A 915,474-nucleotide genomic window follows, 5' to 3' on the forward strand; every position below is an offset into this window, starting at 1 on the left:
TCCAGACGGCCAGCGGCCAGATCGCTGGCGGCCTCGTCGTTGGTGGGATAGAGCTTCACATTGGCACCCGCCGCAGCGTAATGCTCTTCGGCGTAGATGGCCTGGGTCGAATATGACTGGGCGCCGACCGTCAGACCTTTGAATCTGGTCTGGGCGTCGGTGATGGCCGAGTCCTTGGCCACTGCGACCGAGAGCGGGGTGCGGTAGTAGCGATTGGTGAAGGCGATCTTCTTCTTGCGCTCATCGGTGACATTCATCGAGGCGACTATTGCATCGTATTTTTTCGCCAGCAGTGCCGGAATGATGCCTTCCCAATCCTGGACGACGATCGAGCATTCGACCTTCATGCGCTCGCACAGGGCATTGGCGATGTCGATATCGAAGCCGTGCAGTTTGTTGTCCGAGTCCACATAGTTGAACGGCGGATAAGCGCCTTCACTGGCGATACGCAATGTTTCTGCCTGTACCGTACTGGCGACAGCAAAGAGCAGCCATGTCGTCGTCATGGCAATAACGCTGATAGTGTTCTTCATTTGAATATCTACCTGATTATTATTGTTTATTCAGTAGTGGGTTCGGTAAAAAACAGTCTCGCCGCTGGTTTCCTTGTTATTCAAGTAACGCGTTAATGGATACTGAGCTGTGTTGCATTCCCTGTTGAGCAGAAAGGATCCGCTAGCGGTGGTTGTACTGCGCCAACGTCGGTCCAGCAGGCGGTATGGCCTGGATCAGCTCGACAGCCAGGGTTGCGATGGCAATGTCCTGGGCTGCAAGGCCGGTCAGATCAGCGACAGTCACGTCATCATCGCTGATTCGTCCCGGGGTATTACCGGCCAGCACCTGTCCCAACGAAACGTCGGCCGTGTCCGCTATCAACCCTGCGCCCAAGGCATGGGCCAGTTCACCGCGGTCGGCACATTGTTGATGGTCATCCGTCATGATGACCCGAGCCAAGGCCAGTATCCGTGGATCAAGTTCCTGTTTACCCAGGCTGTCTGCGCCCAACGCGACGATATGAGTTCCAGGCTTGACCGCTGACACTGGCACTATTGCCCGGGTGGACGGCGTGCAGGTAATGACGACATTGCAGTGCTCGAACACCTCCTCCACCGTCACCACGGCGTGAGCGGCTAAACCTTGATGATCGAGTTTCCTTGCCAGTCGGGTAGCCTTGTCTGGATCCCGTCCCCAGATGAATACCCGATCAGTCCCGAGGATTTGCGAGGCCCAGCGCGCCTGATACTCGGCCTGATGCCCAGTGCCGAGAATACCCAGCGCCGTTACCCTTGAAGGTGCGCCCGCCTTCGCCGCCAGAGCCCCGGCCGCCGCGGTCCGCCAACTGGTCAGCCAGCCCTCGTCATTGAGGATGGCAACGATCTTGCCGGTCTGTGAATCGAAGACCAGCACCAGCCCGTTATTGGTCTCCAGCCCCTTGGACGGATTCTCATAGAAACCCATCGCCAGCTTGACCACAAAGATCTGCCCTCCACGAAAATAGCCGAACCTGATATGACAGTCCCCGGGGGGGTCCTGGAACAGCAATTCGCCGGACTTCGCGGTGATGACGTCATCCTGGGAATGTCGAACCAGGGCGTCGCGCACCACACGCAGCATGTCTTTACGCATCAGTGCGGTGCGCAGGTCGCACAGACCGTAGATTGGCAACATCGTCGGAATCATTCGCCGATGCCCCGCAGGTAATAAAAATACGTTTCCAGCCGCAAGTCCGAACGTGTGGCCATGCTGTCTTCGCCTCCAATGATCAGGTAGAGGTCATGCTGTGCGGGTGCCATTGCCGCACATTGTTTGTGACCTTGGGCAGAGACTACCTAAAAATACACATAACGTCTAATTTTTTCATTTCGTCTATTTTTCTGACAGACGATTCAGTGAAACGGGCAGGAATTATCCCCGCCCCACGCAAGGACGGGTATTTTTGCCGGGTGTCTGGAGGGATCAGGGTTCGCCCGCAACCCAACGAAAGAACAGATGTCGTCAGGTATTGGTTTTCAGCTTGGTCCACAGACGAGTGCTCAGCCGTGCGATGGCCGCGGGGAGGTCCTCTACGGTGAACAGCTTATCCATCACGGTTTTCTGTGGGTAAATCGCCAGGTCCTGCTTCACCGACGGAGTCACGTAGGCATCCGCCGCACTGTTGGGATTGGCGTAATGGACGCTGTTGCTGATGTTGGCAATGACCTGAGGCTCGAGCAGGTAGTTCATGTAGGCGTAGCCATTTTTCTCGTGCGGCGCGCTCTTGGGCATGACCACCATGTCGAGCCAAAGGGTAGAACCCTCATCTGGAATCGAATAGGCGATTTCGATCCCGTTGTTGGCTTCCCTGGCGCTGGCGGCAGCTTGCACAATGTCGCCATTGAAGCCAATCACGGCGCAGATATTGCCATTCGCCAGATCGCTGATGTACTTGGATGCATGGAAGTACTGAACGTAGGGCCTGATCCTGAGCAACGCTTGCTCGGCTTTCTTGTAATCCGCCGGCTCGTGGCTATGGGGCGCCAGCCCCAGGTAATTGAGGGTAATCGGCAGGATCTGCGTCGGGTTATCGATAATCGCCACGCCGCACTCACTCAGCTTCTTGATGTTGTTCTCATCAAAAAACAGACTCCAGGAATGGGTGACATCCGTGTTGCCGAAGATCGCCTTGATTTTCTCGACGTTGTAGCCAATACCCGCGGTACCCCACATGTACGGATAACCGTACTGGTTGCCTGGGTCATTGACCTCCAGCTTTTTCATCAATTGCGGGTCAAGGTTTTTCCAGTTGGGCAGCTGGCTTTTATCAAGCTTCTGAATCGCTCCTGCCTTGATCAATCTGGACAGAAAATGGTTCGAAGGACTGACCACGTCATAACCGGTATTGCCCGTCATCAGTTTTGATTCCAGGACTTCGTTACTGTCATGAATGTCGTAAGTCGCCTTGATCCCGGTTTCCTTGGTGAAACGGGTCAAGGTATCGTCGGCGATGTAGCCGTTCCAGTTGGAAATATTGACGACTTCGTCCGCGTAACTGGCTGCCGAAAACGTGGAGAGCAATACCACCAGGGAAATATTGTTGACGTGCATGTTCAATCACCTTTACTGAGGGGCTTTTATTCTTTTGTGGTATCCGGTTTTCTAGACTTCTGTTCTGGCCCTGACCGCCTCCACGCGCATTCTAAGCATGGCACCGATGTCGAGTAATGGTCGGGGCGGGAGCCAGCCGGGCTGCGCCCTGTCCATGACCGACTGCAATATTGGCGAGCTGGCACCCGACGCCAATTCAGCCAGCAGCCGCCCCCAAAGAGTCCCGCGCGCGACGCCCGAACCATTGCATCCGGCCACGGCAAACAGCCCCTCTTCGACCTTGGCAAAATAAGGTTGCCCGGTGCGTGAGGCACTCAGGTGTCCGGTCCAGGTGTAGTGAATATCCTGCTCGGCAAGCCACGGAAAACGGCGCTGCAAGCCCAGCACGTGGTGTTTTCGACGGTGCAGGAGATCACTGTTGGACAAATCCCGAGAGCGGTATTCCGCCGTATTGCGGATCATCACTCGACGATCCGGGGTCAGTCGCACCGTGGCACCAAGTGGCCGGGTGGACAGCACGCCCCAAGGCTCGACACCGCCGATCGCTCGGAACTCCTCGTCGGTGAGCGGCCGCGTGAGGCTGGCGCTGAGCTCCATCGGGAACGTTGCGCTGTGATCTATTCCCGTGCGGGGGATGAAAGCGTTCAGGCAAACCAGAACCTGCTTTGCCTCAATGCTTCCATCGAGGCCATTCGCGCGAATACGTCCTTTGTCCAAGCGCGCAAGATCGGTGATATCGGTGTTTTCGTAGAGGGTCACATTCTCCGGCAGCGCATCCAGCAGGCCCTTCACGTATTTCGCTGGTTGAAGCAGTGCGTTCCCGTTGCCGCACCAGATCGCGGCCTGGTAATGCCGGGTGCCCAACTTTTGAATCAGCTGTTCACCTTGCAGAAATTGCGCAGAGGCACCGACCGCTCGTAGCGTCGCCAGTTTGGCCTCGACGTGGGTCAGCTTGCCTGGATCTCTGACGGCAAAAAAATAGCCGCAATCCCTGAAGTCGCACTCGATGCCATGACGAGCAATGCGCTTGCGTACTTCCTCGCTGGCGACACGTCCAATTGACGTATCCACTTCAAAACCGGCGAACCCCTGATTGCCTATAAGCTCATCATTACCCGGATGTTCGTGGGCCACCACGAACCCGGAGTTGCGCGCCGAGGCACCCTGCGCCGCTCGCTGCCGATCGACGATCACGATACGTGCCTGAGGATGCATTTCGGCGAGCGTATGAGCAGCACAAAGGCCGGTGATACCGGCACCGATGACCAGCCAATCGGCTTTTTGCGTGCCGCTCAGGCGATCACGAACGGATGAATTTCCAGCTTGCGCAATCCAGCCACATACATTTTCCATGCATCACCTCATTTGACTGTCGTTCGCCGAGCCGCCTCTATCCAAAGCAGAACTACATGCAGTAATCGCATGAGTTGTTTGAGATGACGGTCGCTAGAGCTAGAATCTATAAGGCCTGTGGTAATACCACCAACGTTATAAAATCATCGAGACATTCTGAAAACGCATGGATAAAATTCGCCACGTCCCCTCTCTTCAGGCTTTGCAGGCATTGGTAGAGGTCGCTGATTCGGGCAGCTTCACTCAAGCGGCGCAGAAGCTCTGTCTGACCCAAAGTGCAGTGAGCCGAAAAATCCAGCAGTTGGAGAGTCACTTCGGCGTGCCGATGTTCGTGAGGAGCAGCCGTAGTATTCAACTGACCCCAGAAGGCGAACAGGTGCTTGGCAGCGCCCGGAGTATCCTGGAGCAATTGAAGGCCCTCGAGGAGCGGCTTTCTCCGAACAAACGCCCCTTTCGCATACGCATGCATGTGTCCCTGGCGGTTCGCTGGTTGCTGCCGAAGCTGAGCGACTTCTACCGGCGTCACCCGGAAATTTCCCTGTCGATCGAGACCGTCGCGACCGAGATCGTCGATCCGGCCAGCGACAGCGACGCCTACATCCTCTATCTGCCCGAGCCGTCCAGCGACTCAGCCTGCCTGACGCTATTCGAGGAAGCGCTGGTTCCGGTGTGCGCCCCTGGCCTGGCCAGCCCGACCCAGCCACTGGCGTCGGTGGAGGATCTTGTACGCTTCCCCCTGCTCCATCGTTCGGCGGACCAGCAAGCCTGGATCGATTGGCTGGCAGCCAATGGCGGCAAGTCGCTGGAGGACTACCGGCACATTCCCTTCAACCTCGACGAGTTGGCGCTCGATGCCGCGGCGCGAGGTCTGGGGGTGGCCGTGACCGACCTGACCCTGGCAGAGGAATCCATCGAACGCGGGGTGCTCGTCGTCCCCTTCGGCAGCCCGCTGAAGACCAGAGGGATTTACTCGCTGTGCCTGCAACCCTCAGCCGCCTCTCATCCGGCGTGCTCGCTGATCAGGCAATGGTTCGCCCAGCAGGCGGAACAGGACGAAAGCGGACATTCGAGGATGTGGCAAGATTGATTCAACCTGCAAGCCTGCCTGACCTGTCGAGCGCTCAGCGGTTCTGGTTCAGCGTAAACGCGGATAAAATTGGCTGATGGTTTCAGGAAAAAAAGGTATAGCCATGTACGATACCTCTCTGCAAGACATCGCCGCACCGCAAGGCGTCTGTTATGGCTGCGGCAGCAGTAACCCACACGGGCTACACATCAAGAGCTACTGGCATGAGGATGGCGTGCATGTCATGGCCGAGCATCTACCGGATGCCAGGTATTGCGGCTGGCCGGGGCTGGTCTACGGAGGGCTGATCGCGATGCTGGTTGATTGCCATTCGAACTGGACGGCCATGGCGTACCACTACCGTGCGGGAAATCGCGAAGTGGGCAGCCTTCCCCGGATCAACTGCGTCACGGGCAACCTTGGCGTCAAGTTCATCAAGCCGACACCGATGGGCGTCCCTCTGACCTTGCGGGCAAAGGTAGAGGGTGATGTGGGGCGCAAGAGCCGGGTTATTTGCGAGGTGTATGCCGGCGACGTGCTCACCGCTATCGGTGACTCCACTTTCGTTCGCGTCGATACCGAGCAACTGGCAGCCGCCGCTCATGGCCGTGAGAATTGATGCTTCCAGGCTGACGACGAGTTCGCCACGATTCACGGTTCATCGAGTGTTGTGGCGTACTCCCAGGGCAAGCGTTGGTGATGAAAATGACCGCAATGGGTCGAATGCCGCGCTTGGCGACAGATAGCAATTGGGCCAAAAACAGTCAATATCGCTCCGTTTCGTCTACCCTCACACAGCGTCATGCAGCAATCAGCTTGTGCCAGGCGCATCGACATTCTTCCGTTAATGGCCCGGAGAACTTCCATGCTCAAGCGCACCCTGGCATTGGCTGTCGGCTTGACCCTGTCTTTTTGCACCCTGCTGGCGCAGGCCGCCGACACCCTGAAAGTCAGCGCGATTCCCGATGAAGCCCCTACCGAATTGCTCCGCAAATTCAAGCCGCTTGGCGCCTATCTGGAACAACGATTAGGCATGAAAGTCGAGTTCGTGCCCGTGAGTGACTATCCGGCCGTGGTCGAGGCGCTGGCCACCGACCGGATCGACCTAGCCTGGCTGGGCGGCTTCACGTTCGTGCAGGCACGCCTGAAAACCGGCAATGCCATCCCGCTGGTACAGCGCGAACAGGACGCCCAATTCACCAGCAAATTCATCACCGCCGACCCAGCCGTCAAGTCCCTCGCCGATCTCAAGGGCAAGACCTTTGCATTCGGCTCGGTCTCCTCCACTTCAGGCAGCCTCATGCCGCGCTACTTCATGCTCCAGGACGGTATCAAGCCGGAAACCTGGTTCAGTCGCGTAGGCTACTCCGGCGCCCATGACGCCACTGTCGCCTGGGTCCAGGCCGGCAAAGTGGACGCCGGGGTACTTAACGCCAGCGTGTGGGAAAAACTGGTCGCCGCCGGCAAGGTCGACACCACCAAGGTCAGGGTGTTTGCGACCACCCCGACCTACTACGACTACAACTGGACGGTGCGCGGGACCCTCGACCCAGCGCTGGCGGCCAGGATAAAGGCAGCCTTCCTTGCTCTCGATCCGGCGAACCCCAAGGACAAGGAGATTCTGGATCTGCAGGCCGCCAGCCGATTCATCGAAACCAGGCCTGAGAACTATAAGGGCATCGAGGAAGCCGCACGCGCCGCCGAACTGCTCAAATGACGTTGCATCTGAACCAGGTCAGCCTTACCCACGCCAACGGCGTCCAGGCGCTGCGTGGCGTGGACCTGCACATCGGTGCAAGCGAACAGGTCGCCATCATCGGCCCGTCCGGCGCGGGGAAGTCGAGCCTGCTCAACCTGCTGGCCACCGCCCTGCGACCGGACAACGGTGAGCTGCAGGTGCTCGGTGAGCGAGCCTGGCAGCTTTCTGCCCGTCAGCGTCAGCGTCTGCGCGCGCGCATCGGTCTGATCCATCAGTCGCCTCCCCTGCCACCGCGCCAGCGCGTGGTCACTGCGGTTCTGGCCGGAAAGCTGGGTCAGTGGGGTCTGGGCAAGAGCCTGCTGAACCTGTTGCATCCACTGGATATTCCGGGCGCACGCGCGGCATTGGCCAGGCTGGACTTGAGTGACAAGTTGTTCGCGCAATGCCAGCAACTGTCCGGTGGACAGCTACAGCGCGTGGGTATTGCCCGCGTGTTGTATCAAGCGCCCGAGGTGTTGCTGGCCGATGAGCCAGTATCGGCCATGGACCCGGTGTTGGCCCAGCACACGCTGTCGGTCCTCTGTCGCCATGCCCGGCAGCACAACGTCACCCTGGTCGCCAGCCTGCATGCGGTGGAGCTGGCCCTGGCGCACTTTTCGCGGATCATCGGCTTGCGTGATGGACAGATCCTGTTCGACCTTGCGGCCAGCGAAGTCGACCGCGAGCTGCTCGACAAGCTCTACGCCAACGAACAACTGCAATCCCCACCGATTGCTCCGCCGCCCTTGAGTGTGCAGATTCCCCGATGCTGACCCGTGATACCCGAGATCCAGCCACCCGGCCCCGCCTGCTGCTGACCTTGCTGGCCCTTGCCCTGCTGTGGCCGGGCATCCGCTTCAGCGAGTTGGACCTCAGTGTGCTGGTGGCGAGTGACAGCCAGAGCGAGATGGGCCGTTTTGTATCGGCCTTCTGGCCACCGGCCCATGGCGAGGAGTTCATTGAGCTGTTGTTGCAAGCCACCCTGCAGACCCTGGCCATCGCCACGGCCGGAATGGCCCTGGCGTTGCTGTTGGCAGTCCCCGCCAGCCTGCTGGCCAGTCGTGCTCTGTCGCTGTCCGCTGCCTCCCGTGCCGGCCACCCGAGCTATTGGGGCCAACTGCTGCGTTGGCCGGTACGCGGTTTACTGATCTTCCTGCGCAGCGTGCCGGAAATCGTCTGGGCCCTGCTGTTCGTGCGCGCCGTCGGCCTCGGCCCGACTGCCGGGGTACTGGCCATTGCCATTACCTACAGCGGCATGTTGGGCAAGGTCTACGCGGAAATTTTCGAGTCGGTCGACCAGCACCCGGCCCACGCGCTGCTGCAGGCCGGCAGCGATCGACTCCCGGCCTTTTGCTACGGGATCCTGCCCAATGTCGCTGCGGAGCTGCTGTCATACACGGTGTATCGCTGGGAATGCGCCATCCGCGCCTCGGTGGTGATGGGCTTCGTCGGTGCCGGCGGTCTGGGCCAGCAAATGGATCTGTCGTTACGCATGTTCGCCGGCGGTGAAGTGGCCAGTTTGCTGCTGACGTTCCTCGTCCTGGTGCTGCTCGCCGATCAACTCAGCCGCCTGCTGCGCTGGAGGCTGGCATGAATCGCCTGTTCAACCTGGGACTGCTCCTGTGCATCGGCGCAGCGGTCGTCGCCTCGTTCATCTATCTGGGCATCGACCTCGGCGAACTCGGCGGCACCAGCAACCTGAATCATATGGGCGCCTATGCGCAGCGTTTTCTCAGCCCGGACCTGAGCTCCGGCCATCTGCAAGCCATCGGCCACGGCGCCCTGGAAACCATTGCCATGTCCGCCCTTGGCACCCTGCTCGCGGCGGTACTCGGTCTGCTATTGGCATTGCCCGCGGCCGGGCGCTTCGGCTGGCCACTGCAGAGCGCGTCGCGTCTGGTGCTCAATGCCTTGCGCGCGGTTCCGGAACTGGTATGGGCCGCGCTGATGGTCCTTGCCGCCGGGCTCGGCCCCAATGCCGGCACCCTGGCATTAGCCCTGCACACCACCGGCGTACTCGGCCGGCTGTTCGCCGAAGCGCTGGAAAACACCCCACCAGAACCCGCCGACGCAATCCGCCTGCAGGGCGGCAATGCCGTATGGGCTTTCTGTTACGGCACACTGCCCAACCTGTTGCCACAGCTGCTGGCCTACATCCTGTACCGCTGGGAAAACAATATCCGCATGGCCAGTGTGCTCGGCTTCGTCGGCGCCGGTGGTTTGGGGCAGATGCTCTATGTCAGCCTCAGCCTGTTCCAGGAAGCTCAAGCCAGCACGGTTATTCTGGCCATGCTGTTACTGGTATTCGTCGTCGATACATTGAGCAGCTGGAGCCGTCAACGCTGGGTCAAAGCCTGACTGTTTTCGTAGAACGGATGTATCTGCAAGACTGCAGCATCAGGCGTCACTGTTGCCCGGTGTCGTGAACTGAGCAAGCGATGATGCAATCCGTGCAATGGCACTCCGATCACCTTGGTTAAGGCGGCGGTAGTTGTCTATGACTTTGGTTTCTTCATCGGGCAGATCTTCTTTGAACCGGGACTTCTTCCCCGTCAAAAGGTAGAGAACGTCAACTCCCCTGATTGCGATGGCCGTCAAGTAGTCGGCCTTGGGATAGCGGGATCCCTTCTCGTACTTGCTTTGGGCGTTTGCCAAAACACCTCCCAGAGCGCCGAACTCGTGCTGGGAGAGGCCTAGAGCGGTGCGTTCCTCTTTCAATCGGCCACCGAACGTTTTCATTGAATAGTCCTGCTCCATGATCCCCGCCAAAATCATAGCTTAGAGAACATGGCTGCGCCGGCCGAGACACACAGAGGCTTAAGCTCACCTTCCGCGTGCTGATTGACGCCATGATTGAAGAGCTCGATGAGGGTCGGCTTTATCAGAAGGGGTTTGCGGAGGTTTACATTGCCGCGCGGGCAGATTTCAAGGGCCGCAGCCTGATCGACGGGAGAACGTTGAAGGAAGAGGCTACGCAAGCCTGTCTAAAACGCTGATTCAGCCATTGTCATAGCCCAGTTGACGTAATGCCTATACGGCCGAAATGGCAGTGTCCGCTTTGCGTCGCTGGCGGCCGATCACGCGAATTTGATGACACTGCCCTGGATGTCGTCGCGCGCCAATCGCAAGTCATTAGCGTCCTGATTGAGCCGGTGAATCAGGTTGAGCAACCGTTGGCGCAATACCTGGTCTTCGAGCAGCTCAGCTGCGCGCATAACATCCAGCGCCGCGGCCTCGTTGTTGGTGGCGACGCAGTCGAGCAGTTTGCGCATGCTTCTTGATGACCGATTCATCCCTGGCACCCTTGGTTTCCGTTGACGCGAATCATACGGCCCGAATGTTTCGCCAGTGTTTCAGTTGCAAGCGTCGGCTTTGCGCCAGACCAAAGGTATTCAGACCGGCCGGGATTCAGTCATTGCAATGCCTTTTCGCCCCAGTTGTTTGACGCCGTACATGGCCAGATCTGCCGCCTTGAGCAACGTATCGAGACTCTGGCCATGGAGTGGACACAGCGAGACTCCGATACTGCACGAGACCGATAACTCTCCCACAGTGGTAGCGATTGGCTGCCCGATCGCCTCCAGCAACATCCCGGCTTTGATTTCAGCACTGCAAGGATCGGCAAGGTCCTTCAACAGCACAACAAACTCATCGCCACCGTAGCGCGCAATGGTGTCTCTCGTTCGCGTGGTTTGCACCATGCGCGCTGCCAAGGCGCTCAGCACCTGGTCGCCGACCTCATGACCGTACTTGTCGTTGATCGACTTGAAATGATCCAGATCGATCAACAGCACGGCGAACGGAACGCCGTTTATTTGCCAGTCAGAAAATGCCTGATCGAATCGATCGGTAAAAAGACAGCGATTGGGCAGTTGGGTGAGCACATCATGGGAAGCCAGATAAGCTGAGCGCTCGTGCTCGATCTCCGCCATTTCTATCGCCTTGAAATGTCGAATCAGCACCATCGGCATGAGCACCAGAGCCCCTCCCAGCAGAGCAAGAATCATCAGGGTTTCAGCGGTCAGAACATCGCGCAGACGCAACTGACGCTCAAACAACAAGGTCATGGGTTGCGAAGCACTCGCGATCTCGACCCGGTCGTTCAGCAGTGGCAAAAAGAGACGATCCAGAAAGCCGGCATGCTCGGACCCCGTGGAAAACACATGGCTTTCAGATCCGGCGACGCTTTTCAGGACGGCACTTATGCGCACCTGGGAATCGACATTCGCATGATCCACCGCCTCCAGCAACGAGCCCGCCTTGATCAACAGCAAAGCGACCATGGCGCTTCCAAAAAAAATCGGTCGGGAATGCTCTCGCGCCTGTTCTGGCCGACTGACCGACTGCATCAGAATGTAGGCGCTGCCACCTTCATACATCGAGAACACCGGAGAGACGACGGGCTTGGGATTGTTGTGGGTGCGCGCCAGCGCGTAGGAGAGATAAGCGACGGTTTCCAATCTGACACCGTAGATCGCACGGGCTTGCGGGAGCTCCGGGTACATGAACAACACAGGCCAGGTCTCGCTGAGAAAGACCTGGGGCTGGGGAGGTTGCTGAGCAAGGCTTGGGAAATCCTTGAGTTCGAAGTCCGGTCGCCACGTGCGTCGCAACAGCGCTTCGAAGGCCACCTGTTCGGCAATGGGGACTGCCCGCGAGGCTTCGAGCATATAAATATGAGGGTAAGCGCTCAAAACGGCTGCCGCGTAGCGGGCCGCCGCCTGCGTGTCACTTTGATCAACGGCCTGGAGAAACGCCGAGAAGCCTGCCAGCACCGCCTCATTGGTGTCCAGCTGATTGCGCACGATGCCGGAAATGTTCTGCACGTATTCCGCGAAGCGCGTTTCCCGACGGTGGGTTTCCGACTTCAAGAGCAACCAGGCCGAGAAACCCGTCAGGCCCACAGCCAGGATAATGAAACCCGCGAGAGAACGGCGGCGCTTAGTCAACATCATTCTGGTTTTCCTAACGCGCATAGGGTCCATATTGCCCCTGGCCAGTCACTATCAAGTCAACTGGAGCTTAGTCCCGGACAGCCAGGCTGTTGGTGATCGCTTGAAAATGGATGACCGAAAAAGGCAGAAAACTTTTGCTTCTGGCCGAAACCCCATACGAAAGCTAGCAAAATGCCATGTCAGCGTCCATCGCACACTTCCGCACGTTTCGAATTCTCAGCTGGCACGGGAGCCACAAGGGCTCCCGTGTCTGGCCGGGAGATGGGTCATCCCCATGGTCAGCGCCCTTCAAGCTTGCCCACTACCTCGTCGGTGGTCACCAGATCGTTGGCGATGTAGCGGAAGTTGACCAGTGCACTTGCGTATCCGTCGCCGTCAGGAAGCTTCGGGCCGGCGACGGCGTCACGCACGACGACCACCTCGAAACCGCGCTCCAGGAACTCGCGAAGGTGCGACTCGACGCATAGGTTGGAGGCCATGCCGGCAAGGACGATCTTGTTGATCCGCTGCTTATGCAGCTGCAGCATCAAGTCGTTGCTTTGCGGACCATACAACTTGTGTGGCGATGCGACGATGGTCTTGCCGTCTTCGATGAAGGGTTTGAACTCCTGCATGAAATCGGCGCCCGAGTTACGGAATCCATCCAGCGTCAAGGCGCCCTTGCGATCGAAGAGGCCAAGCTTGTGCTGAACAGTCTCCGCCGGCGCCTCGTACTCCCATTTATGATCGTGTGGATAGTAGTAGTGCGGCGAGATGGCTACGGTTCTTGCGGACTGCTTGAACGCCGCGAAAAGCCGGCGCAGGTTCGGGACCAGATTTTGCTCGGTAACGCTCTGACCGAAGACCGACCAACCTGCACCCTCCGGGCTCATGAAGTCGATCTGCGGGTCGATCACGACCAGAGCGGTTCGACTCAGGTCCCATTGAAAGCTGGAGGCCGGGAGCGCGGGTTTGACCGGATCGGCGTAGGGGTTCTCGGCGGCGAAGCCGATGCCAGGCGCCATCAGGAAGGCCCCCAGCAAGGTGGCGCAGAAGATCATTCTCTTGGGATGGGTTCTGTTGAAAGTCATTTGCGTATCCTCAAAGTGGAAGTGACGCGTCTACGGTACGGCGAGAAGAAGCTACGAAAAGGACGTTTATCCCTGGATTTCAGCCGACTGACGCAGCCGCCTCGAGTGAGGCGGGTGCTTTCGTCCGGCAAGGGCCGAGCCCCGTTGTTGCACCCGTTGACGTTCCAGACAGGGGCGGCGTCTAATGACTCTTCAGCCAGACTTTTGGCGATCAGGCCATGCCGCGTCATGTTTGTTTCCTGGTCTACTCGGGCTTCGTATTGCTGGATCTGAGTGGCCCGCTCGAAGCCTTCTCCAACGCAAATCGTGCTCGCCCTTCGGGCTATCGATTCACGTTCGCTTCGCTTGAGGGCGGATTGATCTGCGCCTCGGGCGGACTGCAGGTCACGACCCAAGCATTGCAAGTTGTCGACCGCCTCGACACGCTCATCATCGTCGGCGCGCCAGCCGTTCCGGTCGGCGACTGGACAGTGCCGATGGCGGCTGCGATCCGGCAGATGTCCTTGCGCTCGCGCCGCACTGCCAGCGTCTGTACCGGCGCTTTCGTGTTAGCCGAGAGCGGCCTGCTCGACGGTCGTGTCGCGACCACGCATTGGAACTACGCGCCGCAATTGCAAGCTCGCTATCCGTCGCTGCGCGTGGACGGAGATCGAATCTGGACCGAGGATGGGGATGTCTGGACGTCCGCAGGCATGTCGGCCGGCATCGACATGGCCCTGGCCATGATCGAACAGGACCTGGGCAAGGAGGTAGCGCGCTCCGTCGCACGCATGCTGGTTGTCTACTATCGGCGGCCAGGTGGTCAGAATCAGTTCTCTTCGCTGCTGGATTTCGACCCTGGCTCAGATCGCATCCGCACGGTGCTGAGCTATGCGCGCGATCATCTGCGTGATGATCTGTCAGTTGAACGCTTGGCAGAAGTCGCGCATATGAGCGTACGCCAGTTTGGCCGCGTGTTCGCGGCATCCATGGGGGTGACGCCGGCGAAAGCTATCGAGCGCCTTCGCATCGAGGCAGCAAGGCCGCTGGTTGAGGACGGGCATCAAACTTTCGAGGGGATCGCCAGGGGCTTCGGATTCGGCGATGCCGATCACATGCTGCGCTGCTTCGTGCGAGTCATTGGGCGGACGCCACAAGATCTGCGCCGCAGCGCTCGCCAGGCCCAAGAAGATGGCCGGACTGGGAGAAAGGCAGACAAATAGTCCGCGATTGCGAAGGCTCGGGGGCTTGATGGTGCGGAGGCTAGCCCACAATTTGATGCGCAAGAGGAAGCACCGATACCGCCAAGAGCCGCTGATGGCCTGCCGGTCGTCTCTTCGGCGTACGTTGGCCCAGCTGGATACAAACGATGGTCACTGAAAATGAAACGGGTGGTCACATGTAACGCAATTACGCACCAGCTACTGGAGCTGTTTGCTCTGGACAATGACAACAGATGACGGCGCTTTTCCTCGATGTGAAGCGTCGTCCATTTCTCAGCGCGAACAGGCATCAAAACAACAACAGCTGACGACAAGTCATCTGCCCCACTCTGTCTCATCCGCCGACATGCCGAACGCCATGCCTGTTTCTTGTGCTTCGGCCCACACGGAACCAATAGATATGTTATAAGATAACCATATCTATCTGCATCTGTCGGTTGTAACCTCCAGAGCTGAACATTCCTTGCTTGCGATCCCTCAATGACCAACGCTACCCATGCCTTCGCCTGCGCCACAACGACCTCTCACCAACGCCTACTGTCCATCGATGCCCTCAGGGGCTTGGTGATTGTCTTCATGCTTCTGGATCACGTCCGCGAGACGTTCTTTCTGCACCGGCAAGTGGCCGATCCGATGAGCATCGACACCACCGAACCTGCGCTGTTTATCAGCCGAACCCTCGCCCACCTGTGCGCCCCGGTGTTCGTGCTGCTCACCGGACTGTCCGCTTACCTGTATGGCGAAAAGCACCAGGGCAAGCGCGAGGTCTCGACGTTCCTGTTCAAGCGCGGTCTGTTCCTGGTGGTGCTGGAATTCACCCTGGTCAACTTCGCCTGGACCTTCCAGTTCCCGCCCAGCGTGATTTACCTGCAGGTGATCTGGGCCATTGGCGTGAGCATGATCGCCCTCGCCTTACTGGTTTGGCTGCCACGGTCGATGCTGTTGGTGCTGGGCGTGGTGATCGTTGCCGGGCATAACCTGCTCGACACGCTGCACTTCCCGGCAGGTTCGGCGATGCACGTGCCATGGGCCATTCTGCATGATCGCGGCTGGATCGAGTTCGCCGGCAACCTGCGTCTGCGCACCTCCTATCCAGTGCTGCCGTGGATCGGTGTGATTTCCCTGGGCTATTGCATCGGCCCTTGGTTCGCTCGTTCTGCATCCGCCGCCGTGCGTCAGCGCTATCTGCTACTGGCGGGTGCCGGCGCGTTGATCGGCTTCGTTACGCTGCGCCTGGTCAATGGTTATGGGGAAGCGCATTGGATGACGTATGACAGCACCGCACAAACCCTGATGAGTTTCTTCAATATCACCAAGTACCCGCCTTCGCTGCTCTTCCTCGCATTGACCCTGGGCCTGGGCCTGTTGCTGCTGCTCGGCTTCGAACGCGCCCGGCAACGCAAATGGATCAGCAGGCTGGCGGTATTGGGGGCGGCGCCAATGTTCTTCTACCTCCTGCACCTGTACCTACTGAAAGTGCTGTATCTGGTGGGCGCGGCACTGTTCGGTTTAAACCAGGGCAGCTACTTCGGCTTCGATGGCATAGGGGCGGTGTGGCTGACTGCGGTGCTGCTGGCCTGCGCGCTTTACTCGCCGGTGCGCTGGTTCGCAGCGCTGAAAGCCCGTCGTCGCGATATCGCCTGGCTCAAATACTTCTGAAGCGCCCGCAGGCTCCCCCTGGGCGGCAGGATCGACTACCATGCCGCCGCCGGTTTCCACATGGGATTAATAGGGAATCCGTGATGCTGACACAGCATCAAACGGAACTGCCCCCGCAACTGTAGGTGCTGAGCCTGCTCCTGAACTGCCACTGGGATCACTCCCGGGAAGGCTGGAGCCAGGCGCCGACGCATCAGTCAGGAGACCTGCCGGCCAAGCAAATCACTAACCGGCGGGGTGTCCGGGAAGTACATCCTTGCCGCGTGCGTCACTCAGATGACCGGCCTTGCACTGCTGTTGCGGCAGCGTTCGCTGATGTGTTTCCAGACTGTGCACCTCTGCTCCGTGTACGTTTCAAATGGAGATTGCGTCATGCTGCCCCGCTTTGCCACCCTCATCACCGGCTTGAGTCTTTGCGCCCTCGCCGATGCGGCCCCGACCCACTATCCCCTGGCGGTAGAGAACTGCGGCAGCGTGCTGACCTTCCAGCACGCACCAGGCCGTGCCGTGACCATCGGCCAGGCCGGCACCGAAATGCTCTATGCCCTGGGGCTGGGCGACAAAATGGTCGGCACCTCGTTGTGGTTCAACGATGTCCTGGCAAAGTACCAGGCTCAGAACGACACGATCGAACGCCTGGCCGATAACGATCCGAGTTTCGAGGCGGTGATCGGTAAACGTCCGGAGCTGGTGGCGGTGGAACTGGAATGGATGGTTGGCCCGCAAGGCGTGGTGGGTACTCGCGAGCAGTTTCACGAGCTGAAGATCCCGACTTACCTGATGCCCTCCGACTGCGAAGCCAAGGACAACCTGGTCGGCGCCGATGGCACACGCCTGGAGCCGTTCCGCATCGACAGCCTCTACAAGAGCATCAGCCAATTGGCCGAGATCTTCGATGTCCAGGACAGTGGCCAGCGGCTGAACGCAGAACTCAAGGCAAGCCTGGCGAAGTCCAGTGCCACCCTGCGGGACAAGGATCTGAAGCACACCAGCGCGCTGTTCTGGTTCTCCAGTGCCGAGCTGGATATCGACCCTTATGTCGCCGGTCGCAAGGGCGTCCCCGATTTCATGCTCGACACCCTGGGCGTGCGCAACGTGGTGGAGTCCGATGAGGAATGGCCGACCCTAGGCTGGGAAACCATCGCCAAGGCCAACCCGACCTTCCTGGTCATCGCGCGCATGGATCGCCGTCGCTTCCCGGCTGACGATTACCAGAAGAAGCTGGAGTTTCTGCGAAACGACCCGGTGACGCGGAACATGGACGCAGTCAAAAACAATCGCATCGTCATCCTCGACGCGCTTGCCATGCAGGCCAGCCTGCGGATGTTCGACGGCCTTGAGACGCTGGCGACGGCCATCAATGGCTACGATCTGCCGAAATGACGGGGAGTCTGATTCGCACGCTGCTGGCATTCCTGACGCTGTTGCTTGCCGTGGTCGCAGGCGTGGCCATCGGAGAAACACCGATCGAGCCAGGCGTGGTGCTGCAAGTGCTTGCCAACAAACTATGGGCCGCCGGCCATGTGCTCGACCCGATCGACGAAGGCATCGTATGGAATTATCGCCTGACCCGTGCGCTGGTCGCGGCGGCCTGCGGCGCGGGCCTGGCCACCTGCGGGGTGATCCTGCAGTCGCTGCTGCGCAACCCATTGGCCGATCCTTATCTGCTCGGTATTAGCGCAGGAGCGTCGACGGGCGCGGTACTGGTGGCATTGCTGGGCGTGGGGGCCGGTGCGATTTCGCTGTCGGCCGGAGCCTTTGCCGGGGCCATTGCAGCCTTCGCCCTGGTGATCCTGCTGGCCCGTGCCAGCGGGTCATCCCGCGGCACCGGGCAGATCATCCTGGCGGGGATCGCCGGTTCGCAGCTGTTCAATGCGCTCACGGCCTTTCTGATCACCCGGTCGGCCAGTTCCGAACAGGCTCGCGGGATCATGTTCTGGCTGCTGGGCAACCTCAGCGGTGTGCGCTGGCCATCGGTGTGGCTGGCCGTCCCGATCGCATTGGCCGGTCTTGCGGTTTGCCTGTGGCACCGGCGGGCGCTGGATGCCTTCACCTTTGGCGCCGACTCTGCGGCCTCGCTCGGCATCCCGGTACGCAGGGTGCAGTTTTTGCTGATCAGCTGCGCGGCGCTGGTGACGGCGGTGATGGTCTCGATTGTCGGTTCCATCGGTTTCGTCGGGCTGGTCATTCCCCATGCCGCACGGCTGCTGCTGGGCACCCGGCATGCTCACCTGCTGCCAGCCAGCGCGCTGGGCGGGGCACTGTTTCTGATCGCCGCCGACGTTCTTTCCCGCACGCTGATCAAAGGCCAGGTGATCCCTGTCGGGGTGATCACCGCACTGGTCGGCGCCCCGGTATTCGCGCTGATCCTGATAGGCCGGAGGAACACCCGATGAGCGCCGCCACGCCCTTGACCGGCGACTGCGTATTGAGCTGCTCAGGCCTTGGTTTCAATGTCCGCGACATTGAACTGCTGCACGACATCAACCTGGATATTCGTCGCGGCGAGACCCTTGGCATCGTCGGGCCAAATGGCTCGGGAAAATCCACGCTGCTCAAACTGCTCGCCGGTTTGCGCGTGCCCACTCGAGGTGAAGCCCGCCTGGACGGACAACGCCTCAAGGATCTTCCTCGCCGGACGATCGCGCAAAGGCTCGCGGTCGTCGAACAACAGGCCGACACCGACGATGCGATCAGTGTGTTCGATGCCGTCGCCTTGGGCCGAACGCCTTGGCTGTCGGCGTTGAGCCCGTGGTCGAGCCAGGACGATGAGATCGTCCGGCAGGCCTTGTCTGACGTCGATGCGGCGCACCTGGGCAACCGCACCTGGCGCAGCCTCTCGGGTGGCGAACGTCAGCGCGTGCACATTGCCCGAGCCTTGGCCCAGCGCCCGCAGATCCTGTTGCTGGATGAACCCACCAATCACCTGGATATCCAGCATCAGCTGGCAATTTTACAGGTTGTGCAGGCATTGCCAGTGACGACGCTGATTGCCCTGCACGACCTCAACCAGGCACTCACGTGCGATCGTTTAGCGGTACTGGAACGAGGGCGCCTGGTGGCCCTCGGCACGCCGCTCAAGGTGCTGACCCCACAACGCCTGCAGGACACATTCGGCGTGCAGGCGCACTACCTGATCGACCCTTTCGACGGAGCGCACATTCTGCGATTTCGTTGCTCTTGATTCGTTTTACGGACATCTCGACATGCGTATTTCAGCCCTGGCCTGTATGGCATCCAGTGCATCCCGCTCAGCCATCCTGGTCGCCCTGGCCAGCCCGCTCGCTCTGGCCGATTCGGCCCAGACGCAAGCCAACGGGCTTATCGAAGACAGTCGCTGGAGCGTGCTCAATCGCACGGTCTACGACAATCGCGAGTACCGTAACGGTGCTCGCAACAACGGCGCGCGCAATGCCTACAAGCCGCGTGCCGAGCGCAATGGCTATGCCGAGGAATGGGCCTACGGTCTGATGGGCACCTTGCAGTCGGGCTTCACCCAGGGTCTGATCGGAGTCGGCGTTGATGCGCACGCCTACCTCGGCGTTCAACTGGACAGCGGTGGTGGCCGGGCCGGAAAGGCGCGTTTGCTCGGGCTGGACAACGACGGCCATCCCAAGGACGAATACAGCCGAGGTGGCGCGGCGGTAAAACTACGCATGTCCTCTACCGTGCTGTCCTATGGCGAGCAGCGGGTGAAGACGCCCGTATTCAGTTCGTCCGACAGCCGTCTGCTCCCGGAGACCGCCACCGGCGTGTTCCTCTCCAGCAACGAATTCGACGCACTGAAGCTGGTGGCAGGACATTTCACCGAGAGCACGGATCGCAACGCCAGCAGCCACGACCAAGGCTTTGTGGTGAACTACTCGAACGCCGTGAAAGGTGATGCATTCGACCTCGCTGGCATGGTCTTCACTCCAAGCAAGAACCTCAGCGCCAGCCTCTACAGTTCCCGCTATGAAGATACCTGGAACCAGCATTACCTGGGCGGCACGTTCATCCATCCAATCGATGAAAACCGTTCGCTGACGCTGAACCTCAACCTGTATCGCACCACCGATGAGGGCAAGTCGCTGTCGGGCCGGATCGACAACACCACCTGGAGCCTGCTGTCCACTTACGCTCAAGGCCCCCATAGCGTCAGCCTGGGTTATCAGAAAGTGGACGGTGACACGCCGTTCGACTATGTCACCCGTGGCGCGATCTTCATCAGCAACGCCGTGCAAATGTCAGACTTCAATGCGCCGAATGAGCAGTCCTGGCAAGCCCGCTACGATCTGGACATAACGCCCTGGGGCATGCCTGGCCTGGTATTGAGCGCCGCCTATGTACGCGGGAGCCAGATCGACGGCAGCCACGTTGATCCGCATGGCGGCTATGCCTATCTGGGTTATGGCAAAGGTGGCAAGCATTGGGAGCGCGACCTGGAAGCGCGCTATGTGGTACAGAGCGGCGCAGCCAAGGGCACCACCGTGTCGCTGCGGCACAACGTGCACCGGGGTAACACCGCACAGGCAGAACTGGACACTGACCAGATACGCCTGGCCGTCGAGTACCCGCTGACCGGCAGGTTCTGACCCCTCAGGTTACTGGCAGGCGGTACTCCATGTGGGTCGTTTGCCAGACCGGCTCTGCGTCCACATGGATCACCTGAAAGTTTTTCCTGCGCCAGAAGTCTATTGCTCCGGGCAGGAACGGATGGGTATGCAGATAGATCACTTCGACCCGCGCCTCAATCGCCAACCCCTTCAACGATCCGTACAGCTCGCCCGCCACACCCGAGCGGCGGAACTCGGGTAGAACGAACAGCCGCACGACCTCCACGACCTTGAGCCCGGGGTAATCAATGTTCGGGAAGCGATCGTCATACGGGAGATTGCCAATCGAGGCGATGATCCGTCCTTGATGCCTGGCGACCAGAAACTGCCCTTCGCCCCGAAGATAAACCTCGTCGAAACGGGCAAGATCGGCGGGCACGCCGTCACCCGCCAGTTTGGGAAAGAGCTCGGCGCGTGCCTGCATCACAAAATCCACAACGTCAGGAATTTCTACCCGGGACACCGCCTGGATAGTGGGTTGCTTACTCATGCACTGGGATCGCTATAAAGTTGGAATAGGGTTCACGCTTTCGTCTGGCTAGGGAGAACAGATCAATTTACAGGTTTCCCTGGATCGTGAGCGGTCGCTGACGAATGGCTTGAATCGGCCGATTCTGTTGAAAAAGTAGCCACTTATTCAGGGGCGATTCACAAACAGGATTGGCCTGATAGGGTATGGGGACAGTCGAAACACGCATCGGTCGTCCGCGCCAGCTGTATACCGGTTTGAAGAAACGTGACTATCCGGCCTGTTCAGACCCATAAAAGATCATAGTGCCACTGCCTGACACCAGGTAACACCATGCCCCCGAGCGCCGGGGACCGGCGCTCCACTCCCCGTTGCGCCCCCTATAGCCCAGCTCACAAAGCATTCATTTCAGCAATATCACGCACCACCTGATCTGCAGAGCGGTCGAACATCGCTTGCTCCTGCGCATCCAGAGGCAACTCGATCACCCGCGCAACCCCATCCTCTGCCAGCACACAGGGGACACCCATGGCAATACCTGTTCGCCCGTACTCGCCCTCGAGAATCGCGACCGTTGGCAAAATGCGGTTTCGCCCATTGGCGATAGCATCCACCATCTGTGCAATTGCCACGCCCGGCGCATCGCAGGCGCTCCCCGCCTTCTTCAAACCCAGAATCTCGCCGCCACCCTGACGTGTGCGCTCCACAATCCGCTCTATCTGCTGATTGGACAGGAAGTGAGACAGCGGCACCGAACCGACCGCACAGTATCGCATCAGTGGCACCATGCTATCGCCATGCCCTCCCAGCACCAGCGCCGTGATATCCCGAGCAGAAAACCCTGTCTCCTCGGCAATGAAACACTTCATGCGCGCTGTATCCAGTACCCCCGCCTGCCCGAACACCCTGTTGCGTCCCAGCCCACTGAGACACCAAGCCCGATAGGTCAGCACGTCGACCGGGTTCGACACCACCAACACCGTCGCCGCCGGAGCATGACGATTAATATCCAGCATGATGCCATCGAGAATTGGCAGATTGATACTCAATACATCCTGACGCGACTGACCAGGCTTGCGGGGCACACCTGCCGTAATCACCACCAGGTCAGAATCCTGCAGCAATTCGGCATTGGCCCCGCCGTAAACCCTGGTATCAGAACCTGACTCAACTGCCGCCTGCCAGACGTCCAGCGCCTTGCCCTGTGCCAACTCACCCTGCACATCAATCAACATCAACTCACGACAGAACTCTTCCCGGGCGATGATCTGAGCCGCCGCCTCACCCACCATACCGGCACCCACAATTGATAGCTTGTTCACCTCACACCTCCCCGCGGCTCGCGCCACCAGCAACACGCCCGCCTATACAGAGAAGTATTACCCGTTAACGCTAAAAGGCCACCCGAAGGTGGCCTGTAGTTGTTTTACCTGATTTTCGCCATTCCCATGGCGGCATTACTTTAGCCTCTGATAACCCCCATAGGCCGAGCCGCGCGGCCTTGGCGGACTGCTCCAAGTCTATCGTAGCCCTTTGCCATCGTGCGCAATGGGTCCAGGCTGTGTGAAAACGTTTTAGAGCAAGTTTGACGGTCAGAATCGGAACGAAAGTCGCGTTCCTACGCAAATTCTCGGCGACTGAGCACTAGGCTTTGCAACAACCCGACGAGGTACGAGGCGCGGCCTCAAGGATTGTCTCTCCGGTGCCACAACAAGACGTCTGACTTGCCGAAGCCTTCAAGCGATCATCGACTTCATCGAAATCCGAGTTGCAAATGCCAGTTTCTGGAAGGACCAGCTCAACCCTTTTGGCCGCATCCCAATCACCCGCCAGCGCCGCGACGACAGAGCGAACTTGCTCATACCCAGTCATCAACAAAAAAGTAGGTGCCCGTCCATAGCTCTTCATCCCTACAATGAACAGACCTTCCTCGGGATGGGCCAGCTCTACCGCACCATGGGGCCTGACCGTGCCGCAACTGTGCTCGTTGGGATCAATCATTGGAGCAAGCAGCACTGCGCTTTGGGTCGCTGGATCAAGCGCGATACGTAGCTCGGCGAGCAGGCTCAGGTCAGGTCGAAATCCTGTCGCCACAATGAGTTCGTCCACAGGTGGCAGTATCTGCTCTCCCGCCTTCACGACCAGCCCTTGGCCATCGCCAACAACCTGATCGATAGCGACGTTTTTGAACAACTCGATCACGCCGTCACTCAGCAACTGGCGAATCTTCTGGCCGAGCTTTCCGCGCTCTTCCAACTGATCATTCGCACCACCACCCAGAATGCGCTCAAGGGAATTACCCCGGATCGCCCAGAGCACTTTGGTTTGTGGCGCCTCCTGAGTCAGCCGCACCAGATCCTGGAGGGCGTTGAATGCGGAGTGACCACCACCTGCCACCAGCACTCTTTTGTTGGCATAGCGATTCCGGGCACGACTCAATACCTCCGGAATGCCGTAAGCGATGTGCGCTGCATGCTCGAGCTCACCCAAGGCAGGGATACCATGGCCCCCCATCCAGTTCGGTGTCAGGTAGGTGCCCGAGGCATCAATGACAGCACTGGCCAGCACATCCTGTTCACCCGATAGCCCTGCGACACGCAGCAAAAAAGGAGCTGTCGATCTGCCCTGGGTCTTCATCACATCCTGACCGACGCGAGTGACTGCCAGAACACGGGTATTAAGCTGCAAGTGACGCTTGATCTGTTCGAGGTCCGCGAGAGGTCGAACAAATCGATCCAGCAGTTCACGACCTGTTGGATACTCGTTCTCCGGCGGTGGATTCCAACCATCGGCCAGCAGAAGTTTGGCCGCCTCCTTGTCCACATTGAACTGCCACGGAGAGAACATCTTCACATGCGCCCATTCTTCAATGCTGGACCCAGCTTTCGGACCAACTTCCAGAAGCAGCGGAGTGATACCTCTGGCCAGCAAATGGACAGCTGCGGTGAGGCCCACTGGGCCTGCTCCAATGATGGCGACAGGATGGTTTTCCATGATCGACTCCTTCTTCAGACTGGCTGATTGACCGGAAACAGGCGCTCGACAATCGCGCAGTCGAGCCAGCGTCCTTCCAGGCAGGCGTGTTTTTCATACACCCCCACTTGGCGGAAACCGCAGGCTTCGCACAATGCAAGGCTGGCGTGATTGAAGGTAAAAATGCGTGATAGGACTTTCCAGAACCCGCGAGCTTCGGCTTCTTCCAGCAGTGACTGAAGCAACTGTTTGCCGAGCCCCTGACCGCGAACACTGCGGTCCAGGTAAATGGAAAAATCCGCAATGCCGTCGTAACAGGCACGAGCGCGATAACTACTGAGTCCAGCCCATCCAACAACCTGATCCGTCTCGTCGACCATGACCAACACTGGATATCGCTCCATTGAGTTGATGCGATCAAGCATGTCTGCCGAGCTTCGAGGAGTCGTTTCAAACGTAGAGCTACGCTCCTCGATCCCCTGGTTGTAGATGGCGGCTATTGAAACAGTATCTTTGGTTTCAGCTAAACGAACTCGCATTGTTGGAGCCCCATTACGTTGGTAGTAACAACATTATTGGCAAAAAAAGGGAAATTCTTTCCTTTCAACCCTTGCTCTTCACCGCTGGGCAGCACTCGCTCACGAGCCCGCAGCGAATCTCTGTGGCCCGCGTAATCTGCCTGAGCAAACTCAACGCTCCCTGTCTGGCCTCGGCCGAGAGGTTCTCGATCATCGCTCGTTCTTCAGCAATCAGGTCTGCCCTGATTTTTTCGTATAACTCACGCCCGGCTTCCGTTGCCTGGATTCGCACTGCGCGCCGATCTTCATCATCCTCAACGCGGGACACATACCCTTTGCGTTCCAGGGTATCGATCACTCGACTTGTCGTACTCTTGTCCAAGAACATCTCTTCCGCCAAGACCTGAAGGCGCAATGCGCCCCTTTTGACCAACGTCTCAACGGCATAGCATTGGGTTACAGACACGTCGTAACAGCAGATCCGGTCACGATCACGGAACTGATAGACGCGAACAAGCTGGTTCAAAGCCTCGTACAAGTCCTCGGAATCCTGGGTCAGCTGATCGTTTTTAAGCTTCGTCATAACCGTCACAAATTAGTTGTTAGCTGCAACAATAATCCTCGTATTTTAGAATCGTCAAGACCGATCTTCAGGTTGACGGTCCCCAGAGGAAGGCGCTAGCTTGTTGTTACTGACAACTAAAAATGAGCGCGCCGGTCGTGACACTTCCAGAGCAGATTCATCCCCCAATCAATCGCTCCAGGCTCGTATGGGGGATGGGCTTCACTCAGATTCTTGCCTGGGGCTCGACCTATTACTTGCCCGCAGTGCTTGCGGCTCCGATAGCCAAAGAAACAGGGTGGTCCATCACCAGTGTGGTGGGTGGCTTGTCCTGGGGGCTGCTGGTAGCGGGAGGCTCCTCACCGGCAGTTGGTCGTCAGATTGATCGCCATGGCGGACGCTCAGTCCTGGCCGCCAGCTCACTGCTGCTGGCTCTCGGCATGCTATTGATGGGACTAGCAGGCAACGTTGCCACTTACTACCTCGCATGGACCCTGATCGGCGTCGCCATGGCGGCGGGTTTATACGACGCTGCTTTTTCAACCTTGGGACGACTTTTCGGCGAAGGGGCTCGAACGTCAATTACCGGACTGACCCTGCTAGGCGGGTTCGCCAGCACCATAGGCTGGCCGCTGATAGCGAGCCTTGAGAGTTGGATCGGTTGGAGGAGTGCATGCTTCGCCATTGCAGCAGCTCACCTCCTAATCGGCTTCCCTATCCACGCCCTGTTGATTCCTGGAAGCACAAAACAACCGCCCCATCCCGTAAAAGTAGCATCAGCCAATGCATCCGAGCTTCGCCCTGGGGCCACCAACCAGTTGTTCTTGTTGATTGGCGCCATGCTGACGGTTCTGGCGTTGGTCGTATCAGGTATCTCAGTACACCTGCTCAATGTCCTCAAGCAATTGGGAATCGCGACTGCCGTGGCCTTGGCCATCGGCATGGTGATTGGTCCTTCGCAAGTCCTGGCACGGGTGGCTGAGTTTTCCATTGGCAGGAACCTCCATCCAACCTGGTCCGCACGAGCCGGTGTGTTGCTTTGTTTGATCGGGCTTGGACTGCTGATCTCAGGCCTGCCTTGGCTGGCCTTCGTGGCGATAGCACTTTACGGAGCCGGTAACGGCATACTCACCATCGCTCGCGGTACTCTTCCATTGGCGCTGTTCGGGCCTCAAGGATATGGCGTACGAATGGGACTGCTCGCAAGGCCGGTCCTTGTCGCCCAAGCCTGCGGCCCCATCACCGCCGCTTACGTTCTGGACAGTTTCGGAGCATCGGTACTGCTTAGCGTGATGTGCGGGTTTCTGTTGCTGTGCTTCATCGCCACTTGGCGTCTGCCAATTACGCAAAATGGCAAGTAATGACGATGTTCCAGTAGACGCAGTGTTGAGCAGAAAAAAGTCGATACCCGGCATCAAGCGAACACTGGGTGCGATGCATTGTGAATGAAGCGCATCAAGCTAGGGATGATGTGAGAAGCATCTGGCCCAACGCCTCTGAGGGTGGCCGAAGCAAAGTTGCGCTGCTTCGGTAATCCCACAAAATACAAACCCGGTACGTGCTCCGCCTTCCCGTTGCGTTGGGCCAGGCTTTCATTGCCCGCCACATGCAGACCTGCCAAAAAACCAAGGTTCGGACGAAACCCGGTCGCGAAAACCAAACTGTCCACGTCAGTATGCTGCCCATCAGCCCAGATCACGCCCGTTGACGTTACCTCCGTGAACATCGGTTTGCGCTCAAAAAGTCCCTGCTTTATGGCTCGACGATAGGTGCCATCATCCAGTACAGGGGTACTTTGGTCATTCAGCCAACGAGTCTTCTCCATCCCTGTCCACTTGAGCCAAGCATGAAAATCCACACCGAGGATCTTTTGCGGAAAAAACCGAATCGACTCCCTTGCCGCCAATACGACACTGCTGACCTGAGCCAACTCATGGGCAATTTGTACAGCTGAGTTGGCAGCACCTATGACCACTACTCGTTGATCACTGAAGCCGTCGACATTTCGGTAATCAGCACTGTGTAAACGTTGCCCGCGAAAACTCCCCAGCCCCTGAATGTCAGGAATGAACGGCTGATTGAATCCGCCAGTGCAAACGATCAATGCTTTTGAGCAGAAACGCTGACCATCAGATGCCTGAAGCAAAAAGAGTCCATCCTCCCTACTCACTCTCTGGACTCGTATGTTCTGCCGAATGGGTAGCTGGAAAGCATCCGCGTACTGCTCCAAATAACGTACGACTTCATCGCGTAGCGGATAGTGCCTGGCTTCAGCTGGAAAGGGCATCCCAGGTAACGATGAGTAAGCAGCAGGGGAAAAAAGTCTCAGGTTGTCGTAGTAGTTGCGCCAGTTTCCACCTGGCTGGCTCTCGGCGTCCAGGATGAGAAAACTGAGATTCTGCTGCCGCAGATGCCAACCGGACGCGAGCCCAGCTTGGCCCGCACCAATAACGATGACATCCTTGGGCTCATTAATTATGTTCATGTATGCGCACTCATGCATATATAGAGATAATAAAAAACTACTCTGGCACACCAGGGCAGCAAAACGGGGCCAGACTCTTCATTTGTTGGAGAATGGCTTCGAGCCGTGTCACCACCGCCGGTCCATCCACCTCGTAGAACATCTGCCTGCTGACCTTGGTAGCGCGGACAATGCCGGCCTCTAATAGCACTTGCAGATGACGGGACACCACTGAACGCTCTTGAGGTAGCCCTTCGGCAATCTCACCGATATCTGCTCGCCCCAGTTGCATGACTCGCTTGAGCACAGCTACCCGCGACGGCTCGCACAGAGCCTTGAAGAAGGCTCCATCGAGAGAGTCGATTGCAGCATCAATTGCACGTGAACGTGTAGAGGTTCGGTTTGTCATGCGGATGACTATATGTGCATATCCATGCACGCGTCAATTGTCCGAATGAGCGTCAACAACAGATATCAATAGCACCTGATCAATGCCTGCAAGCTCCAGAATGATTGTGGAGCGCACACGTCAGGGTGGCGGCGAGATTCTGGGTTTGAAGAAGGTGGGGAGCGCCTGCGATGCGCCGGGCGTGGCAATTGCACAGATGGTGGATGCTATCGCCAATGGGCGCCTCGAGCCACCCCGCAGGGTCACTGTGGGAGAAGGCTAACCCTTTCGTCGCGTTTGTTCGTCCTCCGCCAGTGCCTGACGAACGAGCGCCCGAGCCGCCCAGGCGGCGGTCTCGAGTGATTCTTCGATGCTCGCGCGACTGATATCGCGCACGGCGATCAAAGCCTCGGTGCCCATGACTATCGACAGCGCCTGCTTCAGTCGTTTGCGTGCCCGGGGTGAGAGCGCGTCCTTCAGCGAGTCGACAATCGGCTCAATGTAGCTCATGCGTCGGCCCGGCCGCAGGGGCTCGTGGGACTCGCTTTCGAGCCACACCGTCATGAACGAACGTTCCATCACGTGCAGGCCGATCTCGTCGTCGATCAAGAGTTTGTTCAACGCGTTCGCCGCCAGACCAATGCCCTTGACCGGATCGTCTCCCGGCCGCCAGATGCGCTCCAGCGGCTGCATGTCACGATCGGCCGCCGTCTCGCTGATCAACGCCTCAATCGAGGGAAAGTAGCGATACGCCGTGGCGCGCGACACCATCGCGCGCTCGGCCACTTGCGCAACAGTAGGGTTATAGCCCTCGTCGCGCAACGCGACGGCGGCATCCATAAGCGCTTGACGCGTTCGGAGCCGCTGGTTGGCGCGACCCTGATCGCCATCACGGTTCGAGGGGCTTGACTTCGTGTTCGACATGGAATAAATAAGACTCTGTCTTGTAATGAGACTCGAGTCTCATAATAGACCCATGGCAACCAACCAACAAGAGGTCGCCCTTTATGAGCCCCCCAGAGCAACGGCAGGTCGATCGAATGATTGACCGTCGTTTCCATTTCAACTCCAGGGACGCTGTCGACGGTGAATCGAACACCCTGCTCGACGCCATCGAACACGATGTCACGGAATACGCCACTGGCCTGTGCGCGGCACAACCGCCGCGCCGGGCATAACGACTTCACATCGTTTTTTCAGCAACTGAGCGCGCCTCAGGGCGCATGAGGTGAATGCCATGAATCACAACCCCCGTTCGCGGACCTGGTTTCGGCTCGCTGCCCTCTACTTTGCCATTGGCGTGGTGCTGGGTGTGACGATGGGCGCTTCCGGCGACCACTCGCTCTTCGCGGTACATGCCCATGTCAATCTGTTGGGATGGGTGTCGATGGCACTGTTCGGACTCATCGGCACAGTGCACCCGTCAATTACCGAAGGGCGCGCTGCTGCAGCACAGTTCTGGACGTACAACGTCGGCGTCCCGGTGATGCTCGGCGCTCTGACACTACGCCTCAAGGGCATCGTGTCAGTCGAGCCATTGATTGCCGTCGCATCAATCCTCATTGGCTGCAGTGTGCTGCTGTTTGTGTGGCTGACGTTCTCGCGCATCGGCGTAGCGACCGAGCGCTTGAGCAGCGCAGCCGGGGGCAGGTCCGTGCCGCAAACCAAGTAAAGTGTGCGGGTCATTATAAAAATTTGGGATGTGTGGTGTTCTCTGGAGCATGCCCGCTCCCACATAGAGCCACGGGAGTCCTAGGCGGGCGTGATATACGTGACCATCCACCGCAAAAACGCCTTCACCTTGGGCACTTCCCCCGCATGCTCGGCATGGGCGATGAAGTGTGCGCCAGCGCTGGGCATCGCGTAATCCCAGGGAATTACCAGGCTGCCCCGGGCCAGTTCGTCGCTCACCATGTACCGGGGCACCAGCGCCACGCCGTACCCCGACTGGGCGGCGCGAATGCACATGTAAAACGTGTCGAAACGTGGGCCGTGATAGCTGTTTTGCGAATGCAGACCCTGTTCCAGAAACCATGCATGCCAGGCCTCAGGGCGGGAGGTGCATTGCAGCAAAGTGTGTTGGGAAGGGGCGATCTCGGTGCTGGCGACGAACCCCGGGGCGCAGACCGGCACCACATCTTCACTGAACAATTCAATGCAGGTCGCACCCGGCCAGGAGCCCTGGCCGTAGAAAAACGCGATATCGGCCTTGGCCTGCAATACGTCGAAAGGCTCCAGATCGGTGCGAACCTCCAAGTGAATGCGGGGGTGCAGCGCTGCGAAGTCCTTGAGCTTGGGCACCAGCCAGCGGTCGCCGAAGGTCGGCTGGGTGGCGATGCGCAGGACTTCGGTTTCGCCGCCGTAGCTGAGGATGTAGCGGCTGGAGATGTCCACCTGATTGAGGATTTTGTGCACTTCGGCCAGGTACAAGGCGCCGGCCGGCGACAGGTGCAGGCGTTGGCGCACTCGCTCGAAGAGGTTGTGGCAGAGCATTTCCTCCAACTGCGCCACCTGCTTACTGACGGCGCTTTGGGTCAGGTGCAACTCTTGGGCGGCGCGGGTGAAACTGAGGTGGCGAGCGGCCGCTTCGAAGCACTGCAGGGCGGTCATCGACGGCGTTAAACGTTTTGAAAACACGAGGCCACCTAAAGGGGAACGGATGCGGCGCCAGGGGCAGTTCATTCCAAACCGGAAGGAGCGCTTGCCGAAAGGTCGTTTGTTGGACGGCTAAAAAACCACTAAAACAGACCGGCATCAAGGATTTCATCCACTATCGGGTGCGTGCAGGCGCGCGACATGTGCGTCGAATAACAAGAAACACTAGGGAGTCGTTGGCATGAAGAGCATGAAATCCACCCTGGCCTTGCTGGCCGCCACCGCCCTGTTGGGTGTGACCGCTACCGCTCAAGCGGGGGCGACGCTGGATGCCATTACCGCAAAGGGCTTTATCCAGTGCGGTGTCAGCGATGGCCTGCCGGGGTTCGGCGTGCCGAACGCTCAGGGCAAAATGACCGGGATCGACGTCGATGTTTGTCACGCGGTGGCTGCCGCGCTGTTTGGCGACGCGTCGAAAGTGAAGTTCAGCCAGTTGACCGCCAAAGAGCGCTTCACCGCGTTACAGTCGGGGGAGATCGACCTTATTTCCCGCAACACCACCTGGACCAGTTCCCGGGACGCCGGCATGGGCCTGGTGTTCACCGGCGTGACCTATTACGACGGGATTGGCTTTTTGGTGAACAACAAACTGGGGGTGAGCAGCGCCAAGGAACTGGGCGGCGCGACCATCTGCATCCAGGCTGGCACCACCACCGAACTCAACGTGTCGGATTACTTTCGCGCCAATAACCTCAAATACACCCCCATCACCTTCGACACCGCCGATGAAAGCGCCAAGGGCCTGGAAGCCGGTCGTTGCGATGTGTTGACCACTGACCAGTCGGGCCTTTACGCCCAACGGATCAAAATGGCCCACCCCGACGAATTCGTGGTGCTGCCGGAAATCATCTCCAAGGAGCCGCTCGGCCCGCTGGTGCGCAAGGGCGACGAGGAGTGGTTCAGTATTGTCAAGTGGACCCTGTTCGCCATGCTCAACGCCGAGGAAATGGGCATCACCTCGCAGAACGTCGAAGAGCAGGCCAAGAACACCAAGAACCCGGATGTCGCACGGCTGCTGGGTGCCGATGGTGAATACGGCAAGGACTTGAAGCTGCGCAAGGACTGGGTGGTTCAGATAGTCAAACAGGTCGGCAACTACAGCGAAGTGTTTGAGCGCAACATTGGCCAGGGCAGCGTGCTGAAGATCAAGCGAGGCCTCAACGCCTTGTGGAACAACGGCGGGATTCAGTACGCACCGCCTGTGCGCTGAAGTGTTGAAAGTTCTGTAAAACACAAAATGGTTACCCCGTCCCACCCTGTGAACGCCCACTAAGCTTTCACAGGGTGCCTATCGGGGGCCATAGCCATGAACAAAGTAGATATTGCCACCTCTGAGATGGCGAAAACCGTTTCGTGATTTGACTGCCTGCCTCAGGAGCCTAGTCGCCGCTTCCAGCCATTGATGAAAGGCTGCTTCGGGTCAGTCGCGACAGGCAGAAATCGGCCAGAAGCGGCCACTCGAAGCTGCCTGCTGAAACGTGGTCGATTCACCTTGGCCTACTCTGGATCGAATGCAATCGGAAAAAATGCAGGTGCGGTTCTAAAGATACCTATCACTTCCCCCTCTAAGTGAACGCTGCCTGTCCCGCAGGCCACCCGTTCAGCTCGTCGCCCCACGATTTCCTTGTCATGAAATGAAAATTCGCTGTCGTGCGATGCGAGGTGGCCGCAGCCGCTGCTGCCCTAGAGTCGGTGCAAAACAACACAGCGCCCGGAAACACGAGAGCCGCCATGAGCAGATCCACCCGAACGAGCGAGACCGCAACCCCTACCCAGCGCCCCCCGGCGACCGGCCGAAAACGTCGCGCTCGCAAGGATGTCGATCTCCCGGACAACACCCAGCAACAAGAGCTGATCGGCACGGCTGCCAACCAGACCCCGGCAGGCAATCCGCTAGTCAGTGTGCGCGCGGCGGACCTGGCCAGCTCGGCCGGTTACCTGCTCAAGGCCGTGGGCAAGTCGCCGCTCAAGGCTGGCGCTCATCTGGGTGGCTACCTGAAGGAGCTGCGCGGTATCGTCGGCGGCAAGTCCAGCATTGCGCCGGACCAGAAGGACAAGCGCTTCGCCGATCCCGCCTGGCAATCCAACGCCTTCCTACGCGCGCTGCTGCAGAGCTACCTGGCCGGCCAAAGTGAGCTGACCCGCTTCATCGAATCCACCGACCTTGCCCCGCTGGAAAAGAGCCGAGCCCGGTTCATAGCAGCGCTCCTGGCCGATGCAATGGCACCGAGCAACTCGCCGCTGACTAATCCAGCGGCGCTGCGCAAGATGGTGGATACCGGTGGCATGAGCCTGGCCCGGGGCATCCGTCAATTCGGCCAGGATATGCTGAACAACCGTGGACTCCCGAGCCAGGTCGACAGCACGCCGTTCAAGGTTGGGGAAAACATCGCCACGGCCAAGGGCGAAGTGGTGTTTCGCAACGAGATGTTCGAGCTGCTGCAGTTCGCGCCCACCACCGAAAAGGTCTATGCCCGGCCCTTGGTGATGTCGCCGCCGCAAATCAACAAGTACTACGCCATCGACCTGTCGCCGGAGAAAAGCCTGATCAAGTGGATCCAGGACAGCGGCGTAAACCTCTTCGTCATCAGCTGGCGCAATCCCACCAGCGAGCACCGCGACTGGGGCTTGTCCGATTACGCGTTGTGCCTCGACCAGGCTGTGGACGTAGCGCGCAGGATCACCGGAAGCCCGGATGTGAACATGTGGGGCTCCTGCTCGGGCGGCATCACCCTGGCGGCCTACCTGGGCTGGCTGGCGGCCCGTGGCGAAGGCCACAAGGTGGCCAACACCAGCTGGGCCGTGTGCGTGCTCGACATGCCCTCGGCGCTGGACGACACCACCCTGGGGCTGTTCACCAACCCATCCGCCCTACGCGCAGCCAAGGCCAGCTCCCGGCGCAAGGGAGTGCTGAGCGGCCAGGGCATGGCCCGCATGTTCGCCTGGATGCGACCCAACGACCTGATCTGGAACTACTGGGTCAACAACTACCTGCTTGGCAATAAGCCGCCGGCCTTTGATATTTTGGCCTGGAACAACGACACCACGCGGCTACCCGCCCAACTGCACGCGGACTACCTCGACCTGGTCCAGCAGAACCCCTACAGCAACCCTGGCTCCCTGGAGATTGCCGGCGAGTCGATCGACATGACCCAAGTGAAGGTGGGCGCCTATGTGATTGGCGGCACCACCGACCACATCACCCCCTGGCAGGGCTGCTACGGCACCGCCCGGCTGTTTGGCGAGGACACAACCTACGTGCTGTCCAACGCCGGCCACCTGCAGAGCCTGGTGAATCCGCCGGGCAATCCCAAGTCGTTCTACTACGCAGCGCCTGCCGTCGCCGAGTTCCCGGAAACCTGGCTGCAGAACGCCGGGGAGCGCCAGCAAGGCAGCTGGTGGCCGCATTGGCGCGAATGGATCGGGCAGCGCTCGGGCGACAGCCTGCCGGCGCCGAAGAAGCTCGGCTCGCGCAAGTACCCGCCACTCTGCCCCGCACCTGGCACTTATGTCATGGAGCGTTGAGGCTGCCATCTATTCCTTGAGCTGACCCACGCCAACCGTGGGTTTCAGCGCTTTGCGCAGGTGAGGATCGACTGAGCGGCGCGGCCCTCGAGTCTCGGAATGATCGATGGCAGATGGCTAAAGATCAGGCGGTAGCCAACGACTCGCATCCTGTCACTGTCTCGGCTCAGACGTTCGCTGAAGATCGAACGCTGCACGGCATCTGGGTGGCGAGGGCGCAATTGGAGGCGATCGGGGCAGTTGCAGCTTCTTGAGAAATACAACGGAGAAGCATCTTGGCGTTCACGACTGACAGCTTTGGGCCCAGGCTGTGTGAGAAAACGCATGCACCGTTTTGAAGTCTGCGTTGCTACGTAAAATCTGCCAGCGTTTGGTTAGTCAGCAGACCTGAAATTTGCGTAGGAACGCGACTTTCGTTCCGATTCTGACCGTCAAACTTGCTCTAAAACGTTTTCACACAGCCTGGGTTGGTTGCTGCCCTTTGCGACAGGCAGCAATCGGCCAACAACTGCCTGTCGTGAAGGGCTAATTTCGACCCATAGCTACCTATCGCATGAGGTAGAAAACAGCGAGAAGTAGCCGCCTCTGCGCTCTCAAGGGCAGGTTACTGAAGCGTGGCTGTTCAATGCACATCAATAAACGATGGGCTACCGTACAGCCCTCAATGGTGATTCGGACCATTTGCAAACAACCACCGCACACTGGACCAGAAACCAAAGCTCCGCCTGACAGCGCGAACGCCCCTACCGCCGATCTATTCCTCATGACCCCGACCTTCACAGTACAGTCCAGTCCGCCTTCGTGACCTCAGGATAACGAGGGAATCGACCGGCATTTTTTCAGGGGCCGAGTGGGATGCAAGATGATTGACCATGGCTTGAAATACCCGTATAGCTCATGTCAGGCCACAGAGGTTTGTCCTATGATCACGATTGGCTTTGTTTTGCCGCACGGCTTCCAAATCATGGGATTGGCAGCAGTTTCCGCGTTCGAGCTCGCTAACGGCACGGCGAATGAGCCGTTGTATGGCATCCGACTCCTCTCGGAGAGCGGTGGCGCTGTTCCCAACTCGTTTGGTGTCCTTGTTGAAACGAGTCCGCTGTCGAGCAGCAAGGTTGATACGCTGATCGTCACTGGCTCGATGCATCCGGCACCCTCTCCGGCTGACTTGATTATGCAACTGCGTAAGGCATCCGAGTCCACACGGCGCACTGCATCGGTCTGCACCGGGGCCTTTATACTTGGTGAAGCCGGATTGCTCGATGGTCGACGAGTCACCACGCACTGGTTTCATGCGCGCGATCTTCAGAAACAGTTTCCGAAAGCACACGTAGAGGACGATCGAATTTTCATCATCGACGGACCTATCTGGACCTCCGCCGGGATGAGCGCCAGCATAGACTTGGCGCTTGGCATGATTGAGAAGGATTTTGGCCCGGAACTGTCCCGTAAGGTTGCCCAAGACTTGGTCGTCTATCATCGACGTGCCGGCGGACAGTCTCAGCACTCGACGCTGTTGGAGTTAGACGCCAAGTCCGATCGCATCCAACGTGCATTGGCACACGCCCGCCAGAATCTGCGCGCCCCGCTTACAGTAGAAGAACTGGCAAACGCAGCCCATCTGAGCCCAAGGCAGTTCAGTCGAGCGTTTCGAGCCGAAACCGGACAATCGCCCGCCAAAGCAGTCCAACACCTTCGTTTAGAGGCAGCGAGGGTGATGGTAGAGCAAAGCCGTCATTCAATAGACGAAGTCGCCTCCGAAACCGGTTTTATCGATACAGAGCGAATGCGCCGCGCATTCTTGCGTGCATTCGGGCAGCCCCCGCAGGTTCTGCGACGCAATGCGCGATTGGCGGAAGTTTAGGAAGGTTGATCAGTATCTGCGGCTATATCAAGCCCCTGCAGCTCTTGGGTTCGCACTTCGGACGCGCCTGCCAAAAGGCTATATCCCTTGAATTTCGCCCTGAAGTTGTCCGCGACGAATAGCCAATCACCTCGTCGCCTGGAAGCGAGCAAGCGAATTCTCTTGTCACTATGGGATTGAATTATGTTTTGCGGCCCGGACCAGCTAAGACCGGGCCATGACTAGATGTATCTCCGTTAACCACGGTTACACAATTGATACATGCCCTATCGTTCAGACGGAGCGTGCTACCGCACCTACTGCCGCCTCCACGCGACGAGCAAGTTCAAGGAGTTTTCGGTCGTCACCATTCTTGCCGTCTATTTCCAGTCCGATAGGAAGTCCGTTGCTGGACATTCCCATCGGAATACTGATGCCCGGCAACCCTGCGATGCTCCCAGCGACGGTATGCCTCGCGAGAGCTCGGTCGTCGACCTCCTGCCCTGCGATGGTGAACTTCGTCTGTTGCTCAATCGTTGGCGCAGGACAAGGTGTAGTTGGCATGATGAGCGCCTGAGCCCCACTGCTGGAAAATGCCATATTGAATCGGCGCTGGATTTCCGGACGATCATGATCAAGCGCGGTTTGATATGTCTCATGGGAAATAAATCCAGCGCCACTCGGCAATACAAGATGGCCCCATGCATCTTTCAAGCCAGGCTTCAATTCATTGTAGATATCTTCAAATGAGCTCGGTATCCGATTCTTGCGAAGGAAGCCTGCGACCGACTCCATCGTCTCATGGAAGAAAACACTCCACGTCGACCTTTCGGTCATGGCGAAGAAATCTTCACCAAGGTCTACTTCGACAACTTCCGCACCAGCGTCACGCAGCCGACGAATCGTCTCTTTGAAGTGCTCCTCAACTTCATGATTGATACGCTCAAGATGTTGCCGGGGAGCATAGGCTAGCCGGATTCCTCTAAGACCCGTCCAGTCACCATGAACGGTAGATCTAGCTTTCGTGACAACCTGGTCGATCAGTGCGCAATCCTCAACTGTGCGCGCGAATACACCCGCTGTATCGAGCGTATGGGAGATGGGAGCAATCCCATCACCAGACCACCGCCCCGGACTGGGCTTGAACCCCACTACACCACAGAGCGACGCTGGCACGCGGATAGAGCCCACGGTGTCACCGCCGAGAGCCGCGGGCACGATCTGAGCGCCTACCGATGCTCCCGCGCCACTCGAAGAGCCTCCGGTCACGTGTTCAGGATTGTGCGGATTTTTCGCCTGGCCGAAGTGGCTGTTATGTCCGGTCAAACCATATGACATTTCCACAAGATTGTTCTTGCCGAACACTATGCCCCCGGCATCCTTGATCGCTCTAACGACCTCTGCATCTCGAGCTGGCACAAAGTTCTCCAAACTGCGGATGCCGAGTGTTGTCCGTAGACCTTGCGTTAGAAAACTGTCCTTGACCGCAACCGGAACGCCCAACAACGGGGCAGTAGAACCAGTAGCGCGAGCGGTATCAGAGGCTCTCGCCGCGGCAAGCACTGCGGCTTCGTCGATCGTGATAAAGGCGCCCAGGTCAGAGAAAGTGCGAGCTCGCCGAAGTAGCGCCGCAGTATAGGATTCTGACGAAATGTCGCCTCTACGTATGGCGGCCGCCGCAGCAGCAACACCAAGTTCGCTGAACCTGTCAGGTGATATTCCAGTGTCATCGCCCTTAAGCATATAAACCTCACGGTAGGTTGGGTTGAGACGAGGGATGCTCCCTTCGTGACTTGAATCTACCCACACCGCGCCGAGTCCGAAATGTCGAATATACCTCGTTTAGGGACATTGCCCGTCCGCCAATGGATCAGAGCGACCTAACGAAGATCCACATCGCGTTCAGATAAGGTCAACATCGTCGGCAGAAACTTGCGGCGCCTGAATTAAACACAGGCACGGCGGCACCCATAAAAAAACGCCCCCGCGTAAAGCGGAGGCGCATGACGATGAAGTGAATGGTTCACTCCTTGGTAGAGAACAGACCATTGGGCAGTTCCTTGCCGTTCTCGTTATAGGCCGCCTTGACGCTCAGGTACGACTCCATTTCATCAATGTAGCCGTCTGTGTTGGTGTCCTTCTTCGCGAATACGGCTTGCCCCTTCGGCTCAACCACGAGGAACTCGGCGCGCGAGATTCGCGCATCATCATCAGTATCGATCGTGTTGAAGATCGCATCACCGCACTGGCCTTCACCGCACTTCCCTTCGGCGGTCTTTGACAGTGTCTTGGTCTCCGTGCCACCGCACTTTCCTTCACCACACTTCCCTTCAGCGCCAGTGTGCGACGCGGCAAGCATGTAGCCTTGCGGCAATTGTTGTACGGCAAAAGCCGATCCACTCAGAACGATCCCGGCCAGCGCGACGCTCATCAGACCAAGACTCTTGTTACGGATGGTTTTATTGGACATTACATTTTCTCCAGGTGGGGTGCGGCGAAGCCGCTGGGTAGCACTGCGAAATGCAGTAGCAATCAAGATTTGGAAAGCGGCATTTGAACGGAGCCAGGCCTGCGGGGAAAAACCAGCAGGATCGCTGCGATGCCCGCCAACGTGCCTCCCACCCACGGCAACAATAGCGAAACCGTCACCCCCAACGTCAGGAGCACAAGCCCCCAAACGCTCGGACCAGCAGAGCTCTTACTTGCTGAGTCTCGGAGGACGTCGATGAGATGATCGAGGCTTAGTCGACCGGATCCGTTGAGGATGAGCGGCAAAAGCATCACCAGGTAGATCAACGGCAGCTTGTAGTTGCCGTAGCCATCGTTGCTGATTGCGTAGCCTTGCCACAGCTCGCTCAAGCTCGACCAATCCGACGGCCAGTGAATGGTGTAGGTGGCCACTATTGTCAGCGCCCACAGTGACAGTGCGACAAAGCGGGTGCCCAAGCCGAGCAGCAAAGCGAAGCTGCCGACCAGTTCGAACCAGGTTGCCATGGTCCAATTCGTATTCGAGCTCAGCAACGAGAAGGGCATCGGGAACTTGTCGCCAAGGTCGGCGAACCAGTTCGCCCCTTGCAGCTTCTCAAGTCCGGATTCGAAGAATTCCCATGCGAGCAAAATGCGGAGCCCAAAGGGCGCCAACCAAAGCCCGACAACATCAATACGGGATGTCAGCGACTGCTCGACTTGTTGGTTTCGGTTCGACATCTGGTTTTCCTCGGGCAATGCGTGCCCTATTTCGAAGGGCCGGTCGCGCCGATACCGACATTGTTGACGAGCACGGTGATGCTGACATCGGTTTGAAGTACGCGCTCAACACGGGCCAGATCGTCAGCGTCAGTGAGATCAGCTGCGATAGTCTCGACCGAGCGGCCGGTGCGCGTGGTAATCGCCCGCACCAGTTTGCGAAGCTTTTCGACGCGGCGAGCAACCAGGATCAGTTCGTAGCCAGCACGGGCAAGCCGGTCAGCGTAAACAGCGCCAATACCAGAAGATGCACCAGTTACCAGCGCAGTACCTTGGTGGATGTGGGTGTTCATGGCAGTTCCCTTTAACCGGCGGGGATACCGGGTTCAGGAACAAATCTACGCCAACAGGCTTTTGACCTAAATGACGTAGATACCTCCTTTTGCGCCGTCACGTTAGCGAAACTCACGTCTTTGAGTCTGCCCGTTCTGGCTCGGAATGAAGCTCGGAGCCGCAAGCTGAGCTATCCCGCGCCAGACGCTGGCGCGCTGGGTGATTCAGTGCGGTGAACAGCTACTGCCCCTGTTCAACCTCATTCGAGATAAGTTGCTGGATTAGAAGTAGCTTGTTTCTACGGACAAAGAAAAATTGCCGAACAGCAAGCGGCCCGACTGATCTGGCCGGTTTCTGCCGGCTCTCACAGGCAGCTATTGGTCGATTGTGTTGAAAAAGTCGGCTTCGGTTTTCGGGTAAAAAAGAACGCGTCTGAGATTGAAATCCGCACCACACGCAGAAGGATCAGGACTCGGATTTTACGTAGCAGCGTACAAAAATGACGTTTTCACCGCTCAATGCATTGCCCACTTGGCCGGGTCGACTTTTTCAACTCAATCGGTCGAAAGCAGCCATCCACGAACGACCTCTTTTCGGCCAGAAGTGGCCAGCCATGAACAAAGTAGATATTGCCACTCCGGAGAGGATTACCAGGCGTTTCTTTGTCTGCGATTTGGCCACTCCCCTTCACCCACAGAGGGTCTTCTCGCTCGAAGTGCTTATCCCGATCTGGTGATATACAAAATCAAGGCGAATTGCCATGATGCCGAAAGGTACGAGTGCGTATCGTCACAGCCCAGGGGAGTTTCATGCTCGTACACATCTCGAAGCCGGTCCGCTATTTAGCCATCGCCTGCTGTTTTGCAGGCATAAATGGTTGTTCTACCGAAGGAGCAATAGGTGATCTGGCCATGTTAGGCGCGATAGGGGGCTCGATGATGCCAGGCGTGGACTCAGGGACCGTGGCGGCCTTAGGGGCGGTTGCCGCCGGTTCTTTGATCGTTGTGCCACTCCTTTCTAATGACTCGGAAACGGGTACTTCGCCATCCTCGTCGTCCGTTGCCACACCTGCAACGCCGGGTGCCGGCGCTGCAGCACCCACAACCACTGCGGCGCTAATCGCGGCAGAAGTACCTGACGCATACCGCAACGAGTCCTGCGATTACCTTGAAGTTGCCGTCGTATTTGCCCATGAGCGTCTAGATGGCAGAAAAAAGGCCAATGACATCGAGGGTCAGCAGATAGCTCAAGCCCGAATTGCAGCAAGAAGCAAAGCAATGAGCGAGAAAAACTGCCCTCCGTCTACTTGGGTCGGCGGGCGTATTGGTATCAGCATGGACAATATAGATCCACGGTATGTGGCGATGTACAAAATTCCTGCCGAGGGGGCGATGGTACTTTTTGTCGCTCCAAAAGGCGCTGCGGACAAAGCAGGAATCAAAGTGGGCGATGTGATCACAGCGGTCAATGATAAGCCGATAAGGAATGCCATCGATCTACGTACAGTGTTAGGCCATGCACCTATTGGATCAGTGCAGAATTTGAAGTTAAGGCGCGATACGACGTTTAAGGTGGCTAATACCGAAGTGGCCGGCCCGGCGACGCCACTGCCGACTGTAGCAGCCCTGAACGCTTCCGCAGCCGCAACTCTACCTGCAATTCAGCAACCCATCGCTGAACCTGCCAAAATAGCAAGCACCGTAAATTATTGTTATGCCTACCTGACTGTCGGGGAAGAGCGCGGTTCGACTTGTAGCCCGGTGGTTGAAATTAGCGATACCGATCGGACCGGATCTGTATTTCAGACTCGGCTCACTGGCTATGTGGAAAAAGTAAAACAATCCCAGCCTGGCATTTGGGGGGATTTTGAGTATGCCGATACGATTAAAATGCAAAACGCTTTCATCTATCAAATGAAGCCTAAAGCCAGCCTTGATGCGTCGAAGCAAGATGCAGGACTCATTTGCTACGAATCTCGAGCCGATGCAGACGCCCAGTTGAAACGCTCGCAAAAGAATGACTCGTCTCTAAAAATTGTGGGGTGGCCGTAGCTGACTCAGCGCGGGCATTTCGTCCTGATACCGCACTTGCAGCTCATGACGCCCTCCTCCGGATGACGACCGCAAGTTCCACCACCGATTAGCGAAAATGACTGGTAATTCAGCCCTGGTGCGGATCATCACCTCGCCCTTTTCATGCTGATTGCCTGCGCCAGGTGCCGGGTGATGTACCGAACTGGCGTTTGAATGCACGACTGAATGCGGCTTCGGATTCGTAGCCGACTGCGAAGCCGATTTGCGCCACATTACCGCGGCCTTCGCGCAGGTGTTGAGCCGCCACGTGCATACGCCAGAGCGTCAGGTATTGCATCGGTGGCTGTCCGACCAATGCCGTGAATCGCTCCGCGAATACCGAGCGCGACATGCCCACTTCAAGCGCCAGGGCTTCTGCAGTCCAGCCCTCGGTTGGACGAGCATGGAGCAGCGCCAATGCGCGCCCGATATGCGGATCCCGCAAACCCGCCAGCCACCCGCGCCGCTCAGCGGGGAGGCTCGCGACATACTGGCTGACGGCTTCGACGAATAGCAATTCGGATAGCTTGGCGATGACGGTTGTCGAGCCGACGCGCCCCGCCGCGATCTCACTGACAGCGAAACGGAATGAGCTTTCAATCCAGGCTCCCGAAGCCGTCGCGCGCAAGTCCAGTTTCAATAAGGACGGCAGCGCCGAAAGCAACGGGCTGAAGGGTGTTTCGGAGCCGAGGAATCCGCACAATAACTGCGTGGCCTCGCCGCCCCCGCCGTACTTGATTCGTGAAATGCCGCCGACTTCTGGCGGCCGAACAACTTCGCTCGCCGGCATGGGCGCAATGCTCAGGTCGCTGCCAAAAGTATGAGCGTCATTGCGCGGAAGCAGAATGAGTTCGCCTGCCCGCACGTCGATGGTGGCACCACCGTCTATCCGTAATTGCATGTTTCCGGCGGCGACAAAATGCGACGCAATGATATGTCGAGGTGTCGCCAGGAACGGTTTGCAATCGTCCGCAGAGATTCTGCCGTTGATGCACCAGGGCGCAGTGAATTCCGCCTCGAGGAAGATCCCTCCAGAGAGCCGAATCACACGCAAGACATCCGAAAACGCATCCAACAATTGCCAGCCCTCCTTTCCGGAGTCCGGAGCACGTAATCAGGCGCACTGGTCATTCATCGCCTGAACTGCGAGGCCTAGATTAGCACCAACGCGGACTCAGTGATCGAGGCTATCCCCGGATACTTCACCCAAGGTCATTGGCTCCGACGTTAACCGTCATTGCCCCATTCCTACTCGACCAGGGGAAGCAGGAGATCGATATGAACACCGTCGCTATCATACCCGGCTCAGATTCGGGCAATGCCGCCCGTTATGCTCAACTTGTCAGATCATCGAAGAAAGCGGAATGGCAGATCGATCGCGATTTGCTACAGGACCGGAGTTTCGACTTCTCGCACAAATTCTTGCCCGACGGACTATCGCGGATCGACCGCCTGACCTTTCTCACCGCGGACGAGGCGCGCCTGCTCAGTCAGATTCAGGGCCGAACCTATGCGTATATCTTTGGCCTGGTCGAGCGTTTTATCAGTGCCAAAATGCTCGATCAAGGTCGGGCCCATGTATTTGACGATCAGCTCGCACTCGAAGCGCTGGTGCGCTTTTCTAACGAGGAGATCAAGCATCAGGAGCTGTTCCGGCGCATGGAGACGATGATGGGTTCGCAATTGCCAGCGGGATATCGCCAAGTTGCCGATCCAAACGATGTAGCGCGCGCGGTACTTGCGGCCAGCACCTGGTCGGTGCTGGCGCTGACCTGTCATATCGAGCTGTTTGTCCAGGCGCACTACGCGCAAAGCATCGCCCCACACGAGGAGTTGTGCCCACTGTTCAAGGATGTCTTCAAATTTCACTGGAAGGATGAAAGCCGGCACGTCGTACTCGATGAACTGGAGTGGAAGGCGGAGCACGCGAAACTCTCGCCAGCCGAGCGCGACCAGGCAGTGAACGATCTGATTGCGCTGGTGGCGGCCGTCGACGCAATCCTGCAGGCACAATCGGCATCCGATGCCGACTACTTTATTGGAAATGTTTCACGATCGTTCAGTGTCGATGAGACAGCGCAAATCAAAGCCTGCGTGCTGAGCGCCTACCGCTGGCAATACATTATCTCGGGTGTGCAGCATCCCCACTTTGGCCGGCTGCTTACGCGCATGACTACGCCAGCACAGATGTCCATGATTCAGACCGCACTGGCACCCATCATGAGCCATTGATCGACAGGCGCGACCGACCGCGCGTCGGCCGCGCTGCTGCGGGATGACGTGCTGAAAATGATTGATCGAGGATGGCAGCCATGACAATACCGATGTGGATGTTGCTTGGATTTGCGACCTGGACTTTGCTGCTGTTGATGGCAACCGTCGGGGTGTATCGCTGGGTCAGAATCCTGTTCTCGAGTGTTCCGATTGGCTCTTTCCGAAGCGATCAGCTCGAAGGCGAGGATTGGTATCGGCGCGGGACAAGAGCACACGCGAACTGTGTGGAAAATCTGCCGGTGTTTGGCGCCATCGTGTGGGTGATTTCAGCCCTTGGTGTCAACGGTCCGGCAGTGAACTACTTGTCCATCATCGTCCTGATCGCTCGCGTGTGCCAGTCTCTGGTTCACGTATCCCATGTGCAAACCGATACGTTCGTGGCGGTTCGGTTTACCTTCTTTTGCGTTCAGTTGGTCTGTTTTCTCGCGCTCATTGTTATAGCCGCTAGTTACGGCGTATGAATATCTTAAATAGAGGAATGAATCCAGGCCTGGTCCTGCAAATCCTGTTCGAGGAGTCTGATCATGTCCGTAGAGGCAGTCAACGTGATACACGTCCATGCAGAGTCCAACCATGCCGACCAGTTGGGCACTGAGCTGGAATCCATCATCGATAAGCTGGGGCAGATAGAAGAATGCATGGATTACCTCGTCGTGCGGTGCCGGTGGAATACAAACACATGGGTAGTGACTAGTTATTGGCGTACACGGGCCGCGATGGAACGACACTTCCAACATTCGGACTTATCCCTCTTCATTGAATTGCTGAGCAGCGGTCGAGTGCGTCGGATGCAGATCAGCAGCTTCCTCAATCAACACGCTATGGGTACTTGAACGACTGGATGAGAGATGAACATCAATGAGTTGATCCAGACTATGCCAACGGCTGGTGGCTGGTCACACAGTGGAGACCGCCACCCAAACCGGCGACGACCGATACCTGCTTGATGAACTCACGGCGAGTCGACATGTGTTGATTCCTGAATGTTTGTCGTTATTACATGGTTTGCGAAGGCCGGTTGCCTGGACACCGGCCGGAAGTCATTTCGTGGTGGCTGTCTTGAACCTGGTCCAGGTTCGCATGCGCGCCCGCATATCAGGCTGGGGAATGTCCTTGCCGGGAATCAGCCGTTCATAAGTGGCATCGTCGAGATAAATATCCGGGTTATTGCGCATTGTCGCATCGACGCTCGAACGTGCCTTGGCATTGGAGGTTGGGTAGCCGGTGAAGTTACTGATGGCGGCCATGTTCTGCGGGCGCATGACGAAGTTGATGAACGCATAAGCGTACTCCGGATGTTTGGCGTCGACCGGTATTGCCATGGTGTCCATCCACACCGTGGTGCCTTCACGGGGAATGCGGTACTCAAATTGAGTGCTTTTGCCGGCGCTATCTGACGCCCGTTGCGCTTGGGTCATGTCGCCGCTGTAACCGAGCGACACGCACAGGTTGCCGTTCACCAGGTCGGTCACCGGCTGCGACTGGAACTTGCGAATGTGTGGCCGCAGTTTCAGCAGCAATTCACTCGCCGCGGCCAGGTCCTCAGGCTTGGCGCTGCGTGGTTCGCGGCCCAGGTAATTGAGCACGACCGCCAGCACTTCGTCCGGCGAATCGATCATCGAGATGCCGCAATTGGCAAATCTGGCGGCCAGTTCCGGTTTGAACAGCATGTCCAGGCTGTTGACCGGGGCATTCGGCATGCGCTGTTTGATCTGCTCGGCGTTGTAGGTCAGGCCGATGGTGCCCCACGTGTAGGGCACAGTGGCCTGATCCGAATGCACATAATGCGTACGCAGCTTCTGCAAACCGGGTTCGATGTCCTCCAGGGCCGTGAGTTTTGACCGGTCCAGCGCCAGCAGACTGCCGGCGCGCATCAAGCGCTCGGCAACGGTGTCGCCCGGGAAGATCAGGTCATAACCACTACCGCCGGCCAGCATCCTGGCTTCCAGCGTCTCACTGCCATCCATGACGTCGTAGATCACTTTGATCCCGGTTTCGGCGGTGAATCGGCTCAGGGTGTCCTCGGCAAAATAGTCGGCCCAGTTGTACAGCCTGAGGGTTTTTTCCTCCGCGTGCAGCGACGGCAAGACACAGCAAAGGGTCAACCCCAAGGCGCCGAGCAACCGTCTCTTGGAAACGTGCATGTCAAACTCCTTGAGTGTTCCAGCGTGCATTGATATGACGACCGTCCTGGCTCAGCAGCGCCGCGTACATGTCCGGACGGCGGTCGCGGTAGATACCCCAGCTCTGACGTTCTTCGCGCATGGCGGTCAGGTCCAGGCTGTGCACCAGCACGCCGGTGCTGTCACGGTCCGCCTCGGCGAGCAATTTGCCCTTGTGGTTGCAGATAAAGGACGAGCCGTAGAAGCTCATCTGCAGGGTCGAATCAGTGGTCGCCACTTCTCGGCCGACGCGATTGGCCGCCAGTACCGGCAGGATGTTGGCGGCCGCATGACCGCGCATGGTCATCTGCCAGTGATCCCGTGAATCCAGGGCTGCGCAGCCAGGTTCAGAGCCAATGGCGGTGGGAAACAGCAAGACTTCGGCGCCCATCAACGCCAGGCAGCGCGCGGTTTCGGGGAACCACTGATCCCAGCAGATCCCCACGCCGATGCGCCCGAACGCCGTGTCCCAGACACGGAAGCCGGTATCGCCGGGACTGAAATATTCCTTCTCCTGATAACCAATGGCGTTGGGGATATGGGTCTTGCGATACACCCCCAGCAGGCGCCCATCGGTATCGGCCACGCTCAAGGAATTGAAGTAGGCATTGCCGGCCTTCTCGAACCAGCTCAGCGGTAGTACCACCCCCAACTCTTTGGCCAATGCGGCAAAACGCTTGAGTACAGGGCTGTCTCGAAATTCTTCGGCCAGGGCCAAGTGTTTGTGGCTTTGCTCGATGCAGAAATACGGCGTGGCAAACAGCTCCTGCAGCAGGATGACCTGGGCGCCCTTGGCAGCCGCCTCACGCACCAACTGCTCGGCCTGATCGAGGTTGTGTTGCAAGTCCCAGGTGCAGGGCATTTGGGTGGTGGCAATCGTCAACAGGGTCATGGCATCAACCCTCCAATGGCCAGGCGGGCTGTTGCTGGGTGATGCAATGCACACCGCCGCCGCCATGCGCCAGATGATTGATCCGCACCGGTACCACTTCGCGGTCGGGGAAGGCCCGAGCCAACACTGTCGCAGCCGCCTGGTCGGCCTCAATGCCATAGGCCGGCATGATGATCGCGTTGTTGGCGATGTAAAAGTTGGTGTAGGAGGCACAGAACACTTCAGCTTCGGTGTCGACGGCATCGGTGGCTTCATACAGCTCGATCAGCTCGAATTTTCGGCCTTGGGCATCGGTGGCCAGCTCCAGGGCACGACGGTTCTCGCGGGCCACCTCGGCATACACCGAGTGCCTGTCATGGGTGGCGTCCACCAGCAACACGCCAGGGCGTGCGAATGCACACACGCCATCGACATGGCCATCAGTCATGTCGCCAGTCACATAGTCCGGATCGCCCGGTAGCCAGATCGTCTTCTTCACGCCCAGCTGACGCCTGAAGATCGCCTCCATCTCAGCCTTGTTCATGCCTGGGTTGCGATTGGGGTTGAGCAATACCGACTCGGTGGTAATCAGCGTTCCTTCGCCGTCGACATGGATGGCGCCGCCTTCGTTACTCAACGGTGTGCCAAAGCACTGCACGCCCAGGTGATTGAGTACGCGGCGCGCCAGGCTTTCGTCCAGATCGTGCGCCGACTTGCCGCCCCAGGCGTTGAAGCGCCAACTCACACCGGCCAGGCCTTGTTGCGGGTGGCAGACGAAGCTCGGGCCGGAGTCCCGGCACCAACTGTCGTTCACCGCCAACTCGATCAATTCGATGTTGGCCCCGCACAAGGCTTTGGCACTGGCGACAGCAGACGGATCGACGACCATTTTCACCGGTTCGAAACGGGCAATGGCGTTGGCCACGCGAGCGAAGTCTTCCTGCACCAACGGCAACGTGACGCCCCAACCCGACTCCCAGAGGGCCTTGTTGTGCGGCCAAACCATCCAGGTCGCGGCGTGCCGAGCCCACTCTGCCGGCATCATCCAACCGGCGTTTTGAATTTCATTCTGCTGCATGATAAAAAGCCCATTTAGTTAAGCCATTGTGTTCAACAAAACTGCCTTGGCGGTCTTGGCACGTATGCTACGGCTGTAAAAACGGGCAAACAAACGATGGATTTTGCAGAAAAGTGATTAGAGGAACTTATCAATATGCTCAAGCACTGGCCACCGCTCAGCACGCTTCGCGGCTTTGAGGCAGCCGCCCGACTGGGCAGTTTCCACAAGGCCGCCGCCGAGTTGCACCTCACCCAGTCGGCCATCAGTCAGCAGATCCGCAGCCTTGAGGCGTACCTTGAGCAACCCTTGTTCTTTCGCAGTGGACGCAGCGTCAGCCTGACCGATGCGGGTCACGACTTGCTCAGCACCACCCAGGCGCTGCTGCAACAACTGGCCGTCGGCATTCGCCGCCTTGGGCAGTACCAGAAACCCAACCAATTGGTCCTCAACACCACCCCGGCGTTCGCCCGTCATTGGCTGCTGCCACGCTTGGGGGATTTTCGCCGCCAGCATCCGGACGTTGATCTGTGGATTTTCAGTACCGATGAAGTCCCGGACATGACCACTCAGACCATCGACCTGGCGGTACGCGATGACATCAGCTCCCAAGCCGAGTGCAGCTTCAAGGTGCTGCACGCAGACCGCCTCTACCCTGCTTGTCACCCGAACCTGTTGGCGCTGCCACGCGAACAGCGCACCACCCTTCACGGCGAGCGGGAAATGGACTGGAGTCACTGGGCGGTGGAGGCAGGCATCGATGTCGGCCAGAAAGATCAGGGGCTGAACTTCTCCGATCCCGGCCTGCTGCTGGACGCCGCGTGCGCGGGGCTCGGTATCGCCCTGGTCAGCCAGTTACTGAGCCGGCAGGCGCGCGCCAACGGAGTGTTGCAACCCTTGGTGGAGCAAACGATTCGCGGCCCGAACTGGGCCTTGCTGACCCATCGCGACAGTGAGAACAATGCGCGAAGCTTCAGCGAGTGGTTGCTGAGTAATCTGGAGGCAGCAAGTAAAAAATCAGCGTGAGCAGCACATAGATCCGCCGGTCGATTGAGCGGTTTGCGTCACCCATGGCATTGCTTTTTGCGAGTGGGGCCGCGCCACGGGGAAGCACCCACAGATAAAGCGGTGCCACTGCAACGACCAACAACACCCCATAAGCCACGCAAGTTGAGCGCCATCCAAAGTGCTCGATGACCAGCGCAACCGCAGGCCAGGAAAGCGTTGTGGCAAATCCTGAAATAAGCGTGACCCCAGTAATCGCGCTCCCCGCCCGCTCCCCGTATAGAGAGCCTAAAGTGGCGAACAGTGCTTCATACAGCCCCAACGCCATACCGACACCCATCACTGCCCAGGACAACAGGAACATGGGCAGTGAGGCCGAGTTGGCCATCAGAAACAATCCGATGGCGACACCCAGGCCGCTGCTGGCAAGGATCGGGCGACCACCGTAGCGGGCGATAAGCCGACTGATCAATGGCGCCAGCACCGCAGAAACAAGAATGCTCAGAGACAGTGCGCCATAGACCCACTGGCTGGCCCAGCCCGTCTCTTTCATGATCGGGTCAGCCATGACGGCCATCAGGAAAAATGAACCTCCCCAGACCAGAACTTGCAGCATTCCCAAGAGGAAAATGCCGAACATGCCAGGTAATCGAGTTTGATCGTTCAACACAGTGTCATCAGTGGTGGGGGGTTCCGGCCAAGAACTGGCGGCTGTAACGGGGAGACATACCGCCGAATTGGACGCGCCGGTTGCTCAGAGCAGATGTCCGGCCCAGATCTTGCGATTGACCAGATCCGCGGCAATCTCGATAAAAGCATCCCCGACAAATTTCGCGGCGGGGCTGACGCGCCTGTCCGCGGGAAAGACCTGAACCAGTTTGCGCATGGGAACGGGATCGACCAGGGGCGCGGCAGACAACACGCCGGATTCGACTTGTGCGTAGATCGACGCCAAAGGCAGCGCCGTTAAACCAAAGCCATTGCGGACCAGGTCGATCATCGCGCCGAAAGAGTCAGCTTCAACGCTGGTCTTGAGCTTGATCCCGACTTCACGCGCGCAGTTATCCATGATCACGCGAAGGCCGTGTCGAGCGCTTGGCAATACCAGTTGCTGCTCGGCCAAAGACTCGAAGGACACCGGCGTGTCGATGCGCAGGTTGGCACTGGCGGGCCCGACCAGCAGCAGATTCTCCATCATCACCGGCACGATTCGCAGCGTATGCAGGGGTTGAGGGTCATAGGAAATGGCCAGTTCCAATTCACCGCGCTGAACCCAATCCAGCAAGTAGCCGCTGAAGGCCGAGGAAAACCTGACGGCGAGATTCGGATGCGCCTCTCTGATCTTGCGCACCAGGGGGACGGTGACAATTTCCGCCACCGTCGGCGTTGTACCAATGACCACCGTTCCACGAAAAGACGACCTTCCACCTACCACCGAGCTTCGAATGGACTCCATTTCTTCCATGATTCGGGTGGCATGCGCCAGCACCTCGCGGCCGACATCGGTAATTTCCATTCCCCTGCCATGTCGGTCAAACAGGTAGGCGCCGAGTTCTTTTTCCAACAATCGAATTTGACGGCTAAGTGCCGGTTGCGCGATGTGAAGCCGATCGGAGGCCTTGCTGAGGCTGCCTAGCTCGGCCACATGAATCAGGGTTTTGAGTTGAACGACATCCATTACCAGGCCAGTCAAAGTCGGGCTCGGCGCGATATGCGTCGAACGTAGTGTCAGTGTAAACGCATTAGCGCCCCCTGGAATGTCGCAGGCCCCACGTCGCATGGGGCCTGGCGGCTTTCGAGCCGGCGGTATCCCCCAGCCTGCAGGGGCTGCAAGGCAAGCTATAGAATTTCGGTATATCAGTTAGGCCTGGCTGACGGCTTATTCCCCTCGCCACTCTGCGGTAGCGTGCAATCAACGTCAGCGCCAAGCGCGTTCGACTCACTACAAGAATAAGATACGAGGACTTGCGCCATGATTGACAACGTCTCGCCTTACCTGACCCGGCCGATTGACCCAGACAACGAACAGCAGACCTCTCGCCGACATCCCCCCTCCCCGGATTACTTGACCGTCAGCGGGTTAAAGCCGCTGCGTTAAGTACATCAACCCGTCGAGCCAGCAACGTCGGAGACGCTCCTCGTATCGTCTCGCCTTGAAGAAAGGGTGAACAGCATGTCCGCATCAACTACAGACTCAACCGACCACGCCGCCAAGACCGACCCGGTGAAAAATCCGAATCGAGTCAAAGCCATCATGGGCGCTTGCTCAGGCAACCTGGTGGAGTGGTACGACTTTTTCATCTACGCCTATACCGCCATCTACTTCGCGTCTTCGTTTTTTCCTAAAGGCGACACCACCAGCCAACTGCTCGCAACCGCCGGCGTCTTCGCGGTCGGCTTTTTCATGCGCCCCCTCGGCGGCTGGATTTTTGGCTGGATTGCCGACACTCGCGGGCGCAAGGTCTCGATGATCATCTCGGTGTTCATGATGTGCGCCGGCTCCCTGCTGATCGCCATCATGCCGACCTATGAAACCATCGGTGTGGCTGCCCCGGTTTTGCTCGTCGTCGCCAGACTGATTCAGGGCTTATCGGTAGGCGCGGAGTACGGCACCGGCGCCACCTATATCAGTGAAATCGCGACACCGGGCCGGCGCTGCTTCTATGGCTCCTTTCAGTACTTCACCATCATCGCCGGTCAGCTGCTGGCCTTGATGACCGTGGTCATTCTGCAGCAAACCCTCACCGCTGAAGAGTTGCGCGAATGGGGCTGGAGGATTCCGTTCTTCATCGGCGCCCTGAGCTCGATCGTCGTGGTGTATCTGCGGCGGGCAATGCATGAAACCGCCAGCAAAAAAGACATGAACCAAAAAGATGCCGGCTCGCTGCGCGGCATGTTCAAACACAAACGGGCAGTCGCCCTGGTGGTGGCGTTCACCATCGGTGGTTCGCTGTATTTCTACACCTTCACCACCTACATGCAGAAGTTTTTGGTGATCTCTGCAGGTTTCAGTCCGGAAACGGTGAGCTTCATCATGACGGCGGCCCTGGTCGGCTTCATGTTCTGCCAGCCACTGTTTGGCTTGCTCGCCGACCGCATCGGGATCAAGGCGCACATGCTGATGTTTTCCGGGCTGGCCATGCTGATGGTGATCCCCCTGCTCTATTCGCTGCAATCGGTCAGCAGCCCGTTTACGGCGTTCCTGCTGGTATTTGGTGGCCTGGCCATTGCGTCGCTCTACACCCCGATTGCCGGGATCGTCAAAGCTGAACTGTTCCCGCCCGCGGTACGTGCACTGGGCGTAGGCTTTCCTTATGCCATCGGCAATGCCGCATTCGGCGGCACCGCTGAATACGTGGCCTTGTCGCTCCGTTCGCAGGGTATCGAGGAATATTTCTTCTTCTACGTCGCGGCGATCGTGAGCATCACGTTCATCGCCTCGATGCTGATGCCGAACCTGTCGCGCTATGGGTACATCAGCGGTTCCGGTGAGGTCGAAGAACGCACCGGTTTGAAGGGATGTGCCAAGCCGCACGCTGCGAGGGCTTGAGGCACTGACGATTGCAGCCGCGCTAGTTGAAAGGGCCCATGTCATCCATGGGCCCATTTTTGCATCTCTGAGTAGCAGCACAGCGACCCACCCATGCTGATGATTCTGACCCGCCAGACTCTTTGGGACTAAGTGATTTTCGGAACGCTCCTACTTACTTCCGATGACCACTCCAATACGCACATCTACCTCGATGCCAACGGCGACATTGATCACAGCGAAGGCAGTGGCACGGATTCGGATCGCTTGAAACAGTGCCGCACGGATACCGCGAGCCCTTGAAAGATGCAAAGGCCTGGAAAAAACGGCTTAACACCTTATAAAGCGATCCGTATCGGCATGAAATTCGAAAACTTGCACCCCAATGGCGATCAGTATTGGCGTAAAGCTCGCCGAGTAATACCCCCAGAACACTGCGCCTGGACCGCCTATAGTTACCGCTAACACCTACATCTGCGATATTGCCCGCACCTATGCACCCCCGCCAGGCTGAGCATCACTGCCTGAAATGATCTGACAGCACGCAAAACCTGTGGCTATCGCAGTTCCCCATCGCCCCGTCCATCCACCGCCCAGCTATACAAAACGGGCATATCTCAAAGACAAAAACGGTAGTCGTTGTTCTCGTCCATCCCTCCCAGAATGTGTGAAAACACAAAAGCAGCACTGCTTGGGAGACTGGCATGTCAACAGAAGCTGAACAAACCGTGGGGCAGGATTGGCAGGAGGACGTGTTCCGCGTGCTCAAGGCCCACAACGTCAAACACGTGGTCTTCGTACCGGATGCAGGTCACTCGGCGGCCATCCGCATGTCGTATGCAGACCCGGACATCAAGGCGGTCGTCCTCACCACCGAAGAAGAAGGCATCGGCTACCTCGCTGGCGCATGGCTTGGCGGAGAGCGCGGCGCCCTCTTGATGCAATCCAGCGGTGTCGGCAACTGCATCAATACCCTGGCGCTGCAGGTCTGTGCCGGCTTCCCGCTGCTGATGGTGGTCACCATGCGCGGTGACTGGGCCGAATTCAACGCCTGGCAGAACCCCATGGGTCAGGCCACCGAAGCCTCACTGAACCTGATGAAGGTCATGACCTGGCGCGCGGACGTCCCTACAGACGTCGCCCCGCTGCTGCACGGTGCCGCGACCATGGCATTCAACGGTGATTCCGCCACTGCCCTGCTGCTCGGTCAGCGCCTGATTGGAGAAAAGAAATGGGTCAAGTAAGCGCAAACCACACCCTGTGCCGCCGCGAAGTGGTCAAGACCCTGCTGGCCGACCGCAAAGACGTACTGGTCGTGACCGGCCTGGGCTCGGCGTCCTATGACGTCATGGCTGCCGGTGACAATGATCTGAACTACTACCTCTGGGCCGCCATGGGCAGTGCCATCACGGTCGGGCTGGGCCTGGCCAATGCGCAGCCGGACAAGTCGGTCGTGGTGATCACCGGTGACGGCGAGCTGCTCATGGGCTTCGGCGCACTGGCTACCGTCGCGCTGCAAAAGCCCGCCAACCTGACCATTGCTGTGCTGGATAACGGTCACTTCGGCGAAACCGGCATGCAGGTCAGCCACGCCGGTTTTGGTATCTCCCTGGACCAGGTCGCCAAGACCTGCGGCTTCAGCTGGACCAATGAAATCCGTGACATGGAAGGCGTCCATGACCTGCGCGAGCGCTTCGCAACCCGCGATGGCGTCAAGCTCGCGACGATCAAGATCAAAGCGGAAAACCCGCCACGGGTGCTGCCACCGCGTGATGGTCACTACGTCAAGAATCGCTTTCGTGCTGCCTTGGGTTTCGACCCGATCTGATTGCTCTATGCCCGGACCCGGTCACGCAGGGCAGATGCCATGCGTGACGCGTTGAGGAGAATAAAAATGACCGACCGCAACTCTGAAGAACTCAATGCCATCCGCGAGGGCGTACGCGCTCTGTGCGCTGAATTCGATGCGGCTTACTGGCGCAAAATCGACGAAGAAAAAGGCTTCCCGGAAACCTTCGTCAAGGCCCTGACCGACGCCGGCTGGCTGGCGGCGATGATCCCCACCGAGTACGGCGGTTCAGGCCTGGGTCTGGCCGAAGCCTCGGTGATTCTCGAAGAAGTGAACCGTTGCGGTGGTAACTCCGGCACGGTGCATGGCCAGATGTACAACATGTTCACCCTGCTGCGCCACGGCAGCGAGGCGCAGAAAAGCTACTACCTGCCGAAATTGGCCAGCGGTGAATTGCGTCTGCAATCGATGGGTGTGACCGAGCCCACCACCGGCACTGACACCACCAAGATCAAGACCACCGCCGTACGCAAAGGCGACAAGTATGTGATCAATGGGCAGAAGGTCTGGATCTCGCGAATCCAGCATTCCGACTTGATGATCCTGCTGGCGCGCACTACGCCGTTGGCCGACGTGAAGAAGAAGTCGGAAGGCATGTCGATTTTCCTGGTGGACCTGCGCGAAGCCATCGGCAACGGCCTGACCGTGCAACCCATCGCGAACATGGTCAACCACGAGACCAACGAGCTGTTCTTCGACAACCTGGAAATTCCCGCTGACAGCCTGATCGGCGAGGAAGGCAAAGGCTTCAGGTACATCCTCGACGGCCTGAATGCCGAACGCACTTTGATCGCCGCCGAGTGCATCGGTGACGGTCGCTGGTTTATCGAAAAGGCCAGCGCTTATGCCCGCGACCGCGTGGTGTTCGGGCGCCCGATCGGGCAAAACCAGGGCGTACAGTTCCCCATCGCTGAAGCGCACATCGAAATCGAGGCCGCCGACCTGATGCGCTGGCGTGCCTGCGAGGAATACGACAGCGGCATCAACGCCGGGGCCAGCGCCAACATGGCCAAGTACCTGGCGGCGAAGGCCTCCTGGGAAGCCGCCAACGCCTGCTTGCAGACTCACGGTGGTTTTGGCTTTGCCTGCGAATACGACGTCGAGCGCAAGTTCCGTGAAACCCGCCTGTATCAGGTAGCTCCGATCTCCACCAACCTGATCCTGTCGTACGTTGCCGAACACCTGCTCGAACTGCCGCGCTCTTTCTAATAACAAGAGAGTTAACATCATGAGCCAGCCCAAAGGCATCCGTCCGCTCGATGGCCTTACCGTCGTCAGCCTCGAGCATGCGATTGCAGCGCCCTTCTGCACCCGACAACTGGCCGACCTTGGCGCCCGCGTGATCAAGGTCGAACGTCCAGGCACAGGCGATTTCGCCAGAGGCTACGACCAGCGCGTCAACGGCCTGGCCTCGCACTTCGTCTGGACCAATCGCTCGAAAGAAAGCCTGACCCTCGACTTGAAACAAGACTCGGCCACCGAGGTCCTGGACAGCTTGCTGGCCACCGCCGATGTGCTGGTGCAGAACCTGGCGCCCGGTGCAGCCGCGCGAATGGGGCTGTCATTCGAGGCGCTGCATCAGCGCTTTCCGCGGCTGATTGTCTGTGACATTTCAGGCTATGGCGTCGGTGGTCCGTACGAAAACAAGAAGGCCTACGACCTGCTCATCCAGAGCGAGGGAGGGTTCTTGTCGGTGACCGGCGGACCTGGCGAGGACGAGATGGCCAAGGCCGGCAACTCCATCGCCGATATTGCTGCCGGCATGTATGCGTACACCGGGATCCTCAGCGCATTGCTGCTGCGGGGTAAAACCGGTGAGGGTAGCCACATCGACGTCTCGATGCTGGAAAGCCTGGTCGAGTGGATGAACTACCCGATGTACTACGCCTACAACGGCTCTCCTCCGCCACCTCGTGCCGGTGCCGCACACGCGACCATTTACCCCTATGGCCCCTTCCCCATCGGCGACGGCAGCACCGTGATGCTGGGTTTGCAGAACGAGCGTGAATGGCAACTATTTTGCGAGAAGGTACTGCTTGCACCCGAACTGGCCAGAGACGAGCGCTTCTCTGCCAACTTCAAGCGTGTCGAAAACCGTCATGCACTGCGGGAACTCATCATCGAGTCGTTCTCCACGCTCAACTTCGATGCGGTGATTGATCGCCTTGACCATGCGCAGATCGCCAACGCTCGGGTGAACAACATGCAAGGTGTTTGGGACCATCCACAACTTCAGGCACGTGATCGCTGGCGAGAAATCGAGACCTCTGCCGGCACCGTCCCGAGCCTGATACCGCCCGGCAGCAACAGCGCATTCGAGCCACGTATGGATGCCGTACCGAGCCTTGGTCAACACACCGAACAGGTGCTCAGGGAACTGGGACTGGGGACGGACCGCATCGAACAAATGCGCGCAGCCGGGGCGATTTAGCCGCGTCCCGAAACCCGCAGCCTGACTGCAATGATCAAAGATTCTCGAGAGAACACTGCCCAATGAAGATCCTGGTAGCTGTGAAACGCGTGGTCGATTACAACGTGAAAGTTCGCGTCAAAGCGGACAACTCCGGCGTCGACCTCGCCAACGTCAAGATGTCGATGAACCCGTTCTGCGAAATCGCCGTGGAAGAAGCCGTGCGCCTGAAAGAGCGAGGCGTTGCGACTGAAATCGTCGTGGTGTCGATCGGTCCGTCCACTGCTCAAGAGCAGCTGCGTACCGCCCTGGCGCTAGGGGCCGACCGCGCCATCTTCGTCGAATCCGCTGATGAATTGAACTCCCTGGCCGTGGCCAAACTGCTCAAGGCGGTGGTCGACAAGGAACAACCGCAACTGGTGATCCTCGGCAAACAGGCGATCGACAGCGACAACAACCAGACCGGCCAGATGCTGGCGGCACTGACCGGCTACGGTCAGGGTACCTTCGCTTCGAAAGTCGAAGTCAGCGGCGACAGCGTTGCCGTGACCCGCGAAATCGACGGCGGCGCGCAGACAGTTTCCCTGAAACTGCCAGCCATCGTCACCACCGACCTGCGTTTGAACGAGCCGCGCTACGCGTCCCTGCCAAACATCATGAAAGCCAAGAAGAAGCCTCTCGAAGTAGTGACTGCGCACGCGTTGGGCGTTTCCACCGCCTCCACTACCAAGACCCTGAAAGTCGAAGCGCCGGCTGCACGCAGCGCGGGCATCAAGGTCAAGTCGGTGGCTGAACTGGTCGAGAAACTGAAGAACGAAGCGAAGGTGATCTGAATGACTATTTTGGTTATTGCTGACTATTCAAATGACCAGCAGGGCAACAAAGTGCTGGCTTCGGCCACGCTGAACACCGTTGCGGCTGCTGCCAAAATCGGCGGCGACATCCACGTGCTGGTAGCAGGTGTTGGTGTTGGCGCTGTGGCTGAAGCCGCTGCGAAAATCGCTGGCGTGGCCAAAGTGCTGGTAGCCGATAACGCTGCCTACGCGCATCAACTTCCCGAGAATATCGCCCCGTTAGTGGCAAGCTTGGTGATCGAACAACACTCGATTTACAGCCATGTCCTGGCCTCGGCCACCTCCAACGGCAAAAACATCCTGCCGCGCGTCGCCGCGCAACTGGACGTTGACCAGATCTCCGAGATCATCTCGGTGCAAAGCGCTGACACCTTCAAGCGTCCGATCTATGCCGGTAACGCTATCGCTACCGTGCAATCGAACGCTGCGGTCAAAGTGATCACCGTGCGCGCCACCGGTTTCGACCCGGTGGCAGCCGAAGGTGGTTCGGCGGCGGTTGAAGCCGTTGCTGCCGTCCATGACGCGGGCACTTCCAGCTTCGTCGGTGAAGAACTGGCCAAGTCCGATCGTCCGGAACTGACCGCTGCCAAAATCGTCGTTTCCGGCGGCCGTGGCATGCAGAACGGCGACAACTTCAAACACCTGTACGCCCTGGCCGACAAGCTGGGCGCTGCTGTCGGTGCTTCCCGCGCCGCAGTCGACGCAGGCTTCGTACCGAACGACATGCAGGTCGGTCAGACCGGCAAGATCGTCGCGCCTCAGCTGTACATCGCCGTCGGTATCTCCGGCGCGATCCAGCACCTGGCCGGTATGAAAGACTCCAAAGTGATCGTTGCGATCAACAAGGACGAAGAAGCGCCGATCTTCCAGGTGGCCGATTACGGCCTGGTGGCGGACCTGTTTGAAGCCATACCCGAAATGGCCGCCCTGGCCTGATCACCGACCGACAGGAGCGATTTATATGAACAGTGTCGATTTTTCAGCCTGGATTGGACGTCGTCAGGAAAGCCAGGACCGGATCAGCTTCAACCTGGTTAAACGCATTGCCGCGACATTGGGCGAAGTGCCGCCGCAACCCGGCGAGCCGCTCCCGCCCTTGTGGCACTGGGCGTTCTTTCAGGAACCGGTTGCAGCCAGCGAACTGGGCCCGGACGGTCATCCAGCGCTCGGCGGATTCCTGCCGCCAGCCCACAACCGCAATCGCATGTGGGCGGGTAGCCGACTTGAGTTTTACCAGCCGTTGAAGGTGGAGGCCGAAGTGACCTGCGTGTCGACCATTCAAAAGGTCGAAGAAAAGCACGGGCGTACGGGTTCCTTGTTGTTTGTCACGGTACGCCATGAGTATTTCCAGGACGGCCAGCGCGCCCTGCGAGATGAGCAGGACATCGTCTACCGCGAACCCTCCCCACCCAAGCTGAGCGGCACCGAAGCGCTCCCTGAAGGCCAATGGCGGGAACAGGTCGAGCCTTCCCCTACCCTGCTGTTCCGCTACTCCGCCGTCACCTTCAATGGCCACCGAATTCACTATGACTGGCCTTACGTCACAGGGACCGAAGGTTATCCGGGGTTGGTGGTGCATGGTCCATTGATCGCCACACTCAATTTGCGCGCCTTCACCCACGCGCATCCGACCGCGCGCTTGAAGCGTTTCACTTTCCGTGGCGTACGACCGCTGATTTCACCGCAACCTTTCGAGGTCGGCGGACGGTTGATCGACAGCGGCAAAGCGCAGGTCTGGGCGGGCAATCAGGACGGCACTGCGCAGATCGGAGAAATCGAATTCAGCGAGGGTGAAACACCATGAGTCCATCGATCGTTCGTTCCGCCCTGTTTGTCCCGGCCACTCGTCCAGAGCGCATCCCCAAAGCCATCGCCACCGGCGCGGACCGGATCATTGTCGACCTGGAAGATGCCGTGCAGGAAAACCTCAAGGAACAGGCCAGGGATAACCTGGAGCGCTTCTTGAGTGAAAACCCGGATGCGCAGATTCTGGTTCGGGTGAATGCCCCGGATCACTGGGCGCACGCTGCGGATCTGGATCTTTGCCGACGCCATGCCGGCGTGATCGGAATTTTGCTGCCCAAAGCAGAAAGCGCGGCGCAAGTGTCCACCGCGGGTAGCACCGGCAAACCGATCTGGCCGATCATCGAGAGCGCCAAAGGCCTGGCTGCGCTCAGCTCGATTGCCAGCGCCCAAGGCGTTGAACGCTTGTCGTTCGGCAGCCTCGATCTGGGCCTGGACCTGAACCTGACCACCGGCAGCCGTGCCGCCGAAGAGGTGCTCAGCCACGCCCGCTATGCCGTGTTGCTCTGCTCGCGGGTTGCCGGCCTGGCCCCGGCGCTGGACGGCGTCTTCCCCTCAATCCAGGACACCACAGGCCTGCACAATGCCGTTCAATTTGCCCGCGACATGGGCTTTGGTGGCGCGTTGTGCATCCATCCGAGCCAAGTGGCGATCATCCATCAGGCGTTAAAACCCAGCCCTGAAGAATTGCACTGGGCGCGACGCATTATCGACGCCGCCAGCTCAGGTGATGGCGTCTTCGTGCTGGATGGGCAAATGGTCGACGCCCCGGTCATTGGTCGCGCGCACTCCATTCTGGCGCGCGCGACCTGACTCAACGGCGACACTTTTGCTTCGATGCTGCGCATTCATTCCCACCCTGCAGGACGGTGTCATGACTAACGTTTCCAGCCTTACCCATGCCATTTCGATCAACCCCGCCAATGGCGAGCAGATCGGCCACTACGCATTCGAATCCGAGTCGGCACTGGAGGCCGCACTATCACGTGCCGCTGCCGGGTTCTCGGTCTGGCGACGCAAACCCGTAGAAAATCGCTCGCAGTCGTTGATCGCTTTGGCTCAGGCATTACGCGACAACGCTGCCGCAATGGCGAACATGATCACCCTGGAGATGGGCAAACCCACTACGCAGGCGCGCGGTGAAATTGAAAAGTGTGCGCAGCTCTGCGAGTGGTACGCCGAACACGGCCCCACTATGCTGACCGCCGAACCCACGCAGGTGGAGGGTGGCAAGGCACGCATCGAATATCGCCCACTGGGCCCGATTCTCGCCGTGATGCCGTGGAACTTTCCCATCTGGCAGGTGCTTCGCGGCGCTGTTCCAGCGCTGATCGCCGGCAACACCTACGTCCTCAAGCATGCACCCAACGTGATGGGATGCGCCTGGCTGCTGCTGGATGCCTTCAAGCGCGCCGGCTTTCCCGAAGGTGTCTTCGAGGTCATCAATGTCACGCCGGACGGAGTCTCCACGGCGATCGCCGATCCACGCATCGCCGCGGTGACGCTCACTGGCAGTGTGCGAGCCGGCATTGCCATTGGCGCTCAAGCCGGTGCGGCCTTGAAAAAATGTGTGCTGGAACTGGGCGGTTCCGATCCCTTCATCGTGCTCAACGATGCCGACCTCGACGAAGCCGTCAAAGCCGCCGTGATTGGTCGCTATCAAAACACCGGACAAGTCTGCGCGGCCGCCAAACGCCTGATTGTCGAGCAAGGCGTTGCCCCGGAATTCACCCGCAAGTTCGTCGAAGCCACCCGTCAGCTGGTGGTTGGCGATCCACTGGCCACAGACACTTACATCGGCCCCATGGCCCGCTTCGATCTGCGTGATGAACTGGATCGACAGGTGCGGGACACCCTGGAAGAAGGCGCGACCTTGTTGCTGGGCGGCAAGAAGGCCGAAGGCCCTGGCAACTTTTACGAGCCCACGGTGTTCGGTGATGTCACTGACCAGATGACCTCATTCAAACAGGAACTCTTTGGTCCGGTGGCCTCGATCATCACCGCGCGAGATGCAGCCCATGCGCTGGCGCTGGCCAATGACAGCGAATTCGGACTCGCCTCGACCCTCTACACACGCGATGTTCAGCTTGCCGAGCAGATGGCCGGCGAACTGGAAACCGGCGGCGTGTTCATCAACGGCTATTGCGCAACCGACCCACGCGTCACCTTCGGCGGCGTGAAGAAGAGTGGTTTTGGCCGTGAGCTGTCGCACTTTGGGGTGCGCGAATTCTGCAATGCGCAGACGGTGTGGCTGGATCGATGCTGATTGCATCAATATGACTCAGTGAGATGACAAGATGCCATATGAGATTTCTTCTAGCTGCCCATTGTAAAATTGCTCCGGCAATGCCACTGTAATGACATATGTCTTTACAGGAGCGCTCAAAAATGGCCTCAATCAATGTCCGTGTGGACGACGACCTCAAAACCCGCGCTTACCGTGAGCTGGAACGTTTGGGGGTGACACCGTCTGAACTCATGCGACAAACCTTGCAGTACGTTGCTGAGCGCGGTCAGCTCCCCTTCCGGCCTGTACTCATGACAGAGGAGGATGAAACCCTCATAAACACCGTACGTGAGCGATTGGCTTCTCCGCAGCGCGTTAAGGTGACGCTGGATGACCTATAGCCTTGAGTTCGATCAGCGCGCACTGAAGGAATGGCACAAGTTGGGAGACACGATTCGGCAGCAGTTCAAGAAAAAGCTGGCTGAAATCCTGGAGAGTCCCCGCATTGAGGCCAACCGCTTACGCGAGCTGCCAGATTGCTACAAGGTAAAGTTACAGAGCGCAGGCTACAGACTGATCTACCAGGTTATAGACCAAGAAGTTGTGGTGTTCGTGGTCGCTATCGATAAGCGTGAGAATGAAGCCGCGTATCGGAAGGCATCAGAGCGACTCAAATGAATAACTCCCCTACCTCTGCCACATGTCGTCATCCGGGAAGAAGGCGCGACCTTTGTTGGTGGGCGGCAGCTCGAAATGACTGTTAAGCCCTCCGCGCAGAGCAATACTCCACAATGAGCTGAGAGACCGCTGCCACAATCGCCTGATCCGCTTCAGCAGAGGCAAACAATCGAAACTGCGCATCCGGTAAATCCGGCAACCCGTGCGCCGCACCAAGAACCGCCAGTCCCTGCGCCAACTGACTGACCGCCATGGGCGCCACCGCGAAGCCAGCCAGCGCCGCTGCCCGCAACCCGGCAGTGCTGGTGCATGAAAGCGCCGTACGTTGGGCGATCCCCGCCTGCGCCAGCCGCGTCAGTGCTGCCTCGCGATACGGGCATGGCTCGGGGAACAAGGCCAGCGGCAACGGCGTCGGTAACCGGGTGACGGGTTGCGCCGACCAGGCCCACACCAGCGGTTCTTGCCACAGTAGCAGCCCCGGTTCTTTGGTTTCGCACAGCGAACCGATGACCAGCTCCAGATCACCTTGCTTCATCAGGTTCAGCAACGTGCCGGGAATGCCCACCTGCACGTCGATCTCCATGCCCGGGTACTGCGCCGCAAAATCCTGAAATGCCCGAAGTAACCGCGCTTCGACAAAATCCTCGGACACCCCGATCCGCACCCGCCCGTGAAACGGCGTGCGTGTCAGTTGCGCCCAGGCATCACGGTTCAGCGCGAGGATCGTGCGCGCATAAGCGATCAGGCGCTCGCCATCGGCAGTCAGTTGCTGGGACCGGGTCGTACGCTTCAACAGCGGTTTACCGACCTGATCTTCCAGTCGCCGCAAGTGACCACTGACCGCAGACTGGGTCAGGTGCAGCTTATCGGCAGCCCGGCTGAAGCCTTCTTCATCGACGACAGTGACAAATGTTTTGAGCAGCAGAACATCGAACATAGTTATTTACGTGATTAATTGCCTGTTTATTTGCGATTTATATTATAAATAAAACTATGTTGCAATGCCTCGCACTTCCCCATCGCCCGAGGCACTCCATGACCATCCTCCTCCATATCGAATGTTCCCCGCGCAAACAGCGTTCGGCCTCCCTTGAAGTCGCCCGCAGCTTCATTGCGCGCTATCAAGAAAACACCCCGGATATAGAAATCATTACCCTCGACCTTTGGAACATGGCTTTACCGGAATTCGATGAGTTGGCAATGGACGCCAAATACGCCGGGCTCAATGACACGCCCTTGACCCCGGAGCAGCAAGACGCCTGGAACACCCTGGAAGATCTGGCCGCGCACCTGCACCGCGCGGACGTCCTGGTGATGTCCGTACCGCTGTGGAACTTCAGCATCCCGTACAAACTCAAGCACTTCATCGACTTGGTGTCGCAGAAAGACATCCTGTTCAGCTTCGACCCGGAACGCGGTCTGGAAGGCATGCTGCACAACAAAACCGCCGTGGTGATGTACGCCCGCGGCCTGGATTTTTCGGCGCAGTCGATCACACCGGCGCAGCGCTTCGACTTCCAGAAGCCCTATGTGGAAGCCTGGCTGCATTTTATCGGCGTGAGCGATATGCACTCGGTGATTGTGGAGAAAACCATCCTGGGGGAAGACGTTGACCTCAGTGCGCGTGAGGTCGCGACTCAGCAGGCCAGGAGGTTGGCAGACAGCCTTGGTAGCTGACGCTTCAGGTGCTGGTTTGTCGCGTCAAAAAAAGCGACCTGTAGAGATCAATGCCGGTCAGTTAAGGAATTTGTGGCTTCGCACATTCCCCGTAGCAGCTGCCGAAGGCTGCGTCAGGCTTCGCCAACTGCTACGGTTCGCTTAACGTCTTAACTGACTGGCATTGACCTGTAGGGATCGCCCATTTTCATTGCGGCTCATCGAACAAACGGAGAGAACACATGAACCGCTTCCTGGCTATCGCTTTGCTGGACTTCCTGGATAAAAAATAATGGAGCAGTTTGCGCGGCGATTTTCACCACTCGATCCGACCTCCAGAGAGCCTATCTACCGGCAAATATACTGGCGGTTCCGCGGCGCGATTACCGACGGCGTGCTCACACCGGGAGAGCGGATTCCCGCGGCCCGGGCACTGGCGAAAGAACTTGGACTGGCGCGAGGGACCATCGATACCGCGTATTCGCTCCTGACCGCCGAGGGCTACATCCAGTCTCGCGGCCAGGCAGGCACGGTCGTGGCGACGGGTCTCAACGTCAGGGCGCCCTCTTCCCCAGCGGAGCGAACATTCAGTTCGGCCGAAGGCACCTCGATCAGGCATAAGGCGCCGGTCCTGCCCTTTCAGATGGCCCTGCCCGCACTGGACGCCTTTCCAAGGAAAATCTGGTCGCAACTTGGCGCACGCTGCGTTCGCGCCACACAGGTTGCGGACATGGCCAATCCGTCGGTCTATGGGCTGGAATCGTTGCGCACCGCGATTGCCACCTACCTACAGCTCGCGCGTGGAATTAACTGCCAACCCTCCCAAGTGTTCGTGACCTCGGGATACCGAAACACGCTGGCGTTGATCGCTCATGCACTGCTCAAACCTGGAGACCGCGTGCTCGTTGAAGACCCTGGCTACCCTCCCACCCGACAGTTGCTGGAACATCTTCAAATACAGGTCGCCCCGGTTCCGGTCGACCAGGACGGCATGCTGGTCGCGCAAGGTGTGAACGGCTCGAAGGGCGCGCGTGCGGCCGTCGTCACACCGGCCCACCAGAGCCCCCTGTGCGTGTCGCTGTCGCTGCCGCGGCGCCTGGAGCTGCTGGAGTGGGCGACCCGGCAGCAAGCATGGATTGTCGAAGACGACTACGACGGCGAGTACCGCTACATCAGCCGCCCCCTGCCCGCGCTCAAGAGCCTGGATCGCGATGGCCGGGTGCTCTATGCCGGCACCTTCAGCAAGGTGCTGTTTCCGGGAATCCGCCTCGCGTACCTGGTTGTGCCTCAAACGCAGGTCGAACGATTCGAACAGGTCAGCCAGATATTCCTGGGAGGCTGTCCGGAACTCACCCAAGCCATCGTCGCAACCTTTTTGACCGAGGGCCATTTTGCTCGGCATATCCAGCGGATGCGAAAACTCTACGGCGAGCGCCGGGAAGCGACCGCGAGAGGGCTCAAGAAAGCCCTGGGCGACCATATCCGTATTGATGCTCAGCCCGGAGGCATGCACCTGATCCTGCGACTGACGGAACAACAGTCCGATCGTTCGCTGGTCGAGCGCCTGCTGCAAGCGGGTATTTACGCAGAAGCCCTGACCGACTGGAGTATCTGCGGCACGAGCGACTCCGCGCTGTTGCTCGGGTTCGCCAATATCGATTCGGAGAACACCGCCGAACAGCTTGGCAAACGCATCCTCGAGTTGATGTGAAGGTACCGGCGCGGCAAACCATGACCGCTGCCCGATGAACATGGCCCATTCAAACGGCCGATTCTTGGACCTTTTGCGCAAATCCAGCAGAGCCCATGATCTCCGCACTCAACACTATCGACCGGAAATAATCCGATGCCCACCCCTGCCCCACTTCGTAGCATTGCTGTTTTCTCTGGCTCCAATTACGGCTTCAATCCTGAATATATTGAAGGTGCCCAGGCCTTGGGTCGGGAAATCGCCAAACGCGGCCTGCGACTGGTCTATGGCGGCACCAACAAGGGTTTGATGGGCGTCATGGCCGATGCCGTGCTCGCCGAGGGAGGCGAAGTCATCGGCATCATTACTCGCCTGCTGTTCGACCTCGGGCATCTGCATGGCGGCCTGACCCGGCATGAAGTGACGCAAGACATGCGCAGCCGAAAGACCCGCATGAGTGAATGGGCGGATGCATTCATTGCCTTGCCGGGTGGCCTGGGGACATTTGAAGAGCTGTTTGAAGTCGCGACACTGACTCAACTGGGTGAACACCACAAAGGTGTTGCCTGCCTGAACATCGGCGATTTTTTCAATCCGGTTCGCAGCCTTCTCGACCATGCCGTGAAAGAAGGCTTCATGAAAACCGAACACAGCGAGATGCTGATCTTCAACACCGATCCGTCTGCGCTGATCGATGCGCTTGAGCAGTGGCAAGCCCCAACCGTAACGAAATGGATTGGCCCTCAGGGCTCTTGAACTCCGGCCATTCCTCCAGGTAGCTTCTCCAGGTGATCAGGCTATGCATTGTCGAGGCGTTCGCGCAGAAACTCGATAAACCGTTGGGTTTTCGCGGGCAACAGCCGCGTCTCGGTGAGGGCGTAAACCGAGATGGGCGAAGCCTGCCACTGCGGCAAGACTCTGCGCAGCGTGCCATTGGCCAGATCTTGCGCAGCGATACCTTCGGCCAGTAATGCGATACCCAGATCCAGCGTCGCCAGACGTCGAATCATTCCTACGCTGTTGAGTTCGAATCGACCGCCAACCTCCACCTCCACCTCCCCTTCACTGCTGGAGAGCGTCCAGCGGTCGGCACGCGTTCCGCGCAGTCGCAGGCATTCGTGATGGGTCAGGTCCGAGGGATGAACAGGCTCACCGGACAGTTCAAGATAACGGGGTGAGGCGTAAAGATAGCGGCGCAAACTGGCGAGCTTACGGGCAATCAGGTTCGAACTCGCAGGCTCGCCCATGCGAATCACCACATCAACCGGCTCGCTCACCAGATCGACCTGACGCGGGGTCAGATCGAAATCGAAGCTGATACCGGGATACAGCCGGGCAAACTCCGCAATCAGCGGCGCCAGGTAGATGTTGGCGAAATCCACCGGGAGCGAGGCCCGCAACACACCGCTGGGTCTGGCAAGCATTTCCCCAAGCTGTTCATGGGCCAGCCTGGCTTCGTCGACGATGCGTTTGCAGCGATCGAAGTACAACTGCCCCGCCTCGGTCAGCTCGATCTTGCGCGTTGTGCGATGCAGAAGCCTTAGCCCGATTTCCTTCTCGAGGCCACTTATCCGCCGAGACAGTGTCGAGTTCGGCATCCCCATCGCCTCTGCCGCCCGGCGGAAGCTGCGCGCCTTCACGACCTCGACGAACAGCGCCATGTCGTTGAGATACTCCAAAGCTATTGCTCCATCAGTGGAATAGTCATTTCAGTTTAACCCGGTTTATCCCGGATTCGGATTGATCAATGATAGCCACATCGTTTACTGAGGAGCACCGCAATGCATTCGCTTTTTTCTCAAGTCCAGCTCGGTCGCCATACACTGTCCAACCGCATGGTTATGGCGCCGATGACTCGCTCGCGCTCCGATGACTACGGGGTGCCGACCGAGCTGGTACCTACCTATTACGCGCAGCGCGCCGGTGCCGGCTTGATCATCACTGAGGGGGTGTTCCCTGTTGCCCTGGGCAAGGGTTACGTGCGCACCCCCGGCATCGAAACCGCCGAGCAGGTGGCCGCCTGGAAGCAGGTATCCGAGGCCGTACATGCTCGCGGCGGACGGATCTTCATGCAGTTGATGCATTGCGGGCGCATTTCGCACCCTTCGCTGTTGCCTGGCGGCGCCCAGCCACAGGCCCCCTCGGCAATCAAACCCGCGGGCCAGACCTGGACCGCGACGGGCCTTCAGGACTTCGTCACCCCCCATGCGCTGAGCGTGGTCGAGATTGCCGCGGTCATCGAGGGCTACCGTCAGGCGGCACGCCTGGCCATCGAGGCCGGTTTCGACGGTGTCGAGTTGCACGCCGCATCGGGCTATCTGCCTGAACAGTTTCTCTCGACGGGCAGCAATCAGCGCACTGATGAGTACGGTGGATCGGTGGAAAACCGTGTTCGCTTTGTACTGGACGTGCTGGCCGCAATCTCGACGGAGATTGGTGGTGATCGTGTTGGCCTGAAGATCTCACCGGAAATGAACTTCAACGACATCGTCGATGCCAACCCACAGGAAACCTACACCTGGCTGGTCGAGCAGCTCCACGGGCTGAATCTCGCCTATCTGCACGTGGCCCTGTTCGGCGCCAGCATCGACTACCACGCCCTGTTGCGTCCACTGTTCGACGGCAGCTACCTGATCGGTGGCGGACTCGATCAGCACTCCGCCGAATCCCTGACCGCTGAAGGCCGGGCAGACGCGGCAGTGTTTGGCAGCGCCTTCCTCGCCAACCCCGACCTGCCCGAGCGCTTTCGCACAGGCGCTGAGCTTAATGCTCCGGACAAGGACACGTTCTACGCACCGGGCGCGCAAGGGTATATCGATTACCCGGCCATGAGCCCGGCACCAAGCGCCTGAGGAAACTGCCATGACGACCGTCGCACGACTACAGCGAATGAATCACGGCAGCCACTTCCGGGCGTTCACCTTGCGGGGCGGCCAGTGCGCCGAACCCATCGACCCCTTCCTCGCGGTCGACCATGCCTGGCTCAGCGGGCCGACTTTTGCGCCGCACCCACATGCTGGTTTTTCAGCAGTGTCCTATGTGTTTCTTGATTCCGAAACCGGGATTGATAACCGGGACTCGCTGGGCAACCGCAACCTGATTCGGCCGGGTGGGCTGCACTGGACGGCGGCGGCTACCGGCATGGTGCGTTAGTGCCCCTACCTTACTGCCAGGAGAATCATCATGACGTACGAAAAATTCAGTGCCGACAATGCCGCCCTGCTGTTGATTGACCACCAGGTGGGGACGATGGGCTGGGTGAAATCCATTCCGTTCGAAGAGCTGAAACGCAACGCGCTGATGCTCGCCAAGGCGGCCAGCATTCTGAAGCTTCCGGTGGTACTGACCTCCAGCATGGAGGAGCACGCTCAGGGGCCGCTGCTGAGTGAACTGGAGCAGATCCTCCCCGCCGCGTTCGCTTCCCGCATCCAACGCCTGGGCATCGTCAACGCCATGGATGATGAAAACTTCGCCGCCGCGGTCAAAGCCACGGGCCGTAAAAAACTGATCATTGCCGGTGTCACCAATGACGTTTGCACGGTCTACCCGGCGCTGAGTCTGGTGCGTGATGGGTATGAAGTTCAGGTGGTTGCCGATGGTGGCGGCTCACCGAGTGTCATGGCCGATGACATCGCCCTGCGGCGCATGGATAAAGGTGGCGTGACGCTGACCACCACCAACCAGCTGATTGCGGAACTTGCCGGAAGCTGGGCTACGCCGCAAGGTGGGCAGCTGGTGCAAGTGCTGATGACCGCGCTTCAAGACTGAAGACTTCCGTGAGCGATTGGCAGAACTGCTCTGTGCGGTTCTGCCGATCTTCGTAGCGACGGGCATGTAAGCGTGAAATACCGGCCAGCCCAAAAACGCTAATTCGTGGACTGTCCCAAATCCAAACGCCAACCCCATCGGCCACCCACTCGCTACGAACGCAACGCATGGTCCGCAAGAGAATGCACTCCGCAGTGGAGCCGTGCGTGCACCTTACTCACCGGTTGGCGAAGACCTTCTTCGTATGCTCGCTACGACATACCGTTTACTCCCACCGCTGCATCGCGGCAATGTGCATAGAAGTTCTGCGCCAATGAAAGGAACGGTCGCTCAAGCGGACTTAAGGGCAAAACGCGAAACCGGGCGACTCAGGCCGTAGTGCTCGCGCAGAGTGCTACCCGCGTATTCATTACGGAACAGGCCGCGCTTGCGCAAAATCGGCAACACTTCATCGAGGAACACTTCAAAGCCCTCGGGGAATGCTGGCGGCATCACGTTGAAACCATCGGCGGCGCCACTGCGGAACCACTGCTCGATCAGGTCGGCAATCTGCACCGGCGTACCTACCGGCACCCAATGCCCGCGAGCACCGGCCAGGCGATTGATCAGCTGGCGCAGCGTCGGTTTCTCGCGGTCGACGATGTCGATGATCAACTTGAAGCGGCTGGACTGGCTTTCGCTGCTCTCGAAGTTGATCAGGTGGCGCGGGAATGGCGCATCCAGATCATGACCGGACAGGTCGACACCCAGCATGCGGCGTAGCTGGCCCAGCGAGATGTGCGGCAGGACCAGTTCGTTGAGCTCGTCGAACTTGCGCTGGGCTTCTGCTTCAGTGCTGCCGATGTACGGACTGATGCCCGGGAGGATCTTCAGTTGGCGAGGGTCGCGCCCCACCGCCTTCGCCCGAGCACGGATGTCGTTGGCGAATTCGGTCGCGCTTTGCAGGGTCTGGTGCGCGGTGAAAATCGCTTCGGCATGCATGGAGGCAAAATCACGGCCATCCTCGGAAGAACCGGCCTGCACCTGCACCGGTCGCCCCTGTGGCGAGCGCGGCGAGTTGAATGGGCCTTTGACTTTGTAGTGAGCGCCCACGTGGTTGATCGTATGCACCTTGTCATTGTCGGCAAACACCCCGGAAGTCTTGTCCAGCACCAGCGCATCGTCCTCCCAGCTGTCCCACAGGTCACCGACCACCTGCACGAATTCTTCGGCCTGGGCATAGCGGTCGTGGGCCGACGGATGTTTGTCCAGGCCGAAATTGGCAGCGGCTGCAGCCATGGAAGTGGTGACGATGTTCCAACCGGCGCGCCCCTTGCTGAGGTGGTCCAACGCACTGAACGAACGGGCCAGGTTGTAGGGCTCGCTGTAGGTAGTGCTGGCCGTGGCGATCAGGCCTATACGTTGGGTCACCGCGGCAATTGCCGCCAGCCAGGTGATGGGCTCGAAACGAATGCGCAAACCTTCACGCCCGCTTTCGGCCAGTGACGGCGAATCAGCGAAGAAAATCGCATCCAGCTTTTCGTGTTCAGCGCGTAACGCCAGTTGCTGGTAATAGCCGATATCCATGGAAGATTCCGGCACCGAATGCGGGTGACGCCAGGCGGCTTCGTGATGGCCGTTGGGATAGATGAAGAGGTTGAGGTTGAGCTGGCGTTCGGACATTTTCCGTTCCTTGAAAAAGAGTAAGTCTGAAAAATATGAGCCATAGAGGCTCAGTGCAGTTCGGCGAAATCGCTCAGCACATCGTCGCGCAAAGCGATGAAGCGGCTGTCACTGCGGTTGCGCGAGCGCGGCAGATCGATGTCGACAATGCGCCGGATACGGCCGGGGTTGGGCTGCATCACCACCACGCGATCGCCGAGGAATACCGCCTCATCAACATCGTGGGTGACCAGGATCATGGTGATTTTTTCCTTGGCCCAGATGTTTTGCAGCTCGCCCTGCAGGCGCGCACGGGTCAAGGCATCGAGGGCACCGAGCGGTTCATCCAGTAACAGCACGCTCGGGCGATTGACCAGGCCGCGGGCTATCGCCACGCGCTGCGCCATGCCACCGGATAGCTGATGCGGGTAGGCATCGATAAAGTCTTGCAGGCCGACCAGTTCGATGTGCTCACGCACGGTATCGCGTTTCTGCCCAGGGCTCAGGGGTGAATTCTTGAGGCCAACAGCGACGTTTTGTTCGACGTTGAGCCAGGGGAACAAGCGGTGATCCTGAAATACGATGCCGCGTTCCAGGCCAGTGCCTTCGATGGGTTTGCCATCCAGCAGGATGCGCCCATCATATTCTTCGTCCAGGCCAAGAATCAGTCGCAGCAGCGTGGATTTGCCGCAGCCACTGGCGCCGACGATGCTGATGAACTCGCCAGGAGCAATGTCGAGATGGATGTTGTCGAGTACTTGCAATTGAGTCGAACTGCCCGGTCGGGAAGCGAATCGCTTGCTGATGTTTTCCAGGGTCAGGCTGTTGTTGAGCATGTTGCAATCCTTCTGAAAGTACCAATCAACGAGGAACGATTCCATACAGGCGCTGCATCCGCCGCTCAAGTGTCCGGGCCAGTGCATTGAGGCCCCAGCCCACCAGGCCGATAACCACCATCCCGAACAACACCAGGTCCATCATGAAATGTTCGCTGCCATCAATCAGCGTATTGCCGATCCCCTCCCCCGATACCAGCAGGTATTCGGCGCCGATGGTCGCCAGCCAGGAATAGACCAGCGCCAGGTAAAGCCCTGTGAAAATCGACGGCAAGGCGGCGGGCAGCATGACCCCGACGATGGTTTGCCAGCGGGTGAATCCGTACACCCGAGCCACTTCCAACAGGTTGGGCGGGACATTGCGCAAACCGTCGCAGGTATTCACCACCACAGGCACCAGTGCTGCCAGTGACAGGAACACCACCTTGGCCACATCGCCCAGGCCGAACCACACCGAAATCAGCGGGATCCAGGCGAACAGAGAGATTTGCTTGAAGGTATTGAAGCTCGGGCCTACCAGACGCTCGAAATACCGCGACAGGCCCAACAGGCAACCCAGTACCAAGCCCAGCGTGGTGCCGATAAAAAAGCCACTGAGGTTGCGCGCCAGGCTGGCGGAAATTGCCCGCCAGAATTTGCCCGAGGCCATTTGATCCCAGGCCGTCGCGGCGACTTTTTCCGGTGAAACGAGCAAGCCCGATTGGCTCCAGCCCTGATTCGAAGCCAGCCACCACACGGCAATGGCGGCAATTGGCAAGACCCAACCGCGATATCGGCGGCTACCGCTGCCTACGGCAATCATCGCACTCATGACTGGCGCCCCCCGGAAGCTGGGCGACCACGATTCAGACGTCGCTCCACGTAATCGAAACCGCGGTCTATCAACAGACCGAGCGTACCCACCACCACAACGGCCGCCATCACCAAGTCCAGTTGAAATAGCTGGCGCCCATAGACGATCAGGTAACCCAGCCCCTCACTCGATGCCACCAACTCGACCACTACCAGCGATAACCAGGCTTTGGTGAAGCCCAGACGCAAACCGGTGAACAGCGTCGGGATGGCCGCCGGCAAGACGACGGAGGTGACGCTTTGCCGACGACTGAAACCGTAGGCTCGGCCGACTTCCAGCAGCCCCTTGGGTGCCTGGTGGAAAGCCTGCAAGGTACACAGAGTGATCGGCACCATGGCCGCCTTGGCAATCAGCACATACTTGAGCGTCTCGCCGATGCCGAACAGCAGCAAGGCAAACGGTAACCAGCCAAGTACCGGTATCTGCACCAGCGCGTTGAAGCTGGGTAACAGATAGTCCTCTACTGTCCTGGACAGTCCCATGGCCAGACCCAGGGCCATGCCGATGAAGGCGCCCAACGTAAATCCGACGACAACCCGCTGCAGGCTGGCGGACGCGTTCAGCCAGAGATCGCCGGTGGTGACCAGATCCGACAAGGTCTGGTAAACGTAGGCTGGCGGTGGTAGCACCTGCTCTGAAAGCCAGCCGCGTTCCACCCCCAGGTACCATAAGCCAAGCAACACCAGCGGCAATAGCCAGGGCAAGGCTTTGTCACCCAGACTCAAAGACCAGGCAGACGTGCGCGGCACCTCAACCTTGCGAACTGGGCGGGCCGGTGACGGTGGCAAACGTTTGACGTTGTCGCTCGCAAATCCCGGCGCCGTGTATTGCTCTAGTCTGACGGTCTGTGCCCTGGCCATTTGCCTAGCTCCCTTGCTTGCTGGTCGCGGCAGCTACTGCATTGCCAGCCGGCTGTTTGCCATCCGGGCCGTAGGGCGTCCAGTAGTTCTCGAGCCCCTTGGTTTTCAGGGATTTTTGCAAATAGCTGGTTTCGAACCAGCCATCGATACTGACGGGGCGACGGATGAGCTTTTCTTCCTTGGCTTGATCCGCCACGGCCTGATAGCGGCCAAGCAGGAAATTGTCGACCAGAGGCGAGGCTCTGTCCCGGATGCTTACACCGGTAAAGTCAGCGCGTAGTGACTCCGCAGGTTCATTACTCTTGGCCCATTCAGTGAAGACAGCATCGCGATGGCTGTCCTCCGACGTCCATTTCGCCGCGTCCACCAGCGTATCGACGACCTTTTGCACCTTGTCCGGATGTTCTTTTTCATAGGCACTCCGAACCACCAGTGCTGTCTGCCGGGTGTAGCGCACATCCTGAGTGGGATTGTCGTAAACGATGTCGATCAGGCCTTTATCGCGCAGCTTGAACAATTCGCGACCGCCGAATGCGGCATCCACTCCATTGGATACCAATGCTGCCTGAGTGCTTCCGGTATCGAGGTTGATCACCTTGATATCGCGCTCGGTAAGGCCATGCTCCGCCAAAAGGTTGATCGTCACCAGATGGCCGTTGGTTCCACGAAAGATCGCCACCTTTTTGCCTTTCAGATCCTCGATCCTTTTGAGGTCAGACCCTTTGGGAACTGCCAGGTAAAGATTGGCACGTACGCCCAGTGCGGCCAGCAGTTTGGTGTCCAGTCCGTTGGAGCGCCCGACGACTGCGGGCAGATCGCCCTGGTAGGCGAAGTCAAGTTGCTGGTTTGAAAAGGCTTCGTTTACCGCGGGGCCAGCCCCCTTGAAGAAGAACCATTGCACCTCGGTCCCGGTTCCAGCGAAGGCCTTTTCCAGCAGTTGTTGATTGCGCACGATACCCAGGGGCGACCCACTGAAGGTTACCGGGTCTCCGCCGCCGGCCGTCGCTACACCAATACGCAATACATCGGCCTGGGCCAGGGGTATTGCAAGAATCGCAGCCAGTGCTGCAGCGATGCTGCCCTTGCGAAACAGGGGGATATTCTTGAGTTCCATGTGCAGGTCTTCCTTGTGTCAATGAGACTCGGCCTGTCAGGCGGCGAGGTGTTTTTTGTCGGCTTCGGTTTTCGGCGAGCGGGTATCCGGGCTCGGCTTGAGCGCTTGACTCAGGCGACCGTCCACGCCGACCGGCACATCACCGTCGATGGTGGTTCGGCGCACGACGCGCCGGGCATCGCCGTAGTCGTTGATCGCAATGTGCTGCGTGGCGCGGTTGTCCCAGATCACCACGTCACCCTCTTGCCAGCGCCAGCGCACGGTATTGTCGACATGGGTAATACGGTCGTGGAACAGGCGAATCAGTTGTTTCGAATCGCTATTGCTTACACCCTGTATCTGTTTGACAAAGTGACCCAACAACAAACTTCTTTCACCTGACTCCGGGTGCACCCGCACTAAAGGGTGTTCGGTCTCGTAGACTTCGGCGGTAAATTGTTCGCGATAACGTTTTATACCCGACTCATCGGTGTTACGCGGCGCCGCATAGTCATATAAGTTGGTGTGCAATGCGCGCAGACTATCTGCCAGTTGTTTCAATGGCTCGGGCAAGTCGGCGTAAGCCGCCGCCGTATTAGCCCACACCGTGTCGCCGCCATAAGGCGGAATAACCACACCGCGCAAGATGGATATTTTCGGGTAATTGGCCACAAAGGTCACATCAGTGTGCCAGGAATTGGCCCGGGTTTCCTTGGCGTCCAGGTGCAGGATGGCGGCACTTTGCTCGGCAGAACGCACGGTCGGATGCGGTACCTGATCACCGAAGCGCCGGGAAAAGGCTTCGTGCTGAGCGTCATCCAGATGTTGGTCGCGAAAGAACAGCACTTTGTATTTCAGCAGTGCCTGATTAATAAATTCGAAGTTTTCAGCACTGATGTTCCCACTTAATTTCACGCCTTCCAGTTGCGCACCAATTCGACCAGCGACGGGTTTGATTTGAATGGCCATCGAGTTACCTCCTGTCCCACGAGTTGTTGTAGGACAGATCATAAAGGCATAAAACACGCCGTGACTAATCACCATTTAGTATAAAGATATAAGTGCGCCCCGTATAACAAAGCCTTTGCCAAACCTGGCGAAGCGCTATAAACGTCCGGTTATTAGCTCATAACTATTTCAATGGATAAAACGGAAAAAATTATTCAGCAGCGGAAACATTCCGCCGAGGTTGATTAATAGGCGTTATCAGTCGTTTAAATCTTCGCTCCCCAAGGGACCGGACGATCAATCGCACAGATGGCATAATCGCGACCTGTTTATAACAGGGGCATATAAATGACCGTCGAAAGCTACGACCAACTCGCGATCTTCTCGGCCGTGGCCCAAGAGCGCAGTTTCACCCGCGCCGCCGCCAGGCTCGGCATGTCTCAACCGGCCTTGAGCCGGGCGATGCGTCAGTTGGAGGAGCGACTGGGGGTCAGGTTGCTAGCTCGCACCACTCGAAGCGTCTCCCCCACCGAAGCCGGCGAGCATTTGCTGCGGGTGATCGCCCCCCGGTTTGAAGAAATCGACAGTGAGCTGGCGTTGCTCAGCGAGTTCCGTGACAAACCGGCCGGCAAACTGCGCATCACGGCAGGTGAACACTCGGCGATCACGCTGTTGCATCCGGTGCTAGCGAAGCTGCTGCCTGATAATCCCGATCTCAATATCGAAATCATCGTCGACTATGGCTTTACCGACATCGTGGCGGAGGGTTTCGACGCTGGCGTACGGTTGGGTCAACAAGTGGCCAAGGACATGATCGCGATGCGCATCGGCCCTGACATGCGGATGGCGGTGGTTGGCTCCCCGGCGTATTTCACCCGATACCCCAAGCCGGTCATCCCGAGTGACCTCATGGTGCACAACTGCATCACCCTGCGCATGCCGACTTACGGCGGCCTGTTCCTCTGGGAGTTCGAGAAAGACGGGCAAGAACTGAAAGTCCGGGTCGAAGGCCAACTGGTGTTCAACAACATCGCCATGCGCCTGGAGGCCGCCCTCCAAGGGTTGGGGTTAGCCTATATGCCGGAGGACCTGGTGCAGGAACATGTGGCGCAAGGTCGGTTGATTCGCGTACTCGAGGATTGGTGCGAACCGTTCTCTGGCTACCACCTCTACTATCCGAGCCGGCGCCAGAGTTCGCCGGCCTTCACCTTGCTGCGCGAAGCCTTGCGCTACTTGGGTTGATTGGCCTGGACGCTATCCAGCGCTTCGCCGGCGCGCTTGGCCGCAGCAGCATCGCCTTGGTCGGACAGCAGTTGGATCAGTTGACGCAACTGTGAAGCGGTCAAACCGACCCGCAAACTGGCAGCCATGTGCGAGCGCAATTGTGCCTCCACGCCGGGTGTGACCGCCAGCGCTGCAACCGTCGCCAGCTCACGACTTTGCCAGTCCAGGTTGTCACGTTCGAAGATGTCGCCGAACAGATGCGCCTGCAAGTACTGATTGATGACAGGGACGAAGTCGAACAACGGCCCCTGGACGGGAGCACCGGCAATGCGCGCCTGATTGGCCTTGCCCACCGCCAGCAGTTCGTTGCCGGTGGGAACGACCCGAACGGGCTCGCGCCCCGGATTATCCTGAACGCCGCGTTGCTTGCGTGCCTGGACCAGGTTCATCAGCTCGCCGAGTGCATTGAGACTGCGTGGAAAACCGCTGTAGGCGTAGAGTTGCACCAGAATTTCCTTCGCCTCGCTGACCGTCAGGCCCGCATCCAGCCCCTGATTCAACGCGGCATTGAGCCCGGACATGTTGCTCGTGGCCATGGCGGCGGCCATCAACGGGATGGCCTGTTGCTTGGCGGACAGCGTCTCGGACACCGGTTGGGTCGCCGGCTCGGCTTTTGGTGCCTGCGAACCTTGGGCGTTGTATTGCTCGTCGGTCACTTTCTCCAGCCATTGCACACTCTTGCCATCCACCGAGCCAGTCACGGCCAGGTGCGTCATGGCGCTCGTCGGAGCGGCGCCATGCCAGTGCTTGACGCCCGGAGGGCAGACGATCACGTCGCCCGGGTGGATTTCCTGCATCGGCTTGCCCCATTCCTGGACCAGTCCCACGCCGGAAGTCACCACCAATCGCTGTCCTACGGGGTGGGTATGCCAGGCCGAGCGCGCGCCCGGTTCAAAGCTGACATAAGCACCGGAAGCATTGATCTCGCCCGTGGCGGGAAACAAGGGATCGACGCGTACCCGCCCGGTGAAATAGTCCGTATGCCCCACAACCGAAGCCTGACTGCCCGCCCGGCTGATCTGCTGCGCGGTCCGGGACTCACTGGCATTGTCTGCACCGGCGGCGGCAAAAGGGGCCGCGGCGCACACCGCGATGCCTATCAAGGTGTTCTTCATGAGGACGTACCCCTTCAAGTCAGAGCGTTCTGGCGTAAAACGCGGTCAACTGGCCCATTGCGACGTCCACAGACGCAGGCACCCAGTAGGTGTCGATATGGGTTGCGCCATCGATGGTGAAAAGTTTTTTGTCCTGGGTACCGGTGGCCTTGGCAAAGGCTTGTTGCGACATGTACAGGCTGTCGGCCTTGCTGCCCGCGATCATCAGCAACGGCTTGTCGATCAACTCGATCTGATCCGTGGCATCGAAGCTCATCAGGTCCATCAGGCTGCTGTGGGTGTAACGGAAAGTCGAGTTGGGGTGAGCGTGGGTCTTGCCGTAGTATTCGAAGCCCTGTCGATACAGATCAAACGGCAGCTTGGCGATCTGTTCATCAGTCAGCCTGGCATCACCGACGTAGAGAACTTCCCCACCCGCCGCTTCCTGGGCGCGGGCCGCCGACGCCTGCTGCAAGCGTTCCTGAATCGTCGACAGCTGCGAATCCTGGTAGCCATTACGGCGAACCAGCCCGGAGTTGAACATGCTCAAGGTCGCAATCGACTGGAAGCGCTTGTCGGTTTGCGCCGCCGCCAATGAATAACCGCCACCGCCGCAGATACCAAGCAAGCCCAGACGCTTGCTGTCGACGCCGGGATAGATGGCAATGAAGTCAGCCATGCCATGGATGTCTTCGATGCGATGCGCCGGTTTGTCCACATTGCGCGGCTCACCACCACTGGCCCCTTGATACGCCGCATCCGCCGTGATCGTGATGTAGCCCTGATCCGCCAGACGCTGGGCATACAGGCCCGCGACCTGCTCCTTCACCCCACCATTGGGGTGCGCCACGACGACGACCGGGTATTTTTTCACCGCGTCATAGTTCGCCGGGGTGTAAACGTTGGCGGCAATGTCCAGGCCATCAAGTTTGTAGGTGACCGGATGGATATTGACCTTACCCGGTTCGTTCTTGGTCAGCGCGCCACCGTAGGTCAAAGTGAATGGATTCTGCTTGTAGTCAGCAGCCTCGGATTCAGCACCGGACATTCCGATCATGGCGGCCATGAACGTGGCCTTCAGCGTGGTTCGCATCATAGGAGTACTCCTGACATTTCAAGTTTGTGAGAGGGGTGGCCGATATCGCCACGCTCTTGGTCAATCCAGATTTTTTTCAGCGAGAAACTGCGAAACCAGATCAGCGATCTCGACGTTGTTCATGTCCGAAAAAGGAAAGTGGCTATTGCCCTTGATATTGATCTCCGGCAGGTGAACAAGCGTGACGTCACCGCCATGGCGATTCACCGTATCGCGCCACAGGCGCGCCATCTCAAGCCGCGCGCGCCAACTGTCCTGGGCCGGTAGGCGAACCGGTTGGTCGGGGATGTTGTCACCGTAGAAGATAACGATGGGGATTCGGGTCAGCGCGTTGAACTGTTCTGCCGATACGGCCAGGCCCGAGAGCGTGTCGAATACGCTGGGAATCGGTGCGGGCACCTCCCCCTCTGGAAACACGAAGCTGCTACCCGGTTCGAACGCCACGATGGCCCGCACATTCGGGCTTTTGATCGCCGTCAGCCAACCGGGGCCGCCGCCCTGAGAATGTGTGAACAAGATGGCCGGCCCGGTCTTTTCCAACAGAGCGGAAACGCCATTGGATACCACGTCAATGTCGTAAGGCCCGGTGTTGGGCGTCATCGACCGAAAGAACTGCTCCAGCGCCGCCTGCCCACGAGGAAACTGGCTGCCCTCGAAGCTCTCGGGCCACAGGCCGATGCGGAATTGGTTGAACCACAGCTGCTCGTCCGCCACCGGTTTGATCGTCGTTTCAATCAGGCTGCGTCCCGCATCGCCTCGGCGCGGCTGGTCGATCAGGTACGTGGAGAATCCTCGCCGCAGAAAAATGTTCTGGAACCCTTCACGGCCGTCGGCCGTTGTCTCCCAGGACTTCGCGGACTGCCCCGCACCATGCAGCATGAGAATCGGCAGTGGACGAGCGTCGACGGGAACCTGATAGAACGCATACACATGGTCGCCGTGATAGGTCTGGCCATCGGGCATCAACGGTTTGTAGGGGTCGAAGGTTCCCGGCTGGGTGATCAACCCACCGCCGGCAATGAGGCTGCCCTGATCCTTGATGATCAGCGGGGCGTGATCGTCAGCGCTGACAAACGCACTGGCGCCTAGCGCGAAACAAAGACTGCCGGCCTTTGCAGCGGCGGGCATGCATTGGCGGATGAAGCACTGAATCATGGCTTGCTCTCGATTTGATATTGCCGAGAAGCAAATTACCTTTCAGCGATTAATCGATAAAGCGCGCCAATCACATAGCACTAATACCAGATTCACATAAGTTCGATTAGTAAAACGAAAAGTTCGCCACATGCGCAAGTGGCATATTGGGTCGATTGTAGCCCTTCGCGACAAGCAGCCAGAAGCAGCCACTCACCGCCATTGGAACCTGGGCGACTCAATTCAATAAAACAACTGCTTTGTGCCTGTAATGTCAGGCAGCTTCGCTACCCTTCAGTAAGTCCCTTCCCGCACCCACCGTCTGACCTCAGCCTGTATGGCATAAGCCGGCGCCTCCACAGCATTGAAATCTTGTGTATACCGCTGGGCAAATCCATCTACCCCCCATTCCTGAAACTGCTGCACATGCTTTAGTTCGTGAGCCCAGAGCGCGATGTTCTGTTCTGCGGTTTGAGCGTCCCGGAAGAGGATGATGTCGATCAGCGTCACGGCACCGACATCGGGGTTTTGCAGCATGGTAGTGGCGGCGCTGAATTGGCCGTTGTCGCTGACTTTGTAGCGCGCGGTATCGAGGACGCTCGGGGCGTACCAGCGCAGCAGTTGCTCGCGGATGTGCGGTGGAATGGGTTGGATGCCGGCATTGGCTGCTTCATCGCGGGCCTGGGTCAGCCACAGCGCCAGGGCAGGTGCCGCGATCTGGTAGATGCCATCAGGCACGGGGCCGAGCACCTGTCCCAGGTCTGGCAGACAGATGCAGCCGTCCAGGCACACTTGTTTCTCGCCAGCTGGGCAGGCGTTGGTCCGGGCTGGCACGACAAGCGTCAGGCAAAGAACAAACAGCGCCACCAGGCGCGTGGTGATGGGCGGCATTGGGCCCTCCAGGGACGGAAGCAGCGCGAACAGTGGGTCACAATTGATCGACGACCCGCATAGTTTTAGCGTATCCCTATCGGTCTCTTCTCGATGACCGCTTTGGGTGTGAAAAGCTGACCGGGCTCAAGCCAGCAGCTCGGTGATCCACCGGGCCTGCCGGGCAATGTCCTGCACCTTCTCCTCGGGCACTGCCTGCCGCGCCCGGGCGAAGTGGGTCAGGGTCTTCTGCTTCTCGCGCAGCATGCGCTGCCACTTGAGCAGGAACGCCGGGCTGCGTGCCTGCATCTGCAGCGGGCCGAAGAACAGCTCTTCGGCGGTGTACAGCACCGGCCCGGCGCGCTCGGCGACGATGATTTCGTAGTCGAAGCGGTTTTCCCGCAGCACGTCCTCACAGAGGATGCGGTAACCATTTTCCATCAGCCATTGGCGCAGTGGCTGCTCGCCGCCGTTGGGCTGCAGGATCAGGCGCTCCTGGCCGCTCAGTCGCGCCTTGCCGCTGTCGAGGATGTCGCGGATCGTCTCGCCGCCCATGCCGCAGATGCTGATCGCCGTGATCCCGTCTCCCGGCTCGATCGCCGCCAGGCCATTGGCCAGGCGCACGGTGATCCGCCGGTCCAGGCCGTTCTCGCGCACGGTTCGTTCGGCCGAGCGAAACGGCGTCAATGCCACCTCGCCGGCCACCGCCGCCGCGATGGCGCCACGGCGCATCAACGCCACAGGCAGGTAGCCGTGATCCGAGCCGATATCGGCCAGGCGCGCACCTGCTGGCACATGCGCCGCCACGCGCTCCAGGCGCATGGACAATGTCTGTTCGTTCAACTGCAACCCCTTTTCATCACGAACGCTCGGCACCTATGGCCGGATCGGGGCGTGATTCTGTCGAGCAACGCCGTGCATTTCAAATTTATGTGACCAGGGCCATGGCTCGACCCGTACCTACCGCTCGCGTATCGGCCCACAGCGAACCCTGGTTATGAGCCACTTTTGGCCGACCTTTGCGCAGCCTTAGAGGCTGCAATGGGTCGAGTGCAGCCCTTCGCGACAGGCAGCAATCGGCCCAAAAGCGGACACTTTTCAGACTTGATGAAGTCGGTGCCTCACAGTACCCCGGACTTGATGGAGCACCAATATTGTGCAAATAACCTATCCTGAACTCGCACGCCGAACACTTGCGTTGAAGAATATGAAATGCCCCTAGGCCGTAGAAATTAGCTTCCTTTGGTTCAACGTCAGGGCTCGGAGTGTCAGCAATGAACAATCACGAAATGCCAAATCAGACTACTCCAGAGAAACCTACCCACACACCCAATGACGGAAACGCAATTGTTTCTGAATCCGCTTATGCTCCGAACACAGTTCCTTTTAAGGACCGCTTATGGAATATTACATTGTCAGTCACCCTCTTAATCTATGGAACATTTGGAGTGGTCACCGACAACTTTGTGATTCCCACCAAACGCGGGACATTAATACTGTATGGCCATCCAGCATGGATCATGTATGGAGCGCTGTTGTGTCTTGTGGCTAACCTGACTGCTGTGGTCATTGATCATTACGACACCCGAAACAATGAAGGAAGGAACAAGAAGCTTGAAGCGATTGCGCAAAAATCCGGATGGACGTTATTTATACTTGCATTGATTCTAGGTGTCGTTAAGCACGCTCAAGATTACGTTTGTGAGGATAGGGCAGTCCTGAAAATGACCAGCGAAGAAATGGGTCTTACTGCAGTCGCATACAATCGCTACTGCGCCTTGCATAATCCATTCAATGCGATTGAGCCGCTACTACAAATTGCTGTTGTTCCTGCAGCATCTACTCTTCCAGTCAAGTTTAACGTCGCCGCAAACATGAATCGGACAGATATTATTCGCATGTACTGGAATGGAAAAAAGTTAATCCTTGAGTACCGCCCGCGTCAAGATGGAAAAGGAAAGAAAGCTCTTCCAAGAATCTACAGTGACTCACCAGTGCCGGTTGAGCTTATTAACGTGAGCCCTAACCCGGTGGTGCAGGGAACTCGCCGCGATAAAGCCGCACAGAAACCCTGACCTTGACGGTCGTGACCCTCCCCTCTCGCCCCCCTGCTGGGCACCCTTCACCCTCACACCTGATCCATAGCCTCGACCACTCCCATATCCTCACCCAGGAACCCGCCGCTTTGATGCTGCCACAGCCGCGCATAGACGCCGTTCTTCCCAAGCAATTCGGTGTGAGTGCCCTGTTCGATGATGCGTCCGTCATCCATGACGATGAGCCGGTCCATGGCCGCAATCGTGGACAGCCGATGGGCGATGGCGATCACGGTCTTGCCCTGCATCATTTCATCAAGGCTTTCCTGAATGGCGACTTCGACTTCCGAGTCCAGCGCGCTGGTGGCCTCGTCAAGAAGCAAGATCGGGGCGTTCTTGAGCATCACCCGGGCAATCGCGACGCGTTGGCGCTGGCCACCTGACAGCTTGATGCCGCGCTCACCCACAAGGGTGTCGTAGCCGGTATGGCCTTGCCGGTCGCTCAGTTGGCTTATGAACTCATCGGCCTGGGCATTGGCCGCGGCGCCTCGGATTTGCGCGTCGGTCGCATCGGGACGGCCGTAGGCGATGTTGTCGCGAATGGAACGGTGCAGCAGGGAGGTATCCTGCGTGACCATGCCGATGGAGCCGCGCAGGCTTTCTTGCGTCACTTGTGCGATGTTTTGGCCGTCGATGCGAATCACCCCGCTGTCGACGTCATAGAAGCGCAGCAGCAGGTTGATAAGCGTGGATTTGCCGGCACCCGAGCGGCCAACCAGGCCGATCTTTTCGCCCGGGCGGATGCTCAGGCTCAGGCCATCGAGCACCTGGCGTTCGCCACTGTAGTTGAAGCTCACATTATCGAAGGTCACCGCCCCGCCGGAGGTCACCAGCACGCCCGCGTCCGGCGCATCCTGCACCTTGGCGCCCAGGGTAAGGGTGGCCATGCCATCCTGCACGGTGCCGATGCTCTCGAACAGCGAGGTCATTTGCCACATGATCCAGTGCGACATGCCATTGATACGCAACGCCATGGCGGTGATTGCCGCCACGGCACCAGCACCAACCTCACCCTGGTGCCATAGCCACAGGGCATAACCACCTGCGGCCATGATCAACGCCACCACCAATGCCTGGTTGACAATCTCGAATTGGCTTACCAGGCGCATCTGGCGAAAGCCGGTTTGTTTGAAATCCTCCATCGCTGCACGTGCGAAGTGCGCCTCACGATTGGAGTGGGAGAACAGCTTAACCGTAGTGATGTTGGTGTAGGCGTCTGAGATACGCCCGGTCATCATCGACCGCGCATTGGCCTGTTCCTGCCCGACTTTCCCCAGGCGGGGCACGAAGTACAGCATGGCCAGCCCGAACAACACGACCCAGGCAACAAAAGGCAGCATCAGTTTCAGCGCGAAGCCGCCGGCCAGTGCGATGATCGCGATGAAATACACCCCGATCCCGGGTGCGATCTCGATAAGGGTGAATAGCACGTCGCGCACGGCTAGCGCAGTCTGCATCACCTTGGTAGTGACCCGGCCGGAAAACTCATCGGAAAAAAACGAAAGGCTTTGCCGCAGCATCAGGCGATGGAAGTCCCAGCGCAGCCGCAACGGCAGATTGATCGCCAATATCTGGTGCTGCACCATGGTGCGCAACGCCACTAGCCCGACGCTGGTCACCATTACGATGCCCATGCCCCACAACACGCGACTTTCCTGCGAAGCCGCATCACCACCTGCCTGCCAGGTCGAGAGCAGGTCCACGACCTGCCCGAGGAAGGAAAACAACCAAGCTTCGTAAATCGACACACCGGCACTGAGCAGCGCAAACGCCAAGATGTAACCGCGGGCGCCCCGCGTGCAGGCCCACAGGAACTGAACCAGGCCGTCGGGCGGCGGTGGTACCTCGTCAGGAGGAAAAGGGTCGAGCCTTCGTTCAAATGCACGAAGCATGGTGATCTCCAAAACGATAAAGTTAAGGAGATTCTGCCATTGAACGGTTGCTTTGAGGGTTTCGCGAAGTTTGAGGTATGGCGCTGTTGGCAGGTCGCTCTGAGGCTTGGGTTGCCGGGTGGGGCACTCATACGTCGCCAGAGACCCGGTCGGCAGGACTAAAACGGCCGGTATCGGGAAGTGCTGTTGGCCAAGAGCGGATGTTCATTTAAGGACGGCTTTCGGCCAAAAGCAACCCGTCAGAGCGGCCGCAACAAGGTTGAACTTCACTGCAAGGTCTGCCGGTAGCGGCGCTAGTTCACTTGAGTTAATACAGGCTCCCCTGCGAAATGAGTCGCCAAGTTATCGAACGTCAGATCCAGCATTGCCTGAACTGTCGCATGAGTAGAACTGGCCATATGCGGTGTCAGCACCACATTGGGCAACGCCAGCAATGCCTGCGAAACGTGCGGTTCATCGCAAAACACATCGAGCCCCGCCGCGAGAATCTTGCGGTCGCGCAAGGCCTCGACAAGGGCATCTTCGTCGACGATGGAGCCGCGCGCGATATTGATCAATACACCGCTGTGGCCAAGCTCTGCCAGCACGGCCGCGTTGATCATGCCATGAGTGTCGGAGCCACCGCTCGCGCACACCACCAGATAATTGACACTCGCTGCCAGTGCTTGCGCATCGTTGCACCAGCGATAGGGCACATCAGCCTTTGGCGTGCGCCCCGTATACGCAATGCTCATACCGAACGCCTGGGCTCGTAAAGCCACTGCTCTGCCAATACGGCCCAAACCGACGATGCCCATTCGCCCGCCAAACACCCGCGCAGTCATCGGATGGCGGCCGGCTGTCCATTCACCTCGTCGCACAAACCGGTCGGCGGTTAGCACTTGGCGTGCGGCACACAGCAACAGCGCGATGGCGAAATCTGCAATGTCTTCGGTGGACAGTTCAGGGGTATGGGTGACACAGACGTTGTGTTCGCGCGCGGCTTCAAGATCGATTCCGTCGTAACCGACACCCAGCACCGAGATGATTTCGAGCGCTGGCAGTCGAGCGATCAATACACGGGGCACGCAGGATTCGGCAGTTGCAACAATGCCTCGCACAGTGGGGGCCAGCTCCATGAGCCGCTTTTCGTCGAGAAGCGAATACGAGTGACAGTCGAAATGCTCACGCAGGCGGATGATGAAACTATCGGGCAAGCGGGAAAGCAGTAACAAAGTGGGTTTCATCGCGTTGTCATGTCTCGGCAAAGTACGAAGTACCAGCGGCGTGGACGTCTGCCATGCCGCCGCGACTGGTGGGAGAGGCTTACTCAAGAACGGTTGGATCGCGCCGGATTTCCTCGCGAGCCATGGCTTCCCACAGGAATGGGAACCCATTGGCATCGGTGCGCTCTCCGGTTGCGAGCGCGACGCTAGCGGGCAACGGTGAGCCGCCGCCGAGCGTTTCGACATGCCAGGCCAGACGGCTGCGCCACTCCAGTGTGATAGCGCGCAAGTGTGCCTGGCGAATGCCGTTGGCCACCACCAGCACGCCGTGGTTGGCGAGCAACGCCCATTTTTGCGTACCGAGAGCGTCCACGACGGCGCGGCCTCGTTCGGTGTCTTCAACCGTGCCCTGATACTCGTCATAGAGCACCGGGTCAGTGTCAACCAAGGCGGACGTTTGGTCATAGATCGGTGGAGTACGCCCAGCCGCCGACCACACTGATCCCCACTGCGGATGGTTGTGGATCACCACGCCGACATCATGCCGGGCGGTGTGTACATCAATGTGCAGGTTGATGGCCGGGGTGATGTTCCACTCACCCTCGATCACCTTGCCTTGCGGATCGAGGCGCACGATATCCGAGGCGGTCACTTCACCCCAGGTGAGTTCCCACGGGTTGGCCAGGTAAGTGCCATTGTCCTGGCGAACGGTGATGTGGCCGGCGATGTGGTCGTTATAACCCTCGCGATACAATACCCGACACAGCAATGCCACGGTCTGGTGTGGTGTCAATTCGGGCAGCAGCGCATAGCGACCTGGCTTGGGAGCGTAGCGGGCCAGTAAATCCTTGTTCAGCGTGTCCTTCAACATAGCTGTTTCCTCTTGAGCGACTGTCACAAGCTGTGATTGACCAATCAATGAATTACCCGTGGAAAGACCCGCGAGCAAATACCGAGGTGCGCTGCATGCGCCGTTGGTGCGGTTGATAGTCCAGGATGGCGTTGTGGAGCACGCTACGGTTGTCCCAGAGCACCATGTCACCGACGCGCCAGCGATGGCGGAAACCGAATTGAACGTGTTGGCAATGCGCATGCAGGTAGGCAAGGATGGCATCGCCCTCGGGGATGGCCAGGCCGTCGATATGGGTGGTGTAGGTCGGGCTCAGATACAGCGCCTTGCGACCTGTCACCGGGTGTTGAATGACCAGCGGATGCAAGTGCCGTCGGTTCGCTTTGATGACCTCGACATAGCGCTCGTGCGTGACGACGTTTTGGCGCAACGCTGCCGTCATTGGTCCGTTCATGTCGTGCCAGGCGCTGAGGCCTTCGAGGTAGTGCTTCATGCGCTCGGACAGTGCGTCGTAGGCCGTGGTCATGCTGATCCAGCAGGTGTCGCCGCCACACGGCGGCAGGATCTGGGCGTGAGTCATGGTGACAATCGGTGGGCTGGGCAGAAAGCTCTCGTCGTGGTGCCACATATCAGCTCGATCGCCCAGCTTGGAGTCGATCACGGTGATCTGTTCAAAGCCCTCGCCCAGGTTGGGATAGAAGGTGTGTACTTCTGGCTCACCGAAATACCGTGCAATCGCCAAATGTTGCTCGGGCCTTAGCCCTGGGACGTGCAGTACGATGGCTTCATGTTTGAAAAGTGCCGCCTCAAGCGCCGCCAGCGTTTCTGGCAAAACTAATGAAGCCGGATCTAGATCAAGCACTTCGGCACCCAGGCTTGGGCCAAGGGGCCGGACGGTGAAAGATGAAGGCATGGGCAATCTCCCGGTAGGGTTGGAACATCCGATCTTATAGGGCGCATCACTACGCGTTTAGACGTTGTCTGATTAACGAAAACGATCATACTCACGTCGCGATGGCTGAGATATTCGCATTCAACAAGCGATCAAAGTTGTCATTAACTAATTGATTTAATTGATAAATATTAAAATTTTAGTACGACGATAAATGCAGCACTCGGATTCCCATGAACAAGAAAGGCGATGAAACCACGATGGGCCCAAAGTCTTCGCCGGAGCAGCTTCCCGCGTTACGCAAGCGTCCGACCCAGTCACGCTCTCGCGCACTGGTCGATGCCGTGGAGCAGGCGTGCCTGCGGATTCTGGATGAGGCAGGCGAGGAAGCGCTGACCGTCGCCCGCATCGCGGAAATATCAGGGGTCGCAGTCGGCTCGATCTACCAATATTTCCCCAACAAGGACGCGATCGTTGCCTTGCTGTACGAGCGTGTTCTCGACGAGGAATCCGAGGAACTACTGAGGGTGCGCGAAAGGCTGGTTGGCATGCCATTAAAATCGGCACTGCGCGATATTCTGGCCAACATCATTCGTGTCGAAACACGCCTGTTCAAATTGAACAAGGCCTTTCACTTGCGTTACCACTCCGCCCTTCACCTGGGAATGTGGCGCGGCCCTTACCACACGACAGGTGAATTCATCGAAGCGACCTGGCTGCCGCTCCTGCATCTGTACGAGCATGAGATCACCACGGAGCACCCCGCCTTGGCGGCTTATTTGCTCGGGCAGGGGTTGCGCAGTGTAATCCGGTCGGTGTTGGAGGATATTCCGGCGCAGCTGGAACATCCGGCCTTGCTCGACAGCCTGGTCGCCATGGCTATCGGTTGCCTGCGTCCATCCGCATTCGACTGACAGACGGCTCATACAGCAACGGGATTTCGTCAACATTCCTCACGCCGTATTTACCCTATGTTCCGTTATCAGCAGCCTCGTTCGCTTATCTGACTCGGCTTTGCCGTCAGACAGCATCGGCTGCGGGATCGAATCAATGGAAAATAAATCCCTTAACGGTTCGCTGGGTAAATGCCTGGGCCCGTAGCTCCGGTCAGCACTAGCGCCGTGCTCTGTTCGGGGCCAGGTCGTCGGTGCAGTTGGCGCTGGGGGTCAGCTAATGTCCCCCTTCCCCCGTACGCGCCTTTCGTTTATGCGCAGCCTCTACTACGGTAGTTACAAAACCATTTGTCCAACCCGGGAGCGCAGCTCATGTCCAGAACCCTCTTTCTGACGCTCGCCGGCCTGGTCCTGTGCACCAGTCAGGCTATGGCGGACACCCTTAAGATCAGCGTGATCGGCGCCGGTAACGTCGGCGGTACGCTTGGCACGCTATGGGTAAAGGCTGGCCACTCGGTGATGTTTTCGTCACGCCACCCCGAGGAACTGGCGGACCTGGTCAAGACCGCCGGCCCGAACGCTCGGGCGGGCTCGGTCAGCGATGCCGCGGCATGGGGCGATGTGATCGTGCTGAGTGTTCCCTACAAGGCAATGCCGGTGCTGTCCGAACAGCTGAAGGGCAAGCTGGACGGCAAGGTGGTGCTCAGCACCAGCAACCCGTTCAGCGAGCGTGACGCAGACGTCGGGCGCAAGGCGCTGGATCAGGGAGTAGCCTTGGCGGACCAGCAGTACCTGCCGGGTGTGCACCTGGTGCGGGCGTTCAACGCCATAGGCTACGCATCAATGAAAAGCCAGTCTGGCAAAGGCAAGGCGATTCCAACCTTCGCCGACGACGCCCAGGCCCGGGACCTGGGCGCCCGGTTGGTGCGCGACGCCGGATTTGTACCGGTACTTTTACCGCTGGCGCGAGCTGATGAAGGATTGCCGGGCGGCCCGCTCAGCGGCGTTTTGAGCGAGGCCGAACTCAAGCACAGGCTAGGCTTATAGCCGCGCGCTGCCGGAGCCTACCGCTACTCCTGCCTCTTACGCAGCCGGTCGACGCATGGCCAGGATGGCAGCCGCGAAGCAGATGAACGTCGACCCCACCACCCGGCTGACCCACCGGGACAGCTCGGGCGCGACCGACATAACCGCAACTCAGATCTGCCTGAACATGGCCGCCACGATTATCCCTGCCGCAATCGCCGGTAGAGGTTTTCTGAGCAGCAGCATCACGATTGCCGTGGTCAGCAAGGCGAGCCGTGCGCCATTGTCACCCGTGACCGCCAAAGGGGCCAGAACGGCCACCAGCACCGAACCCGACATAGCGCTGATGAACTGCTGGACCCGGTAGTTGATGGGGACGAAAGACATCACGAAAACACCGCCCCAGCGCGTGGCAAGGGTGACCACCGCCATGATCAATATGATCAGGATTGTGCCGAAGCCTGCACTATCAATGCTCAATTTTCTTCTCCATCCACACCGCGCCCAAAAGACCGCCAGCCAATGCACCCACGACGACATGGCTGTTTTCAGGCAGGTACCAGTACGCCAGCAGCGAAGAGCCGGCCGCCACAGTCCAGATGATCAGCATGCGCAGGTTCTTTTGTCCTCCAATCACCATCGCCAGCAGGAAGCAGCCCATCACCATATCCAGCCCCAGGCTCACCGGATCCCGGATCGCGCTGCCAAAATACAGGCCCAGCCAACTGCCCAGTGCCCAGGCCGACCACAGCGCTATGCCGCCGCCCAGTAGCAGACCCAGGCCGGGCTTGCCGCCATTGAATGCCTGCATCGACATCGCCCAGTTGGCGTCCGATACCACCAGCATCACACCGTAGCGTTTAGCCCGCGGAAGATCGCGTAGCCATGGATACAAGGTCGCCCCCATCAATAGATGTCGGGCGTTAATGGCAAACACCGTGACTATTAGCGGAACAATCGGAACGTGCTCGCCCCACAGATTGAGAACAGCAAACTGCGCTGCGCCGGCAAACACCAGGACACTCATGAGCAGCGTCGAAGCGTCCTCCAGCCCTGTCTGCGCGGCAGCAAGACCGAAGGCTATCCCGAAGACGATAACGAACAGCGAAATGGGCAGGAGCTGCTTGAAGCCAAACCAGACCTCGCTCAAGTTCAGCTCGACCAAGCCTTTATCAATACTCAACAAAACGTCGCCTCCTCTGTTACGGCGTGCTGCGGTTTGGGCGGCATTTTGCAGGCTGGGATTGAATCCAGAAAAGCGAATAAGTGTTATAAGGCGCATTCGATTTACGAATGACAGGTAAAACAGGTGCATTCTCGGGATTTGCAGATCGACTGGCTGCGCACCTTCGTCGCGGTTGTCGATACGGGCTCAATGACGGCAGCGGCGCGACAGGTCTCACGCTCCCAGTCAGCAGTCAGCATGCAGCTGAAGAAGCTGGAGGACAGCATTGGCCGTCCCTTGCTCAACCGTGAGCCCAGGCAGCTCTCCCTCACCCCTGCGGGCTATGATCTGCTCGGCCACGCCCGCAAGGTACTGGAGTCCCATTCGTCCCTGGTGTTGGCGATGCATGGCGGAACGCTTTCAGGGCGAGTGACCATCGGAGTTCCGGACGATTATGCGCTGACCTACCTTGTGCCGGTGCTACGTACCTTCGCCGCCCGTTTCAGCGAAGTCGAGGTAACCCTGGTGTGCGAGGAGTCCACCGCCCTGTGGGCAAAAGTCGACCGCGGTGAAATCGATCTGGCATTGGTCACGCGAGATGCGCCCTCCCGGGGCGAACTGCTGTTCAGGGAAGCCCTGGTGTGGGGAGCAGCCGAGCAGCATGAAGTATGGAAACGCAACCCCCTGCCTATCGCCGTACACGAACTGGGTGGACGTCTGCGCACTGAGATTCTTGCAACGCTTTCATCCCGGCAGCGTGAATACCGAGTGGTGTATAACAGCCCAAACGTGGGTGGCCAACTGGCCGTGGCAGAGAGCGGCATGGCAGTGGCTGTACTCACCCGGTGCAGCGTGCCGGCCAGCTTGAAAATTGTGGACACGCGCCAAGGGTTGCCCGAACTCCCGGTGGTGGAAGTCGTTCTGATGCGCAGCAAGGATTCGAAGGGATCCCGAGCAGTGGATGCGATGTACGAGCAGGTCATGCGAACACTCAAGGATCCACTTTGCACCTGAATCGCGATATCAACCTCAGTCCTCTAGGTTGGAAAGCGAGGGAGCTTGCTCCCGCTGGGCTGCGTAGTAGCCCCAAAAATCTTGCAGCAATCGCAGATCTTCATAAGCGCTACGCCCTGGTGCTCGACGAGCCCTACACCAACCGCTCGATCTTCTGATGTTGCCAGACGGTTTTGTAATACCCCATCTGCAACATCAGCATGCCCAGATACGTCACCGGAAACGCCATCCACACCCCTTGCAGCCCAAACCGCGCATCCAGCAGATACGCCACCGGCAACTGCACCCCGACCACGCAAACGATCGAAATCACCACCGGCATCAGCACCGTGCCGCTGGCGCGCATGATGCCGCCGATGATCGCCTGAAAGCCAAACACCAGCAGGCTCCAAAGCATGATGTGCAGCAAGTGTTCGGCCATCGCCCGGGTGGCATCATCCGTGAGGAACAACCCCAGCAACCAGTGCGATAGCAGGTAACCCAATACCACCAAACCACCGGTCAGGCACACGTTGATCAACAAACCCGTGCGTAGAATCGGCGCCATGCGCTCAAGGCGCCCTGCCCCAATCGCCTGAGCACCGAGGATCGACGCCGTGATCGCAATCGACAGCGCCGGAAACTGCACGTAATTGACGATCTGCGTCACCGCTCCATACGCCGCCGTCGCCTGAGAACCGTGCTGATTCACCAGCGCCAGAATCACCAACTCCGACAGCGACAACACCACCATCTGCAACCCCGTGGGCAAACCGATGCGCAGCACCTTGCCGAGGATGGCCATATCCAGCCGCATCGCCGCAAAAAACGCCCGATCCGGCGCCAACGGATGCCCCTTGCGAAAATGCCTTGCGCGCGGTTCCGGAACTGGTATGGGCCGCGCTGATGGTCCTTGCCGCCGGGCTCGGCCCCAATGCCGGCACCCTGGCATTAGCCCTGCACACCACTGGCGTGCTCGGCCGGCTGTTCGCCGAAGCGCTGGAAAACACCCCACCAGAACCCGCCGCAGCCATCCGATTGCAGGGCGCCAATGCCGTATGCGCTTTCTGTTACGGCACACTGCCCAACCTGTTGCCACAGCTACTGGCCTACATGCTGTACCGCTGGGAAAACAATATCCGCATGGCCAGTGTGCTCGGCTTCGTCGGCGCCGGTGGTCTGGGGCAAATGCTCTATGTCAGCCTCAGCCTGTTCCAGGAAGCTCAAGCCAGCACGGTAATTCTGGCCATGCTGGTACTGGTATTGGCCGTCGATACATTGAGCAGCTGGAGCCGTCAACGCTGGGTCAAGGCCTGAGGGGCCGCGTGATGCCTGTATGCCCTTCTTAAAACGCGAGCGCCAGCATCCCGCCACCCCAAACGAGCAGAGCGACGCCGGTCACGTAGCCGAGCCAGTGCCCCGCAGGGACAGTCTTTTCGCATAGTACGAGCAGCGCGAGGCCCGCAATCCAGTAGAGGTTCATCACGCCGCCGAAAAACAACAGCCCCATCAGGATCCAGCAGCAGCCGACGCAGAAAGCGCCGTGCAAAAGACCCACGCGTAGCGCGCCATGGGCGCCCCGCCGCCAATGGGTACTAAGGAATGCAAGCGGCGATCGGCAGTGGCGAAGACAGGCATGCTTGATCGGGGTGAGTTGATAGACGCCGGCGGCGAGCAGCAGGAAATCGCCGAAGATCGCGTTGGTCGCGACGAGCATCGGTGAAAGGAAACCGGTACGCTGGAACCCCCACTGCAGGATTACCGCGGCCAGGCTGAAACCAGCCCAGGCGGCGAGATAGCCAAACGCGAAAATGCTCGTCGCGACATAGGGATGGCCGGTGTCGCGCTGCTTGCGATTGACCGTCGCAAACAAAAGGATCATCGGCGCCGCGCTGGGCAACATCATCGCGACCATCATGACCCACCACATGAAGAACATCAGGACTGCGTAGCCGGGCGTCCAGACTGCGGGCGTCATCATTGCCATCCCGAGCTGCGACATGCGGGTTATCTCGAACGCCGATATGCCCATGCCGGCACCGGCCAGCAGATACGCCCACGACAGAGCGATGACCGCAGTAAGCGCGGTAACGACGACCAGGCGATCGCGCCTGACCACTGCCTCAAGTGTGGCGTCGATGGGTACCGTCATCACTTTTCACCCGATCATGTTCGCCCAATCAGGACATGCCTCTTCTGCGCGACCTCGACACCGGTCCGTTCCGGACGTCACCCACCAAGCCATGCCGTGAGCCTTGATCTTTCGCGGACCATGCCATCCTGGTTGTAGTGGTGAACGCAAAAATGGGCCCATGAATCCTCGAACGCCATCTCCATGTCGCCCGTCACCGAGGTCGTCCCTTGCCCGATCTCTGCGTAGGTAAACTCGAAACTGCCACTAGGGCGAGCCAACGCAATGTGGAACGGTTGACCAGTAAACTCGTTGATTATTGGTCTGCCGCTGCTCCTCAAGATGCCCGGTATATCAACCCTGGCGGTTCTGAGTTCCAGGTTCGCCTCGAGATCTATCGGCAGGAACAATGTCGCGCAAAACTCCGAGCATGTAGACGCGAATACGGAGAAATGATTGCTCAATGGTTCGCATGCGCCGCCCGAAATAATTGTTTCCAGTGCAGCCCGTTGAGCTTCATCCGCACGTTCGTCGATGATGATCTGACATTTACCATTTCCCTCCTTGATTTCACCAGGCCACTTGTACAGCGCCGCCCAATTCAGCCCCGCGAGTGGCGTATCGTTGAAATGGCCTTCAACGATGTTGCCGACGAAGGCCGACTGGCAATAGCCGTGGGTACTCGGCAAGTTGAACTGGCAACCGCAATTCACAGCGCAACTGCAGTTGTCATAGGTTTCGCTCTTGAAAAGCCATTCAACACTCATCTCGTCGATCCTCCTGACTGGATGAACGCCGTGATGCTCAGCGTCCCTTCTCTGGAACAATGTTCTGATTGATGTGGAAGAGGTTGTCCGGGTCATAGGTCGCTTTCACTGCCGCGAGTCGCTCGTAGTTGGCGCCATAGTTTGCGGGCGCACGGTGGTCGTCGTCGCTGGACATGAAGTTGACGTAGCCCCCATCGCCGCCCGAGTGGGGGTGAATAGCGGCGTAGTAGTCCTTCACCCACTTGATGTTGGCCTCGTTGTCGGCAGGGTCCGACCAGATTCCCACGACCACAGGGGCAAAGCTCTTGTCCCGGTGACCGAACGCGGTCTCGTTGGCGCCGACCCGTTGCGCCGCACCGTTGATCGGATGGAGGTGCATGCTCGAGCTGATGTGCGGCGTCTTTTTGCCATGCTCGATGTGAGCAGCGATCGCCGCGTCGGTGAGCTCGGTGATGAAGTCTGCTTTCCAGTAATGCTGCATGCCCTTCGGGACCAAGCTGTCGAAGGCGCTTTGCAGGGCCGGGAACGGCATGACGCCGACCTGCTCCGCCTTCACTTCGGCGGCGTCGCGTAGTGGTTTAAGCACTCGCGCAGCCTCCTCATGTGGACCGTTCCAGCACGTGACCAGTACACAGAACAGATCCCCGACCCGGTCCTCGGGGATAAACGGCAGAGGAGGAGCAATCTGCCAGCCGAAAAAGCATCCGAGCTGTTCGGGCGCATGCGCAATGAATTCGCGGTAGCACTGCAGGACCGCCGCGGCATCGTCGAACTCGTAGAACAGCGGACCGCCCACGATGTCACCGACCTCGTGGAGCTGAAACTCGAAGCTGGTGACGACACCGAAGTTGCCGCCACCGCCGCGCAGGGCCCAGAACAAATCTTCGTTCTGGTAATCGCTCGCGGTGACCTGTCGGCCATCGGCGAGAACGACATCGGCCGCCAGCAGGTTGTCGATGGAGAGACCGACGCCGCGGGTCAGGTAGCCGATGCCGCCGCCCAGCGTCAGGCCACCCACCCCAGTCGTCGAGATGATCCCGCCTGGCGCTGCCAGGCCGAACGGGTAGGTCGCATGGTCGACATCACCCCAGGTCGCGCCGCCCCCAACCCGGGCGATCTTCTTGACCGGGTCGACCCGCACGTTGTTCATCCTCGACAGGTCGATGACCAGGCCGTCGTCCACCGTGCCGAATCCGGGGACGCTGTGGCCCCCACCACGAATTGCCAGGTCGAAGCCGGCGTCGCGGCCAGCCCTGACCGCGGCCATCACGTCGGCCGAGTCCACGCACCGGATGACGGCGCGAGGTTTGCGGTCGTGCATGGCGTTGTAGACAGCGCGAGCGTCGTCGTAGTCAGAATCCGACGGGGTGATGACGCGACCGCGCACCGCTTCGCTCAATGTCTTGATTATGCCGCTCATTGTCTGTTCCTCCGCTCCGGGTGTTCCTCTGCTTCGTCTACGAGATTGCGCCATCAGGTGTTCCCGAAGCGTTCCCGCTCAACCGGATTCGCTCAGAAAGCCGGTCGCTGCCCGGAACGCCGGGAGATCATGGCCCGACGCAATGGTCTCGAGGAGATCGCCAAGTTGCTCACGCAGGGTCTGATCGGGAAATCGACTGGCGAAGGAGTGCAGCGCCCGAAGCTCCAGCCAGCCCGCCCCTTGGGCGCTGGCGATCTCGACGGCACTGCGCAAAGAAGCGGCGGCGGCTTCGGTTTCCCCGCTGCGATAAGCCAGCTCACCGTCGACTCGCCACAGCTCGGCCTCGAGATAGCGCTGGTTACAGCGTTGTGACCATGAGAGCCCCTCGCGTGTGGCGGCTTGTCCCTGGCGGAACTCACCGACCATGCCGCGAGCCCGGGCGAGAAGAAGGAGTGTGTAGGTCAGGTGGAGGGTCTCCCCTTCGGTACGCGAGCGTGCCACCGACTGTACGATCTTCTCGATGCCCCCAGCCGATCCCGTGCACACCTCCAGCCAGCCCCGAAGGGCTTCCAGTACGACCATGAGGTAGCGATCCGAAAAACGCTTCCATAGTAGGTCGGCGTCCGCGAGGAGCTCGGCGAGGCGCGGGAGATCTTCGGATTCGGCCGCGAGAATCGCCGCGTAAGTGATGACGTACCCCAACGTCATCAGATGATCGAGATCCACGGCGATCCCAAGTGCAGATCGGGCTGTCTGGTCGGCCCGGCCGGCATCTCCGGCCCACAGTTCGACGAGGGCCAGCCGTACGAGGCAAACCGCCTTCGGGTCCTGGGCGTACGACGCCAGATGCTCGTCGCGATGGGATAGGTCATAGGCTTCGATAGCGCCATCGAGATAGTGACGGGCTCTGGCCAGATCGCCCCGCCAGAACGCGCTCACGCCGAGGAGATATCGACCCTCTGTCCTGGCTACCGGATCATGCCTCTCATGCTCGAGAAGGGCCCGAGCGAGTTCATCGCAATCGTCGAAGCGGCAGCCCTGCAGCCGGGCGAGGCCGAGACCACGGAGGATCGGCGGCTCCACGGGTCTGTGAAGCTTGCGGCAAAGGGAAAGGGCTCGCTCGTAGAGTTGGTGCGCACCCTTGGAGCCGTAACCGTCGAGGGCCACAAGGGGGGATCCGAGGGCGATCCGGATATCGAGTTCAAGTGCATCGCGGTCAGGTGACGGTGGCAGGTCGGCGAGCAGTGCGAGCGCTCGCTGAAACAGGCTGACCGCTTCTTCGAGGGCCGACACGGCCACCGCTCGCTCCCCCGCCACGCGGTAGGCATCGATGGCCGGTTCGACCATGCCGGCCTGGTCGTAGTGTGCGGCCAGCTGCGGGCTGGCCGCGTCGATGTCGCTGTGGCGCTCGACCGCAATCGCCTCGGCGACAGCCCGGTGGAGTTGGCGTCGACGAGCTGGGCTGACCATCTCCAGCGCCACCGCCCGAAGCTTGTCGTGACTGAAATCGTACGTGAGCCCCTGATCGCGGATGATCCGTCGACGCCAGAGTTCGTCGACGTGATCAATGAGCTCGTGCTCATCGATCCCGGTGGCCGAGACCATCAGACCGACTGAGAAGGGCCGACCGATAACGGCCGCCACTTCGGCTAGTCGCCGAGCGCCGTCAGTGAGTTGGCCCAGTCGGGCGCGCAGCACCGCCCGCATCGTCGGTGTGAGCACTGCTTGACTTCCATCAGAGGATATCCCGGCGCGAAGAGCCTCAATGACAAAGAGTGGATTGCCTTCGGTCTCGTTCCAGAGTCGTGCCGCCAGTTTCGCATCAATCGTGTCCTCAGCGCGTAGCCGAGCAGCGAGCGTCGCAGTTGTGGCTTCGTCGAGTCGGTCGAGTGGCACTGTGGTCACTGCCTGGTCGTGGCCCAAGGCGTCGACGAGTCCAACCAGGGGATGATGCTCTGAAATCTCCTCCGAGCGGACGGTACCGACGATGAGGACAGGTGCGGTCTGTCCGCAACGGACAACGAAACCGATCAACTCGATGGTCTCGGCGTCACACCACTGGAGATCGTCGATGATCAGCAAGCGCGGGCGATCGCCGGCGACAATCGCTCGGCTCACAGCATCGAACAACCGATGGCGCTGAGCCAGATCGCCCGACTGGCTCCGTTCAGATGGCTGCGAAACGTCGCGCAGGTCGGGCAGCAGACGAGCGAGCTCGGCCCTCCAGACCGTGTCGAGCGTGTCGATGTGGCTTCTGATAGCATCCGATCGGAGTAGGTCGATGACGGGACCCCATGGCAGCCTGCCTGCAGCCTCGTATGCACGAGCCGATGCCACCACGTGTCCCTCTGCTCGAACACGGCGGCCGAGTTCCAGTGCGAGACGGGACTTTCCGATCCCCGGCTCCCCGGTCACCAACAAGAGATGTGCCCCCCTCTCCCGCGCGGCGTTCCATGCCTCGATGAGCTGGTTCCATTCGAGGTCGCGGCCGACGAAAGGCGATTCGGCGACGGGTAGGTCCTTGCCCTGCACTTCGTCGCGGTTGAGTGTGCCAGCCCGAAGCTGTTGGTACATGGCCCCGATCGCCTCGCCCGGTGCCACCGCGAGGTCGCGTTCGAGCACCTGCGCGTAGCGGTGGTAGGAGCGCAGTGCCGCGGCTCTATCGCCAAGCGCGAGATGTGCTTCCATCTGAATTCGAACGGCCGCTTCGTCGGTCGGCTCCAGGTCGATGATGCGTTGGGCATGCCTGATCGCGGCTTTGTGGTCGTCGCGCCTCGCAGCCTCTTCTGTCAGCCGCACGAGGCCCCCATACGCCTCAGCTCGAAGTTTCGCTCGCTCATCCAGGACCCAGTCGTCATAACAAGCCGGAAGGAGATCGCCTGAATAGAGGCGCGCGGCGAGCTCGAAATCACCGGCCGCCATGGCATCCTGGAACCTCAGCACGTCGACCTCGCTCGGCCCACTCGCAATCCACCGCACAGTCTCGTTGTCGATCTCGACGAACTCACCGATGTCGGGAAGGGCATGACGGAAGTCGTGGAGCAGCTTTCTGAGGTTGGTGCGCGCCTGCGGTTCGTCGGAATCGGGCCAGAGCTCGAACGCGAGTCGTGAGCGATGCTGCGGGTCTCTCCGTAACGCGATCAACCCCAGAAACCGTTGCAAGCGAAGAGAGTTGAAGGCGCGAAGACGCCGGCCGTCCAGGATGATCTCGACTGCACCAAGAAGTCGGACCTGTAACCGCGTCGGCCGTTCGCCACCGACCCCGCTCGTGTCACTCGGCATATGGCTCCTCTGCTTGCGGTCCAGCTCCGAAAGTCCGCTGTCTCCCCCACCGGTGTCGATAACAAGCCGATCAGCAGCTTGATGAGTGTCGACTCCGGGTTTCCGGGCCGGAACCGCGGGATTCTGTAGTAGTGTTCACATCCCATTGGCTCAGTATCATTGTAGGTCCGTTCCCGCGACCGTTGCCGGGGCGGGCCAAGGATCCAGCCTGTTGCGTTGGCTGCGGCATCCACCGTTCGAAGGCTATCGGTCCAGCAGAGGTGCCAGCAGTGCACACATGCCGCGCCAGTGCGAACCCTCCCAGTAAACCCGTTGGCAGGCGTCGCAGCGCAGGAAGTGCGAATAGAGGGCGCCAATGCGTGGCGGCAGCTGCGGCCGGGCCAGTTCCGGGCTGATCTCGTGCAGCGGCAGGTTGCAATGAAGGCACAGGCTGAATGGCCGCGCGCTACGCGCCAGGTCGAGGCGCTCGTACAATTCGCGCAGCTGCAGCGACGGTTTCAGGGCATGCACGTAACAGCCGTGGCTGATGATCCGCCGCTTGAGCAGTTCGCGGTCGCGGGTCAGCACGATGCGTCCTTGCTGCGCAGCGATCTCGGCGATCTCGGCATCCTCGAAGCCATTGTCGTAGAGGGTGTCGAAGCCGCTCATGCGCAGCAGGCGGGCCAGCCCGCCAAGGTGCGCATCAGCGACGAAGCGCAGCACCCGTAAAGGTTGCGCACGAATCTTGAGCAACGGGCTGATGTCCAGCGCTTCGAACTTGGGATACACCGCCAGCCGGTCACTGTCGAAGATCACCCGCTCCAGGCCCACCGACTCGCCATTGAGCAGCACCAGCTCGACCTCGGTGTGCGGTATCCCGAGCGCCTCGATCATGTGCTTGACCGTCGCCCCTCGCGCGCACTCGCAAGTGAAGGACTGCCGCCGCCGTTCGGCCGGCAGAAAATCGTTGAGCTCCTCGTAGAAGCGGAAGGTTGCACTGGTCATGCTGAACAGTATGGCAGGGCTGCAGGATGAGCGAGTCCAGTCCGGACATCTTCTCCTTGATCCAACGCCTTCGGCACGAATCATGCGTAATCCAATAGCAATGAGTCGGTCCTGACTATGCGGATGACACTTTTGAAGTGAGCCGTTTCAGTGGCTACCCCGATAATCGAAAGCTTACTAATGGAATGTCGAGGGTTCAGCATGACAAGCGCAGCTCAGGTCAGCCCGAAAACGCTGAAAAAAGTGATTGTCGCTGCCGCCATCGGCAATTTCGTCGAGTGGTTCGACTTCGCTGTCTACGGCTTTCTGGCTACGACCATCGCCCAGCAATTTTTCCCCAGCGGCGATGCTAGCGCCGCGCTACTAAAAACCTTCGCGGTGTTCGCCGTGGCCTTTGCCTTCCGGCCTCTGGGCGGGATTTTCTTCGGCATGCTCGGTGACAGGATTGGCCGCAAGAGAACCCTGGCCATGACCATCCTGTTGATGGCGGTTGCGACTACCTTGATCGGGTTGTTGCCCACTTATGCCGCTATCGGGGTCATGGCGCCGATCCTCCTGACTCTGATCCGTTGCGCCCAAGGCTTTTCCGCCGGGGGCGAATACGCAGGTGCGTGTGCCTATCTGATGGAGCATGCACCCAACGATAAAAGGGCCTGGTATGGCAGCTTCATTCCGGTATCGACCTTTTCCGCCTTCGCAGCGGCAGCCGTGGTGGCCTACGCACTCGAGGCCTCATTATCGACCGAAGCCATGGGTAGCTGGGGCTGGCGCCTGCCGTTCCTGATTGCCGCGCCGCTGGGCCTGGTGGGTCTTTACATGCGCTGGAAGCTGGATGAAACCCCGGCTTTCCAGGTGGTGACTCAGGAACATGCGGTTGCACATTCCCCGCTCAAGGAGACCTTGCGCAACCATGGCGCGGCGATCTGCTGCCTGGGTGCCTTCGTGTCGCTGACGGCGCTATCGTTCTATATGTTCACCACCTACTTCGCTACCTACCTGCAAGTCGCGGGCGGTCTGAGTCGCGCAACGGCGTTGCTGGTGTCGCTGATTGCATTGATCTTCGCAGCGGCGATCTGCCCGCTGGCCGGGCTGTATTCGGACCGGGTCGGGCGTAGGGTCACGGTGATGACAGCTTGTACTCTGTTAATTGTGGCGGTGTATCCCTCGTTCCTGATGGCCAGTTCCGGCTCGTTCGCAGCGTCCATCGTCGGCGTCATGCTCCTGGCGATAGGCGCGGTGTTGTGTGGCGTGGTAACCGCGGCCTTGCTCTCGGAAACCTTCCCCACCCGTACGCGCTATACCGCGTCGGCTATCACCTACAACATGGCCTACACCCTATTCGGTGGCACCGCGCCGCTGGTGGCGACGTGGTTGATCAGCACCACCGGCAGCAACCTGTCGCCAGCGTTCTATCTGATTGCGGTGGCGTTGCTCGCGCTGGCCGGTGGTTTGGCGTTGCCGGAGACTTCAAGGATTTCCCTGCATGATGTTCCGACGGGAGAAAATGGCGTAGCAGTGGACGCTGCGGCCTGAGGGTTTCAACGCAAGGCCGGCCAAATTCAGATTGGTAAAACCCTGGCCCGGCATTGAACAGCCAGTAAATCGGTAAGGTCAGGGCAATGCCGAAGGCCAGGTCGTGCAGCGGACGGCGACTACCGATACCTCGTGTCGAACAGGCAAACAACAGCGCGGCCGCCCATACGAATCCGATGAGGTTGATCAGCAAGGCTAACCGCCACAAGGCCTGCGGTCACCCCCGACCGCCAGCTGGGCCGGCACTATGCTGCGAAGCCGGGCCATCTCAAAGCAGCCCGACCTTGACCAGCATCGCCCGCAGCCGCACGTGGTCCTCTTCGACGAATTTGCCGAACTCATCGCCGGTCAGAATGCTGGGTGACCAGGCGTTGAGTTTGACATTGTCTTGCCAGACCTTGCTGTTAGTGGCGGCGAGGACCGCATCAACCACTTCTTTACGCTGCTCGGGCGAAAGATTTGCTGCGCCGTAGATGCCGCGCCAGTTATTAATCGTGACGTCGTAGCCCTTCTCTTTGAGGGTCGGTGCGTCAATGCCCTGAACGCGATCTGGCGCACCGATGGCCAGCAAACGGAACTGCCTGGACTGGACGTACTTGGCCAACTCGGCGTAGCCACCGGTAATCACCGTGATGTGACCTCCCAGCGTGGCCGCGACGACTTCGCCCCCACCGGCGTAGGCGACGTAATTCACCTTGTTGATCGGCACATCCATTTTGCCGGCCAGTTCGGCGATACCAATGTGGTCGATCGAACCCTTGGAGCCACCGCCCCATTTGATGCTGGATGGATTGGCCTTGAAGGCAGCGAGCAAGTCTTCCAGCGTCTTATAGGGCGACTCCTCACGGACGGCAAGCACGTTGTACTCGGTGAAAAGCCGGGCGATCGGTGTCACATCCTTCATGGTAATTTGCGGCTTGTTCTGCTCCTCGGAAGTGACCATGTTGGCACCCACCACCAGCAGTGCATTCGGGTCGCCCTTGGTGCTGTTGGCGAACTGCGCCAGCCCCAAGGTTCCACCTGCTCCGCCCTTGTTCTCGAAGGTGAGGGATTTGACCACCTTGGCCTCGATCAAGGCCTTGCCCAGAATCCGTCCGGTCTGGTCATAACCACCACCCACCGAACCAGGGGCCATGAACTTGACGGTATCCAGGGCCATGACAGGTGTCGTGAGTGTGATCGCGGTAACCGCCACTGCAATGGATATGGAGCGGCTGAATCGACGGACTGAAGTGAACATGAAGTTTCTCCCGATACTATTGTTTTTGTGGGTGCCGGTTGAATGTCGAATTACCTGCGGGCAAGCGTAGTTCATGGGTCTATCTGTTAACGCCCTCTCAATGGCCAAGACGCAACCGTTACATCACCTTGACCGCTCGCGGACAATGCGGCGTGAACGAATCCTTCTGCTTTCTTCCGCTCTACGAAGGCCCTCACATACGCCGCACCCGCTTCGCGATTGCGAGGCACTGCCAGCGCTTGGCGGATTGCAGTGAAGGCGCCTTCAAGCACCCGGTAACGCGGGTCAGCATCGACCACCTTTTGCAGCGGTTGCCGCACGCCCGCGGCGGCATCCAGGGTCTTGTCAAAGAACAGGTCCACCGCTGCAGCGGATGTCTCGGCTCGCTCCAGCTGCGCGTGTTTCAACGTACGAGTCAGGAACAGGTCATAGGCAGCTCCCTTGCCTACAGCGAGTCTCAACCCTGGATGATCGAGATCGTCGACTTCCACATACGGCGAATCGGCAGCTACGAGGTAAGTGCCCTCGATAATCACGTAGGGTTCACTGAAGGCGATCTGTTCTTCTCGCACCGGCTCGATGGCAAGGAAAGCAACGTTCCAGACCCCCTCCTCCAGCGCGGCAAACACCTTGCCCGCAGCATCGAATGTGAGCATTTCCAGCTGCACGCCCAGCTCTTCAGCGAGTGCCTTTGCCAATGCAACGGATACGCCTTGTGGAGATCCATCCGGTCCCTTCTGAGCCAGTACCGGGTTGCCGAAATTGATCGCCGCACGAAGAACCCCCTGAGGGGCCAGATCTTCAAGAACCACCGGTGTGATATCACTCATCATTCACTTCCCTATTCAGGCAGAAAAAACCATACATACCGGGCTACCGGTAGAAACCGAAAAACCTGTCTTGCTCAATCCACCTGTTTGCGGATCTACAGCCATCGAGATGATGGTGTCGCTGTCCTCGTTGAGTGCGAAGAGGAAACGCGCATTGGGTGTCAGGGTGAAGAAGCGCGGGGTTTTGCCATCCGTAGGCATGAACCCGACGGGGCTCAACAACCCCGTCCGCTGATCGATGGAAAAGGCGGCGACGCTGTCGTAACCGCGGTTGGAGGCGTAAACGAAACGCCCACCAGGGTCCACCTCGATCTCGGAGGCTCGGCTGTTACCGGTGAAAGTCGACGGCAGCGATGTCACCACCTGTAGCGGTTTCAAAGCACCATCCTTCGAGTTGAATCGATAGGCCGTCACCGTCGAGTCCAGCTCGTTGACGACATAGGCGAATGGCGCATTGGGGTGCAATGCCAGATGTCGTGGACCCGCCCCTTCCCGTGTCGCTACAAAAGGTTGATCGGCGGGAAAGAGTCTGCCGTTGTAAAAACGGAAACTGAAAATGCGATCCAGGCCCTTGTCGGGCACCAACACAAAGTTGCCGGTGTGATCGAAGGGGTTGAAATGCGGCTTGGAAAACGCCTGCTCGACCCGGTGAGGCCCGATCGGACCTTCCAGTTTGAGCAGCTGATTCAGCGTACCCAGGGAACCGTCATCGCCCACATTCATGACCGCCAGGGAGCCGGTGATATGGTTCGAAACGACCAGGAAGCGTTCGCTCGAATCAAGTGCAAGGTGTACGGGGTTCTTCCCTTCACAGCTTTGCCGATTGATGAAGGTCAGCTTGCCGGTGGCCTTGTCGACGCTGAATGCACTGACGTCGCTCGTGTCACCCTGCACGGTGTAAAGCCGGTCACAGGCTTTGTTGAGCACCAGGAAAGACGGGTTGACGAGGTCCTTGACCACTTCGATGAGGGTCAGCGTACCTTTCTCCTGGTCCACTTCGTAGACACTGATGCCTTCACCGCGGGCGTTTCGCTCGCGAGTGGTCCGCGACCCGACATAGGCGTACATAGGGTTTTCTCTCCGAGTAACAGTTAATCGCAAGTGCTCGGCTCAGGATCGAGCCATGGGGTCGAATCTGTGGCTCGTGCGTTTCACCACCTTGCGGATCACGTAAGGCAGAACACCGCCATGGGTGAGGTAGCGAATCTCTTGCAAGGAGTCGATGCGTACCGTCAGCTCGACCTGTTGTTGATCGCCACCCGGCGGGCTAATGATCAGGGTCACGGAGTTGTCGCCCACCTTCAGGTCGTCCAGCCCGACAAAATTGAAACGCTCGTCGCCCTGCAGGTTCAGGTCCGCCACTGACTGCCCCGACTTGAACAGCAAGGGGATGACGCCCATGCCGATCAGGTTGCTGCGGTGAATCCGTTCGATGCTACGGGCCACTACCGCTTTCACGCCCAGCAGCGCCTGTGCCTTGGCGGCCCAGTCACGGCTTGAGCCGGCTCCGTAGTTGATACCGGCAAACATCACCATCGGTATCTGTTGTTCGGCATAACTCTTGGCCGCCATGAACAGCGGCAAGCACTCGCTGTGGTCCGCGTTCCATGCCCAGGCTCCGGGCCCTGGCTGGTGACCTCCCAACAGCAGATTTTTCACCGAACGGTTGGTGAAAGCGCCGCGCAGCATGACTTCGTGGTTACTGCGCCGCGTGGAATATTGATTGAGGTCCCGTGGATCCTCTCCCCGTTCCAGTAGCCATTGGCCTGCCAGGCTATTGGCTGGAATAGCACCGGCCGGGGAAATATGGTCAGTCGTGATGTTGTCGCCGAGGACCATCAGCACACGGGCACCGCTTATGGCCAGGCTCTCTTTCGGCTCGGCCTGGATATCGGCGAGATACTGAGGACGACGCAAGTAAGTGGATTCAGGGCTCCAGGAAAACTGCACGCTGCCTTCAGCGGACAGGGCCTGCCAGTGATGCGTACCTTCCCAGACCGTCGCCAGACGCTGCTGGAAGAACTCGGGCTTGACCACTTCAAGCACCTGGGCGGCGACTTCGGCATCAGTCGGCATTAGATCGCCCAGATACACATCCTTGCCGGCAAGGTCCTGACCCAGCGGTTGCGAGTCCAGGTCGATATCGATCGTACCGGCGATAGCATAGGCCACGCACAGCGCCGGGGAAGCCAGGTAGCCCGCTGGTACTTTTGGGTTTACCCGGCCTTCGAAATTCCGATTGCCGGACAACACGACGACGCCCTTCAGTCCTTGATCCGCAAACGCCTCGACATGCTTTTCGAGCGTCCCCGAGTTGCCGATGCACGTCATGCAGCCGAACCCGGCGAGGTCAAAGCCCAACGCAGAGAAGTCTTCAAGCAAGTTGGCTTCAGTCAGATAGTCCGCCACCACCTGGGAGCCTGGAGACAGCGAGGTTTTGACCCAGGGCTTGCGCTTGAACCCGAGCGCCCGTGCTTTACGGGCCAACAAGCCGGCTTGAATCATCTGCGACGGGTTGGCGGTATTGGTGCAGCTGGTAATAGCGGCCATGACCACGGCGCCATGGGTGATCGGCTCCTGAAACGAAGGCTCGAAGAAGGACTGTTCGGCCGGCCCCGCGATCAGCTTGGTGCCACCCATCACTTCATTGCGAAAGGATGCCGCCGCATGGGAAAGCTTCTGCCGCTGGTGAGGCTGATGAGGTCCGGCGACGCTAGGTTCGATACTCGCCAGATCCAGATCGATCAGTTCATCGAAGTGCGGCTCAGGAAGATCGTCACGACGCCACAGCGGCTGGGCATTCATATAAGTGACCACCTTCTCGCGCAGTTCGGCTGAGCGACCGGTCAATTCCAGATACGACAGCGTTTCGTTGTCGAATGGAAAGAAAACCACAGTGGCCCCGTACTCGGGTGCCATGTTGGACACCGTCCCACGAGCTGCCCAGCTCAGGGTGGAAAGACCGGGGCCGGTGAACTCGACGAATTTCCCCACCACCGAACGCTTGCGCAGTATTTCGGCAACGTGCAGAGACAGGTCGGTGGCGGTGACACCTGGCCGCATGAGGTTAGTCACACGAATACCGATGACCTTGGGAAAGCTGATCGGAACGGGCTCCCCCAGCATCGCCGCCTGGCCCTCCAGACCGCCTACCCCCCAGCCCAGAATCCCAATGGCATTGATCATCGGTGTATGGCTGTCAGTGGCAACCATGTCATCCGGGTGGAGCAGGCGTTGGCCGTCTTGCGTCTGGCTTTCCCAGACAACCTGCGCCAGCGCCTCCATGTTCATCTGATGGATGATACCGGTACCCGGCGGAATGACCCCGAAGTTGTCGAGACTCTTCTGTGCCCACTTGATAAACCGATAGCGCTCGCTGTTACGGCGAAAGTCGATGTCCAGGTTCTTTTCCACGGCATCGGCTTCGGCATACCGCTCGACAATCACCGAGTGGTCGATCGTCAGCACCGCGGGAATCAGCGGATTCATCACGCTCGGGTCGCCACCCAGCTCCGCCACAACATCACGCATGCCGGCGAAATCGGCGAGCGCGGGCAGGCAGGTGGTGTCATGGAACATCAGGCGATTGGGCTGAAACGGCACTTCGCAGTCAGGGCCCTGACCGATGGCTCGGGCGAGCACCGACGACAACGCCTCTGGCGAACAACGGGCAACGTTCTCCAGCAAAATGCGAATGGCATAGGGCAGCTTCGATACCTGAGAGGGCGAAAGCATCTTGTACAAGTCGACGTAGGCGAATTGCTCGTGGTCGATGACCAGATGATTGAGAAGGTCGCAGGCAGTTTCGGTCATGCTCGTATCGCTCGGCTTCTAAAGTTTTCGCGGGAGCCGGAGTACCCGAACAACACCGCTGATGAGCAAATACTAGGAGCAGTGGGAGCAAAAGAAAATTGATGGTTTACCACGGCAGCGTTCTCCATCGGAGAACGCACGACTGTATTACTCGGCAGGCAGTTTCAGGTGGTCGATGAGGGTCTTCAAGGTGGGGGAAGCGGCATCGTACTTCTTGAACGTCAGCAGCAGTGACCGCTGCGCCCACGGCTCATCCAGCGTCACCGCCTTCAACTTATGGCTGCGCAGGTACTGGTTAATGACGCTGCGTGGGAGCACTGCCAGACCCAGACCGGAAGAAACCATTCGGCACATGCAATCGAAGCTACTGATCCGAATCCTCAGCTTGAGTGCCATGCCGAGCTTTTCCGCTTCACTGGTCAGCAATGTATGCATCGAGCTTTCCAGGTGAGGCCCCACGAACTCATGTTCCAGAACCTCCTTGAAACGCACCGATTTGCGGGAAGCCAGAGCATGCCCAGCAGGGACGACCACGGTCAGTTCGTCATTGCGATAGGGGACCGTCTCCAAACCTTGTGCGGCGGTTTGCACGGCAATGATGCCCAGGTCGGCACGACCGTCCGCCACAGCCCGGATCACGGCAGATCCGACCCGCTCTTCAATATCGAATTTTATTTGCGGGTAGAGCGCAACAAATCCGGCCACATCATCCGGTAGAAACTGCGACAAAGCCGAGGTAATCGCATGGATCCGCACATGGCCCTTGACCCCGGCGGCGTAGTCCCCCAACTCGTTGTCGAGCTGCTCCAGCGTCTGTTTCAACTGTCGTGCGTAGAAAAGCATCGACTGCCCCGCCGGTGTCAGCTCTACGCCCCGAGCATTGCGAACCAGCAGCGGCGCTCCGACCTGGGCTTCCAGCTCGGTAATCCGCTTGCTGATAGCGGATACCGCGAGGTGTTTGATCCGGGCAGCCCTTGTCAGATTGCGCTCCTGCGCAACCGTGATGAAAAGGTCCAGACTCGTGAGGTCGTATCGCAATGGAAGAATCCTTGACTCGAGAGCGATGAGTGAAGCACGTCAGAGCGCAGCTGCGCCATGAGCAACTCATATAGGTTTTCCCATCCAGCGCGCGATAAAAATACTGGCATATTGACACGTAAAAATGCAATGTTATTTTAATCGGCATATATTCCGTAAGTGATCACAGAAATGGCTTCCAGCGCATTGGTACAAAGAATCGCAGCGCAGATCCGGCAGAAAATCCAGACCGGTGGGTTATCACCGGGCGACCACCTCAGCGCGCAAAAAATCGCCGACGAGTTCAATGTTTCCCGCTCTCCGGCGCGAGAGGCGCTTGTCTTGCTTTCCGAGCAAAGCGTTCTTGAGCAGCTGCCGAATCGTGGTTTCTTCGTTTTGGAATCGGCGCTGGACCTTTCGCCGATCCGCGACGAAGTCGTACCCCTGGAGGAACCAGACGAATACTACCGACTCGCCGAAGATTGGCTGAACGATGCCATTCCCGGTGAAGTGACAGAACAGTTTTTGCGCACTCGCTATGACCTGACGAAAGCCCAAGTCATCGACATCCTCAATCGCGCAGCCAAAGTCGGTTGGGCAGAATCGAAGCCGGGTTACGGCTGGCGCTTTCTGGACGTTGCGAAAACCCCGGAAAGCCTTGATCACATCTACAAGGTCCGGTCGCTGATCGAACCTGCGGCACTGTTGGAGCCGACTTTTCTGCACGACCCGAGCAAACTTCAACGTTTGAAAAAAGAGCAACAGGACATGCTCGACGGAGGCATCGATAACCTGCCGGCTGATGTCCTCCTGAAAAATGGTATTCGGTTCCACGAAGAGTTGATTAAGCTCTCCGGTAACCCGCTTTATCACATGATCCTCGTCCAGATGAACAACATGCGGCGGCTCATCGAATACCGCTCGATGATTGACCGCAAGCGACTCTACAAGCAGTGCGCAGAACACATTCGAATGATCGAACTGGTAGAGCAAGGCCACAACCTTGAGGCCGCGCACTTGATGAAACAGCACCTCAGCGGCTCTTTCGCTCAAAAATCGCCGATCCTGAAACTGCGAGCAGAACCCGCTGGAATCAACCTTTCCCTTCCCGGCCTCAGCCCTCACATCACGTCTTGAGGAGAGCAACCGTTGAGTACCGAGGAACAACTACTCACTCGACTTCCCTCGTAGCATTGACGCTGGCCGGGGTCTGGAGCGATGACGATATTCTTCCACCATTGACGCCCAAACCTGCGCCACTGAATGAAGACGCGATCAAGGAGTTGAGGAGTGTGTTTGCGGTCAAGTGGTGATGCGTTTTAACCAGTAGCCATGGACTGGCTCGGCGCAGAGCATCACCACCACCAGCCGCATGATTTGCATAGCCGTGACAATCCCGACGCCAAGGTTCAACGCTTCGGCCGTCAGATACATTTCCGTACTACTGCCCGGCATCGTTCCCAATGCCAGCGTCATCACCGGAAAATCCAGCAATTGCCCCATTACTACAGCCAGCGCCATGGTGCAAAAAATCATGGTCAAGGTGAACAACGAAACCTTGAGCAAGAACGTCGGTGAAGATCTGAAAAAATGACGATCAAAATAGCCGCCGAGCGCACATCCAATCATTAATTGTCCGTAATGGCTGAGCTCCACGGGCAGTGCCGTTTGTAGATTGAAGCTTGCCGTGAAGGTGGCGCATAAGGCCATTGGACCGAACATCCAGGGGTTCGGTAGCTTGTACCGCTTCCAGATCATTGCCGTCAGCGCTCCTCCCGACAGCAGCGCAAATAGCCAGTACCAATCACTGGGCAAACGTGCATGCACCACTGACGGAGAGATTTTTGCGCTGAAAAACATCGCCGCAGGCACGCACAGGACGATCAACACCAAACGTATGCTGTGGGCTGCGGCGATCTGACTGACGTTGGCCTTGTGCCTGATCCCTGACTGGATCATTTCCGAAAAATTTGCCGGCATGAAGGCGAAAAACGCGGTCGTCAGGTCCATACCCCTGCGCCGCATAAACTCTATGCCAAGCAGTGCAAGAAACAGCGTTAGAAACGCCGCGGCCAACATCATCGCGAAATGCCCGAGGATTTGCTCCAGCACGACCGGCGTGAAGTGCAAACCGATAGAGGTCGCGATCATCCACTGACCTGACAGGCGCCCATTGGGTATCTCACCCACTCCCCAACCCAGACAGCGCACCAGGATCACCGCCAACATCGAGCCGATGATCCAGGGCAGTGGCCAGTTGAGCTGACTGGCGAGCAAAGCCCCGGCAATGCCAACGAGAGGTGTCGCCCACCACGACCCCATAGAAGTGAAGAACGCCTTCATCCCGTCAGTCCACTGAAGACAGTACAGACGGGGCTGTGCGCCCGTTCATGCAAATTCATGGCGCACTGGCCAGACGTGCGCATCCCGCCACGCACCAGCGTACTGGCCAAATCAGTACCGCCGGTGAAATCATCAGCGATGCAACCGAGTAGTAATTGACTCACTGTTTTCTCCTTGCACCCTCCCCCTTGCCTACCAAAAGGAAGCGCGTTTCTTCTTGATTGATCCAGCATTCACTCAGAACGGCAGGCGGCATGGCTGGCATGCCACCGTATCGATCAGCCCAGGATGACCTTGGCGACAGCCTCACCAAAAGCCTTGGTGCCAAAAGAGCCACCCAGGTCCGGGGTACGTTGTTCAGGTTCTTTCAAGACCACATCGACAGCCTTGTCCATTGCCAGGCCGGCATTGATCAAAGCCTGGTTGTCATGGTGCTCGCCCATCCATTGCAACAACATGCCAACGGAAAGAATCATCGATACCGGGTTGGCCTTGTCCTGACCTGCGATATCTGGAGCAGAACCGTGTTGAGCCTGGGCGCAGCAATGAACATCGCTGGCCATCATCGAACCGGCGAGCCCCAGGCTGCCGGACAATTCGCTGGCGAGGTCACTGATGATGTCGCCATAGAAGTTCGTTGCGACCAGCACATCAAAACGTTCAGGGTTACGCACCAAATGAGCCGTCGAGGCATCGACCAACAGATCGTCCAGAGTCACTTCAGGGAAATTCCTGGCGACGTTGCGAACGCATTCCAGGAACAACCCATCGGTCATGTGAAAGCTGTTGGCCTTGTGAATGGCGGTGACCTTTTTGCCGCGCTTCATTGCCAGCTCGAATGCACGGCGAGCAATACGCTCACTGCAATGGCGAGTGATCTTGCGAGTGGACAATGCCATATCAGGAGTCGGCATCACTTCGCCCCAACCGCGGCTCATGTTGCGATCCGGATAAAAGCCTTCAGTCGCTTCGCGCATGATGACCAGATCCATCGTCTTGCCTTCCTTCATGTTCGAAGTCAGGAACGGACGGGTGCGGGCAGGACGTACGTTGGCATACAAGTCCAGGCCGATACGAAAGCCGGCGGAGACGTTGCGACCGCCTTTCTCCGGAGCTGGGTAATCGGCATGGGATTGAGTGCCGAGGATGATGCCGTCGTAGCTTTTGGCCTTTTCCAGCACTTCATCACGAAGGGTGGTGCCGTATTTTTCCAGGCTCGTGAAACCGACATCGTCGTAATCGAATTCCAGACCCAGATCGAATTTTTTGTTGGCTGCTTGCAGGACCGACATCGAAGACTCAACGATTTCCGGACCAATACCGTCACCAGGGAGAACCAAAATACGCATCGCATGCCCCTTACTTTTTAGTTGCTGATTGAGCCGGTACGCCAGAAATCGCCCACTTAATGTATATCATAAATACAAAATACAATAATGATGATCCGATAACTCAGCCTGGCGTTGCCCGGAGCTGTGTCGTTTTCGCTTTCGACAGATTGCATTTTATTGCACGAATATTCAATCCATGCAACCTTTGCGCTCGACGATCATCCTTCAACCGATCCAGGCCAACAGGAAATAAGCACGCTGCCTGGCAAAGGCAGAGTCCTGATCGTCAATGAGGGTGGTAGCGATCGCTACGCGAGGGGCAGACAGGAGCGGTGGAATTCGCCGGACACACGATTACCGACGGCAACCTGTTGTACGGCGATGATGAAGGTGTGGTGCTGCTAAACGAGCGGTGCGCTAACTGACGACCGAAACCTCAAGGCTGCGCTGATACTCCAGCTCATCCTTGGCCTCTTTATCGGTTTTTTGCCGCCCGACAACATCGAGGTGGTTGCGCAAGAAATCCGCAGCCGCTTCGCGTTGTCCACTTTCGATGAGATCCAGAAGATGGATGTGTTCCTTACACTGGTTGATCAGCCGCGGCCGATCAACGTTGGCCTTGTAAGCCATGAATCGACGCAGCTGGTTTTGCCTGCGGATGGCTTCAAGAAAAAATGCGTTGCCCGAGCAGCGGACCACCAGTTCATGAAGCTGCGCACCAATCTGAAACAGCTGCGATCGCGACAGTTTGAATATGTCGCCATCAAGCAGCTGCTGTTGAGTCTCTCGAGCCTTTGCAAATGCAATCTTATCCACCACGTACCCTGGCTCGAGCACAGCAGCGGGTTCAATCGCCATCCGAAAACGGTAACTCTGGATATGAGCCTTGGAGTCATGCAGGAAGCTGTTGATCTCCCAACCCTGACCTGGTTTGCGTTCAATCATCGCTTCATTGGCCAGCCGGTTCAGGACTTTCATGAGTTGCCCCCTCGGCACCTCATATTTACGCATCAACTCGGCTTCAAAAAACGTCGTGGCAATGTCACCGCGAAGCACGTCGTCGACAACACGCAGATAAAAATCTTCGAACGGATCGACTTCCAACGGCAACTTGCCGCTGTCGATGCCTCGCGCGTCAGCCGTCAGGAAATAACCTCGATTGGTTTCCTTGGTGGCCAGGCCCAACTCTGCCAACAACGCGAAACCCCGACGAATGGGCGAACGGGAAACCCCCAACTCCTTCGCAAACGACTCCTCGCGCAACGGATCACCAGCGCGCATGGATCTGGCTCTTGCCATGTCGATGATCTTGGGAGCCAGTTGCTCCGCCAGGTCTTTCTTGATCTTGGGCTTCATTTTGGACAGATCGCCCACCAAGGGTTGTTCGAGAGTCGGTTCTGCTGAATTCATGGAAACCAGTAATCAGAGGAGGATGACGTCAATGCAAGGGTATGGGACAGAGCGATGACACCATGATCCGAGACCTTAAAGAAAAATAACACACCTGATGCTCATCAACACGCCACTGCAATGCAGCGCCTAATCACTAAACAGAGGGAAACGTCATGACTGCACCACTCATCTATTTGATCCATGCCACGCCTGTGTCTATCGCACCGATAACTGAGGCCTTCACTCGGCTTTGGCCTGAGGCCAGATTGGCGAATCTGTTGGAAGACTCTCTTTCCAGCGATTTGGCAGCCGCCGGTGAACTCACCCCGGCGTTGAGCCAGCGTTTTTTGAAGCTCGCCACTTATGCCGCGGAGTCGGGCGCAGACGCCATCTTGTTTACCTGCTCGGCATTCGGCAATGCCATTGATCTGTGCAAACGCTCCCTGAGCATCCCGATCCTCAAGCCCAATGAAGCCATGATTGAGGAAGCCGTTCAACGAACCGGGAGAATTTCCATCCTTGCGACCTTTGCGCCAGCAATTACGTCGATGACCGAAGAATTTCAAGGCTTTGCGCGGCAGCAAGGCGTGGAGATCGAACTCACTGCACTGGTCTGCCCTGAGGCATTCGACGAACTGCGCAAGGGCAACGCTGATCGTCATGACCAATTGATTGCGGATCTGGCCCGTACGGTAACGAACAGCGAACTGCTGTGCTTCGCGCAATTCTCCATGACCCGTGCTGCGCACCAGTCAAGCCAGGCGAGCGGCCTCCCCGTTCTGACCACACCCGACAGTGCCATCTGGAAACTTCGTAACCTTGTGCAAGGGTGATTCTGGAGGACCGTTGGTAAGAAAGCCTTCCCTTTTGAATTAATTGTACTGCGTTATCTTGCAAAACAATTTTTAGTAGGGTTTATTAGGCGCCAGTAGCCCTGAAGGTTGCACGCAATGCTCCCCACAAAAAACACAAAAGGAGTTAACGCATGACCAAGAAGATCGCCCGTGTCACTGCTGGTATGGGTAACCGAGGTACAGCAGTTTGCCAGCGGTTGGCCAAGGACGGATTTACCGTCGTCGCAGGGTGCGGCCCCGATTCCCCGCTGAAGAACACCTGGAATGGCGGCCTTCACATGAGTTGATTCCCGGATGGGACTCAGCGATCAACCGCTAAGTCAGACCAGAAAATGCAGCGGGAACCTTGATGCGCTTTGAGCGCAGATCCCATAAAAACAATTGTACTTTACGTCAAGGTGATACAAATGCTCTCACTACTTGGTTACGGCATGATCGTGACCTTCATGGCTCTCATCATGACCAAGCGGTTGTCGCCCTTGGTTGCCCTGACAACAATTCCAATCATATTCGCGCTCTTCGCCGGATTTGGCCCGGACATGGGCGATATGATGATTGAGGGACTTCGCAAGGTAGCTCCGACCGCGATCATGGTGATGTTCGCGATTCTCTACTTTGGCGTGATGTTCGATACCGGTCTGTTCGATCCGATCATTCGTGCTTTCATCAAGCTGATCAATGGTGACCCGGTCAAAGCCGTCATTTTTGCGGCTCTGCTCGCTGGATTGGTATCGCTGGATGGCGATGGCTCCACCACGTACATGATCACCCTTGCGGCAATGCTGCCGTTGTTCAAGAGACTGCGACTCGACCCACTGTCGCTTACGTGCGTAGTCATTCTGGCGGCGAGCGTGACCAATCTGTTGCCATGGGGCGGCCCGTTGGCTCGTGCCGCGGCGTCCTTGCAGGTTGATACTGCCGAGCTTTTCATGCCCTTGATTCCCGCAATGGTAGTCGGCTTCCTGGGTGTTCTGGCACTGGCTTACTTTATCGGTATTCGCGAACGTCAACGCCTGGGTACGATTCGGCTGTCCCTTGGTGCTGCCGCCACGGTCTTTGAAGACGAAGATGATGACGGCCAGCCCTCCCTGTCGGAGGAAAACGCAGAACTGCGTCGGCCGAAGATGTTCTGGTTGAACGCTGGACTGACTGTTGCGCTGATGACCGGTCTGGTTCTCGAGATTCTGCCGCTTTCCATTTTGTTCATGGTGGCGTTCTCCATTGCCTTGGTGATCAACTACCCGCAGATGCATGAGCAGCGTCGTCGTATTTCTGCGCACGCGCCCACCGCTTTGAACCAGATTGCTATCTTCCTCGCAGCCGGCATCCTGGCAGGCATTCTGTCCGGGACCGGTATGGTGGATGCCATGTCGGCAAGCTTCCTGTCGATGCTGCCGCAAAGCTGGGGCCCATATATGGCGCCGATCACCGCTTTGGCGAGCATCCCGGGCACCTTCTTCATGTCCAATGATGCCTTCTACTACGGTGTGCTGCCGGTACTTGCCAAAGCTGCAGCAGTCTATGGCATCTCTGCCGCGGAAATTGGACGAGCATCGCTGGTAGGTCAACCTGTCCACCTTCTCAGCCCCCTCGTGGCTTCCACTTATCTGCTGTGTGGCCTGGCCGGGGTAGAGTTCAGCGACCATCAGAAATACACCATGAAGTGGGCGTTCGCGCTGAGTTTCGTCCTCTTGGGTATGTGCTTGCTCCTGGGCTTGTTCCCTATGCAAGCCGGTGCGTAATCCGGGAACGAAGCCTCCCCACATCGCTACTGAATAACAATGAAAAGATCCCGGACACAGAAATGTCTCCGGGATTTTTTTCGATGGCCCCCCACTGGTAGCAGTGAACACCGCAGATGAGTCGGCACCCGCCACCAAGACCTTGTTTCGTGACTATCCGCCAGGCAATCTGCCAGGCAGATATACGTTCTCATTACGCTCGCTTACCACTATCGAATGCTCGCTCCCTGTCACCGCCCACGCCAAGCCGTACCAGACACTGTCCTGGCCTGACCAGCGACGAATGATCACCTCGTAGGTTTCACCTTCAGCAGGGTAAAACTCTGCAATCTCGTAGCTATTGTCGAAGGAAGATGACGCCGCCACTTGATTCCCATGGCTGTCACGGACAATCAGGTCGAGATCCACGCTGAGCGTTGAATTTAACGATAACGTTCTAAGGGAAACCCCAACTGCTGAGTCCCATGCCAGGGCAACCTTGACTTTGCGGAACCACAACCTTCGAGGCACGAAAATGTAATAGCGGAATGTAGACAATTTACTCTCAGCAAAATCCTCTGACCTAAGTGTCCCCACATCCCAGCCATAGCGAGTGGACGCTGCATTGCGCGATCGACGTTGCCCCGCGATCGTTATGCCGACCAGAGCGTCGAGAGCTCCACTTCCATCAATTCCATCGTAGCCATCGATAATTGTCTGCCACCAACCCTTCCAACTCGGACTACGAGAGGCGGATGCAAGCAGTATCGCTCGGCATCCTTCAGGCCATGTACGTAGCCCAGGGGCCACTTCCTGTAACAAGGCAGTCACACCGGCAACTGCAGGAGCAGCAAAACTGGTGCCTGTCTTCGTCAACCCATTTGACGAAACCGCAGTTCCGTTGGCCGCAAGTTCAGGAAGCTCACGATCGCCATGCAGCGAATCCGGATTACGCCACACCGAACTGCCATCCATCGCTGTAGCCAAGTCATTGTGATTTCCAATAGACAGTGAGTTGTACCCTTTATGATTGACGTACTCATCCTCAATTGAGGCGATGTTGTCTGAATCGCCAGCGACGAAATTTCCCGCCGCCTGGATGATCGTTGGATACGGCCAACGAAGTACGAGCCAGTCTTTCAGTATATCGTCTGACTGCATTCCCGATCTTTGGGCTTCCTCAGTCCGATGAAAGCTCTGACTCACGACCGTGCAATGTTGGTCGCTCACAGCCCACGTGAGCGCGTCGGTACCATAGGAATTGGCCGAATATAGATCGCAGTCCGGGGCATGGCCGTGAGGTTGACCTGGCTCCGTGTTTTTGACCACCGAGCTGGTCAGTCTCGCGTGATCAGTCGTCGTGGGGGAGCTTAGGTATTGACCGGAAAACGCGAGGTTGGTCAATACATCCGGCCCGCCCTCCCAAACTGCAGCGCGGGTACCTGTACCGTCAAACCCCAGTATATGAGCCCTGTTTGAGCGTGCGATCGCGATTGAATTACCCAGATCGACGGTGGCACTGTGGTCATCGAAAAAGATAGCTCCCACATGCTCCTCATTTGCAAGTGCACGAATTTGAGATGCAGTCGCCGTCGCACGCACACATGGAACGGAATTGTTCTTGCTCGACTCCTTCGCAACTCTTATCTCCGTGCGCCGCATGGCGGCCTTGAGGTTGGCTATAGGCTCTCTCAGCGAATTGAGTACCTCGCACTCCGCTTCAGGGGGTTCCGTCATTTCTCCGTCTGTGCATTTCTCATAGGGTGCGGGTGGAACCGTAATTCGTGGCCAAACGACGACAGGAAACACCTTTTTGGCGGGGCACTTATCGATCAGTTCGTACAGCGACTCGTTAATTCGGCCAAATTTTTCAGCCCTTCGTTTAGCCAATTGATCAATTAACTTGTTGAAATCAACTCGCTTGGCTCGATTATCGAAAGCTAATTCGCAGGGCGCCCCGGTCTTACGGTCAACCGCTTTGATTACATCAACAAAATCACCCTCATCGGCATGTCCATGGCTCAAACGGCTCGTGTGCAACTCGCCAATTCGTACACGCGTGACGTGCTCAACACGAAGATTGCTTGCTACCGTTCCAGCGATTGAAATGACCGAAAATGGCAGGTGATACTCATCCACCAGTCTCTCGCCATTTGGACCAAGCAACTCCGACACCACAAGGTCAAAAGTACCAACGTGACAATCACTGAGTTCTAATCTGATTAATCGCCCCCGTTTACGCAGGTTAATGTGGATACTCGTCCAGTCAAACCCATTCTTCAGTCGTATCGCTCCCTGAACAGATTTCGCATCTGCAGGCGTTTGAAGGGTAAGTTCTATGGTTTTTCCAGGCGGGACAATTTCGAATGGACAGATATTCGCTTCAATTGCATTCAGCCGAATATCTTTTGATTTTTTTGCAGATTTTTTGGCCATGGCATCGGCACTCACCTTAAAGAAAAGGGGATGCCGACTTCTGGCCACTTATTGGTGGAACTTCACTAGCATTCCCATTGGATGGGACTTTGCAAATCCAGGATCAACAAATGATCAACCGGTAATACTAGGCTATAGCCATCTGTGGGTAAGTTTAATTCAGAATATTTATTATTATTAAACCTCATGAAGCCTGTACTCGAAATGACGCTGGCCAGATGACTTCGTTTCACACTGATCGGTGCAGTCTCGCCATGCCGAGTAGCGGTTAATGGGTTGTCCCCAAGATATCGGCACCCGAGACGACGGCAAGCGATACGCTACACTTTCTTGGCTCCGCCGCGGCACCTGAGTGGCCAAAACCCTGTCTCCTGATCTGGAGGTATCCAATGAGCGATAGCACCGAACTCAGTTCCTTCACCGGTTGGGCCGCAACGGCGGCCGGCGCTCCACTGGAGCGTTATAGCTACGATCCCGGTCCATTGGGGGACGAGGAGGTGGAAGTCGCCGTGGAGTATTGCGGCGTCTGCCACTCTGACCAGTCGCTGATCGATAACGAATGGGGCATTAGCCAGTATCCCTTTATCCCCGGCCACGAGGTGGTCGGCAGTATCGTACGAGTGGGCGCGCAGGTACGCGGTCTCGAAGTGGGACAACGGGTGGGTATTGGTTGGTACAAGGGCAGTTGCATGCATTGCGCCTCGTGTATCGGAGGCTCCCATCACCTATGCGGTACAGTCCAACCCACCATCATCGGCAGCAACGGCGGCTTCGCCGACCGCCTGCGTTCGCACTGGGCCTGGGCCCTTGCGATACCGAACGGGCTCGACCCGGCCATGGCCGGGCCACTGTTCTGCGCCGGCTCGACGGTGTTCAACCCGCTTGTGGAATTCGACGTCAAGCCTGTTGATCGGGTCGGTGTGGTGGGAATCGGCGGCCTCGGTCATCTGGCACTGCGCTTCCTTAACGCTTGGGGCTGCGAAGTCACGGCCTTTACCTCGTCGTTGAGCAAGCAGGACGAAGCCAGGCGCCTGGGCGCGCACAACGTAGTCGCCTCGACCGACAGTAACGCGCTGAAATCCATTGCCGGAACCCTGGATTTTCTCCTGGTCACGGCCAACGCCGACCTCGACTGGAAGGCCATGCTCGCAACCCTGCGCGGCAAGGGGCGCCTGCATTTTGTTGGCCTGGTGCCCGGTGCTATTCCAGTGCACGTGTTCGACCTGCTTCCCCAACAAAAGAGCTTGTCCTCCTCGCCGGTCGGCTCGCCCGGTACCACGGCGACCATGCTGGAATTCTGCGCACGTCATCAAATCCTGCCGCAGGTCGAGCACTTTCCCATGAGCCGGGTCAACGAAGCCATCGATCACCTGCGCAGTGGCAAGGCGCGCTACCGCGTCGTGCTGGACGCCAGCAAATGACAGACTGGCGCGTCGGGTAACGCCGCTCGCGCCTTCAACTGCCGCCATTACAGCAGCCCACCTTCACCGGCTCAATGGATGGTTTGCAACCATCGAGAATGACTCTTTTGATCAATCGAGAAACCTCGGGGGCGTGAACCCCGACCCGTTGCATCGCCTTTATTCTTTGACACGAACGCGAAGCCAGCCCCGAAAAGTACCCACTCCACCAATCCGGCTGATATTGTGCCGTGCTGTAAAAATCAGCGGTTTGACTGCGAGGAAATGGACGTTGAGTACTGAAGAAAAAATGACCGGAGATATGTTCGAAGTGGATAAGCGCTTGGCGCTCAAGCCCGTCGTGGAATTCAACACTTTCCTGCGCAAGGCTTTCGGCAACGGCCCCTGCACATGTATCCGTTGTAAAGCCAGCGCGGGTGACGAGACCGGTTATGAGCACCAGCACACCTTCAACTTCGAAGGGCAACAGGTCAACCGCTGCTTTGCTTCCACCTCAGGCAGCGATGTCTTGCTAGTGCTGAAAAAGGCCTGGTTGTCCTACACCAAGGCCGAGTTGGAGGTCAGCGGCAACTTGGCACTAGCGACCGTCAAGGAGTTTGTCCAGCCCGAGTTACACAAGCGACTGGTATCGCTGTTTGTGGCAAGTGGACTGGTCAAGGACATCGGTGGGGATTTGCAGTTGCAAGCGCAAGTGGTCGGCTGATCGCGGCATTTCAGATCGCTGCGGTGCTGTTCCCTCAACAAGACTCCAGACAATCCAAGGGAAGCTGAATAGCTCCCCTTTGGAAGTTTCGCACGGGCAACGCCAGGGCGGCGATTAATGAGCTATACCGGCTAATATCCCATTGCAGCTCTTTAACACAGGAGGTTCGCAATGAAGCTCGGAAACTCACTTGCAGTCCTGATGATCACCGCAAGCCTCTTCGGCTGTACCATTTCATCAGACCCTGGAGTGTCCGTTTCTCTGGTTGCCACCCGGCAGAACTCCGGTCAGATCGGCAATGTAACGTTGACAAGCTGGGACAAACAAACTGGATTCAGTTTCTTTATCAGTGGTGTTCCAAGCGGAGCCTCTCTGCCGTTGCGCCTCTACACCTTCATCAATAAAGGCAGCTGCCAGCAACCCGGGCCAGTCGCCTATGCAATGAATGATCAGGTCAACACCGAACGCCAAGCCATACGCGGCTGGACTTTCTCAAGAAACGCACCTGTCGAACTGCCAGTCCTGCTCTCCGGTGAGTACTCCATCGTCGTGCGAACTGCACCGGATAGTGGCAACGTCGATATTTTTTGCGGAGATATCAGACAAGGAGGCACGGTGAAATAGCCACGGCCATTTCGACCCGCCCCGCAGGTTTGCGGTGATCAACCACCCATGCAGATCAAACTGGACGCTGCGCAGGGCTTTGTCGGGCTGGTGCCCGGTGCTATTCCAGTGCACGTGTTCGACCTGCTTCCCCAACAAAAGAGCTTGTCCTCCTCGCCGGTCGGCTCGCCCGGTACCACGGCGACCATGCTGGAATTCTGCGCACGCCATCAAATCCTGCCGCAGGTCGAGCACTTTCCCATGAGCCGGGTCAACGAAGCCATCGATCACCTGCGCAGTGGCAAGGCGCGTTACCGCGTCGTGCTGGACGCCAGTAAATGACGGATGGGCGCGTCGGGTAACGCCGCACGCGCCTTCATCTGCCGCTATTACAGCAGCCCCCCTTCACCAGCTCGAACGGAGCAGGCACCGGCCTCTGCGTTTGCGCTGCGCAGTTCATCATTTGCGCTTAACGCGATTTCCAATCTCGCAACCACTGCAAGCCGGCCGAGGTGTTGCCACGCGGCCGGTATTCGCACCCTACCCAGCCGTCATAACCCAACTGATCGATCAACTCGAACAGATAGGGATAGTTGACTTCTCCCAGGTCCGGTTCATGTCGATCCGGCACGCCGGCAATCTGGATATGGCCAATGCCGTCGAAGTCCCGACGCAGTTTAGTGGCCAGGTCACCTTCAACGATCTGGCAGTGGTAGCAGTCGAACTGAACCTTCAGGTTACTGGCGCCCACTTCCTTGCAGATGGCCTGGGCCTGATCCTGGCGGTTGAGGAAAAAGCCCGGCATGTCCCGCGTATTGATCGGCTCCAGCAGCACCGTGATGCCAGCCTTGGCGGCCTGCGCGGTAGCGTAGGCCAGGTTCTCCAGGTACACGCCGTGATGCCGTGGGCGATCGCTTTCCGACGGCAGCAGCCCGGCCATTACATGGATGCGCGAGTTGCCCAGCACCGCGGCGTATTCCAGCGCGCGATCAAAACCGCTACGAAATTCACTCTCCCGGCCCGGCAACGACACCGTGCCCCGCTCGCCCGCCGCCCAATCGCCTGGCGGTGCGTTGAACAGTGCCTGTACCAGGCCGTTGTCGCTCAAGCGCTGTTTGAGTTCCTGAGCGCTGTAGTCGTAGGGAAACAGGTATTCCACGGCTTCGAAACCATCGGCGGCAGCGGCGGCGAAGCGATCCAGAAACTCATGTTCCGGATAGAGCATGCTGAGGTTGGCAGCAAAACGAGGCATGGTAGCTCCTGAGAAAATAGTTCTTGAGAAAGTAGATCCGTGGATACGGGGTTAGACAAACGGCCAGATCAGCAGGGTAATACCGAAACCCAACGTGCCGAGCAAGGTGGTCAGTACCGTCCAGGTGCGCAAGCCGTCGGCCACGTTCAGCCCGGACAGTTTGGTGAAGATCCAGTAACCGGCATCATTGATATGGGACATGGCCAACCCGCCACCGCCCATGGCCAGGCACAACAACGCCATGTGGTTCGCAGTGAGATCGAGGGTAACAATCAATGGGCTGATGATCCCGGCGGTGGTCACCAGCGCCACCGTGGTCGAGCCCTGCACCGCACGCAACAGCATGGTCAGCAGAAAGCCCAGCGCGAGCACCGGCAGACCGGTGGTGCGCAGCATATCCGAGACCACGGCGCCGATTCCGGTATCCACCAGCACCTTGCCGAACACACCGCCAGCGCCGGCAATCAGAATCACCATCGCCACACCGGGCAAAGCCGAGCCGATCACGTCGGACACCTGAGTACGACTCCAGCCCCGACGCGACCCCAGCAACCAGGCACACAGCAAGGTATCGATCAGCAGCGCCACCAGAGGCGCGCCAAGCACGGTCATGATGCCGCGCAGGATCGATTCGGCAGGCAACAACGAGGTGGACAGCGTCCCCAACAGAATCAGAATGATCGGTAGTACGATCAGGCTGACGATCATCCCGAAACCCGGGGGTGGCGCCGGCGGCAACTTCGAGACGATGCTGCTGGTGGCCTCTTCCAGGCCCATGTGCGACACGGCTATAGCCGCTCGCTCAGCGCTCTTGTCGTTGCCATTGGACCAGGCGGCCAGATCCTCGTTGGTGACATGCGGGCCATAGACCTCGGCACGAATATCGTCGGTCATCGGGTACACCCGACGGGTCATGCGCCCGGCCACGCGGTAGCCGACATAGCAAAGGAACGCGGTGATCGGCAGACCGAACATCAGCACGCGGCCGAGGTCGGCGCCCAACTGGCTGGCAGCGGCTACCGCACCCGGGTGTGGCGGCAGGAAGGCGTGTACGGTCAACAACGCAGCGCACATCGGCAGCGCGAACACCAGCAGCGGCTTACGCGCACTGCGAGCGACGCCATAGGCCAATGGCATCAGGATGATCACGCCGACCTCGAAGAACACCGGCACCCCGACCATGAACCCGGCAATCGTCAGCGCCAGCGGCGTGCGTCGATTGCCGAAACGGCTAATCAGCGTCTTGGCCAGCGCCTCGGCACCGCCGGAGAGTTCGATGATCCGCCCGATCATCGCGCCCAGGGCAATGATGATCGCGATATGGCCCAGGGTCTTGCCCATGCCGCCTTCGATGGTAGCGACCAGATCGGCCGGTTTCACCCCGGCCACCAGCGCCACCAGAATGCTCACCAGCATCAAGGCCACGAACGGCTGGAACTTGTACTTGAGCACCAGGAACAACAACAGAGCGATCCCTAGCCCCGCGGTAACCATCAGGATTAACGGGCTCATTTCAGAAGCCCTCCACGCCGGGCAAACGAAAGGGCTCTTCTGAAAATGTCGCAGTGAAGGTGAGTCATGCCTGGATGTCCTGTTGTTATTGTATTTTCAGGCAAGCCGGGGTCGCTGAGAGTCGCTGCGCGTCTCCCGGACAGGGCCTGCGTTATCGATCTGTCGTGTTCTACCGTTTTAAATCTATTGTTTTAAAAGAAGTCAGCGCACTACCAGTGCGCGCCAAATGTCTCTCGCAGCTCGTCCAGCGCCGCCTGATCGAGCGGCTCGGGCTTGGGATTGCTCATCAGCCACAGTCGCGCGGTTTCCTCGAGTTCTTCCAGGGCGTAGCTGGCCCTGGAGACCGAACTCTCCCAGACCACCGGGCCAAGCCGCTCGAGCATCACGCCACGAACACTGTTGGCCAGCTGGGCGACCTGTTCGGCAACCTTCGGCGAGCCGGGACGCTGGTAGCCAATCAACGGGATATGCCCGACTTTCATCACCTGATAGGGCGTCAGCGGCGGCAGGATGTCGTCCGGCTGCCAGACACCTGCCAGCGTCAACGCCACCAGATGGGTGGAGTGGGTATGCACCACGCCGCCGACACTTGGGTTGCGGTCGTAGACCTGGCGATGCAAGGCCAGGGTCTTTGAGGGCTTGTCACCGGACACCCATTCGCCGGCCAGATTGACCTTGGCGATGGTCGCCGGATCGAGGCGCCCGAGGCAGACGTCGGTCGGTGTGATCAACCAACCGTCGTCCAGACGCGCGCTGATGTTGCCGGCGCTGCCGACGGTGTAACCGCGCTCATAAAGACTGCGGCCAACCTGGCAGATTTCTTCGCGCAGGGCGTTTTCGTTACTCATTGAGCACCTCCGGCCAGCTGCTTCAGCGCTTTGCTGAAAAAATCCCGACCACCGAAGTTGCCCGATTTGAGTGCCAGGGCCAGAGGCTCATCCGTGCTGCTGACCGTCGCCGGCACACCCGGATCGATCTGCGCGCCGATCTGCAGCAGTTGCACACCCAGCGCCTGAACCACGGCGCCCGAGGTTTCACCGCCAGCGATCACGAAGCGACGTACGCCGTTCTGGCGCAGGCCCTGGGCTATTTCACCCAAGGCGTTTTCCACCAGAGCGCCGGCCTGTTCGACGCCCAGCTGCTGTTGCACCGCCTTCACTTCGTCCGGGGTGCTGGTGGCATAGATTAATACGGCGTGCTCATTGTCCTTGGCGAAGGCCAAGGCCTGGGCAACCACCGGTTCGCCAGCCGCCAGGGCCAATGGATCAATCCGCAGCGCCGGCCGTCCGGCTTCGAGCCAGGCCGCCACTTGCCCATTGGTGGCGATCGAAGCGCTACCGGCCAACACCACTTCACCGCCCGATACCGCCGGGAGTTTCGAGGCATCGAGGTCACGCAGCTTGCCGGCGCGACGGAAGTTTTCCGGCAAGCCCAGGGCCAGCCCCGAACCGCCGGTCAGTAGCGGCAGGTCGGCGCAGGCGGCTCCGAGGGTGTACAGATCGTTGTCCGACAAGGCATCGGCAATCGCCATGCCGACACCTTGAGCCCGTAGTTCGGCGATTCGCCCACGCACCTGCTCGGCCCCTTGGGCAATGGTGTCGTAGCGCAACAGGCCGACATTCAGGCCGGTCTGCGATTGCAGGACCCGAACCAGGTTGGCGTCGGTCATCGGCGTCAACGGGTGATGCTGCATGCCCGACTCGCTGAGCAGCTGATCCTGCACGAACAAGTGGCCGCGAAAGATCGTCCGGCCATTCTCCGGGAACGCCGGGCACGCCAGGGTGAAGTCGCTGCCCAGCGCCGCCAGCAGCGCTTCGCTGACCTGACCGATATTGCCGGCCGCGGTGGAGTCGAACGTCGAGCAGTACTTGAAGAAGATCTGCTCGCAGCCTTGCTCACGCAGCCAGGCCAACGCGGCGAGGGACTGTTCGACCGCTTCGGCGACCGGAATGGTGCGCGACTTCAGCGCAATGACGATCGCATCGGCGTCGAGCCCGGCAGCCACCTCGCTGCTCGGAATGCCGATGCTTTGCACGGTACGCATACCGCCGCGCACCAGCATGTTGGCCAGGTCCGTGGCACCGGTGAAATCGTCGGCGATGCAGCCCAGCAGCGGGCGTGCGGTGGATTTAGTCATGGGGTGTTCCTCAAACGGACGCAGGCTTGGCAGTCGGCAATTCGATGCCCGGGAAAATCTTGATCACCGCCGAGTCGTCCTCACGGCCGAAGCCGGCACTGGACGCCTGCATGAACATCTGGTGGGCGGTGGCCGACAGCGGCAGCGGGAATTTGCTGGCCCGTGCGGTATCCAGCACCAGGCCCAGGTCCTTGACGAAAATATCCACCGCGGACAACGGCGTGTAGTCAGCCTTGAGAATGTGCGGCACGCGGTTTTCGAACATCCAGGAATTACCGGCGCTATGGGTGATCACTTCATACAGCGCGTCGGCATCGACCCCTTCACGCAGACCCAGCGCCATGGCTTCGGCAGAGGCGGCGATATGCACCCCGGCGAGCAGCTGGTTGATGATCTTGACCTTCGAACCGAGGCCATGGACGTCACCCAGGCGATAAACTTTGCCGGCCATGCCCGCAAGGATCGTTTCGGCCTTGGCATAAGCGTCGGCCGGGCCCGAAGTCATCATGGTCATCTCACCTGCAGCCGCCTTGGCCGCGCCACCGGAGATCGGTGCGTCCAGATACAGCAAGCCTTGCCCGGCCAGGCGCTGGCCCAGGTCCACGGCGTAGGTCGGGGCCACGGTGGCGCAACCGATCACCAGACTGCCAGGACGCAACGCAGCCACGGCACCCCCTTCGCCAAACAATACGGTCTCGGTCTGCTCGGCATTCACCACCACGGTAATGATCACGTCGCACTCAGCGGCCATGTGCGCAGGCGAAGCGCATGCCACGCCGCCCTCGCTGGCAAATTGTTCGGTCACCGCCGCCCGCACATCGCAGGCATGCACATTGAAACCACTGCGCAACAATGAGCGGGCAATGCCCAGGCCCATTGCGCCCAGACCGACAACACCGACATTCTTGTTATTCATGGGGTACTCCTGAATAGCTGTTTATGAGAAGAACAGCGGCCTATTCAACGCCGGCAAGGCGTAGACGGCGGGCCGCGTTGTAGATATGTGCACGGGCGGCATGCCCGGCGGCGAGCGGATCGCCCAGCCGAATGGCCGTGACGATCGCTTGGTGTTCTTCGTGTACCTGATGCGAGAAGTCCGCCCTGCCCGCCTCGTTGGTACGGGTGATGCGGGTCGCGGCCTCGCAGGCAATCTCCGCTTCGATGGCACGGCGCAGCGCTAACAAGTGAAAGACACTGCCGGGCAGTTGGGCTTCGGTGTAATCGATACGCAGCGGACGGATAGTGGCGTTGGCCGTGACAAAGATGCCGCGCCCTTGTTGGGGCTGCAGCACGCCTTCGTTCTTCAGGCGGGAAATGGCTTCGCGGACCACGGCGCGACTGACACCGAAGGCTTCTGAAAGCATGGCTTCACTGGGCAGCTTGCTGCCGGTGGCGAACACACCGGTCTCAATCTTGTCCAGCAACTGCTGAGCGACGCTGTCACTCAGCACGTGAGTCGGGACCTTATCGAACATCGTAGCCATCCTGTTTTCGTCTTGTTATCAGGTCGTCATACAGGTTGAGCAGATAATCCCCCAATGAACAGATTATGTGAAGTCTTTTTTACAAATAACATTTTTTAACACTACCTTCGCGCCTCCCCCTTGGGAAAGCCAGCAAGGAAACTCGCTCTTTGCCTCGTGAGAACAGTGATTCGCAACAACTCGTCCCTTCACCGTAGATTCGCTACTATGTTTACCCCCGCTTTCCTTGCATGCGGATTTTTCACTCTGGAGCCCGAATGCCTAATCAAAAGGACATCGCCGCCGAAAGCGGCGCACCGATGATTCCTGAACAGCGCCGTGAGTTGATGCTGCGCCAGCTGCGCAAGCATCAGGTGCTGAGCGTTCATCAATTGATCGACATGTTCGACTGCTCGCACATGACCATACGCCGCGATATCGCACTGCTTGAACAGGAAGGCCGTGCTTACTCGGTAACCGGTGGCGTGCGAATCGCCAGCCAGCTCCACAGCGAGCCCAGCCATCAGCTCAAGGCGGTGGTCGAGTTGCCACAGAAGCAGGCGATGGCCAAGCTGGCCGCGCCGCTACTGCATGCCGATATGACGATTTATCTGGATGCGGGGACGAGCACGCTGGAGATCGTCCCGTACATCAAGGCGCTGTCAGGCATGACCGTGGTGACCAACGACTTCGGGATTGTGCAGGCGTTGATCGATGCGCCCCATGTAACAGTGATTCACACCGGCGGGCAGTTGGATCACTCCAATCAATCGTGCGTGGGCGGTCTGGCGGTTGCCACCTTGCGTCAGGTCGTCACTGATATCGCGTTCATATCGACCAGCTCCTGGGATTTGCGTCGCGGCCTCACCACGCCTTCGGCGCTGAAGGTGGAGGTCAAACAAGCCGCGATGCAATCGGCCTCGCAAGTGGTGCTGGTGGCCAGCAGCTCGAAGTACGGCACATTCAGTACGTACAAGATCGCCGGGCTGGAGCAGTTCGACATCATCCTCAGCGACGACGCGCTGACCCCCGCCGCGGCCGATAGCATCCGCAAGCAGGGTGTCGAGCTATTGCTGCCATCTGACAGTACTCCGGCTTGAAACAGCGGGCCCTGTATCCAGCAGAGCCCGTAGTTCCCTTCTCTGGAAGGCTTGTGAAAATGGACTCCATTAAAAATGGAGCCGTGTCGATCAGTACCGATAGGTTGCCTGTACTGAAACTCCATTCGCACTATTGTCGTAGTTGGCACTGTATGCAGGTTGAAGACCGGAGTTGTTCTCCTGCTTTACGGAAACTTTGGAATCCCAGAGATAACCATAAGCGAAGTCTATCGTCAGATCGTCATTCGGCGAATAAGCACCGCCCAAAGTCACGGCCTGGCGATTCCCGACCGGAATGCGCACGCTGCGATCGGCATTCCTGATGGGCGACGGATCATAGGCGTAGCCTGCGCGCAGCAGCCATTGTTGGTTCAATTGATAGGATGCGCCCACTGCGGTGGCCCAAGTGTCGCGCCAGTTCATTTCTTCGATCACACTTCCCAGGCCAGCCGCCTGGCCCAGGGGGGAAAGACCGCTGTTGACTGCCTCGACCTTCTGGATCCGACTCCAACGTTTCCAGGTGGTCCCCAGGTATCCCGTCCAGCGACTATTGAATCGATGGGTGATGGACGTGTCCACGGACTCGGGCATAGTGAGGTCTATCTTGCTGTCATACTTTCCGTCCAGCGGGATAACGCTCGGGGAGCCGGAAACCTCAGTATGCCCTTCGAGTGTATAGTCCACCTTCGAGTGATAGTTGATCCCCCAACTGGTTGCCTCAGTAAAGTCAACCAGGATGCCGACGTTGTAGCCAAGTGCCGTGTCATCGCCTTTGATGGTGACCTGTGTGTCCTCGCCGTTGTTCAGGGCGCCGGTGGCCAGGTAATTCTGTAGCTTTGCATTGAAACGGTTTATGGTCGGTCCGCCACCAATGGACAGGTAATCATTGATCCGGTAGGCAATGGTGGGCTGCAGGGTTACTTCCTTGGTCGTGCTATAGGAACCATGGTAGCGGCCCTGAAAACTGCTCTCGTAATCATTGATCAAACCACTCGGCGCATAGAGGCCCAGCCCCATCGAAAAACGATCGTCAAGCGGCGTCGACATATAGGCGAAGGGCACGACCCCCAAAGGTACCGAGTCCCCTTCATTCGTTCCTGGGGCACTGCTCTGCGCATCACTGATGTCATCGCTCACCGAGACGACCGCGGCGCCGCCGGAAATCTCAGTACGTTTCAACTTGGTCAAACCTGCAGGGTTTCCAAAGATGGTGCTGGCGTCCAGCGCGGATGACGACCTTCCCGCATACGCAGTCCCCGCACTGCTGGCACTTTGTTCGTTAAGGGCAATGCCGTTGGCGCCTGCCATTGTAGAGGCGCCGAGGAGTGCCATGGCACTGGTGAACTGAATCCAGACAGCACACTTTCGCTGAACAGAGAGACACTGGATCGCACGGCTATTGAGTTTCATTTTCCACCTCTTGTTTATTGTTTTTATTGATTTCACGCAGGCAAGGCTTCGCCGTCCTGTGCACTTCTCAGTACCGGTTGGAGTTGATCGAAGTTGTGTAAAAAGCCCTGGCTGAACAGCACCAGGGCATCATTGCTGGACTCGAATCAGGGACTCAATTAAGCCACTCGATCTGGAAGCTATAGCGCCCCAGGAGTGGCGCCAGGATTTCCTGGTCAGTTCCGGCCCGGATGCAGGCGACAAACCCACGGCGATTGTCCTGCACTACCTCAACAGCAATATCCGAAAGCCCCAGGCGCTCCACTTCCTGCTGGACTACTTTGGCAATCTCGCGCTGCTGCAAGGCGGGCTTGAATATCTTGCCCACGGCAGTCAGTGGCAACGCTTCGAGGATTTCAATGCGCTTGGGAACTGCTGCCCGCTCGCTGATGTTGAGATGAGCGAACGCCTCAAGCTCTTCGGTGTTGCAGACTTGCCCGGGGCGCAGTTGAACGTAGGCGACCGGCACCTCGCCCGAGTAGGCATCGGGGCTGCCGATTGCAGCGGCCAAGGCGACGGCGGGATGCGCCTGCAAAGCCTCCTCGATTTGCTTGGGATCGATGTTGTGGCCGCCGCGGATGATCAACTCCTTTTTGCGTCCGGTCAGCCAGAAGTAGCCTTGCGCATCCTGGCGACCCAAATCGCCCGTGTTCAACCAGCGCTGACCGTCGATAGTGATCCAGAGGCCCTGGTTATGACGCTCCTCCAGATAGCCATCGAAAAGGTTCGGACCACTGATCGTGATGAGGCCGATCTCATCCACGTTGGCGTCGCGCAGGTATTCTCCAGAATCATTGAGCAAGACCGCGCGCATATTCTGGTAGGCGATCCGTAGCCCGATGGAGCCGATGCGGCGCTCGCCATGGGGCGGATTGATCGAGGAGACGCAGGCGCCCTCGGTAAGGCCGTAACCTTCAAGAATCTTTACCCCGGTCTGGCGCTCGAACTCTCGGAAAAGCTCAGCCGGCATGGGTGCGGCGCCACACATTGCAAAGCGAAGACTGGATAGGTCGCGGCCCTGCCATTCATTTTGCAGAAGTGCAGCATAGACAGTCGGCACGCCGGAAAAGAGGTTGATGCCGAAGTGCTCGACCATCTCCCAGAATCGTCGGATCACCCCCTCGCCCCGATACCCATGAGGCGTCCCGAGGATCACATGGTCGCCTTGAGTCCAAGGCATCAGCCCAGTCACCAGCTGTCCATTGACATGAAATAGCGGCAGGCCACAAAAGATAACCTGGCCACCACTGCGTGGCTGCAAGTGAGCGGCCACGGCCCATGCATTGAATACTTCAGAGCCATGGGTCCGCGCGGCAATCTTGGGGAGCCCGGTGGTGCCGCCCGTACAGATGTAGGAGGAGCACTCATCCTGGTGGATTTTCCGACCGCTCTTGAGGTGTGTGTGCGGCTGAGTATTCATCAGCGATTGCCAATCGTGGATCGCGATACCGCGGTGTAAGTCTCGTTCCTTCAGTGCCACGGCTTTCAGGGCCCCACGCACAGGTTCGGCGACATAGGGCTCCATACTGACCCAAACGACAGACCTGATACCGGGTAACTGATCCAGCTGCGAAGCCAGTTTGGGCCACAGATCGCTGCCCGCAGTCGGCGCGAGCGTCACCACCACGGATGCCTTCGCGGCATTCAGCAAGCCAGCCATCTGCTTGGCCTCGAGCAGAGGATTGATCGCCATGACGATGCCCGCCGCCTCCCCGCCCCATAGAGTGAAATGGGTTTCCGGCAGGTTGGGCAAGATAAAGGCAAGCACCTCGCCTGGTTTTATACCCAGGTCATGGAAGGCATTCGCCGCACGGGTGATATCCGCCAGGAGGTGGGAGTAGCTCCACTCGTAGGTGCGCCTGAAATCGGCGGCATCGGCGAAGAAGCTTAGGGCCGGTGCCTGGGGGGTGCGCTCGGCCGCCTGTCGCAGCGCTTCATAAGTGCTGCAAGCCAGGCCACGCTCCGACAAGGGGACTTGTTCGAGACTTTCGATGTCATTCAGGCTCTGCACGACCATCAGGCTTCCCCCACGACTCGGTTGCGTTGCACGCCGAGATCGATCACACCATCGGCGCTGCGAATGCGCGCCTCGACCACGTCACCTGACTTGAGATACTGCGTCCGACCCTCCTGCGCCTTGAGGAAAAGCTTCCACTTGGTGGCTTCTGGCATCAGGGCCGCAATGCGCTGTTTGGCAGGCGAAGGTATCGTTAGAGCACAGCCGGCAGGAGTGCCGGTGGCGATCAGGTCTCCAGCGGCGAGATCTTGCAAGGCAGAGAGCTCGCCAAGGGTTTCAGCGGGACCGTAAACCAGGTTGGCCGTGCTGTCGCTCTGTCGCACCTGGCCGTTGACTGTCAGGCGCAGCTGCAGCTCTTTCAGGTAATGCATATCCTTGGCATCCAGAAGGCAGAGGTAGGGGCCGACCGGGCCAAAAGTGCGGAAGCTCTTGCCCTTGTAGAACTGCATCTGGGGAATTTGAATGTCACGAGCCGAGTAGTCATTGACAATAACGACGCCTGCAATGAACTCATGCAGATTGGCGTCGGTGATAGCAATAGGGCCGGTGATCGAGCGCTTCATCACAAGCCCCAGTTCGATCTCGTAGTCAAGGAAGCGCACGGTGCGCGGCTTGATAAGGTCGCTGTCAGCTGCCACCAGGCAACTCGTCGCCTTGGTGAAGATCATGTTGAATTTCTTCGCATCCGGGTCCATGCCCGACTCGATCATGTGCTGACGGTAATTGGCGCCCTGGCAGACGAACTGCTGGTTGCGGGTCACCGGCGACAGCAGTTTCACTTCGCCCTCCACAAGCTCCGTACCTTTTAACTGAGCGAGGTCGTCGATACTGTTCTGGCGAATGAAGTCACCGGTGGTTTCAAAAGTACCGGGGACAACCGTGATACGGCCCTGGCGTAGCACGCCCCAGTGGATACCATTCTGAAATTCAAAGCGGACTACGTGTACAGCAGACATTGAAGGTACTCCTGGAGCAGTGTTGGTCCCGTGCTCGGCGGCGCGAGAACTGTGGTGTTGTTCTGAGGGGGGGTTGGCAACGCTGTAGACCAACGAGCCGCCGACGATCAAAGCACCGGCTTTGAGCACATCCCGCCGGCCATACCTGGTTGAATTGCTCGACATGGCGGCAGCTCTACCCGAACATCCGCATGAGTGTTATCAACTTGCGAATGGTCAGGTCCGGGCTGCGTCGCAGGTTACGGATCAGCGCACGCAGACTGGTCACGCTCATCCTGGGTTTTGTAAAACTCTTGGGCATGAGCTGTCCCCACTGGGCCATTGCCTCGGGGCTCACGGGATGAATGCCAACAGGCTGTACGGCCGTGAAGACATCCCCGTCGCAGTAATGCTCGTGCTTATCGCCCCAAGGGTCTTGCCAGTAATCGAAAATCTGACTGCCCAGAATGTGTCGGCCGATTCCCCATGAGTGCTCCCAACCGCGCTCGCGCAGGACGCGCTGCCCCATGCCCACCGCGTCTGCATCGACCACCTCATAGGCGCTATGGCTATAGGTGGCCATGAACCCTTGCGCTATCGCGAGCGTATGGTGATCCGCGGGAGTGTCACCAAGGTCCAGGCGCATGAAGGCGACGATAGGTGTGCCATCGGGGAGTACTTGCACATCGCTGGGAAGAAACCCGAAATGCTGCGTATACCAGGCACAGGTCGCCTGGTAGTCGGCCACTTCGATGACGATGTGGCCCAGTTTGAGAACTTCAGGCGGAGCAATCGGCGGGCGCTGCGTGGCGTTGATTCGCGGTTGCTCCTGCGCCAGATTCCAGGGAAGAGGCGCTCTGTGCAGCAGCGTTTTACCGGGAGTCTGGTCGCAAACAGCTTCCACTATGAAGCCGGAAGGATCGGTCAGTCTGACGTAATACCCGCCACCAGGATGTTCCGATTTCTCTACCGGTGACGCGCCTGGGATTCGGGTCAGCTTTTCCAGATCCTTGCGAGACTGGACTGCCAGTCCGAACCCGACAAAACATGCATGTTCTGCACGATGGACACGGTAACAGTATGAAGTGGCTTCGGTGCCGCGTAGATAGAGCGTATCGCCGTCCTGCTGACTTACCGTCAGGCCGAAGTCAGTCAGGAAACGCGCCGCCTCATTCAAGTCCGGCCTTTGAAAGATCAGGTGAGTCAGATCCTGGGCCTTCACCGTTGGCTGCGGATGCCGGGCGGGTTGTGGTGTCGCCAACTGGGGCATTTCATTTTTGTTGTTCATTGTTCTTGTTTTCCGGGTTTTTAGGGCAAAGCTGTCCCGCACCCCTGAAAAACCAGGGGTGTTGTCTGGTTGAGTCAGTTACGAGCTCAGTCGAGAGACGGAAGTGCCGGCAACTCTTTGGTCGCCAGCGCACGAGCCTCCTCTGGTGGCACACCCAATGCCCGCAGTATTAGCTCGGCGGTGTCAGAGCCCGATTCGCGCCACGTTCTGTGCCCTTCCAGCACCAGGAAAATGGAGCCGAGGACGCTGCTCGATATCAGCGTAAGGACTGAGAGCAATTGCTCCTGCGCAAACGTGTAGCGCCCACTGGAAAGTCCGCTCAGAAGATCCGTAGTCGCTTGACTGGAAAACATTTCGCGCAACGAAGAATTGCTCATGGCGAATTTATGGATGAATGCGCCCCACTGGGAGTCCTCGTGCGCTCGACGAATGAAGAATCGAATTCCATTGGCAAGGCGCTGAGCCGGATCGGAGAGGGAGTCGAAGCTCTTGTTGACGCGTTCATGCATCTCCCTCGCGAGATGACTGGCGACCGCCTCGAACAGGCTTTCCATGCTTTCGATGTTGCTATAGACCGTTCCGCGCGCCACTCCTGCCTCTTGCGCGAGGTCGAGGATGTTCACCTGCGAGGTGCCTCTTTCAGCGAACAGGCGAAAGGCGGCTTGATGAATGCGGCGCTGTGTTGGATTTAGGGATTCCACGGTTCTCTCTCCAGGATTACCTTATGGCCTAATTGAACACGCGTGTTCATCTGCCGTCAACGACGTTTTTTGATTCAAGTACCTGCTTCACAATAAAAACCGTTATATGCCTACAAATTCGGGGGCACTCTGAGTGATGAAGAGCCATTCAGATGTCCACTTATTGACTTATTTGAACACGCGTGTTCAGCTCCATGTTCTTTGGCTCGTCCTCTCGGCAGGGCCATCAAACCGGCCCATCGATGTAAACCAGGACTTCACCAACCTGAGTGATGGCTGGCCGTTTTTTCATTCCTGAAGGACAGAACATGACCGGCTCAAAGCTCTTCGAACCGCTTCGATTGCCTAACGGCGCGGTGATTCCAAACCGAATCGCCAAGGCTGCCATGGAGGAGAATCTTGCCAATGAGGATCACGCCCCAGGGGAAGCGCTGGCCAGGCTCTATCGGCGTTGGGCGGACGGTGGGGCCGGTCTGATCATCACTGGCAATGTCATGGTTGATCGCCACGCCTTGACCGGACCGGCAGGCGTGGTGCTTGAGGACGATCGCAACCTGGGCAAATTCACGCTCTGGGCCGATGCTTGCCGCAGTCGTGGAGCCCAGGCCTGGATGCAAATCAATCATCCCGGACGGCAGCTATTGGCTTCAATGGGGCAATCGGCACGGGGGCCCTCCGCGGTTGCCGTCGACATTCCCGGACTATCAAAGGCTTTTGTGCCGCCCAGGGCTTTGAATGAGCAGGAGATCGAAGAGCTGATCGAGCGCTATGCCCATGCTGCAGCGCTGGCCGAGCGTGCCGGATTCACTGGCGTGGAGGTTCATGCAGCGCATGGCTACCTGTTCAGCCAATTCCTTTCGCCCTTGACCAACCGGCGTAGCGACCGCTGGGGTGGCAGCCTGGAAAATCGTGCGCACATTCTCCTGCAAACCATCGACGCAATACGTCAGCGAGTGGCACCGACCTTTTGCGTCGCGGTGAAGCTCAATTCCGCGGACTTTCAGCGAGGCGGTTTCGATGCCGAGGATGCCGCTCGCGTGGTGGAAATGCTCAACGCCAAGGCGGTCGACCTGGTCGAGTTGTCAGGTGGCAGCTACGAAAGCCCGGCGATGCAGGGGCAGACCAGCGATGGCAGCCGCTTGGCTCGAGAAGCCTATTTTCTCGAGATCGCGCAGAAAATAGGTGAAATAGCGCGCATGCCGCTGATGGTCACCGGCGGCGTGCGCAGAAAGGAGGTGGCGGAGCGAGTGGTGAGCGGCTCGGTGTCGATGGTGGGGCTTGCCACTGCGCTGGCAATCGAGCCGGCCCTGCCAAGCCAGTGGATGGCCGGTCAGGACACCGAAGTGGAGCCCATCGTCGTCCGCTGGAAGAACAAGGCGCTGGCATCGCTAGCAGTGGCGTCGGTGATCAAGAAGCAGCTCGGCTTGTTGAGCCAAGGGAAACGGACAAAACCCGGGACGTCACCATTCATGGCATTGATCGGCAATCAGCTGAAGGCTCGTCGCCAGGCGAAGAACTATCGGCAATGGATTGCCCGGGCCTAGTGGGCATAGGTATCTACACAACATTGAAATACGGCGTAGGACTGAGTCCGTAGCAGCTGCCGAGCGTGCGAGGCTGCGTTCGAGCCGGGGTCGCGCTCGACCGAAGTCCTCGCAGTCCTGCGTACTCAGTTTGCCTGAAAGAATCCATTGCCTGGTTTTACGACCGCTACGCGGCCGGACGCAGCCTCGCACGCTCGGCAGCTGCTACGAGAGCTAAGATGTGTAGATACCTATGCGACGGGTAGCGGCTTGCCGGCGATTCTCTTGGCTTTGGCAGGTGTTACGCCCAGAGCCTTGAGAATCATTTCGGCGACCAGCCGATCATGCTCCGCCACCGCACGCCCCTCGACCACCGAGCGCATCGCTCCGGTTGTGCAGGATACGACCAAATCCAGGGCGATCCCTTCGTCCTCGTAAGCGAAAGAGCCTGCGCGCAGACCTTCACGCAGGTCGCCAAGCACATGGGCAGCCAATCGCGAGCGCATGGTCTGATCGGAATGGATGATGCGCAGCAGTGCGTTGGCCCACTGATGGTCGTCGGCGGCCCGGCATACGAACATGCGTACGCCAATCGAAAGCCGCTGTGCGCCGCAGTCCACGTCCGAGCTCAGGGCGGAAATGGCATCGGAGAACTCGGTGGCCATGGCGATGCCAACCGCCTCGAGTACTTCGTCGCGCGTTCGAAAATAGTTGTAGATGGTGCCGTTGGATACCGCGGCCTCCGCGGCGACCTCGAGCAGTGCAATCTCCCCCACCTCCTTACGTGCGACAAGACGCAATGCCGCGTCCACCAGGCCGCGACGGGTGCGTTCACGCTTCTTGTGGCCTCGAGTGAGAGGCTCTTGCGCAGGTGCTTCTGAAGGAAAAGTGGGGGAAGGCATCTTCAGGCTCTTAATCGAGGGGGCTCGTTAATGGTAATGGAAACGCTATCGGCTGTGGCGTCGGCGCTAGCCAACAGGCCCATGCAGTCTCGAACGAGACTGCCTGCATCGAAGCCAGGGACGTGGTGCATGATGATGCGGTCGGGGCGTACCGCGACCAGCGTTCCTTTAGCAGCCAGCGGCAGGATGTCATGGTTCAGGTCTTCGATGAAGTCGCAACTGCCACCGGAGCGCGTGCCGCGTGTTCTGATCTCCAGGAAGTGGCCTCCCATTTTTTCCCAGGAAACGACCTGAGCGCTGGTCAGCAGTGACAACGGGTCAACACCGAATCCAACCAGGGTCAGGTTGTCTCCAAGCACATCGTCGCTCAATTTGATCTGCTGTTGCATGGTGCGAACCCAGGCTTGGGGAAACAGACTGCCACGAACCAGCTTATCGCCACGACGATGCTGCACGAACAGGCCGTGTTTGAAGATGTTCTTCGGCTTGATGTCCAGCTGTTCGAAGTACCTTCTGGTCGCGGGAGTCAACGCCAGCATGCGCATCAGGCCGTGGACGAAGAAAGCTGCGATCCTGTTTCTGGGCATCACCAGGCGGCCCATGAGTTTCGCCAGATTGATCATCTCCTGGGCATGGGGGCGACGCTCTACGTCATAGCTATCGAGCACTGAAGGCGCCGCATGGCCGCGAAGGACCCAGGCCAGTTTCCAGGCCAGGTTGGCGCCATCTCGAAGGCCTGCAACGAGACCTTGCCCGACAAAGGGAGGGGTAATGTGGGCTGCATCTCCTGCGAGAAAGATGCGTCCCTTGCTGAATCTGTTGCAGCAGCGCGCGTGGAATCGATACACCGCCTTGCGCTCGATTTCCAGCTCCTGCGGATTGATCCATGGCGCGATCAGTCGGGCTATGCTTTCCGGGCTTTCCAGCTCTTCCCGGGATTCGCCTGGGTGCAGCATGAATTCCCAACGCTCCCTTCCGCCTGGAGCGGGCATGTGCGGCGTTGGGCGCCGTGGATCACAGATAAACTCAATGTGATCAATCGCTGACTTATGCCGGTTCATGACATCGACAATCAGCCAATCCTCTGCATAGGTTTGTCCTTCGAATTCCTGGCCAATCAGTGCTCTGACCCTGGAGCTTGCGCCATCCGCACCGACCAGGTACTGCGCGCGAACGCAATGCAAGTGGCCATTTTGATCACGTACGGAGGCGACGACACCGTCCGATTCCTCGACCAGGTTCTCAAGTTCGAAGCCACCAAGGCTGTTCACTGACTTCAGCCTGGAAACCTGGCTGCGCATCGCTCGTTCGAGGTCGGGTTGATAGAAAGTCACAAGCTTGGGATGGCCGTCGATACACCCTGCGGTATTGGCTCGACTGAATTGCCCGAGAACCGGGGAGTGCATCTTCACTTCAGGGATAGCGATCTTCTCGAAAGCGTCTTCCGACAATCCGGCGAGTTGCAGGATGCGCAGCGCCTCGTTGTCCAGGGCAATGGCGCGGGGCATCAGCAGGACCTCATGGGTCTTGTCCAGTACCAGTGTCGTTACCCCATAGCGGCCGAGCAGCGCCGCGATTGTCGCACCTACCGGACCGTTACCGACGATCAGCACATCGACGGCGGAGGGAGGCAATTCGGAAACTTTCTTGTTGTTGTTCATCTCGAGCCCTTGTTGTGATTGAAGTCGTGAGACGCGCAGGTCTCATCGTCAGGCAAAGTGAAGATATTCAAAAATGAGACATTTATCAATATTGATGTTTTTGTCATTAATTTTTGAGATCATTACCGCACCAAAATGAGGCCACGTGGTCTATGCCGAGGGTGTGACGGGGCTGGTTTGCGTCAGTTTCCGACCGGTGAGGCTTGGCTTCTGAGCCGATCAGCGTTGTCATTGGAGTAATGGCCCAGTACTGGAAACTATGTTTCAGTCTTCAGGAATCAAACGTGGCGCGTCCGCAGCCCCATCCGAACCCGGTCCAGCTCCGCTTCGTCGAGTTCGAGCTCGACGAGGCCAACGCCTGCCTGTTACGTAACGGAGAAACCGTGGCGTTGGCGCCAACGCCCTTCACCCTGCTGTGCGTACTTGCACGCCAGCCGGGATCGCTGGTGACCAAGGATGCTTTGCTTGACGCAGTGTGGGGACATCGGTTCGTCAGCGACTCGGTGCTGAAGACGGCCATCAGCGATCTGCGCAAGGTGCTGGGCGATGACCCCAGGCAGCCCCGCTTCATCGAGACGGTGTCGCGGCGCGGCTATCGCTTCATCGCCGCGCCCTCCCCTGCACCTTCGATGCCGCCTGCGTCCGCGACGGTACCGGCGGCCGGCGCGCATCCATCGCCGCCATTCATTGGTCGCACCGACGAGGTCTCAAGGCTGCAACGGGCGTGGGAACGGGCTTGTGGCGGGCAACGTGCAGTGGCCTGGCTCGCCGGAGAACCGGGGATTGGCAAGACCACGTTGATCGAGCATTTCCTCGCCAGCCTTGGCGGCATCGCCTGCGCACGCGGCCATTGCGTGGAACACTACGGCACCGGCGAGCCGTACCTGCCGGTGCTGGAGGCGTTGGCCGATCTGTGCCGCAGCGACCCCACCCTGCCGGCGCTGCTGCGCGCCGTGGCGCCGACCTGGCTGCTGCAACTGCCGTGGCTGAGCACTGCGCAGGAGCGAGACGCATTGCGGCGCGAGCTTGCCGGCGTCGGTCCGGACCGCATGCTGAGGGAAATGGGCGAACTGCTTGACCGCTACACAGAGCAGCGCCCGCTGTTGCTGGTGACCGAAGACCTGCACTGGAGCGATCGGGCGACGGTCCAGCTCATCGACTATATGGCACGGCGACGTGGCCGCACGCGGCTTATGTGGCTGTCGAGCTTGCGCCTCGCCGAGGTGGTAGCGCTCGATCATCCGCTCAACTCGTTGCGCCACGAACTGCGCCTGCAACGTCTGTGCGAGGAAGTGGTGCTCGATCCGTTCTCGGAAACCGAGGTCGCCGACTATGTCGCGCTGCGTTCGGCCTCTCTGGCGCGCGATGAAACCTTCGTGCGTGCCCTGCACGAGCGCACCGACGGTGTGCCGCTGTTCGTGTCGTCAGTCATCAGTGAAGTAATGGACCCAGCGGACGACGACGCCACCATCGAGGCCCGGCTGGCAGGAATGGCGGTTCCCGAGAATCTCGCGGCCATCATTGATCACTACATCGCCAAGCTCGGGCCGGAGCAGCGTGCGCTGCTCTCGGCGGCAGCGGTATGCGGAGTCGAATTCCGGGTTGAGACGGTTTCGCTGGCCCTCGAGCGCGACCTCGCTTCTGTGGCCCACGCCTGCGAGGAACTGGTGCGCGAGCAGGTGTGGCTCACGCAGTCGCGGGCCGCCGAACGTGAAGAGACGGTGGAGCTACCCTACTCGTTCCGGCATGCCCTCTTCCGCCAGGTACTGTACGACCGCACTCCGCGCTCAGTGCGCACCCACCTCCATCGCCAGGTTGGTGCTGCCCTCGAACGCGAGCGCATGGCCGGCGTGCCGGTTGCTGCCGCGGAGCTGGCGACGCACTTCGACCGGGCTCGGCAGCCGATGATCGCGCTGTGCTATTACGCCGAGGCCGCAGAAGCCGCGCTGCTGCACTTCAGCCCGGCCTTGTGCATCGGTCTCACTGAGCGCGCGTTGGTCCTGCTGACGCAGGCACCCGAAGGGACGGAGCGCGATGCGCTGGAAATTACCTTGGCCACGCTGCAGGGGGTGTCGGCGTTCCACACGTTCGGTGTCGGCAGCGAAGCCAGGAGCGCGTTCGAACGCGCGTACACGCTGCTAGCGGATGTACCCGAGCATCCAATGCGCGGTCGCCTGCTGCACGGATTCGGCTATCTGCTCGGTCTGCGCGGCGACTATGCGCTGGCGCTGGAGGTGGCGGAACGCGCCGAAGCCCTCTCGTGCGAGGCGAGCGATCCAGTGCTCATGCTGGCGGCGTGCATCGTGCAGGGCGAGGTGCATCACCTCCAGGGTCGCACGCAGACGACCCGCAGTTGGCTAGAGCGCGGCCTCGCGATCGCCGAGCCGCTGGACATCGGGGCGAACGAGATCTTTGCGGCCGATCCTCAGGTCATGCTGCACGGGATGCTGGCCATAGAACTCGTGCGCTCTGGCCTGGTTGAGCAAGGCCGAACCCACATGCAGCGGGCGCGAACCCGCGCGCAAGCGCTTCGTCAGCCCATGACCTGGCTGGTCGCCGCCTGGCAGGAGGTGTTGATCGAGGTGCGGATGGGCAACCCTGTGCGTGTGGCAGCGCTGGCTGATGACATGCAGACGCTGGTCGATGAGTATTCGCTCGCACTGGGGCGTACGGCTTGCCGCTGGTGGCGCGGCTGGGCCGACGCGCGCAACGGCGCGCCGCGCGACGGCTACCGTCGCATCCGCGAGGCCTACGACGAACACACCGGGCTCGGCATGCGCTCCGGTTCCAGCGAGGTACTCGGCTATGCCGCCGAGGCGCTGCTGCTGGCAGGTGATTGCAGCGCAGCGCAAGTCGAGCTAAAGGAAGCACTACGGGTCGGGGAGGAATTGGGCGAGCGCGTGTACCTGCCGCAGCTATTGCTGCTGGAGGCAGCGATCGCGCGAGCGCAGGGCCGGTCCGACGCCAGCAGTGCTGTGGTGCGGCGCGCGGTTGAGGAGGCTCGCGCCCAGCAAGCACCGTGGCTGGAACTGCTCGCGCTGGTCGAGCTGTGCGAACACCACGCTGCTGCAACCGAGGACCGCCAGGCCCTGGCGGCGCTGGTTGACCAGTTGCCCGAAACGGATGGAACCGAGCTGGTGAAACGTGCGCGCTCGCTGCTTCAGGCTGCACAGTCGACTTGAAGAGTTAAGGGCGAAAACTTGCGGGCCTCCTCGCGATGACGGCGGTACATTCAGCATCAATGTTGGCTGATCCGCCGCTATCGCGAGCCGGCTCGCACAGTGGATCTGGGTACATCCGCGAGAGGCGGGTCGGCTGTCAGGCCGCCTTCACGCCCTGAGCCTTTCCGTCAACTCGGTTTGGCCTTGTCAGAGCCACCTTCATCGCGAGCAAGCCCCCCAAAATCAAGATCAAAAGATCGCAGCCTGCGGCAGCTCCTACAGGGGAATGCGCATCTCCAGGCCGGCCGGTCGGCCGCCTCGCTTTTGCCGTTGCTTTGGCTTTTGATCTTGATCTTGATCTACCCGCCCCTTCGGCAGGCCGAGTGGAGGTGTTCATCAGGGGGGTGGCGCGAAGCGCCGTCAGCACAGCTGACTACGCCGCATTGCGGCGCCCCCTGATGGACACCGGAGCGAGGGAACACCGAGCCTTGGCGAGGTGCCGGACGCCGGGGTGAAGACCTTTGCTTCCTTTGGGCTGGGCCGGCACTCCGGCGTTTGCCAAAGGGAGTCGCTGTAAAAGCGAAACCCTAAGTGGCCGTTACCGCAGGAATGGATATGTACACCCGCAAGAGATTGGTCGGCTGTCAGGCCGCCATCGCGAGCAAGCTCACTCCCACAGGGACTGCGGTGTTCAAGCCCTTAACTTACCGGCATTAATTTCTGCGGGGAGGACGCTGTCCCGACCGAAGTCTGACCTTTCGCTTACGACTCGACCCAGGGGGCGGCCTACGCTGTCGTCGAACTTCCTTGATCCCCTGGTCTGCCATGAGCCTGAACCCTGAATCCAAGTACCCGAGCCGCCGCTCGTACGTAATGAAGCTGCGTAACGATGCCGCGCCGGGGGCCCTGGTGGGCCGCCTCGAAAACCTGGTCACCGGACGTCAGCGCGAGTTCTCGTCCGCCGAAGAGCTGCTGGAGTCGATTGCCTCGGACCTCGTGTCGACGGCCGGCGAGCACACGGCAGATACCGATGGCGAGTGACATCTGCACCCTGAATGAGCGCTCGATATGACGACCGAACGGCGACGTTTCGCTGACGACTTCGCGCACACCGGGCCCTACGCTGATGCAACCTCGAATCTACACGAGTCCAATCCGATGCCGCGACTTCCAACTCCCCATCCGCTGACCCGCCACACCGGGCAGACGCCCCTGCAACATGCCGAACGCCTGCTCCGCGTCGTCGTTGGTGCGGCGCTCGCCGCGTCTATCGCCCTGGTCTTGACGGGTTGCTCCACGGAGGTCGTCAAGCCGTCGGTAGACCTGCCGGCCAGGTTCACCGCAAGCACGGCCTCCGAGATGGAACCCGAAGCTGCGTGGTGGAAGACGTTCAACGACCCGGTGTTGACGGATCTGGTGCGCCGCGCGATGCGCGAGAACCGTGATATCAAGATTGCCGCCGAGCGCGTGCGCACCGCTCGCGCCGGTGAGACGGTCAGTCGCTCCTGGCTCTTTCCGAGTGTCGGCATGTCCGCCTTCGGCTCCGACCGTAGCAGCGGCTACGACACTGCCAAGAAGCAGGGGCTTCCAGATACCAAGACCATTGGCGCGGGCCTGGACGTCTCATGGGAACTTGACCTGAGCGAACGCCTGCGCGCTGGCGCGGAAGCGGCCGAGGCCGAGGCACTGGCTGCGGAGGACGGCGTACGCGGCGTGCGTCTGCTGGTGATGAGCGACATCGCCAGCAACTACTTCACGCTGGTCGGCGCGCTGCGCCAGGCCGAAACATTGCGCGCGATCTCGACGGCGCAGGACGAGACACTGCGCCTGGTGAATGCGCGTCACCGTGTAGGGCTGGCGACCTCCTTCGACGTCGAGCGGGCCCAGACCGATGCCGCATCGGCACGCGCGCAGATCCCTGCGCTGGAGACCCTGGCAGCGGTGGCGCGGCACCGCATCGCAGTATTGATCGGTGACCAGGCCTTTAACGCCGCGAGCATCCAGCCCTCCCCCGGCAACGTGGTGGCGCCCGAGGCCCGGCAGGGGCAGCCCGCCACCCTGCTCCAGCGCCGGCCTGATGTATTGGCGCTGATGGCGCAGCTCGATGCCGCCAATGCGCGCCGTAAACAAGCCGCGGCCGAGTGGTTCCCGCGGCTGTTCCTCGGTGCATCCTACGGGCGCCAGGGCCTTGAGCTGAACGGTCTGGATCTGGGCGCCGCGCGCTTCACCAACGTGGCCGGGCTGCTCACCCTGCCGATCTTCAACGCCGGGCGCACACGCGCGATCAACGAGGTCGCCGAGAGCGGCCAGCGTGAGGCGCTACTGCGCGCCGAGGACGGCATTGTGCGTGCGCTCGAGGACGTGGAGAACGCCCTCGTCACGCAGGCGCAAGAGCGTCACCGCGCCAAGTGGTTGCAGTCCGCCACCGAGTCTGCGGAGTCTGCTCTGAGCCGCGCACAGTCGCTCTACGATAGAGGGCAGATCGATCTGTTGCCGCTGCTGGACGCGCAACGGGCGCGCCTGACGGTGCGCCTGAGCGCCGACGACAGCAACACCCGGCTGCTGCTTGATAGCGTGCAGCTCTACAAGGCACTGGGCGGGGGCTGGCAGGTGTTCGAACAATCCGCTACCCCCACCACAGCCACCGAAGCCATCAAAGCCGACCGGCCACCACTTTCCTAAGAAACTTCCGTTTTTCAAAGAGGAACCGCCTTGAAAACCTCCCTTACTGCGGCCAGCGCCCTGGCCGTAGCCGTCATGCTGTCTGCGTGTAGCCCGGACCAGCCAGCCGTGCAGGCCCCACGACCGGTACGCACCGTTGAAATCAGCTACGACAATGCCCGCGACATCAGTCGCTATGTGGGCACCGTACAGTCGCGGCATGAAGTCGACCAGGCCTTCCGCGTGGGCGGCAAGGTAGCCCAGCGCAAGGTCGATGTAGGCCAGTTAGTGCGCGAAGGCGACATACTGGCTGTGCTGGATGACAGCGACTACCGCCTTGCTGAGGAAGCATCGCTACAACAGTGGACGATTGCCGTCGAGCAGACGCGCCAGGCCGACTCGGACCGCCAGCGCCTGACCGCGCTGAAGGTTGACGGCTCGGTCAGTGCGGCCGAGGACGAGCGCGCGCATACCAATGCCCAGACCGCGCAGGCGACCGCCAAGGCCGAGGCGCGAAAGCTCGAGCTCGCGCGCAACCGGCTCAAGTACACCGTGCTGCGCGCCTCGCGTAGCGGCGTCGTCACGGCTGTGCGCTTTGAGGCCGGGCAGGTCGTGGCGCAGGGCCAGTCGGTCGTCTCTATCGCAAATCCGGACGAGCCCGAGATCGTGGTCGATGTGCCCGAGGATCAGCTGTCCGCCTTCAAAGAGGCGCGTTTCAAGGCCTCGCTGGCCAGTGCGCCAAACGAAACCTTCGATGTCACGCTGCGCGAGCTGTCGCCGCAGGCCGCGGCGCAGACGCGCACCTATCGCGCGCGGCTGAAGCCGGGAAACGCGCGGCTTCTGCCGCTGGGCGCCACCGCTACGGTAATGGCCGAGCGCGTGATGACAAACATCTCGGTGGCGGCGGTGCCGGCTACGGCCCTGACGCAAAACGGCGGCCAGCCGGCGCTGTGGGTGGTCACGCCCGCGGGCAAGGATCCGGTAGGCATCGTCGAACTGGTGCGTGTGGCGGTGTGGGGCTACCGCAATGACGAGGTGCTCGTCTCCGGGCCGCAGGCCGGTGTATTGGTCGTCACCGCCGGGGTGCAGAAGATGGCGTCCGGACTGAAGGTCGCGCTTCCCGGCGCGGCGATCGTTGACGCGAACACCCCGCAGCAGGCCGCCCGATGAACAACTTCAACCTCACCGACTGGGCGCTGCGCCATCGCGCCATCGTCCTGTTCATGCTCATCCTCGTCGCGGTGGCCGGCACCTTCAGCTTCACCAGGCTCGGTCAACTCGAGGACCCGAATTTCTCCGTGCCCTCCATGACCGCCATTGTCATCTGGCCGGGCGCCACCGCCCAGCAGTTGCAGGACCAGGTCCTCAACCGCATGGAGAAGAAATTCGAGCAGATCGACCACTTCGAGAAAGTGGTCACCTACGCGCGGCAAGGCTACGCGGGCATGACGCTCACCGTGCGCGGAGGCACCTCCAAGGCCGACCAGCGCGAGGCCTGGTACCAGGCGCGCAAGAAACTCAACGACCTGAGCCTCGAGCTGCCTGATGGCGTGATCGGCCCGATCGTAAACGACGAATACGGCGACGTGTATGGCCTGATGTACGCGGTCAAGGGCGACGGCATCGGCCACGCCGACCTGTCGGACGCGGCCGAGGACATCAAGCGCCGCATGCTGAAGGTGCCGATGGTCAAAAAGATCGATGTCGTCGGCAAGCAGGCCAAGCGTGTCTACGTCGAGTTCTCGCACGAGCGTCTTGCAGCGCTGGGCATTACACCGCTAACCATCGCCGAAAGCCTCAAGAGCCAGAACGCCATGTTGCCCGCAGGCCAGATCGATACACGCGGCGACCGCGTCATGGTACGCGTGAGTGGCCCGTTCGCCAGCGAAGACGCCATCCGCAACGTGCCCATCGCCGCAGGCGGCCGGCAGATCAAACTCGGCGACATTGCGATCGTTAAACGTGGCTTTGAGGATCCGCCGACCTACACGGTGCGCCACAACGGCCAGCCAGTGCTGATGCTCGGCATCACGATGACCAGCGACGGCAACATCGTGGACCTTGGCAAGGAAATGGACACGGCAGTCGCCAGGATCCAGTCGGAACTTCCCCATGGCGTAGAGCTGGAGCTCGTGGCCGACCAGCCAACCACGGTGAAGGACGCCATCCTGGACTTCGGGCGCGCGCTAGCCGAGGCGCTGATCATCGTGATCGCGGTGAGCCTGGCCAGCCTGGGCTGGCGCGCCGGTCTCGTGGTCGCGACCACGGTGCCGCTGGTGCTGGGCGGCGTGGCGCTGGTGATGCTGGCGATGGGCTGGAACCTCGAGCGCATTTCGCTCGGCTCGCTGATTATCGCGTTGGGACTGCTGGTGGATGACGCCATCATCGCCATCGAGATGATGGTGGCGAAGATGGAAACCGGCATGGACCGCGTGAAGGCGGCCGCCTTCTCCTATCAGTCCACCGCCATGCCGCGCCTGACCGGCGCACTTATCACCGTCGTGGGCTTCCTGCCGATCGGCCTCTCGCAGTCCACCACCGGCGAGTACGCGGGCGGCATCTTCTGGATCGTCGGCGCCGCGGTGCTGTTCTCGTGGATCTGCTCCGGCATCTTCACGCCGTACCTGGCGGTCAAGATGCTGCCCAACGACTTGGGCAAGCACCAGCATGGCGCTGATCTGTACGACACGAAGTTCTACCGCAGCCTACGCCGCCTGATCGACGCCGCCATCGAGCGCCGCTGGGTGGTCATCGGTGCGACGTTTGGCGCTCTGGCGCTTGCTCTGGCCTGTATCAAGCTCGTGCCGCAGCAATTCTTTCCCAACAGTTCGCGCCCTGAACTGGTCATTGACCTGCGCGTAAAGGAAGGCTCCTCGTTCGCCGCGACGACCGAGCAGGTCAAGCACATGGAGGAGATCCTGGCGAAGGACGAGGACGTGCGTTTCTTTACCGCCTACACCGGCGCCGGCGCACCGCGCTTCTATCTCTCGCTCAACCCCGAGCTGCCGAATCCGGGATTTGCCCAGTTCGTTGTGATGACCAAGGACCTGGAGGCACGCGAGCGGGTACGTGCGCGGCTGGTGACCTCGGCCGACCAACAATTCCCCCAGGCGTGGGTGCGCGTGACCCGGCTCGAGTTGGGGCCGCCTGTCGGCTACCCGGTGCAGTTGCGCGTCGTAGGCCCCGATACCCAAATGGTGCGCCAGATCGCCCGCGACGTAGAGAAGGTGGTTGCGTCCAACCCGAAGGTGCGCGACCTCCAGCTCGACTGGAACGACCCGGTGCGCACGCTGAAGGTGGAGCTTGATCAGGACAAGGCGAGCGCGCTTGGCCTGACGCCGGCCGACGTGTCGCTGGCGACCCAGACCGTGATGAATGGCGCAACCCTGTCGCAGCTGCGTGAGCACGAGGACCTGATCGACATCGTGGCCCGTGCCGTGCCTGAGGAGCGCTTGAGCCTCGACACACTGAAAGACATCAACCTCTACACGCGCCAGGGCACGGTTGTGCCACTGTCGCAAGTCGCACAGGTGCGCTCTGAGCTGGAAGAGCCGGTGCTGTGGCGTCGCAACCGCGATATGGCGATCACGGTGCGTGCCGACGTGAAGGATGGCGAGCAAGGTGTATCGGTGACGCAGGAGATCCAGCCGTTGCTTAAGGATATCGAAGCGAAGCTGCCGTCGGGCTACCGCATCGACGTGGGCGGCGCGGTGGAGGAAAGTGACACGGCCAACAAGGCGCTGCTCGCGATAGCCCCGCTGATGCTGGTCAGCATCCTGCTGCTGCTTATGCTGCAACTCCAGAGCTTCTCTCGCATGTGGATGGTGGTGCTGACCGCTCCGCTGGGCCTGATCGGCGTGGTGCCGGCGCTGCTGGTGTTCCAGTCGCCGCTGGGCTTCGTCGCGATCCTGGGCATCATCGCACTGGGTGGCATGATCATGCGCAACTCGGTGATCCTGATCGACCAGGTGCAAACCGAAATCGCTGAAGGGCGCGACCCGTGGAATGCTGTGCTGGATGCCGCCATTCACCGGGCCCGTCCGGTGATGCTGACGGCGCTGGCCACCGTGCTTGCAATGATCCCGCTAACGCGCAGTGTGTTCTGGGGGCCGATGGCAATTGCGATCATGGGCGGCCTTACCGTGGCGACGCTACTGACGATCTTCTTCGTCCCGGCGTTGTACGCCGCATGGTTCAAGGTGGGTCGCCAGACGGCCGCTGACACCCGACAGGTACGGGGGGACGCCGCGCTCGCGTCCGAGTGATGAGTGCCGTGGCACCGCCCCTCGCAGCTCAACCTTTCACAAAACCTTCATCAAATAGTGATTCCAGTGACTTGGGCGAGTCATAGCGATGACATCACTGCGGCCTAAAGTCGGTTGAACTCCTATATGGCCACGGACGGCTGTTCAACCAGACAGAGAAGCCCATGAACGCAGCTATCCATGTCGATCATCTGAACAAGACCTTTGCGGGTAAAACCGCACTGGTCAACCTCGATCTCACCATTGCGGCCGGTGAGATGGTCGCGCTGATCGGCGCTTCCGGCTCCGGCAAATCCACCCTGCTCCGTCACTTGGCGGGCCTGGCATGTTGCGATCGCAATAACGGCGGCAGCGTCAAGGTGTTGGGGCGCGAAGTGCAGGCGAGCGGGCGGCTCAACGGCAAAGTGCGGCGCTTGCGCGCTGACATCGGCTACATCTTCCAGCAGTTCAATCTGGTCAACCGTCTCAGCGTGCTCGATAACGTACTGCTCGGTTGCCTGGGGCGCATACCGCGCTGGCGTGGCAATTTCCGCCTGTTCAATGCCGAGGAAAAACAGTTCGCCATGGCCTCCCTGGACCGCGTCGGCCTGGCTGACCTGGCGGCGCAGCGCGCATCGACCCTGTCCGGCGGCCAACAGCAACGGGTGGCGATTGCCCGGGCGCTGACCCAGCGTGCCGAGGTGATTCTGGCGGATGAACCGATCGCCTCGCTGGACCCGGAGTCGGCGCGCAAGGTTATGGAAATCCTCGCTGACATCAACCGCCGCGACGGCAAGACCGTGGTGGTCACCTTGCATCAGGTCGATTACGCCACGCATTATTGCCCGCGTGCCGTAGCGCTCAAAAGCGGACGGATTCATTTCGACGGTCCCGGCACGGAGCTGAGCAGCCGTTTCCTCAATGACTTGTACGGCGCCGACACCGATACCCGCCTGATGATTTCCGATCAGGCCCGACAGCCTGATCCTGCGTCCCGGCTGGTGCTGGCGCGCGCTTGAACACACCTCACTTTCCCAACTGTGCACCCTCAGGAAAACATTCCATGCTGAACCGTATCGGTCGCGTTTTTGCCGGCGCTGCTTTGCTCGCCGGTTGTGTGCTGGGCACCGCCCAGGCGGAAGAAAAAGCCATCAACTTCGGGATCATGTCCACCGAATCCTCGCAGAATCTCAAGAGCATCTGGCAGCCGTTTCTCGACGACATGCACAAGCAGACCGGCCTGAAGATCAACGCCACATTCGCCTCCGACTATGCCGGCCTGATCCAGGGCATGCGCTTCAACAAGGTCGACGTCGCCTGGCTGGGCAACAAGGCCGCGATTGAAGCGGTGGACCGTTCCAATGGCGAAATTTTCGCCCAGACCGCTGCCGCCAGCGGCGCCGCCGGCTATTGGAGTGTGCTGATCGCGCGCAAGGACAGCCCGATCAACTCCGTCGATGACATGCTGAAAAACGCCAAGACCCTGACCTTCGGCAATGGCGACCCGAACTCCACCTCGGGTTATCTGGTGCCGGGCTACTACGTGTTCGCCAAGAACAACGTCGATGCCGCCACCGCGTTCAAGCGCACCCTCAACTCCAGCCACGAGGTCAACGCCTTGAGCGTGGCCAAGGGACAACTGGATGTGGCGACCTTCAACACTGAAAGCTGGGATCGTCTGGAAGTGACCCAGCCGGACAAGGCGGCGCTGCTCAAGGTGATCTGGAAGTCGCCACTGATTCCCGCCGACCCGCTGGTGTGGAGCAAGGCCCTGAGCGACAGCCAGAAGCAAAAGATCCGCGATTTCATTTTCAGCTATGGCGACACCGAGTCCGAGAAGGCCGTGCTCAACAACATGCAACTGAGCAAATTCCTGGCCTCCAACGACGACCAATTGTTGCCGATCCGTCAGCTTGAGCTGTTCAAACAGCGCACCACCCTCAGTGCCGACACCAAGCTTGAGGCGGTGGACAAAGCCAAGCGCCTGGCCGGGATTGACGCCGAGCTGGCCAAGCTGCAAGAGCGCCTCACCGCCCTCGAGAAAGCCAGCGACAAAAAAAGCGCGGCCAACGCCGGTTGATTCACGGCGGGGCACTGCGGTGCCCCGCCTCTTCTGAGAACACCTCATGACTACTCTGCACGCTGAAGCGGTAGGCAAACGTTCCTGGCCGACATACACCGGTTGGGGCCTGTTCCTGGTCCTGCTGGCCTGGGCCTGGCACGGCGCCGAAATGAATCCGATGGCGCTGTATCGCGACTCGGGAAACATGGCGACCTTCGCCGCTGATTTCTTCCCGCCGGACTTCCATGAATGGCGCTCCTACCTTAAGGAAATGATCGTCACCGTACAGATCGCCCTCTGGGGCACGGTGCTGGCGATTGTCTGCTCGGTGCCGCTGGGCATTCTCTGCGCCGAAAACATCACGCCCTGGTGGATTCATCAACCCCTGCGCCGGGTGATGGATGCCTTCCGCTCGATCAACGAAATGGTGTTCGCCATGTTGTTTGTGGTGGCGGTCGGTCTGGGACCGTTTGCCGGGGTCCTGGCGCTGTGGATCAGTACCACCGGCGTGCTGGCCAAGCTGTTTGCCGAAGCGGTCGAGGCGATCGATCCGGGGCCGGTCGAAGGGGTCCGCGCCACCGGCGCCAGCGCCTTGCAAGAAGTGATCTACGGCGTGATCCCGCAAGTGATGCCGCTGTGGGTGTCCTACGCGCTGTACCGATTCGAGGCCAACGTGCGCTCGGCGACGGTGGTGGGGATGGTCGGGGCCGGCGGGATCGGGGTGATTCTGTGGGAGAACATCCGCGCCTTCCAGTTCGTCCAGACCTGCGCGGTACTGCTGGTGATCATCGTTGTGGTGAGCTTGATCGACATCCTGTCGCAACGCCTGCGCAAGCGATTCATTTGAATTTCGGAGGGGTGCCCGTGGGCGCTTTTTTTTAACGATGCAGTTGTCTAGACAAGATGAACCGGTGTATCGCGAGTTGGCCGACATCCTGCGTCGGGAACTGTCCGACTACCAGGCGGGCGACTTCCTGCCGGCGGAAGTGCAGCTGGCCGAGCGTTTCGGGGTCAATCGCCACACCCTGCGCCGTGCCATTGATGAGTTGGTGTTCGAAGGCAGCCTGTTGCGCCGCCAGGGCAAAGGCACCCAAGTGCTGGAACGGCCACTGATTTATCCGATGGCCGCCGACAGTGCCTACAGCCAGTCGTTGTCGGCCCAAGGCCTGGGCGTCGAGGCGCTGCTGCTCAAGCGCCGTTATTGCTTCGCCAGTCGTGAAGAAGCGCAACACCTTGGCATCGCCGAGATGGCGCCGATGATCGAATTGCAGACCTTGCGCAAGCTCGATCACCAACCGGTCAGCCTGATCCGCCATCGCTACTGCGCCAGCCACGCGCCGCTGCTGGCGGATTACACCGGCGGTTCACTGCGTCAGTACCTGAGCGAACGGGACCTGCCGCTGACCCGCACCCTGAGCCTGATCGGTGCCCGTTTGCCCAACCGCGAAGAAGCCGCGCTGTTAATGATGCCCCGGCATTTGCCGGCACTGAGTGTGTTCACCCTTTCCCGTGATCGCGACGGCCGTGCGGTGGAGCTGGCCCAGTCCACCAGCCGTTCGGATCGCTTCCAGTACCAGGTCGTCACCTGATGGAGAACCCCATGCACAACTCTGTTCCTCACACCGAACGGCAACACTGGATCGGCGTGCTTGCCAACGCCCGTCGCGATGAATTGCAGCCCCATGAAGCCGCCCTGCGCGACATCGAATACCAGCTGATCCGCGCCCCGGAAATTGGCATGACCCTGGTCCGGGGCCGTATGGGCGGCACCGGCGCGCCGTTCAACCTCGGCGAAATGAGCGTGACCCGCTGCGTGGTGCGCCTGGCCGATGGCCGTACCGGCTACAGCTACCTGGGAGGGCGCGACAAGGCCCACGCTGAATTGGCCGCCTTGGCCGACGCGCATTTGCAGGGCACGCAACAGCGGCATTGGCTCGATGCGTTGATCACGCCGCTGGCCCAGGCCCAGGCCGAACGCCGGATGCAGAAAGAGGCGGACACCGCCGCCACCAAAGTCGAATTCTTCACCCTCGTGCGAGGAGAAAACTGATGAGCACAGCGCTATTGCAACCGGCATTCGCCGACCCGGTGCTGGATGCCCAGCGCGGTTTTCGCGCGGCACTCAAGGCACTGGCCGGTCCCGGTTTGATCCAGACCCTGTCTACCACGCCGCGCCTTGAAGGACTGGAGCCCGCGTCCTATGCACTGTGCCTGGCGCTCCTGGATGTCGACACGCCCCTGTGGCTGGCGCCCTCCTTCGACACGCCGGTGATCCGCGCCAATCTGGCGTTCCATTGTGGCTGCCCGTTAACCCCGAACCGGGAAACGGCGCGTTTTGCCTTGCTCGCCGCCCAGGACCTGCTCGAGCTCGGCGGCTTCGACATGGGCAATGACCGCTATCCCGATCAGTCCTGCACCTTGCTGGTTCAGCTGCCAAACCTCGGCGACGGAGCCGCGCGGGTGTGGCGCGGCCCGGGGATCGAGAGCGAACACCGGGTCAGCCTGCCGGTGGCCGATGGCTTCTGGGACGAACGTGAGCGCTGCAACGAATTTCCCCGTGGCCTGGACCTGTTTTTCGCCGCGGGCCATGACGTCATCGGCCTGCCGCGCAGCACCCGGGTCAGCCGCACAGCACAGGAGCGTGTCTGATGTACGTAGCCGTCAAGGGTGGCGAACAGGCCATCGACAATGCCCATCGTTTGCTGGCGAAACTACGCCGGGGCGATACTTCGGTCACCGAATTGAGCGTCGAGCAGATCCGGCAACAACTGCCGCTGGCGGTGGCGCGGGTGATGAGCGAAGGCTCGCTGTACGACCAAGAACTCGCCGCGCTGGCCATCAAGCAAGCGGCCGGAGATCTGGTGGAAGCGATCTTCCTGTTGCGAGCCTACCGCACGACGTTGCCGCGCTTCAGTCCGAGCCTGCCGATCGACACCGCCAATATGCAGCTCAGCCGACGTTTGTCCGCGACGTTCAAGGACGTGCCAGGCGGGCAACTGCTAGGGCCAACCTTCGATTACACCCATCGTCTGCTTGACTTCGCGCTGCTCGCTGAAGGCGAGTATCCGGGGCCGCAGGTTACGCCCGATGCCAGCCTTGAACCGTGCCCGCGAGTCCTCGGCTTACTGGCCAAAGAAGGCTTGATCAAGAACGAATCCGACGACAGCGAGACGGTGCCTGACATCACCCGCGACCCACTGGAACTGCCCGCCAGCCGCGCCCAGCGCTTGCAGGCCCTGGCCCGTGGCGACGAAGGTTTTCTGCTGGCGTTGGGCTATTCGACCCAGCGCGGCTATGGCCGCAATCACCCGTTCGCCGGGGAAATCCGCATCGGCGAAGTGGAAGTCTGGATCGACCCTGAAGAGCTGGGTTTTCCGATCAATCTGGGCAGCATCGAAGTCACCGAGTGCGAGATGGTCAACCAGTTCGTCGGCTCAGCCACCGAGTTGGCACAGTTCACGCGTGGCTACGGTCTGGCCTTCGGGCATGCCGAGCGCAAGGTCATGGGCATGGCGTTGGTCGACCGCGCATTGCGCGCCGGCGAGTACAACGAAGAGATCGTGTCCCCGGCGCAGCAGGAGGAATTCGTCCTGATGCACTGCGACAACGTCGAGGCCGCCGGTTTTGTCTCCCACCTCAAACTACCTCACTACGTGGATTTCCAGGCCGAACTGGAGTTGGTCCGCAAACTGCGCAAGCCTGCCGAGGGGCAAAGCCATGAATGACCTGAACCAGGCGCCGGTACGCGACGCGGCGTACAACTTCGCTTACCTCGATGAACAGACCAAACGCATGATCCGCCGCGCCTTGCTCAAAGCCGTGGCGATCCCCGGTTACCAGGTGCCGTTCGGTGGCCGCGAGATGCCGCTGCCTTACGGCTGGGGTACTGGCGGCATGCAGTTGACCGCGGCGATTCTCGGTGCCGAAGACGTGCTGAAGGTCATCGATCAGGGTGCTGACGATACCACCAACGCCGTGTCGATCCGGCGCTTTTTTGCCCGCACTGCTGGCGTCGTCACCACTGAAAGCACACCGGATGCCACGCTGATCCAGACCCGTCATCGTATCCCGGAAACCCCGCTGCACGCCGATCAGATCATGGTGTATCAGGTGCCGATTCCCGAGCCGCTGCGCTTTATCGAACCTTCGGAAACCGAGACCCGGACCCTGCACGCCCTCAACGATTACGGGGTGATGCACGTCAAGCTCTACGAGGACATCGCCACGTTCGGCCACATCGCCACCGCCTACGCCTACCCGGTGATGGTCGACGAACGCTACGTGATGGACCCGTCGCCGATTCCCAAATTCGACAACCCGAAACTCGACATGAGCCCGGCGTTGATGCTGTTTGGCGCTGGCCGGGAAAAGCGCCTGTACGCAGTGCCACCGTATACCAAAGTCACCAGCCTCGACTTCGAGGATCACCCCTTCGAAGCGCAGAAGTGGGACGAGTGCTGCGCCATTTGCGGCAGCCGCGATTCGTTCCTCGACGAGTTGATCCTCGACGACGCCGGCACCCAGAGCTTCGTCTGTTCCGACACCTATTACTGCGCCCAGCGCGTCAGCCAGCAGGAGCAGGGTCAATGAACCAGGCGCTGAAAAACCATCTGTCCGTGTCCACTGTTGAACCGCTGTTGCAGGTGCGTGACCTGTCGCTGTTGTACGGGCCGGAGAAAGGCTGCCAGGGCGTGAGCTTTGACCTGTACCCCGGTGAAGTGCTGGGGATCGTTGGCGAGTCCGGTTCCGGCAAGTCGACCTTACTCTCGTTGCTCAGCGGGCGCTTGCCTCCCCAGCGCGGCAGCATCGGTTACCGCGACAAGCGAGGCCAATGGCTCGACCTGTACAGCGCCAGCGAGGCCGAGCGTCGGACCTTGCTGCGCACCGAATGGGGCTTCGTCGAACAGAACCCGCGCGACGGTTTGCGCATGGGCGTGTCGGCCGGCGCCAACATCGGCGAGCGCCTGATGGCCCAGGGCGTGCGCAATTACCAGCAATTGCGTGGGGCCGGAATCGACTGGCTGAGCCAGGTGGAGATCGACCCGCAGCGGATCGACGACTTGCCCCGGACCTTCTCCGGCGGCATGCAGCAGCGCCTGCAAATCGCCCGCAATCTGGTGTCGAGCCCGCGCCTGGTGTTCATGGACGAGCCAACCGGCGGCCTCGACGTGTCGGTGCAGGCGCGTTTGCTCGACCTGCTGCGCGGCCTGGTGCGCGAACTGGATCTGGCGGTGGTGATCGTCACCCACGACCTGGCGGTGGCGCGGCTGCTGGCGGATCGGCTGATGGTGATGCGCCGTTCGCGGGTGGTGGAAACCGGCCTGACCGATCAGATCCTCGATGATCCGCAGCATCCTTATTCGCAACTGCTGGTGTCTTCGGTGTTGCAGCCATGAAGCCCCGTCCAACTGTGGAAATCCCAGCGATGAATACCCTGATCGAGGTCCGCGACCTCTCGAAAACCTTCACCCTGCATCAACAGAACGGGGTGGTCCTCAACGTGTTGCGCGGCGTTGATTTCAGCGTGGCAGCTGGCGAGTGCCTGGTGCTGCACGGCCAGTCCGGCGCCGGCAAAAGTACCTTGCTGCGCACCTTGTATGGCAACTACCTGCCCGCGGGCGGCAGCATCCGCGTGCAGCACGACGAGCAATGGCTTGAGCTGGTGGGGGCGCAACCGCGGGACATTCTGCAAGTGCGTCAGCGCACAGTGGGCTATGTCAGCCAGTTCCTGCGGGTGATCCCCCGGGTGGCGTGCCTGGATGTGGTGATGGAGCCGGCCCTGGCCCGTGGGTGGTCGAAAGCCTCGGCCAAGTCCCGCGCCGAGCTGCTGTTGAGCCGACTGAACATCCCTGAACGCTTGTGGTCATTGGCGCCCGGCACCTTCTCCGGCGGAGAGCAGCAGCGTGTCAACATCGCCCGGGGTTTCATGGTGACCTGGCCGGTGATGTTGCTGGACGAACCCACCGCGTCCCTGGATGACAGCAATCGCCAGGTGGTGCTGGAACTGATGAATGAGGCGAAAGCCGCAGGCGCCGCGCTGATCGGCATCTTCCACGACCGCGCCGCCCGCGAGGCGGTTGCCGATCGCCATTTCGACATGACCCCGGCTGCTGTGACCCACGAGGAATACGCCGATGCCCGCTGAACAGATCCTCAGTAATGCGCAACTGGTCACCGCTGACCGCACGTTCTACGGCACAGTGGTGCTGCGCGACGGCCTGATCGCCGACATTGGCGAAGGCCCCAGCCGGCTGCCCGGCGCCCAGGACCTCCAGGGTGATTACCTGTTGCCGGGGCTGGTGGAGTTGCACACCGACAATCTGGAAAAGCACATGACCCCGCGCCCCGGCGTGGATTGGCCATCGCGCTCGGCAGTGCTCAGCCATGATGCGCAGATCATCGCGGCGGGCATCACCACGGTGTTCGACGCTGTATCCATCGGCGATGTGAACCCCAAGGGCAATCGCATGCAGAAATTGCCGGCGATGCTTGAGGCCATTGCCAGCGCATCCGACGCCGGCCTGACCCGCTCCGAGCATCGGTTGCACCTGCGTTGCGAGCTGTGCCACCCGGACACCCTGAGCGTGTTTCGCGATCTGGTGGAGCATCCCCTGGTGCAATTGGTGTCGGTGATGGACCATTCGCCGGGCCAGCGCCAGTTCGTGCTGGAATCCAAGTACCGCGAGTACTACATGGGCAAGTACCACCTGACGACGACGCAGATGGATGAGTTCATCACCTTGCAGATGGCCAACTCGCGCAAGTACAGCGACGGCTATCGTGCGGCGATTGTCGAGCATTGCCTGGCCCGAGGCCTGTCGGTAGCCAGTCACGACGACGCGACCCTGGCCCATGTCGAAGAGTCGGCGCGCTATGGCATGACCATCGCCGAGTTTCCGACCTCGCTGGAAGCGGCCCGCGGTTGTCGGCAACAGGACATGAAAGTGCTGATGGGCGCGCCGAACATCGTGCGCGGCGGTTCTCACTCGGGAAATGTGGCCGCCGCAGACTTGGCGAGCGAAGGCTTGCTGGACATTCTTTCCAGCGACTACTACCCGGCCAGTCTGTTGCAAGCGGCATTTGTGCTGGCGACCCAGGACAATCACTGCGATCTGGCCCAGGCCGTGCGCATGATAACGCTGGCCCCGGCCAGAGCGGCCGGGTTGCATGATCGCGGCGAAATAGCCCCGGGGCTTCGGGCGGATCTGGTGCAAGCCAGGAACCTGGACGGGCTGCCGGTACTCCAACAAGTCTGGCAAAAAGCCAAGAGGGTATTTTGATGGCGGGCAGATTGATCTATCTCATCGGACCTTCCGGTTCGGGCAAGGACAGCCTGCTGGATGCCGTACGAACGCGGTTGGCCGAGCGCGGCTGCCACATCGTGCGGCGGGTCATCACCCGCTCGGCGGAAGCGGTGGGCGAGGCGGCTCAGGGCGTGAGCAGGGAACAGTTCGCCGCGCTTGAGGCTCAGGGTGCGTTTGCCCTGAGCTGGCACGCCAATGGGCTGTCCTACGGCATTCCACGGGAAATCGACGATTGGCTGGCGGCCGGAGAGGATGTGCTGATCAATGGCTCACGCGGGCATCTGGCACAAACCCGCGAGCGCTATCCAGACCTGCGGGTAGTGTTGCTGACGGTGGATCAGGCCGTGTTGCGCCAGCGCCTGCTGGCGCGCGGGCGTGAATCCGTGGCCGAGATCGATCAGCGTCTGGCGCGCAATGCGCGTTTCAGTGAGCGCGTACTGGCCGATAACGACCCGGCGTTGTACCGGGTCGACAACTCCGGGCCGCTGGAACGCGCGGTCGAACGCTTGTTGGCGTGCGTTGACGGTCAAGCCATATGCGCCTGACCTTGCTGGGCACCGGCGATGCCCGACAGGTGCCGGTCTACGGTTGCGAGTGCGTAGCCTGTCGCCACGCCAGCCATGACGAACGCCTGCGCCGTCGACCGTGCAGCGCGCTGATCGAATGCGTTGACCAGCGCTGGTTGATCGACAGCGGCTTGCCTGATCTGAGCGAACGCTTCCCGCCTCGCAGCTTTGACGGGATCTTTCAGACTCACTACCACGCCGACCACGCCCAAGGTCTGCTGCATTTGCGCTGGGGCCATGGCCTGGTGATTCCGGTGCATGGCCCGGTGGACCCGGAAGGCCTCGCCGATCTCTACAAACACCCCGGCATCCTCGATTTCCGTCATCCGTTCGAGGCCTTCGAAACTCGCGCGTTCGGCCCGCTCAGCGTCACCGCCCTGCCGTTGCAACACTCCAGGCCGACCCTCGGCTACCTGCTCGAAGGCGACGGCCGGCGTATTGCCTACCTCACCGACACCGTCGGCCTGCCACCGGCCACCACGGCCTGGCTGCAACGCGAACCGCTGGACGGGCTGGTCCTCGACTGCTCGATGCCACCGCAACCCCAGACACCGCGAAATCACAATGACCTGAACCTGGCGTTGCAGTGCATTGATGAACTGCAGCCGGCGTTGGCGGTGTTGACCCATATCGGCCACACCTTCGATGCTTGGCTGATGCAGCATCGCGGCGAATTACCGGGCAATGTTGAGGTGGGGTTTGATGGTTATGTGCTTTAGCGGCAGTACCGAAGCCTGAGACTTATCGTACAGGCTCACGCCGTTTCCTGGCGCTCGTAACGGCGCCTTCGCACCGTTCGTGCCATCTACTCTTCAAGGCGGCTCGTGGCGTCACGATCGCGTTCGTATCGTCTCGTGAGTGGAAACGGCGGCAACCAGGACTCGCGACGGACGATCCAGCTTTCGTAGGTGGGCATCAGTTGGTCAGGGGCATCCAGGGATCCCAGGTTCACTTCGATTTCGTCGGCGGTGCGGGCGAAAACGGACGAGCCACAGCGGGGACAGAAAAACCGCCCGGCGTAGTCGCGGGTTTCGCCCTCGATCTTCACCGCATCCTGAGGGAACACCGCGCAAGCGTTGAAAAGCGCCCCATGATGCTTGCGGCAGTCGAGACAGTGACAAAGGCCGACCCGGTATGGGAGTCCCGAGGCCTCAATTCTAACGTTGCCGCACAGGCAACCGCCGGTGAATCGGTCCATGCTGCGTCTCCTCTAAGATCAAGCGGTCGAAATTTTTACAACGAACCCCGTTTTCGCACAGCTTGCAAAGGGTGTGCGGATGGGGCTAGATCCTTTAAACGTCAATTCACCCTATGTCTCGTCGCCAGGGTCTATCAATGCCTCTGAGTTTTCATAAAATGCACGCCAATGGCGATGACTTCGTTATCGTGGACTCGCGAAACTCGTCCAATCCAATGACAAGTAACATAGCTCGGCGAATGGGTGAGCGGAGACGAGGAGTCGGATTCAATCAACTCGCAGTGCTGCTCGATTGCGATGATGCAGATGCGCGCTTGATGTTTTGGAATGCAGATGGCTCCACGCTGGACGCTTGTGGCAGCGCAACGCGGGGTGCGGCCGATAGGCTGATGCGCGAATCCGGTACTACTTCGATAGCGCTGCGAACCAACCGTGGTCTGCTCACTTGCGAACGAACCTCAACCGGCGCCATTTCTGTCAACATGGGACAGCCGCTTTTCGGCTGGTCGGATATTCCTCTGGCTCTGGAAATGGATACTGCTGTTTTGCCACTTGCTGGCGGCCCAACAGCTTGCAGCATGGGAAATCCGCACTGCACTTATTTTGTGGATGATCTGACAGCCGTTGATATAGCGACAATGGGACCGATAATTGAAACCGACCCCCTGTTTCCCCTCAGGACGAACGTGCATTTCGTCCAGATCATTGACCGAAAGCACATTCGATTGCGCATTTGGGAGCGCTGGGGAAGTATTCCGCTGGGTTCAGGTTCCTGCTCTTGTGGCGCCGCCGTTAACGGAATTCGTCGTGGCTTGCTAGACAATTCCGTTGAGGTTGAATGTGATGGCGGAACTGTAACGGTTCATTGGGATGGCGTGGGACCTGTCTTTCTCATCGGACCGGTAGAGACGACCTTTTCGGGAATAATCACCGATAGCCTGTTACAGGATTTGTAGTTTCCCTGCATCTTTCTATACGACCGCTATGAATCGGCCGAAAGCTATCGGTTACGGTTTTCCAGTCCAGCGCCTGGCTTCAGCACCGGCCAGTATCCAATCTGTCTGAATGCCCAGCCCCAAGCAGCGCTGGTTAACGCTCCAGAGCCGCTTCGATCGCAGCGATGTCGATCTTTCTCATCCCCATCATGGCGTCGAAGGCGCGCTTGGCCGCCGCTCGATCAGGATGGGTTACCGCGGCCGTCAGAACGCGTGGTGTGATCTGCCACGACAGTCCCCACTTGTCCTTGCACCAGCCGCATGCACTTTCCTGGCCGCCGTTTCCGACAATCGCATTCCACAAACGGTCCGTTTCGGCTTGGTCGTCGGTGGCAATCTGGAACGAGAAAGCCTCGTTGTGCTTGAACGCCGGGCCCCCGTTCAGCCCGAGACAAGGAATGCCCATCACCGTGAACTCGACCGTCAAGACATCGCCCTCCTTGCCCGCCGGATAGTCGCCTGGCGCGCGATGGACAGCGCCCACAGTGCTGTCCGGGAACGTCTCGGCGTAGAACTTCGCAGCGTCCAGCGCGGTGCCGTCGTACCAGAGGCAAATCGTATTTTTGCTGATCATCCTGGTTCTCCAGAATCGGGACTGATAGGTGAATTCTAGCAATTCATTCAGCCGGCTTGGTGCGAGGCGCCGCTCGCGCCGACATGTTGAGAACCACGGCAGCGCGAATGAGCGCCTTCAACGCTGTTTCATCAAGACTGTCGCCCTCATGGAGATCAATGGCACGTCTGGTGTTGCCTTCGAGGCTGGAGTTGAAGAGACCTGAAGGGTCGTCCAGCGAGGCGCCCTTGGCGAAGGTCATCTTCACTACATTTTTGTACGTCTCACCAGTGCAGATGATTCCGCCGTGCGACCACACCGGAACCCCCCTCCACTTCCATTCCTCGAGCACTTCGGGGTCGGCCTGCTTGATGAGCGTCCGGACCCGAGCGAGCGTCTCGCCCCGCCAATCACTCAGCGCCTTGATTCTCGCGTCTATCAGCCGAGAGGCAGAGGCTTCTGCATCGCCTTCCGTTGAGCCGATCGTCGCCTTCTTCATGATGTTCTCGCCCTCTTCATGATGGTTGTCGCTCGCCCGGATCAGCTATGCCCTGACCGGAAATTTGTAACGGACTGTATTTTCTCCGGCGATCTTACACAACGTTACACAAGCGCCGTTTCACGACACATCTGAAGTACATGGGAGTGAAAAAATCACCTGCATTCGGCCCAAAACCTTAGCAGGAACCCCCCCATGATCAACCACATCGACAATGTGCTTTATACCGGCAAGACTCACACTACCGGAGGCCGCGACGGCGAGTCTCGAAGCCCGGATGGGCGTTTGGACATCAAGCTTTCCCCTCAGGGCTCTACAGGTACTGGCACCAATCCCGAACAGCTGCTGGCTGCGGGTTGGTCGGCTTGCTTCATCGGCGCAATTGGTAAAGCGGCCGCCAGGCTGGAGGTGGCTCTGCCAGCCAACCTGGCCGTCGATGCCGAGGTGGACCTGGGCAAGACCGGGAATGGCTTTTTCCTCCGGGCGCGCCTCAATGTCAGTCTGCCGGGAGTGGATCCTGCTCTTGCACGGGCACTGATAGAGGCGGCACACGAAACCTGCCCGTACTCCAAAGCGACCCATGGCAACATCGACGTCGAGATCAACCTGGTTTAACTGACGTACCCAATGCGGCCTGCCTGTTTTTCCGGCAGGCCGCATTGGGCCTGAATGAACCCTGCGATGCTCACCGCCAGAACACTTACCCCTGAGAGACGCTTTTGAAGTTTGGCAACAGGCTACTGGCTGTCGTCGATGACGGCACAGCGATAATGTCTGTTTGAACCGTCTCGGGTTTCTCCTCTTCTACCTCCCCGTTAAGCGCTTTGTGCATCTTTACGCTGTCCAGCGCGCCGACCCATTTGGCAATGGCCATGGTCCCGACGCCGTTGCCGATGGTGTTGGTAATCGCGCGCGCTTCCGACATGAACCGGTCGACACCCAACAACAGCACCATGCCCGCCACCGGAATGGTGCCGAGGGAAGATAACGTCGCCGCTAGAATGATGAATCCTGAACCGGTAACCCCCGCAGAGCCCTTGGAGGTGAACATCAGCACCGCCAGCACGATCAACTGATCGGTCAGGGTCAGCGGGGTGTTTGTTGCCTGCGCAATGAAGATGGCGGCGATGGTGTAGTAGATCGCCTGACCATCCGGATTGAAGGTCAAACCCGAGGGAATGATCATCCCGGCAACGGGTTTGGAAACGCCGGCCTTTTCCATCTTGGAAATCATCTGCGGCAGCACCGATTCCGAGGAACTTGTGCCCAGTACCGTGAACAGTTCTTCCTTGATGAATTTCAGAAACTTCCACAGGCTGAAACCGCTGTAGCGGCAGATTGGCCCGAGTACGAAGATCACGAACACCGCGCAGGTCAGGTAGACGCAGGCCATCAGCTTGCCCAGGGAGAACAGCGAACCGAAGCCGTATTTGCCGATGGTGAAGGCAATCGCCCCGAAGGCGCCGATGGGTGCCAGGCGCATGACCATGTTGACGATGCGAAACATCCCCTGCATCAGGCTGTCCAGCGTGTCGACGAACACTTTTCCACGCGGCCCCGCATGCGCCAGAGCAACGCCGAGCAGAATGGAGAAGAGCAATATTTGCAGTACGTTACCCTTGGCGAAGGCGTCCACTATGGTGTCGGGGATGATGTTCATCACAAAGTCCATGAACGACGCATGCTTCACCGCGGTGGTGTAGGTGGCCAGGCTGGACGTATCCAGCGAGGCGACATCGATGTTCATGCCTGCACCGGGTTTGAACACATCGACAACGACTAATCCGACCACCAGCGCCAGCGTGGAGACCACTTCGAAATACAGCAGAGCCCGGAAGCCGACACGCCCCAGCTCTTTCATGTTCTCCATGCGTGCAATACCCGTGACCACCGTCAGGAAAATCACCGGGGCGAGGAGCATTTTGATCAGTTTGATGAAAGCGTCGCCCAGGGGTTTGAGCGCTGTGCCGGTTTCGGGAATCATCACGCCGACGATGGCGCCGAGGATGACGGCCATGAGGACTTGTACGTAGAGTTTGCCAATTATTCTTTTCATGACAGGGCCCTGATTTTTTATTGTTGTCAGGAAATGCCAAGGGCCTGATCGATGATCAGCCCCTTGGTGGTGTGCCGCAGCTTGAATCAGCGAAATATCAGCGATTGATCAACCCGATCACCGCATCGGTGATCTGCCGGGTGGTGGCCGTGCCACCCAGGTCCGGGGTGTGCAGACCGCTCTCGGTCACCGCCTCGATGGCCGACATCAGGTGTTTCGCCGCTGGCGCTTCGCCCAGATGCTCGAGCATCATCGCCGCCGTCCAGAACGTCGCGATCGGGTTGGCGACACCTTTGCCGGTGATGTCGAAGGCCGAGCCATGGATCGGTTCGAACATCGAAGGGAATTTGCGCGAGGGATTCAGGTTGGCGGTCGGCGCGATGCCCAGGCTGCCGGACAACGCGGCGGCCAGATCGGACAGGATGTCGGCGTGCAGGTTAGTGGCGACGATAACGTCCAGCGTCGACGGTTTGAGCACCATGCGCGTGGTCACGGCGTCGACCAGTTCCTTGTCGATCCTGACGTCCGGAAAATCCTTGGCGACTTCGTAGAAGATCTCGTCCCACAACACCATGCCGTGACGCTGGGCGTTGGATTTGGTGACCATGGTCAGGTGCTTGCGTGGACGGCTCCGCGCCAATTCGAAAGCGAAGCGGTGAATGCGCTCGACCCCGGCACGGGTGAACACCGACACTTCGGTGGCGACTTCTTCAGGCAGCCCTCGGTGAACGCGACCGCCGTTGCCGGAGTACTCGCCCTCGGAGTTTTCCCGCACCACCACCCAGTCGATCTGATCACCATTGAGCAGAGGGCTTTTTACCCCTGGCAGTACACGCGCCGGACGCACGTTGGCGTACTGGTCGAAGCCCTGGCAGATCGGCAGGCGAAGGCCCCACAGCGAAATGTGATCCGGCACGTTGAGCGCACCGACAGCGCCGAAGAAAATCGCGTCGAAGGTTTTCAGCTCTTCCAGCCCGCCTTCAGGGATGTAGTAACCGTTTTTCAGGTAGTTATCCGAGTTCCAGTCGAAGTGTTTGAAATCCAGTTCGAAGCCGGACTTTTTCGACAGGGCTTGCAGCACCTCGACGCCTGCGGCGATCACTTCAACACCAATGCCATCACCCGGTACTGCAGCAATTTTGTATGCGCTCATCATTAACTCCACTCTCGTTGCTTTCTTGTTGTGCCTGTCGAACGGGGGTGTTCAATCAGGGTGTGAGCGGAGTATATGTAGTGAGCAAATGAGCGTGAGTTACTCCAAATCACTACATACATGAATTTGAGTTACGAATGAGCCAGACCCTGGATTTGTCTTTTTTCTACCTGCTGGCCAACAAAGGCAGCCTGGCGGCGACTGCTCGAGAGCTGGGCGTGACGCCGCCGGCGGTGAGCAAACGCCTGACCGCGCTCGAAGCACGGCTAGGCATCCGCCTGGTCAACCGCACCACGCGTTCGATGAGCCTGACCTCGGAAGGTGAACTGTATTTCTCCCATGCGGCCCGCATCCTGACGCAGATCGACGAGGTCGAGCAGCTGATCAGCAGCAGTCGGGCGACCCCAAAAGGCCTGATTCGCGTCAACGCCTCGTTGGGTTTCGGTCGTCGCTACATCGGCCCCGCATTGGGCGCGTTCTTCGCGCAGTACCCGGAGGTGGAAATCCAGCTGGAAATCAGCGATCACCCGCTCGACCTGACGACTCACGGGTTTGACCTGGGCATTCGTTTCGGCACGCTGCCGGACGCCGCCTTCCATGCACGCAAGATCGCCTCCAATCGCCGTCTGCTATGCGCCTCGCCGTTGTACCTGGAAAAGCATGGCGTGCCGCAACGCCTGGCGGACTTACAACAACACAACTGCATCTTCCTGCGACAAAACGAAACGCCCTACGGCGTGTGGAGCTTCACCAACGGTGGACGCACGCAAAACATCAAGGTGCGCGGAGCCTTAGGCTGCAACGACGGTGAAGTGGCCTTGAACTGGGCGCTGGAAGGTTATGGAATTCTGCTTCGGGCCGAATGGGACATCGCCCGTTACGTGCGCAGTGGCCGCTTGCGCCTGGTGCTGGAAGATCAGACACCGACCCGCGCCGATGTCTATGCCGTTTACCCGCAACAGCTGCACCTGTCGGCGCGAGTGCGCAGCCTGATCGATTTCCTGGTGGAGCGCTTCAAGCACATCGATCACTTGGATGAAGCGGAATCTACGCTCGACTGAATAGTGCTGGCCGGCGGTAGCGGTCGGCCCAGGCTGTGTGAAAACACATGCACCGTTTTGAAGTCTGCGTTGCTACGTAAAATCTGCCAGCGTTTGGTTGGTCAGCAGACCTGAAACTTGCGTAGGAACGCGATTTTCGTTGCGGTTCTGACTGTCAAACCTGCTCTAAAACGTTTTCACATAGCTTGGACCGTATCTGATCAAACAGTAAGTGCGGCCACACAGTGCTGGTGGCAGCTGTCAGTGCCAAACGAATGCAGATGCGCTACAACAATACATAGAACTCTGGGATCCTGACAGGAAGCGAGCAAATGTGGATGAAACACAAACTCTGCGTCGTCAGGCTGGTTCGGTTCGCATCCGTTTCGCTCGTCATAGTAGCCCCCGGTGCAGTTGCAGAGGATCTCGAACCCAGGTCCTATGCCAATACGCCGGTCGGTATCAATTTCCTGCTCATGGGCTACAGCGATCTCCATGGCAACGTGACGGCCAACCCCTCAATCCCGCTCCAGGATGCCAAGCTCAACATCAAGACTGCCGTGTTTGCCTTTGCCAGATCCCTGGACGTCCGGGGCCGCTCCGGGAAGTTCGATATCGTCGTGCCTGAGGCAAGGTTGACGGGCTCTGCTCTGTTCGCCGGTGAACCCAAGGAGCGTAATGTCACTGGGTTGATCGATCCAAGATTCCGGTTCTCGGTCAACTTATATGGCGCCCCGGCGATGTCTCTGGCTGAATTCCCCAGCTATCAACAGGATGTGATTATCGGCGCCAGCCTGGCGATCACGGCGCCACTCGGCCAATACGACGCTAGTAAGCTGGTAAATCTCGGTAACAACCGCTGGTCATTCAAGCCCGAACTTGGGATTTCCAAGCGCTTGGGGCCAGTGACCTTGGAATTATCCGGCGCGGGAACCTTTTACACCGACAATGACGAGTTCCTCGGCGACCACACACTTTCCCAGAACCCGATTTACCAGGTACAGGGGCATCTTATCTATGCCTTTACCAACGGTGTTTGGGTTGCGCTGGATACGACCTACTTCGCTGGCGGTAGTAGCTCAGTCGATGGGGTCGGTAACCACGACTTTCAGGAAAACACACGCTACGGATGCACCCTCACGCTGCCGTTGAACCGGAACCATTCGCTAAAGCTGAATGCGAGTAAGGGCGGGCATACCCGCACGGGCAGCGAATACGATGCCATTGGCATAGTCTGGCAGTATCGCTTTGGCGCAGGGCTTTGAAACTCAGGGCTTACGCTACATTCCATTCATGCGTTCGTGAGACATTTGTCTGATGCTGGTTGAGGTGACTCAGGCAAATCGAGAGTCATTTAGTCTGATTCGACGGATAAAGACCGGCAAGCCGCGCTATCACAACACCAACGTAAAAGACGCCTGAAAATTCTTCGACCATCACAAGTGAGCGGGCGTGGTTGGTCAATGGGAGAACATCACCGTAACCGGTGGTCGTGAGCGTCGTGAGGCTAAAATAGATCAGTTTGAAGAAAGTGCCGGGCTGTCCGAAGTCGAGGTGGCCAGGCCCGAATGAGCCAGCGGCGGATATCTCGACCAGGGCATAGACGAAGGACCAAACGAAGGCCAGCATGATGTAACCCGCAAGCGCGCCATGCAGCTTGTCGGCTGTAATTGGCCCGCGCTTGAGAATATAGCGAAGCAATCCGCTAAACGAGACTGCAAGAGACGCCGCATAAGATATCCCGGCAAGGACAAGAATCGCGATACTCTCAGCCCACAACGCCGCCCATTGAAGGCCAACCCCAAGCAACGCCAGGCCCAGTTTGAGGATGAACCCCCACCGAGTCTGCCTGGTGGCAAAAGCGCCCACGAGCAGCACGATTGAAAACAGAATGCCAAGCAACGTGCGAGCAAATATACCTTCCTCAAGAAAGGGAAACAGGAGAATCAATCCTAGTAAGAGCAGCATTAGATAGGTGCAGGGCCCTCGCCCTATTACCATCTGAGCTAAATCCTCGTCGGATTCGGCTTTATTTTGCGGATTTGTCATACCGGTTTCCCAGAGAGCAAAAGCATCCCGAAGAGAGTAACGCCGAAGACCCAAGTGAGCCCTAGCCGCCCTGCGGTACCACTCGGGCATCATTACCTGAGCCTTGGATATAAACGTTCATACCTTTACTCAAGGACGGATTGATCGGCTGGGTGACCGAGACCAGTACGCCACTCCTTACCCGCACGATGATCTGTTGCGCCTCTATCGGTTGGTCATATTTTTTCTTCTCCGCATAATTACCCCCGACAGCGCCGGCCAGGGCACCCGCAACCATAGCGACATCTCGCCCGGTACCATGACCGATCAGGCTGCCAACACCAACCCCGGCAAGACCACCGAATATGGCGCCGACGCCACTGTCGTGATTAGTCTGCATCTGCGTCAGCGAAATCTGCTCGATCTTTCCTGAGCGAATTTCGATTTCACCCGCACCGCCATCGGTCGAACCCACGGCGGAGCAGGCACTGATCAGCACAATCGCCAACGTGACCGTCAGCCAGGACAAGATAGCTTTCATTGCTGTGCACCTCGTTATTGGTATTTGATGGCAATGCCTTTGAGCTTGCGTCCCTGGATCGTTTCAATGTCACGGCTCCACAGAGGGCCAGTCACGTAGGCGGCGACGGGCTGGATTTGGTCGTAAACGACGACTACCGCGTCTGCGCCAAGCTTGGCACCTTCTTCACGCAGTTTTTGTTCGACCTGAGTGATGGGCGGCGCCGGGTCGACACTGGCATCGATCAGGATTTCACCTAGTTGCATATTGGATCGCGTGGGTTCTACGCGCAAAACCTGGACTTCGCTGGGCAGGGTCGGCGCGGGATGCTCAACCCCGACGTAGGCGGTCGTCTGGGCATCGACCGTCGCGCAGGCACTCAGCATCAGCACACTGGCGATGAGCGTTGCGGTGAGTAACGGCATTTGCAATCTTGAGAGTCGAAGCGATGAATAGGTCCGCATGTCAGTTGTCCTCTTTTTGAGGTTCATTCAACCGCCAACGTGTGTTGGCGGTTGAAACAGGGCTTAGCTGCGAATGAACGCCCAGAGATCGGCATTCAATTTGTCGATCGCGGCCTTGAAGTCCTTCGTGGTGATTTTCTCGCTCTCGTTCGACAGCTGGGTGCCAAATACCTTGCGTACGACTTTGGCCACGGTCTGATTGGTTTTAGCGTCGATAAACTCGGCTTCGATGAACAGGTTAGTGTCCTGATCCCGGTGACCGGTGGCTGCCTGCGTAGCCCCGACCACGGCCGCGATCGGCACCACTTCATACCACTTCATGCCTACGTTGGAGGCGCTCACCCCGGTGATCGCTGCGCGCAGGATCAGGGGTTTTGTCCCGGCCGGTGCAGCGGACGTACTAGACACTACCCGGTATTTCTGGCCCAGCACGCCTTTGGCCTTGCTGGTCATGTAGTTTTGCAATTCGCCCAGTGTCTGCTGGTTGACCCGCTCGTTGGGTTTGGGCGCCGGATAGAGCTCCAGCTTGTTGAACACCACCGTGTCGTACGCATTCGGATTCCAGGACGGACTCACCCAGCGCATGGCCTTCTCGCCACTGGTGGTCGTCACTTCTTCCAGGTTGTTGTAGTTGGGCAGGAAGCCGGAGTATTGCTCCTGTTCGGTGACTTTCGAGGTACAACCACCGAGGAGGAGCCCGAACAATGCGGCGCCGATAAGTAATTTTCGGGACAGGTTCATAGTGATATGTGCTCCTTGGGTAAGATCGTTTTTTTGTTAGCGGTACTTCAGAATCGCCAGGTCATGTTTCCGGTCAAAGCTTGTATCCAGGCATTGTCGAACTGACCGGAGATTCGATTGCCGTTCGAGCAGTCGTCCGTCGCCTTTCACATCCAGCCGGTCTTCGAAATCCAGATCAACACTGACTAGTGTAGGTCAGACCGATGCGCGTCCCCGGTTGCGGGGCGTAGATCACCCCGCTCCGGAGGAACGCCATACATTTCCTCTGTCATTGCAAAATGGCGACCTCTGGCGAGACCGCCATTTTTCGGCTGAATTGATCAGTTGCCGGCTGGTATCGGCAGGTTAATGCCTTCTTTTTTCAGGACCTCTCGCACGTATTGGAATTTCTGGTATTGCGACAATTCGATAGGCCCGTCATAACCCATGCTTTGCAATTTGCGTGGTGGGTAATCGACGTAGGTTTTCATCAGCTTCATGATCGCGCCCGTGATCGGCACCATCGTCCAGGTACGCTCGGTAAAGTTGTTCATGAAGAGGTCATAGCGTTCTTGCGGGTCTTGCCACAAGTCAAAGACTTGCGGCACGGTGGCCACATATTTTTCTGCGCCTTTCCATCCCAGGTTAGTGTCCACGGCCAGACCACCGGTCTGAGCGCCATCATCGCCCCGCAGGTTAAACACGGCCTTATAGTTTCCAACACGGGCCGCGCCAGGGGACAATTCGTTCTCGGTAAAGTAGAACCACTCCTTGCGCGGAGAAGAGCCACTGCCGGTGAGTACAGGGGTCATGTCGTAACTGTCAAAGATGATCGGCTGACCCTCGCGATCTTTCTCGGGTAGCTTCACTCCCGCAACAGAGGCGAACGTCGCCATCAAATCCAGGCCACCGAGAATCTCGTGATTTTTCGTGTCGGGCTTGATCTTGTCTGGCCAGACGGCAATTGCCGGTACCCGGTTACCGCCCTCACGCACCGTGCCCTTGGTCCCGCGGAATGGGGTGTAGCCGGCATCCGGATAAACATCCTGCCAGGCCCCGTTGTCAGTGGTGTAAACCACCAGGGTGTTCTTATCCAGGCCGAGCGCCTTGAGCTTGTCCATGATGCGGCCAATGTGGGTATCGAGTTCGACTATAGAGTCGGCGTACTTGGACTTGGACATGGACTTATGAATGAACTCCGGTGCCGGCATGTTCGGCTGGTGAACTTTCATGAAGTTGACGTTGATGAAAAACGGCTTGTTCGATTTGGCCGCCGTGTCGAGAAACTCCAGTGCAGCTTTTTCGACGTAGTTGTCAAAGAACGGAATGCCGACCACGCCGGGTTTACCGTCCACGACAGGCGTGTCCACGTACTGGCCATTGACCTTGAATTCTTCGATCGGTTTTTCACCAGCCTTGCCGGACAACGCCCCCTGGGTCACTCTTTGAAACATCGCGCGGGTTTCCGGATCCATGTCCGGGAACCACGTGGGGTCGGCGTAGGTGTAGGCGTTGAGGTGATACAGGCCGACGTATTTCATGACGTCATAACCTTGAGCATTGGGCAGCGCATAGTCGGCTTCGCCTAAATGCCATTTGCCGGTGAAATAGGTGTCGTAGCCACCGGTTTTCAGCACCGATGCCAGCGTCCACTCGGCTGCCGGCAAGCCACCGCCCTGGCCCTGGAAGGCCACGGTAGTCATGCCGCTGCGATTGGGGATCCGCCCGGTTTGCATGGCCGCCCGGCCAGGCGTGCAGCTTGGCTGGGCATAGAAAGAGTAAAAAGTGACCCCTTCTGCCGCCAGTTCATCGATGCTGGGCGTGGGCATGCCTCGACCGACTCCACCGCCGTAGGGGCCAAGATCGCCATAGCCGGTGTCGTCGGAGACGATAAACAAGATGTTGGTCTTTTCCGTTTGTGCCGCGTGGGCAAGTCCGTTCAGTGACAACAGTGCCGCAAACACGATAGACAGCCTGAGACGATCCGATAGCTGTTCCATACCAGGATTCCTCGTTGTTTCATGGTGTTGGCAACCGGGTGATGAGTGCATCATCAACAAACCCTTGGTGCATTGACCACCGAGTAGTTAGCCTAGGTACTGCGTACAGAATCAACTCCCCCTTCCTGACCATGCACGGGTAAGGCGCACGAAAGAGTCTAGTGCGTTTTTATCCGCTGACGTGGCGATTGCGATGTTTTGGGGGACATGTCACAGCAGGTTTACAACCCGGATAGACTACGACCTGAATACAGTAAAAACAGCAAGGCAATCGCCAGATATGGTCGTTCGTCGACTCATAAATGACCAGGGCAAATCATCGAGTCGCTTGCGCGATATCGCCGCAGAAAATATCGGCGTTGCCGTCCTCGGGTGAGGTACGAACGACAACGGAGTACTTGCCGGAGAGCAATTCCGGCATTGTTATCGGCGCGCTTCTATAAAAGCTCCAGCCACGGGTACCGGCACTGCTTTGAGTGTTGACCTTATCGTTCATTGCGTACGCGGCTGGCCCGGGTTGCTGGCAGCTGCCCTTGTTGATGAACGTGTATATTCGAGGGGGCAAGATGGTTCCGGTTGGAACTCCGCTGATATAGAAGTCAAAGTTGGTTTGATTGCCCACGCCGGTCAACGTGGTAGTGGCGATCTGACCGGGGTTTTTGTGGGTCGCCGCCAAAGGAAGGTTCATCGATTGGTTTGGTGAATGGGTGCAGCCGAAGAGACTTGCCATGATCAATAGCGTTGCTAATGGGGTGCAGGGTTTCATTGCCAACCTCCAGTAATGGAAGAAGTATGTTGGGGGACTATTGGGTATAGCGCATTCATGCGGCGTTGCGTTCTTTAAAACCCACTATCAGAAAAGTCCAGACCCATAACTCACCGAGTGATGTCTCAAGGAAGCGCACCGGTCACTGGACACCCCTATTGGAACATTTACCACTAATGAGTTCCTAAAGGCCGGTCGTGATCATGAATAGACCGTGCGAGCGTAATTTCCCACCCGACCCAGGTTTGAGGTTGTTACCGTCAGACGCAGGCAATCTACCCCAATTGAGCCTGGATCTTTTCCACCACGCCGCGCATCGCCGGCAGGTAGCGGCGAGCCGCTTCCTCAACGGACATTGCCTTGGCGATGTACACCAGATTCAGGCAGCCCATCACCCGTGCCTCGTGGGTAACCGGAATCGCAATGGCGGCGATTTTACGTTCTTGACCCCAATGGGCATTGTTTTCGCCATACCCCTTGCGCAGCGTGTGCTCCACCAACCGCTCGACAAATCGGCGATCCGCGGCCAGCGTCGATTGTTCATCTTCCCGGCTGATCATCAACTCAATCAGCTCTTCTCGCTCCGCAGGTGGGCAGAACGCAAAGTACGCGCGCCCGGTGGCGGTCATTAGCAAGGGCAGGCGCCGACCGACCATGGAACGGTGAAACGACAGGCGGCTGAAACGATGGGTGGTCTCGCGAACAACCATGGCATCGCCGTCCAGGGTGCACAGGTCGGTGGGCCAGACGACTTCCTGCAGCAACTCGCCGAGCAAGGGGGCGGCGATTGAGGAGATCCATTGTTCATCGCGAAACCCTTCACTGAGTTCGCGCACTTTCAACGTCAGTCGATAGCTGTCATCCGACTCGCTACGCCGCACATAACCTTCGGCCTGCAAGGTCTCCAACAGTCTGCGCACGGTGGTGCGGTGCAGCCCGCTCTGTTCAGCCAGTTGCGCAGTGCTGGCCCCGCCATCGAAGCGGTTCAAGCCATTGATCAGTGCCAGACCGCGCATCAGACCCCGCACGGCTTTGTATTCGGTCTCGCTCATAGATCAGCCCTTTATTCTTGTAAATCAATCATGTGCACTCAGTGCACACTAACAAGGGTTGTCGTTGTCGACCAGCCTGGTGATTTCCATACTGCGCCCAACAAGAAATCCAAAAGCGCTGTACGGAGATGACCATGAGTTCTGCACCCACTCCTTCCACATTGGACCTGACCACCGACGTCGCCATCGTTGGCGCCGGCCCCGTCGGCTTGATGATCGCCAATTATCTGGGCCAATGTGGTGTGAACGTCACCGTGGTGGAAAAGCTCGACAGCCTGATCGACTACCCCCGCGCCATCGGCCTGGACGACGAAAGCCTGCGTGCCTTCCAGGCCGTCGGCCTGGCCGACAACGTGCTGCCGCACACCACGCCCTGGCACGCCATGCGTTTCCTGACTCCCAAGGGTCGCTGCTTTGCCGATATACAGCCCAGGACCGACGAGTTCGGCTGGTCTCGGCGCAACGCCTTCATCCAGCCCCTGGCCGACCGCGTACTGTTCGAAGGCCTGCAGCGCTTTGACAACGTCAAAGTGCTGTTCGGCCGTGAGCTCGAAGGTTTCGAGCAAAGTGACAGCGGTGTAGTGCTCGACCTCAAGGATCAGAACGGTCGCGGCGAACGCCTGCAGGCCCGTTATCTGATCGGTTGCGACGGTGGCAACAGCCTGGTGCGGCGCACCTTGAACATCAGCTTCGAAGGCAAGACCGCGCCTAATCAGTGGATCGTCGTCGACATCGCCAACGACCCGCTGAGTACGCCCCATGTTTATCTGTGCTGCGACCCGGTGCGCCCGTACGTTTCCGCCGCCCTGCCCCACAGCGTACGCCGTTTCGAATTCATGGTAATGCCCGGCGAGACCGAAGCCGAGCTGAGCAAGCCAGAGAACATGCGCAAGCTGCTGGCCAAGGTGCTGCCGAATCCCGACCGCATCGAGTTGATCCGCAGCCGCGTCTATACCCACAACGCCCGCCTGGCCGGTCGGTTCCGTGAGGGCCGGGTGCTGCTGGCCGGCGATGCCGCGCACATCATGCCAGTATGGCAGGGCCAGGGTTACAACAGCGGCATGCGCGACGCCTGCAACCTGGCCTGGAAGCTGTCGCTGGTGATCAAAGGCCTGGCCGCCGACAGTCTGCTCGACAGCTATGAACAGGAACGCCGTGACCACGCCAAGGCGATGATCGACCTTTCGGTGCTGGCCGGCCATGTGTTGGCACCGCCCAAACGCTGGCAAGGCGCCTTGCGTGATGGCGTGTCGTGGTTGCTCAACTATGTGCCGCCAGTCAAACGCTACTTCGTGGAAATGCGCTTCAAGCCGATGCCGCAATACGCCCAGGGCGCCTTGATCGTTCCGAACGAAAAATGCTCACCGGTGGGCAAGATGTTCATTCAGCCTCGGGTACTGACCGAAGCCGGCGAAACCGTGCTGCTGGATGAGGTGATCGGCGAGAACTTCGCGATTATCGCCTGGGGCTGCGACCCGACCTGGGGCCTGACGGCCGCACAGATCGATCAATGGCAAGCACTGGGCACGCGCTTTATCCAGGTACTGCCGGACGTCCAGCTCAAAGCTGCCAGTGAGGTCAGCCAAGGGGTGATCCGCATCGGTGACAGCACCGGCCGCCTCAAGGAATGGTTCGCTCGCGGCTCGGCATCTATCGCCCTGGTGCGCCCGGACCGCTTCCTCGCCGGCCTGGCCATTCCGCAAACCGTCGGCCGGGCCTGCGATGAATTGGCCCTGGCGCTCAAGGCGCTGCCGCAACCCGAAGTGGCGATCCTCGCCAGCAAGGTGGCCTGACATGAGCGCCTATCTGCACTGTTTATCCCACACGCCGTTGGTGGGCTACGTCGATCCGACGCCTGAGGTGCTGGCCGAGGTCGATGGGATGATCGCAGATGCCCGTGAGCGCATCGCCCGCTTCGACCCGGAGCTGATCGTGCTCTTCGGCCCCGACCACTACAACGGCTTTTTCTACGACGTGATGCCGGCCTTCTGCATCGGCATGGCGGCCCACGCCATCGGCGATTTCGACACGGCCGCCGGCCCCCTGGACGTACCCAAGGCGCTGGCCGAATCCTGCGCCCAGGCGGTCCTGGATGCCGGTGTCGACGCCGCCGTTTCCTATCGCATGCAGGTCGACCATGGGTTCGCCCAACCGCTGGAGCTGTTGCTGGGCGGTTTACAAGGCTGCCCGGTGATTCCGGTGTTCATCAACTCGGTCGCCGTGCCCCTGCCTGGCTTCAAGCGTACCCGTTTGCTCGGTGAAGCGATTGGCCAGTGGGCGCAGTCGCTGAACAAACGCGTGCTGTTCCTGGCGTCCGGGGGGCTGTCCCATCAACCTCCGGTGCCGGAACTGGCCAAGGTCGATGCGCGTATGGCCGATCGTCTGATGGGCAGCGGTCGCCAGCTACCCGCCGATGAGCGCCAGGCGCGCCAGCAACGGGTCATCCAGGCCGCCCGGGATTTCGTTGAGGACCAACGCAGTCTGCACCCGCTTAATCCCGCGTGGGATCAGCAGTTTCTCGACACCCTCGAACAGGGCCGGCTGAGTGACCTCGATGCCCTGGGCAATGACGAGCTGTCGGCACTGGCCGGCAAATCCACTCACGAAGTGAAAACCTGGGTCGCTGCCTTCGCCGCCCTTGGCGCCTTCGGCCCTTATCAGACCGAAGGGCGCTACTACCGTCCGATTCCCGAATGGATCGCAGGCTTCGCCGCCCTTGGCGCCCAGCCGCTGAACAACAACCATTGAATCCAAGGAACACTGCCATGATTGCCACTGCCCCCGCATTCACCGAAGCCTCCACTAGCCGTTTTGCCCACATCAAGGAAGGTGACCTTGACCTGCAACTGCATTACAACGACGTCGGCCAAGGTGAAGAAACCGTGGTCATGCTCCACGGCTCCGGCCCCGGCGCCAGCGGCTGGGCCAATTTCAACCGCAACATCGAACCCTTGGTGGCCGCCGGTTACCGAGTGATTTTGATGGACTGCCCAGGCTGGAGCAAAAGCGACCCGATCGTTTGCGACGGCTCGCGCTCGGACCTCAACGCACGAGCGCTCAAGGGGCTGCTCGATGTCCTGGATCTGGACCGCGTACACATCCTCGGCAACTCCATGGGCGGCCACAGCACCGTCGCCTTCGCCCTGGAAAACCCCGAGCGGGTCGGCAAACTGGTGCTGATGGGCGGCGGCACCGGCGGCCCAAGCGCCTTCGTGCCGCAACCCACCGAAGGCATCAAGCTGATCGGCGCGCTATACCGCGAACCGACCATTGAAAATCTGAAGAAGATGATGAACGTCTTCGTCTTCGACGCCAGCAGCATGACCGACGAATTGTTCCAGACCCGCCTGGACAACATTCTTGCGCGCCGCGATCACCTGGAAAACTTCGTCAAGAGCAGTGCCCTCAATCCAAAGCAATTCCCGGATTTCAGCCACCGCCTGCACGAAATCACCGCCCAGACCCTGATCGTCTGGGGCCGCGAAGATCGCTTCGTGCCCATGGACACCGGCCTGCGCCTGCTGGCCGGCCTGCCCCATGCACAACTGCACGTGTTCAATCGCTGCGGCCACTGGGCTCAGTGGGAACATGCCGAGACTTTCAACCGCATGGTTCTGGACTTCCTGACCCACTGATCACAGAGGCCGACATGACCCTTACTCAAGACACTCTGGAACAGCTAGCCGCTGACCTGCGCCATGCCGAAGCCCACAGCGAGGCCATCGCGCCTCTGCGCGAGCAGATTGGCGAAGACAACGCCGAGGCCGCTTACGCCATCCAGCGGATCAACGTCGACCACGGCGTGGCCAACGGCCGGCGCGTGGTCGGGCGCAAGATCGGCCTGACCAACCCCAAGGTCCAGGCCCAGCTGGGTGTGGATCAGCCGGACTTTGGCACGCTGTTCGCCGACATGTGCTACGGCGACAACGAAAGCGTGCCCGTAGCTCGCGTGCTGCAACCGAAGATCGAAGCCGAAATCGCCTTGATCCTCGAACGCGACCTGCCCCGCGCCGACAGCACTTTTGCCGAGGTGATGGCGGCCACCGGTTGGGTCGTCCCGGCACTGGAAATCGTTGGCAGCCGGGTGCAGAACTGGAACATCCGCTTTGTCGATACCGTGGCGGACAACGCCTCCAGTGGCTGCTTTGTATTGGGTGGCCCGGCTCGACGTATCGATGGGCTCGACCTGCGCCAGGCCAGCATGCGCATGACCCGCAATGGCGAAGAGGTCTCCAGCGGCAGTGGCGCCGAATGCCTGGGGCACCCACTCAATGCCGCCGTCTGGCTGGCGCGGACCATGGCCCGCCTGGGCGACCCGCTACGAGCGGGCGACATCATTCTGACCGGGGCACTCGGGCCGATGGTGGCGGTAGCCGCCGGTGATCGTTTCGAGGCCGAGATCGAAGGTATCGGTCGTGTCGGTGTGGACTTCAAGGTAGAGAGTAGCGCCGAGTGATCGGCGACTTGCGTGCAAATGAGGCAATAATAATGAACAAACTCAAAGTCGCCATCGTCGGTTCCGGCAACATCGGCACCGACCTGATGATCAAGATCCTGCGTAACGCCAAACACCTGGAAATGGCGGTCATGGTCGGTATCGACCCGGCCTCCGACGGCCTTGCCCGCGCCCAGCGCATGGGTGTCGCCGTGACCCATGAAGGCGTTGAAGGCCTGACTCGCATGGACGTATTCAAGGACATCGATTTTGTCTTCGATGCCACCTCGGCCGGCGCCCATGTGAAGAACGACGCCTTCCTGCGTTCGATCAAACCCGGTATCCGCCTGATCGACCTGACACCTGCGGCCATCGGCCCGTACTGCGTGCCGGTGGTCAACCTGGAACAGAACCTCGACCAGCTCAACGTCAACATGGTCACCTGCGGCGGCCAGGCAACGATTCCGATGGTCGCGGCCGTGTCGCGGGTGGCCAAGGTGCATTACGCCGAGATCGTCGCCTCGATCGCCAGCAAGTCCGCCGGTCCCGGTACCCGCGCCAACATCGACGAGTTTACCGAGACTACCTCCAAAGCCATCGAAGTGATCGGCGGCGCGGCCAAGGGCAAGGCAATCATCGTGATGAATCCGGCCGAGCCGCCACTGATGATGCGCGACACGGTGTTTGTGCTGTCCGAAGCGGCTGACCAGGCGCTGGTCGAGGCGTCCATCGTCGAGATGGCTGCCGCCGTGCAGGCCTATGTGCCGGGCTACCGTCTGAAGCAGAAGGTCCAGTTCGACGTCATCCCTGAAGACGCGCCGCTCAACATTCCCGGCCTCGGAAAGTTCTCCGGCCTGAAGACCTCGGTGTTCCTCGAAGTCGAAGGCGCCGCCCATTACCTGCCAGCCTACGCCGGCAACCTCGACATCATGACCTCCGCAGCCTTGGCCACCGCCGAGCGTATGGCGCAGTCGATGCAACAGGCCTGAGGAGAGCAACATGAACGGTAAGAAAATCTACATCTCCGACGTGACCCTGCGCGACGGCAGCCATGCGGTGCGTCATCAGTATTCGCTGCAAAACGTGCAGGACATTGCCCGTGCGCTGGACAAGGCCAAGGTCGACTCGATCGAAGTGGCCCACGGTGACGGCCTGCAAGGTTCCAGCTTCAACTATGGCTTTGCCGCGCACACCGATCTGGAATGGATTGAAGCGGCAGCGGATGTCATCAGCCACGCCAGGATCACCACCCTGTTATTGCCTGGCATCGGCACGGTCCACGACCTGAAAGCGGCCTACAACGCCGGCGCCCGGGTAGTGCGCATCGCCACCCATTGCACTGAAGCGGATGTCTCGAAACAGCACATCGAGTACGCCCGCGAGCTGGGCATGGACACCGTTGGCTTTTTGATGATGAGCCATATGATCCCGGCCGAGCAGCTGGCCGCTCAGGCCAAATTGATGGAAAGCTACGGCGCGACGTGCGTGTACATGGCCGACTCTGGCGGGGCGATGAACATGCAGGACGTGCGCGAGCGTTTCCGCGCATTCAAAGCCGTACTCAAGCCGGAAACCGAGACCGGCATGCACGCGCACCACAACCTGAGCCTGGGCGTGGCCAACTCCATCACCGCCGTCGAGGAAGGTTGCGACCGCATCGACGCCAGCCTGGCGGGCATGGGCGCGGGGGCCGGTAACGCGCCGCTCGAAGTATTCATCGCGGCTGCCGAACGCCTGGGCTGGAACCACGGTACTGACCTCTACACCCTGATGGACGCCGCCGACGACATCGTCCGCCCCCTTCAGGACCGTCCGGTTCGAGTCGACCGCGAGACCTTGGCGCTGGGCTATGCCGGGGTCTATTCGAGCTTCCTGCGCCACGCGGAAATTGCTGCCGCCAAGTACGGCCTCAAGACCCTCGACATCCTCGTCGAACTGGGCAAGCGGCGCATGGTCGGCGGTCAGGAAGACATGATCGTCGACGTCGCACTGGATCTGCTCAAGCACTGACACCGTGCACCACTCCGGCTGGCCGCCCACGCAGCGGTCGGTCGGCCCTGTTTTGTCCATTACAACAATAAAACGGGTACTACCCATGACTACGCTCACCCTGACAACACCGCTGCACCTGACGCGGACCATCGGTCTGTGTTTCCTTGTGGCCCTGATGGAAGGCCTTGACCTGCAAGCCTCCGGGATCGCCGCCCAAGGCATGGCGGCGGCGTTCGAACTGGATAAATTACACATGAGCTGGGTGTTCAGCGCCGGGATTTTCGGCCTGCTGCCTGGTGCGTTCGTGGGCGGCTGGCTAGCCGACCGCATAGGTCGCAAGCGCGTGCTGATGGCGTCGGTGGCGCTGTTCGGGCTGTTCTCCCTTGTCACCGCCCTGGCCTGGGACTTCAACAGCCTGCTCGTCGCCCGCTGCCTGACCGGTGTAGGGTTAGGGGCCGCCCTGCCCAACCTGATTGCCCTGACCAGTGAAGTGGCCGGCCCGCGCCTGCGTGGTACGGCAGTGAGTCTGATGTATTGCGGCGTGCCGCTGGGCGCTGCACTGGCAGCAGGCATCGGCATCGCCGAGTTGGCCGGCGGCTGGCAGGTGGTGTTCTACGTCGGCGGCGTGGTGCCGCTGTTGATCGTGCCTTTGCTGGGGTTCTACCTGCCGGAGTCGCTGCAGTTTCGCAGCGCCCAGGGCGTGGCGCCCACCGGCGTGGTCCAGGGCCTGTTCCGCGAGGGCGCGGCCCTGCCGACCGCACTGATCTGGGTCAGCTATTTCTTTACCCTCATGGTGGTCTACATCCTGATCAACTGGCTGCCCAGTTTGCTGATCGGCCAGGGTTTCAGTGGCCGCCAGGCCAGCTGGGTAATGCTCGCCCTGCAGATTGGCGCCGCGGTCGGTACCTTGATGCTGGGCTGGGTGATGGACCGCCTGCCCGCCTGGGCACTGTCGGCATTGATCTATCTGGGCATCCTCGCCTCGCTGACTGCCCTGGGGCTGGCCAGCCAACTGGAGAGCATGTTGGTGGCCGGCTTCGTCGCCGGCTTTTTCGCCACCGGTGGGCAGTGTGTGCTGTATGCCCTGGCGCCGCATTTCTATCGCCCGTCGGTGCGCGCCACAGGCGTGGGCAGCGCGGTGGCCATCGGCAGACTCGGCGCAATGAGCGGCCCGCTGGTGGCCGGCAAGATGCTCGCCCTGGGCACCGGCACGGCCGGGGTGATGCTGGCTTCGGCGCCAGGGATCGTCATCGCCGCGGTGGCCATGTTTTACCTGTCGGTTCGGCGCAACGGTTCTCAGTCTGACTGACAACCCACTCCTGATACCCCGCGCCGGAACGGTGCGGGTTCACCCCAATAACAATAAAAGTGAACACTGGCATGCTCAAGATTTCTCTTCGGGCGCTCAGCGCCTGCACCTGCGTTTTATCCCTTGGCCAGGCTTGCGCCAGCGGTTTTGTCGATGACAGCCACGCCGATCTGACGCTGCGCAACTTTTACTTCGATCGTAACTACGTGAACGCCACGCCCCAGGCCGCCGCCCGCGAGTGGGCCCAGGGTTTCATCCTCAACCTGCGCTCAGGCTATACCGGAGGGCCGGTGGGGTTCGGCCTGGACGCCCAAGGCCTGCTGGGTGTGCGCCTGGATTCCTCCCCGGCTCACACGGGTACCGGCCTGTTGCCGTACAACCCCACCACCCGGGAGCCAGCCGATGAGTATTCGGAGCTGGGCTTGACGGCCAAAGTCAGGGCGTCGAAAAGCGAGCTGCAACTGGGCACCATCAGCACGCTCCTGCCGATCGCCTTCGCCAGCCCTACCCGCCTGCTGCCACAGACCTTCCGCGGCGCGTACCTCAAGTCCCAGGAACTCGATCGCCTGACCCTGCACGTCGGCTGGCTGGATCGCATCAACCTGCGCGACTCTACCAACTACCAGAAAATGTCGGTGGGCTCGCCCAACGGGCGCTTCAATGGTGCCGCCGAGTCGGATCGCTTCCTCTTCATCGGCGGTGACTACGCCTGGTCACCGCAACTGACCCTCAAGTACTACCACGCAGAACTCGCTGACCTGTACCGCAAGGATTACTTTGGTTTTGTCGACAATCGCCCCCTGGGCCCCGGAAGCCTGAAAAGCGATTTCCGCCTGTTCATCACAGGCGAGGACGGCGCGGCCAAGGCCGGTCCGGTGGACAACCGCAACGCGGCGCTGATGCTGACGTATGCCTTGGGGCCCCACAAGTTCGGTGCCGGCTACATGCAGCTGAGCGGCAAGACAGCCATGCCGTACCTGTTCGGCACCGAACCATTGGTGATCACCGAAGGCACCCTGAGTTCCGAGTTTCTGAACCCCAGGGAGCGCAGTTGGCAGGTGCGCTATGACTACAATTTCGCAGCCTTGGGCGCGCCGGGACTCAATGGCATGCTGCGCTACGTAAGGGGTGACAATATCGAGCTGGCCACGCTGGGAGGCTCCAACCTGACCGAGAGCGAAAAGGACATCGAGGTGTCCTACGTGCTGCAGGGCGGCCCCCTGAAAGGCCTGGCCTTGCGGGCGCGTAACGCCTGGTACCGCAACGACTTCAGCGCCCGGGCCAGCCATCGGGATGACAATGAGCTGCGGGTGAATGTTGATTACACGTGGAAGTTGTGGTGAAAACTTCGCGTCGAGCCCCGCCAGAAGCTGATATGACCGGGCAGATCGCCGAACCCGAATAGCCAAGGCCAAAAAAAAAATGGACCTCTTTTCAGAGATCCATTTTTTAATGCCTGGAGCGGGAAACGAGACTCACCTGTATTTTGGGAACCTCAGGCGTCGCAGCTCCAGGGACGATCCCCACTCTCGTCCTTGATGCGGGTCGGCAGGCCCATCACATCCAGCGCCTTGAGGAACGGCTCGGCAGGCAGTTCCTCGACGTTGGCCATGCGCTGCACATCCCACTCGCCACGGGCGACCAGCAAGGCTGCGGCCACGGGCGGCACGCCAGCGGTATAGGAAATGCCCTGGCTGTCGGTTTCTGCGTAGGCTTCCTCATGATCGGCCACGTTGTAGATGAACACCTCACGCGGCTGACCATCCTTGGTGCCCTTGACCAGGTCGCCAATGCAGGTCTTGCCGGTGTAGCCAGGCGCCAGCGAGCCCGGATCAGGGAGCACGGCCTTGACCACTTTCAGCGGCACGACCTCCAGGCCTTCGGCGGTCTTGACCGGTTGCTCGGAGAGCAGGCCGAGGTTCTTGAGTACGGTGAACACATTGATGTAGTGCTCGCCGAAGCTCATCCAGAAACGCACGTTGGGCACGTCGAGGTTCTTCGACAGCGAGTGCACTTCATCATGGCCGGTCAGGTACAGGTTCTGCGCCCCGACGACCGGCAGGTCGTCGGTGCGTTTGACTTCGAACATCGTGTTACTGGTCCACTGACTGTTCTGCCAGCTCCACACTTGTCCGGTGAACTCGCGGAAATTGATTTCCGGGTCGAAATTGGTGGCGAAATACTTGCCATGGGAACCGGCATTGACGTCGAGAATGTCGATCGAATCAATACGGTCGAAGTACTGTTGTTGCGCCAGTGCTGCATAGGCGTTGACCACGCCCGGGTCGAAGCCCACACCGAGAATGGCGGTGATGTTCTTCTCTTTGCATTCCTCGAGGTGCTTCCACTCGTAGTTGCCATACCAGGGCGGCGTCTCGCAGATTTTGCCCGGCTCTTCGTGAATGGCGGTGTCCAGATAGGCCACGCCGGTATCGATGCAGGCGCGCAGCACCGACATGTTGAGGAAAGCGGAACCGACGTTGATGACGATCTGCGATCCGGTTTCGCGGATCAGCGCCTTGGTCGCCTCGACGTCCAGAGCATTCAGCGAGAAGGCCTTGATGTCGGCGGGCTGCTTGAGGCTGCCCTTGGCCTTGACGCTGTCGATGATGGCCTGGCATTTGGAGATGTTGCGCGACGCGATAGCAATACGACCGAGTTCATCGTTGTGCTGCGCGCACTTGTGGGCCACCACCTTGGCGACACCTCCTGCACCAATGATAAGTACATTCTTCTTCAATTTATCTAACTCTCCTTCTGTGCCAGCTTACGAAAGGCTGGACATGTAGTCGTTGAAACCAAACTCGCGAACCACCTCGACACTTCCGTCAAGTTGTTTCACTACGATGGACGGCATTTTCAGGCCGTTGAACCAGTTCTTCTTGACCATGGTGTAACCCGCGGCATCGACGAACGACAGCCGATCGCCGATCGCCAGCGGACGATCAAATTGATACTCACCGAAAATGTCTCCGGCCAGGCAGGATTTACCGCACACCATGTAGGTGTGCTCGCCCTCGCTGGGCGCCAGCTTGGCATTCAGACGATAGATCAGCAGATCGAGCATGTGTGCTTCGATAGAGCTGTCCACTACCGCCAGGTGCTTGCCGTTGTAGAGGGTGTCGAGCACGGTGACTTCCAGCGACGCGCTCTGAGTGATGGCGGCTTCGCCCGGCTCCAGGTAGACCTGCACAGCGTATTTTTGCGAGAAGGCCTTGAGGCGCGCGCAGAAAGCGTCGAGTTCGTAGTCTTCACCGGTGAAATGGATGCCGCCTCCGAGGCTGACCCACTCAACCTTGTGCAACAGATGACCGAAGCGCTCTTCGATGGTGCACAGCATCTGGTCGAACAGGTCGAAATCAGCGTTCTCGCAGTTGTTATGGAACATGAAACCGGATATCTGCTCGATGACTTGCTCGATCTTCACCGGGTCCCACTCGCCCAGACGGCTGAATGGCCGCGCCGGGTCGGCCAGCAGGTAATCCGAGCTGCTCACCTGCGGATTGACCCGCAGGCCGCGCACCTTGCCTGCTGAAGCCTCGGCGTAGCGCTGCAACTGGCCGATGGAGTTGAAGATGATCTTGTCGCTGTTCTCGAGCATCTCCTCGATCTCGTCATCGGCCCAGGCCACGCTGTAGGCGTGGGTCTCGCCGGCAAACTTCTGTCGGCCAAGCTTGAGCTCGTAGAGCGACGACGACGTGGTGCCGTCCATGTATTGCTGCATCAGGTCGAACACCGACCAGGTGGCGAAGCACTTGAGTGCCAGCAGGGCCTTGGCCCCGGACTGTTCGCGCACATAGGCGATCTTCTGCATGTTCGCCAGCAGCTTTTGTTTGTCGATGAGGTAGTACGGCGTTTTGATCATTTCGAGGCCTCCGGCAAGGCCAGCCAAAAAAAGGATGCGCATTGTGCCTTCACTGACGACATATCGAAAGAGCCGAACGCCCGGTTCGCTGAGTCATCCTGATCCGGACCGGGGAGGAAAGTACTAATATCGCGCATAAGAACGCCGGTTTGTCAGATGTATTTACTCGCACGAACATCATCAATCAAATCGGCGTTCTTGTTTCTGTGTTTCCCGGGATTGCGTGAATAACCCGAAAAAAGAGGCCGGAGCCCAATAAGGCGGTACACGAACCGTAGCAGCCGGCGAAGCCTGCTGCTACGGGGGACAGTTCCGAACCTCAAGCGGGCTAATTCATGCCAGCGGGTGCAGATCGGCAACACGGGTGTTCAGGCACCCCGCTACGTTCCAGCTATAAAGCCAGCTCAGCGCATCATAAAACTCCGGTTGCGTGCGGTCGGTCCAGAGCGAGTTGCGCACGGTTCTTTCGACGCCTTGGGCATGGTAGATGCGGCCCATTTCACGGGTAGACCAGACCACCCTGGCAGTTCGCGGAATGCGGACTGACTCATAGAGACGGAAAGCGGCTTGCAAATCTCTACCGCACGCCTTGACGGCCTCGCCCAGCGTTACCGCGTCTTCGAGCGCCATGCAGGCACCCTGGGCCATGTATTGGGTCATTGGATGGGCCGCATCGCCCAGCAGGGTCGCGCAACCCTGGCCCCAGCTATCAACCGGTTCACGGTCCGCTGTCGCCCAACGACGCCACGAAGTCGGGGTATCCAGCAATTTACGCGGGGTTGAGTGGATGCCCTGGAAATAGGAGAGCACTTCTTCTTTGCTGCCATCCCTGACACCCCACTCCTCCTCCTCGCGACTGTGAAAGGTCACTACCAGGTTGTATTGTTCACCCGCCCGCAACGGGTAGTGCACCAAGTGACAACGCGGACCGGCCCAGAGCATCGGCGCGTTGACACGCAATTCTTCAGGCATGTTCTCGGCGTCGACTACGGCCCGATAAACCACATGTCCGGTCACCCGCGGCGCGTCGCCCAACAGGTGATCGCGAACCACTGACTTGACTCCGTCACAACCGATAACCGCATCGGCTTCATGGCGATTGCCATTGCTGTCGATCAACGTGACCCGACTGCCGCTGACATCCATGCTGACAATGCGAGTCGAGGTCTGGAAACTGATCAGAGGATTTTTCTCGACCACCTCCAGAATGGAGCGGTGAATGTCGGCACGATGAATGACGCCATAGGGATTACCAAAGCGTTGTTGAAAGGCTTCGCCGACATCGATGCGCACCACTTCGCTGGCATCGACGGCATCCATCATGATGATGTGGTCGGTAAACACCGAACGACTGCGCGCGGAATCGCCCACCCCCAGCGCATCAAGCGCGGCATAAGCATTGGGGCCCAACTGGATGCCGGCGCCGATCTCGGCGATCTTTTCAGCCTGCTCCAGCAACAGCACTTCGATGCCCTGGCGAGTCAAGGCGAGGGCCGCTGCAAGACCACCGATACCGCCGCCGACGACTATCACTTTTTGTTGTTGTGAGTTGTTCATCATGTTATCTCCGCTAACCGGCCGGATCAGCCGATGTAATCAGGTTGGTTGCTCGGTTCAGCCTGCCGGAACGCCGGGTTGCGCAGGCAATGGCGATAGATCGCCATGGTCAGTTCGAAGCGTTCCAGGTCACACCCCATCCGCAGCGCATTCGCCACCTGGGGCACCAGGCAGCAGTCGGCCAGGGTCGGGCTATCGCCGAAACAGTAGGAGCCCTGTCCGTGGCGGTTCAACAAGGACTCCAGTGCAGCCATCCCTTGCTCGACCCAGTGTTTGTACCAGGTGGTTTTTTGCTCGTCGGTCACATGCAGGTTCTTCTGCAAGTAACCCAACACCCGCAGGTTGTTGAGCGGGTGAATATCGCAGCCGATCAGATTGGCCACTTCCAGCACCCGCGCACGCGCCAGTGGCTCGAGCGGAATCAGCCGCGATTGAGGATGAACGCTGTCCAGGTAATCGATAATCGCCAGCGACTGGCTGATTTCGACGCCTTTATCGGTGATCAGTAGCGGTACGCTGGCCGAAGGATTGAGTTCGAGATACGGCGTTGATCGCTGTTCACCGGCGCGCAGGTTAACGGCGTGGTACTCATACTCAATGCCTTTCAAGGCCAGAGCGATGCGCACCCGGTACGACGTTGAACTGAAGAAGAAGCTGTAGAGTTGCATGCTGAATTCCTGATTAAGTGGACGCCATCAAAGTGGCGCCGAGGACTGCTCCAGAGGCTGAGCGCAAGGCGCTTGCCGGTAACGCAAGCCCATGTAGAAAACGGCTCCAGCGGCCAACAGGGCGGGCAGCATCAGAAGCGTGAAAATGTCGTTGAAACCCAGGCCAAAACTCAGCATCACGCCACCCCCCAGGGTGCCGACGATCGAGCCAATACGCCCAACTCCGTGGGCCCACGCCACGCCCGTTGCGCGACTCACGGTGGGGTAGAAGTTCGACGCCAGGGCGTTGGCACCCACTTGCGAACCGCTGATGCAGAAGCCCATCGCCGCCACACAAAACATCAGCGGATAGAGTTGCTGATAGAACTGCCCGATGGCCCAGAGAAAGCCGGCGCCGCAGACGTATGCTCCGGCCAGCACTCGCCAGGCATCGAATCGGTCCATCGCCCCACCGAGCACTACCGCGCCCAGGGTGCCGCCAATCTGGAACATGGCGCCGACCAACGCCGCCTGGCTGAGCGTCAGGCCGGTATCCTTGATCAGCATCGGCAACCAATTGGTCATCAGGTAGATGATCAGCAGGCTCATGAAAAACGATGCCCACAACAGCAACGTCCCAAGACTGAGCTCTCCGCGCAGAATCAAACGCACCGGCGATACCGGCTTGCAGTCGGCACCGCCCGGCTCCCCAAGCTCGAAACGGCCGTTCCAGTTGAGCGGCAGTGGTGCAATACGTCGAAGGATCCGGCCAATGCGCTGGCTGTCAGCCCGGCGCAAGACCAGAAAGCGCGCCGACTCCGGTAACAGCCACAGTAGAAACGGCAGAAATATCAGCGGGAGCAGACCACCGAGTATCAGTACGCTGCGCCACCCGTAGAGCGGCACCATATGTGCGGCCACCACGCCCCCCAACGCCGAGCCCAGGGTGAAGCCACAGAACATGCTGGTGACCATCAGGGAGCGGCGGCGCTGCGGGCAGTATTCGGACGTCAAGGTGATCGCATTGGGCATTGCCCCACCCAGTCCCAGGCCCGTCAGAAAGCGCAACAAGGTGAGGCTTTCCAGGTCACCGGCGAAAGCCGAGGCCAGGCTCCAGACGCCGAAGAACAGCACCGACCACAGCAATACCGTCTTTCGTCCGAAACGATCGGCCAAGGGTCCCGCCGTGAAGGCGCCAAGCATCAAGCCGAGTAACGCTGCGCCCAGCACCGGATTGAGCTGCGCCGGCGATAGCCCCCACTCTTCACGCAATGCCGGAGCAATAAACCCGACGGCGGCGGTATCAAGCCCGTCCAACGCGGTGACGAAAAAACACAAAAACAAAATCAGCCACTGGTAAGCCGCCACCGGCTGGCTATCAATGAAATCCTGCACATCCACACTGTTGTTTTTGTCCGTGGAAGACATGATCGACTCCAGCGCGCCACGGCAACTGCTGTGGTCGCGCGAATGCACACGCAAAGGAAAAGCCGGCAGGAGGCGCCGGCCGCATTCAAACGATACGAACGTTCAGCTCACCCAACTGATCAACTCCGCCGCTGATCAGCTCACCAGCCACCACGGCACCCACACCTTCAGGCGTGCCGGTCATGATCAGGTCACCGGGTTGCAGGTCGAAAAAGCGCGACAGATAGCTGATGGTTTCCGGTACCGACCAGATCAACTTGTCGATATCGCTACGCTGCTTGTCCTGGCCATCAACCTGTAACCAGATGCCTGCGTGTTGCGGATGACCCAATTTCGACGCTGGGGTCAGCGGACCGATAGGCGCCGACTGGTCGAAGGCTTTGCCGATTTCCCAGGGACGACCCATTTCACGCATCTTCATTTGCAGGTCGCGGCGGGTCATGTCCAGGCCGACCGCATAGCCCCATACGTGCTCGTTGGCCTGCTCTTTGGCAATATTGCTGCCTGCCTTGCCGATGGCCACCACCAGTTCGATCTCATAGTGGTAATTGCTGGTTTCGCTCGGGTATTCCAGCTCCAGGGTTTGCCCGGTCTGCACCGGCACCACGGAGTCGGCCGGTTTACAGAAAAAGAACGGCGGCTCGCGGTCGGGATCAAAGCCCATTTCCCGCGCATGAGCGGCGTAGTTACGGCCGACGCAATACACCCGGCGCACCGGAAAAGTGTCAGTGCTGCCGTTGATTGACAGTGCAGTCACCGCTTGTGGCTCGACAACGTAAGTCATGCTCGACTCCTGATAGAAACGAATGAGGGGTTAACGGGTTTCACGGGATTCGCGAAGAATGCCCAGCGCTTCCTGGACCGGCCGGTCAGAGAAGCTGAACAGCACGCAGTCTTCATCGGTCTGAAAACTCACCGCCGCCCAGCTCGGTACGACGAAGATGTCGCGGGCTTCGAACTCATGGCGCTGGCCGGCGATGTTGACGCTGCCCCGGCCTTCTACAACCGAAAAAACCGTGGCATCGGTGTTGCGGTAAGTCTGACCACGGAAACCTCGTGGCAGAATTTGCATGAAGGTCGCGATGGTCGGCATCGGCCAGCCGCCGGTAAGCGGATTCACGTAGCGCAGCTTCACTCCATCCCACGGATCGACCTGATCCTGGCGCAGCAGGGTGTCGAGCGCCTCGCGTGTACGGGCATAGGGGTAGTTGAAAACAGGCGAGGTTCGCGAGCTGGATTCATGACGCATCGGCAGTAAATTCATGCCATAGCGCGCATAGCTGTTGCCTTCGGGACGAGTCAGTGGCTGAACCGGCTCCTCGTAGTTTTCGGCGAATCCAGCACCGAAAAAACGCACCATGGGAATATCCAGACCGTCGAGCCAGATCACCGGCTCGCCGCCTTCGGCTTCAGTCGGGTTGCCATGGTCATGCCAGGTCCAGGAGGGGGTGATGATGAAGTCTCCGGGTTCCATGGTCGTGCGCTCGCCATCGACCGCGGTAAACGCCCCACGACCTTCGACGACAAAGCGCAGCGCCGATTGACTGTGACGATGGCTTGGGGCGATCTCACCCGGCAGGATCATTTGCAGTCCGGCGTACAGGCTCGAGGTAATCGACGCCGAGCCACGGATGGCCGGATTCTCCAGGACCAGAACGCGACGAACCGCTTCTTCTGCCGTGATCAAACGACCCGCTTCAGTCAGATAAGGGCGCAATTCTCGATAACGCCATAACGCACCGACACAGGCATCGGCGGGCTCTTTGGGAACCAGATTGTGCAGTTGCTCCCACAGCGGGAAGAGATGATGCTGGTCGATGCGTTGGTAAAAATCAGCACGCACATCGTTGATTTTGTTATTCATCAGGACACCCTGGCGAGTTAGCCGAAGGTCAAACCCTTTAGCCGGGTAAACGCTTCGAAGAGCGGTTTCCATGCGTGGTGGAAACCGTAGCCCGATGAATTATCCCGCAGCACCCTATACCCGAATAATGCTATTTTAAGATGCGCCCATGCTTTTAAAGGTATACCAATACGATGGACTGGACCCGCCGACTACGCCTCAGTCACCTGCAATTGCTGATCAGCCTGGCTGAGACCGGAAGTATCAGTGAGGCTGCACGGGTGACGTTCACGACTCAGCCGGCCCTTTCGAAATGGCTGAAGGAACTGGAGGACAGTGTTGGTGCGCCATTATTCGAACGCCATGCCCGCGGCCTCAAACCGACATCCCAAGGGCAAATGTTGCTGGCTCATGCACGCCGGGTCTTGAGTGAAATGGACCGGGCCCAGCAGAATCTGGCGGCCATGCAGGAAGGCAGTTCGTATCGCGTGGCCATCGGCACATCACCCGCCTCTGCGCCGAATCTGGTGCCGGCAGCGATCATCCAGTTTCTGCGTTTACATCCCAATGCACAGGTGGAACTTCAGGAAAACACCATGAATGTGCTGCTCGAGCGGCTGGAGCAAGGGCAGCTGGACCTGGTGGTTGGCCGCTTCGATAACTTCGCCCCACGTCACAGTCTATGCAGTGAACTGCTGTACGAAGAGACCATGCGGGTGATCAGCAGGCCGGGACACCCGTTGACCCAACAACCGTCACTGGACTGGGAGGCGTTGCATACCTTTGACTGGATTATGTGGCCGGTGGGTACGCCGATTCGCAGCAAGCTGGACATCGCCCTGGCGAACGCCGGTCAACGACCTTTGCCCTATCGGGTGGAGTCTTCTTCGCTGATCGCAAACCTGTGGCTGCTGCAATTGAGCGACATGCTCTCGATCGCCTCCGACCGCGTGGCCGACCACTTCACCCAGCGCGGCCTGATCGTCCCGCTGGAGTTTGAACTCGACGCCCTCGGCACTCTGGGAATGTGCTGGCGCAAAGGTACAGAGAACGACCAGGGGATCGCCGACCTGCTCGATAGCCTGCGCTACGCGTCAGCCAATCAGATCGAGTTTCCGGATGCTCGCTGAGCGACACTGGAACTGCTGCGCAACAGCACGGCGGTACTGAACGTCGGCTAACCTGCCAACAGCACGGATTTGTACTATTTTTATAGCTTCTGCGGATTGACCTATTCCTGATCAGAACGGGCTGACGTTCATCAACGATCCGTAACAGGAGATCGCGTCATGAAACGCTTGCTCAGGTCCCTTGGATTCTCATCGTTACTGTTGGCATCGGCGGTGTTCGCTCATCACGGCTGGAGTGAATACGACTCGAGCATAACCTTGCAGCTGGAGGGGACGATCGAGGAATCCGGCTATTCCCATCCGCATGGGTTCGTGCGCCTCAAGACCGACGACAAGACCTGGAACGTCGTACTGGCGCCGCCATCGCGCATGCAGAACCGGGGTCTTTCCAGGGAAATGCTGAGCGTCGGTAATCGGGCCACGGTGGTCGGCTATCAGAATCGCAACAAACCCGATGAGATGCGGGCAGAGCGCATCACGGTCGACAACAAAACCACCGAGTTACGCTGATGCAGGCATCCAGTACCAGCGGTGGATCGGGTCCGGAAGGCTGGCTGGACTATGTGGATGCCTCGCAGCTCGGTTCGGCCATGCGCAGCGAGCTGTGGCTGTATCCGATAGTCGAGGTGGTTCACATCATTGGATTCGTGGTGCTCGTCGGTTCTGTCGTCATGTTCGATCTGCGGGTTCTCGGGCTGTCGAGGGATATTCCGGTGAAGGCACTGGCTCACCATCTCTTGAAGTGGGGAGTCGCTGGCCTGCTATTGATCGTCCCGGCCGGGCTGATGATGTTTTCAGCGCACCCACATGACTTCGCATCCAACAGCATTTTTATTCTGAAGCTTTGTTTGATCGGTACTGCGGGTCTCAATGCGGCCCTTTTCCACATGGGTGTCTTCCGCTCGGTAGCCCAGTGGAACACCGACGTCGCGGCGCCTGGAATAGCAAAAATCCAGGCAATGCTTTCGATTATGTTATGGATCACCGTGGTGCTTTGCGGCCGACTGCTGGCCTACACCTGACAGGGGGGTTCTCCAACGTTCGTACACCCTCCCCGGGGCACAGGGAGGGTGGAACGAGGCAGGCATATCAGCCCTTTGCCTGGCTCATACGAGTGAACAGCTCAGTGGGCACTTTCTTGCCGTTGGAGGTGTACTGGTTGCTCCGGAACGTGTAGACCTCGGACTCGGACAGGTAGCCGTCCTTGTTGGTGTCCATGGCTTTGAATTCCTCACCGCCCTTCGGGGCCACGGTCAGGAGTTCCTTGAGCGAAACGCGGCCGTCGTCGTCGGCGTCGGTACGGGCGAAGGAGGCGTCTCCGCACTTGCCTTCGCCACACTTGCCTTCGGCCTGAGTCGCCTTATTGCCAGTTTCGCTGGCACCGCACTTGCCTTCGCCACACTTGCCTTCGGCCTGAGTCGCCTTACTGCCAGTTTCGCTGGCACCGCACTTGCCTTCGCCACACTTGCCTTCCCCAGCCTTTTCTGCGGAGGCGAGTTGGTAGCCCTGGGGCAGCGCCTCCATGGCAAAGGTGGACGAGGCGAGGTTCATGCCGCCGGCGAGGGCAACAGCAATCAGGCCAATGCGGGTCTTGTTCGGGAACTGAATACGGGACATGGTGTTTTCTCCGGATACTGTGCGCGGCCAGGCCGCATAGGTTATGCCACAAGGGCAAATAAGCCCTGGAGCGAGGTGCGTACGCGAATCTCGCTCGGGCCAGGCTATTTAGCCGCCGCCATGTATCCTGGATGTATCCGAAACGAGGAACATTTGTAAGCCAGTTCCCTGAGCGCCGGGTTCGGATACACAGGCATACAAATGGGCCGGCGCAAGGGACACTCCTTGTCCCTCGGCCTGAGTCGTTGGGGGGCCGCTGCTACGGATTGATGATGGTTTCGCCTTGCGACAAGCCGAGCTATGGCTAACCTCGGCGTACGCCGAATACGTCCGCTTGCTCTTGGGCCATGTCAAGTAACGCATCGGCGACGACTCTTACCTTTGGCTGAATGTAAAGCGTGCGTGGCCAGATGACGTGGATAGGCATCGTTGCGCCAGCATCGCTGTCCAGAACGGTGACCAATGCACCACTGCGCAAGTGATCCGAAACCAGCCAGGTGGGCAACTGACAAAGACCGCAGCCATCCAGGGTCGCACGTAGCATCATCTCACCGTCGCCAGACTCATGGCGCACTCGCACTTGCTGCTCCTCCACTGCGCCTTTGGCGTTCCTTAACAGCCACGCGATGCGCAGTCCTTTGCGCCAGGCAATGATGCAGTCGTGTTCCAGTAAATCGGACTTGTGCAGAATCGGGGGGTGTTTACTCAGGTAGTCGGCAGCGTTTGGGGGTGACTTGCCTGAACCTCGGTTATCTGAATACCGAGGATGCTCTGGACACGTCGCGAGCGCTTGCCGAGCAGAGAGGCGAAGGTCATCTGATCCCCGTGCATGACGTCGTACACGTCGTGCGCATGGCCTTGAGTCTGTCTTCGGCAAGCTTCGTCAAGGAACTCACCTTGCCGGCGATATTCGATGAGAGCTTCTGATCGGGCCTTTCTCCAGAGAAAACCACGCTGATCGTCGCGATGTCCTGATGTTGAACCGAGCCAAACGATTCCGGGTGCTACGCTTTAATTTCTTCAAATAGAGTCGAAGCGATGCCCACCGAAAACTCACTCCCCAGACGGTCGAGGGTGCAGCCATGAAGCGCATCCTGATGGGTGGCATCACCGTGGCGATTGTCGGCGCGATGACCTATGTATTAATCCAGTGGGGAGCCGCCGAGAACCAGAAACGGGACGCTCTGTGCAGAGAAGCTCAGCAGTCCCTGAAAGGCGTGGAAATCCGCGCGCGGGCGTTGGCTGCCGGGTTGTCTTTAGAGGCGTACGCCAAGGACGAGGAAGCCAAAGTGGCTGCGCTGATCAATGCGCTCGACGCCGCTACCAATGAAGCTGAGGTCAAGGCTGTAATAGAGGCTCACGCTGCCTCCATAGAGGCACAGGCGGGTGCGATCGACGCTGAGGTTGACACTCGAGGCGATCAGATATTCCTCGAACAGCGGCTAATGAAACAGCGAATACCTGTCGATGTTAAGCAGGAACTCCAACGCGCGGCGAAGGCAGTCAGCGTTGCTTGTGGTTAGCGTTCAGTTGTCCGCTACCGTAAATCGGCGATTGTTCAAACGCTCGCTGATTTGAGAAAGGGGGATTTCCATGAATGTCGCGTCCTTTAGTCGAGATTTTCCATTCCAGCCTTCGATGATCCTAGGCCATTTTGTCGCGACTGATCAAGGCACTGCTTTGGCTATCAACGTGAGTCCGCGACCCCAGCATCAGACTGATCCCGCTCCTGGAGCCGACTCAAGCAACCGAGTCGTGAGCGGGATGCTGTCCTCACCTGTGATCAGGCAAACATTCTGAGCAACAAGGTGGCCAGGATGACCGTGGAAGCGCCCCCGATACGCGTGGAGATCTGCGCGAAGGGCATCAGTGACATGCGGTTGGATGCTGAAAGGATTGCCACATCGCCGGTACCGCCCAAGCCGCTGTGGCAGCAGGTCACGATGGCCGATTCGATCGGGTACATTTTCAACAGGTTACCAATGAAGAACCCTGCCAATGTCATCGCCAGCACGACTGAGGCGCACACCACGACATAACCGACCGAAAACACCTTGACCACGCTGTCGAGAGGGACGTACAGCATTCCCAGACCGATCATCACCGGCCAGATAAAGGCCGTCGACACCAGCCTGTAGAAGGACTTGCTGCCTTCTTCCAGGTTGGCCGGCAAGACCTGCAGGTACTTGAACAGCACGGCAACCAGAATCATCATCACCGGCCCCGGGATGCCCACCACTTTTTCAAGCAGACCGCCGAGTATGAAGAAGGCGCAGATCAGCAATACGCCAGCCCCCATGTAGCGATAGTCGATGCCTTTGGAGACTTCTTCCTGAGCCTTGAACAAATCGTTTTCGGCCTTCGCCCGAATCAACATCCCGTCGCCGTTCAAATCCGCACGCTTGACCGCGATTCGAGCCAGTACCCCGGCACAGATGATTGCGACGATATTGCCTACCACTGCCGCGGGTACCAATTGGGCAACGTATTGGTCTGGCGTGCCGCCGAGAATGCTCGAATAGGCGAGTGACAAAGGCAAGATTCCTTCGCCAATGCCACCACCGATGATGGGGACGATGATGAAGAAAAAGGTGTGGTGAACGCTGTAGCCGAAGAGCGAGCCGACCGCTATACCTGCCGCCACGGCTGCGAGCGTGCCGATGACGAGAGGCACAAACATCCGGATCATCCCTTGCACCAGAATGAACCGACTCATACCCAGAATGCTGCCCACGACCAGGCTGGCGATGACGAAATAAAGGAAGTTGGCCTCTTTCATCAACATCTTGGTCGCGTCAATCGTGGTACTGCCGAAGAAGCCGTAGAACACCAACACCGAAGGCAGCATCAGGCAGAGGATCGCTCCCCCACCAATCTCCTTGAGAATCGGCAAACGCTGGCCGAGCTGCCCGAAAAACACCCCCATGGTCATGATCACGGCCAGGCCGCCGATCATGTTCTTCGGCAAAAAGCCGAAGTGGGCGGACAGAAATACGATAACGGCAATGCCCACGAAGTACGGCAAAGGAATCACGCCGATTTCATAGGTACGGATACTGCGCATGATTCGGCCAAGGTTGCTGGCATTGTCACGCGGTACAGCGGTGTCGAAGGAGTCGTTCATGAGTCACCTGATACGCGAAAAACAGGAGGTGTTGGCTGGCTCAGCAGCAAGCCCGGTTTTGGGCGAAGGAAGGTGATCGTCGATGGCCAATCGAGTGGGTGGCAAAAAATCGGGATAACAGGCTCATTGCGATTTCCTCTAGTTGTTTTTGTCTGAGGATTAACGGTGCGCTCAAGGTTCATCAGAGCGTTGGAGGGATGCTATGCTCGACTTTTAGTTAAATAAACATGCCAACCATGAGTGCTATGAACACACATCGTGTCCAATCGCCGCTTCCTGAAGATCTGCGTGTGTTCCTCGCAGTGATTCGAAAATCCAGTTTTGCCAGTGCGGCGGACGAGCTGGGGCTATCGCCGGCGTATGTCAGCAAACGCATTCAGATTCTCGAGACGACCTTAGGCACACGGCTGTTGCATCGCACGACCCGGCGCATCGCGCTGACCGAAGCCGGGGAGCGAACCCAGCGGTGGGCCATGCGGATCCTCGACGATCTGGATGAGTTTATCGGCGAACTCTCGGAGGCCCGTTTGGCCCCGCGTGGACTGTTGCACATTTGCAGCAGCTTCGGTTTCGGGCGAAACCATGTGGCGCCAGCGGTCGCGGAGCTGGCAATGGCCTATCCAGACCTGGAAATCCGTCTTGATGTCTTTGACCGGGTGGTGGACATCATTGCCGAAGGCTTCGATCTTGAAATTCGCGTGGGAGACGATATTTCAGGCCATCACATCGGCCGCCAACTGGCAGCCAACCATCGAGTGCTTTGCGCCACCCCTGAGTACCTTGCTCGACGTGGCACGCCTGAAACCTTGCAGGATCTCGGCAATCACGACTGCCTGGTGCTCAAGGAGCGTAACAACCCGTTTGGCGTGTGGCATTTGCGCAAGGGCAATCGCGAAGAGGTGGTCCGGGTGAGCGGCCCACTGTCGTCGAACAACGGCGAAATTGTCCTGCAGTGGGCGCTGAAAGGCAGGGGGATTTTGTTGCGCTCTATGTGGGACGTCAAACCACTGCTGGACGAAGGGAAGTTGGTCCAGGTGCTGCACGAGTATTCGCAGAGCGCCAACGTCTGGGCGGTTTACCCAACGCGGTTGGCCGACTCCGCGAAGTTGCGCGTGTGCGTCGAATTCCTCGAAGCGCGCTTCAAGCACGTGTCCCCTTGAGCATCGTTGCAGTACACCCGAACTTGTGGCGAGGGAGCAAGCTCCCTCGCCACAGTATTCGGTCAGCCCTTAAAAGATGTGTAGATAGTGCGGCTTGAACCGGGCAACCGCCTTTGGACAGAAGTGCTCGGATCAGGCCAGCCAGGGGTTTGCCTGCAGGTGCGCAGCTTCGAAGGCGCGGATCGCCGCCGTGCGTTGCAAGGTACTGCCGATGGCATCCAGCCCCAGTAGCAGGGCTTCCTTGCGCAGCGGGTCAATGTCGAACGCAATGCATCCACCATCGTCCAGCAGAATGTGCTGTGCGGCGAGGTCGACACTGATGTGATTTCGCTCAGGCTGGCTGATCCGTTCTGCGAGTTCCTGGATATCGGCCTCCTTGAGTTGAATCAACAACACGCCATTGCGCTGGCAATTGTCGAAGAAGATCCCCGCGAAGCTGGTGCCGATCAATGCGCGTATGCCCAACTGCTTGAGTCCCCAGACCGCGTGTTCCCGACTTGATCCGCAACCGAAATTTGGCCCGACCACGAGAAATTCGGCACCTGACCACGGCGTCTGGTTGAGGATGAAGTCCGGGTCTGGATTGCCATCGGGAAGGAATCGCAAGTCGAAGAACAATCCCCGATCCAGACCGGCTCGATCGATACCCTTGAGAAATTGCTTGGGTATGATCACGTCGGTGTCGACATTGGCGGCCAGCATGGGCGCGGCGATACCGCTGACAATAGTGAAAGGGTTCATCTCAAGCCTCCCGGGATAAGCAACGAACATCGGCCAAGCGGCCACTGATTGCGGCAGCCGCAACCATGGCGGGGCTCATCAAATGAGTACGAGCCCCCGCGCCCTGGCGACCTTCGAAGTTTCGATTGGTGCTTGAGGCGCAGCGATCTCCTGGTGCGAGTACGTCATCATTCATCGCCAGGCACATCGAGCACCCGGACTGGCGCCATTCGAAACCTGCCTCGATGAAAATATCCGCCAGGCCTTCTGCTTGTGCCTGCTCACGAACCAGAGTGGAGCCAGGAACAATCATGGCCCGGACATAGGCCGCCACCTTGCGCCCTTGAACCACGCGCGCGGCATCGCGCAGATCTTCAATTCGGGCGTTGGTGCAGGATCCGATGAAGGCATGGCTGATCGGTACATCGGTCAACGGGGTGCCAGCTTCCAGCCCCATGTAGCGCAGGGCACGTTGCAGATCCTGGCGACGTATCAGGTCACTTTCATCAAGGGGATCAGGTACGCGCTCGCCGATAGGCAGCGTCTGGTCGGGGCTGGTGCCCCAGGTCACCATCGGCTGCAGGGTGGTGGCATCCAGTTCGACTTCCGCGTCGAAGGTCGCGCCCGGATCGCTGTACAGTTCCCGCCAGCGTTCCATGGCCTGCTCCCGGAGCGCACCTTTCGGGGCGCGGGGTTTATCCGCCAGATAGGCATAGACCTTGTCATCCGGCGCGATGAATGCTCCGCGTGCCCCGGCTTCAACGGCCATGTTGCAGATGGTCATGCGTGCCTCGACGCTCAACGCGTCGATGGTCGAGCCGGCAAATTCGATGGCATAACCGGTAGCGCCTGAGGCGCCGATGCGACCGATCACCGCCATGATGATGTCCTTGGACGTCACATCGGCACCCAACTGACCGTGAACCGTCACCCGCATGCTCTTCAAGCGCTTGTAGACGAGGGTTTGGGTCGCCAGCAGATGCTCGATTTCGGAAGTGCCGATCCCGAAACCGAAGGCCCCCAGTGCACCATAAGTCGTGGTGTGGCTGTCGCCGGCAGCGATCACCATGCCAGGGAGGATATAACCCTGCTCGGGAGCGACCACGTGTTCGATGCCTTGGCGCTTGTCCAGCACATCAAACAGCTCGATACCAAAATCCCGGCAGTTCTCTTCGAAGTAAGAAACCTGCCGGGCACCCCCTGGATCGGGCATGGCGGCGATGCGGACGGGCGTTGTAGGGTTCACGTGATCAACGACTGCCAGGGTCGAACCGGGTCGCCACACTGTGCGCTGTGCTTCGCGCAAGCCACTGAACGCCTGGGGGCTGGTGTACTCGTTGGCGACTTGTCGGTCAATGTACAGAAGCACGTGCCCATGGTCGTCCAGCGTGCAGACGGTATGGGAGTCGATGTGCTTCTGGTAAAGGGTTCTGGGTTGGCTCATGGCAGGCTCGCTGTTGAATTGTTTTGCGAGAGTCCGAAGACATCACGGGACAGCCTTTGCGGCGTGTTCGTGTCCAGCATATTCACTTCATATAGCTCATCAAGATCGATAAAGTGTTTTTATGATTCACACATCGTGTTTTATCAGCGCGGCGCGGGAGCAATGAACGCCCTCCTCCGCGGCCTCACTACTGAGCGTTGCTTGATGCCACTCGAGCATTGCGGTCACGTCTGACGGGGAACACACAGTATCGAGCCAGGCTATACCTGATCCGCATCATGGTAGATCTGCGGGAAGCTCACCAGGCCGATCAGGTCTTCGACTGCTCGCAGTGATTTCTGCCGGGCTTTCCATTCCGGCGTCAGGATGAATTCCTTGGGCAAGCTGGAAAGGTCCTGCTCCAGAACAAAGGCAAAGACCTGGAGCTTGGCATTTTTTACCGCGCAGATGACCTTCCAGAAACGCGAGGGAATCTGCACTCGCTCGGTGCCTGGAAAAATCACATCGTCGTCAGACAATACCGGTCCGGAAAAAATGCAAAAACGCTCCAGGTCCGCCTGGGCGCCAATGAAGTTTTCCAGCTGTCCCCAAATGCCCTTTTTGCCGGAGCGGTTGAAGTTTCCGAGCTGAGGCGAGCAGTTGGTCACATGGAAGGTATCGCCATTGGCCCGTTGGATCTGGGCGAAGGAAGTTCCCCAACAGACGTCTTCCCGACGAACAATGTGGCCTTTGTCGAAGGCACCGTTGTCTTTGCTGTAGAACCGATCGGGTATCTGAAAGCGCTCTTCCACGCGGGGGTCCAGGAACCACTTCTCCGAGTCACCCTCGCGCAGGCCGGTCAGTTCATCTCGGGTGTACTTGTACCCCGGCTCGGGCCGCCTGGCGCTGTTTTGGCCATCGACATTGCAGGCGGTGAACAGTGCAAGCCGGCGGTGTCGATGGAGAACAAGGCTGAAGTGCTCATACGGGATGACTGTTTCGCCGGTTTTGCTCGGCGCGATTTGCTCAGGGTCCTTGACGGTAGGGAGTGGGGTTTCGAGGCCCAGGAACTGCGTATCGAAACCGGTCCGCGTCGAATAGTCCCTGTCGACAATCGGTTCCCTCATTGCCTCCTGAGAAACCGCCCCGAGAATCCGGGTGGGTATTTGGGTTGGCGGCTGGAGGGGAACCGCGGGAGGTGTCTGGGGCGCAGACGTTCCCAAGCCCAGATTCGCTGCAAGCCTGGCAAAGGGGCCACCCAGCTCGAGTACCAGGGTGCCGATCTCGATGCGTGAACCCTGGCTGCCAGCGGTGGCTGTCGGGGTGATTTTCGGCGTTGACTCCTTGCCGGCGCGCGCAGCCTGGTAAGCAGTGGACAGGACATCGCCACCCTCCCGAGCCGCTCTGAACTCGGCCAGATAGCCAAGGTTCTCGGTCGCGGCCTGATCGATGTGAGTACAGATACTGCTGACGCGAATACCTTCGTTGGCCTCCCACTCCACCAGTGAATCGTCGATGCCATCAAGGCTGGCGACAGCCCGACCGTCTCGCAGGAGATAGCGTCCAGCGCCATCCTTTCGCGGCACACCCGAGTGATGCAGCGCCACCACTTGAAAACTGTCATTGAGCACCGCCGCCCCACTGGAGCCTGGTGCCGTATCGCTTCGATACCAGAGCACATCGGGCAGGCTGTCATTGGTGCAGCGGTTTTCTCGAATGGCCCATTGTCGCGGTGCCCCGCCAGGATGCTGAACAATGGTCAGCCATTCGCCCTGGATTGCTTTGCCGCTGGTCGGCATCAAGCGGTGGTAACCAAAATTCGATAATGCGGCGCCCCCCTCGACGGGCTCGGCTTCCACTGCCACCAAGGCATAATCCAGTTCGACGTTACAGAAGAAGTACTGATCGGGCCGCAAGCGAAATCGGTGCGCGGGTTCGGGGTCACCGGCAACGCCCAGGCGATAGTTGAACTCGGCCAACGAGGGCGCTGCTTCTTCGGCACTGCCAAACACGTGTTCATTAGTCAGCAGCAGTCGCGGCGATACCATGAAGCCTGTTCCGTAGCCCAGGGTTCGGCCATCGTCCGAACGCACCAGAATTCGACAGATCGGCATGCCGGCAAGCAGCGCCCGGTCGAAGTAGAACTCATCGACCAGATCATTGGCCCCCAGGATCCGCTCTTGTTCTACCTGGGTCGGCCGGGCGCCACCGGCAGACAAAAAGGCCCTCCTGACCCCCAGCCTGTAAGGCGACGCCTGGCGCGCAAGCCCCGCAACCGGGGGATTGAGTGGTTGCGCGCTACCATCAGCTATGCCGGCCAGCGCAGCTCGTTGCGCGCTCAGATCCAGTTGATGCTGTCGGACCAGGCTCATCTCGATTCTCCCTTGCTCAAGGCAGTCATGCTGAAGAGTGCGTTTCCAGACTCAGGGTTTCCAGGCTCAGGTTTCCAGACTGAGGGTAGACCAAGAAAGGTTGCTCAGCCGCCAGCGTCCCTTGGCGTGGGCGAACGATCGGTCGAGCGTTGCTCCAACGCTGGCGCGCCTTGACATCGGGAGAACTTCCAACCGCCTGTCGGCTGGCGTGAATGAGCACTTGATACCTCCGCCACCGGGGAGATTCTGTGTAATAAACAGCAGGCCCTACCGTGGGGCCGGAACACATCCAACGCTGGCTCTGCCACCCCGTACCGGGCGCCCCGGGCCAGAACGCACGCACTGGGACACGCATCTGGAGACAGGACATGAAAATCGTCGTTATCGGTGGCACCGGCCTGATCGGCAGCCAAGTCTGCAAGAACTTGCGGGATCTGGGGCATGACGCCGTAGCCGCGGCGCCGAGTACCGGCATCAACACGCTCACCGGCGAAGGGCTGCCGGAAGCGTTACAAGTCGCCGACGTGGTCGTCGACGTGGCGAACTCGCCATCATTCGACGACGTCGAAGTTCTGCACTTCTTCGAAACGTCCGGGCGCACCCTCCTCGCAGCCGAAGCGGCCGCCGGAGTCAGGCACCATGTCGCCCTGTCAGTGGTGGGCACCGAGCGGATGCTCGAAAGCGGTTACTTCCGGGCGAAAATGGCTCAGGAAAAGATTATCAAGGACTCCGGCATTCCCTACTCGATCCTGCGCGCCACACAGTTCTTCGAGTTCATGGGTGCGATTGCTCAATCAGGCATCCAGCAAGGCAATTCGATCCTTTTGACCTCCGCCACTTTGCAACCGATTGCCGCCTTCGACGTCGCGGAGGCATTGACAAAGATTGCAGTGCAAGCACCGATCAATAAAACCGTGGAAGTTGCCGGGCCCGAGCGCAAACCACTGGTGGAGTTCGTGAAAATATTCTTGAAACACAGCAAAGATCCGCGCCAAGCCGTCCCGGACGACAAGGCAACTTACTTCGGCGCGCCCATCAATGATCAATCGCTGACACCGGGGAGCAACCCCATCATCGGAAGGACCCGCTTCGAAACCTGGCTCAAGAGCAACCCGCCCAAAGCCTGACCATTGCGACCACCGCCGGGACCGCGTGGGCCTGGCGGGTGCGGACAGTCGCCGGGGTTCAGGTGCGCGCTGATCATTAAGAAGCGCATAAAAAAACCGCCCAGGATGACGTGGGCGGTTTTCTTGCAACAGGCAGCATCATCCAGATAACGCTGCGAGCACTGTCGTCTCAAGCGACAGGGATCAGCGGGTCGGCTGCTGCCAATGCCGCTTCGCGGTTGGCCGCCGGCGGGTAGATCCACTGGGTGTTGATCTGGGTCTTGAGCGACTTGCCTTCTTGCCCGGTCAACTTCACCTGACGATCCCAACCCTCGGTGTAAACCGCGCCCCAGCTGCCCAGGTCCAGGCAGGTGACGTACTTGGGCTGGCTGTAGGGTGTCGGATCCACACCCAGGAGATGCGCGGCAACGTTGTTGCCGGCATGGCGGCCCAACGCGATGGCGTGCTGGCAAGTCATCAGTGCGTAGTTGCCGATGTCATCGGTAGCAGCGTAGGCCACATCGCCGGTGGCATAAATATCTGCCTGGCCGATGACTTTCAGGTGGGCGTCGACGTGCAGACGGCCTAGGGAATCACGTTCACCGGGAATCTGTTCGGTCAGCGAACTGGCCCGCACACCGGTGGTCCAGACCACGGTGCTGGCTTCAATGCGTTGGCCGTCAGCCAGGGTTACACCCTTTTCATCGACGCCAGCCACCGTCGACTTCAAGCGCCATGTCACGCCCACCTCAGTGCTGGCCTCGACGATCGACTTGCTGATTTCGGCCCCCATGGACGCACCGATTTTTTCACCACGATCAACAATGATCACTTCGAAGTCTGCATCTCCACCGAGGATGGCCCGCAGACGCGCTGGCATTTCGGTTGCGGTTTCAATCCCGGTGAAGCCGCCACCGGCGACCACTACCGTGTTGCGGGCCTTGCTCTGCGGCTGGTTGGCCAGGGCCTTGAGGTGGTTCTCCAGGCGTACGGCTTGTTCGATCTGGTCCACATCGAAGGCGTATTCGGTCACGCCGGGGGTGCTGGACTGTGCGAGGCGACTGCCGGTGGCCAGCACCAGTTTGTCGTAGCTGCGCACTTGCCGGGTGCCGGACGCATCGACATAGGCGACACGCTTTTGCTGCACGTCGATGGTCTCTGCGGCGCCCTTGATGAACCTGACGCCTACCGCATCGAACAATTCGCCGATCGGCGCGGCCAGTTGGTGAGCATTCGGTTCGTAAAAACGCGGACGGACCCGCAGCTCGGCCTGAGGCGCCAGTACGGTCACTTCAACGTCGGAATGACCGTGGATGTCGAACAGACGCGTGGCGCTCAACGCCGTCCACATACCACCGAAACCTGCGCCGATTACCAGGATTTGCTGTTTCATTCTTAACTCCACCAAGTGATGAGTTCGTTAAAGGGATCACGCATTTTCGGTAGCGGGCATGAATGTGGCGCGCCGTGTTCTTGAAAAGCGCGTGCCGTCGCCGACCGGATAACTACGACTATATTGATCGTAGTTATCCGGAGCAAGATTTTTTTATCGATCATTTTCATCGAATATTTGGATGGGTACCCAGGCATCGCTCTACACCGGGCATGTTCCGCTATAGATAGCTTTTGTAGAACCGGAAAGGTCCAGAAGCGCAAGGCCAAAAGGGCGCGATTCGTTGCCCTCCCTCACCTTTCGCTGCTAAAATATGCGACTAATTTAGTCGGAGATTCTGATGTCTCTTTACAGCGCAGGCGTTGAGTACGGCATTCATTGCCTGCTGTTTTTGGTGGGCGACGGTGGCGAGAGCCGTGAGGCGAGCGTGCGCGACCTCGCGGAACTGCAAGGCGTGCCCCAGGACTACCTGGCGAAAATCTTTACCAAGCTGGCCAAGTCAAAACTGGTGGTGGCAACCGAAGGGGTTCGAGGCGGGTTCAAGCTGGCACGGCCTTCTGATGAAATCAGTCTTCTCGATATCGTCAACGCCATCGACGGCCGCAAGCTGATCTTCGACTGCCGGGAAATCCGCGGCCGTTGCGCCGTGTTCGAAGGCTCTCCACCCGCCTGGGCACTGGATGGTTATTGCGCGGTTCATGGGGCCATGTTGACGGCGCAGAAACGCATGGAAGAAGCCCTCGCCCAACAGACCATTCTGGACATCGCCAGAAAGTTCGGACGAAAAGCCCCCGCGGAGTTCGCCACCCAGGTCGACACCTGGATCAACGATCGGCGCGAAAAGAAAGGCAATGCCAGTGTGCAAGCGGGTGACGGACAGACCATTGCGGTGATCGATATTTCCAGCTAGGCAGTGCACACCGGACTACAGTAATTGGCAGCCTTTAAAAGGTGCCTTGATACAGCGCCGAAGAGCAACAGAACCCGCGAGAAACCCACGGCTCCATCACATGCCTTGTTCTCTGCTCATCTCTGAGTGAAGGGCGTCCCACACTTCCTTTGAAGGAGCTGAAAGATGTCGCTGACTCTTTACTACCATCCGCTGGCGTCGTACTGCCACAAAGTGCTCATCGCGCTCTACGAAAACAACATCAAGTTCGAAAGAAGGATCATCGATCTCACGGACGATGCAGACAGAGCAGAGCTTCAAGCATTATGGCCGATCGGCAAATTCCCGGTGATCCGCGACCCTGCTCACCAGCGCAACCTGGCGGAAGCCACCCTTATCATCGAGTACCTGGATCGACTTTATCCAGGTGAACATCCGCTGATTCCAGGCGATTGGGATACCGCGCTGGATGTACGTTTATGGGACCGTTTTTTTGACAATTACATCCATGCGCCGATGCAACAGATTGTCGGTGATCGCCTGCGCGGAGCCAATGGCGATTTGACCAGAGAACGATCCATGCTGGAGACGGCGTACGCCATGCTCGACCGCCAGATGGCGGGCAGAACCTGGGTTGCCAGTCCAGACTTCAGCCTGGCCGATTGCGCCGCTGCGCCGGCGCTTTTCTATGCCAGCACGCTGCAGCCGTTTCCCGACGACCAGCGCCACTTGAGCGCCTATTTCGACCGGTTGACGCAGAGACCATCATTCCAGCGGGTACTGGACGAAGCCAGGCCGTACTTTCCACTCTATCCATTTGCGCAGGCCATCCCGGAGCGGTTTCGGCAGTAGTCGGACATGACCTGAGGGGCTATCCAGAGTGGCCTTGCGAAACTTACCCATGGTTCTCGTCGTCAGTTGCCTGGATCATGACGAGGGGTTTTCCATGTATCGCCGCATACGTCCCTAGCTGGTTGAGGCGACGATCAAGCTCCAGCAGCAGTCGGTTGCGAGTGGTCAGAACTTCGTTCTTGTTGAAGAACCCGGGCTCAACCGTATAGAGGTTGAACAGGCTGTTGATCTGCGCCGGGGATCTGATGACGTGGTTCTTGTCGGAGCTGTGGTTGTAGAGCGCGACCATGTCCCCGCTAGTGCTGTCAGCCGGCTTCATGAAGAACATCGAAATGGTCTGGCCTTCGCGTATCCGGACATCCTTGTTGGCGAGCTGGAAGCAAGCCTCTTTACCGTCACCAACCCTCACCCAGAACTCATGCTCCTGGACGTTATGGCTACTGACGTAGGACGAAGATGAACCGCCACCTACATAGCCGCTGCCATTGCTGATGTAGCCGCCGCCAGAACGATGAGAATGACCCGCCTCCAGATGCACCTGGTTGCGCTTCTGAGAGTCCAGTACCTCGCCGGTGATGATGAAGAAGTTGAATTGGCGACCGTAGTGGTTGAACGGCTCGTCGATGAATAGTTCGTCTTGCGGCGACAGGCTGATGTCATACATCGTGCGGATCATTTCATCGCGTGCAGCCTTGTCGTTCTTCGCTCGCTCCTGAAGTTCAACCCGGCGGATTCTGGCATCCTCAATGGCCTTCAGGGCTTGCGCCTTGACGATCGGAGTCTTTTCCTGAGCGTAGGCGGCAGCCTTCTCGCCCGCCTCCTTCAGCACTGGCGCGGCCTTCTGGCCTGCCTCAACGGCCAGGTCTTTGGCCTTGTTCAAAGCCTGAACAGCCTTTGCGGCCAGTTCCGGGTTGGCATCGACGGCTTTCTGTTTCAGGTCGTCCCAGAGACTCATCTTCCATTCCTCATCAATCATCAATGAAAAGGCCGTCCGCGGACGGCCGATCAATCACTCGACGGCGATCGTCAACTCAGGGTTGCCGAAGCCTTTCAGCTCTGCATTCGATTTCTCGAAGTAGTTGCTCCAGAAACCTTCAAGGTTCTGGATCATCTTGCCGCTGCGGTAGCCGTTCTTGACCTGGGTAGGCACGAATGCCGCGCCGTGAACGTAGACCCGGGCACCGGCAAAGTCCGCCAGCAGGTTCTGCTTCTCGACCTTTGCCAGCTCCACGCCCGGGTTGATCTCGCGGATGCCGTTGTTGGTGTAGAAGCTGCCAAAGTCGCTGTATTCCAGCATGTCGGACATGAGCAGGATGACCTGCTCATTGACACCTTCGGCAGTGTTGATGTCTTCGCCGATGGACTTCAGGCTAAACAGGATCTCGCTGCGCGGAATGTCCGCGCTGGATTTACCCATCGCGTTAGAGAAGGCCTTGCCGAAGCGCTGATACAGTGCAGCCGACTGGCCCTTCATGCAGCCATCAAACTTACGGCTGGCCATCATCGGTACGTCGCCCAGGACCGCTGGATCGATTGGCTTCTCAAGTGCGCCGGCGAATTGCAGGCGAGTGTAGTGACCTTCGAGGTAAGCACTGAACGAGTACAGGCGCAGCTTGTCGCCTGGCTGCAGGAAGCGCTTGATGTGGCCCCAGGCGGTCTTTTGCAGGTCCTCGGTCAGCGGTGTTGTCTGGTCGACGACTACCGTCAGCATGCGGCCAGAAGGCGCGCTGCGGAACGTTTCGATCTTCGCTTGGGCGTAGCAGCTCGGGACATCATTACGCTCCGCTGCCACGAGGGCAGCGGGCGCAAATGCCAGAGCCAGGATCAGGCTCTTGAACTTCATCAGGCCTCCGACTTGTCGAGCAGCTGGAGTTTGCGGGCACGTCGGATGGTCGCCGCGTCCACGCCTTTCTTGTTGGCCACGTAGTCGATGTCGTCTTCGTCGTAACCGGTCAGATCGCCAAAGGCATTGTGATCAAAGGCTGCCAGCGCAGGGGCAGCGGCCGGAGCCGGGGCAGCTTCAACGACGGGCGCCAGGACCGGGGCAACGACAGGAGCCGGAGTCGGGGCCGGCGCAACTGTCGGTTTGGCGTTGAAGATACTCAGGCCGGCAAACTGCTTCTTGAAATCGGCCAGCGTCGGATCGTTTTCGTCGATCTGATCGAAACGCGGACCGGCAACAGAGATCAACTCGTTGATCCTGGCATTGTCGCCCGCTTCAATTGCAGCGGACAGATCGGCAACGATCTTCTTGAAGTAGTTCTCGATGACCTTGCGGCTCTCTTTGCCGAGGATGTCGGTAATATCCTTGCGCGCTTTGGTTGCAGCTTTTTCGTCTTCCTGGGCGATATAGGATTCGAAGGTGCGGCTCAGCAGATCCGAACGCAACTCTTCCAGTTCCTTGCCACCCACGCGGAACACTTTCATTTGCAGACCCTGGAGCATCCCCAGAGAAGCCTGGGCATCGTTTGCAACGCCGCGGGCCTTGTTTGCGTGGAAGCGCATGAAGTCATCGGCAGTGGAGAATTTATGGGTGAGTTCCCAAGCCTTGCGCGAGTGGGTACCGGCAAAACCGAAGATGAACGCAAGGTAGGTCGAGCTCGCCTGGATGAAGATGAACAGGCCACTCAGTACAGCGAAGGTCACCAGAGACGCGCGGTGCAGCGCATCGATCTGATCTTGAGCCGACTTGCCGGCAACGCTGTCAGACAGGGCTTGCATGTCGTCCGGAATCGGCACGCCGTTTGATGCCACCGGGAAGTCATCAGCGGACTGGACCACTGCCGGCGGGTTAGCGATCAGGTCGGACTCTTGAGCATTGAGGGTTTCGGTACGGACCCAGAACGCAGCAACCGCCAAGCCGATGATGAACACGCCATAGCCGATGAGCATGGTGTAGCGCTTGGCAGGCATGTCGCCGTCTTTGTCCACCTTCACGCGGTTCAGCATCTGCTGATACCGAGCGCACGCATCATCGTCATAGGTATTGTCGATGGTGATGATGTGGGTACTGATCATATCGCCGCCAGCACCCGTGCGGCGCAGGTTCTCGTAGGACATGATGTTGTCGACGACACGGTTCTTGTAGAGCGCGCGGCCGGCGAACTCAGAAAGGAACAGGCCGATGATCGAGATCACCAGGCCGATTGCGAAGGCACCCGCCAGCGCCGTGTTCGGTGTTGCCAATGTCAGGGCAAACGGCGCCAGGGCGAAACCGAAAGCCGTGGCCTCGATCAGCATCAGGACAATGATCAGCGTCCAAAGGCCAATGCCCTTCTCTCTTCGACCATCTTCGTTGATCTTGCCGAGGTAGTCCTGGTTGCGACGAAAGTTGGCTTCCGAAGGCTGGTGTACCCGATAGTATTTATCGTAGAACGAGCACAGTTCGCGCTCGGACGACAGAAAACCGAGTGGCTTGGGGTTGGTTTCGCTGGGCTTTTCCTTATCGCCCGGGTGCTTGACCCAATGGCTGATCCGGCCAAACCCGGGCAGGCGAATACGGACCTTCATCAGCCAGTATTTATAGGAAGACCAGTAGACAATCACCGGGATTGCCAGGAGTACCGTGAAGACGACCGGGATGATCACATACCAGTACGCCATGAAAAACGTGCGGAAAATTTCGAGCATTGTTAGTCCCTCTATGCTTAGCGGCGCGCTGGAATGAACTGAGCGACGTAAGCGTCACCCTGTTTCGGGTAATAAATTTCGCCTGCGACTGCGCTGCCAGCACGCTTGTCAAAAACGATGTCCATGCAAGTGATCGGAGATTTCTGCTGATCGACGGCAAATACCCGATACAGAATCTGGCTCTCACCCTCGTAGGTGTTGGCGATAGATGCGTAGCTCGGGCTCTGCTTCTTCTGCGGTGTTGCGAAGTCAGTGATGAACTGCATTTTTGGCGCTTGAGCAATTTTGGCGTCATCACGCAGAACAGCGATCGGGCCCACAGTGACGGAGTGGCCGTTGACCGCATTCGCCCAGGGTTTGCCAGTCAGGCCAGGGAAGAATTCATTAGTCGCGAACTCATTCAGTGGCTTGTCATCAGCCAGGCTCTTGACCTGACCCTCGATGCGCGGCTGGTCGGCTACGCACGAGCTGAGGGGAGCATTCGCGTTAGCGGTGCCGATGAAGGAGAAAGACGAGCTTTTCGGCGTGATACCCATGGCCAGGGCCGATCGCGTGTCCGTCACGGCATTGCCGCCGAAGTCGACGCCACCCTTGCCGTCCAGCGCAACACTCGGCGAGCGGCTGGGGTTGGCGGACGCTGGCTCTTTAACCGCAGCCGGCAGCGTCACCGCGGGTGCCTGAGCGACCGGCGCCACAGGCTGGGTGCTGGCGACCACGACAGGTTTGGTTGTCGGCGATCTGGTGCTGGCAGGCTTGGAGCTGGCAGGCTTGACCTGGGCCGCAGGCGCTGTGCCGTGAGCAAGGTACTTGGCGTTGCTGCGTTCACTGCGCACGCGCTCGACCAGCAGCTTCTCGCTGTCGACTTCGACAAACTCGACACGACGGTTCTCGGCACGACCTTGCTCGGTGGTGTTGTTAGCCAGAGGGCGGGAAGCACCAGCGCCCTGGTAGTAAATATCCTGACGCGCGATACCCACATCAGCCAGGATCTGGCCTACAGCGCGAGCGCGCTGCTCGGACAGCTTCTGGTTGAATTCAGCCGCGCCGGTGGCATCGGTGTGGCCGACCACAAGAACCTTCTTGGGCTTCTGAGGGGCTGGTTGCTGACCCTGAGCCGGTTGCTTGTCCGCCAATGCCGCCGCCAGGCGAGTCAGCTGGCGACGGCCGTCGGCTGTCAGCTCTGCCGATCCGACAGTAAACATCTCGGAGGACTGCACTTGCGCTTCAACACCAACGGCCTGCACGCTCGGCTTTGCCGTTGGCGTAGTGGCGACGTTAGCGTTCAGCTCATTGACCTGCATGACCAGGCCTTCTTCTTTTGCGATTGCTTGCAGCTTCTGCACCCGCTCACGGTACAGCAGTGCTACACCACAACCCGCGCCGCCACCGATGGCTGCGCCCTTCACGTAGTCGCCACCGTTGCCTTTACTCAAGGCAACTACGGCGATCCCGAGGGCTGCGCCAACAGCGCCGCCAGCAAGACATGCGCTGGTACCCGAGGACGCGCCCATGTAGTCATCAACTGTGGCGCAGCCACTAAGGCCTGATGCAATCGCAAGTGCGACTGCCGTAGGTCTCAATACTCGATTTGCAAGCATGTGAATGCCCCTCTCCCCATTACAAAGTCCGTCAATCCGACGGGAGTTTTTTTCAGCTCAACGGCTGAATTCATAGCGACCCGGAGGTCGTCAAATAGTCCTGCGGTGTGTTTTTTTATCGATAGAAGTCAGCCATTTTGAATGGCGTGATCAAGGTCGATGCCTGCAACGCATCTACACTTCGAGATACCGGGCGGCTGTTCGTGAGCGTCGGCCTAGTGACGCGGTTGAAAGTCCCGGTATCAGTCAGAGAGCCAGCGCCAGAGAGCCTGGCACGGCGGGGCCGGCCGCAAACCGGACTGCCTGCGGTGCCATGCACCCCATCGCGCGCGCAGGGTGAAGCCGCAGACAGGCAGAGGCCCGAACCGCTTGCATTGAGGTGAATTGCAGGCAAAAGGATGATGCGTTTGCCGAAGCGAAAGCCCATGGGAGGGAATGTCCGTATAAATAAAAGGCCCTGAAGGCCTGCTCGTCCGTGTGAGTAGTTTACGCTCAGAATGTGACGAATCTAACACAATAAGGAAGCAGACCAATCGGGCAAAAGCGTCCGACTACAGGATAAATGCTGTTTTCTTGGCTAGATCCGGTCGGCGCGTAGGAGCTGCCGCAGGCTGCGATCTTTTCGGCGGCGCCGCAAAGGCAGGATCAAAAGATCGCAGCCTGCGGCAGCTCCTACCGGGGTTTGTGTGCACCCGCCCCATTGCAGGTGTACCCGGTCGGCGCGTAGGAGCTGCCGCAGGCTGCGATCTTTTTGGGGGCGCCGAAAAGGCAGGATCAAAAGATCGCAGCCTGCGACAGCTCCTACCGGGGTTTGTGTGCACCCAGCCCATTGCGGGGTGTACCCGGTCGGCGCGTAGGAGCTGCCGCAGGCTGCGATCTTTTTGGGGGCGCCGAAAAGGCAGGATCAAAAGATCGCAGCCTGCGGCAGCTCCTACCGGGGGGTTTGTGTGCACCCAACCCATTGCAGGTGTACCCGGTCGGCGCGTAGGAGCTGCCGCAGGCTGCGATCTTTTCGGCGGCGCCGCAAAGGCAGGATCAAAAGATCGCAGCCTGCGGCAGCTCCTACCGGGGGGTTTGTGTGCACCCAACCCATTGCAGGTGTACCCGGTCGGCGCGTAGGAGCTGCCGCAGGCTGCGATCTTTTCGGCGGCGCCGCAAAGGCAGGATCAAAAGATCGCAGCCTGTGTATCCACAACAAACAGGCCGGCTGTCAGCCCGCCTTCGCTTCCTCCAGCAGTTGCTGAATAACCTTCTCCTGCTCGGCATAACTGCCTTCACCAAAGTGGCTATAGCGAACCTGACCCTTGGCATCGATAAAGTAATGGGCAGGCCAGTACTGATTGTCGAATGCGCGCCAGATCGCATAATTGTTGTCGATAGCCACCGGGTAGCCGATGCCGAGCTGTTTAACCTGCTTACGGACGTTGTCGATGATTTTCTCGTAAGGGTACTCGGGCGTATGAACGCCAATGACCACCAGGCCGTCCTTCTCGTACTTCTTCGCCCAGTCATTCACATAAGGCAAGGTGTGCTGGCAGTTGATGCAGTCGTAAGTCCAGAAGTCCACCAGCACTACTTTGCCGCGCAGTGACTCACTGCTCAGCGGTGCAGAATTGAGCCACTCGACCGCCCCCGACAGCGGCGGCAAGGTGCCTTTCACTCCCAACTCCATCGATGACGCCGCGCTGACTTTGCTGACGAAGTAGTCGACCACCTTGGGGATCTTTTCCAGGATGCTTTTCTCCACAGCGGCAGAGCCCTGGGAAGAAGTGCCAGCGAGCAGTTTGTTATCGACGCCGGTGGAAATCACCACCGCTGCCAGCAGTACCGCGAAACCCGCCCCACGGCGCAACCAGCCAGTGACCGGTATCGAAGGTTTCAAGCGGCTGACCAGCCCGCGCCCGGCGAAGATCAGCGTCCCCAGGGACAGCGCACTGCCCAGGCCATAGGCCAACAGCAACAGGCTGGTGCCTGCGTTAGCGCCTTGCAACATCGCGCCGCTGAGGATCACCCCGAGGATCGGCCCGGCGCACGGCGCCCAGAGCAGCCCCGTGGCAACGCCCACCAGCACCGAGGCCAATGGCCCGGACATTTTGCGACTGGCAGGATCAATGCGGTTGCCGAGCAGGACGAAGGGCCGTGCCAGCCAGTCACCGACTCTGGCGGAGATCAGCGACAGGGCGAACAGCACCATGACGATCAGGGCCAGATGGCGACCGGTGTTGTTGGCCTGGATCACCCATTCGCTGCTCACCACCGCAAGGCTCGATACCAGCGCGAAGGTCAACACCATGCCACTCAAGGTAAGAAAGACCGAGGAACGTGAACGGCCCGCCCGAGCGAACAGGAACGGCACGACCGGCAGAATGCAGGGGCTGAGGACAGTCAATATCCCGCCCAGGAATGCAATGAGTAACATGGGATTACCTTTTGAGTTTTATCGCGAGACTGGCGGCGCTGCTGCGCAATCTCGCTCGGGAGGGTTATTGCTGCAGCTGATCAGCTGCCCAGGTTGCAGGCTTCAGCGAATTTGCTGTAGTCGAGGGCGCGTTTCTGGCCCTGTGAATTCAGGTACGTCAGGCGGGCATTCACCACCTCGCAGAACGCTCCACCCTCATCCACAGTGGAGAGCACCTTTTGGATATCCAGATGAGTGCCATAGGAGTAGGTTTCAGCTTTAAGGTCGGCTTCGGCGTGGGCAGAAATCGCCACAGCGTTCAGCGCGACGAACAGGCAGGCGGCGTAGAGGGGATTCCAGTTCATGGGTGTTTCCTCAGGTCTTCAATGGGCGATGGGTTGAGGCGTTTCGCATTGCCTCGATGGAGCTTATTGAATGCCCTTGAGGTATCTCGAATGTGTCGTAAACAACCGTCCATCAAGTCGATAAGTATCAAAATGGCGACTGGATACAGTTAGATACATCCAGCCGAAAAAGCGTCGACTTTGTATCCCTGTGTATCCAGCGCTACCCAGATACAGCGCAATACAAAGGACGGCGGCATGGGCCTTGCGACTCACTAGAATGCGCAAAGTCCGAATATCAGAGGGTTGTACGATGGAACATGTGGATCACATTCTGATCGTCGACGATGACCGCGAAATCCGCGAGTTAGTGGGCAACTACCTGAAGAAGAACGGCCTGCGCAGCACGGTGGTCGCCGATGGACGGCAGATGCGCTCCTTCCTCGAATCCAACACGGTCGACCTGATCGTTCTGGACATCATGATGCCGGGCGATGATGGCCTGCTGCTGTGTCGTGAGTTGCGTTCCGGCAAACACAAGACCACGCCAATCCTCATGCTGACCGCGCGCAACGACGAAACCGACCGCATCATCGGCCTCGAAATGGGCGCCGACGACTACCTGACCAAGCCGTTTTCCGCCCGCGAATTGCTCGCCAGGATCAACGCCGTGTTGCGGCGCACCCGGATGCTGCCGCCCAATCTGGTGATCACCGAAAGCGGCCGGCTGCTGGGTTTCGGCCGCTGGCGCCTGGACACCACTGCCCGCCACTTGCTGGACGAAGACGGCACCCTGGTAGCCCTGAGTGGCGCCGAATACCGTCTGTTGCGGGTGTTCCTCGATCACCCGCAGCGGGTGCTCAGTCGTGATCAACTGCTCAACCTGACCCAGGGCCGCGACGCCGATCTGTTCGATCGCTCCATCGACCTGCTGGTGAGCCGTCTGCGCCAACGGCTGATGGATGACTCCCGCGACTCGACCTACATCAAGACAGTGCGCAGCGAGGGTTACGTGTTCTCCTTCCCGGTGGAAATCCTCGGTGCCCAGCCATGAGTCTCGCGCTGCGCTGGCCGCGCACGCTGGCCTCTCAACTGTCGCTGATTTTCCTGGTCGGCCTGATCGTCGCCCACGGCCTGTCCTTTGGCGTGCAATTCTACGAACGTTATCAAAGCGCAGAAGCGATGTTGATGGGCAACCTGGAGAACGATGTCTCGATCGCCGTCGCGGTCCTCGACCGTTTACCGGCCGCGGAGCGTGCCGACTGGGTGCCGCGATTCGAGCGCCGGACGTATCGCTACCTGCTGGGCGAAGGCGAGCCTGGTACCCCTATCGACCTTAAAGATGCCCATGATGCCGTGCAGTCGATCGAAGACGCCGTGGGCAAACAGTATCCCCTGAGCTATACCCGCATCCCCGGGCCGATGGCGCATTTCCAGGCTCACTTGAAGCTCAGCGACGGCACCCCGCTCACTATAGACGCCAGACCTTCGGTCATGCCCTTGTCCTCGTGGCTGCCGCTGGTCTTGCTGGTGCAACTGACACTGTTGCTCTTGTGCACCTGGCTGGCCGTCAGGGTCGCCATTCGGCCGCTGACACGCCTGGCCCGGGCCGTGGAAACCCTCGATCCGAATGTCCACAGCGTGCATCTGGATGAAAACGGCCCGACTGAAGTCGCCCACGCCGCCGCCGCCTTCAATTCGATGCAGGACCGCATCGCGGCCTATCTCAAGGAACGGATGCAACTGCTGGCGGCGATTTCCCATGACCTGCAGACACCGATCACGCGCATGAAGCTGCGAGCCGAATTCATGGATGACTCCAACGAGAAAGACAAACTCTGGCAGGACCTTGGCGAGATCGAACATCTGGTCCGCGAAGGCGTCGCCTATGCGCGCAGCGTCCATGGTGCCACCGAAGCCAGTTGCCGGATCGACCTGGATTCTTTCCTCGACAGCCTGGTCTACGACTACCAGGACATGGGCAAAAAGGTGGAACTCGGCGAGAAGAATGCCGCGGTGATCCAGACCCGCCCCCATGCGTTGCGCCGGGTGCTGGTCAACCTGGTGGACAACGCCCTGAAATTCGCCGGAGCGGCGCACATCGAGGTCCAGACCAAGTCCAGTTCAAGCCTCGCGATACGGGTACTGGACCGCGGACCGGGGATCGCCGAGGAAGAACTTGGGCAGGTATTGCAGCCCTTCTATCGGGTAGAAAACTCGCGCAACCGCGATACTGGCGGCACCGGGCTGGGCCTGGCCATCGCCCAGCAACTGGCGCTGGCCATCGGCGGATCGCTGACCTTGAGCAACCGCGAAGGCGGCGGCCTGTGCGCAGAGCTTGAGCTCAAGCGGCAGCCGGATTGAGGTTGGCTGCCTGATTCCAGGAGCCGCTGAGATCTAATGTGGGAAGTCTTCAGCAGCAGCGCGTGGTACAGCTGCGATTGCCGTAGCGCGCCTCCTGACGTTCGCGAAAAAACGCCGAGTAGCTCATCACTGGCTGGTCTGGATGATTGAGCGCCATTTGCGCGAGGTAGTTGTCGTAATCCGGGACACCCACCATCAGGCGCGCGCTCTGGCTGAGGAACTTGGCGGCATGCTGCAGTTTGCGGTACATGGCGGATCTCTCTTCAGGGGGTGGGGACCGCTCCATGAAATCGCATTCATGTATCTGCAATGTGTCGGCACCCCGGTCATTTGTATGTTCAAGTATCCGAAGCAGCGACTTCGGCCTGCTCCAGGAAGCCCCGCAAGCCTTCGCCGATGCGGTCACCGATGTGTTGGCCCTTTGAGCAAGAGACCGGATGGGTAGAGAACGAAATTCCTGGCTCCGCACATCCCCGTAGCAGCGCCAGCTGCTACATTTGGCCAGGGCATGGTTTACAACTATCTCTTCAAATCAGCGCCAGCGCCTGGGCCAGGTCGGCGCGCAGGTCTTCGACATCCTCGACACCCACTGACAAACGCACCAGCGCATCGCCGATGCCGAGCTGCGCACGGGTTTGGGCGGGGATGCTGGCGTGGGTCATGATCGCCGGGTGCTCGATCAGGCTTTCCACCCCGCCCAGGCTCTCGGCCAAGGCGAAGATCCGCACACTCTCGAGGAAGCGCTTGGCACCAGCCAGGTCGCTGTTCAGGTCGAGGGAAATCATCCCGCCGAATCCGCGCATCTGCTGCCGCGCCAGTTCGTGCTGCGGGTGCGACGCCAGCCCTGGATAATAGACGCGCGCCACCTGCGGCTGGCGTTCCAGCCATTGCGCCAGCTCCAGCGCGTTGCTGCAGTGACGCTCCATGCGCAGCGCCAGGGTCTTCACTCCACGCAGGGTGAGGAAAGCGTCGAACGGCCCGGCGATAGCACCCACCGCGTTCTGCAGGAAGCCAAGGCGCTCGGCCAGATCGACGTTCTGCCCGACCACCGCGATGCCGCCGATCACGTCGGAGTGGCCGTTCAGATACTTGGTCGTCGAGTGCAGCACGATATCGAAGCCCAGCTCCAGCGGGCGCTGTATCCACGGGCTGGCAAAGGTGTTGTCGGCCACACAGATAATGCCTCGGTCACGACAGATGCGCGCGACGGCGGCGAGGTCAGTGAGGCTCAGCAAGGGATTGCTCGGCGTCTCGACCCAGACCATCCGCGTGTCGTCTTGCAGCGCCGCTTCGAATACCGCCAGGTCAGTCAGGTCGACGAAGCTGAAGCGATGCCCGGCGCTGCGCCGGCGCACTTTATCGAACAGTCGGAAAGTACCACCGTACAAGTCATTGCCGGAGACGATGTGCGCGCCAGCGTCGAGCAGTTCCAGCACGTTGGAGATCGCCGCCAGCCCGGACGCGAAAGCGAAGGCCTGGGTACCGCCTTCGAGGTCCGCGACGCAACGCTCCAGCGCCCAGCGCGTGGGGTTGTGCGAGCGCCCGTAGTCGAGGCCTTTGTGCACGCCGGGGCTCTGTTGCAAGTAGGTGGAGTTGGCGTAAATCGGCGGCATCAGTGCCCCGGTGGAAGGGTCCGGCGCCTGCCCGGCATGGATTACACGGGTGCCGAAGGCGCGTGGCGCGGCGGTTTCATCGTGCTGACTCATGTGAGGGATCTCCGCAAGTGATTGAGCATGTCGACGCGGGTAATCAGGCCGTGGAAGCCCGAGGCGTCGGCGATAATCGCCACCAGCCCCCGGTCCAGCACCCCCTCCAGTTCAGCCAGACTGGCGCCGGGCGGCAGGGTTTCCAGCTTGTCGGTCATCGCGCTGGCCACGGTCATTCGGAAGTGCGAAGCGTCTTCATGCACGCCAAGCAGAATATCGGACTCGTCGATCACGCCGACCAGCTGCTGGCCGTCCACCAGCACCGGCAGTTGCGACACATCAGCCAGGCGCATGCGCTGGAAGGCGGTGAGCAGCGTGTCGTCCGGGCTCACGCTGATCACCCGGCCGTCCTCGAAGCGCCGCGCGATCAGGTCGCGCAAATCGTCGTAGCGCTTGCGCGCAAGCAAGCCCTGATCGGTCATCCACTGGTCGTTGTAGATCTTCGACAGGTAGCGGGTGCCGGTGTCGCAGACGAAGCTGACCACCCGCTTCGGCTCGGTTTGCTCGCGGCAGTAGCGCAGCGCCGCCGCCAGCAACGTGCCTGTCGAAGAACCGCCGAGAATGCCTTCGGCGCGCAGCAGCTGGCGGGCATGATCGAAGCTTTCCTCGTCGCTGATCGAATAGGCCTGACGCACGCTGGAAAGGTCGGCAATCGACGGGATGAAATCTTCGCCGATGCCCTCCACCGCCCAGGAACCGGGCGTACCTAGGGTGCCGCTGCGGCTGTATTCGGCCACCACTGAACCGACCGGGTCAGCCAGCACCATGACCAGGTTCGGCTGCACCCGGCGAAAGAAGCGGGTCAGCCCGGTCAGCGTACCGGCCGAACCGACGCCGACGACGATGGCATCCAGATCATGCTGAGTCTGCGCCCAGATCTCCGGAGCGGTGCTGCACTCGTGGGCCAGCGGGTTGGCCGGATTGTTGAACTGATCGGCGAAGAAGGCATCGGGAATATCCTGCGCCAGCCGCGCGGCAACGTCCTGGTAGTAATCGGGATGGCCCTTGCCGACGTCGGAGCGGGTGATGTGCACCTCGGCGCCCATCGCCTTGAGGTGCAGGACCTTCTCGGTGGACATCTTGTCCGGCACCACCAGTACCACCCGGTAACCCTTGGCGCGGCCGACCAGGGCCAGGCCGAGGCCGGTGTTGCCGGCGGTGGCTTCGACTATGGTGCCGCCGGGTCGCAGGCGGCCATCGCGCTCGGCCGCGTCGATCATCGCCAGGCCGATGCGATCCTTGATCGAACCGCCGGGGTTCTGCGATTCGAGCTTGAGAAACAGCGTGCATGGGCCGGTATCGAAGCGGCTGACGCGCACCAGCGGCGTATTACCGATCAGTTCGAGCACGGCGGGACGGGAGTCGTTCGGCATATCGTCACCTCGCTGCGGGAATCCCCACTGGATGGACAGCAACTTGCGGCCAGTCAGCGCGCCAGTCGCAACCAATGCATCGCTTGGAACATAGGCCGGGATTGCGCCACTCGCAACCTTGCGCAGCCAGCCGGTAGCGTCGCCGCTTGCAACGGAATCGCGCCACTGTGTAAAGCCGGGCACCTCGAAAACTGCGGCAACACCCGATCGCCTACACATTTATCTGTATATCCATACAGATAAAGGTTGCCCAAATGCGCGGCACTGCGCATCCTGTGCAGCTTCAAGACCCGTAAGAGATGATGGTGGTTATGCGGCTGTTCCTGTGCGAGAAACCTTCCCAGGCCAAAGATATCGCTGCGATACTCGGTGCCAAACGCCGTGGCGACGGCTGTTGGGTGGGGGCGGATGTCACCGTGACCTGGTGCATCGGCCACCTGCTGGAAACCGCGCCGCCGGATGCTTATGACGCCCGCTACAAGCGCTGGGTGCTGGCCGATCTGCCGATCGTCCCCGAGAAGTGGAAGATGCTGGTCAAGCCCAGGACCGCCACCCAGTTCAAGGCGGTCAAACGATTGCTTGGCGAGGCCGACGAACTGGTTATCGCCACCGATGCCGACCGTGAGGGTGAGATGATTGCCCGCGAGTTGGTGGAACACTGCCGTTATCGGGGGCCTATTCAACGTCTGTGGCTGTCAGCCCTGGACGACGCATCGATCCGCAAGGCATTGACGCTGCTCAAGCCCGGAGCCGAGACCTTCAGCCTTTACCATTCGGCCCTGGGACGCTCGCGCGCCGACTGGTTGATCGGGATGAACATGAGCCGGCTGTTTACCCTGCTTGGACGGCAATCCGGCTACCAGGGTGTGCTGCCCGTGGGTCGCGTACAAACCCCGACCCTGCGACTGGTGGTGGATCGTGATCGCAGCATTGCCGATTTCGTACCGGTGGCGTACTGGGCTATCGACGTACAGCTGGTGCAGGATGACACGACCTTCACCGCCCATTGGCGCGCGGCGCCAGATGTCTGCGACGAGCAGGACCGCTGCCTGAACCAGGCACTGGCGCAAGCCGCTGCGACGGCCATGCGCAACGCCAGCAGCGCCCGGGTGGTCAGGCTGCGTACCGAACGAGTGCGCGAAGCCGCGCCCCTGCCCTTCGATCTGGGCACGCTGCAGGAAGTCTGTTCGAAGAAGCTCGGGCTGGGCGCACAGGAAACCCTGGACATTGCCCAGGCGCTGTATGAAACCCATAAGGTCATCACCTACCCGCGCAGCGATTGCGGCTACCTGCCGCTGAGCCAGCACAGCGAGGCGCCGAAGATTCTGGCGGCCCTGGGACGAGCCGATCCGGCACTGACCGAGCTGCTCAAGTACATCGAGCCACAGCGCCGATCGCGGGCCTGGAACGACGCGAAGGTCAGTGCTCACCACGGCATTATCCCGACGGGCGCCAGCAAGGACCTCGAGCGCCTGGTGGGCAAACAACGCGCCGTCTACACCTTGATTCGAGCACGTTACCTGGCGCAGTTCCTGCCGAACCACGAGTACGACCGGACCCAGGCCGACTTCGACTGCGCCGGCCAAGCCTTGCGCGCGGTGGGCAAGCTGATCGTCGAACCGGGCTGGAAGCGTGCGTTGCCCGAAGCCCTGGCGCCGGCCAAAGGCCGCGAAGCACCTGCCCCGCAAACGCTGCCGGCGCTGGCCGAGGGCCGCGATTGCGCAGTTGCCGAGGTGATCTTGAAAGACCTCTGGACCCAGCCGCCGAAACCTTTTACCGAAGGCGACCTGATCAAGGCGATGAAGAACGTCGCCAAACTGGTAGTGGATCCCCTGCTCAAACAGAAACTCAAGGACACCACCGGTATCGGCACCGAGGCGACTCGCGCCGGGATCATCCAGGGTTTGCTCGATCGAGGCTATCTGGTCAAGAACGGCAAGGCCCTGGCAGCCACTCCGGCCGCTTTCAGCCTGATCGACGCCGTTCCCCGAGCCATTGCCGATCCCGGTACCACGGCAATTTGGGAGCAGGCGCTGGATATGGTGCAAAGCGGCGAGATGAGCCTGGAGGAGTTCGTCACCCGGCAGGCCGCCTGGATGAGCAAACACGTGAGCCGTTGTGTCGGCCTGCGCCTGACCATCAGCGGCCCGGCGAGCCCGGCAGGTAGCGGCGCAGCGCCCTGGAAGAAAAAGCGCAAGCCAACAAAGCGCAAGGCTACAACCTCGACCAAACGCACAACCAAAGTCGGGCAGCCATAGTTTTTCAGTATGATCTGAAAATTTTTCAGGAATTTTGACCTTTTTATCGCGCACGCCTAAAGATTCGATCTTTGTATGACGTCGCGCCCTCAACACCTGGCAAGCCTTCCGGGGGGCGGTCGCTGCGGTGGGGGGCACGATGTCGATGGCAGCTCGGGGAGCGCGCACCCCACAACAGGCCGGTAACCCCGGTGTCAGGGTAGTTGTCGCGAAGATCAAAAGATCGCAGCCTGCGGCAGCTCCTACACGGGATTGCGGACACCCGCGATATTGCAGGGGCACACGGACGGCGTAGGAGCTGGCGCAGCCTGCGATCTGTTGGCGATTCTGAAGATTACCCAAGAGCAAGAGCAAAAGATCGCAGCCTGCGGCACGTGCCCCTCACCAGACAAGCCAGCCGTACACCAGCCTGGAAAGGCTTTTACGAAGAGCAAAGAGTTCGAGGCTTCAGCACCACTCAGGCGCTGGTGATACTGGCTCGCAAGCTTGCCCGGATCGTATTTGCCCCGCTGAAAGAGCAGAGCGAATACCAACTAAAAGCCGGTTGAGGGCTTCCCCTCAACCATAGAATCTCCCACGTTGTGGCCGTTTCAAACATAGCGCAATGGACTGTATGCCGTCAGAACAAACCGAGCTGCCCGCCGATCAATGTGCTGAAATCGTCGTTGACGAATGGCAGGATGGCATCTGCCACCGGCTGCAACTGGCGCGTGACGTAGTGGTCGTAGTCGATCGGCGCACGCAGGGTTTCCAGCGGTTCCGGCCCCGCGAGGGTAATGACATAGCTGATCCAGCCACCATTCTGGTACTGCCGTGGCCGCCCCTGCTGGTCGTTGTATTCGTCGGCGATGCGCGCCGCGCGCGCATGCGGCGGCACATTGCGTTGATAGTCTCCCAGTTGGCGACGCAGGCGCTTGCGATAAATCAGCAACTCATCGAGTTCGCCGGCCAGGGTGCGCCGCACATAGTCGCGCACATACTCCTGGTACGGTTGCCGGTTGAAGATCCGCAGGTAGAGTTCCTGCTGGAACCGGCGGGCCAGCGGCGACCAGTCGCTGCGCACCGTCTCCAGGCCTTTGTAGACCATTTCATGACTACCGTCAGGACGCGTGACCAGGCCGGCGTAGCGCTTCTTGCTGCCCTCCTCGGCGCCGCGAATGGTCGGCATCAGGAAGCGCCGGAAGTGGGTTTCGAACTGCAGTTCAAGCACGCTTTGCAGACCGAACTCTCGGTGCAGATAGTCCTTCCACCACTGGTTGACGTGCTGCACCAGCGCCTTGCCGATACGCGCTGCATCCTCCTCCGAATGGGCGCGTCCCAGCCAGACGAAGGTCGAGTCGGTGTCACCGTAAATCACCGCATGCCCCTGGGCCTCGATCAGCTCGCGGGTCCTGCGCATGATTTCGTGGCCACGCAAGGTGATCGACGACGCCAGGCGCGGGTCGAAGAAGCGACAGCCACTGGAACCCAGGACCCCGTAGAAAGCGTTCATGATGATCTTCAGCGCCTGTGACAGCGGCCCGTTCTGTTCGCGCTTGGCCACTTCCCGGCCCTCGGAAACCCGGGCGACGATCGCCGGCAGGCAGTGTCGGGTCCGCGAGAAACGCGCTCCGCGAAAACCCGCCACCGACTCGCTGTCATCGGGATGACGCAGGCCCTCCACCAGCCCCACCGGATCGATCAGGAAGGTGCGAATGATCGACGGGTACAGACTCTTGTAGTCGAGCACCAGCACCGACTCGTACAAACCCGGTCGCGAATCCATGACAAAGCCGCCAGGACTGGCCTCAGGCATGCGTTCACCAAGGTTCGGCGCGACAAACCCCTGGCGATGCATCAGCGGGATGTAGAGGTGCGTGAAGGCCGCGACCGAACCGCCGCTGCGGTCGACCGGCTGACCGGTCACCGTGGCGCGTTCCAGCAAGAACGTCAGCAACTGCGTCTTGGCGAAGATCCGCGTCACCAGCTCGCAGTCCTTGAGGTTGTAACGGGCCAGCGCCGGCTTGTCCTCGGCGAACATGCGGTTGATTTCGTCCATGCGTTGGTACGGGTTGTCGATGGATTTACCTTCGCCAAGCAATGTCTGCGAAACATGTTCGAGGCTGAACGAAGCAAAGCTCCAGGTCGCCGAGCGCAGCGCTTCGATGCCGTCGATGATCAACCGCCCCGCTGCGGCCGCGAAGAAGTGATTGTTGCGCGAACCGTGCTCGCGCCACTGCATCTCCTCGCCACCGCGCCCCAAGCGCAACGGCACCGCCAGGCGTCGGGCATGCTCGTGCAACACTCGCAGGTCGAACTGCACCAGGTTCCAGCCAATGATCGCGTCGGGATCATGACGGGCGAACCACTCGTTCAACTTCTTCAGCAACAGCGTGCGGGAGTCACAGTACTCAAGCTGGAAATCGAGCCCGGCATCGTCGCCATTTGGAGACCCGAGCATGTACACCTGACGCTCGCCACAGCCCTCGAGCGCGATGGAGTACAGCTCGCCCTGGGCGGTGGTTTCGATGTCGAGGGAGACCAGTTTCAGTGGGGGGCGGTAGCCCGGCGCCGGTTTCATCTGCGCGTCCAGCAGCGTGCCGCTGCTGTCCGGCGTACCACTGAAGGCCACCGGCGCGGTAATGAAACGTTCCATCATGTAGCGTTCCGGCGGGCGGATATCGGCTTCGTAGACATCTACGCCGACATTGCGCAGTTGCTTGTCGAGATGCATCAACTGGCGGTGTTGCTGGCAGTACAGACCCAGCACCGGGCGATGGTGGAAGTCGCACAGGTCCAATGGACGAAGTTCGACGTCGCGCTCGCCGCGCAATTGCACCTCGGCCTGCTCGCGTTGCTCGGCGGCAATAAAGGCCACCGAAGGCTGATAAGGCAGGCGGATAAACCGCGGGCCCTCGTCGGTCGCCAGCCAGAACTCGACCAGCGTACCCTCCGGCGTATCGCGCCAGTGTCGGGTCAGGACGAAACCCTGCTGTAAATCCACCACTGCAACCTCAAGAACCTGCCTTTCAGCGGACGATTCTACGCGTCATCGTCGGCGATAGCGCGCGCCAGCAACAGTGGGAAGGTTTGATCGCATGGCCGGTTGTTCCAGATTGTCGACAGATCCGTCGACCCACTGGCCACACCTGGGCAACGGCCTGTCAATCGTCCAACGGTTTTGGGGGCTTCATCGGCTTGGCTTTGGCTGGCTTGCCGGCGGCACCCGGCTTGACCTCGGGCTCTGGTGGAGGAGGTATCACGTACTCTTTTTCCGACGCGGGCAGCTGGTCGATCGTGCTGAAGATCTCCTTGGCATCGACGAGGTCGGGGCGTTCGATCTTCTTCTCGCCGTCCTTGCCCACCAGGATTATCTTGGTTCTGGCACTACTGGCACCCAGCTTGAGCTCACGGATCAGGGCCATGGTGGTCTGCGGCTCCAGATCCTTGCCATCGCGCTGGCCGATGGTATTGATCACGGTGTAGAGCACCATATTGCGTTCGGTAAAGGCCTTGCGGTTGGCGGGCTCATCCAGGGATTTTTTCAGGCTGACCAGCGTCGGGTCCACGGTACTGGGAGCGATGATGACCAGCGGACGAAACTTCCCGCGGTCCCGGGCCAGCGGACCATCGCTGTCGGCAGCCAGCAACGGGCCGGCAGCGGCGAGCAGGCTGACGAGGATCAGTGAGCGGATGAGCATGCGCATCTCCTTTTCATATCCCTGCAGTAGTGATTGAGCGTTCGGCCCGCGTAACTTCAAGCTCAAGACTGCAGGGTAGTGCCCTGAAGCTTAGGCCAGCGCACAGGTACTCGCAAAGCAGCGATGGGTTGCGCATGACATTGCTCGATGTGCCGCGAAGATCAAAAGATCGCAGCCTGCGGCAGCTCCTACGGGGGGAGATGTGTACCCACAATATTGCAGGTGTACAGGGTCGGCGAGCTGGCGAAGCCTGCGATCTTTTTGGCGGCCGCCACAATCGTCAAGATAAAAAGATCGCAGCCTGCAGACACCCACCACATTGCAGGCACACACGGTCGGCGTAGGAGCTGGCGAAGCCTGCGATCTGTTGGCGGTTTCGAAGAGTGCCCGAAGCAAGATCAAAAGATCGCAGCCTGCGGCAGCTCCTACGCGGAATTGCGGATGCCCTGCCGACCGGACAATTTTCTGGTGCCTCCTGGCATGCACGTTATAGTTGAGTGGATTCGAATTAACGGGAGGCTGGTATGCGCCAAATCGTTAACAAAGAGCCATGGTGGGCTGCGCCGCCAAAACCGGGTCAGGATGAGTCTGAACTGGAGTGGGGTTGGCTACTGACATACAACGAAGGAGAGCCGCGGTTTGAGTTCGTCAAAGAGCGGCCCTCGGACCATGAAATCCGTAACCGCAAAAGCTGCCGGATCGCGCCTGCGTCGGAGTAATCTGCGCCAGCTTTCGTTCAGGAACCGAGATCAGTGGGGTGGATTGGAGTCCTGCCCTCCCCCCCCACTGACTGCGCCTCACGCCCATTTTTTCCCGAGTGCATCCAGGCCGGCCTCTTGCAGATCCTCGAGGCTCATCGCCAGACGGAACTTGCAGCTGGCCTCGAAGGTTAGAAAAAACGGTTCCGCAAAAGCAGGGATCTCGGATGAGTGTTGCACGTTGATCAGGAAGATCCCGCTGCGCAAACCCTCCTGCTCGGTAAAATACGCAGCCTCCGGATTGACGCTTTCCAGGATACGCCCAATGAGTTCACCGACCTTGCCCTCTCTGGCGTAAGAGTTGAAGGGCTCTTGAGGGAACTCGACCATCAGTAGCATCTTCATCATTCAATTCTCTTTTCAACTTGCTGCCCTGGAGCCAGAGCTTGCCCCTGGCTCTCTCGCCGCCTGACAGGCATTCAATAGTCCCGACGGCCCCTTAAATTAAGAGTAGCGAAGCGTGGGCTGGTACTGATGCGGGGTTACCGGCGGTCATCAACCATGGCGACTTCAGTGGATTCACGGCAGCCGTTCGGCAAGTGAATATACTGGTGGGTGCGGATTCATCCACCGGAGAGCAATCATGCGAACGGTTCATATTATCGAAGCGGATAAAACACCCGCGCCTGTCAATGTAGTGGGAGAGGCGATCACTATTCTCGCCGGCGGAGATATCACTAAACCCTTCGAAGTGCATATCCAGGAAGGTGTGCAAGGTGGCGGGCCTCTACCGCACTTTCATCCTTGGGACGAGGCGTTCTATGTGATGGATGGACAGGTCGAGGTCACCGTAGAAGGCAAGTCCACCACCGTGGCAGCCGGTGGTTATGTGCATATCCCGGCTGGCACCGTCCATGCCTACAAGAACATAAGCGCCAGCGCAAAAATTCTCGGCGTGGTCTCTGATCCCAGAGGAGGCAAGTTTTTTGCGGCCGTGGATCAACTCAAAGTGCCGGAAGATCTACCTCGCATACTTGAGATAGCCAAGCAGTTCGATCTGGTGTTCTTGCCGCCGGCGACTCCCGAATAGGTTATCGCCATTCATCAATACCTGCCCAATGCTATTGCTTTGAGGATAAAGAAGTAGAGCAAGTAGCGCACTTGTTCGCCTAACAGGAACGCCAGTACCAAAAACCGCTCATCGCCAGTGGTAGGCAAAATGGTTCAACTTAGTACAAACTGATCTGACGCCATAGGCCGTTACCATCAGGATCAATAACCATACGCCGAACCAGAACTTCGTTCGGCGTCATGACTTGAAGAATGCCAGGAGAGTATTTCCACCTTCAAGTCCTGCCAGAAAGGAATGTCGCTATGACCACAACAAAAACAGAAAAAGTGCACTACTCTGCATGGCCGGAATCCGTCAATCCCAGCAGTCAGCTATTCTTTGAAGCCGATCAGCTCAGTGAAGCAGCCTATGCGCTCTTGAGTCATCAACCTGTTTCGACTCAGTCCCTTCATGAGTTCTCGGAACTCAAAAGGCGCGCGGACAACAAGTACATCGAAGCCCGCCGCAATTGGCTCGACAGCAAAGACCAGCTCAAACGGTAAGCGTATTCAGCTGGCAAGCCGGTGACGGAGCCTTGCTGTAGAGCATGCTCATGAAATCGGTGGTGGTGAACTCAATCGCTGTCCGCCCAGGTTGTCCGACAAGCACAGCCAAGAGCGGATCAGGCGCAATAATAAGAACAGGTCAATAACAAGGGTGCAGCAATGAATGGAACGAGCATTTCCAATCAAACCACAGCATGTCTAAACCTGGCACTAGAACGCAACAAACAGCTTTTCAGCGAAGCCCATAACTTGAGCTGCGCCGCCCTTGATCTTCTCGATCGGCCCTACATGGATGCGGAAGTGTTCATGCAGTACCAGGAGCGCAGACAGCATGCCGATCTTAAATACCATGAAGCCATCGAACACCTGCGATCGATCATGACCGAGTATGACGCGCCGCCATCCTCGAAAGAGATAGGTTGACCACGCAGCAACCGTTGATTTCGTCTGAGTGCTAACGGAAAAATTCAGTACCAGGCCTTTGAGTCGGGCAACCCACCAAAGGCCTTCACTCCCAATGCTCAACCTTCATCTACGCTCTGATAATTTATCGGAGAGCGAACATGGCACTGCTCGAGATTCATGAAAGGTTCGCCCTGTTAACGGGCACCTCCTGGATCATGGCGTGCGTGAATAGCTGTCGCTTGCAACAGAATGCCATCGAGGCGCAGATAAGGTATCTGGAATCCTTGGGGGAGGCCTCGCTGGAAAGACAGCAAATCCTCGAGAAGGAAATGATATTCAGATTCGAGAAATCCCACGCTTATTGGGAGCGCATGTGGAGCGATCTTGAAGCGTGTCAGCAGTAATTTGACCTATACGGCTTCTGAAAAATTCTGCAACGAATGAAATCCGCGCCTGTCGATGTGTCCGCTAAAATTAATCCGCTGCACTCTGCCAACCCCGAAAGGGGTCCAGGCTCGTCTATCCAGACTCCATGTTCCTGGAGAGAGGATACGTCCATGCGTGACTATTACGATCTGGGCACCTACAGCCGTCCAGTGACCACGAGTTCGTCGCAGGCCCAGCTCTGGTTCGACCGTGGTTTACTCTGGTGCTACGGCTACAACCACGAAGAGTCCATACGTTGTTTCCGCAAGGCTGTCGAACATGACAGTGGTTGCGCGATGGCCTATTGGGGAATCGCCCATGCGTGCGGTTCGAATTACAACAAGCGCTGGGACGCCTTTGCCGAGCAGGAATTGAGAGAGGCTGTGGCCGAGGCACGCCGGGCCACGCAAGCGGCACTGGAGCGTATCGACGGCGCAACGCCGGTGGAGCAGGCGCTGATCCAGGCGCTGGAGCAACGTTACCAGGCAGACCAGGCGCAGAACATTGATCAGCTTTGCACCTGGAACGATGCCTACTCGGCTTCCATGCGCAGTGTCTACGCCGCCTTCCCCGACGATCTTGATGTCAGTGCGCTGTTTGCCGAAGCGCTGATCAACCGCACGCCCTGGCTGTTATGGGACCTCAAGAGCGGCGCTCCGGCGCAGGGCGCGGATACCCTTGAAGCGGTGGCGGTGCTGGAACAGGCGCTGCGGATGATCGACCAGCGCGGGGATGCGCCGCACCCCGGCGTTCTGCACATGTATATCCATACCATGGAAATGTCACCCTGGCCGGAACGCGCGTTGCGGGCCTGCGATGCACTGCGCGACCTGGTGCCGGACGCAGGACACTTGCGCCATATGCCGTCGCATATCGATGTGCTCTGCGGCGATTACCATGCCGGAATGGTCAGCAATAGCCAGGCGATCCTCGCCGACCGCAAATACCTGGAACGCGAAGGCCCGATCAATTTCTACACGCTCTATAGAAGCCACAGCTATCACTTCAAGCTCTATTCGGCGACGTTTCTCGGCCAGTACCGCCCTGCCCTGGAAGCCGCCAATGAACTGATTGCGACTATTCCCGAAGAACTGCTGCGCGTGACTCAGCCGCCGATGGCTGACTGGGTGGAAGGTTTCGTGCCGATGAAGATGCACGTGCTGGTACGGTTTGGCAGATGGCAGGAAATTCTTGCCGAGCCACTGCCCGACGACCCGCAGTTGTACTGTGTGACCACGGCAATGCTGCACTACGCCAAAGGCGTGGCGTACGCCGCTCAAGCGCAGATAGCCGCCGCAGAAGCCGAGCAACAACGCCTGCGTGAAGCAATGGCCTGCGTGCCGCAGACGCGGTACATCTTCAACAACACCTGCACGGATATCCTGGCGATTGCCGCGGCCATGCTGCAGGGGGAAATCGAGTACCGCAAGGGCAACCACGACAGCGCCTTTGCCCACCTGCGCCACGCGCTGGAACTGGACGACAACCTGCCCTATGACGAACCGTGGGGATGGATGCAACCGGTCCGGCATGCATTGGGTGCGCTGCTCCTGGAGCAAGGCCGGGTAGAAGAAGCCGAACAGGTTTATCGGGCCGATCTGGGACTCGACAACACACTCAGTCGGGCGTCCCGGCACCCGGACAATGTGTGGAGTCTGCACGGCTACGTGGAGTGTCTGCACCGGTTGGGCAAGCATGCCGAAGCAGCGGCCGCACAAGCCCGTCTCGACCTGGCCATGGCTCGGGCCGATGTGCAGATCAATGCGTCGTGTTTTTGCCGGGTTGGGGATGACTGCTGCAGGTGATGCCAGTCAGCGGTGGAACAACTTCATAAGATCAAATGAGGTTCACCCAAGGTTTGCTTAGTTATAAATCTACTAACTAAGCCGACAAACTGCCTGAACTTCCAGCCGAATAACCCTCATACTAATCCGATGAGTTGAGCGAGCAACAACGCTCGCCGGAGAGCAACTCGAATCCTGTCCCAGGATGGGGGTATTGACTTGGGCGTGGCATTTACCCAAGCGGATAAGTGCAGGCAACCGAGGCATTGAAGGCGGCAGATACTCATGCACTTCTTTTGCCAGCAGCGTAACCCATAAGAAGCAAGAAACAAGAAACAAGAAGTAACGCAAATACTCCGGCACCCAGTGTACCGCCCGCGTTACAACGCTACGTTTTCAATGTAGTTGTTTTCAATGTAGATGCAAGCAACAAAAGCGCCAGCGCCGGGGAGTCAACTTGCGCCGTTGCAGGAGCGATCAGCAGCAGTTTCGTGGTTATCAATACCCGCTCGATTCAAGTGTCAACAATCGGACTGAGCGGGCAGGATTCGATTTTAGCTGTCGCGTGCATGATGTCGGCAAGTGAACTTGCGGCTAACAGGCGGGCGAGGGTTGACCCTAACGCGTCCAACCCGCTCGAAGGGTATAGGCAAGAATGCCCGTATCGCCCGCATGAAAACTGTACTTATGCACAGGAAGACACTCATGCACACCATTCGCAACACGTTGGTGGTGGTGGATGCTCAGCAGTCAAAGGATCTGATCCTGAACAGAGCCAAGATGATTGCCAACGCCACCCAGTCGCACCTGCATCTACTGGCCTGCGACAAGGGGAAACACCACGGCGCCTACCTGAACGACATTCAAGGCAGCCTGGAACAGGAGGGTTATAGCGTCAGTGCCCAACAGGCCTGGCATGGGAGTTCACACAAGACCATCATCGCCACCCAACAGACGGAGGGCTGCGGCCTGGTGATCAAGCAGCACCTGCCCGACAATCCCCTGCTGAAGGGTTTTCTCACCCCCGAGGACTGGAAGCTGCTGCGCTACTGCCCCAGCCCGGTGCTGATAGTAAAAACCGCCAGGCCCTGGACCGGAGGCAACATTCTCGCCGCCGTCGATGCCGGCAACAGTGACGTGGAGCACCGCGTCCTGCATTCCGGCATCGTCAGCCATGGCTACGACATTGCCAAACTGGCCGGCGGCACTCTACACATGATGAGCGCCCACCCCTATCCCCTGCTCTCGGCAGCCAACCCCTTACTCCAACTCAAGGAGAGTATTCAGGCTCACTATCGCGACCTGTGCAGGACCTTCCAGGCCGAATTCAATATCAGCGACGATCGCCTGCATATCGAGGAAGGCTCGGCCGATATGCTGATCCCGTACATCGCGCACAAGCTCGAGGCTGCACTCACGGTGATCGGCAGCGTGGCTCGCACCGGACTGTCAGGCGCATTGATCGGCAACACCGCCGAGATGATTCTGGACACCCTGGAAAGCGACGTACTGGTGCTCAAACCGGATGACATCATCACCCACCTGGAGGAGCTGGCCGCCCCGGCGCCGAGCTCATCGGGCGACGCCGCACATGCCTCCTGGCCGTATCACCATCACAACCATCGACCCCATACATAGGAATAAATCACCACTACAAACCCAATGGGCAAAGGCGATCCTGATTGACTATGATTGGAGCCCATGACGCCCACTTTGCAGATCCGACAACCCTGTCCACCCGGCGCCTGCATTTGCGGGCGCGAACTGCTGCTGGAAACTCCCGCCGCCGATCTGCGCATCCTGAGCCTGACCCGCCAGGAGGAAAAACGCCTGCTCGACCGACTGGAAAATCTTCAGAGCCTGACCGACCTCGAGCATCTGCAACGGCGGATGTACGAGCAGTTGGGCATCCGCCTGGAAATCGCCCCAAGCTTCAACGAAGTACGAACCATGCGCGGCATCCGTATTCACATCGACGAACTGAGCGGACTCTGTCGCAAAACCCGCCAGTCGATCCCGGCAGCGATTCGCCGCGGCCTGGAGAAGCGTCCGGACATTGTCTACAGCCTGCTCAACGCCCATGACCTGTTGCGCGATGCCTGAGGCGCCGCGCCCCCCCGTCTATGAAACCAGCGGCCATTCAGCCAATGGCCGATAGCGGCCTTTATGCGACTCGAACAGGGTGAAGTGTCTGGCCCTCAGGTGAAAGTCTGGTGGCGTCGTGGATTCAGGGACAGGAGCTCGATAGTCGCGCATCAAGGTCAAGTGCGGGCGAAACTCCCTCGGGGCGTCGACAAATCCAAGGGGTAGCAACGCCTGTTGCAAGGCATAGACCAGCTGGCGCAATTCCAGTGGCTCCTGCGCTGGAACGAGTAGCAAAACGCCGGCTCGGCGCCATACATCCAGACGGTCGAGCGTTACAGTCAACTGCTCGCCTGAGGTTCGAACGCCTGCCGCGGCAGCGCAAATGCCCGGAAGCTGCGTCACGGTGACCGATCCCAGAAACATCAGGGTCAAATGAAAATTGTCCGCTGGCACCGGGCGTCCGCTACTGAGTCCAAGAGCGCTGCGCCATTGGGCGATGGCCCGGCGTTGCGCAGAGGCGCAGGGCAAGGCGAAAAACAAACGCTTGAACGGTTCGCCCTGCTCACGAGGCTCATAACCCATTTCTGCACCTCCCGTTGGCGTCAGTGCGGCGAGCGCATTGCCATGCGGTAGTGGTCGCTCAATCGCACTGTATTGCGACGACCGTTTTTTTCAACCCTCGGCTTTGTACCGCCGACAGGGAACTACTGGCTCCCCCCAGGCATCCTAAATATAGGGTACATCCTTTAGGCTTCACGCTTTCTGAGGACACCGTCATGCGCCGCACACTTCTCGTCTCTTCACTATTGCTCTGCCTGCCTTTTGGTTCGGTCATGGCCGACGTGGATGCGAAAGATGTTGCCACCTCGGCAGGGATTTCTGCATCGCTGTACTCAACCTTCAAGGACGACAAACTCGCGATTCCTGCTCGCGATGACGCGTCCAGCTTCATTGCCAGTGGAGGCACGATTCGCGGCGTCTACCTGGAGTCCGTGTTGAACCGGATTCGGCAGGAAAATCCAGGCCTCAACGCCAGCGACGAAGAGCTGGCCAAGGCGATCCTCATTCAATCCGGGCTACCTGCTGGTCGCTAGAAGTTGAAGTCCTCCAGGCTGGCCGGTGAAATTCGGCTGACAGGTGCCTTGTAACCAGGGGCTGAGTGGCGTCGGTTGAAAGTGTAGCAATCCACCAGGCTACTTTCCGACCCCACCAGTCCCCTGCTGACAAACATCAATCCAGATGACTGAGAATCTGATGCGCCAGACGAACCCGAGCCTCGTTGGGATAATTCTTGTTCGCCAGTATCACAATCCCGAGCTGCTTCGCCGGAATGAAGGCGACGTAGGCTCCAAAGCCGTTGGTTGAGCCGGTTTTGTTGATCCAGACCGCCTGTTGCGCAGGCAGCGGCGGGATCAGCTCGGTGGCGGGCTGAGTCTCGTAAGCCATTTTGTTGGAGTTGCCTTCCAGTAACGACTCCAACTTCACCGGGTAGCTGTACTGCTCCCAGATCAGGTCCTGGGTCATCGGCCCGACGTTGAAGTAACCGATATGGGTATCGGCAATCGCGCGCTTGAGCCTGGCGTCTGTCTCGACGAGATTCAGATTGGCCTCGACGAAGCGAATCAGGTCTTCGGTGCTGGTTTTCACCCCATAAGCTTCGGCTCCGAGTATTCCGGGGTTCAGCCTGACCGGCGCGTCCTGTTTGTTATAGCCCTGCGCATAGAGCGCCATCTTGCTCGCGGGGACATTCAGGTAGCTGCCGCGCATGCCGAGTTCCGGAAAGAGCCGGGTCTCCATCGCTGCCTCGAAGGGCAAGTTCATGCTCCTGGCCGCAATCATCCCAAGCAAGCCGATACTCGGGTTGGCGTAGGTCCGATGAGTGCCCGGGGCGTATTGCGGCTGCCAGGCGTTGAAGTAGTCCATCAACTGCTGGTTGTTTTGCACCGCATCAGGGACCTGCAACGGAAAACCTCCCGCCGTATGAGTGCCCAGGTTGATCAGCGTCACCTTATCCAGTTGGCTGCCCTGCAGTTGCGGCAAGTACTTGCCGGGATGGTCAGTGAGCGAGAGTTGGTCGTTAGCCTGAGCGTAAGTGGCCAGGGTGGCGGTGAACGTCTTGCTGATCGAGCCGATCTCGAACAAGGTTTCGCGGCTGACGTTCTGACCGGTTTCTTTGGAGGCCACCCCGTAGTTGTAGAATTTCTGTTGGCCATTGACGGTCACCGCGATGGCCAGGCCGGGAATGCCCTGCTGCTGCATCACCGACCGGGCGGCGCCCTGCACCAGCTTGTCGGTATCCGATTGTTGCGTACTCGCAGCGGCGAAGGTGCCGGAGAAGACCGTGCAGGCAAGGAAGATAAACGGAGCGCAGAGCTGTCCATTCGGGCGCATTTCGGCCGTCCTTTGGAGATTTTTGTCGGGAGCGGAAGTTACCACGTAATGGCGTTTCTTCAGAACCAGGCCACTTCACCGGCGACTCCCCTTCAAGATGACATCCCCAGCCACTACCCGCGCAGCTGAACGCTTGCCAGTCGCCACCATGACGCATATGATAACCATTATCATTACCAGCCGTTCACCCTTTCATTTCGTGCGAACTCCATGCCTTCGACCTCTCCAGCAAGCCCTTCCGGTCTCGCGGCCTTGTACCGCGAGCAACATTCCTGGCTGCAGCGTTGGTTAAGAGGTCGGCTGGACTGCTCGCAGAGTGCCGCGGACCTCGCGCAGGATGTTTTCGTCCGCCTGCTGATCAAAGCGGAACACATCGAGGTTCGGGCGCCGCGAAGCTTTCTGGTGACGATCGCGCAAAGTGTGCTCGCTATTGCAGCGGCTTCGATGTGTCGGGTCCATTGACCGAAAGCGGCAACGTGCGCGGCCGGCTGGTCGCCGACTACAAAACCGAAAGCGCCTGGCTCGACCGTTACAAATCCCGGTCGCAGCTGCTCTATGGCATCAGCGAATTCTACCTGAGCGAAATAACGATCACGAGCAGACCAGCTACTTCACCTCCATCGAGCAACAGCTGGGCAACGGCTGGAGCGGCAAGATCGAGTACACCCACTCTGAAAACAAATTCGATGAGGTTTTCACTTACCTCAACGGCACCCTGCAAGCCGATGGCAGCGGCACCAGCCTGCTGCCGGTGCGTTTCTCCGGCGTCCCGCGCCAGGACAACCTGGACCTGTACCTGACCGGGCCCTTCAGCCTGTTCGGTCGCGAGCATGAGCTGATCGGTGGCCTGACCCTGTCCAAATACAAGGAGAGCGTCCCCAGCTATGGCAGCTGGCTGTATGACTATTTCGCCTCGCCAGACGGCGCGATCGACAATCTGTTCGACTATGACGGCAACAATCCAAAACCTGATTTCCCGGTCTCCGGCAAATCCTCGATCGATGAAACCCAATACGCCGCCTACCTCACCGGGCGCTTTCACCTGAGCGACGACTTGAGCCTGATCCTCGGTGGCCGGCTGGTCGACTGGAAACGCGACACCGAGGACCGCCCCGACGTCGGCGACTCCATCCAGACCCAATCGAAAGAGAGCGGCGTGTTCATCCCCTACACCGGTGTGGTCTATGACCTGACCGACGTCTGGTCGGTCTATGCCAGCTACACCAGCATCTTCAATCCCCAGGCGTCCTGGGTGCGCGACGAAAACAACAAGCCGCTGGACCCGATGGAAGGCAAGGGTTACGAGGTGGGTATCAAAGGCAGCCACCTGCAGGGCCAGCTGAACTCCAGCCTGGCGCTGTTCAAACTCGAACAGGACAACCTCGCCATCTGGCAGGCCGACTTCCCCGGCAGCAACGTCTACAAGGCCGAGCAGGACACCACCTCCAAGGGCGTCGAATTCGAGCTCAACGGGGAACTGGCCGAAGGCTGGCAGGCCAGCGCCGGCTACGCCTACACCTTCACCACTGATGCCCACGACGAGCGGATCAATACTGTCCTGCCCCGGCACAGCCTCAAGACCTTCACCACCTACCGCTTGCCAGGGCCGCTGGAGAAACTGAGCATTGGCGGCGGAGTGAACTGGCAAAGCAAAGTCGGCAGCGACCTACACACCTTCACCCAAGGCAGCTATGCGATTACTAACCTGATGGCACGCTACGAGATCAGCAGAAACCTCAGCGCCTCGGTGAACCTGAACAACGCCTTCGACCGCGAGTACTACAGCTATGCTGGCTATTACGGCAACTACGGCGCTCCGCGGAACGTCATGACCAGCTTCAAATACAACTTCTGACGGTCGGCGGGAAACACGCGGAACTTCGGATCGACAGCGCAGATCACTTCGACCCGGGTGCACCCGGTCGGCGTAGGAGCTGGCGCAGCCTGCGATCTTTTGGCGGTTCTGGAGAGTGCCCGAAGCAAGATCAAAAGATCGCAGCCTGCGGCAGCTCCTACCCGGGGGTTGGGTGAATCCGTGAAATTCGGGCTGTCGAGGAATGGCGTTAACCGGAGAGTGCGGGTCTACCCGGTCGGCGTAGGAGCTGGCGCAGCCTGCGATCTTTTGGCGGTTCTGGAGAGTGCCCGAAGCAAGATCAACAGATCGCAGCCTGCGGCAGCTCCTACCCGGGGGTTGGGTGAATCCGTGAAATTCGGGCTGTCGAGGAATGGCGTTAACCGGAGAGTGCAGGTGTACCCGGTCGGCGTAGGAGCTGGCGCAGCCTGCGATCTTTTGGCGGTTCTGGAGAGTGCCGAAAATCAAGATCAACAGATCGCAGCCTGCGGCAGCTCCTACCGGGGGTTGGGTGAATCCGTGAAATTCGGGCTGTCGAGGAATGGCGTTAACCGGAGAGTGCGGGTGTACCCGGTCGGCGTAGGCGCTGGCGCAGCCTGCGATCTTTTGGCGGTTCTGGAGAGTGCCGAAAATCAAGATCAACAGATCGCAGCCTGCGGCAGCTCCTACCCGGGGGTTGGGTGAATCCGTGAAATTCGGGCTGTCGAGGAATGGCGTTAACCGGAGAGTGCGGGTCTACCCGGTCGGCGTAGGAGCTGGCGCAGCCTGCGATCTTTTGGCGGTTCTGGAGAGTGCCGAAAATCAAGATCAACAGATCGCAGCCTGCGGCAGCTCCTACCCGGGGGATTGGGTGAATCCGTGAAAATCGGGCTGTCGAGGAATGGCGTTAACCGGAGAGCGCGGGTCTACCCGGTCGGCGTAGGAGCTGGCGCAGCCTGCGATCTTTTGGCGGTTCTGGAGAGTGCCGAAAATCAAGATCAACAGATCGCAGCCTGCGGCAGCTCCTACCCGGGGGTTGGGTGAATCCGTGAAATTCGGGCTGTCGAGGAATGGCGTTAACCGGAGAGTGCGGGTCTATCCGGTCGGCGTAGGAGCTGGCGCAGCCTGCGATCTTTTGGCGGTTCTGGAGAGTGCCCGAAGCAAGATCAACAGATCGCAGCCTGCGGCAGCTCCTACCGGGGGTTGGGTGAATCCGTGAAATTCGGGGTGCGTGCAGTGGTAAACGCCTATTGCTGTATCGATTTCCCGTGCGGCACTGACCAGTCAATTGAACATTCGGGTCTAAAATTGAATAGACGCTGGTGTTACAGCGTCCAACAGTCCACATCAGAGGTTTCGCCATGAGTGCCCTGACGATCGAAGGCTGGTGCAAACCCAGCGGTGCGCAAAAGTCCACCCCAGTGGGCGAGATCCATTTTTTCGTCGATGGCGACGTCCATCTGCGTCTTGAGCAGGCCGAAGAATACCTGGAAAAAACCCACGACTCTGAAGTCATGGTCGATGTCAATATGGATACGCTGGAGTTGATCCTGCCAGAGGGATACGGCCCCCTGTCCGACTGCCAGTTTCGCGTCTATTTGCACGAAGACCGCGGCCATTTCCATCTGGTTGGCCACCAAGAGAGTGATGGCAGCCTGATCTATACCAACGCGGTTCTGGTTGCTCAATTGCTCGATTAAGTTCGCCGTTACTCGGTCGTTTGGCCGATTTCAGGGCCTGCTTCCGGCCTCGTTGGGCGAATTTCCTGATGGCGCTGCGATGCAGAATGGGTCGAGGCGCGCCAGGCCTGATGCTGTTTTTCAGAACTTGACATTGACTGCCCTGCATGCCATGGAATGCTATACTTCTCTCGGATAGCATGAAGCGTGCAACGTTCCCCACGGGTACAGATACCGACGGTAAATCTCGGTTATGGCTGCAGGACAGAGGAGGTCTACAGCAAACACGAGATGGGAGGTGGTGGCATGAATCGACACTATTACATCAGTGACAATCTCGACGATCTTGAAACCGTTGAAAATGAACTGGAAGCCAACGGCATCAACTCCGAACAAATTCATGTGCTCAGTGAAGAAGTTGCTGATGTTGAAGAACATCACCTCCACGAGGTCAACTCGTTAATGAAGCAAGATGCTGTTCACTCTGGCGAGATTGGTGCGGTGGTCGGTGTGCCACTCGCGGCGCTGGTCCTTGGCGGCGCCTGGTGGCTGGGTTGGACCGAATCCGCCGCAGGCTGGATGCCTTTTATCTTCCTGGCCATTGTTATATTTGGCTTCTGCATCTGGGAAGGCGGCTTTTTTGGGTTCCAGGTGCCGAACGCTCATTTTCGAAGTTTTAAACAGGTGGTAGATGAGGGCAAACATATCTTCTTCGTCGATGTTGAGCCGGATCAGGAATCGGTATTGGACCGGGTAATCGAACATCATCCAATGCTCAAGATCGCCGGCACGGGAACGGCAGCCCCCCACTGGACAGTAGCCTGGCAGCACAAATGGCATCAGTTCAAGCGAGTGATATCGGGTTAGCCCCTGGAGGCCAAGGCCTTCCGGAAGTTGCTTATTGGCCGAAGAAAATGACCCGGCTGAGGAAAACATAGTCCGCCTCGGAGGCCATCAGTCCGACGAGCACCAGTAAACACAAAGGTGGCATCAATATGGCGTAGACCAGGGCCAACCGTTCCCAGGCCATATGCATGAAGATGGAGACAATCAAACCTGCCTTCAACAACATGAACGTGATAATCAGGGACCACCTGAGGTAGCCCTGGAAGTGAAAATAGTCGACAAGATATGACATCGTGCTAAGGACGAATAACAGTCCCCAGATTTTAAGGTACAAACTAATTGGATGTTGCTGACCCTGGGCATGCGCCATCATCAGTGCTCCTCTTCAGAACCTGTTCACGATTTACTGTGCTCGGCCATGCTGCGTTACCTACCATAAATAGAAGAAAGCAAAAATAAACACCCATACCAAGTCCACGAAGTGCCAGTAAAGCCCGGCTATCTCGACGATCTGATAGTTTCCGGAGCGCTCATAATCTCCCCGCAATACTTTCAGCGCGACAATGCTGAGGTAGATGACGCCGATTGACACATGCAGTCCGTGAAAACCGGTAATCATGAAAAAGCTGGCACCAAATTGCGCCGCCCCCATGGGGTTCCCCCAGGGACGCACCCCTTCTGCAATGAGCTTGCTCCATTCAAAGGCCTGCATGCCGACGAAGGTCGCACCCAGGGCTGCGGTCGCCAGCATCAGGGCAGTGGTTTTTGCGCGATCACGGCGATAGGCGAAATTGACTGCCATGGCCATGGTGCCGCTGCTACTGATCAGCACAAAGGTCATGATGGCGATCAGAATAAGTGGGATTTCTCTGCCGCCGATCGTCAATGCGAACACTTCACTGGGGTTCGGCCAAGGGACGGTGATGGTCATGCGTACCGACATGTAGCCGATTAAAAAACAGGTGAATATAAACGTATCGCTGAGCAGGAATATCCACATCATCGCCTTGCCCCAAGGGACCTGCTTGAAGGCCTCTCTATCCGAGGCCCAGTCGCTGGCGATGCCCTGCCATCCCGGTGCAGGCGGCAAGCTGGGTGGATTGGATGAACCGGAGTCGCCTGGGGCTGGTGGGTGCGATTCCATGGTTTTTCACCTCAGGCCGCAGAATCTGGCGATGGCTTCATAGGTTTGCGGCGTGCTGGTCAGCAGAGCGAACAGCACGAACCAAAGACCCAACAAGTAATGCCAATAGATGGCACACAGCTCTACGCTGGCGCTGAGTTGCGGCAACGGCACGCGATGCAGGAATTTAGCGACGGTTCTGCTCCAGGCTATCAGCCCGCCCAGCAGATGGAGCCCGTGCAGGCCGGTCAAGAGGTAGAAGAAACTGTTGGCCGGATTGCTGGCGACAAAGTAGCCCCAGGCGACAAACTGCTGCCAGACCCAGAATTGTCCCGCCAGAAAGGCAATTGCAAATACGCCCCCCAATGCAAAGCCAATGACAGTTGCGTCCAGTCGAGCCTGTCGGGCGGCCATACGCGACCATTGCAGTGCGATGCAACTGAATACCAGAAAAGCCGAATTCAGCCATAGCTGCCATGGATTGGCTAACGGCGCCAAAGGCTCTGTCAGGGGTAGCCAGTCGGCCATTTGTGAGCGGGCGATAAAGGCGATCAGGAAGAGAAAGAATAACGAGCTCACCACGGCCAGAAACAAGCGCAGGCCGATTTTTGCCGTTTGGCGTCTATCGGCACCCTCGGCGGCCTGAATACCTTCAGGATCGCGATTCCAACTGCCGCCGGGGTCAGCGCCGTCAGCGTTTCTCAATAGCAGCCTGTTCATGTTTTAACGTCCGCTATCTTGGTACCCGCACTGAGTTGCCGCAGATGCTCCAGCTCCTCGGCGGAGACCGTTTGCGGAACGAAATCCTGTTCTATCCCCGGCACACTGTAGTCATAGGCCCAGCGATGCACGACCGGCAACTCCGCTCCCCAGTTACCGTGTATCGGCGGGGTGTTCGGCGTTTGCCATTCCAGACTGGCCGCGCCCCAGGGATTACTGCCTGCGGGCTTTCCTTTAAATACACTCCACGCCAGGTTGAACAGGAACAGCAGTTGGGAAACGCCGACTATCAATGCGACCACCGTAATGAAGGCGTTCAAATCTTGCGCCGACTGCGGGATGAACGCGTAGTTTTCAAAATCGTAATAGCGGCGTGGCATGCCCTGGAAACCCAGGTAATGCATGGGGAAGAAGATGGCGTAGGTGCCCAGAAAGGTAATCCAGAAATGCAGCTTGCCCAGGGTGTCGTTCGTCATGCGCCCGGTTACTTTCGGGAACCAGTGATAAATGCCGCCGAACACCACCAGTACCGGTGCGACACCCATGACCATATGAAAATGGGCGACGACGAAATAGGTGTCCGAGAGCGGAATATCCACGATCACATTGCCGAGAAACAACCCGGTCAGACCGCCGACCAGGAAGGTGACGATAAAGGCCAGGGCAAACAGCATCGGCACGGTCAGATGGATGTCGCCCCGCCACAGGGTCAGCACCCAGTTGTAGACTTTCAGTGCGGTCGGCACCGCGATGATCAAGGTAGTGATGGCGAAGAAAAAGCCAAAGTACGGGTTCATTCCGCTGACATACATATGGTGCGCCCAGACCACAAAACTGAGTACGCCAATCGCAATAATGGCCCACACCATCATTCGGTAGCCGAAGATATTTTTACGCGCATGCGTGCTGATCAAATCAGAGACCAGACCAAACGCAGGGAGAGCAACGATGTAGACTTCCGGGTGGCCGAAGAACCAGAACAGATGCTGGAACAATATCGGGCTGCCACCTTGGTGATCGATCTGCTGCCCCAGCGAGATCATCGCCGGCATAAAGAAGCTGGTGCCCAACAGTTTGTCAAACAGCATCATGATCGCACTGACAAACAACGCCGGGAAGGCCAGCAAGGCCATGATCGAAGCCATGAAGATTCCCCATACGGAGAGCGGCATGCGAAACAATGTCATGCCGTGCGTGCGCGCCTGCAACACCGTGGTTACGTAGTTCAACCCGCCCATGGTGGTGGCGACAATAAAAATCGCCAGTGAGACGAGCATCAGTACGATGCCCCACTCGGTCCCCGGTGTCCCCTGAGTAATGGCCTGTGGCGGATAGAGCGTCCAACCCGCACCGGTGGTGCCGCCAGGGACAAAAAAACTGGAGAGCAACACCAGTACCGCCAGCAGGTAGAACCAGTAACTCAGCATGTTGACATAGGGGAAGACCATGTCGCGGGCGCCCACCATCAGCGGGATCAGATAGTTGCCGAAGCCACCCAGAAACAAGGCCGTCAGCAAATAAATGACCATGATCATGCCGTGCATGGTCATCGCCTGATAGTAAGTACTGGCGTCCATGAACTCCAAACTACCGGGGAAGCCTATCTGCATGCGCATCAAGCCGGACAACACCACGGCTATAAGACCCACGAATAGAGCCGTCAAGGAATATTGAACGGCTATGACCTTGTGGTCCTGACTCCAGATATATTTGGTCAGGAAACTTTTGGGCTCGTGCAGTACTTCTGTTTCGGCATGCTCCGCATAGGCCATCACGTCATCCTCCTGCTGAAGTTTCGGTGTATTTCAGGCTCCTTTACGGCGACTTCCCTGGCTCCGCCTTGCTCGCGTCAGCGTCGGCATTCGCTTTGGATTTGATAAATGCGATCAGTGCGTTCAACTCCTTATCGCTCGGAGCAAAGGCCGGCATGACGGCTGCATAACCCTTGACGATTTTGGCACCGGGATTAAGAACCGAATCTTTTAAATAACCCTCATCGACCTTTATCGTCGTACCGTCGGCAAGGGTTTGTGTCTCGCCATACAGGCCCTGCCAGCTGGGGCCGACACCCTTGCTGCCATCGACACTGTGGCAGGCCAGACAACCGAGCGACTCGGCCAGCCGCTGTCCCTGCGCCGCCAAGTCGTCACTTGGGCCCGACGCTTCGTCTTGCGGCGCTGCACTCAGTGATTTGATCAGGGCGACCAGAGCACCCAGTTCATCTTCAGAGAGAGTATAGGCCACCATCACCGGCGGGTAACCCTGTACCAGTCGGGCCTTCGGATCGAGGATCGACTCTTTCAGGTAGGCCTCATCGACCAGCACACTGGTGCCATCGGCAAGCTGTTCAGTGCGGCCGTACAACCCCTTCCATCCCGGGCCGAGACTGGCGCTGCCATCCTGGCTATGGCAGGCACTGCAGCCAAGGTTTTCAGCCAACAGGCGGCCTTTTTCCAGCACGCTGTCCCGACTGGGCTTGGCAGCTGTCGTTAATGTCTGCGCAAAAGTCGGTTGGCTGTTCAGCCATTGAGCGAAAGCGCCCTGCTCTTCCACGATCATATGGCCGCGCATGTTGTAATGACCTACGCCACAATATTCAGCGCAAAGGATTTCATATTTCCCGGTTTTAGTCGGGGTAAACCAAAAGTGCGACACCATCCCTGGCACCATGTCCATCTTGCTGCGAATTTGCGGTACATAGAAATTGTGCAGCACATCTTTAGAACGCAGTAAAACTTTCACCGGCTGATCGAGCGGAAGGCGAATTTCATTGTTTTTTATCAGCACATCGTCCTGCCCGGCAGGATCCTTGGGATCAAGGCCGAGGGGATTGGCGAAATCAACAAACTTGATATCCGATTTGCCCAGCTTCCCGTCCTGGCCGGCAAAACGAAAGGCCCACTGCCACTGCTGGGCGACCACTTCAAGTTCATAAGCATTTTTCGGCACCCGGACGAAATCATTGTAAACAACCAGTCCTGGCGCCAACATCGCGGCAATACCTACCGAGGTAACGATAATTAACCACAATTCCAGTTTTTTACTTTCTGGCTGGTAGTGCGCCCTGGCACCCTCCTTGTGACGATAACGAATCACGGCGACCGCCATGAATACCGTGATGGCGATGAAAAATATCCCGCTAATGATCAGGGTGATGAACAGGGTGGTGTCTATTGAGCCCCAGTTGGAAGCTGCCGGTGTCGCATGCCAAGGCGCCAGGATGTGGAACAGCACTGATGCAACAACGATTAGAATCAAGATAATTGCTATTGCCATTTTCTCTTCATCCTATTCCTGTTGCTCATTGGCTATCCAAAAGCATCGCCACTAAACAGCATCGTCAAATCAATATCAATCTGACGCCCAAACAGGGAGACCAATACCACCCACCCTGGCGACAAAGTCAGCAAGAAGTATAGTGCATGGACGGAACAAGCGCTTTTTCTGAAAAACCTGATGCCCGGATATTCCAATTCCAACATTAAGTTACTCGTTTAAAAGCTATTCGCTACATATAACGGTAGATATTCAGCATCACGTCTCCCGGGACTAAATGGGTGTAGCGACTTGTTTCCGATCAGTCAAAACAATTAGCGAAACTCTGAAAAACACTGTCCAACTCTGATGAAAGACGTCCCCTCACACGAGCTTTTCCGATTAAGCAGATGACTGTCGCCGACGCCAAGTATGCCGGTAAGCCTAAGCAGACCCGCAGAGAACTGTTGCTGATCGAGATGGATCGGGTAGTGCCGTGGAAAGGCTTGATCGCCCTGCGACCGGCGCACTCGTTGCTTGCTGCTGAGGGGATGCCCCCCTGCTCAGAGGTCAGGGTTCAGCCGCAGCGGGATTCTGCGCTGGCCGAACGCGCCGGCATAGTGGTCGAAGCGCCCGGCAATGGAGGCGTTGCACTGCGGACAGCGACCGCCTGCCGTCACCTGGTAGTGCAGGATTCGGTGCCAGTCACGCACGATCAATGGTTCGCCGCAACCCGGACAAGAAGTCGTGCCGCCCTCGGCATCATGCACATTGCCCGTGTAGGCATAGCGTAGCCCGTGTGCACAGGCTATCTGTCGGGCGCGGGTGAGCGTCGCCGCCGGAGTCGGCGGTGTGTCGAGCATCTTGAAATCGGGATGGAAGGCAGTGAAGTGGATGGGCACGTCCGGGCCCAGCTCCTTGAACACCCAGGCGCACAGTGCCTCGATTTCACCCATCGAATCGTTGTAGCCCGGAATCAGCAAGGTGGTAATTTCCGTCCAGACGTCGGTTTCATGATGCAGATAGACCAGGGTATCCAGCACTGGCTGCAGATGCGCGCCGGTGAGCTTGAAATAGAAGTCGTCGGTAAAAGCCTTCAGGTCGACATTCGCCGCGTCCATCACCGCGAAGAATTCGCGGCGGGGCTCGTCGTGCACATAGCCCGAGGTCACTGCCACCGTCTTGATGCCGAGTGTATGGCAAGCGTTTGCCGTATCGATGGCGTATTCGGCAAAGATCACCGGATCGTTGTAGGTGAAGGCCACGCTGCTACAGCCCGACCTTTGCGCAGCCAGGGCTATCTGCTGCGGGCTGGCCTGATCCATCAGACGATCCATGTCCCGCGATTTGCTGATATCCCAGTTCTGGCAAAACTTGCAGGCGAGATTGCAGCCCGCCGTGCCGAAGGAAAACACCGCCGAGCCGGGGAGGAAGTGGTTGAGCGGTTTCTTCTCGATAGGGTCGATGCAAAAGCCGGAGGAGCGGCCGTAGGTGGTCAGCACCATCTGCCCGCCTTCGCGCATGCGCACGAAGCAGGCGCCGCGCTGTCCGTCCCGCAGCTTGCAGTCACGAGGGCACAGGTCGCACTGAATTCGGCCATCGGGCAGGTTGTGCCACCAGCGGCCCGGGTAATGTCCAGGCAGGTCATTCATAGCCAGGCTCCTACCGCTTGCTGACTGTGTCGCACGCCGGAGGGATATCCGCATGCCAGAAATCGCCGGGCGCGGTTCAGCAGTGTGCACTCCCCACGGGTGGTAGGAAGTTGCTGCTGGAATGGTATTTCACAACTATGTCATCGATACCGGGCCGGAACAATAATCGCAAAGGGCTACCGAAAGGTGGCTCAGGGTTTGCGCTTCTACATTGCCCTGATCGTCGCTTTCGCTGAACACAGCACAGCTTGCAGTGTTGTCACCGTGAACGCAGCGGTAGATCGCTACTGTACTGCCCGGCCCACTTCCGGTGTGTCCGCACAGCGTCAAGCCGCCGTTCACTGCGCCCATCATCAAGCCAAGGCCATAGCCGGGTGCAGTCCAGGGCCGACCGGGAATCGGCCCCCCGAGGACCCGTGTGCTTTGCATTTCCTGAAGCAACGCATGCGGGAATAGTTGTCCGCTCAATAGCCGATCCAGCAACAAGGCCGCTTCCGAGAGCGGACCGACCAACAAGCCGTGATAGACCCACCCGGGGTCATAACCGGGCGCCACTCCCAGGCATGCATCCTGCAGATCATGGCGTGACGTTACCAGGCGAACATGCGACAAGCCGAGAGGCGCCAGGACACGTTGATTTAACGCCTCCCGAAGCGAAAGGCCGGTCAAACGTTCAATAAGTCGCGCAACGAACAGGTAGCCGACGTTGGAATATCGCCATTGGGTTCCGGGCGGATAACGCAACCTGGAGGCATCGAGGCGCTGCAACATTTCATCAACCGACCAGGGCGTTTCACCACAGGTAACGGCTGCATGGTATTCCGCCAACTCGCCGTAGTCCGCCAGCCCAGACTGATGTCGCAGTAATTGACGCAAAGTGAACGGCCCTTCCGGGACTTCGTCGTCAAGTTCCACCAAACCGTCACGCACCAATGACAAGGATGCAGCAGCCAACACAGTCTTGGTAAAGCTCCACCAAGGAACCACTACTTCAGGCTGCTTGGGCTTTAGCAGATCAGCGTTTGTTACAAGGGAAAAAAGCATTGGCTGTCCTTAATAGGGGTAAACCGAGTGCCGAGGCCTGCCTTCGATCAATCTGAATCGGTAGATTCTCTACTGTGCCTTCGGCAAAGTCTCTTCAGGCTCATTCGAGGCTCCCATTCTGCGCATAGGGCTCGGCTACCAAACCACCCTCGCCGAGGAAAATCTGCGACGGCAGCTTGAAGCCCCGCAACTTGAGCAGGGCCATCGGCCCCGCGCCCAGTTCGGTGCGCAGGTGCCAGGTCAGGCCCAGGCCATCGGCGGCCTTGAGCACCAGGCGGTAGCGGCTGTCGCCGTCGTCCAACGGAGTGATCCGCGCTTGCTCCAGCAGCCGGATCAGCCCCCAGGTGCCCTGGTAGTCGCCGAACAGGCGCTCGCCGGTGTGCACGCTGGTCCAGCTCAGGCTCGCGCCCGGATGGTCGCTGCGGCCCGGCCAGTTGAAGCGCTGCCAGCTTTCCTTCTGGTTGAAGTAATGATGTTTTTCGCCGTTGAGGATGAAGCTGGTTTGCACCACGTCGCGCACCGCTTTGCCCCGCAGTTCGAAACCCAGGCCCAGGCCGCCGTCGGTGTAGAGCACGTCGGCCAGGTGGCTGAGCTGGTTGATCGCCGTCAAAAATTGCGGGTTGAAACGCAAGCCCTGGCTGTGCCGAGGATCGGCCACCCAGCGGCTGCCTTCCTTGCGCAATACCCCACCCAGTTGGCGTTGCAGAAACTGCTCGATGCGCCCGGAGTCGGCGCGGATCATCTGCCCCAGCATCGGCAGCGAGGCGTCGCTGGCGGTGGCGGCAAACGGGTAGCGGCCGGCGAAGGCGCTGTGCCAGTCGCCAACGATCGCGCGCTGCCACTGGCGGTTGAGGCCCGCCGCCGAGGGTTGCAAAACCCGTTGCCAGGCCTGCTCCAGCGGCTGCACGAACAGCGTCTGACCGACCCCGCTCCACTCCGCGCCGAGGCTGGCGGCGAGCAGGCTGCCATAGGACTGGGTGTCGGTCAGGTCGATGCTGTTACCCTGGAACACCGTCTGCGCCAGGGCCTGGGTCATGGCCTGCGGATCAGGCGCGTGGCTGACTTGCTGGAGTTTCAGGCGCACCCGCGTCACCCGGGTGAGAAACGCCTGCAGGCTCAGGCTGTCGTTGCCGCCCAGGCCCTCGGGGTCCTGCTTGCCCAGCAGGGCCAGCAACGGGCCGAAGGTGGCGTCCAACGGGCTGCCCGGTCGCTGCAGCTGCTGGTCGATCACCGGCACCTGGTCCCGGGCGATCAGCTGTTGCGCGGACTGAATCAACGAGTCAGCCAGGGCCTGGCTGCGAGTGCCGGCCTGGCCCTGGTAGGCCAGGGTGTTCATCAGCGCGATCAGCGGCGACTGGCGCACATCGCTCATCAGGGTCAGCTGATCGATCACCTCGCTCAGGCTACCGACCTGCTGCCAGCGCAGGCGGTTGAGGAAATCCAGCCAGGCGCTGCCGTAGTCCTGGAAGTAGCGCTCGGTGAGGCGTTGCCGGAGCACCTCCGGGCTCAGCTCGGCGGCAAGGTCGGCGGGCTGGTCGCTGAGCACCCAGTCGATCTCCTCGCGGCGCGCCTGGGCGATGGCGTCGATGGCCTGGCGCACCTGGCCCTCCCAGGCTTGGCGGGTGAACACCCCCGGGACACTGGCGCCGCTGGCGAACAGCGCCTGGCCCTCGGTGTCGCCGACCATCTGCGCCAGGCTCAACGTCGGGGAGTGATTGGCCGCCGCGTCGAGGACCTGCTGGTACAGGCTGGCTTCGGCGTTGCGCTGGCCCAACTGGCCGAGCAGGACCTGCCGAGCCTGGGCCACCAATGTCGGGTCGGCCTCGATGCGCCAGGCCGGGTGCGCCGGCAGCTGCTCGGCATAGAACTGCCAGAGGGTCGGCGCCAGGCTTTGCCAGAGCCCCGGCGACACTCCGGCGCGCGTCGGCTCGGCATCGTTCAGGACCTTGACCAGGAAGCTCGCGTCGGCTTTTTCCGGGCGCGCCAGCATCAGGTAGGCCTTGAGCTGGTCGTAGGCCAGCCGGGCCCGTTGGGCGCGCTCGGGACTGTCCGCCGGCAGCTTGACCAGGGCGCCGAGCTGCTGCTGCAGGTTGGCCGCGGCCGGGTCCCGCAGCAGCCGCTGGTTGGCCTCGACATACCGCGGCCACAGGGCCTCGAGCAGGACGGGGTTCTGGTTCAGGCCGAAGCGCTGGTACCAGGGCACGCCGTGTTCGGCACGGTAATCCAGGCGCCCCAGTTCGCGCACCAGCTCGTTCAGCGCCAGCAGGTGTTCGTCGCCGGTTCCCGACTGCTCCAGGGCGACCAGCGAACTCTGCACCTGGGCGATCTGCGCGCGGTGAGTGGCGAACGACAACAGCAGCCCGGCGCCCCAGACCAGCGCCAGGCCCAGCAACAGGGCATAGCCGATGCGCGGGGCGCTCCAGCCCAGGCGGCGAGCGCTGGCAGTCGGGTCGTCGAGCACGCCATGCCAGACCGGGTCCGCCAGCCAATCGTGTTTCAGCAGGGCTTGCGCTCGCGTCAGCGGCAGGCTGAACCACAACCCGCGCAACGGCACGCCATGGGCGCCCAACAACGGTCCGAGCGCCTGGCGCCAACGGGTGATGCCCTCGGCCTGCAGATCGCGGGACAGCCGCAGCAGGAAGTCATGGCCCATCGCGTCGTTCATCTGCGCCAGGCCCTGCCGGCGCAAGGGCTCCAGCAAGCGCTCCAGACAGCTGTCCAGCTGCGCCGCGGTGAAGCGTGAGGGCAACCGACACCCCACTGGCTGAGTCGTGCGTTTGGGCTGCGACCATCCACTGTCGCAGACCTGCCACAGGTGCAAGGGCAATTGCCAGCCCAGCTCACGGGCCCGGTCTCGCAGGCGGCGCACGCCGGTGCCCATCGCCGCGACGTCGGCGCTCTGCTCCTTGTTCAACGCCCAGACCACCCCGTCCAGCCCGCGCCAACGGCACAGCCGGCGCCATTGGCCGAGGTCCGCCTGATCGGCTTCGCCCTGCAGGCTGCCGCCCCATAGCAGCAGCGTGTCCTGCCCTTCCAGCCACGGCTGCTGCTCGGTCAGGCCCGGGGCGATGGCTTTGATCTGCGCAGGTTCACCGACCACCAGCAGCAGGCGGACTTTGCGGCGCCAGAACAGGCCGTAGCGATCGTGGAGGTGGTCGTGCAGCTCCGAGAGCCGGAAAACCGGCCGCTGAGGCAGTGCTAAACGTGCGTCCGCCTCGGGATAGACCCTATCCGCCTGCCCCTGCTCGCGGTGGTTTTGGCGTTTGAGATGCATCAACAGGCGTGGTGCCAGAACCCCCACCACAGCGATGATAACGGCCAGTAAAAAGGCAAACAGCTTGTGGTGGTTCTCCACCAACCCAACCCATTCACCATACCCCCAAATCGCCCATGCCAATGCCACCACCAGCGCGATGATCCACACCGCCGCGCCGACGCGGCGCCATACATTGTTCCAGGTCTTCATGCCCACTCTCCTGTGGTGACGGTACTGATCCAATGCCGCGACTCTTCTCGGGTCAGCACCACCAGGGGCCGCCGCTGATGTCGAGCCATTTCCACCCCAAGTGCCGCCACCAGCCAGCTACTGAACGGTCCCGGTCGTCCGCACAGGAACTCCTGAACCCACTGCTGCTCCACCCTCAGCGAAGCACCATGAGTAGCGCCGACGCCTATGATCTTGCTGGTCAGCGGCTGCCAGTCAGCGCCGTCGGCCAACAGACCCGTCGCCTGGCGAGCGCTCGTTTGGGTTTGCAGGAACAGCGGCAGTTCGCTCTTCAGTTGGTTGATGTCCAACGGCATCGGGCGTAACACCCCCCCCTGCACCGGTAACTCCCACGCGAGCGCCAGGCTGTCCGGACACAGCAGCAATGCTGCCAGCCCGTCGGAATACGCCGCCTCGCCGTGTACCTGCAGCACCAGGATCAACTCAAAGGCTGCACTGGCCGTCTTCAGTTTTTCGTCGATCCACTGGTACGACAATTCGGCGGCCAGGGTCACCGTCGCTGGCGGCGGTCGGCGTGTTGCGGTGGCCCAGTTCTGCTGCCAGGCATCGCGCAATGCTTCGTATTGACTGGGCTCGACATCGCTCAATAGGGTGACCCGCAGTTCCTGCCCCGCAGGCAAGGCCTGCAGGGCCGGCCCCAATGCCGGGAACAACAACTGCAGCCCGGCCTGCGCACGCGCTTCCTTCTGCGCTGGCAAAGCCGCAATGCGCCGTGCCAGCCCGGTACGGGGTGGCAGGTTGCGTGGGCCTTGAGTCAGCAGGCTGGCGCACACCTGATCCGGCAGCAGCACGCAACTGGCATGCACCGCCAGATAGCGCTGCGCCCAGTCCTGCCAGGACTGCTGTGCACCTTGCGCCTCCTCCTCGAGGAACTGGTGATGGCTCAGAGCGCCACCGTAGCCATAGGCGCGGGCACCGAACGCCAGTACCCAGATCAGCAACGGCGAACCGGACAATGCCCAGACATTCAGCGCCTGCAATTGCGGCACACGCTCGGAGGCATACAGCAAGAACAGCAGCACGCAGGCCAGCACCGCTCCGCTGGCCGCCAATAGCCAACGCCCCAGCACGAGGGGCGCTGGAGCTTCCACCACATCCGGTGGCTGACGATCCCAGCCCATGGTTCAACCCACCACGCAATCGGGAGCTCTGGAAATCACCTGGCAACCGCATTCGCAGTGGCAGCCATTGACTACCAGTGCCCGGCCTTCCTCGGACCAGTCCGCGCAGCCCTCGACAATCGGGTTAACCCCGTGCCCCGGAATCGGGCAACTGACCTCATCACCCACCAACGCCACCGGCTTGCCATGAACGATCATCGTGGACGAGGCCGATATCACTTCTCCATCGTGGGTGGTCTTATCACCCAACAAAACAAATCCCTGGGACATTCGAGGTAATTCCAATAGTTAAAGGCTGGGCCAATGACTGGCCGTAAGTGTCTGCTAGAAAAAATCAGCGACGATGTGCGAGAACAGGGTGACGTGGCGAGTTAGCGCGTTGCATTACTTGTTCTCCGCAGCCAGGCGAATGGCCTGCAATTTGCGGAAATCCGGCTTGGCGCGGCCATCGGCCACGACGCTGCCATCGGGATAAGTGAAATTTATATAACTGCCTATTTTATGTACCTTTGTTCCCTTCGAACTAACCACGAAGTCGGAATGCAGAACAGGTTCGAAATACACCTGGCGTGCCTGCAATGCCTGATAACTTAGATAGATGTCACCCTCCCCCGCGAGGCTAATACGTTTACTGTATCCACCTAAAAAGTTCTCTTTTAGCCAGGGGTAGTAATCCTTCTTGATCGTCAAATCCCCATCAACTTTTATCGGCAGCCCAGAACTTCTCATAGGGCGATTGTTGTCAAACTTCACCACTACGCCGCCTCCCGCACCAGAAATCACGTTCTCGCCAAAGTGAGCCGGATCACCATAGGTGACACCAAACATCACATTGCTCAAACGCCACTGGCACGCACCGCCGCCATCCATCGGTAGCTTGACCTCGTAGAGGTCGCTCTGCGCCTGACGCACTGGCTGTATATCGGTACGCTGGTACCCATCGCGCTTATAGGCTTTGCCACTGGCGGTATGATCGGTGAAGGTGCAAAGGGTCGAGCGATACATCACTTGCATGGTTTCCGCTTCGAGCTCCTGGGGCACTTTCACCGTCACGGTGATCTGTTCGCTGTCCGCAGGTGGTGCCAAGCTGTAATCCTGGCCGCAACCGCTGAGACTAAAGCTCAGGGCGAAAAGAGCGACGGGAATCCTGTGGGGCATGGTCTTGTCCTTTGCCGTGTTAACGGGCTTAACCGTAGGTTTTTTCGTAATAGGCCTGCGGGTCGGCTATAGCATCGAAGCGCTGTAAGGCCTCGACACCGCCCTCGGTCTCCTGCGTTACATGCAAGGCCTGGTCGATCAGCTTCTGCAGCTCGAGGAAGACGGTATTACGGGTGAATTCATCCGCCGGAATACTTCCGTAATGGTCCTTCATCTGCTGTTCGAACTTGCGCCGCAGCACCTGCCGTTCCAGCAATGGATCGCGCGCAGGATCGATCGACTCCAGCAACTGATTGTGGATATAGGGTTGGTACTCCGACATGAAGTGATCGCCAATACTCAGCATCCTGCCCACCTCGGGGTTGCCGTTATGCGGAAAGAATCTGGCCCGGCTCTCCGCGTTCAGCGAGGCGTTCAATCGCTTCTGGGCTTGCTCGGTCTGCTCGTTATCTTCCTTGCCCAGGCTGGGTATTAGGTACAATTTGGCCTGTTCCGGCAGGCGGCGGACGATGGTGCTGCGGTAGGGCACGCCATTTGGATTGCGATAGGCAGAATACGGCGTGATTTGTTGCTCCGTGTGCTGCTCGGCCTTGAAGAACATGGCAATTTCGCCGTGATGGCTGAAGGGATCGCCGTGTTTGAACATCGCGTTGGCCAATGCTTGGCGTGCCGACCAGCTAAAACCCATCAGCGTGCCCATCGGGCCATACAGGTCGTACAGGTAGTTGTCCAAGGCGGCCTCGGGCGGGACACGGGGGATGACATCGGTGTCGTTGACATGACGGAAGTGCCACAACTCGCTTAAGGACTGCACGGCCTTGAGGGTGAAAGTGCGTGGCATGCCATAGGTGTACAGCAATGGGTTCCGGTCTTTCAGCAATGCCGCATGAACCAGCCCCAATGCACCACCCAGGCTGTGGCCGCAGATGAACAACCTCTTACCTTCAATGGCTTCAGGAATCGTCTCGCCCAGCTCCCTGGCATAGATCCTTCTGGCCACCTCGAACGCATCGCGAAAGCCCAGGTGCACACTGCCTTCCGGGGTCAGGTCGGCGCAGGGCACCTTGGGTTCGCAACTGGCCTGCACTTCAGGTTTGATTGGGCGAAAGGTCAGGTCCGTCACCAAGTCGGTGAAAGGGAAAGTCATCTCGGTGCCCCGCCAGGAGACCAACACCTGGGATGCATTGATGGCGTAGAACAGTTGGGTATTGCCTTCCGGCGGCTGAGCTTGAGTTGTGTCCAATGATTTGACAGCTGTGTAGCGTTCGCTGAAAGGAACGTCGCTGACCAGGCAAGGCCAAGCTTGGCCTCCGTCCCATACCCGTGGTGTACGCGACAGATCCAGACATTGCTGCAGAAAAAACTCCTCAGCCGAACCAAGCTCCGTTTCGGGCAGCGTGCTGTAAGCCAGGATGCTCATCAGCCCCAGGTTGTAAGCGTTTGCCAGGCTGTACTCGGGCTGGTGGTGCAAAACCATTGACCAGCCGCGAAACGGGCAGACCTCCAGCACATGACGGCGATCCAACTGGTCGTCGCCGACGGTAAAACCGCTGAATGTCCGATCAGGAAAATGAAAAACCGGGAGCTGACTCGGGTCTGCCAAGGGCGGATCGAAGTTCGGTTGTTGATTGCACAATTGACCGATGCGGAGGTAGTGGTAGACATGACCCGCCGCGAGGGCCTGCTGCTCGATCGGCGAGCAGCCCGAGCGCTGCGGACCGTGCAATGGGGTGCGGTCGCCCACGCCCGGCCGGAGCGGTTCGGGCCGTTCGGCACGCAGGCGACGGGTTTGCAATTGCTCGGCCAAAGGATCGGCCTCCATCAGCAACGTGATGGGCAGCGAGTGCAGGCCGTCAATGCGGATTACGCCTTGGGCATCGCTCTGGCCAGAACATTCAGGAGCGCAGGCGGCGCGGGTGGCGTCGTTCATAGCCCGGTAAGGCAGGTTCGCCAAGGGATCGCCCTGCTCGTCCAGCAACTGAAACTCGATCCAGTGCTGTTTCTGTTTACCCGCGCAGACTGTCTGGCGTGGGTTGAGGGTATCCGTACGATGCAGGGTGTCGTTCATATCTGTCCTTAAATATCAGCAATTACTGTGCAATTTAAACGCCGCAAATGATACTTATCGATTACGATCCAATTAGCGTTACTCCATCTCACAAAACCCACTACTTGAAAACCGCAAACACAACTAAAACCACCCACAGCCCTACAAACCCACCTGTCGTAAGCCCGGAAGACCACTTCATGCGCCTTCTTATTGATTTTGGTAAACAAGCAAATTCTTCAGGATCAAGCATCCCATTTCGAATATACCTACTCGACCAAGCAATAGTTCCCGACAATCTGCAAGCGAGAGAAAGACGCGTAGCGAACGTCCATTTACCCGGCGGCATCCTTCCATAGTACGTGATGGCGTAACTGTCCTTGACAATATTCAGCACCACATCTAGATCACGATAAGCAATATAACAATTTATACCCACACCAATAAGACTGACCAACAGCAGTGCAAACACCAAAAACAGCTTAATTATCAAGAAACTCATTACCCCCCCTAATATATCCTTGCAAACCACCGCATCACCTTTGAAACTTGCTCCCATCCATCTCCGCCCCAACTAAAACCCCAAACATTCTTTCGACCCTCTACCCAACCTGCCATTTAGTAAACTCTTCTATTTCATCGTCCATTGACTCCATAAATCCCAATGCAATCCATCCACCCGTAAATCCACCAGCGAGCATAAGTGCAATCGTGCACACCGGCGCTCCCGGCCCACACACTGTTGACACAGCAGCACTAGCTGCAACAGTCCCTGCAAAGCCGCCTCCTATCGTGACTCCCTGCTTGATCGCCTCTTTTGCTTTATTCTCAGCACTAACGATGTCGTATGCGGCATAAGCGATAGTGACGACTATGAGTACCTTGCCAGCCACCTTTAATGTTTTATTGAGTACATTGTATTTAGCATGCGGCCTCGCCGATGACTCAATAATCTCATAATGAATGGCATTTTTTTGCTGAGCGTTCAGCTCGCCAAACTTCTTACCAAACTTTTCAACCGACTTTTCATTTATCAATTTTTCCAGGCCGGGAGAAACCATCTTCTTTTTTTCCGCAACAGCCAGTCCATGCACTGATGTCTTCGCCCTGACCTCAGCCATAATCTTGTTTCGCGTTTCGTAGCAGAACTCCGCTGCTTCTTTTACCGAAATATTGCCAGACTTCACCTGTGCCAGGATTTCAGCCTTAACCCTCTTGACATTGCGATTGTAGTTATCACGCTGTTTAGCATCGATTATAAAATCCGAAGAAAACTTAAGCGCAGCCCCCTCAAAACTTTCAAGGGCTTTCTCCAAAACGTCATCGTCAATGGGATGGATTTTTTCAGCCAAGTAGTACCGATAGAAAGAATCCATAATATTTACTCCGCAAGTTTCCTTAGCAATTGTTCAACACCACTGAGTCCATCCTCCTGCTTATCCAGGTTTTCCACCTCGAATTTGACGCAAGATCTCCCTGCAAAAGAATAAAAATTCGCCTTGTTTTCACTATCGAATTCGCCTTTTAGAACTGTTCCATCATCCATGGTGGCAGTGCACCGTATGCCTTGGTAGTTCAGTTCAGGCGGAGCAGAAAAACTGATCCACTTTTCGGACTCTGGAAACTCGATCTTCAAATCCCCCGGCACCAGGGTATGCACACTCATGGTTTGGCCATCCTTGTCGGTCACCCCGTTGAACACCTCACCCTGTTGAGTGGTGATCCGGTAGCGGGTGAACGGCATCGGCGCCTGGGCCTCATCCTTCAGGGTGTAGCCGGCGGAGTATCCTGCCGGTAGTGCTGTTGCCGGAGTATTCAAGCTGGCACTGTCGAGTTTTTGCACATGGGCGGCCTTGAGGTAGATGTTGCCGGAGGCCCCCAGCTCGATCTCGCCATCCTTCAAGCGGATGTAGGCGCCGCCGCACTTGAGCACGAGTTCTTCCGGGGCGCTGATCTCCACGCGCCCTTCCACGCTTTCAATCTTGATGTCGGTCTTCGCCAAGGCATGAAGGATGCCGTTTTGGGCATGCAACTCGACCTTGCCTTGGGCGGCCTTGAGTTGCAGGCCGGCGCTTTGGGCGAACAGGCTGACGGCGCCCTCGGCAGTGGCGGTGATATTGCGTCCGGCGCTGATATCAGTGTTGTGCGCGGCCATGATGGCCACGCTTTCGCCGCCGGAGGCCAGGCAGACGGCTTCCGGGCTGACCACGCCGATGCCCGCTGGGGCATGCAGCAGTACGCCTGGTTGCGCCAAACCCTTGAGTGCCTGGTTCAGACGGAGCTGGCTCTCGGTATCGCTGGGCGTCGCTTGCGCGCTACGGGCCGCCTGGGCCAGGGAGCGGGCCAGCGACAGCGCGCCTTCCAGTTGCTCAATGGCCGCGCTCATGTCGAGTTGCTCGCCCTGGGCTTTGCTCTGTTCCTCGGCACTGATGAACAGACCCTTGCCGCCGCGAATCGCCCCCCAGCCATCGGTGCGCAGTTCGAAGCCTTCGCCACGTTTCTTTTTCTCGGCATCCACCACGTGCCCCAAATTCAACTGGCTCTTGCCGCCGTACTCGGTGCTGAGCTTGACGTGCTCCTGGCCCCGAGTGTCCTCCATCCGCAGTTTGTTGTTGGCCGGAGTGCGCAGCACGTTGCGCTTGTAGTTTTGCAGGGTGACGTGATCCGGGTGGCGGTTGTCGTGCAGGGCGTGGGCGATGTAGGGGCGGTCCGGATCACCTTGTTCGAAGGCCACTGCCACTTCGGTGCCGGCGATCAGCGGCAGGTGCAGGCCGTGTGTGTCGCCGGCGTAGGGCCGGGCCAGGCGCAGCCAGGCGCTTTCGCGGCCGATCGGCCACTGGTCGCGGTCGAACAGGAAGTTCACTTTGTAGCGGCCGTGCAGGTCGATATGGCCGTAGGGGTCGTTTTTCCGCGAGCTGGTGACGCGGGCCGGCACGGTGCCGGCGATTTGCGGTTTGGCCGGCAGTGGCGGGCGGAAGCAGACGTTTTCCGCGTAGGGCAGCGCCTCGAAGCTGGCTTCGAAGCTGGCATCGCGGGCGGCGTGGGTGCTCAGCCGGGTGATCACCGCCCCGGGGGCAAAGGCCTGTGGCGCGCCGCCTGAGATTTTCAGCACCTGGCCGGGGGCCAGGCTGGCGCTGCTGCTGGTGCCGCTGAGTCGGGTCTGGGCATTGAGGTAGCGCTCATGGCGCAGGCGCGCGTAGAAGTAGCCGCTTTCGCTTTGCAGGTCTTCGTCGAGGGCCAGGGGATCGCCGAGCACGGTGTAGGGTTCGGCGTAGTGGTAGGCCTCGCCGTAGGTGGTTTTCGCGCGCCGGCTCTGGTCGATGTCGCCGTCGAGCCAGGCAGTGGCGTCAAGGGCGTGGTAGGCGCGGATGTTGACGTGCTGCTCCACCACCTGGTGCTCGGTCTGCAGCTGCCACACGCCGTCCTGTCCGCTGCTGCTCAGCCCCGCTGGCGGGCGGTACGGCAGCTGGACGTCGAACTGATAGGCGCGCTGGTCGTCGTGGAACTCGACGACGTCGATGCGCAGGCGCTCGTCGCTGGTGAAGCGGTACCAGATGCCGACCTCGGCCAGCAGCCGGTCGATGAAGGCCAGGTCGCTTTCGCCGTACTGCATCACCTGTTCGCGCTTGGGGTATTCGCGGTGCAGGTCGAAGAAGAAATCCTGCCCGCGAAAGTCGTGGCGGCTGCGCAGGATGTGGTCGACGATCTCCGGCACCGACTGGTGCTGGTAAAGGCGGAACTGTTGGCCGCGGTCGAGCAGCGCCAGACGCGGCTGCAGGGTGACTTCGTAGCGGGCTTCGTCGTTGGAACCGGACAGGCGCTTGAAGCCGCTGATCACCCCGTGCAGCGTGCGCAGCGGCTTGACCTCGGGTACAGGCAGGCCGAGGTAAGGCAGCTTTTGCGGCGCGGCCTGCAGGCTGAAACTGGCGTCCTGGTTGAGCAGCTGGTCGGCGGCCAGGTCGTGCTGAGTGCAGGTGAACTCCACGCGGTAGCTGAACGGCTGGCTCAGGCACTCTTCGCCGTGGAAGGCCAGGACCTCGAGCCGTGCCTCGACATTGCGGACCCGGAGGGTGTGCCGGCTGTGGTCGAAGAAGGTGCGTAGTTCGTTGAGCATGTTCAGGCCCGTGGGTGGGTGAATTAGTCACTGTGTCGCACCTTCAGCGACCACTCCACCCCCTGAGGCATCATCAGGAAAGCGCCTATGACTTTTGCCGAATTAACCTACAATCGGTTGCTCGCCAAAGGGGACGCCTCACTATTTTCGCGGGATCGCAGAACGCCAGGACACCGACGAACACGCCTGCGCCAATCCGGCAATAGCTCTGTCGAATGAACTCTCGACCCGACCGAAAGTCGCTGACTCATTCGACAGGCCACCTTCATCGCGAGTAAGGAAGCTCCACAAAATCAAGCTCAAAAGATCGCAGCCTGCGGCAGCTCCTACCGGACAGGCAGTCACTTGAGACTGCCCGCCAAAAACTGCTTCAAGCGCTCACTCCTGGGGGTATCAAGCACATTGCTCGGTGATCCCTGCTCTTCAACCCGCCCCTGATGCAAAAAGATCACGTGGTTGGAGACATGCCTGGCGAAGGCCATTTCGTGGGTCACCACCACCATGGTCCGGCCCTCCTCGGCCAGTTGCTGCATCACTTTGAGCACCTCGCCGACCAGCTCGGGGTCCAGCGCAGAGGTCGGTTCATCGAACAGCATCACCTGGGGCTCCATGGCCAGCGCTCGTGCAATCGCCACGCGTTGCTGTTGTCCGCCGGACAGATGCACGGGGTATTGGCCGGCAACCTTGTCAGTCAAGCCGACCTTGGACAGATAGTGACGAGCGCGCTCCAGTGCTTCGCTGCGGCTGATGCCCAACACGTTCATCGGGCACTCGATGATGTTTTCCAGCACCGTCATGTGGCTCCACAGATTGAAGTGCTGAAATACCATCGCCAGTTTGCTGCGCATTGCCTGCAGCTGTTTCGGATCGGCGACACACAACTCACCCCTGGAATTCTTGCGGGTGCGCAGCTCTTCGGCATTGACCACAATGCGCCCGGCAGACGGCTGTTCGAGGTGGTTGATACAGCGCAAAAAGGTACTTTTACCGGAACCGGATGAACCAATGATGCTGATCACATCGCCGGCCCTGGCTTTGAGCGACACACCCTTGAGCACTTCGTGGCTGCCATAATTCTTGTAAATATCTTCGACGATCAATGGGTACATCCGGGCAACTCCAGTCAGGGATCAATGCGTACGGGGCTTGAGGTAAGCCAGCCAATGCTGTTCGCCGCGACGGAACAGCCAGATGAAAAAGAACGCGCTGCACGCGTAGAGCACCCCGGCAATCCCGAAGGCGCTGAACGAGGCATAGGTCGCCGAGTTGACGTCGCGAGCGATTTTCAGCAGGTCGGGAACCGTGGCGGTAAAGGCCACTGAAGTGGAATGCAGCATCAGAATCACTTCATTGCTGAAAAACGGCAGCGCCCGGCGTAACGCAGAGGGCAGCAGAATCCGCCGATAAAGGGTGAACCGGCTCATGCCATAGGCTTTCGCGGCCTCGACTTCGCCGTGGGGAGTGGCTCTCAGGCTACCGGCGAAGATTTCTGTCATGTAGGCACAGGTGTTGAGCCCGAACGCGAGCACGGTGCAGTTGAAGCCATCGCGAAAAAACGCGTTGAGGAAGTCCTGTGTGCGGATCACGTGCAAGCTGTACACGCCCGTGTAGAAGAACAGCAGTTGAATGTACAAAGGCGTGCCGCGGAACACGTAGGTGTAGAACCACACGGGCGTACGGATCAGCGGGTTGCGGCTGACCCGGGCCACGGACAAGGGGACCGCCAGTAAAAAGCCGATCAGCACCGACAGGATCAGCAGCCACAAGGTCATGGCCAGCCCGGACAGATGCGGCCCGTCGCTCCAGAGATAAGCCTGCCAGTAAGTTTCAAGGATGCCGGTCATAGCGCAGCCTTCCTGACACCGATCGAATAGCGGCGCTCCAGCCACATCAGGACCAGGTTGGAGACGCTGGTAATGGCGAGATAGATCAGGCCGCCAACCAGGGTGAAATAGAAGAACTGCATCGAGCCTTTGCCGGCATCCTGGGTCGCTTTCACCACATCGGTCAGGCCGATAATCGAGACCAGGGCGGTCGACTTGATCAGCACTTGCCAATTGTTGCCAATGCCCGGCAGCGCATGCCTGAGCATTTGCGCAAACATGACCTTGCGGAAGGTTTGCCCACGGGTCATGCCGTAGGCCAGCGCCGCTTCGATCTGCCCCGCCGGGACTGCCTGGAAGGCGCCGCGAAAGGTCTCGGTAAAGTACGCGCCGTAGATGAAGGCCAGGGTCACTACACCGGCCAGGAACGGATCAATATCGACCTGGGCAATGTTCAGCCCATCGGTAATCCGGTTCAGCAGCATCTGCAGGCTGAAGAACAACAGCAGCATGATCACCAGGTCCGGCACGCTGCGAATCAATGTGGTGTAGCCGGTGGCCAGTGTGCGCAGCAAACGGCTGGAGGATAACTTGGAACTGGCGCCGAGCAGCCCTATGAGTAGCGCGATCGACAATGACCACAAGGCCAGTTTGATCGTCGCCAGAGTGCCGAGCAGAATCTGCGGGCCAAAGCCTTCCAGGAGCATTTCACTCTCCTTGTTCTTATTAGGTTGAGGTGAAGGGCAATACGCGAGCAGCGCCGTTCAAGCCGCTGCTCTGCATGAGTGGTCGCGCAGGGTTACTGAGCGCCGTAGATGTCGAAGTCGAAGTACTTCTTGTTGATCCGCGCGTAGGTGCCGTTGGCGAGAATGGTTGCCAGGGCCTTGTTCAGGTCTTCGCGAAGCTCGACATCGCTCTTGCGCAAACCGATGCCGTCTCCGACACCGAAGAACTTCGGATCATCCAGGGTCGCTCCGGCAAACTCGAAGTCCTTGCCCACCGGCTTGTTCAAGAAGCCATAGCTGGCCTGGATTGAACCTTGCAGGGAAGCGTCGAGCCGCCCCACCACCAGGTCGGCGTACACCTGATCCTGGTTCTGATAAGACAGAATCTCGACCCCTTGGGAGCCCCAGACAGCTTTGGCATAAGCCTCTTGTGTCGAGCCCTGCTCGACGCCGACGCGTTTGCCCTTGAGCGATTCGACGGTCGGCAACAGTGTCGAGCCGCGCTTGACCACCAGACGTGCCGGGGCGTTGGAAATCTTGTCGGTAAACGCAATCTGCTCCAGGCGTTTGGGGGTAATGGTCATCGACGATGCAACGGCGTCGAACTTGCGCGCCAGCAGCGCCGGGATCATTGCGTCCCAGCTGCTTTCTACCCAAACGCAGCGGGCCTTGAGTTCTTCGCAGAGCGCTTCGGCGATGTCGATACCGAAGCCGGTCAACTGACCGTCCTGGTTTTTGTACTCCAGCGGTGGATAGGACGGATCGACGCCCAGCCGCACAACTTTGCCAGTCCAATCGGCCGCCCCGGCCATGCCGGAGACCGTGAAAAACACCAGTGAAACCGCAGCGATCATCTTATTCATTATTTATTCCTCGTCAGGCTCGCCGAGCCAATTGCCAAGCGCTTGCGGACTGATACCGATGGTTGAAAACAGCGTGCTTCAACTCAGAAAACTTTCCGCCAGTTTGACCCAATAGCTGGCCCCGATCGGCAGGCAGGCATCATTGAAGTCGTACCCGGGGTTGTGCAGCAGACAACTGCCGTCCCCCTGGCCATTGCCGATCACCAGATAGCTGCCGGGGCAGCTTTCCAGAATGAAGGCAAAGTCCTCACTCGCGGTGAACGGCCGCAGATCCTCGATCAGCTGTCCTTCGCCCAACCACTCGCGAGCGACCTCACGGGCGAATGCGGTTTGCTCCGGATGATTGATCAACACCGGATGGCAATGCTGATAATCGACACGGGCCTGCGCACCGAAACCGGCCGCCTGGCCCTGCACCAGTTGGTTGATTCTGAGTTCGAGCAACTGGCGAACCTCCGGGCTCAGCGCTCGCACGCTCAGGGTCATTTCGGCCGTCGAAGGAATGACATTCGAGGCGGTCCCGGCATGAATCGAACCCACCGTGATGATCGCCATCTCCTGAGGGTCGACGTTGCGCGAGACAATGCTTTGCAGGGCCGTCACGATCGAGGCGCAGACCACCACCGGATCGATCGCTTTGTGCGGTACCGCGCCATGGCCGCCGTTGCCGATGATGGTGATCGTCACGGTGTCGGCAGAGGCCATGAACGGACCGCTGTAGAAGCCCAGGTGGCCGGCTGGATGGCCCGGCACATTGTGCATCGCGAACATCGCGTCGCAGGGAAATCGTTCGAGCAGGCCATCCTCCAGCATCTTCCGGGCACCACCCAGGCCTTCCTCGGCCGGCTGGAAAACCAGATGCAGGGTGCCGTTGAAGTCACGGGTTTGCGCCAGGTGTTTGCCCGCCGCCAGCAAGGTGGCGGTATGCCCATCGTGGCCACAGGCATGCATCACCCCGTCGATCCGGCTGGCGTAAGGCAAACCGGTGGTTTCCTGGATCGGCAGCGCATCCATGTCCGCGCGTAATCCCAGGGAGCGTCCCGGGCCATTTTTCAAGGTGGCGACCACACCGGTCTTGCCCACCCCTGTGCTGACCTGAAAACCCCAGGTCGTCAGGCACTGCGCGACCAGCTCACTGGTGGTGAACTCTGCAAAGCCCAACTCGGGATGCGCATGAATCCGTTGGCGCAGCGCGATCATTTCATCCTGTATTGCTGCAATCCCAGGCAGGACATGGCCGGTGTTCATGGTGCCGCTCCTCGATAAGATCATTCAGCCGACCCGCTGCCAAATGGCGAGTAGCGGGTGCTGTTGGATCGATCTTAGGCAGCGGGCGTTGTGCTGGGGAGTCTCAGTTTGGTTATGATGACAACCCATAGTTGTCACCAGGGTTCTCAGATGAAGTTGCATCAACTAGAGGCGCTGATCGCCAGCGCCGAGACCGGCAGCATCCGCGCCGCTGCTCGTTCACTGGGCATTTCTCAGGCGGCCGTGACCAAAGCGCTGCGCGAGATGGAAACCGCTCAACAGTTGCCGCTGTTCATGAGAACCCCCAGCGGCCTGAACTTCACTGAATATGGCAAGGTGTTGCTGACCCACGCCCGACTGGTGCTCAAGCAACTCGAGCATGCGCAGACCGAGCTCGATCACATGCGTGGCAAGGCCCAGGGCCGGCTCTGTGTCGGGATAACGCCCTGGGTCGCGTTGACCTTCTTGCCCGAAGTGGTACTGGCCTTTCGAGAGCGCATGCCGCAAGTCCGCCTTGAGCTGTTCGAGAGCCTGATGGCGGTTGCCCAGCCGCTGCTGCGCGATGGCAGCATGGATTTTGCGATTGGCCAATTGCATCCCTCACAGGCAACCCAGGAGTTTGCCTGCGAAACATTGCTCGATTACCAGACCTCGGTCCTGGTCCGCCAGGGCCATCCACGGCAGGGCTGTCGCTCGATCCATGAGCTGCTCGAGCAGAACTGGACCTTGAACTATGCGCCGGATGGCCACGATGCGCTGATGCAGGAGCTGTTCTGGAAGCATGGCGCGCAAATCAATGAGCAGCGCATCGTTCGGGCCCATTCATTGGCGATCTTGCAGATGATGGTCGAGCGGGCCGACATGTGCACCTGGGGGCCATCGATAGTGAGTATTGCCCCGCCGTTTCTGGGACGGGTGGTGTCCTTGCCACTGGCCGAACAATTCGAGCCCAGACAACTGAGCATCGTCACTCGCCGCAACGGCGCACTGAGTAATCCGGCGATCTGTTTCACCGAATGCCTGTTGCAGGTCATTCGGCGCCACGCCCGTTCCGCCAAAAAGGAAGATCGACAACTCTTTGAAACGCTGCGGCTGCTGGTTTGAGCCCTGCCGGGATCAGTGCCAGCAGACGCTGTATCGCGCTGTCTACCGGGTTGCAGGGATCTTCTTCACCGCCTCAAGCCAGGCCGGATCCAGTCGAGACTGCTCGGTATCGATGGCCAGGGCCTCCATGCGCGCCTGGTGCTGGTCGATCTCTCGCACCATCTGGCTGAGGGAGCTGGAGTTGCCATCCAGTTGGTGCATTTGTGTGATGCCCAGATGATAAAAACGCAGCAGTTTCATGGCCGTCGGATCATCGACCAACACGCCGGCAGTCACGTGATGCATGACGTTGGTGATGCGCATCAGGCTACGCTTGAGCTGCCAACCATAGACCGCCGCCGCCATCCACGGCTGCGACCAGAATCTGCCCCGCATCAGCAACACGCCCAGCAGCAGCGCGGCAATCACGCCCCCCAGGTTCAAACGAAAATTATCGCCGCCGGGTTCGCCGAACAGCATCACCGCCAGGCTCGACAGCAGCATCGCCAGTAGCACAAAGCCCACGGCTATGTACAAACTGCTGCGTCGTGTCTGCCGTCGATAGGCTTCAGGATTCCACTGTTTGATCTCGAACATCACGCCTGCTGGACCCCTTTGTCGAGTTGATATTACGATTGTCGGGCATTATCCCCCGTAGGGGCGCACATAGACACGCTTAATGATTTGGCATAGTTTTCAAAGACCTTGCCCTGGGTGCTGAAGTGCTCAGTCAATGTTTTTTTGCCATGACACAGGCTTGCCAACGCCAAAACCTGGAGCGTTACCGTAGGATGATCTGCGCAGAGCGAAGTAGCAGGCGCCATCAGGATCAGCTATAGAATGAGGGACCATCTGCGAATTGGGGAACGTCCATATGCAATCAGCCGATCGAACCGCCCCCTCCGGATAACAGTGACCACCGGAACTCACCACGTTTTTGGCTTTCCCATCCTGTCGTCGAAAAGAATATCTCGCTACGCGCGACCGCGGTTGCTGCCCACTATCTTCATGTCACTGAGCTGCACTGGCTCAGAGGCATTGTTCACAGGGAATCTAGAATGCCCCAAAGACAAGTAATCAATGCATCGGTAAGCCCTAAAGGCAGCCTGGAAACGCTGTCCCAACGTGAAGTCCAACAACTGAGCGAAGCCGGCTCAGGCAGTATCTACAAGCTGTTTCGCCAGTGCGCCCTGGCCATCCTCAACACTGGCGCGCACATCGACAACGCCAAGACCATTCTCGAGGCCTATGAGGACTTCGAGGTTCGCATCCACCAGCAGGATCGTGGAGTCCGCCTGGAACTGCTCAACGCGCCAGCGGATGCCTTCGTCGATGGCGAGATGATCGCCAGCACTCGGGAAATGCTGTTCAGCGCCCTGCGCGACATCGTCTATACCGAGAACGAACTGGACAGCGCGCGCATCGACCTGAGCAGCTCCCAGGGCATCACCGACTACGTCTTCCATCTGCTGCGCAACGCCCGGACTCTGCGTCCCGGTGTCGAGCCGAAAATGGTCGTGTGCTGGGGCGGCCACTCGATCAACACCGACGAGTACAAGTACACCAAGAAGGTCGGTCACGAACTCGGCCTGCGCCGCCTGGATGTCTGCACCGGTTGCGGGCCTGGCGTGATGAAGGGGCCGATGAAAGGCGCCACCATCGCCCACGCCAAGCAGCGCATGACTGGCAGCCGTTACCTGGGCCTGACTGAACCTGGCATCATCGCCGCCGAGGCGCCGAATCCGATCGTCAACGAACTGGTCATCCTTCCGGATATCGAGAAGCGCCTTGAGGCATTCGTACGAGTGGGTCACGGCATCATCATTTTTCCCGGTGGCGCCGGCACTGCCGAAGAATTTCTCTACCTGCTCGGCATCCTGATGCATCCGGACAACCGCGACCTGCCCTTCCCCGTGATCCTGACCGGACCGAAGAGCGCGGCCCCCTATCTCGAGCAATTGCACGCTTTCGTCGGCGCTACCCTGGGGGAAGAAGCACAGAGTCACTATCAGGTCATCATCGACGATCCCGCTGAAGTAGCCCGGCAAATGACCGAGGGGCTGAAGGCGGTCAAGCAGTTCCGCCGGGAGCGCAACGACGCGTTCCATTTCAACTGGCTGCTGAGGATCGAGGAAGGCTTCCAGCGCCCCTTCGACCCGACCCACGCCAACATGGCAAACCTTGCGCTCAAACGCGACCTGCCGCCTCACGAACTGGCAGCCAATCTGCGACGGGCCTTTTCCGGGATCGTTGCCGGCAATGTGAAAGACAAGGGCATCCGCCTCATCGAGCAGCATGGCCCCTACAAGATCCACGGCGACGCGGTCGTCCTGCAGCCTCTGGAGCACTTGCTGCAAGCCTTCGTGCGACAGCACCGAATGAAGCTGCCAGGCGGCGCGGCGTATGTGCCTTGTTATCGAGTGGTGACCTGAAGAACGGGGGGATAATTGGCTTGGCCCCGTAGCAGCTGCCGAGCCTGCGAGGCTGCGTTCGAGGCGGGGTCGCGCTCGACCGAAGTCCTCGCAAAATCCTGCGCCCCCCGGTTTCCTTAGAGAGACCTCATCGCTCGATTTAGCGCCTGCTTCGCAGTCGAACGCAGCCTCGCAGGCTCGGCAGCTGCTACACGCGCCTGATATCCGGCACGGCGCAGGGAAGCTCCCGCTACTACACTCAATAATTGCCCTACACAGGGAAAGTGCTCAGGAGCTTATGGCCGTTCGTAATGGACCTGTGAGGGTTTGCATTCACAGTGATACCGGACAGGACGACGCTATGGCGTCCCACTTGTCCCGGACCCAGATCGGTTCCGGGAGCTCGCGCAGCAGACGGCCTCACGGCACATTTGCGTCTGCACGGTCGCCCTGATCATCTATCCAGCCACCGCCGGGCAGGTTGTCAGCTGATCAAACAACTCCAGTGGACAGTGGCCCCTCTGCAGGAGGACAGGCAAATGGACGAGGCCAAACTCAATGATTTCATGGGCAAGCTGGTTTCCGACATGGGCGGAGCGGCGATGCTCGCCAGCATGATCCTCGGCGAAGAACTCGGTCTGTACCGGGCCATGGCCGACAGCCAGCCGGTCACCCCCGAAGTGCTCGCCGACAGGACCGGTTGCAACCCGCGGCTGCTCCGTGAGTGGCTCAGCGCTCATGCGGCTTCCGGCTACATGGAGCACAAAGACGGGCAGTTCCGCCTGCCCGAGGAGCAAGCCCAGGCATTGGCGATCGAGGACTCCCCGGTCTATGTAGCGGGTGGTGCCTCGGTAGTCGCGGCGTTGTTCCACGACAAGGACAAACTGGTCAACGCCATGCGCGGCGATGGCGCCCTGTCCTGGGGTGATCACCATCCGTGCATGTTCAACGGCACGGAGCGTTTCTTCCGGCCGGGCTATCGGGCGCACCTGATAGCCGAGTGGCTGCCGGCCCTGGAGGGAGTGGTCGCCAAGCTCCAGGCCGGGGCCAAGGTGGCAGACATCGGCTGCGGGCACGGCGCATCGACCGTGATCATGGCCCAGGCCTTCCCGGCATCACGTTTCGTTGGTGTCGATTTCCACGCACCGTCCATCAAGACCGCGAAGCAACGCGCGCAAGAAGGTGGCGTGACGGATCGTACGAGCTTCATTCAGGGCACCGCCAAGGACTACCCTGACAACGATTACGACCTGATCTGCTACTTCGATTGCCTGCACGACATGGGTGACCCGGTCGGCGCCGCCCGGCATGCGTTTAGAGCGCTCAAGCCGGACGGAACGGTGCTGCTGGTGGAACCTTACGCCAACGATACCCTCGACGAAAACATGACCCCGGTGGGGCGCTTGTTCTACGCCGCGTCGACTTTCATCTGCACGCCGAACTCGCTGTCCCAGGAGGTTGGTCTTGGGTTGGGTGCGCAAGCTGGAGAGGCGCGCTTGCGTGAAGTGTTCACCGAGGCCGGGTTCAAGCAATTCCGCCGGGCCACGCAAACCCCGTTCAACCTGATCCTCGAGGCGCGCAAGTAACCGGTAGTTGCACATCGTTGACATGGCGCTGATGGCGGGCGGCGCCATGCCAGGATATCGAGTGTTCCGGGCGCAACCCTGGATAACGCCCTTACCGGGCCCGGTTCAAAAGGGTATGGTCAATTTCATCCAGTAGGCATCGCCTTCGGCACGATTTCGCACCGCGGTTTCCTGTTCCCATTTCGCCGTCAGGAACCAGCCTTTGTCGCTGGTGTACTTCACCGATGGACCCATGGCAAACGCGCGCCCCTTGTTGTCTTCGATGCGTTCGCCGTGCTGTCGGTCATCGGTGGTCTGGCGATAAGCGTAGCCTCCCACGCCGACCACCCAACCGTTACCCAGGCCCCAACCAAGCGCATAGTCCACGTGCAGTTCCTGGCCGGAACGGTAATCGGTGGCGGGGTTTTCCAGGTTGAAGTCGTACATGATTTTCGCGTCGATATTCAAACCCGCAGGGTCGATGTACGACAATGCGAAGACCGGTTGGATGCCCCAGTAGTTGCGGCCGATGTTGGCCAGGTCATGGCGATCGTAGTCACCGCTGGGGGCCAGAAAATCAAGGGCGACGATGGTGTGCAGTTTTTCGCTCAAGTGATAACCCAGCGCTGGCCCGAAAATGATATCGCCCAAGCCCTGCTTGCTTTGCGACTGGTCATTGACCTCGACCTTGAGGTCGACCAGCGGCACGATGGCATGGAAGGCCAGGCTGGCGCCCAACACCTGCTGTTCGGTCACCCAGATCAACCGGGGGGCGATCGAGTTGGCCCGGACCCGGAAGTCCACCGGCAGTTTTTCCCCGTCATTGCCACGCAGTGAATCCGCTTCGTAGTGGCCGATATAAAATTGCGCATAGAACCCTGGCGGTGGCATCGCTCCAGACAGGTAGTTTTCCGCGCCCATCGGGTAGGTCGAACCGCCGCCTTCGGTGGCCTGGGCGTTGCCCGCAAACCCCGCCAAAAGACTCAGACCGGCACAGCGCAGCAGCCTGCGGGCATTGATCGCTGATTCTTGCTTCATCGTTGATGACCTTTATTGTTTTTATGATCGGACAAGGCGTTGCCGCCCGAGCGGTAAGACGGGCAACGCCAAAGCAGTAAGCTCAAATACGTTTGAAGAGTGCCGAACGGGTGTTCTGTGTAGCGCCATCCGCTGCGCTGTAGAAGCGCTCCATGAAAATGTCGCGTTCGAACAGACGCCCTTGCATCAAGCAACTGATCGCCGCATCGATCATCGGTGGCGGGCCGCACAGGTAGGCTTTGTTGGAACTGAAGCGACCGTCGAAGTGCGCCTTTGCCGCTTCGTGCACGTAGCCGTTGAAACCGCCCCACTCGGCATCGTCGGCCTGGCTGAGCGCCGGGACATAGATGAAGTTCGGGTAGCGTCGCGCCAGTTCCTCGAACAGCTCGCGGTTGTAAAGTTCGGCGAGATTGCGTGCGCCCTGAAACAGCACGATGCGCCGCGTGTCATTGGCTTCGAGCAAGTCGAGAATCATTGACTGCGGACTGGACAGGCCCGAACCACCGGCAATGAAAATCAGATCGCCAGCCTGTGAGGTGCGAACAAAAAACTGCCCATAGGGCCCCGATAACTCGACAGCATCACCGACTTTCAATTGGTTATGGATGTTCCCGGTGGCTTTGCCGCCGTCCACCAGCCGCACATGCAGCTCGACTTCATCGGCACGGCTCGGCGGATTGGCCAGGGAGAATGCCCGCGTGCCTTCGATGCCCGGCAGTTGCAGGTTGATGTATTGCCCGGACTGGAATGCCATCGACCGATCCAGTTTCAGGTGCAGGCCCTTGATGGTCGGCGACAGGTCGACCAGTGCCGTCACCACCCCACGGTAATCCTCGACCGGGTGACCGGCGAAATCCGGATCGACGTCGATGTCGGCCTCGATGACCATGTCGCTTTGCGGTATGGCGCAACAGGCGAGGATCTTGCCCTCGTCACGTTCCATGTCCATCAGGGCGAAGGATGAAGCGGCGCCAAGGTCTGCATCGCCTTCCAGGACCTGGACCTTGCAGGTGGCGCATGTGCCATGGCCACAGGCGAAGGGCAGCCAGACACCCTGGCGCAGGGCAGCCTGCAGAATGGTCTGGCCCTCCTCCACCTCTATCTGCTCGCCCGTGGGTTCGATGGTGACTTGATAACTCATGATCGTTTCCTCAGTTGAACGTGCCGGCGATGCCGTTCAAGCCCGGGGTCGCCAGATGCAACAGGCTCTTATGGCCGATACCGTTTTCAATCAGGCTGGCCGCGCCGTTCGGGATAAAGGCCTGATCGTCCAGGCGCCACAGGGCTTTACCGAAGTCCACCTGAGGCGCATCCGGATGCTGGGAAATCGACGGCTTGACCACCTGTTCGATGAAGTCTGTAAAACTCATCTCAGGTGGTAGCGGGAAGGTGAATGGCGCGCAGAACATCAGGTGTTTTTCCCAGCACAGGTACACCAGTTGCAGGCCGTGGAAATTTTCCTGGCGATCCAGGGCGTGGGCCTCATAGGGGCCGATGGCAGTCACGGGCATGATCTTGTCCTTTCTTGTTATGACGCAGTGTTCTTGTAGGGCTGGCGTACGCCAGGGCGCACGCCAGGATCCGGGCGGCTCGATTCAACCGGTCTTGAGCAGATCGGGGTCGGTCGGGGTGGCCGGCGTGCTGTGTTTGTCGTTCGGATGCCAGTCCTGCCAGCGGCGATGTTCTGCCGAGCCCAGGTATTCGAAGTTGTCTTCGCCGGGATTGATGTTGTAGTAGTCGCGAACCACCGATTCGACGTCGGCACCGCCGCAGTTACCCTGCAGAATCTGATGCACCGGCAGCCAGGCCTGGATGTACTTTTCAGGCTCGTGCTGGAAGATGTCGCAGCAACCATCGGAGCAGAAGTGGTAGCGATCGCCGGCGTGTTCAGCGCTGCGGTGGCTGAGGGTGGTCGGGTCATCCGGTTCGCTGAAGCCCAGCGGGATCTGGCAGATCTGGCACAGCATCGGCAGGGTCGGGTTGTAGAAACGCTCGCCCTTCTCCTGCAAGGCACGCCAGTGTTCAAAGCGTGGGCGATAGATCTCGTCGAAGGTGTCCGGGTATTTTTCCGAAAGCCAGTCCAGCTCTTCGTCGGTGGGCATCCACGTATGGAAGTTGGTCGCCTGGCTGTACTGGTAGAAAATCGACCAGGCCTGATGGGTGATGTGTTCCTTGCCGATGTTCGCCTCTTCGACGTATTTCGGCGGACGGATGCCGTAGCGCTCCAGGTCCTTGAACAGCGCACCGCCGGCCTCTTCGAAATACACGCCCCAGGCTTCGGACCAGGACATGACTTTGTTCGGCAGCATGTAGTCCATCATCATCCCGACCAGGGTCAGCAGCCGGTAGCCGCGCCAGAACCACTTGTCGATCCAGCGCTGGATGATCGGCACGTTGTCTTCGTGCTGCTCGAGGAGGAACTTGATCACCTCAAGGCCGAGGGTCATGTGTCGCGCTTCGTCCGATTGCGCGGAGAAGCCAAAGGTCACCGTGGCCATGTCGCCATTGAACGCTGCGCCGGACATGAACGGCACGAACAACAGGTTGGTCAGCACGTATTCGAACGAGAAGGAAATCGCCGTGAGGAATTCGAACGGACCGGCGGTGCGCGCGTCTTCGAAGAACGATTTCGGCACCGAGAGAAACCACACCCGGTCATGCATGTGAGCGAAATCATGCAGGCCGTTGAAGTGCTTGTTGTAATGACTCATGGCGTGAATCTGGGTCTGCACGTGGCGCAGTTCGTCGATGGCCTGCATCTGACAAGCGACCCGCGCGCCGGCTCCGCTGAACTGTCGGCCGACCCGGGCGAATCCCTGGTAGGCCTGGTACTCCAGCGGCGTGACGCCGGACAGGAACAGCTTCAACGCGTTGACATATCGCGCGTCGGACAAGGTGGTGTGACCGTTGTTCTGCGAGAACGCGTCGAAGATCGCATAGAGCTTCTTCTCTTTCTCGGCCTGGTACTTCCAGTAGGTGTCCATGGTCAGGCGGAAGGGGTCTTCCCACTTGTCCCAATCGGTAATCTTGATCCCCTCGAAACGCTCGTGAGGAAAAATGTCTTCGTGACTCTGGTAGCTCGGCTCCCAGTCCAGGTCACGGGTCATGCAACGGTATTTTTCTTTGGCATTCAGGCGTTTTTTCGCGGCCATGATGAGTCTCCCGGCTCTTGTATTTGTCTAAAGGAAAAGCTGATCAGTTGTTCCAGTGCAGGGAAAAGCTGTCGTCCTCTTCCTCGACGTTGCCGCCCAGGGTGATGACGTACATCAGCATTTCCTGGATGTCCCAGGGATTGCCGGTGATGCCCTCCACCGTTTCACGGCGGATATCCAGGCGCCCTTCGGCTTCGATGCGGATCATCGACGGCTGGTGCCGGACCTCGGCACCCGGGTTGTCCTGAACGATGGCGTCGACGATGTAACGCGAGTAGTCGGTGTCCTGCAGGTTCATATAAACGCGCGATTTCATGGGGCTACTCCGGTCAGGCCGATCTTCTTCAAGCGGGCTGCGAACTCGCTGCAGACCTCATCCAGCGCGGCATCGCCCGGGACCATGGCCGCCAGCGGTCGCAAGGCCTGCACCGCGCGCTGGCTCCAGTAATCGATCCAGCCCTCGACGCGGGCCCTGTTTTCCGGGCTTTCATTGATTACGGTCTTGACCAGGGCATCGACCCAGCGCTGGCTTTCGGCGAACCACAGGCGCATGAACTCGGTGAGCATGCCCACCTGCCCCGCCCCGTTGGCACTCAGTTGCTCGTCGAATTTGTGGAACAACAGCGGATACACCAGGCCATCGCTGATCAGGTTCTGGGCCAGGCTGAGCTCGAACCAGTCGCGCACCACCAAGGTGTCTTCCACGTAACGGCGCAGCCCTTGCCAGGCCGGGTCGTTCAGCCACTGCTGCTTGGCCTTGGCCAGCAGCAGGACGTCGCCATCATCGAGCATCAGGCCGATGCGCGAGAGGTATTGGGCGATGCCCAGACGGTCCATGGCGTGGAACATGTGCATCTGGGTCAGGCTGGTGCCGAAGCCATCGGCGGCGATGTTGCTGTTGTTCATGTTCGCGCCCAGTTCCGCATGGCGCAGCGGCAGCAACAGCGAACTTATTTGTTCGAGGTTCTGGGCGTCGAGGCCGGCGAGCATGTTGCGCTTCTCGCAGAAGGCGTAATCGTGTTCGGCGTTTTCCTGCATTTTTGCCCGGGCCTGGACATAGGCGCCGTAGTAATACTGGCGAGGGTCGGTGACCGCGCCCCAGTCGGCCATGACCACGCTGGTGCGGGTCTGGTCGTTGAGCAATTTGTCCGGCTGCCACAAAGGGCGGTAGTGGAAGTTGGCCGCCGACTCGAGGTCGAAACTGGCCTCTTGATAACGCGTGGCGACTTTGTCACCGAAGCGCCGACGGGTATGACCGAAGGTATTGCGCAAGGTCTCTACCGTCGTCGTCTTGATTTCTACACTCATGGCTTTTGGGTCCTGTCATTGTTGTTGTAGTCAGGCAATACACAGCGGCTCAGTGGCTCGAATCCTGGTTGCCGGGATCGGCGGCAGACTCGCCGTAGCGCCACTTCTGCATGTCCGCATCGATCGCTTCGGACATCTGCGCATCCATGTGCTGCACCCGGTTGGTCACGCAGAACTGCTCGAAGGCCGGACGCGGCATGACCAACTCGACGTACAGGTCCGGCGTGCCGATGGCGAAGTCGAATTCGACGAAGGTGTCCTCCAGCGAACTGCGCACCCGGACGTAACGGGGCAAACGGTCAAAGGGGTTGGATTGGCACTTCATGTTCTGCTCCTCAGTCGGGCTGAACAGTGCAGAGCAATGCCTGTGCCAAGGCTTTGAAAATGAATTTTTTAGCTATTAACTAATTGATTTAAAACAGATAAATAGGGAGGAAGCGGGATAATCGAGTGGCGGAAGAGAGGTAGATTCAGACTTGAATCCCCAAGGGATTTGATCATTTGATCAATTGAATAAAGTCTTTTAAGCAAATGGATCAAAGCCGCTCACAATTGACTTTCTCGGCAAATTCAGGCCGTTTAATAAATAGCTTGATGAGATCGTCTTGAGCCTGAGCAACGATCAAGGCCTGCCCTGCCCAGGTGCTTCCGACACCACAGCGCCAGGCCTCTGCAAGAAAAGTCCCTACTACAAAAAAAAACCGGGGTTAGCGTGCATGAGCATGAAATACAGAGCTTCGGAGCATTCTCCGTTACTCAAGGACTTGGCCGATCGCATTCGCTTTCTCGGCAGCGAAGGCAAGATCTGGCTCGACGAACAGCGCATGTTGCTGATGCAGGTGTCAGCCATGGCGTCCTGCCGTCGCGAGCTGATCGAAATGGTCGGCGAGGAGCGCGCCAAGGGTTTCTTCCTGCGCCTGGGTTATCAGTCAGGACTGAAAGACGCCGAACTTGCGCGCAAACTTCGGCCTAATGGCAGCGAGATCGAGATGTTCCTCACCGGCCCGCAATTGCATTCGCTCAAGGGCATGGTCAACGTTCGGCCGCTGAAGATGGACATCGATCTGGAGACCGGCCACTTCTACGCCGACATCGAATGGCTCGATTCCTTTGAGGTCGAAAACCACCAGAGCGAGCACCTGGAGTCAAAACAACCGGTGTGCTGGATGCTGTTGGGTTATGCGATCAGTTACACCTCGTTTTTCGTCGGCCGGCAGATCATCTACAAGGAAGTCAGTTGCCGCGGCTGTGGCGATGCCCAGTGCCGGATCATCGGCAAGCCGGCCGAAGAATGGGACGATGCAGAAGCGTTCATGCGCTACTTCCAGAGCGATCCGATCATCGAGGAACTGCGCAGCTTGCAGATCCAGGTCGAGAGTCTGGGCGAGCGCCTCGACCTGCGCGCCGGACAGTTCTATGGCATCGGCCAGTCCGCTGTGTATCGCAAGACCTGTGCGCTGATCGACAAGGCCGCTCCCGGCAAGACCTCGATGTTGCTGACCGGCGAGACCGGCGTCGGCAAAGAAATCATCGCCCGCAGCGTGCACCTGCGCAGCGAACGGGCGGACGGACCATTCATTGCGCTGAACTGCGCGGCCATCCCCCCGGACCTGATCGAGTCCGAGTTGTTCGGCGTCGAAAAAGGCGCCTACACCGGCGCCAATCAATCACGTATGGGCCGTTTTGAACGGGCCCATGGCGGGACGCTGTTTCTCGACGAAATCGTCGAACTGACGCCCCGGGCCCAGGCCAGTCTGTTACGCGTTTTACAGGAGGGTGAACTGGAACGCGTGGGTGACAGCCAGGTCCGCCGAGTCGATGTACGCGTCATCGCCGCGACCCATGAGGACCTTGCCCAGGCCGTCAAGTCCGGGCGGTTTCGCGCCGATCTTTACTATCGGCTGAATGTCTATCCGGTGAGAATCCCGGCTTTGCGTGAGCGCCGCGAGGATATTGCGCTGCTCATCGAGCACTTCCTCGACAAACTGCGCGCGAGCTACCCGCAGAAAATCCTCGGACTCTCCGATCGTGCGCTCGAAGCCTGCATGCGTTATGACTGGCCGGGGAATATCCGCGAGCTGGAAAACCTCATCGAGCGCGGCGTGATCATTACCGATAACAACCAGAGCATTTCTGTCGATGCGCTCTTCCCCCACCTTTCGGACGAAGCACAGAGCATCGGGCTGACCAGCGAGGGCAACCTGGTCAGCCAGGAAATAGACGCCGGCAGCGACTGGGCCGAACAATTGATCGATCTCGGCCTGAGCCTGGAAACGGTGGAACAGGCCCTGATACAAGGTGCGTTGAAACGTACCGGGCAAAACGTTTCGCAAGCCGCGCGGTTACTCGGCATGACCCGCCCTGCCCTGGCCTATCGGCTGAAGAAAGACCCGGATGAAAGCGAACTGGAATCCGGCCCGGTGACAAAGTGACCGGGAGATTGGGACGCCCGTCCAGACCGCGCTTTGCGTTCGGCGAAATAACCGCTCGATGACGTTTTTCTAGCCTGTGTGTGCCGCTTTGGTCCTTGCCCTGCCGGCTCATCTCTAGGATTCTGTACAGACCCATCAGGGCGGTTCGTGGCCGCCCCAAGTACCGCACTGGAGAGGCCCGCATGAAGACCGTAGCCGAATTGCTGAAGTTGAAGGTCAAGCACAACCAGCAAGTCCATACCATCCCCAAGGATCACACGGTGCTGGAAGCGCTGATGGTCATGGCCGAGAAAAACGTCGGTGCTTTACCGGTGGTGGAACATGGCCTGGTGGTCGGCATGATCAGCGAGCGCGACTATGCCCGCAAACTGGTCCTGCATGGACTGTCTTCGGTCCGCACGCCGGTCAGCGCCATCATGAGCGCACCCGTCATAACGGTGGACTCCCACCAGACCGTCGAGAGCTGCATGGGCATCATGACCGACAGCCACCTGCGCCACTTGCCGGTGGTGGAGAACGGCCAACTGCTGGGCTTGCTGTCCATCGGCGACCTGGTCAAGGAAGCCATCGCCGAACAGGCCGACCTGATCCGGCAGCTGGAGCAGTACATTCGCGGGGAATAGGCTGAGCCAAAGTGCTTCAACTCCGGTATTGGCAGCGGAGCTCGATATGAGCGATGGACTTGACTGCGAGCCCCTCGAAAAACTGTGCCGCTGGATGGCCGGGCAACCCTTCGTGATCCTCACCGGCGCGGGCATCAGCACGCCTTCCGGAATTCCCGACTACCGCGACACCGAGGGCGTTCGTCGCGGGAAGGCACCGATGATGTATCAGGAATTCCTCAGCGCACCCTCGGCGCGTCGGCGTTATTGGGCGCGGGCGATGCTCGGCTGGCCGCGGATCCGCCAGGCTCGGCCGAATGCCGCCCATCAGGCGCTGGCCGGCTTGCAGTCCCGGCAACGGATCGCCGGGCTGATCACGCAAAACGTCGACACTTTGCATGACCAGGCCGGCAGCCAGGATGTGATCGAACTGCATGGCAGCCTGCACAGGGTGCTGTGCCTGGATTGCGCGCAACGTACTGAGCGCCATGCCATCCAGATGCTCATGGAAGCACAGAATCCTTATCTGGCCGGAGTCGACGCCGTTCAGGCGCCTGATGGCGACACCTTGCTCGACCCGGCTTTCGAAGCCCGCTTCCAGGTCCCCCGCTGCCCCCACTGCGACGGCGAACGGCTGAAGCCGGACGTGGTGTTCTTTGGCGAAAACGTCGCCCAGGCGACTGCCGCCAAGGCCATACGCTGTGTCGAACAGGCTGCCGGGTTATTGGTGATCGGGTCATCACTGATGGCCTATTCGGCGTTTCGCCTGTGCCGGGCGATCGCCGAGCAACACAAGCCACTGATCGCCATCAACCTGGGCAAGACCCGCGCCGACGATCTGCTGGACCTGAAAATCGAAGCATCCTGCGAGCAACTGCTGCCGCTGATCGCCGAACGCCTGGGGTGATCCGCCTCAGACCAGACCGCAATAGCGTTCCCCCAGCCGTTCATCCTGCAAGATATCAAACAGCGCCTGGGCCGCGGCCGACAACTCGTGGCCCGACTCGGTCAGCACGCCGATGGCTCTCGTCAGCGGGTCGCGCAGGGTGATGCAGCGCGCGCCCAGCTCGTGCATCTGCCCGGCACACAAGGCCGGCACCACGCTCACACCCAATCCGCTGGCAACCATCCGCCCGACCGTTGCCAACTGGTGACTCTCCAGCTCCACCGGCAGTTTCATATTGCGCGCCTGCAGATGCTCCTCGAGCATGACGCGTACGGTCGAGGGCCTTTGCAAGGTAATGAACGGCAGCTTCAACAAGGATTGCCAGTCGGTTTCACCCCGGTCGGCCAAAGGCGAATCACTCGGTACCACGGCGACGAAGCGGTCGATGTACAAGGGCGTGAACTGCAGCGAAGAACTTTGCTGCGGCTCGAAGGCCACGCCCAATTCCACCTGGCGGTCGCGGACCATTTCCAGCACCTGCTCGTTGATCACGTCGTTGACCGTAACGTTGACGTGGGGGTAGCGCGAGCGAAAGGTCTTCAGAATCGATGGCAACAGATTGCCGGCAAAGGAAGGCATCGCTGCGAGGGTCACGCGGCCGCGATGCAGGGTGAAGCGTTGACGCAGTTCGTCCTCGGCATTGTCCCAGTCGGCAATCAGCCGCCGCGCCAGCGGCAGCAGCGCGTCACCTTCCGGGGTCAAGGCGACATTGCGCGTGGTGCGGCTGAACAGTCGCCCCCCCAGACCTTCTTCCAGCGCCTTGATTGTCAGGCTCAGGGCCGACTGGGACAGGTGCAGGCGCTCGCAGGCCACGGCAAAGCTGAGGCTGTGGGCCACTGCAAGAAATGCACGGATCTGTTTGACAGTCATCAGTGAGGCCTTTGCGTGTCGATTATCCTGTTTTATCTATTAATCATACTTAAAAATCAACTTAACAAATGAATTATCCCACGCAACACTCTTGTCCATACGGCTAGCCAGCCGCCCCCAAAGAATAAAAGAGGATGGTGCATATGGCAGGTTTCGATAAGCGCGTGGCTTCCTATGAGGAAGCATTGGCTGGTCTGGAAGACGGCATGACCGTTATTTCCGGTGGCTTCGGTCTGTGTGGCATCCCGGAAAACCTGATCGCCGAGATCAAGCGCAAAGGCACTCGCGATCTCACCGTGGTTTCCAACAACTGTGGCGTCGACGGTTTCGGCCTCGGCGTGCTGCTCGAAGACCGGCAGATCAGCAAAGTGGTCGCCTCCTATGTCGGTGAAAACGCCCTGTTCGAGAAGCAACTGCTCAGCGGTGAAATCGAAGTCGTATTGACCCCGCAAGGTACCCTGGCGGAAAAAATGCGCGCTGGCGGCGCTGGCATCCCGGCATTCTTTACTGCCACCGGCTACGGCACCCCGGTTGCCGACGGCAAGGAAACCCGCGAATTCAAAGGTCGCCCGTACCTGATGGAAGAGTCGATTACCGGCGACTTCGCCATCGTCAAAGGCTGGAAGGCCGACCACTTCGGTAACGTGGTCTATCGCCATACTGCACAGAATTTCAATCCGCTGGCTGCCACCGCCGGCAAGATCACCGTGGTCGAAGTCGAAGAAATCGTCGAACCGGGCGAGCTGGACCCAACGCAGATCCACACTCCAGGCATCTACGTGGACCGGATCATTTGCGGCACCTTCGAGAAGCGCATCGAACAGCGCACCGTGCGCTCCTGATCCCCTTCCCTTCCAGCCCGAAGCTCTTGATAACAGAGCGTGGAGAAAAAAAACAATGGCTCTTACCCGCGAACAAATGGCTCAGCGCGTCGCCCGCGAAATGCAGGACGGCTTCTACGTGAACCTCGGCATCGGCATTCCGACCCTGGTCGCCAACTACATTCCCGAAGGCATGGAAGTCATGCTGCAATCGGAGAACGGCTTGCTCGGCATGGGCTCCTTCCCGCGCGAAAATGAAGTCGACGCCGACATGATCAACGCCGGCAAGCAGACCGTCACCGCGCGCATCGGGGCATCGATTTTCTCCTCCGCCGAGTCCTTCGCGATGATTCGCGGCGGCCATATCGACCTCACCGTGCTTGGCGCGTTTGAAGTCGATGTGCAAGGCAACATCGCCTCCTGGATGATCCCCGGCAAGCTGGTCAAGGGCATGGGCGGCGCGATGGACCTGGTGGCCGGTGCCGAGAACATCATCGTCACCATGACCCACGCCTCCAAGGACGGTGAGTCGAAACTGCTGTCGCGCTGCAGCCTGCCGCTGACTGGCGCCAACTGCATCAAACGCGTGCTGACCGACCTGGCGTATCTGGAAATCCGTGATGGCGCGTTCATCCTCAAGGAACGCGCGCCCGGCGTCAGCGTCGAGGAAATCGTCAGCAAGACCGCTGGTAAGCTGATCGTGCCTGAGCACGTTCCAGAAATGCAGTTCAGCGCTTGATGAGGAGTGATTCGATGCAAGAAGTCGTGATTGTCGCCGCCACCCGGACCGCCATCGGCAGCTTCCAGGGTTCGCTGGCCAGCATCCCGGCGCCGGAACTCGGCGCTGCGGTGATCCGCCGTCTACTGGAGCAGACCGGCTTGAACCCCACCGAAGTGGATGAAGTCATCCTCGGCCAGGTACTCACCGCCGGCAGCGGCCAGAATCCGGCACGCCAGGCCTCGATCCTCGCCGGCCTGCCCCACGCGGTACCGGCGCTGACCCTGAACAAAGTCTGCGGCTCGGGCCTCAAGGCCCTGCACCTGGGCGCCCAGGCGATTCGTTGCGGCGATGCGCAAGTGATCATCGCCGGCGGCATGGAAAACATGAGCCTGGCGCCGTACGTCTTGCCGGCTGCCCGCACCGGCCTGCGCATGGGCCACGCCAAAATGATCGACAGCATGATCACTGATGGCCTGTGGGACGCGTTCAACGACTTCCACATGGGCATCACCGCCGAGAACCTTGTCGACAAGTACAAGCTTACCCGCGAGGAACAGGATGCCTTCGCCGCCGCCTCGCAGCAAAAGGCTACGGCAGCCATCGAGGCCGGTCGCTTCGCTGACGAAATCACCCCGATCCTGATCCCGCAGCGCAAAGGCGATCCACTGTCCTTCGCGGTCGACGAACAACCCCGCGCCGAGACCAGTGCAGCCTCACTGGCCAAGCTCAAACCGGCCTTCAAGAAAGACGGCAGCGTCACCGCCGGCAACGCCTCCAGCCTCAACGACGGTGCCGCTGCCGTACTGCTGATGAACGCCGACAAAGCCAAGGAACTCGGCCTGCCGGTACTGGCGCGCATCGCCAGTTACGCCAACGCTGGCGTCGACCCGGCGATCATGGGCATCGGCCCGGTATCGGCGACCCGTCTGTGCCTGAAAAAGGCCGGCTGGAACTTCGGCGAGCTGGACTTGATCGAAGCCAACGAAGCCTTCGCCGCCCAGTCACTGGCCGTCGGCAAAGAGCTGGAATGGGACGCGAGCAAGGTCAACGTCAACGGCGGCGCGATTGCTTTGGGTCACCCGATCGGCGCATCGGGATGCCGGGTGCTGGTGTCCCTGCTCCACGAAATGATCAAGCGTGACGCCAAGAAAGGCCTCGCCACGTTGTGCATCGGTGGCGGCCAGGGCGTAGCGCTGGCGATCGAACGGACGTAAGTCCGCAAGCGTTCAACAGGTAAAGCCAGGATCCACGAAAATCCAGTTTTACCTGGCAAGAAACCAGGCGCGATTCCGGTCGCACCTGGCCTTGATTCCCTTCGAGCCTATTGGCTCAATGACAGCCCTCCGGGATCCCGGCCCACAGGGTTTTGCTCAGCCTTTTCCCGATCGCCTTCGAGTTCAAATTCCGCCTGCAGCATCGCAACGAACGCATCGCGAGCAGGATGGTGCGTGGAATGCTCGTGCCAATAAAACAGGTTATCGATGGCTGTGAGCTCTGGAAATTCATAACCGGCCCAGCCGGAACTCGGTCCGTATTGCTCAAAGATTCCCCGGGGAACCAAGGCAACACCCGCGCCCGCACTGACGCATCCGGCGATAGCCCCATAGCTGGCGATGCTGACGATGGGCTGATGATGACCCTGCCGGGCCAACCAGCGCTCCAGCGCCGCTCGATAGGGACATCCTGCTGGCCACATGAAGATGGCCTTGCCTTGCAAATCCGCCGCATCGCGCAACGGTCCCAGGGAAGGCGAAGCAATCAGCACCAGATCTTCTCGATAGATGAAGGTTCGCTTGAGCAGCGGGCGTTCGACATCGACCGCAACGATCACCCCATCGAGCGTGTGGTTCAAGGTGTCGTCCAGCAACTGTGACCAGGTGCCGGTGCTCAGCTCCAGTGAAACAGTCGGGAAACGTTCATGGAATTTCGCCAATAGCCGAGGCAATCGGCCTGTGGCAGAAGACTCGATCGCGCCGATTCTCAACGGGCCAGTCGGTGCTGCCGTGGGATCCACTGCGCGTTTGGCCTCGTCGGCCAGGGCCAGAATTTTAGCGGCATAGGTCAGGAACACTTCGCCTGCCGGGCTAATGCGCAGCCCCCTGCCTTGGCGATAGAACAACGCGACGCCCAGTTCGGCTTCCAGTGATTTGATGCGCGCGGTGATGTTCGACGGCACGCAGTGCAACACCTCGGCCGCGCGAGCGATGCTCCCGGTATCCGCGACTGTTTTGAACATCCGAATCTGTGCCAGCTCCATAAGTCACCCAAAGTGAATGGTTAGCTCAGTATAAGTCGGTTGTAGTGAACGAACAGACTTCTGATACTCAGCCCGCGAGGTCAGAAAGCGCGCACTGAAGCGATAGCTGCTTTGACCTTTTCGCTTAATGGTTGAGTCGCTGGAGCAGCAAAATGTCAGGTGGGCCGTCTGTGAAAGTCGTGATTGCGGCGATGTTCGTCATCCTCTGCTGGGCCTATTCGCCGATCGGGATCCGTATCGGCTTACAGGCCTACGAACCCGGTCACTTGGCCTTGCTGCGGTTTCTGATCGCCTCGGCCTTCATGGCGATCGTCGCCCTGTTCATGGGTATTTCGTTGCCCAGGCTCAGGGACCTTCCGCTGCTGGTGATCCTTGGCTTCTTTGCTGTCAGCCTGCATCACCTTGCCTTGAACTTCGGCCAGCGCGGGGTCAGCGCCGGGGCGGCCAGTGTACTGGCGCAGTCCACGCCTTTATTCAGTACGCTTCTGGCTCATTTCATTTTCAAGGACCGGGTCAGTTCCTGGCGATGGGCTTGTGTACTGCTCGGCATGCTGGGCGCAATCGTCGTGGTCACCGGTGACCGTGGCTTTGGCAGCGTTGATGCCCATGGTTTGTTGATCCTGCTCGCGGCGTTGTCCTGGAGCATTTACTTCTCCCTGCAAAAGCGCTACTCCCACCGCTACAACGGTTTGACGCTGGTCTGCTACACGGTCTGGTCGGGAACCTCGCTGCTGCTGATTTATTTGCCGGGGCTGGCCAGCGAGATCGCACGAGCACCGATGAACGTCGATCTTGCAGTGGTGATCCTGGGCATCTTTCCGAGCGCACTGGCCTATCTCGCATGGGCCTATGTCCTGACACATCTCGACCTGACTCGCGCCGCGATGACGCTTTACCTGATACCGCCCACTGCGATGCTGATGGCCTCCTTTGTTCTCGGAGAGCGACCTTCTCTGGTGGTGGTAGTGGGCGCAACCATCATTCTGCTCAGCGTCCTGGCGTTGAACCTGGAGCGCGAACGGCTCGCCGTTTCTGTTGGTAGAACCTAGTCAGGGTTGGGCTCCTGCGGCACCGCAAACACCCCATTGGCCCGCGCCACTACGCGCTCTCCCACTTGCAGACTGACAGTAGCAAAGGCCATCTGGCGGCCGCGCCTGGAAGGTTCGAGACGCACTTCCAGCCACTCGCCAACATGCGCCGCGCCGAGGTAATCCAGGGTCATGCTGGCGGTAATCAGCGGCAGTCCAACTGGCATTAAAATCGGCGGAACGGTACAGCGGTCTGGAGCTGCTCACTGGATAACCCCCTGCAGATGCGCTTTACCGATGTACATGCGACGGCGCGACTGAACACTTCACGGTTTAACAGGTCCTTCCCCCCTGCCCACTCCCATCACTCCCATCGATGTTCACCATCGACCCAATGAAGTTCTCATAAAAATCCTGTCGCGTAACATCAGCTCCATACCCACTTATGCACCCCGGAGCACACCACCATGAAACGCCAAATCTTCCTCAGCATCGCTTTCTCGGTACTTGCAGCCAACGCTTTTGCCGCTTCCTCCGTTCAGCCAGTCATCGCTGAAGGCGGCTCTGACCGCTTGATCGAAAGCCGCGTTGCCGAAGGTGGTTCCGATCGCCTGATCGAAAACCGCGTTGCTGAAGGTGGTTCCGATCGCCTGATCGAAAACCGCGTTGCTGAAGGTGGCTCCGATCGCCTGATCGAAAACCGCGTTGCCGAAGGTGGTTCCGATCGCCTGATCGAAAACCGCGTTGCCGAAGGTGGTTCCGATCGCCTGATCGAAAACCGCGTTGCTGAAGGTGGTTCCGATCGCCTGATCGAAAACCGCGTCGCTGAAGGTGGCTCCGATCGCCTGATCGAAAACCGCGTTGCCGAAGGTGGTTCCGATCGCCTGATCGAAAACCGCGTTGCTGAAGGTGGTTCGGATCGTCTGACTCAGAATCAGAACCATGCATGAATAGCCTTACTGCGGTACTCAACCCAAAAGCCCGGCTTGATCAGCCGGGCTTTTTTATGGGTGATCAGTTCGCCCGATCAACGACCCGAAGCTCTTTTCATGCAGCGCTGATGGCGTTCGTCGACCCGTTTGGCGAACCAGGCGGTGGTGAGTTTGCGGGTGATTTTCGGGCTTTTCAGCACGATACCCGGCAGCACCGCACGCGGCAGTGGTTTGCCTTCGGCCTGCTCGGCCAGGGCGAAGACTCGCCGGTAGAGGGTGCTGTCTTCGAATTCCAGGCTGTCACCCTGCTCCAGCTGGCGTCTGATCGTCGGGTTGCGCAGGCCGAGCTGCTTGCCCAGGGTGCGCACCGCCAGTTCCGTGGTCCCGGGCATGATTGAGCCGTGGAGAATCAGGTCGCCATCGAGGGCCAGGGGAATGCCCGAAGCGCTGCTGACGGCGTTCTGGAAAGCGGCGTTGCGGCTGGCGTACCACCCGGCATTGAAATCGGCGAAGCGGTACAGCGGTTTGGAGTAACTCACCGGATAACCCAGCAGATGCGCGATACCGAAGTACAAGCCACCGCGCCGGCTGAACACTTCCCGGCGAATCGAGCCTTCCATGGGATAGGGATAGCCCTGCGCCTGGCTTTCGGCAAAGTCGATGCTGACTTGCATCGGCCCGCCGGTATGCACCGGATTGAAACTCCCGAAAAGGGTGCGGCCCATTGGCACGATGCCAATGAAGTCATCGAAAATGCCGCTGAGTTCCTTTTCGGTGCGGGCGGCATTCAGGCGTTCGCTGTAGCTTTTACCGTTCGACGAGCGAGCCATCAGGGCACCGTTCACCAAAAGACCGGGGACATGCACCGCTGCCGCGCGGCGATCGATCTCCTCACGGGCGATTTTCCCCAGCCCCGGCACTGCGGGATCGACCTGGAAAGTCGACTCCTGCTCGGTCACTGCCAGCACCGAACAGAGGTTTTCCGTGGTCGGCGCAAGGCCTTGCGCAGCGAAAGCTGCATAGATGTCGGTGGCCCAGCCCTCACGGTCAACGGTCTTGGGTGGCAATAGCCGAACAATCTTCGCCTTCACCTCGGCCGGCCGTGCCGGCGCCTCCTGGGTGCGCTGGCTGCCGCAGCCGGCCAGCACCAGCAAGGTGGTGATACCCATGATTAATCGATGTGCTCGCATGTTTCCCCGAATAAAGCTGTTAGGCCAATGGAGCGACTATGAACAAAGCCGCCGCGGATATCGACCCTTGAGTCGGACGGCTGTTCAATGTCAGGTGTCTGCTCATGCCCTTGGCAGTGGAAAAGAAGATGCCGTTGTACTTCAATTGAATTTCTGAGACGCGCGGCTATTACAGACCAGGCGCAAGACCTTGTGGCGAGGGAGCTTGCTCCCGTTGGGTCGCGAAGCGGCCCTAAAATTTGCAACTGCAGTTTTTCAGGAAGAATGCATCCACTGAATTTACGACTGCTACGCAGCCAAGCGGGGGCAAGCCCCCTCGCCACAGCAAGCTCCCTCGCCACAGGTCTGCATTCGACTCGCCTTCTCTTAACCATCCTTCACATGCTGAGCTGCCAGACGGACAACATAGGCGCACAATCCACCCCATGGAATTGATCTCTACCCGAGGGCAACGACATGAATCGCTGTGACGTTCTGATCATCGGCGCCGGGCCGACCGGTCTGGTTCTGGCACTCTGGCTCAGCAAGCTGGGAATCAAGGTGCGAATCCTCGACAAGACCTCGGCGCCCGGTACCACATCGCGAGCCCTGGCGGTCCAGGCGCGAACCCTCGAACTCTACCGCCAGCTCGACCTCACAGATGCCGTCCAGCAGGCTGGCCACAAAGTGCGGGCGGCCAATTTCTGGGTCAAGGGCAAACAGACTGCGCGCCTGCCCCTCGAAACCATCGGCAAGGGCCTGACGCCTTATGCGTTTCTCGAAATCTATCCTCAGGATCAACACGAACAGCTGCTGATCGAACGCCTGGAAAGGTTCGGCGTTGCGGTCGAGCGCGAAACCGGGCTCCAGGGTTTCACCGAAGCCGACGGCTGCGTCATGGCGCATTTACTCGACGCCCAGGGTCAGGAAGAGACCTGCGAGGCGCGTTACCTAGCGGGTTGTGACGGCGCCCGTTCGACCGTGCGCAAGACCCTCGAAACAGGTTTCCCCGGCGGCACCTATCAGCAGGTTTTCTACGTGGCCGACGTGGACGCACAAGGTCCGGCAATCAATGGCGAGCTGCATGTGGATCTCGACGAAGCGGACTTCCTGGCCGTTTTCCCCCTGGCCGGCACTGGACGTGCGCGGTTGATCGGCACAGTCCGCGACGAGCGCGCCGAACACGCCGAGACGCTCAAATTCGAGGACGTCAGTCGCCGGGCGATCGAGCATCTGCAGGTCCAGGTGTTGAAGGTGAACTGGTTCTCGACCTATCGCGTGCATCATCGGGTGGCCGAGCAGTTTCGCACTGGCCGAGCGTTCCTGCTCGGCGATGCCGCGCATGTCCACAGCCCGGCTGGCGGCCAGGGCATGAACACCGGGATTGGCGACGCGATCAATCTGGCCTGGAAACTCGCCGCGGTGCTGACCGGCAAAGCTTCGGACAGCCTGCTCGATACCTACGAAACCGAGCGCATCGGCTTTGCCCGGCGGCTGGTGGCAACCACCGACCGGGTGTTCAGCTTCGTCACCGCCGATGGGCCGATTGCCGGCCTGGTGCGGACCCGCCTCGCGCCGCTGCTGATCCCCAAAGTCACTTCGCTGGAAGCGGTCCGCGAGTATCTGTTCCGGACGATTTCGCAGATCACCCTGAACTATCGAGAGATGCCCCTGAGCAGCGGCAGCGCTGGCGAGGTGCATGGCGGTGATCGGTTACCCTGGGCGCAGGATAGCGACCCCGATAACTTCCACTCGCTGACGAGCCTGTCCTGGCAGGTCCATGTGTATGGACTTGCCAGTGATCCACTGGTTGCCTGGTGCCTGGATCACGGTGTAGCGCTGCACATTTTTCAATGGAAAGCGGCCCATGAAGCGGCCGGTCTTGCGCGCAATGCCATCTATCTGTTGCGGCCCGACACCTACGTCGCACTCGCGGAACTGTCCAGCGATCCAAAGATTCTCGATCGTTACTTCAGCGAACGCGGGATTGCGCCATGAGCGCTTGCCGATAGCCGAGCCCGCTCGGCATTTACAATTCAAGGAGGATGAATGATGAGGGAATATGAAGTTCGTTTGGCCCGTGAGAGCGATGCAGCACCCATTAGCGCCGTCATTCTGGCGGCGCTGCGAACAACCAATGCCCAGGACTACCCGCCGAGTGTCATCGAGCGAGTGGAACTGAGCTTCAGCCCAGGCGCCGTGTTGGGGTTATTGGCACAGCGCAAGGTCTTTGTCGCCCTGGCCGCCGATCACATCGTCGGCACCGCCAGCCTCGATGGCAATGTCGTTCGCACGGTGTTCGTAGCCCCTGCGGCGCAAGGGCGAGGCGTCGGCAGGCAGCTTATGAACGAGCTCCTGCGATGTGCCAGCGAGAATGGCGCGGCCTCACTGAGCGTACCGTCCACCGTCACCGCAGAACGCTTCTATTCGAAACTCGGTTTCAGGGCAGTACGCGACAGTTTCCATGGTGATGAACGCACCATCATCATGGAGCGGCACCTGGGGACGGTCGACTGATCAAACCGTCCCTCAAATCCCGCTCCGCCCTGAGCACTGCTCTACAGACTCAAGCTGCCCTCGATACAGGTCACTGTCGAACCGCCGATCCAGATCTCATCGCCGATCTGCTCGACCTGGATTCTCCCGGCGCGGCCCATGGTCAGCCCCTGACTGACTACATAAGACGCAGGCGCCAGGCCTTTGCTCAACAGCCACTGGGCGACGCCGGCATTCAGGCTGCCGGTGGCCGGGTCTTCGGGCGCCCCGTCGCCGGCGATGAAGGCGCGCACTTCAAATTGCGCATCCGTGTCGTCGCGCTCCGGGCAGCAAGGCGCGATAACGCCCACCGCCAGCCCACTCAGTTGCGCGTAGTCGGGCTGCAACGACAGCACCTGCGCACGCTCGGCGAGCATCAGCACCAGCCAGCCGGCACCATTGTCGACCCACTGCGCATCAATGACCGCGCTCTGCTCCAGGCCCAATCCGAGGCGTACCCGCTCGCGCAACTCGGCGTCCACCGGACCGGATCTGAGCAAAGGTGGTGCGAGGAACGCAAGGTCGGCCCCTTGTCGACGGATCCGCACCAGGCCGACGCCGCATTCCTGAATAATCTCCTCGCCCTTGGCAATGCCACCGGCCTCAAGCCAGGCGTGGCAGGTGCCAAGGGTTGGATGGCCGGCGAACGGCAGCTCCTGGAGGGTGGTGAAGATCCGCACGCGGTAGTCGGCCCGTGGATCGCGGGGTTGCAACACGAACGTGGTTTCGCTGAGGTTGGTCCAGCTCGCGAAGGCCGCCATGCGTTCATCGCTCAGCTCGTCGGCAGCGAATACCACGGCCAGGGGATTGCCTTTGAGCGGCACGCGACTGAAGACGTCTACTTGCTTGAAATTGAATTTACTCATTGTCCATCCTGGTCATGATTAAAGTTGTTTGGGGATTTCCAGACCGCGTATAACCGCCGGCCGCGCCACGAAGCGTTCCAGCACGCGTAGTACGTTGGGGTAGTTGTTGATCTCCACCAGATCACCCGCTTCATAAAACCCGATCAGATTGCGTACCCAGGGAAAGGTCGCGATATCGGCGATGGTGTAGCGATCGCCCATGATCCAGTTGCGCCCGGTGAGTTGCTGCTCAAGCACATTCAGCAAGCGCTGGGTCTCTGCGACAAAGCGGTCGCGCGGACGTTTATCCTGATAATCCTTACCGGCGAATTTATGGAAAAAGCCGACTTGGCCGAACATCGGGCCGATACCCGACATCTGGAACATCAGCCACTGGATCGTCTCGTAGCGCGCCGCCGACTCTTGCGCCAGCAATTGCCCGCTCTTGTCGGCGAGGTAGATCAGGATCGCCCCGGACTCGAACAATGCCAGCGGTCGATTGCCCGGCCCATGGGGATCGATGATCGCCGGGATCTTGTTGTTGGGGTTGAGCAAGAGAAACTCGGCAGACAGTTGGTCATTGCTGTCGAAAGCCACACGGTGCGGCTCGTAGGGCAGACCGATTTCCTCGAGCATGATCGACACCTTGACGCCATTGGGAGTCGGCAAGGAATACAGCTGGATCCACTCTGGATGCTGCGCCGGCCATTTTTGGGTGATGGGAAAAGCAGAGAGATCGGTCATGGAGCACTTCCAGTAACGATAAGGATTGCTGGGGGCTGGTCGCTGACCTGGCTCCCTCGGCGGTTTGACGCTAGGTCGACCTTTATTGCAATAGCCCACTGACGCTGTCAACCATGGGCCTTTGCGCCTGCCCCTTCTTAAATCCGAAACATATTGTCGATAACCTCGCTATCAACCACGCTCCAGCCCGGATAAAGTGCTGCGAATTGGCAGGGATCGAACCAAACGGCTTCAACGGACTCTGAAAAGCATCCTTTTGGTAATCGACCCCAAGCTTCACCCTCAATGACATGGAAAACCACACAAAGCCGGGAGCTTGTAGTGGACAGGTTTGTCAGCCTCAATCGAATGCGCTGAAGATCAACTATTCAATGAAGAACCCGCTGAATTTCGTCAAATGCCTGAAACACCGGCCCTATATTGCCTTGTCCGCGCTGCTGGTGACCGGTGCGTTGTTCCTGGCACTGGAGGCCCGCGAAAGCCGTGCCCAACCGGCAGACGGAGTTCAGACCCTGGTATTCCTGCGCCATGCGGAAAAACCCGCCGGTGGCCTCGGGCAGCTCAACTGCCAGGGGCTGAACCGTGCCATCGACTTGGCCACCCTGCTGCCGGAAAGATTCGGCAAGGCCAATTATGTGTTCGCCGCCAACCCGACCCGCAACGTCGAGGAAGGCGAACAAGACAACTCCTACAGCTATATCAGACCGCTGATGACCATCAGTCCCAGCGCGATAAAGCTCGGGCTGCCGGTTAACATCAACTTCTCGGCCAATGACACCAGCGATCTGGCGAACGAGTTGCTGGAAGACAAGTACCACAACTCGACCATCTACACCGCCTGGTCCCACGGCTACCTGCCGGAACTGATCAACAAAGTGGCGGAAGAAGCCGTCGGCGAAAAACGCACCATCACCGATGACTGGAAATCCAGCGATTTCGACTCGTTGTTTGTGCTGACGCTGACCTGGCACAACGGCAAGGCGACCTTGCTCAGTCACAGCTACAAGCAAGGCCTGGACAATGGACAAGAGGATTGCCCGACCTGATCGGTCGACTGCAAGCCACGCGCAGTTTGATCGGTGCGGTGCTGCTTTAAAGCATTGAGCGTGATGATTGCGGTGCGTCCAAGGGCCAATCGCCGGTTCTGCAGCCAGCTCATATCACTTGCCCCACTCACGCAGATACTCGAGTACGGCGGCCCGCTCGCCAACGAACTCGATGCGATCGCCTTTATTCTCACGCTGGAAGGCATACATCGGGTCGTAGTACTCACTCAGCAAACCTTCGATCCAGCCACGGTGCTGATCCACCGCCCCGCTACTTGCCTGCTGCGCCAATGCTGCTTCCATGAGCGCCAGCATCCGCTGGTGACGCTCGCCGCCCAGGCGCTTGTGAATGTTGTTCAAGCTCGCCAGCAAGCGTTTGCAAAACAGTGCAAAACCCTGTTCGCCATGCACCGCAATGAACTCCGCACACAGGTCGATCACGTAATCGCGCAGGATCCGCTCGACCCGTCCCTGGAGGCTGTCTTCGAGCCAGACCATGGGGAAGTGCTGCATGCCCTGATACAGCGGCAGCGGCAAGGCGCAACTGCCGACCATGCGACTCTCATCCTCGAGCACGAATTGCTCGATGCCCCTGGCGCGCTTCTTCAGTACATCCACGGCCAGGCGGTTCTCAAAATCGATATTGGAGGGTTGGCCCGTTGCGTGCTTGCCGAAACTGGAGCCGCGATGATTGGCGTGGCCTTCCAGGTCCAGGCCGTTGCTCAACTGCGTAATCAGCTCGGTCTTGCCGGTGCCGGTCATGCCGCCGAGCAAAATGAAATCGCACTGCGCGACCGCTTGATCCATCGTCTCCAGCAGGAAGGTGCGCATTGCCTTGTAGCCACCGACAACTCTCGGGTAGTCGATGCCGGCCTCGTCCTTGAGCCATTGCTGGACGATCTGCGAACGCAAGCCGCCGCGAAAGCAATACAAACAACCGTCGGGATTGGCCCGGGCAAAATCGGCCCAGGCCTGGATGCGTTCGGCTTTGATGGCGCCGTTCACCAACTGATGCCCGAGGGTGATGGCCGCCTGCTGACCTTGCTCTTTATAGCGGGTACCCACCCGTTGCCGCTCGTCGTCGGTCATCAATGGCAGGTTGATCACCCCGGGAAAGGAGCCCTTGCTGAATTCGACCGGCGCACGGGTATCCATCATCGGCCGGTCGTTGAGAAAGATATCGCGGTAGTCGGTGATGTCGATGGGCATCAAAACACCTCTACCGCGTTAGTCTGTCGGGCAACCAGTTCACCGATCGGCTCAAGGCACAGACCCAGCTCGGCGGCAACCGCGAGGAACTGCGGGTTGCCTTCGGGAGTCACCGCCACCAGTAAACCACCGCTGGTTTGCGGATCGCAGAGTACCCGCTTGTGCAGCTCCTGGACACGACCGAGCCGGTTGGCATAGCTGTCGAAGTTGCGCAGGGTTCCGCCTGGTACGCAGCCTTGATCGAGGTAATACTCGACCCCAGGCAGGCGCGGCACGCGATCATATTCGATGCGCGCGGTCACGCCACTGCCATCGGCCATTTCCACCAGATGCCCGAGCAGACCGAAACCGGTGACATCGGTCATCGCCGTCACGCCCGCCAGCTTGCCAAAGCGGCTGCCGGGTTTGTTCAGGGTGCACATCCAGTCGCGGGCCAGCCCCACATCGGCGTCACGCAGCTTGCCCTTCTTCTCTGCCGTGGTGAGGATGCCGATGCCCAGGGGTTTGGTCAGGTACAGCAGGCAACCGGCGGTGGCGGTGTCGTTGCGCTTCATATGGCGCTTTTCCACCAGCCCGGTGACGGCCAGGCCGAAGATCGGCTCCGGTGCGTCAATCGAGTGCCCGCCGGCCAGCGGGATCCCCGCCTCGTCGCAGATCGAACGCCCACCACGAATCACTTCCCGGGCAATCTCCGGCGCCAGCACATTGACCGGCCAGCCAAGAATCGCAATCGCCATCAACGGATCACCACCCATGGCGTAGATGTCGCTGATGGCGTTGGTCGCGGCAATGCGTCCGAAATCGAACGGATCGTCGACGATCGGCATGAAGAAGTCAGTGGTCGACACCACGCCGCGCTCTTCGTCGATGGCATACACCGCCGCGTCATCGCGGGAGGCATTGCCGACCCAGAGTTTCGGATCGAGGTTCTGCGCACCACTGCCGGCCAGAACCACCTCCAGCACCTGGGGCGAAATCTTGCAGCCGCAGCCTGCGCCATGGCTGTACTGGGTCAGGCGTATCGGCTCGCTCATGGGGTGCACCTCGTCGTTTCAAGGTTAGCAATTCTACAGCAACGTCGCCCCGTTGTAGGAGCTGCCGCAGGCTGCGATCTTTTGATCTTGCTCTTTGGCAGCCTTCAAAATCGCCAACAGATCGCAGGCTGCGCCAGCTCCTACGCCAACCTTGTACACCCGTGATTGACCGGGGGTACGCACATCCCCGCGTAGGAGCTGCCGCAGGCTGCGATCTTTTGATCTTGCTTCGGACACTCTTCGAACCGCCAACAGATCGCAGGCTGCGCCAGCTCCTACGCCAACCTCGTACACCCGTGATTGACCGGGGGGTACGCACATCCCCGTGTAGGAGCTGCCGCAGGCTGCGATCTTTTGATCTTGCTTTTGGGCAATATTCAGAATCGCCAACAGATCGCAGGCTGCGCCAGCTCCTACGCCAACCTTGTACACCCGTGATTGACCGGGGGGTACGCACATCCCCGCGTAGGAGCTGCCGCAGGCTGCGATCTTTTGATCTTGCTTTTGGGCAATATTCAGAATCGCCAACAGATCGCAGGCTGCGCCAGCTCCTACGCCAACCTTGTACACCCGTGATTGACCGGGGTACGCACCCCCCCGCGTAGGAGCTGCCGCAGGCTGCGATCTTTTGATCTGCTCTTCGACAGCCATGGCGAAGGTCGTGATCGCTGGGGGTGTCCTCATCCTGGCGAGGCCTCGGGATCCTTGCCAGCCGAAAGACCCCACTCAAACGGATGCCAAACCTCACAAAACGAATCCACCCGGGCCACGAAAAACCAGGACATCTAACAAGATGTTTCCGTCCGCCAATTCGAGTGAATTTTCCGTGACACCCACGATCACTTTATTTAACCAACAGGGAGGATTAGCGGATCTATGAACAACGCAAAACTTTTTGTCATTGAATACACACTGCACGGCACGCCAAGGTCTTTCATCATCCGCCTGGACAAAATGGACAATGCAGAGGCTTGGCACTGGGCGAGTTGTGATGCGGGGGTCGGCCGGATTGGTCGGTTCGGCCTGGAGAAAGTGAAAAAAACCAGCAGACCGGTGGCCGAGAAATTCGGCATCGAGAATGTCACCTGGCGACCGACCAATTGATCGTCGATTTGCTACGCCGGACGGCAGGCCAATCAGCGCCTGCCGTACCAGGCCCCCTCTTCAATCAGCAAGCAGCAATCAGCGTCAGCCGTGAGCACCCTTGGCGCACTTGCAGCCGGTTGAAGCGCACGCTTCTCCATTGGGGTGATGATCGGCACACGCCTGGCAGCAATAGTGCTTGCCGTGACGGACGATAGAATGCTCGCCGATTTTGCAGTTGCAGTCTTTGCAGGCACAGATGTCATTTGCCATGAGTTCGACTCCATTGTTGTGGTCGTCAAAGCACAGCTTAGCAGCCACACCTTGATCCGTGACCGCGCTTTACCGATCCGGGTTCCTGACGCTCCTGGTCCTGCCCGATCGACTTAAAAATTGTAGGCGTAGCTCAGAATCACTCGGTGCTCATCGGCGCTGTCGGCGTAATTGGAGCGGTTAGTTGCATAACGCCAACGCAGTCCCAGGTTTTTCAAAGGCCCGCCCTGAGCCACATACCCAAGGTCAGTCGCCCGTTCCCACTCATGACCCGTTTCTCCGCTGGCGCGCAGGCCGGCCGCCTTGGCGGTACGGATATGACTGGCGTCGACCTCGTCACCCTTGACGTAACGCAGGCCGAAGCTCAGACCCGGAACCCCGAGGGCGGCGAAGTCATAGTCGTAACGCGCGTGCCAGACACGTTCGTTGGCCATGGCGAAAGTGCTGACCTGCATTTCGCTGAACAGGTAGGTATCGCTGCCACCCACATAGGCATACGCGGTATCGCCGGAGACTTTCTGATAACCGCCGCTGAGGGTGTGGCCGGCCAAGGAATAGCCAAGGTTGCTGCTGATGGTCCGGTTATCCACCTCGCCAACCAGCTGCCGGCCGGTTTCCCTGGCATCGAAATAGCGCAGTTCGACAAATGCCTTGCCCGGGCCGAGCGCCTGGCTGAACTTCAAGCCATAGAAGTCCCGGCGAAAGAAATCTTCCAGAACGCTGGCGTGATAACTGAGGCTCAGGTTCGGCAGCACTTGATAATCAGCCCCAGCGTAAACAAGCCGATCGCTGTTGACGCTGGTCGAATAAGCCCCTTGCTGGCTCATGATGGTCAGCTCTTCGGAGTTGGAGGAGTCTCGTTGTTTGACCGAATCGACCTCGCCCAGGGTCAAGGTCAGCGAATCAATATCCTTCGATGCCCACTGCGCGCCATTGAATACCTGAGGAAACAGACGGCTGGTATTGGAGGCCAACAGCGGCAACTGCGGGCTCAAACCGCCGACTTGCAGCAGGCTGTCGGCAAACCTGGCCTTGGCCGTCACCGCCGCTTTTGAATAATCATCTTCGGCGCGCTTGTTCGAGTTTCTCGGCAACAAGCCCGAACCGCTGCGGTCAGGGCTGGAGTCGAGTTTCACACCGAGCATACCGATGGCATCCACACCAAAGCCCAGTCGCCCCTCGGTGAAACCGGATTGCACCCGCAGGACAAAACCTTGAGCCCACTCCTCCCGTTTCGATTGCGTGGCGCTACTGTCACGAAAATCCCGGCTGAAATAGAAATTGCGAAGCTCCAGGCTGCCTTTGCCGTCTTCGATGAAACCGGCAACAGCCCCGCTGGCAAAACCACACAGCGCTAAAGCAACGGACACGCTGGACACATGAGATGTTCTTATCATTATCAACTCATTGTTTGACTATTTAGTGTTATCGCGGGCAGCCAAAGGTCGATCGGAAGGAACTGCTCCCAATGACTTTTCTGCCCTTTCTCGCAGGTGTCAGTTATTTCAATGGCGGGTCTGAACGGGGTTATCCGGGACAAACAGCCGGGTTACGGACAAAGCGCGCAATCATGTAAACGCTTAACAACAGCACCGGAGTAATCGCCAACATGCCCATATACGTCTGGCCGGTCAGATCGTTGATATAGCCGACCATGTAAGGCGCGACCATGCCGCTCAATTGCCCGATGGAGTTGATTGCCGCGGTACCGCTGGCAATCGCAATACCGGAGAACGTCGATTGCGGAATGGTCCAGAACACCGGGATGGCAATGAACGAGCCCGCGGTTGCGAGAATCAGCGCCAGCATCAATACCAGCGAATTGTCGAAGAACAGACAGGCCAGCAGATAGCCCAGGGTCGAGGCGATCATGCAGATCAGCAGATAGCTCTTGCGATCACCGCAGCGGTCCGAACGACGGGTCACCAGGATCATACCGATACAGGCGATGACATAAGGCAGCGAGGTCAGCAGACCGACAAAGGTCGGGTTCTGTACACCGGACTGTTCGATCAGGTGCGGCATCCAGAAGTTGATACCGTAACTGGCGAGTTTGATGGCGAAGTAGATCATTGCAAAGAGTGCCACTTCTCGGGTCAACAGGACTTTCCACAACGAGGCATGTTGCGGTTTGCGGTTGGCGCTGTCGTGGTCGAGATTCTTTTGCAGAATCGCCTTCTCTTCAGCGGACAGCCATTTCGCCGATTGAATGTTCCTGTCCAGCTTCCACAACACGATCAGGCCCAACAGGACGCACGGCAGCCCCGACAGCAGGAACAGCCAGTGCCAACCGGCAAGGCCCATGAAACCATTCATCTTCGCCAGGATCAGCCCCGCCGCCGGCGCACCAATGGCCCCTGCCAGCGGCACGGCGAGAAACCACAGGCCGTTGATTCGCGCCAGGTACTTCTTGGGAAACCAGCATGCCAGGTAGAACAGGATCGCCGGACCGAATCCCGCCTCCATCACGCCAATCAGAAAGCGCAGGAAATACAGGGTGTACTGGGTGTAGGCGAACATCAGGCAAGCGGTGGCCAATCCCCAGGAAATCATGATCCGACAGATCCAGTTCGGCGCGCCGTATTTCTTCAAGCCGATACTGCTCGGCACTTCAAACAGCACGTATCCGATGAAGAACATGCTCGCCGCCAGACCATAGGCCGCGTCATTGAGGCCCAGTTCCGCCTGCATCTGGCTCTTGGCGAAACTGATGTTGATCCGATCGAAGTACGAAAACAAAAAGCAGATGATCGCCAGCGGCACGATACGCCAGGCCACCCGTCGGTAGAGCAGTAGTTCCTGTAGATGTTCATCACTGCGCACGCCAGCAATGGTTTCAGTCGTAGCGACCATGTCGTTCTCCGGGTTCTTGTAATTATATTGAGATTTGCTGCTTGTCAGTTGCTCCTCACCCCTCGTGCGCAGGCCTGCAGCATAGGGGATAAGGCTTAGCCAATTCGTTTGAGTGTCTGTTTGTGTTTTTGCGCGCGCTCGATGTAGTCCCGGGCGTTTTCACGGAATTTACCGATATCCGCCACGCTCAGCGCTCGGACCACCTTGGCCGGCGTCCCGAGAATCAGCGAGTTGTCCGGGAACACCTTGCCTTCGGTCACCAGGGCTCCGGCGCCGACCAGGCAGTTTTTGCCAATCACCGCACCGTTGAGCACCACCGCCTGAATACCAATCAGGCTGCCATCGCCCACGCTACAACCATGGAGCATGGCTTGATGACCGATGGTCACTTCCACGCCAATGGAGAGCGGGAATCCCGGATCGGTGTGCAGCACTGCGCCTTCCTGGACATTGCTGCCGGCACCGATGGCAATGATTTCGTTGTCACCACGCAGCACCGCTTGCGACCAGACACTGGAGCCTTCTGCGAGTACCACCTTGCCAATCACTGTCGCCGCCTCGGCGACGTAGGCGCTGGGGTGGATGTCCGGTTGCTGGTCGTCATACTGATAAATAGCCATGTGCACTCCTGCGCTGGGACCAGCGTTCAGTCATCGGTCTTGAATACGCCAGCGGCGCGCAGCTCTTCGATCTGGCTCGCGCTGTAGCCCAGTTCCAGCATCACCTGACGGGTGTGTTCGCCGATCCGCGGAATCGAGCAACGGGGTTGCAGGCGCTGCCCATCCAGTGACAGCGGCAGCAATGGCATGTCGGTATGGGAACCGTCTTCCAGCTCCAGGCTGGCCAGGCCGCCGCTCTGTTTCAGGTGCTCATCGGCGAACAGTTCTTCGGGGCGGCGTATGGGCGCGAAGGGAATGCCATTGGCTTCCAGCAGCCGCGCGAAAGGTTGCGCCTCCATGGTCGCGAACACCTCGCCCAGGTGGGCCAGCAGCCGTGGCCGCTGCAGGACCCGATCGTTGTTGGTGGCCAGGCTCGGATCATCGAGCAAGGCCTGCTGGCCGAGCAAATTGCACAGCATGGTCCATTGCCCTTCGCCGGTCGCTGCAACGAACATCTGTTCCTGACCGGCAAATTCGAATACGTCGTAAATAGCCCAGGCGCTGATGCGGTTGGGCATCGGCGCGGCGGCTTCGCCGGTGACCACGAACTGCTGCATATGCTGGGCCGAGAGCAGCACGCAGTTTTCGTAAAGCGCGCTCTGTACCTCCTTGCCGACCCCGGTCTTGTGGCGTTCGATGATCGCCGCCAGAACCCCGATAGCCCCAAACATGCCGCCCATGATGTCATTCACCGAACTGCCGGCACGCAACGGCCGACCTACCGGTCCGGTCATGTAAGCCAGGCCAGCCATCATTTGCACGACTTCATCCAGCGCCAGACGCTTATCGTAGGGGCCGTTGAGAAAGCCTTTGTGGGAGGCATAGATGAGTTTCGGATTGCGCGCGCGCAACGACTCGTAATCCAGGCCCAGATCCTTCATCCGCCCAGGCTTGAAGTTCTCGATGAACACATCGGCGGTGTCGATCAGGCCCAGCGCCGCTTCCCGGCCGTTGGGCTCATTGACGTCGATGGAGATGCTTTTCTTGTTGCGGTTGAAGGTGCGGAAGAACCCGGCACCGGCGCCCAGCAAACGCCGGGTACCGTCGCCCCGCACAGGCTCGATCTTGATCACTTCGGCACCGAGGTCGCCGAGGATCATGCCGCAGGTCGGCCCCATGACCATGTGGGAAATTTCAACGACGCGGATGCCGTCGAGAGGAAGTGTCGACATGATGTTTGTCTCCATGAAAGAGGCTTGAATGACGGGCGTCAGGCGTTGGCGCGGGTCGCGGCGAAGTTCTTTGGCAAACCGGCACGGGCGATATAACCGTAGAGCGGTTCACCCGGCAGGGATTGTTCGAGCAAGGCCCGCGTGGCGATCAGCTGTTCGAGATCGATGCCGGTGTCGTAATCCATGCTGGCGAGCATGAAGATCAGGTCCTCGGTAACCGTATTGCCCGAAGCGCCTGGAGCAAACGGGCAACCGCCAAGCCCGGCCAGTGAGGAGTCCAGCTCGCGGATTCCGTTTTGCACCGCCACCAGGCTATTGGCCAGGGCCAGCCCGCGGGTGTCATGGAAGTGCGCGGCCAGCAACTTGTCGCCGGCTATTTCACGGATTGCGATCAGCGTCTCGGCCACCTGACCCGGCGTGGCGTATCCGGTGGTGTCACCGAGGGACACCGCATCGCAACCGGTCTGCAGCACATGCCGGGTCAGCCCGCACAGATCGGCAAGCGGCACGGCACCCTGCCGCGTGCAGCCGAATGCCACGGACATGCCGGCGATCATTTGTACCGGGTGCTGGCCTGACTGGCTGCGCAGTTCACACATGCGTGCAAACTCCTCGACCATTTCCATTGGCGTGCGACGCACGTTTGCCAGGCTGTGGGCAGCACTCACCGAAATCGGCGCGACGATCCGGTGGGCACCGGACTCCAGGGCGTTTTCAGCACCCCGCAGGTTGGGCGCGAGAACGCTGACGATCAGACCCGGAAAGCTCAGGGCATGGCGAACCACTTCACTGGCATCGGCCATTTGCGGGAGCAATCTGGCCGGTACGAATGAAGCGACTTCCATGTACCGCACACCAGCGGCATAAGCGGCGTCGATCCACTTGCACTTGTCGATGGTCGGCATGACCTGTTGCAGGCTTTGCAGACCATCACGCATGCCGACTTCGTTGATTATTATTTTTGTCATCAGGTGTCTCTCAAGGCTGTATTGCGTTGAGGGGCAGACTAGGCAGACACCGGCATTGGGAAAAGACGTTATTCACGGGCTGATCCATCGTGAAGCGCGATGGATCGGAGGGAAAGCATGGGCCAAATGCCAAATGTTCGGCGCGGGCGAAACCGCCAGGATCGCAGCCTGCGCCCGCCCATCATCCGGTTCACGCAAAACCCGTAGGAGCTGCCGCAGGCTGCGATCTTTTAGACCTCACGGCACTTCAAGAGACAGGCACCCGCGCCAACAAATGATTCAACAACCGCCGCGCCGACAAGGACAAGGCTTCGACATCGCGAACGCAGATGACAAACTCACCCTGGGCCCAGTCATCTTCCAGAGGAATCACCTGCAAGTTGAACAGCCCGGCGTAGCGCTCGACCGCCTCCAGGGGAAACACCCCCAGCGCAAGCCCGAACTGGACCAGCCGATACGCGGCATCGAAGGTTGAAACGTGGGTGCGCAATCGCAACTCGCGCCCCTCCTGGGCCGCGGTCCGTTGCATGTAGGTATTCAGGGTGGCGAAGGACGACAACCCCAAGTGGTCGTAATCGAGGGTTTCGCGAAAGGCGATGCTGCTGCGTCCGGCCAGCGGATGGCTGGCGTTGACCACCACTGCCAGATGGTCGGTTCGGTAGGGAATGAACTGCAGATCGCCGACAGCCATCGACTTGCGACAGATCCCCAGGTCCGCATTACCCTCCAGCACGCCGCGCACCACATCCGGGCTGAAGCGCTCTTCAATATCCACCTGAATGTGTTCGTTGGCCGCCAGAAACTCGGAGAGCTCTTCCGGCAGGAACTCCATGATCGCCGAGATATTGGCCAGGATGCGCACATGGCCACGCCCGCCTTCGGCATATTCGCTCAGTTCGCCCTGGAGTTTTTCCAGGCTGCGCATCAATTGCCGGGCATGGCGCAACAGCGCCTGCCCGGCTGGCGTCGGCAGTACACCGCGCTTGCTGCGCACCAGCATCGGCGTACCGACGGTCGCCTCGATATCGGCGATGCGCTTGCTCACGGCCGAAGGCGCGATGAACTCGCGCTCGCTGGCCTTGGCGATGGTCCCTTCTTCACAGACCGCAATGAACAGTCGCAGGGACACCGGATCGATATGCCACATGCTCACGCCCACCCCTCAAGCCGCAGCGTGGCACGGACCAGGCGCTGTTCTTCGTTTTCGATTTCCTTGAGGTTCTCGCAAATACTCTGAATGTGCGCGATGGCCGCCTTGCGGGCCTGCTCGGGCAGGCGTCCGGTGACGGCGTTGTAGAGTCGCGCATGCTGGCGGTCGATCTGGCGCTTTTGCGGTTCGCGGTGATAGAGGTTGTTGACCGAAGCGAACACCGAGTTGATCAGCAGGTCGGTCAATGAGCGCAGGGTCTGCACCAGCACCGGATTGTGCGAGGCCTCGCAGATGGCCAGGTGGAACGCGTGATCGAGCCGTGCATGAGCCGAGGCATCGAGAGCTTGGGTGTGGGCGTCGACCAGGGCCTGGTAACTGCGGGTGATCAGCACAAAGTCCGCCTCGGTGCCGCGCAACGCGGCCAGTCGAGCGGACTCGCCTTCCAGCAGGCTGCGCACCTCGAACAGATCGTAGAGGGTGCGTGGCTGTGAGCTGAACAAGTGCATCAAGGGTGACGTTGGGGTATGCCCCGACAGCTGCGCGACAAACGAGCCCTTGCCCTGCTCGGTCTCGATGATCCCTCTGGCACGCAGCAGCTTGAGCCCCTCGCGCAACGCAGTACGCGACACACCGAGCTTTTCCGTCAACCGGCGTTCGGAAGGCAGCAGCTGACCGGTCTTGAGGACCCCATCGACAATCAAGCGCTCGATACGTTCGCACACCACATCCGCAACTTGCGGGGAACGGCCGGATTCACTGCTGCTCATGCCACCTCCAACTGGTATGACCAGTTATATAGATAAAACCATCCATTCCAATCAATGCCATTAAGTATTTGAAATCATTGATTTTTAATTAAAGCATTTAAATTACCCTGAAGAAAAACTGGTTCGACCAGCCAAACAACACATGGACAGTAATTCCCCCGAGGCCAATGATGCAAGTCAGCCGTTCCCATGAACGGGTCTAAAATAGACCTTATAAAAACAACTCAGGGTCATTAGCCACCCATGAATATTCTCTACGACGAACGCGTCGACGGCGCACTGCCCGACGTTGACAAGGATGCACTGATCCGGGCGCTGCAAGAGCAACTGCCCGATCTGGATATCCTGCACCGTGAGGAGGAACTCAAGCCTTACGAGTGCGACGGTCTGTCCGCCTACCGCACCACGCCGATGCTGGTGGTGTTGCCGCGCACTATCGAACAGGTAGAAGGCCTGCTCAAGCTGTGTCATGAGCGCCGGGTACCGGTGGTCGCGCGTGGCGCCGGCACCGGGCTTTCCGGTGGTGCGCTGCCGCTGGAGAAAGGTGTCCTGCTGGTGATGGCGCGCTTCAACAGCATTGTGCAGATTGACCCCGCCGCCCGCAGTGCCCGCGTGCAACCCGGCGTACGCAACCTGGCGATCTCCCAGGCCGCCGCGCCTTTCGGTTTGTATTACGCGCCGGACCCCTCCTCGCAGATCGCCTGCTCCATCGGCGGCAATGTGGCAGAGAACGCCGGTGGCGTGCATTGCCTGAAATATGGGCTGACCGTGCATAACCTGCTCAAGGTCGAGATCCTCACCGTCGAAGGCGAACGGCTGACCCTGGGCAGCGACGCACTGGACTCACCGGGTTTTGATTTGCTCGCGCTGTTCACCGGATCCGAAGGCATGCTCGGGATCATCACCGAAGTCACGGTCAAACTGCTGCCCAAACCGCAAATCGCCAAAGTGCTGCTGGCCGCCTTCGACTCCGTGGAAAAAGCCGGTCGCGCGGTGGGCGACATCATTGCCGCCGGCATCATTCCCGGCGGCCTGGAGATGATGGACAACCTGGCCATTCGCGCGGCCGAAGACTTTATCCATGCCGGCTACCCGGTCGATGCCGAGGCCATCCTGCTCTGTGAGCTCGATGGGGTCGAAGCGGACGTCCACGACGATTGCGACCGGGTGCGCGCGGTGCTTGAACACGCCGGCGCCACTGAAGTCCGCCAGGCCCGCGACGAAGCCGAACGGGTGCGATTCTGGGCTGGACGCAAAAACGCCTTTCCGGCAGTGGGACGGCTGTCGCCGGATTACTACTGCATGGACGGCACCATCCCGCGCCGCGAACTGCCGGGGGTGCTCAAAGGCATCGCCGCATTGGCCGCCGAATACGACCTGCGGGTCGCCAACGTGTTTCATGCCGGTGACGGCAACATGCACCCGCTGATTCTGTTCGATGCCAATCAGCCGGGCGAACTGGATCGCGCCGAAGCCCTCGGCGGCAAGATCCTCGAATTATGCGTCAAGGTCGGCGGCAGCATCACCGGCGAGCACGGTGTCGGTCGGGAAAAAATCAACCAGATGTGCGCCCAGTTCAACAGCGATGAGCTGACCCTGTTCCACGCGATCAAAGCCGCGTTCGACCCCAACGGTCTGCTCAATCCTGGCAAGAATATTCCTACCCTGCATCGCTGCGCCGAATTCGGCGCCATGCATGTGCACATGGGCAAACTGCCCTTCCCTGAGCTGGAGCGTTTCTGATGGGTGCCGAACAGAATATCGATGGCAGTGCGGCACTGCTGGAACAGGTCAATCAGGCGCTCGACAGTGCCACGCCGTTGCTGATCCAGGGCTCCAACAGCAAGGCCTTCCTCGGTCGCCCGGTCGCCGGTGAAATACTCGACACCCGCGGGCATTGCGGCATTGTCAGCTACGACCCGACCGAACTGGTGATCACCGCCCGCGCGGGTACCTCGCTCAGTGAATTATCCGCCGCGCTGGAAGCCGCCGGGCAGATGCTGCCCTGCGAACCGCCGTCTTTCGGCGAGGGTGCGACGCTCGGCGGGATGATCGCCGCCGGTTTGTCCGGGCCGCGCCGTCCGTGGTCTGGCTCGGTGCGTGATTTCGTCCTCGGCACCCGGGTGATCACCGGTTTGGGCAAGCACCTGCGCTTCGGCGGCGAGGTGATGAAAAACGTCGCCGGCTACGATCTGTCGCGCTTGCTGGTGGGCAGCTATGGCTGCCTGGGACTGCTGACCGAAGTATCGCTGAAGGTCCTGCCCAAGCCGCGCCTGTGCGCCAGCTTCTCTCTGGAAATGGACAGCGCCCGGGCCTTGGCCAAGCTTGCTGAGTGGGGTCAGCAGCCGCTGCCCATCAGCGCCGCCAGCCATGACGGCGAGCGCCTGCATCTGCGCCTGGAAGGTGGCGAAGGCTCGGTGGCGGCTGCCCATGATCGCCTCGGCGGCGAACCCCTCGACCCCGGTTACTGGAACGAACTGAATGAACAGCGCCTGGCCTTTTTCGACGAAGGCCAGCCGCTGTGGCGGCTATCAGTGCCCAACAACACCGGTCTGCTCGACCTGCCCGGCGATCAGCTGATCGATTGGGGCGGCGCCCAGCGCTGGCTGAAATCCGATGCCGACGTCGGCGTCATTCGCTCGATTGCCCGGCAAGCCGGCGGTCACGCGACCTGCTACAGCCATGGGCTGATCGACAGTCCGTTCCAGCCGTTGCCCCCGGCGTTGCTGCGCTACCACCGACAACTCAAGGCGCAACTCGACCCGCAAGGGATCTTCAATCCGGGCCGAATGTACGCGGAGCTCTGAACCATGCAGACCACCTTGAGCGAACAGGCCAAGCGCCTGCCCCGCGCCGAAGAAGCCGAAAGCATTTTGCGCACCTGCGTGCATTGCGGCTTCTGCAATGCCACCTGCCCGACCTATCAACTGCTTGGCGATGAGCTGGATGGCCCACGGGGGCGTATCTACCTGATCAAGCAGGTGCTGGAAGGCCACGAGCCGACCGTGAAAACTCAACTGCACCTGGATCGCTGCCTGTCGTGCCGCAACTGTGAAACCACCTGCCCCTCCGGCGTGGACTACCACAACCTGCTGGACATCGGCCGCGCGGTGGTCGACGCCGCCGTGCCGCGTCCCCTCGGCCAGACTCTGCTGCGCGAGAGCCTGCGGGCAGTGGTGCCGAACCCGGGCCTGTTCAAGTCGTTGATCAAAACCGCAGAGGCCTTTCACCCGCTGTTGCCTGAAGTACTCCAGATCAAGTTGCCGCGCACCGTGCGCCCGGCCAAGCCGCGGCCGACCACCCACCATGCGCGGCAGGTGCTGATGCTTGAAGGTTGCGTGCAACCGAGCCTGTCACCCAACACCAATGCCGCCACGGCGCGAGTCCTCGACCGCCTGGGAATCAGCGTCACGCCCATCAGCCAGGCCGGATGCTGCGGCGCCGTGGACTATCACCTGAACGCGCAAAAGGCCGGACTCGATCGCGCCCGGCGCAACATCGACGCTTGGTGGCCGAGCATCGAAAACGGTGCCGAAGCCATAGTGCAGACGGCCAGCGGTTGTGGGGCCTTCGTCAAGGATTACGGCCATCTGCTGGAGCAGGATCCAGCCTATGCGGCCAAGGCCAAGCGGGTCAGAGCCCTGGCCAAGGATCTGGTGGAGGTGCTGCGTGACGAACCGTTGCAGCAACTCCAGGTCAAGGCGGCAACGCGCATCGCCTTTCATTGCCCTTGTACCCTGCAGCACGCGCAAAAACTCGGCGGCGCAGTGGAAGAACTGCTGACCCGGCTAGGCTTCAACCTAACGCCGGTGCCCGACAGCCATTTGTGCTGCGGCTCGGCGGGCACCTATTCGCTGACCCAGCCGGAGCTATCCCGACAGCTGCGCGACAACAAGCTCAACGCCCTGGAAAGCGGCAAACCCGAGGTGATCGTCACCGCCAACATCGGTTGCCAGACCCACCTCGACGGCGCCGGCCGAACCCCTGTCAGGCACTGGATCGAACTGGTCGAAGATGCCCTGTCTTAATTGAACCCCTGGAGCCCCCCCATGAAAACCAAAGCCGTATTGAGCCAGACCGAAGTCAGTCAGATCCTCGCCGCCGCCCGCAGCGAAGCCCAGAGCAATCAGTGGGCGGTGACCATCGTCATCGTCGACGACGGCGGCCATCCCCTGGCGCTTGAACGTCTTGATGGCTGCGCGGCGATCGGCGCCTACATCGCCACGGAAAAAGCCCGCACTTCGGCCCTCGGCCGGCGTGAATCCAAGGGCTATGAAGACATGGTCAACGGTGGCCGCAGCGCCTTTCTTTCGGCGCCCCTGCTGACCTCGCTGGAAGGCGGCGTGCCGATCATCGTCGATGGCCAGGTGATCGGCGCAGTCGGGGTGTCCGGGGTCAAGGCCGAGCAGGACGCCCAGGTGGCCAAGGCCGGCGCCCAATGCCTGAAATGACCGCCCCTTCGCCAAGCCAACAGCGCCTGTTGCGCTGAATCGACAACCTCTGATGGAGACCCTGTGATGACCGATTTCGTCAACTGCCAGCGCCTTAAGGTAGCGGCTATCCTGCAACGCTTCATTGATGAAGAAGTTCTGCCAGGTACCGGCCTCGACCAGCCAACCTTCTGGAGCGGCTTCGATGCGCTGGTGCATGAACTGGCCCCGCAAAACCGCGCCTTGCTCGCCGAACGCGATCGCCTGCAGAGCGAACTCGACACCTGGCACCGGGCTCATCCGGGACCGATAAGCGACATGCCGGCCTATCGCGGCTTTCTCGGTTCCATTGGCTACTTGCAGCCACAACCGGCGCAGGTGCAGGTCAACACGGCTAATGTCGATAGCGAAATCAGCAGCCAGGCCGGCCCGCAACTGGTGGTCCCGGCAGTGAATGCCCGCTATGCGCTGAACGCAGCCAATGCCCGCTGGGGCTCGCTGTATGACGCGCTGTACGGCACCGATGTACTGTCCAATGAAGGCGGCGCAGCGCCAGGCACGGCTTATAACCCGGTACGCGGGGCGAAAGTCATCGCCTTTGGGCGGGCTTTTCTCGATGAAATCGCGCCCTTGATCACTGGCTCCCACGCCCAGGTGAGCAGCTACCGGATTGAGTCCGGCCAAGTGCAAGCGACCCTGAAAGACGCCAGTAAAACCACGCTGCTACAGCCTGAAAAATATGTCGGCTATCAGGGCCAGGCAGCGCAACCCACAGCCATCCTGCTGAAGAACCATGGCCTGCACGTGGAAATCCAGATCGACCCGGCCAGCACCATCGGCCGTGCCGATAACGCCGGGGTAAAAGACCTGCTGATCGAGGCGGCGCTGTCGACCATCATTGATTGCGAGGACTCGGTCGCCGCGGTCGATGCCGACGACAAAGTTCAGGTATATCGCAACTGGCTGGGCCTGATGAAGGGTGACTTGAAGGAAGACCTGGAAAAGAACGGCAAAACCATCACTCGCCGGCTCAATCCGGATCGACAGTACAGCGCTGCCGATGGCAGCCCGTTGACGCTGCACGGTCGCTCGCTGCTGTTCATTCGTAACGTCGGCCACCTGATGACCAGCCCGGCGATTCTCGACAGCGAAGGCCTGGAGATCCCGGAGGGCATCCTCGACGGTGTGGTCACCAGCCTGATTGCCGTGCATGACCTCAAGCGCCGTGGCAACTCACGCAGCGGCAGTGTCTATATCGTCAAACCGAAGATGCATGGCCCCGCCGAAGTGGCGTTTGCCGAGCAGTTGTTCAGTCGCATAGAAGACCTGCTCAAGCTTGAACGGCACACCCTGAAGATGGGGATCATGGACGAAGAGCGACGCACCAGCATCAACCTCAAGGCCTGTATCGCCGCCGCCTCGTCGCGGGTGGCCTTTATCAATACCGGTTTTCTCGACCGCACCGGTGACGAGCTGCATAGCGCCATGGAAGCCGGCGCCATGTTGCGCAAGGGCGACATGAAGAACAGCGCCTGGATCCAGGCCTATGAACGCAACAATGTGCTGGTGGGTTTGAACTGCGGCCTGCGCGGCCGTGCGCAGATCGGCAAAGGCATGTGGGCGATGCCCGACCGGATGGCCGACATGCTCGAACAGAAAATCGCCCACCCCAAGGCCGGGGCCAACACCGCCTGGGTGCCGTCGCCCACGGCGGCCACCCTGCACGCGTTGCACTATCACAAGGTCGATGTCCGCGCGGTTCAGGAAGAGCTGGAACAGGTTGATCTGGCCGACGTCAGCGAAGAGATTCTCGACGGCTTGCTAAGCGTTCCGGTGGCCACTTCGCGCCAATGGTCAGCCGAGGAAATTCGCCAGGAAGTCGAGAACAATGCCCAGGGCCTGCTCGGCTACGTGGTGCGCTGGGTCGAGCAAGGTATCGGCTGCTCGAAAGTGCCGGACATTCATGATGTCGGGCTGATGGAAGATCGCGCGACCCTGCGCATTTCCAGCCAGCACATCGCCAACTGGCTGCGGCATGGGGTGATCGACCAGACACAGACCCTGGAGATCCTGCAACGCATGGCCCGGGTGGTCGATCAGCAGAATGCCGGGGATCCGCTCTACCGACCCATGGCCGCCGATTTCGATGGATCACTGGCGTTTCAAGCCGCCTGTGCGCTGGTGTTCCAGGGGAGAGAGCAACCCAATGGCTACACCGAGCCGTTGCTGCACAAGTTCCGGGCGGCGTTCAAGGGCGCTCGGCTCTGAGACAGTTGAGCATCAAGCACCGCTAAAAGATCGCAGCCTGCGGCAGCTCCTACAGGTATTGCTTACACGCGGGTGTACTCGGTCGGCGTAGGAGCTGCCGCAGGCTGCGATCTTTTGCCGATCTGACATGCACCAAAAATCGAGTCATCGTTCATCGCGAGCCTGCTCGCGATGAGGGCCTCACAGGCAACACAACGCCAGACTCGAGTATGCTGTGGCGATGCCACTACCCTGGATGTGCAAGACCGGCCATGAAGTCTGACGCTCAATCTCCATCAAGGCACCGGATGATCAGCACCCCGCCCCATCTGCAACCTGGCGACCGCGTCGTGTTGTTCGATGGTGTCTGCAAGTTGTGCAACGGCTCGGCGCGATTCCTGATCCGGCATGACCGCCACAGGAAGATCAAGCTGGCGTCCATGCAATCCGTCGAAGGACAAGCGCTGCTGGCCTGGTTCTGCTTGCCAAGCGAGCGCTTCGAGAGCATGGCCTTCATCGAAAACAATCAACTGTATGTGCGCTCGGAGGCGTTTGTGCGGGTCATGAAGTATCTGCCCCAGCCCTGGCCGTTGCTGACGGTGATCAGCGTCATTCCCGAAGCAATCAGGGATTGGTGCTACGACCGCATCGCGCAGAATCGCTACCGGCTGTTCGGTCGCTACCCGGTCTGCCAGTTGCCCAGCCCGGATCATAAAGGACGGTTCCTGGATGATCAGAACTGAACCGGTCTCCAACGGACCGAGCGTAATCCACATACTCCCTCCGCCGAGCAGGCTTTGCGGCCTATCAACCTCAGGTGTTGTTCAGTGCTGATTCTCAAATTGTTGGTGGTTCCCGGGTTTTTATTGCTGGTCTCCCTGGCCGGTAGACGCTGGGGGCCTGGCGTTGGCGGATGGCTGGCGGGGTTCCCGGTGGTCGTCGGGCCGATTCTGTTTTTCCTCGCCGTCGAACAAGGTCAAGTGTTCGCCGCCCAGGCCTCGATTGCGGCACTTTTGGCGGTGTTTGCGATGATCGCGTTCAGCATCGTCTACGCCCAGGTCGCGCAAAGGCTGGCGTGGCCCTGGGCATTGATGATCGCCGTGGCGGTCTGGGCCGTGGCCGCGGCGGCGCTTTCGTGGCTCCCCAGCTCCATCGTGCTTTCGATCCTCTTTGCAGCCATCGCGCTGCTCGCTGCGCCACACTTGTTTCCTGCTGTACAACCGCTGGCGGCTGCGCCCGCGCCCAAGTCGGACAAACTCCTCTATCGCATGCTCGCCGGCGCGCTGCTGACACTGGCGGTGACCACGCTGGCGAGCACCGTGGGTGAGCGCTGGAGCGGGTTTCTCGCGGTGTTCCCGGTACTCGGCAGCGTACTGGCGGTGTTCTCCCATCAAAGCCGTGGCCCGGCGTTTACCGCCGCGTTGCTCAGAGCCACGGCCACCGGTTTGTATTCGTTCGCGGTGTTTTGCCTGGTGCTGGCACTGGCTTTGCCGACGTTCGGATTGTGGGCCTTTGTATTGGCCGTCGCGGTTTCGTTGCTGGTGCTGGCTGGCAGCAAGCGCCGGGTAACCCGCCATTCGAAGAGCGCCTACACCGCAGCGACTGGCCGACAGCCAAGACCTTGACGCATGATGCCTGCAACACTCGCCAATGGAGAGGCGCGCATGACTGAATTGAGCCAGGTTTCCACCCCCGGCAAAACCGCAAACTCCGCCACTGCCATTGGCGTGATCGCGGTATTTCTCTGGTCCTGTCTGGCACTGCTGACGACCCTCACGGCGGGCATTCCGCCTTTCGAACTACTGGCCTTGAGCTTTGCCGTGGCGTTCGTCGCCAGCCTGGTGATTCTCGGTCGTCGCGGCGTCAGCGGTTTTCGCAGCTGGCGTCAGCCGTGGGCGGTATGGATCACCGGGTTCGTCGGTATCTTCGCTTATCACGCGCTGTATTTTTTTGCCTTGAAAGCCGCGCCTGCCGCTGAAGCCAGCCTGATCGCCTACCTGTGGCCGCTGCTGATCGTACTGTTCTCGACCTTTTCCAGCGGTGAGCGCTTGAGGAAACGGCAACTGCTGGGAGCCTTGCTGGGGCTGGCCGGCACCGCCTTCATCATGCAACTGCGCACCGCGGGCGAGGTGGCCGCCACGCCTATTGCCGGCTATCTGGCCGCCTTCGCCTGCGCTCTGGTGTGGGCGACCTATTCGGTGCTCAATCGACGCTTCAGCGAAGTGCCGAGCAGTATCATCGGCGGGATCTGCGGGCTGGTGGCGGTGGCCGGACTGGTCTGTCACCTGGCGTTCGAAACTACAGTGCGCCCCGACTTCAACCAGTGGGCGGCGATCATCGGCCTGGGTCTGGGGCCGGTTGGCCTGGCCTTTTTTGCCTGGGATCATGCGACCAAACACGGCAGCCTGGCGATGCTCGGCGCCCTCTCCTACCTGGCCCCGCTGATCTCGACCCTGCTGCTGATCGCAATCGGGCAAACCCATGCCAGCCCGATCCTGATCCTCCCCGCGCTGCTGATTATTCTCGGCGCGGTGATCGCAACTGTGCAGCGGCGAACCCACACTTAGAAGAAACCTTGGAATAACGTTCGAAGTTTTCGCATGACCAGACCGAAAACCTTGCACGAAATCGGCGTCGACACCTTCAAGGGCGATCAATCCGGGTGCATGAACTGCAGGACGACCCCAATACCCTGGTGCTGTACGAAACCTCGAACTGCGGAGTTTCTCGACGTCATCAAAAGCTATCCGGTGCGGCGCGAGGTGTAGCCAGCGCAAAACCTGCCTTTCGGAAGGTCAGACTGGAGTGATTCACCACGACCATGGGATGATCGCGTCCCTCGCGCGATCACCCTGGAGAATTTGAATGTCATTGTTTGGGAAAAAAGCCGTTGCCTTGGTCTTGGCAGCGATTACCAGCTTCGGCGCCATGAGCGTTCATGCAGCCACCCAACCAGCGGCAACTACCTCGACCGCGCAAGAAATCTTCGCCCTGGGCGGCAAGTTCGTCTTCAACCTGCCTCAGGGCTTTGAGGCCGAACCGTTGCCCCCTGGCGACTCGGCGAGCGGCACGGCGGGTGCGATGGGCACCTGGTACATCAACCCAACCAGTAAGACCGTGGTCATGGTCGCCGAAAACCTGCGCACCGACGGTGTGCAGATCAAAAACAACGACAGCCAGTTCCTCGACAGCGCGGTTGAAAGTTTCCTGCAGAAACAAGACACGACCTTGCCCGACTTCAAGAAAACCGCCGAAAAGAAACTGACCATCAAAGGCCTGGGCTTGCGTCAGGTCGACAGCACCGCGACCATGGGCGGCGGCAAGACCCTGGGTACAACATTATTGGCCGGCTCAGGCATTCGCATCCTGGTGATCCAGATTATCTCCCGTGCCGATAACCCCGCCGGGCATGCGTCATTGGTTCGGCAGATTACCGGCGGGAAATAATCCGACGCGCTTTCTGCGTGAATCAGGGTTGGTCTGCTCCAGGTACTGCAGCGGCAGATCGTTTTGCAGCGCGGTTTGCGCCTGCGTGGCGGTAGACGTCAACAGCAGCGCCATGGCCGCAGGAGCTGCCGCAGGCTGCGATTTTTTTGGGGGCGCCGCAAAAGACAGGATCAAAAGATCGCAGCCTGCGGCAGCTCCTACAAAGGGATTGTGTGCACCCAGCCCATTGCGGGTGTACCCGGTCGGCGCGTAGGAGCTGCCGCAGGCTGCGATCTTTTCGGGGGCGCCGCAAAGACAGGATCAAAAGATCGCAGCCTGCGGCAGCTCCTACAGAGGGATTGTGTGCATCCACCCCGTTGCGGGTGTACCCGGTCGGAAAAAAGGTGGCAGCCGCGCTAACGGTTGCCACCTTTTTTGAACGGGGAGATTACTCGCCGTACACGTCGAACTTGAAGTACTTGTCTTGCACTTGCTTGTATTTGCCGTTGGCGCGGATTTCGGTGATGGCGGTGTTGAATTTCTCCGCCAGCTCTTTATCGCCTTTGCGCACGGCGATGCCGGCACCGCCGCCGAAGTATTTCGGATCGTTGGATTCCGGGCCAACGAAAGCGAAGCCTTTACCAGCGTCGGTTTTCAGGAAACCGTCGTCGAGGTTGACCGCGTCGGCCAGCAGCGCATCGAGACGGCCGGAGACCATGTCCAGGTTGGCTTCCTGCTGAGAGCCATAGCGCACCAGGGTAACACCCGCCGGCTGCAGCACTTCAGTGGCAAAACGGTCATGGGTACTGGCGCGCAGCACGCCGACTTTCTTGCCCTTGAGCTCGGTCAGCGGGTCCTTGATATCGGTGCCGACCTTCATCACGAAGCGTGCCGGGGTGTGGTAGTACTTGATGGTGAAATCGACGTTCTTCTTGCGGTCGTCGGTGATGGTCATGGACGACAGGATCGCGTCGATTTTCTTGACCTTGAGCGCCGGGATCAGGCCATCGAACTCTTGCTCGACCCAGGTGCACTTGGCTTTCATCTGTTCGCACAGCGCATCGCCGATGTCCACGTCGAAACCGGTGAGTTTACCGTCGGGAGTTTTCATCGAAAATGGCGGGTAGCCGGCTTCTATACCGATGCGGATCGGTTTGGCATCGTCGGCCACGGCGGACAGGGACAATACGGACAGTGCCAGGGCACCGAACATTGCTAACTTCTTCATCTGTAGCTCCTGATGCGGAGATTCTTGTTTGGCAGATAATTCGATTGGCAGAAATCGAAGTGACCGGCAGTCTAGAGAGGCGCAACAGTAGCCAATTGTGTCGATGCGACATTTAATTGTAAAAAAAATCACGATCATGTCACAGACTGAAACAGAGGAATCGCAGTGTCGAACCATCCGACTTCGCTGAACCTGATCCAGCACCATCCTGCCGAAGGACCGGGCGCCATCGCCCACTGGGCCAGGACACGGGGGGTGAGCCTGACGGTCTTTCGCGCCGACCTTGGCGAACTGCCGCCCATCGGCAGCCTGCCGGTGATCATTCTGGGCGGGCCGTACGAAGCCAATGCCGGGCCGGATTGGCTGGCAGAGGAACGTCGCTGGTTGGCCGCCTGCCTGGCCCAGGGCGCGCCGGTGTTTGCGATCTGCCTGGGTGCGCAATTACTGGCGCGGGCGCTTGGCGGGGATGTGCGGCGTATGGCCGAGACCGAGACCGGCTGGACCGAGGTGACCTTTGCCGATGGCCGTTTGTTGAAGGTGCTGGAATGGCATGAGGATGCGATCGACCTGCCACCAGACGCGCGGCTGCTGGCCAGTAGTGCCCGGTGTGAGCAGCAGATGTACTCGGTCGGCCCGACACGGGTGGGTTTGCAGTTTCATCCGGAGTGGAACGCTGAGTCAGTGGCGCAACTCAATGCCCACTTTGCCGAGGAATCCCCCCTGCCCCGGGATCAGGATGACAGCGTCGCCCATGGGCAAGTCTTTGACTGGCTGCAAGGAACGCTGGATGGGTGGTGGGCGACGGTTCAAAGGGTTGCCGGTTAATTAGCTGCTATGCGGCGCGACCGCACCCACCCACGAGGTCGCGGATGTACGAAAATCCTGTAGGAGCTGCCGCAGGCTGCGATCTATTGATCTTCGGCGGTCCTGAAAATCGCTTTTCCGGCTATCAACATTCACAGCCGATAACAGCACTCACCGGGTGCGAGCCTGCTCGCGATGAGGCCAGGACAGACAACATGGCTTTCTGCTCGGCGCTCACTCCCCAGGCTTTCTCAACAAATAGGTATCCATTATCCAGCCATTGGCCAGCCTCGCCGCTTTGCGCACCCGTTCGATCTCGTCGGCCACGTCCTTGAGCTTGCCGGCGATCAGGATTTCATCCGGCGTGCCCAGGTAAGCCCCCCAGTAGATATCCAGGTCCTGGTCGGCCACCTGCTGGTAGGCATCCTCGGCATCGAGCATCACCACCAGGCTGTCGGCATCGCTGACCAGCCCCGCCGCGAGCCTGCGCCCGGTGGTGATTTCGACCGATCGACCGATGTTGTTCAATGGCACTTTATGTTGCGCCGCCAGCGCCTGGACGCTGGTGATGCCGGGAATGACCTCGAACTCGAAGCTGCAGCGACCGCCTGCAAGGATCGCCTGCAGAATGCGGATGGTGCTGTCGTACAACGCCGGGTCGCCCCACACCAGAAACGCCGCGCATTCGTCGTCGGCCATTTCATCGTTGATCAGCCGCTCGAAGGTCTGCTGCTTGTCGCGGTTCAGATCATGCACGCTCGCGGTGTAGTCCACCTCGCCACGCACACGCTCGGGGCTGAGGGCCTCGACGAAACGGTAGTCGCGCCCGGTGATATAGCGTTCGCAGATCTCATGCCGCAGGTCGGTGAGTTTGTCCTTGCTGCGGCCTTTGTCCATGATAAAAAACACGTCGACCCGATTCAGCGCGTTGACCGCCTGCAGGGTGATGTATTCAGGGTTACCGGCACCGATGCCGATGATCAGGATTTTCTTCATGAGGTCATCATCTCCGTGTCTGAGCGGTGTTCCTGCAGGCGCAGGCGCCAGCGTCCGTTGAAGCGCAATTCGGTGCTCGACAACGGCTCGACATCGATCACATTGAAGGCCGCGGGCGGGCACTGCATGACGTGCATGATCGCTGCACGAATAACGAATGGATGAGTGATCGCCAGGAAATGCCCCGCAGTACTGCGCAACGTCTCCAGCCATTCGGCCACCCGCGCGCGGAGTTGTTCGACCGACTCGCCGCCGTGGGGTGCGCAGCTGCTGTCGCTCAACCAGTCCTGAAGTGCCTCGGGCTCATGTTTTTGCAGATCGTCGATGCGCAGGCCCTGCCAACGGCCCATGGCGCAATCCGCCAGCGCGGGGACAATCTGCATCTGCGCACCGAACAGTTCGGCGGTTTGCCTGGCCCTGGCCTCCGGAGCACAGAGCAGTTGCGGCGGACGCTTGAAGGCGCCGGCGCGCGAGCCCCGCGCCGCTTGCCAATCCATTTCGAGCGACTCATCGAGGGCAAAACGCGCCAGCTTCTGGGCGTCGGTGCGGGCGTGACAGATCAGGGTCAAGCGGGTGGCTTGCACGGTGAATCACTCAGGTTATGGCAATCGCTGGGTTTGTATCATGTTTGGAGGAAAGCTTCAGAGGGTTCGCCAAACTCTGTGAGCTGATTCAGTGCCCCATCAGCCCGACAAATGACCCGATTGCGGCCGGTGGTTTTAGCTTCGTATAACGCCTGGTCGGCGTCATTGAGCCACTGGGTTGCTTCAGTGTATCGGGGGTCATAGGCGGCCAGGCCGATGCTCAGGCTGACCTTGAGCGCCGGGTTTTGCTCATAGCCCAGGCAGGCGAAGCGATCCCGCAGAGCGTCCATGACCTGAGCCGCGCTGGCCAGTGGCACGTCCGGCAGGATCACGCAGAATTCGTCGCCGCCGTAGCGCCCGGCCATATCACTGGAGCGCAGGTTTTGCTTGAGGGTTTTGCTCAACTGACGCAGCACGCTATCGCCGGCGACGTGGCCGTAGGTGTCGTTGATGGTTTTGAAGTGATCGATGTCAATCAGCGCGATGGCCCCGCCCTGCTGCTGGCGCTGGCAACGCTGGAACTCGATTTCCAGTTGATCCTTCCAGGTGCCATGGTTCAGCAGACCGGTCAGGCTGTCGGTGCGACTGAGGGCCAACAGCTCACGTTTGTGCCGACCCAGGGTGTGGGCCTGGCGGAAACAGATCCAGCCCAATGCCAGCGGATACAGCGTCAATAGTGGCAGGCAGGCATACAGCTGCAGAGGGCTGGTTTGCGGGATGAAGGCCGGTGCGAAAATCAGCAGACCGGCACCGATCCCCAACAGTTGAGCGACGGATCCTGCGAGCAGAAAGCGCATGCCGCCGATCGCCACATTATTCATTGCCATCATCGACAGCGTGATTGCCGAGGGCAAGGGATTGAAGTGCATGGCGGCAACCCAGAAACCGCCAAGAAACGAGTCGATCAGCAGATTGCGCTGTTCGGCGTGGTAAGGCACTTTCGAGCGGCGCGCCCATAGATACACCAGATGCGGCCAGAGCAGGCCGTTGAAGGCCATGAACCCCCAGACCCAGGGCGCAGGATCAAGCGGGTACATCGCCACCCCCACGCAAAGGAGCCCCAGGGTCAGGCCCAACGTCCGTGAGGTGTACAGCCTCCTGGCCAGTGAAAGTCCCTTTCCTCCTGTGTATTGCATAGGGGCCACAGCTCCTCTGGTACTGCTGAACGAGACGCCGGTTCTTGCTTGCGGGTTTGCTGGGAGTCTATCAGGGCAGCGGCAAATAGCCATCACCGGTCAGCGCCTGGAAAGCGCCTCCCTCGCGGGTCCTCTGGCGAATGCTTGACTATAAATGACAGTGGGCGAAACGCGACGTCAGTGGTCGTCCGGGTAAGAAAACACGAGAGGGCGCGCATGCACACCTATCAGGTACTGATCATCGGCAGCGGTTTTGGTGGCCAATGCGCGGCGGTCAATTTGCTCAAGGAAGGCATCAGCGACTTCCGTCTGTTGGAGCGGCGCGACTTTTTCGGCGGCACCTGGTGCCAGAACACCTACCCGGGCGCGGCGGTCGATGTGCCGTCACCCTTGTATTCGCTGTCGTTCGCCTCCTATCCATGGACCCGGATGTTCGCCGAGCAGGACGAGCTGCACCGCTACACCCAGCAGGTGGTGGAGCAGTACGCGCTGCGCGACAAAGTCGAGCTGGAAGCAAACGTCGAACGGGTGCAATGGGACGATGCACTCCAGCGTTGGGCCGTACAGACCTCGAGGGGGAGCTTCTACTCACAGTTCATCATCAATGCCTCGGGCCCGCTGAGCCAGCCGGTGATTCCGCACTTCGAAGGCCAGGAGCGCTTCAAGGGCAAGAGCTTTCACAGTAACCAGTGGGATCATCAATTCGACTACCGCAACAAACGAGTTGCCGTGATCGGCAGCGGTGCCAGCGCGGCGCAGATCATCCCGGCCATCGCCCCGCAGGTCGGGCACCTGCATGTGTTCCAGCGCACTGCGCACTGGGTATTGCCACGGCCGGACCACACCTTCAGCCGCTTCGAGCGCTGGTTGCTGGGGATCAAACCGGTCTACAAGCTGTTGCGCTGGCTGATCTACTGGCTGCTCGAGACGCGGGTGATTGCCTTCAAGTACTCGAGACCGGCGATCCACCTGGTGCAGTTGCAAGCCTTGCGGTTGCTCAAGCGTCAGGTGAGCGACGTCGAACTGCGCCGCAAGTTGACGCCCGACTACACCCTCGGCTGCAAGCGGGTGCTGCTATCGAGCACGCTGTATCCGGCGCTGTGCCGCGCCAACGTGACGCTGCACAGCCGCGAGCAAGGCATCGCGTCGATCGACGAAAGCGGGATCCTCACCCATGACCATCAGCATATCGAGCTCGACCTGATTATCTGGTCGACCGGCTATGACGCCACCGACGGAGTGATTTCCTATCCGGTCCAGGGCAAGGGCGGCACGCTGCTCAAGGATGTCTGGCAGCAGTACCCGCGCGCTTACCTGGGCACCAGCATTCCGCAGTTTCCCAACCTGTTCATCGTCACCGGCCCCAACACCGGTATTGGCCACACCTCGGCGCTGTTCATTATCGAATCGCAGATGAACTACATCCTCAGCTGCATCCGCACCCTGAAGCAACAAGGTCTGCGGACCATTGAAGTGCGCAAGGACGCTGAAGACGCCTACACCCAAATGATTCATCGCGAGATGGAAAGAACCGTGTGGAAATCCGGTGGCTGCCACAGCTGGTATCAGAGCAGGAGTGGTCACGTCATTGCGATATTTCCGGGGTTCAGCTTCACCTACCATCGGCTGACGCGCACGCTCAAGCCTGCCGATCACATCCTGTCCTGAACACGCTTGGGGAAAGCTCCCAATGTTAATGATCCTGGTACTTGCCGCGGCCTTCATCCTCTTGGGCTGGTGGACCTGGCCGCGTCTCGGCCAGCTGCTGTATGACCTGAGCATGGCCCTGGAGGCGCGGCTCTATCACCTGCGAAAAGTGCCGGTGCCGATCGCGGAAATGACCCTGAGTACCTATCAGGGAGGCCGGCCCAAGGCGCCAACGCTGCTGATGCTCCACGGCTACAGCGCCGACAAAAGCGTCTGGCTGCGTTTTTCCCGGCACCTCGTCGATGATTACCGGGTCATCATCCCCGACCTGGCGGGCCACGGTGAAACCGGCTTTCGGCACCGTGGCAGTTACGACATACCCTCCCAGGCCCAACGGCTGATCCAGTTGCTGGATGCCTGCGCGGTCGAGAAAGTCCATGTGATCGGTAATTCCATGGGCGGCTACATCGCCGCCTGGCTCGCAGCGACTTACCCCGAGCGCGTTGCATCGCTGGCACTGATCGACCCGGCGGGTGTCGCCTCGCCGCTGCCCAGTGACATGGAAAGGTTGCTTGCCCAGGGTAATAACCCGTTTCTGATCCATTCACGCGCCGACTTCGATCAGTTCTACGCCATGACCATGGCTTCGCCACCCTGGGTTCCCGACATAGTGCTGGCGGCACTGGCCGGGCGTTATCAGCGCAGGCGCGATGAACTGGCGGAGATCTTCCAGGACTTCCATGGCAGTGAACCGCTCGAGGCCCGGCTGGCAGATATCCAGGCACCCACCCTGCTGTTGTGGGGGCGCCTGGATCGGCTGATTCACGTCAGCAGCGCGCAAGTCTGGGCCGAGGGCATTGCCCGGATTCACGTGGAGCTGTGGGATGGCATCGGGCATATGCCAATGCTCGAACGCCCGGCCAGGACTGCGCAGCTGTATCGAGAGTTTCTGGAGGGGCAGGCCTGATGCGATCTTGTGGCGAGGGGGCTTGCCCCCGCTGGGCAGCGAAGCGGCCCTGACATCGGTAACCGCATTGTGTCAGGTAGAACTCATCAGCCGGTTCTACGACTGCTGCGCAGCCGAACGGGGGCAAGCCCCCTCGCCACAGGGAGTCTCCACATACCAGGAGAGCAGTCATTTGCAGAATGAAGTTCGGAAGAAACTTCGTTTGTCAGTATCCCCTGCCCCGAACAGAATCGGGCAACGAAAAACCACCGTTGAACCCACGATTTCATTGCCCGGGAATTTTCTCTATGAACATTCAGCGCTTTGTCAGCCCTGACCTGATCCGCCAACGCTTTTCGCGGGCGATGTCGGACATGTACCGCGAAGAGGTGCCGCTGTATGGCGCGCTGATGGAGCTGGTGGCGCAAACCAACGCCCAAGTGCTGCGCGATGACCGCCGCGTTGCGCAACAGCTGCGCAGCACCGGGGAAATCGAACGCCTGGACCTTGAGCGCCATGGCGCGATCCGCATCGGCACCGCCGAGGAACTGGCAACCATCAGCCGCTTGTTCGCGGTAATGGGCATGCAGCCGGTCGGCTATTACGACCTGACACCCGCCGGGGTGCCGGTACACTCCACCGCCTTTCGCGCAGTGCATGAAGCTTCGCTGCAGGTCAGTCCGTTCCGGGTGTTCACTTCGTTGCTGCGCCTGGAACTGATCGAAAACCCCGAGCTGCGCGAGTTTGCCCAGTCGGTCCTGGCCAAACGCTCGATCTTCACTCCGGCCGCGCTGGCTTTGATCGACAAAGCCGAAAGCCAGGGCGGGCTTGACGAACAAGACGCCAAGGCATTCGTCGAGCAGGCGCTGGAGACCTTTCGCTGGCACCACAGCGCAACCGTCACGGCCGAGCAGTATCGACAGTTGAGCGCGCAGCACCGGCTGGTTGCCGATGTAGTGGCCTTCAAAGGGCCGCACATCAATCACCTGACCCCGCGCACCCTAGACATCGATCGGGTCCAGGCGCAAATGCCCGGGCATGGCATTACCCCCAAAGCCGTGATCGAAGGCCCGCCGCGCCGTGAGTGCCCGATCCTGCTGCGCCAGACCAGCTTCAAGGCCCTTGAAGAACCCATCGCCTTTCCCGGCCAGGGCAGCGACAGCCACAGTGCCCGCTTCGGCGAAATAGAACAACGCGGCGCCGCCCTGACTCCGACGGGTCGGGCGCTGTACGACCGCTTGCTGAATGCCGCTCGCGATGAGTTGAAGGATTTCCCCAACGAAGAAAATGCCCAGCGCTACGACGCACTGCTGCGAGCCCACTTCGTTGAATTCCCGGACTCCTGGGCCGGCCTGCGTGAACAGGAGCTGGCCTACTTCCGCTACTTCGTCACCGAACAGGGTCTCGCCGCGAGTGGCGATCTGTCGGCTTCAGAGACGCTGGAGGGATTGCTCAGCCGAAACTGCATTCGCTTCGAGCCGCTGGTCTACGAGGACTTCTTGCCGGTCAGTGCGGCGGGCATCTTCCAGTCCAACCTGGGTGACGATGGGCAAAGCCACTACGCCAGCCAATCGAACCGGCAGGAATTCGAAAAGGCCCTGGGCCGTTCGACCATCAACGAACTGGCGCTGTATGCCGAGACTCAACGGCGCTCGATTCTGGAATGCTGCGCGGCACTCGATCTGCCGCCACTGGTGTGAGGAGAGTTCGCCCAGCGCGCTGGCCTGGCAATCCATGCACCGGTAAAGAGCCACTACACTGGGCGAACAGGGTTATTTTAATTGAACGTACACAATAAGTCCGCTCAGAAATTTTGAATAAATCCGAATAAATCCGGACACAATATTTCCGGTCTGAACTCTCCAGTGTGAACATTCAGAGCAGCCCGCAGCGATTCAATACCCGGTCATTTCCAGATAACCGCTGCCGGCGTGACTGCCACTCAACTGCACCGGGCCTTCCCAATAAGCAATCCGCAGCGCCATCCAGGCCTGGGGATTGAGCGCCTGCGCGGTGATGTCCAGGCCTTTGCCGGGAATCCTGATCGACCAGCGGGTCGGCATCTGGCGCCCCGCCACCGCAGTGGAGTCCAGCGGTGTGAGGCTGATGTCGCCCCTGGACAGGGGCTCGGTGCGGCCATCGGCAGCGATCCAGGTCCCGGTCAGGTACGCGCTGCCATCCTTTTCGCGCACCCGAAACAGCATCACCTGTTCAGCGTTATCCAGGTGCAGGGAAAACCAGTCCCAGCCGGTTTGATCGGCGGTCAATGGCTGGCTGCTCCACTCGCGGTCGAGCCAGGCCGGACCGCTGACCTGCCAGGTCCGGCCATCGATCTCAAGGCTGCCCTGCGCCTGGAAAAACGGCTGGCTGTAGTAATACGACGCCTGGCCGCGTTCGGATTTCTGGCTGTAACCCTGCTCGCCTTGCAGCACCAAAGGCTTATTAGAGGTCAGCCGTAGTTGATAGCTGAAGCCTTGCCCGCGGGCGTGCAGCTGCATATCGGCCAAAGGGTTTGCAGGATCTGACTGGCTGCTGAAACTCCAGTCATCGATCCAGGCGCTGAACGGTGCGCCAGTGACTCCGGCCTGCCCCACTCCGCCGCGGGCGTAACGTTCAGCTGCGGAGTGCCGAGTGGCCGAGGTCACTGCGGCGTGGCCGAGCCAGACGGTCTGGCTGCCCCAGCCGGGTTGCTCGGGCCCGGCATTCAGTGCGTTGCGAAACAAGGTCCATTGCACCCCAAACTCGCGGCCCTGAGCATCCTTGAGGTTGGCGGTGATGTACCACCACTCGATGCGAAAACCGTCGTGAGGCCCGTGATCGGCGGGAAAGCTGAAGGTTCTGCCGGGAATCACCGGGGTGAACTCAGCGGCCTCGCTGCCCAGCCCGGCAAAACTTTCGGGATTTTTCGGCGCATCATCGCAACCACTCAGTTGCCCCAGCAACACCAGCAGCACGCCCAGCCGCAGCCACTTAATCGTCATGGGCAAAGGTCCTGAGCAGATCGGCTGGCCGGCTGCGGTAGAGTTTGAACAATGGCCAGGCCGACGCCAGCAAGGTCGCCAGCAACGCCAGAGCGGTCAACTGCAACAGCTGCAGCGGGAAGATCCGCAACGGCAGCCGCCAGCCAAAGGCCTGGACATTGATCACCGAGTTCAGGCACCACGCCAGCAGGATTCCCAACGGCAATGCCAGCAGCAAGGTCAGCACCGCCAACAGCCAGGTCTGGCCCAGATTGAGCACCATCAGTTGGCGCCGGGTCACCCCCAATGCCCATAACGGCGCCAGTTGCCCGAGACGACTCTGGCTCTGGGTCAGCAGGCTGATGAACAGCGCGACACCAGCCACCCCCAGGGTCAGGCTGTTGAGCGCCGCGGTGGCGGTAAAAGTGCGTTCGAACACTTGAATGGACCAGCCCTTGAGTTGCGCCTGATCGACGATGCGGTTGTCGTCCAGGGCAAAGCGCGCTTGCAGGGCTTGCACCAGGGGCGTCACGGACGCGGGGTCGATGCGCAGGTTGAAACGACTCGGCGCCAGCTGCGGCCAATAACGTTGCAGGTGCCCGACATTGACCAGCAAATGCCCTTTCGGGTTGCCATAGTCAGCATAGATCCCGACGATGCGCGGCGACCACTGACCTTGCGGCGTGGGAATCGCCAGTTGATCGCCCAATCGCATCTTCAGACGACGGGCCAGTTGTTCGCTGAGCATCAGCGTGTCTTCGTCGACCAAGCGCTCCCAGGGAGCGTCCCCCTGCGCCTGCAGCAACGGCCAGTGCTGGCGATAGTTGGGGTGATCGATAATGCCATACACCTCGGCTGGCCAGCCTTGCAACTGGATCGACACCTGCCAGCTGGGCAATAGCGCAGAGACCAGCGGTTGTTCGCTTAACCAGACTTGAAGCTCACGAGACTGAGTCGGATTGACTGGATTGATATACAACTCGGCAGTCAGGCGTTGTTCGAGCCAGTCGCCGAAGGTCTGGCGAAAGCCGGCGGTCATGCTGCCGGCACCGATATTGGCGGCCAGTGCCAGCAACAGCGCCATCAACGCCAGACTCAAGGCCGGCAATTGCTGACGGCAGTCGGCGATAAACCACTGCCCCAACACCGAGCGACTGCGCCTGAGCACCAGGTTCAGCAGACCATCGAGCAGCACCGGCAAGCTCAGTGCCGCTGCCAGCAACAGGCCGGCCATCAGCACAAAACCACTGCTCAAACTGTCGCCCAACAACCAGGCCAACAGCCCCACCGCAGCAGCAATGGCCGCCACCCAACCCTGGCGCCGCAACCAGCGGGCATGAGCCTGGTGCCAGGCTTGCGGGTTGGCCAGCGCGAGCAACGGCAGGCGTGCCGCACGCACCAGGCTGTTGGCGCCAGCCAGCAACGCGCCCAGCAGACTCAAGCCCACACCACTGAGCCACCAGAGCGGGCCGAGGCTCAACTGCCCTGCCACTTCGGCGCCGTACAGCCCTCGCAGGCTGGCGGCTACGTCGGGCAACAACACCGCGGCCAGCCAATACCCACTGACCACCCCGGCAATCCCGCCCAGCAATGCCAAGCCACCCAGCTCAACGCTCAGGCTGAAGATCAACATGCGCGCACTGACTCCGCAGGCTCGCAGGGTTCTCAGCAGACCACGGCGTTGCTCCAGGGCCAGGCCGATGGCGGCATGCACGATAAACAGGCCGACCACGAACGCCAGAAAGCCCAAGGCATCGAGGTTCAGGTGAAAGCTTTCGGTCAGGCGCGCCAGGTTGTTTTCTTCACCGCTGCGTTTGAGCACTAACTGCCCGGCAAACGCTTCAGGCAACCGCGGCTGGGTCGCCGCGAAATCCTTGGGCAGCAGCAGCCGCGAGAGCTGGTGTGGCATCCCCAGCAGCTGTTGCGCGAAGCCGATATCCACCAGCAACACACCCGGCGCCATGTCGACCTGGCTGTGCAGCGGCGGCAGACGTTGGCCATTCACCGTAAAGGGTTGGTCGCCCTCGCGATACCCCAGGGCCTGCAAGGTTTGCGGGGCGATCCAGGTACTGCCGGGCGGGCTGATGAAGTCGACCATCCGCGCCAGCTCCAGCGCCTGTCCGGCCACTGCCGACCCGGCCGGAAGCGACAGCGGTTCGATGCCGATCAATTGCAGACGCTGATCTTCCCGGCCCTTGAGGTACAGCCGGGCTTGCAGCAGCGGCGACACCGGCCAACCGGCACGCCGCAGGCTGATGAACAAGGATTGCGCGAAGGTCGCGCCATTCGGTGCCGCGAGGCTGGCCTGGGGTTCGCCGCCAATCAACTGGCTGGCCCGCGCGTAACTTTCGCGTGCCTGACTGTTCAGCGCTTGCACTCCGGTCAACAGGCTGGTGGCCAGCCAGAGTCCGGTCAGCACACTGAAAAACTGCACCGGATGCTGCCGCCAATGGCTGAGCAAGGCTCGCAACGTGCCCTGAATAACCCGCACCTCAGCCCCCGCCTGCGCCGACCAGACGCCCGTTATGCAACACCACTCTTTGTGCCAGGCGGGCCGCGACCCGCGGGCTGTGGGTGACCACCAGCAAGCTGGTGGGGCTGTCGACCAGCAACTCCAGGAGCAACTGCAGCACTTGATCGCTGGTGCTTTCATCAAGGCTGCCGGTGGGTTCATCGGCCAGCAGCAAACCGGGACGCGACGCCAGCGCACGTCCCAGCGCCACCCGTTGCTGCTGGCCGCCCGAGAGTTGTTCGGGATAACGCTTGAGCACATCGCCGAGCCCCAGCCGCTCCACCAGTTGCGCCTGCCAGACCGGCTCAAGGCGCCCGGCCAGGCGTGCCTGAAAGGCCAGGTTGTCTTCGACCCGCAGGCTGCTGATCAGGTTGTACTGCTGGAACACCAGGCCTACTTCGATACGCCGCCAGTTGGCCAGCTGCGCTTCACTCATCCGCTCCAGCGAGTGCCCGCCCATGCGGATGCTGCCGCCATCCACCTTGTCCAGCCCGGCGATCAGGTGCAGCAAGGTGCTCTTGCCACTGCCCGACTCCCCCATCAGTGCCAGGCTGCTGCCCTGTTGCAACTGCAAGTCGACTCCCTGCAATACCGCCAGCGGGCCTTGCGGAGTCGAATAGCTCTTGAACACGCCTTGCACCTGGAGCATGGGAACACTCGATTGAACGAAGCTGAAGCCAAGAATAGCGGTTGTGGCCGAGCGAAGTGTCGCTATGGCCTCCCGGGTCCCACAGGTTGTGCGTCGATCTCACATTAGATTTTCTTGACCTCTACATTAAGCCTGTGCGGCCTATACACAGTTTTATTTTTGCCCTTTGATTGCTTAAGGACATTTTCCAGCTACAAATGACAAAGTGGTGAGGCGAGATGTGGGGGTCCAGTGTCGTGACGTTGATTGTCATGATCCGGACGTCGAGGAATGACGCGAATTCCAGGGATGATCAGGCACATGGCTCAAAACAAGTACCGTTCCGATATCGACGGGCTACGAGCGGTGGCGGTGATTGCAGTCTTCGTCAATCACCTGAACAACAGCCTGTTGCCGGGTGGCTTCATTGGCGTCGATATCTTCTTCGTCATTTCCGGGTTCCTGATCACCTCACAGGTTTTTTCCGAGGTGAAGCGCAACGCCTTCTCGCTGAAGGGCTTTTATCAGCGGCGCATCAACCGCATTGTTCCCGCCCTGGTGGCGGTGCTCCTGGCCAGTGTGATCGCCGGAGCCTTCATCCTTTCCCCGGCCGACCTGATGCGACTCAACGCCAGCGCACTGTTCTCATTGCTCGGCGTCTCGAACATCTACATCTGGATGAAGTACGGCAACTACTTCGCCGGGGATGCCAGTGAAGCACCCTTGTTGCATACCTGGTCGCTGGGCATTGAAGAGCAGTTCTACGTGATCTGGCCGTTGTTCATCTTGCTGCTGTATCGCTGGGCACCACGCTATATGTTGCCTTTACTGGTCGTGGGCGTTGTGGCCGCCATCGGCGTATCGGAATACGCGACAGGGGTGTTTGCCACCGCGTCCTACTACCTGCTGCCCATGCGATTTTTCGAACTGATGCTGGGCGGGGTGCTGGGCATTTACCTGCAACAGCCACGCGTCATCGGCAAGTTGGCAGCCTATGGTTATGCCTTGCTGGGCTCGCTGCTGATCGGGATAGCGCTCTTTGCCTTGAGCGAAGGCGCGCCCTTTCCCGGAATCAATGCCCTGGTACCGTGCCTGGGCGCCGCCTTGCTGATCCTGGCCGGCAGTGGCGACGTCCGTTTACCTTTACTGACCAGCCGGCCGATGGTGTTTATCGGCTTGATCTCCTACTCGCTCTACCTGGTGCACTGGCCGCTGATTGCCTACCTGAACTATCTGGATATCCGCATCAATCTGCCGATGGCGCTGTTGGTGGTGCTGGCATCGATACTCATGGCCTGGTTGTCGTGGCGTTTTGTCGAAGTGCCCTTTCGCCGCTCCGGGGCGCCATTGCGCTTTTCGCAGGTGTTTACCCGGCGCTTTGCCCTGCCGGCCCTGGCATTGGCCTTGCTGGCAGGATTGAGCCAGCAGTGGGATGGATTCCCGAAACGCTTCAGCCCGGAAGTTTCGACACTTGAGGCGATGACCCTGAACAAACCCAGTGAGGCGCGCAGCGGTTGCCATGTAGCCAATGCGCTGTACCGTACCGACCCGAATGTCGAATGCCGTCTGGGGGCGACAAAAGAGAGGCTCGACGGCATCATGATCGGCGATTCGTTTGCCAATCACTTTACCGGCATGGTGGACATCCTGGCCCGGCCCGACGGCATCACGCTCATGGATTACACCCTGGACTCCTGCCCACCGATTCTCGGCTATAGCTGGGGGATGCCAGCGGTGTATGCCGCCCATTGTGCGATACGCAACGAACGGGTGTTCAACCTGATCGAGCAGAATAAATACCCTTATGTGGTGTTGGCGGGGAGTTGGCCCAAGGATGAAGCGGCAGAAAGCATCGTCGAAGCGAGCCTCAAGCGCGTGGTGGAAAACAGCGGTCAGGTCATCGTCATCCTCAGCAATCAGTACATTAAAGACGCAGCCACCTGCCCTATCCGCCGGTTAATGTTCGGTCGCGAGCGCGAGTGCTCGACCACCCGGATTGCCAATCCACTTTACTGGGCGCAATTGCGCGAGAAATTCCCGCAGGTGCGCTTCATCGATCCCAACGAGGTGATTTGCCCGGAACAACTCTGCAGCCCGATCATCCAGGGCAATCTGCTGTACCTGGATAACGGGCACTTGAATGAAACCGGATCGCGCTTCATCGGCCGCACATTATTGGATAAAGGCTACTCGTTGTTGCGCGATCCTGCGGCGAGATCCTGACTGGGGGAGCAGATTTGCGTCCCAACCATCGCAGGTGTACCCGGTCGGCGCGCGTAGGAGCTGCCGCAGGCTGCGATCTTTTTGGGGGCGCCGCAAAGGCAAGATCAAAAGATCGCAGCCTGCGGCAGCTCCTACGGGGGATTGTGTGCACCCGGCCCATGGCGGGTGTACCCGGTCGGCGCGTAGGAGCTGCCGCCAGGCTGCGATCTTTTCAGGGGGCGCCGCCAATGCAGGATCAAAAGATCGCAGCCTGCGGCAGCTCCTACCCGGGGGATTGTGTGCACCCGGCCCATGGCGGGTGTACCCGGTCGGCGCGTAGGAGCTGCCGCAGGCTGCGATCTTTTTAGGGGCGCCGTCAATGCAAGATCAAAAGATCGCAGCCTGCGGCAGCTCCTACAGGGGTTTGTGTGCATCCAGCCCATGGCGGGTGTACCCGGTCGGCGCGTAGGAGCTGCCGCAGGCTGCGATCTTTTCGGGGGCGCCGAAAAGGCAGGATCAAAAGATTGAAACGGCATCTACGCCCGACGGATTGATCCAGCCTGTCGGATTCGGCGTGTACTGGTAGCCGTTCAACCTGTCCGCCAGCAGACTCGGATCCGGCGTCAGGTAACGGCCGATGTGCGGATCGTAGTAGCGATGGTGGTTGTAGTGCAGACCGGTTTCGGCATCGTAGTACTGGCCCTGAAAGCGCAGTGGGTTGTCGATTTGAAGTTCGCTGTCGAGGCTGGCGAGTTGGCCGTAGGCTTTGTATTTCGCCGACCAGACGATCTCGCCGTTGTAGTCGGTGAGTTCCAGCGGCGTGCCGATATGGTCGACCTGGTAGTAGAACAGGCCGGTCTTGAACGGGTCTTCGCCGTCGAGCAGAGCCAAGGGCCGCGAGCTGCCGGGTTCGTAGAGGTAGCGACGATAATAATGGCTGCTGCGTTCGGCAATCAGTTGCTGGCCTTGCCAGAGAAATTCGGTGCTGTAGCCGTCGACGGTTTTGCCAGTACGGCGGCCAACGGCGTCGTAGCGGTAGGTCACGCGACGGCCGTCCGGCAGACTCACGCCGATCAGTCGGTGCCGGCAGTCGTAGCGGTATTCGGTGACGAGTGCCTGGACGGTGCCGCGCCGTTCGCGAATCAGATTGCCATAGGCGTCGTAGTCGTAATGGCGATCGCCTTGCCTCAACAGGCGGTTGTCTTTGATCGTCGTCGGGCCTTGCATCTGCAGGTTGCCGGCGGGGTCGTGGGCGAAGTGTTCCGGAAGTTCGCCACGGGAATGGCGGACGCGGGTCAGACGGTTCAGCGCATCGTAGTAGTAACCGCGCTGGCCGTGACGGCTGTCCGCGATGGAGGCCAGGTTGCCGTTGACCGCGTAACCGTAATGGCGCAGGTACAGCGGCCGGGCTTGCCGGGTGACCGAGTGGAGTTGCAGGCGCCCTTGCTCGTCGTAGTGGTACTGACTGAGCAGCAGGCCTTGCTGGCGTTGCCGCTCGCGACCGGCGCTGAATTGGTGGCTACTCAGCCGCTCGCCATTGAGGTCGATGGCGCTCAGTGCGCCACCCTGGGCGTAGTGGTAGTCGAGGGTGCTGTCGTCCGGCAACCGCAGCTGGTCAAGCCGGCCGCATGGGTCGTAACGGTAATGCAGGGTGCCCTGGCTTTGCTGCTCGGTAATCAGCCGGTCCTGCAGATCGTATTGGTACTCCTGCGGCCACTGACCATCATCGACACTGACCAGCCGGCCAAGACTGTCATAGCGGTATTCAATCTTGCTGCCGTCGGCCAGGCTCTTGAGCAGCACACGCCCTTGAGCGTCGCGTTCATAAGCGGTGAGCAACTGACTGCCGTCATCGCCAAACTCGGTTTTCTCCAGCAGATGGCCCTTTCGGTCGTAGGCATATGCCGTGCGCCGGCCATCGAATCCGCGCTCTTGCCGGATCTGGCCGTTGGCATCGTACTGGCGCTGATAACGTTCGCCGGAGCGGGTTTCGATCTCACTGAGCAGCAACCGTGAGTTGTCGTAGCGGTAGCGCAAGTGTGTGCCATCCGGGTCGATCCGGCGGCTGACCAGGGGCAGATCGTCGACGTATTCATAACGGGTGACGTGCCCCAGCTCGTCGCGTTCGCGGGTGACTTTACCGTAGGCGTTGTAGCTGAAGGCGCGAGTGGCGCCGTTGGGCAGAATAGTTTGCGTCAGCCGCCCTACCGCGTCCCATTGGTACTGGGTGAGGGCTCCGCTTTGGTCCTGGCAACTGATCCGCCGGCCCAGGGCATCGTAGCGATAACGCCAGTGACTGGCGTCCGGCAGCTGTTCTTCGACCAGCTGCCCAAGGAGGTTCCAGCCCAGAACATGGAGGCTGTCATCCGGATGACGGATCGACAGCAGGCAACCCTTTTCATCGTACTGGTAACGGGTGATGTGGCCGTGGGGATCGGTCCGTTGAGTGATCTCGCCCTGAGCGTTGTGCAGGAATGTCCACTGCGCCTTGCCACGCTGACGCAGGTGGACATAACCGTTGCGATACTCGAACAGCGTGGGCTCTGCTGCGGCCGGCAGTATCGCGCTGAGGCGTCCGGCCTCGTCATAGCGGTATTGAGTGACGGCACCCAGCGGATCCTGCCCGGCCGTCAGCCGAGCGTTTTCGTCGTAGCTCTTCAGCCATTCGGCACCGTCCGCTGCGACCTTGCGCAGCAGTCGCGGCGGCTGGTCGTGAAGGTAGACTTCTTCGCTGCCGTCGGCGTGGCTGACAGTGACGCGACCCTGGTCGTCCCAGACGTGACGCGCATCCATCTGTGAAGGGTTGGTCCAGTGTCGAATGCAGCGCACGACGTTGCCCTGTTGCTGCCACGCCCAGAAAAAACGTGCGCCGCCGGCCAGTTGCCGCTGCAGGATGAGCTGCTGATCGTCGTAGTTGTAGTACTCGCTTTCACCGACGGCATTGGTCGCCTCCACCAGCCGCCAGCGCTCGTCATAGCGGTAGCTGACCAGGGTCTGCTCGGTGTGCCAGGCGTCTTCGAGACTATCCGTCGGGTGATAGCTCTGGTAGTCGACGGCGATCAGATGGTCGCGCTGGTAACGCAGCTGCAAGGCGCGGCCGGCACCGTTGTCGAGACGCTGGATGCGTCCTTGAGAGTCGCGGGTGATCCGCAGACGGTTGGCGTAAGCATCACTGATAGCGCTCAGACGACCCTCGTGAAAGTGATAAAACCGCGCACTGTCACCGACCTCGGCAAGAATCAGCTCCTGCGGATCGTCACCCAGGTAAATCGCCGCCCGTGGCAGGCTGGTGTGGATCTGCGGCCATTCACGGTCTGGCAGCGGAAATCGGGTTTGACGGTTTTCAGGGTCGGTCCAGATCAACGAATCGCCGCCGACCTCCAGCCGCTGCGCCAGCGAATGGCTCCAGCCAAACCCCAGCCCGCAATCGATTTCCTGCGCACTGCTGCGGTATAGCCGGGTCCAGGCAAACGGCAATAGCCCGTCCAGTTCACCCTCGCAGAAGGTCAGCGACTCTTCGCCGGTGATCATTGACAGGTCGTTCATCCGCAATCCCTCGCGTCGCTGGTATAGGACGCGAGACTTTGCAGGGGATGACCGGGAAATGGAGTCGGGAAGATTCGAGAGGCAGAGTAGGAAATTTCTTTAAATCAAATGGAAAAGATCAACAACCAAAGAGCTGTCGAACGCAAAACTGTGGCGAGGGGGCTTGCCGCCCATCGGCCGGTCCGCGCTCTGGCCAAGCAGTCGTAAAGCACTGGTGCGATTTAACTGATAAAACGCGGTTGCCGGTTTTGGGGTCGCTGCGCGACCCAGCGGGAGCAAGCTCCCTCGCCACAAGGGGCCTGGCACCTACGGCAATCGCCCGAAATCAATCCCCTCCCCCCCACCGCCAGCCCGGTCTGCGGCTGATCCGGTGTGACGATCTCCTTGAGGTCGATATGTTTCCAGGCCGGTTTCGCCCCCAGACGCGCGTTGAAGCGGATGTTGAAGGTAAAGTCGTCCTTGGTCGGCTCGCTCAGTGGCTTGCCGTAGACCGGTTCGATCGCCGCCAGGTCGTAGCCCATCAGCTGCAGCAAGGTGGGGAAGATGTTGTAGTGGCTGGAGCGATCCTTATTAACCGCCAGCGCGCTCTTCCAGTCGAGGGTGTGCAGGTTGCTGCCCTGGATCACTATCAGCGGCACCAGGCCCTCCTCGTCCACCGGCTCACCGCCGCAATGGGTATTGAGGCCCGGGTTGCCGCGTTCATGCAGGTCCTGGCCATGGTCGGAGGTGTAGATCAGCACTGCATTGCTCAGGTCCGCCCTGGCGAAGATTCGCGAGAAGAACTCGCCGACGGTCCACAGCAAGGTGTTCTTGTAGGCATTGCGGTACAGCATCCAGTCATCGGTCTGGCCGCCGAAACCGTCGCGCGAACCGGTGTCGGCGACTTCGACATACTGCCCGCGTGACAACACCGGGCGGTAGGTCATGAAGTCGTCCGGGTATTTGTCATGGACCGGGAAGTGCGCGCCGACCTTGTTGATGACCACCAATTGCGGCTGGCCGTCGTTGAGCAGTTCGATCAGTTTCTGCGCCGCCGCCATATCGCGGTCGCGCACGCTGGTCTGGTCGAACTGGACGAACTCATCGATGTCCTTGCGCTCAAGCTCGGTCATCCGGTTCTGCAGGAAGCCGCCGGTACGCTGGGCATCGATGTACACCGTGCGCAGCCCTGCCTGCCTGGCGTACTGCCAGATCGACGGCAGGGTCGAGTTGATGCGCATGTAGTCATCGCGCGTACCGCCATAACGCAACGTAACGTTAGTATCGGCACTGCAGTTGGTAATGGACGCAGCATAGCCATAGTTGTAGATGTCCACGCCCGGACGGGGCTCCTTCAGGTTGCTGTGCACGCCGAAGGGGGCGTTGATATCCAGGTAATTGCCGGAAATGCTTTCATCGATGATCAGCACGATATCGTGGCCGACGGCCTGCGGCCGGCGCGCCAGGCTGACCGTCTCGCGGGGGCCGACGGTGTCCCGCGCAGCCTCATAGGCGAACAGGTTCAGGTATGCCAGCGGCGTGTACATGATCGGCAAGCCTCTGGCACCCTCGCCCGCTCGCACGAACAACACCGCCGAAAGCAGCAGCAACCCGAGCAGCGGTGCCGCCGTCGGCACGTAACCCGGCAGCGCCAGGCGCCGCCGCGGCTTGAGCCCGATGCCCAGCAGCAGCAACAGCCCGCTGGCCAGCGAACCGAGAATGACCCAACGGTATTGATACGCCGCTTCCAGAATGAAACCGCCCGAATAGACCAGCGAGATGAAACTGTTATACGTCAGGTAATCGGCAGTGACCTTGGTGAAGATGTCGAAAAATACCGCCGAGATGAAGAACGCCAGCGCGAACACGTGACGCACCAGCGTGTGGCGGATGTTGGCGGTCAACAGCAGGGCGAAGACCAAAGCGATGAACATCCCGGCAAACAACAGCACCGGCAAACCGAAGCCCATCGCGCCTATGCGTTCAAGGTAATAATCGTAGTTTTTCAGCAAGTACAGAACGATCAGCAGTTCCTTGAGATAACTCGCCATAAATCCCTCTTTTTGAATGGCATTACTTCCCCGCCGACCAGTGCAAACATCCGTTAACACACAGAAAGGGACGTAAAAGAGTAGTTCCGATCGCCGTTATCACCCAAAAATATCAAGTCAATTAATTGACGACTACGATTCGCATCACTCATCGGCATCAGTAACCTCACTGAGACATTAGCAGCGCACCATCAAAGCGCAACCCGGTGTTTCAACCTTGATCGCGTCAAAAAAAAGGTGACTCAAATCTGACACACCTGCATCGCTAAGAGCCAAGCAGATCAAGCTTTAAGACCGTTCGTCGCTTAGTTTTGCAGGCTTTTTTAAGTACAAATTCGTCCAAAGCCTTGGCCACAAAGCGTCTGATGGCAAAACGCCTAAAAAGCCATGAATTGCTGAGTACGAAGAACCTGTCATTTCGTTGACACGTTTTTTCAAGGCTGGTCTATACCCTCTTCATCAGTCTCATCCCAGTTACATCCACCGCACTTTGCGAGGCGCGCCAATATGGACGTGAGCGTATTCGGTACGGGCTACGTTGGCCTGATTCAAGCAGCCGCACTGGCGGACGTCGGTCACCGGGTTTTGTGTGTCGATGTCGACTTAAAGAAAATCAAGCAGTTGCAACAGGCCGTTCCACCGATTAGTGAACCCGGGCTTTCCGGGTTGCTGGAAGACAACATCAAGGAAGGCCGATTGCTGTTCAGCACCCAGGCCAGTGATGCGGTTGCCCACGCCGAGTTGATCTTTATCGCAGTGGGGACTCCGGCCGATGAAGACGGTTCGGCCGATCTCAGCCATGTGCTGACGGTCACCCGGGAAATCGCCCGCTGCATGGAAGCCGATCGCACCCTGATCATCAAATCCACGGTTCCGGTTGGAACCGCTGACAAAGTCGCCGCCTGCGCCCACGAAGAATTACAGCTCAGGGGCAAGGGCCAGCTGAATGTGCGCGTGGTCTCCAACCCCGAATTTCTCAAGGAAGGCAGCGCGCTCAACGATTGCATGCGCCCTGACCGGATCATCGTCGGCACCAGTGACGAGCTCGCCCGCAGCCAGCTGGCCGAGCTCTACGCGCCGTTCGGCCGCAACCATGAAAAATTGATGTTCATGGATAACCGCAGCGCCGAGCTGACCAAGTACGCCGCCAACGCCATGTTGGCGACCCGCATCAGTTTCATGAACGAACTGGCCAACCTGACTGAACATCTGGGTGCCGACATCGAGGCGGTCCGTAGAGGCATTGGTTCGGACCCACGCATCGGTTATCACTTCATTTACCCCGGCTGCGGTTTTGGCGGTTCGTGCTTTCCCAAGGACCTGCGTGCCTTGCTGCACACCGCCGAGCAGAACGACATGCCGTTGCGCCTGCTGCGCAGCGTGTGCGATGTGAATGATGCCCAGCGGCATATTCTCTTCGGCAAACTTCAGCCGTATTTCCCCCAGGGCCTGGCCGGCAAGTCGATCGCCATCTGGGGGCTGGCCTTCAAACCGAACACCGACGACATGCGTGAAGCCCCGAGCCGCTACCTGATGGAAGCGATATGGCAAGCAGGCGCAACCGTTCGCGCGTTCGATCCGGAAGCCATGGCCGAATGCCGGCGGATCTACGGTTACCGCAACGATTTGCAACTGTGCGCCACCCGTGACGACACCCTGGAAGATGCCGATGCCCTGGTGATCTGCACCGAGTGGAAAAACTTTCGGGTGGTCGACCTCGAACTGCTGGCCAGTAAATTGCGCTCGCGGGTGATCATCGACGGCCGCAACCTCTACAACCCGGAAACGCTTGCCGCCGCGGGGCTGCACTATCGTGGCATCGGCCTGCGCAACATTGCTCCAGAAGGAGCGAACGAATGAAAATCCTGGTGACCGGCGCCGCTGGTTTTATTGGAGCCCACTGCGTCCTGCGCTTGCTGCGTGACGGACACCAGGTGTGTGGGCTGGACAACTTCAACGACTACTACGACCCGGCTTTGAAGGAAGCCCGGGTGCGTTGGGTACAGGAACAAGCGGGCGATTTCCCGCTGTTTCGCCTGGACCTGGCCGACAACCAGGCCATCGCCGAACTCTTTGCCCGCGAACAACCGCAGGTGGTTATCCACCTCGCCGCTCAGGCCGGAGTGCGTTATTCGCTGGACAATCCGCGGGCCTATGTCGACAGCAACCTGAGCGGGTTCCTGAACATCCTCGAAGGCTGCCGCCATCACCCGGTGCAGCACCTGATTTACGCCTCGTCCAGTTCGGTCTACGGGGCCAATCAGCACACCCCCTACTCGGTGCAGGACGGCGTCAACCATCCGCTTTCGCTGTATGCCGCGACCAAGAAGGCCAATGAGCTGATGGCGCACAGCTACAGCCACCTGTTCGGCATCCCGTGCACCGGCCTGCGCTTCTTCACCGTGTACGGCCCTTGGGGTCGCCCGGACATGTCGCCGATTCAGTTTGCCCAGGCGATCGTCTCGCGGCGCCCGCTGAAGCTGTTCAACCATGGCCAGCACCAGCGCGACTTCACCTACATCGACGACATCATCGAGAGCCTGACCCGGCTGATCGAGCGTGCGCCGCAGGCCGCGTCGAACTGGGACCGTGAGCACCCGGATCCAGCCACCAGCATGGCCCCGTGGCAGCTCTACAACATCGGCGGCCAGCGCCCGGTCGAACTCAAGGATTACCTCGCCCTCCTGGAGAAACATCTGGGCATCAAGGCTGAGGTCGAGCTGCTGCCCCTGCAACCGGGCGACGTGCTCAACACCTGTGCCGATGTATCGCAACTGGAGCGAGACACCGGTTTCCACCCCCGGATCGAACTGGACGAAGGGCTCGCGCGCTTCGCTTCCTGGTTCCGTGATTACTACCAAATGCCTGTAGTTGAAGCGCCGCTCGACAGTGGGACTTCGTCACTGGCAGTTCCTGTGAAGCAGTGGAGAAGTCTATGACTGGTCAGCAAAAAGATGTGACGCTCGCGGAGTTAAGGCGAGACAAACGCATGGACCCCAATCATCGCATGCGCCTCGACGCCGCGATTCATATGCAGGGTCGGTGCTGGATCACTGGTCGTGACGGCGGTCGGCCGTGGACCCTGTCGCGGACCAATCGGCTGCTGGCCGGCCTGGGTGCCCTGGTGCTGCTGGTACTGCTCTCGCCCCTGCTGCTGACACTGGCCTTGATCGTCAAGCTGACCAGCCGCGGCCCGGTGATGTTCGTGCAGAAACGCACTGGCTATCGCGGACGTGTATTCGGTATGTACAAGTTCCGCACCATGGTGGCTAACGCCGAAGAACTCAAAGAGTCGGTGCGCCACCTGAACAAACATGGTGCCGATGCCATCGACTTCAAAATCGACCATGACCCACGGGTCACCAGCATCGGTCGCTGGTTGCGGCGCAGCAGCCTGGACGAACTGCCCAATCTGCTCAATGTGGTCACCGGCGATATGCGCCTGGTGGGTCCGCGTCCTACTTCATTCAATGCCTACCGCTACAAGGATAACCACCTGGCGCGGCTGAGCATCTACCCCGGCATGACGGGTCTCTGGCAGATCTCCGGGCGTAGCAACATCGACTTCGACCAACGTGTGGAACTGGACCTGAGCTACATCGCAGAGCAGAGCCTCATGCTTGATTTGAAGATCCTGTTGAAAACCCCCTTCAAAGTATTCAGCGGCCACGGAGCAAGTTGAGATGGACGGTTCAACCAAGAAAAGCTTGACCATCGCGAACCCGAGCGAGACTAACCTCACCTCGACCGTGCTCGATCAGGATCTGCGGATCCTCCTCATGACCGCGGCCAATAGCGGTAGCGGCACCAGCACCAGCGCCCTGGCGCTGGCCAGTCAACTGGCGCAGATGAGTAGCGGCCAGGTGCTGTTGGTGGACGCGAGTCAGACCGCATCCAATCTCAGCCAGCAGCTGGGTTTACAGAAGGAGCGCGGCTTTCGCGACCTGCTGTTCAACCAGGACAACCCGCCGCTGCTGCAGGATTGCATCGTGCACATCTCGAGCCTGCCGTTCCATATCCTGCCCAACGGCCGGCATATCCGCGGCGCCGATCACCTGAATGCGGAGCAATTGCGCCCCCTGCTCAAGCAGCTCGGTGCGCGATATCGCTTCGTGGTGCTCGATGGCGACGCGGTGTATTCGGCCGCCGACACCCTGGCCATCAGCACGCTGGTGGACGGTGTGGTGCTGGTGGTGCGCTCCGAGGACACCCGCTGGGAAGTGGCGCAAGCCGCCAGCCAGCGCCTGACCCAGGCCGGCGCGAAACTGGTTGGCGCGGTCTTCAACCGACGCAAGTACTACATGCCCAAGTGGCTCTACAACAACCTCTGAACAGCAGCTAAAGGACGACGACATGAAAGCTAAATGGCTTCCCCTGCTGTTGCTGCCTCTTGCAGGTTGCTCCAGCAACGAAACCCAGAACACGCCGGTGCAGATACTCACTGCCGCACCGGCCGATGCCCAGGCCACCGAGGTGCTCCAGGTCGAGCAGACGTTACGGCCACAGGACGTGCTCGATGTGATCTTCCACATCAGCACCAGTGGTTCTGCCGCTTATCGGGTGCAGCCCGGTGACCAGGTCGGGCTGAACTTCACCGCCGCCACCCAACTCAACGGCACCCAGAAGGTGCTGCCTGACGGCACCATCGAGCTGCCTGGCGCCAACACCTCGGTGAAAATCGCCGGCCTGACCACCGAACAGGCACGCCAGGAGATCCAGCGGGTCTACCAGCAAAAAGCCCTGTTCCAGCCCAATCGCAATCAGCTCAGCGTGCAGGTCCTCAGCCCTCTGAGCTACGAACAGAATCTGCGGAGCGACCTCAGCCACCCGGGCACCGGGATGAGCCGGGAGATCATTGTGGGCAACGACGGCCATGCGAGCTTCCCGGAAATCGGCTCGGTGCCATTGCAAGGGATGACCATCAACCAGCTGGAAACCTTCCTCAACTCGCGTTACGCGCAGTTGCCGGGGCGGATGACGGTCGATGTGATGCTCAAGTCGACCAAGGGCAACGAGATTTATGTGCTTGGTGAAGTCGGGCAACCCGGTGCCTACCCTATCCGCCGGCCGGTCTCGATCCTCGAGGCATTGACCCTGGCACGGGGGACGAACGTCAAGGCGGAACTGGGTTCGGTGGTCGTCATGCGCCGCACCGGCAACCTGGTCCACGCACACCGCTACGACGTCGACAAAGCGCTGGCGGGCGATGCTTCGCAGTTCGCCTACCTGCAGGCCGACGACATGCTCTACGTACCCAAGACCAAACTGGCCAGCGCTGGCGAACTCGCCCGGCAACTGGCAGACGTGGTGCTGTTCCAGGGTATCGGCTTCAGCTTCGCCTATCGCGTCGATAACAAAGACAGCAGCAGCAACGGTAACTAACCCCAGGCAGGTGACTAGTCATGAATCCAAAGGAAAACTACCTGCATGAGTTCTTCAGGATCTTCTTCGCCAACCGCCAGACGGTGAAGCGAGTGTTCCTGGTCTTTGCAGTGATCGCACTGGCGTTGCCATTGGTGCTCAAACAGAGCTTCGATATCACCGCCGAAGTCATTGTCCAGTCCAAGAAGTTATCCCAAAGCGATGCCGCCACGGCGCTGACGCAAGAAACCGACAAGTTCATTCCGCCGTCGCTGGCAGACATGGAAACCGAGAGCAATATCCTGCGTTCACCGACGCTGATCCGGCAGACCATCAGCCAGTTGCATGAACAGGGTGAGTTTAATACCAGCCCGGGCATGCTCGACAAGCTGCTGTTCGCCCCGCTGAACCAGTACCTGGTCAATCCCTTGCGCGAGCATGTGATCGACCCGGTACGCAAGGTCATCGGCGTGGAGTCCGATCCGGTACGTGACACGACCCTGGATGCCCTCGCCCAACAAGCGATCACCGACCTCAAGGTCGAAACACTCCCCGGTTCCAACGTGATTTCGATCGTCTACAGCCACGATGACCCGGCACTGGGCACCAAGTTCGTCGACCAGTTGCTGAAAAACTATCTGCAGAACCGCCAGGACCTGCAGTCCAACGAGTTGCCACTGGCCTTCTACGAACAGAAGAAACATCAGTACCAGGTGCGTCTCGACGGCCTGGAAGGTAATCGCCTGGCGCTGCTGCAAAGCATCAGTACTTCCGATCCCAAGGAAGAAATCACCTTCCGCCTGAACGCCATCAACACCGAAGAGCAGGCGCTCAACCTGTACCGCGATCGCCTGCTGCAAAGCCAGCGCTGGCTCGACTACCTGAAGACCAGTCTGGCCGCTGCCAACAATGCCAGACTCAACGACTACACCTTCCCCTACACCTTCACCACCACGGTGGACAACGTTGCGTTCGAAGACCGCGAGATCAAGCAACTCAGCGAACAGCTGACGAGTCAGGTCACTCGCTACAACAACGATCTGGCGATTTTCCAGCCGGGAAGCGAACCGATGCTGTTGACTCGCGAGCAGATTACCCGTTCGCGCCAGCAGTTCCTCAAGGTGGTCAACAATCGCATCCTGGAACGGGCCAACGATCTGGCGATCGTCACTTCGGTGATCAACCAGAAGACCGCGCGCATCGCCGAGTACAAAAACCGCGTCCATCAGCTGCAACAGACCCAGAGCAAGCTGCGGCAAATGGACACCGAAATCGAGGCGCTGCATGCGGCGTTCTTCACCTATACCCAGCGTTATGAAGAAAGCAGCAGCGAGCGCTCACTGGGCAGCGACCTGTCGAACGCGCGCGTCCTCAGCCCGCCGTATGAACCAACGGAAGCGGCCTTTCCGAAACCGCTGCTGATCATTCCGTTCGGCCTGATCACCGGTCTGTTGCTGGCTATCGCGATCGTCTATGTGCGTGAGTTCTTCGACCATCGTTTCAAACATCCGGCGCAAATCACCCATCAACTCGGCCTGCCCGTGTTGCTGGTGATCAACGATCAGCACGCCGATCAGCCCAATCCACACCGCAACTGGTCGGTGCCGAGCTTCCTGCATTGGGTGCGCAATTGAACGCGCAGGTCAAACCTGCGCTGGCGATCATCCATCTGCTCAGCAGCGGCGGGTTCTACGGGGCTGAGCGGATGTTGCTGGATCATTGCCTGGCGACACCGGGGCGGCACCAGGTGCTGTTCCTCGACGCGCCGCAGGAGCTGATCGCGCGCTTTCGTGAAGCCGGTGTCGACTGCCGCGGTTGCTCGGGGTTCGCCGGGTTGTTGCGCCACCTGGGTCAGCGGCGCAAGGAGCGGCCGCTGATCAACACCCATAACTTCAAGGGCCTGTTGTTTGGCTGGGTGGGTGCCACGCTGTGGCGCCTGCCGCTGGTCATTACCCAGCACGGCTTCACTCCACGCAGCACCAAGCAGCGCTTCTATACCTGGCTGAGCCTGCAACTGTGCCGCACGCCTTCGGTCAAGCGGGTGGTCTGCGTGGCAGAGAGCATCGCCCTGCTGCATCGCAAGGCCAGCGTGCGGGCAGACAAACTGCAAGTGATTCCCAACGGTCTGCCGACGGCCCCCGCCCTGCCGCCGCGCTCCGCCGGTAATCGCCGCTGGCTGGCCGGCTACGTCGGTCGGCTGAGCAGCGAAAAAGGTCCCGACCTGTTCCTCGATGCACTGATCCCGCTGTGCCAGGAACACCCGCAACTGCATGCGGTAATGCTCGGCGACGGCCCCGAACGCCTGGCATTGCTGGCGCGTATCGAGGCCGCCGGGTTGCTTGAACGTATCACGCTGCCGGGCTACCAGACCGATATGCGCCGCTGGTGGGCGGAACTGAATGTGCTGGTGATCAGTTCGCGCACGGAAGGCACTCCAATGATTCTGCTCGAGTCCATGCAAGCCGGAGTACCGGTGGTGGCTTTTGGTGTCGGCGGGATTCCCGACGTCATCCAGCACCGGCACAACGGCCTGTTGGCCCTAGCCTGCGACAGCGGCGACCTGGCCAGCCAGATCGACGCCCTGCTGCGCGACCCGGAACTGGTGCGGACCCTGGCCGACCGCGCGCGCCATACCCAGCTCGACCGTTACGACCTTGCGGCCCTGGCACAGCGTTGGTCGCAGCTCTATATCCATACTGCACGGGGGGCATACGCGTGATCATTCCGCTCTCGATGATCGGCCTGCTGGCCGCACTCTGCCTGGCGCTGCTGGCCAGCCCCTACCCGTACCTGGCACCCGGTGCGGTCGTGGGGCTGGTCGGGGTGGCCATACTCTACCGACGGCCCAGTTGGGGCTTGCTCGGGATTGTCGCGCTGGTGCCTTTCGAGGGCCTGATGAAGGACAGCAGTTTCTCCGGGGCAAAATTCCTCGGCATCTCGCTGGCCTTGATACTTTCCCTGCAACTGCTGCTGCGCCAACTTCCGGGGAGTCGCCTGCGGAGCAATATATGGCCGCTGTTGCTGGGGTTCATGGCGCTTTACCTGCTGAGTCTGTGGACGTCCGACCACGTCGGACTGTCCCTCACCCATCTGCGGGAACTGATCGTCGGCTTGCTGCTCTTCGTCATCACCCTGATGGTCGGGCGCGAGATGAACATGATCAACTTCTGCCGCCTGGCCACGCTCAGCGTCACCACCACCTGTGCCGTCGCGATGTTTTCCACCCAGTACCAGGAACAGGGGCGAGCGTCAGCCATGCTCGACCCCAATGGCCTGGCCATGCTGATCGCCTTCGCCATTCCCCAGGCACTGCTGCTCGCGCAGAAAAGCCCGAACCTGTTGCAGCGCCTGGGTTGGCTGGCGTGCTTCCTGTTGCTGCTGGGGGGCATGACCAAGACCGAATCGCGCTCGGGGCTGGTGGTGCTGTTTATCAGCCTGGCTATCGGCATCTATCACTACCGGGCACAGTTGCCGCGAATCCGTCCGCGTCACCTGGGCTTTGCCATGCTCGGCATAGCGATCGTCATACCCTTGGCGATCTACGCCATGCCGGAGGGTTACATCAAGCGCATTCAATCCCTCAGTGTGCTGTCATCTGGCGCTCGGGGCCACACCGACGAGTCCCTGGGACGACGCGCCTCCTACATCCTGGTCGGCAGCAAGATGATCCGTGAGCATCCGCTGCTGGGTACCGGTCCCGGCACCTTTCCGCTGCATTACGCAGTCACCGGTTATGCCAAGGCCTTCTCGGCCAACCGCAAGGACACCGACCTTTACCGGCGGGCGCACAACACCTACCTGGAACTGTTCAGCGAGGTCGGCATTCCCGCCGCGTTGCTGTTCGTGTCGATGCTTGCCCTCGCTTTGCGCAATATCCTGCGGGCGCGTTCGGTCTGGCTGCAGCGCGGCAACTGGGACCAGGCGGACCTGGTCACGCACTTGGGCATGAGTCTGCTGTCGCTGTCGCTGTTCCTGATGTTCCTCAGCGCGCCCAACCTGAAATACCTGTGGATCATGTTGGCGCTCTCTTGCGTGCTGCGCTTCAAGGCTGAAGAAAGCCCGCTGCCGGAGCTGCGCTCATGAGCCTGATCAGCATCGTCATCCCGATGTACAACGAGGCCCGGCATATCGCCCGGACCCTGCAGGCGGCACGTCAGGCCGCCGATGCCGCGGGCCTTGAGTGCGAGCTGCTGGTGGTCGACAACGGCTCCCAGGACCAGGGCCCGCAGATCGCCCGCGAACTGGGTGCCCAGGTGCTGACTCTGCCCGGCCTGCACATCGGCGCCTTGCGCAACCACGGCGCCGCCATCGCCAGCGGGGAATGGCTGGCCTTCCTCGATGCCGACATCGAGATGCCGCGCAACTGGCTCTCTTTATTGCTCGAACTCGAGTCTGGCGGTCAGGCCGATGTGCTCGGCCTGGACTGTGACACCCCGACGCAAGCGCCATGGTTCGCCCATGCCTGGCAGCGCCGCACATTGCGCCCCAATACCCAAAGCCTGCACCCGGCGCAATGGCTGCCGACCGCCAATCTGCTGATGCGCCGCGAGTGGTTCGTCCGGGTCGGCGGTTTTGACGAGAGTCTGCGCACCGGCGAGGACAAGGACTTGACGATGCGCCTGGCCCAGGCCGGAGCGCGCTTGCTGGCGGTCAATGAGAGCGTTGCCCTGCATTGGGGTTATGAGGGCAGTTGGCGCGAATGGATGGGCAAAGAGCTGTGGCGTCAGGGCAGTCATCTGCAGTTGCTGCGCAGCCACGGTATCAGCTTGCGCCTGTTGCGCTTCCCGCTGCTGTCACTGGGTGCCTGGGCGCTGGATACCATGGCGCTTTCGGCACTCTTCGACGGCTTGCCCCATCTGGCGCTGCTGCTGTTGCTGGTGACCAGCCTGCCGGCCCTGGTGTTGAGCCTGCGCCAGAGTCTGAAACATCGTGACCCGCGCCTGACCCTGCAACTCTGGGGCCTGCACTGGTTACGTTTGCACCTGGCCGGAGCTGCGTTCGTGCTCAGCCTTTGTCATTGGAAAGCCAGGAGACCTGCCCGTGGCTGAATTCATTTTCTGGTTGTGCCTGCTGTTGCCGCTGTATGCCTATCTGGGTTACCCGCTGATGCTGACGATCCTCGCACCGTGGTTTCCCAAACGTCGTTACCCGGCAACCGCCCCCCTGAAGGTGAGCATTGTCATCGCCGCGCACAATGAAGCCCGGCATGTCGAAGAGAAACTGCGGACCTTGCTGGACCAGGATTATTCGGCGCTGGCCCTGCAAGTCATTCTTGCCAGCGACGGCTCCAGCGATGACACCGTGGCCTGTGCGCAACGGGTGATCGATCCGCGCATCCAGGTGCTCGACCTGCCCCGCCAGGGCAAGGCCGCCACCCTGAATGCCGCCGTCGCACTGAGCACCGGCGATATTCTGGTGTTCACCGACGCCGACAACCAGTGGTCAACCACTACCCTCGGGCACCTGCTGGCGCCACTCAATGACCCACAAGTCGGTGGCTGCGCCGGGCACATGGTGATCCCGATCCCGGGCAAAGGCCTGAGCCTGGGCGATAGCCTGTACCGCCATTACGAGGGCTGGCTGCGGCGGGTGGAAAACCGTACCGGCTGCATGGTCTCCGCCGACGGCGCGTTGCTCGCCCTGCGCCGCGAGCTGTTCCAGACCATTCCGGCGCAGGTCAATGATGACTTCTTCCTCAGCACCTGCGCGCCGGTGGCCGGCAAACGCATCGTCTACGTCGAATCGGCGCAGGTGATCGATCAGGGCGTCGATGAAGCCGACAAACAGTTTCGCCGCCGTCAACGGGTGACCGTTGGCGGCCTGCAAAGCCTGGCGCAACGTCGTGAACTGCTCAACCCGTTTCGTCACGGCCTGTACGCACTGGCGCTGATCAGCCACAAACTGATTCGCCGGCTGGCACCGGTCCTGCTGGTACCGCTGCTGCTGAGCAACCTCTGGCTGTGGGGCGAGCACCGCTTCTACAACCTGGCGCTGATTGCCCAACTGTTGGGCTATAGCGTCGCCGTTGCCGGTCTGCTCGATGTGCAGCACCGTTTGCCCAAACCCTTTCGCCTCGCCGCCTTTTTACTAGTGACCCTTGCCGGGATGAGTGTCGGTCTGTGGCAGTTCCTGCGCGGCCAGCGTTATAGCCAATGGAATCCCGATCAGAATCGATGAGAGTGCCGTCCCATGCCGATCAAGCAAATGTTCAAGCGCACCAGTGGCTGGCTGTACCTCAACTCGCCGCTGGGACGCAGCCAGCTGCGTGGCGCCGGAGTGATCCTGATGCTGCATCGGGTGCTCGCCGACGACCGCAGCGCCGAGTTGCCCCATCGCAATGAGCTGTGCGTCGGCCCGCACGCCTTTGAACAACTGCTGAAGTGGCTCAAGCGCCATTTCGATTGCGTGACGCTGATGGACCTGCTGCACGCCAAGACCCCTGCGAACGCCTCGGCGCGGCCGAAAGTCGCCCTGACCTTCGACGACGGCTGGCGTGACAACGCACTGAATGCCTTTCCGCTGCTGGTGCAGCATCGGGTGCCGGCGAGTATTTTCCTCTCCACCGACTTCATTGGCAGCCGCCAGCGCTTCTGGTGGGAAAGCCTGGGTGAAACACTCTGGGGCAGCCATGGCAGCGACGCTCGTCAGCGACTGATCCAACACCTGCAACGCATCGGCAGGCCATTACCCGCGGCGTTCCTCGGTGGAGCCAACGAACGGCAACGCAGTCTGGCCCTGGCCAACTATCTGCAAAGCCTGAAAAGCCTGGCGCCGCAGGACCTCAACAACCTCACCGACACTTGCCCGACCGAGTCACTGCCGCAAGCACTGGACTGGCAGCAAGTGCGCACCCTGGAACGCTCCGGACTGATCAGCTTCGGTCCCCACGGCGCCAGCCACTCGATCCTCACCGGGCTCGACGACACCCGTCTTGACGAAGAACTGAGCCGCAGCCACGACGCGCTACAGCGAGGCTGCCAACTACCGCTGCCGGTCTATTGCTACCCCAATGGCGATCATGATCAGCGCGTCCGCCAACGCCTTGCCGCGCACCGCTACGCCTTTGCCCTGGGCACCAGCGCCGGGATCTATCGTGGCAATGGCGACCCGCTGGCACTGCCACGCATCGGCGTCAGCCAGCGCAATGCCAGCCGCCCTTCGCTGCTCGCCTGGCGCATCAGCCAGGGTGGTCGTCCATGAGCAGCAATCATTATCTGCGTCACCTGGTGCTGAGCATGGGCACGCGCCTGGCGATGATCGCCCTGCGCCTGCTGCGCAACGTGTTGCTGGCACGGATTCTCGGCCCCAGCGAACGCGGCCTGTTCGCCCTGCTCAGCACCTTGCCGGACCTGATCAGCGCCGCCACCAGCGGCGGGCTGAATTCGGCGGTCGGCTACCAGGCAGCGCAACAGCGCTCGATGGGCCTGCTGCTCAGCCAGGTGCTGGTGTTCGGCTGCTTGCTCGCCGGTCTGCTGACCTTCATCAGCGTCATCCTGCTACGTGAGTTCGGCACCATGCTGGACGTCACCACCCAGCTTGGATTGCTCGCCTGGTTGCTGCTGTTGGCGGTGCCGCTGACGGTGCTCAAGAGCGGTCTGCTGACCCTGCACAATGCTTCCGGTGGAGTGGTGGCCTTCAATACCCTGCGGCTGATCGAGTCGCTGGCGCCACTGCTGCTGTTTCTCGCACTGTTCTGGATGTGGCAAAACGCAGCGCTGGAAGCGGCGCTGATCAGCTGGCTCGCGGGCATCAGCCTGGTGGTCCTGGCTGGCTGGTTCTGGCTCAGCCGCAGCCAGGAAGTAAAACTCTGCTGGGACCGCAGCAGCCAGCAGGAACTGCTGCGCTACAGCGCCAAGAGCCATCCTGATCTGCTGTTCCAGCAGGTGATCCTGCGCTCGGACTACCTGTTCATCAGCGCCATCCTCGGCAGCACCGCCCTGGGCCATTACGCCATGGCCAGCGCCGCCGCCGAGTTGCTGCTGATCGTCCCCGAGGCCGTCACCACGCCTTTGATGAAGCGCCTGCTGCAACAGGAAGAAGGCATCGAACGCCTGACGCCACTGGCACTGCGATTGACGGCCACGGTGATGCTCGGCGCCTGCCTGAGCATGGCGCTGATCGGTGAATGGCTGATCATCACCCTGTTCGGTGTCGCCTATCAGCCGGCCTACCCGGCGCTGCTGGCACTGCTGCCGGGGTTGCTGGGCCTGTGCTACGCCAGCATCCTGCGCCTTGACCTGCTGGGGAAAAATCGCCCGGGCAGCATCTCGATGTTGATGGGCCTGGGCGCGGTGCTCAACCTGGCATTGAACCTGGTGTTGATTCCAGCCTACGGCATCGTCGGTGCGGCGATGGCCTCCTCCATTGCCTACCTGGCAGTGACCGTGGCCTTGCTGGTGTTGTATTGCCGGCTCAGTGGCGTGTCCGTGTGGCAAACCCTGATTATCTTGCCCAGCGACCTGCTGCCGATGCGCGAAATGCTGCGCAGGAGGTCCGCGTGAAACGCCTGGCGCTGCTGTTGAATCTGGGCCTGGCTCTGGGTCTGAACCTGAGTGCGCACGCCGCGACCATGCGCTGGGCCGACATTCGAGACGGCAGCCTCTATGTGCAACCGGATCAGACCGACACCCTGAGCGTCAGCTGGGTACCGGCCTGGCAGGCCGACACCAACGAAGAACGCCTGTACCTGCTGGACGGTCAGGGACAGTTGCGCGGCGAACGTCTGATCGGCGCCAGTGAAATCAGCGGTCACCAGAGTTGGCCATTGCCGCCGAGCGCCGCCAGCTATCGGCTGGAGATTCCGGGCTACAGTTTCCGTCGTTATCGCATTGAACACGATGCGCGCACGGTGGCCCTGTTCGCCCCGGCCAAGGTCCACTTCAGCGCCGAAACCCGTGACGGTGACGAGCTGTTTTTCAAGGTCGCTGCCGGTGAAAAGGCAATTCTGGCCGGCAAATTCCACGGTGGCATCAGCGTCCTGCAAGCGCAGCGTCTGTCCGATGGCAAGCAGATCCGTCTGACGCTCAACCCCTATCGTGCTTACTGGCAATTCGATCAGGTCGAACTGCCGAGCGCCAACGTCGAACAAGTCTGGCGCCTGCGCCTGCAAGGCAGCGGCAAAGCAGCGTTCTGGCTCGACGGCACGGCCAACCTGTTCGCCCAGCAGGCGCAGCAACTCAAACCGTTGCGACAGGACGATGGCCAGACCCGACTCACTCTGCACCCTGAGGTGCTGGGCCCGACCCCGAATCTGGGAAGCGCCCTGCCTTACGCATTGCCGCCGGAGTCGAGCTACCCGTTTCTCGATGCACTCAAGCCTCAGGCGGCCACCTATTACAGTGCCGTCGACCTGCTGAACCGGGACCCGCACTACGAAGATCGCTTTCGGCGGCTGTACCAGGATCGCTTTGCGATCACCCAGGACATCACCTTGCTCGCCGGGTCCGGGCGAAAAGCTGACCTGCGCGCCGACGCCGTCAGCAATGCCGGCCTTGACGCCTGGCTCGCCGCAACCCGCGCCCTGGGTGGCAAAGGGGTGCACTACATCGCCTTCGCAGATGAACCGAACCTCAACTACGCCGACTTTGCCAGCTATCTGAGCATCTTCAACAGCATGACACGCCAGGTGCTGAGTAACCCCGACAACCACAAAGCCGGCGTGCGCATCGCCATGCCCGCCAGTTCACGACTGATCAATGGCCCCTTTGCCGAAGATGCAGCCGATCGACGCGGCATCGACTGGGCGCGGCGTCTGCTGGCCGAGTCCGGCGACACGATCGACGCCCTGGCCTGGCACGAATGGATGATCCGCGATTTGCTGGCCACCCGAGTCTACCGCGACAGCGTGCGCCGGGCCGCCGAGCTGGTCGGCCTCGACTCACAGGGCCGACCACGCAAGGCGCTGCTACTGGACCAGACCAATATGTCCAGCGGTTCAAGCCTCAGCCCATACGATCAGGAAACCCATTTCGCCTCGTTGTGGTGGACGTCGGTGGCGATCAACTCGGCTCAGGACGGTCTGCTCGACATGCTCAACTGGTTCCAGATCGACGACGAGATGCCCTACCCCAAAGGCATGGTGCGGGTACTGGGCCCCGATCACTTCGAACTCAAACCCGTGGGCCTGGCCCAGCAATTCATCGCCGGGCACTGGCTGAAAAAGGTCCTGCGCCTGGAGAACGACGCTTTCGAGGTAGACGTCCTCGCCATGGCCACCGATCAACAACGCAGCCTGCTGGGTGTCAACAAGGGCACGCGGCGGCAACAGGTCAACCTGCAGGGCGCTGAAGCGGCGTGCCCGACGTCAACGGGCGCGCTGGTGTATTTCGGCGCCGACAGCAAGAGCCGGACCGCCACGTATCGCTGCCTGGAAGGTCGCATCAGCTTCGAAGTGCCCGGCGAAACCTTGTTCGCCCTGACCTGGAGCACCTCATGAATCGCCCGAACATGCCCCCTGGGACCAGGGTGCCCGATTATCTCCGACAACGCCTTGCCCGGCATGCGCTCACGGACGTGCTGCACGTTGTGCATCCAGGCGATCACGCCATCTCACATAGCCAGTCCTATCTGGAGGCAACATGAGTGCAATGCAGAAGCTCAATGACCGAATCAAAAAAAAAGGCCTTCGTAGCACCCTTCATGCCCTGTGGAAGCACCTTGTGTTTTTCCATTGGGAACTGTTGTGGATGGAACGCGATCTGGTCACTCCGGTGCCGCCGCACAAACTCAGGCCCTATCCGCCACTGCGCCTGGTAACCATCACCACGGAAAATGTCGGCGCCTTCGCCAAACACTTCGGCGATCGCGTGGAAACCATGCGCGAACTGGCCGTCGAAGGCCACACCGGGCACATGTACCTGGACGACAAGGGCGATGCCGTGTCCTTTATCTGGGGCAGCAGCCGTAACTACCATGACCGCCATTATTACGGCTGCCAGTTCCTGGTCGAGGAAGGCGAGTTCTTCGAATTCGGCGGCGAGCTGATTCGCGCCTACTGGGGTACGACCTTGTCGGTGGATCTGCAACTCGATCTGTGGAAAACCATGCAAGCGAAGGGCTGCAACAAGGTAGTGGATGTCTGTGAGACGCATAACATCCCGGCCCTCAAATTGCATATGCGCATGGGGTATCAGGAGCAAGGCCGGATCATGCATGTCTATGGTTTGTTCGGGCGCTGGCGCTTCTATCGCGAGACACGCTACAGCGGCTCGCGACTGGACGCCTTGCGCAAACCCGAACGGCCCGCCATCACTACACCTGCGGCTTGACTACTATGACTATAACTTTCGAATGGCGCACTTCGCTGCGCGCTACAGACTTTCCGACCGCGGCCTACGAAACCTTGCGCAAACGGGTCGCGGGCCATACACCGTTCAACACCCTGGCCTGGATGTGCGCGGCCGAGGGGGCGCTGAATGCCGACGAACAGTTGCATGTGTTGCTCGGCTGGCAGGCCGAGGAGCTGTGTCTGTGCTTGCCCCTGGTAGCGTACCGCGCATACTTCGGCGGAATGCAGATGCGGGTACTGCGCCACCTCGGCTTTCCCCTCAGCGACCGCATCGCCCTGCTCGCCACTCTGGAAGGTGCCAGCGCGCGGCAAACGCTTCGGCAGATCCGCCGCCACCTGCCCCACGCCCTGTTGCAGCTCAATGAGTTGACTGACCCTGACGCTCGGGGCAGCCTCCTCAAACAATGGAAACGCCAGAGTTCCACCGGCGAGCAGCGCCTCAGTTGCCGGGCACCGGTGCACCAGATCACTGAAGCCGACCGCCAGGAAGTTTCCGGCGACCCGCGCTACAAGCTGCGGCGAGCGCGAAAACGCATCACCACCTGTGGTGCGGTGGTGCGACGGCTGGTGCCGGATGCCACGACCATGGGGCCATTGCTGCAAGTCATCAGCGAAGTCGAGGCCGTCAGCTGGAAAGGCGACGAAGGCGTCGGGATCTTTTCCGATGCCCAGCGTCGGGAATGGATGGACCGGGCCTTCACCGCCCTCGCCGCCCGGGGGCTGGTGCGTGTGGTGGTGCTGGAACTGGACGGGCGTTGCATCAGCTACCGGCTCGGGCTGCTGGAGCAAGGTCGGCTGTACGACTACAACCTGGCATTTCTACCGAAATTCGCCGATCTGGGCAGCGGTCGGGTGCTGCTCGATGAGTGGGTTCGCTGGGGCCTGGACGAAGGCTGGGAATGGATCGACGCGTCACGGGTCAGCCTGGAGAACTCCAGCCACCAACTGCACGAACGCATGACCGGACAACTTGAACACTGGCGCTGGAGTTTCTACTCCTGGCGCCCCAGCGGGCTTTACCTGGGCATCGCCCTGCGCCTTTGGATACTGCTCAAACCGCACATGCAAAAGCTGCGGGCCAGACGCGCGGCGTCCGCCAAGCCTGTCGTTACCAGTCCACTTCCTCTGGAGGGTCACAATGCCTCAGCACGTCATAGTCAACGCTGACGACTTCGGCCTCAGCGAGAACGAGAACGCGGTGATCCTGCGGGCGTTCCAGACCGGTTTGATCAGCTCCGCAACGGCGATGGCCAACATGCCGGCGTTTGTCGCCGCCTGCACCATGGCCCGGCATCCCCTGCTGCAGGGGCGAATCGGCCTGCACTTCAACCTTACCTATGGACGTCCGCTCAGCGAAGCGATTCTCGAACAACCGGCATTCTGTAGCCCCAGCGGCGAATTTGATCTGGACCTGTCTCGCCACAGCCTGTGGCTTGGCCGCAAGGCCCGGCAGGCGGTGCTGGAGGAGCTGGAAGCGCAATGGCAACGCTGTCTGGAGTTCGGCCTGCAGCCCAGTCACCTGGATTCGCACCAGCACGTACATAATATCTGGCCCATCGGCGAAATCGTCGCGCGCTTCGCCGCCAGGCAGGGCGTGGCGCTGCGCCTGGCGCGCAACCTGGGGGGCAATATCGGCACCGGCAAGCGCCTGTTCAAGACCCTGCTCAACCGGCGTCTGCGCAGCCTCGCCGGCGCCACCGCCGACCACGTCTGTACCCCGGCCGACCTGCGCAACGCCGCCCCGCCGGCGGACGGCCTGCTGGAGGTGGTCACTCACCCCAACCTGCTGGGGGCGGATTTCGGCGATGCCTACCTGAAGCCGGGGGAATCCTTGAGTCAGGTGCTGGAGAGTCGTCTGTCGGGTGTTCCGCGAGTCCCCTATAGCGTGGCAGGCAAAACCCAGGCAGCGGTGGCTGGCGCGTAGGGAGCTGGCGTGTAGGAGCTGGCGTGTAGGAGCTGGCGCAGCCTGCGATCTTTTGGCGGGCAGCACCATCGCAAAGATCAACAGATCGCAGCCTGCGGCAGCTCCTACACGAGATTGCAGGCACCCACGGCATTGCGGGTGTACCCGGTCGGCGTAGGAGCTGGCGCAGCCTGCGCTCTTTTGGCGGGCAGCACCATCGCAAAGATCAACAGATCGCAGCCTGCGGCAGCTCCTACACGAGATTGCAGGCACCCACGGCATTGCGGGTGTACCCGGTCGGCGTAGGAGCTGGCGCAGCCTGCGATCTTTTGGCGGGCAGCACCATCGCAAAGATCAACAGATCGCAGCCTGCGGCAGCTCCTACACGAGATTGCAGGCACCCACGGCATTGCGGGTGTACCCGGTCGGCGCAGGAGCTGGCGCAGCCTGCGATCTTTTGGCGGGCAATCCGCAAAAAACAGGTCAATACGGTATTACAGAGTCATCAGCAGAACGCTGAACGGTGTGAAAATTAAGTGAAAATTATGTTAAATTTCTTGTCCTGATGGGTTTCCGAGATAAAGGACTATCAATGCGACACGAAAAACATCAGTTTCTCAAAAGTTTCCCCTTCACCAGCAGCCATCTGCGGTCGACGATTCATTTCACGAATCCGCCCACTCCAGGCATGACCAAGGCGCTCCAGGGGCTGATCAATCAAGGCCGCCAGACCAGACGCGTCAGCGCTGCCCTGCCGGCATCCGATGCGGCATTGTTCGTCAAGACCCAACCCCTCAACGACTTCAAGGCCAGATGCCGGGTGACCTGGGGCTACCCCAAGAGCGACGGCATGTTCGACTGGCCGGTCGAAGAGCTGATCAATAGTTTTGAAGCCTGGCGACGCGGTGCGCCGGTGCCTTCGCTGCTAGGGTTCGGCTATCGCAAGACGCGGCTCGGGATAACCGAAGAGTTTTTCATCATTTCCCAGTTGCTTGAGGACCACATTGACGCGATGGAATGGCTGCAAGAGCAGCCCGATCGTATTGAAAGCCTCATCCGCAGTGCATTCGCGCTGATGCTCTCGCTACACCACAAGCGCATCACCCACATGGATTTGTGGGCCGCCAATATCATGCTGTCAAAAGCGGACACCAGCCAGGCCAAGGCCATTGACCTGGAAAACTGCTTCTTTGAGCGCTCCCGATACCCGAGTGAGACCCTGGGGTTCCAGTTCGGCTTTTTCTATTATCGGCAGATCTATCGATTCATCACCGAATCGTGCTACGACGCACTGGTCTACCAGGCCCTGCAGTCGTTCCCGGCGCTCGATCAGGAAAAATTCGAGGAGTTCTATACGGCCTGCAAACACGAAAAAATCGGCCGCAAGGAACGCCGGGAAATCTTCCTCAACGGCAAACTGATCATTGGCTGACGTCGTCCCTTCATCCAACTGGCATTCACTGAACAACCTCAGCCTCAGAGCTGCCGGGCGGTTACCGCCACCTGCAACAATCCACGACGGTTCAGGCTGTCGAGCAATGCCCGCACGCCGAAGTCCCAGACCGGCGCCTGGTCACTGGTGGTGACCCGGTTGCACAGTGTGCCGAGGTAGTCGTTGCTGATCGCGACAATGTCGCCCTGCTTATGGGTGAAACCGGCGCCGGGTTGGTCGCGATCCTGTTTGGGGGCGAACAGCGTACCAAGGAACAGCACCAGGCCGTCGGGGTACTGGTGATTGTCGTTGAGGGTCTGTTGCACCAGGTCGACCGGATCGCGACTGATCTGGCGCATGGAGCTGCGACCTTCGAGCACGAAGCCATCCTCGCCCGTCACCCGTAAGTCCACTTGCGCCTGACGCACATCATCCAGGCTGAAGCTGTCATCGAACAAGCGCAGGAATGGCCCCAGCGCCGTCGAGGCATTGTTGTCCTTGGCCTTGGACAGCAGCAGCGCACTGCGACCTTCGAAGTCCCGCAGGTTGACGTCGTTGCCGAGCATCGCGCCGTGGATCCTGCCGGTGCTCGACACCGCCAGCACCACTTCCGGTTCCGGGTTGTTCCAGCTGGATTTGGGGTGGATGCCGATTGCCGCACCATGGCCCACCGCCGACAACGGTTGGGCCTTGGTGAAGATCTCCGCATCCGGACCAATCCCGACTTCCAGGTACTGCGACCACAACCCCTGCTCCACCAGCACCGCACGCAGGGCCTGGGCTTGTGCCGAGCCGGGAACGATCTGCGACAGATCGGCGCCAATCTGCGCGACCAGGGTGTCGCGGATCGCCTCGGCCCTGGCCGGATCGCCCTTGGCCTGCTCTTCGACCACCCGTTCGAGCATGCTCGCGGCAAAGGTCACGCCCGCGGCCTTGATCGCCTGCAGGTCAATCGGCGCCAATAGCCACGGCAGTTGCGCATTGCGCTGCGCCGGGTCGCTGTTGTGCAGCAGCGCTTGCAGCTCGATCAGTGGCTCGGCCAGCGGCAGGCTGCGCAACCAGCTCACCGGATCCTCGAGTTCCAGCAGCGCCGACACTGTCGCCACCTGGGCGCTGATGTCGTACACCGCAGCATTGTTCAACAGGACCACCGACGGCCCGAGCTCAGGCAGCCAGACGCGCCCGACCCAGGTCCCCGTGTCAAATACATGAGCATTCACGCCAAGGTCCAGCGAGCCCGTTAGAGCAGTTTTACTATTCATCTCAGCACTCTTTTGTGGGTGTCAGTGTGGTGATGTCAGTCGGGACGTCGCGGTTCAGTGAGCGAGCGGCGCGAGCTGCAGGGATGCGGCTTCGTTTCCACTGCTCAATCCAGGGCCCGGGTGCTGCTCTGACCATCCACCAACCGGGCGATGCCCAGCGGGTTGGCGTTTTTCAGCGGGTCTGGCAAGTGCGCATCGGGAACATTCTGGTAACACACCGGGCGCAGGAAACGCTCGATCGCCAGGGTCCCCACCGAGGTGCCCCGGGAGTCGGAGGTTGCCGGGTACGGTCCGCCGTGGACCATCGCATCGCAGACTTCGACGCCCGTCGGATAGCCGTTGAGCAGCACCCGGCCGACCCGCTGTTCCAGCAGCCCGAACAGTTCGGCAAATGCCGTCAGGTCCGTTTCTTCAGCCAGCAGCGTGGCGGTGAGCTGGCCCTGCAGCGCGCCTACCGCCTGCAGCAGTTCATCCTTGTCGGCGGCCAGGACCACGATGGAGCACGGACCGAAGACTTCTTCCTGGAGCAGGTGATCGTGCTCCAGCAACAGCCTGACATCCGCCTCGAACAAGTGCGGCTGGGCCTGATTGCCCTGTTGTGGCTGGCCGCTCAAATGCTTGATACCCGGATGGGCGAGCAGCGCCTTCAGGCCATTGCCGTAACTGCGCAAGGTCCCGGCGTTGAGCATGGTTTGCGCGGGTTGCTCGGCCATGTGGCCGCGCAACTGTTCGACAAACCCCTCCATCTGCGGCGAGCGAATACCCAGGATCAGTCCCGGGTTGGTGCAGAACTGGCCGCAGCCCTGGACCACCGAAGCGCTCAACTCTTTACCGATCGCCGCACTGCGCGCTTGCAACGCCTCGGGCAAGACAATCACCGGATTGATACTCGACATCTCGGCGAACACCGGAATCGGTCGTGGGCGGGCGGCAGCCATGTCACACAGCGCTCGTCCTCCCTTGAGCGAGCCGGTGAAACCCACCGCCTGGATCCCCGGATGTTTGACCAGTGCCTCACCGACACCGGAGCCGAAGATCATATTGAACACCCCGGCCGGCATCGCGGTTTTTTCCGCGGCACGGATCAGCGCAGCGGCCACACGCTCGGCGGTCGCCATATGCCCGCTGTGGGCCTTGAACACCACCGGGCAACCGGCCGCCAGCGCGGAGGCGGTATCGCCGCCGGCCGTGGAGAATGCCAGCGGAAAATTACTCGCGCCGAACACCGCCACCGGGCCGACCGCGATCTTGTACTGGCGCAGGTCCGGACGTGGCAGAGGTGTGCGTTCAGGCAGTGCCTGATCGATCCGCGCGCCGTAGAAATCACCGCGACGCAGCACTTGGGCAAACAGCCGCATCTGGCCGCTGGTGCGACCGCGCTCACCCTGAATCCGCGCTGCCGGCAATGCGGTTTCGCGACAGGTCAACGCCACCAGTTCATCGCCCAGTCCATCGAGCTCGTCGGCGATCGCTTCGAGAAACTCCGCGCGCCGGCTGGCCGGCAGGTTGCGAAACAGCGGATAAGCTTGCTCGGCCGCCAGTACCGCGGCGTCCACCTCGGCCAGGGTTGCCTGGTAAAAAGCTCCGGGCAATTGCTCGCCGGTGCTGGCATCGACGCTGTGCAGCAGGGTGTCGCCTTTGGCGCTGCGTTGACCGCCGATAAAGTTGTGTCCGGATACGCTCATATGAATCTCTCGCCTCATCAGATAGCAGCGCCACCGGGCCTGGGGCCGGCGGTGGTTCAAGGGGGTGCGCTGCTGTTTCGGGAATGGGTGTCAACGTCGAAAAGGGATGTTCAGGTCACTGCGCCGATCTGCCAGGGCACGAATTCGTTCTGCCCATAACCGTGCCGCTCGCTCTTGCTGCGCTCGCCGGAAGCGATGCTCAGCATCAGTTCGAAGATGTGCGCGCCGCGCTCCTCGATGCTGGTACTGCCATCAGCGATACCGCCGCAGTTCACATCCATGTCTTCTTCCTGGTGCTCGAACACCCGGTTGTTGGTCGCCAGCTTGATCGACGGCGCAGGTGCGCAGCCGTAGGCCGAACCGCGCCCGGTGGTGAAGGCGATCAGGTTGGCGCCACCCGCGACCTGGCCAGTCGCCGATACCGGGTCGTAGCCAGGGGTGTCCATGAACACCAGGCCTTTGGCCCGCACTGCCTCGGCGTATTCGTAGACTTCGACCAGGTTGCTGGAGCCGGCCTTGGCCACTGCCCCCAGAGACTTCTCGAGGATGGTGGTCAGGCCGCCGGCCTTGTTGCCAGCGGATGGATTGTTGTTGAGCTCGGCGTTCATTCGCTGGCAGTACGCTTCCCACCAGTGAATGCGGGCGATGAGTTTTTCACCCACCGCGCGGCTGACTGCGCGGCGGGTCAACAGATGTTCGGCACCGTAGATTTCCGGGGTTTCGGAAAGGATCGCGCTGCCACCGGCGGCGACCAGGCGGTCCACCGCATTGCCCAGCGCCGGGTTGGCGGTGATGCCCGAGTAACCATCGGAGCCACCGCATTGCAGGCCGACAATCAGGTGCCGGGCACTGACTCGCTCGCGCTGCACCTGGTTAGCCTGGGCCAGCAGGCCTTTGACTTGCTCGATGCCGCTGGCGATGGTTTTCGAAGTACCACCGATACCCTGAATAGTGAATGCCCGCAGCTGATCGCTTTTGACCAGGCCCTGAGTCGAGAGCAAATCCTCGATCTGATTGGTTTCGCAGCCCAGGCCGATAATCAGCACCGCGGCAAAATTAGGGTGCACCGCATAACCACCGAGGGTCCGGCGCAACAGTCCCAGGGCTTCACCGCTGGGGTCCACGGCGCAGCCGGCGCTGTGGGTCAACGCCACCACCCCATCGACATTCGGGTAGGCCGCCAGCGCTTCGGGATGGATGTCGCGCCGAAAGTAATCGGCCACCGCCCGGGCCACGGTGGCCGAACAGTTCACCGAGGTCAGGATCCCGACATAATTACGGGTCGCGACCCGCCCGTCAGCCCGCACGATGCCCTGGAAGAATGCCTCGGTCGCCGGCAGCTGATGGGCATCGACGCCGAAGGCATAGTCACGGGAGAAATCGCCCATTTCGACGTTCTGCACGTGCACATGCTCGCCGACCTCGATGGTCTGCGAAGCGAAGCCGATGATCTGCCCGTAGCGGCGCAACGACTGGCCCTTCTCGACTCGCACAGTGGCGACTTTGTGCCCGGAAGGAATCGTTTGCCGAACGGTGATCCGCTCCTGCTCAAGATGCAGACCTTCGGGCAGCATCTGGCGGGCGATCAGCACATTGTCCAGGGGGTTGAGGCGGATAACGGCAGCACTGCTGTCGTAGGCCGGGGTTTTGGCAATCAGTTCCATGGAACCTCTCAGGGACGGTGATGCCCGGTGCTGACGTCAGGTCGCTGAGCTGACAGACGTCCGGTACCGGCGGGTAAGTTCTTGTTATTACAGGTTCGATCTGCACCGAACGGGTCTGTAATCACTGTAAGGAGCTACCCGCGCATTTCCCAATGAAAGGTTCCGATTGACCGATAACCCTGGGTTATCGAATCAGCCGGAAGCTGTGCTCAGACGATTTCCCCGTCGCGGCGCTGCCGGGCAAATTCCAGCAGGATATCGGCGAACTCCCGGGTCGCTCCGGTGAGCCGTTCGTGTTTGCGGGTGAGGATTCCGTAATCCAGAGGCGCCAGCTGTAGTGGCGTGTCGAGCACCTTGAGCAGGCCGTTCTGGATATGCCCCTGGACCATCGACTCGGGCAGCATGGCGATCATCGGCCCCGACTGCAGCAAGTGCAGGAAGATTGGCATGGAGGTGGTATCCACAGTATTGGCGGGCGTCGGGATTCCGGCAGCACTGAAGGCGGCCTCCATCCGCGCGCGAATCGGCGTGCCGACCGGATAGAGAATCCACGGCCAGTCACCTAAGGCCTCGAGTCGTGTCGGGCCCTGGGTGTTGAGGGGATGGCGGTGATTGACCACCAGGCAAAAGGGTTCCGGCCCCAATGGCTGGAAATCGAAGAGCAGGGTGAAGCGTTCGTCGATGAAGCGGCCGATGATAAGGTCGAGTTTGTTCTGCTCGAGCATTTCCAGTAGATGATCGCTGGACTGCTCGACCACTTCGATCGACAACAATGGGCTGCGGCTCTTGATCAGCGCGATGGCTTCGGGCAGCACCACCGAGGTCGCGGCAAAAATCCCGCCGACTTTCAGAAAACCATGGCCGCCCTTGCGCAACCGATTGACCTGATCGACGAAGCGCTGCGAATCGTTCAACGAGACCTGGGCATAGCGCACCACGTGCTCGCCCAGTTCGGTGGGCGGCATGCTGCGCGGTAGGCGCTCGAACAGCGCGAAACCGAACTGTTCCTCGAGGTCGCGCAACATTTTGCTCAACGCCGGCTGGCTGAGGTTCATCAGTTGCGCGGTGGTGTGCATATTGCGCGTGCGCGCCAGGGTATCGATCAGCACCAGATGCTTGAACCGCAACCAGCTGCAGAACGCGGAAGAGGAAATGTCCGTGGGCATCGGGGAAAAAACCTTGGGGAGATGGCAGCGATTCTAGCCGCTGGGGCAGGACTGAGTCCTGCCAATATCAGCGGCTCCTTTCAACCCTTGCCGTGCTCCTTGAGGTAACCCAGCAGTTTGCTCACGGCTGCCGACAAGGGCCGCGACTGGCGCGTCAGCAAGCCGATGTTGACCATGGAAATGGGCAGCTCGACGGGCAGGATGGTGACCATGCCATAGCGCAGGTAATGCTCTGCCACGTCATTGGGGACCACGGCAATCATGTCCGAGGCCTCGATCATCGAGGTGGTCGCCAGGATCGAGGCGGTTTCGACGATGTCCAGGGTTTGCACCATGCCCCCGGCCTTCAGCGCGCTTTCCACCCGCCGGCGCATCGGGCTGCCGATCGGATGGAGGATCCAGGTCATCGGCACCAGGTCGGCCAGACTGAGTTTCCCGGCCGCCGCCAACGCGTGGCCCGGGCGCGCAATGACGCGCATCTGCTCGCCCTTTTCGAACAGTTGAATATCCAGGTCCTGGCTGTCGATCTGGTCCGGCAGGCGTCCCAGCACCACGTCGAAATCGCCGCGAATCAATGCCGGCAGCAGCGTGTCGCTAGTGCCGACTTCAATGCAGATCCGCACTTTCGGGTTATCCGCCTTGAACGCCAGCACGCCACGGGTCAACAAAGTCGGCACCGGGCCCATCACCGTGCCGATGCGCACCAGCCCCGAAGCACCGCGTGCCAGCTCCGCCAGCTGGGCTTCGGCGTGCTCGAATTCATGAATCGCACCCTGGGCGTAGCGAATCATTACCTCGCCGTACAGCGTCGGTTCCATGCCGCGCGGCAGGCGCTCGAACAGCTTGGCGTCGAGGCGCTCTTCCAGTTGCTGCAGCAACAGGCTCGCCGCTGGCTGGGTGGTGTGCATTGCAGCCGCCGCGCGGCGCAGGTTGCGAAACTCACCCAAGGCATTGAGCAGGGCAATCTGGCGACTGGAGATCTTCAGCGGGCTGAAGGTTTTCGGCGAAACCGGGCTGGTGAGGGGCGGGACTTTTGGCTGGTCTGACATATCAATTTTGATATCCATCTATACGAATCGACGATTATGCCTATATCGCCGACCACCCTACAGTCGAACTCCCAAGTGGTCACCAACAATAAAGAGTCCTCCATGAGCATTCGAATTACCCACCTGAGCGTTCGCGACATCCGTTTCCCTACTTCCCGGTCACTCGACGGCTCCGACGCGATGAACAGCGCGCCAGACTATTCGGCGTCCTACGTGGTGCTGCACACCGACTCGGCGCAAAGCCTGGAAGGCCATGGCCTGACCTTCACCATCGGCCGAGGCAATGAGATCTGCGTCGCCGCCGTGCAATCCCTGGCGCCGCTGATCGTCGGCCTGACCCTGGAAGAGATCACCGCCGACATGGGCGGCTTCTGGCACAACTTCACCGCCGGTGACAGCCAGTTGCGCTGGCTCGGCCCGGAAAAAGGCGTGATTCATCTGGCCACCGCCGCCATCGTCAACGCCGTGTGGGACCTGTGGGCCAAGGCCGAAGCCAAGCCGGTGTGGAAACTGCTGGCAGACATGTCCCCCGAGCAACTGGTGGCGTGCCTGGACTTCAGCTACGTGACCGACGCCATCACCCCCGAAGAGGCCATCGCCCTGCTGCGCCGTCAGGTTCCCGGCAAGGCGCAACGGGAAGCCCGGATGCTGAGCGAGGGTTATCCCGGCTACACCACCGCCCCGGGCTGGCTGGGTTATTCGGAAGAGAAAATGCGCCGCCTGGCCCGCGAGGCCGTGGCCGATGGCTGGACCCACTTCAAGCAGAAAATCGGCGCCAATCTGGAAGACGACCTGCGCCGCGCGGCAATCCTGCGCGAAGAAATCGGCTGGGAGCGGACCTTGATGATGGACGCCAACCAGGTCTGGAGCGTCGATGAATCGGTGGCCAACATGCGTCGCCTGGCGGCATTCGACCCTTGGTGGATCGAAGAGCCGACCAGCCCCGACGACATCCTCGGGCACGCAACCATTCGCCAGCGGATCGCCCCGATCGGCGTCGCCACCGGCGAGCACTGTCATAACCGGGTGATGTTCAAGCAAATGTTCCAGGCCAAGGCGCTGGACTTCTGCCAACTGGACGCGGCGCGCCTGGGTGGTCTGAATGAAGTGCTGATCGTGTTGCTGATGGCCGCCAAATTCGAGGTGCCGGTGTGCCCCCATGGCGGCGGCGTCGGCTTGTGCGAGTATGTGCAGAACATCTCGCTGTTCGATTACATCGCGGTATCCGGCTCGCTGCAAAATCGCGTGCTGGAATACGTCGACCACCTGCACGAACACTTCCTCGAACCGGTGGTGATCCGCAACGGCCGCTACATGCCACCGCAGCGTCCTGGCTACAGCATTGAAATGAGCGCCGAAACCCTGGAGCGCTATCAGTACCCTAACGGCCCGGTGTGGCTGGACCTGGAGCAAACCCCGAGCAACTGAGTTTCAGGTACGACTCGATCCTTGTGGGAAACGGCGCCCGGCCCTTCCCACACCGACCTCTTCTGCCAGATGCACCTGCCCGCATTAGGACTATAAAAATGACAATCCTAAATACTGCCGCAGTGGCTCAAGCCCCTGCCCTTGCCGATGAAAACCGGCTGACCAATCTGCTGCTGCGCAAACTGATGCCACTGCTGGTAGTGGTCTATGTGATGAGCTTCCTCGACCGCACCAACATTGCCCTGGCCAAGGCCAGCATGGGCATTGACCTCGGGCTTTCCGCCGCGGCCTACGGCCTGGGCGCGGGATTGTTCTTCCTGACCTATGCGTTGTTCGAAGTGCCGAGCAACCTGATCATGCAGAAGGTCGGTGCGCGGTTCTGGATCACCCGCATCATGATCACCTGGGGCCTGCTCTCCGCCGGCATGGCCTTCGTCCAGGGCGAAACCTCGTTCTACATCATGCGCCTGTTGCTGGGTGTCGCCGAAGCCGGTCTGTTTCCCGGGGTCATGCTCTACCTGACCTACTGGTTCAACCGCGAACAACGCGCCCGGGCCACCGGCTACTTTCTGCTCGGGGTGTGCCTGGCGAATATTCTCAGTGGCCCATTGGGTGGCGCGCTGTTGCAACTCGATGGCTGGCTCGGCTGGCATGGCTGGCAGTGGCTGTTCGTGCTCGAAGGCTTGCCGGCGGTAGCACTGGCCTATGTGGTGTGGAAAAAACTGCCCGACGGCCCCTCCTCCGCGCCCTGGCTTTCGAAGGACGACGCGAGGGCAATCGAAGCGCGCCTGAGCGCCGAAAAAGCCGCCTCGCCACAACAAAGCCGGCTGAGTCAGATGCTGCGCGACAAGCAGATCTGGCTTGCGATCGTCGTCTACTTCGTGCATCAGATCACCATCTACACAGTGATCTTCTTCCTGCCCGGCATTATTGGTACCTACGGTGCATTGTCGCCGCTGCAGATCGGCCTGCTGACCTCGGTACCCTGGATCGCCGCCGCCATCGGCGCCGCCACGTTCCCGCGCCTGGCCACCTCGCCCCAGCGTTGCCGGGGGATTCTGTTCTTCGGCCTGCTGACCATGTCCGCCGGCTTGCTGCTGGCCTCGTTCGCCAACTCATTCATCGGCCTGATCGGCTTTTCCATGACCGCGCTGATGCTGTTCGTGGTGCAGTCGATCATCTTTGTCTTCCCCTCCAGTCGCCTGAGCGGCACCGCCCTGGCCGGCGGCCTGGCGTTCGTCACTACCTGCGGCTTGCTCGGAGGATTTGTCGGGCCGTCAGTGATGGGCCTGATCGAACAGGCCACCGGCAGCACCCGCAATGGTCTGCTGGTGATCGCCGGCTTGCTGGTAGTGGCGGCACTGGTGAGCACCCGATTGCGTCAGGGCCAGGAAAAATAACTGCGCAACCGCGTAGGAGCTGCCGCAGGCTGCGATCTTTTGATCTGGCTTTTGGGCACTCTTCGGAACCGCCAACAGATCGCAGGCTGCGCCAGCTCCTACGCCGTCCGTGTACCCCCGCACTATCGTGGGTGTCGGCAATCCCGCGTAGGAGCTGCCGCAGGCTGCGATCTTTTGATCTGGCGGCATCGTCCTCCAATCCCGGATCAGGCAGACGATCTGCGTAAAAATTGACAATAATCATTATTATTCGCAAGAAACCTTCCTAGACTCGGGCCCTCACTCGTCAGTGCCCAGGAAGACCTCATGCGTACCACCTTTTCGCTATCTCTCGCCGTGCTGTTGCTTGCTCCTTTGGCCCAGGCCAAGGAGTACCCGATTGGCGAGCCGCAATTGTGTCCGGGGCTGGAAGTCGCGGCGGTGTATCTGCAGCCGATCGAGATGGCACCTGCCGGCATGATGCGCGCCACCGCGGATTCCGACGTTCATCTGGAAGCCGACATCCGCGCTACCGCGGACAATCGTCAGGGCTTTCAGGAAGGCAGTTTCGTGCCCTACCTGAATGTCTCTTTCAACCTGAAGAAACAGGGCAGCGAGAGCGAACTCAAGGGCGACTTCCATGCCATGGTGGCCAATGACGGTCCGCACTATGGCGACAATGTGAAGCTGCTCGGCCCCGGTAAATATCAACTGACCTTCAGCGTCCTGCCACCAGGAGGTCATGGTTCCCTCGGTCGCCACACCGACAAGGAAACCGGTGTCGCGCCGTGGTTCGAGCGCTGTGAGCTGCACTACGAGTTCATCTACGCTGGCATCGGTAAAAAAGGCGGCTATTGAATGAGCCATGCGCCGTCGACCCATCGCGGCCGGTCAAGGTTTGCCTGTGCTCTCCGGCGTCTTGCCTGGCTGCTGCTGGCCTGGACGATAACGCCATTGACCGCCCATGCCCAATTGCCGACCTATGAGTTGACCATGCGCGACGGGCACTTCACCCCGGCATTACTGGAGGTTCCGGCCGGGCAACGCTTCAAGATCGTCCTGAAAAACATTGGTCAGGGGCCGGCAGAGTTCGAGAGCACGCCATTGCGGGTAGAAAAAGTCCTGTCGCCGGGGGTGACCACCTTCGTCGTCATTCACCCCTTGCGACCTGGTCATTACCCGTTCTTTGACGAGTTCAATCTGCAACTGCCCGAAGGCGGCATCCTCGCCAAATAACCGGGTCGTCCACGGAGCTTTCCATCAAGGAGCTTTCCATGAATCAATCAATGTTCATCGTCTGGCGCGAAAGCGTCGAGGCGCTGCTGGTGATCGGCATTCTCCAGGCCTGGGTCAGCCAGCAAAGCCAGGGCAATCGTCTGCTCCGATACCTGTGGGCCGGGGTCGTATTGGGGTTGATGTTGTCGGGTTTGCTGGCGGTGCTGATTCTGTTCGCCGGCGAGGCCATGAGCGGATCGGCCAGCGAATGGTTCCAGGCTACGCTGGCACTGGTTGCCAGCCTGCTGATCGTGCAAATGGTCGGCTGGATGCACCACCACGCACGGACCTTAAAGCGGGATTTACAGCGCCACGCCGACAGCCATCTGGCCCGGCAAGGCGGCCTCGGGCTGTTGCTGCTGGCAATGCTCGCGGTCAGCCGTGAAGGTAGCGAGACCGTGGTCTTTCTCTATGGCGCCGGGGCTCAGTTGCGTGGTCCGCAACTGGGTCTGTTCACCGTTGGCGGGCTGGCAGGACTGGTGCTGGCGGGGTTGACCGTCTACCTGCTGCAGAGCAGTCGCCGGTTCATTTCATGGCCCAGGTTTTTTGCCCTCAGCGAAGCCCTGCTGCTGATGCTCGGCGCGGCGCTGCTGGTCAGCGGCACCGAGCGCATCGGCGGGCAACTGCTCGCCCTGGATGTACCGGAGATGGTCTATCGCGTGTTTGGCGAAGCCCTTTGGGACAGCAACGTGTTGCTCAGCGACAGCCACGGCCTGGGGAGTTTCCTCGCCGGTTTTGCCGGTTATCGAGCGACCCCAAGTGCTGCGACCTTACTGGTGTTGATCGGTTACTGGCTGATCATCGGCGGCTGGTTGCGCCAGCGTCCGCTGGAAAAAGTCCCATGCCCGAGCTGAGTCGGCGCAACCTCTGGTTGCAGCGCCTGGGCGACGGGATGCGCCATCATGCGCCGCTGATTCGCGCCGTGCAGTGGCTGGTGGTGCTGGTCTACGGGTTACTGTTGTTGCTACCGGCGCTGCTGCCACTGCCGGACAGCCAGGCACGGATCCTCGACAACCTGACCCTGCTCGCGCAGTTTCTGTTCTGGGGCGTCTGGTGGCCGTTCGTGCTGCTGTCGATCGTGCTGTTCGGCCGTCTCTGGTGCGGTGTGCTATGCCCGGAAGGTTCGCTGAGCGAATGGGTCAGCCACTACGGCAAAGGCCTGGGCGTTCCGCGCTGGCTGCGTTGGGGCGGCTGGCCGACCCTGGCGTTCTGCCTGACCACTCTCTACGGCCAGTTGATCAGCGTCTATGACTACGCCCAGGCCGCGCTGCTGATTCTGGGCGGCTCGACGGTCGCGGCAGTCATCGTCGGCCTGCTGTTCGCCCGCGGCAAGCGGGTCTGGTGCCGCTACCTGTGCCCGGTCAGCGGAGTCTTCGCCCTGCTCGCCCGCCTGGCTCCGGTGCATTTTCAGGTGGATGAACAACGCTGGCTGGAAAATCCCGCACCAAGACTGCCACCGCCCAACTGCGCGCCCTTGCTCGATATCCGACGCATGCAAGGCGCCAGCGACTGCCACGCCTGCGGACGCTGCAGCGGACAACGCGGCGCGGTGCAATTGATCGCCCGCTCCAGCAACCAGGAAATTCTGCAGTCCAGCGCACGCACGCTGTCGGTCTGGGATGCACGCTTGCTGCTGTTCGGCGTGATCGGCCTGGCCATGGGGGGATTTCAGTGGACCGTCAGCCCCTGGTTCGTCGCCCTCAAACAACAGCTCGCGGTATGGCTGATCGAACAGGATTTGCTCTGGCCCTTGCAAGACAATGCCCCCTGGTGGCTGCTCACTCACTACCCGCAACTCAACGACAGCTTCAGCTGGCTCGACGGCTTCAGCATCGTCGCCTACCTGGGCTTGAGCTCGGTACTGCTGGGCACGGCCTTGCTGGTTCTGTTGCGACTGACTGCTCGGCTGGCAGGAAACCCGGCGCTCTATTCAACCCTGGCAATGAGCCTCACACCCCTTGGCGGCGCCGGGCTGTTTCTCGGGCTGTCGGCGACTACCGTGAAGTTGCTGCGCTATGAGGGCTTGCTGCTGGAGTGGGTGCAGCCGGCAAGGGCTTTGTTGTTGATGGCGGCGATGGGTTGGAGTTTGCTGTTGGGATGGAAGCTGCTGGGTCGTGAGGAGATTTCCCTGACTCGGCGCCTGCCGGGCAGTGGGTGCCTGTTACTGGCTAATGGGCTGGTGGGGTATGGTTGGTGGTTGCAGTTTTGGGGGTGGTAGGAGCTGGCGCAGCCTGCGATCTTTTGGCGGCTCTGGAGAGTGCCGAAGCAAGATCAACAGATCGCAGCCTGCGGCAGCTCCTACCGGAGGATTAGGTGAATCCGTGAAATTCGGGCTGTCGAGGAATGGCGTTAACCGGATATTGCAGGTCTACCCGGTCGGCGTAGGAGCTGGCGCAGCCTGCGATCTTTTGGCGGTTCTGGAGAGTGCCCAAAGCAAGATCAACAGATCGCAGCCTGCGGCAGCTCCTACCGGAGGATTAGGTGAATCCGTGAAATTCGGGCTGTCGAGGAATGGCGTTAACCGGAGAGCGCGGGTCTACCCGGTCGGCGTAGGAACTGGCGCAGCCTGCGATCTTTTGGCGGTTCTGGAGAGTGCCCAAAGCAAGATCAACAGATCGCAGCCTGCGGCAGCGCCTACCGGGGGGTTGGGTGAATCCGTGAAATTCGGGCTGTCGAGGAATGGCGTTAACCGGATATTGCAGGTGTACCCGGTCGGCGTAGGAGCTGGCGCAGCCTGCGATCTTTTGGCGGTTCTGGAGAGTGCCCGAAGCAAGATCAACAGATCGCAGCCTACGGCAGCTCCTACCCGGGGGATTGGGTGAATCCGTGAAAATCGGGCTGTCGAGGAATGGCGTTAACCGGATATTGCAGGTCTACCCGGTCGGCGTAGGAGCTGGCGCAGCCTGCGATCTTTTGGCGGTTCTGGAGAGTGCCCGAAGCAAGATCAACAGATCGCAGCCTGCGGCAGCTCCTACCGGAGGATTAGGTGAATCCGTGAAATTCGGGCTGTCGAGGAATGGCGTTAACCGGAGAGCGCGGGTCTACCCGGTCGGCGTAGGAGCTGGCGCAGCCTGCGATCTTTTGGCGGTTCTGGAGAGTGCCCGAAGCAAGATCAACAGATCGCAGCCTGCGGCAGCTCCTACCCAGGGGATTGGGTGAATCCGTGAAAATCGGGCTGTCGAGGAATGGCGTTAACCGGAGAGCGCGGGTCTACCCGGTCGGCGTAGGAGCTGGCGCAGCCTGCGATCTTTTGGCGGTTCTGGAGAGTGCCCGAAGCAAGATCAACAGATCGCAGCCTACGGCAGCTCCTACCCGGGGGATTGGGTGAATCCGTGAAAATCGGGCTGTCGAGGAATGGCGTTAACCGGATATTGCGGGTGTACCCGGTCGGCGTAGGAGCTGGCGCAGCCTGCGATCTTTTGGCGGCTCTGGAGAGTGCCCAAAGCAAGATCAACAGATCGCAGCCTGCGGCAGCTCCTACCCGGGGGATTGGGTGAATCCGTGAAGTTCGGGCTGTCGAGGAATGGCGTTAACCGGATATTGCAGGTGTACCCGGTCGGCGTAGGAGCTGGCGCAGCCTGCGATCTTTTGGCGGCTCTGGAGAGTGCCCGAAGCAAGATCAACAGATCGCAGCCTGCGGCAGCTCCTACCGGGGGGGTTGGGTGAATCCGTGAAATTCGGGCTGTCGAGGAATGGCGTTAACCGGATATTGCAGGTGTACCCGGTCGGCGTAGGAGCTGGCGCAGCCTGCGATCTTTTGGCGGTTCTGGAGAGTGCCCAAAGCAAGATCAACAGATCGCAGCCTGCGGCAGCTCCTACCGGGGGAACGCGTACCCCACACAAATAGGCCGGGGACCACAAACAAAAATGCCAGGCTCGATGCCTGGCATTTTTGTTGTACATCCCAATCGCCAAAGCGACTTAGAACGGCAGCTTCATGCCCGGTGGCAATTGCATGCCGGCGGTCATGCCAGACATTTTGTCCTGGCTGTTGGCTTCGATCTTGCGCACGGCGTCGTTGACGGCGGCGGCGAACAAAGCCTCGAGCATTTCCTTGTCATCTTCGCTGAGGCCTTCAACGATGCTTGGGTCGATGCTGACGCGCTTGACGTCGTGACGGCCGGTCATGACCACCGTCACCATGTCGCCACCGGACTTGCCGGTCACTTCGGCGTTGGCCAGTTCTTCCTGCATCTTGGCCATTTTTTCCTGCATCTGCTGTGCCTGCTTCATCAGGCCGGCCATGCCACCTTTCATCATGGGAATCACCTCAAAAGTACTTGGATAAATACAGCGCCCGACCCATCAGGCCAGACGTCTTCAGTTATTAGCCCTGAGTGACCAGAGCCTCGACAGGTTCAATAGTATCGTTACGGATCACCGCACCGAACTGTTGCATCATTTGCTGGATGAACGGATCACCGTGGATCGACTCTTCGGCCTCGCGCTGACGCTCGTTACGGCGCCGGGACGCTGCCTGGGCCGGGGTTTCCTGCTCGGGTTTTATCAGTTCGATGCTTATCGTCAACGTGCGCTGGTGATACTGGTTCAGCGCATCGTTCAAGCGCCGCTGCTGGGTCGCGTTGAACAGCGCGCTATGGGCCGGGTCCAGGTGCAGCAACCAGTGATCGCCATCGACCGCGATCAGCGTGCAGTTGGCGGCGATGCTGCCGGTCATGCCGGAAATCGGCAATTTCGCAAACAACTCCAGCCATTCCAGGGCCAGGCCGGTGGCCGGTTTCAGCGCCGGGGCGGGCTCGGGCTCGGGAGCCGGCTCGGCGGTGTGTTCGCTGGCCAGTTCATCGAGATAGCTGTAGGCCGAATCCATGTCCGGCTCGATATAGTCTTCATCCAGCGGCGGCTCGTCATCCAGGTCCCTGCCCGCAATAGCCGCATCGACCTCGGCTACGGAGGGTTCAGGCACCGGCGCGGCCACCCACTCGGGGGCATCCGGCACCGCGCTGTCGGGCGTCGGCCCGGGCATCGGGGTCAATTCAGGCTGCTCGGCGGCGGTCTCGAGCATTGGCTCGACCTCCGGCTGTTGCTCGATGACCGGCTCTACCGGGTCGTTCCACGGCAGATCCACGACTTCAGCGGCAATCACCACAGGTTCCACGACCGGCGGCGCGATGACCGGTTCCGGCACCACCACCGGTGCGACGGATTCAGGGATCGATGCAACTACCGCAGCGACACTGGCGGCGACCACCTGCGGGGCAGCCACGCACTGTACGGAATCAACTGTGGCCTGGCTGATCCCCACTGTCTTTAGCGGTTGCCTGGGCGCCTCCGTGCTGTCCGCCGGGCGGAATGCCAGCATCCGCAACAGGACCATTTCAAAACCACCACGCGGGTCTGGCGCCAGCGGTAGATCGCGGCGGCCGATCAGGCCCATCTGGTAATAGAATTGCACATCTTCGGCCGGCAACGCCTGAGCCAGCGCCAAGACCCGATCGCGGTCGCCATGGCCATTGTCGACGCCTTCAGGCAGGGCCTGGGCGATGGCGACACGGTGCAGCACATTGAGGATTTCCGAGAGCACGCCATTCCAGTCCGGCCCTTGCTCGGCCAGATGACGCACCGCTTCGAGCAGCGCCCGGGCATCGCCGTCGAGCAACGCATGCAGTACGTCGTAGACCTGACCATGATCCAGGGTACCGAGCATTGCCCGCACATCGGCGGCCGTGACCTTGCCTTCCCCGAAAGCGATCGCCTGATCGGTCAGGCTCATGGCATCGCGCATCGAGCCATCGGCAGCACGGCCCAGCAACCACAATGCGTCGTCTTCGAACGGTATATTCTCGACCCCCAGAACATGGGTCAAATGCTCGACCACCCGCTCCGGGGTCATGTTTTTCAGGGAGAACTGCAGACACCGCGAGAGAATTGTCGCAGGAAGTTTCTGCGGATCAGTGGTGGCCAGGATGAACTTGACGTGGGGCGGCGGCTCTTCAAGGGTTTTGAGCAGCGCATTGAACGAATGGCTGGACAGCATGTGCACTTCATCGATCAGGTAGACCTTGAAGCGCCCGCGGCTCGGCGCGTACTGCACGTTGTCCAGCAGCTCGCGGGTGTCCTCGACCTTGGTCCGGCTCGCGGCGTCGATTTCGATCAGGTCGACAAAGCGCCCTTCGTCGATCTCCCGGCACGCCGAGCAGGTGCCGCAGGGCGTCGAGGTGATGCCCGTTTCACAGTTCAGGCATTTGGCGATGATCCGCGCGATGGTGGTCTTGCCCACCCCGCGGGTGCCGGTGAATAAATAGGCGTGGTGCAGCCGCTGGCTGTCCAAGGCATTGATCAGAGCCTTGAGCACATGGGTCTGGCCGACCATTTCGCGGAACGAGCGCGGACGCCATTTACGTGCAAGAACCTGATAACTCATCGAAAACCGTCGCAACTGGGAAGCGGAAGCGGGTAATGCTAGCGGAGCAAGGACGAAATTGCATCCGGTGTGCTCTTCTAATCTGGCTAAGCTGCTCTTTGAGTGGCATTTTGTCGACCCTTTGTCGTGGTCTTGCAGGAGAGTTTATGCGTTTAGCCTGGGCCACTTTGCTGCTGGTCAGCGCAAATGGTTTTGCCACGCAAGCCCCACTGCGCTTCGCCGTGACCGATAGCTGGGCCATGCCCATGGTGCAAATCGAACACAACCAACCGACCCAGGGCATTTTGCATGACATGATGCTGAGCCTGGCGACCCAGGTCGGCCGCCCTGCCAAGTTCCACGTACTGGCCCGCGGCCGGGTGCAAAGTGCCATGGAACGTGGCGAGATCGATGTGCGTTGCTATGCCACGCAATCCTGGCTGCCCAACCAGTCAGGCGACTACCTCTGGAGCGTTCCATTGCTGTTTCAGCGCGACCTGCTGGTCAGCAGGCAAGACCGGTCCGAGCAGGTGTTGCCCTCGAGCCTGCCTTCACAAAACATCGGCACGGTGCTCGGCTTCATCTACCCAGCCCTGCAACCGCTGTTCGACAGCGGCCAACTGCATCGAGACAATGCCCGCAACCAGGAGCAGGTCTTGCAGAAACTGACGGCAGGTCGCTATCGCTATGCAGTGACCAATCAATGGGCCCTGGACTGGTTCAATCAGAGGCTTTTACCTGCCGATCAGCTACGCGGCGTCGCCGTCCTGCAGGAGCACTACGTCGGCTGCTACGTGCGCAACGACCCGAAACTGCCGGTGCAACTGATTCTGCGCACCCTGCTGCAAATGAAAACGTCCGGCGAAATCGATGCCATCATCAAGCTCTACACCGGCACTGATCAACCGCCGGACGCCGCGCCCGGCGCCCGCCAGCAGTGACCGTCAAAGCGCGTGCTGCGCTACCTGCCATTGCTCCGGTACCTGGAACGACGCGACCCAGCCTGGCACTTCGCTGGCCGGCATCGGCCGGGCATTGCGGATGCTTGCGCTGACACAGGCATGACGAGTTGTTGCAGGCAAAAAATAGAATGGTTCGGACAGGAGCAAATATCGACCAGAAAAGATCGTTGGGGAAACAGAGGGGGAAATCGAGGTTTTTTTGCGTAAAGATAGCCTTGCTGAACGAAGGCTTGGCGTTAAGGTGGCAACCCCACCAGCCACACCCCGGCACACAATGTCACCGCTGCGGCTGCTCCCTTCCAGGCCTGACCGGGTTCACGGTTAATCGTTGCGGGGGGACCGATGGGGTCACCATAACGACGCTCGCCAGTGGCGAGCCGCGCCATTGTACCGATCTGACGAGAACTTACAACCGTCGGCTCAGATAAAAAAATATGAACAAGGTCAAGGACCTGCGATGTTCTTGAAGATCACAGGCTCTGGAGTGTACGCAACCCCCGTAGGAGCTGGCGCAGCCTGCGATCTTTTGATTTTTACAGGTCCTGCACCACCCCGTCCGCCCGCCCACCCTGTTGCTGGATGACCAGGTGGATGAAATGCAATTTGGCGATGACCGGCGGCGGCAGGACAAAGGGATAGAAATCTGCCTGGCCCATGCTGCGTGACAGCTCGTTGAGCATGCCGGCCAGTTCGATCCAGGCGTTGACGAAAGACAGGAATGCCGCGCCACCGGGATGCCGTGGATCGTAAAGGGTGTCGAGCGCAAATGGCTGATAGTCGAAGTCCATTTCCCGCGCGCTCATGCCAAAGCCCAGCGCGGTGTCGACCGCGTCCATCATGTGCAGGTAGTGAGCCCAGGTTTCCGCCCAGTCTTCCCACGGATGCATGGTGGCGTAGGCGCTGACGTAGCCCTGCTGCCAGTCGGCTGGCGCGCCTTGCTGGTAATGCCGCTCAAGAGCCTCGGCGTAGCTGGCACGCTCGTCGCCGAACAGACCGCGGAACGGTTCCAGCCAATGGCAGTTGGCAATCAGCCGATCCCAGTAGTAATGCCCTGTTTCGTGACGCAAGTGCCCGAGCAGCGTGCGATACGGCTCATGCATTTGCACCCGGACCTGCTCGCGATGGGCGTCGTCGGCTTCCTTTATATCGAGGGTGACCAGGCCCTTGGCATGACCGGTGGTGGGCGGCGTGCCTTCGAGGTCGACACCGATGAAATCGAAGGCCAGACCGGTTTCTTCGTCCACGGTTTTCGGAATCACTTGCAGGCCCAGGCTGATCAACTGTGCGACCAGCCGCCGCTTTGCTGTTTCGACCTTGCGCCAGCGTTCGGGATTTTCGGCAATCGACAGATCGGGGATGGTCTGGTTCAGGCTACAGGCTATGCACAGTGCATCATGATCGTTGGCCGGCAGCAGCCAGTTGCAGGCCGCCGGGGAGTCGAGGTTGGCGCAGCGGCGAAAAAACCCGGCCTCAGGATCGGCGTCGAGTACCCAGGTATCCACCTGCGGGCCGGGTTGCAGCGAGGACAGACGACTCTGCTGCGGCTGATAACCCAATGCCGCCGAACAGGCCAGGCACTGGCTGTTGCGAAAGAACAACGACTGCCCGCAGCGACAGTGCCAGACCTTGCTGTTGCGCGAGCTTTCCCCCATGAAGGGCGCGGCGATGCGTGAGCTGAGCTGTTCAAAGAAGCGGTACATGGCGATCTCTCCCTGGGGCCTGCCAAGACTAGATCATGGTTGGGGTCCGATCGTTCCCGTCAGGGCCGGGGCGCTGCCAAAAGATCGCAGCCTGCGGCAGCTCCTACGGGGATTGCGCAAACCCGCAACAGGGCAGGTGCACGCGGTGTAGGAGCTGCCGCAGGCTGCGATCTTTTGATCTTTGCTGCACCACCGGATCCGTGGTGTCCGCAGAAAAGATCGCAGCCTGCGGCAGCTCCTACACCTCTATCCCGTGCTTGCCGAGAAACACCACAAATGCCTCTTCATCCAGCACTTTCAAGCCGAGCTCATTGGCCTTGACCAACTTGGAGCCCGCTCCCGGTCCGGCAACCACGCATTGGGTCTTGGCCGACACGGAGCCGGCCACCTTGGCGCCCAGGCTTTCGAGTTTGTCCTTGGCAATGTCGCGGCTCATCAGCTCCAGCGAGCCGGTCAGCACCCAGGTCTGACCGGCCAGCGGCAGACCTTCGACGACTTTCTTTTCGCTGTGCCAGTGCATGCCGAAGTCTTTCAACTGCTTCTCGATCGCCAGCGCACGTTCAGCGTGCCCGGGGTTATCGAAAAACTCACGCACGGCCTTCGCCTGCTTCTCGGCGAGCGCCTGGCGCATATCCAGCCAGTCGGCGTTGATCACGCCTTCGAGAGAGCCGAACTTGTCGGCCAGCTTCTGCGCCCCGCCCGGCCCGACCGAAGGAATGTGCAGCTTGTCGATCACAGCCCCCAGGGTCGTGCTGGCCGCGAACTCGGCACCCAGCTCGCCCTGGTCCTGAATCTCCAGACCGCGGGCGAGCAACTGTTCGATAACCGTGGCGTTGTGTTGATCCTGGAAGAAGCTGTGGATCTCGTAGGCGACTTCCAGCCCGACATCCGGCAAGTAGGTCAATACTTCCGGAAACGCCTGCTGAACCCGCGCCAGCGATGCCAGCGAGCGGGCCAGTACCTTGGCGGTCTCCTCGCCGACGTCGGGGATGCCCAGTGCGTAGATAAACCGCGCCAGGCTCGGTTTTTTGCTGTCGGCGATAGCACTCAGCAGGTTTTTGCTGGAGAGTTCGGCAAAGCCTTCTAGGTCGACGATCTGTTCGAAGCTCAGGGTGTAGAGATCCGCTGGCGAGCCCACCAGGCCTTCATCCACCAGCTGCTCGACGCTCTTCTCGCCCAGGCCTTCGATGTCCATGGCGCGGCGCGAGACGAAATGGATGATTGCCTGCTTGAGCTGTGCGCCACAGGCCAGCCGGCCGACGCAGCGATAGACCGCGCCTTCGCTGACGGTCTCGCGACCCTTGCTGCGCTTCACCAACTGCGTGCGCTCGACATGCGAGCCGCAGACCGGGCAGCTCTCGGGAATCTGTACCGGCCGGGCGTTTTCCGGACGACGTTCGGTCACCACTTGCACCACTTGCGGGATCACATCCCCGGCACGACGAATGATCACCGTGTCGCCGATCATCAGCCCCAGGCGAGCCACTTCGTCCATGTTGTGCAGCGTCGCATTGGAGACGGTAACACCCGCCACCTTGACCGGTTTCAAGCGCGCCACCGGCGTCACTGCACCGGTGCGACCGACCTGGAATTCCACATCCAGCAGCTCGGTGAGCTCTTCCATCGCCGGGAATTTATGGGCGATCGCCCAGCGTGGCTCACGGGCCCGGAAACCGAGTTCGCGCTGCGAGGCCAGGCTGTTGACCTTGAACACCACCCCGTCGATTTCATAGGGCAGCGCATTACGCCGCTCACCGATGTCACGGTAGTAGTCCAGGCACTCGTCGATGCCCTTGGCCAGTTTCAGTTCGCGACTGACCGGCATGCCCCACTGCTTCAACTGCTGCAGGTTGCCGATATGGGTGTCGGCAATGTCGGCCGAGACCTGGCCCAGACCGTAGCAGCAGAATTCCAGCGGACGGCTGGCGGTGATTTTCGAATCCAGTTGGCGCAGGCTACCGGCAGCTGCGTTGCGCGGGTTGGCGAAGGTCTTGCCAGCGACTTCCAGCTGCGAAGCATTGAGCCGCTCGAAGCCGGCCTTGGACATATAGACTTCGCCGCGCACTTCCAGGGTTGCCGGCCAGCCGCTGCCCTGCAGCTTGAGCGGGATATTGCGCACGGTTCGCACGTTGACGCTGATGTCTTCGCCGGTGGTGCCGTCACCGCGAGTGGCGCCGCGCACCAGCACGCCATCCTGATACAGCAGGCTGACCGCCAGGCCATCGAGCTTCGGCTCGCAGCTGTATTCCACCGCCACGCCACCACCAAACAAATCGCCGGCAGGCAGGTCGAGACCTTCGTTTACCCGGCGATCGAATTCGCGCATGGTGCTTTCGTCGAAGGCGTTGCCCAGGCTGAGCATCGGTATTTCATGCCGCACTTGAGTAAAGGCCAAGAGCGCCGCGCTGCCGACCCGTTGAGTCGGTGAATCGCTGGTCACCAGCTCCGGATGTTCCGCTTCCAGCGCCTTGAGCTCATTGAACAGCCGATCGTATTCGACGTCCGGAATGCTCGGTTCATCGAGCACGTGGTAACGGTAGTTGTGCTGATCCAGCTCGGTGCGCAACTCTAGAATGCGGTTTTTGGCGGCGGTCATGGGTGTTCTCTCATAAAGCAAAAAAGCAGCCGAGGCTGCTCAATCTTGTAGATACTGTGGCGAGGGGGCTTGCCCCCGTTCGGCGGCGAAGCCGTCGCAAATCCTGCACACATGTTTTACCTGACACAACGGGGTGGCTGGTTTTGGGGCCGCTTCGCAGCCCAGCGGGGGCAAGCCCCCTCGCCACAAGCAAGCTCCCTCGCCACAGGTACTGTGTACTAGCGCTTCTGGGTCAGGGCGCGGCGTTCGAATTCGACGATGCGCTGACGGTAGTGCTCGATGGTCTGGGCGGTCAGTACGCTGCGCTGATCGTCCTTGAGTTCGCCATTGAGCTCTTGCGACAGTTTGCGGGCAGCGGCAACCATCACGTCGAAAGCCTGTTTCGGATGACGAGGGCCGGGCAAGCCAAGGAAGAAGCTCACCGCCGGGGTGCTGAAGTGATCGATATCGTCCAGATCGAACACACCCGGCTTGACTGCGTTGGCCATGGAGAACAGGACCTCGCCATTGCCAGCCATGCTTTCGTGACGGTGGAAGATGTCCATCTCGCCAAAACGCAGACCGCTTTCCAGAATGTTCTGCAACAGTGCCGGGCCCTTGAAGCCACCGGCATCGCGGCAGATCACGCTGATCACCAGGACTTCTTCCGCTTGCGGCTGCTCTTTGTCCTGCGCTGCGACGGAGGCGCGGGTTTCATCCGGGAAGTCATCGTCACGGCTGCTGAAGCTCGGACCGCCATCCAGGTCCAGATTGAGGTTCATGTCACCCTGAGACGGCTCACCGCCACGCTTGCCACGCTTGGAGCCCGAATCACGGCCTTCGCGGGCAGGCATGCTCACCGACGGCAGATCATGCTCGTCCAGTTGCGGTTCCTTATGGGTATCCAGCACCCGCGGCGGGCCCAGCAGTTCGGCGCTGGTGTCTTCGTCGGGCAAATTGGACAGGTTACGGTCCAGGCGAAATTTCAGTTTGCCCTTGCCCCCGCGCATGCGGCGCCAGCCATCAAAAAGAATACCGGCAATAACTATGATGCCGATGACTATCAGCCACTCGCGCAGACCGATTTCCATGTAATCCTGTGCCTCTATAAAAAAACGCTGATGAATAAAGGGTTTAGCAAGCTGCAAACCCCTTTAAAACGTGGCGCCAACTCTATGTTCTGACAGGCGTTTTGCCCACGCATAGGAAAAATTGACATTAAACTAGCACGACCAAAGATAACTTTACACCGTCTGTCGCAATGGCTTCAGCCATTATGTCGATTGGCCAGCAAGTCGCGTAAAAAAAATCTCCTACACCATATAGAAAATCGCCCTACGCACACCGACTCAAGCATCCACCATTGCCATCGCCTCCTCGACATCAACTGCCACAAGGCGTGAACAACCCGGCTCGTGCATCGTTACCCCCATCAACTGATCAGCCATTTCCATGGCGATCTTGTTGTGGGTGATATAGATGAACTGCACTGTCTGGGACATTTCTTTCACCAACCGGGCGTAGCGTCCTACGTTAGCGTCATCCAGCGGCGCGTCAACTTCGTCGAGCATGCAGAATGGCGCCGGGTTCAATTTGAAAATAGCAAATACCAGGGCCAGCGCGGTCAGAGCTTTCTCACCACCAGAGAGCAAATGGATGGTGCTGTTCTTCTTTCCGGGCGGACGCGCCATGATCGTCACCCCTGTATCGAGTAGATCTTCGCCCGTCAGTTCCAAATAAGCGCTGCCACCACCGAAAACTTTTGGAAATAGTGCCTGTAAACCACCATTGATCTGATCAAAGGTATCTTTAAAGCGATTGCGGGTTTCTTTATCGATCTTGCGAATCACATTTTCAAGGGTGTCGAGGGCTTCGACCAGATCGTCATTCTGTGCATCCAGATAACGTTTACGCTCGGATTGTTGCTGGTACTCGTCGATGGCCGCGAGGTTGATCGCGCCCAGGCGCTGAATCCGCGCGGCAATCCGCTCGAGTTCTTCTTCGGCGGCTTTTTCGTTGAGCTGGGCATCCAGCGTGGCGAGCACACCGTGCAAGTCGTAGCCGTCCTCGAGCAACTGGTCCTCGAGGGCCTTGCGGCGCACGGTCAACGCCTGCCACTCCATGCGCTGCTGTTCGAGCTGGCCGCGGATCAGTTGCGACTGCTGCTCCGCCTGGCTGCGACGCTTCTCGGCATCGCGCAATTGGCGGTCGGCATCTTCCAGGGCGATCTGCGCCGTCCTGAGCTCTTCATCGACCGTCATGCGTTTGTCGAGCAGCTCTTCGAGCTTCAGACGCAGCTCTTCGAGCGGCGCTTCACCCTCCTCCAAATTGAGGCTGAGCTGTTCGCTTTTTTCGGTCAGACGCTCGGACTGTAATTCGAGCCGCTCCAGCGCCTGGCGAGTGGAATCGTGCTGAGCCTTGAGCGACCCAAGGCGCACCGCCAGTTGGTGGGCGTGATCCTTATGCTGGCGGGCTTCCTGGCGCACCCGATCCAGGCGTTCACGCAAGCTGTCACGCTGGGCCAGCAACAATTCGCGCTGTTCGGTATCAACCGCCATGCTGTCGAGCGCGTCCTGCAATTGCAGGCGCGCCTCGCCAACCTGTTCGTGTTCAAGGGCGCGCTGCTCGCCGAGCTCGACCAACTCTTCGTCGAGACGCGTACGGCGCAAGGTCAATTGTTCGGCCTTGGCCTTGCCGGCGGACAACCGGGCCTTCAACTCGCCCTGCTGACGCGCCTCGTCCTGCAGCAAGCGGCGTAAATGTTCGCGGCCATTTTCTTGCTGGCGTTGTTGTGCCCGCAGGTTCTGCAACTGGGTCTCCAGCGCTTCCACGGTGGCTTCACGCTCGTCGCGCTCATCGCCCAGCCGCTGGATTTCCTGACCGCGGGCCAACACACCGCTTTCGGCTTCGCTGGCGCGTCGCACCCGCAGAAAGTGCCGACCTAGCCAATAGCCATCGCGGCTGATCAGGCTTTCACCGACCGCCAGCTGGCCACGCAGGGCCAGGGCCTGCTCAAGGGTTTCCACCGGCCTGACCTGACCCAGCCAGGGCGACAGGTCGATCTCGGCTTCGACCTTGTCGAGCAGGCTGCCGGGCACGCGAATGCCATCGCTGCCAGGACTCAAGAGGCGCAGGTCGCCCTGCTGGAAGCCGGCCAGATCGAAACCGGCAAAGTCGTCGACCAACACCGCTTGCAGGTCAGCGCCAAGCACGGTTTCCACCGCCAGTTCCCAGCCGCTTTCAACCTGCAGGCCCTGAGCCAGTCGCGGCCGTTGCGCCAATTGCTGCTCACGCAGCCATTGCGCGGTGCCGGTGCCCGGGTCGAGCGCGGCTTGCTGCAAGGCTTCCAGGGAAGCCAGGCGGCCGTTGAGGCGCTGCAACTCGCCTTGAGCCTGTTGCTGTGCCTGGGTCGCGTGCTGCAACTCCTGGCGCAACTGTTCCAGGCGCTCGACTTGCCCCTCCTCGCTGGCCTGCAAATCCTCGAGCGTCATCTCGCTGGCAGCCAGTTGCTCGCCGAGTTCAAGGATTGCCGCGTCTTCCGGATCGGCCGCCAGCAATGCCTGTTCTTCAGCCAAACGGCGCTGCCGATCGGCGAGACGCTCCATGCTGGTTTCCAGCTGCTGGATCCGCGATTGCTGAACCTCGGCCTGGCGCCGGGGTTCGGCGGAGCGCAGGTTGAACGTGTCCCATTGCTCCTGCCAGCCATGCATGGTGGTTTCCGATTCTTCCAGCGCGGCGGCGGCCTCTTCGGCGGCGGCGCTGGTAATCTCCTGCTCCGGCTCGAGCATCTGCAGCTCTTCGCCGAGGGTCGCCAGCAAGGTGCGGTCGAGGCCCAGATGGGATTCGGTTTCCAGCCGCGAACGTTCGGCTTCGCGCAGGTCGTCTTGCAGCTGGCGCAAACGTTGCTGACCGTGCTGGATGCTCTGCTCGACCCGGGCGATGTCGCCGCCGACCGAATAGAAGCGTCCCTGCACCAGATTGAAGCGTTCGGAGAGGTCATGATGGCCATCACGCAGCCGCTCGATGCTGGCATCGGCATTGCGCTGCTCGGCCACCAGGGCTTCGAAGCTGACTTCCTGGGTGCCGATGATCGATTCGCGCTGGCCCACCTGCTCGTTCAAGGCCTGCCAGCGCAACGCCGACAACTGTGCCTTGAGTTGACGCTCTTCGCCTTTATATTCCTGATACTTCTCGGCGGCCTGGGCCTGGCGATGCAGACGCTCGAGCTGGCGCTCCAGCTCTTCGCGCAGGTCGGTCAGGCGGGCAAGGTTTTCATGGGTGCGGCGGATGCGGTTTTCGGTCTCGCGCCGACGCTCCTTGTACTTGGAAATCCCCGCCGCTTCTTCGATGAAGTTGCGCAGATCTTCGGGCTTGGCCTCGATCAGCTTGGAGATCATTCCTTGTTCAATGATCGAGTAGCTGCGCGGGCCGAGGCCGGTGCCGAGGAAGATATCGGTGATATCACGACGCCGGCATTTACTGCCGTTGAGGAAGTAACTGTTCTGGCTATCGCGGGTCACTTTGCGCCGAATGGAAATTTCCGCATACGCCGCGAACTCCCCGACCAGGGTGCCATCGGAGTTATCGAATACCAGTTCGATGCTGGCCTGGCTGACCGGTTTACGGCTGGTGGAGCCGTTGAAGATGACGTCGGTCATCGACTCGCCGCGCAGGTTTTTTGCCGAGCTCTCGCCCATCACCCAGCGCACGGCGTCGATGATATTCGACTTGCCGCACCCGTTGGGCCCGACCACCGCCGCCATGTTACTGGGGAAGTTCACCGTGGTCGGGTCGACGAAGGATTTGAACCCCGCCAGCTTGATGCACTTGAGCCGCATGCTCAGGCAACCGTCAACGCAGACAGCACCAGATCGCAACTGCGCTGGGTGTAGGCCGAGAGCACCACGCGAATCTGCGGCAAATCACGGGCCAGCACGGCGGCCAGCAGGCGCTCGAACAGCTCCAGGAACTCGCTCATTTCGGCCTTGCGTTGCTCCAGCGCGAGGTAGTACGCGCGGCTCATGGCCGGCTGCAGGTTCTCGACGGTTTCCTCCAGGTACGGATTGTTCGCGAAGGGGTACGCCGCACGCATCACATTGAAGCTGTCTTCGACAAAGGTCTGAATGTCCTGCCGCTCGTAGCTGGCGACCAGACGCTGCTGGATTTGCAGGAACGGCGCCATATCAGCCTGAACCGCCCACTCATTGGCCACGGCATTGCCCAGCAGGATGTACAGCTCGCTCATCAGCGTGCACAGGCTCTGCACCTTGTGCGCGGTGAGTTCGGTGACGTGGGCGCCGCGCCGCGGCAGGATCGCAATCAGGTGGCGGCGTTCGAGGATCAGCAAGGCTTCGCGGACCGAGCCGCGGCTGACATTGAGGGCCAGCGTGACCTTCTGTTCCTGAATGCGCTCCCCAGGCTTGAGATCCCCGCGAATGATACGTTCGGCGAGGTGGTGAGCGATTTGCTCGGCGAGGCTGTCCGGCGCCTTGAACGTCATGGTTCTTCCTTCAAACTCTTCGATCGGTACAAGCGGCGCAGTGTAACTCAGTTGCCGGGTAATGGCGCAGGGCGCTGATTGTAATGGCCAGGGGGCTGAATTTGGCACGAAATACGCAACAAACATTCAATAAAGACGCAAAAGGCAAGCTATCCCCTTAGGGTCAATAATGAATAGAGGTGTCGTTAATCGGCAAAACTGAATTTCCTGACCTTTAAGTCAAAAAATCATTGACCGAAAAGTCAGACATGACTAAATTCAGCTCAAGTCGGTTAACAACAATAATGAGTCTGCGAGGCCTTCCGTGATCCAGTTTTTACTAAACCAGGAACTCCGTAGTGAGCACGCCCTGGACCCGAACCTGACCGTGCTCAATTATCTGCGCGAGCACCTGGGCAAATCCGGCACTAAAGAAGGTTGCGCCAGCGGCGACTGTGGCGCTTGCACCGTGGTCGTCGGCGAATTGCAGACCGATGACAGCGGCCGCGAGCACATTCGCTATCGCAGCCTCAACTCGTGCCTGACCTTCGTTTCGTCGCTGCACGGCAAACAGCTGATCAGCGTCGAAGACCTCAAGCACCAGGGCCAGTTGCACAGCGTGCAGAAAGCCATGGTCGAGTGCCACGGCTCACAGTGCGGCTTTTGCACGCCGGGTTTCGTCATGTCGCTGTTCGCCCTGCAAAAGAACAGTGACCAGCCGGATTCCCACAAGGCCCACGAAGCGCTGGCGGGTAACCTCTGTCGCTGCACCGGCTATCGGCCGATTCTCGCCGCTGCCGAACAGGCCTGCTGTGGCAAGCAAGCTGACCAGTTCGACGCCCGCGAAGCCGAGACCATTGCCCGTCTGAGAGCCATCGCGCCGACCGGAACCGGCGAGCTGAACAGTGGCGATAAACGTTGCCTGGTGCCCTTGACCGTTGCTGACCTGGCTGACCTTTACGATGCCTACCCACAAGCCCGGTTGCTGGCCGGCGGCACCGACCTGGCGCTGGAAGTCACACAGTTCCACCGCGCCCTGCCGGTGATGATCTACGTGGGCAATGTCGCCGAGATGAAGCGCGTCGAGCGTTTTGACGATCGCCTGGAAATCGGCGCAGCCACCTCGCTGTCCGATTGCTATGAAGCGCTCAAGGCCGAATACCCGGACTTCGGCGAGTTGCTGCAACGCTTCGCCTCCCTGCAGATCCGCAACCAGGGCACGCTGGGCGGCAACATCGGCAACGCCTCGCCTATCGGTGACTCGCCACCCTTGCTGATCGCCCTCGGCGCACAGATCGTTCTGTGCAAAGGCCAGACCCGCCGCACCCTGGCACTGGAAGACTATTTCATCGATTACCGGGTAACCGCGCGCCAGGAAAGCGAGTTCATCGAAAAAATCATCGTACCCCGCGCCAGCGCCGAGCAATTGTTCCGTGCCTACAAGGTTTCCAAGCGTCTGGACGACGATATATCCGCGGTCTGCGCAGCGTTCAATCTGCGCATCGAAAACGGTGTGATCGCTGACGCCCGGGTCGCCTTCGGCGGCATGGCCGCCACCCCGAAACGCGCCAAGAGTTGCGAGACCGCCCTGCTCGGTTCGCCATGGAATTCATCCACGGTCGAGCGCGCTTGCGCTGCCCTGGGCGAAGACTTCACGCCGCTTTCGGACTTCCGCGCCAGCAAGGAATACCGCCTGCTCAGTGCGCAGAACCTGCTGCGCAAATATTTCATCGAACTGCAAACACCGCACATCGAGACTCGGGTGACCGCTTATGTCTAATCATCATGCCGTCGAAAAAACTCAGGCGGAACTTGCCGAACTGTTTGCCCGGGACCTGACTTCCGGGGTCGGTCGCAGCGTCAAGCACGACAGCGCCGACAAGCATGTATCCGGTGAAGCGGTGTACATCGATGACCGCCTGGAATTCCCTAATCAGCTGCATCTGTATGCGCGGCTGTCGGACCGCGCCCACGCGAAAATCATCAGCATCGACACTGCGCCCTGCTACGCCTTCGAAGGCGTGCGCATCGTCATCACCCACAAGGATGTGCCGGGCCTGAAGGACATCGGCCCGCTGTTGCCCGGCGACCCGTTGCTGGCCATCGATGACGTGCAATTCGTCGGTCAGGTGGTGCTGGCAGTGGCAGCAAAGGACCTGGAAACCGCGCGCACAGCGGCCATGGCCGCGATCATCGAATATGAAGATCTGGAACCGGTACTGGACGTGGTCGAAGCGCTACGCAAAAAGCATTTCGTGCTCGACAGCCACACCCATAAACGCGGCGATTCGGCCAACGCCCTGGCCACCGCCGAGCACCGGATTCAAGGCACGCTGCATATCGGCGGCCAGGAACATTTCTATCTGGAAACCCAGATCTCTTCGGTGATGCCGACCGAAGACGGCGGAATGATCGTCTACTGCTCGACCCAGAACCCCACCGAAGTGCAGAAGCTGGTGGCGGAAGTACTGGACGTGTCGATGAACAAGATCGTCGTCGACATGCGCCGCATGGGCGGTGGTTTCGGCGGCAAGGAAACCCAGGCGGCGAGCCCGGCCTGTCTGTGCGCGGTGGTCGCACACCTGACCGGCCAGCCGACCAAAATGCGCCTGCCGCGGGTCGAAGACATGCTGATGACCGGCAAGCGTCACCCGTTCTACATCGAGTACGACGTCGGCTTCGACAGCACCGGGCGACTGCACGGCATTCAACTGGAACTGGCAGGAAACTGCGGTTGTTCGCCGGATCTCTCGGCCTCGATCGTCGACCGTGCGATGTTCCATGCCGACAACTCTTATTACCTTGGCGATGCGACCATCAACGGTCACCGCTGCAAGACCAACACCGCGTCGAACACCGCTTATCGTGGCTTCGGTGGCCCGCAAGGGATGGTCGCGATCGAGGAAGTCATGGACTCGATCGCCCGCCATCTGGCGCTCGATCCGCTAGCGGTGCGCAAGGCCAACTACTACGGCAAGACCGAGCGCAACGTCACCCATTACTACCAGACCGTCGAGCACAATATGCTCGAGGAAATAACTGCCGAACTCGAGCAAAGCAGCCAGTACGCCGAGCGGCGTGAAGCGATCCGTCGCTACAACGCCAACAGCCCGATCCTGAAAAAAGGCCTGGCGCTGACCCCGGTGAAATTCGGCATTTCCTTCACCGCCAGTTTCCTCAACCAGGCCGGTGCCTTGATCCACATCTACACCGACGGCAGCATCCACCTGAACCATGGCGGCACGGAGATGGGCCAGGGGCTGAACGTCAAGGTCGCCCAAGTGGTGGCCCAGGTATTCCAGGTCGAAATCGACCGGGTACAGATCACCGCGACCAATACCGACAAGGTGCCGAACACTTCGCCGACCGCCGCCTCCAGCGGTGCCGACCTGAACGGCAAGGCCGCGCAAAACGCCGCGCAAATCATCAAGCAGCGCCTGGTGGAATTTGCCGCGCGCCAGTACAAGGTCAGCGAGGAAGACGTCGAATTCCGCAATGGCCACGTGCGAATTCGCGACCACATCCTGACCTTCGAGGCGCTGATCCAACAGGCGTATTTCGCCCAGGTGTCGCTGTCCAGCACCGGCTTCTACAAGACCCCGAAAATCTTCTACGACCGCAGCCAGGCTCGTGGTCGGCCGTTCTACTATTACGCATTCGGCGCGGCCTGCTGCGAGGTGATAGTCGACACACTGACCGGCGAATACAAAATGCTCCGTACTGACATCCTGCACGACGTCGGCGCTTCGCTGAACCCGGCGATCGACATGGGGCAGGTCGAGGGTGGGTACATCCAGGGCATGGGTTGGCTGACCATGGAAGAACTGGTGTGGAATGCCAAGGGCAAGCTGATGACCAACGGCCCGGCCAGTTACAAGATCCCGGCAGTCGCCGACATGCCGCTGGACCTGCGGGTGAAGCTGGTGGAAAACCGCAAGAACCCGGAAGACACGGTGTTTCACTCCAAGGCGGTCGGCGAGCCGCCGTTCATGCTCGGCATCGCCGCCTGGTGTGCAATCAAGGATGCCGTGGCGAGTCTGGGCGACTACAGGCACCAACCGAAAATCGACGCGCCGGCCACTCCGGAGCGGGTGTTGTGGGGCTGTGAGCAGATGCGCCAGTTAAGGGCGGCGAAAGCTGTCGAGGCGGAGCCTGAGTTGGCTTCGCTCTAGACCGAGGCGCTGCCATCGCGAGCAAGCCCGCCCCCACACTAGATCTGCTTGAAGCACAAATGGTGTGCACCCTGAAGATTCAATGTGGGAGCGGGCTTGCTCCGGGCGGCGTTCCGACGATGACAGCCGAACAGACACCACAGTTGCAAAAGGTGATACATGAACAACTGGATAAGCGCCCTCGCCGACCTGCAAACCCGGGGCGAACCCTGCGTATTGGTGACCATCATCGAAGAGCTCGGCTCGACTCCGCGCAATGCCGGTTCGAAAATGGTTGTCAGCGCCACCCAGTCCTTCGACACCATCGGCGGCGGGCACCTGGAATACAAGGCCATGCAGCTTGCCCGGGAAATGCTCGCCAACGGCAAGCAGGACACCCACCTGGAGCGCTTCACCCTTGGCGCCAGCCTCGGTCAGTGCTGCGGTGGTGTCACCGTGTTGCTGTTCGAACCGATGGGCCAGGTCCAGGCGCAGATCGCCGTATTCGGCGCCGGCCATGTCGGCCGGGCGCTGGTACCGCTGCTGGCCAGCCTGCCCTGCCGCGTACGCTGGATCGATTCGCGGGAACAGGAGTTCCCCGAGCAGATCCCTCACGGTGTGCGCAAAATCGTCAGCGAAGAACCGGTGGATGAAGTCGACGACTTGCCCGCCGGCAGTTACTGCATCGTCATGACCCACAATCACCAGCTCGATCTGGAACTGACCGCCGCGATCCTCAAGCGTAACGACTTCGCCTACTTCGGCCTGATCGGCTCGAAGACCAAACGGGTCAAGTTCGAACACCGCCTGCGCGATCGCGGATTCGACAGCGCGCTGCTGCAACGCATGCGCTGCCCGATGGGCATCGGCGAAGTCAAAGGCAAGCTGCCTGTGGAAATCGCCATCTCCATCGCCGGCGAAATCATCGCCACCTATAACGCGAATTTCGGCCAGCACAGCGCCAGCGCCGAACCTATTGCCAAACTGCTGCCAGCCTCACGCCGCAGCCAAGCCACGAACTGAGAAACCCTCATGCCTTTGACTCGTAAAGCCTACCGTGCCGCCATCCTGCACAGCATCGCCGACCCCGCCGTGGTGGGAATCGAAGCGTCCTATGAGTATTTCGAAGACGGTTTACTGGTCATCGACAACGACCGGATCAGTGCCCTCGGCCACGCCAGCGAATTGCTCCCCAGCCTGGCGGCGGATATCGAAATTACCCATTATAAGGATGCGCTGATCACTCCCGGCTTCATCGACACCCACATCCACTTGCCGCAGACCGGCATGGTCGGTGCCTACGGCGAACAGCTGCTGGACTGGCTCAACACCTACACCTTTCCCTGTGAAAGCCAGTTCGCCGACAAGGCCCACGCCGAAGAGGTCGCGGGCATTTTCATCAAGGAACTGCTGCGTAACGGCACCACCACCGCGTTGGTATTCGGCAGCGTGCACCCGCAATCGGTGACGTCGTTCTTCGAGGCCGCCGAACAACTGGATCTGCGGATGATCGCCGGCAAGGTGATGATGGACCGCAACGCCCCGGATTACCTGACCGACACCGCTGAGTCGAGCTACCTCGAAAGCAAGGCGCTGATTGAACGCTGGCACGGCAAGGGCCGCCTGCACTACGCGGTAACCCCGCGTTTCGCGCCGACCAGCACCCCGGAACAGCTGACCCTCGCGGGGCAATTGCTCAGCGAATACCCCGACCTGTACATGCAGACCCACATCAGTGAAAACCTGCAGGAAGTCGAGTGGGTCAAGGAGCTGTTCCCGGAGCGCAAGGGCTACCTGGACGTCTACGATCATTACCAATTGCTCGGCGAGCGCTCGGTATTCGCCCACGGCGTGCACCTGTGCGACGACGAATGCGCACGGCTGGCAGAAACCGGGTCGGCGATCGCCTTCTGCCCGACCTCGAATTTCTTCCTTGGCAGCGGGCTGTTCAACCTGCCAATGGCCGAAAAGCACAACCTGAATGTCGGGCTGGGCACGGACGTCGGTGGCGGCACCAGCTTCTCGCTGCTGCAAACCCTCAACGAAGCTTACAAGGTCATGCAAATGCAGGGCGCGCGCCTGAGCCCGTTCAAGTCACTGTACCTGGCGACCCTCGGCGGCGCCCGGGCACTGCGCCTGGAAGACAAGATCGGCACCCTGCAACCGGGCACCGACGCCGACTTCCTGGTGCTCGACTACAACGCCACACCGCTGCTCGGCTATCGCCTGAAACAGGCGAACAACATCGCCGAAACCTTGTTTGTGTTGATGACCCTAGGGGATGACCGGACAGTGTTGCAGACTTATGCGGCGGGGAATCTGGTGCATCAGCGCTAAGATTTTTTATGGTCTGTCAGAATGCCAAAAGATCGCAGCCTTCGGCAGCTCCTACAGGTGTACGCATTACCATGTAGGAGCTGCCGGAGGCTGCGATCTTTTCGGCGAGCCCTGCAAATCAGAGCTTGGCGGTTGTGCGACCCGGCTTCTTGCTCTGCAACAGATGCGAGAACACCGCGTGCAGATCGTCCGAGGCGCTTTCTTCATCGAGGTTGAGCTTGCTGTCGATGTGATCCATGTGATGCATCATCAGGTCCACCGCAAGCGTCGCATCGCGCGCCTCGATGGCGTCGATCAACTGAGTGTGTTCATCGTAGGAACAATGCGAACGGTTGCCGCTTTCGTACTGGGCGATGATCAATGAAGTCTGGGACACCAGGCTGCGCTGAAAACTGATCAGCGGGGCATTTTTCGCCGCTTCGGCAAGCTTAAGGTGGAATTCGCCGGAGAGCCGGATACCCGCCCCACGGTCGCCACGGGAGAAGCTGTCGCGCTCGTCGTTGACCATCTGCCTCAGCGCCATCAGCTCCTCGGCTGTCGCATGCTGCACCGCCAATTCAGTAATCGCTCGCTCTACCAGACGCCTGGCGAGGAACACCTGGCGGGCCTCATTGACGCTCGGGCTGGCCACGACGGCGCCACGATTGGGGCGCAGCAATACCACGCCTTCATGGGCCAGACGCGACAGGGCGCGACGAATGATGGTACGGCTGACCCCGAAAATTTCCCCCAGCGCTTCTTCGCTCAACTTGGTGCCGGGCGCCAGGCGCTGTTCGAGAATGGCCTCGAAGATATGCGCATAGACAATATCGTCCTGGGTTCCACTGCGGCCGGCTTTGCCTGCTCGCGGCTGTTTCTTGAGGGGCTGCAACTGATCGTTCATGGGCACTCGAGTTGGGAAAACTGCGGCGAATTACCGTGACTGTAGTACGACACGACAGGTCGCGGGCAAGTATCGCGGAAAAACATGGCACATTGTACACAACCGCGAGTGCTAACACGACTGTACGGCAGTTTGCGCCCGTGGCTGTATTGCAACACTCAGTCATGTTTGAGTTTAGGCTTCACACAGAATCCGTGACGAACACCGAACCGTAGGAGCTGCCGCAGGCTGCGATCTTTTCGGGAGCACTGCAAATCCCCGAAGATCAAAAGATCGCAGCCTGCGGCAGCTCCTACGGGGATTCGTGTTCACCGCAGACATCTTCATTTGTTCTTTTCCGGCGCACTGCACATTCCGGAAGATCAAAAGATCGCAGCCTGCGGCAGCTCCTACGGGGATTTGTGTTTACCGCAGATATCTTTATTTGTACAAGGACCACCGCTCCATGACCGACGCCACGCAAGCGCAGTTACGCCCCTTGGCCGACACGTCGCCTTCGGCCATCGTCGCCGGTTTCATCGCGATGATGACCGGCTACACCAGTTCGCTGGTGCTGATGTTTCAGGCCGGTCAGGCGGCCGGGCTGACCAGCGGCCAGATCTCGTCGTGGATCTGGGCGCTCTCGATCGGCATGGCGGTGTGCAGCATCGGCCTGTCCCTGCGTTATCGCACGCCCATCACCATTGCCTGGTCGACCCCGGGCGCGGCGCTGCTGATCACCAGCCTTGGCGGGGTAAGTTACGGCGAAGCCATCGGCGCCTATATCACCTGCGCGGTGCTGGTGACCCTTTGCGGGCTGACCGGCAGCTTCGAACGGCTGGTCAAGCGGATTCCCGCGTCGCTGGCCGCGGCGTTACTGGCCGGGATTCTGTTCAAGATCGGCAGCGAGATTTTCGTCGCCGCGCAACACCGCACGGCGCTGGTGCTCGGTATGTTCTTCACTTATCTGATCATCAAGCGCCTGTCGCCGCGCTATGCGGTACTGGCTGCGCTGCTGATCGGCACCGCGCTCTCCGGCATGATGGGGCTGCTGGACTTCAGCGGCTTCAGCCTGGAACTGGCCACGCCAGTCTGGACCACGCCGCATTTCTCCCTGGCGGCGACCATCAGCATTGGCATTCCTCTGTTCGTGGTGGCAATGACCTCGCAGAACATGCCCGGCATCGCCGTGCTGCGTGCCGACAGCTACAACGTGCCGGCTTCGCCCTTGATCACCACCACCGGCATCGCCTCACTGTTATTGGCGCCGTTCGGCTCCCATGGCATCAACCTCGCCGCCATCAGCGCGGCGATCTGCACCGGGCCGCACGCCCACGAAGATCGCAACAAGCGCTACACCGCAGCGGTCTGGTGCGGGATCTTCTACGGGATTGCCGGGGTCTTCGGCGCCACGCTGGCGGCGCTGTTCGCCGCGCTGCCCAAAGAGTTGGTGCTGTCGATTGCCGCGCTGGCCCTGTTCGGCTCGATCATCAACGGCCTGAGCATCGCCATGCATGAAGTTAAAGAACGCGAAGCCGCGCTGATTACCTTCATGGTCACCGCGTCGGGGCTGACACTGTTTTCCATTGGTTCGGCGTTCTGGGGGATTGTCGCGGGGGTGCTGACGCTGGTGATTCTGAATTGGCGCAAGGCCTAAAGATCGCAGCCTGCGGCAGCTCCTACGGTGCGGGACATGTTCGCGATCCCGTAGGAGCTGGCGAAGCCTGCGATCTTTTGATCTTCCCGAACTACGCCCACACGAAATCCCGGGAAACAAGCCCGAGGTTTGAACAGACAGAAGGGAAAAATCGACAGGCCGCGCAGGGGCAGCATCGAACCAGCGGCCCGGGCGGGCCGCTGGTTCATGACATCAGGCTACCGGATTGATTGGCTTTTCCGGGTACCAGACGTCCAACAACGGGCTGACTTCAACGCTGGTCAACTCGTTGCGGCCTTTGAGCCAGGCTTCGACCTTGGCGCGCTGCTCTTCGCTGACCGAACCACGTTTGATCAGGCAAACCAGACCGTAGTCATCGCCGCCAACGTAGCCGAGGCCATTGGCCTCCATTGCTTGTGCCAGGAACTCGTTGAGGAAAGTGTCAATAGCCTCATCAGCCAAATCTTCTTTGAAATCCAGGTTCAGCTCGAAACCCAGCTCTTGAAATTCATCGACGCACAGTTTTTTGCGCAGACGCTGGGAACGGTTAGTCGCCATGGAACAATCCTCATAAGTAATAACGGGCGGCACTTTAGCAGCTTAAGCGAGCGTTTGCCCGCCTCTATCGGCCCCGGTACCTGCCGTCCGTAAAAAAATCGCCGAATGGAGGTACAGGGCACGGCACAAGTCGCCATACCTTGGGGCATAATGCCGACACTTTCATGACCACTGAGGGAATTTTGTCCACATGCCCTCGTCTTTTCCCCCCTCGGCTGTAGGGTTCCATTACAGATGATCAAATCTTTGCGTCCATTGTTGCTTGCCAGTCTTCTTCTGCCCCTGGCCCTGCCTGCTCACTCCGCTCCGATCAACACTGCCCTGTCGCCCAAGGTTCAACAAGCCCTCAAAGCCAGCAAATTGCAGAACGACGCCTTGTCACTGGTAATGATCCCGCTCAACGGCCCGGGCACCCCGACGATTTACAACGCCGATGTGTCAGTCAACCCGGCCTCGACCATGAAGCTGGTCACCACCTACGCCGCTCTGGAAATGCTTGGGCCCAACCATCAGTGGAAGACCGAGTTCTACACCGACGGCGTCCTCAGTGGCGGCATCCTTCGGGGCAACCTGTACCTCAAGGGCGGTGGCGACCCGAAGCTGAACATGGAAAAGCTCTGGCTGCTGATGCGTGACCTGCGGGCCAATGGCGTGCAGCAAGTCACCGGCGATCTGGTACTGGACCGCAATTTCTTCGTGCAACCGCAACTGCCGCAGTTCAATGACGACGGCAACGACGATAACAAACCGTTCCTGGTCAAACCCGACTCGCTATTGGTCAACCTCAAGGCGCTGCGCTTCATAGCGCGCAATGACTCGGGCAAGGTCCTGGTTTCCGTCGAACCGCCGATTGCCACCATTCACATCGACAACCAGGTCAAGGCCGTCAACTCCAGGCAGTGCACCGGCAACGTGCGCTACAACCCGGTGGCCCGGGCCGATGGCGGCGTGAGCGTGACGGTCAACGGTCAGTTGGGCGAAGGTTGCAGTTCGCAGACCTACCTGTCGCTGCTTGATCATGCGACCTACACCGCCGGCGCCGTGCGGGCGATCTGGCAGGAGTTGGGTGGCAGCATTCAGGGCCAGGACCGTCTGGCCGCAGTGCCCAAGGATGCCAAGGTCCTGGCCCGGGCATTCTCGCCGGATCTGGCGGAGATCATCCGCGACATCAACAAATACAGTAACAACACCATGGCCCAGCAACTGTTTCTCAGCCTCGGCGCAGAGTTTCGCAACGCCGCTGACGGTGATGACGCCAAAGCCGCGCAACGGGTCGTGCGCCAGTGGCTGGCGAAAAAAGGCATCACTGCGCCGCATCTGGTGATGGAAAACGGTTCCGGCCTGTCCCGCGCCGAACGGGTCAGCGCCCGGGAAATGGGCGCGATGCTGCAGGCGGCCTGGAGAAGCCCATACTCGGCGGAGTTCGTCAGCTCGATGCCGATTGCCGGCATGGACGGCACCATGCGCAAACGCTTGAAACGCACCGCCATGGCCGGTGAAGCGCATATCAAGACCGGCACCCTGAACACCGTTCGCGCGATTGCCGGCTTCAGCCGCGACAGCAATGGCAACACCTGGGCGGTGGTAGCAATCCTCAATGATCCGAAACCATGGGGCGCATCCTCGGTGCTCGACCAGGTGCTGCTGGATCTGTATCGCCAGCCGAAACTGGCGGAGGCTGCTTCGGCGTTGTAGGCCTGCCGAGTCATGTGGTGAGGGGCTTTTGTGGCGAGGGGGCTTGCCCCCTCGCCACAGTAAGCTCCCTCGCCACAGGGGGTTGTGTCTGGCTCTCTATCTCAACTCCACCTCAACCCGATCCCTGCCTGCCTGCTTCGCGGCATACACTCCCGAGTCGGCGCGCAACAGCAACGCGTCCACGCCTTCCGATACCCGCCAGCTGGCAATCCCGAAGCTTGCGGTGACGATGCCCACGCCGTCGATCGGCGAGCTGCGCAGTCCCTGCCACAGCTCCAGCGCCAGGGTATGGGCCTGTTGCCCATCGGTGTCCGGACAGAGCACCATGAACTCCTCGCCTCCCAGGCGACAGAACACGTCGGTGCGGCGCAAACGCAGGCCGATGCGCTCACAGACCCCTTGCAGCACCCGGTCACCCACGGCATGCCCGTGCTGGTCGTTGATGCGTTTGAAATGATCGATATCGAGCATGATCACCGCCAATTCCCCGACGCCGCGCTCGACCCTGGCCATTTCGGTCTTCAGCCGTTCCTGGAAATAACGCCGATTGTAAATACCGGTCAGGGAGTCGGTCACCGAGAGCGCCCGAAGTTCCTCCTCGACCCGCTTCAGATCGGAGATGTCCGAGATATAGCCGTGCCACAGCACCCCGCCTCCCGGTAACTCTTCTGGAGTCGCCTCGCCACGGACCCAGCGCAACCCGCGCTCGGGCAGTTGCACGCGGTATTCCTCACGCCACGGACTGAGCTTCTGGGAAGAGGCACGAATCGAGGCACGAACCCTGGACGAGTCTTGCGGATGGATTCGCTCGAAGATCGCCTCGGCATTTTTTTGCAGCAGATCCGGCTCCAGTTCGTAAATTTCGCGAATGCCGTCACTGGCATAGATCACACTGAACTTGCCATCCCCTGCCATCATGAACTGGTAAATCCCGCCCGGCACATGGGCGCTGAGCTTTTTCAGCAGGGTATCGCGGGCCGCCAGAGCCTCGTGCACCCGTTTACGCTCGGTGACATCAATACAGATCGCCAGGTGCCCGACCCACAGCCCCTGTTCATCGAGCACCGGCGCCGCGAGCATATTGACTGACAGATAGCTGCCATCCTGACGCACCAGCGTCCACTCCCGCGCCTCATGCCCACCCTCTTCGCCACCCTCGACGAGCATCGCCTGGCACATCGGGATCGGTTTGCCGTAACGCCGGCTCAGTTCCGCCGCGCGCACCTGCAGTTCTCTGGGCAGGTGCAGGCTTTCCAGCGTCACATGCCCGAGCATCTCGGCACTTCGATAGCCAAGCATTTGCTCGGCACCGGCATTGAAGGTGCTGATCACCCCGCGCAAGTCCGTCGCGATGATCGCTACCTGAGTTGCCGCATCCAGGACGCTGCGCAGTTGCCCATGGGCCCCGCGCAGCTCCTGCTCGCGCAGGCGCAGTTCCCGGGTACGCTGCTCGACCAGCGCCAGGGCTCGCTGGCGCTGGCTGACCAGCACATACAGCAAGACACTAAGCAGCACGCTCAACGAACCGCCCATCACCACCAGACTGGTAATCGTCGAATGGTTGGCACGCTCGAACGCTGCGCTGGTGCGCATGTTCAGGTCGTAGACCCGGTCCCCCAGGCGCAAGATCGAGGTGTATTGCAACGGTTGCTCGGCCACCGGATTGCTCGACTCATAGAGCACTTCAGGCTGGCCATCGACTGAGTGATCGCGAATCTGCACCACCAGATTGTCCTGGCTTTGCGCCGGAAAACCATCAGCCACCAGCTGACGCATGCTGACCACGGCCAGCACATACCCCAGCGGAATCGAAGGCGCAGCCGTCGCCGAAGTCGGCTCGATTACCGGTTCGACCAGCAGCACGCCTCGACTGTATTCAGGCTCGACGCCGCTCAGTGGCATCGGCTGGGAGACCGCCAGGCCACTCCGCTCCCGGGCGCGCTGCAGGGTGGCACCGCGCTCGGCCGCGCCCAACAGGTCCAGGCCCAGCGGTGAGCCCCACTCACTGAGCTTCTGGTTATACACAACAGGGACGTATTCATCGCGCTCGGCAGCAGGTTGCAGCGCACCGGAGGGACTCAAATCGCGGATTGAAAAGCCTGCCAGACCTTGCGCACGTGCGCGTTGTTCAAACTCGGCACGCCCAGCCCTGGAAACCCGGGGAGCCCAGGAATAAGCCTGGGTCCTTTGCAACAAGGGCCGGGTAAAGCCATCGAATTCTTCCCGAGAGACTGACTCGGAGTTGACGAAGAACCGGCGCAGGCTGTCGAGGCGCTGCTCCTGATCTTCAAAACGCTCGGCAAGCCGGCTCTGGCGTTCACCGACCAATAGCTGAAAACGCTGTGCCACCTGCTGCCGGTGATCCTTGACGGTCGCCCAGGCCAACAGGCCGGTCAGCACGCTACCGGCCAGCAGCACCAATAGCGCGACAAACCAGGCCGAAGCCTCTTCACTGATAAAACCCAGAATCCTGGGTCGTACGGCGTGTAACGACATAAGCGGAACTCATAACGCCAGCGAGCTTGGGCGTTACATGGGCCTTTAGGCAGTTATAGCTATTAGCCACTAGTTTGGCCAGCACCAAAAGACCCAAGAGCCTTTAAAAATCAAGGCCCTGTGGATCCAATCGGCATTTAGCGAGCGGTGATTTTCCAGGCACGGTGGATCTTGCTGTTGCGGGCAAAATCCGGATCGATGGTCTGTGCGGTAATTTCCTCGACTGCATAACGGCTGCTGAGGTTCTCTTCGAGCTGGAACTTGCGGAAGTTATTGGAGAAATACAACACACCGCCCGGTGCCAGGCGAGCCATGGCCAGATCGATCAATTGCACCTGATCGCGCTGCACGTCGAAAATCCCTTCCATGCGCTTGGAGTTGGAGAAGGTCGGCGGATCGATGAAGATCAGGTCGTACTCTTCCCGGCAGGTATCCAGCCAGGCCATCACATCGCCCTGCTCCAGACGGTTCTTGTCGGAGAAACCATTGAGCGACAGGTTGCGCCGCGCCCAATCCAGATAGGTTTTCGACAAGTCGACGCTGGTGGTGCTGCGCGCGCCACCCTTGGCGGCGTGCACGCTGGCGGTCGCGGTATAGCAATACAGATTGAGGAAGCGTTTGCCTTCGGCCTCTTTCTGAATCCGCATACGCATCGGCCGGTGATCGAGGAACAGCCCGGTGTCGAGGTAGTCGGTCAGGTTTACCAGCAACTTCACGCCGCCTTCGTTGACCTCGACGAACTTGCCCTGAGCGGCTTGGCGCTCGTACTGCTTGGTGCCGCTCTGACGCTCGCGACGCTTGACCACCACGCGGCTCTTGTCGATGTTCAGGGCTTGCGGGATGGCCGCCAGGGCATCGAACATGCGCGCCGACGCTTTTTCCGGATCGATGGATTTCGGTGCAGCGTATTCCTGGACGTGGACCCAATCCTGATACAGGTCGATGGCCATGGAATATTCCGGCATGTCGGCATCGTAGACGCGGTAGCAGTCAATGCCTTCGCGCTTGACCCACTTGCCCAACGCCTTGAGGTTCTTTTGCAGGCGGTTGGCGAACATCTGCCCGCCTTCGCTCAAGCGCGGTTGCTCGACCACCACCGGTGCCGGTTTGATCGGGTTGCCGTTCTTGTTGTACTTCTCGTACTTGCCCGGCGCGACATCGTTGTCGGCGATTTCGACTTGCGCCTGCTCGCGCTCGACCTGACGCTGTTCCGGGGTGCGACGCTCGCCGGTGACGAACTGGTCCGGGGTGACCTTGATCAGCAGCAATTTGCACGGCAAGGCGCCGTTCCAGAATGAGTACTGCTTGTGGCTGCGGATGCCCATGCGCTTGCCCAGGTCCGGCGCGCCGGTAAACACCGCCGCTTCCCAGTTCAGGCAGGCCTGACGCAGACGTTCGCCGAGGTTCTGGTAGAGATAGAGCAAGCTCGCCTCATCACCCAGACGTTCGCCGTAAGGAGGGTTGCAGATCACCAGGCCTTTCTGGTTCTGGTCCGGACGCGGCTCGAAGGTCGCGACTTCACCCTGATAGATCTTGATCCACTCGCTGAGGCCGGCACGTTCGACGTTGTTACGGCCCGGTTGAATCAGGCGCGGGTCGGCTTCGTAACCGCGAATCCACAGCGGTGGCCTGGCCAGGCCGGCAGCAGCGCGTTCGGTGGCTTCTTCGTGAAGCTTTTTCCACAACGCCGGGACGTGACCGAGCCAGGCGGTGAAGCCCCACTGCTCGCGACGCAAGTTCGGCGCCATGTCGGCAGCGATCATTGCTGCTTCAACCAGGAACGTACCAACACCGCACATCGGGTCAGCCAAGGCGCCGCCATCGGCCGCAATGCGTGGCCAGCCGGAACGGATCAGGATCGCGGCCGCGAGGTTTTCCTTCAGCGGCGCCGCGCCTTGCTGCAGACGATAGCCGCGCTGGTGCAGGCTGTGGCCGGACAGGTCGAGCGAGAGGATCGCTTCGCCACGGTCAAGACGCAGGTGGATGCGCAGGTCCGGGTTGAGTTTGTCGATGGACGGACGATCGCCCTGCGGAGTGCGCAATTTGTCGACGATGGCATCCTTGACCTTCAAGGCGCCGAAATGCGTGTTGTCGATACCCGAGCCGTGACCGCTGAACTCCACGGCCAGGGTGCCGTCGTTGAGCATATGGTCCTGCCATTCGATATCCAGCACGCCGTGATAGAGATCTTCTGCGTCCTTCATCGGGAAGCGCTTGAGCACCAGCAGTACCCGGTTGGCCAGACGCGACCAGAGGCACAGGCGATAGGCGGTTTCCATGTCGGCCATGCCGCGCACGGCCGAGGTGTGCTCGCGCGCTTCTTCAAGGCCAAGCCCGATGGCTTCCTCGATAAGCAGGCCTTCAAGGCCTTTGGGACAGGTGAGGAAGAGTTCGTAACGATCCGACATGGGGATTCCAGGGCCTTTAAGCAATAAGTGAACGGGCAACGCATTGCCCGCTCGGTTTTCAATCAAGCGCTTTTCTTGAAGAGCGCTCGCGGGGCACGAAAGTGTGCCGTGCCACCCCCGCCGCTCAGCCAACCTAGAGGTCAGATGAGCTTAGATGCAAGGGCAGATAAAAAATTCGGTGCAACAAAATGTCATATCTCGACCCTTCGTCGAATAATACCCGACGACCACAGGTCGGTATTCTAGCCACAAAATTAACCTCATCATCTTGCAGGAGGCTGATCATAGTGGGCTTTGGTCAAGCAGCCGGCCATGACGCCCTGCGTACTTATGGCCATAACATCATTATTGTTACGTCCTTATGACAAAACGATCATTCCCTCGATGTGACGCATTGGTTAGAACTCAACACAGGTTGACGCCGCAACGACGTCAACACCTTGGCTCGCGACGCCGGCAGCGAGCCGCCAAAGGCAGAGTTTTTCTGCCCGACCTCGATTGAGGTCGACGGGACATTACACAGTCAACAAGTGAGGGAAACACCCTATGAGAAGACTTAAGCGTGATCCGTTGGAAAGAGCATTTTTACGCGGATATCAATATGGCGTTGGTGGCAAATCCCGTGAGCTTTGCCCATTTACTCTACCGTCGGTACGCCAAGCCTGGATTAACGGCTGGCGAGAAGGACGCGGCGACAACTGGGACGGTATGACCGGCACTGCGGGTATCCACAGACTCAACGAACTTCACGCCGTCGGCTAAACAGGGCACATACTCCGACACCAAAATCTGAATACACAACGACTTACCATGCTCGTCCCATCCGGACGGCGGGCTTCGGCCCAAGGGCTCCTTCGAGGGGCCCTTTTTTATGGGCGCTGAATGGCTGAACACATTTCCCATGCAGGAGCTGCCGAAGGCTGCGATCTTTTGATCTTGCTTTTCGGCTTTCGGAGCCCGAACAAAAATCAAAATGAAAAGATCGCAGCCTGCGGCAGCTCCTACGGTTAATCGCCTTTAGCGCAACGCCGCGATGGCATCCACCGACTGGCGAATCAGCGCCGGGCCTTTGTAGATAAAGCCCGAGTACAACTGCACCAGGCTGGCACCGGCGGCGATTTTCTCAGCCGCGTGCCTGCCTTCGGTGATGCCGCCCACGGCGATGATCGGCAGGCGCCCGGCCAATTCGCCAGCCAGCACCTTGACGGTATGGGTGCTCTTGTCGCGAACCGGTGCGCCCGACAGGCCACCCGCCTCGTCGCCATGCTCCATGCCTTCGACGCCGACGCGGCTCAGGGTGGTGTTGGTGGCGATCACCGCATCCATCCCGGTTTCGATCAAGGCCCGGGCCACTTGCACGGTTTCTTCGTCGGTCATGTCCGGGGCAATCTTGATGGCCAGCGGTACCCGCTTGCCATGGCGCTGCGCCAGTTCTTCCTGGCGCTGATGCAGGGCTTCAAGCAGTTGCTTGAGCGAATCGCCGAACTGCAGGCTACGCAGGCCCGGAGTATTCGGTGAGCTGACATTGACTGTCACATAGCTGGCATGGGCGTAAACTTTATCCAGACAGATCAGGTAGTCATCGACTGCGCGTTCAACCGGCGTATCGAAGTTCTTGCCAATGTTGATGCCCAGGATGCCCTTGTATCTGGCTGCCGCGACCCGGGCCAGCAAGTGATCGACACCGAGGTTATTGAAACCCATGCGGTTGATGATCGCCTCGGCTTCCGGCAAGCGGAAAATCCGTGGTTTCGGATTGCCCGGTTGCGGACGCGGCGTGATGGTGCCGATCTCGACGAAGCCGAAACCCAACTGGGCAAAGCCATCGATGGCCGCGCCGTTTTTGTCCAGGCCTGCCGCCAGACCCACCGGGTTGGGAAAGTCCAGGCCCATGACGTTCACCGGCATCCGCGCAGGCGCCTTGCACAGCAAGCCATTGAGGCCCAAACGCCCGCCCGCGCCGATCAGGTCCAGGGACAGATCGTGGGAGGTTTCCGGGGAAAGTTTGAACAACAGCTGACGGGCCAGGGTGTACATGGGCGGGTTTGACTCGGTTGGCGGCGAAATAAGCCGGCGATTATAGCCGGGCAACGGGGCCGTACGCGAGGCGCTCGATGAAATCTACGGTGAATGGCATATGCCTTGCAGCACAGATTGCATCAATACTCATACCAACGACGGGATGAGTCCCAAGTTGTTATTGAAAGAACTGCGGCGTCGTCACCCGGCTTGCTCTGGCAAGGGACCCGGGTACGACGCTTTTTTATGGAAGGTGCACACCTGATGAACGAATTTCCAGCAGGCCCCCTGGCCTGGGTCAATGGCAGCGATGCTCCGGAAAAGAGCGCGATCAACCTCGGCTTCATGGCCCTGAGCGATTGCGCCTCGGTGGTGGTCGCGGCCACCCAGGGCTTCGCCCAACCCTACGGCCTGACCCTGAACCTCAAACGCCAATCCTCCTGGGCCAGCCTGCGGGACAAGTTGGTTAGCGGTGAACTGGATGCGGCCCACAGTCTTTATGGCTTGATCTACGCGGTGCACCTGGGCATCGGCGGCGTCGCCGCTACCGATATGGCGGTGCTCATGGGCCTGAACCAGAACGGCCAAAGCATCAACCTGTCCCACGGCCTGCAAGCCCGTGGCGTGACCGGTCCTGAAGCGCTGGAGCGACACGTGCACCAAAGTCGCGCAAAGCTGACCTTCGCCCAGACCTTTCCCACCGGCACCCACGCCATGTGGCTTTATTACTGGCTAGCCAGCCAGGGCATCCATCCGCTGCAGGATGTCGACAGCGTGGTGGTGCCGCCGCCGCAAATGGTCGCGCACCTGCAAGCCGGGCGCATCGACGGTTTTTGTGTCGGCGAGCCCTGGAGCGCAAGCGCGGTGCGCCAGGAGTTGGGATTCACCATCGCCACCACTCAAACCATCTGGCCCGACCATCCGGAAAAGGTCCTGGGCTGCACCCGCGCATTTGTCGAGCAGTACCCGAACGCCGCCCGCGCACTGGTCATGGCGATCCTCGAAGCCAGTCGTTTTATCGAACAGAGCGTCGAGAATCGGCAAAGCACCGCTCAATTGTTGAGCGCCCGCGAATACCTGGATGCGCCCCTGGACTGCATCCAGCCACGGCTGCTCGGCGATTATGCCAACGGCCTCGGCAATTGCTGGCAAGACCCGCATGCCCTGCGCTTCCATGGTGCGGGCGCGGTCAACCTGCCGTACCTGTCCGACGGCATGTGGTTCATGACCCAGTTCCGTCGCTGGGGCTTGCTGCGTGATGATCCGGACTACCTCGGCGTCGCCCGTCAGGTTCAGCAACTCGAGCTGTACCGCGAGGCAGCGAGCGCGGTTGGCGTCAGCCACAGCGGTGAAGCCATGCGCAGCAGCCAATTGATCGACGGTAAAATCTGGGACGGTTGCGACCCGGTCGGTTATGCCAGCGGCTTCAAGTTGCACGCCATGGCCGACGCCTGCGCCCTTCTTGCCAACCGCTGACAGGAGACTGCGAATATGTTGCGTATCCTGCTGATCAACGACACCGCGAAAAAAGTCGGACGGCTCAAGGCAGCCCTGACCGAGGCCGGGTTTGAGGTGATCGACGAGTCCGGCCTGACCATCGACCTGCCGGCACGCGTCGAAACGGTGCGTCCGGATGTGATTTTGATCGATACCGAGTCACCGAGCCGCGATGTGATGGAGCAAGTGGTGCTGGTCAGCCGCGACCAGCCACGACCGATCGTCATGTTTACCGATGAACATGACCCGGACGTGATGCGTCAGGCCATAAAGTCCGGGGTCAGCGCCTACATCGTCGAAGGCATCCACGCCGCGCGCCTGCAACCGATCCTCGACGTGGCCATGGCCCGCTTCGAAAGCGACCAGGCCTTGCGCGCCCAACTCCAGGCCCGCGACCAGCAACTGGCCGAGCGCAAGCGCATCGAACTGGCCAAGGGCTTGCTGATGAAGATGAAGGACTGCAATGAAGAAGAGGCCTACACCCTGATGCGCCGCCAGGCCATGAGCCGCCAGCAGAAACTGATACAGGTGGCCGAGCAGATTATTGCCATGAGTGAGTTGTTGGGCTGAAGTCCTGCGGCGCCTGGAAAACCGTTAAAGATCGCAGCCTGCGGCAGTTCCTACAGGATCGCGGGCACCCGCAATTTTGTGGGTCGACCGGATCGGCGTAGGAGCTGCCGCAGGCTGCGATCTTTTCGGCCACACCAAAAAAATCAAACTCTGGCGCGGCTCTTGCAAACCAATCCATACAGGTAACCAACGGCGGTTGCCCCACCTACGACAAAGACGTCGCACACCCTACTCGCCCACGCAGCGAATCGGGTTGCGGCGTTTTTTTCGTTTTTGGCCCCATAGCCCGGGGCCGGTGGTGCGGCCTTCAGGGCACTCCACATGAAAGCTCATGACTCCTTTCGAGACTCTTTACAGCTGAGGTGCGCGATGAATTCAAGCTTCTGGAAATCCGGCCACACCCCGACACTGTTCGCGGCCTTCCTCTATTTCGACCTGAGCTTCATGGTCTGGTACCTGCTCGGCCCTTTGGCGGTGCAGATCGCCACCGACCTGCAACTGACTACCCAGCAACGCGGCATGGTAGTCGCCACGCCAATTCTGGCCGGTGCCATCCTGCGCTTTTTCATGGGCTTGCTGGCTGATCGCCTGTCACCCAAGACCGCCGGGTTGATCGGCCAGGTGATCGTCATCTGCGCGCTGTTCGGCGCCTGGAAGCTGGGCATCCACAGCTATGAGCAAGCCTTGGTGCTCGGGCTGTTTCTCGGGGTGGCTGGCGCTTCGTTCGCGGTCGCCCTGCCCCTGGCCTCGCAATGGTATCCACCGCAGCATCAAGGCAAGGCCATGGGCATTGCCGGTGCGGGCAACTCCGGCACCGTACTGGCGGCGCTGATCGCCCCGGTGATGGCCGCCGCATTTGGCTGGAGTAATGTATTCGGCTTCGCACTGATCCCACTGATCCTGACCCTGATCGCCTTTGCCTGGCTGGCGAAAAACGCTCCGGAGCGGCCAAAAGCCAAGTCCATGTCTGACTACCTCAAGGCGTTGGGTGACCGCGACAGCTGGTGGTTCATGTTCTTCTACAGCGTGACCTTCGGCGGCTTTATCGGCCTGGCCAGCTCCCTGCCTGGCTACTTCAATGACCAATACGGCCTCAGCCCGGTGACCGCCGGCTACTACACCGCTGCCTGCGTCTTCGGTGGCAGCCTGATGCGTCCACTGGGCGGCGCCCTGGCCGATCGCTTTGGCGGCATTCGGACCTTGCTCGGCATGTACACCATCGCGGCGATCTGCATTACCGCGGTAGGCTTCAACCTGCCGAGCTCTTACGCGGCCCTCGCCCTGTTCGTCTGCACTATGCTCGGTCTGGGTGCCGGTAATGGCGCGGTCTTCCAATTGGTACCGCAGCGTTTTCGGCGGGAGATCGGCGTGATGACCGGCCTGATCGGCATGGCGGGCGGCATCGGCGGCTTTGCCCTGGCGGCCGGCATGGGTGCGATCAAACAAAGTACCGGCAGCTATCAGCTGGCCCTTTGGTTGTTCGCCAGCCTCGGCATACTGGCCTGGTTCGGCCTGCACGGGGTCAAGCGTCGCTGGAGAACTACCTGGGGTTCGGCAGCCGTGACCGCTGCTCGGGTCTGAGTGCCAAATGAGCCTGCAACTGAAATTTGCCCAAGCCAGCGCCATCGGCCCGCGGGAGGAAAACCAGGACGCCCTGCGCCTGGTTACGCCAACCCCGGCGCTGGCCGCCAGCAAGGGTTACCTGTTCGCCATCGCTGATGGTGTCAGCCAGTGCGCCGACGGGGGCCTCGCCGCTCGCTCGACCTTGCAGGCATTGGCCATGGACTACTACGCCACGCCGGAAACCTGGGGCGTGGCGCAGGCCCTGGACCGGTTGTTGCTGGCGCAGAATCGCTGGCTGCAGGCCAACGGTGGCGGGCTGCCCTTACTGACCACCGTCAGCGCTCTGGTGCTGCGAGGGCAGCGCTTCACGCTGGCGCATGTCGGCGATTGCCGGGTCTATCGCTGGTGCGAAGGAGAGTTGCAGCGCATCACCGAGGATCATGTCTGGGAGCAACCGGGCATGCAACATGTGCTCAAGCGCGCACTGGGTCTGGATCAACACCTGGTGCTGGACTTCCTCGACAGTGAATTGCGCCTGGGCGAGAGCTTCGTCATGCTCAGCGACGGCATCTGGGCGGTGCTCGGCGACACGGCGATCAGCGCGATCCTGCGCGATCAGCCCGACCTCGACAGCGCCGCGCAGACGCTGGTCAACGCCGCGCACCTGGCGGGTAGCCAGGACAATGCCAGTGCCTTGCTGGTACGGGTCGAGGCCCTCGGCGAGGCAACCATCGGCGATGCGTTGATCCACTTGCAGCAATGGCCGTTGCCACCTGCGCTCAAGCCCGGCCAATGGTTCGAAGGCTGGCAGGTCGAAGCGCTACTCGGACAGAGCCAGCAATCGCTGCTCTACCGCGTTCGTGATGCCCAGCAGCAACCCTGGCTGCTGAAAACCCTGCCGGCGCACCTGCATGACGACAGTCAGGCCGGCCAAAGCCTGTTGTCGGAGGAGTGGTTTCTGCGGCGGGTGGCTGGCCGGCACTTCCCCGAAGTGCATGCCGCCACCCAACGTCAGCATCTGTACTACGTGATGCGCCAGTACCCAGGCTCGACCCTGGCCGAGTTGTTCGCGCAAAGCGGCCCGCTACCCCTGGCACAATGGCAGGAACTCGCCGAACGCCTGCTGCGGGCAGTCGGCATGCTGCATCGGCGGCAGATTCTGCACCGCGATATCAAACCGGAAAACCTCTTGCTGAGTGACGATGGGGAATTGCGCCTGCTGGATTTCGGTCTGGCGTATTGCCCAGGACTCTCGGAAGACCAGGCGCATTTGCTGCCGGGAACCCCGAGCTACATTGCTCCGGAAGCCTTTAACGGGAGCACGCCAACGGCACAGCAGGACTTGTATGCGGTGGGCGTGACCCTGTATTACCTGCTGACCGGCCATTATCCCTACGGAGAAGTCGAAGCCTTTCAGCGGCCGCGCTTCGGCCTGCCCGTCAGTGCCAGTCGCTATCGACCGGACCTGCCGGACTGGCTGGAGCAAAGCCTGGAGCGTTCAGTTGCCGTCAACCCGGCGCAACGCTTTGAAACTTCCGAGGAATGGCTGCTGCTACTGGAACAGGGCGAACGCCGCAGCTTGAGCGTGCGACCCAGGCCGCTGCTGGAGCGAGAGCCGCTGAAGGTTTGGCGGACGTTGGCGCTGGTGTCGTTGTTGATTAATTTGCTGCTGCTGTATTGGGTGTTTCATGGCTGAAATATCATCTCCCCCAAAAAGATCGCAGCCTGCGGCAGCTCCTACAGTTTTTGCGTACACCTGACGTAGGAGCTGCAGCAGGCTGCGATCTTGGCGATCTGAATTACGCCAAAGGTCTATGAGAAAACTCCACCTTGCGCCTTAAAACCGGGCAACACGCCTTGTATTGGTGCAAAAACCCCCTCCCGGACAAATCTTTCAACCTCAACCCCCAATAAAACCGCGCCTTCGCGAAACTTGGCACAACCACTGCATTACCTCTCTCAACAGACATAAAGCCCAGCCTTCAACGATGAAGGGTGCGCTTCCCGAGAGAACGGGATCAGGACAAAGGTGTCCTCGCTGGTTAACTAGCGGGATGCCTTTTTTTGTTTGCGCAGAATTTGTCGAGCCAGCCTGACCGCCCTGATGAGGCAGGCCTGAGCTCCCCGGAGATCTTAATGAAAAAACTCAAACTGGTGATGATCGGCAACGGCATGGCCGGGGTTCGCACCCTGGAAGAGCTGCTCAAGCTGAGTAACGAGCTGTACGACATCACGGTCTTCGGCGCCGAACCCCATACCAACTACAACCGCATCCTGCTGTCGCCAGTACTGGCCGGCGAGCAGACGTTCGAAGAAATCGTGCTCAACGACATGAGCTGGTACCTGGAAAACAACATCAAGTTGTTGCTCAACCGCAAAGTGGTCGAGATCGACCGGGTCAAACGCCGGGTGATTGCCGAAGACGGCACCGAGGCTGAATACGACCGTTTGTTGATCGCCACCGGCTCGACGCCATTCATTCTGCCGATTCCTGGCAACACCTTGCAGGGCGTGATCGGCTACCGCGACATCGCCGACACCCAGGCCATGATCGACACCGCCAAGACCCACAAGCACGCAGTGGTCATCGGCGGCGGCTTGCTCGGCCTGGAGGCCGCCAACGGCCTGATGCTGCGCGGCATGCACGTGACCGTGGTGCACATCGGCGAATGGCTGCTGGAACGGCAACTGGACAAGACCAGCGGCCAGTTGCTGCAAACCGCCCTGGAAGCCCGCGGCCTGCATTTTCGGCTCTGCGAACAGACCCAGGCCCTGCACGACGCCGGCAATGGCCGGGTCGGTTCGGTGCAATTCAAGAACGGCGATGTCATCCCGGCCGACCTGGTGGTGATGGCCGCCGGCATCCGGCCGAACACTGAACTCGCGGAAAAGTCCGGCATTCCCTGCAACCGCGGGATTCTGGTCAACGACACCCTGCAAACCTACGACCCGCGCGTCTATGCGATCGGCGAATGCGCCAGCCACCGCGGTATCGCTTATGGCCTGGTCGCGCCGCTGTTCGAACAGGCCAAGGTCTGCGCCAACCACCTCGCGCAACTGGGCTTCGCCACCTACAAGGGGTCGGTGACTTCGACCAAATTGAAAGTCACCGGTATCGACCTGTTCTCCGCCGGCGACTTCATGGGCGGCGAAGGCACCGAAACCATCACCCTTTCCGACCCCATCGGCGGTGTCTACAAGAAGCTGGTGATCAAGGATGACGTGCTGGTAGGTGCCTGCCTGTACGGCGACACCGCCGACGGTGGCTGGTACTTCCGGCAGATCCGCGAGAACCACGGCATCAGCGAAATCCGCGACCATCTGATGTTCGGCGAGAACGCCTTGGGCGACGTCGGCCATCAAGGCCAGGACAAAGCCATGAGCATGGCCGACACCGCTGAAGTCTGCGGCTGCAACGGCGTGTGCAAGGGCACCATCGTCAAAGCGATTCAGGAACATGGCCTGTTCAGCGTCGATGACGTGAAGAAGCACACCAAGGCCGCCAGTTCCTGCGGTTCCTGCGCCGGCCTGGTGGAGCAGATCCTGATCAACACCGTCGGCGGCGCGGCTGATGTCAAACCGAAAAGCGAAAAAGCCATCTGCGGTTGCAGCGACCTCAACCACGGGCAGATCCGCCAGGCGATTCGCGACCAGCATCTGCTGACCATCGCCGGGACCATGAGCTACCTGAACTGGCGCACCCCGAATGGCTGCGCCACCTGCCGCCCGGCGCTGAACTACTACCTCATTTCCACCTGGCCCGGTGAAGCCAAGGATGACCCGCAATCGCGCCTGATCAACGAACGGGCGCACGCCAACATCCAGAAAGACGGCACCTACTCGGTGGTCCCACGGATGTGGGGCGGCGTCACCAACCCTTCCGAATTGCGGCGAATCGCCGATGTGGCGGACAAGTACAACGTGCCGATGGTCAAGATCACCGGCGGCCAGCGCATCGATCTGCTGGGGATCAAGAAGCAGGACTTGCCGGGTGTCTGGAAAGATCTCGACATGCCGTCCGGCCATGCTTACGGCAAATCCATCCGCACCGTGAAGACCTGCGTCGGCAGCGAGTTCTGCCGCTTCGGCACGCAGAACTCGACCCAACTGGGGATCGAGCTGGAACATGACCTGTTCAACATGTGGTCGCCGCACAAGGTCAAGCTGGCGGTCTCCGGTTGCCCACGCAACTGCTCGGAAGCCGGGATCAAGGACGTCGGCATCATCGGCGTGGACTCGGGCTGGGAGATGTACATCGGCGGCAACGGCGGGATCAAGACCGAGGTGGCAGAGTTCTTCGTCAAGCTCAAAACCGCCGAAGAAGTGCGCGAGTACAACGGCGCCTTCCTGCAACTCTATCGCGAAGAAGCCTTCTACCTGGAGCGCACCGTGCACTACCTGCAGCGGGTCGGCATGGAGCACATCAAGAAAGCCGTGCTGGAAGATCCAGTGCGGCGCAAAGCCCTCAATGAGCGCCTGCAATTTTCCCTGTCGTTCGAACAGGACCCATGGAAGGAGCGCCTGGAACAACCGCTGCTCAAGAAAGAGTTCGACACCATCGTGGTGAAACAACTGGAGGTGCTGGTATGAACTGGCTGGATATCTGCGCCCTGGAAGAAATCAACGCCCTCGGCTCGCGGGTCATTCAAGGCCCGAAAGGCGATATTGCGATCTTTCGCACCAGCGATGACGAGGTTTTCGCGCTGGATGACCGCTGCCCGCACAAGGGCGGCCCACTCTCTCAAGGTTTGATCTACGGCAAGCGGGTCGCCTGCCCGCTGCACAACTGGCAAATCGATCTCGAATCCGGCGAAGCCCTGGCTCCGGACATTGGCTGCGCCCACCACCATCAAGCCCGAGTGGAAAACGGCCGGGTGATGCTGGCATTGCGGGATGCAGTCTGATGAACCGCCAGACGACCGCCTCGACCTGCTGTTACTGCGGGGTCGGCTGCGGTGTGTTGATCGAGCATGATGGCGAGCAGATCCTCGGCGTCAGCGGCGATCCGACGCATCCGGCCAACTTCGGCAAGCTGTGCAGCAAAGGCTCCAGCCTGCACCTGACCGGCGACCTCGCGGCACGGGCGCTGTACCCGGAACTGCGGCTCGGCAAAGGCCTGGCCCGCAGTCGCACCGATTGGGATACCGCGCTGGATCACGCGGTCAATGTGTTTGCCGACACCCTCAACGAACACGGCCCGGACAGCGTGGCGTTCTACATTTCCGGGCAACTGTTGACCGAGGACTACTACGCCTTCAACAAGCTGGCCCGAGCACTGGTCGGCACCAATAACATCGACAGTAATTCACGCTTGTGCATGTCTTCGGCGGTGGTCGGCTACAAGCGCAGCCTCGGCGCCGATGCACCGCCGTGCAGCTACGAAGACCTGGAGCTGAGCGATTGCGTGATGATCGTCGGCAGCAACATGGCCTATGCCCACCCGGTGCTGTTTCGTCGCCTGGAAGAAGCCAAAAGCCGCCGGCCGCAGATGAAAATCATCGTCATCGACCCACGGCGCACCGACACCTGTGAGCTGGCGGACCTGCACCTGGCGATTCTGCCCGGGACCGATGTCGCGCTGTTCCACGGGATTTTGCATCTGCTGCTGTGGGAAGACTGGATCGACCGCGACTTCATCAAGGCCCACACCGAAGGCCTGTCCGAGCTGAAAAACCTGGTCCGTGATTACACTCCACAGATGGTCGCGCAACTGTGCGGGATCAGCACCGAGCAACTGCAGCAATGCGCCGAATGGATCGGTACCTCGCCAAGTTTCCTGTCGTTGTGGTGCATGGGGCTCAATCAGTCCACCGCCGGCAGCGCAAAAAACAGCGCGCTGATCAACCTGCACCTGGCCACCGGGCAAATAGGCCGGCCGGGCGCAGGACCGTTCTCCCTGACCGGTCAGCCAAATGCCATGGGCGGTCGCGAAACCGGCAGCCTGTCGAATCTGTTGCCGGGCCACCGCGAGGCCGCCAACCCCGAGCACCGGGCAGAAGTCGCCCGTTATTGGGGTATCGAGCAACTGCCGGAAAATCCGGGGCTGACCGCCATCGAGCTGTTCGAACAGGTGCGCAATGGCAAGATCAAAGCGCTGTGGATTGCCTGCACCAACCCGGCCCAATCCCTGCCGGATCAGAATGCGGTGCGCGAGGCCTTGCAGGCGTGCCCGTTCGTGGTGCTGCAGGAAGCCTTCCGTACCACTGAAACCGCGCCGTTCGCCGACTTGCTGCTGCCCGCTACCAGCTGGGGCGAGAAGGAAGGCACGGTGACCAATTCGGAGCGGCGCATTTCCCACGTCCGCCGCGCCATTGCCGCACCCGGCGAAGCGCGGGCGGACTGGGCCATCACCGTGGATTTCGCACAACGCCTGGAACAACGTCTGCGCCCGGGCCAACCCAGCCTGTTTGCCTTCAACGAGCCGGCGCAGGTCTTCGACGAATACAAAGAGCTGACCCGCGACCGTGACCTCGACCTGTCTGGCATCAGCCACGCCCTGCTCGACCGAATCGGCCCGCAACAATGGCCATTCCCCGGCGGCGCGCTTGAGGGAACGCCACGGCTGTACGTCGACGGGATTTTTCCGACCAGCACCGGCCGTGCGCGGTTTGTTGCCGACCCTTACCGCGCCGCCAAGGAGCAGCGCGACGCGCGCTTCCCGCTGACCCTGATCACCGGTCGGCTGCGCGACCAATGGCACGGCATGAGCCGCACCGGCACCGCCGCGCAGTTGTTCGGCCACGTCAATGAAGCGATATTGAGCCTGCACCCTGACGAATTGCGTCGGCATCGCCTGCAAGACGGCGATCTGGTCAGCCTTAAAAGCCGTCGCGGCAACCTGATCGTCGGAGTCGCAAGCGATGACAGCGTCCGCCCTGGCCAGGCCTTCCTGCCCATGCACTGGGGCGATCGTTTCCTCAAGGGCGGCATCAACGCCGTTACGCAACCGGCGTTCGACCCGCTGTCGAAACAGCCGGAACTCAAACACAGTGGCGTGCGTATCGAACCGGTGCAGTTGCCATGGCAGCTGTTTGCCTTGATCGAAGGCAATGTGCAGGCGCATTTCGAAGCCCTGCGACCACTCTGTGAGGCCTTTACCTACGTCAGCCTCAGTCTGACCGGCCGCGAGCGTCCGGCGCTGTTGATACGCGCTGCCAGCGCCGAGGCGCCCGACCCGCAGTTGCTCAGGGACATCGATCAACAGCTGGGGCTTAACGAAGGACCGGTATTGGCCTATGACGACCCTCGGCGCTCCATCGGCAAGCGCGTGCGGATCGAAAACGGGCGAATCACCGCTATCCGCCTGGCCGGTGAAACCCTGGCCCGGCACTGGCTGCAAAGCCTGTGGCTCGAGGGCAGCGCCGACGAACAGTTGCGTCGCTGGCTGCTGGCGCCGCTGAGCACCCCGCCGGGGAGCGCGACCAGCGACCCATCGGCCAACAAAACCTTATGCAACTGCAAAAACGTCAGCCAACGCGCAGTCTGCGCCGGCATCAGCCGCGGCCTGGATCTCAATGGCTTGAAACAAGAACTGGGCTGCGGCACTCAATGCGGCTCCTGTGTACCGGAAATCAAGCGTCTGTTGGCCGCTACTGCCCAACCGATAGCCGTTACTTCGTGAGGAATAGAACATGAGCGCAAAAGTCTGGCTGGTGGGTGCAGGTCCTGGCGATCCTGAATTGCTGACCCTCAAAGCGGTGCGCGCCCTGGGCGAAGCCGATGTGGTGCTGATCGATGATCTGGTCAACGAGGCCGTGCTGGTCCATTGCCCACAGGCACGCATCATTGCCGTCGGCAAACGCGGCGGTTGTCGCTCCACGCCACAGGAGTTCATTCATCGGCTGATGCTGCGTTATGCCCGCCAAGGCAAGTGCGTGGTGCGGCTCAAGGGTGGCGACCCGTGCATTTTCGGGCGTGGCGGTGAAGAAGCGCAGTGGCTCAGAAACCATGGCATTGCCGTTGAAATGGTCAATGGCATCACCGCCGGCCTGGCCGGAGCGACGCAATGTAATATTCCGCTGACGTTGCGTGGCATCAGCCGTGGCGTAACCCTGGTGACCGCCCACACTCAAGACGACAGCAGCCTGAACTGGCAGGCCCTGGCCCAAGGCGGTACGACGCTGGTGATCTACATGGGCGTGGCCAAGCTCAGCGAAATTCGCGAGCAACTGCTGGCCGGCGGCCTGGCGGCCGATACGCCGGTGGCGATGATTGAAAACGCCTCGCTGCCACAACAAAGGGAATGTCGGAGCGATCTGACAGCCATGCAGGAAGATGCCCTCGCCTTCCAGCTGAAAAGCCCGGCAATCCTGGTGATCGGCGCAGTGGCCGCCTGTGAAGACGTCAAAACACTACAGCCTGTAGCAGATTGGTGTGCAGACGTGGCCCTGTAGAACTGTCGAAAGCTGTGCCCCGACCGCTGAAAAGATCGCAGGCTCCTACGCCGGATTTACGGACACCCCTTCCACCGTAGGAGCTGCCGCAGGCTGCGATCTTTTGATCCTGGCGTCAGCCACGACACGTCCATCGACCGCTGAAAAGAGCGCCAGCTCCTACGCCGGATTTACGGACACCCCTTCCACCGTAGGAGCTGCCGCAGGCTGCGATCTTTTGATCCTGGCGTCAGCCGCGACACTCCCATCGTTCGCTGGAGATCGCAGGTTTCGCCAGCGCCTACGCCGGATTTGTGTATGCCCCTCACCCTGGGAACTAGCCTTTACACAGGGGAATGTGCGGGCCAGGCATCAAATCGCAGGCAAAGAAAAGCCCGGCCTGGGCCGGGCTTTTCAGAGCAGCGAGCTAATTACTTAGCGGCAGCTTCAACCTGCGCTTCTACGCGACGGTTTACAGCACGACCTGCGTCAGTTGCGTTGTCAGCAACCGGGCGGGATTCGCCGTAGCCAACGGACTGAACGCGGGACGATTCAACACCGTACTGGTTGGTCAGAACTTGCTTAACGGCGTTTGCACGACGCTCGGACAGTTTCTGGTTGTAAGCGTCAGGACCGACGGAGTCAGTGTGACCTTCAACAGTAGTGCTGGTCGATGGGTACTGTTTCATGAAGTCAGCGAGGTTTTTGATGTCGCCGTAGCTGTTAGGCTTGACTACCGACTTGTCGAAGTCGAATTTCACGTCCAGCTCAACACGAACAACTTCAGCAACTGCTGGGCAGCCATCAGCGTCAACAGTTACGTTGGCTGGGGTGTCAGGGCACTTGTCGACGTTGTCGCACACGCCATCGTTGTCGCTGTCAGCGCAGACTTCAGCTGGAGCTGGAGCTGGAGCTGCTGGCTTGGAACCGCCACCGAAGTTAACGCCGATACCGACGCTTGGAGCCCACTCGGTGTCGCCCTGGTCGATGTTGTACTGAGCTTCAACGCCGGCACGGGCGTAGAAGTTCTCGGTGAAGTACAGCTTGGCACCGCCGCCAACGTTGGCGAAGGTGGAACGGTTACGGCCGTTGCTGCCGTTCTGGTCGATGCTCTGATCCGAGAAACCGGCGGAGACGTAAGGACGGATCATGTCGCCTGGGTTGTTGAAGTGGTACAGAGCATCCAGAGCGGTGTTCGCGCCCTTGATGTTCTTGCCATCTTCGCTACGTACGTTGTGCACTTCGTCGTAGCCCAGACGCAGTTCAACGTCGTCGGTCAGGAAGTAACCAACGGAACCGCCGAACAGGTTGCCGTCGTTCTTGAAGTTACGAGCGCTGTCGAACTGTTCCTTCTTAGCGAAGCCTTCGATTTCAACTGCGCCTTGGCCTTGTGCCAGAGCGCCGAACGAAGTGGCAGCAATAAGAGAACCAATGGCCAAGCCCAAGGTGTTTTTCAGTTTCATCCGTTAAATCCCCATCTGGTGATTGTGAAGCAGTCCCGCAAACCGGGGGACAACTCGGCGGCAAGTCTAACAGAACTTGCCTAGACGTAAGAGACATTTGCGCTGAACTAAGTTTCAGCAACGCCTGCAAATTTCTCACGCAATTTATCTAGAGCGCGTTTGTAACGCATTTTTGTAGCACTCAAACCCATATGCATTATGTCTGCGATCTCCTGAAATTCCAGCTCTGCGACAAATCGTAGCACCAGAATTTCCCGGTCAATCGGGTTCACATGCACTAACCAGCGATCAAGTCCACCCTTTTCCTCAGGTTTCGGCATCTTCTCATCAGATGCTTCCTCGAGGGGGTCGAGACTCAAAGCGTCCATTAAGCGACGCTTGCGCCGTTCCTTCCGATACTGCGTGATGCACTCGTTGTACGTGATGCTATACAGCCAGGTCTTGAACTTCGATTTGCCCTCGAAGTTCTTCAGGCCATACAACACCTTCAACATCACCTCCTGACAGACATCATCTGCATCACGATCGTTCCCTAAATATCGCGCACAAACGTTGAATAAGGTTCTCTGGTAGCGCCGCATCAGCTCTTCATAGGCGCGTGTTACGTGAAACAGCTCCGTGTGCGAGCGCGCAACCAACTCCTCATCAGAGAGCTCGCGGGGGTCGTAGCGCATGGATAGCGGTTGGGCTTTATTCAAAACGAGTCAGTGCCGACAGTCAGGTCAATGTCCGCCGCAGCCCGCGTTAGCGGGCATTTTGCGGCGGCATACATTAGCAGGGTTTGCCGGGTTAGCGGCTAATCACATGCTGTTCCAGCATGATCCGATTGGAGAAAGAGACTAGCTCACCCTCATCGGTCAGCAATGTGGTTTTAACCGTGCCGATCTCTTCGATCTGCCCTTCGACCTCGCCAACACGCACTTGTTGCCCAACCTGATACAACTCACGCACATAAATTCCCGCAAGAATCTGACCGGCTATTTCCCGGCTTCCCAACCCCATGGCCAAGGCAACTGCCAGACCAACGGTTATCAATACGATGACAATCACATGGTTGAGCAGGTCGGTTTTGACCTCCAACTGGCTGATTGCCACTGAAATGCTGATGATAATCACCAGCCCCTGGGCGATACGTCCCAGGCCTGCGGCGTAATCCAGCCCTACGCCCTCTGCCGCGCCTCGTACCAGCCCATTGGCCAGTTGCGCCAGCAATACCCCTACCAGCAACACCAGCGCGGCGCCGAAGACCTTCGGCAAATACAGCGCTAGCATATCGAGAGTAGCCGAAACTCTTTCCAAGCCAAGGGATTCTGCAGCAGAAACCAGAAAAATAAGCAAAACGAACCAATACACAATTTTTCCGATCAGGGTCGAGATCGGCACCTGCAGGCCCGCTCGGGACAGAAGCTTGGTCAAACCGGTACCGCCCATCAGGCGATCAAGGCCCAGTTTTGCCAGCAATTTGGAGAGCAAGGTGTCGAGCAGCTTGGCCACGACAAACCCCAACAGCAACACCACCAGCGCGCCAAACAGGTTGGGGATAAAGTTCGCTATCTTGGTCCACAATGCAGTCATCGCAGTGACGAGGCTCTGAGTCCAGAGATCAAGTTCCATATTCAATCAGCCTTATCAGCAGTGCGGGCAGTAGATTTACGACGGGAAACCGGTGAGACATGCGCCGAGCCGTTATTGAGGGCAATCATCAGCGCGGGCAGCCAGTGCCCCAGCAAGGTGAACAGGTCACCCGCCCCCACCTGACGATTGGCGGTTTTCAATACGCGGCCCAGACAGGCATCGTCGTCACGGGTGGACGGCGTCGCCTGGAGCATGTCACGCAAAGACTGTTCGAACGGATCGTGCATACGCACCTCTCGAGATGTCTGTGAAAGACGCGATGAAAATTCTTCGGGTCACATGGCAAACCATCAGACCCAGCGCAATCGGCGGAATAACCACCACTGCCCCAAGGCCACCGAGATCATCATCAGGCAGGCTACGAGGAAGCCATAAGGGCTCTCGGAGAAGGGGATACCGCCGACATTTATACCGAGCAAACCGGTCAGGAAACTCATCGGCAGAAAGATCCCGGTGATGATTCCGAAGCGGTACATCGTGCGATTCATCCGAACGCTCAAACGCCGGTCCTCGGCCTCCAGCACAAGCCCCACACGCTCTCTGGTCAATTCCAGCTCTTCCAGATAGCGCGTCAGGCTGTTGTTCAATTCGTTCCAGTAGTCGCCATCGTCTTCGACGAACCAGGGTAATCTGGTCCGCGTCAGCTGACCAAAAATATCCCGCTGCGGAGCCAGGAAACGTTTCAGCCCGGCAGCTCTTCGACGGATCTGCAAAATGGCGCCATGCTCTGGAGTATACCGTTCGTCGGTATCGAGCTTTTCTTCTTCCGCGTCGACGATTTCCGAGAGGTCACTGACCAGATGCTGGACCTTGTTGGTCAGGTACTGGGCCATATAAAGGATCAGTTCCGAGGCGGTTTTCGGCCCTTTGCCTTCGGCGAGCTGCACCAGCAGCTCATCGGTGGCCCGCAGTGGCCGCAAACGCAGGGAAATCACCCGCTGGGCGGAACCGAAAATCCGTACCGAGACCATGTCTTCCGGTTCGGCCCCCGGATTGAGGTTGATTCCGCGCAAAAACAGCAGCAGCTCGCTGTCCGGCAACGGCAGCAGCCGTGGCCGGGTATTTTCTTCAAGCAGCAGGTCGCAGCTGAATTCGCTCAGGCCGCTGTATTTACGCAGCCAGGTCTGGGTTTGCGGGTGACTGCGATCCCAATGCAGCCAGATACTCTCGTAGGGCTGCAGTTGCAGGTCATCCAGTTCAGTCCGGGCAATCGAACGCGCACCGCCTTTACCATCCAGCACCAGGGCGTGAACCAGCCCCCACTGCGCGTTTTCTTCCTCGAACATCCTTACCCCTTGCTTGGTCGAACGCTTTATTCAGGCATGTTCAGCGGGCTTGGCGAGATGATCACGCCGTTATTGTCCGCATAGATGTACTCGCCTGGACGAAAGGTCACGCCAGCAAAGGTCACTGCAACGTTGAGATCGCCAATACCGCGCTTGTCAGTCTTCATCGGGTGGCTGGCCAGGGCCTGGACACCCAGATCGGTTTGCGCAATGACGTCGACATCCCGGATGCAACCGTAGATCACCAGCCCTTCCCAACCGTTCCTGGCGGCTTTCTCGGCCAGCATGTCGCCCAGCAGCGCCCGGCGCAACGAACCACCACCGTCGACCACCAGCACCTTGCCGCTCCCTTTGAGTTCGACCTGCTCCTTGACCAGCGAGTTGTCTTCGAAGCACTTGATGGTCACGATTTCGCCGCCGAAGGAATCACGGCCACCAAAATTGCTGAACATCGGTTCGACCACCTGCACCAGGTCCGGGTAGGCGTCGCACAGGTCGGGAGTAAGGTAATGCTTCATCGAGAAACTCCTGTAAGGGAAAGCACACGATAGAAAGAGTCGGAAATTCCAGCGTTTGGCTGAAAAAACGAGTTCCGACGCCGGATATTCAGGGTTTTAGCCTAGACCTCAACACCTACGCGGTCACCATCATAGACCAGTTTCAGCATTTTCAAGTCCGGGCAGGACGGCTGCAAGGCCCGCCCGCCGGGCAGTTCAAACTCCATGCCGTGCCGCGCGCAACGCAACACCCTGCCCACCACCGTGCCGGCAGATAACGGCGCGCCTCGATGGGGGCAGCTGTCTTCGAGCAGCAATGGCTGATTATCCAGCACCAGCAAGAGCAAACTCCGCCCCTCGACCTGGAAGGTCTGGCGGTAGCCTTCTTGCAGATTGATCAGACGCTCAAGCGGCACGAACATACCTGCTGACCCGGCAACAAAAAGTGACCAAAACAGTTCAATGCGTCATATCTTAGCCGTTAGTCGAGCAGAGCGAAATGCCCTTGTTAGAGCGCCCGGCTCAGACTGCAGCGGCCAGATTCGACTCCTGGGTCAGTAATGGCGTTTGCTGATCTTTCAACCAGCGCTCCACCAATGGCCAGACTTCTGTCTGGGCACTTTTGCTGACCAGCATCTCGACATGGCCAAAATTGTCGCTAAAGCCCTGTTCACGTCCCAGACACACGAACTGCTTGTGTTCAGCGCCAAACTGATCGAAAAGCTTGCGGCAGGCCCACGCCGGGTCCTGATGATCCCCGGTGGCACTGACTGCCAGCACCGGCACCTGAACCTCGGCCAGCCCCGCCCACCAGTCTTTGTCCGCATCGCCGAAACGGCCGAACAGCCCATACCAGCGCATGCCTTCCAGGGCCAGGCCGATCGGCTCGTCCTCGGGGCCGCGCTTGAACCGGGAACCGGATATCTGGGCAAATCGCTTCAAGATAAAGCGCCCGCTCCACTCCACCGGTGGAATCTTCAATGGCCAGTAGGTGCGGCTGACCTGGGTGCCGAAAAACGCTGCGGACGCCACCGCGGGTTCGCCCAGATACTGGCCTCCCAAAGCCGCCGCCAGGGTGATGCCACCCAGCGAATGCCCCAGCCAATGAGGAATCTGGCCACTTTGCTCACGAACGAACGCGGCAATCGCCGGCAGATCGTAGCGGGCATAGTCGGCGACGCGGTTCTTGCGATAGTTCTGATTACGCCGGGACAAGCCGTGACCGCGCATCTCGGGAATCCATACATCAAACCCGGCGCGCGCCAGATAGGCACCCAGCCCCAGGCCCTTGGGTGAAAACCAGAAGCGCCGGTTGGAAAAACTGCCGTGAAGCAGGATGACCGGAACACCACGCACGTGCGGTCCATCGGCCATGCCCAGCCGGGTAACCGCCAGTTCAACGGTGCCATCGGGGCTGTTACCGGGCTTCAACCGATAGACATCTTCGCTCAGATCACCGCGCCGCTCGGCGCTGATCAGGGCGACAGGAAATAGATTGCTGCTGCTTTGCATAATGCTCTTGCACAAAAAAGGGCGGCATCCAGATGGAGCCCGCCCTACTCGAATCTAAAAGTGTCGGTCAGCCAGTGCTGACCGACACTTCATTCACACATCAGTCCGGAGCCTGAGCTTCTGCCAGGAAGAACCAGGTTTCCAGTACGGAATCGGGGTTCAACGAAACACTTTCGATACCCTGCTCCATCAGCCATTTGGCCAGGTCAGGGTGATCGGAAGGGCCCTGGCCGCAAATACCGATGTATTTGCCGGCCTTGTTGCACGCTGCAATGGCATTGGCCAACAGCTTCTTGACCGCTGGATTACGCTCGTCGAACAGGTGCGCGATGATCCCGGAGTCGCGATCCAGGCCCAGGGTCAGCTGGGTCAGGTCGTTGGAACCGATGGAGAAACCGTCGAAGTACTCGAGGAACTCTTCGGCCAGGATGGCGTTGGACGGCAATTCGCACATCATGATGATGCGCAGGCCATTTTCGCCGCGCTTAAGACCGTTCTCGGCCAACAGGTCGATGACCTGGCTGGCTTCGCCCAGGGTACGGACGAACGGCACCATGATTTCGACGTTGGTCAGGCCCATCTCGTTGCGCACACGCTTCAGGGCGCGACACTCGAGCTCGAAGCAGTCACGGAAAGATTCGCTGATGTAACGCGAAGCGCCACGGAAACCCAACATCGGGTTTTCTTCTTCCGGCTCGTAGAGTTTGCCGCCGATCAGGTTCGCGTATTCGTTGGACTTGAAGTCCGACAGACGCACGATGACCTTTTTCGGCGTGAACGCAGCGGCCAGGGTGCTGATGCCTTCAACCAGTTTCTCGACATAGAAACCGACCGGATCGTCGTAGCCGGCAATACGCTTGTCGACGCTGTCCTTGATGTCCTGCGGCAGCCCGGCGTAATTGAGCAGCGCCTTGGGGTGCACGCCGATCATGCGGTTGATGATGAATTCCAGACGGGCCAGGCCCACACCGGCGTTCGGCAACTGCGCGAAGTCGAAGGCACGGTCCGGGTTACCGACGTTCATCATGATCTTGAACGGCAGATCAGGCATGGCGTCGACGGAGTTCTTCTTGATATCGAAGCCCAGTTCGCCTTCGAAGATGTAACCGGTGTCGCCTTCAGCGCAAGATACGGTAACGCCCTGGCCGTCTTTCAACAGTTCGGTGGCGTTGCCGCAACCCACGACGGCCGGGATCCCCAGTTCGCGAGCGATGATCGCCGCGTGGCAGGTACGCCCGCCACGGTTGGTGACAATGGCGCTGGCGCGCTTCATGACCGGTTCCCAGTCCGGGTCGGTCATGTCGGACACCAGCACGTCGCCCGGCTGGACCTTGTCCATCTCGGAGACGTCTTTGATGATCCGCACCTTGCCGGCGCCGATGCGCTGGCCGATGGCCCGGCCTTCCACCAGCACAGTGCCGGTTTCCTTGAGCAGGTAACGCTCCATGACGTTGGCCGCGGTGCGGCTCTTCACGGTTTCAGGACGGGCCTGAACGATGTACAGCTTGCCGTCGTCACCGTCTTTGGCCCACTCGATGTCCATCGGGCACTTGTAGTGCTTCTCGATGATCATCGCTTGCTTGGCCAGTTCGTTGACTTCGGCGTCGCTGAGGCAGAAACGTGCACGATCGGCCTTGTCGACATCGATGGTCTTGACCGACTTGCCGGCCGTGGCCACTTCGCCGTAGATCATCTTGATGGCTTTGCTGCCCAGGTTGCGGCGCAAAATAGCCGGGCGACCGGCGGCCAGGGTCTGCTTGTGAACGTAGAATTCGTCCGGGTTCACCGAGCCTTGCACGACGGTTTCACCCAGGCCGTAGGCACCGGTGATGAACACCACGTCACGGAAACCCGATTCGGTATCAAGGGTGAACATCACGCCGGCAGTGCCGGTTTCCGAGCGCACCATGCGTTGCACACCGGCAGACAAGGCCACCAGCTTGTGGTCGAAGCCCTGGTGGACGCGGTAGGAAATCGCCCGATCGTTGAACAACGAAGCGAATACTTCCTTGGCGGCGCGAATGACGTTCTCGACACCACGGATGTTCAGGAAGGTTTCCTGCTGACCGGCGAAGGAAGCGTCCGGCAAGTCTTCGGCGGTGGCCGAAGAGCGCACCGCCACGGCCATGTCAGGGTTGCCGGCCGACAACGTGGCGAACGCGGTGCGGATCTCGGCGTTGAGTTTTTCGGGGAATTCGGCATCCATGATCCATTGACGAATTTGCGCGCCGGTTTTCGCCAGGGCGTTCACGTCTTCGATGTCCAGCGTATCGAGTGCGGCATGGATCTGATCGTTCAGACCGCTTAGTTCAAGGAAGTCACGGTAAGCCTGAGCCGTTGTAGCAAAGCCACCAGGAACCGATACACCGGCCCCTGCAAGGTTACTGATCATCTCGCCCAGGGATGCGTTCTTGCCCCCCACATGCTCTACATCATGGACGCCGAGCTTATCGAGGGAAACTACGTACTCTACCAAGGTGATCTCTCCACTAACTGTGTTGGAAAAGCTCAGGGTGCCGGCGGCTCAGAGGAGCATTTGCCAGCGTTATGGCCTGGACCTGGAAAATAAGTGAGAATGCTGGCCATTCGAGGCCGGCAAACCGCGCCTATCATATCCAAGAATTGTCACTAGCTTAAGGCCCAAGGCGCAAATGAAACGATCCGCTTTCTTTATCTCCGACGGCACGGGCATTACAGCCGAGACTCTCGGTCAAAGCCTGTTGGCGCAATTCGAGAATATTACCTTCAGCAAAGTCATCCGGCCGTACATCGACAACGTGGATAAAGCGCGGGCCATGGTACAACAAATCAACAACGCCGCCGAAAAGGACGGATTTCGGCCGATAATATTCGACACCATCGTCAATCAGGACATTCGTGAGATCCTCGCAACCTCAAATGGTTTCATGATCGACATTTTCTCGACCTTTCTGGCGCCCCTGGAGCAGGAATTGCGCGAGCATTCGTCGTATTCGGTCGGCAAGTCCCACTCCATTGGCCACAACTCCAATTATATGGAGCGGATCGAGGCGGTGAACTTCGCCCTCGACAACGACGATGGCGCACGCACGCACTATTACGACAAGGCCGATCTGATCCTGGTGGGCGTGTCCCGTTGCGGCAAGACCCCGACCTGTCTGTACATGGCCATGCAATTCGGTATCCGCGCGGCCAATTACCCGCTGACCGAAGACGACATGGAGCGCCTGCAACTGCCCACCGCCCTGCGCGCCCACCAGCACAAGCTGTTCGGCCTGACCATCGACCCGGACCGCCTCACCGCGATCCGCAACGAGCGCAAGCCCAACAGCCGCTATTCGAGCTATGCCCAGTGCGAGTTCGAAGTCCGGGAAGTGGAGAACCTGTTCCGCCGGGAAAACATCGCGCACATCAATTCCACGCATTTTTCGGTGGAAGAAATTTCGGCGAAGATTCTGGTGGAAAAAGGTGTGGAGCGGCGCTTCAAATAATTTCTCCACGGGTATTTTTTGTGGTCCGTGTAGCAACTGGCGAAGCCTGCGTCCGGTTGCGTAGCAACCGTAAACCCTGCTTCCACGGTTCGTCTGGACACTGCAGCGCTTGATTTTACGGCGGCTACGCAGCCGGACGCAGCCTTCGGCAGCTGCTACGGGGGAACGTGCAGGGCCAGAGACACCTTAAAGGGTGCGGATGAATCACAAACTAAACCGCCCCGCGCCCTGCCCCAACGCCGCGGCAAGCGCCTCAAAACCTTCGCGCAACAGCTGATCGTCACCGGATGTATTGCAGATACTTGCCCGAATGAACTGCGGTACCGCCGCATGCCCCACCGCGAAGGCTTCAGCCGTCGAGACCAGGTAATTGCCTTGCTTGAGCTCCGCTTCGATTTCCGAGGCCCGCCATGGCTCCGGGACCTCGATCCAGAAGTGCGGGCTGTTCAAATGGGTCTTGTAGGCAAGCCCGGCCAGCAGATCCTCGACCAGTGCCTTGCGCCGACCCATTTCGATAATCTGCTGCTGCAGCAAGTGGGCAGCCGTTCCGTTTTCTATCCAGGCGGTTGCCAGCTCAAGTGTCAGCGGTGTCGCCATCCAGCAGGTGGACCTCAAAGCGGCCGCCAGCCGACTCATCAATGCCTGCGGTGCGTGCAGGTAACCTACGCGCAAACCCGCCGACACTGCCTTGCTCAAGCTGCTGATGAGAATCGTGCGCTCCGGCGCAAAGTAACTGAGGGGTGGCAGACGGTCTTCAACCAGCACGCCGTGGGCCTCGTCCTCCAGAACCAGCAGGTTATGCTCGCGACAAACCCTGGCCACCGCCTCTCGACGCGCAACCGAAAGCACGGCGGTCGTCGGGTTCTGAATCGTCGGCGTGCAGTAAAGGGCTGAAACCCGGTGCGTGCGGCAGACCTCTTCTAGTGCCGAGGGCAGCAAACCTTCGTCGTCCATATCCAGGCCAATCAAGCGAATGCCTAGCATGCGGGCCGCGGTGATTAACCCCGGGTAGGTCAGTTGCTCGGTAACGACCGTATCTCCCGGGCGTAGCAACGCCATCAACGCACACAGCAAGCCGTGCTGGCCGCCGTTGACGCAGATCACCTGATCGGCGCTCGGGGAAAATTCACTCTGCTTCAACCAGTGCGCGCCAGCGGCACGATAGCGCGGCAATCCCGCGTCCGGGGTATAGAGACTGATGTCTTGCAGCACCTTGGGGTTGTTGGCCAGGGCTTGAAGACTCTGTGCCAGAAAGGCGGTTTCCTGACCGGGAATGTGGGTGTTGCGGCTCATGTCGAAATACTGCCGGGGCTCCTCGCTGACGTTGCGAAAGCCCTCATCGCGCTTGCGCTCCAGCCCACGCTTGCGAACAAAGGTGCCATCACCTACCCGCGCCACCACCAGCCCGAGCTTCTCCAACTCACCGTACGCACGACTGATGGTGCCAATGGTCACGCCGAGGTTATCCGCCAGCATCCTGTGGGGCGGCAACTTGCAGCCGGGCTCGATCACGCCATCGAGGATCCCCGTTTCTATGGCGTCGGACAGGCGTTTGTACTTCACGCCCTGACCGTTAGAAAGCCCCTCTCGCACAATTGACACCATGTCAATATTTGTTTTGACAGCCATCATTCGCCCTAATAGTGTGGTTTAAAAGGTTCAATTACTGGATGAAGCCTTTCAATATAGAGGTCAATTCCACCTCATGGAAGTAATGTCACCATGCCAATGTCCGCCGTCATCGAAAATAGTGAAAAGACTCAAAAACAGTGGCTGGCGGGCGCCATCACCAGTGTGATGTTCCTGATTGTGTGCCTGAGCTGGGGAACCACCTGGCTGGGCATCAAGATCGCCGTGGAAAGCGTGCCTCCGCTGACCTCCGCGGGGCTGCGCTTTCTGATCGCCTTTCCATTGTTCCTGTGCTTCGCCAAAGTGCGCCGCGAGCCGGTGCTGTTCCCGAGGGAAAGCCGCTGGTTCTTTGTGTTTGTCACCCTGACCTATTTCAGCGTTCCCTACTACTTGCTCAACTACGGTGAAATGCACGTCTCTTCGGGGCTCACCGCGCTGCTGTTCAGCTGCATGCCGGTGTTCATCCTGATTTTTTCCGCGATGTTCCTGCGCGAGAAAATCTACTTTTCCCAAGTCGTCGGCATCGCCATCGGGTTTGGCAGCCTGTACATGATCATCCGCAGCCAGGGATTGCACCTGGATCATGCCGAGTTCCTGGGGGTCATTGCGATCCTCGCCGCGGCCGTGATGCACGCTCTGTGCTACGTGATCACCAAGCAGAAAGGCAGCGCCATCAGCGTCATCACCTACAACACCCTGCCCATCGGCATCGCCGGCCTGATGCTGTTCGTTGCCGGGTTGTACTTCGAAACGCCGACTTTCAGTGACATTACGCTGCGCTCCTGGAGCGCACTGTTCTACCTCGGGCTGGTCGCTTCGGTCGGCGGCTTCATCGTCTACTTCATGCTGCTCAAGCGCCTGAGCCCGATCATCCTGTCCTTCGTGTTTATTATTTTTCCGGTGTTCGCCGTGGTCATCGGCTCCTGGTACGAAGGCCAGTCGATTTCCAAAGACCTGATGATCTACTCGGCAGTGCTGTTGGCGGGGTTTGCGATCACCAAACTCCCGGTCGAAAAACTGTTGGCCAAAAAGAACTGACCCACCTGACTTCGCGAGAGAAACATGGACGACCTCTGCCCCCAGGCACTTGAGCAGATCTATCGACACGCCAGCAGCACCTACCCCGACGAGTGCTGCGGGTTTGTGTTCAAAGATGGCAGCGTCTATATCGGCGAGAACATTCAGAACGAGCTGCACCAACGCAACCCCGAGGTCTATCAGCGCGCCGCCGCCGAGGGCTACACCTTCTCGGTGGCAGACACGTTAATGATGAACAAGAGCTTTCGCAGCGATAACCCCGTTACGGTCATCTATCACTCGCACCCCGATGTCGGTGCCTATTTCAGCCACGAGGACCAGGACAAGGCCCTGTTCATGGGCGAACCGATTTATCCGGTCAGCTACCTGGTCATCGATGTCCGTAAAGGCACGGCATCCGGTTCCAAACTGTTCGAATGGAATGGCCAGAGTTTTATTTGCAGCCAGGCGTTTTCCTGAAACCACCACTGACCTACACACGGAGTTGCGCATGAACGCTGTCTCTTTCCCCGACATCCTGGCTCGCGTCGCAAAGTTGCCCGATTCGCAACTTGAAGGCAGCGGCACGACGTTGCGCCAAGTGCTCGAAAGCATCTGCACCGACTACCCACAACTGCGCGCGCACCTGCAATACGAGAACAATCAGTTCAAGGAACACTTTCTGTTTACCGCCGACGGCGAACTGATTGAACCCGATGACGCCTTCCCCGCTGGCGGCACCATCGACGTCCTGCTGGCCACATCCGGCGGCATCGATCAGGACCGCTTGAGCAACGAGGAAGTCCAGCGCTATGTGCGGCACATCACCCTGCCGGGCGTCGGTCGCGACGGTCAGCTGAAGCTGAAAAACGCCAGGGTGCTGGTCATCGGCACCGGCGGCCTGGGCTCGCCGGTGTGCATGTACCTGGCCGCTGCCGGCATCGGCACACTGGGGCTGATCGACTTCGATATGGTGGAAAGCAGCAACCTGCAACGGCAAATCGTGCATGGCAAAAGCACCTTGGGCCTGCCCAAAGTCGAGTCGGCCAAAAGACGCCTGCAAGACCTCAACGAACATATCCAGATCAATGCACATAACACGGCGCTGAACACCGACAACGCCCTGGAGCTGATCGGGCAGTACGACGTGGTCGTCGACGGTACCGATAACTTCTCGACGCGCTACCTGATCAACGATGCTTGCGTCGAACTGGGCAAGCCGCTGGTTTATGGATCGATTTACCGTTTCGACGGGCAGATCAGCGTCCTCAACTATCGTGGAGGTCCCTGTTATCGCTGCCTGTTTCCGAAAAGCCCGCCTCCGGAACTGGCGCCCAATTGCAGTGCCGGCGGTGTGATCGGCGTCCTGCCCGGCGTCGTCGGAATGATCCAGGCCACCGAAGCGATCAAGTTGATCATTGGCATCGGCGAACCTTTGGTCGGGCGCCTGATGTGTTTCGATGCGCTGGCGATGAAGTTCTCTGAAATACGCTTCAAACGGCGGGCCGATTGCCCGTGCTGCTCGACCCAGCGCACCGGCCAGCTTGCCGAACCCACCACCGTCAGCTGCGCCAGCGCAGTGCCGGCTGCGCCGACCCTGGCCGAGGAACGCTACATAAAGCCGCGACTGCTCAAGCAACTGCTGGAATGCAGAAGCCAGGCCGATATTTTGCTGGATGTTCGCGATGCCACCGAGCTGGAAGTCTGCCAATTGCCCGGCGTGCTGCACATCCCGCTGGAAGATCTGGAAACCCGACTCGACTCCCTCGATCGCGACCATCACCACTACGTCATCTGTTACGCCGGCATACGCGCCGAACGTGCCGCAAGCACCTTGCTCGCGGCAGGTTTCGCCAATACCCGGGTCCTTGAAGGCGGCATGAAACACTGGGTTCGCGACGTCGAACCCGACATGCCTTTGTATTGATAGGTGGCGGCCATGAGCTCTTATCTGATGCTGCATAACTCGATACTCGACGCCATCGGCCAAACGCCGATCGTGCGCCTGGAAAAACTTTCCACCGACCTTGGCGTGGAGGTCTTCGTCAAACTCGAATCGCTGAATCCCGGTGGCAGTCACAAAGCACGCATCGCACTGGGCATGATCCTCGATGCCGAGCGCAAAGGCATTCTGGTGCGTGGCACACAACAGACCATCATCGAACCCAGCGGTGGCAACACCGGCATTGGCCTGGTGATGGCGGGCAACGTGCTGGGCTACAAAGTGGTGCTGGTGATTCCGGACAACTACAGCCCGGAAAAGCAAAAGTTGCTCCGCCTGTATGGCGCCGAAGTGGTGCTGTCCGACAGTCGTCAGGGCAACAACTCCCACGGCCAGAAAGCCATGGAGCTGCAACTGGAGAACCCCCACTACGTGATGCTCAATCAGCAGCGTAACGGGGCCAACCCTGAAACCCACCGCCAAGGCACCGCTCGGGAAATTGTCCGGGCATTTTCCGGTCGTCGGGTGGACTATTTTGTGGGCGGAATCGGTACCGGCGGTCATATCACCGGCATCGGCGAAGTACTCAAGGCGACCTGGCCTGCCATTCGCGTATTGGGCGTCGAACCCGAAGAATGCGACCTGCTCAGTGACAAGCACGCGCCCCACCAGATCCAGGGGCTGTCGATCGGCATCGTGCCGAGCATCCTCAACCTCTCGGTACTGGACGGCATGCTCAAGGTTTCCAAGGATCAATGCCTGGAAATGATGCAACGGGTCATGCGTACCGATGCTATCAGCCTGGGGCTTTCATCGGCGGCCAACCTGGTCGCCATTGCCGCCCTGGCCAAGGAAATGCCCGAACACTCCACTGTCCTGACCATGGTCTACGACAGCGCGGACGCCTACCTGCCCTTATTCGAATAATCCAAATGCGGGGTGCCTCCATGGGAGGCTTCATTGATATGCAACAGCTGCACGATGAGTTGCTAGCGCACCTCATCAACACCCTCGATCCGGCTGATTTGCTGCAACTGGATGGCCATTTGCACACAGTGCTGCCCTGTGTGGCCGAGTGGCTCGCCGAGGACCTGATGGCCTTCGCCTCCCGCGACCCGGCATCGCAAGGTCGCGGCAACCTGATCCTGGAGTCGTACGCGTCCTTCAAGGCCGTACTCTACTATCGCCTGGCTCATCAGGTGTTGAAGCTTGGCGGCGAAGAGGACCGCTATTTCCCCTGTATCGCGCAAAAACTCAGCAACCAGGGCAAGCTGCTTTCGGGCGCCGAGATCCACCCGGCCGCGCGGATCGGTCGCCGGTTTGTCCTCGATCATGGCTATGGCACGGTGATTGGCGAAACCTGCGAGATTGGCCACGACTGCTACATCCTGTGCGGCGTGACACTGGGCGCGCGCGGGATTGCCAACAACCCCAATGGCAAACGCCACCCGCGCCTGGGCAACAATGTAGAGATCGGCGCGGGAGCCAGAATTCTTGGCTGCGTGACGATTGGCGACAACGTCTTTATCTCTCCGGCGTGCGTCATTACCCATGACGTACCGGCCGACACGAAGGTGAAGATCGTCAACCAGGTCCAGCTGCAGAAATCTTCAGAGTCCGATCATGGCGGCTTCCTCGGGGCCTTTGCGCTCAACGAGCGCTTGCACCTGGTCGGTGAAGTCAGCAACAGCCCGCATGTCACGCTGCTGGATGCAGACTTTAATCCGCTGAGCAGCCTTGCCCTGGAACCCACTGTCAAAGAGCGCAGCCACCTGCAGTTTCGGATTCATCACACCGAAGATGGCGACTACCCACCGCGACTGCCACTGAACCTGCACGTCTGCGGTCCCAACCAGGACATTACCTTGATCGCCCCACCGGGCTTGAGCGCGATGGTTCGGCGCCTGATGCAAGCTCGCCCTCAATCTGTCGGAGGTTGAACATGTCGGTACACACGATGGAAACCCTGGCGCTTTACGATAACGCGCCCTACCAGAACGCTTTCGACGCTCGGATCGTGGCTGTCAGCGATCAGGGTATCGCCCTGGAGCACACACTGTTTTATCCAACGGGTGGCGGCCAACCCGGGGACACCGGCCTTATCACCTTGCCCGACGGCACCCACCTCAACGTGACCGGTACGGTGCGCGACCCGCTCTTGCGTTCGATCATCTGGCATCAGCTGGAGGCTTATCCCCCGCAACTGCGAGCCGGCTTGAAGATCGACGCAAGCCTGGACTGGGAACGACGTTACCAGCACATGAGAATGCATACGTGTCTGCACCTGCTGTGCTCGATCATCGATGCTCCGGTCACCGGGTGCAGCATCAGCCATGATAAAGGGCGGCTGGATTTCGACCTGCCGGAAATGACCCTCGAAAAGGAACGCATCACCGAGCAACTGAACGCCCTTGTGGCTCAAGGCCTGGAGGTGAAACACCTGTCCATGCCGGCGTCCGAGTACACCACATTGCTGCAGATAACCCGCACTCAAGCCGTCGCACCACCGGTCATACAAGGCGCGGTCCGGGTCATCGAAATAGATGGCGTCGATATCCAGCCTTGCGGAGGGACACACGTCATCAATACCGAAGAAATTGGCCGGGTCTTCTGCGAAAAAATCGAGAAAAAGAGCAAGCACAATCGGCGAGTTATTTTGCGTTTCGGGGAGAGTACAACCGATCCATCACGGTGACACACGTGCAAACGCCCCTCAGATCACCCACAAATCCACAAAACGGTTGACCGGCGTCGCTTCAAGCGCAGCCTGGTCCTTGCACAGGGCGAAGATTTCAGCCGAGCGCTGCGCGGTGAACCGGGTTGCCAGGTTGGCCTTGAATTTGTCTTCCAGCAATGGAATGCCTTCGACACGGCGACGGCGGTGACCGATGGGGTATTCAACCACGACTTGCACGGTGCTTGATCCATCGTTGAAGAACACTTGAATCGCGTTGGCGATGGAGCGCTTGTCGGCCTCCAGGTATTGGCGGGTGAAACGCGGGTCTTCGACGATGACCATCTTCTCGCGCAGCTCGTCGATGATTGGATGAGCCGCGTGAAACTCGTCCTCGTAGTGCTCGGCTACCAGGTTGCCGAACGCCAGCGGTACGGCAGTCATGTACTGAATGCAGTGGTCGCGGTCAGCAGCGTTGGCCAGTTTACCGACCTTGGAAATGATGCGGATCGCGGACTCATGGGTGGTGATGACGATCTTCTCGATCTCGTGCAGACGATCCTTGACCTGCGGATGCAGGATCACCGCGGCTTCGCAGGCGGTTTGCGCGTGGAACTCGGCTGGGAAACTGATCTTGAACAGCACGTTCTCCATCACGTAGCTGCCATATTTCTGCGAGAGGCTGAAAACCCGCTGGCCTTCAGGCTTGAGCGCCAGATCCTTGTTGGTGTGGCTGAACAGCACGTCGTAGAAACCCCATTGCGTTGCCGTCAGCACGCCGGGGATGCCCATTTCACCACGCAGGGCGATATCTGCCAGACGCACGCCCCGGCTGGACGCATCGCCCGCCGCCCAGGACTTGCGCGAACCGGCGTTCGGCGCGTGACGGTAGGTGCGCAGCGCCTGGCCATCGACGAACGCATGGGACAGCGCGGACAACAGTTGTTCGCGGTTGGCCCCCATCAGTTTCGCGGTGACCGCGGTGGAGGCGACTTTGACCAGGATCACGTGGTCCAGGCCGATCCGGTTGAAGGAGTTTTCCAGGGCAATCACGCCCTGGATCTCGTGGGCCATGATCATCGCTTCCAGCACCGTGCGCACGGTCAACGGCGCGTCGCCACTGGCCACCCGTTTCTGCGACAGGTGATCGGCAACGGCGAGGATCCCGCCGAGGTTATCGGACGGATGGCCCCACTCGGCCGCCAGCCAGGTGTCGTTGTAGTCGAGCCAGCGTACGGTGCAACCGATGTCCCACGCCGCCTTGACCGGGTCCAGGCGGTAACTGGTGCCCGGCACCCGAGCGCCGAACGGAACCACGGTCCCCTCGACGATCGGCCCCAGGTGCTTGGTGCACTCAGGGAAACGCAGCGCCAGCAGACCGCAACCGAGGCTGTCCATCAGGCAGTTGCGGGCGGTGTCCAGCGCCTCTGCGGACTCTATCTTGTAGTTCAGGACGTAGTCGGCGATGTCCTGCAGGACGGTGTCGTAGTCGGGGCGGATGTTCAGGTCGACGTTGGCGCTCATGTTCCATTTACTCCGCTAAGGGTAAAACGTTACCCCTCTGTAGGAGCTGCCGAAGGCTGCGATCTTTTGATCTTCAGCGTACGTGATGACGCCAAAAGATCGCAGGCTGCGCCAGCTCCTACGCAAAGGTGCCGTTCAAAATGCATCACCAGGCACACGCACCCAGCCTTCCATCAACACCCGCGCACTGCGGCTCATGATGGCTTTTTTCACGGTCCATTCACCGTTGACCTGGCTGGCCTCGGCGCCTACGCGCAGGGTGCCCGATGGATGACCGAAGCGTACCGCGTTGCGCGCAGTGCCGCCCGCGGCCAGGTTGACCAGAGTGCCCGGAATCGCCGCGGCGGTGCCGATCGCGACAGCGGCGGTGCCCATCATGGCGTGGTGCAGCTTGCCCATCGACAGTGCGCGCACCAGCAGGTCGACGTCACCCGCCGCCACCGGCTTGCCGCTGGAGGCGAGGTAATCGGCAGACTTGCCGACAAAGGCGACTTTGGGTGTGTGTTGGCGCTTGGCAGCTTCATCGAGGTGCTCGATCAGGCCCATGCGCAGTGCGCCGTGAGCACGAATAGTCTCGAACATCGCCAGCGCCTTGGGGTCACCGTTGATTTGGGCCTGCAACTCGGTACCGGTGTAACCGATGTCCTCGGCGTTGACGAAGATGGTCGGGATCCCGGCATTGATCATGGTCACCTTGAGCGTACCAACGCCTGGCACCTCCAGATCATCCACCAGATTGCCGGTAGGGAACATCGACCCCCCGGCGCCCTCCTCCTCGGCGGCCGGATCCATGAATTCGAGCTGGACTTCGGCCGCTGGAAAGGTCACGCCGTCGAGTTCGAAGTCACCGGTTTCCTGCACCGCACCGTCGGTGACGGGCACGTGGGCGATGATGGTCTTGCCGATGTTGGCTTGCCAGATACGCACGATGGCCACGCCATTGCGCGGGATGCGACTGGCGTCCACCAGGCCGCTGCTGATGGCGAATGCGCCGACTGCGGCCGAGAGGTTGCCGCAGTTGCCGCTCCAGTCAACGAAAGGCTTGTCGATGGAAACCTGACCGAACAGGTAATCGACGTCATGGTCGGCCTTGGTGCTTTTCGCCAGGATCACCGTCTTGCTGGTGCTCGAGGTCGCCGCGCCCATGCCGTCGATCTGCTTGTCATAAGGGTCGGGGCTGCCGATCACCCGCAGCAACAATGCGTCGCGGGCCGCGCCCGGGACCTGTGCCGATTCGGGAAGGTTTTGCAGGCTGAAGAACACGCCTTTGCTGGTGCCACCGCGCATGTAGGTGGCGGGAATCCTGATTTGTGGTGCGTGAGCCATGGAACGGGTTTCCTTATTGGCAGCGGCGAGACCTTGGCGGCCCGCCGCTGCACGTCGGGTTAGACGGCAACAGCCGATTCGAGGAAGTCCTGGGCGAAACGCTGCAGCACGCCGCCAGCCTCATAGATCGAGACTTCTTCGGCAGTGTCGAGACGGCAGGTGACCGGTACTTCGAGTCGCTCGCCGTTCTTGCGGGTGATCACCAGGGTCAGGGTGCTGCGCGGGATACGTTCGCCGATTACGTCGAAGGTTTCACTGCCGTCGATGCCCAGGGTATGGCGATCAGTGCCCGGCTTGAACTCCAGCGGCAGCACGCCCATGCCCACCAGGTTGGTGCGGTGGATGCGTTCGAAACCTTCGGCCGCAATGGCTTCGACACCGGCCAGGCGCACGCCTTTGGCCGCCCAGTCACGGGACGAGCCCTGACCGTAATCGGCACCGGCGATGATGATCAGCGGCTGCTTGCGTTCCATGTAGGTTTCGATGGCTTCCCACATGCGCATGACCTGGCCTTCCGGTTCGACGCGCGCCAGAGAACCTTGTTTGACCTTGCCGTTTTCCTGAACCATTTCGTTGAACAGTTTCGGGTTGGCGAAGGTGGCGCGTTGCGCGGTCAAGTGGTCGCCGCGGTGGGTGGCGTAAGAGTTGAAGTCCACCTCTGGCAAGCCCATCCTGGCCAGGTATTCACCGGCAGCGCTGTCGAGCATGATGGCGTTCGACGGCGACAAGTGGTCGGTGGTGATGTTATCCGGCAGCACAGCCAGAGGGCGCATGCCCTTGAGCGGACGAGCACCGGCCAGCGCGCCTTCCCAGTACGGCGGACGGCGGATATAGGTGCTCATCTCGCGCCAGTCGTACAGCGGCTCGACCTTGGGACCGGTGTCTTCCTCGATGGCGAACATCGGGATGTAGACCTGGCGGAACTGCTCCGGCTTGACTGAAGCCTTGACCACGGCGTCGATCTCTTCGTCGCTTGGCCAGATGTCCTTGAGGCGAATTTCCTTGCCGTTGGCATCCAGGCCCAGCACATCCTTCTCGATGTCGAAACGGATGGTCCCGGCAATGGCGTAGGCCACCACCAGTGGCGGCGATGCAAGGAACGCCTGTTTGGCGTACGGGTGGATTCGACCGTCGAAGTTGCGGTTACCCGAAAGTACCGCAGTGGCATACAGGTCGCGGTCGATGATTTCTTGCTGGATCACCGGATCCAGCGCGCCGGACATGCCGTTGCAGGTGGTGCAGGCGAAGGCCACGATACCGAAGCCCAACTTTTCCAGTTCGTTAGTCAGGCCGGCTTCGTCCAGGTACAAGGCAACGGTCTTCGAACCGGGCGCCAGGGACGACTTGACCCACGGCTTGCGGGTCAGCCCCAGTTTGTTGGCGTTGCGCGCCAGCAGGCCGGCGGCGATGACGTTGCGCGGGTTGCTGGTGTTGGTGCAACTGGTGATGGCGGCAATGATCACCGCACCATCCGGCATTTGCCCCGGCACGTCGTCCCACTGGCCGGAAATGCCTTGGGCCGCGAGGTCCGAAGTGGCGACACGGGCGTGGGGATTGCTCGGGCCGGCCATGTTGCGCACCACCGAAGACAGATCAAAGGTCAGCCCACGTTCGTACTGAGCGCCCTTCAGGCTGTCGGCCCAGAGGCCGGTCAGTTTTGCGTAACTCTCGACCAGTTTCACTTGCTCGTCTTCACGGCCGGTGAGCTTGAGGTAGTCGATGGTTTGCTGGTCGATATAGAACATCGCCGCGGTAGCACCGTATTCCGGAGCCATGTTGGAGATGGTCGCGCGATCGCCCAGGGTCAGGGCCGAGGCACCTTCACCGAAGAACTCCAGCCAGGCGCCGACTACCTTTTGCTGGCGCAGGAATTGGGTCAGCGCCAGCACCATGTCGGTGGCGGTGATGCCCGGTTGCAACTTGCCGGTGAGTTCGACGCCGACGATTTCCGGCAGACGCATCCAGGAAGCGCGGCCGAGCATGACGCTTTCGGCTTCAAGACCACCGACACCGATGGCGATCACCCCAAGGGCATCGACGTGCGGGGTATGACTGTCGGTGCCCACGCAAGTGTCGGGAAAGGCCACGCCATCACGCACCTGGATCACCGGAGACATTTTCTCCAGGTTGATCTGGTGCATGATCCCGTTACCCGGCGGAATCACATCGACGTTCTTGAAGGCTTTCTTGGTCCAGTTGATGAAGTGGAAGCGGTCTTCGTTGCGACGGTCTTCGATGGCGCGGTTTTTTTCGAACGCCTCGGGATCGGAGCCGCCAGACTCAACGGCCAGGGAGTGGTCGACGATCAGTTGAGTCGGCACCACCGGGTTCACTTGCGCCGGATCACCACCTTGCAGGGCGATTGCATCACGCAGGCCGGCGAGGTCGACCAGCGCGGTCTGGCCGAGAATGTCGTGGCACACCACGCGAGCCGGGAACCACGGGAAGTCGAGGTCGCGCTTGCATTCGATCAGCTGTTTCAGGGAATCGACAAGCGTGGCCGGGTCGCAGCGACGCACCAGGTTTTCCGCCAGCACGCGGGAAGTGTACGGCAGGGTGTCGTAGGCCCCGGGCTGGATGCCATCGACTGCCGCGCGGACGTCGAAGTAATCCAGGCGACTACCGGGTAGGGATTTGCGGAATTCAGTATTCATGGGCGTCAGGACTCGGTCACGGTAATTTCAAAGGGGGCGCCTGGCACCTGGCTTGAAGTGAACCCGCTCCCACAGGATCCGGTTTCCACCTACAAATCTCAGCGTCTGTCAGGCACCCACCGGTCAGCGTTGTTCGATTGGCACGAACTTGCGCTGTTCGACGCCGACGTACTCGGCGCTCGGGCGGATGATGCGGTTGTTGGCGCGCTGTTCGAACACGTGCGCGGCCCAGCCGGTCAGGCGCGAGCAGACGAAAATCGGTGTGAACAGTTTGGTCGGGATCCCCATGAAGTGGTACGTCGAGGCATGGTAGAAGTCAGCGTTGGGGAACAGCTTCTTCTGCTCCCACATGGTCTTGTCGATGGCTTCGGAAACCGGGAACAGGACCTTGTCGCCCACTTCGTCGGCGAGTTTTTTCGACCAGCGCTTGATCACTTCGTTACGCGGATCGTTGTCTTTGTAGATCGCGTGACCGAAGCCCATGATCTTGTCCTTGCGCTCGAGCATGCCGAGGGTGCCTTTGATGGCCTCTTCGGGGGACTTGAAGCGCGAGATCATTTCCATCGCCGCTTCGTTGGCGCCGCCGTGCAGCGGGCCGCGCAGGGTACCGATAGCCGCCGTTACGCAGGAGAACATGTCTGACAATGTCGATGCACACACCCGTGCGGCGAAGGTCGAAGCATTGAATTCGTGTTCCGCGTAGAGGATCAGCGAAACATCCATTACTTTGCGGTGCAACTCGCTCGGCTTTTTGTCATGCAGCAGGTGCAGGAAATGCCCGCCGATGGACTCTTCATCAGTAACGCAGTTGATCCGCAGGCCGTCGTGGCTGAAGCGATACCAGTAGCACATGATCGCCGGGAACGCGGCCAGCATCCGGTCGGTGACATCATGTTGCTCAGAGAAATCATTCTCCGGCTCGATATTGCCGAGGAACGAAGCGCCAGTGCGCATCACGTCCATCGAGTGAGCGTCGGCAGGAATGCGTTCGAGCACTTCCTTCAAGGCTTGCGGCAGGTCGCGCAGCTTGCTCAGTTTGCTCATGTAAGCAGCCAGTTGCGCCTTGTTCGGCAGATCGCCGTACAGCAGCAGGTAAGCCACTTCTTCAAACCGCGCGTCGGCAGCCAGTTCGCGAACGTCATAGCCGCGATAGGTCAGACCGGCGCCCGACTGTCCGACGGTGGACAGTGCGGTTTGCCCGGCAACCTGGCCACGTAGCCCGGCGCCACTCAATACTTTTGCTTCGGCCATTGCTCTCTCCAATCTTGAATTTGTTAGGGAATCGGCAAGTTGTGTTTCATCAGGTTCTTTGTGTGATGCCGAAAGATCGCAGCCTCGCGTTGTTCGACAGCTCCTACGCGCGCGGTGACCGAGCCTGGCAACATCCCCGTAGGAGCTGTCGAGCAACGCGAGGCTGCGATCTTTTAGCGGTAGCGCCAAACAACGCGATCTTTTGATCTTTACTTCTTCGCAGCAAACAACGCATCAAGCTTCTGCTCGAACACGTGGTAATCAATGGCGTCGTACAGCTCCATGCGGGTTTGCATTGTGTCGATCACGTTCTGCTGCGTGCCGTCGCGGCGAATCGCCGTGTAGACGTTTTGCGCGGCCTTGTTCATGGCGCGGAACGCCGACAGCGGGTACAGCACCAGCGACACACCAACAGACCCAAGCTGTTCGGTGGTGTACAACGGCGTCGCACCGAACTCGGTGATGTTGGCCAGGATCGGCGCTTTCACGCGGCTGGCGAACAGCTTGTACATGTCCAGCTCGGTGATGGCTTCCGGGAACACCATGTCGGCACCGGCTTCGATGCAAGCGGCAGCGCGCTCCAGTGCCGACTCCAGACCTTCCACCGCCAGCGCGTCGGTACGCGCCATGATCACGAAGCTGTCGTCGGTACGGGCATCGACGGCGGCCTTGATGCGGTCGACCATCTCCTGCAGGGACACGATTTCCTTGTTCGGACGGTGACCGCAGCGCTTGGCACCGACCTGGTCTTCGATATGAATTGCCGCCGCGCCGAACTTGATCATTGACTTGACGGTCCGAGCCACGTTGAACGCCGAGGAACCGAAACCGGTGTCCACGTCCACCAACAATGGCAGGTCGCAGACGTCGGTGATCCGCCGTACGTCGGTCAGCACGTCATCCAGACCGGTAATCCCCAGGTCCGGTACGCCCAGGGAACCAGCGGCCACCCCGCCACCCGACAGGTAGATAGCCTTGAAACCGGCGCGCTTGGCCAGCAGGGCGTGGTTGGCGTTGATTGCGCCGACCACTTGCAACGGTTGTTCACTGGCGACCGCATCGCGGAAACGCTGGCCTGGAGTGCTCTTGTTGGAACTCATGACTCACCTCGTGGAGTGGCTGTCGGATTGGCGCTGCCCTGGTAGTGACGCGCGATATTGCGTTTGGAAGCGCCGATGTGACGGCGCATCAACAACTCGGCCAGTTCCCCGTCGCGATCAGCGATCGCGTCGAGAATCCGGTGGTGTTCGGCGAACGCCTGACGCGGGCGGTTAGGCGTGACGGAAAACTGAATGCGGTACATGCGCACCAACTGGTACAGCTCACCGCAAAGCATCTGGGTCAGGGTGCGGTTGCCGGCGCCCTGAATGATTCGGTAGTGAAAGTCGAAATCGCCTTCTTGCTGGTAGTAACCGACACCGGCCTGAAACGCCGCATCGCGCTCATGGGTCTCGAGCACCCGGCGCAGCTCGTCGATTTCTTCGACCGTCATGCGCTCGGCGGCCAGGCGACAGGCCATGCCTTCCAGGGATTCACGGATTTCATAGAGTTCGATCAGCTCGGCCTGGCTCAGGGAAACCACCCGCGCTCCGACGTGCGGTATGCGCACCAGCAGTCGTTGCCCTTCCAGCCGGTGGATCGCCTCGCGCAGTGGCCCGCGGCTGATGCCGTAGGTGCGCGCCAGTTCCGGCTCGGAGATCTTGCTGCCCGGGGCGATCTCGCCCTTGACGATAGCCGCCTGGATACGCCGGAACACGTTCTCGGAAAGCGTCTCCGAATCGTCCTGCATTACCTGTGGGGGATCGAGTTGATCCAACATATTGTCGACACCTTGTAAGCCAATGCGACAAAAACTAGCGAATTAAGTGGATTCAGTCAAAGGAAAAATAGGTATTGTCGACAATCGTCTAATAACCAACAGCACCATAACCACGCAGAAGCTCTGTTTATAGCCGCCCTCGGGCGCTGGCGCCATAAAACCAGCATGCTAGAATGCCGCCCGCATTTGCCTGTCGCCTTAATAAGGCAGGCACACGAGGGAGTTTGCGCAGCAATGCCAGTCGCCTTGAATTGAAGATCGCACTGCAACGCGCCAGGATTTATGAGACTCAAGCCCTTCCTTTTATTGCTTTACCTGCTCTGCCTCTCCGGGGTGAGTGCTGCCGCCGAGAAGACCGTTTACGGCTTGAATGAATATGCTCAGCTTTCCGGGATCAACCTGGAAGTCGCCGCCAAACTCGACACCGGTGCCAAGACCGCCTCCCTCAGCGCTCGCGACATCAAGCGGTTCAAACGCAACGGCGAGTCCTGGGTACGCTTCTACCTGGCGATCGACGCTGCGCATTCGCACCCGATCGAGCGCCCGCTGGCACGGGTCAGCAAGATCAAGCGTCGCGCTGGCGACTACGACCCCGATGAAGGCAAGAACTACACCGCCCGCCCGGTCATTGCCCTGGATATCTGCATGGGCAGCACTTTACGCAGCATTGAAGTGAACTTGACCGACCGAAGTGCATTCCAATACCCGCTCCTGATCGGCTCCGAAGCGCTGAAACGCTTTGATGCGCTGGTCGACCCCAGCCTTAAATACGCTGCCGGCAAACCCGCCTGCGCCACCGACGCTCTTACCGCAGAGTAATTTCAATGCGCTCTATTACCCTCCATCTGAAAATCCTGATCGCCATCCTGGTGGTGCTGGGCATTTCGATCACGGCCTATCAGATCCTCGTGCTTGGCATTCCGGTGACCGAAGATGCCACCGACGACTTGTGGAACATCGACGCCAAGGTCGAGTTCGTCGCGAACGCCAAGGACCCGATCAAGATCCAGATGTTCGTGCCGCCGCTGAGCCGCGACTACGTCAGCCTGAACGAGAGTTTCATCTCCAATAACTACGGGGTGGCGGTCAACCGCGTCGACGGCAATCGCAAGGTCACCTGGTCGGCACGCCGCGCCAAGGGCAACCAGACCCTCTATTACCGCCTGGTGCTGACCAAGCGTTACACCGGAGAAAAACTCAAGGTCAAAGGCCCTACCTTCCGCGACAGTATCGCCGTCGAAGGCCCGGAAAAAGTTGCCCTCGAGGCCCTGCTCGCACCGATTCGCCAGCACTCGGCAGACGTCGAAACCTTCATTGGCGAAGCCATTAAACGGGTCAACAACCTCAACGATGACAACGTCAAACTGCTGCTGGGCGGCGACCCGTCGACGGCGCACAAGGCGAAAATCGTCGAACTGCTGCTGTCCATCGGTCATGTCCCGGTGGAGAAGGTGCATACCATCCGTCTGGTGGCTGACCAGCCACAAACCCCGGAACTCTGGCTGCGCAGCTTCAACGGCACCGACTGGCTGTACTTCAACCCGGAAACCGGCGAACAGGGGCTGCCCACCGACCGTCTGCTGTGGTGGACCGGTGATGACAACCTGATCACCGTCGATGGCGGCAAGAAAGCCACCGTCACCTTCAGCATGAACAACAGCGAAATGAACGCCATTCGCCTGGCCAAACTGACCGACGAGAATTCCGACGCCAACTTCCTCGACTACTCGCTCTACGGCCTGCCGCTGCAAACCCAGCAGACCTTCATGATCATGGTGATGATCCCGATCGGCGTGCTGGTGATCCTGATCCTGCGCAACCTGATCGGCCTGCAGACCCTCGGCACGTTCACCCCGGTGCTGATTGCCCTGGCTTTTCGCGAGACCCAACTGGGCTTCGGCATCGTGCTGTTCACCATCATTACCGCGCTTGGCCTGTCGCTGCGCTCATACCTTGAACACCTGAAGCTGCAAATGCTGCCAAGGTTGTCGGTGGTGCTGACCTTTGTCGTGGTACTCATCGCCGCCATCAGCCTGTTCAGTCACAAGCTCGGCCTGGAACGCGGGCTGTCGGTCGCGCTGTTCCCGATGGTGATTCTGACCATGACCATCGAGCGCCTGTCGATCACCTGGGAAGAACGCGGTGGCGGCCATGCGATGAAAGTCGCGATCGGCACGTTGTTCGCCGCCACCCTGGCGCACTTGATCATGAGCGTGCCGGAGCTGATCTACTTCGTGTTCACCTTCCCGGCGATCCTGTTGATCATGGTGGGGTTCATGCTGGCCATGGGTCGCTATCGCGGCTACCGCCTGACCGAGCTGGTGCGCTTCAAAGCCTTCCTCAAGGCTGAATCGTAATGTTCGGTTTCTGGAAGACCTGGAAGGCCCTGGAAGCCCGGGGCATCATGGGGATCAATCGGCGCAATGCGGACTACGTGCTCAAGTACAACAAGCGCAGCCTGTACCCGATTGTCGATGACAAGATCATCACCAAGGAGCATGCAATCCGGGCCGGTATTCACGTGCCGGAACTGTACGGAGTGATCTCCACCGAGAAGGAAATCGACAAGCTCGACGAGATTATCGGCGGGCGCAACGACTTCGTCATCAAGCCGGCCCAAGGCGCCGGCGGTGACGGCATCCTGGTGATCGCCGACCGCTTCGAGGGTCGCTATCGCACGGTTTCCGGGAAGATCATCAGCCACGAGGAAATCGAACACCAGATTTCCAGCATCCTCACCGGCCTGTACTCCCTGGGCGGTCACCGCGACCGGGCGCTGATCGAATACCGCGTGACCCCGGACCAGATCTTCAAGAGCATCAGCTACGAGGGCGTGCCGGATATCCGCATCATCGTGCTGATGGGCTACCCGGTGATGGCCATGCTGCGTCTGCCGACCCGTCAGTCCGGCGGCAAGGCCAACCTGCACCAGGGCGCCATTGGCGTCGGCGTCGACCTGGCCACTGGCCTGACCCTGCGCGGGACCTGGCTGAACAACATCATCACCAAACACCCGGACACCACCAACGCGGTGGACGGCGTGCAGCTGCCCTATTGGGACGGTTTCATGAAGTTGGCGGCCGGTTGCTATGAACTCTGCGGGCTCGGCTACATTGGTGTCGACATGGTGCTGGACCAGGAAAAGGGCCCGTTGATCCTCGAACTCAACGCCCGCCCCGGCCTGAACATCCAGATCGCCAACGATTGCGGCCTGACCCTGCGCACCCATGCGGTAGAAGCTCGCCTGGAAGAACTGAAGGCCAAAGGCATCAAGGAAACCGCTGAAGATCGGGTGAAGTTCGCACAAGAGTTGTTTGGGCATATTCCGGCGGTCGAGGGCTGATCCTGTGGCGAGGGGGCAAGCCCCCTCGCCACAAGTTTCCCGTCAGCCGCTCCTGATCTATCTCTTCCCGACATCCCCTCTAGGAGCAATCCCTGCAGAGGACTACAATCGCCAGCCGCGCACCGAAGACTGATCTGCCCCGCATGTTGACCTGCTCCGTACACCCACTCCCCTATCGCGCCAACCCTGCCGAGTATTTCGCGGCGATTCGTCATGCTCCCGGTGCCGTGCTGCTCGACAGCGGCCGGCCGAGCGCCGAACGCGGGCGCTATGACCTGCTCAGCGCCTGGCCGCTGGAGCAACTGACGGTATTGCCGGAGGAACCCGGGGCCGAATTCCTCCAGCGGCTACGAGATAATCTGCGCCGACTCGGCGATGCCGAGCTGCCGCCACCTTATCAATTACCGTTCGCCGGTGGTTTGATTGGCTACCTCAGCTACGACTTCGGCCGTCGCCTGGAAACCCTGCCCCATCAGGCCCGCGATGATCTGCAACTGCCCGATGCGCACCTGGGCTTGTACAACTGGGCGTTGATCACCGACCACCAGCGCACCTCCAGCCAACTGGTGTTTCATCCAAGCCTGGCCGACAGCGAGCGTCAGCGTCTGATCGAGCTGTTCAACCAGCCTGCGACCGCGCCGGGTGAGGCCTTCACCTTGACCGCAGCGATGCGCGCCGACCTCAGTGCCAGCGACTATGAGCAGGCGTTCCTGCGCATCCAGCAATACATTCAGGCTGGCGACTGCTACCAGGTCAACTTTGCCCAACGCTTTCGCGCCCCCTGCGAGGGCGACCCGTGGACCGCCTATTGCGCGCTGCGAGCGGCTTGCCCGACGCCCTTCTCCGGCTTCCAGAGCCTGCCTGATGGCGGCGCAGTGCTGAGCCTGTCTCCTGAGCGCTTTGTCAAAGTCAGCGAAGGCCAAGTGGAAACCCGGCCGATCAAAGGCACCCGGCCACGGGGCAAGAATACCGCCGAAGATGCGGCCAACGCCGCCGAACTGCTGGCCAGCGCCAAGGACCGCGCGGAAAACCTGATGATCGTCGACCTGCTGCGCAATGATCTGGGCCGTACTTGCCGAATTGGCTCGGTGCGAGTGCCGGAGTTGTTCAGCCTGGAAAGCTACCCGAACGTGCATCACCTGGTCAGCAGCGTCACCGGCGAGTTGGCCGAGGGCAAGGATGCGCTGGACCTGATCGCCGGAAGCTTCCCCGGCGGGTCGATCACCGGCGCGCCGAAAATCCGCGCGATGCAGATCATCGACGAGCTGGAATCGACCCGCCGCGGGCTGTATTGCGGTTCATTGCTGTACCTGGATGTGCGCGGGGAAATGGACAGTTCCATCGCCATCCGCAGCTTGCTGGTCAAAGATCGGCAGGTCTGCTGCTGGGGTGGTGGCGGAATAGTCGCGGACTCGGACTGGCAGGCCGAGTATCAGGAATCCATCACCAAGGTGAAGGTGTTGCTCGAGACCTTGCAAGGCCTTTGATGTGTGCTTCGCACTCTCCGTGGACGCTCCTGCAATCGGGTCGCCTGATCGAAAAGATCGCAGCCTGCGGCAGCTCCTACAGGATCGCGTGTTCCTGCGATTTCACAGGTGTGCCCGGTCGGCGTGTTCCTGCGATTTCACAGGTGTGCCCGGTCGGCGTGTTCCTGCGATTTCACAGGTGTGCCCGGTCGGCGTGTTCCTGCGATTTCACAGGTGTGCCCGGTCGGCGTAGGAGCTGGCGCAGCCTGCGATCTTTTGATCGTGCTTTTCAGGCTTCCCAGTGGCATCGGGTCGCCTGATGGAAAAGATCGCAGCCTGCAGCAGCTTCTACAGGGTATTCACAGGCTGAGTTCGCGGTTCGAAGCCTTCAAAAACTCCTGCTTGAGCTCGGCAAAGCTGTGCACCGCCGGGAATTGCGGGAATTCGCGGATCACGTTCTCCGGCGCATGGAATAGAATCCCTGCGTCGGCCTCGCCCAGCATCGTGGTGTCGTTGTAGGAATCACCGGCGGCGATCACCCGGTAGTACAGGCTCTTGAACGCCAGTACCGACTGACGCTTGGGGTCTTTCTGGCGCAGTTGATAATCGCTCACCCGACCGCTTGCATCGATGATCAACCGATGGCACAGCAGTGTCGGGAAGCCCAGCTGACGCATCAACGGTTGAGAGAATTCATAGAAGGTGTCCGAAAGGATCACCACCTGAAAGCGCTCGCGCAGCCAGTTGACGAACTCGACGGCGCCATCCAGCGGTTTGAGGGTGGCGATCACCTCCTGGATGTCCGCCAGCTTCAAGCCGTGCTCATCGAGAATCCGCAGGCGCTGCTTCATCAGCACGTCGTAGTCGGGAATATCCCGAGTGGTTGCCTTGAGGGATTCAATCCCGGTTTTTTCGGCAAAGGCGATCCAGATTTCCGGGACCAGCACACCTTCCAGATCGAGACAGGCAATTTCCACAGGACACTCCGATTTTTAATGTTTATTGAGTTGAGCGGGTAAAAGGACAGCCGAACTCTAGCGATAAGCTCCGACCGGCGCAACGCAGAGGAGCAGGCCAGCCGCCGTCGGTTTTTGTTACTATCGAGCCTATCTAGAGCGCTAAGCGCCACCGACCTGTAGGAAACCGCCCTGATGAGCCAATCGTTCGACGTCGCTGAACTCGCCGCGACCTATGCCAACAAGTCCGCCCAGGACATTCTCAAACTGGCTTTCGCGCAGTTCGGCGATGACCTGTGGATCTCCTTCAGTGGTGCCGAAGACGTGGTGCTGGTCGACATGGCCTGGAAGCTGAACAAGAACGTTAAGGTCTTCAGCCTCGACACCGGCCGCCTGCATCCGGAAACCTATCGGTTCATCGAGCAAGTCCGCGAGCACTACCAGATCCAGATCGAACTGGTCTCGCCGGATCAAAGCAAACTCGAACCCTTTGTCAAGGAAAAGGGCTTGTTCAGCTTCTACAAGGACGGCCATGGCGAGTGCTGCGGCATCCGCAAGATCGAACCGCTGCGGCGTAAACTCTCCACCGTGAGCGCCTGGGCCACCGGCCAGCGCCGCGACCAGAGCCCGGGAACCCGCAGCCAGGTCGCCGTGATGGAAATCGACAGCGCCTTCTCCACCCCGGAACGCACCCTCTACAAATTCAACCCGTTGGCACAAATGACCAGCGAAGAGATCTGGGGTTATATCCGCATGCTCGAGCTGCCGTACAACAGCCTGCATGAACGTGGCTTCATCAGCATCGGCTGCGAACCCTGCACCCGCCCAGTCCTGCCCAACCAGCACGAGCGTGAAGGTCGTTGGTGGTGGGAAGAAGCCACGCAGAAAGAATGCGGGCTGCATGCCGGGAACATTATCAGCAAGGCCTGACCTCCTGTGGGAGCGGGCTTGCTCCTTGTATGTTGTCCCTGCACCCAACGAGAGAGGTTAAGGTCGGCGTAGGAGCTGGCGCAGCCTGCGATCTTTTGGCGGTTCTGAGGATTGCCCAGGAGCGAGATCAAAAGATCGCAGCCTGCGGCAGCTCCTACAGGTTCTGTGGCGGGCCTCAAAAAGTCACAACCTTCTCTCCTGACTTCCTCAGTCGACCTTTGCCACAAACCTCTCTGAAAAATAAATACCTGTTCAATCGGTCAATTTATATCGCTAAATTTTCAATTACTTATATCCGTTCGATAACAAAACGAAATTAACGCTGAAACTCATTGATCGCTAACTGGCATAAATCTGGCTTAAGTGCATACGTATTCTGTATACAATTAATTAAAAGCATACACACACTTTATATCCGCAAGCCTGAAGCGCCCTATCCCGTACAGGCTGCAGATGCCCCGTAACCAGTGATGCTTGATGCCCTTGACGAAGATTTGTCGAGCCCACGCTCATGCACAGTCATCGCGACGCCAAGCTTCAGGAGCCTGCCGGTGAATATCCTGGTGTTCACGGGGATTACAGTGCCGCTTTGCGGAGCGCAGTTCCAGATCAACGGCCGGATCATTGAATGCTCGATGATGAAGTCAGGCCCGCTGAAAATCCGACTTTCTCAACAGAATCGGCCAAACGAGGAAGCTCAAGCCCTGGCAGCTCCCCGTCCAACACAATGCCCCGCCGTCGATGATCACCTGATCCAATTGGCGCTGACCGAGCACCGCCAACCGCCCAGCACTTCATCTTTCGCCTGAATGGCCTGCGACCACCCAGCGTTCCCCCGAGAAAATCGAATGCACCCTGCATTTACGCTCGAATACAGCTCAATCTGGTAAGGCCAATTAAATTTTTTTATAAATTGGTCTTGCCAATATTTCTTCCTGAGCGTAGTTTTCTAGACGTGATCATCCAAGCGGCACTCAAGCCTGCACACAATAAGAGGAGGTCCAGATGCCCTGTCTCTATCCCCCCGTTGCTGCAGCACCCGCCCCTGCGCACCCCTCTTTCGCCTTGCCAATACCCCGTAGCCCACGCGCTATCGACGGAGAATAAAAATGCTGACTGTGATCTGTAACGAGCCGCGCTCGCTCACCGCAATCGAAAGCCCGATACCCACCCGCCAGCCCGGCGAAACCCTGATCAGGGTCAAGCGCGTGGGGGTTTGTGGCACTGACCTGCACATCTTCACCGGCAATCAACCCTACCTTGAGTACCCGCGGGTCATGGGCCACGAGTTTTCTGGCATCGTCGAAGCCAGCGACGAAGGCAGCGGCCTGGTCGCCGGCGACGTGGTCTACGTGATGCCGTATATCTCTTGTGGCACCTGCATCGCCTGCAGCCAAGGCAAGACCAACTGCTGCACCCGCATCCAGGTGCTCGGCGTGCACTGCGACGGCGCCTTTACCGAATACCTGAACGTCGCCCATCAGTTCATCCATAAGGCCGTGGGGGTATCGCTGGACCAAGCGGCAATGATCGAGTTCTTGTCCATCGGTGCCCATGCGGTGCGCCGCTCGAACATTCAAGCCGAGCAGCGCGCGCTCGTGGTTGGAACCGGTCCCATTGGCATGGCCGCGGCGATTTTTGCCGGGTTGCGCGGGGCCAGGGTCACCGTGCTCGACACCCGCGACGACCGCCTGGATTTTTGCCGCAAGCACCTGAACATTCACGCCGCGGTGAAAATTGGCGACGGTGATAAAGAAGCCCTCGCCGACCTCACCGAAGGCGACTTTTATGACGTAGTGTTCGACGCCACCGGCAACGCCCGGGCCATGGAACGCGGCTTCGAATTTATCGCCCACGGCGGCACCTACGTGATGATCTCGGTGGTGCGCGACTCGATCACCTTTTCCGACCCCGAGTTCCACAAGCGCGAAGCCACCCTGATGGGCAGCCGCAACGCCACCGTCGAAGACTTCCGCCACGTCGAGCAATGCCTGCGCGACGGTTTGATCCCCGACCAGGCGCTGAACACCCATCGCATCCCGCTGAGCGAAGTTGCCAACGCATTCACCACCCTGCTGGATCCGCAGCAAGGCGTGGTCAAAGCCATTATCGAGTGCTAGGAGCGTGGCGATGAGCGATAGCCAATTCCCGCCGATCCTGCAGTTTGGCACCAGCCGGTTTCTCCAGGCCCACGTCGATTTGTTCGTGTCCCAAGCGCTGGAGCGTGGCGATGCCTTGGGCCGCATTGCCGTGGTGCAGAGTACCGACAGCCCGGCCAGCACCGCGCGCACCGCGGCGTTGGCCAGTGGCACGCCGTACCGGGTGCTGATCCAAGGGGTCGACAACGGCCAGGCGGTCGAGCATAACCTCTGGGCCTCGGCGGTCAGCCGCGCGGTGCATGCCACCCAGCAGTGGCCGGCGCTACGTCAGGGCTTTGTCGAGCAGGTCAAGGTGGTGGTCTCCAATACCGGTGACCAGGGTTATCAACTGGCCCCACAAGACACCCCCGCGCTGCTCGCCGCCGACGCCCCGGCGCCGATCAGCTTCCCGGCCAAGCTGCTGGTGTTGCTGCACGACCGCTGGCAGCACGACGCGCACTCCACCCTGTCGCTGTTCCCCTGCGAACTGGTGGCGCGCAACGGCGATGTGCTGCGTGACCTGCTGGTCGGCCTGGCGCGCAGCTGGGCACTGGGCGCGGCATTCGAGGCTTACCTGACGCAGAATTGCCGCTGGGCCAACTCGCTGGTCGACCGCATCGTTTCCCAGGCCCTGGAGCCGGTGGGAGCGGTCGCCGAACCCTATGCCCTGTGGGCGATCGAGCGACAAGTGGGGCTGACCCTGCCCTGCAGCCACGAGGCCATTGTGCTCACCGATGACCTGGACCACTTCGAGCGCCTCAAGCTGTTTACCCTGAACCTGGGCCACAGCTATTTGGCCGAGCGCTGGCTCAGCGATACCCGGCCCGGCACCGAGACCGTCTACCAAGCCATGCAAAGCCCAGCGCTGCGCAATGACCTGGAAACCCTCTGGGCCAACGAAGTGCTCCCGGTGTTCGCTGCCCTGGGCAAGCTCGACGCCGCCCAGCGCTACATCGACAGCGTGCGCGAGCGCTTCGCCAACCCGTTTTTGCAACACCGTATCGCTGATATTGCCGCTAACCATAAAGACAAGAAACAGCGCCGCTTGCTGCCCCTGGTCGAGCTCGCCGCGCGGGTCGCGCCGGGCCTTGAGCAACCGATGCTGCGGGCCGCCCTGCTCAGCCAGCACTGAGCGGCGCATCAGAACCGTTGAGGATCCACCATGAACCTTGCAAGCTCATCGTTACTTGTACTGACCGCCGGTGATGACGTCGCGGTCGCGCGCGGCGACATCGCCAAGGGCCAGGAACTGCTCGCCGACGGTTTGCGCGTCACCGCGCTGGCCGACATCCCTTCGGGGCATAAAATCGCCCTGCGCGGCGTCGCCCATGGGCAATTGGTGCGCAAGTACGGCCAGACCATCGGCCAGGCGACTGCCACTCTGCGCCCTGGCGACTACGTGCATGTGCATAACCTGGAAATGCCGGCGGCCAGCTCCGCGCACTCGCTGGCCAACGTCTATCAACCCACGGTTTATCACGACGACGAGGCACGCTTCGCCGGCTATGTGCGCGCCGACGGCCGCGTCGGCACGCGCAACTACATCGGGGTGATTTCCAGCGTCAATTGCTCGGCCACCGTGTGCAAACAGATTGCCGCGGCGTTCGATGCCGGGCGCCTGAGGGATTACCCCAATGTCGACGGCGTAGTCGCGATTACCCATGGCAGCGGCTGTGGCATGGGCGCAAAGGGCGATGGCATCGAGATTCTCAAGCGCACCCTGCGCGGTTATGCCGACCACGTCAATTTCTCCGGTGTGCTGGTGATCGGCCTGGGCTGTGAAGTCAATCAGCTTGCACCGCTGATGGAGCAACTGGTTGATCGCCCCGCGCTGCTCAAGGTCAGCCTGGTGATCCAGGAAGCTGGTGGCACCCGTGAAACGGTACAGCGTGGGATTGGCCTGGTGGAGGCGATGCTCGCGCAGGTCAACAGCCAGCAGCGCAGCAGTGTATCGGCCAAGTACCTCACTGTGGGGCTGCAATGCGGTGGCTCAGATGGTTATTCGGGGATCACCGCCAACCCGGCACTGGGCGCGGCGGTCGACCTGGTGGTGCGCCATGGCGGCACCGCGATCCTCTCGGAAACCCCGGAGATCTACGGCGCCGAGCACCTACTGACCGCCCGCGCGGCGTCAGCGCAGATTGCCGACAAGCTGATGAGCTGCATTCATTGGTGGGAAGACTACGTGCGCCATCATGACGGCGACATGAACAACAACCCCTCCCCTGGCAACAAGGCCGGTGGCATCACCACGATTCTCGAAAAGTCCCTGGGCGCGGTGGCCAAGGCCGGCGCTACTGGCCTGATGGCGGTGTATCAGTACGGCGAGACGGTCGAGCAAAAAGGCCTGGTGTTCATGGACACCCCCGGCTACGACCCAGTGTCGGCCACCGGCCAGGTGGCGGGCGGCGCGAATCTGATCTGCTTTACCACCGGGCGCGGCTCGACCTACGGCTGCAAACCGACGCCGTCGCTGAAAATCGCCACCAACACCCGGCTGTTCCAGCGCATGTCGCTGGACATGGATTTCAATGCCGGGCCGATTGTCGACGGTGAAGAATCGGTGGCCGAAGCGGGTGCGCGTTTGTTCGAACTGATGCTCGCAACGGCCTCGGGAAAAAAAACCTGCAGCGAAGAAAACGGACTCGGCGACAACGAGTTTCTGCCTTGGCAAATCGGCGCGGTGATGTGACATGGACAAGCCAACTGAAGCAATCGAAGTCGTTACCTGCGGCGAAGCCATGGGGCTGTTCGCCGCCCAGGCCGACGGCAGCCTGCGCGAGGCCGAGCATTTTGCGCGCGCGGCGGCCGGCGCTGAGCTGAACGTGGCCACCGGCCTGGCACGCCTGGGTTTTCGCGTCGGCTATATCAGCCGTCTTGGCGACGACACCCTAGGCCATTGGCTGCGTGATGTCATGGCGCGCGACGGCATAGACCACCGGCACACCGTGCAAGACTCCGAGCACCCCACCGGCTTGATGTTCAAGTCGCGTCGGTCGGACGGCGGCGATCCCGAGATCGAATACCACCGCAAGGGCTCGGCGGCCAGCCACCTGGGCTTGGCCGACTACCCGGCCGCGTACTGCCGCGCCGCCAACCATCTGCACATCACCGGGATCAGCCCGGCGCTGAGCGACAGCGTGCGTGAACTGATCTTTCATATGGCCCGCGACATGCGCGCCGCGGGCCGCAGCGTATCGTACGACCCCAACTTGCGGCCACGGCTATGGCAATCCCAAGCCAGCATGGTGGCGTGCCTGAACGATCTGGCGGGTGTCGCCGACTGGGTATTCCCCGGCTTGGCCGAGGGCCGGCTGCTGAGCGGCCTTGAGCACCCCGCCGAAATCGCCCGGTTCTACCTGGCCATGGGCTGCTCGCTGGTGGTGATCAAGCTGGGCGTCGAAGGCGCCTACTACGCCACCCCCAGCGAGAGCGGCTACAGTCCCGCCCGCCCGGTGCCCCACGTGGTGGATACCGTGGGTGCGGGTGATGGTTTTGCCGTGGGCGTGATCAGCGCCTTGCTCGAAGGTTCAAGCGTCGCCCAGGCCGTGGCCCGGGGCAACCTGATTGGCGCCAGAGTCCTGGGTTTCCCGGGCGATAGCGACGGCTTACCGACCCGCCTGGAACTGGCGAGGTTTGCCGAACACACCTGATACGCGTAGTGAAGATGCCTGACCGCATCCTGGATAACACCTACTCCAACAATAAGAAGAGGTACGCTCCATGAGTTATCAAGACCTGTATGACTCGCCTGCACTGGCGAGTGGTGTCAAAAAAGCAGCCATCCGGCTGTTGCCGTTTCTCGCCCTCATGTACGCGCTAGCGTTTATCGACCGCGCCAACGTCGGTTTTGCCAAGATCGCCTATCAAGCCGACACCGGTATCGGCAACGCCGCATTTGCCTTGGGCGCGGGGATCTTTTTTATCGGTTATGCGCTGTTTGAAGTGCCCAGCAACCTGATCCTGCAACGCGTTGGCGCGCGAGTGTGGATGGCGCGAATCATGGTCACCTGGGGGATTGTCTCGGCGTCGATGATGTTCGCCACCACCGAGACATCGTTCTACGTCATCCGCTTTTTGCTCGGCGTCTCTGAAGCCGGCTTTATGCCTGGGATCATCTTGTACCTGACCTACTGGTTCCCGGCCAAACAACGCTCGCGGGCCATTGGCCTATTCTACTTTGGCGTGCCGGTGGCGATGCTGATCGGCAGCCCGCTGTCGGGTTTTATCCTCGACACCCACAACCCGTTCGGCCTGACCAACTGGCAGTGGATGTTCGTGGTGGAAGGCCTGGCAGCCTCGGTGGTCGGGGTGATTGCGTTCTTCTACCTGGCGAGCCGCCCCAGCGATGCCAAATGGCTGACCGCTGAAGAAAAACACGCGATGAACACCGTCATTGAAGGCGAAGAAAAAGCCAAGGCCCACAACAGCCCGAGTTCGATCTTTGGCGTGCTGAAAGACAAGCGCGTGCTGATGTTTATCGCCATCTACTTCTGCGTGCAGATCGGCAACGCACCGCTGGCGTTCTACTTGCCGGCCAAGCTGGCTTCGACACTGGGCGGTCAGGTCAACACCTCGGTCGGGCTGTTGCTGATGATCCCTTGGTTGTGCACCATCGTTGCCATGCGTATTGCCACGGTGTATGCCGACAAGCACAACAACCATCGCCTCGTTGCTACCTGCATGCTCGCCATCGGCACGCTGGCCTTTGCATCGCTGTCGGTGATTAACACGCCGGTGCTGACACTGATCGCGTTCTGTATCGCCATTCCGGGGCTGGTGGCCAGCCAGCCGGTGTTCTGGAGCTTGCCGACCCGCCACTTGGGCGGCACCAGCGCAGCCACCGGGATCGCCTTTATCATTTCGATTGGCAACCTGGGCGGCTTTGTATCGCCACAGATCAAGGCGTACTCCGATGCAGTAACGGGTAACAGCAGCACCGGCTTTCAGGTCGTGGCAGCGCTGTGCTTTGTCAGCGTGTTGCTGCTGATGTTGTTGAAGCGCACACCGTCGACGGCGGCCACTTACGCACCGCCCGCCGACCTGACGTCTAGTCGCTCGTAACCCCGCTTGTACCCTCAAGGCCTGCCTGCACCCGCAGCTCGGCCTTGACCACTTCCATCGCCGCGGTGGGCACCCGCCCCTTGCGGCTGATCAAGCCGAACGGCATCAAGCGCGCCGAAACCGTGACCGGTAGCGGCGCCAGCACGCCCAGGCTGCTGTAGTACTCGACCAACGACAGCGGCATCAGGGCAATCATGTCGGTCTGCTGGAGCAGCGATACGGTCAGCATCGTAGAGGCTGTTTCAAGCTGGCTGGTGGGTGCCGGCACCTGCGACTCGCGAAAAATCTGTTGGTAGATTTCCCGCAGCGGCGCCGGTTGCGATTGCACGACCCACGGGTAGCGGGCGAGCGTTTCGAGGCTCACGTCGGCGTTGTGCTGCTGCGGATGACCAGTGCGAGCGACGATCTGGATCACCTCTTCATCGAACACCTCGAAGTTCAGCTCGTCGCTGGGCCAGCCGTGGGTGATGCGCGCGACCACCAGGTCCAGTTGGTCGAGGTTCAAGGCGTGCAGCAACACGTCACTGGTGTCGATCACCACGGTGATGTTCAGCTTGGGATGGCGCCGGGTCAGTTGCGCCAGGGTGCGCGGCAACAGGCCGCCGACCAGCGAACCCATGGCGCCAATGCGCAAGGTGCCGAGGTTGCCCGATTGCAGCGCGGTCATTTCTTCGTGCAGGCCACTGAGGTCGGCAAACACCAATTGCGCATACCGAATCGCGGCTTCGCCCAGTTTGTTGGGCTGCAAGCCCTGGTGGGTGCGGGTAAACAACGCCTCGCCCACCAGGTTCTCGAGTTCGTGCAACGCCTTGGTCACCGCTGGCTGGGTCAGCGCCATGATCTGTGCGGTCTTACGCAACGAGCCTTCTTCAGACAACACAAACAGCAACTGCAAGTGGCGCATTCGCAGGCGGCTACGAAACTGCGCAAGTGGGTTGATCATGGGGGCTATTACCTGAGGTGATCGGCGTAGTCGAAACATTCAATTTCGGCGACTGGCCGCGCAAGACAGACTGCGGGCGCGGCACGAAAATAACATGAACAAGCCTGCTGCCACCGACAACGGCGGGGCAAGCTCCAATTTCAGGATAACCCCATGCCTACCCTCATTACCCAGGTTGCTGTACGCGATATTCGCTTCCCCACGTCCAAGAGCATGGACGGCTCGGATGCGATGAACTCGACGTCGGACTACTCCGCCACCTATGTCACCTTGCACACCGACTCGGGCGACGGCCTGCAAGGCCACGGCCTGACCTTTACCATCGGGCGCGGCAACGATTTGTGCGTTGAAGCGGTCAAGGCACTGGCCAAATTGTTTGTCACAGGCCGAACACTCGAAAGCATCACCAGCAACTTCGGCGCCTACTGGCATGAAATCGTGGCCGGTGACTGCCAACTGCGCTGGGTCGGCCCGGAAAAAGGCGTGGTGCATCTGGCGACCGCCGCCATCATCAACGCGCTGTGGGACCTGTGGGCGAAGAAGGAAGGCAAGCCGGTCTGGAAGCTGCTCGCTGACATGAGCCCCGAAGAGCTGGTGCGCTGCGTCGACTTCACGTTTATTACCGATGCGCTGACGCCTCAGGAGGCCATTGCGATGTTGCGCCGGGTGGCACCGGGCAAGGCCGAGCGTGAACAGCAGATGCTCCGCGAGGGCTACCCGGGCTACACCACGGCCGCCGGCTGGCTGGGTTACTCCGAGGAAAAAATGCGTCGCCTGGCTCGTGAAGCGGTCGAGGCGGGCTGGACTCACCTCAAGCAAAAGGTTGGTGCCGACATCGAGCAAGACATGCGCCGCGCGCAAATCCTGCGCGAAGAGTTGGGCTGGGAACGCAAGCTGATGATGGACGCCAACCAGACATGGGACGTTGACGAAGCGGTGAGCAACATGCGCCGCCTGGCCGAATTCGATCCTTGGTGGATCGAAGAGCCTACCAGCCCGGACGACGTGCTCGGCCACGCGGCGATTCGCCAGCGCATCCACCCGATCGGCGTAGCCACCGGTGAGCACGCGCACAACCGGGTGATGTTCAAACAGTTCTTCCAGGCCGGCGCCATGGACTTTTGCCAACTCGATCCGGCGCGTTTGGGCGGCTTGAACGAGGTGTTGGCGGTGGTGTTGATGGCGGCCAAGTTCGGCGTGCCGGTGTGTCCGCATGGCGGCGGCGTCGGCTTGTGCCAGTATTCGCAGAACATTGTGTTGTTCGATTACATCGCAGTCTCGGCTTCGCTGGAAAAACGCGTGCTGGAGTACGTCGACCACCTGCACGAAAACTTCCTCGAGCCGATCATGATCCGCCGCGGGCGCTACATGCCGCCACAACAGCCGGGATACAGCGTGACCATGAAAGAATCTTCGCTGGAGCACTTTGAATACCCTCATGGCCCGGAGTGGCAAGACCAGCAATAGGGTTTGGACGCTGATCCGAGAGATGATATTGCGAAGGCTGCCATCGAGGTTTCTCCTGCCAGCCTCGGCCTCTGTGGTAGCCTTTGGCATCATTTCTCGGATTCTGCCTCGATGGTTTCCTCCTCTCCTCCTTCAGAGCGCAAGCTCTACCAGAAAATCGCCGACCGTCTGCGTGAATACATCGCCCAAGGTGACTTCAAGGTCGGCTCGCGCTTGCCTCCTGAACGCGACCTGACGCAGTTGCTGGGGGTATCGCGGCCGTCGTTGCGCGAGGCGCTGATCGCCTTGGAGATCGAAGGCAGTATCGAGATCAAGATGGGCTCGGGTGTCTACGTTGCCGCGCGCCTGCATGAGGGTGGCGCACGCACCGTGACCCTTGGCGAGAGCCCCACCGAACTGATGCAGGCGCGTGCGCTGATCGAGGGCGAAGCTGTGGTGCTGGCATGCCTGCACGGAAAAAAAAGCGATTTTCGCTACCTGCAAGACTGCATCGACGCCATGCGCGCGAGCGTCAAAGCCAATCGCCCACCGCTGGATGACGACCGCAAGTTCCACCACCGCCTGGCGAAAATGACCGGTAACTCAGCGCTGGTACGGATCATCACCTCGCTGTTCGACGAGCGCCACAGCCCGATTTCATCGCACCTGAGCGAGCGTTCGGAAAACCCCGGCACCTGGGATGCCGCGGTGATCGAACACGAAGCGATCCTGCGCGCGCTGGAATGCAAGGACGTCATCGCCGCCCAAACAGCCATGCGCCAGCATTTGCTGCGCTCCGAAGCGCGCTGGTTGGGAGCGCTGGAGGCAGAGTAACCTGGCCCCTGGGGGCATCCTGTAGAGCACTATTTCCATGATCGGGGGATGATCCGGGATATGTGGTGAATGGACGAACACAGCCTGACCAATGATGCATCCTGAATAAGACTACCGCCGCACGTTGGGCATTTTTCTATAGTCGGGGTTGGCGACTGATGCACGCGCTGGGGATTGGAAGTGGATCATCGCATCAGGGGAAATCACTCCATCTGCAGACGTGCAGGCAAGAAAATCAGCATCGAGCTCACAGAAGCCGAGAGTGAATTGCTAGCGGAATTTGTGGCGTTTGATGCCGCTGCTATTGATCTGCTACCTCTTCGCACACCTCGACCGCATCAACATCGGCTTCGCCAAGATGCAGATGAGCGCCGACCTGAATTTCAGCGATACCGTCTACGGCTTTGGCGCCGGCCTGTTCTTTGTGGCTTATGCGCTGTGTGGCGTGCCGGGCCCGCTGTCAGGTGGCATCAAGAAAGCGTGGCCCGTATTCACTGGCTCAGGCCCACTCGGCCCGAGTGGCTAACCCGAACAATTCACGCAAGCCATTGATACCCAGCTTGCGGTACAGGCGTTTTACGTAGGTCGCGGCACTGACAGGGCGAACGCCCAGTTGTTCGGCAATGTCTTCCACAGCGAGACCGCTCAACATCAGGCGCAACAGCTCCTGTTCACGAAAGGTCAGCTCGATGTGTTGCTGTCGTATCACCCGCTCGGTCAGCAACAGAGGCATTTCGTTGGCTTGAAGGTAAGCGTGGTAGTGCAGGCGCACTGTCTGAATCAACAGCGGAGCGATGGTTTCCAGGTAACTCATTTCCCGTTCCGAGAAACGTCCGTGCTCACGGCCACGGTAGAAGTTTACCGACAACCAGCGGTTGCTTTCGCAGTGTGTCAGCAAGGCCACCCGTTCGGAAATCTGCGGCTGCTCGTAGCAAATGCGCCGGTACTCGGTATGCGTGATGTCATCGATGGACTGGCGTTGCACGATGGTACTCTGGCCGGAACCGCACTGGCTCATGACCTGTTGGTTGCCATCCTGGCCATAGAAGCGCTGGACATATTTGTTGGAAATCACCGGCAGCGAAACTTCCCGCGCCCGATCCGCGAAGGAGAACACCTGAGGGTTACCACGATGCGGATAGGCGAAGATCGTGCACTGGGCCAATGGCACGCCGGGGCCGATGACCTGTAGCAGATCAGCCGCCAGGTACTTGCTGCGGTTCAGGCCAACCCTGGCCAGCAGGTTGGCGGTGTGACCGATATTAAGGCTGTGTTCGCTGTTGCCGGGACGCAAGGGCCAGTACTGCATGACGGAGTCTCTCAGAGTGTCGGGCACAGGTTTTGCCGCTATTGCCAAAAGCGCGTGCCCGGCACTTTACCATCCTTCAGCGGGTCGGCCCTGGAGCCTCTCGCATTGCCAGTGGCAGCCGCAGGGCCAACAGGGCGCCGAGAATCAACAAGATGGCCGCATAGGCAAAGCCTGAACCGAAACTCTGGGTCAGGTCTTTCAGCCAGCCGACGACCAGCGGGTTGAGTGCCGAACCAATATTTCCCACCGCATTGATCACCGCGATACCCACCGCACGGGCCCGGAAACTCAACGCCTGGTCCGGCGTGGTCCAGAATATCGACATGGCACTGTATGAGCCGCTGGCGGCCATGCACACCCCCAGCAGTTGCAAGGGTGCAGACGTCGACAGTGCCGTGAGTATCCAGCCTGCCGCGGCCAGCAGCATGGGCAGCACCAGATGCCAACGGCGCTCGCGGGTACGATCCGAATGCAGGCCCCAGACGATCATCAGGATGATGGTGCAGATTTGTGGAATGGCCGCCAGAAAGCCAATCAACTCGTTACTGTTGGCGGTGTTGAAGCTTTTCACGATCAACGGCGTCCATACCGCGATCATTGCAAGGGTGTTGACCAGGCAAAAGTAGACCAGGCAGAACAGCAGGATTCGCGGGGAAATCAGCTCGGCCCATACGCTGCGAGAATCCTGGGCGACGGGTGCCGTTAAAGCGCCACGATCGGCATCCAGTGCGTCCTGCAGCAGCTTCTGTTCTTCGCTATCCAGCCACTTCGCCTGTTGCGGGCGGTCATCCAGGTAACTGAACACCACGCAGCCCATCAGCACCGAGGGCAGGCCTTCGAGCAGAAACAGCCATTGCCAGCCTTTCAATCCCCATGTGCCATCCAACCCCAGAATCACCCCCGAGAGCGCAGCGCTGAAACCCGCGGTAAACGGCATGGCGATCATGAAAAGCGCATTAGCGCGGGCCCGATAGACCGCGGGGAACCAAAAGGTCATGTACAGCAACACGCCAGGCAGAAAACCCGCTTCGGTAATACCGACCAATGTGCGCAGCAGGTAGAGAGAGGTGGCGTCCGTGGCAAACAGTGTGCAAGTGGACGCCAGCCCCCAGGCAATCATCAGACTGCCGATCCAGCGACGGGCACCGATTCGCGCCAGGGCGATATTGCTGGGAATGCCACAGGCGATGTAGGCGATGTAAAAGAAGGTGGTGGCCAGGCCGAATTGAGTACCACTCAGACCCAGGTCGCCCATCATGGTCAGGCCGGCGAAGCCGATGTTGATGCGATCCAGAAACGACAGTACAAAGCAGACAAACAAAAATGCGATCAGTCTTTTCGACACCTTCTTGCAAACCTGCTGGTAGCGGTCGTGAGCACCGGCAACAGCCGAGGGGGGCGCGCTGACAATATGACTGCGAGTCATTGGGGAACTTCCCGATTATTGTTATAGGAAGGCTCGCCGGCCTGAACAGACAGGTCGGCGGCAATTGCACGAAAGGCGTGATGCTGATTACAGGTCCAGTAAAGCTGTGCGGGTCAGCTCGAAGAATTGCTCGGCATCCCCGAGCGCGTGAGCACTGAGCAGCGCCAGTTTCACCAGGAACATTTCGCGCTTGCCCTGAGCGGTTTGATCAAGGGCGTCGGCGAGCTGGTCGTAAATATTTTCAATGTCGGTAATGGTCAGTTGCTTGTGTTCCATGCTCTTCTCCTCACTCATTGCCCAAGGCCGTTTCGATGGCCGCCTGCAAGGCCTCGCCGCTGAGTTGATGCCAGCGTGCGCAAACGTGTTGGTCCGGACGCACCAGATAAGCACTGCCCGCCGTCGCGCCATATTTGTTTCGCAGGTGCGTGCCGCGATCATCGACCAGAACGTCCGCCCCCCTGATCCCGGTTTGCCGATTGCCGGCAACGGCCAGTACCTGCAGCGGCACACCTTGCTCACGCAGCGATTGCACCTGAACCTGAATATCGCTGGGCACCTCGGTTGCATCGGTGAAATACAGCAAGTAGAACGACGCACCCAACTTGTCGAATAGAAACTGGTCGTCACCGAGTTGAATGTTCAACAGGGGGGCGCCCTGATGCGGACCGCCCGTGTAGCGATGGTTGTCGTCGCCCTTGCAGTTGAGGGCGGAATCAACGTAGTCATGGGGGCGAGAGGTACGCCAGTGGTAAAGCGGGCGGACGAACTCCTGCGTCAGCGACAGCGAAAGTACCGCATCGCGCACAAGGCAGTGGCCCGGGGTTGGCGGGGTCATGAAGCGGGTGCTTTTCCCCGCTTCGGCAATGATCTCGCGCGCGGCCCCTACCCGCTCCGCGCTATACGAGGCGAGCAGGCCCGGGCCGGCCACACCCTTGATGGTCAGGGCCAGCTTCCAGCCCAGATCGTGACAGTCCTGGAAACCGGTGTTGGCACCGCGAACACCGAAGATTGGCAGCAGGTGAGCGGCATCGCCGGTGAAAATCACTCGGCCATGGATGTAGTTCGGCAGGGTCAGAGCCCGTGCCGAATACACCGAGCACCAGTCCAGTTCCCATTGCGGGTTTTCCACCCCGACGATGCCCAGTTGCGCATTGATTCGCTCGCGCAAGGAGTCGGCCGACAAGGCCTGTTCCGGCGTTTCGTCTCGCGGCAGCTGATAGTCGATGCGCCAGATATTGCCTGGCTCACGATGCATGAGCACGGTGTTGCCAGGGTTCCAGTGCGGGTCGAAGTAAGCCAGGCGCTCGGTGGGCAGATCGAGATCGATCTTGATGTCGGCAATCACAAAGCGCCCTTCATAGGAGGCACCTTCGAGTTGCAGGCCAAGCAGGCCGCGAATGGCCGAGCGCGCGCCATCGGCGGCAATCACCCAGTTGGCTTCCAGCCGGTAGTCACCGGCCGGCGTATCAACGTCCAGCGTCGCGTAATCCTCGGCCTGAACCAGCGATCTGACCTTGTTCCCCCAACGCAACTCGATCAGCGGGTTGGCTTGACAGGCTTCGACCAGAAACTGCTCCAGGCAAGGCTGTTGCAGGTTGGTCATCGGCGGGAAGCGGTCGTCCGGGTCGTGTGGCGCCTCCATGCGAAACACCCGTTGGTTGCGGTAGAAGGAGTTGCCAAAGCGCCACCCCAATCCCGCCGAGGTGACTCGTTCGGCGACGCCAACTTGCTGGAGAATCTCCAGGGAGCGGCGAGTGAATACGATGGCGCGGCTGCCTTCGCTGACCTGCCGTTCAGACTCCAGCACAATCGACGGGATGCCGTAGCGGGCCAGATCCAGTGCCGTCGTCAGGCCGATAGGCCCGGCACCGACAATGACCACGGGGCGACGTTCGACCTGACCGGCGTTCACGCTGGCGGTGTGGGCAGGGAAAACCTGGTAATCGAAATAAATTGAGCGACGTGGCTCGGCGAGTGGTGTGTGCATCGCAATGCATCTCCGGATTCTTATGGTTATTGGCCTGGGCCGGTTCGGAATTGCAGATGACTTTAAGGTGTGCGCGGCAAATGCATGTCCCTTTGAGGAGACAACTTTGCAGAAGATCGAATCATGGCCAACAGTCGTGCCTGAGCGATTCAATTGAGCAGTGAAATCTGTTGCCCACGCGTCACTCAACTGATTGAGCACGCTTCGCATCGGATATGATCCATGCCTTTCCAATCACCCGAGGTGACATTCGATGCCCCTGACCGTAGATCAACTCGCTGAGTATCAAGCCTTCGCTGAACAACTGGCCGATGCCGCCGCGTTGGCCATTCAGCCCTATTTCCGCGCGACGCTGGAAGTCGAGGACAAAGGCAGTCGGCTGTTCGATCCGGTCACTGTCGCCGACAAGGCCGCCGAACGAGCCATGCGCGAGTTGATCCACACCCACTACCCCACGCACGGCATTCTCGGGGAAGAAGAGGCGGCAACCATTGGAAGCAGCGAACTGACCTGGGTGCTTGATCCGATCGACGGCACTCGGGCCTTCATCACCGGCTTGCCGCTTTGGGGGACACTGATTGCCCTGAACGATGGCCAGCGCCCGGTACTGGGGGTCATGAACCAGCCATTCACAGGCGAGCGGTACATCGGCACTCCGCTTGGCGCATGGCGCAATGGCACACCGCTCAAGACTCGGGCTTGCGCCGGACTTTCCTCCGCCAGGCTGATGTGCACCACGCCGGATATGTTCGATACACCTGAGCGACGGGGTGCTTTCGAGGCAGTGGCCGCCCAGGCACAACTACTGCGCTTCGGAGGCGACTGCTATGCCTACTGCATGCTTGCCTCGGGGTTCGTTGATGTGATCGTCGAGGCCAGCTTGCAACCCTATGACGTACAGGCGCTGATCCCGATCATCGAGGGTGCCGGAGGTGTAATGACGTCCTGGGACGGTGGGCCAGCCCAAAATGGCGGTGCCGTGGTTGCCTGCGGCGATCCCGCTCTGCATGCCCAACTGGTTGAATTGCTGCGCCACGCCGCTTGAGTGACTGAAGGCCGAAGTCTCCTTCAGTCACCTGTCCGGGGTACTGCGAGTGGCTACGGGGCCTGTCACACTGCAGCGCGGATAATGATCCCGTTGGCTTCGTCCCTGCGTTGCAGTACTTGCACTGGGTTCCAGTCGCTTTGTTCGTTGCCACCCATGACTCACCTCTGTTTCTCATTGCTTATCGCGGTTCGATTAGGCGCAGACGCGCGCAGGGCAAGTGGTCGATCGACCGCAAGCCGGGCTCGGCTGCCAACACGTCGAAAATGCGGCTCAATACCAAGGCAGCGGTTGCCTGCACGCCAGGCAACGGGCCAAGACGCAGGCGGCTGGTTTGGCATGACCCTGTTTGGCGACACGCCGGATATTGGTCGCCTCTCCTCCAACGTGCATTACGCCCAGGCCATCCCGGTAGTGTGGGCGGTACTCCACGGTCGCCTGCTGGCCGAAAGCCTGAGCGGAGACGGCAGTGCCTACGACACCTTGGCCGACATCAACATCCCCCCGGGTCCAGGCGGTCAACGTTTGAGTCTACTGCTGCATCAGGTCGGCAATCTGGTCGGCGGTATTCGCAGCAAACTGTTTTTGACGGAGAAGCCAGTCTGATCAGCCATGAAAAATCTCAAATGACTCGCAGGCTGTAACCCATTGATCTGAAATGATGCGATTTTACTTTCTGACGACCGGCGAAGTCAGCCGGTAATCCGAGGTCAATACTCGACTCCAACAACAAGGCAGCCCGCCTTGATTTTTTTGGAGAACGACATGGCCACGCAAAACCTCAGCGGCAAAGTAGCCCTGATTCAGGGCGGCTCCCGCGGCATCGGTGCCGCCATCGTCAAGCGCCTGGCCGAGCAAGGCGCCGCAGTGGCCTTTACCTACGTCAGCTCGACAGCCAAGGCTGAAGAACTGCAGAACAGCATTACTGCCAACGGGGGTAAAGCCCTGGCGATCAAGGCTGACAGCGCTGATGCCGTGGCCATCCGCAACGCGGTCAACCGCACTGTAGAAACCTTTGGCCGACTGGACATCCTGGTCAACAATGCTGGCGTGCTGGCGGTCGCACCGCTGGAAGACTTCAAACTGGAAGACTTCGACCAAACCCTGGCCATCAACGTGCGCAGCGTGTTCATCGCGACTCAGGAAGCTGCCAGGCACATGACCGAAGGCGGCCGCATCATCAACATCGGCAGCACCAACGCCGAGCGCATGCCCTTCGCCGGTGGCGGTCCGTACGCCATGAGCAAGGCCGCGCTGGTCGGCCTGACCAAAGGCCTGGCCCGCGACCTCGGTCCACGGGGCATCACCATCAACAACGTGCAGCCCGGCCCGGTCGACACCGACATGAATCCGGCCCATGGTGATTTCGCCGACAGCCTGATCCCATTGATGGCGGTCGGTCGTTACGGCAAGGCCGAAGAAATCGCCAGCTTCGTCGCCTACCTGGCCGGCCCGGATACCGGCTACATCACCGGTGCCAGCCTGACCATCGACGGTGGTTTTGCTGCCTGATTCAACGGCTGAAAAAACGCCGGGCAACCTCGATCAGGTTGCCCGGCGTTTTGCTGTATCAGCGCCTGGCCCATCAGGCCCATTCGAGTACCGGTAACCCGCAGGCACCTGGCTGGAAAGCCTTCAGCGAACGGATAATCCGGTCTGCATGAGCGTATCTAGCGTCCGCCATCGCCGCATCAGGCACGGCAATCGCCGTCATCCCCGCAGCTTTGGCGGCCGTGACCCCAAAGGGCGAATCTTCGAAGACCAGGCAATCGTGCGGCGCCACGCCTAATCGTCGTGCCGCTGTCAGGAAGATATCCGGCGCCGGCTTGGCAGCGCCCACCTCGGGATCGTCCGCCGTGACAATGGTGTCGAACAGCGCGAACCAGTCGCCATGCAGCGTGGTTTTCTGCCCGAAAGACTGGCTCGAGGAACTGGTGCCCACCGCAATCGGGATGTTATTGGCCTTCAGATGCCGCACCAGCTGCTGCGCCCCCGGCATCGCCAACGCACGGGGAAAGCGCTCGCGCATCAAGGGCTCGCGTACCCGCAGAAACTCCTCGGCGCTGATCGGCAAATCCAGCGCCTCGACGATATACCGCGCCAGGTCGCCCGCCCCCAGACCAATGATGTTCTGCTTGACGCCCCAGTCGAAGGTCCGGCCATAACGCTCGGCAATGATCTGGGTGACCTCGGTGTAAATCCCCTCAGTGTCCAGCAACAACCCGTCCATATCGAAAATCACGGCCTTGATCGGGCCGAACTCATCCAGCTGTGCATTCATCGCATCTGATCCGTTAACAAAAATATATCCCGGGAGCGGCTCAGGTACGGCCAGTGTGTGGATCGATTAAAGGATTCAGCAGGATAACCAGCAGCGTCCACATGAGGCAACAGTTTGGGCCGACCGAGTCTCGGCGAACGACCTAGGGTTGGTGATGAGCAAAGCGAAAGCCAAGGGCTTTCGTTACTTTGACTTATAAAACTCCTTGCAAGCCTTATAAAAGACTTATTAATATTTCATAAATCAAATCTACTGGACCAGAAAAGCCGTGAAGCAACTGCTGAGGCTCCACACCCAGCAGCAGGTTCACATTCGAGATGCAGTGACGGGGCTCGAGCACATGCCTGATGTGAACAACGTTAATGCACTGTCTCATCACGCTTACGGTTACCGACTGCGTGTCGGCAATTACAGAGTCCTTTTCGACTGGGACGGCGCAATCCAGGTCGTCAGCATCCAAGAGGTTAAAAAACGTGACGAACGCACCTACTGACGTACAAATCATCAACGGCCCGGATGGCAAGCCAGCCTTCGTCGTCATTCCCTATGCGCAATACAAGGCTCAGGCTCAAGACGAGTTGATCCCCCATGAAGTGGTCAGCCGCATCGTCGATGGCGCCACCCCGATCCGCGCCTGGCGTGAATACTTGAACCTCACTCAAGAGGAAGTGGCAAAACGCCTGGGGATTTCACAGCCGGCTTTTGCACAACAGGAAGCCGTGAACAAACCACGCCGCGCCACGCGGGAAAAAATCGCCCTGGCATTCGGGATCAAGGCGAATCAGCTGGAGTTGTAAAATGGCAAATCGGGGCGAATCAAGATCAAAAGATCGCAGCCTGCGGCAGCTCCTACAGGGGGATTGCGTACACCCCTGACAAGATTCGCCCTGCCTTCGAAACATTTTCTTTCATATCGTCTTGCGGTTTTATGATTCTCATTCGTCTTAATTGGATGCAGCAGACCGCGTAGGCAACAGCCACGGTCGGCTTTTTCTGGAAAGCGACTCAAGCGACAGGCTTGCGTCACTCCACTCATCGAATCAAGACCCTTATTCATGTCGAAGAAGTCCCGCTCGAAACTCTGGTTCCTCGTGCATAGCTGGCTGGCGCTGCCCATCTGGTTCTTCGTGCTGATCGTGTGTGTCACCGGCACCCTGGCGGTGGTCAGTCAGGAAATTGTCTGGCTGGCGAATCCGGACATCCGCGCCAGCAAACCCTCGGACGCCGCCGACCTGCTCAGCTATGACCAGGTCGTCGCCGCGATCAAGCGCGCCGAGCCGCAAACCCTGGTGCAATCCATCAGCCGCCCCGACGAGTCGCATTTTGCCCTGGACGTGGACGTCAGTTATCCCGACGGCCGTTCGGTCACGGTCTACGTCAACCCTTACACCGGGGTCATTCAGGGCATCAGCCCGCAGTTCAATTTCCAGGCCTTCACCCGCGCGCTGCACGGTTGGTGGCTGGTGCCGTTCACCAACGGTTATAGCTGGGGCTGGTACCTGGTGTCGTTCCTCGGCCTGCCGTTGCTGGCTTCATTGGTGACCGGGCTGGTGGTCTACAAACGTTTCTGGAAAGGTTTCTTGCGGCCGACCCTGCGGATCAGCCACGGCGCACGGATCTTCTGGGGCGACTTCCACCGTCTGAGCGGTATCTGGTCGATCTGGTTCATTGCGGTGATTTCCATCACCGGGCTCTGGTTCCTGATTGAGGCGATCCTTTCCGACAACCAGATTTCCATCTCCAGCGAACCGATCGTCCCGGTGGTCTCACGGGAAAGCGTTCCAACCTCTGCCCCAGGCGTACCGGCGCCGATGATCGGTCTGGACCAGGCGATCCAGATTGCCACCCAAAAAATCCCCGGGCTGGAGACCAGCTTCGTCAGCCTGCCGAGCAATGCCTACAGTCACCTGGACATTGGCGGACGCGGCTGGTATCCGCTGATGTTCCAGACCGCCTCGATCAACCCCTACAACGGCGAAATCGCCGCTTCGCGGCTGCTCTCGGACCGCACCGGCCTGGAGTTCGTCACCGAATCCATGCGCCCGCTGCACACCGGTGATTTCGGCGGGCTGTGGATCAAGCTGATCTGGTTCTTCTTCGGTCTGGTCCTCAGCATGATGGTCCTCAGCGGGCTGCTGATCTGGACCAAACGCACCGCCCTGGCCACGGCCAACGCCCTCAAGCGCAGCGCTAAAAAAACCCGACCTGGCGCAGCCGCTCAGGCGCAACCGGCCATGCATTCCCAGGCTCCGGAGGGCAACCAGTGAGCAAGGCAACCACCGCAACGCAACCTTCGCGCCTGAGCCAGCTCTGGCACAAGTGGCGCTTTCACCTGAACATTTTGCTGTTGCTGATTCCCTTGGGCTTCATGCCCAAGTACTTCGCCGATGCCGCATTGTTTCGCGGCGACAGCGGCCTGGGTGAACGGGAAGTCGGCGAAATCCAGGTCGGGCCCTGGAGCCTGCGCCTTGCCGAGTTACGCAACGAGGCACCGCTACTGTCCGGCCCGGCCGGTTACATGAAGAGTTTCAATGCAGCCCTGTGCGAGCGCTGTATCGATCAGGTCAAGGCCACCTACCTGCGCATCGGCAAACCTCGCAGTCTGCGCGCCGCCGGGGTGATTTTCTTCGGTACGCCCTATCGCATGGGGGCGCTGTTGCCAGTACCGGAAAAGACCAGGGCCGACGCCGAGATCTGGATCACCATGGAAGGCTGGGACGGCAGCATGCATCAAGCGGCGGTGCCGCTCGGCAAGGCATCCCCGGCCACCCTCGCCTGGCTGAACAAACAAGGAGGCAAACCATGATCGTTGCTGCATGCACTACCCGCCTGCGCCTGACAGGCATCAGTCTGTTGCTGATGCTCGGTGGCGGTTTCAGCAGCACTGCGCTGGCCCATAACCCAATGTGCGAATGCAAGGAAATCGACGGCGAACAGATCCGCTGCACCGGTGGCTTTTCCGACGGCAGCGGCGCGCCGGGGGTGACCCTGGACGTGATCGGCTATGACGAAACCATCCTGCTGCCGGGCAAGCTCGGTGCCGATTCGACGCTGACCTTCAAGAAGCCCGGCTCGGAGTTCTATGTACTGTTCGATGCGGGCCCGGGCCACGTCGTCGAAATCGACCAAGCCGATATCGAGGCCCCATGAGCACGCCCACCACGCACGTCATCCGCCCGGCCGGTGCCGGCCATGAAACCCTCTATGTGCTGCTGTTGTGCCTGATGATTCTGGCGGTGGCCGGTTCGGTGGTCGCCTGGCGCGGCGAAAGCCAGACCGTCGAAAGCGTCGAAACCCATCAACTCGATGCGCGGCGCGACCTCAGCGCCGCCGAGCAAGGCATCTACGCCGACCTGCGAGTGACCCTCGACGAGATCCAATTGCTGCGCCAGGAACAACAGGCCCTGCCCTCACCCGAGCTGCTTGCCGAAGAAGGTTTTGCGCCCTTCGCGCAGGACGCCAGTTCGATCAGCCGAGGTGGCCATGCCTGGAACCTGCTGCAGTCCAAGGCCTACCTCGGTCTCAGCCGGACGCCGGCGGTGGCCGGCTCGTTCCTGATGCGCATCAGCACCACAGAAGGCGCCACGGCCGACATCTGGCTCAACCGCGATCCGGCGCTCACCGCCCCCGGCCCCCTGGATGACCAGGCACTGATCGGTGCCGGCTGGCAGCAAGTGGTCGCGCAATTCGATGCTGGAGTGACTCGCCAGCATCGGCACTGAACCTTTGTATTGACCCGAGAGAAGACCGCTCCCCCATGTCTATTTCATCTCAACTCCGCCCGCTGTTGCGGCTGCTGCTGGTCGGCCTGTTCGCCAGCTTTTTCGTCAGCCTGGCCAGCGCCGACCCGGCCAAGCGCCTGCGCATCGGTATCACCCTGCACCCTTATTACAGCTACGTGAGCAACATCGTCGGCGACAAGGCCGAGGTGGTGCCGCTGATTCCCGCCGGCTTCAATCCGCACGCCTACGAGCCGCGCGCCGAGGACATCAAGCGCATCGGCACACTGGATGTGATCGTGCTCAACGGGGTCGGCCATGACGACTTCGCCGACCGCATGATCGAAGCCAGCGAGCGCCCGGACATCCCGGTGATCGAAGCCAACGCCAATGTGCCGCTGCTGGCCGCCACCGGGACCGCCGCCCGCGGCGCCGGCAAGGTAGTCAACCCGCATACTTTCCTGTCGATCAGCGCGTCCATTGCCCAGGTCAACAACATTGCCCGGGAACTTGGCAAGCTCGACCCGGCCAATGCCAAGGCCTACACGCAAAACGCCCGTGCTTATGGCAAACGCCTGCGGCAGATGCGCGCCGACGCACTGGCCAGATTGACCAGCGCACCGAACGCCGACCTGCGGGTGGCCACGGTGCATGCCGCCTACGACTACCTGTTGCGCGAGTTCGGCCTGGAAGTGACCGCCGTGGTCGAGCCGGCCCATGGCATCGAACCGAGCCCGAGCCAGTTGAAGAAAACCATCGACCAACTGCGTGAGCTGGACGTCAAGGTGATCTTCTCCGAGATGGATTTTCCTTCCACCTACGTCGATACCATCCAGCGTGAGTCCGGGGTCAAGCTCTACCCGCTGTCGCACATTTCCTATGGCGATTACAGCGCCGAGAAGTACGAAAAGGAAATGACCGGCAACCTCAACACCGTGGTGCGGGCAATCCAGGAGGCCGGCGCATGACTGCTGCCCAAACCCTGGCCGCGCACAGCGTTGGCCCGACCATCGAGTTCGCCGACGTCGACCTGACCCTCGGTCGCACGACGATTCTCGACAAGGTGAGTTTCCAGGTCCGGCCCGGCAACGTGCATGCCCTGGTCGGCCCCAATGGCGGCGGCAAGAGTTCGCTGATCAAGACCTTGCTCGGACAGATGCCCCATCAGGGAAGCCTGAGCCTGCACTGGCCGGGCGAACCCGGAACCATCGGCTACGTGCCGCAGGCGCTGGAATTCGATCGCGGCCTGCCAATGACCGTCGACGATTTCATGGCCGCCATGTGTCAGCGCCGTCCGGCCTTTCTCGGCATCAGCCGGCATTACGCGACGGCCATCGGCGAGGCACTGGAGCGGGTTGGCATGCAGGATAAACGCAAACGAAGGATGGGCGCGCTGTCCGGCGGCGAACGCCAGCGGGTGCTGCTGGCTCAGGGACTGATCCCCGCGCCGCAGTTGCTGGTGCTCGATGAGCCGATGTCGGCCCTCGATGAGGCAGGCATTCAGGTGTTCGAACGCCTGCTCGGCGACTGGCGCAAGGCCGGGATCACCGTGCTGTGGATCGAACACGATCTGGAAGCCGTGGGCCGTCTCGCCGACCGCGTCACCGGACTGAACCGCCGCGTGCTGTTCGACGCCGCGCCAAAGCAGGCGTTGACACCGGAACGGCTGCTGACGCTGTTCTCCACCCATCCGCGTGCCGAGCAAGCGACTGCCGGGAGTGCCGCCAGATGAGTTACGAAGCCTTTCGCTTGATGATCCAGGGCTGGGCCTCTTCCGGTTATCTACCCGAGGCGCTGGCCTATGGTTTCGTGGTCAACGCGTTGCTCGCCGGCCTGTTGATCGGCCCGGTACTGGGCGGTCTGGGCACGCTGGTGGTGGTCAAGCGCTTCGCATTTTTCTCCGAAGCGGTGGGTCACGCAGCCCTCACGGGCGTGGCCATCGGCATCCTCCTTGGCGAACCCTATACAGGCCCCTATGGCAGCCTGTTCGGCTACTGCCTGCTGTTCGGCATCCTGCTCAACTACCTGCGCAACCGCACCGGTCTGGCACCCGACACCTTGATCGGCGTATTCCTCTCGGTGTCGCTGGCCCTGGGTGCCAGTTTGCTGCTGATTCTGGCCGGCAAGATCAACGTGCATATTCTCGAGAACGTACTGTTTGGCTCGGTGCTGACCGTCAATGGCAATGATCTGCTGGTACTGGCCATCGTCGGGACCTTGGTGATGGGCCTGAGCCTGCCGCTGTACAACCGCATCATGCTGGCCAGCTTCAACCCGCAACTAGCCGCCGTGCGCGGGGTCGCGGTGAAAACCCTGGATTACCTGTTCGTGATCCTGGTGACGCTGATCACCGTGGCCGCGGTGAAAGTCATCGGGGCGATTCTGGTGGGCGCCCTGCTGGTCATTCCAGCCGCCGCCGCGCGCTTGCTCAGCCAATCGCTGAAGGGGTTTTTCTGGCTCTCGGTATTGATCGCGACGATCAGCACCCTGTGCGGCATCCTCGCGCCGATCGTCTTCGACCTGCCGATCCCGTCCGGCGCGGCGATCATCCTGGTGGCCGGTATTGCCTTCGCCCTGGCCGCCATCGCCCGCGGCACAGTCCCCAGTCTGAAAGGGAATCTCGGATAAATGCACAGCTCCTTGCGTCAACTGGCTCTGGCCCTGGCCCTCGCCGGCCTGGGCAACACCTCGCTCCATGCCGCCGCCGATGCCTTCGAGCCGATACGCCTGCTGGCCACTAACGGGGTCGGCAATAGCGCCCTGTTTGCGGCCACCTCGACTCACCCACTGCGGGTGTTGGCCGCGTTGCCGATCACCTATGGTCTGGGCCAGATCCTGCTGCAAGGCACGGGCATTACCCTGGAGCGCGCGGCGCCGGCCAATCTGCCCGGCTCGCGGCAGACCGCCTACTTCACCGGTCGCGGTGCACCTGCCCTGCACAAACTGGCGGTCGAAGCCGACGCGGTGATCGGCCTGCGCTCACTGTGGCCCGATGATCCCCTCTACCCGGTGGCCCGCCGCAGTAATATCCGCATCGTCGAAATCGACGCGGCGCGCCCGGTGGACGGCGGCCTGCCGGGTATTGCCGTGCAACCGGCCCAGGTCGACGGCCTGAACAGCCAGCCATGGATGGCCAGCAACAACATGGGCCGCATGGCCGACGTGATGGCCGCCGACCTGGCGCGCCTGGCGCCCGATGCCAAGCCACGGATCGACAGCAACCTCGCCGCCCTCAAGCAGCGTCTGCTCAAGCTCAGCGCCGATAGCGAAGCGCGCCTGGCCAGTGCCGATAACCTGAGCGTGGTGAGTTTGAGCGATCATTTGGGGTATCTGGTCAGCGGGCTGAATCTGGAGTCGATCAGGGTCGATGCCCGAGCTGATAACGAGTGGACGCCTGAGGCGCTCAAGCAACTGAGTGAGACGCTGAAGGACAATGATGTGGCGGTGGTGTTGCATCATCGTCAGCCTTCGGATGAGGTCAAAGCGGCGATCAGCGCCGCCGGCAGTCAACTGCTGGTATTGAGTACCGATGGGGCGGATCCGGTGGCGGAGCTCGAGGGCAATGTCGATCAGGTGATCAAGGTGTTGTACTCTGGGGCATAGGCAAGGCAGGTCCACCGCGTCATCGTTCATCGCGAGCAGGCTCGCGATAGCGGTCTGACGGACGAGGACTTTTCTGACAGGTTTTCGGGGTTGCGTTGAGCACGGTGCGCGGATAATCTTCGCGGGTCGCTGCCAATTCAGCGAACGGGCTTGGAAACCCGGAATGTAAACGGCGCAACAGCGCCCAGATCACAATTGCAGGCGCTTTTTTTGTGCCTGCTTTTCTGTGTAATGGCGGCTGTGCGCGGGAGACCTTCGGGTCTGCCGGGCTCGTTTACCCCGGTTTTCCAACCTGCGTACAGCTGCCACCCATTCGCTTGGAAACGAACGTGGTAGCTCCTTCCCAGTAAACGGAGCTTCACCCATGCACAAAGTCACCCCCAACCCCCCTGAAATACCCAGCGTTTCCCCCTACGAATCCCTCGATTCCAGCAAGCTTCATGAAGCCGCGCAACGTGCCCTCGATCACTATTTGAAGCCACCGACAGATCATCCACAACAGATCTTCGTTGTCGCCCCGGACATCAACACTCAGACCCTGCTGGTCAATGCCTATGAAACCGTCTCTTCAGCAAGCACCTTGGCTCTCGACCTTTCCGACGATCTGGAAGGCAAGCACCGCAACCTGGCGCTGGCGGTTCAGCAGTTGATGGAGTTGGGGTTAATGTTGATCGGCAAGGCGCTGGATCGAGAGTATTCGGTCAAGCTATAGGGCCTGGCTTGTCGGTTGGATCAGGTCTGCCGCCAAAGATCGCAGCCTGCGCCAGCTCCTACAGGGGATTTGCATACACCTGCCATATCGCGGGTGAACACGGTCGGTGTAGGAGCTGGCGCAGCCTGCGATCTTTTGAACTTCACATGCCCCATACAAAAAAGCCCGCTGCCCCTTTGTGGTCCAGCGGGCTTTTTGTCGGGGGCGATCTTCAGTGAGCCACTGCCGCCTGCTCTTCCATCTTCTGGCGCAAGCTCAACGGGCGCATGTCGGTCCAGACCTCTTCGATGTAGGCCAGGCATTCTTTCTTGAAGCCACTTTTGCCGACGGTGCGCCAGCCTTGGGGGATGGCTTTGTAGTCCGGCCAGATCGAATACTGATCCTCGTGGTTGACCACTACCTGAAAGAGGATGTCCTCGCGGTCAAATACTGAAGTCATTGCATTTCTCCATCGCTGTAGGGGTTGGCTGCGACTAATGCGCAGCCGTTGTGTAGAAGAACGTATCAAGGCTGCGACAAATTAGAGACTGGCGAGCGCCGCGGGGCAACGCCCTGCCGAAAATCTCCGCGACCCGGTCGATTTCCCCGGCGGTGATAATCAATGGCGGCAGGAAGCGCACCACGCAGCCGTGACGCCCGCCGAGTTCGAGAATCAGCCCGCGCTTGAGGCATTCGCGTTGCAGCAGCGGTGCCAGCTGCGCGAAAACCGCCGGATGACCTTGAGCATCCAGCTCGCCCGCAGGGTCGACCAGTTCGACGCCGAGCATCAAGCCACGGCCGCGGATATCACCCAGTTGCGGAAAATCACGCTGCAGAATCCGCAGGTGCTCGCTCAGACGCTCGCCCATGGCACTGGCATGAGCGGCGACGTCGTGTTCCTTGAGATAGCGCATCACCGCCGAACCAGCGGCCATGGCCATTTGATTGCCGCGGAAGGTACCGGCATGGGCTCCGGGCAACCAGGTATCCAGCCAGTCGCGATAGACCACCACGGCTAATGGCAGGCTGCCGCCAATCGCTTTGGACAGCACCACCACGTCCGGAATGATGCCCGCGTGTTCGAAGGCAAACATTTTGCCGGTGCGGGCAAACCCGCTCTGGATCTCATCGACGATCAACGCCACACCGGCCTTTTCGGTGATCCGCCGCAAGCCGCGCAGCCAGTCAAGGTCGGCTGGAATCACTCCGCCCTCGCCTTGCACCGCTTCAACGATGACTGCCGCCGGCAACTGCCCCCCGGCTTCCGGGTCATTCAGCAGGTTCTCCAGGTAATGCAGATTGACCTTCACGCCTTGCTCGCCGCCCAGACCGAACGGGCAACGATAGTCGTAAGGAAACGGCAAGAACTGCACGCCGTTGCTCAACAGCGCACCCAAGGGCTTTTTCGGCCCCAGGCTGCCCATCAGGCTCAACGCGCCCTGGCTCATGCCGTGATAACCGCCCTGGAACGACAGCACCGTGCTGCGACCGGTGGCGGTGCGCACCAGTTTCAGCGCGGCTTCCACCGCATCGGTGCCGGTGGGCCCGCAAAACTGGATTTTCGCCTCGCGGGCCAATGCCCGGGGCAGCAAACCGAACAGATCCTGAACGAACCGGTCCTTTATCGGAGTGGTCAGGTCGAGGGTGTGCAGCGGCAACTCGTCGGCCAATACCTGCTGGATCGCCTCGATCACCACCGGGTGATTGTGTCCGAGCGCCAGGGTCCCGGCACCGGCAAGGCAATCGATGAAGCTGCGACCTTCGACATCTTCGAGATAAATCCCGCGACCGCGCTTGAGCGCCAGCGGAATGCGTCGCGGATAGCTGCGCGCGTTCGATTCCTGCAGGCGTTGGCGGGCCAGCAACGGCGACTCGTTGAACTGATAGAGCGTCTCGGCCGGCGCAGGGCTGACCCGGACCGGCTGATCTTCGACAAGACTGGTAACGACTGACATCTCTCCAACCCTCAATACGCTGGTGATAGCGACCCCAAGCGCACACCTGTCGGACAGGTGCGCTTGCAGGTTTTCCTGTTCTGGAACCGCACCAGCGCGGTGAGGATTTACACCTTCAGACTGCTTTCTATGAGGGGAACGCCAATGGCTTGCGCATCGGCGTTGCCGTGAGCCCGGCGACCGTGAAGCTTTCGGCCGATTGCCGATAACCCAGCCGAGTATAAAAATCCAGGCTGGTGCGGGTGCTGGTAAGCAGTGCCTGGGTCCATCCCTGCCTGCCCAGCCAGGCTTCCAGATCACCCACCAGGGCTAACCCGGCACCACGGCGAAACCATTCGGGCTGAACATAACAGAAGGTAATCCGGCCAGAGTCCGCGGCCATGCCGACGCCGATCGGCTTGTCGCGCAGCAGCGCGATATTCAGGTATCGGCGCCGGTCGGCCAGCCAGGGCTGCACATGATCGACGGTCTTGTTACGCGTCCAGGCGGCGACGATTTGCGGGTTATTGCGGTGATCGAGCGCACAACCGACCTTGATCGAGCATTGCAGTATCCGGCTGATAATCCCGGCGTCGGCAGACTTGGCCTTGCAGATTTCTATCGATGCATCCATGGCGTTATAACCTCAATCCATTGAGTCCACGTCCTGAACATTAACCTCACGAGGCCGGCAATAGCGAATGGATTGAGGTTACATTTCTTGTGCGGCGTAGGCATGTCTTAGTGGGGCGAGCACTGACCTGTGGCGAGGGAGCTTGCTCCCGCTGGGGCGCGTAGCGGCCCTAAAATCTGATACCGCGTGTCTTCAGGTAGAACGCATGCATCGGGTTACGACTGCTGCGCAGCCGAGCGGGAGCAAGCTCCCTCGCCACAATGGGGCACCAACACAATCAGACTGCCTGCAATGGCATGGTCAGCTCGACTCGCAGGCCATCGGGTCGGCTGTCGAAATGCAGGGCACAGCCACAACGCTGAACAATTGCCTGAACAATCGCCAGGCCCAGGCCACAGCCGGTGCTCTTGCCGTTGCGCCAGAAGCGTTGAGTCAGGTGCTGCAGGTCATCCTCGGCAATGCCGGGGCCATGGTCGCGAACCTGGAAACGTACCCGATTGCCAATGGTTTCCAGGCGCAGCTCGATCGCAGCATCGTCCGGGGTGTGGCGCAAGGCGTTGTCCAGCAGGTTGCGCAAGGCGGCGATCGACAGTACCGAGGGCATTTCAACCGGTGCTGCAGAAACATCGTCGGGCACCAGCAGTTTGATCCGCTGGCGATCACCGCTGGCCGCATCCTGAATGGCCAGCCGCGCCACCTGCTCGGCGTTGCATTGCACGCCGTCTTCGAACGACAGGCTGCCTTCGACCCGAGCCAGGAGCAAGAGCTGCTCCAGGGTTCGGTGTAAACGGTCAGCCCCCTCTTCGGCCCGGGCCAGGGATTGATCCCGCGCCGCGCCCTCGGTCATCCGCGCCACCTGCAGGTGAGTCTTGATTGCCGTCAATGGACTGCGCAGCTCGTGGGCTGCATCGCCGGTCAGGCGGCGCTCGCGCTCAATGGCCTTGGCGATCCGCTGAAACAACTGATTCTGGGTATCGAGCAGAGGTTGCAACTCGCTGGGCAGCTGGATCTGCAAGGGTTCAAGCGAATCAGCGTTGCGCCGCATCAAGGCATCGCGCATGCGATTTAGCGGCACCAGACCCTGGCCGATACCCAGCCAGAGCAGGCACAGGCAACCCAGCAAGGCCACCCCCACCGGCACCGATGCCGCCAGCAGCACCGAGAGGTTCAACGCTTCACGTTCGACCTGACGGTCCGCGGTGGTAATGCGCAAATCGCCACGGGCCAGGGTAAAGCTGCGCCAGCGTGCACCGTCGATCACCTGGTCATGGAAACCCATTTTCTCGGCTTCCAGTTTCTGATCCGGGTGGCTGTGGCTGCGAGCCAGGATTTCGCCGCGCAAGGAGCTGACCTGACAGGCCATGCCGCCAGGGATATTCAGTTGTTCGGCGCTCAGATGCGTGCCATCGCCGTTGCTCGGCAAGGCCGGCAGTTGCTCCAGCAAACCGGCGACCATGCGTGCCGAGGCCACCAGCCGCTGGTCGAGGGAAAACATCATCTGATTGCGCAGGTCACTGAGCATCCAGGCCGCAGCCAGGGCCCAGATCAGCGCGAAGGCCACGCCGAGGGTCAGGCTCAGACGCAAACGCAGACTCATCACGGTTATTGCTCCCCACCATCCGCCGGGCCGAGGCGATAGCCCAGCCCACGCACGGTTTCGACGATCCCGTTGCCGAGTTTGCGTCGCAGGTGATGGATATGCACGTTGAGGGCGTTGCTTTCCAGTTCATCGTTGAAGCCGTAGACGCTGTCTTTCAACTGCTCGCTGGACAGCACCCGGCCCCGATTGTGCAGCAATGCCTGCAACAGCGACTGTTCGCGCCGCGACAGGTCCACCGGCTGACCGCCGAGCAGGGTCTCGCGACTGCTGGGGTTGTAGGTCAGGCGCCCGTGTTCGATCAGATTGACGCTGCGCCCGGCGACCCGGCGCAACAGGGTGTGCAGGCGAGCGGCCAATTCGCGCAAGTCGAAGGGTTTGAGCAAGTAATCATCGGCACCGGCCTGCAAGCCATCGACCCGATCCGTCACCGAGTCCCGCGCGGTGAGAATCAGCACCGGCAGCTCCAGCCCTTGATGACGCAGCTGTTGCAGCAGTTTCAGGCCGTCTTCATCCGGCAGGCCAAGGTCGAGTACCATCACGTCGAACTCGGCCACGCGCAGCATCGCCCGTGCAGCCGCTGCCGTGGCGACATGCTCCACGGTCAGCCCCTGGGCGGTGAGACCGGCGACAATGCCGCTGGCGATCAGCTCATCATCTTCACAGACAAGTACGTGCATGGTGAGACCTGTGGAAAAACGTTGATTAAGACGGTACAGGATTAAGCGGGCATTATGCCCTGCCCCCGGCAAACATTAGGAAAAGTCCTACATCTTGACGATAAACGGGTTAATCACCGGTTAATCGCCGGCCTTCATTGTGTTCATCAACTGCCCCGATCCAAGGCTCTATTTCATGCGTCGACTATTTATTTTGTTTTTATTGCTGCTTTCGGGCCTGGCCCAGGCCCAATCGGGTTCGAATCCCTTCGAGACCAAAGCGGAATTTCTTCCGGTCGGAAAAGCCTTTGTCTTTAGCTCGGAACGCCTGGAGTCGGGGGAAACCCAACTTTTCTGGCAAATCGCCGATGGTTATTATCTGTACCAGCAACGCATGAAGTTCGACGGATTGGCCGAGGCGAATAAACCGTCATTACCAAAAGGTGAAGCCCATAGCGATGAGTTCTTTGGTGAGCAACAGGTTTATCGCCAAGGCCTTGAGCTACGGATTCCTGCCGGTGCCAGCGGCCAGGTCAAAGTGGGCTGGCAGGGCTGCGCGGATGCCGGCCTGTGTTATCCACCGCAAACGCTGATGGTCGATCTTGGTGGTAGCGCTGCCGCGACAATCGCGGATGAAGCTGCGGATCAGACGTTGGCCAGCGGCCTGCAACAACGTGCCCTGGGCTGGAGCCTGCTGGTGTTTTTCGGCCTGGGACTGCTGCTGGCGTTCACCCCTTGCTCATTGCCGATGTTGCCGATTCTGGCCGGGCTGATTGTCGGCAGTGGCGCCAGCCCAAGACGTGGTTTTTTCCTGGCAGGCAGTTATGTGGTGAGCATGGCGCTGGTGTACGCCACGATGGGTGTGCTCGCCGCACTGCTCGGGGCCAATCTGCCGGCGCTGTTGCAGCAACCCTGGCTGCTGGGCAGTTTCGCCGCGGTGTTCGTGCTGCTGTCGTTACCGATGTTCGGCTTCTTCGAACTGCAATTGCCAGTCGCCGTGCGTGATCGCCTGGAGGGCGTCGGGCGCACGCGTCGCGGCGGCAGCCTGATCGGTGCCGGAGTGCTCGGGGCCTTGTCCGGGCTGCTGGTGGGCCCGTGCATGACCGCGCCGCTGGCCGGCGCCTTGCTCTACATCGCCCAAAGCGGCAATGCCGTGCATGGCGGGCTGATCCTGTTCGCCATGGGCATCGGCATTGGCGTGCCATTGTTGCTGCTTGTTACCGTCGGCAATCGCTTCCTGCCCAAACCCGGCACCTGGATGAACCTGCTCAAGGGCATCTTTGGCTTCCTGTTCCTCGGTACCGCGATCCTGATGCTTCGCCCGGTACTCGATGAGTCGTTGTGGATCGGTTTGTGGGGCGCGTTGTTGCTGGTAATGGCCTATGCCGGCTGGCAGCAAACCGCCGGTTTCAGTCGCTCCACCCATGTGTTTGGCGCCAGTTCACTGCTGTTCGGGCTGTGGGGCAGCATGTTGCTGATCGGTGCCGCTGGCGGCAGCGATGATCTGTGGAAGCCGTTGCAGGTCTATACCGCGACGCGTGCTGGCGGCGTCACCGGCCCCTCCGCACACGAGGCCTTTACCACCGTCAAAGACCCTGCGGCATTGCAACGGGAATTGGACAGCGCCCAGGCCCAGGGCAAATGGGTGCTGCTCGACTACTACGCAGACTGGTGCGTGTCGTGCAAAATCATGGAAAAACAGGTGTTCGGCAAGGCTCAGGTCCTGGAAGCCCTGAATAACGTACATTTGCTGCGCCTGGACGTCACCGCCGACAACGCCGCCAGCCGTGAATTACTCAGCCGCTATAAAGTGCCCGGACCACCGAGCCTGCTGTGGATCGGCCCGGATGGCGAAGAACGCCGCAGCCAACGCATCACTGGCGAGGTCGATGCCGCGGGCTTCCTGCAACGCTGGACTAATACCCGGGACGCCCGTTGATGCTGACCTTTACCATTGGCACCTTTGCCATCGCGCTCAACCACCTGCTGCTGATCAGTGCACTGGCACTGGCCACGCTGGTCGGTTGGCGGGTGGCCAAGCGTGGTGGCGAGAACCCCGAATCGATACTGTTCAGCCTGTTCCTGCTGGGGATGCTGGCCGCTCGTGCGGGATTCGTCCTCGCCTACTGGAGCCACTACCGCGATGACCTGTGGCAGATCATTGATCTGCGCGACGGTGGTTTCCTGGCCTGGCCAGGTATCATTGTCCTGTTGCTCGCCGCAGTGATCTGGTGCTGGCGTCGGCCAGCACTGCGGCGCCCGTTGGGTGCGGGTGTCGGCAGCGGTCTGCTGTTCTGGCTGTTGGCGAGTTTTTCCCTGACTATCTACGAACAAGGCACTCGTCTGCCCGAGGTCGCCCTGCGCAATGCCCAGGGTGAAACCGTGCAATTGAGCGACTACCAGGGCGGGCCATTGGTGATCAACCTGTGGGCCACCTGGTGCCCACCCTGCAGGCGGGAAATGCCGGTGCTGGAAAACGCCCAGCAGCAACGCCCGGACCTGACCTTCCTGTTCGTCAACCAGGCCGAAAGCATGCAAAGCGTCAGCACCTTTCTCGAGACCCAGGGCTTGAGCCTGTCGAACGTGTTGTTCGATGGCAGTGGTCGATTGGGTCAGGCCGTCGGTTCCATGGCGTTGCCGACTACGCTGTTCTATAGCAACGACGGTCGCTTGTTGGGCAGCCACCTGGGCGAGCTGTCGGAAGCCAGCCTGGCCCGCGCCCTGGAAAATTTCGACACCCCGAACCCGGCCGCACCGGCCACTTCTTCAAGGAAACCGCCATGCCCCGCCTCCGCCACCTGCTGACCCTGACGCTGGGCGCTGCCCTGCTGCACCTGCCGTCGGTGCAGGCTGAAGAATTGCCCGAAGCGATCAAGAAGATCGAAGCCAAGGGCGCCAAAATCGTCGGCAGCTTCGACGCACCCGACGGTCTGCGCGGCTATGCGGCGCAATACCAGAACCGCGGCATGGCGCTGTACCTGACTCCGGACGGCAAGCACGTGCTGCTCGGCAATCTGTACGATGCCGAGGGCAATGACCTGACCCAGGCTCCCTTGCAAAAGCTGGTCTACGCGCCGATGGCCAAGGAGATCTGGGCCAAGATGGACGCCAGCAACTGGATCGCCGACGGCAGCAAGGATGCACCGCGCATCGTCTACCTGTTCAGCGACCCGAACTGCCAGTACTGCAACATGTTCTGGCAACAGGCCCGGCCGTGGGTGAACGCCGGCAAGGTCCAACTGCGGCACATCATGGTTGGCATCATCCGCGAAGACAGCCCGGGCAAATCCGCCGCCCTGCTGGCCAGCAAGGACCCGCAAAAAGCCCTGGCCGACCACGAAAAATCCGGCCAAAGCGGCGCGCTGAAACCACTGACGACTATCCCCGAAGCGATCCAGACCAAACTCGCCGCCAACATGCAGCTGATGGAAGACCTGGAACTGGCCGCCACGCCGGCGATTTTCTATATGGACGACAAGGGCGAGTTGCAACAACAGCAAGGGGCACCGTCGCCGGACAAGCTGGTGAAGATTCTCGGGCCGAAGTGATTCGAGGCAAAGATCAAAAGATCGCAGCCTGCGGCAGCTCCTACAGAGGATTGTGTGCACCCACCCCATTGCAGGTGGACCCGGTCGGCGTAGGAGCTGCCGCCAGGCTGCGATCTTTTCGGCATTTTACAACCCCTCCAGCTCCGCCATCCAGTCATTCAACCGATCGACCTCCACGGTTTATCGTCTGAAACATACAAGTGCGCCCCTCACCAGACCCGCAACCAAGTCTATATTTATCTCTTCACCAACCGACAGCTACAAGCCCGACATTTATAATCTCGAAACACCTGTAACACCTTAAGCCCATCGAACAGAGTTATATTTTCCGCCTATTCAACCAGCAAACAATCAAACCCATTACCTTTAGTTGACAAAAAACAGCCAAGGACAGCCAATGAATTTCGAGCCCGCCCAACCTGAAATACGCTATATCCCACTCACTAAGTCCCCGCAGTTCGCCGCCCCATTGACCCACCCAAACTGGCAGACCGGAAATCCTCTACCCGATATTTCCTCTCCCGAAAATGACATAACCTGCCCTGTGATTGTTTGGGGCGAGTACACGTTCTGGTTTTTGAATGACCGCACAAAGCCAGGCTCAATCACAATCATCTCTCACGACAGCGAGAACAACTGGGTCGGCGAAGCAAATAGCGAAACCTTCAACGACAGCAACATAATCAGCATCAGCATTGACCACTCAAACAAGACTCTCATATTCACTGACGAAAACCATCTGCCGATTACGGCTTCCTGGGACCTGTTCGCCAACATCTACCCCTTTAACCCGCAGTATTTCTGGATCGTGGACCCCGCCTCGCAATACGCCTGGACCGCTCAGGGAATCGATAATAAAATAATACTTTCACCCCTCGAATCCAGCGACGCCCAGCTTTGGTATATCGACTCAACGCGCAACATCATATTTTCAAAACAAAAAGATTTCTCCTTGTGCGCAGTTCCATCTTTGCGGGAAACGGGCTCGCTACTATTGAGCCCTATCGACTGGGCCAATGAAGGCCAGCAGTGGAAGGTTCAGCAGGATGACATTATTCGTTCACTGACAAATGATATCGTCAGCGCCAACGCCAATACCTTGGTGCTCACCCCAACTGAAACTGGATCAAACTCACAGTGGCATCTGATTCCATATATGGAGTTGCCAGACATCTCTAGCAATCAATTTGAAAATCACACAGGGCAACACTTCTTTTTACACAATGCGGCAAATGATAAAAAAATACTAACCCCCCGCGGTACCGACTTATCGCTTCAAGCCAAAGACAATCTTTCGCTCGACTCGGCAACATGGGTCTATGAAACAGGTGCTGTGGTCAATACAAAGACCGGCTATGCATTGACAGAGCGCAACGGAACAGTAGCCTGCGAACCACGAGGTGTTAATTCAAATCCATATCAATCATGGCTACTTACCGCTGAAGGCTTTTTACACAATGTCGCCACTGGCAACCTTCTTTCCGCCCATGAAAACTCACTTATTCCAATCCCCTACGACCCGCTGCGCCCAAAAAACCAACGCTGGCACCTTCAACACTCAAGGGTGCGCAGAGATATCAGCAGCGAGCCAAGCGAAGTGCAGACTCTCAAGGCCAACGCCGACATAAAAAAGCTGACCGTCACCATCAAACTCTCCGACGCCCCCTTCTCAGGTACGAGCGATAATATTTCGGTCGGGCTCGCCAACAACTTCAACCTCCAAGAGTTGCTCAATGCACCATGGGCCGGAGCAGAAGCCACCATAGAAATTGACTTGGACTATATGTTTGGCAAACCGGTTATTCAGTTGGATGATTTGACTCACATATGGATATACCAAAAGCCGTCTGTTCATCCCTTGGCCAGTGATGCGTGGAAACTGGAATCCCTGACGCTGATGGTCAATGATCAGTTCATCAACCGTTCCCTTTATCGGGTAAACAACTGGATCGACAATCGATATAGCGAGATAACTCCGGCGTGGTCAGGGGCCATTGCCTGGTCACAATGGCGTGACGCTAATGAGAGACCCATCGACTACAACTGTGAGACTTATCCGGTCACCTGGCTGCCGTATATCTCCGACTTGAAATCCTGGCGGACCTACGACCCTTCGACGATTGAAGGAGTCGGTCTTTTGGTTGGCGTGCGCAGCGGCCGCCTGGTGGGAGAACTGTTAAAAACCGGCCAGACAGAGTTATTGGAAGCCAACGGTGAAAAGAATAGTTACACGTGGGTATTTACTCCCGGCGGTTCGATTATCTACAAATACTGGAACCACAACGACAAAAGCGAATACATCAGGCACAGTCAGTTGGGCAGTGGCGAACCGGTGATTTGCGCTGGCGAGTTCCGGCTTGCAAGGGTCGGTGGTGAGTACCAGCTTGAAGACGTTATCGCAATGGTCAACGACGCCTCGGGACATTACAAACCCGACGGAGGGTCTTGCCTTCGTTATGTGGCAGAAAAGTTCCAGGCTTTGGGAATTCGCACTGATAACGTTCAGTGGTACTGGAAAGGCAGCTCCTCATAAAGCTACTGAAACACTCATCGGAACGTCAATACCCGATGGGCTTGAATGATTCATAACCTTTACAGCTCCGCCATCGCTCATTCAATCGATCGACCTTTGCATCGATCAGATCGATTGTAAGGTCAAAAGATCGCCGCCTGCCACAGCGCCTACGCCGACCACGTGCATCCGGGACTCATGGATGTACATCGCCCTTGTAGAAGCTGTCGCCAGGCTGCGATTATTTCGGCGTATTACAACCCCTCCAGCTCCGCCATCAGGTCATTCAACCTATCGACCTTGTCCTCGGTCATATCGGTCGCAGCGAGCCCGTTGATGTAGCCCGCCAGTTCTTCTACCGTGCTGCACTCGAACATCGCCCGCAGCGGCACATTGCGTTGCAGGGCTTTTTGCAGCCGTGAGGCGATTTGCGTGGCGAGCAGCGAGTGGCCGCCGAGTTCGAAGAAGTTGTCGTGGATGCCGACGCGTTCGACCTTGAGCACCTCGGCCCAGATATCCGCCAGGGTTTGTTCCAGCTCATTGCGCGGTGGCTGGTAGTCCTGGCACTGCAACTGGCCGATCTCCAGCGCCGGAAGGGCCTTGCGATCGAGTTTGCCGTTGGCGTTGAGCGGCATGCGCTCCAGCCACACCCAATGCAGCGGCACCATGTATTCCGGCAGCTCGGCACGCAGCCGTTGCTTGATTCGCTCCAGGTGTTCGCTTGGATTGAGCACCGGCTCGGCGGCCACCAGGTAACCGACCAGGTGCTTGCCGTTGACGCCTTCCTGCACGCCGACCGCCGCTTCGCGGATTTCCGGTTGCTCATACAGGCGCGCTTCGATTTCCCCCGGTTCGATGCGGTAACCGCGAATCTTCACTTGATGATCGATGCGTCCGACGTACTCCAGCCCCCCATCACTGCGACGCCGTGCCAGATCCCCGGTGCGGTACAATCGCTCGCCAGCCGCGCCGAACGGGTTAGGTACAAACACCTGAGCGGTGCGCATCGGGTCGCTGACATAGCCGCGCCCTACCCCGGTACCGGCCACACACAGCTCGCCCACGGCGCCCAGCGGCACCAGTTCCAGAGCCCCGTCGAACAGGTACAAGCGGTTGTTGTCGGTCGGCGTTCCGATCGGCAGGTAACTGCCGCGAGTCGAAGCCAGGTCGACGCGGAAGAACGCCACATCGTCCGAGCACTCGGCCGGGCCGTAGGCGTTGACCAGGCCGATGTCCGGGTAACGCAGCAACCACTGCTGCGCGAGTTCCGGCGGCATCGCTTCACCGGTCGGCAGCATCCAGCGCAGACCGTCGAGGCTCATGCGTTCCTGGGCGAGCATGCCCTGAATCAACGACGGTACGCTCTCCAGCACCGTAATGCCCTGAGCCTGAACATGCCCGAGCAAGCCTTGCGGATCGTGGGCGATGCTGTTCGGCACTATGTCGACCCGCGCACCGAACAAGGGTGCAGCAAGGAATTGCCAGACCGAGATGTCGAAGCTCTGCGAAGCGGTCTGGGCAATCACATCCGCCTCGGTCAATTGCAGGTAAGGCACCTTGCTCAGCTGGTTATTGAGCATGCCGCGCTGCTCGACCATCACGCCCTTCGGCAGGCCAGTGGAGCCCGAGGGGTAGATCACATAGGCCAGGTTGTCGCCGTGCAGATGCAGGCCCGGTGCATGACTTGGCCAGTTGTCGAGTTTGAGGGTGTCCATGGCGATGACGCTGACGCCGTCGGCAACCGGCAGGCTGTCCAGCAGCTGGCTCTGGGTCAGCAGCAGTTTGACGCCGCTGTCGCTGAGCATGTAGGCCAGACGTTCGGCCGGGTAATCCGGGTCGAGCGGCACGTAGGCACCGCCGGCCTTGATGATCGCCAGCAAGCCGATCAGCAGTTGTGCCGAACGCTCGGCAGCGATCGCCACGCAGACGTCGGGGCCGACGCCTTTGTCGCGCAGGTAGTGGGCCAGGCGGTTGGCCTGGGCGTGCAGTTCGGCAAATTCGAGACTACCGCCGTCCCAGACCAGCGCCGTGCGTTCCGGCGTCTGCCTCGCCTGTTCATTGAGCAGCTCGGGCAGCCACTGCATTGCCTGCGCGCAAGGTGCGGCGCCCCACTGTTGTTGCTGCGTCTGCTCAAAGGGGCTGAGCAATTGCAGATCGCCGATGGCCCGTTCAGGGCGTTCGCAGACTTCGCGCAACAGGCTCACGAAGTGCTCGCTCAGGCGCTCGATGGTCGCCGCCTCGAACAGTTCGGCGGCGTAGTCGAAGGACAGGCTCAGGCGACCATTGCGATCTTCTTCACTGTGCAGTTGCAGATCGAACTTGGCTTCGCGACTGTGCCATGGCAGTTCTTCGGCGAGCAGTCCCGGCAGACGGCGCAAGGCACCGAGGTCGCGCTGCTGGTGGTTGAACATGACCTGGAACAGGCCTTGTTCCCGCGCCTGCGGGAAGGCCTCGACCAGCTGTTCGAACGGCAGGTCCTGATTGGCCTGTGCAGCCAGTGCCGCTTGACGGGTCCGGGCCAGCAGTTCAATGAATGTCAGGCGAGAATCCACCTCGCCGCGCATCACCTGGGTGTTGATGAAAAAGCCGATCAGCCCCTGGGTTTCAGTTCACCCTCGCGGACAAAACCCAGGTCACCGGTACGCAGCCAGGTGCGACCGGTGTGTTCGACGAAGGTCTTGGCCGTGGCCTCGGGGTTGCGCCAGTACCCATGGGCGAGCTCGGACCGGCGGCCCAGACTTCACCCACCTGGTTGTCATCCAGCGCAGCAAGACTCTGCGGGTCAGCGATCAACACCGCGTGCTCGGGCTGGCTGGTGCCGCAACTCATGATCGGACTGCCCTCGCCCGGCTCGGCGCGGTGTTGCGCCAGCGCCTGTTCGTCCAGGCGCAGCGCCGGAATGCCGTGGCCGCGAGTGCCACCGGCAACGAATAAAGTGGCTTCGGCCAGACCATAGGAAGCCAGGAAGTTGTTCGGGGTGAAACCGCAGGGCGCGAATTTCTCGGCGAAGCGCTCCAGGGTGTCCAGGCGAATCGGTTCGGAACCGGAATACGCCACGCGCCAACCGCTCAGGTCCAGACGTTCCAGCGCCGCTTCGCTGACCCGCTCACTGCACAGGCGATAAGCGAAATCCGGCCCCCCACTGATGGTGCCGCCGTATTCGCTGATCGCCTCCAGCCAGCGCAATGGTCGTGCGAGGAAGTACGCCGGCGACATCAGCACGTAGGGCACTCCACTGAAAATCGGCTGCAGCAAGCCGCCAATCAGTCCCATGTCGTGGTAGAGCGGCAGCCAGCTGACGATCACGTCATCGGGGTTGAGGTCGATGCCGAAACCGTGGCGGATCAGCAACTCGTTCGCCACCAGATTGCCGTGGCTGACCTGCACGCCCTTGGGCAGCGCAGTGGAGCCAGAGGTGTATTGCAAGAACGCGATGTCGTCCGCATGCAGCTGCGGCTCCATCCAGCGTTCAGCCAGGGCAATGTCCAGGGCCTCGACACACAGCAGTGGCGGCGCGTTCTGCGCCTGCAACTCGCTCATCTGCAGCAGCGAATCACGCTGCTCGCCATTGGTCAGCAGCAGACGCGGCTCGGCATCGGCGATGATCGAAATCAACCGCTCCTGATGATGGCGACGGGTCGACTCCGGCGGATAGGCCGGGACCGCGATTACCCCGGCATACAGGCAAGCAAAAAATGCCGCGACGTAATCCGGGCCACTGGGGAACAGCAGTACGGCACGATCCCCTGGTTCGGTGCGAGCCTGCAAGGCCGCGGCAATGGTACGCGCCCGAAGGTCCAGGTCGCGATAACTGAGGACCACGCCCTGCTCCGGGGTTTCGCCCAGAAAACGCAACGCCGGCCGATCCGGCGTCAGGATCGCTCGACGTTGAAGGGCCTGGACCAGAGTGCTGGGGGAGTTCGAGCGCGTCCATCATGAGGTTTCCTGCCTGAATTCGGCTTGCAATTGGAATCGGGTTTTCAATCGTCACACGCGTAAAAATCCGTGGAGACCGATGGCCTCGATCGATCGCGAGGCCTCTGGAGAGCGGGGTTACCGGGCCTGTTGCCGGTAACCATTCACCAATGAGAACGGATGGCAGCCTGGAATAATTAGTCCGCAGCTTTCGACGGCGCTGCTGGTTGCAGCCTGGCAACGTGCAGCAGTTCTCACTCTGCTCAACAGGTCAGCATTAATTCTCTTTCTCAATTGACAATCATTATCATTCAACCTAATTTGTCGTTCGATGTGCAGGATGGCTTCGCCCCCCCCACCGCCGTCCCGCTAACTACTTCGCAGCAAGGTGATTTCCATGATGGAACCAATGTCCACAAGCAGGTGCGATTCACCGCTACTCCAGGCATTCGTCGATAACCGCCTGATCCTGGTGAAAATCGCGGCACGTATAACCGGCTGCCGATCCCGCGCCGAGGACGTTGTGCAGGACGCTTTTTTCCGCCTGCAATCGGCACCGCAGATCACATCGTCCTTCAAGGCTCAACTCAGCTATCTGTTCCAGATAGTGCGCAACCTGGCGATCGACCACTATCGCAAGCAGGCGCTGGAGCAGAAGTATTCGGGCACTGAAGAGGAAGGCTTGAATGTGGTCATTCATGGCGCGTCGCCCGAAACCTCGCACATCAATTTTTCCACCCTGGAAAACATTGCCGACGCCCTGACCGAACTCCCTAGCCGCACCCGCTACGCCTTTGAGATGTACCGCCTGCACGGCGTCCCGCAAAAAGACATCGCCAAGGAACTGGGCGTCTCGCCGACCCTGGTGAACTTCATGATTCGCGATGCCCTGGTGCATTGCCGCAAGGTCTCGGGCAACCGTGGCGATACCTTTGCCCGGCGTTGAGACAGGTAGCAGGGAAACATCGAAAATTTCTGGTTGGTAATCCATTTTGTGGCGAGGGAGCAAGCTCCCCTCGCCACAGTGGACTGGTGTCGCTTTCTCTACCTCACGCCAACGCACACCGATCAAAAAAGCGCTCTCGCCCCAGGATCATGCCGCGCGCTTGTGCGGGAAATCGAACTCTTTCTCGCAGTGGAAACACTGATTCTGCATATGGCTGATCATCCGTGCATTGTCGACACGCGGCTCGGACACCACCCGTTGGGTGCGCGGATCGTCGAGAAACAGATAATGCACCAGTGCCGATAACCAGCTGGCGACCTTGTGCGGGCCGCGATGGTTTTCTTCTCCGACCAGCATATGGATACCCCGGTCATAGTCGCCGGCGTCATAGAACGGCGCGATGCGATCCTCCTTTGCCCAATAGGCTTCGAAGTAGGCGAATGGCTCATCGTCGAAACAACCGATCAGCGTCAAGGTGTGCGGATCGGCCTCAAGTTTGCTCAGGTAGTCGTGGTGCTGCTCGAGGCTGCCGCCTTCCTGCCAGAAGTTCAGTACCCGCGGGCAGTTCTGCCAGCGGTTGAAACGGGCCAGATCGTTGTCGATTTCCACGGTCCGCAGAGAGACCCAGGCGCCGATGCGCGCATCGAAACGTCGATAGACTTCGCCGCGAGGTTTCAGCGCGCGACGTGGATGACGCTTGCCGTCGCTGATGATCATCTGATGCGGGTAACTACCGCTGGCGGACTCGCCCAGCCAGGGTTGCGGCAGTTGCCAGAACAGGGCGCGCTCGCACAGGTACTGGCCAGGCTTAGGCGTGGTCATCAGCAGACCAGTGAGCAGTGCCTCATCCGGTCGCTCATCCAGGTGCCAGGTCAGCTGCCGACATTCGGGGTCACGGGCAAACAGCCAATAACAGGCGGCCCATAAGGCCTGTCCGAGGGGACGGCCATGGCGTTCCTGGACTCGTAGATGCAGATCAGGATCACGCTCCAGACTCAGCTGGATCAGCGGCCGTCCTTCGAGCATCAGGTTCAGCCGGCTTTCGCTTTGATCGGCACTGAGGCTGCGGCTCAGGGGCAGGAGCAAGGAAGTCAGGTCATTCAGATTGGACATGGGTCGGGCTCACGGTAATCGTTGACTGTTCAACGATGTGACGTGAGCAGGGGAAGGAAATTTAGGGGGCAATGCAATTAGCGGCTCGCTGGCGTCTTTTCAGTTTTTCGCCACCGGCATGACCGCGATCTTGTACGGGTCGAAAATCTTCAGCATCTCGCCGTTTTCCCGCAGACGCTTGAGCAGATTACCGAACGCTTCACCGCTGATCGGTGCGGTCGGGCGTAATAGCGCGTAGTGGTGATACACCTGATCGACACGCTCGGAGACCAGCAACTGATCCGCCACCTTGCGATTGCGCAGCAGGTAGTCGCTCAAATATGAACGCGTCACCAGCGCGATGTCTGCCCTGTCCCGCAGCACCATAAGCAGATTACTGTCGTGGGAATAGGTCAGCGTGGCGTTGTAGTTATCGGCAAGGTATTTGGGGTCGGCATTGAAGTTGGCAAAGGCGTAGTGATAACCGCTGAACAGCGCCAGACGCTTGCCTTTGAGGTCGGCAAAATAGTTTTGCTGGTGATCGGGGCTGCGTTGCGCGACAAAAATCTCGGCATCTTCCAGGCCCATGTCGACGCTCGAATGGGCAATTTCCTTCCAGCCCCAGTCAGGGTTCTCGAAGATCGCCATATCGATCCGGCCTTGCTTGAAGTCGCCGAAACGCCGGGGAATCGAGGTCGGCACCAGCACAAACTGATAATCGCTTTGTGACTGGTTCAAGGCCTCGACCAACTGCGGCAGGAGTCCCGTATCGGCACCGGCTTCCGGGCGTACGGTATAGGGTGGGAAATGGGCTGCGCCGACCCGTACCAGCTGCGCTGCCGAAGTCGGCAGAATCCATATGGCACCGAGTGCAACCCACAATAGCCGCGAAGCCGTCCGCATTGGCAAAGACATCAAGGAGACCCACCCCAGGAAATACTATCAATCCAGTCAAGCTAGGCGCTTTCGCCCACTTAAACAACTTTGTGCCGGGTAATTAATCAGTTGCGTTACATCCGCTGGGAATCTGCCAGCACCAGGATCAGCGCTTCATCGGCCAGTTGATCGAGACTCATGCTGCCGTCGGCGCGAAACCAGGTGGTGGTCCAGGACAAGGCACCGGTCAAAAAGCGTCGAGTGATAAACACATCGCCCCTGATATAGCCGGCGTCCCTGGCCTCTCCCAACACCTGCAGCCAGATCTGTTCGTAGATATCGCGCAACGCCAGCACCCTGGCCTGACCCTCTTCGGACAACGAGCGCCACTCATACACCAGCACCGCCATGGCTTCGCCGCTGCCGCCCATGATCGATTGCAGCTCACAACGGATCAGCGCCAGCACGCGCTCGCGCACGCTGCTCGCCTCAGCCAGGGATGCACGCATCAGTGCGGTGTTGTAGAGGATGGTTTCCTCCATCACCGCGCGCAGGATTTCATCCTTGCTTTTAAAGTGATGAAAGATGCTGCCGGACTGAATGCCCACGGCACCAGCCAGGTCACGCACCGTGGTGCGTTCATAGCCTTTGTTGCGAAACAGGTGAGCGGCCATTTGCAGCAATTTTCCACGGGCACTTTCCGGGTCGGTCAGTTGCCCCTTGTCGACCAGGTCGCGCATTACCAGCAGGGCTTTTTGCTCGTCCAAGCGTTCTCTCCTGAATGCGCTTCAATCAAGGGTGCGGCCACCCGCTCAACCGGGAGGTTGCGCGGGCATTTTAGCTGGCGAGGATCACCAAGCAAGCGCTTGGATAGAAGATATTTCCAACGTTTACAAACCAAGCGCTTGCTTGGTAGTCTCAAGCCAATTCTTTCGCAGAAGGTCTCAGTCATGAACAAGACCGTGCGTATCGGTTGCGCCAGCGCATTCTGGGGCGACACCTCGACTGCCGCAGGGCAATTGGTGGAGGGTGGCCGCCTGGACTATCTGGTGTTCGACTACCTGGCTGAAATCACCATGTCGCTGCTGGCCGGGGCGCGGATGAAAGATCCCCTTGCCGGTTATGCCACTGATTTCGTCGAAGTCCTCAGCCCGCTACTCGCAGAAATTTCCCGCCAGAACATCCGCGTCATCAGCAATGCCGGCGGGGTCAATCCCCAGGCGTGTGCCGCGGCCCTGCAGGCGGCCTGCGATCGAGCGGGAGTCCCGCTGAAGATCGCCGTGCTGCTCGGCGATGACCTGCAACCGCAATTCCAGCAACTGAGCGGCCGCGGCATTCATGAAATGTTCAGCGGCGATCCATTGCCGGCGCTGTGCGTCTCGACCAATGCCTATCTCGGCGCACCGGGTATTGTCGAGGCGTTGCGTCTGGGGGCGGATATCGTCATCACCGGGCGAGTGGTCGACAGCGCGGTGGTCAGCGCTGCGCTGGTGCATGAGTTCGGCTGGTCCTGGCATGACTACGACAAACTGGCCCAGGCTGCGCTGGCCGGGCATCTCATCGAATGCGGCGCCCACTGCACCGGCGGCAACTTTACTGACTGGCGCGAGGTCCCGGACTACGAGCACATCGGCTTCCCGATTGTCGAAGTCAGCGCCGACAGTCAATTCATCCTGAGCAAACCCGAAGGCTCCGGCGGGTTGATCACAGCGCTGACCGTGGGCGAACAATTGCTCTACGAAATCGGCGACCCGCGAGCCTATCTGCTGCCCGACGTGGTCTGCGATTTCACTCAGGTCAAACTCCAGCAACAAGGCAAGAACACTGTCCAGGTTCACGGCGCAAAAGGCCTGCCACCCACCGACCACTACAAAGTCAGCGCCACGTACCCGGATGGTTTCCGCTGCACCGCCAGTTGCCTGATAGCCGGGATCGATGCCGTCGCCAAGGCGCAGCGGGTCAGCCAGGCGATCATCGACAAGACGGCGGAAATGTTCAACCTGCGCGGTTGGGCACCGTACAGCGAAGTGAATATCGAACTGCTCGGCAGCGAGGCCACCTACGGTCCCCATGGCCGACGCCAGGACAGCCGAGAAGTGGTGATCAAACTGGCGGTGCGCCATCCGGATAAACAAGCGCTGGTGCTGTTTTCCCGGGAAATCGCCCAGGCCGCGACCGGCATGGCGCCGGGGCTGACCGGGATAGTCGGTGGCCGGCCGACGGTGTACCCGCTGATCCGACTGTTCTCGTTCCTGATCGAAAAGTCCGCCTGCCCTCTCGACATCGACCTGGCCGGACAACGGCATGCCTGCGCCCTGCCCGAACTCGATCAGCTGGATAGCGCCGCCCTGCCCGTCCCGTTCGAGCCGCCCAGGGCCGAGGGCCGCGCCGACGCCAGTGTGGCGCTGGTCAAGCTGGCGGTCGCACGCTCCGGCGACAAGGGCAATCACAGCAATATCGGGGTCATGGCCCGCGAGCCGCACTACTTGCCGTGGATTGCCGAAGCCTTGACCCCGGCGGTGATCGTCGACTGGATGAGTCATGTCCTCGACCCGGTCCACGGGCGGGTCGAGCGCTGGTATCTGCCGGGCACCCACAGCCTGAATTTTCTCCTGGAAAACGCCCTCGGTGGCGGCGGTGTCGCCAGCCTGCGGATCGACCCGCAAGGCAAGGCTTTCGCTCAGCAACTGCTGGAAATCCAGATTCCGGTGCCCCAGAGCATCGCCGACCTCGTGAACTAGAGGACTGTCGCCGTGGCCTATAACTCCATCTTCAAAGCCGAGCTGTTCGCCGGCCAGACCATCATTGTCACTGGCGGCGGCAGCGGCATCGGCCGGTGCACCGCCCACGAACTGGCGGCCCTCGGCGCCCATGTCATAGTGATCGGACGCAAGGCCGACAAACTGAAAACCGTCACCGCGGAAATTCTCGAAGACGGCGGTCAAGCCAGTTACCAGACCTGCGATATCCGCGACGAAGACGCGGTCACCGTGCTGATCAGCCAACTCATTGAGAAACACGGACCGATCCATGGCCTGGTCAACAATGCCGGCGGCCAATACCCGTCGCCCCTGGCGTCGATCAACCAGAAGGGCTTTGAAACCGTGCTGCGAACCAACCTGGTCGGCGGCTTCCTGATGGCCCGGGAAGTCTTCAACCAGTCCATGAGCAAACACGGCGGCGCGATCGTCAACATGCTCGCCGACATGTGGGGCGGCATGCCCGGCATGGGCCATTCCGGCGCGGCGCGTTCGGGCATGGACAACTTCACCAAGACCGCCGCCTTCGAATGGGGTTACGCCGGGGTCCGGGTCAATGCCGTGGCACCGGGCTGGATCGCCTCCAGCGGCATGGACACCTATGAAGGTGCCTTCAAGGCAGTGATTCCGACCTTGCGCGAACATGTGCCGCTCAAGCGCATCGGCACCGAGTCGGAGGTCAGCGCGGCGATTGTTTTCCTGCTCAGCCCGGCGGCGGCCTTCATCAGCGGCAGTACCTTGCGCATCGACGGCGCGGCCAGCCTCGGCGGTCGCGCATGGCCGATAAACAAGGCGCAGAACAGTGAATCCTTCAATGGTTTTCACCGTGCCTATCTGCCGGATGTGCTCAAGGATAAGGAATAACCCATGCCGGTGATTCAGACTCAGCTAGACCCGCACAGCGCACAGTTCGCGCAGAACCGCGAGGCGATGCTGGCCGCGGTCGCGCAGGTCCGCCAGCTGGAGCAGAATCTGTTGGCGAAGGCCGCCGAGGCCAAGGCGAAATTCGACAAACGCGGGCAGCTGTTGCCCCGCGAACGATTGAACCTGCTGCTTGATCCCGGCGCGCCGTTTCTCGAACTGGCCAGCCTGGCCGGCTACAAGCTGCACGACGACAAGGACGGCAGTCAGGCCGGTGGCGGCTTGATTGCCGGGATTGGTTACGTGTCCGGGGTGCGCGTGTTGGTGGTCGCCAACAACAGCGCAATCAAGGGCGGAACCATCTCTCCCAGCGGCCTGAAAAAATCCCTGCGCCTGCAGCAGATCGCCATGGAAAACAAATTGCCGGTGGTGACGCTGGCGGAAAGCGGCGGCGCCAACCTCAATTACGCCGCGGAAATTTTCGTCGAGGGTGCCCGCAGCTTTGCCAACCAGGCGCGGATGTCGGCCCAGGGCCTGCCACAGATCACCGTGGTGCACGGTTCGGCGACGGCTGGCGGCGCCTACCAACCCGGGCTCTCGGACTATGTCGTGGTGGTGCGCGGCAAGGCCAGGCTATTTCTCGCCGGTCCGCCGCTGCTCAAGGCCGCTACCGGTGAGGTGGCCACCGACGAAGACCTGGGCGGCGCCGAAATGCACGCGCAAACCGCTGGCACCGCCGAATACCTGGCCGAGAACGATGCCGACGGCCTGCGTATCGTGCGTGAGATTGTCAGCCTGCTGCCATGGAACGCGCAGTTGCCCGCGCAGCCAGCCAGGACGTATATCGAGCCGCTCTACCCGATCGACGAGCTACTGGGCCTGATCCCCGACGACCCGAAAAAACCCTATGACGTTCGAGAAATCATCGCCCGGCTGGCGGATGGTTCGAGTTTTCTGGAATTCAAGGGCGAGTACGATCAGCAGACCCTCTGCGGCCACTTGCAGATCCAGGGCCGGCCCTGCGGTTTTATCGGCAACAATGGTCCGATCACCCCCAAGGGCGCGAGCAAGGCCGCGCAGTTCATTCAGCTCTGCGACCAGAGCCAGACGCCGCTGCTGTTCTTTCACAACACCACGGGGTTCATGGTCGGGACCGAGTCGGAACAACAGGGCGTGATCAAGCACGGCGCGAAGATGATCCAGGCGGTGGCCAACGCCCGCGTGCCAAAACTGACCATAGTTGTCGGTGGCTCCTACGGCGCCGGCAACTATGCCATGTGCGGCCGCGGTCTCGATCCACGCTTCATCTTTGCCTGGCCCAACAGCCGCACCGCAGTGATGGGCGGCGCCCAGGCCGGCAAGGTGCTGCGCATCGTCACCGAAGCCAGGCAAGCCAAGGACGGTTTGACCGCCGACCCGAAGATGCTCGACATGCTCGAACAGGTCACCGCGCAAAAGCTCGACAGCCAGTCTACCGCGCTGTACGGCAGTGCCAACCTGTGGGACGACGGCCTGATCGATCCACGGGATACGCGGATACTGCTGGGCTATTTGCTGGATATTTGCCACGAGGCCGAGGCTCGTCAGCTACAACCCAATAGTTTTGGTATCGCACGCTTCTGATCACCCGGCCTAAAGGAGAACAATAAAAATGATCTTCACCCAGGAACACGAAGAACTGCGTCGCACGGTGCGTAACTTTGTCGATCGCGAGATCAACCCTCACGTCGAGGAGTGGGAAAAGGCCGGGCGTTTTCCGATCCATGAAATTTTCCGCAAGGCCGGCGAACTCGGCTTGTTGGGGATTTCCAAGCCGGAGAAATTCGGCGGCATGGGCCTCGATTACAGCTATTCGATAGTCGCCGCCGAAGAGTTCGGCACCATTCATTGCGGCGGCATTCCGATGTCCATCGGTGTGCAGACTGACATGTGCACCCCGGCGCTGGCGCGCTTCGGCTCCGATGAGTTGCGCGAAGAGTTCCTGCGCCCGGCCATCCGCGGCGAACGGGTCGGCTGCATTGGCGTCTCCGAAGTCGGTGCCGGCTCCGACGTCGCCGGGCTGAAAACCACTGCCCGCAAAGACGGCGACGACTATGTGATCAACGGCAGCAAGATGTGGATCACCAACTCGCCAAGCGCCGACTTCATCTGCCTGCTGGCCAACACCTCGGACGACAAACCCCACGTCAACAAATCGCTGATCATGGTGCCGATGAACAGCCCCGGCATCAGTCTCGGCTCGCACCTGGACAAGCTTGGCATGCGCAGTTCGGAAACCGCCCAGGTGTTTTTCGACAACGTGCGGGTGCCGCAGCGCTACCGCATCGGCCACGAAGGCGCGGGGTTCATGATGCAGATGCTGCAGTTCCAGGAGGAACGGTTGTTCGGCGCGGCGAACATGATCAAAGGCCTGGAGTATTGCGTCGACAGCACCATCGAGTACTGCAAGGAACGCAAGACCTTCGCCAGCGCGCTGATCGACAACCAGGTGATCCATTTCCGTCTGGCCGAACTGCAAACCGAAATCGAATGCCTGCGCGCGCTGGTCTATCAGGCCACCGAGCAGTACATCAAGGGCCAGGATGTCACGCGTCTCGCCTCCATGGCCAAGCTCAAGGCCGGGCGCCTGGGCCGCGAAGTCAGCGACAGCTGCCTGCAATACTGGGGCGGCATGGGCTTCATGTGGGATAACCCGGTAGCCCGGGCCTATCGCGATGTGCGACTGGTCTCGATTGGCGGCGGTGCCGACGAAATCATGCTGGGCATCATCTGCAAACTGATGGGCATCCTGCCCGGGAAAAAACCATGAGCCCGCTACCCGCCTGCGAAACGCTGTTGCTGGAACCCCATAGCGGCGTGTTGCATATCACCTTGAATCGACCTGAAAGCCGCAACGCCATGAGTTTGCAGATGGTCGCCGAGTTGCGCGCGGTGTTGGCCGCGGTGCGTGACGACCGGCAGATCCGCGCCTTGGTCATCGGCGGTGCCGGTGGGCACTTCTCGGCCGGCGGTGATCTGAAAGACATGGCCAACGCTCGAACCCAGGGACCGAAGGCCTATCGCCAATTGAACCGCGCCTTTGGCGCTCTGCTGGAAGAGACCGAGCAAGCCCCGCAGGTGGTGATCACCGTGCTGCAAGGCGCGGTCCTGGGTGGTGGTTTTGGCCTGGCCTGCGTCAGTGATATTGCGCTGGCCGATCATCAAGCGCAGTTTGGCATGCCGGAAACCAGCCTCGGTTTGCTGCCGGCGCAGATCGCTCCGTTCGTGGTCAAGCGCATCGGGTTGACCCAGGCGCGCCGACTGGCGCTGACCGCGGCGCGGTTTGACGGCAACGAGGCCGAGCGTCTGGGGCTGGTGCATTTTGTCGAGCAGGACCCGCAAGCCCTGGCCGAACGCCTCGATGAAGTGCTCGCCCATGTTCTGTGCTGCGCCCCGGCTGCGAATGCCGCGACCAAAGCGCTGTTGCTGGCCAGTGTCGAACAGCCTCAAGGGGCATTGCTCGATCAGGCCGCCGACTGGTTCAGCGCTGCGGTGACCGGTCCGGAAGGTGTCGAAGGGACCACGGCGTTCGTGCAAAAAAGACCACCGAGTTGGGCGCCCTAAAAGATCGCAGCCTGCGGCAACTCCTACACGGAGCTGCCGCAGGCTGCGATCTTTTAGGGCCGACGATGAAACCGCAAACATTAAGGAATCACTCGATGCCTGCCTTCAGCAAAATCCTGATCGCCAACCGCGGTGAAATCGCCTGTCGCATCCAGCGCACCGCGCAGGCCCTGGGTTACCGCACGGTCGCGGTGTTCAGCGACGCCGATGCCGACGCCCGCCACGTGCAACTGGCAGACGAAGCCGTGAACATCGGCCCGGCGCCCGTGCACCAGTCCTACCTGAACATCGCCGCGATCATCGACGCGGCTCAGCGCAGCGGTGCTGATGCGATCCATCCCGGTTATGGTTTTCTTTCGGAAAACGCCGCGTTCGCCACGGCCTGCAAAACTGCCGGAATTATCTTTATCGGTCCGAGCCCCGAGGCTATCGAGCTGATGGGCAGCAAACGCTTGTCCAAAGTCGCCATGCTCGCCGCAGGGGTACCCTGCATCGATGGCTATCAAGGTGCCGAGCAGGACGATGCAACCCTGAGCCGCGAAGCCGAGCGCATCGGTTATCCGTTGATGATCAAAGCCAGCGCCGGGGGTGGCGGACGCGGCATGCGCCTGGTGCAGCAGGCCAGCAACCTGCTGGAGCAAATCCGCACTGCCCGCTCCGAAGCCCGGCACGCGTTTGGCTGCGCTGAACTGATCCTGGAGCAGGCGCTGATCGAACCGCGACACGTGGAAATCCAGCTGTTCGGCGACCAGCACGGCAACCTGATCTACCTCGGTGAACGCGATTGCTCGATCCAGCGTCGCCATCAGAAAGTCATCGAGGAAGCGCCCTGCCCGGTGATGACTGCCAAGTTGCGTCAGGCCATGGGGGACGCGGCACTCAAGGCCGGTCGCGCGGTGAACTACGTCGGTGCGGGCACCGTGGAGTTTCTGCTGGATCAGCGCGGGCAGTTTTACTTTCTGGAAATGAACACTCGCTTGCAGGTCGAACATCCGGTGACCGAACTGATTACCGGCCTCGATCTGGTGGGCTGGCAGCTGCAGGTCGCCGCCGGACTGCCGCTGCCGTTGCGCCAGGAGCAGGTCGAACTCAAGGGCCACGCCATTGAAGTGCGCTTGTATGCCGAGGACCCGGCTGCGGATTTCCTGCCGCAGACCGGCCAGGTGCTGCGCTGGGAACCGGCACTGCAGGACGGTGTGCGCGTCGACCATGGCCTGCTCGAGGGCCAGACGGTCAGCCCGTTCTACGACCCGCTGCTGGGCAAAATCATCGCCCATGGCGCCACCCGCGAAGAAGCGCGGCGCAAGTTGCTGCGAGCGGTGGAGGACAGCGTCCTGCTGGGTCTGCAGAGTAATCAGCGCTTGCTGGCCATGCTGCTGGAACACCCACAGTTCATCGCCGGTGAGTTCAGCACAGCGTTCATCCCCGGGCATTTTGCCGATGCACCCTGCCTGCACCCGCACATACCGAGCGCCGAAGAACTGGCGATTGCCGCGGGGCTGTTCTATCAGCGTTCAGCCAGCCTCCATTCAACCGTGCTGGCTGGTTGGCGCAACAACGCCAGCGTGCCACTGCACTATCGGATCGGCCTGGAGGCTGGGCAATGGTCGCTGGAACTGACCACCCTCCCCGGCGGGCAGTGGCGGGTTCAGGTCGGTGGAAAAACCCTCGAATTGAAGGTACTCGAGGCTGACGGCCGCTGGGCCAGCCTTGAGATCAACGGCGTCCGTAGTCGCTACGCCTACCGGCTCGATGCCGGGCAATTGTGCTTGTTCACCCGTCCTGGCAGCCTGCTGCTGTGGGATCAGACCCAGGCGCTGGTCAGCAGCCAGGTCAGCGCCAGTTCCGGGACCCTGAAAGCGCCGATGGATGGCGCTATCGTCGAGGTGCTGGTCAATGAAGGCAGCCAGGTCAGCAAAGGCCAGTTACTGCTGGTGCTCGAAGCGATGAAAATGGAGCATCCGCTCAAGGCCGGTATCGACGGGGTGATCAAACGTATCCAGGTGCGGCTGGGCGAGCAGGTAAAGAACCGACAAATATTGCTTGAGGTCGAATAAGTATCTAGGCGGATCCGCCGGGTTTCGCTACGCTCAGGTTTCATCAGGAAGCGGATAATCAGGAAGCCTGCAATGCCTCACTGGCTGGTAATTGATCTTGAAGCCACAACCGATGATGGTGGTTGGCCGGTTGCCGAGATGGAAATCATCGAAATCGGCGCCACTCTAGTGACCCGTGACGGCCGGGAGCTCGATAGTTTTCAGCGCTTCATCCGCCCGTTGCGTCGACCGTTGCTGACGCCATTCTGCCGTGAGCTGACTCACATCACTCAAGCCAACATCGACACCGCCCAGACATTGACCGAGGTCTGGCCACAGTTCGAACGCTGGCTTGGCCAGCGTCAATCAGGTCTGGAGGGTTGGGCCAGCTGGGGCGATTACGATCGCCGGCAGCTGGAACAGGACTGGCAGCGCCTGCAGTTGCAGAGTGCCCTGAGCCGGGTGCCCCACATCAACCTCAAGCAGCGCTTTGCCAAGGTCCGTCGGCTGGAACGGCCGCTGGGGCTCAATGGCGCGTTGCAACTGGCCGGGATGCAGTTCAGCGGCCAACAGCACCGGGCACTGGAGGACGCACGCAATACCGCCCGCCTGTTACCGCTGAGTCTTGCGTAGCAGCTGCCGAGCCTGCGAGGCAGCGTTCGGCCGCGTAGCGGTCGTAGCCCGGTGCATACGGTCGTTCTATTAAATCGCGATCACAGGATTTACGACTGCTTCGCAGCCGAACGCAGCCTCGCGCAGCTCGGCAGCTGCTACGGCCACGGCATCTACAGGGGGTGACGGGCTATTTAGGCTTGTGCATACTGGCCAGCCTTTTTTAGCCCTTTTCGAGGAATCGCCCATGTTTAAAGTCAACGAGTACTTCGACGGCACCGTCAAGTCGATTGCCTTCGGAACCACCGAAGGTCCGGCCACAATCGGCGTCATGGCCCCGGGCGAGTACGAATTCGGCACCAGCCAGCGGGAAATCATGCACGTGGTGTCCGGCGCACTGACCGTCAAACTGCCGGACAGCAGTGACTGGGAAACCTTCGCCGCTGGCAGCCAGTTCAACGTACCGGCCAACAGCAAGTTCCAGTTGAAGGTCGCTGTCGATACCGCTTACCTGTGCGAATACCGCGGCTGATAACTCAACCCCGGTTTATCCACTGAAAAAATGCCCGTATCGATCGATATGGGCATTTTTTTATTCAGGGCAGACCAGGGCTTATTCGAGAATCGTCACCGGCATCCCGACCTCAAGCCAGCCATTGCCGTCGTTGACCAGGTTCTGGCCGAACATCGCTCCATCCTCCTGCGCCCGGTATTTCTGCAGCGTGGCCAGGGGTTCGCGATCGGCACTGCGTTCGCCGGTCTGCGGGTCGATGGTCGTGAGGATGCAGCGCGAGCATGGCTTGACCACGCGGAACTCGATATCGCCGATGCGGATGCGCTTCCAGCCGTCTTCGGCAAAGGCCTCACTGCCTTCGATCACCAGATTGGGCCGAAAACGCAACATCTCCAGCGGACGGCCGACGCGCTCCGCCAAATCATCCAGCGACCCCTGACCGATCAGCAGCAACGGAAAGCCGTCGGCAAATGCGACCTGATCATCGTCTCTACCGTAGCCCGCTTGAGTGGTGCGCGCACGTTCGACCGGCACCTGCACCAGCCGCGTGGGTTTACCAATGAACTCGCTCACCCAGGTGCCCGCTTCATCGCCGGCATCGGGAACGCGCAGGGTGTCACGCCAGATGGTCACGCCGCGCAGTTGCGCTTGGGCGGTGGGCAACGGGACCTCGATGGACGAAAAACCCGGAGCACTGAGGGACAGTCCGCCAGCCGGAGTCCACAGGGCCGAGAGTTGACTCATCTGCGGTACCGCGCGCTGGGTCAGGAAACGCCCGCTGGCTTCATCCACCAACATCCAGCGGCGATCCCCGTCCAGCCCCAGTTTGTCCAGGGAGACCTGTTGCAACGGTTCGCCCTTGCCGGACTTGAGTGGGTAACGATAAAGCGCGCTGAGACGCAGCATGAGCCAGCTCCCTGTTGGGCCAAAAACGCCACCCTATACGAGCTTGATCGCCGAATCAAAGGCAGAGGTGTAGTCTGCTCATCAGCATTAGAATCTACACATTCTCGTTGGCCGAACACTCTATCTGTGGCGAGGGGGCTTGCCCCCGCCGGCCGGTCCGCGCTCGGGCGCAGCAGTCGTAAAACCGGCAGATGCGCTCTACCTGGAAAACCGCGATTGTCGGTTACAGGGCCGCTCCGCGACCCAGCGGGGCGGTGCGGCGTTCCGACAAGCCCCCTCGCCACAGTACTCGGCAGCTCTTAAAAAATGTGTAGATACCTATGCCTCGTCAGGCGGTGACTTCATCCAGCATCAAACGTTGACGGACCACGTCGACCAGTTTGTCCGGCTGGAATTTGGAGAGAAAGTTGTCGCAACCGACCTTCTTCACCATCGAATCGTTGAAGCTGCCGGACAACGAGGTGTGCAGCACCACATACAACCCGCGCAGGCGCGGATCGTTACGGATTTCAGTGGTCAGGCGGTAACCGTCCATTTCCGGCATTTCCGCGTCGGTGAAGATCATCAACAGCTTGTCGGTCATGACCACCCCGGTGTCTGCCCAGGCCTTGAGCATGTTCAGTGCCTTGAGGCCATCGCTGGCGATGTGCATCTTCACCCCAATCTGGCCCAGAGTGTCGCGCAATTGCGACAAGGCCACGTTGGAGTCATCGACTAGCAGCACTTCACGGCCGCGGGCACGTTCCAGCAGCGGGTCTTCGAGTTTTTCCCGGGATACCCTGGCGTTGTACGGGACGATCTCGGCCAGGACTTTTTCCACGTCGATGATCTCGACCAGTTGATCGTCAACCTTGCTGATGGCCGTCAGGTAGTGCTGGCGACCGGCGCTGGTCGGTGGTGGCAGAATCGCCTCCCAGTTCATGTTGACGATGCGATCGACCCCCCCGACCAGGAACGCCTGCACCGAACGGTTGTACTCGGTGACGATGATCGTGCTGTCAGGGCCTGGCACCAATGGCCGCATGCCGATCGCCTGAGACAGGTCGATCACCGGTAGCGTCTGGCCACGCAGATTGACCACACCGCAGACAAACGGATGGCGCTGAGGCATCAGCGTCAACTTGGGCAACTGCAATACTTCCTGCACCTTGAAGACGTTGATCGCAAAAAGCTGGCGCCCGGCCAGACGGAACATGAGAATTTCCAGGCGATTCTCACCCACCAGCTGCGTGCGTTGATCTACCGTGTCGAGAATGCCGGCCATTTTGACTCCTGGGCTTGTTCTGATGAATTCACTAAAGAGAGTTATCGGCCGATAGCGCACGACCTTGACCCCAGTGGCGCGCGGTTTCAGGAGGCCACTGAAACAATTGATATCATATTAACATCATGGTTTACTGGCTTCCTCACTCCATTAGCTGCAGAGCACCAACGCGCGACCCCGGTTTCTGCACAAGGTTCCCCTGTCTAAGGGAATCCCCTAGTGGCAATCAGGTCCGTCCTGATGTTCCCGATATCCAATAGCCATTAATGTGAAGCCATTCTCATTGCATGAATGGAGTCGGGCTTTTGGTTGTAATCGCTGGATCCTGGCCTGGCCCTCTCTCGAGTTCTTCAGCCGCCTACACCACTCAAGCATCGCAGCTGGCAATCCCGGATCAGCCAAATGCTGCCGGCGCTGCATCCTCGTGCCTGAGTGATGAGCCAGGCGCAATCAGGACGTTTGTCTGCGGCCAGCAAAAAACAGAAACGGACTACACACACCCGTCGACAGTCGGCATTAACTTATCGCCGCTCGCCACACGCGACATTCCCCCACCTGACATGACGTTGTGGAGAAAAGCATGCTGAAGGACGGAAAGGAATGGCATCACCGGCTTCCCGAGTTTCTTCTCGAAGCCGAGACGCTATTGGCCAAGACAGAGGAATGCCTGACTCATCTGCAATTGATCAGGAATGACCAGGATGCCATCGGTTGCCTGCTGAGCACCTTGCTCAAACTTGCCAACAAGGCCGATGCCCTGGCGATCCAGGCTGTTTCCGAGTTCTCGCGGAATATTCATGGCCTGCTGAGTCAGGCGCGCAATCACATGGATTTGCACGAGCAGGCTCTGGACGCCTTGAAAGACTGCTTTACCTTGATGGCCTGGCAACTCGAACTCATCGATCCAACGACCGGCAAGCTCAGCCTTGATGACCATGAACAGTTCATTCTGATCAATGCCCTGGCCTTCCAGGTGGGTCAACGCCAGTGCACGGTTCCCTTGCATCCGAAGCCGTTCAGCCTGGTGTCACTGGCGCAAAGACAGCCGTGAGTGTGGTAAAACAAAAACCGGGCATCGAGCGGCGAACAGGCTTTGCCTGAGCACTGCGCAACTGAGCGCTGCCCACGCCTGGCCATATTAAATACTCCCTTGCCATTTTCGATATGACACGCTGGATCCATCATCAACTTGAACCCATGTCCGGAACAGCTGAATATCTGACCATCCGGACCTATAGGCCAAACGCGACCAACGGTATCTTAGGTGGTATTATGCCGGGCCTTGGTTAATTCACTTAGCGCTACAGTGACTTCAGAGCCAGTGCGCTCATTTGAAACCAGGACTGCAATCAGCACTCTTTTCAAACACAGGCCCGTCAGTCATCAGGACCGGTCTACCCGCAGCGAACATTTATTGGCTTCATCCGTTATGTACGCTAGCCTCAAGTCCTTTATCGCCTGGCCCCCCTCCCGAAAAAACGCGCGCCAGCTCAGCCTGTTGCTGTGTCTCTGCTCGGCCCTTGGCAGCCTGCTGATCTACTTTCAATCCAGCGCACTGCCCTTGAGTCTGCTGGTGCTTGACCTGGCGGCGTTGACCAGTGTCTGGGTGCAGCATCGTCACTCGCTGAAATCGATCAAGTTTCAGCCCCAGGAACTGGCTGACCGCCTGCTGCAAGTACAGGAAACCGAGCGGCATCGGCTCAGTCGAGAGCTGCATGACGACATCGGTCAACTGCTGACTGCGGCAAAACTGCAAAGTGAATGGCTCAAACGCCGCTTGCCCGAAGATCTGCATGGTCAATTCTCGGTGCTTTGCGACACACTGGAAGAAACCCTGACAAAGGTCCGCGATGTATCGGTCGTTCTCAATCCCAGACAGTTGGCCAGTCTTGGACTGGAGGCCAGTTTGCGCGCGCATCTGCTCAAGACCCTGGCAAATACCCCGGTGCACTGGAGCCTCGAATGCCAACAGCGCTTGACCGGCATCCCGGAAGAGATGGCTGTGGCGGCCTTCAGGATTACTCAGGAAGCCATCACCAACATGCTGCGCCATGCCCAGGCGAGGAATCTGCTGATACGCCTGCAACGTCTGCCCCAAGGTCTGGCACTGTTCATCAGCGACGACGGCCTGGGTTTCTCTCCTGCCGCCAATCCGGGTGAGGAAGGCCAATGCGGAATGGCCGGGATGCTGGAAAGGAGCATTCAGCTCGGTGGGACGTTGACTGTCACCAGCGAACCCGGCAAGGGCACCCGGATCGAAGCACTCTTCCCCTGGGCACCGCGCGCGCGCGAACGGGCCAGCACCCATAAGGTTCTACATTGACCTGTAACTTACTTCTGGTGGATGACCACTCGCTGATCAGGGCCGGTGTGCGTGCATTGGTCCTGGACATTCCGGGCTATGCAGTAATCGGTGAAGCCAACGATGGCGCACAGTTGCTCGAGATGGTCGAGAAGCTGCGGCCGGATATTATCCTGTTGGATATCTCGATGAAAAACACCGGCGGCCTTGAGGCTCTGCAGCAGCTCAAGGCTGTACGCCCGCAGAGCAAGGTGCTGATTCTGTCCATGCACACCGACCCCGCGTTGATCATGCAGGCGCTGGAGTCAGGTGCTCATGGCTATCTGCTCAAGGACACCACCGCCACCGAGCTCGAACATGCGCTGCAGGCCTTGCGCAGCAACGAGCGTTACCTGAGCCCGGCCATTGCTCACACGGTGATCAACCAGGCCCTGCTCCGTTCCCGGGAAAACCCGCCGCAACAGGCGCCAACCCACAATCTGACGGCCCGCCAGCTGGAAATCCTGCGCCTGATCGTCCGCGGGAAATCCACGCGAGAAATCGCCAACGGCCTGGGCTTGAGCATCAAGACGGTGGAAACCCATCGTTCGCAGATCATGAAGCGCTTGCAGATCTACGACGTTGCCGGTCTGGTGCTGTTTGCCGTGCGCGAACAGATCATCAGCCTCGATGACTAGTCAATAGTGGCCTGTGTGGCCACTAGCCGCCCCCCAAGTAATGGCGAATCTGCAGCAAGATGGACCCGCAATGCTCTCGGGTGCGCCGAAAAACGCAGGTTGTCGCCCTCCATGGGTTCCCCATCGAGGTTGATGTACAGGCCTTCCGAGACCTTGATTTCAACCCACGGCAAGCGCGCCCGGACAAACATGTTATCGATACCCAGGCCGCCGGACAGCAGATCCCTCAAGGTGCCAACCAGCTCCTGTGGCGCTGGCAGAATACTGATATCGAGCAAACCGTCATTGACCACTGCCTCCGGACACAACAATTGCCCCCCGCCGGCCTGCCGACCATTGCCGATGCCCAGCGCCAGCAGATCGCCTTGCCAATGGAAATCCGGTCCGTGCAACTCTCCGTAGGCTGCATGCAATTCACTGAAGCGCGTCAGCCCGGTAAACAGATAGGCCGCCCCGCCGAGAATTTTCTTCAGGTCTTCAGAAGTGTTGGCCGTGACCTGGCTGCCGAAGCCTCCTGTCGCCATGTTCAGAAATATCTGACCACCAACCTCACCCAGATCAATAGCCTGAGCTGGCACATCGAGCATTCGCAAGGCTTCCTCGGGCTCCAGCGAAACACCGGCCGCGCGGGCAAAGTCGTTGGCCGTGCCGAGGGGCAACAACACCAGACTGGCATCGCCGGCGTTCAAGGTCATCGCCTCGGCAATATCGCGCAAGGTGCCATCACCGCCACCGGCAATCAGTTGTGTGTAACCCGCGGCGAGTGCCTCATCGACCAGACGTCGAGCATCGCCCGCCTCCCACGTCAGCCGCACCGCCAGTTGCCAGCCTTCGGCCCGCTTGGCGCGGACGGCTTCGCGAACCTGCTCGTTGAGTGCTTGCTTGCCATGCAGAATCAACAGCGCCTTGCGCTCACTCATCGTTCATCACTCAACTATTGGAAGGGTCTTGAAGGATGTTGACCTGCGGCAATCGAAAAAAACCCGGAAAGATCGATTTATTTTTCGAAGCCGCCAGGTGGCATCGAGCCCGCTCGGCAGGTAATGACCAGCGACTCAGCACTGTTGCCAAGGTAAATGTGCAAGGTTTATAGAGAAATTTCCTGCAAGTGGTTGGGAATCAGACCAATTGACCAGAAAGAGCTAATGTTAGAACGTTCCGGTGTAGCGTTTAACAGGCCTGCGACGCCTCACACAAGGAAGTGAATTGACATGAACCTTAAAAAGTTCTTCAAGGGCTCGAATCAATTGCGTCCAAATCTCTCACTGACCCAGGTCGAACACCACAGTATGGAACTCGATAAAACGCCCCATAACGGCAAATCCATCAAGGCCAGGCTCGCCTGCTCGGCAGGAGCAATACTGGTGTTGATTGCTCTCCTGACCTGGATTTCCAACAGCCGCTTTGGTCATCTTCTGCAAATGCTGATCCACTAGTAGGAGCTGCCGCAGGCTGCGATCTTTTAGGGGCCCCTGGCATTGGGGCTTACCCCAGTACTTCGCTCAACGGAATGAAGTTCACCCAATCACCCTCGACCAGCGTGCGATCCTCCAGCACTTCGACCAGCCCTTCGGCCCAGGCCGCGCTGCGCAGTACCCCGGAGCTCTGGTTTCTATAGATGATTGCTCGCCCTTGCTCCAGCCGCCCTCGAAGGTACTCTCGACGGCTACCGGGCTTGGACCAGACAAACCCTGCCGGCACTTGAAAGCGCAACGGCTCGACCTTCGCCACGCCCTGACGACGCAGCAGATAAGGCCGGGCCAGCAAGGCAAAGGTCACCAGGGTCGATGCAGGATTTCCCGGCAAGCCAATGACCGGCACTCCGCGGAAATGCCCGCATGTCAGCGGCTTGCCGGGCTTGATCGCGAGTTTCCACAGCGCCAGTTCACCCTCCTCACGCAAAGCAATACCGAGAAAATCCGCTTCCCCCACCGAGACGCCGCCGGTAGAAAGGATCAGGTCGACGTCACCCAGCTCAGCGAGCCGGTTGCGGGTAGTCGGCAAATCATCGGGCAAGATCCCGGCATCGATCACTTCACATCCCAGACGCTGTAACCAGCCGCACAGCAACACTCGATTGCTGTTGTAAATCTGTCCAGGTCCGAGCGGTTGTCCCGGCTCGATCAATTCGTCGCCCGTGGACAGCACCGCTACCCGCACCCGACGGATCACTTTCAGTGTCGCGCAGCCCAGGGAGGCGGCCAGACCTTGCTCGATAGGTCCCAAACGAGTACCCGCTGACAAAACCACTTCACCGACGGTGGTTTCCTGGCCTTGCGGACGAATATTCTGTCCCGCGTGTAACGTCTCGGTGAAGCGGACCCGCCCATCGGCCAGCACTTCGACATTTTCCTGCATCTCGACGCAGTCGGCGCCTTGGGGCACTGGAGCGCCGGTGAAGATTCTCGCGCAGGTGCCAGGTGCCAAAGGCTCGGGGGCCTGGCCGGCAAATATTCGCTGGCTGACCGTGAGTGCTTCACTGCTGTAATCGGCAAGACGCAAGGCATAGCCGTCCATTGCGCTGTTAGGCCAGGGCGGAAGATCCAGGGTCGAGATTAAATCGTCAGCCAGAACCCGGCCTTGCAGGGCTGCCAATGGCAGTTGCTCGCACTCGCGAATCGGCGAAGCTTGCGCCATTGCCAGCAAGCGGGCCAACGCGACCTCGACCGACATCAAGGCGCCGGTCTTGCCCGGCTTACCCACGGGATTCACAGGCTGCAGCCTGCTTCAGATGAGGAACAAAGTTGCAGGGCCTATGCCGCGAATCCAGTTGCTCGGCGAGGATCCCGTCCCATCCGGTGCGAACCGCATTGGTCGAACCTGGCAGGCAGCACACCAGGGTGCCATTGGCCAATCCGGCCAGGGCGCGGGACTGCACCGTCGAAGTGCCGATGTCCGCAACCGAAATCTGCCGGAACAGCTCGCCAAAACCATCGACCTGTTTATCGAGCAGGCAGCTGACGGCTTCCGGAGTGCTATCGCGCCCGGTAAACCCGGTACCACCGGTGATCAGCACCACCTGCACCTGGTCTTCGGCGATCCAGGTCGCGACTTGCGCACGGATTTTGTAGAGATCATCTTTAAGCAGGACCCGCGCCGCCAGGTTATGCCCCGCAGCGCTCAGTCGGTCGACGAAGAGCTGTCCGGAGGTATCGGTTTCCAGAGTGCGGGTGTCGCTGACAGTCAATACCGCGATGTTCAACGGTGCAAAAGGTACATCAGCCTTGGCTTTCATCGGCTCGATCCAGTTGTAGGAGAAACAGCCCGGTGTTATATCACAGCGCCCTATTTCGCCGCCCCTGTGGAGACGCGCCATGAACTCGAACACTCACCTGCCGCCCTGCTCCATTCTGCTCCTGGCTGGGGGGCGCGGCCAACGCATGGGTGGCCAGGATAAGGGCCTGCTCGAGTGGCGAGGCCAGCCGTTGATTGCTCACCTGCAGCACACGACCCGTGAATTGAGTGACGATCTGATCATCTCCTGCAACCGCAACCAGGAGAAATATGCGCCCTTTGCCGACCAACTGGTCCAGGACGACATCGACGACTTCCCGGGCCCACTGGCCGGCATTCGCGCCGGGCTGGCGGTAGCTCGCCATGCATGGCTGCTGGTACTGCCGTGCGATGTGCCGCAAATCGATGCCGACCTGCTCGATGCCATGCGTGAAACCGCCAGTCAACACCCCGAAAAACCGCTGATGCTGCGCCATGGGGAACACTGGGAACCGCTGTTATGCGTCATCCCGACGACGCTCGCGGGCGCTTTCGAACGTGCTTGGGAGGAAGGTGAGCGCAGCCCCGGCAGACTCATGCGCAGACTGGGTGCCGTGGCCTTGCAATGTCCCGAAAATGATCAGCGACTGGCCAATCTGAACACCCCTGAACTCTTGCGCCAGTAGCATGCTGAGTCAGAATGACACTAGCCAAGGAACTTGCGCACGCGGTATACGTCTCAAGATCACTAATCAAAAAATAATCTTTTTTGGAGACAGATCATGACTCAACGGACCCTCGCCACTCTGATGCTTGCACTGGGCCTCGCGACGCTCGCCGGTTGCTCGTCGCCTAGTGTGATTACCTTGAATGACGGTCGCGAAATCCAGGCTGTCGACAGCCCTCGATATGATTCGAAATCGGGCTTCTATGAATTCGAACAGCTGGATGGCAAACAGACCCGCATCAATAAAGATCAGGTTCGTACCGTCAAGGAGCTGTAAGCCTGACGGCTATGCTGCGCGCCAGATAAAACCTGCCTTGTGCGGGTTTTGTCGTTTATGGCCTGGCGCCAGCCTTTACCGGAATCACCATTGCAACGTGATTTCGCTTTCGAAACGACGCTCCAGCCCACTCAACGGGTCGATAAACCGCAAGCCTTGTGCCAGCAACTTCAGCGGGTTGGCATAGTCATCCTCGGCATCCTTGAGGACCTGGGGATAGAATGGATCATTGCAAATACCCGCTCCCAACGCGCTCATATGCACCCGCAACTGGTGCTTCTTGCCGGTCACGGGAGACAACGCGTAGCGCCAGAGCTCAGCGTTTTTCTCGCTGACCGCGACCGCCGTTTCGGTGTTGCTCGGACCCGGCCCCTCCTGCATGCGGAAGAAAGGTTCGCCATCGACCAGTCGGCTTTTGTGAACCAGCGGAAATGACAACTCAGGTAAAGCCCGGGCGATAGCCTCGTAACGCTTCTCGATTTTCCGTGTGGGGAATAACGACTGATAAGCCGAACGGCTCTCGGGATTGGCCGAGAACAACACCAGGCCCGCCGTATGCCGGTCGATGCGATGCAACGGCACCAGGTGCGGATTATCCAGGCGGCGGATCAGCCGTCGCAACAAGGTCTGTTCGACGTACTCACCCGCCGGAGTGACGGGGAGAAAATGCGGTTTATCGGCCACCACCAGGTGTTCATCGGCATAGAGAATCGACTCCAGTACCGGGATCGGCTTTTCGTCAGGGACCTCACGAAAATAGTGAATCCGCAGACCTTCCTTGTATGACAGGCCAACGTTGATCGCCACACCCTGGCCATCAAGCACGCGCCCACGAGCAATCCGGTCCAGCCACTGTTCGCGGCTGATGGCACTGAAGTGTTCGCACAGGCAATCGAGCACGGTCGGCCATGAGCCCGCCGGCAGGTACAAGGTGCTGGCTTGATTCTGTGCAGCGCTAAAAGATGACGTAGACATACAGGGCTCTGGCCATTAATGCAGGCCGGCATTATCCAGCATGGGCGCAAGCGAACCTAGGAGAGATTCCATCACCGGTATCAGGCGCGGATCATTTCATGTCGCGCTGCGGCTTCGGTAAACTCCTTGAGCCAGCGCAGCACATCGACTGCCTCCCAGCGACCAGGGTCGTAAAGCGCATATAACAAGCCTTGATAACCCACGACATCCAGTTGCCGGTGGTATCCGGCACGCTGAAACAAGGCTTCGATTTCAGCGAAGCAGGTATTGAAATGCAGCTTGTTGAAAGGCGTCTTGCCCTCAGTGACCAGACCATCCAGACGCAGTTCAAGTACCGCCTCGCGCACAACCTCAGCGGACATCCGGTTTACGCTGCTCTTCAATTGTTCGACATTGACCATGGTAAACCCCTCCGTTTCTCGATTCGCCAAGTGAGAGACATGGCAGAACACTTCGATAACTGTACATACATACAGTAACCGAATAATGCGTCTCTCGCCAACGCAATGACAGAAAGATCGACAACCGGGAGGTGGCTGTCGTCAAGGCAGATTACGCTTCAACGTAAAAATGCTACCACCTGCGCGGCATCGAACGGCCAATCCAGTTCCGCACCGGTATCAACGCGACGCAGTACCGGGATCCGTAATTCGTAGCTTTCGAGGAAGGATTCGTCTTCAGCAATGTCCACCAGTTCCACCAACAAACCGCGCTCCACCAACGGCATCACTTCAGCTTCGGCGAGTTCACAGAGATGGCAACCAAGGGTACCGAACAGCTGGCATTCAGGGGGCATGACAAACAGACCAACAAGGAATAGGCGTTCATTCTAGGCCGGACGGGAAAACTCGTCGAGCCAAGGGATCCGCCTGCCCGGAACCAGCGGCAACCAGTACCACAAAAGATGACGTGCATCATCCTTGCCCAGAGCCAATTGCGCGATGCTCGTGGTTCTACCTCTACGCTCAGACAGGCAAGGCCCCTGACCGGAGATTTCTGTGTTTGCGAATCTGTTGATCATCCTCGCCTCATCACTGGTGGTTATTGCGCTGTTCCGGCGCCTGCAACTGCCGCCGGTGCTGGGTTATCTGTGCGTCGGCCTGTTAGTCGGGCCGACGGCATTCGACTGGGTGAATGACAGCGAAGACCTGCCGGATCTGGCCGAACTGGGCGTGGTTTTTCTGTTGTTTTCCCTGGGACTGGAGTTCTCCCTGTCGAAAATGCTCGCGTTGCGTTCCGTGGTGTTCGGCCTGGGCAGCCTGCAGGTGCTGGTTTCAGGGGCACTGCTGGGTGGAGTGTTATGGCTGTGTGGCGTATCGACCACCTCGGCCATGTTGCTCGGTGCCGGCCTGGCGCTGTCCTCGACGGCCATCGTCAGTAAAGAATTGACCAGCCTCGGTGAAATATTCAGCAGCCACGGCCAGAACGCGATCGGCGTGCTGCTGTTCCAGGATGTGGTCGCGGTGCTCTTGCTGACCCTGGTCCCGGTGTTTGCCGGCAACAGTGATCAAACCTGGTACTGGGCGCTGCCGATTACCCTGGGCAAGACCGTCATCCTGTTTGTCGGCCTGCTGTTGGCCAGTCGCTGGCTGCTGCCGCGCCTGTTCCATGAGGTCGCCGCCTCCCACTCCGCCGAATTGTTCGTGCTGCTGGCCCTGGTCATCGTGCTGCTGACTGCCTGGCTGACTCACTTGCTGGGACTCTCCCCCGCCCTCGGTGCCTTCCTGGCCGGCATGCTGCTGGGGGAAAGCCATTACCGGCATCAGATCGAAGCCGACATCCGGCCGTTTCGCGACATCCTGCTCGGGCTGTTCTTCGTCAGTATTGGCATGTTGATCGACCTGCAGTTGTTCGTCAGTCACGCGCCACTCATCCTCGGCTTGACCCTGGGGCTGTTGCTGATCAAAGCCACTGTGGTGGCGGCGCTGGTCAAGTGCCGCGCCAGCGACGCTGAAACCGCCTGGCGCAGCGGCCTGGCACTGGCTCAGGGTGGCGAGTTCTGTTTTGCGCTGATGGCGCAGATGCAACAAAGCAAACTGATGCCCGGCGACATCAGTGGGCTGCTGCTGGCGGCGACGTTCTGTTCGATGCTGCTGACACCCCTGCTGTTGCGCGCCGCCCCCGGGATCGCCGCTCGCTTGCATCGCAAACCCAACGAGGAAACGAAACTGGAGCAGATCACCGAGCTCAATGCCGAACTGAACGGGCATGTGGTGATCTGCGGTTACGGTCGGGTCGGCCAGTCCATCGGGCGCTTCCTGCGCCGCGAACAACAGCACTTTATCGCGCTCGATGACGACCCGGTACGGGTTCAGGAAGCCGCGGCCGGAGAAAGCTGCGTGCACTATGGCGATTCACGCCGGGGTGACCTGCTCGCCGCTGTAGGGCTTGGGCGCGCACGATTGCTGGTGATTGCCGTGGATAAGAGCGAGATCGCGATGATCGTGCTCAAGGAGGCGCGCCGCATCAACAGCGAGGTACCGATTCTGGTGCGGACCCGCGATGACAGCCAACTGGGCGAGTTGAAAGCCGCCGGTGCCAGCGAAGTAGTCCCGGAATTGCTCGAGTCGAGCCTGATGCTTGCCTCCCATGCGTTGATCATGCTCGGACTGCCCGAAACACAGGTCCAGGCCAAAGTCGATGAAGTCCGGCACAACCGCTATCGACTGCTGCATGGCTTTTATCATGGCGCGCAGAGCAACCTGCTGGACAATCGCGGCCTGCCCAAGGTCCTGATGCATGCGGTCAATCTCGGAGCCAACGCCCACGCCTGTGGGCTGTCGTTGGGTGAACTGGCCCTGGAGCTCTTGGGCGTAGACGTTCAGGCCGTGCAGCGCGATGGCAATGACCTGACGATGGATAGTGCCACCCATTTGCAGGCCGGTGACAAGGTACTGATGTCCGGAACCTTGTCAGCCATCGAGGCCAGCGAAGCGCGGTTGCTGGGCGGGGCGTAGGTACTGGAGACGGCGAACCAATGCGGTAACCGGCCGAACGCAAAGATCAAAAGATCGCAGCCTGCGGCAGCTCCTACGGGGGAAAACGTGTACCCACAAAAACAGGCTGGCCGGCAGGCCGCCTTCGCCGACGGACAAATGCGATCTTTTGCCATCCACCCTCAATCCTGGCTCACCGAGCCGATCTTGTGTATCGATAGATCCGCGCCGTAATACTCCTCTTCCTGGCTCAATCGCAGGCCATTGAAGTACTTGATGACGCCATAGACCAGCAGCCCACCCGCAAAAGCGGTCACCACTCCCAGCGCCGTTCCGATCAACTGGCTGATCAGACTGACCCCACCCAGACCGCCCAATGCGCTTTGGCCGAAAATACCGCAGGCAACTCCGCCCCAGACTCCACAAAGCCCATGCAATGGCCAGACACCCAGCACGTCATCGATCTTCCATTTGCCTTGCGCCGCGGTGAAGCACCAGACGAACAATGCCCCGGCGATGACGCCCGTGACCAGCGCCCCGACCGGGTGCATCAGGTCGGAGCCCGCGCAAATCGCTACCAGCCCGGCCAAGGGGCCGTTGTGCAAGAAGCCAGGGTCATTGCGCCCGACAATCAACGCCGCCACAGTGCCGCCGACCATCGCCATCAACGAATTGACCGCCACCAACCCGCTGACTCCTTGCAGGGTTTGTGCGCTCATGACGTTAAAGCCGAACCAGCCGACAATCAGAATCCACGAACCCAAGGCCAGAAACGGAATGCTCGACGGCGCAAAGGCGACCAACCGACCCTCGCGATAACGGCCCTGCCGTGGCCCGAGCAACAACACTGCGGCAAGTGCCAGCCAGCCACCCATGGCGTGCACCACCACTGATCCTGCAAAATCGTGGAAGGTCGCGCCAAAGCGTGCGAGCAACCAGGCTTGCAGACCCAGATTGCCGTTCCACACCATGCCTTCGAAGAACGGGTAAATGAACGCCACGATCAGCGCCGTGGCACAGAGCTGGGGGGCGAATCGGGCGCGCTCGGCGATACCGCCAGAGATGATCGCCGGAATGGCCGCAGCGAAGGTCAGCAAGAAGAAAAACTTCACCAACCCATAGCCATGATCCGCGCTGATCACTGCTGCCGGTTGCATAAAGCTGACACCGTAGGAAATCCAATAGCCTATAAAGAAATAGGCCAGGGTCGAAACAGCGAAATCGCTGAGGATTTTCGATAACGCGTTAACCTGGTTTTTTTGCCTGACTGTACCCACTTCCAGAAAGGCGAAACCGGCGTGCATGGCCAGAACCATGACCGCACCCATCAGAATGAACAGCGTATTGGAGCTGTGGACCAGACTGTCCACAGCGCTTTGCAAGTTTTCCATGGAGTTGGCAGACCTGAATGCAGGAAAAAGCACCAAAGCAGTTCGGCGACATTCTTTTATGCACCAAATTGGCACCCGCCAAGTCAGGGGTGAACCGCTTTGGCGCAGAAAGTACGAACAGGCAAATCGCCGCTAGGGGTTTTTCGCGGGTTTTAGTTTTTTAGGTTATGGTTTTCATGGCTCGCGCCGCACTGATGCTCAGTCTCGGCGCAAAACTGCTTCCCTGCGCACCATGACAAAGCAAAAGCTGTACCAGTCAATTGCACTGAACCTTCCGACAAGCCTCATACTCGAAACATTCAGAAGCCACCTACGGAGATAACCATGGCCAGCAAAACAGCAAAGACTGCTCAAGAAGTACTGATGGCGGATTTTCAAACCCTGGTTAATGACACGGAAAGGCTGCTGGAACATACCGCGACATTGGCCGGTGACCAGGCCGATGAACTGCGTTCGCAGATCCACGACAGCCTGTTGCGTGCCCGCGAAACCCTGCAACTGACCGAGGATTCGCTGCGCGAACGCGGCAAGGCGGCTGTCACCGCCACTGAAGACTACGTCCAGGCCAACCCATGGCAATCGGTGGGCATTGCCGCTGGCGTGGGTTTTCTGATCGGCCTGCTGGCGACGCGGCGCTAATATGGCTATCGGTGAATCCGGCTCGTCCGCGACGGGCCCAACATCCTCCCCGCGACGACTGGGTGCGGCGTTCCTGGGTTTGTTGCACAGCCATGTCGAGCTGTTCGGCATCGAGTTGCAAGAGCAGAAAGCCCGGACCGTGAGCCTGTTGTTGTTCGCAGGTTTAGCCCTGGTGTTTGCCTTGCTGCTGCTGATCGGGCTCTCGGCACTGGTGCTGATTCTGCTCTGGGACAGCTATCGCCTGTCCGGGATCATTGGCCTGTGTGTCTTCTATACGCTTGCCGCACTGTTTTGCGCTCTGCGTTTGAAAGCGGCAATCTTCGACGAGTCATCGCCGTTCCATGCGACCCTTGAAGAATTGGCCAACGACCGGGAGCGCCTCCTGCCATGAACCAGCCCGAGCTACCACCCAACAGTTCCCGACGCGAAATGCGCAAGGTGTTGATCCGTCTGCGCATGGAAATGCACCGTCAGGAAATCCGCCATGAGTCGCAGAACCTGTTGCAACCGTTGCAGCGCGTCCGCGGGATGACCCAAGGCTTGCAGGAAGGTTTGCACTTCAAGCACGCGCCACTCTGGGGCGTCGCAGCGGTGACCTTGCTTGGTTTTCTGAGCGGCAAGGGCACCAGGAGCGGTGGTGTCAGAAGCCTCTCCCGGCTCGCCAGACTTGGCGTCAGTCTGGTGCCGCTGATCAAACTGGTAATGCAAGGTACCCCCCGTAAGGACTAGTACTGTCGGCATCCGGCTGCATTCTTGCAGAAACCCCGGGTCGGACCTCCTTATCGAGGGGTTCGATCCTGTCTGTTCGTATGGCAGTAAACCTTCCAGCAAGAACTGATCGCTGCTCATCGAAATTGACGCCGCCGGGCTGTCGTTCCCCTTGCAGCGCGACGCGCGAACCGGGAAGCTAGCCCATCAGTCACTTGACGGAGAGTACCAGCCTTGGATTGGCAAACACTGCTTACCCGCGAACGACTCGGAAAGCCTCTGCACAGCCCGGAAGAGCTCGGTCGCAGCCCTTTTCATAAAGACCACGACCGCATCATTTTCTCCGGTGCCTTCCGCCGCCTGGGACGCAAGACTCAGGTGCACCCGGTATCCAGCAATGACCATATCCATACGCGCCTGACCCACTCTCTGGAAGTCAGCTGCGTCGGTCGTTCGCTGGGTATGCGCGTTGGCGAAACCATCCGCGGCGCACTGCCCGACTGGTGCGACCCGGCCGACCTGGGCATGGTGGTGCAATCCGCCTGCCTGGCTCACGACATTGGCAACCCGCCATTCGGCCATTCGGGCGAAGACGCGATCCGCCACTGGTTCCAGCAAGCCGCAGGCCGCGGCTGGCTTGACGCCATGAGCGAGGTCGAGCGCAATGATTTCCTTAACTTCGAAGGCAACGCCCAAGGTTTTCGGGTGCTCACTCAGCTCGAATACCACCAGTTCGACGGCGGTACGCGGCTGACTTACGCAACGCTCGGCACCTACCTGAAATACCCCTGGACCGCGCGCCACGCCGACTCGCTGGGCTACAAGAAACACAAGTTCGGCTGCTATCAGAGTGAACTGCCGCTACTGGAGCAGATCGCCCTTAAACTCGGTCTGCCGCAACTGGAGGAACAACGCTGGGCGCGTCATCCGCTGGTTTATCTGATGGAGGCTGCCGATGACATCTGCTACGCCCTGATCGACCTTGAGGATGGTCTGGAGATGGACCTTCTGGAATACGCCGAAGTCGAGTCCCTGCTGCTGGGACTGGTGGGTGACGACCTGCCGGAAACCTATCGCCAGCTCGGCCCGCAGGACTCGCGCCGGCGCAAGCTGGCGATCCTGCGCGGCAAAGCCATCGAGCACCTGACCAACGCCGCCGCACGGGCATTCGTCGAGCAACAGGATGCTTTGTTGGCCGGCACCCTTCCTGGCGACCTGGTCGAGCATATGCACGGTCCGGCCAAGCGTTGCGTGTTGAATGCCAAAGACATGGCTCGCAAGAAAATATTCCAGGACAAGCGCAAGACGTTGCATGAAATCGGCGCTTACACGACGCTGGAAATCCTCCTGAATGCCTTCTGCGGTGCAGCCCTGGAACAGCACGGCGGGCGTACCCCGTCGTTCAAGAATCGGCGCATCCTCGACCTGCTGGGTAACAATGCACCTGACCCAAGCTGGCCCCTGCACACCTCCTTCCTGCGGATGATCGACTTCATCGCGGGCATGACCGACAGTTATGCCAGCGAGATGGCACGGGAGATGACCGGACGCTCCAGCCCGCAGTAGCCGCTTTCGATCAGCCGCGTCCAAACCACTATGGCTGATCGAACTGCTGTAACCGGGCAACAACTAATAACAGCCCTGCCAGCTCGTGATCTACCCAGGCGAAACAAGTTCACGCTATAACAATCAAAAACAAATCAACAACAGCCATCCGGCGCACACTCAAGAAACACCCCATATCGCGAGTAGGAATACTTACTCATACCGAATGAAAAATACACTTCTCAAATCCACATACACTTACATATGGTTTCAAACTTAATTTACCGCTTACTCAACCTAGTCCATCCGTAATCCTTCGCCTTTTTTATTGTAGGATTTATCCTATATTGCACCTACGGGTCAGTCAGTTCATGCGTCCGCGCCTCCATCTGAGCTAAGGTGCCCGCTTTATTTACGCTCGTATGGGATTTGATTATGAACTCAGTTTTTATTGTCGACGACCACCCCGTTATCCGCCTGGCAGTGCGTATGTTGTTAGAGCATGAAAATTATAAAGTCGTCGGTGAAACTGACAACGGGGTTGATGCCATGCAAATGGTTCGCGAATGCATGCCCGACCTGATCATTCTCGATATCGGTATTCCCAAGCTCGATGGGCTGGAAGTTCTTTCTCGCTTCAACGCCATGAACCCGCCCCCAAAGACTCTGGTACTGACCGCACAGTCCCCGACTCTGTTCGCGATTCGCTCCATGCAATCGGGTGCCGCCGGTTATGTCTGCAAGCAAGAGGACTTGAGCGAGTTGATGAGTGCCATCAAGGCGGTTCTATCCGGTTACAACTACTTCCCTAGCCAGGCATTGAATCCTGTTCGCGGCAATGATGCAGCCTCTCTCGAACTGGACCTGTTCAAATCAGTCAATGATCGGGAACTCATGGTGCTGCAACTGTTTGCACAAGGCCGCACTAACAAGGAAATTGCCAAGGGAATGTTTCTCAGCAACAAGACCGTCAGCACTTACAAGAAAAGACTCATGCAAAAACTCAAAGCCAAATCCCTGGTAGAACTTATCGAATTGGCAAAACGTAACGCGCTAGTGTGAGAAACAGGATGCCCAGGCGTTTAAAGGATTATTTAATATTATTGAGCGCAGGTTTATACCTGAGCACCTCCGCGTACGCGGTACAACCCGGGGCTGAACACTACACACTGCTGAGTCGCTCGGGCCTTGGCCACATGGAAGTCCCGCTGGACAAAACACAACTGCAACGGGTCCAGAACAAGCGCGAATTGATCCTCGGCACTTCCGCTGAGGACTACCCTCCTTTCGACTTGACCATCAGCGGTCAAGACTATGAAGGGCTCACCGCCGATTACGCAGGCATCCTCGGCAAGACCCTGGCCCTGCCCATCAGGGTGCAACGCTATGCCTCAAGGGAGACGGCCATTGAGGCACTGGAGCAGGGTGAAGTCGATCTGCTCGGTACCGCCAACGGCTTTGAAGCGGGTAACCCCAATCTCTTGCTTTCAACGCCCTATGCCGTGGACCAGCCAGTGCTGGTCACTCGAAAAAGCGAAAGCCGCTCGCTGACCGATGGGCTCGCCAACATGCGCCTGAGCATGGTGTATCACTACCTGCCGGCGGAGGAAGTCAAGGCGCTATACCCGCAAGCCATCATCACCTCCTACCCTTCCTACCAGAACGCAATCAACGCCGTGGCCTTCGATCAGGCAGATGTCTTCCTCGGCGATACCATCTCGACCCACTACATGATCAACAAGGGTTATCTGAAAAACATTCAGATGGCCAACTTTGGTAAACATGAGGCCCATGGCTTCAGCTTTGCAGTGCGCGAAGACAATAAGGACCTGCTGGAAATCATCAACGCGACACTCAAGGCTGTTCCAGTTGTCGAACGAGAAAGTATCGCCAAACGCTGGAGCGCCGGCAGTGACATTCTTCTCACTGATCAAAAATTACAACTGACGTCCCGTGAAGAACACTGGCTCAAGCAACATCCGACTGTCCGTGTGGTAGTGAACGAGACCTACGCCCCGCTCACTTTCTTTGACTCCGATAACAACTTGCGTGGCATCACCGCGGATCTGCTCGAACTGATCAGGCTTCGCACCGGCATGCGTTTCCAGGTCCAACGCAGCCGTGGCACCGACGACATGATCAAGCAGATAGAAGAAAACCAGGCCGACATCATTGCCGCCATCCTGCCAGGCAATGAACGAGAGAGCACACTCAGCTTCAGCCGCCCTTACCTGCAAAATTCCTATGTGCTGCTGACCCAAAAGGATGCCACACACCTGGCTGGCCTTGAACAATTTCCAGGCAAACGCCTGGCGGTTCCCCAAGGCAGTCCGGTGGTGGATTTTCTGCGCGACGAGTTCCCGCTGATCAGTCTGGTTGAAACCAGCGACACCTTCAGCGCCGCGCAGTTATTGGCCGAGGGGCAAGTCGAAGGCGCTGTGAACTCACTGGTGATCGCCAACTATTTCATTTCCTCGCAGCTGTTCCAGGACAAACTTCAGATCAGTGCCACCATCGGCACCCAGCAGGCCGCTTACTCCCTCGCCACGGCACGCAGTGCACCAGAGCTGAATTCCATCATCAATAAAGCGCTGTTAAGTATCGCGCCGGACGAATTGGGCATCATCAACAGTCGCTGGCGTGGTTATAGCGCGGCGCCGGACAGCTACTGGCGCAATTATCAACGCCTGATTTACCAGATCGTCATCGGTGCCGGTCTGCTATTGCTGATTTCCCTGGCCTGGAACGCCTACATGCGCAGGCAGATCAATCAACGCAAGATAGCCGAACGGGCACTCAATGATCAGTTTGAATTCATGCGAGCCCTGGTCAACGGCACACCGCATCCCATTTACGTGCGGGATCGAGACGGACGCCTGCAGAGCTGCAACGACAGCTATTTGCAGGCCTTCTGTGCCAGGCGCGAAGACGTCATCGGCAAGAACGTCATGCAGGGTGTATTGAGCAATGAGTTTGAAGCCCGTCAATACCAGGCTGATTATCAACGCGTGGTAGCCGAAGGCATTCCCTTGATCGTCGATCGCCCACTGCATATCGGCGGGCGAAAGCTGACGATCTACCATTGGGTTCTGCCCTACCGCGATTCGACGGGAGAGGTGCAAGGCATCATTGGCGGCTGGATCGACATCAGCGAACGCCGCCAACTGTTCGATGAACTGCGATCGGCCAAAGAACAGGCCGATGATGCGAACCGCGCTAAAAGCACTTTCCTGGCAACTATGAGCCATGAGATTCGTACGCCGATGAATGCGGTGATCGGCATGCTCGAATTGACCTTGAAACGCGCCGACCAAGGTCATCTGGATCGTCCGGCCATTGAAGTGGCGTACAACTCGGCGAAGGATCTACTGGAGCTGATCGGCGATATTCTTGATATCGCCCGCATCGAGTCAGGCCGCCTGAGTCTCGCCCCTGAACGAGTCAACCTGCACGAGATCGTCGAGTCGGTCATCCGCGTGTTCGACGGGTTGGCGCGTCAGAAAAACCTCAGCCTGCTGCTGGAGTTCGATTCCAGGGGACAGCAAAACGATGTACTGATTGACCCCCTGCGCTTCAAACAAATCCTCACCAATCTGGTCAGTAACGCCATCAAATTCACCGAGCACGGCCATGTCAGGCTCCGGGTCCAGCTGGAACCCGGCGAACAGCCGCAACAGATTCAAATGCAGTTACAGGTTCAGGACACTGGAATTGGCATCAGTGACGACGACCAGCAACGCCTGTTCGAACCCTTTGCCCAGGCCGACAGTCCTGGACATTTGGCCCGGACTGGAGCAGGCCTGGGCCTGGTCATCAGCCGTAGCCTGTGCGAGATGATGGGAGGACAGTTGAGCCTGACCAGCCAGATCGGGACTGGCACTCAAGTTCACGTCTCATTGACGATGACCAGCCTCCCTCCCAACGTGGCCGTGGAGGAGGTCAAACCAGCGCTTCCCAGCACAAGCGCGGTTTTGAACGTTCTGGTGGTCGATGATCATCCGGCCAATCGCTTGCTCATGTGCCAGCAACTTGGATTCCTCGGGCATCACTTTACCGCTGCTCACCAGGGCGCCGAGGGCTTGCAGATCTGGGAAGACGGTCACTTCGACCTGGTGATCGCGGACTGCAACATGCCGGTCATGAATGGCTATGAGCTCACCCGCGCCATCCGCCAGAGTGAACAACAGCAGCAGTCGCCCCCCTGCACCATTCTGGGATTCACCGCCAACGCCCAACAAGAGGAAAGGCACCGTTGCAAGCGGGCCGGGATGGACGATTGCCTGTTCAAGCCGATCAGCCTGAGCGCATTGAATCAACGCCTGGCAGAGATAAAGCCGTTATTTCCCGCCAACAGCACCTTCAATCTTGATGGCTTGCAGCTTTTGACCGGCGGTGATCCGCGCCTTGTTCTACGCTTGCTCGCCGAACTCCTGAGCAGTACCCGTCAGGACCTGCAAGCACTGCTCGCACTGCCCCATGAGGGTGAGCGCCAGGACTTGATCGATATGGCGCACAAGATCAAGGGGGTTGGCCGAATGGTCCGCGCCTTTAACCTGACCGAGCATTGCGAAGCCCTCGAGCAGTCCTGCACCGAAGGCGCCAGTAACGAGCACGTCGATGCCTGCCGCAATGCCATTGAACAGGCCATGCTTGAATTGGAGCGAGATTTGCAACAACAAATCCGGCAGCACACTGGGCAAGTCGTGGAAAAAGCCCCTGGTACGACCAACAGACCTTGAACAGCCCTCACCGGGGAACCTGATGCAAATTCTCACAGCTTGCGCTCACCGGCCAGGCTGTTTGTGCGCCACATCGGTCGCTACTGCAACTCTGCAATGCAGACTGATCCAGCCTTAACTATGCTTGAGCGCTGAGCAGTGAGTACGACTTCATGGAGAGCTCCGCAATGCCCAGTCCACTGCGCCCGGATAGACGTCGCTTGCCCCTGCATGTCCATATCAGTGTGATGTTCACCCTTCTGCTGTTGTTTACCGGGGTCGTCCTGGGTCTCTTCAATTACCGACAAACCACGCAGATCATTCTTTCCAGCAGTCAAAAACTGTTCGACCGGATAGAACAGGATGTGCGGCTCGATCTTCAGGCCACCTATGAACCGATCCGCCATCTGCTCAGCCTGTTGGCCGATTATCCGCACACCACGGCGCCCGACCTTGAGCACCGACTGGCACTGCTCAAGCCCTTCAGCCAATCGCTCAAAGACAACCCGGAACTGGCATCGCTCTACCTCGGCTACACCGATGGCGACTTTTTCATGGTTCGTCCACTGCGTAACACAGCGCTGAAGGAGCACTTCAAGGCTCCGGACAACGCCGCCTATCAGGTCTGGAGCATCGAGCGAAACGGCAATACCGGGCAAGTCCACTCCCAATCGTTGTTTTTCGATCAGTCGCTGGTCCCGCTTGGCGGTTACGACTATCCACAAGAAACCTACGATCCGCGCACTCGCGCCTGGTTTGCCAGCGCGCGCGCCGATGCCGATCAAATCACTACAGAGCCGTATCTGTTTTTCTCGACCCGCAATGTCGGGACCACCCTCGCCCGCCGCAGCAACGACAGTGCAGTGATGGGGGCCGACCTGACACTGAGCGAGCTGTCTGCCACGCTGGCCAAGCATGTGGTCACCCCCGACACCCAGATTGCGCTCTTCGATGCCGACGGCAATGCCATTGCCTACCCCGATAGCAGCAAGCTGGTGGTCGACAGCCAGACCGCACGCCTGATCAAGGTCAACGACCTGAACCCGGCCCTGGATGCCCTGCTCAAGAGCGATATCAACAACAACCACCTCATGGTGGGCAACCGCCAATGGGTCGTTGCCCGTAGCAGCATGCAGGAGGGCGGGCCGCGCGGCGTGCAACTGGCGCTGTTGGTTCCTGAAGATGAGCTGCTCGCAGATGCCTATCGAATGCGCTGGCAGGGCGCGTTGATTACCTTGACCACCTTGTTGCTGTGCCTGCCCCTGGGTTGGCTGACCTCGCGAATCCTGGTCAAGCCGCTGCGCGCACTGGTCCAGGAAGCCGATGCGATCCGCAGTTTCGACTTCAATTACCCGGTCACCCGCCGTTCGCCGGTATTGGAAGTCGACCAACTCAGTATCTCCATGGCACGCATGAAAGACACCCTGGCGAGCTTCTTCGAGATCACTGCCAGTCTTTCTGCAGAGACTCGCTTTGACTCATTGTTACAGCGGGTGCTGTTCGAGACCGTGAAAATCGGCGAGGCCCAGGCCGGCTTGATCTATCTGCGCGAAGGCGACGGCACTCGCCTTGAGCCCCACGGGCTGATCATCAACGGCGCCGTGCAGAATCTGCAGTCGTTCGCTATCCGGGCACATGACCCGCAAGACCCGCAAAGCCCGAACTGGCTGCAGCAACTGACGAACAATGAGAATGTCGTTGCCACCCTTGGATTCCAGCAGGCAGCAGGCTTGCAGAGCGTACTGCTGGCCCTCGAATGCCCAAGCGTTCACCTGATCGGTATCCGCCTGCACAACCGCCACAACGAGACGGTCGGCATACTCGCCCTGTTGCTGGCCGATAGCGGCAATGAAGCGGACCTGGAAAAGCTGCGCCCTGACCGGATCGCGTTTATCCAGGCAGTTTCCGGTGCAGCGGCGGCCTGCATTGAAAGCCAACGGTTGCAAGCCAGGCAAAAACAGCTACTCGACTCATTCATCCAGTTAATGGCCGGCGCGATCGATGCCAAGAGCCCATACACCGGGGGCCATTGCCAACGGGTACCGGCCTTGACCCTGATGCTCGCTCAAGCGGCGGCGGCCAGCCAGCAACCGGCATTCAGCGCTTACCAGCCCACCGAAGATGAATGGGAAACCTTGCATATAGCCGCTTGGCTGCACGATTGCGGCAAAGTCACTACACCCGAATACGTAGTCGACAAAGCCACCAAACTGGAAACACTCTACGACCGCATTCACGAAATTCGAACCCGCTTCGAAGTGCTCAAGCGCGACGCCTGGATCGACTACTGGCAAGCCCGTGCACTGGGTGCTGACGAACAGCAAATGGCTGAGCTGCGCAACGCCTGCCTGGCGGAGCTCGACGACGACTTCGCATTCATCGCCCGCAGCAACCTCGGCGGCGAAACCATGGCCGAAGCCGATCTGCAACGTCTGCGCAGGATCGCTCAGCGGACCTGGACCCGCACCCTTGATGATCGTCTGGGGGTTTCCTGGGAAGAGAACAAACGCCAGGAACGTACGCCCGCCCCAACCCTTCCGGTCACCGAGCCCTTGCTGGCCGACAAACCCGAGCATCTGTTCGAGCGTGCCGAAGCCGAACTCATCCCGTCCGATAACCCGTGGGGATTCAAGCTCGAGGTGCCGAAGTACAAGTACAACCGCGGCGAACTCTACAACCTGAGTATTGCCCGAGGCACGTTGACCTGCGAGGAGCGTTACATCATCAATCACCACATGGTGCAGACCATCAGGATGCTCAGTCACCTGCCCTTTCCCGGGCACTTGGGCAACGTCACCGAAATCGCCGGCGGCCACCACGAAAAGATGGATGGCAGCGGTTATCCAAAACAGTTGAAACGCGAGGAGATGAGCCTGGCGGCACGGATGATGGCGATTGCCGATATCTTCGAGGCCCTGACGGCCGCGGACCGTCCCTACAAGAAAGCCAAGACCTTGAGTGAAGCACTGGGCATCATGGCCACGATGTGCCGCGAAGCCCATATCGATCCCGAATTGTTCGGGCTGTTCATTCAGGATGAAATCTATCTGCAATACGCCAATCAATTCCTGCAGCCGCAGCAGATCGATGCGGTAGACCCTGACAAGCTGCTCGGCAAAGCCGGGCTAAGCGCCTGATCAGCAGTCGCTCAAGCGCAGGAAAATCGCCGCCAGCTGCTCGATGCCGGCCTGGTCCTGCTCGGTAAAGCGCGCCAGCCTGGGGCTGTCCAGATCCAGTACACCAATCAATCGACCGCCTTTGACCAGTGGCACTACCAGCTCACTGTTCGACGCACTGTCACAGGCGATATGCCCGGCGAACGCATGCACATCCTCGACCCGTTGGGTTTGCAAGGTTGCCGCGGCAGCCCCGCATACACCGCGACCGAACGGGATTCGCACGCAGGCGATCTGCCCCTGGAACGGACCGAGGACCAATTGCTCATCGCGATTGAGGTAGAACCCGGCCCAGTTCAAATCATCCAGCTGGTTGAACAAAAAGGCCGAGAACTGTGCGGCGTTGGCAATGAAGTCACGCTCATCGGCCAATAATGATTCAAGCTGGGCACACAACATTGCATAACCATCGAGGCCCTCAGCGCTTTTCTGCAAATCGATCATGCTTCTTGCTCCAGCAATTTCAGCCCAACCCAATACCGCGCGAATTGATAGGCGCAACGCCCGTTGCGATTGCCGCGTCCGGTTGCCCAGCGAACGGCCAGAATCTCCAGCTCTTCAGTGCGCTGCCATTGCAGGCCGGCCTTGCGCGCCAGCTCACCGATCCAGTGCTCGACCACATTGAGAAAGTGTTCCTGGGTAAAGGGATAAAACGACAACCACAGGCCAAAACGGTCCGACAGGGCAATCTTGTCTTCTACCGCTTCATTGGGGTGCAGCTCGCCATCGACCATTTTCCAGTTCTCGTTGTCGCTTTGCTTCTCCGGAACCAGATGTCGGCGATTCGAGGTCGCGTACAACAACACGTTGTCCGGAGCCTGTTCCAGCGAGCCGTCGAGCACACTTTTGAGGACTCGATAGTCGCCCTCGCCCGCCTCGAACGACAAATCATCACAAAACAGCACGAACCGCTGTGGCAGCTTTTGCAACTGCTCGACCACTCGGGGCAAATCCGCCAGATGATCGCGCTCGATCTCTATCAGCCGCAGACCGTCCTTGGCATGCTCGGACAGCAAGGCCCGGACCAACGAAGATTTTCCGGTCCCACGCGAGCCCCAGAGCAAGGCGTGGTTGGCCGGCAGGCCATCGAGGAACTGCCGGGTATTGCGTCCCAGCTGCTCGCACTGCTTATCCACCCCGATCAGATCGGACAAACGCGTGTCCAGGCTGACCTCCAGTGGCAACAGGTAGCCGCTGCGTCCTTCACGCTGCCAGCGGGCGGCCAGGCACCCGGTCCAGTCAATGGTTTGTCGCGGTGCGGGCAGTAAAGGCTCAAGGCGAGCCAGAACCGCATCGGCGCGTTCGAGAAAAGCATTTAATCGAGAATCCACGACTTCTCCTCAGGCACATTCACGGTAATGATGTTGTCCATACAATCGGCATCGCGCGCCGATTCAGAGCAGGATGCAGGACTGACACCGAGCCTGCCGATAATCAACGGTGATCAGCTATGCTTGTCCAGCGAAGGGATACGGAAGTGGTTCAGCAGCCCATGGATATCAAGTTCACCAACCGCCTGTCTTACAAACAGGCCAGGCTCACTGTGCTGGTCGGTTTCATTCTCGGAACCCTGCTCAGTCTGCTGCAGATAGGCATCGATTATGCCAGCGAAGACGCCTCCATCAATCGAGAAATACTCTCTCTGCTGGAAATCAGCCATAACCCGGCCTCGCGAATCGCCTACAACATCGACTCCGAGCTCGCCCAGGAACTGACCCTGGGCCTATTGCGGTCCCCAGCGATCATCGGCGCGCGACTGATCGATAACGACAATACAGTCCTTGCCAGCGTCAAGCGCCCCGGCCAGCAAAGCAGTTATCGGCTGATCAGCGACTTCCTGTTTGGCGCCGAGCGACAATTCGAGGACCGGCTCTATCTCGATCAGATGCCCGAGGAGTCGTTGGGCACCCTGCATCTGGATGTGGATACCTACGCATTCGGCAGCCGCTTTCTGAGCAGGGCCGAGGTAACACTGCTCAACGGCTTTACCCGCAGCCTGCTGTTGAGCGGGATTCTGTTGGCGCTGTTCTACGTCATGCTGACCAAACCTCTGGTTCGGGTCATCCGCGAACTCAGCAGCCGGGACCCGCGAAGCGCCGACCCGACACCGCTGGATTATCCCCATGGCCACGTAAACGATGAAATCGGCGTACTGGTCAAAGCCGCCAACCAACAATTCAAAAACATGGCCACCGAAATTCAGCAGCGACGCAACGCCGAGAACCGCCTGACCGATTACCTCGGGCAACTGGAGAACATTGTCTCGGCGCGCACCACCGAACTCAAAGCCATCAACACCCGTTTGAGCCTGTCCAACGAAGAGCTCCAACTCGCTCGCAGCACGGCCCTCGACATGGCTGAGGCGCGCTCGGCATTCCTGGCCAACATGAGTCATGAAATCCGCACCCCGCTCAACGGTCTGCTGGGGATGATCGCCCTTTCGCTGGACAGTGCGCTGACGGCCGAACAGCGTCAGCAACTGTCGATTGCCCATGATTCAGGCAAGGTATTGGTGGAGCTGCTCAACGATATTCTCGACCTGTCAAAGTTCGACGCCGGTCAACTGGAGCTTGAACGTATCCCCTTCGACCTCGGGGTGCTGGTCGAAGACACCGCCAATCTGCTGTCGCAGAACGCCGCTCCGAGTGTTGAGCTTGCTTGCCTGATTGACCCGCAGTTTCCGGCATTGGTGCTGGGTGATCCGACACGGGTACGCCAGATCGTCAGCAACCTGTTGTCCAACGCCCTGAAATTCACCCGCTTCGGCCGCGTCGATGTACGCCTGAGCCACTATGAAGGGGGCGTCAGAATCGAGATCTGCGATACCGGCATCGGCATCGCTCAGGACGCTCAGGTCAAGATTTTCCAGCCCTTCACCCAGGCAGGTGCCGGTATTACCCGGCAGTTTGGCGGCACCGGCCTGGGTCTGGCGCTGACCTACAACCTCTGCGAAGCGATGCAGGGCCGGCTGACCATCAGTTCCGAGACGGGATTCGGCAGCCAGTTTTGCGCCGACCTGCCATTGCCCTGCCACACTCCGGTCGCCGCCGCGCCGCAACTGCGAGGGCACATTGTTGCCATCACTGCCGCCAATAGCGGCCTGGCCGAACTGTTGCACAGCCAGCTGCCCGGCTGGGGACTGGACTATAAACGGCGCAGCATCGACGATTCGCTGATCGGTCTCACTGCTGACCTGCTGATCACCGACTGTCCTGAATGTCTGTTCGGGATACGTCCCGCCATCCAGGCGCCAGTTCTTTTGGTGACTGCCTATGGCAGCTTCATGCCCAGCGAGCAAGTCACCGCTCTGGCGCCCTTGCAGCAACAGGCTCGGCCCCTTGCACGTAACGCGCTGTACCAAACCTTGCGGCGAACCTTGCAGGTCAAGACCAGCACCCTCTACGACCCGGAGCCTGAAGCCCTGTCGCCGCAGCGGCGGGCGCGCATCCTGTTGGTGGAGGACAACCCGGTCAATCAACTGGTGGCCAAAGGCATGCTCAGCAAACTTGGCTGCGAAGTCACCGTTGCAGCCCAAGGCGCGGAGGCCCTGGATCTGCTCGAATACTACAGCTTCGACCTGGTACTGATGGACTGCAACATGCCGGTCATGGACGGCTATGAAGCCAGTCGGCAGATTCGCCGCAGTGGTCGCTGGCCCGATCTGCCCATCGTCGCGCTGACCGCCAATGCCATGCCCGAAGAGCGTGAACGCTGCCGCGCGGCCGGGATGAGCGACTATCTGGCCAAACCGTTCCGCCGAGAAGAACTGGCAAGTCTGCTCGAGCTTTGGGTACCCGTTACGGCAACGCTTTGATCTGCACCAGCAGCTGGTCCAGACCGCTGCGCAGTTCATTGAGACGGACCGGATCGACATCGCTGTCGCACAACAGCCGCGCCTTGAGCGGCGCGACCCGCTCGCGCAAGGCCGCCCCGACCTCAGACAGGCTCAAATGCACCTCACGCTCATCCCGGGCCGAGCGTTGACGCTGTACCAGTGCCATCTGTTCAAGACGCTTGAGCAACGGCGTGAGCGTTCCTGAGTCAAGGATCAAACGTTCGCCCAGGGCTTTCACCGTAGGCTGCTCAGGCGGTGAGTCCTGCCACTCCCACAACACCAGCATGGCCAGGTATTGCGGATAGGTCAGTCCCAGCTGGTCGAGCATCGGTTTGTAGGCGCGAATGACTGCCCGAGAAGCGGCGTACAGCTTGAAGCAGAGCTGACTGTCAAGCTTGAGCGAATCGACTGACAGTTCATTCATTTCAGTAATGCTTCAATCTCGCTGGTCAAATCCTGCGGTTTGGTCGCCGGAGCAAAACGCTTGACCACCTGGCCGTCCTGGCCGATCAGAAATTTGGTGAAGTTCCATTTGATGCCTTGGGAGCCCAGCACCCCCGGAGCGCGTTTCTTTAACTGCACGAACAGCGGGTGAGCCTCGCTGCCATTGACATCGATTTTCTTGAACAACGGGAAACTCACACCAAAATTCAGCTCGCAGAACTCGGAAATCGCCCCTTCATTTCCCGGTTCCTGTTTGCCGAACTGGTTGCACGGGAAGCCAAGCACTACAAGGCCCCGGTCCTTGTAACTCTGCCAAAGCTCCTCCAGCCCTTTGTATTGCGGCGTGAAACCACACTTGCTCGCCGTATTGACCACCAGCACGGCTTTGCCTGCGTAATCGGCCAGGGTTTTTTGCTCACCCTTGATGGTGGTGCAAGGGATATCCAGCAGGTTGTCGGTCATGGCGCAGGCTCCTGAAACGGAAATAGCGGATAAACATAGCGGGCAATTGAATTGCGCGCAATGTAATTGCCCGAATTTTAGAACGACAGTTCCATAAATATCTAACCCGACAATTCACGGCTTTACAGGGTTAACGTAGGAGCTGGCGAAGCCTGCGATCTTTTGGCGGTTCTGGGTATTGCCAAGAATCAAGATCAAAAGATCGCAGCCTGCGGCAGCTCCTACAGGCCCCGCGGCACCAGCTCCAGGCACACCGAGTTGATGCAGTAGCGCAGACCGGTCGGTGGCGGACCATCCGGGAACACATGGCCCAGATGCGCATCGCATTTGGCACAGACCACTTCGGTACGAATCATGCCGTGACTTGCATCGCGGATCTCGACCATGGCGCTTTTGCCGATCGGCTCGTAGAAACTTGGCCAGCCGCAGCCCGAATCGAACTTGGCTTTGGAGTCGAACAGCGGTTCATTGCAGCAAATGCAGTGATAAACACCGTCGGTTTTAGTGCCGTTGTACTTGCCAGAAAACGGCCGCTCAGTGCCTTTGAGGCGACAAACGTTGTACTGCTCCGGATCGAGCATCGCGCGCCATTCATCAAGGGTTTTTTCCAATTTTTCCATGATCCTGCCTCGGCAACTGAAAAAGCCTGATCTGTATCTTTTCCACGGATCAGGCGGCACGTATGATTGCGCCTCGTTAAACGCCAGTCTGGCAGCCGTGTCACGCGCATTCAAACGGATTTTCACGCTGCGACGCCGGTTACAGGCCTGTGTGAAAACGCAGGATTCCCAGTACGGTAGTTCAAACACCGCCTGGATCGTTCATTTTCAGGAACACATCGCCATGCAGGTCAGCAAATCGAACAAGCTCGCCAACGTCTGTTATGACATTCGCGGCCCGGTGCTCAAGCACGCCAAACGCCTGGAAGAGGAAGGTCATCGCATCCTCAAGCTGAACATCGGCAACCCGGCACCCTTTGGTTTCGAAGCACCCGACGAAATCCTTCAGGACGTCATTCGCAACCTGCCGACCGCGCAAGGCTACAGCGACTCCAAGGGCCTGTTCAGCGCCCGCAAGGCCGTCATGCAGTACTACCAGCAAAAGCAGGTGGAAGGCGTCGGCATTGAAGACATCTACCTGGGTAACGGCGTTTCCGAGTTGATCGTGATGTCGATGCAGGCCCTGCTGAACAACGGTGACGAAGTGCTGATCCCGGCACCCGACTACCCGTTATGGACCGCCGCGGTCAGTCTGGCGGGCGGCAATCCGGTGCATTACCTGTGCGACGAACAGGCCGACTGGTTCCCCGACCTGGCCGACATCAAGGCCCGGATCACGCCGAACACCAAGGCCATGGTAATCATCAACCCGAACAACCCGACCGGCGCGGTGTACTCCCGCGAGCTGCTGCTGGGCATGCTGGAACTGGCGCGCCAGCACAAGCTGGTGGTGTTCTCCGACGAAATCTACGACAAGATTCTCTACGACGATGCCGTGCACATCTGCACCGCTTCGCTGGCCCCTGACCTGCTCTGCCTGACCTTCAACGGCCTGTCCAAGTCCTACCGCGTGGCAGGCTTCCGTTCTGGCTGGGTGGCCATCTCCGGTCCCAAGCACAATGCCCAGAGCTACATCGAGGGCATCGACATGCTGGCCAACATGCGCCTGTGTGCCAATGTGCCGAGCCAGCATGCGATCCAGACGGCCTTGGGCGGCTATCAGAGCATCAACGACCTGGTGTTGCCGGCGGGTCGCCTGCTGGAACAGCGCAACCGCACCTGGGAACTGCTCAACGACATTCCGGGTGTCAGCTGCGTCAAGCCTATGGGTGCGCTGTACGCCTTCCCGCGAATCGATCCGAAGATCTGTCCGATCCACAACGATGAAAAATTCGTGCTCGATCTGCTGCTCTCGGAAAAACTGCTGGTGGTCCAGGGCACGGCCTTCAACTGGCCGTGGCCTGACCACTTCCGCGTCGTGACCCTGCCACGGCTGGACGATCTGGACCAGGCGATCGGCCGAATCGGTAATTTCCTGAAGACCTATCGGCAGTAGTCCCATCAGGCTGTGCGACTTTTACCAAGTCGCACAGAGATTAAATCCAGCAACACATCTCTATTTCCAGTAAAACATCCCCCGCCCGGACCTTTGCGGTTTGCGTGATCAGGCACCATGCCTAATGACTACGGGACCCGCAGCTGTAAGAAAGGCATCAAGCGGTTCCCGGAACCACACCGGAAAATCCCTGCAAACGTCTACAATCCAGCTGTAAGACACAGTTTGAAATAGTCACTTGGTTGAATAGCCCGGTGCAGCACCTTATATACCCCGCAGTACGCTACATCTTTAGCATGAGGAGATTTCTACAACCATGATGCGCATCTTGCTGTTTTTGGCCACTAACCTGGCGGTCGTGCTGATTGCCAGCATCACCCTGAGCCTTTTCGGCTTTAACGGGTTCATGGCGGCCAATGGGGTTGATCTCAACCTCAATCAGCTGCTGATCTTCTGTGCGGTCTTCGGTTTCGCAGGTTCGCTGTTCTCGCTGTTCATCTCCAAGTGGATGGCGAAGATGAGCACCAGCACCCAAATCATCACCCAGCCGCGCACTCGCCACGAACAATGGCTGCTGCAGACCGTCGAGCAATTGTCCCGCGAAGCTGGGATCAAGATGCCTGAAGTCGGGATCTTCCCGGCCTATGAGGCCAACGCCTTCGCCACCGGCTGGAACAAGAACGACGCGCTGGTCGCTGTCAGCCAGGGCTTGCTGGAGCGCTTTTCGCCGGATGAAGTGAAAGCTGTGCTGGCCCACGAAATCGGTCACGTGGCCAATGGCGACATGGTAACCCTGGCACTGATACAAGGCGTGGTGAACACCTTCGTGATGTTCTTCGCTCGAATTATCGGCAACTTCGTCGACAAGGTGATTTTCAAGAACGAAGAAGGTCAGGGCATCGCCTACTACGTGGCGACTATCTTCGCTGAACTGGTACTGGGCATCCTGGCCAGCGCGATCGTCATGTGGTTCTCGCGCAAACGCGAATTCCGTGCAGACGAGGCCGGGGCCAGCCTGGCCGGCACCAACGCGATGATCGGCGCCCTGCAGCGCCTGCGTTCGGAACAAGGCCTGCCGGTACACATGCCGGACACCTTGACTGCGTTCGGCATCAATGGCGGCATCAAGCAAGGCCTGGCTCGCATGTTCATGAGCCACCCTCCGCTGGAAGAGCGCATCGATGCCCTGCGCCGTCGCGGCTGATAGCAGTCACTGAACCACCCAAAGGGGCGACGCAAGTCGCCCTTTTGCATTGGCCTCGACCCCGTCAGTTTTTTACCAGACGATAAACCCGCTCATCCAGGCTGGTAACGCCGCCCTGGAGAAACTTCCAGCTCTCGCCGAGGATATCCCGCTCTTCCTCGACCCGAAGTTGCCAGTGATCGCCAAGCAGGCTTCTGGCTTCAGCATCGACCACCGCAAACGGCGGCCCGGCCATCTGCATCTGGTCGTAGTCCAGAGTAATCAGCAAACCCTCACAACCCGACGGCAGGATCCGGCTCAGGTGCGCTGCGTACTGCTCGCGCATCATTGACGGTAGGGCAATCAGCGCCGCCCGGTCATAGAGCGCCGCGCACTCGGCCACATCCTCGGCAGTCAAGGCAAAGAAGTCCCCACACCACAGCTCTATCAAGCCCACCTGATAAACCGTGAAAACGCCCCGCTGGCTGATCTGCGGCTCAAGCTGCTGCTCGCTGAAAAAATCTGTCACAGCCTTTTCTGACAACTCGATGCCCTGCACCTGATGACCACAACTGGCGAGCCACACAAGGTCCAGGCTTTTTCCACATAATGGCACCAGCACCCGCGAGCCTTGTGCCAGGCCTAACCTGGGCCACAAGCGCAGCAGGTAGGGATTGACCTCCGGCAGATGAAAGCCAATCTGATTGCGCTCCCAACGCTTGTTCCAAAACTCTGGCTGCATAAATCACCTCGAAAATTCGATCAAAAAGCACTAAAACTTATATTAGATTTAGATCAATGATCTGACTGAAGATGGTCTCATCTTAACGCTCAGGAGTTCATTCATGTTTCCCAGTCTGTTCATTTCCCATGGCTCACCCATGCTCGCCCTGGAACCCGGCGCCAGTGGCCCGGCCCTCGCCCGCCTGGCCGCCGAACTGCCGAAACCGAAGGCCATCGTTATTGTCTCCGCTCACTGGGAAAGTAATGAGCTGCTGGTCAACGGCAATCCTCAACCTGAAACCTGGCATGACTTCGGCGGCTTCCCGGCTGCGCTGTTCGCCGTGCAATATCCCGCATCGGGCGAGCCACAACTGGCCACTGAGGTGGTCGATCTATTGAAGGCTGACGGGCTCACCGCGAGCATCGACACCAAGCGGCCATTCGATCATGGGGTCTGGGTGCCTTTGTCGCTGATGTATCCCCGGGCCGATATACCGGTGGTGCAAATCTCGCTGCCCAGTCGTCAGGGCCCAGCCCTGCAGACCCGCGTCGGCCGCGCCTTGGCCAGCCTGCGTGAGCAAGGCGTATTGCTGATCGGCTCTGGCAGCATTACCCATAACTTGCGCGAACTGGACTGGCACGCCGGCCCGGAAAGCGTTGAGCCCTGGGCCAAGGCATTCCGCGACTGGGCGATCGACAGACTCGCCGCCAACGACGAAGCCGCCCTGCATGACTATCGCCAGCAAGCACCCCATGCCGCGCGCAGCCATCCCAGCGACGAGCATTTGCTGCCACTGTATTTTGCTCGTGGTGCCGGCGGGGATTTCAGCATCGCCCACCAAGGCTTCACCATGGGCGCACTCGGGATGGACATCTATCGGTTTGGTTGAAGATGATGGCGTCCTCTCCCTTGTGTGCGGGCTTGCCCGCGAAGGGGGCGGCGTACCTGACACACAGCGTCGACTTCCTTCATCGCAGGCAAGCCACAAGATCAAAAGATCGCAGCCTGCGGCAGCTCCTACAGGGGAATGCGTATTCCAGGCCGGCCGGTAGGCCGCATCGCTTTTGCTTTTGATCTGGCTTTTGATCTACGCCGCTCCCACACCGACCGCATCAAACCCTCCCCCGCCTACCCCCGCTGACCTGCCGAGCCAAGACAAATGACAGACAAAAAAATCCCCGAACCAGTCGGGGATTTTTTATGTTCGATCAATCAGCTCGAGAGCGGATCAATCTTCGCGATAGCGACGCAGTTTCAGCTGCTTACCGGCAACACGAGTGTCCTTCAGTTTGGTCAGCAGACGCTCCAGACCATCTTCCGGCAACTCAACCAGGCTGAAGCTGTCACGCACCTGGATGCGACCGATAGCTTCACGGGCCAGGCCACCTTCGTTGAGGATAGCGCCCAGCAGGTTCTTGGCAGCGATGCCATCACGCGCACCCAGCGCGGTACGGCAACGAGCACGACCTTCAGCCAGTGGAACCGGAGCACGACGCTCACGATCACCACGATCACCACGGTCTGGACGATCACCGGAACGCTCTGGACGATCGCCACGCGGTGCGTTGTTCGGCACCAGTGGACGTTCCTTCTCGATAGCGGCCAGGGTCAGCGCTTGAGCGTTGGTAGCCTTGCGCAGCAGGGCTGCGGCCAGGGCACGCGGGGTGCAACCGATATCGGCGGTCAGGCGATCGAGCAGATCACCGTGGGTCGATTCAGCGTCAGCCACCAGCGGCGACAGGCTGTTGGTCAGTTTCTTGATGCGCGCATCGAGAACGGCTTGAGCGTCCGGCAGGCGAACTTCAGCAACCTTCTGACCGGTTACACGCTCGATCACTTGCAGCATGCGGCGCTCACGCGGAGTTACCAGCAGCAGTGCACGACCTTCGCGACCGGCACGGCCGGTACGGCCGATACGGTGAACGTAGGACTCTGGGTCGTATGGCATATCAACGTTGAACACGTGAGTGATACGCGGAACGTCCAGACCACGAGCGGCAACGTCGGTGGCCACAACGATGTCCAGACGGCCATCCTTGAGGGAATCGATCACGCGCTCACGCTGGTTCTGAGCAATGTCACCGTTCAGCGCAGCGGCTTTGTAGCCTTTGGCTTCCAGGGCGCTGGCCAGGTCCAGGGTCGCTTGCTTGGTGCGCACGAACATGATCAGGGCGTCGAAATCTTCCACTTCCAGCAGGCTCAATACAGCCGAGGTCTTCTGGTCAGCGTGAACCAACAGGTGAGCCTGTTCGATCGCGGTGACGGTCTGAGTCTTGGTCTGGATCTTCACGTGCTTCGGATCGCGCAGATGGCGTTCGGCGATGGCACGGATCGACTGCGGCAGAGTGGCCGAGAACAATACGGTCTGGCGGGTCGCCGGCATGGCCTTGAAGATAACTTCCAGGTCGTCCATGAAACCCAGTTTGAGCATTTCGTCCGCTTCGTCGAGAACCAGGTGGTTCACGGTAGCCAGGACTTTTTCGTCGCGACGCAGGTGGTCGCACAGACGACCCGGAGTGGCGACAACGATCTGTGCGCCATTACGGATAGCTTTCAGTTGTGGGCCCATCGGCGCGCCGCCGTAGACAGCCACAACAGTTACGCCGGGCATTTGCTTGGCGTAGGTTTCGAAAGCGGTTGCAACTTGCAGCGCCAGCTCACGGGTCGGAGCCAGGATCAGAGCCTGAGGCTCGCGCTTGGCAGGATCGATACAATGCAGGATCGGCAGGGCGAACGCAGCGGTTTTACCCGTACCGGTTTGCGCCTGACCAATCATGTCGTGACCGGCCATGATGATCGGGATCGATTGCTGCTGAATAGCCGAAGGCTCTTCATAGCCAGTCGCGATGACGGCTGCAAGGATATTTGGATGAAGTTCAAAAGCGGCGAAGCCGCCGGTTTCCTGGGTCATGGGTCTGCCTCTAAGTGCATCCGCAAAGACCCATGCTCCAAAGCTGCGCATGCCGTGTAAGACTCAAGAGTCGCCCTGGCTGCTTTGTCGGCGGGGATTTGCGAAAACGTGTGAATGAATGGAACGTCAAGGATCGTCCGCAGAGCGGACAAGCAGCCGAAGCTGGCTTCGGGGGAATTGCTATACCTGAACGTGGCCCGGTTAAAGGCCGGCGCGCACTATACCGGAAATACCGAAAAAAGGGAGAAATATTTATCAGAAAAATCACCTGTACACCTCTCTGTCACGGGCTTTGCGGATAATCTTCCCAACGTCTATTTTTTAAAGGCCCGAGCTTGTTGGCCAGGACGCTTAAACGCTTCATCTTTACAGGCTGAGCGCTTCAGTCCGAGAGACCTTTCCTCGCCCCAGGATATGCCATGAAACAGCCCAGCCCAAGTCGCGTCAGCCGTGAACAGCGCGGTCATATTCTGTTGATCGGCCTCGATCGCGTTGCCAAGCGCAATGCCTTCGACCTTGATCTGCTCAATGAGCTCAGCCTGGCCTATGGCGAGTTCGAACGTAATGCCGACGCCCGGGTGGCGGTGGTGTTCGGCCACGGCGAACACTTCACCGCCGGGCTCGACCTGGCAAATGTCGCGGCCGCCCTGACCGAAGGCTGGCAGGCACCGGCCGGAGGTTGCGACCCCTGGGGCGTATTCGCCGGGCCCAGGGTCACTAAACCGGTGATTGTCGCCGTGCAAGGCTATTGCCTGACCCTGGGCATCGAATTGATGCTGGCCGCCGATATCAACCTGTGCGCCAGCAACACACGCTTCGCCCAACTGGAAGTCCAGCGCGGGCTCTTCCCTTTCGGCGGCGCCACCTTGCGTCTGCATCAGATTGCTGGCTGGGGCAATGCCATGCGCTGGCTGCTGACCGGCGATGAGTTCGATGCCCATGAAGCCTTGCGCCTGGGTCTGGTGCAGGAAGTAATGGCCAGCGAAGACCTGATGCCCCGCGCACTTGAATTGGCAGAACGTATTGCCAGACAAGCACCACTAGGTGTCCAGGCGACCCTGATGTCGGCGCGCCAGGCGCGTCTGGAAGGTGAAACCGTCGCCACTCAAGGGTTGCTGCCGGTGGTCAAGAAGCTGCTGAACAGCGAGGATGCCAAGGAAGGTCTGCGGGCAATGCAGAAACGGCGGCCAGGGGTGTTCAAGGGGTGTTGAGAAGCCCCAGAAACCCCTGTGGCGAGGGGGCTTGCCCCCTCGCCACAATAGCTCCCCACAAGCCTTCAGGTCGCGGGGCGGATCGCCTTGACCAGCGACTGCAACGAGTAACCCAGCCGCGGCGCCAGTGCTTCGGACCTGGCGATCAGGCCGTCCATGTCCAGGGTTTGATCGAGATCCGCGGGAACGAACAGGATCACGTTGCCCTCCTTCACCGGCAGCTCCCAATAATGCCGGTGATAAAGACCACGCAGTAAAGCCGCGCCCAACGGCTTGCCGTCGTCAGTGGCCCATTGATTGATCACCAGCCAGCCACCCGGATTAAGGCGTTTCTGGCAGTTTTCCAGAAAACCCCAGGCCAGATGCCCGACGCCCGGGCCGACGTCGGTATAGAGGTCGACGAAAATCAGATCCGCCGACTCGGCCGTCTCGAGCAACTCGAGGGCATCGCCGATTCGGATATAAAGTCGAGGATCGTCATCCAGACCCAGGTATTCGATGGCCAGGCGGGGGACATCCGGGCGCAACTCGATGGCTTCGACGTCTTCCAGCGACAGAAACTTCAGGCAGGCCTGGGTCAGCGTGCCGGCGCCAAGGCCCAGAAACAGCGCGCTTTCCGGGGCGTCGTGGCACAGCGCACCGATCAGCATGGCCCGGGTGTAGTCGTACTCCAGCCAGCTTGGGTCGGCGGTGAACACGCAGCTCTGCTCGATGGCATCGCCAAATTCGAGAAAGCGATAATCCGCCACTTCCAGCACCCGAATCATGCCGAAATCATCGTGCACCTCGGCGAGCAGGCGCTCGACGCGCTCCTCAGTCATCTCATCTCCTAACCGTCACCGGGCTCAACCCGGTAACGCGATAAAGCCAACCGCTCGGTACCGAGCGGGAAAGGCGCGATTGTCCGCGAATCGACGGGAACAGGTCACGCACTAATTGCTGATAACATGGCTATCCGACCTTAAAACACTAGAGTCCGTGATGAGCCAACCCTGGAGCCCTGACAGCTGGCGCGCCCTGCCGATCCAGCAGCAACCCGTTTACCCTGACGCCGTGCATTTGCTGCAGGTCGAGCAAAGCCTGGCCAGTTATCCGCCGTTGGTGTTTGCCGGAGAGGCCCGGGAGTTGCGCCGTCAGTTTGCCGAGGTGACTCAGGGCCGGGCGTTTCTGCTGCAAGGCGGTGATTGCGCGGAAAGCTTTGCCGAGTTCTCGGCGGCAAAAATCCGCGACACGTTCAAAGTACTGCTGCAGATGGCGATCGTCATGACTTTCGCCGCGGGCTGCCCAGTGGTCAAGGTCGGTCGCATGGCCGGGCAATTCGCCAAGCCGCGCTCGTCGAACGACGAAACCATCAATGGCGTGACCCTGCCCGCCTACCGTGGCGACATTGTCAACGGCATCGGTTTCGACGAAAAGAGCCGGGTGCCGGACCCGGATCGGCTGCTGCAGTCTTACCATCAGTCTACCGCCACCCTGAACCTGCTGCGGGCCTTCGCCCAGGGCGGTTTTGCCGACCTGCATCAAGTGCATAAATGGAACCTGGACTTCATTGCCAACTCGGCCCTGGCCGAAAAGTACAGCCACCTGGCCGATCGCATCGATGAAACCCTGGCCTTCATGCGTGCCTGCGGCATGGACAGCTCGCCGCAACTGCGCGAAACCAGCTTCTTTACCGCCCACGAAGCGTTACTGCTGAACTATGAAGAAGCCTTCGTGCGTCGCGACAGCCTGACCAACGACTACTATGACTGTTCGGCGCATATGCTCTGGATCGGCGACCGTACACGCCAGCTCGACGGTGCCCATGTCGAGTTCCTGCGTGGCGTGAATAACCCGATCGGGGTCAAGGTCGGCCCGAGCATGAACACCGAAGAGCTGATTCGCCTGATCGACATCCTCAACCCGGACAATGATCCCGGCCGCCTCAACCTGATCGCACGCATGGGCGCGAACAAGGTCGGCGACCATCTGCCACAGCTGATCCGCGCGGTGGAAAGCGAAGGCAAAAAGGTGCTGTGGAGTTCCGATCCGATGCACGGCAACACCATCAAGGCCAGCAGCGGCTACAAGACCCGTGACTTCGAGCAGATCCTCAATGAAGTGAAGCAGTTCTTCCAGGTGCATGAAGCAGAAGGCAGCTATGCCGGCGGCATCCATATCGAGATGACCGGGCAGAACGTCACCGAATGCATCGGCGGCGCACGGCCGATTACCGAGGATGGTTTGTCGGACCGTTATCACACCCATTGCGACCCGCGAATGAATGCCGACCAGTCGCTGGAACTGGCGTTTTTGATTGCCGAGACCCTCAAGCAGGTTCGGCGTTGAATCAACAGGTTTTCGTCGTCTGATATACCGCCATCGCGAGCCTGCTCGCGATTCGGTTTGTCAGGCGACGCAGATATTTGTCAACGCCACCCGCAACCGCGCCGCGCTGGCCCTAGGGCAATTCAGCTGAATCTCCACCAGCCCCAACCAATCGGCCATCTGCCGCAGATTCCTGGCCAATGCCAGCATCCCCAGCTCATCCAGCCCCGGCTCTTCCTCATGCACGGCATGCACCGCCAGTCGTCCCTGAGCCCGTTCGGCCCGCAAATCGACGCGGGCGGCGATTCGCTCATTGTGTAAAAACGGCAGCACGTAGTAGCCAAAGACCCGTTTTGCCTGAGGTGTGTAGATTTCCAGCCGATAACGAAAATCGAACAACCGCTCGGTTCGGCTGCGCTCCCATATCAATGAGTCGAACGGCGAAAGCAAGGCGCTGGCCTCGACTTTGCGTGGGACTTTCGGCGCTGCCAGGCAATAGGCCGGTTGCCGCCAATCCTGCACCTCACACTGCAGCAACTCACCCTCCTCGACCAACTCGGCCAGGCGCGCTCGGCTGTCGGCAGGCGATAGCCGAAAATAGTCGCGCAAGTCTTTGTCCGTACCGACGCCCAGCGCACTGGCCGCATGCATCAATAGTCCCCGCTGAGCCTCGGCCTCGCTGAGTAGCGGTTGCTGCAGAATCGCCGCGGGAATGACCCGCTCCGGCAAATCATAAAGACGCTCGAAACCACGACGTCCCGAGACTGTGACTTCACCGGCGGCGAACAACCACTCCAGGGCATGCTTCTCGGCACTCCAGTCCCACCAGGGGCCTGCCCGTTCCTGGCGGGTCGACAAACTGCCGGCGCCGAGCGCCCCGCGTTCTTCGACCAGGGCCAGCACTCGACGAATCGTCTCCTGCTGCTCCCGACCGAAACGGGCCATCTGCTGATAAATGCCCTCCCCTTGGATCGCCCGCTGCATGCGCCAGCGCATCAAGGGATACATCGACAACGGCAGCAAGGATGCCTCATGCCCCCAATACTCGAACAACGTCCGTCGCCGGCCCTGACTCCAGGCCGCCTGGTCAAGCAAATCGGCTGAGTAATTCCCAAGACGGGAGAACAGCGGAAGGTAGTGCGAACGCACCAGGGCGTTGACCGAATCGATCTGCAGGATGCCCAGACGCTCGATCAACCGGTTGAGCTGGGTCGACTTGACCGTCGGTGGCGACTGACGCCCGGAGAACCCTTGGGCAGCCAACGCCAGACGTCGGGCCTGCTTCAAGGAAAAACACAGAGGAGTAGGCATTCAACGGCTCTTGATGATGACTCCCCCCACCTTAGCGGCAGGCGCACAAAACGCCAATGCCCGCAGGTTAACGCCTCAATGGGTCGTGCCAGAACGGCTGGACGGTATCCTTCATTACATCGGCTCGACTCAGGCCAATATCACGCAGCCTGTTGTCACTCATTCGAGCCAGCTCGACACGATCCTTACTCAACTGCCCCCAGCGACTCAGCTTCGCCAGTACAGTGGATAGATGCTGCCTTGATGTACAGAGAGCCAATCGGAGTGTTTCCACACCGACACTCATTGCATGTTGCTGTCGTTCCATGACGGTATTCCTCAGAGTGAAGATCGCAGTCTTGTGCAAGTGCTGGAGTGGATCTAGCGAACGTCTATGACCGTCTATTGCCAGATCGGCACCAACCCCATGGCTCGAGCTTTCACCCGGTGCCATGGGGTAGTGACCAGACGTTTCTACAGAGCATTGGATTTACTTGCCTTTACCCAGGGGATCTTCCCAGAAGTGCCGTTCGGATTCCTGCTCGACATCCGCCCGACTCAACCCGATATCCTTCAGCGCCTCGTCGCTCAGGCTGGCCAATAGCGCACGCTCTTTATTGAGCTGATGCCAGCGGGCGAACTTCTCCATCAGATGGTGCAGGGAGAAACCCTGGAATGAAAATTTGTCTACCAGTACATAACCTCTTTGACCTTTCATCGTGTTGCCCTCCAGTGGGGATGGCTAGAGTTTCGCGCTGGAGCTAAGATCAATCCAACGAATGTTTCTGATGCAACACATCTCGGAGATTGATCAATTGACCTACCCGAGCATCGACACTGAAGTCCTGCGCACCTTCGTCGCGATTGCCGACCAGGGTGGCTTTACCCGCGCCGGCGAGCTGGTCAATCGCACCCAGTCCGCGGTGAGCATGCAGATGAAGCGTCTGGAAGAAGACGTGTTGCAACGCCAGCTGTTTCAGCGTGATGGCCGCCAGGTGCGGTTGACCGCCGAGGGTCAGGTGCTGCTCGGCTACGCCCGGCGCATCCTGAAATTGCACAGCGAAGTGTTCAATACGCTGCGCGAACCGCATATGGTCGGCACCGTGCGCATTGGTACGCCGGATGACTATGTGATGCGCTTCTTGCCGGGGATTCTGTCACGCTTCGCAAAAACCTATCCGTTGATCCAGATCGAAGTGCATTGCGAATCCTCCAAGCAACTGCTGCTGCGCCAGGACCTGGATCTGTCCATCGTCACCCGCGAACCGGGCAACGAAATTGGCCAGTTGCTGCGCAAGGAGCGGTTTGTCTGGGCCGAGGCACAATGCTTCAGCGCCCACGAGCAGACGCCGCTGCCCCTGGCGATGTTCAACAGCGATTGTTTCTGCCGGCTCTGGGCCTGCAACGCCCTGGATGCTGCCGGGCGCGACTACCGCATCGCCTACAACAGCTCCAGCCTCTCGGCGATCATGGCCATCGTCAGCGCCGGTCTCGCGGTCACCGCGCAACTGGAGAGCCTGATCACCCCGGATATGCGCATCCTCGGCGCCGCCGAAGACCTACCGGTGCTACCTGAGGCCAGCATCATGCTGCTGCGTAACCTGAACACCCCATCGCCGATTACCGAATGCCTGGCTGAACACATCATCGAAGGCTTCAAACTTTAATCGCGAGTATCACCGCGCAAAGCACCAGAAAGCCGCAGAACAGCCCGCGCAGCAGGCGCTCCGGCATGGCATGGGCGATTTTCACCCCCCAACTGATGCTCAACAGCCCACCAGCCGCCAACGGCAAACCGATCATCCAGTCCACCTGATGATGGGCCGCATAGGTCACCAGCGTGACGCCGGTGCTCGGCAGGGCCAAGGCCAGGGACAGGCCTTGGGCGACTACCTGAGTGGTGCCAAAGAGGCTGGTCAATACCGGTGTGGCGACCACCGCCCCGCCGACGCCGAACAATCCCCCCATAGTCCCGGACGCGGCGCCCAACACCCCCAGCCAGGGCCACGGGTAACGCATTTGCGCAGTTACCGGCGCGCTGGCCACAAACATTCGCGCCAGGTTGTAGGCCGACAAGGCGATCAGGAACGCGACGAAGCCGATACGCATCACCCGCGCATCGATCCCGACCGCCCAGATCGAGCCCAGCCAGGCGAAGCAAAAGCCCATCAAGGCAAGGGGCATGGCATGGCACAGCTCAATCCGATTGCGCTGGTGATAGCGCCACAACGCCAGCATCACGTTTGGCACCACCATGACCAGGGCCGTGCCTTGAGCAATCTGCTGATCCAGACCGAACAACACGCCCAGAACCGGAATCGCGATCAGGCCGCCGCCGATACCGAACAACCCGCCCAGGGTCCCCAGGGCAGCACCCAGTGCCAGATACATCACTAACTCGATCACAGGCCATTCCCTCACGTCTGGCTATGCATGCTACGCAATCTGCTCTGGCGTGGAAACGCACAGCAACGCACAATGGCTATGCTAAACCCGCATAAGTGAACTCAACGCATGAACCCCAAACTCCTCACCGATCAGCTCGGCCTGTTTCTTGATGTACTGGAAACCGGCAGTTTCTCCGCCGCCTCGCGACGCCATCCGCTGACGCCATCGGCAGTCGCCCGACGTATCGACAGCCTGGAGAATGCCCTCGGCAGCCAATTGTTCATTCGCAGCACCCATGCAGTGCGCGCGACCCCGGCGGGGCTGGCCTTTGCCGAGCGAGCCCGACGGGTAGTCGCCGAATTGCGCCTGGCCCGGGCCGAAGCGGCCTCCCTGAGCGATGCCCCTGAGGGACTGATTCGGGTGGACGCCCCGGCCGCTTTCGGCCGCCGACACCTGGCCCCGGTAATTGCCGACTTCCTGGTGGTCTATCCGGGACTGGATGTTCAGCTGCACCTGATCGACAGTTTTGTCGACATGCAGGGTTCGAACCTGGGCAAGGTCGATCTGGTGCTGCGGGCCGGACAAATGGCCGATACCCGACTGGTCGCCACACCCTTGGCGAGCATGGTGCGGATTGCCTGCGCCAGCCCGGCCTATTTGAAACGTCGCGGTGCGCCGACCCATCCCAGGGAGTTGAGCGAACACGACGGCCTTGATTGGGAGGGACTGGCGCCGCCTTTCGCCTGGCGCTTCGAGCTTGATGGACAGCTGCAATCGTACCGCCCGCAACGCGTGCGCATGAGTGCCAACAATGCCGAAGCCCTGCTCTGCGGTGCGCTGGCCGGGTTGGGTATCGCCCATCTGCCGACCTGGCTGATCAGCGAGTATTTGCTGCGCGGTGAATTGCTGCCGCTGTTTTGCGAAAAGGGTCTGCCCAAACCGGAGACCACCGGGATTTATGCCCTGCGCCTCGAACAGCAGGCCAGTTCCCGCAGTCGATTATTATTGGAATATCTCAAGGTCCGATTCAGTCCTGTTCCGCCTTGGGATCTGGCCCTGCAGAGCGATCTGGGCTGGCAGTAGATAGAAAATTGTCTGGCACATTAAAGATTCGAGCTCTAAATTCAGGATCAGTAATGATCAAGGTCCCAACATGAAAAGCGTTAGTACCACCCCGGATAACTGCGACCAACTGCTACTCGACAATCAGTTGTGTTTTGCCCTGCATTCCACCTCGTTGTTGATGACCAAGGTCTATAAACCGCTATTGCAGGCCTTGGGCCTGACCTATCCGCAGTACCTGGCGATGATGGTGTTGTGGGAGCGCGACGGGTTGACCGTAGGCGAGATCAGTACCCGCCTGCTGACCGATCCCGGCTCATTGACGCCGCTGCTCAAGCGCCTCGAAGCCGAAGGCTTGTTGAGCCGCACCCGCAGCCGTGAAGACGAGCGTGTGGTCATCGTTGAATTGACCGCCCAAGGCCGCGCCCTGCGGGACAAGGCCCGGGATATCCCGCAATGCATCCTCGGCGCCAGTGGCCAGACCCTGGAGCAGATACGTAAGCTGCAAGGCGATTTGCTGGCTTTGCGTGGCCATTTGCAGGACAGCCTGTAGGCAGCCAATCAAACCGCAAAAGATCGCAGGCTTCGCCAGCTCCTACGCCGACCGCGTCCCCAATGGATTCCCGGATATACCCCCCGTAGATACAAGGAGCTGCCGCAGGCTGCGATCTTTGGGGGCCCTTCGCGCCCTGAAAATCTGTTGTGAAATTTATATTGCGCACTAACTATTTGCGAGCTACATTTATTTCGCACTTACTTGGCGCGCAAATATTTAGCGCAAATAAACCCATCAAAAAGAGACTCCGACCATGCAAACTCTCTATACCGCAGTCGCAACCGCTACCGGTGGCCGCGATGGCCGCGCGATTTCCAGCGACAATATCCTCGACGTGAAACTCGCCACCCCGAAAGAACTCGGTGGTGCTGGTGGCGAGGCAACCAACCCTGAGCAGCTGTTCGCTGCCGGTTACTCCGCCTGCTTCATCGGCGCATTGAAATTCGTCGCCAGCCAGAGCAAACGCAAAATCCCCGACGATGCCTCGATCACCGCCCATGTCGGCATTGGCCAGATCCCTGGTGGTTTTGGCCTGGATATCGACCTGCACGTCAGCCTGCCCGGCCTGGAACAGGCGCAAGCGCAGACCCTGGTCGATGCCGCGCATCAGGTTTGCCCCTACTCCAACGCCACCCGCGGTAACGTCGATGTGCGCTTGCACGTCACGGTCTGAACGCTGTACATCGTCGCGGCGTCCGAACGACGCCCACAAAAAAGCCCGACTCATTGGTCGGGCTTTTTTACACACGCGATTTAAGTCTGGCTTAAACCTTGGCGCGGCCCTTGTAGGAGCCACCTTCACGGGTGTCGATCTCGATCCAGTCGCCGATTTCAACGAAATCTGCAACGCTCAGCTCGGTACCGTTTTTCAGTTTGGCAGGCTTCATTACCTTGCCCGAAGTGTCGCCGCGAGCGGAACCTTCGGTGTAGTCAACCTGACGCACGATAGTGGTCGGCAGCTCAACGGAAACCAGACGCTCTTCGAAGAAGATTGCTTCGCAAACATCGGTCATGCCTTCTTCGACGAATGGCAGAACAGCTTCGATGTCTTCGGCGTTCAGCTCGTACATGGTGTAGTCAGTGGTGTCCATGAACGTGTAGGTGTCGCCGCTGATGAAGGACAGGGTCGCTTCCTTGCGGTCGAGGATTACGTCGTCCAGTTTGTCGTCGGCGCTGTAAACGATCTCGGTCTTGTAACCGGTCAGCAGGTTTTTCAGCTTGGTTTTCATGATCGCGCTGTTACGACCGGACTTGGTGAATTCAGCTTTCTGAACCAGCCAAGGGTCGTTTTCGAGCTTGATGACAGTACCGGGTTTCAGCTCTTTACCAGTTTTCATTACGAATATCCGAATTTGGATGGGATTTACAAAAATCTAGGCCGCGTATCATATCCAATTTAGGTAAAACTGTACCAGCGTCGCAGCAAGATCCGCCCGCGAGGCTTGTTCCAGAGACCATGCCTCGGCGTGTTCGGTCAGTTCAGGCCAGTGATTCTGCACCGCCAGCCAGTGTTCAGCCATATTTTGCCCGGCATTCCAGGCCCGCCACAAGCCGTTGAGCGCCGCTTTGGCGGGGGCTGACAAACCCTCGGTATACAGCGCCAGGAATGCTTCCAGCTTGTCCAGGTGGACATCGTCTTCCTGCTGATAAATATGCCACAGCAGTGGCCGCCCCGCCCACTGCGCCCGCACGAAAGAGTCTTCGCCGCGCACCGCATTGAAATCGCAGCACCATAACAGGCGGTCGTAATCGTCCTGTCGGACGAACGGCAACACCTGCACGGTCAGCGCGTTACGCACCTGTACCGCGCCCACCGACAACTCGTCGACTCCGAGCCAACGCTGCACATCGCCGAGAATCCGCCCTTCGGGGACCAGCAAATGGGTCGGTTTCGAATCCGCGGCCATGACGTCGAGCCAACTGGCCAGCCCGGTATTTTCATAGGTGAACAACGAGATCAGCCGTGCCTGCGCGATCGGAGCAACGCCGAGCCCCAGCAGGAACTCTTGCCGGGACCGGGGGTTTTGCTGAAACTGCCGACGCTGCTCGAGCAGGCCGGCCTCACGCAGCAAACCGCCGGTGCCGGCCTTGAATCCGGGAAAGAAGAAGTACTTCTGCACATGCTGGTATTTCACTGACGGCAAGCCATGGCAACCCACCGTCCAGTCCTCGGCACTCAAGTAATCGAGATTGAGCCACAACGGTTTTTTTTCCCGGGCGGCCATTGCCTCCATGTACGCCGTCGGCAATTGGCAAGCAAAGGCGGCAATCACCACGTCTGCCGCGGCCGTCGATTGCCACTCGGCGGACCAGTGGCAAACTTCGACCCCCTGTTGCCACTGCCGGGCCGCATTGACGTCGATGGATGGACACAAGCGTTCGAAAGCGCGCAGATCATCGACCCACAGTCGCACCGTGCAGGGATGTTCGGCGACCAGTTGCCGGGCCAGGCGCCAAGTCACGCCGATGTCGCCGTAGTTATCGACGACCGTGCAGAAAATATCCCAGGTGGCTTTCATTCCGGGCTCCATTTGGCAAAGGCGCCGATTGTCCGCATAAATGGTCTCGCGCAGAAGGGGGCGAAGTCGATTAATCTACGACAATTGCTCTTTGCCTGATCAAAGACTGCCTGCCAGGAGGCCGCCATGCCTTATCGTCCACACCCCCGTCGTTCAATGCCCATCAGCCTCAATCCGCTACAGCTGACCGGTAGCATCGCCCTCGGTCTGTGGCTGGGCTTCATGGCGATCGCATTGACCTGCTGGCTGGCTTCGCGATTTATCTTCAGTCAGCAGCTGGCGCCGGTGGCTGAGGCGGTTCAGCAGCTGACGAAACCGCCACTTGCCGAACCGAACCGCATGTTCGAGCAATACCAGGAAAACCTGCGCAAGAACGAACAGCAGCAAAGCCTGGACAATGCCCGCAACAACCTGCGCAATCTGTCCAACCCCAAATGCCAGTTCTGGCTGCAACAAGACCAGACTGCCCCCAGCGACAAGAGCCGGGCCAATGTCCTGCAATTCTGCGATTAACCATGAATAAACACACCGTCCACAGCCTGATCCTCGAAAAGCTCAAGGTCGATCTCGATATCGCCCAACGCGCCGCGCAAACAGCCTACGAAACCGCGACCCACGAAGAAAACAAAGCCGAGAACAAGTACGACACCCTGGGCCTGGAGGCTTCCTATCTGGCGACAGGCCAGGCCAGGCGCGTGGAAGAGATCAGGCAATCATTGGTGCTGTGCCAAAACCTGAGCCTGCGCCCGTATGACGAGCAACAAGGCATCCAGGTCGGTTCCTTGCTCGGCCTTGAAGACGACAACGGCAATCAGCAGTGGCTGTTTTTGGGCCCTGATGCGGCCGGACTGAAGGTCTATCTGGTGGGGCAGCTGATTACCGTCATCACCCCGCGCTCGCCGCTGGGCAAAAGCCTGCTGGGCAAATTCGAGGGCGATGAGGTGGAAATCAATGTGGCGGGCACCCGGCAACAGTTTGCTGTCACCGAGGTGAAATGAGTCCAGCGGTTTTTTAGTGGATCGGCAGCTCGACGCCGTCGAACAGCTCTTCCAGTTCCTGCTTGTTGTGGCACTGAATGGCCTTGGCCATGATTTCGCGCGTCAGGTGCGGGGCAAACTTCTCGATGAAGTCGCACATGAAACCCCGCAGGAAAGTGCCTCGGCGGAAACCGATCTTGGTCACGCTGGACTCGAACAAGTCACTGGCATCGAGCACTACAAGGTCGCTGTCGAGCTTGGCGTCGACCGCCATTCTCGCGACGATGCCCACGCCCAGCCCGAGACGCACGTAAGTCTTGATCACGTCGGCATCGGCGGCGGTGAACACCACTTTTGGTGTCAGGCCGCGATGGCTGAAGGCTTCGTCGAGTTTTGAACGACCGGTGAAACCGAACACATAGGTGACAATCGGGTATTCGGCCAGGGTTTCCAGGGTCAGCTTCGGCAACTTGGTCAGCGGATGGCCCTGGGGAACGACCACGCAACGGTTCCAGCGATAGCACGGCATCATCACCAGGTCGCCGAACAACTCCAGCGCTTCGGTCGCGATGGCAAAATCCACGGTACCGTCTGCGGCCATTTCGGCGATCTGCATCGGCGAACCCTGATGCATGTGCAAGGCGACGTCAGGGTATTGCTTGATGAAGCTGCTGATGACCGGCGGCAACGCATAACGCGCCTGGGTGTGGGTAGTGGCGATCGACAGGGTGCCTTTCTTCTCGTTGGAGAACTCCTGGGCGATCTGCTTGATGCTCTCGACCTTGCGCAGAATTTCGCCAGCCGTGGTGATGATGCGTTCACCGGCCGGGGTGACTCGCGTCAGGTGCTTGCCGCTGCGAGCGAAAACCTCGACCCCCAACTCGTCCTCGAGCAGGCGGATCTGTTTGCTGATACCTGGTTGCGAGGTGTAAAGGCTTTGGGCAGTAGCCGAAACGTTGAGGTCGTGGTGCGCCACTTCCCAGATGTAGCGCAATTGTTGAAGCTTCATATGTATCCCTCAAAGCAGGTAGACGCCACGGGCATCAGCGAACGGTATATAACTATATTAATGGTTTGAAGAATAAATCTAGAACTTTTTATCAAAGGCCAGAATTCAAGCCTCACCTGTCCCCGTGTCGCCGACGCTGCAGCAAAGGCACCAGATACACCGGCACCTGAGCCAACTGCAAAACCCGGGCGGCGGTCCGGCCCAACGGCGTTTCCCCACCGGCACCATGGCTATGACTACCTACGATCAACAAATCCACCGAGAGTTTCTGTGCCTGTTCGAGAATGACCTGTGACGGATCGCCCTGAAATACCCTGACCGACTGGATCAGTGCCAGGTCCTGCTGGCCCTCCCCCAACTCTTCGCGAAAGCTGTCGAGCACGCGCTGCTCGATATTGGCCATCACTGTGGACAGGCCCTGACTGTGCCATTCGTTCAAGGCCTGCTCATCGAGGTAACTCTGTAGCACCGATTCGGCGAACAGCCCCATGGGTTCGACCGCGTGAACCACGTACAGGTTGGCATTGAAGGTTCTAGCCAGTGCCAGAGCATGTTGCATCACATAGGGGGCGTACACACCGAGGTCAGTGGCATACAGCATCGAATGAATCATATGACCTCCTCGAACGCCAAATATGGCGGAGATTTGATTCAGCTTAGCAGTGCCTTGGCGAGTACGTAATTCTGCATAAAGCCTTGAACATTCGGCTTAAACCTTCTGCTCATTGCTGATGCCGTGGGGAACGTGTCCGGTGGCGACCACCTCGCGGGCCAATTCGCAATGACCGGCCTGATCGTCGAAAAACACGTCGGCGGCGAAGGCTTCAAGAAACGCCGACTTCGTCAGGCCGCCGAGAAACAAGGACTCGTCCAGACGAATATCCCACTCGCGCAAGGTCCGGATCACCCGCTCGTGGGCCGGTGCAGAACGTGCGGTCACCAGCGCCGTGCGAATCGGACAGGCGTTGTCGGGAAACTCTCGCTGCAGCAGATAGAGCGCCGCCAGAAAGCCTTTGAACGGCCCGCCGCGCAGTGGCTCACGAGCCGACTCGCGCTCACTGGCCTGGAAGGCCTCGAGCCCACCCGACTGATAAACGCGCTCGGACTCATCGGAAAACAACACCGCGTCACCATCGAAAGCGATACGCAATTCGCCACTGGCCGCCCGCCGGGCACCACCGGAGAGAATGGTCGCCGCGGCGAAGCCGGCGTCCAGTGCGCTGCGTACATCCTCGGCATGGGTTGACAGAAACAGATCGCAGCCAAAGGCCGCCAGATAGGGATAGGGACTGCGCCCACCGACAAAGGCGGCGCGGGAAATATCGAGACCGTAATGCTCAATCGAGTTGAATACGCGCAAACCGGTATCGGCGCTATTGCGTGAAACCAGCACCACCTCGACTCGCGCGCGACCGAGACTGGCATTGAGGCTGAGCAATTTCTTTACCAGTGGAAACGCATCGCCCGGTTCAAGGAACTCGTCCTCATGCTCGATCTGATACTGGCGATAGGCTTCGACTCCGTGCGCCAGGTAAACCTTATGGCTCTCGGTTAAATCGAACAACGCACGTGAGGAGATCGCCACTACCAGCTTGTCGCCCAAACCCTTTGCCATTTCGCTCCCCCTGGCTGACAGACTCAGCCGTTACGCCGATCGACAAAACTCAAAGCCTGATACAACGCCTCGATTTTCGGTAGCTCACAGCCTGCGGCGCTGGCGACGGCCAAGGGCCTGGCGTAGATCGCCGACAATTCCAACGGGCGTTTATGCAGATAATCGTGGTACATGCTCGGCCAGTAGTCCGGCATCTTTTCCGTCACCTTGAACAGATGTTCGGCATAGCCCGGCGGCATCGTATGACCGCAGGCCGACGCGCCCTGCACCACTTCGGCCATCAGCGCCTGAATGAGCTCGCGACTGCTGGCATCGGCCATCAACGGCGTGGTACTGGCGCCCAACAGCACTGAAAGACCGTTGTACGGTACATTCCAGACCAGTTTTTGCCAGCGCGCCTGCTGCAGGTTGGCCATGGCCTGAGAGTCGATGCCGGCCTGGCGAAACAGCCCGGCGCCTTGCTCGACGATCGCCTGGCGTGCCGCTTCATCAGCCTGGGCCGGGCCGCTGTGGTAGCCGACGTTCACCGTGCCCAGCGCTTGATGTTCGATCACACCCGGAGCTGTGCGATGCACGCAGATAAAACACAGGCCACCCAGCAGGTGCAGCGAATCCGGCAACAGCTCGCGCAGACTGTCTTCGACGTCCAGTCCGTTCTGCAACAGCAGCACTTTGGCTCCTGCAGCGGCGGCCTTGATGATTGCCGGTGCAAGCTCGGCGTTGCTGGTGGTTTTCGCACCCACCAACAGCCAGTCACAAGGCGGCATGTCGTCTGCGCAGGAATAGGCCTGGACCGGATTCAGCCTCAACTCGCCATGCATGGCGCTGTTGAGTTGCAAGCCATGTTCGGCGACCGCGGCAAATTCACTGCGCAACAGGAAGTGCACATCAAACCCGGCACGCGCCAGCATCACCCCGTAAAAACCGCCGATCGCCCCGGTTCCGATAATGCCGATTCGCGGCACTGCACCCATCATGGCAACTCCTCTGGAATTCGACTCAGCGCCTGACGCACGCTCTCATTGAGCTCATGGCGCGTCAGCCGCGACTGTAAAGCCCCGTAAAACTCGCCGTTGCGCACCACGAACAGCGCCGGCAAATGAAATACCTGATAACGCTCGACCGCCCCACCGTTGTGCCCCGCATCGATCCAGCACAGCCGATCGACCGCCAGATCCAGGCCGGGCAGCTGCTGGCGGGCCCAGCGGCAACTGGCGCAACCGACACTGGTGAAAATCACCAGCGACACGCCGTTCATCGCCAACAGCTGTTGATCGGCGTCGAAATCAGTCAGCTGCGATTGGGCCACTATACTGGGTGAAACAATGTCAAATAACCGAGACTCGGAGTCCGCGTTCATGAGACGTTTTCTACCTCATCCTGATGATGTTCCGGTCGAGTTGACCTTACGTAAACGTGAATGTATTTCCCGCCAACAGCTGCACTCTATCAGCCTCGGCGGCATGGCTTGCAATTATCACCGAGCCTGGCGCTACGGGACTGCACTGGAAGTTCGCATGCCAACCCTCGGTGAAAATGCATGCTACCTGGGCTATGTGGTCTGGTGCCTGCGACGCAAGCGAGGGTATTTGGTCGGAATTGCTTTTGTCGACGAACAGACGTTGTTCTGCGCGCGCATGGGCGAACAGGTTTGCCAGATGGCGCGTTATTGTCGCCTGCACGAGCCGCAGACCAAACATGAGGGCGTCGAAGCCGTGGCCCTGGAATGGGTTCAGCAGCATGCCGAGGAGTTCTCCCATGACCACGTCCGACAGGTATTTATGCAGCCTGTGCTGGATTAAACCCGCGCTTGCCCATTGTCGAGCCATGGTGTAACGCGCTAAGGTTCGGCTCCCCGACGCGCTTAAATCTGCTGTGCTCCGCCGCGCGGGGATCGCTGGCGGCCGGCACCCGTGACCTGACGAGTAAACGATGGCTGATTTACCGATCAACGACCTTAACGTCGCCTCCAACGAGACCCTGATCACTCCCGATCAGCTCAAGCGTGATATCCCTTTGAGCGACGCTGCCCTGCGCACCGTGACCAAGGGCCGCGAAGTCATTCGCAACATTCTTGATGGCACCGACCACCGCCTGTTCGTCGTCATCGGGCCTTGCTCGATCCACGATATCAAGGCCGCGCACGAATACGCCGAGCGCCTCAAGGCGCTCGCTGCGGAAGTGTCCGACACCCTTTATCTGGTGATGCGGGTCTATTTCGAAAAACCGCGTACCACCGTCGGCTGGAAAGGCTTGATCAACGATCCATACCTGGATGACTCGTTCAAGATTCAGGACGGCCTGCACATCGGTCGTCAATTGCTGCTGGACCTGGCCGAAATGGGTCTGCCGACCGCAACCGAAGCCCTCGATCCGATCTCGCCGCAGTACCTGCAGGACCTGATCAGCTGGTCGGCCATCGGCGCACGCACCACCGAATCTCAGACTCACCGTGAAATGGCTTCCGGCCTGTCCTCGGCGGTCGGCTTCAAGAACGGCACCGACGGTGGCCTGACCGTGGCGATCAACGCCCTGCAGTCGGTTTCCAGCCCTCACCGCTTCCTCGGCATCAACCAGGAAGGCGGCGTGTCGATCGTCACCACCAAGGGCAACGCCTACGGTCACGTGGTGCTGCGCGGTGGCAATGGCAAGCCGAACTACGATTCGGTCAGCGTCGCGCTCTGCGAGCAAGCGCTGAACAAGGCGAAGATCAAGCCGAACATCATGGTCGACTGCAGCCACGCCAACTCCAACAAAGACCCAGCACTGCAACCGCTGGTGATGGAGAACGTCGCCAACCAGATCCTCGAAGGCAATCAGTCGATCATCGGCTTGATGGTCGAGAGTCATCTGAATTGGGGCTGCCAGTCGATTCCGAAAGATTTGGCCGACCTGCAATACGGTGTTTCCATCACCGACGCCTGCATCGACTGGACCGCTACCGAAAAAACCTTGCGCAGCATGCACGCCAAGCTCAAGGATGTACTGCCCAAGCGCCAGCGCGGGTAACTGTGCCAAGAGGGCTTACTGTGGCGAGGGGGCTTGCCCCCGCTCGGCTGCGAAGCAGTCGTAAAATCTGTACACCGGTTTTAACTGAACGAACGCGTTGCCTGATTTAGGACCGCTTCGCGCTCCAGCGGGGGCAAGCCCCCTCGCCACAACAAGCTCCCTCGCCACAAGGTACGAAGTACGCCGCACAATTTGGTGATTAAAAAACCGGAACCTTAAAGGATTCCGGTTTTTTTATGCCTGCTCAACCAGACGCTCAGATAGCCGTCGCCCCGCCATCCACCGCCAGGGCGTGACCGGTGGTGAACGCTGCGCCATCGCTGCACAGATAGAGCACGGCGCTGGCAATCTCTACGACGGTGCCGATGCGACCGACCGGGTGCATGGCGGCGGCGAACTCGGCCTTCCTGGGATCAGCCTCATAGGCCCGACGGAACATGTCGGTGTCGATCACTGCCGGGCAAATGGCATTGACGCGGATTTTCTTCTTCGCATACTCGATGGCCGACGATTTGGTCAGGCCGATCACCGCGTGTTTCGACGCCGCGTAGATGCTCATCTTCGGTGCCGCACCCAGGCCGGCCACCGAGGCAGTGTTGACGATGGCGCCGCCGCCCTGGGCGAGCATCAGCGGCAGCTGATATTTCATACACAGCCAGACGCCCTTGACGTTGACCCCCATGATCGCGTCGAACTCGTCCAGGGTACCGTCGGCGAGCTTGCCCTTTTCGATCTCGATCCCGGCATTGTTGAATGCGTAGTCGACCCGGCCGTAGGCGATGACCGCTTGCGCCATCAGCTGCTGCACATCGGCTTCAAGGGTGACATTGCAGCGCACGAAAACCGCGTCGCCACCAGCGGCGCGAATCAGCTCGACGGTGCCCTCGCCTCCCGCCACATCCAGGTCCGCGACCACCACTTTCAAGCCTTCGGCGGCAAACGCCTGGGCCGTTGCGCGGCCAATACCGGCCGCCGCGCCAGTGACCAATGCGACCTTGCCGGAAAATGTCATGCTCATTGTTATGTCCTCGATGAAATGCGGGTGAGCGCAGTCTAGGCACAGCGGCCCGGGACGCAGCAGCACTATCAGAAGGCCAGTTGAGCACTTATGCGTTGCAGTGATAAAGACACCTTGGTGGCCTGTACTAGCCGCACAGACCACTAATCACTATCACCCGATTGGATCACAGGCTATTCGCTGCATCAGCAAACCTTGCGACATTGACCATCAGGGTCTATCAATCAGACTTCATTCATCATTGAGTGCCTTTCATGACTGCCCAGACCAATCGCCAATTCCTGCTCGCCAAACGCCCGGTGGGCCCCGCGACCCGCGAGAACTTCACCTATCAGCAAGTACCGGTCGGCGAACCGGCGGCGGGTCAGATCCTGGTCAAGAACGAATACCTGTCGCTGGATCCGGCCATGCGTGGCTGGATGAACGAAGGCAAGTCCTACATTCCGCCAGTGGGCATTGGCGAAGTGATGCGCGCGCTGGGCGTTGGCCAGGTCGTGGCCTCGAATAATCCGGGCTATGCTGTCGGCGACTACGTCAACGGCGCACTCGGGGTGCAGGACTATTTCCTCGGCGAGCCACGCGGCTTCTACAAAGTCGATCCGAAACTGGCACCGCTGCCACGCTATTTGTCAGCGTTGGGCATGACCGGAATGACCGCGTACTTCGCCCTGCTCGACGTCGGCGCTCCCAAGGCTGGTGAAACCGTGGTGATCTCGGGCGCGGCGGGTGCAGTGGGCAGCATTGCCGGGCAGATCGCCAGGATCAAGGGTTGCCGTGTAGTGGGCATCGCCGGTGGCCGGGACAAGTGCAAATTCCTGATCGACGAACTGGGTTTCGATGGCGCCATCGATTACAAAAGCGAAGACGTGGTCGCAGGGCTCAAGCGCGAATGCCCGAAAGGCGTGGACGTTTATTTCGATAACGTCGGCGGCGATATTCTCGATGCGGTGCTCAGCCGTCTGAACATGAAAGCCCGCGTGGTGATCTGCGGCGCCATCAGCCAGTACAACAACAAAGAGGCGGTGAAAGGCCCGGCCAACTACCTGTCGCTGCTGGTCAATCGTGCACGCATGGAAGGCTTTGTGGTGATGGACTATGCCGCTCAATTCGCCGCCGCCGGGCAGGAAATGGCGGGCTGGATGGCCAAGGGTCAGCTCAAGAGCAAGGAAGATATCGTCGAAGGACTGGAGACGTTCCCCGAAACCCTGATGAAACTGTTCAGTGGCGAGAACTTTGGCAAGCTGGTGTTGAAGGTGTCTTGAGACCGGATGCTGCGGTGCGTCCGTAAAAAGATCGCAGCCTGCGGCAGCTCCTACAGGGTGTACATCAATCCCGTAGGAGCTGCCGCAGGCCGCGATCTTTTGATCTTTACGCCAGTTCGGCCACTACCGCTGCCAAGGCCTTGGCCGGATCGGCCGCCTGGCTGATCGGACGGCCGATCACCAGGTAATCGGAACCGGCATCCAGTGCCTGACGTGGCGTAAGGATACGACGCTGGTCGTCCTGGGCACTGCCCGCCGGACGAATCCCCGGCGTCACCAATTGCAGGGATGGATGCGCGGCTTTCAGGGCCTGGGCTTCCAGCGCCGAGCAGACCAGACCGTCCATCCCGGCTTTTTCCGCCAATGCCGCCAGGCGCAGCACTTGCTCCTGAGGCTCGATGTCCAGACCGATTCCCGCCAGGTCCTCGCGTTCCATGCTGGTCAGCACGGTCACGCCGATCAGCAGCGGCTTGGGACCGGTACGCTGATCGAGCACTTCACGACAGGCGGCCATCATGCGCAAACCACCGGAGCAGTGGACGTTGACCATCCACACGCCCATTTCTGCGGCAGCCCTGACGGCCATCGCGGTGGTGTTCGGGATGTCGTGGAATTTCAAGTCGAGGAAGACTTCGAAACCCTTGTCACGCAAGGTCCCGACGATCTCCGCGGCACAGCTGGTGAACAGCTCCTTGCCGACTTTGACCCGGCACAGTTTCGGGTCCAGCTGATCGGCCAGCTTCAGCGCGGCGTCACGGGTGGGGAAATCCAGGGCGACGATGATAGGAGTCTGGCAGGCGGACATGAGTAGGCTCTCAGGCAAGTCGAAATCGGCGCGCATTGTAGCGGAACCAGCCTCAATGCGGGACCCAATGATCGGTAATTCATTCTCGAGACTGACATGCGGATCAGTGCTTGTCGCTCACCTTTGCCTGGCTGGTGCTCCAGTCGGTCAACAGGCTGTAGGCCACGGCCAGCAGGGTCGGGCCGATGAACAGACCGATAAAGCCAAAGGCAATCAAGCCGCCAAACACCCCGAGCAGGACGATCACCAGCGGCAGATTGCCGCCGCGGCTGATCAGGTAGGGTTTGAGCACGTTGTCGACGCCACTGATGATGAACATGCCCCAGACCCCAAGGAACACCGCCATGCCGTAATCGCCTTTCCAGGCCAGCCAGGCGGTCGCCGGAATCCACACCAGCGGCGGGCCCATAGGGATCAGGCTGAGCAGAAAGGTGACGATACCCAGCACCAGCGCGCCAGGCACACCGGCAATCAGGAAGCCGATCAGCGCCAGGACCGCCTGTGCGGCCGCCGTGCCGATCACGCCGTTGACCACCCGCTGGACCGTGCCCGCCACCAGTTCGATGTAGTAACCGGCGCGGTCGCCGATCAGCCGTTCCAGCAAACGATGGACGAACATCGCCAGGCGCGGCCCGTCGCGATAGAAGAAAAATACAAAGACGATGCTCAAGGTCAGCTCGAGAATCCCGCCGCCGATCTGTGCGCTGCGCGCCAGCAACCAGTTGCCGACCTGCCCCAGATAGGGTTTGACCGCGAGCATCATCGCCGCGCCCTGTTGGTCGATGCTGTTCCAGACCCCGAGCAGCCGCCCGCCGACAAAAGGAATGCCCGCCAGCCAGGTCGGTGCTTCGGGAAGGCCATCGACCTGCACATCCTTGATAAACGCCACGGCGTCACGCACATGGTCGGCCAGATTGAAGCCGAGCCAGACCAGCGGAACCGCCACCAGCAACATCCAGCCAAGGGTCAAGAGCGCCGCGGCGAGGGACTCGCGGTCATTCAGCCAACGGGTCAGCAAACGCATCAGCGGCCAACTGGCAAAAGCCAGCACCGCGCCCCAGAACAGCGCCGACCAGAACGGCGCCATTACCCAGAAGCTGGCGCCGAACAACACCAGGAGCAGGATCTGCACCAACAGGCGATCGTTATTGGGCATGAAAGATCTCGTGAAAGGGTCAATCGATAAGAGTAGGCGAACAGCACGGAGGCTTGGTCGCCTTGAGAAGATTTATCGCAGCAATTCGATGTGCAGGCCTGACGCTTGCGCGCTCCCTGTCTCCATCCGCGCCGCCAGCACACCCTGCCCGATCAGCGCCTGGCGCCAAACCTCGGCATTGGGCCCGGAAACACTGACCCGCATCGTGGTATCGAGGTTCAGCCCGCGAGCCAACAAGGTCAGCCAGGCCGGTAATGGCTCACCGTCGAGCTTCGGAAAATCCAGCTCGCCGGTGTCCTTGAGTTGGCGCAATAAGGTCGCGGAAGTGGGCATCAACTCGCCCAAGGGTGTGCTGGCATCAAATTGCTCGACATGCAGGTAAGCCCGACGATTGCCGCGAGTGATGCTGTACAGCGCCACCAGCGAATTGTCCCGGGGTGCCGCCAGACGCAACAGCAGGTAAGCCTGCTGCTCGTCGGAGCCATAGAGCTTGGCATTGCCGAAGACCTCGTTGGCCCACAGGCTGCTTTCCCCGCAATCGCGAGCCTGGCACCAGAACAACAGCTCCGCGCCCTGCTTTTGCAAGGCTTCACGGGCGGCGGTAAACGCTTCGGTGGACGAATGCTCGGGCGGCAACTGGTAGGTCACGGAGGTGGCTTGCCCGCGGGCGCTGACCTGACCGTCGAAACGCAGCTGACCGCTTATTTTGCGGATCGACCCCAAAGGGTAGATCCGCTCCAGCTCCGCGGTAGGCCGGTATTCGACAATCTGCGCATCGGGTAACCGCGGCACTATGGGTAAATCCTGGCTGCCGGGAACATCGGCAGCGAACAACAGCGGACTGAAACAGACCAGCCCGAGCATATTGATTAAACGCATGGGTACTCTCATCGGATCAGCATGGCCTGAGCGCCTTGGATGACACTCGCATCGTCGATGCGCGGCGGCACCAGCAAGCCGCGCTGCACTGCCGGGCGGGCCTCCAGGGTGGCCATCCAGCGCTGCAAGGCCGGCAAGCCGTCTACCGAGACCCCGGACCACTCATGGCCACGGACCCAGGGAAAGGTCGCGATGTCGGCAATGCTGTAAGCGCCGGCCAGAAACTCGGCCGCTTGCAGGCGAGTGTCCAGCACTTCGTACAAGCGGCGGGTTTCATGTTGATAACGGTCGATGGCGCCCTGGAGCTTCTCCGGGAAATAGCGGAAAAACACATTGGCCTGGCCCTGCATCGGGCCGATGCCGCCCATCTGGAACATCAACCATTGCATCACCAGCGAGCGCCCCTTGGGATCGCCGGGCATGAGTTTCCCGGTCAACTCGGCCAGATAGATAAGGATGGCGCCGGATTCGAACACGGCGAAGTCGCCATTGGCGCGATCGACAATCGCCGGAATCCGGCCATTGGGATTGATCTTGAGAAAATCTGCAGCCTTCTGTTCCTTTTTATCGAAACTCAAGGCATGCACTTTGTAAGGCAGGCCGAGTTCCTCGAGCACGATAGAGACCTTGTGGCCATTCGGAGTCGCAGCGGTGTAGAGATCTATCATGGTTGTCTCCCATTTCAACCCGCCCAGCCTCGACAGTTGCCTGCTGCAAGTCAAGGAACGGCGAAGAACCGATTGAAACAGTCTGCAACAAGGGCGGCGCCGGGCTCGTCATTCAGGTGCAAATGATGGCCGCCAGGCAACTGTTCACGGCTAAAGGGTAGACGCTCCAGTAATTGCGGATGTTGCGCCAACATGCCGTCCGCGGCGACCACCAGCCGGGTCGGGCAACTGATGCGCTGGACGAAAGCCATCGCCTGCTCTTCGGTCAAACGCAGCGGCGAAGCCAGAGTCAGACGGCTGTCGCTGCGCCAGGTATAGCCGCCCGGTACCGGCATCAGCCCGCGCTGGGCGAGCAACTCCGCCGCTTCCCGACTGACCGCCACCAAGCCTTTCATGCGTGCTTCGATGGCGCGATCGAGGGTGCTGTAGACCGGTTTACGTTTGTCCTGCAGATCCAGTTGTGCTTGCAGGGCCATGCCCATTCGTTCGGCAGCATTGTCGCTTTTTGCGGTAGGAGGAATGACCCCGTCGATCAGCGCCAGATGGCTCACGCGCTCCGGCAGCGCGCCGGCCAGCACCAGCGATACGATCGCCCCCAGCGAGTGCCCTAGCAGGGCAAAGCGCTTCCAGCCCAGCTGCTCGGCAACTTGCAGCACGTCGTAGGCGTAATCCCATAGTGCGTAACTGGCGCCAAGTGGCCGATGCCCGGAATGACCATGCCCGGCCATGTCCAGCGCGACGATGCGCAATCCCGAGAGCTGGGGCGCCAGCCGCGCGAAGCTGTTTGCGTTGTCCAGCCAGCCGTGCAAGGCAATCACCGGCAAGCCGTCTTCGGGACCAGACATGTGCGCGGCCAACTCGATATGCGGCAGGCTCAGGCGAACTTCTTCAACCGGGATTTTCATGCGCAATTTCGCTCCCTGCGGCTTTCCCAGCGACTGAACAGATTCTTCAGCAGCGTGGCGGTGTCCTGTGGGCGCTCGAGGGGAAACATGTGCCCGCCGGGCATGGTCAGCGACTCACCATGGGGCAGGCGCCCGACCGAGCTGGCGTGATGGCGCATCACCACCCTGCTCTGCCGGCCGCGGACCACCGCCAACGGCACTTTCAACTGCCGTGTGCGACCCGGGCTGGTATGTGGGACGCCACGGTAAATGCTGATTTCCGTCGCCGGATCGAAACTCAAGCGCAGACGATCGCCGACCTTGTGCAATCCGTGCTGCAGGTAAGCGTCGAAGCATTCCGGATCGAAGCCGCGAAACAGGGTTTTCCCGGCGAAGTAATGGCGCGCGGCTTCCAGATCGGCGAACTCTTCCCGTCGCCCCAGGGTGCGGCCAGCCGGGGTCAGCCGATCGATAAAACCAAAGCGCTTGGCTGCGCGGATCACCCACTGATCGGCGCGGGTCAGCACCGGAGAATCGAGCATCACCACCCCGCGATAGAGCTCTGGGCAGCGCAACGCCGCATGCAGGTGCAGCACTCCACCGAAAGAATGGCCGACACCCCATACCGGCTCAGGCTGTTGCTCGAGGTGATGAATCAACTCATCCACCAGGTTCAACCAGTTGTCGTCCACCGGGAAACGCGGGTCGTGGGCGTGTTGCTGCAGATGGGCAACCTCATATTCGGGCGCCAGCGCGGCGAATAACTTGCCGTAGGTGGCCGAAGGGAAGCCATTGGCGTGAGCGAAAAATATCTGCGACATACCGGCCAATCCATAAACGAAATCAGGCGTTGATTGTCCGCAAGCCGCTGAAGAACAGCAATGACCGTAACTGCCAGGAGTGATGACAGTCCTGCCGCGACCATTTCGACCGGATACCTGTTAGTTCTGACAGTTGACAGCAAATCGATGCAAGCGAATAAAGGAACCTCGCGACGATCATCAAGCTCGAAGTCGCCGCCACGGAGCTGTCCATGCTGCATGCGCACACCCCGACACTCAAGGTGATCGATCCTCGCAGGCTTGCCTTGCGTGCTGTGGCCTATCACCGTGGCTCGACCCTTGAGGCCCGCATCTCCCGACAGACCTGCGATGCTGCCGGGCGAGCCACCCACAGCCGCGACCCGCGACTGTTCAAGCTTCTTGAGAGCGAACCGCAGGCCCGGGCCAATCTTTCCAGGGTGTTCAGCCTGTCGGGCAGCGTCCTGCTGAGCGACAGCGTGGATGCCGGCTGGCGTCTGAGCCTGGCGGGAGAAGCCGGGCAATGGCTGGAAAGCTGGGACCAAAAACTCAATCACAGTCGCCTCGACTATGACCGCCTGCTGCGGCCCATGATGGGCTATGAACAGCCAGCCAACGAGCCGGAGCGGCGCAGTGCGTGTTTTACCTATGCCGAACCCACGGATGAGTCTGCTCGCCGCAACCAGTGCGGCCAGTTGATTCGCCATGACGATACGGCCGGCACCCAGCATTTTCCCGAGTTCAGCCTGGCCGGCGCGGCACTTGCACAGACCCGCTATTTCCTCGACGACTATGAAACTTTGGCGCACTGGCCAGCAGCAGTGGCCGACCGCGACCTGCTGCTGGAAACCAAGGGCGCCACCACCCGGTTCAGCTACAACGCCGCGGGCGAGGCCTTCAGTCAGACCGATGCGCAAGGCAACCTCCAGTCGTTCAGCCAGACCATCGCCGGGCAGTTGCACGAGACTCGGCTGAAACTCGCCGAAGGCTCTGCCCTGACCCTGATCAGCGCGATCCAGTACAACGCCTTCGGCCAGATCGAACGGCAAACCGCCGGTAACAAGGTCGTCTCCTGTGCCACTTATTCAGCGCTGGACGGTCGACTGCAACAGCTCAAGGCCCAGGTTCCCGGGCAAGCTGCGCTGCAGGATTTGCGCTATGGCTACGATCCGGTCGGCAACCTTCTAAAGGTCAGGGACGCTGCCCAACCGGTCCGTTACTTTCGCAACCAGCGGGTCGAAGCGCTCAACACCTACGAATACGACACGCTGTATCAACTGACCAACGCTACCGGTCGTCAGGCGATCAACGGCCTGATCGGCCCGCCGTTGCCGGCATTCCAGTCGCCGGCCGACCCCGGCCAATTGGAGAACTACAGCCAGAGCTTCAGCTACGATCCCGGCGGTAATCTGGACGTGCTGGTGCACACCGCCGCCAGCCAGAACCAGACCCGGCGCCTCTCCACTTCGACGTACAGCAATCGCAGCCTGCCCGAGAAAGCGGATGGCGGACTGCCGACGGAAGCCGAGATCGCCGCCGGATTCGATGCCAACGGCAACCCGACGCTGCTGCAACCCGGCCAACCGCTGGGGTGGGATGTGCGCAACCAGCTGTGTCGGGTCGATCAGGTGGTGCGTGAAGAGAGAGCCAATGATGCCGAAATCTACCTCTATGACGGCTCTGGACAACGGCAACGCAAGATCCGCAGCGCCTACACCGGCACGCTCACTCGCACCCACGAAGTGCGCTATTTGCCGGGGCTGGAGATTCGCACCTCGTCCGATGAAACCCTGTACGTCCTCACCGTACAGGCCGGGCGCAGTACGGTGCAGGTGTTGCATTGGGAAAAAGGTCGGCCACCGGGCATTGCCGACCATCAGCAACGCTACAGCCTGAGCGATCACCTGGGATCAAGCACCCTGGAGCTGGATGAAAATGCCGCCCTGATCAGCCAGGAATGGTTCTATCCCTACGGCGGAACAGCCTGCTGGGCCGGCCGCGACAAGGTCGAAGCCAGTTACAAGACCCTTCGCTATTCAGGCAAGGAACGCGATGCCACGGGGCTGTATTACTACGGGTTCAGGTATTACGCGCCGTGGTGGCCGCGCTGGATCAACCCGGACCCGGCGGGGGCCGCGGATGGCTTGAATCTGTATGCCATGGTGCATGGCAATCCGGTGGGGAACGTGGATCTGCAAGGTTTGACGAGCACATGGTCAGAGATAGCGATGGCTGCCGGGGCAAGCATGGCACGAGACGGGTTAGCGACGGCAGTAGCCGTAACAGCTCAATATTATGCAACCGAAGGACTCAAAAACTTGCCCGTTGACGCTGCAACGATTGCAGCAACATCAATGACTGGCGCGATATTGGGTGGAGCAGCTTCAGCTCACCTGGGCGCTGGGTTGGGTGCCAATTACATGGCTTCAACCCGTTTCGGCAACAATAGGACGGCTAAAAAAGCAGGAGCGGTCCTCGGCGGTTTGGCAGGGGGACTCCTAGGCGCCCTCCCCTCAGCTATTGGCTACTTCACTGCCATGGCAAGTTTGACAACCTCAGAACCAAAGCCCAATCAGGTGGCCATCTTGCAGATCGGACTCGCTGTGAACGCAGCCATACGCGAACCTATTCAGCGGACTATTGCGGAATTCGGACCAAACATTACCTGGAATTCCCGACCACCATTGAACGGAACAGGAGCTGGAGCCTTATTTTACGGGGCATCACTGGCCGGTATAGGGGCCGCCGCACACTCATTGCCAGCGCTAGTCAAAAGTATTGCCGGAGACACCATGGGCGAAGCCCTCGGTGCTCTCGGCGGAACAGTGGCACGCGGATTCCATTCTGACGCAATCTTTAAATCCGGTACGAACACACTCACAAATCCTCTCTCGCAATCCACCAGGAAAGGTACGGCACACGGCATTGCTACACGGACTTTCGGCTCAACTACAGTTATCGGTTTGGGGATGGTTGTCGGGTTAACCGGACTTGATTCGAGCTCTATGGCGGGAGAAATTGTTGATCGCGTACTCGGGACTCACACCGAGGCACGAGCGTTGGCGGGTTCGTATGTGCTGGACGGCTATCATGAGCTGAACTACTCAAGTGCAGATATCAATGGTGATCCTGCCACCATGCGTTCGCGCTCACAGTGGAGAATAGATGACGTGGTTGCATCAAATGAAATAGAAATGACCAGTGTCCGCAGAGTAGATAGTTTTTCGACCTTAGCCCGATCGAACTCTGCCGTTATGTACTAGAGCAAATGTTCACGCCGGCAAAGCCCGTTGGCGTTGAATCACAACAAACCGTCTTCTTGATGTTGAAGCGATTACGCCACAAAAAGAGTCGCCGCCACGGAGCTGGCCATGCTGCATGCGCACACCCCGACACTCAAGGTGATCGATCCTCGCGGGCTCGCTGTGCGTGCTGTGGCCTATCACCGTGGCTCGACCCTTGAGGCCCGCATCTCCCGACAGACCTACGATGCTGCCGGGCGAGCCACCCACAGCCGCGACCCGCGACTGTTCAAGCTTCTTGAGAGCGAACCGCAGGCCCGGGCCAATCTTTCCAGGGTGTTCAGCCTGTCGGGCAGCGTCCTGCTGAGCGACAGCGTGGATGCCGGCTGGCGTCTGAGCCTGGCGGGAGAAGCCGGGCAATGGCTGGAAAGCTGGGACCAAAAACTCAATCACAGTCGCCTCGACTATGACCGCCTGCTGCGGCCCATGATGGGCTATGAACAGCCAGCCAACGAGCCGGAGCGGCGCAGTGCGTGTTTTACCTATGCCGAACCCACGGATGAGTCTGCTCGCCGCAACCAGTGCGGCCAGTTGATTCGCCATGACGATACGGCCGGCACCCAGCATTTTCCCGAGTTCAGCCTGGCCGGCGCGGCACTTGCACAGACCTGCTATTTCCTCGACGACTATGAAACTTTGGCGCACTGGCCAGCAGCAGTGGCCGACCGCGACCTGCTGCTGGAAACCAAGGGCGCCACCACCCGGTTCAGCTACAACGCCGCGGGCGAGGCCTTCAGTCAGACCGATGCGCAAGGCAACCTCCAGTCGTTCAGCCAGACCATCGCCGGGCAGTTGCACGAGACTCGGCTGAAACTCGCCGAAGGCTCTGCCCTGACCCTGATCAGCGCGATCCAGTACAACGCCTTCGGCCAGATCGAACGGCAAACCGCCGGTAACAAGGTCGTCTCCTGTGCCACTTATTCAGCGCTGGACGGTCGACTGCAACAGCTCAAGGCCCAGGTTCCCGGGCAAGCTGCGCTGCAGGATTTGCGCTATGACTACGATCCGGTCGGCAACCTTCTAAAGGTCAGGGACGCTGCCCAACCGGTCCGTTACTTTCGCAACCAGCGGGTCGAAGCGCTCAACACCTACGAATACGACACGCTGTATCAACTGACCAACGCTACCGGTCGTCAGGCGATCAACGGCCTGATCGGCCCGCCGTTGCCGGCATTCCAGTCGCCGGCCGACCCCGGCCAATTGGAGAACTACAGCCAGAGCTTCAGCTACGATCCCGGCGGTAATCTGGACGTGCTGGTGCACACCGCCGCCAGCCAGAACCAGACCCGGCGCCTCTCCACTTCGACGTACAGCAATCGCAGCCTGCCCGAGAAAGCGGATGGCGGACTGCCGACGGAAGCCGAGATCGCCGCCGGATTCGATGCCAACGGCAACCCGACGCTGCTGCAACCCGGCCAACCGCTGGGGTGGGATGTGCGCAACCAGCTGTGTCGGGTCGATCAGGTGGTGCGTGAAGAGAGAGCCAATGATGCCGAAATCTACCTCTATGACGGCTCTGGACAACGGCAACGCAAGATCCGCAGCGCCTACACCGGCACGCTCACTCGCACCCACGAAGTGCGCTATTTGCCGGGGCTGGAGATTCGCACCTCGTCCGATGAAACCCTGTACGTCCTCACCGTACAGGCCGGGCGCAGTACGGTGCAGGTGTTGCATTGGGACAAAGGTCGGCCACCGGGCATTGCCGACCATCAGCAACGCTACAGCCTGAGCGATCACCTGGGATCAAGCACCCTGGAGCTGGATGAAAATGCCGCCCTGATCAGCCAGGAATGGTTCTATCCCTACGGCGGAACAGCCTGCTGGGCCGGCCGCGACAAGGTCGAAGCCCGCTACAAGACCCTTCGCTACTCAGGCAAGGAACGCGATGCCACGGGACTGTATTACTACGGGTTCAGGTATTACGCGCCGTGGTGGCCGCGCTGGATCAACCCGGACCCGGCGGGGGCCGCGGATGGCTTGAATCTGTATGCCATGGTGCATGGCAATCCATTGAGATATGTCGACATACAAGGTCTGAGCTTATCTGAAGCCGCGCAGGCAGGAGGAGCTTCGCTGCTTCGTGAAACCGCTGCGGCGACGGTGGGCGCTGGAGTCAGATACGGCACAACAGCGTTACTCAACTATTTGAATCCCGTGAACTGGGCATTGACCCTGGCCGGTGCGCTCATCGGCGCAGTAATGGGTGCGTTGGTCGGTGCGGGCGTGGCGAATTGGGCCCAGTCGAACACCGGGGGACACTCTTCAAGCAGCTCTCGTCAATGGGTCTGGACAGCCGTTGGGGCAATCCTCGGCGCATTGATTGGTGCTGCGCCTTCGCTCATCGGTCATTTCACCGCTCCTGGAATCAACAGTCCGGCCATAGCTACGATCGCCAGCCTTCCAGGCAGCTTTGCCCGGGAGCTGACCTTCCAAAGCCTCAACCACCTTGGCCCGACCAACCCATGGGACCGCTTTCCCGAACTACACATCTTTGTACTGGGTGCCTTCGCCGCTATGGTCGCCGCGGGTACGGTGGGAGCTGCCGGGGGACTTCTGCTGCCAGCCAATGACTTCAGCGTCAATCACGCCATCGAAGGCATTGTTGTCGCCGGGGTAGCTACAGGCAGCGGGGTGGCAGCATCCTCGGCCGTGCGAGCTGCAAGTACCAAGTCGACGTTCAAGAAAGGCAGAGGCGGAGGGCCCAAGGTCAACGGAACCAAACTGCTTATCGGCACTGCAACCCGTGGCACATTCGCAACGCTTGGCCAACTGATCGGCATGCCACTGGCAGAGGTAATCAGCGCCTCGGGCCCCATATTGGGCAACGCACTCACGCGAAGCATCACCAGCGGAATCGGTGGCAACCGCCTGGCAGTTAAGACTGCGGTGGATTCAGGGTTGAGTGGATTCACCTCGCAGAACACCGCAGAGTTTTCTCACGACATTGAAATGCCTGACATCACTGGCACCGGGGTCACCGGCACACAGGTGCCCACCTCTGCCGCAGAAAACACAATGGGCCCAAGCGATCCGCAGGTCATCCATGGGTTCAGTGTCACCGAACCGCGCCGCGGGCAGCGATGCTATTCGCTCTAGCCAACATCCCCCGGACAACTGCCGGGCTGGCATGGCTGCAAGACGTCTTTACTGCCCCGGCGCAAGCTGCCCCAGCGGCACCACTGCCATGGTCAGCCGCGACACGCAGCTGGCCTTGCCTTCGTCGCTGCTCAGGCGGATGTCCCAGACATGGGTGGTGCGACCGATGTGAATCGCTCGCGCCACTGCCGTCACCCGCCCGCTGCGCAAGCCGCGCAGATGATTGGCGTTGATCTCAAGCCCTACGCAATAGAACTTGCTGGCATCGATGCACAGATAGCTGGCCATGGAGCCGACAGTCTCGGCCAGTACTACCGAAGCGCCGCCATGCAGCAAACCATAGGGTTGATGGGTGCGATGGTCGATCACCATGCTCGCGCTCAGGGACTCTTCATCAAAGGATTCGAAGCGGATATCCAGCACTTCGCCAATGGTGTTTTTCTGGATCGCGTTCAGTTGCTCTATGTTGGGAGCGGTACGCCATAGACTCATCGCTACATCCTTAATTGGTTTTATTCGCATCAATCCTGCCACAGCACCACTCCGCAACGCTCGCTCCATTCCTGGAAGCGTGCGCCGTAGGTGGCCTCGATCACATTGCGTTTGATCTTCAAGGTGGGCGTCAGGAAACCGTTTTCCACAGCCCAACTGTCGTTCACCACCACCAGTCGACGCAAGCGTTCATGTTTGTCGAGCATGCCGTTGACTTCTATCAGCAAGGTTTCCAGGCTAGCGTGCAAACCCTTGCGGCCGGCACTGGTGGCATCCTGAAGCCCGACCGCCGACAGCACACACAGTCCTAGCGGCGCGCTCAGCCCATCACCGACCACACACACCTGCTCGATCCGCGAATGCACCGCCAGGAGATTTTCAATCGGTGCCGGGGCAACGTATTTGCCTTTGCTGGTCTTGAAGATTTCCTTGAGTCGCCCGGTCAGGCGCAGATTGCCTTCGGCGTCTTGCTCGCCCTTGTCGCCAGTGCGCAGAAAGCCGTCTTCGGTAAGGGTTTGAGCAGTCTTCTGCGGGTCCTTGTAGTAGCCGAGCATGGTGGCTGCGCTGCGCACCTGCACTTCACCCGCCTCGTCGATCCGCACTTCAACTCCCGGGCAGGGTGCGCCGATCCAGCCTGGTGTGTGCTGACCTGTCCGACCGACGTGGGAATAACCGCAATTCTCGGTCATGCCATAGACCTCCAGCACATCCAGGCCGAGCCGCTGGTACCACTCGAGCAAAGTCTGCGGCACCGGCGCGGCGCCGGACAAGGCGATGCGCAAAGCATCCAGGCCCAACCCGGCGAGGACTTTGTGCCCTACCCGGCGGCCAATGATCGGCAAACCCAGCAGAAAATCCAGGCGTTTGGCGGGCATCTTGCTGTAAACGCCCATCTGGAATTTGGTCCAGATCCGTGGCACACCGAACAGCGCGGTCGGCCGGGCGCGCTTCAGATCGGTCAGGAAGGTGTCCTGGCTCTCGGCAAAAAACACCGTTTGCCCGCTATAGATCGACGCCAGTTCGACAAACATCCGTTCAGCCACATGGCACAGCGGCAGGTACGACAGCAGCCGATCCGACTCCCCCAGGCCAAACAATTTCGTGCCCTGGGTGGTGGCGAAAGCTAGATTGGCGAAACTGTGCATCACGCCTTTTGGCATGCCCGTGGTGCCGGAGGTGTAAATGATCGTCGCCAGTTGCCTGGCAGCGGGCAGCGGGTCGTCCTGGATCGGTGAACTGCGTTGCAGGTCGGCCCAACAGTAATCAAACGAGCCTTCGGGACAAAGCGGCAGACTGATGGTCGGCAAGTCGCCGCGGATCCCGGAGGCCATGCCCGGCCAGTCATCGAGCTTTCCGATAAATACCAGCAGCGACTGCGAATGCTCCAGCACTTGCGCAACCGAGTCGGCCGTCAGGTTGGGATACAGCGGGACAGACACATGCCCGGCCATCCAGATCGCCAGGTCGGCGATGATCCAGTGCGCGCAGTTTTTTGAAATGATTGCGATGTGGCTGCCTTGCGGCAACTCCCGCGCGCGCAACCAGTGGGCCGCGCAGCGGGCCTGGTAACCGACGTCGGACCAACTCAGGGTTTCGACCTGCCCGCCTCCCTGTGGCTGGACCAGGAAACGTTGGAGGGGATGATGAGCTTCCCGCTCGTAGAACACTTCCAGCGGCAAACGAAAAGCGGCAGACATGCCATGCGCTCCCTTTTTGTTCTGTGTGGCAGAAAGCGTAGTCAACCAAGCAACTGCTCGGTCGACTATTTCACAGACATAGGACGGAGATTGGCAGTGTTGCGTAGAAAAAGATCGCAGCCTTCGGCAGCTCCTACGCCGAATCAGGTGTACGCAAAACCTGTAGGAGCTGCCGCAGGCTGCGATCTTTTTGCATTCCCCCAGGCATTCGAGGAACGCGGTCAGGGATGTTTGATGCTCTTGAGCGTCATCAACCCCGCCAGTGGCCAGTCACCTTCCAGCTCGACCAGGTCGGCGGTGCCCACCCGCTGCGATTCGCGCCAGTGGCCGTGTTGCAGATAGGCAATCAGGTTGCTGACCAGCGGGTTATGGCTGACCAGCAGCACGTTGTCCAACGAGTCGAGCTCATCCACCACCGCCGGCGGATCGTGGTCGGGAATCAGCCACTTCACGGTGCGGACCTCCGGCTCGAAGCCCAGGGCTTCGCGCACCAATTGCGCGGTCTGCTGCGCCCGTGTGTAAGGGCTGGCGTAGATCGCGCTGATCGGTTGGCCGATGAGCTGCGCGGCGCTGCTCAGCACTTCCTTGCGGCCATTCTCGGTCAGGTTACGCTCGGCATCACTACGGGCGTGGGGCTCGGCTTCGCCGTGACGCAGCACCCAGAGCTTCATAGCTTCGGCTCCTCATCCCGAACCGGGTGCGGTGCCGGTGGCACGGCATGCGGTGCTTCGCCTTCCGGTGTACGCGGGGTCGGCCAATCGGCGAATGGCCAGGGTTTCTGGTCGCTGTGAAAACTGCCGAAGCGCCCGATCTGCGCCAGGAACTGGCTCAGGCTGTCGCCGAAGTTCATCAGACTGGCACTCGGTGCACCGTAGATCAGCCGGTAGATGAGCTGCACCAGCACCACGGCGCCAAGCATGAATTGCGCCACTTGCCAGACCAGCACGTACACCAGCATCCACAGGACGCGCAGCAAAATGGACTCATACCTGGCTTCGGTTATTGCGGATGGATCCTTCGGATCGTTCATGTCTCGCTCCTTTCCTGCTCAGTTGAAACCACTGGTGGAGATAAAGTCGACATCGGTTTTCGGTTCGCCACGCATCAACAACTCGATCACCTGGTTGAGCGTGCGCCCTTCAAACAGAATCGCATGCAATCCGGCGACCAACGGCATATACACCCCGACCTCCTGAGCCTTGGCCTTGAGCACCTTGAGCGTGTTCACGCCCTCGGCGACTTCGCCCAGACGCGTTACCGCATCCTCCAGGCTCAAGCCCTGGCCCAGGGCAAAACCCACCTGATAATTGCGACTCTTGGGTGAAGAACAGGTGACGATCAAATCACCGACCCCGGCCAGACCAAGGAAAGTCATGGGATTGGCGCCCTGGTTCACCGCGAATCGGGTCATTTCCGCCAGCGCGCGAGTGATCAGCATACTCTTGGTGTTTTCACCCATGCCCAGGGCTACCGCCATGCCGGCGATGATCGCATAGACGTTCTTCAATGCACCGCCCAACTCGACACCAAAGCGGTCGGCACTGGCGTAGACGCGGAAGGTACGGCCATGCAGCGCCTCCTGGACGCGTTGGCAGAGCTCCTCGTCTTCGCTGGCGACCACGGTGGCGGTCAGCGCATGTTCGGCAATTTCCCGAGCCAGGTTCGGCCCGGACAACACGCCGATTCGCGCTTGGGGAGCGATTTCTTCGAGAATCTCGCTCATCAGCTTGAAGGTGTGCGCCTCAATGCCCTTGGTCAGGCTGACCAGCAATTTGCCGCTCAAAAGCTCGGCGTGAGGGGCCAGCACCGAGCGCAAGGCGCTGGACGGCAATGCGACAAAGCACAGATCGCAGTCGGTCAGGGTCGCCAGCAAGTCCGTGACCGGTTCCACCGTCGGTTGAACCTTGATGCCTTTGAGGTAACGCGGATTCTCGCGGTTGACCCGAATAGCCTCGGCCTGTTCCGGGTCACGCATCCACAACCGCACACCCAGTCCATTCTCGGCCAGCAGATTGGCCACGGCGGTACCAAAACTTCCGCCTCCCAGGACCGCAATAGGGCGCTGTTCAGTCATATGCAATCCATTAATCCATAGCAGTGGCGATGTCAGCATTATACGGGGCAGTCCTCAGGCGGCCAGCCCTGCGATCAATTACTGACAAATGTCCGGATCTGACGGTTTCACCCTACTAATTGCGTACCAGTCGACTGGAAAACCCGCCACGCTCGGTTAACATGCGCGGCAATTACCTGCTATCAAGGCTGTGCCGTGTATTTTGGCCCTTCCCCACCGCGTTCTTCACTGCTGATGGCGCTGATTGTCAGCAACACCGTGATGGCCGATGACCTGTTTCTCGACAGCCAGTCCCTGCCCCAGGTACTGACCGCCACGCGCCTGAAACAGTCGCCGGCCGCAGTGCCCGGTAGCATGACGGTGATCGACAGCGAATTGATCAAAGCCAGCGGTTCGCGGGATATCAGTGAACTGCTGCGCCTGGTGCCGGGGATGATGGTCGGTAATATCAGCGGCAATCAGGCCGCGGTGAACTATCACGGCAGCAACGCCCGGGAAGCGCGACGCATGCAGGTGCTGATCGACGGTCGCTCGGTGTATCGCGCCGGCCTTGCGACCGTGGACTGGAGCGATATTCCGGTGGCCCTGGAGGATATCGAACGCATCGAAGTCTTCCGCGGGCCCAATACCGTCAGCTATGGCGCCAATGCACTGATGGCGGTGGTCAATATCATCACCCGTTCGCCGGCCGACAGCCACGGGACGCGGATGAAGGTCAGCCGTGGCCAGCGCGGTATCAATGACTGGTATGCAAGCCAGGGCAGCGGCTGGGAAACCGGCGACCTGCGCCTGTCGCTTTCCGGCCAGGAAGATGACGGCTTCGATGCGGATCGCAGCGGCGCGGATTACCGCGACAGTCGCCGCTTGAACCGCATGAGCCTGTCCGTCAGCCAGATGCTCGACGAACAGCAAAGTATCGATTGGCAATTGAATGCCAAGGATGGCACCAATCAGCGGCCTTATACCTATCAACCGGTCTTCCCCGGTATCACCGCGGCAGGTAATAGTTCTGACGTCATCGCCAAGGACTATGCCGGTTCGTTGCGCTGGAACCTGGACATCAACCCGGATCACAGCCTCTATGTTCAAGGATCGGCGCAACGCTGGGACCGCCAGCAGACTTGGCGGGCCTGCGACGCCGAGGTCTCATTCAGTCCGGAACTGACCCGACTCTGGCAGCTCGACCCGAACTACGCCGAACGCCTCGCCCGGCACATGGACAACTACACCGGCACCGGGGCACCACCCGGAGCACCGGCGCAACAGGCACTGGCCAATCAGGTGCTGGAGCAATGGAAAGGCGGCGCGAAACAAACCCTGTGCGGCGATATCGACCAGAGCGCCCGCGAGTCGCGCTATGACCTCGAACTGCAGGATACTCTCAGCCTGTCCGATAACCTGCGGCTGGTCAGCGGGATCAGCTATCGTTACGACCGAGCAGTCTCCGAGACCTATTTCAATGGCACCCTTGATGACACCATCTGGCGTCTGTTCGGTCAGCTTGAGTGGCGCGCCAGCGAACACTGGCTGCTGCAGGGCGGTGCCATGTTTGAAGACACCCGGTTGATTGGCAGCTCATTGACCCCACGGGTCGCAGTCAATTATCTGATAACCCCGCGCCACGGCCTGCGCGCGGTGTACTCGGAAGCCATTCGTTCGCCCGACATGTTCGAGAACAACGTCAACTGGAGCTATCGAGTCACCAACCTGAGCCCCAGAGCCTATGGACAATCCAGTGCCCGGTACTTCGTCAAGACCCGCGGTCCGGGTGACCTTGAGCAAGAACACATGCGTTCGCGGGAACTGGGCTACAACGGCTTCTTTGCCGATGTCGGGCTGACCGTCGACTCAAAGTTGTTCTACGACGAGATCACCGGAATGATCAGCGAGCCGCTGCGTAATAACCAATATATCGCCAGCAACTCGAATTCCTCACGCTTCACTGGCAGCGAAACCCAGCTGGACTGGCGCATCAGCGCTGCGGACCGCTTGCGCCTGACTTATGCCTACGTGGACGCAAAGGCGAGCAACCCGCTCGACCAGCACCTGACCGCCCGCAACAGCGGTTCGGCGGGTTGGCTGCGCGATTGGGGTCAGGGCTGGTCCAGCGCGCTCTTCTACTATGGCAACAACGCCCTCAATGGCTATCGCTTCGAGCGGGTCGACACGCGGATCGCCAAGCGCCTTGCCTTGGGCAAGGCCAGCCTGGAACTGGCCGGGGTACTCCAGCAACGGCTCGACGACCAGCCCACCAGCTTTGTCGATAACACCTACGACAAACGCCACGTGCTCTACTTCAGCGCGGAGTTAGAGCTCTAGCATGGATCACTATCAGTCACGGACGATGCCAACCCTGGGCCGCCTGTTCGGGTCAGTGTGTCTGGGGATCATCTGCCTGCTCGCCAGTCATGCCAGCCGCGCCGCCGAGATTGTGCTGACGGGTGCTCAAGACAGCCCCGGCGTACAGTCCTTCACTCGGGCCTTGAGTCAATTGCGGCCCGAAGACCAGGTGCGTTTCAGCTCGCTGGCGACCCTGCCGGCACCGAGCCAGCTGCCTGCGGGCACGCGCCTGATTCTGCTCGACCTGCCAAGCCTCGACTGGCGGCTGCAAGAAGCCCAAGGGCCGGCGACCCTGGTGCTGCGCATCACTCGGTTGCAAGCCCGGCAACGTCTGGGCAGCGCCCTGCCGGAACGCCTCAGCCTGCTGTGGAGCGATCCGCCACTGGACCGTCAATTGCGCCTGATCCAGAGCATCCTGCCGCAAGCCCGGCGGGTCGGCGTGCTCTATGACCGTCACAGCGAATTTCTGCTGAAGGAACTGCGCCAGCAAGCGCAACCGCTGGGCCTGGAAGTCATCACCGGGCGTTGGGACAACACCAGTGACAGCCGCCCACTGCAGGTCCTGATGAAAAACAGCGACGTGCTGCTGGGTCTCAACGATAACGACCTGTACAACCCGAAAACCGCGAAGAATCTGCTGCTCAGCAGCTATGTCCGACAGCTGGCGCTGATCGGCCCCAATGCCGCTTTCGTCAAGGCCGGGAGTCTGGCCAGCACCTACAGCGATCAAAACGACTGGCTGGCCACCCTCGACACGTTGCTCGACCGCCCGCCCGCCAATTGGCCGCGAGCGCTGTATCCACAACAATTCAAAGTGGCGAGCAACCCGCAAGTGGCGCGCTCGCTGGGTATCGAACCGATTGACGAACAGTCTGTCGCCACCCGGCTGGCCGCAAGAGAGCACCGCCCATGACCTTCCGTCGCCGCTGGGACATCAATACCCGCACCCAGATCATCAGCCTTGGCCCGGCCTTGCTACTGACCTTGCTGCTGATCAGCTTCTTTACCTTCGTGCGAATTCAGGATTTGCGCCAGGAGCTGAACCACACAGGCCAGCTGATTGCCAACCAACTGGCGCCCGCCACCGAGTATGGGGTGATTTCCGGTAACAACGAGGTGCTCGAAAGCCTGTTGAAGGCCACCCTGGCTACCCCGCACGTGCGTTTCCTGGAGGTACAGGACAGCGCCAACAACATTCTGGTGTACGTCGAGCAGCCTTCGGAAACCATCAACCGCTCGCAACAGGTAGAAGTGTTTCAGGCCCCGGTACGCCTGCAACGGATCCACCTGAACACAGACTTCTTCGCGGACGGCAAAGCATCGGCCAACGCCCCGCGGGAGGATTACCTGGGTCGGGTAATTGTCGGCATGTCGAACGATGCCTTCAGCCAGCGCCAGCAGGAAATCCTGCTCAAGGCGGGCGTCCTGGCGCTGTTCGCCTTGCTGTTCACCTTTCTCCTGGCCAGGCGCCTGGCCGCCAGCCTGTCGCAGCCGATCAGTGCCATGGGCAATGCGGTCAAGGCCATTCAACAGGGCGACTACAGTACCCCGCTGCCAATCGTCGACGATGCCGAGCTTGGCAACTTGTCACGGCATATCAACAACCTCGCCGACGGCCTCGAGCAAGCCAGCCGAGAACAGCATCAGGCAATGGCCCAACTGATCCAGACCCGCGAAGAAGCGGAAAAAGCCAACAACGCCAAATCCGACTTCCTCGCGATGATGAGTCACGAACTGCGCACGCCGATGAACGGCGTGCTGGGGATGCTGCAACTGCTCGAAACCACCGAGATGACCGAGGAGCAGATCGAATATGCGGCGCTGGCCTCGGAGTCCACCGAGCACCTGCTCAAAGTGATCAATGACATCCTCGACTTTTCGCGCATCGAGCGCGCGGCACTGGAACTGGAACATATCCCGTTCAATCTTGCCGAACTGATCACCTGTTGCGCCCAGGCGTTCCAGCACAGCGCGGCGCAGCGTGGTCTCAATCTTGAACTGCAGATTCCGGCCGGCATGGAGTCGCTGCAGGTCCAGGGCGATCCCACCCGGATCCGGCAGATCCTGGTCAACCTGATCGGCAATGCGTTGAAGTTCACCGAACAGGGTAGCGTGACCATCGAGCCGCAGTGGCAAGCCCTGGATCACCAGTTACTGTGGTTTACCTGCAGCGTACGCGACAGTGGCATCGGGATATCGGCGCAAAGCCTGGAGCAGATGTTCAATGCCTTTCAACAGGCCGACAGCTCGATTTCCCGACGGTATGGCGGCACCGGGCTCGGTCTGCCGATTGCCCGCACCCTCGCCGAACGGATGGGGGGCACCCTGCGCGCCCGGAGTGAAGAAGGCCGTGGCTCGGTGTTTACCCTGGAGATACCCTTGGCGCTGTACCAGCAGAGTCTGCCAGCGTTGACACCCAGGGTGCATTCAACCAATGGCCATGGCGAGGGGCGCAACGTGCTGCTGGTCGAGGACAATCCGGTCAACCAGACCGTGATCGAAGCGATGTTGCGCAGCCTGGGCTACATCGTCAGCGTCGCCACCGACGGTGCGCAAGCCATTCGCAGCGCCGAGAGCCTGATATTCGAAGCCATTCTGATGGACTGTCGATTGCCGCTGATCGATGGCTATGAAGCGACCCGCCAGATCCGCCAACTGCCCGGCTGCGCCGAGCTGCCAATTATTGCCCTGACCGCCAACGCCTTGCAGGGCGATCGCGAGGCCTGCCTGGACGCCGGGATGAACGATTATCTGGCCAAGCCGTTCAAACGCACTGATCTGCAGCAAATTTTGCAACGTTGGGTTCAGTAGAACAGAGGTTTCGACGATCTGCGACTGGCGTGAAATGCGAAAGTGCGGCAGTCTTAGGCACCCGAACAGGCCCATAAACAGGCTTGGATAATAATTTCAGTGCACAAGTGTACATTCGTGCCCTTGGTGCTGTGACTTTCACTACAACGCAATAGTCTATGAGTAGGCTGTCGATTCGAAGCATGAACGCTTCAATCGCTCGGGAAGATTTGCCCCACCCTGCCGCATGGGACTATTGAGGAGCTCGCATGACCAAACAAAACGCCTTTACTCGGGAAGACCTGCTGCGCTGCAGTCGCGGTGAGCTGTTCGGCCCAGGTAACGCGCAACTGCCCGCCCCGAATATGCTGATGATGGATCGCATTACCCATATCAGTGCCGAGGGAGGCAAGGAAGGCAAAGGTGAGTTGGTCGCCGAGCTGGATATCACTCCGGACCTGTGGTTCTTCGCCTGCCACTTCGAAGGCGATCCGGTAATGCCCGGCTGCCTTGGCCTGGATGCCATGTGGCAGCTGGTCGGTTTCTTCCTCGGCTGGCAAGGCCTGCCTGGTCGTGGTCGTGCACTGGGCTGCGGGGAAGTCAAGTTCACCGGCGAAATCCTGCCGACCGCTAAAAAAGTGACCTATAAAATTGATATCACTCGCACTATTATAAATCGCAAACTGTCCGTGGCATTCGCCGATGGCAGCGTTAGCGTCGACGGCCGCGAGATTTACACAGCCAAAGACCTCAAGGTTGGCTTGAACAAAACCACTGACAACTTATAAGGGTTATCCGCATGCGCCGCGTCGTAATCACTGGTCTGGGCATCGTTTCGTGCCTGGGCAATGACAAAGAGACCGTCTCCGCTAACCTGCGTGCAAGCCGCCCTGGCATCCGATTCAACCCGGAATATGCCGAAATGGGTCTGCGTAGCCAGGTTTCCGGCTCCATTGACCTCAACCTCGAAGAGCTTATAGATCGCAAGACCTATCGCTTCGTCGGCCATGCAGCGGCTTACGCGTACCTGGCCATGAAAGACGCAATCGCTGATTCCGGTCTGACCGAGGAACAAGTCTCCAACCCGCGTACCGGCCTGATCGCCGGCTCCGGCGGCGCGTCGACCCTCAACCAGATGGAAGCGCTGGACATCCTGCGCGAGAAAGGCGTGAAGCGCGTCGGCCCGTACCGCGTCACGCGGACCATGAGCAGCACGGTTTCCGCTTGCCTGGCCACGCCATTCAAGATCAAGGGCTTGAACTACTCCATCGCTTCTGCCTGCGCCACCAGTGCTCACTGCATCGGTAGCGCCATGGAACAGATCCAGATGGGCAAGCAGGACGTCGTGTTTGCCGGCGGCGGCGAAGAAGAACACTGGAGCCAGTCGTTCCTGTTCGACGCCATGGGCGCCCTGTCGAGCCAGTACAACGAAACCCCGGAAAAGGCTTCCCGTGCCTACGACGCCAAGCGTGACGGTTTCGTCATTGCCGGCGGTGGCGGCATGGTCGTGGTTGAAGAGCTGGAACACGCTCTGGCCCGCGGCGCGAAGATCTACGCGGAAATCGTTGGCTACGGCGCGACCTCCGACGGCTACGACATGGTCGCTCCAAGCGGCGAAGGCGCCATCCGCTGCATGCAGATGGCCATGTCCACCGTTGATGGCCCGATCGACTACCTGAACACTCACGGCACCTCGACTCCGGTCGGCGATGCCAAGGAGATGGAAGGTGTCCGCGAAGTGTTCGGCGACAAGGCTCCGGCCATCAGTTCCACCAAGAGCCTGTCCGGTCACTCCCTGGGCGCCGCCGGCGTTCATGAAGCGATCTACTGCATGCTGATGATGGAAGGCAACTTCATGGCCGGCTCGGCCAACATCGACGAACTGGACCCAGCCGTCGCTGACATGCCGATCCTGACCAAAACCCGCGAGAACGTCACGCTCAACAACGTGATGAGCAACAGCTTCGGCTTCGGTGGCACCAATGCCACCCTGGTCCTGAAGCGTTGGCAGGGCAAGTAATCTGCCTCTGAAAAAACGGCACCTGCGGGTGCCGTTTTTTTTGCCTGGTTGTTTGTCCGAAGGTAAAGCCTTGTAAAACCACCCGATGTAGTCAACGATGCTCTTTGGCCATCGTCCCTAGTCCTGTGCGACGGACCCTGCCCCTTTTCCTGAATGTTCAGGACTAAAGTTCGCGCACTTTACCCATACAAGACGTAATGACAGCAGACCCGACGGCCCTCGCGGACCCTGCTGCACTCTCGGCAAAAAGGGACGCCATGCCAGAATATGATCGCGCCGTCGGCTTCAGGTCCGCAATCGGATGCAACGATAACCCTAAGCGTTTGCACAGCCGCTGGTTACTCAGGATCTCTTCGATTACGGCCTTCTGTCTTTTCACCGCCGCCCCCGGATACGCTCAGAATTTACCGAATCCACCAAGCGTAACCAGCGCTGAAAAGGTAACGGTGAGTCAGGCGCAGCAAATGGTTTCCAGGGCCACCCTCGAAGCTGCTCGCTGGAGCGGTCCGGTATCCGGCCCGTCTGCCCGACGTGGCAAGAGCATCGCCTTGGTCGCGGAAGATTTGCGTAACGGGGGGATTCTCGGAGTCGCGCAGGGTGCCCGCGAGGCGGCTACGGCGATGGGCTGGACGTTGAAAATATTCGATGGCGGTGGATCAACGGTCGGGCGCGCGAAGGCTTTTGCCGATGCCTTGGCAGCAAAACCCGACGGTCTGGTTCTGTGCGGCTCCGATGCCCTCGAGAACAACGCGCAGCTGACCCCCTTCGCCCGCATGGGTGTGCCGGTGGTTGGCTGGCACGCCGGTGCACGACCCGGGCTGATTCGTGGCACGCCGGTGGCGATGAATGTCACGACTGATCCGCTGGAAGTGGCTCGCCTCACGGCCATGGCGGCAGTGGCACAGTCAAACGGACAGGCCGGCGTGGTCATCCTGACCGATTCCAGGTACAGCATCGCTACTGCAAAAGCCAAGGCCATGGAAAACGTGATCCTGGCCTGTCAGGAGTGCACATTGCTGGAAGTACGCGACGTCGCGATCTCGCAGAGCAGCGAGCAGATGCCTGCGCTCACCCGGGAACTGCTTCAACGCCATGGCAAGCGCTGGACTCATACGCTGGCCATCAACGATATCTATTTCGACTACTCGATTGTCGTCTTGACCGGTGCCGGGATTCCCAGCGACGGCATGAGTCTGCTGTCTGCCGGGGATGGCAGTGCTTCGGCGTTTTTACGCATACAGGCAAAGACCTATCAAACCGTCACCGTCGCCGAGCCCCTCAACCTGCACGGCTGGCAGGTGATGGATGAATTGAACCGGCTGTTTGCGGGGCAGCCAGTGAGCGGCTTCGTGGCACCGATTCATCTGGTCAATATCGACACTATCGCTTTTGATGGCGGGAAGAAATTTCAGTACGACCCGGACAATGGTTACCGAGATATCTACCGCCACCTTTGGAATCCCTGACATTGGACGTGACTTCCCGGCTCACAAGCCTGTATCGCCAGCTACTGCCGCAATCGCTGCGGGCGCAGTTCACACTGGCTTTTCTGGCATTGGCGCTGCTGATCCTGGCCGGTGGCGCGACTGCGGTCTACGCGTTACGGACCTCAAACAGTGCCACCCGCCAGCTGACGGATGAGCGTCTGGTCCGTATGCAATATGGACAGGACATGGTGCAGAACACACTGCTGATCGAACGCCAGACCGATCAACTATTGACGACCCGCTCTTTCGAAACCCTGCATTCAACCTATGCAGCGACCGTCGAACAGCTTGAAGCACTTGATCGGCTGGTATTGCAGCTGACGGCCGCGAACAATGGCGTAGCCATACTCGACGTGCATCAGTCGAGCCAGTTGTTCCGCAATACCGCCAACATCGTGGCGCAGCTGCGAGAAAGCAAGTTGCAAACCGAAGTCAGGTTCGAGCAAAGCCTGCAGGAGCGCATCGTCCAATTAACCGGAGCCCGGACCCAGGTCAGCATGGGACTGGCGGTTGTACTCTTTGACCTGCCGCAAGCTGAAAATAGCAAAGCCGTGCAACTGCTGCAGAGCCGGTACGAGAGCCTGTCACGAACCGCAAGCAAGTTACCCGTCACACCCGATCTGTTCGCCCTGCGTCTGAGGATCATCAACCAGCACGATGTCATACAGCGTTTCCATGAGGAACTGAAAAATCAGGCCGCCATGCTGGTCGCGGTGGCCCGGATGCAATCGAACGCTTACACCGAGGACTATCGCGAAGCCGTGCAACGCTTGGTCGAGGCTTCCAATCGCAGCCAGCAATGGGTGTTGATCATGTTGGGCGCCAGTCTGTTGTTCGCCTGGTTTGTGACCCGTGTTTTCATGGGCCGTCATGTACTCGCACGACTGAATGAAATAAGCCGGCAACTGCGCCAGGAGCACGTCGACGACGCGCAATTGATGATGGCCGAGCACGGCAAGGACGAGATTGGCAGCATGGCTCGCGCGGTGAATCAGTTCCTCGAGGACCGTCATCAGCTGGAAAGAAAAACGACCCTATTGAGTATCGCCACCGAGCGGCTCGCGGTGCAAAACACCCAACTGCAACAAGAGGCCGTGATCCGCGCCGGACAAGGTCAGGTCCTCGAGCTGATCGCCAGGAGCACCAAGCTCGAAGAAGTCCTCGACAGCCTCGCTCAACTGATCGAGTCCCAGCTGGAGGGAATGATGGTGTCCATCCTGTTGCTGGACGAGGATGGCGTGCACCTGCAGCATGGAGCAGCCCCCAGTCTGCCGAAGGCCTATACCCGACTCATCGACGGGGTTGCGATCGGGCCGAAAGTCGGTTCGTGCGGCACCGCGGTGTATCGACGAGAACCGGTCATTGTCACAGATATCGAGCAAGACCCGCTGTGGGAGGAGTACCGTTCACTCGCTGCGCCTTATGGATTTCGCGCCTGTTGGTCAACGCCGATTCTGTCCCATGAGCGCAAGGTATTGGGCACCTTTGCCTTGTATTGCCAAACTGTGCGCAGCCCGACCACGACCCAGACGCAACTGATTGAAATGGCGACGCAACTGGCCGGCATCGCAATAGAACGCCAGCACACCGAACAGCGTATCCGTTTCATGGGCGACCATGACGCGCTGACCGGACTGCCGAATCGCACCCTGCTCGAAGACCGTCTCAAGCAAGCGATACTTTACGCTCAGCGCTACGACCGTCTGGTGACGGTAGTGTTCCTCGACCTGGATAAATTCAAACTGGTGAACGACAGCCTGGGACACAGTGCCGGAGACCAACTGCTGAAAACCGTCGCCCAGCGAATGCTGGAGTGTGTCCGCCGTTCCGACACGGTGGTACGACTGGGTGGCGACGAGTTCGTGATTATCCTGTTCGACCAACCCTCCAACCTCGAGGGCATTACGCCGGCCGTGCACAAAATCCAGGAAGCCATCCTGCAGCCGATTCAGCTCAGCGGGCATACACTCCACGTCACGTGCAGCATCGGGTTGGCCACCTACCCTGCCGACGGCACGGACACCGACACCCTGCTCAGCAATGCTGACGCCGCCATGTACCGGGCCAAGGAACTGGGTCGTAACAGTTACCAGTTTTATACCCGCGAGATGAACAGCAAAGTTCAGGGCAAGCTCGCCATGCAAGACGGACTTCGCAATGCAATCAACCATAACGAGTTCCTGTTGCTGTACCAGCCGCAGGTGGATTTACAGTCGGGTCGGATTGTCGGCGTGGAAGCACTGATCCGTTGGCAGCACCCCTCGCTCGGCATTGTTTCTCCGGTGAAATTCATTCCGCAGGCCGAAGAGACTGGTTTGATCGTGCCCATCGGCGACTGGGTGATTCACACTGCGTGCAAACAGAACAAGGCCTGGCAGGATGCGGGCAGACCGCCGATTACCATGTCCGTGAACATTTCAGCACGCCAATTCATCGAAAGGGACCTGATCGACCGGGTGAGAAATGCCTTGCAAGAATCCGGACTGGACCCGATGTACCTTGAGCTGGAACTGACGGAAAGCCTGATCATGCAAGACCTTCAGCAAGCCGTGTGCACGATGAAGGAACTGCAAGCGATGGGGATCCGGCTCTCGATCGACGACTTCGGCACCGGTTACTCCAGCCTCGCCGCATTGAAAAGTTTTCCAATCGCTCGACTGAAGATCGACCAGTCTTTTGTGCGTGACCTCCCCGACAACGAGAATGACAAAGCCATTGCCACCGCGGTGATTTCGCTGGGACACAAACTGAATCTCAAGGTCATTGCCGAAGGTGTCGAAACCGAAGAGCAGAAAATCTTCCTTCGTGAAAACGGCTGCGATGAGATGCAAGGCTACCTGTTCAGCAAAGCCGTCAGCGCAGAACAAATCAGTCACTTGTTGCGCACTCCCCGGCGGTCTCAACCGGGGCTTGTGCAACATCATCAGACCTGACCCTGGCTCACACTGAAAACCGCGCCGCCATCCTGTTCAAGTCGACTGCCGGTCGCGACAACTCCTGCCTGAGCGCCGATCTAGCGCACGGTAAAGCGCTGTTGCGCCAACAACCGGTCGCCCTGGAACACCATGAAATGCCACTCGCCGGGGACAACTTCATGGCTTTCGGTGAACTCATAGGCCATCACGTCCTGGGGCGCGCCGGGCAACAGTTTCTGAGTCACTTCGATTTTATCGTGGCGCTGGCCGTCCGGGGTGCGGATACCCGGGGTGAAGTAGAGCAAGGTCAACGGCAGGTCTTCAGCCACTTTACCGGACAGTTGATAACGCAGGCCGAACTTGGTACCGAGTTTCGCCGGGACGATTTCTGTCTGTTCGATCTTCTGGTTGTTGCGGCGCAACACCCGCTCACCTGACTGCAACTCGGCTTTCGGGCTTTCGAAAACCCCGTACTCCACCGGGCCTTGCACATGAACTTCGGCACTGGCCAGGCCACTGATCATCATCAGCGCCGCCAGAGCGGTTAAACGGGTGAGGTGCATATCGCGCTCCTTGATTGAGATGGGCGCGAGGTTATGACGTGGGCATGACAGGCTGATGACAGATGCTTTTGTGGCGAGGGAGCTTGCTCCCGATCGGCCGCGAAGCGGTCGTAAAGCCGGCACATGCGGTGAGCCTGGAGGAACCGGGTGACCCGTTTGGGGTTGCTTCGCAACCCAGCGGGAGCAAGCTCCCTCGCCACAGGGGATCAGTGAAGTGGAACACCTGTCGGAGCAAATGTTCTATAACTGAATGCTGTTTCCTGCCGCGCGATCCCTTGCCGGGGCGCGACCTTTCTCACTGTCTATGAGGTTTTAACATGACCGTTACTGTCAATACCGAATCCAGCGAAGGCTTTCGTCACAGCATCCAGGTCGATGATCACCAATTCTTTACCGACCTGCCCAAGGCCCAGGGCGGCGACGATTCCGCCCCGGAACCCCATGACTACTTCGACGCCGCGCTGGGTGCCTGCAAGGCCCTGACCCTCAAGCTCTACGCGCAGAAAAAAGACATCCCGCTGACCGGGGTCACTGTCGAAGTCAAACATGACAACAGCCAGGAGCAGAAAGGCAAATACGGCCTGCAGGTCAAGCTGACCCTCAAGGGCGTGCTGACCGACGCCCAGCGCGAGGAACTGCACCGCGTGGCTGACCGCTGCCCGGTGCACAAGCTGATGACCAGCAGCGAAGTCAGCATCGAGACCATTTTGTCCGAAGGCGCTTTCAGCCAGTAGCGGCAACTGCCTTCTCAGCGGGTTATGCTTCTGGTTATAACCCGCTGAACCTGGAATGCACCATGAACACACCGACCGTGATCCGCCCGCGCGCCGAGGATGTCGAAGGTCAACCTATCCTGCGTCCGTTGCCGTCGGCCAAGTGCCGCAGCGTCGGGCCATTCGTGTTTTTCGACCATATGCTCCAGACCCGCTATCCGGCGGGCAAAGGCATGAACATCCGTCAGCATCCGCATATCGGCCTGTCCACTCTGACCTACCTGTTCGAAGGGGAAATCCAGCACAAGGACAGCCTTGGCTCGGATCAACGGGTGAAACCGGGCGAGGTCAGCTGGATGACGGCTGGCAGTGCCATTGCCCATGTCGAGCGCACTCCCGAGTCACTCAAGGCCAGTGGTTTCAGCATGCACGGCTTGCAAATCTGGCTAGCCTCGCCGAAAGAACACGAACAAGGCCCCGGCCATTACAGCCACTACCCGGCCGACAGCCTGCCGGTCAGCGATAACCTCGGGGTGCAGATCCGGATGATTGCCGGTTCAGGCTTTTGCCTGGAGTCTCCGGTACCGGTGCTCTCCCCAACGCTGTACGCCGAACTGCGCCTGCAGACGGCGACCACGCTGCTGATCCCCGATGAGCACGAAGAACGCGCGTTGTACGTGCTCGACGGCGACGCAGAGCTGGACGGCGAGTCCGTTGAAGCCCATTCGCTGGTGGTGTTGCCTGCCGGGGAAATCATGACCCTGTTCGCCCAAAGCGATTGTCACGCAGTGCTGTTTGGCGGTGCCCCGATGGACGGGCCGCGGCGAATCAGCTGGAATTTTGTGGCCAGCGATCCTGCGCTGATCGACCAGGCCCGCGCACGCTGGGCAGCCGGGGATTGGCCGAAAGTACCGGGAGAAACCGAACGGATCGAGTTGCCTGTGGGCCGAGCCGCGCCGACGCCGCTGTAGAACTTTCGACGCTTATTCTCCGGTGTCCGCTATATCGCAAAAAGATCGCAGCCTCGCCAACCCGGTCTATGTGAGCTGCCGAAGGCTGCGATCTTTTGATCTTTGTGCGGCAAAACCGAAATCAGCCCTTGAACACCTCATTCAGCAAATTGTGCATCGACGCAAACGCCCGGCTCGCAGTCCTGGCGTCATACATCATCTTGCCCGGCATATTAGCCTTCGGATCGGTGAAGGAATGCACCGCGCCGCCGTAGCTGAGCAGTTGCCAGTCGACACCGGCGGCATTCATCTCGTCTTCAAAAGCCGGCAGCTGCTCTTTGGGGACCAGCGGATCGCTGGCCCCATGCAGCACCAGCACCGAACATTTGATGTTCTTCGCATCCGCCGGATCAGGCGTATCCAGGGTGCCGTGAAACGACACGGCGGCTCTCAACGGCGCGCCGGTGCGGGCCAGTTCCAGCGCGCAACACCCGCCGAAACAAAAACCGAAGGTCGCCAGTTTCGAGGTATCAACAGCGGCTTCGCCCTGATGTTGCAGCGCTTCGAACGCCGCCTGCATACGCTTGCGCAGCAGGGCCCGGTCATTCTTCAACGGCATCATCGCCGCGCCCGCTTCGTCAGCATTTTGTGGACGAACCGCCTGACCATACAGGTCGGCAATCAGCACCACATAGCCTTGGGTGGCCACCGACTCGGCAATCTTCTCGGCACCGGCGCCGACTCCCATCCAGTTTGGCGCCATCAACAGACCCGGTCGCGGGCCTTTCTGGCTGGCGTCAAAGGCCACACGACTTTCATAGGGTTGGCCATCGACCTGATAGACCACGGAACGAACAGTGATTGGGCTCATTTCAACTCCTGTTAACGGATCACCAGATAAAAAAAACCCGCCGAAGCGGGTTTTCTTACAACCTTGTTAAACCGACAGCTCAACCAGTAGCTTGTTCAACCGGCGGACATAGGCGGCCGGGTCTTTCAAGCTGTCCCCGGCGGCCAGGGCAGCCTGATCGAAGAGGATGTGCGACAGATCGCCGAAACGTTCTTCGCCCTGCTCATTGTCGAGTTTCTCGATCAACGGGTGAGACGGGTTGAACTCGAAAATCGGCTTCGAATCCGGGACTTTCTGGCCGCTGGCTTCGAGGATCTGACGCATCTGCATGCCCAGGTCCTGCTCGCCGATCGCCAGGATCGCCGGAGAATCGGTCAGACGGTGGGAAACCCGTACTTCGCTGACAGCCTCGCCCAACGCGGTTTTGATCCGTTCGACCAGACCTTCTTTTGTCTTGGCGACTTCTTCTGCAGCTTTCTTGTCCTCTTCCGAGTCCAGATTGCCCAGGTCCAGATCACCGCGCGCCACGTCGACAAAGCCTTTGCCGTCGAAGTCGCTGAGGTAGCTCATCAGCCACTCGTCGATACGGTCGGTCAGCAGCAGCACTTCGATGCCTTTCTTGCGGAAGACTTCCAGGTGCGGGCTGTTCTTGACCTGCGCGTAGGTTTCGCCAGTCAGGTAGTAGATCTTGTCCTGGCCTTCCTTGGCACGAGCCAGATAGTCGGCCAAGGCAACCACTTGCTCGCCGCCCTCTTCATGAGTCGAGGCGAAGCGCAGCAGGCCGGCAATTTTCTCTTTGTTGGCGAAGTCTTCAGCCGGGCCTTCTTTCATGACCTGACCGAAGTTCTTCCAGAAGCCCTTGTATTGCTCAGGCTCGTTCTTCGCCAGTTTTTCCAGCATGTCGAGCACACGCTTGGTCAGCGCCGACTTCATGGAGTCAATGATCGGGTCTTTCTGCAGGATTTCCCGCGACACGTTCAGCGACAGGTCGTTGGAGTCGACAATGCCCTTGATGAAACGCAGGTACAGCGGCAGGAACGATTCGGCCTGATCCATGACAAACACGCGCTGCACGTACAGCTTCAGGCCTTTCGGCGCTTCACGCTGGTACAAGTCGAACGGGGCGCGGGTCGGTACATAGAGCAGCGAGGTGTATTCCAGCTTGCCTTCGACCTTGTTGTGGCTCCAGCTCAGCGGGGTCTCGAAATCGTGAGCGACGTGTTTGTAGAACTCCTGGTATTCCTCGTCTTTCACTTCAGTGCGAGGGCGAGTCCACAGGGCGCTGGCGCGGTTGACGGTTTCCCATTCAACGGCAGGCTTGTCTTCGCCTTCGACGGCGGCCACTTCTTTCGGCAGCTCGATCGGCAAAGCGATGTGGTCGGAGTACTTCTTGATGATATTGCGCAGACGCCAGCCATCGGCGAACTCGTCTTCACCGGATTTCAGGTGCAGCACGATGCGGGTACCGCGATCGGCTTTCTCCAGGGTCGCGACGTCGAACTCGCCATGGCCCTTGGACGACCAGTGCACGCCTTCGCTGGCAGCGAGGCCGGCACGGCGGCTGAACACGTCGACTTTATCGGCAACGATGAACGCGGAGTAGAAACCGACACCGAACTGACCGATCAGGTGCGAATCTTTTTTCTGATCGCCCGAGAGGTGCTTCATGAAATCGGCGGTGCCGGACTTGGCGATGGTCCCCAGATGGGTGATCGCATCTTCGCGGCTCATGCCGATGCCGTTGTCTTCGAGGGTGACGGTTTTAGCGTCCTTGTCGAAGCTCACACGGATTTTCAGCTCGGCGCCGCCTTCCAGCAAATCAGGTCGGGACAGCGCTTCGAAACGTAATTTGTCGACTGCGTCAGAGGCGTTCGAGATCAATTCGCGAAGGAAAATTTCCTTGTTGGAATACAGCGAATGGATCATGAGGTGCAGCAGCTGCTTTACCTCGGTCTGGAAGCCCAGGGTTTCCTTTTGAGTTTCCACGCTCATGGTCATCAAACTCCAATTGGATGGCATTGGCCGCGCCCAGCATGGGTGGCGGCGGGATGTCATCAAAGTTGGGGGCTAAGACGAAGATTTCAAGGGCGGGCGCAACATCGGTTGTTTCCTATGCCGCGGCATAGGAAACAACCGATGTCGCGCCCTAGGTTTCTTCAATCTTGAAATGTGCGCGAGCCGTGGCGATAGGCTCGGCCTCAGTGCTCTGCCATGCAGTGATCGCGACGTTCGCCACCCGTCGGCCCTGACGGCAGACCTGGCATTTGGCAAAAGTGTCGCGAAACTGCCCGGCACGCAGGTAGTCGAGGGAAAAGTCGATAATTTTCGGCACCCCGGGGGACCCGGTGAAGACCAGCAAATGCAGGGCCGCGGCAAGCTCCATGAACCCGGCAATGACCCCGCCATGGATCGCTGGCAATAACGGGTTACCAATATTGTCCTTGTTGGCCGGCAAACGAAACAGTAACTCATCGCCCAGGCGCGAGCACTCGACTCCGATCAGTTTGGCATAGGGGATGCACTCCATCAGTGCGGCGTAATCACCCTGGGCATGAGCTTGCTGCAGTTGCTCCTTGAATTTATCCGTCATTGCGCACCGCCACTGATTGCACCGGCAAAACCTTTTGTTCCTTTAATGCCCTTGCCCATGCGCATAAAGGTGCCCACTGCATGCGCAATCGGCTGCTCGGGGTCATCCTGATAAGCAAAGCCACGAGCGAATATCACATCGGTGGTCACTCGATAGCACTGGGCAAACCCATAAACATTCTTGTGGGGTTCAGCGGGATGCATGTAGTCGATACGCAAGTCGAGGGTCGGACAGACTTCGAATTCCGGCAATACGCACAAGGTCGCCATGCCACAGGCAGTGTCCATCAAGGAAGTTAGTGCTCCTCCGTGTATCACCCCGGTCAGCGGATTACCGACGATGTGCGGGCTGTAAGGCAGCATCAGCGTGATGCCGTCTGTCGATGCGCCATGAACGCTGATTCCCAGCACCTGACAGTGCCGCAGGGCAGATAGAAAGCGCGTCGCGCGTTCAAAAACAAGGTTTTGCGCCATTCGGTTAACTCTCTTCTTAGTGTCGGCGTGGTGCAATTATCGAATCGCGTAAAAGTTCCATGATCGACATGCTTAATATATCTACGCATTGGAAGGAACTTAACCTGTGAGCCTGTGCTCGAAAGGCCAGAAGATATCTTCACTAAGGAGAAACACCCCATGCGTAAGACTTTAGCTATTGCCTTGATGTTGACCGCTACCCTCGGTCTCGCTGCCTGCGATAAAAAATCCGAGGACAAAGCTCAAGATGCAGCCAAACATTCTGAGGAAGCTCAGCAAAAAATGAACGAAGCTCAGGATAAAGTGAACGAGGCCGCGAAAGAAAACGCCGAAGCTGCCAAAGCTCAAGCTGAATCGAACAAAGCTGCTGTTGAAGAGAGCGCTCCGGCAACGGCGCCTAAAACCAACTAATCCGGTTTTAGCTCTTCCAGGTAAAGCCCGCCTTGTGCGGGCTTTTCTTTGTCCGCACATTGTTCAGATCAAGACAGTGCGAAAAGTTGGACTAAGCATCAATAACAGCGTGCAGACAAATCCGATACCCCATACCAGACTGCGCTGCCAGGCCAGGTCCGTCCAATAGCAAAGCAGGTAAAGCACCCGGGTGATCACAAAGATGATTGCCAGCAAATCGATCAGCCATCCCGCCGTCTGCGTGGTGTGCGCCATCAACACCCCCGCCGCGAACAGTATGAAGGCCTCGAAACTGTTTTGATGGGCTGCCAGCGCGCGGGCGCCAAAACCGCTCAATTGCGCCTGCTGGTTGCGCGGCGAATGGTTGTCATAACCGCCCAACGCCTGCATCTCCCTGGCGACCGGGATCTTGGCGATGATTATCAGCAGCGCGCTGATGAACACGCACCAGAACGGGATACTCATTGATTGATCTCCTTGACCACCTCGGGCAATGGCGCCTCAGTAGGGGTATAGACCATGACGTCCAATACGTCGGAATGAAATTCCCGGTGATACAACACAAACACCACCCCGGCACTCATCAGCATGAACAGCCAGGGACTGACGAACCAGGCCAGCATGGTCATGCCGAAGTAGTAAGAGCGCAAACCAAAGTTGAACTGGTTGGCGGCCAGCGAGATAACTCGCGCGGCACGCATGGCAAAAGCCTTGCGCTCCTGTTCGGAGACATGTCGCTCGCCAATCATTGGCGCCGAGCCGACCAGAATCGCTGCGAAGTTGTACTGACGCATGCACCAGCTGAAGGTAAAGAAGGCATAGACAAAGACCACCGCCAGGCACAGCAGCTTGATCTCCGACATGCCCTGAGAGGCCTGTTGCACCATCGGAATGTCCGCCAGCAGCGACACCGCCCGGTCGGAAGCGCCGAGCACGGTGAGAATACCGGCCAGGATAATCAGGGTGCTCGAGGCGAAGAACGACGCATTGCGCTCCAGATTGCCGATCACACTGGCATCGGCAATGCGATTGTCACGCAGCAGCATGCGGCGCATCCAGTCTTCGCGATACAAATGCAGCACGCTGGCCAGGCACGCAGTGTCGCGGCCCTTCCACGTGGCGTAACGGGTGTAGCCGCCCCAACAGATGACGAACCAGAGCGCGGCGAGGATGTGGATCAGATTGGCTTGAATGAACGACATGCAGGTCCTTGTGATGAGTGGCGGAACACTGAAACCTTGTGGGATTTGCAATGCTTCGACGTTAACTCAAGGAAAAAGACACCGCATCCCCCCCATAAAAAATGCCCCGTATCGATTGATACGGGGCATTTCTATTAGAGCGCAGCTCAAGGCCCGCTTGTGACGGGCCAGGCAGCAGCTCAGGCCAGCGCTTCTTCGCGCTTGCCCAGCAGACGATCGCAGACCACCGCAACCACCAGGGTCATGACCGAGGGTACCAGCCACGCCAGGCCCTGCTCGCTCAGCGGCAGGTGAGCCAGCTGGGTCGGCATCCAGTCGGCCAGACCGGCGCCTTTGAGGGCGTCGATCAGACCGAAGATGAACGATACCAGCATCACCGGGCCGACGATTCGCCCCTGCTCATGCCAGAAGTCCTTGCAGAAGCTCAGCGCCACCAGGGCGATGCACGGCGGGTAGATCGCGGTCAGTACCGGGATCGAGAACGCGATCAGCTTGGTCAGGCCCAGGTTGGACACCAGCAACGAGAACGCCGCCAGGATGATCACCAAGGTCTTGTAGGACAGCGGCAGAACCCGGCTGAAGTACTCGGCGCAGGCGCACGTCAGGCCAACCGCCGTCACCAGGCAGGCCAGGGAGATCAGCACCGCAAGAAAACCGCTGCCCAGGGAGCCGAAGGTGTGCTGCACGTAGGCGTGCAATACCGCCGCGCCATTGGCCGCGCCCGCGGCCACTTCATGACTGCCCGAACCGAGTCGGAACAGGCTGACGTAAACCAGCGCCAGCCCCACACCGGCAATCAGCCCGGCAATAATCGCGTAACGGGTGATCAGTCGCGGAGATTCGACACCACGGGAGCGAATAGCGTTGACGATGACAATACCGAACACCAGCGCACCGAGGGTATCCATGGTCAGGTAGCCATTGATGAAGCCCTGGGAGAACGGCGCGGCGACGTATTCCGGGGTGGCGGTGCCGATGTCACCGGCTGGCAAGGCAAATGCAGCAATGCCCAATGCCGCCAGTGCAATGATCTTCATCGGTGCCAGGAAACGTCCGACGGTGTCCAGCAGACGGCCCGGATAGAGCGAGATGAAGAACACCAGCAGGAAGTACACCGAACTGTAGAGGAACAGCGCCAGCGGGCTCTCGCCGGTCAACGGCGCCAAGCCTACTTCGAACGACACGGTGGCGGTGCGCGGTGTAGCGAACAACGGACCGACTGCCAGATAGCACACCGCAGCCAACAGACCACCCGCGACTTTACCGATCGGACTGCTCAAGGCGTCCATCGCGCCGCCGACCTTGGCCAGGGCGACCACGGTAATCACCGGCAAACCGACCGCAGTGATCAGAAACCCCAGCGCCGCCATCCAGACATGAGGCCCGGACTGCAGACCGACGATAGGCGGGAAGATAATGTTGCCGGCCCCGACAAACAGGGCAAACGTCATAAAACCAAGTGCCAGGATGTCCTGGCCTTTCAACACTTTCATTAAGGAAATACCACACTACTGAATCGGAATTTAGAGAGGGATTTCCCTATGGATGAGGGAAATGCTGTCGGTCCGTATGAGACTGACCCGTTAAGCGCGCAGCTTCCTTGTGGGAAGCGGACGCAAAAATGGCTGCTAGCCTAACGAATTTGCGCGACAAACGCACTGTTAGAGGGCGGACTGTCCGATAAGCGACATTCTTATGTCGCGTCTACATATTAAAAAGATCAAAAGATCGCAGCCTGCGGCAGCTCCTACGCATTGTGGATACACAAAAATCTCGTAGGAGCTGCCGCAGGCTGCGATCTTTTCGGGTTCACCTGAATCGCATAAAAAAACTCATAACGCACAAAGGCCACCCGAAGGTGGCCTTTGTCTGGTGTAGCGTCAGGTAAGCGCGAGGCTTACTTCATCGCCCAGCCAGTCAGCTCGGAAAGAGCCTTGCCGATATCTGCCAGCGAACGCACGGTTTTTACGCCTGCGTCTTCCAGGGCAGCGAACTTCTCGTCCGCAGTGCCCTTGCCGCCAGAGATGATTGCGCCAGCATGGCCCATGCGCTTGCCCGCAGGAGCAGTCACACCAGCGATGTAGGAAACAACCGGCTTGGTCACGTTAGCCTTGATGTAGGCAGCCGCTTCTTCTTCAGCCGAACCGCCGATCTCACCGATCATCACGATCGCTTCGGTCTTCGGGTCTTCCTGGAACAGCTTCAGGATGTCGATGAAGTTGGAGCCCGGGATCGGGTCACCACCGATGCCGACGCAAGTCGACTGACCGAAACCGGCGTCAGTAGTCTGCTTCACAGCTTCGTAAGTCAGGGTGCCGGAACGGGAAACGATACCGACCTTGCCTGGCAAGTGAATGTGACCTGGCATGATGCCGATCTTGCATTCGCCTGGAGTGATCACGCCTGGGCAGTTAGGGCCGATCAGGACCACACCCAGCTCGTCGCACTTGACCTTGGCATCCAGCATGTCCAGGGTAGGAATGCCTTCGGTGATGCAAACGATCAGCTTGATGCCGCCGAACGCTGCTTCAAGGATGGAATCCTTGCAGAAAGGAGCTGGAACGTAGATCACGCTGGCGGTGGCGCCAGTGGCTGCTACAGCGTCTTTCACGGTGTTGAAAACAGGCAGGTCCAGGTGAGTGGTGCCGCCTTTGCCCGGAGTCACGCCGCCAACCATCTGGGTGCCGTACTCGAGAGCTTGCTGGGTGTGGAAACTACCTTGCGAACCGGTAATACCCTGGCAGATAACTTTGGTGTCTTTATTGATCAGGACGCTCATTACTTGCCCTCCGCAGCTTTGACAACTTGTTGAGCAGCGTCGGTCAGGCTGGTAGCCGCGATGATGTTCAAACCGCTTTCTGCCAGTACTTTAGCGCCCAGCTCAGCGTTGTTGCCTTCAAGGCGAACAACAACCGGGATTTTCACGCCGACTTCTTTCACTGCACCGATGATGCCTTCGGCAATCATGTCGCAACGAACGATGCCGCCGAAGATGTTGACCAATACTGCAGCGACGTTAGTGTCGGACAGGATGATCTTGAACGCTTCGGTAACGCGTTCTTTGGTAGCACCGCCGCCCACGTCGAGGAAGTTGGCTGGTTTGCCGCCATGCAGGTTGACGATGTCCATGGTACCCATGGCCAGGCCAGCGCCGTTGACCATGCAACCGATGTTGCCTTCCAGCGCTACATAGTTCAGTTCGAACTTGGCAGCGTGCGCTTCGCGCGGATCGTCTTGCGACGGATCGTGGAAAGTCTTCAGCTTGGGCTGACGGTACATGGCGTTAGCGTCGATGTTGATCTTGGCATCGAGGCAATGCAGATCGCCGTCAGCCTTGATCACCAGCGGGTTCACTTCCAGCAGAGCCAGGTCGTGATCCTTGAACAGCTTGGCCAGACCCACGAAGATCTTGGCGAACTGAGCAACTTGCTTACCTTCCAGACCCAACTGGAAAGCCAGCTCGCGACCCTGGAACGGCTGAGCGCCAACCAGTGGATCGATAGTGGCCTTGAGGATTTTCTCAGGGGTGTCGTGAGCGATTTTCTCGATGTCCACGCCACCTTCGGTGGAAGCCATGAACACGATGCGACGGCTCGAACGGTCCACGACAGCGCCCAGGTACAGCTCTTTAGCGATATCAGTGCACGATTCAACCAGGATCTTGGTGACTGGCTGACCATTGGCATCAGTCTGGTAAGTCACCAGACGCTTGCCCAACCACTGTTGAGCGAATGCCTTGGCGTCTTCTTTGCTGCGAACCAGCTTTACGCCGCCCGCTTTACCGCGACCACCAGCGTGGACCTGGGCTTTGACAACCCACTCGGTGCCGCCGATTTTGTCGCACGCTTCTGCTGCTGCTTCCGGGGTGTCTACTGCGAAACCCTGGGATACTGGCAGGCCGTATTCAGCGAACAGCTGCTTACCCTGATACTCGTGAAGATTCATGCTTATTACCGTCTTCGTTAGGTACTGCGCATTCGGTGCTGCACGTGTTCAGTGCCGCACCACCTGTGACTGCTGCTTGCGCAGTCGTCCGGTTACCCGGTGAAACTACGCAAGACTGCGTCCAGCGGATATTCCGCGGTGAGTCTTGCTCGCAAGGCTCACGACGGGCCAACCGCCGTGGTTTCTTATTGTCTTAACGCTTCTTGCGGTTGGCGATGTGAATGGCGCCGCCATTCACTGCCAAAGCTGCTTCGTGCAAGGCTTCGGACAGGGTCGGATGGGAGAAGACCATCATGCCCAGGTCTTCGGCACTGGTGCCGAATTCCATGCCGATTGCGCCTTGCTGCACAAGCTCGGCAGCGCTCGGGCCAATCACGTGGACGCCCAATACGCGGTCAGTCTTGGCATCAGCGATAACTTTTACGAAACCGCCGGTATCGTTGGCTGCCATGGCACGGCCACTGGCTGCGAACGGGAAGGTGCCGACGTTAACTTCAACGCCTTCAGCTTTCAAGGTCTGCTCGGTTTTCCCGACCCACGCGATTTCCGGGTGAGTATAAATAACCGAAGGGATCAGGTCATAGTTCATCTGGGCTTTGTGGCCCTTGATGCGCTCGACAACCATGATGCCCTCTTCCGAGGCCTTGTGCGCCAGCATCATGCCGCGAACCACGTCACCGATGGCGAAAACGCCCGGCACGCTGGTCTCGCACTGATCGTTGACGAAGACAAAACCACGCTCGTCGATGGTCACGCCGCTATCGGCAGCCAGCAGATCGGTGGTCACCGGACGGCGACCAACGGCTACGATCAGCTTGTCGAAGGTGATGGTTTGTTCGCCGTTGGCGTCGGTGTAGTTCACCACGACTTCTTCGCCAGTGACTTTCGAACCGGTCACGCGAGCGCCCAGCTTGATGTCCAGACCTTGTTTGGTCAGGGTTTTGTAGGCTTCTTTGGACACGGCGGTGTCGGCAGCCATCAGGAACGTGTCCAGCGCTTCCAGGACAGTCACTTCAGCGCCCAGACGGGACCATACCGAACCCAGTTCCAGACCGATCACGCCAGCGCCGATCACGCCCAGACGTTTTGGAACCGATTGGAATTCCAGAGCACCGGTCGAATCGACGATGACGTTCTGGTCAACCGGAGCCGGTGGAATATCGATCGGACGCGAGCCGGAGGCGAGAATCACGTTCTCGGCTTCGATCACTTCGACAGTGCCGTCAGGCTTGGTCAGTTCGACTTTCTTGCCGGCCAGCAGTTTGCCGTGGCCTTGCAGGGAAGTCACACCGTTAGCCTTGAACAGGGTTGCAACACCGGAGGTCAGGCCTTTGACGATGTTGGCCTTGCGACCGACCATTGCAGCTACGTCCATGGTCACGCCAGCGTGATTGATACCGTGGATCGCGAAGCCGTCTTGTGCTTCATGGAACTTCCAGGAACTGTCGAGCAGCGCCTTGGATGGAATGCAGCCGACGTTCAGGCAAGTACCGCCGAGGGCCAGCTTGCCTTCCTTGTCGGTGTATTTCTCGATGCAGGCCGTCGTAAGACCAAGCTGCGCTGCTTTAATGGCAGCCACGTAACCGCCAGGGCCCGCGCCAATCACTACCAGGTCGAATTTCTGAGTCATGTGTCATTCCTTTTCGAATCAAACCGGACGGCCACTTTTGGGGACCGTCGTGGGACGAAGCTGGTCATTACAGGAGGGCCATCCATCACTGGAGGGCCCGTGCAACGAAATCAGATATCCAGCAGCAAACGAGCCGGGTCTTCCAGCAGGTTCTTGATGGTAACCAGGAAGGTCACAGCTTCTTTGCCATCGATCAGACGGTGATCGTAGGACAGAGCCAGGTACATCATCGGACGGATGACAACCTGACCGTTGATCGCCATAGGGCGCTGCAGAATGTTGTGCATGCCCAGGATAGCCGCTTGCGGCGGGTTGACGATCGGGGTCGACATCATGGAGCCGAAAGTACCGCCGTTGGTGATAGTGAAGGTACCACCGGTCATTTCGTCCATGGACAGTTTGCCGTCACGAGCCTTCTTGCCGAAGGTGGCGATGCCGCCTTCGATTTCAGCCAGGCTCATCAGTTCGGCGTTACGCAGAACCGGTACCACCAGACCGCGGTCGCTGGACACCGCTACACCGACGTCGGCGTAGCCGTGGTAAACGATGTCGGCACCGTCGATCGAGGCGTTGACCGCCGGGAAGCGTTTCAGCGCTTCGGTGGCAGCTTTCACGAAGAACGACATGAAGCCCAGGCGCACGCCGTTGTGGGACTTCTCGAACAGGTCCTTGTACTTCGAACGCAGGGCCATGACTTCGGTCATGTCGACTTCGTTGAAGGTGGTCAGCATCGCCATGTTCGACTGAGCTTCAACCAGACGCTCGGCAACCTTGGCGCGCAGACGGGTCATTGGAACGCGTTTTTCAACGCGCTCACCGGCAGCGAACACCGGCGCGGCAGCGGCAGGTGCAGCAGCCTTGGCAGGCGCGGCAGCCGGAGCGGCTTTCTTGGCAGCAATGGCAACGACTACGTCTTCCTTGGTTACACGACCGCCTTTGCCAGTGCCGGCAACGGAAGCGATGTTGATGGCGTTTTCTTCAGCCAGCTTGCGAGCAGCCGGTGCAGCAACAGGATCGTCTTCGCCAACAGCAGCGGGGGCAGCAGCCTGGGCAGCGGCTGGAGCAGCGGCAGCCGGAGCGGCAGCAACGCCGCCGGCCTGGATGGAGCCCAGAACTTCGTCGGACAGAACGGTGTCGCCTTCGTTCTTGACGATCGCGCCCAGCACGCCGTCAGCAGTGGCCAGAACTTCCAGTACGACTTTGTCGGTTTCGATGTCGACGATCAGGTCATCACGCTTGACGGCGTCGCCCGGTTGTTTGTGCCAGGTGGCAACGGTGCCATCGGCAACCGATTCCGGGAAAGTGGGGGCTTTGATCTCGATAGCCATTATCTGTAGTTCCTTAAATTCGGTTTCAAGTGCGCGAAGGCGTTAAACGGTAAAGGCGTCTAGCAGCAGTTGTTCCTGCTGCTCAGCGTGCATCGATGCATAACCACAAGCAGGTGCAGCAGAAGCCTCACGACCCGCGTACTCGAGAAACAGGGACTTGTTGTGATTGCTGATGATGCGACGCATGTGGTGCTGGCTGCAGTACCACGCACCCTGGTTCATCGGCTCTTCCTGACACCAAACGATGTGTTTCAGGTTGGTGTACGGAGCCAGGACTTCAGTCAAGTCGTCCTCAGGGAATGGGTACAGCTGCTCGATACGCACGACGGCGATGTCTTCACGACCTTCGGCACGGCGTTTTTCCAACAGGTCGTAGTAGACCTTGCCGCTACACAGAACAATGCGTTCGACCTTTTTCGGGTCCTGGGCATCGATTTCCGGGATAACGGTCTGGAACGAACCTTCGGCCAGATCTTCCAGGGTCGAGATGGCCAGTTTGTGACGCAGCAGCGACTTCGGAGTCAGGACTACCAGTGGTTTGCGCAGCGGGCGAATCACCTGACGACGCAGCAAGTGGTAGATCTGAGCCGGCGTAGTCGGCATGCAGACCTGAATGTTGTGCTCGGCGCACAGCTGCAGGTAACGCTCCAGACGAGCCGAGGAGTGCTCCGGACCCTGACCTTCATAACCGTGCGGCAGCAGCATGGTCAGACCGCAAAGACGGCCCCACTTGTGCTCGCCACTGGTGATGAACTGATCGATAACCACCTGGGCACCGTTGGCGAAGTCGCCGAACTGGGCTTCCCAGATAACCAGGGCGTTTGGCTCGGTGGTCGAATAACCGTATTCGAACGCCAGAACCGCTTCTTCAGACAGCAGCGAGTCGTACAGGTCGAAACGTGGCTGACCTTTGTACAAGTTCTGAAGCGGAATGTAGCTGCCAGCGTCTTTCTGATTGTGCAAGACCGCGTGACGGTGCGAGAACGTACCGCGCCCGATGTCCTGACCGGTCATGCGAATCGGGTGACCTTCGAACGCCAGGGTCGCGTACGCCATGGTTTCAGCGTAACCCCAGTTGATCGGCAGGCCGCCGGCTTGCATCTTCTGACGATCTTCGTAGATTTTCGAGACCTGGCGCTGAACCACGAAGCCTTCCGGGATTTCCAGCAGCTTGGCGGACAGTTCCTGCAGGGTCTTCAGATCGAAACGAGTGTCGTGACGCGCGGTCCAGGCGTGGCCCAGATACGGACGCCAGTCCACGAACAACTCTTTGTTCGGCTCTTTGACCAGGCTTTTTACAACATGCAGACCATTGTCCAGCGCGTTGCGGTATTCGTCGATCTTGGCCTGAACACGCTCGGCATCACACGCACCGGACTGGATCAGGCGCTCGGCGTACAACTCGCGGGTAGTGCGCTGCTTGGCGATCTGCTGATACATCAGCGGCTGGGTACCGCTAGGTTCGTCGGCCTCGTTGTGGCCGCGACGACGGTAGCAGACCAGATCGATCACGATGTCGCGCTTGTACTGCATGCGGTAATCGATAGCCAACTGGGTCACGAACAATACGGCTTCCGGATCATCACCATTCACATGGAGGATCGGCGCCTGGATCATTTTCGCGACGTCGGTGCAGTACTCGGTGGAACGCGAGTCTTCCGGGTTGCTGATGGTGAAGCCAACCTGGTTGTTGATCACCAGATGGATCGTGCCGCCCGTCTTGAAGCCACGGGTTTGCGACATCTGGAAGGTTTCCATGACCACGCCCTGCCCTGCGAAAGCAGCGTCACCGTGGATGGAGATCGGCAGAACCTTTTCACCGGTAGGGTCGTTACGACGATCCTGACGGGCACGCACCGAACCCTCGACCACTGGCGAAACGATTTCCAGGTGGGAAGGGTTGAAGGCCATGGCCAGGTGAACTTCACCGCCGGCAGTCATGACGTTGGACGAGAAGCCCTGGTGGTATTTGACGTCACCGGAACCCAGCTCGACCTTTTTCTTGCCTTCGAATTCGTCGAACAGATCGCGCGGATTCTTGCCGAAGGTGTTGACCAATACGTTCAGACGACCACGGTGGGCCATGCCAATAACGATTTCCTTGGTACCGTAGGAGCCCGAACGCTGAATCAACTCATCCAGCAACGGGATCAGGCTTTCACCACCTTCCAGACCGAAACGCTTGGTGCCCGGGTATTTGGTGCCCAGGTATTTTTCCAGGCCTTCGGCGGCAGTCACACGCTCGAGCAAGTGGCTCTTGATGTCCGCGGAGTAAGTCGGACGGCCACGCACGCTTTCCAGACGCTGCTGGAACCACTGGCGCTGCTCGGAATCGACGATGTGGGTAAATTCAGAACCGATGGTGCGGCAATATGTCTGCTGCAACGCTTCGTGAATTTCGCGTAGGCTCGCTTCCTCTTTGCCGATGAACAGGTCGCCGGCACGGAAGGTCGTATCAAGATCGGCATTGGTCAAGCCGTAATGATTGATCGAAAGGTCTGCAGGTGCAGGACGCTTCCACAGCCCCAGCGGGTCAAGCTGGGCTGCCTGGTGGCCACGCATACGGTAGGCCTGGATCAATCGCAGCACTTCAACTTGCTTCTTCTCGTGCTCACTGCTCACGCTGCCGGCGGAAACCGGTTGGGCGCGGCGCTGGTTCTTTGCCAGCAAGACGAAATGATCGCGAATTGTCGAGTGCGAAACATCGATGGCAGAGTTGCCGTCAGTCGGCAGCTTCTGAAAGTAGGTGCGCCACTCTTCTGGCACAGCGTTAGGGTCGTGCAGGTAGAGCTCGTAGAGCTCTTCCACATAGGCAGCGTTACTACCGGATAGGTAGGCGCTGTTCCACATGCGCTGCATCACGCTTTCTTGCATGCTTGGTCACCCTCGGTTAGGGGAACACCACCGGCGAAGACACCGAGCAAACTTGCAGAAGTCCGAATGCAGCGACCAAAACAAGCCACTTAGGATCACGCTGATAGTCCGGGTACCAGCCCGGATGCCCCTGCTTGTCTCATTTCTTCAAAATAAGAGCCGCAGCTTTTTGAGCTGCTGCTCAGGTTAAAGCTACGGCGCCGGTTGAAGCCTGCGCCGCAGCGTCTACGGGTACAGCGGTGCTACGGGTGGAGCAGAATCACACGCCGCTTTGCAGCAGCATGTTACGTATGTGACCGATGGCCTTGGTCGGGTTCAGGCCCTTCGGACAAACGTTGACGCAGTTCATGATCCCGCGGCAGCGGAATACGCTGAACGGGTCATCCAGCGAAGCCAGACGCTCGGACGTCTTGGTGTCACGGCTGTCTGCCAGGAAGCGATACGCTTGCAGCAATGCAGCTGGACCCAGGAACTTGTCCGGGTTCCACCAGAAGGATGGGCAAGAAGTCGAGCAGCAAGCGCACAGGATGCACTCGTACAGACCATCAAGCTTTTCACGCTCTTGTGGAGTCTGCAGACGTTCGATGGCCGGAGCCGGCGTGTCGTTCTGCAGGTATGGCTTAACTTTTTCGTACTGCTTGTAGAAGATGCTCATATCGACGACCAAGTCACGGATAACCGGCAAACCTGGCAGAGGACGAACGATCAGCTTGTTACCTTTCACGACAGCCGACAGCGGCGTGACGCACGCCAGGGCGTTTTTGCCGTTGATGTTCATGCCGTCGGAGCCGCAGACGCCTTCACGGCAAGAGCGACGATAGGAGAAACCTTCGTCCTGCTCTTTGATCAGGGCCAGCACATCCAGCACCATCAGGTCTTTACCGTAGGTATTGACCTGGAATTCCTGCATGAACGGCGCAGCGTCCTGATCAGGGTTGTAGCGATAAACACTGACTTTCAACATGTCGGCCACCCTTAATAAGTCCGAATCATTGGTTCAAAGGTCGGGACTGTTTTTGGAGAGAAGTTCACGGCACGCTTGGCAACGCGTTTCTCACCTGGGAAGTACAGGGTGTGGCACAGCCAGTTGACGTCGTCACGATCTTCGAAGTCTTCACGGGCGTGAGCACCGCGAGACTCTTTACGGGTTTCTGCGGCAATCGCCGTAGCTTCGGCCACTTCCAGCAGGTTTTGCAGTTCCAGGGCTTCGATGCGAGCGGTGTTGAACGCCTGGCTCTTATCGTTGATCTTGACGTTGGCGATACGGACACGCAGATCAGCCAGCTGAGCGATACCCTTCTGCATGTATTCGCCGGTACGGAATACACCGAAGTAGTTCTGCATGCAGCTTTGCAGCTCTTTACGCAGGGTCGCGACGTCTTCGCCGTCGTTACGCGAGTTCAGGCCAGCGAGACGTGCCAGGGCAGCGTCGATGTCGGACTGGCGAGCGCGAGTGTAATCAACGCCTTCTTTCAGGGTCTGTTCCAGGAACAGACCGGCAGCACGACCGAATACCACCAGGTCGAGCAGCGAGTTGCCACCCAGACGGTTGGCACCGTGAACCGATACACACGCCACTTCACCGACCGCGAACAGGCCAGGGATAATGGTATCGTTGCCATCGGCGTCCTGAGTGATCGCCTGACCATGAATGTTGGTGGCAACGCCGCCCATCATATAGTGGCAGGTTGGAACCACTGGAACCGGAGCAATAACCGGGTCAACGTGGGCGAAAGTCTTCGACAGTTCGCAGATGCCTGGCAGACGGCTGTGCAGCACTTCTTCACCGAGGTGATCGAGTTTCAGCAGAACGTGGTCGCCATCCGGACCACAGCCGTTACCGGCAATGATCTCTTTAACCATGGAGCGGGCTACCACGTCACGACCAGCAAGGTCTTTGGCGTTCGGAGCATAACGCTCCATGAAACGCTCGCCGTGCTTGTTGATCAGGTAACCGCCTTCACCGCGGCAGCCTTCGGTAACCAGTACACCGGCGCCGGCGATGCCGGTCGGGTGGAACTGCCACATTTCGATGTCTTGTACCGGCACGCCAGCACGCAGAGCCATGCCGACGCCGTCACCGGTGTTGATCAGGGCATTGGTGGTGGACGAGTAGATACGGCCTGCACCGCCGGTCGCCAATACAGTAGCGTTGGCGCGGATGTAGGAGGTTTCACCGGTTTCGATGCAGATCACGATCATGCCGACAAAGGCACCATCTTCGTTCTTCACCAGGTCGACGCCGTAGTATTCATTGAGAAATACGGTGCCAGCCTTGAGGTTGGCCTGATACAGAGTGTGCAACAGCGCGTGACCGGTACGGTCGGCTGCAGCGCAGGTACGGGCGGCCTGGCCACCTTTACCAAAGTCCTTGGACTGACCGCCGAACGGACGCTGGTAGATGCGACCCTGCTCGGTACGGGAGAACGGCAGACCCATGTGTTCCAGCTCGAAGACCGCTTCCGGGCCTACGGAGCACATGTATTCGATAGCGTCCTGGTCACCGATGTAGTCGGAACCCTTGACGGTATCGTACATGTGCCAGCGCCAGTCATCGTTTGGATCGGCGGAGGCGATGGCGCAAGTGATGCCACCCTGGGCCGAAACGGTGTGGGAACGGGTCGGGAACACCTTGGTGACCACGGCAGTCTTGTGACCACCCTGGGCCAGTTGCAGCGCAGCGCGCATGCCGGCACCGCCGCCACCAATGATAATGGCGTCGAACGAAAGCGTATTAACTGTGTTAGCCATGAATCAGATACCCCAAAGAATCTGCACACCCCAGACGAAGTAAGCGAACATCGCGACGCCGCATACTGCCTGGAAGAGGAAACGTACTGCAGTCGCGGACTTGCCCAGCGCCATTGGCGTCAGGTAGTCGGTCGCGATGGTCCACATGCCGACCCAGGCGTGAGCGCCAAGGGCAACCAGGGCCAGCAGGCTGAAGATACGCATCCAGTTGCTTGCGAACAGTTCGTGCCATTGGGCGTAGCCCATGCCGGGGTTCGCAACGAGGTATCCGATCAGGAAGATGAAATAAGCCGCGAGAACGACCGCAGACACACGCTGTGCCATCCAGTCATAGAGGCCCGAACGCGACAGGTTCGTAACGCTGGTTACCATATCCAAACTCCCGCCAGAACGATCATCACCACGGAAATGGCGATAACAAGTTTCGAGCCCAGCGTGCCGCCTTCCAGCGTTTCGCCGATGCCCATGTCCATCAACAAATGGCGTACACCGGCCACCAGGTGATACAGCAAGGCGGATAGCAGGCCCCATGCCACGAACTTGGCCAGCGGACTGGTCAAGCATTCTTTCACCTCGACGAAACCTTCCTCCGAACCCAGGGATTTGCCCAATGCATAAAGCATGATGCCAAGGCCCAGGAAGAGGATGATGCCGGAAACACGGTGAAGAAATGACGTAACGCCGGTGATGGGGAGTTTGATGGTCCTTAGGTCTAGGTTTACAGGTCGTTGGCTATTCACGGCTTTTTTTTCACACTGAAGAGCCCCTAACAATCAGGGCAAAGTTGTTGGGGAGTGCACTGGTCAGGTACCACCACCCAGGGAGTGCGACCCCCATCAAATCAGGCCCAAAAGCCCCCGGCGGTCGGAGGCCGAGTATAGACAGTTAGGACACTAATGACAACGCAATCACCTTCCCCTAATAGCTCATTGCGTTAGTTGAATAAAAGGCGTAAATGGCAGGGAATTTCGAGGAAAAAGTCTGGTTAAAGCCTTCTGGGGCAAGACTTTAGGCAAATTGACATTCAAATTTATCTCACTATAGTGGTGCGGGCCCTGCGTGGGGGGTCTGTCTGATGATTTCAAGCATAAATAGGAGGCCACATGGCTGACAAAAAAGCGCAGTTGATCATCGAGGGCGCAGCCCCCGTCGAGCTGCCCATTTTAACCGGCACCGTTGGTCCCGATGTTATCGACGTTCGGGGCCTGACGGCCACGGGCCGTTTCACCTTTGACCCTGGTTTCATGTCGACCGCCTCGTGCGAGTCGAAGATCACCTATATCGACGGCGACAACGGCATCCTGCTGCACCGCGGTTACCCGATCGAACAGCTGGCCGAGAAGTCGGACTACCTGGAAACCTGCTATCTGCTGCTCAACGGCGAACTGCCGACCGCAGAGCAAAAGGCGCAGTTCGTCACGACCGTGAAGAACCACACCATGGTTCACGAGCAGTTGAAGACCTTCTTCAACGGCTTCCGTCGCGACGCCCACCCGATGGCCGTCATGTGCGGTGTAGTCGGCGCCCTCTCGGCCTTCTACCACGACTCCCTGGACATCAAAAACCCGCAGCATCGCGAAATCTCCGCGATCCGCCTGGTTGCCAAGATGCCTACCCTGGCCGCGATGGTTTACAAGTACTCCATGGGCCAGCCCATGATGTACCCGCGCAACGACCTGACGTACGCGGAAAACTTCCTGCACATGATGTTCAACACCCCGTGCGAGATCAAACCGATCAGCCCGGTACTCGCCAACGCCATGGACAAGATCTTTATCCTCCATGCCGACCACGAGCAGAACGCATCGACCTCCACCGTACGCCTGGCAGGCTCCTCGGGTGCCAACCCGTTCGCCTGTATCGCTGCCGGTATCGCTGCACTCTGGGGCCCGGCTCACGGCGGCGCCAACGAAGCCGTGTTGAGCATGCTCGACGAAATTGGCGATGTGGCGAACATCGACAAGTACATCGCCAAGGCCAAGGACAAGAACGATCCGTTCAAGTTGATGGGCTTCGGTCACCGGGTCTACAAAAACCGCGACCCACGCGCCACCGTGATGAAGCAGACCTGCGACGAAGTACTCAAAGAGTTGGGCATCACCAGCGATCCGCAACTCGACCTGGCCATGCGCCTGGAAGAAATCGCACTGACCGACCCATACTTCATCGAGCGCTCGCTGTACCCGAACGTCGACTTCTACTCGGGGATCATCCTCAAGGCGATCGGCATTCCAACCAGCATGTTCACCGTAATCTTCGCCCTGGCGCGGACCGTCGGCTGGATCTCCCACTGGAAAGAAATGCTCTCCAGCCCGTACAAAATCGGCCGTCCGCGCCAGTTGTACACCGGCTACGAGTCGCGCGACATCATCAACCTGGAAGACCGCAAATAAGACCTGTCTTGCGATAACGTCTTAAGCTGCAGCGGAAACGGCCTCTATATATAGAGGCCGTTTTTGTTTGTGCCTGATGCCAGATACGCGGCGGTTTAAAGGGCTGACCGGACTTTTTGATCGTGTACAATCCGTTTATTCGGTAACGGCGACTGGCGGTTCCGCTCTTACAGCGGGTCACTTTCGAAAAGCCGGAGTGCCGGCCCAGTCGAAAGCAACCAAAGCGCTTCTGCCCCGCCATTCGGCCTCTGGGAAAGGGGCAGGCAGATCAAGTTCAAAAGCCACAACAACAGCAAGATCAAAAGATCGCAGCCTTCGGCAGCTCCTACGGGAGAACACGTGCGCTTGAAGGCCAGGCCGGCCGGTCGGCCGCCTCGCTTTTGCTTTTGCGGTGCACGCCCCCTCGAGAGGCCGAGTGGAGGTTCTGCGCAGTGGGCAACCCGGCATGGATGCCGGGTTAGCCGCCCCCGGCCATGGATGGCCGATGGCGGCGGGCCCACGGAGCAGGACCGGAGCGAGGGCACCCTGAGCCTAGGCGAAGGGCCGAACGAAAGGGGCAAGAGCCCTTTGGTTACTTTGGGGCTCTTTTCCAAAGTGACACGCCGTAAGGGCGGAACCATCAGTGGCCGTTACCGCAGGAATGGATATGTACACCAGTGAAAGCCAGGCCGGCTGTCAGGCCCCATCGCAAGCGGGCTCGCACACACGGGTGAGTCGTGTCCTCCCAAACAAAAATGCCCCAGTCTCTCGACCGGGGCATTTCTGTTTAACGCAGCTTACACAAGCAAACCCGAAGCCTTAGTGCGACACCGCCCCACTCGCACCCAGACCAGTCTGCGAGCGAACGAATTGCGGGAAGAACAACGCCCGTTCCTTGTCAGCCGCCGCCGACTTGTCAGTGATGGAGAAGAACCAGATCCCGATAAAGGCAATACCCATCGAGAACAGCGCCGGGTACTCATACGGGAAGATCGCCTTCTCGTGATGCAGGATCTGCACCCAAATGGTTGGCCCAAGCACCATCAAACCAACTGCGCTCACCAGCCCCAACCAGCCGCCGATCATCGCGCCACGGGTGGTCAGCTTTTTCCAGTACATGGAAAGCAGCAGCACCGGGAAGTTACAGCTCGCCGCGATGGAGAACGCCAGGCCCACCATGAACGCGATGTTCTGGCTTTCGAACGCAATGCCCAGACCGATCGCCAGCACGCCCAGAGCGACGGTGGTGATTTTCGAGACACGGATCTCGTCCTTGTCGTTGGCCTTGCCCTTCTTGATCACGCTGGCGTAAAGGTCGTGAGACACCGCCGTAGCGCCGGCCAGGGTCAAACCAGCCACAACAGCCAGAATGGTCGCGAACGCTACCGCCGAGATGAAGCCCAGGAAGATACTGCCGCCGACTGCGTCAGCCAGATGCACAGCTGCCATGTTGTTGCCACCCAGCAGAGCGCCGGCAGCATCCTTGAAGGCAGGGTTGGTGCTGACCAGCAGGATCGCGCCAAAGCCGATGATGAACGTCAGGATGTAGAAGTAACCGATGAAGCCAGTGGCATACAGCACGCTTTTGCGAGCTTCTTTAGCGTCACTTACAGTGAAGAAGCGCATCAGAATGTGCGGCAGACCGGCAGTACCGAACATCAGCGCCAGGCCGAGGGAGAATGCCGAGACAGGATCCTTCACCAGACCGCCGGGGCTCATGATTGCTTCACCTTTAGGGTGAACCTTGGTCGCTTCGGCAAACAACGCATTGAAGTCGAAGTTCACGTACTTCATCACCATGACAGCCATGAAGGTAGCGCCCGAGAGCAGCAACACAGCCTTGATGATTTGCACCCAGGTGGTCGCCAGCATGCCGCCGAACAGCACGTACATGCACATCAGGATACCGACCAGGATTACCGCAATATGGTAGTCCAGGCCGAACAGCAGCTGGATCAGCTTGCCGGCACCGACCATTTGCGCGATCAGGTAGAACGCCACCACCACCAGCGAACCGCTGGCCGACAGGGTGCGGATCTGGGTTTGCCCGAGGCGGTAAGACGCCACGTCGGCAAAGGTGTATTTACCCAGGTTACGCAGGCGCTCGGCGATCAGGAACAAAATGACTGGCCAGCCCACCAGGAAGCCGATCGAGTAGATCAGACCGTCATAGCCGGAGGTGTACACCAGCGCGGAAATACCCAGGAAGGACGCCGCCGACATGTAGTCACCGGCAATCGCCAGACCATTCTGGAAGCCGGTGATCTTGCCGCCCGCCGCATAGTAGTCGGCCGCCGAATTGTTACGCTTGGAAGCCCAGTAAGTGATGCACAGGGTTGCGCCGACGAAGGCGATGAACATCAGGATCGCCGACATGTTGAGTGGTTGTTTTTGCACCTCGCCGGTCAGGGCTTCTGCCGCCCAGACTGCCGGGGCGAAAGCCGCTATACCGAGTGCCGCAATCAGACGCCGGATCATTGCTGAGCCTCCTTGAGAATCGCATTGTTCAGGTCGTCGAATTCGCCATTGGCGCGTCGAACGTAAATCGCAGTCAGGACAAAGGCTGAAAGAATCAGCCCGACACCAATGGGTATACCCCAGGTAATCGATGACTCAGGGCTGAGTTTCGCCCCCAGTATATGGGGCCCATAAGCAATCAAAAGGATAAAGCCAGCGTAAAGCCCAAGCATGATCGCCGAGAGAATCCAGGCGAACCGCTCTCTTTTACTGACCAGCTCCTTGAAACGCGGGCTGTTTTGAATCGAGAGGTAAATGCTGTCGTTCATTGTTTTTGTCCTCGCAGCACAGATTGAATTGCAACGTATTCCACTCTATGCGGCTACAGATTCGGTTCCAGACGACCTTAGTATTAGAACGACCTGCCCCCTGTGACGAATTGTCACCCCAAACAACGCAAAAGACCGCCTGGCGCGAACGCCAGACGGTCTTGATAACAGCGGTTCAGACGCTTCGATAGATTATTTGGCGGTCCACTCGGCAACCCGTTCCGGATGCTTGGCGACCCAATCCTTGGCAGCCGCTTCAGGCTTGGCACCGTCCTGAATGGCCAACATCACTTCGCCAATTTCGTCTTTCGATGCCCAGTTGAATTTTTTCAGGAAAGCCGAAACTTCCGGAGCCTTCTTCTCCAGACCTTTGCTACCGATGCTATTAACGGTTTCAGCTGCACCGTAAACGCCTTTTGGATCTTCCAGGAAGCGCAGCTTCCACTTGGCGAACATCCAGTGCGGTACCCAACCGGTGACCGCAATGGACTCGTTCTTGTCTTCGGCACGGGTCAGCTCAGCAATCATCGCTGCACCGGAACTGGCCTGGAGCTTGTAATCGAGGCCATAGTCCTTGATCGCCTGATCGGTCTTGAGCATTACACCTGAACCCGCATCGATCCCGACAATCTTGTTCTTGAAGGTGGTGTCGGTTTTCAGGTCGCCGATAGTCTGCGCCTTGACGTACTCCGGCACGATCAGGCCGATTTTCGCGTCCTTGAAGTTAGGCCCGTAGTCGACCACCTTGTCCTTGTTCTTGGTCCAGTACTCACCGTGAGTCACCGGCAGCCAGGCCGAGAGCATCGCATCGAGCTTGCCGGTTGCAACGCCCTGCCACATGATCCCGGTCGCCACAGCCTGCAGCTTGACGTCATAACCGAGCGTCTTGATCACTTCCGCCGCCACATGGGTGGTCGCCACGCTGTCCGACCAACCGTCGACGTAGCCGATGCTCAGGGTTTTGCTGTCGGCACTGGCCAGGGTGGAACCCACTGCAAGCACCAGAGCGGCACCTGCACCTAAGAGTCGTCGCATCTTCATCGTTACTTCCCCGAAAGTGCTGCGCCCGACGGATGCCGAGCGGCGTCAACTTATTGTTGCGTGGAGGCCTGTGCGGCCACTAGCGCCCCCTTCACGCCTCACCGCCAAATCTGTTCGAACATCAGCGGAGTACTGACGCACCGATCATCAACCTGCCGTGCTCGGCGACCTGCTCTGGCAGCGACCTCAAGGCAATGAGAAACGACATCAGAACGCCATTAACGACGACAAGTAGAAATACGACTTCGGATCCCGCCCGAACTTTGCATGTCAAAACCATGCAGCCGCCCAAGCGGGCGACAAATGCAGGTAAGATGCGCGGCTTTGTTCCCATACGGCCTGACCATGCCCGCGATTGCCCGCTTCGCTTTTTTACCTTATCTGTTTGCCTGTCTGCTCGGCCTGTTTGCCCTGTGTGGTTTCTGGTACGGTCTCGGACAACCGGTACTGCTGCCGGATGTGGCCAGTGCCACGCACAAGCTGCAATGCGCCTCCTACACCCCGTTCGATAAAGACCAATCGCCGTTCGACCAGCCGTTCAAGCTGCGCCCCGAACGCATGGATGCCGACCTCGCACTACTGGCAACCCGCTTCGAATGCATCCGCACCTATTCCATGACCGGCCTCGAAGCCCTCCCCGGCCTGGCGCGCAAGCACGGCCTTAAACTGATGATCGGTGCCTGGATCAACAGCAATCCGGTGGACTCCGCCAAGGAAGTCGACTTACTGATCGCTTCAGCCAATACCAACGCCGATGTCGTGACCTCGGTGATAGTCGGCAACGAAACCCTGCTGCGCAAGGAAGTCACTGGCCCACAGTTGGTCAAGCTGATTCTCAAGGTGAAAAGCCAGGTCAAACAACCGGTGACCTACGCCGATGTCTGGGAGTTCTGGCTAAAACATCCGGAAATCGCGCCAACCGTGGACTTTCTGACGATCCACTTGCTGCCGTATTGGGAAGATGATCCCTCCAACATCGATGCCGCGCTCAATCACGTGGCCGAAGTCCGCCAGGTATTCGGCAAGCGCTTTGCGCCCAAGGACGTGATGATTGGCGAAACCGGCTGGCCAAGCGAAGGCCGCCAGCGCGAAACTGCTGTGCCGAGCCGGGTCAATGAAGCCAGGTTCATTCGCGGCTTTGTCGCGATGGCCGAGCAGCACGGCTGGCACTACAACCTGATCGAAGCCTTCGACCAACCGTGGAAACGCGCCAGTGAAGGTGCGGTCGGCGGTTACTGGGGGCTGTTCGACGCCGACCGTCAAGACAAGGGCGTGCTGGCCGGGCCGGTGTCGAACCTGCCCTTCTGGCCACTGTGGCTGGGCATCGGCGGCTTGATCTTCCTCGGCACGCTGGTCCTCGGTGGTCGCGTGCGCAGCACTCGGGCTGCGCTGATCCTGCCGCTGCTCGGTGCAGTGGCGGCCTGCTCCATCGGCACCTGGGGTGAACTGGCCCGGGTCACCAGCCGCTTTGCCGGCGAATGGATCTGGGCGGGATTACTGGTTGGCTTGAATCTATTGGTACTGGCACACGCTGCGCTGGCTCTGAGCAGCAAAACCGCCTGGCGTGAGCGTGCCTTCAACTGGCTGGAACAGCGCGCCGGCTGGCTGCTGACGGCCGCTGGCTTCGCCGCCGCGGTGATGATGCTGGCACTGGTATTCGACCCGCGCTACCGCAGCTTCCCGAGCGCCGCCTTATTGCTGCCGGCACTGGTCTACCTGTGCCGGCCGGTCAGGGTGCCGCGCGCAGAGATTGCCCTGCTGGCCTTTATCATCGGCGCCGGCATCGCCCCGCAGCTCTACCGCGAAGGCCTGGAAAACCAGCAAGCCTGGGGCTGGGCGCTGGTGAGTGCATTGATGGTTGCTGCACTGTGGCGCAGCTTGCGGGCTCGCAAGGGCTGACCCCAAGAGCGCCTGTCGGCGCTATCGCGAACAGGCTCGCTCCCACAGATCTTAAGTGGGTGCCGGCTTGCTCGCGATTCGATCGATCAGGCGCCGCGTGACGCCCTGACCAACCGCAACCCCCCAATCACCACCGCAAACACCGCCATACTGGTGTTGTACAAGGCCAGCGCCGGAAACCCGAACAACAGTGCCAGCACCGCCATCCCCCACCCGCCACGCCCCGGCAATACAAAGCCGATCACCGCTGCCGCCAACGCCCCCCAGCCCAGGATCTGGAAATGAATCAACAGTCCCAGGTTCGAACGTAGCTGGCATTCCCAACGACTTGCCTCGTCGGCACAAATGCCGACCCACTGCCCATCCTCCATGAAGCCATAGCGCAGGCCATAACTGGCGGCCAGCCATAACGGCAAAACAATAAGCAACAGAATCACGGGCAGACGGCGGGACATGAAGCACTCCGATAGATGAAAATGGCGCCCAGCTTAATCGCCCGACCGGGGTAAGCAAGCGAGATCAACAGATAACTGTTCACAAAATCGCCGCTAAGTGTATCGTCCGGCTACTATTGCCCCCGGCTCACGCTCATTGAACTGACATTTTGTGCCACTGAATGGCACTTCATTACCCGTGTGGTGGTCATAGGCCTGCGAAACTCTACCCGGCACCTTCCTCTAAGGGATTCAGTCATGCTCCGACCCTTGCGCTTCGCTGCCCTTGTTGGCGGCCTTATTCTGAGTGCGTCCGCACTGGCAGTGGATATCGACGCTGCCAGTTATGGCTACCCGGTGACCAATCCGTTCGAGGCAACGATTGCTACCACGCCACCGGAATTGCGACCAGAACTGCCGGCCGACGAGGATATCGACCAGGCGGACTACAGCCTGACATTACGTCCGGAGCGTGAATTCACTTTGCCCGACAACTTCTGGGCGGTGAAAAAGCTCACCTACCGCATGGCCAAACAGGACCATCCGGCTCCGCTGATTTTCCTGATCGCCGGCACGGGTGCGCCTTATCACAGCAGCATCAACGAATACCTGAAAAAGCTCTACTACAAAGCCGGCTATCACGTGGTGCAGCTGTCGTCGCCCACCAGCTTCGACTTCATGACCGCCGCTTCGCGCTTTGCGACCCCAGGGGTGACCAAGGAAGATGCCGAGGACATGTACCGGGTCATGCAGGCCGTGCGTGCGCAAAACCCGAACCTGCCGATCACCGAGTTCTACCTCACCGGGTACAGCCTGGGCGCACTAGACGCGGCGTTTGTCAGTCAACTGGATGAAACCCGCCGCAGCTTCAATTTCAAGAAAGTCTTGCTGCTCAATCCACCGGTCAACCTCTACACCTCGATCACCAACCTCGACAAGCTTGTGCAAACCGAGGTCAAGGGCATCAACAACACCACCACATTTTATGAACTGGTGTTGAACAAGCTGACCCGCTACTTCCAGCAAAAAGGCTATATCGATCTCAACGACGCCCTGCTCTACGACTTCCAGCAGTCCAAGCAGCACCTGACCAATGAACAAATGGCCATGCTGATCGGTACCTCATTCCGTTTCTCGGCGGCCGACATCGCCTTTACCTCGGACCTGATCAACCGCCGCGGCCTGATCACCCCGCCCAAATACCCGATCACCGAAGGCACCAGCCTCACACCGTTTCTCAAACGTGCGTTGCAATGCGACTTCGACTGCTACCTCACCGAGCAAGTGATCCCGATGTGGCGCGCCCGTACCGACGGCGGCAGCGTACTGCAACTGATCGACCAGGTGAGCCTCTACGCGCTCAAGGATTATCTGCACGACAGCCCGAAAATCGCCGTGATGCACAACGCCGACGATGTGATCCTCGGCCCGGGCGACCTCGGTTTCCTGCGTAAAACCTTTGGCGATCGTCTGACCGTCTACCCTCATGGCGGCCATTGCGGCAACCTCAACTACCGCGTCAACAGCGACGCCATGCTGGAGTTTTTCCGTGGTTAAACCTCTCCTGCTAATCGCTGCGTTGCTCTGCGCAGGTTATGCCAATGCCGACAACAGCAAGGCCAACACACCCAGCGTGGTCGAACAGGACGGCTTCACCCTGCCGCTGACCAAACTCAAGTTCAACCCCGGCCTGGACCAGCGCGAATTCGAGCGCTCGACCTTGAACGCGCTGAATGTCTATGACCCGCTGGAGTCGTGGAACCGCCGGGTCTACCACTTCAACTATCGCTTCGATCAGTGGGTGTTCCTGCCAGTGGTCAACGGCTATCAATACATCACCCCGACCTTTCTGCGCACCGGCGTGAGCAACTTCTTCAACAACCTCGGCGATGTGCCCAACCTGCTCAACAGCCTGTTGCAGCTCAAAGGCCAGCGCTCGATGGAAACCACCGGTCGATTGTTGCTCAACACCACCATCGGCATCGCTGGCCTGTGGGACCCGGCAACCCGGATGGGTTTGCCGCGCCAGAACGAAGACTTCGGCCAGACCCTGGGTTTCTATGGCGTACCGGGAGGGGCCTACGTCATCCTGCCGATCCTCGGCCCGTCGAACCTGCGTGATACCGGCGGCCTGGTGTTCGACTTCGCGGCGGAAGCGCAGATCAACTTCCTCAACGTCGCCGAAGTCAGCGGCAACCATCCGGAACTCCTGCTCCTGCGCGGCATCGACAAGCGCTACCAGACCAGCTTCCGCTACGGCCAGCTGAACTCGCCGTTCGAGTACGAAAAAGTGCGCTACGTCTACACCGAGGCGCGCAAGTTGCAGATTGCTGAATAGCGGGAACTGCGGCTAACGAAAAAGGCCATTCGATCTGATCGATTGGCCTTTTTTTTGCGTTTGGTACAACCACAAAATTTTGGGTGCCGCTGAAAAGATCGCAGGCTACGCCAGCTCCTACGCCGACCGGGTACACCCGTGAAATTACAGATTCACGCGATTCTGTAGGAGCTGCCGCAGGCTGCGATCTTTTGATCCTGGCCGTCTTCGAAAAGATCGCAGGCTACGCCAGCTCCTACGCCGACCGGGTACACCCGTGAAATTGCAGATTCACGCGATTCTGCAGGAGCTGCCGCAGGCTGCGATCTTTTGATCCTGGCCGTCTCCGAAAAGATCGCAGGCTACGCCAGCTCCTACGCCGACCGGGTACACCCGCGAAATTGCAGACTCACGCAATTCTGTAGGAGCTGCCGCAGGCTGCGATCTTTTGATCCTGGCCGTCTTCGAAAAGATCGCAGGCTACGCCAGCTCCTACGCCGACCGGGTACACCCGTGAAATTGCAGATTCACGCGATTCTGCAGGAGCTGCCGCAGGCTGCGATCTTTTGATCCTGGCCGTCTCCGAAAAGATCGCAGGCTACGCCAGCTCCTACGCCGACCGGGTACACCCACGAAATTGCAGATTCACGCGATTCTGTAGGAGCTGCCGCAGGCTGCGATCTTTTGATCCTGGCCGTCTCCGAAAAGATCGCAGGCTACGCCAGCTCCTACGCCGACCGGGTACACCCGTGAAATTGCAGATTCACGCGATTCTGGAGGAGCTGCCGCAGGTTGCGATCTTTTGATCCTGGCCGTCTCCGAAAAGATCGCAGGCTACGCCAGCTCCTACGCCGACCGGGTAGACCCGCGAAATTGCAGATTCACGCGATTCTGTAGGAGCTGCCGCAGGTTGCGATCTTTTGATCTTTTCAGGCCTTCGCCATCCGCCAGACCTTGCTGAACGCCAGCACACCCACCAACACCACCGCCCCGGCGATAATCCCGGCCACTGCATTGAGCAGCGTTGGCATGATCAACGAAACCCCGCCCACCAGCTCCGCGGTGCTCTCGGTAACGCGCTCGATCCAGTGATGAACCGCTGGCACACCATGGGTGAGAATCCCCCCGCCGACCATGAACATCGCCGCGGTGCCGATCACCGAGAGACCTTTCATCATGTAGGGCGCCGCGCGCAAAATGACGCCACCGAGGCTTTTTGCCATCTGCCCGGGTTTTTGCGTCAGCCATAGCCCGAGGTCGTCGAGTTTGACGATACCGGCCACCAGGCCATAGACACCGACAGTCATGACGATGGCGATGCCTGACAGCACCATGACCTGCTGCATCAGCGGCGCATCGGCCACCGTGCCGAGGGTGATGGCGATGATTTCCGCCGAGAGAATGAAGTCAGTACGCACTGCGCCCTTGATCTTGTCTTTCTCGAAGGCCACCAGATCGACTTCGGGATCGGCCACCGCTTCGATCAACTGTGCGTGCTCAGCCTGATCTTCTGCCTTGCTGTGGAGGAACTTGTGCGCGAGCTTCTCAAAACCTTCGAAACACAGGTAGGCCCCACCGAGCATCAACAGGGGAGTCACCAGCCATGGCACGAAGGCACTGATGGCCAATGCGGCAGGAACCAGGATCAATTTGTTGATGAACGAGCCTTTGGCAACCGCCCAGACTACCGGTATTTCACGTTCTGCGCGCACGCCCGAGACCTGCTGGGCATTGAGCGCAAGATCGTCGCCGAGCACCCCGGCGGTCTTCTTCGCGGCCATTTTGGTCATCAAGGAGACGTCATCGAGCACCGCGGCAATATCATCGATCAACAGCAGCAAACTGCTTCCGGCCATGGGTCAGGCTTCCTTTGCTAATAAAGTTTGCCGAGCATAGCGCGACCCAAGGCGCCGTGGGGCTTTCTTGAGCCTTGCGCAAAGCCGGTGCTACCATGCGCAACCGCCAGAACAGGCAAGGAATCACCTGGTTTATGAGCACCATCCGCGAGCGCAACAAAGAACTGATCCTGCGTGCAGCCAGCGAAGAGTTCGCCGACAAGGGCTTCGCTGCGACCAAAACCAGCGACATCGCGGCCAAGGCGGGGCTGCCCAAGCCCAATGTCTACTACTACTTCAAGTCCAAGGAAAACCTCTATCGCGAGGTGCTGGAAAGCATCATCGAACCGATCCTGCAGGCCTCGACCCCGTTCAACGCCGAGGGCATACCCAGCGAAGTACTGAGTGGCTATATCCGCTCAAAAATCCGCATCTCCCGCGATCTGCCGTTTGCCTCCAAGGTATTCGCCAGCGAAATCATGCATGGCGCGCCACACCTGAGCCCCGATCAGGTCGAACAACTCAACGCCCAGGCCAGACACAACATCGACTGCATACAGACCTGGATCGACCGCGGCCTGATCGCCCCGCTCGACCCCAATCACCTGATGTTCAGCATCTGGGCCGCCACCCAGACCTACGCCGATTTCGACTGGCAGATCTCAGTCGTCACCGGCAAGGCCAAGCTCGATGAAGCCGATTATGAAGCGGCGGCGCAGACCATTATCCGGTTGGTGCTCAAGGGGTGTGAGCCGGACTGACAAGTCGGGTCGCCCTTGAAAAGATCGCAGCCTGCGGCAGCTCCTACGGGATCTGTGTTCGACGTAGGAGCTGGCGAAGCCTGCGGTCTTTTGATCTTGATTAAGCCGCCACCCCCGCATCCGCCTGCAACCCCTGCGCCTCGATGGCGCTGATCGCGCATTGCTCGTCGATGTCCGAAGTGTCGCCGCTGATGCCGATGGCGCCGATCACCACGCCTTCCTGATCACGAATCAACACCCCGCCCGGCGCCGGCACCACGCTGCCCTGCCCCAGGCTATTGAGCGCGGCGATAAACGCCGGCCGCTGTTGCGCGTCCAGTGCCAACAGTCGCGACCCCTTGCCCAGGGCAATCGCGCCCCAGGCTTTGCCGATGGCGATCTGCGGTCGTAGCAGGCTCGCGCCGTCTTCACGCTGCAAACTCAGCAGATGCCCGCCGGCATCGAGTACCGCGATGGTCAGCGGTGCCGCGGCGATTTCGCGCCCTGCGACTATGGCTCGATCGGTCAGGCTGACTGCGACTTTCAAGGTTAAAGCGCTCATGGGTGCCGTCCTCATTTTGTTATGGAAAAAGCCTGTGGACCTCGACGAGGCGAAATCCGATAGAACAAATAGAACACAATGAGTTATTTTTTTGTATACAATAATTATCGAAATGCGGCTCATGCGACGAAAAGACACAGTACTTCTGGCTTCTGACGAAATGAAACAGCCGCTTGAGAAAATGGATTGACCTGCGCCGTCCGCCGTGAATACACTCTGCGCAAAGCCACTTGTATACAATTACAAAACGTAAGAGGCACAAAACCATGAGCAAAATGAGAGCAATCGAAGCCGCCGTTCTGGTGATGCGCCGTGAAGGGGTTGATACCGCTTTTGGCATCCCGGGTGCAGCCATCAACCCGCTGTATTCCGCCCTGCAAAAGGTCGGCGGCATTGATCACGTCCTCGCTCGCCACGTTGAAGGCGCCTCGCACATGGCCGAGGGTTACACACGCACTAAAGCCGGCAACATCGGCGTGTGCATCGGTACTTCCGGGCCTGCCGGTACCGACATGGTCACCGGGCTCTACAGCGCCTCGGCCGACTCGATCCCGATCCTTTGCATCACTGGCCAGGCACCCCGCGCCCGTATGCACAAGGAAGACTTTCAGGCCGTCGATATCACCAGCATCGTCAAGCCAGTGACCAAGTGGGCAACCACCGTTCTGGAACCCGGCCAGGTGCCTTACGCCTTCCAGAAAGCTTTTTTCGAAATGCGCTCCGGTCGCCCTGGCCCGGTGCTGATCGACCTGCCATTCGACGTGCAGATGGCCGAAATCGAATTCGACATCGACGCCTACGAACCGCTGCCGCTGGCCAAACCCGTGGCCAACCGGGTGCAGATCGAGAAGGCCCTGGCCATGCTCGATCAAGCTGAACGGCCATTGCTGGTGGCCGGTGGCGGCATCATCAATGCCGATGCCAGCGAGCTGCTGGTGGAGTTCGCTGAACTGACCGGTATCCCGGTGATTCCGACCCTGATGGGCTGGGGCACCATCCCGGACGATCACCCGCTGATGGTCGGCATGGTCGGTCTGCAGACCTCGCATCGTTATGGCAATGCGACCATGCTCAAGTCCGACGTGGTACTGGGCGTTGGTAACCGCTGGGCTAACCGTCACACCGGCTCGGTGGACGTCTATACCGAAGGCCGGAAGTTCATTCACGTCGACATCGAACCGACCCAGATCGGGCGAGTGTTCACCCCGGACCTGGGCATCGTTTCCGACGCCGGTTCGGCGCTGAAGGTGTTCATTGAAATCGCTCGCGAATGGAAAGCCGCCGGCAAACTGAAGGACCGCAGCGCCTGGCTGCAAGATTGCCAGCAGCGTAAAGCCAGCCTGCAGCGCAAGACTCACTTCGACAACGTGCCGGTCAAGCCGCAACGGGTCTACGAAGAAATGAACCAGGTGTTCGGCAAGGACACCTGCTACGTCAGCACCATCGGTCTGTCACAGATTGCCGGCGCGCAGTTCTTGCACGTCTACAAGCCGCGTCACTGGATCAACTGCGGCCAGGCCGGCCCTCTGGGCTGGACCATCCCGGCAGCACTGGGCGTGGTCAAGGCGGATCCGAGCCGCAAGGTCGTGGCCCTGTCCGGCGACTATGACTTCCAGTTCATGATCGAAGAGCTGGCGGTGGGTGCGCAGTTCAAACTGCCCTACATCCATGTGGTGGTGAACAACTCCTACCTGGGGCTGATCCGTCAGGCGCAGCGTGGTTTCGATATGGACTTCTGCGTGCAGCTGTCCTTCGACAACCTCAACGCTCCGGAACTCAACGGCTACGGCGTCGACCACGTCGCGGTGGCCGAAGGCCTCGGTTGCAAGGCCCTGCGCGTGTTCGAACCGGCACAGATCCAGCCGGCACTGCGCAAGGCTCAGGAAATGATCGAAGAATTCAAGGTTCCGGTGATTGTCGAGATTATTCTGGAGCGTGTGACCAACATTTCCATGGGCACCGAGATCAACGCCGTCAACGAATTCGAAGACCTGGCGCTGGTCGGCAACGATGCGCCGACGGCTATTTCGTTGCTCGATTGAGACCTGGCATGAAAGATCGCTCCCGCGTCGAGGCGTCGAACACAAAGCGTGGGAACGATCCAACAAAACACTAACAGGAGACCACCATGCCGCGTTTCGCCGCTAACCTGTCCATGCTGTTTACCGAGCAGGATTTTCTTGCCCGCTTCGAAGCTGCCGCCAAGGCTGGCTTCAGTGGTGTCGAATATCTGTTTCCCTACGACTTCAACTCTGCCGAGATCAAGGCCCAGCTCGATGCCCACGGCCTGACTCAGGTGCTGTTCAACCTGCCGGCCGGTGACTGGGCCAAGGGCGAGCGCGGTATCGCCTGCCTGCCGGATCGGGTCGAAGAATTCCGCGCCGGTGTCGATCTGGCGATCGCTTACGCGAAAGTGCTGGGCAACACCCAGGTCAACTGCCTGGCCGGCATTCGCCCCCAAGGCGTCGACGATGCCACTGTAGAAAAGACCTTTGTCGCCAACCTCAAGTACGCCGCCGACAAGCTGCAAGCGGTGGGTATCAAGCTGGTGATGGAAGCGATCAACACCCGCGACATCCCGGGCTTCTACCTGAACAACACGGCCCAGGCCCTGTCGATTCGCGAGCAAGTGGGCAGCAGCAACCTGTTCCTGCAATACGACATCTACCACATGCAAATCATGGAGGGCGACCTGGCCCGGACCATGGCCGACCATCTGGGCGAGATCAATCACATCCAGCTCGCCGACAACCCGGGGCGCAATGAGCCGGGTACTGGCGAGATCAACTACCACTTCCTGTTCGAACACCTGGACCGCATCGGTTACCAGGGCTGGGTCGGCTGCGAATACAAACCGCTGACCACCACTGAAGCCGGTCTGGGCTGGCTGAAAACCCACAACGCAATCTGATCGAACACGGTCATCACTGTAGGAGCTGCCGCAGGCTGCGATCTTTTGATCTTGCTTTTGTGCAGCCCTTGAAAAGATCGCAGGCCTCGCCAGTTCCTACACGAGCAGCATAAAAACAAGAGGATTTTCTCATGGCTAAAATCGGATTTATCGGCACCGGCATCATGGGCCACCCAATGGCGTTGAACCTGCAGAAAGCCGGTCACAGCCTCTTCCTGTCGGCGCACCACGACGCCGCACCTGCCGATCTGATCGCCGGTGGCGCGGTCGCTCTGGCGAGCCCGAAAGAAGTTGCCCAGGAAGCCGAGTTCATCATCGTCATGGTTCCGGATACCCCGCAGGTCGAAGACGTGCTGTTCCGCGCCGACGGCGTGGCGGCCGGTATCGGCCCTGGCAAGATCGTGATCGACATGAGTTCGATCTCGCCGACCGCGACCAAAACCTTCGCCGCGAAAATCAACGAAAAAGGCGCGCAATACCTCGACGCCCCGGTGTCCGGCGGTGAAGTCGGTGCCAAGGCCGCGACCCTGAGCATCATGATCGGTGGCGACAGCAGCGCCTTCGAACGCGCCCTGCCGCTGTTCCAGAGCATGGGCAAGAACATCACCCTGGTCGGCGGCAACGGCGACGGTCAAACCGCCAAAGTGGCGAACCAGATCATCGTCGCGCTGAACATCCAGGCCGTCGCTGAAGCCCTGCTGTTCGCTTCGAAAAACGGTGCCGATCCGGCCAAGGTTCGCGAAGCCCTGATGGGTGGTTTCGCTTCGTCGAAGATCCTCGAGGTTCACGGCGAGCGCATGATCAAAGGCACCTTCGATCCAGGCTTCCGCATCAGCCTGCACCAGAAGGACCTGAACCTGGCCCTGGCCGGCGCACGCGAGCTGGGCATCAACCTGCCCAACACCGCCGGTACCCAGCAAGTGTTCAGTACCTGCGCGGCCATCGGCGGCAGCAACTGGGACCACTCGGCGCTGATCAAAGGCCTGGAGCACATGGCGAATTTCTCGATTCGGTAGGCGCTGCCGAAGGTTCGGACCGCGTTCGGACGATCTTTTGATCTTTACGCCCGACCGTTCACCGCATTATCCGCAAAAGATCGCAGCCTGCGGCAGCTCCTACAGGGTGAACCTTCCAGAGCTGCCGCAGGCTGCCTTCCTCCAAATAACAAGAATTCCGGGAGCCCGCCATGTCGGTCGATCCGCAACAATTCCTGCGTGAGCTGTTCGCCACAGCCATCGACGCCGCCCATCCGCAGCAAGTCCTTGCAGCCCATTTACCCAGCGATCGCAGCGGTCGGGTGATCGTGATTGGCGCCGGCAAAGCGGCCGCGGCCATGGCGCAAGTGGTCGAGCGCTGCTGGCACGGTGAAGTGTCCGGGCTGGTGGTGACCCGCTACGGTCACGGCGCCCCCTGCGAAAAAATCGAAGTGGTCGAAGCCGCCCACCCGGTACCTGACGCTGCCGGCCTGGCCGTGGCAAAACGGGTACTGGAACTGGTCAGCGACCTCAGCGAAGACGACCGGGTGATCTTTCTGCTCTCCGGTGGTGGCTCGGCATTGCTGGCACTGCCTGCAGCCGGCATCACCCTCGCCGACAAACAGTCGATCAACAAAGCCCTGCTCAAATCCGGCGCCACCATTGGCGAGATGAACTGCGTACGCAAGCACCTCTCGGCGATCAAGGGCGGACGCCTGGCCAAGGCCTGCTGGCCGGCCACTGTCTACACCTATGCAATTTCCGATGTGCCGGGCGACCTGGCGACGGTGATCGCTTCCGGTCCGACCGTGGCTGACCCGAGCACCTCGGCCCAGGCCCTGGCGATTCTCCAGCGCTACGCCATCGAAGTCCCGGCAACGGTGCGCAACTGGCTGCAAAGCGCGGAATCGGAGACGGTCAAACCCGGCGATCCGAGCCTGGCCCGCAGTCATTTCCAGCTGATCGCCCGGCCGCAGCAATCCCTCGAAGCGGCAGCCGTGAAAGCGCGTCAAGCCGGTTTCAGCCCGTTGATTCTCGGTGACCTGGAAGGCGAATCGCGCGAGGTGGCCAAGGTCCACGCCGGGATCGCCCGTCAGGTGGTCTTGCACGGCCAGCCGCTGGCGGCGCCCTGCGTGATTCTCTCCGGCGGTGAAACCACCGTCACCGTGCGCGGCAACGGCCGTGGCGGACGCAATGCCGAATTCCTGCTGAGCCTCACCGACAACCTCAAGGGCCTGCCCGGGGTATATGCACTGGCCGGCGACACTGACGGCATCGATGGCTCTGAAGACAACGCCGGCGCCATCATGACTCCCGACAGCTATACCCGCGCCGCTGCCATGGGCTTGAGTGCCAGCGATGAGCTGGACAACAACAACGGCTATGGCTATTTCGCCGCGCTGGATGCCTTGATCGTCACCGAGCCGACCCGCACCAACGTCAACGACTTCCGTGCCATTCTGATTATCGAGAGCCCTGAACATGACGCCTGACAAGAAGGTCAAAATCCTCGCCACCCTCGGCCCGGCCACAGACGGGATCGACGCTATCCGTGAGCTGGTCGAAGCCGGGGTGAACATCTTTCGCCTCAACTTCAGCCATGGTGATCACGCTGACCACGCCCAGCGTTACCAGTGGATTCGTGAAGTCGAGCAGCAGCTAAACTATCCCCTGGGCATTCTGATGGACCTGCAGGGCCCGAAACTGCGGGTCGGCCAATTTGCCGCAGGCAAGGTTCAACTGGTGCGCGGTCAGGCGCTGCGTCTGGACCTGGACCCGACGCCCGGCGACCAACGCCGGGTCAACTTGCCCCACCCGGAAATCATCGCTGCGCTTGAGCCGGGCATGGACTTGCTGCTGGACGATGGCAAGCTGCGCCTGCGAGTTACCGCCAAACACGCCGACGCCATCGACACCACGGTGCTCAATGGCGGTGAGCTGTCCGACCGCAAAGGCGTCAACGTGCCCCAAGCGGTACTGGAGCTGAGCCCGTTGACGGCCAAGGATCGTCGCGACCTGAGTTTCGGTCTGGAACTGGGGGTCGACTGGGTCGCACTGTCTTTCGTACAGCGCCCGCAAGACATCCGCGAAGCCCGCGAACTGATTGGCGACAAAGCTTTCCTGATGGCGAAAATCGAGAAGCCGTCAGCGGTTGAACAACTGCGCGAAATCGCCGAGCTGAGCGATGCGATCATGGTAGCCCGGGGCGATCTGGGCGTGGAAGTGCCGGCCGAGAGCGTGCCGCAGATCCAGAAAAACATCATCACTATCTGCCGCCAGCTCGGTAAACCGGTGGTGGTCGCGACGCAGATGCTCGAGTCGATGCGCTTCTCCCCGGCACCGACCCGCGCCGAAGTCACGGATGTCGCCAATGCGGTGGCCGAAGGTGCCGATGCGGTGATGCTCTCGGCGGAAACCGCCTCTGGCGATTACCCGCTGGAAGCGGTGCAGATGATGAGCAAGATCATCCGCCAGGTCGAAGGCGGACCGGATTATCAGGCACAACTCGACGTCAGCCGACCACAGGCCGAAGCCACGGTGTCCGACGCCATCAGCTGTGCAATCCGGCGGATCAGCAGCATCCTGCCGGTGGCGGTGCTGGTGAACTACAGTGAGTCCGGCAGCTCGAGTTTGCGCGCCGCGCGGGAACGACCGACGGTGCCGATCCTCAACCTCACCCCGAACCTGCAGACCGCCCGTCGCCTGACCGTGGCCTGGGGCGTGCACTCGGTGGTTAACGACCGGCTGCGTCAAGTCGACGAAGTCTGCTCCACCGCCCTGGAAATCGCCCAGGCCCAAGGCATGGCCAAGCGTGGCGATACGTTATTGATCACCGCGGGTGTGCCCTTTGGTCAGCCGGGGTCGACTAACTCGTTGCGTATCGAGACGTTGATCTAATGAACAGCCCCTATGGCGAGGGAGCTTGCTCCCGCTGGGGCGCGAAGCGGCCCCAAAACGGATCCCGGGTTTTACCTGTCGAATTGGGAATTCCGGAATACGACTGCTGCGCAGCCGAGCGGGAGCAAGCTCCCTCGCCACAGGTTTATGCACAACCTGAGTTCTTCTTCTGTACTTAGCCCCCCCCATGCCATCCAACCACTTCAACACCCACTGCCCCGACTGGGCCACCGCCCTGCTCAACGGCTTCAGCCAGATTTTCCTGCAGCGCCATCCGCTCTGCGGCTTGCTGTGCCTGTTGGCGATCCTGCTGACCGCCCCGACGCTGCTCGGCGGAGCCCTGCTGGGCGGCGTCGCCGGTTTGCTCACCGCGCAACGGCGCGGCTATGCCAAGGCCGAACGCCAGGCCGGGCTCTACAGTTACAACGGCGTCCTGCTGGGTCTGCTGCTAAGCCAGCAGTTCGCCTGGTCCGCCATGCTGCCGCCGCTGATCATCGCCTGCGGCGGCCTTAGCGCGATCCTCACCCAGCAGTGGCTCAAACGCACCCGCGAGCAGTTTTGCCTGCCCGCCTACACCGCACCGTTCGTGGGTCTGAGCTGGCTGTTGCTCGGTCTCGCCACACCCCATCAGCCGACCGCCATCCAGCTGCCCGAGCTGGATACCCTCAACGTGCTGGGTGCCAGCTTCAAAGGGCTGGGCCAGATCATGCTGCTCGACCACCCATTGGCCGGTATGCTGATCGCTACCGGACTGCTGATTGCCAATCGTCGCGCTGGCGCCTGGGCATTACTGGGCGCAGGCGTTGGTCTGGCGTGCGCGTTACTGTTCAACGAATCCTCGACCGCATTGCTCGGCCTGAACGGCTACAACCCGGCACTGGCCGCCCTCGCCCTGAGCCAGCAACGTCGATATCCCTGGTTACCTCTGCTCGGCATTGCCCTGGCCATACTGCTGACACCTGGTTTCAGCGTCCTCGGTCTGTCGCCGCTCACCGCGCCCTTCATCCTCGCCTGCTGGCTGGTCCACGCCAGCACTCGGGTGTTGCGCCAGACGGTAATGGACAGTGCGCCTTGCGCAATCGAGGAGAATCACCCTAGGCTTCGCTGATCATCGGTTCAGGCGCTACCCATGGACAGCAGCGACAATTGGCGTGAACGGCTTTACGTCATGATTTTCCAGACCGACACAGTGGCCGGTCGACGCTTTGACAGCAGCTTGCTGTTGATCATCCTCACCAGCCTGGTGATCGTGATTCTCGACAGCATCGACAGCATTCACCAGGACTACGCCAACCTCCTGGCTTACATCGAATGGGCCTTCACCCTGGTCTTTGCCATCGAATACGGCCTGCGTCTGTATTGCTCGCCCAAACCGTTGCGCTACGCCTTCAGCTTCTACGGGTTGGTGGATCTGCTGGCGATTCTTCCGGGAATCCTCGCGCTGTATTACGCCGACGCCCAGTACCTGCTGATCATCCGGGTCATCCGCATGCTGCGGATCTTCCGCGTGCTCAAGCTCAGTCCGTACCTCAAGCAAGCCAACTATTTGATGGCCGCCCTGCGCGGCAGCAAACAGAAAATCATCGTATTCCTGCTCAGCGTGTCGACCCTGGTCACGGTGTTCGGCACCCTGATGTACGTGGTCGAAGGTCCCGAACACGGTTTCACTAGCATTCCCAAGGGGATCTATTGGGCGATCGTCACCCTGACCACCGTCGGTTTCGGCGATATCGTGCCCAAGACTCCGCTGGGCCAGGTGATTTCGTCGCTGGTGATGATCACCGGTTACTCGATCATCGCCGTACCTACCGGGATCTTCACCGCCGAACTGGCCAACGCCATGCGCGGCGAGCAGCTCCAGCACGACTGCCCGGTGTGCAAGAAAAACCATCACGAACATGGCGCAGCGTTCTGCTCGCGCTGCGGCAATGTGCTGTTCAAGAAAATAGAATAAGCACAGTGCTTTTTAATCTTTAAAGAGCTATGCAGCCCCGGCTATAGTCGCGGGCATTGGGCCCCCTATTTAATAGAACAAGGATTGCGCAGTGAAAAAACTCTTTAGTGCCTCACTTCTGGCCGCCGGCCTGGCCTTGGGTAGCGTGGCTCAGGCCGCACCGACCCTGCTTAACGTTTCCTACGACGTGATGCGAGATTTCTACAAGGACTACAACACTGCCTTTCAGAAACACTGGCAAGCCGAGCACAACGAAAACATCACCCTGCAGATGTCCTTCGGCGGCTCCAGCAAACAAGCCCGTTCGGTGATCGACGGCCTGCCGGCTGACATCATCACCATGAACATGGCCACCGACATCAACGCCCTCGCCGACAACGGCAAGCTGGTGCCCGAGAACTGGGTCACCCGCCTGCCGAACAACAGCGCACCGTTCACCTCGGCCACCGTATTCATCGTCCGCAAAGGCAATCCGAAAGCCTTGAAAGACTGGCCGGACCTGCTCAAGGACGGCGTGCAAGTCATAGTGCCAAATCCGAAAACCTCCGGTAACGGTCGCTACACCTACCTCTCGGCCTGGGGCTACGTGCTGAAGAACGGCGGTGACGAGAACAAGGCCAAGGAATTCGTCGGCAAGCTGTTCAAGCAAGCCCCGGTCCTCGACACCGGCGGCCGCGCAGCCACCACCACCTTCATGACCAACCAGATCGGTGACGTACTGGTGACCTTCGAAAACGAAGCCGAAATGATCGCCCGCGAATTCGGTCGCGAGCAGTTCGAAGTGATCTACCCAAGCGTCTCCGCCGAAGCCGAGCCGCCAGTCAGCGTGGTCGACAAAGTCGTCGACAAGAAAGGCACCCGCGCCGTGGCCGAGCAATACCTGAAATACCTCTGGTCCCCGGAAGGCCAGGAAATCGCCGCCGCCAACTACCTGCGCCCACGTGATCCTGCCGTGCTGGCCAAGTACACCGACCGCTTCCCGAAAGTCGACTTCCTCTCGGTAGAGAAAACCTTCGGCGACTGGCGCACAGTGCAGAAGACTCACTTCAATGATGGTGGGGTGTTCGATCAGATCTACAGCGGGCAATAAGCGCTGAGCTCGAATGAAAAGGCGACCTTCGGGTCGCCTTTTTTAATTCCGATAGACGTTCATATCAGTGGCGCACGCAACCCTTGAACATCAATAAAGCAATTGTTGGTGGAGGGTCGACATTTACAGCGACTGCTCAGCAGCCTTCGCGGGCAAACGGAACGCCGCCCGGCCGCTCCCACAAGGTTTTATGCAACCTGTGGCAAGCGAGGCTTGTGTGTAAAACCGATTTTTCTGACGACTAAAACGCTGCGCCTAGTGCCGGACCAGCTTCTCCATCGCCGCATCCGCTAAAAAAGAAGAGCGACTTTTGACATTGTGTTCACGTACATAACGATCGATGCGTTGAATGACGAAACCTGGCAGCGTCACGTTGACCTTTTCGGTTTTTCCGAGGTAAGGCGCGATATCCAGTTCAAGCATTCCCCAGCCCATGCTGGCAAAGTCGGGATTGTCACGGTGGGACGCAGCCGAAGTCGGCATGGGAATCGCCTGCCCGTCAGCGGCAATCTCTTGCAGCATGATATGGGCGATTTCGACGGCCGCGTTGTAGGCCTCTTCGAATGTATCGCCTGCGGTCACGGCGCCCGGAATATCGGGGATCTGAATACCGATGGCGGTGTTTTCGTCGCCCCATTCGATACAGATTGGATATTGCATTGCGATTCTCCTGCGAAACTAACGACGTGCTAAACAAGCCCGGCTCGTTTCCTGATGCTTTTGACCGTCCCGATTGGCAAGTCTTTCTTCGGATGAGGTACGGGTAGCGTGTGCGGACTGTAAGGGTGAACGAAGATGTGATGACTGCCGGTGACCCGATCGAGTATCCAACCCGCAGCCTCCAGCTCCTTGATCAATAGCCTGCTCTGCACCACCAGCCTCCTTGCTCCGGCCCAATAAAAATAACTCTGGAGTTACTTTTATTCAAGCGGGAAAAATCGAAGCGTGAGTTTGTGATGTTTTACAGGATGTGGAGTGAGCAGGAATAACTGGACTCCACAGGACGCCTGGTCAGTGCGAAGGCTCAGGCCCGACCAACCGACACAAATTCTGATCGATCGTCTCAACCGGCCACTGCCCAAAACAAAACGGCAACCCTGAGGGCTGCCGTTTAGGTTTACTGACCGAACTGACGCCCCAACCCCGACGGCACGCCTTGGATATCGGTTTCTTCCCAGGGCCCGTTGGGACTGATGGAGCGGCTCCAGCCATTGTTCCAGCGGTAGTAGGTGCGCTGGCGGTAGAAAGTGTCGGTCTGGTTGTCGAGGACGTAGACGCCCAGCTTCGCATCCCAGTGGCTATTGCCGCCCGGTGGTGGGGCGAAGCTGGCGGAGGTGCGTGGCAGCGGCTTGGCAGGTTTGGCCGGTGCGGTGGTCGGCTTGCTCGGCGCCTTGGGTGGAACCGGCTGAGTGCTCGGCCCTGACGGTGGAATCGGCGGCATGGGCGCAGGCGTCGGCCGTTGGACCGCGCAAGCGCTTAGACCCAGAACCAGACTGAGCAGGGTGATACGAGCGATAGCGGTCATAAGCGGCTTCTCTGTTATTTGTCCGGGCTGTCGATGGTCAGTTGCTGCGGCGCAGTGGTGCTGCTGGCCAGGGGCTTGCTGCGTCCGATCCACTCGCCGGCAGTCGGTTGGCCGGCGCGGGAGATGCGCGCAACCAGTTGGACTTCAGGGAAGTTCGACAGTTTCAACTGCGGCATCATCGCGTCGGCATCACCCAGCTCGACGGTCGCCGGCAGATCCGCAACGGTCAGCCGCTTGGCGGCCAATGGCGCGGGTGGGCCGGAGGTGGCGCGAGCGAAGATGAATACGCTGTCGCCCGGCTGGACCTTGGCTTTGAGGTCCGCCGCCAGATCGACGCGGACCTTGAGCAGCGCTGCGGTTTTCGCTGCGACCGCTGGGGCTTGAGCGACTTTGCCACCGCTCTCTTGCAGTTTCTCGCTGGCCCGGGTGATGCCGCCTTGCAGCGCGGCACGGGAGTTGTCCTCCGGTGGCAGTTGCTCCAGCAGGCGATTCCAGTAGTCGATGGCCTCCTGGTAGCGTTCGCCTTCGAAGGCGGCGATACCCAGCAGGCCGAGGCTGGTGACTTCCTTCGGGTCGGCCTTCAGCGCTTCATCGGTCAGGGCCTGAACCTTGTCCGACCATTTTTTGTTGTCGGCAAAGTACTGTGCCTGAGCCCACTGGCCGAGCAGTTCCGGTTGACGACCGGCCACAGCCACGGTGCGCTCGAAGAGCTTCGCCGCATCCGCCGGGCGATCCTGCGCCATGTAGGTGCGACCGAGGAAGTACAGACCTTCAGCCGAATCCGGCTGTGCGGCGACGGCACGCTCCAGACGGCGGGTCATCTCTTCCATCGATTGCGGTGCATGGGCGAATTCGCGGGTCAGTTCGACCTTGTCGCTGGCACCAAAATGCAGGTACAGCCCAAGACCCAGCACCGGCACCAGAATGGCCGCCAGCAACGGGGCCGGCTTGCCCAGACGGGAAACCCGCGGGGTGTCGGCGCCTTCGGTATCGGCCAGCAGTTCACGGGCGGCTTCCGCACGGCCAGCGTCCATTTGCGCTGGAGTGAGAACACCTTCTTCCTGCTGAGTTTGCAACTCAGCCACGCGCTCCTGGTAAAGCGCTACGTTCAGCGCGGTACGATCCTCTTCACGCTGGGCACGACGGCCGCGTAAAACCGGGATCAGCAGAAAACTCAGGGCTACCAATAGCAGCAGACCTGCGGCGAGCCAGAAATCAATCATTCTTGGTCTTTATCCAACAGTTGATCGAGGCGCTTGCGCTCCTCGGTGGAAAGCGTGTCCGGGGTGTCGGTGCGCTGTACGCGACGACGGCGGATGATCACTGCAATGATCACTATCCCACCCAGCAGCAACCCGGCCGGACCGAACCAGAGCACCGCGGTTTTCGAGGTCAGGGCCGGTTTGTAGCGCACGAAGTCGCCATAGCGGTCGACCATGAAGTCGATGATCTGCTGATTGTCCTTGCCCTCGCCAAGCATGCGGAAAATCTCTTTGCGCAAGTCGGCGGCAATCGGCGCGTTGGAATCAGCGATGTCCTGGTTCTGGCATTTGGGGCAACGCAATTCTTTGGTCAGCTCGCGAAAACGCTCACGGTCGGCGTCATTGGCGAACTCGTAGGTGTCGATCGCCGCGTGGGCCATGCCGGCGATACTCAGGCCGAGAACGGCCGCCGCTAACCAGCGCTTCATGGCTTGGCCTCATCGAGCAGTGCCTGATACTTGCCGGCCAGTTTTTCGCGCCAGACCACTTCATCGATCACTCCGACGAATTTGTCGCGAATGATGCCTTTGGCGTCGATGAAGAAAGTTTCCGGGGCGCCATAAACGCCAAGGTCAAGGCCCAGGGAGCCCTCCTCGTCACGAATATCCAGCAGGTACGGATTATGGAATTCCTTGAGCCACTTCTGCGCATCGGCATTGACGTCCTTGTAATTGACGCCATAGATGACCACACCCTGCTCGGCCAGCTTGTTCAGCACCGGGTGCTCGACCCGGCAGGACACGCACCAGGTGGCCCAGACGTTGACCAGTGCCGGCTTGCCGAGCAGATCCGCCTGGGTCAACTGCTTGTCACCCTCAACGGTAGCCAGCGAGAAGGCCGGGAACGGCTTACCGATCATTGCCGAAGGCAGCTCGGCCGGGTTCAAGTACAGCCCGCGGTAGAGAAACACCGCCACCAGCAGGAACACCGCCAGCGGCAACACCATTATCCAGCGCTTCATGCAGTGGCTCCAGACAGGCCCAGTGCTTCCTGCACACGGTTTTTCACCTTGACCCGATAACGTCGATCCAGTGCCGCCAGCAAACCACCGAGACCAGTGAGCAGGCCGCCGAACCAGATCCAGCGCACGAACGGTTTGACGTGCACCCGCACCGCCCAGGCGCCGTCGCCCAGGGGTTCGCCGAGGGCGACATACAGATCACGGGTGAACCCGGCGTCGATCCCGGCTTCGGTCATCACCGAGTTCTGCACGGTATAAAGGCGTTTTTCCGGGTGCAGCACGTTGATTTCCTTGCCATTGCGGATCACCCGCACGGTGCCTTTGTCCGAGGTGAAGTTCGGCCCTTCGTAGTGCTTGGCGCCTTCGAAGATAAAGTGGTAACCACCCAGGTCCATGGATTCGCCCGGTGCCAGGCGCAGGTCACGCTCGGCGCTGTTCTGGCTGGATAGCACCACGCCCAGGGCGCAGACGGCAATCCCCAGGTGCGCCAGCTGCATGCCCCAATAGCTGCGGGTCAGGGTCGGCAAGCCTTTGATCAGGCCTTTGTGGCGAGTCTTGTCGAAGATGTCGCGCACACCGGCCAGCAATACCCAGGCAGCGAGCATGAAGGTTGCGAGCACCGCCCAGTTGAAGTCGCCATAGGCGACGCCAGCCACCACGGCCAGCGCCGCGCTGCCGAGCAAAACGGGAGTCAGCATGCTCAGCAGCCATTTGACCGGTGTGTCTTTCCAGCGCACCAGCATGCCGACCGCCATCACCACCATCAGCAACGCCATCAACGGGATGAACAGGGCATTGAAGTATGGCGGGCCGACCGACAGCTTGGCGCCGGTCATGGCATCGAGGATCAGCGGGTACAGGGTGCCGAGCAGAATCATCGACGCCGCCACCACCAACACCAGATTGTTGCCCAGCAGCAGGGTTTCGCGCGACCACAGGTTGAAACCGACATGACTCTTGACCACCGGTGCGCGCAAGGCAAACAGCGTCAACGAACCGCCGACCACGAACAGCAGGAAGATCAGGATGAATACCCCGCGTTCCGGATCGGAGGCGAAGGCATGCACCGAGGTCAGAACGCCGGAACGCACCAGGAAGGTCCCCAGCAGGCTCAAGGAGAACGCGGCGATGGCCAGCAGCACGGTCCAGCTTTTGAACACGCCACGCTTTTCGGTAACGGCCAGCGAGTGAATCAGCGCGGTGCCCACCAGCCAAGGCATGAAGGAGGCGTTTTCCACCGGGTCCCAGAACCACCAGCCGCCCCAGCCGAGTTCGTAGTAAGCCCACCAGGAGCCGAGAGTGATGCCGATGCCGAGGAACGCCCAGGCAACAATGGTCCATGGCCGCGACCAGCGCGCCCAGGCCGCATCCAGACGGCCGCCGAGCAATGCAGCGATAGCAAAGGCGAAGGCCACGGAGAAACCGACATACCCCATGTAGAGCATCGGTGGGTGGACGATCAGGCCGATGTCTTGCAACAGCGGGTTGAGGTCACGACCATCGGTAGGTATTTGCGGCAGGATGCGCGCGAACGGGTTGGAGGTAAGGATCAGGAACAGCAGGAAGCCGGTGCTGATCATGCCCATCACCGCCAGCACCCGCGCCAGCATCACTTGCGGCAACTGCCGGGAGAACACCGATACCGCGAAGGTCCAGCCACCGAGGATCAGCGCCCAGAGCAGCAACGAACCTTCGTGGGCACCCCATACGGCGCTGAACTTGTAGTACCAGGGCAACGCGCTGTTGGAGTTGCTGGCGACATAGGCGACGGAAAAATCGTCGGTCATGAAGGCGTAGGTCAGGCAGCCGAAGGCGAAGGTCAGAAAGGCAAACTGGCCCCATGCGGCAGGCTGGGCCAGGCCCATCCACATCCGGTCACCGCGCCAGGCACCGAGCAACGGCACCACGGCTTGCACCAGCGCAAAACACAGCGCCAGTATCATCGCCAGGTGGCCCAGTTCGGGAATGAAGATTCCAGCAGTCATCGGTTAACCCTCTTTCACTGGTGTCGGTGCCGATTGACCACTGTCTTTCAGGGCCTTGGTCACTTCCGGTGGCATGTACTTCTCGTCGTGCTTGGCCAGCACTTCGTCCGCTACTACCACGCCATCGGCGTTGAGCTTGCCAAGGGCGACGATGCCCTGCCCTTCACGGAACAGATCCGGAAGGATGCCCCGATAGGTAATGGTGACGGACTTGCTGAAGTCCGTGACGATGAATCGCACGTCCAGCGAATCCCCGGAGCGCTGCAGCGAACCCTTCTCGACCATGCCGCCGGCACGGATGCGCGTGTCTTGCGGTGCCTCGCCGTTGGCGATCTGGGTTGGGGTGTAGAACAGATTGATGTTCTGCTGCAAGGCGCTCAAGGCCAGGCCGACGGCAACGCCGACCCCGACCAGCAGCGCAAGAATGATCATTAGACGCTTTTTACGCAGCGGATTCACTTGCCGTTCTCCCGGCGCAGACGACGCGCCTCTTGTTGCAGATAACGCTTACGGGCCAGGATCGGCGCCGCGACATTGAGGGCCAGCACTGCAAAGCAGATGCCATAGGCTGACCAGACATACAGACCGTGATGGCCCATGGCGAGAAAATCGCCGAAGGAGGCAAAACTCATGATGCCACCTCCAGAGTGTTCAGCACCTGGGCCTTGACCCAACTGCTGCGGGCCTCACGCTTGAGCACTTCGAGGCGCATGCGCAGCAACAGCACCGCGCCGAAGAAACAGTAGAAACCCAGTGCTGTCAGCAGCAGCGGCAACCACATCTCGGCGGGCATCGCCGGTTTCTCAGTGAGACTGAAAGTCGCACCTTGATGCAGTGTGTTCCACCACTCTACCGAGTATTTGATGATCGGGATGTTGATCACCCCGACAATCGCCAGCACCGCGCAGGCCTTGGCCGCGCTGTCACGATTACTGATGGCGTTGCCCAGGGCAATGAGACCGAAGTACAGAAACAGCAGAATAAGCATGGACGTTAGTCGTGCATCCCAGACCCACCATGAACCCCAGGTCGGTTTGCCCCAGATGGCCCCGGTGACCAGCGCCACCACGGTCATCCAGGCGCCGATCGGCGCTGCGCATTGCAGGGCGACGTCAGCCAGCTTCATCTTCCATACCAGCCCGACAATGCCGCACACCGCCAGCATCACATAGCAGGACTGCGCCAGCATGGCGGCCGGGACATGGATGTAGATGATCCGAAAACTGTCGCCTTGCTGGTAGTCCGGTGGCGCGAAGGCCAGGCCCCAGACTGCGCCAATGCCGATCAGCAGCACTGCGGCCACACTCAGCCAGGGCAGCATTCTGCCGCTGATACCATAAAACCACTTGGGCGAGCCGAGCTTATGAAACCAAGTCCAGTTCATTGCTGTTTCCATCACGGTTGCTTCTCGTCAGCACGAAAAGCGGGGGTCTGCCTTTTTTCAAAAAAAAAAATGATCGAAAAATGACCAGACCTCATTATTATTCGCCGACGCTGATCTTCAGGCCAGCAGCTATTGCAAAAGGTGTCAGGGTTACCGCCAGGGCGGTCAGGCTGCCAAGCCAGAGCAGGTAACCCGTTGCCGGCATGCCCTGCAATGCCGCCTGCAAGGCGCCACTGCCGAGAATCAGTACCGGGATGTACAACGGCAGAATCAACAGTGCCAGCAACAGGCCGCCACGCTTCAATCCCACCGTCAACGCCGCGCCCACCGCACCGAGCAAGCTCAGTACCGGTGTACCGAGCAGCAGCGACAACAGCAACACTGGCAGACAAGCGGCCGGCAAACCGAGCATCAAGGCCAGCAAGGGTGCGAGCAAAACCAGTGCCAGGCCGGAAAACGCCCAGTGTGCCAGTACCTTGGCCAAAACCAGAAGAGGCAGGGGGTGCGACGAAAGGACCCACTGCTCCAGCGATCCGTCTTCGAAATCACTGCGAAACAGCCCGTCCAGCGAGAGCAGGACGGACAATAGGGCCGCTACCCACACCAGCCCCGGAGACAAGGTTTGCAACAATTGAGTCTCCGGACCGACCGCCAACGGAAACAATGCAACGACGATCGCGAAGAAAACCAGCGGATTGGCCAGCTCCGCCGGACGGCGAAACAGCAGACGCGCCTCGCGGGCAACCAATAGTCCGAAAACACTCATTCGGCCCGCCCCCCAAGGTATAAGCCCAAATCGATGTCGCGATAACTGACAGGCATGCGCTTCAACGTGTGGTGAGTGGTCAACACCACCATGCCACCCCGCTCACAATGAGCGGCCAGGTGCTCTTCGAGCTGCGTCACGCCTTGTTTGTCGAGGGCGGTGAAGGGTTCGTCGAGGATCCACAGCTGCGGGCTGTCCAGATAGAGCCGCGCCAGCGCCACCCGGCGGCGCTGACCGGCGGACAAGGTGTGACAAGGCACATCCTCGAATCCACGCAGACCTACCGAATCCAGGGCTTTCCAGATAGCTTCATGGCTGGCCGGCTGATGCAGGGCGCAGAGCCAGCTGAGGTTTTCTTCAGGTGTCAGCAAGTCCTTGATCCCGGCGGCGTGGCCGATCCACAAAAGGTTATGCGCCTGATCGGTACGCTGCGCCTTCAAGGGCTGGCCGTTGAGCAATACCTGGCCCGCGGTTGGCTGCATGAGACCGGCAAGCAGGCGCAGCAGACTGGTCTTGCCGCTGCCGTTGGGGCCGCTGATCTGCAACATGTCACCGCCCGCCAGACGCAATTCGAGGTTTTCGAAGAGCATCCGCCAGTCTCGCTCACAGGCGAGCGCTACGGCTTCTAGAAGTGGGCTGGTCAAGAGATCGCGGGCCTTTAGGGTTCAAGTCGGCGGTGCACCGGCCGTTAAAGTGATGCAGAGTAAATGCATTGGCGGCTTGTTCTAGAGAGCTGCGTCAAACATTTGTGATGTTTTCAGCGCGCCCTCGATAACGGGGCGGCATTATACATGTCATGTCCTGATCCAAAGAGGGCAATTTCGACAGGGTGTGACCCGATGACCGGCGAAATGAACATCCTCCCGCTACCGCAGCCAGTTCCCGGTGCCACGCGCCCGGCCGCGGTGAGTGGCGAGTTGCTCAAACTGCTGCAACCGCTGGAAGGCCTGATTGCCGCCGGACAGACTGCCAGGGCCGAAGTGCTGTCGCTGAAACAGGCCGATCAGACCTTCCAGTTGCTGCTCAAGCTGACGCTCGACAGCGGCCGCCAGACCACTGTCCAGGCCACCAGCAACCAGCCCCTGCCCGAAGGCACGAACCTGGCAGTGAGCCAGCCGTCGGCCGGCAAACTGGCGATCACCGTGCAGCAAGCCATCGCCTCCAGCGTCGCCACCCTCACCCGCCTGGATACATCGCGACTACCGGTCGGCAGTATGCTCCAGGGCAAGGTGCTGACCACTCAGTTGCTGCCGCAAGTCGCTGGCCAACCCTCGGTATATCGCTCGCTGGTGAGTCTGCTCAATACCGCCCTGAGCGGCAGCACCTTGAGCATCGACAGCCCGCAACCGCTGCGCATCGGCAGTCTGCTCAGTGCCGTGGTCCAGGGTTCACAGGAGCTGAGCTTCGTGCCCCTGAGCGGCCGTCAGGAACAATTGGCGGTGGCGCAACAACAGATCAGCCAACAGAGCCGCCTGGGTTCGCTGGAGGGGTTGCTCAACGCCTTGCAGAATCAGACGCCAGCGGGCACTGCATCAGCCGATATGCGTGCGGCCATCGACAAGTTACTCAGCGGATTGCCCGACGTCCAACAGTTGAGCACGTCAAAGGGCCTGGCCCAGGCGCTGGCCAACAGCGGCCTGTTCCTTGAAGCGAAATTGCTCGCCGGGCAGAACCCGGCGCTGACCACGGACATCAAAGCCAACCTGCTGCGACTGATCGGACAAATGGCCCCCGGCCTGCCGGCCAACACCAGCTTCAATGCGCTCATTGCCGCCAACACCCTGGCCCAGGCGTTGCCGAGTTTTGTCCGCAGCGCCCTCGGCACCCTCGGTCAGGTCAGCGCCAAGCCCCACCCCGGCGGTTTCCCGCTGCCTTCGCGCTTGCTGCAAAGCCTGGACGGCGAAAGTGATCTGGAACACTTGCTGCGCCTGGCCGCCGCGGCGGTGTCGCGCCTGCAAAGCCATCAGCTGTCGAGCCTGGAGCAGACCGGCCTCACCGCCGACGGCAATCTGCAAAGCACCTGGCAACTGGAAATCCCCATGCGCAACCTGCAGGACATAGTGCCGTTGCAGCTCAAGTTTCAGCGCGAGGAAACACCCGAGAAAGAACCGAGGGAAAAACACCCGGAACGCGAACCCAAACAACTAGTGTGGCGAGTCGAACTGGCGTTCGCCATGGAACCGCTGGGGCCGCTGCAGATCCAGGCCCAGCTGGTTCAGGGCCGGCTGTCCGGTCAGCTGTGGGCCGAGCGGCCCTACACCGCCAGCCTGATCGAGAACCGCCTGGACGGGCTGCGTGAGCGCCTGGTCGCCTCCGGCCTGAACGTCGGCGATCTGGACTGCCACCTCGGCACACCACCCCAAGGCGCACAAACCCGCCTCGAACAACGCTGGGTCGACGAAACCGCATGAAAAACCCCAACCCGCCCCGCCAGGCCATCGCCCTCAAGTATGACGGGCGCCAAGCGCCGACCCTCACCGCCAAAGGCGACGACGAACTGGCCGAAGCCATCCTGAAAATCGCCCGCGACTGCGAAGTGCCAATCTACGAAAACGCCGAGTTGGTGAAACTGCTGGCAAGAATGGAACTGGGCGACAGCATCCCGGAGGAGCTGTACCGGACCATCGCCGAAATCATTGCGTTTGCCTGGAACCTGAAAGGTAAGTTCCCCGAAGGCCATGACCCGCAAGCGCCGATGGTGGAGCTGCAGCCGCAAACAGGCTGACGGGGTCTATCTGGCAGAACGCAGTCACAGGTTTCAGGGCTGCTTCGCAGCCCAACGGGGGCAAGCCCCCTCGCCACAATAAGCTCCCTCGCCACAATTGTTCATCGCCAGCCGCGTGTTTTCAGTTTTTATGCACCTTGCGCATCAATTCCGCTTCGGCCTGGGTCAAGCCGCAGGACTGGGTCAGTTCGTCGACGCTGGCGCCCATTCCCACCAGGCGCGCGGCCTGGGCGAATGAGAGGCTGGTCGGGTCGCGCTGTTCCAGCCGGGTCATTTTGTCCGGCAACGGCTCGACCACCGCCTGCAGTTCATACAGAGCCTCGCCCATCCGCACATTGCCGTTCTGGTAATCGTCGACGCGCTTGGCCAGGTCCTTGATGCGTTGATCGCGTAGCGCATCGGCCTGGGCTTGGGCCTGGGCCTGGGCCAAAGCGGCTTGCCGCAGGCGCCTGGCGTAGGCCAGAAACAGCCCCAGGGTCGTTACCCAGAGGATACCCAGGACAATCACAGCAACCTCAAGAATCAATCAGATTTGCTCCAGGTCCGACCATTCTTCTTCGCTCATCATCTTATCCAGCTCGACCAGAATCAGCAGCTCACCGTTCTTGTTGCATACGCCCTGGATGAACTTGGCCGATTCGTCGTTACCAACATTGGGCGCGGTTTCGATTTCCGACTGACGCAGGTAAACCACTTCCGCCACGCTGTCGACCATGATCCCGACCACTTGCTTATCGGCTTCGATAATCACGATGCGGGTGTTATCGCTGATCTCGGCGTTCATCAGGCCGAAGCGCTGACGGGTGTCGATCACGGTGACCACGTTGCCGCGCAGGTTGATGATACCCAGCACATAGGCTGGCGCACCCGGCACCGGCGCGATCTCGGTGTAGCGCAGGACTTCCTGAACCCGCATCACGTTGATGCCGTAGGTTTCATTGTCCAGCTTGAAGGTCACCCATTGCAGGATCGGATCTTCGGAACTCTGTAGAGACGACGACTTGTTCATACCCCTGACCCCTCAAAAAAACCGTTGAAAACGGTGTGTGTTCTGTCTGGCCGCACTCAAGGTGCAGCCTGTTGTTGGTTATGCAGGTTTGTTCGTCGGCTTGCTGAAAGGCAGCTGCCTGGCCCCGCCGCTGGCAATCAATTCGGCCAGTTCAGAGACGTCCAGCAGCGCACACATGTGCTCAATCACCGTACCGGCCAGCCATGGACGCTGACCACGATGGCTGCGCCATTTGATTTCGTTCGGGTCCAGGCGCAGGGAACGGCTGACCTGATGCACCGCCAGCCCCCATTCATAGCCCTGAACCGAGATCACGTATTGCAGGCCCTGACGGAAATCATCGCGGTAGCGATCCGGCATGACCCAACGCGCGGTATCCAGCACTTTCAGGTTGCCGGCCTGGCTCGGCAGAATCCCGAGGAACCACTCTGGCTGGCCGAACAGCGGCGTCAGTTCATGGCCGGCCAGGGAATAGATCGAACCCAGGCAGACCAGCGGTACTGCCAGCGTCAGGCCAGCCACATCGAACAGCAGGCATTCGAACGGCTCGGCAGCCCAGGACGGGCGGCCGTCGCCATCCACGGGTGGCGGCGTGTTGCTCGGCGGCAGATGGACTTCGACCACCGGCGTGACCAAGGCTTGCAGCTGCGGCGCGACTGGAGCAACGACGGTGAGAAATGGCGCAGGCGCTTCCAACACCGGCACCGGCATGGCGACCGGTGGCTGCACAACGGCAGCAACCACCGGGGCAACCACGCTTTGCTGCTGGGCATCACGCGCCTGCTCTTCGAGCACGGCGGCCTGGAACTCATCCAGCGTGTCGTGCGCCATCACCCGCTCGGGCAACGATTCGACGATCAGCTCAAGCTCTTCGGTGGCGTCCTGCAGCAACGCATCCAGATAGGACTGCAGCGCGAGTTGCGGCCCAGAGGTGATTTTTACCGGCCGGCTCATTGTGTTCTCCAGCAGATCATTGGGTGCGCCGGAAAAGATCGCAGGCTGCGCCAGCTCCTACGCCGATCTTCCTCACCCCGGATGTTGCGGATGTAAACAGATCCCGTAGGAGCTGCCGCAGGCTGCGATCTGTTGATCTTGATGTGCGGCACTCCCGGTACCGCCAACAGACCGCAGGCTGCGCCAGCTCCTGCAAAAGCTGCGGCCAACCTCGGCCCCATAGAAAGCAATCTCATCTCAAGCCACCTGCGGGACAAGTTGTTGCGCCAGCAGGTGCTTGAGCAATGACCGATAAGCCAACACCCCACGGCTCTTGCCGTCGAACTGCGAAGGCGTCAACCCTGCCCGGCTGGCATCGCGCAACCGGGTATCGACCGGAATGTAGCCTTGCCAGATGTCCTCGGGGTACAGGTCGCGCAGCACCCGCAAGGTACCGAGGGACGCTTGGGTCCGGCGGTCGAACAGGGTCGGCACGATGCTGAAGGGCAACGCCTGCTTGCGCGAACGATTGATCATTGCCAGGGTGTTGACCATGCGCTCCAGACCTTTTACCGCCAGGTGTTCGGTCTGTACCGGAATCACCAACTGCTGGCTGGCCGCCAAGGCATTGACCATCAGCACGCCGAGCAACGGCGGGCTGTCGATCAGCGCGTAATCGAAATCCTGCCACAACTGTGCGAGGCTCTTGGCGATCACCAGGCCCAGTCCACTCTGGCCCGGCGATTGACGCTCGAGGGTGGCCAGCGCAGTGCTCGAAGGCAGCAGGGAAATGCGTTCGTCACTGGTCGGCAGCAGCAGTTGGCCGGGCAACCCCGCCGGCACACTGCCCTTGTGCAGGAACAGGTCGTAGCAGCTGTGTTCCAGGGTGTCGGGGTCGTAGCCAAAGTAGCTGGTCATGGAGCCGTGGGGGTCGAGATCGACCACGACCACGCGCTTGCCCGCCTCGGCCAGTAAACCGGCTAAAGCGATGGAACTGGTGGTTTTACCAACACCACCCTTTTGATTGGCAACTGCCCAGACTCTCATTCGGATTGTTCCTCCCGGTCGAACAGGTTCAACCGAGAAATAGCGCTATTTTATAGAGCAGGTGACGGAGAATTGACGGCACTCTCACGCCCCGGCGACTTTACAGGCGTCGGTGCAGTTTGTGTGCCAGCGCGCTTCAATGCCGCATCCGGCTTGGCATTCGCCGCTCCGGTAGCGGTCAGGCTACGGCGGACGTCGAGATTGCGCGACACCACCAGCACCACCCGCCGATTGCGCGCACGACCTTCGGCGGTGGCATTGTTGGCCACTGGCTGAAACTCGCCGTAACCCACCGAGGCCAGACGGCCGGGGTTCACCCCCTGCATTGCCAGCATGCGCACGATGCTCGCCGAACGCGCCGAAGACAGCTCCCAGTTGGTCGGGTATTGGGAGGTGCGAATCGGCCGGTCGTCGGTAAAGCCTTCGACGTGAATCGGGTTTTCGAAAGGTTTGAGAATCACCGCGACCTTATCGATGATATTGAATGCGATATCGCTGGGCATCGCGTCGCCGCTGCCGAACAGCAGGCTGGAATTGAGTTCGATCTCCACCCACAGCTCATTGCCACGAATGGTCATCTGTCTGGAGCTGAGCAGGTCGCCGAAGGCCGCGGCGATGTCATCGGCAATCGACTTCAGCGGGTCGCTACTTGCCTCGGCAATGCCGGCATCGGTTTGCTCGCTGTCCTTGACCAGAGGTTGCGCCGGGGTGACCGTCTTCGGTCGCTCGTCACCGATCGGAATCGGCTTGAGGGCCCGGTCCGAATCAGTGAACACGCCAATCAACGCCTCGGAAATCACCTTGTACTTGCCTTCGTTGACCGATGAAATCGAATACATGACAACAAAGAAGGCGAACAGCAAGGTGATGAAGTCAGCGTAGGACACCAGCCAGCGTTCGTGGTTGACGTGCTCTTCAGGGCGACGACGACGAGCCATAGTCCATTACCCCCATCAATCCATGAAGCCCTGAAGCTTCAACTCAATGGAACGAGGATTCTCACCTTCGGCAATCGACAGGATTCCTTCAAGCAACATTTCGCGATAACGCGACTGGCGCATGGCTATCGACTTGAGTTTGCTGGCAATCGGCAACAGCACCAGGTTGGCGCTGGCGACACCGTAGATGGTCGCGACGAAGGCCACGGCAATCCCGCTGCCCAGTTGCGTAGGGTCGGCCAGGTTGCCCATGACATGGATCAAGCCCATGACCGCGCCGATGATACCAATGGTCGGCGCATAGCCGCCCATGCTTTCAAAGACTTTGGCGGCTTCGATATCGCGGCTTTCCTGGGTGTAGAAATCCACCTCGAGGATGCTGCGAATGGCTTCCGGCTCGGCACCGTCGACCAGCAATTGCAGGCCTTTGCGCGAGTAGTTGTCAGGTTCGGCATCGGCCACCCCTTCCAGCCCGAGCAAGCCTTCCTTGCGCGCCGTCAGGCTCCAGCTGACCACCTTATCGACGCCGCCGGCCAGGTCGATCCGGGGTGGAAAGATGATCCACACCAGGATCTGCATCGAACGCTTGAAGGCGCTCATCGGCGCCTGCAACAACGCCGCGCCGATGGTCCCGCCGATCACGATCAACGCCGCCGGGCCGTTGGCCAGCGCACCAAGGTGACCGCCTTCCAGGTAATTGCCACCAATGATCGCGACAAACGCCAGGATGATCCCGATGAGGCTTAGTACATCCATCAGAGACACGCCTCGACCAGATGCTTGCCGATCTCGTCCAGGCTGTATACCGCGTCCGCCAGCTCAGCCTTGACGATCGCCATTGGCATCCCGTAGATCACGCAACTGGCTTCGTCCTGGGCCCAGATCGCGCTGCCACCCTGCTTGAGCAGGCGCGCGCCTTCGCGACCGTCGGCGCCCATGCCGGTGAGCACCACCGCCAGAACTTTGTCACCGTAGGATTTGGCCGCCGAGCCGAAGGTGATGTCCACACACGGTTTGTAGTTCAGACGTTCGTCGCCCGGGAGGATTTTCACCGCGCCACGGCCGTCGATCATCATCTGTTTGCCACCGGGTGCCAGTAACGCCAGGCCCGGACGCAAAATGTCGCCGTCCTCGGCTTCCTTGACGCTGATCCGGCACAGTTTGTCCAGACGCTCGGCGAAGGCCTTGGTGAAGGCGGCCGGCATATGCTGGACCAGCACGATCGGAGCAGGGAAGTTTGCCGGCAACTGAGTCAGCACCCGCTGCAGCGCAACCGGACCGCCGGTGGACGTACCGATCGCCACCAGCTTGTAGGCTTTGCGTTTCGGTGCCGGCGAGCTCGGGCTGGCCGCTGGCATGCGAGCAGGCATCGGCGTGGGAGCCGGACGTGCCGGCACACTGCTGCCCAGACCGCTGATCGTGGGTGACGGAGCCGGTGTAGCGACTGGTTGCGGGACCGGAGCGCTGCTGTAGGTACTCAAACGCCGATTGCTGCGCGAAATGCTGTGAACCTTCTCGCACAGCAGTTGCTTGACCTTCTCGGGATTGCGCGAGATGTCTTCGAAATTTTTCGGCAGGAAGTCCACCGCCCCGGCATCCAGCGCATCGAGAGTGACCCGGGCGCCTTCATGGGTCAGCGAGGAGAACATCAATACCGGGGTCGGGCAGCGCTGCATGATGTGCCGCACGGCCGTGATGCCATCCATCATCGGCATCTCGTAGTCCATGGTGATCACGTCCGGCTTGAGGGCCAGGGCCTGATCGATCGCCTCTTTACCGTTGGTCGCCGTACCGACGACCTGGATATTCGGATCCGCTGAAAGAATTTCCGAGACGCGGCGGCGGAAAAAACCCGAATCATCCACCACCAGGACCTTGACTACCATAAACACTCCGTTAGGCAGGGCGGGGCAAAACCACCCCGCACCAGCAGAATCAAATACGCCGAGTGGCGTAACGCTTGAGCATGCTCGGGACATCGAGAATCAAGGCAATGCGGCCGTCACCGGTAATGGTGGCGCCGGACATGCCCGGGGTTCCCTGGAGCATTTTGCCCAATGGCTTGATGACCACTTCTTCCTGGCCGACCAGTTGATCGACGACAAAGCCGATCCGCTGGGTGCCCACCGAAAGGATCACCACATGGCCTTCACGCTGCTCTTCATGAGCGGCGGAAGCGACCAGCCAGCGCTTGAGGTAAAACAGTGGCAGCGCCTTGTCGCGAACGATCACCACTTCCTGGCCGTCGACCACATTGGTGCGCGACAGGTCGAGATGGAAGATCTCGTTGACGTTGACCAGCGGGAAGGCGAAGGCCTGGTTGCCGAGCATGACCATCAGCGTCGGCATGATCGCCAGGGTCAACGGCACCTTGATGACGATCTTCGAGCCCTGGCCCTTGGTCGAGTAGATGTTGATAGAGCCGTTGAGCTGGGAAATCTTGGTTTTCACCACGTCCATGCCCACACCACGCCCGGACACATCGGAAATCTCGGTCTTGGTCGAGAAACCCGGCGCAAAAATCAGGTTGTAGCACTCGGAGTCGCTCAGTCGATCGGCAGCATCCTTGTCCATCACCCCGCGTTTCACCGCGATGGAACGCAGGACATTCGGGTCCATGCCCTTGCCGTCATCGGAAATCGACAGCAGGATGTGGTCGCCTTCCTGCTCCGCCGCCAGAATAACTTTGCCGCCGCGGGACTTGCCCGAGGCTTCGCGTTCTTCCGGCGATTCGATACCGTGGTCGACCGCGTTGCGCACCAAGTGGACCAGCGGATCGGCCAAGGCCTCGACGAGGTTCTTGTCGAGGTCGGTTTCTTCGCCGACAAGTTCCAGGTTGATCTCTTTTTTCAACTGACGCGCCAAATCGCGGACCAGTCGCGGGAAGCGCCCGAAGACTTTCTTGATCGGCTGCATGCGGGTCTTCATCACCGCGGTCTGCAGATCGGCCGTCACCACGTCGAGGTTCGACACCGCTTTGGACATGGCCTCGTCGCCACTGTTGAGACCCAGGCGCACCAAGCGGTTACGCACCAGCACCAGTTCGCCGACCATGTTCATGATCTCGTCCAGCCGCGCGGTATCAACCCGCACAGTGGTTTCGGCTTCGCTGGCCGGTTTATCCGCCGGTGGCGAAGCCGGGGCACGGGCAGGAGCAGGAGCAGGAGCGGCCACTGCGGCAGGCTTCGGTGCTTCAACCTTGGGTTCAGAGGCTTTGGCGACAGGCTTGGCCGGCGGTTTGACGACCGGCGCGGCTACTGCAGCGCTAGCGCCTGCTTCAGTGAACTTGCCTTTGCCGTGCAGTTCGTCGAGCAGCGCTTCGAACTCATGATCGGAAATCAGATCACTGCCCGCCGCTACAGCGCTTGGCGCGGCCGGAGCCGGTACCGCAGCGATGGCCGATTCCAGGGCCTCGACTGCGAAGTTGCCTTTGCCGTGCAACTGGTCGAGCAGCGCTTCGAATTCGTCGTCGGTAATTTCGTTGCTGGCCGCTGGGGCTACTGGCGCTGCAGGCTCGGCCGGTGCGGCGAGTGCGTCGACCGCGAACTGCCCCTTGCCGTGCAGCTGATCGAGCAACGACTCGAACTCGGCATCGGTGATTTCATCGCTGCCCGACGCTACCGGCGCCGCCGCGGGTGCCTCGGCCTGGGCCTTCACCGCATTGAGCGAGTCGAGCAGCAGTTCGAATTCGTTATCAGTGACGTCGCCCGAATCGCTCTCGGCAACGGGTTCGGCACTGACTTCAACCGCCGCTGCAGTCTCGGCTGTAGCAGGCTCGGCCAGACGCGCCAAAGCCGCCAACAACTCCGGCGTTGCGGCGGTGACCGCAGTGCGCTCGCGGACTTCGGTGAACATGCCGTTCACCGCATCCAGCGCTTCCAGAACCACGTCCATCAATTCCGAGTCGACCCGTCGCTCACCCTTGCGCAGGATGTCGAAGACGTTCTCGGCGATGTGACAGCACTCCACCAGTTCATGGAGCTGGAGGAAGCCGGCGCCCCCTTTTACAGTGTGAAAACCGCGAAAGATTGCATTGAGCAAATCCGCATCATCGGGTCGGCTTTCAAGCTCGACCAGCTGTTCGGACAGTTGCTCAAGAATCTCGCCGGCCTCAACCAGGAAATCCTGAAGGATCTCTTCATCGGCGCCGAAGCTCATTAATGGGTGCTCCTACTAGGTCGGCCTAAAATCCAAGGCTGGAAAGCAAATCGTCGACATCGTCCTGACCGGACACAACGTCTTCTCGTTTATCGGCATGAATCTGCGGACCTTCACCCTGAGACAGATGTTTTTCTGGATCTTTTTGCGCAAGGATCGATTCACGGTCATGTTCAATGCCGGCAAAACGGTCGACCTGACTGGCCATCAGCACCAGTTTGAGCAGATTGCTTTCGACTTCCGTGACCAACTGGGTCACGCGCTTGATCACCTGACCGGTAAGGTCCTGGTAATCCTGCGCCAGCAGGATGTCGTTGAGATTGCCCGAGACGATACGATTCTGTTGCTCGCTGCGCGTGAGGAAACCGTCAACCCGCCGGGCCAGCTCGCGGAACTCTTCGGCACCGATTTCGCGGCGCATGAAACGTCCCCAGTCGGCACTCAAGGCCTGGGCGTCATTGCTCAGGCCGTTGACCAGCGGCGTGCTGTTCTCGACCAGATCCATGGTGCGGTTGGCCGCAGCCTCGGTCAGCCTGACCACATAGGACAGGCGCTCAGTGGCATCCGTGATCTGTGACACTTCCTTGGCTTGCGGCATGTTCGGGTCAATCTGAAAATTGACGATCGCACTATGCAGTTCGCGAGTGAGCTTGCCGACTTCCTGGTACAGGCCACGATCACGGGTCTGGTTGAGCTCATGGATCAGTTGCACAGCGTCGCCGAACTGACCTTTCTCAAGGCTGTCGACCAGTTCGCGGGCGTGTTTTTTCAGGGTCGATTCAAAATCGCCCTGTGATGTTTCGTAATGCTCCATAGCTCCCCCCGTGACAATTTCGGTCAACCGATGCGTTCGAAGATTTTTTCAATCTTTTCTTTTAACGCCTGGGCCGTGAAGGGTTTGACCACGTAGCCATTCACTCCGGCCTGAGCGGCCTCGATGATTTGCTCACGCTTGGCTTCGGCCGTGACCATCAACACCGGCAGGTGCTTGAGTTTTTCATCGGCACGCACGTGGCGCAGCAGGTCGATACCGGTCATGCCCGGCATGTTCCAGTCCGTTACCAGAAAGTCGATGCTCCCGCTGTTGAGGACCGGAATCGCGGTAGTACCGTCATCCGCCTCGACCGTGTTGGTGAACCCAAGGTCACGCAACAGGTTTTTAATGATCCGCCGCATCGTTGAGAAGTCATCAACGATGAGGATTTTCATGTTCTTGTCCAATTCGACCTCCAAGCAGTCTTAAACGCGCCCAGCACCTGGACACGCCACTCAATCATTTCGGCGTAACACTCAGCGGCTGCATGGAGCACAACAGGCCGTGACCGGTGCGCAAAAACGCCGTACCAGCCTCGTTCGCAGTGTCCCCACACTGCCTGTCAGCGCGCTCGCCACTCCCCCAAACGCCCCCGCAAGCGGGCCGCGCACTGGCTGTGTAACTGGCTGACCCGCGATTCGCTGACCCCCAGGACCTCACCGATTTCCTTGAGGTTCAGCTCTTCGTCGTAGTACAGCGCCAAGACCAGTCGCTCACGCTCCGGCAAATTGGCAATCGCGTCCGCCAACGCAGCCTGGAAACGCTCATCTTCCAGGTCACGCGACGGCTCGAGATGAGCACTCGCGCCATCCTCGTGCAGCCCTTCATGCTCGCCGTCCTGCAACAGATCGTCGAAACTGAACAGCCGGCTGCCCAAGGTGTCGTTCAAAATCCCGTAATAATCGTCGAGACTCAATTGGAGTTCGGCCGCAACTTCGTGATCTTTAGCGTCACGACCGGTTTTAGCTTCAATTGAGCGAATGGCATCACTGACCATCCGGGTATTGCGGTGAACCGAACGCGGCGCCCAGTCACCTTTACGCACCTCATCGAGCATCGCCCCACGAATACGGATACCGGCATAGGTTTCGAAACTCGCACCCTTGCTGGCGTCGTATTTGGTCGAGACCTCGAGCAGGCCGATCATCCCGGCCTGGATCAGATCCTCGACCTGCACACTGGCCGGCAGACGCGCCAGCAAGTGGTAGGCAATCCGCTTGACCAATGGCGCATGACGCTCGATCAGTTCGCACTGACTGTCACGCGCCGAGGATTTGTAAAGGTTGTAGCCGCTGGCTGTCATAGCACCGGTCCTGCCGTTTGATGCACCAGCCGCTCGACGAAGAATTCCAGGTGCCCGCGCGGATTGGCCGGCAACGGCCAGGTATCGACCTTCTGCGCGATGGCCTTGAATGCCAGCGAGCACTTGGAACGCGGGAACGCCTCATAGACTGCACGCTGCTTTTGCACCGCCTTGCGCACACACTCGTCGTAAGGCACCGCACCGACGTATTGTAAGGCCACGTCGAGAAAGCGATCAGTGACCTTGGTCAACTTGGCGAACAGGTTGCGCCCTTCCTGGGGGCTCTGCGCCATGTTGGCGAGCACCCGGAAGCGGTTCATGCCGTAATCGCGATTGAGCAATTTGATCAGTGCGTAAGCGTCGGTGATCGACGTCGGTTCGTCGCAGACCACCAGCAATACTTCCTGGGCCGCGCGCACGAAACTCACCACCGACTCACCAATCCCGGCGGCGGTGTCGATCACCAGCACGTCGAGGTTGTCGCCGATATCACTGAACGCCTGGATCAGCCCGGCATGCTGCGCCGGGCTCAGGTGCACCATGCTCTGCGTGCCGGAGGCCGCCGGGACGATGCGGATTCCGCCGGGGCCCTGCAGCAGCACATCGCGCAGCTCACAGCGCCCCTCGACCACATCGGCCAGAGTACGTTTGGGTGTCAGCCCCAACAAAACGTCGACGTTCGCCAGCCCCAGATCGGCGTCCAGCAGCATGACGCGCCGGCCGAGCTCCGCTAGAGCCAGGGACAAGTTCACTGACACGTTAGTCTTCCCGACGCCACCTTTGCCGCCGGTCACCGCGATAACCTGTACGGGATGCATGCTGCCCATGTTCTTTCTTTACCTTGTCTTGCTTAGACGGAGGCCACATAACTGGCTGCGCGTTCCCACTGGAACAATGCATGGCAGACCATCGATGTAGGTACACTGCAATCTATTCATGATTACCTCAGCCGACCCGCTTGGTCGGGCTGTGATAGAGATCAGCGAACATATCAGCCATGGCTTCTTCGCTGGGTTCTTCCTGCATCTGCACACTCACCGCGCGACTGACCAATTGATGGCGTCGTGGCAAATGCAGATCATCCGGGATCCGTGGCCCATCGGCCAGATAGGCAACCGGTAACTGGTGACTGATCGCCAGGCTCAACACGTCGCCCAGACTCGCGGTTTCATCCAGTTTAGTCAGGATGCAGCCGGCCAGCCCGCAACGTTTGTAACTGTGATAAGCAGCGGTTAGAACCTGTTTCTGGCTGGTGGTTGCCAGTACCAGATAATTTTTTGACTTGATCCCGCGCCCGGCCAGGCTTTCCAGTTGCATGCGCAACGCCGGGTCGCTGGCCTGAAGGCCGGCGGTATCGATCAACACCACACGCTTGCGCAGCAGCGGATCGAGGGCCTGGGCCAGGGACTGACCCGGGTCAAGGTGGACCACTGGAACATTGAGGATACGGCCCAGGGTCTTGAGTTGTTCCTGGGCACCAATCCGGTAGCTGTCCATGCTCACCAGCGCGATGTTCTGCGAGCCGTACTTGAGCACATAACTCGCCGCCAGCTTGGCCAGGGTAGTGGTCTTGCCCATGCCGGCCGGGCCGACCATGGCGATCACCCCACCCTCTTCCAGTGGCTCGATCTCCGGTGTGACGATCATCCGCGCCAGGTGCGCCAACAGCATGCGCCAGGCCTGACGAGGCTCTTCAATTTCAGTAATCAGTGCCAGCAGATCGCGCGACAGCGGCCCGGACAAGCCGATGCGTTGCAGCCGACGCCAGAGGTTGGCCTGCTGTGGCCGAATGCCTTGCAGCTGGTTCCAGGCCAGCGAGCCCAACTGCACTTCCAGCAGCTCACGCAGGCCGTTGAGTTCGAAGCGCATCGAGTCGAACACCCGTTGATCCACCGAAGGCGCAGCGGGTGCCGGCGCGGGACGCGGCGGCTCGACGAAGGTCGGTTCGATCAGGGGTTCGGCAGCGGTCAGCGGCAAACCGGCGAACAACTGGCGATTGTTCGTTGAATCGCCATCGCCACGCAGGCTCAATTCCGCCTGGGCAGTGACGATCCGCGACTGGGTTTTGCGCAACTCGTCTTCGAGTTCGATATTCGGCACGCGTGGAGCCAGCGCGGACAGTTTGTAATCCAGGGCAGCCGTCAGCTCGACCCCGCCGGCGATCCGGCGGTTACCGATAATGGCGGCATCGGCGCCCAGCTCATCGCGAACCAGTTTCATGGCCTGACGCATATCGGCGGCGAAAAAACGCTTCACTTGCATAACCCACTACCTCAGCCGTTGGGCCCTACTGTCGCAACGATGGTCACCTGCTTGTTGTCAGGAATCTCCTGATACGCCAACACATGCAAACCCGGGACTGCGAGCCGTCCGAACCGCGAGAGCATCGCGCGGACCGGACCTGCTACCAGCAGTATCACCGGTTGACCTTGCATTTCCTGACGCTGCGCCGCATCGATCAACGAGCGTTGCAACTTCTCGGCCATGCTTGGCTCCAGCAGTACGCCCTCTTCCTGGCCTTGTCCGGCCTTCTGCAAACTATTGAGCAATATCTGTTCCAACCTTGGCTCAAGGGTGATCACAGGCAGCTCCGACTCAAGCCCTACAATGCTTTGGACGATGGCACGGGACAATCCGACGCGCACCGCGGCAACTAACGCGGCAGTATCTTGACTCTTGTTGGCATTGTTAGCGATGGCCTCGGCGATGCTGCGGATATCGCGCACCGGCACCTGCTCGGCCAACAGCGCCTGCAGCACCTTGAGCAGTTGCGACAGCGACAGAATGCCGGGCACCAACTCCTCCGCAAGCTTGGGCGAGCCTTTGGCCAGCAATTGCATGAGTTGCTGGACTTCTTCGTGGCCGATCAGCTCGCTGGAGTGCTTGTAGAGAATCTGGTTGAGGTGGGTGGCGACCACCGTGCTGGCGTCCACCACCGTATACCCCAGCGATTGCGCCTGGGCGCGCTGGCTGACTTCGATCCACACCGCCTCCAGGCCGAAGGCCGGATCTTTGGCGGTAATGCCATTGAGCGTGCCGAAGACCTGCCCCGGATTGATCGCCAGTTCGCGATCCGGGTAGATCTCGGCCTCGGCCAGGATCACGCCCATCAGGGTCAGGCGATAGGCGCTGGGCGCCAGGTCGAGGTTGTCACGAATATGCACGGTCGGCATGAGGAACCCGAGGTCTTGGGAGAGCTTCTTGCGCACCCCCTTGATCCGCGCCAGCAACTGGCCGCCCTGGTTGCGGTCCACCAGCGGAATCAGCCGGTAGCCGACTTCCAGGCCGATCATGTCGATCGGGGTCACGTCATCCCAGCCCAGCTCCTTGGTTTCCTGGGCGCGGGCTGGCGAGGGCAGCAGCTCCTGCTGGCGCTGGACCTCTTGCAGCGCCTGGACCTTGACTTTGTTCTGTTTCTTCCAGAACAGATAAGCACCGCCGGCCGCCACCGCCGCCATGCTGAGAAAGGAAAAATGCGGCATGCCCGGCACCAGGCCCATCACCGCCATCATGCCAGCGGCCACTGCGAGGGCCTTGGGCGAGGCAAACATCTGCCGATTGATCTGCTTGCCCATTTCTTCGGAACCGGAAGCACGGGTCACCATGATCGCCGCAGCGGTCGACAGCAACAGTGATGGCAATTGCGCCACCAAACCGTCACCGATGGTCAGCAGCGCGTACACCTTGCCTGCATCGCCAAAGCTCATGCCGTGCTGGAAGATACCGACTGCCATGCCGCCGATCAGGTTGATGAACAAAATCAACAGACCGGCGATGGCATCACCGCGAACGAATTTGCTGGCACCGTCCATGGAACCGTAGAACTCGGCTTCCTGAGCCACTTCCATACGGCGCGCCTTGGCCTGGCCCTGATCGATCAGCCCGGCGTTCAAGTCGGCGTCGATCGCCATTTGTTTGCCGGGCATCGCATCGAGGGTGAAACGCGCGCTCACTTCGGAAATCCGTCCGGCACCCTTGGTCACGACCACGAAGTTGATGATCATCAGGATCGCAAAGACCACGATACCGACCACGTAGTTGCCGCCGATCACCACCTCACCGAAGGCCTGGATCACCTTGCCGGCGGCGGCATGGCCGTCCTGGCCGTGGAGCATCACCACGCGGGTCGAGGCCACGTTCAGCGCCAGGCGCATCAAGGTGGCGACCAGCAAAATGGTCGGGAACACCGCAAAATCCAGCGGCCGCAAGGCGTAGACGCAGACCAGCAGCACGACGATCGACAAGGCAATGTTGAAAGTGAAAAACACGTCGAGCAGGAACGGCGGGATTGGCAACATCATCATCGCCAGCATGACCAACAGCAACAGCGGCACACCCAGATTGCCTCGACTGAGGTCCGCCAGGTTGCTGCGAGCACTGTTGACTAACTGAGAGCGATCCACCGGTATTTCCCCGTCCCTTGAAGCAAACTTTTGACGCCAAAAGCAGGCGCAGAGCGGGTACTGCAAGAAGCCTTCCAACTTTTGTGCAGGCGAATAAGAGTGGGGCGTCGAGGGTGTGTAAGGATCAAGGATATGCGGTGCCCGGGAGGACGCTATCGCGAGCCTGCTCGCGATGAGGCCAGCACTACCAACAACCATCCAGAGCGGGCAATACGGCCAGGAATTTTCCGACAGGCTTTTAAGGTTGCCGGTAGGAAATCGCGTGTTTAGTCTTCGGGAGTCGCTGCCAATTCAGCGATCGGATTTGACCGTCCGCGTAAATCAAGGCGCATCAGCGCCCAAGACCTATTTCAGGCGCTTTTTTTGCACCTGAGGTATCGTGTCGCGGCAGCTGTGCGTGGGACACCTTCGGGTGTGCCGGGTCCCTTGATTCCCGGTCGGTCAACCCGCGTACAGCTGCCACCCATTCGTTTGACCGCGAATGGTGGCAGCTCCACTTAATCAAGGAGCTTCACCATGACCAAAGTCACCCCCGACCCACCAGAAACACCCTGCGTTTCCCCCTACCAATCCCTGGACTCCAAAAAACTCCACCAGGCCGCCCACCGAGCCCTCGATCACTACCTGAACCCGCCCTCCCCGGCCAAGCCGTGCTCCAGCGATGACCGCCGCGTCCAGATCTTCACCGTCGCCCCCGACATCAACACCCAAGACTTGCTGGCCTACTCCTACGAAACCTTCAGCTCGGCCACCCATGAATACCCGGTGAAACCGGTGAGAGCAGAACAACGTTGAAAAATGCTGCCGAGCGGCGCCCGTAGCAGCTGCCGAGCCTGCGAGGCTGCGTTCGGCCGCGAAGCGGTCGTTAAACCAGGCAGCGCGTTCTTTCAGACAAACCGCGTACACAGGTTTTGCGAGGACTTCGGTCGAGCGCGACCCCGGCTTGAACGCAGCCTCGCGGGCTCGGCAGCTGCGGCGGGCGCTAGAGCCAAAAAAGAGGTGCAGACATCAAGAATCGCGGCGCAGATCCGCCGGTATCGGCAGGTCCTTGAGCGGCTCCGGCCGTTTCCCCTTACCCGCCCGATGCTGGCGAATCTGGTACACATACGCCAACACCTGGGCCACCGCCAGGTACAGCCCCGCCGGGATTTCCTGCTCGAGTTCGGTGGAGTAATAGATCGAGCGCGCCAGGGCTGGTGATTCGAGCAGCAGGATATCGTTGGCCACGGCAATTTCGCGGATCTTCAAGGCAGTGAAGTCACTGCCCTTGGCCAGCAGCACCGGCGCACTGCCCTTCTCCGGGTCGTACTTGAGCGCCACCGCATAGTGAGTCGGGTTGGTGATGACCACGTCAGCCTCGGGCACCGCCGCCATCATCCGCCGTTGCGACATCTCGTACTGCAGCTGGCGAATCCGCTGTTTGACCTCGGGGCGACCTTCCTGATCCTTGCTCTCGTCGCGGATTTCCTGCTTGGTCATCAGCAGTTTCTTGTGGCTTTCCCAGAGCTGCACCGGCACATCCACCGCGGCGATCAGCAGCAGGCCACAGGCCATCCACAGGGTACTCCAGCCGACCAGCTGAACACTGTGAATGATCGCCTGGTCCAGCGGTTCATGGGCGATGCGCAGCAAGTCGTCGATGTCCGCCGACAACACCGCCAAGGCCACGAACAGCACGATGAAAAACTTGGCCAGGGCCTTGAGCAATTCGACCAGAGCCTTGGCCGAGAACATGCGCTTGAGGCCTGCCGCCGGGTTCATCCGGCTGAACTTGGGGGCCATGGTATTGGCGGCGAACAACCAGCCTCCCAGGGCGATCGGCCCGATCAGCGCCGCCAGCAGCAAGCAAATCAACACCGGCTGCAGCGCCAGGATGGCGATCTTTCCCGAGTGCAGCAGGTAAAGGCCCATGGAGCGTGTGTCGACGATCACTTCACGGGGCAGGGTGAAATTCAGCCGCATCAACTCCAGCAGATCCTGCGCCAACGCGCCGCCGTAGATCAGCAAGGCGCTGGCTCCGACCAGCATGATCGCCAGGGTATTGAGCTCCTTGGAGCGGGCGACCTCGCCCTTTTCCCGAGAGTCCTTTTTGCGCTTCTCCGTGGGGTCTTCTGTTTTGTCCTGACCGCTTTCGCTTTCTGCCATGACTCAGCGCGCCCGTGCCAGTTCGCGTAAAAACTGCAAGGCTTCGGCTGCCAGCGGTTGATACTGATTGAGGATGTCCGCCAGGCCGACCCAGAAAATAACCAGACCCAGGACCATGGTCAGCGGAAAGCCGATGGAGAAGATGTTCAATTGCGGCGCCGCCCGGGTCATCACACCAAAGGCGATATTGACCACTAACAGCGCGGTGATCGCCGGCAACACCAGCATCAGCGCCGCGCCCAGGACCCAGCCCAGCTTGCCGGCAATCTCCCAGAAGTGATTGACCAGCAAGCCACCGCCCACCGGCAAGGTGGTGAAGCTTTCGGTCAGCACCTCGAACACCACCAGATGCCCGTTCATGGCCAGAAACAGCAGGGTCACCAACATGGTCAGAAATTGCCCGATCACCGCCACCGAAACGCCGTTGGTAGGGTCGACCATCGAGGCGAAACCCATGCCCATCTGGATCGCGACGATCTGTCCGGCCACCACGAACGCCTGGAAGAACAACTGCAAGGAGAATCCCAGCAAGGCTCCGATGATGATCTGCTCGGCAACCAGCAGCAGCGCACTGAGGTCCAGCGCGTGCACCTCGGGCATCGGTGGCAGGCCCGGTACAATCACCACGGTGATCGCCAGGGCGAAGTACAAGCGGATACGCGTGGACACCAGGGTCGTACCGAAAATCGGCATGACCATCAGCAACGAGCCGACCCGAAACAGCGGCAACACGAAGGTCGCTACCCAGGTGCTGATCTGCGTGTCGGTAAGCGCCAGCAACGACATGGGCTAACCGATCAGCTGCGGAATACTGCCGTACAACTGCAGGATGTATTCCATAAAGGTTTGCACCAGCCAGGGCCCGGCAACGATCAGGGTCACCAGCATCACCAGCAGCCGTGGCAGGAAGCTCAGGGTCTGTTCGTTGATCTGGGTGGCGGCCTGGAACATCGCCACCAGCAACCCCACCAGCAAACTCGGGATGACCAGCACCGCGACCATCAGGGTGGTCAGCCAGAGCGCTTCACGGAACAGGTCTACTGCGACTTCAGGAGTCATAACGCGCTACCCGCGAGTAAGGTTTCAAACGCCACCAAAACTGCCGGCCAGCGTGCCGATGATCAACGCCCAGCCATCCACCAGCACGAACAGCATGATCTTGAACGGCAGGGAAATAATCAGCGGCGAGAGCATCATCATGCCCATGGCCATCAGCACACTGGCCACCACCAGGTCGATGATCAGGAACGGAATGAAGATCATGAAGCCGATCTGGAACGCGGTTTTCAGCTCCGAGGTGACGAACGCCGGGACCAGAATGGTCAGCGGCGCCTGATCGGGGCTGGCGATATCCGTGCGCTTGGACAGGCGCATGAACAGCTCCAGGTCGCTGCTGCGGGTCTGCGCCAGCATGAAGTCCTTGAGCGGCACTTGCGCCTTGGCCACGGCGTCCTGGGCCGAGAGCTTTTCAGCCAGATAAGGCTGCAAGGCATCCTGATTCACCCGGTCGAAGACCGGCGCCATGATGAACATAGTCAGGAACAGCGCCATCCCGGTGAGGATCTGGTTCGATGGCGTCTGTTGCAGACCCAGGGCCTGACGCAGGATCGAGAAGACGATGATGATCCGGGTGAAACTGGTCATCAGCATGACGAACGCCGGAATGAAGCTCAGCGCGGTCATGATCAGCAGGATTTGCAGGCTGACCGAGTATTCCTGAGCACCGTCGGCGTTAGTGCCCAGGGTGATGGCCGGAATCGACAGCGGATCGGCAGCAAACGCCAACGGAGCAGCCAGCATCAGAATCAGCGTTAACAGGATGCGCAGCGGCATTACTTCTTATCCTTGTCTTTGCCCAACAGCTCCATCAGGCGCTGGGCAAACTCCGGAATCGCCTGCTCGGTGCTCGGCACTTGCACCGGCTCCTTGAGCACATGCAACGCGGTGATGGTGCCCGGGGTCAGGCCGAGCAGAATCTGTTCGTTACCGACCTGCACCAGCATCAGCCGATCCCGCGGCCCGAGCGCGCGCGAGCCAATCAGTTCGATCACTTGTCCCTTGCCGCCAGGTCCGGCCTGTTGCACCCGGCGCAACAGCCAGGCCAGGAAGAAGATCAGGCCCAGCACCAGCAACAGACCCAGCACCAACTGCGTCAGTTGCCCGCCCACACCGCTGCCGGCCACCGGCGCGGCAGCAGTCGCCAGCGGTTCGGCTGCCCAGGCGTTGAACGGCAACGCCAATACTGCACCGAGTAGCTTTTTCACTCAGCGCAGCTTCTTGATGCGTTCGCTTGGGCTGATCACGTCTGTCAGGCGAATGCCGAACTTCTCGTTGACCACCACTACTTCGCCGTGAGCGATCAGTGTGCCGTTGACCAGTACGTCCAACGGTTCGCCGGCCAGACGATCGAGCTCGATCACCGAGCCCTGGTTCAACTGCAACAGGTTACGGATGTTGATTTCGGTGCTGCCGACTTCCATGGAGATCGATACCGGGATATCCAGAATCACATCCAGGTTCGGACCGTCGAGGGTGACCTGTTCGTTATTCCTCGGCACGCTGCCGAATTCTTCCATCGGCAGACGGTTGGAGGACGGGCCGTTATCGGCTGCCAGCAAGGCATCGATGTCGTCCTGGCTGGCATCACCGGACTCTCCCAGCGCAGCCGCCCATTCATCAGCCAAGGCCTGATCTTCCGCGGAAATTACATCGTCATTAGCCATCAGTGGTCCTCGGCGGGCAAAAATTCATTCAACAAAAGCGACGGGGGTATACGCGCCGCTTAACGGCGCACGATCGGTTCAATCACTTGCAGCGCCAGGTTGCCCTTGTGGGAACCCAGCTTGACCTTGAAGGCCGGCACGCCATTGGCGCGCATGATCAATTCATCCGGCAGTTCCACCGGGATCACATCACCGGGCTGCATGTGCAGGATGTCCCGCAGACGCAACTGGCGACGCGCGACCGTAGCGCTGAGCGGCACATCGACGTCCAGCACATCCTGGCGCAAGGCGTTGACCCAACGTTCGTCCTGGTCATCGAGATCCGACTGGAAACCGGCATCGAGCATTTCCCGCACCGGCTCGATCATCGAGTACGGCATGGTCACGTGCAGATCGCCGCCACCGCCATCGAGTTCAATGTGGAAGGTCGAGACGACGACCGCTTCGCTCGGCCCGACGATGTTGGCCATGGCCGGGTTGACCTCCGAGTTGATGTACTCGAAGTTCACTTCCATGATCGCTTGCCAGGCTTCCTTCAAATCGATGAAGGCCTGCTCCAGCACCATGCGCACCACGCGCAATTCGGTCGGGGTAAATTCACGGCCTTCGATCTTTGCGTGACGACCGTCACCGCCGAAGAAGTTGTCCACCAGTTTGAACACCAGTTTGGCGTCGAGGATGAACAGTGCGGTGCCGCGCAACGGCTTGATCTTGACCAGGTTGAGGCTGGTCGGCACATAGAGCGAGTGCACGTATTCGCCGAACTTCATCACCTGCACGCCACCGACGGCAACGTCCGCGGATCGGCGCAGCATGTTGAACATGCTGATGCGGGTATAGCGGGCAAAACGCTCGTTGATCATTTCCAGGGTCGGCATGCGTCCGCGGACGATGCGATCCTGGCTGGTCAGGTCATAACTTTTGACACTGCCGGGCTCGGCAGCGTTGTCGGTCTGTACCAGACCGTCGTCGACACCATGCAACAGCGCATCGATCTCATCCTGGGACAGCAGGTCCTGCACGGCCATGTCGTGTTCCTACTGCAGTACGAAGTTAGTAAAGAGCAACTGCTCGACCACCACTTTGCCCACTTCTTTCTGCGCCACTTCCTGCACGCTGGCAGTTGCCTTCTGGCGCAGCATCTCCTGGCCGACCGGGGTCGCCAGGGCTTCGAAGCTTTGCCCGGAGAAGAGCATGACCAGGTTGTTGCGAATCACCGGCATGTGGATTTTCAGCGCATCCAGATCGGCCTGATTACGCGCCAGCAGGGTGATGCTCACCTGCATGTAGCGCTGACGGCCGTTGTGGTTGAAGTTGGCGACGAAGGCCGGGGCCATCGACTCATAGATCGCCGCGGGCTTGATGAGGCTGACGACATCGGCAGGGGCTTCAGGCTTGCTCTTGGCGCTGTGCATGACGTACCAGGTCGCCCCGATTGACACACCGATAACCAGCAGCAAAGCCAGAACGATCAGCAGAATAAGCTTGAGTTTGCCTTTCCCGGCGGGGTCTTTTACTGCTTCGCTCTTCGCCATGCCAATAATCCGTCACTATTCGGGTTTTCACAGTCGCACGGCAAGGCAAGAGCAAGTGTTATGCCAGAGTTGTCTGTAGGGAAAAGGATCGGGTGGGGGTGTGAAGTAAAGATCGCAGCCTCGCTACGCTCGACAGCTCCTACGGGCTGCGATCTTTTCACAGACGCCGCAAATTCAATCAGGCGTAATAATCCACCGCACTGGAACCCAATACTGTGGTGCTGGTGGCGGCCACTTCGGCGACTGTCATCGGCAATTCTTCATCCACCGAATCCAGGCGACCACCGCTGGCGCCGGTTCGCCCGCCCTGCCCCTGCTGAGCCTGTTCCTGACCCTGCCAGCCACGGGACTGATCGGACACGTTGACGTCGACCTGGCCCATACCCTGTTGGCTGAACATCTCGCGCAAGCGGTACATCTGCCCTTCGAGTGCTTCGCGGACTACCGCGTGACCGCTCATGAAGGTCACCTGGGTCTGCTGATCGGCAGCCATGTTCACCCGAATATCCAGACGCCCCAGCTCGGCCGGCTGCAGCTGAATATCGGCCGACTTGAGGTTGGCGCTGGACAGGTACATGACCCGGTTGACTACCTCTTCGGTCCAGCCACTTTGATGCATCGCCAACGGTTGATTCACCGGCAGCGTGTTGGCGGTTTTTGGCGTGGCGGCCTGGGTCAATGCCGCCAGACGGTTGGCGAAGTCATCGACCCGGGTATCGCTGGCGGCAGTTGTCAGGTCTTTGAGGCCATCATCGATCAAGCCACTAAAGGCCTTGTCCGTGCCCTGCTCGGTACCGCCGGTATCGGCCTGCTCCAGCATGCCCGCCAGCGCATTGGTGAAGTTCTGCGCCGGGGTCGGTTCGGCCGCAGGCGCAGCCGCCTTGCCTTGAGCCTGACTGGACGCCGAGACATGCCCGCTCTGCTCGAGGGCCAGACGTACCGCCGGCAACGCATCAAGTGGATCGGCTTCAGGGTCGAAATCGGCATCGACCGGTACCGCCGAGGCGGCCAACGGCGCCTCAACCGCAGCAACAGCCGCCGGCGTGGGCACCACTGCCTGCATCAGTGCCGGGGCCAGGGCCGGATCAACGGCAACCATGTCGGTCAGCGGGGCATCGGTCGCAGCCCCAGCGTCGCTGACGAGCTTATCGTCCGCCTCGACTGCTTGATCGCCAGGCAAGGCATTGCCGCTATCGGCAACTGCCGGCTGCGGGGCGGCAGCCTTATCAGTGGCCGCGCCCTGCTGGTCGCGCAGCGGTTTTGCCGATCCCTCTCCCGCCGCGACAGGCTTGTTCATCGCCTCTTTGGCAAGCACCTGGGAAAAATGTGCAGGCTTATCCCCAGCCCCGGCAACGGTTGCCTGGTTATTGGCAGTCGCGGCCTGAGGCTTGGCCGTGGTCGCGGCCTGAAGAAGCATGTTTGGGGCGAGGGGCATAAAACGGTCTCCAGTGCACTGGGGGCGTTGGCACGGTTGCAAGCTAACCAGCAAGGTAGAGCAAAGGTCGAGCCAGGTTCGCTCGGTGGAGACGAAAACCGCCCGGCGGCAGTTTTCAACATTGGAAGCGCTGGCGCTCTTCTTTGAACAGAGGCCGAACTATAGCGAATTCGCCGTCAATCTCGGCGACCAGCTTTTTGATACCGCCCAGCAACGGTTCTTTGGCTCGCTGCTCAAGTTGATGGCACAACTCGGCGAGACGGATAGCGCCCATATTGCTGCTGCTGCCTTTGAAGCTATGGGCCGTGATGATGAGCTGATAGGCATCACTGGCTTTATGCAGCAATCGCAAGCGCTCTTCGGAATCTGCAAGAAAGGTATCCAGCAACAGCGGATACTCGTCTTCCATGACTTCGCGCAATGCGCTCAGCACCTCGTGGTCTAGATGGATCTCAGCCACTTGTTCACTCCCTGATCAAGAATTTGGAGATTATGCCAGAGCCTCCCATGAAAACTCCACGCAGGCACTTCGACCATCGTCGGACCAGCTCGCGCTATGGCTCAATTGGCGAACCAAACCAAGGCCACGCCCTGACAAACGATCGACATCCACGGGCCTGGCCATCACTCGCTGCACATCAAAGCCTTCGCCACTGTCTTCGACCCGAACCACCAGGCATCCGCCCTCGCCCCTCGGCGCCACCTGCAAATGCACGCGCACGTAACCCTCTTGCAGTTGGTCCAGACGCGCATTGCGCTGCTGGTAGTAGTGCGCAAAACCGCGGGCATCGCGCTTGATGCTCGAGTCCAACCCCAACACGCCGTGCTCCAGGGCATTGGAATAGAGTTCGGCCATTACACTGTAGAGCGCGCCGCTTTGCCCCCGCAGGCCATGCACCTCAAGCAACAACTGCAACAAATAAGGCAATGGATTGAAACGTTTGAGGGTGGCTGCGCGAAACTCGAAACTCACCGACCAATCCAGCGGGCACGACTGGCCACTGTCGGAATAGATCATCACCGGCCGGGTCATCTGGTCGGCCTCCAGCAGGCTCACCTCGACCATGCTCACATCGTCACGCGCCTCACCGCGAAAATCCCTCAGCGCCTGTTCGATCTCCTCGAACAATCGATCTGGCTGGCGATTGGCGGCAAACACCTGCCGCAAGCGCTCGACGCCAAATAACTGTTCACTCGCATCACAGGTATCGATCACCCCGTCCGACAGCAGGAAGATCCGGTCTCCAAGTGCCATGGGCAAGACTTCGGTCCGATCATCGAAGTCTTGCGCGCCGAGGATGCCCAAAGGTAAATGCTGCGAAAGCAGCGGTGTGCGTTCACCCGTGGCGATGCAATGCAGGTAACCATCCGGCATCCCGCCATTCCAGACCTCCACCGCACGGCGCTGAAAACTCAGGGACAGCAGAGTCGCGCAGCAAAACATATCCACCGGCAGGATGCGCTTGAGCTTGGCATTCATCTCGCGCAGGGTTTCCGACAGGCCGTAGCCCTTGGCGGTCATGCCATAAAAGACTTCCGCCAACGGCATGGCACCGACCGCGGCCGGCAAGCCATGGCCGGTGAAATCGCCCAGCAGCACGTGCATATCGCCCGCCGGGGTGAATGCCGCGAGCAGCAAATCGCCATTGAACAGTGCATAAGGCGATTGCAGGTAACGAATGTTCGGCGCGCTCAGGCAGCCGGAATGCGCCACCTTGTCGAACACTGCCTTGGCCACCCGCTGCTCGTTGAGCAAGTAATCATGGTGCCGGGCAATCTGGTCGCGCTGCTCGAGCACCGTCGCCTGCAGTCTGCGCAAACGGTCCATGGCCTTGATCTTGGCCGCCAGAATCACCTGGTTATACGGCTTTGCCAGAAAGTCGTCGCCGCCGGCCTCCAGGCAGCGGGCCAGGGCTTCGCTTTCGGTCAGGGAGGTCAGGAAGATGATCGGCACCAGGGTTTCGCCGGCCAATTGCTTGATCCGGCGCGCCGCCTCGAAACCGTCCATCACCGGCATCATGGCGTCCATCAACACCAGTTGCGGGCGCTGCTGCTCGAACAGCGCCAGCGCTTCGGCGCCGTTGCTGGCGGTCAGCACGGCATGCCCCTGGCGCCGGACGATGGTCGACAGCAGCAGCCGATCGGCCGCACTGTCTTCGGCGATCAGCACCGTCAGCGCTTCGAACCCCGATTGCATGGCGATCAACTGATGTCGAAGAGTTTGTCGAAATTGGAGATGGCGAGGATCTTGCGCACGTCCGAGCTGCTATTGATCACTTTCACGTCGGAGCGTTCTCCACCGGCATGATCACGCAACAACAACAGCATGCCCAGCGCCGAGCTGTCGAGATAGGTTGCTTCCTTCAAGTCCACTACAACCGCACTGGGTGCCTGGATGAAACGCTCGTAGCAGTCGCGAAACTCCTGATGCTTGCCAAAATCAAAGCGACCCTTGATCGAAATCGTGAGTTTTTGCCCGTCCGGTGACACTTCTGATTCAACCGACATGATAATGCTTCCTTGTCATTGGCAACCTGTACAAGGTTTAGCATCCTACAGCCTCACGGGCAACAGGCCGCTAGTCCAAAGTCGTAATGTCGCCCCCATAACTCTGAAATATTCCCTTCTTTGCTTCGCAAAACGCCCCGCTACGCGGTTAATCACAGTCTGGCCGGGGACGATGCGGTCCTTGACGGAACGATTGCACTGGACTTCGAGGCGCGCAATTCAGCCGATGACCTCGATGAACAGGGACTCGTAATCCAGCTTCCTGGCGCCATCGGATTTTTTCAGTTGATAGGAAAACTCCACCTGGACCCTGGCCAGATGCTTGAGAGTGGCGTAAGGGACCAGCAGCTCGACGATGCTTGGAACTTCTTTGACCGGCGCTTCGATATTGAAGTAGACAGGAGCCCCATTTGCCGGTGTGCCGCGCACGCTCACGTCGATGATGTCGGCGGGCGTGTAGCCATCCCCGATGGCCACGACTTGCACGGTCGCGGCCTTGCCGTCCAGCTCATTCAGATGGAGTTCACCGCGCCGGGATTCCTTTAAGAGGGGGTGATCGAGGAAGGCACTGATTGAGGAAGCAGACGCTTGAGAAGGCATGGGAAACTCCTGTAGGGATCTGGCTTACGGAGTTATTCAATCCTCAAGCAGGGAGGCTGGCTACTGTCAGAACTAACAGGTGGAAGGCATGAAGCGCGGAAAAACATAACCGTCTGTCAGAAACCAGGACCTGACGAAGCCGGTGGCTCACCTGCGCAAAACCGCCTCAGTACTGATCCTTGCGCGGCATGCGTTGCGACAACTCATCCAGCAACTTCTGCTCGCGCTTGTCTTCCAGCTGTCGCGCCTCGTCGATATAGCGCTGAACCAGCTTGCGCAAGCCCTCGACCCGCGCATAGGCCTGTTGCCAGGTATCCCGGGCCTTGTTCAGGTTGTTCTGGTGCCAGGCCAGGCTTTGCCGCTGCTGGCCGACCGCGGTTTCCAGCTGGTTGAGGAAGTGCTGGTAATTCATCAGCCATTGCCCGGACACCCCCTGGCTGCCGCGCTCGATCCATTGCTGCTGGTATTCGCCGCGAAAGCGTTCCAGGTCTCCCAGCTTGCTTTCGGCCAGGCAGACCTGGCCCTGAAAGTGCCCCAGACGCTGGGCGGCGTTGCGCTCGGCGCGTTCGGCCATGTCGACCACTGGCGCCAGACGCGCCGCACGGCTCTGGGCCATGGCCTAATACCAACCAGACAAGGCGACACGCGACCTGTAGCAGCTGCCGCCAGGCTGCGTCCGACTGCGCAGCAGTCGTAAAATCAAGCGCTGCGGTGTTTCAGGCGAGCCGTGCAAGCAGGTCTGGCGCCTGCTGCGCAGTCGGACGCAGGCTTCGCCAGCTGCTACAAGTACGCGCCACAGGTATCGGGCCATGGCGCGTTAACCGCCGACCGCGGGGGCGAATACCGAGGCGAGATGGGCCACGCTCTCGCCCTGGCTGATGTTGTCGTTCAAGCCCTGGCGCAGATAGGTGACCATGGCGGGCTGCAAGGCAATGGCCATATCGGTTTCCCGATCGCCGCCAGGCACATAGGCGCCGACGCTGATCAGGTCACGGCTTTGCTGGTAGCGCGACCAGAGCTGTTTGAAGTGTTGCGCGCGCTGCATGTGTTCGGCGCTGACCACCGACGGCATGACCCGGCTGATGGAGGCTTCGATATCGATGGCCGGGTAGTGCCCCTCTTCCGCCAGGCGCCGCGACAACACGATGTGACCGTCAAGCACACCCCGTGCAGAGTCGGCGATCGGGTCCTGCTGGTCGTCGCCTTCCGAGAGCACGGTATAGAACGCAGTGATCGAACCACCGCCCGCCTCGGCGTTACCGGCGCGCTCCACCAGTTTCGGCAGTTTGGCGAACACCGAAGGCGGATACCCCTTGGTCGCCGGCGGCTCGCCGATGGCCAGGGCGATTTCCCGCTGGGCCTGGGCGAAACGGGTCAGCGAATCCATCAGCAACAGGACATTCTTGCCCTTGTCGCGAAAGTATTCGGCAATCCGCGTGCAATACATCGCCGCGCGCAAGCGCATCAGCGGCGCATCATCCGCTGGGGACGCGACGACCACCGAGCGCTTGAGGCCTTCTTCACCGAGGCTATGCTCGATGAACTCTTTAACTTCACGACCGCGCTCGCCGATCAGCCCGACGACAATGATGTCGGCCTCGGTAAAGCGAGTCATCATCCCCAGCAGCACACTCTTGCCGACGCCGGTACCGGCGAACAGCCCCAAGCGCTGACCGCGGCCGACCGTCAATAAACCGTTGATGCAGCGAATACCCACGTCAAGCGGCTGACTGATCGGGTTGCGCTTGAGCGGATTGATGGTCGGGCCATCCATCGGCACCCAGTCTTCGGCCTTCATGCCCCCTTTGCCATCGAGCGCCCGCCCGGCGCCATCGAGCACCCGGCCGAGCATGCTCATGCCCATCGGCAAACGACCGGTATCGGCCAGCGGAACCACCCGCGCGCCCGGCGCGATGCCGGCGACACTGCCCACCGGCATTAGAAAGATTTTGTCGCCGGAGAAACCCATGACTTCAGCCTCGACCTGCACCGGGTGATAACTGTCATCGTTGATCACCACACAGCGACTGCCCATGGCCGCGCGCAAGCCTTCGGCTTCAAGCGTCAAGCCGACCATGCGCAACAGACGCCCTTCAAGGATTGGCTGACCGAGCAATTGGGTGGCCTCGGCGTAGCTGCCCAGGCGCTTGGCGAAGCTGGTTCGCTCAAGGCGCATCGGGAGTGTCCAGTTCAATGCTCAGGTCCGCTGCGGCCGGATGCAAAGCCTGTTCGTGCAACTGGTCGAAGAGTTTGGCCATGACCTGACTGATCCGCGTTTCGATCGTCGCATCAATGCGGCTGTGGGGGGTTTCAACCCGCAGGCCACCGGGCTGCAACGTGGCGTCTTCGACGATTCGCCATTTTTCCTCATGGCGTTCGCGCAGGGCTTTGACCTGTTCGAAATCCTGTGGATTGATAAACAGGCGGACATTCTCCGCGCCCAGCGGCAACAGCTTCAACGCTTCGCGCATCACCCGCTCGAGCTGCGTCGAATCGATCGCCAGTTCGCGCTGAATGACCTGCCGGGTGATGTGCTCGACCAATCCGACCATGGCCTTCTCGATCTGCGAGTCCTGATCGGCAATCGGTTCGAACAGGTTGCCCATCAGCCGTTCAAGGCTGGCCAGTCGAGTGCCCAAGGCCACTTCGGCTTCCTGGCGCACCTTGAGTTGAGTGCTGTGAAAGCCCTCTTTCTCACCGGTCGCGAAGCCTTCGTTATAGGCCTCCTGGCGGATGCTTTCGAGCTCTTCAAGGGTCAGTGGCTGGACTTCTTCCAGCGGCACTTCTTCCATCTCGACCGGTGTTTCTTCCACGATCGGCTCGGGCTCAGGCTCCGGTTGATGCGGGTCGAAACTGGGCAGCGACCAGACGTCGAAACCACCGACGTCACAGGCGCGAATCAGGTCGCTGGGGGATTCGTCTTTGTTGGAAGGCCCCACTTAAATCATTTCCTCGCCGCCCTTGCCGCCGAGAACGATTTCTCCGGCTTCGGCCATACGGCGGGCAATGGTGAGGATTTCTTTCTGCGCGGTTTCCACATCGCTGACACGCACCGGGCCCTTGGCCTCGAGGTCGTCGCGCAACAATTCGGAGGCTCGCTTGGACATGTTCTTGAAAATCTTCTCCTTGACGCCTTCGTCCGAGCCCTTGAGGGCCAGCACCAGTACGTCCGAGGAAACTTCGCGCAGCAGTGCCTGGATACCCCGATCGTCGACATCGGAGAGGTTGTTGAAGACGAACATCAGGTCCTCGATCTGACCGGACAGGTCTTCGTCGACATCGCGAATCGCGTCCATCAGCTGACCTTCGATCGAGCTGTCGAGGAAGTTCATGATGTCGGCAGCACGCTTGATGCCGCCCAGAGTGGTGCGCGAAGCGTTGGAATTGCCGGAGAACTGCTTCTCGAGAATCTGGTTGAGCTCTTTCAGGGCCGCAGGCTGGACAGTGTTGAGCGAGGAAACCCGCAACACGATATCGAGCCGTACCTTATGGTCGAAATGCCCGAGCACTTCGCCGGCCTGGTCCGGGTCCAGGTAGGCGACGACTATCGCCTGGATTTGCGGGTGCTCGTAACGGATCACATCCGCCACTGCCCGTGGCTCCATCCACTTCAGGCTGTCCAGGCCGCTGGTGTTGCCACCCAGCAGGATCCGGTCGATCAGGCCGTTGGCCTTGTCTTCGCCCAGGGCCTGGGTAAGCATCTTGCGCACATAGTCATCGGAACCGACGCCAAGGCTGGTCTGGTCGCCGACGATTTCGACGAACTCGCTCATCACCTGCTCGACCTGCTCGCGGTGCACATTGCGCATCTGCGCCATGGCCACGCCGACCCGCTGGACCTCTTTGGGCCCCATGTGCCGCAGCACCTGCGCGGCATCGGTCGACCCCAGGGACAGCAGCAGAATCGCGGCCTTGTCGACCCGGGAAAGTTTGGCGGCGGCGGCTCGGTTATCACTCATCTGCGTTAATCCACTCTTTCACGACCTGAGCCACGCGACCCGGGTCTTCTGCCACCAGACTTTTGATTGCATTCAACTGTGCGTCATAACCTTCGCTCGGGCTCGGCAGCAGGATGCTTTGCGGGCCACCGAGGCTGACGCGATCGTTGGCCAGTTCGCCATCCAGACCGCCCATACCACCCAGCTCGACATCGCTGTCCAAACCGACCAGTTGCTTGCCTTTGCCGGTGATGTTGTTGAGCACCGGACGCAGCACACCGAACACCAGCACCAGGATGAACAACACCCCGAGCAGTTGCTTCACCACATCCCAGAACCAGGGTTGGGAGTAGAACGGAATTTCGGCAATCACTTCACCGCGCTCGGCGGAGAACGGCATGTTGATCACGCTGACGCTATCGCCACGGCTAGCGTCGAAACCCACCGCGTCCTGCACCAGGCGGGTGAAGCGCGCCAATTCGTCGGCGCTCCACGGCGCACGGGTGATTTCGCCATTGGCCGCGTTGAGCTTGACCTGGTCATCCACCACCACCGACACCGAGAGGCGATTCAACCGGCCCTGCTGCTGCTTGGTGTGGCTGATGGAGCGATCCAGCTCGAAGTTCTTGGTCGATTGTTGACGCTTGTCCGCCGGGTACGGTGCCAGCATCGGCTGACCGGTGGCCGGGTCCATGATCTGTTGACCGTTGGCATCGAGCAATGGCTGGCCTGGCTGCACCATGCCGGCCGATGCAGTGGCGCCTCCGGTGGTTTGCGGCGCGGAAGCCGGCGATGGTGGCTGGTTGCTCAGGGCACCCGGTACGCCTTGCGGGCCGTTGCTGGCGGTGCGTTGTTCATTGACCGATTGCTCGCTGCGCAACGCCGGCTGGTCCGGGTTGAACTGCTCGGAAGTCGACTCGACGGCGCTGAAGTCGACATCAGCCGAAACCTCGGCTTTGTAGCGGTCGTTGCCCAGTACCGGCTGCAGAATATTGTGCACACGCTGGGTAAGCATGCTTTCCATGCGCCGGCTGTAATCGAATTGCTTGCCAGCCATGGTCAGTTCGGAGTTTTCCGCCTGGTCGGAGAGCAGATTGCCCTTCTGGTCGACCACGGTGATCTGCGACTTGCTCAGTTCAGGAACGCTGGTGGCCACCAGATTGATAATTGCCAACACCTGGCCCGGCTCCAGCGAGCGACCGGAATACAGCTCCACCAGTACCGAAGCACTGGGCTTGCGCTCGTCACGCACGAACACCGAACTCTTCGGAATCGCCAGGTGCACCCGCGCGCCCTTGACGTTGTTCAAGCTGGAGATGGTCCGCGCCAGTTCACCTTCAAGGCCACGACGATAACGGGTCGCTTCCATGAACTGGCTGGTACCCAGGCCCTGGTCCTTGTCGAGGATCTCAAAACCGATATTGCCGTCGGTCGGGGTCACGCCGGCACCGGCCAGCTTGAGCCGCGCCCGCGACAGATCATCGGCCTTGACCAGCAAGGCACCGGAGTTGGGCTCGACGGTGTAGGTAATATCGGCAGCGGCCAGGGTGTCCATGACCTGCTTGGCGTCCATACCGGCAAGGCTGCCGTACAGCGGCCGGTAATCGGGCTGCTGGGACCACAACACCACGGCAAAACCAATCGCCACGCTCGCGGCCAGACCAACCATGAGGCCGACCTGACGCAACATGGTCATCTCGGAGAGGTTTTCCAGAAAGGACAAGCCGAACAGCGGCGGTTTGCCGTCTGCCGGGGTGGCCTTCGCCGGAACGTTATCGGAGATTGCTTCTGCCATGACTCGATGTCTTCCTTAAACCGGCATCTGCATGATGTCTTGGTACGCCTGAACCAGCTTGTTACGCACCTGGGTCAACGCCTGGAAAGAGACGCTGGCCTTCTGCGAGGAAATCATTACGTCGGTGAGGTCGACGCCGCTTTTGCCGATCTCGAAAGCGCTGGCCAACTGGCTCGAGGCCTGTTGAGTATCGTTGACCTTGTTGACGGCCTGCCCGAGCATGTCGGAGAAACTGCTGCCGGGCACTTGCGGCACTGCGACAGTCGACTTCGCTTGAGCCATGGCGTCCATTTGCATGGACCGCATGTCCAACATCAACCGATTAAATTCAATACCTTGGCTCATGGTCTGCTCTCTTTGACGACCCGCAATTTTTTGACGCTCAGGCGACGGGTAATGAGCTGTTAGCAACAAGGGTGCCAGCTCCCGGCCTGCCTCGAACAAAAGCCAATAGCGGCCGTTGCTGACAGACGAATCAGGTGGCGAACAAATAAGCCTCGACGTCCATGCCGGCGTCGCGCATTTGCGCCAGCTTGTAGCGCAAGGTCCGCGGGCTGATGCCCAGGCGCTCGGCCGCCTCTTTGCGACGTCCGCGCTCGGCGCGCAGGGTATCGATGATCATCTGGAACTCGCGCCGACGCAGATCGTCACCCAGCGCCCCCACCGACTCGCCCGACTCGCCCGACTCCCTGGCGACTGGCGTGGCGCGCACCTGCGGCTGGCCAGGCACGACCAACGACGGCAAAGGCGCGCAGGCCACGGGACCCTTCAGGCAGAAATCCTCAGGCTCAATCATGCCACCCTGTTGCAGGATCAGCGCCCGCTGGATCGCGTTATCCAGTTCACGCACGTTTCCCGGCCACGGATAGCCGATCAGGCAGGCCCGGGCCTCGACCGACAGGCGCGCCGCGGCGTGTTTCATTTTATGAACGTGCCTGGCCAGCAGCCGCTCGGCCAGCGGCAGGATGTCGGCGGTACGCTCGCGCAACGGACGCCAGGCCAGCGGAAACACCGAGAGCCGGTAGTAAAGGTCTTCACGGAAGCGCCCCGCCGCCACTTCCCCAGCCAGGTCACGGTTGGTGGTCGCCACCACGCGGATATCCAGGGGGATGGGTTTACGCCCGCCGACGCGCTCCACCTCACGCTCCTGCAACACCCGCAACAACTTGGCTTGCAGGCCCAGGGGCATTTCGGAAATTTCGTCGAGCAAAAGGGTGCCGCCATCGGCCTGCTCGAACTTGCCGGCCTGGGCGGCAATGGCGCCAGTGAACGAGCCCTTCTCGTGGCCGAACAAGGTAGCTTCAAGCATGTTGTCGGGAATCGCCGCACAGTTGATCGCGATAAACGGCTGACTGGCGCGATGGGAATGCTGGTGGATATACCGCGCCAGCACTTCCTTGCCGGTGCCGGATTCGCCGGAGATCAACACCGTGGAATCACTTCGAGCGACCCGCACTGCCAGCTCGAGCAGTTGCGCGCTGGCGGGTTCGAAGGCCACCGGACCTTCGTCCCGGGCAGCGCCGAGACAACCCAGGGCGTGCCGCGCCACCAGGTCGATCAAGGCCTTGGGTTCGAATGGCTTGACCAGATAATCGGCCGCGCCCTGGCGCATGGCGTCCACCGCCCGCTCGACCGCTCCGTGGGCGGTCATCAGCAGCACCGGCAGTTGCGGCTGACGCGCGCGCAGCAAGCCGAGCAACTGATGCCCGTCCATGCCCGGCATATTCACATCACTGACCACCAGATTGAACGCTTGCGCGGCTACCGCCTCCAGCGCCTCCTCGGCCGAGCCGACGGCGGTGTATTGATGCCCGGCCAGCAGCAAGGTGTCGGCCAGCGCTTCGCGCAGGGCACGATCGTCTTCGACCAGTAAAACGTTGACCGCCATGACCTTCACTCCCTTCCCCGGGCGTGTTCGTGTTCGTGTCCAGCCGAAAACAGCGGCAAAACCACTAATGCACAGGTGCCGCGACCGAGCCGCGAGCGCAACAGCAATTCTCCCTGATGGGCGCGTGCCACCGCCTTGACCACGGTCAGCCCGAGGCCGGTTCCGGTGGTTTTAGTGGTAAAAAACGGCTCGCCCAATTTCGCCAGCAGCGCCGCGTCGATGCCACTGCCGCTGTCGCTGACGCACAGGCGCAAGGTGTTTTCACGGGCATACAGATGCACCTTCAAACGGACCGCGCCGACGCTGGCCTGGATCGCGTTTTCAATCAGATTGAGCACGGCACCGACCAGCGTGTCGCGATTGCACAGCAACTCGCCGGCATGCGCGTCGCACTGCCAGCGCAGCGGCAGGCCCTGCACATGCGTCTGCGCCGCGGCTTGCAGCGACTGCATCAAGGTTTTAGGGGTAACCCGATCGGTCAGCGGCAATTCGCCTCGGGCAAATACCAGCATGTCGCGCACCTGATGCTCCAGCTCGTGCAAACGCTCTTTCAGGCGTCCGGCAAAGCGTTGCTGGGTGGCAACCGGCAGTTGCTGGTCAGTCAAATGGCTGGCGTAGATCAACGCCGCCGACAACGGCGTGCGGATCTGGTGCGCCAGAGAAGCGACCATTCGCCCCAGGGACGACAAGCGTTCATGACGGGCGAGTTGGTCTTGCAGGTGACGGGTTTCAGTCAGGTCGTTGAGCAGCACCAACTGTCCAGGTTCCGCATCCAGCGACCGGGTGGCAATCGACAAGCGTCGACCATCTTTCAGGGAAACTTCATGTCCGTCGTCTTCACGGGGTGCGAAGCAGCGCCCGATGACCTGACGCCAGAGCTCACCCACCAACGGCAGGCCAAGCAGTTCGCAGGCGGCCGGATTGGCTTCGCGGACCCTGCCTTGGCCATCGATGACGATGACACCGCCAGGTAACAGATCGAGGAGGTTTTGCAGTCGGTTGGCCAGCCGTTCTTTCTCGGCCAGCTCTTGCATGCGCTGGGCACTGACCACCTCCAGCTCACCCTTGAGCTCGGTGACGCGTGCTTCGAGCATGCTGTAGGAGTCGGTCAGCTGGCTCGACATCTGGCTGAACAGGGCAAACGCTTGCTCAAGCCCCTGCCGACTTACCTGCTCTACAGACGACGATTGCCCCAAGGCTTGAGGGGCAGGAGACAGCTGGGCGGCTTGAGGCATCGGGCTTACTCGCTTGGCTGAGCGTCAGTTAAACGCAACGTTGCGAGAGCTATAGCAATACCCGTGCCTGAAAAAAACTGTCAATCATCCGCCTGTTCATCACCGTCACGCCGGCTCATGCCGTATTTGCGCATCTTCTCCACCAGGGTAGTGCGACGAATACGCAGGCGCTCGGCAGCCCGAGCGACGATGCCATTGGCGTCATCCAGTGCCTGCTGGATCAAGCCCTGCTCCAGACCTCCGAGGTAGTCCTTCAAGTCCAGGCCTTCCGGCGGCAGCATCGCGCCAGCGGCGAAGTCCGGGGTGTGGCCGTTGATGGCCACCCGCTCTTCCAGGTCGCTGCGCAGACTGTCGACCAGTTGCTCGTCTTCATCGTCCACATAGCGGAACTTCTTCGGCAGCTCGACCACGCCGATCACCCCGTACGGATGCATGATCGCCATGCGTTCCACCAGGTTGGCCAGCTCGCGGACGTTGCCCGGCCAGCCGTGACGGCACAGCGACATGATCGCTGCCGAGTTGAAGCGGATCGAACCGCGCTTCTCGTGCTCCATGCGCGAGATCAGCTCGTTCATCAGCAACGGAATGTCTTCGACACGCTCGCGCAGCGGGGCCATTTCGATCGGGAAGACGTTCAGGCGGTAGTACAGGTCTTCACGGAAAGAACCGACCTCGATCATGCTTTCGAGGTTCTTGTGAGTCGCGGCAATGATCCGCACATCGACGCTCTGGGTCTTGTTGCTGCCGACCCGTTCGAAGGTGCGCTCCTGCAGTACGCGCAACAGTTTGACCTGCATCGGCAACGGCATGTCGCCGATCTCGTCGAGGAACAGGGTACCGCCGTTAGCCAGCTCGAAACGCCCGGCACGGCTGGTGATCGCCCCGGTGAATGCACCCTTCTCATGGCCGAACAGTTCGCTTTCCAGCAACTCGGCCGGAATGGCGCCGCAATTGACCGGCACAAATGGCCCGTCACGCCGCTTGGAGTGGTAGTGCAGGTTGCGCGCGACCACTTCCTTGCCGGTGCCGGACTCGCCGAGAATCAGCACGCTGGCGTCGGTATCGGCCACTTGCTGCATCATCTGCCGCACATGCTGGATCGCCCGGCTGGTGCCGACCAGGCTGCGAAACAGATTGGGCTCACGATGCCGACCGCGCTCGCGCGCCTGATCGTACATCTCGCGGTAGACCTGGGCGCGATGCAGGGAATCGAGCAACTTGCTGTAGCTGGGCGGCATTTCCAGGGTCGAAAGCACCCGTCGGCGCTGGTCTTCAGGCAGGTCAACGGCAGAAATATCGCCCATTAACAAAACCGGAAGGAACTCATCCCAGGATGCGAGTGTCTTAAGCAAGCCTAAAACAGCGCCAGGAGCATTTACGGTCCCGATAAGGACACAGATCACTTCACGACTGGATGACAAAGAGCCGACAGCCTGCTGCCAATCATGGCTAGCGCAGGGTAAATTTTCTTCGCCAAGAAAATTTAAAATCACCGCAAGGTCGCGGCGACGGACGCTATCGTCATCAATCAGCAGAATCTTGGTTTCACGCCACATGCAATAGCAACTTCCCTAGTCAACTCAATGCCCGAAAAATACGGGGCAGCTAGACGTCTGCAGGCATTTTCCTACACGATAGACGTCTGAAATCTTGAAACAGCACTAGTTAAGTCAAAAAAACGTGCACAGTCAAATTTATGGCGCACTATATTCGGATTAACTGAGCCAGATCAGCCGAACAGATGGTAAACCTTTGCCGCGCTCTTCGCTTGCTGGATCTGAGACATCTCGTAAACTATGCTCCGGCGTTCGCCCGTGGTCACTTCCAGCAGCTGCCGATAGACCACCAGCAGGCTTTCAAGATTGTCCCGCAGCGCCGCCTCATCGATCGGCGCCTCGCTGAGCACATCATCAACACACGCCCGACAAGTCACATCCAGCTCGCCGATCGCCTCCCAGTTGCGTTCAGCCAATGCGTCGATCAAGGCTTCACGCGTTTCTTCAATCCGCTGCAGTGCATGGCTCATGACGTCATCCTCAGGCGCGCGGGCCTATTGTGTGGCAATCGCATCCCAGCCGCTTTTGACAGTGATCAGCAGACGGGCTACTTCGTCGATGATTTCCGGATCATTTTTTACGTTGGCTACCACCAACCGCGAACTCATGTACTCGTACAGACTGTCCAGTTGCTGCACCGCGGCCGGATCTTCGCTTTTCTCGGCATCGAGCCCTTCACGCAGACCGGAGATGATTTCAATCGCCTTACCGAGCATCAGACCTTTCTGCGCGATGTCGCCGCGACTCATGGCGCCCTTGGCCTGGGCCATGCGGTCGAGCCCGCCTTCCATCAGCATCTGCACCAGACGATGGGGGCTGGCCTCAGAAACCTGAGCGTGGGAATTGACCTTCTGGTATTGGCGAAGGGCTCTCATGGGATTCATGTTTCTACCTCGTGACAGGCAACAACTAAAAGGATTTGCTCTGACCATTGTGTCGACTGTGTCGCAAAAAACTTTAACGCTTGCCGAGCTTTTGATGAAAAAACCCAGGTCGCCTCACTGGGCTGACCCGAGCTTTATCTGCCCTCGGCCACGTCAGTCAGACTTGGGATTATTCAGCGAGTTGAGGGTAGTCATGATGCTGTCGCCGGTAGCCCTGAGTTTGGCCACCAGGGAGTCCATCGCGGTGTACTTGGCCGTCAGCGATGCCTGCAGACTTTCGATCCGGCGATCGAGATCTTTCTGCTGGGTGGTCAGGTCCGTCAACTTGTTGTTCAGGTCGGTGGTACGCGAGGCCAAAAGCCCGGTACTGCCGACATAGCCGGCGGTGGCCTTGGTCATGCGCGAGATCAAACCGCTGTCACCGGTAAATACCTTGGCAATGTCCGCCGCTCCCGTGGCGACCGCCTTGTCCCACTTCTTGTCATCAAGAGTCAGCAAACCGGATTTCTGGTCAGTGCTGATCCCCATCTGCGACAGCCCACTGATGGCTTTCGAACCACTGCTGTTGAGCAACTCACCCCGCAGACTGGATACCAGTTGACGCATCGAGGCATCGCCAGTCAATGCACCGCTGGTGGTGGTGGCGGCGTCGCCGGTAGCGTTAACTTTGGTTTGAACGTTGATAGCAGTCATCAGCGTGTTATAGGCGCTGACGAAGGATTGCACCGAAGTTTTCAGGGTGTCGGTGCTGCCGCCCACCGTGACCGTCGACTCGCCCTCTTTCACAAACTCAATAGTCACACCACTGATGGCGGAGTTCACCTTGTTACTGGTGGACTCCATCGAGATCCCGTCGATGGTGTACTTGGCGTTCTGCGGGGATGCCACGGTGACATAGCCGCTCGCCAGCTCGGAGTTGCCACTCATGGTGATTTCGGTACCGGCACCGGTGTTGGGTGAACTCAGCACCAGACGTGAACCATTGGAGTCGGTCAATACGTTGGCACTGATACCCTTGGACTGCAGTTGGGTATTGATCGCGTCCCGCACTTGTTGCATGGTCGCCCCGGCAGCGACCGAGATATCGTAATCTGTTCCCGACTGGGAGATAGTCAAGGTCTGGGCATCGGCGCCGGCATTCACTACCGCCGAGTTTCCACCAGAAAACACCTTGCTACTGATTTTCGAAGAAGTCGCCAATTGTTCCACGTCTAACGCGTACTTGCCGCTGGAGGCCGTGTCATCGATGGTGACCTTGGAAAGTTTTTCATCGGAAGTAGAACCGCTCAAACCGTTGAAACTCGAAGCGTTATTTAACTTGGCGATAGCAGCACGGTAAGCGTCCAACGCACCCTTGACCGTACCGAGGGCCGAAAGCTGGATGGTGGTATCTTTTTGCTGAGCGGTAATCTGATTCTGCTTGGGCGCCTTTTCAGCGTTGACCAACGCCTTGACGATCGCTTGCGTATCAATACCCGAACCTGGGCCGCTTATCGTTGAACTGGCCATTTCTTCTCTCCTTATTCGGTGGCAGCTGCTTTCTTGACGAACAAGACCTCAAGCGCAGACAGCAACACATTTCATGCCACCTCAGGCATTGGTATCAAATAACAGGCTGCTGGCATCGCTCAGATTTTGCGCCAGCTTCAGTGCAGTCTCCGACGGAATCTGCCGGATCACTTCACCGCTGTCGGTGGCAATCACCTTGACCACCACCCTGCCGGTGGAATCATCAATGGAAAAGTCCAGCTTGCGCTGAGTCGCCTGAACGAAATCGCGAATGTCGGTCACGGCTTTTTCCAGATCCGAGCGCTTGAGCTCCAGCTTCGGCCCTGGGGGCTCTTCAGTTTTTGGCTGAAGGGTATTGGTGGGAACACTGCCACTTTGAGCAGCAACAGCCGGGTAAGACTGGTTCAGCTTGACGCTTATGTCCATGTCCACTTCCTCACTAACTGAAAAAACGGAAGGGCACGTAAACGCGCGCTTCCGTTATTTACCCAGCGCCGATCTTACTGAAGCAGCTTCAGTACGGACGACGGCAGTTGGTTAGCCTGGGACAGGATCGCGGTAGATGCCTGTTGCAGGGTTTGTTGCTTGGTCAGCTCGGCAGTTTCCGAAGCGAAGTCGGCATCCTGTACGCGGCTACGGGCTGCGGTGGAGTTTTCCGAGATGCTTTGCAGGTTGGCCACGGTGCTGGTGAAACGGTTTTGTACCGCACCCAGCTGGGAACGCTGGCTGTCAACCTGCTGGATAGCGTCGTTCAGAGCCTGGATGGCGCGCTGAGAATCGTCCGAAGTCTGAATGCTCAGGTTCGAAACAGTGGTTTCTACCGTGATAGCGGTAGTACTGCCTGCAGTCAGGCCCAGGGTAGTCAGACCAGTGCCGGCGCTGCCGTCAGCAACAGTGATGCCTTTGTTGGAGAACAGAGACAAGGTGTTGTCCGAGTTTTTGCTGGCAATCACACCGGTGCTCGCGCTATTGATCGAGGATACGATCGAATCAGCGGTGTCACCCTTTTTGAACTTCACTTCAACGCCGTTCAGAGTCACCGAAGTATCAGCTGTCAACTTGGCTTGAGTAGTGCCCGCAGAAAGACCCACTTTGGCCAAAGCGCCCGGACCTGTAGTGGCATCGCTACCATTGGTCAGGTTGACAGCTTTGCCATCAGCTGAAGTCAATACAAGACGACCCGTGTCTTGGGAGGCAGTAACACCTGTAGCGCCAGTTTGAGCATTGATTGCCGTCTCAAGATCAGTAAGATCGTCACCGGCAACAAAATCAACATTAGTACCGTTGATATTGATTTGTGTATCAGCCACCAAACCACTAACTGCGGAAGCAGGAGCAACAGTAAAGCCTGCGCCTGTACCAGTGCTGGACACATCAAAAGCTTTATCGGAACTGAGCTTGATTGTGCCGGCGTCATCGACAGCAGTGACGCCAGTATCTTTAGTCAGAGCATTGATTGCGGCGACTGCAGTAGTGACCGTGGCAGTGTCATCCAACGTAACAGCCTTACCAGCAATATTCAGCGTTTCTGTGGTGCCAGCACCGGGCGCAGTAAAAGCACCAGTACCATCTAAAGTGAACGAGCTGAACACACCGCCAGTGACCTTGGCCGCCAGATCAGTCACCTTACCTGCCGAGGTCGCTTCACCGTAAGAACCTTTCAGGCCGGTAGCGCTGATATCGGTCATGCCGAACGAGATGGTCTGGTTGGCGTCGGAACCGATCTGGAAACCAACGTTCTGGAACGAACCGTCCAGCAGGTTACGACCACCGAAAGTGGTGGTTTGAGCGATACGGGTCAGCTCGCCGACTTTTGCGGTGAATTCTTGCTGCAGGGAAGTACGGTCGTCGTCGCTTTTATCACCGTTCGCTGCTTGCAGAGCCAGTTCACGCAGACGCTGCAGAATGTTGGTGGATTCCTGCATCGCGCCTTCAGCGGTCTGGGCGATGGAAACGCCGTTGTTGGCGTTGGCCACGGCAACGTTCAAGCCTTTGACCTGGCTGGTCAGACGGTTGGCGATCTGCATGCCGGCAGCGTCATCTTTGGCGCTGTTGATTTTCAGGCCGGAAGACAGACGGGTCATCGAGGTGCTCAGGGCATCGGAAGCCTTGTTCAGGTTTTTCTGAACGCCCAGGGAGGTGATGTTGGTATTTACAGATAAAGCCATGACGAATTCCTCGTTGGATGGGTGCTGCGGCTTCCGGCCCTGGCAACCGCCGGGTGTGGCCTAGAGAACCTTCGTAATAGTTATCGTCGTGAAAGCGAGTTGCTTGAGGGGTTTTTTGATTTTTTTTACTAGCACCGTGCCACCCTTTCGAATTCAAGGCGTTACAACCTTGAAAGATCGCAGCCTGTGGCAGTTCCTACGGGGGAGATGTGAACATCCGATCCAGCGAGTCACCCATAACAAAAAACGCCCAGGGTCTTTCGACCCTGGGCGTTTTTTGTTGCTCGGTCAAGGCATCAAGGGCGATAGATGATCGCCGAGCCCCAGGACAAGCCCACACCGAAACCACTGAGTGCTACACGCGACCAAGAGGAATCGATCACGTGTTTTTCCAGCAGCAGGGGAATACTCGACGAGACCGTGTTGCCAGTCTCGACCATGTCCTTGATGAACTTCTCAGGCTCGCCTTCGAAGCGCCGCGCCACGGCGTCGACGATCGCCGCGCTGCCCTGGTGGATGCAGAAAGCGTCGATGTCTTCGGGCTTGAGGTCCGACTCATTGAGTAATTCGTGCAGGTGGGCCGGGACTTTCAGCAGCGCGAAGTTGAACACCTGGCGGCCGTTCATGAAGAAAACCCCGTCGCTGACCTTCAGGTGCGGCGCGCCGGAGCCGTCAGTGCCGAACTTGGCCTTGCCCAGCTGCCAGGGAGCGTCTTCGCCCATCCAGGTCGCGGTGGCCGCGTCGCCGAACAACATGGTGGTGTTGCGATCTTCCGGGTCGACAATTTTCGAGTACGGGTCAGCAGTCACCAACAGGCCATTTTTCAGGCCGGTGGCTTCCATGAAGCCCTTGAGCGCATAGATGCCGTAAACGTAGCCGGAGCATCCCAGGGAGATATCGAAAGCCGCCACGCGGGTCGACAGGCCCAGCTTGTCCTGGACGATCGCCGAGGTATGGGGCAGGCCTTCTTCGTCACCGTTCTGGGTCACGACGATCAGCACGTCGATGGATTCGCGCTTGAGCTGCGGGTTGTTGGCAAACAGCGTGTTGACCGCTTCGACGCACAGGTCGGAGGTTTCCTGGGCAGCGTCCTTGCGCGGCAGGAATGCCGAGCCGATCTTGCCGAGGATGAATTCTTCGTCTTTATCGAACTTCGCGCCTTGGGCGTAGTTATCAAGACCGCTCGCTGGCACGTAACTGGCGATGCTTTTTATGCCAATCATTGTGGCTTCCCAATACTGAAAAACTGGAGATCACCGCTCGCACGATCGAGAGGCGCTGACAATAAAGAGGGGTCACTGCGCAAACGATGCGCTGCAAGTGGATGCCAACACCCTGAAAATCGACCTTGCACAGGCTTGGCACCCGCCCATCCTTTTCACACGATACAGTGAAGATGCGCTTTATGACTCATAGGTCACTTGATTTTGCCTGCTTTGTGTAAAACCGTCTAACACCCAGAAGCCGCCGACAGCCACTAACCCGTTCGACAAGCGACAAATCCACGCAAAAGTAAAGCAAACAGTAAGCCAAAACAAAACCGGCCCGACCTGGTTTCAGGGCGAGCCGGCGTTCGAACAAAGGGATCAGAGCTTGTTGAACAGGCTCAGTTGGGAGATTTTCACAAAGGCCAGTTGCGAGGCTTGCAACATTGCCTGCTGGAACGCCAGATCGATCGATGCGGTGCTCAGGTCAGTATCGGCAATCGCCGACTGAGTAACAGTATTGGCCAGGGTCAGGCTGACGTTCTCGGCCCCCTGGATATCCAGGGAGTTCAACCGTGCACCGATGGAACCTCGGACGTTGTCCACCTGATCACTGGCGTTGGACAGGTTGCTGATCGTCGCATCGACCACGTCCTTGAGCCTGGCTTGAGCAACAGGATCACCATCGGAGGGTGTTTCCAGGGCCTTGCGCAACTGGCTCAAGGTATCCAGTGCACTCTGGCTTTTGTGGCTATCAGCCCCTACCACAAACTGATCGCCCGTCGCAGGCACGCCGGTGATGTCGAACGTCACACCCGCTGCGGTGATCGAGCTACCGGTCATAGTGCCATTGGCAATCGACTTACTGTCGGCATTCAATGGCTGTGCGTAGACCTCATAGTCATTGGCACTGGTGAACTTGATGACCACGCCACTATTGGGGAAGGTGCTGGTGTACGCGGCCTTATCGGCGACGCTGGCACTGGTCACTTGGGCAGTGGACGGGTTGCTTGGCGTGCGCGAGGCATTAAAGCTGTCAGGTTTGGTTTCCAGGGTGAAGACGTGATCCTTGACCGCAGCGTCGGGGTCGGTATCGGTGTCCTTGAGGTTAAGGGCGATATCGAACTCCACACCTCGCAGGCTGATGGTCGACCCTCCTTCCTTCTTCGAATCGAAGACCCCGTTGCCCGGCACTTCAGAGGTAATGTCGTTACCCGCGGCATCGGTCAGCGTGTACTGGGTGCTGCTGAGGAAAGTCAGCTGGTAAGGTTCGCCGGCAGCGAAGCCCTTGGTATAGGCGCTGTTTGAGTTCATCAAGCCTGCCGAAACCGTGACCTTGCCATCATTGACCGATGGCGGCTGCAAGGTCGCCTGGGTCCGTCCGGAGTTGATCGCCCCCTCCAGAATGCTCTTGCCGGTATCGTTGCTGGCAATCGCCAAAGTGTCCGACACCTGCAGGCTCAACGGCGTCTCGTCACCTTGATAGGAGTAAGTGCCGTCGTTGTTACGTAAATAAGGCGGCGTCGAGGTTTTGGAGCCGGAGAACATGTACTGGCCAGAAGAGTCCTTGCTGTTGAGCAGACTCATGACCTGGTTCTCGAGCTCGCCAATCTCGACGGCAATCGATTTGCGGTCGGCATCACTGATCCCCCCACCACCCGCGCCGCCGGCCTTCAGGGCCAGTTCACGGGCACGCTGCAGCGCAGTATTGACGCCATCGAGCACACTTTCTTCGTTGGTCAGCGAGTTTTTCAGGCTGCTCATGTTGCCGCTGTACTGGGCCAGCATGGTCTTTTGCTGCTGCAACAGCAGCAGCCTGGCAGCGCCGACCGGATCATCTGCCGCAGACTGAATACGCACACCCGAAGTCACTTGCTCCTGAGTCTTGATGGTACTAGAGAAGTTATCCGCGTACTTGGCGGCGCTGAACTCAAAATACTGCGCGGTAGAAATTCGCATCGTCGACGACTCCCTTAAAGACTGTTGATCAGCGTGCTGAAGGTTTCTTGCGCGGCCTTGATGATCTGCGACGACGCGGTGTAGTACTGCTGGAACTTGATCAGGTCGGAAGCCTCGTCTTCCAGGTTGACCCCCGACACCGAATTTCGACTGGCTTTGGCTTGGGTCAAAATCGCATTGGTGGCGGCGCTATCGACGCCGGCCTTATTCGCCTGCGCACCGACCTGCTCCACCAAGCGACTGTAGGAGGTGGTCATGCTGATTCCAGCATTGCCTCCGGTCACCCCGACGGTTGCCTTGGTCTGCAACTCCAGCAGCTGATTGGCGTTACGGTTATCCGACTTGCCATCGGCGTTGAATGCGACGGTGTAGCTGTCGCCCTCTGCTGGCGAGCCACCCACCGCGGTGTCGAAACTGAAGGTTTTCGGCTGACCGGCACCGTCGAGAATCGGCTGACCGCTGGCATCGCGCATCGGCACGTTGATTGTCAGCTGGTTTTTCTGGCCCGGGATAATGCTGCCATTACCGATCGAGTTACCCTTGGAGTCATGCACCGTGTAGGTCTGAGTACCGGTCAACGGATCGGGCTTGCCGAAGGCGATCTTGACCGGCATCGAGTGCTCGATGGCGCCTTGCAGCTGAGCCAGGTCCGCGCCGCCGTAGATGTTCAAGGGAACTTTCAGCGATGGCGGGTCAATGGTCCCAGTGCCGTCATTGCCCGCGCTGCCCGTCGCCGCCAAAGGCGCGGCAAAGGCCAGCTTGGTGGCGTCAGTCAACTGCGTGCCAATGGTCGTAGCACCGCCACGGGTCGGCGACACCTTGAAACTGTCGCCGGCGCTGAGGGGGCCTTGACCGTCGAGTGACAGGGTAAAGCCGTCGATCACCGGTGGCGGCGTGGTCGATGTATCGAAAGAGCCCATGGCAGTGCCGTCGGAACGGGTGACGCTGTACTGCGTAGGGCTGCTGAAGGTGACTTTGTAGTCGTGAATCGACAGCGCACTGGTATTGGTAATAGTGACGTTGAGATTGCCGGAGCCGGCACTGTTGCTCGAAGCACCCTGGCTACGCTGACTGATGGCGGTGGCGCTGTTGATGTTATTGAACAGAGAAGCACCGAACTCGCCGTTCGAGTCCAGCCCCTGGCCCAGCTGGCTGTTGATCGCCCCCGAGACCACCAGAGCGGTACGCCCCAGATCGTTCATGGCGGGCGCCAGTACCTCGTCACGATAGCGGATCAAGCCGCCGATCTTGCCGCCGGTAATGACCGAGGTCACATCGGTGCTGGACTGGCCGTAACTGATCTGAATGTTGAACTGGTTTTTGTCGCCGTTTGCCGGGGTCGCCGACAGCTTGTTGGCGGTGTTGCCCAGGACCAGCGATTGCCCGGTGCCGAGGGAAATATCGTAGCTGCCATTGCGCTCATGAACTTTCACGCCGACCAGCTCGTTCAACGAACGAACGGCTTCATTACGTGCGTCGAGTAGGTTGGCAGGCGCGTTGCCGGAGTTCGTGGACTGGGCGATCTGCTGGTTGAGCGAGGCAATCGACGAGGTCAACTGGTTGACCTGACCGGTCAAGGTGCCCAGCTGACCATTGATACCTTCATTCTGCTGGTTCAATTGCGAGGCAATGGAGTTGAAACGGTTGCTCAGCGTTTGCGAACTGGTGAGCAACAACTGTCGGGAGGAGACGTTGTCCGGAGTAGCCGCAGCAGTTTGCAGGGCAGAGAAAAAGCTGCTCAGCGCCGCCGTGATCCCGGTGGTTTTATCGGACAACAGTTTATCTACCGCACCAATCTCATCGAGATAAGCCTTGGCGTCGTTGTTGAGCGAGGTGGTGGTCTGCAACTGACTATCGAGGTAGGCGTTGTACACCCGGCGCACATCCGCCAGGGTTGTGCCGCTGCCAATAAAAACATTGCCATACTGTTGAGAGGCTGCGCTGGTCTGAACGTTTTGCTGGCGTGAGTAGCCCGCGGTATTGGCGTTGGCAATGTTATTACCGACAGTCGCTAACCCCGACTGGCTCGCATTGAGCCCCGACATCCCGATATTGATCAAACTCGCCATGGTTCAAACCTTATAAAGTCGTGGAGGAGCTCGCCGCAGCGTAGTTCTGGTAGCTCTTCATTTGTTTGGCTATCTGTGAAATCTTGCTGGCGTAGTCCGGGTCGGTGGCATAACCGGCCTTCTGCAACTCGCGCACAAACTGTTCCGGGTTATCGGCCGACTTCAGGACTTCTTGATAACGATTGTTGCTTTGCAGCAAGGTCACCAGGTCATGGAAGCTGTCTTGATAAGAATCGTAGGAACGGAACTCGGCCGTCTCCTTGACCATCTCGCCATTCCTGAACTCGCTGGTGATTGCCCGGGCCTGAGCGCCCTTCCAGCTTTCGCTGGCCTTGATGCCAAACAGGTTGTGGCTGCTGGTGCCGTCCTGCTGGCGCATGACCGATTTACCCCAGCCGGTTTCCAGTGCGGCCTGGGCCACCAGGTAGCGTGGGTCGACGCCGATCCGGTCAGCCGCCTGTTGCGCCATGGGCAGCATGGTGGCGACGAATTCGTCTGCCGATCCGAAGGCTTTTTTCGCTGGCGCCAACGGTGGCTGGGCCAGGGCCCGACCGTAGACTTGCATTCGCCCGCCAGGCGCGGCAAAGCTTTGCGCGGGCTGCCAATCACCCTTGATGACTGCATCGGCGGCGGCCGTGGTACGGGCCGGCAACGCACTGTGATGACTGGCGACGGCGGCGGTGGTCGCCGAAGGCACAATCCCTGTCAACAACCGGTCGGCGAGCTTGGGTGGCAATGCCAGGCGCCGCTGATTGAGCAACGTCCTGACGTCATGGCTCGCGCCCTCGGCAGCCGGTTGTGACGGGTTTTCCGAGCGCGAGGCCCACAAGGGACGCTGACCGTTGAGACGACTCAAGGCGCCGTTGGTGCCGGTGGTCCCGGCAGCGATCGGAGTCGCAACCGGCACCTTGGCCGCGTCTTGAGCTGCGGTCGACAAGGTCGAGTCAGTCGCTGCGTGGGTCGGCCTGGTTTTCGACATCTGGCGCAGCAATACATCCGCCAGACCGATACCGCCGCCCTCACGGGACATGGAAACCGCCAGCTGCTGGTCGTACATTTCCTGGTACTGCTTGGCCGCCGGAGTATTGAGCGGATTGTCCTGGCCCAACGCATCGGTGGCCGAACGCATGGACTTGAGCATTTCGTTGAGAAACAGCGACTCAAACTCCTGCGCCACCTTGCGCATGTTGCCTTCGCTGTCCTTGTCACCGACCTTGAGCTGGTTAAGCCGGTTGAGGTCGGAGTAGGAACCCGAATCGCTGCTGCTCACCCGAGCGCCTTTCTGAATTTCCATGGCCGCCACCTCAAATCACGATCAGATCGGCTTGCAAGGCGCCGGCCTGTTTCAAGGCTTCGAGGATTGCCATCAAGTCACCCGGCGCGGCGCCGACCTGATTCACCGCACGAACGATTTCGTCCAGGGTGGTACCCGGGCCGAACCTGAACATCGGCTTGGCCTCTTGCTCGGCGTTGACCCGCGAGCGCGGCACAACGGCGGTCTGGCCATTGGACAGCGGCCCCGGCTGACTGACAATCGGGTCCTCGGTAATGGTCACCGTCAGGCTGCCATGGGTCACCGCGGCCGGTGATACTTTGACGTTCTGGCCGATCACGATGGTGCCGGTCCGCGAGTTGATAATGACCTTGGCCACCGCCTGGCCCGGATCGACTTCGAGGTTTTCGAGGATCGACAGGTAGTCGACACGCTGGCTCGGATCGAGCGGCGCCGTCACCCGAATCGAACCGCCGTCGATGGCCTGAGCCACACCTGGACCGAGCAGGTCATTGATCTTGTCGACGATGCGTTTGGCCGTGGTGAAGTCCGAACGGTTGAGGTTGAGGGTCAGGCTGTTGCCCTGGTTGAAACCACTCGGCACCGCGCGCTCGACGGAAGCACCACCGGGGATCCGCCCGGCCGACGGAACGTTGACGGTGATCTTCGACCCGTCACGGCCTTCGGCGTCGAAACCACCGACCACCAGGTTGCCCTGGGCGACGGCGTAGACGTTGCCATCGATACCTTTAAGTGGCGTCAGCAGCAAGGTGCCACCACGCAGGCTCTTGGAGTTGCCGATGGAGGACACGGTGATATCCACCGTCTGCCCCGGCTTGGCGAACGCCGGCAAATCGGCGCTGATCGATACCGCCGCGACGTTCTTCAACTGCACGTTGCCCGAGCCGGCCGGCACCTTGATGCCGAACTGCGAAAGCATGTTGTTGAAGGTCTGCAGGGTGAACGGGGTCTGCGTAGTCTGGTCGCCCGTACCGTTAAGCCCGACGACCAGGCCATAGCCGATCAATTGGTTGGAGCGTACGCCCGAAATACTGGCGATGTCCTTCAGCCGTTCGGCGTGAGCGCCAAAGGCCGTGGACAGCAATAGCATGGCCGCCATCAGGTGCTTGAAGTTCAACATGGGGCGGGTCATCACCTAGAAAGGGAACAGCGGGCTGAGGAAGAAACGGTCGAACCAGCCTGGCTGACTCGCATCGGCAAACGAACCGGTGCCCGAATAGGTGATGCGCGCATCGGCGATTCGGGTCGAAGGCACGGTGTTATCCGTGGAAATATCGTCGGAGCGTACCAGGCCGGCAATCCGCACCAGCTCATCACCGGTATTGAGGGTCATCCACTTCTCGCCGCGCACGGCAATGATGCCGTTGGGCAAAACATCGGCGACGGTCACGGTGATCGAGCCGGTCAGGCTGTTGCCCTGCCCGGCCTTGCTGTCACCCTTGGTCGCACGGTCACCGCTGTAACCGACATCCAGGCTCAGGTCACCACTCCCGATCGGGTCATTGGTACTCAGGCCGCCACCAAAAAAGGAGCTCAGACCGATATCGGTCTTGCTGTTCTTGTCTATTTGCGAGTTGGCGTTTTTGCTCGCCTGGGTCCTTTCGTTCAGGGTAATAGTGATGATGTCACCGACCCGGAACGCCTTGCGGTCGCCATACAGGTTCTGCTCGAAGCCGGCCTGATAGATCGAGCCGTTGTTCGCCGCAGCCGGCAACGGGGTACGCGGCAATACTGGCGCGTAGTAAGGGTCATTCGGCTTCGGCGGCGGGGAGACGCACCCCGCGAGCACAGCGATCCCACTCAGTGCAAGAACAGAAACGAACCGATTCATGACCCTACCTCATGGTGTTGCAGGCGACCTCAGGCCGCCCCATAGACTTGATTAAAGATTCTGCGTTACGAACGAGAGCATCTGGTCGGCGGTGGAGATCACCTTGGAGTTCATCTCGTACGCACGCTGGGTGGTGATCATGTTGACCATCTCTTCCACGGTGCTGACGTTGGAAGTTTCCAGGGTGTTTTGCAGCGTCAGGCCAAACCCGTTCAAGCCCGGGGTACCGACTTGCGGCGCGCCGCTGGCAGCGGTCTCCATGAACAGGTTGCCGCCGACCGCTTGCAGGCCGGCCGGGTTGATGAAGTCGGCAGTCTGCAGGTTGCCGATCACTTGCGAAGCCGCGTTACCGGCAATGGTGATCGAGACGGTGCCGTCCTGACCCACGGTGAAGGTCTGTGCATCGTTCGGCACGACGATCGCCGGCTCAAGCGCGAAGCCGTTGGCGGTGACGATCTGGCCATTGGAGTCCAGGTGGAAGGTACCGTCGCGGGTATAGGACGTGGTGCCATCCGGCTGCAGAATCTGGAAGAAGCCGCGACCATTGATGGCCATGTCCAGCGGCTGCTCGGTGGTTTGCAGGCTACCGGCGGTGAAGTTCTTCTGGGTGCCGACGATGCGCACACCGGTACCTACTTGCAGGCCCGATGGCAACTCGCTGTCCTGGGTCGACTGGGCGCCAGGCTGGCGTTTGATCTGGTACAGCAGGTCCTGGAACTCGGCGCGGTCACGCTTGAAGCCCGTGGTCGAGACGTTTGCCAGGTTGTTGGAAATAGTCGTCAGGTTGGTGTCCTGGGCGGACAGACCTGTTTTGGCAACCCATAGAGCCGGAAGCATTCGATTCTCCTCGCGCGCCTGTTTTACGGCGCTACGTTCTGATAATTAGCTGATCTGCAAGACCCGAGCCATGGCCTGGTCGTCTTCTTTGGCGGTGTTCATCATCTTGATGTGCAGCTCGAACTGCTTGGCCAGCGCCAGCACCGAGGTCATCTCTTCGACGGCATTGACGTTGCTCGACTCGAGAAACCCGGACACCAGTTGCACGTTGGCATCGGCCTGCGCCGGCTGGCCGTCCTTGGTGTGGATCGAACCGTCCAGGCCCTTGGTCATGTTTTTCAGGTCCGGATTGACCAGCTTGATGCGGTCGACTTCAGCCATTACCCGTGGGCCTTCGCCCATGGCGCGGATGCTGATGGTGCCGTCCTGACCGACTTCGATTTTCTGTTCAGGCGGCACGGCAATCGGCCCGCCGTTGCCCATGACCGGCATCCCGTTGCCGGCCCGCAGCACGCCCAGGGCATCGACATTCAGGCTGCCGGTACGCACATAACCTTCACTGCCATCGGGGGTTTGCACGGCAATCCAGCCGTTGCCACTGACCGCCACATCGAGATCGCGCCCGGTTTCCACCAGCGAGCCTGCAGTGAAGTCGGTGGCCGGACGCTCGGACAGGGCAAACGCCCGCGCCGGAAAGCTGTCACCGAACACCGGCATCGACCGCGCCTGCTCCAGGTCACGCTGAAAACCGTTGGTGGAGATGTTCGCCAGGTTGTTGGCATGCGCCTTTTGCGCCAGTGCATTCTGACTGGCGCCGGTCATTGCCACGTAAAGGTACTTGTCCACAGTCTTTCCTCTGTCTGCCGGACGTTTGCCGCCCACCGCTGTACTGCTGAGCCTCAAGCAATAACTGCACCAACTATTTTTTGGCGGGGTGAGGGCAGGCAAACAGGGGACTTGAGGGAATCAGAGGGGATTTGGCGATTGTGTCAAAGACGAAAAACCGGCGGGGATATGCCGGTGGGCGGGTAGGAGCTGCCGCAGGCTGCGATCTTTTGATCGTTCTTCTATTTCTGATCATTGCGGTGCAGCCGAAAAGATCGCAGCCTGGCGGCAGCTCCTACGAATGTGCGTACATCCGACATTTCCCGGATGTACAAGGCCCCTGTAGGAGCTGCCGCAGGCTGCGATCTTTTGATCGTTCTTCTATTTCTGATCATTGCGGTGCAGCCGAAAAGATCGCAGCCTGGCGGCAGCTCCTACGAATGTGCGTACATCCGACATTTCCCGGATGTACAAGGCCCCCGTAGGAGCTGCCGCAGGCTGCGATCTTTTGATCGTTCTTCTATTTCTGATCATTGTGGTGCAGCCGAAAAGATCGCAGCCTGGCGGCAGCTCCTACGAATGTGCGTACATCCGACATTTCCCGGATGTACAAGGCCCCTGTAGGAGCTGCCGCAGGCTGCGATCTTTTGATCTTAGAGGTCCCCCTTCCCTACCTCATACTCGCGCAACTTATTAGCAATGGTGGTATGGGAAACCCCGAGCCGCTTGCCCAGTTGCCGGCTGCTTGGATGTTCCGAATACAGCCGCTCCAGCACGGCCTTCTCGAAACGCCCGACAATCTCGTCGAGCCCGCCCTCGAGGGAAAAATCGCCAAGAGGCTGGCGCACGCCATAATCCGGCAGTCGAATATGCTCAGCCTTGACCGTACCGCCCTCACACAATGAAACCGCCTGAAACAACACGTTCTCCAACTGCCTTACGTTGCCGGGCCAGTGATAATGACGCAGCCGATCCATCGCCGCCGGCGCCAGTTTTGGCAAGGGGCAGCCGATCTGCCGGCTGGCCTGATCGAGAAAGTGCTCTACCAGCGGCGTCAAACCATCCAGGCATTCGCGCAGTGGCGGGATATGCAACGACAACACATTGAGCCGATGATAAAGGTCCTGACGGAATTCACCACGAGCACACAGCTCCGACAGATCGACCTGGGTCGCGCAGATCACCCGTACATCCAGATAGACCTCTTCGTCACTGCCGACCCGACGAAAACAGCCATCCTGCAGAAAGCGCAGCAATTTAACCTGCAAGCGCGGACTCATCTCCCCCACCCCATCGAGGAACAGCGTGCCACCGGCCGTCAGCTCCAGCAGACCCAGCTTGCCTTCAGCCCGCGCCCCTTCGAAAGCACCGGGGCCATACCCGAACAACTCGGTCTCGGCCATCGACTCTGGCAACCCGGCGCAATTGAGCGCCATCAATGGAGACTGCCCACGCGGGCTGGCCAGGTGGCAGGCGCGCGCCAGCAACTCTTTGCCGGTGCCGGTTTCGCCTTCGATCAGCAGCGGCGCATCCAGCGGCGCCATGCGGCGTGCTTCGCGAACCACCGCGGCCATGACCTTGGAACTCTGGAAAATGCTGTCGAAGCCGCGCAGCTCCTGCTTGCGCACATTATAGATACGCTCGCCGACCCGGTCCGCCCGGTGCAATGTCAGCACCGCACCGGCCATGGCCTCGCTGTCGTCATGCTCAGATTGCAGCGGCGCGATATCGGCCAGAAACACGTCGCCCTTGACCTTGACCCGCAAGCCGTTGATCCGCGATTTGTTGGCGCGAACCAGCTCCGGCAAATCGAAGTCTTCGGCATAGCGCGACAGCGGAATCCCCGGCACCTCATCGACCCGCACCCCGAGCAGCTGGGCGGCGGCACGGTTGGCCGCAACGATCGAGCCGCCCATATCGATGGACAACACCGGAAACTCCAGTGCACCGAGCAAGGCGTTGAGCTCCATATGCCGCCGCTCGCTGGGCATCAGCCCGACGCGCTTGACGCCAAAAACACCGTTAATCGCCTCGAACTTCGGGCGCAGCGCCTGGAACTGGATGTTGATCAGGTTCGGGCAATGCAGGTAGATCGCATTGCCATGCTCGCCGCCGACTTCACCGCGGGCGACGTTGATCCCGTACTCCACCAGCAGGTTGAGAATGTCGCGCAGGATACCGATGCGGTTCTGGCAGTGGACTTTGATACGCATGTGAAGGTCCGGAATTTTATTGGAGGGTCGAGAACGGAATATCTGGCTTCGCACATTCCCGTAGCAGCTGGCGAAGCCTGCGTTCGGCCGCGCAGCGGTCGTAAAGTCGGTGAACGCGGTTGTACCTGATACAAAGCGTTTGCAGGTTTTAGGGCCGCTGCGCGCCCCAGCGGGGGCAAGCCCCCTCGCCACAGGTGCTCACCAGGCTCTGGATGACCGTTAACTGACCGACATTGGATCAAATGCCGCCACTTTTTTTGCAGCTGGGCTCAGTTAGTCGTCAAGATTATGTGACAGTTTCAAGCCTTTTCAAACCAGAAGATCTCAACGCACAGGGGATCGAGGCCATTACGTAACGATAACTTTACAAAAAGCATGGAAAATTCCTACTCACTCTTCAACCGAGGTACTGCAACTCGCTCCTCTCTGCGCTATCTATATGAATATAAGTTGAACCATAACAAGAACGTATCCCCTAGCAGGAGAGCAGCATGAAGCAGACGCACTACGTGGCTCGCGAGCCCGATGCGCAAGGTTTTATCGACTACCCCGCAGAAGAACATGCGGTGTGGAACACGCTGATCACTCGACAAATGAAAGTGCTCGAGGGTCGTGCGTGCCAGGAATACCTGGACGGCATCGAAAAACTCGGCCTGCCTCACGATCGCATTCCGCAACTTGGCGAAATCAACGAGGTGCTGGCTGCCACTACCGGCTGGCAAGTCGCCCGCGTGCCGGCGCTGATCCCCTTCCAGACTTTCTTCGAATTGCTGGCCAACAAGCAGTTTCCGGTGGCGACCTTTATTCGTACCCGCGAAGAGCTGGATTACCTGCAAGAGCCGGACATTTTCCACGAAATCTTCGGCCACTGTCCGCTGCTGACCAACCCGTGGTTCGCTGAATTCACCCATACCTACGGCAAGCTTGGCCTGCAAGCCTCCAAAGAGGAGCGGGTCTACCTGGCGCGGCTGTACTGGATGACCATCGAGTTCGGCCTGGTCGATACCCCGCAAGGCCAACGCATCTACGGTGGCGGCATTCTGTCCTCGCCCAAGGAAACCGTGTACAGCCTGTCGGATGAGCCGGAACATCAGGCATTCGATCCGCTGGAATGCATGCGCACGCCGTACCGCATCGACATCCTGCAACCGCTGTACTTTGTCCTGCCGAACCTCAAGCGCCTGTTCGATCTGGCCCACGAAGACATCATGGGCATGGTCAAGCAAGGTATGCAGCTGGGGTTACGCGCTCCCAAGTTTCCGCCAAAAGCGGCGTGACACGCGCCTTTTGGCATCAGGTGAGTCTGTTACGGGCCGACGCTTTGCTTTAGCGTGGCCTCACTGACGACCGTTTTTCCAAACACTCGATTTCAGGAATACATCATGTCCACATTGAACCAAGCCCATTGCGAAGCCTGCCGCGCCGATGCTCCACAAGTCAGCGACGAAGAACTGCCGGTACTGATCAAGCAGATCCCTGACTGGAACATCGAAGTACGCGACAGCGTGATGCAGCTGGAAAAAGTTTTCCTGTTCAAGAACTTCAAGCACGCCCTGGCGTTCACCAACGCCGTCGGTGAAATCTCCGAGGCCGAAGGTCACCACCCAGGCCTGCTCACCGAGTGGGGCAAAGTCACCGTGACCTGGTGGAGCCACTCGATCAAAGGCCTGCACCGCAACGACTTCATCATGGCCGCGCGCACTGACGAAGTGGCCAAGGACGCCGAGGGCCGCAAATAATGCATTTCGATGCCATCGGCCGAGTGCCCGGCGACCCGATTCTCGGCCTGATGGAGGCCTATGCGCTGGATTCGAACCCGCGCAAATTCGACCTCGGCGTTGGCGTCTATAAAGACGCCCAGGGCCTGACGCCGATTCTTCAGGCCGTGAAACTGGCCGAACAACGGCTGGTCGATCAGCAAACCACCAAGACCTACATCGGTGGTCACGGAGATGCGGCGTTCGGCAAGGGCATCAATGATCTGGTGCTGGGCGCGGACTCCGAGCTGATTGCCGAGCAACGGGTCGGCGCCACCCAGACTCCTGGCGGCACTGGTGCATTGCGCTTGAGCGCCGACTTCATCGCCCGCTGCCTGCCCGGCCGCGGTATCTGGTTGAGCAACCCGACCTGGCCGATTCACGAAACCATCTACGCCGCGGCCGGCCTCAAGGTCAGCCACTACCCCTATGTCGGCAGCGATAACCGCCTCGACGTCGAAGGCATGCTGGCGACCCTGAACCAGGTGCCCAAGGGCGACGTGGTGCTGCTGCACGCCTGCTGCCATAACCCTACCGGGTTCGACCTGTCCGTTGATGACTGGCGTCGGGTGCTGGAGATCGTCCGCAACCGCGAACTGTTGCCGTTGATCGACTTCGCCTACCAAGGCTTCGGCGACGGCCTGGAGCAGGATGCCTGGGCGGTGCGGTTGTTTGCACAAGCACTGCCTGAATTGCTGATCACCAGTTCCTGCTCGAAGAACTTCGGCCTGTACAGCGATCGTACCGGCGCACTGATCGTTTGTGCGGCGAACGCCGAGAAGCTGCTGGATATCCGCAGCCAGCTGGCATTTATCGCCCGTAACCTGTGGTCGACTCCGCCGGATCACGGTGCCGCAGTGGTCGCGACCATCCTTGGCGATCCAGAGCTGAAAAACCTCTGGGCCGATGAAGTCGAAGCCATGCGCCTGCGTATCGCGCAATTGCGCTCAGGCCTGGTGGAAGCCCTTGGGCCCCACGGCCTGGGCGAACGTTTCGCGCACATCGGGGTACAACGCGGCATGTTCTCCTACACAGGCCTGACACCGACGCAGGTGCAGCGTCTGCGGGAAAACCATAGCGTGTACATGGTCAGCAGCGGCCGGGCGAACGTCGCAGGGATCGACGCGACACGCCTGGATTTGCTGGCGGAGGCAATTGCCGAGGTGTGTCACCCTTAAAAAGATTGCAGCCTGCGGCAGCTCCTACAGGTTTTGTGTACACCTGATAATCCACAGGTGTACCGGGTTGGGGTAGGAGCTGCCGTAGGCTGCGATTTTTTCGCGGCACACACTTGTCTAGACAACCCCGCCCGTCGCAACAATTGGATATAAAAGACTTTTTGCCATTTCCAGTGCTGTATCCTCTACAAGCTTTTTTAAAGCGCGGATCTACCCGCGATCTAAAAACAGACCTTGCGAGGAGCGACGACGATGCACGAGATACCTAATCTCCCCTTCCCAAGCCTGCACGAAACCAAGCAGACAACCACGCAACAAGCCGGCGCCCAACAGCCCGAACCGAACGAAATAGTTGAACGCCGCAAGGCCGACAGCGAAGACTGAGTGAGCTACCCAGACCGTGTGGAAAGCGCTAAATGATGCGCTTTCCACACAGCCTGAACGTCAGTCCCCCCGAGAACCGAGCCATGACCGACAACTTCAGCGAAACCCAAGCCAGCGTGCTGATCGGCACCGCTGAAAAGATGATCGAGGTCTGGAATCGCCTCAGCCCGGAAAAACAAGCCACCCTGCTGGCCCGTTTCGGCAACCAGGAAAATGCCCTGGCCGCCCTGGTTACCACGCAATTGCTGGCTCCCGGAAAATCCTGATTACCCCTCCTTGAATCCATTCGCTGCCGCTACTTCGGGTCGGCGCGATAGTTTTTGCTTTTCCTGCCCTGCATCGCCACAACCACCGGTATCATAAGCAGCCTATCTATCCTGCTGCGCCAGTGGATCTCTCCCCATGCCAGATACCCAGCGACCCATGGCGGTCACGCTGCAAGTCGTTTCCATCGTGCTCTTCACCTTCATCGGCTACTTGAACATCGGCATCCCTCTGGCCGTGCTGCCGGGTTACGTCCACAGCGACCTGGGTTTTGGCGCGGTGATCGCCGGCCTCGTGATCAGCGTGCAGTACCTCGCCACCCTGCTTAGCCGCCCTTATGCCGGGCGCATCATCGACAACAAGGGCAGCAAACTGGCGGTCATCTACGGCCTCGCCGGTTGCGGCTTGAGCGGTGTGTTCATGCTGATTTCAGCCTGGACCCAAAGCCTGCCGATGTTGAGCCTGATCAGCCTGTTGATCGGCCGTCTGGTGCTCGGTAGCGCGGAAAGCCTGGTGGGCTCCGGTTCGATCGGTTGGGGCATCGGCCGGGTCGGCGCGGCGAACACCGCCAAGGTCATCTCCTGGAACGGCATCGCCAGTTACGGCGCATTGGCCATCGGCGCACCGCTGGGGGTGCTGCTGGTCAATCAATTGGGTCTGTGGAGCATGGGCGTGAGCATTCTGCTGCTGGCGGCGCTTGGCCTGGTGCTGGCCTCGCCGAAAACCGCTGCGCCGATTGTCGTCGGTGAACGCCTGCCGTTCATGCATGTGCTGGGTCGCGTGCTGCCCCACGGCTGCGGTCTGGCGCTGGGCTCGATCGGATTCGGCACCATCGCCACCTTCATCACCTTGTATTACGCCACTCAGCATTGGTCCAACGCGGTGTTGTGCCTGAGCCTGTTCGGCGCCAGCTTCATTGGCGCGCGGCTGCTGTTCGGCAACCTGATCAACCGCCTTGGCGGGTTTCGGGTGGCAATTGCCTGCCTGTCGGTGGAAACCCTCGGGCTGTTGCTGCTGTGGTTGGCACCTGACGCGAACTGGGCGTTGGCCGGTGCGGCGTTAAGCGGCTTTGGTTTCTCGCTGGTGTTTCCGGCCTTGGGGGTGGAGGCGGTGAACCTGGTACCGGCCTCCAGCCGCGGCGCGGCGGTCGGTGCCTATTCGCTGTTCATCGATTTGTCCCTGGGGATTACCGGACCGCTGGCCGGGGCGATCGCAGCGGGCTTCGGGTTTGCCTCGATCTTTCTGTTTGCCGCGCTGGCCGCCCTGGCTGGCCTGCTGCTCAGCTTCTACTTGTTCCGGCAAGCGCCGCAGCACCTAAATGAAAAGCACCGGGAACAACGCGAAGCGAGCTAGAAGTCGACCTTGCCGCGCCCGGCCTTGATCGAGCCGCGTTTGGTCTTGGATTCCAGCCGTCGGGTTTTCGAACCCAGGGTCGGCTTGGTCGGACGGCGCTTCTTTTCGACCTTGGTGGCACTGAGGATCAACTCCACCAGCCGCTCCAGCGCATCGGCACGATTCTGCTCCTGGGTCCGGTATTGCTGGGCCTTGATGATCAACACCCCTTCGCTGGTGATGCGACTGTCGCGCAGCGCCAGCAGCCGTTCCTTGTAGAACGGTGGCAGGGATGACGCCGGAATGTCGAAACGCAGATGTACCGCGCTCGAGACCTTATTGACGTTCTGGCCACCGGCACCCTGGGCGCGAATGGCGGTCAATTCGATCTCGGCGTCGGGCAGATGCACGTTGTTGGAAATCACCAGCATGGAAAAGGGTCCGGAGTCAGGGCGTTCAGGATACCGCGAATGATGCGCTGACTGGACGGGCCCTTTCGCAAGCGAGCCCCAATGCAGTTAAAGATTTTGAGACGAACATCGCACCTGTGGCGAGGGAGCTTGCTCCCGCTCGGCTGCGCAGCAGTCGTAAAGCCTGCACATGAGGCGTGTCTGACAGAACCGGTTACAGGTTTTAGGGCCGCTGCGCGCCCCAACGGGAGCAAGCTCCCTCGCCACAGTTGATCGCCCAACCATAGATTTCTGTTAACTGACCGGCATCGGGGCAAGCTCGCAGGTTTTTTGCCGCACACAAAAAACCCGGCACAGGCCGGGCTTTTTGTTTTTGCATGATGCCTTATTTCACCGCGGAACCAGCCATCAACACCTGTTGCGCACTGCGCTTGTTCTTGATGCCGTAGCAGACCCACATGAACGCCACCCACACCGGGATCGCGTAGACCGAGATCTGGATACCCGGGATCAGCAGTATGACGCCAAGGATGAACACCACGAACGCCAGGCAGACGTAGTTGCCGTACGGGTACCACAGCGCCTTGAACAACGGCGTCTGCTTGGTACGGTTCATGTGCTGGCGGAACTTGAAGTGCGAGAAGCTGATCATCGCCCAGTTGATCACCAGGGTCGCAACCACCAACGACATCAGCAGTTCCAGCGCATGTTGCGGGATCCAGTAGTTGAGCAGCACGGCGACCAGGGTCACCGCGGCCGACGCCAGAATCGACCGCACCGGCACGCCACGCTTGTCGATCTTCGCCAGCGCCTTCGGTGCATCGCCCTGCTCGGCCATGCCCAGCAGCATGCGGCTGTTGCAGTAGGTGCCGCTGTTGTACACCGACAGCGCCGCGGTCAAGACGACGAAGTTGAGGATGTGCGCCGCGGTGTCGCTGCCGAGCATCGAGAAAACCTGGACGAACGGGCTGCCGCTGTAGGCATCGCCGGAGGCATTCAGGCTTACGAGCAAGCTGTCCCACGGCGTCAGGGACAACAGCACCACCAGAGCACCGATGTAGAAAATCAGGATCCGGTAGATCACCTGGTTGATGGCTTTAGGGATCACAGTCTTCGGCTGGTCAGCCTCGGCTGCGGTGAAACCGAGCATTTCCAGGCCGCCGAAGGAAAACATGATGATCGCCATGGCCATCACCAGACCGCTGACGCCATTAGGGAAGAAACCACCGTGCTCCCACAAGTTGGTCACCGAAGCCTGTGGCCCGCCGTCGCCGCTGACCAGCAGGTAGCTGCCCAGGGCGATCATGCCGACGATGGCCACGACCTTGATGATCGCGAACCAGAACTCGGCCTCGCCAAAGACTTTGACGTTGGCCAGGTTGATCAGGTTGATCAGTACGAAGAACCCGGCTGCCGATACCCAGGTTGGGATCTCGGGTGCCCAGTAGTGGATGTATTTGCCGACCGCGGTCAGCTCCGACATGCCCACCAGGATGTACAGGATCCAGCAATTCCATCCCGACAGGAAGCCGGCAAAACCGCCCCAGTACTTGTGTGCGAAGTGGCTGAACGAGCCAGCCACCGGCTCTTCCACGATCATTTCGCCCAGTTGGCGCATGATCATGAAAGCGATGAAGCCGCAGATCGCGTAGCCGAGGATCATCGACGGGCCGGCCGATTTCAGTACACCGGCAGAACCGAGAAACAACCCGGTACCGATCGCGCCACCAAGGGCAATCAGTTGAATATGGCGATTCTTCAGGCCGCGTTGAAGCGTGCCGGAATGCGAGTTTTGTCCACTCATTAAAAGGGTCTCACGCAAGGTTTGATGATGTTCGTTGGACGTTGCTGCTTGGGTACGAAATTAAGCAGCGGGGATCAAACCCCAGCGCAGGCACCAGGAGTTCAGCGTTTTTTTAACCGTCATGCGTCACCTGTTTGTTTTTATCTGTGACGAAATCGAACCCGACACGCTTGTGACGCGGCGGAGTGAACAAGGCGGATAGCCTTGAGTTTATTGGCCTTGGGCGATCGAACGGAATGCTGGGGGCAAACGAGTCATGACAGCCGACAGGCGCAAAATGCGCGGATACGCAGTTGAGTCACAGTTAAAACGCCGCGCATTGTACACCCGTAACCCGCTGCTGCCAGACATCGCCTGATCAGCGCGTCGGTTGCCGGGATGGCACGGGGCCGTCTCGCGGGTCGCGGACGGCGGCAATAAACTGGACGAACCGCTGTGGGCCGTCAGTGGCGACGATGGGGGAGTCATCGCGTGGGGAGAGTCGGTAGGAATGGATCATGGCGTACATTGCGCCTCCTTCTTGTTATGACCTGCACGACAGGCATGGGGCGCATAACACCCTCACCAGCGATGGGAAACAACCGGGGTAGAGCCTTGTGGCCAGCAATGACGGCGCGAATTCGGCAGGATTTCCTTACGGCGCTGAAGGTTTGTCGATTCCACGGGGGGATAGCGGGGTATTCGTAAACATTTCGTTACGAAGCGGAACGCGAAATTTCCACTGCAGATCGGTCGAGAGATGGGGATCGTTGCCACTGCTCGCGATATGGCGGAGGCAGGAGCACCGCTGTTCTACCGAGTGATACGAAGGAAAAAAAAACGCCAACCCTTAGGTTGGCGTTTCTATTACCCGCTTGAAGCTTACCGCTGCTTCACTCCGGCTTGCGACGGCCAAAGCCTGGACGCTGACCCGAACCGGCCGGTGCACCACGGCGTTTGCCCGATGGTGCATCCTTGTCGACCAGGACAATGCCCGGACGTTTGGACTTCGGCGCTGGCTTGGCTGGGCGCTTGGTATCGGCCGGGCGCTCTGCCACTGGCGTACCGCGACTGGAATCGCTGCGACCGCTTGCTGGCGCGCCACGATCGCTACGACCGCCGGTTGGAGCACCGCGACCGGTAGCCGGACGCGGAGTGCGTGGACCGCGTACACCATCCTGACGCGATTCCGCCGGTTTGCGCGCCGGGCGCTCACCTTCGATCTGCGGCTCACGGGCTGGACGCGGGCCGGCGGCAGGTGCGCCGGCAGCTGGACGCAGTGTCCGCACGCGCTCGGTCTTGCCAACCGGACGCGACGATTTGCGCTGCATACGCTCAAGCTTGTCTTTGCTCTTGGCGTTCAGCTGCGGCATCGCCACCGGAGTCAAACCCACTTCAGCACTGAGAATGTCGACTTCGTACTGGCTCATTTCGCGCCAGCGACCCATCGGCAGGTCAGAGTTGAGGAATACCGGACCGAAACGCACGCGCTTCAGACGGCTGACCACCAGCCCCTGGGATTCCCACAAACGACGCACTTCACGGTTACGGCCTTCCATCACCACGCAGTGGTACCAATGGTTGAAGCCTTCGCCACCCGGTGCTTGCTTGATGTCGGTGAACTTCGCCGGGCCGTCTTCGAGGACGACGCCGGCTTTCAGACGCTCGATCATCTCGTCGTCGACTTCGCCACGCACACGTACCGCGTATTCACGGTCCATCTCGTAGGAAGGGTGCATCAGGCGGTTGGCCAGCTCACCATCGGTGGTGAACATCAGCAGACCGGTGGTGTTGATATCCAGACGGCCGATGTTGATCCAGCGGCCTTCTTTCGGACGCGGCATTTTATCGAACACGGTCGGACGGCCTTCCGGGTCGTCACGGGTGCAGATTTCACCGTCGGGCTTGTTGTACATGATCACGCGGCGTACCGACTCGGCGGCTTCTTCGCGCTTGATCACCTTGCCATCGATGGTGATGGCGTCGTGCAGGTCGACACGCAGGCCAAGGGTGGCATCTTTGCCGTTGACCTTGATTCGGCCGTGGCTGATCCAGGCTTCTACGTCGCGGCGCGAGCCAACGCCGATACGGGCGAGGACTTTCTGCAGTTTTTCGCCTGCTGGGCCGATTTCCTGGTCGTCTTTCTGGTCTTTGATACTCATCTGGGCACCTCCCGGTGTGGTCTGTTCAGGCCTGGCCTGAAGAGTTGAAAGCTGGTCCTTGGGCGAAGGGATCGCTCGAGGGTCGCGAATCATACGCTCATGAGGGCGTTCGCGCATCAGAGACTAGCTGATCGACCGCGGCTTATCTGGTTTTCCGCCGACCGGTGGCGTCGCAAGATCAAAAGATCAACAGATCGCAGCCTGCGGCAGCTCCTACAGGGGATTGGCGTTCACCCGCGGTCGGCGTAGGAGCTGGCGCAGGCTGCAATCTTTTAGCGGCCTTCAATCCTCCGACATTCGTCTTTCGTTCTCGATCGCTTCGGCCAATGCCTGGGCTTCGGCTTCTTCGTCGCTCAGCTGGGGCTTGTGCTGTTCCAGTGCCGCGACGGCGGCGAGGAGTTTTTCCCGGGCTTCGGCGACGCCAATGAGGTCGTCTTCCTGCGGCTGTTCGATTTCGGCTTCGGCCTCAAGTTCGACCTCAACCTCAATCTCGGGTTCGGGCTGAGCCAGCCCCTCTTCGGTCTCGCTCACCGCCCCATCCCGAAGCAAATCGTCGAAGTCGGTTTTGAGGCCTTCCTCCATCGAATCCAGCTCCAGCAGCAAGGTATGGAAACTGGTTTCGTCCTTCGGCTCTTCCGGTTCGGCGCTGGCGTCGGCCAGGTCTTGCAGGCTTTGCGGCACTGGCGCGTCGTCGAAGTCGAGAACCGGATCGGGTTCCAGCTCACGCAGGTCGGCCAGCGGCGGCAGGTCGTCGAGGTTCTTCAGGTTGAAGTGGTCAAGGAAGGCTTTGGTGGTGGCGAACATCGCCGGTCTACCCGGCACGTCGCGGTAACCGACGATGCGGATCCACTCGCGCTCGAGCAGGGTCTTGACGATATGACTGTTGACCGCCACCCCACGTACGTCCTCGATCTCGCCCCGGGTGATCGGCTGGCGATAGGCGATCAAGGCCATGGTTTCCAGCATGGCCCGGGAATAACGCTGCGGCCGCTCTTCCCACAAGCGACCCACCCAGGGCGAAAATTTTTCGCGGATCTGCAGGCGATAGCCGGAGGCGACTTCCTTGAGCTCAAAGGCCCGGCCGTCGCAGGATTTGGCCAGAATCGCCAGGGCTTTCTTGAAGACCGGCGGTTCGGGCCGCTCGCCCTCTTCGAAGAGTTCGAACAGGCGCTCCATCGATTGCGGTTTTCCCGAGGCCAGCAGAAAAGCTTCAAGCAATGGCGCCAGCTCGCGGGGTTCAGTCAGATTCATTGATTCAGCTCGTTATTCGGCTCGCGCCCGCACATGGATAGCCGCAAAAGACTCATTCTGCACCAGCTCGACCAGGGATTCCTTGACCAGCTCGAGGATCGCCATAAAGGTCACGACCACACCCAGGCGCCCTTCTTCAGCGGTAAACAGCTCGACAAAGGGCACGAAGCCGCCGCCCTTGAGCCGCTCCAGCACATCGCTCATGCGTTCGCGGGTAGACAACGCTTCGCGACTGACCTGATGGCTTTCGAACATATCGCCACGGTGCAGGACCTCGGCCATGGACATCAGCAATTCTTCCAGACTCACATCCGGCAACAACTTGCGGGCCCGCGCCTCTGGCGCATCGAGCTTGGGTACTACCACGTCGCGCCCTACCCGGCTCAGACCATCAATGCCTTCGGCAGCGGCCTTGAAGCGCTCGTATTCCTGCAGGCGGCGGATCAGTTCGGCCCGCGGGTCGTCTTCTTCGGCTTCGATCTCGGCGGCGCGCGGCAGCAGCATCCGCGACTTGATCTCGGCGAGCATCGCCGCCATCACCAGATACTCGGCGGCCAGTTCCAGGCGAACCGATTGCATCAACTCGACATAGCCCATGTACTGGCGGGTGATTTCTGCCACGGGGATGTCGAGAATATTGATGTTCTGTTTGCGGATCAGGTACAGCAACAAGTCGAGCGGACCTTCGAAAGCCTCGAGAAAAACCTCCAGCGCATCCGGCGGAATGTACAGGTCCAGCGGCATTTCCATGACCGCCTGGCCATAGACCATGGCGAATGGCAGTTCCTGCTGCGCCCCGGCCTGGCTCTCCACGGATTCGACAACGGACATTCAGGCCTCGACCGTAAACGGTGCCGGGTCGCCACAGCCGACGCGGATCACTTCCGGCTCGCCGTCGGCCAGACTGATCACCGTGGAAGCTTTGATGCCGCCGAAGCCGCCGTCAATGATCAGGTCGACCTGATGCTCCAGCAACTGGCGCATTTCGTAAGGGTCGGTCATTGGCTCGGTATCGCCGGGCATGATCAGCGTCACGCTCATCAGCGGCTCGCCCAGCTCTTCCAGCAACGCCAGGGCTATCGGGTGGCTCGGCACCCGCAGGCCGATCGTGCGCTTCTTGGGGTGCAGCAATAGCCGCGGAACTTCGCGGGTGGCATTGAGAATGAAAGTGTAGGGCCCGGGCAGGTGGGCCTTGAGCAAGCGAAAGGTGCCGGTATCGATCTTGGCGAACAGCCCCAGCTGCGACAGATCGCTGCAAATCAGCGCGAAGTTGTGCTTGTCGTCCAGCTGCCGCAAGCGACGCACGCGCTCGACGGCGTTCTTGTCACCGATCTGGCAGCCGATGGCGTAAGCAGAGTCGGTTGGATAGATCACCACACCACCGGACCTGATGATCTCGACAGCCTGTTTGATCAGGCGCGCTTGCGGGTTTTCCGGATGAATCTGGAAAAATTGACTCACATTCTCTACCTGTTCAGACGGCGGCAATAACTGGGTCATGTTTGAACCGACACCAAAGCGGCGGCAGATCTTCCGGGAGCGGGCGGTACTCGCCTATCTCGGACCAGCCTCCAGGTCCATGAAAATCACTGCCGGCGCTGACCAGCAGACCGAACTCACGAGCAAGAATAGCCAGGCTGCCCACTTGCTCGGCGGGCTGGTGGCCATTGACCACCTCAATCGCATGGCCACCTGCTTGAATATAGTCGGCAATCAGGCGGCGACGTTTGCTACGGGTAAAATCATAGTGCCAAGGGTGCGCCAGGCTGACCCAGGCACCCGCTGCGCGCAGGGTTTCGACGGTTTCTTCAAGAGTCGGCCAATGCTGCTTGACGTCCCCCAGCTTGCCGGCGCCCAGCCATTTGCGGAAGGCTTCGGCGCGATCCTTGACGAAACCGGCGCGCACCAGGTAGTCGGCAAAGTGCGGACGGGCCGGGGCATTGCCGCTGTCACCCAGTTCCTGCTGAATCGCCCGGGCACCTTCCAGCGCACCGGGCATGCCCTTGAGCTCCAGCCTGCGGCTTATTTCTTCGGAGCGCAGCCAGCGGCCGTGGTGCAATTTGTCGATGGCCTCGACCAGCGCCGGGGCGTTGACATCAAAACCATAGCCCAATACATGAATGGTCGCCCCGCCCCAGGTGCAGGATAATTCGACACCGTTGATCAGTTGCATGCCCAGGGCAACCGCGGCGCTGCGGGCCTCTTCCAGGCCTTCGAGGGTGTCATGATCGGTCAAGGCCAGGACTCGCACGCCTCTCTCGAACGCACGCGCAACCAGTACCGCAGGCGCCAGGGCGCCATCGGAGGCCGTGCTATGACAGTGCAAATCAACATTCACAGGACTCTGTAACCTCAATTCAGCTGGCGCTTTCGCAACCAAGGATGTTTGTTATTATGCCGGCACATCCTGCTTCTGGCTGCCACTGTGAAACAATTCATCGACTTCATCCCGCTGTTCCTGTTTTTCATTGTCTTCAAAATCGATCCAAGGGTCGTCGACATCGCCGGTCACCAATTGACTGTAGGCGGCATTTACAGCGCCACGGCGATGCTGATCATCAGTTCCCTGGTGGTTTACGGCGCGCTGTTCTTTTCCCAGCGCAAGCTGGAAAAAAGCCAGTGGCTGACCCTGATCGCCTGCCTGGTCTTCGGCAGCCTGACCCTGGCCTTCCACAGCGAGACCTTCCTCAAGTGGAAGGCCCCGGTAGTCAACTGGCTATTCGCCCTGGCCTTTGCCGGCAGCCACTTCATCGGTGACCGCCTGCTGATCAAACGCATCATGGGCCATGCGCTGACATTGCCGGAGCCGGTCTGGACCCGCCTGAACATTGCCTGGATCGGTTTTTTCCTGTTCTGCGGCGGCGCCAACCTGTTCGTGGCCTTTACCTTCCAGAGCTACTGGGTCGACTTCAAAGTCTTCGGCAGCCTGGGCATGACCGTGCTGTTCCTGATCGCCCAGGGCATCTACCTGTCCCGTCATATCCATGACACCGAAACCACTACACCAAAAACCGAGGACTGACATGCTTTACGCAATCATTGCCACAGACGTCGCCAATTCCCTGGAAAACCGTCTGGCGGCACGCCCGGCGCACCTGGAGCGACTGCAACAGCTCAAGGCTGAAGGTCGTGTGGTGCTTGCCGGCCCGCACCCAGCCGTCGACAGCAATGACCCCGGTGCCGCGGGTTTTACCGGCAGCCTGATCGTCGCCGAGTTCGACTCGCTGACGGCTGCGCAAGCCTGGGCCGATGCCGACCCATACATCGCTGCGGGCGTCTACGCCAACGTATCGGTCAAGCCGTTCAAGCAAGTCCTGCCGTAAAATGTCCCCCGGCGCGATGAACCTTATCGGTTCATTGCGCTCTCAATCGCTCATTATTCTCGTTTAACGGCCGACAACCTGCCCAACACTCGATTGGAATCAGGAGTTCCGATGCGCCAAGGTCCGTTGTGTCTGCTGTTGGTCATGTTATCGATCGGGGTTGTGGCCCATGCCACAGAGCGTTCTGACTCGGGCAATTCCACGCCCCTGTCCCTGAGCGCTGGTAGCCAGATCACCGAATTGCAGCAACGCTTGAAAGAAAGCGAGCGGCTGCGTGATGAGCTGATTAAACAATTGCAAAATACCGATAGCGAACGCGAAAGCGCCCGCTTGACTGCCCTGCGCCAAGAGAACCAGCGCCTCAAGCTGCAACTCAAGGAGGCATTGGCAAGCCCAGAGCCGCGCCTGCTGACCGACCAGCAGCAGTGGTTCGTCATCGGTGCCGCGGTAGCGCTATTGGCCCTGCTCTGCGGTATCTTCGCCAGTGGCGGACGCAGACGACGTCGGCAATGGCTAAATTGAGTGAGTCATGAGCGACCTGTTACTGATAGATGATGACCAGGAGTTGTGTGAGCTGCTGGCCAGTTGGCTGAGCCAGGAAGGCTTTCAGGTGCGTGCCTGCCACGATGGCCAGAGCGCGCGCCGCGCCTTGGCCGAAAACGCGCCGGCGGCCGTGGTGCTGGACGTGATGCTGCCCGACGGCAGCGGTCTGGAACTGCTCAAGCAACTGCGCAGCGATCATCCGGATCTGCCGGTGCTGATGCTCTCGGCCCGTGGCGAGCCGCTGGATCGCATCCTCGGCCTGGAACTGGGCGCCGACGATTACCTGGCCAAACCCTGCGACCCACGGGAGTTGACCGCCCGCCTGCGGGCCGTGTTGCGCCGTAGCCATCCAACGGCGGTGTCCAGCCAGCTCGAGCTGGGCGACCTGTGCTTCAGCCCGGCCCGCGGCGTGGTCAGTATCGATGAACAGGAGTTCACCCTGACCATCTCCGAAAGCCGCCTGCTCGAAGCGCTACTCAAGCAACCGGGCGAGCCACTGGACAAGCAGGAACTGGCGCAGATCGCCCTCGGCCGCAAGCTGACCCTGTACGACCGCAGCCTGGACATGCACGTCAGCAACCTGCGCAAGAAGATCGGCCCCCACCCCGACGGACGCCCCCGCATTGTTGCCCTGCGCAGCCGCGGCTATTACTACAGCCTCTGATACTACAGCCTCTGACATGACGCGCCCTCGTAGCAGCTGCCGAAGGCTGCGTTCGGACCGGGGTCGCGCTCGACCGCAGCAGTCGTAAAACCTGCACCCGCGCTCTTCCAGACACCCCTCATCAACAAGATCACGACCGCTTCGCGGCCGAACGCAGCCTTCGGCAGCTGCTACGGGGGAACGCATACACCCAGGCTAGCCGGGGTACCTTGCTTTTGCTTTGCTTTGCTTTTGATCTTGATCTGTCTGCCCCTTTTCCAGAGGCCGAACGCAGGTATTGCGCAGGGGGCACCTCGGCATGGATGCCGAGGTAGCCGCGCCCGGAGCAATGCCTTCGTTACGGCATGCCGAGCCTGGGCGAGGCACCGAATGGCGGGGCAGAAGCGCTTTGGTTACTTTCGACTGGGCCGGCATTCCGGCTCTTCGAAAGTGACACGCCGTAAGGGCGGAACCATTAGTGGCCGTTACCGCAGGAATGGATATGTACACCAGCAAGAGGCAGGCCGGCTGTCAGGCCGCATTCGCGAGCAAGCCCGCTCCCACAATGAATCCGGGTACATCCGCCAACCTCTTTACCCAAGCTTTACGCTTCGCTGACCGCCGCTGACCTTGAACTCGGTAATCTGCACACATCCGGACTTACCGGGAACCGAGACAAGGAGATACACCATGCGCAAGACTCTTATCGCTCTGATGTTCGCTGCTGCCCTGCCGACCGTTGCCATGGCCATGCCAGAAGGCTCAGGCCCGATGGGTCCGATGGACGGCCCGCGTCACGGCCAGCACCACCAGCACGGTAAAGGCCCTTACAGCGAACTGGACCTGAGCCGCGAACAGCGCCAGCAGATCGGCAAGTTGATGGGCGAGCAAATGCGTGCGCGTCACCAGTTGATCGACACCTACCTGGAAAAACTCCCGGCGGCCGAGCAGAAAGCCTTGAAAGATGAGTTGGCTGCCAAACACCAAAAAACCGAAAGCGACATTCGCGGACTGCTCAACCCTGAACAACAGAAGCAATTCGACGCCATCCAGAAAAAACACGCCGAGCATCGCGCCGAATGGGCCGAGTTCAAAGCCTGGAAAGCGCAACAACCTAAAAAAGCGCAATAATGCGTTAGCGTTCACCCCCAGCCCAATGGTCCCCCGCCGTTGGGCTTCTTTGTTTGAGGTCTTCCCGTGCGTTCATTGTTCTGGCGCATCCTTGCCAGTTTCTGGTTGGCCATTGCCCTGGTTGCAGGGCTGTCGATTCTGCTCGGGCACATGCTCAATCAGGACGCCTGGATTCTCAGCCGCCACCCCGGCATCAATACCCTGGCCGAAGAATGGACGCAAACCTTCGAGGCCCAGGGCGAAGACGCCGCGCAGGATATTCTCGAGCAGCGTAAACGCCAGTATCACATCGACGTTCAGGTGCTCAACGAAAGCGGCGACCCGCTGGTGCGTGGCACCTTTCCGCGCCGCGCCGCGGCCTTCGAAGCGCGGCAGAACAACGATGACCGACGACTGCCCTGGCGTCGTCTGACCGTCGAATACATCAGTCCGAAAACCGGCGAAACCTATCTGTTGATCTACCGCATTGCCCATCCTGAGCTGGATGCCTGGCACCGCGAAAGCCTGCTCTGGCCCCTCAGTGCCCTGGGGATCGCACTGGTGGTGCTGACCCTGTTCAGTTTGTTGGTCACCTTTTCCATCACTCGACCGCTCAGCCGTTTGCGCGGCGCGGTGCACGACCTGGGCCAGACCACCTACCAGCAAAACAGCCTGGCGCAACTGGCCAACCGTCGCGACGAGTTCGGGGTACTGGCCAACGACTTCAACCGCATGGGTGCTCGTCTGCAAAGCCTGATCGGCAGCCAGCGGCAATTGCTGCGCGATGTTTCCCACGAGCTGCGCTCACCGTTGGCCCGACTGCGTATCGCCCTGGCATTGGCTGAGCGTGCCAGCCCCGAAGAGCGGGAAAAACTCTGGCCGCGACTGACCCGCGAATGTGATCGCCTGGAAGCCTTGATCAGTGAAATCCTGGTGCTGGCCCGTGTCGACGCCGACAATGCCAGCGCTGAAGAAATCGACCTCAACGGGCTGCTGAACAACCTGCAAAAAGATGCCCAGCTCAACTCGGCCGAACAAAACGTCAGGCTCGAGGCCGAATCACAGCTGAGTCTCAAGGGCTGGCCGACCATGATCGAACGCGCCCTGGATAACCTGCTGCGCAATGCCCAGCGCTTCAACCCGGAGGGACAGCCGATTGAAATGCTCGCATTACGACAGGGGGAACGGATCGTCATCAGCGTGCGCGATCACGGCCCGGGGGTCGACGCTGAACATCTGAATCAATTGGGCGAACCCTTCTACCGCGCTCCCGGACAGACCGCCCCGGGCCATGGCCTCGGGCTGGCCATCGCCCGCCGGGCCGCGGAACGGCACGGCGGCAGCTTGATCCTGGCCAATCATCCGGAAGGCGGGTTTATTGCCAGCCTGGAGTTGCCGTTGGAGCCTGGGGCTGGGGGGCAGCCTTAAGCTATTTGGTGCGCCAAAAAGATCGCAGCCTGCGGCAGCTCCTACACGGATCGCGTACAGCCGTTAAATGACGGGTGTACGCCGGATCTGTAGGGGCTGCAGCAGGCTGCGATCTTTTGATCTTCAGGCCCTGCCCGACCAGCCACTGACAAACTCGGCGACATCCACTTTCGGTGCCGTGCGCGGTTCATTCAGCGGCGTGCCCAGGTACAGGAACGCAATCACCTGTTCGTCCTCGGCCAACCCCAGGCCTTTGGCCACATGCGCGGTATAGGACAGCTCGCCGGTACGCCACACCGCGCCGATACCCTGGGCAAAAGCGGCCAACAGGATGCCGTGGGCGGCACAGCCGGCAGACAGCAATTGCTCGGACTTCGGCACCTTGGGGTGATCCTGCAAACGCGCGATGACCACCACTACCAGTGGCGCACGCAGCGGCATGGCACGCGCCTTGTCCAGCGCGGCCTGGGGCACTTCACCGCCCTGCAACTGCGCCGCTTCGACCAGCAACTCGCCCATTTGCTCGCGGGCCGCACCTTCTACTGTCAGAAAGCGATAGGGCCGCAGCTGGTTGTGATCCGGAGCACGCAAAGCCGCGGCAAACAGCACTTCCCGTTGCGCCGCAGTGGGCGCCGGGTCGAGCAAACGCGGCACGGAAACACGGTTGAGCAAAGCGTCGAGAGCCTGCATCGGCCACCTCCTGAAAAAAATGTCCGGCTATTCTAGGGCCTGTACGGCTAGTTCGTTAGCTCAAATTCGGATGCCAGAGGATCATAGCCAAGGCGCTGCGACGAGTCATAGCCCGCTATGGCGAGGAACAGCAACGCAGGCTATGGGCCTCTGGCGCCGAAGTTGACTAACAGAACTAGCCACACAGGCCCTCTTGGGCCTGTATGGCTAGTTCGTTAGCTCAAATTCGGATGCCAGAAGTTCATAGCCAAGGCGCTGCGACGAGTCATAGCGCGGTACTGCCCGGACGGTGCCGGTTTACATGCCCTGCGCCGCAGGTAGAATGGCGCCCTTCCCTTATCAGCCCGAGCGGACTTCATGGCGTTGCCGACCTTACGGATCATTGGTTTCATCATCGGCATCTTCCTGATAACCCTGGCCATCAGCATGGTCGTGCCCATGGCGACGCTGGTGATTTTCGAACGCACCGGCGATCTGCCGTCGTTCCTCTGGGCCAGCCTGATCACCTTTATCGCCGGCCTGGCACTGGTGATTCCCGGGCGTCCGGAGCACATTCATCTGCGCCCGCGAGACATGTACCTGCTCACGGTGAGCAGCTGGCTGGTGGTCTGCGTGTTTGCCGCGCTGCCGTTTCTGCTGACCCAGCACATCAGTTATACCGACTCGTTTTTCGAAAGCATGTCCGGCATCACCGCCACCGGGGCCACCGTGCTCAGCGGTCTGGACAAGATGTCTCCGGGGATCCTGATGTGGCGCTCCTTGCTGCACTGGCTCGGCGGGATCGGCTTTATCGGCATGGCGGTAGCGATTCTGCCGTTGCTGCGGATCGGTGGCATGCGCCTGTTCCAGACCGAGTCTTCGGACCGCTCCGAGAAAGTCATGCCGCGCTCGCACATGGTGGCCCGCCTGATCGTGGGTGCCTACGTCGGCATCACCATCCTCGGCAGCCTGGCGTTCTGGTGGGCCGGGATGAGCCTGTTCGACGCGATCAACCACTCAATGTCAGCGATTTCCACCGGTGGTTTCTCGACCTCCGACCTGTCTCTGGCCAAGTGGCCCGAGCCAGCGGTGCATTGGGTCGCGGTCGTGATCATGATTCTCGGCGCCCTGCCGTTCACCCTGTATGTCGCCATGTTGCGCGGCAACCGTCGGGCGCTGATCAAGGATGAACAGGTTCAGGGCCTGCTCGCAATGTTGCTGGTGACCTGGCTGGTGCTCGGCACCTGGTATTGGTGGACCACCCAACTGCATTGGCTGGAAGCCTTGCGCCACGTGGCGCTGAACGTGACCTCGGTGGTCACCACCACCGGCTTTGCCCTGGGCGACTACAGCCTGTGGGGCAATTTCTCGTTGATGCTGTTCTTCTATCTGGGCTTTGTCGGCGGCTGTTCGGGTTCGACCGCCGGCGGGATCAAGATCTTCCGCTTTCAGGTCGCTTACATCCTGCTCAAGGCCAACCTTAATCAGCTGATCCATCCGCGCGCGGTGATCAAACAGAAGTACAACGGACACCGGCTCGACGAGGAAATCGTCCGCTCGATCCTGACCTTCTCGTTCTTCTTCGCCATCACCATCTGCGTGATCGCACTGTTGCTGTCGCTGCTGGGAGTCGACTGGATGACCGCCCTGACCGGCGCTGCCGCCACCGTTTCCGGGGTCGGCCCGGGGTTGGGTGAAACCATCGGCCCGGCCGGCAACTTCGCCACCCTGCCGGATGCCGCCAAGTGGATTCTATCGTTGGGCATGCTGCTCGGCCGCCTGGAGATCATTACGGTGTTCGTTCTGTGTATTCCGGCGTTCTGGCGGCATTGAGCACGGTTGGCGCCCCCGGCAGCCGCGCCCGGTACTCGCCCGGCGTGGCATTGAACCAGCGCCGGAAGGCCCGAAAGAAGTTGCTCGGGTCGGCGAAGCCCAGCAGATAAGCGATTTCCAGCAGGGTCATGGCTGGCTGCGCAAGGTATTGCTCGGCCAACTCGCGGCGGGTGTCATCGAGCAGCGTCTGGAAGCTGGTGCCCTCCTCCTGCAAACGTCGTTGCAAAGTGCGCTGGGACATATGCAGAGTCTGCGCGACGGTGTCACGCTTGGGCTCGCCCTGGGGCAGCAAGCGACACAACACCTGCCGCGCCTGGTGGGTCACGCGACTTTCCGAGAACCGCGCCAGATATTCCCCGGCAAACCGGTCATGCAACAGCGCCATCGCCTCATTGGCGGTCGGTAATGGCGCTTCCATGTCCGCACACTCGAAAATCAGCGCGTCGTATGGCGCATTGAACACTAAAGGTGCATGAAAAACTTGTTTGTAGGGTTCAAGATTGAGCGGTTGCGCGCCCTGGACCAACACCTTGCGCGGTTGCAGGGTGCGCCCGGTCAACCATCCGCATAACGCCAGGGCGCAGGCCAGCGAGGCTTCGGCACTTTGCCGGGTCGGCGGCAGATGGTCGCCATGCACCGTCAGAATCAGTGCATACCCTTCAGGCAGAAGGCGAAAACTCAAGTCAGCGCTTTCGGCGATGATCCGCTGATAACGCACCAACCGCTCAAACCCTTCGGCCAGGGTCCGACTGGACATCAGGGCATAACCGGCGACGTTAAAGGAGGCCGGGCGCACCACCTTGCCCATGTTCAAACCAATGGCCGGGTTACCCGAAAGCTCCACGGCAAGTTGCCAAAGCCGTGTCATCGAGTCCTGAGGAAATCGTGCATCCGGATCGTCCAGAGCGCCGTAGTCGAGTCCCAACTGCTTGAACATTGCCCGGCAATCCAGGCCGTCCATTTCCAGTGCCTTGACAATCCCCATCGCCCAGCTTGCAGAAGTCGTTCTTTCGCTCATGGCGTCTTCTTAAATGATGAGCCGCATCCCCACGGCCGATTTTCGAAGGATACTAAAGTGGCGCCTATTGTCACTGGCTCCGACCACTGATCACTCTAGACTTAAATAAGCGCCCCGCAGACATTCGGCCATCAGAATAATAACCACAGAGATCGCAGTCGTGGACAACATCAAGCGTTTCAACAGCTTCTCAGAGTTCTACCCTTATTATTTGAGTGAGCACAGCAACAGCACCTGTCGCCGGTTGCACTTCATCGGCACCAGCCTGGTCATTCTGATTCTCGCCGTGACCATAACCAAAGGTGCCTGGCTGCTGTTGTGGGCACTGCCCCTGGCCGGTTACAGCTTCGCCTGGGTCGGGCATTTTTTCTTTGAGAAAAACCGCCCCGCCACATTCCAGCATCCGCTGTACAGCCTGCTCGGCGACTTCGTCATGTACCGCGACATGCTCCTCGGCAAAGTGCCGTTCTAATCACACAGTCCCGTGCAGCCAGTGTGCGCTTGGATCCATGGCTTAGACTGAGTATCCCATCGACAATAACCAGAGGATCGCCGATGAACGCCAGTGCGCGCTTCACTCATATGCAGGATGGCACGCAGGAAGACTGGGCGATCATTGCTGCAGACTTCAGCGCCTATGCCAGGCAACTACCGGCACGAATCGTGACCCATCTCAAGTTGCTCGAGGGGGATTTCGGCGGCTTCCCGGTGGATCGTCTGACCCACTCGTTGCAAACCGCCAGCCGCGCCTGGCGCGATGGACGTGACGAAGAATATGTGGTCTGCGCCCTGCTTCATGATATCGGCGACACCCTCGGCGCCTACAATCACCCGGACATCGCCGCGGCGATCCTCAAGCCTTTCGTCAGCGCCGAAAACCTGTGGATGGTGGAAAAGCACGGGATTTTCCAGGGCTATTACTTTTTTCATTACCTGGGGATGGACCGGCATCTGCGCGAGCAATTCAGTGAGCATCCGCAGTACCTGCAGACCATCGAATTCTGCGCCAGGTACGACGCTGCAGCCTTTGATCCGAGCTACGACACCCTGCCCCTGAGCTTCTTCGAACCGATGATGGAGCGTCTGTTTGCCCAGCCGAAGAACTCGATCTACAAAGCGGCGATGGAGCAGCATTTGCCGGCCTGAGGATTGTGTGGAGAGGAAGACCGTTAAAAGATCGCAGCCTTCGGCAGCTCCTACACCGACCGTGTACACCCGCGACTTTGCTGGTGTTTGTAGGAGCTGCCGCAGGCTGCGATCTGTTGATCCGGCATTGGCGGCGCCCCCGTGAAATTGCAGATTCACGCGATTGTGTAGGAGCTGCCGCAGGCTGCGATCTTTCCGGCCTCATACCGGCTGCGCAACCTTCACCGACTCTGCCTTGAGCTGTGCCTCCCGCGCCTGGGCATCGGCCAATCGATACAACTCGATCGAGCCATCCCAATGCTCGATCAAGGCGGTGCATGACTCCACCCAGTCCCCGCAATTGAGGTAGTCCACCTCACCAACCTTGCGGATTTCGGCATGGTGGATATGCCCGCAGACCACCCCGTGCAGGCCTCGTTTGGTGCATTCGTGGGCGATGGCCTCTTCAAAGTCACTGATAAAGCTCACCGCGGTTTTGACCTTGTGCTTGAGGTAGGCCGACAACGACCAATAACCGTAGCCATATCGAGCGCGCCAGTGATTGAGCCAGCGGTTCAGCGTCAGGGTGAACTCGTAGGCCGAGTCGCCAAGAAATGCCAGCCAGCGGTGATAGCGAGTGATCACGTCAAACTGGTCACCGTGGATCACCAGCAGATGCCGGCCATCGGCGGTGACATGGATGGCCTCGTCGACCAGCTGGATATTGCCCAGGATCAGCTTCGAATAACGCCGCAGGAACTCATCGTGATTACCGGTGACGTAGATCACTTCTGTGCCGCGCTTGCTCATGGTCAGCAAACGCCGAATCACGTTGGTGTGCGCCTGCGGCCAGTACATGCCGCTGCGCAGCTTCCAGCCATCGATGATGTCGCCGACCAGATAGACCTTGTCCGCGTGATAGCCCTTGAGGAAGTGCGCCAAGTGCTCCGCCTGGCAATCCCGGGTTCCGAGATGCACATCGGAAACCCACAGTGTACGCACGCGTTGCTTACGGCTGGGTCGGGTGAGCTCAGCGCTGGTCATAGGCAACCTCTCCGGTATTTTCAGCGAGCTTGCGCCACGGCGATTAATAGCCCATGACACTAATGCGGCAGCCTGATGACAGCGAAAGCCTTGGCGGTGCCGGTGTAGAATGCCGGTCTGCCAAGGAGACTGCGATGAGACCGATCCTCACGCTACGCCAATACACCCACGACTTGATCGTCCACAGCCATGAACACGCGCAACTGGTGTTCGGCCTGTCGGGCCAGCTCGACTTCGAGGTCGATGGCCGCGGCAGCCAGGTGGTGCAACAGAGTTTCGTAGTGGTCCCCGCGCACGCCCACCACGCCTGCGGCAGTCCCAACGGCAGCCGCTGCCTGGTGCTCGATGTGCCCAGCGATCACTGGGTCGCGCAATCCTTGGGCGAGCACGCCGATGCCAGTCGCCGGCTGCTCGACAATCCGGGTCGGCTGCCACTGAACCCGGGGCAAAGCCAGCTGGTCGACTGGCTGGCCAGCAGCCCGGTGAATGACCCGCTGATCGCTCAGCAAGGTGCCGTGCTGTTACTGGCCAGCCTCAATGACGCAGCACCCAACAGCGTCGGCGGTCGACGCTTGCCCTATGCCGCGTTGAACGCGCACATCGATCAATACGCCGCCTACCCGTTGCAAGTCGCCGACCTGGCCCGGGTCGCAGGCCTCTCTAATGCACGCCTGCACGCACGCTTTGTCGCCGAGTGCGGCCAGACGCCGATGGACTACATCCGCAGTCGACGCCTGCATATCGCCGTGAGGCTGTTGCGTGAAACCGGGTTGCCGATCGGCGAGGTCGCCATCAGAGTCGGCTACAACTCCCAGAGCGCGTTCGCCGCGGCAGTATTGCGCGAGTTCGGCACCTCGCCCGGCAAACTGCGCCGCGAGGCTTGAGACCAAAGACGCGAGGATCGCGACAGACACACGTGAAAAGGACGGTCATCGTGTAGGGGACGGTGTTTATCTTTGGTAACGCCGTCTGCCATGCTCAATACGTTTATCAAGGATTGCAATGACTCCGCGTACCGCCCTTGGCGCCCTGCATATTGGCGCACTGATGTTCGGCCTGACCGGTGTGTTTGGCAAGCTCGCCGCCGCCTCGCCGGCCGTTATCGTCTTTGGCCGTGCCGCATTCGCGGTCATCGCGCTGGCGTTCTTCGCACGTTTTGCCAGCAACACTCGCTGGCAGCAACTGCAGGCCACTGACTGGCGCCGACTGCTGCTCAGCGGCTTGTTGCTGGCCGGGCACTGGGTGAGTTTTTTCATCGCGGTGAAAGTGGCCGGCGTGGCGATTGCGACCCTGGGTTTTGCCAGCTTCCCGGCGTTTACGGTGATCCTCGAGGGGCTGATTTTTCGCGAGCGAATCCGCGCCAACGAGATCCTGCTGGTGGTGCTGGTGAGTGTCGGCCTGGTGCTGGTCACCCCGGATTTCGACCTCGCCAGCGAGGCCACCAGCGGTTTGCTCTGGGCCATAGGCTCGGGCTTGCTGTTTGCCCTGCTGTCGCTGACCAACCGCGCCAGCTCCGGACGGATTCCGGCAGTCCAGGCCGCGCTGTGCCAGAACGTCGTGGTCGCCGTCTGCCTGCTGCCGGTCGCTGCACCGCAGTTGAGCGAGGTCCGCGCCATCGACTGGCTGTGGATAAGTTTGCTCGGGGTGTTCTGTACCGGTCTCGCCCACAGTTTGTTCGTTGCCAGCCTGGCGGTGATCAAAGCGCGCACTGCGGCGGTGGTCTTTGCCCTGGAACCGGTTTACGGGATCAGTGTCGCCTGGCTGCTGTTCGGTGAAAATCCGACCCTGCGCATGTTGTTCGGCGGCGCCTTGATCATTGTTGCCATCGTGGTATCCAGCAGCCTGGGCACTACCAACAAGAAAACAACACAGACCGCTCCAGCACACTGAGCACGCAGGCAGAAACTGGCACAAGAACATTACCTACCTATACTGCGGTTATCCGCAACAGTTTGCCGTCGTTAAACGGATATAGACTGCTCGACACAGCGGAGTTGCCCCTTGAAGTAGCTGGATGCGAGTTGTCATCCAATCAACGCACTAAAAGGGATTACTGCATGGATATCATCAGCCTGATCATTCAGATCATCAGCGGTGTGGTCGGCGGCAATGCGGCCGGCATGAGCAAACAAAGCATGGGACCGCTGCTCAACTCTATCTTGGGGGGTGTCGGCGGGGTTGTTCTCGGGCAAGTGCTGGCCGCACTGACCGGCGATCCAGCTGCCACTGGAGGTGCACTGGATCTTCCTTCCATCATCAGCAGTGTTGTCGGCGGTGGTGCTGGCGGTGCGGTTTTGACGTTTATTGCCGGATTCATAAAATCCAGACTAGGCACCCGATAAGCTTCGCGCAGAAGCTATTGTCAGCTCTGTGCTGAAGATGAGTTGAGGGGCACGTCAGGGTCATCCGCGAATCGTGACCTGGTGTCCTTCAACTCTTTTACATTGCTGCTCTATCAATCAACCTGTGACTGACCTCGATCGTTATGACCAAGGTCGCGTTGCGGGTCTATCTGATCGCGAACCCGTTGCTTGAGTACCTTGGCCTCGGGAAAACCACCGTCGGCCTTGCGCTCCCAGATTTGCACGCCGTCGCAGGCGATGTGAAATATCCCGCCCGTTCCAGGCACCAGGGAGACTTTACCCAGATCGTCGCCAAAGGTACTGAGCAGTTCCTGGGCCAGCCAGGCGGCGCGCAACAACCATTGGCATTGCGTGCAGTAGGTAATGACGATTTCCGCTTTGTTGACAGTCATGATGCACTCAACTCCCGAGTTCGATGGCGTCGCTATAATAGCCGCCTTTATCGCTCGCCCGAGACTCAAGATGCGCCGCCTGTTGTCCTGCCTGATGCTGTGCCTGTGCCCTCTGCTCGTGCAAGCGGCCGAAGCACCCCGGCCGAAGATCGGCCTGGTGCTGTCCGGTGGCGCGGCTCGCGGGCTGGCGCATATCGGCGTGCTCAAGGCTTTGGAAGAACAAGGGGTGAAAATCGACGCCATCGCCGGCACCAGCATGGGCGCGGTGATCGGCGGGCTCTATGCCTCGGGCTACAAGGTCGACGAGCTGGAGAAACTGGCGCTGAGTATCGACTGGCAACGAGCACTGTCCGATGCCCCGCCCCGCAAGGACGTGCCGTTCCGGCGCAAACAGGATGACCGCGACTTTCTGGTGAAACAGAAGTTGAGCTTTCGCGACGACGGCAGTCTCGGTTTGCCACTGGGGGTCATCCAGGGGCAGAACCTCGCCCTGCTGCTGGAAAGCAAACTGGCGCACACCAGTGACACCCGCGACTTCGACAAACTGCCGATTCCCTTCCGGGCTGTCGCCACCGACATCTCCACCGGCGAGAAAGTGGTATTTCGCAAGGGCCACTTGCCCCGGGTGATTCGCGCGAGCATGTCGATTCCGGCAGTGTTCGCGCCAGTGGAACTCAATGGACGATTGCTGGTGGACGGCGGCATGACCGACAACATCCCGCTGGATGTGGCGCGCGAGATGGGCGTCGACATCGCCATCGTGGTCGACATCGGTACCCCGTTGAGCCCCCGTAATCAGCTGACCACCGTGGTCGATGTACTGAACCAGTCGATCACCCTGATGACCCGTCGCAACTCCGAAGAGCAACTGGCCACCTTGCACCAGGACGACGTGTTGATCCAACCGCCGCTGGCCAGCTTCGGCGGCGCCGACTTCGGTCGCGCCCGGGAGATGATCGACGCCGGTTACCGCGCCACGCGTATCCTCGATGCGCGACTGGCGCGCTTGCGCCCGGCCGAACCGCTCGATTCGCAGCTGGCCGCGGCCCGGACTCCCGGCCAGCGCACACCGATCATCACCGCGATCAAGGTCGAGAACGACTCGAAAGTCGCAGACGAAGTGATTCGCTACTACATCCGCCAACACATCGGTGAACCGCTGGACCTGGGCCGCCTGCAGACCGACATGGGCACGCTCTACGGCCTGGACTACTTCGATCAGGTGCAATACCGGGTGGTCCACAAGGGCCAGGACCGCACCCTGGTGATCAATGCGCATGGCAAACGTAGCGGGACCGATTACCTGCGCCTGGGGATAAATCTGTCCGACGACATGCGGGGCGATAGTGCCTTCAATCTCGGTGCCAGCTATCGGGTCAACGGCATCAATCGCCTTGGCGCCGAATGGCTGACCCGGGCGCAGATCGGCGATCAACAGGAACTGTATAGCGAGTTCTATCAACCACTGGACGTCGGTTCGCGCTACTTCATCGCCCCCTATGCCGTTATTGAATCGCAAAACGTCGAAGCCATCCTGGACAACGATCCGATCGCCCAGTATCGCCTCGAACGCTATGGCTTTGGCCTCAACGTCGGGCGCCAGATTGGCAACAGCGGTGAAATTCGCTTCGGGGTCGGCGAGGCCTGGGGCAAGGCCGAAGTGCGTATCGGTGACCAGGACCTGCCCACTGAGAACTTCAATGAGGGTTTCTATGAACTCAAGTACTCATTCGACACACTGGACAATGTCTATTTCCCGCACTCCGGCGAAGACATCGGCCTGGCATTGCGTCAGTTCGAACCGGAACTGGGCTCCGATAAACGCTACCGGCAATGGGAGTTCAAACTGGACAAGGCCCTGAGCAGCGGACCGGACACTTTCATTCTCGGTGGGCGTTTCGGGCGCACGCTGGACGAAGCCGACGTGGTGACTTCGAGCTTCCTGCTCGGTGGCGCGCGGCAACTGTCGGGTTTCCGCCAGGATGCGATTTCCGGGCAGAACATCAGCCTGGCCCGCGCCGTCTACTACCGGCGCCTGACCCCGCGTTCGTACCTGCCGCTGGATCTGCCGCTGTACATCGGCGGTTCACTGGAACGCGGCCGGGCCTGGAACAACGACAACGAGTTCGACAGCGACTACATCAACGCCGCCAGTATCTTCTTCGCGTTCGATACACCGCTGGGGCCGTTGAGCTTCAGCTACGGATTGAACGATGATGATCAGCAGGCGCTTTACCTGAACCTGGGGCAGACGTTTTAGCACTGGGTGTCCCCAAAAAGATCCGGCATTGGCGGCGCCCCCGAAAAGATCGCAGCCTGGCGGCAGCGCCTACGCGCCAACCGCGTACCCCCGCAATGGGGGTGGGTGCACACAATCCCCCGTAGGAGCTGCCGCAGGCTGCGATCTTTTGATCCTGAATTGGCGGTGCCCCCAAAAAGATCGCAGCCTGCGGCAGCTCCTACGCGCCGACCGGGTACCCCCGCAATGGGGGTGGGTGCACACAATCCCCCGTAGGAGCTGCCGCAGGCTGCGATCTTTTGATCCGGCATTGGCGGCGCCGCCGAAAAGATCGCAGCCTGCGGCAGCTCCTACGCGCCGACCGGGTACCCCCGCAATGGGGCTGGGTGCACACAATCCCCCCGGTAGGAGCTGCCGCAGGCTGCGATCTTTTGATCCTGAATTGGCGGTGCCCCCAAAAAGATCGCAGCCTGCGGCAGCTCCTACGCGCCGACCGGGTACCCCTGCAATGTGCGGAGTGGCGCTGTCCAGGTCACCGTCGTCGATGCAACCTTGCGCCTGTTACAATTTACCGGCAGCGCTCTGCTCAAGTTCCAGCCCCTCGAAATCCACCGACAACGGCTCGATCTCCAACGTTTGCGGGAGACTGGCGAAGCTGTCGAGAAAGGCATGGTCCAGCGCCTCGGTTTCCGACGTGCAAGCCTGCCCAGGCTCGCTGAAGTCACTCAGAAACGGCTCGTCGGACATTTCGAATACTTGCGGCAGCTCATTCAAATTCGAATTAAAGAGCGGGTCGACCTCGAGCGCAGTATCAGTGGCTTGGGTGTGGCGTACCGGTGGCGTGGTGTCGAACGGGCTGACCAGAGTCCAATCCGAGTCTATCGACAGGTCATCCAGGTTCAACTGGAACTCATCCAGTGCGGTACTGATCGGCTCTGCAACCACCGCGGCCGCCAACACCTGCGGCGCGAGCCCGGTAGCGGTCGAGAGTTTGTCAAAGCGCAGGCGAGTGTCTTGCAGGGTCTCTTCGCTGACTCCCGACTCGCGCAATCGGCTTTCCTGCTCGGCATACGCTGCGGCCTCGCCTTGCTGACCCAGGACCTCCAGCAATCGCAGGCCCAGATCGAGTCGTTCAGGCTCCTTGAGCAGCGCCTCGCGCAAGATTCCCGCTGCTTCGTCAAAGCGGCCATAGGCAAGGTAGAGCCTGACCCCCTCGAGCACATCGGGTGCCTGGGTGGACGCCTTGCGCGGTGCCGGGCTTTGCGGCGCGGCCAGCCGCTGATCGGTTTCATCGCCGTTCGCTTGCGCTGCCAGGGGCTCCACCAGGCTGGCAACCGGCTGCAGGGGCAGCAGCTCGGCCGGCACAGGAGTGAAAGAGCGCCGACGGCGCACCCAAAATGCCAGGCTCAACAGCAACAACAGCACTACCAGCCCGGCCAACAACCAAAATTTCGATCCATCGGCCTCATCGGCCTCGGCAACAGGCGGCGAGCTTACGTGTGCCGGTGCGACAGGTGCTGCAGCACTGACAGGAGGCTCCTTGACTTCGGACAATCGGGTTTGCAGCTCGACGATTGCTTTTTTTCCAGCAGCGATTTCTTCATTCTGGGCCGCAAGCCTGGCCTGCTGTTCAGCGACAGTCGCTTGCAGGTGCTGGTTCTCCAGTGTGCTGCTGGCCAACTGCTCGGACGTGAGTACCTGCTGCGCCTTCGCCGCTGCCAAGGCAACTGCCTGAGCGTTGTCTGGCTTTGCCGACACCGCCGTTGCAGCTTTGCGCGGAGCCGACGCAGTTGGCTGAGGATTGGCAGGCGTCGCTGGCACGAGCTTGCTTGCGGGTTCGATCCCCGGTGAACCCGGAGGGTCGATCAATACCGTGTATTCGCGCAGCGAACGTCCGCCGGGCTGGTTCACCTGCACCAGGAAATTCAGGAAAGGTTCCGTGACCGGCTTGTTCGAGACCACCCGAATCACGCTGCGGTTGCCTTGGAGAATCGGGGTGAACCGCAAGTCATTGAGGAAGAACACTCGCTCGACTCCGGCGCGACTGAACTCCTCGGCCGTCGCCAGGCTCACGGACAATTCGCCTTCGCTCAGTTCGCCGGGCTCCAGCAAGGCGATCTCGGCATCGAGCGGTTGGGTCAAAGCAGAGTGCAGGGTGATTTCGCCCAACCCCAGCGCCGGGGCCAGGGCCGAGTAACACAAGGCGCCAGCAGCCAGCAACAGCGATCGCAGGGACAACAGGCGGGAGGATTTTTGAGAGGATTCATATCTGCGGCAACAGCGCAACGCAGACTGAGAACTTCGGAGCATGGGCATCCCTTGGATAACCGAAACCAACTGGAAAGCGCTCACGCATCCTGCACGAGCACACTGTGGATCTGGTATGTCTTAATAGTCTGCCAAACGCTGAAGCTCAAAAATCTGCAGGAGGGTCATGCCTCAGGATTTTTCCAGGTTGGCCAGAATGTGACCATGTACCCGCATGCAGATGCGCAAGTCTTCTTCGTCGACACCTTGGAACAACTCGTGACGCAACGCGGTGGCAATGGTTTCGATCTGTTCGATCAATGGCCGGGCCGTCGCGCAAAGGACGATCTTTTTCGCCCGACGATCCTCTAAAACCGATTGACGCTGTACCAGTCCCTGGGACTCCAGGCTGTCGAGCAAACGCGCCAGGGTTGGACCTTCGACCCCCACACTTTGCGCCAGTTCACGTTGAGTCGGCGCTTCGTTAAAACGTGCCAGATGCAGCAGCACCAGCCAACGAGCCTGGGACAAGCCCAGCCCGGCCAGACGGCGATCCAGTTCAGCACGCCAGCCGCGAGACATCTGTGCCAACTGCATGCCAAAACGGTGTTGATCGGTTAACGGCATAAAACACTCATGATTAGACTGAAATAGAGAAAAGCTAATTATTAGTCAGCTAAGCATGACCCTCGACGCGAGGCAAGGCTCGGTATGTACTGAATCGTTACATCCGGCCCGAACGATCACTCAAATCTCGAACTCCGCCTGCAAGGCAGCGCGCACGCAGTAGAGGACGCCCTCCGGAACCCGAGCGAAAAACAGCGGGATGATTTCTGCAACTGGCGGTAGTTCGCCCTCTGCATCAAGGAACGCGTCCTGGATCTCGGCGAGCATATCTTCCGGCAGATCCAGTGCTTGCTCCAGGGACAACTGCTGCTTGCCAATGGCCTCGGCGAGCAAGGTGTAGACATTCTTCTCCGAGCACTGCAGCTGGCCGGCGATCTGCACCGGCGTCATGCCGGCACGGGCCAGGGTAATCAGTTCGTGGCGAATATCGGCGACCACTTTCGGGGTCTCGGCCTGGCCGCCCAGTACTTCGAGGAAGGCCTCGCCGTAACGTTCCAGTTTGCGCGCACCGACACCGCTGACTTTGGCCATTTCCGGCAAGGAGCCGGGCTGGCTGCGGAGCATTTCCAGCAAGGTCGAATCGGGAAAGATCACATAAGGCGGCACGCCATGCTCCTGGGCCAGTTTACGGCGCAGGGCACGCAAGGCTTCCCATTGCTCGCGCTCTTCGCCGCGTACCAATTGGCTGGCCTGACTTGTGTTGCTTTTCGCGGTGGTTTGCGGTTTGAGGTCGCGACGCAGTTCCAGGGTGACTTCGCCTTTGAGCAACGGCCGGCAACTGTCGCTCAAGCGCAGGCCGCCATAGCCTTCAAGATCGATGTCGGCCAGACCACGGGCGACCAGCTGGCGGAACAATGAGCGCCATTCGCCCTCGGCCCGCGCCTTGCCGACACCAAACACCGAAAGATGTTGATGGCCGATGCTGCGCACTTTTTCGTTGTCCTTGCCCAGCAGCACGTCCACCAGATGCCCGACGCCATAACGCTGGCCGGTGCGGAAGATCGTCGAGAGCGCCTGACGAGCAGGCTCGGTGGCGTCCCAGGTTTGCACGCCGTCGACGCAGTTGTCGCAGTGACCGCAGGGTTGCGGCATGTCTTCGTCGAAATACGCCAGCAGGGTCTGGCGTCGGCAGCGGGTTTCTTCACAGAGCGCCAGCATGGCATCGAGCTTGTGCTGCTCCAGACGCTTGTGGCGTTCATCGCCCTCGGACTTTTGCAGCATCTGCTTGAGCATCAGCACATCTTGCAGACCGTAGGCCATCCAGGCGTCCGCGGGCAGACCGTCACGACCGGAGCGCCCGGTTTCCTGATAATAGGCCTCGAGGGACTTGGGCAAGTCCAGATGCGCGACAAACCGTACGTTGGGTTTATCGATACCCATGCCGAATGCAATGGTGGCGACCATGATCAAGCCTTCCTCATTAAGGAAGCGCTTCTGGTTGAAGGCTCGCGTCTCGTTGGGCAGCCCGGCGTGGTAGGGCAGCGCGGGATAACCTTGCTCACACAGGAAGGCCGCCACTTCATCGACTTTCTTGCGCGACAGGCAATAGACGATGCCGGCATCGCTGCGCCGCTCCGAGAGGAACGCCAGCAACTGCTTGCGCGGCTGCTCCTTGGGTACGATGCGGTAGAAAATATTCGGACGGTCGAAACTCGAAAGGAAACGTTCGGCATCCTGCAAATGCAGGCGATTGACGATTTCTTCGCGGGTTCGTTTGTCGGCGGTAGCGGTCAGGGCGATGCGCGGCACATTGGGAAACAATTCCGCCAATTGCCCCAGTTGCAGGTATTCCGGGCGGAAGTCATGGCCCCATTGCGAAACGCAGTGCGCTTCGTCGATGGCGAACAGGGCGATTTCCAGGCTCTGGAGGAACGCCAGCATCCGCGGCTGGACCAGACGCTCGGGGGCCAGATAGAGCATTTTCACTTCGCCACGCTTGATTCGCGTCGCCAGGTCTCGCTGCTGCTCGGCGTTCAACGTGGAGTTCAGGGCGGCTGCGGCAACGCCCAGTTCTTCGAGGGTGGCGACCTGATCGTCCATCAATGCGATCAACGGCGACACCACCACCGCCAAACCTTCGCGCAACAGCGCCGGGACCTGAAAACACAAGGACTTGCCGCCGCCGGTAGGCATCAGCACCAGGGCGTCGCCACCACTGGCCACGCGCTCAATGATCGCACCCTGGCGGCCACGAAAACTGTCGTAGCCGAAGATGTCCTTGAGGACGCGCTGAGCCTGTTCGAGCATGAAAAACTCCCAATAGTGCCGTATATCCCTCTATGCAGGCTGGATGAAAACGTCACGGTCTTCACGGAAAAAGACGTAAGCAGACTTTTCCTGATCCCTCGCCACACCTGCAGGGCTTTACAAAACGCGGCAGTATACCCGAGCGGTCCCAGGCAATGGGCGCCGGTGACGAATAGCCGACCGTGGCAGCCCGCGAGCCTGCGTTCGGCCGCGCAGCGGTCGTAAAATCAAGCTACGCGGTGTTGCAGGCCGACCGAGTCGCCAGGGTTTACGACTGCTGCGAAGCCGAACGCAGGCTTCGCCAGCTGCTACGGGCCGCGTCATGGCGTGTTTTGAATGCAGGCAAATCTGCCCAGCGGCTGGCCTGAGCGCTCAAGAAGGCCTAGAATTCAGCATCGAATATTCCCAAGGTAGCCCTTTAATGTCCTTCGCTGAGCAACTAACCCGCCTGCAAGTCTTCCTCGACGCCGACGAGCTGCATGACGAGGCGCTGGACTACGTGGCCGCCCACGGCTATCTGACTGCGCTCTCGATCTGTTCCGAGGACGTTCCAGAGCGTGAGTGGATCGACGCCCTGTTCGCCGAAGAGCCGCATTACGCCGACGACGCCGAACGTGAAGCGATCGAAGCCACCCTGGTGCTGCTCAAGGCGCACATCGCCCGGCAATTGGCGTCCGATGAGGAGTTCGAGCTGCCCTGCGAGCTGGACCTCGGCGACGACCCGGACGACTCCGACCTGCGTGGTTGGTGCATCGGCTTCATGGAAGGTGTATTCCTGCGTGAAGCGGCCTGGTTCGAAACCGCCGAAGACGAAGTCAGCGAAATGCTCCTGCCGATCATGGTCGGTTCCGGTCTGTTCGATGAGCAGCCGGAATTTTCCGACATCGCCAGCGATGCCAACCTGATGGACGACATGATCGTGCAGATCCCTGAAGCCCTGACCGCGTTGTACCTGCTGTGCAACGCACCGGACGAAAAACCGGCCATTCTCAAGCCTCGTCACCACTGAGGCTGCGCCTATGGCGGCCAACCCCATAGGCAACCGCCCCCTGATAGTGCGTTACGTTCTGCTGGCCATCGGCTTGCTGAGCGTCGCATTGGGGGTGCTCGGAGTCTTCCTGCCGGTGTTGCCCACCACGCCTTTCCTGTTGCTGGCGGCCGCCTGTTTCGCCCGCAGTTCACCGCGTTTCTATCGATGGCTGGTCGAGCATCCACGGCTCGGCCCCTGGGTGCGTGACTACCTCGACGGCAACGGTATCCCGCTCAAGGGCAAGGTCTACGCCATCGGCGTGATGTGGCTGAGCATCGGCTTGTCCTGCCTGCTCGTACCCCTGCCTTGGGCCCGCGGCGTCATGCTGACCAGCGCGGTGCTGGTGACGATTTACATTTTGCGGCAGAAGACTTTGCACAGGTCTTGAGATTCAACCGTTCCTGGTAAAGATCGCAGCCTGCGGCAGCTCCTACGGGATAGATGTACATCCGTAAGCCCAGGGTGTACAGGGTCGGCGTAGGAGCTGCCGCAGGCTGCGATCTTTTCGCGACCAACCTCCCCCGCCCACCAACAATCAACCTGCCCTTTGAGAAAACAGCGCCTAGACTTCAGACATCTGCACATGAGCCGCCAGACATGTCCGGCAGTCCGCGTAGTCCAGGATGGTCAACGCTCCGACTTCGGCTCGGCGGATGGCTGCTGATATCGGGATTTCTTCTGGTTGGCCTGGCCCCAGTCCGGGCGAACTGGAATTTTGCGCTGATTGTGCAAACCGCCAAGCAACGTTATGGCACCCTCGGCCCGGCCAAGGGACGGATCGAGGCCTGGAACCAGATGCTGCAAAGCGAAATGGCACAACCGGAACGCGAGCAGCTTGGCGCCGTCAACAGCTTCTTCAATCAACAACTGAGCTTCCAGGACGATCCTGGTATCTGGCGTGAGATCGACTACTGGGCAACGCCCGTCGAATCACTGATCAAGGGTGCCGGTGACTGCGAAGACTATGCGCTGGCCAAGTACTTCAGCTTGCGTAATCTTGGCGTTCCCAGCGAAAAACTGCGCATCACTTACGTCAAGGCCCTGACCCGCAACCAGGCGCACATGGTGCTGACCTACTACGCCACCCCCACCGCCGAGCCATTGGTGCTGGACAACCTGATCGGCGAAATCCGCCCCGCGTCGCAACGCAAAGACCTGCTGGCGGTGTACGCCTTCAACGCCGAAGGCTTGTACCTGCCTGGGGCAAACGGCGGCAAACGAAGTAGCGACTCGAAAAAGCTTTCGCGTTGGCAGGACGTGCTGAAAAAGATGCGGGGCGAAGGCTTCACCCTGGGTGATGGCTAACGCCGCCAACAACAAGGAGCACTGCATGTCGCTACTCAAGCAATTGTTTCTGGCCATCTGCCTGTTCCTGCTGGTGGCATTCAGCGGCAGTTTTTTTGTCGGCCTTGAGAGCTCGCGCGACCAGATGCTTGGCCAGTTGCGCTCCCATGCCCAGGATGCCGCCACCGCACTGGGGCTCTCATTGACCAGCCAAATCGATGATCCGGCGATGATTGAGCTGATGGTCAGCTCGATCTTCGACAGCGGTTACTTCGCCAGCATCCGGGTAGTGAACATCGCCGATGAACAGATCCTGGTGGAGCGCAGTCTGCAGACGGTTGCCGAAGATATACCGGACTGGTTCGTGCACCTGGTGGACTTGCACCCGCAAGGTGGCGACGCGCTGGTCATGCGCGGCTGGGAGCAAGCGGCGCGGGTCGAAGTGCTGAGCAATCCACAGTTCGCCCTGGCCAGACTCTGGGACAGCGCCCTCGGCAGCCTGGTCTGGTTGCTGCTGTGCGGCTTGCTCAGTGCAGTGTTCGGCGCCTGGCTGCTGCGTCGGCAGTTGCGTCCACTCGATAGCATGGTCAAACAGGCCGAATCCATCAGCAAGCGCGAGTTCCTCAGCCTGCCACAATTGCCCCGCACGCCGGAACTCAAACGGGTGGTGCTGGCCATGAATCAGATGGTCGAAAAGCTCAAGGGGCTGTTTGCCGAAGAGGCCGCCCGCAGCGAAAAACTGCGGGCCGACTCCTACCAGGACAGCCTCACCGGACTGGCCAATCGTCGCCTGCTGGATGAACAGCTGACTGAGCAGTTGTTGGTCACCGAACAGAGCAGCCCTGGCCATCTGTTGATGCTGCGAGTCAATGACCTGGCCGGCCTCAACCAACGCCTGGGTGGTCAGCGCACCGATGCGCTGATCAAGGCGATCGGTGAGTTGCTCAAACGCTTGACCCAGCCAATAGATCGCCGTCATTGGCTGGCCGCGCGCAACCGCGGTGGCGAATTTAGCCTGCTGGCCCCCGGTCTGGACAACAAAGACGCCGCACGCCTGGCCGCCGAGATCAGCGCCACCCTGGAAAACCTGCGCCTTACCGGCGCCAGTGACTGCATGCCGGTCGCGCACCTGGGGATAGCGGCCTACGAGCCGGGCGAACCCGCCGGCACTGTGCTGCTGCGCCTCGATCAAGCGCTGACGCAGGCCCAGCGCCATCCGGAGCGCCCCTGGGCCCATCTGGCGCACTTCAATGGCACGCCGAGCCAGACTCAGCACGACTGGCGCAACTGGATCGAGGACGCCCTCGACCATAGCAAAATGCAGCTGTATTTCCAGCCGGTGGTGCAGTGCGCCGATACCAGTCAGGTGTTGCATCACAAGGTGCTGGCGCGCCTGCTCGACCCCCAGGGCGAAGCGATTGCAGCCGGGCATTTCCTGCCCTGGATCGAGCGTCTGGGCTGGTCGGCGCGCTTCGACCTGGCAATGCTCGAACACACACTCGACTACCTCATCGAACATCCCTGGCCGCTGGCGCTGAGTCTTTCTGGCAGCACCCTGCGTGATGCGCCGCACCTGAAGGAGATCCTCAGCATGCTTCACGCCCTGCCCGACCTCGCGCCCTTGCTGACCCTGGAAATCGACGAACGCGATCTGCCGCCACCGGCCGAAATGCAGCAACTGAGCCAGAGCATCCAGGACAGCGGCTACCGGATCGGCCTGCAACATTTTGGTGGCAGCTTCAGCCAGATCGGCAACCTCACCCTGCTGGGGCTGGCCTACCTGAAAATCGACAGCAGCTACATTCGAGACATTGATCAACAGAGTGACAAACGCCTGTTTATCGAAGCAATCTTTCGCGCGACCAACAGCATCGATCTGCCATTGATAGCGGAAATGGTCGAGACCCGCGGCGAGCTGGAAGTGATCCGCGAGTTAGGTCTGTTTGGCGTGATGGGCAGATTGATCGGGCCGCCGGAGCCGATGTAGATCGGCAAACCCCCTCGCCACAAATGCCCACCAGACTAAAGATCTGCGCTAACTGACTAGCATTCGGGCAATGCCTCGCACCTGCAAAATGCTCAGTCGGTCGATTTTTCGTGAGGACTTTTCTGACAGTTTCTCGGGGTTGCGTTGAGCACGGTGCCCGGATAACCTTCTTGGGTCGTTGCAAAATCAGCGACCGGGACTGCAAGCCCGCCGAGAGTACGTTTGGCGCACAAGCGCCTCCATGAGCATGGCGCTTTTTTAGTGTCCATCGTTTTATGGCGGCTGTGCGTGGGAGACCTTCGGGTCTGCCGGGTGCCAAACGTCCCGGTCTTGCAGACCCGCGCACAGCTGCCACCCATCATCTGCAAGTGATGTTGGTAGTTCCTACTCATACGTTTGGAGCTTTACCATGGTCAAAGTCACCCCCAATCCCCCTGAAACCACTAGCACCTCCCCCTATGATTCCCTCGATCCCGGCAAGCTCAACAAGGCCGCCGAGCGAGCCCTCGATTACCACCTGACGTCGTCCCGCAAACCTGAACCCCATACACAACCTGGCAATATCTTCGCAGTGGTCGCGGGTATCGACACCGAGCGGGTGCTGGCCAACCTCAGCGAAACCCTGGCCTCGGCCAATGCCCTGGCCGCTGACCTGGCGTTCGAGCTGGAGGGTTCGCAGCGGCATGTTGCGCTGGGCATTCAGCAGATGATCGAGCTGGGCGAGTTGTTGGCGAACCGGGCGCTGGATGATCTTGATCCGCGGTAGGCGGTGGAGTGTCGGGCCAAGTCGGGGGTTCGTCAGGCGGACTCCCTCGCCACAGGTGCAGTGTTTCCCTCCCATCTCGTTTTCCGCCAGACAAAACAAAACCCGCCCCCCTATCTCAAGGCTGGCGGGTATTGTCGTTTCAGGTCAGACGGTATCGACCTTCAACGAATGGTCGTTGAGCATGCCGTTGATGATGGTCGCGGTGTCCGCGCCGCCGGCGATCACGCCGCCTGCCCCCGGGGTCACGCCGTAATGGCTGGCGAGGTTGACCCCGGCCAGGTCGATGGTCTGGGTCGGGGTGGCACCCGCTGTCGAGCTGACATCAATGCTGGTCACCAGTGAGGCGCCGCTGCCGGTGACCTTGAAGTGCAGGTAGTCGTCGAGCGAAGCCGAGGTGGCGTTCTCGCCCTGCAACAGTTGCGACAGGTCGAGCTTGTCGGCACCCGGGGTGAAGTCGGTGACCACGTCATGCCCGCTGTTGCCGTGCAGCCACTGGAAGGTGTCGTTGCCCGCACCGCCCGTCAGGCTGTTGTTGCCCGGCCCGCCGATCAGGAAGTCGTCGGCGCCACCGCCGTTGAGCACATCGTTGCCCAGCCCACCGGTGATGATATTGGCGTTGTTGTCGCCGGTGAGGCTGTCGTTGTAGCTGGAGCCGATCAGGTTCTCGATCGCCGTCAGGGTATCGCTGCCAGCGCCGCCGGTGTTTTGCGCACCGAGCAGGTTGAGGTCGACCATCACCTCGGCCGGGGCATGGGCGTAGCTGGCTGTGTCATTGCCAGTGCCGCCGTCGAGCAGGTCATTGCCGGTGCCGCTGAACAACAGATCGTTGCCGGCTTCGCCGTGCAGGGTGTTGTTGCCGGAACCTGCTGTGAGCACATCATTGCCGTCGCCGGCATTGAGCAGGTTGTCGCCGCTGCCCGCCAGCAGCACATCGTCGCCCGAGGTGCCGGTGAGGGTATGCCCATCCTGGTAATTGATGCCCACCGCCGCGCTGTCGCTACCGCCGTGGTTGTCGTTGGCACTGTAGGTCCCGTGGTAGTACGGGGTGCTGTCATGGGCCCCGGCATAGTTGACCGTCATGGTCAGTTTGTAGGTTTCCAGGCCGGCACCACTGTTACCAGGGCCATCGGCGATATTGGCCAGGTGGATTCTATAGGTCCCGTCCGCCCCCGCAGTGAAGGTCCCGTTGTCGCCAATCGCGGTGAAGGCCCCGCCGTTGAATGAATACTCCATGTTCACATCGCCGGCCGCGAGGTTGTGATTGAGATTGAGGGTCTCTCCCTGTTTCAGGTTGACGCTGATCATGTCCTCATCGTTGGCGTTGGCGCCACTCACCTTCCCCAGATAACCGCTGACGATCACCACCGCAGTCATCGCGACAGTATTGGCGTTGAAGGCGGCGCGAGCGACAGTGACCGCCTGGTTGGTACTGTTGTTGTCGGACCCGGAAAAGACAATGGTCTTGAGGCTGGTTGCCGTGAACTCCGCCCCCCTGGCGGCCCACCCGGTATTGAACGTGGTAGGTGCGGCCGTCAACGGATCGCCGTTGGCATCGCTGTCATTGGCCAGCAATACGTCCCCCGGGATCACCAGTTTGTTGGACAGCACGTTGGTGATGATGTGGTCATCGACCGCCACCGGTGGTGCATTCGGGTTGACCTTGATCACCAGGCTGGAACTGGCCAGGTCACCGTCGTTGTCGCTGACGGTGTAGCCGAAGTTCTCGGTGATCAGCACGCCGGTGACCATCTGCGGGGTATAGGTGAAGTCGCCGGTGTCGAGGTTGATCACCAGGGTGCCGCCATTGCTGGTGGCGATGCTGATGCTGTTGTTGGCGGTGTCGAAGGTGCCGTGATTATCCCCGCCACTGAACGCCAGCAGGCCCTGGTTGCTGTTGCCTTTAGGGTCATAGGTGTAGGTGGTGCCGTCGACGACGATGGATTTGATGAAGCCGCCATCGGCGCCGAATGTGCCGCCCTCGCCCAGCAGCGTGCCGGTGACCGGTGCGCCTTGCACGGTGCCCGAGAGTACCGAGTTGAGTTGATTGAGGTCAGTCACCAGCACTGCGTTGGTGTTGGTGTGGGTGCTGCCGTCATAGGACAGTTGATCGAGGTTGGCGTTGCTGACGCCGCTGCCCAGGCCAATCGCATAGTTCTTGATGCCATTGGCGTCGAGGAACGCTTTCCAGGCCGCCTCATCCGCTGCACCGGTTTCAAAGCCGCTGGTGGGTTTGCCGTCGGAGAAAAAGTAGCCGACATTCTGCGCCCCGGTCAGTTGCCCCGGGGTCACGAACGCCAGCTTCGCCGCCGCGACGGCGGCGTCGTAGTTGGTGCCACCGCCCGCAGTCAGGGTGTCGATGATCGACTTGGCCGTCGCCACATCAACCCAGATCGGAGTGGTGTTGGTAGCGGTGCCGCTGAAGGTGACGATCTGCACTTTCACATCGCCCAGGTCGTCGTACTTATCGAGCAAGGCACTGATGGCCTGCTTGGCCAGGTCCAGCCGCGACAGGCCTGACACCTCGGAGGGGTCAACCATACTGCCGGACACGTCGATCACCAGCAGCAGGTTCGAATCGATTTCGACCGCCGTCACCGAATGTTCGCTGGCGACCGCTTTGGGCACGTCGTCGACGATGCTCACCACAATGCTGCTGGTGGTGCTATTGCCCAGTGCATCAGTGGCTGTGTAGGTGAAGCTTTCGCTGAGGGTATTCGCCCCGTCGTTGGCGTTCGGCGAGGTTTTCGGGGCCGAGGTCAGGGTGTAGGTGTAGGTACCGTTGGGGTTAAGCAGGAGCTGTCCGTAGCTACCGGCCGCGCTGCCCACCAGACTGTAAGTGATGCCGCCGGTGCCTCCGAAGACTGAGCCGACCAGCGTGCCGGCGGCGGTTTCCGCACTGGAGCTCGGGTCGCTGCCGATCACAGTGCCGGCGGCCAGGTCCTGGCCGTCCTTACTCAGGTCCAGGGCTTTTTCGAAGACCGTTACGTCCTGGTCGTAAAGCCCTTTGAGCCCGCTGTCACAGACGTTGATGGAAAGGATCGTGGTGCTTTCATCGCCATCGGCATCCCGGACGGTGTAGGTGAAAACGTCCGTGGCCCCCGGCGGGCTCACCAAGTTCGGGTTGCTGCGATAGACCGCATTGCCTGCGGCGTCCAGGGTCAGGTAGCCGTAGGTACCATGGAGGGTCGAGTTGAGGCCGCCGACAGCCGAAGTCGACGTATCGCTGCCTGCCCGCACCCCGATCACCGCGCCGGACGGGCTGAACCCATCGGCGCCGGCACCGTCATTGAGCAACACATTGCCGCTGACCACACCGCCCTCGGCGATGTGGGTCACATCAGGGGCGGCGCTCGGCAGATCGTCGACGATGTTCACGTCAATCACCCCCGACGCCGTGCTGCCATCGGTATCGGTGACGATCACGGTGAAGTGCTCGGCGATAACGTTGGCGCCCAGCCCGGTCGGGTGGGTTTCGTTATCGACCAGGGTGTAGCTGTAACTGACTACGCCGGTGCTGGCGTTGTAGTCGGTGACGGTCAGGGTGCTGCCCAGTGCGGTAGTCATCGATTGCGGGAAGCCGGCGGTCACCCCGCCGCTGACCACGCTGATGCCGCCAACGCTCAGGGTTTGCACACCGTCCAGCGCGGTGACGGTGAAGCTGCCGTTTTGGGTCAGTGCCGGTGTATTCGGGCTGCTGCCGTCGCTGAGGTTTTTCTCGTAGACGGTCAGTTCTCCGTAAGCGATGTCGAGACCGTTGAGGGTGACCGGGTCATTGTTGTTGTGGACCTGCAGCACCAGTTTGGCAGTGCTGGTATCGCCGTCCGCGTCGGTGATGGTGTAGTAGAAGGTCTCGCTGTCGCCTTCGCCACCGTGTCCTTTGAAGTCCGGGTCATCGGGATTCAGGGTGTAGGTGTACGTGCCGTCGGCGGCCAGCACCAGGGTGCCATAGGTGCCGGTGTAGGTCCCGGCCGTGACTGGCCCGGTGGGCACGCGGTCAGCGCCTTGAGTGTCGTTGCTCAGCACGTTACCGCTCAGGATCAGGTTGCTTTCCGACGCGGTGCCGGCGTTGCTGTCATTGGCGGCGGTCGGCAGGTCATCGACCACCCGAACGTCCAGTGAACCACGGGCCGTGCTGCCATCGGTGTCGGTGGCGACCACGCTGAAATGTTCGCCGAGGCTGTTGGCACCGTTGGCCGTCGGATGATCTTCGTTGTCGGCCAGGGTGTAGCTGTAGCTGACCACCCCGGTGCTGGCGTTGTAGCCGGTGATGGTCAGGGTGTTGCCCAAACCGGTGGTGATCGATTGCGGGAAGCCGTTGACGGTCCCGGCGCTGATGACCGCGATGCCGCCGACCGTGAGGGTTTGCAAGCCATCCAGCGCGGTGACGGTGAAGGTGCCGTTTTGGGTCAATGCACCGGCATCCGGACTGCTGCCATCGCTGAGGTTTTGTTCATAGACGGTCAGTTCGCCACTCTCGGCATCAAGCCCGCCAATGGTGACCGGATCGTCGTTGTTGTGGACCTGCAGCACCAGTTTGGCGGTACTGGTATCACCGTCCGCGTCGGTGATGGTGTAGGTGAAGGTCTCGCTGTCGCCTTCTCCTCCGTGCCCCTTGAAGTCCGGGTCAGCGGGATTCAGGGTGTAGGTGTACGTGCCGTCGGCGGCCAGCACCAGGGTGCCGTAGGTGCCGGTAAAGGTTCCGGCGGTAACTGGCCCGGTCGGTACACGGTCAGCACCCTGGGTATCGTTGCTCAGCACGTTGCCGCTCAGGATCAGGTTGCTTTCCGAGGCGGTGCCGGCGTTGCTGTCATTGGCGGCGGTTGGCAGGTCATCGACCACATTCACGTCCAGCGAACCGCTGGCGGTGCTGCCATCGGTGTCGGTGGCGACCACGCTGAACTGTTCGCCGAGGCTGTTGGCACCGTTGGCGGTGGGGTGATCTTCGTTATCGACCAGGGTGTAGCTGTAGCTGATGACGCCGGTGCTGGCGTTGTAGCCGGTGATGGTCAGGGTATTGCCCAAACCGGTGATGATCGATTGCGGGAAGCCGGCGGCCACCCCGCCGCTGACCACATTGATGCCGCCGACCGTGAGGGTCTGCAGGCCATCGAGCGCCGATACGGTGAAGGTGCCGTTTTGAGTCAGCGTCGGAGCATCCGGATTGCTGCCATCGCTGAGGTTTTGTTCGTAGACGGTCAGTTCGCCGCCCTCGGCATCAAGCCCGCCAATGGTGACCGGATCGTCGTTGTTGTGGACCTGCAACACCAGGTTCGCGGTGCTGGTATCGCCGTCCGCATCGGTGATGGTGTAGGCAAAAGTGTCACTGGCACTGCCACCCCCCGGCAAGGCGAGGAACGCTGGATCAGTGCTGTACACGGTGTAGGTGTACGTGCCATCTGCCGCCAGCACCAGGGTCCCGTAGGTGCCGGTAAACGTTCCGGCCGTGATCGGCCCGGTGGGCACGCGATCGGTGCCCTGGGTATCGTTGCTCAGTACATTACCGCTGAGGATCAGGTTGCTTTGCGAGGCGGTGCCGGCGTTGCTGTCATTGGCAGCGGTCGGCAGGTCATCGACCACATTCACGTCCAGCGAACCGCTGGCGGTGCTGCCATCGGTGTCAGTGGCAACCACGGTGAAGTGTTCGCTGAGGCTGTTGGCGCCAGTGGCGGTCGGGTGATCTTCGTTGTCGGCCAGGGTGTAGCTGTAGCTGATGACGCCGGTGCTGGCGTTGTAGCCGGTGATGGTCAGGGTGTTGCCCAAACCGGTAGTGATCGATTGCGGGAAGCCGGCAGCCACCCCGCCACTGACCACATTGATACCGCCGACTGTGAGGGTCTGCAGGCCATCGAGCGCGGTAACTGTGAGGGTCCCGCTTTGGGTCAGTGCCGGGGCATCCGGACTGCTGCCATCGCTGAGGTTTTGCTCGTAGACGGTCAGTTCACCGCCCTCGGCAGTGAGCCCGCCAATGGTGACCGGGTCGTTGTTGTTGTGGGCCTGCAACACCAGTTGGGCGGTGCTGGTATCACCGTCGGCGTCGGTGATGGTGTAGGTGAAGGTATCAGTATCACTTTCGCCACCGTGTCCCTTGAAGTCCGGGTCATCGGGATTCAGGGTGTAGGTGTAAGTGCCGTCGGCGGCCAGCACCAGGGTGCCGTAGGTGCCGGTAAAGGTTCCGGCGGTAACTGGCCCGGTCGGTACACGGTCAGCACCCTGGGTATCGTTGCTCAGCACGTTGCCGCTCAGGATCAGGTTGCTTTCCGAGGCGGTGCCGGCGTTGCTGTCATTGGCGGCGGTTGGCAGGTCATCGACCACATTCACGTCCAGCGAACCGCTGGCGGTGCTGCCATCGGTGTCGGTGGCGACCACGCTGAACTGTTCGCCGAGGCTGTTGGCACCGTTGGCGGTGGGGTGATCTTCGTTATCGACCAGGGTGTAGCTGTAGCTGACCACCCCGGTGCTGGCGTTGTAGCCGGTGATGGTCAGGGTATTGCCCAAACCGGTGGTGATCGATTGCGGGAAGCCGGCGGCCACCCCGCCGCTGACCACCGTGATGCCGCCGACCGTCAGGCTTTGCAAGCCATCCAGCGCCGATACGGTGAAGGTCCCGCTTTGGGTCAATGCACCGGCATCCGGACTGCTGCCGTCACTGAGGTTTTGTTCGTAGACGGTGAGTTCGCCACTCTCGGCATCAAGGCCGCCAATGGTGACCGGGTCATCGTTGTTATGGACCTGCAGCACCAGGTTCGCGGTGCTGGTATCGCCGTCCGCATCGGTGATGGTGTAGGCAAAAGTGTCACTGGCACTGCCACCACCCTGCAAGGCGAGGAACGCTGGATCGGTGGTATGCACGGTATAGGTGTAAGTACCATCCGCAGCCAGCACCAGGGTCCCGTAGGTGCCGGTAAAAGTTCCGGCCGTGATCGGCCCTGTGGCGGTGCGATCCGCGCCTTGGGTGTCGTTAGTCAGCACGTTACCGGTCAGGTTCAGCTGGCTTTGCGAAGCGGTGCCGGCGTTGCTGTCGTCGACAGCCGTCGGCAGGTCATCGACCACATTCACATCCAGTGAACCGCTGGAGGTACTGCCATCGGTGTCAGTGGCGACTACGTTGAAGTGCTCGCTGAGGCTGTTGCTACCGTTGCCCGAATCATGTGCTTCGTTGTCGGCCAGGGTGTAGCTGTAGCTGACCACCCCAGTGCTGGCGTTGTAGCCGGTGATGGTCAGGGTATTGCCCAACGCGGTGGTCACCGACTGCGGGAAACCGCTGGCCACCCCACCACTGACCACGCTGATGCCGCCGACGCTAAGGGTCTGCAGACCATCCAGCGCCGATACGGTGAAGGTGCCGCTTTGAGTCAGCGCCGGAGCATCCGGACTGCTGCCATCGCCGAGATTGCTTTCGTAGACTGTGAGTTCACCGCCCTCGGCAGTGAGCCCGCCGATGGTGACCGGTTCGTCGTTGTTGTGGACCTGCAACACCAGGTTGGCAGTGCTGGTATCGCCATCGGCATCGGTCAGCGTATAGGTGAAACTGTCGGTCCCATTACCACCACCCTGCAGCGCCAAAAAGGCCGGATCGGTGGTGTGAACCGTGTAGGTGTACGTACCATCGGCCGCCAGCACCAGGGTGCCGTAGGTGCCGGTGAAAGTACCGCTGATGATCGGTCCGCTCGGCACGCGGTCGGCGCCTTGCAGGTCATTGGTCAGTACGCTGCCGGTCAGGGTCAGCAAACTCTCCGAGGCGATGCTGGCATTGCTGTCGTCGAACGCTTTTGGCACATCGTCGGTGATGTTGATGTCCAGCGAACCGGTGGTCGAATCTCCGTTGCTGTCGCTGGCAACGACCGTGAACTGTTCGCTCAGGCTGTTGGCGCCGTCGGCGGCGGAATGGGTTTCATTGCCGACCAGGGTGTAGCTGTAACTCACCACGCCAGTGGCCGGGTCGTAGCCGGTGATGGTCAGGGTGTTGCCGAGTTGGGTGGTGATCGACTGCGGGAAGCCGGCGGCCACCCCGCCACTGATCACGTTGATCCCACCGATGCTCAAACTGAACAGCCCGTCTGGCGCAGAGATGCTGAACGTACTGCTTTGGGTCAGCGCCGCCGGATCGCTCGCCGAGCCCTGGGCCAGATTGGCTTCATTGAAGGTCAGCTCACCGCCTTGCACCGTCAGGCCGGTCAGGCTCACCGGATTGCTGGGTAGCACGATCGCCGGATCCTGGTCGTTGCCGCCGTTGTCCGGGTCGCCGGCAATACGCTCCAGGGGAAGTTCGGGAATGCCGTTGAAACCTGCCGTAGGGAAACCGATGACCGGATCAACCCGACCCGCCGTTTCTTCCAGCAACACGAAGGAGTGACCGCCGCCGGCATTGCCGCTCCCGTTTGTTCCGTCAGGCCCGGCCGCGGTGGCCTCAGCGGTCTGGGTCGGGTCGTCACCCGCGGCAATGGCTTTGTGCAGCTGTTCGACATCGCTCAGTTGCGCCTGGCTGGGCGTCACCGACTCCGGCGTCTCCACATGGGGCGCCTGGTGCGTCAGCAGTTGCGCAGTCATTTGCACGCTGCTGTCGCGCCCCAGCGTCAGTTCATGGCCATTTTGCAACTTCACCGCCACCGCGCCTTCGGCACCGGTGACCAGTTGATCTCCGGCAAACAAGCGGTCCCCCTCGACCAGGGCGCGTCGGGTTCCATCACCCGCAACAGCGAAAACCTGACCGACCACCTGACTGACGATACCGATGAGCGTTGCCATGTGCATTCCTCCGCCGCCGACCGCTATCGGCATCTTGTTGTATGGAGAAAGTGTTTATGGCGTTACCGGGTTGCTTGGCGGACATCTGCCTGGCAGCTCGTTTACTCACAGGTAAACTGCGCTCCGTCGCGATCTTCTCACCTCACTCATCCCTCGCGGGGCCTGCTGTTTGCGCCGTGTAAATCGGATGAAACAACCTCATCCCAGCCGGACAGCCCTCCCGCGAAAGCAGTGTCACGATCCCCTTACAATAGCGTCAAAAAACCGCCATCAAAAAACCGCGTCACTCCCTCCCCTCCACCACTTCCCCGCCCTATGTGAAAAAATGGATTGAACTTTCCTTGATCCCGAAAAAGCTCCCTAGCGCTTGTAACTCGGGACTTCTGGATTGAACAATGTGCTGGATTTTGCAGAGCGCATAAGTTTTTTTCGGCATAAGATTTATGAGAAATTCTTCTTAGCTTCTCCCCAAGATGTTCTTAGCTCCTTGTTACAAACCTGAAACGGTTTGACCTATAAAGATCGTCATTTTTTTGACGACGACTAAGCACCATCAGGACCAGGGAGATGTACCTATGGGCGTTTTGAAACCCCTCTGCAGCGCAATTTTAGTTGCCATGGTTTGCTCGCATCAGGCCCACGCCATGTCACTGACTGAAGCGATTCAGAGCACGCTGGATAACCACCCGGAACTACACGCCAGCGAGAACAATCGCCTGTCTGCCGACGAAGATGTGAAAGTTGCCAGAGGGGGCTTCTTCCCGACAGTCGATTTGAATGCCGCTTATGGCCGTGGCTACAGCGACAACACCACCACCCGCGCCCTGGGTAATCACAACAAGGAAACCCTGACCTATACCCAGTCGGAACTGCGCCTGCGGCAGATGCTGTTTGATGGTTTCAACACCGCCAACGAAGTCGGACGAACAAAATCGGTCGTCAATTCGCGGGCCTATTACACCCGCGGCACCGCCGAAAGCCTGGCCTTGCGCACCATTGAGGTGTACCTCGAAGTGCTCAAGCGCCGTGAGCTGGTAACCCTGGCCAAAAACAACTTGCAAGCGCACCTGCGGGTCAATGATCAGATCGGTCTGCGCACCGAGCGTGGCGTCGGCAGCAACGCCGACCGCGACCAGTCGAGCGCTCGCCGGGCATTGGCGGAAAACAACTACGACACCGCCCAGGTCGATCTGGCCGATGCCGAGGCGAATTTCTTCAGCGCTGTCGGACGCCTGCCCGATGAACTGGAAACCCTCCCCTCGATCAGGGGCGAAATACCCGCGACCTTGCCGGATGCGCGGCAAAGCATGCTGGAGAACAACCCTTACCTGAAATCGGCACAGGCTGACGTGCATGCCGCCGAGAGCCAGTACGAGGTCGCCAAATCGCCGTTCTATCCACGCTTCGATGCCGAGGCCGCGGTCGGCGCCAACGATAATATTCAAGGCGACAAGGGCCATGACAACGAATGGCGGGTCGGTGTAGTGATGAACTACAACCTGTTCCGGGGCGGCAGTGACAAGGCCCGGCTGCAATCGGATGCGCACAAGATCAATCAGGCGATGGATATCCGCAACAACGCCCTGCGCCTGCTCAACGAGAACATCACCCTGGCCTGGAACGCCATGGTCAATGCGAAGAAACAAACCCCGACAGCCCGCGAGTACGCCGAAACCACCACTCGCGTGCGAGCGGCGTACCAGGACCAGTTCGGCCTGGGCCAACGGACCCTGCTTGACCTGCTCGACAGTGAAAACGAGCTGTATAACGCCAACCGTCGCTACACCGAAGTGCGCTACGTCGAAGAGTTCTCCATGTACCGCGTGCTGGCCAACATGGGCGAATTGCTGAACAAGGAGAAAGTGGTGGTGCCCGCCGAAGCCATCGCCGCATCGGATGTGAGAAGCGAAGCCCGTTTGCCAGAAATGAAGTAGGTAAAAGGAGAGTTCAATTTGACCAGCATGGAACCTGTAAGCACTGGCGTTGATCCGCGCCTGAGCTTTGATGACCCGCTGTTGGACGGATTGTTGATCCTCTGCAAACTGCACGACTGCAATGTCAGCCGTGCCAGTTTGAGCGCCGGATTGCCGTTGGCCCAACAGCGTCTGAGCCTGGACCTGCTGCCACGCGCAGCCGCCCGGGCCAGCCTGCAGGCGCGTTTGCTGCGCCGGGAACTGGGGGCCATCTCGGCGTTGAATTTACCGGTGTTGCTGATTCTCAAGCATGGCCGCTGCGCGGTCTTGCGGCGCTGGGGCGACGATGGCAAGGCGTTGATTCTGCCCAGCGAAGCCGAAGGCGGTGAACAATGGGTCAGCCGTGAAGAACTGGCCGACGATTACAGTGGCCAGGCGCTGTTCGCCCGGCCGCGGCATGAACTCGAAGACTTGCGCGCGCCGTTGGTGCCGCGGGTCGAAGCCTGGTTCCGCGACACCCTGAAGCTGTCGCGCTGGCTGTACAGCGATGCGATTCTCGCGAGTTTCCTGATCAACCTGCTGGGGTTGATGGTGCCGCTGTTCGTCATGCAGACCTACGACCGCGTGGTGCCGAATCAGGCGACCTCGACACTTTGGGTACTGTCCATCGGGCTGCTGATCGGCACCGGCTTTGAACTGGTGCTGCGGGTGGTCCGTGCCCACTTGCTGGACCAGGCCGGGAAAAAGACCGACATTATCCTTTCCGCTACCCTGTTCGAACGCATCACCGGCATGTCGATGAAAGCCCGCCCGGCAACCATCGGCGGATTTGCCCAGAGTATTCATGACTTTCAGGGCCTGCGCGAATTCCTCACCGCCGTGACCCTGACCAGCCTGATCGACCTGCCGTTCGCCGTGCTGATGCTGGGCGTGATTGGCCTGCTGGGTGGCTGGCTGGTGGTGATTGCGCTGCTGGCGTTTCCGATCACGATCATTTTCGCCATGCTGATTCAGGCCCGCTTGCGCGACACCGTGCAGAAAAGCCTGAGCCTGGGCGCCGAACGCCAGGCCTTGCTGATCGAAACCCTCGGCGGCCTGGAAACCCTCAAGGCTTGTAGCGCCGAAAGCGAACGCCAGCACAAATGGGAAAGCACCCACGGTGCCCTGACCCGCCTGGACAGCCATGCGCGCAACCTGTCGGCGCTGGCCACCAACGGCACTTTGTTCATTCAGCAGCTCTGCGGCATGGCGACCATCGTCGCCGGGGTCTACAGCATCATCGCCGGCAACCTCAGTGTCGGCGCCCTGGTGGCGACCTACATGCTCGGCAGCCGGGTGCTGGCGCCGCTCGGGCAAATCGCCGGGCTGATCACCCGCTATCAGCAAGCCCAACTGACGATGCGCAGCACCGATGCATTGATGTCTCTGCCACAAGAGCGCGACGCCAGGCAGCGGCCACTGGAACGCACCCAACTGCAGGGCGCGCTGGACGTCAACCAGGTGACTTTCCGCTACACCGGGCAAAACGCCCCGGCCCTGACCACTATCAGTTTCAGCATGAAGCCCGGCGAACGGATCGGCATCATCGGTCGCAGCGGCTCTGGCAAAAGCACCCTGGCACGGCTGGTGATGGGCTTTTATGCGCCGCAGGAAGGCCAACTGCTGCTCGATGGCCTGGACCTGCGGCAACTGGACGTCGCCGACCTGCGCCAGCAAATCGGTTACGTCGCCCATGACCTGCCGCTGCTGGCCGGCAGCCTGCGCGACAACCTGACCCTGGGTGCGCGCTATATCAGCGATTCCAGGATGCTTGAAGTCGCCGAACTGACCGGTGTCACTGAGCTCGCCCGGCAGCACCCACAAGGTTTTGACCGCCCCGTGGGCGAGCGCGGCCAGTTACTCTCCGGTGGCCAGCGTCAAGCCGTGTTGCTGGCCCGAGCGCTGTTGCTCGACCCGCCGATCATGTTGCTCGACGAACCCACCAGCGCCATGGACAACAGCAGCGAAGATGTCCTGCGTCAGCGACTGCACACGTGGGTTCAGGGCAAGACCTTGCTGCTGGTCACCCACCGCACCTCGATGCTCAGCCTGGTGGATCGATTGGTGGTGCTGGACAACGGTCGGATCGTCGCCGACGGGCCGAAGGAAGCGGTCATCGATGCACTGCGCAAGGGCCGTGTCGGCTCTGCGGCTGTTTAGGGGTCGCCTATGTCTGCTTCACAAGGTTCACGCGGCTATTTCGACAGCTTCAGCAAAAGCGCGGAAAGCGACTTCATGCCCGACGTGGCCGGGGCGTCGCTGCAGGATTCGCCGCGCTGGTCGCGGATGACGGTATGGATCGCCGCGGCGCTGATCGTCACCGCACTGGTCTGGGCCAAGTACGCAGTGCTGCAGGAAGTCACCACGGGCGAAGGCAAGGCGATTCCGTCGAGCAAGGTCCAGGTGATCCAGAACCTGGAGGGCGGGATCGTCACCGAAATTTTCGTGCGCGAAGGGCAAATGGTGAATAAGGGCGACACCCTGCTGCGCCTCGACGACACGCGGTTTCTGTCTAATAAGGGCGAGAGTGAAGCCGATCGTTTTGCCTTGATCGCTCAGGTCGAGCGCTTGTCCGCCGAGGCCGAAGGACGGCCTTTCAAGCTCTCCGACGAAGTCATCGCCAAAGCCCCGCAAGTGGCTGAAGACGAGCGTTCACTGTTCGAACAACGGCAACGGCGGCTGGCCAGCGAGCAACGCACACTCACCGAACAGCTTCGGCAAAAAACCCAGGAACTGGCGGAATTCCGTTCAAAACAGGGCCAATTCAGTTCCAGCCTGGCGCTGCTGCAACAGGAAATGAACATGTCGGCGCCGCTGGTGGGCACCGGCGCGGTGTCACCCGTGGAAATTCTTCGGCTCAAACGCAGCGCGGTGGAGATTCGCGGCTCGTTGAACGCCACCACCCTCGCCATTCCACGGGCCGAATCAGCGATCAACGAGATCAAGAGCAAGCTCGATGAATCGGTGCAGGGCTTCCGTTCGGATGCCGCCAAGGAGCTCAACGAGAAACGGACCGACCTGTCGAAAATCACCGCGTCGAGCATCGCCATCGATGACCGGGTGACCCGCACCACGGTGGTCTCACCAGTGCACGGGATCATCAAGGTGCTCAAGATCAACACCATTGGCGGGGTGGTCCAGCCAGGCAGCGACATGGTGGAAATCGTGCCCCTGGAGGACAACCTGCTGATCGAAGCCAAGGTCCGACCGCAGGATGTGGCCTTCCTGCATCCCGGGCAGAAAGCCATGGTCAAGTTCAGCGCCTACGATTACACCATTTACGGTGGGCTGAGCGCCAAACTCGAACTGATCGGCGCCGACACCATCACCGACGACAAGGGCAACAGCTTCTACCTGATCCAGGTGCGCACCGACAAAAACCACCTGGGCGGCGACGTTAAACCGCTGCTGATCATCCCCGGCATGGTCGCCACCGTGGACATCATCACCGGCGAGAAAAGCGTGCTGGATTACTTGCTCAAACCGGTGCTCAAGGCCAGGACCGAGGCGATGCGCGAGCGGTAGGACTTTCTGGGCATAAACACCTCATGTGGCGAGGGGGCTTGCCCCCTCGCCACAAGGTACCGCGCCGCTCTCTACAAAATCCCCCCACCGTGATTACGCCGAAAAACCTCCTCCCCCATCGCCGCAATCTGCCCTTCGATCAAGGCTTCGAACGGTCGCAACAACGGCTCGAACGAGGCCGGTGCTTCCAGGACCTGTAACGCCTGAACGATAGCCTCCACCGTCGACAACGCCCCCGGGCCCGGCGCCTTGCGCAACCGATAACGCGATACCGCGCCCTCGACCAGCGTCACCCGCGGCAGGGCCGCCAGCAACGGGTTGAGGTGCAGCATCTTGCGCGCCTTGCGCCAGGTGCCGTCCGGCACCACCAGCAGCATCGGTTGATCCGCCGGGATGTAGGCCTGCAATGGCTGCGCATCCTCCCCCGGGAACAACAACCGCGCCTGATAACCCGGCTGGTTGAGCAATCCAGGTAAATCCTCAAACACCTCGCCGACGATCAACTCGGCATTGTTCAGCCCCAACGCCGCCAGCCGCCCGGTATTCAGCGCATGGTTCACTTCGCTCGGATGCTGCAACAGCAATACCCGGGTGCGGCTGTCCAGGTGCGGAATCAATGGGCACAGGCAATGGGTTTCAGGGCGCAGACAACGGGCGCAGTGGCTTCTGGACATGGAGACCTCCCGATCAGACCTGGTTGAGTTGGGCTTTGAGCAAATCGCGAAAAGTCTGGATCAGCGGTTCACGGCTGCGACCTCGACGCACGATCATCGAGAACGGCGCCTGATAACCAAAGGTCGCCGGCAACAGCACGCGCAAATCGCCCTTGTCGGCCCAGGCCTGGGCGTAATGCTCCGGCAGGTAACCGATGTAGGCGCCGGACAGCACCAGAATCAATTGCGCCTCCATACTCTCCACCGTCGCCGCACTGTGCTTGAAGCCATGGCGCGCCAGTTCGGCCTGGCTCCAGTATCCGCGCCCGACCATCCGCTGCTGGGTGATGACTTGCTCGGGGATACGCCGCTCGCTGAACAACGGATGACGATTGCTGCAATACAGCCAGTGCTGCTCGCGGTACAGCGGCATATAAACCAGCCCGCTCATGCGAGTGGAGAACGCACCGATGGCCAGATCCAGACGATTGTCCTGGACCCCGAGTTGCAGCTCGTAGGGACTCATGACCGACAAGTGCAAATGCACCGCCGGGTGCTCCTGGCTATAGGCACCGATGGCTTCGGCGAACGGCAGGGCCTTGTCGCTGACGGTGGAGTCGATCACCCCGAGGTTGAGGGTGCCGCGCAACTCACCTTTGAGCGCCGCAGCGTATTGCTCGAAGCCTTCCAGCTCGCCGAGCAGGCGCAGGGTCTCCTGATGGAACAACTCGCCTTTGCTGGTCAAGCTGAAACCGCCCCGGCCACGATGGCATAGCACCAGGCCCAACGCGGCTTCGAGCTGGCTCATGTAAGTGCTGATGGCCGACGTCGACAGGTTGAGTTCCTGCTGGGCATTGGCAAACCCCTGATGCCGAACCACGCTGACGAAGATGCGCAAAAGTTTGAGGTCGGGTAAAGCATTGGCCATGGGGGGCTCCGGAAACAGGGAAAAAACCTTTGTGGCGAGGGAGCTTGCTCCCGCTCGGCTGCGCAGCAGTCGTAAAACCTGCAACCGCGTTTCGTCAAACAGACCGAGTAGCCTGGTTTGCGAGCGCTTCGCACTCGAGCGGGAGCAAGCTCCCTCGCCACAGGTTCGGCGTCGCCTTAAGCACTTGATGCGAAGTCTAATCCGCCGAAGCCCATTAGTTTAGAAAAATCTGAACTAAGTATTTGCCCGTAGCGATTCTTCCCGACCACTACATTTCGCAGAATCAGCCCTCAACGGTGCCCGTCTCTTCCTGGAGCGGTGCAATCGACATAAATCATAAATAAAACAACGACGATGAGGCCCTACCCGTGGACAAGATTCTTCACCAACCACTGGGCGGCAACGAAATGCCGCGTTTCGGCGGCATCGCCACCATGCTGCGACTCCCCCATTTGCAATCCGCTGCCGGACTGGACGCCGCCTTCATCGGCGTCCCACTGGACATCGGCACCTCGCTGCGCCCCGGCACCCGCTTCGGACCACGTGAGATTCGCGCTGAGTCGGTGATGATTCGCCCGTACAACATGGCCACCGGTGCTGCACCGTTCGACTCGCTGTCGGTCGCCGACATCGGTGACGTGGCGATCAACACCTTCAACTTGCTGGAGTCCGTGCGCATCATCGAAGAAGCCTACGACGCCATCCTCGAGCACAACGTTATCCCCCTGACCCTGGGTGGCGACCACACCATCACCCTGCCCATCCTGCGTGCCATCCACAAGAAGCATGGCAAGGTCGGTCTGGTGCATATCGATGCCCACGCCGATGTGAACGATCACATGTTCGGTGAGAAAATCGCCCACGGCACCACCTTCCGCCGCGCCGCGGAAGAAGGTCTGATTGACTGCGACCGCGTGGTACAGATTGGTCTGCGGGCCCAGGGCTACACCGCCGAAGACTTCAACTGGAGCCGTAAACAGGGCTTCCGGGTAATTCAGGCCGAAGAATGCTGGCACCAATCGATGGCACCGCTGATGGCTGAAGTGCGCGAGAAAGTCGGCGGCGGCCCGGTGTACCTGAGCTTCGACATCGACGGCATCGACCCGGCCTGGGCTCCGGGTACCGGGACCCCGGAAATCGGCGGCCTGACCACCATTCAAGCGATCGAAATCATCCGCGGTTGCCAAGGGCTCGACCTGATCGGCTGCGATCTGGTAGAAGTCTCGCCGCCGTACGACACCACCGGCAATACCTCGCTGCTGGGCGCCAACCTGCTGTACGAAATGCTCTGCGTGCTGCCGGGTGTGGCCCATCGCTGAGGATTGACCATGAGCGAGCGTGATCAGGTGCTCAAAGCCGCCGCCGAATTGGTGTCGGCCTTTGCCCGTAACGATCGCGAAGCCTACTTCGGCGCGTTCAGCGCCGACGCCAGCTTCGTTTTCTACACCCTCGAACAGCCATTGCTGTCCCGCGAGGCCTATCAGGCCTTGTGGGACACCTGGCGTCTCGAGGATGGCTTCGAAGTGCTCTCGTGCACGTCGAGCAATGCCTTCGTCAGCCTGCAGGGTGACGTGGCGATTTTTATTCATGACGTCGCCACCGAGCTGCGCATGCAAGGGGAGCAATTCTTTAGCCAGGAACGCGAAACCATTGTGTTTCGCAAACAACAACAAGGCCGCTGGCTCGCCTGCCACGAACATTTGTCCGCAATGCCGGAAGGGCTGCCACCCCCTTAGCCTCGTGTGATCGGAGCAGATCATGAATAACAAAAACAAAGAAAACAGCATCAGTACTATTGAAACCTTCGGGGTTGAACAGATCCCGGACCATGAGCGTACCGCCAAACCGAGCGATCTGTTTCGACTGATCTTCGGTGGTGCCAACACGTTCGCTACCGCCGTGCTCGGCAGCTTCCCGGTACTGTTCGGCCTGTCGTTTCAAGCCGGGGTCTGGGCGATTGTGCTGGGCGTATTGCTCGGCTCGATCATCCTCGCGCCCATGGGCCTGTTCGGTCCGCTCAATGGCACCAACAACGCCGTGTCTTCCGGTGCGCACTTCGGCGTGCACGGGCGGATCGTCGGTTCGTTCCTGTCGTTGCTGACCGCCATCGCGTTCTTCTCGCTGTCGGTATGGAGTTCGGGTGACGCGTTGATCGGCGGCGCCAAGCGTTTGATCGGCCTGCCGGAAACCGACCTGAGCCTGGGCCTGGCCTACGGCCTGTTCGCGATCCTGGTGCTGACCGTGTGCATTTACGGTTTCCGCTTCATGTTGTGGGTCAACCGGATTGCGGTGTGGGCTGCCAGCCTGCTGTTCCTGTTGGGGATTTTTGCCTTCGCGCCAGCCTTCGACAGCCAGTTCGCCGGCACCGTCAGCCTCGGTCAGGCCGGTTTCTGGGCAGCCTTCATCGGTGCCGCGCTGGTAGCCATGAGCAACCCGATTTCCTTCGGTGCGTTCCTCGGCGACTGGTCGCGCTACATCCCGCGCGAAACCCCGAAAGGCCGGATCATGCTGGCGGTCATCGCAGCGCAGGCCGCCACCTTGATTCCGTTTCTGTTCGGCCTGGCCACCGCGACCATCGTCGCGATCAAGGCGCCGGATTACATCGCGGCGAACAACTACGTTGGCGGGCTGCTGGCGGTTTCACCGAGCTGGTTCTTCCTGCCGGTATGCCTGATTGCGGTGATCGGCGGCATGTCGACGGGTACCACTTCGCTATATGGCACCGGGCTGGACATGTCCAGCGTGTTCCCGAGGGTACTGTCGCGGGTCAAGGCGACGCTGTTGATCGGCGTGATGTCGATTGCCTTTATCTTCATCGGGCGCTTTGCGGCGAACCTGGTGCAGAGCGTGTCGACCTTCGCCGTGCTGATCATCACCTGCACCACCCCATGGATGGTGATCATGATCATCGGCCTGCTGGTGCGCCGCGGCTTCTACTGCCCGGATGACCTGCAAGTGTTCACCCGCGGCGAGAAAGGTGGTCGCTACTGGTTCCAGCACGGCTGGAACTGGCGTGGCCTGGGCGCCTGGATCCCCAGCGCGCTGGTGGGTCTGTGCTTCGTCAATCTGCCGGGGCAGTTCGTCGGCCCGTTGGGTGACCTGGCGGGTGGTATCGATATCAGCTTGCCAGTGACTCTCGGTCTGGCTTCGCTGGTGTACCTGATGCTACTGAGCCTGTTCCCGGAACCGGCAGCCGTGTTCGGACCCAACGATCCACGCAGCAAGAGCACGGATTCGCTCGCTAGATCTGAAGCAAGACAAACAGCCTGATAACGAACTAACTGTAGGAACGGGCTTTATGTGGCGAGGGAGCTTTTGTGGCGAGGGGGCTTGCCCCCGCTGGGTCGCGAAGCGGCCCCAGAATCAGCAACGGTAATTCTTCAGAAAGAACCCGTGGCCGGTTTTGCGGCTGCTACGCCCGAACGCGGACCGAGTCGAACGGGGGCAAGCCCCCTCGCCACAGCAAGCTCCCCCACCACAAAAAGCGCTCTAAACCTGGTTTCACCATAAAAAAGACAATCGGAGACACGTTGTAATGGCTTTGGATTTATTTGTTGTACTCATATATGCCGCCGGCATGCTGGTGCTCGGTTACTACGGCATGCGCAAGGCCAAGACCCACGAAGATTACCTGGTGGCCGGACGCAACCTCGGCCCGACCCTGTACATGGGCACCATGGCTGCCACCGTTCTGGGTGGCGCCTCGACTGTCGGCACCGTGCGCCTGGGCTATGTCCATGGCATCTCCGGCTTCTGGCTCTGCGCAGCGCTGGGTGTAGGCATCATCGCGCTGAACCTGTTCCTCGCCAAACCGCTGCTCAAGCTGAAAATCTTCACCGTTACCCAGATACTGGAAAAACGCTACAACCCGATGGCCCGTCAGGCCAGCGCGGTGATCATGCTGGCCTATGCGCTGATGATCGGCGTGACCTCGATCCTGGCAATCGGCACCGTACTGGAAGTGTTGTTCGGCCTGCCGTTCTGGATCTCGGTACTGCTCGGCGGTGGCGTAGTGGTGGTTTACTCGACCATTGGCGGCATGTGGTCGCTGACCCTGACCGACATCGTTCAGTTCGTGATCAAGACCGTCGGCCTGATGTTCATCCTGCTGCCGATCTGCCTGTACCGTGTGGGCGGTTGGGATGAGTTGGTGACCAAGCTGCCAGCCTCGAACTTCAGCTTCACCACTATCGGTTGGGACACCATCATCACCTACTTCCTGATCTACTTCTTCGGGATCCTGATCGGTCAAGACATCTGGCAGCGGGTGTTCACCGCCAAAACTGAAAAAGTCGCCCAGGTCGCCGGCACCGTCGCCGGGTTCTATTGCATCGCCTACGGCCTGGCCTGCGCCCTGATCGGTATGGCCGCTCACGTGCTGCTGCCGGACCTGGACAACGTCAACAATGCCTTTGCCGCAATCGTCAAAGCCTCTCTGCCGGACGGCATCCGGGGTCTGGTGATCGCTGCCGCGCTGGCCGCCATGATGTCCACCGCCAGTGCCGGTCTGCTGGCCGCCTCCACCACCCTGACCGAAGACATGCTGCCAAGACTGCGTGGCGGCAAACAGTCGAGCCTGAACATCAATCGCCTGTTCACCCTGCTGACCGGCATCGCGGTGCTGGGCATCGCCCTGGTGGTCAACGATGTGATCAGTGCGCTGACCCTGGCCTACAACCTGTTGGTGGGCGGCATGTTGATCCCGCTGATGGGCGCCATCTTCTGGAAACGTGCGACCACCGCTGGCGCCATCACCAGCATGGGCCTGGGCTTTGTCACCGCTCTGGTGTTCATGTTCAAGGATGGCCTGGATGCCAACACGCCGATCTACTACAGCCTGGCAGTCGGTTTGATCAGCTTCGTCGTGGTCAGCCTGTTTTCTCCTCGCCCGGTGGCAGTGGCAAACACGATCTAATCTGAGAATAGAAACGGCTTGAGTTTTTCTTCGACGGGTGCGGCGTCGGTGGCCGCACCCGTTTTTTTTCGCCTGAAGGAAACCTATATGAAAATCGTCAGCCGAGATCAATGGTTCGAAGTCAAAACCCTGAGCGACGGCGTGCGCTTGATTCACGAGCCGTACATCCGGCCTTTCTACCGCTGTAACCTGTGGCACATCCAGGGCCGCGACAAGGATCTGCTGGTAGACAGCGGCTCAGGGCTGGTCAGCTTGCGCGAGCAACTGCCCTGGCTCACCGAACGACCGCTGCTGGCAGTCGCCAGCCATACTCATTTCGACCACATCGCCGGCCATCATGAATTCCCCGAGCGCCTGGTGCACCCCGCCGAAGCGCAGATCCTCGCCCATCCCGATGGCGACAACACTTTGGCCACGGCCTTTGTCGGTGACGAGATGTTCGAAGCCCATCCGGATTGCTCGTTGTGCTACGCCGAATACCGGGTCAAGGCCGCCCCCGCCACGCGCTTGATCGAAGAGGGCGACGTGCTCGATCTCGGCAACCGCACCCTGCAGGTGTTGCACACGCCCGGCCATTCACCGGGAGGCATCAGCCTCTGGGAAGCCGCCAGCGGAACCTTGTTCAGCGGCGACATCATCTACGACGGCCCGTTGGTCGAAGATGCCTACCACTCCAACCTCGAGGATTACGCAAAAAGCCTGCAGCGCCTGCGCGAATTGCCGATCCGCACGGTGCACGGCGGACACTTCGCCAGTTTCTCCGGTGAACGCTTGCGCACGCTGATTGATGAGTGGAACCGGCAGCATCATTAATCTGTGCTGTACTGGCAGTTAGCGACTGCCGTTTTTGCAGGAAGACGGTACAAGGATCGCTAGCGTCATTTATGACAGCTATCGCAGTGCCCCCAGGACGGGTCAAGACATAACGCCAACCTCCCCCTGCACGAGGTGTGTATGTACCGTACTGAAACACCACGAATCATCTGCCGCGCCATCAAGAAACAGCCCCCGCCTCCCGCTTCACTCCTGAAAAAAACTGCTCGTGACGAGCAACACTTGAGCCGCGCAAGGAATCAACATGAATAGAGCAGCCGTGCGTGACGCCGTGCATCGCTACATTGGTCGTCTATTGGACGGCAAAGATGGATTTGATGATGACATGAGCCTGGAGCAGTTGGGGTTGGACAAGCAGGATATCGAGGAGCTGATCTTCCGTCTGGAAGACGAATTCGAGCTGAGCGCTTTTACGCGCGAGGAAGATCAGCTGCTCAAGTGCGCAATCACAGTCGATGACCTGTGCCGGTTTTTGCTGGAGATTTCCGGGCGTTGATATGCCAGGCGGTTAGGCAGTGGGGGCCCCAAAAGATCGCAGCCTGCGGCAGCTCCTACGGGGGATTGGGTGAATCCGTGAATCCGGGGGTGCGCGCAGTCGGGGGTATGGAGTTAACCGGATATTGCGGGTGTACCCGGTCGGCGTAGGAGCTGGCGCAGCCTGCGATCTTTTGGCGGACACCACAAACCCAGACCTGTGTACATCTGCGAGAGACTGATGAGGAAGTTCGGGCCTGGCTCCCGTTGATCAGTCAGCGGGAAACCGGGCCTTTTTTTGCAGGGTGCAGGGGTTCCCGCGCAGCAAGCAGGACGGCTCAGCCAGCGATCATTTACCGGCGGCGCTGCTGACGTCGACGCTGTTCGTCGTCTGTGCGGATTGGCACGGGTTGCAGAGGCGGTTCAATCAGGCCGAGAGCAACACCGAGGTCGTGGAGCCAGTTTTGAATTTTCTCTTTCATGGTGCCCCCTTCAGGGTAGTGCCGAGCGACCGGGATTCTGTAGCCGCTTCACACTGATAATAGTCCGAAGTCCTACGCAATGCTCGCTCGGTATGACAATGATCTGTTACAGAATTACTTAGAATGTGCCGGAGCATGCGCTGGCCCGCGCTTGCGCCGGTTGCACAGGGTTTGCTGCCTGTTGCAGTTCGATCCAGGCATTGAGGTTCGCGCCGACCATGCCCTTGCGCCACATCAGCCAGGTGGTGGCGCTGGCAAACGGCTCCGCCAGCGGGTGCACCGCCACACTTTCGCGCCCTGGCAGGCTGGCAAGCATCGACTCCGACATCAACGCCACACCGGAACCGGCAATCACACAAGCCAGCATTCCCGGATACGATTCGATCTCCATCGCCCGGCCCATGACCGCGTGATCATTGGCAAACCAGGCTTCCAGACGCATGCGGTACGAGCAGCCCCGACGAAAGGTAAACACCGAGCGCCCTTGCACATCCATGGCACTACGCACCGGCGGATGGTCGGCTTCGCTGATCAGCACCAGCTTCTCTTCGCACAGCGGCACCCCGTCGAGCCCGGCGAGTTCCAGCGGCCCATCCACCAGTGCCGCGTCGAGCCGCCCGGTAAGCAAGCCTTCCAGCAGCTCACCGCTGGGGGCGGACTGTACCTGCAGATTCACCGCCGGGTAGGCGCGATGATAACCCGCCAACAACGCCGGCAGATGAATCGCCGCGGTGCTATACATGGTGCCTAACACGAAATCACCGGCCGGCTGGCCGCCCTGCACCGCCGAGTGAGCTTCATCGTGCAAGGCGAATAACCGAGCAGTGTAGTCCAGCAGCACCTTGCCAGCGGGTGACAACTGCAAGCGCTGCCGCTCACGGACAAAGAGTTCGACACCCAATTGCTCTTCCAACTGCTTGAGCCGGGTCGACAGATTGGACGGCACCCGATGCAGCCGCTCGGCGGCCCGGGTGATGGAACCTTCCTCGGCCACGGCCTGGAAAATCCGCAATTGGCTGAACTCCACACTTTTCTCCAAACATGAACAAGTTACTCACTATTATTCATTTTTAAAGAAAGTCAATCAGCCCTAGCCTGACGGTCATTGTTCCTCTGTCGGAATCCACACCATGTCACCGCTGATTCGCTTACTCGCCAGTTTCATTGCCTTGATGATGGCCATGGGTATTGGTCGCTTCGCCCTCACCCCACAACTGCCGCACCTGCTCAGCGAAGGTCAGATCGACCTGACTGCCGCCGGGCTGATCGCAGCGGCCAACTACCTGGGTTACTTCATCGGCGCGCTGGACGCGATGTTCGCCCGCCACCCCGGGCAGGTGCGTCGTCGATTGTTCGGTGGCTTGTGGCTATGCGTGTTGCTGACGCTGGCTTCGTTCTGGGCCACGGGTTTCTGGGCGCATTTGCTGCTGCGTTTCGGCACCGGCGTGGGCAGCGCCTGGGTCCTGGTGATGATCACCTCGCTGAGTCAGCCGCTGGCTTTGGCTGCCGGTCGTCCACGGCTGGGGGCACTGGTGTTTGCCGGTCCGGGGCTGGGGATATTCCTGACTGGATTGCTGGCGCTGGGCTCGAATCTGCTTGGGCAAAGCTCGGCCACCCTGTGGCTGGTGTATGCCGCTGTCGGCTTGTTGATGCTGTTGGTGATTCTGCCGATCCTGCCGCAACCCGTAGCGAGCGTGACCGCGACGCCCATGGAGCTGACCTCGGGCAATGCCGCAATCCCTCGCCTGGGGCTGATCTACGCTTTGTACGGTCTGGGTTACATCATTCCCGCGACCTTCCTCTCGCAGATGGCTAATGCGCACTTTCAAGGGCAATGGCAGGCCGACCTGTTCTGGCCGTGCTTTGGCCTGGCCGCAGCCAGCGGCGTGGTGCTGGTCAGCTTGCGTCGGCCCAACCCGAATACCACCCGGCATTGGTTGATCGCGACCTTATGGCTGCAAGCCGCCGGAGTCTTCGCTTGCCTGCTGGGCAGCGGCCCGGGACTGGCGCTGGGAGTGATCCTCTGCGGCACGCCATTTCTGGCCTGCATGCAACTGGTGATGCAACGCTCGCGGGAACTGGCGCCCCATGCCACACAACGCAACGCCGGGCTGCTGACCGCCTGCTTCGCCATGGGCCAGCTCGGCGGGCCATTGCTGGCGGCGCTGAGCAGTCATTTCAGTGGCGGGTTGGCGCCGGCATTGATGATTGCCGGTAGCGGATTATTGCTGGGGGGCGCGCTGTTACTGCGCCCGGTCATTGCCCGAGAACTTTGCGCAAACGCCGGCGCACCCACTGTTCCGCGCTGACAAAGGTGATGCCGAGCAATACCAGCACGGCACCGACGATGAAGTTGAAACTCAACGGTTCATCCAGCAGCACTACCCCGAACGTGACGCCGAACAACGGCGTCATGAAGGAGAACACCGCGAGATTCGCTGCCAGGTAACGGCGTAACAACCAGAACCAGGTTAGGTAACTGAAGAACGACACCACCAGGCCCTGGAACAGTACACTGGCCACCGCCACCGTGGTCAGGCTGACATGGCTGATCTGCCCGCTCACAGCGGCAATCAGCAGCAGACCGACAAAGCCGACGATCAGTTGATAGAACAAGGTCAGGGTCGCCGGCGCTTCGGACAAGCGTGAAGCGCGCACCACCACGGTGGTCGCGCCCCAAGCCGCGCCGGCCAATACGCCCATGGCATCACCCAGCAGCATGCGCCGATCGAGATTGTCCAGCGACAAGCCACCGGCAAACGCAAAGCCGATGCCGATAAACGCGAGGAAAATCCCCAGCCATTGCAAGGGCCGAAGCCGCTCACTCGGTAACAGCCAATGCACGCCCAGGGCGGTAAAGATCGGCGCGGTGTAGAGGAATACCGACATGTGGGCCGCCGTGGTCAGTTGCAGTCCTTCGGCGATGAACAGAAACTCGATGCCAAACAGGCTGCCGGCGAGCAATCCGCCGCGCCAGGTGCTGCCGACCTGCTCCCAACCGCCCTTCCAGCAGATCAGCGCCGCCACCAGCACCGCCGCGATACCCGAGCGCCCGGCAGCCTGCATGACCGGCGCGATGTCCGCCGCCGCCCATTTGATCATCACCTGTTGCACGCCCCAGATCAGGCACAGACCGAGCATCACTTGCAGGGCAAAACCATCGGCGCTGCGCCGTGAAACACTCACCGCAGGACCTCGATGACAGACAAAAACATGGCGGTTACTCAGATCAGGATCAAAAGATCGCAGCCTGCGCCAGCTCCTACGCGGGGATTGCGTACACTCGATCAATCACGGGTGTACGGGGTCGGCGTAGGAGCTGGCGCAGCCTGCGATCTTTTCGGAGGATCAGCTCAATTCGATACGGTCGGCGTGAATGACGATCTGGCCGTTCTTGTAGAGCGCACCAATGGCCTTCTTGAAGTTGCCCTTGCTGACGCCGAACAAACCGCTGATCACCGCCGGGTCGCTCTTGTCACTGACCGGCAAGGTGCCGTTGTTTTCGCGCAACTTGCCGAGGATCTTCGAGTTCAGGCTGCTGGAGGCTTCTTCGCCAACCGGCTGCAGGCTCAGGCTGATCTTGCCGTCGGCACGAATCTCTTTGATGAAGCCTTTTTCTTCCTTGCCGGCGCGCATGAACTTGAACACTTCGTTCTTGTGAATCAGGCCCCAGTGCTTGTTGTTGATGATCGCCTTGAAGCCCATGTCGGTCGCTTCGGCCACCAGCAAATTGACTTCCTGACCGACCTGGTAGTTAGCCGGAGTCTTGTCCAGGTAACGATCCAGTCGCGCGGTGGCGGTGATACGGCGGGTGTGCTTGTCGAGGTAGACATGCACCACGCAGTACTCGCCGGCGGTCATCTGGCGCTTTTCTTCGGAGTACGGCAGCAGCAGGTCTTTGGGCAGCCCCCAATCAAGGAAAACCCCGATGCTGTTCACTTCAACGACTTTCAGACTGGCGAAGTCGCCGACCTGAACTTTTGGCTTTTCAGTAGTTGCGATGAGTTTGTCATCGCTGTCCAGATAAATAAAAACGTTGAGCCAGTCTTCATCTTCACTGGGAATATCTTTGGGAATATAACGATTGGGCAAGAGGATTTCACCGTCCGCCCCACCGTCCAGATACAAACCAAAGTTAGTGTGTTTCACCACTTGCAAGCTGTTGTAGCGCCCGACTAAAGCCATTTCCAATACCCTCATTGCGTGGGCGGCATTCTACCCGAGTTTGCCGGCACTGTTCTGCGGCCAGCCGGGTGGCCGATGAAAAACCTGCGGGCAGCCTGATTTTTTGGGCCTCAGGAACCCTTTTTGGCCCGCTCGTCAGGCCATTCAAGCGGTTTTACCCTCTCCAGACTTTACCCCCACCGCTAATCGCAACCAAGCTTTTGATATAAAACAGCAGCTTAGCCACTTATTTCCAAGATCAACTTATGACTGGTCAAGCGATAGCCTGAATTATTTCAGGAGGATATTTACCAAGCAATTGTCAAGTATTTCCTGTACGATGCGTGGCCAAGTTAATTTTCTACAGGTTAATGGCCGCCATGCGTGTAAAAGCATCCAACAGCAAAGCAAAGCCAGCTCCAGCCGTTGAAACCAGCGAATCGATCAACAGCCAGATTGCTGCGTTCCTCAAGTCCGGCGGCGAGATCCAGCAAATTGCCAAAGGCGTCAGCGGCCAGACTTTCGGCCCGTCCAAGCAGATCACCCTGGGCAAAAAGTAATACCTCGCGTCACCTGGTCCCTAAGCGCTTTGAGCTTCGAAGCGCTTGGACTGGAACCCTCCCGCAACACCCTCGCCATCTGCTCAATTTCCCATAAACAGACGAACAGCCCTCTCCCCCGAGGATTCGCCAGTATGCTTGCGCACGTCTAGATCGGGCGTATTCAAACCCGCCATTATGCTGGCCGGCACCCTGCTGGCTTGTTCCGTCGCCGACGGCGGCTATGTGAGCAGCGGCGGCGACTGCGTTGCCTACTCCGGGCATAACACTGAATGCGACAGCCTGCTCACGTTCAAGGCCGAACGCTCGTTTTATTGAATCGATGAACTGCCAGGTTCATTCTGGGATCAGATGCAGGACCTACGCATTCGCAAGGACTCGTCCATGGCGCGCCGGATGAAACACTTCACTTTGCTGCTGACGTTGAGCCTCGTGCTGTCCGGTTGTAATCGCGTCGGCCTGGCCTACCGCAACCTCGACATGATCATTCCATGGACGCTCAACGACTATCTGGTGATGAACAGCGAGCAAAAAAACTGGTTCGATGAGCGGCTCAAGGAACACCTGCGCTGGCACTGCAGTACCCAACTGCCCGACTACGTTGACTGGCTGGACCGCCTGCAGTCCATGGTCGAGAGCAATCAGGTCACCGAGGCTGGCCTGCACAGCCTCGCAGTGGAAGCCAGGCAGGCGATCGCCCAAACCGCCCGGGAAATCACCCCGTCGGCCATCGAGTTGCTTCGCGGTCTGGATGATCAACAGGTCAAGGAAATGAACGAGGCGTTCGCCAAGGACCGGCAAAAGCGCCTGGAGGCGTACCTCAAACCCACGTTGGAACAACAGATAAACCAGCGTGGTGAACGGATGACCAAACGTCTGACTACCTGGCTAGGCCCGCTCAATGCCAGCCAGCAACAACGGGTGATTGAATGGTCAACCTCGTTAGGCCCACAGAACCGGCAATGGATCGACAACCGCGCCCATTGGCAGAAGCAATTCAGTGCCGCTGTGGAGCAGCGTCAAAGCAGCGAATTCCCACAACGGCTCGAGCAATTGCTGGTCAATCGCGAGAGTTTGTGGACTCCTGCGTATCGCCAGGCCTTCAGTTCGACCGAACTTGCGGCCCGCAGGTTGTTCGTCGACGTGATGGCCCAAAGCACCTCGGCTCAACGCCAGTATTTAGTGCAGAAAATCGAGGGCGTGCGCAGTGATCTCAATGCGTTGACGTGTTTGAAGGCGGCGCAGCGGGGGTGATTTGGGGGCTCGCCACAGGGTTCAATACGTACCTTGTAGGAGCTGCCGCAGGCTGCGATCTTTTGATCCTGCCTTTGCGGTGGCCCCGAAAAGATCGCAGCCTGGCGGCAGCTCCTACGCTGACCGGGTACACCCGCAATGGGGTGGGTGTACACAATCCCCCTGTAGGAGAGAGCTTTCCCGCGAATACTTTTGCCACCCCACCCTCGGCCAATCAGGCAATCTGCGCCCTGGAAGCCACTTCATCAAAGATCACCGGATCCAGCGCATCCTGCTGCTCATCCAGCACCTGACGCGGGTGATCATTGCCTGGAATGCTGCTGTCGATCAGGCTGAGCAAACTCGAACCGCGTAAGGTCAGCACAAAGTTCTCGCCATTACCGCCCTCTTCCTCCGGCCGCGACTCTATGAAGCCGCGTTCAAACAGGAGCTTTTCGTATTTCGCCGCAGTGGTCTTCAGGTGATCCAGATTACCGAAAGGCTGACCATGGGCCGCCTTCTCCTCCGCATACTGCTCAGCGTAAGACCGTGGGGTAAAGCTGTGCCCGGCACCGTTCTGTACTTCATGGAGCAATCGTTCGATCAGCTCCCAGTTATAAGTCGTCATCCTGATTCAACCTCCAAGCATAAGAGATACAAGCCCTTCATAGGTTGTGACCGATGGCGCCGGCAGCCGTTCAGCCAAGGTTCCAGCCTGGTGATATCAAGCAAAAAACCGCCGGGCGCCTTGTCGATTTGAGCCCGGGCCAAACGACTAGGCTGTGTAAGCAGTCGCTTGGCAACGTACTGCAATTGTCAGAGGAGAAAAGATCATGAACAGCTTGCAAGAGCACAAGGTCGTGTCCCGAGAACAATGGCTCGCGGCACGCAAAGAACACTTGCTCCACGAAAAAGCTTTCACCCGGGAACGGGACAAACTCAGTGCCGAACGCCGCGCCTTGCCCTGGGTGAAAATCGATAAGCCCTACCGCTTCCAGGGCCCGAACGGCGAGCTGTCGCTGGCCGACCTGTTTGGAGGCCGCAGTCAGTTAGTCATCTATCACTTCATGTTCGGTGAAGGTTGGGACGAAGGCTGTCCCGGCTGCTCGTTCCTGTCCGACCACATCGACGGAGCCAACCAGCACCTGGTTCATCATGACGTAGCCGTGGTAGCGGTTTCCCACGCACCGTTCGGTGAATTCCAGGCCTTCAAACGGCGCATGGGCTGGAAATTCGACTGGGTCTCGTCTGCTGGCTGCGACTTCAATTACGACTTCGGCGTTTCGGCCAGGGCTGCCGACGTGGCTGCTGGCACCGCTACCTATAACTACGAAAAAACCGACGGCGCTGAAGAAGAATTACCCGGCCTGAGCGTGTTCTATCGCAACGACGCCGGCGAGATCTTCCACACCTACTCCACTTATGCCCGCGGTCTGGACCTGCTGGTCGGCACCTACAACTACCTCGACCTGACACCCAAAGGACGCAACGAAACCGAAATCATGGACTGGGTCCGCCATCATGATCTTTATGAAGAGCAATCAACCAAGGGGGCGTCCAGCTGTTGTTCCGAGTGAGCCAGATGGACCCTGCGTGTCAGCTCAATCGCCTTCGCGGGTAAGTCGGATTGCCGCACCGCCGCTCCCACATTATTGGATCACTGTCCCCCGGTGGGAGCGGGCTGGCCCGCACCCTTTACATTTCCGATTACGGCTCGTGCCTGAGGGGACTTCTCGCAAGGGAAAAGCCAGAGAGTCCAAACACACCTAAAAATGACCGATTGGTCAGATATTGAACTGAACCAAGAATTCTGGATATAAAAGCGGGCTCGAAACTTGCCGCTGTAAATATGAATATGTATCATTTAGTTTCAAATCAAGGGCGCAGGGAGTGCATTACCCCAATAAAAATAAGGTCAAGGCAATGCTTAAAATGCTACTCGTCTACGGTCATCTGCTGGCCACTTGTATTGCCCTGGGCAGGGTTTTACAGGCCGATCAAAAGCTTTGGAGTTGGCGCAAGGAAGCACTGAATCCAGTACAGCATCAGTACCTCGAAGAAACCCGGAAAATCGTTACCCTCGCGCTACTGGCCCTTTGGGGAAGTGGTTTGCTGTTGGTGCTTCAGGGCTACCTTGATGACGGGGCCGCCTATCTGCTCAATCAGAAGCTCTGGGCCAAGGTCACCGTTGTCGCGCTGCTGAGCCTGAACGGCGCATTGTTGCATCGGGTCGGTTTCCCACTGCTGCAAAAGGCTCCCTTCGTCCTGTTACCCGGCTCTGCCCGCACCCGCCTTGCTCTCCTCGGTGCGCTCTCCATGAGCGGCTGGCTATTTGCTGCTTTCCTGGGCGTGGCCCGAGCGTGGAATCATGTGTTGCCGTATCTCTATGTGATGGGGGCTTTCGTTGCGTTCTCGATGCTGGCTTGTATCGTGGCGCTAACGGTTGCCAGTACGGCGGGCGCTGCGAGCAAGGAAGAGCCCTCGGTGTCAGGCTGATCGAATCCATCAGAATCGAACCCTCGGGGGTGGGAAGAGTCGGGCTATGGCGCGTTATTCACCCGACTGGCTAATGGGAGTCCCCTGACCAGGATGAACTTTTCAGGCCGTTGAGCCCTCAACCGGATAACCGCCTTATCCGGAACCACGAGGCCTGCCCCATGAAAACCCTGCTGAAGATCACCCTCGCCGCCAGCCTGATCTGCGCCCTGCCCGCCTGGGCGGTCTGTACCCCGGATGAGGCCTTGGTCAAACGTGAGCAACTGGCCAAGGAGGTGGCCAAGATTACCGAGCAGAACCCGGCCAAAGCCAAAGAGATCAACGATGAGTTGCAAAAGATGGATCTGGGGACCGCGAGCAAGGACCTGCCTGACAAGTGCCAACTGATCGACAAGCGCCTGGAAGAGCTGTAAACCGCCGAGACCAAGGCCGACAGTTAATCTAAAAAAAACCGGACAACGTCCGGTTTTTTTTGAATCACCGCAGCGTTATTCAGCGGCCGGTGCTTCTGGCTTGCGACGCTTGAGCGGTGCCATGCCGTCCTTGCTGACCAGCGACAGGGCGTCGGTCTTCGGCCGGTTGGCAATCTTGCGTTTGGTCGGTGCCTTGGCGCCGGTTTTCTTCTTCTCGCCCTTGGCGTCGGTCTTTTTCTTCTTCACGCCAACGGCTTTGCCCGAGGACTTGACCTTTTTCGGTCCGCCGTAGGTGCCTTTGACTTCCTTGATGGTGCGACGCTCGAAGGTCTGCTTCAAGTAGCGCTCGATGCTCGACATCAGGTTCCAGTCGCCGTGGCAGATCAGCGAGATGGCCAGGCCATCGTTGCCGGCACGACCGGTACGACCGATACGGTGAACGTATTCGTCGCCGCTGCGCGGCATGTCGAAGTTGATCACCATGTCCAGACCGTCGACGTCCAGGCCGCGAGCGGCAACGTCGGTGGCTACCAGGATCTTCACGCCGCCCTGCTTCAGACGATCGATCGCCAGCTTGCGGTCTTTCTGGTCCTTGTCGCCGTGCAGGACGAACGCTTTGTATTCCAGTGCCACCAGGCGGCCGTAGATACGGTCGGCCATCGCGCGGGTGTTGGTGAAGATGATCGCCTTTTGATAGGTCTCGTTTGCCAGCAGCCAATTGACGATCTGTTCTTTGTGCTGGTTGTGGTCAGCGGTGATGATTTGCTGACGAGTCGTCGAGTTCAGCTGGCTGACCGCATTGAGTTGCAAGTGCTCAGGGTTGTTCAGCACCTTGGCGATCATTTCGCGCAGGCCCGAACCACCGGTGGTGGCGGAGAACAGCATGGTCTGCTGACGGCTCGCGCATTCATCGACCAGGCGTTGCACGTCTTCGGCAAAGCCCATGTCGAGCATGCGGTCGGCCTCGTCGAGTACCAGCACTTCGACTTCTTTCAGATCGAGGTTGCCGGCGTTCAGTTGCTCCAGCAAACGGCCCGGAGTACCGATCAGGATGTCCGGCACCTTGCGCAACATGGCGGCCTGGACCTTGAAGTCTTCACCGCCAGTGATCAGGCCGGACTTGATGAAGGTGAACTGCGAAAAGCGTTCGACTTCCTTGAGGGTCTGCTGTGCCAGCTCGCGGGTCGGCAACAGAATCACCGCCTTGATGCTGACGCGGATTTTCGCCGGGCCGATCAAACGGTTAAGGATAGGCAGAACGAAGGCCGCGGTTTTGCCGCTACCGGTTTGAGCCGTCACCCGCAGGTCACGCCCTTGGAGCGCGAGCGGGATAGCCGCTGCCTGCACCGGCGTAGGCTCGACAAATTTAAGCTCGGCCACGGCTTTGAGCAGGCGTTCGTGCAGGGCGAATTGGGAAAACACGGGTGCTACCTCGAGGAAATACAAAAAAACAGCTGCATAGGGTAACGGTTTCGAGCGCCAAGGCCGAGTTTCTTTGTGCAAACGGCAGCAAACAGATGCTTTTTTCTTAACTATTTGACTCCTGAACCTAACTTCGCCGGGCTTAAATGCTCTAATCGACCGGTCTCGTCCTGCAGAAGAATCGATTTAGCCCATGGATATCAAACAGCTCTGGCTCAACGCCCAAGACCTTTGGGGCGCCCTCGATCAGCATCCGCTGCTGCATTCCAGCCTGGCGCTGACGTTGCTGGTGGGGATCGCACTGGTCCTCGGACGAGTGGCACGCTACCTCATACTGCACGCGGTCAAATTGCTCGGCCGGCAACCGGCATTGCATTGGATCAACGATCTACGCCACAACAAAGTCTTTCACCGCCTGGCGCAGATGACGCCGTCGTTGCTGATCCAGTTCGGCCTGCACCTGGTGCCGGAGCTGAGCAAGACCAGCCTGGTGTTCCTCGGCAATGTCGCGCTGGCATTCAGCATCCTGTTCCTGGTGCTGGCCCTGAGCGCCCTGCTCAATGCCTTGCTGGATATCTACGCACGCACCGAACACGCCCGTACCCGTTCGATCAAGGGCTACGTGCAGCTGGCGAAGATGGTGCTGTTTGTATTCGGCGCAATCATCATCGTCGCAACCCTGATCGATCGTTCACCGCTGTTGCTGCTATCGGGCCTGGGCGCCATGTCGGCGGTGATTCTGTTGGTCTACAAGGACACCCTGCTGTCGTTCGTCGCCAGTGTGCAACTGACCAGCAATGACATGCTGCGGGTCGGTGACTGGATCGAAATGCCGCAAGTCGGCGCCGACGGCGATGTGGTGGACATCACCCTGCATACCGTCAAAGTGCAGAATTTTGATAAAACCATCGTCTCGATCCCGACCTGGCGCTTGATGTCCGAGTCGTTCAAGAACTGGCGCGGCATGCAGCAGTCCGGTGGCCGGCGGATCAAGCGCAGCCTGTATATCGATGCCAGTGGCGTGCGTTTTCTGCGCGATGAGGAAGAACTGAAACTGACCCAGATCCGTTTGCTGACCGACTACATCGGTCGCAAACAGGCCGAGCTCAAAAGCTGGAACGAAGCCCAGGGCAACGTGGCGGCGATGTCGGCCAACCGTCGGCGCATGACCAACCTGGGGACTTTCCGCGCCTATGCCCTGGCTTACCTCAAGAGTCACCCGGAGATTCAGCCCAACATGACCTGCATGGTCCGCCAGCTGCAGACCACTGCCCAAGGCGTACCCCTGGAGATCTACTGCTTCACCGGCACCACCGCCTGGGCCGATTACGAGCGGATCCAGGGCGATATCTTCGATTACCTGCTGGCGGTATTGCCGGAGTTTGGTTTAAGCCTATATCAGCAGCCGAGCGGTAACGACCTGCGCGCCGGGATGTTGCCCGCGGTGCTGGGGACGAGTTTTACCCCTCAGAGCGAACAGCGCTCGATGTAAGGCCCACAAAGACCGGCGCAGTACCGCATCAGCCTCTTCGCGGGCAGTTAAGACGTTACGCCAACCGTAGCAGCTGGCGAAGGCTGCTGCTACGGGGGACGTTGCTGAACCTGAAATCCCATAACTGCCTGGCATTGGGGCAATGCCCGCTCCCGCAAAAACGTGTAATCGCCGCAATTAAACAACTCAACGCAACAAACCCCCTATAAAAAATTTATCTACGCGTTTAGTGAATTTCACTATCTGCGCGCACACTTTTAATCTGTTTTCGGGAAATCCAAAGCGATAGCATCTGGCCATTCGCAAACTAATGATTAAAGGCGCTGACCGTGTTAGGGACAACTAAACTCTCAGAGAACTCTGTAAACAATCAACAGCGCCAAGACGTTAAGGCGTTGAAAGCCTTCGTCAGTGCCCCACACTTTTCTCAGCCAATCAGTTTTTTTACCAGCAGTCCTTATCAACGACCGTCTCGTGCCCAGGACATTACTGAACGCATTATCAGCAGTTCTCTGGAGCGCGATCAGCTCTCGAGCAACCACCATCTTCTGGCTCAACGAATCTTATTAAACATTTATGAACAAGACCTGGTTTTCTTGCCCAAGGCTCCTTTGACGTTAGACCTGCATGAGTTCAAAAGCTTTTATGACCCGGCATTGGTAGCCTGCGGAAAAACCATTCGCCCCGCCTTGGAAAATTATCTCTATCACTGGCTGGAACAAGAAATCCACGTCAATGGCCCTTGGTGCCTGGACTCATTCGTTGCTCATACAAACAAAGTACTCGACGACATCGCTCATTCAGACTCAAAACTTTATAGCGTATTGACCCACAGCAGTAACCCTCAACGGGCCGCGAAGTTTTTCCTTACCCAATGTGCCGGGGACTTCCTCAGCGAAGCATCCGCCATGGCGCGTAATGTTCTAGGCAACGGCGGCGAGTACACCAGCGAGCTGTTCAAAATCCTGATTGACGAATATGGCTACGGTATCGACAAGAGAAAACACAGTACGATCTTCGAAGACCTGCTGAAGGAACTGGACATGCCTCATCACGTCCATCACTACTGGCAGTTTTATACCGCTGGCTCTCTTTCACTGACCAACTACTTCCATTATGTGTCGGCCAACCACGGCGAATTATTTCGTTATATCGGCGCCATGTATTACACCGAAGCCACTCTGGCGCTCACCACCAGGCACCAGTCCCGTGCGATCAAGGAAATTTTCAATGGCAGCGTCTCCACGGAGTACTTTGACGAGCATAACCATATTGACGTGCACCACGGAAGAATGGCCTTGGAACGCTTGATCATTCCGATGATCAAACAATTCGGCGGCAAAATCATTCCGGACCTCATCCGCGGTTTCGAAGAGTTCAAACTCCTTCAAGACATCGCCGACGAAGAGTTGTACGCGCACATCAAATGGCACGACGAACTGGATATCTATCGCGCGCAAGCCACCGCGCTATACGGCACCCGGCCTCCGGACAGCATCTTCACTGAAAACAAAAACGAACTGTCAGTACTGCACACCCACGCTAACGATGAGCTGTTCTGGGTAGAGTCCGGAGATTTGAATTTCGTTGTGAGCCCGGAGTTGTCCGTTCAGCTAAAAGCTGGAGAAGGCATTGTCATTCCCAAGGGAATGATTCACGGGACTTACATAACCAGCAACATCTGCACCTACACTGTTACCGCCCTCTGAGCAGGCACAGCCAATGAAAGCCATCACCCTGGATATTGCCAACGCCAACTATGTCGCTGTGGATGACAAAACCTATTTTCTCAACAGGCGACACAACTCCACTCAACTTCTGCCCACCGCCTGTCCTCATCGAGGCGGCCCTTTGCATCTGGGGGAAATGACCACCGATGGACAAGCCGTGATCTGCCCCTGGCACGACAACAAATACAAAGTTTGCAATCTGGAGAAAAAATCGTTGCCCACCGTCCGTGTCGGGAGCGTTATCAGCACCGTCGTCGGTGATAACGAACGGTGCGTACCTTTAATTAACATCTCTCGATATAACTGACAGGGCCTATGACTAATAAATCAACACTTCCCGCGTTCTACTCTATCGTGACCCTGTTTACCGGCCTGGACATGGCCATTGTCATCGCAATGGTCTGGTTCGGCCTGGAGACCACCGGCTCGACTTTTCTGGTCGGTGTCACGTTGTGTGTTGCGACCGTGGTTCCTTATGCATGTGAACACTATATCGGTAAGTTCATCACCATTGAATTGAGCATGAAACGGCTGCTCTATATTCGGCTGATCGCTTTCGCGGCCATTCTCGGACTTTCGTTCACTGATGCGGTCCTGTTACCGATTGGTTTCCTGAGTATCGCTTTCCTGGTCGGTGTCACCGACTACTTCACCATCAGCACGCTGGAATCGAAGAATACCAAGCTGGTGCTCGCCGGGTTTACCAATAGCGACACCTCTGCGCGACTGATGCAGACCTCGATCCAGATCGGCGCCTTCGGCGGCGCATTGCTGGGAGGCGTCATCGTTGACGTTTTCTCGGTCAATCAGACCCTGCAGATCATCAGCATCGCGGCGATTGCCTGTTTGGCGGCGATCCTGCTGGTTTCTGCAACCCCCTCACCGCTCAAGCAAGACGAAGCTCCAGGCATTGCCGCCACCACAACACTTCAACTGCCGAGAAACCTTTATATCCTGATCATCGTCCTGAGCATGATCGGCTTCCATATCGGGGCGTTTAATAGCCTGGTTCCTATCGTCTTTCAAAAGCTCAACGAGTGGAACGCGACACTCTTCGGCGTTGCCAGTGGCCTGGCCGGGCTGGGCGCATTCAGCGCCGCCGTGTTGCCGCAACTGAAACTCAAAAGTCATGGCGCGGTGCTGATCATCATTCTCGCCGATGTGGCAATCGTCTATTTCCAGAGCTTCTATCTGATGATGGTCGCGGCGTTCATCCTCGGCTTTTGCATTAACAGCTTGAGAATCCAGCTTCGCAAAACCCTCATCGAGTCAGCAGCCAATGACCGGGTTGCCGACTTGATTGCCTCAAAAAGCTCGCTCTATTACCTGCTAGTCAGCGGTTCGGCCCCCATGATTCTGACTTTCTTCACCACCAACAGCTTTCTGGGTCTGGAAGGCGCTCGAGTCTTGATGATCGTTTCCGCTGTGCTTCTGGGGTGTGCTGTATTGGCCTGGATGATGAGCCGGGAAGTTTCACCCGCAACAACCGCTGATTAAGGAGTTCCCGACATTGAAAACAGTTCTTATTGTTGACCCGTTCTCCACCGGAAAGCTGTACGCGCCACGCCTCAACTCCCAGGGTGTTCGCTGCATCGCTATCATTTCCACCCCCCAACTGCCCAAGCACTTCATCAGTGATCTGGTGCAAGAAAACTTCGACGAAGTTTTCCAGTGGGAAGAGAGCTTGCTCAGCACGCTGGAAGACATTCCTATAACGGCGATAATCGCCGGGTGCGAAACCGCCATTTATCTCACCGACTACCTGACCGAACTGCTTGATGTAAAAGGCAACAGCCGAATCACCAGTGACTTGCGGCGCAACAAGTTTTCCATGCAAGAAGCGCTGAAGCGCCAAGCCCTGCCTCACATCAGCTCTCGAATTTTAAGCTCGAAATCACAAATCCCCGGCTTTCTGAAGTCAATAGACCCTGAGCTTAAATACGTCATAAAACCGCTTAATTCCGCAGCGACGCAGGGTGTGGTTTTTGCCGAGGGACTGGAGCACGTCGAAGCAGCATTGACCAACGCTGCCTGGCAGCAAGAGAACGATCTGGGCGAAATCAATCTCGGCTTTATTGTTCAACCCTTTATTTGCGGCCCGGAATACGTGGTTGATATGGTTGCGTTTAACGGGACATACATCATTGCTTCGGTGTGCAAGTACGCAAAAATCCATAAGAACAGCAGCATGTTTGTCTACGAAAGCCTGGACACCCTTGATCCTGCTGACAACAGCCTGAAACCGTTGCTCGACTACGCAAAACTGGCCGCCGCCGCATTGGGTATCAAGGTAGGCCCGATTCACATGGAAATAATCTGGTCCGACGCAGGTCCGGTGATGATTGAGGCGGGCGCTCGCCTGCATGGTGGAATAGCTCCGCAATTATTTGAGAAGGTGTACCAACCCGACCTGCTTTCACTTTCCGTAGATTGCTACCTGGGTCGCTCGGCCCCTGAAGGAATGAGCTCATCCAGACAAGTTGTCCATGGGAAAATCGGATTCTTCTGCTCTGATGAACAACGCACCTTTGAGGGCCCCGGCGACGCAACATTGACCTGCGCAACAGAGGATGTCGCGTATGGCGGCCACCGGTATTTCATTGCCCCAGGTGACACCACTGAAGTGACAATCGACTTTGCCACGTGCCCGGGTTTGTTTTGGCTATATCACCCGGATGCCGAACAACTCGAAAGAAGTGCACAAAACTTACGCCTTCTGCTATGGCGTTAATGAGAGAGCTATGACGAATCGTTTAATCATCCAGAAATCCGCTGCTGACATCGGTGTCAATAATGCCTGTGCTGCAATTATTCAAGGCATAACGGTGTCTTCCGACCGCAGCTTCCTTCCGCTTCTGACTGCCAACCTGAACCATGTTGCTTCTCGACTTTACAAGCTTGGCACGAACAGAATCTATATGGGCTTCTCCCAGCAACTGCAAAAGCTCGGCTATTACAACACCGTCAGCGCAAACGAAAAAATCCTCAAGAGCTTCATCTCCAAAGGTATACGACCGATCAACAACATTGTTGATGCTTATAATGCGGTTGCCATCCGCAATGGCGTAAGTATCGGTGTGCATACCTATAACCAGGCGAATGACATCCACGTATTTCGCTCTGAAAAACCCATGAGCTTTCGACCGCTTTTTTCAAAAAAAGAAGTCACCATTCCCACCGGCGACCTGGTTTACACCTCAGGAGGCTCACCGTTGGCCAGCATCGGCAAAATAGATGCCGACGCTCATGACTTCAGGTTGACTGACGAGTCTTCAAGTTTGCTGGTAGTGGTGCTAGGCCACGAAGACACCCCCCATGCCTTCAACCAGGCAGTCATTGAGGAGTTGGTCAATTCTCTACGGGAGAAAATGTCCAGCTTGAGCTATCACTTTCTGGAGCGGGTTCTGGTTCAAGAGGTTAAATAAAACCTCGGATTCCAGACACGTTTTTTGGGCGACAGGTACGGGGGCTTTCCTTTTTTGATGTCATCATTCAAGGAATCCCCGCCCTGGATTCATATCGAATCAGCGCAATTGATCTATCGCCAGGCTTTCAATACAGGGTTGACGATCACCTCGTCGACTTGTTCGATCTTCAGAATCTTCTCTTTCAGCACCATCAACTCCTCGAAGCTTTTATATTTAACTTCGAGCATCATGTCGATATCGCCAAACAAAGAGTACGCGTGGGTTATTTCGGCATACCCGTGTATCTGCGGGAAGACCAGATGACAGCTACTGCCAATAAGCTTCAATACTAAAAAAGCCACTTGCTGACGTTCGACATCCTCTTTGGCAACATTGATGGTAAAACCTAAAATGACCCCCTTATCTATCAACTTTTGAACTCGCGACTCCACCGCCGTTCGCGACTTGTGAACTTGCCGTGACAGCGCCGACAAGCTGACCCTGGAGTCATCTTTCAACGCTGCAATAATAAGCTCATCAATTTTGTCCACTTTGCAGCCCCTTACATTAATCTTTTTTTATAACAGATTTTCATTAGCGACTGTCCGAGCAAAAAACAGAGCGTCAAGGGGCTGCGGCCTCAGTCAGCTCGCAATCGCCTCACGCCTGAGCCCCAACCGACTGATCCAGACCGCCAGCAGGATCACCAACCCGCCAAAGAACAACCGCCCCAACTCTTCGTGCTGGTTCCAGATCAGCAAGTTGATCAGCAACCCCACCGGCACATGCAGGTTGTTCATCACTGCCAGCGTCCCGCCATTGACCAGGCAGGCACCCTTGTTCCACCAGTACAAGCCCAATGCCGTCGATACCAGGCCGAGAAATACCAGCACCCCCCATTGCAGCGGTGCTTCGGGCAGGAAATTGCTTTTGCCGAACAGCACAAACGCTGGCAACGCCACCGCCAGTGCGCCCAAATAGAAATAACCGAAGCGCCGGTAATGCGGCAGATCGCTCGGGTAGCGCGCCACCAGATGCTTGTAAAGGACCTGCCCCGCAGCGTAGGTGAAGTTGGCCAGTTGCAGCAGCAAGAACCCCATGAGGAAGTCCGGATTAATCCGGTCGAAGCGAATCACGGCGGCCCCCATCACTGCCACCAGCGCGGCGATCAGTGCCCAGGGATTGAAGCGGCGGTTCAGCGCATCTTCGATCAGGGTCACGTGCAGTGGCGTGAGGATGGTGAACAGCAGCACTTCCGGCACTGTCAGTACGCGAAAGCTCAGGTACAGGCAGACGTAAGTCACGCCGAACTGCAAGGCGCCGATCAGCAGCATCCCGCGCATGAAGGCCGGCTCGACCTGCCGCCAGCGAGTCAGCGGAATGAACACCAACCCGGCCAGCAGCACCCGTACCAGCACCGCGAAGTAGCTGTCGACATGACCGGCCAGGTATTCGCCGATCAAGCTGAAGGAAAACGCCTGAATCAGCGTGACAAAAAGTAGATAGCCCATACGCGCCTCGTTCCGAATGGCGGCGACGATAGCGGTTTTGCCACAGACAGTGAAATCCTGCTCCGTAATGAAGAGCAAAAAAAAGCCCGATCTCGCTAAAGCGTTCAATCGGGCAGCAGCACTCAGGATCAACACGTGCAAAGGGAGGTTCGATGCGCGAACCGGCTTGAACGGATGCGCCAGGTCACTAAAACATCAAGCGATTACCTGGCGATTAACGCCTCAGGCGACCCGGGCCAATTTGGCGTTGGCCTGGTTCAGGCCTTTTTCATGGAAGTCGCCGCCCAGGTTCATACCCTCGGCGTGAATGAACTCGACGTCGTGAATGCCGATGAACGCCATGACCTGACGCAGGTAGGGTTCCTGGTGATCCGCGGGGCCGCCGGCATAGATGCCGCCGCGCGCAGTCAACACATAGGCACGTTTGCCGGTGAGCAGGCCTTGCGGGCCGGTGTCGGTGTACTTGAAGGTCACTCCGGCACGCAGCACATGGTCCAGCCAGGCTTTGAGGGTGCTCGGGATGGCAAAGTTGTACATGGGCGCGGCCATCACCAGCACGTCGGCGGCCAGTAGCTCATCGGTCAACTGGTTGGAGCGTTCAAGCGAAGCGTGTTCGATTTCATTGCGTTGGTCGGCAGGTTTCATCCAGCCGCCCAGCAGGTTGGCGTCCAGGTGCGGCACCGGGTTGAGCGCCAGGTCACGAACGGTAATCTGGTCAGTCGGGTGTGTAGCTTTCCACTGGCTGATGAAGGTTTGGGTCAGTTGGCGTGAAACCGAATCTTGCTGGCGAGCGCTGCTTTCAATGATCAGAACGCGGGACATGGGATGTAGCCTCCATCGGTGAATGCTGTAAGTCGATGGAGTGGAGATTAAACAGTGTCATATCGATGAAAAAGCGCAAATAACTGCTATAACCCATCTATAAATTCGTTTATAAGCGGAGCATGCCCGGCAGCCTGCTCCGCTTTAGCTTATTTGGGTTTGCAGGTGACGGTGAGGTACAGCTTGATGATCTTGCGGTTGAACTTGGCCGAGAGATCAACGCTTTTACCCGCGTCCAGGCTCACTCTGCGGGTCTTGGGGGATTCCGGACCGTTGCGAAATACCACCGAGCAATCGGCCGCGGTGTCGCCGTAGTTGTTGAGCGTAATGGCGCCCAGGTCGTAGTCGGTGGCGTAGGTGGTGTAGTCGATTTTCATCCCGCCGAGGTCTTTCTGCACATCGATCGGATAGGCAAACGCAGTCAGCGGCAACATCACCAGCAGCACACAACAGATTTTTCTCATTCGGCAGTCTCCAGTAAAGACCGCCAGCTTAGGACAAGAGGAGCTCATCTTGAAAGCGCCCCGCGTTACCCTTGATCAATGGCGAACATTGCAGGCCGTGGTCGACCACGGTGGCTTCGCCCAGGCAGCCGAAGCGTTGCACCGGTCACAATCCTCTGTCAGCTATACCGTGGCGCGCATGCAGGACCAGCTCGGCGTGCCGCTATTGCGTATCGACGGCCGCAAAGCCGTGCTGACCGAAGCCGGCGAGGTATTGCTGCGTCGCTCGCGGCAACTGGTCAAACAGGCCAGCCAGCTCGAGGACCTGGCGCACCACATGGAGCAAGGCTGGGAAGCCGAAGTGCGGCTGGTGGTCGACGCGGCCTACCCGAATGCCCGACTGGTGCGCGCCCTCACTGCATTCATGCCGCAAAGCCGCGGCTGTCGCGTGCGCTTGCGCGAAGAAGTGCTGTCCGGGGTCGAAGAAGTGCTGCTCGAAGGCGTTGCCGACCTGGCCATCAGCGGCTTCAATATTCCCGGTTATCTGGGTACGGAAATGAGCGCAGTGGAGTTCGTGGCCGTGGCGCACCCGGAACACTCGCTGCATCGACTGAACCGCGAGTTGAGTTTCCAGGACCTTGAAAGTCAGCTGCAAGTGGTGATCCGCGACTCTGGCCGCCAGCAACCGCGGGACGTCGGCTGGCTCGGCGCCGAACAACGCTGGACCGTCGGCAGCCTGGCCACCGCCTCGGCCTTCGTCGGCAGCGGCCTGGGTTTCGCCTGGTTGCCACGGCACATGATCGAACGCGAACTCAAGGAAGGTCTGCTCAAGCTGCTACCGTTGGACCAGGGAGGCAGTCGTCACCCGACGTTCTATCTGTACTCGAACAAGGACAAACCACTGGGCCCGGCCACGCAGATTCTCATCGAACTGCTGCGCACTTTTGACACCGCGCCGCTGGATGCACCGTTCGCTGCCCCACAACAAGCCTGAAACCCGTTAAACCGAACAAGGAGTTGCGCCATGGCCTATTTCGAACATGAAGGTTGCACCCTGCACTACGAAGAATATGGTCACGGCGAACCCGTGCTGCTGCTTCACGGGCTGGGCTCCAGTTCTCTGGATTGGGAGTATCAGATCCCCGAGCTGGCAGCCCGCTACCGGGTGATCGTCCCGGATGCGCGTGGCCATGGCCGCTCCGACAAGCCCCGCGAGCGCTACAGCATTGCCGGTTTCAGCGCCGACGTGATCGCGTTGATCGAGCACCTGAATCTGGGACCGGCCCATGTGGTCGGGCTGTCCATGGGCGGCATGATTGGTTTTCAACTGGCGGTGGATCAGCCGCAGTTGCTCAAAAGCCTGTGCATCGTCAACAGCGGACCTCAGGTCAAACTGCAGACACCGGATGAGTATTGGCAGTGGTTCAAGCGCTGGAGCCTGATGCAGTTCTTCAGTATGAGCGCCATCGGCGCGGCACTGGGCGCCAGGCTTTTCCCCGAACCGCAGCAAGCCGAGCTGCGCAGTAAAATTGCCCAGCGCTGGGCAAAAAACGACAAACGTGCTTATCTCGCCAGCTTCGATGCCATCATCGGTTGGGGCGTGCAGGAACGACTTTCCCGTGTCACCTGTCCAACCCTGATCGTCAGCGCCGATCGTGATTACACACCGGTTGCGATGAAAGAAGCCTATGTAAAACTGCTGCCCAATGCACGGCTGGTGGTGATCGCCGATTCCCGCCACGCTACGCCGCTGGATCAACCGCAAGCCTTTAACCAAACCCTGCTCGAGTTTCTTACCGCAGTCGACACCACTAAATCAGGAACACTGACCCATGTTTAAAAAAATCGCCCTCGTCGCCGGCTCTGTTCTGTTCGCCGCTAACCTGATGGCCGCCACACCTGCCAAGGCGCCGCACGTTTTGCTGGAGACCACCAACGGTCAAATCGAAATCGAACTGGACCCGGTCAAGGCTCCGATCAGTACCAAAAACTTCCTTGAATACGTCGACAGCGGCTTCTACAACAACACTATTTTCCACCGCGTGATTCCGGGTTTCATGGTGCAGGGCGGCGGTTTCACCACACAAATGCAGCAAAAGGACACCAAGGCTCCGATCAAGAACGAAGCCAGCAACGGCCTGCATAACGTCCGTGGCACACTGTCGATGGCACGCACCTCGAACCCAGATTCGGCCACCAGCCAGTTCTTCATCAACGTCGCCGACAACGCCTTCCTCGACCCGGGTCGTGACGCCGGTTACGCGGTATTCGCCAAAGTCGTAAAAGGCATGGACGTGGTGGACATCATCGTCAACTCCCAGACCACCACCAAAGGCGGCATGCAGAATGTGCCAGTCGACCCGGTGCTGATAAAGTCGGCCAAGCGCATCGACTGAGGTGTGAAGGGAGTTAAGAGCGACTGAGGTCGCTCACATTTGAAAAGGAGAGCCCGCCCTGCGGGCGTCGACCCAATGCTCTATCGTCGTTTTGAACAACTGATCGATATATTCCGCGACGCACCGACGGCGGCTCCGCCGAGCCAGGTTCTCCCCTTCTACCTGTATTACCTGCGCCAGGTCTGGCCGAGTTTTGCCGCACTGCTGGTGGTCGGTCTGGTCGGGGCGCTGATCGAAGTCGCGCTATTCAGTTACTTGAGCCGGATCATCGATCTGACGCAGGGCACGCCAAATGTCGACTTTTTCAAGATGCACGGCACCGAGCTGATCTGGATGACGGTGGTCGCGCTGATCCTGCGCCCGGTTTTCGTCGGCCTGCATGACCTGCTGGTGCACCAGACGATCAGCCCGGGCATGACCAGCATGATTCGCTGGCAGAACCACAGTTACGTACTCAAGCAAAGCCTGAATTTCTTTCAGAACGATTTCGCCGGACGCATCGCCCAACGCATCATGCAGACCGGCAACTCCCTGCGTGACTCCGCCGTACAGGCAGTGGACGCGTTATGGCATGTGCTGATCTATGCCATCAGTTCGCTGGTGCTGTTTGCCGAGGCCGACTGGCGGTTGATGATTCCGCTACTGACCTGGATCGCCTGCTACATCGGCGCGCTGTGCTACTTCGTGCCACGGGTCAAGGAGCGCTCGGTGGTCTCCTCCGACGCCCGCTCGAAGCTCATGGGGCGGATCGTCGACGGCTACACCAACATCACTACCCTCAAGTTGTTCGCCCACACCAACTTCGAACAGCAATACGCCCGCGAGGCCATCGAAGAACAAACGCAGAAATCCCAGCTGGCCGGCCGCGTGGTCACCAGCATGGACGTGCTCATCACCAGCATGAACGGCCTGCTGATCGTCAGCACCACGGGCCTGGCCTTGTGGCTGTGGAGCCAGTCGTTGATCTCGGTCGGCGCCATCGCCCTGGCCACCGGCCTGGTGATCCGTATCGTCAACATGTCCGGCTGGATCATGTGGGTGGTCAACGGCATCTTCGAAAACATCGGCATGGTCCAGGATGGCCTGCAAACCATCGCCCAGCCGGTCAGCGTGACCGACCGCGACCAGGCACAACCCTTGGCTGTGGCCTGCGGCGAAGTGCGGTTTGAACACGTCGACTTTCACTACGGAAAAAAAAGCGGAATCATCGGCGACCTCAACCTGACCATCAAAGCCGGGGAAAAAATCGGCCTGATCGGCCCGTCCGGCGCCGGCAAATCAACCTTGGTCAACCTGCTGCTGCGTCTCTATGACGTGCAAGGCGGACGGATCCTGATCGACGGCCAGAACATCGCCGAGGTCGCCCAGGAAAGCCTGCGCGAACGAATCGGGATGATCACCCAGGACACCTCGCTGCTGCACCGTTCGATCCGCGACAACTTGCTTTACGGCAAGCCCGATGCCACCGACGAAGAGCTTTGGGAAGCGGTGCACAAGGCCCGGGCTGACGAGTTCATCCCGCATCTTTCCGATGCCCAGGGCCGCACCGGCTTCGACGCCCACGTTGGTGAGCGCGGGGTAAAACTCTCCGGCGGGCAACGGCAACGGATCGCGATTGCCCGGGTCCTGCTCAAGGACGCGCCGATCCTGATCATGGACGAAGCCACCTCGGCGCTCGACTCGGAAGTCGAAGCGGCAATCCAGGAAAGCCTGGAAACCCTGATGCAAGGCAAAACGGTGATTGCCATCGCTCACCGGCTCTCGACCATCGCCCGCATGGACCGGCTGGTGGTCCTGGAAAAAGGCCGGATCGCCGAAACCGGCAGCCACGCTGAACTGCTGGCCCATGGCGGTTTGTATGCAAGGTTGTGGCAGCATCAGACCGGAGGGTTTGTCGGGATCGATTGAGCGCCCAAGGCCATCACCCGCCCCCAAAAAACCGCCACAGCCCTTTAACCGCGGGCTCTGGCGTTTTTTTTCGACTGGCACTCCGGAAAAACCCTGCTGTACTGAGGAAAGGTTCTGGAGATGAACCTGTAGTCAAGCTGCAGGATGCATAACGACTATATCGACCCCATCGTCGATCTAAGACAAGGATGCTCTCATGACGCTGTTCAAACGTTCAGCCACTGAGTTGTTAGGTACGTTCTGGCTGGTGTTGGGTGGTTGCGGCAGTGCGGTATTGGCGGCGGCTTTTCCGGAAGTCGGGATCGGCTTGCTTGGGGTGTCGCTGGCGTTTGGTCTCACCGTGCTGACCATGGCTTTTGCCATCGGCCACATTTCCGGATGCCATCTCAACCCCGCAGTCACTGTCGGGCTGGTGGTCGGCGGGCGCTTTCCCGCCAGGGAGCTGCCGGCGTACATCGTCGCCCAAGTCATCGGTGGAATCATCGCCGCCGCCCTGCTGTACTTCATTGCCAGCGGCAAACCCGGTTTCGAACTGGCCAGCGGATTGGCCTCCAACGGTTATGGCGAGCACTCGCCTGGTGGTTATTCAATGGCTGCCGGCTTCGTCTCGGAACTGGTGATGACCGCGATGTTCGTGGTGATCATCCTCGGCTCTACTGACAAACGCGCGCCGGCAGGGCTGGCGCCGATTGCCATTGGCCTGGCGCTGACGTTGATCCACCTGATCTCGATTCCGGTGACCAACACTTCGGTCAACCCGGCCCGCAGTACCGGCCCGGCACTGATCGTCGGCGGTTGGGCGATTCAGCAATTGTGGCTGTTCTGGCTGGCACCAATGCTGGGCGCAGTGATCGGCGGGGCAACCTATCGCTGGTTGGGCAAGGAAAGTGACTAAGCCGTGAAAAAAGGGAGCACTGGGCAGTATCTCAGGACAGCACTGCCCTCACCTACTTAACCTCGAGTAACTTTGTACTGCTAATTGACAAGTGCCGTTCCCGATTCCGACAGATCAAATACATCCCTCCTACTTAAAACCCAAACAACATCACACAAGACAACCAAGTCCGAAACAGCTAAAAAGTAACAGTCGAAACTTCCAGATATAATCCCCCAAACAAAAAACTCGCAACACACCCATCGCCCCCCTAAACTAAAAATCGAGACTTACGCATAAGCGTCAGTATCCCACACACAAAAAAACATCAAGAATATTTACTAATACATAGTATTCAAAGGAATGAAATGAAAAACGTTAAATTGATCGTTGCATCTGCAATTCTAACATCGCTTCTTTATCAAGGAAGTGTACTCGCACAGAACGGTATCGATTTGCTACCCATCTCTTGCGAGCCTGGCTATGTATGGGATCCTATCCGCAAGAAATGCATTCGACCCGCTACCACTGGCGGGTAATGATCCCGTTGAAGCCGAAACTGAAAAACTTTAAACGACCTTTAGTCGCCCGCTAATTCCGGGCACCACTACACGTTAGTCTCTGCCACTTCCACGCTCATGGGTGGGTGGCAGAGCGTCAACTGGGTAAATTACAAACCGTCATACCCTCCGTGCGCCAGCAAATGACTTTTCATACAAGCTCATAACTTGCGCGGTGAGTTTTACTCCCACACCCCGAACACAGTTTTAAAAAACGACCTCGCGCTAATCCCGGACTGCTCACCTCAAGAAACTATTCTTGCTTATAAGGCAGTGCCGTTTTCGCCTCTTCGGCATAAGCCAGGACACCGAGCCGCTCCTGTTGCAGAAAGTCCTTCACCGCCGCCTTCAAGCCGGGATGGCGCAGGTAATGCCAGGAGTGGGTAATGACCGGCTCGAATCCGCGTATCAATTTGTGCTCACCCTGGGCGCCGGCGTCGAAACGCTGAAAACCGTTGGCTATCGCGTAGTCCATGCCTTGATAGAAACAGGTTTCGAAATGCAGGCGGTCGAACTCCGCCAGGCAACCCCAATAACGGCCGTAGAAACTGTCCCCCCCCACTAGACTGAAGGCCATGGCCACCGGTCGTGAACCCTGTTTGGCCAACACCACGCGAATCGCTTCGGGCATGCGCTCGGCCAATAGACTGAAGAATTCCCGGGTCAGATACGGCGCCTGCCGGCGTATGGCGTAGGTATTGGCATAGCAGGCGTAGACGAAGTCCCATTGCGCCTGATCGAGTTGTCGGCCCTCAAGCCATTCGAAGTCGATGCCCTGCCCCGCCACCTGCTCACGTTCCTTGCGCATCTGCTTGCGCTTGCGCGAACTCAGGGCGTCGAGAAAATCCTGAAAATCCCGATACCCGCGATTCCGCCAGTGATACTGGCAACCCACCCGTTGCAGCCAGCCTGGCTGCTCGGCCAGCGCCGCATCGGTGAAGGGGTCGGTGAAATTGATGTGAGCGCTGGAGAGCCCTTCGAATTCCAGATAACCCGGCAGGCTTTTCAGCAACTCGAAACCGTCCTGCACATGGGCAGCCAGCAGTCGCGGACCGCTCACCGGACTGAAGGGCACGGCGGTCAACAGTTTCGGGTAATACTCGATGCCAGCGCGCGCGCAAGCATCGGCCCAGGCGTGGTCGAACACGTATTCGCCATAGGAATGCCATTTACGGTAGCTGGGCAGTGCGGCAATCAGCCGGTCGCCTTCGATGTGCAACAAATGCTCGGGCCGCCAGCCGGAATGCGGGCCGAGGCTGCCGCTGTCTTCCAGGGCACCGAGGAAGGCGTGGCGCAGGAACGGCTGAGCGTCGGGCACCAGGGCATCCCATGCTTGAGGCGCGATGGCGGACAGGCTCTCCAAACGTTGCAGCGGCATCGCATTCCCCGACGATCATGACTCTCAGACCCGCCGAGTATCGCCCATCTCCAGCCCTTGCCGAAATAAAAAAACCCCGCCGAGGCGGGGTCAAAAACAGAGGAGCTTTAACGGATGAAGAAAGAGCTCGTTAAGGTTTTGCTATTTAGAACACGTACTGGGCACGCAGAACGAAGCCGTCACCGCTGTCGTCGCCGGTACGCTGTGCCGGGGTACCATTGCTGGCGGCGGTCGCGTTGGTCACGTTGTCGGTCTTGGACTTGAGGTAAGTCGCGGAGATTTTCACCGCTTCGTTGGCATACCAGTTCACACCCAGGTTGTGAACCTTGACTTCGGCATCGCCGACATCACGGGTCAGGCTGGCGGTGGTGATATTGTCGTCTTCGACGGTCAGGCTGTCGTAGCGATAGAACAGTTCCCAGGCGCCGATGGACTTGTTGGCCGGCTTGATTGCGTCGAACTTGCCGACTTTATAGCCGCGCGATTCACCGGTCAGGGTGTAAGCCGCCTGGGCATAGAAACCACGGCCCTCGATATCTTCAAAGGCGCTGGAATCAGCCCTGGTCTTGCGGGCGATGTATTCACCCTGGAGTGAAGCCGGGCCAAAGGCGAAGGCGGCTTCCAGGCCGACAGCATCGTCGCGGTCATAGGAACCGGCAGGCGAGGAAGAACTGCCGCCCAGCACCGGACGGTTGCCGTTGGTGCCGGCATCGTTGCCGCCGAGGGTTTCGACGCCACGCATGCCCATGCGGGTGCGATAACGTGAATCGAAGGCGGTGTCGGAAACATCGCGGGAAGCGACGTTCACGCCGAAGTGCAATACGCTGCCCGCTTCATGCATCGGCGCGAAGACGAAACGACCGTTGGCCTGCTTGACGCTGTTGCCATCGGTATCGTCGGTGTCCTTGCTGAAGATGCCGGCGGAGGCGTAGAACGAATCAGCGAAGGTGCTGGAGGCTTGCAGGCCCAGACCATTCTGATGGCCGTTCGCCCAATCGATCATGTCGTACGCCACGTTACGCTCTGGCGCGGTGACCCACTTGGAGCTGGTGGCTTTTTCCAGACCGAAGTCCGGGTCGAAACGACCGACCTTGATCGAGACCGGCTTGAAGCCGTTGTAGGCCAGGGAAGCTTCGTCGAAGTAACCGTTGTCGGTGTCACCGGTGTTGTGGGAGAAGTCGTAGCTGATGGTGTACGCCCAATCCGTGTACAGCACGCCGGAGAGTTCCAGGAACGCGCGACGGAAGTAGGCGGCATCGGCGGTGTCACCATTCTTGGTGTAGACACCGTCGAACTGGCTGTAGTCAGCCTGCACTCGGCCACCGAGCTTGAAACTGAACTCTTTGTCGGTCGTTGCGACCTCAAGGCCGCCCTTGGTCTTGACAACGATATCGGCGCCGTCAGAGGTGACAGTGCCAGCGAAAGCCTGGGCGGTAACGGCCAGGGCCAGAGCGCTGGCAGCGAAACCGGCGAAGTGCTTACGGATCATCGAAGAATTCCCCTAATTAATGGTCTTTAACCTGAAAAACACGCGGGATCTGGCCCGCTTGTGTTGGGAGGGAATCTTGGCGATGGGTTATTTCAGCAAAGTTGCTGATATATAAAGATTTGATGACAACGGAACTTTTTACTCCGAATGGAAATAAGGGTGGAGCAGCGGCAAGTTACAAGCTGAAAGCCGCAAGTGAGAGTGCTGAGGAGCTCGGCGAAGATCTGCCGGATATCCACAACCTCTGTAGGAGCTGCCGCAGGCTGCGATCTTTGGCGATTCTGAGGATTGCCCAAATCAGGAATGGTATTTACGGCTTGTTTTTGCGGCGTTCGGCAGCGAGGCGCTCGGCCAGTTCGTCGACGCCCGGAACCGGAGGTTCCGGCATCACCCGCAACGCGGCCTGCATCAGGCGCATCTGCCGGATGAAGCGCCGGCAGTTGGCGCAGAACATCAAATGATGACGCACCATCAATCGCTCGCGAAAGCTCAATTGACCATCGAGATAGTCGCTGGATCGAGCCACTTGTTCCTTGCAGGTCAACATTCGCCGGTTTCCTCAAAATGCTCCACCGCAGCGAAGACTTTCAGCCGTGCCCTATGCAGCAGCACACGAACATTGGAGAGCGAGATATCCAGAAGATTACAGATCTCCTCCAACTCCAGGCCCTGGCGCTCGCGCAGCAGCAACACACTGCTTTGCAGCTCGGGGAGACTGAGCAAGGTGTGTTCCAGGCACTCGCGCAGCTCATTTTCGGTGAGTAGGGCTTCGGGAGTGTCCTCGTGCCAGGCGAACGGCGCCACCAGCCAGTGACCCTCGCCCGAGGCAAACCGCTCATCGCCGATGGTGCCATGGGGCGAGGGCAAATCATCGAGCAGGACTTCCCGACGGTTTTGTTTGTAGCGACTTTTAGCCGAATTGGCGGTGATGGTCAGCAGCCAGGTCTTGAGGCTCGAGCGGCCCTGAAACCCGGACAGATTGCGTACCACCGATAGCCAGGCGTCCTGCACCACTTCATCGGCATGCCGATTGCCGACAATGGCGTAGGCCACGGCGCGCATGGCGCTCTGATAGGTGCTGACCAACTCCTTGTAAGCTCGCTGCTCGCCCGCCAGAAGGCGCTCGAGCAGCGGGGTGTCTTCAGCAACCATTATCGATTCCTCTCGTACCGTATTCAGAAGTTGATATAGCAGGACGTCACCGTAGGTATTGCCCTATTACCCTTTCCGAAAATTACAGTGTCTTGACTGCTTCGAATGCAGGAAGAATCTCCATCGGCCACAGAAAAATACGACAGACGAATTTCCGATCAACGCTTGCGCAAAATCACGCTACCAATCGAGTAACCGGCACCAAAGGAGCTGAGCACCGCCAGCGAGCCGCTCGGCAGATCGTCCTGGTGTTTATGAAAGGCAATCACCGAACCGGCCGAACTGGTGTTGGCATAGCTGTCGAGAATCACCGGCGCCTCTTCTTCCGTGGCTTCGCGGCCGAGGAGCTTTTTGACGATCAGGTGGTTCATGCTGAGGTTGGCCTGATGCAGCCAGAAACGCTTCACGTCGCTGATGTTGAGCGCGTTCTCTTCCAGGTGGGTGGCGATCAGTTCAGCCACCATCGGGCAGACGTCACGGAAGACCTTGCGACCTTCCTGCACGAACAGTTTGTCCGGTGCGCCAACACCCTCTTCGGCTGCACGGTTGAGGAAGCCGAAGTTGTTGCGGATATTGTTGGAGAACTTGGTCAGCAGCTTGGTGCTGACGATATCGAACTGGTACTTCGAAGTCGCCAGATCGGCGCGTTCGATGATCACTGCGGTCGCCGCGTCACCAAAGATGAAGTGGCTGTCGCGGTCGCGGAAGTTCAGGTGACCGGTGCAGACTTCCGGGTTGACCATCAGAATCGCCCGGGCCTGGCCGAGCTGGACGCTATTGGCAGCGGCCTGGATACCGAAGGTCGCCGAGGAGCAGGCGACGTTCATGTCAAAGCCGAAACCTTCAATGCCCAGTGCTTCCTGGACTTCAATGGCAATCGCCGGGTAAGCCCGCTGCAGGTTGGAGCAGGCGACGATGACCCCGTCGATGTCGGCGGCGGTCTTGCCGGCGCGCTGCAAGGCTTGCTCGGCGGCGCCGATGGCCATTTGGCAAAGCACTGACCAGTCGTCATTGGAGCGCTCGGGCAGACGCGGGGTCATGCGCTGCGGATCAAGGATGCCTTCTTTGTCCATGACAAACCGACTTTTGATTCCCGAGGCCTTTTCAATGAAGGCCGCACTGGATTCGGTGAGTGCCTGAACTTCGCCGCGCTCGATGGCCTGAGCGTTATCCGTATTGAACTGCTGCACATAAGCATTGAAAGACTGCACCAGCTCTTCATTGGAGATGCTGTTGGCCGGGGTGTACAGGCCGGTGCCACTGATGACGACGTTATGCATGGTCGTTTCTCTAATCTGTTCAGGCAGAAAGCATTGGCACCGACGTACCAATACATAAAGGGTCTGATCCCATTCAATGGAATGAAACCTTGCGTCGCTTTATTCCGATCCGCTGCCGCCTTGAAGGCTCAAATCCGCGGGGCCGGCGTTTATAACGGCGAAGTTTGCCATAAACGCTGACATTTGGCCCTATTTGCAGGATGCTGCGTCTGCCACAAACTGTAGGAGCTGCCGCAGGCTGCAATCTTTTGACGTTAAAGAGCGAAGATCAAAAGATCGCAGCCTGCGGCAGCCCCTACGGGATTCAGGGTTCAACCTGACTCCATTGCTTGCTCAAGCGTTTGTCGGAGATCGGTACCTTGGTCCCCAGTTGTTGGGCAAACAGCGAAACCCGGTACTCCTCAAGCCACCAACGATACAGCTCCAGCTGCGGATCGCGCTTGCCTTCCTGGGCGTGTTTGCTGGCCCGCGCCTGGTACTGCACCCATAACCCGGCGAGTTCGGTGCTCCAGACCCGGTCCTTCTGGACCTGGCTCGGCAGTTTCTCAAGACGCAACTCGATGGCCTTGAGAAAACGCGGCAGCTCCTTGAACCAGACCGCCGGTGTTTCGCGGACAAAACCCGGATACACCAGCTGACTCAATTGTAGCTTGATGTCATTGAGGGCCACCGCCTGCGCCAGGTCTATCTTGCCCTTGAAGCGTTTTTGCAGTCCGTGCCAAAGCTTGAGCGTCTCCAGGGTCAGTTTCGCCAGGCGCTCGGCGTGCTCGGTCCAGCCGCCACGCTTGCGCTCGGCCAATGAAGCCAGGCCGGCGCCATCGCGCGGCAGACTCGACTCGCCGTCAAGAATGCAGCTGTCGAGGCTGGCCAGCAGAATGTCTTCCACCAGACTGTCGACACGCCCCAGTTCACGGTACAGCAACCCCAGTTCAGTCAGCCCGGGCAACTTGCCGCGAAGGAATTTCGCCGGCTCGGCCAGTTGCTGCATCAACAAACGCTGCAAGGCCCGACGATGCTGGAACTCGGCTTCGGCGGAGGTGGAGAAGCGCCCTTCCTTGACCGTGCCACCCTCTTCCACCAGCGCCGGATAAACCGTCATCGACAGCCCGGCGATCTTCTGTTGGGTCTTTTCGGCCACTGCGGCAAAAACCTTGGCCTCTACCGGCTGCTGGCTTTTCGCGGTTTGCGGCACGGCCAACGCGGCCTGGCTGGCTTCGGCAAAACGCGCGGTCAGTTCGGCGAGGGCGCGACCTTCACCCAGGAACTTGCCCTGGCCGTCGACGATTTCCAGGTTCATCCGCAAATGCCCATCGACCTGCTGAGCCGCTTCGGCCCAGGCGTCGTCGCTGACCCGGGCACCGGTCATGCGCAGCAATTCGCGGCCCAACGCCTGAGGCAGCGAGCCCTCGGCAAAGGTCATGCGTTGCAACGCGGCTTTGACGAAGTCCGGCACCGGCACGAAGTTCTTGCGCAGGGCCTTGGGCAGGTTGCGTACCAGGGCGATGCATTTGATCTCGATCATCCCCGGCACCAGCCATTCCAGACGTTCGGACGGCAGTGCCGGCAACAACGGCGCCGGCACCCGCAAGGTCACGCCATCGCGTGGGTGATTGGGCTCGAAGTGATAACTCAAGGCCAGCGCCAGATCGCCCAGGTGCAAGGTGTCCGGGTAATGCGCGGCGGTGACTTCACTGGCTTCGCGAGCCAGCACGTCGTCTTCGCGCATCACCAGCAACTGCGGGTCTTTCTGGCTGTGGATGCGATACCAGCTGTCGAAAGTCGCGGTCTGGTGGATATCGGCCGGCAACCGCGCATCGTAGAAGGCGAACAGGGTTTCTTCGTCAGCGAGGATGTCGCGGCGGCGGGCCTTGGCTTCCAGTTCGTCGAGTTGTTCCAGCAGTTGCTGGTTGGCAGTCAGGCACTTGGCCCGGGACTGGATTTCCCCACGCACCAGGCCTTCACGAATAAACATTTCACGGGACAGCACCGGTTCGATCGGCCCGTAATGCACCGGCCGCCGACCGACCACGATCAGCCCGAACAAGGTGATCTGCTCGAAGGCCACGACCTGGCCGCGCTTCTTCTCCCAATGGGGCTCGAAGTGGTTTTTCTTGATCAAATGCCCGGCCAGCGGTTCGATCCAGTCCGGCTCGATCTTCGCCACCATTCGTGCATAGAGCTTGGTGGTTTCCACCAGCTCGGCGGTCATCAGCCACTGCGGACGCTTCTTCCCCAGCCCCGAAGAAGGGTGAATCCAGAAACGTCGTTGACGGGCACCGAGGTAATCGCCGTCTTCGGTCTTCTGGCCGATCTGGCTGAGCAAACCGGAGAGCACGGCTTTGTGCAGTTTCGGGTAATCCGCCGGTTCTTTATTGAGGCTCAGCTGCATGTCGCGGCAGATCAGGCACAACTGCCGATGGGAATCACGCCACTCGCGCAAACGCAGGTAGTTGAGGAAATTCTTCCGACACCAATTGCGCAGCGGGCTGGCAGTCAGGGCCTGGCGTTGTTCTTCGAAACCACGCCACAGATTGACCAGCCCGGCGAAATCCGAGTCGACGTCCTTCCACTGCGCGTGGGCCTGATCGGCGGCTTGCTGGCGCTCCGGCGGACGCTCGCGCGGGTCCTGGATCGACATGGCACTGGCGACGATCAAGACTTCCTGCAAGCTGCCCAGTTTTGCGGCTTCGAGCAGCATGCGCCCCATTCGCGGGTCCACCGGCAGGCGCGCCAGTTGCCGGCCGAGCGGAGTCAACTGACTCTCGCGATCCACCGCCGACAGCTCTTGCAGCAGGTTGAAACCATCACTGATGGCCTTGCCGTCCGGCGGCTCGATAAACGGGAAATCGGTGATCTCGCCGAGGCGCAGATGGAGCATCTGCAGGATCACCGCCGCCAGGTTGGTGCGCAGAATTTCCGGGTCGGTAAATTCCGGCCGGCCGAGAAAGTCTTCTTCGGCGTACAAGCGAATGCAGATGCCCGGTTCGACCCGTCCGCAGCGACCTTTACGCTGGTTGGCGCTGGCCTGGGAAATCGCCTCGATCGGCAGGCGCTGAACCTTGGCGCGGTAGCTGTAGCGGCTGATCCGCGCGGTACCACTGTCGATCACGTAGCGAATGCCCGGCACTGTCAGCGAGGTTTCCGCAACGTTGGTCGCCAGCACCACGCGACGCCCCGGGTGAGACTGAAAGATCCGCTGCTGCTCGGCCGGTGACAGCCGTGCGTACAGTGGCAGGATTTCGGTGTGCTTGAGCTGGGCCTTGCGCAGCATGTCGGCGGCGTCGCGAATTTCTCGCTCGCCGGGCAGGAACACCAGCACATCACCGGGGCTACGGCGCTCGCTGCGCTCATAGGCGGCAATTTCATCGAGGGTCGCGAGGATCGCCTGATCCACCGTCAGGTCTTCTTCGACCCGGTTGCCCTCTTCGTCTTGCTCCAGGGTCAGCGGGCGATACCAGGTGTCCACCGGGAAGGTCCGGCCCGAGACTTCGACAATCGGCGCGTTGTTGAAGTGCTTGGAGAAGCGCTCAAGATCAATGGTTGCCGAGGTGATGATGACCTTCAGGTCCGGGCGACGCGGCAGCAGGGTTTTCAGGTAACCGAGCAGGAAGTCGATGTTCAGGCTGCGTTCGTGGGCTTCGTCGACGATGATCGTGTCGTAGCGCTCGAGGTAACGGTCGTTCTGGGTTTCCGCCAGCAGAATACCGTCAGTCATCAGCTTGATCAGGGTGTTGGAATCGCTCTGATCCTCGAAACGCACCTGATAGCCGACCAGCGCGCCCAGTGGCGTAGCCAGTTCTTCCGCGACCCGGCTCGCGACGCTGCGAGCGGCAATACGCCGAGGCTGGGTATGACCGATCAGGCCGTACTGGCCGCGACCGATTTCCAGGCAGATTTTCGGTAACTGTGTGGTTTTACCCGAGCCGGTTTCACCGGCAATGATCAGCACCTGATGCTTGAGCAGCGCCTCTTTGATTTCGTCGCGCTTGGCGGCGATCGGCAGGCTGTCGTCATAGCGAATCAGCGGCAGGCTGGCACGTCGCGCCACCACCCGATCACAGGATGCCTGCGCCCGCCCGACCCACTGCGCCAGCTTGGCCTCGTCGGGTTTCTTGCGCAGCTCAAGCAACTGCCGCCGCAACCTATGGCGGTCGGCGAGCATGGCGTGATCGAGGTTTTTCAGCAGTTGATCGATAGCAGGCGATTGGTCAGTCATCAGGTACGCAAAAGTCGTCTAGTGGTGCAGGGGGCTGATTGTCGCAGATTTGCGCACATGGCGACGAATGCAACCTGCTTTTGTGGCGAGGGAGCAAGCTCCCTCGCCACAATGTCGGTGCGTACCCGTTTACTCGTTATCCAGCCCCTTGCGCCGATACGGGAACACATCGATCACCTTGCCCGCGCGAATCGCCGCTTGCAGGCCTTTCCAGTAATCGGCGTTGTACAGTTCGCCGTGCAGTTCATTGAACAACCGTCGCTGTCCGGCGTCGGCGAACAGGAATGGCGGGAACTCCTCGGGGAACACATCCAGCGGTCCGATCGAATACCACGGTTCCGAAGACATCTCGTCTTCCGGGGTGCGCGGGGCCGGGATGTGGCGGAAGTTGACTTCGGTCAGGAAGCAGATTTCGTCGTAGTCATAGAACACCACCCGGCCGTGACGGGTAACGCCGAAGTTCTTCAGCAGCATGTCGCCGGGGAAGATGTTCGCCGCCGCCAACTGCTTGATCGCCAGCCCGTAATCCTCCAGCGCTTCACGCATCTGCGCGTCGTTGGCGTTTTCCAGGTACATGTTCAACGGCGTCATCCGGCGCTCGGTCCAGCAGTGGCGGATCAACACCGTGTCGCCATTGACCTCCACGGTTTTCGCCGCCACTTCCAACAATTCGGCCAGGCATGCCGGCTCGAACTTGCTCAGGGGGAAACGGAAGTCGGCAAATTCCTGGGTATCGGCCATGCGCCCGACCCGGTCGACGCTTTTTACCAGGCGATACTTTTCAATCACGGTCGCCCGGTCGACGTTCTTCGACGGTGAGAAGCGGTCCTTGATAATTTTGAACACGGTGTTGAAGCCCGGCAGGGTAAACACACTCATGACCATCCCGCGCACACCCGGGGCCATGATGAACTGGTCGTCGGTGTTGGCCAGGTGGTTGATCAACGAACGGTAGAATTCGGACTTGCCGTGCTTGTAGAAACCGATCGAGGTGTACAGCTCGGCAACGTGCTTGCCCGGCAGGATGCGCTTGAGAAAGCCGATGAACTCGGCCGGCACCGGCACGTCGACCATGAAGTACGAACGGGTGAACGAGAAGATGATCGACACATCCGCTTCATCGGTGATCAACGCATCGATCTGAATCCCGCGGCCTTCGCGGTGCAGAAATGGAATCACCAACGGCCATTGCTCGTCGTGGGTATAAATGCGCCCCACCAGGTAGGCGCCCTTGTTGCGGTAGAGCACCGAAGAAAACAACTCGACGCTCAGCTCCGGGTCCTTGCAGACCCAGTCCGGCAGGTTCTCGCGCAACTGCGCTTCGAGCCGGCGCAGGTCACCAGGCAAATCGGCATAAGGCTCGCTGAAGCTGTAGTCGACGAAGATCTGCTCGAGCATGCCCGACAGTACGCCTTCGGGCTTATAGATGCGGGTTTGCGCCGCACGGGCCCGACGCAGGCTCGGCCGGGTGGTATGGATAAACATGCAGCCGTCGCTGATCAGGTCGTGGCTGAACAACCCGCAGAAGGTCGAGTTGTACCAGGTCTCGGACAATTCATCATCGAAACGCAGGTCGATCAGGCTGATGTAGGCGCTTTTCACCAGGGGCCAGAAGCTGACGTCCAGCAGCGCCTCATCATCGAAGGCTGCATGCAGCCGAACGACCACTTCACTGACTTTTTCTTCATAGAGGTTGATCCGCGCCGCCGAGGCGATCTGCGCCTCCTGCCACTGCGCTTGCTCGAACCGCGCCCGGGCGCCGTCGGTGATCTGGCGGAAATGCTCGCGGTAATCGTCGAAGCCATCGAGGATCATTCGGGCAATATCGGTGGCTGGCCATTGCTGCGGCATAGATAAACCTCAAGGGATGGTTCTTGGCATTTAAGGGCTGAGCTTAGAGGCGTAGTGGCCTGTGTGGCTAGTCCCGCAACGCAACCATTGCCATGCGTTACACTTGCGGCCCGATCAAGCAAGGAACAAGCCGTGAACCCCGTCGATATCCTGCGCATGCTGGCGCTTTCCGCCATTTGGGGTGCGAGCTTCCTGTTCATGCGCATCATCGCCCCAGAGATTGGCACTATCCCCACTGCCTTCTTTCGCGTATCGATTGCCGCTGGCGGGTTACTGGTGATCCTGGCGCTGATGCGTATCAGCTGGGATTTTCGTGGCAAGTTCAAGACGGTGTTGCTGCTCGGGGTGATCAACTCGGGGATTCCGGCGACCCTGTACTCGGTGGCCGCCCAGGTGTTGCCTGCGGGCTACTCGGCCATCTTCAACGCGACGACGCCACTGATGGGAGTGCTGATTGGCGGGCTGTTCTTCAGTGAAAAACTCACTCCGGCGAAGATCGCCGGGGTGTGCCTTGGATTGTTCGGGGTCGGCATTCTGACCCGCGCCGGTCCCGTGGCCTTCGACCTGGAACTGCTGATGGGCGCCCTCGCCTGCCTGCTTGCGACCACCTGTTACGGCTTCGCCGGTTTCCTCGCCCGCCGCTGGCTCGATCAGCAAGGCGGGCTCGACAGTCGCCTGTCGGCGCTGGGCAGCATGCTCGGTGCGACGCTGTTTCTATTGCCATTGTTCGGTTACAGCGCCATCAGCCAGCCACCGGCCAACTGGGGTGGCTGGAATGTCTGGTTGTCGCTGCTGGGTTTGGGGCTGGTGTGCACTGCCTTTGCGTACATCTTGTACTTCCGTTTGCTCAGCTCGATCGGTCCGGTCAAATCGATGACCGTGACCTTCATGATCCCGCCGTTCGGCGTGCTCTGGGGTGCGCTGCTCCTCGATGAACCCTTGTCGATGGCGCATGTGTATGGCGGGGTGTTGATCGCCGGGGCGTTGTGGTTGGTGCTCAAGCCGACGGTGGTGAAGGTAACAAGGGTGGTTGCCCGGTAGGCCCTTAAAAGATCGCAGCCTGCGGCAGCTCCTACGCCGATCGCATACACCCGTTATGGATGGGTGTACGCAAAATGCGATCCTGGCAATCTCAATTGCCCAGCAAACTTATTGATAGCCTCAACCAGCCGCGATCCGCACCCGCCGGGCTTTAAGGCCGGCCATCAGCGATGGCCCCAGGGCGACCAGGGCCGAGCCGAGCACCACCAGTATCGCGCCGCCATAACCCAGGCCATTGATCTGCTCGGCGTCCACGTACTCAGGCCAAAGCCAGGCGGCCAGCGCCACCGCGCCGAAGGTCACCAGCGGCGTGATTGCCAGGGTCGCGCTGACCCGCGAAGCCTCCCAATGGGCCAGGGCTTCGGCAAAGGCGCCGTAGGCGATCAGGGTATTCAAGCAGCAACCGAGCAGTAGCCAGCCTTGCAGCGGGCTCAATTGCAACGCCGCAAGCGGATGCACCCAGGGCGTCAGTAATAGCGCGCAAAACAGGTAGATCACCATCATTACCTGAAATGAATTCCAAACTGTAAGCAATTGCTTCTGACCCAGGGCATAAAAGGTCCAGACCGTCGACGCTGCCAGTACCAGCAAGACGCCAGCGGTGTAATCGCTCAGCGAGGTCAACAATTCGATCAACCGCTGATTGAAAAACAGCACGAAGCCGATCAACAGCACCAGCAAGCCGATCCCTTGCCCCAGGCTGAAGCGCTCCTTGAAAACAAACAGACTGCCGATCAACAGCAGGATGGGTCCCACCTGTACCACCAACTGCGCGGTGCCGGCGCTGAGCAGGTTCAGGCCCATCAGGTACAGCACGTAGTTGCCCACCAGCCCGAGGACCGCGATCAACACCAGCCAGCCTCCCTTCGGGCCGAGCACTCGCCAGCCCGGCAAGCGTTTGACCGCCGCCAGATAGAAAAACAGAAAGCCACCGGACACTATCAGCCGATACCAGGTCACCGTAATCGGGTCCATCACCAACAGCACCTGCTTGAGTTTGATCGGCAAGATCCCCCACAGCAGCGAGGTCAGCAAGGCCAGGAACAGGCCATAAACCCAGCGACCGGACGAAATATGCATGCAGACCCCAAAGCCAGACGACGAAAAAACCATTCTAGGCCTGGACGGTCCCGCTACACAGTTACAGTTTGCGACCATCCGCTAACGGGACTGTGCTGGTCGCAAGGTGATATTGGCGATGTGCCACTGATCGGGTCACCGGGCGCGTTCGATAATTCAGACATAGGCTGAGCTGATCGAGGTACCACAATCCTTTCAGGAGATCCCACTATGTTCGGCATGCGCGCACAGGACCCCGCCCCATCCATTCACTTTCGTTGCGGTCGAGTCTGTCGCGTCAATGGGGAGTTGTATTTCACCACTCGGGAAAGGACCCTGGAAGGCCCGTTCAGCAATCAGAATCATGCCGAACAGGAGATTCGGGCTTATATCGAGCGGGTGCAGGCGGCGCGTGCCGGCGAATGATCGCGGTGGTATAAAAGATCGCAGCCTTCGTCAGCTCCTACAGACGGCGGGGTGTCATGCCGTTCCGCAGCCCGTAGGAGCTGCCGCAGGCTGCGATCTTTTCGCCCGCGATACAACACTAGCTACGCACCGCCTCAAACAACCCCGTAGCCCCCATCCCGCCACCCACGCACATGGTCACCACGCCATAACGCAGGTTGCGCCGCTGCAGCTCGCGCACCAGGTGCCCGACCTGGCGCGAGCCGGTCATGCCGAAGGGGTGGCCGATGGAGATCGAGCCGCCGTTGACGTTGTATTTCTCATTGTCGATTTCCAGCCGATTACGGCTGTACAGGCACTGCGAGGCAAAGGCCTCATTGAGCTCCCAGAGATCGATATCGGCCACCTGCAAACCCTTGGCCTTGAGCAATTTGGGCACCGAGAACACCGGGCCGATGCCCATCTCGTCCGGTTCGCAACCGGCGACGGCGAACCCACGGAAAAACGCCCGGGGTTTGAGGCCCAGCTCCAGGGCTTTGTCCAGGCTCATCACCAGGGTCATCGACGCGCCATCGGACAGCTGCGAGGAGTTGCCCGCGGTCACCGAACCGTCTTCAGCAAACACTGGTTTCAATCCGGCCAGGCTTTGCAGGGTGGTGTCCGGACGATTGCATTCATCACGGTCGACGACGCCTTCGAGGATCTGTACCTGGCCGGTGGTTTTGTCTTCGACTGCATAGTTCACCGCCATCGGCACGATTTCATTGTCGAACAACCCGCCAGCCTGGGCCTTGGCCGTGCGCTGCTGACTTTGCAAGGCATAGCGGTCCTGCTCTTCGCGGCTGACGCCATAACGACGAGCGACTATTTCGGCGGTCTGCCCCATGGGAAAGTAAATGCCTGGTACCTGCTCCTTGAGCAGCGGGTTGATCAGGTTGTCGGTATTGACGCTTTTCATGGTCAGGCTGATGGACTCGACGCCACCGGCAATGATGATGTCGCTGCATCCGGAAGCAATCTGGTTGGCGGCAATGGCAATCGCCTGCAAACCCGAAGAGCAGAAACGGTTAAGGGTCATGCCGGCAGTACCGGTGCCCAGTTTCGATAACACCGCGACGTTGCGGCCGATGTTGTAACCCTGGGCAGCTTCATTGGAACCGGCGCCGACGATGCAATCCTCGACGCTGCCCGGGTCGATGCCGTTGCGGGTCAGCAGCGCATTGACGCAATGGGCAGCCATATCATCCGGACGGGTCCGGTTGAACTTGCCACGAAAGGATTTGGCCAGACCTGTGCGCACACTATCGACGATCACCACTTCACGCATGGCATACCTCATTGTTGTTGTCGGTTTAAAGTGGATCGAGCATAAATCCACCCTATTACCGACCGCGACAATCATTCACCCCGCGTATGCGCAACCATCGACTTACGCCTTGTCCTTTTTCGCCTTCCTCTCGTGTTTGTCGGATTTCTCGAAGGCCTCCTCCAGCGCCCGATTGATGGTGCGCAATACTTTGACCCGGGCCCAGCGCTTGTCGTTGGCCTCCACCAGGGTCCAGAGTGAAATCTCGGTACTGGTGCGGTCGACCATGTCGCAGACGGCGGCTTGGTAGTCATCCCACTTCTCGCGGTTGCGCCAGTCTTCCTCGGTGATCTTGAAGCGCTTGAAGGGAATGGCTTCGCGGGACTGGAAACGCTCCATCTGGGTTTGCTTGTCGATGGCCAGCCAGAACTTGACGACAATCACCCCGGCATCGCTGATCTGCTCTTCGAAGTCGTTGATCTCGGCATAAGCGCGCATCCAGTCGGCCCGACTGCAAAAACCTTCGACCCGTTCCACCAGCACCCGGCCATACCAGGAGCGGTCGAACACAGTGAATTTGCCGCGCATTGGAATATGCCGCCAGAACCGCCACAGGTACGGATGGGCGCGTTCTTCTTCAGTCGGCGCGGCAATCGGCATGATGCTGTATTGCCGCGGATCGAGGGCCGCCGCCACGCGGCGGATCGCCCCGCCTTTGCCGGCTGCGTCATTGCCCTCGAACACCGCCACCAAGGCGTGCTTACGCATGCGTTTGTCACGCATCAAGCCGGATAAGCGCGCCTGCTCGGTAATCAGTTGATCTTCGTAGTCGTCTTTGTTCAGATGCCGGGTCAGGTCCAGGCTGCTGATCAGACTCGGTTGATCGTAACTTGAGGGCAGCGGTGCGGCAGACACTGAGTCGGGTTTGATCTTGGGTCGGTTCAGGGCGGCTTGCAGCCCGTCGAGCAAAATCTTGCCTACCGTCAGGCTACGGTAATACGGGTCAACGCCTTCGATCACATGCCAGGGTGCATAGTCGCGGCTGGTACGACGCAGCACCCGCTCGCCGTATTTGACGAACTTGTCGTAGGTTTGCGATTGCTGCCAGTCCAGCGGGCTGATGCGCCAGCTGTGCAACGGATCATCCGCCAGAACCTTGAGGCGATTTTTCATCTGTTTCTTGGACAGGTGAAACCAGAACTTGAAGATAAGCGCGCCTTCATCGCTGAGCATTTTTTCCAGGCGCTCGGCACCACTGATCGCTTGATCCAGCACCGCGTCCTTGAACAGCCCATGAACCCTGGCCTGCAACATCTGGCTGTACCAGTTGCCGAAAAAAATTCCGGTCCGGCCCTTGGCTGGCAGCATCCGCCAGTAGCGCCAGGCCGGTGGTCGAGCGAGCTCTTCATCGGTCTGCTGATCGAAGGTGCGGACCTCGATCAGCCGCGGGTCCATCCATTCGTTGAGCAATTTGACCGTCTCGCCCTTGCCGGCGCCTTCGATTCCGTTAATCAGCACAATGACTGGAAAGCGACCTTGCTCGCGCAGTTCGAACTGCGCTTCGAGCAGGGCCTCACGCAAGGCCGACTCCTCGACCTCGAAGGTTTCCTTGTCGATGGAGTGACCGATTTCAGCGGATTCGAACATGAGCGGCTCCCGTCCAGGATTGAGCAAGACTAGCGGATTGGTTAATGGTGCGGGGGAACAAATCCCTTGGGCCCATTCGGTGCGCCGAAAAGATCGCAGCCTGCGGCAGCTCCTACGGGCTGCGGAACGGCATGACACCCCGCCGTCTGTAGGAGCTGCCGCAGGCTGCGATCTTTTGGGGACCCTGCATAGCCAAGGATTTTCACCGCCCAACCAACACCCAACCTTGCCACAGATCAATCCCCCTGCCAGCGATCAGCTAGAATGGCCGCCTTGCCGTTGCCGAGCCGAACATGACCACTGAATTGCCCCACGCCCAGCTCGACTGGGACGACCAAGGCCGCCCGCGTTCGCGGGTGTTTGACGATGTGTATTTCTCCGACCGGTCGGGCCTTGAAGAAACCCGCTACGTGTTCATCGAGCAGAACCGCTTGAGCGAGCGCTTTGCCGCGCTACCTTCGAATGGACGGCTGGTCATCGGCGAAACCGGTTTTGGCACCGGGCTGAATTTTCTCTGCGCCTGGCAGTTGTTCGAACAGCAAGCCGTGGCCGGCGCGCGACTGCATTTTGTCAGCGTGGAGAAATACCCGCTGAGCCCTCCCGACCTGCACCGCGCCCTCGCCCTTTGGCCTGATCTGAAACCGTTTGCCGATCAGCTGCTGGCGCAATACGTGGCCATCCACCAGGGTTTCCAGCGCCTGGTGCTCGATGGCGGACGGGTGACCCTGACCCTGCTGATCGGCGACGTGCTGGAACAACTGCCGCAACTCGACGCACAGATCGATGCCTGGTTTCTCGACGGCTTCGCCCCGGCAAAAAACCCGGAGATGTGGACCGCCGAACTGTTTGCCGAGCTGGCCCGTCTGGCCGCTCCCGGCTCGACCATCAGCACCTTTACCAGTACCGGCTGGGTCCGGCGCCTGCTGAATGCGGCGGGTTTCAAAATGCGCCGTACGCCGGGCATTGGCCATAAATGGGAAATCCTCCGTGGCGAATTCCTTGGCTGTCCCGAAGACGTACCTCTGCCGGTCACGAGCAAACCGTGGTTCGCCCGTCCCGACCAACTGATCAGCGAACGCCGAGCCTTGGTGATCGGTGGCGGGATGGCCGGTTGCGCCAGTGCCGCGAGCCTTGCGGCACGCGGCTGGCAGGTGAGTCTGCTGGAACGCCATGGCGCCCTGGCACAGGAAGCTTCGGGCAATCCGCAAGGTGTGCTGTACCTCAAGCTCTCGGCTCACGGCACCGCGCTGTCGCAGTTGATCGTCAGTGGTTTCGGGCATACCCGACGCCTGCTCGAACAGCTGCAACGCGGTGTCGATTGGGACGGTTGCGGGGTGCTGCAACTGGCCTTCAACGCGAAGGAAGCCGAACGCCAGGCGCAGCTTGCGGCAGCCTTTGCACCGGACCTGCTGCGGTTGCTGGATCAGTCGCAAGCGCAGGCTCAGGCGGGTATCGCTCTGGCCCATGGCGGCTTGTTTTTTCCCGAAGGTGGCTGGGTACACCCGCCCGCCTTGTGTCAGTGGCAAGCGGCGCATCCGGCGATTGAAGTGCTGACCCATCACGATGCGCTGGAGTTGCGCAAGGTCGATGAGCAATGGCAAGCCTGGGACGGCTCAAGGTTGCTGGCATGCGCGCCGGTGGTGATTCTCGCCGGTGCCGCCGAGATCAAGCGTTTCCCGGCCAGCAGCCAGCTGCCACTGAAACGGATTCGCGGGCAGATTACCCGCCTGGCACAAACCCCAGAAAGCGCAAGTCTGGCCACCGTGGTCTGCGCCGAAGGTTATGTCGCCCCGGCGCGGCTGGGCGAACACACCCTGGGCGCCAGCTTCGACTTCAAGAGCGACGACCTGACCCCGACCGCCGCCGAGCACGCTGGCAACCTGGAGTTACTGGAAGAAATCTCCAGCGACCTGGTCAAGCGCCTGCACGCCGAGCAACTGGACCCCGAGCAACTTCAAGGCCGTGCCGCCTTCCGTTGCACCAGCCCCGATTACCTGCCCATCGTCGGCCCCTTGGCCGATCACCAGGCCTTTGCCCAAACCTACGCCGCGCTGGGCAAGGATGCCCGGCAAGTGCCAGACATCCGTTGCCCTTGGCTGGACGGTTTATACGTCAACAGCGGCCATGGTTCTCGCGGCCTGATCACCGCCCCGCTGTCCGGCGAACTGCTCGCCGCCTGGCTGGAAAACGAACCGCTGCCGCTGCCCAGAAGCGTGGCCGAGGCCTGTCACCCGAATCGTTTCGCCTTGCGCACATTGATTCGCGGCAAGTCATGATGCAGGACCGGTATTACCTGGCGATGACGCGATCCACCGCCAGCTTGCCGGCACCTTCGAACAAAACCGCCAGGGTGCCACCGAGCAAGGCCAGGGCAAACTCATAGCCGTTGTTGCTCATGAACAAGCCATTGCTCGCATGCACCGAGAAGATCGCCACCAGCAGCGTGAACGTCAGGCCCAGTGCCGCAGGCCGCGTCAGCAAGCCGATGATCAGCGCCAGGCCGCCGAAGAACTCGGTACCGCCCGCCAGCAAGGCCATCAACTGACCCGGCGCCAGACCGATGCTTTCCATCCATTGCGCGGTGCCGGCCAGGCCGTAACCGCCAAACAGGCCGAAGAGCTTTTGCGCACCGTGGGCGGCGAAAATGATGCCGACCAGGATCCGCAGTACAGTCAGGCCATAGCCAGCGCGGGTAGTCAGAACGGTTTTGATCAGAGTGCTCATGGGGGTGGTGTCCTTGATGAAATGGGGTTGATTGGTCGCCATATTAATCAGTATTTATCTGGTTAAAAGCGCAAAAAACCCAAGATATCAATCAAGTTTATCGATCATTTTCGCGAGGCAATCTTTTGCGCCTCTGGCTCCAGCGACTCCCGCTCCCGATCGAACGCCAGGTAGTACTTGTTGACACTGTTCACATAGCTGACGGCGCCCATGCCCACCTGCTCCATGGCAATCCGTTCCACCTGGAAGAACCACTGGTTGGGATTCAACCCCCGACGCTTGGCCTCGGTGCGCATGCCCTGCACCCGCTCCGGCCCCATGTTGTAGGCGGCGAGAACAAAGGCCATGCGTTCGCGCTCATTGAGTTTGGGACTGGAGAAGAACTTGCGGCGGATCAGCGCCAGGTACTTGGCCCCGGCCTGCACATTGCTGTCGAGCGACTGAATGTTATTGACCCCCACCCGCTGCGCCGCAGACGGGGTAATTTGCATCAGGCCGGTCGGCCCGCTACCGCTCCTGGCATTGGGTTGCAGCGAGGATTCCTTGAACGCCAGCGCGGCCAGGTTGAGCCAGTCCATGCCTTGCTCGCGTGCATGCTTTTGCAGCACCGGGCGCAGCTTTTCCAGGCGCTGGCGATCGGCGCGGGCCAAGGGATAGTGGACCTTGTACTGACGCCGGTAGATGCGCAGAAACGCGGCGTCCTGATCCGAGGGGGTTTTATAGGTTTTCAGGAAGCGATCGATACTCGCCCGCAGCATCGACGCATCGCGCCGGACAAACCAGAACTCCTCGCCCGGCTCGCTGATAACCACCTGCCGGTCGAAGCGCAGCTTGGGCAGAATCTTGCCCCAGCGCTCGGCAATCGGTTGCTCGACGATGGTCAGTTGAAAAATCCCGCCCTGCACCATCTCCAGCACATCTTCGACGGCCAGGCTCGGATCGACCCATTCGATCTTGATCGGCGCCGATTTGTTCAATGCCAGCTTCTGGTTGATCTCATTGATCGCATCACCCGCCGCGCTGCCGGTGGTCAGCGCCACCGTACGCCCGGACAGTTGTTCAAGGCGGGTGAAGCGTCGCTCGCCCTTGATCCCGACCAACAACAACGGCACGTTGCTGACGATCGGGTCACTGGCGCTGACCCCTTTAGTGGACTGCAGGTCGAGCAGTTCACCGGGCGCCACCAGATCACCCTCGCCGCGCCGCAGGGCGCCGAGCAGTTGGTCCTTGGCCTTGGGGATGATCTTGAGGCTGATTTCCTGACCGTCGCGGGCATGGCCGTTGAGGTATTGCTCGAAAGCTCGCAGGCGGTGGTATTCGACGCCGATGGCCTGGCCCTGGACTTCACCGGAACTGTTGCGACTCTGGTTGACCAGTACTCGCAGAACGCGGCTGCCGCGGATTTCCGCCAGGTCGCGAACCTTGCTCGCCTGAGCGGCCACCGGCGGGCCGGCCAGACGCGCAACCGCCGGCAAGGGCAGCAGCATCGACAAGCACAGCAAAAGCAAAACCGAGGGTCGCGTCATCCGCTCTCCGGGAAGAATACTGTCCAGCCTCACCAGTTTTCGGGAAGTTGGGCGACAGAAACAGAGCGCCTGAGCGCAGACATTGGTGCGGAATACGGGCCCCGCGGCGACTGGTTTTTCAGCTGAAGCTGTCTTCCGACATCAAGAGACAGCTTTAACTCGTTGTAGTTCTTGGTTTTTCTTATAAATCTGCAGCTCTGATATGCTTTCCGGCCTTGGCCTGAGGTAGCACCATGCAACTCATCGATATCGGCGTCAACCTGACCAACCCCAGTTTCGCCGACAAACACCAGGCAGTACTCGACCGCGCCTATGCCGCCGGGATCTGCCAACTGGTCCTTACCGGCACCAGTGTCGAGGGCAGTGAGCAGGCGCTTGAACTGTGCCAACAACTGGACGAAAGCGGGCAGCGGCTGTTCTCCACCGCAGGGATTCATCCCCACTCTGCCAGCGACTGGAACGCCGACAGTGCTCAACGCTTGCGTGGCCTGCTCAAGGAATCGAGGGTGCGTGCCGTGGGTGAATGCGGGCTGGATTTCAACCGTGATTTTTCGCCACGCCCACAACAGGAAAAGGTTCTCGAAGAACATCTGGCGATGGCCGTCGAGCTGCAAATGCCGGTGTTCCTCCATGAGCGCGACGCCAGTCAGCGACTGCTGGAAATCCTGCGCGACTTCCGTGATCGCTTGCCCGCCGCCGTGGTCCATTGTTTTACCGGTGAGAAGCGCGCGCTGTTCAGTTACCTCGACCTCGATTTGCATATCGGCATTACCGGCTGGATCTGCGACGAGCGCCGCGGCACCCACCTGCACCCGTTGATTCGCGAGATTCCCGGCAGCCGCTTGATGCTGGAAAGCGATGCGCCCTATCTGCTACCGCGCAGCCTGCGGCCGAAACCGAAAAACGGCCGCAACGAGCCGGCGTACCTGACCGAAGTGTTGCGCGAAGTGGCGTTGCATCGAGGTGAGAGTCTTGAGGATGTGGCAGCCAACAGCACCGCCTGTTCACGGGCGTTTTTCGGGTTGCCAGAGGTGATGTGAAGCCGAAAAGATCGCAGCCTATCGGCAGCTCCTACGGATTTGTGTTCACCAGGCTATCTGCGGGTGTACAAGGTCGGCGTAGAGCTGCCGATAGGCTGCGATCTTTTGCGGCACACGCAGATTTCGACAACCATCATTGACCCACATCAACACTCCCCTCTCTAGATAGCGGCACAATAATGGCACCTTGCCAAAATTGTTTCCGCTATCAGAGAAGACCTTCCATGGGTGCCTGGCTTAGCAACATTTCACTGAAGTACAAATTCTGGGCCGTCAACGCGGTCGCGTTTATCACCACCTTGCTGTTGGTGCTGTATGCCGTACAGCTCGAGCAGCAGTCCCGTAGCCAGGCTTCACAAGCCCAGGCCCAGGCCCTGGCGCGCTTGCTCGATGCCTGGCCGAACGGACAGGCATTGCCCAAAGCCGGCCACCTGTTGAGCTTCAGTCGTGGTCAGGCGCCCTCTCTGAACGGAGAACCCTTGGCCGAACTGAAAAGCGCCAGCGGCTGGGTCGGACTCAACGTTATGCCGCTGTTCGGTGACAACCCGTTGATGGGCGCCGAGGTGGTGTCCCGAGCGGACGGTCAGCAGGTCGCCGTACTCGCCTATGGTCCGAGCCTGAGCCAGGTGTTCGGTGAGCGTCTGGCCAATTACGCGGTGGCGGTGTTCATTCTGATGCTGGCGATGCTCGGTGCCTCGCAGTTGCTGATCCGGTTTCTGCTCAGTCAACTCAATACCTTGAAAGACGTGATGTTGCATGTGGAAAAGACCGGCGATCTGTCGGCCCGTGTGCCCCTGGCGTGCAGGGATGAAGTCGGGCAGATGGCCAGTGCCTTCAATGCCATGCAAGCCGGTTATCAGCGGGTGGTCAACACCGTGGCGCGCACCGCGAAACAACTGGACGTCGGTGCCGCGCGACTGGCGTCGAGCATGACCGACGTACGCCAAGGCATGCTCGGCCAGCAAAGCGAGACCGACCAGGCCGCCACCGCGATCAACGAGATGTCCGCCACGGTTTATCACATTGCCCAACACGCGGGTGCGACCCGTGACCTGTCGCAGACCGCCGACACCCTGGCCGGCAGCGGACAAGAAGTTGTCAGCCGCGTGCAGAAATCGATTGCCGGACTTTCCAGCGGCGTCCAGCAAACCGCCGAGATGATTCAGCGCCTGGCCGAAGACAGTCAGAAAATCAACGGGGTGGTCGGGGTGATACACAGCATCGCCGAACAGACCAACCTGCTCGCGCTCAACGCCGCGATCGAGGCCGCGCGAGCCGGTGAAATGGGCCGTGGTTTTGCGGTGGTCGCCGATGAAGTGCGCAACCTGGCCAAACGGGTACAAACCTCCACCGACGAGATCACCCTGATGGTCTCCGCCCTGCAAGCCGGGACCCAGGATGCCGTGGACTTCATGCAGGAAAGCTCGTTCAAGGCCGACGATTGCGTGCAGCAGGCCCAGGAAGCCGGAGTGGCCCTTGCCGAAATCACCAACGCGGTGGCGCAGATGCGCGAAAGCAATACGCAGATTGCCGTGGCGGCCGAGCAGCAAAGTCAGGTTGCCGAAGAAATGAATCGCGCGGTGGTGAGCATTCGCGACGTGACCGAGAACACCGTGCAACAGACCATCGATTCGGCCACCACCAGTCATGAACTGGCGTCTTTGGCTGGTGAACTGAGTAAGGCGATAGGTCAGCTCAAGTTGTAAGGATGTCTTCGCGGACAAGTGTGGCGAGGGGGCTTGCCCCCCGCTGGACCGCGAAGCGGTCCCAAAATCAAGCAACGGGATCCTTCAGTTAAAACTCGGTAGCCAGTACTGCGACTGCTTCGCAGCCGAGCGGGGGCAAGCCCCCTCGCCACAAATGCCCTCCAGACTGAAGATTGACTGACACTCTAGATCCCCTCCCCGCCTATCACCCCCATAGCCAGCCTTGATTCGCCCAAGCCCACGGCCCGACCTATTCTTTATTCATGGGTTGCAACGAATCGAGGACTGCCAACATGGGCAAACGTCACCCCAATTTCTCCGCCTGGCAATGGCGTGTGTATCCTGGTAACCACCGCAATCCGACGAATCTGGTGTTGCAGCTGATTGCCGTGCAACTGTTTATCCTGGGGTTCCTGTTGATTGTTACGGGGGTGTTCGGGATGAGTTTTACGAGCGTTGCCATTGGCATCGTTAGCCTGCTCGCCGCGCTAGGTCTGCAACGCCACGGTCACAGCCTGGAGGCGTAAGTGTCTGCCAGCCATTCAATGATTGCGGGGGGCGCGCCTGGCGTGAGCGCCCCCTGCATTGATTGGCCGGCATTGATCGGGATCAGCCGAAAACGGTAACCGTTTGCCGGCTCATGGCGATCAACTGCCCTTCAGCGCTCCACAGTGCTGCAGCCGCATGACCATAACCGTCGCGGGCATGCTCGATCACCACCTGGTATTTGCACCAGTCCAGGGTGCTCAAATTCAGCAAGGGCTGGACGAATTCAATAGTCCAGGTCAGCGTGCTGCCTGCCGCCGGTTTACTCAGGTGCGGCAACAAGGCCGGAGGCCAGGCATCCACCAGCGCCAGAATGTGCGCCTCGGTCAACGGCTCTTCCTTCACATCCCCGCGCAAGCGCACCCAACCGCCCATGTCCCGCGACTTGTTGCCGGTGAACGGAAAACCGCCAACGCTCCAGCGCATCGCCAGATGGCGCATGAATTCCGGGGTCACGCCTTGGATGTAAGGCAGTTCCTGGCACTCGTCCCAGTGTTTCATGACCGGTGCCGGTTCGGCCGCGACGTCGATTTCCGAAGGTCGAGAAGCGCCAAAGCTGCCCTGGATCAGGGTCACCACCTGGCCTTTCTGCATGGCTCGGCCGAGTACCTGGCTGACCGCCTTGCCTTCGCGCAGAACATCCACTTCAAAGCTGATGGGTACATCCGGCTCGGCCGGGCCGACAAAGGTGATTGCCAACGAGCGCACCGGGCGATCGGCCGGGACTTTGGCGCGCATGGCTTCGTACTGCAAAGCGGCCACCAGCCCACCAAAGCTGGCACGCCCCTGGGCCCATTGCGCCGGGATAGACAGCTCGAGCGGAGAGCGACGGACAGCATCGACCAAATCGGAAAAGCGCATGAAAACCTCAGCCAGGAAAAAGACTCAAGGATCTTAACCATCCACCGATGGCTGCACAGCACTTATTCCGGCCAAAAAGACTGACAGATAAGCCGTACGCTACCGACTCCCCGAACTCCCGTAGCAGCTGCCGAAGGCTGCGTTCGGCCGCGTAGCGGTCGTAAACCCTGCCGACGCGGTTTAACTGTTACACCGCGAAAACCGCATCACGACTGCTGCGCAGCCGAACGCAGCCTTCGGCAGCTGCTACGAAGAGCGCGTCAGGATCTGAAGCAAGCCGCGCTCAGCTTGTCCAGCACGCGATCGGCGCGGTCTTCGGCCTGGGCCATGGTGGTTTGCCAGACCGCTACACAGGGCAGCAAATCGGGCTCTTGCTCGGCTTTGGCCAACCATTGCCAGCAATCATGCCAGTCGCCCAGCGCGCCCTGCGCAGACATGAGTCGAGGCATGGCCTGTTTGGGCAGGCGATTCAATTCGGGATAGGCTTCGATGGCATAACGCACACGCTTGATCAGCAGGCGCAAGCGATGCCGGTCATGGGCCGGATCGTGCAACGCCTTATCCAGAGATTTCCACTGCTTGGCCAGACGTTTTTCGATGCGCAGACGCAATCCTTTGAGCAGGCACTGGCGCTGGGAAGCGCGCAGAAAACGTGGAAAGGCGTCGAGGACAAGGAACAGTTGCGCCAGCTGCGGGCCGTTCGCCACGGCGGGATAAGCTTTGGCCATTTGCAGCATACGGCGCTCGGCCGCTGCAGGTTGACCGTGGCTGCGCAGATAGGCGGCCAGAACTTCCCGGTCGCGCAAGGGTGTGGTCAAGTCGCCGACCGCAGACGCCGCGGCCTCCAATTGCTCGACGCCGGGCAAACCGCGCAGGGGGCGCAACAGGCTGCGCAGACGGCGAGTCGTGGTCCGCAGATCGTGCAGCGCTTCATCATCGGTCGTTGCGTCCAAGCGGGCCTGGCAGGCCCGCAGGCGAACTTCCAGGCCTAACAACCGAGCCACCAACCGGTCAACCAAGGCAGACATGGGGGTTACTCCATAGAGGCAGCGGCACGTTGCAAGCTTCAAGCGACAAGCTGAAAGTCAGTGTATATCAAGCTTGCGACTTGCAGCCTGTAGCTTGCAACTGCTTCTCAGCGCCCCGCGCGGGACTCACGGATGTAAAAGCGGGCTTTCTCGGCTTTTTTGGTACAGCCTTCGTACGCCTCGAACTGCTGCTGAGTCTTGGCCCCGGTCAGCAAGGACAGCGCCTTGGAGTAGCTGACGGTGCCCGCGAAACCCTCGACCTTGGCCAGGTCCAGCTCACGCCAAGCCGCGTCAAGCTGGTTGCCGCAACTGTCACGGTACGCCGTCTTACCTGCACAACCAGCCAGAGCCAGCGCAATCAAAGGCAGACAAATCCAGGCTTTCATCAATGACACCTCAACATAGAAAAACAATCGTGCATGTAAGACGGTGGGCTGCGCGAAAAGTGCCTTGCCCAACCCCGAAGAATATAGCTGGCGCGAGAATACTCGCCTGTCGTCATTGATTGTCGAAAAAACCACTCTGGGCCGCCACCAGCCAGCCACAATGATTGAAGCGTGACCCTTGATGGGCGCATTGTTGACGCATATTCGAGAAGGGGCCAGTCATGAAAAAGCGCGTCGCATTGGTACTGGGCTCGGGTGGGGCCAGGGGGTATGCCCATATCGGGGTAATCGAAGAGATCGAAAGACGCGGTTTTGACATCGCCTGCATCGCCGGCTGCTCCATGGGCGCAGTAGTCGGCGGGATCTATGCCGCTGGCAAACTCGACGACTATCGGGACTGGATCGAAAGCCTGGACTACCTCGACGTATTGCGTCTGGTGGACGTCAGCTTCCGTCTTGGGGCGATCCGCGGAGAAAAGGTCTTCGGCCAGATCCGCAAGATCGTCGGCGAAATCAATATCGAAGACCTGCGCATCCCCTACACGGCGGTCTGCACGGACTTGACCAACCAGCAGGAAGTCTGGTTCCAGGAGGGCTGCCTGCATCAGGCCATGCGTGCCTCGGCGGCGATTCCCAGCCTGTTCACCCCGGTGATGCAGGGCAATCGGATGCTGGTGGACGGCGGCCTGCTCAATCCGCTGCCGATCGTCCCGGTGGTCTCCAGCCACTGCGACCTGATCATCGCGGTCAACCTTAACTCGACCAACCAGCGGCACTATCAATTGCCGATAATCCAGCGTCCCGCCGCCTTCAAGAGCCGGTTCGACAACCTGATCAACTCCCTCGGTTCGCGTTTGCCGTTTCGTCGCAAGCCCGCTGAGCAGTTGTTGCTGCTCGAACAGGAAGCCATGCGCAGCGAGTCTGCCGACCTGCGCAACCCGTGGATCGAGTCCGCCGAACCGGAAGCCCAGCAACCGGCTGCCGCCCCGGAAATCGAAGGTGAAGGAGCGCCAAGGTCGGCTACCGGTTCGTTCATCATCGACAACGTCGGCCCGGCGTCGCTGCTGGATCTGATCAACCAGAGTTTCGAGGTGATGCAAACCTCACTGGCACAATACAAGATCGCCGGTTATCCACCGGATATCCTGATCAACGTACCGAAGCGGGTGTGCCGGTTTTTCGAGTTCTACAAGGCCCCGGAGCTGATCGCCCTCGGTCGCGAGATTGCCCGGGATACGCTGGATCGGTATGAGAGTGAGAAGGATTGAAGATCAAAAGATCGCAGCCTGCGGCAGCTCCTACGCAGGCTGCGATCTTTTCAGGATCGACACCTAACTCAAGACATCCAACAACCGATACCCCACCCCCGCCTCGGTCACGATGAACCTCGGCTGTGTCGGGTCGTCCGCGAGTTTCTGCCGCAGATGCCCGACCACAATCCGCAGGTAATGGCTGTCTTCGGTGTGGGTCGGGCCCCAGATATCCTTGAGTAGTTGCTGCTGGGTGATGACCCGCCCCGGATACCGCGCCAGTTGCGCCAGCACCGCATATTCCTTGCGGGTCAGGGCCACTTCGTTGCCGTCCAGCAGTACCCGGCGATAGGCCAGGTCGACGGTCAGCGGGCCGAAGTTGAGCGCCGCTTCCCGGGCTTCGCCCGTCGGTGCCTGACGCAGCAAGGCGCGCACCCGGGCAAGGAATTCCTGAATACCGAACGGTTTGGTCACGTAGTCATTGGCGCCGCCATCCAGTGCTTCGACTTTCTGCCCTTCGCCAGCGCGCACCGACAACACCAGCACCGGCACCGTCGACCATTCGCGAAACTCACGCAGCACCTGTTGACCGTCCATGTCCGGCAAGCCGAGGTCGAGCACCAGCAAGTCCGGTTTGTTCAGCGCAGCCTGGGCCAGTCCTTCGCTGCCGGTGCCGGCCTCGAGGACTTTGTAGCCTTGGGAAACCAGGCTGATACGCAGGAATTTGCGGATCTGCGGTTCATCGTCGATGACCAAAATGGTCGCGGTCTGGCTCATGAATTCTGATCGCGGCAGGGAAAGATCCAAAGGGTATCAGGCTTCACTTTCAAAACCCGGCTGTTCCTGCAACGGCAGGTGCAGGGTGATGCAGGTGCCGCGACCGTCGATGCCATCGGCGACACTGATCCGCCCACCATGGGCGCCGACCATGCCCTGACAGATCGCCAGCCCCAGGCCCGTGCCCTGCCCGCCTCGATCCCCCCGGGCGGCGGTGTAGAACATGTCGAAAATCTTTGCCCGCTCCGCTTCCGGAATGCCGGGGCCTTCGTCGCTCACCGAAAAAAACAGCTCGCTGTCTGTCGAGCCGGCACTCAGTTGCAGGCGTCCCTGAGGCGGTGAAAAGCGCGCAGCGTTTTCCAGCACGTTGACCAAAGCCTGTTCGATCAGCGCGGCGTGAACATAGAGCAGCGGCAACTCGCCGGATACCTCGATGCTGACCTGCAACGGCGCCAGCACCGCGCGCAAGCGGTTGCGCGCGCTTCCGACGATGTCCGCCGGCGACACCCAGTCCCGCGCCAGTTTCAGGGTGCCATGGCCCAGACGGGTCATGTCCAGCAGATTCTGGATATAGCGATCCAGCCGCTCGGCTTCATCGCGGGTGCCTTCGAGCAGTTCGCGACGGTCCTCCAGCGGGATCGCTTCGCCCAGCGCCAGCAAGCTGTCGATGCTGCCACGCATGGACGTCAGCGGAGTGCGCAAATCGTGGGACACCGAGGCCAGCAAGGCGCTGCGCAGTTGCTCGGTTTCACCATGCAGGCGTGCCGCTTCCAGATCCTCGGCCAATTGCGCCCGAGCCAGTGCCTGAGCCAACGGCTGGCTCAACGCGGTCAATAAACGGCGGCGCTGTCCGCTGAGTGGCTGACCGTCTTTGCTGCTCACACCGAGTAATCCCAACGGCCCGTCTTCAACCGACAACGGCCACCACCACCAGCGCCCGAACGGCAAGGTGCCGGTGCCCATGCCCGCCGGTTGATCGTGTTGCCAGGCCCAGTCGGCGGCGGCGCGTTCGGCTTCGGAAAACTGCTGCGGACCGCCGGTTTCGACCTTCCAGCTGCTCGGCCCATCGCGATTGAGCAGGCACAGTTGCAGATCGCTCCAGCCATCGAGGTGCTGGGCGGCGGCGCTGACCACTGCCTGGCGGTCGGTGGCCGCGGTCAGTTTGCGCGACAGGTCGAGCAGTTCGCTGGTCTCTTCCTGGGTGTCGCGCAGGGCCTGCAACTGCCGACGCTGGCGCGCTGCGAGGTTACCGGTGAGGGCTGCCATCAGCAGGAAAAACAGCAAGGTCAGGACGTCCTCTTCGCGCTGGATGCTGAAGGAGAAATTCGGCGGAAGGAACAGAAAGTCATAGGTCAGGAACGACAACGCCGCACAGGCCAGGGCCGGGCCGAGACTGCTGCGCACCGCCACCAGCAGCACCGCGGCGAGGAACACCAGCGAGATGTTCGGCAGCGGCAACACACTGACCACCGCCCAGGCCAGGGCACTGGCCAGTACCGTCGCCAGCACGGCCAGCGCATAGTCGAACCAGACCACTGAATGCTCAGCGCGCATGCGCGGTGCCGGTTGGTCGGCGTCGCTGTCGAGGACGTTGATTTCCAGTCCTCGCGCATTGCGCAGTAACCGTGAGGCCAAGCCTCCACCGAACAGCCGACGGCGCAAACGCTGCCTCGACTGACCGACCAGCAGCAGACTGGCACGACGCTCGACAGCATGCTGGATCAAGGTTTTCGCCACCTCGCCAGCCCGCAACAACACCACTTCACCTCCCAGGCGTTCGGCCAGTTGCTGGGCACTTTGCAGGCGTAAACGCGACTGCTCGTCGCGCACGCTACCGTTATCCACATGCACCAGGCTCCAGGGCAAATGCCGACGCTGGGCGACCCGACTGGCATGGCGCACCAGGCGTTCGGCCTGGGCATCGCCATCGATCCCCACCAACAGGCGTCCGCGCACCGCTGGTGCCGCCTGGCCTAATTGGCGGTAACCCTGGGTCAAATCATTATCGACCTGGGCGGCGGCGGTCTGCATCGCCAGTTCACGCAAGGCAGTGAGGTTGGTCTGAGTGAAGAACGCGTCGATCGCCGCCCGCGCCTGTTCCGGCACGTAGACCTTGCCGTCGCGCAAGCGCTCCAGCAGTTCCCGGGGTGGCAGGTCGATCAACAGCAGTTCGTAGGCTTCCTGCAGCACCCAGTCGGGCAAGGTTTCGCGGACCTGCACGCCAGTGATGCCGCGCACCTGATCATTGAGGCTTTCCAGGTGCTGGACGTTGACCGTGGTGAACACGTCGATGCCGGCGGCCACCAGTTCCTGGATGTCTTGCCAGCGCTTGGCGTGGCGGCTGCCGGGCGCATTGGTATGTGCCAGTTCATCGACCAGTACCAGTTTCGGTCGGGCCTTGAGCAGACCATCGAGGTCCATCTCTTCGAGCATCACCCCGCGGTACTCCGAGCGCAGCAATGGCTGCTGCGGCAAACCACCGAGCAGCGCTTCGGTTTCCGCCCGACCGTGGGTTTCCACCACGCCGACCAGCACTTTCACCCCTTGGCGCAATTGGCTGTGGGCTGCTTGCAGCATGGCATAGGTCTTGCCGACGCCGGGGGCGGCGCCGAGGAAGACCTTGAGCCGGCCACGACCATCGCGGGGCAAGTCTGCTAACAGCGCGTCGGCGCGGCCGGAGTCACTCATGCTGGGTTTCGCCTTGTACGTCTTGAGATTGGTTTATGCCTGAAAAGATCGCAGCCTGCGCCAGCTCCTACGGAATCGGCGTCGCCCTGTTTTTACAGGGTTTACGCGGTCATTGTAGGGACTGCCGAAAGCTAGGGCCGCGTTCGGACGATCTTTTGATCTACAGCTTTTCCAGCGCTGCATTCAACGCCAGCACATTAACCACCGGCGGGCCCACCAGGGGTTGCTCGACATGCGTATCGACCAACTGCTGCACGGTGGCTACCGGCAGGTTGCGGGCGGCCGCGACCCGCGCCAGTTGATAGGCAATCGCCGCCGGTGGCAAGTGTGGATCAAGGCCGCTGCCGGAGGTAGTGAGCAACGCCAATGGAACCGCCCCCTGCCCCGGCACCAACAGTTTGCTGGCCTCGTCGATCACCCGAGTGGCCAGCGCCGGATTGCTCGGCGCCAGGTTGCTGGCGCTGCTCGATACCGTGGCAAAGGCGCCCGCCGATGGCCGCGAATGGAACCAGGCATCACCGCTGAAATCCTGAGCGATCAGCGCCGAGCCGCGGACCTTGCCGTCGGCATCGCGCACCAGGCTGCCATTGGCCTGATCCGGGAATGCCACCTGGGCGACACCGGTGACGACCAATGGGTAGGCGACGCCGGTGATCAGGGTCATCAGAACAATCAGGCTCATGGCTGGACGTAACATAGTGGACATCATCGAATCCTCAAATTAGAAATACATAACCCTGTGGCGAGGGGGCTTGCCCCCTCGCCACAAAAACGCGCTCCTCAGGAAGACTCGCGTCAAACCAACTGCAATGCCGTCAACAGCATGTCGATCAACTTGATCCCCACAAACGGCACCAGAATCCCGCCAACGCCATAAATCAGCAGATTACGCCGCAGCAATGCCGCCGCGCTCGCCGCCTGGACTCGCACGCCGCGCAATGCCAGCGGGATCAGCACCACGATGATCAGGGCGTTGAAGACTATCGCCGAGAGGATCGCGCTCTGCGGGCTGCTCAGGTGCATGATGTTGAGCACGCCCAGCTGTGGATAAATCGAGGCGAACAGCGCCGGCAGGATCGCGAAGTACTTGGCCACGTCGTTGGCGATGGAAAAAGTGGTCAGCGCGCCACGGGTCACCAGCAGCTCTTTGCCGATTTGCACCACGTCCAGCAGCTTGGTCGGATCGCTGTCGAGGTCGACCATGTTCGCCGCTTCGCGGGCCGCCTGAGTGCCATCGTTCATCGCCATGCCGACGTCGGCCTGGGCCAGCGCCGGCGCATCATTGGCACCGTCGCCACACATTGCCACCAGCCGTCCGTCATTCTGCTCATGACGAATACGCGCCAGCTTCTTCTCGGGAGTCGCTTCGGCCAACACATCATCCACACCGGCCTCAGCGGCAATCGCCGCGGCGGTCAGCGGGTTGTCGCCGGTCACCATCACGGTGCGAATCCCCAGCTTGCGCAGTTCGGCGAAACGCTCGCGAATGCCGGGTTTGACCATGTCCTTGAGGTGGATGGCGCCGAGCAGTTTGCCCTCGGCGCAGACCAGCAACGGGGTGCCGCCACTCTGGGCGATCTTGTCGATTTCCCGTGACAACGCCGCCGGCAGATCGCGGCGTTGCAGGCCGACAAAGCTCAGCAACGAATCCACCGCTCCCTTGCGATATACCCGACCCTGGTAGTCGACTCCGGACAGGCGGGTCTCGGCACTGAAGGGTACGGCGATCAGCACCTCGGTGGCCGGTTCAGGCTGTGGATAAAGTCCACGCAGGTACTCAACGATGGATTTACCTTCTGCGGTGTCGTCGGCCAGCGAGGCGAGTAACGCGCCTTTGGCCAACGCTTTGGCGCTGACGCCAGGTGCCGGGTGAATCGCTGTGCAGCGGCGGTTACCGAAGGTGATGGTGCCGGTCTTGTCCAGCAGCAACACATGCACGTCACCCGCTGCTTCCACGGCGCGACCGGATTTGGCGATGACGTTGAGCCGCACCAGACGGTCCATCCCGGCAATGCCGATGGCCGACAACAGGCCACCGATGGTGGTCGGAATCAGGGTCACCAATAACGCCACCAGAAACACCAGCGGCAGGCTGCCGTTAGCGAAATGGGCAAACGGCTGGAGCGTCACGACCACCAGCAGGAAGATCAAGGTCAGGCCAATCAGCAGGATATCCAGCGCCACTTCGTTAGGGGTTTTCTGCCGCTTGGCTCCTTCCACCAGCGCAATCATTCGGTCGAGGGTCGACTCACCGGGGTTGGCGGTGATCCGTACCAGCAGCCAATCGGAGACCAGCCGGGTGTTACCGGTGACGGCCGAGCGGTCGCCGCCGGACTCGCGGATCACCGGTGCAGACTCGCCGGTAATTGCCGCCTCGTTGACCGCCGCGATGCCTTCGATCACTTCGCCGTCACCGGGGATCATTTCCCCCGCTTCAACCCGGACGATATCGCCTTTGCGCAGGCGGGTAGCGGGCACCACCTGATAGCTTCCATCAGCGCTCTTGCGCCGCGCACTCATGCCTTCGCTGCCGGCCTTGAGACTGTCGGCGCGGGCTTTGCCGCGGCCTTCGGCCAGGGCTTCGGCGAAGTTGGCGAACAACACGGTGAACCACAGCCACAAGGCGATTTGCGCGGCGACGAAGGCCGGCACCGCCGGGTCCGGCACAAAACACAGGGCGGTGGTGAGGATCGCCGTCAGTTCGACCACCAGCATCACCGGCGCGCGCTTGAGCTGACGCGGGTCGAGCTTGACGAAGGCTTGCACCAGCGCCGGCCGCCAGAGGGCCGAGATCGCGGTTTTCGGTTGTGCCGGCGCCTTGACGACGGCGGCTTTGGGTGCGGGCATATTCATCATCAGATCCTTCAGTTCTTCAGTCCAAAAGCGGCCAGGCCCAAGTGTTCAGCGACCGGCCCCAGCGCCAGGGTCGGCAGGAAGGTCAGGCCGCCCACCAGCAAAATGGTCACAGTCAGCAAGGTCACGAACAGCGGTCCATGGGTCGGGAAGCTGTTCTGGCCGATCGGCACGGTTTTCTTCATGGCCAGGCTGCCGGCCAGGGCCAGCACCGGGAGGATGTAACCGAAGCGACCGATCAACATGCCAAGGCCCAGCATCAGGTTATGGAACGGCGTGTTGGCGCCCAGCCCGGCGAAGGCCGAACCGTTGTTGGCGCTGGCCGAGGTGTAGGCATAGAGCAACTGGCTGAAACCGTGGGGGCCAGGATTACTGATGGCCGACGCCGGACCGGGCAAACTGGCGGCGATCGCGCCAAGCACCAGCACACCCACCGGCATCACCAACAGGGTCACCACCAACAGCTGGACTTCCCTGGCCTGCAGTTTCTTGCCGAGGTATTCCGGGGTTCGACCAATCATCAAGCCGGCGAGGAACACTGCGATCAGCACGTTGAGCAACATGCCGTAGAGCCCGGCACCGACGCCGCCGAAGATCACCTCGCCGACCATCATGTTGACCAGCGCGACCATCCCGCTCAGCGGGTTGAGGCTGTCGTGCATGGCATTGACCGAACCGTTGGACGCCGCAGTAGTGGTCACCGACCACAGCACCGTGGCGGTGGTGCCAAAGCGCGCCTCCTTGCCTTCCAGCGGCGCGGTTTGCTCGACCGCTACGTTGTCCAGCGTCGGGTTCGGCTGATACTCGGCCCACAGCGAAGTGGCGCCGCCGATCAGGAACAGCGTCAGCATGCAGGCGATGATCGCCCGGCTCTGGCGCAGGTCTTTCACGTAATGGCCAAAAGTGAACACCAGCGCAACGGGGATCAGAATGATCGACGCGACTTCGAACAGGTTGCTCCAGGCCGTCGGGTTCTCGAATGGATGGGCCGAATTGACACCGAAGAAGCCACCACCGTTGGTGCCCAGTTGTTTGATAGCGATCTGGCTGGCGGCAGGCCCCAAAGGGATCACCTGATCCACGCCCTGCATCGTCAGCGCATTCACGTAATGGGCGTATGTTTGCGGTACGCCCTGCCAGACCAGGAGCAGCGCCAGCAGCAGGCACAACGGCAGCAGGCCGTAGAGGGTGGCGCGAGTCATGTCGACCCAGAAGTTGCCCAGGGTTTGCGCCGAACGTCGACCGATGCCACGACACAGTGCTACCAACACCGCAAGGCCGGTGGCGGCGCTGACGAAGTTCTGCACGGTCAGGCCGACCATCTGGCTGAGGTAGCTCAGCGTGGCTTCACCGCTGTAGGACTGCCAGTTGGTGTTAGTCATGAAGCTGACGGCGGTATTGAACGCCTGCGTCCACTCCTGACCCGGCAGGTGTTGCGGGTTGAGCGGCAAGTAGTCCTGAAACAGCAGGATCGCGAACAACAGCAAAAAACCCGTGAGGTTGAAGGCGAGCAAGGCCAGGGTGTATTTCTGCCAGCTCTGTTCGGCCTGCGGATCGACCCCGGCCACCCGATAACAGCCGCGTTCCAGCGGACCGAAGACCGGCGTCAGCCAGGTGCGCTGGCCTTCCATCACCTTGTAGTAAAAGCGCCCCAGAAACGGTGCCGGGATCAGCACCAGGGCGAAGAAGGCGAGGATCAGCCAATAGTCATAACTGTGCATAACCGCTCCTAGTTCCGATCCGCGCGCAACAGCGCAACCAGTAGATAAATGAACAGCCCCACTGCCAGCAGCAGTGACACTCCGTCCAGAACGCTCATGGAATTTCTCCGTCGTACGGCGATTGCCGCGTGTGCATTCATTGTCTGCAGGGAGGCCGTAAAGGATCGAGAGCGAGGGGTCTGGCGCGGGATAAAAAATGCGTAAAGAATGGGAAATACCAGAACGATCAAATGCGGGCCGGGTGGCAAGGCAACACCTTGTGTAGGAGCTGCCGAAGGCTGCGATCTTTTGATTTTAGATGTCAGTCGCATCGCCAAAGATCAAAAGATCGCAGCCTTCGGCAGCTCCTACGAGGGGTAACAGGCCTACAATATATGCATGACCATTGGGCGAAACCTTTCGCCCAGCGGCCTGCCTTGAAGGAGAGCCCTATGCCCTGGTATGCCTGGTTGATTCTGATAGTTGCAATCGGCTCGATCGTCGGCGGTTTGATGTTGCTGCGCGACACCGCCAACAAGGTGGAGCTGACCGAAGAACAACGTAAACGCGTGGCTGAACGCAACGCGGAAGCCGATGCCAAGGATGCGCAGGATCGTTGATCCCAAAACCCTGTCATTGAGAACCAATGGCAGGGTTTATCTTATCTATCGTCATACATAGAACCTGTGGCGAGGGGGCTTGCCCCCGTTCGGCTGCGAAGCAGTCGTAAAGTCGGTGAACGCGGTGAGCCTGATACAACGCGTTGGCAGGTTTTAGGACCGCTTCGCGCTCCAGCGGGGGCAAGCCCCCTCGCCACAAATGATCATCTGGCCATGGATGTTCGTTGCTGATGAGCGTCAGCACTAAGTGTCACTACTTCTCCCACTCCGCCTTGGCAATCTGCAACCCATGCAGCCCCTTGTAGGCCGCACGCTCTGGCTGGCTCCAGCCCTCGAGCAACGACTCCTCAAGCCGATAGACCTCCACCCCCAACGGCCGGCAAACACTCAACGGATCCTGCGCATCCGGCCCCCACATTGCCACTGACAAATCGCCTCCGGGGCAGGTGGACAAGGCGCAGAGCAGATCGATTTCAGCAAAAAACTCCAGGTAGTCGCCCTTCTGCGCCGGGCAGGCTTTCATGAAGTACATGTCGTCATGGTTGAGACCGGTGCACTGGAAAATGTTCAGTACATCGTGCACGTCGAACTCGGTCAGGCCATGGGGCAACACCGCGCGGGTCAGGTTCGAGTGGCAGTGATGGTGGAAGTCTTCGCCGGTGAGCATTTTGTTCACATAAGGATCGCAGCGGGTGCCCAGCAGATCGTGCAGTCGGCCGCCATGTTCATCGATACCGTAACCCGCCAGGCTGTCATCGGTGATGGTCACCAGGGGCCGCAAAAACGGCAGGTTCGACCAGAGCCGGTCGTGGGTGCTGACATGGGCGCCCTGCAGTTGACGGGTGCGCGCGGCCCACAAGCGTTCACGCGGATCATTGGCGTTCCAGACATTGAAATCCCCCACCTGCGGGCCGACCGGAGTGGTCACCCGGAACACATGCCCGGCCGCAACCTTCCACGCACGGCCCGTGCGGATCGGCACTTCGAACTGCTCGATCAGCGTGCGTCGGTCCTTCGCCTCGCGAATCCGCTCATAAAAGGCCTTGTCTACCTGCAGGGCCGAACCTTTGCTGACCTGATAAGCCGCGGGATAGTCTTTGTACATGGTGAACATCCTCGATCAATGGGCATAGGTATCTACACAACTTTCCTCTCGTAGCAGCTGCCGAGCCTGCGAGGCTGCGTTCGACCGCGAAGCGGTCGTTAGATCGGGCGACGGGGTTTTTAAAGTAGACCGCGTACACAGGCTTTGCGAGGACTTCGGTCGAGCGCGACTCCGGCTCGAACGCAGCCTCGCAGGCTCGGCAGCTGCTACGGGCTCAGCCCTACGCCGTAGAGGGGGTGGGGATGGCTGAGCATGTCGAGTAACAGCTGTTCGGAGTCGTCGAGGTAAAGACTCATTGCCTCCTGCGCTGCGGCTTTTTTGCCCTCGGCGAGCAGGTCGTGAATCTGCCGATCGCGCGCAAGCCAGGGCGCTTGAAAGCGTTGCTCGTCTGGCGCGGCGCAGAACACCAGACGCAACTGGGCGACGATGTTGGTAAAGAACTCATCGAACAACGGGCTGCGCATCAGCCCGACGATATGCTGGTGAAAACCCAGGCTATGGGTACCGACTGCCCGCCAGTCCTCGCGTTCACGGGCAAGCTCGGTGGCTTCGATGGCCTCGAGCATGCGATCGGACTGGTACTCGCGCAGCGGCTTGCTGCCGGCAATGGCCTGCAACTCCAGGGTGCGGCGAACCTGGAACAGATCGCGCACCTCATCGACTCCGAGGCGGCGCACCACCACCCCTTTGTTGCGCACATAGCGGGTCAGGCCCTCTTGGCCCAAGCGGTGCAAGGCTTCGCGAATAGTGTTTCTAGAGGTGTTGTAGGCGGCTACCAGATCGCTTTCGATTAAAGCCATGCCGGGCAACAAACGCCCGCCGATAACGTCGGTACGCATCTCCAGCGTAATTTGATCGGCCAGGGAAAGTCCGCTGCTCATGGTGATCGCCTCATGATTGTTCAACAATCTTCAGCTAACCAGTAACCATTATTCGTGCCAATTAATCGATAGTGGCTGTCGAGCTCCAGACAACGGCGCCTTTCAGGCATAAAAGTACGGTCACCATTTAATTTACCTTGGTTAAGATGGGGGCATTGTTGTGGAGACTCTTAGATGCGTTACTCGCAAGACCATAAAGCCCAGACCCATCAGCGCATCATCAAGGAAGCTTCGGTACGCTTTCGCCGAGACGGTATCGGCGCTACCGGTCTGCAACCACTGATGAAAGCGTTGGGCCTGACCCACGGCGGCTTTTATTCCCACTTCAAATCCAAAGACGATCTGGTGGAAAAAGCGCTCCAGGCCGCCGGCGAAGAAGTCGACGTTCGTTGCGCCGAACTCTTCGCCCAGGAACGCCCGCTGGAAGCGTTCATCGACACCTACCTTTCCGAATGGCACCAGACATCACCCGACCAGGGCTGCCCCTTGCCCACCATGTCTTCGGAACTCGGCCAGCGCGGGCAACCCAGCCCGACCAGCGATGTCATTCTCGACTCAAGACTCAAGCAAGTGGAAACGGCGCTCGGCGGCCCGAATGCCGCCGATCAGAGCATCATCGTGATGTCGACCCTGGTGGGAGCGTTGATGCTGTCGCGCAGTGTCGAAAACGCGGAACTGGCAAAGCGGATTCTCGACATCACTCGCGACTTTTTGAAACAGCAGGCCGACTAAGCCTCAAGCCTGCCAACGCTTGAACAACACACTGGCATTGACCCCGCCGAAGCCGAAGCCATTGGACAAGGCATACTCGATCGCCATCGGCCGCGCCTGGCCATGGACAATGTCCAGACCTTCGGTTGCCGCATCCGGGTTATCCAGATTCAGCGTGGCCGGAGCGACTTGATCGCGAATCGCCAGAATTGTGAAGATCGCTTCTATTCCGCCAGCAGCGCCCAACAGGTGCCCGGTGGCGGATTTGGTCGCAGTGATCGCGACCTCCGGGCGCTCACCGAACAACGACTTGATAGCGGCGATTTCCCCCAGATCACCTATGGGTGTAGAGGTCGCGTGAGCGTTCAGGTGCTGCACCTGCGCCGCGCTGATGCCGGCCTGGGCCAAGGCTTGCGCCATGGAGCGCCGCGCACCGCTGCCATCTTCCGGACCGGCGGTCAGATGATAAGCATCGGCACTGGTGCCATAGCCGACTAGCTCCGCCAACGGCTGAGCGCCGCGGGCCAACGCGTGCTCCAGTTCCTCAATCACCAGAATCCCCGCCCCCTCGCCCATGACAAAACCATCGCGGCCACTGTCGAACGGCCGGGAAGCGCGCTCCGGGGTCTCGTTATAGCCACTGGACAAGGCCCGGGCCGCCGCGAACCCGGCAAGACTGACTCGATCGATGGCCGCTTCCGCGCCGCCACAGACTGCAATATCCGCTTCGCCACAACGAATCAACCGCGCGGCATCGCCAATCGCCTGAACGCCTGCGGCGCAAGCGGTTACCGGCGCACCCAACGGGCCTTTGAAACCGTGCTGGATCGACACATGACCGGCCGCCAGATTGACCAGAAACGACGGAATAGTGAACGGCGACAAACGCCGAGGGCCCTTGCTGTCGGTGGTTCTCACCGCATCGGCAATCGCGCCGAAACCACCGACACCCGAACCAATGATCGTCGCCGTGCGCTCCTGCGCCTGAGCATCGCCCGCCACCCAGCCCGCCTGCTCCAATGCCTGCTGAGCAGCCGCCATGGCGAACAGAATGAAACGGTCCATCTTCTTCTGCTCTTTGGGAGACGTCGCCCGATCCGGATCAAAACCCGCCTCGCTATCCTCCGACAGCGTAGGTACCACACCGCCTACCCTGGCCGACAAATCAGCCACCACCGCCTCCGGCAACTGCCGCAGACCGGAACGACCGGCGAGCAAACGCGCCCAGACCGGCTCGACACCACAACCCAGCGGCGACACCAACCCCATGCCAGTGACTACTACTCGACGTCCACTCATAACCTCACCACCTCAAATCGATTCATGGATCCCGCCCATTACTTATAGCGGGCAGCTGCACTGCTCCTCGACAAATTTGGTCCAAGGGCATGCCGCGCAGCCGTCACCGCCTCCCAATCCGCCGCCTCCGGCAGTGACGGAATAGTGATCAACTCACCCTGATCAAAACCGGCCAATGCCGCGCTGACCATCTCATCGGCCTCCATCACCATCTCCGCCGGAATCGCATCGGCATCGATACCCGAACGCTCCCAGATCTCAGTGCGCGTCACACCCGGCAACACCGCCTGCACCTGCACACCCGAGCCATTCAGTTCGGCGTCCAACGACTGCGTCAGACTCAACACATAAGCCTTGGTCGCCGAATACGTCGCGTTGAAACGCTCCGGAATCAACGCCACCACCGAACCGATATTGATAATCGCACCCCGCCCGGCAGCCGAAAAATTCTGCGCCGCAGCCGAAGCCAAACGCGTCACCGCCACCACATTGAGCTGAATCATCCGCTCCAGCTGATCCATATCGGCGCTGGCCAATGGACCATCGGCAGCGATACCCGCATTGTTCAACAACAGACTGATAGCCGAATCACTGCGCAAGCGCTGCTCGACCTTCAACAGATCCTCTCGAAGCGTCAGATCCGCCTTCAACACCTCAACCTGAACACCGTGCTCGGCCCGCAACCGAGTCGCTGCCGCCTCCAGCCGCTGCTCATCACGGGCCACCAACAACAGGTCAAAACCACGCACCGCCAGTCGCTCGGCGTAGATTGCTCCGATGCCGGATGATGCACCGGTGATGAGGGCGGTACCTTGGGATTGGACAGGGTTCATAGGGGTACTCCTGGGGAAACGTTGGGGGATTGAGCGTCCGGGTGGGGCAGTTCAAGGGGTGGAGGGTTTTATTATAGGCATAATTTTATGTTTGTATGATAGTCGTAATTTAACGGGCCGATAGATTTTTTTGGCTCGGTTCTTCACAGTCATGCGTGCATTGACGACATTTCAATATAGCGGTGATGTGCGGATGAGTACCGGTGTGAGGACGAAAAAACCAGCGACCTTTCGCCCTTCTAGATCGCCCGACAGAGCAGAGGTAAATCTCACTCCAGCGTCATTTCAGACGAAAGGGAACTGATTCATACGGATTGCTTTGCTGAATCACTCACTAAATCCCTATATTTACCAGGAGATTGCTCTGCCAGGGTCAGCGCCAAATACACTGGGTCTCATTGATTTGAGTGAGAATGGAAGCACGGACGGCCGCAACGGGCCTGGCTTTGAACTTCAGCCATACCGAACACAGGGTTTCAACGAAAAGCGGCAACAGCCGCCGTCACCTCCGGCCACAGGGAAGACCCTGGTTTTCATCAGAACAGACTAAATGCGCTATCTAGTGATCATTTGCATAACCGTAGTCATTGTAGTTCTTGGCGTGGCGTTGTACGGCGGGTATCAGCATTTGCGGGATTATGACGAGTAGGTTGGTTTAAGTCTCAAGCGGTGATCGTGCAGCACTACCCACTTGATTTTACATCGTCTTCCCCGGCCTCGGGTGAGCGCGCCATTACTCTGTTGATCAAACACAAACCGTTATCCGAAAATCAATAAGATAGCTAAACTGGCTCGATTCGATCAGATAAATAGCAGCAATGGACAGAAAAAAGGATCATGACATGAACATTTACGCAATCGTTGGGGCTGGGGGCTTTGGCCGTGAGGTCATGCCTCTCGTCGTCGAGATGCTGAATCGGGTGCCGGACAGTAAGAACTCCAAGGCAATTTTTGTTGATGACAACCCACCTAGCAGAATAATCAATGGGTTCGAGGTAATGACCACCGCCGACTTCATTGACATGGATGAAACCCTTTTTTTCAACATTGCCATAGCAAATAGCAAAATCCGCGAGCTTGTCGCTAACAAGCTTATCGGTGGTGGAGCCAAGCCATTCGCAATTTCCGCGGCAAACACCCTTAACCTCGCTCATAACGAAATTGGGGAAGGCTCAATTCTTTGCCCATTCACCACGGTTACGGCAAATGCCAGGATTGGTAAGTTCTTTCATTCGAACATCTATTCATACGTCGCACATGACTGTGTTATAGGCGACTTTGTCACCTTTGCGCCCGGCGTACACTGCAACGGTTCAGTCATCATTGAAGACCATGCGTATATCGGAACTGGGGCAATCATCAAGCAAGGCACACCAGACCGACCGATCGTTATCGGAAAAGGCGCGGTGGTCGGGATGGGCGCTGTAGTGACAAAAAGTGTTGAGCCTTTTACAACAGTCGTTGGAAACCCAGCAAGACCACTTGTGAAGTAATGGCGATAGTTCCCGGGGTAGATATGCACGCATCCCTGAAAAAACTAGCCATCAGTGATAGAGCAACACGTTAAAGGCGCGACAAGCCTTCAACTTTAGAGTCCGTCGGTCAAGACGGCTAAAGTCATCGTTCAGAGCCCTATGGGTTTCTGCGCTGCGCACCTGAGCGGTGCGGAAATAGTCCTTGGCAGAGACATCCAAGGGCTCCTGTACGGAATCCCACGTAGCGAATACCAGTGCCCCCATGAATCTCAACTTTCAAATGGCAGGGTTAATGGATCGCATACTGAGAAGCAGTATACTGCACATAACAAAAGCGCCCTGGGCTTGGCGAGCCACAGGGCGATGAAGATGCCAAAAAGCCAGATATTCAGTTGATCGCGATTTCGCACTGCTTAATTAAACAGCATTGCGTTCAACAACCCGCTTTGGCTGCTGCTAATGAACCCTGTTCATTTTATTTCCAGCATTTCGCGGTTCTTGTCCAGAATCGCCTTGCCGATCCCCTTCACTTCGAGCAACTCATCCACCGAAGTGTATGGCCCGTTGCTTTCACGGTAAGCCACAATCGCATTGGCCTTGGCCTCGCCAATCCCAGAGAGTTCACGCTGCAAGGTCGCGGCATCGGCTCCATTGAGATTGATCCTTGAGGCCTGCCCAGTAGACGCCACCTGCACCGCGATAGGCGTAACGGTCTCCGATTTGGCAGGCGCTGCGTTGACGGCAAGAGAGGCACTGGTCAGCAGAGCAAAGACCAGAGATGAGAGGTAAGACGTACGCATAAGTGACACTCCATGGCATTGATAAGGGAGAAGCAGCTTTTCCGAAGCTGCCTTCCAAACCTAGGCGATGTTATGCGTATGTCAAAAGTGGCAGAGTTACAGCATATGTGGCGATCAGGGCTCAAGTCGGCGTTGTTGGTAGATCCAGTCGACGATTTCACCGTCTGGTGCATAACCGCTGACTGTGTCGCGCAGTAATTGACGGACTCGGGCATAGTCATCCTGCTCAACAGCAGCAAGCAGTTCCGTCAGCTTGGCCTTGAGCACATCCCAGGCCAAATGATCTTCATTGGCACTCATAATCATCGGATGTTGAGTGGCGACTACGTTGTCGCCAATCAGCAACTCTTCGTAAAGCTTTTCGCCCGGCCGCAGACCAGTGAACTCGATGGAAATGTCGCCGTGCACATTCTTTTCCGAGCGAACACTCAAACCGGAGAGATGAATCATCTTTTCCGCTAACTCTACAATTTTCACCGGCTCACCCATGTCCAATACAAACACGTCACCACCCTGCCCCATGGAGCCAGCCTGGATCACCAGCTGCGCCGCTTCGGGAATGGTCATGAAGTAACGGGTGATCTTCGGATGGGTAACGGTCAGTGGTCCGCCCGACTTGATCTGCTTGTGGAACAGCGGAATCACCGAACCGGAAGACCCCAGCACATTGCCAAAACGGACCATGGTGAAGCGGGTTTTATTGACTCGCGAGACATTGCCCGTGTCACCAAAGAGCACTGGCGCAACCTCACGGCTCAGTGCCTGCAGCGTCAATTCGGCAAGGCGCTTGGTGCTGCCCATCACATTAGTCGGACGCACGGCCTTGTCCGTAGAGATCAATACAAAGTTGGCAACACCAGCTTGCAGGGCGGCCTGGGCAGTATTGAGCGTGCCGATCACATTGTTCAGAACGCCTTCAGCAATGTTGTGCTCGACCATCGGCACGTGTTTGTAAGCGGCGGCATGGTAGACCGTGTCTACGTGCCAAGTTTTCATTACGTCCAGCAACTTGTCCGGATTGCGGACAGAACCGAGAATTGGCAGCAGACGAACCGACAAGGATTCCCGGGCAACTCGCTGCTCAAGCTCCGACAAAATGCTGTAAAGGTTGAACTCACTATGTTCGAACAACAGAAGTGTGGTTGGACGTAAAGCCAGGATCTGCCGACAGAGCTCAGAACCGATGGAGCCCCCTGCGCCAGTGACCAGGACCGACTGATCCTTAATGCAGTGTTCGAGCAGATCACCCTGTGCGGGTACCGCATCACGACCAAGTAGGTCAGCGATGTCTACTTCCTGAATATCGTCGACCTTTACACGGCCGCTTGCCAGATCCATAAAACCGGGCACGCTTCGAACATGAAGCGGGAAGCCTTCCAGAAAGCCAAGAATCTCACGGCGACGGCCACGGTTCGATGAAGGAATCGCAAGAAGAATTTCCTGAGCGCCCGTGGCGTCTATCATCTGCTGGATGTGCTTAGGTTTGTAAACCTGCAGCCCTGCAATAACACGGTCGGCAATGCTTTTATCATCGTCGATAAATGCTACCGGACGCATGATTCTGCCCATACGCAGAGCCGCAACCAATTGGTTTCCGGCAGCTCCAGCTCCATAGATCGCGACCCTAGGTAACCCATCATCGCGACTGGTGAAAGGCACATGCTGCGCAGCAGTGAACCAATCGCCCAGGAAGTACTGACGCATAGCCAGACGCAAACCACCAACCATGATCAGGCTCAACCACCAGTAGTTGAAAATGATCGATCGCGGAACGACGTGCTGGTGGTTGCTGTACCAATACACCGCAACACCCAGAATTAGTGCCGACAGGCTAACAGCCTTAATGATGGCAATCAGGGCGTCATTACCAAAATAACGCATCACCGCCCTATACATGCCAAAGCGGATGAACAGAGGAATGGCTATGGTAGGAGCAGTCAGGAACAACCAAAGATGTTGAGTGAGTGGATTGATCATTTCGTCCAGCCCCAACCGGACAACAAAGGCCATCCATAACGCCAGCCAGACCAGTATGATGTCAACGATGACTTGCAGGACGCGTTTGCGCTGCCGTGGAAGGCTCAACAAATATGTTCTTATATTATCCATAATCCTCGTTCACCTTTTGCAACACTCGAAACAAAACATTCTTGAATGTGAAAAATCAATCCGTTAATGCTCTTCCAATTCCCCAGCATGAAACTTTAAAGCAAGAATCACTAGTGGAATATAAGCTAAAATCAGACCAATCACTCCCTCAAGACCAAGCAATGCCACACACAATGCAATAGGCAGCAACCACACAACATTAATTACCGCCACCGCCAAAGTAACTGTCGAATGTCCTCCTGACTGACGTGAGGCAAACTGGTAAGCGTGGGTACGATGTGCCTCATAAACTCTAGCTCCCAGCAGAAAACGCCGTATCAATGTGAACGTCGCATCTACAATGAATACACCGAGGAGGATCAACCATACCCATAGCAAACCTGTAGCGCTCCAAGCCGCCTGAAGCGAAAATACGCCTAATACCATGCCTAGAAAACCACTTCCTGCATCGCCCATGAAAATCCGCGCAGGTGGAAAATTCCAGTAAAGAAAGCCAACGACCGACATAGCCAGCAGTAATGGTGCCCAAATGAGGTTTTTGTAGTCTGCCAACCAGTAGATCACACAGACACCAAGACATACGGTAACCGCCTCGACGCCGGCAATACCATCAATCCCGTCCATAAAGTTGTACAAATTCAGCATCCAGACCAAGTAGATCACAGCCAAAACTGACCCGAACCAACCTAGATCAAAGACGATGCCAAACACATTTAGCGGAGGCAGGCCATCGAACCAAAACAAAGCCCAGATAGCTCCTGAAAAATGACCAAGTAAACGCCACCTAACTGCAACGTGGCCCTGATCATCTAGGAAGCCCAGTATCGCAATTCCAGCACCCGCCCCAAGCAAAGCCAGGATCAAAGTCCAGCTTACGACCTCAAACAATCCAAAAACCGGCAATACGCCAAGGAAGCTGAGCACAATCGCTACTCCACCGCTCCGTGGCGTAGGTATCGAATGTGAGCTGCGAGCGTTGGGAACATCCATCAGGCTGCGAGCCAGAGCGTAGCGACGCAAGGCGCCGGTGAGTGCCAGTGAAACGCTAGCTACAACCAGTAACGACAACCATAGAGTCATCGAAGAGAAGCATCCATATATTGACAGGCATTGGTTAACAATCTAGATCCTTCGGAACTACTGTTCCTTGTCGCTCAACTCCCAAACCAGCGAAAATGCTGGCCTGGGGTGCGCAATGAATGATCGGTCGCAGGCGTGATTTACGCTTGAAGTGCTTGCTGCATAATATTCTTAAGCACTTCACAGGTTTTGTCGATTTCAGCCTCGGTCAGTGTCGGGTGCACAAGAAACATCAAGCTAGTCTCGCCCAAGCTCTTCGCCACGGCCAACCGGACCTCAGGGCGCCAGCCCGTATCATCAAAAGCTTTCTCGAGATAGACCTCGGAGCAAGAGCCAGAGAAACATGGAACGCCCAGCGCGGTGATTTCGGAAAGAATGCGGTCACGACTCCAGTCAGCCTTCAGCAGTTCAGGCTCGACAAAAACATAACACTTATACGCTGCGTGAGTGCAGTTGGTGGGAACCATGGGAACGCGCAGCCCCTTAAGCTCGCGAGCACATGACCAAATGCGCCCCGCATAACTGATACGTCGGGCTTGCCATTCGACCATACGACGCAACTGGATACGTCCAATAACCGCTTGCATCTCCAGCATTCGCCAATTAGTACCAAAACCTTCATGCAACCAACGGAAGCCTGGTGGATGCTCACGCTCATAGATCGCTTCCCAGCTCTTGCCATGATCCTTGAATGACCACATTTTCAGCCAAAGGCTTCGATCGTTTGTCGTGACCATGCCACCCTCGCCGCCAGTAGTCATGATCTTGTCCTGACAAAACGACCAGGCCCCTACATGACCGATAGAACCAACAGCACGCCCTTTATATTTTGCACCATGCGCCTGGGCGCAGTCCTCGATCACCTTGAGGTCGTGCCGGACTGCCAATTCCATAATGGGGTCCATATCACAGGGCCAACCTGCGAGATGCACGCAAATCACAGCACGGGTGCGAGACGTTAGGACCGCCTGGATAGTCTGCGCTGTGATATTCTGGGAATCGCGGTCAACCTCGGCGAACACCGGAGTGGCTCCTGCATTGACGATACTGGAAACTGAAGCAAGGAAGGTACGCGGCGTGACAATGACTTCGTCCCCCGGTCCGATTCCCAAGGCGCGCAGCGCAAGATCTAGCGCAACGGTGCCATTTGCCAAGGCGACGGCATATTCAGTACCCGCCCACGTAGCGAACTCTTTCTCAAATTCGCGACATTCCTGCCCCGTCCAATAATTGACCTTATTGGAAAGCACTACATTGCGAACGGCATCGGCCTCTTCCACTGTGAACGAAGGCCAAGGAGAAAATGGAGTATTCAACACGGTTTTTTACCTGCCATCCATAAATGAAAAAGTACGTCGAAAACTCAACTGTCCACTCAGCCAAGCATACCCAACCGCTCTTGACTGAAAAATTCAGGGGCTGCCGATAACTCGAGCGGGTACCCCTGCCACAGTCATATTATCAGAGAAATCACAGACCACCGTGGCACCGGCACCGACGACTACGTTGAAACCTATTGTGAGGCGCTGCCGGACAGATGCACCGATGCCAATCCAGCTTGCATCGCCTACACGAACGGCACCAGCCAGCCTAGCCCCCGGACTGAGATGCACACACATGCCAAGAACGCAGTCGTGATCGACACTACAACCAGTGTTCAGTATCGCTCCCTCACCGACCGAAGCGTACGCATTGACTACTGCAGATGCGAATACCACGGTTCCTGATCCAATCGTAGCGTATCGGCTAACAGTTGAAGATGGGTGTACAAGTACAGGAAGTTGTGCACCTACCGCCTTTAACACATCAATTTTGCTTCGGCGGACATTATTGTTACCAATGGCAACCAGAACACCATCGAACTCTTGCACACGCTTGAGTAAATCTTCAGTCGTTCCAGTTACTGGCCATATCTCATTGGACGTCACTTGGGGCCAAGCATCATCAAAAAACTCGATAACCTGCCAGCCACAACATTCTGCTGTATCCGCGACTACCCTGCCATGACCACTAGCACCGAGAATCGCGAGCCTCTTCATTTTTTTGTCCCAGTGAACTTGGGCATTGTTACTTCACCTTCCGCACTAATGCCGTCCTTGACCAACACTTTTTTGACTGTAAGGAGGATGATTTTCAGGTCGAGCCACAAAGACTGATGGTCCACATACCAGACATCAAGTTTGAATTTTTCTTCCCAGGATAGAGCGTTCCGCCCATTTATCTGAGCCCATCCGGTAACACCAGGTCGCGCATGGTGCCTGCGCCACTGGATTTCATCGTATAAAGGCAGATACTCCATCAACAGGGGACGAGGTCCCACCAGACTCATTTCGCCCTTCAACACATTCCACAGTTCAGGAAGCTCGTCCAGACTACTGGAACGCAAAAAATGTCCGAAACCAGTCATACGCTCGGAATCCGGAAGAGGGACTCCATTCAAGTCGTAAGCATCCTTCATCGTTCGAAATTTTATCATCTCAAATGGCTTGCCATTAAGACCCGGGCGTATCTGGCGAAACAAAACAGGCCCTCCAAGTTTACGGCGAACTTGAAAGGCCACAAAAATAATGACAGGACCCAATACCAAGAGTCCGAAGAAGGATGCAACCACATCAAAAAGGCGCTTTAACATTTTCCAATCCTAGAAACCCAATAAGCGAAAACCCTCACTCACCCAAAGAGTGAAAACTATTTACGCATTGAAACGCTCTTGAAAATATCCGCGAACCGCCGAACACCTTCACTGAGTGATAGATTAGACCGATAGTACATTTTACCTTTTTCACCCATTTCATCTCGTGACTTTTTATCAAGTTGCTGTAGAGTCTGCGCGGCGTTTGCCAAAGACTCAGAACTTTCCGATTCAGCTACAATCCCACACCCGCTCTGCGTTACCAAATCTGCAGCATCTCCATCCACAGCCATCAAGAGAGGCTTTCCAACTGCCATATACGCTTGAGTCTTCGAGGGAATAGTGATGGTAAATAGAGGGTCTTTCTTTAGATGAACCAACAATGCATCTGCGCTGGAAAGGTAACTCCCTACGACGCTCATGGATACAGACGGCAGAAAAACGATATTTCGAAGGTTACTATTCTGAGCCTTCTGCCTTAATCGCTCTACCTCTACACCCCCACCCAAGAAAATGAACACCAGCTCCACGTTACGCGACTGGAGAATACCAGCGGCTTCGAGCACTGAGTCCAACGCTTGTGCTTTACCCATATTTCCAGCAAACAAGATCTTGAATCTTGAATCTGTTGGAAAATTGGCTGGAAACTCTCTACAGGAAGAGTTCAGGTGATTTTCTGCACACCAGTTGTACACCACATCAATCTTATTTGATGGAACGCCCCGTTCAATCAACAAACGTTTAAAACCTGGCGACAGCACCACCAACCTATCAACATTTTTATAAACAAAAGAGCATACACTCGCGACCAGATTGAGCGCCCTTTCATTAGAAAACATACCAGTAGCGCGCAGGGTGTCCGGCCACATATCCTGGATATCATAAACAACTGGAACGCGTCGAAAAAAACGAACAATTACAGCTACAATCCCCACGGTCAAAGGGGGATGGTAGGCATATATTACATCGGAACGCTTACTAAACAACAACCCATAAAAAAGACTTGTCGCAGCAAAACTTACATAATTTATAATACGTCCGACACCACTTTGACCGTGACTTGGGTAAAGAGGCAATCGCGTCACTCTAACACCGTCAATCATTTCACGCTGGATCAAACGCATCTTGAACCCAGGATAAATTTTTCCACCGGGATAGTTTGGAAACCCCGTAACCACCTCGACCTCAAAACCCTGCTTTACGAGTTCCCGCGCAAAAACCAAGCCTTTGAAGGTCGGTTCCGGGTCAAACCATTGAGTCAGTAAGAGTACGCGAACTGCCATTTACTTAAAACCTTTTCCAAACAACGCGCATGACATAATCACGATAACTATGAATAATTCTGACCACTTTTTCAGCGACGTTTGGCATACTATAATCCTGGACCAATCTTAGAGTCCGCTCCTCATTACGACCTTGATCTTCCAATATTTTAAGCCCCTGCATTACCCGTTCAACCTCAAGTCCAACCATCATTACCGCGGCTTCTTCCATACCTTCTGGACGCTCATGCGCTTCCCGGATATTCAGGGCTGGGAAGTTCAGAATTGAGGACTCTTCATTGATAGTGCCGCTATCAGAAAGTACTGCTTTGGATTCAAGCTGCAGTTTATTGTAGTCTTTAAAACCCAATGGCTTGAGCAGTCGTACATTGGCATGAAAAATAATGCCCATCGCATCAACGCGTTTTTGTGTCCGAGGATGCGTCGAAACAATTACAGGCAATCCGAAATGCTCGGCAGTCTTGTTCAGCACGTCAACAAGCTTTAGAAAATTTTGATCAGAATCAATGTTTTCTTCCCGGTGTGCGCTGACCACGAAGAACTTGCCCGTTTCAAGATTCAAACGCTCCAACACGTCGGAGCTTTTAATCCCGTCAAGGTAATAATTTAGTACCTCGAACATGGGACTCCCGGTTTTAATTACCATATCGGGAGATAACCCTTCCCGCAGCAAATAATCCCGAGCAATGGTGCTATAAGTCAAATTGATATCGGCAGTATGGTCGACAATTCGACGATTTATTTCTTCTGGTACTCGCATGTCAAAGCAACGGTTACCAGCTTCCATATGAAAAGTTGGGATCTTGCGCCGTTTGGCCGGAATGACCGCCATGCAACTGTTGGTATCGCCCAAGACCAACATCGCCTCAGGTTGAACCTCTGCCAACACACGATCCACACTGATAATCACGTTACCAATGGTTTCGGCACCGGTCGCACCCGCAGCGTTCAAAAAATGATCAGGCTTACGGATGCCTAAGTCCTGGAAGAAAATTTCGTTCAGCTCGTAATCGTAATTCTGCCCAGTGTGGACCAGCACGTGATCGCAATGCTGATCCAGAGCGGCCATTACACGCGACAAACGGATGATTTCAGGGCGGGTGCCCACTACAGTAACAACTTTTAGCTTCTTCATATTTTTAAATGTCACCTTTCAAAAAGTGATAGACGAACAATCAGTAACATCCCAGCGTTTCATCACTCGGCCCAGACGATCGAGCGATCAACGTTCAGCAGGAACACCTGTTACCATCAAGGCGCGAGCATAGCCTGACTGTCGCAGCACATGATGACACATCTGAGTCAATTTCTTTGCGCATTGCCTATGCACCGTTCGTCGGTAGTCATTGATACTACGCCCCTGAAAAATCATCTAACTAGCTCCCCACCCCCGGTCGCTTAATATAGACCATCAGAGCAGAGAGCACTTCCAACCCTAGGCTTCAACTCCTACCGGCCGTGCGTACGTATCGGGATGCTCCCGATCAAAGATTTCGTTCGCCCAAAGCATTACGATCATCTCCACATCCCCTGCATTGGTAATGTCATGAGTCCATCCGGGAACAGTCTCGACAATTTCCGGTTGCTCACCGGTTGTGAACAATTCGTAGAACTCACCAGATACAATATGCCGGAATCGAAAGCACGCCTTACCTTTGATCACCAAAAATTTTTCGGTTTTTGAGTGATGATAGTGGCCACCACGCGTAATACCAGGATGAGCTGTGAAGTAGGAGAATTGCCCGCTATCACCTGTCTTGAGCATCTCGACAAAGACCCCTCGAGGGTCTCCATATTTCGGAATCTGATAGGTGAAGCACTCGGGGGTTAAATAACTTACATAAGTCGAATATAGCGCACGCACCAACCCCGTCCCAACTGGCTCGGTGATTAAGGTGTTGCGGCTATCACGAAACGCCTCCAGTTGACTTACCAACGCCCCAACGCTAATGCTGTATTGAGGTTCGACATTAACAAATCGATCATTTACCAATTTACCGTCCATCGCAGCGATAAATTGTTTGATAACATCGTCAATATAAACAAGATTGATAGTTGCTTTTGGATCATTAACTTGAATCGGCAGTCCACGAGTAATGTTATGACAGAAGGTCGCTACAGCTGAATTATAATTCGGACGAGCCCACTTACCAAAAACATTCGGGAGCCTAAACAAATAAACCGGCGAGCCATGCTTTTCCGCCAGCGCTATCAACGCCTCTTCGGCACCACGTTTGCTACTGCCGTAGAGGTTATCCAACTCAGCCTGAATCGACGAGGTATAAAGTACTGGAACCAATTTACCGCATGCTGATACCGCTTCACAAAGGGCACGTGTCAAATTCGTATTGCCACTTTTGAATTCTTCAGGATCCTGCGGGCGATTCACTCCTGCCAAGTGGAACACAAAATCTACGCCGTCCATTAACTTCGGCAACTGCTTGATATTATCGTCCCGAGTGAACAGCACGACTTCAATATCAGTACGTTCGCCCAAGTGTGCTATCAGGTTTTTACCCACGAAACCGTTGGAACCAGTTATCAGCACTTTCATAGTTTACTCCTCTGGCGTCGCGTGTTCACCACGCTGGATGGCGCGCATGAAGTCCAGCTTCAGCAACAAACCCTTCATGCCTTCAACGTCCAATCTTGCAGTGTTGTGCGAATTATAATCTTCTGTACGGGAAATTTTTTCTTCCCCTTGTTCCACGAATTTTGCGTAATTCAAATCGCGCAAGTCAGGTGGTACCCGGAAGTAGTCGCCACGGTCTTCCGCGCAGGCCATTTCTTCACGACTTAGAAGAGCCTCATACAGTTTTTCACCATGACGCGTACCGATAACCTGAATCGGGTGTTCTGGGAGGTTGAGCATTTGTGTAAGCGCTTTCGCAAGAGTTTCTACAGTAGCCGCTGGCGCTTTCTGCACAAACAAGTCGCCGTTGTTACCATGTTCAAACGCGTACAACACCAAATCTACAGCATCCGCCAGAGTCATCATGAAGCGGGTCATATTGGGATCCGTCAACGTCAAAGGCTTGCCGTCGCGAATCTGTTGGATGAACAGAGGAATAACAGAACCACGTGAAGCCATGACGTTGCCATAACGAGTTCCGCAAATCACGGTTTTGTCATCGTCAGCGCTACGCGACTTGGCAACCATGACCTTTTCCATCATCGCCTTGGAAATACCCATTGCATTGATAGGGTAAACGGCTTTATCGGTACTCAAACAAACAACACGCTTTACACCGTTCTGAATAGCGGCTTCCAATACATTTTCGGTGCCCATGACATTAGTCTTCACGGCTTCCATGGGGTGGAATTCGCAGGAAGGAACCTGTTTGAGCGCAGCAGCATGGAAAATATAATCAACACCGCGAGTGGCATTTAGAACACTTTGGTAATCGCGGACATCGCCGATATAGAATTTCAGCTTGGAGTTCGCGTAATACTTACGCATATCATCCTGTTTTTTCTCGTCACGACTGAAGATGCGTATTTCGGCAATATCGGTGTCAAGAAAGCGTTTCAAGACGGCATTACCGAAAGATCCGGTCCCGCCGGTAATCAAAAGTATCTTTTCCTGGAACATAATACCCTCACACATTATTTTTTATAAGCAATTACGGGGAGACTCACATTTTCTGCACCTTGACTCAACCACAACAAAAGCCAAACCCAGAATGCAAAATATGAATCTAACGTTTGCGCCAATTGATTATTAGCTGGCATATACAATACCGCTAAAGACAAGAACAGAAACACCAAGGCTCCGGCATCACTATTCCACAGTACCGCGCTTTTCCAGGAACTCCCCCATAAAAACCCCATAATGACAATCAGTATGGGAACTCCCGGAAACCCTACATCGCTAGCCAACCATGGAAATATGGTTGACCATTGATATTTATCACTCCACCCTGCAGAGCTCACTTTAAATAAATAGCTTCGCTCATACGCCGATTCATCTAAAGCCTTTGTAAATACGCTCATTAGAAAAGCCGAGTGACCCACACCAAAAGTTGACGTAAAATCATCCTTAAGAGCCAAAGACAACCCATAATACCCTTGCGCTACATATGCCGTTAGCATTTCCAGCGCAAAATCTCCCTTTGCATTAAGTGCACTTTGAGATGGAGTCCGGACGGAACAAACTACGCCTTCCGCCACGCAAAAATTGTCGTTCCCTCCCATGCGCGACTCTTTCCGCTCTACAAACAGATAAACAGCTGCCGAGAGCATCACTATCACGGCAATCGACAAAACAAAAAACTTTGATAATTTGAAAGGAAAACGGCCGCGCTCAACGGCTAAACGACATACAGCAATTAGTGCCGCTCCCATGGAAAAAATCAGAAGGTCTCCCGTTTCACGATCTGTTCCTCGCATGAAAGAAAATATCAGAACAGCTGCTATATGCCCTAAGAGCAATAGAACATCAAACCGTCTTAACTCCCTCCATTTTAAAATTGCAAAGGGGACGACGCAATATACAAACGGAGCGAAAACAGCCCTTACAATGGCAACATAACTTCGAACACCGGACTCATTCGCTTCAAGCGCTGCAAGCATCTCCCGGTACGCCAACCCCTGATCGCCGAGAACACTGAAAACCTCCCAAGGCCACTTCCCCGTATATACCCAGGTTGCAGGAAAAACAAGAACAATACTTAGCAAGGCACCGATACGATAAAAAAACCTCCATGAGCTTAATGCTTTGCCTCGACCAATTTTTATTGCCCCAAGGGTAAAACCCAATACTAGAGCAAATAAGCACACAATCAAAAAAAATAACAACACGCCTTCGTTGGTAACAGGCCAGTCAAATGGTCCTATAAAAAAAAGCAATATTGTCAGAGACAGATAGGCCATACCTAGCATCAGAGGAAGATATCGAACCTTTCCGAATACTCTGGACATTAGTCACGCTCCGCAAGCATTTAGTTACACTGCCAAGTCAAGAAGCTGCGACGCAATGTGCTTCACTTCAAATATTTCTTTAAAGCGTACAGGTCCTAGCGCTATCATGGAACGCATTCTGCCCTCATCAATGAGCAAACTCTCGATCGATTCGAGCAACACATTAGGTTCGCCTGCCTCAACGCTAATACCGACACCTAATGAAGTCAAATACTCTCCATAGTCCGTAGATCTCTCTACAGAAGCGACAATAGGCAAACCTACCCTAAGATAGTCGATCGTTTTCGATGGAAAACTAGGAACATCGACATCTCTTACTGTGCATACGAGAGCAAGGTCACAGGATTTAATCAACCCCAGATACTCGGTCCGAGGTATACGCGAAATCCAGATTAAATTTTCACAGCCTTGGGCAATGCATTCCTCTACAAGCGACTCAAGTGAACCGCTTCCAATTACCAGAAATGTTACTGAAGACCCGCGTCTTTGCGCAAGTTTCGCAGCTTCCAGTAAGTCCTCAAGCCCCCGTCCGTGAACGAGCTGTCCTCCAAAGACAACCAGCGGCCGGTGTTGTGGTAAAGAGTATTTTGTACGGATACCAGTACGATCCACTTCAGGTATTGGAGTGTCTTTACCCCAAACTGGGGTGATGCAAATCTGTTGCTCACTACGAATGGGGTAATGAGTACGAAGGTACGCCTCATTGGCAGGTGACATACATGCAACTACGTCGAATCTGCGTATCAGCATCTCTTCGACCTTCCTTGCAACGAAGAAAGATATGCTCGACGAAAACAGACCGATTTGCCGGTGATGATGTGGAAAAAAATCCCACTGAATCAAAATTGATGTGAGCCTTTTATTTCGTGCGAGCGCCATAATTGGTAATGCCATCGTAATGGCCGGTGAAAAAGCGAGCACTGCATCGAAATCGTTTTGCTTGGCAAGTTTTCGCGAAATCCAATAAGCAGAAAATGACGAAAGACTCCATTTCAGGGCGCGAGAAATGAACGCTATCGGAGAAGGTACTAATACGGGTGGGATCGAAATAACCTCGACCCCATTTTGCAGTTTTAGATTTAAGCGAGGGCTTCCGGGCTTTGCCGACCAGTCCAAGCATACAACGGTCACATTGTTTCCAGACTCTTGGAAAGAATCAGCCAATTCATTCGTCAGCCAAGGATCATTTTCGGACAACGAAAACTTCGTACATAACATCAAAATCTTCATGACTGCATTCTCCTAAGCCAAAATCCAAGCCCTACAGCCATGGATACGGAAAGCAATCCGTAAGTAATCACATGTGCATACACCGGGGTCATCGGCCCGAAAATCGTCAAGAGCAAGACAAAAAAAGCAAAAAGCAATATCCCCTGCGCAAATTCGAAGACAATTGACACACGCACAGCACCTCTAGCCATAAAAATAAACGAAATTGCAGACGCAACTGTTCTGAAAATATCTCCAATCATCTGAGGCATAAAATAATCAGTCATTGGAAGAAACTCATCTGAAAAAACCAACCTAACGACAATATTTTTCAGGCTATAAAGTGCGATGAAGCCTAATAGTAGAGCTGACAATAGCCATATCAGACTAAGCTTAAATTCTTTAACTACTAGCTTTAAATTAGCCGCTGCTGCATATCGGGGTAGAACATAGTTTATCAAGACCACGCCTACGAATTGCATGTAAACATCTGACAACTTAATCACGCCTTGCCACAACCCGACCTGTTCCCAGCCAAAACTTTGCGCCATTCCATCACGCATCAAAATTTGTGCAATAGGGACAGATGTGGAACCAACCAGCGCCAAAACAGAAAAAGACAACAGATGACGCATCCTGACTCTATCAACGAAAAATCTTGAATATCGGAAAAGCTCTCTACGGTTTACAACCATAAACAACAGTGCGACAAGGCCGGTCAAGGCCGGCATCAGCATTACCGAATAAGCCGCACCATCGAAACCAAACGAATTGACTGCAAACGCCAGTACAGCCGTTCCAAATATGGTCCCCAGTATATTGACTTTTGCATAGAAACTGCTTTCTCCACGACTGCTAGCTTCCGCCTGCACCAAGCTTCCATAACCTACAATGACTTGAGCCAACCCAAGACCAACAAAAAGCACAGTGAATCCACCCTGCATTAGACGGGTCGAAAGAGCACCGGAGAAAACCATCAGTAAAAAAGCGACAAATGCTGAGATTATTGTTGTAAGCGTGAACGCCGTGGCGAACCAAGCCCGCCCCTCTTTCGAAGAGACTGGTGACTCCGCAAGAACTTTTATGAGGCCGTTCGTTATTCCACCACCCGCGAACATTCCCGTGATAGCGACCAACGTCATGAGCTGGCCAAGCAATCCAAAACCATCCGGGCCCAATTTCCATGCCAATAGCTTTATAACTATGAGTCCTGCGATGGTCTTCACCAGGATCGAGGAGGCGAAATGGATACCCGCTCTCAATCTTGCCAAATTTTACACCTCATTACACTATCCTTATTTACCCGCAGACTGGAGTCGTGCTAAGCAGCCAACGCTCGAATGACGGTATTTTCTGCTCTTCAACCGCATTTGCTTAACCCTCAATTCAGAACATATGACGCCGAAAACACAAAGTGTAGCGCTGTTTTTTTGAGCCAATCAATCGTGAATATCAGCTGAAATCGCATCCGCAAACATTTGCTGATGAGAGATCCTGGTCGCCTGGAGATGGGCAACGGATCAAAGGTTGAATCCAATACATACGCCCAAGTTGAAATGATTCAACGACTGCGACCAAAGCCCTACGAAGCTCCCATACCCTTCTCGACATACCCATGCCGCATCCCCCCCAGCTGTACTGCCCTTCAGCAAGCAGTCTGCGCCGAGCACAAAAGGAGGATTATACCTGCGCTTACGCCATATCGCTGCCATACAATTGACGATATCACCACGAGCTTGCATTCACTCCCTAATGCCCTGCGTAATCGAAGCCTGAGCGCTTGACGCGTCACCCAGGGGTGAAGCGAATGTACGCGATCCACGTTCAATTAGCTCCAGCTTACTGGCGCTCTAAGAAATGGTGAGATGCAGCGTATGCACGCCCTCTCGGTCAACCAACCAGATTGGCACTACTAAAATACCGTTCCACCCTATTGCAGGGCATTCAATAAAATACTGATGGAGTCTGTGGCCCCTAACTTCCGTGCGCATACGTTCGTAGCGTCAAGATTTGCGGAGTCGACCAAAAAAGGGGAGAAGCATTCGATTTCAGACATCGAGGACAGATGGCCGCTTCGTAAAAAACCAAGGTACCTGACGGACTTGCCGCACACTCAATATGGCAAGTCAGTTCAGCGCTCATTTATCAGGAGGACACTTGCATCTCATCCGATCGCAATTGACTGAAATGTCGAGCCAAAACGAAGCACACACCAATCATTACACCGAAGAGCATACTCAATATGACTATCAAAGTCTTTTTTGGCTTTATTGGTCTAGACGATGGCTCAATGCTCCCATCCAGTCGATAGACCGACACATCTAAAAGATTCGAAGACAGCGTTTTGTAGAAACCATACTCCGCCTCAAGACTGCGTAACTGCCCAATGAAGGGATCATCCGACTTTCGTGCCTCCAGATTTTCAATTTCTGCTTTCAGTGCCTTAGTCCCGCGCATGTAGATGAGTTGCCCATCCAGGCTGCCTGCAATTTGAACAGCGGGATTTCCGGAAATAATCGGCGGCTTTTCCAACCCGATAGCTTCCGCTACCCGAAGGGCTTCGCGGAGCTTGGTGATTGTATCCTCCCGCATTTTTTGACTATAATCACGCAAATCGGAAATTTGCCGCTTAAGGTTACGCGCCCTGACTTCAGCTTCATATGCAATGTCTTTCATTATCTCCTGCTTCGCCAAGCTCCCTGCGCGACTCACATAATCTTGTGCCCACTGTGCAGCCTGGACCGGATCGACACTCTGAATAGAAACCATATACCTATCGGGCACATCTTTCGCAGGCTGAGATATCACTATGCTTTTGGAGAGCTCTGAATAGAGAAGATCCTTGCTGCCATTACGCTCTTCCTCACTCAATCCAGGCAATATAACTTCTTGAATAAATGATTGACGGAGAGCCTCCCCCTTTAAGTTTTGCAGAAATATCGAATATACATCCTTAACTGAAAAAGGAGTCAATTCTGCATCTTTGGTTCGGCCAAAATTTATATTTGCGATATCATTTTGAGTAGGAGATATTACAAAAGCTCTCGCCTCGTAAACTGGACGAGTTACAACAACATAGATTATAGCCATCAAAGTCATAACACAGGCAACAGTAAAAATTATCCATTTTTGTAACCAAAGCACACGAAACATACTGGAGAGATGCATCTCGTCAACGCCATTAGATTCTATATTGTTTAGCATTCGTTATACCCACACCTCTCATTTTCAACTTCCTCCCGCCACATTGGTGACAGAGATCATTCTCAAGCATAGTCAAGCCCCCCCCCTAGACCACCACACGAAAGTAAAATATTTCATCATGGAGTAGAGCGAGTAAAAACTATAAACCTCAGTTCACAACTCCTAATACAAAGAACACAACTTCTGTTTACTTATCCCACCAATCAGATCTATTTATCCCCGTCGAATCGAGCTTCGCCTTTGCTTAAACACCATCCCCAACAATGGGCCAAGCGCCATACCTACAAGCAAAAACACTACAATAAAAACTGAAATCGGCAGCGGTGGCGTCGCCACTCCCAAAAAAGAAATCGTAGTTGGCTGCTGATTTTCAAGCATAAAAATCAAAATCGCAACAGCCCCCCCTAGAAAACACAGGGCCAAGGCGGCGCTTTTAAACCTATGCATCCCTCCACCCCCTATGAACACCTTAAAGCTCGCCCTCTTCACCTTCCTCATCCTCATTCACCCGATCCCTTAGCTCTTTACCCGGCTTGAAATGAGGAACGAATTTCCCATCCAGACTGACAGACTGGCCAGTCTTCGGGTTTCGGCCTACGCGAGGTGCACGGTAGTGCAATGAGAAGCTGCCGAAGCCGCGGATCTCGATGCGATCGCCGGTAGCCAGGCATTGGGACATTTGCTCGAGCATGGTCTTGATGGCCAGCTCCACATCTTTGGATGAGAGCAGCCCTTGATGGGTGACAATTCGTTCGATCAACTCCGACTTCGTCATATTTTTCCCTTCTTTTTCAAGCAGCTAGATCAGCGCTTCAAAGGTTTTAGCATGCCCGAAGGATTTTGAACAGCCCGTGTATTGACTTATCTACACAGCGCTTGAGATACCCCGCGCAGGCAAGGAGTAGTGACATTTTTCGAAGCAAAAAGTTTGGGCGCTGGATTCAGGCAGCACGGAATGTTCGCCGCTCATCGGCAGACAACCAGCATGTTGCGTGTGAGATAGCCGGCTGGGTTCCAGCCAAAGGGGTAGTCACTCTCTTCATCTTTGGCATCGCTGGACCTGGTAATGACTTTGTAACCTTGCGCCTTACACTCACGATCCGCGCGCTTGTAGCATTTCTCCCAGCCCGAGCCGAGCCCTGAGCAGTCGATCTCTATGCCGCTAACCCCATGCACCACGTGGGTTTTGGTGGTCGTTGTACAGCCCATCAGAACCAGCACTGCCATTATGAAAATGAGCTTGTTCATGCGCTCCTTATGCAGGGTGACGACCCTACTGCTATGCACAGCCTAGACCAACCCGGAATAGACGGTTGATCCGTTTGCAGGTGCATTGGGCCCCCACCAAAGATCAAAAGATCGCAGCCTGCGGCAGCTCCTACGGGATCGTGTGTTTCCAGGGGTTTAGGGAGGGGTCGGCGAAGATAGCGATCTTTTGGCGGTTGCGAAGGTTATCCAGGAGCAAGATCAAAAGATCGTCCGAACGCGGCCCGAACCTGCGGCAGCTCCGTATTCGGTACACAGCTCAAATCCCAGGCACAAAAAAGGGCGACCGAAGTCGCCCTTTTTCTATGGTCTGACAGAACTTAGTTCTGTTTTTCCATTTGTGCACGCAACAGGTCGCCCAGAGTGGTAGGACCAGCAGCGATGTTATCCGAGGCTGGCTTGTCGCGCAGGCTCTGGATAGCTTCTTTCTCGTCTTCAACGTCTTTCGACTTGATCGAGAGCTGGATTACGCGGCTCTTGCGGTCAACGCTGATGATCTTGGCTTCAACTTCTTCGCCTTCCTTCAGAACGTTACGTGCATCTTCGATGCGGTCACGGCTGATTTCGGAGGCTTTCAGAGTAGCTTCGATATCGGTAGCCAAAGTGATGATGGCGCCTTTGGCGTCAACTTCTTTCACGATGCCTTTAACGATTGCGCCTTTGTCGTTCTCTTGAACGTACTCGGAGAACGGATCGCTTTCCAGTTGCTTGATGCCCAGGGAGATACGCTCACGCTCTGGGTCAACCGACAGGATAACGGTGTCCAGCTCGTCGCCCTTCTTGAAGCGGCGAACGGCTTCTTCGCCCACTTCGTTCCAGGAGATGTCGGACAGGTGAACCAGGCCGTCGATGCCGCCGTCCAGACCAATGAAGATACCGAAATCGGTGATCGACTTGATGGTGCCGGAGATTTTATCGCCCTTGTTGAACTGGCCAGAGAAATCTTCCCATGGGTTGGATTTGCACTGTTTGATGCCGAGGGAGATACGACGACGCTCTTCGTCGATGTCCAGAACCATGACTTCCACTTCGTCGCCGACTTGTACGACTTTCGAAGGGTGGATGTTCTTGTTGGTCCAGTCCATTTCGGAAACGTGTACCAGGCCTTCCACGCCTTCTTCCAGCTCAGCGAAGCAGCCGTAGTCGGTCAGGTTGGTTACACGCGCGGTAACGCGAGTGCTTTCCGGGTAACGAGCTTTGATAGCGACCCATGGATCTTCGCCCAGCTGTTTCAAGCCCAGGGAAACACGATTGCGCTCGCGATCGTACTTCAGAACCTTGACATCGATCTCGTCGCCAACGTTGACGATTTCGGAAGGATGCTTGATACGCTTCCAAGCCATGTCGGTAATGTGCAGCAGGCCATCGACGCCACCCAGATCGACGAATGCGCCGTAATCGGTGAGGTTTTTGACGATACCTTTGACTTGCTGACCTTCCTGCAAGGATTCCAGCAGAGCTTCACGCTCGGCGGAGTTCTCGGCTTCGAGGACGCTGCGACGGGAAACGACAACGTTGTTGCGTTTCTGGTCGAGTTTGATGACCTTGAACTCGAGCTCTTTGCCTTCCAGGTGCGTGGTGTCGCGCACTGGACGGACGTCAACCAGAGAACCTGGCAGGAACGCACGGATGCCGTTAACGTCGACAGTGAAGCCGCCTTTAACCTTACCGTTGATAACGCCCTTGACCACTTCTTCGGCTGCGAAGGCTGCTTCCAGAACAATCCAGCATTCAGCGCGCTTGGCTTTTTCACGGGACAGTTTGGTTTCGCCAAAGCCGTCTTCGACCGCGTCCAGCGCAACGTGAACTTCATCACCGATGTTGATGTTCAGTTCGCCAGCGTCGTTGTGGAACTGCTCCAGCGGGATGAGGCCTTCAGACTTCAAACCAGCGTGAACGGTTACCCAACCCGCTTGGTAATCGATATCAACGATGACTGCGGTGATGATGGAGCCAGCCTGAAGGTTCAGGGTTTTTAGGCTTTCTTCAAAGAGTTCTGCAAAGCTTTCGCTCATTTTAATTCCTGTTGATAAGGGCGAAGAATACGCCCATCTGCCACATCCCAGACGATGTGGGTTACGTTCATATAAAAGAAAAGCCGCAGGACTATGCCTGGAGTCCCCTGCGGAATTTCTTGGTCATCCGGCGATATCGCGAATGGCGATCTCGCTCATGATGCGTTGCAACACCTGCTCGATGGACAATTCCGTGGAATCCAGCTGTATGGCGTCAGCCGCCGGCTTGAGCGGGGCTACCGCTCGCTGGGTGTCACGCTCATCGCGTGCACGTATCTCATCTAGCAGACTCGACAGACTAACATCATCGCCCATGGCCTTCAACTGCAAGTAACGACGACGAGCACGCTCCTCGGCACTGGCGGTCAGAAAGATCTTCAGCGGTGCATCGGGGAACACCACCGTGCCCATGTCCCGGCCATCCGCCACCAGCCCCGGAAGTTCCTGAAACGCTCGCTGGCGCTGCAGCAACGCGTCGCGCACCGCCGGCAGCGCGGCGACCTGGGAAGCCCAGGCACCGACTTGTTCGTTGCGCAGGTCGTCAGTGACGTCGTCGCCTTCGAGGATGATCCGCTGCGGATGACCGTCGGTCGCCGCGACGAATTGCACGTCGAGATGAGCGGCGAGCAATTTCAGCGATTCTTCATTGGTCAGGTCGACCCCATGATTACGCGCAGCAAAGGCCAGCAGGCGATACAACGCACCGGAGTCCAGCAGACACCAGCCCAGGCGCTTGGCCAGAATACCGGCGATGGTGCCTTTGCCCGAACCGCTCGGCCCATCGATGGTAATGACAGGTGCCTTGATCATCACGACTGAGCCTCTTGCGCAACGCGGATACCGACTTGCGCGCACAACGCGAGGAAGTTAGGGAATGAAGTCGCGACGTTGGCGCAGTCATGGATGCGGATCGGCGCGCTGGCGCGCAGCGAAGCAACACTGAAGGCCATGGCAATCCGGTGATCGCCGTGACCGTGCACTTCACCGCCGCCGATCTGGCCACCGTCGATGATGATGCCATCCGGGGTCGGTTCGCATTTGACGCCCAGCGCCAGCAAGCCATCGGCCATGACCTGGATACGATCCGACTCTTTGACTCGCAGCTCTTCCGCGCCACGCAGCACCGTGCGCCCTTCGGCACAGGCGGCAGCCACGAACAGCACCGGGAATTCGTCGATGGCCAGCGGGACCAGCTCTTCCGGGATCTCGATACCCTTCAGTTTAGCCGCACGCACACGCAGGTCGGCCACTGGCTCGCCGCCGACTTCACGCTGGTTTTCCAGGGTGATGTCAGCGCCCATCAGACGCAGAATGTCGATGACGCCGGTACGGGTCGGGTTGATGCCGACGTGCTCAAGCACCAGCTCGGAACCTTCGGCGATCGACGCCGCGACCAGGAAGAACGCCGAGGAAGAAATATCTCCCGGGACCTCAATATGAGTCGCCGTCAGTTGGTGTCCGGACTCGACCGAAGCCGTAGCGCCTTCAACGGTTACCGGGTAGCCGAAACCACGCAACATACGCTCGGTATGGTCGCGGGTCGGTGCCGGCTCGGTCACGGTGGTCTTGCCTTCGGCATACAAACCAGCCAACAGCAGGCAGGATTTAACCTGGGCGCTGGCCATCGGCATGGTGTAGGTCAGACCTTTGAGCTTATTGCCACCGCGAATGGTCATCGGCGGACGACCTTCTGCGGCCGTTTCGATGACCGCACCCATTTCGCGCAGCGGGTTGGCCACACGGTTCATCGGGCGCTTGGACAGCGAAGCGTCGCCGGTCAGGGTGCTATCGAAGTTCTGCGCAGCCAAAAGGCCAGACAGCAGACGCATCGAGGTACCGGAGTTGCCCAGATAGATCGGGCCTGGCGCAGGCTTCAGGCCGTGCAGGCCGACGCCGTGAATGGTCACGCGACCGTGGTGCGGACCCTCGATCACTACGCCCATGTCGCGGAAGGCTTGCAGCGTCGCCAGGGCGTCTTCGCCCTCGAGGAAGCCTTCCACTTCGGTAACGCCGCAGGCCAAGGAGCCGAGCATGATCGAACGGTGGGAAATCGATTTATCGCCCGGTACACGAATCCGCCCAGTCAGGCGGCCACCAGGTTGTGCCAGGAAAATCAGGTCGTTGGAGTTCATAGCGTCCACATAGGCCCGGCGGGCCAGGATTTTACTGAAATGCTCGCGGGCAACCCGGGCGCGAGTGAACACGCCCAATAATTGGTGCCCATCCCCTGCATCGACCGCGTCGCGCAAGGCGTCGAGGTCGCTGCGAAATGTATCGAGTGTGCGCAGGACAGCTTCGCGATTGGCGAGGAAGATGTCGTGCCACATGACCGGGTCACTCCCGGCGATTCTTGTGAAATCGCGGAAACCGCCCGCAGCGTAACGGAAGATCTCAAGATTTTCATTGCGCTTGGCCAATGAATCGACCAAACCGAAGGCCAGCAGGTGAGGCAAATGGCTGGTCGCCGCCAGCACTTCGTCATGACGCTCGACCTGCATGTGCTCGACATCGGCGCCCAATTCGCGCCACAACCGGTCGACCACCGCCAAGGCTGCCGGATCGGTCTGATCCAGCGGTGTCAGAATCACTTTATGGCGACGGAACAGCTCGGCATTGGAGGCTTCCACCCCGCTCTGCTCGGAACCGGCAATGGGATGCCCCGGCACGAAACGCGCCGGCATACCGCCGAACGCCTCGGTTGCCGCACGCACCACATTGCCTTTGGCGCTGCCGACATCGGTCAGAATCGCTTGCCCCAGATCCATGCCGGCCAACCGCGCGAGCATTTTCTCCATGGCCAGGATCGGCACGGCCAGCTGAATCACCTCAGCCCCCTGACAAGCAACCGCCAGGTCCTCTTCGCAACGATCGACCACGCCCAGCTCAACCGCCAGCTTGCGCGATTGCGGATCAAGATCGACACCCACCACTTCGCGGCACAGGCCACTTTCGCGCAAGCCTTTGGCGAAGGAGCCGCCAATCAGACCCAGACCGACCACCACCAGGCGACCGATCACAGGCACAGCAGGTTGCGTTGCGATGACATCAACCACGAGCCAGAACCTTGGCCAGCGCCTCGAGGAAGCGGCTGTTTTCCGCCGGCAGACCAATGGTCACCCGCAGGTGATTCGGCATGCCGTAGTTGGCCACCGGACGCACGATCACGCCCTCACGCAGCAATCCCTGGTACACCGGCGCGGCAACGCGCTCCAGGTCGACGGCAATGAAGTTGCCTTTGGAGGGGATCCAGCTCAGCCCCAACTCGCGAAAGCCCGCTTCCAGTTGTTGCATGCCGGACTCGTTCAAGCGCCGGCTTTCAGCCAGATACTCGACATCCTGCAGCGCGGCACAGGCCGCGGCGAGGGCCAGGCTGTTGACGTTGAACGGCTGACGCACACGGTTCAGCACATCGGCGACGACTGCGGTGGACAAGCCATAGCCGACACGCAGCGCAGCCAGGCCGTAGGCCTTGGAGAACGTCCGCGAGACCAGCAGGTTCGGGTAAGCCGCGAGGAAATCCAGCCCATCCGGGAGATCGCCGCCCTCGGCATACTCGATATAGGCTTCATCGAGCACCACCAGCACACGCTCAGGCACATCCTGAAGGAATTCGTCCAGCGCCTCGGCATCGAACCAGGTTCCGGTCGGATTGTTCGGATTGGCGATGAAGACCACCCGGGTATTGCTGTCGATGGCCTCGAGCATTGCCGGCAGATCGTGCCCCCAGTTTTTGGCTGGAATAACACGCGCATCGGCACCCACGGCCTGGGTGACGATCGGATAGACCGCGAACGCATGCTCGCTGAACACCGCATTCAGCCCCGGGGCCAGGTAGGCACGGGCCACCAGCTCGAGAATGTCGTTGGAACCGTTGCCCAGGGTCACCTGGTCGAGCTGCACGCGGCATTGCTCGGCCAGCAGGCTTTTGAGGGCAAAGCCGTTGCCATCCGGATAGCGGGTCAGTTCGACCAGCGCCTCATGAATCGCCGCCAGCGCTTTAGGACTGGCACCCAGCGGGTTTTCGTTGCTCGCCAGCTTGACGATTTTGGCCGGATCCAGGTCCAGCTCGCGTGCCAGTTCGTCCACGGGTTTTCCCGGGACGTAAGGCGAAAGTTGTTGTACGCCTGGCTGTGCCAGAGCGAGGAAGTCGCCACTCATTGTCTAAGCCTCAGAGAACCGCTTTCGGGTAGGAACCCAGCACCTTGAGTGCCACTGCTTCCTGACTGATCTTCTCCAGCACACCCTTGACCAGCGGGTCGCGGTGATGGCCGACGAAGTCGATGAAGAACACATAGGTCCATTTGCCGCTGCGCGAAGGCCGGGTTTCGATCCGCGTCAGGTCGATGCCATTGTCGTGGAACGGCACCAACAGCTCGTGAAGCGCGCCTGGCTTGTTGCTCATGGAAACGATGATGGAGGTTTTATCATCACCGGTTGGCGGCACTTCCTGGCTGCCGATCATCAAGAAGCGCGTGGAGTTGTCCGGGCGGTCCTCGATTTTCTCGGCCAGACGGGTCAAGCCGTAGAGCTCGGCCGCCATGTCGCCGGCAATTGCCGCCGAGTTCCACTCACCCTTGACCCGCTTGGCCGCGTCGGCGTTGCTGGACACCGCCACGCGCTCGACATTCGGGTAATGGGCGTCCAGCCACTTGCGGCACTGGGCCAGGGACTGAGCGTGGGAATAGATGCGGCTGATACTGTCGGTCTTGGTGTTTTCACCGACCAGCAGGTGATGGTGGATCCGCAACTCGACTTCGCCACAGATCACCATGTCGTGCTCGAGGAAGCTGTCGAGGGTGTGGTTGACCGCGCCCTCGGTGGAGTTTTCCACCGGGACCACGCCAAAGTTCACCGCACCGGCAGCCACTTCGCGGAACACTTCATCGATCGCCGCCATGGGCTTGGAGATCACCGCATGCCCGAAGTGCTTCAAGGCCGCGGCTTGGGTGAAGGTGCCTTCCGGGCCGAGATAAGCCACTTTCAGCGGCTGCTCCAGGGCCAGGCACGACGACATGATTTCACGGAACAACCGCGCCATCTCTTCGTTGCCCAACGGCCCCTGGTTGCGCTCCATGACACGCTTGAGCACCTGGGCTTCACGCTCAGGACGATAGAACACCGGCACTTCGCCTTCAGCCAGCGAAGCCATCTTGACTCGTGCGACTTCCTGGGCGCAGCGCGCGCGCTCACTGATCAGCTCGAGGACCTTTTCGTCCAGGCTATCAATACGCAGGCGCAGTGCCTTGAGTTCTTGCTCGGACATTAACCGTGTTCCTTCTCGAACTCTGCCATGTACGCCACCAGCGCGTTGACCGCGATGATGTCGACGGCGTTGTAGATAGAGGCACGCATGCCACCTACCGAACGGTGACCCTTGAGGTTCAACAGGCCACGCTCCTCGGCGCCCGCCAGGAACGGCTTGTCCAGGCGATCGTCAGCCAGGCGGAACGGCACGTTCATCCACGAGCGGTCGGACTTGTTGATCGGGTTGCTGTACAAGCCGCTGGCGTCGATGAAGTCATACAGCGTGCGCTGTTTGACGTCATTGAGCTTGCCGATGGCGTCTACACCACCTTGCTCTTTCAGCCACTCGAACACCAGCCCGGACAGGTACCAGGCCAGTGTTGGCGGGGTGTTGTACATGGAGCCGTTGTCGGCCGCGACCTTGTAGTCGAGCATGGTCGGGCAGATCGAACGGGCGCGACCCAGCAGGTCTTCGCGAATGATCGTGACGACAATACCGCTCGGACCGATGTTTTTCTGGGCACCGGCGTAGATCATGCCGAAACGCGAGACATCCACCGGGCGCGACAGGATGTCCGAAGACATGTCAGCAACCAGTGGCACATCGCCGGTTTCCGGGATCCAGCTGAATTCCAGGCCGCCAATGGTTTCGTTCGGCGCGTAATGCACGTAGGCCGCGTCTTGCGACAGCTTCCATTCGTTCTGGCCGGGAATGGCGAAATAGTCGTAAGGCTTGGCCGTCGCTGCCACATTGACGGTGCCGAAGCGCGAAGCTTCTTCAATGGCTTTCTGCGACCAGATACCGGTGTCGATATAGTCGGCCTTGCCGGTTTCCGGCAACAGGTTCAGAGGAATCTGAGCAAATTGCTGGCTGGCGCCGCCTTGCAGAAACAGCACTTTATAGTTCGAGGGGATACCCATCAGATCCCGCAGGTCCTGCTCGGCCTTGGTCGCGATGGACACGAACTCATCACTGCGATGGCTCATTTCCATGACCGACAGGCCCTTGCCATGCCAATCGAGGAGTTCACCCTGCGCGCGCTGCAGAACAGCTTCAGGAAGCGCCGCGGGACCGGCACAGAAGTTATAGGCTCTCTTGCTCACATCCAATCTCGCTCTGATTTGGTGGGATCACGCAATAAATCCAACATTCATCTGGACAAACAACAAGGGGGAGAATTTTCATCCGCCCCCCTTGCGTGTCCGTTTACTCCTGCGGTTCGGCGTCGTCTGCCGCGGCATCGAGTTGCTGGTCTTCAACAACATCATCGATGACTGCACCGCCCTCGAACTCAACAGCTTCTTCGCCGTCAACAACCTCTTCGCCTTCCAGCTCTTCGCCTTCGACTTCGGACGGCTCCTGAACGCGCTCAAGGCCAACCAGCGTTTCGTCGCTGGCCAGCTTGATCAGGGTCACGCCCTGAGTGTTGCGGCCCAGGCTGGAGACTTCGTCTACGCGGGTACGAACCAGTGTGCCCTGGTCGGAAATCAGCATGATTTCCTCGCCGTCGAGCACCTGGACCGCACCGACCAGACGGCCGTTGCGATCATTGCTGACCATGGCGATAACGCCCTGACCGCCACGCTTGTACTCAGGGAACTCGCTGATGGCAGTACGCTTGCCGTAACCACGCGCCGAAGCGGTGAGGATCTGGCTGCCCTCTTCCGGGATCAGCATGGAGATCAGTTTCTGACCTTCTGGCAGACGCATGCCACGCACACCGCGAGCGGTACGCCCCATGGCGCGAACGTCGGACTCTTTGAAGCGGGTGACCTTGCCTCCGTCGGAGAACAGCATGACTTCGCGCTCGCCATCGGTGATGGCCGCGGAAATCAGCACGTCGCCTTCGTCCAGCTCCAGCGCGATCAGACCGACGCTGCGTTGACGGCTGAATTGCTCCAGCGGCGTCTTCTTCACGGTACCGTCAGCGGTGGCCATGAAGATGTAGTGACCTTCGGTGTACTCGTCGACCGGCAGCATGGTGGTGATGTACTCACCCTCACCCAACGGCAGCAGGTTGACCAACGGACGACCGCGGGCAGCGCGGGACGCTTCCGGAATTTCGTAGGTTTTCAGCCAGTAGACCTTGCCCTTGCTGGAGAACAGCAACAGCGTGGTGTGACTGTTGGCAACCAGCAGGTGAGCGATGTAGTCCTCATCCTTGACGCCGGTAGCCGATTTGCCTTTACCGCCACGACGCTGAGCCTGGTACGCAGCCAATGGCTGGGTCTTGGCGTAGCCACCGTGGGAAATGGTCACGACGCGTTCTTCTTCCGGGATCATGTCACCCAGGGTCAGGTCGAGACGGGCATCGAGGATCTCGGTGCGACGCACATCGCCGTACTCGGCACGAATGACTTCCAGTTCCTCGCGGATCACTTCCATCAGGCGCGTAGCGCTGTTGAGGATGCGGATCAGCTCACCGATCTGGTTGAGGATTTCCTGGTATTCGGCCAGCAGCTTTTCGTGTTCCAGGCCGGTCAGACGATGCAGACGCAGCTCCAGAATGGCTTGTGCCTGTTCTGGCGAGAGGAAGTATTTGCCCTCACGCAGACCGTATTGCGGGTCGAGGTTGTCCGGACGGCAGGAGTCGGCACCGGCACGTTCGACCATCGCTACTACCGCGCTGGATTCCCAAGGCGTGCTGATCAGCGCTTCCTTGGCTTCCGACGGCGTTGGCGAGGCCTTGATCAGGGCAATAACCGGGTCGATGTTCGACAACGCAACCGCTTGACCTTCAAGGATGTGGCCACGTTCGCGGGCTTTGCGCAGTTCGAATACGGTACGCCGGGTCACCACTTCGCGACGGTGACGTACGAAGGCTTCCAGCAGGTCCTTGAGGTTGAGGATCCGCGGACGGCCGTCGATCAGCGCCACGATGTTGATGCCGAACACCGCTTGCAGCTGGGTCTGGGCGTAGAGGTTGTTGAGGATCACCTCAGGCACTTCGCCACGACGCAGCTCGATCACCACCCGCATACCGTCTTTGTCAGACTCGTCGCGCAGTTCGGTGATACCTTCAAGCTTCTTCTCTTTGACCAGCTCGGCGATCTTCTCGATCAGCCGCGCCTTGTTCAGCTGGTAAGGCAGTTCGGTGATGACGATCTGCTGACGACCACCGACCTTGTCGATATCTTCGATGATCGAGCGGGCACGCATGTAAATGCGCCCGCGACCGGTGCGGTAGGCTTCGATGATACCGGCGCGACCGTTGATGATCGCCGCCGTCGGGAAGTCCGGACCGGGGATGAATTGCATCAGCTCATCGATGGTCAACTCAGGGTTTTCGATGAGTGCCAGGCAACCGTCGATGACTTCACCGAGGTTGTGCGGCGGAATGTTGGTCGCCATGCCCACGGCAATACCGCTGGAACCGTTGACCAGCAGGTTGGGGATCCTGGTCGGCATGACCGCCGGGATCATTTCGGTGCCGTCGTAGTTCGGCACCCAGTCCACGGTTTCTTTATGCAGGTCGGCCAGCAGCTCGTGCGCCAGCTTGCTCATGCGCACTTCGGTGTATCGCATGGCCGCGGCGTTGTCGCCGTCGACCGAACCGAAGTTGCCCTGGCCGTCTACCAGCAGGTAGCGCAGGGAAAAAGGCTGGGCCATACGAACGATGGTGTCGTAGACCGCAGTATCACCGTGGGGGTGATACTTACCGATCACGTCACCGACAACACGGGCGGATTTCTTGTACGGCTTGTTCCAGTCGTTACTCAGCTCGCTCATCGCGAACAGTACGCGCCGGTGCACGGGCTTCAAGCCATCGCGCGCATCAGGCAGTGCCCGCCCGACAATTACGCTCATTGCGTAATCGAGGTAGGACTGCCTCATCTCGTCTTCGATATTGACCGGGATGATTTCTTTGGCCAGTTCGCCCATGAGAAGCCTGATTCCTTTTTCTGGTGAAACCTCGTCACATCCATATGGGACGAACGAAGCTCGTCGCTGCAGGCTGGGTGCCGTGCATCGACTTACGACAAATCAACGAGTTATGCCATGGATCTGCGCAGTAAAGGCAGCCACATCGGGCAACCCTGGAAACCGCCGGATGTTATCACAATCGCCGCCACGCACCTATCCCCCAGACGCGCATGGAGCATAGTTAGTTGACCGGTGACAGCCTGATAGGGGACGAGAGAAGCTTAGAGCCAGGATCAGCTGGCAATGACTGGCGTTTTATTGAGCATTCAGCGCCGATCCTCACGTGCAAACACCGACCCGCAGGAGCTGCCGAAGGCTGCGATCTTTTTGGGACCGCCACCGACTTGCGTCGAAAGGATCAAAAGATCGCAGCCTGCGGCAGTTCCTACGCCGACCAGATACACCCGCGATATTGCCGGAACATGTGACCCGCAGCGCGCCTCAATGCAACCGCTTGCGGCACATCAACTGCGTCATTTTCGCGGTATCCGGCCGCTCGACGATGCCTTTTTCGGTAATGATTGCGTCGATCAGGTCCGCCGGGGTGACGTCGAACACCGGGTTGAACGCATCGACATCAGCCCCTACCCGCTTGCCGCCGACTTCCAGCAGCTCACTGCCAGCCCGCTCTTCGATGGGGATGTCATCACCGCTGGCCAGACTCATGTCGATGGTCGAACTCGGCGCCACCACCATGAAGCGCACACCATGGTGCATCGCGCAGACCGCCAGTTGGTAGGTGCCGATCTTGTTCGCCACATCGCCATTGGCGGTGATCCGGTCGGCGCCGACGATCACCCAGGTAACACCCTTGGTTTTCATGATGTGCGCGGCCGCGGAGTCAGCGTTCAGGGTGACGGGAATGCCTTCGTTGGCCAGTTCCCAGGCGGTCAGCCGTGAACCTTGCAACCAGGGCCGGGTTTCGTTGGCGTAGACGCGCTCCACCATACCTTCCAGGTAAGCACCGCGAATCACCCCCAACGCGGTACCGAAACCACCGGTAGCCAGGGCGCCGGTATTGCAATGGGTGAGGATCGCCTGGGCATTGCCCTGATGCTTGCGGATCAGGTCGACACCCAATTGCGCCATGGTCAGATTGGCTTCGCGATCGCTCTCATGAATCGCCAAGGCCTCGGCCTCAAGGAACGCCAATGGATGGGCATGCCCTTTCAGACGCTCAAGTCGCTCGCGCATGCGGTTCAGCGCCCAGAACAGATTGACCGCCGTCGGCCGCGAGTCCGCGAGCAAGGCGAAGTCCTCCTCCAGGGCGGCCTGCCAGTCACCGCCGGCAGCCAAGCGTGCGCGCGCCGCCAGCACCACCGCATACGCCGCACTGATGCCAATGGCCGGGGCGCCGCGCACCACCATCGAACGAATGGCCTCGGCCACGCCGGCTGCAGTGGTGTAAGCAATCCAGCTTTCTTCGAACGGCAGAATGCGCTGATCAAGCAGGTACAGGGCGCCGTCCCGCCAATCGATGGCCTTCACCTTCTCCGCAGCCAACAGTCGATCGCGCATGCTTCCCCCATACTCACTAACAAAAGCCGCCGATTATAGCGATCCCCCCGCGAAGACGCTCGGGTATACTTCGCCATCCTTTATAACAGCACCGGAAACCGCCCGAGATGCCGAACACCGCCGCCCCGCTCGACTTATTATTGCTGCCGACCTGGTTGGTGCCTGTCGAACCCGCCGGTGTGGTCCTCAAAGAACATGGCCTGGGCATCCGCGACGGGCGCATTGCCTTTATCGGCCCACGTGCCGAAGCCCTGAAACTCAACGCCGGCGAAGTTCGCGAACTGCCAGGCATGCTGCTCAGCCCCGGCCTGATCAATGCTCACGGGCACGCGGCGATGACCCTGTTTCGCGGCCTGGCCGACGACTTGCCGCTGATGACCTGGCTGGAACAGCATATCTGGCCGGCCGAGGCCAAGTGGGTCGATGAGGATTTTGTCCGCGACGGTACCGATCTGGCCATCGCCGAACAGCTTAAAGGCGGCATCACCTGCTTCTCGGACATGTATTTCTTTCCGAAAGTTGCCAGTGAACGGGTGCATGACAGCGGTATTCGCGCACAAATCGCCATTCCGATCCTCGACTTCCCGATTCCCGGCGCCAGCGATGCCGATGAGGCCATCCGCCAGGCCGTCGCGTTGTTCAGCGATCTCAAGCACCATCCGCGCATCAAGATCGCCCTGGGCCCCCATGCCCCTTACACCGTCGGTGACGAGAACCTCGAAAAAATCCGGGTGATTGCCGAGGAACTGGACATCTCTATTCATATGCACGTTCACGAAACCGCCTTTGAAGTACAGCAATCCGTCGAGCAGCTCGGCGAGCGCCCCGTGGCCCGCCTGGGACGCCTGGGCATGCTCGGGCCGCGCTTCCAGGCCGTACACATGACGCAAATCAGCGACGATGACCTGACTTTACTGGTAGAAAGTAACAGCAGTGTGATCCATTGTCCGGAATCGAACCTGAAACTGGCTAGCGGCTTCTGCCCGGTCGAGCGTTTGTGGCTGGCCGGGGTCAACGTGGCTATCGGCACCGACGGCGCGGCCAGCAACAATGACCTCGATCTGCTCGGCGAAACCCGTACCGCAGCGCTGCTGGCCAAGGCCGTCGCTGGCTCGGCAACGGCCCTGGATGCCCACCGCGCCTTGCGCATGGCCACGCTCAATGGCGCCCGGGCGCTGGGTCTGGATGGCGAAACTGGCTCACTGGAAGTCGGCAAGGCCGCCGACCTGGTGGCCTTTGATCTCTCCGGCCTGGCGCAACAGCCGGTATACGACCCGGTCTCGCAGCTTATATATGCCACCAGTCGCGACTGCGTGAAACACCTGTGGGTCGCCGGCAAGCAATTGCTCGACGACCGGCGCCTGACCCGCCTGGACGAACAACAGCTCTGCGCCACGGCGACAGCCTGGGGCGAACGCATCAGCGGCCACTGCCAATAGATAGAAAACCCTCGAGCCAACGCTCGAGGCTGACCACAGAATTTATCAGCTTTAGAGGATGACCCCATGAGCAACGTCGACCACGCTGAAATCGCCAAATTCGAAGCACTCGCCCATCGCTGGTGGGACCGTGAAAGCGAGTTCAAACCGCTGCACGACATCAACCCGCTACGGGTCAACTGGATTGACGAGCGGGTAAAACTGGCCGGCAAGAAGGTCCTCGACGTCGGTTGCGGCGGCGGCATCCTCAGCGAAGCCATGGCTCAGCGCGGCGCTACCGTCATGGGCATCGACATGGGTGAAGCACCGCTGGCCGTGGCCCAGTTGCATCAACTGGAGTCCGGTGTCAGCGTCGAGTACCGGCAGATCACCGCCGAAGGCCTGGCCGAGGAAATGCCCGAGCAATTCGACGTGATCACTTGCCTGGAAATGCTCGAACACGTGCCGGACCCGTCTTCAGTGATCCGCGCCTGTTTCCGTATGGTCAAGCCCGGCGGCCAGGTGTTCTTCTCCACCATCAACCGCAATCCGAAGGCGTTCCTGTTCGCCATCGTCGGCGCCGAATACATCATGAAACTGCTGCCGCGCGGCACTCACGATTTCAAGAAGTTCATCCGCCCTTCCGAGCTTGGTGCCTGGAGCCGCTCTGCCGGGCTGACGGTCAAGGACATCATTGGCCTGACCTACAACCCGCTGACCAAGCACTACAAACTGGCGTCCGACGTCGACGTCAACTACATGATCCAGACCCTGCGAGAGGAATAGGCCCATGCGTATCAGAGCGGTTCTTTTTGACATGGATGGCACCCTGCTCGACACCGCACCGGACTTTATCGCCATCTGCCAGAGCATGCGTGCCGATCGCGGCCTGGCGCCGATTTCCGACAAGCACATCCGCGACGAGATCTCCGGCGGCGCCCGGGCCATGGTGGCAGTAACCTTCTCGATGGACCCGGAATCACCGGGCTTCGAGGAACTGCGCCTGGAGTTTCTGGAGCGCTACCTGAAAGACTGCGCCGTCCACAGCAAACTGTTCGATGGCATGGCCGAGCTCCTGGCCGACATCGAAAAGGCCAACCTGATCTGGGGCGTTGTAACCAACAAGCCGCTGCGTTTTGCCGAGCCGATCATGCAGCAACTGGGGCTGGCCGAGCGTTCGGCCGTGCTGATCTGCCCGGACCATGTGAAGAACAGCAAGCCTGATCCAGAGCCGCTGATCCTTGCCTGCAAGATGCTCGACCTGGATCCGGCCAGCGTGCTGTTCGTCGGCGATGACCTGCGCGATATCGAATCGGGCCGCGATGCCGGCACCAGAACCGCCGCCGTGACCTATGGCTATATTCATCCGGACGACAACCCAAGGCATTGGGGGGCGGATGTGGTGATCGATCATCCGCTGGAGTTGCGCAAGGTGCTGGATAACGCGTTGTGTGGTTGCTGATTATTTCGAACGGCGCTGACAGCAAAAGATTGCAGGCTACGCCAGCTCCTACACTGATCGCGCACACCCTGCAGGAGCTGCCGAAGGCTGCGATCTTTTCGGGATCGCCTTGGCACTGTGCCTGTTTCTGATTTCTGTTGAGGTTTTTTATGTTTGATTACTCCGCTCGCCCTGAACTGCTCAAAGACCGGGTCATTCTGGTCACCGGTGCCGGCCGCGGCATCGGTGCTGCTGCCGCCAAAGCCTTTGCCGCCCATGGCGCCACCGTGCTGCTGCTGGGCAAGACCGAAGCCAATCTGACCCAGGTCTACGACGAAATCGAAGCGGCCGGCCACCCACTGCCAGTGGTCATTCCATTCAACCTGGAAACCGCGTTGCCGCATCAATACGACGAGTTGGCGGCGATGGTCGAAAGCGAATTCGGGCACCTCGATGGTTTGCTGCACAACGCTTCGATCATTGGTCCACGCACGCCCATTGAGCAGCTGTCCGGCGAGAACTTCATGCGCGTGATGCAAGTCAACGTCAACGCCATGTTCATGCTGACCAGCACCATGCTGCCGCTGCTCAAGCTGTCTCAGGATGCGTCGGTGGTGTTCACCTCAAGCAGCGTCGGACGCAAAGGCCGAGCCTATTGGGGCGCCTATGGGGTGTCGAAGTTTGCCACCGAAGGCCTGATGCAAACCCTGGCCGATGAACTGGACACTGTCGCCCCGGTGCGTGCCAATAGCATCAACCCTGGCGCCACCCGCACCAGCATGCGCGCACAGGCATACCCGGGCGAAAACCCGACCAACAATCCAACGCCTGAAGAAATCATGCCGGTCTACCTGTACCTGATGGGCCCCGATAGCGCCGGCATCAACGGCCAGGCTTTCGACGCCCAGTAAAACGCCCTCTCCAGGGCCACGACGGAATACCGTCGCGGCCCATACAGCAAGGTCATAAGGCCAGCTTTTATGTCAGATAAATGCCATTACACTCGTAAGCATTTGTTCCACTCTCGTTCAACAAATTGAATTCAAACGATTTTTATTTAGTTGAACCGAATGGCACGACTTTCGCTCTAACACTGCTCAGACACGCAGAGTGTTAGCGAAGCGGGACTCGCCTGAGCCGGGGCTTATACCGGTAGGTAAGGCAGATAGAGTCTAGTCACTCGTCCCACGGGACTGATGGATTAGCATGACTCGCAGCCCGAAGCCGCTCTCACCCAGCCTGCAAGACAGCATTACGTGCTTAGGGGCTCCCATTATATGAAACTTGCTACCCAGACCAACGCAATTGACTTCGATAGCGCCAAATTGCAACGCCTGGGCTTTGGTCAGCAGTCCCCCCTCCTACAGCGTCCCGTCAGTCTTGCGCAACTGCGCCAGCAACTGGGCCTGCAACTGCAAACCAGTCTCGAACCACAGCACATCCTGGGTGTGTTCTTCCGCGAAACCCAATGCCTTGTGCCACTGGCTGCCTTGAACTACCAGCATCAGGCCAGCGACTTGCGCCTGGCGTTCGGCCAGGGTGGGCACCACAGTGTGAGCTACAGCCTCAGCCACGAAGGCGAACACTTGGGTGAACTGGTATTTCGGCGCAATCAACGCTTCGGCGAACAGGAACTGGGTAACCTGGAGTCCTTGCTGTCAGCCCTGCTCTACCCGGTGCGCAATGCCTTGTTGTACCGGGCAGCGACTCGAAGTGCGCTGCGCGACCCATTGACAGAAACCGGCAACCGCATCGCCATGGACCAGACACTGCAACGGGAAATTGAAGTGTCTCGCCGACATCTGCAGCCGCTATCGCTGCTGATGCTGGACATCGACCACTTCAAGAAGATCAACGACAGCCATGGCCACACTGCCGGCGACCAGGTGCTCAAGGCTGTTGCCGCCTTGATCAAAGGCCAATTGCGCAATGTCGACATGGTGTTTCGATTCGGCGGCGAGGAATTTCTGATCCTGCTCTCCAACACCGGCCGAGAATCCGCCGCGCGGGTTGGCGAACGCCTGCGCCATGCGGCACAGGCTCAGGATTATTGGGCGGATGATGCGCTTGTCGAACTGACAGTAAGCCTCGGCTGCTCCACGCTACTGCCCGCAGAGTCGGCCGAAAGCTTGCTGCGCCGTGCTGACAGCGCGTTGTACGTGGCAAAACGCAAAGGTCGCAATCAACTGGCGATGGCGGGCTGAAGATCAAAAGATCGCAGCCTGCGGGGAATTGCGGACACCCACGACATTGCAGGTGCATGCGGTCGGCGTAGGAGCTGGCGAAGCCTGCGATCTTTTTGGCGGACAGCACAATCGCCAGGATCAAAAGATCGCAGCCTGCGGCAGCTCCTACGGGGGGATGGCGGACACTCACGACATTGCAGGTGCATGCGGTCGGCGTAGGCGCTGGCGAAGCCTGCGATCTTTTCGGCGAACAGCATAATCGCCAGGATCAAAAGATCGCAGCCTGCGGCAGCTCCTACGGGGGTTTGTGTACACCCACCCTATTGCGGGTGTACCCGGTTGGCGTAGGAGCTGGCGTAGCCTGCGATCTTTTGGCGGTTCTGGATATTGCCCGAAGCAAGATCAAAAGATCGCAGCCTGCGGCAGCTCCTACGGGGGGATGGCGGACACCCTTGATATGCGGCTATCAGCTCTGCGCCATTGCCATGTGCCCACGGGTCACCGAGACCTTTTCCGAGTGCTCCATCTGTATGCACCGTTCCAGGAACAGGAACATGTAGTCGTAACTCTTGCAAACCGCCTGACGCAACTCGGTCTTCAGCGATTGGCTTGGGTTCATACCCGCCAGCGTGCAGATGATTTCCAGCGCTTCCCAGGGATGGGAATCATCGTACTGTGCATGCATTTTCAGCCATTTCATCGCCCGTTTGCGGTCTTCCTCCGGGAACGCCGCCGCATAAAGGCCATTGGAGCAGACCAGTGCCGACCACTCGCCGGTCGCGCCCTCGATAGCATAGTTGGTCGCGGCAATCGCCACGATCAACGAATCCGCCGAACTGGTATGCCAGCACCAATGGCTCAGAGCATGAAGCTCGGGGGGGACTTGTTGCGCCTGCAAATCTTCCAGGCTGATGCCGTGCGCAAGACTCCAGTGCACCCAGTAATCGGCATGATTGAGTTCTACGCGAATGTTACGCATCAGCCAGCGCCGCGCCATGTCTTCGCCGGGGTGGCGAGCAAAGCGGGTCTTGGTCAGGTTTTGCGCCATGTACAAGGCAAACTGTTCAACAACAGGCCAACCACCGATCAAGTACTGGCGCATGGTTTTTGCGCCGAGCCTGTTATCACGCATGCGCTGATACAGTTCGTGCCCAACCACCCGGCGTTTACTCTCGCTGCAATCCTGGATCAGCTTCTGCGCCCAGGCGGGGTAACTTGCGGCTTCCATAAGCGGGCCGGTTCTGTTGAATGTGTCGATCACTGTCGAGCTCCTTTTGATGGTGATTGTACTGATCGACAGAAATTTCAACGGAACGTGCCGGGCACCCTGAACAACAGGGGCTGTGGTCGCACGGGTCGACGCTGCAGGCTATCACCGGTAAACAATTGCGGACGCTCGATAATGTACCCCTGAGCATAATCCACGCCGATCTCCAGCAAGGCCTGCTCTATCTGAGGGGTTTCAACAAACTCGGCAATGGTGCGCTTACCCATGACATGACCGATGTGATTGATCACTTCGACCATGGCGCGGTTAATCGGGTCGTCCAGCATATCCTTTACGAAACTTCCATCGATCTTCAAGAAGTCTACAGGCAAATGTTTCAGATATGCGAATGAGGACATACCGGCACAGAAGTCATCCAGCGAAAAATGGCAACCCAACCCTTTGAGTTCATTGATAAATCTTATTGCACTCCCCAGATTCGAAATTGCACTGGTTTCTGTGATTTCAAAACAAATCATGTCCGGAGGGATAGCGTAGGAAATGAACTGCTGACGCAGGAAGTCCAGGAAGTCATCATCTCCGATAGTTATACCTGACAGATTTATCGCACACATCGCCATTGGCCCTTCGCGTCCTTCGGCAATGCATTGGGCAATGATCTTGAATACGTTCTGTACCACCCACCGATCCAGCGACGTCATCAACCCGTAACGCTCGGCGGCGGGAATAAAACTGTTGGGCAGAATCATCCGCCCTGATTCGTCATGCAGGCGTAACAGTATTTCGATATGCCCGCCCCCACGCTCGGTCTGACCCAGGGCAGCGATTTCCTGGGAATACAAACAGAAGCGGTTTTCCTCGAGCGCCATATGCAGGCGCTGTACCCAGGCCATCTCACCAAAACGCAGGGACAGCTCTGAATCGTCGGCATGGTAGACCTGGACCCGATTACGTCCCTTCTCCTTGGCCATGTAGCAGGCCATGTCGGCGGCACGCAACGATGCTTCCAGGGTGGTGGGGATTTGCGCGATGTGAACCAGCCCGATACTGATGGTGGTCACGAAAGGCCGGCCCTTCCATACGAAGTGGAGGTTCTGCACGATTTGACGCAACACTTCGGCGATTTTCTCCGCGGCTTCCGGAGGGCAGTTTTCCAGCAGGATGCCAAACTCGTCCCCACCCAGGCGAGCCAGGGTATCGCCTTCGCGCAGGCCCGATTGCAACAAGGCACAGACATGCCGTAGCAACTCATCACCGGCAGCATGCCCACAGGTGTCATTGACCAGCTTGAATTGATCCAGATCGAGAAACATCAAGGAGTGACGACCCGACTGACGGGTCAAATTGTTCAGCGCCTGTTCGAGGCGATATTCGAACTCGCGACGATTGGCCAGCCCCGTCAGCGCATCGTGAGTCGCCTGCCATGAAAGATTGGCAATGTACTGCCGCTCCTGAGTCATGTCGTGCAGCACCAGCACTGCGCCACTGACCTTGCCGGCATTGCGAATCGGTGCCCCTACCAGGGTGACCGAGACCGTACTGCCATCCAGCCGCTGAATCAGTTTCGAATGCTCACTACCGCTACTGAGTTGACCACTGAGCATCCGCTCGATGAGGGTAAAACCGTCAGCCTGGGCGTTTTCATCCAACAGATTGAACAATGCCGCCAACGGCAGGCCATTGGCCTGTTCGGCTTTCCAGTGGGTCAATTCTTCCGCCGCCGGGTTCATGTAGGCGATCGCGCCCTCGACATTGGTGGTGATGACGCCATCGCCAATGGACTGCAGAGTGATTTGCGCTCGCTCTTTTTCCAGCTGCAAGGCGTCGGCAAATGCATGGCGTTGGGCCAACAACTTGTGGGTGCGCAACAATGCCAGGGCGATCAGCCCCAGTGCGGTGGCCAGGTTGGTAATCAGCAGCAGCCTTAAAATGACCCGCGAGCCTTCGCCCAACGCATCACTAAAAGCCCTGGCGGCAGGAGTCACCCCGTCGTTGATGGCCAGTATCAAGGCTTTCCAGCGCTGAACATCGCCTGCGGTGGCCTGATCACTGGTGATGCCCTGGCGCATCTCGCGAGCGACGGTATCGAGCTGCACCAGATAGCTATCACCGACTGTCCAGCGATCGATGGCTTTTTCCAGGTAACTGGAGTGCCGAAAGTTCAGGTACAACCAGATCAGGCTGGAGACGTCATCCGGATGGTTGCCCCCCTTGAGGATCGCCAGACGGGCAGCTTCAAGATCCGCAGGCTCACGATCCAGGGCGACACGCAGCTCATGCCCACCCTGCGGCACGGCGATGGCCTTCTGGTACTTGAGGAAAATCGCTTCGTCGCGACTGTCGGCATAGAGGTCCAGGTAGTAGATAGCGTCTTTCTGGCCCTTGGACCACAGACTTTCACCTGCAACATAACCGCGCACCGCCGACAGCACGTAGAGGCTGAAACCGCCGAGCAATGCCTGAAACAGCACAACGGCAATAAATGGCCAGACGATGCCCAATAACCGTGGTGTTCCGAGAGTCCGCTTTTGCTTCATGTCGTCCCTTGCATAAGCACTGGCCAGGTGAACACCCGAGTTTGTTTTGCTCCTGACAGCACAGACTAGGCTAATTTTCGCCAGTTCGAACTGTTTGATCAGCGGTTGATAGATTTAGTCAGATGTGAACTTGAGTGTCACCAGTGCAACGTTTCCCCTGTGAGTTCAAGCACTAAGCACAGAAAAGTAAACAAAATTCAAGGGCGCTGCACCTGCTGCAGATGCCCATGCAGCTTGGCGTACAGGCGCCATCGGCAATCAGCTGCTGATGGTCGCCGTCTTCGGCGAAGATCAGTGTTGTCCGACCGTTCAGAAAGCGCGCCAGTGCCTCCTGCCGGCAGGAGAGTCTTGCTTGCGACATCATCGCCTCACTCCCTGCCTCTACGCACTCCAGTTTTTCCCGCACCGGACCGAAACAAGAAACCAGACCTCACCACGCCATCCCGACTTCGATATCTATTTACCTCTCTGTTGATTTTTTTTGGATTACTACTAATCACCCCAACTGCAACGCAACCTGCGATCACCAGACATTTGCGGCGCAGAACCCACATCAACAACATAGAGAGATCAACGAATATGCAATCACCTGCGACGTTATTGAGTGAACTATCGAATAAACAAAATCGAACAACAACCGCCCCTGCACTGGAACACCAAGGGGTGCTATCGGACTATGACTCCATACTTTCTCACCTACGCAGTGCTGGTACCCCATCAGCTAAACTGGTAGATGTTTTTATAGTTCCACACATTTACTCGCCGCTGGCCCAGCTCGGCGAACCGGGCCGAACACTATTGAAACCACTGCTCGATAACCCTGAGTACCGAGCGCATTGTCGTCAGTTGGAAGCCGACCCCGATACTCTATCGTTAACGGTCGAAGGGAATGCCGTCATGCATAAAGTCATCACTGCGGATGGCAAAAGACAGCTGATACTGGGTCTTCCCGGACAAAGCAGGGCCAACCAAAGATGGATTGATCTGTTAGTTACGATCAACCTTGCCGCTAGCAAAATGGGTGGTGAAATTCGTTCCGATGGCGCACTCAACCTTTTACGGATGCTGACGTATTACGGTATCGCCCCCTGGGACCTGGAGGCGCCCAACGAGCGTGCCTCAGTGACTCATATTCTTGAAGAAAAACGCGCCTGCCACTCGCTGGGACTGGAAAGCGGTGTTGATATCGACACGCTAAATCGTCCTGATTCTACAGACCCAATGACTATGGACGATTTGAGTCCTGAACTCACAGATCGATATATCAGGAACATTATTTCGCGATTCCTGCCAGCACAAGAAACCTCGCTTATCGGACACCTGCTAAGAAATACGCTTCCCACAATGACCACCGCACAAATCCGTGCAACCCCCACGGTATGCCTCGAAAAAGTCCTGAAGTCGCCCGAGGCTCAGAAGCTTGGAAACATGCTGCTCAAAGGATTGAACTGGTACGGTGCCAAACCCGGAGAAGATGACTCGCCGGCGGCTAGAAACAAATTGATAAGCAAGGCCATTCGTCTGTGGTTCATCTTATCGAAACGTGGCAAACCGAACGACATTGCCGGATACTCCTGGTATCAACGTTCAAATTGGGGAAAGAGCTACCAGACAATTCGGGCCGAATTCGAGAAGCATCTGGTCGACTCCAATCGAGCGTCATCAGAAACTGAAGCTATCTTGCTGGCTCGCCTGTTCCAAACCGAATTTGCGAGAGACTTTCAGGTCCCCGACATCCCACCCGACTTGCCCTACAGAGGCTCTGTGGTCTGGGTAAACTATGTCCATGGGGTAACTCTCGCCGAAGCCATTGAGCCTGGCTTGATCCAGCGGATGACCTTCCAGCAGTTGGTCGACTTCCCACTTCAACAGTCTATTCAAGCCACTGACGAAGAACTGAAACTCATTGCGTTCAGTAGAATACCCCCAACCCTCGAATGGGCCATCACCAACGGCATCATTCTTGAGAGAGCCGACTCGGATTACTCCTCGGAAGAATATGACAGCGCTGTAAAAGCGCTCGATGAACACACTGACGCCCTGAAGAAGGCCATCACTCAACTGGATGTCAGCCCACCGGAAAGATCGGCTATCGCCGAACGGGAAATGAAAGAGTGTTTCGGGCCCGTCCTGTTCATCTCCGATGGGCGAAAATTGATTGAAGACTTCGGGGAAATTGATGGAGGTGGACTAATACAAACACCCCCGCTAAGGGACAAAATCTACTCCTTTCGTGATGTCTATATGTCGGGAAAACTGACCAAAAATAAAAACTGGTTTATAACGACGAATAACGGAAAAAGCAGAAGTGCGTACCGAATCAGCATCAACGCAGATCGCACCATAGAAACTACTGCACCCTGGATCCATAGAGTACTGAAGAAAAAATCCTTGCCTGATGCAGAAGAAATTTTCGAATCAGAATTCAAAAATTATCTTGAGAAAAGTAAAGTCGCTTATCAAACACTGCTGAAAAGTCAGTTTATATCACTCCCTTACGATGACCGTCAGGCCATCGAACACGGCGAGGTAAAGATCTATACTTTGAGAAAATCAACCCATGAAATAGAACTGGAAGACGAGACGCCGGAAATGACGCTGCCGCTCAGGCTTAGAATGGGCTTTATCCTGCAGATCACCTATAACGCCAATACCTCTTACTACGAATGTTTGCCACGGGCCGGGATCATTCGAAGACGTCCGGACTTTTCATCAGCCATGCTCAATGGGAAGAGACAAGCCCAGCAAATCACCGGTTCGTTCCTTGGACAGCAGGACATCATTGCGGTAAGGCGTGGCAAAAGGGTTCCATTTGATTGGGCTGCTCATGAAGTTGGCAACTTCCCGAAAGAAAATGCCACGTGCGACGCAATCATTGATCAGTTTGGCGAAACGCTGACTGCCCCTTCCATCAACACTGAAAGCGAGCAATCCTCACATCCAACCCTGTCTTTTTCTCGCACCTCGGAAATTGCCAACTTCATTGCCAGGAATTTTTTCTACGTTGACGAAAAACAGCTTCATGCTGCCGCCAAAAGCGAAACCGAGATAGAGCGTATCGCCGCACTCCCACATTGGTTTGATTCGGTCAAAGGGTTTCTGCCTTTCTTTGGCAGTACCAGCGATCTGCTTTCAAGCGACCCTAAGAAAAAGGCATGGGGCATTTTTGGTTTGATTGTCGATGTGGCTTCCTTTGCCTTTCCCCTAGGGAAATTTGTGTCAGGCTCGCTGAAGCTGGTCTCTACAGCCGTCCGATCCAGCATAAGAGCCGCACTTCCGAAATTTGGCTCTCTTTCGCAAAAACTGTTGATTTCTTCCATACAGAACACGATCCCGTTCTACGGCATGCCGACCCTGGGAGTTCGGCTCGCACGGGGTTCGTTACGAGAACTGTATGCAGGCGTCAGATTTTTACTGAGACCAGCGTACAGAGGTATTCAGAAAGCAGCAGGTAGAGCAGGCAAGTACAGCTTCATCGACGGCTTGGCGCAACTGGACAATCCCGGCCGCTGGAGTCCCTTGGCAATCGGCGATCAGTTAGCCACATTCAAGGGGATACACGATGTTCCTGTGCGCAACATCGGGTCGCGAAATGCCACCAGCTACCGACTTGTCGATCCGCTATCGTCCAAACCCTTTGGCCCTTCATTGGTCTCCAGACCGGGCCAGCTATCATTGGGGCGATCTGTCTATAGCGCCCTGGAAACAACCAACAGTCATGCCATCGTCGAGATTGGGAGGAATGCTCGTGTCCAGGAATTACTCGAAGTCAATGGCCGGACAACAATGCTCATCGATGACATACCTTATCGACTGGATGACGATAGCCTGCGTCGCGTCAGCAGCCTTGATGCGAGTGAAACTCTAAAGCAGGTACCGTGCCGCGTTCGTCGTGCACCTGGCGATACCTGCAAAACCAAATACGTGATCGCTGACGACCCCGCAGACACGCCCGCGCCTGGAAGCTTCACAGAGGACAAAGGATGGGCTCCCTGGTTTGGTGACAGTGCGACCTACCCTTCGACTTCGAAAGAGGGTCAACCCTATGAACTTCTGGCGTACGAAGGAAAGATCTATCAACATACGCAAGCCGGTTTAAAACCGTATACAGGCAAGCCCGAATGGCTTGGCCTTACGCAAAAAACTCCGATTGTCAAAGCCAGTATTCCAGCAAAGATGCAGTTTCAGCGGGGCATTTATGGACGCCTGCAATTCACAGGAACTGCTGAAAAAATCGACGACATACATGATGTCGGTGCAATCATTGTATATTCCAAAGACAAGACAAAAAAATACGTATTCTCCAGGATCAACACCCATGACTATTACATGGCGGAACTGTTGGCTACGGACAATATCCAGTCGGCTCTGACAATGAAGTTGCTAACTGATAAGCAACCACTCGCAGGCACCCTGCACGAAGAGCTTCTGCGGGTATATACCGGCTCGCTGAATGCAAACAACAACGCACGTATTCATGGCGTCGACAAGCTGGAGCGCGCAATGAAAAAAATGGAGGAGATAGCGATACCGATCGGCACCTCGAAAAACCCGCCCGACAATATGGCGTGGCTGTCAGTCGATACCGCCTCAAGCGAAGCGTTGATGTTTGATCACCAGACAAGGCTGATCGTTTCCGAATTACCTGATGGAGCAGCTCTCTGGAAGCCTCATACTGGAGCGCCAGTAGACATACAGAAATCGACCGCGGACATATTCGAGAGACTGTTCACCGATAGGACAATTCCGATCACACCCCCCGCGAAGCCCACGGCAGATGCCGTGAAGATCGATCAGGCAATGGGAAGCTTGCAAGACCTCCTGCCCCAGCATAAACGTACGCAAAACCCCAGAAACATCGCTTTCGCAGAGGTCCAGACCGCGAAGGGCCACAGAGAAGTATATGTCAGTGTTTCCGGTGCAGGGGACAATACCCAACATTTGCCGCTGTTTAAGTCCAATAACGGCCAGGCTCAGGTCGAACTGAACAGCACCACTTACTTCAATATCGACAATGCCAAAACGTCTATTGAGCCGAGCTCACTTCACATGAGCAGTGACGGCAAATTGCTGGCAATACCCCACACCACAAACGACCCAAACAGATCAGACTTACTGATGCGAGCGACGTCGGTAGACAGCGAAAGCAAGCTGATCGGCTACATCGGAAAAAAGTATCCGGACTCTAAAGACATCCGATCTATCTCCGTTACCACTACTTTACCTCCCTGCGATTCATGTTCGATCGTCATGAAAGAGTTTGGTCATGAACGCGGTGCCAGCGCCCTGAACGTCACGTGGGGTAATCGTTCCAATCCGCTCAAGCGCAAGGCCGACGACACCTCGAACAGTTCTGACAGCTCCTCCAGCCTCTCGACCAGTAGTTCCTCCAGCCCCTCGACCAGCAGTTCTTCCAGCGATTGAGCATAACGCCGCGAAATCAGTGCTGCTGCAAATGCCCATAAAGCTTGGCATACAGGCCACCATCAGCAATCAATTGCTGATGGTCGCCATCCTCGGCAATATGCCCGCCATCAAACACAAGGACTCGATCAGCCTGTTTTACCGCAGACAGACGGTGGGCAATGATCAGCGTAGTCCGACCGTTCAGAAAGCGCGCCAGCGCCTGGTGCAAGTTGTACTCGGTCGCAGCATCCAGCGCCGAGGTCGCCTCGTCGAGTATCACTACCTTGGGTTCGGCCAGAACCATTCGCGCAATGGCCAGACGCTGACGCTGCCCGCCCGACAAGCGGACCCCGGAGCGCCCGACAATGCTGTCCAGCCCTTGGGGCAAGGCTTTGACCGTGGCATCCAGTTGCGCGATTTCCAGTGCCTGCCAGCAGGCTTCGTCGCCGCGTGCGCGGCCCATGGTCAAGTTGGCCCGCACCGTATCGTTGAACAGCGCCGGGTGCTGCAGGACCACTGCAACGTTTTCACGCACGGTTTCCAGACCGATCTCCTGCTGGGTCGAACCACCGAAGCGGATGCTCCCTGCCTGTGGCGTGTACAGCCCCAGAAGCAGTTGCACCAGCGTGCTTTTACCGCCGCCGCTGGCCCCGACTATCGCGACTTTTTCGCCGGGAGCAATGGACAGGTCCATCTGGTCCAGCACCAGTTCGTCGCCATACCCGAAGCTCAACCCGCGAACCTCGATGCCGACCGTCTCGCGCCCCTGGAACGGGTCGACGCCTCCGGGGTATTGCGGTTCATCTGCACGCGACAGCAACTCGTTGATCCGGGTCAGCGCCCCACCCGCCGCGTAGTAGGCGTATTGCAGATTGAGCAGCTGCTCGACCGGACCGATCATGAACCACAGGTAGCTGAACACCGCCAGCATCTGGCCGATCGATAGATCAGAAAACAGCACGGTGAGCATGGCCGCCGCGCGGAAGATATCGATCCCGAACTGGAACAGCAAACCGCTGGCCCGGCTGGAGGCATCGCTCTTCCATTGTGAGTTCACCGCATAATTGCGAACTTCCTGCGCCCGCAGCCCCAGCCTTCCGAGGAAAAAACCCTGGCGGTTGCCGGCGCGGACTTCCTGGATCGCATCGAGGGTTTCGGTAAGGGCCTGGGTAAACCGTGATGTGCTGTCGTTCTCGAGTTTTTTCAGGTATTTGACCCGCTTGCCCAGCTGCACCGTGGCGTAGATCACCAGCGGATTGAACAGCAGAATCAACAGCGCCAGTTGCCAGTGCATCCAGACCAGGATGCCGGCGGTCCCGACCAGCGTCAGCATGGCCACCAGAAAACGGCTGAGGGTTTCGCCGACAAATTTATCGACGGTGTCCAGGTCAGTGACCAGATGGGTGGTTACCGTGCCGCTGCCCAGGCTTTCGTACTCACTCAGGGAGATGCGCTTGAGTCGCTCGATCAGCCTGATGCGAATCCGATAGACGATGTCTTTGGCAAGCCTGGCGAACAAGCGCGCCTGCAGCACGTTGAACAGCAATGCGCCACAACGCAGGGTCAAGGTGATCAACAGCATCAGGCCGATGTAGCCGGCTGCGCTTTGCCAGGTATCGGGCAGCGCATGGTTCATCACCTTCAGCGCTGCGTCGCCATGCCCCAGCAACACTTCGTCCACCAGCAACGGCAAGAGCAAGGGAATTGGCACACTGCACAAGGTCGCCAGGACCGCGACGCCATTGGCAATCCACAGGGCTTTTTTATGGTGTAACGCCAAACGCCGGATTTCCGCCCAGCTCAGCCGATCGACCCGCTTGGGTTGCTCCACGCCATCGGGCTGATCATGCACAGGCGGCACGCTCCAGCCAGCGGCCAAGCAATGGCGACAGTTCATTGAGCGGTTGATAGCCATTGGTCAGCAGAGCCAATTGGCCGTTGCGCTCGGCGAGCAAGGTCGGGAAGCCGGCGATACCCAGATCCTGCACCCAGGTGAAGTCCGCGGCTGTTGCCGCATGCTGATCGGCGCGGTCGAAGGCCGCCGCGAACTCGATACGCGGCAAGCCTGCCGCCTCGGCCAACTCCACCAGCACACTGGCATGAGTAACGTCGCGACCTTCGACATAAAAGGCCTGCTGAATCAGCTTGAGCAGTTTCCAGGCACAGTCCGGCGCCAGGCTGCGCGCCGTCACCAGTGCCCGGCAAGCCGGCTCGGTGTCATAGACAAAACCTTCGGGCAAGGCACCCTCGGTTTTGAACGGTTGACCAGTAGCCTCGGTGACCGCCTGCCAATGTTCAAGGATGTAGCGCCGCGTAGTCGGCTCCAGCGCGGCACCGCTGCCGGTCCTCAAGCCGCCCACCACCAGATGCAACTCGATACCTGCCGCTCGCGCCTGCTCTGCCAGGGCCTCGGCCACCGGAGCAAAGCCCCAGCACCAGGAACACATCGGGTCTATTACATAGAGCAGGCGTGCGGACATGGTTCAGGCCTCGGTGTTGGACTGGCGGTAGTTGAAACCAATCGGATGCGGCTGGTTGCGGGCTTTCGCCAGCTCGATCTGCTTTTGCCGGTCGATGGCACTGCGCCGGGTTTTCTCGCTCAGTTTATCCCAGCAATGCGGGCAACTGATGCCAGCCACATAGTGCTCGGAGGTGCGGTCCTCGACGCTGATTGGTGTACGACAGGCATGACACTGATCGTAGTCGCCTTCGCTGAGGTCGTGGCGCACGGTGACCCGGTTATCGAAGACGAAGCAGTCGCCGCGCCATTGGCTTTCTTCCTGCGGCACCTCTTCGAGGTACTTCAGGATGCCGCCCTTGAGGTGATACACCTCGTCGAAGCCCTGGCTGAGCATGTAGCTCGAAGCCTTCTCGCAGCGGATGCCGCCGGTGCAGAACATCGCGACTTTCTTGTGTCTGGCCGGATCGAAGTTGGCTTTGATGTAGTCCGGAAATTCGCGAAAACTAGCGGTTTTCGGGTCGATGGCGCCTTCGAAGGTGCCGATCGAGACTTCATAATCATTGCGGGTGTCGATCAACAACACTTCCGGATCGCTGATCAGCGCGTTCCAGTTCTGCGGATCGACATAGGTGCCGACCTGCTTGTTCGGGTCGACACCATCAACGCCGAGGGTGACGATTTCTTTCTTGAGCTTGACCTTGGTCCGATAGAACGGTTGATCTTCGCAGTACGACTCTTTGTGGTCGATGTCGTCCATGCGCGGATCGTTCTTCAACCAGGCCATCAGCCCGTCGATGCCTTTGCGGCTACCGGAAACGGTGCCGTTGATGCCTTCTTCAGCGATCAACAACGTGCCTTTGACGCCGTTATCGACCATCGCCTGCAGCAGTGGCTCGCGCAGGGCAACGTAATCTTCAAGGGTGACGAACTTATACAGTGCCGCCACGACAATGTTTTGTGTCATGGGTAATCTCCAGGTGGCTACCCTCGTAAAGGGTGAACCGGATGCAAAAAAAACGCGCCGGCTAACTTCAGTTAGTGGCGCGTCGCGGATTCTAGCAAAAACAGCTGCAGTTGGCTCTAGATCGTCAAGATCGCAGCCCGTAGGAGCTGCCGAAGGCTGCGATCTTTTTCGGTCTCGCAGGCTGCGATCTTTTAATGCTTGTTCCCGCCGGCGCAGGTCGGCGATGCCGGGGCCGCACCAATTTTCGCCCATTCTTCAGGCGTGTAGGTGTGCAGTGCCAACGCATGGAACTCACCCATCAAGTCGCCGAGCGTGGCGTAAACCTTCTGGTGCCGCTTGACGCTGTTGAGCCCGGCAAACTGCTCACTGACCAGCACTGCCTTGAAGTGGGTTTGCAGCCCACGACTGTGCATATGGCTTTCATCCAGTACTTGCAGATGCTCGGGCTGCAATGCGCTCAGCGCCGATTCGATACGTTGTTGCATGGTCATTCCCGGCTCCGCTCAAGGCTTTTTCTTGGCCGGCGCTGCTGCGCCTTTTGGATCAAGTTCAGCGGTCATGTCAGCCAGCAATTTGTTGACTACAGGTACCGCGCTTTCCAGCTTGGCCTGAGTCATCTGAGCCGATTGCTGAGTCAGCTGCGGCATTTTTTCCAGGACTTTACGGCCCAGTGGCGACTTGTAGAACGCTACCAGGTCCTTGAGCTCGGTTTCGCTGAAGTTGCTGGTGTAGAGCTTGACCATGTCAGGCTTGAGCTTGTTCCAGCCAATGGCCTGGTCCAGAGCGGCGTTGGCCTTGGCCTGGTAGGTTTCCAGCAGAGCCTTTTTCGACTCCGGAGCTTTGGTTTGTTCAAAGCGCTGGGCAAACATTTGCTGCACTTGCATGTACACCGGGGTACCGAGCTTGTCGGCGTGGGCCAGAGTCAGGAAGGCTTCGGCACTGGCATTGTGGCTGGCGGTATCGGCAAGAACCTGGCCGCTGGCGCAAACCAGAACAACCGCGGTACAGATGGCACGAAGACGAGTCATCAAGTTTCCTTTTCTAACTGGCGAGGCAAAACCCCAAGGGCGACCATTCTGCACCTAAAAAACTCTGTCGCTCAACCCCAAGCCCTACCAGGCCTGATTCGCAAGGTCCGAACGGTAGAAAAATCGACCGATGGAACCCTGACGGCGGATCAGGGCCTAAACTGGCGCAATCAGACCAAACGGAGTGTGACCGATGAGCCGTATCGAAACCGATAGCCTGGGGCAGGTGGAAGTCCCGGATGAAGCTTACTGGGGCGCTCAGACGCAACGCTCGCTGATCAATTTCGCCATCGGCAACGAACGCATGCCGATCGCGGTGCTGCATGCCCTGGCACTGATCAAGAAAGCCGCTGCGCGGGTCAACGACCGCAACGGTGATGTGCCCGCCGACATCGCCCGGCTGATCGAACAGGCCGCCGATGAAGTGCTCGATGGCGAGCACGACGCGCAGTTCCCGCTGGTGGTCTGGCAGACCGGTAGCGGCACCCAGAGCAACATGAACGTCAATGAAGTGATCGCCGGACGCGCCAACGAACTGGCCGGCAATCCGCGTGGCGGCAAGGTTCCAGTGCATCCCAACGATCATGTGAACCGCTCGCAGAGCTCCAACGACTGCTTCCCTACCGCCATGCATATCGCCGCCGCCCAAGCAGTACAACACCATCTACTGCCAGCCATCAACGAATTGTCCGGCGGGCTGGCGGAGCTGGCAGCGCGGCACATGAAACTGGTCAAGACCGGCCGAACGCACATGATGGACGCGACGCCGATCACCTTTGGCCAGGAAATTTCGGCGTTTATCGCGCAACTGGACTACGCCGAGAGGGCCATTCGCAGCGCCCTGCCTGCGGTCTGCGAACTGGCTCAGGGCGGTACCGCCGTGGGCACCGGGCTCAACTCGCCGCACGGGTTTGGCGAAGCGATTGCCGCCGAGCTGGCTGCCCTTTCCGGTCTGCCGTTTGTCACCGCACCGAACAAGTTCGCGGCGCTGGCCGGCCATGAGCCGTTGACCACCCTCTCCGGCGCGTTGAAAACCCTCGCCGTGACGTTGATGAAGATTGCCAATGACCTGCGTTTGCTGGGCTCTGGCCCACGAGCCGGCCTTGCAGAGGTGAAACTGCCGGCCAACGAACCTGGCAGTTCGATCATGCCCGGCAAGGTCAATCCGACCCAGTGCGAAGCGCTGTCAATGCTCGCCTGCCAGGTGCTGGGTAACGACGTGGCCATCGGCTTCGCCGCCAGTCAGGGGCATCTGCAACTGAACGTGTTCAAACCGGTGATCATTCATAACCTGCTGCAATCGATCCGCCTGCTGGGCGATGGCTGCAGCAACTTCCAGCAGCATTGCATCGCCGGACTGGAACCCGACCCGGTGCAAATGGCCGCGCACCTGGAGCGTGGCTTGATGCTGGTAACAGCGTTGAACCCGCATATCGGCTACGACAAGTCGGCAGAAATCGCCAAGAAAGCCTATGCCGAGAACCTGACCCTGCGCGAAGCAGCGCTTCATCTGGGTTATCTGACCGATGAAGAGTTCGACACCTGGGTCAGGCCGGAGGATATGTTGGAGGCTGGGAAGCAGGGGTAAATGTGGCAAGGGGGCTTGCCCCCGCCGGCCGGTCCGCGCTCGGGCGAAGCAGTCGTAAACCGGTAAATGTGTGGTACCTGACACAACGCGGTTACCGATTTCAGGACCGCTTCGCGCTCCAGCGAGGGCAAGCCCCCTCGCCACAGGTATTGCATTCTCTTCGCAAAAGGTTTCGCTACAGTCTCAAACCCGCGAAGCAAACAACGCCTGATGCTGGAGGCACTGTTCGGCGGACAGCATGAACACACCATGGCCGCCGCGTTCGAAGTCGAGCCAGGCAAAGTCCACTTCCGGGTACAGCGCTTCGACGTGCACCTGGCTGTTGCCGACTTCAACGATCAGCAAACCTTTTTCGGTCAGGTGATCCGCCGCTTCGCTGAGCATGCGTCGCACCAGGTTCAAGCCGTCATCACCACAGGCCAGGCCCAGTTCGGGCTCATGCTGGTATTCGTCCGGCATATCGGCAAAATCTTCGGCATCGACATACGGCGGATTGGAAACGATCAGGTCGAAACGTTGGCCCGGCAGACCATCGAAGCCATCCCCCTGAACGGTGTAGACCCGCTCGTCGACACCATGACGCTCGATGTTCTGATTGGCGACTTCCAGCGCTTCGTACGACAGATCGGCCAGTACCACTTCGGCGTTCTGGAACTCATAAGCGCAAGCGATACCAATGCAGCCGGAACCGGTGCACAGGTCAAGAATGCGTGCCGGCTCGGCACCCAACCACGGCGCAAATCTTTTTTCGATCAGTTCGCCAATCGGTGAACGCGGGATCAGCACTCGTTCGTCAACGATGAATGACATACCGCAAAACCAAGCCTCACCCAACAAGTAAGCCGTAGGGATCCGCTCTTCGATACGGCGCGTGATCAGGCGTTGCAGGTTGACCAGTTCGTCTTCTTCCAGGCGGCAGTCCAGGTAGCTGTCGGCAATTTCCCAAGGCAGGTGCAACGCGCCGAGCACTAATTGACGGGCTTCGTCCCAGGCGTTGTCTGTCCCATGGCCGAAAAACAGATCCTCCCCATGAAAACGGCTGACGGCCCAACGGATGTGGTCGCGCAAGGTGCGCAAGCGGGAAGTGATCACGGGAAAAACTCCTGAAAAAACGACTGACGATTCTAACAGCCAAAACGCCTCCCGACGACGGATGAAAAACACCAATTCATTGTAGGAACTTTCCATTTTTCAAGCTTTTACTTGAACAGAACCACCCTCTTGACAAGGCTGTAGGCCAGCAACCACACAGTCTACGTTGGTAGCGATTCACAGAAGCGCTCAGCCAGAGGACAATGTCGCAAAAGCCCTACCCAAAGGAGCCCCAGAATGTCCGTTCCAAAGACGATGTTTCAACTCAGCGGTCGTGGTTATGCACCGGCCAATTTGAGCCATGCCAGCCTGGTCATCATCGATGCCCAGAAAGAGTATCTCAGTGGCCCATTGGCCCTGACCGGCATGGATGCTGCCGTCGAAAACATCAAGCAACTGGTCGCCGCAGCCCGCGCTGCCGGCCGGCCGATTGTGCATGTGCATCATCTCGGCACGGTGGGTGGCATGTTCGACCCGCAGGGCGCGCGCGGTGAGTTCATCCCGGGCCTGGAACCACAAGGTGACGAGACCATCGTCGGTAAGCTGCTGCCCAGTGCCTTCCATGGCACGGAGTTGGAAAAACGTCTGCAGGACCTCGGCTCGCTGGACCTGATCGTCTGCGGTTTCATGAGCCACTCGAGTGTCAGCACCACGGTACGCGCGGCCAAGAACCTGGGCTTTCGCTGTACTCTGGTGGAAGATGCGTGCGCGACCCGCGACCTGCCGTACAAAGGCGGTATCCTGAGCGCAGAACATGTGCAGCAGACCGAAATGGCAATCATGGCGGACAACTTCGCGACCCTGGCGATGACCAAAGACCTGATCTGACCGACCCTTGATGAGCGGTCCATCCGCCGCTCATCTGCAAAGGCCTCCCATTCACTGCAATTGTCTTAGCCTCAGGAACCACCCGGTCATCTCCCGGTCGAAGGGCCGATACCCATTGAGGAAGGTCGGAATGAAGATATCCGATGGTTTTGACGCTCGCCGCTTGCGCCCCAAGGGTCCAAGCAACTGGCGTTATCGCCTGGGCGCAGCCTTTTCGGCAGTACTGGCGACGTTTGGCGTGTTATTGGCAATGGCCGGTGCCGCCAGCCTGCTGGGTCGCCCGCCCGCGCTCGGCGAGCTGAATGCCAGCCCGGCCGGTTCGGCGGTGATTCTGGTGGTCGGCCTGTTGCTGCTGTACGTCGGTGTCTGGTTCTGGCGTCGCTGCCGTCGCCGTCGGCGCCAGTCCCACGGACTGAATATTGCGCCGCACCTGATGAAAAAAAATGACTGAGTGTTGGGCAGTAGCGTTTTGTCATGCCCGATCCGTCTCGACTTGGGTAAACTAGCCGCCCTTCGCGGAGGCTGACATGCAAGACGACGATTTTTCCCTGTTCAAAAGCGAGATCCGCGGCGTCAAGCCGATCAAACATGATCGCGCCGAGACGGGCAAACCCAGAGCCGACCGCGCGCAGATCGCTAAACTGCGCCAGGCGGCGACCGTGCGCACCGATGCGACCACCGTTGACGGCCTGTCAGATCAATTTGTCATCGATGTCGGTCCGGAAGACGAGTTGATGTGGGCCCGTGATGGCGTTCAGGAAAGCCAGATGCGCAAGCTGAAGGTTGGCCAGATTGCATTTGAAGGCAGCCTCGACCTGCATGGCATGAACGTGGAAAAAGCCCGCGAAACCCTCTGGGCTTTCCTCGCTGAAACAACCAAATTCGAAATCCGCTGCGTGCGCGTCACCCATGGCAAGGCTGTACGGCTGGACGGCAAGCGGCCAATGATCAAGAGCCACGTCAACACCTGGTTGCGCCAGCACCCACAGGTGCTCGGATTCACCTCGTGCCAGGCTAAACATGGCGGTGCCGGTGCGGTGTACGTGATGCTCAAACGCACCATGATGGAAGGTCGTGACGAGTAAAGCCGACTCACCAGACTTGCAGCGCCGTGTCCGCCACCGTACCCTTGCCCTTTGCGTAAAATCCCACAGGTAGTTTCATGTCCCTGGAACAGAATTACACCGCGATCCTCGGCCAGCTTGGCGAAGACCCCTTCCGCGAAGGCCTGCTCGACACGCCAAAACGTGCCGCCAAAGCCATGCAGTACCTTTGCCGCGGTTATGAACAAACGCTTGAAGAAGTCACCAACGGTGCCTTGTTCAGCTCCGATAACAGCGAAATGGTGCTGGTCAAGGACATCGAACTCTATTCGTTGTGCGAACACCACCTGCTGCCGTTCATCGGCAAGGCGCATGTCGCCTATATCCCAAATGGCAAGGTGCTGGGCCTGTCGAAAGTCGCGCGGATCGTCGATATGTACGCCCGTCGCCTGCAGATCCAGGAAAACCTCAGCCGGCAGATCGCCGAGGCGGTCCAGGAAGTGACCGGGGCCCTGGGCGTTGCGGTGGTGATCGAAGCCAAACACATGTGCATGATGATGCGCGGTGTGGAGAAACAGAATTCATCGATGATCACTTCGGTGATGCTCGGCGAGTTCCGCGAAAATGCGGCGACCCGCAGCGAATTTCTCAGCCTGATCAAGTAACGCTGTACCTGAAGGAAACCGGCGTTTATCGCCGGTTTTTTTTCGTCCGGGAAAAATCAGGTAAGCTGCGACCCCCTCTTCACCCTTCATGAGGCTTACACCGTGTTCGTCAAAGCGCTTCGAGTCGGCCTGGGCCAACTCATCATCTTCATCGACTTCATCACCCGCCCGCGCAAGCAGCAGCGCCCGGTCGCCGCTCAGACTCAGGTCGAACAGGCTGCCAAGGGCCTGACCCTGTATCAATTCCACGCCTGCCCGTTTTGCGTGAAGACCCGCCGCACCCTGCGTCGCTTGAATGTGCCGGTGGCCCTGCGCGATGCGAAAAACAACCAGCAGGATCGCCAGACCCTGCTGGAGCAAGGCGGCAAGATCAAAGTGCCGTGCCTGCGCATCGAAGAGAACGGTCAGACCACCTGGATGTATGAGTCCAAGGTGATCATTGATTATCTGGATAAGCGATTTGCGGCAGCCTGATCGGGTTGTGTCGCGAGCAAGCTCGCTCCTACATTAGATCGTAGGTGTATCCACAATCTGCGATACACCGAAGAACGATTGTGGGAGCCTGCTCGCGATAGAGCCAGCACAGCCAACATAAATCCCGAACAAAAATAAACCGGCACATTCGCCGGTTTATTTGTTTTCAAGCCGCCTTGGCAGCCTGCGCCTGTCGTACCACCGCAGCCAAACATGATCTCGGTACCTTTGTCGATGTACAACTTGGCGGTCAAGTCGAGGGTCTGCTGGGACCCACTGACCACCAACTCCTGGCTGGCCTCGCACGGCACGCCCAAGGCTCGGGCCTCCGCGGCCAGCGCTTCGCGCAATGCCGGCTCGTCTTCGCGCTTTTCGTAGCAGTTGCCGAAGGCTACGTTCGGGCGCGTAGCGGCCGCAAAACCCGACACTGCGATTTTCCTGAATGAGCGCGTTAGCCGGATTGCGGCCGCTTCGCGCCCGAGCGCAGGCTTCGCCAGCCGCTACGGGATCCGCCCTCCCATATATCCGTCCTTTCGTCCTTTTCGCACACAAAACCAAAAACATTATTTGCTTTTTTTGTATACAAAAGCATAATTCGTTTCGTGCGAGTTCCTGACCTAAAGGTCAACAAAAGCCCGCAAGCCTTACATGCCTCAAAGAGCCGCTGCCACCCTCATGGGTCCGGCTCTGGAAAAAACAATAAAACTCTTGAGGAGTACTCGCTGTGGAAAGCCGCAAAACTGAAGCCCCTACGCTGGATCTCTCGCCGCCGTTGAACAATGGTTGGCTCGAACGACTCTTCAAACTCAGCTTGCACGGCACCACGGTGAAGACCGAGCTGATTGCCGGTCTGACAACCTTCATCACCATGGCCTACATCATCTTCGTCAACCCGAACATCATGGCGGATGCCGGGATCGACCATGGCGCCGCCTTCGTCGCGACCTGTATCGCCGCGGCGCTGGGCTGCCTGCTGATGGGCCTGTACGCCAACTGGCCAGTGGGCCTGGCACCCGGCATGGGCTTGAACGCGTTCTTCACCTACACCGTGGTCGGCACCATGGGCTACAACTGGGAAACCGCCCTCGGTGCGGTGTTCATTTCCGGCGTGCTGTTTATGTTCCTGACCTTTTCACGGATTCGCGAGTGGCTGCTCAACAGCATTCCAGTGAGCTTGCGTTACGCCATGGGCGCGGGGGTCGGATTGTTCCTCGGACTCATCGGCTTGAAAACCGCCGGGATCGTTGTCGACAGCCCGGCCACCTTGATCAAACTCGGCTCCCTGCGCGAGCCTGGCCCGCTGCTCGCGGCCGTCTGTTTTCTGATGATTGCCGTGCTCAGCTATCACCGGGTGTTCGGCGCGATCCTGATCAGCATCATCGCCGTGACACTGGCAGGCTGGGGTTTGGGCCTGGTGCACTACAGCGGCCTTATGTCGGCACCGCCAAGCCTGGCGCCGACCTGGATGGCCATGGACATCGCCGGCGTGTTCAACGTCAGCATGATCAGCGTGGTACTGGCATTCCTCTTTGTGCACATGTTCGACACCGCCGGCACCCTGATGGGCGTCGCGCAACGGGCCGGCCTGGTAAACGCTGACGGCAAGATCGAAAACCTTTCCCGCGCCCTGAAAGCCGACAGCGCTTCCAGCGTCTTCGGCGCCGTGGTTGGCGTACCGCCGGTTACCAGCTACGTAGAAAGTGCCGCTGGTGTGGCCGCCGGCGGCCGAACCGGTCTGACGGCGGTCACTGTCGGCGTACTGTTCATTGCCGCGATGTTTTTCGCGCCACTGGCTGGCATGATTCCCGCTTATGCAACGGCCGGCGCGTTGATCTATGTCGCGATGTTGATGATGGGCGGCATGAAGCACATTGAATGGGATGACGCCACTGACAGCATTCCGGCAATCGTGACCGCGATCATGATGCCACTGACCTTTTCGGTCGCCGATGGTATCGCACTGGGCTTTATCACCTACGTGGTACTGAAGGCCGGCACTGGCAAACACAAGGAAATCTCCATCAGCCTGTGGGTACTCTGTGCGATCTTTATCGCCAAGTTCATTTTCTTGTAAACGACACTGTTTCACCCAGCCTCACCCCGTCGGGTGGGGCTTTTGCACACATGGAGAAAAGAGATGAGTCTGGAAACCTGGCTGCTGTTCAGCGGCGCGGCGCTGGTAGTGATCCTGATCCCGGGGCCACTGTCTTTGTTGATGATCAGCAACAGCTTGAACTACGGGGTACGTCGTTCCTACCCGGCGTTTCTGGGTGGGGTGGTTGCCTCGATCTGCCTGCTGAGCGCCTCGGCCTTGGGCCTGGGCGCCTTGTTGCTGGCCTCGGAACAGCTGTTCAGCGCACTGAAAATCGTTGGCGCCGTATACCTTTTCTACCTCGCCTGGCAGAGCTGGCAACAATCGCGGCAACCGGCTCACGCCACTGAAGTTCCGCAGGCTGCAGCGGTACCGCGCTTTCGCGCATTGTTCGGGCGCGCCTTTGTGCTGGGTGCGAGCAACCCGAAAGATATTCTGTTTTTTGCCGCGTTTCTGCCGCAGTTTCTCAGCGCCGAGCAGCCATTCCTGCCGCAACTGCTGATCATGATCGCCACCTGGACCGTACTTGATCTGCTCTGCAAGCTGACCTACGGCCTCGGTGCCCATGGTGCCGCGCGCTATCTGCGCAGCGGCAAGGGCCAGAGCTGGTTCAACCGGATCAGTGCCGGGTTATTCAGTGGCGCGGGGGCGGCCTCTCTGCTGAGCCGGTAAGGTAAAGCAAGATCAAAAGATCGCAGCCTGCGCCAGCTCCTACGGAGGTTTGTGTACACCCGACACATTGCGGGTGTACCTGCGATCTTTGGCGGTTCTGGATATTGCCCGGGAGCAAGATCAAAAGATCGCAGCCTGCGGCAGCTCCGGAGGAGGTTTGTGTACACCCGACACATTGCGGGTGTACTCCATCGGCGTAGGAGCTGGCGTAGCCTGCGATCTTTTGATCTTTTCGACGGACGAAAAAAAGCCCGCAGTGTGAGCGGGCCAAAGACCGAAGAAGCTTTTGCGCAGATTCGTGGGAGAGTCCTAGCTTCCTCTGTAGGTCGAATAGCTGTAAGGCGAAATCAGCAGGGGCACGTGATAGTGATCCTGCTCGGCGCTGATGCCAAAGCGCAGCACCACCACATCGAGAAAGGCCGGCTCTGGCAGCTGTACGCCGCGGGCGCGGTAGTAATCACCCGCGTGGAACTGCAGTTGATAGACCCCGGAACGGTAGTCATCACCCTGCAGCAGCGGCGCATCGCAGCGGCCATCGCTATTGGTCAGCGCGCTGGCGACCAGTTCCAGCTGCGTGCCTTCAACCCGGTACAACTCAACCTTGATCGAGCTGCCAGGGCAACCGTGTGCGGCATCCAAAACGTGTGTAGTCAAACGTCCCATTGATTCTGCGCGCCTGCCTGCGATCAAGCAGCCAGGCCTCGCGCCTCCCGGAGTCAGTTAAAAAGGAGACCGCACCGTTTCGGAGCACGAAAAGGTACGGCGAGCGATTGATTAAGACATTTTTCAAAAAAATTGTACACAATAAAAATCACATTTCCTCGTTTAGTCTTACCGCAACCGGATTGGAGTGAATTTGCAGCCACGCCTTGAGAACAGCCAGCCTTTGATTCATTAGCTGACCAATCAGGCAGGTTTTTTGCAATACCAAGCCAAGATGACAATTTGTGAAAATTGCGAAAATTCAGGCTTACAAAACGATGATAAAGTTGTATACAATCAATCCATCGTTGTGACGCAAGCCTGTATCACCCTCTTCAGGCCGTCCCACCATCCTTGTCATGAACAAGACACCACGAACAAGAAGGAAGACTGCAGTGAGCGCTGACTACCCACGCGACCTGATCGGTTACGGCAGTAACCCTCCTCACCCACACTGGCCGGGCAATGCCCGCATCGCCCTGTCCTTCGTGCTCAATTACGAAGAAGGCGGTGAGCGCAATATCCTGCACGGCGACAAAGAGTCGGAGGCGTTCCTCTCGGAAATGGTTTCGGCGCAGCCGCTGCAGGGCGAACGCAACATGAGCATGGAATCGCTGTATGAGTATGGCAGCCGTGCCGGCGTATGGCGGATCCTCAAGCTGTTCAAGGAATTCGACATCCCGCTGACCATCTTCGCCGTGGCCATGGCCGCCCAGCGCCATCCGGACGTGATCCGTGCCATGGTCGAGGCCGGCCATGAGATCTGCAGCCACGGCTATCGGTGGATCGACTACCAATACATGGACGAAGCGCAGGAACGCGAGCACATGCTCGAAGCGATCCGCATCCTCACCGAAATCAGCGGCGAGCGCCCGCTGGGCTGGTACACCGGCCGCACCGGGCCGAACACCCGTCGGCTGGTGATGGAGGAAGGTGGTTTCCTCTACGACTGCGACACCTACGACGACGACCTGCCCTACTGGGAACCGAACAATCCGACCGGCAAGCCGCACCTGGTGATCCCCTATACCCTGGACACCAATGACATGCGGTTCACTCAAGTCCAGGGTTTCAACACGGGCGACGATTTCTTCCACTACTTGAAAGACGCCTTCGACGTGCTCTACGCAGAAGGTGCCGACGCGCCGAAGATGCTTTCCATCGGCCTGCACTGCCGGTTGATCGGCCGTCCGGCGCGTCTGGCCGCCCTGAAGCGCTTTATCGAATACGCTAAAAGCCACGAACAGGTCTGGTTCAGCCGTCGGGTCGATATTGCCCGCCATTGGCATGAAACCCACCCGTACCAAGGGGCTGCGAAATGAGCCACTTCCAAACCCTGAAGCCGTCGACCCTGAGCCGTGAGGCGTTCGTCGAGGCCTTCGCCGATATCTACGAACATTCGCCATGGGTGGCCGAAAAGGCTTTCGACCTGGGCCAGGACGCATCGATCGACCAGATCGAAACCCTGCACCAGCGCATGAGCGATATCCTGTTGAGCGCCGATCACGCCAGCCAGCTGGCACTGATCAACGCTCACCCGGACCTGGCCGGCAAAGCTGCCGTCCAGGGCCAGCTTACCGCAGCCAGCACTGAAGAACAGTCTGGCGCGGGTATTCACCAATGCTCGATCGATGAGTTCCAGCGCTTCACCGAGCTGAACGAGGCCTACAAAGCCAAGTTCGCGTTTCCCTTCATCATGGCGGTAAAAGGCAGCGATCGGCATCAGATCCTCGCAGCGTTCGAAACGCGCATCCACAACCCGGTCGACACTGAGTTCAAGTGCGCGCTGGCGCAGATCAACAAGATCGCGTTGTTCCGATTATTGACCCTATAGCGACCTGACCCTGTGAAACCTCAAGAAAGCTGAGGTTTCACGGGGCCTTGCAAGCATCCCAAGCCACTTTATTAAAGGCAGACAAGAAGAATGAAAGCTTACGCCGTACCTTTCGAGAAGTTCGTCAACCTGGCCGATGCCCGTCTGGGCACCAAGATCATTTCGGTGACCGATGACTGGTTTGCCGATGCCAATCGGCTGTTCCAGCCGACTCCGGCAGTGTGGAAGGAGGGCGTGTTCGATGACAACGGCAAGTGGATGGATGGCTGGGAGTCGCGCCGCAAGCGCTTCGAAGGTTACGACAGCGCGGTAATCCGCCTGGGCGTGCCAGGCTCGATCAAAGGTGTGGACATCGACACTTCATTCTTCACCGGCAACTTCCCGCCGTCCGCCTCACTGGAAGCCTGCTTCCTGGCGCAAGGCGAACCGACTGAAGACACTCAGTGGGTCGAAGTGCTGTCGGCTGTCGAGCTGCAAGGCAATAGCCATCACTTCCACGAGATCAATAACGACCAGGCCTTCAGCCACCTGCGCTTCAACATCTACCCGGATGGCGGCGTAGCGCGTCTGCGTGTGTACGGCATTCCGTTCCGCGACTGGTCGGCGGTCGGCGACAACGAACAGGTGGATCTGGCAGCTGCGCTGAATGGCGGTCGCGCCCTGGCCTGCTCCGATGAACATTTCGGGCGCATGAGCAACATTCTCAATCCAGGTCGTGGTATCAACATGGGCGACGGCTGGGAAACTGCCCGTCGTCGTACGCCTGGTAATGACTGGGTGATCGTAGCCTTGGGCCATCCGGGTGTGATCGAGAAAGTCATAGTCGACACCCTGCACTTCAAGGGTAACTACCCGGACACCTGCTCGATCCAGGGCGCGTTCGTCAAGGGCGGCACCGACAGCCAGATCGAAACCCAATCGCTGTTCTGGCGCGAACTGCTACCGGCGCAAAAACTGGAAATGCACGCCGAACATAGCTTTGCCGAGCAGATCAAGGCGTTGGGCCCGATTACCCACATCCGTCTGAACGTGTTCCCGGACGGTGGTGTGAGTCGCCTGCGGGTGTTGGGCAAGGTCGCTAAGTAACGACCGACACACATCCCGTGCAGGAGCTGCCGCAGGCTGCGATCTTTTGATTTTAAAAATCAAAAGATCGCAGGCTCCTACAGGGAACCGCGCAAGACGCGGAGATGCGGTGAACCGAAAACGAATTTCAACGATTAAGAAGACCAGCATGCGCACATTGATGATTGAACCCTTGACCAAAGAAGCCTTCGCCCCTTTCGGTGACGTGATCGAAACCGATGGCAGCGATCACTTCATGATCAACAACGGTTCGACCATGCGCTTCCACAAACTGGCGACGGTGGAAACCGCCATGCCAGAGGACAAGGCGATCATCAGCATCTTCCGCGCCGATGCGCAGGACATGCCGCTGACCGTCTGCATGCTGGAGCGCCATCCGCTGGGCAGCCAGGCGTTCATACCGCTGCTCGGCAATCCCTTTCTGATCGTGGTCGCGCCACTTGGCGATGTACCTGTATCAGGTTTGGTCCGTGCCTTCGTCACCAACGGCAGGCAGGGCATTAATTACCATCGCGGCGTCTGGCACCACCCGGTGCTGACGATCGAAAAGCGGGATGACTTCCTGGTGGTTGATCGCAGTGGCACAGGCAATAACTGCGATGAGCATTTTTTCAAAGAGGATGAGCGGTTGATCCTTGCCCCCCACCAATAAGAGAAGGTCTGATCACTCGACTACAGAGTGACAGGCGAGAGGTAAAGACTGTGGAAGCACATCTGTTGGAATGGCTGAACCTGAGCATCCGCTGGGTTCATATGATCACTGGCGTCGCCTGGATCGGCGCTTCGTTCTACTTTGTCTGGCTGGAAAACAACCTCAATCGGGTCAACCCGAAAGACGGTCTGGCCGGCGACTTGTGGGCGATCCACGGTGGCGGTATCTACCACCTGGAAAAATACAAACTGGCCCCGCCGACCATGCCGGACAACCTGCACTGGTTCAAATGGGAAGCCTATTTCACCTGGATGTCCGGGATCGCGCTGATGTGCGTGGTGTTCTACGCCAACCCGACATTGTACCTGCTGGCCCCCGGCAGCAGTCTGAGCGGACCTGAAGGCGTGGCCCTGGGCATCACTTCGTTGTTCGCCGGCTGGTTCATCTACTCCTTCCTTTGCGACTCGGCCCTGGGCAAACGCCCTGCCCTGCTCGGCCTGATCCTGTTCGTGCTGATTATCGGTGCGGCTTATGGCTTCAGCAAAGTGTTCAGCGGTCGCGGTGCGTACCTGCACGTTGGCGCCATCATCGGCACCATCATGGTCGGTAACGTGTTCCGCATCATCATGCCGGCACAACGCGCACTGGTAGCGGCCATCGCCGAGAACCGCACGCCCGATCCGGCGCTGCCGGCCAAAGGTCTGTTGCGTTCACGGCACAACAACTACTTCACCTTGCCGGTGCTGTTCATCATGATCAGCAACCATTTCCCGAGCACCTACGGCAGCCAATACAACTGGCTGATCCTGGCCGGGATCGCGGTGCTGGCCGTGTTGGTCCGACACTACTTCAACACCCGTCACAACAGCCATCAATTCGCCTGGACCTTGCCGGTGGCGGCACTGGGCATGATCTGCCTGGCCTACGTGACCGGCCCGGCGCAGATGTCCAGCGCCCCTGAAGTGGCCAAGACAGCGGTGAAAATCGAGTACCAGCCGATTCCGGAAACCGCGATCAGCGGTGCCAAGCCTGACGCGACTCCAGCGCCAGCACCTGCTGCGGCACCAGCGCAAGCCGCTGCCGCCAAGCCTGCCACCCCGGACTTCGACAAGGTTCACAGCGTGATTCAGGAACGCTGCGCAGTGTGCCACTCGGCCAAACCCACCAGCCCGTTGTTCAGCACTGCACCGGGTGGCGTGATGTTCGATACCCCGCAACAGATCCAGCAACAGGCCGCGCGGATTCAGGCACAGGCCGTCGCCACGCAGATCATGCCACTGGGCAACATCACCCAGATGACCCAGCAGGAACGCGACCTGATCGGCGCCTGGATTGTTCAGGGAGCCCCGACCAACTAAGCAACACCGCAGCCCGGTGGTATCGGGCTTTTTGTGGCGAGGGAGCTTGCTCCCGCTGGGTCGCGCAGCGGCCCCAAAACCTGCAACCGAGTTACATCAGACAGATAACGTTTGCCGGTTTTACGACTGCTGCGCAGCCGAGCGGGAGCAAGCTCCCTCGCCACAGGGGTTGGTGCTGGCCTGACAGATTCAAAAACGCTGTTCGCAAGCACACAGCTGTTAAACCACAAGAATAAAAAAGATCCGAGGTGTTGCATGTCCGAGCTATCCGCAGCCCGCATCCCCGACGCACCCGCCATTCAACGCTTGCCCCTTTTGCAACTGATCCTGGTTGGCCTGCAACACGTTCTGCTGATGTACGGTGGAGCCATCGCGGTGCCGCTGATTATCGGGCAGGCCGCGGGCCTGAGTCGCGAAGAAATCGCCTTCCTGATCAATGCCGACCTGCTGGTGGCCGGGATCGCCACCGTGGTGCAATCGCTGGGCATCGGTCCCATGGGCATTCGCATGCCGGTGATGATGGGCGCCAGTTTCGCTGCAGTCGGCAGCATGGTGGCCATGGCCGGCATGCCAGGGATCGGAATGCCCGGGATCTTCGGCGCGACCATCGCCGCCGGCTTTTTCGGGATGCTCATCGCGCCATTCATGTCCCGGGTGGTGCGTTTTTTCCCGCCACTGGTGACCGGTACGGTGATCACCTCGATCGGCTTGTCGCTGTTCCCCGTCGCAGTGAACTGGGCCGGCGGCGGCAATAGCGCCGCAGAGTTCGGCTCACCGATCTACCTGGGGATCGCCGCACTGGTGCTGGCGACCATCCTGCTGGTCCATCGCTTCATGCGCGGTTTCTGGGTGAATATCTCGGTGCTGATCGGCATGGCACTGGGCTACATCCTCTGCGGTCTCATCGGCATGGTCGACCTCAGCGGCATGGCGCAGGCGCCCTGGTTGCAGATCGTCACGCCGCTGCACTTCGGCATGCCGCAGTTCCACCTGGCACCGATTCTGTCAATGTGCCTGGTGGTGGTGATCATCTTCGTCGAGTCCACCGGGATGTTCCTGGCCCTGGGCAAAATCACCGGCCAGGAAGTCACCCCAGGGATGTTGCGTCGTGGTTTGCTGTGCGACGCTGGCGCTTCGTTCTTCGCCGGGTTCTTCAATACGTTCACCCATTCCTCCTTCGCCCAGAACATTGGCCTGGTGCAGATGACCGGCGTGCGTTGCCGCTCGGTGACCATAGTCGCCGGCGGCTTGCTGATCGTGCTCAGCCTGCTGCCCAAAGCGGCTTTTCTGGTGGCGTCGATTCCCTCGGCAGTGCTCGGCGGCGCGGCTATTGCGATGTTTGGCATGGTCGCCGCCACCGGGATCAAGATTCTCCAGGAGGCCGACATCGCCGACCGTCGCAACCAATTGCTGGTGGCGGTCAGCATCGGCATGGGCCTGATTCCGGTAGTTCGCCCGGAGTTCTTTGCCCACCTGCCCCTGTGGATGAGTCCGATTACCCACAGCGGTATCGCCATGGCGACCCTCAGCGCCCTCTCGCTGAACCTGTTGTTCAACATTCTGGGGGGTGCTGAACGAGTCGCCGACACACCACGACACGCTCACCCGCACTGATCATCAACGGGCGGCCTGGCCGCCCGGTTTTGACCACCTCAAACACTCCACGCATGACAGGCAGACCGGCTGCAAGCCCGGTCGCAGTCAGCGGCTGCCTGCGCCTCGACAATAAGAATAATCAGGGAGCAACACGATGAAACTCACCTACTCAAGCCTGTTCTTGAGCAGCGGACTGCTGGCGGCCACCCAAGCCATGGCCGGCGACTTGCTGCTCTGGCAGACCAACAGCCTGAGCTATCTGTATGGCCAGAATTTCAAGATCAATCCGTCGATCCAGCAGACCGTGACCTTCGAGCACGCTGACCGATGGAAGTACGGCGACACTTTCCTGTTCGTTGACAAGATTTTCTACAACGGTGACGAAGACCGCGTCAAAGGCCCCCACGCCTTTTACGGCGAGTTCAGCCCGCGCTTCTCGTTCGGCAAGATCCTCGAGCGAAAATTCACCTACGGTCCGATCAAGGACGTGCTGCTGGCCATGACCTACGAGTACGGCGAAGGTGAAAGCGAGGCCTATTTGATCGGCCCCGGTTTCGACCTCGCTGTGCCTGGTTTCAACTACTTCAACCTGAATTTCTACCGGCGTCAGACCGAGGGCCCGCGCCCCGGCGACGGCGTCTGGCAAATCACCCCGTCCTGGTCCTACAGCATTCCCGTCGGCCGCTCGAACCTGCTGATCGACGGCTATCTGGACTGGGTGGTGGATAACGACCAGAACTCACGCGGCACCTACCACGCCAACCTGCACATCAACCCGCAGATCAAATATGACCTGGGCAAAGCCCTGAACTGGCGCGAGAAACAAGTCTACGTCGGTGCCGAATACAGCTACTGGAAGAACAAATACGGTATCCAGAGCAGCTCGAACCTGGACACCAATCAGAACACCGCCAGCCTGTTACTCAAGGTGCATTTCTAAATGGCCCGCAATGGTCCCCCAATGCTGCTGCAAGCGCTCTGTTACGGGGCACTTGAGCCATGGCGCGGGAGCCAGTATTCTCCGCGGCCGCCCGAATCTGCTCTAAAAAAAACTCCAGATTTAAAACCTGACCAGAAAGCCAACTTATCCCGGCGCTGGTTAGTCCACAGGCCTCCAGATCAACTCTCAATCGACTGCTTCCAGGCAGCCGAGCGGGAGTTTTTTGGTTTTTTTTACCTTGGCCCAGCTCTTGTCAGCAGCAATAAAGCTGACCGAACGGATGATTTTTACAGAACGAAAAAAGGCGCCACACCAGAGCGCCGGTTCAAAAAAAAACGTGGAACAACCTACTTTGGGAGCAACCGAATGAAACGTACGTGCACCAGCCTGATGCTTGCCGGATCCTTGTTGGCGGGGGGCCAGGCGATGGCCGGCGATCTGCTGTTCTGGCAGAACAATAGCCTGACCTACCTGTATGGCCAGAATTTCGAGGTCAATCCAGAAATTCAACAGACCGTGACCTTCGAACACGCCGATGCCTGGAAATACGGCGATAACTTCATGTTCATCGACAAGATTTTCTACAACGGCAAGAAGGACAGCTTCGCCGGCCCGAACACCTACTACGGCGAGGTCCAGCCGCGGCTGTCGTTCGGCAAGATCTTCGACCAGAAACTCGAGTTCGGCCCGATCAAGGACGTGCTGCTGGCCATGACCTACGAGTTTGGCGAAGGCGACACCGAGTCCTACCTGATCGGCCCGGGCTTCGACCTGGCGATCCCCGGTTTCGACTACTTCCAGCTGAACTTCTATAACCGCCATACCGAAGGTTCGCGTGCTGGCGACAACGTCTGGCAGATCACGCCGGTCTGGGCCTACACCATCCCTGTCGGCAAATCGGACATCCTCATCGACGGTTTCATTGACTGGGTGGTCGACAACGACCAGAACGACAAAGGCACCTACCACGCCAACCTGCACATCAACCCGCAGATCAAATACGACCTTGGCAAGGCGCTCAACGTGGGCGAGAAGCAGTTGTATGTCGGTATCGAATACGACTACTGGAAGAACAAGTACGGGATCAAGGATACCCGGTTCTTCGACACCGATCAGAATACCGCGAGTTTGTTGGTGAAGTTCCATTTCTGATCAATGAACACGATCTCTCTCATGCATCGTGAGTGAAGATCAAAAGATCGCAGGCTTCGCCGGCTCCTACAGGATGTACGCAGGTTTTCCGTGTAGGAGCTGCCGCAGGCTGCGATCTTTTTGCCCCCACGCCTCGCAAAAACATCGAATAAACTGATAACAAACCCGCAAAACTCGCAACCATAGATCAATCCTACTGGAATAGCATGTCGCCATTCCCCTTGATCAGGAGTTGCACTGATGACTCGATTTCGCAAAGTACTGAGTATTCATACCGGCCAACCGGCCTCCGACGGTGCCGGGGTAAAACTGACCCGGATGTTTGGTGGCCAGGGTGTCGAGCGTTTCGATCCGTTCCTGATGCTCGATGAATTTGGTTCCGAGAACCCTGACGACTACATCGCCGGCTTCCCGCCGCACCCCCACCGCGGTTTCGAAACCGTGACCTACATGCTCGAAGGCCGCATGCGCCACGAAGATCATCTGGGCAATGTCGGGCTGCTGGAAAGCGGCGGTGTGCAATGGATGACCGCGGCCAAGGGCATTATTCACAGTGAGATGCCCGAGCAGAAGGAAGGGCTGATGCGCGGTTTCCAGCTATGGCTGAACCTGCCGGGCAAACACAAACTCGACACCGCCAATTATCGGGACATTCAATCGGCAGACATTCCGCGGGTGACCACTGCAAACGGCGTCGAGGTCGTGGTGATCGCCGGTCAGTTCGATGACGGACAGCTTCAACAAACCGGGGCAGTCGAGCGCCCGGACACCGAGCCGCATTACTTCGATTTCCATCTGCCGGCGGACAGCAGCATCAGCCCTCGCCTGCCGCAAGGGCATCGTATCTTGCTGTATGTCTATGAAGGCCGGGTGGAACTGCCGGGGCAAGTCCAGAGCGTCGGTGTCGATAAGCTGATTCGTTTATCCGATGAGGGTGAACTGCGGTTGAGTAGCCAGTCCGGGGCAAAGGTGCTGTTGATCGCCGGCAAGCCGCTGGGCGAGCCGATCGTGCAGTACGGGCCGTTCGTGATGAACAGCCGGGAAGAGATCGAGCAGGCACTGCGGGATTTTCGGGACGATCGGTTGACGGTCTGACGAATATTTTGCAGTGCCGGTCAGGGCCTTCGCCGCACTGCTCATCTCAAGACACGGCAGTAAACACCGGCAACCCGAGAAACCGGCACAACTCTTCGCGCTTGGCCAGGGCATCGCTGCGGCCAAGCTCGATCAGTTCACTGCAATACCCCGATTCGAACAGCAAGTAGCTGAGCACGCCTGCACCGCTGGTCTTGGTCGCGCCCGGTCCGCGCAGGAACAGGCGCAAGGCGGCCGGTAGTTCATGGCGATGACGCGCGGCGATTTCGTCGATCGGCTGACTCGGGGCAATCACCAACACCTCCACCGGCGCTACGCCGAGCGTCCGGATCGGGGTACCCACCGGTAACAGATGGCTGAACTGATTCAGACGCTGCAACAACTCGATATCACTCTCCAGGCTGTCAATGAAGGTGCTGTTGAGCATGTGCCCGCCAATCTGCGCCAACGTCGGTTGCTGCCCGGTATAGGCTCGCTGCAAGGGGTTCTGCGGGTCGACCCCGCGCGGGTTGCCGCTGACCCCGACCACCAGCACCCGGCTCGCCCCCAGGTGCAGCGCCGGGCTGATCGGCGCTGACTGGCGTACGGCACCGTCACCGAAGTATTCCTGGCCGATTTTGACCGGAGCGAACAACAATGGGATCGCCGAACTGGCCAGCAAATGTTCGACTGTCAGTTGAGTGGGCAAGCCAATACGCCGGTGACGTAGCCAGGCATCAATAGTCCCGCTAGCCTGATAGAAGGTGACCGCCTGGCCGGATTCATAGCCGAAAGCCGTGACCGCCACCGCCTGCAACTGTTTTTGCCGGATGGCTTCCTCGATCCCGGACAAATGCAGCTGGTTGTTCAACAAATGCCGTAACGGTGAACTGTTGATCAGCGCCACTGGCACTGCAGCACCCAGCCCCAGCAGGCTGTGCCCGACGAACCGGGTCGCCTGGCCGATCACCCCTGGCCAGTCGCTGCGCATCACCTGCTTGCTGCGAAAGTCCTGCCAGAAGGCCGTCAACCGCTCGATTGCGCCGCCGAAGTCCATTGCCCCGCTGGCCAGGCTGACCGCGTTGATCGCTCCGGCGGACGTGCCGACGATCACCGGAAACGGATTCGCTGCCCCCACTGGCAACAACTCGGCAATCGCCGCCAACACCCCAACCTGATACGCCGCCCGAGCCCCGCCGCCGGAAAGAATCAAGCCTGTGACCGGTTCCGCTGGGCTCATCGCAACACTCCATGGCGCTTGGGGCAATCAATCTGACGCTGCAGCGTCAGCCACGCTTCTTATACAACTTTGGCTCACCCGGGGGCCGGGTCTTGAACCGCCGGTGGGCCCAAAGATACTGCTCCGGACATTCACGCAGCGTCGCTTCAACCCATTGATTGATCCGTAGGCAATCGGCTTCTTCGCTGTCCCCCGGAAATTGCGTCAAGGGTGGGTGGACCACCAGGCGGTAGCCGCTGCCATCGGCCAGGCGCCGCTGGGTAAAGGGCACCACCTGGGCTTTACCCAATCGCGCGAACTTGCTGGTGGCAGTAACCGTCGCCGCCGGGATGCCAAACAAGGGCACGAACAGGCTCTGCTTGGCGCCGTAGTCCTGGTCCGGCGCATACCAGATCGCGCGGCCGGCACGTAGCAACTTGAGCATCCCACGCACGTCATCGCGCTCTACGGCCAGGGAGTCGGGGTTGTGCCGCTCGCGGCCACGGCGCTGGATAAAATCAAACAGCGGGTTCTTGTGCTCGCGGTACATGCCGTCGATGGTGTGCTGCTGACCGAGCAACGCCGCGCCGATTTCCAGGGTGGTGAAATGCACGGCCATCAGGATCACGCCCTTGCCTTCGCGCTGGGCCAGTGTGAGGTGTTCCAGCCCTTCGATATGGGCCAGACGCGCCAGTCGCGGTTTGGACCACCACCAGCTCATGGCCATCTCGAAAAAGGCGATACCGGTGGAGGCGAAGTTCTCCTTGAGCAGTCGCTTGCGCTCGGCGGCGGACTTTTCCGGGAAACACAGCTCCAGATTGCGCTTGGCGATGCGCCGTCGGTCGCCGGCCACTCGATACATCAAGGCACCCAGTGCGCGACCGATCTTCAGCAGCATTGAATACGGCAACTGAACGATCAGCCATAGCAGGCCGAGGCCAAACCACAGCGGCCAGAAACGCGGATGTAAAAATGCAGCTCTAAAACGCGGGCGATCCATTACAGATTCCGGACAGACAACAAGGCCGCGCATTCTACATCGGTTCGACTCGGGTTGCGGCTCGCGGGCGTTCTCGTTATAAGTCTCGGCACTTTCAGTGACAAGCCGTTTAATGCCGATCATGAGCCGAACCGAACCGTTAGACCAAGATCCTGTGTTCCAGTTGAAGGGCAGCATGCTCGCCATTACGGTGCTGGAACTGGCCCGCAACGACCTCGAAGGGCTCGACCGCCAGTTGGCCGCCAAGGTCGCCCAGGCGCCGAACTTCTTCAGCAACGCCCCGCTGGTGCTGGCCCTGGACAAACTGCCGGCCAGCGAAGGCGCCGTCGACCTGCCCAGTATGATGCGCATCTGTCGCCAACATGGTCTGCGCACTTTGGCCATTCGCGCCAGCCGCATCGAAGACATTGCCGCTGCCATCGCCGTCGACCTCCCGGTGTTGCCGCCCTCTGGTGCGCGGGAGCGACCGCTCGATCACGAAGGCATCACTGCGAAAAAACCGGAAAAACCGCCGGAGCCGACCATCAAACCAACAAAAATCATCACTTCGCCGGTGCGCGGCGGCCAGCAGATCTATGCTCAGGGTGGCGATCTGGTAGTGGTGTCCTCGGTCAGCCCCGGCGCGGAACTTCTCGCCGACGGCAACATCCATGTATACGGCGCCATGCGCGGTCGTGCCCTGGCTGGCGTCAAGGGCGACACCCGGGCCAGAATTTTTTGTCAGCAATTGAGTGCCGAACTGGTGTCGATCGCCGGCCAATACAAAGTTTCTGAAGATTTGCGTCGCGATCCCCTGTGGGGGGCGGGAGTTCAGGTCAGCCTGTCGGGTGATATGTTGAACATCACTCGTCTTTAACGGATACTGCCGCATTTTCCAAGCATCTCTAAAACATAGCGAAAACGGCTAAAACGAAGTAGGAAATCGGCGAAAAGCAGGCTTTACCCAGGGTAAAACCGCTTCGAAGCGAATTTCAGCCAAGGCTGTTCGACTGCAGTAGTTTTCAAGAGATGTTTTTCAGGGGCTAAAAGTCCTTTTTCCTTAGGGGTGAAACACCTTGGCCAAGATTCTAGTGGTTACATCCGGCAAGGGTGGTGTGGGTAAGACCACCACCAGCGCCGCTATCGGTACCGGCCTCGCTCTGCGCGGCCACAAAACAGTCATCGTCGACTTCGACGTCGGTTTGCGTAACCTCGACCTGATCATGGGCTGCGAACGCCGCGTGGTGTACGACTTCGTCAACGTCGTCAACGGCGAAGCGACCCTGGGCCAGGCCCTGATCAAAGACAAGCGCCTGGAAAACCTCTATGTGCTGGCCGCCAGTCAGACCCGCGACAAAGACGCGCTGACCCAGGAAGGCGTGGAAAAGGTGCTGATGGAGCTCAAGGATACCTTTGAGTTCGTGGTCTGCGACTCCCCTGCCGGCATCGAAAAAGGCGCCCATTTGGCCATGTACTTCGCTGATGAAGCGATCATCGTGACCAACCCGGAAGTGTCCTCGGTACGTGACTCCGACCGCATGCTGGGCCTGCTGGCGAGCAAATCGCGCCGCGCCGAAAAAGGCGAAGAGCCGATCAAGGAACACTTGCTGCTGACCCGCTACAACCCTGAGCGTGTAACCAAGGGCGAAATGCTCGGCGTTGAAGACGTCAAAGATATTCTCGCGGTGGCCCTGCTGGGCGTCATCCCGGAATCCCAAGCGGTACTCAAGGCTTCGAACCAGGGCGTGCCTGTGATCCTCGACGACCAAAGCGACGCCGGCCAGGCGTACAGCGATGCTGTCGACCGTCTGTTGGGCAAAACCGTGGAGCATCGGTTCCTCGATGTACAGAAGAAAGGATTCTTCGAGCGCCTGTTTGGAGGCAACTAAGCAATGAACATTTTTGACTTCTTTCGTGCCACCAAAAAGGTAAGTACCGCGTCGGTAGCGAAAGAGCGTCTACAGATCATCGTGGCGCACGAACGCGGCCAACGCACCACCCCGGACTACCTGCCAGCCTTGCAGAAGGAACTGGTCGAGGTGATTCGCAAATACGTCAATATCGGGTCCGATGACGTGCATGTCGCACTGGAAAACCAGGGCAGCTGCTCGATTCTGGAACTCAATATCACCTTGCCTGATCGCTGATCGATCCGGCTGGAGCCACGGCGGCTCAAGAGCCTTTCTGGATTGAAAGGTTCTTGAGCCGCCGTTGGCGTTTGTTACGAGGCTGTTTTAATGCCGTTGTCGAATATCCGCATCATCCATCAGGACGCCGCCGTTCTGGTGGTGGACAAGCCTACCCTGTTGCTTTCCGTGCCCGGTCGGGCCGATGACAACAAGGACTGCCTGATCACCCGTCTGCAAGAAAACGGCTACCCTGAGGCGCGAATCGTCCATCGCCTGGACTGGGAAACCTCCGGCATCATCCTGCTGGCCCGTGATCCGGACACTCACCGTGAACTGTCTCGGCAATTTCACGACCGCGAGACCGAAAAAGCCTACACCGCACTCTGCTGGGGCCAACCGGAACTGGACAGCGGCAGCATCGACTTGCCGCTGCGGTACGACCCACCGACTAAACCGCGGCATGTGGTGGACCATGAGTTCGGCAAAAACGCCCTGACCTTCTGGCGAGTGCTGGAGCGGTGTGGCGACTGGTGCCGGGTTGAACTGACACCGATCACCGGCCGCTCGCACCAGTTGCGCGTGCACATGCTCTCCATCGGCCACCCGCTGCTGGGCGACGGACTGTATGCCCATCCGCAAGCCCTGGCTGCCTGGCCACGGTTATGTCTGCACGCGAGCATGCTGAGCTTCACTCACCCACAAACGGGTGAACGCTTGCGCTTCGAGTGCCCGGCACCGTTTTAAGCCAGGGTAAATACCCTGTGTAGGAGCTGCCGCAGGCTGCGATCTTTTGATCTTCTGCTTGAGATTCAAGTGAAGCCGAGAAAAAGATCGCAACCTGCGGCAGCTCCTACATGAGCCGTCCGGCACCCAACCTGCGACCAATACGGTAAACTCCCGCCACTGCTGTCTGGAGTTACTTATGCGCGAAGAGTTGAACCAAGGCCTGATCGACTTCCTCAAGGCCTCCCCTACCCCGTTTCATGCCACCGCCAGTCTGGTCCAGCGTCTGGAAGCGGCGGGTTATCAGCGCCTGGATGAGCGCGAACCCTGGTCCACCGAGACTAACGGTCGCTACTACGTGACCCGCAACGACTCCTCCATCGTCGCCATCAAGCTCGGCCGGCACTCACCGCTCCACAGCGGTATCCGCCTGGTCGGCGCGCACACCGACAGTCCGTGCCTGCGGGTCAAGCCACAGCCCGAACTGCAGCGCCAGGGCTTCTGGCAACTGGGCGTCGAAGTCTATGGCGGCGCCTTGCTTGCTCCCTGGTTCGACCGAGATCTGTCGCTGGCGGGGCGAGTGACCTTCCGCCGTGACGGCAAGGTCGAGAGCCAGTTGGTCGACTTCAAGCTGCCGATCGCGACCATTCCAAACCTGGCCATTCACCTCAATCGCGACGCCAATCTGGGCTGGCCAATCAACGCGCAAACTGAATTGCCGCCGATCCTCGCGCAGTTTGCCGGTGATGAGCGGGTGGACTTCCGCGCCGTATTGACCGACCAGCTTGCTCGCGAACATGGCCTGAATGCCGATGTGGTGCTCGATTACGAGTTGAGTTTCTACGACACCCAAAGCGCGGCGATCATTGGCCTGCATGGCGACTTCATCGCCGGCGCACGGCTGGATAATCTGCTGTCGTGCTATGCGGGGCTGCAAGCCTTGCTCAACACCGAGACCGACGAAACCTGCGTGCTGGTCTGCAATGACCACGAAGAAGTCGGTTCCAGCTCCGCCTGCGGCGCCGATGGCCCGATGCTCGAGCAAACGCTGCGCCGCCTGCTGCCGGAAGGTGACGAATTCGTTCGAACCATTCAGAAATCACTACTGGTCTCGGCCGACAACGCCCACGGCGTCCACCCCAACTACGCCGACAAACATGATGCCAACCACGGCCCGAAACTCAATGCCGGACCGGTGATCAAGGTCAACAGTAACCAGCGCTACGCCACCAACAGCGAAACCGCCGGATTCTTCCGCCATCTGTGCATGGCTGAAGAAGTGCCGGTGCAAAGCTTCGTGGTGCGCAGCGACATGGGTTGTGGTTCGACCATCGGCCCGATCACCGCCAGCCACCTCGGCGTGCGCACCGTGGACATCGGCTTGCCGACCTTCGCCATGCACTCGATCCGCGAGCTGTGCGGTAGCCATGACCTGGCGCATCTGGTGAAAGTGCTCAGCGCGTTCTACGCCAGTCGCGATTTGCCGTAACCACGTATTTGCGGGGTTATCGAGATCGCTGAAAGATCGCAGCCCGTAGGAGCTGCCGCAGGCTGCGATCTTTTCGGACGCGACGCAAACCCATGATTCACTTCTGATACACATCAACCCCTGTCGCGAAAAAGCGACCTAGACTCAGACCTAGCCCTTTTGACAAGGTAGTCACCATGATTTCGATGTCTGCGTTTCACTCCATGCTCATTCCGATCCTGGCAGGCATGATCCTGTTGGCCATCGGCTACAACTTTCGCGATAAGAACCTCGGCATCTTCAGCATGTGGATCGGCATGCTGCTGATCCTCGCCACCGTGGTTTACAAAATCCTCGCCAAACTCGCCGAATAAATGCGTTCGCTGCGCTCGCATTGGTTTTAGCCGCCTCGTACACTCGGCCGATCCGTAAACCTTGAGGTTGACCGCCTAGTGCTCGCTCGTCTTATCGCCCTGCCCTCTTGCCTCTTGATCTGCCTGTTGATGCTGCTCCCCCTGCCTGCAGCCCAGGCTGTCGGCCTGCCGGGCCTGCTCGGCGGTTCGGCGAAAACCCAACCGCTGGCCGAGGAACCGCTGGGGCAATCGCTGGACGAGGTGATCAAGTCGCTGGAAAACGATCAGCAGCGGGCTAAACTGCTGGCCGACCTGAAGAAACTCCGCGACGCCACCAAGAAGGCCCAACCACCCACCGAAGAAGGTGTACTCGGTTTGATCGGCGGTACCCTGGCCAATCTCGAGAAACAGTTCTCCGGCATCGACAGCCCTCTCACCCGATGGTCGCAAGAGTTCGATCTGGCCAGGGAAGAGCTGATGGCGCTGATGCTCCCGGCCAGCGAATGGCTGCCGATCATTTCTGCTTTCGCCCTGGTTTTGATGCTCTGGAGCCTGCTGGCCGCCGCGCTGATCTGGCTCAGCCATCGGGTGCGGACGCGCTTCGGTCTCCCCGAAGAACTACCGCAGCACCCCAAGGCCTGGGACATACTGCGTTTTGCCTTGCGCAAGCTTGGTCCGTGGCTCATCGCGCTGCTGATCACCGTCTACCTGAGCTACTCCCTGCCCTCGTCCCTGGGCAAAGACCTGGCGATGGTCTTGGCCTACGCACTGGTGGTCGGCACCTGTTTCTCGGCGGTCTGTGTGGTGGCGTTTTCCGTACTCGACGGCCCGCACCGCCATCGCGCCTTGTACATCCTGCGGCATCAGGCCTTCCGCCCGCTGTGGCTGATCGGTAGCTTCGCCGCCTTTGGCGAAGCCTTGAGCGACCCACGGCTGGTGGCCAGTCTCGGTACACATCTGGCGCACACTGCCGCGACCGCCGCCAATGTGCTGGCAGCGCTGTCCACCGGGATGTTTATCCTGCGCTTCCGGCGGCCGATCGCACACCTGATCCGCAACCAGCCATTGTCACGGCGCCTGACCCGTCGCGCCCTGAGCGACACCCTCTCGATTCTCGGCACCTTCTGGTATTTGCCGGCACTGGTGTTGGTGGCGATCTCGCTGTTTGCCACGTTCGTCTCGGCCGGCGATACCAGCACCGCGTTGCGCCAGGCGTTGATCTGTACCGTGTTGCTGGTGTTGTGCATGGTGATCAACGGGCTGGTACGCCGCCACGCGCTCAAACCCCAGCGCGGGCTCAAACGCCACGCCCTGTATTCGGAACGCCTGAAGAGCTTTTTCTACACCCTCGCGCACCTGCTAGTGTGGCTGGTGTTCATTGAACTCGGCCTGCGCGTCTGGGGCATGTCGCTGATCCGCTTTGCCGAAGGTGACGGCCACGAAGTCAGCGTCAAACTGTTCAGCCTCGTCGGCACGCTGATCTTCGCCTGGCTGATCTGGATCCTCAGCGACACCGCCGTGCATCACGCCCTGACCCGCTCGCGCAAGGGCCTGGCCAATGCCCGCGCGCAAACCATGATGCCGCTGATCCGCAACGTACTGTTCGTGGCGATTTTCATCATTGCGCTGATCGTCGCCCTGGCGAACATGGGCATGAACGTCACGCCACTGCTGGCCGGTGCCGGGGTCATCGGCCTGGCCATCGGCTTCGGTGCCCAGTCGCTGGTCGCCGACCTGATCACCGGGCTGTTCATCATCATCGAAGACTCCCTGGCGATAGACGACTATGTGGACGTCGGCGGACACCTCGGCACCGTCGAAGGCCTGACCATCCGCACCGTGCGCCTGCGGGACATCGACGGAATCGTCCACACCATTCCGTTCAGCGAAATCAAAAGCATCAAGAACTACTCGCGGGAATTCGGCTACGCGATCTTCCGGGTGGCGATCCCGTACAACATGGAAATCGATGACGCGATCAAACTGATTCGCGAGGTCGGGCAGAAAATGCGCACCGATCCGCTACAGCGTCGCGATATCTGGTCGCCACTGGAGATTCAGGGTGTGGAGAGTTTCGAGTCCGGCAGTGCGATTCTTCGCGCCAGGTTCAAGACTGCGCCAATCAAGCAATGGGAAGTTTCCCGGGCGTTCAATTTGTCTCTAAAGCGGCATCTGGATGAAGCCGGGCTGGATCTGGCGATGCCGCGGATGAGTGTGCAGGTGGTGACGGCGGGGGGTGGGTTGGAGAAGGAATAGCACGATCGGCCGACACCCTGTGTCATAGGCATTGGAGTCGTGTCCATGTTGTAAAAGGGTATCGTAGTCTTCCAAGGACCCAGGGGCTGATCCCCATGTCTTCGCGTACCCAACGTTCAACAGGTTGCGGTCGGCGTCGCCCCCTGCATTTCTGGCTGACCCGCTGCGAAAACAAGTGTGTTTGGGCTGACAGGCATAACGCCGCCTGCCATTCTTCGGCGATTACCTGGCCCCCTAGGTTGCGACCTCGAAAGTTCTAGAATCTAATTTTTCAGAGCTGCAGGTGCAATTTTCTTCGGTGAGTTCTGCTTTTTTCTTACACGAGAGGTGATCTGCCAGACCATCATAGAATACGACTTCGCAGGACATAACTGTTTCACCGACCGGCTGTAGCGGAGTGAATCCCATTTCAAAAAAGTTTTCCATCTTTAAAAACACCCTCTTTGAAATCCACAGCTGCGTAGCCATTACTAAAGCGTTTTCCTTTCAATGAGCAAATCTTCTTCTCTGCTGATACCGTTCCTCTTCCACCTGGCACCAAATTTTTGAATCACGATACAGTTGTCCTCTGACCAAGCCAGATATCGAACAATAGGAATTTTCGCAACAGAACCTGCTCCTGCGTAGAGCACTTTGCTATAATCAATTCCCTCGGCCTTGATCATACTCGCCACACAGAACTCCAAAATAAAAAAGATAGATATTTTCATTATCATAGATCGAAGAGCCCCTTATCCAAAACCCCATTGAATTAGACCAAACAACCCCCCCTAACAATCAAAACCATCTACTAATGCATGGTAGTCGAGCGAACTACGACCCCCTATCAGATAGGGCTTGAGGTTTAGACTTTAAGTCACCAAACGGGAATAGGGACTTTACTAAAAATTGTGCATTTCAATGCACCCCCCATTTAGCCTAACTCAGGTTGGACCTCCGCACACAAGCGCCCCAATAACTCCTTGCTCAACCGGAACAATGCATGCCCTTCGCTGCTCCGCAGCCAATTGCAAGGGCGTAATACTTAAAGTAAAATGAACACCCTCTTCGGTAAAATAAACACCCTCAAATTGTGCGTCCGCAACTTCATCTTCAAACGACTTACCTTCAAATGAGCAAATATGCGTGGCTGAGACCACCTGCCATTCTGGTTTTTGGCTTAGTGCCTGTATAGTCAAACAGGGGTCTGAGAATAGCTTTATGTACCGAACGACGACTTTCCCTATCCGATGCGAATCGACTCTAAACACGTCCTTATAATTAACAGCCTCCGCCTGCACAAACACTGGAAGAATGGCCAGCATAACGCCAAAAAATTTTTCCCTCATAAAGTTATCTCAGATATTGAACACGCTTGTTAAATCGATCCAGAGGTACGTTCATCCATCTGGCCCTGTCAGATATTGTTTCTGAGAAACGAGCCAAGTCATTTCCGGCAATATGCCTCTGAAGAATCCCTCTAGTACGAGCCCCGTAATCTCCTCGATACATCAGATCCACTAGCACCTCTTGAATCTTTTCATGAGTCAAATCCCAGTCCAGTCGCCCGTATAGCTCAGCGGTATCGGTCTTTCCTGAGATCCTTATGATTTCATTTTTCATATAATCATAAACAGGAACAAACAGATCATATTGTTGCTTTCTAGTAATTTTATGCTTTTGGATCTCCGCTGGAGCCTCGGCAAGATAAGTCTTGGCTTTATCTCCCTGAAGTCCTTTAGCCCCAATCAGCCAAGATAATAGCGGCTCTTCGATGCCGGACGCACGCAGGTCACTTTCTGGATCAGGCCGTTGGCCAAGATCGTAACCCCGCCCAATAGTGATGCCAGATACACCACTCGGCCAGTGCACGACTCTGCTGAAGTATCTGTACAACGGATGCGACTCATCTTCCATATCGTTGCCTTCCACATCAAAGGTCAGTTGACCATAAGGCACTTTCAGCCACTTCAGATCATTGTCATCATTTTCCGTGGAGAAATTCCCCACTAATCCCACCGGATGAAAGTGATACACCTTCCCATGCGCCGGCAATCCGACTTTCTCCGCCACTTCATCCCACCAACTCAGCTGTTTGATTCTTCTCTTCTCCGCCACCCAGTTCAGGATGGGCGTCGAGCCGCTATGGCCGAGCATTTCATCCAGCACGTCCCACTTCTGCGGTTTGTAATACCACTCGCTTTCATAATGGATGATCAACTGCGAGATCGACTGGGAATGGGCCGGCAGGCGGAGGGCCGCTTGCAGCTCTTCAGCGGTCATCTTGCCGTCGCGGTTGCGACGTTGGAAACTCTAGAATTTAATTTTGCAGATCCGCAAGTACAATTCTCTTCAGTGTGTTCTTCTTTTTTCTTACAGGAAAGGTGATCTGCCAGACCCTCATAGAATACGACTTCGCAGGACATAACTGTTTCACCGACCGGCTGTAGCGGAGTGAATCCCATTTCAAAAAAAAGTTTTCCATCTCTAAATACCCCTTTTTTTAAATCCACATCTGCGTAGCCATTACTAAAGCGTTTTCCTTCCAATGAACAAATTTTCTTCTCTGCTGATACCATTCCTCTTCCACCAGGCACCAAATTTTGAATCACGATACAGTTATCCTCTGACCAAGCCAGATATCGAACAATAGGAATTTTTGCAACAGAACCTGTTCCTACGTAGAGCATTTTACTATAGTCAATCCCCTCAGCCTTGATCACACTCGCCGCACAGAACATCAAAACAAATAAAATAGATATTTTCATTTCTTATAAATACTCCGCTCGCTTTTGAAATCTATCATTTGGAACGCCTTTCCAATTATTCCGACTGGAGATTACCTCCCTCACCTTCCTAAGATCGCTTTCTACAAAGGGCCTTTGAATAAAAGGTCTTGTATCTGCGTGATAGTCCCCTCTGTAAATCAGATCGATTACAATATCCTGAATCTTGCTGTCCACTGCATTCCAGTTGAGCACACCGTACGTGTCCCTATTGGGTTGCTGACTTGATATACGAATCACTTCTTTTTTCATAGCATCATATACAGGCAAGAACAGATCGTACTGCTGCTTTCTAGTGATTTTATGCTTTCGGATAGCCGCTGGAGCAGTGGCGATGTAGTTTTTTGCTGATACTCCCTGAAGTCCTTTAGCCCCAATCAGCCAAGATAATAGTGGTTCTTCAACGCCGGCCGCACACAGGTCACTTTCTGGGTCAGGCCGCTGACCAAGATCGTAACCACGCCCAATAGTGATGCCAGACACACCACCTGGCCAATGCGCGACCCGACTGAAGTATCTGTACAACGAATGCGACTCATCTTCTATATCGTTGCCTTCAACATCAAAGGTCAGTTGGCCGTAAGGTACTTTTAACCACTTCAAATCATTGTCATCACTAACTGCAGAGAAACACCCCACCAACCCAATCGGATGAAAGTGATACACCTTCCCATGCGCCGGCAATCCGACTTTCTCCGCCACCTCATCCCACCAACTCAGCTGTTTGATTCTTCTCTTCTCCGCCACCCAGTTCAGGATGGGCGTCGAGCCGCTATGGCCGAGCAGTTCGTCCAGCACGTCCCACTTCTGCGGTTTGTAATACCACTCGCTTTCATAATGGATGATCAACTGCGAGATCGACTGGGCATGGGCCGGCAGGCGGAGGGCCGCTTGCAGCTCTTCAGCGGTCATCTTGCCGTCGCGGTTGCGGTCGATGATGTCGTACAGCCGGCTCTTGATCGGCCCCTTGTCCCCTTCATCGGCCATGGGGCCGTAGCGCTCGAGTTGCTGTTCGCTGAAGTGGTCAACGGCACGCAGGAACGAGGCCAGGACTTCCCGAGGGGAGTCGTAGTCGAAGATGACGTCGTAGCCGTCCCATGACCAGGGACTGACCCAGGGGGTGACGCCCACTTCTTCGCGCACCCAGCCGTCGAGCAGGGTGTTGTCGGCGTCGTGGAGCAAACCATCGAGGCGGTACCAGTTGTAGGCCCTGCGATCAGGCGTTGCCGGTACCGCGATTTTTCTCTCGGCCGGCAGGCCGTCGAGCAGGCTCTTGGGGACCAGCAGGTCGGCGTCGCTCAGGGTGTTGGCCGCACTCAGGATGGGCCACTGCGTGGCACTGTAGTTGCCCTGATGCGCCACCACCGCCGTGCCCTTGGCGAGTTTCAGCCAGGTCCTGTCTTGGGCCGGGAGACGATCGGCCCAGGCGCGACTGGCCGCGATGAAGGTTCTCAGGGTGTCGGGGCTGAACACTTCCAGGTGCAGTTTCTTTTCCGGGCGCTGCGCATGGCAGTCCTGATACAGGCCGAGGTGGCCGATCAACTCCCCGGCCTTGATCGCTACAGGCCGGTCGAGCACCACCACCCGATCCTGCGCCAGCGGTTCCAGTGCGCCTTGCAGCGATTTGAAATGCACGTACTGGTTGATGCGTTCCAGCTTGCGGTACTCGCCTTCACCGCTGACCGTTAATTCCGTGCCATCCGGCAGTTCCGTGAGCACTTCGCTGTGAAAGCTCGGTTCGGCGTAGACATTGAGCGAGCCCCAGCGTGTCGCCACGTGATATTCGTCCCCGACAATCTGTTTCAGCTGGGTGATGGAGACATAGCCGCGTAGTGAACCCTCGGCGTTGGTCAGCTTGGCCGGGCCGAGGGTGTTCTCCAGCTTGCGGTAATCACCCTCGCCGCTGACGGTAACCTCCATCCCCCGTGGCAGGAGGTCGAGCACCTTGCCCCGCCACGCGGCCTGGTTGCGCACGTTCAGGCCGCGTAGCTCTGGATGGCCGGGGCGTACGTCGTTCACCGTCGCCTTGACGCGACGGACTGCCGCCTCGGGCCAGAACGCCGGGCGGGCCAAGGTGGAATTCGCCTGGTACACCGCCCAATCCTGCAGGTGCAGGTGCAGGTACAGGCTGTAGAAGGTCAGGCTCGGCGGAGTCTCGCTGCTGCCTTCGATTTTCGGCGCTTCCAGGCGATGGCGAACCAGTACGAAGCCGCTGGCAAACGGCGCCTCGACGGTCACCTCTGGCTCTGGAAAGAAAGTGTTGGTAGGGGTGTGCTCGGGGATGCGATAGGCCACCACCTCACCATCGGCCAGGCAACGCACCAGGGACTGATCCAGGATGCCCTCGGTGCCGGCATCGAAGTGCACGCCACCGTGCCACATGCCACTACGGCCCAAGGGGTAGTAACCGGCTCCGGCCTTGGCGAGTTGGGTCAACTGCAGCAGTGGGTTGCGCTGGTCCTTGTTGCGCTGGTCCTTGAACGGATGGCTCCAGTTCTGTAACGGTTGCAGTGCGTCGGCACTGGTCTCGGGAGGCAAGGATGACCGGACCGGGCCTGTGTCGGGCGTCGGCAGGATCGGGGCATCGCGCACATCAAACCGAGAGTTCCGGCCACTGGAGCGCCGTCCAAAAAGCCAAGTGAACAAGGTGGTCATGCGGTGTTTTGCTCCTTGCGAAGGGGTCAGCCAGAGAGAGGTACCGGTCTCTTCTCTATAAACAACGATGGATCATCTTGAGCGACCGCAACACCCCCTGATGTATCAACAGGAACGCCCCTATAACCTTTGCCGAATCTGCCTACAATCGGTGGCTAGTTGATGGGATGCCTCACTGTTTTCGCGTCATAGCAGAAAGTCGTGGCACCTGCGAACACGTCCGAAATCTTTATGTGACCGTTACCGCAGGAATGGATAGGTACACCGACCGAAAGCCAGGATCAAAAGATCGCAGCCTACGGCAGCTCCTACAGTGGGATTTGGGTGCATCCGGAGAGACAGGTCGGCAGCTTGCCTTTGCCGGGGTGATCTTCAGAGACTCGATTCGTGACTTGCGGTAAACATTGCTTTGCCATTTCGGCGGTTTTTCTCGAAGACACGGATGGGGATACTCGTGGCCATCCCCACTGCAACCCCTGGAGTCATGCATGTCTATTCCCGCGTTCGGCCTCGGCACTTTTCGTCTGCAGGGCCAGGTGCTCATCGACTCGGTGGGCAACGGCCTTGAACTGGGCTATCGAGTGATCGACACCGCGCAGATCTACGAGAACGAAGCCGAGGTCGGCCAAGCCATCGCCAACAGTGGCATCCCTCGCGAAGAGCTGTTCATCACCAGCAAGATCTGGGTCGCCAACTTCGCCAAAGACAAACTGATCGACAGCCTCAAGGAAAGCCTGCAAAAACTGCAGACCGATTACCTGGACCTGACCCTGATTCACTGGCCATCACCGGAAGACCAGGTACCGGTTGCCGAATTCATGGGCGCGCTGCTCGAAGCCAAGCAGCAAGGTCTGACCCGGCAGATCGGTATCTCCAACTTCACTATCGACCTGATGAAGCAAGCCATCGCGGCCGTCGGTGCCGAGAACATCGCCACCCACCAGATCGAACTGCATCCCTACCTGCAAAACCGTACTGTTGTCGAGTTCGCTCAAAGCCAGGGCATCCACGTCACTTCGTACATGACCCTGGCCTATGGCGAAGTGTTGAAAGACCCGCTGATCCAGCAGATAGCCGACCGACTTCAGGCCACTGCGGCGCAAGTCACTCTGGCCTGGGGCATGCAGTCGGGTTACGCGGTGATCCCCTCCTCCACCAAACGTGCCAACCTTGCGAGCAACCTCAAGGCCTGTGCCCTGACCTTGAGTGCCGACGACATGGCGCTGATCACCACCCTTGAACGTGGCCAGCGTCTGACCAGTCCCAAGGGCATCGCGCCAGACTGGGATTGAACCATCCACCCGTCGCGATCAGCGCTGTTGCAGAGACCGGGCCAGGCTCTCCATAGCTTCTTGCAAGGCCTCAACCGCCGGGGTCAGTGACACTTTATCGCGCTCGCCAATGGCCGCTTCTAGACCTTCGCAACAGAGGATCAAGTGCTGCGCCTTGACGATTCGGGCACCGCCCTTGATCCGGTGCGCCAGATCCCTGAGACCTCGGTGGTCGCGGTTGGCGTAAAAATCCTGGAGCCGGATCAGGTCGTCTTTGTTGCTGGAAGCCAGGTCATCCAGCAGATTGTCAATCAGCGTCCTGTCCGCGCCGACCCATTGCTTCAGACCGCTCAGGTCAATTTCAGCGGATGTTTGTCCGATGCTCTCCTCAAGCGGTACCGAGGTCGTGCCTGGAGCCTTGGAGGCCAATCGGGCATTCAGGTCCTGCAGGCTGATGGGTTTGAACAGGCAGTCGTCCATCCCCGCTTCCAGGCAGCGAAGCTTTTCCTCGCGCTGGGCATTCGCAGTAAACCCAAGGATCAGGCAAGCCTCGAGGCCCTGGGTCTGCTCTTCATCGCGAATGGCGCCGGCCAGTTCATAGCCACTCATGACCGGCATATTGCAATCGGTGATGACCACATCGAACTGATGATTTCGCCAGCACTCAAGTCCGCGTTCCCCGTCCTCGGCCTCCAGTATGCGGTGCCCCAGATAGCTCAGTTGCTGGGTCAACAACAGACGATTGGCCGGGTAATCATCCACCACCAGGATACTCAGCGGTTGAGTAGACAACAGATCTTCCGTGATCGGGACTGTCGGTTGAGCCAGTGCCTGCAGAACCGGCACCTGCAGCCTGACCACGATCTGCGTCCCCTGGCCCGGGACACTGTTCAGTTGCAAGGTGCCGCCCATCATTTCACACAACGAACGGCTGATAACCAAGCCCAGGCCCGACCCCTTACGCACCGACTGAGCTGGATGGCCGACCTGTGTGAACGGACTGAACAATCGCTGCTGGTCATGGACGCTGATACCGATTCCCGTGTCCTCGACCCTCACGCAAATAGCCAGATGTCCCAGCTGCAGCCCCGGCTCGGCCTGCACCCTCAGGCGCACTTCACCTTTGTCGGTGAACTTGATGGCATTGCTCAGAAGATTGGAAACAATCTGCTTGAAGCGCAGCGGGTCAATCAGCACCTCACAATCACTCTTGTCGTCCATCTCCAGCACTAATCGCAGGCGCTTGTCCTGAGCCAGCCCTTCGAAGACCCTCACTACAGACTCGACCAGTGCCCGAAAATCGGCCCGTTCCGGAGTCAGGGAAAGATGCCCCGATTCGATCCGGGCAATGTCCAGTATGTCACCGATCAAGTCCAGCAGGTCCCGCGCCGCAGTAGAAGCGACTGCTATCGAAAAGCGGTCCGTGACGCCCTGATCAGCCCGTTTCGTGGCCAGTTCGAGCATGCCTATCAGTGCGTTCATCGGGGTACGGATTTCATGGCTCATGGTTGCCAGAAATCGGGTCTTGGCCCGATTGGCATCGTCCGCGGCATCCTTGGCTTCTTGCAGTTGTTGCAACAGCTGCTGACGCGTGCGGATCAGTCGGCGCTGGTAGGCAATCCAGCTCAACGCCAGTAACAGCAACCCCGCAGCCAGGGCAAAGCCCTGGATGATCGCCGTCCGGTTGCGCAACCAATAGTTGTCCGCCACTGCCACCTCATTGCGCCAGCGATTGGCCAGCTCATCCATTTCTTCCGGAGGGATGCTTAACAAGGCCTTGTTCAGGATCGAATGCAGCTCAAGGGCACCACGGTTGGTGGCGAAGGAAATGCGCGCTGGCTCTGTGCCCACGGTGCTGGTTATGCGCAAGCGATCGCGGTAGCGCCGGGAAATCATGTAACGCGCACTGATCAACGAGTTCAGCGCCGCATCGGCCTCTCTATTGGCCACCAGTTCCATCGCCCGGGCCTGGTTTTCCACGTCAATCAAACGAATGCCCGGAACCGCCGCCAGGACAAACTCACGCATTCCGTTGCCACGAACAAGGGCCAGCTTCTTGCCTGCCATATCGTCCAGTGTGTCGGGACTGCCGGCGCGGGTGCTGGTGACTAACACAAAGGGGTTGACCAGGTAGGGTCGAGTGAAACGCAACCCGGTCTCACGCTCGGCGCTAGGGGTAATGACCGCCAGCAGATCGGCCTCACCGTCTTGCACTTTCTGGATTTGCCCATTCAACGAACTGCCTCGCACCACGTCGAACTTCAGCCCGGTGCGCAGGCTGATCTTGGCCAGTACCTGGGCACTGAGCCCAAGGAACTCGCCCTTTTCATCGAAAAATGAAAGGGGCACAAAGTCATTGATAACCGCGACTTTCAGCCGTGGATTCTTTTCCAGCCAGCGTTGCTCGCTGACACTGAAGTGCAACATCTGCTGGCCAGTGAAGCTGGCGCTGCCGGAGCTCCAGCGGCGCTGAATGGTCATCCGCTCATCGATAGGAATCACCGCCAGCGCTGCGTCGACAATTCGCCGCAGGCGCTGGTTTTCACGGTACATGGCGAAAGCGAAAGGGTTCATCTCCAGCTGGGAAAAGTCTGTGAGTTGGACATTGTTCAGGTAGTTATTGTTGATCAGATAATTGGCGCTGATCGAGTCGCCCAGGTACACATCCGCCTGACCAAAAGCCACCGCACCGATAGCACTCAGGGGCGAAGGGTACAGTTGCAGGCTGGCATCCGGATAGAAACTGCGCACGGCCTCAGGCGGCAGGTAGTGGTTGAGCATGGCCACGCGTTTGCCTGCCAGATCGGATGGCAGCTCGCTGCTGTCACCATTGCGAGTGACCAGTGTCGGCAAGTCGTCGGCGTATGCTTGAGACATGACCAACTGCGGGTCGGCGGCCTCGAAGCCATTGGCCGTGCCCAACAGATCCAGCTCCCCGCGCTTCAATGCGTCAATGACCGCCTCACGAGACTCATAGCGCAGCACATCAATGCGGATGTGCAACAACTGCGCGAGCAAGTCCGCATAGTCTGCGGTGATCCCTTCAAAATCATGGTTGTTGAGGGTCAGATCGAACGGCGCATAGTCCGGCGCCGAGGCGCCCAGCCGCACCCCCCCCTTGTCCCTCAACCAGCGCCAATCCGCCTCGTCGAGTTCGACGCGGTAATCCTGAACCTCCGAGCGGCCCAGCAGATGCAAGGTTTGAGTCTCGGCAACGGCGCCGGACGAAAGCAACAGCTGACCGAGTAGTATCCCGGCGACCAGCCCCTTGCGCAGGAAGGTTTTCATTCAGATCAGATGATTACGTATGGCGAAATCACGCAAATGGACCAACGACGTGACCTTCAGTTTTTCGATCAATCTGGTTTTGTAGGTGCTGATGGTCTTGTGGCTCAAGTGCGTCGACCTGGCAATCTCCTTGTTACTCACTCCTCGCGCCAGGCCCTGGAGAATGGTCAGTTCACGATCGGACAATTTTTCGATCAATTGCATTTCCGAGTACTGCAGGTCGCCCAGATGCACCGAGCTGCAAGGCAAACGAGGGAAGTAGGTATAACCCGACATCACCGCATTGAGCGCTTTACTCAACTCTTCCAGGTCATTGGTTTTCGATATGTAACCGACGGCGCCGTTCCGCATGCAGCGAGCGGAGAAGTGAGCCGCGTCAAGGGAGGTATACACCAGTATCGGGCCGAACGATGGCAAGTCCTTGAGCCGGTTCAAGACTTCCAACCCGTCCATATTAGGCATACAGATATCCAGCACCATGATATCGGGCTTATGTTCTCGGGCTAATTGCACCGCTTCCACGCCGTTACAGGCCTCCAGAATTCTCCGGAATTTTTCCTTCAAAACCATTTTGACCGCAGCCCGAATGACCGGATGATCATCCACAATCAGAGCTACCAAGTTACTTGGATCTTCGTTCATTTGACTTCCTACATAAGCGCCGGTCTGTGCCGGTGGCAAGAACGTCCTTGCGCCAAGAAGCTTCAACGTATCAACCCACGCGGTTGACTGACGGGACGGCGCGTCAGCACTACGCCTGCGCTGATAACTCTTACATGACGGGACTTGCTTCATCTACCTGTCAGAAATGACAGTTCAGACGAACGGTAACCTCAAAACTTGCGCGTTCAGAGGTCAATTGGTGAGAATTTGGGCGATCTACTGCTCAGGATTGCGGACCCCGATTTCCCCTCTCGCTGGTTCAGAACAACCGAGAACAGCAACCAGGTTGCACTGAACGCAAGACTTCTCTCTGAGGCCCGACGAGCCAGGGAGTGATGTCAAAAACGCATCCGGAAAAGATCCGGAACAGGGAAGCTGCCCCTTAGCCTGCATTGCTATTACAGAAACCGCGCAGCCACGGCGCCCCGGATACTTCGGCATGTCGAGCGTGCGGATCGATACGTGTCATCAGTCGCCTGATCGACTCGAGGTCAGGTGAACGCGCCGGACTGACCTGGACCTGCTGGCGGTGGCTGGCCTGGAGTGGCGCCAGAGGCGCGCGCAGGCCATCATAGATAAACCCATGCCGAATCTGTTCGTTGTCCACGCAGAACGCCACCAGGTCAATGTCGAACCCGCTGGTCATTGACGCATTGATCATCACCAGATCGAACGGCTCGCAGCCGTACTCGACCAGGGATAAAAGTTCTTCAAGGGTATTTACCGGAGCTATCCGGAAATAGCCCAATTGATTCAATAACCTCTCGATGCTCATTCGATGAAAATGCTGCTCATCGGCAATCAGTATGCGTAACGTTTTATTCGACATTTTGGGGGCGACCATGGCAATAACATTCCAGCAGGCCTGCGCCTGCCAACTTCCGAGTAGGAACTAGGCTAGGCGAGACTCAGCGGATTTTATGTAGGACTATTCTCAAAATGTCAGACCATTACGCGGCGGTGTGCCTCGATACCTGCATTGCACCGGTGATCACTACTCCGTGGTACTCGGACTCCAGAACGCCTGCACCACCAGCGTCGAAGTAGAGATACGCGTCACCAGTTCATCCAGTTCGTCACCATCAACCGAAGTCGTGGCCAGGGTTGCTTCGATTTCCACCTCGTCCGCGCCGAATGCATGCACGTCGACATCGCTTGCCGGATAGTTGCTGCGCTCCAGTTCGGCTTCGAGCAACGCCAGCACAGCCTTTTGCTGCGAGCGCCGGGCAATGACGTAAACGATATTGGTGACCTCGGCCGACACCACGTCCAGTGGCTGGCGATTGATGTTATTGACGATCGGGCGCAGCAAGGTATTCGCCGCGAGGACGAACAAGGTGCCCAGCAACGCTTCCACGATCAGGTCGGCACCCGCACAGGCCCCGACTGCCGCCGAAGCCCAGAGGGTTGCCGCGGTGTTCAGGCCACGGACGTTGCCCTCCTCGCGCATGATCACCCCGGCACCGAGAAAGCCGATGCCCGAGACTACATAAGCGACCACCCGCACCGCCCCTTCGGCGCCACTGAGGTGGTTGGCCATGTCGACGAAAATCGCCGCGCCCAGGGCAACCAGGACATTGGTCCGCAAGCCGGCAGTGCGCTGACGGTACTGGCGTTCGAAGCCGATCAGCCCGCCGAGAATGAAGGCCGCGCCGAGGCTGACCAGGGTGTCGACCAGGGAGGTCGGATTGATATTATCAAGTGCTTGCATCGAAGCATTTCTCCATGATTTCCGAGGCCCTTCGCACCCTTTCGGCGGCGCAAGGCTGTGCCTCACGCACTGTTCAGCGTCGATGAGCGAGACGTCGGGATGCCGGCCGCGACAGGCCGTGATCGGGATGCCGCTGCTCGCGTTTTGGCGAGACAACGGCACAGGAGACTGCCCGTTATCTTGCCGAGAATGTGCCGGTTACTGATACCGGCCGGCTACTGTCACTCGAACAAGTACCCATTATGGGTCTCCGAAATTGATGAAAACGCGCGAAGCTTATGCGTCGATTTTTAGAGAATAAACCGAACGAACATCTGTGGGTGGTGAATCAGAAGACTCTTCAGGAAGGGTTCAGGTTTCTAAATTTGTGTGGGGTACGCGCTCCCCCGCAGGCTGCCCGACGAGCGCGGACCGGCCGGCGAGAGCAAGCTCCCTCGCCACAGGTATCACCGAACTGAAGCATCGCGTTAACCGACTGACGCCAAGGCATGACGCCGATGATGGATCTCCAGGTGACTCTTGATCATCCGCAGCACCTTGGCTTCATGCTCATGAATGAAGAAGTGCCCACCGGCCAGCATGTCTACCGAAAAACTGCCCTGGGTTTCCTTGCGCCAGCCGATCAGTTGTTCGGTACTGGCCCGGTCCGATGTGCCGCCGAGCACATGCACCGGGCATTTGAGCAGCGGTCGGGGTGCCGGATTGAAACTTGAGCACAACAGAAAGTCCGCGCGCAGCACCGGCAGGGTCAGGCTCATCAACTCTTCGTTGGCCAGCACTTCTTCGCTGGTGCCCTCAAGGGTGCGCAGCTGGTCGATCAACTGCGCATCGGTTTTCGGCACTGAAAGCTCTCGATCGTATTCCGCGCGCTGGGTCGGCGCCGCAGTACCCGACGGGAACAACGCCACCGGCTCCGGACACCCCAGCGCACGCAAGGCATGGGCCATCTCGCAGGCCAGCAAGGCACCCAGGCTGTGACCGAACAAGGCATACGGCGCCCGCAACGTGGGCATGCATTCTTTGGCCAGTTGCAGCGCCAGCGTGCGCATGTCGGTCTGCAAGGCTTCGTCAAAACGTGCGCCGCGTCCCGGCAACTCCACCGGTTGCAACTGCAGCCACTGGGGCAGCTTGCTCCGCCAGCGGCTGTAGACCATGGCGCTGGCCCCGGAATACGGCAGGCACAGCAGTGTCAGCTTGGTCACCGCGGTTACCTCATTAAATAGTCTGTAAAAAAGGAACGGACGACAGGCCCGGCAAATTAGTCGCAGGGCCATAAATTTCCCGACAGCGCGCTCGTTCCCTGTTCAGACCAAAACCAACAAGAGGCATCGTCGTGGACCTGCAGACCATCCTGTCAAAGCTGTTTGCCAATGCCGGCGCGGTTGGCATTGAAGGCGTCTTTCAGTTCGTGTTCGCGCCGCAACTGGCGTTCTGGTCCGAGGTCAAGGCGCAAAGCCGTACCGAAGCCGGCCGCCACGCCAATCCCGACGTGACCATCGAAGTTGCGGAAAAGGATTTCCTGGGGATCATGGCTGGCGTGGCCAATGTCGAGGAACTGTTCGCCAGCGGTCAACTGAAGATCGGCGGCAACATGGGCATGGCAACGATGCTGCCGCAGATCATCGACCATGCACGCCAGGGGGGTGGCAAGGTCGAGAAAGTCGACATGAACAAGCGCTATCCAACCCCGCCGCGCTTCAGCGAAAAGATTTCCGCCAGCCTGCCGACCCAACGCACGGTGGAACGCCGGCCGCGCAGTGACGTGTCGGTCAGCGAGTTTCAGCAACGCTACCTGCCCTATGGCATCCCGCTGGTGATCAGCGATGCTCTGCAGGACTGGCCACTGTTCCATCTGAGTCGCGAAGAGTCGCTGGTGCATTTCGCCGAGCTGCAAGGCATCACCCGCCATGGCGACTACGTGAAAAAAACCTTCTCCACCGAACGCGACTTTCGCTCCACCCCCATGGCCGACTTCATCGCCTCGCTGGAGACTCCGCCGGTCAAAGGCGCCAATGGCGAGCCGCCGGCCTATATGGGCAACAACATCCTGCCAGCGCAGTTGATGGAGCAGATCAACTTCCCGCCCTACTTCGAACAGTCGTTGTTCATTGCTCCGCGGATCTGGATCGGCCCCAAAGGCACCCTGACCCCGCTGCACCGCGATGACACCGACAATCTGTTCGCCCAGGTCTGGGGCCAGAAAACCTTCACCCTCGCCGCCCCCCACCATCGCGAAGCCCTGGGCACCTGGTCGACTTCACCCCAGGGCGGGCTCGATGGTTGCGAGGTCAATCCGGATGCGCCCGACTATCAGCGCTTCCCTGCTTCCCGCGAGGTGACCTTCCTGCGGGTGACCCTGCAGGCCGGCGATCTGCTGTTCCTGCCCAAGGGCTGGTTTCATCAAGTCGAATCGGTGTCGACTTCCCTGTCGGTGAATTTCTGGGTGAACTCGGGGCGTGGTTGGTAAAGCAGTGGGAGCAGCCGGGCACAGGTATCTACACATTTTTTTGATGCTTGATGGGGCTACGGGAGTTCATGCCTACAGGGCAGGCCCGCTGCCACAGATACGCGTGTCGACAATCAACCCAAGCGTCGAAAGCTCTGGATTGCCGCCCCCAACACCACCACACCCGCTGCCAGCGCCACCCAGAACCCGCTGCGGGCACCGAAGGCATCCACCAGCCAGCCCGAACCGGCCGCGCCGATCGCCACGCCGATGCTCAAGCCAGTGACCAGCCAGGTCAGGCCTTCGGTGAGTTTGGCCGGCGGCACCAGGTTTTCCACAAGGGCCATGGCGACGATCAAGGTGGGGGCAAAAAACAGTCCGGAGACGAATACCGCCATCGACAGACCAAAGATATCGCTGGCCAACAGCAGCGGCAGCGTGGTCACCGCCGTCGCCACGCCGCCATACAGAAACAGCCGCGGCAGCGGGATATCCAGCTTCAACGCGCCAAAGGCCAACCCGGCCAGACACGAACCGATGGCGTACACCGACAGCACGATACTCGCGGCCGCTGGCTGGCCCTGTTGATGGGCAAAGGCCACGCTGACCACATCGACCACGCCGACGATAGTGCCCAAGGCAACCATCAACAGGCACAGCAGACGAATCGCCCCCGAGCGAATGATCGAGCCACGCTCATGATCATCATGGGGATGCACCGGCGGCTCGGTTCCACGCTGCAAGACAAACGCCGTCACGCCGACCGCCAGCATCAGCAACGCCGCCAGCGGACCGGCCTCGGGAAACGCCACTACGCACAACCCCACCGACAACGGCGGGCCGACAATGAAACACACCTCGTCCAGCACCGACTCCAGCGCATAGGCTGTCTGCAACTGCGGCTGACCGCGATACAGCTCGGTCCAGCGGGCCCGGACCATCGCCGACATGC

804 protein-coding genes, 1 other RNA gene, 30 pseudogenes and 1 riboswitch (2 of these 836 only partly in view) are annotated in these 915,474 nt (G+C 59.4%); of the genes and pseudogenes, 385 read left to right on the forward strand and 450 right to left on the reverse strand.

Annotated elements, in window-relative coordinates; genetic code table 11:
• The 4 genes from AC3IUA_RS18090 to AC3IUA_RS18105 all read right to left on the reverse strand — a co-directional run.
• Positions 1 to 533 carry the 5' portion of a transporter substrate-binding domain-containing protein gene (locus AC3IUA_RS18090; RefSeq protein WP_489355947.1) on the reverse strand. 229 nt of this gene lie to the left of the window's left edge, so 533 of the gene's 762 nt are visible here — the first part of the coding sequence; it begins with the start codon at positions 531 to 533; the stop codon falls past the left edge of the window.
• A 142-nt stretch (positions 534 to 675) separates the two neighbouring features.
• Positions 676 to 1,668: a Rossmann-fold NAD(P)-binding domain-containing protein gene (locus tag AC3IUA_RS18095; RefSeq protein ID WP_489355949.1), complete on the reverse strand. Its 993-nt coding sequence runs from the start codon at positions 1,666 to 1,668 to the stop codon at positions 676 to 678.
• Positions 1,669 to 1,995: 327 nt separating this feature from the next.
• On the reverse strand, positions 1,996 to 3,084 hold the full coding sequence (locus AC3IUA_RS18100; RefSeq protein WP_489355951.1) for a polyamine ABC transporter substrate-binding protein: 1,089 nt from the start codon (positions 3,082 to 3,084) through the stop codon (positions 1,996 to 1,998).
• A 51-nt stretch (positions 3,085 to 3,135) separates the two neighbouring features.
• Complete coding sequence (locus AC3IUA_RS18105; RefSeq protein WP_489355953.1) at positions 3,136 to 4,437, reverse strand: NAD(P)/FAD-dependent oxidoreductase; 1,302 nt, start codon at positions 4,435 to 4,437, stop codon at positions 3,136 to 3,138.
• A gap of 166 nt (positions 4,438 to 4,603) precedes the next feature.
• Here AC3IUA_RS18105 and AC3IUA_RS18110 point away from each other — a divergent pair, with 166 nt between their 5' ends.
• The 6 genes from AC3IUA_RS18110 (at position 4,604) to phnE (AC3IUA_RS18135) (ending at position 9,599) form a co-directional block, all read left to right on the forward strand.
• A complete protein-coding gene (locus AC3IUA_RS18110) occupies positions 4,604 to 5,524 on the forward strand; it encodes a LysR substrate-binding domain-containing protein (RefSeq protein ID WP_489355955.1) in 921 nt (306 codons plus the stop codon).
• A 103-nt stretch (positions 5,525 to 5,627) separates the two neighbouring features.
• Positions 5,628 to 6,122, forward strand: coding sequence for a PaaI family thioesterase (locus AC3IUA_RS18115; RefSeq protein ID WP_489355957.1), 495 nt, complete (start codon positions 5,628 to 5,630; stop codon positions 6,120 to 6,122).
• A 246-nt stretch (positions 6,123 to 6,368) separates the two neighbouring features.
• A complete protein-coding gene (locus AC3IUA_RS18120; protein WP_489355959.1) occupies positions 6,369 to 7,220 on the forward strand; it encodes a putative selenate ABC transporter substrate-binding protein in 852 nt (283 codons plus the stop codon).
• The gene (locus AC3IUA_RS18125; RefSeq protein ID WP_489355961.1) at positions 7,217 to 8,014 is read left to right on the forward strand and encodes a phosphonate ABC transporter ATP-binding protein; all 798 of its coding nucleotides are present in this window, start codon (positions 7,217 to 7,219) and stop codon (positions 8,012 to 8,014) included. The genes AC3IUA_RS18120 and AC3IUA_RS18125 overlap by 4 nt, the downstream gene beginning before the upstream one ends.
• A complete protein-coding gene (gene phnE, locus AC3IUA_RS18130; RefSeq protein WP_489355963.1) occupies positions 8,008 to 8,835 on the forward strand; it encodes a phosphonate ABC transporter, permease protein PhnE in 828 nt (275 codons plus the stop codon). Before AC3IUA_RS18125 ends, phnE (AC3IUA_RS18130) begins: the two co-directional genes overlap by 7 nt.
• Complete coding sequence (gene phnE / locus AC3IUA_RS18135; protein WP_489355964.1) at positions 8,832 to 9,599, forward strand: phosphonate ABC transporter, permease protein PhnE; 768 nt, start codon at positions 8,832 to 8,834, stop codon at positions 9,597 to 9,599. The genes phnE (AC3IUA_RS18130) and phnE (AC3IUA_RS18135) overlap by 4 nt, the downstream gene beginning before the upstream one ends.
• Positions 9,600 to 9,638: 39 nt before the next feature.
• Here phnE (AC3IUA_RS18135) and AC3IUA_RS18140 read toward each other — a convergent pair whose 3' ends face one another.
• A complete protein-coding gene (locus AC3IUA_RS18140) occupies positions 9,639 to 9,980 on the reverse strand; it encodes a helix-turn-helix domain-containing protein (RefSeq protein WP_489355965.1) in 342 nt (113 codons plus the stop codon).
• Between the two features lie 110 nt (positions 9,981 to 10,090).
• Between AC3IUA_RS18140 and AC3IUA_RS18145 the strand changes: the two genes are divergently transcribed.
• A complete protein-coding gene (locus AC3IUA_RS18145) occupies positions 10,091 to 10,237 on the forward strand; it encodes a hypothetical protein (RefSeq protein ID WP_489355967.1) in 147 nt (48 codons plus the stop codon).
• An 81-nt stretch (positions 10,238 to 10,318) separates the two neighbouring features.
• On the opposite strand, the gene AC3IUA_RS18150 is transcribed toward AC3IUA_RS18145, so the two are convergent.
• The 3 genes from AC3IUA_RS18150 to AC3IUA_RS18160 form a co-directional block, all read right to left on the reverse strand.
• Positions 10,319 to 10,534, reverse strand: coding sequence for a hypothetical protein (locus tag AC3IUA_RS18150; RefSeq protein ID WP_489355968.1), 216 nt, complete (start codon positions 10,532 to 10,534; stop codon positions 10,319 to 10,321).
• 99 nt (positions 10,535 to 10,633) lie between these two features.
• Positions 10,634 to 12,193, reverse strand: coding sequence for a diguanylate cyclase domain-containing protein (locus tag AC3IUA_RS18155; RefSeq protein WP_489362391.1), 1,560 nt, complete (start codon positions 12,191 to 12,193; stop codon positions 10,634 to 10,636).
• A 281-nt stretch (positions 12,194 to 12,474) separates the two neighbouring features.
• Complete coding sequence (locus AC3IUA_RS18160) at positions 12,475 to 13,266, reverse strand: cysteine hydrolase family protein (RefSeq protein WP_489355970.1); 792 nt, start codon at positions 13,264 to 13,266, stop codon at positions 12,475 to 12,477.
• A 218-nt stretch (positions 13,267 to 13,484) separates the two neighbouring features.
• Between AC3IUA_RS18160 and AC3IUA_RS18165 the strand changes: the two genes are divergently transcribed.
• The 6 genes from AC3IUA_RS18165 (at position 13,485) to AC3IUA_RS18190 (ending at position 20,701) form a co-directional block, all read left to right on the forward strand.
• Entirely contained in the window at positions 13,485 to 14,468 is a 984-nt protein-coding gene (locus AC3IUA_RS18165; RefSeq protein ID WP_489355971.1) for a GlxA family transcriptional regulator, read from the forward strand.
• Positions 14,469 to 14,948: 480 nt separating this feature from the next.
• Complete coding sequence (locus tag AC3IUA_RS18170) at positions 14,949 to 16,127, forward strand: acetyltransferase domain-containing protein (RefSeq protein WP_489355973.1); 1,179 nt, start codon at positions 14,949 to 14,951, stop codon at positions 16,125 to 16,127.
• Positions 16,128 to 16,160: 33 nt separating this feature from the next.
• Positions 16,161 to 16,355, forward strand: a riboswitch (cobalamin riboswitch).
• A 144-nt stretch (positions 16,356 to 16,499) separates the two neighbouring features.
• Positions 16,500 to 17,510: an ABC transporter substrate-binding protein gene (locus tag AC3IUA_RS18175; RefSeq protein WP_489355975.1), complete on the forward strand. Its 1,011-nt coding sequence runs from the start codon at positions 16,500 to 16,502 to the stop codon at positions 17,508 to 17,510.
• On the forward strand, positions 17,507 to 18,523 hold the full coding sequence (locus tag AC3IUA_RS18180; RefSeq protein ID WP_489355977.1) for a FecCD family ABC transporter permease: 1,017 nt from the start codon (positions 17,507 to 17,509) through the stop codon (positions 18,521 to 18,523). The genes AC3IUA_RS18175 and AC3IUA_RS18180 overlap by 4 nt, the downstream gene beginning before the upstream one ends.
• Positions 18,520 to 19,311: an ABC transporter ATP-binding protein gene (locus AC3IUA_RS18185; protein ID WP_489355979.1), complete on the forward strand. Its 792-nt coding sequence runs from the start codon at positions 18,520 to 18,522 to the stop codon at positions 19,309 to 19,311. Before AC3IUA_RS18180 ends, AC3IUA_RS18185 begins: the two co-directional genes overlap by 4 nt.
• Before the next feature lie 46 nt (positions 19,312 to 19,357).
• A complete protein-coding gene (locus tag AC3IUA_RS18190; protein WP_489362393.1) occupies positions 19,358 to 20,701 on the forward strand; it encodes an OprD family porin in 1,344 nt (447 codons plus the stop codon).
• 4 nt (positions 20,702 to 20,705) lie between these two features.
• Here the strand turns inward: AC3IUA_RS18190 and AC3IUA_RS18195 are convergent, their stop codons facing one another.
• From AC3IUA_RS18195 to AC3IUA_RS18215, 5 genes are all read right to left on the reverse strand, one after another.
• Entirely contained in the window at positions 20,706 to 21,212 is a 507-nt protein-coding gene (locus AC3IUA_RS18195; protein ID WP_489355981.1) for a GNAT family N-acetyltransferase, read from the reverse strand.
• Between the two features lie 371 nt (positions 21,213 to 21,583).
• Positions 21,584 to 22,513 carry a malate dehydrogenase gene (locus AC3IUA_RS18200; RefSeq protein WP_489355983.1) on the reverse strand — a complete coding sequence of 310 codons (930 nt, stop codon included), beginning with the start codon at positions 22,511 to 22,513 and terminating at the stop codon, positions 21,584 to 21,586.
• Between the two features lie 322 nt (positions 22,514 to 22,835).
• Positions 22,836 to 24,185, reverse strand: a complete 1,350-nt coding sequence (locus tag AC3IUA_RS18205) for an NAD(P)-binding domain-containing protein (RefSeq protein WP_489355985.1) — start codon at positions 24,183 to 24,185, stop codon at positions 22,836 to 22,838.
• Positions 24,186 to 24,199: 14 nt separating this feature from the next.
• On the reverse strand, positions 24,200 to 24,703 hold the full coding sequence (locus tag AC3IUA_RS18210; protein WP_489355986.1) for an arsinothricin resistance N-acetyltransferase ArsN1 family A: 504 nt from the start codon (positions 24,701 to 24,703) through the stop codon (positions 24,200 to 24,202).
• Between the two features lie 64 nt (positions 24,704 to 24,767).
• Positions 24,768 to 25,265 carry a MarR family winged helix-turn-helix transcriptional regulator gene (locus AC3IUA_RS18215; protein WP_489355988.1) on the reverse strand — a complete coding sequence of 166 codons (498 nt, stop codon included), beginning with the start codon at positions 25,263 to 25,265 and terminating at the stop codon, positions 24,768 to 24,770.
• A gap of 122 nt (positions 25,266 to 25,387) precedes the next feature.
• On the opposite strand from AC3IUA_RS18215, the gene AC3IUA_RS18220 reads away from it, so the two are divergent.
• Entirely contained in the window at positions 25,388 to 26,605 is a 1,218-nt protein-coding gene (locus AC3IUA_RS18220; protein ID WP_489355990.1) for an MFS transporter, read from the forward strand.
• 53 nt (positions 26,606 to 26,658) lie between these two features.
• Here AC3IUA_RS18220 and AC3IUA_RS18225 read toward each other — a convergent pair whose 3' ends face one another.
• Both AC3IUA_RS18225 and AC3IUA_RS18230 read right to left on the reverse strand, forming a co-directional pair.
• The gene (locus AC3IUA_RS18225; protein ID WP_489355992.1) at positions 26,659 to 27,729 is read right to left on the reverse strand and encodes a flavin-containing monooxygenase; all 1,071 of its coding nucleotides are present in this window, start codon (positions 27,727 to 27,729) and stop codon (positions 26,659 to 26,661) included.
• Between the two features lie 37 nt (positions 27,730 to 27,766).
• Positions 27,767 to 28,117 carry an ArsR/SmtB family transcription factor gene (locus AC3IUA_RS18230; RefSeq protein WP_489355994.1) on the reverse strand — a complete coding sequence of 117 codons (351 nt, stop codon included), beginning with the start codon at positions 28,115 to 28,117 and terminating at the stop codon, positions 27,767 to 27,769.
• Between the two features lie 103 nt (positions 28,118 to 28,220).
• On the opposite strand from AC3IUA_RS18230, the pseudogene AC3IUA_RS18235 reads away from it, so the two are divergent.
• Positions 28,221 to 28,376 (forward strand): annotated as a pseudogene (locus AC3IUA_RS18235) (malate dehydrogenase); the annotation flags it as partial.
• On the opposite strand, the gene AC3IUA_RS18240 reads toward AC3IUA_RS18235, so the two are convergent.
• A complete protein-coding gene (locus AC3IUA_RS18240) occupies positions 28,376 to 29,020 on the reverse strand; it encodes a TetR/AcrR family transcriptional regulator (RefSeq protein ID WP_489355995.1) in 645 nt (214 codons plus the stop codon). The pseudogene AC3IUA_RS18235 and the gene AC3IUA_RS18240 overlap by 1 nt on opposite strands.
• A gap of 116 nt (positions 29,021 to 29,136) precedes the next feature.
• On the opposite strand from AC3IUA_RS18240, the gene AC3IUA_RS18245 reads away from it, so the two are divergent.
• Both AC3IUA_RS18245 and AC3IUA_RS18250 read left to right on the forward strand, forming a co-directional pair.
• Positions 29,137 to 29,274: a hypothetical protein gene (locus AC3IUA_RS18245; protein ID WP_489355997.1), complete on the forward strand. Its 138-nt coding sequence runs from the start codon at positions 29,137 to 29,139 to the stop codon at positions 29,272 to 29,274.
• 59 nt (positions 29,275 to 29,333) lie between these two features.
• A complete protein-coding gene (locus AC3IUA_RS18250) occupies positions 29,334 to 29,768 on the forward strand; it encodes a DUF2871 family protein (protein ID WP_489355999.1) in 435 nt (144 codons plus the stop codon).
• Positions 29,769 to 29,848: 80 nt separating this feature from the next.
• On the opposite strand, the gene AC3IUA_RS18255 is transcribed toward AC3IUA_RS18250, so the two are convergent.
• The gene (locus AC3IUA_RS18255) at positions 29,849 to 30,706 is read right to left on the reverse strand and encodes a LysR family transcriptional regulator (protein WP_489362395.1); all 858 of its coding nucleotides are present in this window, start codon (positions 30,704 to 30,706) and stop codon (positions 29,849 to 29,851) included.
• Positions 30,707 to 30,932: 226 nt separating this feature from the next.
• Here AC3IUA_RS18255 and AC3IUA_RS18260 point away from each other — a divergent pair, with 226 nt between their 5' ends.
• The 3 genes from AC3IUA_RS18260 (at position 30,933) to AC3IUA_RS18270 (ending at position 36,140) form a co-directional block, all read left to right on the forward strand.
• Positions 30,933 to 31,961 (forward strand): amino acid ABC transporter substrate-binding protein, encoded by a 1,029-nt coding sequence (locus AC3IUA_RS18260; protein ID WP_489356001.1) that lies wholly within the window; start codon positions 30,933 to 30,935, stop codon positions 31,959 to 31,961.
• A 521-nt stretch (positions 31,962 to 32,482) separates the two neighbouring features.
• Positions 32,483 to 34,276, forward strand: coding sequence for an alpha/beta fold hydrolase (locus tag AC3IUA_RS18265; RefSeq protein WP_489356002.1), 1,794 nt, complete (start codon positions 32,483 to 32,485; stop codon positions 34,274 to 34,276).
• A 922-nt stretch (positions 34,277 to 35,198) separates the two neighbouring features.
• The gene (locus tag AC3IUA_RS18270) at positions 35,199 to 36,140 is read left to right on the forward strand and encodes a GlxA family transcriptional regulator (protein ID WP_489356003.1); all 942 of its coding nucleotides are present in this window, start codon (positions 35,199 to 35,201) and stop codon (positions 36,138 to 36,140) included.
• A 273-nt stretch (positions 36,141 to 36,413) separates the two neighbouring features.
• Here AC3IUA_RS18270 and AC3IUA_RS18275 read toward each other — a convergent pair whose 3' ends face one another.
• The 4 genes and pseudogenes from AC3IUA_RS18275 to AC3IUA_RS18290 all read right to left on the reverse strand — a co-directional run bounded on the left by AC3IUA_RS18275 (position 36,414) and on the right by AC3IUA_RS18290 (position 39,658).
• A complete protein-coding gene (locus AC3IUA_RS18275; protein WP_489356005.1) occupies positions 36,414 to 37,862 on the reverse strand; it encodes an amidase family protein in 1,449 nt (482 codons plus the stop codon).
• A gap of 280 nt (positions 37,863 to 38,142) precedes the next feature.
• On the reverse strand, positions 38,143 to 38,589 hold the full coding sequence (locus AC3IUA_RS18280; protein WP_489356006.1) for an HvfA family oxazolone/thioamide-modified RiPP metallophore: 447 nt from the start codon (positions 38,587 to 38,589) through the stop codon (positions 38,143 to 38,145).
• A gap of 254 nt (positions 38,590 to 38,843) precedes the next feature.
• A pseudogene (locus tag AC3IUA_RS18285) lies at positions 38,844 to 39,326 on the reverse strand (HvfX family Cu-binding RiPP maturation protein); the annotation flags it as partial.
• A gap of 26 nt (positions 39,327 to 39,352) precedes the next feature.
• On the reverse strand, positions 39,353 to 39,658 hold the full coding sequence (locus AC3IUA_RS18290) for an SDR family NAD(P)-dependent oxidoreductase (protein ID WP_489356008.1): 306 nt from the start codon (positions 39,656 to 39,658) through the stop codon (positions 39,353 to 39,355).
• Between the two features lie 789 nt (positions 39,659 to 40,447).
• Here AC3IUA_RS18290 and AC3IUA_RS18295 point away from each other — a divergent pair.
• Complete coding sequence (locus AC3IUA_RS18295) at positions 40,448 to 41,689, forward strand: PDZ domain-containing protein (RefSeq protein ID WP_489356010.1); 1,242 nt, start codon at positions 40,448 to 40,450, stop codon at positions 41,687 to 41,689.
• Positions 41,690 to 41,738: 49 nt separating this feature from the next.
• A pseudogene (locus AC3IUA_RS18300) lies at positions 41,739 to 41,831 on the forward strand (GntR family transcriptional regulator); the annotation flags it as partial.
• On the opposite strand, the gene AC3IUA_RS18305 reads toward AC3IUA_RS18300, so the two are convergent.
• Complete coding sequence (locus AC3IUA_RS18305; protein ID WP_489356012.1) at positions 41,832 to 42,788, reverse strand: AraC family transcriptional regulator; 957 nt, start codon at positions 42,786 to 42,788, stop codon at positions 41,832 to 41,834. It abuts the pseudogene before it with no gap.
• Between the two features lie 200 nt (positions 42,789 to 42,988).
• Between AC3IUA_RS18305 and AC3IUA_RS18310 the strand changes: the two genes are divergently transcribed.
• The 3 genes from AC3IUA_RS18310 to AC3IUA_RS18320 all read left to right on the forward strand — a co-directional run bounded on the left by AC3IUA_RS18310 (position 42,989) and on the right by AC3IUA_RS18320 (position 44,817).
• Positions 42,989 to 43,942, forward strand: coding sequence for a diiron oxygenase (locus AC3IUA_RS18310; protein WP_489356014.1), 954 nt, complete (start codon positions 42,989 to 42,991; stop codon positions 43,940 to 43,942).
• 80 nt (positions 43,943 to 44,022) lie between these two features.
• A complete protein-coding gene (locus AC3IUA_RS18315) occupies positions 44,023 to 44,445 on the forward strand; it encodes an MAPEG family protein (RefSeq protein WP_489356016.1) in 423 nt (140 codons plus the stop codon).
• 63 nt (positions 44,446 to 44,508) lie between these two features.
• On the forward strand, positions 44,509 to 44,817 hold the full coding sequence (locus AC3IUA_RS18320) for an antibiotic biosynthesis monooxygenase family protein (protein ID WP_489356018.1): 309 nt from the start codon (positions 44,509 to 44,511) through the stop codon (positions 44,815 to 44,817).
• 40 nt (positions 44,818 to 44,857) lie between these two features.
• Here AC3IUA_RS18320 and AC3IUA_RS18325 read toward each other — a convergent pair whose 3' ends face one another.
• The 4 genes from AC3IUA_RS18325 to AC3IUA_RS18340 form a co-directional block, all read right to left on the reverse strand.
• Positions 44,858 to 44,953, reverse strand: a complete 96-nt coding sequence (locus tag AC3IUA_RS18325; protein ID WP_489356019.1) for a twin-arginine translocation signal domain-containing protein — start codon at positions 44,951 to 44,953, stop codon at positions 44,858 to 44,860.
• A gap of 71 nt (positions 44,954 to 45,024) precedes the next feature.
• A complete protein-coding gene (locus AC3IUA_RS18330) occupies positions 45,025 to 46,128 on the reverse strand; it encodes an extracellular solute-binding protein (RefSeq protein WP_489356021.1) in 1,104 nt (367 codons plus the stop codon).
• 1 nt (position 46,129) lies between these two features.
• Positions 46,130 to 47,038, reverse strand: a complete 909-nt coding sequence (gene aguB / locus AC3IUA_RS18335) for an N-carbamoylputrescine amidase (protein ID WP_489356023.1) — start codon at positions 47,036 to 47,038, stop codon at positions 46,130 to 46,132.
• A gap of 4 nt (positions 47,039 to 47,042) precedes the next feature.
• Positions 47,043 to 48,095 (reverse strand): agmatine deiminase family protein, encoded by a 1,053-nt coding sequence (locus AC3IUA_RS18340; RefSeq protein ID WP_489356025.1) that lies wholly within the window; start codon positions 48,093 to 48,095, stop codon positions 47,043 to 47,045.
• 135 nt (positions 48,096 to 48,230) lie between these two features.
• Between AC3IUA_RS18340 and AC3IUA_RS18345 the strand changes: the two genes are divergently transcribed.
• On the forward strand, positions 48,231 to 49,100 hold the full coding sequence (locus AC3IUA_RS18345) for a LysR substrate-binding domain-containing protein (protein ID WP_489356027.1): 870 nt from the start codon (positions 48,231 to 48,233) through the stop codon (positions 49,098 to 49,100).
• On the opposite strand, the pseudogene AC3IUA_RS18350 reads toward AC3IUA_RS18345, so the two are convergent.
• Together AC3IUA_RS18350 and AC3IUA_RS18355 are read right to left on the reverse strand one after the other, a co-directional pair.
• Positions 49,081 to 49,695, reverse strand: a pseudogene (locus AC3IUA_RS18350) (MFS transporter); the annotation flags it as partial. The gene AC3IUA_RS18345 and the pseudogene AC3IUA_RS18350 sit on opposite strands and share 20 nt — an antisense overlap.
• A gap of 138 nt (positions 49,696 to 49,833) precedes the next feature.
• Positions 49,834 to 50,757: a LysR family transcriptional regulator gene (locus AC3IUA_RS18355; RefSeq protein WP_489362397.1), complete on the reverse strand. Its 924-nt coding sequence runs from the start codon at positions 50,755 to 50,757 to the stop codon at positions 49,834 to 49,836.
• Positions 50,758 to 51,051: 294 nt separating this feature from the next.
• On the opposite strand from AC3IUA_RS18355, the gene AC3IUA_RS18360 reads away from it, so the two are divergent.
• The 13 genes from AC3IUA_RS18360 (at position 51,052) to AC3IUA_RS18420 (ending at position 62,429) form a co-directional block, all read left to right on the forward strand.
• Positions 51,052 to 51,177: a hypothetical protein gene (locus AC3IUA_RS18360; protein WP_489356029.1), complete on the forward strand. Its 126-nt coding sequence runs from the start codon at positions 51,052 to 51,054 to the stop codon at positions 51,175 to 51,177.
• A 75-nt stretch (positions 51,178 to 51,252) separates the two neighbouring features.
• Positions 51,253 to 52,629: an MFS family transporter gene (locus tag AC3IUA_RS18365; protein WP_489356031.1), complete on the forward strand. Its 1,377-nt coding sequence runs from the start codon at positions 51,253 to 51,255 to the stop codon at positions 52,627 to 52,629.
• A gap of 683 nt (positions 52,630 to 53,312) precedes the next feature.
• A complete protein-coding gene (locus tag AC3IUA_RS18370) occupies positions 53,313 to 53,852 on the forward strand; it encodes a thiamine pyrophosphate-binding protein (RefSeq protein WP_489356033.1) in 540 nt (179 codons plus the stop codon).
• Positions 53,840 to 54,436 (forward strand): thiamine pyrophosphate-dependent enzyme, encoded by a 597-nt coding sequence (locus AC3IUA_RS18375; RefSeq protein WP_489356035.1) that lies wholly within the window; start codon positions 53,840 to 53,842, stop codon positions 54,434 to 54,436. The genes AC3IUA_RS18370 and AC3IUA_RS18375 overlap by 13 nt, the downstream gene beginning before the upstream one ends.
• 66 nt (positions 54,437 to 54,502) lie before the next feature.
• Entirely contained in the window at positions 54,503 to 55,666 is a 1,164-nt protein-coding gene (locus AC3IUA_RS18380; RefSeq protein WP_489356037.1) for an acyl-CoA dehydrogenase family protein, read from the forward strand.
• 19 nt (positions 55,667 to 55,685) lie between these two features.
• Positions 55,686 to 56,888, forward strand: coding sequence for a CaiB/BaiF CoA transferase family protein (locus AC3IUA_RS18385; RefSeq protein WP_489356039.1), 1,203 nt, complete (start codon positions 55,686 to 55,688; stop codon positions 56,886 to 56,888).
• 62 nt (positions 56,889 to 56,950) lie between these two features.
• Positions 56,951 to 57,700 carry an electron transfer flavoprotein subunit beta/FixA family protein gene (locus AC3IUA_RS18390; RefSeq protein WP_489356041.1) on the forward strand — a complete coding sequence of 250 codons (750 nt, stop codon included), beginning with the start codon at positions 56,951 to 56,953 and terminating at the stop codon, positions 57,698 to 57,700.
• Positions 57,701 to 58,657, forward strand: coding sequence for an electron transfer flavoprotein subunit alpha/FixB family protein (locus tag AC3IUA_RS18395; protein WP_489356043.1), 957 nt, complete (start codon positions 57,701 to 57,703; stop codon positions 58,655 to 58,657).
• A gap of 25 nt (positions 58,658 to 58,682) precedes the next feature.
• Entirely contained in the window at positions 58,683 to 59,525 is an 843-nt protein-coding gene (locus AC3IUA_RS18400) for an HTD2 family dehydratase (protein ID WP_489356045.1), read from the forward strand.
• A complete protein-coding gene (locus tag AC3IUA_RS18405; protein ID WP_489356047.1) occupies positions 59,522 to 60,337 on the forward strand; it encodes an HpcH/HpaI aldolase/citrate lyase family protein in 816 nt (271 codons plus the stop codon). Before AC3IUA_RS18400 ends, AC3IUA_RS18405 begins: the two co-directional genes overlap by 4 nt.
• A 61-nt stretch (positions 60,338 to 60,398) precedes the next feature.
• The gene (locus AC3IUA_RS18410) at positions 60,399 to 61,790 is read left to right on the forward strand and encodes an aldehyde dehydrogenase family protein (RefSeq protein WP_489356049.1); all 1,392 of its coding nucleotides are present in this window, start codon (positions 60,399 to 60,401) and stop codon (positions 61,788 to 61,790) included.
• A gap of 122 nt (positions 61,791 to 61,912) precedes the next feature.
• Complete coding sequence (locus AC3IUA_RS18415) at positions 61,913 to 62,152, forward strand: type II toxin-antitoxin system RelB/DinJ family antitoxin (RefSeq protein WP_489356051.1); 240 nt, start codon at positions 61,913 to 61,915, stop codon at positions 62,150 to 62,152.
• Positions 62,142 to 62,429: a type II toxin-antitoxin system RelE family toxin gene (locus tag AC3IUA_RS18420; RefSeq protein WP_489356053.1), complete on the forward strand. Its 288-nt coding sequence runs from the start codon at positions 62,142 to 62,144 to the stop codon at positions 62,427 to 62,429. Before AC3IUA_RS18415 ends, AC3IUA_RS18420 begins: the two co-directional genes overlap by 11 nt.
• An 82-nt stretch (positions 62,430 to 62,511) precedes the next feature.
• On the opposite strand, the gene AC3IUA_RS18425 is transcribed toward AC3IUA_RS18420, so the two are convergent.
• Positions 62,512 to 63,366, reverse strand: a complete 855-nt coding sequence (locus AC3IUA_RS18425; RefSeq protein WP_489356055.1) for a LysR substrate-binding domain-containing protein — start codon at positions 63,364 to 63,366, stop codon at positions 62,512 to 62,514.
• 98 nt (positions 63,367 to 63,464) lie between these two features.
• On the opposite strand from AC3IUA_RS18425, the gene AC3IUA_RS18430 reads away from it, so the two are divergent.
• The 3 genes from AC3IUA_RS18430 (at position 63,465) to AC3IUA_RS18440 (ending at position 66,531) form a co-directional block, all read left to right on the forward strand.
• Positions 63,465 to 64,106: an FMN-dependent NADH-azoreductase gene (locus tag AC3IUA_RS18430; RefSeq protein WP_489356057.1), complete on the forward strand. Its 642-nt coding sequence runs from the start codon at positions 63,465 to 63,467 to the stop codon at positions 64,104 to 64,106.
• 271 nt (positions 64,107 to 64,377) lie between these two features.
• Positions 64,378 to 65,796, forward strand: coding sequence for a MocR-like pyridoxine biosynthesis transcription factor PdxR (pdxR, locus tag AC3IUA_RS18435; protein ID WP_489356059.1), 1,419 nt, complete (start codon positions 64,378 to 64,380; stop codon positions 65,794 to 65,796).
• 135 nt (positions 65,797 to 65,931) lie between these two features.
• On the forward strand, positions 65,932 to 66,531 hold the full coding sequence (locus AC3IUA_RS18440) for an LOG family protein (protein WP_489356061.1): 600 nt from the start codon (positions 65,932 to 65,934) through the stop codon (positions 66,529 to 66,531).
• Between the two features lie 41 nt (positions 66,532 to 66,572).
• Here the strand turns inward: AC3IUA_RS18440 and AC3IUA_RS18445 are convergent, their stop codons facing one another.
• Entirely contained in the window at positions 66,573 to 67,454 is an 882-nt protein-coding gene (locus tag AC3IUA_RS18445) for a LysR family transcriptional regulator (protein ID WP_489356063.1), read from the reverse strand.
• A 102-nt stretch (positions 67,455 to 67,556) separates the two neighbouring features.
• Between AC3IUA_RS18445 and AC3IUA_RS18450 the strand changes: the two genes are divergently transcribed.
• The 3 genes and pseudogenes from AC3IUA_RS18450 to AC3IUA_RS18460 all read left to right on the forward strand — a co-directional run bounded on the left by AC3IUA_RS18450 (position 67,557) and on the right by AC3IUA_RS18460 (position 69,543).
• A complete protein-coding gene (locus tag AC3IUA_RS18450; protein WP_489356065.1) occupies positions 67,557 to 68,627 on the forward strand; it encodes an alkene reductase in 1,071 nt (356 codons plus the stop codon).
• Between the two features lie 10 nt (positions 68,628 to 68,637).
• Positions 68,638 to 68,922: pseudogene (locus AC3IUA_RS18455) on the forward strand (pirin family protein); the annotation flags it as partial.
• Positions 68,923 to 68,958: 36 nt separating this feature from the next.
• Positions 68,959 to 69,543 carry an isochorismatase family protein gene (locus AC3IUA_RS18460; protein ID WP_489356066.1) on the forward strand — a complete coding sequence of 195 codons (585 nt, stop codon included), beginning with the start codon at positions 68,959 to 68,961 and terminating at the stop codon, positions 69,541 to 69,543.
• A gap of 330 nt (positions 69,544 to 69,873) precedes the next feature.
• Here the strand turns inward: AC3IUA_RS18460 and AC3IUA_RS18465 are convergent, their stop codons facing one another.
• The 6 genes from AC3IUA_RS18465 to AC3IUA_RS18490 are packed head-to-tail and all read right to left on the reverse strand — an operon-like array spanning position 69,874 to position 75,795.
• The gene (locus tag AC3IUA_RS18465; protein WP_489356068.1) at positions 69,874 to 71,205 is read right to left on the reverse strand and encodes an LLM class flavin-dependent oxidoreductase; all 1,332 of its coding nucleotides are present in this window, start codon (positions 71,203 to 71,205) and stop codon (positions 69,874 to 69,876) included.
• A gap of 50 nt (positions 71,206 to 71,255) precedes the next feature.
• Positions 71,256 to 72,020, reverse strand: coding sequence for an ABC transporter ATP-binding protein (locus tag AC3IUA_RS18470; protein ID WP_489356070.1), 765 nt, complete (start codon positions 72,018 to 72,020; stop codon positions 71,256 to 71,258).
• 25 nt (positions 72,021 to 72,045) lie between these two features.
• Positions 72,046 to 72,831, reverse strand: a complete 786-nt coding sequence (locus AC3IUA_RS18475) for an ABC transporter permease (RefSeq protein ID WP_489356072.1) — start codon at positions 72,829 to 72,831, stop codon at positions 72,046 to 72,048.
• The gene (locus AC3IUA_RS18480) at positions 72,828 to 73,733 is read right to left on the reverse strand and encodes an ABC transporter permease (RefSeq protein WP_489356074.1); all 906 of its coding nucleotides are present in this window, start codon (positions 73,731 to 73,733) and stop codon (positions 72,828 to 72,830) included. Before AC3IUA_RS18480 ends, AC3IUA_RS18475 begins: the two co-directional genes overlap by 4 nt.
• Before the next feature lie 4 nt (positions 73,734 to 73,737).
• The gene (locus AC3IUA_RS18485; RefSeq protein ID WP_489356076.1) at positions 73,738 to 74,847 is read right to left on the reverse strand and encodes an ABC transporter substrate-binding protein; all 1,110 of its coding nucleotides are present in this window, start codon (positions 74,845 to 74,847) and stop codon (positions 73,738 to 73,740) included.
• Between the two features lie 36 nt (positions 74,848 to 74,883).
• Complete coding sequence (locus AC3IUA_RS18490) at positions 74,884 to 75,795, reverse strand: TauD/TfdA dioxygenase family protein (RefSeq protein ID WP_489356077.1); 912 nt, start codon at positions 75,793 to 75,795, stop codon at positions 74,884 to 74,886.
• A 327-nt stretch (positions 75,796 to 76,122) separates the two neighbouring features.
• Here AC3IUA_RS18490 and AC3IUA_RS18495 point away from each other — a divergent pair, with 327 nt between their 5' ends.
• Entirely contained in the window at positions 76,123 to 77,016 is an 894-nt protein-coding gene (locus AC3IUA_RS18495; RefSeq protein ID WP_489356079.1) for a LysR family transcriptional regulator, read from the forward strand.
• On the opposite strand, the gene AC3IUA_RS18500 is transcribed toward AC3IUA_RS18495, so the two are convergent.
• From AC3IUA_RS18500 to AC3IUA_RS18520, 5 genes are all read right to left on the reverse strand, one after another.
• On the reverse strand, positions 77,004 to 78,173 hold the full coding sequence (locus AC3IUA_RS18500; RefSeq protein ID WP_489356081.1) for a (R)-mandelonitrile lyase: 1,170 nt from the start codon (positions 78,171 to 78,173) through the stop codon (positions 77,004 to 77,006). The two genes, AC3IUA_RS18495 and AC3IUA_RS18500, sit on opposite strands and share 13 nt — an antisense overlap.
• Before the next feature lie 19 nt (positions 78,174 to 78,192).
• Positions 78,193 to 79,248 (reverse strand): alpha/beta hydrolase, encoded by a 1,056-nt coding sequence (locus tag AC3IUA_RS18505; protein ID WP_489356083.1) that lies wholly within the window; start codon positions 79,246 to 79,248, stop codon positions 78,193 to 78,195.
• Between the two features lie 60 nt (positions 79,249 to 79,308).
• Complete coding sequence (locus tag AC3IUA_RS18510; protein WP_489356085.1) at positions 79,309 to 80,403, reverse strand: alpha/beta hydrolase; 1,095 nt, start codon at positions 80,401 to 80,403, stop codon at positions 79,309 to 79,311.
• A gap of 273 nt (positions 80,404 to 80,676) precedes the next feature.
• A complete protein-coding gene (locus AC3IUA_RS18515) occupies positions 80,677 to 81,273 on the reverse strand; it encodes an eCIS core domain-containing protein (protein ID WP_489356087.1) in 597 nt (198 codons plus the stop codon).
• A gap of 126 nt (positions 81,274 to 81,399) precedes the next feature.
• Positions 81,400 to 82,095 (reverse strand): tRNA (adenine(22)-N(1))-methyltransferase, encoded by a 696-nt coding sequence (locus AC3IUA_RS18520; protein ID WP_489356089.1) that lies wholly within the window; start codon positions 82,093 to 82,095, stop codon positions 81,400 to 81,402.
• 431 nt (positions 82,096 to 82,526) lie between these two features.
• Here AC3IUA_RS18520 and AC3IUA_RS18525 point away from each other — a divergent pair, with 431 nt between their 5' ends.
• Positions 82,527 to 83,327 carry a hypothetical protein gene (locus AC3IUA_RS18525; protein ID WP_489356091.1) on the forward strand — a complete coding sequence of 267 codons (801 nt, stop codon included), beginning with the start codon at positions 82,527 to 82,529 and terminating at the stop codon, positions 83,325 to 83,327.
• Positions 83,328 to 83,380: 53 nt separating this feature from the next.
• Here AC3IUA_RS18525 and AC3IUA_RS18530 read toward each other — a convergent pair whose 3' ends face one another.
• The 4 genes from AC3IUA_RS18530 to AC3IUA_RS18545 form a co-directional block, all read right to left on the reverse strand.
• Positions 83,381 to 85,240 carry an ABC transporter ATP-binding protein gene (locus AC3IUA_RS18530; RefSeq protein ID WP_489356093.1) on the reverse strand — a complete coding sequence of 620 codons (1,860 nt, stop codon included), beginning with the start codon at positions 85,238 to 85,240 and terminating at the stop codon, positions 83,381 to 83,383.
• Between the two features lie 293 nt (positions 85,241 to 85,533).
• The gene (locus AC3IUA_RS18535) at positions 85,534 to 86,553 is read right to left on the reverse strand and encodes a 2-hydroxyacid dehydrogenase (RefSeq protein WP_489356095.1); all 1,020 of its coding nucleotides are present in this window, start codon (positions 86,551 to 86,553) and stop codon (positions 85,534 to 85,536) included.
• On the reverse strand, positions 86,546 to 87,316 hold the full coding sequence (locus AC3IUA_RS18540; protein ID WP_489356097.1) for a class II aldolase/adducin family protein: 771 nt from the start codon (positions 87,314 to 87,316) through the stop codon (positions 86,546 to 86,548). The genes AC3IUA_RS18535 and AC3IUA_RS18540 overlap by 8 nt, the downstream gene beginning before the upstream one ends.
• 52 nt (positions 87,317 to 87,368) lie before the next feature.
• A complete protein-coding gene (locus AC3IUA_RS18545; RefSeq protein ID WP_489356099.1) occupies positions 87,369 to 88,208 on the reverse strand; it encodes a TauD/TfdA dioxygenase family protein in 840 nt (279 codons plus the stop codon).
• Positions 88,209 to 88,420: 212 nt separating this feature from the next.
• Between AC3IUA_RS18545 and AC3IUA_RS18550 the strand changes: the two genes are divergently transcribed.
• Entirely contained in the window at positions 88,421 to 89,101 is a 681-nt protein-coding gene (locus tag AC3IUA_RS18550; RefSeq protein ID WP_489356101.1) for a TetR/AcrR family transcriptional regulator, read from the forward strand.
• Between the two features lie 351 nt (positions 89,102 to 89,452).
• Positions 89,453 to 90,127, forward strand: coding sequence for an NADPH-dependent F420 reductase (locus AC3IUA_RS18555; protein WP_489356103.1), 675 nt, complete (start codon positions 89,453 to 89,455; stop codon positions 90,125 to 90,127).
• 36 nt (positions 90,128 to 90,163) lie between these two features.
• Here AC3IUA_RS18555 and AC3IUA_RS18560 read toward each other — a convergent pair.
• From AC3IUA_RS18560 to AC3IUA_RS18570, 3 genes and pseudogenes are all read right to left on the reverse strand, one after another.
• Positions 90,164 to 90,256: pseudogene (locus tag AC3IUA_RS18560) on the reverse strand (LysE family translocator); the annotation flags it as partial.
• A 21-nt stretch (positions 90,257 to 90,277) separates the two neighbouring features.
• Entirely contained in the window at positions 90,278 to 90,586 is a 309-nt protein-coding gene (locus tag AC3IUA_RS18565) for an AzlD family protein (protein ID WP_489356105.1), read from the reverse strand.
• Entirely contained in the window at positions 90,576 to 91,292 is a 717-nt protein-coding gene (locus AC3IUA_RS18570; protein WP_489362398.1) for an AzlC family ABC transporter permease, read from the reverse strand. The genes AC3IUA_RS18565 and AC3IUA_RS18570 overlap by 11 nt, the downstream gene beginning before the upstream one ends.
• 123 nt (positions 91,293 to 91,415) lie before the next feature.
• On the opposite strand from AC3IUA_RS18570, the gene AC3IUA_RS18575 reads away from it, so the two are divergent.
• On the forward strand, positions 91,416 to 92,285 hold the full coding sequence (locus AC3IUA_RS18575) for a LysR family transcriptional regulator (protein WP_489356107.1): 870 nt from the start codon (positions 91,416 to 91,418) through the stop codon (positions 92,283 to 92,285).
• Positions 92,286 to 92,418: 133 nt separating this feature from the next.
• Here the strand turns inward: AC3IUA_RS18575 and AC3IUA_RS18580 are convergent.
• Positions 92,419 to 93,135, reverse strand: a pseudogene (locus AC3IUA_RS18580) (MATE family efflux transporter); the annotation flags it as partial.
• Between AC3IUA_RS18580 and AC3IUA_RS18585 the strand changes: the two are divergent.
• Positions 93,129 to 93,581 (forward strand): annotated as a pseudogene (locus AC3IUA_RS18585) (PhnE/PtxC family ABC transporter permease); the annotation flags it as partial. The pseudogenes AC3IUA_RS18580 and AC3IUA_RS18585 sit on opposite strands and share 7 nt — an antisense overlap.
• A 28-nt stretch (positions 93,582 to 93,609) precedes the next feature.
• Here the strand turns inward: AC3IUA_RS18585 and AC3IUA_RS18590 are convergent.
• From AC3IUA_RS18590 to AC3IUA_RS18610, 5 genes are all read right to left on the reverse strand, one after another.
• Positions 93,610 to 94,416: a DUF2182 domain-containing protein gene (locus tag AC3IUA_RS18590; protein ID WP_489356109.1), complete on the reverse strand. Its 807-nt coding sequence runs from the start codon at positions 94,414 to 94,416 to the stop codon at positions 93,610 to 93,612.
• Between the two features lie 77 nt (positions 94,417 to 94,493).
• Positions 94,494 to 95,162, reverse strand: a complete 669-nt coding sequence (locus AC3IUA_RS18595) for a DUF1326 domain-containing protein (protein WP_489356111.1) — start codon at positions 95,160 to 95,162, stop codon at positions 94,494 to 94,496.
• Positions 95,163 to 95,199: 37 nt separating this feature from the next.
• Positions 95,200 to 96,582, reverse strand: coding sequence for an FAD-binding oxidoreductase (locus AC3IUA_RS18600; protein WP_489356113.1), 1,383 nt, complete (start codon positions 96,580 to 96,582; stop codon positions 95,200 to 95,202).
• A 78-nt stretch (positions 96,583 to 96,660) separates the two neighbouring features.
• Positions 96,661 to 99,864: an ATP-binding protein gene (locus AC3IUA_RS18605; protein ID WP_489356115.1), complete on the reverse strand. Its 3,204-nt coding sequence runs from the start codon at positions 99,862 to 99,864 to the stop codon at positions 96,661 to 96,663.
• A gap of 243 nt (positions 99,865 to 100,107) precedes the next feature.
• On the reverse strand, positions 100,108 to 100,848 hold the full coding sequence (locus AC3IUA_RS18610; protein WP_489356117.1) for a Mut7-C RNAse domain-containing protein: 741 nt from the start codon (positions 100,846 to 100,848) through the stop codon (positions 100,108 to 100,110).
• A 201-nt stretch (positions 100,849 to 101,049) separates the two neighbouring features.
• Between AC3IUA_RS18610 and AC3IUA_RS18615 the strand changes: the two genes are divergently transcribed.
• A complete protein-coding gene (locus AC3IUA_RS18615; protein WP_489356119.1) occupies positions 101,050 to 102,381 on the forward strand; it encodes an MFS transporter in 1,332 nt (443 codons plus the stop codon).
• A 40-nt stretch (positions 102,382 to 102,421) separates the two neighbouring features.
• Here the strand turns inward: AC3IUA_RS18615 and AC3IUA_RS18620 are convergent.
• The 6 genes and pseudogenes from AC3IUA_RS18620 to AC3IUA_RS18645 all read right to left on the reverse strand — a co-directional run.
• A pseudogene (locus AC3IUA_RS18620) lies at positions 102,422 to 102,602 on the reverse strand (tripartite tricarboxylate transporter TctB family protein); the annotation flags it as partial.
• A 47-nt stretch (positions 102,603 to 102,649) separates the two neighbouring features.
• Positions 102,650 to 103,621 (reverse strand): Bug family tripartite tricarboxylate transporter substrate binding protein, encoded by a 972-nt coding sequence (locus AC3IUA_RS18625; RefSeq protein ID WP_489356121.1) that lies wholly within the window; start codon positions 103,619 to 103,621, stop codon positions 102,650 to 102,652.
• A gap of 86 nt (positions 103,622 to 103,707) precedes the next feature.
• Complete coding sequence (locus tag AC3IUA_RS18630; protein ID WP_489356123.1) at positions 103,708 to 104,451, reverse strand: transporter substrate-binding domain-containing protein; 744 nt, start codon at positions 104,449 to 104,451, stop codon at positions 103,708 to 103,710.
• A 15-nt stretch (positions 104,452 to 104,466) separates the two neighbouring features.
• Positions 104,467 to 105,519, reverse strand: coding sequence for a lactonase family protein (locus AC3IUA_RS18635; protein ID WP_489356125.1), 1,053 nt, complete (start codon positions 105,517 to 105,519; stop codon positions 104,467 to 104,469).
• 42 nt (positions 105,520 to 105,561) lie between these two features.
• Positions 105,562 to 108,264 carry an aconitate hydratase AcnA gene (gene acnA, locus AC3IUA_RS18640; protein ID WP_489356127.1) on the reverse strand — a complete coding sequence of 901 codons (2,703 nt, stop codon included), beginning with the start codon at positions 108,262 to 108,264 and terminating at the stop codon, positions 105,562 to 105,564.
• 147 nt (positions 108,265 to 108,411) lie between these two features.
• A complete protein-coding gene (locus AC3IUA_RS18645; protein WP_489356129.1) occupies positions 108,412 to 109,302 on the reverse strand; it encodes a LysR family transcriptional regulator in 891 nt (296 codons plus the stop codon).
• Between the two features lie 171 nt (positions 109,303 to 109,473).
• On the opposite strand from AC3IUA_RS18645, the gene AC3IUA_RS18650 reads away from it, so the two are divergent.
• Positions 109,474 to 110,418, forward strand: coding sequence for a GntR family transcriptional regulator (locus tag AC3IUA_RS18650; RefSeq protein WP_489356131.1), 945 nt, complete (start codon positions 109,474 to 109,476; stop codon positions 110,416 to 110,418).
• A gap of 32 nt (positions 110,419 to 110,450) precedes the next feature.
• Positions 110,451 to 110,528 (forward strand): annotated as a pseudogene (locus AC3IUA_RS18655) (aldolase); the annotation flags it as partial.
• A 55-nt stretch (positions 110,529 to 110,583) separates the two neighbouring features.
• On the opposite strand, the gene AC3IUA_RS18660 reads toward AC3IUA_RS18655, so the two are convergent.
• The 4 genes from AC3IUA_RS18660 to AC3IUA_RS18675 form a co-directional block, all read right to left on the reverse strand.
• Positions 110,584 to 111,624, reverse strand: a complete 1,041-nt coding sequence (locus AC3IUA_RS18660) for an AbrB family transcriptional regulator (RefSeq protein ID WP_489356133.1) — start codon at positions 111,622 to 111,624, stop codon at positions 110,584 to 110,586.
• Positions 111,621 to 111,788, reverse strand: coding sequence for a four-carbon acid sugar kinase family protein (locus AC3IUA_RS18665; protein WP_489356135.1), 168 nt, complete (start codon positions 111,786 to 111,788; stop codon positions 111,621 to 111,623). The genes AC3IUA_RS18660 and AC3IUA_RS18665 overlap by 4 nt, the downstream gene beginning before the upstream one ends.
• A gap of 114 nt (positions 111,789 to 111,902) precedes the next feature.
• The gene (locus AC3IUA_RS18670; protein ID WP_489356137.1) at positions 111,903 to 112,973 is read right to left on the reverse strand and encodes an isocitrate/isopropylmalate dehydrogenase family protein; all 1,071 of its coding nucleotides are present in this window, start codon (positions 112,971 to 112,973) and stop codon (positions 111,903 to 111,905) included.
• Between the two features lie 399 nt (positions 112,974 to 113,372).
• Positions 113,373 to 114,311 (reverse strand): GntR family transcriptional regulator, encoded by a 939-nt coding sequence (locus AC3IUA_RS18675; protein WP_489356138.1) that lies wholly within the window; start codon positions 114,309 to 114,311, stop codon positions 113,373 to 113,375.
• Between the two features lie 209 nt (positions 114,312 to 114,520).
• Between AC3IUA_RS18675 and AC3IUA_RS18680 the strand changes: the two genes are divergently transcribed.
• The 3 genes from AC3IUA_RS18680 (at position 114,521) to AC3IUA_RS18690 (ending at position 116,943) form a co-directional block, all read left to right on the forward strand.
• Positions 114,521 to 115,180, forward strand: a complete 660-nt coding sequence (locus AC3IUA_RS18680) for an aspartate/glutamate racemase family protein (RefSeq protein WP_489356140.1) — start codon at positions 114,521 to 114,523, stop codon at positions 115,178 to 115,180.
• A gap of 152 nt (positions 115,181 to 115,332) precedes the next feature.
• A complete protein-coding gene (locus AC3IUA_RS18685) occupies positions 115,333 to 115,488 on the forward strand; it encodes a hypothetical protein (protein WP_489356142.1) in 156 nt (51 codons plus the stop codon).
• A 120-nt stretch (positions 115,489 to 115,608) separates the two neighbouring features.
• Positions 115,609 to 116,943: a CitMHS family transporter gene (locus AC3IUA_RS18690; RefSeq protein WP_489356144.1), complete on the forward strand. Its 1,335-nt coding sequence runs from the start codon at positions 115,609 to 115,611 to the stop codon at positions 116,941 to 116,943.
• Between the two features lie 153 nt (positions 116,944 to 117,096).
• On the opposite strand, the gene AC3IUA_RS18695 is transcribed toward AC3IUA_RS18690, so the two are convergent.
• On the reverse strand, positions 117,097 to 119,358 hold the full coding sequence (locus tag AC3IUA_RS18695) for a S8 family serine peptidase (protein WP_489356146.1): 2,262 nt from the start codon (positions 119,356 to 119,358) through the stop codon (positions 117,097 to 117,099).
• Between the two features lie 389 nt (positions 119,359 to 119,747).
• Here AC3IUA_RS18695 and ahr point away from each other — a divergent pair, with 389 nt between their 5' ends.
• From ahr to AC3IUA_RS18715, 4 genes and pseudogenes are all read left to right on the forward strand, one after another.
• The gene (gene ahr, locus AC3IUA_RS18700) at positions 119,748 to 120,779 is read left to right on the forward strand and encodes an NADPH-dependent aldehyde reductase Ahr (protein WP_489356148.1); all 1,032 of its coding nucleotides are present in this window, start codon (positions 119,748 to 119,750) and stop codon (positions 120,777 to 120,779) included.
• A 271-nt stretch (positions 120,780 to 121,050) separates the two neighbouring features.
• Positions 121,051 to 121,482 (forward strand): hypothetical protein, encoded by a 432-nt coding sequence (locus AC3IUA_RS18705; RefSeq protein WP_489356150.1) that lies wholly within the window; start codon positions 121,051 to 121,053, stop codon positions 121,480 to 121,482.
• 171 nt (positions 121,483 to 121,653) lie between these two features.
• Positions 121,654 to 122,106, forward strand: coding sequence for a hypothetical protein (locus AC3IUA_RS18710; RefSeq protein WP_489356152.1), 453 nt, complete (start codon positions 121,654 to 121,656; stop codon positions 122,104 to 122,106).
• A gap of 78 nt (positions 122,107 to 122,184) precedes the next feature.
• Positions 122,185 to 122,427: pseudogene (locus AC3IUA_RS18715) on the forward strand (alcohol dehydrogenase); the annotation flags it as partial.
• Between the two features lie 127 nt (positions 122,428 to 122,554).
• On the opposite strand, the gene otnI reads toward AC3IUA_RS18715, so the two are convergent.
• From otnI to AC3IUA_RS18745, 6 genes are all read right to left on the reverse strand, one after another.
• A complete protein-coding gene (otnI, locus tag AC3IUA_RS18720) occupies positions 122,555 to 123,337 on the reverse strand; it encodes a 2-oxo-tetronate isomerase (RefSeq protein ID WP_489356154.1) in 783 nt (260 codons plus the stop codon).
• Positions 123,338 to 123,388: 51 nt separating this feature from the next.
• On the reverse strand, positions 123,389 to 124,849 hold the full coding sequence (locus AC3IUA_RS18725; protein WP_489356156.1) for a GntT/GntP/DsdX family permease: 1,461 nt from the start codon (positions 124,847 to 124,849) through the stop codon (positions 123,389 to 123,391).
• Positions 124,850 to 125,058: 209 nt separating this feature from the next.
• Positions 125,059 to 125,697: a 3-oxo-tetronate 4-phosphate decarboxylase gene (gene otnC, locus AC3IUA_RS18730; protein WP_489356158.1), complete on the reverse strand. Its 639-nt coding sequence runs from the start codon at positions 125,695 to 125,697 to the stop codon at positions 125,059 to 125,061.
• Entirely contained in the window at positions 125,694 to 126,986 is a 1,293-nt protein-coding gene (gene otnK / locus AC3IUA_RS18735; protein WP_489356160.1) for a 3-oxo-tetronate kinase, read from the reverse strand. Before otnK ends, otnC begins: the two co-directional genes overlap by 4 nt.
• A gap of 10 nt (positions 126,987 to 126,996) precedes the next feature.
• Complete coding sequence (gene ltnD / locus AC3IUA_RS18740; protein ID WP_489356162.1) at positions 126,997 to 127,902, reverse strand: L-threonate dehydrogenase; 906 nt, start codon at positions 127,900 to 127,902, stop codon at positions 126,997 to 126,999.
• A gap of 40 nt (positions 127,903 to 127,942) precedes the next feature.
• A complete protein-coding gene (locus AC3IUA_RS18745) occupies positions 127,943 to 128,461 on the reverse strand; it encodes a FadR/GntR family transcriptional regulator (RefSeq protein ID WP_489356164.1) in 519 nt (172 codons plus the stop codon).
• A 266-nt stretch (positions 128,462 to 128,727) separates the two neighbouring features.
• Between AC3IUA_RS18745 and AC3IUA_RS18750 the strand changes: the two genes are divergently transcribed.
• Positions 128,728 to 129,549: a DeoR/GlpR family DNA-binding transcription regulator gene (locus tag AC3IUA_RS18750; protein ID WP_489356166.1), complete on the forward strand. Its 822-nt coding sequence runs from the start codon at positions 128,728 to 128,730 to the stop codon at positions 129,547 to 129,549.
• Between the two features lie 90 nt (positions 129,550 to 129,639).
• Here AC3IUA_RS18750 and AC3IUA_RS18755 read toward each other — a convergent pair whose 3' ends face one another.
• From AC3IUA_RS18755 to AC3IUA_RS18775, 5 genes are all read right to left on the reverse strand, one after another.
• The gene (locus AC3IUA_RS18755) at positions 129,640 to 130,959 is read right to left on the reverse strand and encodes an outer membrane protein transport protein (RefSeq protein ID WP_489356168.1); all 1,320 of its coding nucleotides are present in this window, start codon (positions 130,957 to 130,959) and stop codon (positions 129,640 to 129,642) included.
• Positions 130,960 to 131,113: 154 nt separating this feature from the next.
• Entirely contained in the window at positions 131,114 to 133,015 is a 1,902-nt protein-coding gene (locus tag AC3IUA_RS18760; RefSeq protein ID WP_489356169.1) for an acyl-CoA synthetase, read from the reverse strand.
• Entirely contained in the window at positions 133,015 to 133,971 is a 957-nt protein-coding gene (locus AC3IUA_RS18765) for a fumarylacetoacetate hydrolase family protein (protein ID WP_489356171.1), read from the reverse strand. Before AC3IUA_RS18765 ends, AC3IUA_RS18760 begins: the two co-directional genes overlap by 1 nt.
• A 175-nt stretch (positions 133,972 to 134,146) precedes the next feature.
• Entirely contained in the window at positions 134,147 to 135,238 is a 1,092-nt protein-coding gene (locus AC3IUA_RS18770; protein WP_489356173.1) for a VOC family protein, read from the reverse strand.
• Between the two features lie 86 nt (positions 135,239 to 135,324).
• On the reverse strand, positions 135,325 to 135,939 hold the full coding sequence (locus AC3IUA_RS18775) for a TetR/AcrR family transcriptional regulator (protein WP_489356175.1): 615 nt from the start codon (positions 135,937 to 135,939) through the stop codon (positions 135,325 to 135,327).
• Between the two features lie 308 nt (positions 135,940 to 136,247).
• Between AC3IUA_RS18775 and AC3IUA_RS18780 the strand changes: the two genes are divergently transcribed.
• Positions 136,248 to 137,483 (forward strand): NADH:flavin oxidoreductase/NADH oxidase family protein, encoded by a 1,236-nt coding sequence (locus AC3IUA_RS18780; RefSeq protein WP_489356176.1) that lies wholly within the window; start codon positions 136,248 to 136,250, stop codon positions 137,481 to 137,483.
• A gap of 230 nt (positions 137,484 to 137,713) precedes the next feature.
• Here the strand turns inward: AC3IUA_RS18780 and AC3IUA_RS18785 are convergent, their stop codons facing one another.
• Both AC3IUA_RS18785 and mhpA read right to left on the reverse strand, forming a co-directional pair.
• Entirely contained in the window at positions 137,714 to 138,364 is a 651-nt protein-coding gene (locus AC3IUA_RS18785; RefSeq protein ID WP_489356178.1) for a TetR/AcrR family transcriptional regulator, read from the reverse strand.
• 2 nt (positions 138,365 to 138,366) lie between these two features.
• Complete coding sequence (mhpA, locus tag AC3IUA_RS18790) at positions 138,367 to 140,025, reverse strand: bifunctional 3-(3-hydroxy-phenyl)propionate/3-hydroxycinnamic acid hydroxylase MhpA (protein ID WP_489356180.1); 1,659 nt, start codon at positions 140,023 to 140,025, stop codon at positions 138,367 to 138,369.
• A 284-nt stretch (positions 140,026 to 140,309) separates the two neighbouring features.
• Here mhpA and AC3IUA_RS18795 point away from each other — a divergent pair, with 284 nt between their 5' ends.
• From AC3IUA_RS18795 to phnP, 18 genes are all read left to right on the forward strand, one after another.
• Positions 140,310 to 143,207: an ATP-binding protein gene (locus AC3IUA_RS18795; RefSeq protein ID WP_489356182.1), complete on the forward strand. Its 2,898-nt coding sequence runs from the start codon at positions 140,310 to 140,312 to the stop codon at positions 143,205 to 143,207.
• Between the two features lie 804 nt (positions 143,208 to 144,011).
• Positions 144,012 to 144,227: a hypothetical protein gene (locus AC3IUA_RS18800; protein WP_489356184.1), complete on the forward strand. Its 216-nt coding sequence runs from the start codon at positions 144,012 to 144,014 to the stop codon at positions 144,225 to 144,227.
• Positions 144,228 to 144,344: 117 nt separating this feature from the next.
• Positions 144,345 to 145,868 (forward strand): efflux transporter outer membrane subunit, encoded by a 1,524-nt coding sequence (locus tag AC3IUA_RS18805; protein ID WP_489362400.1) that lies wholly within the window; start codon positions 144,345 to 144,347, stop codon positions 145,866 to 145,868.
• A gap of 30 nt (positions 145,869 to 145,898) precedes the next feature.
• Entirely contained in the window at positions 145,899 to 147,017 is a 1,119-nt protein-coding gene (locus tag AC3IUA_RS18810; RefSeq protein ID WP_489356186.1) for an efflux RND transporter periplasmic adaptor subunit, read from the forward strand.
• Positions 147,014 to 150,112, forward strand: a complete 3,099-nt coding sequence (locus AC3IUA_RS18815) for an efflux RND transporter permease subunit (protein WP_489356188.1) — start codon at positions 147,014 to 147,016, stop codon at positions 150,110 to 150,112. The genes AC3IUA_RS18810 and AC3IUA_RS18815 overlap by 4 nt, the downstream gene beginning before the upstream one ends.
• 164 nt (positions 150,113 to 150,276) lie before the next feature.
• Positions 150,277 to 151,110: a phosphonate ABC transporter ATP-binding protein gene (gene phnC, locus AC3IUA_RS18820; protein WP_489356190.1), complete on the forward strand. Its 834-nt coding sequence runs from the start codon at positions 150,277 to 150,279 to the stop codon at positions 151,108 to 151,110.
• Between the two features lie 44 nt (positions 151,111 to 151,154).
• Positions 151,155 to 152,171, forward strand: coding sequence for a phosphonate ABC transporter substrate-binding protein (gene phnD, locus AC3IUA_RS18825; protein ID WP_489356192.1), 1,017 nt, complete (start codon positions 151,155 to 151,157; stop codon positions 152,169 to 152,171).
• Positions 152,172 to 152,217: 46 nt separating this feature from the next.
• Entirely contained in the window at positions 152,218 to 153,000 is a 783-nt protein-coding gene (phnE, locus tag AC3IUA_RS18830; RefSeq protein ID WP_489356194.1) for a phosphonate ABC transporter, permease protein PhnE, read from the forward strand.
• Between the two features lie 37 nt (positions 153,001 to 153,037).
• Positions 153,038 to 153,742, forward strand: coding sequence for a phosphonate metabolism transcriptional regulator PhnF (phnF, locus tag AC3IUA_RS18835; protein WP_489356196.1), 705 nt, complete (start codon positions 153,038 to 153,040; stop codon positions 153,740 to 153,742).
• Positions 153,743 to 153,753: 11 nt separating this feature from the next.
• The gene (gene phnG, locus AC3IUA_RS18840) at positions 153,754 to 154,203 is read left to right on the forward strand and encodes a phosphonate C-P lyase system protein PhnG (protein ID WP_489356198.1); all 450 of its coding nucleotides are present in this window, start codon (positions 153,754 to 153,756) and stop codon (positions 154,201 to 154,203) included.
• Positions 154,203 to 154,802 carry a phosphonate C-P lyase system protein PhnH gene (gene phnH, locus AC3IUA_RS18845; RefSeq protein WP_489356200.1) on the forward strand — a complete coding sequence of 200 codons (600 nt, stop codon included), beginning with the start codon at positions 154,203 to 154,205 and terminating at the stop codon, positions 154,800 to 154,802. The genes phnG and phnH overlap by 1 nt, the downstream gene beginning before the upstream one ends.
• The gene (locus tag AC3IUA_RS18850) at positions 154,802 to 155,878 is read left to right on the forward strand and encodes a carbon-phosphorus lyase complex subunit (protein WP_489356202.1); all 1,077 of its coding nucleotides are present in this window, start codon (positions 154,802 to 154,804) and stop codon (positions 155,876 to 155,878) included. Before phnH ends, AC3IUA_RS18850 begins: the two co-directional genes overlap by 1 nt.
• Positions 155,871 to 156,743 (forward strand): alpha-D-ribose 1-methylphosphonate 5-phosphate C-P-lyase PhnJ, encoded by an 873-nt coding sequence (locus AC3IUA_RS18855; protein ID WP_489356204.1) that lies wholly within the window; start codon positions 155,871 to 155,873, stop codon positions 156,741 to 156,743. Before AC3IUA_RS18850 ends, AC3IUA_RS18855 begins: the two co-directional genes overlap by 8 nt.
• Entirely contained in the window at positions 156,740 to 157,549 is an 810-nt protein-coding gene (phnK, locus tag AC3IUA_RS18860; protein WP_489356205.1) for a phosphonate C-P lyase system protein PhnK, read from the forward strand. Before AC3IUA_RS18855 ends, phnK begins: the two co-directional genes overlap by 4 nt.
• Before the next feature lie 29 nt (positions 157,550 to 157,578).
• A complete protein-coding gene (gene phnL / locus AC3IUA_RS18865) occupies positions 157,579 to 158,298 on the forward strand; it encodes a phosphonate C-P lyase system protein PhnL (protein WP_489356207.1) in 720 nt (239 codons plus the stop codon).
• Positions 158,288 to 159,433, forward strand: a complete 1,146-nt coding sequence (locus AC3IUA_RS18870) for an alpha-D-ribose 1-methylphosphonate 5-triphosphate diphosphatase (RefSeq protein WP_489356209.1) — start codon at positions 158,288 to 158,290, stop codon at positions 159,431 to 159,433. The genes phnL and AC3IUA_RS18870 overlap by 11 nt, the downstream gene beginning before the upstream one ends.
• Positions 159,433 to 160,002, forward strand: coding sequence for a phosphonate metabolism protein/1,5-bisphosphokinase (PRPP-forming) PhnN (gene phnN / locus AC3IUA_RS18875; RefSeq protein WP_489356211.1), 570 nt, complete (start codon positions 159,433 to 159,435; stop codon positions 160,000 to 160,002). Before AC3IUA_RS18870 ends, phnN begins: the two co-directional genes overlap by 1 nt.
• Entirely contained in the window at positions 159,993 to 160,742 is a 750-nt protein-coding gene (gene phnP / locus AC3IUA_RS18880; protein WP_489356213.1) for a phosphonate metabolism protein PhnP, read from the forward strand. The genes phnN and phnP overlap by 10 nt, the downstream gene beginning before the upstream one ends.
• A gap of 86 nt (positions 160,743 to 160,828) precedes the next feature.
• Here phnP and AC3IUA_RS18885 read toward each other — a convergent pair whose 3' ends face one another.
• A complete protein-coding gene (locus AC3IUA_RS18885) occupies positions 160,829 to 161,221 on the reverse strand; it encodes a GFA family protein (RefSeq protein ID WP_489356215.1) in 393 nt (130 codons plus the stop codon).
• A 137-nt stretch (positions 161,222 to 161,358) separates the two neighbouring features.
• Between AC3IUA_RS18885 and dapF the strand changes: the two genes are divergently transcribed.
• The gene (dapF, locus tag AC3IUA_RS18890; protein ID WP_489356217.1) at positions 161,359 to 162,177 is read left to right on the forward strand and encodes a diaminopimelate epimerase; all 819 of its coding nucleotides are present in this window, start codon (positions 161,359 to 161,361) and stop codon (positions 162,175 to 162,177) included.
• Positions 162,178 to 162,310: 133 nt separating this feature from the next.
• Here the strand turns inward: dapF and AC3IUA_RS18895 are convergent, their stop codons facing one another.
• Both AC3IUA_RS18895 and AC3IUA_RS18900 read right to left on the reverse strand, forming a co-directional pair.
• Positions 162,311 to 162,790 (reverse strand): VOC family protein, encoded by a 480-nt coding sequence (locus AC3IUA_RS18895; RefSeq protein ID WP_489356219.1) that lies wholly within the window; start codon positions 162,788 to 162,790, stop codon positions 162,311 to 162,313.
• A gap of 43 nt (positions 162,791 to 162,833) precedes the next feature.
• On the reverse strand, positions 162,834 to 163,268 hold the full coding sequence (locus AC3IUA_RS18900) for a DUF1801 domain-containing protein (RefSeq protein WP_489356221.1): 435 nt from the start codon (positions 163,266 to 163,268) through the stop codon (positions 162,834 to 162,836).
• 195 nt (positions 163,269 to 163,463) lie between these two features.
• On the opposite strand from AC3IUA_RS18900, the gene AC3IUA_RS18905 reads away from it, so the two are divergent.
• Positions 163,464 to 163,883 (forward strand): organic hydroperoxide resistance protein, encoded by a 420-nt coding sequence (locus AC3IUA_RS18905; RefSeq protein ID WP_489356223.1) that lies wholly within the window; start codon positions 163,464 to 163,466, stop codon positions 163,881 to 163,883.
• Positions 163,884 to 163,968: 85 nt separating this feature from the next.
• Here the strand turns inward: AC3IUA_RS18905 and AC3IUA_RS18910 are convergent, their stop codons facing one another.
• Together AC3IUA_RS18910 and AC3IUA_RS18915 are read right to left on the reverse strand one after the other, a co-directional pair.
• Positions 163,969 to 165,324, reverse strand: coding sequence for a dicarboxylate/amino acid:cation symporter (locus AC3IUA_RS18910; RefSeq protein ID WP_489356224.1), 1,356 nt, complete (start codon positions 165,322 to 165,324; stop codon positions 163,969 to 163,971).
• Between the two features lie 97 nt (positions 165,325 to 165,421).
• Positions 165,422 to 166,477 carry a tartrate dehydrogenase gene (locus tag AC3IUA_RS18915; protein WP_489356226.1) on the reverse strand — a complete coding sequence of 352 codons (1,056 nt, stop codon included), beginning with the start codon at positions 166,475 to 166,477 and terminating at the stop codon, positions 165,422 to 165,424.
• Positions 166,478 to 166,614: 137 nt separating this feature from the next.
• Here AC3IUA_RS18915 and AC3IUA_RS18920 point away from each other — a divergent pair, with 137 nt between their 5' ends.
• A complete protein-coding gene (locus AC3IUA_RS18920; protein ID WP_489356228.1) occupies positions 166,615 to 167,538 on the forward strand; it encodes a LysR family transcriptional regulator in 924 nt (307 codons plus the stop codon).
• Positions 167,539 to 167,849: 311 nt separating this feature from the next.
• Entirely contained in the window at positions 167,850 to 168,782 is a 933-nt protein-coding gene (locus tag AC3IUA_RS18925) for a transporter (protein ID WP_489356230.1), read from the forward strand.
• Positions 168,783 to 168,867: 85 nt separating this feature from the next.
• Here the strand turns inward: AC3IUA_RS18925 and AC3IUA_RS18930 are convergent, their stop codons facing one another.
• From AC3IUA_RS18930 to AC3IUA_RS18960, 7 genes are all read right to left on the reverse strand, one after another.
• On the reverse strand, positions 168,868 to 169,566 hold the full coding sequence (locus tag AC3IUA_RS18930) for an ion channel (RefSeq protein WP_489356231.1): 699 nt from the start codon (positions 169,564 to 169,566) through the stop codon (positions 168,868 to 168,870).
• 61 nt (positions 169,567 to 169,627) lie between these two features.
• Entirely contained in the window at positions 169,628 to 170,086 is a 459-nt protein-coding gene (locus tag AC3IUA_RS18935; protein WP_489356233.1) for a glycine zipper 2TM domain-containing protein, read from the reverse strand.
• 14 nt (positions 170,087 to 170,100) lie between these two features.
• Positions 170,101 to 170,490: a YajG family lipoprotein gene (locus AC3IUA_RS18940; RefSeq protein ID WP_489356235.1), complete on the reverse strand. Its 390-nt coding sequence runs from the start codon at positions 170,488 to 170,490 to the stop codon at positions 170,101 to 170,103.
• A 102-nt stretch (positions 170,491 to 170,592) separates the two neighbouring features.
• Complete coding sequence (locus tag AC3IUA_RS18945) at positions 170,593 to 171,270, reverse strand: DUF3313 domain-containing protein (protein WP_489356237.1); 678 nt, start codon at positions 171,268 to 171,270, stop codon at positions 170,593 to 170,595.
• A 320-nt stretch (positions 171,271 to 171,590) separates the two neighbouring features.
• Complete coding sequence (locus tag AC3IUA_RS18950) at positions 171,591 to 173,249, reverse strand: arylsulfatase (RefSeq protein ID WP_489356239.1); 1,659 nt, start codon at positions 173,247 to 173,249, stop codon at positions 171,591 to 171,593.
• A gap of 316 nt (positions 173,250 to 173,565) precedes the next feature.
• A complete protein-coding gene (locus AC3IUA_RS18955) occupies positions 173,566 to 174,015 on the reverse strand; it encodes a hypothetical protein (RefSeq protein ID WP_489356241.1) in 450 nt (149 codons plus the stop codon).
• A 275-nt stretch (positions 174,016 to 174,290) separates the two neighbouring features.
• Positions 174,291 to 175,067, reverse strand: coding sequence for a DNA-binding transcriptional regulator (locus AC3IUA_RS18960; RefSeq protein ID WP_489356243.1), 777 nt, complete (start codon positions 175,065 to 175,067; stop codon positions 174,291 to 174,293).
• Positions 175,068 to 175,201: 134 nt separating this feature from the next.
• On the opposite strand from AC3IUA_RS18960, the gene AC3IUA_RS18965 reads away from it, so the two are divergent.
• The 8 genes from AC3IUA_RS18965 to AC3IUA_RS19000 all read left to right on the forward strand — a co-directional run bounded on the left by AC3IUA_RS18965 (position 175,202) and on the right by AC3IUA_RS19000 (position 184,146).
• On the forward strand, positions 175,202 to 176,860 hold the full coding sequence (locus AC3IUA_RS18965) for a bifunctional 3-(3-hydroxy-phenyl)propionate/3-hydroxycinnamic acid hydroxylase (protein WP_489356245.1): 1,659 nt from the start codon (positions 175,202 to 175,204) through the stop codon (positions 176,858 to 176,860).
• Position 176,861: 1 nt separating this feature from the next.
• Positions 176,862 to 177,815: a 3-carboxyethylcatechol 2,3-dioxygenase gene (mhpB, locus tag AC3IUA_RS18970; protein ID WP_489356247.1), complete on the forward strand. Its 954-nt coding sequence runs from the start codon at positions 176,862 to 176,864 to the stop codon at positions 177,813 to 177,815.
• Positions 177,816 to 177,832: 17 nt separating this feature from the next.
• Positions 177,833 to 178,702 carry an alpha/beta fold hydrolase gene (locus tag AC3IUA_RS18975; protein WP_489356249.1) on the forward strand — a complete coding sequence of 290 codons (870 nt, stop codon included), beginning with the start codon at positions 177,833 to 177,835 and terminating at the stop codon, positions 178,700 to 178,702.
• A gap of 14 nt (positions 178,703 to 178,716) precedes the next feature.
• The gene (gene mhpD, locus AC3IUA_RS18980) at positions 178,717 to 179,523 is read left to right on the forward strand and encodes a 2-keto-4-pentenoate hydratase (protein ID WP_489356250.1); all 807 of its coding nucleotides are present in this window, start codon (positions 178,717 to 178,719) and stop codon (positions 179,521 to 179,523) included.
• Between the two features lie 32 nt (positions 179,524 to 179,555).
• Entirely contained in the window at positions 179,556 to 180,491 is a 936-nt protein-coding gene (locus tag AC3IUA_RS18985) for an acetaldehyde dehydrogenase (acetylating) (RefSeq protein ID WP_489356252.1), read from the forward strand.
• A 10-nt stretch (positions 180,492 to 180,501) separates the two neighbouring features.
• Positions 180,502 to 181,512, forward strand: coding sequence for a 4-hydroxy-2-oxovalerate aldolase (dmpG, locus tag AC3IUA_RS18990; protein ID WP_489356254.1), 1,011 nt, complete (start codon positions 180,502 to 180,504; stop codon positions 181,510 to 181,512).
• 85 nt (positions 181,513 to 181,597) lie between these two features.
• Positions 181,598 to 182,803 carry a 3-(3-hydroxy-phenyl)propionate transporter MhpT gene (mhpT, locus tag AC3IUA_RS18995; protein ID WP_489356256.1) on the forward strand — a complete coding sequence of 402 codons (1,206 nt, stop codon included), beginning with the start codon at positions 181,598 to 181,600 and terminating at the stop codon, positions 182,801 to 182,803.
• Positions 182,804 to 182,874: 71 nt separating this feature from the next.
• Complete coding sequence (locus AC3IUA_RS19000) at positions 182,875 to 184,146, forward strand: OprD family porin (protein ID WP_489356258.1); 1,272 nt, start codon at positions 182,875 to 182,877, stop codon at positions 184,144 to 184,146.
• 152 nt (positions 184,147 to 184,298) lie between these two features.
• Here AC3IUA_RS19000 and AC3IUA_RS19005 read toward each other — a convergent pair whose 3' ends face one another.
• The 7 genes from AC3IUA_RS19005 to gtdA form a co-directional block, all read right to left on the reverse strand.
• The gene (locus AC3IUA_RS19005) at positions 184,299 to 185,543 is read right to left on the reverse strand and encodes a saccharopine dehydrogenase family protein (protein ID WP_489356260.1); all 1,245 of its coding nucleotides are present in this window, start codon (positions 185,541 to 185,543) and stop codon (positions 184,299 to 184,301) included.
• A 27-nt stretch (positions 185,544 to 185,570) separates the two neighbouring features.
• A complete protein-coding gene (gene nspC / locus AC3IUA_RS19010; RefSeq protein WP_489356262.1) occupies positions 185,571 to 186,668 on the reverse strand; it encodes a carboxynorspermidine decarboxylase in 1,098 nt (365 codons plus the stop codon).
• Between the two features lie 333 nt (positions 186,669 to 187,001).
• Entirely contained in the window at positions 187,002 to 188,228 is a 1,227-nt protein-coding gene (locus AC3IUA_RS19015) for a 3-hydroxybenzoate 6-monooxygenase (protein ID WP_489356263.1), read from the reverse strand.
• A 23-nt stretch (positions 188,229 to 188,251) separates the two neighbouring features.
• Positions 188,252 to 188,893: a maleylacetoacetate isomerase gene (gene maiA / locus AC3IUA_RS19020; protein ID WP_489356265.1), complete on the reverse strand. Its 642-nt coding sequence runs from the start codon at positions 188,891 to 188,893 to the stop codon at positions 188,252 to 188,254.
• 27 nt (positions 188,894 to 188,920) lie between these two features.
• The gene (locus AC3IUA_RS19025) at positions 188,921 to 190,300 is read right to left on the reverse strand and encodes an MFS transporter (RefSeq protein WP_489356267.1); all 1,380 of its coding nucleotides are present in this window, start codon (positions 190,298 to 190,300) and stop codon (positions 188,921 to 188,923) included.
• Positions 190,301 to 190,385: 85 nt separating this feature from the next.
• The gene (locus AC3IUA_RS19030) at positions 190,386 to 191,084 is read right to left on the reverse strand and encodes a fumarylacetoacetate hydrolase family protein (RefSeq protein WP_489356269.1); all 699 of its coding nucleotides are present in this window, start codon (positions 191,082 to 191,084) and stop codon (positions 190,386 to 190,388) included.
• A 30-nt stretch (positions 191,085 to 191,114) separates the two neighbouring features.
• Positions 191,115 to 192,164 carry a gentisate 1,2-dioxygenase gene (gtdA, locus tag AC3IUA_RS19035; RefSeq protein WP_489356271.1) on the reverse strand — a complete coding sequence of 350 codons (1,050 nt, stop codon included), beginning with the start codon at positions 192,162 to 192,164 and terminating at the stop codon, positions 191,115 to 191,117.
• Between the two features lie 173 nt (positions 192,165 to 192,337).
• On the opposite strand from gtdA, the gene AC3IUA_RS19040 reads away from it, so the two are divergent.
• The 3 genes from AC3IUA_RS19040 to AC3IUA_RS19050 all read left to right on the forward strand — a co-directional run bounded on the left by AC3IUA_RS19040 (position 192,338) and on the right by AC3IUA_RS19050 (position 194,295).
• Positions 192,338 to 193,273 carry a LysR substrate-binding domain-containing protein gene (locus tag AC3IUA_RS19040; RefSeq protein WP_489356273.1) on the forward strand — a complete coding sequence of 312 codons (936 nt, stop codon included), beginning with the start codon at positions 192,338 to 192,340 and terminating at the stop codon, positions 193,271 to 193,273.
• 159 nt (positions 193,274 to 193,432) lie between these two features.
• The gene (locus tag AC3IUA_RS19045; protein WP_489356275.1) at positions 193,433 to 193,783 is read left to right on the forward strand and encodes a DUF6152 family protein; all 351 of its coding nucleotides are present in this window, start codon (positions 193,433 to 193,435) and stop codon (positions 193,781 to 193,783) included.
• Positions 193,783 to 194,295, forward strand: coding sequence for a DUF6644 family protein (locus AC3IUA_RS19050; RefSeq protein ID WP_489356277.1), 513 nt, complete (start codon positions 193,783 to 193,785; stop codon positions 194,293 to 194,295). Before AC3IUA_RS19045 ends, AC3IUA_RS19050 begins: the two co-directional genes overlap by 1 nt.
• Positions 194,296 to 194,362: 67 nt before the next feature.
• Here the strand turns inward: AC3IUA_RS19050 and AC3IUA_RS19055 are convergent, their stop codons facing one another.
• Both AC3IUA_RS19055 and AC3IUA_RS19060 read right to left on the reverse strand, forming a co-directional pair.
• A complete protein-coding gene (locus AC3IUA_RS19055) occupies positions 194,363 to 194,890 on the reverse strand; it encodes an HvfA family oxazolone/thioamide-modified RiPP metallophore (protein WP_489356278.1) in 528 nt (175 codons plus the stop codon).
• A 304-nt stretch (positions 194,891 to 195,194) separates the two neighbouring features.
• Complete coding sequence (locus AC3IUA_RS19060; protein WP_489362402.1) at positions 195,195 to 195,599, reverse strand: LysR substrate-binding domain-containing protein; 405 nt, start codon at positions 195,597 to 195,599, stop codon at positions 195,195 to 195,197.
• A gap of 8 nt (positions 195,600 to 195,607) precedes the next feature.
• Here AC3IUA_RS19060 and AC3IUA_RS19065 point away from each other — a divergent pair.
• A pseudogene (locus AC3IUA_RS19065) lies at positions 195,608 to 195,817 on the forward strand (SDR family NAD(P)-dependent oxidoreductase); the annotation flags it as partial.
• Positions 195,818 to 195,972: 155 nt separating this feature from the next.
• Positions 195,973 to 196,413, forward strand: coding sequence for a hypothetical protein (locus tag AC3IUA_RS19070; RefSeq protein WP_489356280.1), 441 nt, complete (start codon positions 195,973 to 195,975; stop codon positions 196,411 to 196,413).
• A gap of 260 nt (positions 196,414 to 196,673) precedes the next feature.
• On the opposite strand, the gene AC3IUA_RS19075 is transcribed toward AC3IUA_RS19070, so the two are convergent.
• Positions 196,674 to 198,014 (reverse strand): 2-hydroxycarboxylate transporter family protein, encoded by a 1,341-nt coding sequence (locus AC3IUA_RS19075; RefSeq protein ID WP_489356281.1) that lies wholly within the window; start codon positions 198,012 to 198,014, stop codon positions 196,674 to 196,676.
• Positions 198,015 to 198,259: 245 nt separating this feature from the next.
• Between AC3IUA_RS19075 and AC3IUA_RS19080 the strand changes: the two genes are divergently transcribed.
• Positions 198,260 to 199,174 (forward strand): LysR substrate-binding domain-containing protein, encoded by a 915-nt coding sequence (locus AC3IUA_RS19080; protein WP_489356283.1) that lies wholly within the window; start codon positions 198,260 to 198,262, stop codon positions 199,172 to 199,174.
• Between the two features lie 132 nt (positions 199,175 to 199,306).
• On the opposite strand, the gene leuD is transcribed toward AC3IUA_RS19080, so the two are convergent.
• The 3 genes from leuD to AC3IUA_RS19095 form a co-directional block, all read right to left on the reverse strand.
• Positions 199,307 to 199,915, reverse strand: coding sequence for a 3-isopropylmalate dehydratase small subunit (leuD, locus tag AC3IUA_RS19085; RefSeq protein ID WP_489356285.1), 609 nt, complete (start codon positions 199,913 to 199,915; stop codon positions 199,307 to 199,309).
• Between the two features lies 1 nt (position 199,916).
• The gene (gene leuC / locus AC3IUA_RS19090) at positions 199,917 to 201,338 is read right to left on the reverse strand and encodes a 3-isopropylmalate dehydratase large subunit (RefSeq protein ID WP_489356286.1); all 1,422 of its coding nucleotides are present in this window, start codon (positions 201,336 to 201,338) and stop codon (positions 199,917 to 199,919) included.
• 260 nt (positions 201,339 to 201,598) lie between these two features.
• Positions 201,599 to 203,689, reverse strand: a complete 2,091-nt coding sequence (locus AC3IUA_RS19095; protein WP_489356287.1) for a DNA/RNA non-specific endonuclease — start codon at positions 203,687 to 203,689, stop codon at positions 201,599 to 201,601.
• A gap of 368 nt (positions 203,690 to 204,057) precedes the next feature.
• Here AC3IUA_RS19095 and AC3IUA_RS19100 point away from each other — a divergent pair, with 368 nt between their 5' ends.
• Positions 204,058 to 204,816 carry an SDR family oxidoreductase gene (locus AC3IUA_RS19100; RefSeq protein ID WP_489356289.1) on the forward strand — a complete coding sequence of 253 codons (759 nt, stop codon included), beginning with the start codon at positions 204,058 to 204,060 and terminating at the stop codon, positions 204,814 to 204,816.
• 169 nt (positions 204,817 to 204,985) lie between these two features.
• Here AC3IUA_RS19100 and AC3IUA_RS19105 read toward each other — a convergent pair whose 3' ends face one another.
• Positions 204,986 to 206,188, reverse strand: coding sequence for an NAD(P)/FAD-dependent oxidoreductase (locus tag AC3IUA_RS19105; protein WP_489356291.1), 1,203 nt, complete (start codon positions 206,186 to 206,188; stop codon positions 204,986 to 204,988).
• 340 nt (positions 206,189 to 206,528) lie between these two features.
• Between AC3IUA_RS19105 and AC3IUA_RS19110 the strand changes: the two genes are divergently transcribed.
• Positions 206,529 to 207,098, forward strand: coding sequence for an RrF2 family transcriptional regulator (locus AC3IUA_RS19110; RefSeq protein ID WP_489356293.1), 570 nt, complete (start codon positions 206,529 to 206,531; stop codon positions 207,096 to 207,098).
• Positions 207,099 to 207,263: 165 nt separating this feature from the next.
• A complete protein-coding gene (locus AC3IUA_RS19115) occupies positions 207,264 to 207,929 on the forward strand; it encodes a glutathione S-transferase family protein (RefSeq protein ID WP_489356295.1) in 666 nt (221 codons plus the stop codon).
• Positions 207,930 to 207,972: 43 nt separating this feature from the next.
• Here AC3IUA_RS19115 and AC3IUA_RS19120 read toward each other — a convergent pair whose 3' ends face one another.
• The 6 genes from AC3IUA_RS19120 to AC3IUA_RS19145 form a co-directional block, all read right to left on the reverse strand.
• Positions 207,973 to 208,884, reverse strand: coding sequence for a hypothetical protein (locus AC3IUA_RS19120; RefSeq protein ID WP_489356297.1), 912 nt, complete (start codon positions 208,882 to 208,884; stop codon positions 207,973 to 207,975).
• A 54-nt stretch (positions 208,885 to 208,938) separates the two neighbouring features.
• A complete protein-coding gene (locus AC3IUA_RS19125; protein WP_489356299.1) occupies positions 208,939 to 209,772 on the reverse strand; it encodes a hypothetical protein in 834 nt (277 codons plus the stop codon).
• The gene (locus tag AC3IUA_RS19130; protein ID WP_489356300.1) at positions 209,772 to 211,559 is read right to left on the reverse strand and encodes a hypothetical protein; all 1,788 of its coding nucleotides are present in this window, start codon (positions 211,557 to 211,559) and stop codon (positions 209,772 to 209,774) included. The genes AC3IUA_RS19125 and AC3IUA_RS19130 overlap by 1 nt, the downstream gene beginning before the upstream one ends.
• Positions 211,560 to 211,576: 17 nt before the next feature.
• A complete protein-coding gene (locus AC3IUA_RS19135) occupies positions 211,577 to 213,070 on the reverse strand; it encodes an OmpA family protein (RefSeq protein WP_489356302.1) in 1,494 nt (497 codons plus the stop codon).
• Positions 213,071 to 214,367: 1,297 nt separating this feature from the next.
• On the reverse strand, positions 214,368 to 215,576 hold the full coding sequence (locus AC3IUA_RS19140; RefSeq protein WP_489356304.1) for a cytochrome c biogenesis protein DipZ: 1,209 nt from the start codon (positions 215,574 to 215,576) through the stop codon (positions 214,368 to 214,370).
• Between the two features lie 80 nt (positions 215,577 to 215,656).
• A complete protein-coding gene (locus tag AC3IUA_RS19145; protein ID WP_489356306.1) occupies positions 215,657 to 215,920 on the reverse strand; it encodes a DUF2790 domain-containing protein in 264 nt (87 codons plus the stop codon).
• A 292-nt stretch (positions 215,921 to 216,212) separates the two neighbouring features.
• Here AC3IUA_RS19145 and AC3IUA_RS19150 point away from each other — a divergent pair, with 292 nt between their 5' ends.
• Together AC3IUA_RS19150 and AC3IUA_RS19155 are read left to right on the forward strand one after the other, a co-directional pair.
• Positions 216,213 to 216,953, forward strand: coding sequence for a response regulator (locus AC3IUA_RS19150; RefSeq protein ID WP_489356308.1), 741 nt, complete (start codon positions 216,213 to 216,215; stop codon positions 216,951 to 216,953).
• Positions 216,950 to 218,263: a sensor histidine kinase gene (locus tag AC3IUA_RS19155; RefSeq protein ID WP_489356310.1), complete on the forward strand. Its 1,314-nt coding sequence runs from the start codon at positions 216,950 to 216,952 to the stop codon at positions 218,261 to 218,263. The genes AC3IUA_RS19150 and AC3IUA_RS19155 overlap by 4 nt, the downstream gene beginning before the upstream one ends.
• A 49-nt stretch (positions 218,264 to 218,312) precedes the next feature.
• On the opposite strand, the gene AC3IUA_RS19160 is transcribed toward AC3IUA_RS19155, so the two are convergent.
• The 3 genes from AC3IUA_RS19160 to AC3IUA_RS19170 form a co-directional block, all read right to left on the reverse strand.
• The gene (locus tag AC3IUA_RS19160; RefSeq protein WP_489356312.1) at positions 218,313 to 218,513 is read right to left on the reverse strand and encodes a YbdD/YjiX family protein; all 201 of its coding nucleotides are present in this window, start codon (positions 218,511 to 218,513) and stop codon (positions 218,313 to 218,315) included.
• A gap of 277 nt (positions 218,514 to 218,790) precedes the next feature.
• Positions 218,791 to 219,969, reverse strand: a complete 1,179-nt coding sequence (locus AC3IUA_RS19165; protein ID WP_489356314.1) for a trans-sulfuration enzyme family protein — start codon at positions 219,967 to 219,969, stop codon at positions 218,791 to 218,793.
• On the reverse strand, positions 219,966 to 221,342 hold the full coding sequence (locus tag AC3IUA_RS19170; RefSeq protein ID WP_489362404.1) for a pyridoxal-phosphate dependent enzyme: 1,377 nt from the start codon (positions 221,340 to 221,342) through the stop codon (positions 219,966 to 219,968). Before AC3IUA_RS19170 ends, AC3IUA_RS19165 begins: the two co-directional genes overlap by 4 nt.
• A gap of 311 nt (positions 221,343 to 221,653) precedes the next feature.
• Between AC3IUA_RS19170 and AC3IUA_RS19175 the strand changes: the two genes are divergently transcribed.
• Both AC3IUA_RS19175 and AC3IUA_RS19180 read left to right on the forward strand, forming a co-directional pair.
• Positions 221,654 to 223,600 carry a DNA topoisomerase III gene (locus AC3IUA_RS19175; RefSeq protein WP_489362405.1) on the forward strand — a complete coding sequence of 649 codons (1,947 nt, stop codon included), beginning with the start codon at positions 221,654 to 221,656 and terminating at the stop codon, positions 223,598 to 223,600.
• A 284-nt stretch (positions 223,601 to 223,884) separates the two neighbouring features.
• Positions 223,885 to 224,148 (forward strand): annotated as a pseudogene (locus AC3IUA_RS19180) (hypothetical protein); the annotation flags it as partial.
• 71 nt (positions 224,149 to 224,219) lie between these two features.
• Here AC3IUA_RS19180 and AC3IUA_RS19185 read toward each other — a convergent pair.
• On the reverse strand, positions 224,220 to 226,583 hold the full coding sequence (locus tag AC3IUA_RS19185) for a DNA polymerase II (RefSeq protein ID WP_489356316.1): 2,364 nt from the start codon (positions 226,581 to 226,583) through the stop codon (positions 224,220 to 224,222).
• A gap of 160 nt (positions 226,584 to 226,743) precedes the next feature.
• Complete coding sequence (locus AC3IUA_RS19190; RefSeq protein ID WP_489356317.1) at positions 226,744 to 227,280, reverse strand: DUF4174 domain-containing protein; 537 nt, start codon at positions 227,278 to 227,280, stop codon at positions 226,744 to 226,746.
• Between the two features lie 524 nt (positions 227,281 to 227,804).
• Between AC3IUA_RS19190 and AC3IUA_RS19195 the strand changes: the two genes are divergently transcribed.
• Positions 227,805 to 227,999: a hypothetical protein gene (locus AC3IUA_RS19195; protein WP_489356319.1), complete on the forward strand. Its 195-nt coding sequence runs from the start codon at positions 227,805 to 227,807 to the stop codon at positions 227,997 to 227,999.
• A 78-nt stretch (positions 228,000 to 228,077) separates the two neighbouring features.
• Here the strand turns inward: AC3IUA_RS19195 and AC3IUA_RS19200 are convergent, their stop codons facing one another.
• The gene (locus AC3IUA_RS19200) at positions 228,078 to 228,386 is read right to left on the reverse strand and encodes a panthothenate synthetase (RefSeq protein WP_489356321.1); all 309 of its coding nucleotides are present in this window, start codon (positions 228,384 to 228,386) and stop codon (positions 228,078 to 228,080) included.
• 235 nt (positions 228,387 to 228,621) lie between these two features.
• Here AC3IUA_RS19200 and AC3IUA_RS19205 point away from each other — a divergent pair, with 235 nt between their 5' ends.
• From AC3IUA_RS19205 to AC3IUA_RS19235, 7 genes are all read left to right on the forward strand, one after another.
• Positions 228,622 to 229,068: a cupin domain-containing protein gene (locus tag AC3IUA_RS19205; protein WP_489356323.1), complete on the forward strand. Its 447-nt coding sequence runs from the start codon at positions 228,622 to 228,624 to the stop codon at positions 229,066 to 229,068.
• Positions 229,069 to 229,352: 284 nt separating this feature from the next.
• On the forward strand, positions 229,353 to 229,592 hold the full coding sequence (locus AC3IUA_RS19210) for a hypothetical protein (protein WP_489356324.1): 240 nt from the start codon (positions 229,353 to 229,355) through the stop codon (positions 229,590 to 229,592).
• A gap of 162 nt (positions 229,593 to 229,754) precedes the next feature.
• Positions 229,755 to 230,018, forward strand: a complete 264-nt coding sequence (locus AC3IUA_RS19215; RefSeq protein ID WP_489356326.1) for a hypothetical protein — start codon at positions 229,755 to 229,757, stop codon at positions 230,016 to 230,018.
• A gap of 140 nt (positions 230,019 to 230,158) precedes the next feature.
• Complete coding sequence (locus tag AC3IUA_RS19220; protein ID WP_489356328.1) at positions 230,159 to 230,404, forward strand: hypothetical protein; 246 nt, start codon at positions 230,159 to 230,161, stop codon at positions 230,402 to 230,404.
• Between the two features lie 153 nt (positions 230,405 to 230,557).
• Entirely contained in the window at positions 230,558 to 232,231 is a 1,674-nt protein-coding gene (locus tag AC3IUA_RS19225) for a hypothetical protein (RefSeq protein WP_489356330.1), read from the forward strand.
• 684 nt (positions 232,232 to 232,915) lie between these two features.
• Positions 232,916 to 233,848 (forward strand): universal stress protein, encoded by a 933-nt coding sequence (locus tag AC3IUA_RS19230; protein WP_489356332.1) that lies wholly within the window; start codon positions 232,916 to 232,918, stop codon positions 233,846 to 233,848.
• Between the two features lie 63 nt (positions 233,849 to 233,911).
• Complete coding sequence (locus AC3IUA_RS19235) at positions 233,912 to 234,313, forward strand: hypothetical protein (RefSeq protein ID WP_489356334.1); 402 nt, start codon at positions 233,912 to 233,914, stop codon at positions 234,311 to 234,313.
• A gap of 18 nt (positions 234,314 to 234,331) precedes the next feature.
• Here AC3IUA_RS19235 and thpR read toward each other — a convergent pair whose 3' ends face one another.
• Positions 234,332 to 234,877, reverse strand: coding sequence for an RNA 2',3'-cyclic phosphodiesterase (gene thpR / locus AC3IUA_RS19240; protein WP_489356336.1), 546 nt, complete (start codon positions 234,875 to 234,877; stop codon positions 234,332 to 234,334).
• Positions 234,878 to 235,071: 194 nt separating this feature from the next.
• Here thpR and AC3IUA_RS19245 point away from each other — a divergent pair, with 194 nt between their 5' ends.
• Entirely contained in the window at positions 235,072 to 235,389 is a 318-nt protein-coding gene (locus AC3IUA_RS19245) for a DUF2388 domain-containing protein (protein WP_489356337.1), read from the forward strand.
• A 136-nt stretch (positions 235,390 to 235,525) separates the two neighbouring features.
• On the opposite strand, the gene ampC is transcribed toward AC3IUA_RS19245, so the two are convergent.
• Positions 235,526 to 236,686: a class C beta-lactamase gene (gene ampC / locus AC3IUA_RS19250; protein WP_489356339.1), complete on the reverse strand. Its 1,161-nt coding sequence runs from the start codon at positions 236,684 to 236,686 to the stop codon at positions 235,526 to 235,528.
• Between the two features lie 210 nt (positions 236,687 to 236,896).
• On the opposite strand from ampC, the gene AC3IUA_RS19255 reads away from it, so the two are divergent.
• From AC3IUA_RS19255 to AC3IUA_RS19270, 4 genes and pseudogenes are all read left to right on the forward strand, one after another.
• Positions 236,897 to 237,148 (forward strand): sigma factor, encoded by a 252-nt coding sequence (locus tag AC3IUA_RS19255; protein ID WP_489356340.1) that lies wholly within the window; start codon positions 236,897 to 236,899, stop codon positions 237,146 to 237,148.
• A pseudogene (locus AC3IUA_RS19260) lies at positions 237,112 to 238,541 on the forward strand (TonB-dependent siderophore receptor); the annotation flags it as partial. The gene AC3IUA_RS19255 and the pseudogene AC3IUA_RS19260, both read left to right, overlap by 37 nt.
• A 1,337-nt stretch (positions 238,542 to 239,878) precedes the next feature.
• Entirely contained in the window at positions 239,879 to 240,217 is a 339-nt protein-coding gene (locus AC3IUA_RS19265; protein ID WP_489356342.1) for a hypothetical protein, read from the forward strand.
• A gap of 285 nt (positions 240,218 to 240,502) precedes the next feature.
• A complete protein-coding gene (locus tag AC3IUA_RS19270) occupies positions 240,503 to 241,063 on the forward strand; it encodes a magnesium transporter (protein ID WP_489356344.1) in 561 nt (186 codons plus the stop codon).
• 31 nt (positions 241,064 to 241,094) lie between these two features.
• Here the strand turns inward: AC3IUA_RS19270 and AC3IUA_RS19275 are convergent, their stop codons facing one another.
• Genes AC3IUA_RS19275 through AC3IUA_RS19295 form a run of 5 tightly spaced genes read right to left on the reverse strand, consistent with a single transcriptional unit; the run spans position 241,095 to position 246,161 of the window.
• Positions 241,095 to 241,412 (reverse strand): cytochrome C oxidase subunit IV family protein, encoded by a 318-nt coding sequence (locus tag AC3IUA_RS19275; RefSeq protein ID WP_489362406.1) that lies wholly within the window; start codon positions 241,410 to 241,412, stop codon positions 241,095 to 241,097.
• Positions 241,413 to 241,472: 60 nt separating this feature from the next.
• Complete coding sequence (locus AC3IUA_RS19280; RefSeq protein WP_489356346.1) at positions 241,473 to 242,186, reverse strand: heme-copper oxidase subunit III family protein; 714 nt, start codon at positions 242,184 to 242,186, stop codon at positions 241,473 to 241,475.
• Positions 242,187 to 242,192: 6 nt separating this feature from the next.
• Positions 242,193 to 242,885 (reverse strand): cytochrome c oxidase subunit 3, encoded by a 693-nt coding sequence (locus AC3IUA_RS19285; protein WP_489356347.1) that lies wholly within the window; start codon positions 242,883 to 242,885, stop codon positions 242,193 to 242,195.
• Entirely contained in the window at positions 242,882 to 244,657 is a 1,776-nt protein-coding gene (gene ctaD / locus AC3IUA_RS19290; RefSeq protein WP_489356349.1) for a cytochrome c oxidase subunit I, read from the reverse strand. The genes AC3IUA_RS19285 and ctaD overlap by 4 nt, the downstream gene beginning before the upstream one ends.
• Positions 244,658 to 244,700: 43 nt before the next feature.
• Positions 244,701 to 246,161 carry a c-type cytochrome gene (locus tag AC3IUA_RS19295; protein WP_489356351.1) on the reverse strand — a complete coding sequence of 487 codons (1,461 nt, stop codon included), beginning with the start codon at positions 246,159 to 246,161 and terminating at the stop codon, positions 244,701 to 244,703.
• A gap of 380 nt (positions 246,162 to 246,541) precedes the next feature.
• Between AC3IUA_RS19295 and AC3IUA_RS19300 the strand changes: the two are divergent.
• Positions 246,542 to 246,682 (forward strand): annotated as a pseudogene (locus AC3IUA_RS19300) (IS5/IS1182 family transposase); the annotation flags it as partial.
• A 21-nt stretch (positions 246,683 to 246,703) separates the two neighbouring features.
• Here the strand turns inward: AC3IUA_RS19300 and amrS are convergent.
• From amrS to AC3IUA_RS19375, 15 genes are all read right to left on the reverse strand, one after another.
• Positions 246,704 to 247,792, reverse strand: a complete 1,089-nt coding sequence (gene amrS, locus AC3IUA_RS19305; RefSeq protein WP_489356353.1) for an AmmeMemoRadiSam system radical SAM enzyme — start codon at positions 247,790 to 247,792, stop codon at positions 246,704 to 246,706.
• A gap of 135 nt (positions 247,793 to 247,927) precedes the next feature.
• The gene (locus AC3IUA_RS19310) at positions 247,928 to 248,836 is read right to left on the reverse strand and encodes a serine hydrolase domain-containing protein (protein WP_489356355.1); all 909 of its coding nucleotides are present in this window, start codon (positions 248,834 to 248,836) and stop codon (positions 247,928 to 247,930) included.
• Positions 248,837 to 248,936: 100 nt separating this feature from the next.
• Complete coding sequence (locus AC3IUA_RS19315) at positions 248,937 to 252,302, reverse strand: ImcF-related family protein (RefSeq protein WP_489356357.1); 3,366 nt, start codon at positions 252,300 to 252,302, stop codon at positions 248,937 to 248,939.
• Positions 252,299 to 253,462: a hypothetical protein gene (locus AC3IUA_RS19320; RefSeq protein WP_489356359.1), complete on the reverse strand. Its 1,164-nt coding sequence runs from the start codon at positions 253,460 to 253,462 to the stop codon at positions 252,299 to 252,301. The genes AC3IUA_RS19315 and AC3IUA_RS19320 overlap by 4 nt, the downstream gene beginning before the upstream one ends.
• 3 nt (positions 253,463 to 253,465) lie before the next feature.
• Positions 253,466 to 253,732, reverse strand: coding sequence for a PAAR domain-containing protein (locus tag AC3IUA_RS19325; protein ID WP_489356361.1), 267 nt, complete (start codon positions 253,730 to 253,732; stop codon positions 253,466 to 253,468).
• Positions 253,733 to 253,846: 114 nt separating this feature from the next.
• Entirely contained in the window at positions 253,847 to 254,620 is a 774-nt protein-coding gene (locus tag AC3IUA_RS19330; protein ID WP_489356363.1) for a hypothetical protein, read from the reverse strand.
• 28 nt (positions 254,621 to 254,648) lie between these two features.
• Complete coding sequence (locus tag AC3IUA_RS19335; protein ID WP_489356365.1) at positions 254,649 to 256,688, reverse strand: lipase family protein; 2,040 nt, start codon at positions 256,686 to 256,688, stop codon at positions 254,649 to 254,651.
• A 100-nt stretch (positions 256,689 to 256,788) separates the two neighbouring features.
• Positions 256,789 to 257,169, reverse strand: coding sequence for a hypothetical protein (locus AC3IUA_RS19340; RefSeq protein ID WP_489356367.1), 381 nt, complete (start codon positions 257,167 to 257,169; stop codon positions 256,789 to 256,791).
• A gap of 100 nt (positions 257,170 to 257,269) precedes the next feature.
• Positions 257,270 to 258,043, reverse strand: coding sequence for a hypothetical protein (locus AC3IUA_RS19345; protein ID WP_489356369.1), 774 nt, complete (start codon positions 258,041 to 258,043; stop codon positions 257,270 to 257,272).
• A gap of 5 nt (positions 258,044 to 258,048) precedes the next feature.
• On the reverse strand, positions 258,049 to 260,781 hold the full coding sequence (locus AC3IUA_RS19350; RefSeq protein ID WP_489356371.1) for a type VI secretion system Vgr family protein: 2,733 nt from the start codon (positions 260,779 to 260,781) through the stop codon (positions 258,049 to 258,051).
• 341 nt (positions 260,782 to 261,122) lie between these two features.
• The gene (locus AC3IUA_RS19355) at positions 261,123 to 261,890 is read right to left on the reverse strand and encodes an ABC transporter ATP-binding protein (RefSeq protein ID WP_489356373.1); all 768 of its coding nucleotides are present in this window, start codon (positions 261,888 to 261,890) and stop codon (positions 261,123 to 261,125) included.
• Positions 261,891 to 261,911: 21 nt separating this feature from the next.
• Entirely contained in the window at positions 261,912 to 262,625 is a 714-nt protein-coding gene (locus AC3IUA_RS19360; protein WP_489356375.1) for an ABC transporter permease, read from the reverse strand.
• Positions 262,622 to 263,311, reverse strand: coding sequence for an ABC transporter permease (locus AC3IUA_RS19365; RefSeq protein ID WP_489356377.1), 690 nt, complete (start codon positions 263,309 to 263,311; stop codon positions 262,622 to 262,624). Before AC3IUA_RS19365 ends, AC3IUA_RS19360 begins: the two co-directional genes overlap by 4 nt.
• A gap of 92 nt (positions 263,312 to 263,403) precedes the next feature.
• Positions 263,404 to 264,183, reverse strand: a complete 780-nt coding sequence (locus AC3IUA_RS19370) for an ABC transporter substrate-binding protein (RefSeq protein ID WP_489362408.1) — start codon at positions 264,181 to 264,183, stop codon at positions 263,404 to 263,406.
• Positions 264,184 to 264,270: 87 nt separating this feature from the next.
• A complete protein-coding gene (locus tag AC3IUA_RS19375) occupies positions 264,271 to 265,440 on the reverse strand; it encodes a M20 aminoacylase family protein (RefSeq protein WP_489356379.1) in 1,170 nt (389 codons plus the stop codon).
• A gap of 114 nt (positions 265,441 to 265,554) precedes the next feature.
• On the opposite strand from AC3IUA_RS19375, the gene AC3IUA_RS19380 reads away from it, so the two are divergent.
• Positions 265,555 to 266,544, forward strand: a complete 990-nt coding sequence (locus AC3IUA_RS19380; protein WP_489356381.1) for a LysR family transcriptional regulator — start codon at positions 265,555 to 265,557, stop codon at positions 266,542 to 266,544.
• A 42-nt stretch (positions 266,545 to 266,586) separates the two neighbouring features.
• On the opposite strand, the gene AC3IUA_RS19385 is transcribed toward AC3IUA_RS19380, so the two are convergent.
• Positions 266,587 to 267,120: a DUF3087 domain-containing protein gene (locus tag AC3IUA_RS19385; RefSeq protein ID WP_489356383.1), complete on the reverse strand. Its 534-nt coding sequence runs from the start codon at positions 267,118 to 267,120 to the stop codon at positions 266,587 to 266,589.
• A 461-nt stretch (positions 267,121 to 267,581) separates the two neighbouring features.
• On the opposite strand from AC3IUA_RS19385, the gene ppnN reads away from it, so the two are divergent.
• Both ppnN and AC3IUA_RS19395 read left to right on the forward strand, forming a co-directional pair.
• Positions 267,582 to 268,955 (forward strand): nucleotide 5'-monophosphate nucleosidase PpnN, encoded by a 1,374-nt coding sequence (gene ppnN / locus AC3IUA_RS19390; RefSeq protein ID WP_489356384.1) that lies wholly within the window; start codon positions 267,582 to 267,584, stop codon positions 268,953 to 268,955.
• 518 nt (positions 268,956 to 269,473) lie between these two features.
• Positions 269,474 to 270,520 carry a class I SAM-dependent methyltransferase gene (locus AC3IUA_RS19395; protein ID WP_489356386.1) on the forward strand — a complete coding sequence of 349 codons (1,047 nt, stop codon included), beginning with the start codon at positions 269,474 to 269,476 and terminating at the stop codon, positions 270,518 to 270,520.
• Positions 270,521 to 270,625: 105 nt separating this feature from the next.
• Here AC3IUA_RS19395 and AC3IUA_RS19400 read toward each other — a convergent pair whose 3' ends face one another.
• The 7 genes from AC3IUA_RS19400 to AC3IUA_RS19430 form a co-directional block, all read right to left on the reverse strand.
• Positions 270,626 to 271,537 (reverse strand): SphA family protein, encoded by a 912-nt coding sequence (locus tag AC3IUA_RS19400; protein ID WP_489356388.1) that lies wholly within the window; start codon positions 271,535 to 271,537, stop codon positions 270,626 to 270,628.
• An 82-nt stretch (positions 271,538 to 271,619) separates the two neighbouring features.
• On the reverse strand, positions 271,620 to 272,678 hold the full coding sequence (locus tag AC3IUA_RS19405; protein ID WP_489356390.1) for an NADH:ubiquinone reductase (Na(+)-transporting) subunit F: 1,059 nt from the start codon (positions 272,676 to 272,678) through the stop codon (positions 271,620 to 271,622).
• A gap of 10 nt (positions 272,679 to 272,688) precedes the next feature.
• Positions 272,689 to 273,048, reverse strand: coding sequence for a phenol hydroxylase subunit P4 (locus AC3IUA_RS19410; protein WP_489356392.1), 360 nt, complete (start codon positions 273,046 to 273,048; stop codon positions 272,689 to 272,691).
• Positions 273,049 to 273,132: 84 nt separating this feature from the next.
• A complete protein-coding gene (locus tag AC3IUA_RS19415) occupies positions 273,133 to 274,689 on the reverse strand; it encodes an aromatic/alkene/methane monooxygenase hydroxylase/oxygenase subunit alpha (protein WP_489356394.1) in 1,557 nt (518 codons plus the stop codon).
• Between the two features lie 43 nt (positions 274,690 to 274,732).
• Positions 274,733 to 275,005 (reverse strand): MmoB/DmpM family protein, encoded by a 273-nt coding sequence (locus AC3IUA_RS19420; protein ID WP_489356396.1) that lies wholly within the window; start codon positions 275,003 to 275,005, stop codon positions 274,733 to 274,735.
• A complete protein-coding gene (locus AC3IUA_RS19425; protein ID WP_489356398.1) occupies positions 275,002 to 275,997 on the reverse strand; it encodes an aromatic/alkene monooxygenase hydroxylase subunit beta in 996 nt (331 codons plus the stop codon). Before AC3IUA_RS19425 ends, AC3IUA_RS19420 begins: the two co-directional genes overlap by 4 nt.
• A 49-nt stretch (positions 275,998 to 276,046) precedes the next feature.
• Positions 276,047 to 276,322 carry a phenol hydroxylase subunit gene (locus AC3IUA_RS19430; protein WP_489356400.1) on the reverse strand — a complete coding sequence of 92 codons (276 nt, stop codon included), beginning with the start codon at positions 276,320 to 276,322 and terminating at the stop codon, positions 276,047 to 276,049.
• A gap of 391 nt (positions 276,323 to 276,713) precedes the next feature.
• Between AC3IUA_RS19430 and AC3IUA_RS19435 the strand changes: the two genes are divergently transcribed.
• The 3 genes from AC3IUA_RS19435 (at position 276,714) to AC3IUA_RS19445 (ending at position 279,938) form a co-directional block, all read left to right on the forward strand.
• Positions 276,714 to 278,429 (forward strand): sigma 54-interacting transcriptional regulator, encoded by a 1,716-nt coding sequence (locus AC3IUA_RS19435; protein WP_489356402.1) that lies wholly within the window; start codon positions 276,714 to 276,716, stop codon positions 278,427 to 278,429.
• A gap of 182 nt (positions 278,430 to 278,611) precedes the next feature.
• The gene (locus AC3IUA_RS19440) at positions 278,612 to 279,052 is read left to right on the forward strand and encodes a CBS domain-containing protein (protein ID WP_489356404.1); all 441 of its coding nucleotides are present in this window, start codon (positions 278,612 to 278,614) and stop codon (positions 279,050 to 279,052) included.
• 46 nt (positions 279,053 to 279,098) lie between these two features.
• Entirely contained in the window at positions 279,099 to 279,938 is an 840-nt protein-coding gene (locus tag AC3IUA_RS19445) for an NAD-dependent protein deacetylase (RefSeq protein WP_489356406.1), read from the forward strand.
• 6 nt (positions 279,939 to 279,944) lie between these two features.
• Here AC3IUA_RS19445 and AC3IUA_RS19450 read toward each other — a convergent pair whose 3' ends face one another.
• A complete protein-coding gene (locus AC3IUA_RS19450; protein ID WP_489356408.1) occupies positions 279,945 to 280,847 on the reverse strand; it encodes a LysR family transcriptional regulator in 903 nt (300 codons plus the stop codon).
• 143 nt (positions 280,848 to 280,990) lie between these two features.
• On the opposite strand from AC3IUA_RS19450, the gene AC3IUA_RS19455 reads away from it, so the two are divergent.
• The 3 genes from AC3IUA_RS19455 to AC3IUA_RS19465 are packed head-to-tail and all read left to right on the forward strand — an operon-like array spanning position 280,991 to position 283,603.
• On the forward strand, positions 280,991 to 281,689 hold the full coding sequence (locus tag AC3IUA_RS19455) for a CoA transferase subunit A (RefSeq protein ID WP_489356410.1): 699 nt from the start codon (positions 280,991 to 280,993) through the stop codon (positions 281,687 to 281,689).
• A gap of 55 nt (positions 281,690 to 281,744) precedes the next feature.
• A complete protein-coding gene (locus AC3IUA_RS19460; RefSeq protein WP_489356411.1) occupies positions 281,745 to 282,407 on the forward strand; it encodes a CoA transferase subunit B in 663 nt (220 codons plus the stop codon).
• 14 nt (positions 282,408 to 282,421) lie between these two features.
• Positions 282,422 to 283,603, forward strand: coding sequence for an acetyl-CoA C-acetyltransferase (locus tag AC3IUA_RS19465; protein WP_489356413.1), 1,182 nt, complete (start codon positions 282,422 to 282,424; stop codon positions 283,601 to 283,603).
• 107 nt (positions 283,604 to 283,710) lie between these two features.
• Here the strand turns inward: AC3IUA_RS19465 and AC3IUA_RS19470 are convergent, their stop codons facing one another.
• Positions 283,711 to 284,646 carry a LysR family transcriptional regulator gene (locus AC3IUA_RS19470; protein WP_489356415.1) on the reverse strand — a complete coding sequence of 312 codons (936 nt, stop codon included), beginning with the start codon at positions 284,644 to 284,646 and terminating at the stop codon, positions 283,711 to 283,713.
• Between the two features lie 152 nt (positions 284,647 to 284,798).
• Here AC3IUA_RS19470 and AC3IUA_RS19475 point away from each other — a divergent pair, with 152 nt between their 5' ends.
• Positions 284,799 to 285,695 (forward strand): DMT family transporter, encoded by an 897-nt coding sequence (locus AC3IUA_RS19475; RefSeq protein ID WP_489356417.1) that lies wholly within the window; start codon positions 284,799 to 284,801, stop codon positions 285,693 to 285,695.
• Here AC3IUA_RS19475 and AC3IUA_RS19480 read toward each other — a convergent pair.
• A pseudogene (locus AC3IUA_RS19480) lies at positions 285,692 to 285,889 on the reverse strand (PaaI family thioesterase); the annotation flags it as partial. The gene AC3IUA_RS19475 and the pseudogene AC3IUA_RS19480 sit on opposite strands and share 4 nt — an antisense overlap.
• A 252-nt stretch (positions 285,890 to 286,141) precedes the next feature.
• On the opposite strand from AC3IUA_RS19480, the gene AC3IUA_RS19485 reads away from it, so the two are divergent.
• Positions 286,142 to 286,624 (forward strand): phage infection protein, encoded by a 483-nt coding sequence (locus AC3IUA_RS19485; protein WP_489356419.1) that lies wholly within the window; start codon positions 286,142 to 286,144, stop codon positions 286,622 to 286,624.
• Between the two features lie 77 nt (positions 286,625 to 286,701).
• Here AC3IUA_RS19485 and AC3IUA_RS19490 read toward each other — a convergent pair whose 3' ends face one another.
• Positions 286,702 to 287,796, reverse strand: a complete 1,095-nt coding sequence (locus AC3IUA_RS19490; RefSeq protein WP_489356421.1) for a DUF1615 domain-containing protein — start codon at positions 287,794 to 287,796, stop codon at positions 286,702 to 286,704.
• Between the two features lie 456 nt (positions 287,797 to 288,252).
• Here AC3IUA_RS19490 and AC3IUA_RS19495 point away from each other — a divergent pair, with 456 nt between their 5' ends.
• Together AC3IUA_RS19495 and AC3IUA_RS19500 are read left to right on the forward strand one after the other, a co-directional pair.
• Positions 288,253 to 289,773, forward strand: a complete 1,521-nt coding sequence (locus tag AC3IUA_RS19495; RefSeq protein WP_489356423.1) for an FAD-dependent oxidoreductase — start codon at positions 288,253 to 288,255, stop codon at positions 289,771 to 289,773.
• A gap of 51 nt (positions 289,774 to 289,824) precedes the next feature.
• The gene (locus tag AC3IUA_RS19500; RefSeq protein ID WP_489356425.1) at positions 289,825 to 290,292 is read left to right on the forward strand and encodes a GNAT family N-acetyltransferase; all 468 of its coding nucleotides are present in this window, start codon (positions 289,825 to 289,827) and stop codon (positions 290,290 to 290,292) included.
• Between the two features lie 41 nt (positions 290,293 to 290,333).
• Here AC3IUA_RS19500 and AC3IUA_RS19505 read toward each other — a convergent pair whose 3' ends face one another.
• Both AC3IUA_RS19505 and AC3IUA_RS19510 read right to left on the reverse strand, forming a co-directional pair.
• Positions 290,334 to 291,176: a PhzF family phenazine biosynthesis protein gene (locus tag AC3IUA_RS19505; RefSeq protein ID WP_489356427.1), complete on the reverse strand. Its 843-nt coding sequence runs from the start codon at positions 291,174 to 291,176 to the stop codon at positions 290,334 to 290,336.
• 18 nt (positions 291,177 to 291,194) lie between these two features.
• Entirely contained in the window at positions 291,195 to 291,899 is a 705-nt protein-coding gene (locus tag AC3IUA_RS19510) for a glutathione binding-like protein (protein WP_489356429.1), read from the reverse strand.
• Between the two features lie 371 nt (positions 291,900 to 292,270).
• On the opposite strand from AC3IUA_RS19510, the gene AC3IUA_RS19515 reads away from it, so the two are divergent.
• A complete protein-coding gene (locus AC3IUA_RS19515; RefSeq protein ID WP_489356431.1) occupies positions 292,271 to 292,945 on the forward strand; it encodes a histidine phosphatase family protein in 675 nt (224 codons plus the stop codon).
• Between the two features lie 114 nt (positions 292,946 to 293,059).
• Here AC3IUA_RS19515 and mnmH read toward each other — a convergent pair whose 3' ends face one another.
• Together mnmH and selD are read right to left on the reverse strand one after the other, a co-directional pair.
• Positions 293,060 to 294,154 (reverse strand): tRNA 2-selenouridine(34) synthase MnmH, encoded by a 1,095-nt coding sequence (gene mnmH, locus AC3IUA_RS19520; RefSeq protein WP_489356433.1) that lies wholly within the window; start codon positions 294,152 to 294,154, stop codon positions 293,060 to 293,062.
• Positions 294,154 to 295,188: a selenide, water dikinase SelD gene (gene selD / locus AC3IUA_RS19525; protein ID WP_489356435.1), complete on the reverse strand. Its 1,035-nt coding sequence runs from the start codon at positions 295,186 to 295,188 to the stop codon at positions 294,154 to 294,156. Before selD ends, mnmH begins: the two co-directional genes overlap by 1 nt.
• 876 nt (positions 295,189 to 296,064) lie before the next feature.
• Here selD and AC3IUA_RS19530 point away from each other — a divergent pair.
• Positions 296,065 to 296,292, forward strand: coding sequence for a DUF6555 family protein (locus tag AC3IUA_RS19530; protein WP_489356437.1), 228 nt, complete (start codon positions 296,065 to 296,067; stop codon positions 296,290 to 296,292).
• An 84-nt stretch (positions 296,293 to 296,376) separates the two neighbouring features.
• On the opposite strand, the gene AC3IUA_RS19535 is transcribed toward AC3IUA_RS19530, so the two are convergent.
• From AC3IUA_RS19535 to glcC, 8 genes are all read right to left on the reverse strand, one after another.
• Positions 296,377 to 296,544, reverse strand: coding sequence for a metallothionein (locus tag AC3IUA_RS19535; protein ID WP_150641706.1), 168 nt, complete (start codon positions 296,542 to 296,544; stop codon positions 296,377 to 296,379).
• Between the two features lie 113 nt (positions 296,545 to 296,657).
• Positions 296,658 to 297,941 (reverse strand): OprD family porin, encoded by a 1,284-nt coding sequence (locus tag AC3IUA_RS19540; RefSeq protein ID WP_489356439.1) that lies wholly within the window; start codon positions 297,939 to 297,941, stop codon positions 296,658 to 296,660.
• Between the two features lie 130 nt (positions 297,942 to 298,071).
• The gene (locus AC3IUA_RS19545; protein ID WP_489356441.1) at positions 298,072 to 299,397 is read right to left on the reverse strand and encodes an MFS transporter; all 1,326 of its coding nucleotides are present in this window, start codon (positions 299,395 to 299,397) and stop codon (positions 298,072 to 298,074) included.
• Between the two features lie 95 nt (positions 299,398 to 299,492).
• The gene (locus tag AC3IUA_RS19550; RefSeq protein ID WP_489356443.1) at positions 299,493 to 300,017 is read right to left on the reverse strand and encodes a gamma carbonic anhydrase family protein; all 525 of its coding nucleotides are present in this window, start codon (positions 300,015 to 300,017) and stop codon (positions 299,493 to 299,495) included.
• A 26-nt stretch (positions 300,018 to 300,043) separates the two neighbouring features.
• The gene (locus AC3IUA_RS19555; protein WP_489356444.1) at positions 300,044 to 301,228 is read right to left on the reverse strand and encodes a CaiB/BaiF CoA transferase family protein; all 1,185 of its coding nucleotides are present in this window, start codon (positions 301,226 to 301,228) and stop codon (positions 300,044 to 300,046) included.
• 38 nt (positions 301,229 to 301,266) lie between these two features.
• On the reverse strand, positions 301,267 to 302,196 hold the full coding sequence (locus AC3IUA_RS19560) for a hydroxymethylglutaryl-CoA lyase (protein WP_489356446.1): 930 nt from the start codon (positions 302,194 to 302,196) through the stop codon (positions 301,267 to 301,269).
• Positions 302,197 to 302,443: 247 nt separating this feature from the next.
• Positions 302,444 to 303,343, reverse strand: a complete 900-nt coding sequence (locus AC3IUA_RS19565; protein WP_489356448.1) for a LysR substrate-binding domain-containing protein — start codon at positions 303,341 to 303,343, stop codon at positions 302,444 to 302,446.
• 2 nt (positions 303,344 to 303,345) lie between these two features.
• On the reverse strand, positions 303,346 to 304,113 hold the full coding sequence (glcC, locus tag AC3IUA_RS19570; protein ID WP_489356450.1) for a transcriptional regulator GlcC: 768 nt from the start codon (positions 304,111 to 304,113) through the stop codon (positions 303,346 to 303,348).
• A gap of 243 nt (positions 304,114 to 304,356) precedes the next feature.
• Between glcC and glcD the strand changes: the two genes are divergently transcribed.
• From glcD to AC3IUA_RS19615, 9 genes are all read left to right on the forward strand, one after another.
• A complete protein-coding gene (gene glcD, locus AC3IUA_RS19575) occupies positions 304,357 to 305,856 on the forward strand; it encodes a glycolate oxidase subunit GlcD (RefSeq protein ID WP_489356452.1) in 1,500 nt (499 codons plus the stop codon).
• Positions 305,856 to 306,920, forward strand: coding sequence for a glycolate oxidase subunit GlcE (gene glcE, locus AC3IUA_RS19580; RefSeq protein ID WP_489356454.1), 1,065 nt, complete (start codon positions 305,856 to 305,858; stop codon positions 306,918 to 306,920). Before glcD ends, glcE begins: the two co-directional genes overlap by 1 nt.
• Before the next feature lie 3 nt (positions 306,921 to 306,923).
• A complete protein-coding gene (gene glcF, locus AC3IUA_RS19585; RefSeq protein WP_489356456.1) occupies positions 306,924 to 308,141 on the forward strand; it encodes a glycolate oxidase subunit GlcF in 1,218 nt (405 codons plus the stop codon).
• 21 nt (positions 308,142 to 308,162) lie between these two features.
• Complete coding sequence (locus tag AC3IUA_RS19590; protein WP_489356458.1) at positions 308,163 to 308,564, forward strand: heme-binding protein; 402 nt, start codon at positions 308,163 to 308,165, stop codon at positions 308,562 to 308,564.
• A 66-nt stretch (positions 308,565 to 308,630) separates the two neighbouring features.
• Positions 308,631 to 310,811 carry a malate synthase G gene (locus tag AC3IUA_RS19595; protein ID WP_489356460.1) on the forward strand — a complete coding sequence of 727 codons (2,181 nt, stop codon included), beginning with the start codon at positions 308,631 to 308,633 and terminating at the stop codon, positions 310,809 to 310,811.
• Between the two features lie 287 nt (positions 310,812 to 311,098).
• Complete coding sequence (locus AC3IUA_RS19600) at positions 311,099 to 311,533, forward strand: thiol-disulfide oxidoreductase DCC family protein (RefSeq protein WP_489356461.1); 435 nt, start codon at positions 311,099 to 311,101, stop codon at positions 311,531 to 311,533.
• Positions 311,534 to 311,617: 84 nt separating this feature from the next.
• Positions 311,618 to 312,415: a hypothetical protein gene (locus AC3IUA_RS19605; RefSeq protein ID WP_489356463.1), complete on the forward strand. Its 798-nt coding sequence runs from the start codon at positions 311,618 to 311,620 to the stop codon at positions 312,413 to 312,415.
• Between the two features lie 39 nt (positions 312,416 to 312,454).
• Complete coding sequence (gene yddG / locus AC3IUA_RS19610; protein WP_489356465.1) at positions 312,455 to 313,357, forward strand: aromatic amino acid exporter YddG; 903 nt, start codon at positions 312,455 to 312,457, stop codon at positions 313,355 to 313,357.
• A gap of 298 nt (positions 313,358 to 313,655) precedes the next feature.
• Positions 313,656 to 314,237, forward strand: coding sequence for a DcrB/PsbP domain-containing protein (locus AC3IUA_RS19615; RefSeq protein ID WP_489356467.1), 582 nt, complete (start codon positions 313,656 to 313,658; stop codon positions 314,235 to 314,237).
• A gap of 427 nt (positions 314,238 to 314,664) precedes the next feature.
• Here AC3IUA_RS19615 and AC3IUA_RS19620 read toward each other — a convergent pair whose 3' ends face one another.
• Positions 314,665 to 315,444 carry an ABC transporter substrate-binding protein gene (locus tag AC3IUA_RS19620; protein WP_489356469.1) on the reverse strand — a complete coding sequence of 260 codons (780 nt, stop codon included), beginning with the start codon at positions 315,442 to 315,444 and terminating at the stop codon, positions 314,665 to 314,667.
• A 165-nt stretch (positions 315,445 to 315,609) separates the two neighbouring features.
• Here AC3IUA_RS19620 and AC3IUA_RS19625 point away from each other — a divergent pair, with 165 nt between their 5' ends.
• Positions 315,610 to 316,269, forward strand: coding sequence for a type 1 glutamine amidotransferase (locus AC3IUA_RS19625; RefSeq protein ID WP_489356471.1), 660 nt, complete (start codon positions 315,610 to 315,612; stop codon positions 316,267 to 316,269).
• Between the two features lie 213 nt (positions 316,270 to 316,482).
• Here AC3IUA_RS19625 and cobF read toward each other — a convergent pair whose 3' ends face one another.
• The 3 genes from cobF to AC3IUA_RS19640 are packed head-to-tail and all read right to left on the reverse strand — an operon-like array spanning position 316,483 to position 318,964.
• Positions 316,483 to 317,244: a precorrin-6A synthase (deacetylating) gene (cobF, locus tag AC3IUA_RS19630; protein ID WP_489356473.1), complete on the reverse strand. Its 762-nt coding sequence runs from the start codon at positions 317,242 to 317,244 to the stop codon at positions 316,483 to 316,485.
• Complete coding sequence (locus tag AC3IUA_RS19635) at positions 317,241 to 317,828, reverse strand: histidine phosphatase family protein (protein WP_489356474.1); 588 nt, start codon at positions 317,826 to 317,828, stop codon at positions 317,241 to 317,243. The genes cobF and AC3IUA_RS19635 overlap by 4 nt, the downstream gene beginning before the upstream one ends.
• A gap of 38 nt (positions 317,829 to 317,866) precedes the next feature.
• Positions 317,867 to 318,964: a diguanylate cyclase gene (locus tag AC3IUA_RS19640; protein WP_489356476.1), complete on the reverse strand. Its 1,098-nt coding sequence runs from the start codon at positions 318,962 to 318,964 to the stop codon at positions 317,867 to 317,869.
• Between the two features lie 216 nt (positions 318,965 to 319,180).
• On the opposite strand from AC3IUA_RS19640, the gene AC3IUA_RS19645 reads away from it, so the two are divergent.
• The 3 genes from AC3IUA_RS19645 (at position 319,181) to hglS (ending at position 323,257) form a co-directional block, all read left to right on the forward strand.
• The gene (locus tag AC3IUA_RS19645; RefSeq protein WP_489356477.1) at positions 319,181 to 320,632 is read left to right on the forward strand and encodes a flavin-containing monooxygenase; all 1,452 of its coding nucleotides are present in this window, start codon (positions 319,181 to 319,183) and stop codon (positions 320,630 to 320,632) included.
• A 22-nt stretch (positions 320,633 to 320,654) separates the two neighbouring features.
• Positions 320,655 to 321,578 carry an alpha/beta fold hydrolase gene (locus AC3IUA_RS19650; RefSeq protein ID WP_489356479.1) on the forward strand — a complete coding sequence of 308 codons (924 nt, stop codon included), beginning with the start codon at positions 320,655 to 320,657 and terminating at the stop codon, positions 321,576 to 321,578.
• A 287-nt stretch (positions 321,579 to 321,865) separates the two neighbouring features.
• A complete protein-coding gene (gene hglS, locus AC3IUA_RS19655; RefSeq protein WP_489356481.1) occupies positions 321,866 to 323,257 on the forward strand; it encodes a 2-oxoadipate dioxygenase/decarboxylase HglS in 1,392 nt (463 codons plus the stop codon).
• Between the two features lie 195 nt (positions 323,258 to 323,452).
• On the opposite strand, the gene AC3IUA_RS19660 is transcribed toward hglS, so the two are convergent.
• From AC3IUA_RS19660 to AC3IUA_RS19670, 3 genes are read right to left on the reverse strand one after another with little or no spacing between them, the layout of a single operon-like run.
• Positions 323,453 to 324,538 carry a lipocalin-like domain-containing protein gene (locus tag AC3IUA_RS19660; protein ID WP_489356483.1) on the reverse strand — a complete coding sequence of 362 codons (1,086 nt, stop codon included), beginning with the start codon at positions 324,536 to 324,538 and terminating at the stop codon, positions 323,453 to 323,455.
• The gene (locus tag AC3IUA_RS19665; RefSeq protein WP_489356485.1) at positions 324,528 to 327,008 is read right to left on the reverse strand and encodes an FtsX-like permease family protein; all 2,481 of its coding nucleotides are present in this window, start codon (positions 327,006 to 327,008) and stop codon (positions 324,528 to 324,530) included. The genes AC3IUA_RS19660 and AC3IUA_RS19665 overlap by 11 nt, the downstream gene beginning before the upstream one ends.
• 1 nt (position 327,009) lies before the next feature.
• On the reverse strand, positions 327,010 to 327,678 hold the full coding sequence (locus AC3IUA_RS19670) for an ABC transporter ATP-binding protein (protein WP_489356486.1): 669 nt from the start codon (positions 327,676 to 327,678) through the stop codon (positions 327,010 to 327,012).
• A gap of 300 nt (positions 327,679 to 327,978) precedes the next feature.
• On the opposite strand from AC3IUA_RS19670, the gene AC3IUA_RS19675 reads away from it, so the two are divergent.
• Positions 327,979 to 329,880, forward strand: a complete 1,902-nt coding sequence (locus tag AC3IUA_RS19675) for an acyltransferase family protein (RefSeq protein ID WP_489356487.1) — start codon at positions 327,979 to 327,981, stop codon at positions 329,878 to 329,880.
• 516 nt (positions 329,881 to 330,396) lie between these two features.
• On the opposite strand, the pseudogene AC3IUA_RS19680 reads toward AC3IUA_RS19675, so the two are convergent.
• Together AC3IUA_RS19680 and AC3IUA_RS19685 are read right to left on the reverse strand one after the other, a co-directional pair.
• A pseudogene (locus AC3IUA_RS19680) lies at positions 330,397 to 333,396 on the reverse strand (RHS repeat-associated core domain-containing protein); the annotation flags it as partial.
• Positions 333,397 to 333,743: 347 nt separating this feature from the next.
• A pseudogene (locus AC3IUA_RS19685) lies at positions 333,744 to 335,435 on the reverse strand (sulfatase-like hydrolase/transferase); the annotation flags it as partial.
• A gap of 507 nt (positions 335,436 to 335,942) precedes the next feature.
• Here AC3IUA_RS19685 and AC3IUA_RS19690 point away from each other — a divergent pair.
• The 17 genes from AC3IUA_RS19690 (at position 335,943) to AC3IUA_RS19770 (ending at position 355,418) form a co-directional block, all read left to right on the forward strand.
• On the forward strand, positions 335,943 to 337,295 hold the full coding sequence (locus AC3IUA_RS19690; RefSeq protein WP_489356489.1) for a UDP-glucose dehydrogenase family protein: 1,353 nt from the start codon (positions 335,943 to 335,945) through the stop codon (positions 337,293 to 337,295).
• Positions 337,292 to 338,374 (forward strand): NAD-dependent epimerase, encoded by a 1,083-nt coding sequence (locus AC3IUA_RS19695; protein WP_489356491.1) that lies wholly within the window; start codon positions 337,292 to 337,294, stop codon positions 338,372 to 338,374. The genes AC3IUA_RS19690 and AC3IUA_RS19695 overlap by 4 nt, the downstream gene beginning before the upstream one ends.
• The gene (locus tag AC3IUA_RS19700; RefSeq protein ID WP_489356493.1) at positions 338,371 to 339,117 is read left to right on the forward strand and encodes a sugar transferase; all 747 of its coding nucleotides are present in this window, start codon (positions 338,371 to 338,373) and stop codon (positions 339,115 to 339,117) included. Before AC3IUA_RS19695 ends, AC3IUA_RS19700 begins: the two co-directional genes overlap by 4 nt.
• Before the next feature lies 1 nt (position 339,118).
• Positions 339,119 to 339,766, forward strand: coding sequence for a CpsD/CapB family tyrosine-protein kinase (locus AC3IUA_RS19705; protein WP_489356495.1), 648 nt, complete (start codon positions 339,119 to 339,121; stop codon positions 339,764 to 339,766).
• A 22-nt stretch (positions 339,767 to 339,788) separates the two neighbouring features.
• Positions 339,789 to 340,817: a polysaccharide biosynthesis/export family protein gene (locus AC3IUA_RS19710; RefSeq protein ID WP_489356497.1), complete on the forward strand. Its 1,029-nt coding sequence runs from the start codon at positions 339,789 to 339,791 to the stop codon at positions 340,815 to 340,817.
• Between the two features lie 20 nt (positions 340,818 to 340,837).
• A complete protein-coding gene (locus AC3IUA_RS19715; protein ID WP_489356499.1) occupies positions 340,838 to 342,430 on the forward strand; it encodes a GumC family protein in 1,593 nt (530 codons plus the stop codon).
• On the forward strand, positions 342,427 to 343,515 hold the full coding sequence (locus AC3IUA_RS19720) for a glycosyltransferase family 4 protein (RefSeq protein WP_489356500.1): 1,089 nt from the start codon (positions 342,427 to 342,429) through the stop codon (positions 343,513 to 343,515). The genes AC3IUA_RS19715 and AC3IUA_RS19720 overlap by 4 nt, the downstream gene beginning before the upstream one ends.
• Entirely contained in the window at positions 343,512 to 344,879 is a 1,368-nt protein-coding gene (locus AC3IUA_RS19725) for an O-antigen ligase family protein (protein WP_489356502.1), read from the forward strand. The genes AC3IUA_RS19720 and AC3IUA_RS19725 overlap by 4 nt, the downstream gene beginning before the upstream one ends.
• Positions 344,876 to 345,844, forward strand: a complete 969-nt coding sequence (locus AC3IUA_RS19730) for a glycosyltransferase family 2 protein (protein WP_489356504.1) — start codon at positions 344,876 to 344,878, stop codon at positions 345,842 to 345,844. Before AC3IUA_RS19725 ends, AC3IUA_RS19730 begins: the two co-directional genes overlap by 4 nt.
• On the forward strand, positions 345,837 to 346,973 hold the full coding sequence (locus AC3IUA_RS19735) for a glycosyltransferase family 2 protein (RefSeq protein WP_489356506.1): 1,137 nt from the start codon (positions 345,837 to 345,839) through the stop codon (positions 346,971 to 346,973). The genes AC3IUA_RS19730 and AC3IUA_RS19735 overlap by 8 nt, the downstream gene beginning before the upstream one ends.
• Before the next feature lie 12 nt (positions 346,974 to 346,985).
• On the forward strand, positions 346,986 to 347,996 hold the full coding sequence (locus tag AC3IUA_RS19740) for a polysaccharide deacetylase family protein (RefSeq protein WP_489356508.1): 1,011 nt from the start codon (positions 346,986 to 346,988) through the stop codon (positions 347,994 to 347,996).
• Positions 347,993 to 349,297: a lipopolysaccharide biosynthesis protein gene (locus AC3IUA_RS19745; protein WP_489356510.1), complete on the forward strand. Its 1,305-nt coding sequence runs from the start codon at positions 347,993 to 347,995 to the stop codon at positions 349,295 to 349,297. The genes AC3IUA_RS19740 and AC3IUA_RS19745 overlap by 4 nt, the downstream gene beginning before the upstream one ends.
• On the forward strand, positions 349,294 to 351,231 hold the full coding sequence (locus AC3IUA_RS19750; RefSeq protein WP_489356512.1) for a hypothetical protein: 1,938 nt from the start codon (positions 349,294 to 349,296) through the stop codon (positions 351,229 to 351,231). The genes AC3IUA_RS19745 and AC3IUA_RS19750 overlap by 4 nt, the downstream gene beginning before the upstream one ends.
• 142 nt (positions 351,232 to 351,373) lie before the next feature.
• Positions 351,374 to 352,063 (forward strand): N-acetyltransferase, encoded by a 690-nt coding sequence (locus AC3IUA_RS19755; protein ID WP_489356514.1) that lies wholly within the window; start codon positions 351,374 to 351,376, stop codon positions 352,061 to 352,063.
• Positions 352,064 to 352,068: 5 nt separating this feature from the next.
• Positions 352,069 to 353,250, forward strand: coding sequence for a GNAT family N-acetyltransferase (locus AC3IUA_RS19760; protein ID WP_489356516.1), 1,182 nt, complete (start codon positions 352,069 to 352,071; stop codon positions 353,248 to 353,250).
• The gene (locus AC3IUA_RS19765) at positions 353,222 to 354,007 is read left to right on the forward strand and encodes a carbohydrate deacetylase (RefSeq protein WP_489356518.1); all 786 of its coding nucleotides are present in this window, start codon (positions 353,222 to 353,224) and stop codon (positions 354,005 to 354,007) included. The genes AC3IUA_RS19760 and AC3IUA_RS19765 overlap by 29 nt, the downstream gene beginning before the upstream one ends.
• A gap of 571 nt (positions 354,008 to 354,578) precedes the next feature.
• The gene (locus AC3IUA_RS19770) at positions 354,579 to 355,418 is read left to right on the forward strand and encodes a lipopolysaccharide kinase InaA family protein (RefSeq protein WP_489356520.1); all 840 of its coding nucleotides are present in this window, start codon (positions 354,579 to 354,581) and stop codon (positions 355,416 to 355,418) included.
• A gap of 44 nt (positions 355,419 to 355,462) precedes the next feature.
• Here AC3IUA_RS19770 and AC3IUA_RS19775 read toward each other — a convergent pair whose 3' ends face one another.
• The 5 genes from AC3IUA_RS19775 to AC3IUA_RS19795 form a co-directional block, all read right to left on the reverse strand.
• Complete coding sequence (locus AC3IUA_RS19775; protein ID WP_489356522.1) at positions 355,463 to 356,680, reverse strand: fumarylacetoacetate hydrolase family protein; 1,218 nt, start codon at positions 356,678 to 356,680, stop codon at positions 355,463 to 355,465.
• 104 nt (positions 356,681 to 356,784) lie between these two features.
• A complete protein-coding gene (locus tag AC3IUA_RS19780) occupies positions 356,785 to 358,365 on the reverse strand; it encodes an aldehyde dehydrogenase (NADP(+)) (protein WP_489356524.1) in 1,581 nt (526 codons plus the stop codon).
• Between the two features lie 110 nt (positions 358,366 to 358,475).
• Positions 358,476 to 360,029, reverse strand: coding sequence for a UxaA family hydrolase (locus tag AC3IUA_RS19785; RefSeq protein WP_489356526.1), 1,554 nt, complete (start codon positions 360,027 to 360,029; stop codon positions 358,476 to 358,478).
• 209 nt (positions 360,030 to 360,238) lie between these two features.
• Positions 360,239 to 361,195, reverse strand: a complete 957-nt coding sequence (locus tag AC3IUA_RS19790; RefSeq protein ID WP_489356528.1) for a LysR family transcriptional regulator — start codon at positions 361,193 to 361,195, stop codon at positions 360,239 to 360,241.
• 80 nt (positions 361,196 to 361,275) lie between these two features.
• The gene (locus AC3IUA_RS19795) at positions 361,276 to 362,262 is read right to left on the reverse strand and encodes a LysR family transcriptional regulator (protein ID WP_489356530.1); all 987 of its coding nucleotides are present in this window, start codon (positions 362,260 to 362,262) and stop codon (positions 361,276 to 361,278) included.
• A gap of 84 nt (positions 362,263 to 362,346) precedes the next feature.
• Here AC3IUA_RS19795 and AC3IUA_RS19800 point away from each other — a divergent pair, with 84 nt between their 5' ends.
• From AC3IUA_RS19800 to AC3IUA_RS19825, 6 genes are all read left to right on the forward strand, one after another.
• On the forward strand, positions 362,347 to 363,672 hold the full coding sequence (locus tag AC3IUA_RS19800) for an L-fuconate dehydratase (protein ID WP_489356532.1): 1,326 nt from the start codon (positions 362,347 to 362,349) through the stop codon (positions 363,670 to 363,672).
• Between the two features lie 98 nt (positions 363,673 to 363,770).
• Positions 363,771 to 365,072, forward strand: a complete 1,302-nt coding sequence (locus AC3IUA_RS19805) for an MFS transporter (protein ID WP_489356534.1) — start codon at positions 363,771 to 363,773, stop codon at positions 365,070 to 365,072.
• 306 nt (positions 365,073 to 365,378) lie between these two features.
• Positions 365,379 to 365,909, forward strand: a complete 531-nt coding sequence (locus tag AC3IUA_RS19810; protein WP_489356536.1) for an iron transporter — start codon at positions 365,379 to 365,381, stop codon at positions 365,907 to 365,909.
• Positions 365,910 to 366,287: a cupredoxin domain-containing protein gene (locus tag AC3IUA_RS19815; RefSeq protein WP_489356538.1), complete on the forward strand. Its 378-nt coding sequence runs from the start codon at positions 365,910 to 365,912 to the stop codon at positions 366,285 to 366,287.
• A 38-nt stretch (positions 366,288 to 366,325) separates the two neighbouring features.
• The gene (locus AC3IUA_RS19820; protein ID WP_489356540.1) at positions 366,326 to 367,180 is read left to right on the forward strand and encodes an FTR1 family iron permease; all 855 of its coding nucleotides are present in this window, start codon (positions 366,326 to 366,328) and stop codon (positions 367,178 to 367,180) included.
• Positions 367,168 to 368,544, forward strand: coding sequence for a 4Fe-4S binding protein (locus tag AC3IUA_RS19825; RefSeq protein WP_489356542.1), 1,377 nt, complete (start codon positions 367,168 to 367,170; stop codon positions 368,542 to 368,544). The genes AC3IUA_RS19820 and AC3IUA_RS19825 overlap by 13 nt, the downstream gene beginning before the upstream one ends.
• 1,703 nt (positions 368,545 to 370,247) lie before the next feature.
• Here AC3IUA_RS19825 and AC3IUA_RS19830 read toward each other — a convergent pair.
• Together AC3IUA_RS19830 and dnaX are read right to left on the reverse strand one after the other, a co-directional pair.
• Positions 370,248 to 370,586, reverse strand: a complete 339-nt coding sequence (locus tag AC3IUA_RS19830; protein WP_489071213.1) for a YbaB/EbfC family nucleoid-associated protein — start codon at positions 370,584 to 370,586, stop codon at positions 370,248 to 370,250.
• 67 nt (positions 370,587 to 370,653) lie between these two features.
• A complete protein-coding gene (gene dnaX / locus AC3IUA_RS19835; protein ID WP_489356544.1) occupies positions 370,654 to 372,708 on the reverse strand; it encodes a DNA polymerase III subunit gamma/tau in 2,055 nt (684 codons plus the stop codon).
• Positions 372,709 to 372,854: 146 nt separating this feature from the next.
• On the opposite strand from dnaX, the gene AC3IUA_RS19840 reads away from it, so the two are divergent.
• A complete protein-coding gene (locus AC3IUA_RS19840; RefSeq protein WP_489356546.1) occupies positions 372,855 to 373,628 on the forward strand; it encodes a substrate-binding periplasmic protein in 774 nt (257 codons plus the stop codon).
• 269 nt (positions 373,629 to 373,897) lie between these two features.
• On the opposite strand, the gene ffs is transcribed toward AC3IUA_RS19840, so the two are convergent.
• The 6 genes from ffs to AC3IUA_RS19870 all read right to left on the reverse strand — a co-directional run bounded on the left by ffs (position 373,898) and on the right by AC3IUA_RS19870 (position 383,424).
• Positions 373,898 to 373,994: signal recognition particle sRNA small type (gene ffs / locus AC3IUA_RS19845), an RNA gene on the reverse strand.
• Positions 373,995 to 374,182: 188 nt separating this feature from the next.
• On the reverse strand, positions 374,183 to 375,349 hold the full coding sequence (locus AC3IUA_RS19850) for a zinc-binding metallopeptidase family protein (protein WP_489356548.1): 1,167 nt from the start codon (positions 375,347 to 375,349) through the stop codon (positions 374,183 to 374,185).
• 238 nt (positions 375,350 to 375,587) lie between these two features.
• The gene (ligA, locus tag AC3IUA_RS19855; protein WP_489356550.1) at positions 375,588 to 377,945 is read right to left on the reverse strand and encodes an NAD-dependent DNA ligase LigA; all 2,358 of its coding nucleotides are present in this window, start codon (positions 377,943 to 377,945) and stop codon (positions 375,588 to 375,590) included.
• Positions 377,946 to 378,163: 218 nt separating this feature from the next.
• The gene (zipA, locus tag AC3IUA_RS19860) at positions 378,164 to 379,015 is read right to left on the reverse strand and encodes a cell division protein ZipA (protein ID WP_489356552.1); all 852 of its coding nucleotides are present in this window, start codon (positions 379,013 to 379,015) and stop codon (positions 378,164 to 378,166) included.
• A 258-nt stretch (positions 379,016 to 379,273) separates the two neighbouring features.
• The gene (gene smc / locus AC3IUA_RS19865; protein WP_489356554.1) at positions 379,274 to 382,762 is read right to left on the reverse strand and encodes a chromosome segregation protein SMC; all 3,489 of its coding nucleotides are present in this window, start codon (positions 382,760 to 382,762) and stop codon (positions 379,274 to 379,276) included.
• 2 nt (positions 382,763 to 382,764) lie between these two features.
• Positions 382,765 to 383,424 (reverse strand): GntR family transcriptional regulator, encoded by a 660-nt coding sequence (locus AC3IUA_RS19870; RefSeq protein WP_489356555.1) that lies wholly within the window; start codon positions 383,422 to 383,424, stop codon positions 382,765 to 382,767.
• Positions 383,425 to 383,728: 304 nt separating this feature from the next.
• Between AC3IUA_RS19870 and xdhA the strand changes: the two genes are divergently transcribed.
• From xdhA to guaD, 4 genes are all read left to right on the forward strand, one after another.
• Positions 383,729 to 385,183 carry a xanthine dehydrogenase small subunit gene (xdhA, locus tag AC3IUA_RS19875; protein ID WP_489356557.1) on the forward strand — a complete coding sequence of 485 codons (1,455 nt, stop codon included), beginning with the start codon at positions 383,729 to 383,731 and terminating at the stop codon, positions 385,181 to 385,183.
• Positions 385,176 to 387,575 (forward strand): xanthine dehydrogenase molybdopterin binding subunit, encoded by a 2,400-nt coding sequence (gene xdhB / locus AC3IUA_RS19880; RefSeq protein ID WP_489356559.1) that lies wholly within the window; start codon positions 385,176 to 385,178, stop codon positions 387,573 to 387,575. The genes xdhA and xdhB overlap by 8 nt, the downstream gene beginning before the upstream one ends.
• Before the next feature lie 159 nt (positions 387,576 to 387,734).
• Positions 387,735 to 388,577 carry a xanthine dehydrogenase accessory protein XdhC gene (gene xdhC / locus AC3IUA_RS19885; RefSeq protein WP_489356561.1) on the forward strand — a complete coding sequence of 281 codons (843 nt, stop codon included), beginning with the start codon at positions 387,735 to 387,737 and terminating at the stop codon, positions 388,575 to 388,577.
• A 9-nt stretch (positions 388,578 to 388,586) separates the two neighbouring features.
• Positions 388,587 to 389,891: a guanine deaminase gene (gene guaD / locus AC3IUA_RS19890; protein ID WP_489356563.1), complete on the forward strand. Its 1,305-nt coding sequence runs from the start codon at positions 388,587 to 388,589 to the stop codon at positions 389,889 to 389,891.
• Positions 389,892 to 390,009: 118 nt separating this feature from the next.
• Here the strand turns inward: guaD and AC3IUA_RS19895 are convergent, their stop codons facing one another.
• Positions 390,010 to 390,774 (reverse strand): GntR family transcriptional regulator, encoded by a 765-nt coding sequence (locus tag AC3IUA_RS19895; RefSeq protein ID WP_489356564.1) that lies wholly within the window; start codon positions 390,772 to 390,774, stop codon positions 390,010 to 390,012.
• Between the two features lie 445 nt (positions 390,775 to 391,219).
• Here AC3IUA_RS19895 and AC3IUA_RS19900 point away from each other — a divergent pair, with 445 nt between their 5' ends.
• Entirely contained in the window at positions 391,220 to 392,410 is a 1,191-nt protein-coding gene (locus AC3IUA_RS19900) for a benzoate/H(+) symporter BenE family transporter (protein ID WP_489356566.1), read from the forward strand.
• Positions 392,411 to 392,623: 213 nt separating this feature from the next.
• Here AC3IUA_RS19900 and AC3IUA_RS19905 read toward each other — a convergent pair whose 3' ends face one another.
• Positions 392,624 to 392,968, reverse strand: a complete 345-nt coding sequence (locus AC3IUA_RS19905; protein ID WP_489356568.1) for a YggL family protein — start codon at positions 392,966 to 392,968, stop codon at positions 392,624 to 392,626.
• Positions 392,969 to 393,202: 234 nt separating this feature from the next.
• Here AC3IUA_RS19905 and dacB point away from each other — a divergent pair, with 234 nt between their 5' ends.
• A complete protein-coding gene (gene dacB, locus AC3IUA_RS19910) occupies positions 393,203 to 394,663 on the forward strand; it encodes a D-alanyl-D-alanine carboxypeptidase/D-alanyl-D-alanine endopeptidase (protein WP_489356570.1) in 1,461 nt (486 codons plus the stop codon).
• A gap of 96 nt (positions 394,664 to 394,759) precedes the next feature.
• Here dacB and AC3IUA_RS19915 read toward each other — a convergent pair whose 3' ends face one another.
• Together AC3IUA_RS19915 and rlmKL are read right to left on the reverse strand one after the other, a co-directional pair.
• On the reverse strand, positions 394,760 to 397,159 hold the full coding sequence (locus AC3IUA_RS19915) for a sensor domain-containing diguanylate cyclase (protein WP_489356572.1): 2,400 nt from the start codon (positions 397,157 to 397,159) through the stop codon (positions 394,760 to 394,762).
• A gap of 137 nt (positions 397,160 to 397,296) precedes the next feature.
• A complete protein-coding gene (gene rlmKL / locus AC3IUA_RS19920) occupies positions 397,297 to 399,567 on the reverse strand; it encodes a bifunctional 23S rRNA (guanine(2069)-N(7))-methyltransferase RlmK/23S rRNA (guanine(2445)-N(2))-methyltransferase RlmL (protein ID WP_489356574.1) in 2,271 nt (756 codons plus the stop codon).
• A gap of 546 nt (positions 399,568 to 400,113) precedes the next feature.
• On the opposite strand from rlmKL, the gene rmf reads away from it, so the two are divergent.
• Positions 400,114 to 400,329, forward strand: a complete 216-nt coding sequence (gene rmf / locus AC3IUA_RS19925; RefSeq protein WP_003223300.1) for a ribosome modulation factor — start codon at positions 400,114 to 400,116, stop codon at positions 400,327 to 400,329.
• Between the two features lie 255 nt (positions 400,330 to 400,584).
• Here rmf and AC3IUA_RS19930 read toward each other — a convergent pair whose 3' ends face one another.
• On the reverse strand, positions 400,585 to 401,604 hold the full coding sequence (locus AC3IUA_RS19930) for a quinone-dependent dihydroorotate dehydrogenase (protein WP_489356576.1): 1,020 nt from the start codon (positions 401,602 to 401,604) through the stop codon (positions 400,585 to 400,587).
• 246 nt (positions 401,605 to 401,850) lie between these two features.
• Between AC3IUA_RS19930 and AC3IUA_RS19935 the strand changes: the two genes are divergently transcribed.
• The 8 genes from AC3IUA_RS19935 (at position 401,851) to cobA (ending at position 413,609) form a co-directional block, all read left to right on the forward strand.
• Complete coding sequence (locus AC3IUA_RS19935; RefSeq protein WP_489356578.1) at positions 401,851 to 403,062, forward strand: CmpA/NrtA family ABC transporter substrate-binding protein; 1,212 nt, start codon at positions 401,851 to 401,853, stop codon at positions 403,060 to 403,062.
• Between the two features lie 15 nt (positions 403,063 to 403,077).
• Positions 403,078 to 403,653 (forward strand): ANTAR domain-containing response regulator, encoded by a 576-nt coding sequence (locus AC3IUA_RS19940; protein WP_489356580.1) that lies wholly within the window; start codon positions 403,078 to 403,080, stop codon positions 403,651 to 403,653.
• A 369-nt stretch (positions 403,654 to 404,022) separates the two neighbouring features.
• On the forward strand, positions 404,023 to 405,234 hold the full coding sequence (locus tag AC3IUA_RS19945) for a nitrate/nitrite transporter (RefSeq protein WP_489356582.1): 1,212 nt from the start codon (positions 404,023 to 404,025) through the stop codon (positions 405,232 to 405,234).
• A 7-nt stretch (positions 405,235 to 405,241) separates the two neighbouring features.
• Positions 405,242 to 406,912: a bifunctional protein-serine/threonine kinase/phosphatase gene (locus tag AC3IUA_RS19950; RefSeq protein WP_489356584.1), complete on the forward strand. Its 1,671-nt coding sequence runs from the start codon at positions 405,242 to 405,244 to the stop codon at positions 406,910 to 406,912.
• A gap of 440 nt (positions 406,913 to 407,352) precedes the next feature.
• On the forward strand, positions 407,353 to 409,806 hold the full coding sequence (nirB, locus tag AC3IUA_RS19955) for a nitrite reductase large subunit NirB (protein WP_489356586.1): 2,454 nt from the start codon (positions 407,353 to 407,355) through the stop codon (positions 409,804 to 409,806).
• On the forward strand, positions 409,803 to 410,120 hold the full coding sequence (gene nirD, locus AC3IUA_RS19960) for a nitrite reductase small subunit NirD (protein ID WP_489356587.1): 318 nt from the start codon (positions 409,803 to 409,805) through the stop codon (positions 410,118 to 410,120). The genes nirB and nirD overlap by 4 nt, the downstream gene beginning before the upstream one ends.
• Complete coding sequence (locus AC3IUA_RS19965) at positions 410,120 to 412,837, forward strand: nitrate reductase (RefSeq protein WP_489356589.1); 2,718 nt, start codon at positions 410,120 to 410,122, stop codon at positions 412,835 to 412,837. The genes nirD and AC3IUA_RS19965 overlap by 1 nt, the downstream gene beginning before the upstream one ends.
• A 10-nt stretch (positions 412,838 to 412,847) precedes the next feature.
• Positions 412,848 to 413,609 (forward strand): uroporphyrinogen-III C-methyltransferase, encoded by a 762-nt coding sequence (gene cobA, locus AC3IUA_RS19970; protein WP_489356591.1) that lies wholly within the window; start codon positions 412,848 to 412,850, stop codon positions 413,607 to 413,609.
• 410 nt (positions 413,610 to 414,019) lie between these two features.
• Here the strand turns inward: cobA and AC3IUA_RS19975 are convergent, their stop codons facing one another.
• The 9 genes from AC3IUA_RS19975 to ppsA all read right to left on the reverse strand — a co-directional run bounded on the left by AC3IUA_RS19975 (position 414,020) and on the right by ppsA (position 422,457).
• Positions 414,020 to 415,051: an OmpA family protein gene (locus AC3IUA_RS19975; RefSeq protein ID WP_489356592.1), complete on the reverse strand. Its 1,032-nt coding sequence runs from the start codon at positions 415,049 to 415,051 to the stop codon at positions 414,020 to 414,022.
• A 107-nt stretch (positions 415,052 to 415,158) separates the two neighbouring features.
• On the reverse strand, positions 415,159 to 415,749 hold the full coding sequence (sigX, locus tag AC3IUA_RS19980) for an RNA polymerase sigma factor SigX (RefSeq protein ID WP_489356594.1): 591 nt from the start codon (positions 415,747 to 415,749) through the stop codon (positions 415,159 to 415,161).
• Between the two features lie 91 nt (positions 415,750 to 415,840).
• Positions 415,841 to 416,665 carry a mechanosensitive ion channel family protein gene (locus tag AC3IUA_RS19985; protein WP_489356596.1) on the reverse strand — a complete coding sequence of 275 codons (825 nt, stop codon included), beginning with the start codon at positions 416,663 to 416,665 and terminating at the stop codon, positions 415,841 to 415,843.
• Positions 416,666 to 416,667: 2 nt separating this feature from the next.
• Positions 416,668 to 416,913 (reverse strand): CrfX protein, encoded by a 246-nt coding sequence (locus tag AC3IUA_RS19990; RefSeq protein WP_150804841.1) that lies wholly within the window; start codon positions 416,911 to 416,913, stop codon positions 416,668 to 416,670.
• A 63-nt stretch (positions 416,914 to 416,976) separates the two neighbouring features.
• Entirely contained in the window at positions 416,977 to 417,972 is a 996-nt protein-coding gene (locus AC3IUA_RS19995; RefSeq protein ID WP_489356598.1) for a zinc transporter ZntB, read from the reverse strand.
• A 26-nt stretch (positions 417,973 to 417,998) separates the two neighbouring features.
• Positions 417,999 to 418,490, reverse strand: a complete 492-nt coding sequence (gene rraA, locus AC3IUA_RS20000; protein ID WP_489356599.1) for a ribonuclease E activity regulator RraA — start codon at positions 418,488 to 418,490, stop codon at positions 417,999 to 418,001.
• Between the two features lie 101 nt (positions 418,491 to 418,591).
• On the reverse strand, positions 418,592 to 418,891 hold the full coding sequence (locus tag AC3IUA_RS20005) for a Rieske (2Fe-2S) protein (protein ID WP_489356601.1): 300 nt from the start codon (positions 418,889 to 418,891) through the stop codon (positions 418,592 to 418,594).
• A 100-nt stretch (positions 418,892 to 418,991) separates the two neighbouring features.
• Positions 418,992 to 419,981, reverse strand: coding sequence for an alpha/beta fold hydrolase (locus AC3IUA_RS20010; RefSeq protein ID WP_489356603.1), 990 nt, complete (start codon positions 419,979 to 419,981; stop codon positions 418,992 to 418,994).
• 100 nt (positions 419,982 to 420,081) lie between these two features.
• The gene (ppsA, locus tag AC3IUA_RS20015; RefSeq protein ID WP_489356605.1) at positions 420,082 to 422,457 is read right to left on the reverse strand and encodes a phosphoenolpyruvate synthase; all 2,376 of its coding nucleotides are present in this window, start codon (positions 422,455 to 422,457) and stop codon (positions 420,082 to 420,084) included.
• Positions 422,458 to 422,632: 175 nt separating this feature from the next.
• Between ppsA and ppsR the strand changes: the two genes are divergently transcribed.
• Positions 422,633 to 423,451: a posphoenolpyruvate synthetase regulatory kinase/phosphorylase PpsR gene (ppsR, locus tag AC3IUA_RS20020; RefSeq protein ID WP_150804847.1), complete on the forward strand. Its 819-nt coding sequence runs from the start codon at positions 422,633 to 422,635 to the stop codon at positions 423,449 to 423,451.
• A gap of 204 nt (positions 423,452 to 423,655) precedes the next feature.
• On the opposite strand, the gene AC3IUA_RS20025 is transcribed toward ppsR, so the two are convergent.
• Complete coding sequence (locus AC3IUA_RS20025; protein WP_489356607.1) at positions 423,656 to 425,080, reverse strand: aminotransferase-like domain-containing protein; 1,425 nt, start codon at positions 425,078 to 425,080, stop codon at positions 423,656 to 423,658.
• 99 nt (positions 425,081 to 425,179) lie between these two features.
• On the opposite strand from AC3IUA_RS20025, the gene AC3IUA_RS20030 reads away from it, so the two are divergent.
• From AC3IUA_RS20030 to AC3IUA_RS20050, 5 genes and pseudogenes are all read left to right on the forward strand, one after another.
• Positions 425,180 to 426,118, forward strand: a complete 939-nt coding sequence (locus tag AC3IUA_RS20030; protein ID WP_489362410.1) for a DMT family transporter — start codon at positions 425,180 to 425,182, stop codon at positions 426,116 to 426,118.
• Between the two features lie 24 nt (positions 426,119 to 426,142).
• Positions 426,143 to 428,024: pseudogene (gene moeB, locus AC3IUA_RS20035) on the forward strand (molybdopterin-synthase adenylyltransferase MoeB).
• A gap of 27 nt (positions 428,025 to 428,051) precedes the next feature.
• A complete protein-coding gene (locus AC3IUA_RS20040) occupies positions 428,052 to 428,966 on the forward strand; it encodes a PLP-dependent cysteine synthase family protein (RefSeq protein ID WP_489362412.1) in 915 nt (304 codons plus the stop codon).
• A 20-nt stretch (positions 428,967 to 428,986) separates the two neighbouring features.
• Positions 428,987 to 429,979 (forward strand): serine O-acetyltransferase, encoded by a 993-nt coding sequence (locus AC3IUA_RS20045; RefSeq protein WP_489356609.1) that lies wholly within the window; start codon positions 428,987 to 428,989, stop codon positions 429,977 to 429,979.
• A 2-nt stretch (positions 429,980 to 429,981) separates the two neighbouring features.
• The gene (locus AC3IUA_RS20050; RefSeq protein ID WP_489356611.1) at positions 429,982 to 430,734 is read left to right on the forward strand and encodes an alanyl-tRNA editing protein; all 753 of its coding nucleotides are present in this window, start codon (positions 429,982 to 429,984) and stop codon (positions 430,732 to 430,734) included.
• 18 nt (positions 430,735 to 430,752) lie between these two features.
• Here AC3IUA_RS20050 and prpD read toward each other — a convergent pair whose 3' ends face one another.
• The 6 genes from prpD to AC3IUA_RS20080 form a co-directional block, all read right to left on the reverse strand.
• Positions 430,753 to 432,237: a 2-methylcitrate dehydratase gene (gene prpD, locus AC3IUA_RS20055; protein WP_489356613.1), complete on the reverse strand. Its 1,485-nt coding sequence runs from the start codon at positions 432,235 to 432,237 to the stop codon at positions 430,753 to 430,755.
• A gap of 135 nt (positions 432,238 to 432,372) precedes the next feature.
• The gene (gene prpF / locus AC3IUA_RS20060) at positions 432,373 to 433,563 is read right to left on the reverse strand and encodes a 2-methylaconitate cis-trans isomerase PrpF (protein WP_489356615.1); all 1,191 of its coding nucleotides are present in this window, start codon (positions 433,561 to 433,563) and stop codon (positions 432,373 to 432,375) included.
• 59 nt (positions 433,564 to 433,622) lie between these two features.
• Positions 433,623 to 436,217 carry a Fe/S-dependent 2-methylisocitrate dehydratase AcnD gene (acnD, locus tag AC3IUA_RS20065; protein WP_489356617.1) on the reverse strand — a complete coding sequence of 865 codons (2,595 nt, stop codon included), beginning with the start codon at positions 436,215 to 436,217 and terminating at the stop codon, positions 433,623 to 433,625.
• A 123-nt stretch (positions 436,218 to 436,340) separates the two neighbouring features.
• Complete coding sequence (prpC, locus tag AC3IUA_RS20070) at positions 436,341 to 437,468, reverse strand: bifunctional 2-methylcitrate synthase/citrate synthase (protein ID WP_489356619.1); 1,128 nt, start codon at positions 437,466 to 437,468, stop codon at positions 436,341 to 436,343.
• 209 nt (positions 437,469 to 437,677) lie between these two features.
• Positions 437,678 to 438,568: a methylisocitrate lyase gene (gene prpB, locus AC3IUA_RS20075; protein ID WP_489356621.1), complete on the reverse strand. Its 891-nt coding sequence runs from the start codon at positions 438,566 to 438,568 to the stop codon at positions 437,678 to 437,680.
• Positions 438,565 to 439,287, reverse strand: a complete 723-nt coding sequence (locus tag AC3IUA_RS20080) for a GntR family transcriptional regulator (protein WP_489356623.1) — start codon at positions 439,285 to 439,287, stop codon at positions 438,565 to 438,567. Before AC3IUA_RS20080 ends, prpB begins: the two co-directional genes overlap by 4 nt.
• Before the next feature lie 282 nt (positions 439,288 to 439,569).
• Here AC3IUA_RS20080 and rloA point away from each other — a divergent pair, with 282 nt between their 5' ends.
• From rloA to pabB, 4 genes are all read left to right on the forward strand, one after another.
• Positions 439,570 to 440,106, forward strand: a complete 537-nt coding sequence (rloA, locus tag AC3IUA_RS20085) for a retropepsin-like aspartic peptidase RloA (protein ID WP_489356625.1) — start codon at positions 439,570 to 439,572, stop codon at positions 440,104 to 440,106.
• Positions 440,107 to 440,111: 5 nt separating this feature from the next.
• Positions 440,112 to 441,644 (forward strand): osmotic stress tolerance membrane protein RloB, encoded by a 1,533-nt coding sequence (gene rloB / locus AC3IUA_RS20090; RefSeq protein WP_489356627.1) that lies wholly within the window; start codon positions 440,112 to 440,114, stop codon positions 441,642 to 441,644.
• Complete coding sequence (locus AC3IUA_RS20095; RefSeq protein WP_489356629.1) at positions 441,644 to 442,630, forward strand: alpha-L-glutamate ligase-like protein; 987 nt, start codon at positions 441,644 to 441,646, stop codon at positions 442,628 to 442,630. Before rloB ends, AC3IUA_RS20095 begins: the two co-directional genes overlap by 1 nt.
• A gap of 143 nt (positions 442,631 to 442,773) precedes the next feature.
• Positions 442,774 to 444,117 (forward strand): aminodeoxychorismate synthase component I, encoded by a 1,344-nt coding sequence (gene pabB, locus AC3IUA_RS20100; RefSeq protein WP_489356631.1) that lies wholly within the window; start codon positions 442,774 to 442,776, stop codon positions 444,115 to 444,117.
• 338 nt (positions 444,118 to 444,455) lie between these two features.
• Here the strand turns inward: pabB and thrH are convergent, their stop codons facing one another.
• Positions 444,456 to 445,073 carry a bifunctional phosphoserine phosphatase/homoserine phosphotransferase ThrH gene (gene thrH / locus AC3IUA_RS20105; protein ID WP_489356632.1) on the reverse strand — a complete coding sequence of 206 codons (618 nt, stop codon included), beginning with the start codon at positions 445,071 to 445,073 and terminating at the stop codon, positions 444,456 to 444,458.
• Between the two features lie 174 nt (positions 445,074 to 445,247).
• Here thrH and AC3IUA_RS20110 point away from each other — a divergent pair, with 174 nt between their 5' ends.
• The 7 genes and pseudogenes from AC3IUA_RS20110 (at position 445,248) to AC3IUA_RS20140 (ending at position 453,184) form a co-directional block, all read left to right on the forward strand.
• Positions 445,248 to 445,982 carry a phosphoadenylyl-sulfate reductase gene (locus AC3IUA_RS20110; protein ID WP_489356634.1) on the forward strand — a complete coding sequence of 245 codons (735 nt, stop codon included), beginning with the start codon at positions 445,248 to 445,250 and terminating at the stop codon, positions 445,980 to 445,982.
• Positions 445,983 to 446,449: 467 nt separating this feature from the next.
• A pseudogene (locus AC3IUA_RS20115) lies at positions 446,450 to 446,611 on the forward strand (NCS1 family nucleobase:cation symporter-1); the annotation flags it as partial.
• Between the two features lie 480 nt (positions 446,612 to 447,091).
• A complete protein-coding gene (locus AC3IUA_RS20120) occupies positions 447,092 to 448,102 on the forward strand; it encodes a zinc-binding alcohol dehydrogenase family protein (RefSeq protein WP_489356636.1) in 1,011 nt (336 codons plus the stop codon).
• A 10-nt stretch (positions 448,103 to 448,112) separates the two neighbouring features.
• Positions 448,113 to 449,252, forward strand: coding sequence for a mannitol dehydrogenase family protein (locus AC3IUA_RS20125; RefSeq protein ID WP_489356638.1), 1,140 nt, complete (start codon positions 448,113 to 448,115; stop codon positions 449,250 to 449,252).
• Positions 449,253 to 449,282: 30 nt separating this feature from the next.
• Positions 449,283 to 450,812, forward strand: coding sequence for a UxaA family hydrolase (locus tag AC3IUA_RS20130; RefSeq protein WP_489356640.1), 1,530 nt, complete (start codon positions 449,283 to 449,285; stop codon positions 450,810 to 450,812).
• A 1-nt stretch (position 450,813) separates the two neighbouring features.
• A complete protein-coding gene (locus tag AC3IUA_RS20135; protein ID WP_489356642.1) occupies positions 450,814 to 451,773 on the forward strand; it encodes a sugar kinase in 960 nt (319 codons plus the stop codon).
• A 70-nt stretch (positions 451,774 to 451,843) separates the two neighbouring features.
• Positions 451,844 to 453,184 (forward strand): MFS transporter, encoded by a 1,341-nt coding sequence (locus tag AC3IUA_RS20140; RefSeq protein WP_489356643.1) that lies wholly within the window; start codon positions 451,844 to 451,846, stop codon positions 453,182 to 453,184.
• Here the strand turns inward: AC3IUA_RS20140 and AC3IUA_RS20145 are convergent.
• Positions 453,171 to 454,127 carry a LysR family transcriptional regulator gene (locus tag AC3IUA_RS20145; protein ID WP_489356645.1) on the reverse strand — a complete coding sequence of 319 codons (957 nt, stop codon included), beginning with the start codon at positions 454,125 to 454,127 and terminating at the stop codon, positions 453,171 to 453,173. The genes AC3IUA_RS20140 and AC3IUA_RS20145 overlap by 14 nt on opposite strands.
• Before the next feature lie 153 nt (positions 454,128 to 454,280).
• Here AC3IUA_RS20145 and AC3IUA_RS20150 point away from each other — a divergent pair, with 153 nt between their 5' ends.
• From AC3IUA_RS20150 to AC3IUA_RS20160, 3 genes and pseudogenes are all read left to right on the forward strand, one after another.
• The gene (locus AC3IUA_RS20150) at positions 454,281 to 455,594 is read left to right on the forward strand and encodes an L-fuconate dehydratase (protein WP_489356647.1); all 1,314 of its coding nucleotides are present in this window, start codon (positions 454,281 to 454,283) and stop codon (positions 455,592 to 455,594) included.
• A gap of 111 nt (positions 455,595 to 455,705) precedes the next feature.
• Entirely contained in the window at positions 455,706 to 456,407 is a 702-nt protein-coding gene (locus AC3IUA_RS20155; protein ID WP_489356649.1) for a FadR/GntR family transcriptional regulator, read from the forward strand.
• Positions 456,408 to 456,681: 274 nt separating this feature from the next.
• A pseudogene (locus tag AC3IUA_RS20160) lies at positions 456,682 to 456,867 on the forward strand (MFS transporter); the annotation flags it as partial.
• Between the two features lie 39 nt (positions 456,868 to 456,906).
• On the opposite strand, the gene AC3IUA_RS20165 reads toward AC3IUA_RS20160, so the two are convergent.
• The 4 genes from AC3IUA_RS20165 to AC3IUA_RS20180 form a co-directional block, all read right to left on the reverse strand.
• The gene (locus AC3IUA_RS20165; protein WP_489356651.1) at positions 456,907 to 457,716 is read right to left on the reverse strand and encodes a response regulator transcription factor; all 810 of its coding nucleotides are present in this window, start codon (positions 457,714 to 457,716) and stop codon (positions 456,907 to 456,909) included.
• A 76-nt stretch (positions 457,717 to 457,792) separates the two neighbouring features.
• Positions 457,793 to 459,142: an MFS transporter gene (locus tag AC3IUA_RS20170; protein ID WP_489356652.1), complete on the reverse strand. Its 1,350-nt coding sequence runs from the start codon at positions 459,140 to 459,142 to the stop codon at positions 457,793 to 457,795.
• Positions 459,143 to 459,229: 87 nt separating this feature from the next.
• On the reverse strand, positions 459,230 to 459,418 hold the full coding sequence (locus AC3IUA_RS20175) for a DUF2783 domain-containing protein (RefSeq protein WP_489356654.1): 189 nt from the start codon (positions 459,416 to 459,418) through the stop codon (positions 459,230 to 459,232).
• A 10-nt stretch (positions 459,419 to 459,428) separates the two neighbouring features.
• On the reverse strand, positions 459,429 to 461,129 hold the full coding sequence (locus AC3IUA_RS20180) for an FAD-dependent monooxygenase (protein WP_489356656.1): 1,701 nt from the start codon (positions 461,127 to 461,129) through the stop codon (positions 459,429 to 459,431).
• A gap of 253 nt (positions 461,130 to 461,382) precedes the next feature.
• On the opposite strand from AC3IUA_RS20180, the gene hisN reads away from it, so the two are divergent.
• The 3 genes from hisN to AC3IUA_RS20195 all read left to right on the forward strand — a co-directional run bounded on the left by hisN (position 461,383) and on the right by AC3IUA_RS20195 (position 463,686).
• Positions 461,383 to 462,174, forward strand: coding sequence for a histidinol-phosphatase (gene hisN, locus AC3IUA_RS20185; RefSeq protein ID WP_489356658.1), 792 nt, complete (start codon positions 461,383 to 461,385; stop codon positions 462,172 to 462,174).
• Positions 462,175 to 462,513: 339 nt separating this feature from the next.
• Positions 462,514 to 462,780, forward strand: a complete 267-nt coding sequence (locus tag AC3IUA_RS20190; RefSeq protein ID WP_489356660.1) for a hypothetical protein — start codon at positions 462,514 to 462,516, stop codon at positions 462,778 to 462,780.
• A 159-nt stretch (positions 462,781 to 462,939) separates the two neighbouring features.
• Positions 462,940 to 463,686, forward strand: a complete 747-nt coding sequence (locus AC3IUA_RS20195; RefSeq protein WP_489356661.1) for a 3-oxoacyl-ACP reductase family protein — start codon at positions 462,940 to 462,942, stop codon at positions 463,684 to 463,686.
• A gap of 73 nt (positions 463,687 to 463,759) precedes the next feature.
• Here AC3IUA_RS20195 and AC3IUA_RS20200 read toward each other — a convergent pair whose 3' ends face one another.
• Complete coding sequence (locus AC3IUA_RS20200) at positions 463,760 to 464,455, reverse strand: HAD-IA family hydrolase (RefSeq protein WP_489356662.1); 696 nt, start codon at positions 464,453 to 464,455, stop codon at positions 463,760 to 463,762.
• 238 nt (positions 464,456 to 464,693) lie between these two features.
• Between AC3IUA_RS20200 and AC3IUA_RS20205 the strand changes: the two genes are divergently transcribed.
• The 11 genes from AC3IUA_RS20205 to AC3IUA_RS20255 all read left to right on the forward strand — a co-directional run bounded on the left by AC3IUA_RS20205 (position 464,694) and on the right by AC3IUA_RS20255 (position 472,489).
• Positions 464,694 to 464,948 carry a type II toxin-antitoxin system RelE family toxin gene (locus tag AC3IUA_RS20205; protein WP_489362413.1) on the forward strand — a complete coding sequence of 85 codons (255 nt, stop codon included), beginning with the start codon at positions 464,694 to 464,696 and terminating at the stop codon, positions 464,946 to 464,948.
• Positions 464,929 to 465,252, forward strand: coding sequence for a helix-turn-helix domain-containing protein (locus AC3IUA_RS20210; RefSeq protein ID WP_489356664.1), 324 nt, complete (start codon positions 464,929 to 464,931; stop codon positions 465,250 to 465,252). Before AC3IUA_RS20205 ends, AC3IUA_RS20210 begins: the two co-directional genes overlap by 20 nt.
• A 258-nt stretch (positions 465,253 to 465,510) precedes the next feature.
• Positions 465,511 to 466,722 (forward strand): PepSY-associated TM helix domain-containing protein, encoded by a 1,212-nt coding sequence (locus AC3IUA_RS20215; protein ID WP_489356666.1) that lies wholly within the window; start codon positions 465,511 to 465,513, stop codon positions 466,720 to 466,722.
• A complete protein-coding gene (locus AC3IUA_RS20220; RefSeq protein WP_489356667.1) occupies positions 466,719 to 467,261 on the forward strand; it encodes a thiamine pyrophosphate-binding protein in 543 nt (180 codons plus the stop codon). The genes AC3IUA_RS20215 and AC3IUA_RS20220 overlap by 4 nt, the downstream gene beginning before the upstream one ends.
• Positions 467,258 to 467,605 (forward strand): hypothetical protein, encoded by a 348-nt coding sequence (locus AC3IUA_RS20225; RefSeq protein ID WP_489356669.1) that lies wholly within the window; start codon positions 467,258 to 467,260, stop codon positions 467,603 to 467,605. Before AC3IUA_RS20220 ends, AC3IUA_RS20225 begins: the two co-directional genes overlap by 4 nt.
• Positions 467,602 to 468,177: a DUF6162 family protein gene (locus tag AC3IUA_RS20230; RefSeq protein ID WP_489356671.1), complete on the forward strand. Its 576-nt coding sequence runs from the start codon at positions 467,602 to 467,604 to the stop codon at positions 468,175 to 468,177. Before AC3IUA_RS20225 ends, AC3IUA_RS20230 begins: the two co-directional genes overlap by 4 nt.
• A gap of 35 nt (positions 468,178 to 468,212) precedes the next feature.
• A complete protein-coding gene (locus tag AC3IUA_RS20235; RefSeq protein ID WP_489356673.1) occupies positions 468,213 to 469,142 on the forward strand; it encodes a metal ABC transporter substrate-binding protein in 930 nt (309 codons plus the stop codon).
• Entirely contained in the window at positions 469,139 to 469,906 is a 768-nt protein-coding gene (locus AC3IUA_RS20240; RefSeq protein WP_489356674.1) for a metal ABC transporter ATP-binding protein, read from the forward strand. The genes AC3IUA_RS20235 and AC3IUA_RS20240 overlap by 4 nt, the downstream gene beginning before the upstream one ends.
• Positions 469,903 to 470,802, forward strand: a complete 900-nt coding sequence (locus AC3IUA_RS20245) for a metal ABC transporter permease (RefSeq protein WP_489356676.1) — start codon at positions 469,903 to 469,905, stop codon at positions 470,800 to 470,802. The genes AC3IUA_RS20240 and AC3IUA_RS20245 overlap by 4 nt, the downstream gene beginning before the upstream one ends.
• Entirely contained in the window at positions 470,803 to 471,777 is a 975-nt protein-coding gene (locus tag AC3IUA_RS20250) for a metal ABC transporter solute-binding protein, Zn/Mn family (protein ID WP_489356678.1), read from the forward strand.
• Between the two features lie 364 nt (positions 471,778 to 472,141).
• Positions 472,142 to 472,489, forward strand: a complete 348-nt coding sequence (locus AC3IUA_RS20255) for a DUF6124 family protein (RefSeq protein ID WP_489356679.1) — start codon at positions 472,142 to 472,144, stop codon at positions 472,487 to 472,489.
• A gap of 211 nt (positions 472,490 to 472,700) precedes the next feature.
• On the opposite strand, the gene AC3IUA_RS20260 is transcribed toward AC3IUA_RS20255, so the two are convergent.
• From AC3IUA_RS20260 to AC3IUA_RS20280, 5 genes are all read right to left on the reverse strand, one after another.
• A complete protein-coding gene (locus tag AC3IUA_RS20260) occupies positions 472,701 to 472,928 on the reverse strand; it encodes an MbtH family protein (RefSeq protein WP_150642775.1) in 228 nt (75 codons plus the stop codon).
• A gap of 34 nt (positions 472,929 to 472,962) precedes the next feature.
• A complete protein-coding gene (locus AC3IUA_RS20265; RefSeq protein ID WP_489356681.1) occupies positions 472,963 to 474,423 on the reverse strand; it encodes an aspartate aminotransferase family protein in 1,461 nt (486 codons plus the stop codon).
• Between the two features lie 127 nt (positions 474,424 to 474,550).
• Entirely contained in the window at positions 474,551 to 475,036 is a 486-nt protein-coding gene (locus tag AC3IUA_RS20270) for a GNAT family N-acetyltransferase (RefSeq protein WP_489356683.1), read from the reverse strand.
• 277 nt (positions 475,037 to 475,313) lie between these two features.
• Positions 475,314 to 476,636, reverse strand: a complete 1,323-nt coding sequence (locus AC3IUA_RS20275; protein ID WP_489356685.1) for an ATP-binding protein — start codon at positions 476,634 to 476,636, stop codon at positions 475,314 to 475,316.
• A gap of 2 nt (positions 476,637 to 476,638) precedes the next feature.
• Complete coding sequence (locus tag AC3IUA_RS20280; protein ID WP_489356687.1) at positions 476,639 to 477,313, reverse strand: response regulator; 675 nt, start codon at positions 477,311 to 477,313, stop codon at positions 476,639 to 476,641.
• A 175-nt stretch (positions 477,314 to 477,488) separates the two neighbouring features.
• Between AC3IUA_RS20280 and dsbD the strand changes: the two genes are divergently transcribed.
• From dsbD to AC3IUA_RS20300, 4 genes are all read left to right on the forward strand, one after another.
• Complete coding sequence (dsbD, locus tag AC3IUA_RS20285; RefSeq protein ID WP_489356688.1) at positions 477,489 to 479,231, forward strand: protein-disulfide reductase DsbD; 1,743 nt, start codon at positions 477,489 to 477,491, stop codon at positions 479,229 to 479,231.
• A complete protein-coding gene (locus AC3IUA_RS20290) occupies positions 479,231 to 480,097 on the forward strand; it encodes a TlpA family protein disulfide reductase (protein ID WP_489356690.1) in 867 nt (288 codons plus the stop codon). The genes dsbD and AC3IUA_RS20290 overlap by 1 nt, the downstream gene beginning before the upstream one ends.
• The gene (gene dsbG, locus AC3IUA_RS20295; protein ID WP_489356692.1) at positions 480,073 to 480,840 is read left to right on the forward strand and encodes a thiol:disulfide interchange protein DsbG; all 768 of its coding nucleotides are present in this window, start codon (positions 480,073 to 480,075) and stop codon (positions 480,838 to 480,840) included. The genes AC3IUA_RS20290 and dsbG overlap by 25 nt, the downstream gene beginning before the upstream one ends.
• A gap of 397 nt (positions 480,841 to 481,237) precedes the next feature.
• Entirely contained in the window at positions 481,238 to 483,373 is a 2,136-nt protein-coding gene (locus AC3IUA_RS20300; RefSeq protein ID WP_489356694.1) for a hypothetical protein, read from the forward strand.
• 233 nt (positions 483,374 to 483,606) lie between these two features.
• On the opposite strand, the pseudogene AC3IUA_RS20305 reads toward AC3IUA_RS20300, so the two are convergent.
• The 3 pseudogenes from AC3IUA_RS20305 to AC3IUA_RS20315 all read right to left on the reverse strand — a co-directional run.
• Positions 483,607 to 485,421 (reverse strand): annotated as a pseudogene (locus AC3IUA_RS20305) (amino acid adenylation domain-containing protein); the annotation flags it as partial.
• Between the two features lie 111 nt (positions 485,422 to 485,532).
• Positions 485,533 to 485,916: pseudogene (locus AC3IUA_RS20310) on the reverse strand (condensation domain-containing protein); the annotation flags it as partial.
• A 41-nt stretch (positions 485,917 to 485,957) separates the two neighbouring features.
• Positions 485,958 to 487,289 (reverse strand): annotated as a pseudogene (locus tag AC3IUA_RS20315) (AMP-binding protein); the annotation flags it as partial.
• Positions 487,290 to 487,664: 375 nt separating this feature from the next.
• On the opposite strand from AC3IUA_RS20315, the gene AC3IUA_RS20320 reads away from it, so the two are divergent.
• The gene (locus AC3IUA_RS20320) at positions 487,665 to 488,213 is read left to right on the forward strand and encodes an RNA polymerase factor sigma-70 (protein WP_489356696.1); all 549 of its coding nucleotides are present in this window, start codon (positions 487,665 to 487,667) and stop codon (positions 488,211 to 488,213) included.
• Between the two features lie 103 nt (positions 488,214 to 488,316).
• Here AC3IUA_RS20320 and AC3IUA_RS20325 read toward each other — a convergent pair.
• The 3 genes and pseudogenes from AC3IUA_RS20325 to AC3IUA_RS20335 form a co-directional block, all read right to left on the reverse strand.
• Positions 488,317 to 489,326: pseudogene (locus AC3IUA_RS20325) on the reverse strand (GNAT family N-acetyltransferase).
• A 99-nt stretch (positions 489,327 to 489,425) separates the two neighbouring features.
• Positions 489,426 to 490,220 carry a substrate-binding periplasmic protein gene (locus AC3IUA_RS20330; RefSeq protein ID WP_489356698.1) on the reverse strand — a complete coding sequence of 265 codons (795 nt, stop codon included), beginning with the start codon at positions 490,218 to 490,220 and terminating at the stop codon, positions 489,426 to 489,428.
• Positions 490,221 to 490,315: 95 nt separating this feature from the next.
• Positions 490,316 to 490,948, reverse strand: coding sequence for a TetR/AcrR family transcriptional regulator (locus tag AC3IUA_RS20335; RefSeq protein ID WP_489356699.1), 633 nt, complete (start codon positions 490,946 to 490,948; stop codon positions 490,316 to 490,318).
• A 183-nt stretch (positions 490,949 to 491,131) separates the two neighbouring features.
• On the opposite strand from AC3IUA_RS20335, the gene AC3IUA_RS20340 reads away from it, so the two are divergent.
• The 8 genes from AC3IUA_RS20340 (at position 491,132) to ppnP (ending at position 500,584) form a co-directional block, all read left to right on the forward strand.
• On the forward strand, positions 491,132 to 492,922 hold the full coding sequence (locus AC3IUA_RS20340) for an acyclic terpene utilization AtuA family protein (RefSeq protein WP_489356701.1): 1,791 nt from the start codon (positions 491,132 to 491,134) through the stop codon (positions 492,920 to 492,922).
• 12 nt (positions 492,923 to 492,934) lie between these two features.
• A complete protein-coding gene (locus tag AC3IUA_RS20345; RefSeq protein ID WP_489356703.1) occupies positions 492,935 to 493,804 on the forward strand; it encodes an SDR family oxidoreductase in 870 nt (289 codons plus the stop codon).
• Between the two features lie 3 nt (positions 493,805 to 493,807).
• Complete coding sequence (gene atuC / locus AC3IUA_RS20350) at positions 493,808 to 495,424, forward strand: geranyl-CoA carboxylase subunit beta (protein ID WP_489356704.1); 1,617 nt, start codon at positions 493,808 to 493,810, stop codon at positions 495,422 to 495,424.
• Positions 495,425 to 495,452: 28 nt separating this feature from the next.
• Positions 495,453 to 496,610, forward strand: coding sequence for a citronellyl-CoA dehydrogenase (gene atuD / locus AC3IUA_RS20355; RefSeq protein WP_489356705.1), 1,158 nt, complete (start codon positions 495,453 to 495,455; stop codon positions 496,608 to 496,610).
• Positions 496,607 to 497,404 carry an enoyl-CoA hydratase/isomerase family protein gene (locus AC3IUA_RS20360; RefSeq protein WP_489356706.1) on the forward strand — a complete coding sequence of 266 codons (798 nt, stop codon included), beginning with the start codon at positions 496,607 to 496,609 and terminating at the stop codon, positions 497,402 to 497,404. Before atuD ends, AC3IUA_RS20360 begins: the two co-directional genes overlap by 4 nt.
• A gap of 95 nt (positions 497,405 to 497,499) precedes the next feature.
• Entirely contained in the window at positions 497,500 to 499,461 is a 1,962-nt protein-coding gene (locus AC3IUA_RS20365; RefSeq protein WP_489356707.1) for an acetyl-CoA carboxylase biotin carboxylase subunit, read from the forward strand.
• A 72-nt stretch (positions 499,462 to 499,533) separates the two neighbouring features.
• Positions 499,534 to 500,073 carry a 3'-5' exonuclease gene (locus AC3IUA_RS20370; protein ID WP_489356708.1) on the forward strand — a complete coding sequence of 180 codons (540 nt, stop codon included), beginning with the start codon at positions 499,534 to 499,536 and terminating at the stop codon, positions 500,071 to 500,073.
• 226 nt (positions 500,074 to 500,299) lie between these two features.
• A complete protein-coding gene (gene ppnP / locus AC3IUA_RS20375) occupies positions 500,300 to 500,584 on the forward strand; it encodes a pyrimidine/purine nucleoside phosphorylase (protein ID WP_085725017.1) in 285 nt (94 codons plus the stop codon).
• Between the two features lie 81 nt (positions 500,585 to 500,665).
• Here ppnP and AC3IUA_RS20380 read toward each other — a convergent pair whose 3' ends face one another.
• Positions 500,666 to 501,472, reverse strand: a complete 807-nt coding sequence (locus tag AC3IUA_RS20380; RefSeq protein WP_489356709.1) for an MOSC domain-containing protein — start codon at positions 501,470 to 501,472, stop codon at positions 500,666 to 500,668.
• A 328-nt stretch (positions 501,473 to 501,800) separates the two neighbouring features.
• Positions 501,801 to 502,736: a chemotaxis protein CheV gene (locus tag AC3IUA_RS20385; protein ID WP_489356710.1), complete on the reverse strand. Its 936-nt coding sequence runs from the start codon at positions 502,734 to 502,736 to the stop codon at positions 501,801 to 501,803.
• Positions 502,737 to 503,316: 580 nt separating this feature from the next.
• Between AC3IUA_RS20385 and AC3IUA_RS20390 the strand changes: the two genes are divergently transcribed.
• The 3 genes from AC3IUA_RS20390 to AC3IUA_RS20400 all read left to right on the forward strand — a co-directional run bounded on the left by AC3IUA_RS20390 (position 503,317) and on the right by AC3IUA_RS20400 (position 505,715).
• A complete protein-coding gene (locus AC3IUA_RS20390) occupies positions 503,317 to 503,787 on the forward strand; it encodes a hypothetical protein (protein WP_489356711.1) in 471 nt (156 codons plus the stop codon).
• A 378-nt stretch (positions 503,788 to 504,165) separates the two neighbouring features.
• Positions 504,166 to 505,059, forward strand: coding sequence for a sensor histidine kinase (locus AC3IUA_RS20395; protein ID WP_489356712.1), 894 nt, complete (start codon positions 504,166 to 504,168; stop codon positions 505,057 to 505,059).
• Positions 505,056 to 505,715 (forward strand): response regulator, encoded by a 660-nt coding sequence (locus tag AC3IUA_RS20400; protein ID WP_489356713.1) that lies wholly within the window; start codon positions 505,056 to 505,058, stop codon positions 505,713 to 505,715. The genes AC3IUA_RS20395 and AC3IUA_RS20400 overlap by 4 nt, the downstream gene beginning before the upstream one ends.
• Here AC3IUA_RS20400 and yegS read toward each other — a convergent pair.
• Positions 505,712 to 506,635 (reverse strand): lipid kinase YegS, encoded by a 924-nt coding sequence (gene yegS / locus AC3IUA_RS20405; RefSeq protein ID WP_489356714.1) that lies wholly within the window; start codon positions 506,633 to 506,635, stop codon positions 505,712 to 505,714. The genes AC3IUA_RS20400 and yegS overlap by 4 nt on opposite strands.
• A 291-nt stretch (positions 506,636 to 506,926) precedes the next feature.
• Here yegS and AC3IUA_RS20410 point away from each other — a divergent pair, with 291 nt between their 5' ends.
• Positions 506,927 to 507,151 (forward strand): hypothetical protein, encoded by a 225-nt coding sequence (locus AC3IUA_RS20410; RefSeq protein WP_489356715.1) that lies wholly within the window; start codon positions 506,927 to 506,929, stop codon positions 507,149 to 507,151.
• A gap of 49 nt (positions 507,152 to 507,200) precedes the next feature.
• On the opposite strand, the gene AC3IUA_RS20415 is transcribed toward AC3IUA_RS20410, so the two are convergent.
• Positions 507,201 to 508,388, reverse strand: coding sequence for a molybdopterin molybdotransferase MoeA (locus AC3IUA_RS20415; protein ID WP_489362415.1), 1,188 nt, complete (start codon positions 508,386 to 508,388; stop codon positions 507,201 to 507,203).
• A 22-nt stretch (positions 508,389 to 508,410) separates the two neighbouring features.
• Positions 508,411 to 508,950, reverse strand: coding sequence for a molybdenum cofactor biosynthesis protein B (gene moaB, locus AC3IUA_RS20420; RefSeq protein ID WP_489356716.1), 540 nt, complete (start codon positions 508,948 to 508,950; stop codon positions 508,411 to 508,413).
• A 79-nt stretch (positions 508,951 to 509,029) separates the two neighbouring features.
• Between moaB and mobA the strand changes: the two genes are divergently transcribed.
• The gene (gene mobA, locus AC3IUA_RS20425; protein ID WP_489356717.1) at positions 509,030 to 509,614 is read left to right on the forward strand and encodes a molybdenum cofactor guanylyltransferase MobA; all 585 of its coding nucleotides are present in this window, start codon (positions 509,030 to 509,032) and stop codon (positions 509,612 to 509,614) included.
• 96 nt (positions 509,615 to 509,710) lie between these two features.
• Complete coding sequence (locus AC3IUA_RS20430) at positions 509,711 to 509,932, forward strand: YgdI/YgdR family lipoprotein (RefSeq protein WP_489356718.1); 222 nt, start codon at positions 509,711 to 509,713, stop codon at positions 509,930 to 509,932.
• A gap of 84 nt (positions 509,933 to 510,016) precedes the next feature.
• On the opposite strand, the gene AC3IUA_RS20435 is transcribed toward AC3IUA_RS20430, so the two are convergent.
• The 3 genes from AC3IUA_RS20435 to AC3IUA_RS20445 form a co-directional block, all read right to left on the reverse strand.
• Complete coding sequence (locus tag AC3IUA_RS20435; protein ID WP_489356719.1) at positions 510,017 to 510,907, reverse strand: pseudouridine synthase; 891 nt, start codon at positions 510,905 to 510,907, stop codon at positions 510,017 to 510,019.
• A gap of 80 nt (positions 510,908 to 510,987) precedes the next feature.
• The gene (locus AC3IUA_RS20440) at positions 510,988 to 511,308 is read right to left on the reverse strand and encodes a transcriptional regulator (RefSeq protein ID WP_489356720.1); all 321 of its coding nucleotides are present in this window, start codon (positions 511,306 to 511,308) and stop codon (positions 510,988 to 510,990) included.
• Positions 511,309 to 511,466: 158 nt separating this feature from the next.
• Positions 511,467 to 511,703 (reverse strand): glutaredoxin family protein, encoded by a 237-nt coding sequence (locus AC3IUA_RS20445; RefSeq protein WP_489356721.1) that lies wholly within the window; start codon positions 511,701 to 511,703, stop codon positions 511,467 to 511,469.
• A 202-nt stretch (positions 511,704 to 511,905) separates the two neighbouring features.
• Here AC3IUA_RS20445 and AC3IUA_RS20450 point away from each other — a divergent pair, with 202 nt between their 5' ends.
• Positions 511,906 to 513,864, forward strand: coding sequence for a cation:proton antiporter (locus AC3IUA_RS20450; RefSeq protein ID WP_489356722.1), 1,959 nt, complete (start codon positions 511,906 to 511,908; stop codon positions 513,862 to 513,864).
• Between the two features lie 161 nt (positions 513,865 to 514,025).
• Here AC3IUA_RS20450 and AC3IUA_RS20455 read toward each other — a convergent pair whose 3' ends face one another.
• The gene (locus AC3IUA_RS20455) at positions 514,026 to 515,234 is read right to left on the reverse strand and encodes an ammonium transporter (RefSeq protein ID WP_489356723.1); all 1,209 of its coding nucleotides are present in this window, start codon (positions 515,232 to 515,234) and stop codon (positions 514,026 to 514,028) included.
• Positions 515,235 to 515,558: 324 nt separating this feature from the next.
• On the opposite strand from AC3IUA_RS20455, the gene AC3IUA_RS20460 reads away from it, so the two are divergent.
• The 7 genes from AC3IUA_RS20460 (at position 515,559) to AC3IUA_RS20490 (ending at position 525,981) form a co-directional block, all read left to right on the forward strand.
• Positions 515,559 to 515,873, forward strand: a complete 315-nt coding sequence (locus AC3IUA_RS20460) for an ElaB/YgaM/YqjD family protein (protein ID WP_489356724.1) — start codon at positions 515,559 to 515,561, stop codon at positions 515,871 to 515,873.
• Between the two features lies 1 nt (position 515,874).
• A complete protein-coding gene (locus tag AC3IUA_RS20465) occupies positions 515,875 to 516,264 on the forward strand; it encodes a phage holin family protein (RefSeq protein ID WP_489356725.1) in 390 nt (129 codons plus the stop codon).
• Positions 516,261 to 516,602 carry a hypothetical protein gene (locus AC3IUA_RS20470; RefSeq protein WP_489356726.1) on the forward strand — a complete coding sequence of 114 codons (342 nt, stop codon included), beginning with the start codon at positions 516,261 to 516,263 and terminating at the stop codon, positions 516,600 to 516,602. Before AC3IUA_RS20465 ends, AC3IUA_RS20470 begins: the two co-directional genes overlap by 4 nt.
• A gap of 213 nt (positions 516,603 to 516,815) precedes the next feature.
• The gene (locus AC3IUA_RS20475; RefSeq protein WP_489356727.1) at positions 516,816 to 518,147 is read left to right on the forward strand and encodes a deoxyguanosinetriphosphate triphosphohydrolase; all 1,332 of its coding nucleotides are present in this window, start codon (positions 516,816 to 516,818) and stop codon (positions 518,145 to 518,147) included.
• A gap of 414 nt (positions 518,148 to 518,561) precedes the next feature.
• Positions 518,562 to 519,188: a response regulator gene (locus AC3IUA_RS20480; RefSeq protein WP_489356728.1), complete on the forward strand. Its 627-nt coding sequence runs from the start codon at positions 518,562 to 518,564 to the stop codon at positions 519,186 to 519,188.
• Positions 519,189 to 519,196: 8 nt separating this feature from the next.
• Entirely contained in the window at positions 519,197 to 522,865 is a 3,669-nt protein-coding gene (locus AC3IUA_RS20485) for a transporter substrate-binding domain-containing protein (protein ID WP_489356729.1), read from the forward strand.
• A gap of 167 nt (positions 522,866 to 523,032) precedes the next feature.
• On the forward strand, positions 523,033 to 525,981 hold the full coding sequence (locus tag AC3IUA_RS20490; RefSeq protein WP_489356730.1) for an HD domain-containing phosphohydrolase: 2,949 nt from the start codon (positions 523,033 to 523,035) through the stop codon (positions 525,979 to 525,981).
• Here the strand turns inward: AC3IUA_RS20490 and AC3IUA_RS20495 are convergent, their stop codons facing one another.
• On the reverse strand, positions 525,982 to 526,464 hold the full coding sequence (locus AC3IUA_RS20495) for a GAF domain-containing protein (protein ID WP_489356731.1): 483 nt from the start codon (positions 526,462 to 526,464) through the stop codon (positions 525,982 to 525,984). It lies immediately after the preceding gene.
• Positions 526,461 to 527,351, reverse strand: a complete 891-nt coding sequence (locus AC3IUA_RS20500) for an ATP-binding protein (RefSeq protein ID WP_489356732.1) — start codon at positions 527,349 to 527,351, stop codon at positions 526,461 to 526,463. The genes AC3IUA_RS20495 and AC3IUA_RS20500 overlap by 4 nt, the downstream gene beginning before the upstream one ends.
• A gap of 161 nt (positions 527,352 to 527,512) precedes the next feature.
• Between AC3IUA_RS20500 and AC3IUA_RS20505 the strand changes: the two genes are divergently transcribed.
• Positions 527,513 to 529,834, forward strand: a complete 2,322-nt coding sequence (locus AC3IUA_RS20505) for a hybrid sensor histidine kinase/response regulator (RefSeq protein WP_489356733.1) — start codon at positions 527,513 to 527,515, stop codon at positions 529,832 to 529,834.
• Here the strand turns inward: AC3IUA_RS20505 and AC3IUA_RS20510 are convergent.
• The 3 genes from AC3IUA_RS20510 to msrB form a co-directional block, all read right to left on the reverse strand.
• Positions 529,818 to 530,279, reverse strand: coding sequence for a MarR family winged helix-turn-helix transcriptional regulator (locus AC3IUA_RS20510; protein WP_489356734.1), 462 nt, complete (start codon positions 530,277 to 530,279; stop codon positions 529,818 to 529,820). The two genes, AC3IUA_RS20505 and AC3IUA_RS20510, sit on opposite strands and share 17 nt — an antisense overlap.
• Entirely contained in the window at positions 530,276 to 530,761 is a 486-nt protein-coding gene (locus AC3IUA_RS20515) for a glutathione peroxidase (protein ID WP_489356735.1), read from the reverse strand. Before AC3IUA_RS20515 ends, AC3IUA_RS20510 begins: the two co-directional genes overlap by 4 nt.
• Before the next feature lie 221 nt (positions 530,762 to 530,982).
• Positions 530,983 to 531,381, reverse strand: coding sequence for a peptide-methionine (R)-S-oxide reductase MsrB (msrB, locus tag AC3IUA_RS20520; RefSeq protein WP_489356736.1), 399 nt, complete (start codon positions 531,379 to 531,381; stop codon positions 530,983 to 530,985).
• Between the two features lie 223 nt (positions 531,382 to 531,604).
• Here msrB and AC3IUA_RS20525 point away from each other — a divergent pair, with 223 nt between their 5' ends.
• On the forward strand, positions 531,605 to 532,816 hold the full coding sequence (locus tag AC3IUA_RS20525) for a pyridoxal phosphate-dependent aminotransferase (protein ID WP_489356737.1): 1,212 nt from the start codon (positions 531,605 to 531,607) through the stop codon (positions 532,814 to 532,816).
• A 316-nt stretch (positions 532,817 to 533,132) separates the two neighbouring features.
• Positions 533,133 to 534,020, forward strand: coding sequence for a protease HtpX (gene htpX, locus AC3IUA_RS20530; protein WP_489356738.1), 888 nt, complete (start codon positions 533,133 to 533,135; stop codon positions 534,018 to 534,020).
• A gap of 64 nt (positions 534,021 to 534,084) precedes the next feature.
• Here the strand turns inward: htpX and AC3IUA_RS20535 are convergent, their stop codons facing one another.
• Positions 534,085 to 534,741, reverse strand: coding sequence for a thiopurine S-methyltransferase (locus tag AC3IUA_RS20535; protein WP_489356739.1), 657 nt, complete (start codon positions 534,739 to 534,741; stop codon positions 534,085 to 534,087).
• A gap of 103 nt (positions 534,742 to 534,844) precedes the next feature.
• Here AC3IUA_RS20535 and AC3IUA_RS20540 point away from each other — a divergent pair, with 103 nt between their 5' ends.
• Complete coding sequence (locus AC3IUA_RS20540) at positions 534,845 to 535,612, forward strand: DODA-type extradiol aromatic ring-opening family dioxygenase (RefSeq protein WP_489356740.1); 768 nt, start codon at positions 534,845 to 534,847, stop codon at positions 535,610 to 535,612.
• 339 nt (positions 535,613 to 535,951) lie between these two features.
• Here AC3IUA_RS20540 and AC3IUA_RS20545 read toward each other — a convergent pair whose 3' ends face one another.
• Positions 535,952 to 537,634, reverse strand: coding sequence for a DEAD/DEAH box helicase (locus tag AC3IUA_RS20545; protein WP_489356741.1), 1,683 nt, complete (start codon positions 537,632 to 537,634; stop codon positions 535,952 to 535,954).
• 419 nt (positions 537,635 to 538,053) lie between these two features.
• Between AC3IUA_RS20545 and AC3IUA_RS20550 the strand changes: the two genes are divergently transcribed.
• Positions 538,054 to 538,845 carry a crotonase/enoyl-CoA hydratase family protein gene (locus AC3IUA_RS20550; protein WP_489356742.1) on the forward strand — a complete coding sequence of 264 codons (792 nt, stop codon included), beginning with the start codon at positions 538,054 to 538,056 and terminating at the stop codon, positions 538,843 to 538,845.
• Between the two features lie 65 nt (positions 538,846 to 538,910).
• Here the strand turns inward: AC3IUA_RS20550 and AC3IUA_RS20555 are convergent, their stop codons facing one another.
• Positions 538,911 to 539,666 carry a spermidine synthase gene (locus tag AC3IUA_RS20555; RefSeq protein WP_489356743.1) on the reverse strand — a complete coding sequence of 252 codons (756 nt, stop codon included), beginning with the start codon at positions 539,664 to 539,666 and terminating at the stop codon, positions 538,911 to 538,913.
• Between the two features lie 160 nt (positions 539,667 to 539,826).
• On the opposite strand from AC3IUA_RS20555, the gene AC3IUA_RS20560 reads away from it, so the two are divergent.
• Complete coding sequence (locus AC3IUA_RS20560) at positions 539,827 to 541,173, forward strand: class II 3-deoxy-7-phosphoheptulonate synthase (RefSeq protein ID WP_489356744.1); 1,347 nt, start codon at positions 539,827 to 539,829, stop codon at positions 541,171 to 541,173.
• 60 nt (positions 541,174 to 541,233) lie between these two features.
• On the opposite strand, the gene AC3IUA_RS20565 is transcribed toward AC3IUA_RS20560, so the two are convergent.
• From AC3IUA_RS20565 to AC3IUA_RS20575, 3 genes are all read right to left on the reverse strand, one after another.
• Positions 541,234 to 542,463 (reverse strand): winged helix-turn-helix domain-containing protein, encoded by a 1,230-nt coding sequence (locus AC3IUA_RS20565; protein WP_489356745.1) that lies wholly within the window; start codon positions 542,461 to 542,463, stop codon positions 541,234 to 541,236.
• A gap of 67 nt (positions 542,464 to 542,530) precedes the next feature.
• Positions 542,531 to 542,896, reverse strand: a complete 366-nt coding sequence (locus tag AC3IUA_RS20570; RefSeq protein ID WP_489356746.1) for a DUF1127 domain-containing protein — start codon at positions 542,894 to 542,896, stop codon at positions 542,531 to 542,533.
• A 36-nt stretch (positions 542,897 to 542,932) separates the two neighbouring features.
• The gene (locus AC3IUA_RS20575; RefSeq protein ID WP_489356747.1) at positions 542,933 to 543,160 is read right to left on the reverse strand and encodes a DUF1127 domain-containing protein; all 228 of its coding nucleotides are present in this window, start codon (positions 543,158 to 543,160) and stop codon (positions 542,933 to 542,935) included.
• A 97-nt stretch (positions 543,161 to 543,257) separates the two neighbouring features.
• Here AC3IUA_RS20575 and AC3IUA_RS20580 point away from each other — a divergent pair, with 97 nt between their 5' ends.
• Positions 543,258 to 544,109 carry a LysR substrate-binding domain-containing protein gene (locus AC3IUA_RS20580; RefSeq protein ID WP_489362417.1) on the forward strand — a complete coding sequence of 284 codons (852 nt, stop codon included), beginning with the start codon at positions 543,258 to 543,260 and terminating at the stop codon, positions 544,107 to 544,109.
• Here the strand turns inward: AC3IUA_RS20580 and AC3IUA_RS20585 are convergent.
• Complete coding sequence (locus tag AC3IUA_RS20585; RefSeq protein ID WP_489356748.1) at positions 544,099 to 544,848, reverse strand: sulfite exporter TauE/SafE family protein; 750 nt, start codon at positions 544,846 to 544,848, stop codon at positions 544,099 to 544,101. The genes AC3IUA_RS20580 and AC3IUA_RS20585 overlap by 11 nt on opposite strands.
• 108 nt (positions 544,849 to 544,956) lie before the next feature.
• Between AC3IUA_RS20585 and AC3IUA_RS20590 the strand changes: the two genes are divergently transcribed.
• The 3 genes from AC3IUA_RS20590 (at position 544,957) to AC3IUA_RS20600 (ending at position 547,121) form a co-directional block, all read left to right on the forward strand.
• Positions 544,957 to 545,913, forward strand: a complete 957-nt coding sequence (locus AC3IUA_RS20590; RefSeq protein ID WP_489356749.1) for a LysR family transcriptional regulator — start codon at positions 544,957 to 544,959, stop codon at positions 545,911 to 545,913.
• A 70-nt stretch (positions 545,914 to 545,983) separates the two neighbouring features.
• The gene (locus tag AC3IUA_RS20595; RefSeq protein ID WP_489356750.1) at positions 545,984 to 546,445 is read left to right on the forward strand and encodes a MarR family winged helix-turn-helix transcriptional regulator; all 462 of its coding nucleotides are present in this window, start codon (positions 545,984 to 545,986) and stop codon (positions 546,443 to 546,445) included.
• Positions 546,446 to 546,701: 256 nt separating this feature from the next.
• Positions 546,702 to 547,121: an organic hydroperoxide resistance protein gene (locus AC3IUA_RS20600; RefSeq protein WP_489356751.1), complete on the forward strand. Its 420-nt coding sequence runs from the start codon at positions 546,702 to 546,704 to the stop codon at positions 547,119 to 547,121.
• Positions 547,122 to 547,212: 91 nt separating this feature from the next.
• On the opposite strand, the gene AC3IUA_RS20605 is transcribed toward AC3IUA_RS20600, so the two are convergent.
• Both AC3IUA_RS20605 and earP read right to left on the reverse strand, forming a co-directional pair.
• Entirely contained in the window at positions 547,213 to 547,785 is a 573-nt protein-coding gene (locus AC3IUA_RS20605) for an elongation factor P (protein WP_419117214.1), read from the reverse strand.
• Positions 547,786 to 547,833: 48 nt separating this feature from the next.
• On the reverse strand, positions 547,834 to 548,967 hold the full coding sequence (earP, locus tag AC3IUA_RS20610) for an elongation factor P maturation arginine rhamnosyltransferase EarP (protein WP_489356752.1): 1,134 nt from the start codon (positions 548,965 to 548,967) through the stop codon (positions 547,834 to 547,836).
• Positions 548,968 to 549,093: 126 nt separating this feature from the next.
• Here earP and AC3IUA_RS20615 point away from each other — a divergent pair, with 126 nt between their 5' ends.
• Both AC3IUA_RS20615 and AC3IUA_RS20620 read left to right on the forward strand, forming a co-directional pair.
• Positions 549,094 to 549,480 carry a hypothetical protein gene (locus tag AC3IUA_RS20615; protein WP_489356753.1) on the forward strand — a complete coding sequence of 129 codons (387 nt, stop codon included), beginning with the start codon at positions 549,094 to 549,096 and terminating at the stop codon, positions 549,478 to 549,480.
• Between the two features lie 2 nt (positions 549,481 to 549,482).
• Positions 549,483 to 549,965, forward strand: coding sequence for a GreA/GreB family elongation factor (locus AC3IUA_RS20620; protein ID WP_489356754.1), 483 nt, complete (start codon positions 549,483 to 549,485; stop codon positions 549,963 to 549,965).
• A 13-nt stretch (positions 549,966 to 549,978) separates the two neighbouring features.
• Here AC3IUA_RS20620 and cysB read toward each other — a convergent pair whose 3' ends face one another.
• From cysB to AC3IUA_RS20645, 5 genes are all read right to left on the reverse strand, one after another.
• Positions 549,979 to 550,953, reverse strand: coding sequence for an HTH-type transcriptional regulator CysB (gene cysB / locus AC3IUA_RS20625; RefSeq protein WP_489356755.1), 975 nt, complete (start codon positions 550,951 to 550,953; stop codon positions 549,979 to 549,981).
• Positions 550,954 to 551,065: 112 nt separating this feature from the next.
• On the reverse strand, positions 551,066 to 551,566 hold the full coding sequence (locus AC3IUA_RS20630; protein ID WP_489356756.1) for a universal stress protein: 501 nt from the start codon (positions 551,564 to 551,566) through the stop codon (positions 551,066 to 551,068).
• A 96-nt stretch (positions 551,567 to 551,662) separates the two neighbouring features.
• Entirely contained in the window at positions 551,663 to 552,568 is a 906-nt protein-coding gene (locus AC3IUA_RS20635) for a 5'-nucleotidase (RefSeq protein ID WP_489356757.1), read from the reverse strand.
• Positions 552,569 to 552,591: 23 nt separating this feature from the next.
• On the reverse strand, positions 552,592 to 553,545 hold the full coding sequence (locus AC3IUA_RS20640; protein WP_489356758.1) for a putative 2-dehydropantoate 2-reductase: 954 nt from the start codon (positions 553,543 to 553,545) through the stop codon (positions 552,592 to 552,594).
• Positions 553,542 to 553,928 (reverse strand): thioredoxin family protein, encoded by a 387-nt coding sequence (locus AC3IUA_RS20645; RefSeq protein ID WP_489356759.1) that lies wholly within the window; start codon positions 553,926 to 553,928, stop codon positions 553,542 to 553,544. Before AC3IUA_RS20645 ends, AC3IUA_RS20640 begins: the two co-directional genes overlap by 4 nt.
• Here AC3IUA_RS20645 and AC3IUA_RS20650 point away from each other — a divergent pair.
• On the forward strand, positions 553,927 to 554,370 hold the full coding sequence (locus AC3IUA_RS20650) for a PilZ domain-containing protein (protein WP_489356760.1): 444 nt from the start codon (positions 553,927 to 553,929) through the stop codon (positions 554,368 to 554,370). The genes AC3IUA_RS20645 and AC3IUA_RS20650 overlap by 2 nt on opposite strands.
• Before the next feature lie 130 nt (positions 554,371 to 554,500).
• Positions 554,501 to 555,577: a 3-deoxy-7-phosphoheptulonate synthase gene (locus AC3IUA_RS20655; protein ID WP_489356761.1), complete on the forward strand. Its 1,077-nt coding sequence runs from the start codon at positions 554,501 to 554,503 to the stop codon at positions 555,575 to 555,577.
• 256 nt (positions 555,578 to 555,833) lie between these two features.
• Here the strand turns inward: AC3IUA_RS20655 and AC3IUA_RS20660 are convergent, their stop codons facing one another.
• A complete protein-coding gene (locus AC3IUA_RS20660) occupies positions 555,834 to 556,595 on the reverse strand; it encodes an SDR family oxidoreductase (RefSeq protein ID WP_489356762.1) in 762 nt (253 codons plus the stop codon).
• Between the two features lie 254 nt (positions 556,596 to 556,849).
• On the opposite strand from AC3IUA_RS20660, the gene AC3IUA_RS20665 reads away from it, so the two are divergent.
• Positions 556,850 to 557,857 (forward strand): NADP-dependent oxidoreductase, encoded by a 1,008-nt coding sequence (locus AC3IUA_RS20665; protein ID WP_489356763.1) that lies wholly within the window; start codon positions 556,850 to 556,852, stop codon positions 557,855 to 557,857.
• 106 nt (positions 557,858 to 557,963) lie between these two features.
• On the opposite strand, the gene pyrF is transcribed toward AC3IUA_RS20665, so the two are convergent.
• From pyrF to AC3IUA_RS20695, 6 genes are all read right to left on the reverse strand, one after another.
• The gene (gene pyrF / locus AC3IUA_RS20670; protein ID WP_489356764.1) at positions 557,964 to 558,662 is read right to left on the reverse strand and encodes an orotidine-5'-phosphate decarboxylase; all 699 of its coding nucleotides are present in this window, start codon (positions 558,660 to 558,662) and stop codon (positions 557,964 to 557,966) included.
• A gap of 103 nt (positions 558,663 to 558,765) precedes the next feature.
• Positions 558,766 to 559,818, reverse strand: a complete 1,053-nt coding sequence (locus AC3IUA_RS20675; protein ID WP_489356765.1) for an AI-2E family transporter — start codon at positions 559,816 to 559,818, stop codon at positions 558,766 to 558,768.
• Positions 559,819 to 559,890: 72 nt separating this feature from the next.
• Entirely contained in the window at positions 559,891 to 560,709 is an 819-nt protein-coding gene (locus AC3IUA_RS20680) for a DUF4892 domain-containing protein (protein ID WP_489356766.1), read from the reverse strand.
• Complete coding sequence (locus tag AC3IUA_RS20685) at positions 560,706 to 561,365, reverse strand: glutathione S-transferase family protein (RefSeq protein ID WP_489356767.1); 660 nt, start codon at positions 561,363 to 561,365, stop codon at positions 560,706 to 560,708. Before AC3IUA_RS20685 ends, AC3IUA_RS20680 begins: the two co-directional genes overlap by 4 nt.
• A 50-nt stretch (positions 561,366 to 561,415) precedes the next feature.
• Positions 561,416 to 562,270 carry an alpha/beta hydrolase gene (locus AC3IUA_RS20690; protein WP_489356768.1) on the reverse strand — a complete coding sequence of 285 codons (855 nt, stop codon included), beginning with the start codon at positions 562,268 to 562,270 and terminating at the stop codon, positions 561,416 to 561,418.
• Positions 562,267 to 563,070: an alpha/beta fold hydrolase gene (locus AC3IUA_RS20695; protein WP_489356769.1), complete on the reverse strand. Its 804-nt coding sequence runs from the start codon at positions 563,068 to 563,070 to the stop codon at positions 562,267 to 562,269. The genes AC3IUA_RS20690 and AC3IUA_RS20695 overlap by 4 nt, the downstream gene beginning before the upstream one ends.
• A 212-nt stretch (positions 563,071 to 563,282) precedes the next feature.
• On the opposite strand from AC3IUA_RS20695, the gene AC3IUA_RS20700 reads away from it, so the two are divergent.
• The gene (locus AC3IUA_RS20700) at positions 563,283 to 566,312 is read left to right on the forward strand and encodes an RHS repeat-associated core domain-containing protein (RefSeq protein WP_489356770.1); all 3,030 of its coding nucleotides are present in this window, start codon (positions 563,283 to 563,285) and stop codon (positions 566,310 to 566,312) included.
• A gap of 108 nt (positions 566,313 to 566,420) precedes the next feature.
• The gene (locus AC3IUA_RS20705; RefSeq protein ID WP_489356771.1) at positions 566,421 to 569,450 is read left to right on the forward strand and encodes an RHS repeat-associated core domain-containing protein; all 3,030 of its coding nucleotides are present in this window, start codon (positions 566,421 to 566,423) and stop codon (positions 569,448 to 569,450) included.
• Positions 569,451 to 569,498: 48 nt separating this feature from the next.
• Here the strand turns inward: AC3IUA_RS20705 and AC3IUA_RS20710 are convergent, their stop codons facing one another.
• The 5 genes from AC3IUA_RS20710 to AC3IUA_RS20730 form a co-directional block, all read right to left on the reverse strand.
• Positions 569,499 to 569,942 (reverse strand): hotdog fold thioesterase, encoded by a 444-nt coding sequence (locus AC3IUA_RS20710; protein WP_489356772.1) that lies wholly within the window; start codon positions 569,940 to 569,942, stop codon positions 569,499 to 569,501.
• A gap of 29 nt (positions 569,943 to 569,971) precedes the next feature.
• A complete protein-coding gene (locus AC3IUA_RS20715) occupies positions 569,972 to 571,639 on the reverse strand; it encodes an AMP-binding protein (RefSeq protein WP_489356773.1) in 1,668 nt (555 codons plus the stop codon).
• Positions 571,640 to 571,860: 221 nt separating this feature from the next.
• Positions 571,861 to 572,310 carry a phosphohistidine phosphatase SixA gene (gene sixA / locus AC3IUA_RS20720; RefSeq protein ID WP_489356774.1) on the reverse strand — a complete coding sequence of 150 codons (450 nt, stop codon included), beginning with the start codon at positions 572,308 to 572,310 and terminating at the stop codon, positions 571,861 to 571,863.
• Positions 572,307 to 572,669 (reverse strand): DUF4389 domain-containing protein, encoded by a 363-nt coding sequence (locus AC3IUA_RS20725; RefSeq protein ID WP_489356775.1) that lies wholly within the window; start codon positions 572,667 to 572,669, stop codon positions 572,307 to 572,309. The genes sixA and AC3IUA_RS20725 overlap by 4 nt, the downstream gene beginning before the upstream one ends.
• 18 nt (positions 572,670 to 572,687) lie before the next feature.
• The gene (locus AC3IUA_RS20730; RefSeq protein ID WP_489356776.1) at positions 572,688 to 573,713 is read right to left on the reverse strand and encodes an NAD(P)H-dependent glycerol-3-phosphate dehydrogenase; all 1,026 of its coding nucleotides are present in this window, start codon (positions 573,711 to 573,713) and stop codon (positions 572,688 to 572,690) included.
• 195 nt (positions 573,714 to 573,908) lie between these two features.
• On the opposite strand from AC3IUA_RS20730, the gene AC3IUA_RS20735 reads away from it, so the two are divergent.
• The 7 genes from AC3IUA_RS20735 (at position 573,909) to AC3IUA_RS20765 (ending at position 585,283) form a co-directional block, all read left to right on the forward strand.
• Positions 573,909 to 576,032 (forward strand): TonB-dependent receptor plug domain-containing protein, encoded by a 2,124-nt coding sequence (locus AC3IUA_RS20735; protein WP_489356777.1) that lies wholly within the window; start codon positions 573,909 to 573,911, stop codon positions 576,030 to 576,032.
• A gap of 1 nt (position 576,033) precedes the next feature.
• A complete protein-coding gene (locus AC3IUA_RS20740) occupies positions 576,034 to 576,966 on the forward strand; it encodes an ABC transporter substrate-binding protein (protein ID WP_489356778.1) in 933 nt (310 codons plus the stop codon).
• Positions 576,963 to 578,864: an ATP-binding protein gene (locus AC3IUA_RS20745; RefSeq protein ID WP_489356779.1), complete on the forward strand. Its 1,902-nt coding sequence runs from the start codon at positions 576,963 to 576,965 to the stop codon at positions 578,862 to 578,864. Before AC3IUA_RS20740 ends, AC3IUA_RS20745 begins: the two co-directional genes overlap by 4 nt.
• Positions 578,865 to 579,112: 248 nt before the next feature.
• Entirely contained in the window at positions 579,113 to 579,631 is a 519-nt protein-coding gene (gene fabA / locus AC3IUA_RS20750) for a 3-hydroxyacyl-[acyl-carrier-protein] dehydratase FabA (RefSeq protein ID WP_489356780.1), read from the forward strand.
• An 11-nt stretch (positions 579,632 to 579,642) separates the two neighbouring features.
• On the forward strand, positions 579,643 to 580,863 hold the full coding sequence (gene fabB / locus AC3IUA_RS20755; RefSeq protein WP_489356781.1) for a beta-ketoacyl-ACP synthase I: 1,221 nt from the start codon (positions 579,643 to 579,645) through the stop codon (positions 580,861 to 580,863).
• A 464-nt stretch (positions 580,864 to 581,327) separates the two neighbouring features.
• Positions 581,328 to 582,329, forward strand: a complete 1,002-nt coding sequence (locus AC3IUA_RS20760) for a substrate-binding domain-containing protein (protein WP_489356782.1) — start codon at positions 581,328 to 581,330, stop codon at positions 582,327 to 582,329.
• Positions 582,317 to 585,283 carry an EAL domain-containing protein gene (locus AC3IUA_RS20765; protein ID WP_489356783.1) on the forward strand — a complete coding sequence of 989 codons (2,967 nt, stop codon included), beginning with the start codon at positions 582,317 to 582,319 and terminating at the stop codon, positions 585,281 to 585,283. The genes AC3IUA_RS20760 and AC3IUA_RS20765 overlap by 13 nt, the downstream gene beginning before the upstream one ends.
• A gap of 80 nt (positions 585,284 to 585,363) precedes the next feature.
• Here AC3IUA_RS20765 and AC3IUA_RS20770 read toward each other — a convergent pair whose 3' ends face one another.
• On the reverse strand, positions 585,364 to 585,828 hold the full coding sequence (locus tag AC3IUA_RS20770) for a DUF3859 domain-containing protein (RefSeq protein WP_489356784.1): 465 nt from the start codon (positions 585,826 to 585,828) through the stop codon (positions 585,364 to 585,366).
• Between the two features lie 317 nt (positions 585,829 to 586,145).
• Between AC3IUA_RS20770 and AC3IUA_RS20775 the strand changes: the two genes are divergently transcribed.
• Positions 586,146 to 586,562: an OsmC family protein gene (locus tag AC3IUA_RS20775; RefSeq protein ID WP_489356785.1), complete on the forward strand. Its 417-nt coding sequence runs from the start codon at positions 586,146 to 586,148 to the stop codon at positions 586,560 to 586,562.
• Between the two features lie 62 nt (positions 586,563 to 586,624).
• Positions 586,625 to 587,512 carry a pirin family protein gene (locus tag AC3IUA_RS20780; RefSeq protein WP_489356786.1) on the forward strand — a complete coding sequence of 296 codons (888 nt, stop codon included), beginning with the start codon at positions 586,625 to 586,627 and terminating at the stop codon, positions 587,510 to 587,512.
• A 121-nt stretch (positions 587,513 to 587,633) separates the two neighbouring features.
• On the opposite strand, the gene AC3IUA_RS20785 is transcribed toward AC3IUA_RS20780, so the two are convergent.
• The 4 genes from AC3IUA_RS20785 to AC3IUA_RS20800 all read right to left on the reverse strand — a co-directional run bounded on the left by AC3IUA_RS20785 (position 587,634) and on the right by AC3IUA_RS20800 (position 591,404).
• Positions 587,634 to 588,362, reverse strand: a complete 729-nt coding sequence (locus AC3IUA_RS20785) for a dienelactone hydrolase family protein (protein ID WP_489356787.1) — start codon at positions 588,360 to 588,362, stop codon at positions 587,634 to 587,636.
• A 66-nt stretch (positions 588,363 to 588,428) separates the two neighbouring features.
• Positions 588,429 to 590,333, reverse strand: a complete 1,905-nt coding sequence (gene htpG / locus AC3IUA_RS20790; RefSeq protein WP_489356788.1) for a molecular chaperone HtpG — start codon at positions 590,331 to 590,333, stop codon at positions 588,429 to 588,431.
• A gap of 154 nt (positions 590,334 to 590,487) precedes the next feature.
• A complete protein-coding gene (locus AC3IUA_RS20795) occupies positions 590,488 to 590,931 on the reverse strand; it encodes a PaaI family thioesterase (protein ID WP_489356789.1) in 444 nt (147 codons plus the stop codon).
• Entirely contained in the window at positions 590,928 to 591,404 is a 477-nt protein-coding gene (locus AC3IUA_RS20800) for a PaaI family thioesterase (RefSeq protein WP_489356790.1), read from the reverse strand. The genes AC3IUA_RS20795 and AC3IUA_RS20800 overlap by 4 nt, the downstream gene beginning before the upstream one ends.
• 159 nt (positions 591,405 to 591,563) lie before the next feature.
• Here AC3IUA_RS20800 and AC3IUA_RS20805 point away from each other — a divergent pair, with 159 nt between their 5' ends.
• Entirely contained in the window at positions 591,564 to 591,815 is a 252-nt protein-coding gene (locus tag AC3IUA_RS20805) for a hypothetical protein (RefSeq protein WP_489356791.1), read from the forward strand.
• A 63-nt stretch (positions 591,816 to 591,878) separates the two neighbouring features.
• Here AC3IUA_RS20805 and AC3IUA_RS20810 read toward each other — a convergent pair whose 3' ends face one another.
• The 12 genes from AC3IUA_RS20810 to sdhC all read right to left on the reverse strand — a co-directional run bounded on the left by AC3IUA_RS20810 (position 591,879) and on the right by sdhC (position 606,285).
• Positions 591,879 to 592,280 (reverse strand): MAPEG family protein, encoded by a 402-nt coding sequence (locus AC3IUA_RS20810; RefSeq protein ID WP_489356792.1) that lies wholly within the window; start codon positions 592,278 to 592,280, stop codon positions 591,879 to 591,881.
• Complete coding sequence (locus AC3IUA_RS20815; RefSeq protein WP_489356793.1) at positions 592,277 to 593,017, reverse strand: DUF599 domain-containing protein; 741 nt, start codon at positions 593,015 to 593,017, stop codon at positions 592,277 to 592,279. Before AC3IUA_RS20815 ends, AC3IUA_RS20810 begins: the two co-directional genes overlap by 4 nt.
• 179 nt (positions 593,018 to 593,196) lie before the next feature.
• Positions 593,197 to 594,510: a branched-chain amino acid transport system II carrier protein gene (gene brnQ / locus AC3IUA_RS20820; protein ID WP_489356794.1), complete on the reverse strand. Its 1,314-nt coding sequence runs from the start codon at positions 594,508 to 594,510 to the stop codon at positions 593,197 to 593,199.
• A 404-nt stretch (positions 594,511 to 594,914) separates the two neighbouring features.
• Positions 594,915 to 595,796, reverse strand: coding sequence for a succinate--CoA ligase subunit alpha (sucD, locus tag AC3IUA_RS20825; protein ID WP_489356795.1), 882 nt, complete (start codon positions 595,794 to 595,796; stop codon positions 594,915 to 594,917).
• Positions 595,796 to 596,962 carry an ADP-forming succinate--CoA ligase subunit beta gene (gene sucC / locus AC3IUA_RS20830; RefSeq protein WP_008148602.1) on the reverse strand — a complete coding sequence of 389 codons (1,167 nt, stop codon included), beginning with the start codon at positions 596,960 to 596,962 and terminating at the stop codon, positions 595,796 to 595,798. The genes sucD and sucC overlap by 1 nt, the downstream gene beginning before the upstream one ends.
• A gap of 193 nt (positions 596,963 to 597,155) precedes the next feature.
• Positions 597,156 to 598,592: a dihydrolipoyl dehydrogenase gene (gene lpdA / locus AC3IUA_RS20835; protein WP_489356796.1), complete on the reverse strand. Its 1,437-nt coding sequence runs from the start codon at positions 598,590 to 598,592 to the stop codon at positions 597,156 to 597,158.
• Positions 598,593 to 598,702: 110 nt separating this feature from the next.
• A complete protein-coding gene (gene odhB, locus AC3IUA_RS20840) occupies positions 598,703 to 599,920 on the reverse strand; it encodes a 2-oxoglutarate dehydrogenase complex dihydrolipoyllysine-residue succinyltransferase (protein WP_489356797.1) in 1,218 nt (405 codons plus the stop codon).
• A 42-nt stretch (positions 599,921 to 599,962) separates the two neighbouring features.
• Positions 599,963 to 602,794, reverse strand: coding sequence for a 2-oxoglutarate dehydrogenase E1 component (locus tag AC3IUA_RS20845; protein WP_489356798.1), 2,832 nt, complete (start codon positions 602,792 to 602,794; stop codon positions 599,963 to 599,965).
• Between the two features lie 259 nt (positions 602,795 to 603,053).
• Positions 603,054 to 603,758 (reverse strand): succinate dehydrogenase iron-sulfur subunit, encoded by a 705-nt coding sequence (locus AC3IUA_RS20850; RefSeq protein WP_489356799.1) that lies wholly within the window; start codon positions 603,756 to 603,758, stop codon positions 603,054 to 603,056.
• Positions 603,759 to 603,769: 11 nt separating this feature from the next.
• Complete coding sequence (gene sdhA / locus AC3IUA_RS20855) at positions 603,770 to 605,545, reverse strand: succinate dehydrogenase flavoprotein subunit (protein ID WP_489356800.1); 1,776 nt, start codon at positions 605,543 to 605,545, stop codon at positions 603,770 to 603,772.
• A gap of 3 nt (positions 605,546 to 605,548) precedes the next feature.
• Entirely contained in the window at positions 605,549 to 605,917 is a 369-nt protein-coding gene (gene sdhD / locus AC3IUA_RS20860) for a succinate dehydrogenase, hydrophobic membrane anchor protein (protein ID WP_146425831.1), read from the reverse strand.
• On the reverse strand, positions 605,911 to 606,285 hold the full coding sequence (gene sdhC, locus AC3IUA_RS20865; protein WP_489356801.1) for a succinate dehydrogenase, cytochrome b556 subunit: 375 nt from the start codon (positions 606,283 to 606,285) through the stop codon (positions 605,911 to 605,913). Before sdhC ends, sdhD begins: the two co-directional genes overlap by 7 nt.
• Before the next feature lie 363 nt (positions 606,286 to 606,648).
• On the opposite strand from sdhC, the gene gltA reads away from it, so the two are divergent.
• A complete protein-coding gene (gene gltA, locus AC3IUA_RS20870) occupies positions 606,649 to 607,938 on the forward strand; it encodes a citrate synthase (RefSeq protein ID WP_489356802.1) in 1,290 nt (429 codons plus the stop codon).
• A gap of 798 nt (positions 607,939 to 608,736) precedes the next feature.
• Here gltA and AC3IUA_RS20875 read toward each other — a convergent pair.
• The 3 genes from AC3IUA_RS20875 to AC3IUA_RS20885 all read right to left on the reverse strand — a co-directional run bounded on the left by AC3IUA_RS20875 (position 608,737) and on the right by AC3IUA_RS20885 (position 611,744).
• Positions 608,737 to 610,395 (reverse strand): cation acetate symporter, encoded by a 1,659-nt coding sequence (locus AC3IUA_RS20875; protein WP_489356803.1) that lies wholly within the window; start codon positions 610,393 to 610,395, stop codon positions 608,737 to 608,739.
• On the reverse strand, positions 610,392 to 610,703 hold the full coding sequence (locus AC3IUA_RS20880; protein ID WP_489356804.1) for a DUF485 domain-containing protein: 312 nt from the start codon (positions 610,701 to 610,703) through the stop codon (positions 610,392 to 610,394). Before AC3IUA_RS20880 ends, AC3IUA_RS20875 begins: the two co-directional genes overlap by 4 nt.
• A gap of 192 nt (positions 610,704 to 610,895) precedes the next feature.
• On the reverse strand, positions 610,896 to 611,744 hold the full coding sequence (locus tag AC3IUA_RS20885; protein WP_489356805.1) for a glycine betaine ABC transporter substrate-binding protein: 849 nt from the start codon (positions 611,742 to 611,744) through the stop codon (positions 610,896 to 610,898).
• A 345-nt stretch (positions 611,745 to 612,089) separates the two neighbouring features.
• On the opposite strand from AC3IUA_RS20885, the gene AC3IUA_RS20890 reads away from it, so the two are divergent.
• The gene (locus tag AC3IUA_RS20890) at positions 612,090 to 613,643 is read left to right on the forward strand and encodes a glycoside hydrolase family 17 protein (protein WP_489356806.1); all 1,554 of its coding nucleotides are present in this window, start codon (positions 612,090 to 612,092) and stop codon (positions 613,641 to 613,643) included.
• Positions 613,644 to 613,729: 86 nt separating this feature from the next.
• Here the strand turns inward: AC3IUA_RS20890 and AC3IUA_RS20895 are convergent, their stop codons facing one another.
• Positions 613,730 to 614,098 (reverse strand): hypothetical protein, encoded by a 369-nt coding sequence (locus AC3IUA_RS20895; protein WP_489356807.1) that lies wholly within the window; start codon positions 614,096 to 614,098, stop codon positions 613,730 to 613,732.
• A gap of 237 nt (positions 614,099 to 614,335) precedes the next feature.
• Here AC3IUA_RS20895 and AC3IUA_RS20900 point away from each other — a divergent pair, with 237 nt between their 5' ends.
• On the forward strand, positions 614,336 to 615,634 hold the full coding sequence (locus AC3IUA_RS20900) for a serine/threonine protein kinase (protein WP_489356808.1): 1,299 nt from the start codon (positions 614,336 to 614,338) through the stop codon (positions 615,632 to 615,634).
• The gene (locus AC3IUA_RS20905; protein ID WP_489356809.1) at positions 615,627 to 616,415 is read left to right on the forward strand and encodes an MlaA family lipoprotein; all 789 of its coding nucleotides are present in this window, start codon (positions 615,627 to 615,629) and stop codon (positions 616,413 to 616,415) included. Before AC3IUA_RS20900 ends, AC3IUA_RS20905 begins: the two co-directional genes overlap by 8 nt.
• 908 nt (positions 616,416 to 617,323) lie before the next feature.
• Here the strand turns inward: AC3IUA_RS20905 and AC3IUA_RS20910 are convergent.
• On the reverse strand, positions 617,324 to 618,250 hold the full coding sequence (locus tag AC3IUA_RS20910; RefSeq protein WP_489356810.1) for a DUF808 domain-containing protein: 927 nt from the start codon (positions 618,248 to 618,250) through the stop codon (positions 617,324 to 617,326).
• 134 nt (positions 618,251 to 618,384) lie between these two features.
• Here AC3IUA_RS20910 and AC3IUA_RS20915 point away from each other — a divergent pair, with 134 nt between their 5' ends.
• Positions 618,385 to 618,990 carry a TetR/AcrR family transcriptional regulator gene (locus AC3IUA_RS20915; RefSeq protein ID WP_489356811.1) on the forward strand — a complete coding sequence of 202 codons (606 nt, stop codon included), beginning with the start codon at positions 618,385 to 618,387 and terminating at the stop codon, positions 618,988 to 618,990.
• Between the two features lie 100 nt (positions 618,991 to 619,090).
• Here the strand turns inward: AC3IUA_RS20915 and AC3IUA_RS20920 are convergent, their stop codons facing one another.
• Positions 619,091 to 619,531, reverse strand: coding sequence for a GlcG/HbpS family heme-binding protein (locus AC3IUA_RS20920; protein ID WP_489356812.1), 441 nt, complete (start codon positions 619,529 to 619,531; stop codon positions 619,091 to 619,093).
• 266 nt (positions 619,532 to 619,797) lie between these two features.
• On the opposite strand from AC3IUA_RS20920, the gene gcl reads away from it, so the two are divergent.
• The 8 genes from gcl (at position 619,798) to AC3IUA_RS20960 (ending at position 629,358) form a co-directional block, all read left to right on the forward strand.
• Entirely contained in the window at positions 619,798 to 621,573 is a 1,776-nt protein-coding gene (gene gcl / locus AC3IUA_RS20925) for a glyoxylate carboligase (RefSeq protein WP_489356813.1), read from the forward strand.
• 86 nt (positions 621,574 to 621,659) lie between these two features.
• The gene (hyi, locus tag AC3IUA_RS20930; RefSeq protein WP_489356814.1) at positions 621,660 to 622,442 is read left to right on the forward strand and encodes a hydroxypyruvate isomerase; all 783 of its coding nucleotides are present in this window, start codon (positions 621,660 to 621,662) and stop codon (positions 622,440 to 622,442) included.
• Positions 622,443 to 622,573: 131 nt separating this feature from the next.
• Entirely contained in the window at positions 622,574 to 623,458 is an 885-nt protein-coding gene (locus AC3IUA_RS20935) for a 2-hydroxy-3-oxopropionate reductase (RefSeq protein ID WP_489356815.1), read from the forward strand.
• A gap of 170 nt (positions 623,459 to 623,628) precedes the next feature.
• Positions 623,629 to 624,909 carry a glycerate kinase type-2 family protein gene (locus AC3IUA_RS20940; protein ID WP_489356816.1) on the forward strand — a complete coding sequence of 427 codons (1,281 nt, stop codon included), beginning with the start codon at positions 623,629 to 623,631 and terminating at the stop codon, positions 624,907 to 624,909.
• A complete protein-coding gene (gene pyk / locus AC3IUA_RS20945) occupies positions 624,899 to 626,314 on the forward strand; it encodes a pyruvate kinase (protein WP_489356817.1) in 1,416 nt (471 codons plus the stop codon). Before AC3IUA_RS20940 ends, pyk begins: the two co-directional genes overlap by 11 nt.
• Positions 626,315 to 626,501: 187 nt before the next feature.
• Positions 626,502 to 627,422, forward strand: coding sequence for an urea transporter (locus AC3IUA_RS20950; protein WP_489356818.1), 921 nt, complete (start codon positions 626,502 to 626,504; stop codon positions 627,420 to 627,422).
• 21 nt (positions 627,423 to 627,443) lie between these two features.
• Complete coding sequence (locus tag AC3IUA_RS20955; RefSeq protein ID WP_489356819.1) at positions 627,444 to 628,268, forward strand: ion transporter; 825 nt, start codon at positions 627,444 to 627,446, stop codon at positions 628,266 to 628,268.
• 91 nt (positions 628,269 to 628,359) lie between these two features.
• Entirely contained in the window at positions 628,360 to 629,358 is a 999-nt protein-coding gene (locus AC3IUA_RS20960; RefSeq protein ID WP_489356820.1) for a sulfate ABC transporter substrate-binding protein, read from the forward strand.
• Positions 629,359 to 629,613: 255 nt separating this feature from the next.
• On the opposite strand, the gene AC3IUA_RS20965 is transcribed toward AC3IUA_RS20960, so the two are convergent.
• The 12 genes from AC3IUA_RS20965 to ccmA form a co-directional block, all read right to left on the reverse strand.
• Positions 629,614 to 630,018 (reverse strand): type II toxin-antitoxin system HicB family antitoxin, encoded by a 405-nt coding sequence (locus AC3IUA_RS20965; RefSeq protein ID WP_489356821.1) that lies wholly within the window; start codon positions 630,016 to 630,018, stop codon positions 629,614 to 629,616.
• Positions 630,019 to 630,047: 29 nt separating this feature from the next.
• Positions 630,048 to 630,230: a type II toxin-antitoxin system HicA family toxin gene (locus AC3IUA_RS20970; protein WP_489356822.1), complete on the reverse strand. Its 183-nt coding sequence runs from the start codon at positions 630,228 to 630,230 to the stop codon at positions 630,048 to 630,050.
• 245 nt (positions 630,231 to 630,475) lie between these two features.
• Positions 630,476 to 630,883 carry a hypothetical protein gene (locus AC3IUA_RS20975; protein WP_489356823.1) on the reverse strand — a complete coding sequence of 136 codons (408 nt, stop codon included), beginning with the start codon at positions 630,881 to 630,883 and terminating at the stop codon, positions 630,476 to 630,478.
• 14 nt (positions 630,884 to 630,897) lie between these two features.
• Positions 630,898 to 632,106, reverse strand: coding sequence for a c-type cytochrome biogenesis protein CcmI (gene ccmI, locus AC3IUA_RS20980; RefSeq protein WP_489356824.1), 1,209 nt, complete (start codon positions 632,104 to 632,106; stop codon positions 630,898 to 630,900).
• Positions 632,103 to 632,573, reverse strand: coding sequence for a cytochrome c-type biogenesis protein (locus tag AC3IUA_RS20985; RefSeq protein WP_489356825.1), 471 nt, complete (start codon positions 632,571 to 632,573; stop codon positions 632,103 to 632,105). The genes ccmI and AC3IUA_RS20985 overlap by 4 nt, the downstream gene beginning before the upstream one ends.
• Positions 632,570 to 633,106 carry a DsbE family thiol:disulfide interchange protein gene (locus AC3IUA_RS20990; protein ID WP_489356826.1) on the reverse strand — a complete coding sequence of 179 codons (537 nt, stop codon included), beginning with the start codon at positions 633,104 to 633,106 and terminating at the stop codon, positions 632,570 to 632,572. Before AC3IUA_RS20990 ends, AC3IUA_RS20985 begins: the two co-directional genes overlap by 4 nt.
• Positions 633,103 to 635,091 (reverse strand): heme lyase CcmF/NrfE family subunit, encoded by a 1,989-nt coding sequence (locus AC3IUA_RS20995; RefSeq protein WP_489356827.1) that lies wholly within the window; start codon positions 635,089 to 635,091, stop codon positions 633,103 to 633,105. Before AC3IUA_RS20995 ends, AC3IUA_RS20990 begins: the two co-directional genes overlap by 4 nt.
• Before the next feature lie 3 nt (positions 635,092 to 635,094).
• Positions 635,095 to 635,550, reverse strand: a complete 456-nt coding sequence (gene ccmE, locus AC3IUA_RS21000; protein WP_489356828.1) for a cytochrome c maturation protein CcmE — start codon at positions 635,548 to 635,550, stop codon at positions 635,095 to 635,097.
• A complete protein-coding gene (ccmD, locus tag AC3IUA_RS21005; RefSeq protein ID WP_489072661.1) occupies positions 635,547 to 635,723 on the reverse strand; it encodes a heme exporter protein CcmD in 177 nt (58 codons plus the stop codon). The genes ccmE and ccmD overlap by 4 nt, the downstream gene beginning before the upstream one ends.
• The gene (locus AC3IUA_RS21010; RefSeq protein WP_489356829.1) at positions 635,720 to 636,475 is read right to left on the reverse strand and encodes a heme ABC transporter permease; all 756 of its coding nucleotides are present in this window, start codon (positions 636,473 to 636,475) and stop codon (positions 635,720 to 635,722) included. The genes ccmD and AC3IUA_RS21010 overlap by 4 nt, the downstream gene beginning before the upstream one ends.
• Positions 636,476 to 636,572: 97 nt before the next feature.
• The gene (gene ccmB / locus AC3IUA_RS21015; protein ID WP_489356830.1) at positions 636,573 to 637,241 is read right to left on the reverse strand and encodes a heme exporter protein CcmB; all 669 of its coding nucleotides are present in this window, start codon (positions 637,239 to 637,241) and stop codon (positions 636,573 to 636,575) included.
• Entirely contained in the window at positions 637,238 to 637,885 is a 648-nt protein-coding gene (ccmA, locus tag AC3IUA_RS21020) for a cytochrome c biogenesis heme-transporting ATPase CcmA (protein WP_489356831.1), read from the reverse strand. Before ccmA ends, ccmB begins: the two co-directional genes overlap by 4 nt.
• 195 nt (positions 637,886 to 638,080) lie before the next feature.
• Between ccmA and fliK the strand changes: the two genes are divergently transcribed.
• Together fliK and AC3IUA_RS21030 are read left to right on the forward strand one after the other, a co-directional pair.
• Entirely contained in the window at positions 638,081 to 639,652 is a 1,572-nt protein-coding gene (gene fliK, locus AC3IUA_RS21025; RefSeq protein ID WP_489356832.1) for a flagellar hook-length control protein FliK, read from the forward strand.
• Positions 639,649 to 639,966 carry an EscU/YscU/HrcU family type III secretion system export apparatus switch protein gene (locus AC3IUA_RS21030; RefSeq protein ID WP_489356833.1) on the forward strand — a complete coding sequence of 106 codons (318 nt, stop codon included), beginning with the start codon at positions 639,649 to 639,651 and terminating at the stop codon, positions 639,964 to 639,966. Before fliK ends, AC3IUA_RS21030 begins: the two co-directional genes overlap by 4 nt.
• Positions 639,967 to 640,087: 121 nt before the next feature.
• Here the strand turns inward: AC3IUA_RS21030 and AC3IUA_RS21035 are convergent, their stop codons facing one another.
• From AC3IUA_RS21035 to flhA, 14 genes are all read right to left on the reverse strand, one after another.
• Positions 640,088 to 640,492 (reverse strand): DUF2802 domain-containing protein, encoded by a 405-nt coding sequence (locus AC3IUA_RS21035; RefSeq protein WP_489356834.1) that lies wholly within the window; start codon positions 640,490 to 640,492, stop codon positions 640,088 to 640,090.
• Positions 640,493 to 640,975, reverse strand: a complete 483-nt coding sequence (locus AC3IUA_RS21040) for a chemotaxis protein CheW (RefSeq protein WP_489356835.1) — start codon at positions 640,973 to 640,975, stop codon at positions 640,493 to 640,495.
• 78 nt (positions 640,976 to 641,053) lie between these two features.
• On the reverse strand, positions 641,054 to 641,929 hold the full coding sequence (locus tag AC3IUA_RS21045; RefSeq protein ID WP_489356836.1) for a CheW domain-containing protein: 876 nt from the start codon (positions 641,927 to 641,929) through the stop codon (positions 641,054 to 641,056).
• A gap of 237 nt (positions 641,930 to 642,166) precedes the next feature.
• The gene (locus AC3IUA_RS21050) at positions 642,167 to 642,955 is read right to left on the reverse strand and encodes a ParA family protein (RefSeq protein ID WP_489356837.1); all 789 of its coding nucleotides are present in this window, start codon (positions 642,953 to 642,955) and stop codon (positions 642,167 to 642,169) included.
• 50 nt (positions 642,956 to 643,005) lie between these two features.
• A complete protein-coding gene (gene motD, locus AC3IUA_RS21055; protein WP_489356838.1) occupies positions 643,006 to 643,893 on the reverse strand; it encodes a flagellar motor protein MotD in 888 nt (295 codons plus the stop codon).
• 15 nt (positions 643,894 to 643,908) lie between these two features.
• Entirely contained in the window at positions 643,909 to 644,649 is a 741-nt protein-coding gene (locus tag AC3IUA_RS21060) for a flagellar motor protein (protein ID WP_489356839.1), read from the reverse strand.
• Positions 644,649 to 645,779, reverse strand: a complete 1,131-nt coding sequence (locus tag AC3IUA_RS21065; protein ID WP_489356840.1) for a protein-glutamate methylesterase/protein-glutamine glutaminase — start codon at positions 645,777 to 645,779, stop codon at positions 644,649 to 644,651. The genes AC3IUA_RS21060 and AC3IUA_RS21065 overlap by 1 nt, the downstream gene beginning before the upstream one ends.
• Before the next feature lie 49 nt (positions 645,780 to 645,828).
• On the reverse strand, positions 645,829 to 648,051 hold the full coding sequence (locus AC3IUA_RS21070) for a chemotaxis protein CheA (protein WP_489356841.1): 2,223 nt from the start codon (positions 648,049 to 648,051) through the stop codon (positions 645,829 to 645,831).
• Between the two features lie 25 nt (positions 648,052 to 648,076).
• A complete protein-coding gene (locus AC3IUA_RS21075; RefSeq protein WP_489356842.1) occupies positions 648,077 to 648,865 on the reverse strand; it encodes a protein phosphatase CheZ in 789 nt (262 codons plus the stop codon).
• Positions 648,866 to 648,888: 23 nt separating this feature from the next.
• Positions 648,889 to 649,260, reverse strand: coding sequence for a chemotaxis response regulator CheY (locus AC3IUA_RS21080; RefSeq protein ID WP_003183998.1), 372 nt, complete (start codon positions 649,258 to 649,260; stop codon positions 648,889 to 648,891).
• 167 nt (positions 649,261 to 649,427) lie between these two features.
• On the reverse strand, positions 649,428 to 650,168 hold the full coding sequence (gene fliA, locus AC3IUA_RS21085; RefSeq protein WP_489356843.1) for an RNA polymerase sigma factor FliA: 741 nt from the start codon (positions 650,166 to 650,168) through the stop codon (positions 649,428 to 649,430).
• Positions 650,165 to 650,995, reverse strand: coding sequence for a flagellar synthesis regulator FleN (fleN, locus tag AC3IUA_RS21090; protein ID WP_489356844.1), 831 nt, complete (start codon positions 650,993 to 650,995; stop codon positions 650,165 to 650,167). Before fleN ends, fliA begins: the two co-directional genes overlap by 4 nt.
• A gap of 118 nt (positions 650,996 to 651,113) precedes the next feature.
• Entirely contained in the window at positions 651,114 to 652,430 is a 1,317-nt protein-coding gene (gene flhF / locus AC3IUA_RS21095; protein ID WP_489356845.1) for a flagellar biosynthesis GTPase FlhF, read from the reverse strand.
• 11 nt (positions 652,431 to 652,441) lie between these two features.
• Positions 652,442 to 654,571 carry a flagellar biosynthesis protein FlhA gene (gene flhA / locus AC3IUA_RS21100; RefSeq protein WP_489356846.1) on the reverse strand — a complete coding sequence of 710 codons (2,130 nt, stop codon included), beginning with the start codon at positions 654,569 to 654,571 and terminating at the stop codon, positions 652,442 to 652,444.
• 516 nt (positions 654,572 to 655,087) lie between these two features.
• Here flhA and AC3IUA_RS21105 point away from each other — a divergent pair.
• Entirely contained in the window at positions 655,088 to 655,366 is a 279-nt protein-coding gene (locus AC3IUA_RS21105; RefSeq protein ID WP_489356847.1) for a DUF6124 family protein, read from the forward strand.
• A gap of 213 nt (positions 655,367 to 655,579) precedes the next feature.
• Here AC3IUA_RS21105 and flhB read toward each other — a convergent pair whose 3' ends face one another.
• From flhB to AC3IUA_RS21285, 36 genes are all read right to left on the reverse strand, one after another.
• Positions 655,580 to 656,716 (reverse strand): flagellar biosynthesis protein FlhB, encoded by a 1,137-nt coding sequence (gene flhB / locus AC3IUA_RS21110; RefSeq protein WP_489356848.1) that lies wholly within the window; start codon positions 656,714 to 656,716, stop codon positions 655,580 to 655,582.
• 3 nt (positions 656,717 to 656,719) lie between these two features.
• Complete coding sequence (fliR, locus tag AC3IUA_RS21115; RefSeq protein ID WP_489356849.1) at positions 656,720 to 657,502, reverse strand: flagellar biosynthetic protein FliR; 783 nt, start codon at positions 657,500 to 657,502, stop codon at positions 656,720 to 656,722.
• Positions 657,503 to 657,505: 3 nt separating this feature from the next.
• On the reverse strand, positions 657,506 to 657,775 hold the full coding sequence (gene fliQ / locus AC3IUA_RS21120) for a flagellar biosynthesis protein FliQ (RefSeq protein WP_489356850.1): 270 nt from the start codon (positions 657,773 to 657,775) through the stop codon (positions 657,506 to 657,508).
• A gap of 24 nt (positions 657,776 to 657,799) precedes the next feature.
• Positions 657,800 to 658,549, reverse strand: a complete 750-nt coding sequence (gene fliP, locus AC3IUA_RS21125; RefSeq protein ID WP_489356851.1) for a flagellar type III secretion system pore protein FliP — start codon at positions 658,547 to 658,549, stop codon at positions 657,800 to 657,802.
• The gene (fliO, locus tag AC3IUA_RS21130) at positions 658,549 to 658,980 is read right to left on the reverse strand and encodes a flagellar biosynthetic protein FliO (RefSeq protein ID WP_489356852.1); all 432 of its coding nucleotides are present in this window, start codon (positions 658,978 to 658,980) and stop codon (positions 658,549 to 658,551) included. Before fliO ends, fliP begins: the two co-directional genes overlap by 1 nt.
• Positions 658,981 to 659,439, reverse strand: a complete 459-nt coding sequence (gene fliN, locus AC3IUA_RS21135; RefSeq protein WP_150804324.1) for a flagellar motor switch protein FliN — start codon at positions 659,437 to 659,439, stop codon at positions 658,981 to 658,983.
• 59 nt (positions 659,440 to 659,498) lie between these two features.
• The gene (fliM, locus tag AC3IUA_RS21140; protein WP_489356853.1) at positions 659,499 to 660,467 is read right to left on the reverse strand and encodes a flagellar motor switch protein FliM; all 969 of its coding nucleotides are present in this window, start codon (positions 660,465 to 660,467) and stop codon (positions 659,499 to 659,501) included.
• 9 nt (positions 660,468 to 660,476) lie between these two features.
• Positions 660,477 to 660,974, reverse strand: a complete 498-nt coding sequence (gene fliL / locus AC3IUA_RS21145) for a flagellar basal body-associated protein FliL (RefSeq protein WP_489356854.1) — start codon at positions 660,972 to 660,974, stop codon at positions 660,477 to 660,479.
• A gap of 178 nt (positions 660,975 to 661,152) precedes the next feature.
• Positions 661,153 to 662,409 (reverse strand): flagellar hook-length control protein FliK, encoded by a 1,257-nt coding sequence (locus AC3IUA_RS21150; protein ID WP_489356855.1) that lies wholly within the window; start codon positions 662,407 to 662,409, stop codon positions 661,153 to 661,155.
• A gap of 115 nt (positions 662,410 to 662,524) precedes the next feature.
• Positions 662,525 to 662,869: an Hpt domain-containing protein gene (locus AC3IUA_RS21155; protein WP_489356856.1), complete on the reverse strand. Its 345-nt coding sequence runs from the start codon at positions 662,867 to 662,869 to the stop codon at positions 662,525 to 662,527.
• A gap of 30 nt (positions 662,870 to 662,899) precedes the next feature.
• Complete coding sequence (locus AC3IUA_RS21160) at positions 662,900 to 664,606, reverse strand: SpoIIE family protein phosphatase (RefSeq protein ID WP_489356857.1); 1,707 nt, start codon at positions 664,604 to 664,606, stop codon at positions 662,900 to 662,902.
• 5 nt (positions 664,607 to 664,611) lie between these two features.
• Positions 664,612 to 664,917, reverse strand: coding sequence for an STAS domain-containing protein (locus AC3IUA_RS21165; RefSeq protein WP_489356858.1), 306 nt, complete (start codon positions 664,915 to 664,917; stop codon positions 664,612 to 664,614).
• Between the two features lie 219 nt (positions 664,918 to 665,136).
• Positions 665,137 to 665,517: a hypothetical protein gene (locus tag AC3IUA_RS21170; protein ID WP_489356859.1), complete on the reverse strand. Its 381-nt coding sequence runs from the start codon at positions 665,515 to 665,517 to the stop codon at positions 665,137 to 665,139.
• Positions 665,518 to 665,683: 166 nt separating this feature from the next.
• Positions 665,684 to 666,133, reverse strand: a complete 450-nt coding sequence (gene fliJ, locus AC3IUA_RS21175; protein ID WP_489356860.1) for a flagellar export protein FliJ — start codon at positions 666,131 to 666,133, stop codon at positions 665,684 to 665,686.
• Positions 666,134 to 666,334: 201 nt separating this feature from the next.
• Entirely contained in the window at positions 666,335 to 667,693 is a 1,359-nt protein-coding gene (gene fliI, locus AC3IUA_RS21180; RefSeq protein ID WP_489356861.1) for a flagellar protein export ATPase FliI, read from the reverse strand.
• Entirely contained in the window at positions 667,683 to 668,456 is a 774-nt protein-coding gene (fliH, locus tag AC3IUA_RS21185) for a flagellar assembly protein FliH (protein WP_489356862.1), read from the reverse strand. Before fliH ends, fliI begins: the two co-directional genes overlap by 11 nt.
• Complete coding sequence (fliG, locus tag AC3IUA_RS21190; protein ID WP_489356863.1) at positions 668,457 to 669,476, reverse strand: flagellar motor switch protein FliG; 1,020 nt, start codon at positions 669,474 to 669,476, stop codon at positions 668,457 to 668,459.
• Positions 669,469 to 671,250, reverse strand: a complete 1,782-nt coding sequence (gene fliF, locus AC3IUA_RS21195; RefSeq protein ID WP_489356864.1) for a flagellar basal-body MS-ring/collar protein FliF — start codon at positions 671,248 to 671,250, stop codon at positions 669,469 to 669,471. The genes fliG and fliF overlap by 8 nt, the downstream gene beginning before the upstream one ends.
• A gap of 15 nt (positions 671,251 to 671,265) precedes the next feature.
• Positions 671,266 to 671,595 carry a flagellar hook-basal body complex protein FliE gene (gene fliE / locus AC3IUA_RS21200; RefSeq protein WP_489356865.1) on the reverse strand — a complete coding sequence of 110 codons (330 nt, stop codon included), beginning with the start codon at positions 671,593 to 671,595 and terminating at the stop codon, positions 671,266 to 671,268.
• A 130-nt stretch (positions 671,596 to 671,725) separates the two neighbouring features.
• Positions 671,726 to 673,138: a sigma-54-dependent transcriptional regulator gene (locus AC3IUA_RS21205; protein ID WP_489356866.1), complete on the reverse strand. Its 1,413-nt coding sequence runs from the start codon at positions 673,136 to 673,138 to the stop codon at positions 671,726 to 671,728.
• Positions 673,139 to 673,143: 5 nt separating this feature from the next.
• Complete coding sequence (locus tag AC3IUA_RS21210) at positions 673,144 to 674,373, reverse strand: sensor histidine kinase (protein ID WP_489356867.1); 1,230 nt, start codon at positions 674,371 to 674,373, stop codon at positions 673,144 to 673,146.
• An 80-nt stretch (positions 674,374 to 674,453) separates the two neighbouring features.
• The gene (locus tag AC3IUA_RS21215) at positions 674,454 to 675,929 is read right to left on the reverse strand and encodes a sigma-54 dependent transcriptional regulator (protein WP_489356868.1); all 1,476 of its coding nucleotides are present in this window, start codon (positions 675,927 to 675,929) and stop codon (positions 674,454 to 674,456) included.
• Positions 675,930 to 676,102: 173 nt separating this feature from the next.
• Complete coding sequence (gene fliT / locus AC3IUA_RS21220) at positions 676,103 to 676,399, reverse strand: flagellar protein FliT (RefSeq protein ID WP_489356869.1); 297 nt, start codon at positions 676,397 to 676,399, stop codon at positions 676,103 to 676,105.
• A gap of 24 nt (positions 676,400 to 676,423) precedes the next feature.
• Positions 676,424 to 676,813, reverse strand: coding sequence for a flagellar export chaperone FliS (fliS, locus tag AC3IUA_RS21225; RefSeq protein ID WP_489356870.1), 390 nt, complete (start codon positions 676,811 to 676,813; stop codon positions 676,424 to 676,426).
• A 153-nt stretch (positions 676,814 to 676,966) separates the two neighbouring features.
• Positions 676,967 to 678,322 (reverse strand): flagellar filament capping protein FliD, encoded by a 1,356-nt coding sequence (gene fliD, locus AC3IUA_RS21230; RefSeq protein WP_489356871.1) that lies wholly within the window; start codon positions 678,320 to 678,322, stop codon positions 676,967 to 676,969.
• Between the two features lie 81 nt (positions 678,323 to 678,403).
• Positions 678,404 to 678,748 carry a flagellar protein FlaG gene (locus AC3IUA_RS21235; protein WP_489356872.1) on the reverse strand — a complete coding sequence of 115 codons (345 nt, stop codon included), beginning with the start codon at positions 678,746 to 678,748 and terminating at the stop codon, positions 678,404 to 678,406.
• Between the two features lie 74 nt (positions 678,749 to 678,822).
• Positions 678,823 to 680,490 carry a flagellin N-terminal helical domain-containing protein gene (locus AC3IUA_RS21240; RefSeq protein WP_489356873.1) on the reverse strand — a complete coding sequence of 556 codons (1,668 nt, stop codon included), beginning with the start codon at positions 680,488 to 680,490 and terminating at the stop codon, positions 678,823 to 678,825.
• 296 nt (positions 680,491 to 680,786) lie between these two features.
• Positions 680,787 to 681,713 (reverse strand): ketoacyl-ACP synthase III, encoded by a 927-nt coding sequence (locus AC3IUA_RS21245; protein ID WP_489356874.1) that lies wholly within the window; start codon positions 681,711 to 681,713, stop codon positions 680,787 to 680,789.
• A gap of 363 nt (positions 681,714 to 682,076) precedes the next feature.
• Positions 682,077 to 683,654 carry a flagellar hook-associated protein 3 gene (locus AC3IUA_RS21250; protein WP_489356875.1) on the reverse strand — a complete coding sequence of 526 codons (1,578 nt, stop codon included), beginning with the start codon at positions 683,652 to 683,654 and terminating at the stop codon, positions 682,077 to 682,079.
• 14 nt (positions 683,655 to 683,668) lie between these two features.
• The gene (gene flgK, locus AC3IUA_RS21255) at positions 683,669 to 685,723 is read right to left on the reverse strand and encodes a flagellar hook-associated protein FlgK (RefSeq protein ID WP_489356876.1); all 2,055 of its coding nucleotides are present in this window, start codon (positions 685,721 to 685,723) and stop codon (positions 683,669 to 683,671) included.
• 10 nt (positions 685,724 to 685,733) lie between these two features.
• Positions 685,734 to 687,017 carry a flagellar assembly peptidoglycan hydrolase FlgJ gene (flgJ, locus tag AC3IUA_RS21260; RefSeq protein ID WP_489356877.1) on the reverse strand — a complete coding sequence of 428 codons (1,284 nt, stop codon included), beginning with the start codon at positions 687,015 to 687,017 and terminating at the stop codon, positions 685,734 to 685,736.
• 10 nt (positions 687,018 to 687,027) lie between these two features.
• Complete coding sequence (locus tag AC3IUA_RS21265) at positions 687,028 to 688,137, reverse strand: flagellar basal body P-ring protein FlgI (RefSeq protein ID WP_489356878.1); 1,110 nt, start codon at positions 688,135 to 688,137, stop codon at positions 687,028 to 687,030.
• A 15-nt stretch (positions 688,138 to 688,152) separates the two neighbouring features.
• Positions 688,153 to 688,848, reverse strand: coding sequence for a flagellar basal body L-ring protein FlgH (flgH, locus tag AC3IUA_RS21270; protein WP_489356879.1), 696 nt, complete (start codon positions 688,846 to 688,848; stop codon positions 688,153 to 688,155).
• 51 nt (positions 688,849 to 688,899) lie between these two features.
• Positions 688,900 to 689,685: a flagellar basal-body rod protein FlgG gene (gene flgG / locus AC3IUA_RS21275; protein ID WP_489356880.1), complete on the reverse strand. Its 786-nt coding sequence runs from the start codon at positions 689,683 to 689,685 to the stop codon at positions 688,900 to 688,902.
• 45 nt (positions 689,686 to 689,730) lie between these two features.
• Positions 689,731 to 690,471, reverse strand: a complete 741-nt coding sequence (locus AC3IUA_RS21280; protein WP_489356881.1) for a flagellar basal body rod protein FlgF — start codon at positions 690,469 to 690,471, stop codon at positions 689,731 to 689,733.
• A gap of 632 nt (positions 690,472 to 691,103) precedes the next feature.
• Entirely contained in the window at positions 691,104 to 692,663 is a 1,560-nt protein-coding gene (locus AC3IUA_RS21285; protein ID WP_489356882.1) for a sigma-54-dependent transcriptional regulator, read from the reverse strand.
• A 491-nt stretch (positions 692,664 to 693,154) separates the two neighbouring features.
• Between AC3IUA_RS21285 and phhA the strand changes: the two genes are divergently transcribed.
• From phhA to AC3IUA_RS21315, 6 genes are all read left to right on the forward strand, one after another.
• On the forward strand, positions 693,155 to 693,940 hold the full coding sequence (gene phhA, locus AC3IUA_RS21290; protein ID WP_489356883.1) for a phenylalanine 4-monooxygenase: 786 nt from the start codon (positions 693,155 to 693,157) through the stop codon (positions 693,938 to 693,940).
• 105 nt (positions 693,941 to 694,045) lie between these two features.
• Positions 694,046 to 694,402 carry a 4a-hydroxytetrahydrobiopterin dehydratase gene (locus AC3IUA_RS21295; protein ID WP_008030478.1) on the forward strand — a complete coding sequence of 119 codons (357 nt, stop codon included), beginning with the start codon at positions 694,046 to 694,048 and terminating at the stop codon, positions 694,400 to 694,402.
• Positions 694,402 to 695,598, forward strand: a complete 1,197-nt coding sequence (locus AC3IUA_RS21300) for an amino acid aminotransferase (protein WP_489356884.1) — start codon at positions 694,402 to 694,404, stop codon at positions 695,596 to 695,598. Before AC3IUA_RS21295 ends, AC3IUA_RS21300 begins: the two co-directional genes overlap by 1 nt.
• A gap of 252 nt (positions 695,599 to 695,850) precedes the next feature.
• A complete protein-coding gene (locus AC3IUA_RS21305) occupies positions 695,851 to 695,982 on the forward strand; it encodes a hypothetical protein (protein WP_489356885.1) in 132 nt (43 codons plus the stop codon).
• Between the two features lie 83 nt (positions 695,983 to 696,065).
• Positions 696,066 to 696,248, forward strand: coding sequence for a hypothetical protein (locus AC3IUA_RS21310; protein WP_489362419.1), 183 nt, complete (start codon positions 696,066 to 696,068; stop codon positions 696,246 to 696,248).
• A 136-nt stretch (positions 696,249 to 696,384) separates the two neighbouring features.
• Positions 696,385 to 697,599, forward strand: a complete 1,215-nt coding sequence (locus AC3IUA_RS21315; RefSeq protein ID WP_489356886.1) for an MFS transporter — start codon at positions 696,385 to 696,387, stop codon at positions 697,597 to 697,599.
• Here AC3IUA_RS21315 and arfB read toward each other — a convergent pair.
• From arfB to AC3IUA_RS21350, 7 genes are all read right to left on the reverse strand, one after another.
• Entirely contained in the window at positions 697,596 to 698,009 is a 414-nt protein-coding gene (arfB, locus tag AC3IUA_RS21320) for an alternative ribosome rescue aminoacyl-tRNA hydrolase ArfB (RefSeq protein ID WP_489356887.1), read from the reverse strand. The two genes, AC3IUA_RS21315 and arfB, sit on opposite strands and share 4 nt — an antisense overlap.
• A 364-nt stretch (positions 698,010 to 698,373) precedes the next feature.
• On the reverse strand, positions 698,374 to 699,792 hold the full coding sequence (locus tag AC3IUA_RS21325) for an amino acid permease (protein ID WP_489356888.1): 1,419 nt from the start codon (positions 699,790 to 699,792) through the stop codon (positions 698,374 to 698,376).
• Between the two features lie 872 nt (positions 699,793 to 700,664).
• Complete coding sequence (rluB, locus tag AC3IUA_RS21330; RefSeq protein ID WP_489356889.1) at positions 700,665 to 701,933, reverse strand: 23S rRNA pseudouridine(2605) synthase RluB; 1,269 nt, start codon at positions 701,931 to 701,933, stop codon at positions 700,665 to 700,667.
• 282 nt (positions 701,934 to 702,215) lie between these two features.
• Positions 702,216 to 703,184: an SMC-Scp complex subunit ScpB gene (gene scpB, locus AC3IUA_RS21335; protein WP_489356890.1), complete on the reverse strand. Its 969-nt coding sequence runs from the start codon at positions 703,182 to 703,184 to the stop codon at positions 702,216 to 702,218.
• 12 nt (positions 703,185 to 703,196) lie between these two features.
• Positions 703,197 to 704,015 (reverse strand): segregation and condensation protein A, encoded by an 819-nt coding sequence (locus tag AC3IUA_RS21340; RefSeq protein WP_489356891.1) that lies wholly within the window; start codon positions 704,013 to 704,015, stop codon positions 703,197 to 703,199.
• Positions 704,016 to 704,645, reverse strand: coding sequence for an L-threonylcarbamoyladenylate synthase (locus AC3IUA_RS21345; protein ID WP_489356892.1), 630 nt, complete (start codon positions 704,643 to 704,645; stop codon positions 704,016 to 704,018).
• A 13-nt stretch (positions 704,646 to 704,658) separates the two neighbouring features.
• Positions 704,659 to 705,522 (reverse strand): PHP domain-containing protein, encoded by an 864-nt coding sequence (locus tag AC3IUA_RS21350; protein WP_489356893.1) that lies wholly within the window; start codon positions 705,520 to 705,522, stop codon positions 704,659 to 704,661.
• An 87-nt stretch (positions 705,523 to 705,609) separates the two neighbouring features.
• Between AC3IUA_RS21350 and AC3IUA_RS21355 the strand changes: the two genes are divergently transcribed.
• From AC3IUA_RS21355 to AC3IUA_RS21380, 6 genes are all read left to right on the forward strand, one after another.
• Entirely contained in the window at positions 705,610 to 706,206 is a 597-nt protein-coding gene (locus AC3IUA_RS21355) for a septation protein A (protein ID WP_489356894.1), read from the forward strand.
• A gap of 1 nt (position 706,207) precedes the next feature.
• Complete coding sequence (locus AC3IUA_RS21360) at positions 706,208 to 706,507, forward strand: YciI family protein (protein ID WP_150804366.1); 300 nt, start codon at positions 706,208 to 706,210, stop codon at positions 706,505 to 706,507.
• 111 nt (positions 706,508 to 706,618) lie between these two features.
• Positions 706,619 to 707,029: a translation initiation factor 2 gene (locus AC3IUA_RS21365; RefSeq protein WP_489356895.1), complete on the forward strand. Its 411-nt coding sequence runs from the start codon at positions 706,619 to 706,621 to the stop codon at positions 707,027 to 707,029.
• Between the two features lie 7 nt (positions 707,030 to 707,036).
• Positions 707,037 to 707,714, forward strand: coding sequence for a response regulator transcription factor (locus AC3IUA_RS21370; RefSeq protein ID WP_489356896.1), 678 nt, complete (start codon positions 707,037 to 707,039; stop codon positions 707,712 to 707,714).
• 669 nt (positions 707,715 to 708,383) lie between these two features.
• Positions 708,384 to 708,824 (forward strand): Spy/CpxP family protein refolding chaperone, encoded by a 441-nt coding sequence (locus tag AC3IUA_RS21375; RefSeq protein WP_489356897.1) that lies wholly within the window; start codon positions 708,384 to 708,386, stop codon positions 708,822 to 708,824.
• Between the two features lie 66 nt (positions 708,825 to 708,890).
• Positions 708,891 to 710,231, forward strand: coding sequence for a sensor histidine kinase (locus tag AC3IUA_RS21380; protein WP_489356898.1), 1,341 nt, complete (start codon positions 708,891 to 708,893; stop codon positions 710,229 to 710,231).
• Between the two features lie 123 nt (positions 710,232 to 710,354).
• Here the strand turns inward: AC3IUA_RS21380 and AC3IUA_RS21385 are convergent, their stop codons facing one another.
• The gene (locus AC3IUA_RS21385) at positions 710,355 to 710,921 is read right to left on the reverse strand and encodes a nitroreductase family protein (protein ID WP_489356899.1); all 567 of its coding nucleotides are present in this window, start codon (positions 710,919 to 710,921) and stop codon (positions 710,355 to 710,357) included.
• A 357-nt stretch (positions 710,922 to 711,278) separates the two neighbouring features.
• Here AC3IUA_RS21385 and AC3IUA_RS21390 point away from each other — a divergent pair, with 357 nt between their 5' ends.
• Positions 711,279 to 712,733, forward strand: coding sequence for a TrkH family potassium uptake protein (locus AC3IUA_RS21390; RefSeq protein WP_489356900.1), 1,455 nt, complete (start codon positions 711,279 to 711,281; stop codon positions 712,731 to 712,733).
• Here the strand turns inward: AC3IUA_RS21390 and AC3IUA_RS21395 are convergent.
• Positions 712,690 to 713,751 carry an AraC family transcriptional regulator gene (locus AC3IUA_RS21395; RefSeq protein ID WP_489356901.1) on the reverse strand — a complete coding sequence of 354 codons (1,062 nt, stop codon included), beginning with the start codon at positions 713,749 to 713,751 and terminating at the stop codon, positions 712,690 to 712,692. The two genes, AC3IUA_RS21390 and AC3IUA_RS21395, sit on opposite strands and share 44 nt — an antisense overlap.
• Before the next feature lie 160 nt (positions 713,752 to 713,911).
• Here AC3IUA_RS21395 and AC3IUA_RS21400 point away from each other — a divergent pair, with 160 nt between their 5' ends.
• Positions 713,912 to 714,223: an Mpo1-like protein gene (locus tag AC3IUA_RS21400; protein ID WP_489356902.1), complete on the forward strand. Its 312-nt coding sequence runs from the start codon at positions 713,912 to 713,914 to the stop codon at positions 714,221 to 714,223.
• Between the two features lie 83 nt (positions 714,224 to 714,306).
• On the forward strand, positions 714,307 to 714,897 hold the full coding sequence (locus AC3IUA_RS21405) for an HD domain-containing protein (protein ID WP_489356903.1): 591 nt from the start codon (positions 714,307 to 714,309) through the stop codon (positions 714,895 to 714,897).
• Between the two features lie 201 nt (positions 714,898 to 715,098).
• Here AC3IUA_RS21405 and AC3IUA_RS21410 read toward each other — a convergent pair whose 3' ends face one another.
• Complete coding sequence (locus AC3IUA_RS21410; RefSeq protein WP_489356904.1) at positions 715,099 to 715,920, reverse strand: UDP-2,3-diacylglucosamine diphosphatase; 822 nt, start codon at positions 715,918 to 715,920, stop codon at positions 715,099 to 715,101.
• A 134-nt stretch (positions 715,921 to 716,054) separates the two neighbouring features.
• Between AC3IUA_RS21410 and AC3IUA_RS21415 the strand changes: the two genes are divergently transcribed.
• The 3 genes from AC3IUA_RS21415 to AC3IUA_RS21425 all read left to right on the forward strand — a co-directional run bounded on the left by AC3IUA_RS21415 (position 716,055) and on the right by AC3IUA_RS21425 (position 718,262).
• Positions 716,055 to 716,804 carry a helix-turn-helix transcriptional regulator gene (locus AC3IUA_RS21415; protein WP_489356905.1) on the forward strand — a complete coding sequence of 250 codons (750 nt, stop codon included), beginning with the start codon at positions 716,055 to 716,057 and terminating at the stop codon, positions 716,802 to 716,804.
• A 118-nt stretch (positions 716,805 to 716,922) separates the two neighbouring features.
• Positions 716,923 to 717,810: a DMT family transporter gene (locus AC3IUA_RS21420; protein WP_489356906.1), complete on the forward strand. Its 888-nt coding sequence runs from the start codon at positions 716,923 to 716,925 to the stop codon at positions 717,808 to 717,810.
• 167 nt (positions 717,811 to 717,977) lie between these two features.
• Positions 717,978 to 718,262, forward strand: coding sequence for a hypothetical protein (locus AC3IUA_RS21425; protein ID WP_489356907.1), 285 nt, complete (start codon positions 717,978 to 717,980; stop codon positions 718,260 to 718,262).
• Between the two features lie 113 nt (positions 718,263 to 718,375).
• Here AC3IUA_RS21425 and AC3IUA_RS21430 read toward each other — a convergent pair whose 3' ends face one another.
• Complete coding sequence (locus AC3IUA_RS21430) at positions 718,376 to 718,675, reverse strand: Rdx family protein (RefSeq protein WP_489356908.1); 300 nt, start codon at positions 718,673 to 718,675, stop codon at positions 718,376 to 718,378.
• Positions 718,676 to 718,745: 70 nt separating this feature from the next.
• Here AC3IUA_RS21430 and AC3IUA_RS21435 point away from each other — a divergent pair, with 70 nt between their 5' ends.
• Positions 718,746 to 720,935 (forward strand): patatin-like phospholipase family protein, encoded by a 2,190-nt coding sequence (locus tag AC3IUA_RS21435; RefSeq protein WP_489362421.1) that lies wholly within the window; start codon positions 718,746 to 718,748, stop codon positions 720,933 to 720,935.
• 540 nt (positions 720,936 to 721,475) lie between these two features.
• On the opposite strand, the gene AC3IUA_RS21440 is transcribed toward AC3IUA_RS21435, so the two are convergent.
• The 3 genes from AC3IUA_RS21440 to recQ form a co-directional block, all read right to left on the reverse strand.
• Positions 721,476 to 723,152 carry a type IV pilus assembly protein FimV gene (locus AC3IUA_RS21440; RefSeq protein ID WP_489356909.1) on the reverse strand — a complete coding sequence of 559 codons (1,677 nt, stop codon included), beginning with the start codon at positions 723,150 to 723,152 and terminating at the stop codon, positions 721,476 to 721,478.
• 201 nt (positions 723,153 to 723,353) lie between these two features.
• Complete coding sequence (locus tag AC3IUA_RS21445; RefSeq protein WP_489356910.1) at positions 723,354 to 723,788, reverse strand: MarR family transcriptional regulator; 435 nt, start codon at positions 723,786 to 723,788, stop codon at positions 723,354 to 723,356.
• A 120-nt stretch (positions 723,789 to 723,908) separates the two neighbouring features.
• Positions 723,909 to 726,035, reverse strand: a complete 2,127-nt coding sequence (recQ, locus tag AC3IUA_RS21450) for a DNA helicase RecQ (RefSeq protein WP_489356911.1) — start codon at positions 726,033 to 726,035, stop codon at positions 723,909 to 723,911.
• Between the two features lie 421 nt (positions 726,036 to 726,456).
• Between recQ and AC3IUA_RS21455 the strand changes: the two genes are divergently transcribed.
• The 5 genes from AC3IUA_RS21455 to AC3IUA_RS21475 all read left to right on the forward strand — a co-directional run bounded on the left by AC3IUA_RS21455 (position 726,457) and on the right by AC3IUA_RS21475 (position 731,102).
• Positions 726,457 to 727,044 (forward strand): UPF0149 family protein, encoded by a 588-nt coding sequence (locus AC3IUA_RS21455; protein WP_489356912.1) that lies wholly within the window; start codon positions 726,457 to 726,459, stop codon positions 727,042 to 727,044.
• 10 nt (positions 727,045 to 727,054) lie between these two features.
• Complete coding sequence (locus tag AC3IUA_RS21460; RefSeq protein ID WP_489356913.1) at positions 727,055 to 727,453, forward strand: YbaN family protein; 399 nt, start codon at positions 727,055 to 727,057, stop codon at positions 727,451 to 727,453.
• Between the two features lie 209 nt (positions 727,454 to 727,662).
• The gene (gene lapG / locus AC3IUA_RS21465) at positions 727,663 to 728,370 is read left to right on the forward strand and encodes a cysteine protease LapG (RefSeq protein WP_489356914.1); all 708 of its coding nucleotides are present in this window, start codon (positions 727,663 to 727,665) and stop codon (positions 728,368 to 728,370) included.
• Between the two features lie 25 nt (positions 728,371 to 728,395).
• On the forward strand, positions 728,396 to 730,336 hold the full coding sequence (gene lapD, locus AC3IUA_RS21470; RefSeq protein WP_489356915.1) for a cyclic di-GMP receptor LapD: 1,941 nt from the start codon (positions 728,396 to 728,398) through the stop codon (positions 730,334 to 730,336).
• A 409-nt stretch (positions 730,337 to 730,745) separates the two neighbouring features.
• Positions 730,746 to 731,102: a DUF6124 family protein gene (locus tag AC3IUA_RS21475; protein ID WP_489356916.1), complete on the forward strand. Its 357-nt coding sequence runs from the start codon at positions 730,746 to 730,748 to the stop codon at positions 731,100 to 731,102.
• 144 nt (positions 731,103 to 731,246) lie between these two features.
• Here AC3IUA_RS21475 and AC3IUA_RS21480 read toward each other — a convergent pair whose 3' ends face one another.
• Positions 731,247 to 739,847, reverse strand: a complete 8,601-nt coding sequence (locus AC3IUA_RS21480; protein ID WP_489356917.1) for a retention module-containing protein — start codon at positions 739,845 to 739,847, stop codon at positions 731,247 to 731,249.
• A gap of 575 nt (positions 739,848 to 740,422) precedes the next feature.
• Between AC3IUA_RS21480 and AC3IUA_RS21485 the strand changes: the two genes are divergently transcribed.
• The 3 genes from AC3IUA_RS21485 to AC3IUA_RS21495 are packed head-to-tail and all read left to right on the forward strand — an operon-like array spanning position 740,423 to position 745,324.
• A complete protein-coding gene (locus AC3IUA_RS21485) occupies positions 740,423 to 741,781 on the forward strand; it encodes a TolC family outer membrane protein (protein ID WP_489356918.1) in 1,359 nt (452 codons plus the stop codon).
• Between the two features lie 18 nt (positions 741,782 to 741,799).
• Entirely contained in the window at positions 741,800 to 743,959 is a 2,160-nt protein-coding gene (locus tag AC3IUA_RS21490; RefSeq protein WP_489356919.1) for a type I secretion system permease/ATPase, read from the forward strand.
• 9 nt (positions 743,960 to 743,968) lie between these two features.
• The gene (locus AC3IUA_RS21495; RefSeq protein ID WP_489356920.1) at positions 743,969 to 745,324 is read left to right on the forward strand and encodes an HlyD family type I secretion periplasmic adaptor subunit; all 1,356 of its coding nucleotides are present in this window, start codon (positions 743,969 to 743,971) and stop codon (positions 745,322 to 745,324) included.
• A gap of 71 nt (positions 745,325 to 745,395) precedes the next feature.
• Here the strand turns inward: AC3IUA_RS21495 and AC3IUA_RS21500 are convergent, their stop codons facing one another.
• Positions 745,396 to 745,998, reverse strand: coding sequence for a tRNA-uridine aminocarboxypropyltransferase (locus tag AC3IUA_RS21500; protein WP_489356921.1), 603 nt, complete (start codon positions 745,996 to 745,998; stop codon positions 745,396 to 745,398).
• A gap of 13 nt (positions 745,999 to 746,011) precedes the next feature.
• Positions 746,012 to 746,905 carry a LysR family transcriptional regulator gene (locus AC3IUA_RS21505; protein ID WP_489356922.1) on the reverse strand — a complete coding sequence of 298 codons (894 nt, stop codon included), beginning with the start codon at positions 746,903 to 746,905 and terminating at the stop codon, positions 746,012 to 746,014.
• Positions 746,906 to 747,273: 368 nt separating this feature from the next.
• Here AC3IUA_RS21505 and speB point away from each other — a divergent pair, with 368 nt between their 5' ends.
• The 6 genes from speB to AC3IUA_RS21535 all read left to right on the forward strand — a co-directional run bounded on the left by speB (position 747,274) and on the right by AC3IUA_RS21535 (position 753,150).
• Positions 747,274 to 748,224 (forward strand): agmatinase, encoded by a 951-nt coding sequence (gene speB / locus AC3IUA_RS21510; protein ID WP_489356923.1) that lies wholly within the window; start codon positions 747,274 to 747,276, stop codon positions 748,222 to 748,224.
• Between the two features lie 9 nt (positions 748,225 to 748,233).
• Positions 748,234 to 748,641 carry a YybH family protein gene (locus tag AC3IUA_RS21515; protein WP_489356924.1) on the forward strand — a complete coding sequence of 136 codons (408 nt, stop codon included), beginning with the start codon at positions 748,234 to 748,236 and terminating at the stop codon, positions 748,639 to 748,641.
• 22 nt (positions 748,642 to 748,663) lie between these two features.
• Positions 748,664 to 750,175 carry a purine-cytosine permease family protein gene (locus AC3IUA_RS21520; RefSeq protein ID WP_489356925.1) on the forward strand — a complete coding sequence of 504 codons (1,512 nt, stop codon included), beginning with the start codon at positions 748,664 to 748,666 and terminating at the stop codon, positions 750,173 to 750,175.
• Between the two features lie 265 nt (positions 750,176 to 750,440).
• A complete protein-coding gene (locus AC3IUA_RS21525; protein ID WP_489356926.1) occupies positions 750,441 to 751,820 on the forward strand; it encodes a sodium:solute symporter family protein in 1,380 nt (459 codons plus the stop codon).
• Between the two features lie 87 nt (positions 751,821 to 751,907).
• On the forward strand, positions 751,908 to 752,633 hold the full coding sequence (locus tag AC3IUA_RS21530) for an MBL fold metallo-hydrolase (protein WP_489356927.1): 726 nt from the start codon (positions 751,908 to 751,910) through the stop codon (positions 752,631 to 752,633).
• A 265-nt stretch (positions 752,634 to 752,898) separates the two neighbouring features.
• On the forward strand, positions 752,899 to 753,150 hold the full coding sequence (locus AC3IUA_RS21535; protein ID WP_489356928.1) for an acyl carrier protein: 252 nt from the start codon (positions 752,899 to 752,901) through the stop codon (positions 753,148 to 753,150).
• A gap of 331 nt (positions 753,151 to 753,481) precedes the next feature.
• Here AC3IUA_RS21535 and AC3IUA_RS21540 read toward each other — a convergent pair whose 3' ends face one another.
• Both AC3IUA_RS21540 and ptrR read right to left on the reverse strand, forming a co-directional pair.
• Entirely contained in the window at positions 753,482 to 753,610 is a 129-nt protein-coding gene (locus AC3IUA_RS21540) for a PA1414 family protein (RefSeq protein ID WP_007914492.1), read from the reverse strand.
• A gap of 118 nt (positions 753,611 to 753,728) precedes the next feature.
• Entirely contained in the window at positions 753,729 to 754,637 is a 909-nt protein-coding gene (gene ptrR, locus AC3IUA_RS21545; protein WP_489356929.1) for a putrescine utilization regulator PtrR, read from the reverse strand.
• 103 nt (positions 754,638 to 754,740) lie between these two features.
• Between ptrR and AC3IUA_RS21550 the strand changes: the two genes are divergently transcribed.
• A complete protein-coding gene (locus AC3IUA_RS21550) occupies positions 754,741 to 755,919 on the forward strand; it encodes an MFS transporter (protein ID WP_489356930.1) in 1,179 nt (392 codons plus the stop codon).
• Here the strand turns inward: AC3IUA_RS21550 and AC3IUA_RS21555 are convergent.
• Together AC3IUA_RS21555 and AC3IUA_RS21560 are read right to left on the reverse strand one after the other, a co-directional pair.
• Positions 755,867 to 756,796: a DMT family transporter gene (locus AC3IUA_RS21555; RefSeq protein ID WP_489356931.1), complete on the reverse strand. Its 930-nt coding sequence runs from the start codon at positions 756,794 to 756,796 to the stop codon at positions 755,867 to 755,869. The two genes, AC3IUA_RS21550 and AC3IUA_RS21555, sit on opposite strands and share 53 nt — an antisense overlap.
• A 162-nt stretch (positions 756,797 to 756,958) precedes the next feature.
• A complete protein-coding gene (locus AC3IUA_RS21560; protein ID WP_489356932.1) occupies positions 756,959 to 757,795 on the reverse strand; it encodes a CvfB family protein in 837 nt (278 codons plus the stop codon).
• Between the two features lie 350 nt (positions 757,796 to 758,145).
• Between AC3IUA_RS21560 and AC3IUA_RS21565 the strand changes: the two genes are divergently transcribed.
• The 3 genes and pseudogenes from AC3IUA_RS21565 to AC3IUA_RS21575 all read left to right on the forward strand — a co-directional run bounded on the left by AC3IUA_RS21565 (position 758,146) and on the right by AC3IUA_RS21575 (position 759,588).
• Positions 758,146 to 758,334: a hypothetical protein gene (locus tag AC3IUA_RS21565; protein ID WP_172668627.1), complete on the forward strand. Its 189-nt coding sequence runs from the start codon at positions 758,146 to 758,148 to the stop codon at positions 758,332 to 758,334.
• Positions 758,335 to 758,565: 231 nt separating this feature from the next.
• Positions 758,566 to 758,652, forward strand: a pseudogene (locus AC3IUA_RS21570) (TorF family putative porin); the annotation flags it as partial.
• Between the two features lie 66 nt (positions 758,653 to 758,718).
• Positions 758,719 to 759,588, forward strand: a complete 870-nt coding sequence (locus AC3IUA_RS21575) for a DUF6279 family lipoprotein (protein WP_489356933.1) — start codon at positions 758,719 to 758,721, stop codon at positions 759,586 to 759,588.
• Between the two features lie 214 nt (positions 759,589 to 759,802).
• Here the strand turns inward: AC3IUA_RS21575 and AC3IUA_RS21580 are convergent, their stop codons facing one another.
• The gene (locus AC3IUA_RS21580) at positions 759,803 to 760,195 is read right to left on the reverse strand and encodes a transcriptional regulator (protein WP_489356934.1); all 393 of its coding nucleotides are present in this window, start codon (positions 760,193 to 760,195) and stop codon (positions 759,803 to 759,805) included.
• A 205-nt stretch (positions 760,196 to 760,400) separates the two neighbouring features.
• Here AC3IUA_RS21580 and AC3IUA_RS21585 point away from each other — a divergent pair, with 205 nt between their 5' ends.
• From AC3IUA_RS21585 to AC3IUA_RS21595, 3 genes are all read left to right on the forward strand, one after another.
• The gene (locus tag AC3IUA_RS21585; protein WP_489356935.1) at positions 760,401 to 761,144 is read left to right on the forward strand and encodes a DUF899 domain-containing protein; all 744 of its coding nucleotides are present in this window, start codon (positions 760,401 to 760,403) and stop codon (positions 761,142 to 761,144) included.
• Positions 761,145 to 761,490: 346 nt separating this feature from the next.
• The gene (locus AC3IUA_RS21590) at positions 761,491 to 762,063 is read left to right on the forward strand and encodes a hypothetical protein (RefSeq protein WP_489362423.1); all 573 of its coding nucleotides are present in this window, start codon (positions 761,491 to 761,493) and stop codon (positions 762,061 to 762,063) included.
• Between the two features lie 161 nt (positions 762,064 to 762,224).
• Positions 762,225 to 762,476: a hypothetical protein gene (locus AC3IUA_RS21595; RefSeq protein ID WP_489356936.1), complete on the forward strand. Its 252-nt coding sequence runs from the start codon at positions 762,225 to 762,227 to the stop codon at positions 762,474 to 762,476.
• 75 nt (positions 762,477 to 762,551) lie between these two features.
• Here AC3IUA_RS21595 and AC3IUA_RS21600 read toward each other — a convergent pair whose 3' ends face one another.
• Entirely contained in the window at positions 762,552 to 763,898 is a 1,347-nt protein-coding gene (locus AC3IUA_RS21600) for a DEAD/DEAH box helicase (RefSeq protein WP_489356937.1), read from the reverse strand.
• A gap of 193 nt (positions 763,899 to 764,091) precedes the next feature.
• Between AC3IUA_RS21600 and AC3IUA_RS21605 the strand changes: the two genes are divergently transcribed.
• The 6 genes from AC3IUA_RS21605 to AC3IUA_RS21630 all read left to right on the forward strand — a co-directional run bounded on the left by AC3IUA_RS21605 (position 764,092) and on the right by AC3IUA_RS21630 (position 770,545).
• Positions 764,092 to 765,390: a mechanosensitive ion channel family protein gene (locus AC3IUA_RS21605; protein WP_489356938.1), complete on the forward strand. Its 1,299-nt coding sequence runs from the start codon at positions 764,092 to 764,094 to the stop codon at positions 765,388 to 765,390.
• A gap of 329 nt (positions 765,391 to 765,719) precedes the next feature.
• Positions 765,720 to 767,099 (forward strand): iron-containing redox enzyme family protein, encoded by a 1,380-nt coding sequence (locus AC3IUA_RS21610; RefSeq protein WP_489356939.1) that lies wholly within the window; start codon positions 765,720 to 765,722, stop codon positions 767,097 to 767,099.
• A gap of 13 nt (positions 767,100 to 767,112) precedes the next feature.
• Entirely contained in the window at positions 767,113 to 767,427 is a 315-nt protein-coding gene (locus AC3IUA_RS21615; RefSeq protein ID WP_489356940.1) for a Rieske 2Fe-2S domain-containing protein, read from the forward strand.
• Positions 767,428 to 767,435: 8 nt separating this feature from the next.
• Complete coding sequence (locus AC3IUA_RS21620; protein ID WP_489356941.1) at positions 767,436 to 768,617, forward strand: hypothetical protein; 1,182 nt, start codon at positions 767,436 to 767,438, stop codon at positions 768,615 to 768,617.
• A 13-nt stretch (positions 768,618 to 768,630) separates the two neighbouring features.
• On the forward strand, positions 768,631 to 769,851 hold the full coding sequence (locus tag AC3IUA_RS21625; protein WP_489356942.1) for an ATP-grasp domain-containing protein: 1,221 nt from the start codon (positions 768,631 to 768,633) through the stop codon (positions 769,849 to 769,851).
• Between the two features lie 10 nt (positions 769,852 to 769,861).
• The gene (locus tag AC3IUA_RS21630; protein ID WP_489356943.1) at positions 769,862 to 770,545 is read left to right on the forward strand and encodes a phenylalanine--tRNA ligase beta subunit-related protein; all 684 of its coding nucleotides are present in this window, start codon (positions 769,862 to 769,864) and stop codon (positions 770,543 to 770,545) included.
• A gap of 113 nt (positions 770,546 to 770,658) precedes the next feature.
• On the opposite strand, the gene AC3IUA_RS21635 is transcribed toward AC3IUA_RS21630, so the two are convergent.
• From AC3IUA_RS21635 to AC3IUA_RS21650, 4 genes are all read right to left on the reverse strand, one after another.
• Entirely contained in the window at positions 770,659 to 771,078 is a 420-nt protein-coding gene (locus AC3IUA_RS21635) for an Lrp/AsnC family transcriptional regulator (RefSeq protein ID WP_489356944.1), read from the reverse strand.
• Positions 771,079 to 771,171: 93 nt separating this feature from the next.
• Positions 771,172 to 772,038: a carboxylate/amino acid/amine transporter gene (locus tag AC3IUA_RS21640; protein ID WP_489356945.1), complete on the reverse strand. Its 867-nt coding sequence runs from the start codon at positions 772,036 to 772,038 to the stop codon at positions 771,172 to 771,174.
• A 222-nt stretch (positions 772,039 to 772,260) separates the two neighbouring features.
• Complete coding sequence (locus AC3IUA_RS21645; protein ID WP_489356946.1) at positions 772,261 to 772,860, reverse strand: FMN-dependent NADH-azoreductase; 600 nt, start codon at positions 772,858 to 772,860, stop codon at positions 772,261 to 772,263.
• Positions 772,861 to 773,009: 149 nt separating this feature from the next.
• Positions 773,010 to 773,324 carry a 3-phosphoglycerate kinase gene (locus AC3IUA_RS21650; protein WP_489356947.1) on the reverse strand — a complete coding sequence of 105 codons (315 nt, stop codon included), beginning with the start codon at positions 773,322 to 773,324 and terminating at the stop codon, positions 773,010 to 773,012.
• A gap of 49 nt (positions 773,325 to 773,373) precedes the next feature.
• Between AC3IUA_RS21650 and AC3IUA_RS21655 the strand changes: the two genes are divergently transcribed.
• From AC3IUA_RS21655 to aqpZ, 5 genes are all read left to right on the forward strand, one after another.
• Positions 773,374 to 774,297, forward strand: a complete 924-nt coding sequence (locus tag AC3IUA_RS21655) for a PA3225 family LysR-type transcriptional regulator (protein WP_489356948.1) — start codon at positions 773,374 to 773,376, stop codon at positions 774,295 to 774,297.
• A gap of 30 nt (positions 774,298 to 774,327) precedes the next feature.
• Positions 774,328 to 775,143, forward strand: a complete 816-nt coding sequence (locus AC3IUA_RS21660; protein WP_489356949.1) for an alpha/beta fold hydrolase — start codon at positions 774,328 to 774,330, stop codon at positions 775,141 to 775,143.
• Positions 775,136 to 775,699 carry a peptidylprolyl isomerase gene (locus AC3IUA_RS21665; RefSeq protein WP_489356950.1) on the forward strand — a complete coding sequence of 188 codons (564 nt, stop codon included), beginning with the start codon at positions 775,136 to 775,138 and terminating at the stop codon, positions 775,697 to 775,699. The genes AC3IUA_RS21660 and AC3IUA_RS21665 overlap by 8 nt, the downstream gene beginning before the upstream one ends.
• A 75-nt stretch (positions 775,700 to 775,774) precedes the next feature.
• The gene (locus AC3IUA_RS21670) at positions 775,775 to 777,607 is read left to right on the forward strand and encodes an ABC transporter ATP-binding protein (RefSeq protein ID WP_489356951.1); all 1,833 of its coding nucleotides are present in this window, start codon (positions 775,775 to 775,777) and stop codon (positions 777,605 to 777,607) included.
• Between the two features lie 196 nt (positions 777,608 to 777,803).
• Positions 777,804 to 778,502: an aquaporin Z gene (gene aqpZ, locus AC3IUA_RS21675; RefSeq protein ID WP_489356952.1), complete on the forward strand. Its 699-nt coding sequence runs from the start codon at positions 777,804 to 777,806 to the stop codon at positions 778,500 to 778,502.
• A 792-nt stretch (positions 778,503 to 779,294) separates the two neighbouring features.
• Here the strand turns inward: aqpZ and AC3IUA_RS21680 are convergent.
• The 7 genes from AC3IUA_RS21680 to aceK form a co-directional block, all read right to left on the reverse strand.
• Positions 779,295 to 780,419 (reverse strand): GNAT family N-acetyltransferase, encoded by a 1,125-nt coding sequence (locus tag AC3IUA_RS21680; RefSeq protein ID WP_489356953.1) that lies wholly within the window; start codon positions 780,417 to 780,419, stop codon positions 779,295 to 779,297.
• 145 nt (positions 780,420 to 780,564) lie between these two features.
• The gene (locus AC3IUA_RS21685; protein WP_489356954.1) at positions 780,565 to 781,908 is read right to left on the reverse strand and encodes an OprO/OprP family phosphate-selective porin; all 1,344 of its coding nucleotides are present in this window, start codon (positions 781,906 to 781,908) and stop codon (positions 780,565 to 780,567) included.
• A gap of 310 nt (positions 781,909 to 782,218) precedes the next feature.
• Positions 782,219 to 782,455 carry an anti-sigma factor family protein gene (locus tag AC3IUA_RS21690; RefSeq protein WP_489356955.1) on the reverse strand — a complete coding sequence of 79 codons (237 nt, stop codon included), beginning with the start codon at positions 782,453 to 782,455 and terminating at the stop codon, positions 782,219 to 782,221.
• The gene (locus tag AC3IUA_RS21695) at positions 782,449 to 783,060 is read right to left on the reverse strand and encodes an RNA polymerase sigma factor (RefSeq protein ID WP_489356956.1); all 612 of its coding nucleotides are present in this window, start codon (positions 783,058 to 783,060) and stop codon (positions 782,449 to 782,451) included. Before AC3IUA_RS21695 ends, AC3IUA_RS21690 begins: the two co-directional genes overlap by 7 nt.
• Positions 783,061 to 783,218: 158 nt before the next feature.
• The gene (locus AC3IUA_RS21700; RefSeq protein WP_489356957.1) at positions 783,219 to 784,340 is read right to left on the reverse strand and encodes a beta-ketoacyl-ACP synthase III; all 1,122 of its coding nucleotides are present in this window, start codon (positions 784,338 to 784,340) and stop codon (positions 783,219 to 783,221) included.
• Positions 784,341 to 784,644: 304 nt separating this feature from the next.
• Positions 784,645 to 788,556 carry an ATP-dependent RNA helicase HrpA gene (gene hrpA / locus AC3IUA_RS21705; RefSeq protein WP_489356958.1) on the reverse strand — a complete coding sequence of 1,304 codons (3,912 nt, stop codon included), beginning with the start codon at positions 788,554 to 788,556 and terminating at the stop codon, positions 784,645 to 784,647.
• A 129-nt stretch (positions 788,557 to 788,685) separates the two neighbouring features.
• Entirely contained in the window at positions 788,686 to 790,407 is a 1,722-nt protein-coding gene (gene aceK / locus AC3IUA_RS21710) for a bifunctional isocitrate dehydrogenase kinase/phosphatase (RefSeq protein WP_489356959.1), read from the reverse strand.
• A 132-nt stretch (positions 790,408 to 790,539) separates the two neighbouring features.
• On the opposite strand from aceK, the gene AC3IUA_RS21715 reads away from it, so the two are divergent.
• Positions 790,540 to 791,448, forward strand: coding sequence for a DMT family transporter (locus AC3IUA_RS21715; RefSeq protein ID WP_489356960.1), 909 nt, complete (start codon positions 790,540 to 790,542; stop codon positions 791,446 to 791,448).
• A gap of 120 nt (positions 791,449 to 791,568) precedes the next feature.
• Here AC3IUA_RS21715 and AC3IUA_RS21720 read toward each other — a convergent pair whose 3' ends face one another.
• Positions 791,569 to 792,528: a DMT family transporter gene (locus AC3IUA_RS21720; RefSeq protein ID WP_489356961.1), complete on the reverse strand. Its 960-nt coding sequence runs from the start codon at positions 792,526 to 792,528 to the stop codon at positions 791,569 to 791,571.
• Between the two features lie 210 nt (positions 792,529 to 792,738).
• On the opposite strand from AC3IUA_RS21720, the gene AC3IUA_RS21725 reads away from it, so the two are divergent.
• Positions 792,739 to 792,933, forward strand: a complete 195-nt coding sequence (locus tag AC3IUA_RS21725) for a DUF6316 family protein (RefSeq protein WP_489356962.1) — start codon at positions 792,739 to 792,741, stop codon at positions 792,931 to 792,933.
• A 118-nt stretch (positions 792,934 to 793,051) separates the two neighbouring features.
• On the opposite strand, the gene AC3IUA_RS21730 is transcribed toward AC3IUA_RS21725, so the two are convergent.
• Together AC3IUA_RS21730 and pap are read right to left on the reverse strand one after the other, a co-directional pair.
• Complete coding sequence (locus tag AC3IUA_RS21730; RefSeq protein ID WP_489356963.1) at positions 793,052 to 794,239, reverse strand: thiolase family protein; 1,188 nt, start codon at positions 794,237 to 794,239, stop codon at positions 793,052 to 793,054.
• A gap of 102 nt (positions 794,240 to 794,341) precedes the next feature.
• Positions 794,342 to 795,865, reverse strand: coding sequence for a polyphosphate:AMP phosphotransferase (gene pap, locus AC3IUA_RS21735; RefSeq protein WP_489356964.1), 1,524 nt, complete (start codon positions 795,863 to 795,865; stop codon positions 794,342 to 794,344).
• Between the two features lie 293 nt (positions 795,866 to 796,158).
• On the opposite strand from pap, the gene mnmC reads away from it, so the two are divergent.
• The gene (mnmC, locus tag AC3IUA_RS21740; protein WP_489356965.1) at positions 796,159 to 798,141 is read left to right on the forward strand and encodes a bifunctional tRNA (5-methylaminomethyl-2-thiouridine)(34)-methyltransferase MnmC2/FAD-dependent 5-carboxymethylaminomethyl-2-thiouridine(34) oxidoreductase MnmC1; all 1,983 of its coding nucleotides are present in this window, start codon (positions 796,159 to 796,161) and stop codon (positions 798,139 to 798,141) included.
• A 13-nt stretch (positions 798,142 to 798,154) separates the two neighbouring features.
• Here the strand turns inward: mnmC and AC3IUA_RS21745 are convergent, their stop codons facing one another.
• Positions 798,155 to 798,589, reverse strand: a complete 435-nt coding sequence (locus AC3IUA_RS21745; protein ID WP_150806737.1) for a DoxX family protein — start codon at positions 798,587 to 798,589, stop codon at positions 798,155 to 798,157.
• A 104-nt stretch (positions 798,590 to 798,693) separates the two neighbouring features.
• The gene (locus AC3IUA_RS21750; protein ID WP_489356966.1) at positions 798,694 to 800,115 is read right to left on the reverse strand and encodes an MltF family protein; all 1,422 of its coding nucleotides are present in this window, start codon (positions 800,113 to 800,115) and stop codon (positions 798,694 to 798,696) included.
• A 233-nt stretch (positions 800,116 to 800,348) separates the two neighbouring features.
• Here AC3IUA_RS21750 and AC3IUA_RS21755 point away from each other — a divergent pair, with 233 nt between their 5' ends.
• From AC3IUA_RS21755 to AC3IUA_RS21765, 3 genes and pseudogenes are all read left to right on the forward strand, one after another.
• Positions 800,349 to 801,155 carry a TatD family hydrolase gene (locus AC3IUA_RS21755; protein WP_489356967.1) on the forward strand — a complete coding sequence of 269 codons (807 nt, stop codon included), beginning with the start codon at positions 800,349 to 800,351 and terminating at the stop codon, positions 801,153 to 801,155.
• A gap of 224 nt (positions 801,156 to 801,379) precedes the next feature.
• Positions 801,380 to 802,861: a methyl-accepting chemotaxis protein gene (locus tag AC3IUA_RS21760; RefSeq protein WP_489356968.1), complete on the forward strand. Its 1,482-nt coding sequence runs from the start codon at positions 801,380 to 801,382 to the stop codon at positions 802,859 to 802,861.
• A gap of 293 nt (positions 802,862 to 803,154) precedes the next feature.
• Positions 803,155 to 803,272 (forward strand): annotated as a pseudogene (locus AC3IUA_RS21765) (terminase); the annotation flags it as partial.
• 198 nt (positions 803,273 to 803,470) lie between these two features.
• Here AC3IUA_RS21765 and AC3IUA_RS21770 read toward each other — a convergent pair.
• The 3 genes from AC3IUA_RS21770 to AC3IUA_RS21780 all read right to left on the reverse strand — a co-directional run bounded on the left by AC3IUA_RS21770 (position 803,471) and on the right by AC3IUA_RS21780 (position 805,682).
• On the reverse strand, positions 803,471 to 804,268 hold the full coding sequence (locus AC3IUA_RS21770) for an acyl-CoA thioesterase (RefSeq protein WP_489356969.1): 798 nt from the start codon (positions 804,266 to 804,268) through the stop codon (positions 803,471 to 803,473).
• Between the two features lie 260 nt (positions 804,269 to 804,528).
• Complete coding sequence (locus AC3IUA_RS21775; RefSeq protein ID WP_489356970.1) at positions 804,529 to 805,296, reverse strand: CHAD domain-containing protein; 768 nt, start codon at positions 805,294 to 805,296, stop codon at positions 804,529 to 804,531.
• Positions 805,297 to 805,403: 107 nt separating this feature from the next.
• Positions 805,404 to 805,682 (reverse strand): hypothetical protein, encoded by a 279-nt coding sequence (locus AC3IUA_RS21780; protein WP_489356971.1) that lies wholly within the window; start codon positions 805,680 to 805,682, stop codon positions 805,404 to 805,406.
• A 221-nt stretch (positions 805,683 to 805,903) separates the two neighbouring features.
• On the opposite strand from AC3IUA_RS21780, the gene AC3IUA_RS21785 reads away from it, so the two are divergent.
• Entirely contained in the window at positions 805,904 to 806,950 is a 1,047-nt protein-coding gene (locus AC3IUA_RS21785) for a patatin-like phospholipase family protein (RefSeq protein WP_489356972.1), read from the forward strand.
• 63 nt (positions 806,951 to 807,013) lie between these two features.
• Here AC3IUA_RS21785 and AC3IUA_RS21790 read toward each other — a convergent pair whose 3' ends face one another.
• From AC3IUA_RS21790 to kdpF, 6 genes and pseudogenes are all read right to left on the reverse strand, one after another.
• The gene (locus AC3IUA_RS21790) at positions 807,014 to 807,709 is read right to left on the reverse strand and encodes a response regulator (RefSeq protein WP_489356973.1); all 696 of its coding nucleotides are present in this window, start codon (positions 807,707 to 807,709) and stop codon (positions 807,014 to 807,016) included.
• Positions 807,710 to 807,745: 36 nt separating this feature from the next.
• Positions 807,746 to 810,397 carry a DUF4118 domain-containing protein gene (locus tag AC3IUA_RS21795; RefSeq protein WP_489356974.1) on the reverse strand — a complete coding sequence of 884 codons (2,652 nt, stop codon included), beginning with the start codon at positions 810,395 to 810,397 and terminating at the stop codon, positions 807,746 to 807,748.
• A gap of 160 nt (positions 810,398 to 810,557) precedes the next feature.
• Positions 810,558 to 811,103, reverse strand: a complete 546-nt coding sequence (kdpC, locus tag AC3IUA_RS21800; protein ID WP_489356975.1) for a potassium-transporting ATPase subunit KdpC — start codon at positions 811,101 to 811,103, stop codon at positions 810,558 to 810,560.
• 89 nt (positions 811,104 to 811,192) lie between these two features.
• A pseudogene (gene kdpB, locus AC3IUA_RS21805) lies at positions 811,193 to 813,246 on the reverse strand (potassium-transporting ATPase subunit KdpB).
• Positions 813,247 to 813,261: 15 nt separating this feature from the next.
• A complete protein-coding gene (gene kdpA, locus AC3IUA_RS21810) occupies positions 813,262 to 814,971 on the reverse strand; it encodes a potassium-transporting ATPase subunit KdpA (RefSeq protein WP_489356976.1) in 1,710 nt (569 codons plus the stop codon).
• Positions 814,972 to 814,979: 8 nt separating this feature from the next.
• Positions 814,980 to 815,069 (reverse strand): K(+)-transporting ATPase subunit F, encoded by a 90-nt coding sequence (gene kdpF, locus AC3IUA_RS21815; RefSeq protein WP_007899818.1) that lies wholly within the window; start codon positions 815,067 to 815,069, stop codon positions 814,980 to 814,982.
• 333 nt (positions 815,070 to 815,402) lie between these two features.
• Here kdpF and AC3IUA_RS21820 point away from each other — a divergent pair, with 333 nt between their 5' ends.
• Positions 815,403 to 815,570 carry a DUF2897 family protein gene (locus tag AC3IUA_RS21820; RefSeq protein WP_007899812.1) on the forward strand — a complete coding sequence of 56 codons (168 nt, stop codon included), beginning with the start codon at positions 815,403 to 815,405 and terminating at the stop codon, positions 815,568 to 815,570.
• A gap of 253 nt (positions 815,571 to 815,823) precedes the next feature.
• Here AC3IUA_RS21820 and AC3IUA_RS21825 read toward each other — a convergent pair whose 3' ends face one another.
• Both AC3IUA_RS21825 and AC3IUA_RS21830 read right to left on the reverse strand, forming a co-directional pair.
• Entirely contained in the window at positions 815,824 to 816,675 is an 852-nt protein-coding gene (locus AC3IUA_RS21825; protein ID WP_489356977.1) for an urea carboxylase-associated family protein, read from the reverse strand.
• A 206-nt stretch (positions 816,676 to 816,881) separates the two neighbouring features.
• Positions 816,882 to 817,556, reverse strand: a complete 675-nt coding sequence (locus tag AC3IUA_RS21830) for a GntR family transcriptional regulator (protein WP_489356978.1) — start codon at positions 817,554 to 817,556, stop codon at positions 816,882 to 816,884.
• Between the two features lie 174 nt (positions 817,557 to 817,730).
• Between AC3IUA_RS21830 and AC3IUA_RS21835 the strand changes: the two genes are divergently transcribed.
• A complete protein-coding gene (locus AC3IUA_RS21835; protein WP_489356979.1) occupies positions 817,731 to 818,288 on the forward strand; it encodes a TetR/AcrR family transcriptional regulator in 558 nt (185 codons plus the stop codon).
• 3 nt (positions 818,289 to 818,291) lie between these two features.
• Here the strand turns inward: AC3IUA_RS21835 and fabF are convergent, their stop codons facing one another.
• Positions 818,292 to 819,566 carry a beta-ketoacyl-ACP synthase II gene (fabF, locus tag AC3IUA_RS21840; RefSeq protein ID WP_489356980.1) on the reverse strand — a complete coding sequence of 425 codons (1,275 nt, stop codon included), beginning with the start codon at positions 819,564 to 819,566 and terminating at the stop codon, positions 818,292 to 818,294.
• 38 nt (positions 819,567 to 819,604) lie between these two features.
• The gene (locus AC3IUA_RS21845) at positions 819,605 to 820,399 is read right to left on the reverse strand and encodes an SDR family NAD(P)-dependent oxidoreductase (protein ID WP_489356981.1); all 795 of its coding nucleotides are present in this window, start codon (positions 820,397 to 820,399) and stop codon (positions 819,605 to 819,607) included.
• A gap of 842 nt (positions 820,400 to 821,241) precedes the next feature.
• Here AC3IUA_RS21845 and AC3IUA_RS21850 point away from each other — a divergent pair.
• Positions 821,242 to 821,892 carry an acetyltransferase gene (locus tag AC3IUA_RS21850; protein ID WP_489356982.1) on the forward strand — a complete coding sequence of 217 codons (651 nt, stop codon included), beginning with the start codon at positions 821,242 to 821,244 and terminating at the stop codon, positions 821,890 to 821,892.
• Positions 821,893 to 822,344: 452 nt separating this feature from the next.
• Here the strand turns inward: AC3IUA_RS21850 and AC3IUA_RS21855 are convergent, their stop codons facing one another.
• The 25 genes from AC3IUA_RS21855 to mtnA form a co-directional block, all read right to left on the reverse strand.
• Complete coding sequence (locus AC3IUA_RS21855; protein ID WP_489356983.1) at positions 822,345 to 822,674, reverse strand: ComEA family DNA-binding protein; 330 nt, start codon at positions 822,672 to 822,674, stop codon at positions 822,345 to 822,347.
• 114 nt (positions 822,675 to 822,788) lie between these two features.
• Positions 822,789 to 824,786: a polysaccharide biosynthesis protein gene (locus AC3IUA_RS21860; protein ID WP_489362425.1), complete on the reverse strand. Its 1,998-nt coding sequence runs from the start codon at positions 824,784 to 824,786 to the stop codon at positions 822,789 to 822,791.
• A gap of 60 nt (positions 824,787 to 824,846) precedes the next feature.
• Positions 824,847 to 825,863 carry an MraY family glycosyltransferase gene (locus AC3IUA_RS21865; RefSeq protein WP_489356984.1) on the reverse strand — a complete coding sequence of 339 codons (1,017 nt, stop codon included), beginning with the start codon at positions 825,861 to 825,863 and terminating at the stop codon, positions 824,847 to 824,849.
• A gap of 140 nt (positions 825,864 to 826,003) precedes the next feature.
• Positions 826,004 to 827,182 (reverse strand): DegT/DnrJ/EryC1/StrS family aminotransferase, encoded by a 1,179-nt coding sequence (locus AC3IUA_RS21870; RefSeq protein ID WP_489356985.1) that lies wholly within the window; start codon positions 827,180 to 827,182, stop codon positions 826,004 to 826,006.
• Positions 827,183 to 827,275: 93 nt separating this feature from the next.
• Positions 827,276 to 827,902 carry an acetyltransferase gene (locus AC3IUA_RS21875; RefSeq protein ID WP_489356986.1) on the reverse strand — a complete coding sequence of 209 codons (627 nt, stop codon included), beginning with the start codon at positions 827,900 to 827,902 and terminating at the stop codon, positions 827,276 to 827,278.
• Complete coding sequence (locus tag AC3IUA_RS21880; RefSeq protein WP_489356987.1) at positions 827,899 to 828,495, reverse strand: sugar transferase; 597 nt, start codon at positions 828,493 to 828,495, stop codon at positions 827,899 to 827,901. Before AC3IUA_RS21880 ends, AC3IUA_RS21875 begins: the two co-directional genes overlap by 4 nt.
• A gap of 56 nt (positions 828,496 to 828,551) precedes the next feature.
• Positions 828,552 to 829,778: a glycosyltransferase family 4 protein gene (locus tag AC3IUA_RS21885; protein WP_489356988.1), complete on the reverse strand. Its 1,227-nt coding sequence runs from the start codon at positions 829,776 to 829,778 to the stop codon at positions 828,552 to 828,554.
• Positions 829,779 to 829,782: 4 nt separating this feature from the next.
• Positions 829,783 to 830,913: a non-hydrolyzing UDP-N-acetylglucosamine 2-epimerase gene (gene wecB / locus AC3IUA_RS21890; protein WP_489356989.1), complete on the reverse strand. Its 1,131-nt coding sequence runs from the start codon at positions 830,911 to 830,913 to the stop codon at positions 829,783 to 829,785.
• A gap of 300 nt (positions 830,914 to 831,213) precedes the next feature.
• A complete protein-coding gene (wbjC, locus tag AC3IUA_RS21895) occupies positions 831,214 to 832,332 on the reverse strand; it encodes a UDP-2-acetamido-2,6-beta-L-arabino-hexul-4-ose reductase (protein ID WP_489356990.1) in 1,119 nt (372 codons plus the stop codon).
• Between the two features lie 3 nt (positions 832,333 to 832,335).
• The gene (locus AC3IUA_RS21900) at positions 832,336 to 833,370 is read right to left on the reverse strand and encodes a polysaccharide biosynthesis protein (protein WP_489356991.1); all 1,035 of its coding nucleotides are present in this window, start codon (positions 833,368 to 833,370) and stop codon (positions 832,336 to 832,338) included.
• A 14-nt stretch (positions 833,371 to 833,384) separates the two neighbouring features.
• Complete coding sequence (locus AC3IUA_RS21905) at positions 833,385 to 834,698, reverse strand: hypothetical protein (protein ID WP_489356992.1); 1,314 nt, start codon at positions 834,696 to 834,698, stop codon at positions 833,385 to 833,387.
• A gap of 24 nt (positions 834,699 to 834,722) precedes the next feature.
• Positions 834,723 to 835,928, reverse strand: a complete 1,206-nt coding sequence (locus AC3IUA_RS21910) for a glycosyltransferase family 4 protein (RefSeq protein ID WP_489356993.1) — start codon at positions 835,926 to 835,928, stop codon at positions 834,723 to 834,725.
• Positions 835,925 to 837,178, reverse strand: coding sequence for an O-antigen translocase (locus tag AC3IUA_RS21915; RefSeq protein WP_489356994.1), 1,254 nt, complete (start codon positions 837,176 to 837,178; stop codon positions 835,925 to 835,927). Before AC3IUA_RS21915 ends, AC3IUA_RS21910 begins: the two co-directional genes overlap by 4 nt.
• A gap of 874 nt (positions 837,179 to 838,052) precedes the next feature.
• A complete protein-coding gene (locus AC3IUA_RS21920; protein ID WP_489356995.1) occupies positions 838,053 to 839,111 on the reverse strand; it encodes an LPS O-antigen chain length determinant protein WzzB in 1,059 nt (352 codons plus the stop codon).
• Between the two features lie 213 nt (positions 839,112 to 839,324).
• Positions 839,325 to 839,558 carry a lipopolysaccharide assembly protein LapA domain-containing protein gene (locus tag AC3IUA_RS21925; protein ID WP_489356996.1) on the reverse strand — a complete coding sequence of 78 codons (234 nt, stop codon included), beginning with the start codon at positions 839,556 to 839,558 and terminating at the stop codon, positions 839,325 to 839,327.
• Positions 839,559 to 839,580: 22 nt separating this feature from the next.
• Complete coding sequence (gene ihfB / locus AC3IUA_RS21930; RefSeq protein ID WP_489356997.1) at positions 839,581 to 839,886, reverse strand: integration host factor subunit beta; 306 nt, start codon at positions 839,884 to 839,886, stop codon at positions 839,581 to 839,583.
• A 191-nt stretch (positions 839,887 to 840,077) separates the two neighbouring features.
• Positions 840,078 to 840,359: a hypothetical protein gene (locus tag AC3IUA_RS21935; RefSeq protein ID WP_489356998.1), complete on the reverse strand. Its 282-nt coding sequence runs from the start codon at positions 840,357 to 840,359 to the stop codon at positions 840,078 to 840,080.
• 338 nt (positions 840,360 to 840,697) lie between these two features.
• A complete protein-coding gene (rpsA, locus tag AC3IUA_RS21940) occupies positions 840,698 to 842,392 on the reverse strand; it encodes a 30S ribosomal protein S1 (protein ID WP_150640199.1) in 1,695 nt (564 codons plus the stop codon).
• A gap of 123 nt (positions 842,393 to 842,515) precedes the next feature.
• On the reverse strand, positions 842,516 to 843,202 hold the full coding sequence (gene cmk, locus AC3IUA_RS21945; protein ID WP_191636279.1) for a (d)CMP kinase: 687 nt from the start codon (positions 843,200 to 843,202) through the stop codon (positions 842,516 to 842,518).
• On the reverse strand, positions 843,202 to 845,409 hold the full coding sequence (locus AC3IUA_RS21950; RefSeq protein WP_489362427.1) for a bifunctional prephenate dehydrogenase/3-phosphoshikimate 1-carboxyvinyltransferase: 2,208 nt from the start codon (positions 845,407 to 845,409) through the stop codon (positions 843,202 to 843,204). Before AC3IUA_RS21950 ends, cmk begins: the two co-directional genes overlap by 1 nt.
• A 28-nt stretch (positions 845,410 to 845,437) precedes the next feature.
• Positions 845,438 to 846,550 (reverse strand): histidinol-phosphate transaminase, encoded by a 1,113-nt coding sequence (gene hisC / locus AC3IUA_RS21955; RefSeq protein WP_489356999.1) that lies wholly within the window; start codon positions 846,548 to 846,550, stop codon positions 845,438 to 845,440.
• A gap of 10 nt (positions 846,551 to 846,560) precedes the next feature.
• A complete protein-coding gene (gene pheA, locus AC3IUA_RS21960) occupies positions 846,561 to 847,655 on the reverse strand; it encodes a prephenate dehydratase (RefSeq protein ID WP_489357000.1) in 1,095 nt (364 codons plus the stop codon).
• Positions 847,655 to 848,740: a 3-phosphoserine/phosphohydroxythreonine transaminase gene (gene serC, locus AC3IUA_RS21965; RefSeq protein ID WP_489357001.1), complete on the reverse strand. Its 1,086-nt coding sequence runs from the start codon at positions 848,738 to 848,740 to the stop codon at positions 847,655 to 847,657. The genes pheA and serC overlap by 1 nt, the downstream gene beginning before the upstream one ends.
• 103 nt (positions 848,741 to 848,843) lie before the next feature.
• Positions 848,844 to 851,519 (reverse strand): DNA gyrase subunit A, encoded by a 2,676-nt coding sequence (gene gyrA, locus AC3IUA_RS21970; protein WP_489357002.1) that lies wholly within the window; start codon positions 851,517 to 851,519, stop codon positions 848,844 to 848,846.
• A 483-nt stretch (positions 851,520 to 852,002) separates the two neighbouring features.
• Positions 852,003 to 853,079, reverse strand: a complete 1,077-nt coding sequence (gene mtnA, locus AC3IUA_RS21975; RefSeq protein ID WP_489357003.1) for an S-methyl-5-thioribose-1-phosphate isomerase — start codon at positions 853,077 to 853,079, stop codon at positions 852,003 to 852,005.
• 107 nt (positions 853,080 to 853,186) lie between these two features.
• Here mtnA and AC3IUA_RS21980 point away from each other — a divergent pair, with 107 nt between their 5' ends.
• The 5 genes from AC3IUA_RS21980 (at position 853,187) to AC3IUA_RS22000 (ending at position 858,142) form a co-directional block, all read left to right on the forward strand.
• Entirely contained in the window at positions 853,187 to 854,518 is a 1,332-nt protein-coding gene (locus tag AC3IUA_RS21980; RefSeq protein ID WP_489357004.1) for a TRZ/ATZ family hydrolase, read from the forward strand.
• A 66-nt stretch (positions 854,519 to 854,584) separates the two neighbouring features.
• A complete protein-coding gene (gene ubiG, locus AC3IUA_RS21985; protein ID WP_150806695.1) occupies positions 854,585 to 855,283 on the forward strand; it encodes a bifunctional 2-polyprenyl-6-hydroxyphenol methylase/3-demethylubiquinol 3-O-methyltransferase UbiG in 699 nt (232 codons plus the stop codon).
• A 4-nt stretch (positions 855,284 to 855,287) separates the two neighbouring features.
• Positions 855,288 to 855,959, forward strand: a complete 672-nt coding sequence (gene mupP, locus AC3IUA_RS21990; protein WP_489357005.1) for an N-acetylmuramic acid 6-phosphate phosphatase MupP — start codon at positions 855,288 to 855,290, stop codon at positions 855,957 to 855,959.
• A 149-nt stretch (positions 855,960 to 856,108) separates the two neighbouring features.
• Positions 856,109 to 856,849: a YciK family oxidoreductase gene (locus AC3IUA_RS21995; protein ID WP_489357006.1), complete on the forward strand. Its 741-nt coding sequence runs from the start codon at positions 856,109 to 856,111 to the stop codon at positions 856,847 to 856,849.
• 366 nt (positions 856,850 to 857,215) lie between these two features.
• Complete coding sequence (locus AC3IUA_RS22000; protein WP_489357007.1) at positions 857,216 to 858,142, forward strand: GGDEF domain-containing protein; 927 nt, start codon at positions 857,216 to 857,218, stop codon at positions 858,140 to 858,142.
• A gap of 448 nt (positions 858,143 to 858,590) precedes the next feature.
• On the opposite strand, the gene AC3IUA_RS22005 is transcribed toward AC3IUA_RS22000, so the two are convergent.
• The 3 genes and pseudogenes from AC3IUA_RS22005 to AC3IUA_RS22015 all read right to left on the reverse strand — a co-directional run.
• Positions 858,591 to 859,352 carry an iron-containing redox enzyme family protein gene (locus AC3IUA_RS22005; protein ID WP_489362429.1) on the reverse strand — a complete coding sequence of 254 codons (762 nt, stop codon included), beginning with the start codon at positions 859,350 to 859,352 and terminating at the stop codon, positions 858,591 to 858,593.
• A gap of 77 nt (positions 859,353 to 859,429) precedes the next feature.
• On the reverse strand, positions 859,430 to 861,889 hold the full coding sequence (locus AC3IUA_RS22010; protein WP_489357008.1) for an EAL domain-containing protein: 2,460 nt from the start codon (positions 861,887 to 861,889) through the stop codon (positions 859,430 to 859,432).
• Between the two features lie 197 nt (positions 861,890 to 862,086).
• Positions 862,087 to 862,220: pseudogene (locus tag AC3IUA_RS22015) on the reverse strand (hypothetical protein); the annotation flags it as partial.
• A 566-nt stretch (positions 862,221 to 862,786) separates the two neighbouring features.
• Between AC3IUA_RS22015 and AC3IUA_RS22020 the strand changes: the two are divergent.
• Positions 862,787 to 867,313, forward strand: coding sequence for a hypothetical protein (locus AC3IUA_RS22020; RefSeq protein ID WP_489357009.1), 4,527 nt, complete (start codon positions 862,787 to 862,789; stop codon positions 867,311 to 867,313).
• A 16-nt stretch (positions 867,314 to 867,329) separates the two neighbouring features.
• Here the strand turns inward: AC3IUA_RS22020 and AC3IUA_RS22025 are convergent, their stop codons facing one another.
• The 5 genes from AC3IUA_RS22025 to AC3IUA_RS22045 all read right to left on the reverse strand — a co-directional run bounded on the left by AC3IUA_RS22025 (position 867,330) and on the right by AC3IUA_RS22045 (position 871,748).
• Entirely contained in the window at positions 867,330 to 869,147 is a 1,818-nt protein-coding gene (locus tag AC3IUA_RS22025) for an ABC transporter ATP-binding protein (RefSeq protein ID WP_489357010.1), read from the reverse strand.
• Complete coding sequence (locus AC3IUA_RS22030) at positions 869,140 to 869,742, reverse strand: DsbA family protein (RefSeq protein WP_489362431.1); 603 nt, start codon at positions 869,740 to 869,742, stop codon at positions 869,140 to 869,142. Before AC3IUA_RS22030 ends, AC3IUA_RS22025 begins: the two co-directional genes overlap by 8 nt.
• Positions 869,743 to 869,778: 36 nt before the next feature.
• Positions 869,779 to 870,720 carry an oxygen-dependent tRNA uridine(34) hydroxylase TrhO gene (gene trhO, locus AC3IUA_RS22035; RefSeq protein WP_489357011.1) on the reverse strand — a complete coding sequence of 314 codons (942 nt, stop codon included), beginning with the start codon at positions 870,718 to 870,720 and terminating at the stop codon, positions 869,779 to 869,781.
• Between the two features lie 191 nt (positions 870,721 to 870,911).
• Complete coding sequence (locus AC3IUA_RS22040) at positions 870,912 to 871,211, reverse strand: BolA family protein (RefSeq protein WP_489357012.1); 300 nt, start codon at positions 871,209 to 871,211, stop codon at positions 870,912 to 870,914.
• A gap of 12 nt (positions 871,212 to 871,223) precedes the next feature.
• A complete protein-coding gene (locus tag AC3IUA_RS22045; RefSeq protein ID WP_489357013.1) occupies positions 871,224 to 871,748 on the reverse strand; it encodes a DUF2059 domain-containing protein in 525 nt (174 codons plus the stop codon).
• A 193-nt stretch (positions 871,749 to 871,941) separates the two neighbouring features.
• Here AC3IUA_RS22045 and AC3IUA_RS22050 point away from each other — a divergent pair, with 193 nt between their 5' ends.
• Positions 871,942 to 873,336: a class II fumarate hydratase gene (locus tag AC3IUA_RS22050; RefSeq protein ID WP_489357014.1), complete on the forward strand. Its 1,395-nt coding sequence runs from the start codon at positions 871,942 to 871,944 to the stop codon at positions 873,334 to 873,336.
• A gap of 183 nt (positions 873,337 to 873,519) precedes the next feature.
• Here AC3IUA_RS22050 and prmB read toward each other — a convergent pair whose 3' ends face one another.
• A complete protein-coding gene (gene prmB, locus AC3IUA_RS22055) occupies positions 873,520 to 874,428 on the reverse strand; it encodes a 50S ribosomal protein L3 N(5)-glutamine methyltransferase (RefSeq protein WP_489357015.1) in 909 nt (302 codons plus the stop codon).
• Positions 874,429 to 874,665: 237 nt separating this feature from the next.
• On the opposite strand from prmB, the gene AC3IUA_RS22060 reads away from it, so the two are divergent.
• The 5 genes from AC3IUA_RS22060 (at position 874,666) to AC3IUA_RS22080 (ending at position 877,438) form a co-directional block, all read left to right on the forward strand.
• A complete protein-coding gene (locus AC3IUA_RS22060) occupies positions 874,666 to 875,256 on the forward strand; it encodes a cysteine hydrolase family protein (protein WP_489357016.1) in 591 nt (196 codons plus the stop codon).
• A gap of 130 nt (positions 875,257 to 875,386) precedes the next feature.
• The gene (locus AC3IUA_RS22065) at positions 875,387 to 875,707 is read left to right on the forward strand and encodes a hypothetical protein (RefSeq protein WP_489357017.1); all 321 of its coding nucleotides are present in this window, start codon (positions 875,387 to 875,389) and stop codon (positions 875,705 to 875,707) included.
• 76 nt (positions 875,708 to 875,783) lie between these two features.
• Positions 875,784 to 876,341: a Smr/MutS family protein gene (locus AC3IUA_RS22070; RefSeq protein ID WP_489357018.1), complete on the forward strand. Its 558-nt coding sequence runs from the start codon at positions 875,784 to 875,786 to the stop codon at positions 876,339 to 876,341.
• A gap of 77 nt (positions 876,342 to 876,418) precedes the next feature.
• Positions 876,419 to 876,964, forward strand: coding sequence for a GTP cyclohydrolase I FolE (gene folE, locus AC3IUA_RS22075; RefSeq protein ID WP_489357019.1), 546 nt, complete (start codon positions 876,419 to 876,421; stop codon positions 876,962 to 876,964).
• Positions 876,965 to 877,066: 102 nt separating this feature from the next.
• Positions 877,067 to 877,438, forward strand: coding sequence for a glutathione S-transferase N-terminal domain-containing protein (locus AC3IUA_RS22080; RefSeq protein WP_489357020.1), 372 nt, complete (start codon positions 877,067 to 877,069; stop codon positions 877,436 to 877,438).
• A gap of 212 nt (positions 877,439 to 877,650) precedes the next feature.
• Here AC3IUA_RS22080 and AC3IUA_RS22085 read toward each other — a convergent pair.
• A pseudogene (locus AC3IUA_RS22085) lies at positions 877,651 to 877,815 on the reverse strand (PLP-dependent aminotransferase family protein); the annotation flags it as partial.
• Between the two features lie 347 nt (positions 877,816 to 878,162).
• Here AC3IUA_RS22085 and AC3IUA_RS22090 point away from each other — a divergent pair.
• Together AC3IUA_RS22090 and AC3IUA_RS22095 are read left to right on the forward strand one after the other, a co-directional pair.
• Positions 878,163 to 879,512, forward strand: a complete 1,350-nt coding sequence (locus tag AC3IUA_RS22090; RefSeq protein ID WP_489357021.1) for an NCS2 family permease — start codon at positions 878,163 to 878,165, stop codon at positions 879,510 to 879,512.
• 63 nt (positions 879,513 to 879,575) lie between these two features.
• Positions 879,576 to 880,202: a LysE family translocator gene (locus AC3IUA_RS22095; RefSeq protein ID WP_489357022.1), complete on the forward strand. Its 627-nt coding sequence runs from the start codon at positions 879,576 to 879,578 to the stop codon at positions 880,200 to 880,202.
• A gap of 309 nt (positions 880,203 to 880,511) precedes the next feature.
• Here AC3IUA_RS22095 and uraH read toward each other — a convergent pair whose 3' ends face one another.
• Positions 880,512 to 880,865, reverse strand: coding sequence for a hydroxyisourate hydrolase (gene uraH / locus AC3IUA_RS22100; protein ID WP_489357023.1), 354 nt, complete (start codon positions 880,863 to 880,865; stop codon positions 880,512 to 880,514).
• Between the two features lie 434 nt (positions 880,866 to 881,299).
• Here uraH and puuE point away from each other — a divergent pair, with 434 nt between their 5' ends.
• From puuE to AC3IUA_RS22145, 9 genes are all read left to right on the forward strand, one after another.
• A complete protein-coding gene (puuE, locus tag AC3IUA_RS22105) occupies positions 881,300 to 882,226 on the forward strand; it encodes an allantoinase PuuE (protein WP_489357024.1) in 927 nt (308 codons plus the stop codon).
• Positions 882,223 to 882,738, forward strand: a complete 516-nt coding sequence (gene uraD / locus AC3IUA_RS22110; protein WP_489357025.1) for a 2-oxo-4-hydroxy-4-carboxy-5-ureidoimidazoline decarboxylase — start codon at positions 882,223 to 882,225, stop codon at positions 882,736 to 882,738. Before puuE ends, uraD begins: the two co-directional genes overlap by 4 nt.
• 90 nt (positions 882,739 to 882,828) lie before the next feature.
• Positions 882,829 to 883,824: an allantoicase gene (alc, locus tag AC3IUA_RS22115; RefSeq protein ID WP_150640231.1), complete on the forward strand. Its 996-nt coding sequence runs from the start codon at positions 882,829 to 882,831 to the stop codon at positions 883,822 to 883,824.
• A 148-nt stretch (positions 883,825 to 883,972) separates the two neighbouring features.
• A complete protein-coding gene (locus AC3IUA_RS22120) occupies positions 883,973 to 884,476 on the forward strand; it encodes an ureidoglycolate lyase (RefSeq protein ID WP_489362432.1) in 504 nt (167 codons plus the stop codon).
• Between the two features lie 50 nt (positions 884,477 to 884,526).
• Positions 884,527 to 885,834, forward strand: coding sequence for a urate hydroxylase PuuD (locus tag AC3IUA_RS22125; protein ID WP_489357026.1), 1,308 nt, complete (start codon positions 884,527 to 884,529; stop codon positions 885,832 to 885,834).
• 255 nt (positions 885,835 to 886,089) lie between these two features.
• Positions 886,090 to 887,448, forward strand: a complete 1,359-nt coding sequence (locus AC3IUA_RS22130) for a nucleobase:cation symporter-2 family protein (RefSeq protein ID WP_489357027.1) — start codon at positions 886,090 to 886,092, stop codon at positions 887,446 to 887,448.
• A 136-nt stretch (positions 887,449 to 887,584) separates the two neighbouring features.
• Positions 887,585 to 888,370, forward strand: coding sequence for an outer membrane protein OmpK (locus tag AC3IUA_RS22135; protein WP_489357028.1), 786 nt, complete (start codon positions 887,585 to 887,587; stop codon positions 888,368 to 888,370).
• Between the two features lie 366 nt (positions 888,371 to 888,736).
• Positions 888,737 to 889,522 carry an outer membrane protein OmpK gene (locus tag AC3IUA_RS22140; protein WP_489357029.1) on the forward strand — a complete coding sequence of 262 codons (786 nt, stop codon included), beginning with the start codon at positions 888,737 to 888,739 and terminating at the stop codon, positions 889,520 to 889,522.
• A 240-nt stretch (positions 889,523 to 889,762) separates the two neighbouring features.
• Positions 889,763 to 890,617 carry a pirin family protein gene (locus AC3IUA_RS22145; protein WP_489357030.1) on the forward strand — a complete coding sequence of 285 codons (855 nt, stop codon included), beginning with the start codon at positions 889,763 to 889,765 and terminating at the stop codon, positions 890,615 to 890,617.
• Positions 890,618 to 890,663: 46 nt separating this feature from the next.
• Here the strand turns inward: AC3IUA_RS22145 and AC3IUA_RS22150 are convergent, their stop codons facing one another.
• Positions 890,664 to 891,836, reverse strand: coding sequence for a patatin-like phospholipase family protein (locus AC3IUA_RS22150; protein WP_489357031.1), 1,173 nt, complete (start codon positions 891,834 to 891,836; stop codon positions 890,664 to 890,666).
• A 46-nt stretch (positions 891,837 to 891,882) separates the two neighbouring features.
• Complete coding sequence (locus AC3IUA_RS22155) at positions 891,883 to 892,815, reverse strand: lipid A biosynthesis lauroyl acyltransferase (RefSeq protein ID WP_489357032.1); 933 nt, start codon at positions 892,813 to 892,815, stop codon at positions 891,883 to 891,885.
• 121 nt (positions 892,816 to 892,936) lie between these two features.
• On the opposite strand from AC3IUA_RS22155, the gene minC reads away from it, so the two are divergent.
• The 7 genes from minC (at position 892,937) to AC3IUA_RS22190 (ending at position 899,723) form a co-directional block, all read left to right on the forward strand.
• Complete coding sequence (gene minC / locus AC3IUA_RS22160; RefSeq protein ID WP_489357033.1) at positions 892,937 to 893,671, forward strand: septum site-determining protein MinC; 735 nt, start codon at positions 892,937 to 892,939, stop codon at positions 893,669 to 893,671.
• Between the two features lie 199 nt (positions 893,672 to 893,870).
• Positions 893,871 to 894,683 (forward strand): septum site-determining protein MinD, encoded by an 813-nt coding sequence (minD, locus tag AC3IUA_RS22165; RefSeq protein WP_489357034.1) that lies wholly within the window; start codon positions 893,871 to 893,873, stop codon positions 894,681 to 894,683.
• Between the two features lie 3 nt (positions 894,684 to 894,686).
• Complete coding sequence (gene minE / locus AC3IUA_RS22170) at positions 894,687 to 894,941, forward strand: cell division topological specificity factor MinE (RefSeq protein ID WP_489357035.1); 255 nt, start codon at positions 894,687 to 894,689, stop codon at positions 894,939 to 894,941.
• Between the two features lie 90 nt (positions 894,942 to 895,031).
• The gene (locus AC3IUA_RS22175; RefSeq protein WP_489357036.1) at positions 895,032 to 895,667 is read left to right on the forward strand and encodes an RluA family pseudouridine synthase; all 636 of its coding nucleotides are present in this window, start codon (positions 895,032 to 895,034) and stop codon (positions 895,665 to 895,667) included.
• A gap of 178 nt (positions 895,668 to 895,845) precedes the next feature.
• Positions 895,846 to 897,135, forward strand: a complete 1,290-nt coding sequence (locus AC3IUA_RS22180; RefSeq protein WP_489357037.1) for a M18 family aminopeptidase — start codon at positions 895,846 to 895,848, stop codon at positions 897,133 to 897,135.
• Between the two features lie 176 nt (positions 897,136 to 897,311).
• Positions 897,312 to 897,488, forward strand: coding sequence for a hypothetical protein (locus AC3IUA_RS22185; RefSeq protein ID WP_489357038.1), 177 nt, complete (start codon positions 897,312 to 897,314; stop codon positions 897,486 to 897,488).
• 78 nt (positions 897,489 to 897,566) lie between these two features.
• The gene (locus AC3IUA_RS22190) at positions 897,567 to 899,723 is read left to right on the forward strand and encodes a mechanosensitive ion channel family protein (protein ID WP_489357039.1); all 2,157 of its coding nucleotides are present in this window, start codon (positions 897,567 to 897,569) and stop codon (positions 899,721 to 899,723) included.
• 234 nt (positions 899,724 to 899,957) lie between these two features.
• Here the strand turns inward: AC3IUA_RS22190 and AC3IUA_RS22195 are convergent, their stop codons facing one another.
• From AC3IUA_RS22195 to AC3IUA_RS22220, 6 genes are all read right to left on the reverse strand, one after another.
• Positions 899,958 to 900,191, reverse strand: a complete 234-nt coding sequence (locus tag AC3IUA_RS22195; protein ID WP_489357040.1) for a hypothetical protein — start codon at positions 900,189 to 900,191, stop codon at positions 899,958 to 899,960.
• A 2-nt stretch (positions 900,192 to 900,193) separates the two neighbouring features.
• The gene (locus tag AC3IUA_RS22200) at positions 900,194 to 900,397 is read right to left on the reverse strand and encodes a hypothetical protein (RefSeq protein WP_489357041.1); all 204 of its coding nucleotides are present in this window, start codon (positions 900,395 to 900,397) and stop codon (positions 900,194 to 900,196) included.
• A gap of 249 nt (positions 900,398 to 900,646) precedes the next feature.
• Positions 900,647 to 901,051, reverse strand: coding sequence for a hypothetical protein (locus AC3IUA_RS22205; protein WP_489357042.1), 405 nt, complete (start codon positions 901,049 to 901,051; stop codon positions 900,647 to 900,649).
• A gap of 4 nt (positions 901,052 to 901,055) precedes the next feature.
• The gene (locus AC3IUA_RS22210; RefSeq protein ID WP_489357043.1) at positions 901,056 to 901,985 is read right to left on the reverse strand and encodes a pesticin C-terminus-like muramidase; all 930 of its coding nucleotides are present in this window, start codon (positions 901,983 to 901,985) and stop codon (positions 901,056 to 901,058) included.
• Positions 901,982 to 902,470 carry a hypothetical protein gene (locus AC3IUA_RS22215; RefSeq protein WP_489357044.1) on the reverse strand — a complete coding sequence of 163 codons (489 nt, stop codon included), beginning with the start codon at positions 902,468 to 902,470 and terminating at the stop codon, positions 901,982 to 901,984. The genes AC3IUA_RS22210 and AC3IUA_RS22215 overlap by 4 nt, the downstream gene beginning before the upstream one ends.
• Before the next feature lie 3 nt (positions 902,471 to 902,473).
• Complete coding sequence (locus tag AC3IUA_RS22220; protein WP_489357045.1) at positions 902,474 to 905,143, reverse strand: hypothetical protein; 2,670 nt, start codon at positions 905,141 to 905,143, stop codon at positions 902,474 to 902,476.
• 488 nt (positions 905,144 to 905,631) lie between these two features.
• Between AC3IUA_RS22220 and dkgB the strand changes: the two genes are divergently transcribed.
• Positions 905,632 to 906,435, forward strand: coding sequence for a 2,5-didehydrogluconate reductase DkgB (gene dkgB, locus AC3IUA_RS22225; protein ID WP_489357046.1), 804 nt, complete (start codon positions 905,632 to 905,634; stop codon positions 906,433 to 906,435).
• Positions 906,436 to 906,453: 18 nt separating this feature from the next.
• Here dkgB and AC3IUA_RS22230 read toward each other — a convergent pair whose 3' ends face one another.
• From AC3IUA_RS22230 to AC3IUA_RS22250, 5 genes are all read right to left on the reverse strand, one after another.
• The gene (locus tag AC3IUA_RS22230) at positions 906,454 to 909,702 is read right to left on the reverse strand and encodes a transporter substrate-binding domain-containing protein (protein ID WP_489357047.1); all 3,249 of its coding nucleotides are present in this window, start codon (positions 909,700 to 909,702) and stop codon (positions 906,454 to 906,456) included.
• Entirely contained in the window at positions 909,703 to 910,344 is a 642-nt protein-coding gene (locus AC3IUA_RS22235; protein WP_489357048.1) for a response regulator, read from the reverse strand.
• Between the two features lie 403 nt (positions 910,345 to 910,747).
• Positions 910,748 to 911,194, reverse strand: a complete 447-nt coding sequence (locus AC3IUA_RS22240; protein WP_489362434.1) for a response regulator — start codon at positions 911,192 to 911,194, stop codon at positions 910,748 to 910,750.
• A gap of 165 nt (positions 911,195 to 911,359) precedes the next feature.
• Positions 911,360 to 912,076: an MgtC/SapB family protein gene (locus tag AC3IUA_RS22245; RefSeq protein WP_489357049.1), complete on the reverse strand. Its 717-nt coding sequence runs from the start codon at positions 912,074 to 912,076 to the stop codon at positions 911,360 to 911,362.
• A 467-nt stretch (positions 912,077 to 912,543) separates the two neighbouring features.
• Positions 912,544 to 913,278 carry a thioesterase II family protein gene (locus AC3IUA_RS22250; RefSeq protein WP_489357050.1) on the reverse strand — a complete coding sequence of 245 codons (735 nt, stop codon included), beginning with the start codon at positions 913,276 to 913,278 and terminating at the stop codon, positions 912,544 to 912,546.
• 131 nt (positions 913,279 to 913,409) lie between these two features.
• Here AC3IUA_RS22250 and AC3IUA_RS22255 point away from each other — a divergent pair, with 131 nt between their 5' ends.
• A complete protein-coding gene (locus AC3IUA_RS22255) occupies positions 913,410 to 914,543 on the forward strand; it encodes a cupin-like domain-containing protein (protein WP_489357051.1) in 1,134 nt (377 codons plus the stop codon).
• A gap of 113 nt (positions 914,544 to 914,656) precedes the next feature.
• Here AC3IUA_RS22255 and AC3IUA_RS22260 read toward each other — a convergent pair whose 3' ends face one another.
• On the reverse strand, positions 914,657 to 915,474 hold the 3' portion of the coding sequence (locus AC3IUA_RS22260) for an MFS transporter (RefSeq protein ID WP_489357052.1). Its footprint extends 355 nt past the window's final position; the window shows 818 of its 1,173 coding nt (coding positions 356-1,173); its start codon lies beyond the right edge, outside the window; the stop codon is at positions 914,657 to 914,659.

Source organism: Pseudomonas sp. KH_050, assembly GCF_057838875.1.

Excerpts from the sequence above, each read along its gene's own strand:
- AC3IUA_RS18095 (WP_489355949.1), bottom strand. The coding sequence starts at position 1,668 with ATGTTGCCAATCTACGGTCTGTGCGACCTGCGCACCGCACTGATGCGT.
- AC3IUA_RS18100 (WP_489355951.1), bottom strand. The coding sequence starts at position 3,084 with ATGCACGTCAACAATATTTCCCTGGTGGTATTGCTCTCCACGTTTTCG.
- AC3IUA_RS18105 (WP_489355953.1), bottom strand. The coding sequence starts at position 4,437 with ATGGAAAATGTATGTGGCTGGATTGCGCAAGCTGGAAATTCATCCGTT.
- AC3IUA_RS18110 (WP_489355955.1), top strand. The coding sequence starts at position 4,604 with ATGGATAAAATTCGCCACGTCCCCTCTCTTCAGGCTTTGCAGGCATTG.
- AC3IUA_RS18115 (WP_489355957.1), top strand. The coding sequence starts at position 5,628 with ATGTACGATACCTCTCTGCAAGACATCGCCGCACCGCAAGGCGTCTGT.
- AC3IUA_RS18120 (WP_489355959.1), top strand. The coding sequence starts at position 6,369 with ATGCTCAAGCGCACCCTGGCATTGGCTGTCGGCTTGACCCTGTCTTTT.
- AC3IUA_RS18125 (WP_489355961.1), top strand. The coding sequence starts at position 7,217 with ATGACGTTGCATCTGAACCAGGTCAGCCTTACCCACGCCAACGGCGTC.
- phnE (WP_489355963.1), top strand. The coding sequence starts at position 8,008 with ATGCTGACCCGTGATACCCGAGATCCAGCCACCCGGCCCCGCCTGCTG.
- phnE (WP_489355964.1), top strand. The coding sequence starts at position 8,832 with ATGAATCGCCTGTTCAACCTGGGACTGCTCCTGTGCATCGGCGCAGCG.
- AC3IUA_RS18140 (WP_489355965.1), bottom strand. The coding sequence starts at position 9,980 with ATGAAAACGTTCGGTGGCCGATTGAAAGAGGAACGCACCGCTCTAGGC.
- AC3IUA_RS18145 (WP_489355967.1), top strand. The coding sequence starts at position 10,091 with ATGATTGAAGAGCTCGATGAGGGTCGGCTTTATCAGAAGGGGTTTGCG.
- AC3IUA_RS18150 (WP_489355968.1), bottom strand. The coding sequence starts at position 10,534 with ATGAATCGGTCATCAAGAAGCATGCGCAAACTGCTCGACTGCGTCGCC.
- AC3IUA_RS18155 (WP_489362391.1), bottom strand. The coding sequence starts at position 12,193 with ATGTTGACTAAGCGCCGCCGTTCTCTCGCGGGTTTCATTATCCTGGCT.
- AC3IUA_RS18160 (WP_489355970.1), bottom strand. The coding sequence starts at position 13,266 with ATGACTTTCAACAGAACCCATCCCAAGAGAATGATCTTCTGCGCCACC.
- AC3IUA_RS18165 (WP_489355971.1), top strand. The coding sequence starts at position 13,485 with ATGCCGCGTCATGTTTGTTTCCTGGTCTACTCGGGCTTCGTATTGCTG.
- AC3IUA_RS18170 (WP_489355973.1), top strand. The coding sequence starts at position 14,949 with ATGACCAACGCTACCCATGCCTTCGCCTGCGCCACAACGACCTCTCAC.
- AC3IUA_RS18175 (WP_489355975.1), top strand. The coding sequence starts at position 16,500 with ATGCTGCCCCGCTTTGCCACCCTCATCACCGGCTTGAGTCTTTGCGCC.
- AC3IUA_RS18180 (WP_489355977.1), top strand. The coding sequence starts at position 17,507 with ATGACGGGGAGTCTGATTCGCACGCTGCTGGCATTCCTGACGCTGTTG.
- AC3IUA_RS18185 (WP_489355979.1), top strand. The coding sequence starts at position 18,520 with ATGAGCGCCGCCACGCCCTTGACCGGCGACTGCGTATTGAGCTGCTCA.
- AC3IUA_RS18190 (WP_489362393.1), top strand. The coding sequence starts at position 19,358 with ATGGCATCCAGTGCATCCCGCTCAGCCATCCTGGTCGCCCTGGCCAGC.
- AC3IUA_RS18195 (WP_489355981.1), bottom strand. The coding sequence starts at position 21,212 with ATGAGTAAGCAACCCACTATCCAGGCGGTGTCCCGGGTAGAAATTCCT.
- AC3IUA_RS18205 (WP_489355985.1), bottom strand. The coding sequence starts at position 24,185 with ATGGAAAACCATCCTGTCGCCATCATTGGAGCAGGCCCAGTGGGCCTC.
- AC3IUA_RS18210 (WP_489355986.1), bottom strand. The coding sequence starts at position 24,703 with ATGCGAGTTCGTTTAGCTGAAACCAAAGATACTGTTTCAATAGCCGCC.
- AC3IUA_RS18215 (WP_489355988.1), bottom strand. The coding sequence starts at position 25,265 with ATGACGAAGCTTAAAAACGATCAGCTGACCCAGGATTCCGAGGACTTG.
- AC3IUA_RS18220 (WP_489355990.1), top strand. The coding sequence starts at position 25,388 with ATGAGCGCGCCGGTCGTGACACTTCCAGAGCAGATTCATCCCCCAATC.
- AC3IUA_RS18225 (WP_489355992.1), bottom strand. The coding sequence starts at position 27,729 with ATGAACATAATTAATGAGCCCAAGGATGTCATCGTTATTGGTGCGGGC.
- AC3IUA_RS18230 (WP_489355994.1), bottom strand. The coding sequence starts at position 28,117 with ATGACAAACCGAACCTCTACACGTTCACGTGCAATTGATGCTGCAATC.
- AC3IUA_RS18240 (WP_489355995.1), bottom strand. The coding sequence starts at position 29,020 with ATGTCGAACACGAAGTCAAGCCCCTCGAACCGTGATGGCGATCAGGGT.
- AC3IUA_RS18245 (WP_489355997.1), top strand. The coding sequence starts at position 29,137 with ATGATTGACCGTCGTTTCCATTTCAACTCCAGGGACGCTGTCGACGGT.
- AC3IUA_RS18250 (WP_489355999.1), top strand. The coding sequence starts at position 29,334 with ATGAATCACAACCCCCGTTCGCGGACCTGGTTTCGGCTCGCTGCCCTC.
- AC3IUA_RS18255 (WP_489362395.1), bottom strand. The coding sequence starts at position 30,706 with ATGACCGCCCTGCAGTGCTTCGAAGCGGCCGCTCGCCACCTCAGTTTC.
- AC3IUA_RS18260 (WP_489356001.1), top strand. The coding sequence starts at position 30,933 with ATGAAGAGCATGAAATCCACCCTGGCCTTGCTGGCCGCCACCGCCCTG.
- AC3IUA_RS18265 (WP_489356002.1), top strand. The coding sequence starts at position 32,483 with ATGAGCAGATCCACCCGAACGAGCGAGACCGCAACCCCTACCCAGCGC.
- AC3IUA_RS18270 (WP_489356003.1), top strand. The coding sequence starts at position 35,199 with ATGATCACGATTGGCTTTGTTTTGCCGCACGGCTTCCAAATCATGGGA.
- AC3IUA_RS18275 (WP_489356005.1), bottom strand. The coding sequence starts at position 37,862 with ATGCTTAAGGGCGATGACACTGGAATATCACCTGACAGGTTCAGCGAA.
- AC3IUA_RS18280 (WP_489356006.1), bottom strand. The coding sequence starts at position 38,589 with ATGTCCAATAAAACCATCCGTAACAAGAGTCTTGGTCTGATGAGCGTC.
- AC3IUA_RS18290 (WP_489356008.1), bottom strand. The coding sequence starts at position 39,658 with ATGAACACCCACATCCACCAAGGTACTGCGCTGGTAACTGGTGCATCT.
- AC3IUA_RS18295 (WP_489356010.1), top strand. The coding sequence starts at position 40,448 with ATGCTCGTACACATCTCGAAGCCGGTCCGCTATTTAGCCATCGCCTGC.
- AC3IUA_RS18310 (WP_489356014.1), top strand. The coding sequence starts at position 42,989 with ATGAACACCGTCGCTATCATACCCGGCTCAGATTCGGGCAATGCCGCC.
- AC3IUA_RS18315 (WP_489356016.1), top strand. The coding sequence starts at position 44,023 with ATGACAATACCGATGTGGATGTTGCTTGGATTTGCGACCTGGACTTTG.
- AC3IUA_RS18320 (WP_489356018.1), top strand. The coding sequence starts at position 44,509 with ATGTCCGTAGAGGCAGTCAACGTGATACACGTCCATGCAGAGTCCAAC.
- AC3IUA_RS18325 (WP_489356019.1), bottom strand. The coding sequence starts at position 44,953 with ATGTCGACTCGCCGTGAGTTCATCAAGCAGGTATCGGTCGTCGCCGGT.
- AC3IUA_RS18330 (WP_489356021.1), bottom strand. The coding sequence starts at position 46,128 with ATGCACGTTTCCAAGAGACGGTTGCTCGGCGCCTTGGGGTTGACCCTT.
- aguB (WP_489356023.1), bottom strand. The coding sequence starts at position 47,038 with ATGACCCTGTTGACGATTGCCACCACCCAAATGCCCTGCACCTGGGAC.
- AC3IUA_RS18340 (WP_489356025.1), bottom strand. The coding sequence starts at position 48,095 with ATGCAGCAGAATGAAATTCAAAACGCCGGTTGGATGATGCCGGCAGAG.
- AC3IUA_RS18345 (WP_489356027.1), top strand. The coding sequence starts at position 48,231 with ATGCTCAAGCACTGGCCACCGCTCAGCACGCTTCGCGGCTTTGAGGCA.
- AC3IUA_RS18355 (WP_489362397.1), bottom strand. The coding sequence starts at position 50,757 with ATGGATGTCGTTCAACTCAAAACCCTGATTCATGTGGCCGAGCTAGGC.
- AC3IUA_RS18360 (WP_489356029.1), top strand. The coding sequence starts at position 51,052 with ATGATTGACAACGTCTCGCCTTACCTGACCCGGCCGATTGACCCAGAC.
- AC3IUA_RS18365 (WP_489356031.1), top strand. The coding sequence starts at position 51,253 with ATGTCCGCATCAACTACAGACTCAACCGACCACGCCGCCAAGACCGAC.
- AC3IUA_RS18370 (WP_489356033.1), top strand. The coding sequence starts at position 53,313 with ATGTCAACAGAAGCTGAACAAACCGTGGGGCAGGATTGGCAGGAGGAC.
- AC3IUA_RS18375 (WP_489356035.1), top strand. The coding sequence starts at position 53,840 with ATGGGTCAAGTAAGCGCAAACCACACCCTGTGCCGCCGCGAAGTGGTC.
- AC3IUA_RS18380 (WP_489356037.1), top strand. The coding sequence starts at position 54,503 with ATGACCGACCGCAACTCTGAAGAACTCAATGCCATCCGCGAGGGCGTA.
- AC3IUA_RS18385 (WP_489356039.1), top strand. The coding sequence starts at position 55,686 with ATGAGCCAGCCCAAAGGCATCCGTCCGCTCGATGGCCTTACCGTCGTC.
- AC3IUA_RS18390 (WP_489356041.1), top strand. The coding sequence starts at position 56,951 with ATGAAGATCCTGGTAGCTGTGAAACGCGTGGTCGATTACAACGTGAAA.
- AC3IUA_RS18395 (WP_489356043.1), top strand. The coding sequence starts at position 57,701 with ATGACTATTTTGGTTATTGCTGACTATTCAAATGACCAGCAGGGCAAC.
- AC3IUA_RS18400 (WP_489356045.1), top strand. The coding sequence starts at position 58,683 with ATGAACAGTGTCGATTTTTCAGCCTGGATTGGACGTCGTCAGGAAAGC.
- AC3IUA_RS18405 (WP_489356047.1), top strand. The coding sequence starts at position 59,522 with ATGAGTCCATCGATCGTTCGTTCCGCCCTGTTTGTCCCGGCCACTCGT.
- AC3IUA_RS18410 (WP_489356049.1), top strand. The coding sequence starts at position 60,399 with ATGACTAACGTTTCCAGCCTTACCCATGCCATTTCGATCAACCCCGCC.
- AC3IUA_RS18415 (WP_489356051.1), top strand. The coding sequence starts at position 61,913 with ATGGCCTCAATCAATGTCCGTGTGGACGACGACCTCAAAACCCGCGCT.
- AC3IUA_RS18420 (WP_489356053.1), top strand. The coding sequence starts at position 62,142 with ATGACCTATAGCCTTGAGTTCGATCAGCGCGCACTGAAGGAATGGCAC.
- AC3IUA_RS18425 (WP_489356055.1), bottom strand. The coding sequence starts at position 63,366 with ATGTTCGATGTTCTGCTGCTCAAAACATTTGTCACTGTCGTCGATGAA.
- AC3IUA_RS18430 (WP_489356057.1), top strand. The coding sequence starts at position 63,465 with ATGACCATCCTCCTCCATATCGAATGTTCCCCGCGCAAACAGCGTTCG.
- pdxR (WP_489356059.1), top strand. The coding sequence starts at position 64,378 with ATGGAGCAGTTTGCGCGGCGATTTTCACCACTCGATCCGACCTCCAGA.
- AC3IUA_RS18440 (WP_489356061.1), top strand. The coding sequence starts at position 65,932 with ATGCCCACCCCTGCCCCACTTCGTAGCATTGCTGTTTTCTCTGGCTCC.
- AC3IUA_RS18450 (WP_489356065.1), top strand. The coding sequence starts at position 67,557 with ATGCATTCGCTTTTTTCTCAAGTCCAGCTCGGTCGCCATACACTGTCC.
- AC3IUA_RS18460 (WP_489356066.1), top strand. The coding sequence starts at position 68,959 with ATGACGTACGAAAAATTCAGTGCCGACAATGCCGCCCTGCTGTTGATT.
- AC3IUA_RS18465 (WP_489356068.1), bottom strand. The coding sequence starts at position 71,205 with ATGTCCGAACGCCAGCTCAACCTCAACCTCTTCATCTATCCCAACGGC.
- AC3IUA_RS18470 (WP_489356070.1), bottom strand. The coding sequence starts at position 72,020 with ATGCTCAACAACAGCCTGACCCTGGAAAACATCAGCAAGCGATTCGCT.
- AC3IUA_RS18475 (WP_489356072.1), bottom strand. The coding sequence starts at position 72,831 with ATGAGTGCGATGATTGCCGTAGGCAGCGGTAGCCGCCGATATCGCGGT.
- AC3IUA_RS18480 (WP_489356074.1), bottom strand. The coding sequence starts at position 73,733 with ATGGCCAGGGCACAGACCGTCAGACTAGAGCAATACACGGCGCCGGGA.
- AC3IUA_RS18485 (WP_489356076.1), bottom strand. The coding sequence starts at position 74,847 with ATGGAACTCAAGAATATCCCCCTGTTTCGCAAGGGCAGCATCGCTGCA.
- AC3IUA_RS18490 (WP_489356077.1), bottom strand. The coding sequence starts at position 75,795 with ATGGCCATTCAAATCAAACCCGTCGCTGGTCGAATTGGTGCGCAACTG.
- AC3IUA_RS18495 (WP_489356079.1), top strand. The coding sequence starts at position 76,123 with ATGACCGTCGAAAGCTACGACCAACTCGCGATCTTCTCGGCCGTGGCC.
- AC3IUA_RS18500 (WP_489356081.1), bottom strand. The coding sequence starts at position 78,173 with ATGAAGAACACCTTGATAGGCATCGCGGTGTGCGCCGCGGCCCCTTTT.
- AC3IUA_RS18505 (WP_489356083.1), bottom strand. The coding sequence starts at position 79,248 with ATGATGCGAACCACGCTGAAGGCCACGTTCATGGCCGCCATGATCGGA.
- AC3IUA_RS18510 (WP_489356085.1), bottom strand. The coding sequence starts at position 80,403 with ATGATTCAGTGCTTCATCCGCCAATGCATGCCCGCCGCTGCAAAGGCC.
- AC3IUA_RS18515 (WP_489356087.1), bottom strand. The coding sequence starts at position 81,273 with ATGCCGCCCATCACCACGCGCCTGGTGGCGCTGTTTGTTCTTTGCCTG.
- AC3IUA_RS18525 (WP_489356091.1), top strand. The coding sequence starts at position 82,527 with ATGAACAATCACGAAATGCCAAATCAGACTACTCCAGAGAAACCTACC.
- AC3IUA_RS18530 (WP_489356093.1), bottom strand. The coding sequence starts at position 85,240 with ATGCTTCGTGCATTTGAACGAAGGCTCGACCCTTTTCCTCCTGACGAG.
- AC3IUA_RS18540 (WP_489356097.1), bottom strand. The coding sequence starts at position 87,316 with ATGTTGAAGGACACGCTGAACAAGGATTTACTGGCCCGCTACGCTCCC.
- AC3IUA_RS18545 (WP_489356099.1), bottom strand. The coding sequence starts at position 88,208 with ATGCCTTCATCTTTCACCGTCCGGCCCCTTGGCCCAAGCCTGGGTGCC.
- AC3IUA_RS18550 (WP_489356101.1), top strand. The coding sequence starts at position 88,421 with ATGAACAAGAAAGGCGATGAAACCACGATGGGCCCAAAGTCTTCGCCG.
- AC3IUA_RS18555 (WP_489356103.1), top strand. The coding sequence starts at position 89,453 with ATGTCCAGAACCCTCTTTCTGACGCTCGCCGGCCTGGTCCTGTGCACC.
- AC3IUA_RS18590 (WP_489356109.1), bottom strand. The coding sequence starts at position 94,416 with ATGACGGTACCCATCGACGCCACACTTGAGGCAGTGGTCAGGCGCGAT.
- AC3IUA_RS18595 (WP_489356111.1), bottom strand. The coding sequence starts at position 95,162 with ATGAGTGTTGAATGGCTTTTCAAGAGCGAAACCTATGACAACTGCAGT.
- AC3IUA_RS18600 (WP_489356113.1), bottom strand. The coding sequence starts at position 96,582 with ATGAGCGGCATAATCAAGACATTGAGCGAAGCGGTGCGCGGTCGCGTC.
- AC3IUA_RS18605 (WP_489356115.1), bottom strand. The coding sequence starts at position 99,864 with ATGCCGAGTGACACGAGCGGGGTCGGTGGCGAACGGCCGACGCGGTTA.
- AC3IUA_RS18610 (WP_489356117.1), bottom strand. The coding sequence starts at position 100,848 with ATGACCAGTGCAACCTTCCGCTTCTACGAGGAGCTCAACGATTTTCTG.
- AC3IUA_RS18615 (WP_489356119.1), top strand. The coding sequence starts at position 101,050 with ATGACAAGCGCAGCTCAGGTCAGCCCGAAAACGCTGAAAAAAGTGATT.
- AC3IUA_RS18625 (WP_489356121.1), bottom strand. The coding sequence starts at position 103,621 with ATGTTCACTTCAGTCCGTCGATTCAGCCGCTCCATATCCATTGCAGTG.
- AC3IUA_RS18630 (WP_489356123.1), bottom strand. The coding sequence starts at position 104,451 with ATGAGTGATATCACACCGGTGGTTCTTGAAGATCTGGCCCCTCAGGGG.
- AC3IUA_RS18635 (WP_489356125.1), bottom strand. The coding sequence starts at position 105,519 with ATGTACGCCTATGTCGGGTCGCGGACCACTCGCGAGCGAAACGCCCGC.
- acnA (WP_489356127.1), bottom strand. The coding sequence starts at position 108,264 with ATGACCGAAACTGCCTGCGACCTTCTCAATCATCTGGTCATCGACCAC.
- AC3IUA_RS18650 (WP_489356131.1), top strand. The coding sequence starts at position 109,474 with ATGGCTTCCAGCGCATTGGTACAAAGAATCGCAGCGCAGATCCGGCAG.
- AC3IUA_RS18660 (WP_489356133.1), bottom strand. The coding sequence starts at position 111,624 with ATGAAGGCGTTCTTCACTTCTATGGGGTCGTGGTGGGCGACACCTCTC.
- AC3IUA_RS18670 (WP_489356137.1), bottom strand. The coding sequence starts at position 112,973 with ATGCGTATTTTGGTTCTCCCTGGTGACGGTATTGGTCCGGAAATCGTT.
- AC3IUA_RS18675 (WP_489356138.1), bottom strand. The coding sequence starts at position 114,311 with ATGAAGCCCAAGATCAAGAAAGACCTGGCGGAGCAACTGGCTCCCAAG.
- AC3IUA_RS18680 (WP_489356140.1), top strand. The coding sequence starts at position 114,521 with ATGACTGCACCACTCATCTATTTGATCCATGCCACGCCTGTGTCTATC.
- AC3IUA_RS18685 (WP_489356142.1), top strand. The coding sequence starts at position 115,333 with ATGACCAAGAAGATCGCCCGTGTCACTGCTGGTATGGGTAACCGAGGT.
- AC3IUA_RS18690 (WP_489356144.1), top strand. The coding sequence starts at position 115,609 with ATGCTCTCACTACTTGGTTACGGCATGATCGTGACCTTCATGGCTCTC.
- AC3IUA_RS18695 (WP_489356146.1), bottom strand. The coding sequence starts at position 119,358 with ATGGCCAAAAAATCTGCAAAAAAATCAAAAGATATTCGGCTGAATGCA.
- ahr (WP_489356148.1), top strand. The coding sequence starts at position 119,748 with ATGAGCGATAGCACCGAACTCAGTTCCTTCACCGGTTGGGCCGCAACG.
- AC3IUA_RS18710 (WP_489356152.1), top strand. The coding sequence starts at position 121,654 with ATGAAGCTCGGAAACTCACTTGCAGTCCTGATGATCACCGCAAGCCTC.
- otnI (WP_489356154.1), bottom strand. The coding sequence starts at position 123,337 with ATGCCTCGTTTTGCTGCCAACCTCAGCATGCTCTATCCGGAACATGAG.
- AC3IUA_RS18725 (WP_489356156.1), bottom strand. The coding sequence starts at position 124,849 with ATGAGCCCGTTAATCCTGATGGTTACCGCGGGGCTAGGGATCGCTCTG.
- otnC (WP_489356158.1), bottom strand. The coding sequence starts at position 125,697 with ATGAGTAACGAAAACGCCCTGCGCGAAGAAATCTGCCAGGTTGGCCGC.
- otnK (WP_489356160.1), bottom strand. The coding sequence starts at position 126,986 with ATGACTAAATCCACCGCACGCCCGCTGCTGGGCTGCATCGCCGACGAT.
- ltnD (WP_489356162.1), bottom strand. The coding sequence starts at position 127,902 with ATGAATAACAAGAATGTCGGTGTTGTCGGTCTGGGCGCAATGGGCCTG.
- AC3IUA_RS18745 (WP_489356164.1), bottom strand. The coding sequence starts at position 128,461 with ATGTTCGATAAGGTCCCGACTCACGTGCTGAGTGACAGCGTCGCTCAG.
- AC3IUA_RS18750 (WP_489356166.1), top strand. The coding sequence starts at position 128,728 with ATGCCTAATCAAAAGGACATCGCCGCCGAAAGCGGCGCACCGATGATT.
- AC3IUA_RS18755 (WP_489356168.1), bottom strand. The coding sequence starts at position 130,959 with ATGAAACTCAATAGCCGTGCGATCCAGTGTCTCTCTGTTCAGCGAAAG.
- AC3IUA_RS18760 (WP_489356169.1), bottom strand. The coding sequence starts at position 133,015 with ATGGTCGTGCAGAGCCTGAATGACATCGAAAGTCTCGAACAAGTCCCC.
- AC3IUA_RS18765 (WP_489356171.1), bottom strand. The coding sequence starts at position 133,971 with ATGTCTGCTGTACACGTAGTCCGCTTTGAATTTCAGAATGGTATCCAC.
- AC3IUA_RS18770 (WP_489356173.1), bottom strand. The coding sequence starts at position 135,238 with ATGAACAACAAAAATGAAATGCCCCAGTTGGCGACACCACAACCCGCC.
- AC3IUA_RS18780 (WP_489356176.1), top strand. The coding sequence starts at position 136,248 with ATGACCGGCTCAAAGCTCTTCGAACCGCTTCGATTGCCTAACGGCGCG.
- AC3IUA_RS18785 (WP_489356178.1), bottom strand. The coding sequence starts at position 138,364 with ATGCCTTCCCCCACTTTTCCTTCAGAAGCACCTGCGCAAGAGCCTCTC.
- mhpA (WP_489356180.1), bottom strand. The coding sequence starts at position 140,025 with ATGAACAACAACAAGAAAGTTTCCGAATTGCCTCCCTCCGCCGTCGAT.
- AC3IUA_RS18800 (WP_489356184.1), top strand. The coding sequence starts at position 144,012 with ATGAGCCTGAACCCTGAATCCAAGTACCCGAGCCGCCGCTCGTACGTA.
- AC3IUA_RS18805 (WP_489362400.1), top strand. The coding sequence starts at position 144,345 with ATGCCGCGACTTCCAACTCCCCATCCGCTGACCCGCCACACCGGGCAG.
- AC3IUA_RS18815 (WP_489356188.1), top strand. The coding sequence starts at position 147,014 with ATGAACAACTTCAACCTCACCGACTGGGCGCTGCGCCATCGCGCCATC.
- phnC (WP_489356190.1), top strand. The coding sequence starts at position 150,277 with ATGAACGCAGCTATCCATGTCGATCATCTGAACAAGACCTTTGCGGGT.
- phnD (WP_489356192.1), top strand. The coding sequence starts at position 151,155 with ATGCTGAACCGTATCGGTCGCGTTTTTGCCGGCGCTGCTTTGCTCGCC.
- phnE (WP_489356194.1), top strand. The coding sequence starts at position 152,218 with ATGACTACTCTGCACGCTGAAGCGGTAGGCAAACGTTCCTGGCCGACA.
- phnF (WP_489356196.1), top strand. The coding sequence starts at position 153,038 with ATGCAGTTGTCTAGACAAGATGAACCGGTGTATCGCGAGTTGGCCGAC.
- phnG (WP_489356198.1), top strand. The coding sequence starts at position 153,754 with ATGCACAACTCTGTTCCTCACACCGAACGGCAACACTGGATCGGCGTG.
- phnH (WP_489356200.1), top strand. The coding sequence starts at position 154,203 with ATGAGCACAGCGCTATTGCAACCGGCATTCGCCGACCCGGTGCTGGAT.
- AC3IUA_RS18850 (WP_489356202.1), top strand. The coding sequence starts at position 154,802 with ATGTACGTAGCCGTCAAGGGTGGCGAACAGGCCATCGACAATGCCCAT.
- AC3IUA_RS18855 (WP_489356204.1), top strand. The coding sequence starts at position 155,871 with ATGAATGACCTGAACCAGGCGCCGGTACGCGACGCGGCGTACAACTTC.
- phnK (WP_489356205.1), top strand. The coding sequence starts at position 156,740 with ATGAACCAGGCGCTGAAAAACCATCTGTCCGTGTCCACTGTTGAACCG.
- phnL (WP_489356207.1), top strand. The coding sequence starts at position 157,579 with ATGAATACCCTGATCGAGGTCCGCGACCTCTCGAAAACCTTCACCCTG.
- AC3IUA_RS18870 (WP_489356209.1), top strand. The coding sequence starts at position 158,288 with ATGCCCGCTGAACAGATCCTCAGTAATGCGCAACTGGTCACCGCTGAC.
- phnN (WP_489356211.1), top strand. The coding sequence starts at position 159,433 with ATGGCGGGCAGATTGATCTATCTCATCGGACCTTCCGGTTCGGGCAAG.
- phnP (WP_489356213.1), top strand. The coding sequence starts at position 159,993 with ATGCGCCTGACCTTGCTGGGCACCGGCGATGCCCGACAGGTGCCGGTC.
- AC3IUA_RS18885 (WP_489356215.1), bottom strand. The coding sequence starts at position 161,221 with ATGGACCGATTCACCGGCGGTTGCCTGTGCGGCAACGTTAGAATTGAG.
- dapF (WP_489356217.1), top strand. The coding sequence starts at position 161,359 with ATGCCTCTGAGTTTTCATAAAATGCACGCCAATGGCGATGACTTCGTT.
- AC3IUA_RS18895 (WP_489356219.1), bottom strand. The coding sequence starts at position 162,790 with ATGATCAGCAAAAATACGATTTGCCTCTGGTACGACGGCACCGCGCTG.
- AC3IUA_RS18900 (WP_489356221.1), bottom strand. The coding sequence starts at position 163,268 with ATGAAGAAGGCGACGATCGGCTCAACGGAAGGCGATGCAGAAGCCTCT.
- AC3IUA_RS18905 (WP_489356223.1), top strand. The coding sequence starts at position 163,464 with ATGATCAACCACATCGACAATGTGCTTTATACCGGCAAGACTCACACT.
- AC3IUA_RS18910 (WP_489356224.1), bottom strand. The coding sequence starts at position 165,324 with ATGAAAAGAATAATTGGCAAACTCTACGTACAAGTCCTCATGGCCGTC.
- AC3IUA_RS18915 (WP_489356226.1), bottom strand. The coding sequence starts at position 166,477 with ATGAGCGCATACAAAATTGCTGCAGTACCGGGTGATGGCATTGGTGTT.
- AC3IUA_RS18920 (WP_489356228.1), top strand. The coding sequence starts at position 166,615 with ATGAGCCAGACCCTGGATTTGTCTTTTTTCTACCTGCTGGCCAACAAA.
- AC3IUA_RS18925 (WP_489356230.1), top strand. The coding sequence starts at position 167,850 with ATGTGGATGAAACACAAACTCTGCGTCGTCAGGCTGGTTCGGTTCGCA.
- AC3IUA_RS18930 (WP_489356231.1), bottom strand. The coding sequence starts at position 169,566 with ATGACAAATCCGCAAAATAAAGCCGAATCCGACGAGGATTTAGCTCAG.
- AC3IUA_RS18935 (WP_489356233.1), bottom strand. The coding sequence starts at position 170,086 with ATGAAAGCTATCTTGTCCTGGCTGACGGTCACGTTGGCGATTGTGCTG.
- AC3IUA_RS18940 (WP_489356235.1), bottom strand. The coding sequence starts at position 170,490 with ATGCCGTTACTCACCGCAACGCTCATCGCCAGTGTGCTGATGCTGAGT.
- AC3IUA_RS18945 (WP_489356237.1), bottom strand. The coding sequence starts at position 171,270 with ATGAACCTGTCCCGAAAATTACTTATCGGCGCCGCATTGTTCGGGCTC.
- AC3IUA_RS18950 (WP_489356239.1), bottom strand. The coding sequence starts at position 173,249 with ATGGAACAGCTATCGGATCGTCTCAGGCTGTCTATCGTGTTTGCGGCA.
- AC3IUA_RS18955 (WP_489356241.1), bottom strand. The coding sequence starts at position 174,015 with ATGAAACCCTGCACCCCATTAGCAACGCTATTGATCATGGCAAGTCTC.
- AC3IUA_RS18960 (WP_489356243.1), bottom strand. The coding sequence starts at position 175,067 with ATGAGCGAGACCGAATACAAAGCCGTGCGGGGTCTGATGCGCGGTCTG.
- AC3IUA_RS18965 (WP_489356245.1), top strand. The coding sequence starts at position 175,202 with ATGAGTTCTGCACCCACTCCTTCCACATTGGACCTGACCACCGACGTC.
- mhpB (WP_489356247.1), top strand. The coding sequence starts at position 176,862 with ATGAGCGCCTATCTGCACTGTTTATCCCACACGCCGTTGGTGGGCTAC.
- AC3IUA_RS18975 (WP_489356249.1), top strand. The coding sequence starts at position 177,833 with ATGATTGCCACTGCCCCCGCATTCACCGAAGCCTCCACTAGCCGTTTT.
- mhpD (WP_489356250.1), top strand. The coding sequence starts at position 178,717 with ATGACCCTTACTCAAGACACTCTGGAACAGCTAGCCGCTGACCTGCGC.
- AC3IUA_RS18985 (WP_489356252.1), top strand. The coding sequence starts at position 179,556 with ATGAACAAACTCAAAGTCGCCATCGTCGGTTCCGGCAACATCGGCACC.
- dmpG (WP_489356254.1), top strand. The coding sequence starts at position 180,502 with ATGAACGGTAAGAAAATCTACATCTCCGACGTGACCCTGCGCGACGGC.
- mhpT (WP_489356256.1), top strand. The coding sequence starts at position 181,598 with ATGACTACGCTCACCCTGACAACACCGCTGCACCTGACGCGGACCATC.
- AC3IUA_RS19000 (WP_489356258.1), top strand. The coding sequence starts at position 182,875 with ATGCTCAAGATTTCTCTTCGGGCGCTCAGCGCCTGCACCTGCGTTTTA.
- nspC (WP_489356262.1), bottom strand. The coding sequence starts at position 186,668 with ATGATCAAAACGCCGTACTACCTCATCGACAAACAAAAGCTGCTGGCG.
- AC3IUA_RS19015 (WP_489356263.1), bottom strand. The coding sequence starts at position 188,228 with ATGATGAACAACTCACAACAACAAAAAGTGATAGTCGTCGGCGGCGGT.
- maiA (WP_489356265.1), bottom strand. The coding sequence starts at position 188,893 with ATGCAACTCTACAGCTTCTTCTTCAGTTCAACGTCGTACCGGGTGCGC.
- AC3IUA_RS19025 (WP_489356267.1), bottom strand. The coding sequence starts at position 190,300 with ATGTCTTCCACGGACAAAAACAACAGTGTGGATGTGCAGGATTTCATT.
- AC3IUA_RS19030 (WP_489356269.1), bottom strand. The coding sequence starts at position 191,084 with ATGACTTACGTTGTCGAGCCACAAGCGGTGACTGCACTGTCAATCAAC.
- gtdA (WP_489356271.1), bottom strand. The coding sequence starts at position 192,164 with ATGAATAACAAAATCAACGATGTGCGTGCTGATTTTTACCAACGCATC.
- AC3IUA_RS19040 (WP_489356273.1), top strand. The coding sequence starts at position 192,338 with ATGGACTGGACCCGCCGACTACGCCTCAGTCACCTGCAATTGCTGATC.
- AC3IUA_RS19045 (WP_489356275.1), top strand. The coding sequence starts at position 193,433 with ATGAAACGCTTGCTCAGGTCCCTTGGATTCTCATCGTTACTGTTGGCA.
- AC3IUA_RS19050 (WP_489356277.1), top strand. The coding sequence starts at position 193,783 with ATGCAGGCATCCAGTACCAGCGGTGGATCGGGTCCGGAAGGCTGGCTG.
- AC3IUA_RS19055 (WP_489356278.1), bottom strand. The coding sequence starts at position 194,890 with ATGTCCCGTATTCAGTTCCCGAACAAGACCCGCATTGGCCTGATTGCT.
- AC3IUA_RS19070 (WP_489356280.1), top strand. The coding sequence starts at position 195,973 with ATGAAGCGCATCCTGATGGGTGGCATCACCGTGGCGATTGTCGGCGCG.
- AC3IUA_RS19075 (WP_489356281.1), bottom strand. The coding sequence starts at position 198,014 with ATGAACGACTCCTTCGACACCGCTGTACCGCGTGACAATGCCAGCAAC.
- AC3IUA_RS19080 (WP_489356283.1), top strand. The coding sequence starts at position 198,260 with ATGAACACACATCGTGTCCAATCGCCGCTTCCTGAAGATCTGCGTGTG.
- leuD (WP_489356285.1), bottom strand. The coding sequence starts at position 199,915 with ATGAACCCTTTCACTATTGTCAGCGGTATCGCCGCGCCCATGCTGGCC.
- leuC (WP_489356286.1), bottom strand. The coding sequence starts at position 201,338 with ATGAGCCAACCCAGAACCCTTTACCAGAAGCACATCGACTCCCATACC.
- AC3IUA_RS19095 (WP_489356287.1), bottom strand. The coding sequence starts at position 203,689 with ATGAGCCTGGTCCGACAGCATCAACTGGATCTGAGCGCGCAACGAGCT.
- AC3IUA_RS19100 (WP_489356289.1), top strand. The coding sequence starts at position 204,058 with ATGAAAATCGTCGTTATCGGTGGCACCGGCCTGATCGGCAGCCAAGTC.
- AC3IUA_RS19105 (WP_489356291.1), bottom strand. The coding sequence starts at position 206,188 with ATGAAACAGCAAATCCTGGTAATCGGCGCAGGTTTCGGTGGTATGTGG.
- AC3IUA_RS19110 (WP_489356293.1), top strand. The coding sequence starts at position 206,529 with ATGTCTCTTTACAGCGCAGGCGTTGAGTACGGCATTCATTGCCTGCTG.
- AC3IUA_RS19115 (WP_489356295.1), top strand. The coding sequence starts at position 207,264 with ATGTCGCTGACTCTTTACTACCATCCGCTGGCGTCGTACTGCCACAAA.
- AC3IUA_RS19120 (WP_489356297.1), bottom strand. The coding sequence starts at position 208,884 with ATGAGTCTCTGGGACGACCTGAAACAGAAAGCCGTCGATGCCAACCCG.
- AC3IUA_RS19125 (WP_489356299.1), bottom strand. The coding sequence starts at position 209,772 with ATGAAGTTCAAGAGCCTGATCCTGGCTCTGGCATTTGCGCCCGCTGCC.
- AC3IUA_RS19130 (WP_489356300.1), bottom strand. The coding sequence starts at position 211,559 with ATGCTCGAAATTTTCCGCACGTTTTTCATGGCGTACTGGTATGTGATC.
- AC3IUA_RS19135 (WP_489356302.1), bottom strand. The coding sequence starts at position 213,070 with ATGGGCGCGTCCTCGGGTACCAGCGCATGTCTTGCTGGCGGCGCTGTT.
- AC3IUA_RS19140 (WP_489356304.1), bottom strand. The coding sequence starts at position 215,576 with ATGTTACTCATTGCATTCCTGGGCGGGATATTGACTGTCCTCAGCCCC.
- AC3IUA_RS19145 (WP_489356306.1), bottom strand. The coding sequence starts at position 215,920 with ATGAACTGGAATCCCCTCTACGCCGCCTGCCTGTTCGTCGCGCTGAAC.
- AC3IUA_RS19150 (WP_489356308.1), top strand. The coding sequence starts at position 216,213 with ATGGAACATGTGGATCACATTCTGATCGTCGACGATGACCGCGAAATC.
- AC3IUA_RS19155 (WP_489356310.1), top strand. The coding sequence starts at position 216,950 with ATGAGTCTCGCGCTGCGCTGGCCGCGCACGCTGGCCTCTCAACTGTCG.
- AC3IUA_RS19160 (WP_489356312.1), bottom strand. The coding sequence starts at position 218,513 with ATGTACCGCAAACTGCAGCATGCCGCCAAGTTCCTCAGCCAGAGCGCG.
- AC3IUA_RS19165 (WP_489356314.1), bottom strand. The coding sequence starts at position 219,969 with ATGAGTCAGCACGATGAAACCGCCGCGCCACGCGCCTTCGGCACCCGT.
- AC3IUA_RS19170 (WP_489362404.1), bottom strand. The coding sequence starts at position 221,342 with ATGCCGAACGACTCCCGTCCCGCCGTGCTCGAACTGATCGGTAATACG.
- AC3IUA_RS19175 (WP_489362405.1), top strand. The coding sequence starts at position 221,654 with ATGCGGCTGTTCCTGTGCGAGAAACCTTCCCAGGCCAAAGATATCGCT.
- AC3IUA_RS19190 (WP_489356317.1), bottom strand. The coding sequence starts at position 227,280 with ATGCTCATCCGCTCACTGATCCTCGTCAGCCTGCTCGCCGCTGCCGGC.
- AC3IUA_RS19195 (WP_489356319.1), top strand. The coding sequence starts at position 227,805 with ATGCGCCAAATCGTTAACAAAGAGCCATGGTGGGCTGCGCCGCCAAAA.
- AC3IUA_RS19200 (WP_489356321.1), bottom strand. The coding sequence starts at position 228,386 with ATGATGAAGATGCTACTGATGGTCGAGTTCCCTCAAGAGCCCTTCAAC.
- AC3IUA_RS19205 (WP_489356323.1), top strand. The coding sequence starts at position 228,622 with ATGCGAACGGTTCATATTATCGAAGCGGATAAAACACCCGCGCCTGTC.
- AC3IUA_RS19210 (WP_489356324.1), top strand. The coding sequence starts at position 229,353 with ATGACCACAACAAAAACAGAAAAAGTGCACTACTCTGCATGGCCGGAA.
- AC3IUA_RS19215 (WP_489356326.1), top strand. The coding sequence starts at position 229,755 with ATGAATGGAACGAGCATTTCCAATCAAACCACAGCATGTCTAAACCTG.
- AC3IUA_RS19220 (WP_489356328.1), top strand. The coding sequence starts at position 230,159 with ATGGCACTGCTCGAGATTCATGAAAGGTTCGCCCTGTTAACGGGCACC.
- AC3IUA_RS19225 (WP_489356330.1), top strand. The coding sequence starts at position 230,558 with ATGCGTGACTATTACGATCTGGGCACCTACAGCCGTCCAGTGACCACG.
- AC3IUA_RS19230 (WP_489356332.1), top strand. The coding sequence starts at position 232,916 with ATGCACACCATTCGCAACACGTTGGTGGTGGTGGATGCTCAGCAGTCA.
- AC3IUA_RS19235 (WP_489356334.1), top strand. The coding sequence starts at position 233,912 with ATGACGCCCACTTTGCAGATCCGACAACCCTGTCCACCCGGCGCCTGC.
- thpR (WP_489356336.1), bottom strand. The coding sequence starts at position 234,877 with ATGGGTTATGAGCCTCGTGAGCAGGGCGAACCGTTCAAGCGTTTGTTT.
- AC3IUA_RS19245 (WP_489356337.1), top strand. The coding sequence starts at position 235,072 with ATGCGCCGCACACTTCTCGTCTCTTCACTATTGCTCTGCCTGCCTTTT.
- ampC (WP_489356339.1), bottom strand. The coding sequence starts at position 236,686 with ATGCGCCCGAATGGACAGCTCTGCGCTCCGTTTATCTTCCTTGCCTGC.
- AC3IUA_RS19255 (WP_489356340.1), top strand. The coding sequence starts at position 236,897 with ATGCCTTCGACCTCTCCAGCAAGCCCTTCCGGTCTCGCGGCCTTGTAC.
- AC3IUA_RS19265 (WP_489356342.1), top strand. The coding sequence starts at position 239,879 with ATGAGTGCCCTGACGATCGAAGGCTGGTGCAAACCCAGCGGTGCGCAA.
- AC3IUA_RS19270 (WP_489356344.1), top strand. The coding sequence starts at position 240,503 with ATGAATCGACACTATTACATCAGTGACAATCTCGACGATCTTGAAACC.
- AC3IUA_RS19275 (WP_489362406.1), bottom strand. The coding sequence starts at position 241,412 with ATGGCGCATGCCCAGGGTCAGCAACATCCAATTAGTTTGTACCTTAAA.
- AC3IUA_RS19280 (WP_489356346.1), bottom strand. The coding sequence starts at position 242,186 with ATGGAATCGCACCCACCAGCCCCAGGCGACTCCGGTTCATCCAATCCA.
- AC3IUA_RS19285 (WP_489356347.1), bottom strand. The coding sequence starts at position 242,885 with ATGAACAGGCTGCTATTGAGAAACGCTGACGGCGCTGACCCCGGCGGC.
- ctaD (WP_489356349.1), bottom strand. The coding sequence starts at position 244,657 with ATGGCCTATGCGGAGCATGCCGAAACAGAAGTACTGCACGAGCCCAAA.
- AC3IUA_RS19295 (WP_489356351.1), bottom strand. The coding sequence starts at position 246,161 with ATGGCAATAGCAATTATCTTGATTCTAATCGTTGTTGCATCAGTGCTG.
- amrS (WP_489356353.1), bottom strand. The coding sequence starts at position 247,792 with ATGAATGACCTGCCTGGACATTACCCGGGCCGCTGGTGGCACAACCTG.
- AC3IUA_RS19310 (WP_489356355.1), bottom strand. The coding sequence starts at position 248,836 with ATGCTTTTTTCCCTTGTAACAAACGCTGATCTGCTAAAGCCCAAGCAG.
- AC3IUA_RS19315 (WP_489356357.1), bottom strand. The coding sequence starts at position 252,302 with ATGAAGACCTGGAACAATGTATGGCGCCGCGTCGGCGCGGCGGTGTGG.
- AC3IUA_RS19320 (WP_489356359.1), bottom strand. The coding sequence starts at position 253,462 with ATGGGCTGGGATCGTCAGCCACCGGATGTGGTGGAAGCTCCAGCGCCC.
- AC3IUA_RS19325 (WP_489356361.1), bottom strand. The coding sequence starts at position 253,732 with ATGTCCCAGGGATTTGTTTTGTTGGGTGATAAGACCACCCACGATGGA.
- AC3IUA_RS19330 (WP_489356363.1), bottom strand. The coding sequence starts at position 254,620 with ATGCCCCACAGGATTCCCGTCGCTCTTTTCGCCCTGAGCTTTAGTCTC.
- AC3IUA_RS19335 (WP_489356365.1), bottom strand. The coding sequence starts at position 256,688 with ATGAACGACACCCTGCATCGTACGGATACCCTCAACCCACGCCAGACA.
- AC3IUA_RS19340 (WP_489356367.1), bottom strand. The coding sequence starts at position 257,169 with ATGAGTTTCTTGATAATTAAGCTGTTTTTGGTGTTTGCACTGCTGTTG.
- AC3IUA_RS19345 (WP_489356369.1), bottom strand. The coding sequence starts at position 258,043 with ATGGATTCTTTCTATCGGTACTACTTGGCTGAAAAAATCCATCCCATT.
- AC3IUA_RS19350 (WP_489356371.1), bottom strand. The coding sequence starts at position 260,781 with ATGCTCAACGAACTACGCACCTTCTTCGACCACAGCCGGCACACCCTC.
- AC3IUA_RS19355 (WP_489356373.1), bottom strand. The coding sequence starts at position 261,890 with ATGTACCCATTGATCGTCGAAGATATTTACAAGAATTATGGCAGCCAC.
- AC3IUA_RS19360 (WP_489356375.1), bottom strand. The coding sequence starts at position 262,625 with ATGACCGGCATCCTTGAAACTTACTGGCAGGCTTATCTCTGGAGCGAC.
- AC3IUA_RS19365 (WP_489356377.1), bottom strand. The coding sequence starts at position 263,311 with ATGCTCCTGGAAGGCTTTGGCCCGCAGATTCTGCTCGGCACTCTGGCG.
- AC3IUA_RS19370 (WP_489362408.1), bottom strand. The coding sequence starts at position 264,183 with ATGATCGCTGCGGTTTCACTGGTGTTTTTCACGGTCTCCGGCATGGCC.
- AC3IUA_RS19375 (WP_489356379.1), bottom strand. The coding sequence starts at position 265,440 with ATGAACACCGGCCATGTCCTGCCTGGGATTGCAGCAATACAGGATGAA.
- AC3IUA_RS19380 (WP_489356381.1), top strand. The coding sequence starts at position 265,555 with ATGATGACAACCCATAGTTGTCACCAGGGTTCTCAGATGAAGTTGCAT.
- AC3IUA_RS19385 (WP_489356383.1), bottom strand. The coding sequence starts at position 267,120 with ATGTTCGAGATCAAACAGTGGAATCCTGAAGCCTATCGACGGCAGACA.
- ppnN (WP_489356384.1), top strand. The coding sequence starts at position 267,582 with ATGCCCCAAAGACAAGTAATCAATGCATCGGTAAGCCCTAAAGGCAGC.
- AC3IUA_RS19395 (WP_489356386.1), top strand. The coding sequence starts at position 269,474 with ATGGACGAGGCCAAACTCAATGATTTCATGGGCAAGCTGGTTTCCGAC.
- AC3IUA_RS19400 (WP_489356388.1), bottom strand. The coding sequence starts at position 271,537 with ATGAAGCAAGAATCAGCGATCAATGCCCGCAGGCTGCTGCGCTGTGCC.
- AC3IUA_RS19405 (WP_489356390.1), bottom strand. The coding sequence starts at position 272,678 with ATGAGTTATCAAGTCACCATCGAACCCACGGGCGAGCAGATAGAGGTG.
- AC3IUA_RS19410 (WP_489356392.1), bottom strand. The coding sequence starts at position 273,048 with ATGCCCGTGACTGCCATCGGCCCCTATGAGGCCCACGCCCTGGATCGC.
- AC3IUA_RS19415 (WP_489356394.1), bottom strand. The coding sequence starts at position 274,689 with ATGGCCGCGAAAAAACGCCTGAATGCCAAAGAAAAATACCGTTGCATG.
- AC3IUA_RS19420 (WP_489356396.1), bottom strand. The coding sequence starts at position 275,005 with ATGAAATCGCGCGTTTATATGAACCTGCAGGACACCGACTACTCGCGT.
- AC3IUA_RS19425 (WP_489356398.1), bottom strand. The coding sequence starts at position 275,997 with ATGAGTGTAGAAATCAAGACGACGACGGTAGAGACCTTGCGCAATACC.
- AC3IUA_RS19430 (WP_489356400.1), bottom strand. The coding sequence starts at position 276,322 with ATGAAGTGCCAATCCAACCCCTTTGACCGTTTGCCCCGTTACGTCCGG.
- AC3IUA_RS19435 (WP_489356402.1), top strand. The coding sequence starts at position 276,714 with ATGAGCATGAAATACAGAGCTTCGGAGCATTCTCCGTTACTCAAGGAC.
- AC3IUA_RS19440 (WP_489356404.1), top strand. The coding sequence starts at position 278,612 with ATGAAGACCGTAGCCGAATTGCTGAAGTTGAAGGTCAAGCACAACCAG.
- AC3IUA_RS19445 (WP_489356406.1), top strand. The coding sequence starts at position 279,099 with ATGAGCGATGGACTTGACTGCGAGCCCCTCGAAAAACTGTGCCGCTGG.
- AC3IUA_RS19450 (WP_489356408.1), bottom strand. The coding sequence starts at position 280,847 with ATGACTGTCAAACAGATCCGTGCATTTCTTGCAGTGGCCCACAGCCTC.
- AC3IUA_RS19455 (WP_489356410.1), top strand. The coding sequence starts at position 280,991 with ATGGCAGGTTTCGATAAGCGCGTGGCTTCCTATGAGGAAGCATTGGCT.
- AC3IUA_RS19460 (WP_489356411.1), top strand. The coding sequence starts at position 281,745 with ATGGCTCTTACCCGCGAACAAATGGCTCAGCGCGTCGCCCGCGAAATG.
- AC3IUA_RS19465 (WP_489356413.1), top strand. The coding sequence starts at position 282,422 with ATGCAAGAAGTCGTGATTGTCGCCGCCACCCGGACCGCCATCGGCAGC.
- AC3IUA_RS19470 (WP_489356415.1), bottom strand. The coding sequence starts at position 284,646 with ATGGAGCTGGCACAGATTCGGATGTTCAAAACAGTCGCGGATACCGGG.
- AC3IUA_RS19475 (WP_489356417.1), top strand. The coding sequence starts at position 284,799 with ATGTCAGGTGGGCCGTCTGTGAAAGTCGTGATTGCGGCGATGTTCGTC.
- AC3IUA_RS19485 (WP_489356419.1), top strand. The coding sequence starts at position 286,142 with ATGAAACGCCAAATCTTCCTCAGCATCGCTTTCTCGGTACTTGCAGCC.
- AC3IUA_RS19490 (WP_489356421.1), bottom strand. The coding sequence starts at position 287,796 with ATGCGAGCACATCGATTAATCATGGGTATCACCACCTTGCTGGTGCTG.
- AC3IUA_RS19495 (WP_489356423.1), top strand. The coding sequence starts at position 288,253 with ATGAATCGCTGTGACGTTCTGATCATCGGCGCCGGGCCGACCGGTCTG.
- AC3IUA_RS19500 (WP_489356425.1), top strand. The coding sequence starts at position 289,825 with ATGATGAGGGAATATGAAGTTCGTTTGGCCCGTGAGAGCGATGCAGCA.
- AC3IUA_RS19505 (WP_489356427.1), bottom strand. The coding sequence starts at position 291,176 with ATGAGTAAATTCAATTTCAAGCAAGTAGACGTCTTCAGTCGCGTGCCG.
- AC3IUA_RS19510 (WP_489356429.1), bottom strand. The coding sequence starts at position 291,899 with ATGACCGATCTCTCTGCTTTTCCCATCACCCAAAAATGGCCGGCGCAG.
- AC3IUA_RS19515 (WP_489356431.1), top strand. The coding sequence starts at position 292,271 with ATGAAGAACCCGCTGAATTTCGTCAAATGCCTGAAACACCGGCCCTAT.
- mnmH (WP_489356433.1), bottom strand. The coding sequence starts at position 294,154 with ATGCCCATCGACATCACCGACTACCGCGATATCTTTCTCAACGACCGG.
- selD (WP_489356435.1), bottom strand. The coding sequence starts at position 295,188 with ATGAGCGAGCCGATACGCCTGACCCAGTACAGCCATGGCGCAGGCTGC.
- AC3IUA_RS19530 (WP_489356437.1), top strand. The coding sequence starts at position 296,065 with ATGAACAACGCAAAACTTTTTGTCATTGAATACACACTGCACGGCACG.
- AC3IUA_RS19535 (WP_150641706.1), bottom strand. The coding sequence starts at position 296,544 with ATGGCAAATGACATCTGTGCCTGCAAAGACTGCAACTGCAAAATCGGC.
- AC3IUA_RS19540 (WP_489356439.1), bottom strand. The coding sequence starts at position 297,941 with ATGATAAGAACATCTCATGTGTCCAGCGTGTCCGTTGCTTTAGCGCTG.
- AC3IUA_RS19545 (WP_489356441.1), bottom strand. The coding sequence starts at position 299,397 with ATGGTCGCTACGACTGAAACCATTGCTGGCGTGCGCAGTGATGAACAT.
- AC3IUA_RS19550 (WP_489356443.1), bottom strand. The coding sequence starts at position 300,017 with ATGGCTATTTATCAGTATGACGACCAGCAACCGGACATCCACCCCAGC.
- AC3IUA_RS19555 (WP_489356444.1), bottom strand. The coding sequence starts at position 301,228 with ATGTCGACACTTCCTCTCGACGGCATCCGCGTCGTTGAAATTTCCCAC.
- AC3IUA_RS19560 (WP_489356446.1), bottom strand. The coding sequence starts at position 302,196 with ATGACAAAAATAATAATCAACGAAGTCGGCATGCGTGATGGTCTGCAA.
- AC3IUA_RS19565 (WP_489356448.1), bottom strand. The coding sequence starts at position 303,343 with ATGTGGCATATCGATCCGGTGTCCCTGCGACTGTTCATTGCGGTCTGT.
- glcC (WP_489356450.1), bottom strand. The coding sequence starts at position 304,113 with ATGAGCAGCAGTGAATCCGGCCGTTCCCCGCAAGTTGCGGATGTGGTG.
- glcD (WP_489356452.1), top strand. The coding sequence starts at position 304,357 with ATGAATATTCTCTACGACGAACGCGTCGACGGCGCACTGCCCGACGTT.
- glcE (WP_489356454.1), top strand. The coding sequence starts at position 305,856 with ATGGGTGCCGAACAGAATATCGATGGCAGTGCGGCACTGCTGGAACAG.
- glcF (WP_489356456.1), top strand. The coding sequence starts at position 306,924 with ATGCAGACCACCTTGAGCGAACAGGCCAAGCGCCTGCCCCGCGCCGAA.
- AC3IUA_RS19590 (WP_489356458.1), top strand. The coding sequence starts at position 308,163 with ATGAAAACCAAAGCCGTATTGAGCCAGACCGAAGTCAGTCAGATCCTC.
- AC3IUA_RS19595 (WP_489356460.1), top strand. The coding sequence starts at position 308,631 with ATGACCGATTTCGTCAACTGCCAGCGCCTTAAGGTAGCGGCTATCCTG.
- AC3IUA_RS19600 (WP_489356461.1), top strand. The coding sequence starts at position 311,099 with ATGATCAGCACCCCGCCCCATCTGCAACCTGGCGACCGCGTCGTGTTG.
- yddG (WP_489356465.1), top strand. The coding sequence starts at position 312,455 with ATGACTGAATTGAGCCAGGTTTCCACCCCCGGCAAAACCGCAAACTCC.
- AC3IUA_RS19615 (WP_489356467.1), top strand. The coding sequence starts at position 313,656 with ATGTCATTGTTTGGGAAAAAAGCCGTTGCCTTGGTCTTGGCAGCGATT.
- AC3IUA_RS19620 (WP_489356469.1), bottom strand. The coding sequence starts at position 315,444 with ATGAAGAAGTTAGCAATGTTCGGTGCCCTGGCACTGTCCGTATTGTCC.
- cobF (WP_489356473.1), bottom strand. The coding sequence starts at position 317,244 with ATGAAGAAAATCCTGATCATCGGCATCGGTGCCGGTAACCCTGAATAC.
- AC3IUA_RS19640 (WP_489356476.1), bottom strand. The coding sequence starts at position 318,964 with ATGCAATACACAGGAGGAAAGGGACTTTCACTGGCCAGGAGGCTGTAC.
- AC3IUA_RS19645 (WP_489356477.1), top strand. The coding sequence starts at position 319,181 with ATGCACACCTATCAGGTACTGATCATCGGCAGCGGTTTTGGTGGCCAA.
- AC3IUA_RS19650 (WP_489356479.1), top strand. The coding sequence starts at position 320,655 with ATGTTAATGATCCTGGTACTTGCCGCGGCCTTCATCCTCTTGGGCTGG.
- hglS (WP_489356481.1), top strand. The coding sequence starts at position 321,866 with ATGAACATTCAGCGCTTTGTCAGCCCTGACCTGATCCGCCAACGCTTT.
- AC3IUA_RS19660 (WP_489356483.1), bottom strand. The coding sequence starts at position 324,538 with ATGACGATTAAGTGGCTGCGGCTGGGCGTGCTGCTGGTGTTGCTGGGG.
- AC3IUA_RS19670 (WP_489356486.1), bottom strand. The coding sequence starts at position 327,678 with ATGCTCCAGGTGCAAGGCGTGTTCAAGAGCTATTCGACTCCGCAAGGC.
- AC3IUA_RS19675 (WP_489356487.1), top strand. The coding sequence starts at position 327,979 with ATGGCTCAAAACAAGTACCGTTCCGATATCGACGGGCTACGAGCGGTG.
- AC3IUA_RS19690 (WP_489356489.1), top strand. The coding sequence starts at position 335,943 with ATGGACGTGAGCGTATTCGGTACGGGCTACGTTGGCCTGATTCAAGCA.
- AC3IUA_RS19695 (WP_489356491.1), top strand. The coding sequence starts at position 337,292 with ATGAAAATCCTGGTGACCGGCGCCGCTGGTTTTATTGGAGCCCACTGC.
- AC3IUA_RS19700 (WP_489356493.1), top strand. The coding sequence starts at position 338,371 with ATGACTGGTCAGCAAAAAGATGTGACGCTCGCGGAGTTAAGGCGAGAC.
- AC3IUA_RS19705 (WP_489356495.1), top strand. The coding sequence starts at position 339,119 with ATGGACGGTTCAACCAAGAAAAGCTTGACCATCGCGAACCCGAGCGAG.
- AC3IUA_RS19710 (WP_489356497.1), top strand. The coding sequence starts at position 339,789 with ATGAAAGCTAAATGGCTTCCCCTGCTGTTGCTGCCTCTTGCAGGTTGC.
- AC3IUA_RS19715 (WP_489356499.1), top strand. The coding sequence starts at position 340,838 with ATGAATCCAAAGGAAAACTACCTGCATGAGTTCTTCAGGATCTTCTTC.
- AC3IUA_RS19730 (WP_489356504.1), top strand. The coding sequence starts at position 344,876 with ATGAGCCTGATCAGCATCGTCATCCCGATGTACAACGAGGCCCGGCAT.
- AC3IUA_RS19740 (WP_489356508.1), top strand. The coding sequence starts at position 346,986 with ATGCCGATCAAGCAAATGTTCAAGCGCACCAGTGGCTGGCTGTACCTC.
- AC3IUA_RS19745 (WP_489356510.1), top strand. The coding sequence starts at position 347,993 with ATGAGCAGCAATCATTATCTGCGTCACCTGGTGCTGAGCATGGGCACG.
- AC3IUA_RS19755 (WP_489356514.1), top strand. The coding sequence starts at position 351,374 with ATGAGTGCAATGCAGAAGCTCAATGACCGAATCAAAAAAAAAGGCCTT.
- AC3IUA_RS19760 (WP_489356516.1), top strand. The coding sequence starts at position 352,069 with ATGACTATAACTTTCGAATGGCGCACTTCGCTGCGCGCTACAGACTTT.
- AC3IUA_RS19765 (WP_489356518.1), top strand. The coding sequence starts at position 353,222 with ATGCCTCAGCACGTCATAGTCAACGCTGACGACTTCGGCCTCAGCGAG.
- AC3IUA_RS19770 (WP_489356520.1), top strand. The coding sequence starts at position 354,579 with ATGCGACACGAAAAACATCAGTTTCTCAAAAGTTTCCCCTTCACCAGC.
- AC3IUA_RS19775 (WP_489356522.1), bottom strand. The coding sequence starts at position 356,680 with ATGAATAGTAAAACTGCTCTAACGGGCTCGCTGGACCTTGGCGTGAAT.
- AC3IUA_RS19780 (WP_489356524.1), bottom strand. The coding sequence starts at position 358,365 with ATGAGCGTATCCGGACACAACTTTATCGGCGGTCAACGCAGCGCCAAA.
- AC3IUA_RS19785 (WP_489356526.1), bottom strand. The coding sequence starts at position 360,029 with ATGGAACTGATTGCCAAAACCCCGGCCTACGACAGCAGTGCTGCCGTT.
- AC3IUA_RS19790 (WP_489356528.1), bottom strand. The coding sequence starts at position 361,195 with ATGCCCACGGACATTTCCTCTTCCGCGTTCTGCAGCTGGTTGCGGTTC.
- AC3IUA_RS19795 (WP_489356530.1), bottom strand. The coding sequence starts at position 362,262 with ATGGATATCAAAATTGATATGTCAGACCAGCCAAAAGTCCCGCCCCTC.
- AC3IUA_RS19800 (WP_489356532.1), top strand. The coding sequence starts at position 362,347 with ATGAGCATTCGAATTACCCACCTGAGCGTTCGCGACATCCGTTTCCCT.
- AC3IUA_RS19805 (WP_489356534.1), top strand. The coding sequence starts at position 363,771 with ATGACAATCCTAAATACTGCCGCAGTGGCTCAAGCCCCTGCCCTTGCC.
- AC3IUA_RS19810 (WP_489356536.1), top strand. The coding sequence starts at position 365,379 with ATGCGTACCACCTTTTCGCTATCTCTCGCCGTGCTGTTGCTTGCTCCT.
- AC3IUA_RS19815 (WP_489356538.1), top strand. The coding sequence starts at position 365,910 with ATGAGCCATGCGCCGTCGACCCATCGCGGCCGGTCAAGGTTTGCCTGT.
- AC3IUA_RS19820 (WP_489356540.1), top strand. The coding sequence starts at position 366,326 with ATGAATCAATCAATGTTCATCGTCTGGCGCGAAAGCGTCGAGGCGCTG.
- AC3IUA_RS19825 (WP_489356542.1), top strand. The coding sequence starts at position 367,168 with ATGCCCGAGCTGAGTCGGCGCAACCTCTGGTTGCAGCGCCTGGGCGAC.
- AC3IUA_RS19830 (WP_489071213.1), bottom strand. The coding sequence starts at position 370,586 with ATGATGAAAGGTGGCATGGCCGGCCTGATGAAGCAGGCACAGCAGATG.
- dnaX (WP_489356544.1), bottom strand. The coding sequence starts at position 372,708 with ATGAGTTATCAGGTTCTTGCACGTAAATGGCGTCCGCGCTCGTTCCGC.
- AC3IUA_RS19840 (WP_489356546.1), top strand. The coding sequence starts at position 372,855 with ATGCGTTTAGCCTGGGCCACTTTGCTGCTGGTCAGCGCAAATGGTTTT.
- AC3IUA_RS19850 (WP_489356548.1), bottom strand. The coding sequence starts at position 375,349 with ATGTACCGCTTCTTTGAACAGCTCAGCTCACGCATCGCCGCGCCCTTC.
- ligA (WP_489356550.1), bottom strand. The coding sequence starts at position 377,945 with ATGACCGCCGCCAAAAACCGCATTCTAGAGTTGCGCACCGAGCTGGAT.
- zipA (WP_489356552.1), bottom strand. The coding sequence starts at position 379,015 with ATGGAAATCGGTCTGCGCGAGTGGCTGATAGTCATCGGCATCATAGTT.
- smc (WP_489356554.1), bottom strand. The coding sequence starts at position 382,762 with ATGCGGCTCAAGTGCATCAAGCTGGCGGGGTTCAAATCCTTCGTCGAC.
- AC3IUA_RS19870 (WP_489356555.1), bottom strand. The coding sequence starts at position 383,424 with ATGACGTTCAAGGCGCCGGACAGCCTCGCCGAGCAAATCGCTCACCAC.
- xdhB (WP_489356559.1), top strand. The coding sequence starts at position 385,176 with ATGTCTAATCATCATGCCGTCGAAAAAACTCAGGCGGAACTTGCCGAA.
- xdhC (WP_489356561.1), top strand. The coding sequence starts at position 387,735 with ATGAACAACTGGATAAGCGCCCTCGCCGACCTGCAAACCCGGGGCGAA.
- guaD (WP_489356563.1), top strand. The coding sequence starts at position 388,587 with ATGCCTTTGACTCGTAAAGCCTACCGTGCCGCCATCCTGCACAGCATC.
- AC3IUA_RS19895 (WP_489356564.1), bottom strand. The coding sequence starts at position 390,774 with ATGAACGATCAGTTGCAGCCCCTCAAGAAACAGCCGCGAGCAGGCAAA.
- AC3IUA_RS19900 (WP_489356566.1), top strand. The coding sequence starts at position 391,220 with ATGACCGACGCCACGCAAGCGCAGTTACGCCCCTTGGCCGACACGTCG.
- AC3IUA_RS19905 (WP_489356568.1), bottom strand. The coding sequence starts at position 392,968 with ATGGCGACTAACCGTTCCCAGCGTCTGCGCAAAAAACTGTGCGTCGAT.
- dacB (WP_489356570.1), top strand. The coding sequence starts at position 393,203 with ATGATCAAATCTTTGCGTCCATTGTTGCTTGCCAGTCTTCTTCTGCCC.
- AC3IUA_RS19915 (WP_489356572.1), bottom strand. The coding sequence starts at position 397,159 with ATGTCGTTACACGCCGTACGACCCAGGATTCTGGGTTTTATCAGTGAA.
- rlmKL (WP_489356574.1), bottom strand. The coding sequence starts at position 399,567 with ATGTCGGATCGTTACGAACTCTTCCTCACCTGTCCCAAAGGCCTTGAA.
- rmf (WP_003223300.1), top strand. The coding sequence starts at position 400,114 with ATGAGAAGACTTAAGCGTGATCCGTTGGAAAGAGCATTTTTACGCGGA.
- AC3IUA_RS19930 (WP_489356576.1), bottom strand. The coding sequence starts at position 401,604 with ATGTACACCCTGGCCCGTCAGCTGTTGTTCAAACTTTCCCCGGAAACC.
- AC3IUA_RS19935 (WP_489356578.1), top strand. The coding sequence starts at position 401,851 with ATGAACGAATTTCCAGCAGGCCCCCTGGCCTGGGTCAATGGCAGCGAT.
- AC3IUA_RS19940 (WP_489356580.1), top strand. The coding sequence starts at position 403,078 with ATGTTGCGTATCCTGCTGATCAACGACACCGCGAAAAAAGTCGGACGG.
- AC3IUA_RS19945 (WP_489356582.1), top strand. The coding sequence starts at position 404,023 with ATGAATTCAAGCTTCTGGAAATCCGGCCACACCCCGACACTGTTCGCG.
- AC3IUA_RS19950 (WP_489356584.1), top strand. The coding sequence starts at position 405,242 with ATGAGCCTGCAACTGAAATTTGCCCAAGCCAGCGCCATCGGCCCGCGG.
- nirB (WP_489356586.1), top strand. The coding sequence starts at position 407,353 with ATGAAAAAACTCAAACTGGTGATGATCGGCAACGGCATGGCCGGGGTT.
- nirD (WP_489356587.1), top strand. The coding sequence starts at position 409,803 with ATGAACTGGCTGGATATCTGCGCCCTGGAAGAAATCAACGCCCTCGGC.
- AC3IUA_RS19965 (WP_489356589.1), top strand. The coding sequence starts at position 410,120 with ATGAACCGCCAGACGACCGCCTCGACCTGCTGTTACTGCGGGGTCGGC.
- cobA (WP_489356591.1), top strand. The coding sequence starts at position 412,848 with ATGAGCGCAAAAGTCTGGCTGGTGGGTGCAGGTCCTGGCGATCCTGAA.
- AC3IUA_RS19975 (WP_489356592.1), bottom strand. The coding sequence starts at position 415,051 with ATGAAACTGAAAAACACCTTGGGCTTGGCCATTGGTTCTCTTATTGCT.
- AC3IUA_RS19985 (WP_489356596.1), bottom strand. The coding sequence starts at position 416,665 with ATGGAACTTGATCTCTGGACTCAGAGCCTCGTCACTGCGATGACTGCA.
- AC3IUA_RS19990 (WP_150804841.1), bottom strand. The coding sequence starts at position 416,913 with ATGCACGATCCGTTCGAACAGTCTTTGCGTGACATGCTCCAGGCGACG.
- AC3IUA_RS19995 (WP_489356598.1), bottom strand. The coding sequence starts at position 417,972 with ATGTTCGAGGAAGAAAACGCGCAGTGGGGGCTGGTTCACGCCCTGGTG.
- rraA (WP_489356599.1), bottom strand. The coding sequence starts at position 418,490 with ATGAAGCATTACCTTACTCCCGACCTGTGCGACGCCTACCCGGACCTG.
- AC3IUA_RS20005 (WP_489356601.1), bottom strand. The coding sequence starts at position 418,891 with ATGTTCGTGCCGCTTGAGCGTCTGATCAATCTGCAAGAAGGCTACCGC.
- AC3IUA_RS20010 (WP_489356603.1), bottom strand. The coding sequence starts at position 419,981 with ATGCAAAGCAGCAGCAATCTATTTCCTGTCGCCCTGATCAGCGCCGAG.
- ppsR (WP_150804847.1), top strand. The coding sequence starts at position 422,633 with ATGAAACGATCCGCTTTCTTTATCTCCGACGGCACGGGCATTACAGCC.
- AC3IUA_RS20025 (WP_489356607.1), bottom strand. The coding sequence starts at position 425,080 with ATGGCTGTCAAAACAAATATTGACATGGTGTCAATTGTGCGAGAGGGG.
- AC3IUA_RS20030 (WP_489362410.1), top strand. The coding sequence starts at position 425,180 with ATGTCCGCCGTCATCGAAAATAGTGAAAAGACTCAAAAACAGTGGCTG.
- AC3IUA_RS20040 (WP_489362412.1), top strand. The coding sequence starts at position 428,052 with ATGCTGCATAACTCGATACTCGACGCCATCGGCCAAACGCCGATCGTG.
- AC3IUA_RS20045 (WP_489356609.1), top strand. The coding sequence starts at position 428,987 with ATGGGAGGCTTCATTGATATGCAACAGCTGCACGATGAGTTGCTAGCG.
- AC3IUA_RS20050 (WP_489356611.1), top strand. The coding sequence starts at position 429,982 with ATGTCGGTACACACGATGGAAACCCTGGCGCTTTACGATAACGCGCCC.
- prpD (WP_489356613.1), bottom strand. The coding sequence starts at position 432,237 with ATGAGCGCCAACGTCGACCTGAACATCCGCCCCGACTACGACACCGTC.
- prpF (WP_489356615.1), bottom strand. The coding sequence starts at position 433,563 with ATGGCTCACGCACCACAAATCAGGATTCCCGCCACCTACATGCGCGGT.
- acnD (WP_489356617.1), bottom strand. The coding sequence starts at position 436,217 with ATGAATACTGAATTCCGCAAATCCCTACCCGGTAGTCGCCTGGATTAC.
- prpC (WP_489356619.1), bottom strand. The coding sequence starts at position 437,468 with ATGGCCGAAGCAAAAGTATTGAGTGGCGCCGGGCTACGTGGCCAGGTT.
- prpB (WP_489356621.1), bottom strand. The coding sequence starts at position 438,568 with ATGAGTTCCAACAAGAGCACTCCAGGCCAGCGTTTCCGCGATGCGGTC.
- AC3IUA_RS20080 (WP_489356623.1), bottom strand. The coding sequence starts at position 439,287 with ATGTTGGATCAACTCGATCCCCCACAGGTAATGCAGGACGATTCGGAG.
- rloA (WP_489356625.1), top strand. The coding sequence starts at position 439,570 with ATGAGACTCAAGCCCTTCCTTTTATTGCTTTACCTGCTCTGCCTCTCC.
- rloB (WP_489356627.1), top strand. The coding sequence starts at position 440,112 with ATGCGCTCTATTACCCTCCATCTGAAAATCCTGATCGCCATCCTGGTG.
- AC3IUA_RS20095 (WP_489356629.1), top strand. The coding sequence starts at position 441,644 with ATGTTCGGTTTCTGGAAGACCTGGAAGGCCCTGGAAGCCCGGGGCATC.
- pabB (WP_489356631.1), top strand. The coding sequence starts at position 442,774 with ATGTTGACCTGCTCCGTACACCCACTCCCCTATCGCGCCAACCCTGCC.
- AC3IUA_RS20110 (WP_489356634.1), top strand. The coding sequence starts at position 445,248 with ATGAGCCAATCGTTCGACGTCGCTGAACTCGCCGCGACCTATGCCAAC.
- AC3IUA_RS20120 (WP_489356636.1), top strand. The coding sequence starts at position 447,092 with ATGCTGACTGTGATCTGTAACGAGCCGCGCTCGCTCACCGCAATCGAA.
- AC3IUA_RS20125 (WP_489356638.1), top strand. The coding sequence starts at position 448,113 with ATGAGCGATAGCCAATTCCCGCCGATCCTGCAGTTTGGCACCAGCCGG.
- AC3IUA_RS20130 (WP_489356640.1), top strand. The coding sequence starts at position 449,283 with ATGAACCTTGCAAGCTCATCGTTACTTGTACTGACCGCCGGTGATGAC.
- AC3IUA_RS20135 (WP_489356642.1), top strand. The coding sequence starts at position 450,814 with ATGGACAAGCCAACTGAAGCAATCGAAGTCGTTACCTGCGGCGAAGCC.
- AC3IUA_RS20140 (WP_489356643.1), top strand. The coding sequence starts at position 451,844 with ATGAGTTATCAAGACCTGTATGACTCGCCTGCACTGGCGAGTGGTGTC.
- AC3IUA_RS20145 (WP_489356645.1), bottom strand. The coding sequence starts at position 454,127 with ATGATCAACCCACTTGCGCAGTTTCGTAGCCGCCTGCGAATGCGCCAC.
- AC3IUA_RS20150 (WP_489356647.1), top strand. The coding sequence starts at position 454,281 with ATGCCTACCCTCATTACCCAGGTTGCTGTACGCGATATTCGCTTCCCC.
- AC3IUA_RS20155 (WP_489356649.1), top strand. The coding sequence starts at position 455,706 with ATGGTTTCCTCCTCTCCTCCTTCAGAGCGCAAGCTCTACCAGAAAATC.
- AC3IUA_RS20165 (WP_489356651.1), bottom strand. The coding sequence starts at position 457,716 with ATGCAGTACTGGCCCTTGCGTCCCGGCAACAGCGAACACAGCCTTAAT.
- AC3IUA_RS20170 (WP_489356652.1), bottom strand. The coding sequence starts at position 459,142 with ATGACTCGCAGTCATATTGTCAGCGCGCCCCCCTCGGCTGTTGCCGGT.
- AC3IUA_RS20175 (WP_489356654.1), bottom strand. The coding sequence starts at position 459,418 with ATGGAACACAAGCAACTGACCATTACCGACATTGAAAATATTTACGAC.
- AC3IUA_RS20180 (WP_489356656.1), bottom strand. The coding sequence starts at position 461,129 with ATGCACACACCACTCGCCGAGCCACGTCGCTCAATTTATTTCGATTAC.
- hisN (WP_489356658.1), top strand. The coding sequence starts at position 461,383 with ATGCCCCTGACCGTAGATCAACTCGCTGAGTATCAAGCCTTCGCTGAA.
- AC3IUA_RS20190 (WP_489356660.1), top strand. The coding sequence starts at position 462,514 with ATGACCCTGTTTGGCGACACGCCGGATATTGGTCGCCTCTCCTCCAAC.
- AC3IUA_RS20195 (WP_489356661.1), top strand. The coding sequence starts at position 462,940 with ATGGCCACGCAAAACCTCAGCGGCAAAGTAGCCCTGATTCAGGGCGGC.
- AC3IUA_RS20200 (WP_489356662.1), bottom strand. The coding sequence starts at position 464,455 with ATGAATGCACAGCTGGATGAGTTCGGCCCGATCAAGGCCGTGATTTTC.
- AC3IUA_RS20215 (WP_489356666.1), top strand. The coding sequence starts at position 465,511 with ATGTCGAAGAAGTCCCGCTCGAAACTCTGGTTCCTCGTGCATAGCTGG.
- AC3IUA_RS20225 (WP_489356669.1), top strand. The coding sequence starts at position 467,258 with ATGATCGTTGCTGCATGCACTACCCGCCTGCGCCTGACAGGCATCAGT.
- AC3IUA_RS20230 (WP_489356671.1), top strand. The coding sequence starts at position 467,602 with ATGAGCACGCCCACCACGCACGTCATCCGCCCGGCCGGTGCCGGCCAT.
- AC3IUA_RS20235 (WP_489356673.1), top strand. The coding sequence starts at position 468,213 with ATGTCTATTTCATCTCAACTCCGCCCGCTGTTGCGGCTGCTGCTGGTC.
- AC3IUA_RS20240 (WP_489356674.1), top strand. The coding sequence starts at position 469,139 with ATGACTGCTGCCCAAACCCTGGCCGCGCACAGCGTTGGCCCGACCATC.
- AC3IUA_RS20245 (WP_489356676.1), top strand. The coding sequence starts at position 469,903 with ATGAGTTACGAAGCCTTTCGCTTGATGATCCAGGGCTGGGCCTCTTCC.
- AC3IUA_RS20250 (WP_489356678.1), top strand. The coding sequence starts at position 470,803 with ATGCACAGCTCCTTGCGTCAACTGGCTCTGGCCCTGGCCCTCGCCGGC.
- AC3IUA_RS20255 (WP_489356679.1), top strand. The coding sequence starts at position 472,142 with ATGCACAAAGTCACCCCCAACCCCCCTGAAATACCCAGCGTTTCCCCC.
- AC3IUA_RS20260 (WP_150642775.1), bottom strand. The coding sequence starts at position 472,928 with ATGACTTCAGTATTTGACCGCGAGGACATCCTCTTTCAGGTAGTGGTC.
- AC3IUA_RS20265 (WP_489356681.1), bottom strand. The coding sequence starts at position 474,423 with ATGTCAGTCGTTACCAGTCTTGTCGAAGATCAGCCGGTCCGGGTCAGC.
- AC3IUA_RS20270 (WP_489356683.1), bottom strand. The coding sequence starts at position 475,036 with ATGGATGCATCGATAGAAATCTGCAAGGCCAAGTCTGCCGACGCCGGG.
- AC3IUA_RS20280 (WP_489356687.1), bottom strand. The coding sequence starts at position 477,313 with ATGCACGTACTTGTCTGTGAAGATGATGAGCTGATCGCCAGCGGCATT.
- dsbD (WP_489356688.1), top strand. The coding sequence starts at position 477,489 with ATGCGTCGACTATTTATTTTGTTTTTATTGCTGCTTTCGGGCCTGGCC.
- AC3IUA_RS20290 (WP_489356690.1), top strand. The coding sequence starts at position 479,231 with ATGCTGACCTTTACCATTGGCACCTTTGCCATCGCGCTCAACCACCTG.
- dsbG (WP_489356692.1), top strand. The coding sequence starts at position 480,073 with ATGCCCCGCCTCCGCCACCTGCTGACCCTGACGCTGGGCGCTGCCCTG.
- AC3IUA_RS20300 (WP_489356694.1), top strand. The coding sequence starts at position 481,238 with ATGAATTTCGAGCCCGCCCAACCTGAAATACGCTATATCCCACTCACT.
- AC3IUA_RS20320 (WP_489356696.1), top strand. The coding sequence starts at position 487,665 with ATGATGGAACCAATGTCCACAAGCAGGTGCGATTCACCGCTACTCCAG.
- AC3IUA_RS20330 (WP_489356698.1), bottom strand. The coding sequence starts at position 490,220 with ATGTCTTTGCCAATGCGGACGGCTTCGCGGCTATTGTGGGTTGCACTC.
- AC3IUA_RS20340 (WP_489356701.1), top strand. The coding sequence starts at position 491,132 with ATGAACAAGACCGTGCGTATCGGTTGCGCCAGCGCATTCTGGGGCGAC.
- atuC (WP_489356704.1), top strand. The coding sequence starts at position 493,808 with ATGCCGGTGATTCAGACTCAGCTAGACCCGCACAGCGCACAGTTCGCG.
- atuD (WP_489356705.1), top strand. The coding sequence starts at position 495,453 with ATGATCTTCACCCAGGAACACGAAGAACTGCGTCGCACGGTGCGTAAC.
- AC3IUA_RS20360 (WP_489356706.1), top strand. The coding sequence starts at position 496,607 with ATGAGCCCGCTACCCGCCTGCGAAACGCTGTTGCTGGAACCCCATAGC.
- AC3IUA_RS20365 (WP_489356707.1), top strand. The coding sequence starts at position 497,500 with ATGCCTGCCTTCAGCAAAATCCTGATCGCCAACCGCGGTGAAATCGCC.
- AC3IUA_RS20370 (WP_489356708.1), top strand. The coding sequence starts at position 499,534 with ATGCCTCACTGGCTGGTAATTGATCTTGAAGCCACAACCGATGATGGT.
- ppnP (WP_085725017.1), top strand. The coding sequence starts at position 500,300 with ATGTTTAAAGTCAACGAGTACTTCGACGGCACCGTCAAGTCGATTGCC.
- AC3IUA_RS20380 (WP_489356709.1), bottom strand. The coding sequence starts at position 501,472 with ATGCTGCGTCTCAGCGCGCTTTATCGTTACCCACTCAAGTCCGGCAAG.
- AC3IUA_RS20385 (WP_489356710.1), bottom strand. The coding sequence starts at position 502,736 with ATGGCCGGCATTCTCGACACGGTAGATCAACGCACGCAGCTGGTGGGT.
- AC3IUA_RS20390 (WP_489356711.1), top strand. The coding sequence starts at position 503,317 with ATGCTGAAGGACGGAAAGGAATGGCATCACCGGCTTCCCGAGTTTCTT.
- AC3IUA_RS20395 (WP_489356712.1), top strand. The coding sequence starts at position 504,166 with ATGTACGCTAGCCTCAAGTCCTTTATCGCCTGGCCCCCCTCCCGAAAA.
- yegS (WP_489356714.1), bottom strand. The coding sequence starts at position 506,635 with ATGAGTGAGCGCAAGGCGCTGTTGATTCTGCATGGCAAGCAAGCACTC.
- AC3IUA_RS20410 (WP_489356715.1), top strand. The coding sequence starts at position 506,927 with ATGAACCTTAAAAAGTTCTTCAAGGGCTCGAATCAATTGCGTCCAAAT.
- AC3IUA_RS20415 (WP_489362415.1), bottom strand. The coding sequence starts at position 508,388 with ATGTCGGTCGAGGTCGCGTTGGCCCGCTTGCTGGCAATGGCGCAAGCT.
- moaB (WP_489356716.1), bottom strand. The coding sequence starts at position 508,950 with ATGAAAGCCAAGGCTGATGTACCTTTTGCACCGTTGAACATCGCGGTA.
- mobA (WP_489356717.1), top strand. The coding sequence starts at position 509,030 with ATGAACTCGAACACTCACCTGCCGCCCTGCTCCATTCTGCTCCTGGCT.
- AC3IUA_RS20430 (WP_489356718.1), top strand. The coding sequence starts at position 509,711 with ATGACTCAACGGACCCTCGCCACTCTGATGCTTGCACTGGGCCTCGCG.
- AC3IUA_RS20435 (WP_489356719.1), bottom strand. The coding sequence starts at position 510,907 with ATGTCTACGTCATCTTTTAGCGCTGCACAGAATCAAGCCAGCACCTTG.
- AC3IUA_RS20440 (WP_489356720.1), bottom strand. The coding sequence starts at position 511,308 with ATGGTCAATGTCGAACAATTGAAGAGCAGCGTAAACCGGATGTCCGCT.
- AC3IUA_RS20445 (WP_489356721.1), bottom strand. The coding sequence starts at position 511,703 with ATGCCCCCTGAATGCCAGCTGTTCGGTACCCTTGGTTGCCATCTCTGT.
- AC3IUA_RS20455 (WP_489356723.1), bottom strand. The coding sequence starts at position 515,234 with ATGGAAAACTTGCAAAGCGCTGTGGACAGTCTGGTCCACAGCTCCAAT.
- AC3IUA_RS20460 (WP_489356724.1), top strand. The coding sequence starts at position 515,559 with ATGGCCAGCAAAACAGCAAAGACTGCTCAAGAAGTACTGATGGCGGAT.
- AC3IUA_RS20465 (WP_489356725.1), top strand. The coding sequence starts at position 515,875 with ATGGCTATCGGTGAATCCGGCTCGTCCGCGACGGGCCCAACATCCTCC.
- AC3IUA_RS20470 (WP_489356726.1), top strand. The coding sequence starts at position 516,261 with ATGAACCAGCCCGAGCTACCACCCAACAGTTCCCGACGCGAAATGCGC.
- AC3IUA_RS20480 (WP_489356728.1), top strand. The coding sequence starts at position 518,562 with ATGAACTCAGTTTTTATTGTCGACGACCACCCCGTTATCCGCCTGGCA.
- AC3IUA_RS20485 (WP_489356729.1), top strand. The coding sequence starts at position 519,197 with ATGCCCAGGCGTTTAAAGGATTATTTAATATTATTGAGCGCAGGTTTA.
- AC3IUA_RS20490 (WP_489356730.1), top strand. The coding sequence starts at position 523,033 with ATGCCCAGTCCACTGCGCCCGGATAGACGTCGCTTGCCCCTGCATGTC.
- AC3IUA_RS20495 (WP_489356731.1), bottom strand. The coding sequence starts at position 526,464 with ATGATCGATTTGCAGAAAAGCGCTGAGGGCCTCGATGGTTATGCAATG.
- AC3IUA_RS20505 (WP_489356733.1), top strand. The coding sequence starts at position 527,513 with ATGGATATCAAGTTCACCAACCGCCTGTCTTACAAACAGGCCAGGCTC.
- AC3IUA_RS20510 (WP_489356734.1), bottom strand. The coding sequence starts at position 530,279 with ATGAATGAACTGTCAGTCGATTCGCTCAAGCTTGACAGTCAGCTCTGC.
- AC3IUA_RS20515 (WP_489356735.1), bottom strand. The coding sequence starts at position 530,761 with ATGACCGACAACCTGCTGGATATCCCTTGCACCACCATCAAGGGTGAG.
- msrB (WP_489356736.1), bottom strand. The coding sequence starts at position 531,381 with ATGGAAAAATTGGAAAAAACCCTTGATGAATGGCGCGCGATGCTCGAT.
- AC3IUA_RS20525 (WP_489356737.1), top strand. The coding sequence starts at position 531,605 with ATGCAGGTCAGCAAATCGAACAAGCTCGCCAACGTCTGTTATGACATT.
- htpX (WP_489356738.1), top strand. The coding sequence starts at position 533,133 with ATGATGCGCATCTTGCTGTTTTTGGCCACTAACCTGGCGGTCGTGCTG.
- AC3IUA_RS20535 (WP_489356739.1), bottom strand. The coding sequence starts at position 534,741 with ATGCAGCCAGAGTTTTGGAACAAGCGTTGGGAGCGCAATCAGATTGGC.
- AC3IUA_RS20540 (WP_489356740.1), top strand. The coding sequence starts at position 534,845 with ATGTTTCCCAGTCTGTTCATTTCCCATGGCTCACCCATGCTCGCCCTG.
- AC3IUA_RS20545 (WP_489356741.1), bottom strand. The coding sequence starts at position 537,634 with ATGACCCAGGAAACCGGCGGCTTCGCCGCTTTTGAACTTCATCCAAAT.
- AC3IUA_RS20550 (WP_489356742.1), top strand. The coding sequence starts at position 538,054 with ATGAAACAGCCCAGCCCAAGTCGCGTCAGCCGTGAACAGCGCGGTCAT.
- AC3IUA_RS20555 (WP_489356743.1), bottom strand. The coding sequence starts at position 539,666 with ATGACTGAGGAGCGCGTCGAGCGCCTGCTCGCCGAGGTGCACGATGAT.
- AC3IUA_RS20560 (WP_489356744.1), top strand. The coding sequence starts at position 539,827 with ATGAGCCAACCCTGGAGCCCTGACAGCTGGCGCGCCCTGCCGATCCAG.
- AC3IUA_RS20565 (WP_489356745.1), bottom strand. The coding sequence starts at position 542,463 with ATGCCTACTCCTCTGTGTTTTTCCTTGAAGCAGGCCCGACGTCTGGCG.
- AC3IUA_RS20570 (WP_489356746.1), bottom strand. The coding sequence starts at position 542,896 with ATGGCACCGGGTGAAAGCTCGAGCCATGGGGTTGGTGCCGATCTGGCA.
- AC3IUA_RS20575 (WP_489356747.1), bottom strand. The coding sequence starts at position 543,160 with ATGAAAGGTCAAAGAGGTTATGTACTGGTAGACAAATTTTCATTCCAG.
- AC3IUA_RS20590 (WP_489356749.1), top strand. The coding sequence starts at position 544,957 with ATGAACCCCAAACTCCTCACCGATCAGCTCGGCCTGTTTCTTGATGTA.
- AC3IUA_RS20595 (WP_489356750.1), top strand. The coding sequence starts at position 545,984 with ATGAAAAGCGTTAGTACCACCCCGGATAACTGCGACCAACTGCTACTC.
- AC3IUA_RS20600 (WP_489356751.1), top strand. The coding sequence starts at position 546,702 with ATGCAAACTCTCTATACCGCAGTCGCAACCGCTACCGGTGGCCGCGAT.
- AC3IUA_RS20605 (WP_419117214.1), bottom strand. The coding sequence starts at position 547,785 with ATGAAAACTGGTAAAGAGCTGAAACCCGGTACTGTCATCAAGCTCGAA.
- earP (WP_489356752.1), bottom strand. The coding sequence starts at position 548,967 with ATGAAAGCCACCTGGGATATTTTCTGCACGGTCGTCGATAACTACGGC.
- AC3IUA_RS20615 (WP_489356753.1), top strand. The coding sequence starts at position 549,094 with ATGCCTTATCGTCCACACCCCCGTCGTTCAATGCCCATCAGCCTCAAT.
- AC3IUA_RS20620 (WP_489356754.1), top strand. The coding sequence starts at position 549,483 with ATGAATAAACACACCGTCCACAGCCTGATCCTCGAAAAGCTCAAGGTC.
- cysB (WP_489356755.1), bottom strand. The coding sequence starts at position 550,953 with ATGAAGCTTCAACAATTGCGCTACATCTGGGAAGTGGCGCACCACGAC.
- AC3IUA_RS20630 (WP_489356756.1), bottom strand. The coding sequence starts at position 551,566 with ATGATTCATTCGATGCTGTATGCCACTGACCTCGGTGTGTACGCCCCC.
- AC3IUA_RS20635 (WP_489356757.1), bottom strand. The coding sequence starts at position 552,568 with ATGGCAAAGGGTTTGGGCGACAAGCTGGTAGTGGCGATCTCCTCACGT.
- AC3IUA_RS20640 (WP_489356758.1), bottom strand. The coding sequence starts at position 553,545 with ATGATGGGTGCAGTGCCGCGAATCGGCATTATCGGAACCGGGGCGATC.
- AC3IUA_RS20650 (WP_489356760.1), top strand. The coding sequence starts at position 553,927 with ATGAGACGTTTTCTACCTCATCCTGATGATGTTCCGGTCGAGTTGACC.
- AC3IUA_RS20645 (WP_489356759.1), bottom strand. The coding sequence starts at position 553,928 with ATGAACGCGGACTCCGAGTCTCGGTTATTTGACATTGTTTCACCCAGT.
- AC3IUA_RS20655 (WP_489356761.1), top strand. The coding sequence starts at position 554,501 with ATGGCTGATTTACCGATCAACGACCTTAACGTCGCCTCCAACGAGACC.
- AC3IUA_RS20660 (WP_489356762.1), bottom strand. The coding sequence starts at position 556,595 with ATGAGCATGACATTTTCCGGCAAGGTCGCATTGGTCACTGGCGCGGCG.
- AC3IUA_RS20665 (WP_489356763.1), top strand. The coding sequence starts at position 556,850 with ATGACTGCCCAGACCAATCGCCAATTCCTGCTCGCCAAACGCCCGGTG.
- pyrF (WP_489356764.1), bottom strand. The coding sequence starts at position 558,662 with ATGTCCGCCTGCCAGACTCCTATCATCGTCGCCCTGGATTTCCCCACC.
- AC3IUA_RS20675 (WP_489356765.1), bottom strand. The coding sequence starts at position 559,818 with ATGCCCAATAACGATCGCCTGTTGGTGCAGATCCTGCTCCTGGTGTTG.
- AC3IUA_RS20680 (WP_489356766.1), bottom strand. The coding sequence starts at position 560,709 with ATGAGAGTACCCATGCGTTTAATCAATATGCTCGGGCTGGTCTGTTTC.
- AC3IUA_RS20685 (WP_489356767.1), bottom strand. The coding sequence starts at position 561,365 with ATGATAGATCTCTACACCGCTGCGACTCCGAATGGCCACAAGGTCTCT.
- AC3IUA_RS20690 (WP_489356768.1), bottom strand. The coding sequence starts at position 562,270 with ATGAAAATCCCGGTTGAAGAAGTTCGCCTGAGCCTGCCGCATATCGAG.
- AC3IUA_RS20695 (WP_489356769.1), bottom strand. The coding sequence starts at position 563,070 with ATGTCGCAGATATTTTTCGCTCACGCCAATGGCTTCCCTTCGGCCACC.
- AC3IUA_RS20700 (WP_489356770.1), top strand. The coding sequence starts at position 563,283 with ATGCTGCATGCGCACACCCCGACACTCAAGGTGATCGATCCTCGCAGG.
- AC3IUA_RS20705 (WP_489356771.1), top strand. The coding sequence starts at position 566,421 with ATGCTGCATGCGCACACCCCGACACTCAAGGTGATCGATCCTCGCGGG.
- AC3IUA_RS20710 (WP_489356772.1), bottom strand. The coding sequence starts at position 569,942 with ATGAGTCTATGGCGTACCGCTCCCAACATAGAGCAACTGAACGCGATC.
- AC3IUA_RS20715 (WP_489356773.1), bottom strand. The coding sequence starts at position 571,639 with ATGTCTGCCGCTTTTCGTTTGCCGCTGGAAGTGTTCTACGAGCGGGAA.
- sixA (WP_489356774.1), bottom strand. The coding sequence starts at position 572,310 with ATGAAGCTCTGGGTGCTGCGTCACGGCGAAGCCGAGCCCCACGCCCGT.
- AC3IUA_RS20725 (WP_489356775.1), bottom strand. The coding sequence starts at position 572,669 with ATGAACGATCCGAAGGATCCATCCGCAATAACCGAAGCCAGGTATGAG.
- AC3IUA_RS20730 (WP_489356776.1), bottom strand. The coding sequence starts at position 573,713 with ATGACTGAACAGCGCCCTATTGCGGTCCTGGGAGGCGGAAGTTTTGGT.
- AC3IUA_RS20740 (WP_489356778.1), top strand. The coding sequence starts at position 576,034 with ATGGATCACTATCAGTCACGGACGATGCCAACCCTGGGCCGCCTGTTC.
- AC3IUA_RS20745 (WP_489356779.1), top strand. The coding sequence starts at position 576,963 with ATGACCTTCCGTCGCCGCTGGGACATCAATACCCGCACCCAGATCATC.
- fabA (WP_489356780.1), top strand. The coding sequence starts at position 579,113 with ATGACCAAACAAAACGCCTTTACTCGGGAAGACCTGCTGCGCTGCAGT.
- fabB (WP_489356781.1), top strand. The coding sequence starts at position 579,643 with ATGCGCCGCGTCGTAATCACTGGTCTGGGCATCGTTTCGTGCCTGGGC.
- AC3IUA_RS20760 (WP_489356782.1), top strand. The coding sequence starts at position 581,328 with ATGGTTTCCAGGGCCACCCTCGAAGCTGCTCGCTGGAGCGGTCCGGTA.
- AC3IUA_RS20770 (WP_489356784.1), bottom strand. The coding sequence starts at position 585,828 with ATGCACCTCACCCGTTTAACCGCTCTGGCGGCGCTGATGATGATCAGT.
- AC3IUA_RS20775 (WP_489356785.1), top strand. The coding sequence starts at position 586,146 with ATGACCGTTACTGTCAATACCGAATCCAGCGAAGGCTTTCGTCACAGC.
- AC3IUA_RS20780 (WP_489356786.1), top strand. The coding sequence starts at position 586,625 with ATGAACACACCGACCGTGATCCGCCCGCGCGCCGAGGATGTCGAAGGT.
- AC3IUA_RS20785 (WP_489356787.1), bottom strand. The coding sequence starts at position 588,362 with ATGAGCCCAATCACTGTTCGTTCCGTGGTCTATCAGGTCGATGGCCAA.
- htpG (WP_489356788.1), bottom strand. The coding sequence starts at position 590,333 with ATGAGCGTGGAAACTCAAAAGGAAACCCTGGGCTTCCAGACCGAGGTA.
- AC3IUA_RS20795 (WP_489356789.1), bottom strand. The coding sequence starts at position 590,931 with ATGACGGATAAATTCAAGGAGCAACTGCAGCAAGCTCATGCCCAGGGT.
- AC3IUA_RS20800 (WP_489356790.1), bottom strand. The coding sequence starts at position 591,404 with ATGGCGCAAAACCTTGTTTTTGAACGCGCGACGCGCTTTCTATCTGCC.
- AC3IUA_RS20805 (WP_489356791.1), top strand. The coding sequence starts at position 591,564 with ATGCGTAAGACTTTAGCTATTGCCTTGATGTTGACCGCTACCCTCGGT.
- AC3IUA_RS20810 (WP_489356792.1), bottom strand. The coding sequence starts at position 592,280 with ATGAGTATCCCGTTCTGGTGCGTGTTCATCAGCGCGCTGCTGATAATC.
- AC3IUA_RS20815 (WP_489356793.1), bottom strand. The coding sequence starts at position 593,017 with ATGTCGTTCATTCAAGCCAATCTGATCCACATCCTCGCCGCGCTCTGG.
- brnQ (WP_489356794.1), bottom strand. The coding sequence starts at position 594,510 with ATGAAAGTGTTGAAAGGCCAGGACATCCTGGCACTTGGTTTTATGACG.
- sucD (WP_489356795.1), bottom strand. The coding sequence starts at position 595,796 with ATGAGCGTCCTGATCAATAAAGACACCAAAGTTATCTGCCAGGGTATT.
- sucC (WP_008148602.1), bottom strand. The coding sequence starts at position 596,962 with ATGAATCTTCACGAGTATCAGGGTAAGCAGCTGTTCGCTGAATACGGC.
- lpdA (WP_489356796.1), bottom strand. The coding sequence starts at position 598,592 with ATGACTCAGAAATTCGACCTGGTAGTGATTGGCGCGGGCCCTGGCGGT.
- odhB (WP_489356797.1), bottom strand. The coding sequence starts at position 599,920 with ATGGCTATCGAGATCAAAGCCCCCACTTTCCCGGAATCGGTTGCCGAT.
- AC3IUA_RS20845 (WP_489356798.1), bottom strand. The coding sequence starts at position 602,794 with ATGCAAGAAAGCGTGATGCAGCGCATGTGGAACAGCGCCTACCTATCC.
- AC3IUA_RS20850 (WP_489356799.1), bottom strand. The coding sequence starts at position 603,758 with ATGTTGAAAGTCAGTGTTTATCGCTACAACCCTGATCAGGACGCTGCG.
- sdhA (WP_489356800.1), bottom strand. The coding sequence starts at position 605,545 with ATGGCTAACACAGTTAATACGCTTTCGTTCGACGCCATTATCATTGGT.
- sdhD (WP_146425831.1), bottom strand. The coding sequence starts at position 605,917 with ATGGTAACCAGCGTTACGAACCTGTCGCGTTCGGGCCTCTATGACTGG.
- gltA (WP_489356802.1), top strand. The coding sequence starts at position 606,649 with ATGGCTGACAAAAAAGCGCAGTTGATCATCGAGGGCGCAGCCCCCGTC.
- AC3IUA_RS20875 (WP_489356803.1), bottom strand. The coding sequence starts at position 610,395 with ATGATCCGGCGTCTGATTGCGGCACTCGGTATAGCGGCTTTCGCCCCG.
- AC3IUA_RS20880 (WP_489356804.1), bottom strand. The coding sequence starts at position 610,703 with ATGAACGACAGCATTTACCTCTCGATTCAAAACAGCCCGCGTTTCAAG.
- AC3IUA_RS20885 (WP_489356805.1), bottom strand. The coding sequence starts at position 611,744 with ATGAAGATGCGACGACTCTTAGGTGCAGGTGCCGCTCTGGTGCTTGCA.
- AC3IUA_RS20890 (WP_489356806.1), top strand. The coding sequence starts at position 612,090 with ATGCCCGCGATTGCCCGCTTCGCTTTTTTACCTTATCTGTTTGCCTGT.
- AC3IUA_RS20895 (WP_489356807.1), bottom strand. The coding sequence starts at position 614,098 with ATGTCCCGCCGTCTGCCCGTGATTCTGTTGCTTATTGTTTTGCCGTTA.
- AC3IUA_RS20900 (WP_489356808.1), top strand. The coding sequence starts at position 614,336 with ATGCTCCGACCCTTGCGCTTCGCTGCCCTTGTTGGCGGCCTTATTCTG.
- AC3IUA_RS20910 (WP_489356810.1), bottom strand. The coding sequence starts at position 618,250 with ATGGCCGGAAGCAGTTTGCTGCTGTTGATCGATGATATTGCCGCGGTG.
- AC3IUA_RS20915 (WP_489356811.1), top strand. The coding sequence starts at position 618,385 with ATGAGCACCATCCGCGAGCGCAACAAAGAACTGATCCTGCGTGCAGCC.
- AC3IUA_RS20920 (WP_489356812.1), bottom strand. The coding sequence starts at position 619,531 with ATGAGCGCTTTAACCTTGAAAGTCGCAGTCAGCCTGACCGATCGAGCC.
- gcl (WP_489356813.1), top strand. The coding sequence starts at position 619,798 with ATGAGCAAAATGAGAGCAATCGAAGCCGCCGTTCTGGTGATGCGCCGT.
- hyi (WP_489356814.1), top strand. The coding sequence starts at position 621,660 with ATGCCGCGTTTCGCCGCTAACCTGTCCATGCTGTTTACCGAGCAGGAT.
- AC3IUA_RS20935 (WP_489356815.1), top strand. The coding sequence starts at position 622,574 with ATGGCTAAAATCGGATTTATCGGCACCGGCATCATGGGCCACCCAATG.
- AC3IUA_RS20940 (WP_489356816.1), top strand. The coding sequence starts at position 623,629 with ATGTCGGTCGATCCGCAACAATTCCTGCGTGAGCTGTTCGCCACAGCC.
- pyk (WP_489356817.1), top strand. The coding sequence starts at position 624,899 with ATGACGCCTGACAAGAAGGTCAAAATCCTCGCCACCCTCGGCCCGGCC.
- AC3IUA_RS20950 (WP_489356818.1), top strand. The coding sequence starts at position 626,502 with ATGCCATCCAACCACTTCAACACCCACTGCCCCGACTGGGCCACCGCC.
- AC3IUA_RS20955 (WP_489356819.1), top strand. The coding sequence starts at position 627,444 with ATGGACAGCAGCGACAATTGGCGTGAACGGCTTTACGTCATGATTTTC.
- AC3IUA_RS20965 (WP_489356821.1), bottom strand. The coding sequence starts at position 630,018 with ATGCAATATCCAATCTGTATCGAATGGGGCGACGAAAACACCGCCATC.
- AC3IUA_RS20975 (WP_489356823.1), bottom strand. The coding sequence starts at position 630,883 with ATGACCGCTATCGCTCGTATCACCCTGCTCAGTCTGGTTCTGGGTCTA.
- ccmI (WP_489356824.1), bottom strand. The coding sequence starts at position 632,106 with ATGATTGATTTCTGGCTCGCCGCAGGTCTGCTGCTATTGGTAGCCCTG.
- AC3IUA_RS20985 (WP_489356825.1), bottom strand. The coding sequence starts at position 632,573 with ATGAAGCGCTGGTTAGCGGCGGCCGTTCTCGGCCTGAGTATCGCCGGC.
- AC3IUA_RS20990 (WP_489356826.1), bottom strand. The coding sequence starts at position 633,106 with ATGAAGCGCTGGATAATGGTGTTGCCGCTGGCGGTGTTCCTGCTGGTG.
- AC3IUA_RS20995 (WP_489356827.1), bottom strand. The coding sequence starts at position 635,091 with ATGACTGCTGGAATCTTCATTCCCGAACTGGGCCACCTGGCGATGATA.
- ccmD (WP_489072661.1), bottom strand. The coding sequence starts at position 635,723 with ATGAGTTTTGCCTCCTTCGGCGATTTTCTCGCCATGGGCCATCACGGT.
- AC3IUA_RS21010 (WP_489356829.1), bottom strand. The coding sequence starts at position 636,475 with ATGAACTGGACTTGGTTTCATAAGCTCGGCTCGCCCAAGTGGTTTTAT.
- ccmB (WP_489356830.1), bottom strand. The coding sequence starts at position 637,241 with ATGAGTGTTTTCGGACTATTGGTTGCCCGCGAGGCGCGTCTGCTGTTT.
- fliK (WP_489356832.1), top strand. The coding sequence starts at position 638,081 with ATGACCGGCGAAATGAACATCCTCCCGCTACCGCAGCCAGTTCCCGGT.
- AC3IUA_RS21030 (WP_489356833.1), top strand. The coding sequence starts at position 639,649 with ATGAAAAACCCCAACCCGCCCCGCCAGGCCATCGCCCTCAAGTATGAC.
- AC3IUA_RS21040 (WP_489356835.1), bottom strand. The coding sequence starts at position 640,975 with ATGAACAAGTCGTCGTCTCTACAGAGTTCCGAAGATCCGATCCTGCAA.
- AC3IUA_RS21045 (WP_489356836.1), bottom strand. The coding sequence starts at position 641,929 with ATGAGCCGGCCGGTAAAAATCACCTCTGGGCCGCAACTCGCGCTGCAG.
- AC3IUA_RS21050 (WP_489356837.1), bottom strand. The coding sequence starts at position 642,955 with ATGAGAGTCTGGGCAGTTGCCAATCAAAAGGGTGGTGTTGGTAAAACC.
- motD (WP_489356838.1), bottom strand. The coding sequence starts at position 643,893 with ATGGCTCGTCGTCGTCGCCCTGAAGAGCACGTCAACCACGAACGCTGG.
- AC3IUA_RS21060 (WP_489356839.1), bottom strand. The coding sequence starts at position 644,649 with ATGGATGTACTAAGCCTCATCGGGATCATCCTGGCGTTTGTCGCGATC.
- AC3IUA_RS21065 (WP_489356840.1), bottom strand. The coding sequence starts at position 645,779 with ATGGTAGTCAAGGTCCTGGTGGTGGATGATTCGGGTTTTTTCCGCCGC.
- AC3IUA_RS21070 (WP_489356841.1), bottom strand. The coding sequence starts at position 648,051 with ATGAGCTTCGGCGCCGATGAAGAGATCCTTCAGGATTTCCTGGTTGAG.
- AC3IUA_RS21075 (WP_489356842.1), bottom strand. The coding sequence starts at position 648,865 with ATGGAGCATTACGAAACATCACAGGGCGATTTTGAATCGACCCTGAAA.
- AC3IUA_RS21080 (WP_003183998.1), bottom strand. The coding sequence starts at position 649,260 with ATGAAAATCCTCATCGTTGATGACTTCTCAACGATGCGGCGGATCATT.
- fliA (WP_489356843.1), bottom strand. The coding sequence starts at position 650,168 with ATGACAGCCAGCGGCTACAACCTTTACAAATCCTCGGCGCGTGACAGT.
- fleN (WP_489356844.1), bottom strand. The coding sequence starts at position 650,995 with ATGGGCAGCATGCATCCCGTACAGGTTATCGCGGTGACCGGCGGCAAA.
- flhF (WP_489356845.1), bottom strand. The coding sequence starts at position 652,430 with ATGCAAGTGAAGCGTTTTTTCGCCGCCGATATGCGTCAGGCCATGAAA.
- AC3IUA_RS21105 (WP_489356847.1), top strand. The coding sequence starts at position 655,088 with ATGACCAAAGTCACCCCCGACCCACCAGAAACACCCTGCGTTTCCCCC.
- flhB (WP_489356848.1), bottom strand. The coding sequence starts at position 656,716 with ATGGCAGAAAGCGAAAGCGGTCAGGACAAAACAGAAGACCCCACGGAG.
- fliR (WP_489356849.1), bottom strand. The coding sequence starts at position 657,502 with ATGTCGTTGCTGGCGCTTACCGACACGCAGATCAGCACCTGGGTAGCG.
- fliQ (WP_489356850.1), bottom strand. The coding sequence starts at position 657,775 with ATGACTCCTGAAGTCGCAGTAGACCTGTTCCGTGAAGCGCTCTGGCTG.
- fliP (WP_489356851.1), bottom strand. The coding sequence starts at position 658,549 with ATGCCGCTGCGCATCCTGTTAACGCTGATTCTGATGCTGGCTGCTCCG.
- fliN (WP_150804324.1), bottom strand. The coding sequence starts at position 659,439 with ATGGCTAATGACGATGTAATTTCCGCGGAAGATCAGGCCTTGGCTGAT.
- fliM (WP_489356853.1), bottom strand. The coding sequence starts at position 660,467 with ATGGCCGTGCAGGACCTGCTGTCCCAGGATGAGATCGATGCGCTGTTG.
- fliL (WP_489356854.1), bottom strand. The coding sequence starts at position 660,974 with ATGGCGAAGAGCGAAGCAGTAAAAGACCCCGCCGGGAAAGGCAAACTC.
- AC3IUA_RS21150 (WP_489356855.1), bottom strand. The coding sequence starts at position 662,409 with ATGCCCCTCGCCCCAAACATGCTTCTTCAGGCCGCGACCACGGCCAAG.
- AC3IUA_RS21160 (WP_489356857.1), bottom strand. The coding sequence starts at position 664,606 with ATGCAATCGGGGTTCGAAGCGCTGACGGTGCTGATCGCCGAAGACAGT.
- AC3IUA_RS21165 (WP_489356858.1), bottom strand. The coding sequence starts at position 664,917 with ATGTCGGTTGAATCAGAAGTGTCACCGGACGGGCAAAAACTCACGATT.
- AC3IUA_RS21170 (WP_489356859.1), bottom strand. The coding sequence starts at position 665,517 with ATGCCTTCTCAAGCGTCTGCTTCCTCAATCAGTGCCTTCCTCGATCAC.
- fliJ (WP_489356860.1), bottom strand. The coding sequence starts at position 666,133 with ATGGCCCAGAGCCGTGCGGCGCGTCTGGCGCCAGTGGTCGACATGGCC.
- fliI (WP_489356861.1), bottom strand. The coding sequence starts at position 667,693 with ATGCGCCTTGAGCGAACCAGCTTCGCCAAGCGCCTGGGCAGCTACGCC.
- fliG (WP_489356863.1), bottom strand. The coding sequence starts at position 669,476 with ATGAGTGATAACCGAGCCGCCGCCGCCAAACTTTCCCGGGTCGACAAG.
- fliF (WP_489356864.1), bottom strand. The coding sequence starts at position 671,250 with ATGGCAGAAGCAATCTCCGATAACGTTCCGGCGAAGGCCACCCCGGCA.
- fliE (WP_489356865.1), bottom strand. The coding sequence starts at position 671,595 with ATGAGCCAAGGTATTGAATTTAATCGGTTGATGTTGGACATGCGGTCC.
- AC3IUA_RS21205 (WP_489356866.1), bottom strand. The coding sequence starts at position 673,138 with ATGGCGGTCAACGTTTTACTGGTCGAAGACGATCGTGCCCTGCGCGAA.
- AC3IUA_RS21210 (WP_489356867.1), bottom strand. The coding sequence starts at position 674,373 with ATGCCTCAAGCCGCCCAGCTGTCTCCTGCCCCTCAAGCCTTGGGGCAA.
- AC3IUA_RS21215 (WP_489356868.1), bottom strand. The coding sequence starts at position 675,929 with ATGTGGCGTGAAACCAAGATTCTGCTGATTGATGACGATAGCGTCCGT.
- fliT (WP_489356869.1), bottom strand. The coding sequence starts at position 676,399 with ATGAGCCATGCACTGCAGCGGATTGAAGAAACGCGTGAAGCCTTGATC.
- fliS (WP_489356870.1), bottom strand. The coding sequence starts at position 676,813 with ATGAATCCCATGAGAGCCCTTCGCCAATACCAGAAGGTCAATTCCCAC.
- fliD (WP_489356871.1), bottom strand. The coding sequence starts at position 678,322 with ATGGCCAGTTCAACGATAAGCGGCCCAGGTTCGGGTATTGATACGCAA.
- AC3IUA_RS21235 (WP_489356872.1), bottom strand. The coding sequence starts at position 678,748 with ATGGACATAAGCGTCAAGCTGAACCAGTCTTACCCGGCTGTTGCTGCT.
- AC3IUA_RS21240 (WP_489356873.1), bottom strand. The coding sequence starts at position 680,490 with ATGGCTTTATCTGTAAATACCAACATCACCTCCCTGGGCGTTCAGAAA.
- AC3IUA_RS21245 (WP_489356874.1), bottom strand. The coding sequence starts at position 681,713 with ATGATTGGCATAAAAAGCATCGCCAGTTACGTGCCAGCGAGCGGTCTT.
- AC3IUA_RS21250 (WP_489356875.1), bottom strand. The coding sequence starts at position 683,654 with ATGCGAATTTCTACCGCGCAGTATTTTGAGTTCAGCGCCGCCAAGTAC.
- flgK (WP_489356876.1), bottom strand. The coding sequence starts at position 685,723 with ATGGCGAGTTTGATCAATATCGGGATGTCGGGGCTCAATGCGAGCCAG.
- flgJ (WP_489356877.1), bottom strand. The coding sequence starts at position 687,017 with ATGGAAATTCAGAAAGGCGCTCGGGTGAGCAGCAGCGATTCGGGTTCC.
- AC3IUA_RS21265 (WP_489356878.1), bottom strand. The coding sequence starts at position 688,137 with ATGTTGAACTTCAAGCACCTGATGGCGGCCATGCTATTGCTGTCCACG.
- flgH (WP_489356879.1), bottom strand. The coding sequence starts at position 688,848 with ATGAATCGGTTCGTTTCTGTTCTTGCACTGAGTGGGATCGCTGTGCTC.
- flgG (WP_489356880.1), bottom strand. The coding sequence starts at position 689,685 with ATGCTTCCGGCTCTATGGGTTGCCAAAACAGGTCTGTCCGCCCAGGAC.
- AC3IUA_RS21285 (WP_489356882.1), bottom strand. The coding sequence starts at position 692,663 with ATGCGTATCAAAGTCCACTGCCAGAACCGCATCGGTATCCTGCGCGAC.
- phhA (WP_489356883.1), top strand. The coding sequence starts at position 693,155 with ATGAAGCAGACGCACTACGTGGCTCGCGAGCCCGATGCGCAAGGTTTT.
- AC3IUA_RS21295 (WP_008030478.1), top strand. The coding sequence starts at position 694,046 with ATGTCCACATTGAACCAAGCCCATTGCGAAGCCTGCCGCGCCGATGCT.
- AC3IUA_RS21300 (WP_489356884.1), top strand. The coding sequence starts at position 694,402 with ATGCATTTCGATGCCATCGGCCGAGTGCCCGGCGACCCGATTCTCGGC.
- AC3IUA_RS21305 (WP_489356885.1), top strand. The coding sequence starts at position 695,851 with ATGCACGAGATACCTAATCTCCCCTTCCCAAGCCTGCACGAAACCAAG.
- AC3IUA_RS21310 (WP_489362419.1), top strand. The coding sequence starts at position 696,066 with ATGACCGACAACTTCAGCGAAACCCAAGCCAGCGTGCTGATCGGCACC.
- AC3IUA_RS21315 (WP_489356886.1), top strand. The coding sequence starts at position 696,385 with ATGCCAGATACCCAGCGACCCATGGCGGTCACGCTGCAAGTCGTTTCC.
- arfB (WP_489356887.1), bottom strand. The coding sequence starts at position 698,009 with ATGCTGGTGATTTCCAACAACGTGCATCTGCCCGACGCCGAGATCGAA.
- AC3IUA_RS21325 (WP_489356888.1), bottom strand. The coding sequence starts at position 699,792 with ATGAGTGGACAAAACTCGCATTCCGGCACGCTTCAACGCGGCCTGAAG.
- rluB (WP_489356889.1), bottom strand. The coding sequence starts at position 701,933 with ATGAGTATCAAAGACCAGAAAGACGACCAGGAAATCGGCCCAGCAGGC.
- scpB (WP_489356890.1), bottom strand. The coding sequence starts at position 703,184 with ATGAATCTGACTGAACCCCGCGAGCTGGCGCCATTGCTTGAAGCTTTT.
- AC3IUA_RS21340 (WP_489356891.1), bottom strand. The coding sequence starts at position 704,015 with ATGTCCGTTGTCGAATCCGTGGAGAGCCAGGCCGGGGCGCAGCAGGAA.
- AC3IUA_RS21360 (WP_150804366.1), top strand. The coding sequence starts at position 706,208 with ATGCTTTACGCAATCATTGCCACAGACGTCGCCAATTCCCTGGAAAAC.
- AC3IUA_RS21365 (WP_489356895.1), top strand. The coding sequence starts at position 706,619 with ATGCGCCAAGGTCCGTTGTGTCTGCTGTTGGTCATGTTATCGATCGGG.
- AC3IUA_RS21370 (WP_489356896.1), top strand. The coding sequence starts at position 707,037 with ATGAGCGACCTGTTACTGATAGATGATGACCAGGAGTTGTGTGAGCTG.
- AC3IUA_RS21375 (WP_489356897.1), top strand. The coding sequence starts at position 708,384 with ATGCGCAAGACTCTTATCGCTCTGATGTTCGCTGCTGCCCTGCCGACC.
- AC3IUA_RS21385 (WP_489356899.1), bottom strand. The coding sequence starts at position 710,921 with ATGCAGGCTCTCGACGCTTTGCTCAACCGTGTTTCCGTGCCGCGTTTG.
- AC3IUA_RS21390 (WP_489356900.1), top strand. The coding sequence starts at position 711,279 with ATGGCGTTGCCGACCTTACGGATCATTGGTTTCATCATCGGCATCTTC.
- AC3IUA_RS21395 (WP_489356901.1), bottom strand. The coding sequence starts at position 713,751 with ATGAGCGAAAGAACGACTTCTGCAAGCTGGGCGATGGGGATTGTCAAG.
- AC3IUA_RS21405 (WP_489356903.1), top strand. The coding sequence starts at position 714,307 with ATGAACGCCAGTGCGCGCTTCACTCATATGCAGGATGGCACGCAGGAA.
- AC3IUA_RS21410 (WP_489356904.1), bottom strand. The coding sequence starts at position 715,920 with ATGACCAGCGCTGAGCTCACCCGACCCAGCCGTAAGCAACGCGTGCGT.
- AC3IUA_RS21415 (WP_489356905.1), top strand. The coding sequence starts at position 716,055 with ATGAGACCGATCCTCACGCTACGCCAATACACCCACGACTTGATCGTC.
- AC3IUA_RS21420 (WP_489356906.1), top strand. The coding sequence starts at position 716,923 with ATGACTCCGCGTACCGCCCTTGGCGCCCTGCATATTGGCGCACTGATG.
- AC3IUA_RS21425 (WP_489356907.1), top strand. The coding sequence starts at position 717,978 with ATGGATATCATCAGCCTGATCATTCAGATCATCAGCGGTGTGGTCGGC.
- AC3IUA_RS21430 (WP_489356908.1), bottom strand. The coding sequence starts at position 718,675 with ATGACTGTCAACAAAGCGGAAATCGTCATTACCTACTGCACGCAATGC.
- AC3IUA_RS21435 (WP_489362421.1), top strand. The coding sequence starts at position 718,746 with ATGCGCCGCCTGTTGTCCTGCCTGATGCTGTGCCTGTGCCCTCTGCTC.
- AC3IUA_RS21445 (WP_489356910.1), bottom strand. The coding sequence starts at position 723,788 with ATGCCGTTAACCGATCAACACCGTTTTGGCATGCAGTTGGCACAGATG.
- recQ (WP_489356911.1), bottom strand. The coding sequence starts at position 726,035 with ATGCTCGAACAGGCTCAGCGCGTCCTCAAGGACATCTTCGGCTACGAC.
- AC3IUA_RS21455 (WP_489356912.1), top strand. The coding sequence starts at position 726,457 with ATGTCCTTCGCTGAGCAACTAACCCGCCTGCAAGTCTTCCTCGACGCC.
- AC3IUA_RS21460 (WP_489356913.1), top strand. The coding sequence starts at position 727,055 with ATGGCGGCCAACCCCATAGGCAACCGCCCCCTGATAGTGCGTTACGTT.
- lapG (WP_489356914.1), top strand. The coding sequence starts at position 727,663 with ATGTCCGGCAGTCCGCGTAGTCCAGGATGGTCAACGCTCCGACTTCGG.
- lapD (WP_489356915.1), top strand. The coding sequence starts at position 728,396 with ATGTCGCTACTCAAGCAATTGTTTCTGGCCATCTGCCTGTTCCTGCTG.
- AC3IUA_RS21475 (WP_489356916.1), top strand. The coding sequence starts at position 730,746 with ATGGTCAAAGTCACCCCCAATCCCCCTGAAACCACTAGCACCTCCCCC.
- AC3IUA_RS21480 (WP_489356917.1), bottom strand. The coding sequence starts at position 739,847 with ATGGCAACGCTCATCGGTATCGTCAGTCAGGTGGTCGGTCAGGTTTTC.
- AC3IUA_RS21485 (WP_489356918.1), top strand. The coding sequence starts at position 740,423 with ATGGGCGTTTTGAAACCCCTCTGCAGCGCAATTTTAGTTGCCATGGTT.
- AC3IUA_RS21495 (WP_489356920.1), top strand. The coding sequence starts at position 743,969 with ATGTCTGCTTCACAAGGTTCACGCGGCTATTTCGACAGCTTCAGCAAA.
- AC3IUA_RS21500 (WP_489356921.1), bottom strand. The coding sequence starts at position 745,998 with ATGTCCAGAAGCCACTGCGCCCGTTGTCTGCGCCCTGAAACCCATTGC.
- AC3IUA_RS21505 (WP_489356922.1), bottom strand. The coding sequence starts at position 746,905 with ATGGCCAATGCTTTACCCGACCTCAAACTTTTGCGCATCTTCGTCAGC.
- AC3IUA_RS21515 (WP_489356924.1), top strand. The coding sequence starts at position 748,234 with ATGAGCGAGCGTGATCAGGTGCTCAAAGCCGCCGCCGAATTGGTGTCG.
- AC3IUA_RS21520 (WP_489356925.1), top strand. The coding sequence starts at position 748,664 with ATGAATAACAAAAACAAAGAAAACAGCATCAGTACTATTGAAACCTTC.
- AC3IUA_RS21525 (WP_489356926.1), top strand. The coding sequence starts at position 750,441 with ATGGCTTTGGATTTATTTGTTGTACTCATATATGCCGCCGGCATGCTG.
- AC3IUA_RS21530 (WP_489356927.1), top strand. The coding sequence starts at position 751,908 with ATGAAAATCGTCAGCCGAGATCAATGGTTCGAAGTCAAAACCCTGAGC.
- AC3IUA_RS21535 (WP_489356928.1), top strand. The coding sequence starts at position 752,899 with ATGAATAGAGCAGCCGTGCGTGACGCCGTGCATCGCTACATTGGTCGT.
- AC3IUA_RS21540 (WP_007914492.1), bottom strand. The coding sequence starts at position 753,610 with ATGAAAGAGAAAATTCAAAACTGGCTCCACGACCTCGGTGTTGCTCTC.
- AC3IUA_RS21550 (WP_489356930.1), top strand. The coding sequence starts at position 754,741 with ATGTCACCGCTGATTCGCTTACTCGCCAGTTTCATTGCCTTGATGATG.
- AC3IUA_RS21560 (WP_489356932.1), bottom strand. The coding sequence starts at position 757,795 with ATGGCTTTAGTCGGGCGCTACAACAGCTTGCAAGTGGTGAAACACACT.
- AC3IUA_RS21565 (WP_172668627.1), top strand. The coding sequence starts at position 758,146 with ATGGCCGCCATGCGTGTAAAAGCATCCAACAGCAAAGCAAAGCCAGCT.
- AC3IUA_RS21575 (WP_489356933.1), top strand. The coding sequence starts at position 758,719 with ATGGCGCGCCGGATGAAACACTTCACTTTGCTGCTGACGTTGAGCCTC.
- AC3IUA_RS21580 (WP_489356934.1), bottom strand. The coding sequence starts at position 760,195 with ATGACGACTTATAACTGGGAGCTGATCGAACGATTGCTCCATGAAGTA.
- AC3IUA_RS21585 (WP_489356935.1), top strand. The coding sequence starts at position 760,401 with ATGAACAGCTTGCAAGAGCACAAGGTCGTGTCCCGAGAACAATGGCTC.
- AC3IUA_RS21590 (WP_489362423.1), top strand. The coding sequence starts at position 761,491 with ATGCTTAAAATGCTACTCGTCTACGGTCATCTGCTGGCCACTTGTATT.
- AC3IUA_RS21595 (WP_489356936.1), top strand. The coding sequence starts at position 762,225 with ATGAAAACCCTGCTGAAGATCACCCTCGCCGCCAGCCTGATCTGCGCC.
- AC3IUA_RS21605 (WP_489356938.1), top strand. The coding sequence starts at position 764,092 with ATGGATATCAAACAGCTCTGGCTCAACGCCCAAGACCTTTGGGGCGCC.
- AC3IUA_RS21615 (WP_489356940.1), top strand. The coding sequence starts at position 767,113 with ATGAAAGCCATCACCCTGGATATTGCCAACGCCAACTATGTCGCTGTG.
- AC3IUA_RS21620 (WP_489356941.1), top strand. The coding sequence starts at position 767,436 with ATGACTAATAAATCAACACTTCCCGCGTTCTACTCTATCGTGACCCTG.
- AC3IUA_RS21630 (WP_489356943.1), top strand. The coding sequence starts at position 769,862 with ATGACGAATCGTTTAATCATCCAGAAATCCGCTGCTGACATCGGTGTC.
- AC3IUA_RS21640 (WP_489356945.1), bottom strand. The coding sequence starts at position 772,038 with ATGGGCTATCTACTTTTTGTCACGCTGATTCAGGCGTTTTCCTTCAGC.
- AC3IUA_RS21645 (WP_489356946.1), bottom strand. The coding sequence starts at position 772,860 with ATGTCCCGCGTTCTGATCATTGAAAGCAGCGCTCGCCAGCAAGATTCG.
- AC3IUA_RS21650 (WP_489356947.1), bottom strand. The coding sequence starts at position 773,324 with ATGAGAAAAATCTGTTGTGTGCTGCTGGTGATGTTGCCGCTGACTGCG.
- AC3IUA_RS21660 (WP_489356949.1), top strand. The coding sequence starts at position 774,328 with ATGGCCTATTTCGAACATGAAGGTTGCACCCTGCACTACGAAGAATAT.
- AC3IUA_RS21665 (WP_489356950.1), top strand. The coding sequence starts at position 775,136 with ATGTTTAAAAAAATCGCCCTCGTCGCCGGCTCTGTTCTGTTCGCCGCT.
- AC3IUA_RS21670 (WP_489356951.1), top strand. The coding sequence starts at position 775,775 with ATGCTCTATCGTCGTTTTGAACAACTGATCGATATATTCCGCGACGCA.
- aqpZ (WP_489356952.1), top strand. The coding sequence starts at position 777,804 with ATGACGCTGTTCAAACGTTCAGCCACTGAGTTGTTAGGTACGTTCTGG.
- AC3IUA_RS21680 (WP_489356953.1), bottom strand. The coding sequence starts at position 780,419 with ATGCCGCTGCAACGTTTGGAGAGCCTGTCCGCCATCGCGCCTCAAGCA.
- AC3IUA_RS21685 (WP_489356954.1), bottom strand. The coding sequence starts at position 781,908 with ATGATCCGTAAGCACTTCGCCGGTTTCGCTGCCAGCGCTCTGGCCCTG.
- AC3IUA_RS21690 (WP_489356955.1), bottom strand. The coding sequence starts at position 782,455 with ATGTTGACCTGCAAGGAACAAGTGGCTCGATCCAGCGACTATCTCGAT.
- AC3IUA_RS21695 (WP_489356956.1), bottom strand. The coding sequence starts at position 783,060 with ATGGTTGCTGAAGACACCCCGCTGCTCGAGCGCCTTCTGGCGGGCGAG.
- AC3IUA_RS21700 (WP_489356957.1), bottom strand. The coding sequence starts at position 784,340 with ATGCATAACGTCGTCATCAGTGGCACCGGCCTGTACACCCCGGCCAAC.
- hrpA (WP_489356958.1), bottom strand. The coding sequence starts at position 788,556 with ATGACTGACCAATCGCCTGCTATCGATCAACTGCTGAAAAACCTCGAT.
- aceK (WP_489356959.1), bottom strand. The coding sequence starts at position 790,407 with ATGCCGCAGCAATGGCCAGCCACCGATATTGCCCGAATGATCCTCGAT.
- AC3IUA_RS21720 (WP_489356961.1), bottom strand. The coding sequence starts at position 792,528 with ATGCATATTTCGTCCGGTCGCTGGGTTTATGGCCTGTTCCTGGCCTTG.
- AC3IUA_RS21725 (WP_489356962.1), top strand. The coding sequence starts at position 792,739 with ATGTTCGGCATGCGCGCACAGGACCCCGCCCCATCCATTCACTTTCGT.
- AC3IUA_RS21730 (WP_489356963.1), bottom strand. The coding sequence starts at position 794,239 with ATGCGTGAAGTGGTGATCGTCGATAGTGTGCGCACAGGTCTGGCCAAA.
- pap (WP_489356964.1), bottom strand. The coding sequence starts at position 795,865 with ATGTTCGAATCCGCTGAAATCGGTCACTCCATCGACAAGGAAACCTTC.
- mnmC (WP_489356965.1), top strand. The coding sequence starts at position 796,159 with ATGACCACTGAATTGCCCCACGCCCAGCTCGACTGGGACGACCAAGGC.
- AC3IUA_RS21745 (WP_150806737.1), bottom strand. The coding sequence starts at position 798,589 with ATGAGCACTCTGATCAAAACCGTTCTGACTACCCGCGCTGGCTATGGC.
- AC3IUA_RS21750 (WP_489356966.1), bottom strand. The coding sequence starts at position 800,115 with ATGACGCGACCCTCGGTTTTGCTTTTGCTGTGCTTGTCGATGCTGCTG.
- AC3IUA_RS21755 (WP_489356967.1), top strand. The coding sequence starts at position 800,349 with ATGCAACTCATCGATATCGGCGTCAACCTGACCAACCCCAGTTTCGCC.
- AC3IUA_RS21760 (WP_489356968.1), top strand. The coding sequence starts at position 801,380 with ATGGGTGCCTGGCTTAGCAACATTTCACTGAAGTACAAATTCTGGGCC.
- AC3IUA_RS21770 (WP_489356969.1), bottom strand. The coding sequence starts at position 804,268 with ATGCGCTTTTCCGATTTGGTCGATGCTGTCCGTCGCTCTCCGCTCGAG.
- AC3IUA_RS21775 (WP_489356970.1), bottom strand. The coding sequence starts at position 805,296 with ATGTCTGCCTTGGTTGACCGGTTGGTGGCTCGGTTGTTAGGCCTGGAA.
- AC3IUA_RS21780 (WP_489356971.1), bottom strand. The coding sequence starts at position 805,682 with ATGAAAGCCTGGATTTGTCTGCCTTTGATTGCGCTGGCTCTGGCTGGT.
- AC3IUA_RS21785 (WP_489356972.1), top strand. The coding sequence starts at position 805,904 with ATGAAAAAGCGCGTCGCATTGGTACTGGGCTCGGGTGGGGCCAGGGGG.
- AC3IUA_RS21790 (WP_489356973.1), bottom strand. The coding sequence starts at position 807,709 with ATGAGCCAGACCGCGACCATTTTGGTCATCGACGATGAACCGCAGATC.
- AC3IUA_RS21795 (WP_489356974.1), bottom strand. The coding sequence starts at position 810,397 with ATGAGTGACTCCGGCCGCGCCGACGCGCTGTTAGCAGACTTGCCCCGC.
- kdpC (WP_489356975.1), bottom strand. The coding sequence starts at position 811,103 with ATGTCCACTATGTTACGTCCAGCCATGAGCCTGATTGTTCTGATGACC.
- kdpA (WP_489356976.1), bottom strand. The coding sequence starts at position 814,971 with ATGCACAGTTATGACTATTGGCTGATCCTCGCCTTCTTCGCCCTGGTG.
- kdpF (WP_007899818.1), bottom strand. The coding sequence starts at position 815,069 with ATGAGCGTTCTGGACGGAGTGTCACTGCTGCTGGCAGTGGGGCTGTTC.
- AC3IUA_RS21820 (WP_007899812.1), top strand. The coding sequence starts at position 815,403 with ATGCCCTGGTATGCCTGGTTGATTCTGATAGTTGCAATCGGCTCGATC.
- AC3IUA_RS21825 (WP_489356977.1), bottom strand. The coding sequence starts at position 816,675 with ATGTACAAAGACTATCCCGCGGCTTATCAGGTCAGCAAAGGTTCGGCC.
- AC3IUA_RS21830 (WP_489356978.1), bottom strand. The coding sequence starts at position 817,556 with ATGAGCAGCGGACTTTCCCTGGCCGATCAAATTACGCTGGAGATGCGT.
- AC3IUA_RS21835 (WP_489356979.1), top strand. The coding sequence starts at position 817,731 with ATGCGTTACTCGCAAGACCATAAAGCCCAGACCCATCAGCGCATCATC.
- fabF (WP_489356980.1), bottom strand. The coding sequence starts at position 819,566 with ATGAGTGGACGTCGAGTAGTAGTCACTGGCATGGGGTTGGTGTCGCCG.
- AC3IUA_RS21845 (WP_489356981.1), bottom strand. The coding sequence starts at position 820,399 with ATGAACCCTGTCCAATCCCAAGGTACCGCCCTCATCACCGGTGCATCA.
- AC3IUA_RS21850 (WP_489356982.1), top strand. The coding sequence starts at position 821,242 with ATGAACATTTACGCAATCGTTGGGGCTGGGGGCTTTGGCCGTGAGGTC.
- AC3IUA_RS21855 (WP_489356983.1), bottom strand. The coding sequence starts at position 822,674 with ATGCGTACGTCTTACCTCTCATCTCTGGTCTTTGCTCTGCTGACCAGT.
- AC3IUA_RS21865 (WP_489356984.1), bottom strand. The coding sequence starts at position 825,863 with ATGACTCTATGGTTGTCGTTACTGGTTGTAGCTAGCGTTTCACTGGCA.
- AC3IUA_RS21875 (WP_489356986.1), bottom strand. The coding sequence starts at position 827,902 with ATGAAGAGGCTCGCGATTCTCGGTGCTAGTGGTCATGGCAGGGTAGTC.
- AC3IUA_RS21880 (WP_489356987.1), bottom strand. The coding sequence starts at position 828,495 with ATGTTAAAGCGCCTTTTTGATGTGGTTGCATCCTTCTTCGGACTCTTG.
- AC3IUA_RS21885 (WP_489356988.1), bottom strand. The coding sequence starts at position 829,778 with ATGGCAGTTCGCGTACTCTTACTGACTCAATGGTTTGACCCGGAACCG.
- wecB (WP_489356989.1), bottom strand. The coding sequence starts at position 830,913 with ATGAAGAAGCTAAAAGTTGTTACTGTAGTGGGCACCCGCCCTGAAATC.
- wbjC (WP_489356990.1), bottom strand. The coding sequence starts at position 832,332 with ATGAAAGTGCTGATAACTGGTTCCAACGGTTTCGTGGGTAAAAACCTG.
- AC3IUA_RS21900 (WP_489356991.1), bottom strand. The coding sequence starts at position 833,370 with ATGTTCCAGGAAAAGATACTTTTGATTACCGGCGGGACCGGATCTTTC.
- AC3IUA_RS21905 (WP_489356992.1), bottom strand. The coding sequence starts at position 834,698 with ATGTCCAGAGTATTCGGAAAGGTTCGATATCTTCCTCTGATGCTAGGT.
- AC3IUA_RS21910 (WP_489356993.1), bottom strand. The coding sequence starts at position 835,928 with ATGAAGATTTTGATGTTATGTACGAAGTTTTCGTTGTCCGAAAATGAT.
- AC3IUA_RS21920 (WP_489356995.1), bottom strand. The coding sequence starts at position 839,111 with ATGCTAAACAATATAGAATCTAATGGCGTTGACGAGATGCATCTCTCC.
- AC3IUA_RS21925 (WP_489356996.1), bottom strand. The coding sequence starts at position 839,558 with ATGCATAGGTTTAAAAGCGCCGCCTTGGCCCTGTGTTTTCTAGGGGGG.
- ihfB (WP_489356997.1), bottom strand. The coding sequence starts at position 839,886 with ATGACGAAGTCGGAGTTGATCGAACGAATTGTCACCCATCAAGGGCTG.
- AC3IUA_RS21935 (WP_489356998.1), bottom strand. The coding sequence starts at position 840,359 with ATGAACAAGCTCATTTTCATAATGGCAGTGCTGGTTCTGATGGGCTGT.
- rpsA (WP_150640199.1), bottom strand. The coding sequence starts at position 842,392 with ATGAGCGAAAGCTTTGCAGAACTCTTTGAAGAAAGCCTAAAAACCCTG.
- cmk (WP_191636279.1), bottom strand. The coding sequence starts at position 843,202 with ATGATCAAGGCACCTGTCATTACCATCGATGGGCCGAGCGGTTCGGGC.
- hisC (WP_489356999.1), bottom strand. The coding sequence starts at position 846,550 with ATGAGTGGCGACTTCCTCGCTCTGGCACAGCCAGGCGTACAACAACTT.
- pheA (WP_489357000.1), bottom strand. The coding sequence starts at position 847,655 with ATGTCCGAGCAAGAACTCAAGGCACTGCGCCTGCGTATTGATAGCCTG.
- gyrA (WP_489357002.1), bottom strand. The coding sequence starts at position 851,519 with ATGGGCGAACTGGCCAAAGAAATCATCCCGGTCAATATCGAAGACGAG.
- mtnA (WP_489357003.1), bottom strand. The coding sequence starts at position 853,079 with ATGCGCGATCGACTGTTGGCTGCGGAGAAGGTGAAGGCCATCGATTGG.
- AC3IUA_RS21980 (WP_489357004.1), top strand. The coding sequence starts at position 853,187 with ATGCCGAACACCGCCGCCCCGCTCGACTTATTATTGCTGCCGACCTGG.
- ubiG (WP_150806695.1), top strand. The coding sequence starts at position 854,585 with ATGAGCAACGTCGACCACGCTGAAATCGCCAAATTCGAAGCACTCGCC.
- mupP (WP_489357005.1), top strand. The coding sequence starts at position 855,288 with ATGCGTATCAGAGCGGTTCTTTTTGACATGGATGGCACCCTGCTCGAC.
- AC3IUA_RS21995 (WP_489357006.1), top strand. The coding sequence starts at position 856,109 with ATGTTTGATTACTCCGCTCGCCCTGAACTGCTCAAAGACCGGGTCATT.
- AC3IUA_RS22000 (WP_489357007.1), top strand. The coding sequence starts at position 857,216 with ATGAAACTTGCTACCCAGACCAACGCAATTGACTTCGATAGCGCCAAA.
- AC3IUA_RS22005 (WP_489362429.1), bottom strand. The coding sequence starts at position 859,352 with ATGGAAGCCGCAAGTTACCCCGCCTGGGCGCAGAAGCTGATCCAGGAT.
- AC3IUA_RS22010 (WP_489357008.1), bottom strand. The coding sequence starts at position 861,889 with ATGAAGCAAAAGCGGACTCTCGGAACACCACGGTTATTGGGCATCGTC.
- AC3IUA_RS22020 (WP_489357009.1), top strand. The coding sequence starts at position 862,787 with ATGCATAAAGTCATCACTGCGGATGGCAAAAGACAGCTGATACTGGGT.
- AC3IUA_RS22030 (WP_489362431.1), bottom strand. The coding sequence starts at position 869,742 with ATGTGTTCCTGGTGCTGGGGCTTTGCTCCGGTGGCCGAGGCCCTGGCA.
- trhO (WP_489357011.1), bottom strand. The coding sequence starts at position 870,720 with ATGACACAAAACATTGTCGTGGCGGCACTGTATAAGTTCGTCACCCTT.
- AC3IUA_RS22040 (WP_489357012.1), bottom strand. The coding sequence starts at position 871,211 with ATGACCATGCAACAACGTATCGAATCGGCGCTGAGCGCATTGCAGCCC.
- AC3IUA_RS22045 (WP_489357013.1), bottom strand. The coding sequence starts at position 871,748 with ATGACTCGTCTTCGTGCCATCTGTACCGCGGTTGTTCTGGTTTGCGCC.
- AC3IUA_RS22050 (WP_489357014.1), top strand. The coding sequence starts at position 871,942 with ATGAGCCGTATCGAAACCGATAGCCTGGGGCAGGTGGAAGTCCCGGAT.
- AC3IUA_RS22060 (WP_489357016.1), top strand. The coding sequence starts at position 874,666 with ATGTCCGTTCCAAAGACGATGTTTCAACTCAGCGGTCGTGGTTATGCA.
- AC3IUA_RS22065 (WP_489357017.1), top strand. The coding sequence starts at position 875,387 with ATGAAGATATCCGATGGTTTTGACGCTCGCCGCTTGCGCCCCAAGGGT.
- AC3IUA_RS22070 (WP_489357018.1), top strand. The coding sequence starts at position 875,784 with ATGCAAGACGACGATTTTTCCCTGTTCAAAAGCGAGATCCGCGGCGTC.
- folE (WP_489357019.1), top strand. The coding sequence starts at position 876,419 with ATGTCCCTGGAACAGAATTACACCGCGATCCTCGGCCAGCTTGGCGAA.
- AC3IUA_RS22095 (WP_489357022.1), top strand. The coding sequence starts at position 879,576 with ATGAGTCTGGAAACCTGGCTGCTGTTCAGCGGCGCGGCGCTGGTAGTG.
- uraH (WP_489357023.1), bottom strand. The coding sequence starts at position 880,865 with ATGGGACGTTTGACTACACACGTTTTGGATGCCGCACACGGTTGCCCT.
- uraD (WP_489357025.1), top strand. The coding sequence starts at position 882,223 with ATGAGCCACTTCCAAACCCTGAAGCCGTCGACCCTGAGCCGTGAGGCG.
- alc (WP_150640231.1), top strand. The coding sequence starts at position 882,829 with ATGAAAGCTTACGCCGTACCTTTCGAGAAGTTCGTCAACCTGGCCGAT.
- AC3IUA_RS22120 (WP_489362432.1), top strand. The coding sequence starts at position 883,973 with ATGCGCACATTGATGATTGAACCCTTGACCAAAGAAGCCTTCGCCCCT.
- AC3IUA_RS22130 (WP_489357027.1), top strand. The coding sequence starts at position 886,090 with ATGTCCGAGCTATCCGCAGCCCGCATCCCCGACGCACCCGCCATTCAA.
- AC3IUA_RS22135 (WP_489357028.1), top strand. The coding sequence starts at position 887,585 with ATGAAACTCACCTACTCAAGCCTGTTCTTGAGCAGCGGACTGCTGGCG.
- AC3IUA_RS22140 (WP_489357029.1), top strand. The coding sequence starts at position 888,737 with ATGAAACGTACGTGCACCAGCCTGATGCTTGCCGGATCCTTGTTGGCG.
- AC3IUA_RS22145 (WP_489357030.1), top strand. The coding sequence starts at position 889,763 with ATGACTCGATTTCGCAAAGTACTGAGTATTCATACCGGCCAACCGGCC.
- AC3IUA_RS22150 (WP_489357031.1), bottom strand. The coding sequence starts at position 891,836 with ATGAGCCCAGCGGAACCGGTCACAGGCTTGATTCTTTCCGGCGGCGGG.
- AC3IUA_RS22155 (WP_489357032.1), bottom strand. The coding sequence starts at position 892,815 with ATGGATCGCCCGCGTTTTAGAGCTGCATTTTTACATCCGCGTTTCTGG.
- minC (WP_489357033.1), top strand. The coding sequence starts at position 892,937 with ATGAGCCGAACCGAACCGTTAGACCAAGATCCTGTGTTCCAGTTGAAG.
- minE (WP_489357035.1), top strand. The coding sequence starts at position 894,687 with ATGAACATTTTTGACTTCTTTCGTGCCACCAAAAAGGTAAGTACCGCG.
- AC3IUA_RS22175 (WP_489357036.1), top strand. The coding sequence starts at position 895,032 with ATGCCGTTGTCGAATATCCGCATCATCCATCAGGACGCCGCCGTTCTG.
- AC3IUA_RS22180 (WP_489357037.1), top strand. The coding sequence starts at position 895,846 with ATGCGCGAAGAGTTGAACCAAGGCCTGATCGACTTCCTCAAGGCCTCC.
- AC3IUA_RS22185 (WP_489357038.1), top strand. The coding sequence starts at position 897,312 with ATGATTTCGATGTCTGCGTTTCACTCCATGCTCATTCCGATCCTGGCA.
- AC3IUA_RS22195 (WP_489357040.1), bottom strand. The coding sequence starts at position 900,191 with ATGGCTACGCAGCTGTGGATTTCAAAGAGGGTGTTTTTAAAGATGGAA.
- AC3IUA_RS22205 (WP_489357042.1), bottom strand. The coding sequence starts at position 901,051 with ATGAGGGAAAAATTTTTTGGCGTTATGCTGGCCATTCTTCCAGTGTTT.
- AC3IUA_RS22210 (WP_489357043.1), bottom strand. The coding sequence starts at position 901,985 with ATGACCGCTGAAGAGCTGCAAGCGGCCCTCCGCCTGCCGGCCCATTCC.
- AC3IUA_RS22215 (WP_489357044.1), bottom strand. The coding sequence starts at position 902,470 with ATGAAAATATCTATTTTATTTGTTTTGATGTTCTGTGCGGCGAGTGTG.
- AC3IUA_RS22220 (WP_489357045.1), bottom strand. The coding sequence starts at position 905,143 with ATGACCACCTTGTTCACTTGGCTTTTTGGACGGCGCTCCAGTGGCCGG.
- dkgB (WP_489357046.1), top strand. The coding sequence starts at position 905,632 with ATGTCTATTCCCGCGTTCGGCCTCGGCACTTTTCGTCTGCAGGGCCAG.
- AC3IUA_RS22230 (WP_489357047.1), bottom strand. The coding sequence starts at position 909,702 with ATGAAAACCTTCCTGCGCAAGGGGCTGGTCGCCGGGATACTACTCGGT.
- AC3IUA_RS22235 (WP_489357048.1), bottom strand. The coding sequence starts at position 910,344 with ATGAACGAAGATCCAAGTAACTTGGTAGCTCTGATTGTGGATGATCAT.
- AC3IUA_RS22240 (WP_489362434.1), bottom strand. The coding sequence starts at position 911,194 with ATGTCGAATAAAACGTTACGCATACTGATTGCCGATGAGCAGCATTTT.
- AC3IUA_RS22245 (WP_489357049.1), bottom strand. The coding sequence starts at position 912,076 with ATGCAAGCACTTGATAATATCAATCCGACCTCCCTGGTCGACACCCTG.